Annotated in this window: 835 protein-coding genes, 6 tRNA genes, 1 other RNA gene, 8 pseudogenes and 2 riboswitches (1 of these 852 only partly in view); of the genes and pseudogenes, 487 read left to right on the top strand and 363 right to left on the bottom strand. The window is 51.7% G+C overall.

The window, feature by feature from the left end; translation table 11 throughout:
* Nucleotides 1-199 precede the first annotated feature (199 nt).
* From dnaA to UNDYM_RS00020, 4 genes are all read left to right on the top strand, one after another.
* Nucleotides 200-1,594 carry a chromosomal replication initiator protein DnaA gene (gene dnaA / locus UNDYM_RS00005; protein ID WP_162039171.1) on the top strand — a complete coding sequence of 465 codons (1,395 nt, stop codon included), beginning with the start codon at nucleotides 200-202 and terminating at the stop codon, nucleotides 1,592-1,594.
* A gap of 622 nt (nucleotides 1,595-2,216) precedes the next feature.
* Entirely contained in the window at nucleotides 2,217-3,323 is a 1,107-nt protein-coding gene (dnaN, locus tag UNDYM_RS00010) for a DNA polymerase III subunit beta (protein ID WP_162039172.1), read from the top strand.
* A 234-nt stretch (nucleotides 3,324-3,557) separates the two neighbouring features.
* Nucleotides 3,558-6,053, top strand: coding sequence for a DNA topoisomerase (ATP-hydrolyzing) subunit B (gene gyrB, locus UNDYM_RS00015; protein ID WP_162039173.1), 2,496 nt, complete (start codon nucleotides 3,558-3,560; stop codon nucleotides 6,051-6,053).
* A gap of 121 nt (nucleotides 6,054-6,174) precedes the next feature.
* Nucleotides 6,175-7,212: a PIN domain-containing protein gene (locus tag UNDYM_RS00020; RefSeq protein WP_162039174.1), complete on the top strand. Its 1,038-nt coding sequence runs from the start codon at nucleotides 6,175-6,177 to the stop codon at nucleotides 7,210-7,212.
* Between the two features lie 34 nt (nucleotides 7,213-7,246).
* On the opposite strand, the gene UNDYM_RS00025 is transcribed toward UNDYM_RS00020, so the two are convergent.
* The 5 genes from UNDYM_RS00025 to UNDYM_RS00045 all read right to left on the bottom strand — a co-directional run bounded on the left by UNDYM_RS00025 (nucleotide 7,247) and on the right by UNDYM_RS00045 (nucleotide 13,311).
* Complete coding sequence (locus UNDYM_RS00025; protein WP_162039175.1) at nucleotides 7,247-9,112, bottom strand: reverse transcriptase domain-containing protein; 1,866 nt, start codon at nucleotides 9,110-9,112, stop codon at nucleotides 7,247-7,249.
* A 259-nt stretch (nucleotides 9,113-9,371) separates the two neighbouring features.
* Complete coding sequence (locus UNDYM_RS00030; protein ID WP_162039176.1) at nucleotides 9,372-10,355, bottom strand: PHB depolymerase family esterase; 984 nt, start codon at nucleotides 10,353-10,355, stop codon at nucleotides 9,372-9,374.
* Nucleotides 10,356-10,720: 365 nt separating this feature from the next.
* Nucleotides 10,721-11,299 carry an ATP-dependent Clp protease proteolytic subunit gene (locus UNDYM_RS00035; protein ID WP_162039177.1) on the bottom strand — a complete coding sequence of 193 codons (579 nt, stop codon included), beginning with the start codon at nucleotides 11,297-11,299 and terminating at the stop codon, nucleotides 10,721-10,723.
* 73 nt (nucleotides 11,300-11,372) lie between these two features.
* Nucleotides 11,373-12,569, bottom strand: a complete 1,197-nt coding sequence (locus UNDYM_RS00040) for a M20 aminoacylase family protein (protein WP_162039178.1) — start codon at nucleotides 12,567-12,569, stop codon at nucleotides 11,373-11,375.
* Between the two features lie 265 nt (nucleotides 12,570-12,834).
* A complete protein-coding gene (locus UNDYM_RS00045; RefSeq protein WP_162039179.1) occupies nucleotides 12,835-13,311 on the bottom strand; it encodes a hypothetical protein in 477 nt (158 codons plus the stop codon).
* A gap of 259 nt (nucleotides 13,312-13,570) precedes the next feature.
* Here UNDYM_RS00045 and UNDYM_RS00050 point away from each other — a divergent pair, with 259 nt between their 5' ends.
* The 5 genes from UNDYM_RS00050 to UNDYM_RS00070 all read left to right on the top strand — a co-directional run bounded on the left by UNDYM_RS00050 (nucleotide 13,571) and on the right by UNDYM_RS00070 (nucleotide 17,827).
* Nucleotides 13,571-14,548: an ABC transporter permease gene (locus tag UNDYM_RS00050; RefSeq protein ID WP_162039180.1), complete on the top strand. Its 978-nt coding sequence runs from the start codon at nucleotides 13,571-13,573 to the stop codon at nucleotides 14,546-14,548.
* 14 nt (nucleotides 14,549-14,562) lie between these two features.
* Nucleotides 14,563-15,465 carry an ABC transporter permease gene (locus UNDYM_RS00055; RefSeq protein ID WP_162039181.1) on the top strand — a complete coding sequence of 301 codons (903 nt, stop codon included), beginning with the start codon at nucleotides 14,563-14,565 and terminating at the stop codon, nucleotides 15,463-15,465.
* Nucleotides 15,466-15,488: 23 nt separating this feature from the next.
* Nucleotides 15,489-16,475: an ABC transporter ATP-binding protein gene (locus tag UNDYM_RS00060; protein WP_162039182.1), complete on the top strand. Its 987-nt coding sequence runs from the start codon at nucleotides 15,489-15,491 to the stop codon at nucleotides 16,473-16,475.
* On the top strand, nucleotides 16,468-17,472 hold the full coding sequence (locus UNDYM_RS00065; protein ID WP_162039183.1) for an ABC transporter ATP-binding protein: 1,005 nt from the start codon (nucleotides 16,468-16,470) through the stop codon (nucleotides 17,470-17,472). Before UNDYM_RS00060 ends, UNDYM_RS00065 begins: the two co-directional genes overlap by 8 nt.
* Before the next feature lie 85 nt (nucleotides 17,473-17,557).
* Entirely contained in the window at nucleotides 17,558-17,827 is a 270-nt protein-coding gene (locus tag UNDYM_RS00070) for a hypothetical protein (protein ID WP_162039184.1), read from the top strand.
* 44 nt (nucleotides 17,828-17,871) lie between these two features.
* Here UNDYM_RS00070 and UNDYM_RS00075 read toward each other — a convergent pair whose 3' ends face one another.
* Nucleotides 17,872-19,761 (bottom strand): erythromycin esterase family protein, encoded by a 1,890-nt coding sequence (locus UNDYM_RS00075; RefSeq protein WP_162039185.1) that lies wholly within the window; start codon nucleotides 19,759-19,761, stop codon nucleotides 17,872-17,874.
* Between the two features lie 782 nt (nucleotides 19,762-20,543).
* On the opposite strand from UNDYM_RS00075, the gene UNDYM_RS00080 reads away from it, so the two are divergent.
* Nucleotides 20,544-21,101, top strand: coding sequence for a hypothetical protein (locus UNDYM_RS00080; protein WP_162039186.1), 558 nt, complete (start codon nucleotides 20,544-20,546; stop codon nucleotides 21,099-21,101).
* Between the two features lie 328 nt (nucleotides 21,102-21,429).
* Here the strand turns inward: UNDYM_RS00080 and UNDYM_RS00085 are convergent, their stop codons facing one another.
* Nucleotides 21,430-22,275, bottom strand: a complete 846-nt coding sequence (locus UNDYM_RS00085) for a DUF817 domain-containing protein (protein ID WP_162039187.1) — start codon at nucleotides 22,273-22,275, stop codon at nucleotides 21,430-21,432.
* Between the two features lie 351 nt (nucleotides 22,276-22,626).
* On the opposite strand from UNDYM_RS00085, the gene puuE reads away from it, so the two are divergent.
* The 6 genes from puuE to UNDYM_RS00115 all read left to right on the top strand — a co-directional run bounded on the left by puuE (nucleotide 22,627) and on the right by UNDYM_RS00115 (nucleotide 27,998).
* Nucleotides 22,627-23,580 carry an allantoinase PuuE gene (puuE, locus tag UNDYM_RS00090; RefSeq protein WP_162039188.1) on the top strand — a complete coding sequence of 318 codons (954 nt, stop codon included), beginning with the start codon at nucleotides 22,627-22,629 and terminating at the stop codon, nucleotides 23,578-23,580.
* 123 nt (nucleotides 23,581-23,703) lie between these two features.
* Nucleotides 23,704-24,801 (top strand): porin, encoded by a 1,098-nt coding sequence (locus tag UNDYM_RS00095; protein ID WP_370529423.1) that lies wholly within the window; start codon nucleotides 23,704-23,706, stop codon nucleotides 24,799-24,801.
* A 147-nt stretch (nucleotides 24,802-24,948) separates the two neighbouring features.
* Nucleotides 24,949-25,845: an RNA polymerase sigma factor SigJ gene (gene sigJ / locus UNDYM_RS00100; RefSeq protein ID WP_370529498.1), complete on the top strand. Its 897-nt coding sequence runs from the start codon at nucleotides 24,949-24,951 to the stop codon at nucleotides 25,843-25,845.
* Between the two features lie 97 nt (nucleotides 25,846-25,942).
* The gene (locus UNDYM_RS00105; RefSeq protein ID WP_162039190.1) at nucleotides 25,943-26,386 is read left to right on the top strand and encodes a carboxymuconolactone decarboxylase family protein; all 444 of its coding nucleotides are present in this window, start codon (nucleotides 25,943-25,945) and stop codon (nucleotides 26,384-26,386) included.
* 130 nt (nucleotides 26,387-26,516) lie between these two features.
* Nucleotides 26,517-27,413, top strand: a complete 897-nt coding sequence (locus UNDYM_RS00110) for a CPBP family intramembrane glutamic endopeptidase (protein WP_162039191.1) — start codon at nucleotides 26,517-26,519, stop codon at nucleotides 27,411-27,413.
* Nucleotides 27,414-27,518: 105 nt separating this feature from the next.
* Nucleotides 27,519-27,998: an NADH-quinone oxidoreductase subunit B family protein gene (locus UNDYM_RS00115; RefSeq protein ID WP_197741902.1), complete on the top strand. Its 480-nt coding sequence runs from the start codon at nucleotides 27,519-27,521 to the stop codon at nucleotides 27,996-27,998.
* Here UNDYM_RS00115 and UNDYM_RS00120 read toward each other — a convergent pair.
* The 6 genes from UNDYM_RS00120 to UNDYM_RS00145 all read right to left on the bottom strand — a co-directional run bounded on the left by UNDYM_RS00120 (nucleotide 27,995) and on the right by UNDYM_RS00145 (nucleotide 31,533).
* Entirely contained in the window at nucleotides 27,995-28,291 is a 297-nt protein-coding gene (locus tag UNDYM_RS00120; protein WP_162039192.1) for a hypothetical protein, read from the bottom strand. The two genes, UNDYM_RS00115 and UNDYM_RS00120, sit on opposite strands and share 4 nt — an antisense overlap.
* A complete protein-coding gene (locus UNDYM_RS00125) occupies nucleotides 28,291-28,827 on the bottom strand; it encodes a hypothetical protein (RefSeq protein ID WP_162039193.1) in 537 nt (178 codons plus the stop codon). The genes UNDYM_RS00120 and UNDYM_RS00125 overlap by 1 nt, the downstream gene beginning before the upstream one ends.
* Nucleotides 28,828-28,897: 70 nt before the next feature.
* A complete protein-coding gene (locus UNDYM_RS00130; protein ID WP_162039194.1) occupies nucleotides 28,898-30,052 on the bottom strand; it encodes an HDOD domain-containing protein in 1,155 nt (384 codons plus the stop codon).
* Between the two features lie 140 nt (nucleotides 30,053-30,192).
* Nucleotides 30,193-30,774, bottom strand: a complete 582-nt coding sequence (locus UNDYM_RS00135; RefSeq protein ID WP_162039195.1) for a gamma carbonic anhydrase family protein — start codon at nucleotides 30,772-30,774, stop codon at nucleotides 30,193-30,195.
* A gap of 64 nt (nucleotides 30,775-30,838) precedes the next feature.
* Nucleotides 30,839-31,270: an MAPEG family protein gene (locus UNDYM_RS00140; RefSeq protein WP_162039196.1), complete on the bottom strand. Its 432-nt coding sequence runs from the start codon at nucleotides 31,268-31,270 to the stop codon at nucleotides 30,839-30,841.
* A complete protein-coding gene (locus UNDYM_RS00145; protein WP_162039197.1) occupies nucleotides 31,267-31,533 on the bottom strand; it encodes a tautomerase family protein in 267 nt (88 codons plus the stop codon). Before UNDYM_RS00145 ends, UNDYM_RS00140 begins: the two co-directional genes overlap by 4 nt.
* Nucleotides 31,534-31,646: 113 nt before the next feature.
* Between UNDYM_RS00145 and UNDYM_RS00150 the strand changes: the two genes are divergently transcribed.
* The gene (locus UNDYM_RS00150) at nucleotides 31,647-32,666 is read left to right on the top strand and encodes a GlxA family transcriptional regulator (RefSeq protein ID WP_162039198.1); all 1,020 of its coding nucleotides are present in this window, start codon (nucleotides 31,647-31,649) and stop codon (nucleotides 32,664-32,666) included.
* 17 nt (nucleotides 32,667-32,683) lie between these two features.
* Nucleotides 32,684-33,850: an FAD-binding oxidoreductase gene (locus UNDYM_RS00155; protein WP_162039199.1), complete on the top strand. Its 1,167-nt coding sequence runs from the start codon at nucleotides 32,684-32,686 to the stop codon at nucleotides 33,848-33,850.
* Nucleotides 33,851-33,873: 23 nt separating this feature from the next.
* Here UNDYM_RS00155 and UNDYM_RS00160 read toward each other — a convergent pair whose 3' ends face one another.
* The 10 genes and pseudogenes from UNDYM_RS00160 to UNDYM_RS00205 form a co-directional block, all read right to left on the bottom strand.
* A complete protein-coding gene (locus tag UNDYM_RS00160; protein ID WP_162039200.1) occupies nucleotides 33,874-34,905 on the bottom strand; it encodes an adenosine deaminase in 1,032 nt (343 codons plus the stop codon).
* A gap of 297 nt (nucleotides 34,906-35,202) precedes the next feature.
* Nucleotides 35,203-35,460 carry a DUF3567 domain-containing protein gene (locus tag UNDYM_RS00165; protein ID WP_162039201.1) on the bottom strand — a complete coding sequence of 86 codons (258 nt, stop codon included), beginning with the start codon at nucleotides 35,458-35,460 and terminating at the stop codon, nucleotides 35,203-35,205.
* A gap of 207 nt (nucleotides 35,461-35,667) precedes the next feature.
* On the bottom strand, nucleotides 35,668-36,063 hold the full coding sequence (locus tag UNDYM_RS00170; protein ID WP_232063650.1) for a GTPase: 396 nt from the start codon (nucleotides 36,061-36,063) through the stop codon (nucleotides 35,668-35,670).
* A gap of 51 nt (nucleotides 36,064-36,114) precedes the next feature.
* Complete coding sequence (locus tag UNDYM_RS00175) at nucleotides 36,115-36,837, bottom strand: response regulator (protein ID WP_162039203.1); 723 nt, start codon at nucleotides 36,835-36,837, stop codon at nucleotides 36,115-36,117.
* Between the two features lie 227 nt (nucleotides 36,838-37,064).
* Nucleotides 37,065-39,478, bottom strand: a pseudogene (locus UNDYM_RS00180) (ATP-binding protein).
* Nucleotides 39,475-40,062 carry a DUF4390 domain-containing protein gene (locus UNDYM_RS00185; RefSeq protein ID WP_162039204.1) on the bottom strand — a complete coding sequence of 196 codons (588 nt, stop codon included), beginning with the start codon at nucleotides 40,060-40,062 and terminating at the stop codon, nucleotides 39,475-39,477. The pseudogene UNDYM_RS00180 and the gene UNDYM_RS00185 overlap by 4 nt, the downstream one beginning before the upstream one ends.
* A gap of 56 nt (nucleotides 40,063-40,118) precedes the next feature.
* A pseudogene (rsmB, locus tag UNDYM_RS00190) lies at nucleotides 40,119-41,584 on the bottom strand (16S rRNA (cytosine(967)-C(5))-methyltransferase RsmB).
* 217 nt (nucleotides 41,585-41,801) lie between these two features.
* Nucleotides 41,802-42,686, bottom strand: coding sequence for an alpha/beta hydrolase (locus UNDYM_RS00195; protein ID WP_162039205.1), 885 nt, complete (start codon nucleotides 42,684-42,686; stop codon nucleotides 41,802-41,804).
* Nucleotides 42,687-42,690: 4 nt separating this feature from the next.
* Nucleotides 42,691-43,035, bottom strand: coding sequence for a DUF1840 domain-containing protein (locus UNDYM_RS00200; RefSeq protein ID WP_162039206.1), 345 nt, complete (start codon nucleotides 43,033-43,035; stop codon nucleotides 42,691-42,693).
* 136 nt (nucleotides 43,036-43,171) lie between these two features.
* Nucleotides 43,172-43,675: a hypothetical protein gene (locus UNDYM_RS00205; RefSeq protein ID WP_162039207.1), complete on the bottom strand. Its 504-nt coding sequence runs from the start codon at nucleotides 43,673-43,675 to the stop codon at nucleotides 43,172-43,174.
* A 290-nt stretch (nucleotides 43,676-43,965) separates the two neighbouring features.
* Between UNDYM_RS00205 and UNDYM_RS30365 the strand changes: the two genes are divergently transcribed.
* The gene (locus tag UNDYM_RS30365) at nucleotides 43,966-44,124 is read left to right on the top strand and encodes a hypothetical protein (protein ID WP_232063651.1); all 159 of its coding nucleotides are present in this window, start codon (nucleotides 43,966-43,968) and stop codon (nucleotides 44,122-44,124) included.
* 188 nt (nucleotides 44,125-44,312) lie between these two features.
* Nucleotides 44,313-44,807 (top strand): GNAT family N-acetyltransferase, encoded by a 495-nt coding sequence (locus UNDYM_RS00215; protein ID WP_162039208.1) that lies wholly within the window; start codon nucleotides 44,313-44,315, stop codon nucleotides 44,805-44,807.
* 85 nt (nucleotides 44,808-44,892) lie between these two features.
* Here the strand turns inward: UNDYM_RS00215 and UNDYM_RS00220 are convergent, their stop codons facing one another.
* Nucleotides 44,893-45,153 (bottom strand): DUF1161 domain-containing protein, encoded by a 261-nt coding sequence (locus UNDYM_RS00220; protein ID WP_197740961.1) that lies wholly within the window; start codon nucleotides 45,151-45,153, stop codon nucleotides 44,893-44,895.
* 399 nt (nucleotides 45,154-45,552) lie between these two features.
* Between UNDYM_RS00220 and UNDYM_RS00225 the strand changes: the two genes are divergently transcribed.
* The gene (locus tag UNDYM_RS00225; protein ID WP_162039209.1) at nucleotides 45,553-47,814 is read left to right on the top strand and encodes an ATP-binding protein; all 2,262 of its coding nucleotides are present in this window, start codon (nucleotides 45,553-45,555) and stop codon (nucleotides 47,812-47,814) included.
* On the opposite strand, the gene UNDYM_RS00230 is transcribed toward UNDYM_RS00225, so the two are convergent.
* The 5 genes from UNDYM_RS00230 to UNDYM_RS00250 form a co-directional block, all read right to left on the bottom strand.
* On the bottom strand, nucleotides 47,786-48,988 hold the full coding sequence (locus UNDYM_RS00230) for a DUF1501 domain-containing protein (protein ID WP_162039210.1): 1,203 nt from the start codon (nucleotides 48,986-48,988) through the stop codon (nucleotides 47,786-47,788). The two genes, UNDYM_RS00225 and UNDYM_RS00230, sit on opposite strands and share 29 nt — an antisense overlap.
* Before the next feature lie 19 nt (nucleotides 48,989-49,007).
* Nucleotides 49,008-50,717: a DUF1800 domain-containing protein gene (locus UNDYM_RS00235; protein WP_162039211.1), complete on the bottom strand. Its 1,710-nt coding sequence runs from the start codon at nucleotides 50,715-50,717 to the stop codon at nucleotides 49,008-49,010.
* 204 nt (nucleotides 50,718-50,921) lie between these two features.
* Nucleotides 50,922-51,665: a DUF2076 domain-containing protein gene (locus UNDYM_RS00240; RefSeq protein ID WP_162039212.1), complete on the bottom strand. Its 744-nt coding sequence runs from the start codon at nucleotides 51,663-51,665 to the stop codon at nucleotides 50,922-50,924.
* Between the two features lie 80 nt (nucleotides 51,666-51,745).
* Entirely contained in the window at nucleotides 51,746-53,269 is a 1,524-nt protein-coding gene (locus tag UNDYM_RS00245) for a YifB family Mg chelatase-like AAA ATPase (protein WP_162039213.1), read from the bottom strand.
* Between the two features lie 12 nt (nucleotides 53,270-53,281).
* Nucleotides 53,282-53,524: an accessory factor UbiK family protein gene (locus UNDYM_RS00250; RefSeq protein WP_162039214.1), complete on the bottom strand. Its 243-nt coding sequence runs from the start codon at nucleotides 53,522-53,524 to the stop codon at nucleotides 53,282-53,284.
* A 447-nt stretch (nucleotides 53,525-53,971) separates the two neighbouring features.
* Between UNDYM_RS00250 and UNDYM_RS00255 the strand changes: the two genes are divergently transcribed.
* Genes UNDYM_RS00255 through UNDYM_RS00265 form a run of 3 tightly spaced genes read left to right on the top strand, consistent with a single transcriptional unit; the run spans nucleotide 53,972 to nucleotide 56,699 of the window.
* Entirely contained in the window at nucleotides 53,972-54,730 is a 759-nt protein-coding gene (locus UNDYM_RS00255) for a TorF family putative porin (RefSeq protein ID WP_162039215.1), read from the top strand.
* A 14-nt stretch (nucleotides 54,731-54,744) separates the two neighbouring features.
* Nucleotides 54,745-55,083, top strand: coding sequence for a P-II family nitrogen regulator (locus UNDYM_RS00260; RefSeq protein WP_110254759.1), 339 nt, complete (start codon nucleotides 54,745-54,747; stop codon nucleotides 55,081-55,083).
* 20 nt (nucleotides 55,084-55,103) lie between these two features.
* A complete protein-coding gene (locus UNDYM_RS00265; protein ID WP_162039216.1) occupies nucleotides 55,104-56,699 on the top strand; it encodes an ammonium transporter in 1,596 nt (531 codons plus the stop codon).
* A gap of 292 nt (nucleotides 56,700-56,991) precedes the next feature.
* Here the strand turns inward: UNDYM_RS00265 and UNDYM_RS00270 are convergent, their stop codons facing one another.
* The 3 genes from UNDYM_RS00270 to UNDYM_RS00280 form a co-directional block, all read right to left on the bottom strand.
* Nucleotides 56,992-58,272 (bottom strand): hypothetical protein, encoded by a 1,281-nt coding sequence (locus UNDYM_RS00270; protein ID WP_162039217.1) that lies wholly within the window; start codon nucleotides 58,270-58,272, stop codon nucleotides 56,992-56,994.
* A 193-nt stretch (nucleotides 58,273-58,465) separates the two neighbouring features.
* Entirely contained in the window at nucleotides 58,466-59,104 is a 639-nt protein-coding gene (locus tag UNDYM_RS00275; protein WP_162039218.1) for a hypothetical protein, read from the bottom strand.
* Nucleotides 59,105-59,195: 91 nt separating this feature from the next.
* Entirely contained in the window at nucleotides 59,196-59,495 is a 300-nt protein-coding gene (locus UNDYM_RS00280) for a DUF2288 domain-containing protein (protein ID WP_162039219.1), read from the bottom strand.
* 213 nt (nucleotides 59,496-59,708) lie between these two features.
* Here UNDYM_RS00280 and UNDYM_RS00285 point away from each other — a divergent pair, with 213 nt between their 5' ends.
* Nucleotides 59,709-61,667, top strand: a complete 1,959-nt coding sequence (locus UNDYM_RS00285) for an EAL domain-containing protein (protein WP_162039220.1) — start codon at nucleotides 59,709-59,711, stop codon at nucleotides 61,665-61,667.
* Between the two features lie 40 nt (nucleotides 61,668-61,707).
* Here UNDYM_RS00285 and UNDYM_RS00290 read toward each other — a convergent pair whose 3' ends face one another.
* Complete coding sequence (locus UNDYM_RS00290) at nucleotides 61,708-62,409, bottom strand: transglutaminase-like cysteine peptidase (protein ID WP_197740962.1); 702 nt, start codon at nucleotides 62,407-62,409, stop codon at nucleotides 61,708-61,710.
* A gap of 136 nt (nucleotides 62,410-62,545) precedes the next feature.
* Here UNDYM_RS00290 and ltaE point away from each other — a divergent pair, with 136 nt between their 5' ends.
* The gene (gene ltaE / locus UNDYM_RS00295) at nucleotides 62,546-63,592 is read left to right on the top strand and encodes a low-specificity L-threonine aldolase (RefSeq protein WP_162039221.1); all 1,047 of its coding nucleotides are present in this window, start codon (nucleotides 62,546-62,548) and stop codon (nucleotides 63,590-63,592) included.
* Here ltaE and UNDYM_RS00300 read toward each other — a convergent pair.
* From UNDYM_RS00300 to UNDYM_RS00310, 3 genes are all read right to left on the bottom strand, one after another.
* Entirely contained in the window at nucleotides 63,585-64,595 is a 1,011-nt protein-coding gene (locus tag UNDYM_RS00300) for a hypothetical protein (RefSeq protein WP_162039222.1), read from the bottom strand. The two genes, ltaE and UNDYM_RS00300, sit on opposite strands and share 8 nt — an antisense overlap.
* Before the next feature lie 68 nt (nucleotides 64,596-64,663).
* Complete coding sequence (locus tag UNDYM_RS00305) at nucleotides 64,664-64,957, bottom strand: hypothetical protein (RefSeq protein ID WP_162039223.1); 294 nt, start codon at nucleotides 64,955-64,957, stop codon at nucleotides 64,664-64,666.
* A 43-nt stretch (nucleotides 64,958-65,000) separates the two neighbouring features.
* Nucleotides 65,001-65,552, bottom strand: a complete 552-nt coding sequence (locus UNDYM_RS00310) for a hypothetical protein (RefSeq protein WP_162039224.1) — start codon at nucleotides 65,550-65,552, stop codon at nucleotides 65,001-65,003.
* Between the two features lie 188 nt (nucleotides 65,553-65,740).
* Here UNDYM_RS00310 and UNDYM_RS00315 point away from each other — a divergent pair, with 188 nt between their 5' ends.
* Nucleotides 65,741-67,261 (top strand): sigma-54 dependent transcriptional regulator, encoded by a 1,521-nt coding sequence (locus UNDYM_RS00315; RefSeq protein WP_162039225.1) that lies wholly within the window; start codon nucleotides 65,741-65,743, stop codon nucleotides 67,259-67,261.
* A gap of 37 nt (nucleotides 67,262-67,298) precedes the next feature.
* On the opposite strand, the gene UNDYM_RS00320 is transcribed toward UNDYM_RS00315, so the two are convergent.
* From UNDYM_RS00320 to UNDYM_RS00355, 8 genes are all read right to left on the bottom strand, one after another.
* Complete coding sequence (locus UNDYM_RS00320; RefSeq protein WP_162039226.1) at nucleotides 67,299-67,448, bottom strand: hypothetical protein; 150 nt, start codon at nucleotides 67,446-67,448, stop codon at nucleotides 67,299-67,301.
* Between the two features lie 80 nt (nucleotides 67,449-67,528).
* A complete protein-coding gene (locus UNDYM_RS00325) occupies nucleotides 67,529-67,675 on the bottom strand; it encodes a hypothetical protein (RefSeq protein WP_162039227.1) in 147 nt (48 codons plus the stop codon).
* Between the two features lie 84 nt (nucleotides 67,676-67,759).
* On the bottom strand, nucleotides 67,760-67,906 hold the full coding sequence (locus UNDYM_RS00330) for a hypothetical protein (RefSeq protein ID WP_162039228.1): 147 nt from the start codon (nucleotides 67,904-67,906) through the stop codon (nucleotides 67,760-67,762).
* An 80-nt stretch (nucleotides 67,907-67,986) separates the two neighbouring features.
* A complete protein-coding gene (locus tag UNDYM_RS00335; RefSeq protein WP_162039229.1) occupies nucleotides 67,987-68,217 on the bottom strand; it encodes a hypothetical protein in 231 nt (76 codons plus the stop codon).
* Between the two features lie 10 nt (nucleotides 68,218-68,227).
* Nucleotides 68,228-68,395, bottom strand: coding sequence for a hypothetical protein (locus UNDYM_RS00340; protein WP_162039230.1), 168 nt, complete (start codon nucleotides 68,393-68,395; stop codon nucleotides 68,228-68,230).
* Complete coding sequence (locus tag UNDYM_RS00345; protein ID WP_162039231.1) at nucleotides 68,382-68,573, bottom strand: hypothetical protein; 192 nt, start codon at nucleotides 68,571-68,573, stop codon at nucleotides 68,382-68,384. The genes UNDYM_RS00340 and UNDYM_RS00345 overlap by 14 nt, the downstream gene beginning before the upstream one ends.
* Before the next feature lie 38 nt (nucleotides 68,574-68,611).
* Nucleotides 68,612-68,779: a hypothetical protein gene (locus tag UNDYM_RS00350; RefSeq protein ID WP_162039232.1), complete on the bottom strand. Its 168-nt coding sequence runs from the start codon at nucleotides 68,777-68,779 to the stop codon at nucleotides 68,612-68,614.
* On the bottom strand, nucleotides 68,766-68,966 hold the full coding sequence (locus UNDYM_RS00355; RefSeq protein WP_162039233.1) for a hypothetical protein: 201 nt from the start codon (nucleotides 68,964-68,966) through the stop codon (nucleotides 68,766-68,768). The genes UNDYM_RS00350 and UNDYM_RS00355 overlap by 14 nt, the downstream gene beginning before the upstream one ends.
* Nucleotides 68,967-69,160: 194 nt before the next feature.
* Between UNDYM_RS00355 and UNDYM_RS00360 the strand changes: the two genes are divergently transcribed.
* Together UNDYM_RS00360 and UNDYM_RS00365 are read left to right on the top strand one after the other, a co-directional pair.
* A complete protein-coding gene (locus UNDYM_RS00360) occupies nucleotides 69,161-70,432 on the top strand; it encodes an HlyD family secretion protein (protein WP_162039234.1) in 1,272 nt (423 codons plus the stop codon).
* A gap of 43 nt (nucleotides 70,433-70,475) precedes the next feature.
* The gene (locus tag UNDYM_RS00365; protein WP_162039235.1) at nucleotides 70,476-72,614 is read left to right on the top strand and encodes a peptidase domain-containing ABC transporter; all 2,139 of its coding nucleotides are present in this window, start codon (nucleotides 70,476-70,478) and stop codon (nucleotides 72,612-72,614) included.
* A 125-nt stretch (nucleotides 72,615-72,739) separates the two neighbouring features.
* Here the strand turns inward: UNDYM_RS00365 and UNDYM_RS00370 are convergent, their stop codons facing one another.
* From UNDYM_RS00370 to UNDYM_RS00390, 5 genes are all read right to left on the bottom strand, one after another.
* The gene (locus UNDYM_RS00370; RefSeq protein ID WP_162039236.1) at nucleotides 72,740-73,048 is read right to left on the bottom strand and encodes a hypothetical protein; all 309 of its coding nucleotides are present in this window, start codon (nucleotides 73,046-73,048) and stop codon (nucleotides 72,740-72,742) included.
* Complete coding sequence (locus UNDYM_RS00375) at nucleotides 73,020-73,184, bottom strand: hypothetical protein (RefSeq protein WP_162039237.1); 165 nt, start codon at nucleotides 73,182-73,184, stop codon at nucleotides 73,020-73,022. Before UNDYM_RS00375 ends, UNDYM_RS00370 begins: the two co-directional genes overlap by 29 nt.
* 97 nt (nucleotides 73,185-73,281) lie before the next feature.
* The gene (locus tag UNDYM_RS00380) at nucleotides 73,282-73,746 is read right to left on the bottom strand and encodes a hypothetical protein (protein ID WP_162039238.1); all 465 of its coding nucleotides are present in this window, start codon (nucleotides 73,744-73,746) and stop codon (nucleotides 73,282-73,284) included.
* Nucleotides 73,747-73,873: 127 nt separating this feature from the next.
* Nucleotides 73,874-76,102 (bottom strand): serine/threonine-protein kinase, encoded by a 2,229-nt coding sequence (locus tag UNDYM_RS00385; protein ID WP_162039239.1) that lies wholly within the window; start codon nucleotides 76,100-76,102, stop codon nucleotides 73,874-73,876.
* 246 nt (nucleotides 76,103-76,348) lie between these two features.
* Complete coding sequence (locus UNDYM_RS00390) at nucleotides 76,349-76,945, bottom strand: YigZ family protein (RefSeq protein ID WP_162039240.1); 597 nt, start codon at nucleotides 76,943-76,945, stop codon at nucleotides 76,349-76,351.
* A 374-nt stretch (nucleotides 76,946-77,319) separates the two neighbouring features.
* Here UNDYM_RS00390 and deoC point away from each other — a divergent pair, with 374 nt between their 5' ends.
* Genes deoC through deoD form a run of 3 tightly spaced genes read left to right on the top strand, consistent with a single transcriptional unit; the run spans nucleotide 77,320 to nucleotide 80,169 of the window.
* On the top strand, nucleotides 77,320-78,102 hold the full coding sequence (gene deoC, locus UNDYM_RS00395; protein ID WP_162039241.1) for a deoxyribose-phosphate aldolase: 783 nt from the start codon (nucleotides 77,320-77,322) through the stop codon (nucleotides 78,100-78,102).
* Between the two features lies 1 nt (nucleotide 78,103).
* Entirely contained in the window at nucleotides 78,104-79,459 is a 1,356-nt protein-coding gene (locus tag UNDYM_RS00400; RefSeq protein ID WP_162039242.1) for a thymidine phosphorylase, read from the top strand.
* The gene (gene deoD / locus UNDYM_RS00405; RefSeq protein ID WP_162039243.1) at nucleotides 79,456-80,169 is read left to right on the top strand and encodes a purine-nucleoside phosphorylase; all 714 of its coding nucleotides are present in this window, start codon (nucleotides 79,456-79,458) and stop codon (nucleotides 80,167-80,169) included. The genes UNDYM_RS00400 and deoD overlap by 4 nt, the downstream gene beginning before the upstream one ends.
* 14 nt (nucleotides 80,170-80,183) lie before the next feature.
* Here the strand turns inward: deoD and fliL are convergent, their stop codons facing one another.
* Nucleotides 80,184-80,594, bottom strand: a complete 411-nt coding sequence (fliL, locus tag UNDYM_RS00410; RefSeq protein WP_162039244.1) for a flagellar basal body-associated protein FliL — start codon at nucleotides 80,592-80,594, stop codon at nucleotides 80,184-80,186.
* A 203-nt stretch (nucleotides 80,595-80,797) separates the two neighbouring features.
* The gene (gene ettA, locus UNDYM_RS00415; RefSeq protein ID WP_162039245.1) at nucleotides 80,798-82,465 is read right to left on the bottom strand and encodes an energy-dependent translational throttle protein EttA; all 1,668 of its coding nucleotides are present in this window, start codon (nucleotides 82,463-82,465) and stop codon (nucleotides 80,798-80,800) included.
* A gap of 269 nt (nucleotides 82,466-82,734) precedes the next feature.
* Here ettA and UNDYM_RS00420 point away from each other — a divergent pair, with 269 nt between their 5' ends.
* The 8 genes from UNDYM_RS00420 to UNDYM_RS00455 all read left to right on the top strand — a co-directional run bounded on the left by UNDYM_RS00420 (nucleotide 82,735) and on the right by UNDYM_RS00455 (nucleotide 91,482).
* The gene (locus UNDYM_RS00420; protein WP_162039246.1) at nucleotides 82,735-83,349 is read left to right on the top strand and encodes an OmpW family protein; all 615 of its coding nucleotides are present in this window, start codon (nucleotides 82,735-82,737) and stop codon (nucleotides 83,347-83,349) included.
* Nucleotides 83,350-83,605: 256 nt separating this feature from the next.
* A complete protein-coding gene (locus UNDYM_RS00425; RefSeq protein ID WP_162039247.1) occupies nucleotides 83,606-84,853 on the top strand; it encodes an efflux RND transporter periplasmic adaptor subunit in 1,248 nt (415 codons plus the stop codon).
* Between the two features lie 39 nt (nucleotides 84,854-84,892).
* Nucleotides 84,893-85,555: an ABC transporter ATP-binding protein gene (locus UNDYM_RS00430; protein WP_162039248.1), complete on the top strand. Its 663-nt coding sequence runs from the start codon at nucleotides 84,893-84,895 to the stop codon at nucleotides 85,553-85,555.
* A gap of 10 nt (nucleotides 85,556-85,565) precedes the next feature.
* On the top strand, nucleotides 85,566-86,816 hold the full coding sequence (locus tag UNDYM_RS00435; RefSeq protein WP_162039249.1) for an ABC transporter permease: 1,251 nt from the start codon (nucleotides 85,566-85,568) through the stop codon (nucleotides 86,814-86,816).
* Nucleotides 86,816-88,018 (top strand): ABC transporter permease, encoded by a 1,203-nt coding sequence (locus UNDYM_RS00440; protein ID WP_162039250.1) that lies wholly within the window; start codon nucleotides 86,816-86,818, stop codon nucleotides 88,016-88,018. Before UNDYM_RS00435 ends, UNDYM_RS00440 begins: the two co-directional genes overlap by 1 nt.
* A 69-nt stretch (nucleotides 88,019-88,087) precedes the next feature.
* A complete protein-coding gene (locus UNDYM_RS00445; RefSeq protein ID WP_162039251.1) occupies nucleotides 88,088-89,503 on the top strand; it encodes a sigma-54 dependent transcriptional regulator in 1,416 nt (471 codons plus the stop codon).
* Nucleotides 89,500-90,858, top strand: a complete 1,359-nt coding sequence (locus tag UNDYM_RS00450; protein ID WP_162039252.1) for a PAS domain-containing sensor histidine kinase — start codon at nucleotides 89,500-89,502, stop codon at nucleotides 90,856-90,858. The genes UNDYM_RS00445 and UNDYM_RS00450 overlap by 4 nt, the downstream gene beginning before the upstream one ends.
* A gap of 114 nt (nucleotides 90,859-90,972) precedes the next feature.
* Entirely contained in the window at nucleotides 90,973-91,482 is a 510-nt protein-coding gene (locus tag UNDYM_RS00455; protein ID WP_162039253.1) for a DUF1993 family protein, read from the top strand.
* 91 nt (nucleotides 91,483-91,573) lie between these two features.
* Here the strand turns inward: UNDYM_RS00455 and UNDYM_RS00460 are convergent, their stop codons facing one another.
* From UNDYM_RS00460 to UNDYM_RS00470, 3 genes are read right to left on the bottom strand one after another with little or no spacing between them, the layout of a single operon-like run.
* Nucleotides 91,574-93,298, bottom strand: coding sequence for an MFS transporter (locus UNDYM_RS00460; protein WP_162039254.1), 1,725 nt, complete (start codon nucleotides 93,296-93,298; stop codon nucleotides 91,574-91,576).
* 9 nt (nucleotides 93,299-93,307) lie between these two features.
* Entirely contained in the window at nucleotides 93,308-94,399 is a 1,092-nt protein-coding gene (locus tag UNDYM_RS00465) for a Xaa-Pro peptidase family protein (protein WP_162039255.1), read from the bottom strand.
* The gene (locus UNDYM_RS00470; RefSeq protein WP_162039256.1) at nucleotides 94,396-95,448 is read right to left on the bottom strand and encodes a proline racemase family protein; all 1,053 of its coding nucleotides are present in this window, start codon (nucleotides 95,446-95,448) and stop codon (nucleotides 94,396-94,398) included. The genes UNDYM_RS00465 and UNDYM_RS00470 overlap by 4 nt, the downstream gene beginning before the upstream one ends.
* Nucleotides 95,449-95,947: 499 nt before the next feature.
* On the opposite strand from UNDYM_RS00470, the gene UNDYM_RS00475 reads away from it, so the two are divergent.
* Nucleotides 95,948-98,764 (top strand): TonB-dependent receptor, encoded by a 2,817-nt coding sequence (locus UNDYM_RS00475; RefSeq protein ID WP_162039257.1) that lies wholly within the window; start codon nucleotides 95,948-95,950, stop codon nucleotides 98,762-98,764.
* A 53-nt stretch (nucleotides 98,765-98,817) separates the two neighbouring features.
* Here the strand turns inward: UNDYM_RS00475 and UNDYM_RS00480 are convergent, their stop codons facing one another.
* Nucleotides 98,818-99,324, bottom strand: a complete 507-nt coding sequence (locus tag UNDYM_RS00480; RefSeq protein ID WP_162039258.1) for a RodZ family helix-turn-helix domain-containing protein — start codon at nucleotides 99,322-99,324, stop codon at nucleotides 98,818-98,820.
* Between the two features lie 428 nt (nucleotides 99,325-99,752).
* On the opposite strand from UNDYM_RS00480, the gene tagH reads away from it, so the two are divergent.
* From tagH to UNDYM_RS00500, 4 genes are all read left to right on the top strand, one after another.
* Nucleotides 99,753-101,039, top strand: coding sequence for a type VI secretion system-associated FHA domain protein TagH (tagH, locus tag UNDYM_RS00485; protein WP_162039259.1), 1,287 nt, complete (start codon nucleotides 99,753-99,755; stop codon nucleotides 101,037-101,039).
* A 6-nt stretch (nucleotides 101,040-101,045) separates the two neighbouring features.
* Nucleotides 101,046-101,837, top strand: coding sequence for a PP2C family serine/threonine-protein phosphatase (locus UNDYM_RS00490; protein ID WP_162039260.1), 792 nt, complete (start codon nucleotides 101,046-101,048; stop codon nucleotides 101,835-101,837).
* Nucleotides 101,838-101,916: 79 nt separating this feature from the next.
* Nucleotides 101,917-103,641 (top strand): serine/threonine-protein kinase, encoded by a 1,725-nt coding sequence (locus tag UNDYM_RS00495; RefSeq protein ID WP_232063652.1) that lies wholly within the window; start codon nucleotides 101,917-101,919, stop codon nucleotides 103,639-103,641.
* A 12-nt stretch (nucleotides 103,642-103,653) separates the two neighbouring features.
* Nucleotides 103,654-104,169, top strand: a complete 516-nt coding sequence (locus UNDYM_RS00500; protein ID WP_162039262.1) for a TssQ family T6SS-associated lipoprotein — start codon at nucleotides 103,654-103,656, stop codon at nucleotides 104,167-104,169.
* Between the two features lie 42 nt (nucleotides 104,170-104,211).
* Here the strand turns inward: UNDYM_RS00500 and UNDYM_RS00505 are convergent, their stop codons facing one another.
* A complete protein-coding gene (locus tag UNDYM_RS00505) occupies nucleotides 104,212-105,423 on the bottom strand; it encodes a Xaa-Pro peptidase family protein (RefSeq protein ID WP_162039263.1) in 1,212 nt (403 codons plus the stop codon).
* Between the two features lie 648 nt (nucleotides 105,424-106,071).
* Complete coding sequence (locus UNDYM_RS00510) at nucleotides 106,072-108,861, bottom strand: TonB-dependent siderophore receptor (protein WP_162039264.1); 2,790 nt, start codon at nucleotides 108,859-108,861, stop codon at nucleotides 106,072-106,074.
* A gap of 410 nt (nucleotides 108,862-109,271) precedes the next feature.
* Here UNDYM_RS00510 and UNDYM_RS00515 point away from each other — a divergent pair, with 410 nt between their 5' ends.
* The gene (locus UNDYM_RS00515) at nucleotides 109,272-110,186 is read left to right on the top strand and encodes a collagenase (protein ID WP_197740963.1); all 915 of its coding nucleotides are present in this window, start codon (nucleotides 109,272-109,274) and stop codon (nucleotides 110,184-110,186) included.
* A gap of 54 nt (nucleotides 110,187-110,240) precedes the next feature.
* On the opposite strand, the gene UNDYM_RS00520 is transcribed toward UNDYM_RS00515, so the two are convergent.
* The 6 genes from UNDYM_RS00520 to UNDYM_RS00545 all read right to left on the bottom strand — a co-directional run bounded on the left by UNDYM_RS00520 (nucleotide 110,241) and on the right by UNDYM_RS00545 (nucleotide 115,049).
* Nucleotides 110,241-110,912 (bottom strand): methylamine utilization protein, encoded by a 672-nt coding sequence (locus UNDYM_RS00520; protein WP_162039265.1) that lies wholly within the window; start codon nucleotides 110,910-110,912, stop codon nucleotides 110,241-110,243.
* A 23-nt stretch (nucleotides 110,913-110,935) separates the two neighbouring features.
* Nucleotides 110,936-111,385, bottom strand: coding sequence for a group 1 truncated hemoglobin (locus UNDYM_RS00525; RefSeq protein ID WP_162039266.1), 450 nt, complete (start codon nucleotides 111,383-111,385; stop codon nucleotides 110,936-110,938).
* 33 nt (nucleotides 111,386-111,418) lie between these two features.
* Nucleotides 111,419-112,267, bottom strand: a complete 849-nt coding sequence (locus UNDYM_RS00530) for a DUF3034 family protein (RefSeq protein WP_232064298.1) — start codon at nucleotides 112,265-112,267, stop codon at nucleotides 111,419-111,421.
* A gap of 170 nt (nucleotides 112,268-112,437) precedes the next feature.
* The gene (locus UNDYM_RS00535) at nucleotides 112,438-112,902 is read right to left on the bottom strand and encodes a group 1 truncated hemoglobin (RefSeq protein WP_162039267.1); all 465 of its coding nucleotides are present in this window, start codon (nucleotides 112,900-112,902) and stop codon (nucleotides 112,438-112,440) included.
* 9 nt (nucleotides 112,903-112,911) lie between these two features.
* Nucleotides 112,912-113,805, bottom strand: a complete 894-nt coding sequence (locus UNDYM_RS00540) for a DUF3034 family protein (protein ID WP_162039268.1) — start codon at nucleotides 113,803-113,805, stop codon at nucleotides 112,912-112,914.
* A 92-nt stretch (nucleotides 113,806-113,897) separates the two neighbouring features.
* The gene (locus UNDYM_RS00545) at nucleotides 113,898-115,049 is read right to left on the bottom strand and encodes a lipopolysaccharide assembly protein LapB (RefSeq protein WP_162039269.1); all 1,152 of its coding nucleotides are present in this window, start codon (nucleotides 115,047-115,049) and stop codon (nucleotides 113,898-113,900) included.
* A 315-nt stretch (nucleotides 115,050-115,364) separates the two neighbouring features.
* On the opposite strand from UNDYM_RS00545, the gene UNDYM_RS00550 reads away from it, so the two are divergent.
* Nucleotides 115,365-117,077, top strand: a complete 1,713-nt coding sequence (locus tag UNDYM_RS00550; RefSeq protein ID WP_162039270.1) for a diguanylate cyclase domain-containing protein — start codon at nucleotides 115,365-115,367, stop codon at nucleotides 117,075-117,077.
* Nucleotides 117,078-117,087: 10 nt separating this feature from the next.
* Here UNDYM_RS00550 and UNDYM_RS00555 read toward each other — a convergent pair whose 3' ends face one another.
* Together UNDYM_RS00555 and UNDYM_RS00560 are read right to left on the bottom strand one after the other, a co-directional pair.
* A complete protein-coding gene (locus UNDYM_RS00555; RefSeq protein WP_162039271.1) occupies nucleotides 117,088-119,490 on the bottom strand; it encodes an EAL domain-containing protein in 2,403 nt (800 codons plus the stop codon).
* 56 nt (nucleotides 119,491-119,546) lie between these two features.
* Nucleotides 119,547-120,164 carry a methylamine utilization protein gene (locus UNDYM_RS00560; RefSeq protein ID WP_232063653.1) on the bottom strand — a complete coding sequence of 206 codons (618 nt, stop codon included), beginning with the start codon at nucleotides 120,162-120,164 and terminating at the stop codon, nucleotides 119,547-119,549.
* Nucleotides 120,165-120,471: 307 nt separating this feature from the next.
* Here UNDYM_RS00560 and UNDYM_RS00565 point away from each other — a divergent pair, with 307 nt between their 5' ends.
* The gene (locus tag UNDYM_RS00565; RefSeq protein ID WP_162039272.1) at nucleotides 120,472-121,521 is read left to right on the top strand and encodes a GGDEF domain-containing protein; all 1,050 of its coding nucleotides are present in this window, start codon (nucleotides 120,472-120,474) and stop codon (nucleotides 121,519-121,521) included.
* Between the two features lie 131 nt (nucleotides 121,522-121,652).
* Here UNDYM_RS00565 and yedA read toward each other — a convergent pair whose 3' ends face one another.
* Entirely contained in the window at nucleotides 121,653-122,537 is an 885-nt protein-coding gene (gene yedA / locus UNDYM_RS00570; RefSeq protein WP_162039273.1) for a drug/metabolite exporter YedA, read from the bottom strand.
* A 125-nt stretch (nucleotides 122,538-122,662) separates the two neighbouring features.
* Between yedA and UNDYM_RS00575 the strand changes: the two genes are divergently transcribed.
* The 5 genes from UNDYM_RS00575 (at nucleotide 122,663) to UNDYM_RS00595 (ending at nucleotide 127,148) form a co-directional block, all read left to right on the top strand.
* Nucleotides 122,663-123,109 (top strand): Lrp/AsnC family transcriptional regulator, encoded by a 447-nt coding sequence (locus UNDYM_RS00575; RefSeq protein ID WP_232063183.1) that lies wholly within the window; start codon nucleotides 122,663-122,665, stop codon nucleotides 123,107-123,109.
* A 3-nt stretch (nucleotides 123,110-123,112) separates the two neighbouring features.
* Complete coding sequence (locus tag UNDYM_RS00580) at nucleotides 123,113-124,051, top strand: LysR substrate-binding domain-containing protein (RefSeq protein ID WP_162039275.1); 939 nt, start codon at nucleotides 123,113-123,115, stop codon at nucleotides 124,049-124,051.
* Nucleotides 124,018-125,133 (top strand): sensor histidine kinase, encoded by a 1,116-nt coding sequence (locus tag UNDYM_RS00585; protein WP_232063654.1) that lies wholly within the window; start codon nucleotides 124,018-124,020, stop codon nucleotides 125,131-125,133. The genes UNDYM_RS00580 and UNDYM_RS00585 overlap by 34 nt, the downstream gene beginning before the upstream one ends.
* Nucleotides 125,130-125,828 carry a LytTR family DNA-binding domain-containing protein gene (locus tag UNDYM_RS00590; RefSeq protein WP_162039276.1) on the top strand — a complete coding sequence of 233 codons (699 nt, stop codon included), beginning with the start codon at nucleotides 125,130-125,132 and terminating at the stop codon, nucleotides 125,826-125,828. The genes UNDYM_RS00585 and UNDYM_RS00590 overlap by 4 nt, the downstream gene beginning before the upstream one ends.
* 120 nt (nucleotides 125,829-125,948) lie before the next feature.
* Nucleotides 125,949-127,148 (top strand): acyltransferase family protein, encoded by a 1,200-nt coding sequence (locus tag UNDYM_RS00595; protein ID WP_162039277.1) that lies wholly within the window; start codon nucleotides 125,949-125,951, stop codon nucleotides 127,146-127,148.
* On the opposite strand, the gene UNDYM_RS00600 is transcribed toward UNDYM_RS00595, so the two are convergent.
* A complete protein-coding gene (locus tag UNDYM_RS00600) occupies nucleotides 127,118-127,600 on the bottom strand; it encodes a nuclear transport factor 2 family protein (RefSeq protein WP_162039278.1) in 483 nt (160 codons plus the stop codon). The two genes, UNDYM_RS00595 and UNDYM_RS00600, sit on opposite strands and share 31 nt — an antisense overlap.
* Nucleotides 127,601-127,731: 131 nt before the next feature.
* On the opposite strand from UNDYM_RS00600, the gene UNDYM_RS00605 reads away from it, so the two are divergent.
* From UNDYM_RS00605 to UNDYM_RS00735, 27 genes are all read left to right on the top strand, one after another.
* Entirely contained in the window at nucleotides 127,732-128,631 is a 900-nt protein-coding gene (locus UNDYM_RS00605; RefSeq protein WP_162039279.1) for a LysR substrate-binding domain-containing protein, read from the top strand.
* A gap of 279 nt (nucleotides 128,632-128,910) precedes the next feature.
* Nucleotides 128,911-130,161: an ABC transporter substrate-binding protein gene (locus UNDYM_RS00610; protein WP_162039280.1), complete on the top strand. Its 1,251-nt coding sequence runs from the start codon at nucleotides 128,911-128,913 to the stop codon at nucleotides 130,159-130,161.
* A gap of 115 nt (nucleotides 130,162-130,276) precedes the next feature.
* On the top strand, nucleotides 130,277-131,101 hold the full coding sequence (locus UNDYM_RS00615; protein ID WP_232064313.1) for a carbohydrate ABC transporter permease: 825 nt from the start codon (nucleotides 130,277-130,279) through the stop codon (nucleotides 131,099-131,101).
* On the top strand, nucleotides 131,098-131,967 hold the full coding sequence (locus UNDYM_RS00620; protein ID WP_162039282.1) for a carbohydrate ABC transporter permease: 870 nt from the start codon (nucleotides 131,098-131,100) through the stop codon (nucleotides 131,965-131,967). The genes UNDYM_RS00615 and UNDYM_RS00620 overlap by 4 nt, the downstream gene beginning before the upstream one ends.
* Before the next feature lie 10 nt (nucleotides 131,968-131,977).
* Entirely contained in the window at nucleotides 131,978-133,039 is a 1,062-nt protein-coding gene (locus UNDYM_RS00625) for an ABC transporter ATP-binding protein (RefSeq protein ID WP_162039283.1), read from the top strand.
* 76 nt (nucleotides 133,040-133,115) lie between these two features.
* The gene (locus UNDYM_RS00630; RefSeq protein WP_162044384.1) at nucleotides 133,116-134,144 is read left to right on the top strand and encodes a LacI family DNA-binding transcriptional regulator; all 1,029 of its coding nucleotides are present in this window, start codon (nucleotides 133,116-133,118) and stop codon (nucleotides 134,142-134,144) included.
* 630 nt (nucleotides 134,145-134,774) lie between these two features.
* Nucleotides 134,775-136,229 (top strand): GH1 family beta-glucosidase, encoded by a 1,455-nt coding sequence (locus tag UNDYM_RS00635; RefSeq protein WP_162039284.1) that lies wholly within the window; start codon nucleotides 134,775-134,777, stop codon nucleotides 136,227-136,229.
* 333 nt (nucleotides 136,230-136,562) lie between these two features.
* Nucleotides 136,563-139,262 carry a TonB-dependent receptor gene (locus UNDYM_RS00640; protein ID WP_162039285.1) on the top strand — a complete coding sequence of 900 codons (2,700 nt, stop codon included), beginning with the start codon at nucleotides 136,563-136,565 and terminating at the stop codon, nucleotides 139,260-139,262.
* Nucleotides 139,263-139,338: 76 nt separating this feature from the next.
* Nucleotides 139,339-140,169, top strand: a complete 831-nt coding sequence (locus UNDYM_RS00645; RefSeq protein ID WP_162039286.1) for a family 16 glycosylhydrolase — start codon at nucleotides 139,339-139,341, stop codon at nucleotides 140,167-140,169.
* 87 nt (nucleotides 140,170-140,256) lie between these two features.
* Nucleotides 140,257-142,830, top strand: coding sequence for a glycoside hydrolase family 3 protein (locus UNDYM_RS00650; protein ID WP_232063655.1), 2,574 nt, complete (start codon nucleotides 140,257-140,259; stop codon nucleotides 142,828-142,830).
* On the top strand, nucleotides 142,830-143,810 hold the full coding sequence (locus UNDYM_RS00655; protein WP_162039287.1) for a glucokinase: 981 nt from the start codon (nucleotides 142,830-142,832) through the stop codon (nucleotides 143,808-143,810). Before UNDYM_RS00650 ends, UNDYM_RS00655 begins: the two co-directional genes overlap by 1 nt.
* 14 nt (nucleotides 143,811-143,824) lie before the next feature.
* Nucleotides 143,825-145,132: a sugar MFS transporter gene (locus tag UNDYM_RS00660; protein WP_370529424.1), complete on the top strand. Its 1,308-nt coding sequence runs from the start codon at nucleotides 143,825-143,827 to the stop codon at nucleotides 145,130-145,132.
* A 449-nt stretch (nucleotides 145,133-145,581) separates the two neighbouring features.
* Nucleotides 145,582-149,211, top strand: coding sequence for an indolepyruvate ferredoxin oxidoreductase family protein (locus tag UNDYM_RS00665; protein WP_162039289.1), 3,630 nt, complete (start codon nucleotides 145,582-145,584; stop codon nucleotides 149,209-149,211).
* Between the two features lie 87 nt (nucleotides 149,212-149,298).
* Entirely contained in the window at nucleotides 149,299-149,721 is a 423-nt protein-coding gene (locus UNDYM_RS00670; protein ID WP_162039290.1) for a hypothetical protein, read from the top strand.
* Nucleotides 149,722-149,945: 224 nt separating this feature from the next.
* Nucleotides 149,946-153,224, top strand: coding sequence for a fused isobutyryl-CoA mutase/GTPase IcmF (icmF, locus tag UNDYM_RS00675; RefSeq protein ID WP_162039291.1), 3,279 nt, complete (start codon nucleotides 149,946-149,948; stop codon nucleotides 153,222-153,224).
* Between the two features lie 316 nt (nucleotides 153,225-153,540).
* Nucleotides 153,541-153,858: a hypothetical protein gene (locus UNDYM_RS00680; RefSeq protein ID WP_162039292.1), complete on the top strand. Its 318-nt coding sequence runs from the start codon at nucleotides 153,541-153,543 to the stop codon at nucleotides 153,856-153,858.
* A 64-nt stretch (nucleotides 153,859-153,922) separates the two neighbouring features.
* Complete coding sequence (locus UNDYM_RS00685) at nucleotides 153,923-154,186, top strand: hypothetical protein (protein WP_162039293.1); 264 nt, start codon at nucleotides 153,923-153,925, stop codon at nucleotides 154,184-154,186.
* A gap of 65 nt (nucleotides 154,187-154,251) precedes the next feature.
* The gene (locus UNDYM_RS00690) at nucleotides 154,252-154,746 is read left to right on the top strand and encodes a nuclear transport factor 2 family protein (protein WP_162039294.1); all 495 of its coding nucleotides are present in this window, start codon (nucleotides 154,252-154,254) and stop codon (nucleotides 154,744-154,746) included.
* Nucleotides 154,747-154,758: 12 nt separating this feature from the next.
* Nucleotides 154,759-155,055: a cupin domain-containing protein gene (locus UNDYM_RS00695; protein WP_162039295.1), complete on the top strand. Its 297-nt coding sequence runs from the start codon at nucleotides 154,759-154,761 to the stop codon at nucleotides 155,053-155,055.
* Between the two features lie 70 nt (nucleotides 155,056-155,125).
* On the top strand, nucleotides 155,126-155,599 hold the full coding sequence (locus tag UNDYM_RS00700) for a VOC family protein (RefSeq protein ID WP_162039296.1): 474 nt from the start codon (nucleotides 155,126-155,128) through the stop codon (nucleotides 155,597-155,599).
* A 144-nt stretch (nucleotides 155,600-155,743) separates the two neighbouring features.
* Nucleotides 155,744-156,175: a hypothetical protein gene (locus UNDYM_RS00705; RefSeq protein WP_162039297.1), complete on the top strand. Its 432-nt coding sequence runs from the start codon at nucleotides 155,744-155,746 to the stop codon at nucleotides 156,173-156,175.
* Between the two features lie 242 nt (nucleotides 156,176-156,417).
* On the top strand, nucleotides 156,418-156,909 hold the full coding sequence (locus UNDYM_RS00710; protein WP_162039298.1) for a GNAT family N-acetyltransferase: 492 nt from the start codon (nucleotides 156,418-156,420) through the stop codon (nucleotides 156,907-156,909).
* A 58-nt stretch (nucleotides 156,910-156,967) separates the two neighbouring features.
* A complete protein-coding gene (locus tag UNDYM_RS00715; RefSeq protein WP_162039299.1) occupies nucleotides 156,968-158,578 on the top strand; it encodes a hypothetical protein in 1,611 nt (536 codons plus the stop codon).
* Nucleotides 158,579-158,685: 107 nt separating this feature from the next.
* Nucleotides 158,686-160,734 (top strand): PAS-domain containing protein, encoded by a 2,049-nt coding sequence (locus UNDYM_RS00720; RefSeq protein ID WP_162039300.1) that lies wholly within the window; start codon nucleotides 158,686-158,688, stop codon nucleotides 160,732-160,734.
* A gap of 74 nt (nucleotides 160,735-160,808) precedes the next feature.
* The gene (locus UNDYM_RS00725) at nucleotides 160,809-161,150 is read left to right on the top strand and encodes a zinc ribbon domain-containing protein YjdM (RefSeq protein ID WP_162039301.1); all 342 of its coding nucleotides are present in this window, start codon (nucleotides 160,809-160,811) and stop codon (nucleotides 161,148-161,150) included.
* 46 nt (nucleotides 161,151-161,196) lie between these two features.
* Complete coding sequence (locus tag UNDYM_RS00730) at nucleotides 161,197-161,835, top strand: SGNH/GDSL hydrolase family protein (RefSeq protein ID WP_162039302.1); 639 nt, start codon at nucleotides 161,197-161,199, stop codon at nucleotides 161,833-161,835.
* Nucleotides 161,836-161,841: 6 nt separating this feature from the next.
* The gene (locus UNDYM_RS00735) at nucleotides 161,842-162,273 is read left to right on the top strand and encodes a nuclear transport factor 2 family protein (protein WP_162039303.1); all 432 of its coding nucleotides are present in this window, start codon (nucleotides 161,842-161,844) and stop codon (nucleotides 162,271-162,273) included.
* An 83-nt stretch (nucleotides 162,274-162,356) separates the two neighbouring features.
* Here the strand turns inward: UNDYM_RS00735 and UNDYM_RS00740 are convergent, their stop codons facing one another.
* The 6 genes from UNDYM_RS00740 to UNDYM_RS00765 all read right to left on the bottom strand — a co-directional run bounded on the left by UNDYM_RS00740 (nucleotide 162,357) and on the right by UNDYM_RS00765 (nucleotide 169,272).
* Nucleotides 162,357-164,279 (bottom strand): M64 family metallopeptidase, encoded by a 1,923-nt coding sequence (locus tag UNDYM_RS00740; protein ID WP_162039304.1) that lies wholly within the window; start codon nucleotides 164,277-164,279, stop codon nucleotides 162,357-162,359.
* 242 nt (nucleotides 164,280-164,521) lie between these two features.
* Nucleotides 164,522-165,973 carry a sulfite reductase subunit alpha gene (locus UNDYM_RS00745; protein WP_162044386.1) on the bottom strand — a complete coding sequence of 484 codons (1,452 nt, stop codon included), beginning with the start codon at nucleotides 165,971-165,973 and terminating at the stop codon, nucleotides 164,522-164,524.
* Nucleotides 165,974-166,003: 30 nt separating this feature from the next.
* Nucleotides 166,004-167,014 (bottom strand): FAD:protein FMN transferase, encoded by a 1,011-nt coding sequence (locus tag UNDYM_RS00750; RefSeq protein WP_162039305.1) that lies wholly within the window; start codon nucleotides 167,012-167,014, stop codon nucleotides 166,004-166,006.
* A gap of 35 nt (nucleotides 167,015-167,049) precedes the next feature.
* Nucleotides 167,050-167,859, bottom strand: coding sequence for a DUF4198 domain-containing protein (locus UNDYM_RS00755; RefSeq protein ID WP_162039306.1), 810 nt, complete (start codon nucleotides 167,857-167,859; stop codon nucleotides 167,050-167,052).
* A 19-nt stretch (nucleotides 167,860-167,878) separates the two neighbouring features.
* Complete coding sequence (locus UNDYM_RS00760) at nucleotides 167,879-168,397, bottom strand: DUF2271 domain-containing protein (protein ID WP_162039307.1); 519 nt, start codon at nucleotides 168,395-168,397, stop codon at nucleotides 167,879-167,881.
* Between the two features lie 218 nt (nucleotides 168,398-168,615).
* On the bottom strand, nucleotides 168,616-169,272 hold the full coding sequence (locus tag UNDYM_RS00765) for a PepSY-associated TM helix domain-containing protein (RefSeq protein WP_232063657.1): 657 nt from the start codon (nucleotides 169,270-169,272) through the stop codon (nucleotides 168,616-168,618).
* A gap of 172 nt (nucleotides 169,273-169,444) precedes the next feature.
* Between UNDYM_RS00765 and glmU the strand changes: the two genes are divergently transcribed.
* Complete coding sequence (glmU, locus tag UNDYM_RS00770) at nucleotides 169,445-170,803, top strand: bifunctional UDP-N-acetylglucosamine diphosphorylase/glucosamine-1-phosphate N-acetyltransferase GlmU (RefSeq protein WP_162039308.1); 1,359 nt, start codon at nucleotides 169,445-169,447, stop codon at nucleotides 170,801-170,803.
* 72 nt (nucleotides 170,804-170,875) lie between these two features.
* Here glmU and UNDYM_RS00775 read toward each other — a convergent pair whose 3' ends face one another.
* Nucleotides 170,876-171,613 (bottom strand): hypothetical protein, encoded by a 738-nt coding sequence (locus tag UNDYM_RS00775; RefSeq protein ID WP_162039309.1) that lies wholly within the window; start codon nucleotides 171,611-171,613, stop codon nucleotides 170,876-170,878.
* A gap of 365 nt (nucleotides 171,614-171,978) precedes the next feature.
* Between UNDYM_RS00775 and UNDYM_RS00780 the strand changes: the two genes are divergently transcribed.
* Nucleotides 171,979-173,028 carry a porin gene (locus tag UNDYM_RS00780; RefSeq protein ID WP_162039310.1) on the top strand — a complete coding sequence of 350 codons (1,050 nt, stop codon included), beginning with the start codon at nucleotides 171,979-171,981 and terminating at the stop codon, nucleotides 173,026-173,028.
* 74 nt (nucleotides 173,029-173,102) lie between these two features.
* Here the strand turns inward: UNDYM_RS00780 and UNDYM_RS00785 are convergent, their stop codons facing one another.
* Genes UNDYM_RS00785 through UNDYM_RS00795 form a run of 3 tightly spaced genes read right to left on the bottom strand, consistent with a single transcriptional unit; the run spans nucleotide 173,103 to nucleotide 175,304 of the window.
* Nucleotides 173,103-173,921, bottom strand: coding sequence for an SDR family oxidoreductase (locus UNDYM_RS00785; RefSeq protein WP_162039311.1), 819 nt, complete (start codon nucleotides 173,919-173,921; stop codon nucleotides 173,103-173,105).
* Complete coding sequence (locus tag UNDYM_RS00790) at nucleotides 173,918-174,673, bottom strand: class II aldolase/adducin family protein (protein ID WP_162039312.1); 756 nt, start codon at nucleotides 174,671-174,673, stop codon at nucleotides 173,918-173,920. The genes UNDYM_RS00785 and UNDYM_RS00790 overlap by 4 nt, the downstream gene beginning before the upstream one ends.
* A 40-nt stretch (nucleotides 174,674-174,713) precedes the next feature.
* On the bottom strand, nucleotides 174,714-175,304 hold the full coding sequence (locus tag UNDYM_RS00795; RefSeq protein WP_162039313.1) for an HD domain-containing protein: 591 nt from the start codon (nucleotides 175,302-175,304) through the stop codon (nucleotides 174,714-174,716).
* 120 nt (nucleotides 175,305-175,424) lie between these two features.
* On the opposite strand from UNDYM_RS00795, the gene UNDYM_RS00800 reads away from it, so the two are divergent.
* The 3 genes from UNDYM_RS00800 (at nucleotide 175,425) to UNDYM_RS00810 (ending at nucleotide 177,901) form a co-directional block, all read left to right on the top strand.
* Nucleotides 175,425-176,114: a Crp/Fnr family transcriptional regulator gene (locus UNDYM_RS00800; RefSeq protein ID WP_232063658.1), complete on the top strand. Its 690-nt coding sequence runs from the start codon at nucleotides 175,425-175,427 to the stop codon at nucleotides 176,112-176,114.
* A gap of 80 nt (nucleotides 176,115-176,194) precedes the next feature.
* Complete coding sequence (locus UNDYM_RS00805) at nucleotides 176,195-177,019, top strand: ABC transporter substrate-binding protein (protein WP_162039314.1); 825 nt, start codon at nucleotides 176,195-176,197, stop codon at nucleotides 177,017-177,019.
* A gap of 90 nt (nucleotides 177,020-177,109) precedes the next feature.
* The gene (locus UNDYM_RS00810; protein ID WP_232063659.1) at nucleotides 177,110-177,901 is read left to right on the top strand and encodes an ABC transporter substrate-binding protein; all 792 of its coding nucleotides are present in this window, start codon (nucleotides 177,110-177,112) and stop codon (nucleotides 177,899-177,901) included.
* Between the two features lie 196 nt (nucleotides 177,902-178,097).
* Here UNDYM_RS00810 and UNDYM_RS00815 read toward each other — a convergent pair whose 3' ends face one another.
* On the bottom strand, nucleotides 178,098-178,568 hold the full coding sequence (locus tag UNDYM_RS00815) for an Lrp/AsnC family transcriptional regulator (RefSeq protein ID WP_162039316.1): 471 nt from the start codon (nucleotides 178,566-178,568) through the stop codon (nucleotides 178,098-178,100).
* A gap of 155 nt (nucleotides 178,569-178,723) precedes the next feature.
* Between UNDYM_RS00815 and glmS the strand changes: the two genes are divergently transcribed.
* Together glmS and UNDYM_RS00825 are read left to right on the top strand one after the other, a co-directional pair.
* Nucleotides 178,724-180,541 (top strand): glutamine--fructose-6-phosphate transaminase (isomerizing), encoded by a 1,818-nt coding sequence (gene glmS, locus UNDYM_RS00820; RefSeq protein ID WP_162039317.1) that lies wholly within the window; start codon nucleotides 178,724-178,726, stop codon nucleotides 180,539-180,541.
* 61 nt (nucleotides 180,542-180,602) lie between these two features.
* Complete coding sequence (locus UNDYM_RS00825) at nucleotides 180,603-180,944, top strand: YciI family protein (RefSeq protein WP_162039318.1); 342 nt, start codon at nucleotides 180,603-180,605, stop codon at nucleotides 180,942-180,944.
* Nucleotides 180,945-181,008: 64 nt separating this feature from the next.
* Here UNDYM_RS00825 and UNDYM_RS00830 read toward each other — a convergent pair whose 3' ends face one another.
* The 4 genes from UNDYM_RS00830 to leuC all read right to left on the bottom strand — a co-directional run bounded on the left by UNDYM_RS00830 (nucleotide 181,009) and on the right by leuC (nucleotide 185,584).
* Nucleotides 181,009-182,112, bottom strand: a complete 1,104-nt coding sequence (locus UNDYM_RS00830) for an alpha/beta fold hydrolase (RefSeq protein ID WP_370529425.1) — start codon at nucleotides 182,110-182,112, stop codon at nucleotides 181,009-181,011.
* A gap of 16 nt (nucleotides 182,113-182,128) precedes the next feature.
* Entirely contained in the window at nucleotides 182,129-183,451 is a 1,323-nt protein-coding gene (locus tag UNDYM_RS00835) for a 2-hydroxycarboxylate transporter family protein (RefSeq protein ID WP_162039319.1), read from the bottom strand.
* 67 nt (nucleotides 183,452-183,518) lie between these two features.
* On the bottom strand, nucleotides 183,519-184,157 hold the full coding sequence (leuD, locus tag UNDYM_RS00840; RefSeq protein WP_162039320.1) for a 3-isopropylmalate dehydratase small subunit: 639 nt from the start codon (nucleotides 184,155-184,157) through the stop codon (nucleotides 183,519-183,521).
* Complete coding sequence (gene leuC, locus UNDYM_RS00845; protein WP_162039321.1) at nucleotides 184,154-185,584, bottom strand: 3-isopropylmalate dehydratase large subunit; 1,431 nt, start codon at nucleotides 185,582-185,584, stop codon at nucleotides 184,154-184,156. The genes leuD and leuC overlap by 4 nt, the downstream gene beginning before the upstream one ends.
* A gap of 114 nt (nucleotides 185,585-185,698) precedes the next feature.
* Between leuC and UNDYM_RS00850 the strand changes: the two genes are divergently transcribed.
* The 3 genes from UNDYM_RS00850 (at nucleotide 185,699) to UNDYM_RS00860 (ending at nucleotide 188,721) form a co-directional block, all read left to right on the top strand.
* The gene (locus UNDYM_RS00850; RefSeq protein WP_162039322.1) at nucleotides 185,699-186,619 is read left to right on the top strand and encodes a LysR substrate-binding domain-containing protein; all 921 of its coding nucleotides are present in this window, start codon (nucleotides 185,699-185,701) and stop codon (nucleotides 186,617-186,619) included.
* A gap of 664 nt (nucleotides 186,620-187,283) precedes the next feature.
* Entirely contained in the window at nucleotides 187,284-187,619 is a 336-nt protein-coding gene (locus tag UNDYM_RS00855) for a hypothetical protein (protein WP_162039323.1), read from the top strand.
* On the top strand, nucleotides 187,609-188,721 hold the full coding sequence (locus UNDYM_RS00860) for an ImmA/IrrE family metallo-endopeptidase (protein WP_162039324.1): 1,113 nt from the start codon (nucleotides 187,609-187,611) through the stop codon (nucleotides 188,719-188,721). Before UNDYM_RS00855 ends, UNDYM_RS00860 begins: the two co-directional genes overlap by 11 nt.
* Here UNDYM_RS00860 and UNDYM_RS00865 read toward each other — a convergent pair.
* The 3 genes from UNDYM_RS00865 to UNDYM_RS00875 form a co-directional block, all read right to left on the bottom strand.
* Nucleotides 188,704-189,630, bottom strand: coding sequence for a hypothetical protein (locus UNDYM_RS00865; protein ID WP_162039325.1), 927 nt, complete (start codon nucleotides 189,628-189,630; stop codon nucleotides 188,704-188,706). The genes UNDYM_RS00860 and UNDYM_RS00865 overlap by 18 nt on opposite strands.
* A 24-nt stretch (nucleotides 189,631-189,654) precedes the next feature.
* On the bottom strand, nucleotides 189,655-190,722 hold the full coding sequence (locus UNDYM_RS00870) for a thymidylate synthase (protein WP_162039326.1): 1,068 nt from the start codon (nucleotides 190,720-190,722) through the stop codon (nucleotides 189,655-189,657).
* A gap of 74 nt (nucleotides 190,723-190,796) precedes the next feature.
* Entirely contained in the window at nucleotides 190,797-191,087 is a 291-nt protein-coding gene (locus tag UNDYM_RS00875; RefSeq protein ID WP_232064315.1) for a DUF4031 domain-containing protein, read from the bottom strand.
* A gap of 466 nt (nucleotides 191,088-191,553) precedes the next feature.
* Here UNDYM_RS00875 and UNDYM_RS00880 point away from each other — a divergent pair, with 466 nt between their 5' ends.
* Nucleotides 191,554-193,755: an OsmC domain/YcaO domain-containing protein gene (locus tag UNDYM_RS00880; RefSeq protein WP_162039328.1), complete on the top strand. Its 2,202-nt coding sequence runs from the start codon at nucleotides 191,554-191,556 to the stop codon at nucleotides 193,753-193,755.
* A 110-nt stretch (nucleotides 193,756-193,865) separates the two neighbouring features.
* Here UNDYM_RS00880 and map read toward each other — a convergent pair whose 3' ends face one another.
* The gene (map, locus tag UNDYM_RS00885) at nucleotides 193,866-194,633 is read right to left on the bottom strand and encodes a type I methionyl aminopeptidase (RefSeq protein WP_162039329.1); all 768 of its coding nucleotides are present in this window, start codon (nucleotides 194,631-194,633) and stop codon (nucleotides 193,866-193,868) included.
* Nucleotides 194,630-194,842 carry a ParD-like family protein gene (locus UNDYM_RS00890; protein WP_162039330.1) on the bottom strand — a complete coding sequence of 71 codons (213 nt, stop codon included), beginning with the start codon at nucleotides 194,840-194,842 and terminating at the stop codon, nucleotides 194,630-194,632. Before UNDYM_RS00890 ends, map begins: the two co-directional genes overlap by 4 nt.
* A gap of 251 nt (nucleotides 194,843-195,093) precedes the next feature.
* Between UNDYM_RS00890 and UNDYM_RS00895 the strand changes: the two genes are divergently transcribed.
* Complete coding sequence (locus UNDYM_RS00895; protein ID WP_162039331.1) at nucleotides 195,094-195,717, top strand: hypothetical protein; 624 nt, start codon at nucleotides 195,094-195,096, stop codon at nucleotides 195,715-195,717.
* A gap of 22 nt (nucleotides 195,718-195,739) precedes the next feature.
* On the opposite strand, the gene UNDYM_RS00900 is transcribed toward UNDYM_RS00895, so the two are convergent.
* The 5 genes from UNDYM_RS00900 to UNDYM_RS00920 form a co-directional block, all read right to left on the bottom strand.
* Nucleotides 195,740-196,345, bottom strand: coding sequence for a response regulator transcription factor (locus UNDYM_RS00900; protein ID WP_162039332.1), 606 nt, complete (start codon nucleotides 196,343-196,345; stop codon nucleotides 195,740-195,742).
* Nucleotides 196,342-197,427 (bottom strand): sensor histidine kinase, encoded by a 1,086-nt coding sequence (locus UNDYM_RS00905; RefSeq protein ID WP_162039333.1) that lies wholly within the window; start codon nucleotides 197,425-197,427, stop codon nucleotides 196,342-196,344. Before UNDYM_RS00905 ends, UNDYM_RS00900 begins: the two co-directional genes overlap by 4 nt.
* A gap of 123 nt (nucleotides 197,428-197,550) precedes the next feature.
* Complete coding sequence (locus UNDYM_RS00910) at nucleotides 197,551-197,970, bottom strand: globin family protein (RefSeq protein ID WP_162039334.1); 420 nt, start codon at nucleotides 197,968-197,970, stop codon at nucleotides 197,551-197,553.
* 47 nt (nucleotides 197,971-198,017) lie between these two features.
* Entirely contained in the window at nucleotides 198,018-198,674 is a 657-nt protein-coding gene (locus UNDYM_RS00915; RefSeq protein ID WP_162039335.1) for a GGDEF domain-containing protein, read from the bottom strand.
* Nucleotides 198,675-199,038: 364 nt separating this feature from the next.
* The gene (locus tag UNDYM_RS00920; RefSeq protein WP_162039336.1) at nucleotides 199,039-200,403 is read right to left on the bottom strand and encodes a PLP-dependent aminotransferase family protein; all 1,365 of its coding nucleotides are present in this window, start codon (nucleotides 200,401-200,403) and stop codon (nucleotides 199,039-199,041) included.
* 311 nt (nucleotides 200,404-200,714) lie between these two features.
* Between UNDYM_RS00920 and UNDYM_RS00925 the strand changes: the two genes are divergently transcribed.
* Entirely contained in the window at nucleotides 200,715-201,233 is a 519-nt protein-coding gene (locus tag UNDYM_RS00925) for a globin domain-containing protein (protein ID WP_162039337.1), read from the top strand.
* A gap of 22 nt (nucleotides 201,234-201,255) precedes the next feature.
* Here the strand turns inward: UNDYM_RS00925 and UNDYM_RS00930 are convergent, their stop codons facing one another.
* The 3 genes from UNDYM_RS00930 to UNDYM_RS00940 are packed head-to-tail and all read right to left on the bottom strand — an operon-like array spanning nucleotide 201,256 to nucleotide 203,093.
* The gene (locus UNDYM_RS00930) at nucleotides 201,256-202,191 is read right to left on the bottom strand and encodes a DKNYY domain-containing protein (RefSeq protein WP_162039338.1); all 936 of its coding nucleotides are present in this window, start codon (nucleotides 202,189-202,191) and stop codon (nucleotides 201,256-201,258) included.
* Nucleotides 202,185-202,733: a hypothetical protein gene (locus UNDYM_RS30290; RefSeq protein WP_197740965.1), complete on the bottom strand. Its 549-nt coding sequence runs from the start codon at nucleotides 202,731-202,733 to the stop codon at nucleotides 202,185-202,187. The genes UNDYM_RS00930 and UNDYM_RS30290 overlap by 7 nt, the downstream gene beginning before the upstream one ends.
* 57 nt (nucleotides 202,734-202,790) lie before the next feature.
* Complete coding sequence (locus tag UNDYM_RS00940) at nucleotides 202,791-203,093, bottom strand: hypothetical protein (RefSeq protein ID WP_162039339.1); 303 nt, start codon at nucleotides 203,091-203,093, stop codon at nucleotides 202,791-202,793.
* 390 nt (nucleotides 203,094-203,483) lie between these two features.
* Here UNDYM_RS00940 and UNDYM_RS00945 point away from each other — a divergent pair, with 390 nt between their 5' ends.
* Entirely contained in the window at nucleotides 203,484-205,499 is a 2,016-nt protein-coding gene (locus tag UNDYM_RS00945; RefSeq protein WP_162039340.1) for a hypothetical protein, read from the top strand.
* A gap of 101 nt (nucleotides 205,500-205,600) precedes the next feature.
* Here UNDYM_RS00945 and UNDYM_RS00950 read toward each other — a convergent pair whose 3' ends face one another.
* The gene (locus UNDYM_RS00950; RefSeq protein WP_162039341.1) at nucleotides 205,601-206,071 is read right to left on the bottom strand and encodes an SH3 domain-containing protein; all 471 of its coding nucleotides are present in this window, start codon (nucleotides 206,069-206,071) and stop codon (nucleotides 205,601-205,603) included.
* Nucleotides 206,072-206,355: 284 nt separating this feature from the next.
* On the opposite strand from UNDYM_RS00950, the gene UNDYM_RS00955 reads away from it, so the two are divergent.
* Entirely contained in the window at nucleotides 206,356-206,997 is a 642-nt protein-coding gene (locus UNDYM_RS00955; protein WP_162039342.1) for an ATP-binding cassette domain-containing protein, read from the top strand.
* Nucleotides 206,998-207,038: 41 nt separating this feature from the next.
* Here UNDYM_RS00955 and UNDYM_RS00960 read toward each other — a convergent pair whose 3' ends face one another.
* Together UNDYM_RS00960 and UNDYM_RS00965 are read right to left on the bottom strand one after the other, a co-directional pair.
* Complete coding sequence (locus UNDYM_RS00960; RefSeq protein ID WP_197740966.1) at nucleotides 207,039-207,473, bottom strand: cupin domain-containing protein; 435 nt, start codon at nucleotides 207,471-207,473, stop codon at nucleotides 207,039-207,041.
* Nucleotides 207,474-207,485: 12 nt separating this feature from the next.
* Nucleotides 207,486-208,397: a LysR family transcriptional regulator gene (locus UNDYM_RS00965; RefSeq protein ID WP_162039343.1), complete on the bottom strand. Its 912-nt coding sequence runs from the start codon at nucleotides 208,395-208,397 to the stop codon at nucleotides 207,486-207,488.
* Nucleotides 208,398-208,538: 141 nt separating this feature from the next.
* Here UNDYM_RS00965 and UNDYM_RS00970 point away from each other — a divergent pair, with 141 nt between their 5' ends.
* Together UNDYM_RS00970 and UNDYM_RS00975 are read left to right on the top strand one after the other, a co-directional pair.
* Entirely contained in the window at nucleotides 208,539-209,078 is a 540-nt protein-coding gene (locus UNDYM_RS00970) for an ester cyclase (RefSeq protein ID WP_174244913.1), read from the top strand.
* A gap of 15 nt (nucleotides 209,079-209,093) precedes the next feature.
* Nucleotides 209,094-209,960: a polysaccharide deacetylase family protein gene (locus UNDYM_RS00975; protein ID WP_162039345.1), complete on the top strand. Its 867-nt coding sequence runs from the start codon at nucleotides 209,094-209,096 to the stop codon at nucleotides 209,958-209,960.
* Nucleotides 209,961-210,046: 86 nt separating this feature from the next.
* Here the strand turns inward: UNDYM_RS00975 and UNDYM_RS00980 are convergent, their stop codons facing one another.
* Genes UNDYM_RS00980 through UNDYM_RS00990 form a run of 3 tightly spaced genes read right to left on the bottom strand, consistent with a single transcriptional unit; the run spans nucleotide 210,047 to nucleotide 211,935 of the window.
* The gene (locus UNDYM_RS00980; protein ID WP_162039347.1) at nucleotides 210,047-210,805 is read right to left on the bottom strand and encodes a hypothetical protein; all 759 of its coding nucleotides are present in this window, start codon (nucleotides 210,803-210,805) and stop codon (nucleotides 210,047-210,049) included.
* A 17-nt stretch (nucleotides 210,806-210,822) separates the two neighbouring features.
* Nucleotides 210,823-211,443 (bottom strand): hypothetical protein, encoded by a 621-nt coding sequence (locus tag UNDYM_RS00985; RefSeq protein WP_162039349.1) that lies wholly within the window; start codon nucleotides 211,441-211,443, stop codon nucleotides 210,823-210,825.
* A 15-nt stretch (nucleotides 211,444-211,458) separates the two neighbouring features.
* Complete coding sequence (locus tag UNDYM_RS00990; protein WP_162039351.1) at nucleotides 211,459-211,935, bottom strand: glycine zipper 2TM domain-containing protein; 477 nt, start codon at nucleotides 211,933-211,935, stop codon at nucleotides 211,459-211,461.
* 343 nt (nucleotides 211,936-212,278) lie between these two features.
* On the opposite strand from UNDYM_RS00990, the gene UNDYM_RS00995 reads away from it, so the two are divergent.
* The gene (locus UNDYM_RS00995) at nucleotides 212,279-213,550 is read left to right on the top strand and encodes an O-acetylhomoserine aminocarboxypropyltransferase/cysteine synthase family protein (protein WP_162044391.1); all 1,272 of its coding nucleotides are present in this window, start codon (nucleotides 212,279-212,281) and stop codon (nucleotides 213,548-213,550) included.
* A 16-nt stretch (nucleotides 213,551-213,566) separates the two neighbouring features.
* Here the strand turns inward: UNDYM_RS00995 and UNDYM_RS01000 are convergent, their stop codons facing one another.
* Genes UNDYM_RS01000 through UNDYM_RS01010 form a run of 3 tightly spaced genes read right to left on the bottom strand, consistent with a single transcriptional unit; the run spans nucleotide 213,567 to nucleotide 215,892 of the window.
* A complete protein-coding gene (locus UNDYM_RS01000) occupies nucleotides 213,567-213,710 on the bottom strand; it encodes a hypothetical protein (protein ID WP_370529426.1) in 144 nt (47 codons plus the stop codon).
* Complete coding sequence (locus UNDYM_RS01005) at nucleotides 213,707-215,068, bottom strand: cell wall metabolism sensor histidine kinase WalK (protein WP_162039353.1); 1,362 nt, start codon at nucleotides 215,066-215,068, stop codon at nucleotides 213,707-213,709. The genes UNDYM_RS01000 and UNDYM_RS01005 overlap by 4 nt, the downstream gene beginning before the upstream one ends.
* Nucleotides 214,990-215,892, bottom strand: coding sequence for a cache domain-containing protein (locus UNDYM_RS01010; RefSeq protein ID WP_162039355.1), 903 nt, complete (start codon nucleotides 215,890-215,892; stop codon nucleotides 214,990-214,992). The genes UNDYM_RS01005 and UNDYM_RS01010 overlap by 79 nt, the downstream gene beginning before the upstream one ends.
* Nucleotides 215,893-216,111: 219 nt before the next feature.
* Here UNDYM_RS01010 and UNDYM_RS01015 point away from each other — a divergent pair, with 219 nt between their 5' ends.
* The 4 genes from UNDYM_RS01015 to UNDYM_RS01030 all read left to right on the top strand — a co-directional run bounded on the left by UNDYM_RS01015 (nucleotide 216,112) and on the right by UNDYM_RS01030 (nucleotide 220,433).
* Nucleotides 216,112-216,588: a rhodanese-like domain-containing protein gene (locus UNDYM_RS01015; RefSeq protein ID WP_162039357.1), complete on the top strand. Its 477-nt coding sequence runs from the start codon at nucleotides 216,112-216,114 to the stop codon at nucleotides 216,586-216,588.
* A gap of 38 nt (nucleotides 216,589-216,626) precedes the next feature.
* Nucleotides 216,627-217,583: a serine O-acetyltransferase EpsC gene (gene epsC, locus UNDYM_RS01020; protein WP_162039359.1), complete on the top strand. Its 957-nt coding sequence runs from the start codon at nucleotides 216,627-216,629 to the stop codon at nucleotides 217,581-217,583.
* 101 nt (nucleotides 217,584-217,684) lie between these two features.
* Nucleotides 217,685-218,626 (top strand): family 2A encapsulin nanocompartment shell protein, encoded by a 942-nt coding sequence (locus UNDYM_RS01025; RefSeq protein WP_162039361.1) that lies wholly within the window; start codon nucleotides 217,685-217,687, stop codon nucleotides 218,624-218,626.
* On the top strand, nucleotides 218,601-220,433 hold the full coding sequence (locus UNDYM_RS01030) for a family 2A encapsulin nanocompartment cargo protein cysteine desulfurase (protein WP_162039362.1): 1,833 nt from the start codon (nucleotides 218,601-218,603) through the stop codon (nucleotides 220,431-220,433). Before UNDYM_RS01025 ends, UNDYM_RS01030 begins: the two co-directional genes overlap by 26 nt.
* Nucleotides 220,434-220,508: 75 nt before the next feature.
* Here the strand turns inward: UNDYM_RS01030 and UNDYM_RS01035 are convergent, their stop codons facing one another.
* Entirely contained in the window at nucleotides 220,509-221,090 is a 582-nt protein-coding gene (locus UNDYM_RS01035) for a TetR/AcrR family transcriptional regulator (RefSeq protein WP_162039363.1), read from the bottom strand.
* Nucleotides 221,091-221,227: 137 nt separating this feature from the next.
* Between UNDYM_RS01035 and UNDYM_RS01040 the strand changes: the two genes are divergently transcribed.
* Together UNDYM_RS01040 and UNDYM_RS01045 are read left to right on the top strand one after the other, a co-directional pair.
* The gene (locus UNDYM_RS01040) at nucleotides 221,228-222,082 is read left to right on the top strand and encodes an alpha/beta fold hydrolase (protein WP_162039364.1); all 855 of its coding nucleotides are present in this window, start codon (nucleotides 221,228-221,230) and stop codon (nucleotides 222,080-222,082) included.
* A complete protein-coding gene (locus UNDYM_RS01045) occupies nucleotides 222,079-223,476 on the top strand; it encodes an MFS transporter (protein WP_162039366.1) in 1,398 nt (465 codons plus the stop codon). Before UNDYM_RS01040 ends, UNDYM_RS01045 begins: the two co-directional genes overlap by 4 nt.
* A gap of 15 nt (nucleotides 223,477-223,491) precedes the next feature.
* On the opposite strand, the gene UNDYM_RS01050 is transcribed toward UNDYM_RS01045, so the two are convergent.
* The 8 genes from UNDYM_RS01050 to UNDYM_RS01085 form a co-directional block, all read right to left on the bottom strand.
* Nucleotides 223,492-224,124 carry a 2-hydroxychromene-2-carboxylate isomerase gene (locus tag UNDYM_RS01050; protein ID WP_162039367.1) on the bottom strand — a complete coding sequence of 211 codons (633 nt, stop codon included), beginning with the start codon at nucleotides 224,122-224,124 and terminating at the stop codon, nucleotides 223,492-223,494.
* A 13-nt stretch (nucleotides 224,125-224,137) separates the two neighbouring features.
* Entirely contained in the window at nucleotides 224,138-225,019 is an 882-nt protein-coding gene (locus UNDYM_RS01055; RefSeq protein WP_232063660.1) for a CmcJ/NvfI family oxidoreductase, read from the bottom strand.
* Nucleotides 225,020-225,155: 136 nt separating this feature from the next.
* A complete protein-coding gene (locus UNDYM_RS01060) occupies nucleotides 225,156-225,749 on the bottom strand; it encodes a DUF4291 domain-containing protein (protein ID WP_162039368.1) in 594 nt (197 codons plus the stop codon).
* A 3-nt stretch (nucleotides 225,750-225,752) separates the two neighbouring features.
* The gene (locus UNDYM_RS01065) at nucleotides 225,753-226,307 is read right to left on the bottom strand and encodes an NADAR family protein (RefSeq protein ID WP_162039370.1); all 555 of its coding nucleotides are present in this window, start codon (nucleotides 226,305-226,307) and stop codon (nucleotides 225,753-225,755) included.
* Complete coding sequence (locus UNDYM_RS01070) at nucleotides 226,304-226,519, bottom strand: hypothetical protein (protein ID WP_162039371.1); 216 nt, start codon at nucleotides 226,517-226,519, stop codon at nucleotides 226,304-226,306. The genes UNDYM_RS01065 and UNDYM_RS01070 overlap by 4 nt, the downstream gene beginning before the upstream one ends.
* Entirely contained in the window at nucleotides 226,504-226,860 is a 357-nt protein-coding gene (locus UNDYM_RS01075) for a phosphatase (RefSeq protein ID WP_162039372.1), read from the bottom strand. Before UNDYM_RS01075 ends, UNDYM_RS01070 begins: the two co-directional genes overlap by 16 nt.
* The gene (locus UNDYM_RS01080; RefSeq protein WP_162039373.1) at nucleotides 226,861-227,406 is read right to left on the bottom strand and encodes an RNA 2'-phosphotransferase; all 546 of its coding nucleotides are present in this window, start codon (nucleotides 227,404-227,406) and stop codon (nucleotides 226,861-226,863) included.
* Between the two features lie 27 nt (nucleotides 227,407-227,433).
* Nucleotides 227,434-228,291 carry a TIGR02452 family protein gene (locus tag UNDYM_RS01085; protein WP_197740967.1) on the bottom strand — a complete coding sequence of 286 codons (858 nt, stop codon included), beginning with the start codon at nucleotides 228,289-228,291 and terminating at the stop codon, nucleotides 227,434-227,436.
* A 445-nt stretch (nucleotides 228,292-228,736) separates the two neighbouring features.
* Here UNDYM_RS01085 and UNDYM_RS01090 point away from each other — a divergent pair, with 445 nt between their 5' ends.
* From UNDYM_RS01090 to UNDYM_RS01105, 4 genes are all read left to right on the top strand, one after another.
* Nucleotides 228,737-229,600 (top strand): cysteine hydrolase, encoded by an 864-nt coding sequence (locus UNDYM_RS01090; RefSeq protein WP_162039374.1) that lies wholly within the window; start codon nucleotides 228,737-228,739, stop codon nucleotides 229,598-229,600.
* 171 nt (nucleotides 229,601-229,771) lie between these two features.
* Nucleotides 229,772-230,995, top strand: a complete 1,224-nt coding sequence (pncB, locus tag UNDYM_RS01095; RefSeq protein ID WP_162039375.1) for a nicotinate phosphoribosyltransferase — start codon at nucleotides 229,772-229,774, stop codon at nucleotides 230,993-230,995.
* Complete coding sequence (locus UNDYM_RS01100) at nucleotides 230,989-232,692, top strand: NAD+ synthase (RefSeq protein ID WP_162039376.1); 1,704 nt, start codon at nucleotides 230,989-230,991, stop codon at nucleotides 232,690-232,692. The genes pncB and UNDYM_RS01100 overlap by 7 nt, the downstream gene beginning before the upstream one ends.
* A 33-nt stretch (nucleotides 232,693-232,725) precedes the next feature.
* The gene (locus UNDYM_RS01105) at nucleotides 232,726-233,763 is read left to right on the top strand and encodes a bifunctional nicotinamide-nucleotide adenylyltransferase/Nudix hydroxylase (protein WP_232063661.1); all 1,038 of its coding nucleotides are present in this window, start codon (nucleotides 232,726-232,728) and stop codon (nucleotides 233,761-233,763) included.
* A 50-nt stretch (nucleotides 233,764-233,813) separates the two neighbouring features.
* On the opposite strand, the gene UNDYM_RS01110 is transcribed toward UNDYM_RS01105, so the two are convergent.
* From UNDYM_RS01110 to garD, 6 genes are all read right to left on the bottom strand, one after another.
* Nucleotides 233,814-234,191 (bottom strand): PepSY domain-containing protein, encoded by a 378-nt coding sequence (locus tag UNDYM_RS01110; RefSeq protein WP_162039378.1) that lies wholly within the window; start codon nucleotides 234,189-234,191, stop codon nucleotides 233,814-233,816.
* 34 nt (nucleotides 234,192-234,225) lie between these two features.
* Nucleotides 234,226-235,575, bottom strand: coding sequence for an ATP-binding protein (locus tag UNDYM_RS01115; protein ID WP_232063662.1), 1,350 nt, complete (start codon nucleotides 235,573-235,575; stop codon nucleotides 234,226-234,228).
* Nucleotides 235,572-236,243 carry a response regulator transcription factor gene (locus UNDYM_RS01120; RefSeq protein ID WP_162039379.1) on the bottom strand — a complete coding sequence of 224 codons (672 nt, stop codon included), beginning with the start codon at nucleotides 236,241-236,243 and terminating at the stop codon, nucleotides 235,572-235,574. Before UNDYM_RS01120 ends, UNDYM_RS01115 begins: the two co-directional genes overlap by 4 nt.
* Nucleotides 236,244-236,278: 35 nt before the next feature.
* Nucleotides 236,279-237,010, bottom strand: a complete 732-nt coding sequence (locus UNDYM_RS01125; RefSeq protein WP_162039380.1) for a cytochrome b/b6 domain-containing protein — start codon at nucleotides 237,008-237,010, stop codon at nucleotides 236,279-236,281.
* Nucleotides 237,011-237,616: 606 nt separating this feature from the next.
* The gene (locus UNDYM_RS01130) at nucleotides 237,617-238,441 is read right to left on the bottom strand and encodes an NAD(P)-dependent oxidoreductase (RefSeq protein ID WP_162039382.1); all 825 of its coding nucleotides are present in this window, start codon (nucleotides 238,439-238,441) and stop codon (nucleotides 237,617-237,619) included.
* 55 nt (nucleotides 238,442-238,496) lie between these two features.
* Nucleotides 238,497-240,074: a galactarate dehydratase gene (gene garD / locus UNDYM_RS01135; protein WP_162039384.1), complete on the bottom strand. Its 1,578-nt coding sequence runs from the start codon at nucleotides 240,072-240,074 to the stop codon at nucleotides 238,497-238,499.
* Between the two features lie 403 nt (nucleotides 240,075-240,477).
* Between garD and UNDYM_RS01140 the strand changes: the two genes are divergently transcribed.
* The 5 genes from UNDYM_RS01140 (at nucleotide 240,478) to UNDYM_RS01160 (ending at nucleotide 249,638) form a co-directional block, all read left to right on the top strand.
* Entirely contained in the window at nucleotides 240,478-241,176 is a 699-nt protein-coding gene (locus tag UNDYM_RS01140) for a FadR/GntR family transcriptional regulator (protein WP_174244975.1), read from the top strand.
* Nucleotides 241,177-241,422: 246 nt separating this feature from the next.
* Entirely contained in the window at nucleotides 241,423-244,116 is a 2,694-nt protein-coding gene (locus UNDYM_RS01145; protein WP_162039387.1) for a TonB-dependent siderophore receptor, read from the top strand.
* Between the two features lie 82 nt (nucleotides 244,117-244,198).
* Entirely contained in the window at nucleotides 244,199-245,020 is an 822-nt protein-coding gene (locus tag UNDYM_RS01150; protein WP_162039388.1) for a rhamnogalacturonan acetylesterase, read from the top strand.
* A complete protein-coding gene (locus UNDYM_RS01155) occupies nucleotides 245,020-247,743 on the top strand; it encodes a pectinesterase family protein (RefSeq protein ID WP_162039390.1) in 2,724 nt (907 codons plus the stop codon). Before UNDYM_RS01150 ends, UNDYM_RS01155 begins: the two co-directional genes overlap by 1 nt.
* A 26-nt stretch (nucleotides 247,744-247,769) precedes the next feature.
* Complete coding sequence (locus UNDYM_RS01160) at nucleotides 247,770-249,638, top strand: glycoside hydrolase family 28 protein (RefSeq protein WP_162039392.1); 1,869 nt, start codon at nucleotides 247,770-247,772, stop codon at nucleotides 249,636-249,638.
* An 82-nt stretch (nucleotides 249,639-249,720) separates the two neighbouring features.
* On the opposite strand, the gene UNDYM_RS01165 is transcribed toward UNDYM_RS01160, so the two are convergent.
* The 6 genes from UNDYM_RS01165 to UNDYM_RS01190 form a co-directional block, all read right to left on the bottom strand.
* Complete coding sequence (locus UNDYM_RS01165; RefSeq protein WP_174244914.1) at nucleotides 249,721-250,623, bottom strand: SMP-30/gluconolactonase/LRE family protein; 903 nt, start codon at nucleotides 250,621-250,623, stop codon at nucleotides 249,721-249,723.
* A 1-nt stretch (nucleotide 250,624) separates the two neighbouring features.
* Entirely contained in the window at nucleotides 250,625-251,995 is a 1,371-nt protein-coding gene (locus UNDYM_RS01170) for an MFS transporter (RefSeq protein ID WP_162039393.1), read from the bottom strand.
* Nucleotides 251,996-252,122: 127 nt separating this feature from the next.
* Nucleotides 252,123-253,700: an aldehyde dehydrogenase (NADP(+)) gene (locus UNDYM_RS01175; protein WP_162039394.1), complete on the bottom strand. Its 1,578-nt coding sequence runs from the start codon at nucleotides 253,698-253,700 to the stop codon at nucleotides 252,123-252,125.
* A 24-nt stretch (nucleotides 253,701-253,724) separates the two neighbouring features.
* The gene (gene kdgD / locus UNDYM_RS01180) at nucleotides 253,725-254,636 is read right to left on the bottom strand and encodes a 5-dehydro-4-deoxyglucarate dehydratase (protein WP_162039395.1); all 912 of its coding nucleotides are present in this window, start codon (nucleotides 254,634-254,636) and stop codon (nucleotides 253,725-253,727) included.
* 371 nt (nucleotides 254,637-255,007) lie between these two features.
* Nucleotides 255,008-255,796, bottom strand: a complete 789-nt coding sequence (locus tag UNDYM_RS01185) for a FadR/GntR family transcriptional regulator (protein ID WP_162039396.1) — start codon at nucleotides 255,794-255,796, stop codon at nucleotides 255,008-255,010.
* 103 nt (nucleotides 255,797-255,899) lie between these two features.
* A complete protein-coding gene (locus UNDYM_RS01190; protein ID WP_162039397.1) occupies nucleotides 255,900-257,201 on the bottom strand; it encodes a hypothetical protein in 1,302 nt (433 codons plus the stop codon).
* Between the two features lie 272 nt (nucleotides 257,202-257,473).
* On the opposite strand from UNDYM_RS01190, the gene UNDYM_RS01195 reads away from it, so the two are divergent.
* Together UNDYM_RS01195 and UNDYM_RS01200 are read left to right on the top strand one after the other, a co-directional pair.
* The gene (locus tag UNDYM_RS01195) at nucleotides 257,474-258,046 is read left to right on the top strand and encodes a hypothetical protein (protein ID WP_162039398.1); all 573 of its coding nucleotides are present in this window, start codon (nucleotides 257,474-257,476) and stop codon (nucleotides 258,044-258,046) included.
* Between the two features lie 64 nt (nucleotides 258,047-258,110).
* Nucleotides 258,111-259,121, top strand: coding sequence for a DUF2804 domain-containing protein (locus tag UNDYM_RS01200; protein WP_162039399.1), 1,011 nt, complete (start codon nucleotides 258,111-258,113; stop codon nucleotides 259,119-259,121).
* A gap of 68 nt (nucleotides 259,122-259,189) precedes the next feature.
* On the opposite strand, the gene UNDYM_RS01205 is transcribed toward UNDYM_RS01200, so the two are convergent.
* The 3 genes from UNDYM_RS01205 to UNDYM_RS01215 form a co-directional block, all read right to left on the bottom strand.
* A complete protein-coding gene (locus tag UNDYM_RS01205; RefSeq protein WP_162039400.1) occupies nucleotides 259,190-260,542 on the bottom strand; it encodes a trypsin-like peptidase domain-containing protein in 1,353 nt (450 codons plus the stop codon).
* Between the two features lie 138 nt (nucleotides 260,543-260,680).
* Nucleotides 260,681-261,085, bottom strand: coding sequence for a hypothetical protein (locus tag UNDYM_RS01210; protein WP_162039401.1), 405 nt, complete (start codon nucleotides 261,083-261,085; stop codon nucleotides 260,681-260,683).
* The gene (locus UNDYM_RS01215) at nucleotides 261,082-262,500 is read right to left on the bottom strand and encodes an ammonium transporter (protein WP_162039402.1); all 1,419 of its coding nucleotides are present in this window, start codon (nucleotides 262,498-262,500) and stop codon (nucleotides 261,082-261,084) included. Before UNDYM_RS01215 ends, UNDYM_RS01210 begins: the two co-directional genes overlap by 4 nt.
* Nucleotides 262,501-262,864: 364 nt before the next feature.
* Here UNDYM_RS01215 and UNDYM_RS01220 point away from each other — a divergent pair, with 364 nt between their 5' ends.
* A complete protein-coding gene (locus UNDYM_RS01220; RefSeq protein WP_162039403.1) occupies nucleotides 262,865-263,368 on the top strand; it encodes a YHS domain-containing (seleno)protein in 504 nt (167 codons plus the stop codon).
* Between the two features lie 69 nt (nucleotides 263,369-263,437).
* Here UNDYM_RS01220 and UNDYM_RS01225 read toward each other — a convergent pair whose 3' ends face one another.
* A complete protein-coding gene (locus UNDYM_RS01225) occupies nucleotides 263,438-264,682 on the bottom strand; it encodes a nitronate monooxygenase (protein ID WP_162039404.1) in 1,245 nt (414 codons plus the stop codon).
* A 226-nt stretch (nucleotides 264,683-264,908) separates the two neighbouring features.
* Complete coding sequence (gene rlmF, locus UNDYM_RS01230; RefSeq protein WP_162039405.1) at nucleotides 264,909-265,904, bottom strand: 23S rRNA (adenine(1618)-N(6))-methyltransferase RlmF; 996 nt, start codon at nucleotides 265,902-265,904, stop codon at nucleotides 264,909-264,911.
* Between the two features lie 260 nt (nucleotides 265,905-266,164).
* On the opposite strand from rlmF, the gene UNDYM_RS01235 reads away from it, so the two are divergent.
* Nucleotides 266,165-266,740 carry a DUF3455 domain-containing protein gene (locus UNDYM_RS01235; RefSeq protein WP_162039406.1) on the top strand — a complete coding sequence of 192 codons (576 nt, stop codon included), beginning with the start codon at nucleotides 266,165-266,167 and terminating at the stop codon, nucleotides 266,738-266,740.
* A gap of 92 nt (nucleotides 266,741-266,832) precedes the next feature.
* The gene (locus UNDYM_RS01240; RefSeq protein ID WP_162039407.1) at nucleotides 266,833-267,291 is read left to right on the top strand and encodes an Lrp/AsnC family transcriptional regulator; all 459 of its coding nucleotides are present in this window, start codon (nucleotides 266,833-266,835) and stop codon (nucleotides 267,289-267,291) included.
* Here the strand turns inward: UNDYM_RS01240 and UNDYM_RS01245 are convergent.
* The 5 genes from UNDYM_RS01245 to UNDYM_RS01265 form a co-directional block, all read right to left on the bottom strand.
* A complete protein-coding gene (locus UNDYM_RS01245) occupies nucleotides 267,288-267,692 on the bottom strand; it encodes a carboxymuconolactone decarboxylase family protein (protein WP_162039408.1) in 405 nt (134 codons plus the stop codon). The genes UNDYM_RS01240 and UNDYM_RS01245 overlap by 4 nt on opposite strands.
* Before the next feature lie 2 nt (nucleotides 267,693-267,694).
* Nucleotides 267,695-268,093: a MerR family transcriptional regulator gene (locus UNDYM_RS01250; protein WP_232063663.1), complete on the bottom strand. Its 399-nt coding sequence runs from the start codon at nucleotides 268,091-268,093 to the stop codon at nucleotides 267,695-267,697.
* Between the two features lie 116 nt (nucleotides 268,094-268,209).
* On the bottom strand, nucleotides 268,210-269,604 hold the full coding sequence (locus UNDYM_RS01255) for an ABC transporter substrate-binding protein (protein WP_162039409.1): 1,395 nt from the start codon (nucleotides 269,602-269,604) through the stop codon (nucleotides 268,210-268,212).
* Nucleotides 269,605-269,707: 103 nt separating this feature from the next.
* Nucleotides 269,708-270,418 (bottom strand): response regulator, encoded by a 711-nt coding sequence (locus UNDYM_RS01260; RefSeq protein WP_162039410.1) that lies wholly within the window; start codon nucleotides 270,416-270,418, stop codon nucleotides 269,708-269,710.
* Between the two features lie 8 nt (nucleotides 270,419-270,426).
* The gene (locus UNDYM_RS01265; RefSeq protein ID WP_162039411.1) at nucleotides 270,427-271,935 is read right to left on the bottom strand and encodes an ATP-binding protein; all 1,509 of its coding nucleotides are present in this window, start codon (nucleotides 271,933-271,935) and stop codon (nucleotides 270,427-270,429) included.
* A 255-nt stretch (nucleotides 271,936-272,190) separates the two neighbouring features.
* Between UNDYM_RS01265 and UNDYM_RS01270 the strand changes: the two genes are divergently transcribed.
* Nucleotides 272,191-273,783, top strand: coding sequence for a cytochrome C (locus UNDYM_RS01270; protein ID WP_232063664.1), 1,593 nt, complete (start codon nucleotides 272,191-272,193; stop codon nucleotides 273,781-273,783).
* A gap of 73 nt (nucleotides 273,784-273,856) precedes the next feature.
* On the opposite strand, the gene UNDYM_RS01275 is transcribed toward UNDYM_RS01270, so the two are convergent.
* A complete protein-coding gene (locus tag UNDYM_RS01275; RefSeq protein ID WP_162039412.1) occupies nucleotides 273,857-274,408 on the bottom strand; it encodes a thymidine kinase in 552 nt (183 codons plus the stop codon).
* Nucleotides 274,409-274,652: 244 nt separating this feature from the next.
* Between UNDYM_RS01275 and UNDYM_RS01280 the strand changes: the two genes are divergently transcribed.
* Together UNDYM_RS01280 and UNDYM_RS01285 are read left to right on the top strand one after the other, a co-directional pair.
* On the top strand, nucleotides 274,653-275,135 hold the full coding sequence (locus UNDYM_RS01280) for an Hsp20 family protein (protein ID WP_162039413.1): 483 nt from the start codon (nucleotides 274,653-274,655) through the stop codon (nucleotides 275,133-275,135).
* A 307-nt stretch (nucleotides 275,136-275,442) separates the two neighbouring features.
* Nucleotides 275,443-276,720, top strand: a complete 1,278-nt coding sequence (locus UNDYM_RS01285; protein WP_162039414.1) for a carbohydrate porin — start codon at nucleotides 275,443-275,445, stop codon at nucleotides 276,718-276,720.
* A 4-nt stretch (nucleotides 276,721-276,724) separates the two neighbouring features.
* Here the strand turns inward: UNDYM_RS01285 and UNDYM_RS01290 are convergent, their stop codons facing one another.
* Together UNDYM_RS01290 and UNDYM_RS01295 are read right to left on the bottom strand one after the other, a co-directional pair.
* Nucleotides 276,725-277,861, bottom strand: coding sequence for an alpha-hydroxy acid oxidase (locus UNDYM_RS01290; RefSeq protein WP_162039415.1), 1,137 nt, complete (start codon nucleotides 277,859-277,861; stop codon nucleotides 276,725-276,727).
* Between the two features lie 117 nt (nucleotides 277,862-277,978).
* Nucleotides 277,979-278,884: a LysR family transcriptional regulator gene (locus UNDYM_RS01295; protein WP_162039416.1), complete on the bottom strand. Its 906-nt coding sequence runs from the start codon at nucleotides 278,882-278,884 to the stop codon at nucleotides 277,979-277,981.
* 179 nt (nucleotides 278,885-279,063) lie between these two features.
* Here UNDYM_RS01295 and hmgA point away from each other — a divergent pair, with 179 nt between their 5' ends.
* Both hmgA and fahA read left to right on the top strand, forming a co-directional pair.
* Nucleotides 279,064-280,383 carry a homogentisate 1,2-dioxygenase gene (gene hmgA / locus UNDYM_RS01300; RefSeq protein ID WP_162039417.1) on the top strand — a complete coding sequence of 440 codons (1,320 nt, stop codon included), beginning with the start codon at nucleotides 279,064-279,066 and terminating at the stop codon, nucleotides 280,381-280,383.
* On the top strand, nucleotides 280,384-281,715 hold the full coding sequence (gene fahA / locus UNDYM_RS01305) for a fumarylacetoacetase (protein WP_162039418.1): 1,332 nt from the start codon (nucleotides 280,384-280,386) through the stop codon (nucleotides 281,713-281,715).
* Nucleotides 281,716-281,811: 96 nt separating this feature from the next.
* On the opposite strand, the gene UNDYM_RS01310 is transcribed toward fahA, so the two are convergent.
* The 3 genes from UNDYM_RS01310 to UNDYM_RS01320 form a co-directional block, all read right to left on the bottom strand.
* Entirely contained in the window at nucleotides 281,812-282,549 is a 738-nt protein-coding gene (locus UNDYM_RS01310) for an anti-sigma factor domain-containing protein (RefSeq protein WP_162039419.1), read from the bottom strand.
* Nucleotides 282,549-283,130: a sigma-70 family RNA polymerase sigma factor gene (locus tag UNDYM_RS01315; protein WP_162039420.1), complete on the bottom strand. Its 582-nt coding sequence runs from the start codon at nucleotides 283,128-283,130 to the stop codon at nucleotides 282,549-282,551. Before UNDYM_RS01315 ends, UNDYM_RS01310 begins: the two co-directional genes overlap by 1 nt.
* A gap of 99 nt (nucleotides 283,131-283,229) precedes the next feature.
* Nucleotides 283,230-284,147 (bottom strand): LysR family transcriptional regulator, encoded by a 918-nt coding sequence (locus UNDYM_RS01320; protein ID WP_162039421.1) that lies wholly within the window; start codon nucleotides 284,145-284,147, stop codon nucleotides 283,230-283,232.
* Between the two features lie 260 nt (nucleotides 284,148-284,407).
* Here UNDYM_RS01320 and UNDYM_RS01325 point away from each other — a divergent pair, with 260 nt between their 5' ends.
* The 7 genes and pseudogenes from UNDYM_RS01325 (at nucleotide 284,408) to UNDYM_RS01355 (ending at nucleotide 292,540) form a co-directional block, all read left to right on the top strand.
* Entirely contained in the window at nucleotides 284,408-286,702 is a 2,295-nt protein-coding gene (locus UNDYM_RS01325; RefSeq protein WP_162039422.1) for a TonB-dependent receptor, read from the top strand.
* Between the two features lie 25 nt (nucleotides 286,703-286,727).
* Complete coding sequence (locus UNDYM_RS01330; protein ID WP_162039423.1) at nucleotides 286,728-287,600, top strand: alpha/beta fold hydrolase; 873 nt, start codon at nucleotides 286,728-286,730, stop codon at nucleotides 287,598-287,600.
* A 98-nt stretch (nucleotides 287,601-287,698) separates the two neighbouring features.
* Complete coding sequence (locus tag UNDYM_RS01335) at nucleotides 287,699-288,898, top strand: substrate-binding domain-containing protein (RefSeq protein ID WP_162039424.1); 1,200 nt, start codon at nucleotides 287,699-287,701, stop codon at nucleotides 288,896-288,898.
* Between the two features lie 2 nt (nucleotides 288,899-288,900).
* Nucleotides 288,901-289,698, top strand: coding sequence for an ABC transporter ATP-binding protein (locus UNDYM_RS01340; RefSeq protein ID WP_197740968.1), 798 nt, complete (start codon nucleotides 288,901-288,903; stop codon nucleotides 289,696-289,698).
* Entirely contained in the window at nucleotides 289,691-290,416 is a 726-nt protein-coding gene (locus UNDYM_RS01345) for an ABC transporter ATP-binding protein (protein WP_162039425.1), read from the top strand. Before UNDYM_RS01340 ends, UNDYM_RS01345 begins: the two co-directional genes overlap by 8 nt.
* A 16-nt stretch (nucleotides 290,417-290,432) precedes the next feature.
* Nucleotides 290,433-291,463: pseudogene (locus tag UNDYM_RS01350) on the top strand (branched-chain amino acid ABC transporter permease).
* 12 nt (nucleotides 291,464-291,475) lie between these two features.
* Nucleotides 291,476-292,540, top strand: coding sequence for a branched-chain amino acid ABC transporter permease (locus tag UNDYM_RS01355; RefSeq protein ID WP_162044400.1), 1,065 nt, complete (start codon nucleotides 291,476-291,478; stop codon nucleotides 292,538-292,540).
* Between the two features lie 503 nt (nucleotides 292,541-293,043).
* Here UNDYM_RS01355 and UNDYM_RS01360 read toward each other — a convergent pair.
* On the bottom strand, nucleotides 293,044-293,613 hold the full coding sequence (locus tag UNDYM_RS01360; RefSeq protein ID WP_162039426.1) for a GNAT family N-acetyltransferase: 570 nt from the start codon (nucleotides 293,611-293,613) through the stop codon (nucleotides 293,044-293,046).
* A 153-nt stretch (nucleotides 293,614-293,766) separates the two neighbouring features.
* Between UNDYM_RS01360 and UNDYM_RS01365 the strand changes: the two genes are divergently transcribed.
* Nucleotides 293,767-294,414 (top strand): DUF4272 domain-containing protein, encoded by a 648-nt coding sequence (locus UNDYM_RS01365; RefSeq protein ID WP_162039427.1) that lies wholly within the window; start codon nucleotides 293,767-293,769, stop codon nucleotides 294,412-294,414.
* Nucleotides 294,415-294,439: 25 nt separating this feature from the next.
* Here UNDYM_RS01365 and UNDYM_RS01370 read toward each other — a convergent pair whose 3' ends face one another.
* Complete coding sequence (locus UNDYM_RS01370) at nucleotides 294,440-295,402, bottom strand: LysR family transcriptional regulator (protein ID WP_162039428.1); 963 nt, start codon at nucleotides 295,400-295,402, stop codon at nucleotides 294,440-294,442.
* A gap of 120 nt (nucleotides 295,403-295,522) precedes the next feature.
* On the opposite strand from UNDYM_RS01370, the gene UNDYM_RS01375 reads away from it, so the two are divergent.
* The 7 genes from UNDYM_RS01375 (at nucleotide 295,523) to UNDYM_RS01405 (ending at nucleotide 301,122) form a co-directional block, all read left to right on the top strand.
* Nucleotides 295,523-296,125 (top strand): FMN-dependent NADH-azoreductase, encoded by a 603-nt coding sequence (locus tag UNDYM_RS01375; protein WP_162039429.1) that lies wholly within the window; start codon nucleotides 295,523-295,525, stop codon nucleotides 296,123-296,125.
* A 50-nt stretch (nucleotides 296,126-296,175) separates the two neighbouring features.
* Nucleotides 296,176-297,078, top strand: a complete 903-nt coding sequence (locus tag UNDYM_RS01380) for a pirin family protein (RefSeq protein WP_162039430.1) — start codon at nucleotides 296,176-296,178, stop codon at nucleotides 297,076-297,078.
* Between the two features lie 177 nt (nucleotides 297,079-297,255).
* Nucleotides 297,256-297,672, top strand: a complete 417-nt coding sequence (locus tag UNDYM_RS01385; protein ID WP_162039431.1) for a DoxX family protein — start codon at nucleotides 297,256-297,258, stop codon at nucleotides 297,670-297,672.
* 182 nt (nucleotides 297,673-297,854) lie between these two features.
* Entirely contained in the window at nucleotides 297,855-298,700 is an 846-nt protein-coding gene (gene phnC, locus UNDYM_RS01390; protein WP_162039432.1) for a phosphonate ABC transporter ATP-binding protein, read from the top strand.
* Between the two features lie 27 nt (nucleotides 298,701-298,727).
* Nucleotides 298,728-299,708 (top strand): phosphonate ABC transporter substrate-binding protein, encoded by a 981-nt coding sequence (gene phnD / locus UNDYM_RS01395; RefSeq protein ID WP_162039433.1) that lies wholly within the window; start codon nucleotides 298,728-298,730, stop codon nucleotides 299,706-299,708.
* Nucleotides 299,709-299,712: 4 nt separating this feature from the next.
* Entirely contained in the window at nucleotides 299,713-300,522 is an 810-nt protein-coding gene (gene phnE, locus UNDYM_RS01400) for a phosphonate ABC transporter, permease protein PhnE (protein WP_162039434.1), read from the top strand.
* Nucleotides 300,523-300,543: 21 nt separating this feature from the next.
* Nucleotides 300,544-301,122, top strand: a complete 579-nt coding sequence (locus UNDYM_RS01405; protein WP_162039435.1) for an HD domain-containing protein — start codon at nucleotides 300,544-300,546, stop codon at nucleotides 301,120-301,122.
* 61 nt (nucleotides 301,123-301,183) lie between these two features.
* On the opposite strand, the gene phnN is transcribed toward UNDYM_RS01405, so the two are convergent.
* Together phnN and UNDYM_RS01415 are read right to left on the bottom strand one after the other, a co-directional pair.
* The gene (gene phnN / locus UNDYM_RS01410) at nucleotides 301,184-302,449 is read right to left on the bottom strand and encodes a phosphonate metabolism protein/1,5-bisphosphokinase (PRPP-forming) PhnN (RefSeq protein WP_162039436.1); all 1,266 of its coding nucleotides are present in this window, start codon (nucleotides 302,447-302,449) and stop codon (nucleotides 301,184-301,186) included.
* Nucleotides 302,449-303,657, bottom strand: a complete 1,209-nt coding sequence (locus UNDYM_RS01415; protein ID WP_162039437.1) for an alpha-D-ribose 1-methylphosphonate 5-triphosphate diphosphatase — start codon at nucleotides 303,655-303,657, stop codon at nucleotides 302,449-302,451. The genes phnN and UNDYM_RS01415 overlap by 1 nt, the downstream gene beginning before the upstream one ends.
* Before the next feature lie 118 nt (nucleotides 303,658-303,775).
* Between UNDYM_RS01415 and phnG the strand changes: the two genes are divergently transcribed.
* The 7 genes from phnG to UNDYM_RS01450 are packed head-to-tail and all read left to right on the top strand — an operon-like array spanning nucleotide 303,776 to nucleotide 309,606.
* Nucleotides 303,776-304,243 (top strand): phosphonate C-P lyase system protein PhnG, encoded by a 468-nt coding sequence (gene phnG, locus UNDYM_RS01420; protein ID WP_162039438.1) that lies wholly within the window; start codon nucleotides 303,776-303,778, stop codon nucleotides 304,241-304,243.
* Complete coding sequence (phnH, locus tag UNDYM_RS01425) at nucleotides 304,240-304,896, top strand: phosphonate C-P lyase system protein PhnH (RefSeq protein WP_162039439.1); 657 nt, start codon at nucleotides 304,240-304,242, stop codon at nucleotides 304,894-304,896. Before phnG ends, phnH begins: the two co-directional genes overlap by 4 nt.
* Nucleotides 304,887-306,035 carry a carbon-phosphorus lyase complex subunit PhnI gene (locus UNDYM_RS01430; RefSeq protein ID WP_162039440.1) on the top strand — a complete coding sequence of 383 codons (1,149 nt, stop codon included), beginning with the start codon at nucleotides 304,887-304,889 and terminating at the stop codon, nucleotides 306,033-306,035. Before phnH ends, UNDYM_RS01430 begins: the two co-directional genes overlap by 10 nt.
* Before the next feature lie 17 nt (nucleotides 306,036-306,052).
* The gene (locus UNDYM_RS01435; RefSeq protein ID WP_162039441.1) at nucleotides 306,053-306,946 is read left to right on the top strand and encodes an alpha-D-ribose 1-methylphosphonate 5-phosphate C-P-lyase PhnJ; all 894 of its coding nucleotides are present in this window, start codon (nucleotides 306,053-306,055) and stop codon (nucleotides 306,944-306,946) included.
* Nucleotides 306,943-307,737: a phosphonate C-P lyase system protein PhnK gene (phnK, locus tag UNDYM_RS01440; RefSeq protein WP_162039442.1), complete on the top strand. Its 795-nt coding sequence runs from the start codon at nucleotides 306,943-306,945 to the stop codon at nucleotides 307,735-307,737. Before UNDYM_RS01435 ends, phnK begins: the two co-directional genes overlap by 4 nt.
* A 7-nt stretch (nucleotides 307,738-307,744) precedes the next feature.
* Nucleotides 307,745-308,464: a phosphonate C-P lyase system protein PhnL gene (gene phnL / locus UNDYM_RS01445; protein ID WP_162039443.1), complete on the top strand. Its 720-nt coding sequence runs from the start codon at nucleotides 307,745-307,747 to the stop codon at nucleotides 308,462-308,464.
* Nucleotides 308,464-309,606, top strand: coding sequence for an alpha-D-ribose 1-methylphosphonate 5-triphosphate diphosphatase (locus UNDYM_RS01450; RefSeq protein ID WP_232063665.1), 1,143 nt, complete (start codon nucleotides 308,464-308,466; stop codon nucleotides 309,604-309,606). Before phnL ends, UNDYM_RS01450 begins: the two co-directional genes overlap by 1 nt.
* Before the next feature lie 342 nt (nucleotides 309,607-309,948).
* Here UNDYM_RS01450 and ttcA read toward each other — a convergent pair whose 3' ends face one another.
* Genes ttcA through UNDYM_RS01465 form a run of 3 tightly spaced genes read right to left on the bottom strand, consistent with a single transcriptional unit; the run spans nucleotide 309,949 to nucleotide 312,117 of the window.
* Nucleotides 309,949-310,878, bottom strand: coding sequence for a tRNA 2-thiocytidine(32) synthetase TtcA (gene ttcA, locus UNDYM_RS01455; protein ID WP_162044401.1), 930 nt, complete (start codon nucleotides 310,876-310,878; stop codon nucleotides 309,949-309,951).
* 32 nt (nucleotides 310,879-310,910) lie between these two features.
* Nucleotides 310,911-311,309 (bottom strand): dihydroneopterin aldolase, encoded by a 399-nt coding sequence (locus UNDYM_RS01460; protein ID WP_162039445.1) that lies wholly within the window; start codon nucleotides 311,307-311,309, stop codon nucleotides 310,911-310,913.
* Nucleotides 311,310-311,322: 13 nt separating this feature from the next.
* Nucleotides 311,323-312,117, bottom strand: a complete 795-nt coding sequence (locus tag UNDYM_RS01465; RefSeq protein WP_162039446.1) for an SDR family oxidoreductase — start codon at nucleotides 312,115-312,117, stop codon at nucleotides 311,323-311,325.
* A 56-nt stretch (nucleotides 312,118-312,173) separates the two neighbouring features.
* Here UNDYM_RS01465 and UNDYM_RS01470 point away from each other — a divergent pair, with 56 nt between their 5' ends.
* The 5 genes and pseudogenes from UNDYM_RS01470 (at nucleotide 312,174) to UNDYM_RS01490 (ending at nucleotide 317,789) form a co-directional block, all read left to right on the top strand.
* On the top strand, nucleotides 312,174-313,343 hold the full coding sequence (locus UNDYM_RS01470) for a class I SAM-dependent methyltransferase (protein WP_162039447.1): 1,170 nt from the start codon (nucleotides 312,174-312,176) through the stop codon (nucleotides 313,341-313,343).
* 62 nt (nucleotides 313,344-313,405) lie between these two features.
* On the top strand, nucleotides 313,406-313,603 hold the full coding sequence (locus UNDYM_RS01475) for a DUF2905 domain-containing protein (RefSeq protein ID WP_110254951.1): 198 nt from the start codon (nucleotides 313,406-313,408) through the stop codon (nucleotides 313,601-313,603).
* 193 nt (nucleotides 313,604-313,796) lie between these two features.
* Nucleotides 313,797-315,425, top strand: coding sequence for a tetratricopeptide repeat-containing response regulator (locus UNDYM_RS01480; RefSeq protein ID WP_162039448.1), 1,629 nt, complete (start codon nucleotides 313,797-313,799; stop codon nucleotides 315,423-315,425).
* 69 nt (nucleotides 315,426-315,494) lie between these two features.
* Nucleotides 315,495-317,051: an HDOD domain-containing protein gene (locus tag UNDYM_RS01485; protein ID WP_162039449.1), complete on the top strand. Its 1,557-nt coding sequence runs from the start codon at nucleotides 315,495-315,497 to the stop codon at nucleotides 317,049-317,051.
* Nucleotides 317,052-317,136: 85 nt separating this feature from the next.
* Nucleotides 317,137-317,789, top strand: a pseudogene (locus tag UNDYM_RS01490) (LysE family transporter).
* A gap of 51 nt (nucleotides 317,790-317,840) precedes the next feature.
* Here the strand turns inward: UNDYM_RS01490 and UNDYM_RS01495 are convergent.
* Genes UNDYM_RS01495 through UNDYM_RS01505 form a run of 3 tightly spaced genes read right to left on the bottom strand, consistent with a single transcriptional unit; the run spans nucleotide 317,841 to nucleotide 319,639 of the window.
* A complete protein-coding gene (locus UNDYM_RS01495; protein ID WP_162039450.1) occupies nucleotides 317,841-318,644 on the bottom strand; it encodes a hypothetical protein in 804 nt (267 codons plus the stop codon).
* A 6-nt stretch (nucleotides 318,645-318,650) separates the two neighbouring features.
* Nucleotides 318,651-319,013 carry an arsenate reductase family protein gene (locus tag UNDYM_RS01500; protein WP_162039451.1) on the bottom strand — a complete coding sequence of 121 codons (363 nt, stop codon included), beginning with the start codon at nucleotides 319,011-319,013 and terminating at the stop codon, nucleotides 318,651-318,653.
* Between the two features lie 56 nt (nucleotides 319,014-319,069).
* Nucleotides 319,070-319,639 (bottom strand): TMEM165/GDT1 family protein, encoded by a 570-nt coding sequence (locus UNDYM_RS01505; protein WP_162039452.1) that lies wholly within the window; start codon nucleotides 319,637-319,639, stop codon nucleotides 319,070-319,072.
* A gap of 92 nt (nucleotides 319,640-319,731) precedes the next feature.
* Nucleotides 319,732-319,856, bottom strand: a riboswitch (yybP-ykoY riboswitch).
* 127 nt (nucleotides 319,857-319,983) lie between these two features.
* Between UNDYM_RS01505 and UNDYM_RS01510 the strand changes: the two genes are divergently transcribed.
* Nucleotides 319,984-320,733, top strand: coding sequence for an MgtC/SapB family protein (locus UNDYM_RS01510; RefSeq protein WP_162039453.1), 750 nt, complete (start codon nucleotides 319,984-319,986; stop codon nucleotides 320,731-320,733).
* 37 nt (nucleotides 320,734-320,770) lie between these two features.
* On the opposite strand, the gene UNDYM_RS01515 is transcribed toward UNDYM_RS01510, so the two are convergent.
* Nucleotides 320,771-321,385 carry a TetR/AcrR family transcriptional regulator gene (locus UNDYM_RS01515; RefSeq protein WP_162039454.1) on the bottom strand — a complete coding sequence of 205 codons (615 nt, stop codon included), beginning with the start codon at nucleotides 321,383-321,385 and terminating at the stop codon, nucleotides 320,771-320,773.
* Between the two features lie 277 nt (nucleotides 321,386-321,662).
* On the opposite strand from UNDYM_RS01515, the gene UNDYM_RS01520 reads away from it, so the two are divergent.
* The 21 genes from UNDYM_RS01520 to UNDYM_RS01620 all read left to right on the top strand — a co-directional run bounded on the left by UNDYM_RS01520 (nucleotide 321,663) and on the right by UNDYM_RS01620 (nucleotide 341,911).
* Nucleotides 321,663-321,748: transfer RNA gene (locus UNDYM_RS01520), tRNA-Tyr, on the top strand.
* Between the two features lie 47 nt (nucleotides 321,749-321,795).
* A tRNA-Gly gene (locus UNDYM_RS01525) sits at nucleotides 321,796-321,869 on the top strand.
* Nucleotides 321,870-321,902: 33 nt separating this feature from the next.
* Nucleotides 321,903-321,977: transfer RNA gene (locus UNDYM_RS01530), tRNA-Thr, on the top strand.
* Nucleotides 321,978-322,055: 78 nt separating this feature from the next.
* Complete coding sequence (gene tuf, locus UNDYM_RS01535) at nucleotides 322,056-323,246, top strand: elongation factor Tu (protein ID WP_162039455.1); 1,191 nt, start codon at nucleotides 322,056-322,058, stop codon at nucleotides 323,244-323,246.
* 69 nt (nucleotides 323,247-323,315) lie between these two features.
* Nucleotides 323,316-323,391, top strand: a tRNA-Trp gene (locus UNDYM_RS01540).
* 36 nt (nucleotides 323,392-323,427) lie between these two features.
* Complete coding sequence (gene secE, locus UNDYM_RS01545) at nucleotides 323,428-323,811, top strand: preprotein translocase subunit SecE (protein ID WP_162039456.1); 384 nt, start codon at nucleotides 323,428-323,430, stop codon at nucleotides 323,809-323,811.
* Entirely contained in the window at nucleotides 323,811-324,404 is a 594-nt protein-coding gene (nusG, locus tag UNDYM_RS01550; RefSeq protein WP_162039457.1) for a transcription termination/antitermination protein NusG, read from the top strand. The genes secE and nusG overlap by 1 nt, the downstream gene beginning before the upstream one ends.
* A 168-nt stretch (nucleotides 324,405-324,572) precedes the next feature.
* Nucleotides 324,573-325,004 carry a 50S ribosomal protein L11 gene (rplK, locus tag UNDYM_RS01555; protein WP_110258378.1) on the top strand — a complete coding sequence of 144 codons (432 nt, stop codon included), beginning with the start codon at nucleotides 324,573-324,575 and terminating at the stop codon, nucleotides 325,002-325,004.
* Nucleotides 325,004-325,696, top strand: a complete 693-nt coding sequence (gene rplA, locus UNDYM_RS01560) for a 50S ribosomal protein L1 (RefSeq protein WP_162039458.1) — start codon at nucleotides 325,004-325,006, stop codon at nucleotides 325,694-325,696. Before rplK ends, rplA begins: the two co-directional genes overlap by 1 nt.
* A gap of 300 nt (nucleotides 325,697-325,996) precedes the next feature.
* Complete coding sequence (gene rplJ, locus UNDYM_RS01565) at nucleotides 325,997-326,533, top strand: 50S ribosomal protein L10 (protein WP_162039459.1); 537 nt, start codon at nucleotides 325,997-325,999, stop codon at nucleotides 326,531-326,533.
* Between the two features lie 52 nt (nucleotides 326,534-326,585).
* Nucleotides 326,586-326,954: a 50S ribosomal protein L7/L12 gene (rplL, locus tag UNDYM_RS01570; RefSeq protein WP_162039460.1), complete on the top strand. Its 369-nt coding sequence runs from the start codon at nucleotides 326,586-326,588 to the stop codon at nucleotides 326,952-326,954.
* 222 nt (nucleotides 326,955-327,176) lie between these two features.
* On the top strand, nucleotides 327,177-331,283 hold the full coding sequence (rpoB, locus tag UNDYM_RS01575) for a DNA-directed RNA polymerase subunit beta (RefSeq protein WP_162039461.1): 4,107 nt from the start codon (nucleotides 327,177-327,179) through the stop codon (nucleotides 331,281-331,283).
* 228 nt (nucleotides 331,284-331,511) lie between these two features.
* On the top strand, nucleotides 331,512-335,741 hold the full coding sequence (rpoC, locus tag UNDYM_RS01580; protein ID WP_162039462.1) for a DNA-directed RNA polymerase subunit beta': 4,230 nt from the start codon (nucleotides 331,512-331,514) through the stop codon (nucleotides 335,739-335,741).
* Between the two features lie 129 nt (nucleotides 335,742-335,870).
* The gene (locus tag UNDYM_RS01585) at nucleotides 335,871-336,680 is read left to right on the top strand and encodes a biotin--[acetyl-CoA-carboxylase] ligase (protein WP_162039463.1); all 810 of its coding nucleotides are present in this window, start codon (nucleotides 335,871-335,873) and stop codon (nucleotides 336,678-336,680) included.
* Between the two features lie 44 nt (nucleotides 336,681-336,724).
* Nucleotides 336,725-337,531, top strand: coding sequence for a type III pantothenate kinase (locus UNDYM_RS01590; protein ID WP_162039464.1), 807 nt, complete (start codon nucleotides 336,725-336,727; stop codon nucleotides 337,529-337,531).
* 16 nt (nucleotides 337,532-337,547) lie between these two features.
* A complete protein-coding gene (locus tag UNDYM_RS01595; RefSeq protein WP_162039465.1) occupies nucleotides 337,548-338,228 on the top strand; it encodes an SPOR domain-containing protein in 681 nt (226 codons plus the stop codon).
* Nucleotides 338,229-338,231: 3 nt separating this feature from the next.
* Nucleotides 338,232-338,492: a hypothetical protein gene (locus UNDYM_RS01600; protein WP_162039466.1), complete on the top strand. Its 261-nt coding sequence runs from the start codon at nucleotides 338,232-338,234 to the stop codon at nucleotides 338,490-338,492.
* Between the two features lie 77 nt (nucleotides 338,493-338,569).
* Complete coding sequence (locus UNDYM_RS01605) at nucleotides 338,570-338,851, top strand: hypothetical protein (protein WP_162039467.1); 282 nt, start codon at nucleotides 338,570-338,572, stop codon at nucleotides 338,849-338,851.
* 107 nt (nucleotides 338,852-338,958) lie between these two features.
* Nucleotides 338,959-339,723, top strand: a complete 765-nt coding sequence (locus tag UNDYM_RS01610; protein ID WP_162039468.1) for an IclR family transcriptional regulator — start codon at nucleotides 338,959-338,961, stop codon at nucleotides 339,721-339,723.
* A gap of 14 nt (nucleotides 339,724-339,737) precedes the next feature.
* Nucleotides 339,738-340,553, top strand: coding sequence for an N-formylglutamate deformylase (hutG, locus tag UNDYM_RS01615; RefSeq protein WP_162039469.1), 816 nt, complete (start codon nucleotides 339,738-339,740; stop codon nucleotides 340,551-340,553).
* A complete protein-coding gene (locus UNDYM_RS01620) occupies nucleotides 340,550-341,911 on the top strand; it encodes a formimidoylglutamate deiminase (RefSeq protein WP_162039470.1) in 1,362 nt (453 codons plus the stop codon). The genes hutG and UNDYM_RS01620 overlap by 4 nt, the downstream gene beginning before the upstream one ends.
* Nucleotides 341,912-341,949: 38 nt before the next feature.
* On the opposite strand, the gene UNDYM_RS01625 is transcribed toward UNDYM_RS01620, so the two are convergent.
* A complete protein-coding gene (locus UNDYM_RS01625) occupies nucleotides 341,950-342,492 on the bottom strand; it encodes a DUF2628 domain-containing protein (RefSeq protein WP_162039471.1) in 543 nt (180 codons plus the stop codon).
* Nucleotides 342,493-342,590: 98 nt separating this feature from the next.
* Nucleotides 342,591-343,646: a 3-deoxy-7-phosphoheptulonate synthase gene (locus UNDYM_RS01630; protein WP_162039472.1), complete on the bottom strand. Its 1,056-nt coding sequence runs from the start codon at nucleotides 343,644-343,646 to the stop codon at nucleotides 342,591-342,593.
* Between the two features lie 204 nt (nucleotides 343,647-343,850).
* Between UNDYM_RS01630 and UNDYM_RS01635 the strand changes: the two genes are divergently transcribed.
* The 3 genes from UNDYM_RS01635 to UNDYM_RS01645 all read left to right on the top strand — a co-directional run bounded on the left by UNDYM_RS01635 (nucleotide 343,851) and on the right by UNDYM_RS01645 (nucleotide 346,269).
* Nucleotides 343,851-344,609 (top strand): phytanoyl-CoA dioxygenase family protein, encoded by a 759-nt coding sequence (locus UNDYM_RS01635; protein ID WP_232063666.1) that lies wholly within the window; start codon nucleotides 343,851-343,853, stop codon nucleotides 344,607-344,609.
* 67 nt (nucleotides 344,610-344,676) lie between these two features.
* Nucleotides 344,677-345,219: a TlpA disulfide reductase family protein gene (locus UNDYM_RS01640; protein ID WP_162039473.1), complete on the top strand. Its 543-nt coding sequence runs from the start codon at nucleotides 344,677-344,679 to the stop codon at nucleotides 345,217-345,219.
* Between the two features lie 261 nt (nucleotides 345,220-345,480).
* Complete coding sequence (locus UNDYM_RS01645; protein WP_162039474.1) at nucleotides 345,481-346,269, top strand: ABC transporter substrate-binding protein; 789 nt, start codon at nucleotides 345,481-345,483, stop codon at nucleotides 346,267-346,269.
* Between the two features lie 3 nt (nucleotides 346,270-346,272).
* On the opposite strand, the gene lysA is transcribed toward UNDYM_RS01645, so the two are convergent.
* Nucleotides 346,273-347,520: a diaminopimelate decarboxylase gene (gene lysA / locus UNDYM_RS01650; RefSeq protein WP_162039475.1), complete on the bottom strand. Its 1,248-nt coding sequence runs from the start codon at nucleotides 347,518-347,520 to the stop codon at nucleotides 346,273-346,275.
* A gap of 145 nt (nucleotides 347,521-347,665) precedes the next feature.
* On the opposite strand from lysA, the gene UNDYM_RS01655 reads away from it, so the two are divergent.
* The 3 genes from UNDYM_RS01655 (at nucleotide 347,666) to UNDYM_RS01665 (ending at nucleotide 349,541) form a co-directional block, all read left to right on the top strand.
* Entirely contained in the window at nucleotides 347,666-348,124 is a 459-nt protein-coding gene (locus UNDYM_RS01655; RefSeq protein WP_162039476.1) for an Lrp/AsnC family transcriptional regulator, read from the top strand.
* Between the two features lie 10 nt (nucleotides 348,125-348,134).
* The gene (locus UNDYM_RS01660) at nucleotides 348,135-348,926 is read left to right on the top strand and encodes a transporter (protein WP_232063667.1); all 792 of its coding nucleotides are present in this window, start codon (nucleotides 348,135-348,137) and stop codon (nucleotides 348,924-348,926) included.
* Nucleotides 348,927-349,019: 93 nt separating this feature from the next.
* Entirely contained in the window at nucleotides 349,020-349,541 is a 522-nt protein-coding gene (locus UNDYM_RS01665; RefSeq protein ID WP_162039477.1) for a TlpA disulfide reductase family protein, read from the top strand.
* Between the two features lie 24 nt (nucleotides 349,542-349,565).
* Here the strand turns inward: UNDYM_RS01665 and UNDYM_RS01670 are convergent, their stop codons facing one another.
* Complete coding sequence (locus UNDYM_RS01670; RefSeq protein ID WP_197740969.1) at nucleotides 349,566-350,102, bottom strand: NADPH-dependent FMN reductase; 537 nt, start codon at nucleotides 350,100-350,102, stop codon at nucleotides 349,566-349,568.
* 182 nt (nucleotides 350,103-350,284) lie between these two features.
* Here UNDYM_RS01670 and UNDYM_RS01675 point away from each other — a divergent pair, with 182 nt between their 5' ends.
* On the top strand, nucleotides 350,285-351,016 hold the full coding sequence (locus UNDYM_RS01675; RefSeq protein ID WP_162039478.1) for a flagellar brake protein: 732 nt from the start codon (nucleotides 350,285-350,287) through the stop codon (nucleotides 351,014-351,016).
* Nucleotides 351,017-351,059: 43 nt separating this feature from the next.
* On the opposite strand, the gene UNDYM_RS01680 is transcribed toward UNDYM_RS01675, so the two are convergent.
* Nucleotides 351,060-353,642, bottom strand: a complete 2,583-nt coding sequence (locus UNDYM_RS01680; RefSeq protein ID WP_162039479.1) for a cation-translocating P-type ATPase — start codon at nucleotides 353,640-353,642, stop codon at nucleotides 351,060-351,062.
* Nucleotides 353,643-353,903: 261 nt separating this feature from the next.
* Between UNDYM_RS01680 and UNDYM_RS01685 the strand changes: the two genes are divergently transcribed.
* The 7 genes from UNDYM_RS01685 (at nucleotide 353,904) to UNDYM_RS01715 (ending at nucleotide 362,947) form a co-directional block, all read left to right on the top strand.
* Nucleotides 353,904-354,758: a helix-turn-helix transcriptional regulator gene (locus tag UNDYM_RS01685; RefSeq protein ID WP_162039480.1), complete on the top strand. Its 855-nt coding sequence runs from the start codon at nucleotides 353,904-353,906 to the stop codon at nucleotides 354,756-354,758.
* Nucleotides 354,759-354,855: 97 nt separating this feature from the next.
* Entirely contained in the window at nucleotides 354,856-356,034 is a 1,179-nt protein-coding gene (locus UNDYM_RS01690) for an ABC transporter ATP-binding protein (RefSeq protein WP_162039481.1), read from the top strand.
* Between the two features lie 99 nt (nucleotides 356,035-356,133).
* Entirely contained in the window at nucleotides 356,134-356,529 is a 396-nt protein-coding gene (locus UNDYM_RS01695) for a BlaI/MecI/CopY family transcriptional regulator (RefSeq protein ID WP_162039482.1), read from the top strand.
* Nucleotides 356,526-358,355, top strand: coding sequence for a M56 family metallopeptidase (locus UNDYM_RS01700; RefSeq protein ID WP_162039483.1), 1,830 nt, complete (start codon nucleotides 356,526-356,528; stop codon nucleotides 358,353-358,355). The genes UNDYM_RS01695 and UNDYM_RS01700 overlap by 4 nt, the downstream gene beginning before the upstream one ends.
* 114 nt (nucleotides 358,356-358,469) lie before the next feature.
* Nucleotides 358,470-360,653: a TonB-dependent siderophore receptor gene (locus tag UNDYM_RS01705; protein ID WP_162039484.1), complete on the top strand. Its 2,184-nt coding sequence runs from the start codon at nucleotides 358,470-358,472 to the stop codon at nucleotides 360,651-360,653.
* 64 nt (nucleotides 360,654-360,717) lie between these two features.
* Nucleotides 360,718-361,878 carry a class C beta-lactamase gene (gene ampC / locus UNDYM_RS01710; RefSeq protein WP_162039485.1) on the top strand — a complete coding sequence of 387 codons (1,161 nt, stop codon included), beginning with the start codon at nucleotides 360,718-360,720 and terminating at the stop codon, nucleotides 361,876-361,878.
* A 370-nt stretch (nucleotides 361,879-362,248) separates the two neighbouring features.
* A complete protein-coding gene (locus UNDYM_RS01715) occupies nucleotides 362,249-362,947 on the top strand; it encodes a DUF3334 family protein (protein WP_162039486.1) in 699 nt (232 codons plus the stop codon).
* Nucleotides 362,948-363,029: 82 nt separating this feature from the next.
* Here the strand turns inward: UNDYM_RS01715 and UNDYM_RS01720 are convergent, their stop codons facing one another.
* The 3 genes from UNDYM_RS01720 to UNDYM_RS01730 form a co-directional block, all read right to left on the bottom strand.
* Entirely contained in the window at nucleotides 363,030-364,154 is a 1,125-nt protein-coding gene (locus UNDYM_RS01720) for a beta-ketoacyl-ACP synthase III (protein ID WP_162039487.1), read from the bottom strand.
* 169 nt (nucleotides 364,155-364,323) lie between these two features.
* A complete protein-coding gene (gene fghA, locus UNDYM_RS01725; RefSeq protein WP_162039488.1) occupies nucleotides 364,324-365,208 on the bottom strand; it encodes an S-formylglutathione hydrolase in 885 nt (294 codons plus the stop codon).
* On the bottom strand, nucleotides 365,208-366,314 hold the full coding sequence (locus UNDYM_RS01730) for an S-(hydroxymethyl)glutathione dehydrogenase/class III alcohol dehydrogenase (RefSeq protein WP_162039489.1): 1,107 nt from the start codon (nucleotides 366,312-366,314) through the stop codon (nucleotides 365,208-365,210). Before UNDYM_RS01730 ends, fghA begins: the two co-directional genes overlap by 1 nt.
* Before the next feature lie 191 nt (nucleotides 366,315-366,505).
* Between UNDYM_RS01730 and UNDYM_RS01735 the strand changes: the two genes are divergently transcribed.
* Nucleotides 366,506-367,528: a GlxA family transcriptional regulator gene (locus tag UNDYM_RS01735; protein ID WP_232063668.1), complete on the top strand. Its 1,023-nt coding sequence runs from the start codon at nucleotides 366,506-366,508 to the stop codon at nucleotides 367,526-367,528.
* 56 nt (nucleotides 367,529-367,584) lie between these two features.
* Here UNDYM_RS01735 and UNDYM_RS01740 read toward each other — a convergent pair whose 3' ends face one another.
* The 3 genes from UNDYM_RS01740 to UNDYM_RS01750 all read right to left on the bottom strand — a co-directional run bounded on the left by UNDYM_RS01740 (nucleotide 367,585) and on the right by UNDYM_RS01750 (nucleotide 371,551).
* Complete coding sequence (locus UNDYM_RS01740; RefSeq protein WP_162039490.1) at nucleotides 367,585-368,214, bottom strand: YitT family protein; 630 nt, start codon at nucleotides 368,212-368,214, stop codon at nucleotides 367,585-367,587.
* Nucleotides 368,215-368,428: 214 nt separating this feature from the next.
* Nucleotides 368,429-369,409, bottom strand: a complete 981-nt coding sequence (locus UNDYM_RS01745; RefSeq protein WP_162039491.1) for a tetratricopeptide repeat protein — start codon at nucleotides 369,407-369,409, stop codon at nucleotides 368,429-368,431.
* Between the two features lie 108 nt (nucleotides 369,410-369,517).
* The gene (locus UNDYM_RS01750) at nucleotides 369,518-371,551 is read right to left on the bottom strand and encodes a site-specific recombinase (protein WP_232063669.1); all 2,034 of its coding nucleotides are present in this window, start codon (nucleotides 371,549-371,551) and stop codon (nucleotides 369,518-369,520) included.
* A 225-nt stretch (nucleotides 371,552-371,776) separates the two neighbouring features.
* Here UNDYM_RS01750 and UNDYM_RS01755 point away from each other — a divergent pair, with 225 nt between their 5' ends.
* Both UNDYM_RS01755 and UNDYM_RS01760 read left to right on the top strand, forming a co-directional pair.
* Complete coding sequence (locus UNDYM_RS01755; protein ID WP_162039493.1) at nucleotides 371,777-373,078, top strand: hemolysin family protein; 1,302 nt, start codon at nucleotides 371,777-371,779, stop codon at nucleotides 373,076-373,078.
* Between the two features lie 132 nt (nucleotides 373,079-373,210).
* A complete protein-coding gene (locus UNDYM_RS01760) occupies nucleotides 373,211-376,846 on the top strand; it encodes an EAL domain-containing protein (protein WP_162039494.1) in 3,636 nt (1,211 codons plus the stop codon).
* 44 nt (nucleotides 376,847-376,890) lie between these two features.
* On the opposite strand, the gene UNDYM_RS01765 is transcribed toward UNDYM_RS01760, so the two are convergent.
* The 3 genes from UNDYM_RS01765 to UNDYM_RS01775 form a co-directional block, all read right to left on the bottom strand.
* Nucleotides 376,891-378,000: a 6-phosphofructokinase gene (locus UNDYM_RS01765; protein ID WP_162039495.1), complete on the bottom strand. Its 1,110-nt coding sequence runs from the start codon at nucleotides 377,998-378,000 to the stop codon at nucleotides 376,891-376,893.
* 33 nt (nucleotides 378,001-378,033) lie between these two features.
* Entirely contained in the window at nucleotides 378,034-378,975 is a 942-nt protein-coding gene (locus tag UNDYM_RS01770) for a DUF4214 domain-containing protein (protein ID WP_162039496.1), read from the bottom strand.
* A 132-nt stretch (nucleotides 378,976-379,107) separates the two neighbouring features.
* The gene (locus tag UNDYM_RS01775) at nucleotides 379,108-379,968 is read right to left on the bottom strand and encodes an MBL fold metallo-hydrolase (RefSeq protein ID WP_162044406.1); all 861 of its coding nucleotides are present in this window, start codon (nucleotides 379,966-379,968) and stop codon (nucleotides 379,108-379,110) included.
* A 161-nt stretch (nucleotides 379,969-380,129) separates the two neighbouring features.
* Here UNDYM_RS01775 and UNDYM_RS01780 point away from each other — a divergent pair, with 161 nt between their 5' ends.
* Entirely contained in the window at nucleotides 380,130-380,942 is an 813-nt protein-coding gene (locus tag UNDYM_RS01780) for a sulfite exporter TauE/SafE family protein (RefSeq protein WP_162039497.1), read from the top strand.
* Here UNDYM_RS01780 and UNDYM_RS01785 read toward each other — a convergent pair.
* Entirely contained in the window at nucleotides 380,939-381,295 is a 357-nt protein-coding gene (locus UNDYM_RS01785; RefSeq protein ID WP_162039498.1) for a helix-turn-helix transcriptional regulator, read from the bottom strand. The two genes, UNDYM_RS01780 and UNDYM_RS01785, sit on opposite strands and share 4 nt — an antisense overlap.
* 167 nt (nucleotides 381,296-381,462) lie before the next feature.
* Between UNDYM_RS01785 and UNDYM_RS01790 the strand changes: the two genes are divergently transcribed.
* Genes UNDYM_RS01790 through UNDYM_RS01800 form a run of 3 tightly spaced genes read left to right on the top strand, consistent with a single transcriptional unit; the run spans nucleotide 381,463 to nucleotide 385,952 of the window.
* Nucleotides 381,463-382,530 (top strand): efflux RND transporter periplasmic adaptor subunit, encoded by a 1,068-nt coding sequence (locus UNDYM_RS01790; RefSeq protein ID WP_162039499.1) that lies wholly within the window; start codon nucleotides 381,463-381,465, stop codon nucleotides 382,528-382,530.
* Between the two features lie 9 nt (nucleotides 382,531-382,539).
* Entirely contained in the window at nucleotides 382,540-385,746 is a 3,207-nt protein-coding gene (locus UNDYM_RS01795) for an efflux RND transporter permease subunit (protein ID WP_162039500.1), read from the top strand.
* Complete coding sequence (locus UNDYM_RS01800) at nucleotides 385,743-385,952, top strand: DUF2892 domain-containing protein (protein ID WP_162039501.1); 210 nt, start codon at nucleotides 385,743-385,745, stop codon at nucleotides 385,950-385,952. Before UNDYM_RS01795 ends, UNDYM_RS01800 begins: the two co-directional genes overlap by 4 nt.
* 12 nt (nucleotides 385,953-385,964) lie before the next feature.
* On the opposite strand, the gene UNDYM_RS01805 is transcribed toward UNDYM_RS01800, so the two are convergent.
* Nucleotides 385,965-386,273, bottom strand: a complete 309-nt coding sequence (locus tag UNDYM_RS01805; RefSeq protein WP_162039502.1) for a hypothetical protein — start codon at nucleotides 386,271-386,273, stop codon at nucleotides 385,965-385,967.
* Nucleotides 386,274-386,400: 127 nt separating this feature from the next.
* Entirely contained in the window at nucleotides 386,401-387,111 is a 711-nt protein-coding gene (locus UNDYM_RS01810) for a queuosine precursor transporter (RefSeq protein ID WP_162039503.1), read from the bottom strand.
* Between the two features lie 236 nt (nucleotides 387,112-387,347).
* On the opposite strand from UNDYM_RS01810, the gene UNDYM_RS01815 reads away from it, so the two are divergent.
* Entirely contained in the window at nucleotides 387,348-388,640 is a 1,293-nt protein-coding gene (locus tag UNDYM_RS01815; protein ID WP_162039504.1) for an HD-GYP domain-containing protein, read from the top strand.
* An 11-nt stretch (nucleotides 388,641-388,651) separates the two neighbouring features.
* On the opposite strand, the gene UNDYM_RS01820 is transcribed toward UNDYM_RS01815, so the two are convergent.
* Nucleotides 388,652-389,305, bottom strand: a complete 654-nt coding sequence (locus UNDYM_RS01820) for a GntR family transcriptional regulator (RefSeq protein ID WP_370529427.1) — start codon at nucleotides 389,303-389,305, stop codon at nucleotides 388,652-388,654.
* Nucleotides 389,306-389,501: 196 nt separating this feature from the next.
* On the opposite strand from UNDYM_RS01820, the gene dctP reads away from it, so the two are divergent.
* Genes dctP through UNDYM_RS01875 form a run of 11 tightly spaced genes read left to right on the top strand, consistent with a single transcriptional unit; the run spans nucleotide 389,502 to nucleotide 399,249 of the window.
* The gene (dctP, locus tag UNDYM_RS01825) at nucleotides 389,502-390,530 is read left to right on the top strand and encodes a TRAP transporter substrate-binding protein DctP (RefSeq protein WP_162039505.1); all 1,029 of its coding nucleotides are present in this window, start codon (nucleotides 389,502-389,504) and stop codon (nucleotides 390,528-390,530) included.
* Complete coding sequence (locus UNDYM_RS01830) at nucleotides 390,527-391,090, top strand: TRAP transporter small permease (protein WP_162039506.1); 564 nt, start codon at nucleotides 390,527-390,529, stop codon at nucleotides 391,088-391,090. The genes dctP and UNDYM_RS01830 overlap by 4 nt, the downstream gene beginning before the upstream one ends.
* On the top strand, nucleotides 391,087-392,436 hold the full coding sequence (locus tag UNDYM_RS01835; protein ID WP_162039507.1) for a TRAP transporter large permease: 1,350 nt from the start codon (nucleotides 391,087-391,089) through the stop codon (nucleotides 392,434-392,436). Before UNDYM_RS01830 ends, UNDYM_RS01835 begins: the two co-directional genes overlap by 4 nt.
* Nucleotides 392,436-394,100, top strand: a complete 1,665-nt coding sequence (gene mdcA, locus UNDYM_RS01840) for a malonate decarboxylase subunit alpha (RefSeq protein ID WP_162039508.1) — start codon at nucleotides 392,436-392,438, stop codon at nucleotides 394,098-394,100. Before UNDYM_RS01835 ends, mdcA begins: the two co-directional genes overlap by 1 nt.
* An 11-nt stretch (nucleotides 394,101-394,111) precedes the next feature.
* The gene (mdcC, locus tag UNDYM_RS01845) at nucleotides 394,112-394,426 is read left to right on the top strand and encodes a malonate decarboxylase acyl carrier protein (protein WP_162039509.1); all 315 of its coding nucleotides are present in this window, start codon (nucleotides 394,112-394,114) and stop codon (nucleotides 394,424-394,426) included.
* Nucleotides 394,423-395,322 carry a biotin-independent malonate decarboxylase subunit beta gene (locus tag UNDYM_RS01850; protein ID WP_162039510.1) on the top strand — a complete coding sequence of 300 codons (900 nt, stop codon included), beginning with the start codon at nucleotides 394,423-394,425 and terminating at the stop codon, nucleotides 395,320-395,322. The genes mdcC and UNDYM_RS01850 overlap by 4 nt, the downstream gene beginning before the upstream one ends.
* Nucleotides 395,315-396,028: a biotin-independent malonate decarboxylase subunit gamma gene (gene mdcE, locus UNDYM_RS01855; RefSeq protein ID WP_162039511.1), complete on the top strand. Its 714-nt coding sequence runs from the start codon at nucleotides 395,315-395,317 to the stop codon at nucleotides 396,026-396,028. Before UNDYM_RS01850 ends, mdcE begins: the two co-directional genes overlap by 8 nt.
* A 3-nt stretch (nucleotides 396,029-396,031) precedes the next feature.
* The gene (mdcG, locus tag UNDYM_RS01860; RefSeq protein WP_162039512.1) at nucleotides 396,032-396,724 is read left to right on the top strand and encodes a malonate decarboxylase holo-[acyl-carrier-protein] synthase; all 693 of its coding nucleotides are present in this window, start codon (nucleotides 396,032-396,034) and stop codon (nucleotides 396,722-396,724) included.
* On the top strand, nucleotides 396,718-397,641 hold the full coding sequence (gene mdcB, locus UNDYM_RS01865) for a triphosphoribosyl-dephospho-CoA synthase MdcB (protein WP_162039513.1): 924 nt from the start codon (nucleotides 396,718-396,720) through the stop codon (nucleotides 397,639-397,641). Before mdcG ends, mdcB begins: the two co-directional genes overlap by 7 nt.
* Complete coding sequence (locus UNDYM_RS01870) at nucleotides 397,634-398,569, top strand: ACP S-malonyltransferase (protein WP_162039514.1); 936 nt, start codon at nucleotides 397,634-397,636, stop codon at nucleotides 398,567-398,569. The genes mdcB and UNDYM_RS01870 overlap by 8 nt, the downstream gene beginning before the upstream one ends.
* A 47-nt stretch (nucleotides 398,570-398,616) precedes the next feature.
* Nucleotides 398,617-399,249 carry a carboxymuconolactone decarboxylase family protein gene (locus UNDYM_RS01875; RefSeq protein ID WP_232063670.1) on the top strand — a complete coding sequence of 211 codons (633 nt, stop codon included), beginning with the start codon at nucleotides 398,617-398,619 and terminating at the stop codon, nucleotides 399,247-399,249.
* Nucleotides 399,250-399,341: 92 nt separating this feature from the next.
* Here UNDYM_RS01875 and infA (UNDYM_RS01880) read toward each other — a convergent pair whose 3' ends face one another.
* On the bottom strand, nucleotides 399,342-399,605 hold the full coding sequence (infA, locus tag UNDYM_RS01880; RefSeq protein ID WP_162039515.1) for a translation initiation factor IF-1: 264 nt from the start codon (nucleotides 399,603-399,605) through the stop codon (nucleotides 399,342-399,344).
* 571 nt (nucleotides 399,606-400,176) lie between these two features.
* On the opposite strand from infA (UNDYM_RS01880), the gene UNDYM_RS01885 reads away from it, so the two are divergent.
* Nucleotides 400,177-400,815, top strand: a complete 639-nt coding sequence (locus UNDYM_RS01885) for a c-type cytochrome (RefSeq protein WP_162039516.1) — start codon at nucleotides 400,177-400,179, stop codon at nucleotides 400,813-400,815.
* 10 nt (nucleotides 400,816-400,825) lie between these two features.
* Here the strand turns inward: UNDYM_RS01885 and UNDYM_RS01890 are convergent, their stop codons facing one another.
* Complete coding sequence (locus UNDYM_RS01890; protein ID WP_162039517.1) at nucleotides 400,826-401,698, bottom strand: alpha/beta hydrolase; 873 nt, start codon at nucleotides 401,696-401,698, stop codon at nucleotides 400,826-400,828.
* A gap of 259 nt (nucleotides 401,699-401,957) precedes the next feature.
* Between UNDYM_RS01890 and UNDYM_RS01895 the strand changes: the two genes are divergently transcribed.
* The gene (locus tag UNDYM_RS01895; RefSeq protein WP_162039518.1) at nucleotides 401,958-402,932 is read left to right on the top strand and encodes an MBL fold metallo-hydrolase; all 975 of its coding nucleotides are present in this window, start codon (nucleotides 401,958-401,960) and stop codon (nucleotides 402,930-402,932) included.
* Between the two features lie 69 nt (nucleotides 402,933-403,001).
* Here UNDYM_RS01895 and UNDYM_RS01900 read toward each other — a convergent pair whose 3' ends face one another.
* The 6 genes from UNDYM_RS01900 to UNDYM_RS01925 form a co-directional block, all read right to left on the bottom strand.
* Nucleotides 403,002-403,874 (bottom strand): alpha/beta hydrolase, encoded by an 873-nt coding sequence (locus UNDYM_RS01900; protein ID WP_162039519.1) that lies wholly within the window; start codon nucleotides 403,872-403,874, stop codon nucleotides 403,002-403,004.
* A gap of 143 nt (nucleotides 403,875-404,017) precedes the next feature.
* Entirely contained in the window at nucleotides 404,018-405,508 is a 1,491-nt protein-coding gene (locus UNDYM_RS01905) for an NAD(P)/FAD-dependent oxidoreductase (protein ID WP_162039520.1), read from the bottom strand.
* Between the two features lie 10 nt (nucleotides 405,509-405,518).
* Nucleotides 405,519-406,964: a radical SAM/SPASM domain-containing protein gene (locus tag UNDYM_RS01910; RefSeq protein ID WP_162039521.1), complete on the bottom strand. Its 1,446-nt coding sequence runs from the start codon at nucleotides 406,962-406,964 to the stop codon at nucleotides 405,519-405,521.
* Nucleotides 406,954-407,775, bottom strand: coding sequence for a hypothetical protein (locus tag UNDYM_RS01915; protein ID WP_162039522.1), 822 nt, complete (start codon nucleotides 407,773-407,775; stop codon nucleotides 406,954-406,956). Before UNDYM_RS01915 ends, UNDYM_RS01910 begins: the two co-directional genes overlap by 11 nt.
* Entirely contained in the window at nucleotides 407,768-409,180 is a 1,413-nt protein-coding gene (locus tag UNDYM_RS01920) for a hypothetical protein (protein WP_162039523.1), read from the bottom strand. Before UNDYM_RS01920 ends, UNDYM_RS01915 begins: the two co-directional genes overlap by 8 nt.
* 9 nt (nucleotides 409,181-409,189) lie before the next feature.
* Nucleotides 409,190-410,779 (bottom strand): ferritin-like protein, encoded by a 1,590-nt coding sequence (locus tag UNDYM_RS01925; protein WP_232063671.1) that lies wholly within the window; start codon nucleotides 410,777-410,779, stop codon nucleotides 409,190-409,192.
* A gap of 443 nt (nucleotides 410,780-411,222) precedes the next feature.
* Here UNDYM_RS01925 and UNDYM_RS01930 point away from each other — a divergent pair, with 443 nt between their 5' ends.
* Nucleotides 411,223-413,064: a DUF4214 domain-containing protein gene (locus tag UNDYM_RS01930; protein WP_162039524.1), complete on the top strand. Its 1,842-nt coding sequence runs from the start codon at nucleotides 411,223-411,225 to the stop codon at nucleotides 413,062-413,064.
* A 202-nt stretch (nucleotides 413,065-413,266) separates the two neighbouring features.
* Nucleotides 413,267-414,745, top strand: a complete 1,479-nt coding sequence (locus UNDYM_RS01935) for a serine hydrolase domain-containing protein (protein WP_162039525.1) — start codon at nucleotides 413,267-413,269, stop codon at nucleotides 414,743-414,745.
* Between the two features lie 77 nt (nucleotides 414,746-414,822).
* Here the strand turns inward: UNDYM_RS01935 and UNDYM_RS01940 are convergent, their stop codons facing one another.
* Nucleotides 414,823-415,806, bottom strand: coding sequence for an alpha/beta fold hydrolase (locus UNDYM_RS01940; RefSeq protein WP_162039526.1), 984 nt, complete (start codon nucleotides 415,804-415,806; stop codon nucleotides 414,823-414,825).
* A 158-nt stretch (nucleotides 415,807-415,964) separates the two neighbouring features.
* On the opposite strand from UNDYM_RS01940, the gene UNDYM_RS01945 reads away from it, so the two are divergent.
* Both UNDYM_RS01945 and UNDYM_RS01950 read left to right on the top strand, forming a co-directional pair.
* Entirely contained in the window at nucleotides 415,965-416,846 is an 882-nt protein-coding gene (locus tag UNDYM_RS01945) for a helix-turn-helix domain-containing protein (protein ID WP_162039527.1), read from the top strand.
* A gap of 67 nt (nucleotides 416,847-416,913) precedes the next feature.
* Nucleotides 416,914-417,255, top strand: coding sequence for a hypothetical protein (locus UNDYM_RS01950; RefSeq protein ID WP_162039528.1), 342 nt, complete (start codon nucleotides 416,914-416,916; stop codon nucleotides 417,253-417,255).
* 164 nt (nucleotides 417,256-417,419) lie between these two features.
* Here the strand turns inward: UNDYM_RS01950 and lipA are convergent, their stop codons facing one another.
* The 5 genes from lipA to UNDYM_RS01975 all read right to left on the bottom strand — a co-directional run bounded on the left by lipA (nucleotide 417,420) and on the right by UNDYM_RS01975 (nucleotide 421,203).
* Nucleotides 417,420-418,388 carry a lipoyl synthase gene (gene lipA / locus UNDYM_RS01955; protein ID WP_162039529.1) on the bottom strand — a complete coding sequence of 323 codons (969 nt, stop codon included), beginning with the start codon at nucleotides 418,386-418,388 and terminating at the stop codon, nucleotides 417,420-417,422.
* A gap of 22 nt (nucleotides 418,389-418,410) precedes the next feature.
* Entirely contained in the window at nucleotides 418,411-419,076 is a 666-nt protein-coding gene (lipB, locus tag UNDYM_RS01960) for a lipoyl(octanoyl) transferase LipB (RefSeq protein ID WP_162039530.1), read from the bottom strand.
* A 252-nt stretch (nucleotides 419,077-419,328) separates the two neighbouring features.
* Nucleotides 419,329-420,228: a PhzF family phenazine biosynthesis protein gene (locus UNDYM_RS01965; protein ID WP_197740970.1), complete on the bottom strand. Its 900-nt coding sequence runs from the start codon at nucleotides 420,226-420,228 to the stop codon at nucleotides 419,329-419,331.
* 76 nt (nucleotides 420,229-420,304) lie between these two features.
* A complete protein-coding gene (locus UNDYM_RS01970; RefSeq protein ID WP_162039531.1) occupies nucleotides 420,305-420,859 on the bottom strand; it encodes a cysteine hydrolase family protein in 555 nt (184 codons plus the stop codon).
* Nucleotides 420,860-420,885: 26 nt separating this feature from the next.
* Complete coding sequence (locus tag UNDYM_RS01975) at nucleotides 420,886-421,203, bottom strand: DUF2917 domain-containing protein (protein ID WP_162039532.1); 318 nt, start codon at nucleotides 421,201-421,203, stop codon at nucleotides 420,886-420,888.
* A gap of 226 nt (nucleotides 421,204-421,429) precedes the next feature.
* Here UNDYM_RS01975 and gcvA point away from each other — a divergent pair, with 226 nt between their 5' ends.
* Nucleotides 421,430-422,347 (top strand): transcriptional regulator GcvA, encoded by a 918-nt coding sequence (gene gcvA, locus UNDYM_RS01980; protein WP_162039533.1) that lies wholly within the window; start codon nucleotides 421,430-421,432, stop codon nucleotides 422,345-422,347.
* 41 nt (nucleotides 422,348-422,388) lie between these two features.
* On the opposite strand, the gene UNDYM_RS01985 is transcribed toward gcvA, so the two are convergent.
* Both UNDYM_RS01985 and UNDYM_RS01990 read right to left on the bottom strand, forming a co-directional pair.
* Nucleotides 422,389-422,682, bottom strand: a complete 294-nt coding sequence (locus UNDYM_RS01985) for a DUF493 family protein (protein ID WP_162044411.1) — start codon at nucleotides 422,680-422,682, stop codon at nucleotides 422,389-422,391.
* A 92-nt stretch (nucleotides 422,683-422,774) separates the two neighbouring features.
* Nucleotides 422,775-423,734 (bottom strand): LysR family transcriptional regulator, encoded by a 960-nt coding sequence (locus tag UNDYM_RS01990; RefSeq protein ID WP_162039534.1) that lies wholly within the window; start codon nucleotides 423,732-423,734, stop codon nucleotides 422,775-422,777.
* A gap of 103 nt (nucleotides 423,735-423,837) precedes the next feature.
* On the opposite strand from UNDYM_RS01990, the gene UNDYM_RS01995 reads away from it, so the two are divergent.
* On the top strand, nucleotides 423,838-424,509 hold the full coding sequence (locus UNDYM_RS01995) for an NADPH-dependent F420 reductase (protein ID WP_162039535.1): 672 nt from the start codon (nucleotides 423,838-423,840) through the stop codon (nucleotides 424,507-424,509).
* 138 nt (nucleotides 424,510-424,647) lie between these two features.
* Here the strand turns inward: UNDYM_RS01995 and UNDYM_RS02000 are convergent, their stop codons facing one another.
* From UNDYM_RS02000 to UNDYM_RS02045, 10 genes are all read right to left on the bottom strand, one after another.
* Nucleotides 424,648-425,496: a D-amino acid aminotransferase gene (locus UNDYM_RS02000; RefSeq protein ID WP_162039536.1), complete on the bottom strand. Its 849-nt coding sequence runs from the start codon at nucleotides 425,494-425,496 to the stop codon at nucleotides 424,648-424,650.
* Between the two features lie 133 nt (nucleotides 425,497-425,629).
* Entirely contained in the window at nucleotides 425,630-426,778 is a 1,149-nt protein-coding gene (locus UNDYM_RS02005; RefSeq protein ID WP_162039537.1) for a D-alanyl-D-alanine carboxypeptidase family protein, read from the bottom strand.
* A 100-nt stretch (nucleotides 426,779-426,878) separates the two neighbouring features.
* Nucleotides 426,879-427,517, bottom strand: a complete 639-nt coding sequence (locus UNDYM_RS02010) for an alpha/beta hydrolase (RefSeq protein ID WP_162039538.1) — start codon at nucleotides 427,515-427,517, stop codon at nucleotides 426,879-426,881.
* 13 nt (nucleotides 427,518-427,530) lie between these two features.
* On the bottom strand, nucleotides 427,531-427,848 hold the full coding sequence (locus UNDYM_RS02015; RefSeq protein WP_162039539.1) for a ferredoxin: 318 nt from the start codon (nucleotides 427,846-427,848) through the stop codon (nucleotides 427,531-427,533).
* A gap of 87 nt (nucleotides 427,849-427,935) precedes the next feature.
* Complete coding sequence (locus UNDYM_RS02020) at nucleotides 427,936-429,111, bottom strand: VanZ family protein (RefSeq protein ID WP_162039540.1); 1,176 nt, start codon at nucleotides 429,109-429,111, stop codon at nucleotides 427,936-427,938.
* A gap of 42 nt (nucleotides 429,112-429,153) precedes the next feature.
* The gene (locus UNDYM_RS02025) at nucleotides 429,154-429,807 is read right to left on the bottom strand and encodes an ABC-type transport auxiliary lipoprotein family protein (protein WP_162039541.1); all 654 of its coding nucleotides are present in this window, start codon (nucleotides 429,805-429,807) and stop codon (nucleotides 429,154-429,156) included.
* Nucleotides 429,808-429,817: 10 nt separating this feature from the next.
* The gene (locus UNDYM_RS02030; protein ID WP_162039542.1) at nucleotides 429,818-430,759 is read right to left on the bottom strand and encodes an MlaD family protein; all 942 of its coding nucleotides are present in this window, start codon (nucleotides 430,757-430,759) and stop codon (nucleotides 429,818-429,820) included.
* Between the two features lie 3 nt (nucleotides 430,760-430,762).
* Nucleotides 430,763-431,554: an ABC transporter ATP-binding protein gene (locus tag UNDYM_RS02035; RefSeq protein WP_162039543.1), complete on the bottom strand. Its 792-nt coding sequence runs from the start codon at nucleotides 431,552-431,554 to the stop codon at nucleotides 430,763-430,765.
* The gene (locus tag UNDYM_RS02040) at nucleotides 431,554-432,678 is read right to left on the bottom strand and encodes an ABC transporter permease (protein ID WP_162039544.1); all 1,125 of its coding nucleotides are present in this window, start codon (nucleotides 432,676-432,678) and stop codon (nucleotides 431,554-431,556) included. The genes UNDYM_RS02035 and UNDYM_RS02040 overlap by 1 nt, the downstream gene beginning before the upstream one ends.
* Nucleotides 432,679-432,763: 85 nt before the next feature.
* Complete coding sequence (locus tag UNDYM_RS02045) at nucleotides 432,764-434,608, bottom strand: phosphoethanolamine transferase (protein ID WP_370529428.1); 1,845 nt, start codon at nucleotides 434,606-434,608, stop codon at nucleotides 432,764-432,766.
* 615 nt (nucleotides 434,609-435,223) lie between these two features.
* On the opposite strand from UNDYM_RS02045, the gene rpsL reads away from it, so the two are divergent.
* The 36 genes from rpsL to UNDYM_RS02225 all read left to right on the top strand — a co-directional run bounded on the left by rpsL (nucleotide 435,224) and on the right by UNDYM_RS02225 (nucleotide 457,718).
* Entirely contained in the window at nucleotides 435,224-435,607 is a 384-nt protein-coding gene (gene rpsL / locus UNDYM_RS02050; protein ID WP_110258019.1) for a 30S ribosomal protein S12, read from the top strand.
* Between the two features lie 145 nt (nucleotides 435,608-435,752).
* Nucleotides 435,753-436,223, top strand: a complete 471-nt coding sequence (gene rpsG / locus UNDYM_RS02055; protein ID WP_162039546.1) for a 30S ribosomal protein S7 — start codon at nucleotides 435,753-435,755, stop codon at nucleotides 436,221-436,223.
* A gap of 128 nt (nucleotides 436,224-436,351) precedes the next feature.
* Nucleotides 436,352-438,457, top strand: a complete 2,106-nt coding sequence (gene fusA / locus UNDYM_RS02060) for an elongation factor G (protein ID WP_162039547.1) — start codon at nucleotides 436,352-436,354, stop codon at nucleotides 438,455-438,457.
* A gap of 78 nt (nucleotides 438,458-438,535) precedes the next feature.
* Nucleotides 438,536-439,726 (top strand): elongation factor Tu, encoded by a 1,191-nt coding sequence (gene tuf / locus UNDYM_RS02065; RefSeq protein WP_162039455.1) that lies wholly within the window; start codon nucleotides 438,536-438,538, stop codon nucleotides 439,724-439,726.
* Between the two features lie 132 nt (nucleotides 439,727-439,858).
* Complete coding sequence (gene rpsJ, locus UNDYM_RS02070) at nucleotides 439,859-440,176, top strand: 30S ribosomal protein S10 (RefSeq protein WP_110255911.1); 318 nt, start codon at nucleotides 439,859-439,861, stop codon at nucleotides 440,174-440,176.
* 223 nt (nucleotides 440,177-440,399) lie between these two features.
* Nucleotides 440,400-441,056, top strand: a complete 657-nt coding sequence (gene rplC / locus UNDYM_RS02075; RefSeq protein WP_162039548.1) for a 50S ribosomal protein L3 — start codon at nucleotides 440,400-440,402, stop codon at nucleotides 441,054-441,056.
* A 3-nt stretch (nucleotides 441,057-441,059) separates the two neighbouring features.
* On the top strand, nucleotides 441,060-441,683 hold the full coding sequence (rplD, locus tag UNDYM_RS02080; protein WP_162039549.1) for a 50S ribosomal protein L4: 624 nt from the start codon (nucleotides 441,060-441,062) through the stop codon (nucleotides 441,681-441,683).
* The gene (gene rplW, locus UNDYM_RS02085; RefSeq protein ID WP_110255914.1) at nucleotides 441,680-441,994 is read left to right on the top strand and encodes a 50S ribosomal protein L23; all 315 of its coding nucleotides are present in this window, start codon (nucleotides 441,680-441,682) and stop codon (nucleotides 441,992-441,994) included. The genes rplD and rplW overlap by 4 nt, the downstream gene beginning before the upstream one ends.
* Nucleotides 441,995-441,996: 2 nt before the next feature.
* Entirely contained in the window at nucleotides 441,997-442,824 is an 828-nt protein-coding gene (rplB, locus tag UNDYM_RS02090; protein ID WP_162039550.1) for a 50S ribosomal protein L2, read from the top strand.
* A 10-nt stretch (nucleotides 442,825-442,834) separates the two neighbouring features.
* Nucleotides 442,835-443,110 (top strand): 30S ribosomal protein S19, encoded by a 276-nt coding sequence (rpsS, locus tag UNDYM_RS02095; RefSeq protein ID WP_110255916.1) that lies wholly within the window; start codon nucleotides 442,835-442,837, stop codon nucleotides 443,108-443,110.
* A gap of 6 nt (nucleotides 443,111-443,116) precedes the next feature.
* Complete coding sequence (rplV, locus tag UNDYM_RS02100) at nucleotides 443,117-443,449, top strand: 50S ribosomal protein L22 (RefSeq protein WP_174244915.1); 333 nt, start codon at nucleotides 443,117-443,119, stop codon at nucleotides 443,447-443,449.
* A gap of 9 nt (nucleotides 443,450-443,458) precedes the next feature.
* Nucleotides 443,459-444,292 (top strand): 30S ribosomal protein S3, encoded by an 834-nt coding sequence (gene rpsC / locus UNDYM_RS02105; RefSeq protein ID WP_162039551.1) that lies wholly within the window; start codon nucleotides 443,459-443,461, stop codon nucleotides 444,290-444,292.
* Between the two features lie 2 nt (nucleotides 444,293-444,294).
* Nucleotides 444,295-444,714: a 50S ribosomal protein L16 gene (gene rplP, locus UNDYM_RS02110; protein ID WP_162039552.1), complete on the top strand. Its 420-nt coding sequence runs from the start codon at nucleotides 444,295-444,297 to the stop codon at nucleotides 444,712-444,714.
* Nucleotides 444,715-444,726: 12 nt separating this feature from the next.
* Complete coding sequence (rpmC, locus tag UNDYM_RS02115; protein WP_110255919.1) at nucleotides 444,727-444,918, top strand: 50S ribosomal protein L29; 192 nt, start codon at nucleotides 444,727-444,729, stop codon at nucleotides 444,916-444,918.
* Nucleotides 444,918-445,190 carry a 30S ribosomal protein S17 gene (gene rpsQ, locus UNDYM_RS02120; RefSeq protein WP_162039553.1) on the top strand — a complete coding sequence of 91 codons (273 nt, stop codon included), beginning with the start codon at nucleotides 444,918-444,920 and terminating at the stop codon, nucleotides 445,188-445,190. Before rpmC ends, rpsQ begins: the two co-directional genes overlap by 1 nt.
* A gap of 239 nt (nucleotides 445,191-445,429) precedes the next feature.
* On the top strand, nucleotides 445,430-445,798 hold the full coding sequence (rplN, locus tag UNDYM_RS02125; protein ID WP_006464924.1) for a 50S ribosomal protein L14: 369 nt from the start codon (nucleotides 445,430-445,432) through the stop codon (nucleotides 445,796-445,798).
* A gap of 9 nt (nucleotides 445,799-445,807) precedes the next feature.
* Entirely contained in the window at nucleotides 445,808-446,122 is a 315-nt protein-coding gene (rplX, locus tag UNDYM_RS02130) for a 50S ribosomal protein L24 (protein WP_162039554.1), read from the top strand.
* A gap of 4 nt (nucleotides 446,123-446,126) precedes the next feature.
* Entirely contained in the window at nucleotides 446,127-446,666 is a 540-nt protein-coding gene (rplE, locus tag UNDYM_RS02135) for a 50S ribosomal protein L5 (RefSeq protein WP_162039555.1), read from the top strand.
* 7 nt (nucleotides 446,667-446,673) lie between these two features.
* The gene (rpsN, locus tag UNDYM_RS02140) at nucleotides 446,674-446,979 is read left to right on the top strand and encodes a 30S ribosomal protein S14 (RefSeq protein ID WP_162039556.1); all 306 of its coding nucleotides are present in this window, start codon (nucleotides 446,674-446,676) and stop codon (nucleotides 446,977-446,979) included.
* A gap of 14 nt (nucleotides 446,980-446,993) precedes the next feature.
* Nucleotides 446,994-447,389 (top strand): 30S ribosomal protein S8, encoded by a 396-nt coding sequence (gene rpsH, locus UNDYM_RS02145; protein ID WP_162039557.1) that lies wholly within the window; start codon nucleotides 446,994-446,996, stop codon nucleotides 447,387-447,389.
* Nucleotides 447,390-447,399: 10 nt separating this feature from the next.
* The gene (rplF, locus tag UNDYM_RS02150; protein ID WP_162039558.1) at nucleotides 447,400-447,933 is read left to right on the top strand and encodes a 50S ribosomal protein L6; all 534 of its coding nucleotides are present in this window, start codon (nucleotides 447,400-447,402) and stop codon (nucleotides 447,931-447,933) included.
* A gap of 12 nt (nucleotides 447,934-447,945) precedes the next feature.
* Nucleotides 447,946-448,308, top strand: a complete 363-nt coding sequence (rplR, locus tag UNDYM_RS02155; protein ID WP_162039559.1) for a 50S ribosomal protein L18 — start codon at nucleotides 447,946-447,948, stop codon at nucleotides 448,306-448,308.
* A gap of 12 nt (nucleotides 448,309-448,320) precedes the next feature.
* Nucleotides 448,321-448,839, top strand: coding sequence for a 30S ribosomal protein S5 (rpsE, locus tag UNDYM_RS02160; protein WP_110255927.1), 519 nt, complete (start codon nucleotides 448,321-448,323; stop codon nucleotides 448,837-448,839).
* 10 nt (nucleotides 448,840-448,849) lie between these two features.
* Entirely contained in the window at nucleotides 448,850-449,029 is a 180-nt protein-coding gene (rpmD, locus tag UNDYM_RS02165; protein ID WP_162039560.1) for a 50S ribosomal protein L30, read from the top strand.
* 28 nt (nucleotides 449,030-449,057) lie between these two features.
* Nucleotides 449,058-449,489, top strand: coding sequence for a 50S ribosomal protein L15 (rplO, locus tag UNDYM_RS02170; RefSeq protein WP_110255929.1), 432 nt, complete (start codon nucleotides 449,058-449,060; stop codon nucleotides 449,487-449,489).
* A 25-nt stretch (nucleotides 449,490-449,514) separates the two neighbouring features.
* Nucleotides 449,515-450,852, top strand: a complete 1,338-nt coding sequence (secY, locus tag UNDYM_RS02175; protein ID WP_162039561.1) for a preprotein translocase subunit SecY — start codon at nucleotides 449,515-449,517, stop codon at nucleotides 450,850-450,852.
* 23 nt (nucleotides 450,853-450,875) lie between these two features.
* Complete coding sequence (gene infA, locus UNDYM_RS02180) at nucleotides 450,876-451,094, top strand: translation initiation factor IF-1 (protein ID WP_005663428.1); 219 nt, start codon at nucleotides 450,876-450,878, stop codon at nucleotides 451,092-451,094.
* 33 nt (nucleotides 451,095-451,127) lie between these two features.
* A complete protein-coding gene (rpmJ, locus tag UNDYM_RS02185; protein ID WP_014004415.1) occupies nucleotides 451,128-451,241 on the top strand; it encodes a 50S ribosomal protein L36 in 114 nt (37 codons plus the stop codon).
* Nucleotides 451,242-451,268: 27 nt separating this feature from the next.
* Nucleotides 451,269-451,634, top strand: coding sequence for a 30S ribosomal protein S13 (gene rpsM, locus UNDYM_RS02190; RefSeq protein ID WP_162039562.1), 366 nt, complete (start codon nucleotides 451,269-451,271; stop codon nucleotides 451,632-451,634).
* A 31-nt stretch (nucleotides 451,635-451,665) separates the two neighbouring features.
* Nucleotides 451,666-452,070, top strand: a complete 405-nt coding sequence (rpsK, locus tag UNDYM_RS02195; protein WP_110255932.1) for a 30S ribosomal protein S11 — start codon at nucleotides 451,666-451,668, stop codon at nucleotides 452,068-452,070.
* Between the two features lie 245 nt (nucleotides 452,071-452,315).
* The gene (rpsD, locus tag UNDYM_RS02200) at nucleotides 452,316-452,939 is read left to right on the top strand and encodes a 30S ribosomal protein S4 (protein WP_162039563.1); all 624 of its coding nucleotides are present in this window, start codon (nucleotides 452,316-452,318) and stop codon (nucleotides 452,937-452,939) included.
* A gap of 104 nt (nucleotides 452,940-453,043) precedes the next feature.
* Entirely contained in the window at nucleotides 453,044-454,021 is a 978-nt protein-coding gene (gene rpoA / locus UNDYM_RS02205; protein ID WP_110255934.1) for a DNA-directed RNA polymerase subunit alpha, read from the top strand.
* Between the two features lie 124 nt (nucleotides 454,022-454,145).
* Nucleotides 454,146-454,541, top strand: a complete 396-nt coding sequence (rplQ, locus tag UNDYM_RS02210) for a 50S ribosomal protein L17 (protein ID WP_162039564.1) — start codon at nucleotides 454,146-454,148, stop codon at nucleotides 454,539-454,541.
* A 262-nt stretch (nucleotides 454,542-454,803) separates the two neighbouring features.
* Nucleotides 454,804-455,133 (top strand): divalent-cation tolerance protein CutA, encoded by a 330-nt coding sequence (cutA, locus tag UNDYM_RS02215; RefSeq protein WP_162039565.1) that lies wholly within the window; start codon nucleotides 454,804-454,806, stop codon nucleotides 455,131-455,133.
* Nucleotides 455,130-456,980 carry a protein-disulfide reductase DsbD gene (dsbD, locus tag UNDYM_RS02220; RefSeq protein ID WP_232063672.1) on the top strand — a complete coding sequence of 617 codons (1,851 nt, stop codon included), beginning with the start codon at nucleotides 455,130-455,132 and terminating at the stop codon, nucleotides 456,978-456,980. Before cutA ends, dsbD begins: the two co-directional genes overlap by 4 nt.
* 99 nt (nucleotides 456,981-457,079) lie before the next feature.
* Nucleotides 457,080-457,718: a peroxiredoxin gene (locus UNDYM_RS02225; protein ID WP_162039566.1), complete on the top strand. Its 639-nt coding sequence runs from the start codon at nucleotides 457,080-457,082 to the stop codon at nucleotides 457,716-457,718.
* A 71-nt stretch (nucleotides 457,719-457,789) separates the two neighbouring features.
* On the opposite strand, the gene sbcB is transcribed toward UNDYM_RS02225, so the two are convergent.
* The 6 genes from sbcB to yihA form a co-directional block, all read right to left on the bottom strand.
* On the bottom strand, nucleotides 457,790-459,226 hold the full coding sequence (sbcB, locus tag UNDYM_RS02230; RefSeq protein WP_162039567.1) for an exodeoxyribonuclease I: 1,437 nt from the start codon (nucleotides 459,224-459,226) through the stop codon (nucleotides 457,790-457,792).
* Between the two features lie 58 nt (nucleotides 459,227-459,284).
* A complete protein-coding gene (locus tag UNDYM_RS02235; RefSeq protein ID WP_162039568.1) occupies nucleotides 459,285-460,379 on the bottom strand; it encodes a magnesium transporter CorA family protein in 1,095 nt (364 codons plus the stop codon).
* Nucleotides 460,360-461,610: a sterol desaturase family protein gene (locus tag UNDYM_RS02240; protein WP_162039569.1), complete on the bottom strand. Its 1,251-nt coding sequence runs from the start codon at nucleotides 461,608-461,610 to the stop codon at nucleotides 460,360-460,362. Before UNDYM_RS02240 ends, UNDYM_RS02235 begins: the two co-directional genes overlap by 20 nt.
* Before the next feature lie 10 nt (nucleotides 461,611-461,620).
* Nucleotides 461,621-462,301 carry a lysoplasmalogenase gene (locus UNDYM_RS02245; RefSeq protein ID WP_162039570.1) on the bottom strand — a complete coding sequence of 227 codons (681 nt, stop codon included), beginning with the start codon at nucleotides 462,299-462,301 and terminating at the stop codon, nucleotides 461,621-461,623.
* Nucleotides 462,302-462,306: 5 nt separating this feature from the next.
* On the bottom strand, nucleotides 462,307-463,332 hold the full coding sequence (gene hemB / locus UNDYM_RS02250; protein ID WP_162039571.1) for a porphobilinogen synthase: 1,026 nt from the start codon (nucleotides 463,330-463,332) through the stop codon (nucleotides 462,307-462,309).
* Between the two features lie 188 nt (nucleotides 463,333-463,520).
* Entirely contained in the window at nucleotides 463,521-464,255 is a 735-nt protein-coding gene (yihA, locus tag UNDYM_RS02255) for a ribosome biogenesis GTP-binding protein YihA/YsxC (protein ID WP_162039572.1), read from the bottom strand.
* A gap of 217 nt (nucleotides 464,256-464,472) precedes the next feature.
* On the opposite strand from yihA, the gene UNDYM_RS02260 reads away from it, so the two are divergent.
* The 6 genes from UNDYM_RS02260 to UNDYM_RS02285 all read left to right on the top strand — a co-directional run bounded on the left by UNDYM_RS02260 (nucleotide 464,473) and on the right by UNDYM_RS02285 (nucleotide 471,281).
* The gene (locus UNDYM_RS02260; RefSeq protein WP_162039573.1) at nucleotides 464,473-465,171 is read left to right on the top strand and encodes a cytochrome c; all 699 of its coding nucleotides are present in this window, start codon (nucleotides 464,473-464,475) and stop codon (nucleotides 465,169-465,171) included.
* A 236-nt stretch (nucleotides 465,172-465,407) separates the two neighbouring features.
* On the top strand, nucleotides 465,408-467,594 hold the full coding sequence (locus UNDYM_RS02265; RefSeq protein ID WP_162039574.1) for a cytochrome c biogenesis protein ResB: 2,187 nt from the start codon (nucleotides 465,408-465,410) through the stop codon (nucleotides 467,592-467,594).
* 51 nt (nucleotides 467,595-467,645) lie between these two features.
* The gene (ccsB, locus tag UNDYM_RS02270; RefSeq protein WP_370529429.1) at nucleotides 467,646-468,794 is read left to right on the top strand and encodes a c-type cytochrome biogenesis protein CcsB; all 1,149 of its coding nucleotides are present in this window, start codon (nucleotides 467,646-467,648) and stop codon (nucleotides 468,792-468,794) included.
* Nucleotides 468,795-468,903: 109 nt separating this feature from the next.
* A complete protein-coding gene (gene msrP / locus UNDYM_RS02275) occupies nucleotides 468,904-469,884 on the top strand; it encodes a protein-methionine-sulfoxide reductase catalytic subunit MsrP (RefSeq protein ID WP_162039576.1) in 981 nt (326 codons plus the stop codon).
* Nucleotides 469,885-469,897: 13 nt separating this feature from the next.
* Complete coding sequence (locus UNDYM_RS02280; RefSeq protein ID WP_162039577.1) at nucleotides 469,898-470,524, top strand: sulfite oxidase heme-binding subunit YedZ; 627 nt, start codon at nucleotides 469,898-469,900, stop codon at nucleotides 470,522-470,524.
* Between the two features lie 127 nt (nucleotides 470,525-470,651).
* Nucleotides 470,652-471,281, top strand: coding sequence for a 1-acyl-sn-glycerol-3-phosphate acyltransferase (locus UNDYM_RS02285; protein WP_162039578.1), 630 nt, complete (start codon nucleotides 470,652-470,654; stop codon nucleotides 471,279-471,281).
* On the opposite strand, the gene UNDYM_RS31290 is transcribed toward UNDYM_RS02285, so the two are convergent.
* On the bottom strand, nucleotides 471,272-471,460 hold the full coding sequence (locus UNDYM_RS31290; RefSeq protein ID WP_370529430.1) for a lipoprotein: 189 nt from the start codon (nucleotides 471,458-471,460) through the stop codon (nucleotides 471,272-471,274). The genes UNDYM_RS02285 and UNDYM_RS31290 overlap by 10 nt on opposite strands.
* Between UNDYM_RS31290 and cyaY the strand changes: the two genes are divergently transcribed.
* On the top strand, nucleotides 471,459-471,770 hold the full coding sequence (gene cyaY, locus UNDYM_RS02295; RefSeq protein ID WP_162039580.1) for an iron donor protein CyaY: 312 nt from the start codon (nucleotides 471,459-471,461) through the stop codon (nucleotides 471,768-471,770). The genes UNDYM_RS31290 and cyaY overlap by 2 nt on opposite strands.
* Before the next feature lie 12 nt (nucleotides 471,771-471,782).
* Here cyaY and UNDYM_RS02300 read toward each other — a convergent pair whose 3' ends face one another.
* Nucleotides 471,783-473,945 carry a penicillin-binding protein 1A gene (locus UNDYM_RS02300; protein ID WP_232063673.1) on the bottom strand — a complete coding sequence of 721 codons (2,163 nt, stop codon included), beginning with the start codon at nucleotides 473,943-473,945 and terminating at the stop codon, nucleotides 471,783-471,785.
* A 464-nt stretch (nucleotides 473,946-474,409) separates the two neighbouring features.
* Between UNDYM_RS02300 and UNDYM_RS02305 the strand changes: the two genes are divergently transcribed.
* The 14 genes and pseudogenes from UNDYM_RS02305 (at nucleotide 474,410) to UNDYM_RS02370 (ending at nucleotide 492,202) form a co-directional block, all read left to right on the top strand.
* On the top strand, nucleotides 474,410-475,489 hold the full coding sequence (locus UNDYM_RS02305; RefSeq protein ID WP_162039582.1) for a pilus assembly protein PilM: 1,080 nt from the start codon (nucleotides 474,410-474,412) through the stop codon (nucleotides 475,487-475,489).
* Entirely contained in the window at nucleotides 475,489-476,166 is a 678-nt protein-coding gene (locus UNDYM_RS02310; protein ID WP_162039583.1) for a PilN domain-containing protein, read from the top strand. Before UNDYM_RS02305 ends, UNDYM_RS02310 begins: the two co-directional genes overlap by 1 nt.
* Nucleotides 476,167-476,203: 37 nt before the next feature.
* A complete protein-coding gene (locus UNDYM_RS02315; RefSeq protein WP_162039584.1) occupies nucleotides 476,204-476,857 on the top strand; it encodes a type 4a pilus biogenesis protein PilO in 654 nt (217 codons plus the stop codon).
* Entirely contained in the window at nucleotides 476,854-477,393 is a 540-nt protein-coding gene (locus UNDYM_RS02320) for a pilus assembly protein PilP (RefSeq protein ID WP_162039585.1), read from the top strand. The genes UNDYM_RS02315 and UNDYM_RS02320 overlap by 4 nt, the downstream gene beginning before the upstream one ends.
* The gene (gene pilQ, locus UNDYM_RS02325) at nucleotides 477,390-479,540 is read left to right on the top strand and encodes a type IV pilus secretin PilQ family protein (protein WP_162039586.1); all 2,151 of its coding nucleotides are present in this window, start codon (nucleotides 477,390-477,392) and stop codon (nucleotides 479,538-479,540) included. The genes UNDYM_RS02320 and pilQ overlap by 4 nt, the downstream gene beginning before the upstream one ends.
* A 73-nt stretch (nucleotides 479,541-479,613) precedes the next feature.
* Entirely contained in the window at nucleotides 479,614-481,989 is a 2,376-nt protein-coding gene (locus tag UNDYM_RS02330; RefSeq protein WP_162039587.1) for a pilus assembly protein N-terminal domain-containing protein, read from the top strand.
* Nucleotides 481,990-482,135: 146 nt separating this feature from the next.
* The gene (aroKB, locus tag UNDYM_RS02335) at nucleotides 482,136-483,788 is read left to right on the top strand and encodes a bifunctional shikimate kinase/3-dehydroquinate synthase AroKB (protein WP_162044413.1); all 1,653 of its coding nucleotides are present in this window, start codon (nucleotides 482,136-482,138) and stop codon (nucleotides 483,786-483,788) included.
* Between the two features lie 19 nt (nucleotides 483,789-483,807).
* On the top strand, nucleotides 483,808-484,959 hold the full coding sequence (locus UNDYM_RS02340) for a deoxyguanosinetriphosphate triphosphohydrolase (RefSeq protein ID WP_162039588.1): 1,152 nt from the start codon (nucleotides 483,808-483,810) through the stop codon (nucleotides 484,957-484,959).
* Nucleotides 484,960-485,101: 142 nt separating this feature from the next.
* Nucleotides 485,102-485,803 (top strand): DUF4197 domain-containing protein, encoded by a 702-nt coding sequence (locus tag UNDYM_RS02345; RefSeq protein WP_162039589.1) that lies wholly within the window; start codon nucleotides 485,102-485,104, stop codon nucleotides 485,801-485,803.
* 423 nt (nucleotides 485,804-486,226) lie between these two features.
* Nucleotides 486,227-487,384, top strand: coding sequence for an ABC transporter substrate-binding protein (locus UNDYM_RS02350; RefSeq protein ID WP_162039590.1), 1,158 nt, complete (start codon nucleotides 486,227-486,229; stop codon nucleotides 487,382-487,384).
* 151 nt (nucleotides 487,385-487,535) lie between these two features.
* Nucleotides 487,536-488,425, top strand: a pseudogene (locus UNDYM_RS02355) (branched-chain amino acid ABC transporter permease).
* Between the two features lie 9 nt (nucleotides 488,426-488,434).
* On the top strand, nucleotides 488,435-490,384 hold the full coding sequence (locus UNDYM_RS02360) for an ATP-binding cassette domain-containing protein (protein WP_162039591.1): 1,950 nt from the start codon (nucleotides 488,435-488,437) through the stop codon (nucleotides 490,382-490,384).
* A gap of 10 nt (nucleotides 490,385-490,394) precedes the next feature.
* Entirely contained in the window at nucleotides 490,395-491,123 is a 729-nt protein-coding gene (locus tag UNDYM_RS02365) for an ABC transporter ATP-binding protein (protein WP_162039592.1), read from the top strand.
* A 128-nt stretch (nucleotides 491,124-491,251) separates the two neighbouring features.
* Nucleotides 491,252-492,202 (top strand): S9 family peptidase, encoded by a 951-nt coding sequence (locus tag UNDYM_RS02370; RefSeq protein WP_162039593.1) that lies wholly within the window; start codon nucleotides 491,252-491,254, stop codon nucleotides 492,200-492,202.
* Between the two features lie 476 nt (nucleotides 492,203-492,678).
* Here UNDYM_RS02370 and UNDYM_RS02375 read toward each other — a convergent pair whose 3' ends face one another.
* The 8 genes from UNDYM_RS02375 to UNDYM_RS02410 all read right to left on the bottom strand — a co-directional run bounded on the left by UNDYM_RS02375 (nucleotide 492,679) and on the right by UNDYM_RS02410 (nucleotide 499,984).
* Nucleotides 492,679-493,773 carry an enoyl-CoA hydratase/isomerase family protein gene (locus UNDYM_RS02375; RefSeq protein ID WP_162039594.1) on the bottom strand — a complete coding sequence of 365 codons (1,095 nt, stop codon included), beginning with the start codon at nucleotides 493,771-493,773 and terminating at the stop codon, nucleotides 492,679-492,681.
* 698 nt (nucleotides 493,774-494,471) lie between these two features.
* A complete protein-coding gene (gene hpf / locus UNDYM_RS02380; protein ID WP_162039595.1) occupies nucleotides 494,472-494,819 on the bottom strand; it encodes a ribosome hibernation-promoting factor, HPF/YfiA family in 348 nt (115 codons plus the stop codon).
* Between the two features lie 107 nt (nucleotides 494,820-494,926).
* Nucleotides 494,927-496,417 carry an RNA polymerase factor sigma-54 gene (locus UNDYM_RS02385; RefSeq protein WP_162039596.1) on the bottom strand — a complete coding sequence of 497 codons (1,491 nt, stop codon included), beginning with the start codon at nucleotides 496,415-496,417 and terminating at the stop codon, nucleotides 494,927-494,929.
* An 11-nt stretch (nucleotides 496,418-496,428) separates the two neighbouring features.
* On the bottom strand, nucleotides 496,429-497,184 hold the full coding sequence (gene lptB, locus UNDYM_RS02390; protein ID WP_162039597.1) for an LPS export ABC transporter ATP-binding protein: 756 nt from the start codon (nucleotides 497,182-497,184) through the stop codon (nucleotides 496,429-496,431).
* A 1-nt stretch (nucleotide 497,185) separates the two neighbouring features.
* Nucleotides 497,186-497,755, bottom strand: coding sequence for an LptA/OstA family protein (locus tag UNDYM_RS02395; protein WP_162039598.1), 570 nt, complete (start codon nucleotides 497,753-497,755; stop codon nucleotides 497,186-497,188).
* A 14-nt stretch (nucleotides 497,756-497,769) separates the two neighbouring features.
* Nucleotides 497,770-498,414, bottom strand: a complete 645-nt coding sequence (gene lptC, locus UNDYM_RS02400) for an LPS export ABC transporter periplasmic protein LptC (protein ID WP_162039599.1) — start codon at nucleotides 498,412-498,414, stop codon at nucleotides 497,770-497,772.
* On the bottom strand, nucleotides 498,411-498,944 hold the full coding sequence (locus UNDYM_RS02405; RefSeq protein WP_162039600.1) for an HAD family hydrolase: 534 nt from the start codon (nucleotides 498,942-498,944) through the stop codon (nucleotides 498,411-498,413). Before UNDYM_RS02405 ends, lptC begins: the two co-directional genes overlap by 4 nt.
* Nucleotides 498,944-499,984 carry an SIS domain-containing protein gene (locus UNDYM_RS02410; protein ID WP_162039601.1) on the bottom strand — a complete coding sequence of 347 codons (1,041 nt, stop codon included), beginning with the start codon at nucleotides 499,982-499,984 and terminating at the stop codon, nucleotides 498,944-498,946. Before UNDYM_RS02410 ends, UNDYM_RS02405 begins: the two co-directional genes overlap by 1 nt.
* A gap of 113 nt (nucleotides 499,985-500,097) precedes the next feature.
* Here UNDYM_RS02410 and UNDYM_RS02415 point away from each other — a divergent pair, with 113 nt between their 5' ends.
* The 7 genes from UNDYM_RS02415 (at nucleotide 500,098) to UNDYM_RS02445 (ending at nucleotide 506,587) form a co-directional block, all read left to right on the top strand.
* Nucleotides 500,098-502,080, top strand: coding sequence for a monovalent cation:proton antiporter family protein (locus tag UNDYM_RS02415; protein WP_162039602.1), 1,983 nt, complete (start codon nucleotides 500,098-500,100; stop codon nucleotides 502,078-502,080).
* Nucleotides 502,081-502,112: 32 nt separating this feature from the next.
* Complete coding sequence (locus UNDYM_RS02420) at nucleotides 502,113-502,655, top strand: adenine phosphoribosyltransferase (protein WP_162039603.1); 543 nt, start codon at nucleotides 502,113-502,115, stop codon at nucleotides 502,653-502,655.
* Between the two features lie 23 nt (nucleotides 502,656-502,678).
* Nucleotides 502,679-503,131 carry a GNAT family N-acetyltransferase gene (locus UNDYM_RS02425; RefSeq protein WP_162039604.1) on the top strand — a complete coding sequence of 151 codons (453 nt, stop codon included), beginning with the start codon at nucleotides 502,679-502,681 and terminating at the stop codon, nucleotides 503,129-503,131.
* Between the two features lie 129 nt (nucleotides 503,132-503,260).
* Nucleotides 503,261-503,335, top strand: a riboswitch (S-adenosyl-L-homocysteine riboswitch).
* A 25-nt stretch (nucleotides 503,336-503,360) separates the two neighbouring features.
* Nucleotides 503,361-504,791, top strand: coding sequence for an adenosylhomocysteinase (gene ahcY / locus UNDYM_RS02430; protein ID WP_162039605.1), 1,431 nt, complete (start codon nucleotides 503,361-503,363; stop codon nucleotides 504,789-504,791).
* A gap of 119 nt (nucleotides 504,792-504,910) precedes the next feature.
* Complete coding sequence (locus UNDYM_RS02435; RefSeq protein ID WP_162039606.1) at nucleotides 504,911-505,270, top strand: phage holin family protein; 360 nt, start codon at nucleotides 504,911-504,913, stop codon at nucleotides 505,268-505,270.
* Nucleotides 505,257-506,084, top strand: a complete 828-nt coding sequence (metF, locus tag UNDYM_RS02440; RefSeq protein WP_162039607.1) for a methylenetetrahydrofolate reductase [NAD(P)H] — start codon at nucleotides 505,257-505,259, stop codon at nucleotides 506,082-506,084. Before UNDYM_RS02435 ends, metF begins: the two co-directional genes overlap by 14 nt.
* A gap of 143 nt (nucleotides 506,085-506,227) precedes the next feature.
* On the top strand, nucleotides 506,228-506,587 hold the full coding sequence (locus tag UNDYM_RS02445; RefSeq protein WP_162039608.1) for a DUF3592 domain-containing protein: 360 nt from the start codon (nucleotides 506,228-506,230) through the stop codon (nucleotides 506,585-506,587).
* 46 nt (nucleotides 506,588-506,633) lie between these two features.
* Here the strand turns inward: UNDYM_RS02445 and UNDYM_RS02450 are convergent, their stop codons facing one another.
* A complete protein-coding gene (locus UNDYM_RS02450) occupies nucleotides 506,634-507,536 on the bottom strand; it encodes an AEC family transporter (RefSeq protein ID WP_162039609.1) in 903 nt (300 codons plus the stop codon).
* Nucleotides 507,537-507,762: 226 nt separating this feature from the next.
* Here UNDYM_RS02450 and UNDYM_RS02455 point away from each other — a divergent pair, with 226 nt between their 5' ends.
* On the top strand, nucleotides 507,763-508,545 hold the full coding sequence (locus UNDYM_RS02455; RefSeq protein ID WP_162039610.1) for an MBL fold metallo-hydrolase: 783 nt from the start codon (nucleotides 507,763-507,765) through the stop codon (nucleotides 508,543-508,545).
* A gap of 6 nt (nucleotides 508,546-508,551) precedes the next feature.
* Here UNDYM_RS02455 and UNDYM_RS02460 read toward each other — a convergent pair whose 3' ends face one another.
* Nucleotides 508,552-509,031, bottom strand: a complete 480-nt coding sequence (locus UNDYM_RS02460) for an Lrp/AsnC family transcriptional regulator (RefSeq protein WP_162039611.1) — start codon at nucleotides 509,029-509,031, stop codon at nucleotides 508,552-508,554.
* A 179-nt stretch (nucleotides 509,032-509,210) separates the two neighbouring features.
* Between UNDYM_RS02460 and metC the strand changes: the two genes are divergently transcribed.
* Nucleotides 509,211-510,437 (top strand): cystathionine beta-lyase, encoded by a 1,227-nt coding sequence (metC, locus tag UNDYM_RS02465; protein ID WP_162039612.1) that lies wholly within the window; start codon nucleotides 509,211-509,213, stop codon nucleotides 510,435-510,437.
* Nucleotides 510,438-510,482: 45 nt separating this feature from the next.
* Here metC and UNDYM_RS02470 read toward each other — a convergent pair whose 3' ends face one another.
* From UNDYM_RS02470 to UNDYM_RS02485, 4 genes are all read right to left on the bottom strand, one after another.
* Nucleotides 510,483-510,986, bottom strand: coding sequence for a GIY-YIG nuclease family protein (locus UNDYM_RS02470; protein ID WP_162039613.1), 504 nt, complete (start codon nucleotides 510,984-510,986; stop codon nucleotides 510,483-510,485).
* A gap of 381 nt (nucleotides 510,987-511,367) precedes the next feature.
* Complete coding sequence (locus tag UNDYM_RS02475) at nucleotides 511,368-513,626, bottom strand: penicillin-binding protein 1A (RefSeq protein ID WP_162039614.1); 2,259 nt, start codon at nucleotides 513,624-513,626, stop codon at nucleotides 511,368-511,370.
* 8 nt (nucleotides 513,627-513,634) lie between these two features.
* Nucleotides 513,635-515,401: an ABC transporter ATP-binding protein gene (locus UNDYM_RS02480; RefSeq protein ID WP_370529476.1), complete on the bottom strand. Its 1,767-nt coding sequence runs from the start codon at nucleotides 515,399-515,401 to the stop codon at nucleotides 513,635-513,637.
* On the bottom strand, nucleotides 515,391-517,142 hold the full coding sequence (locus UNDYM_RS02485; protein WP_162039615.1) for an ABC transporter ATP-binding protein: 1,752 nt from the start codon (nucleotides 517,140-517,142) through the stop codon (nucleotides 515,391-515,393). The genes UNDYM_RS02480 and UNDYM_RS02485 overlap by 11 nt, the downstream gene beginning before the upstream one ends.
* Nucleotides 517,143-517,440: 298 nt before the next feature.
* On the opposite strand from UNDYM_RS02485, the gene UNDYM_RS02490 reads away from it, so the two are divergent.
* The 5 genes from UNDYM_RS02490 to UNDYM_RS02510 all read left to right on the top strand — a co-directional run bounded on the left by UNDYM_RS02490 (nucleotide 517,441) and on the right by UNDYM_RS02510 (nucleotide 522,529).
* Nucleotides 517,441-517,911: a hypothetical protein gene (locus tag UNDYM_RS02490; RefSeq protein WP_162039616.1), complete on the top strand. Its 471-nt coding sequence runs from the start codon at nucleotides 517,441-517,443 to the stop codon at nucleotides 517,909-517,911.
* Nucleotides 517,912-518,032: 121 nt separating this feature from the next.
* On the top strand, nucleotides 518,033-519,532 hold the full coding sequence (locus UNDYM_RS02495) for a SpoIIE family protein phosphatase (protein WP_162039617.1): 1,500 nt from the start codon (nucleotides 518,033-518,035) through the stop codon (nucleotides 519,530-519,532).
* A gap of 32 nt (nucleotides 519,533-519,564) precedes the next feature.
* Entirely contained in the window at nucleotides 519,565-519,933 is a 369-nt protein-coding gene (locus tag UNDYM_RS02500; RefSeq protein WP_162039618.1) for an STAS domain-containing protein, read from the top strand.
* Between the two features lie 418 nt (nucleotides 519,934-520,351).
* On the top strand, nucleotides 520,352-521,239 hold the full coding sequence (locus tag UNDYM_RS02505) for an amino acid ABC transporter substrate-binding protein (RefSeq protein ID WP_162039619.1): 888 nt from the start codon (nucleotides 520,352-520,354) through the stop codon (nucleotides 521,237-521,239).
* 447 nt (nucleotides 521,240-521,686) lie between these two features.
* Nucleotides 521,687-522,529 carry an amino acid ABC transporter substrate-binding protein gene (locus UNDYM_RS02510; protein WP_232063676.1) on the top strand — a complete coding sequence of 281 codons (843 nt, stop codon included), beginning with the start codon at nucleotides 521,687-521,689 and terminating at the stop codon, nucleotides 522,527-522,529.
* Nucleotides 522,530-522,588: 59 nt separating this feature from the next.
* On the opposite strand, the gene UNDYM_RS02515 is transcribed toward UNDYM_RS02510, so the two are convergent.
* The 3 genes from UNDYM_RS02515 to UNDYM_RS02525 form a co-directional block, all read right to left on the bottom strand.
* The gene (locus UNDYM_RS02515) at nucleotides 522,589-524,700 is read right to left on the bottom strand and encodes a prolyl oligopeptidase family protein (RefSeq protein WP_162039621.1); all 2,112 of its coding nucleotides are present in this window, start codon (nucleotides 524,698-524,700) and stop codon (nucleotides 522,589-522,591) included.
* 362 nt (nucleotides 524,701-525,062) lie between these two features.
* Nucleotides 525,063-527,165: a HAMP domain-containing sensor histidine kinase gene (locus tag UNDYM_RS02520; protein WP_232063677.1), complete on the bottom strand. Its 2,103-nt coding sequence runs from the start codon at nucleotides 527,163-527,165 to the stop codon at nucleotides 525,063-525,065.
* Complete coding sequence (locus UNDYM_RS02525) at nucleotides 527,143-527,880, bottom strand: response regulator transcription factor (protein WP_162039622.1); 738 nt, start codon at nucleotides 527,878-527,880, stop codon at nucleotides 527,143-527,145. Before UNDYM_RS02525 ends, UNDYM_RS02520 begins: the two co-directional genes overlap by 23 nt.
* Before the next feature lie 257 nt (nucleotides 527,881-528,137).
* On the opposite strand from UNDYM_RS02525, the gene UNDYM_RS02530 reads away from it, so the two are divergent.
* The 17 genes from UNDYM_RS02530 (at nucleotide 528,138) to UNDYM_RS02610 (ending at nucleotide 546,575) form a co-directional block, all read left to right on the top strand.
* Entirely contained in the window at nucleotides 528,138-529,442 is a 1,305-nt protein-coding gene (locus UNDYM_RS02530; protein WP_162039623.1) for an SPFH domain-containing protein, read from the top strand.
* 2 nt (nucleotides 529,443-529,444) lie between these two features.
* Entirely contained in the window at nucleotides 529,445-530,857 is a 1,413-nt protein-coding gene (locus UNDYM_RS02535; protein WP_370529431.1) for a hypothetical protein, read from the top strand.
* A gap of 113 nt (nucleotides 530,858-530,970) precedes the next feature.
* A complete protein-coding gene (locus UNDYM_RS02540) occupies nucleotides 530,971-531,465 on the top strand; it encodes a hypothetical protein (protein WP_162039624.1) in 495 nt (164 codons plus the stop codon).
* A 364-nt stretch (nucleotides 531,466-531,829) separates the two neighbouring features.
* Nucleotides 531,830-533,158 carry an HlyD family secretion protein gene (locus tag UNDYM_RS02545; protein WP_162039625.1) on the top strand — a complete coding sequence of 443 codons (1,329 nt, stop codon included), beginning with the start codon at nucleotides 531,830-531,832 and terminating at the stop codon, nucleotides 533,156-533,158.
* Between the two features lie 160 nt (nucleotides 533,159-533,318).
* A complete protein-coding gene (locus tag UNDYM_RS02550; protein WP_162039626.1) occupies nucleotides 533,319-533,588 on the top strand; it encodes a hypothetical protein in 270 nt (89 codons plus the stop codon).
* Between the two features lie 80 nt (nucleotides 533,589-533,668).
* Nucleotides 533,669-534,352, top strand: a complete 684-nt coding sequence (locus tag UNDYM_RS02555) for a hypothetical protein (protein WP_162039627.1) — start codon at nucleotides 533,669-533,671, stop codon at nucleotides 534,350-534,352.
* A 1,007-nt stretch (nucleotides 534,353-535,359) separates the two neighbouring features.
* A complete protein-coding gene (locus UNDYM_RS02560) occupies nucleotides 535,360-535,626 on the top strand; it encodes a hypothetical protein (protein WP_162039628.1) in 267 nt (88 codons plus the stop codon).
* A gap of 72 nt (nucleotides 535,627-535,698) precedes the next feature.
* Nucleotides 535,699-536,340 (top strand): hypothetical protein, encoded by a 642-nt coding sequence (locus tag UNDYM_RS02565; protein ID WP_162039629.1) that lies wholly within the window; start codon nucleotides 535,699-535,701, stop codon nucleotides 536,338-536,340.
* Between the two features lie 32 nt (nucleotides 536,341-536,372).
* Nucleotides 536,373-538,490, top strand: coding sequence for a peptidase domain-containing ABC transporter (locus tag UNDYM_RS02570; RefSeq protein WP_162039630.1), 2,118 nt, complete (start codon nucleotides 536,373-536,375; stop codon nucleotides 538,488-538,490).
* 54 nt (nucleotides 538,491-538,544) lie between these two features.
* Nucleotides 538,545-539,339, top strand: coding sequence for a CPBP family intramembrane glutamic endopeptidase (locus tag UNDYM_RS02575; protein ID WP_162039631.1), 795 nt, complete (start codon nucleotides 538,545-538,547; stop codon nucleotides 539,337-539,339).
* Nucleotides 539,340-539,434: 95 nt separating this feature from the next.
* Complete coding sequence (locus UNDYM_RS02580; protein WP_162044417.1) at nucleotides 539,435-540,682, top strand: putative Na+/H+ antiporter; 1,248 nt, start codon at nucleotides 539,435-539,437, stop codon at nucleotides 540,680-540,682.
* 374 nt (nucleotides 540,683-541,056) lie between these two features.
* Entirely contained in the window at nucleotides 541,057-542,145 is a 1,089-nt protein-coding gene (locus tag UNDYM_RS02585; protein WP_370529432.1) for a gamma-glutamyl-gamma-aminobutyrate hydrolase family protein, read from the top strand.
* Nucleotides 542,146-542,177: 32 nt separating this feature from the next.
* The gene (locus UNDYM_RS02590) at nucleotides 542,178-543,374 is read left to right on the top strand and encodes a cation:proton antiporter (protein WP_162039632.1); all 1,197 of its coding nucleotides are present in this window, start codon (nucleotides 542,178-542,180) and stop codon (nucleotides 543,372-543,374) included.
* Nucleotide 543,375: 1 nt separating this feature from the next.
* Nucleotides 543,376-544,521, top strand: coding sequence for a YbdK family carboxylate-amine ligase (locus UNDYM_RS02595; protein ID WP_162039633.1), 1,146 nt, complete (start codon nucleotides 543,376-543,378; stop codon nucleotides 544,519-544,521).
* A 39-nt stretch (nucleotides 544,522-544,560) separates the two neighbouring features.
* Nucleotides 544,561-545,121 carry an HD domain-containing protein gene (locus UNDYM_RS02600; RefSeq protein WP_162039634.1) on the top strand — a complete coding sequence of 187 codons (561 nt, stop codon included), beginning with the start codon at nucleotides 544,561-544,563 and terminating at the stop codon, nucleotides 545,119-545,121.
* A gap of 266 nt (nucleotides 545,122-545,387) precedes the next feature.
* On the top strand, nucleotides 545,388-545,930 hold the full coding sequence (locus tag UNDYM_RS02605) for a cysteine hydrolase family protein (protein ID WP_162039635.1): 543 nt from the start codon (nucleotides 545,388-545,390) through the stop codon (nucleotides 545,928-545,930).
* Nucleotides 545,931-546,107: 177 nt separating this feature from the next.
* Nucleotides 546,108-546,575, top strand: a complete 468-nt coding sequence (locus UNDYM_RS02610; protein WP_162039636.1) for a hypothetical protein — start codon at nucleotides 546,108-546,110, stop codon at nucleotides 546,573-546,575.
* Nucleotides 546,576-546,669: 94 nt separating this feature from the next.
* Here UNDYM_RS02610 and creD read toward each other — a convergent pair whose 3' ends face one another.
* The 4 genes from creD to cdd form a co-directional block, all read right to left on the bottom strand.
* Entirely contained in the window at nucleotides 546,670-548,097 is a 1,428-nt protein-coding gene (gene creD, locus UNDYM_RS02615) for a cell envelope integrity protein CreD (RefSeq protein WP_162039637.1), read from the bottom strand.
* Between the two features lie 284 nt (nucleotides 548,098-548,381).
* Complete coding sequence (creC, locus tag UNDYM_RS02620) at nucleotides 548,382-549,821, bottom strand: two-component system sensor histidine kinase CreC (RefSeq protein ID WP_162039638.1); 1,440 nt, start codon at nucleotides 549,819-549,821, stop codon at nucleotides 548,382-548,384.
* A complete protein-coding gene (gene creB, locus UNDYM_RS02625) occupies nucleotides 549,818-550,540 on the bottom strand; it encodes a two-component system response regulator CreB (RefSeq protein ID WP_162039639.1) in 723 nt (240 codons plus the stop codon). Before creB ends, creC begins: the two co-directional genes overlap by 4 nt.
* 84 nt (nucleotides 550,541-550,624) lie before the next feature.
* Nucleotides 550,625-551,026: a cytidine deaminase gene (gene cdd, locus UNDYM_RS02630; protein ID WP_162039640.1), complete on the bottom strand. Its 402-nt coding sequence runs from the start codon at nucleotides 551,024-551,026 to the stop codon at nucleotides 550,625-550,627.
* Between the two features lie 42 nt (nucleotides 551,027-551,068).
* Here cdd and UNDYM_RS02635 point away from each other — a divergent pair, with 42 nt between their 5' ends.
* Both UNDYM_RS02635 and UNDYM_RS02640 read left to right on the top strand, forming a co-directional pair.
* Nucleotides 551,069-552,550 carry a diguanylate cyclase gene (locus tag UNDYM_RS02635; protein ID WP_162039641.1) on the top strand — a complete coding sequence of 494 codons (1,482 nt, stop codon included), beginning with the start codon at nucleotides 551,069-551,071 and terminating at the stop codon, nucleotides 552,548-552,550.
* Between the two features lie 134 nt (nucleotides 552,551-552,684).
* Complete coding sequence (locus UNDYM_RS02640) at nucleotides 552,685-553,359, top strand: hypothetical protein (protein WP_162039642.1); 675 nt, start codon at nucleotides 552,685-552,687, stop codon at nucleotides 553,357-553,359.
* 458 nt (nucleotides 553,360-553,817) lie between these two features.
* Here UNDYM_RS02640 and UNDYM_RS02645 read toward each other — a convergent pair whose 3' ends face one another.
* The 7 genes from UNDYM_RS02645 to rbsK form a co-directional block, all read right to left on the bottom strand.
* The gene (locus UNDYM_RS02645; protein WP_162039643.1) at nucleotides 553,818-554,660 is read right to left on the bottom strand and encodes an isopenicillin N synthase family oxygenase; all 843 of its coding nucleotides are present in this window, start codon (nucleotides 554,658-554,660) and stop codon (nucleotides 553,818-553,820) included.
* 10 nt (nucleotides 554,661-554,670) lie between these two features.
* Nucleotides 554,671-555,669, bottom strand: coding sequence for a nucleoside hydrolase (locus UNDYM_RS02650; protein ID WP_162039644.1), 999 nt, complete (start codon nucleotides 555,667-555,669; stop codon nucleotides 554,671-554,673).
* A gap of 272 nt (nucleotides 555,670-555,941) precedes the next feature.
* On the bottom strand, nucleotides 555,942-556,913 hold the full coding sequence (locus tag UNDYM_RS02655) for an ABC transporter permease (RefSeq protein ID WP_162039645.1): 972 nt from the start codon (nucleotides 556,911-556,913) through the stop codon (nucleotides 555,942-555,944).
* The gene (locus tag UNDYM_RS02660) at nucleotides 556,910-557,992 is read right to left on the bottom strand and encodes an ABC transporter permease (protein WP_162039646.1); all 1,083 of its coding nucleotides are present in this window, start codon (nucleotides 557,990-557,992) and stop codon (nucleotides 556,910-556,912) included. Before UNDYM_RS02660 ends, UNDYM_RS02655 begins: the two co-directional genes overlap by 4 nt.
* Nucleotides 557,993-558,079: 87 nt before the next feature.
* Nucleotides 558,080-559,609 carry an ABC transporter ATP-binding protein gene (locus UNDYM_RS02665; protein ID WP_162039647.1) on the bottom strand — a complete coding sequence of 510 codons (1,530 nt, stop codon included), beginning with the start codon at nucleotides 559,607-559,609 and terminating at the stop codon, nucleotides 558,080-558,082.
* A gap of 125 nt (nucleotides 559,610-559,734) precedes the next feature.
* The gene (locus UNDYM_RS02670) at nucleotides 559,735-560,739 is read right to left on the bottom strand and encodes a BMP family protein (protein ID WP_162039648.1); all 1,005 of its coding nucleotides are present in this window, start codon (nucleotides 560,737-560,739) and stop codon (nucleotides 559,735-559,737) included.
* A gap of 304 nt (nucleotides 560,740-561,043) precedes the next feature.
* The gene (rbsK, locus tag UNDYM_RS02675) at nucleotides 561,044-561,973 is read right to left on the bottom strand and encodes a ribokinase (RefSeq protein ID WP_162039649.1); all 930 of its coding nucleotides are present in this window, start codon (nucleotides 561,971-561,973) and stop codon (nucleotides 561,044-561,046) included.
* Nucleotides 561,974-562,671: 698 nt separating this feature from the next.
* On the opposite strand from rbsK, the gene UNDYM_RS02680 reads away from it, so the two are divergent.
* The 3 genes from UNDYM_RS02680 (at nucleotide 562,672) to UNDYM_RS02690 (ending at nucleotide 564,535) form a co-directional block, all read left to right on the top strand.
* Nucleotides 562,672-563,433, top strand: coding sequence for a hypothetical protein (locus UNDYM_RS02680; RefSeq protein WP_162039650.1), 762 nt, complete (start codon nucleotides 562,672-562,674; stop codon nucleotides 563,431-563,433).
* 51 nt (nucleotides 563,434-563,484) lie between these two features.
* Nucleotides 563,485-564,195 carry an aspartate/glutamate racemase family protein gene (locus tag UNDYM_RS02685; RefSeq protein WP_162039651.1) on the top strand — a complete coding sequence of 237 codons (711 nt, stop codon included), beginning with the start codon at nucleotides 563,485-563,487 and terminating at the stop codon, nucleotides 564,193-564,195.
* A 112-nt stretch (nucleotides 564,196-564,307) separates the two neighbouring features.
* The gene (locus UNDYM_RS02690) at nucleotides 564,308-564,535 is read left to right on the top strand and encodes a hypothetical protein (protein WP_162039652.1); all 228 of its coding nucleotides are present in this window, start codon (nucleotides 564,308-564,310) and stop codon (nucleotides 564,533-564,535) included.
* A gap of 29 nt (nucleotides 564,536-564,564) precedes the next feature.
* Here UNDYM_RS02690 and UNDYM_RS02695 read toward each other — a convergent pair whose 3' ends face one another.
* The 5 genes from UNDYM_RS02695 to UNDYM_RS02715 form a co-directional block, all read right to left on the bottom strand.
* Complete coding sequence (locus UNDYM_RS02695; protein WP_162039653.1) at nucleotides 564,565-565,845, bottom strand: hypothetical protein; 1,281 nt, start codon at nucleotides 565,843-565,845, stop codon at nucleotides 564,565-564,567.
* A gap of 32 nt (nucleotides 565,846-565,877) precedes the next feature.
* A complete protein-coding gene (locus UNDYM_RS02700; RefSeq protein WP_162039654.1) occupies nucleotides 565,878-567,962 on the bottom strand; it encodes a hypothetical protein in 2,085 nt (694 codons plus the stop codon).
* 331 nt (nucleotides 567,963-568,293) lie between these two features.
* Complete coding sequence (locus UNDYM_RS02705) at nucleotides 568,294-568,485, bottom strand: Thivi_2564 family membrane protein (RefSeq protein WP_162039655.1); 192 nt, start codon at nucleotides 568,483-568,485, stop codon at nucleotides 568,294-568,296.
* A gap of 87 nt (nucleotides 568,486-568,572) precedes the next feature.
* On the bottom strand, nucleotides 568,573-568,902 hold the full coding sequence (locus UNDYM_RS02710; RefSeq protein ID WP_162039656.1) for a collagen-like protein: 330 nt from the start codon (nucleotides 568,900-568,902) through the stop codon (nucleotides 568,573-568,575).
* A 388-nt stretch (nucleotides 568,903-569,290) separates the two neighbouring features.
* Complete coding sequence (locus UNDYM_RS02715) at nucleotides 569,291-571,177, bottom strand: hypothetical protein (protein ID WP_162039657.1); 1,887 nt, start codon at nucleotides 571,175-571,177, stop codon at nucleotides 569,291-569,293.
* Nucleotides 571,178-571,512: 335 nt separating this feature from the next.
* On the opposite strand from UNDYM_RS02715, the gene UNDYM_RS02720 reads away from it, so the two are divergent.
* Together UNDYM_RS02720 and UNDYM_RS02725 are read left to right on the top strand one after the other, a co-directional pair.
* The gene (locus tag UNDYM_RS02720) at nucleotides 571,513-572,604 is read left to right on the top strand and encodes a PfkB family carbohydrate kinase (protein WP_162039658.1); all 1,092 of its coding nucleotides are present in this window, start codon (nucleotides 571,513-571,515) and stop codon (nucleotides 572,602-572,604) included.
* A gap of 52 nt (nucleotides 572,605-572,656) precedes the next feature.
* Nucleotides 572,657-573,583, top strand: coding sequence for a pseudouridine-5'-phosphate glycosidase (locus tag UNDYM_RS02725; RefSeq protein WP_162039659.1), 927 nt, complete (start codon nucleotides 572,657-572,659; stop codon nucleotides 573,581-573,583).
* Nucleotides 573,584-573,711: 128 nt separating this feature from the next.
* Here UNDYM_RS02725 and UNDYM_RS02730 read toward each other — a convergent pair whose 3' ends face one another.
* The 4 genes from UNDYM_RS02730 to UNDYM_RS02745 form a co-directional block, all read right to left on the bottom strand.
* Nucleotides 573,712-574,620, bottom strand: coding sequence for an aspartyl protease family protein (locus tag UNDYM_RS02730; protein ID WP_162039660.1), 909 nt, complete (start codon nucleotides 574,618-574,620; stop codon nucleotides 573,712-573,714).
* Nucleotides 574,621-574,721: 101 nt separating this feature from the next.
* Nucleotides 574,722-575,240, bottom strand: coding sequence for a hypothetical protein (locus tag UNDYM_RS02735; RefSeq protein ID WP_162039661.1), 519 nt, complete (start codon nucleotides 575,238-575,240; stop codon nucleotides 574,722-574,724).
* An 83-nt stretch (nucleotides 575,241-575,323) separates the two neighbouring features.
* The gene (locus tag UNDYM_RS02740) at nucleotides 575,324-576,433 is read right to left on the bottom strand and encodes a patatin-like phospholipase family protein (protein ID WP_162039662.1); all 1,110 of its coding nucleotides are present in this window, start codon (nucleotides 576,431-576,433) and stop codon (nucleotides 575,324-575,326) included.
* A gap of 14 nt (nucleotides 576,434-576,447) precedes the next feature.
* Nucleotides 576,448-576,645, bottom strand: a complete 198-nt coding sequence (locus UNDYM_RS02745; protein ID WP_162039663.1) for a hypothetical protein — start codon at nucleotides 576,643-576,645, stop codon at nucleotides 576,448-576,450.
* Nucleotides 576,646-576,862: 217 nt separating this feature from the next.
* Here UNDYM_RS02745 and UNDYM_RS02750 point away from each other — a divergent pair, with 217 nt between their 5' ends.
* The 3 genes from UNDYM_RS02750 (at nucleotide 576,863) to UNDYM_RS02760 (ending at nucleotide 584,159) form a co-directional block, all read left to right on the top strand.
* Nucleotides 576,863-580,177 carry a HEAT repeat domain-containing protein gene (locus tag UNDYM_RS02750; protein ID WP_162039664.1) on the top strand — a complete coding sequence of 1,105 codons (3,315 nt, stop codon included), beginning with the start codon at nucleotides 576,863-576,865 and terminating at the stop codon, nucleotides 580,175-580,177.
* Entirely contained in the window at nucleotides 580,174-581,829 is a 1,656-nt protein-coding gene (locus UNDYM_RS02755; RefSeq protein ID WP_162039665.1) for an SWIM zinc finger family protein, read from the top strand. The genes UNDYM_RS02750 and UNDYM_RS02755 overlap by 4 nt, the downstream gene beginning before the upstream one ends.
* A 386-nt stretch (nucleotides 581,830-582,215) precedes the next feature.
* On the top strand, nucleotides 582,216-584,159 hold the full coding sequence (locus UNDYM_RS02760) for a reverse transcriptase family protein (protein WP_162039666.1): 1,944 nt from the start codon (nucleotides 582,216-582,218) through the stop codon (nucleotides 584,157-584,159).
* A 252-nt stretch (nucleotides 584,160-584,411) separates the two neighbouring features.
* Here UNDYM_RS02760 and UNDYM_RS02765 read toward each other — a convergent pair whose 3' ends face one another.
* Both UNDYM_RS02765 and UNDYM_RS30370 read right to left on the bottom strand, forming a co-directional pair.
* Complete coding sequence (locus UNDYM_RS02765) at nucleotides 584,412-585,161, bottom strand: hypothetical protein (RefSeq protein ID WP_162039667.1); 750 nt, start codon at nucleotides 585,159-585,161, stop codon at nucleotides 584,412-584,414.
* Nucleotides 585,162-585,426: 265 nt separating this feature from the next.
* A complete protein-coding gene (locus UNDYM_RS30370) occupies nucleotides 585,427-585,606 on the bottom strand; it encodes a cache domain-containing protein (protein WP_232063678.1) in 180 nt (59 codons plus the stop codon).
* A 38-nt stretch (nucleotides 585,607-585,644) separates the two neighbouring features.
* Between UNDYM_RS30370 and UNDYM_RS30375 the strand changes: the two genes are divergently transcribed.
* Together UNDYM_RS30375 and UNDYM_RS30380 are read left to right on the top strand one after the other, a co-directional pair.
* Nucleotides 585,645-585,854: a hypothetical protein gene (locus UNDYM_RS30375; protein ID WP_232063679.1), complete on the top strand. Its 210-nt coding sequence runs from the start codon at nucleotides 585,645-585,647 to the stop codon at nucleotides 585,852-585,854.
* A gap of 33 nt (nucleotides 585,855-585,887) precedes the next feature.
* Nucleotides 585,888-586,088 (top strand): hypothetical protein, encoded by a 201-nt coding sequence (locus tag UNDYM_RS30380; RefSeq protein WP_232063680.1) that lies wholly within the window; start codon nucleotides 585,888-585,890, stop codon nucleotides 586,086-586,088.
* Between the two features lie 46 nt (nucleotides 586,089-586,134).
* On the opposite strand, the gene UNDYM_RS02775 is transcribed toward UNDYM_RS30380, so the two are convergent.
* Entirely contained in the window at nucleotides 586,135-586,899 is a 765-nt protein-coding gene (locus UNDYM_RS02775; RefSeq protein ID WP_162039668.1) for a creatininase family protein, read from the bottom strand.
* 497 nt (nucleotides 586,900-587,396) lie between these two features.
* Here UNDYM_RS02775 and UNDYM_RS02780 point away from each other — a divergent pair, with 497 nt between their 5' ends.
* A complete protein-coding gene (locus tag UNDYM_RS02780) occupies nucleotides 587,397-587,750 on the top strand; it encodes a DUF1428 domain-containing protein (protein WP_162039669.1) in 354 nt (117 codons plus the stop codon).
* Nucleotides 587,751-587,947: 197 nt separating this feature from the next.
* Here UNDYM_RS02780 and UNDYM_RS02785 read toward each other — a convergent pair whose 3' ends face one another.
* Entirely contained in the window at nucleotides 587,948-588,712 is a 765-nt protein-coding gene (locus UNDYM_RS02785) for a hypothetical protein (RefSeq protein ID WP_162039670.1), read from the bottom strand.
* The gene (locus UNDYM_RS02790; protein WP_162039671.1) at nucleotides 588,709-589,641 is read right to left on the bottom strand and encodes a LysR family transcriptional regulator; all 933 of its coding nucleotides are present in this window, start codon (nucleotides 589,639-589,641) and stop codon (nucleotides 588,709-588,711) included. The genes UNDYM_RS02785 and UNDYM_RS02790 overlap by 4 nt, the downstream gene beginning before the upstream one ends.
* Nucleotides 589,642-589,762: 121 nt before the next feature.
* Between UNDYM_RS02790 and UNDYM_RS02795 the strand changes: the two genes are divergently transcribed.
* From UNDYM_RS02795 to UNDYM_RS02805, 3 genes are all read left to right on the top strand, one after another.
* The gene (locus UNDYM_RS02795) at nucleotides 589,763-590,503 is read left to right on the top strand and encodes an SDR family oxidoreductase (RefSeq protein WP_162039672.1); all 741 of its coding nucleotides are present in this window, start codon (nucleotides 589,763-589,765) and stop codon (nucleotides 590,501-590,503) included.
* A gap of 21 nt (nucleotides 590,504-590,524) precedes the next feature.
* Nucleotides 590,525-590,737 (top strand): tautomerase family protein, encoded by a 213-nt coding sequence (locus tag UNDYM_RS02800; RefSeq protein WP_162039673.1) that lies wholly within the window; start codon nucleotides 590,525-590,527, stop codon nucleotides 590,735-590,737.
* A 334-nt stretch (nucleotides 590,738-591,071) separates the two neighbouring features.
* Nucleotides 591,072-591,629, top strand: coding sequence for a glutamine amidotransferase (locus UNDYM_RS02805; RefSeq protein ID WP_162039674.1), 558 nt, complete (start codon nucleotides 591,072-591,074; stop codon nucleotides 591,627-591,629).
* Between the two features lie 46 nt (nucleotides 591,630-591,675).
* Here UNDYM_RS02805 and UNDYM_RS02810 read toward each other — a convergent pair whose 3' ends face one another.
* Complete coding sequence (locus UNDYM_RS02810; RefSeq protein ID WP_162039675.1) at nucleotides 591,676-592,578, bottom strand: LysR family transcriptional regulator; 903 nt, start codon at nucleotides 592,576-592,578, stop codon at nucleotides 591,676-591,678.
* Between the two features lie 134 nt (nucleotides 592,579-592,712).
* On the opposite strand from UNDYM_RS02810, the gene UNDYM_RS02815 reads away from it, so the two are divergent.
* On the top strand, nucleotides 592,713-593,576 hold the full coding sequence (locus tag UNDYM_RS02815; protein ID WP_162039676.1) for an MBL fold metallo-hydrolase: 864 nt from the start codon (nucleotides 592,713-592,715) through the stop codon (nucleotides 593,574-593,576).
* Between the two features lie 84 nt (nucleotides 593,577-593,660).
* Nucleotides 593,661-594,050 (top strand): nuclear transport factor 2 family protein, encoded by a 390-nt coding sequence (locus tag UNDYM_RS02820; RefSeq protein WP_162039677.1) that lies wholly within the window; start codon nucleotides 593,661-593,663, stop codon nucleotides 594,048-594,050.
* 6 nt (nucleotides 594,051-594,056) lie between these two features.
* Here the strand turns inward: UNDYM_RS02820 and UNDYM_RS02825 are convergent, their stop codons facing one another.
* A complete protein-coding gene (locus UNDYM_RS02825) occupies nucleotides 594,057-594,923 on the bottom strand; it encodes a LysR family transcriptional regulator (RefSeq protein ID WP_162039678.1) in 867 nt (288 codons plus the stop codon).
* A 96-nt stretch (nucleotides 594,924-595,019) separates the two neighbouring features.
* Here UNDYM_RS02825 and UNDYM_RS02830 point away from each other — a divergent pair, with 96 nt between their 5' ends.
* Nucleotides 595,020-595,949 carry a DMT family transporter gene (locus tag UNDYM_RS02830; RefSeq protein ID WP_162039679.1) on the top strand — a complete coding sequence of 310 codons (930 nt, stop codon included), beginning with the start codon at nucleotides 595,020-595,022 and terminating at the stop codon, nucleotides 595,947-595,949.
* 41 nt (nucleotides 595,950-595,990) lie between these two features.
* On the opposite strand, the gene UNDYM_RS02835 is transcribed toward UNDYM_RS02830, so the two are convergent.
* Nucleotides 595,991-596,719: a metallophosphoesterase gene (locus tag UNDYM_RS02835; RefSeq protein ID WP_162039680.1), complete on the bottom strand. Its 729-nt coding sequence runs from the start codon at nucleotides 596,717-596,719 to the stop codon at nucleotides 595,991-595,993.
* Nucleotides 596,720-596,870: 151 nt separating this feature from the next.
* On the opposite strand from UNDYM_RS02835, the gene UNDYM_RS02840 reads away from it, so the two are divergent.
* A complete protein-coding gene (locus tag UNDYM_RS02840; protein WP_162039681.1) occupies nucleotides 596,871-597,461 on the top strand; it encodes a hypothetical protein in 591 nt (196 codons plus the stop codon).
* Between the two features lie 239 nt (nucleotides 597,462-597,700).
* Nucleotides 597,701-598,525 (top strand): hypothetical protein, encoded by an 825-nt coding sequence (locus UNDYM_RS02845; RefSeq protein ID WP_162039682.1) that lies wholly within the window; start codon nucleotides 597,701-597,703, stop codon nucleotides 598,523-598,525.
* 19 nt (nucleotides 598,526-598,544) lie between these two features.
* Here the strand turns inward: UNDYM_RS02845 and UNDYM_RS02850 are convergent, their stop codons facing one another.
* Nucleotides 598,545-600,497: a DUF6585 family protein gene (locus UNDYM_RS02850; protein WP_162039683.1), complete on the bottom strand. Its 1,953-nt coding sequence runs from the start codon at nucleotides 600,495-600,497 to the stop codon at nucleotides 598,545-598,547.
* A 305-nt stretch (nucleotides 600,498-600,802) separates the two neighbouring features.
* Between UNDYM_RS02850 and UNDYM_RS02855 the strand changes: the two genes are divergently transcribed.
* The gene (locus tag UNDYM_RS02855; RefSeq protein ID WP_162039684.1) at nucleotides 600,803-602,020 is read left to right on the top strand and encodes a serine hydrolase; all 1,218 of its coding nucleotides are present in this window, start codon (nucleotides 600,803-600,805) and stop codon (nucleotides 602,018-602,020) included.
* Nucleotides 602,008-602,496, top strand: a complete 489-nt coding sequence (locus tag UNDYM_RS02860) for a DUF3471 domain-containing protein (protein WP_162039685.1) — start codon at nucleotides 602,008-602,010, stop codon at nucleotides 602,494-602,496. The genes UNDYM_RS02855 and UNDYM_RS02860 overlap by 13 nt, the downstream gene beginning before the upstream one ends.
* 92 nt (nucleotides 602,497-602,588) lie before the next feature.
* Here UNDYM_RS02860 and UNDYM_RS02865 read toward each other — a convergent pair whose 3' ends face one another.
* On the bottom strand, nucleotides 602,589-604,298 hold the full coding sequence (locus UNDYM_RS02865; protein ID WP_162039686.1) for a S41 family peptidase: 1,710 nt from the start codon (nucleotides 604,296-604,298) through the stop codon (nucleotides 602,589-602,591).
* A 200-nt stretch (nucleotides 604,299-604,498) separates the two neighbouring features.
* On the opposite strand from UNDYM_RS02865, the gene UNDYM_RS02870 reads away from it, so the two are divergent.
* From UNDYM_RS02870 to UNDYM_RS02880, 3 genes are all read left to right on the top strand, one after another.
* The gene (locus tag UNDYM_RS02870) at nucleotides 604,499-605,083 is read left to right on the top strand and encodes a metal-dependent hydrolase (RefSeq protein WP_162039687.1); all 585 of its coding nucleotides are present in this window, start codon (nucleotides 604,499-604,501) and stop codon (nucleotides 605,081-605,083) included.
* A gap of 334 nt (nucleotides 605,084-605,417) precedes the next feature.
* Nucleotides 605,418-607,406, top strand: coding sequence for a glycosyl hydrolase family 18 protein (locus UNDYM_RS30390; RefSeq protein WP_304941423.1), 1,989 nt, complete (start codon nucleotides 605,418-605,420; stop codon nucleotides 607,404-607,406).
* A gap of 100 nt (nucleotides 607,407-607,506) precedes the next feature.
* Nucleotides 607,507-608,547: a cupin-like domain-containing protein gene (locus UNDYM_RS02880; protein ID WP_174244916.1), complete on the top strand. Its 1,041-nt coding sequence runs from the start codon at nucleotides 607,507-607,509 to the stop codon at nucleotides 608,545-608,547.
* A gap of 112 nt (nucleotides 608,548-608,659) precedes the next feature.
* Here the strand turns inward: UNDYM_RS02880 and UNDYM_RS02885 are convergent, their stop codons facing one another.
* From UNDYM_RS02885 to UNDYM_RS02900, 5 genes are all read right to left on the bottom strand, one after another.
* Nucleotides 608,660-609,601 (bottom strand): chitinase, encoded by a 942-nt coding sequence (locus tag UNDYM_RS02885; RefSeq protein ID WP_232064335.1) that lies wholly within the window; start codon nucleotides 609,599-609,601, stop codon nucleotides 608,660-608,662.
* Nucleotides 609,505-610,332, bottom strand: coding sequence for a carbohydrate-binding protein (locus tag UNDYM_RS30395; RefSeq protein ID WP_232064347.1), 828 nt, complete (start codon nucleotides 610,330-610,332; stop codon nucleotides 609,505-609,507). The genes UNDYM_RS02885 and UNDYM_RS30395 overlap by 97 nt, the downstream gene beginning before the upstream one ends.
* Before the next feature lie 407 nt (nucleotides 610,333-610,739).
* A complete protein-coding gene (locus UNDYM_RS02895) occupies nucleotides 610,740-611,525 on the bottom strand; it encodes an ABC transporter substrate-binding protein (protein ID WP_162039688.1) in 786 nt (261 codons plus the stop codon).
* A gap of 408 nt (nucleotides 611,526-611,933) precedes the next feature.
* Complete coding sequence (locus tag UNDYM_RS31005; RefSeq protein ID WP_255456520.1) at nucleotides 611,934-612,068, bottom strand: hypothetical protein; 135 nt, start codon at nucleotides 612,066-612,068, stop codon at nucleotides 611,934-611,936.
* The gene (locus tag UNDYM_RS02900) at nucleotides 612,065-617,146 is read right to left on the bottom strand and encodes an NACHT domain-containing protein (protein WP_162039689.1); all 5,082 of its coding nucleotides are present in this window, start codon (nucleotides 617,144-617,146) and stop codon (nucleotides 612,065-612,067) included. Before UNDYM_RS02900 ends, UNDYM_RS31005 begins: the two co-directional genes overlap by 4 nt.
* A 504-nt stretch (nucleotides 617,147-617,650) precedes the next feature.
* Between UNDYM_RS02900 and UNDYM_RS02905 the strand changes: the two genes are divergently transcribed.
* The 8 genes from UNDYM_RS02905 (at nucleotide 617,651) to recX (ending at nucleotide 628,513) form a co-directional block, all read left to right on the top strand.
* The gene (locus UNDYM_RS02905; RefSeq protein ID WP_162039690.1) at nucleotides 617,651-619,693 is read left to right on the top strand and encodes a hypothetical protein; all 2,043 of its coding nucleotides are present in this window, start codon (nucleotides 617,651-617,653) and stop codon (nucleotides 619,691-619,693) included.
* Nucleotides 619,694-620,697: 1,004 nt separating this feature from the next.
* A complete protein-coding gene (locus UNDYM_RS02910; protein WP_370529477.1) occupies nucleotides 620,698-621,033 on the top strand; it encodes a helix-turn-helix domain-containing protein in 336 nt (111 codons plus the stop codon).
* Nucleotides 621,034-621,734: 701 nt separating this feature from the next.
* Entirely contained in the window at nucleotides 621,735-622,898 is a 1,164-nt protein-coding gene (locus tag UNDYM_RS02915) for a tyrosinase family protein (protein ID WP_162039691.1), read from the top strand.
* 227 nt (nucleotides 622,899-623,125) lie between these two features.
* Nucleotides 623,126-623,335, top strand: a complete 210-nt coding sequence (locus UNDYM_RS02920) for a hypothetical protein (protein WP_162039692.1) — start codon at nucleotides 623,126-623,128, stop codon at nucleotides 623,333-623,335.
* A gap of 365 nt (nucleotides 623,336-623,700) precedes the next feature.
* Nucleotides 623,701-625,974 (top strand): hypothetical protein, encoded by a 2,274-nt coding sequence (locus tag UNDYM_RS02925; RefSeq protein WP_162039693.1) that lies wholly within the window; start codon nucleotides 623,701-623,703, stop codon nucleotides 625,972-625,974.
* A gap of 117 nt (nucleotides 625,975-626,091) precedes the next feature.
* Entirely contained in the window at nucleotides 626,092-626,484 is a 393-nt protein-coding gene (locus UNDYM_RS02930) for a helix-turn-helix domain-containing protein (RefSeq protein ID WP_370529433.1), read from the top strand.
* A gap of 414 nt (nucleotides 626,485-626,898) precedes the next feature.
* The gene (gene recA, locus UNDYM_RS02935; RefSeq protein WP_162039694.1) at nucleotides 626,899-627,939 is read left to right on the top strand and encodes a recombinase RecA; all 1,041 of its coding nucleotides are present in this window, start codon (nucleotides 626,899-626,901) and stop codon (nucleotides 627,937-627,939) included.
* A 115-nt stretch (nucleotides 627,940-628,054) separates the two neighbouring features.
* On the top strand, nucleotides 628,055-628,513 hold the full coding sequence (recX, locus tag UNDYM_RS02940) for a recombination regulator RecX (RefSeq protein WP_162039695.1): 459 nt from the start codon (nucleotides 628,055-628,057) through the stop codon (nucleotides 628,511-628,513).
* 542 nt (nucleotides 628,514-629,055) lie between these two features.
* Here the strand turns inward: recX and UNDYM_RS02945 are convergent.
* Nucleotides 629,056-629,340, bottom strand: coding sequence for a hypothetical protein (locus tag UNDYM_RS02945; protein ID WP_162039696.1), 285 nt, complete (start codon nucleotides 629,338-629,340; stop codon nucleotides 629,056-629,058).
* A gap of 180 nt (nucleotides 629,341-629,520) precedes the next feature.
* Between UNDYM_RS02945 and UNDYM_RS02950 the strand changes: the two genes are divergently transcribed.
* From UNDYM_RS02950 to UNDYM_RS02995, 10 genes are all read left to right on the top strand, one after another.
* A complete protein-coding gene (locus tag UNDYM_RS02950) occupies nucleotides 629,521-630,105 on the top strand; it encodes a DUF2889 domain-containing protein (RefSeq protein WP_162039697.1) in 585 nt (194 codons plus the stop codon).
* Nucleotides 630,106-630,136: 31 nt separating this feature from the next.
* Nucleotides 630,137-631,321 carry an ADP-forming succinate--CoA ligase subunit beta gene (gene sucC, locus UNDYM_RS02955; RefSeq protein ID WP_255431543.1) on the top strand — a complete coding sequence of 395 codons (1,185 nt, stop codon included), beginning with the start codon at nucleotides 630,137-630,139 and terminating at the stop codon, nucleotides 631,319-631,321.
* 18 nt (nucleotides 631,322-631,339) lie between these two features.
* Entirely contained in the window at nucleotides 631,340-632,221 is an 882-nt protein-coding gene (gene sucD, locus UNDYM_RS02960) for a succinate--CoA ligase subunit alpha (protein ID WP_110255493.1), read from the top strand.
* A gap of 613 nt (nucleotides 632,222-632,834) precedes the next feature.
* Nucleotides 632,835-633,485 carry a protein phosphatase 2C domain-containing protein gene (locus UNDYM_RS02965; RefSeq protein ID WP_232063681.1) on the top strand — a complete coding sequence of 217 codons (651 nt, stop codon included), beginning with the start codon at nucleotides 632,835-632,837 and terminating at the stop codon, nucleotides 633,483-633,485.
* A 29-nt stretch (nucleotides 633,486-633,514) separates the two neighbouring features.
* The gene (locus UNDYM_RS02970) at nucleotides 633,515-634,123 is read left to right on the top strand and encodes an FHA domain-containing protein (protein ID WP_162039699.1); all 609 of its coding nucleotides are present in this window, start codon (nucleotides 633,515-633,517) and stop codon (nucleotides 634,121-634,123) included.
* Between the two features lie 439 nt (nucleotides 634,124-634,562).
* The gene (locus UNDYM_RS30405) at nucleotides 634,563-635,027 is read left to right on the top strand and encodes a prepilin-type N-terminal cleavage/methylation domain-containing protein (RefSeq protein WP_162039700.1); all 465 of its coding nucleotides are present in this window, start codon (nucleotides 634,563-634,565) and stop codon (nucleotides 635,025-635,027) included.
* Between the two features lie 108 nt (nucleotides 635,028-635,135).
* A complete protein-coding gene (locus tag UNDYM_RS31010; RefSeq protein WP_162039701.1) occupies nucleotides 635,136-635,600 on the top strand; it encodes a prepilin-type N-terminal cleavage/methylation domain-containing protein in 465 nt (154 codons plus the stop codon).
* Nucleotides 635,601-635,996: 396 nt separating this feature from the next.
* A complete protein-coding gene (locus UNDYM_RS30425) occupies nucleotides 635,997-636,461 on the top strand; it encodes a prepilin-type N-terminal cleavage/methylation domain-containing protein (protein ID WP_162039702.1) in 465 nt (154 codons plus the stop codon).
* A 315-nt stretch (nucleotides 636,462-636,776) separates the two neighbouring features.
* Nucleotides 636,777-637,226: a prepilin-type N-terminal cleavage/methylation domain-containing protein gene (locus tag UNDYM_RS02990; RefSeq protein WP_162039703.1), complete on the top strand. Its 450-nt coding sequence runs from the start codon at nucleotides 636,777-636,779 to the stop codon at nucleotides 637,224-637,226.
* Between the two features lie 230 nt (nucleotides 637,227-637,456).
* Nucleotides 637,457-639,826, top strand: a complete 2,370-nt coding sequence (locus UNDYM_RS02995) for a tetratricopeptide repeat protein (RefSeq protein ID WP_162039704.1) — start codon at nucleotides 637,457-637,459, stop codon at nucleotides 639,824-639,826.
* Between the two features lie 171 nt (nucleotides 639,827-639,997).
* Here the strand turns inward: UNDYM_RS02995 and UNDYM_RS31205 are convergent, their stop codons facing one another.
* The 8 genes from UNDYM_RS31205 to UNDYM_RS03035 all read right to left on the bottom strand — a co-directional run bounded on the left by UNDYM_RS31205 (nucleotide 639,998) and on the right by UNDYM_RS03035 (nucleotide 648,187).
* Nucleotides 639,998-640,459 (bottom strand): prepilin-type N-terminal cleavage/methylation domain-containing protein, encoded by a 462-nt coding sequence (locus UNDYM_RS31205; RefSeq protein WP_162039705.1) that lies wholly within the window; start codon nucleotides 640,457-640,459, stop codon nucleotides 639,998-640,000.
* 498 nt (nucleotides 640,460-640,957) lie between these two features.
* On the bottom strand, nucleotides 640,958-642,703 hold the full coding sequence (gene ggt, locus UNDYM_RS03005; protein WP_162039706.1) for a gamma-glutamyltransferase: 1,746 nt from the start codon (nucleotides 642,701-642,703) through the stop codon (nucleotides 640,958-640,960).
* Nucleotides 642,704-642,839: 136 nt separating this feature from the next.
* Complete coding sequence (locus UNDYM_RS03010; RefSeq protein WP_162039707.1) at nucleotides 642,840-643,427, bottom strand: 50S ribosomal protein L25/general stress protein Ctc; 588 nt, start codon at nucleotides 643,425-643,427, stop codon at nucleotides 642,840-642,842.
* Between the two features lie 115 nt (nucleotides 643,428-643,542).
* Nucleotides 643,543-644,505: a ribose-phosphate pyrophosphokinase gene (locus tag UNDYM_RS03015; protein ID WP_162039708.1), complete on the bottom strand. Its 963-nt coding sequence runs from the start codon at nucleotides 644,503-644,505 to the stop codon at nucleotides 643,543-643,545.
* 122 nt (nucleotides 644,506-644,627) lie between these two features.
* Nucleotides 644,628-644,704: transfer RNA gene (locus UNDYM_RS03020), tRNA-Gln, on the bottom strand.
* A 32-nt stretch (nucleotides 644,705-644,736) separates the two neighbouring features.
* Nucleotides 644,737-645,630 (bottom strand): 4-(cytidine 5'-diphospho)-2-C-methyl-D-erythritol kinase, encoded by an 894-nt coding sequence (gene ispE / locus UNDYM_RS03025; RefSeq protein WP_162039709.1) that lies wholly within the window; start codon nucleotides 645,628-645,630, stop codon nucleotides 644,737-644,739.
* Complete coding sequence (gene lolB, locus UNDYM_RS03030; protein ID WP_162039710.1) at nucleotides 645,621-646,244, bottom strand: lipoprotein insertase outer membrane protein LolB; 624 nt, start codon at nucleotides 646,242-646,244, stop codon at nucleotides 645,621-645,623. The genes ispE and lolB overlap by 10 nt, the downstream gene beginning before the upstream one ends.
* A 122-nt stretch (nucleotides 646,245-646,366) precedes the next feature.
* The gene (locus UNDYM_RS03035) at nucleotides 646,367-648,187 is read right to left on the bottom strand and encodes a lipopolysaccharide assembly protein LapB (protein ID WP_162039711.1); all 1,821 of its coding nucleotides are present in this window, start codon (nucleotides 648,185-648,187) and stop codon (nucleotides 646,367-646,369) included.
* A 164-nt stretch (nucleotides 648,188-648,351) separates the two neighbouring features.
* On the opposite strand from UNDYM_RS03035, the gene mutM reads away from it, so the two are divergent.
* From mutM to UNDYM_RS03070, 7 genes and pseudogenes are all read left to right on the top strand, one after another.
* The gene (gene mutM / locus UNDYM_RS03040) at nucleotides 648,352-649,173 is read left to right on the top strand and encodes a bifunctional DNA-formamidopyrimidine glycosylase/DNA-(apurinic or apyrimidinic site) lyase (protein WP_162039712.1); all 822 of its coding nucleotides are present in this window, start codon (nucleotides 648,352-648,354) and stop codon (nucleotides 649,171-649,173) included.
* A 102-nt stretch (nucleotides 649,174-649,275) separates the two neighbouring features.
* Nucleotides 649,276-651,213, top strand: coding sequence for a dynamin family protein (locus UNDYM_RS03045; protein WP_174244917.1), 1,938 nt, complete (start codon nucleotides 649,276-649,278; stop codon nucleotides 651,211-651,213).
* A gap of 4 nt (nucleotides 651,214-651,217) precedes the next feature.
* A pseudogene (mutY, locus tag UNDYM_RS03050) lies at nucleotides 651,218-652,401 on the top strand (A/G-specific adenine glycosylase).
* A gap of 74 nt (nucleotides 652,402-652,475) precedes the next feature.
* Nucleotides 652,476-653,951, top strand: coding sequence for an alpha/beta hydrolase (locus UNDYM_RS03055; protein WP_162039713.1), 1,476 nt, complete (start codon nucleotides 652,476-652,478; stop codon nucleotides 653,949-653,951).
* Nucleotides 653,948-654,778: an ATP-binding cassette domain-containing protein gene (locus UNDYM_RS03060; protein WP_162039714.1), complete on the top strand. Its 831-nt coding sequence runs from the start codon at nucleotides 653,948-653,950 to the stop codon at nucleotides 654,776-654,778. Before UNDYM_RS03055 ends, UNDYM_RS03060 begins: the two co-directional genes overlap by 4 nt.
* The gene (locus tag UNDYM_RS03065) at nucleotides 654,778-655,941 is read left to right on the top strand and encodes an ABC transporter permease (RefSeq protein ID WP_162039715.1); all 1,164 of its coding nucleotides are present in this window, start codon (nucleotides 654,778-654,780) and stop codon (nucleotides 655,939-655,941) included. The genes UNDYM_RS03060 and UNDYM_RS03065 overlap by 1 nt, the downstream gene beginning before the upstream one ends.
* Before the next feature lie 52 nt (nucleotides 655,942-655,993).
* Entirely contained in the window at nucleotides 655,994-657,316 is a 1,323-nt protein-coding gene (locus tag UNDYM_RS03070; RefSeq protein ID WP_162039716.1) for a tetratricopeptide repeat protein, read from the top strand.
* A 109-nt stretch (nucleotides 657,317-657,425) separates the two neighbouring features.
* Here the strand turns inward: UNDYM_RS03070 and UNDYM_RS03075 are convergent, their stop codons facing one another.
* Nucleotides 657,426-659,618, bottom strand: coding sequence for a DUF4214 domain-containing protein (locus tag UNDYM_RS03075; protein WP_162039717.1), 2,193 nt, complete (start codon nucleotides 659,616-659,618; stop codon nucleotides 657,426-657,428).
* A gap of 130 nt (nucleotides 659,619-659,748) precedes the next feature.
* Here UNDYM_RS03075 and UNDYM_RS03080 point away from each other — a divergent pair, with 130 nt between their 5' ends.
* The 3 genes from UNDYM_RS03080 to UNDYM_RS03090 all read left to right on the top strand — a co-directional run bounded on the left by UNDYM_RS03080 (nucleotide 659,749) and on the right by UNDYM_RS03090 (nucleotide 661,281).
* On the top strand, nucleotides 659,749-660,309 hold the full coding sequence (locus UNDYM_RS03080; RefSeq protein WP_162039718.1) for a DNA-3-methyladenine glycosylase I: 561 nt from the start codon (nucleotides 659,749-659,751) through the stop codon (nucleotides 660,307-660,309).
* 107 nt (nucleotides 660,310-660,416) lie between these two features.
* A complete protein-coding gene (locus tag UNDYM_RS03085) occupies nucleotides 660,417-660,869 on the top strand; it encodes a DUF4124 domain-containing protein (protein ID WP_162039719.1) in 453 nt (150 codons plus the stop codon).
* 31 nt (nucleotides 660,870-660,900) lie between these two features.
* Entirely contained in the window at nucleotides 660,901-661,281 is a 381-nt protein-coding gene (locus UNDYM_RS03090; RefSeq protein ID WP_162039720.1) for a hypothetical protein, read from the top strand.
* A 63-nt stretch (nucleotides 661,282-661,344) separates the two neighbouring features.
* Here the strand turns inward: UNDYM_RS03090 and UNDYM_RS03095 are convergent.
* From UNDYM_RS03095 to UNDYM_RS03110, 4 genes and pseudogenes are all read right to left on the bottom strand, one after another.
* Nucleotides 661,345-662,225, bottom strand: a pseudogene (locus UNDYM_RS03095) (peptidase).
* Between the two features lie 117 nt (nucleotides 662,226-662,342).
* Complete coding sequence (locus tag UNDYM_RS03100) at nucleotides 662,343-663,149, bottom strand: transglutaminase family protein (RefSeq protein WP_162039721.1); 807 nt, start codon at nucleotides 663,147-663,149, stop codon at nucleotides 662,343-662,345.
* 10 nt (nucleotides 663,150-663,159) lie between these two features.
* The gene (locus UNDYM_RS03105) at nucleotides 663,160-664,110 is read right to left on the bottom strand and encodes an alpha-E domain-containing protein (protein WP_162039722.1); all 951 of its coding nucleotides are present in this window, start codon (nucleotides 664,108-664,110) and stop codon (nucleotides 663,160-663,162) included.
* A 15-nt stretch (nucleotides 664,111-664,125) separates the two neighbouring features.
* Nucleotides 664,126-665,556: a circularly permuted type 2 ATP-grasp protein gene (locus tag UNDYM_RS03110; protein ID WP_162039723.1), complete on the bottom strand. Its 1,431-nt coding sequence runs from the start codon at nucleotides 665,554-665,556 to the stop codon at nucleotides 664,126-664,128.
* Between the two features lie 172 nt (nucleotides 665,557-665,728).
* On the opposite strand from UNDYM_RS03110, the gene UNDYM_RS03115 reads away from it, so the two are divergent.
* Complete coding sequence (locus tag UNDYM_RS03115) at nucleotides 665,729-666,121, top strand: hypothetical protein (RefSeq protein WP_162039724.1); 393 nt, start codon at nucleotides 665,729-665,731, stop codon at nucleotides 666,119-666,121.
* 21 nt (nucleotides 666,122-666,142) lie between these two features.
* A complete protein-coding gene (locus UNDYM_RS03120; RefSeq protein ID WP_162039725.1) occupies nucleotides 666,143-666,676 on the top strand; it encodes a hypothetical protein in 534 nt (177 codons plus the stop codon).
* 241 nt (nucleotides 666,677-666,917) lie between these two features.
* Here the strand turns inward: UNDYM_RS03120 and panB are convergent, their stop codons facing one another.
* The 7 genes from panB to UNDYM_RS03155 form a co-directional block, all read right to left on the bottom strand.
* Nucleotides 666,918-667,730 (bottom strand): 3-methyl-2-oxobutanoate hydroxymethyltransferase, encoded by an 813-nt coding sequence (panB, locus tag UNDYM_RS03125; RefSeq protein ID WP_162039726.1) that lies wholly within the window; start codon nucleotides 667,728-667,730, stop codon nucleotides 666,918-666,920.
* Nucleotides 667,731-667,802: 72 nt separating this feature from the next.
* Nucleotides 667,803-668,150 (bottom strand): DMT family protein, encoded by a 348-nt coding sequence (locus UNDYM_RS03130; protein ID WP_162039727.1) that lies wholly within the window; start codon nucleotides 668,148-668,150, stop codon nucleotides 667,803-667,805.
* Between the two features lie 29 nt (nucleotides 668,151-668,179).
* On the bottom strand, nucleotides 668,180-668,677 hold the full coding sequence (gene folK, locus UNDYM_RS03135; RefSeq protein WP_162039728.1) for a 2-amino-4-hydroxy-6-hydroxymethyldihydropteridine diphosphokinase: 498 nt from the start codon (nucleotides 668,675-668,677) through the stop codon (nucleotides 668,180-668,182).
* Nucleotides 668,674-670,029 carry a polynucleotide adenylyltransferase PcnB gene (gene pcnB / locus UNDYM_RS03140; protein ID WP_162039729.1) on the bottom strand — a complete coding sequence of 452 codons (1,356 nt, stop codon included), beginning with the start codon at nucleotides 670,027-670,029 and terminating at the stop codon, nucleotides 668,674-668,676. Before pcnB ends, folK begins: the two co-directional genes overlap by 4 nt.
* Nucleotides 670,026-670,715 carry an HAD family phosphatase gene (locus tag UNDYM_RS03145; RefSeq protein WP_162039730.1) on the bottom strand — a complete coding sequence of 230 codons (690 nt, stop codon included), beginning with the start codon at nucleotides 670,713-670,715 and terminating at the stop codon, nucleotides 670,026-670,028. The genes pcnB and UNDYM_RS03145 overlap by 4 nt, the downstream gene beginning before the upstream one ends.
* Before the next feature lies 1 nt (nucleotide 670,716).
* Entirely contained in the window at nucleotides 670,717-671,412 is a 696-nt protein-coding gene (hda, locus tag UNDYM_RS03150) for a DnaA regulatory inactivator Hda (protein WP_162039731.1), read from the bottom strand.
* Nucleotides 671,409-672,494: an AI-2E family transporter gene (locus UNDYM_RS03155; RefSeq protein WP_162039732.1), complete on the bottom strand. Its 1,086-nt coding sequence runs from the start codon at nucleotides 672,492-672,494 to the stop codon at nucleotides 671,409-671,411. Before UNDYM_RS03155 ends, hda begins: the two co-directional genes overlap by 4 nt.
* Nucleotides 672,495-672,660: 166 nt before the next feature.
* On the opposite strand from UNDYM_RS03155, the gene purM reads away from it, so the two are divergent.
* The 6 genes from purM to UNDYM_RS03185 all read left to right on the top strand — a co-directional run bounded on the left by purM (nucleotide 672,661) and on the right by UNDYM_RS03185 (nucleotide 677,610).
* Nucleotides 672,661-673,704: a phosphoribosylformylglycinamidine cyclo-ligase gene (purM, locus tag UNDYM_RS03160; RefSeq protein WP_162039733.1), complete on the top strand. Its 1,044-nt coding sequence runs from the start codon at nucleotides 672,661-672,663 to the stop codon at nucleotides 673,702-673,704.
* 552 nt (nucleotides 673,705-674,256) lie between these two features.
* On the top strand, nucleotides 674,257-675,369 hold the full coding sequence (locus tag UNDYM_RS03165) for an HAF repeat-containing protein (RefSeq protein ID WP_162039734.1): 1,113 nt from the start codon (nucleotides 674,257-674,259) through the stop codon (nucleotides 675,367-675,369).
* A gap of 87 nt (nucleotides 675,370-675,456) precedes the next feature.
* A complete protein-coding gene (locus UNDYM_RS03170; protein WP_162039735.1) occupies nucleotides 675,457-675,912 on the top strand; it encodes a lysozyme inhibitor LprI family protein in 456 nt (151 codons plus the stop codon).
* 128 nt (nucleotides 675,913-676,040) lie between these two features.
* Nucleotides 676,041-676,475 carry a hypothetical protein gene (locus UNDYM_RS03175; RefSeq protein ID WP_162039736.1) on the top strand — a complete coding sequence of 145 codons (435 nt, stop codon included), beginning with the start codon at nucleotides 676,041-676,043 and terminating at the stop codon, nucleotides 676,473-676,475.
* 2 nt (nucleotides 676,476-676,477) lie between these two features.
* Nucleotides 676,478-676,996, top strand: a complete 519-nt coding sequence (locus tag UNDYM_RS03180) for a tetratricopeptide repeat protein (protein ID WP_197740972.1) — start codon at nucleotides 676,478-676,480, stop codon at nucleotides 676,994-676,996.
* 23 nt (nucleotides 676,997-677,019) lie between these two features.
* A complete protein-coding gene (locus tag UNDYM_RS03185) occupies nucleotides 677,020-677,610 on the top strand; it encodes a hypothetical protein (protein WP_162039737.1) in 591 nt (196 codons plus the stop codon).
* 99 nt (nucleotides 677,611-677,709) lie between these two features.
* On the opposite strand, the gene UNDYM_RS03190 is transcribed toward UNDYM_RS03185, so the two are convergent.
* The 9 genes from UNDYM_RS03190 to ilvA all read right to left on the bottom strand — a co-directional run bounded on the left by UNDYM_RS03190 (nucleotide 677,710) and on the right by ilvA (nucleotide 688,579).
* Nucleotides 677,710-678,678: a phosphotransferase family protein gene (locus UNDYM_RS03190; protein ID WP_162039738.1), complete on the bottom strand. Its 969-nt coding sequence runs from the start codon at nucleotides 678,676-678,678 to the stop codon at nucleotides 677,710-677,712.
* 119 nt (nucleotides 678,679-678,797) lie between these two features.
* Nucleotides 678,798-679,949, bottom strand: coding sequence for a hypothetical protein (locus UNDYM_RS03195; RefSeq protein WP_162039739.1), 1,152 nt, complete (start codon nucleotides 679,947-679,949; stop codon nucleotides 678,798-678,800).
* 139 nt (nucleotides 679,950-680,088) lie between these two features.
* The gene (gene rapZ / locus UNDYM_RS03200; RefSeq protein ID WP_162039740.1) at nucleotides 680,089-680,952 is read right to left on the bottom strand and encodes an RNase adapter RapZ; all 864 of its coding nucleotides are present in this window, start codon (nucleotides 680,950-680,952) and stop codon (nucleotides 680,089-680,091) included.
* Nucleotides 680,953-680,972: 20 nt separating this feature from the next.
* Nucleotides 680,973-681,914: an HPr(Ser) kinase/phosphatase gene (gene hprK / locus UNDYM_RS03205; RefSeq protein ID WP_162039741.1), complete on the bottom strand. Its 942-nt coding sequence runs from the start codon at nucleotides 681,912-681,914 to the stop codon at nucleotides 680,973-680,975.
* Between the two features lie 103 nt (nucleotides 681,915-682,017).
* Entirely contained in the window at nucleotides 682,018-682,491 is a 474-nt protein-coding gene (locus UNDYM_RS03210; protein ID WP_162039742.1) for a PTS sugar transporter subunit IIA, read from the bottom strand.
* A 102-nt stretch (nucleotides 682,492-682,593) separates the two neighbouring features.
* Entirely contained in the window at nucleotides 682,594-685,272 is a 2,679-nt protein-coding gene (locus tag UNDYM_RS03215) for an EAL domain-containing protein (protein WP_162039743.1), read from the bottom strand.
* A 179-nt stretch (nucleotides 685,273-685,451) separates the two neighbouring features.
* Nucleotides 685,452-686,045 carry a hypothetical protein gene (locus UNDYM_RS03220; RefSeq protein WP_232063682.1) on the bottom strand — a complete coding sequence of 198 codons (594 nt, stop codon included), beginning with the start codon at nucleotides 686,043-686,045 and terminating at the stop codon, nucleotides 685,452-685,454.
* Between the two features lie 66 nt (nucleotides 686,046-686,111).
* Entirely contained in the window at nucleotides 686,112-686,957 is an 846-nt protein-coding gene (gene queF / locus UNDYM_RS03225) for an NADPH-dependent 7-cyano-7-deazaguanine reductase QueF (RefSeq protein WP_162039744.1), read from the bottom strand.
* Between the two features lie 32 nt (nucleotides 686,958-686,989).
* A complete protein-coding gene (ilvA, locus tag UNDYM_RS03230; RefSeq protein WP_255456549.1) occupies nucleotides 686,990-688,579 on the bottom strand; it encodes a threonine ammonia-lyase, biosynthetic in 1,590 nt (529 codons plus the stop codon).
* Nucleotides 688,580-688,682: 103 nt separating this feature from the next.
* Here ilvA and UNDYM_RS03235 point away from each other — a divergent pair, with 103 nt between their 5' ends.
* From UNDYM_RS03235 to UNDYM_RS03245, 3 genes are all read left to right on the top strand, one after another.
* The gene (locus tag UNDYM_RS03235) at nucleotides 688,683-689,174 is read left to right on the top strand and encodes a YqaA family protein (RefSeq protein ID WP_162039746.1); all 492 of its coding nucleotides are present in this window, start codon (nucleotides 688,683-688,685) and stop codon (nucleotides 689,172-689,174) included.
* Between the two features lie 6 nt (nucleotides 689,175-689,180).
* A complete protein-coding gene (locus tag UNDYM_RS03240) occupies nucleotides 689,181-690,086 on the top strand; it encodes a metallophosphoesterase (protein ID WP_162039747.1) in 906 nt (301 codons plus the stop codon).
* Between the two features lie 191 nt (nucleotides 690,087-690,277).
* Nucleotides 690,278-691,579 carry an HAD family hydrolase gene (locus UNDYM_RS03245; RefSeq protein ID WP_162039748.1) on the top strand — a complete coding sequence of 434 codons (1,302 nt, stop codon included), beginning with the start codon at nucleotides 690,278-690,280 and terminating at the stop codon, nucleotides 691,577-691,579.
* A gap of 63 nt (nucleotides 691,580-691,642) precedes the next feature.
* Here the strand turns inward: UNDYM_RS03245 and UNDYM_RS03250 are convergent, their stop codons facing one another.
* Both UNDYM_RS03250 and UNDYM_RS03255 read right to left on the bottom strand, forming a co-directional pair.
* Nucleotides 691,643-692,281 carry a TetR/AcrR family transcriptional regulator gene (locus tag UNDYM_RS03250; protein ID WP_162039749.1) on the bottom strand — a complete coding sequence of 213 codons (639 nt, stop codon included), beginning with the start codon at nucleotides 692,279-692,281 and terminating at the stop codon, nucleotides 691,643-691,645.
* A gap of 24 nt (nucleotides 692,282-692,305) precedes the next feature.
* Nucleotides 692,306-693,094, bottom strand: coding sequence for an SDR family oxidoreductase (locus UNDYM_RS03255; protein WP_162039750.1), 789 nt, complete (start codon nucleotides 693,092-693,094; stop codon nucleotides 692,306-692,308).
* Nucleotides 693,095-693,413: 319 nt separating this feature from the next.
* On the opposite strand from UNDYM_RS03255, the gene UNDYM_RS03260 reads away from it, so the two are divergent.
* Genes UNDYM_RS03260 through UNDYM_RS03270 form a run of 3 tightly spaced genes read left to right on the top strand, consistent with a single transcriptional unit; the run spans nucleotide 693,414 to nucleotide 698,232 of the window.
* Nucleotides 693,414-697,388 (top strand): FAD/FMN-binding oxidoreductase, encoded by a 3,975-nt coding sequence (locus tag UNDYM_RS03260; protein ID WP_162039751.1) that lies wholly within the window; start codon nucleotides 693,414-693,416, stop codon nucleotides 697,386-697,388.
* Nucleotides 697,388-697,816, top strand: coding sequence for an HIT family protein (locus UNDYM_RS03265; RefSeq protein ID WP_162039752.1), 429 nt, complete (start codon nucleotides 697,388-697,390; stop codon nucleotides 697,814-697,816). The genes UNDYM_RS03260 and UNDYM_RS03265 overlap by 1 nt, the downstream gene beginning before the upstream one ends.
* A complete protein-coding gene (locus tag UNDYM_RS03270; protein WP_162039753.1) occupies nucleotides 697,813-698,232 on the top strand; it encodes a gamma-butyrobetaine hydroxylase-like domain-containing protein in 420 nt (139 codons plus the stop codon). The genes UNDYM_RS03265 and UNDYM_RS03270 overlap by 4 nt, the downstream gene beginning before the upstream one ends.
* Before the next feature lie 784 nt (nucleotides 698,233-699,016).
* Here the strand turns inward: UNDYM_RS03270 and UNDYM_RS03275 are convergent.
* Nucleotides 699,017-699,712 (bottom strand): hypothetical protein, encoded by a 696-nt coding sequence (locus tag UNDYM_RS03275; protein ID WP_162039754.1) that lies wholly within the window; start codon nucleotides 699,710-699,712, stop codon nucleotides 699,017-699,019.
* Between the two features lie 4 nt (nucleotides 699,713-699,716).
* Nucleotides 699,717-700,784 (bottom strand): NADP-dependent oxidoreductase, encoded by a 1,068-nt coding sequence (locus UNDYM_RS03280; protein ID WP_232063683.1) that lies wholly within the window; start codon nucleotides 700,782-700,784, stop codon nucleotides 699,717-699,719.
* An 86-nt stretch (nucleotides 700,785-700,870) separates the two neighbouring features.
* Between UNDYM_RS03280 and UNDYM_RS30440 the strand changes: the two genes are divergently transcribed.
* The 12 genes from UNDYM_RS30440 to pcp all read left to right on the top strand — a co-directional run bounded on the left by UNDYM_RS30440 (nucleotide 700,871) and on the right by pcp (nucleotide 711,919).
* Nucleotides 700,871-701,371, top strand: a complete 501-nt coding sequence (locus tag UNDYM_RS30440; RefSeq protein ID WP_232063684.1) for a LysR family transcriptional regulator — start codon at nucleotides 700,871-700,873, stop codon at nucleotides 701,369-701,371.
* Nucleotides 701,311-701,781, top strand: a complete 471-nt coding sequence (locus UNDYM_RS30445; protein WP_232063685.1) for a LysR substrate-binding domain-containing protein — start codon at nucleotides 701,311-701,313, stop codon at nucleotides 701,779-701,781. The genes UNDYM_RS30440 and UNDYM_RS30445 overlap by 61 nt, the downstream gene beginning before the upstream one ends.
* A gap of 143 nt (nucleotides 701,782-701,924) precedes the next feature.
* Nucleotides 701,925-702,659, top strand: a complete 735-nt coding sequence (gene ubiE, locus UNDYM_RS03290) for a bifunctional demethylmenaquinone methyltransferase/2-methoxy-6-polyprenyl-1,4-benzoquinol methylase UbiE (RefSeq protein ID WP_162039755.1) — start codon at nucleotides 701,925-701,927, stop codon at nucleotides 702,657-702,659.
* A 74-nt stretch (nucleotides 702,660-702,733) separates the two neighbouring features.
* Nucleotides 702,734-703,633: a Tim44 domain-containing protein gene (locus UNDYM_RS03295; protein ID WP_162039756.1), complete on the top strand. Its 900-nt coding sequence runs from the start codon at nucleotides 702,734-702,736 to the stop codon at nucleotides 703,631-703,633.
* 255 nt (nucleotides 703,634-703,888) lie between these two features.
* Nucleotides 703,889-704,470, top strand: coding sequence for an SCP2 domain-containing protein (locus UNDYM_RS03300; RefSeq protein WP_162039757.1), 582 nt, complete (start codon nucleotides 703,889-703,891; stop codon nucleotides 704,468-704,470).
* On the top strand, nucleotides 704,467-706,032 hold the full coding sequence (ubiB, locus tag UNDYM_RS03305; RefSeq protein WP_162039758.1) for a ubiquinone biosynthesis regulatory protein kinase UbiB: 1,566 nt from the start codon (nucleotides 704,467-704,469) through the stop codon (nucleotides 706,030-706,032). The genes UNDYM_RS03300 and ubiB overlap by 4 nt, the downstream gene beginning before the upstream one ends.
* 22 nt (nucleotides 706,033-706,054) lie before the next feature.
* Nucleotides 706,055-706,663 carry a methyltransferase domain-containing protein gene (locus UNDYM_RS03310; RefSeq protein ID WP_162039759.1) on the top strand — a complete coding sequence of 203 codons (609 nt, stop codon included), beginning with the start codon at nucleotides 706,055-706,057 and terminating at the stop codon, nucleotides 706,661-706,663.
* A gap of 272 nt (nucleotides 706,664-706,935) precedes the next feature.
* Nucleotides 706,936-707,958, top strand: a complete 1,023-nt coding sequence (locus UNDYM_RS03315) for a patatin-like phospholipase family protein (RefSeq protein WP_162039760.1) — start codon at nucleotides 706,936-706,938, stop codon at nucleotides 707,956-707,958.
* Between the two features lie 69 nt (nucleotides 707,959-708,027).
* Complete coding sequence (gene pssA, locus UNDYM_RS03320) at nucleotides 708,028-709,377, top strand: CDP-diacylglycerol--serine O-phosphatidyltransferase (RefSeq protein WP_162039761.1); 1,350 nt, start codon at nucleotides 708,028-708,030, stop codon at nucleotides 709,375-709,377.
* A gap of 153 nt (nucleotides 709,378-709,530) precedes the next feature.
* Nucleotides 709,531-710,265 (top strand): DUF969 domain-containing protein, encoded by a 735-nt coding sequence (locus UNDYM_RS03325; protein ID WP_162039762.1) that lies wholly within the window; start codon nucleotides 709,531-709,533, stop codon nucleotides 710,263-710,265.
* Nucleotides 710,262-711,248, top strand: coding sequence for a DUF979 domain-containing protein (locus UNDYM_RS03330; RefSeq protein ID WP_162039763.1), 987 nt, complete (start codon nucleotides 710,262-710,264; stop codon nucleotides 711,246-711,248). The genes UNDYM_RS03325 and UNDYM_RS03330 overlap by 4 nt, the downstream gene beginning before the upstream one ends.
* A 17-nt stretch (nucleotides 711,249-711,265) precedes the next feature.
* Nucleotides 711,266-711,919 (top strand): pyroglutamyl-peptidase I, encoded by a 654-nt coding sequence (gene pcp / locus UNDYM_RS03335; protein ID WP_162039764.1) that lies wholly within the window; start codon nucleotides 711,266-711,268, stop codon nucleotides 711,917-711,919.
* Nucleotides 711,920-712,035: 116 nt separating this feature from the next.
* Here the strand turns inward: pcp and UNDYM_RS03340 are convergent, their stop codons facing one another.
* The 5 genes from UNDYM_RS03340 to UNDYM_RS03360 all read right to left on the bottom strand — a co-directional run bounded on the left by UNDYM_RS03340 (nucleotide 712,036) and on the right by UNDYM_RS03360 (nucleotide 717,085).
* Nucleotides 712,036-712,359, bottom strand: a complete 324-nt coding sequence (locus UNDYM_RS03340; RefSeq protein WP_162039765.1) for a hypothetical protein — start codon at nucleotides 712,357-712,359, stop codon at nucleotides 712,036-712,038.
* 218 nt (nucleotides 712,360-712,577) lie between these two features.
* On the bottom strand, nucleotides 712,578-713,621 hold the full coding sequence (locus UNDYM_RS03345) for a hypothetical protein (RefSeq protein WP_162039766.1): 1,044 nt from the start codon (nucleotides 713,619-713,621) through the stop codon (nucleotides 712,578-712,580).
* 50 nt (nucleotides 713,622-713,671) lie between these two features.
* A complete protein-coding gene (locus UNDYM_RS03350) occupies nucleotides 713,672-715,066 on the bottom strand; it encodes a DUF4407 domain-containing protein (RefSeq protein ID WP_162039767.1) in 1,395 nt (464 codons plus the stop codon).
* Nucleotides 715,067-715,068: 2 nt separating this feature from the next.
* The gene (locus UNDYM_RS03355; RefSeq protein WP_162039768.1) at nucleotides 715,069-715,839 is read right to left on the bottom strand and encodes a LytTR family DNA-binding domain-containing protein; all 771 of its coding nucleotides are present in this window, start codon (nucleotides 715,837-715,839) and stop codon (nucleotides 715,069-715,071) included.
* On the bottom strand, nucleotides 715,832-717,085 hold the full coding sequence (locus UNDYM_RS03360; RefSeq protein ID WP_162039769.1) for a sensor histidine kinase: 1,254 nt from the start codon (nucleotides 717,083-717,085) through the stop codon (nucleotides 715,832-715,834). Before UNDYM_RS03360 ends, UNDYM_RS03355 begins: the two co-directional genes overlap by 8 nt.
* A gap of 214 nt (nucleotides 717,086-717,299) precedes the next feature.
* Here UNDYM_RS03360 and UNDYM_RS03365 point away from each other — a divergent pair, with 214 nt between their 5' ends.
* Together UNDYM_RS03365 and UNDYM_RS03370 are read left to right on the top strand one after the other, a co-directional pair.
* Nucleotides 717,300-717,914 carry a DUF4337 domain-containing protein gene (locus UNDYM_RS03365; RefSeq protein WP_162039770.1) on the top strand — a complete coding sequence of 205 codons (615 nt, stop codon included), beginning with the start codon at nucleotides 717,300-717,302 and terminating at the stop codon, nucleotides 717,912-717,914.
* 165 nt (nucleotides 717,915-718,079) lie between these two features.
* Complete coding sequence (locus UNDYM_RS03370; protein WP_162039771.1) at nucleotides 718,080-718,697, top strand: hypothetical protein; 618 nt, start codon at nucleotides 718,080-718,082, stop codon at nucleotides 718,695-718,697.
* Between the two features lie 8 nt (nucleotides 718,698-718,705).
* Here UNDYM_RS03370 and UNDYM_RS03375 read toward each other — a convergent pair whose 3' ends face one another.
* From UNDYM_RS03375 to UNDYM_RS03390, 4 genes are all read right to left on the bottom strand, one after another.
* Nucleotides 718,706-719,527 (bottom strand): ABC transporter substrate-binding protein, encoded by an 822-nt coding sequence (locus UNDYM_RS03375; RefSeq protein ID WP_197740973.1) that lies wholly within the window; start codon nucleotides 719,525-719,527, stop codon nucleotides 718,706-718,708.
* A gap of 194 nt (nucleotides 719,528-719,721) precedes the next feature.
* On the bottom strand, nucleotides 719,722-721,113 hold the full coding sequence (locus UNDYM_RS03380; protein ID WP_162039772.1) for an MBL fold metallo-hydrolase: 1,392 nt from the start codon (nucleotides 721,111-721,113) through the stop codon (nucleotides 719,722-719,724).
* A 312-nt stretch (nucleotides 721,114-721,425) separates the two neighbouring features.
* The gene (locus UNDYM_RS03385; protein WP_162039773.1) at nucleotides 721,426-723,777 is read right to left on the bottom strand and encodes a DUF6600 domain-containing protein; all 2,352 of its coding nucleotides are present in this window, start codon (nucleotides 723,775-723,777) and stop codon (nucleotides 721,426-721,428) included.
* Between the two features lie 127 nt (nucleotides 723,778-723,904).
* Nucleotides 723,905-724,903: an alpha/beta fold hydrolase gene (locus UNDYM_RS03390; RefSeq protein WP_162039774.1), complete on the bottom strand. Its 999-nt coding sequence runs from the start codon at nucleotides 724,901-724,903 to the stop codon at nucleotides 723,905-723,907.
* 87 nt (nucleotides 724,904-724,990) lie between these two features.
* Between UNDYM_RS03390 and UNDYM_RS03395 the strand changes: the two genes are divergently transcribed.
* A complete protein-coding gene (locus UNDYM_RS03395) occupies nucleotides 724,991-725,626 on the top strand; it encodes a TetR/AcrR family transcriptional regulator (protein WP_162039775.1) in 636 nt (211 codons plus the stop codon).
* Between the two features lie 142 nt (nucleotides 725,627-725,768).
* Here UNDYM_RS03395 and UNDYM_RS03400 read toward each other — a convergent pair whose 3' ends face one another.
* Nucleotides 725,769-727,757 carry an OPT family oligopeptide transporter gene (locus UNDYM_RS03400; protein WP_162039776.1) on the bottom strand — a complete coding sequence of 663 codons (1,989 nt, stop codon included), beginning with the start codon at nucleotides 727,755-727,757 and terminating at the stop codon, nucleotides 725,769-725,771.
* 317 nt (nucleotides 727,758-728,074) lie between these two features.
* On the opposite strand from UNDYM_RS03400, the gene UNDYM_RS03405 reads away from it, so the two are divergent.
* The gene (locus tag UNDYM_RS03405) at nucleotides 728,075-729,286 is read left to right on the top strand and encodes a DUF885 domain-containing protein (RefSeq protein ID WP_162039777.1); all 1,212 of its coding nucleotides are present in this window, start codon (nucleotides 728,075-728,077) and stop codon (nucleotides 729,284-729,286) included.
* Here UNDYM_RS03405 and UNDYM_RS03410 read toward each other — a convergent pair.
* From UNDYM_RS03410 to UNDYM_RS03420, 3 genes are all read right to left on the bottom strand, one after another.
* On the bottom strand, nucleotides 729,283-729,975 hold the full coding sequence (locus UNDYM_RS03410) for a flavin reductase family protein (protein ID WP_162039778.1): 693 nt from the start codon (nucleotides 729,973-729,975) through the stop codon (nucleotides 729,283-729,285). The genes UNDYM_RS03405 and UNDYM_RS03410 overlap by 4 nt on opposite strands.
* A 595-nt stretch (nucleotides 729,976-730,570) precedes the next feature.
* The gene (locus UNDYM_RS03415; protein WP_162039779.1) at nucleotides 730,571-731,368 is read right to left on the bottom strand and encodes a type IV pili methyl-accepting chemotaxis transducer N-terminal domain-containing protein; all 798 of its coding nucleotides are present in this window, start codon (nucleotides 731,366-731,368) and stop codon (nucleotides 730,571-730,573) included.
* 137 nt (nucleotides 731,369-731,505) lie between these two features.
* Entirely contained in the window at nucleotides 731,506-731,961 is a 456-nt protein-coding gene (locus tag UNDYM_RS03420) for an Lrp/AsnC family transcriptional regulator (protein ID WP_162039780.1), read from the bottom strand.
* 133 nt (nucleotides 731,962-732,094) lie between these two features.
* Between UNDYM_RS03420 and UNDYM_RS03425 the strand changes: the two genes are divergently transcribed.
* Nucleotides 732,095-732,712, top strand: coding sequence for a LysE family translocator (locus tag UNDYM_RS03425; RefSeq protein WP_162039781.1), 618 nt, complete (start codon nucleotides 732,095-732,097; stop codon nucleotides 732,710-732,712).
* A gap of 31 nt (nucleotides 732,713-732,743) precedes the next feature.
* Here the strand turns inward: UNDYM_RS03425 and UNDYM_RS03430 are convergent, their stop codons facing one another.
* Genes UNDYM_RS03430 through UNDYM_RS03440 form a run of 3 tightly spaced genes read right to left on the bottom strand, consistent with a single transcriptional unit; the run spans nucleotide 732,744 to nucleotide 735,505 of the window.
* Complete coding sequence (locus UNDYM_RS03430; protein WP_162039782.1) at nucleotides 732,744-733,049, bottom strand: putative quinol monooxygenase; 306 nt, start codon at nucleotides 733,047-733,049, stop codon at nucleotides 732,744-732,746.
* Between the two features lie 37 nt (nucleotides 733,050-733,086).
* The gene (locus tag UNDYM_RS03435; protein WP_162039783.1) at nucleotides 733,087-733,908 is read right to left on the bottom strand and encodes an AraC family transcriptional regulator; all 822 of its coding nucleotides are present in this window, start codon (nucleotides 733,906-733,908) and stop codon (nucleotides 733,087-733,089) included.
* 19 nt (nucleotides 733,909-733,927) lie between these two features.
* A complete protein-coding gene (locus UNDYM_RS03440; protein WP_162039784.1) occupies nucleotides 733,928-735,505 on the bottom strand; it encodes a DUF4139 domain-containing protein in 1,578 nt (525 codons plus the stop codon).
* Nucleotides 735,506-735,666: 161 nt separating this feature from the next.
* Here UNDYM_RS03440 and UNDYM_RS03445 point away from each other — a divergent pair, with 161 nt between their 5' ends.
* Nucleotides 735,667-736,257, top strand: a complete 591-nt coding sequence (locus UNDYM_RS03445; RefSeq protein ID WP_162039785.1) for a DUF938 domain-containing protein — start codon at nucleotides 735,667-735,669, stop codon at nucleotides 736,255-736,257.
* A 71-nt stretch (nucleotides 736,258-736,328) separates the two neighbouring features.
* On the opposite strand, the gene UNDYM_RS03450 is transcribed toward UNDYM_RS03445, so the two are convergent.
* The 4 genes from UNDYM_RS03450 to UNDYM_RS03465 all read right to left on the bottom strand — a co-directional run bounded on the left by UNDYM_RS03450 (nucleotide 736,329) and on the right by UNDYM_RS03465 (nucleotide 742,945).
* Entirely contained in the window at nucleotides 736,329-736,637 is a 309-nt protein-coding gene (locus tag UNDYM_RS03450) for a single-stranded DNA-binding protein (RefSeq protein ID WP_162039786.1), read from the bottom strand.
* Nucleotides 736,638-736,684: 47 nt separating this feature from the next.
* Entirely contained in the window at nucleotides 736,685-740,494 is a 3,810-nt protein-coding gene (locus UNDYM_RS03455; protein ID WP_162039787.1) for an AAA family ATPase, read from the bottom strand.
* Nucleotides 740,491-741,738, bottom strand: a complete 1,248-nt coding sequence (locus UNDYM_RS03460; protein ID WP_162039788.1) for an exonuclease SbcCD subunit D C-terminal domain-containing protein — start codon at nucleotides 741,736-741,738, stop codon at nucleotides 740,491-740,493. Before UNDYM_RS03460 ends, UNDYM_RS03455 begins: the two co-directional genes overlap by 4 nt.
* A gap of 91 nt (nucleotides 741,739-741,829) precedes the next feature.
* Entirely contained in the window at nucleotides 741,830-742,945 is a 1,116-nt protein-coding gene (locus UNDYM_RS03465; protein WP_162039789.1) for a GNAT family N-acetyltransferase, read from the bottom strand.
* A gap of 284 nt (nucleotides 742,946-743,229) precedes the next feature.
* Between UNDYM_RS03465 and UNDYM_RS03470 the strand changes: the two genes are divergently transcribed.
* A complete protein-coding gene (locus UNDYM_RS03470; protein WP_162039790.1) occupies nucleotides 743,230-744,246 on the top strand; it encodes a M20/M25/M40 family metallo-hydrolase in 1,017 nt (338 codons plus the stop codon).
* Between the two features lie 89 nt (nucleotides 744,247-744,335).
* On the opposite strand, the gene UNDYM_RS03475 is transcribed toward UNDYM_RS03470, so the two are convergent.
* Nucleotides 744,336-745,016 carry a Bax inhibitor-1 family protein gene (locus UNDYM_RS03475; protein WP_162039791.1) on the bottom strand — a complete coding sequence of 227 codons (681 nt, stop codon included), beginning with the start codon at nucleotides 745,014-745,016 and terminating at the stop codon, nucleotides 744,336-744,338.
* Nucleotides 745,017-745,461: 445 nt separating this feature from the next.
* Between UNDYM_RS03475 and UNDYM_RS03480 the strand changes: the two genes are divergently transcribed.
* From UNDYM_RS03480 to UNDYM_RS03525, 10 genes are all read left to right on the top strand, one after another.
* Entirely contained in the window at nucleotides 745,462-746,886 is a 1,425-nt protein-coding gene (locus UNDYM_RS03480; protein ID WP_162039792.1) for a sodium:solute symporter family protein, read from the top strand.
* An 80-nt stretch (nucleotides 746,887-746,966) separates the two neighbouring features.
* Nucleotides 746,967-747,278, top strand: a complete 312-nt coding sequence (locus tag UNDYM_RS03485; RefSeq protein ID WP_162039793.1) for an FmdB family zinc ribbon protein — start codon at nucleotides 746,967-746,969, stop codon at nucleotides 747,276-747,278.
* Nucleotides 747,279-747,331: 53 nt separating this feature from the next.
* On the top strand, nucleotides 747,332-747,934 hold the full coding sequence (locus UNDYM_RS03490) for a DUF502 domain-containing protein (protein ID WP_162039794.1): 603 nt from the start codon (nucleotides 747,332-747,334) through the stop codon (nucleotides 747,932-747,934).
* Nucleotides 747,935-747,995: 61 nt separating this feature from the next.
* A complete protein-coding gene (aspS, locus tag UNDYM_RS03495; protein WP_162039795.1) occupies nucleotides 747,996-749,798 on the top strand; it encodes an aspartate--tRNA ligase in 1,803 nt (600 codons plus the stop codon).
* Nucleotides 749,799-749,857: 59 nt separating this feature from the next.
* Nucleotides 749,858-750,646, top strand: coding sequence for a CsgG/HfaB family protein (locus UNDYM_RS03500; RefSeq protein WP_370529434.1), 789 nt, complete (start codon nucleotides 749,858-749,860; stop codon nucleotides 750,644-750,646).
* A 328-nt stretch (nucleotides 750,647-750,974) separates the two neighbouring features.
* Nucleotides 750,975-751,415, top strand: coding sequence for a cache domain-containing protein (locus tag UNDYM_RS03505; protein ID WP_162039797.1), 441 nt, complete (start codon nucleotides 750,975-750,977; stop codon nucleotides 751,413-751,415).
* A 188-nt stretch (nucleotides 751,416-751,603) separates the two neighbouring features.
* Nucleotides 751,604-752,053 (top strand): dihydroneopterin triphosphate diphosphatase, encoded by a 450-nt coding sequence (nudB, locus tag UNDYM_RS03510; protein ID WP_162039798.1) that lies wholly within the window; start codon nucleotides 751,604-751,606, stop codon nucleotides 752,051-752,053.
* Nucleotides 752,054-752,072: 19 nt separating this feature from the next.
* Nucleotides 752,073-752,888: an endonuclease/exonuclease/phosphatase family protein gene (locus UNDYM_RS03515; protein ID WP_162039799.1), complete on the top strand. Its 816-nt coding sequence runs from the start codon at nucleotides 752,073-752,075 to the stop codon at nucleotides 752,886-752,888.
* Nucleotides 752,885-754,048: a phosphatidylserine/phosphatidylglycerophosphate/cardiolipin synthase family protein gene (locus UNDYM_RS03520; RefSeq protein ID WP_162039800.1), complete on the top strand. Its 1,164-nt coding sequence runs from the start codon at nucleotides 752,885-752,887 to the stop codon at nucleotides 754,046-754,048. The genes UNDYM_RS03515 and UNDYM_RS03520 overlap by 4 nt, the downstream gene beginning before the upstream one ends.
* The gene (locus UNDYM_RS03525) at nucleotides 754,045-754,845 is read left to right on the top strand and encodes a DUF429 domain-containing protein (protein WP_162039801.1); all 801 of its coding nucleotides are present in this window, start codon (nucleotides 754,045-754,047) and stop codon (nucleotides 754,843-754,845) included. Before UNDYM_RS03520 ends, UNDYM_RS03525 begins: the two co-directional genes overlap by 4 nt.
* Before the next feature lie 28 nt (nucleotides 754,846-754,873).
* Here the strand turns inward: UNDYM_RS03525 and UNDYM_RS03530 are convergent, their stop codons facing one another.
* The 5 genes from UNDYM_RS03530 to UNDYM_RS03550 form a co-directional block, all read right to left on the bottom strand.
* A complete protein-coding gene (locus UNDYM_RS03530; protein WP_162039802.1) occupies nucleotides 754,874-755,731 on the bottom strand; it encodes a hypothetical protein in 858 nt (285 codons plus the stop codon).
* Nucleotides 755,732-755,734: 3 nt separating this feature from the next.
* Nucleotides 755,735-756,511, bottom strand: coding sequence for a hypothetical protein (locus tag UNDYM_RS03535; protein ID WP_162039803.1), 777 nt, complete (start codon nucleotides 756,509-756,511; stop codon nucleotides 755,735-755,737).
* Nucleotides 756,512-756,786: 275 nt separating this feature from the next.
* Complete coding sequence (locus UNDYM_RS03540; protein WP_197740974.1) at nucleotides 756,787-757,308, bottom strand: tRNA(His) guanylyltransferase Thg1 family protein; 522 nt, start codon at nucleotides 757,306-757,308, stop codon at nucleotides 756,787-756,789.
* Nucleotides 757,305-757,745: an AAA family ATPase gene (locus UNDYM_RS03545; RefSeq protein WP_162039804.1), complete on the bottom strand. Its 441-nt coding sequence runs from the start codon at nucleotides 757,743-757,745 to the stop codon at nucleotides 757,305-757,307. The genes UNDYM_RS03540 and UNDYM_RS03545 overlap by 4 nt, the downstream gene beginning before the upstream one ends.
* Nucleotides 757,746-757,795: 50 nt before the next feature.
* Nucleotides 757,796-758,434: a TetR/AcrR family transcriptional regulator gene (locus UNDYM_RS03550; protein ID WP_162039805.1), complete on the bottom strand. Its 639-nt coding sequence runs from the start codon at nucleotides 758,432-758,434 to the stop codon at nucleotides 757,796-757,798.
* 275 nt (nucleotides 758,435-758,709) lie between these two features.
* Between UNDYM_RS03550 and UNDYM_RS03555 the strand changes: the two genes are divergently transcribed.
* The 7 genes from UNDYM_RS03555 (at nucleotide 758,710) to UNDYM_RS03585 (ending at nucleotide 767,358) form a co-directional block, all read left to right on the top strand.
* Nucleotides 758,710-759,093, top strand: a complete 384-nt coding sequence (locus UNDYM_RS03555) for an RNA-binding S4 domain-containing protein (protein ID WP_162039806.1) — start codon at nucleotides 758,710-758,712, stop codon at nucleotides 759,091-759,093.
* 218 nt (nucleotides 759,094-759,311) lie between these two features.
* Nucleotides 759,312-759,914 carry a TetR/AcrR family transcriptional regulator gene (locus UNDYM_RS03560; RefSeq protein ID WP_110255560.1) on the top strand — a complete coding sequence of 201 codons (603 nt, stop codon included), beginning with the start codon at nucleotides 759,312-759,314 and terminating at the stop codon, nucleotides 759,912-759,914.
* A gap of 67 nt (nucleotides 759,915-759,981) precedes the next feature.
* Nucleotides 759,982-761,772: an acyl-CoA dehydrogenase C-terminal domain-containing protein gene (locus UNDYM_RS03565; RefSeq protein ID WP_162039807.1), complete on the top strand. Its 1,791-nt coding sequence runs from the start codon at nucleotides 759,982-759,984 to the stop codon at nucleotides 761,770-761,772.
* A gap of 57 nt (nucleotides 761,773-761,829) precedes the next feature.
* Nucleotides 761,830-764,217, top strand: a complete 2,388-nt coding sequence (locus UNDYM_RS03570) for a 3-hydroxyacyl-CoA dehydrogenase/enoyl-CoA hydratase family protein (protein ID WP_162039808.1) — start codon at nucleotides 761,830-761,832, stop codon at nucleotides 764,215-764,217.
* Between the two features lie 182 nt (nucleotides 764,218-764,399).
* Complete coding sequence (locus tag UNDYM_RS03575) at nucleotides 764,400-765,596, top strand: acetyl-CoA C-acyltransferase (RefSeq protein WP_162039809.1); 1,197 nt, start codon at nucleotides 764,400-764,402, stop codon at nucleotides 765,594-765,596.
* An 83-nt stretch (nucleotides 765,597-765,679) separates the two neighbouring features.
* The gene (locus tag UNDYM_RS03580; protein WP_162039810.1) at nucleotides 765,680-766,552 is read left to right on the top strand and encodes an alpha/beta fold hydrolase; all 873 of its coding nucleotides are present in this window, start codon (nucleotides 765,680-765,682) and stop codon (nucleotides 766,550-766,552) included.
* Nucleotides 766,553-766,581: 29 nt separating this feature from the next.
* Nucleotides 766,582-767,358, top strand: a complete 777-nt coding sequence (locus tag UNDYM_RS03585) for an enoyl-CoA hydratase (RefSeq protein WP_162039811.1) — start codon at nucleotides 766,582-766,584, stop codon at nucleotides 767,356-767,358.
* A 28-nt stretch (nucleotides 767,359-767,386) separates the two neighbouring features.
* Here UNDYM_RS03585 and UNDYM_RS03590 read toward each other — a convergent pair whose 3' ends face one another.
* From UNDYM_RS03590 to UNDYM_RS03610, 5 genes are all read right to left on the bottom strand, one after another.
* Entirely contained in the window at nucleotides 767,387-768,634 is a 1,248-nt protein-coding gene (locus UNDYM_RS03590; RefSeq protein WP_162039812.1) for an FAD-binding oxidoreductase, read from the bottom strand.
* Nucleotides 768,631-768,999: a RidA family protein gene (locus UNDYM_RS03595; protein WP_162039813.1), complete on the bottom strand. Its 369-nt coding sequence runs from the start codon at nucleotides 768,997-768,999 to the stop codon at nucleotides 768,631-768,633. Before UNDYM_RS03595 ends, UNDYM_RS03590 begins: the two co-directional genes overlap by 4 nt.
* 154 nt (nucleotides 769,000-769,153) lie before the next feature.
* Nucleotides 769,154-770,614, bottom strand: coding sequence for a M81 family metallopeptidase (locus UNDYM_RS03600; protein ID WP_162039814.1), 1,461 nt, complete (start codon nucleotides 770,612-770,614; stop codon nucleotides 769,154-769,156).
* A complete protein-coding gene (locus tag UNDYM_RS03605) occupies nucleotides 770,611-771,942 on the bottom strand; it encodes an MFS transporter (RefSeq protein ID WP_162039815.1) in 1,332 nt (443 codons plus the stop codon). The genes UNDYM_RS03600 and UNDYM_RS03605 overlap by 4 nt, the downstream gene beginning before the upstream one ends.
* Nucleotides 771,935-773,566 carry a serine hydrolase gene (locus UNDYM_RS03610; protein WP_162039816.1) on the bottom strand — a complete coding sequence of 544 codons (1,632 nt, stop codon included), beginning with the start codon at nucleotides 773,564-773,566 and terminating at the stop codon, nucleotides 771,935-771,937. Before UNDYM_RS03610 ends, UNDYM_RS03605 begins: the two co-directional genes overlap by 8 nt.
* Before the next feature lie 49 nt (nucleotides 773,567-773,615).
* Here UNDYM_RS03610 and UNDYM_RS03615 point away from each other — a divergent pair, with 49 nt between their 5' ends.
* Entirely contained in the window at nucleotides 773,616-774,218 is a 603-nt protein-coding gene (locus UNDYM_RS03615; protein ID WP_162039817.1) for a TetR/AcrR family transcriptional regulator, read from the top strand.
* Here UNDYM_RS03615 and UNDYM_RS03620 read toward each other — a convergent pair.
* The gene (locus UNDYM_RS03620) at nucleotides 774,184-775,245 is read right to left on the bottom strand and encodes an enolase C-terminal domain-like protein (protein WP_162039818.1); all 1,062 of its coding nucleotides are present in this window, start codon (nucleotides 775,243-775,245) and stop codon (nucleotides 774,184-774,186) included. The two genes, UNDYM_RS03615 and UNDYM_RS03620, sit on opposite strands and share 35 nt — an antisense overlap.
* A 13-nt stretch (nucleotides 775,246-775,258) precedes the next feature.
* Entirely contained in the window at nucleotides 775,259-777,502 is a 2,244-nt protein-coding gene (locus tag UNDYM_RS03625; protein WP_162039819.1) for a TonB-dependent receptor, read from the bottom strand.
* A gap of 623 nt (nucleotides 777,503-778,125) precedes the next feature.
* Here UNDYM_RS03625 and UNDYM_RS03630 point away from each other — a divergent pair.
* Complete coding sequence (locus UNDYM_RS03630; protein ID WP_162039820.1) at nucleotides 778,126-778,851, top strand: ABC transporter substrate-binding protein; 726 nt, start codon at nucleotides 778,126-778,128, stop codon at nucleotides 778,849-778,851.
* Nucleotides 778,852-778,928: 77 nt separating this feature from the next.
* Here UNDYM_RS03630 and oxlT read toward each other — a convergent pair whose 3' ends face one another.
* Nucleotides 778,929-780,209: an oxalate/formate MFS antiporter gene (gene oxlT, locus UNDYM_RS03635; protein ID WP_162039821.1), complete on the bottom strand. Its 1,281-nt coding sequence runs from the start codon at nucleotides 780,207-780,209 to the stop codon at nucleotides 778,929-778,931.
* Between the two features lie 206 nt (nucleotides 780,210-780,415).
* On the opposite strand from oxlT, the gene UNDYM_RS03640 reads away from it, so the two are divergent.
* From UNDYM_RS03640 to UNDYM_RS03650, 3 genes are all read left to right on the top strand, one after another.
* Nucleotides 780,416-781,204: a fumarylacetoacetate hydrolase family protein gene (locus UNDYM_RS03640; protein WP_162039822.1), complete on the top strand. Its 789-nt coding sequence runs from the start codon at nucleotides 780,416-780,418 to the stop codon at nucleotides 781,202-781,204.
* Entirely contained in the window at nucleotides 781,201-782,199 is a 999-nt protein-coding gene (locus UNDYM_RS03645; RefSeq protein ID WP_162039823.1) for a 2-dehydropantoate 2-reductase, read from the top strand. Before UNDYM_RS03640 ends, UNDYM_RS03645 begins: the two co-directional genes overlap by 4 nt.
* Before the next feature lie 100 nt (nucleotides 782,200-782,299).
* A complete protein-coding gene (locus UNDYM_RS03650) occupies nucleotides 782,300-783,823 on the top strand; it encodes an acyl--CoA ligase (RefSeq protein ID WP_162039824.1) in 1,524 nt (507 codons plus the stop codon).
* Between the two features lie 71 nt (nucleotides 783,824-783,894).
* Here the strand turns inward: UNDYM_RS03650 and UNDYM_RS03655 are convergent, their stop codons facing one another.
* The 5 genes from UNDYM_RS03655 to UNDYM_RS03675 form a co-directional block, all read right to left on the bottom strand.
* The gene (locus UNDYM_RS03655; RefSeq protein ID WP_162039825.1) at nucleotides 783,895-784,707 is read right to left on the bottom strand and encodes a phosphate/phosphite/phosphonate ABC transporter substrate-binding protein; all 813 of its coding nucleotides are present in this window, start codon (nucleotides 784,705-784,707) and stop codon (nucleotides 783,895-783,897) included.
* Nucleotides 784,708-784,934: 227 nt separating this feature from the next.
* Nucleotides 784,935-786,440, bottom strand: coding sequence for an efflux transporter outer membrane subunit (locus UNDYM_RS03660; protein WP_162039826.1), 1,506 nt, complete (start codon nucleotides 786,438-786,440; stop codon nucleotides 784,935-784,937).
* A gap of 8 nt (nucleotides 786,441-786,448) precedes the next feature.
* Nucleotides 786,449-789,562, bottom strand: a complete 3,114-nt coding sequence (locus UNDYM_RS03665) for a multidrug efflux RND transporter permease subunit (protein WP_162039827.1) — start codon at nucleotides 789,560-789,562, stop codon at nucleotides 786,449-786,451.
* A 4-nt stretch (nucleotides 789,563-789,566) separates the two neighbouring features.
* Nucleotides 789,567-792,671, bottom strand: coding sequence for an MdtB/MuxB family multidrug efflux RND transporter permease subunit (locus tag UNDYM_RS03670; protein ID WP_304941430.1), 3,105 nt, complete (start codon nucleotides 792,669-792,671; stop codon nucleotides 789,567-789,569).
* 30 nt (nucleotides 792,672-792,701) lie between these two features.
* Nucleotides 792,702-794,048, bottom strand: coding sequence for an MdtA/MuxA family multidrug efflux RND transporter periplasmic adaptor subunit (locus UNDYM_RS03675; protein ID WP_162039829.1), 1,347 nt, complete (start codon nucleotides 794,046-794,048; stop codon nucleotides 792,702-792,704).
* A gap of 462 nt (nucleotides 794,049-794,510) precedes the next feature.
* Here UNDYM_RS03675 and UNDYM_RS03680 point away from each other — a divergent pair, with 462 nt between their 5' ends.
* A complete protein-coding gene (locus tag UNDYM_RS03680) occupies nucleotides 794,511-794,879 on the top strand; it encodes a hypothetical protein (protein ID WP_174244919.1) in 369 nt (122 codons plus the stop codon).
* An 82-nt stretch (nucleotides 794,880-794,961) separates the two neighbouring features.
* Here UNDYM_RS03680 and UNDYM_RS03685 read toward each other — a convergent pair whose 3' ends face one another.
* Complete coding sequence (locus UNDYM_RS03685; RefSeq protein ID WP_162039830.1) at nucleotides 794,962-796,533, bottom strand: oleate hydratase; 1,572 nt, start codon at nucleotides 796,531-796,533, stop codon at nucleotides 794,962-794,964.
* Nucleotides 796,534-796,645: 112 nt separating this feature from the next.
* The gene (locus UNDYM_RS03690) at nucleotides 796,646-796,987 is read right to left on the bottom strand and encodes a four-helix bundle copper-binding protein (RefSeq protein WP_162039831.1); all 342 of its coding nucleotides are present in this window, start codon (nucleotides 796,985-796,987) and stop codon (nucleotides 796,646-796,648) included.
* 258 nt (nucleotides 796,988-797,245) lie between these two features.
* Between UNDYM_RS03690 and UNDYM_RS03695 the strand changes: the two genes are divergently transcribed.
* Nucleotides 797,246-798,049, top strand: a complete 804-nt coding sequence (locus UNDYM_RS03695; protein ID WP_162039832.1) for a beta/gamma crystallin-related protein — start codon at nucleotides 797,246-797,248, stop codon at nucleotides 798,047-798,049.
* 255 nt (nucleotides 798,050-798,304) lie between these two features.
* Here the strand turns inward: UNDYM_RS03695 and UNDYM_RS03700 are convergent, their stop codons facing one another.
* Nucleotides 798,305-807,076 carry a GH36-type glycosyl hydrolase domain-containing protein gene (locus UNDYM_RS03700; RefSeq protein ID WP_370529435.1) on the bottom strand — a complete coding sequence of 2,924 codons (8,772 nt, stop codon included), beginning with the start codon at nucleotides 807,074-807,076 and terminating at the stop codon, nucleotides 798,305-798,307.
* 367 nt (nucleotides 807,077-807,443) lie between these two features.
* On the opposite strand from UNDYM_RS03700, the gene UNDYM_RS03705 reads away from it, so the two are divergent.
* From UNDYM_RS03705 to UNDYM_RS03720, 4 genes are all read left to right on the top strand, one after another.
* The gene (locus tag UNDYM_RS03705) at nucleotides 807,444-807,830 is read left to right on the top strand and encodes a DUF4398 domain-containing protein (RefSeq protein WP_162039833.1); all 387 of its coding nucleotides are present in this window, start codon (nucleotides 807,444-807,446) and stop codon (nucleotides 807,828-807,830) included.
* A gap of 104 nt (nucleotides 807,831-807,934) precedes the next feature.
* Nucleotides 807,935-808,867 (top strand): OmpA family protein, encoded by a 933-nt coding sequence (locus UNDYM_RS03710; protein ID WP_162039834.1) that lies wholly within the window; start codon nucleotides 807,935-807,937, stop codon nucleotides 808,865-808,867.
* A gap of 30 nt (nucleotides 808,868-808,897) precedes the next feature.
* The gene (locus tag UNDYM_RS03715) at nucleotides 808,898-809,482 is read left to right on the top strand and encodes a BON domain-containing protein (RefSeq protein ID WP_232063686.1); all 585 of its coding nucleotides are present in this window, start codon (nucleotides 808,898-808,900) and stop codon (nucleotides 809,480-809,482) included.
* 92 nt (nucleotides 809,483-809,574) lie between these two features.
* The gene (locus tag UNDYM_RS03720) at nucleotides 809,575-809,766 is read left to right on the top strand and encodes a hypothetical protein (protein WP_162039835.1); all 192 of its coding nucleotides are present in this window, start codon (nucleotides 809,575-809,577) and stop codon (nucleotides 809,764-809,766) included.
* A 122-nt stretch (nucleotides 809,767-809,888) separates the two neighbouring features.
* Here UNDYM_RS03720 and cls read toward each other — a convergent pair whose 3' ends face one another.
* The 7 genes from cls to UNDYM_RS31295 form a co-directional block, all read right to left on the bottom strand.
* Nucleotides 809,889-811,307: a cardiolipin synthase gene (gene cls, locus UNDYM_RS03725; protein ID WP_232063687.1), complete on the bottom strand. Its 1,419-nt coding sequence runs from the start codon at nucleotides 811,305-811,307 to the stop codon at nucleotides 809,889-809,891.
* A 19-nt stretch (nucleotides 811,308-811,326) separates the two neighbouring features.
* Nucleotides 811,327-812,382, bottom strand: a complete 1,056-nt coding sequence (locus UNDYM_RS03730) for an NAD(P)-dependent alcohol dehydrogenase (RefSeq protein WP_162039836.1) — start codon at nucleotides 812,380-812,382, stop codon at nucleotides 811,327-811,329.
* 54 nt (nucleotides 812,383-812,436) lie between these two features.
* Entirely contained in the window at nucleotides 812,437-812,763 is a 327-nt protein-coding gene (locus UNDYM_RS03735) for a hypothetical protein (RefSeq protein ID WP_162039837.1), read from the bottom strand.
* 39 nt (nucleotides 812,764-812,802) lie between these two features.
* Nucleotides 812,803-812,955 (bottom strand): DUF3309 family protein, encoded by a 153-nt coding sequence (locus tag UNDYM_RS03740; protein WP_162039838.1) that lies wholly within the window; start codon nucleotides 812,953-812,955, stop codon nucleotides 812,803-812,805.
* A 97-nt stretch (nucleotides 812,956-813,052) separates the two neighbouring features.
* On the bottom strand, nucleotides 813,053-813,373 hold the full coding sequence (locus UNDYM_RS03745) for a hypothetical protein (protein ID WP_162039839.1): 321 nt from the start codon (nucleotides 813,371-813,373) through the stop codon (nucleotides 813,053-813,055).
* Nucleotides 813,374-813,417: 44 nt separating this feature from the next.
* Nucleotides 813,418-813,903 (bottom strand): hypothetical protein, encoded by a 486-nt coding sequence (locus tag UNDYM_RS03750; RefSeq protein WP_162039840.1) that lies wholly within the window; start codon nucleotides 813,901-813,903, stop codon nucleotides 813,418-813,420.
* A gap of 50 nt (nucleotides 813,904-813,953) precedes the next feature.
* On the bottom strand, nucleotides 813,954-814,364 hold the full coding sequence (locus UNDYM_RS31295; protein ID WP_370529081.1) for a CsbD family protein: 411 nt from the start codon (nucleotides 814,362-814,364) through the stop codon (nucleotides 813,954-813,956).
* A gap of 81 nt (nucleotides 814,365-814,445) precedes the next feature.
* Here UNDYM_RS31295 and UNDYM_RS03760 point away from each other — a divergent pair, with 81 nt between their 5' ends.
* Nucleotides 814,446-814,988: a hypothetical protein gene (locus UNDYM_RS03760; RefSeq protein WP_162039841.1), complete on the top strand. Its 543-nt coding sequence runs from the start codon at nucleotides 814,446-814,448 to the stop codon at nucleotides 814,986-814,988.
* Nucleotides 814,989-815,075: 87 nt separating this feature from the next.
* Nucleotides 815,076-815,387: a BON domain-containing protein gene (locus tag UNDYM_RS03765; protein WP_162039842.1), complete on the top strand. Its 312-nt coding sequence runs from the start codon at nucleotides 815,076-815,078 to the stop codon at nucleotides 815,385-815,387.
* 117 nt (nucleotides 815,388-815,504) lie between these two features.
* Here UNDYM_RS03765 and UNDYM_RS03770 read toward each other — a convergent pair whose 3' ends face one another.
* Nucleotides 815,505-816,539, bottom strand: a complete 1,035-nt coding sequence (locus UNDYM_RS03770) for an OmpA family protein (RefSeq protein WP_162039843.1) — start codon at nucleotides 816,537-816,539, stop codon at nucleotides 815,505-815,507.
* A gap of 273 nt (nucleotides 816,540-816,812) precedes the next feature.
* On the opposite strand from UNDYM_RS03770, the gene UNDYM_RS03775 reads away from it, so the two are divergent.
* Entirely contained in the window at nucleotides 816,813-817,364 is a 552-nt protein-coding gene (locus UNDYM_RS03775; protein WP_162039844.1) for a sterol desaturase family protein, read from the top strand.
* 191 nt (nucleotides 817,365-817,555) lie between these two features.
* On the opposite strand, the gene UNDYM_RS03780 is transcribed toward UNDYM_RS03775, so the two are convergent.
* Both UNDYM_RS03780 and UNDYM_RS03785 read right to left on the bottom strand, forming a co-directional pair.
* Complete coding sequence (locus UNDYM_RS03780) at nucleotides 817,556-818,785, bottom strand: Yip1 family protein (RefSeq protein WP_162039845.1); 1,230 nt, start codon at nucleotides 818,783-818,785, stop codon at nucleotides 817,556-817,558.
* A 174-nt stretch (nucleotides 818,786-818,959) separates the two neighbouring features.
* Entirely contained in the window at nucleotides 818,960-819,751 is a 792-nt protein-coding gene (locus UNDYM_RS03785) for a DNA/RNA non-specific endonuclease (RefSeq protein ID WP_162039846.1), read from the bottom strand.
* Nucleotides 819,752-820,017: 266 nt separating this feature from the next.
* Here UNDYM_RS03785 and UNDYM_RS03790 point away from each other — a divergent pair, with 266 nt between their 5' ends.
* Entirely contained in the window at nucleotides 820,018-820,938 is a 921-nt protein-coding gene (locus UNDYM_RS03790; protein ID WP_162039847.1) for a GNAT family N-acetyltransferase, read from the top strand.
* Between the two features lie 12 nt (nucleotides 820,939-820,950).
* On the opposite strand, the gene rtcR is transcribed toward UNDYM_RS03790, so the two are convergent.
* Nucleotides 820,951-822,561: an RNA repair transcriptional activator RtcR gene (gene rtcR / locus UNDYM_RS03795; protein ID WP_162044431.1), complete on the bottom strand. Its 1,611-nt coding sequence runs from the start codon at nucleotides 822,559-822,561 to the stop codon at nucleotides 820,951-820,953.
* A gap of 445 nt (nucleotides 822,562-823,006) precedes the next feature.
* On the opposite strand from rtcR, the gene UNDYM_RS03800 reads away from it, so the two are divergent.
* The 9 genes from UNDYM_RS03800 (at nucleotide 823,007) to UNDYM_RS03840 (ending at nucleotide 834,511) form a co-directional block, all read left to right on the top strand.
* The gene (locus UNDYM_RS03800) at nucleotides 823,007-824,572 is read left to right on the top strand and encodes an RNA-binding protein (RefSeq protein WP_162039848.1); all 1,566 of its coding nucleotides are present in this window, start codon (nucleotides 823,007-823,009) and stop codon (nucleotides 824,570-824,572) included.
* 653 nt (nucleotides 824,573-825,225) lie between these two features.
* Nucleotides 825,226-825,633, top strand: coding sequence for a zinc-ribbon domain containing protein (locus UNDYM_RS03805; protein WP_197740975.1), 408 nt, complete (start codon nucleotides 825,226-825,228; stop codon nucleotides 825,631-825,633).
* A gap of 559 nt (nucleotides 825,634-826,192) precedes the next feature.
* On the top strand, nucleotides 826,193-827,428 hold the full coding sequence (locus tag UNDYM_RS03810) for an RtcB family protein (RefSeq protein WP_162039849.1): 1,236 nt from the start codon (nucleotides 826,193-826,195) through the stop codon (nucleotides 827,426-827,428).
* Nucleotides 827,429-827,616: 188 nt separating this feature from the next.
* Entirely contained in the window at nucleotides 827,617-828,642 is a 1,026-nt protein-coding gene (gene rtcA, locus UNDYM_RS03815; RefSeq protein WP_232063688.1) for an RNA 3'-terminal phosphate cyclase, read from the top strand.
* Nucleotides 828,643-828,721: 79 nt separating this feature from the next.
* Nucleotides 828,722-828,796 (top strand) — tRNA-OTHER (locus tag UNDYM_RS03820).
* Nucleotides 828,797-828,841: 45 nt separating this feature from the next.
* Nucleotides 828,842-831,301 carry a hypothetical protein gene (locus UNDYM_RS03825; protein WP_162039850.1) on the top strand — a complete coding sequence of 820 codons (2,460 nt, stop codon included), beginning with the start codon at nucleotides 828,842-828,844 and terminating at the stop codon, nucleotides 831,299-831,301.
* Between the two features lie 521 nt (nucleotides 831,302-831,822).
* Nucleotides 831,823-833,031, top strand: coding sequence for an RtcB family protein (locus tag UNDYM_RS03830; protein WP_162039851.1), 1,209 nt, complete (start codon nucleotides 831,823-831,825; stop codon nucleotides 833,029-833,031).
* A gap of 10 nt (nucleotides 833,032-833,041) precedes the next feature.
* On the top strand, nucleotides 833,042-833,215 hold the full coding sequence (locus UNDYM_RS03835; protein ID WP_162039852.1) for a hypothetical protein: 174 nt from the start codon (nucleotides 833,042-833,044) through the stop codon (nucleotides 833,213-833,215).
* A gap of 165 nt (nucleotides 833,216-833,380) precedes the next feature.
* Nucleotides 833,381-834,511 carry a DUF1624 domain-containing protein gene (locus UNDYM_RS03840; RefSeq protein ID WP_162039853.1) on the top strand — a complete coding sequence of 377 codons (1,131 nt, stop codon included), beginning with the start codon at nucleotides 833,381-833,383 and terminating at the stop codon, nucleotides 834,509-834,511.
* Here the strand turns inward: UNDYM_RS03840 and UNDYM_RS03845 are convergent.
* Both UNDYM_RS03845 and UNDYM_RS03850 read right to left on the bottom strand, forming a co-directional pair.
* The gene (locus UNDYM_RS03845; protein ID WP_162039854.1) at nucleotides 834,508-835,695 is read right to left on the bottom strand and encodes an MFS transporter; all 1,188 of its coding nucleotides are present in this window, start codon (nucleotides 835,693-835,695) and stop codon (nucleotides 834,508-834,510) included. The genes UNDYM_RS03840 and UNDYM_RS03845 overlap by 4 nt on opposite strands.
* A 129-nt stretch (nucleotides 835,696-835,824) precedes the next feature.
* Nucleotides 835,825-837,522 (bottom strand): thiamine pyrophosphate-binding protein, encoded by a 1,698-nt coding sequence (locus UNDYM_RS03850; RefSeq protein ID WP_162039855.1) that lies wholly within the window; start codon nucleotides 837,520-837,522, stop codon nucleotides 835,825-835,827.
* A 123-nt stretch (nucleotides 837,523-837,645) separates the two neighbouring features.
* On the opposite strand from UNDYM_RS03850, the gene rnpB reads away from it, so the two are divergent.
* From rnpB to UNDYM_RS03945, 19 genes are all read left to right on the top strand, one after another.
* Nucleotides 837,646-837,996, top strand: an RNA gene (gene rnpB / locus UNDYM_RS03855) — RNase P RNA component class A.
* A 199-nt stretch (nucleotides 837,997-838,195) separates the two neighbouring features.
* A complete protein-coding gene (locus tag UNDYM_RS03860) occupies nucleotides 838,196-841,363 on the top strand; it encodes an EAL domain-containing protein (protein WP_162039856.1) in 3,168 nt (1,055 codons plus the stop codon).
* A gap of 537 nt (nucleotides 841,364-841,900) precedes the next feature.
* The gene (gene mraZ / locus UNDYM_RS03865) at nucleotides 841,901-842,329 is read left to right on the top strand and encodes a division/cell wall cluster transcriptional repressor MraZ (RefSeq protein ID WP_162039857.1); all 429 of its coding nucleotides are present in this window, start codon (nucleotides 841,901-841,903) and stop codon (nucleotides 842,327-842,329) included.
* A 9-nt stretch (nucleotides 842,330-842,338) separates the two neighbouring features.
* Nucleotides 842,339-843,298, top strand: coding sequence for a 16S rRNA (cytosine(1402)-N(4))-methyltransferase RsmH (gene rsmH / locus UNDYM_RS03870; protein ID WP_162039858.1), 960 nt, complete (start codon nucleotides 842,339-842,341; stop codon nucleotides 843,296-843,298).
* Complete coding sequence (ftsL, locus tag UNDYM_RS03875; protein WP_162039859.1) at nucleotides 843,295-843,570, top strand: cell division protein FtsL; 276 nt, start codon at nucleotides 843,295-843,297, stop codon at nucleotides 843,568-843,570. The genes rsmH and ftsL overlap by 4 nt, the downstream gene beginning before the upstream one ends.
* Nucleotides 843,567-845,330 carry a penicillin-binding protein 2 gene (locus UNDYM_RS03880; protein WP_162039860.1) on the top strand — a complete coding sequence of 588 codons (1,764 nt, stop codon included), beginning with the start codon at nucleotides 843,567-843,569 and terminating at the stop codon, nucleotides 845,328-845,330. The genes ftsL and UNDYM_RS03880 overlap by 4 nt, the downstream gene beginning before the upstream one ends.
* 21 nt (nucleotides 845,331-845,351) lie before the next feature.
* A complete protein-coding gene (locus UNDYM_RS03885) occupies nucleotides 845,352-846,866 on the top strand; it encodes a UDP-N-acetylmuramoyl-L-alanyl-D-glutamate--2,6-diaminopimelate ligase (RefSeq protein ID WP_232063689.1) in 1,515 nt (504 codons plus the stop codon).
* Nucleotides 846,866-848,284: a UDP-N-acetylmuramoyl-tripeptide--D-alanyl-D-alanine ligase gene (gene murF / locus UNDYM_RS03890; protein WP_162039862.1), complete on the top strand. Its 1,419-nt coding sequence runs from the start codon at nucleotides 846,866-846,868 to the stop codon at nucleotides 848,282-848,284. Before UNDYM_RS03885 ends, murF begins: the two co-directional genes overlap by 1 nt.
* A gap of 1 nt (nucleotide 848,285) precedes the next feature.
* Nucleotides 848,286-849,455 carry a phospho-N-acetylmuramoyl-pentapeptide-transferase gene (gene mraY, locus UNDYM_RS03895; protein ID WP_162039863.1) on the top strand — a complete coding sequence of 390 codons (1,170 nt, stop codon included), beginning with the start codon at nucleotides 848,286-848,288 and terminating at the stop codon, nucleotides 849,453-849,455.
* A 46-nt stretch (nucleotides 849,456-849,501) separates the two neighbouring features.
* Nucleotides 849,502-851,007: a UDP-N-acetylmuramoyl-L-alanine--D-glutamate ligase gene (gene murD / locus UNDYM_RS03900; RefSeq protein WP_162039864.1), complete on the top strand. Its 1,506-nt coding sequence runs from the start codon at nucleotides 849,502-849,504 to the stop codon at nucleotides 851,005-851,007.
* Nucleotides 851,008-851,090: 83 nt separating this feature from the next.
* Nucleotides 851,091-852,224, top strand: coding sequence for a putative lipid II flippase FtsW (gene ftsW / locus UNDYM_RS03905; protein WP_232064077.1), 1,134 nt, complete (start codon nucleotides 851,091-851,093; stop codon nucleotides 852,222-852,224).
* Entirely contained in the window at nucleotides 852,221-853,312 is a 1,092-nt protein-coding gene (gene murG / locus UNDYM_RS03910; RefSeq protein WP_232063690.1) for an undecaprenyldiphospho-muramoylpentapeptide beta-N-acetylglucosaminyltransferase, read from the top strand. Before ftsW ends, murG begins: the two co-directional genes overlap by 4 nt.
* Nucleotides 853,309-854,694, top strand: coding sequence for a UDP-N-acetylmuramate--L-alanine ligase (gene murC / locus UNDYM_RS03915; RefSeq protein WP_162039866.1), 1,386 nt, complete (start codon nucleotides 853,309-853,311; stop codon nucleotides 854,692-854,694). The genes murG and murC overlap by 4 nt, the downstream gene beginning before the upstream one ends.
* Nucleotides 854,695-854,721: 27 nt before the next feature.
* Complete coding sequence (locus UNDYM_RS03920) at nucleotides 854,722-855,684, top strand: D-alanine--D-alanine ligase (RefSeq protein WP_174244921.1); 963 nt, start codon at nucleotides 854,722-854,724, stop codon at nucleotides 855,682-855,684.
* Nucleotides 855,685-855,701: 17 nt separating this feature from the next.
* The gene (locus UNDYM_RS03925; RefSeq protein WP_162039867.1) at nucleotides 855,702-856,493 is read left to right on the top strand and encodes a cell division protein FtsQ/DivIB; all 792 of its coding nucleotides are present in this window, start codon (nucleotides 855,702-855,704) and stop codon (nucleotides 856,491-856,493) included.
* A complete protein-coding gene (ftsA, locus tag UNDYM_RS03930) occupies nucleotides 856,490-857,722 on the top strand; it encodes a cell division protein FtsA (RefSeq protein WP_110255262.1) in 1,233 nt (410 codons plus the stop codon). The genes UNDYM_RS03925 and ftsA overlap by 4 nt, the downstream gene beginning before the upstream one ends.
* Nucleotides 857,723-857,846: 124 nt before the next feature.
* Nucleotides 857,847-859,046 carry a cell division protein FtsZ gene (gene ftsZ, locus UNDYM_RS03935; RefSeq protein ID WP_162039868.1) on the top strand — a complete coding sequence of 400 codons (1,200 nt, stop codon included), beginning with the start codon at nucleotides 857,847-857,849 and terminating at the stop codon, nucleotides 859,044-859,046.
* Between the two features lie 116 nt (nucleotides 859,047-859,162).
* Nucleotides 859,163-859,462 (top strand): hypothetical protein, encoded by a 300-nt coding sequence (locus tag UNDYM_RS03940; RefSeq protein ID WP_162039869.1) that lies wholly within the window; start codon nucleotides 859,163-859,165, stop codon nucleotides 859,460-859,462.
* Entirely contained in the window at nucleotides 859,459-859,965 is a 507-nt protein-coding gene (locus UNDYM_RS03945) for a peroxiredoxin (RefSeq protein WP_110255260.1), read from the top strand. Before UNDYM_RS03940 ends, UNDYM_RS03945 begins: the two co-directional genes overlap by 4 nt.
* 84 nt (nucleotides 859,966-860,049) lie before the next feature.
* Here the strand turns inward: UNDYM_RS03945 and UNDYM_RS03950 are convergent.
* Nucleotides 860,050-860,400: pseudogene (locus tag UNDYM_RS03950) on the bottom strand (GNAT family N-acetyltransferase); the annotation flags it as partial.
* Between the two features lie 210 nt (nucleotides 860,401-860,610).
* Here UNDYM_RS03950 and lpxC point away from each other — a divergent pair.
* Nucleotides 860,611-861,546 carry a UDP-3-O-acyl-N-acetylglucosamine deacetylase gene (lpxC, locus tag UNDYM_RS03955; RefSeq protein ID WP_162039870.1) on the top strand — a complete coding sequence of 312 codons (936 nt, stop codon included), beginning with the start codon at nucleotides 860,611-860,613 and terminating at the stop codon, nucleotides 861,544-861,546.
* A gap of 36 nt (nucleotides 861,547-861,582) precedes the next feature.
* On the opposite strand, the gene UNDYM_RS03960 is transcribed toward lpxC, so the two are convergent.
* Nucleotides 861,583-862,086 carry a DciA family protein gene (locus UNDYM_RS03960; RefSeq protein WP_162039871.1) on the bottom strand — a complete coding sequence of 168 codons (504 nt, stop codon included), beginning with the start codon at nucleotides 862,084-862,086 and terminating at the stop codon, nucleotides 861,583-861,585.
* 82 nt (nucleotides 862,087-862,168) lie between these two features.
* On the opposite strand from UNDYM_RS03960, the gene UNDYM_RS03965 reads away from it, so the two are divergent.
* The 10 genes from UNDYM_RS03965 to UNDYM_RS04010 all read left to right on the top strand — a co-directional run bounded on the left by UNDYM_RS03965 (nucleotide 862,169) and on the right by UNDYM_RS04010 (nucleotide 875,338).
* A complete protein-coding gene (locus tag UNDYM_RS03965; RefSeq protein WP_162039872.1) occupies nucleotides 862,169-863,119 on the top strand; it encodes a M23 family metallopeptidase in 951 nt (316 codons plus the stop codon).
* Between the two features lie 232 nt (nucleotides 863,120-863,351).
* Nucleotides 863,352-866,111 carry a preprotein translocase subunit SecA gene (gene secA / locus UNDYM_RS03970; RefSeq protein WP_162039873.1) on the top strand — a complete coding sequence of 920 codons (2,760 nt, stop codon included), beginning with the start codon at nucleotides 863,352-863,354 and terminating at the stop codon, nucleotides 866,109-866,111.
* A 197-nt stretch (nucleotides 866,112-866,308) separates the two neighbouring features.
* Nucleotides 866,309-867,490 carry an acyl-CoA dehydrogenase family protein gene (locus UNDYM_RS03975; protein ID WP_162039874.1) on the top strand — a complete coding sequence of 394 codons (1,182 nt, stop codon included), beginning with the start codon at nucleotides 866,309-866,311 and terminating at the stop codon, nucleotides 867,488-867,490.
* A gap of 102 nt (nucleotides 867,491-867,592) precedes the next feature.
* Nucleotides 867,593-868,831, top strand: coding sequence for a bifunctional glutamate N-acetyltransferase/amino-acid acetyltransferase ArgJ (gene argJ / locus UNDYM_RS03980; protein WP_162039875.1), 1,239 nt, complete (start codon nucleotides 867,593-867,595; stop codon nucleotides 868,829-868,831).
* Between the two features lie 12 nt (nucleotides 868,832-868,843).
* The gene (locus tag UNDYM_RS03985; RefSeq protein WP_162039876.1) at nucleotides 868,844-869,713 is read left to right on the top strand and encodes an ATP-binding protein; all 870 of its coding nucleotides are present in this window, start codon (nucleotides 868,844-868,846) and stop codon (nucleotides 869,711-869,713) included.
* A 1-nt stretch (nucleotide 869,714) separates the two neighbouring features.
* Nucleotides 869,715-870,137 (top strand): NUDIX domain-containing protein, encoded by a 423-nt coding sequence (locus tag UNDYM_RS03990; RefSeq protein ID WP_162039877.1) that lies wholly within the window; start codon nucleotides 869,715-869,717, stop codon nucleotides 870,135-870,137.
* A gap of 524 nt (nucleotides 870,138-870,661) precedes the next feature.
* Nucleotides 870,662-871,774 (top strand): alanine racemase, encoded by a 1,113-nt coding sequence (alr, locus tag UNDYM_RS03995; protein ID WP_162039878.1) that lies wholly within the window; start codon nucleotides 870,662-870,664, stop codon nucleotides 871,772-871,774.
* Between the two features lie 111 nt (nucleotides 871,775-871,885).
* The gene (locus UNDYM_RS04000; protein WP_162039879.1) at nucleotides 871,886-873,178 is read left to right on the top strand and encodes a D-amino acid dehydrogenase; all 1,293 of its coding nucleotides are present in this window, start codon (nucleotides 871,886-871,888) and stop codon (nucleotides 873,176-873,178) included.
* Entirely contained in the window at nucleotides 873,175-873,738 is a 564-nt protein-coding gene (locus tag UNDYM_RS04005) for a hypothetical protein (protein WP_162039880.1), read from the top strand. The genes UNDYM_RS04000 and UNDYM_RS04005 overlap by 4 nt, the downstream gene beginning before the upstream one ends.
* A 43-nt stretch (nucleotides 873,739-873,781) precedes the next feature.
* Nucleotides 873,782-875,338: a sigma-54-dependent transcriptional regulator gene (locus UNDYM_RS04010; RefSeq protein ID WP_162039881.1), complete on the top strand. Its 1,557-nt coding sequence runs from the start codon at nucleotides 873,782-873,784 to the stop codon at nucleotides 875,336-875,338.
* A gap of 30 nt (nucleotides 875,339-875,368) precedes the next feature.
* On the opposite strand, the gene UNDYM_RS04015 is transcribed toward UNDYM_RS04010, so the two are convergent.
* The 7 genes from UNDYM_RS04015 to ispB all read right to left on the bottom strand — a co-directional run bounded on the left by UNDYM_RS04015 (nucleotide 875,369) and on the right by ispB (nucleotide 882,208).
* Entirely contained in the window at nucleotides 875,369-875,548 is a 180-nt protein-coding gene (locus UNDYM_RS04015) for a DNA gyrase inhibitor YacG (RefSeq protein ID WP_162039882.1), read from the bottom strand.
* 2 nt (nucleotides 875,549-875,550) lie between these two features.
* On the bottom strand, nucleotides 875,551-876,306 hold the full coding sequence (zapD, locus tag UNDYM_RS04020; protein WP_162039883.1) for a cell division protein ZapD: 756 nt from the start codon (nucleotides 876,304-876,306) through the stop codon (nucleotides 875,551-875,553).
* 174 nt (nucleotides 876,307-876,480) lie between these two features.
* Entirely contained in the window at nucleotides 876,481-877,107 is a 627-nt protein-coding gene (gene coaE, locus UNDYM_RS04025; RefSeq protein WP_162044436.1) for a dephospho-CoA kinase, read from the bottom strand.
* Nucleotides 877,108-877,115: 8 nt separating this feature from the next.
* On the bottom strand, nucleotides 877,116-877,940 hold the full coding sequence (locus UNDYM_RS04030) for an A24 family peptidase (protein ID WP_370529436.1): 825 nt from the start codon (nucleotides 877,938-877,940) through the stop codon (nucleotides 877,116-877,118).
* Nucleotides 877,941-877,975: 35 nt separating this feature from the next.
* The gene (locus tag UNDYM_RS04035) at nucleotides 877,976-879,211 is read right to left on the bottom strand and encodes a type II secretion system F family protein (RefSeq protein ID WP_162039885.1); all 1,236 of its coding nucleotides are present in this window, start codon (nucleotides 879,209-879,211) and stop codon (nucleotides 877,976-877,978) included.
* A 15-nt stretch (nucleotides 879,212-879,226) separates the two neighbouring features.
* Nucleotides 879,227-880,954 carry a type IV-A pilus assembly ATPase PilB gene (pilB, locus tag UNDYM_RS04040; protein ID WP_162039886.1) on the bottom strand — a complete coding sequence of 576 codons (1,728 nt, stop codon included), beginning with the start codon at nucleotides 880,952-880,954 and terminating at the stop codon, nucleotides 879,227-879,229.
* Nucleotides 880,955-881,278: 324 nt separating this feature from the next.
* On the bottom strand, nucleotides 881,279-882,208 hold the full coding sequence (gene ispB / locus UNDYM_RS04045; RefSeq protein WP_162044437.1) for an octaprenyl diphosphate synthase: 930 nt from the start codon (nucleotides 882,206-882,208) through the stop codon (nucleotides 881,279-881,281).
* Between the two features lie 314 nt (nucleotides 882,209-882,522).
* Between ispB and rplU the strand changes: the two genes are divergently transcribed.
* The 4 genes from rplU to proB all read left to right on the top strand — a co-directional run bounded on the left by rplU (nucleotide 882,523) and on the right by proB (nucleotide 885,942).
* The gene (gene rplU / locus UNDYM_RS04050; protein ID WP_162020347.1) at nucleotides 882,523-882,834 is read left to right on the top strand and encodes a 50S ribosomal protein L21; all 312 of its coding nucleotides are present in this window, start codon (nucleotides 882,523-882,525) and stop codon (nucleotides 882,832-882,834) included.
* 49 nt (nucleotides 882,835-882,883) lie between these two features.
* Nucleotides 882,884-883,153, top strand: a complete 270-nt coding sequence (gene rpmA, locus UNDYM_RS04055; protein WP_162039887.1) for a 50S ribosomal protein L27 — start codon at nucleotides 882,884-882,886, stop codon at nucleotides 883,151-883,153.
* Nucleotides 883,154-883,406: 253 nt separating this feature from the next.
* Complete coding sequence (gene obgE, locus UNDYM_RS04060) at nucleotides 883,407-884,519, top strand: GTPase ObgE (RefSeq protein ID WP_162039888.1); 1,113 nt, start codon at nucleotides 883,407-883,409, stop codon at nucleotides 884,517-884,519.
* Between the two features lie 304 nt (nucleotides 884,520-884,823).
* Nucleotides 884,824-885,942 (top strand): glutamate 5-kinase, encoded by a 1,119-nt coding sequence (gene proB, locus UNDYM_RS04065; RefSeq protein ID WP_162039889.1) that lies wholly within the window; start codon nucleotides 884,824-884,826, stop codon nucleotides 885,940-885,942.
* An 83-nt stretch (nucleotides 885,943-886,025) separates the two neighbouring features.
* On the opposite strand, the gene UNDYM_RS04070 is transcribed toward proB, so the two are convergent.
* The gene (locus UNDYM_RS04070; RefSeq protein ID WP_162039890.1) at nucleotides 886,026-886,541 is read right to left on the bottom strand and encodes a CNP1-like family protein; all 516 of its coding nucleotides are present in this window, start codon (nucleotides 886,539-886,541) and stop codon (nucleotides 886,026-886,028) included.
* 3 nt (nucleotides 886,542-886,544) lie between these two features.
* Entirely contained in the window at nucleotides 886,545-887,135 is a 591-nt protein-coding gene (locus UNDYM_RS04075) for an RNA pyrophosphohydrolase (protein ID WP_162039891.1), read from the bottom strand.
* Nucleotides 887,136-887,359: 224 nt separating this feature from the next.
* Here UNDYM_RS04075 and UNDYM_RS04080 point away from each other — a divergent pair, with 224 nt between their 5' ends.
* From UNDYM_RS04080 to UNDYM_RS04095, 4 genes are all read left to right on the top strand, one after another.
* Nucleotides 887,360-889,108, top strand: a complete 1,749-nt coding sequence (locus UNDYM_RS04080) for a proline--tRNA ligase (protein WP_162039892.1) — start codon at nucleotides 887,360-887,362, stop codon at nucleotides 889,106-889,108.
* 80 nt (nucleotides 889,109-889,188) lie between these two features.
* The gene (locus UNDYM_RS04085) at nucleotides 889,189-889,815 is read left to right on the top strand and encodes a lytic transglycosylase domain-containing protein (RefSeq protein ID WP_162039893.1); all 627 of its coding nucleotides are present in this window, start codon (nucleotides 889,189-889,191) and stop codon (nucleotides 889,813-889,815) included.
* 152 nt (nucleotides 889,816-889,967) lie between these two features.
* Complete coding sequence (locus UNDYM_RS04090; RefSeq protein WP_162039894.1) at nucleotides 889,968-890,663, top strand: hypothetical protein; 696 nt, start codon at nucleotides 889,968-889,970, stop codon at nucleotides 890,661-890,663.
* 258 nt (nucleotides 890,664-890,921) lie between these two features.
* On the top strand, nucleotides 890,922-891,347 hold the full coding sequence (locus UNDYM_RS04095; protein ID WP_162039895.1) for a hypothetical protein: 426 nt from the start codon (nucleotides 890,922-890,924) through the stop codon (nucleotides 891,345-891,347).
* 112 nt (nucleotides 891,348-891,459) lie between these two features.
* Here the strand turns inward: UNDYM_RS04095 and UNDYM_RS04100 are convergent, their stop codons facing one another.
* The 3 genes from UNDYM_RS04100 to ffh form a co-directional block, all read right to left on the bottom strand.
* The gene (locus UNDYM_RS04100) at nucleotides 891,460-892,251 is read right to left on the bottom strand and encodes a PDZ domain-containing protein (RefSeq protein WP_162039896.1); all 792 of its coding nucleotides are present in this window, start codon (nucleotides 892,249-892,251) and stop codon (nucleotides 891,460-891,462) included.
* Between the two features lie 390 nt (nucleotides 892,252-892,641).
* Complete coding sequence (locus tag UNDYM_RS04105) at nucleotides 892,642-893,049, bottom strand: SWIB/MDM2 domain-containing protein (protein WP_162039897.1); 408 nt, start codon at nucleotides 893,047-893,049, stop codon at nucleotides 892,642-892,644.
* 259 nt (nucleotides 893,050-893,308) lie between these two features.
* Complete coding sequence (gene ffh / locus UNDYM_RS04110; RefSeq protein ID WP_162039898.1) at nucleotides 893,309-894,676, bottom strand: signal recognition particle protein; 1,368 nt, start codon at nucleotides 894,674-894,676, stop codon at nucleotides 893,309-893,311.
* 423 nt (nucleotides 894,677-895,099) lie between these two features.
* On the opposite strand from ffh, the gene UNDYM_RS04115 reads away from it, so the two are divergent.
* From UNDYM_RS04115 to UNDYM_RS04175, 13 genes are all read left to right on the top strand, one after another.
* On the top strand, nucleotides 895,100-896,248 hold the full coding sequence (locus tag UNDYM_RS04115) for an ABC transporter substrate-binding protein (RefSeq protein WP_162039899.1): 1,149 nt from the start codon (nucleotides 895,100-895,102) through the stop codon (nucleotides 896,246-896,248).
* Between the two features lie 190 nt (nucleotides 896,249-896,438).
* Nucleotides 896,439-897,410, top strand: coding sequence for an ABC transporter substrate-binding protein (locus UNDYM_RS04120; RefSeq protein WP_162039900.1), 972 nt, complete (start codon nucleotides 896,439-896,441; stop codon nucleotides 897,408-897,410).
* 93 nt (nucleotides 897,411-897,503) lie between these two features.
* Entirely contained in the window at nucleotides 897,504-898,322 is an 819-nt protein-coding gene (locus tag UNDYM_RS04125) for an ABC transporter permease (protein ID WP_162039901.1), read from the top strand.
* Between the two features lies 1 nt (nucleotide 898,323).
* Entirely contained in the window at nucleotides 898,324-899,121 is a 798-nt protein-coding gene (locus UNDYM_RS04130) for an ABC transporter ATP-binding protein (RefSeq protein ID WP_162039902.1), read from the top strand.
* 85 nt (nucleotides 899,122-899,206) lie between these two features.
* A complete protein-coding gene (locus UNDYM_RS04135; RefSeq protein ID WP_162039903.1) occupies nucleotides 899,207-899,665 on the top strand; it encodes a cache domain-containing protein in 459 nt (152 codons plus the stop codon).
* 6 nt (nucleotides 899,666-899,671) lie between these two features.
* Complete coding sequence (locus tag UNDYM_RS04140; RefSeq protein ID WP_162039904.1) at nucleotides 899,672-901,501, top strand: ATP-binding protein; 1,830 nt, start codon at nucleotides 899,672-899,674, stop codon at nucleotides 901,499-901,501.
* Nucleotides 901,502-901,555: 54 nt separating this feature from the next.
* Nucleotides 901,556-902,905 (top strand): sigma-54 dependent transcriptional regulator, encoded by a 1,350-nt coding sequence (locus tag UNDYM_RS04145; protein WP_162044438.1) that lies wholly within the window; start codon nucleotides 901,556-901,558, stop codon nucleotides 902,903-902,905.
* A 69-nt stretch (nucleotides 902,906-902,974) separates the two neighbouring features.
* Nucleotides 902,975-903,784 (top strand): inner membrane protein YpjD, encoded by an 810-nt coding sequence (locus UNDYM_RS04150; RefSeq protein WP_162039905.1) that lies wholly within the window; start codon nucleotides 902,975-902,977, stop codon nucleotides 903,782-903,784.
* Entirely contained in the window at nucleotides 903,781-904,032 is a 252-nt protein-coding gene (locus UNDYM_RS04155; protein WP_162039906.1) for a PP0621 family protein, read from the top strand. The genes UNDYM_RS04150 and UNDYM_RS04155 overlap by 4 nt, the downstream gene beginning before the upstream one ends.
* Before the next feature lie 23 nt (nucleotides 904,033-904,055).
* Nucleotides 904,056-905,819 carry a PAS domain-containing sensor histidine kinase gene (locus UNDYM_RS04160; RefSeq protein WP_162039907.1) on the top strand — a complete coding sequence of 588 codons (1,764 nt, stop codon included), beginning with the start codon at nucleotides 904,056-904,058 and terminating at the stop codon, nucleotides 905,817-905,819.
* A complete protein-coding gene (locus UNDYM_RS04165; RefSeq protein WP_304941425.1) occupies nucleotides 905,816-907,270 on the top strand; it encodes a sigma-54 dependent transcriptional regulator in 1,455 nt (484 codons plus the stop codon). Before UNDYM_RS04160 ends, UNDYM_RS04165 begins: the two co-directional genes overlap by 4 nt.
* A gap of 778 nt (nucleotides 907,271-908,048) precedes the next feature.
* Nucleotides 908,049-910,964, top strand: a complete 2,916-nt coding sequence (locus tag UNDYM_RS04170) for a ribonucleoside-diphosphate reductase subunit alpha (protein ID WP_162039908.1) — start codon at nucleotides 908,049-908,051, stop codon at nucleotides 910,962-910,964.
* Between the two features lie 79 nt (nucleotides 910,965-911,043).
* On the top strand, nucleotides 911,044-912,213 hold the full coding sequence (locus UNDYM_RS04175) for a ribonucleotide-diphosphate reductase subunit beta (RefSeq protein ID WP_162039909.1): 1,170 nt from the start codon (nucleotides 911,044-911,046) through the stop codon (nucleotides 912,211-912,213).
* 673 nt (nucleotides 912,214-912,886) lie between these two features.
* Here the strand turns inward: UNDYM_RS04175 and UNDYM_RS31300 are convergent.
* Nucleotides 912,887-913,669, bottom strand: a complete 783-nt coding sequence (locus UNDYM_RS31300; RefSeq protein ID WP_162039910.1) for a hypothetical protein — start codon at nucleotides 913,667-913,669, stop codon at nucleotides 912,887-912,889.
* A 288-nt stretch (nucleotides 913,670-913,957) separates the two neighbouring features.
* Here UNDYM_RS31300 and UNDYM_RS04185 point away from each other — a divergent pair, with 288 nt between their 5' ends.
* Nucleotides 913,958-914,437 carry a YggT family protein gene (locus UNDYM_RS04185; protein WP_370529437.1) on the top strand — a complete coding sequence of 160 codons (480 nt, stop codon included), beginning with the start codon at nucleotides 913,958-913,960 and terminating at the stop codon, nucleotides 914,435-914,437.
* Between the two features lie 46 nt (nucleotides 914,438-914,483).
* On the opposite strand, the gene UNDYM_RS04190 is transcribed toward UNDYM_RS04185, so the two are convergent.
* Nucleotides 914,484-915,494 carry a LacI family DNA-binding transcriptional regulator gene (locus UNDYM_RS04190; RefSeq protein WP_174244922.1) on the bottom strand — a complete coding sequence of 337 codons (1,011 nt, stop codon included), beginning with the start codon at nucleotides 915,492-915,494 and terminating at the stop codon, nucleotides 914,484-914,486.
* Nucleotides 915,495-915,618: 124 nt separating this feature from the next.
* On the opposite strand from UNDYM_RS04190, the gene UNDYM_RS04195 reads away from it, so the two are divergent.
* Nucleotides 915,619-916,896 (top strand): amidohydrolase family protein, encoded by a 1,278-nt coding sequence (locus UNDYM_RS04195; protein WP_162039911.1) that lies wholly within the window; start codon nucleotides 915,619-915,621, stop codon nucleotides 916,894-916,896.
* Nucleotides 916,897-916,966: 70 nt separating this feature from the next.
* On the opposite strand, the gene hemL is transcribed toward UNDYM_RS04195, so the two are convergent.
* Complete coding sequence (gene hemL, locus UNDYM_RS04200; RefSeq protein ID WP_162039912.1) at nucleotides 916,967-918,247, bottom strand: glutamate-1-semialdehyde 2,1-aminomutase; 1,281 nt, start codon at nucleotides 918,245-918,247, stop codon at nucleotides 916,967-916,969.
* A 98-nt stretch (nucleotides 918,248-918,345) separates the two neighbouring features.
* Nucleotides 918,346-919,179, bottom strand: a complete 834-nt coding sequence (locus UNDYM_RS04205) for a hydroxymethylpyrimidine/phosphomethylpyrimidine kinase (protein ID WP_162039913.1) — start codon at nucleotides 919,177-919,179, stop codon at nucleotides 918,346-918,348.
* Nucleotides 919,180-919,347: 168 nt separating this feature from the next.
* On the opposite strand from UNDYM_RS04205, the gene UNDYM_RS04210 reads away from it, so the two are divergent.
* The 5 genes from UNDYM_RS04210 to UNDYM_RS04230 all read left to right on the top strand — a co-directional run.
* Nucleotides 919,348-919,500 carry a rubredoxin gene (locus UNDYM_RS04210; RefSeq protein ID WP_110255217.1) on the top strand — a complete coding sequence of 51 codons (153 nt, stop codon included), beginning with the start codon at nucleotides 919,348-919,350 and terminating at the stop codon, nucleotides 919,498-919,500.
* 116 nt (nucleotides 919,501-919,616) lie between these two features.
* Complete coding sequence (locus UNDYM_RS04215) at nucleotides 919,617-920,009, top strand: PleD family two-component system response regulator (RefSeq protein WP_110255216.1); 393 nt, start codon at nucleotides 919,617-919,619, stop codon at nucleotides 920,007-920,009.
* Nucleotides 920,010-920,048: 39 nt separating this feature from the next.
* Entirely contained in the window at nucleotides 920,049-920,414 is a 366-nt protein-coding gene (locus UNDYM_RS04220; RefSeq protein WP_162039914.1) for a response regulator transcription factor, read from the top strand.
* Between the two features lie 65 nt (nucleotides 920,415-920,479).
* Entirely contained in the window at nucleotides 920,480-921,064 is a 585-nt protein-coding gene (locus UNDYM_RS04225; protein WP_232063233.1) for a chemotaxis protein CheW, read from the top strand.
* 58 nt (nucleotides 921,065-921,122) lie between these two features.
* Nucleotides 921,123-922,746: the 5' portion of a methyl-accepting chemotaxis protein gene (locus UNDYM_RS04230; protein ID WP_162039915.1), read on the top strand. It continues 713 nt past the right edge of the window; only the first 1,624 of its 2,337 coding nucleotides appear in the window; its start codon is at nucleotides 921,123-921,125; the stop codon falls past the right edge of the window.

The following is a 922,746-nucleotide window of genomic DNA, read 5'->3' on the forward strand; positions in this document are numbered from 1 at the left end:
AGAATAAATTTAAACCCAAACCTGTGGATAACTCGGTCAAGCGGGGTTAAAATAGCGGATTAGCGCGGCACCGTTTTATGTCTTTCAGACAACTTACCAAGCGATAGGGCTACCAGCCTCTTAGTAATTCTTACTAAATATCGCCAGGGTAGAATTTAATTCGGCACCGCGCATTTGCATTTAATAATTAAAGTCATACATGGAAAATTTCTGGCAGGCCTGTTCTTCCCAACTTGAGCAAGAGCTTCCACCACAGCAATATAGCGCCTGGATCAAACCGCTAGTACCGCTTGACTTTGAAAACGGCAAGCTGCGTATCGCTGCGCCCAACCGTTTCAAGCTCGACTGGGTCAAAGCCCAGTTCGCTGGCCGCATCACCGACCTGGCTAACCAGTTCTGGGATGAGGATGTCGAAGTACAGTTCGTGCTCGACCCGCGTGGCAACAGAAAAACTGCTCCAGCAGCAGCGGCCGCGCCACGCCCGCAAGGTTTGAATGCTGATCTTGATGCCCAGGGCAGCGTGCCAGAAATGATGTCCGAACCCGCAGCGCCAGAAGTATCGCCGCGCCGCGAGCAAAGCCGTATTAATTCCGACCTGACTTTTGACAGCTTCGTTACCGGTAAGGCCAACCAGCTGGCGCGCGCTGCTGCCATCCAGGTGGCAAATAACCCAGGTGTATCGTACAACCCATTATTCCTGTATGGCGGCGTTGGCCTTGGTAAAACGCATTTGATCCACGCCATCGGCAACCAGATCCTGGTTGATAACCCAAACGCCAAGATACGCTACATCCACGCTGAACAATATGTACGCGACGTAGTGACCGCTTACCAGCGCAAGGGTTTTGATGAATTCAAGCGTTATTACCATTCGCTTGATCTGTTGCTGATCGATGATATTCAATTCTTTGGCGGCAAGAGCCGCACGCAAGAAGAATTCTTTTATGCTTTTGAAGCACTGATCGCCGCCAAGAAACAGATCATCATCACCAGTGATACTTATCCCAAAGAAATCACCGGCATGGATGACCGCCTGATCTCCCGCTTTGACTCTGGCCTGACAGTCGCGATTGAACCGCCAGAGCTGGAAATGCGCGTAGCGATTCTGCTCAAGAAAGCCCATTCAGAAGGCGTCAATATTTCCGACGATGTCGCCTTCTTCGTCGCCAAGCATTTGCGCTCCAACGTGCGTGAACTTGAAGGTGCCTTGCGCAAGATTTTGGCTTACTCCCGCTTCCATGGTAAAGAAATCACCATCGACGTGGTCAAAGAAGCCCTGAAGGATTTGCTGTCGGTACAAAACCGCCAGATTTCCGTAGAAAACATACAGAAGACAGTTGCTGACTTTTTCAACATCAAGGTCGCCGACATGTATTCAAAAAAACGTCCGGCCAATATCGCCAGACCGCGCCAGATTGCCATGTACCTGGCCAAGGAGTTGACTCAAAAGAGCCTGCCGGAAATCGGTGAACTCTTCGGCGGCCGCGACCATACCACGGTCTTGCACGCAGTACGCAAGATAGCGGCAGACCGTACCAAAAACCCCGAGTGCAACCATGAGTTGCATGTATTAGAGCAAACGCTCAAGGGTTGATGGGCTGGATGTTGTAGGATGTGCAATTGGGATGGGTTTGTGCCCAGTTGCAGGTAAGAAATGTTGTAGGGTGCGCCATGCGTACCCTACGGGTTGGCAAGGGTTTTGCTCTGGAGTCAGCGATATGCGTAAGCAACAAACGCCCCTAGAGCGCCAGCCCGGTGGATTCCAGCCTGCGCTGGAATGACGATTTTGAGGATACGGATCGCATCGAAGTATCAGATGTTTAAAGTAACAAGAAAAGTATTAACGTCATCCCAGCGAAGGCTGGGATCCATCTGAGCAAGAACCGTTTGCCCAGAGCGACGAACAAGTTTGCAGGGTTTCAACTCCTTCCCCTTCAAGGGGAAGGCAGGGATGGGGATGGGTTTCTATCGTAATTTGATCGAAGATTGATCAACCGAAACCCATCCCCACCCTAACCCTCCCCTTGAAAGGGAGGGAATGAAAAATTTGTAGGGTGCGCCTGCGCACCAAAGTAGCAAAAGCCCTGAAGGTGCGCACGGCGCACCCTGCGAGGCAGCAAGCATGACAGTAGCAAATAGATGAAGTAGTAAAAAAAGAAGCAAGGGAGCAAGCTAGCTTACTCCGATCCTTTAAACAAAATAGTGAGGATATTCAAATGCAATTGGTTAAAACCCACCGGGACACCCTGCTCCGGCCTTTGCAAATTGTGAGTGGTATTGTCGAGCGTCGGCATACATTGCCGATTCTGGCCAATATCCTCATTCGCAAAGACGGTGAACAGGTGTCGTTCCTGTCGACAGACATAGAAGTGCAGATCACGACCAAGGCAGCCATAGGTTCTGGCGGCGATGTCACGGCCACGACGGTAGCAGCCCGCAAATTGCTGGATATTTTGCGCGCCCTGCCAGATGACAATGATGTTGTCCTGAAGCTTGAAAACAAAAAGATGAGCGTGCAGTCAGGCAAGTCACGCTTCTCCTTGCAAACCCTGGCGGCAGAAGAATTCCCTACTGTGGCACAGGCCGAGCATTTCAATGCCAGCGTCAACCTGCCACAAAAAACCCTGAAGCACCTGTTCAACATGGTGCATTTCTCGATGGCGCAACAAGACATTCGTTATTACCTGAATGGCTTGCTGCTGGTCGTCGATGGCAAGAACGTCATCGCCGTGGCAACTGATGGTCATCGCCTGGCGTTTTGCCAGGTCGAAGTCGAGCAAGAATTCCCGCGTCATGAAGTCATCATCCCGCGCAAGACCATCATCGAGATGCAGCGCCTGCTGGAAGACAAAGAAGACCCGGTACAAATCGACATCGCCAACAACCAGGTCAAACTGACTTTTGCCGATATCGAACTGATCTCCAAACTGGTCGAAGGCAAGTTCCCTGACTTTAACCGCGTCATCCCCAAAGGCTATAAAAACAGCTTCACTTTGGGCCGCGAACAATTGCTGCGCTCATTGCAGCGTGCCGCGATCATGACGTCTGACAAGTTCAAGGGCGTGCGTTGCGTCATCACCCCTGGCCTCATGCAGATCCTGTCGACCAATGCCGACCAGGAAGAAGCGATAGAAGAAATTGAAATCGACTACGGTGGCGACAGCGTGGACATCGGCTTCAACGTCAGCTATCTGCTCGATGTATTGAATAACCTCAAATGCGACCAGATATCGGTGTCTTTGGGCGACTCCAATTCATCCGCACTGATCACTATCCCCGACAACACCGACTTCAAATATGTCGTCATGCCGATGCGGATATAGTTTTTTTATGTGCTGAATTGCCGTGAAAGCAGCGCGTTAAATTCACGGCAATCTCATTACCGTCATTCCCGCGCAGGCGGGAATCCAGTGTCGTTAGTCGTTATGCTCTGATGCATCAACACCCAAGACACTGAATCCCACCTGCACAGAAATGACAAAGCAGTCCCTGAATATGTTTCACATTGGGCGATTTACAAAATTGTCCAAAACAGTTCGTTTTTTTAGAAGGTAGCCATGTCCGATAACACCCAAGACAACACTCCAGCGCAGCCAAGTCAATACGGCGCATCCTCAATCCAGATTCTGGAAGGCCTGGAAGCCGTGCGGAAACGCCCCGGCATGTACATCGGTGACACCTCGGACGGCACCGGTCTCCATCACCTGGTCTTTGAAGTGCTGGATAACTCCATTGATGAATCCCTGGCAGGTCACTGTACCGAGATCAATGTCACTATCCACAGCGACAACTCCATCTCCATTACTGACAATGGTCGCGGCATCCCTACCGGCATCAAATGGGATGACAAGCACGACCCAAAACGCAGCGCCGCTGAGATCGTCATGACCGAGCTGCATGCCGGTGGCAAGTTCGATCAAAACTCCTACAAGGTATCCGGCGGTCTGCATGGCGTGGGTGTGTCCTGCGTGAATGGCCTGTCCAAGCTGCTCAAGCTGACTATCCGCCGCGACGGCAAAATGCACACCATGGAATTTGCCAAAGGTGTAGTGCAAAACCGCGAACTCGAAACCGTTGATGGCGTACTCACTTCACCAATCAAGGTCGTTGGTGACACCGACAAGCGCGGTACTGAAGTCCACTTCTGGGCCGATGAAGAAATCTTCACTCACGTAGAATTCCATTATGAAATCCTGGCCAAGCGCATACGCGAATTGTCCTTCCTGAATAATGGCGTACGCATCAAACTGAATGACCACCGCACCGGCAAAGAAGAATTGTTTGCCTTTGAAGGCGGCACTCGCGGCTTTGTTGAATACATCAACAAAAACAAAAGCATACTCAACCCAACGATATTCCAGGCCACTGGCGAGCGCCAGTCTGACCAGAACACCACCATCACGGTCGACGTCTCCATGCAATGGAACGACGCCTACAATGAACAGGTACTATGCTTCACCAATAACATCCCGCAGCGCGATGGTGGCACCCACCTGACCGGCCTGCGCGCCGCGATGACACGCGTCATCAACAAGTATATTGAAGAGCACGAGTTCGCCAAAAAAGCCAAGGTAGAAGTCAGCGGCGACGACATGCGCGAAGGCCTGACCTGCGTCCTGTCCGTCAAAGTGCCAGAACCAAAGTTCAGCTCCCAGACCAAAGACAAACTCGTCTCCAGTGAAGTACGCGGCCCGGTAGAAGAGATAGTCGCCAAGACCCTGACCGACTTCTTGATGGAAAAACCCAACGACGCCAAGATCATTTGCGGCAAAATCGTTGAAGCCGCACGTGCCCGTGAAGCTGCGCGCAAAGCCCGCGAACTGACACGCCGCAAAGGCGTCATGGACGGCCTGGGCCTGTCTTCCAAACTGGCAGACTGCCAGGAAAAAGACCCCGCCCTGTGCGAACTGTACATCGTCGAAGGTGACTCTGCGGGTGGATCAGCCAAGCAAGGCCGCGACCGCAAGTTCCAGGCCATCTTGCCACTGCGCGGTAAAGTCCTCAACGTAGAAAAAGCCCGCTTTGAAAAAATGCTGTCCAGTGAACAGATCACCACCCTGATCGCCACCCTGGGCACCAGCATAGGCCCGGATGAATTCAATGCCGACAAACTGCGCTACCACCGCATCATCATCATGACCGATGCGGACGTTGACGGTGCCCACATCCGCACCCTGCTGCTGACCCTGTTCTATCGCCAGATGCCACAACTGGTAGAACGCGGCCACATCTACATCGCCCAGCCACCACTCTACAAAGTCAAGGCAGGCCGCGATGAGCGTTATCTCAAAGATGATGCAGAAGAAGCCACCTACATGATGACCGTGGCCCTGACCGGCGCATCCCTCACACCAGGCACAGGCGCAGCCCCCATCACTGGCGAAGCCCTGGGCGAACTGGTACGCCAGTACAACCTGGCCAACGCCATCATGATGCGCCTGACCCGCGTCATCGACCGCGCCGCCCTCACCGCCATCATGACCGGCGTCACGCTCAAACTGGACACCGCAGAAAACGCAGAAGCATCCGCCACTGCCCTGACTGCCGCCATCGGCGACAACGCCGTCAAAGCAGTTGTACGCAGCGACGAACTCTCAGGCGCCTTCAGCCTGCGCATAGAACGCCTGTACCACGGCAACATCAAGGTCAGCAGCATCGATGCCGACTTTGTCGATGGTGCCGACTACAAAGTGCTGGAAAACGCCGCAACCACCTTCAAGGGCCTGCTCACAGAAGGTGCATTCATCCGCCGCGGTGAAGGCGAAAAAGCCAAGGAAATCGCCGTCCACGACTTCCACCAGGCCATGCTCTGGCTGCGCGACGAAGCCGAACGTGGAGTCAGCAAACAACGCTATAAAGGTCTGGGCGAAATGAACCCAAGCCAACTCTGGGAAACCACCATGGACCCCACAGTCCGCCGCCTGCTCAAAGTACAAATCGAGGACGCGATTGCCGCGGATCAAATCTTTACGACCCTGATGGGCGACGATGTGGAACCACGCAGGGCGTTTATTGAATCGAATGCGTTGAGGGCGGGGAATATTGACGTTTGATAATTGTCGGGTGACACGGAAAATGAAAAGCGTGACAGATTAGTGAAAAAGTTCTGCCACAATTAATGCAACATAGCTGCTAGGTATTTTAGGGTTTTCCGTGTTTTGAGTATGGGTGAAGATGATTCTAAATTTAGTTATCGATACCTCAGTATGGCTCGACTTGGCGAAGGACCACCGCCAGTTACCACTTTTGGACGCGCTTTTTACCATGACGCGAAACGGTCAGGTGGTTCTAATTGTGCCTCAAATCGTCGTAGATGAATTCGGGCGAAATCGTGATCGAGTAATGGCTGCAAGCCGCGCTAGTCTGTCTAGTCACTTCAAGCGAGTGAAAGAGGCAATTATTCAGTTTGCACCACCTGAGGGGCGCGATGCCACCTTAGCCCAATTAAATGAAGTGGATCACCGGATTGTTTCGGGCGGCGAAGCGGTGAGCGAGGCTGTGGATATAGTCGAAAGCCTATTTGCTGAGTCAGCCCCAATGCCGATCAGTGACTCCATTAAGATCCGCGCAGCAGATCGAGCCATTTCGAAGATAGCACCTTTCCACCGGCAGATAAATGGGATGGGGGATGCGATCATCATCGAAAGCTACATTGATGCGCTTGCTACGCGCAACGAAGAGGACGTGTTTGCATTCGTGACCCACAATACTCATGACTTCAGCCAAAAGGGTGCCGACACGCGGTTGCCTCACGAGGATTTAACATCGCTTTTCGATGGTACGAGGTCGAGATACGAAACGAACCTGAGCGTTCTGCTCAGCGAGTTTGCGAGTGAGCTAATAGAAGAGACCAGATTCGAACGCGAATACAGTCAAGATTCTCGGCAGCTCTCTGAGTTACTCGAGGCAGAGAACAAACTCACGACACAAATTTGGTACGGCAGAAAATGGCACATTATCGATAGTGTCGAGAGCGGTGAGGAAAAGCTTGTATCAAAAGAAATCTGGGACCAGGCTACACCAGAAGAACGTCGCTATCTGATGGTGGATACTATTTGGGAAGGAATGATCGCTGCAATGAAAAGCGCTGAAGAAGAATTCGGCGTTGGGGAATTGGGACCTTGGACGGATTTTGAATGGGGGATGCTCAACGGAAAGCTGTCCGCAATACGCTGGGTTCTCGGCGACGAGTGGGATATGCTCGATACGTGAAGTACGATCGACGCAATTCATTGATGCGTCAGATTCAAGTCTCTTTTTTGTTCGTACTATTTTTAAGCCAAGTATTCAATTCGCTTACGCATAGACATTCATCATTACCACCACTTTGTGTAGCTCCTTCCTGAGCGATTCCAGCGACTCGGAAAAGCTCGTCCACATATGGGCCGCCACTATTTCCTTTACGAACATTTGTCGAAACTTCGATACGTTGGAGACCTTTGCGAGGAAAGCGATTCAAAACAGAGGCATTAGTTTGATTAGAGAAGCGGCCAGGGTTCCAATTTGGGAATCCAATAAGATAACCTGGTTCATTTTTTTTGATTGGTGCGTCAAGGCTCGTAAAATGTCTAACATTCTCTGGAGGGGATACAAACTCAAGAATAGCTAAATCACGATCACTATCATAATGTACTAATTTGGCATCCCAGGTTTGACCTCGCACCGGACTATGGATTGTGATATTTTTTTCATAAACATCGGGCGACATATAACCTGTGTCCAGGATTTCTTCCACTTCTTCCCCATATTTAGTAATTTTTACGGATTCTTTATAGCGAAAAACGTGCTCACAAGTGACTAGGCAATTATTCGATTGATATAAAAATGCAGTTCCCTGACCGCAAACAAACTCTGGGGCTTTAGCACCCTCGACTGGATAAAGTCCACCCCATTCAACAACAAAAACTGCATGGTCCACATCATGCGAATTTCTCACGATTGGCTCCACAGGTAATTTTGAGAAAAAGAAGTTTCGCCCTTCCTCAACTTCCTTAGCACACAAAACATTATATCTCTCAGCAAGTCTTGTGTAGATCGCGTCATCTGCACCACGAACCATGCGAAGATACAACAATTTACCCCATAAGACGTTAGCTAATTCTGGTACAGCTCGTGTACGTCGTTGTCTAAGCCAAATACGTTTTTCACGAGTTAATCTAAGGCCTTCTGAAATAAGTGCATCCCATTGATCTCGCGCCTTGATATAACCAAAAACCTCCCATGCATGCAAAGCGCCACGTATGCGATCAATGAAATTGCGCTTGACGTTTGGGAACTCATTAATAGTAATACCTGTTACTTCAAGTCTATTTAAACGATTACTTAATCTATTTTTAGTTGAATTAATATTAAAACTGTTTTCAAGAATTATGGATTGCAATTCTTGGCCCAAAGTTAAAGTTCCGCTCTCAAATCTGCAAATATTTTCAGGTAAACGTACAGCATCACGGATCGAAAATGAAAATGAAATGTCATCTGCGTATCTTGTGTAAGTTGCTCTATGGCGCCTGGCAAGAGCCATTAATTCGCTGTCCATTTTTCGACAGACTAAGTTGGCAAGTATCGGAGAAGTAGGCGCCCCCTGAGGCAGTTCATTTCTATGCGTACACAAATGCGCAAGGACTGTCGCTACGCTGTATGAACATTCGAATGGTTTGCTTTGGAAAACCCCACGTACACGAAAAAAATTAATCGACGGAAAAAAATCTTGAAGATCAATGTTCAACAAATGATGCGTTTGCGTCGAACAATGCCGCAATGCATTTGTTAGAATACTTCGCCTTTTAGTAAACCCATGAACGCATGCTTTTGGGTTGCCGCCTCTTGTCTCCAAAAAAGACAAGACCTTTAATTGAAGTTCTTTTAATGCCTTTCTCGGCTCCTGAATAATTCTCGCCTTGCCATTACGTTTTGTAATCAGAAAAATTTTATAGGATGGAGTTGGATAGATTATTTTCTTTACTTCTGAATAAGGTATCCCTAATAGATACCGTGACATGAACTCAACATTAGTCCTAATAAGTGCTTCCCTAAACGGGAGATTTAATACGTCAAAATGAATGTCTGAGTCAGTCATATGGGCCCAAGCAGTTGCCACCTCAACATCTTTCACCTTTACCAACTACGCGACCATCTGCTCACAATACTAGCGGAGAGACGGGGTTACCTCGCTACAAGATCTGCGTTAACGCGGATCAGATTAAGTCTATATTGAGGTGGCTATAGATTTTAAGTTGAAAATTAAACATATTGCAACTTCAAAATTTGAGTGTGTCCCTTTTTTTATCAACTCATACAATATTTCTACTAATTTCTTATCTTTGCTTAATTGAACATTTTCACAATTCAAGCGCGAGCACTTGTTATGCTTATCAAAACCGCTCCTGCCGCGCAAAGAACTCCCAAATCATTTCCGCCCCGTTCGGTGCCATCGGCGACGGGCCTAGCAGGCGTGCGCGGCGATAGTAGGGTTGCGGTAAGCCATGTCCGCCGCCGTGGATGGTGACGAGTTCAACTTCGGTTCTGGGGTCTTGCTTCCAGCTTACTTGTTCTACATCGACGCCTGATATTGCGGTTGTCTGTTCTGTGGGTGTGGCTGTGATCTTGTGCAGGTCTGCGAAGTATTGCGCGGATGCGCGGGCATTGAGTACGTCGCCGCATTTGTAGAACAGGCCTAGCAGGTTCACTTCGCCGCCATTGTAGGGCACTAGCGGGTCTTTGGTGCCGTTCATGATCATGACTGAGGTTAAGCCTGTGCCAGCGGGTTTGCAGCGGAAGTTTTGGGGGACTTGCACGCTTGCTGAAACTGCGGCTACGGCGCGGAAGTGGCTTGGGGATTCCAGTGCCAGGCGTAGTGACATGAAGCCGCCTGCGGAGACGCCGGTGGCGAATACGCGGGTTTTGTCTGTGCCCAGGTCGTTGATGAGTTTGTCTGTCAGGGCGTTGAGGAAACTGACGTCGTCAATATCGCGGCCATTGACCTGGTAGTCGCCGACTTTGCCGCAGTCGTTCCAGTCAAAGCTGTAGGATTCGGGGTAGGCTATGGCGAAGCCGTGTTGATCTGCGAGGCGTTCGAAGCCGTAGCCGGTTTCTACGCGTATGTCTTCTGCGCTTTGGCCAGAGCCGTGCATGACCAGCATCAGCGGTGCGCCTTTGGGTAGGTCGCGTGGTACGTAGCTGATGTAGGTGCGTTTGATGCCGCCTGCCTGTATGCTGCCTTTTTGCACAGCGCCTGACAAGGCTGGGCGTACGGGTGCTGGGGAATAAATGAAGTAGGCGAACAGTGCGCCGCATAGTGCGATGAGGGTGAGCAGGCTCAGCATGATCCAAGCAAACCAGCGTAGGACTCGTTTCATGGCGCACTTTCAGTGGCTGGGCGTTGAGAGGGAAATCCTCATCGTTTGCCAGGTCGTACTACCTGTTGTTGACCTGCCTGAATAAGTACTCAGGTAAGTATTCAAGTAAGCACTCAAGCAAGAGCCTGAGCCCAGGGATCAACGAGATATAACAGCACTAAGCGATACTAAGTAGCACCAAGCAACACTGCGGCGTGGCAGCAAGTGCGGTCTTGCGTGATTTGTCGCGACGATGCGTTTGGTTGCTGCTGAATTGCTCTCTTGATTGGGCTCGCTTAAATATGGCTTATTCAAATATGGCTCACTTCATGCAGTGAGCCATATCCTGATGCCAAGGGGTAAAGCCCGGTGACTGAGTACTGAACTTAGGACAGTTCACCCTGCTTGATGATGATGCGCGATACCAGGCCGTATTCCATGGCTTCTGCAGCGCTCATCCAGTAATCGCGGTCGATGTCGGTGGTGACTTTTTCCAGGGACTGGCCGGATTCTTTGGCGATCAGGGCGGCGATGCGTTCGCGTATCTTGACGATCTCACGGGCCTGGATGGCGATGTCGGTTGCCTGGCCACCTATGCCGCCGCTGGGCTGGTGTATCAAAAAGCGAGTGTTTGGCAGGCAGACGCGGCGCTCTTTGGGGACGGACAGGAAAACATTGACGGCAGCACTGCCTACCCAGCCTGTGCCAACGATATTCACTGGTGCATCGATGAACTTGATGATGTCATGGATGACATCGCCAGATTCGACATGGCCGCCGGGGGAAGATACCAGGATGGTGATGGGGTCTTTGGACTCTGCCGACAGGGCGATCAGGCGCTTGCTGACTTCAGCCGCCAGTTTGTCATTGATGGTGCCAAATACCAGCACGGTGCGGGATTTGAAGGCCTTTTCTTCTAGGAAAGGGCTGCGTTGTACTTCGTTGTTGTCTTTTTCGTCGGCCATGAAAGTCTTCTTAAGGTTGGACTGCTAGATGTAGATGGTATTTTTAGGGAATACAGGCTGGGTAAATGGCAGCTCAGGTGCTTTTTTTCAAGTAGGCTTCTGCCAGCCTGACCCAATAAGTTGCGCCTATGGGCAGCAAATCATCATTGAAGTCATAGCTGGGGTTGTGCAAGTTGCAAGGCCCGAGGCCGTGGCCCATGTCCCTGTGCCCACCGTCACCATTGCCCAAAAAGGCATAGCAGCCCGGCTTGGCCTGTAGCATGAAAGAAAAGTCTTCTGCGCCCATGGTGGGTTCTACCCTTTCATCGACCTTGTCTGCACCTACTACACTGCGCATCACCTCTGCGGCAAAAGCGGTTTCCCTGGCATGGTTGATCAGGGGCGGGTAATTGCGCTTGAAGCGGAAATCCACCTGGGCATCAAAAGCCGCAGCGGTATGTTCGGCAATGGTGCGCATGCGTTTTTCTATGAGGTCTATCATTTCGGTGCTGAAGGCGCGTACCGTGCCTATCAGTGTTGCTTCATCGGGTATCACATTGGTGGCACTGCCAGAATGGATTTGGGTGACAGACAAAACGGCAGACTCCAGCGGGCTGGCATTGCGGCTGACGATGGTTTGCCAGCTCTGTGCCATTTGTACCGCGACCATGATAGGGTCTATGCCCTTGTGCGGTTGCGCCGCATGGGCACCCTTGCCTCTGACGATGACTTCAAATTCATTTGACGAGGCCATCATTGGGCCAGGTGTGACACCAAAAGTGCCCACTGCTGCGCCCGGCCAGTTATGCATGCCAAAGACGGCATCCATGGGGTATTTGTCGAACATGCCTTCTTCTATCATGCGCCGCGCACCGCCGCCGCCTTCTTCGGCAGGCTGGAAGATCAGATAGACGGTGCCATCAAATTCTTTATATTTGGACAGGTAATGTGCCGCCCCCAGCAGCATGGCGGTGTGACCATCATGGCCGCAGGCATGCATTTTTCCATCGTGTTTTGAGGTATGGGCAAAGGTATTGATTTCCTGCATGGGCAGGGCATCCATATCGGCACGCAAGCCTATGGCCCGTTCGCTAGTGCCATTCTTGAGTACGCCGACGATGCCTGTGCCAGCCAGGCCACGGATGATGGGTATGCCCCAGGCCTCCAGCTTTTGCGCGACAACTTCAGAGGTGCGGTGTTCTTCAAAGCAAAGCTCGGGGTGGGCGTGGATATCACGCCGGATTTGCTGGATTTCGGCCTGGAATTGGACGATAGGATCGATCAGGTTCATTTTTTGTCTCCGGATTGCATTGCATCAATGCGCTGGCAATAAGCTACTGGCGCATAAGCACAAGCTATTCTTTGCAGGATGTTATCCTGTTGATAAGAAAAATGATAGCCAGCACGGTATTTGGCTCAATACCCGCTTACGACATGTTTCTTCAGTATAGAGAAAGATACCAGATTCCGGGCAAACTGGTAGCGGTCCATCTGTGCCAGGATTGCATATGCATACTACAAAAACTGCTTTGACTAAATACTTTGACCAGCTTACCTTACCAGCGCATTCCAGACATCGCACTCATGCCCGCGCCATAAATGGCCAGCATGCTCAGTATCAGGCCTATGGGGCCAGATACCAGGCTGCTCCATAGGCAGTTGATTGCCAGTGCCCTTTCTTGGCGCAACCGGGCAATGGCAGCCACGGGCAGCGTGCTCAAACCGAGGATGGCGGGCAACAAGAGCACGATCAGCGGGGTGGTGCGGCCACTGGCCTCAAGCATGAAGAAAGATATCGTCAGCAACGCGATCAGGTGCAGCAATATCAGTCTGGCGCGGTCGCTGCGCAGGCGTGTTGTCAGATAAGAAAAATAAGCAGGGTAACTGAGACCTCCAAGCATAAGCATGCCAGGCACCTTGCTGAGATCGCTGTGGCTGATGTAGTCATACACCAAAGGTGGCAGTATCATGACCAGCAGGATGAGGAAAAGATGCAGGGCAATACGCAATGCAATACGCTTGTTGATGGGCATGTAAGCTCAGTTTATACGGGTAGAGTCGCAGGCAAGGCCCGCAGCTTGCTTAGTGTAGCAGATGGTACAGTCTGCACGAGCCTGCGCACGAGTCTGCGCACGAGCCTGACATAAAGCCTGTAAAATTCGCTAAAAGACGGTAAAACATTATATATACGCAATGCAGATACTCATGAAACTTTCATGCCGGAAAACCAGCCATGGGCCAACCCAGGCGGATTCCCTGTATCTGCCGACAATCTCAAGGCAGGTCTGATACATGTCAGGGTTTATCTTGCGCCGCCTGCTGCAAAGCCTGGCAGTTTTGCTGCTCATGTCACTGCTGGTATTTGCTGGCGTGTATGCAATAGGCAACCCAATCGATATCCTGATCAGCCCTGAGGCAGATCAGCTTGAGCGTGCGCGCATCATCGCTGCCTTTGGCCTGGACCAGAGCCTGCCGCAGCAATACTGGTTATTTTTGAAAAATGCCCTGGCTGGCGACATGGGGCGTTCCTTCGCTTATGCGACACCGGCACTGGGTCTCATCATAGAACGTATGCCAGCCACGCTGGAACTGGCGGTGTTTGCCATATTGATTGCGATCTTGCTCGGCATCCCGCTGGGTTTGCTGGCTGGTTTGCGGCCTGACAGCATTGCTGCAAAAAGCATCATGGCGGTATCGATACTGGGCTTCTCCCTGCCTACCTTTTGGGTAGGGCTGATGTTGATCATGGTGTTCGCTGTGCAATTGGGTTGGTTGCCTTCCAGTGGACGTGGCGAGACGACACTCTTGCTGGGCATACCTGTGAGTTTCTTGAGTCTCGATGGCCTCAAGCATTTGCTCTTGCCTGCGCTGAACCTGGCGCTCTTTAATATCGCCATGGTGATACGCCTGACGCGCTCTGGTGCGCAAGAAGCGCTGCTGCAAGACTATGTGCGCTTTGCCCGCGCCAAGGGTTTGCGCAATAGCCGCATCATCGGCGTGCATGTACTCAAGAATATCCTTATCCCTATTGTCACCGTGATTGCCTTGCAATTCGGTTCCATCATCGCGTTTGCGATTGTCACTGAATCAGTGTTTGCCTGGCCAGGCATGGGCAAGCTTATTATCGATTCGATACGCGTGCTGGACAGGCCGGTCATTGTTGCCTATCTGCTGCTGATCGTCAGCCTGTTTATCTTTATTAACCTGGTGGTGGATGTGGTGTATTCATTGCTGGACCCGCGCGTGCGTTTGTCAGAAAGCCGGGGCTGATTTTTATGACCGCGATGGCTGAAACGATCACTCCAAAAATTGAAACGCCCTTGCAGCGTTTCTTGCGCGACTTCTTTGCCAGCCGCATCGCCAGCTTGGGCAGTTTGATTTTAGTGCTGCTGGTCTTGCTGGCGATATTTGCACCGCTGATCTCACCGCAAAACCCCTATGACCTGATGGCGCTGGATGTCATGGATTCACGGCTGGAACCTGGCAAACTCTCTGCCGATGGCAAGCACACGTTTTTGCTAGGCACCGATGAGCAGGGGCGCGATATGTTGTCGGCCATTTTCTATGGTTTGCGTATTTCGCTCATCGTTGGTTTTTCCAGTACTGTGATTGCGCTGGCAATTGGCCTCAGCCTGGGCTTGTTGGCGGGTTATCTGGGGGGGCGTGTTGAATCCCTTATCATGCGTATTGCTGACATACAGTTATCTTTTCCCGCCATCCTGATCGCCATGATTTTGCTGGCGCTGACAGGGCAGGGCGTAGGCAAGATCATCATCGCGCTGGTGCTGGTGCAATGGGCCTATTATGCGCGCACGGCCCGCAGTGCGGCATTGGTGGAAAGACAGAAAGAATATATAGAAGCCGCAGTCGGCCTGGGCTTGTCACCGGCACGCATTATCTGGCGTCACTTGCTGCCTAACTGCCTGCCACCATTGATCGTCATCGCAGCCTTGCAGGTGGCGTCAGCGATTTCGCTGGAAGCGACGCTCTCATTTTTGGGCCTGGGTTTGCCAGTGACTGAACCCTCGCTGGGTTTGCTGATCGCCAATGGTTATCAATACCTGTTGTCCGGCAAATACTGGATCAGTTTTTATCCCGGCCTGGCCTTGTTGCTGACGGTGGTATCCATCAACCTGGTGGCTGACCATTTGCGCGATGTGCTTAACCCGCGCTTGCAGACGCAATAGGTAAAACAGGTGGAACACACAACATGACAATCGCGACTCTGGAAGTGCAAAACCTGCAGACTGAATTTGCCAGCCGTGCCGGTACTGTACGTGCGGTGAATAATGTCAGCTTCAGCGTGCAGCCTGGGCAAATCATGGGCCTGGTCGGTGAATCTGGTTCTGGCAAATCCATGACGGCTTATTCCATCATGGGCCTGATCGATCCTCCTGGTAAAGTCACGGCGGGCAAGGTCTTGTTCAAGGGCCAGGACTTGCGCAGCATGTCGGCAGAAGCCATGCGGCAAATCCGTGGCAACCGCATCGCCATGATATTCCAGGACCCGATGATGACCCTGAACCCGGTCTTGCGCATCGATACGCAAATGATGGAAACCATCTTTGCCCATCAACAGGTCAGCCGCGAAAAAGCACGCGACATGGCACGCGCCGCACTGGTCAAGGTGGGCATACCCTCGCCAGATGAAAGACTACTGGCCTATCCTCACCAGTTTTCTGGCGGCATGCGGCAAAGGGTGGCAATCGCCATTGCACTTTTGAATGAGCCTGAGCTGATTATTTGTGATGAACCGACTACCGCACTTGATGTGACCATACAGGGCCAGATCCTGTATGAAATGCAAAAACTCTGCCGCGAATCTGGCACGGCATTGATCTGGATTACCCATGACCTGTCCGTCGTGGCTGGCCTGGCTGATACTGTCGCCGTCATGTATGCTGGCAAGAAAGTCGAGAGCGGCAGCGTGCAACAAGTATTGGAGCAGGCTATGCATCCCTACACCCACGGCCTGATCGCCTCATCACCATCACGCAACCTGCATGGGCAAAGCTTGCGTCAGATACCGGGGGCAACTCCATCCTTGCTGAATTTGCCGCAAGGCTGTGCATTCCGCCTGCGCTGTGAACGTGCTACTGCAGTTTGTGAAAAGGACCCGGTGGCAGAAAATCTGCAAGGCCACAGTGTATTGTGCTTCCATCCCATGCACGCAGTGGCTGAGGTGACGCATGACTGATATCCGCCAGTCAGCCTTGCTGGAACTGCGCCAGGTCAGCAAGCGTTTTGCCAAACCTGTGGCACTGACAGATAAGCTGACCCAGCTATTTGGTGCTGAAAGCAAACAGCAAATCGTCCACGCCGTTGATCAAGTCGATTTGAGCCTGCAAGCGGGTGAAGTTGTCGGCCTGGTCGGTGAATCCGGCTGTGGCAAATCTACACTGGGGCGCATGGCCGTGGGCTTGCACAGTTTGTCTGATGGTACACGCTGGTGGCGTGGTGAAAACCTGGCACACATGGACCAGGCCAAACGCAAGCAAATGCAACTCGCCGTGCAAATGATATTCCAGGACCCATATGCCTCGCTGAACCCGCGCCTGCGTGTGCAAGACATCGTCGGTGAAGCACCGGTCGTGCATGGCATCATCAAGGCCGCTGAACAACAGGAATATGTAGAACACGTGCTGCAAAAAGTAGGGCTGGACCCGGCTGTGCTGAAACGTTTCCCGCACCAGTTCTCTGGCGGCCAGCGCGCCCGCGTCGGTATCGCCAGGGCATTGGCTGTCAAGCCTGAACTGCTGGTATGCGATGAGGCGGTAGCGGCGCTGGATGTGTCTATACAGGCACAAGTTTTGAACCTCTTCATCAAACTGCGTGATGAACTGAACTTGACTTATCTGTTCATCAGCCATGACCTTGGCGTGGTCAGGCATGTGTCTGACCGTGTACTCATCATGTACCTGGGCCGCGTAGTTGAATCCGCCGCGACGACAGAAATTTTTGAGCGACCTAATCATCCCTACACGCAAGCCTTGCTGGCATCTGCCCCCAGGCTGGAAGTGCGCAAGATGGAATACATCGCCATCAAGGGTGAAATTCCTTCCCCGCTTAATCCACCGACTGGCTGCCATTTCCATCCACGCTGCCCGCATGCGATGCCCAGGTGCGTGACTGAGCAGCCAGCATTCAAGGAAGTTGCGCCATCACATTTTTCAGCTTGCCATTTAAATACCTGATTGTTATCTTGTGGCGTTTTATCTATTCATGAGTCACAGGAATGGTCGATGCGCTGTTTGACAAATGATAAAGCCGGAGAGTCGAATGCCTGAAAAAAAATGCCCCGCATGTGGTTTTGCCGTCTTTAACCGACGCTATGCCAAATGCGAAAAGTGCGGCATTAGCCTGCCTGAAACTATCGTCATGTCCAGGCAAGAATTGCGCGATATTCGTGAACGTGAAAGGCAGGAAGAAGAGGCTGCCGCAGAGTTGAAGAGAAAACAGGCGAGGCGTTCGGCAAACCAGTCAGGCGATGACAATGACTTTGATTTTGACGTCGGTAATCTGGCCGATGCCGATGATGGTTCTGCCTGAAACATGCACAGTCTGCGCATATTTCAGGCGTCATGTTTTCGAGCTTAGTGTGGGTACTCTGAAGGAGTAACACTGTCTATGTAAATCACTGCATCATAGGCTTTGGCTGGAGTAATCGCCTCTGGCGTCGTACCCCAATAGCGTGCATAGCCTGGCGCGAACATCCAGCTATTACTGGCATCCGGTTTTGCTTGAGAAAAATCAACAAAACTCATTTTCAAACGGCCATTCGCGAGTATGCTTTCCATGCCACCTGCTGGTGGCGCTGCAATTTCAGTATAGTTTTCCTTGCCGTAACTACCCAGAACACCGCGACCCATATACAGACCTATAGTGTACATTTCTTTGCGGCGCTTTTCTGCCATCCATACACCCATGGTTTTTGCGTGGGCTTTGTCTGCCCAGTCATTGGCAATATGAAAATTATGGGCCCAGACGACGATCTTCTTTTGTGGATAGACAGTGTCGGCCAGGAAGTTCAGGTTCTCTGCCATGCGCTGGTCGCGCATTTCTGTGTATTCATTGCTCATGGGGGCGAAGGCCATTTGCTGACTGAAGCTTAGCCTTGATCTGGCTTCCTGTATCGTCATATCCACCATATATGCCGGAAATTGCTTTACCAGTGTTGTGCGGTTCTTGAATAGCGTATCTGCGATGAGCTTATAGTGCTGAGGCAAATCACTTGCCGCAGTCACCGGTATTTGCTTGTTGAGCAGGGCATTCAATTTCTCTTCTATGCCATCCACTTGCCCGGCCAAGGCTGGGTCTATCGTCTGTAGCATGGACTTGAACCTGGCGATAACGTTTTGATGACCCAGATAACCGCTGTCCTGATTATCAAATCCGGCAAGTATCAGGCGGGGTTTGCCTGCTGCACCCTGCTTGAGGTAATTGAACAAGTCCAGGGTTTCATCAGTGGCGATGGTGCCAAACTGGCTGCTGAGCATGGCTTCAAGTGCAGACGTTTTATCGAGATTGGCATAAGCTGCATCGGCCGCAGTCATTGATGCTTCCATGGCGATGAGTTCAAATCCCATTTCCTGATGCAGGAATTTAATCAGACGTGTTTTCATCCAGTTGAATTCTGCAACGCCATGGGCGCTTTCACCGAGTTGCACGATGCGTTTGTCTTTCAACAAGGGCTTCAGGAATTGCAGGTCGCTGAAGTCATCGCTAAAAAGCGAGCGCAGGCTGTGGGTGTTTTTTTGTATGCCTGCCTGCCATGCGGGTTGTATGGTTGGGATCAATCCAGCAGGCAAAGCAAGGCTCTGATCATCCAGCAATTGCATGGACTTTTGTGGACGTGCTGGTTTTTTTATTTCCGCGATATCAGGCACCACAATACTTTCATCGACCTCCAGTTTTATATCATCAAACCAGGCCGTACCTTCGCCCACCAGGCCTACCCCAAAATGTACCAAGGCGGCATTGGCTGCCACTGGCACTTTAATCTCAAAGCGTTGCCAGTCCTTGCTGCCAGTAGGGCCACGCTTGGCCAGTATGGCCTCTGCCACGGCTTTCTTTAATTTACCATCAACCTGGAACAAGAGTTCTGCGCGGCCATTGTTGACATCTCTGGTTTTGATCCAGCCAGACAAGCGCAAGGGATGACCACCTATCGTGCTGGCGACCAGTGTTTGCCCTATGGCTGTCATCGCGCCTTTTGGGGTCTTTGCATTACTTGCTATCCTGACTGAACATTTACCTTCTTTCGCCAGCTCACAGTCCGCACTGACGGTATGTGCTTCCATCAGCATCTTCCAGCCAGACGGCAGGCTTGGCCCTGCTTGCCATTCTTCAAAGCCAAGATTGCTTGTTGCCAGATCTGCCGCACTAGCCGTGGTGGCCACGCAGGAAGAGGCGAGCGCCAGGCCAATACAAGCAAGAGGTTTGCCGGATTGCTGGAGCAGGGAGTGCAGGCGTAAAAATGACATGGATGGTGTGGAGTGTAGTCTGCCAGGAAAATAGATAGGACTTACGCAAAACTGCCCCAGCTGCGTTGTAGCTCCTAGCCGTACTAAAGTACTGTCTTCGTCGCTACGCCTTGCTGGGACAATTTTGAGTAAGTCCTAATAGAAAATCTTTTTGATAAGAAAAATTTCCTTATTGCCATTATATGCCGGACTAATGAATGACCTGACTGGAATAATTTTGCAAATTACATTTCCCGGCTACTGTGATGCCAAACTCGGGCCACAGTCAGGTCATAGTCAAGCGACAGCGAGGCAGACATATGCGAAAACCATGGATAAGGTGAGAGATATCTGAAACAGTGATAACGATTATGTCAAAAATAAAGAAGACTTATTTGCTGCGGTGCGATAAAGTAGTACCTGTCTCCTCCAACACCTCCTAAGGTTTGGATTTAACCCGCAACCGCAAGGTCGCGGGTTTTTTTTTGCTTTTTTAATTTTTTCCCTCTACAGCATTTAAATTCCACGAATATTGTAATTCTATGCAGAAATATTCTATGCGCCCTGATATGTGTTTTGTGAATGATTGATATGCATAAATAGATCTTGGTAAATTTGTTGCGCTGCGATATAGTTACACCTGTCTCCTCCAACACCTCCTAAGGTTTGGATTTAAACCCGCAAAGTTTGCGGGTTTTTTTTTGCCCATTTTTTGTCCGCCCTTCTTTGCGCAACTGGTGCGCTATCCGCCCTCGTCTTGTATGGTCAGGGTATTGATTTGTTAGAATGATATGATTACTGTCATGTCAATTCCTTTTCAGAACTTCATGCTCTTGCAACGCCAACTCATCTCCCGCACCCTCATTTGTATGATGCTGTCTGCTCATTACTTGTTTGCAGAGGCGGCGCAGCCAGACAAATCTGAGCAGGTAGCAGTTTCACAAGCAGCAATTTCACAAGAAGTACTAGTGACCAAGGAAATGCGCGCGGCATTGCAACAGTTTGTCAGCCACTATGCGGGCAATGCAAAAGCCAAGCCTCAGCATATTTATATTGCGAGCGTCAAAACCGAGAGTGGTGAGAATACTTTGTATGCGTATTGGAAAGAGGATCAGTCCATCCTCCTCATGAATTTCTTTACGCAAGCAGTGGAAGAAGAAGGCTTATCGTGGCTGCATCATAAAGCCAGGGTAGATTTAAAGACTGATGTTGTCGCCACCGAAGCAGAGATGAGTGGCAGTAACTACCTCGTCACCAGGGCCTGGGCTGACAATATCATCCAGGCTTGTCGCGAGCGCGGGCAAGTTCTGGTGTTCAAGGCTATGCCTCGTCGCAACAAATCAGCATTAAAGCCGCATTGAAGTCGCATTGATAACAGCCAAATGCTGGATCTGCCTCAGCTGTTTTGCACACAGAATGTCAGTTTGAGTATTCACTCTAGAGATGGATAAAACATAACTGGTATCTATGCTGTGGCTTTGTTTTCCTAAGAGAAAAATTCAGTGGTATTTGTTGTTGCAGAGATATTCAAAATATGTATACCTGATATATGGATAATAAAGCATACAGATATGCTGCACCGCATTAAAGTAGTACCTGTCTCCTCCAACACCTCCTAAGGTTTGGATTTAAGCCCGCTAATAGCGGGCTATTTTTTTGCCTGGAAACTTGAGAAATCAGCTCAGTGATTTATTCAGCGATATGTATATGCCGCTTGATATGCTTGAGATGGGCAACAATGGTGAAGGTCATGATAACCAGTAAAGACCACGAACTCCATTTGCCCACATGCACGGTTGACCAGGCACCCAGTTGATTCGGGTAGCGCCAGATACCAAAGAAGGTGCCCATATTTTCTGCCAGCCAGATAAAGAAACCGATCAGCACAAAGGAAAGCAGCAAAGGCATGCTGCGGTCACGGTCCAGCGGGCGAAATACCACCGATGAACGCGCATACAAGCCCAGCGCACAGGCTGCCAGATACCAGCGATAGTCACCGATATAGTGGTGAGTGAAAAAATTCAGGTAAATCAGTATGCCTATCAGGCCAGCCATCCAGTAAGGTGGATGATGGCGTATGCGTAAATCAAACAGGCGCCAGGCCTGGATGATGTAGCTACCTATGCTGGCATACATGAAACCACTGAACAGCGGCACCCCCCATAGCTTGGTATAGCCAAATTCAGGATAAGCCCAGCTCTGTATCTGGCCCGATACCTTGAACACCTCCAGCGCAAAACCTACCATGTGGAACAGGGTTACGGCCTTGAGTTCATCGACGGTTTCCAGCTTGCTCCAGACCATGCCAGCCTGTATCAGCAAGGCAATCACAAACAGCACATCGTAACGCGGCAAGCCAAACAGGCCAGCTTTTGGCACGATCAATATCGAGGCAAAGAACAGGCCGACAAACAGGCAGGAACGTACCTCCTTGATACCGAAATACCAGAACTCCAGTAAAAAACGACGGAAACCTGCCAGGTTTTCAGGCTGGGGAGGTTCGATAAGGAATTGGTCTATGGATTGCAGGCGCATGGGCTGTATTGTAACAAGCCTGCTGCGCTTGTCGTCACGAAGATGAGATGCTTGCCTTTGTTACAGGGCACTTACACAGCATTTAATGAGCACTTATTTGCGCATCTATCTGAACACTAATTGCTTGTTGCGAAAAAGACTATGTTGTTTAATTGATGCGTAATAGAACATATACTAAAAGCAGTATATCTAAGCTTGAAAAATTGCTGACAATCGTAAGCGAATTTGAAAAATGATTTAGTGTAAATGCAAAGATGGCACGTCACTTGCATTCCTTAAATCAGTTTCAGCGTTGAACCAGAATAATGGGCATCCACTTGCCCGAGTATTATGCATCCGGAGAATAAAAGTATGACGCAGTCGGCGCAATTTAGTGACTACCCTCGCGACCTCATAGGCTATGGCCGCCATGTCCCGCATGCGCAATGGCCAGGCCAGGCCAGGATAGCCCTGCAATTTGTCCTGAATTATGAAGAAGGCGGCGAAAACTGTGTACTGCATGGTGACCGTGCGTCTGAGCAGTTTTTATCCGAGATCGTCGGTGCGGCAGCTTATGAAGCGCGCCATATGTCGATGGAATCTATCTATGAATATGGTTCCCGCGCTGGTGTCTGGCGCATCTTGCGTGAATTTGAAAAACGCCAGTTGCCGCTGACAATATTTGGTGTCGCCATGGCCTTGCAGCGCCATCCTGAACTGACCCAGGCTTTTGGTGAACTCGGTCATGAAATCGCCTGCCATGGCCTGCGCTGGATACATTATCAAGGCCTCGATGAAGCCATAGAGCGTGAACACATGCAGCAAGCCGTGCAAATCATGCGAGAGCTGACTGGCAAAGCACCGCTGGGCTGGTACACCGGGCGCGATTCGCCGAATACCCGCAAGCTGGTCGTCGAGCACGGCGGCTTTGCCTATGATGCTGATTACTATGGCGATGACCTGCCTTTCTGGACACAAGTGACGACCAGCGATGGCCAGCAGCATCCCCACCTGGTTGTGCCCTACACCCTGGACAGCAATGACATGCGCTTTGCTACGCCCCAGGGTTTTAATACGGGTGAGCATTTCTATGATTACCTCAAAGACAGTTTCGACCTCCTGTATGCCGAAGGTGATCCTGAGGGCGACAATGCACCAAAAATGCTATCCATAGGCATGCATTGCCGCTTGCTGGGGCGACCCGGACGCTTCCGCGCCTTTCAGCGCTTCCTTGATTATGTGCAATCGCATGACAAGGTGTGGGTTTGCCGTCGCATCGATATTGCCAATCACTGGAAACAAGTCCATCCCTATGTAGCTAAATAAAACCAGCGCCTGTTGACCGCGCAGTATGTATCCAAATCCTGCCTGCCCAAGATTAAGCTGACAAAGTTTGATTTGCCACCACGCTGAAAAAAATCGTTGTTAAACCTGAGAGAAGGAAAAAAGATGAAAATGCAAATGAAATCACTGGTTTTGGCAGTCGCTTCTTGTTTGTGTGCAGGCAGCGCGCTGGCGCAATCCAGTGTTACCGTGCAAGGCCTGATGGATTTGTCGGTAGGCTCGGTCAAAATGAGTGGCGACAAGGCCAGCACGGCTGCCATCACACCCGGTGGCATGACCACGTCCTGGTTTGGTTTTAAAGGAGTAGAAGATCTCGGTGGTGGCCTCAAGGCAGAATTTGCATTGACTGCCTTCCTGCGCCCCGATACCGGTGAGTCTGGCCGCTTTGGTGGCGACACCCTGTTTTCTCGCGATGCCAATGTTGCCTTATCTGGCAGCTTTGGCCGTGTCTCGCTGGGGCGTGACCTGGCGCCGAGCTTCTTGCCCGTCGTGATTTTCAATCCCTTTGGTGATTCTTTCGACGTTTCGCCTCTGGTGTTGCACTGGTATGTACCATCGGGCGGTTTTGCTTCGCGTACCTGGGCCAATTCTGCAGCTGGTGACTCTGGCTGGAGTAATGAAATCATTTACAGCACACCCAATTTCTCAGGTTTCAGTGCCAATATGCATTATCAGTTTGGTGAAAAAGCCGGTGATACTGGCACGCGCAACATAGGCCTGAATGCCTTGTACTTCAACGGCCCACTGGCACTGAGCGCCTTCTATCAAAAAGTCCAGGTATCAAATCCCCTTGGTGGTTCGGCGATTGTTGATGCTACGTCAGCCCCTGTGAATTTTGCCTCCATCAATAACCAGACCGCTTACTTTGTTGGTGCCAGCTATGACCTGACTGCAGCCAAACTGTATGCGACTTATACCTCCAGCAAAAATGACAATGCCGCTGGCAAGCAGATGGATGACAAGATTTATAGCCTGGGTGCCAAGATACCCGCAGGTGGTGGCGACATTCTGCTGGCTTATGCAAACACCAAACGCAATGGCACACTGACCGCCAATACGGAATACAAGCGCGATACCCTGTCGGCTGGTTATGACTACAACCTGTCCAAGCGTACCGACGTCTATGCAGTGCTGATGAGTGACAAGATCAGTACGGCTGATCGCGCCACCAGTGTTATTGCTGGCATACGTCACAGATTTTGAGTTGCATAAGTTAACTTGCTTGAGTTGACTTGCTTAAGCTGACAAAAAAACCGCATATTGAAAGATTTGCGGTTTTTTTTCTATCCACTGTCACAAACGCCAACTCTGATTCGTCTTATCATCATGTACCTACCGGATACCATCATGATGAACCGCCTGCAAAGCTTTACTGACCATAGACCCCGATTGTTTGGCATTGCCTATCGCATGCTGGCTTCGCGGGCCGAAGCAGAAGACCTGGTGCAAAACACCTATCTGCGCTGGCATGCGCTCAGCGATGAAGAGTTATTGCAAATCCGCGAACCCCAGGCCTGGCTGGTGACTGTCATCAGTCGTCTTTGCGTGGACAGATTGCGGGTACTCAAGCGCGAACGTGAAAACTATACCGGCCCGTGGTTGCCAGAGCCCATGATAGAAGTCGATGAGCAGACGCCAGAGCTGATGGCAGAATTCAGTAGCGATGTCTCGCTGGCATTTTTGACGATGCTGGAACGATTATCTGCGGAAGAACGTGCTGCCTTTCTTTTGCACCAGGTATTCGACGTCGATTACCCGGAAGTGGCAGGCATGCTCAACAAGACGGCAGCCGCCTGCCGCCAACTGGTACACCGTGCAAAAGAAAGGGTGCTGCAAGAAAAACCGCGCTTTGCGGTCAGTCGTGATCATCACAGGCAATTGCTGCAACGCTTTAGTCTGGCGGCACAAAGCGGTAATTTAAAAGAGCTCAGTGCCTTGTTTGCCGATGATGCGCAAATGATAGGTGATGGTGGTGGCAAGGTCGCCTCCGTCAACCGTATCCTGCATGGCGCGGCTCGCATCGCACGCCTCTATCATGTGGTTGCCAGAACTTACCCGCAACGCATGCAGTTTGTTGAAGTCAGTATCAATGGCGAACCCGGTTTGCTGCGCTTTATCGATGGCAAACTCGATGCGACTATCTCCATCGTTACAGATGGTGAAAAAATCCTTGATCTGTACACCATACGCAATCCGGATAAATTGCAGGCATATCAGGGCATGACTTTACCATCGCAAAATATTTAAGAAATTATTCAAGCAAGCTGTCACAAACCGGTTTTCTCCAGCGTCTTATAGATGAAGAAAGCAATTTCGCTGACTCATTCAAAAACTGGAGAATTTCATGGCACTCAAACTCAATTTCCCTGGCCTGGCACCTGCTGCTTATCAAGCTCTTGCTGGCGTCAACACGGTGCTGGATGCCAGCAGCCTGGGCAAATCCCTCATCGACCTGGTGTTCTTGCGGGTATCGCAAATCAATGGCTGTGCCTTTTGTGTCGATAAACATGCGCATGATTTGCTCGAACACGGCGACAATTTCCAGCGACTCAACAGCCTCGTATGCTGGCGCGAAGCACCATGTTTCAGTGAAAAAGAAAGGGCTGCACTGGCCTGGAGTGAAGCACTGACAGGCATCGCAGGCAAGCATGTCGATGAAGAGCTGCAACAGGAATTGCCTAAGCACTTTACTGAAAAAGAACTGGTGGATCTGGCGTTTGTCATTGGCCTAATGAATGCCTGGAACAGGGTGGCGATAGCTTGTGGGAAGAGTTTCAGCGTGCGCTAATTCGTAGCAGTAGTCGTCAGTTAGGCTAGGACAAGTACAAGCCCAGGGATAAATATTGACATTTTTATAAAATTATTTATCCTTGGCGATCTTGTATGACCTGAACAACCGCCTGACAGGATTATTTCCCATGACTACAGTGCCTGAGTTGCCATTCCTCCAGATACTTCCCTATCTATTCTTGTATGCCGCCATCGCGGCAGCCTGGTTGCCTCCAATAGTGTTGGCCGGGCCTGTCAAAAACCTGGTACCCGGTCACCTGCTCGCTGCGCTGGCAGGAATACTGGCTTTGATCAGCGCTCTCATCTCACCCGTGGCAGCGCTGGTATTGCTGGTACTGGCACTCTTGCTGTGGGCGAGCGTCCAGAATACCTTTCCGCTTGCCTTGCGCATAGTCGCTGGCGTGCTGGCACTGCTGGTAGCGCTGCTACTGGCCATGCACAAAGTGCCCGGCTTTCACAATATCCTGCTGCTGGACAAAGTCAGGTTCAGCGATGATGCCATCCCTTTTACCCTGTATGCCAATTTCGACAAGGGCATGACAGGCTATCTGCTGCTGAGTCTGTTTTGTTCGCGCGCCAGCAGCTGGAAGCAATTCCTGGCAGATGGCAAGCGCATTGCCCTGCCAGCTCTGCTGACTATTGCAGTCTTGATCGTGCTTGGTCTGGCGACACATTTTTTCCGCTTTCTTCCCAAATTGCCGGAAGCGACTTTGCTCTTTTTTGCCGTGAATCTGTTTTTGACTTGCGTGGCAGAAGAAGCTTTTTTCCGTGGGCTGATGCAGGAAGCCATTTATCGCCTGGGTAACAAGCCAGCCTATGGCTATCTGGCGATCGCGCTGTCAGCAATCTTGTTTGGCCTGGCACACCTTGGCGGCGGCACGCAGTATGCTGCCCTGGCGACAGTGGCAGGGCTGGGCTATGCCCTCATCTACCACCAGACTCGCAGGCTGGAGTGGGTGATACTCACGCATGCGGCTTTTAATCTGTGTCACTTTGTTTTATTCACCTATCCGAAGTTGGCTTGATTTTTTTACAGCCCATGACGTGTCGGTACAAATCCGTCGCACTGGTACAAGTATGAATCAATTGTCATGGCTAGACTGCCCCTGTTGCCAATAGCGGGAGTCATGATGGAAGAGCTGGAAGTCATTAGAGAAGATAATGTTCTGCTGACGCGTCTGGACGACGTCACTAAACTGATACAAACCAATAGTCTGTGGTATCTGACTTTTGGCCTGGCCTGCTGCGCTGTGGAAATGATACAGGCCGCTGCATCACGTTATGACATGGAGCGCTTTGGCATGATACCGCGTGCCAGCCCCAGGCAGGCTGACCTGATGATCGTGGCAGGTACACTGACCAACAAGATGGCACCGGCCCTGCGCCGCATCTATGACCAGATGGCAGAGCCGCGCTATGTCATTTCCATGGGGTCATGCGCGAATGGTGGCGGCTATTATCACTACTCATATTCAGTCGTACGTGGTTGCGACCGTATCGTGCCGGTGGATGTGTATATCCCAGGCTGTCCGCCTACGGCAGAGACGCTGATTTATGGGATCATACAATTGCAGAGAAAGATACGCAGCAGGAAAATGATAGAGCGCTAGGCAAGGACAATGAGCTTGTAGCGCAGCATGTAAGGCAGGAGATAATTGTAGGCCAGGCCGGGCGTTACCCGCAATTCTCGCAGGCGTTCATCTTGGTAGTACATGGTGATGGCACTGCCATCATGTCTTGATTCCCAGATGGACATGTCAGACGTGAAATTCATGTAATGCCATGTGCCATCTGCTTCTGACAAACCATCCCATATCAGGCGCGATAATTCATCGCCCCCGACAAAATCAGCCCAGTCTATGGTTTGATCTCCATTTTGGGGCTTGATCTCTAATGCTGTCATCAGCCCCGGCTTTGATACACCACTTTATCAAGGCTGGCTTCACCAAAGGCATCGGCATTGCTGAGGTAATCATCAAAAGGCCCCAGCTTGCTGATTTCTGTGCCATTGCGGAAAACCAGTTGCAAACCGTTTTCTTCATCCCAGTCGCAATCGCATTCCACTGACACATATACCGTCTTGTCGCCATTCGGGCGCTGGCTGACCAGGGCTTCATAGCCATACTGTATGTGCTGCCAGACATCAGATGGTTGGGCTATCTGCACGACGTCGAGTTTTTCAGACTTGCGGTAGTTGGCTGTGTCCTGATAATAGGCAAAGATATCTGCTTCGGCTTTGCGCAGTGCGGCTGGATCAAGCTTGATGAAGTTGGCAATGGCAGTGTGAAAATCTGCCTTGCTGGTGTCATCGGCTTCATCATAGCCTTCGAGCAGGAATTCATATTCTTGTTCTTGCAGGGCGGGGATGAGTACAGGCTGGCTGATGTACCAGCCATTTTCTTCATCTTTTTCTACTGGCCCAATTCCGGGGATATGCATGATGAGTTTTCTTTAGTGTTAGTGAATCAGGCAAGATTTGCCTTAACCACTATTGTCCCACACTAAGCTCTCAAGTTTGTGCTTCAGGATGCTGTTGTACCCCGGTTGTGTCATATAACTGGATTTCATTCAAGTGATCGAAGCAACTGACTTCCGCCGGGTTCAGGCCTATCCTGAGTTTTTTATCGCTACTGTTCAATTGTCCATGGTTGACCAGCAGGCGCATTTTGGCGATCAGGTCGGCGGTATGCAGCAAGTGGCCCAAGGGACTCCATTCTATGGCTTTGCGGCCACCTGCCTGTTGCTGCAGTGCCAGTATTACATGCTCAGGAAATTCCCAGCGCTGGGCAATACGGTAAGACAGGGTCGCTGCGACCGACGAAAAGATAGGCTGGAAGGCCGGGGAGTATTTGAATTTACCCTGCTCGCAAGTCTGGTCCAGCAGGCGGAAGGCGATGATGAGACCGACATTTTTCATCAAGCCCGTCAAAAATGCGTGGAAAGGGTCCATATCGCGTGCCAGGGTATGGCAGGCCACCGCACATTTCTCTGACTGACCCCAGATATGGGGGGCAGCACGGCGGGTGAATTGTCCGGCATTGAGGTTGATGATGGGGCGGAAAGCGACCTTGGCGATCACCAGGCGCAAGCCTTCTTCACCCAGGATCATGACGGCTTTTTCCAGGCTGTTGATACGGTCAGCCGGGTTGTACAGGGCGCTGTTGACGGTATTGATGACTTCACCCACCAGCACCACGTCCTTGACGATCTGGCGTGACAATTCACCGGCAGAAATGGTCTTGCTGCGCAGGCTGCTCAGCAATTGCGGGATGACGCTGGGTACGCGTGGCACGATGACGGCGTCGTTCAGGTCAGATGCCAGCAATTTGTACAATGCTTGCATGACAGTCTGTTCAGTTTCAAAACTGCCGCCTTCGCCAGGGTAGCCCATGACCCAGTCAAAAAACAGGCTGTCGACAGGCAGGGCAGGTTTCCAGGCGACGAGTTTTTCTATCGTGGCTGTACTGCTTGCCGGTGTTTCTGCTACCGGTACTGGCTCAGGCTGAGGTGTTGCAATCTCTGGTTCGGGTTTTGCCGTCACTACTGCTTCAGGTGTCTTTGGTGCAGCGACAACCTCAGGCGCTGGCGTGGGTTGGTTGCTGACAGGCGCGGCCTGTTCTGCACCGAACAGGCGGTTAAAGAATTTGCTCAGGGTATTCGCCACGGCTGCCCTTTCGATTCAAACTGAGAGCGCATCTTGATACTCATGATGCGCCAGAGCTTTCAGTGTGTATATTTGCCGTGAGCATGTCAATCCCAAGCGCCAGCTATCGTGAATTAGTTGCCCGCTTTTAACTTAAATTGTCATTCCCCAGCGGCAAGCTGGGCATTCAATATGGCAATTTCTGCCATGATTTCTGCGGGGAATTCTTCCCTCGCCCATGCCCGGTATTCACCTTGTGCATAGGCCAGGCCATTCTTGTAATACATATAGGCATTCAGGCGGTTGCGCACATAATTGTTTTGCGTGCGTACGACTTTGCCCGGTGTGCCCATGACGATGGAATTGTCAGGGATGACAGTACCTTCCTTGAGGAAAGTATGCCCCGCAATAATGCAGTTATTGCCGATCACGCAGCCATCCATGATGGTGGAGTTGATACCTATCAGGCAGTTATCACGGATGGTGCAGCCATGGATGGTGCAATGATGGGTGATGGAGCAATGGCTGCCTATGATGGTCGGGGTCTGGTCGCCAATATGCAGCATGACAAAGTCCTGGATATTGGTATAAGGACCGATGATGATTTCCTTATGCTCAGACCTGGCAACCACATTCATCCAGATCGAGGCATTTTGCCCCACACTGATCTTGCCATACAGTTGCGCCGTATCATGGATATATGCTGGCCTGTCGAGTTTGACATCCGGACCGATGAAAGCCATTTGCTCCCCCCAAAATAAACTGAGATAAACTGAGTCAACCAATCAAAGACAACAGCATACTGCCTTACAGATGCATTTGCAGAAGTATTCTGATAGCGATTATCCAGCACACCGCCATGCCAGACAGATACAGCATTGCCCGCCAGGGTTGCAGGCCACGCAGATAGACGATAGTGTGCAGATAGCGTATCAGTACATAGCTGCCAAACAGCCAGTTGGCGCTTGCTTGCGGGCCACCGAGCAAGGTATAAGTCAGCGCCAGGGCGAGAAAGAGTGGCAGATTTTCTACATCATTGCGCCAGACGCGGGCGCAGCGTTGTACCAGGTCGGCCTCTGCTTCTACAGAGCGCAGGCCAAACATGCCTGCATCCTCTGGCAAGAGATAGCGGCGACTGCGTATGCGGCTGATGACCTGTACGCCGCTCAACAGGCTGGCTTTCAGGAACAGTGCCAGCAGGGCCAGTACAAAGCTCGACAGTGCGGGATAGTTCATCATGCTGCCCCTTCTTCGTTTTGCTTGTTGCCGCGTGCATCCCTGGCAGCCGTAAATTGTGCGATTTGTTGACTTGAGGGGCGCAAGCCACTCATGGACCAGCCCTCGGCTTCGCTTTCCTGAATATTGATCCAGACTGACTTCTTGAACTCCGGGTTGCCACCACCTTCAATTTCTACCAGGGCATCGGCAATTTTTTCCAGCAGGCGCTGTTTCTGCTCCGTGTTCAGCATTCCTTTTATCGTGTTGATTTGCACGTAGGGCATGTCGTACTCCTTGTCTGTTTGTAAGAGACTGCATTGTGCGGTCTGCAGAAAAGTACTACCATTGGCTGAATCGACAAAAAAAGGTGTTTATTGGACAGGGCAGCCAAATGATAATGAAGACAACAAATGAAGGAATCATACGCATAGGCGTACTGGTCTATCCCGGTTGCCTGCGCAGCGGGGCAGTGATGCCCATGGATGTATTCACCATTGCCAATACCCTGGCAGGCATACGTCCTGCGGGTAGCAAGCCTGTGCAATTTGAAGCCTTCTGGGTCAGCGCCCGTGGTGATATCTTGCAAGAAGTAGATGGCCTGCATTTCCAGGCGCGTGACATCTATCAGCAAATACAGACGCAGAAGCTTGATGCCCTCATGGTGCCAGGAGTGGATCACAGGGACAGCAGTCAGCTTGATGGCTTGCTTGATGCGCTGGCACCTGAGCAGGCGCTGATGGAGAGTTATCTGCGGGACGATGGTCTGCTGATTTCCAGCTGTTCCAGCACCAGCCTGCTGGCGCGTACCGGCAAGCTTGATGGCCGCCGTGCCACGACAAGTTGGTGGCTCAGCGCATATTTTCGCAAGAATTTCCCGCAGGTTTTACTGGAGGCAGAAGAGCTCATCGTGGTGGATGGCCAACTGGTATCTTCTGGCGGCGTGACTTCCTATATCGATCTGTCGCTATGGCTGGTGGGGCATTTCGCTGGCGAAGAACTGCGTCAGATGACGGCCAAGATACTGGTCGTCGATGCCAATAGAAACAGCCAGGCACCTTATGTCGCCAAGGCTATCATGCAGGATCAGGGCCATGCGGTCATAGAACGCGCGAGGCGCTGGCTGAACAAGCGCCTGGACCAACAGTGGGCCATGGCCGACCTGGCCAGCTATTGCAATGTCAGCCAGCGGACTTTGCTCAGGCGTTTCCAGGAATCGATGAAACTCAGCCCCATCCACTATGTGCAACAATTAAGGGTGGAGCGCGCCAAGGCCTTGCTGGAAACCACGCGCCTGTCTCTCGAAGATATTACAGCGCGTTGTGGTTATGAAGATGTGTCGAGCTTCAGTAAAATCTTCAAGCAATGGGCGCAAGTGACGCCCAAGGATTACCGGCGCAGGTTTGGATTGAGATTCTAGATGGCATAAGGACGACAATGGATAACAGACATATAGTGATCGTTGGAGGTGGCGTCATCGGCAGTGCGGTGGCCTACTTTTTAGCCGTGCATCCCCGCTTCCAGGGCAGGATCACTGTGCTGGAACGCGACCCTACTTATACCCACGCTTCATCTGCCCTGTCTGCCAGTTCCATACGCCAGCAATTCAGCACACCGTTGAATATACAGATGTCGCAATTCGGCATCACCTTCCTGCGTGACTTGCATCGGCACCTCGAGGTTGATGGCGAGTTGCCTGAGTTGGGTCTCAGCGAACATGGCTATCTGTATCTGGCAACTGATGGCGGTGCAGCCACCCTGCTTGAGAATCATGAGATACAAAAGCATGCAAATGTTGATGTCGCCCTGCTAGCTCAAGATGCATTGAAGCAGAAATTCCCGTGGTTGAATGTCGATGATCTGGCATTGGGTTCGCTGGGCCTTAGTGGCGAAGGCTGGTTTGATGGCTATGCCTTGCTGATGGCATTTCGCCGCAAGGCACGCAGCCTCGGTGTCAGTTATTTGCAGTTGGATGCACAAGGTTTTGAACATGAGAAGGGCAGAGTAAGCAGCGTACGTTTGCAGGATGGTTCTGTCATTCAATGTGATGTTGCCGTCAATGCAGCCGGTGCCTGGGCGCGGCCTCTATTGGCAGGTACCGGTTTTGATTTGCCTGTCGTTGGCCGCAAGCGTACTGTGTTCGTGGTATCCAGTCCTGCGCAGACGCCGTCTTGCCCGCTCATCATTGACCCATCCGGTTTATGGTTGCGGCCAGAAGGCCAGCACTGGATATGTGGCTTGCCACCGGAAGATGATCCCGATGATGCACCGCTGGAAGCAGATTATGAGCAGTTCGATACAGTCTGGCAAATCATGGCGAATCGTGTTCCCGCTTTTGAAGCCCTGCGCATGCAGAGAGCCTGGGCTGGTTATTATGAATACCATGTGTTTGACCAGAATGCTGTTATCGGCGCGCATCCGCAATTGGCGAACCTGATACTGGCGAATGGCTTTAGCGGCCATGGCATGCAACACGCACCCGCTACCGGGCGCGGTATTGCAGAGCTATTGATCGATGGCGCTTACCGCAGCCTGGACTTATCGTCCTTGTCAGCCCAGCGCATACTGGATGGCAGGCCGCTGCTGGAAAAGAACGTGATTTAAGAGCGTGATTTGAAGCTGTCCGCTTATGCAGCTTTGGCAGCATAAGCATCCAGCTCATCAAGCCAGATCTGCTTTTGTTCAGGCGTGACAAACGAGGCTTCAAAGGCATTGCGCGCCAGTTGCAGCAATTCTTCCTTGCCCAGTTTCAGCGCGTCGGCAGTGGCGATGTAATTCGCATTCATGTATCCACCAAAATACGCCGGATCATCTGAGTTGATGGTTACGCACAAACCTGCACGCAGCATGCGCGCCAGATTATGCTCGCGCATATCCTTGACCACGCACAGCTTCAGATTCGACAGCGGGCATACCGTCAAAGGCATGCGGCTTTGCTGCAACCTGGCCATGAGGGCAGGGTCTTCTTCTGCGCGTACACCGTGATCTATGCGTTCCACCTGCAAGACATCCAGGGCGCTATGGATATAGGCTGGCGGGCCTTCTTCACCGGCATGTGCGACCAGGCGAAACCCCATGGCTTGCGCAATGGTGAAGACATGGGCAAATTTTTCTGGCGGGTTGCCAACTTCAGCAGAGTCCAGACCCACACCCGTCCACAGATCGGCATATGACTCACGCAAGGGCAGGGCGGCTTCCAGCGTGGCGATTGCGTCTTCTTCACTGAGGTGGCGCAGGAAGCACAAGATCATCGCACCAGAAAATCCATGATTGGCACGCGCTTCGCGCAAGGCGCGGGCGATGCCTGCAAAAACGGTGCTGATATCTATGCCACGTGCAGTATGGGTTTGCGGGTCAAAGAACAGTTCCACATGGCGCACATTGTCAGCCAGGGCGCGCTCTATATAGGCATGCGTCAGGTCAAAGAAATCCTGTTCGGTTTGCAGCACGGCAGCACCGGCGTAATACAGGTCCAGGAAAGACTGCAAGTCTGCAAAGTCGTAGGCTGCGCGTACTTCTTCCACGTTCGCATACGGTAATTGCACATTGTTTTTTTGTGCCAGAGCAAACATCAGTTCCGGTTCCAGCGAACCTTCTATATGCAAATGTAATTCTGCCTTGGGCAGGCCGCGGATAAAGTCGTGCAGTTGAGTACTCATGATCTTGAACCTGAAAAGGGATAATTCCGGATAAAAATACGGCAATGATACGCTGAAGATATCACTGCACCCTTTTCAGGATATCAAAACCAGATGATGTTCTGTATAGATGGCCGCATATTGATACTGGCCAGTGCTTGATGGCGTGGGATTTTTACAGTCAGCAGGTGAACCGGCGCAAAGCAGTATGGACGATGGCCACAGCCATCGCCCCTGTTCATCGCCGCTATTGATTATCGCGCTGTTTTCATCGTTTGCTGGTGACGCCTGTTACCTGTCAGTACAGATTAGTGCAGATTAGTGCAACAACACGCTTTGACCCATATAGCCATCAAACTGGCCAAGGAAGTCGTCGATTTCTTCTATGCTGGGTTCACTGGCGATGAGGTCAGTCACGTCCTTGCGGAAATTGATGGCCAGCGGGCCGCCAATAAACCATTCGCGGCGTACTGCCTTGTCAGTGATTTCATAACCACCAAAGCGCAGGGCTTCGTGGTCAGTATCGGCACCATATTCGATGACGCTGTATTGATCGCTGTTATAGATGAGATTCATTTTATGCATCCTTTCTGGCGGGAGGATATTTCCTCTGGTTAACCGTTCATGGTGCTTACATGATGTTGCTTACAGCGAATTTCAAGCAATTGCTGTCGATGAAGCTACTACTCTTATTTCCGTAACGCAAGGTACATAGGGCTATTCTGTGCTGCTATGAAGTATTACGGCACGGCAACGTCTCGACTTTAGCGACTTAACATTGGTTCACAAGCTGGTGTGAGCATTGATCTCAAGCAAGTTAGTGTAGGTGGGGTCCTGAAGTGTGAGCAGAAGTTTATCCAGGTGGGCATCGCTGGCGATGCCTAGGTATATATTAGCTGGTTTTTGCCGGAGGGCGCGGTTCAGTGTGACGCGCAGGCTGAGGTTGCCTATGCAACAAAAGCAACCTGGGGCAATGCGGCTGATGTGCATCAGCTCCGTGGCTTGCAAGATATCTTGCCCATCAGGCAAGCCTTCGAGGATGACGACATTTTTGTCGGTGGCAGCGTTGTTGTCTGCGCTGTTACCAGGTAAACGGGCAAGGGACGCTGCAATTGCCGCCTCCCTCTGGGTATAACTCGCGCCATGTATCAGGTGTAATTGCGCTTTTGCTGCTGTCACTTTGCACTCACGCCGAATCATGCTTTATTCATATCGTGCAGTGCTGCAATATTACTCACCACGTTTCGCGTACTTCATGGACTCAACGCCCAGTTGCTTGAGTTTGCGGTACAGGTGCGTGCGTTCCAGCCCGGTTTTTTCTGCCACCCTGGTCATGCTGCCGCCTTCGCGGTTCAGGTGGTATTCGAAATAGATGCGTTCGAAAGCATCCCTGGCCTCGCGCAGCGGCAAGTCAAACGACAGGCTGGCGAACTGATTATTTGGTGCAGCAGCAACAGGCTGGGCTGCCGAAAAATGCCTGGCTTCATAGGCTGGTGCTGCACTGCCAAAGCTGCCGGATATACCTGCGCTGGCAGGATTGTCATTGCTGATCACGCGCAAGGCAGGAGCTGCCGGTTTTGCTGGTTCGGTGCTTCGGGTCAGGCCTTGCTGTACTGCTTTCAACAGTTTTTGCAGGGCGATGGGTTTTTCCAGGAAATTCAAGGCACCTATCCGGGTCGCTTCGACCGCTGTATCTATCGTGGCATGACCTGACATCATGATCACCGGCATCGTCAGCAAGCCGTCACGCTGCCATTCTTTCAACAGGGTAACGCCATCCGTGTCCGGCATCCAGATGTCGAGCAAGACCAGATCCGGCCTGGCTTCCTGCCGGGCAAGACGTGCCTGCTGAGCATTTTCAGCAAGTTGAACCACATGACCTTCATCACCGAGAATTTCAGACAACAATTCACGGATACCCATTTCATCATCTACGACCAATATATTTGCCATAAATCTACCCTATTACCGCCTCTATGTTTTTTTGGGTGCTTCTTACCGTTCGATGTTCAAGTCTGCACATGGCCTGCCCCAGACTGGCTGGTGAAGACGATGTACTTGTGTTGAATGACAATTTCAAAGTGCCCCTTCTGCTCTTTAGCCGTATTCCTCTTTTGGGAATATCGGAACAACTACTGCGCAACAAATACTGCACAACTATTACCGCAAGTACGGTGAACTTACGCCGTATTTGAATCCGGTGCTAACTTTAACAGCAAAATCGCTACTTTTGCACCGTTTGTATCGCTACGATTTTGAATATCGATCCTGCCGCCATGCTCATCGATGATTTTCTTCACCATTGCCAGCCCCAGACCGGTGCCGCGTGGTTTGGAAGTGGCATAGGGTTCAAAAGCCCTGGCCAGGATTTTGCTGGAAAATCCGGGGCCGTTATCGATAATTGACAGGCGTACCGCAGAGTGTGCTATCTGGTCAGTTCCAGTGTAGCGCACTACATCGGTGATGACATCAATACGTGCCACAAAACCGGGAGTGGTATTGTCGGCAACAGCGTCCTGGGCGTTTTGTAAAAGATTGTGAATTACCTGGCGCAACTGGGTGGCGTCGCCCATGACCTTGGGTAAATCTGCTGCCATGGTCAGCTTGATGGCGTCCCGGCCATCTCCGGCGATATACAGGTGCAGCACTTCATCAATCAGGCCAGCGAGATTCAAGGGCATCAACACTGCGGGCGGCGTACGGGCATAGTCACGGAAGTCATCGACCATGCGCTTCATCGACGTCACCTGGTTGACGATGGTGGTTGTGCTCTTATTGAGTATCAGTACATCGGTTTCGCTGAGCTTGTCCTGTAATTTCATTTGCAGACGCTCTGCTGACAGCTGTATCGGCGTCAGCGGGTTCTTGATTTCATGTGCGAGGCGGCGCGCCACTTCACCCCAGGCGATGGAACGCTGGGCAGAAATGATATTACTGATGTCATCGAACACCACCACATAACCACTGCCCGATGCCACCGGCAGGTGGGAACCACGGGCCAGCAGGGTAATGCTTTGTTCTTCTTCTGCCGCTACCGCTTCTGAGGGGGCTCCCGCTGCTCCTGCAGTTCCAGATACGGCAGGGGCAGCAGTCTTCTTGCCTTTATTCGGGCGCGGCACTTCAATTTGCTGTTGCCAGTGTTGTTCGCGTTCGTTTTCGCCACCGGCAGCCGACTGCGCATGCTGTTCAGAAAAAGCCTTGGAAATCGCAAAGGCAAAGGCCTGCATGCCATCAATATCGGCCAATGGCTTATTGATTTCGCTTTCCAGCCTGCGCTGCAGGATACGTTCTACCGATTCATTGCAAGTCACCAGATTGCCATTCTGGTCCAGTACCATCACACCGGCGGACATGTTCGCCAGCACAGATTCCAGATAGGCCTTGGCGTTTTCCAGCTCATTGCGGTTTTTTTCCACCGTGGCACGGGCGTCAAACAATTGCCGGGTCATAGTGTTGAAAGACTTGGTCAGGCTGCCCAGCTCATCGGTGCTGGTGACGATAGGGCGGGGCGAGAAATTACCTTCGGTCACGGCCTTGGTACCCTCTGCCAGCAACAACAGCGGCCTGGCCAGTTCACCCGAAATCAAAAACGCGCTGGTGATTGCTGCAACTATCGCCAGCAACAAGGTCAGCGTCAGGGTGATGATGTACATCTTTTTCAGGTTCACCCGGCCTATGGATCGTACCTGGTATTCACGGGAGGCATTGCTCAGGGCTTCGGCATGCATCGCCAGATTCGCTGGTACTGGCTGTATCAGTTGCAGGTACAGGGCTTCGTTTTGCAGGGATATCCAGCCCGTCGTCATACGCAAAGGTACCACCACGCGCGAGCGCAGGATGCGGGCAGGTTCAGGTGCCAGTGCCGGTCTGGTAGCACCGCGGGTTTCTGCACTGCTGGCAGAACTTGCCGGGCTTGCAGCAGGATCATCTGCCGCTGGCTGTATCAGTTTTTCATCCCTGGCAGCGTAATAACGCGACAGCTTGACTTGCCTGATCATTTCCGGCGTAGGCAATTCAGGTAGCAGGCTGCTGACATTGTCATTGGCAGAGGCAATCAGGCGGCCCTTGCTATTGACGATCGTGGCTTCCTGTATCTGCATGCGTTCACGCAGGCGCGACAGATGGATGGACATTGAGCTCTCAGACGGATCAGACAATTCTGACGCCATGTCATTGGCCTTGGATTGCAAGTCCGCCAGCAAGAAATCAAGCGCAGTCAGCCCATGTTCTTGCCAGAATCGAGTGCAGACTCGACCTTGACGTCAAACCAGGATTCGATGGAGCGCGAGACAAACTGTACTGAAACCAGGTAAATCACGCTGCCCGGCAAAATACCAACGAGGGCAAACAAGACCACCAGCCTGGTCATCAGTTTGGAACCGAACTCCTTGGCACGGAAACGGCGGAACAAACGCAATACCAGCGTCAGCACCAGGACCAGCAAGGCCAGGGCAACTACGGCATTGGCGTCCAGCAGCCATTCATAGTAACGCTCAAAACGCGCAGAATTTTCCTGTACTGTGGTCAGGAAAAACAGCAGGATGCTCATCAGAGCGCCGCCGATAATCAGTGCATACCGCAAAAATCTTGTCACTTGTCTTCAGCCTTGAAGGAAAAACGCTTCCACTCGGTTTTCTGGCTCCAGTGACTGTCGTTGAAGCTGGGTATCTGCAAATGCATGGGGATCTTGCTCAGGCCCATGCGCAATTGCAAGGCAACATTGTAGGTGGCACCAGCCGAGAGCAGGGATTTGTCAGCAATCAGCCAGCGATTCGGGCGTGTCACCAGGTTCAGTGCCGCATCCAGAGAGGGGAAGTTTTGTTGCAAGCCATTATTAATGGTGGCGCTGTATTGCTGCGTCCATTCATTATAGGCAATCCTGACCAGGTATTCGCTGCGCACGACCTTTTCATCCACCCAGTACCAGCGTGAACGGGTCAGCTCTACCTCGGTCGTGAACGATACCGGGATGCCATCGCGGATAGCCTTGCGCAAGCTGTCACTGAGTTCCAGCGAGAAACTGGCCGCCAGGCGGTAACCTTCGTCACTGGCTTCTATCCTGGCGGTTTTGACTTCCACATCGGCAGCCTGGGCCGCAGGCACCACTGCCATTGCCAACAGCGCCAACATCAAAGTCAGCGAAAACTGGCGCAGCAGGGAAGCGAAACGTCTGAACATGCAATCAATACGGAAACAAAAGTCTGCTAATGATAGCTTGAACTTGTTGGCATTCGTCAATTTTGCAGTGGTTTTTGAAACAATGCATAGAACAAACCGTCATGTTCGTTGTTGCTTTCGGACGTATTGCCCATGCTGGGCAGTAATTGGCCTGGTGCATCCAGGCGTTCTGCCCCGTTGCGGGTGGCAAAGGCGGCTGCCTGGGCTTCTGATTCCAGCGGCCAGATTGAGCAGGTGACCATCAGCATCTTGCCGCCCGGTTTCAGCATGCGCCACAGATTATCGAGGATGCGGGCGGACAGTGCCGCCAACTGGGCAGCATCGGTCTTGCGGCGCAGCCAGCGGCTGTCCGGGTGACGCCTGACCACGCCAGAGGCCGTGCAGGGCACGTCAGCCAGGATGCGGTCATAAGGCTGGCTATCCCACCAGTTATTACGGGTGGCATCGCCTTCCTTGATAGTCGCAAACAGTTTCAGGCGCGCCAGGTTTTCATGGATGCGCTGGATACGGGCGGGGTCGGTATCGACGGCAGTCAGTTCAATATCGGCCAGTTCCAGCAAATGGCCAGTCTTGCCGCCGGGGCAGCGCAAGCGTCGAGCACCCGCATGCCTGCCTGTACATCCAGCAAGGGAGCGGCCAGTTGCGCTGCGGCATCCTGCACGGACACCACGCCAGCTTCAAAGCCAGGAATGTTTTGCACCGGCATAGGACGGTCAAGGCGTACGGCAAACGGACCTATCTGGCTGGCGCCGATTTGCTGGCTGGCCAATAATTCCAGATAGGCAGCCACCGTACTGGCACGCTGATTGACCCGCAAAGTCAGAGGCGGGGCATGGTTGCCACAGCTTAAAATCGCTTGCCAGTCTTGCGGGTAGGCTGCCTTGCACTGATCTACCCACCATTGCGGGTAATTCCATGCGGCTGCCGGTTGCTTCATGACCAGCTTCAGTAACTCATCTTTTTCACGCAGGTAGCGGCGCAGCACGGCATTCACCATGCCCTTGGCAAATACCATGTGCGGGCTGGAGGTGGCGGCGTTTACTGCCTGATCCACCACCACAAATTCTTCATACGCTTTTTCCTCATCGCCTTCGTTGCCCACCAGTAAGGTCAGGGCGCAGCACAGCAGGCTATACAACAAGGCCGGTTCCGGCGTCTTGTTGGTCATGATCTTCAGCAAGGCATCAACCCGGCCCACCTGGCGCATGGTACGGTAGGCAATATCCTGGATAGCGCCACGGGCTTGCGGCAAAGGGTTGGTTTGCGTGAATACCCGGGCCAGCGCCTGTGGCAGCGCCGTACCTTCCAGCACATAGGCCACTGCCTGTGCTGCACCGACCAGGCTGAAAGCCAGCGAGTCTGCCTTGACTTCTACAGTCTCAAATTCGACCTGCGGCTTATTGCTGTCGCGGGATGTACTACCTGCGCGTGCAGTGCTGCCATTCGCATTGCCACTCGCGGCATTTGTGCTACGGGCAGGTTTGGCTGGTCGGCCCAGGGTTTTTCTTGGTTGATCTTGCATACTTTTATTGGATGGATTCGCAATACCGCAATAAATTGCCTTTGTGGCAATTTAACATAAATTCGCCCGCCAGCACATTCTGCCCATAAAAATGGCAGGCTGGATCATGGCGAAAGGGCGCTAGTGTAACAGCCTTGCTGCCTTAATCTGTTTTCTTCGGGGCGAAACCATGCCTGGCTGGTTTCCAATTCCATGTTCACCATCAGATAAACTGCTTTCAGGCGGCTTTTTGTATCTGTTCCAAAGGGGTAAATTGCTGGAGTTCCAGCCAGGTGCGCAAGTCGTCGAATACCTGGGTGGCATCGAGCTCATTAAATATCTCGTGATAGAAACCGGGGTAAAAATGCTCCCTGAACCGGGATGCATCCAGTTTTTCCAGGAAGCGCCTGCTGCCGGCAGGATCGACCAGGTGATCATCCTCTGCCACCATCATCAGCAGGGGGATGCTTAATTCAGCAGCATGGGAATGGCAATAGTCCATGGCCTGCAACATGCTGGTCAGCAGGCGTGCACTCAGGCGTGTATGTACCAGGGCATCATTTTGATAGGCGAGTACCACTTCGCCATCATGGGATAAATAGCGAGTTTGCAAGCCGTTTGGCAAGCCAACGCCGGGGATCAGGCTGGAAGCCACTTTCAGCAAGCCATGCTGCAGGCTGGACATGCGTATTGCCAGCGCAGGGGAAGATAAAATCAGGGCACGCAAGGGGCTCAGTTGTTCCAGTGCGTAGCGGGCAGCGAACAGGCCACCCATGCTATGTCCTAACAGGATGGGCGGGCCAGCCAGTGACTGGCTAAAGTCGCTGATGACCATCTGGGCGTCACGCAGCAGACACATGGAGTCCGGTACGTCACCGCTGCCACCATCAGACTGGCCATGACCACGGTGATCATAAGTACGTACGACAAAACCCAGGGTATTGAAAAACCTGGCGACATGGGCATAGCGGCCACAGTGTTCGCCCAGGCCGTGCATGATGACCACCCCTTGCCGGGGTTGCTCCATGAGCGCTTCCGCGAGTGGCCAGTCACGCACAAAAATCGCCTTGCCGTCGGCGCTGCTGAGTTCGAATTCCCTGGTATTTTCTACGTGGGAAGTCATGGCTTTATACGCCCCACATGACTTCACGCTGCATCTTGTTGGCGGCGTGCAGCATCTCAAGCACAGGGAAGGCCCTGGTGGCAAAGCTCACGGGTTCTGGAGCTTCATGCTCATTATCATCACCATTTTCATTGTGATGGGCATTCACATCGCGGCTCACTTCTTCAGAAATGGAATGTGCCTTGCTTTCGGCAACGGCAGCTTCTATCTTTTCTATTGCCTGAGGCAACTCTGGAGGTGTAATGATGCCGCGTTCTACATCCTTGTGCAAAAGATCCAGGATGCGACGCGCATGTTCTTTGTACATGGTGATTTCTGTAGCAGCTTTGGATTTGAACGTGATCAGCATGGACATTTCCCCTATTTTTCTATGATATGTGAAGATTAAGCGGCCAGGCACCAGCGGTGCGCCAGCAACATCAGTCTGGCTACGCTCACTTATATAATAATCCCAAATTGTGCGCTTGTCGTTTCAGATTGTTGCTTCAGCCGGATTTGAAAGAAGTCATATAGGTGTCAATGACATCCTGCTTCATGTCTTTTTCCTGGCCGAGCATGATAATTTGATACACCCAGGGGCCGCGAGTCAAAAAGCGGCCTACCATCATGATGGGCTGGCCATTACGCAGCTTGCCACGTACTTCCAGCATGTCTGTGCCTGTGCTTCTGGTAGTTTCTGGCGTTCCCTGAATATTTCTGATCATGCCTTTCTTCATGGCTTCCATGACCAGGCCTGCTTTGCCAGCATCCTCTAGCTTTGTGCTGCCAACCGCAAAACTGATGCCGCCCACCTCACCGGCCAGCATATCCATTTTCAGGTTGATGCCTTCGAGTTGCATGTCCTTGCTGTCGGTCAGGGGTTTGCCCGGCATCAGGATGGAAAAAGGCGCATTGCTGCCCCTGGCATCCCGCCAGTCAAATTTAGGGCTGCAGGCATTCAGCAATAGCAGGCTGGCAAGCAGCAGGGTGCAACGGAGTACTGGTTTCATGGAGATCAAATCGATAAGATTGCGAGAAGGCATTCATGTTTACGGCTTTCTTGCCGTCAACAACATGAAAAACCACTACATGATAATTCCTTTGTACCGATTGCGCCTGTTTTTGCAAATAACGGCGGTGTCCGCAAATTGACAGGTGTTTTACTCTCTGTCTTCAGCAACAAGCCACTCTGCGCAGTTATACAGTGGGGTATCATGACAACTGAGCATAGATAACTGCGAACAGATAAGTCTGAGCAGGTAGGACCGGGTATGTTTTCATTTCATTTTTTGGTGCTGTGATGTCACTTTTCAAGTTCTCTGGGATTTTTTTGCTGATGCTGACATCGCTGACGGCTTGCGACCGCCTGGGTTTGCCTGACCCGCGAAAGAAGCAGCGGCCCGCGAATCAGATGCCCGTGCCACCGGCAGCGCCTGCCGCCATGCTGGCCGCGCCATAGAAGACTGTTATGCCCTGAACCCTGATGCTGCCCGCTCAGCCGTTTATGCCGGATGGAAGGAAATGAACGACTATATGCGGGAAAACAAGATCGATGTCGTCAAGCCCGAGCTGGCCAAATCCGAACCACCGAAAACCGAGGAAAGCAGCGCCTCCGCCAGTGCCAAGGCATCAAAGTAAAGTTCAAAAATGGTGGTACGTACCATGCAGCCAGCCGACCTGGCAGCTGTCTATCATATACAGACCCAGGCTTATGTGGCCGACATGGTGGAAGCCCCCACATTACTGGCCAGCCGCCTGGCGGCAGCACCAGCTTGTGCCTGGGTGGCCGAGCTTGGCAATCAGGTAGTCGCTTACCTTGCAGCCTATCCTTCACGCTTTGGGAAGATTTCTGCCCTGGGACAGGAATTCCAGCCCGCCCAGCCAGCCAATGCGCTCTACCTGCATGATATGGCCGTCGCACCAGAGCAGGCCGGTCAGGGGTTGGCCCGTGCCATACTGGCAAGCGCACTGGAATATGCAGCTGCGCAAGGCTGGCAATATGCCTGCCTGGTCTCCGTACAAAGTACCCGGTCTTACTGGCAAAAACTCGGATTCATAGCGCAGACTGACCTGGATGAAGAACAACAGGCAAAGCTCGACAGCTATGTGGGGCCTGCCTTTTATATGGTCAGGGCCTTGTAAAGCCACAATGGAAAAAAGCGGCTTTGCCAGCCAGGGTGGCTGGGCAAATCCGCTTTGCAGGCCTGGTTGTGATGAGTTCTAGCGGTTATTCTTCTGCCTTGCTGCCAGACTTTTCTTTTTTGTAGATAATTTTCTTTTTGCCACCTTCGCAGGTGCCGACCACGCGGTGCTTGGTTTCAGTGTCTTTGGATACCACCTGCAGACTGTAATTGCTGACTCCTTTGCCCTCCAGCTTTGCTGCCACCTTGTCTTTGATTACTTCGCAAGAAGTGACTTCGGCCCAGGCCGGGGCGCTGCCGAGCAACAAACTGATGACCAGACCTTTGATCCAAACGCTTTTTCTCATTTTGCTTGCTCCCTCTCCAAGTTTTTATGCAATACCCGGGCAAGCCATCGTTGGCATGTATCCAGGTACATTCTTAAAACCGTAACATTTCCCGGATATTTTTAACAGGAATAAATAGTTACTTCATAGAAAGCGTGGTAAATCGTCTGCATATTTGCTGCTGACTGATAAAGTCCCGCTGTTGCAAGGTGTATTTCATCAACATGGTAGCAAGCCCTGATAGTCATGTTTGTGTATATTCTTGTCGATATAAAAACTATCAGTCACTGTTGAGTACCGGAATAGAATATATTTACATTACAGTATTATTTGAAAATCAAAATTTCATCACTTCAATATTTCAGGCAACATACGGGTCTATCAACTTGCCAGACTTGAGCACAAGGATCAGCTTTGAGCGTGACCGGACGACATGAATTGAAGCCAGCGGGATTGCCTACCAGCCGTTTAGCCATTGCGCTGGCGGCCAGTCTTGTGCTGGCCATTATCGTCGGTGCAGCGACTGCCATCTGGATGTTGCGCTTACAGGAAATCGGCAAATGGGAAAAGCAGACTGAAACCTTCAGTGTCGTGCTGGCAGAAACCGTCAGCCAGCAGATGGATTTTGCCTATACCGCACTCGACAGCATCGCCGAGCGCATCCAGGACCGCTGGAGTGTCAGCGCTGAATATCTGTCAGGCAAATTATCAACTCACGATTTTCACCAGTTCTTGCGTGAAAAAGCAGCATTGTCGCCCGCCGTCGAAGTTATATCAGTGCTTGATGTTGATGGCAATGTCATTAATACTTCGCGCAATTTCCCTGCCCCTACCTATAGCCTGGCAGACCGCGATTACTTCATCGCCCAGCGTGACAATCCTGTGCAAGGCATCTTCCTGAGTTCTTCGGTACGCAGCAAGACCACCGGCAAATGGATGTTTTTCCTCAGCCACAGGCTGACAGGCAGTGATGGTGAATTCATCGGTGTCGTCATCCTCGGCATGTCACCCTCGTTTTACTCGCAGTTTTATGAAAAACTCAGTGCTGACGGCCATGCTTCCGTAGGTCTGCTGAGGAATGACTTTACTTATCTGGCGCGCTGGCCTGAACGTGGTGAAGTCATGGGTATGCGCAACCTGACAGGCAGCACTTACGAGCTGGTGCATGAAAAAAACAAGAAATCGGGTGTCATGATCACTAATAACCCGCGGATGTCAGAAGGTGGCAAAGCCGTTACACGTATGGCGGCCATACAGTCACTGGAAAAATATCCATTAATCATCAATTTTTCTGTTGATGAAGACTTGTACCTGGCTGACTGGCGCAAGATCAGTACTGGCATCGTCATCGTCGCCATGAGTGGCATCCTGGCTATCGTCGCCGCTTTCAGCGTGCTGGTGAATTTGCTGGAAAGACGCGAGCAAGACCTGGCCGTGACAACAGAACTCAAGCAGCAGGCTGAGGTGATCAACCGCAACCAGGCCCACTTGCTGAAAAACCTGACCGAACAGCAAATTGCCCTCAAAGATTCATCTGACCGCCTGCAAGCCATCTTCCAGAATGCGGCAGATGGCATCATCATGATCGATGATACCGGCAAGATAGAAGCGCTGAATCCGGCTGCGGTGGCGATCTATGGTCATCCGGCCAATGAAGTGGTGGGCAAGAATGGCAAGTTCTTTTCTCCACCCGGCCAGCCTGATTTGCTGGGTCTGGCCATGAGCCGCCGCGAATTCCTGGAAACCGGCTGCCTGCGTACCGAGGCTGAACGCATGCGCAAGGATGGCAGCCTGTTTCCAGCTGAACTGGCGATCACCGAGTATTACCATGCAGGCAGGCGCAAACTGATCGTCATCGTCAGGGACATTTCCGAGCGCCGCAAGATGGAGCGCATGAAGAGTGAATTCATCTCCACCGTCAGCCATGAATTGCGCACACCGCTGACCGCCATACGCGGGTCGCTGGGTCTTATCATGGGCGGTGCCATGGGGGCTGTGCCTGACAAAATCTCTGCCCTGATGGGTATGGCGCACAAGAATAGCGAGAGCCTGACGCGGCTCATCAATGATTTGCTCGATATCCAGAAAATCGAAGCTGGCAAGATGGACTTCGTCTTTGAATGCCTGCCCCTGCAAAACCTCTTGCAGACAGCCATCAGTAATAACCAGGCCTTTGCTCACAGCATGAATACCGAAATCATACTCGGTAGCCAACTCGAACAAGCCATGGTGATGGTGGATACCGGGCGTTTCCAGCAAGTCATGGCGAATCTCTTATCGAATGCCTGCAAATATTCACCTGAGGGGGCCGTGGTGCAGGTACTGAGCATGCCCAGGGACGGTAATCTGATCCGCATCGAGGTGATAGACCAGGGTTCGGGCATACCCGAGAATTTCCGTGACCGCCTGTTCCAGAAATTCTCCCAGGCAGATTCTTCAGACACCCGCGCCAAGGGAGGTACCGGCCTTGGCCTGGCCATATCCCAGGCCATCATGCGGCAAATGCATGGCGACATAGGCTATTACATGGCGCAGGATGCCGGGCATGACTCTGTGCAGCCAGGTGGCGAGGGCCAGGATATCTTGCATACTGGCACGCATTTTTATATAGACCTGCCCCTGCATACAGAAGGCAATGGCGGGCTTGAATTACCTACGCCAAACCCAGATCCCTTGCCTTGACACCGGCAAATACCTGATCGAGCTGGTTAGTGTTCAAGCCATAGATGCGGCCAAACAAGCCACCCAGCACGGCACGGTATTCGTTGAGCACAGGGTAGTCACGGTTCTGGAATAACTTGCCAGCTTCCAGCGCAATCTGTTCACCGGCGACTTGCCCACCCTTGATGCCGCCGCCCAATACCCAATACACACTGCCATGGCCGTGGTCGGTGCCGTGCTTGCCGTTTTCACGGAAGGTACGGCCAAATTCGCTGATGACCACTACCGTGGTATTGCGCCAGCTGTCGCCCATTTCCTTGCGATAAGCTGCCAGGCCGCGCCCCAGTTCTTCGAACTTGACCGCCAGGGTACCGCTGGAACCACCCTGGTTGACATGGGTATCCCAGCCGCCGACATCGATAAAACCGAGTGCATATTTCTCACGCATGAGCCTGGCTATCCTTTGCGCCTCCAGCTCAAACCCCTTGGTCGAAATCGCATTGCGGTTGGCGCTGTTCATTTCTTCCTGCATCTCACGGGCGACTTCATCCCGCATGGCAAAACCGTCCTTGACCGCTTGCGACAGGCTGGTGTCGGCATACATCTGCAGGATCAGGTCGCGCTGACGCTGATCGACATTATTCTTGCTGACATTGCGCAGTGCCGTATTTGCAATGTGGGCGCTACCCTGCATGGCCAGTGGCAACTGGTCGGTGAAAGACATGGCTGTCATCTTGCCATTATTACCCAGCACTTTGGCCAGGCGGTTCATGAAGCCGGAATGAAAATTCCTGCTGCCATTCAAGGGCTGGCCCATTTCTATACTGTCCTGGGTTTCAAAATGGCTGCGCGTCAGGTCCTCGGTACCGGCAAACGGGATGAAGGCAGCTTCGCCCTGCTGGAACATAGGGTAAATCGTCTCACGCAGGGCTGGGTGCAGGCCCCAGTCGGCATTCAGGGCGAGGGCTGCATCCGGTGTTGAGCCTGGTCTGGCAATCGCGATATTCGGGCGCGATTCATAATAAAAATTGCTTGATGTCGGTATCAGCAAGTTACTGGCATCATAGCCACCGCGCAAAAAGACCAGCAGCAGGCGGTTTTGTGTGGCGGGTGCAGCCATGACCTGGCTGGATATGCCCAGCATGGCTGTCGATGGCAGCAAGGCCAGTGCTTTCAATAAGTCTCGGCGTTTCATGTCTGTTTCTCCGTGAGGATTAGCGGCGCATCATTTCAGGCGAGGCGAGGAACAAGGCATTCCACTCCTGCGGTGTACTTGCCTGGCTCAGAGCAGTTTGCGTGGCCGGGCTGAATTGCTTGCTCCAGTTTTTCACATAGCCCGATGTTGCCAGCGCTGGTGGTGGTGGCTTAGGTGCAGCCGGTGCCGCAGGTGTTGTTGCCTGAGCTGTTACAGGTGTTGCAGGTGCCGGCGTTGACATTACCGGGGCTTGCATGCCATTTGCAGCAACTGATGGTGTCATTGATGCTGCTGGCATGGCGGCGGCCGTTGTAGCAAGCGGCGCTGGCGTATCGACTTTGAACAAACCAGGGTTGCCATTCGCGAGTGACCTGGCAATATCAAAGCGTACCGTCATTTGGCCCGAGCTGGCCCAGGCGCTTTCATCAAGGGCATAACCATCCGGTGTCTGCCTGCCGTTCAGTTGCTGGCCCATCATGTTCAGCCAGTTCAGCATGGGGCCGGTATTGACGATAGTATTACCGTCATACGCGAGGCGTACCGAGGCCAGCATATAGTGCATGGGATCCTTGAATTTCTTGCCCAGCGAGGCGACGAATTCCTGGCTGTCAAACATGGTGCGCAGGGTGGCCGGGATATCGCCATCTGTTTGCAGGAAGCGCTGCGCCATCTTCTCTACCAGGTCTCTTGATGGGTTGTCTGCCACAAAGAACTGCGCGAGTTTCTGGCTCACATAACGCGCCGTGGCCGGTTGCCTGGACAACATCAGCAAGACATCATCAAGTTCGGCAATGCCGCGCCCCTTGATGGTTTGCCCGAGGATTTGCTTGTCACCAAAATCATGGCGCTGCGGCTGGAATTCAAACATGCCCTTCCTGACATACAGCTTTTCCTGTTCAGGCTTCATGCGTGGCGCATCCTTGTTCAGGCTGACACCGACACCGGTGAGTACCCTGGCCAGTTCCTGTACATCTTTCTGGCTGTAACCACCATTGACACCCATGGTGTGCAATTCCATCAATTCACGCGCATAGTTTTCATTGATGCGGTTGACGGCATTGTATTCATTGTCGAGATAACGCAGCATGGCCGGATGCATGACCGTGGCACGCAGCAAGTCACGGAAGTTGCCAAGGGCATTCGGGCGTATTGCCTGTTCTTCAAAATCACCGAGCATCGCACGTATATTGTGCTTGCCGCTATGGATATTGAAATGGTTCATCCAGAACCAGCTCATCTGTTCCTGCAACTGATTGGAAGAGTAAATGTCGCGCAGCAGGGCGCGGTTGGCAGCTTCCCTGGCCAGGCGCGTCATTTCCTGCTGGTATTCCTTGCGCAGCGTGTCGTCCGTGCCTTTTTGCTGTTCTGAGGCGACCCGGCGTGCTTCCAGGTCACGCATGGTATCCATGAAAGGCTGGCGTGAAATGGTCATCGCATCGACCTGTGCCTGTATTGCGGCAGGCAGGGTGGCATTGCGCCCGCGCAACTGCTGGTCAAGGTAACGGTCCGGTCCCACGGCCTGCATGGCCTGCAATGTAGAGGGATTGCTACCCCAGCTCAGGCGGTTCAACAAGGCTTCTGGTGCCACGGCGGCCTTGCTCAGCGTATTGCCTACCGGCGGTAGTTTGCTGTTATCCGTTGCCTGTTGCTGGGAAGTGGTGCTACAGGCACTCAGCAAAACCAGCGCGCTGGCAGCCAGGGCATGTTGCAAATTCAGTCGGGTCTTCATTTCGCTCTGCCTTTTCCGTTGACATCCATCTATAACGCATCAATCGATAAACCGTGATACGCAGTATATGTATATTTGCCCACATTTTCGTAACGCGCTGTAACAAAAATGCTGGCTGTCAACAGACAGAGAAGAGCCACAGGCTTGCCTTGATGAAAAGCAAGCCTGTTTGTATGCGGCGCTTACAATTTGACCACCCGAGGATCAGGCCAGATCCAGGTCATCACCATCAAAATAACTGTCATCGACAAAAGCCGACTCGGCAGGCGTAGCATCAGCCAGCGGGGATGTATGGGCAGTGCTGTCGGTATTAGTACTGGTGGCGCTGGTATTGCCTGTATCAAAATAACCGGGTATCAGATCACCACCACCCTGGTTGAGTTGCGCAGCGGCATTGTCAGTGCTGGCCACATGTTGCTGGCCACCCATCAAATGCCCTATGCCCTGGAATAGAAATGCACCCGCAGCGACACCTGCGGCAGTAGCAGCCACCGTACCCAGTACATTGCCAGCACCACCACCAAAAAAGCCCGACGCTGGTGCTGCCACTGGTGCCGTCACAGGCGCTGCCGCATTCATATAACTTGCCAGTAGAGGTGGCGGCAATGCCTGGCCACTGACGCTGTAGCTGGCCGCAGGCTGGGCACGGCTGCTGGCACTGTTGCCCCAGCCTGTCGTAGCCGGGTCAAGGAAGTTGCCTGCCGGTGCCGGGCTCCTTTGCGCCTGCAAATCACGCAACTGGGTTTGCAGGCTGGCAATTTGCTGATTGGCATTGGCCAAAGCCTGATCCAGCAACAAGGCCCGTTGCACCAGCAGATAATGTGCGTCTGGCTGCTTGCTGACGGCCTCATTGATCATCGCCAGCGCCTGCACATCTTTATTGCTGTCTTGCACTTTAACCAATTGGTCGAGAAAGTTTTGTAGAACCTGGGTTTCTTGGGGGGACATGATCAACTCCTGTTGAGAGATGCATTAATGCTGTCCCCTATCTGGTCATGGCAATGAGAATTTCAATGCCGTGGCCAGCTTTACTGATCCCGAAGTGCACGCCGGTACTGTATCGCCTCAGCTACATGTGGCGTGGCGATATGGGCTGAACCGGCCAGGTCAGCTATGGTGCGGGCGACTTTCAAGACGCGGTGATAGGCACGGGCTGACCAGTTGAGCTTGGTCATGGCATTGCGCAAGAGTTGCCCGGCTTGCGCATCCGGTTGGCAATGCAGGTCAATTTCTGTGGTCGATAACAGATTATTCGCCTTGCCCTGGCGCTGTTGTTGTCGCTCAAAAGCAGTTTCTACGCGCGCATTGATACTGGCACTGGCCTCGCCATCGGCCTGCTTGAGCAAGTCCGCATGCGGCAGTGCGCCGACTTGTATCTGCATGTCTATGCGGTCCAGCAAAGGGCCGGATATCCTGTCCTGATAGCGGGCGATGATGTCCGGTGTACAACGGCATTTGCCATTGCTGTGCCCGAAGTAGCCGCACGGACATGGGTTCATGGCCGCTATTAATTGAAAGCGTGCCGGGAAATCTGCCTGCCGCGCCGCGCGTGAGATGGTAATGTGGCCAGATTCCAGAGGTTCACGTAAAACTTCCAGCACTTTTCTATCGAATTCCGGAAGTTCGTCGAGGAAGAGCACCCCCCTGTGAGCCAGAGAAATCTCTCCTGGCCTTGGTGTTCCGCCGCCACCAACTAATGCTACGGCAGATGCTGTGTGATGGGGTGCCCTGTATGGTCTCGCCTTCCATTTCTCTATGGAAAAACCGGAAGTCAGGGACTGTACTGCGGCTGATTCCAGGGCTTCCTGATCTGTCATGGTCGGCAAGATGCCGGGGAAGCGGGCTGCCAGCATCGATTTGCCCGTGCCTGGCGGCCCCATCAGAAGTACCGAATGTGAGCCTGCTGCTGCTACTTCCAGTGCCCGTTTGGCCTGTAACTGGCCTTTGACCTCCGCAAAGTCAGCATATTTGGGGCGACTGGGTCTGGAGGCAGGGCGGTGACGTGCCAGTCTTTGTTCACCATCGACGCCAGCGAAGTGAGCGCATACCTGTAGCAGCGAATCAGCGGGATAAATCGCAGCATCGCTGACCAGCGCCGCTTCATCGGCGTTCGTGCGTGGCAATATGAAGGCGGGTTCTTGTGCCGAGTGTTGCTGGCTTTTGCATATCGCAAACGTCATTGCCAGTGCGCCGCGTATCGGCCGCAGTTCGCCTGATAAGGATAGCTCACCGGCAAATTCATATTGTTCCAGCGCATCTCCGGGGATTTGTCCGGATGCGGCCAGAATACCCAGCGCGATAGGCAAATCAAAGCGGCCAGATTCCTTCGGCAAATCAGCAGGTGCCAAATTCACTGTGATGCGCTTGTTTGGGAACTCAAAGCGGGCATTTTGCAGGGCGGCCCTGACCCTGTCCTTGGATTCCTTGACTTCGGTTTCGGGCAGGCCAACGATAGTGAAGGCGGGCAGGCCATTGGCCAGATGCACTTCCACAGTCACCTGTGGCGCATCCATGCCATTCAGGGCGCGGCTTTTGAGTACGGCTAAGGACATGCGGTCTGCGGCTTAATCGTCTTTTTGTTGTGCTTCGAGTGCGGCCACGCGTGCTTCCAGGGCTTCGAGCTTGGCGCGGGTTTTGGCCAGCACTTGTGCCTGGATATCAAATTCTTCCCGCGTCACCAGGTCCAGCTTGGAAAACCCCTGGCTCATCATGGCCTTGACGTTTTTTTCTATGTCTTTGGCTGGCGAGTTTTCGATTGCCTGGCTGATTTTGGCCTGCATGTCATTAAAGAAATTTTGCTTGTCCATTTTTATCCTCTATCTTGTAATTGCACATCTTTGGTGCAAATCATGCTTTGCCACTTTTTTGTGCGAATTTGTTCTTGCCCGCAATTGGTGCGTAAAGCTGTTTTTTTGCTTGCAAATTTACCTATGTGGCAATGATAGCGCATCTTGCCCAAGCTGCTACTGGTATTGCAGCGCAATATAAAAATCAGGCTGTGCTCAGGGTTTAGCAGGCTGTATGCATATTAATACACTCTGGGTTCACCGCCTTGTCTCCAATTCAATGATGGTCTGATCCTGGTTGGCACGACTCCTGCTAACAGAGAAGGGAAATAAGAATTTAAGAGTTTGCCTGATGCAAGCAGTGGGTACGCAAATGGTCATAAGTGTCTATGCGTGTCGCTATGAGCTGAACACAGATTCTGTCCAGGGTTCAATCTAATCAAATCTTAATCAATAGGGGGAAGCGCAATGAAAAAACTAGTAATCGCCGCTGCTGTAGCCACAACATTCTTTGGTGGTTTTGCCCAGGCAGAAGATGCCAAGCCAGAAGCCAAGCCAGACAATGAAGTCAGCTTTAATATTGGTGTGGTCAGCGAATACCGCTATCGTGCAATTTCGCAATCACGTCTTGACCCTGCGCTGCAGGGTGGCGCTGACTATGTCCACAACCCTAGCGGTTTTTATGCAGGTACATGGTTGTCCACCATCAAATGGACCAAGGACGCAGGTGGAGGTGGCGATCTTGAATGGGATTTGTATGCCGGTAAAAAAGGCGAGATCACCAAGGATGTAAGTTATGACGTTGGTGTCCTGTCTTATGTATACCCCTCCAATGGCCTGAACAAGGTTGCCGGTTTTGCTGATGCCAACACAACAGAAATCTACGGCCAGGTGGGCATGGGTCCTGCTTATATCAAGTATTCACACTCCGTTACCAATTTGTTCGGTTTTATCGACAGCAAGAACAGTGGTTACCTGGACCTGGGTGCAAACATTGAGCTGCCTGAAGGTTATACGCTGGCCTTGCATGCTGGCCATCAGACCATCAAGAACAATGGTGCCTATTCTTATTCCGATTGGAAAATTGGTGTGAATAAAGAGTTTTTTGGTGTGAACTTTGGTATTGCAGCGCTGGGCACGAATGCAGAGAAAAAACTGTATGTCACACCAGCAGGCAAGTTCACAGGCAAAACGACACTGGTATTGTCTGCAGTTAAAACATTCTAATATTCGAGGCGAGCATGAAACTGATTACCGCAATTATCAAGCCTTTTAAGCTGGATGAGGTCCGTGAGGCTTTATCCACCATAGGCGTACAAGGTATTACCGTGACCGAGGTGAAGGGCTTTGGTCGTCAGAAAGGTCACACTGAGTTGTACCGTGGTGCCGAGTATGTAGTTGATTTCCTGCCCAAGACAAAAATTGAAGCTGCCGTGGATGACGCCATTGTCGATCGCGCCATCGAAGCAATAGAAACCGCAGCCCGTACCGGCAAGATTGGTGACGGCAAGATTTTTGTCTATGACTTGCAACAAGTTGTGCGTATCCGTACCGGTGAAACCGGTAACGACGCACTCTGATAGCTAACCAGGGAGTTCACATGAAAAAATTGTTGAAGAACATGCTGGCGGGGGCTGCTTTGCTGGTCACTGTCGGTTTCACCTCTGTCGCCTCAGCGCAGGATGCCTCGGCCAAAGCTGAACCTGCGGCAGCTTCTGCTGCCTCGGTTACCGCGTCGGCCAGCGCTTCTGCACCTGCAGCGGCCCCGGCCCCGGCCCCGGCTTCTGCCGCTGTGGTGGCGCCTGCTTCTGCCCCGGCAGCGGCGGCTGACCCTGCGGCAGCCAGTGCTGCTGCCGCACCGGCACCAACGCCAAATAAAGGCGACACTGCCTGGATGATGGTTGCCACCCTGCTGGTCATCCTGATGACCATCCCTGGCCTTGCTTTGTTCTACGGCGGCCTGGTCCGTTCCAAGAACATGCTGTCTATCCTGATGCAGGTCTTCATGATCTTCGCCGTGATTATTGTTCTGTGGTGTATCTATGGTTATTCACTGGCATTTACTGAAGGTGGCAGGTTCATCGGTTCGTTTGACCGCCTGTTCCTGAAGGGTATCTGGGACCCGGCCAAGGCAACATTTGCTACGGCTGCGACATTCAGCAAAGGCGTAGTGATTCCTGAGTTTGCTTATGTGGCCTTCCAGGCGACCTTTGCAGCCATCACTTGCGGTCTGATCATTGGTGCTTTTGCAGAGCGTGCAAAATTCACTGCTGTACTGCTGTTCGTGGTCTTGTGGTTCACTTTCAGCTACCTGCCTATCGCTCACATGGTCTGGTTCTGGACTGGTCCTGATGCGATCAAGGATGCTGCAACTGCAGCAACTGAATTGGTCAAAGGCGGCTTCTTGCAACAAAAAACCGCGCTGGACTTCGCTGGTGGTACCGTCGTGCATATCAATGCCGCGGTCGCCGGTCTGGTTGGTGCTTACCTGATAGGCAAACGTGTAGGCTATGGTAAAGAATCCATGGCTCCACATTCCCTGACAATGACGATGATAGGTGCGTCGCTGTTGTGGGTGGGCTGGTTTGGTTTCAATGCCGGTTCCGCACTGGAAGCAGGCGATGTCGCAGCACTGGCTTTCATCAATACTTTGCTGGCAACGGCTGCAGCAACTGTGTCATGGGTATTTGGTGAGTGGATGTCCAAAGGCAAGCCTTCCATGCTGGGTGGTGCATCCGGTGCGGTAGCTGGTCTGGTTGCGATTACCCCTGCTTGCGGCTTCGTCGGTCCTATGGGCGCCCTGATCATTGGTCTGCTGGCAGGTATCGTTTGCCTGTGGGGTGTCAATGGCCTCAAGCGTTTGCTGGGTGCAGATGATTCCCTCGACGTCTTTGGTGTGCATGGTGTGGGCGGTATCCTGGGTGCCTTGCTGACTGGTGTGTTTGCTGCACCATCCCTCGGCGGTCAAGGTATATTCGACTATGTCACCAACAAAATGTCGGCTGATCCTTACGATATCTTCGGTCAGGTCATGACACAGGCGACTGCAGTTGGCACGACCATCATCTGGTCAGGCGTCGTGTCTTTCGTGGCTTACAAACTGGTAGACCTGGTAGTTGGCCTGCGTGTACCGGAGGATGAAGAACGTGAAGGTCTGGACATCACCAGCCATGGTGAGTCTGCCTACCACTCTTGATTCGGTTGTTGATCTGAATCGCGATCTGAGTAACAAGTTTTGCCCAGCCTGTATATGATCCTTCGATCAGGCTGGGGCAGTAAAGAGTATCCAAAGGTGTACCGTCAGTACCGTAATCAGAGCTTGCGGTCCTGAATTTGACAGGCTGTTTTGCATAACGCAAAACAGCCTTTTTTTATCTGGCTGCGAGTCTGCATCTGAACATCTGCACAAGCACGGGTCAAAAAAATACGCCACCCGCAGGTGGCGTATTTCTTAACACGGTTTGTAAACTGAGGAGAGATTCACCAGCTTATTTTGCTTCAGGGGCAAATTTATTGGCGGGTACCAGCAGCCACAAGCGTGCAAAGTCAGCAGAACCGTCACTGCCTTTAACGGATTTCAGGATTTCAGCCGCCTTGTCGCGCTTGCCAGCTTTGAGGTAAGCCATGCCCAGATGCAGCTTGGCTTCTTCAGGATATTTCAGGCCACCTTTGGCGATACCTTGTTCCATCAGTGTCAGGCCTTTATCGTATTGGCCGTTAACAATATAGTTGTAACCAATGTTAACCAAGCCTATACCGGTCTTGGCATTCTTGGCGGCTGCTTCACCGGCATCGAGGCTCTTGATGTCGTCAGCAGCCTGTTTGTTGACGCGGTCACGCAATTGTTTTTGCTTGGCTGCTTCTTTTCCCGTGCCCAGTACATTGGCAGCATAGCCGGCATCCATTGCTGCCTTGGCTTCTGCAGGTGAGCCAGCCAACAAGGCTAACTCTGCCATATCGACAAAGTCCGCAGCATCTTCAATTTTGTCATTGAGCAACAGCAGGCGGTAATAGTCGAGCTGCATACGTTCAGAAAAACCGGGCTTCTTGGTTACGCTATAAATCAGACCTGCCCAGTATTCAGGCGTTGGATACAGTGCTACCAGACGCTCCAGAGCCAAGGCATAGTTGGGCCAGTCCTTGAGCTGCTGGTAAGCGCTATACAGCAATTTAAGATTGTCGGAGCTAGGATTGCGTTTTGCTTTATCGTCCTCTGCAATCTGTGCGTTAACGACTTTGATGGTATTGGCAAAGTCATTTTCTATGTAGTAGGTCCGGGCGATAAGATTAGCCATGACTTCATTGCCAGGTGCTTTTGCCAGGAAGCGCTCGGCCCATACTCTGGACTGTGCATATTTCTTTTCGCCAAAAAACATGCTGGCCATGGCTTCAGTCAGGCGCTGCTTCTCTGGATCTTTCAGAAAATCAGTCGAAATCATATATTCGAAGGAACTTGCCATCAGCGCTGAGTCATTGATGCTTGAAGCAACCACGGCACGAAAGCGGTGGATGGTAAACAGTTCGAAAGGCGTTTTCTTTTCCAGGGCGGCATCCATGGCATTAATTTTTTCAAGGGCCTGAGGATATTGCTTGGCGTTCAGCAAGTCCTGGATTTCATTAAGCGGCTTGCCCATTTCTGGACGTACTGTCTGTTGCTTCGCAGGATCAGCCGCTTCTTGTGCCTGAACGGCATTCACAGTCACGGGAGAGAAGCCAGAGCCAAGTGCTGCCAGCATCATGGCGGCGAACAGGTAAGAAGTTTTTTTCATGAATGATCCAGATAAAAAATGAAAATCATTGCAATAATGCAAAAACATTGTGCAACAATCAGTCAAAACACATCAATAATACAAATGACAACAGGCGTAGTACCGGCCTTCATCCCTGCTTATGCCCTGGCCGTTCCATGCAAGCCCGTTTCATAGTACGGAATCCGGCATTATAGCCGAGCTCTTGCCAGCATTACCATTTGCAGCCTGTGTCCACAACGGCGCTCACTGCCAGCGGGATGACAGCCAGTATGCCTATGCCCGAATATGCCTTCATGCACTCTTTCTTTTCTGCCCGTCTGGTGCCTTCACCCAGCCGCTTTTCCAGGCTGTCGCCGCGCCTGTGAGTGGCCTGTATCTGTTCAATTTCTGTGGGCTTCATGGCCAGGGCTGACTTGCGCACAGACTCCAGGTTCAGACCCAGTCCCGCTGGACTATCGGGACTGATACTCGTTTGAGTTGAGGGCTGGCTGACGGCGTCAGTTACGATTTCTGCCGCTGGCTGCTCTGGGCGGGTCAGTGATCTGGCAGGTTTATTCGTCGTGATGGGCCTGCTGGCTTCCTTCCTGGCTGGCTTTTCAGGTTTGGCAGGCACCTCCACAGGCTGGCTTGGCGTTGGGGCGACAGACTTGGGGGCTATCGTCAATAATTGCAGGTACTGCATCAACGGATGGCTCTCACCCGCCCTCGTAGTGGCGTGTTGATGACGTAGTAATTGCCAGAAAAGCAGGTGGGCAAGAACGACCAGCAAGACGGTCATTGCCGGAAAACCAGGTCTGCTGAGCCCTTGATTTGCTGTTGAATGTGTAGTTGCCAGAGAAAATTGCATCATGCCTTTCCCAAACTGTACTGTTACGGTATCTCGACTCAGACAGCCCCTGCTTGTTAAAAGTTCATGTCAACACGCAATCCCACCGGCAATGTCATTTTTGTCTTTCCTGCACAAGTATCCAGGGCTTGACGACCACAGTCCAGTGTTGGGCATCCTGCTCCAGCCATGCCTGAGCCTGCTCATCGCTGACCTTGCCCATCTGGCCATGCTCAAGCAGGGCAGAGATCACATCTGCATGGTCTTCTGCCATGTGAAAGGCAACTTCGACCAGGTCCAGGCCGGGCTGGACGACCAGTACCGTGCCACTGGCAAAATGACGTAATAACTCACTCCAGGGATAAGCTGCAGTTTCGAGATTGATCTTGCTACGTAAAATATCAGTATTGGACATGAAATTTAATTAAAATATATTGAGCCGGGGTGGTAAACAATGCGCAAACAATGCTCCACATCCATAATTTTATGCAAATCCTGAAATAAAGCGGAAGAAATAAGCGGGAAGGGCTATTTTCTTGTTAAAGTCGCCATAAGCATGACTTATTAATATTTAGAAAATTGCAGACAGAAATGAGTTCCAGGGAATGAAAACACTCAAAGAGACCTTATGACGCTGAGACGCCAACTCCTTCTTGCCATATCCATCATCTTTTTTGCCGTGTTTCTTGGATTGCAAATCCTGTCTGTACTGACGATGCGGGACTATTTGCAGCAGCAACTGGCCTCGCATGCCCAGGATGCTGCCACCGCCTTGTCACGTCCGCTCGAAGAAGCACTGGCCAAGAATGACCAGACCCTGGCAAATATCCAGATATCGACCCTGTTTGACCGCGGTTATTATAAAAAAATCGTGGTCCTTGATCCCGCAGGCAAAGTGCTGCTGCACAAGGAACTGAGCGCGGGCAAGGACTATGTGCCAGCCTGGCTACCTGCCCTGTTTGATTTGCAAACCCCACCGGGTGAGGCTTTTATCTCTTCGGGCTGGCGTCAACTGGGCAAGGTGGTCGTCATCAGCCACCCGGCTTATGCTTACGATTACCTGTGGCGTTCGATGAGGGAAATGGCCTTGTGGATGTTTGCCATGTACCTGGTGGTCTGGGGCATGACTGTGGTCTTGCTGAGAATTATCCTGGGGCCGCTGGAAAAAATCGAAGAAGTCGCGATTGCCATACAGGCCAAGAATTTTCGCCGTATTGAAGTCGTGCCACAAACCCGCGAGCTGCAGCGTGTAGTGGTCGCCATGAATCACATGACAGAGCGCATATCGAGCCTGCTCGATGAAGAAATCGCCAGGGCAGAAAATTTCAGGCGCGAAGCTTTCATCGACAAAGTCAGTGGTCTCGAAAACCGTCATGGTTTTGACTTGCGCTTCAATCATCTGCTGTCAGAAGAAGGGCGCTTTGAAACTGCCGTTATCTTTGTGCTGGAGTTCGATGGTCTTAAAGAATACAACCATCAGCACGGCTATCAGCAAGGCGATATCCTGCTGGCCGATGTGGCGACGGTGGTCACGGAAGTCTTCAGCAAATATAGCAATATCCTGGGCCGCATAGGTGGCGCCTCGATGGCTGCGGTGTGTATCGATGTCGATCAAAAGACCATGCAGTTGCTGGTAGATGCATTGCAATACCGCCTTAACCAGGTATTGCTGCGCGCCTCGCGCCAGGTCAGCCTGGCTGCCGGTGCCCTGGTGTTTGGCCCGGCGCAAACGCGTGGTGACATTTTCTCCCGGGCTGACCTGGCGATAGAAGTCATGCGCCAGGCTGGTAATGGGCAGATCAGCCTGACCCTTATGGAAGACAGCGAAGCCGTCATCGCCGGTTCACATGGCTGGCGTACCCTGATCCACGATGCTCTGGCAGACCACCGCTGGGTTTTGTTTGCCCAGCCCGTCATGCGCCTGCAATTGCGCCAGCTTGTCCATCATGAAGTATTTTCGCGTTTGCTTGATACCCAGGGCAACCTGGTTCCGGCCAACCAGTTTTTACCCATGGCCCTGCGTCACCAGCTCATGCCCGAGATAGACCAGGCGGTAGTGACCCTGGTCATGGAAATGCTGCAAAAAAATCGCGGCACCTATAAAAATATCGCCATCAATGTGTCACTGCAATCGATGGAGAGCAAAGAGTTCTGTGAATGGTTGCAGGCGCGCCTCAAATATTCGCCAGAGCTGGCGGCCTTGCTGTCAGTGGAGATCAGTGAATTTGCCTGCGCCAGAGACCATGCCGTGACCAGGAAATTTGTCAGCGTCTTGCGTGATCTGGGTGTACGTTTTGGTGTCGATCATTTTGGCCTGGATCCGCATGCCCTGAACTTTATCCGCGAAGTGCCGCCAGACTATATCAAGCTAGATGGCGGCCTGGTGCAGGAAGTTGCCACGAATGACAATAGCCATGCCCACTTGCGCGCCATCGTCAAATTCGCGCAATCCCTGGGCATACCCCTGATAGCCCAGAATGTGGAAAGCGAAGCATCGCTGCAATTACTGATTGCAGATCAGGTCGAATGTGGACAGGGCTTTTATTTTGGCGCGCCAGAAAAGATAGTCATGGCTGAGGCAGGGTAAATGGAGAGTAACGTCAGGGCCTACTGAAACTGAAAGCCGCTCACATGCGTTTTTCTTTTTCCATTTTCTCTATCAACTCCTTCCACAGGCGCACAGTCGATGCGCCGCCCTTGCGGGTATTGCCGCTGGCCAGCCACAGGTCTTCATCATTAAAGCTATACACAGGAACCAGGTCACTGCGGGCTGAGCCCGGCTGTATCTCATCGACGAGATTGTCGAGTATCCAGGGCTCGGCGGCAGGCGTTGGATAGTAGGCCAGCACCATGTGCGTCTCACCTATGCGGGTCGCCCTGACATAGGTAATACGCAGGCGTTCAGCCGGTATACCCAGGTCTTTCAACGTCATGTACTTGGCAATCGCATAGTCTTCACAATCACCACCCCAGGATGCGATAAATTCTACCGGGGTCGCCCAATAATCATTGACGCCCCAGTGTTCCTGATCAGTGAAGTAGGGTACGCGGTTATAAAAATCATTCACCTGCCGCAAGACCGGCATTTCATAAAGCCCATCGACAGAGCGTGCTACATTTTTGGCAAAGTCCTTGCCTGCAGTGGCTTTGATCCTGTTGATGGCAATCTGCATTTGTGTCAGCCGACGCGGCCCTTCAGCGCCAAAGCGTTTGTGCACATGCTCAATCAGGCCTTGCGAAAAATCCACCAAACCAGATACCACTGCCGGGCTCATGAGGCCCAGCAGTAAAAACAGGCTGGCAGCGATTTTCGCATCCTTACTGCGCATGGGTGGTTGATCTGGTAAGCATGAACAAGAGCAACAGTGTAGCTGTTTCTAGTGCCGCAATACCCGGATTTGTGGCTTTAAAAATTGTCAGATGAAAATTGTTAGAATAGATCATCTCCCTCCTCAAGGAAAAGCCATGTCAGAAAGTCAGCAAAACTGGATAGATTTACGCAGTGACACCGTCACCCGCCCTGGTCCTGCCATGCGTGAACTCATGCACACCGCCGAACTCGGTGATGATGTGTATGGTGATGACCCCACCGTCAATCGCCTGCAAGACTATGCCGCCGACCTGTTTGGTTATGAAGCTGCCCTGTTCGCGCCATCCGGCACGCAAAGCAATTTGCTGACCCTGCTAGCGCATTGCGCCCGTGGTGATGAATATATCGTCGGGCAAGAGGCACACACCTATAAATACGAGGGCGGTGGTGCCGCCGTGCTGGGCAGCATACAACCACAACCCCTGACCAACCAGGCAGATGGCAGCATAGCCCTGGACGATATCGCCAATGCCATCAAGCCAGATGACTTTCACTTTGCCCGCAGCCGTTTGCTGGCACTGGAAAACACCATAGGCGGCAAGGTACTGCCACCTGCCTATATAAAAGCTGCCACCAGCCTCGCCCATGAGCGCGGCCTGGCCACCCATCTGGATGGCGCACGCATATGCAATGCCATCGTCAAGCTGGGCATCAGCCCCAGGCAGGCAGTGCTGGGATTTGACAGTGTTTCGGTCTGTTTGTCCAAGGGGCTGGGCGCACCTATAGGTTCTGTACTGTGTGGCAGTCATGACTTGATCGCTCAGGCCAAACGCTGGCGCAAGATGCTGGGTGGTGGCATGCGCCAGGCCGGTATGCTCGCTGCTGCCGGTCTGTATGCGCTGGAGCGTAATATTGCGCGTCTGGCAGAGGACCATGCCAATGCAGAACGTCTGGCGAATGGCTTGCGCCAGATCAGCGCCTTGCAAGTGCAAATGCCGCAAACCAATATCGTCTATGCCGACCTGCCCGCTACGGCCTGTGCCGGGCTGGCAGAACTCTTGCGCGAAAATGGCATCCTCGCCAGGGTCACCCCGCACATGCGCATGGTCACCCATCTCGATGTCTCGGCTGCCGATATCGATAAAGTACTGTCAGTATTCCAGACTTACTTCAGCAAACATCCCGGCGTATCGGCTATCTGACATCCTGCATGGGGCTGTACAGGATGATGCGGCTGACATGCAGGCTGGTCTGGTTTTCGCAGAGTCTTGCATGATCCACATAGGGCAGGTTACTTAGCCCCAGCCCGAGGTTGCTTTGCGGGTATTTAGCCTTGATGATGACATTGAACAGGCTCAGGCACTGGTGCAAATGACGCTGTCTTGCCTGTGAGAGATTTTCCAGGCTGAAGCTGACAGAGTTTCTCTCATGGGCCTGCCCCGGTTTCTGCTTTATCGATACCGGGAAAGAGACGCTGTTATTATTTGCGGCATTGGTGATGGTTTGCAGCCAGCTACGGGTAGCTGCGTCATACACAATACGGCAGCTCAGGATATCACCAGGTTTAACTGGCATGCTCGGCCCGCCAAAGCAGGTTTGCGCAGTTTTTTGTTCGCCGCCTGCATGCACATACTGACCACACACCCACCAACCCGCATGATGTCCTGTGCCAGGTGTGGGGCTATAGCTGAGTACTGCCTGCAAGCCGCCATCCATACTTGCTGGACTGGTATCCTGACCAGGCCGCAGGCAGGGCCACAGATACGCATGTGCCTGCTCACTGCTCAGAAAAGGGACTTGTAGCTGCGCCTGTACTGAAATCCAGTTATTCCCGGGTGCTGCGGTAATACTCAGTTTGCTGTCCGGTACCGCCGGTTTCTCAAAACAGTCGGCACCTGGCTCTGCATGCAGTGCAGGTGACCCTGAGAAAAAGACTGCATCGCCCGCATGCAAGACCTGATGGTGATACATGATGGCATAATGTTTGACGTAAAAGAAAAAACTGATGCGGTCATCTGCTGCCGCAAATGCCTTGGCTTCTGCCAGCGTCATGCATGACATGCGGCAGACTTCGAGATGATGGCTGTCTTCATCAAGTACTGCCATGCCGCCTATTCTTTGCCATTGCAGGCCGGGCTCTTCTGGCGCAAAAATAACCAGAGGATCAATTTCATCGGCAACGAGTAATTTTTTGTCTGTCATCATGTTCTATCCTGATTTTGTCAGATGCCTGCATTATTTTTATCGTGCTTCACCACATGGCACAGCTACCCTCAAGCTGTATTGCCATCACTTTTTCGGCGGTAAAAATTCGTTTTCATCCCTGCGATGGCAGGTGCTGACTTATCCGGTTTGCGTCTGTCAAAACCAGTCCTGGCACCAGAAAAAAGATTACGGAAACTCTCTACGGCAGCCTCCTCCTCAGCCTCGCTAGGCGTATGTTCGCCAAACAGATTGGCTTGCAACCTCAGCATGGGCGGCAGGCAATCCTGGAACAGCGCAAAGTCTGCAACAGGATCAAGTTTCAATAGCATCTCTGCATTCACGAATTGCTGTGCGGGCTTCATACGTGACTCCTGGAAGAATATAGGCATGGCTGGTTGCTCCGGATTATTTGCAAAACAGGGCGTGCTGCATCATCCCCAGGTCCAGCATGTCTTGCGCCGTCCTGCCGGGCTTGACGGCAGATTTGCGGGCCGGTGTGACTGGCGCAACTGGGCTTGCTGGCTGTGCTTCAGGCGCAGTGTCGTTTTTCTTTTCTGGTTTCAGGCTGACCGTGGTGGACCATGGTGTATCTTTTGATGCCCAGGTCGTGGCCCACAAGGCATAAGGCACTTCCAGCACTGAAGGTGCCGGTTCTGGCAAGGGGCGCAAACGCATATGGGTGGATGTGTGCACAGCCGCCGACCAGGCAGCATGCGGGTCCTGCGGGCGGGTCACTGGAAGCTGCGTCACCGTACCTATGCTGGACCAGCCCCAGCTAAGTCTGGCGCGTTCTACATTCTTTTGTATCAGTACACCGCGGGTTTCATTGTAATAAACATCGTCTGTCAGCAGGCGCATGGCAATATTGCGCGCCAGCCTGGCCTTCAGGGCCATTTTGCTGAGCAGCATGAATAACAGCAGATTAAGAGCAACTAACAAGATTTCAGTGGTAGGCATGATGTTCTCCTTCAGGTGGCAAGTACTTTCACTTGCGCAATGCATGCCTATTTGCAAACGCCGTGCCAGCATGCCTTCCCTAGGGAGAAGTCTGTTTTTTAGACCCAATTGACATGTAAAGCATACAAATTTACATTGGCGCTTTACACTGTCGCTTACATTCAAGCAAGAGCTACGCTGCAAACACAATGACCGATACCGACTACACCCTGACCTCACCCCTGGCTAAACTGGCCGACAATGCGTCTGCCCTGTTGGGCCTGACTATCATCTGGCATCCGGACAGCCAGCGCATCGGTGAACAGTTCATGGCCAGCAACCCTGACGGCCAGGTCGAGATCAACCGTTTCCTGCCGTTATTCCGTCATCCCGGCAAAGATGGCCTGCCGCTAGGCTATGGCGGCATCTCGCGTGACCCTGTGCGCATCAGCCGCGATGCCGGTGACAACATCCTCATCACACCACCTGCCAGCCGCATGGTAGTTGAGGTCAATGGAGCAGAGATCAGCGCACCCGTGGCACTCAGCCGTGAGCAGATAGAAGCAGGCGTCATCCTTGGCCTGGGCCGCGCCATTGTGATTTGCCTGCACTGGATGCGCTGCCTGCCCAAACACAATCCTGCATTGGGTTTCATAGGCGTAGGTAGCGCCGCCATCGTCGCCCGCGACCAGATACGCCAGGTCGCCGGGACTGAGTTACCCGTCTTGTTGCTGGGTGAAACCGGCACGGGCAAAGAAATTGCCGCCCGCGCCATCCACGCCTACAGCAAGCGCGCCAATGCAGAGCTGGTCAGTGTCAACATGGCCGCCCTGAATGAAGCCCTGGCCGCTGCCGATTTGTTCGGTGCCGTCAAAGGCGCCTACACAGGCGCACAAAACGCCCGCAAAGGCCTGTTTGCTGAGGCAGAAGGTGCAACTCTCTTCCTCGATGAAATAGGCAATACCCCTGCCAGCATACAACCCATGCTCTTGCGCGTGCTTGAGAACGGCGACTACCGCCCGCTAGGTGCCCAGCAAGACCAAAAGTCCAGCGCCCGTCTGATCGCCGCGACCGACCAGGATTTATATAGCGAAGGCTTCAACCAGGCTCTGTTGCGCCGCCTCGAAAGTTTCATCATCCACCTGCCACCGCTACGCGCCCGCCGTGAAGACATAGGCGTCTTGCTGCTGCACCTGCTCAGCAATAGCAAACTGCCCAACGACATAGGCACCAGTCTGCCGGTAGCATTGGTCAGTGAATTTGCCAATTACGACTGGCCAGGCAACATCCGCCAGTTGTCCCACGTCCTGCGCCGCGCTCTGCTTGCCCTGCAGCTCGGCGAGGTGCCACAACTCGCCAGCCTCGTCAAAACCACCCACCAGGCTCCATCCAGCGTGGCACAGGCCAACATAAGCACAGACAGCAAATTCCCTCAGCCAGCGACACCCCGCAAAAAATTGGCCGAACTCAGCGACGACGACGTCCTGCGAGCGATGGAAAACAACGACTGGTATATACAGGGTGCAGCACAAGAACTCGGCGTCTCACGCCCCTCAATGTACAAGCTGCTCGACAACCACAGCCAGATACGCCGCGCCGAACAGATACCCACAGAAGAAATTCGCCAGTCACTGGAAACCAGTGCTGGCGATGTAGAGGCTTGCGCCGCTTTATTGAAAACGCCTAGTGAGGCGTTGAGGCGGTATTTGAAGGTGGTGGGGATATTCTAGGACGTTATCCCAAGTTAAGATTCCCGTTGAATCAGATTCAACCACCGTGACCAGCTTCAACATCAACTTCAGGTCCGCCTGCGACGCTCAAGACTTCATTGTCGGTCAGAACGCACATTTCGAGTTCTTGGGCAGGCTGTTGCTGTTTGATTTCAATGTCAGATGCCTTCAGTTCGGTGTTTTTCATGGTCTTCCTTAAGTAGTTGGTTGTTTGCAAGAACAGCCTCGGATTTGACTAAGGCATGTTGTGCCATAGTTTGGATCTGATCAACCGCCACCCACTGAAATATCTACCTCAGGCCCGCCCGCCACGCTCAAGACTTCATTGTCGGTCAGGGCTCGCATTTCGAGTTCTTGGGCAGACTGATGCTGTTTGATTTCAATGTCAGATGTTTTCAGCTCGGTGTATTTCATAGTTTTCCTAAAGAGTGGTTAACGAGTTGCCTGTAATTTCTTTAGCTTGGATGTTAAAGTTCTTTACTAAAAAATATGAATATATTACCCGTTACCTGAACCAACATCGCACTCAGGCCCGCCTGCAACGCCTAGGACTTCCTCTTCGCTTAGCGTACGCATTTCGTGCTCTAGAACAGGCTGTTGCTGCTTGATTTCAACGTCAGATGTTTTCAGTTCAGTGTGTTTCATGGTTTTCCTTAAGTAGCTGGCTGTTTGCCAAAAAGGTCCCGGATTTGACTACGGCATGTTGTGCCATAGCTTGGATTTGATTAGCCGCCTGTGCCGGATTGAACGTCAATTTCAGGACCGCCAGCGATGTTTAGAATTTCATCATCTGTCAACACGCGGACTTCGGCTTGCTGTGTCGTTTGAGCATCCAAACTGTCCGATGCTGTTTCAGAAATTGTGATAGTAGTTTTTTTCATGCCTACTCCTTTTAAAAATATTCTTTTTTCATTCGCTTGATTGAGCTTGATTAACTGAACTTCATCTGCAGCCAATTATTTAGCTTCAGCCACCGCCCGCAGAGACATCTACTTCCGGTCCGCCAGCAACTATTCGAATTTCATCCTCTGTTAAAGAGCGTAGATCCTGTTCCTGATATTGTTTGGTTTGTGCACTGTCAGTGTCTGCCCTGTTTAATATCGAATCGTTGCGCTTCCTTTCAGTGATTTTCATAGCCACCCCTTTGAAGATCAGTTCCTGTTCCCACTTCAATTTCAGGCCCACCTGTTACTCTCAAAATTTCTTTTTGGGATAAAACACGCATTGTGTGCTCTATACATGATTGATGTGGATCATCAAGAGCGCATTTTGTTAATGGTAAAGATGTCGCAGTTTGAGTGATTTTCTTCACGAAACTTCCTCTCCATTGTTGATTTAATAGATGATGAATCAGTCTTGACCGGTTCCCACTTGAACTTCGGGGCCGCCAGTAACGCTCAATAATTCGCGGTCAGTAAGAACACGAATTTTTTCATCTTGAATTGGGTGATTTTGTGTGACGTAGTTGTCAGCCTTGTTAAGTGTTAAATTGTCGAGTGCTCTTTCAACGACTTTCATATTCATTCCTTTGAAGATCAGTGCCAGTTCCTACTTGAACTTCAGGTCCGCCAGCCACACTGAGTACTTCCGCATCTGACAGCATTCGCATCATGTTGCAGGGATGCTGATCCTGAAGATTTTCTGTAGCAATGCGTTTTGATTTGTTGAATTGCGAAAGCAATGTTTCGCCAGGGATATGATGCATTCTTCCTCCAGTATGTTGAGAGAATTCAGCTTGCAGATGCATAGCATGTGTAGAACACACGATGGTTTGCGTGGGGAAAGATATAGTCAAAAAATGTTAATTGCAAGAGCCTGAACAAAATTATTATTTGTCAGACTTTGCGGTATATTGTTAGTCTGACTTTGTTCTCTTTCTAACCTTATGAAACCTTACGCATGAGCAAGCTGTTCCGCAAAGAAGCGCTCGATCATCAGTCACAGCGTTATCATGGCGCGATCTTGTTGACACGCACCTGGTCTTATCCTGTGCTCAGTTTGTTCCTGTTCAGCCTGATTGTATTGATCGTTCTTTTTTCCCTGTTCTTTGGTTTTACCCGCAAAGAGACCGTCAGCGGCATGGTGGTGCCCGACCAGGGCTTATACCGGTTGGCGACACCACAGTCAGGCATTGTGTCCGTCATTCATGTCAAAGAAGGGCAAGAGGTGCAGGCTGGCGATGCCTTGTTCACTCTCTCTGGTGAACGCAATAATGGCCGCACAGATACCCAGGCTTCCATCAAGCAAAGCTTGCAGGCGCGCATTGCGCAATACCATCAAGAGCTGGATCAATTGCAGCAGCAAACAAAAAACAAGCGCATGGACATGGATGGCCGCCACGCCAAACTGCAAGCCAGTTTGCAACACCTGGAGAATGAACTGGTACTGCAACGCCGTCGTGTGCAACTGGTACGTGAAAACGCGAATCGCCTGGCAGATCTGGGCAAGACAGGTAATGTCTCCAAAGCGGCAATCAATGAAAAAGCAGCCGATGTCATAGAACAAGAATCACGTCTGGCCAGCATAGAGCTGGAGCAACTGGCCTTGCAGCGTGAAGTCGCCTCGCTGGCCGCCAGCAGGCTAGACCTGCCTTTACAGGCCGAGCGCGATGCCTCACAACTCAAACGCAATATTGAAGAACTGCGGCAACAAGTCACAGAGAGTGAATCCAGACGGCAACTGGTAATACGGGCAGACCAGGCGGGCCGGGTTGCAGGCATCGTCGTTAATCGCGGGCAATCTGTGTTCGCGGACCAGCGTCTGGCTAATCTTTTGCCCGCAGGCAGCAAGCTGGAAGTGGAATTATATGCGCCCACCCGCGCTGCCGGTTTTGTCCACCCCGGTACTGAGGTCATGCTGCGTTACGATGCTTTCCCTTACCAAAAGTTTGGGCAGTTTCGTGGTGTCGTCAAAGAAATCTCCGTAGCCACCATCGCTCTCGATGACGTGCAGGTAGGCATCAATAATTCCGTGCGCCAGGTCGCTTCCACAGGCGGTGGCGAACCTGTATATCGCTTGCGTGTCGAGCTCGACAGTGCACAGGTCAAGGCATTTGGCCGCAACTATCAACTCAAACCCGGCATGCAACTGGCGGCAACGCTAGTGCTGGAACACCGCACCCTGGCGCAATGGGTGCTCGAGCCTTTGTATGGCATGGCCAGTCAGTTATGAAAACAGAGCAGGTGCAGAACTGTTTAACAAAGAAAGTGTTTGAATGGATAGATTAGGATTACGTCGCCAGCTCCCCGTATTTTTACAGACAGAGGCCACAGAATGCGGCCTCTGTAGCGTTGCCATGGTGGCCAATTATCACGGTTACCTGACTGATCTGGCGACGCTCAGGCTGCGCTTTTCTATCTCACGCAAGGGCGCAACCCTGCAAAGCCTGATCAGGATAGCCCGCGGCTTGAAGCTGGAAAGCCGCCCGCTCAAGCTGGAAATGAACCATCTGTCGCAACTGCAATTACCTTGCATCCTGCATTGGGACATGGACCATTTTGTGGTGCTCAAGTCCGTATCAGCAAAAGAAGTGGTGATCCATGACCCGGCCATAGGCTTGCGCCGCTTTAGCCTGGATGAATTTTCCAAGCACTTTACTGGTGTGGCACTTGAGCTTAGTCCTGCCAGCGACTTTACACCTGCCACTAATAAACTGCAATTTACCCTGCGCAGCCTCATGGGGCGCATCACGGGTTTAAAGCGTGGCCTGAGTCAGATTTTCTTGCTGGCACTGGCGCTGGAATTTGTCTCTATTGCCTTACCCTTTTATTTGCAATGGGTAGTCGATCATGCTCTTGTTTCCATAGACCGTGATTTGCTAAGCACCCTGGCGCTGGGTTTTGGTTTGCTGGTATTGATACAGGCAGCAATCAGCGCTGTGCGCAGCTGGTTTGTGGTGGCGCTCAGTACCCGGCTCAATTTCCAATGGATGAGCAATGTGTTTGCGCATCTGGTCAAACTGCCGTTGGAGTTTTTTGAAAAAAGACATATCGGCAATATTCTTTCGCGCTTTGGTTCTATCACCACCATACAAAAAACATTGACGACAGGCTTTGTGCAAGCACTGGTCGATGGTGTCATGGTCATAGGTACTTTCAGCATGATGCTGTTTTACAGCCGCAGCTTGGCTTTGGTGGCAACGGTTGCAGTTGTGCTGTATGCCCTGATGCGCTGGAGTGTGTACACCGCCTTACGCACAGCCACGGCCGAGCAGATTATTCACGCTGCCAAGCAGACCACGCATTTTCTGGAGACCGCCAGCGGTATACAAAGCGTGCGCCTGTTTGGCAAAGGTGAACAAAGACGTGCTGGCTGGCTCAATATTCTGGCAGAACAATTCAATGCAGACCTGCGCATACAGCGCATACGTGTCAGTTACGAAACCGCACAAACCCTGTTGTTTGGTCTGGAGAGAGTCATCATCGTCTGGCTGGCGTCCCGTGCTGTCATGGATAATACTTTTACTGTGGGCATGTTGCTGGCCTTTATCGCCTACCGTGACCAGTTCTCTGCCCGTCTGGCTGCCCTGATAGACAAGGTCATAGAATTCATGATGCTGAGCCTGCATGGTGAAAGAGTCGCCGACATCGTCATGGCAGAAACTGAACTGACTACGCAAGATCATGATCACGAACTCGATGTGAGCAAGATCAAACCCAGCATACAACTACGCGATGTGTCTTTTCGCTATTCACCGACTGAACCTAATGTGATCGAAAACATCAATCTCAGCGTAGCGGCGGGTGAATGCATTGCCATTACTGGTGTATCCGGCTGCGGCAAGACTACGCTGGTCAAGGTTATGCTGGGCTTGCTCACTCCCACGCAAGGCGAAGTCTTGCTGGATGGCGTACCCATCAAACGCCTGGGCTTAAGCAATTACCGCGACATGATAGGCACCGTCATGCAGGAAGACCGCATGTTCTCCGGCTCTATCGCAGACAATATCTGTTTCTTTGACCCGCTGCCAGACTGGGAACGCATACGTCACTGCGCACAACTGGCGGCAGTGCATGATGAAATCACTGCCATGCCCATGGGCTATTACACCATCACCGGCGACAGCGGCATAGGCATCAGTGGTGGACAAAAACAAAGAATACTACTGGCCCGCGCCCTATACCGCCAGCCCCGCATACTTGTGCTGGACGAAGCAACCAGCCAGCTTGATGTAGCAAACGAACGCAGTGTGAATGCAACAGTGACTGAATTGGGCCTGACCCGCATTATCGTCGCGCACAGGCCAGAGACAATAGCGATGGCGGACAGGGTCGTAGTGATCAAGGCTGGGCGGCTGGTGGATGAGTTGCTTAAAGATGGTTCAAGTGAGCAAACGAAAGTTAGCGCTCATTAGTCAATAAAAGAAAAACATAGCCAAAGCAAGTTTGGCTATGTTTTGGCATTGCGATGTGGAGCCGATGATTTAAGAGAAAAAGATGTTTATTTCGATAATTTCATCTCTTTCTTTATCTAGATTTTTCAGCCGCCATTTCCCGTTTCAATATCAACTTCTGGTCCACCTGCAACTGCAAGAATTTCTTCAGTTGTCAACGTACACAGCTTCGATTCACATGGTGCTGTCTGTTCGTTATTTGCAGGCTCCACAATGAGGGATATTTTTGTTGTGTTAGTGTGTTTCATTTTTTCTCTTCCAAGTTGAATAAATTTAAAAAAATAGCTCTTCAATATAAGCGTATGCGGCAAAGAGCTGCTTGCAGCATCGCTTAATTTACTAGCCGCGAATTTAATTGGCAAAAATCTAGCCGCCACCGCCACCCGCTTCAACATCAACCTCTGGACCGCCTGCAACTACGAGAATTTCTTCGCTTGTTAATGCACGCATGCATTTCTGTTCCAGCGTCGCAGAATTATCGATCAATGGTGGTGATACTTGAGTCACTTTTGATTTGACTAGGTTTTCCATATAAATCCTTTTGAATTGAAATTTTTCTTGTTAGAACTCTGCTTGTCACACATTTTTGTATTTATAAGTTCCGCAAATATATAAAGCAGGAATTAAATTAACCACCACCACGTGTTTCAATATCCACCTCAGGATCAGGTAGATAGAAAAATTCTGAGCTTACAACATTCCCATTTGAATCTTTAAAATCTGCTGAAAATGAGATTGTAAATCCCCAAAATCCGATACTGTCTTTAGTCAGGGTTATTGTTACGCCATCAACTGGACATGCGGTAGCTGTAGTTCCGACAACGTTAGGTTCGCCATTGGGTTGTGTACCTTTGCAGATTGCAATAAAGGCGCTAGCTGTTACCGAGACGGTGTCTCCAGGATTGGTTGGTGTACCTGAAAAAGCAAAGGTTACAGTATCGTCCACATTGAGGTAGCGATGACCTGTTTGAGTATTTATAGGAAGAGGAGGGGTAAATCTTCCTGTTGCCGATACAGTAGCTCGGCTTTGTGGGTCACCCTGATTAAAGTATGTTGTGAATGTATAATTTACTGGTGGGGCTGGATCACTCATATTCAATCTTTCAATTGGTTGAACTAGTCAAATAAGCATGTGTACTCATGCTCGCCGTTTCAATAATCCCTTATTTCAGATCATAGAATTCTTAATACAGCAGCTAATATGCAATAACTGTTCCAGATCATTTTTTTTCATGGTCAACGAGTTTTATATAGCGCTGATCACGCCTTAAACTGAGTAAGTCAGGCTCACTCTCTATAGTTTTTATTGGGAGTTGGTATTTGATAGCCATTCCCAATTCATTGATTGCTTCATCTCGTTTGCCAAGCAATTCGTGAGCTAATCCAAGACGAAAATGGACATTGCGGTTTTCAGGGTCTAGTTCAAGAGCTTGGTACAAATACTTCATTCCTGTTTGCATATCACCTATACGTATGGAATACAGGCCAAAGCGAGAAATCATCGTTGCATCAGCCTTTTTCGGAATTGTTGGTAAACGCTGAGAAAGAAGTTCGCGCGCCCGTTCATATGCTTTTTTTGCTTTTTCTTCTTGACCAGGTATCCAACGTAAAGTATCGCCCCAGTTTGCCCAGCCGTCATACCTCGCTGGACTGCCTTTATCCGGCGAAATAGCTGCTTCAAATGCTTCCGCTGCCTTAACGTATTCGCCATCGTTAAACAGTATCTGGCCCATGTTTGAATATAATAAAGCATCTGGTCGTATTAATAACCCCTGCTGTAGAATCTGTTTGGCTTCTGTTTCTCGATTTTGCCTGACCAATATATTGCTCAGATTCGCGTATGCGGCTACAGAGTCGGGTTGTATTTTTATGCTTATGCGGAAAAATTTTTCTGCTTCTGTATATTTGCTCAACTCAGCATAAACTGCACCAAGTTCTTCTGCAAACATACGTTCATAGGGAAATTTCTCTAGTCCCGCGGCGGCAATTTTTATAGCTTCGTCATAGCGTTTTAGTTTTCTTAAAACGGTGACTAACCCAAATGTAGCAAAAATATTATCAGGATCTAGGGCTAAAGCCTGTTCATACGAATTTTGTGCCAAATCATTCTTACCCATTTGCGATCTTACACGTGCAAGAGCGATGTGACTGAGTGCTAATTTGTCGTTCAATTTTAAAGCCTGCTGTGCGCTTGCGTCGGCTTTCTGAAGCAGAACTGAATCCTGTCTGTCGCTATCGTAGCGAAACGTATAAATTATAGAAAGACCAGCAACCGCGCCAGCATGATCGGGATTGCGCTTTAAAATTGTTTCAAAACTTGCTTGTGCCTTATTTAGGCTACTTGGTATGTCATATTGCCTTAATGCTTCTAATCCTTGTTTCATAGTCAACGACTCTGAAAACGGCTTCAACGACATCTTGTCCATTTCAAGATAAGGCACAGCTTGCCAAGCCCCATAGCCCAACGCGACGATGATGGCGCTGACGATAGCAAAGCGTTTCGGCTTGCTCAGCGCCTTCCAGCCATTGCCTGAAATGCTGTTTACATCCACAGCACCACCCGCTGCCACTAGTACAGGCACACTCACCAACCCACGCAATTGCTCATGCACCTGCTGCATGTTGTTCAGGCGTTTCTCAGTTTGCCGCGCCGTCATCGCCAGCACCAGCTTGATCAACTCTGGTTTGCATCCTGCCGGGAATTCCCAAGTGTCAGAATTCGATTGCATCAGGGCGGCGGCCAGGGCCAGGCCGCTTGCGTTGGCGAAGGGGCGTTGGCCGGTCAGGGTTTCGTAGAGGATGACGCCGAGGGCGTAGATGTCGCTCTGGGCGCTGGCCGGGCTGCCCATCATGCGTTCCGGGGCCATGTAGGCTATCGTGCCTTGCGGGTCGAGCTGGCTCATGGATGTGGTGGCTTGTGCATCGGTTTTTGATGCGAGGCCAAAGTCGAGTATGCGGACTTTGCCGTCGGGTTCGACCATGAGGTTCGACGGTTTCAGGTCGCCATGGATGAGGCCGCTGGCGTGGGCCTCTTGCATGGCTTCAGCGACCTGGCTGATGATGTTGATGGCTTGCTGTTCTGGCAGCGGCTGCTGCGGATTTTGTTGCAGCAATTGCTTGAGGGTCAGGCCGGGCACCAGTTCCATGACGATGGAATGGCTATTGTCCTCATCTTCAATGGCAAAAATCTTGACGAAGGCAGGGTGCTTGAGGGATGCGGCCAGGCGGGCTTCCTTGAGCAGGCTGCTGGTCTGGATTGCACTTCCTGCGCCCTCTGTGGCTTTGAGCTGTTTGATGGCGACAGGGCGGCAGAGTTTGCTGTCCCAGGCTTCATGGACTTGCCCAAAGCCGCCTTCACCCAGACGCTTTTTGAATTCGTAATGTCTGAGGCTGACGCTTACTTCCTCTACTCCAGTATTGTCGTTGCTAGCCAGATTGGTATTTTGCATGGGTTTCTTGCATGGTTATTATTTTTTGCCGCAATTGTTCGATGTGCAGCTATCTATCCATGCAAGATAGTTGCTAGTCGTAACAAGATGTAACGGCAATAATATAGCGAACTTTATTACAAAACTGTGTACTCACAGTGACAAGCCAATCTATTTTATATGTAAATGACATGTTAATTGACAGTAATTTACATGTAAAAACCCCGCTTGCACAGTCTCTACGGGGCGGGAACGGTGGGGTGGAAACTAAATAGTTTGCTCTGGTTTGATGATGCTGACTTGCCCTTTGAGCATTTCTATCAATTCAGCTTCAAAGCTGGCAGCAAGTTTTTGTTTGAGGCTGATGCTGATGGTGGCTGATTCGGTATAGGCCAGCCCGGTGACGCTGGCGGTGAATTTGTCGCACAGGCGGCGTACGTGGGATTCGTCGGCATAGGCGCAGAGAATGTCCCATTCAAGCATGTATTCAACTTCTGTCAGTTCTGCGAGCTTGAAGGCGTCGGAGATGGCCTGGCCATAAGCGCGGGTCAGGCCGCCTGCACCGAGCTTGATGCCGCCCCAGTAGCGCACGACAACGGCCAGTACATTGGTCACGTCTTTGTGCACCAGCACGTTGTACATGGGCTTGGCGGCGGTGCCAGACGGTTCGCCATCATCATCCAGGCCAGAGTCGCCGCTGCAGATCAGCGCCCAGCAGACATGCACGGCATCCGGGTGTTGTGCCCGTATCTGCGCCAGTTGCTGGCGAGCATCGGCGCGGCTGTTCATTGGGTAGAGCTGGCCCAGAAAACGGCTTTTCTTGATTTCAATTTCGGCAAAAGCAGGGGCGGCGAGCTGGTACATGGGGTGCTGGATGGGGGAAAGTCGCTATTTTGGCGGCTAATTGGGTTTGGGTATACATAAAATGCTTAATGTAGCTTTGCGAAGTAGCCGGAGTATTTATCTTCCCTTCAAGGGAAGGGCCAGGGTAGGGATGGGTTTCGGTTGATTGGCCACTTCTCCAGTTATTACAGAAACCCATCCCCATCCCAACCTTCCCCTTGAAGGGGAAGGAGTCGAAATCTCTTCACGCTGCGCTGCCTGCCGGCAGATAAGGGATGTATATGCTGGGCTTGGCATTTGTTTTGCAGATGTTTTTGCAACTTCTGAGCTATATCAAGTAGCTTGATACGCTTGCGCTTTATCTTTGGCATTTGAATACCCGCAGGAGCCAGAACATGCCGTCCACCCCAGATACCGCCTTGAAGCAGGCAGGCAGCCGCGCTCTGCGCCTGATGGATCTGACCAGCCTGAATGAGGACGACACCAGGGAAAAGATCACCGCCTTGTGCAATGCTGCCAGCAGTGAGCAGGGGCAGGTGGCGGCTTTATGTATTTACCCGCGCTTTATCCCGCATGCAAAAAAGATGCTGCGTGAATTTGGCACGCCAGCGATCAAACTGGCGACGGTGGTTAATTTTCCGCATGGTGAGGCCGACGTGGATGTTGCCGTGGCCGAGACCAGGGCGGCGATTGCCTATGGTGCAGACGAGGTCGATCTGGTTTTCCCTTATGCCGCGCTGATGGCGGGTGACACCAGTACCGGGGCAGAGATGGTCAGGGCTTGCAAGGCTGCTTGTGGCGACAAGGTCTTGAAGGTCATCATCGAGAGTGGTGAACTGAAGACGGATGCCTTTATCCGCGCCGCCAGCCTGATAGCCATCACGGCAGGGGCAGACTTTATCAAGACTTCTACCGGCAAGGTGGCAGTGAATGCCACGCTGGCAGCGGCAGAAACCATGCTGACCGTGATCAAGGAAACCGGGGGACTATGTGGCTTCAAGGCCGCAGGCGGGGTAAGGACAGTGGAGGAGGCTGCAGCCTATCTGGCGCTGGCGGATAACATCCTGGGCCAGGACTGGGTGAACCCTGCGCATTTTCGCTTTGGTGCTTCCAGCCTCTTGGGCAATTTGCAGGCTTGTCTGCGCGATGTACCGCCCCAAATCAAGTCGGGATACTGAGATGCTGCTGGCGCAAGAGCTGATACGCAAGAAGCGCGCAGGCCTGGCTCTGGATCAGGCAGAGATACAGGCGCTGGTAACCGGCATGGTGGATGGCAGCATAACAGACGCGCAGCTCGGGGCATTTTGCATGGCGACCTGCTTGCAGGGCATGACAGCGGCAGAGGGTGCTGCGCTGACGCTGGCCATGCGTGATTCTGGTACTGTCTTGCGCTGGGATGAGATGGATTTGCCCGGCCCGGTGGTGGACAAGCATTCCACAGGCGGCGTGGGAGACCTGGTGTCGCTGGTGCTGGCCCCGATGGTGGTGGCTTGCGGCGGCATCGTCCCCATGATCAGCGGGCGCGGGCTGGCTCATACCGGTGGTACGCAAGACAAGCTCGAAGCCATACCCGGTTATTGCACGACGCCTGATCTGGCGCGCTTCCGTCGTGTGGTCAGGGATTGCGGCATGGCCATCATAGGCCAGACTGCTGATCTTGCCCCGGCAGACAAGCGCCTGTATGCGATACGCGATGTGACAGCAACGGTAGATAGCCTGCCTTTGATTACGGCATCCATCCTGTCCAAGAAATTTGCTGCCGGGCTGGATGCGCTGGTCATGGATATCAAGTGCGGCAATGGTGCACAGACACCTGAGCTGGCGCAGGCGCAGGCCCTGGCAAAAAACATTATAGATACCGCCAATGCGGCGGGCATGGCCTGCTCAGCCCTGATCACCGACATGAGCCAGCCACTGGCTCCCAGCATAGGCAATGCGCTGGAAGTGGCTGCCGCACTCAGTTATCTACGTACCGACACCTGCCCGCAGCGCCTGCATCAGACCGTATTGGCGCTGGGCACGGAGATGCTGGTAGTGGCTGGCCTGGCAAAAAACGCACTGGAAGCCCAGGTAGGCTTGCTGGATGCCCTGCACAGCGGCAAGGCTGCGCAAGTGTTTGAAAAGTCTTGCACAGCACTGGGTGCTCCACCTGATTTGCTGACCAACCATGCCCGTTATTTGCCCCAGGCCAAGCTGCGACAGCCGGTCTTCGCACCTGCGGGTATGTATCTCAACAGCATGGACACGCGGGCCATAGGCATGCTGGCCCTGCAATTGAGTACGGCAGCTCTTGGCAAACAAGATGCCAGTACCGGCTTGAGCCAGTTGGCGGAACTGGGGCAGCGCATGGAGGCTGATACTCCCTTGGCCATGATCCATGCTGTTGATGAAGACAGTCTGGCCATGGCCAGCAAGCGTCTGCTCGCAGCATGCACATTTGGCGAATCTGCCGTGCCGCGACCACAACAGATACGGCAGAGCATGCGCGGCAGCTTGCGCCTGCCTGCATACGCATTGACCACGGAAACAATATGACTACTCCCCATATCAATGCCGCTCCTGGTGATTTTGCCGACATCGTGCTGATGCCTGGCGACCCCTTGCGGGCCAAGATGATTGCTGATCATTGGCTCAGCGATGCCCTGCTGGTCAATACCGTGCGCAATATGCTGGGCTATACCGGTTGGTACCGCGACAAGAAGATTTCTGTACTCGCACATGGCATGGGCATACCCTCGATCAGTATTTATGCAACTGAGCTGATACGCCACTATGAGGTCAAGAAACTCATACGCTTGGGTTCATGCGGTGCGTTGCGGGCAGACATGCAGCTCGGTGATGTCATCGTCGCCATGGGTGCAAGTACTGACAGCAAGGTCAACCGCATGCGCTTCATGGACCATGATTTTGCGGCGCTTGCTGATTATGGTTTGCTCGCCAAGGCAGTGCAGACTGCGCATTGCCTGCAAAAACCTGTCAGGGTGGGCAATGTATTTTCTGCCGACCTGTTTTACAGTGTGCAGCCGCAGCTTTTCGACATCATGGAAAAAATGCAGATACTGGCGGTGGAAATGGAGTTGGCAGGTTTATATTCAGTAGCCGCCGAACATGGCGTGCAGGCCCTGGGTTTGCTGACGGTAGCAGATCATTTGCGCAGCGGTGCTGGCATGACTCCGGAACAAAGACAAAACAGCTTTAGCGACATGGTGGAAATTGCGCTCGAAAGCTGCTGTACCTGCGATTGATGGGCTTGCAAGTGCTACTGGATGACAAAGTTCTCGAAGAACACGTCAGTCACGCCATCATGTTCTTTGAGGTCCAGGGTTTTATTGACACCATTCTTGATCTCTTCCATCAACTGGTGCTTGCCTTCCAGACTTTGCAATTGCTCACCTTCCTTGCTGCTGAGCAGCAGGATCAGGGTATGCCTGACCTTGGGCATGAATAATTTAATCTTGTCGCTGACTTCTGCGCTGGCGATTTGCAAGGCCATGCTGAGTTGCAGATAACGTTCTGTACTCGACAGATTGACTGTGAACGCCTCTAGCTTGGCAGTTGAACCGCCACCAGATGCACTGGCACTGCCACCAGAATTGGCCAGGGCCATGCCAGAAGACAGGCTGAGTGCGAGGCAAAGCAGGAATGGGTATAAATGTTTTTTCAGCATCATGTCTTAACTTCTGCAAGTATTTGCTCAGGAAAAATCCCTATTTTTCAATAGCTTACCGCAATGCAATAAAACATACTGTTAAACAACTTGAAGCCGTCAGGGAGATAGCTGAAGTAGTATTTTTGCAATGAGCCTGTCTGAATAACAAACAGGCTTATGCAAATTACATACCGGGTGTTGGCCGGCCTTGGCCGTTTGATGGTTTATACGCTCAAAGGCTTGTAACGGATGCGTTTTGGTTTGGCACCTTCTTCACCCAGGCGTTTTTTCTTGTCGGCTTCATATTCCTGATAGTTGCCATCAAAGAAAGTGACTTGGGAATTGCCTTCAAATGCCAGGATGTGGGTAGCGATACGGTCAAGGAACCAGCGGTCATGTGAGATCACCATGACGCTGCCGGCAAATTCCAGCAAGGCATCTTCCAGCGCACGCAGGGTTTCCACGTCCAGATCATTCGATGGTTCATCGAGCAGCAAGACATTGCCGCCTTGTAGCAGGGTTTTGGCCAGATGCAAACGGCCACGTTCACCACCAGACAGGTTACCGACGATCTTTTGCTGGTCACCGCCCTTGAAGTTGAAGCGACCCAGATAAGCGCGCGATGGCATTTCAAAACGGCCTACGGTCAGGATGTCGGCACCATTGGCCACGTCTTCAAACACGGTCTTGGTATTGCCCAGGTCTTCACGCGATTGATCTACCAGCGAGATTTTGGCTGTCTGGCCCAGCACGACTTCACCGCTATCCGGTGTTTCCAGACCCTTGATCATCTTGAACAGGGTAGATTTACCGGCACCGTTAGGGCCGATGATACCGACAATCGCGCCAGGAGGGATCTTGAAGCTCAGGTTATCGATGAGCAGGCGGTCACCAAAGGCTTTTGTGACGTTCTTGAATTCGATGACTTCATTCCCCAGACGCTCGGCCACTGGGATGAAAATCTCCTGGGTTTCATTGCGCTTCTGGTATTCATGTTCGCTCATTTCATTGAAGCGGGCCAGACGTGCCTTGCTCTTGGCCTGGCGCGCTTTGGGGTTCTGGCGTGACCATTCCAGTTCTTTTTGCAGGGCTTTCTGGCGAGCAGATTCTGTCGCTTCTTCCTGCTTCAGGCGCGCTTGTTTCTGGTCCAGCCAGGAAGAGTAATTGCCCTTCCAAGGGATACCATGACCACGATCCAGTTCCAAAATCCACTCAGCTGCATTGTCAAGGAAGTAGCGGTCATGGGTAATCGCCACCACAGTGCCAGGGAAGCGCAACAGGAATTGTTCCAGCCAGTCGACAGATTCAGCATCCAGATGGTTGGTTGGTTCATCAAGCAAGAGCATGTCAGGCTTGGACAGCAGCAAACGGCACAGCGCGACACGGCGTTTTTCACCACCGGACAGGACAGCTATCTTGGCATCCCAGGCGGGCAGGCGCAGCGCATCGGCAGCCATTTCCAGTTGCAGTTCTACATTGTCACCGGCAGAGGCTGAGATGATGGCTTCCAGGCGTGCCTGCTCATTCGCCAGGGCATCAAAGTCAGCGTCTTCTTCAGCATAAGCGGCATACACTTCTTCGAGCTTGGCTTTGGCTTCAAACACTTCACCCAGGGCAGATTCAATGGCCTGGCGCACGGTTTGTTCTGGATCGAGTTGCGGTTCCTGCGGCAGGTAACCGATATTCAGGTTGGGCATGGGCACTGCTTCGCCCTGTATGTCCTTGTCTATGCCTGCCATGATTTTGAGCAGGGAAGACTTGCCTGAACCATTCAGACCCAGCACGCCTATCTTGGCGCCAGGGAAGAAGGACAGGGAAATATCTTTGAGGATTTGACGCTTGGGCGGCACGATTTTGCCGACGCGATTCATGGTATAGACGTAATTGGCCATTTTTCTTGATTTTTCATAGGGAATAAGAATGTTTGTAAGGATACCTCATGCAGACACAGGACGGAATATTTCGGCCAGTTTATGTAAGGCTGGCGGCTTGCCGTCGGGCGCGGCTATTTTTCTGACGCCTGCTGAGCGTTGAAATGCGGAAAATTTCATCAGGAGTTGCATTTTATGGTGCTCTGCACCAAAGTTGATGTAGCTCAATCCCCTGCCAATAGTGTGGATTTACACTTTGTTCATCACTGTTGAGAAAAGAGGAAATGAAAATGAAAAAGCTTGTTATCGCACTCTCCCTGGCAGCTATCGGTCTCACTGCAAACCAGGCAATGGCTCAAGAACAGAGCCCATGGCAAGTGCGTGCCCGTGTCGTCAATATCGATCCTGCAAATGGTTCTGATCCTATAGGTGGCGTCGGTGCTGCCGACCGCATCACTGTCAGCAGCAAGGAAATTCCTGAAGTCGATATCACTTATTTTTTCACGCCAAACTTGGCGGCAGAACTGATACTGACTTACCCGCAAAAACATGACGTCATGCTCGACGGTGCCATCATCGGTACTTTCAAGCATTTGCCACCGACACTGACTGCACAATACCATTTTGCACCTGGTTCAAAAGTCAGCCCTTATGTTGGTGCAGGTGTCAATTACACCCGCATCTCTGATGTGAACCTGCTCAAGGGTACTGGTGGCCTCGACAGCAACAGTTTTGGCCTGGCCATACAGGCTGGTGTCGATTTCAAACTCGACAAAAACTGGTCCTTGAACCTGGATGTCAAGAAAGTGCAAATACGCAGCGATGTGACTATCAGCGGTGCCAAAGTCAGCGCCGTCAAAGTTGATCCCTGGCTGGTAGGCGTAGGCGTAGGCTATCGCTTCTAAGACAGAATATTTGCCGGTAATGATGTGATCCCCTTCCATGAAGGGGATTTTTATTTGGGCAAAAGATTTTCCCCGCCATCACTGTGCTAATTCGCACACCAGCGTTCGATGACGAACGATGTCGCTGCACTATTCTTTCCTTTTCTTGCTGTTGAAATCTTCCAAGTAGTTGATTTTAAATAGTTAAATCAAAATCGATGAGGCAGGCACGGTGCTTGCAAACCTGATCTGGTAGTTAATTACATCAGGTTTCAACATGGATCAGGCTATCAGCCACGACACGCTCAAAAATCGCAGGCGCAAGACTATCTTGCTGCTGGCTGCTGCCGCCATTTCTGTCACTGGTGCGGCATGGGCCGTGAACCGGCTTATCAGCCCCGGTGTCAGCCTGGGTGAGATACGCGTGGGCGAGGTGCGCGTGGGGGCTATCGACAATACCATCAACGCGGCAGGCGTCGTCATCCCTGTTCATGAAGAACAACTATCCAGCCCCAACCAGTCACGTATCAGCAAAGTCATTGCCAAGGCTGGCCAACAAGTACGCGCCGGTGAATTGCTGATGCTGCTGGATGACCATAGCATACGTCTGGCAATCGACAATTTGCGCGAGCAGGTGTCCCAGCAAGATGTAAAGGGCCAATTGCTGGCGATGGAAATGGAATCCAATCTCAAAAAAATTGCCAGTGAAATGGAATTGCTGGAACTGGATTTGCAGAGCAATAAAGTCAAACTCGCGCGCTATCAAAAACTGGGTGCTATAGGCATTACCTCAGCCGTTGATTTGCAAGCGGCAGAACTGGCCGTCAAACGCAATGAAGTGCAATTGCGCCAGCATAAAGAGAGTTTGAACGACACTCGTCGCACCACGCAAAGCAATGTAGAGGCTGCACGCCTGCAAAAGTCCATTTACCAGAAGCAGATGGAAGCCCAGCAAAGACTGCTGGAACAAACCCAGGTCAAAGCTCCCTTTGATGGTTTGCTGACCTGGATGCTGGCAGACGAAGGTGCCAGCGTCAATACCGGGCAACTGATCGCCAAGGTGTCTGAGTTAAACAATTTCAAGGTAGAAGCCACGGTCTCTGATTTTTATGCGCGTTACCTCAGTCCCGGTCAAAAAGTGCGGGTTGAATACAGTGGGCAAATCATGCCCGGTGAAGTGCAAACCATTTTGCCTGAAATACAAAATGGCACAGTCAAGCTCATTGTCGTACTGGACCAGGCAAACCACCCTTCACTCCGGCATAAACTGCGGGTAGAAGTGAATATCATCACCGAACAAAAAGCGCGCAGCCTGATTGTTGAAAATGGCCCGGCCATCGGTGGCAAGGGCAGGCAGGATGTGTATGTACTGGAAGATGGCAAGGCAGTAAAACGCAGCGTGGAAATAGGCCTGGGTGACAGCAAGATGGTGGAAGTTTTGCAGGGCGCAAAAGCAGGAGACAGGCTGGTGATTTCTGATATCAGCAGCCTCAAGCACTTAAACAGTTTCAGGGTAACGCAATAAACCTCAAGCATAAAAATTGAATAAAAAAAGGAAACGATCATGATCAAGCTGGAAAACGTCAGCAAAACCTATCAGACCGATAAAGTCGAAACCCTGGCTTTGCGCGACATTAATCTGCATGTCAAAAAGGGTGAGTTTGTGTCCATCATGGGCCCTAGCGGCTGCGGTAAAAGTACGCTGCTGAATTTGATCGGTCTGCTCGACAGACCTGGCAAAGGCAAAATTGCCGTCGATGGGGCCGAGATGAAATCCTGGCGCGACAAGGAACTGGCCAGCATGCGCAACCGTACCTTTGGTTTTATTTTCCAGAGCTTCCATCTGATCAATGATCTACGTGTCATCGATAATGTAGAGCTGCCCTTGCTATACCGTTCTTGCAGTGCCAAAGAACGCCGCCGTCTGGCAGAAGAAGCGCTGGCCAGGGTAGGCTTGTCGGCACGTTTGGACCATTATCCGAATCAATTGTCTGGCGGCCAGCAGCAGAGGGTGGCGATTGCCCGCGCCATGGTCGGTCGCCCCAGCATCTTGCTGGCAGATGAACCTACCGGCAATCTCGATAGCCAGATGGGGGCCGAGGTCATGGATATCCTGCTCAAGCTCAGTCATGAAGGGACGACTGTCGTCATGGTCACCCATGATGAGCGTCAGGCCAAACAGGGTGGCCGCATCGTGCGGGTATTTGACGGCCAACTGGTGGCTTAGGGGGCATGTCATGTTAAAGAATTATTTCCAGATTGCCTGCAAGGTGTATCTGCGGCGCAAATTGTTCACTGCCATCAACCTGCTCTGCATAGTCCTGACCATGGTGGTCTTGCTGGTGGTGACTGCGATGTTGCAAGCCACTTTTTTTCCTACCGGTGTGGAAGGCAAGAGCGAACGGTTTTTACAGATCGGCACGGTCACGCAGGTCAGCAAGAACAACACCAGGCGCAGCCCGCTGGGATATAAAATCATTGATCAATATTTGCGCAAGATGAAGACGGTGGAAAAAGTGGCTGCGGTCACTGGCCCGGAATCTGTGTCTGTCTATCAAAAAGACAGTGTCAATGAAATCATGATGCGCCGCGCCGATGCAGAGTACTGGCAGATACTGGATTTCAAAATACTTTCCGGGCGTGTGCCTACAGCGGAGGATGTCAGGCTGGGGCGCTTCGTCGCTGTCGTCAATGAGAGTACGGCGAAAAAAATATTTGACAGTACAGCAGTCGTGAGTCAAAAAGTCGTCGGTCAAAAAATCAACGCCGGTGGGCAGCAGTTTGAAATCATCGGCGTGGTGGAAGACGTTATACACATGAATGCTTTTGCAGACATCTGGGTACCCGTCACGACTTTCCCCTCCTCACAGTATCGTGAGCAATATTCAGGTAATTTCAATGCCATGTTGATGGGCAAGAGTGCAGCAGACCTGCCTCTGATCAGGGATGAACTCTTGCAGGTCGTCAAGCAAATCAATGCCGATGAACCAACTCACTGGGAACACACCTACATGTGGGCAGACAGCAAACTGGACTTTTTCGCCAGAGGTATATTGAACCGTGATGAAGTACCTGATTCAGGAGCCGTACAGTTACTGGCAGGCGTGGTATTTTTCATGTTGCTCTTCATGCTTTTGCCCGCTTTGAACCTGGTCAATCTGAACTCTGGCCGCATCATGGAAAGGGCCGCCGAGATAGGCGTGCGCAAAGCCTTTGGTGCCAGTAACCGTGAACTGGTCAAACAATTCGTCATGGAAAATATCCTGCTCTGCCTGTTCGGTGCCCTGGTGGGATTGATATTCACCAAGCTGACCCTGGTCTGGCTCAGCAATGCAGATCTGATCCCTTATCTGAAAGTGGATTTGAGTTTTGCTGTATTTGCCTATGGCTTTGTGATTGCCGTCGTGTTTGGCGTTTTGTCTGGCGTCATCCCGGCATGGAAAATGTCGCGCCTTGATCCCGTGCTTGCGCTGAAAGGAGCTGCATAATGTTTTTTCATATACTCAAGCCCATCTGGAAACGCAAGTTCAAGAATCTATTGCTGAGTCTGGAAATACTGCTGGCTTTTTGTGTTGTCTTTGGCCTGGCTTTGATGAGCGCCCGTTATTACCAGCTATATCATCTACCTACAGGCTTTGCCTATCAGGATGTGTGGTCAGTCAGGATGCTGAGCTCGGGAGAGTTTGATAAAAAAAATGATCCCAACGTGACCGAAAATTTCCAGCGTAGCCTGTCGGCCCTGCCCGAGGTGGAACAGGTTGGCTTCATCAATTATTCACCCTATAGCAATTCTACCTGGCGCTCAGACTTGTTTTTACCTGACAATAAATCAGGTTTCAAGGTCAACTTGACGGACATGGCTGATGAAACGCCCGGGTTGCTGGGAATGAAATTGCTGGAGGGCCGCTGGTTTTCCAGTGAAGATGAGGGCAGGACAGAAAAAGCGATCGTCATCAATAAAAAACTGGCCGACAGTATGTTCCCTGGCAAGAGCGCAGTGGGACAACTGGTGACCGATACCGAACCAGGATCAAAAGAAACCAAGTTCTTGCGCATTACCGGGGTATTTGAAGACTTCCGTAATAAAGGCGAATTCATGGCCCCGACCAGTTTTGTCATCATGCGTTTTTCCCGGGCGGCAAGAGATGAGCGCATGGAGGTAGCCATGATCAAGGTAAAACCGGGTACCTCGCGCGCCTTTGAAGAAAAACTGAACCAGCAATTGAAACTCATACGCAGTGACTGGGGTTACAGGATTTCACCCCTGGCTGAGATGCGTAAATCAAAGATGACCGAAGACACCATCCCACTGATGGTCATCGCAGTCATTGCAGTTTTCCTGCTCATCATGGTTGGTTTTGGCCTGTTTGGCGTGCTCTGGCAAAATACTACGCAACGTATCCCCGAGATAGGTTTGCGGCGTGCCATTGGTGCCAGTAGCAGGCATATTTATCAGCAAATCGTCACCGAGCAATTATTGTTGAGTTCGATTGCCATGCTGGCGGGCATGGTGTTGCTGATACAACTGCCACTGACCGGCGTTTTGGGGGACGCCATCAACTGGACAGTATTCATTACTGCTACGGTCATTTCCATGGCGCTGATCTATGCGATTTCCACATTGTGTTCCCTGTACCCCGCATGGCGTGCCAGCAGGCTCAGCCCGACCGAGGCCTTGCACTATGAATAATATATGCTTGCCAAAGCTTAAAGCGTATAAGATAGTCAGCCTGTTTTCACTCATTGGTAATTGAAGGCCATGCCAGCAGCATTAGCAAATCAACGTATCCTGATCATAGATGACGACAACTCGGTGCTGGTGTCGCTGGCTTTGCTGCTGAAGCAAGCTGGCTATACCAGCATCAGTTGTGACGATGCGCAGCAGGCCATGCAGATACTGGCAACGCAAGAGATCAACCTGGTCTTGCAGGACATGAATTTTTCCCTGCAAACTACGGGAGAAGAAGGCCTGGCTCTACTGGCTGACATCAAGCGTCTGTATCCAGCTTTGCCAGTGTTGCTGATGACGGCCTGGGGTTCGATTGCGCTGGCGGTGCGTGGCGTCAAACTCGGTGCCGCAGATTTTTTTACCAAGCCCTGGGATAACACCCAACTGCAGGAACTGATACGCAGCACGCTGGACATGGCGCAAGTTGCCATGCCCGCTAATGCAGATCGCCAGGCGCTGGACAGGCAGTTTGATTTCAGCGACATCATAGGCGAGCATGCTGAATTGCTGAAGGTATTGGCGACCATAGGCCGGGTTGCCAAAACCAATGCCTCAGTCCTGATACTAGGTGAGAGTGGTACTGGCAAGGAACTCATCGCCGATGCGATACACCGCAACAGCGCGCGCGCTGGCAAAGCCATTGTCAAGGTAAACATGGGCGCAGTGACAACGAGCCTGTTTGAGAGCGAAATGTTTGGCCATGTCAGGGGTGCTTTTACCGATGCAAAAAGCGACCGCAAGGGTCACTTCGCCATGGCCAGCCAGGGTAGTCTGTTCCTCGATGAAATCGGTGAACTGAACCGCAATGACCAGGTCAAGCTATTGCGGGTATTGCAAAATCATAGCTATCAGGCAGTCGGTGCCAGCAAGACCGAGCAGGCTGACGTGCGCATTATCTCGGCCACCAACCGCGAACTCGCAGAACTGGTTGCCAGCAATGAATTTCGTGAAGACCTGTATTACCGTCTGAACCTGATCACTATACGCCTGCCGCCTTTGCGCGAACGCCGCAGTGATATTCCACTGCTGGCAAACCGCATGATGGCAGGCCTGGTGCATAGCTATGGCATGCAGCCAGTCAGCCTTGCGCCATCCGCACTGAACTGGCTGAGTAGCAGGGCATGGCCGGGCAATATACGCCAGCTTAGGCAATGTCTGGAGCGAACCCTGCTACTGGTGGGCAAGCCTGTGCTCGAACAACATGATTTTCTGTTTGCCGAACAACATGAAGAAGCACAAGGCCAGGGCATGAGTATGAGCATGGCGGGCATGACACTCGATCAGGTAGAAAAACTGATGATAGAAAAAGCCATGGAACAGCATAATGGCAATATCACCCGCGTCGCCAAGGCCTTGGGCCTGAGCAGATTTTCACTGTACCGCAGGCTGGAAAAACATCAGATCACTGTTACTGAGGATGATGATGGTAATGAGGTAAAGCAATGAGCCTGAAGCGGCGCTTGCTGGCTTATCTATTCATTATCCATGGTATTTTCCTGGGCCTGGCCTTCAGCTTTTACCTGAGCCAGCCCTTGCTCATCGTCTTTCTGGAACTGGGCCTGGCTTGCAGTCTTGCGCTTGGCATTCACCTCGTCAACAAGGTCTTGCAGCCACTGGATTTTGCCCAGCAATTCCATGATCTTTTGCAAGATGAGAATTATGCCAGCCGCATCAATCCGGACAGCAACAAGGAAATCAATGAGCTGGTCATGCTGTTCAACCGCATGCTCGAAGCCCTGTATAAAGAAAGGCTGGAACTCGGCGAACAACGTGGCTTTCTGGACCGCTTGCTGGAAGCGACGCCAACTGCAGTCATCGTATTTGATTTTGACGACAAGATCAGCCTGATGAATGCCAGTGCCCAGAGCTTGCTGGGTAGCAGGGACCTGGCGGGATGGAGCTTGCCGCAGTTGATGCTGGACAGTGATATTTCCAGCAATAACGGGCTGCTGCAGCAGCTGCAAGACCTGTTGCCTGGTGAAAGCGCCGTCTATGGTGATACCGAGGGCAGGCGCTATCGCTGCCAGAGAAACCAATTCACAGATCGTGGCTTCAAGCGCGATTTTTTATTGATCGACGAGATCACCGCAGAACTGGCCAGTTCAGAAAAAGCCACTTATGAAAAACTCATAAGGGTGCTGGCACATGAAGTCAATAATACGGTAGCAGCAACCGGGTCGGTACTCGAATCATTGCTGTTCTATAGCGGGCAATTGCAGTCTGAGGATGCGCATGATTTTATTACCGCCATCACCGCTGTCAGGAAGCGGAATGGCAATCTTGGTGAATTCATAGAACGCTTTACCCGTGTCGTCAAAATGCCTGAACCCGAATTGAAGCCGCATGACCTGGCTGCCATGCTGGATGGTATTGTTTATCTGTACCGTCAGCAATGCAGCGAGCCGGGCATCAGTTTCAATTGGGTAGCGCGTGAAGAACTGCCATTGCAAATGCTGGATGGGCATTTGATGGAACAGGCTTTACTGAATATCGTCAAGAATGCGATTGAAGCTGTCGAATCATCGATCAGGCAGGGGCGGCATGAGTCTGGCTATGTCAATCTCGAACTCAGACGTGACCCCAATACGCAGAGCATACTGTTATCCATCAGGGATTCTGCCAATCTCTTGTCGGATGTGCCACACGGACAATTGTTTACACCTTTCTTCACGACCAAGAAAGGTGGCCAGGGCATAGGCCTGATGTTTGTGCGTGAGGTCTTGAACCGGCATGGCTATAGCCATAAACTCATGGCAAATGGTCAGGGTGAGACCAGTTTTGATATCTTTATCGATGGCTGAGACAGGGAAAAGCCAGGAAAAATCAGGAAAATTCTAAGCTCATACGCAAATTTTCTATCCATCCTATAATGCAGCTCCATTCGGCGCATTCTGCCAACTATTTAGGAGATTTCCATGTCCATTTCCATGTACGCTGCCTCTGTTCCCGTGTTTAACCAGATGCTTGATAGCCTCAGCGATGTCCTGAAAAAAGCTGAAGCGCATGCGACAGCCAAGAATATCCCGGCAGAGAATTTCTTGCAGGCGCGTTTGTTCCCTGACATGCTGGCGTTGACACGTCAGGTACAGATCGCTGCTGACTTCGCCAAGGGTGTAACAGGCCGTCTGGCTCAGGCTGAATTGCCAGCCTACGAAGACAATGAGCAGACTTTTGCAGAGCTACAAGAGCGTATCGCCAAGACCAAGGCTTTCATTGCCACGCTGGATGCATCCAAATTTGAAGGCAGCGAGACCCGCAACATCGTCTTGCGCCCAGGTACACCAAAAGAACAGACTTTCACTGGTCAGGCTTATTTGCTGAACTACGGCTTGCCGCAATTCTTTTTCCATGTGACGACGGCGTATGCCCTGTTCCGTCATAACGGTGTGGAAATTGGTAAAAAAGATTTTATGGGTTTGCGTTAAGTCTTGGTCTGAGCAAAGCTGGTTTCAACTCCTTCCCCTTCAAGGGGAAGGTTGGGATGGGGATGGGATTCTTCAAAAATTTGAGCAATGATTAAGCCGCCACCGCAAAACCCTGCACCGCTTTCAACCTCAAATTAAACACCAGCAACGCAACAGAAGTAATCACGCCTATCCCCCCAAACAAACTCAACATCAACATTGGTTGATGCATCTGCCGCGCCAGTACGGTGTACGACCATCCCGACAACAGTCCGGCAAATAAATTGCCAAGCGCCATGGAGACAAAGTAATAGCCCATGAACATTGCGGTTTTTCTTTTTGGCGCAATCGCTGCCACATATTCCTGGCTCTTTGGTGAAGCAATCATCTCGCCCAAAGCAAATACAAACACAGCCATGCAGACACTGACGCCGCCAAACAGCAAGGCATGAGAGAGTCCTGCCATCCACAGGCTGAGGCTCAAGACCAATGTGCCCATGACCAGTACGGGCAAGGCTTTCCAGCGTTGCACATAAGTGCTGATGGCGATTTGCAAGAGTACGACAGCACCAAAATCCAGATTGACGATGTATTCAGGATTGACCTGGCGGTAAGCCTGGCTCCAGTCCGTAGCCAGGTTTGTCGCACTGATATGGCCCGCCTGCAAGGCCTGCAAGCCAGACTGTAATTCTTCCAGAGGTGGCATGACCTTGTAGTTCACCAGTTCCAGCCGCAAGTGTTCCAGCATCTGGCTATCGATGCCAGTGCTGAGTTTGGCAGCCATGGCTGGCAAGACCTTGGCCAGTTGCTCTACATTCACCGCTGCCAGAAAATTCAGTGCAGACGGGCTGAATTTTTCTATCATCTGCACCAGATCGCCGGTATCGACAAAGTCACGTATGTACAAGGGCAGGGTGATGAAGAGCTGGTTATAGATAGTCCAGAAGCCTGTCATGATGAGCAGGTAAATAACGAATTGTGCATTGCCTATGCGTATGCCTTGCTGGTACCAGTGCTGCTGGTTGCCAGATTTATTCAGCATACTCCAGACCAGATTGATACCTGCCCAGCCCGCCATCGTCATGAAGTATTGCGCGTAACTGATACCACCTTTGGCTGCGACCATGATGCCTATGATGGCCGGCACGACCAGCAGCGCCAGCCTGCCATTGCCAAGAACCTCCTGAGTTTCCAGCAAGACCTGATGCAAGCTGCGCTGGTCTGCATCGCCTTCGTGATGCCCGGCATCCTTGTACAGGAAGATCGCGGGTATGAAGTTCAGCAAGATCCAGAATGAAGACATCAGAAACACCATATCCCAACTGATGGCGCGCACGTAGCCTGCTACCAGTGGCCCCAGGAAACCACCGACGTTGACCATGGTATAAAACACGCCAAATCCCAGGCCACGATTTGTGTCATCAGTTGTACGGCCTATGGTGCCGACTACGACGGGCTTGAAGCAGGCAGCACCAACAGCGACGGCCAGAAAGGCTGCGCAAAAACTCCAGAAGCCATGTACCTGGCCCAGCAGGAAATAAGCCGGGCACATGATGCAAAAGGCGATCAGGAACATGCGCCGGTAGCCATAGCGGTCGGCCAGCGCACCAGTAATCACCGGTAACAGATACAGCAGAAAGGGAATCATGCCCTGCAAGAAGCCGCGTTCCTGATCATTCAAACCCAGGCCACCTTGTGATACCGGGCTGGTCATGTACAGGGATGACAGAGTAAAGAAGCCATACCAGGCCAGACGCTCAAAAATTTCCATGCTGTTCGCCACATAGAAATTTTTATGAAAAGGGCTGCGGCCCGTTGCAGGTGTAGTGGTGGACATAAGAGAGGTTTAAATTGGCAGCTCAAAAACTTTGGGAGCATGGCTAATGAAGCTATAACCATCATCCAGGATGAGGACATCATCTTCTATGCGCACACCACCGTAACCGGGTATGTAAATGCCGGGTTCTATGGTGACAACATAGTTGGCTTGAAATACGTCCTGGCAGACAGGGCTGATAAACGGCTGCTCGTGCAACTGTATGCCTACGCCATGGCCGAGGCCGGTGCTGGTATAGTTGGCAAATTCCGAGGCTTGCAAGATATCGCTGGCGGCGCTGCTGGTGATAGTGGCTGGCTGACCGGCGTGCAGGCTATCGAGCGCAGCCTGTTGTGCCCGCAGCACGGTGTCATACATCTTTTTTTGCTGCGTGCTGGCCTTGCCCACCACAAAGCTGCGCGTCATGTCCGAGCGATAGCCGTTGACGACTGCACCAAAATCGATGACGACGAGATCACCCTCAGCAAGTTTTTTTTCTGAGGGTATGCAATGTGGCAGCGCAGAGCGTGGGCCAAAACCGACTATGCTTGGGAAGGACAGGCCTTCAGATCCCAGTTTTTGCATGCGGTATTCAAGCTCCAGAGCAAAGTCTCGCTCGCTGACGCCTGTGCGCAGCAGGGGCAGGCTGTCATGCAAGGCCCGGTCGGCAATTGCCGCTGCCTTGCGGATTTGTGCGATCTCCCACTCATCCTTGATCTTGCGTAACTCCTCGATCAGGCCAGTGCAGGGCGCGAATGCAATGCCTTCGAGTTCCTGTGCTATTCCTGACCACATCTGCAAATTGATATGTCCTGCTTCAAACAGCAGGCTGCTGACATGTTCTGCATCCAGCACTTCCCGTATTGCTTGCCCCAGGCTTTGCTGGTCGCGGTTGCGGCAGATGAATTGACATGCAAAGCATTCTTCTTCTGCCTGTTCGATAAAGCGATAGTCGGTAATCAAAAAAACCTGATCCATCGTGACGATGCCGTATGCTGCTTCACCAGAATAATTGGCAAGATAGCGCAGGTTATCCAGGGAAAAAACCAGCAGGGCCTGCTGCCCATCCGCACTCATGCGCTGACGCAGTTTCGTCAGCCTTAGCTCAAATTCTGCTGTCATCGGAATATGAATCCTTGTATCAAAGGGTCATGCGGGTCCAGATAAAAAGTGCTGCGCCCTGTGATATGGGCGCTGCCTTCCACACGCGGGATAATCGCGCTGTGGTAGCCATAGCTATGCGGATGATAAGCAGCCACCTTGAACTGGCTGCCGAGTATGCTTTCTATGACGATGTTTTCACCGACACGTAAAGCACCACGCGCATGCAGGATGGCGGCCTGGCCGGATACTCCGCTGCCAGTCGGGCTGCGGTCCAGCTCGCCGTCAGCAAAGATGCAGACATTGCGGCTATGCACACCCGGCGTGGTTGATGGCGCAGAGAAAATGCAGCCATACAGAAAGCTGAGCTCTTTATCAAAGGGATGATGTATGGGGATTTGCTTCTGCACCGCAGCCTTGATGCTGCGCCCCATGGCGATGATCTGGCGGTGATTGTCTGCCGCCAGTGACAGGCCCAGGCTGGGCGCATCGACGTAGGCGTAATAAGCACCACCATACGCCAGCGTGACATTCACACTGCCCAGTTCTGGCACATCCACAGCAACGTCAAGCGCAGCGACAAAGGAAGGTACGTTGTCAAAATAAGTGCGTGTGACCTTGTTGTTGCACATCTCGGCATAAGCCGTGATTTGCCCTGCAGGTACATCGATCTTGATGGTAGTCATGGGGCCAGTGCTGGCAACGACCCCCGCTTCCAGCGCTACCCGGGCCAGGGCGATGATGGCATGGCCGCACATGGTGCTATAGCCTTCATTGTGCAGGAACAGCGCACCGAAATCGCTGTCCTCGCGTTCTGCCGCAACGATGAGGCAGCCATACATATCGGCATGACCGCGCGGTTCAAACATCAGCGCCGTACGCAAATGATCGTAATGTGTTTTGCAGTATTCACGTTTATCCAGTATGCGCTTGCCGGGTAAAACGGGGAAACCGCCAGTGATGATACGCAGGGGCTCACCGCCGGTATGACAGTCCAGGCTGCTGATCTGCAAGATGTCTGGCGAGGGTCGCCAGTCCGAAAAAGCCCTGGCGTGGGTGGCACTTGTCATGTGCATGCTCCTGCTTCAAAAGCGCCAGCTTAAAGTGCGCAGGATTAACTGTCTTGACGTTTTGCATGCGTGCATGCAAGGAAATTGGCACAGCAAAAAACTATTTTTATCTGCTTAAAATTTCCGCAAAAGTTTACGTATATTTAAGATATATTCATGATATATTAAAAAATGACATGGGTAATTCACTGAGAAAACCAAAACATCTCCTATGGGTTTGACCTCAGGCCGGAGAACTGGCTTTGTCTGAGAACAGGCAGGCTAATGAGGATGTCGCATGCTGATGCCACCACATCACCCTGAATGACAGGCTGTCTGCGATCCAGACGGTTTGGACATTGCATCAATTGATTCGCACAATGGATCAGGAAAAAAGTAAAACCGGCATTGCGGAACAAACGCAGGAACGAAGACTGCGGGGCTCGCTTCACAGTCCAGGAAATACCCCGATCACCACGCAAGAAAATCAAAAAATATTATCCAGATCCGGAGCAGACAAATGAAAGAAAAAGTATTATCCCATTCGCTGAGACTGATGTTCGCCAGCGGACTAGGCCTGGGCCTCAGTATCATGGCGGGCAGCAGTCAGGCGCAAGATACCAGCGTGCCCATACAGCGTGTGGAAGTGACAGGTTCATCGATCAAACGCATTAATCAGGAAACTGCCTTGCCAGTGCAGACCCTGTCACGCGCTGACATAGAAAAAAGTGGCGCAACCAACGTCGAAAGCCTGATTGCCGCCCTGCCCAGCATGCAGGGTTTCAGCACGGCCAATCAGACGATCAATGGCGGTGGTGGCGGTTTGCAAACAGCCTCCATCCATAATATTGGCGCTGCTTATACCCTGGTCTTGCTGAATGGCCACAGGCTGGCTTCCTTCGGTGCGGGCAGTACCGTTAATCTCGCGAGTATCCCCTTGTCTGCGGTTGAGCGGGTAGAGATTTTGACGGACGGTGCATCGACCTTGTATGGCTCGGATGCGATTGCCGGTGTCGTCAATTTTATCTTGCGCAAGAACCAGACGGATGCCGCAGTTGACTTCAGCTATACCCAGCCGCAAGAGTCAGGTGGCAAGTCATATCGCGTGGGTGTTTCCAAAGGTTTTGGTGACCTGGAAAAAGATGGCTACAACGTCTTGCTGTCTTACAGCCACGATGAACAAAGCATGCTCAATGCGAATCAGCGTTCATTCGCAGATACGGGCGTCAGGAGATTTACCGCCAATGGCAAGAATTATGCGACCTGGTTTTTGTCCGATAATTCCAGCCCATCCATAGTTCAATTGAATTTCAAGAATGGTGCTGATCCTATCCTGTTTTCACCGAATTACCTGAAGGATAAATCCTGCGGGCCAAATACCTTCCAGGTAGAAAACCGCTGCCGTTTTGATTATGCTTCGACTGTGCAATTGATACCCGAATCAAAACGTGACAGCCTGTTTTCTTCCTTGAATTACAAACTCAATAGCGACGCCACACTGTTTGCCGAGGCGGTGGTGTCCAACTTCAAGCAGACTGGCCGATATGCGCCGGCTGCACAGCCTTTGGCCCTGGGGCTGGACAGTAATCTGTTTGCCAAATATGTGACCCCTTATCTGGCTGGCCTCGGTGTCAATCCGGCTGATCTGGATTCGGCCAGAATGCGTCTGCGTATTTCAGATGCCGGTGGCCGTAATACGGCCTACACGACAGAAGCACAGCATCTGGTGCTGGGGGCGGAAGGCAATGCTTTTGGTTTTGACTATAACCTGTCTTATACGCATTCCATCTCCAAGCGCAGCCGCGATTTTGCTGGTGGCTTTTTGAGCAAGGACAAGTTCTACGCGATAGTCGATGGCGGTAAATACGATCCTTTTGCACCTGCGGGTTCTTCTGCGGCTATCCTGGCTCCCGCTGTCTTGCATGAAAACTGGTCCAGTTCCAAAAGTACGCTGGATGTGCTGAGTCTGCGTGGTTCGCGTGAATTGTTTGCAATAGGCAGTGGCAAGTCACAACTGGGGCTGGGTGTCGATTTCAGCAAGCAGCGCTATGACTATACCGCGACACCCATAGGCATGGGCACCAATGCGTTGCAGCCTAATTACACCGATGCACCACTCGGTGATTCACCAGGTGATTTGCCGATTGCGGCCAGTCGCAAAAACTGGGGTAGTTTCGCTGAGCTCCTGCTCCCCATCAGCAAGCAATTCGATGTGACTGCTGCTCTGCGTTATGATGATTACAGTGCCGTCACCAATACTGCCAATTTTGATGAACAGGGCAAGCCTATCGCATCTGCCACCCAGGGTAACAAGGCTGACAAGCTGACATACAAATTGTCTGCCGCCTACCGAGCTTTTGATAATCTCCTGTTGCGTGCTTCGTATGGCACGGGTTTCAAGATGGCCAGCATGAGCGATATCACATCACCGCTGACGCACAGTGGCAATACCGGTGGTACTTATCCCTGCCCGGTAAAATCACCTGATCCGCGTGCCGTGAACTGTATGGGTTCTACCCAATACGATGTGCTGACTGGTGGTAACCGCCTGACAGGCGAAAACGGCCTGAAGCCGGAAGAATCCAAACAAGCCAGCATGGGCATACGCATAGAGCCAACATCCAGCCTGTCTCTGGGACTGGATTTGTGGGATGTGAAAATGTCTAACCAGATCGCGCAATTGCCCGAGGCGATCGTCTTTGGTCATCCTGAGCGTTATCAAAACCTGTTTTCGACTTTCTATGAACCGGGCCAGGGCGACAATATCCTGGTAGGCACCCTGCCTTCCTACAATATTGCCAATGCCCATTATCGCGGCATAGACTGGGACCACAGCTTCAAGACAGCAACACCCCTGGGCAAGCTGGCTTTGAACTGGACGGGGACTTATATGCTGATGTCAGACTTTGATATTCCCGGCAGCCCGACTGTGCGTAGCGTAGGCCGTTATGATGAAAATAACGCGGTGGCTTTCCGCGTTATCAGCAAACTGGTGGCGACGTTGAAGACCTCAGACATGTTCACGCATGCACTGACAATGAATTACCGTTCCGGCTATCACGATGCTTCAGCTTCTGTGCGTGAAGTGAACGCGAATGGCAGCTTTGGTGATTTTGTCGCGGTCAAGCGTGATGTGGCGTCCTACACCACTTTTGACTGGCAGACCCGGGCGCAACTGCGCAAGAACCTGGCATTGACGGTGGGTGTACGCAATCTGTTCAATGTCAATCCGCCTTTGTCACTGAAAGAAGGCAATGGTGACCAGGTTGGTTACGATGGCCGTTATACCGATGCACTGGGCAGGACTTTTTACCTGACCGGTTCGTATAACTTCTGATCAGCGTTGACTCATACCTGCCCCGCAGTCATTTGAAGAAAACCAGGGCAGGGTCAGTGCTGTAAATTGAAATAGGCATAAGCCAGCGCCGCTGCAATAAACAGGCAGATATAAATACCCAGTGCAGAACCCTGATTTTGCACTGGGCTGCCTGGGCGGCGGGGCTTATCCGTCTTGCTTGCCGTCTGCCGTTTTTTATCCGTATCTGCCGCCATCAAGGCCAGGATAGGTCCGGGATCAAGTTTGACCAGCTTCGCATATGCGCGTGTGAAGCCTTTGACTATCGCCGCTTCTGGCAGGGCGGGATAGTCGTCTTTTTCCAGTGCTATGATTTGGCGGGGTGCCAGTTTCAACTGGGCCGCCACCTGTTCAACTGACCAGCCAAGTGCCGTGCGTCCGGCTGCCAGTTTGGCACCGGGTGAAGCTGCCAGTCTTTGTGCTTCAGCCTCGATCAAATCCGCAGCGATTGGTTGACCGAGCCGTGATTCAATCAATTCCTGATAATGAAACGTACCAGTGACTTCTGACAGAGCAGGCTGACTATGTTCAGAATCTTTCATTACCCTTGCCTCATATATAACAATCGTCCATATGTGCTGCCATTGCATAAATGGCAGCATACTATAACAGCAATAAAGAGCAGATCATGCTCAAGCTTGCACAGTGGTATTCATGCTGCTTGCCAAATTTGGAAACCGATATTTAATTGATATCAAGTGTCGTACTTTGTCGTAATGTATGCTGCAAACAGCAAAACTTGGCTCCGCCGAGTCGCCGATTTCATGATAATCGGGTAAGCTGCGAGTTCATGTTGACATGGCAAGATATTAACTTGGTGGTCTTTGCGGAAAATAATCATTTATTTGAGCATTAATGCCACCATTCTTGCCAGAATCAGCATAAAAAGCACTGTCGTAAGATTATCTCAAACTGCCTGTTCAGGATACTTATTTTATAGGCGATACAAAATGGTTTTGGAGTGCCACTAATGATTAAAATTGCCGTTGTTTCTTACAATAACGAAGCACCAGCCGACCCGGTTTCTGCTGTATTCGGCCCGGAACCAGCTACCATGGGGAGAAATGTAGAAAATTTCCTCGCACTGCCCGACCCCAAGCACTTCGTTTCACGTACACAGGCCAATATCTGGAGTACCGGTAGCCGGCATTTCATCCATAACCTCAGTCTGGCCAATCCTGTTTCTATCAATGGCAAGGAAATAGTGGCAGAAACAGATGTGGAATTTCATGCCGGGGACCAGATACAGGTTGGCCTGTATGTATTGCGTGCCGACGCCGTAGAACTTGCCGCAGAGGAGCAAGCAAGCGAAGTTGCCAGTGAAACTTTGGCTTCGGCAGCACAGGTGCAGGCAGAAACTGCTCCTGAAGCTCAAAGCGATGAAATAAAAACAAATACCCAGGCTGAAGCACCGTCAGCCAGCCCGGCAGCGACACGTTTGTCCACCGGCAAAGAAGTGCCTGCAGCACAGCCCCCACAATTCCTGCTGCGTCCGGAAGTAGTCGCTTCCCTGGGAGATGCTGCTGGCACAGACAACAAATCCGTCGCCCAGGCTGAAACAGCAGTCGCTGATGCTCAGCCTGTCCAGGCTGGTGCGGCAAAGCCGGAAGTTGCCAAGGCTGCAAGTGCGCCAGCTACTGCTACCACTAATGCCACTGCTAATGCCAATGAGCTCATGCAAGCCTTCCTGCAAGGCGCTGGTTTGCAGCAATTGAACCTGGCTTCTGGCCTGACGGTGGAATTGATGGAAACCCTGGGCAAATTCATGGCGACTTCAGTACAAGGAGCGATGGAAGAGTTGTCCCAGCGTGCGCTGCTCAAGCGGGAAGTGAAAGCAGAAGTAACCATGGTTGTCTTGAGGGAAAACAATCCCTTAAAATTTTTCCCTGACAGTAAAACCGTGCTGACCCAGATGTTGCGTAAAAAGATGCCGGGTTTCATGGCACCTGCTGAGGCGATGGAAGATGCTTTTTTTGACATACGTACTCACCAGATGGGGGTAGCTGCAGGTACCCGCGCAGTGACCGATGCCATCCTGAAAACCTTGCAGCCCGGCCATGTGGAAGCACAACTGGGAACGCCAGGTCTGATGGACCAGATTAATCCAGGTCGTCGCAAAGCTGCCATGTGGGATCAGTTTAATGCATTGTATGAAGGTATTGCATCCGGCAAGAAAGATGAGTTCCAGGCGATGTTTGGCAAGGAATTTTTGCTTGCCTATGAAAAAGAAGTAGAAAAAGCAGAGTCAAACCGCTAGTTTTCTGTGCATAAACCTAACCCTAATCTTGCCATGCATCTGGATGCAGCACAATTTACTGCCATCGGTACCCGGAAAACCAATGAAGATGCACTGGCTTGGGCAAATGAAGATGAACTTGCCTGTTTTGTGCTGGCTGATGGCACGGGCGGCCATTCTGGTGGTGAAATTGCAGCCAGGATGGCGATCGATGCGGTCATAGAGAAATTCGTACGTGAAGCCTCGTTCAGTGCCAGGGCCTTGCGCTCTTATCTGGACTGGGCCATCCTGAAAGTGGCACAAAGCAAGCGGGATAATCTGAGCCAGCGGCAGATGAGCACCACGATTGCCGCGGTGCTGATAGACCAGAGCAATCGCTGCGCCTTGTGGGCGCACATGGGGGATACCAGGATTTACCAGTTCCGCCAGGGCCGGATCAAGGCAGTGTCAAAAGACCATAGCCAGGCCCAGCGCCTGGTCGATGCGGGGATGGCAGATTATTCGCGGATACGCCAGCACCCTCATCGCAACCGGCTGTTTGCTGCCATCGGTGCCGAGGGCGACAGTGTCCCCGAAGTGACCGCAGATGCCCTAGAATTACGTCATGGCGATGCCTTTCTCATGTGCACTGATGGTTTTTGGGAATGGGTACTTGAGCATGAAATGGAATTTTGCCTGGCAACGACCAACAGTAGTGAGGCCTGGTTAAGTAAAATGAATGCCATTGCAGAAAAAAATATTAGTACGTCAAAGGCAATTAACAGGGATAATTTCTCGGCTTTTGCAATTTGTCTGCATGATGAGCAGGTAAAACGCTGAATTAACCCGAACCGGAAGCCGGAAATGTGGTCAACACATGGCTTCTGCTTCTAAAAAGAAACTAAGATCCGAGTCAGCCTTGAACACAGAAAAAGCACTCGCCGCTGCAGCACCAACTGCATTTCATGCAGGTACCGAGAATTGTCTCGCTGTCGGCACGCGGCTAAATGACTTTGAAATCACCGGTGTATTGGGTGAGGGTGGTTTTGGTATTGTGTATCTGGCTTTTGACCATTCCCTGCAGCGCACGGTAGCCATCAAGGAATACATGCCAGGTGCACTGGCAGGTCGCTCTGCCGATACCAGTGTGACCGTCAGGTCAGAGCGGCACAAGGCTACCTTTGAAGCCGGTTTGAAGAGTTTTATCAATGAAGCGCGCCTGCTGGCCCAATTTGACCATCCTTCGCTGGTCAAGGTGTACCGTTTCTGGGAAGAAAACAAGACCGCCTACATGGTCATGCGCCATTACGATGGTCATACCCTCAAGCAAATCGTCAATAAACGCCCCAAGCTGGTGACCGAGGCCTGGTTGCGGTTTATCTTCAAGCAGATATTGGAAGCGCTCGATACCCTTTACCGTTCCAAGATTTTGCACAGGGATATTTCACCTGACAATATCATCGTGCAAAAGAATGGCGTAGCAGTTTTGCTGGATTTTGGTTCTGCCCGTCAGATCATTGGTGACATGACGCAAGGCATGACGGTCATCCTCAAGCCCGGTTATGCACCGATAGAACAGTATGCCGATGATGTAGAAATGCCCCAGGGCTCCTGGACAGACATCTATGCCCTGGCTGCGGTCATGTATTTTGCCATCATGAAATCACCACCGCCGATCTCGGTGGGCCGGGTCGTCAAGGACACCATGCTGCCCCTGCAGGATGGTGAGCATGCAGGTTTCAGTGCCAAGTTCCTCAAGGGCATAGACCATGCGCTGGCAATACAGCCGCAAGACCGTCCGCAGAGCATGGATGAATTCCGTCAGTTGCTGGGTATCAGCTCGTTTGCCTCAGTACGCAAATCACGCAAGGGCAGGGAAGAGCATGCTGCAGGCATGGCAGAGGGACAAGACCATGTGCATGCCTTGCCCGTCAAAGATACCTCAGCCGTCAAAACACACAGGCCGGAAGCCAAAACTGCAGAAAGTGGGACAGCAGTGTCAGCAAAGTCCGGCAAGCTTTTAGTGCCCATGCTGGCGCTAGCCGCAGTATTGATCGTGGTGATCGCCTATCTTGCCAGCCGCCAGGGTGCTAACAAGCCCGGGCAAACCTTGCTTGCTGCTCCAAGCCCTGCTTCCACTGTTGCATCTACAGCGCAGTCAGTGCCCACTCCGGCATCGTCAGCCGTAGCAGTGCCGCTTGAAAAAACTGCGACAGCGGCCAGCAATGCCGCGGCTGCACCTGCAAGCGTGGCAGAAGCTGCCGACAAACCAGATCCGGAAAAACTGGCATGGGACAAGCTCAAGGACGATAATACAGTGACGCCTGAGGCCTTGAACGCCTACTTGCAGCAATATCCGCAAGGCAAATTTACCGAGGCGGCGCAAGCACGCCTCAAAGAAGTCAAGGCAGCCAAGGCTGCGGCGGCCAGCAAGCTTAACCTCAAGCTGGCCATCAAGCCCTGGGGCACGGTTTTTGTGGATGGTGTACAGCAAGGGGCCAGTCCGCCTCTCAAACATTTAAGTCTGGCTGCAGGCAAGCATAAGATCAGAGTGACTAACCCTGGCTTCCCCGACTTCATTACCGAAGTCGAAGCCGGAAAAACCACTACTGCAACCATAGAACATGAGTTCACGAATAAGTAAAGTGTAATAAAAATGAATAAATTAGCCCAAACGCTGTCTGTGGCTGGCCTGATGGTGGCATGTGTCCTCCTGCAGGGTTGCGAAACGGCGCCCAAGCAGGCACCAGCTCCCAAGCCCGTAGTAAAGCCAAAAGAACCACCACCACCGCCACCACCTCCGCCTGTAGAGCCCACAGTTCCTGCGCTGAGTCCGGACGTGCAGGCACTGAAAGATGGTACGGCCCTGTATGACGGTGGTGACTACAATGGCGCCATCAAAAAACTGGGTGGCAATGAAATCTGGAGCGGTCATAACAAGGATGTGCAACTGGGCGCCTTGAAAATCATGGCCTTCAGTTACTGCGTGACTTCCCGCACGCAATTGTGCCGCCAGCAATTTGACAAGGCCTTGAAGCTGGACCCTACTTTCAATCTGTCAGCCGCTGAAATTGGTCATCCTGTCTGGGGACCGGTATTCCTGAAATCCAGGAATGCTGTCAAGGCACCGGCACCAGCCAAGAAAAAAGATAGTACTGCCGTTAGCAAATAAGTGAGTAAATACTACCGGCATGGAAGATGCCGGTAGCAAATATCAATCGCGGCCAAACGGCGCATCAACTGCATGGCTTTGGCCCGTGAACCAGCGTGGCCCCTGTTCTGTCATGTAGAAATGGTCTTCCAGGCGTATGCCAAATTCGCCTTCTATGCAGATCATGGGTTCATTGCTGAAACACATGCCGGCGGCCAGCGGGCGCTGATTACCCTTGACCAGGTAAGTCCATTCATGAATATCCAGGCCTATGCCATGACCGGTACGGTGTGGCAGGCCAGGTAACTGGTAATCTGGCCCCAAACCGGCTGCTGCCAATACTTTTCTCGCTGCTGCATCAACTTGCTCACAAGGCACACCTGGCTGTGCCGCATCAAATGCGGCTGCCTGAGCGGCTTTTTCCAGTTCCCAGATATCACGCTGGCGCTGGCTGGGTTTGCCAAACACATAGCTGCGCGTGATGTCCGAGTTGTAGCCATGCAGCTTGCAACCGGTATCAATCAATACCATGTCACCTTCACGTAAAAACTGCTCGGCATCCGGGCCATGTGGCATGGCAGTCGCTTCACCAAAGCTGACAATACAAAATGTTGATGCGCTGCCGCCATAAGCGCGATGCGCCTGGTCAATAAAGCGCGCAACTTCAAAAGAAGAAATCCCTTCATGCAAAATCTTTGCTGCCTTCTTTTGCACTTCCAGCGTGAGGTTCTTGACCTGTTGCATGATGGCCAGTTCGGCAACTGACTTATGCATGCGGCACTCTGCCGTGATGCTGCTGGCATTGATGATCTGTGCCAGCGGCAAGGCGCGGCGCAGCCCGTCAAAAATAAAAAAGGCGGCATTTTCATCAAGTGCGATGGTAGTGCTTTTATAACCGGAATCTTGCAGGAATGTTTTGATCAGCAGGCAAGGATCATCTTCTTCTTGCCACAGGCGGATGTCAGCATCTGCACCCAGGGTTTCACGCAGTTTGGAATCTTCAAAACAGGGGCAGACATAAGTCAGCTTCGCATCGGGCGTCAATATTGCTGCCGTCAGGCGTTCACTCGGATACCAGCGCAGGCCAGTAAAATAATACAGGCTGCTGCCAGCCGGCAAGATCATGGCATCCACACCATTTTGCTGCATCAGCCTGGCCGCCTTTTCTACCCTGGCCTGGCGTTCAGCCGCGCTGATGGGGCTGACATCGCTGAAGTCTGTCTGGATGCTGGCTAATTCTAGGGCTACTGTGGAACCGCCTATGCCTGATGTCATGCTGGTACTCCGGTGTGGGTGTTGATGGATGCGGGGGAGGATAGTATAAAGCGGGGGCTTGGGTCTTGATGGTTTGTGTTTGGGGTTTTGGCGAAATCGGCATAGTGGTTGAGTTTGGTGGGCAATCGCTGGTTTCTGGATTAAGCCAATAGATTGCCGTTATGCTTGATAGACTGTATCCATAATGGCGTCATTCCAGCGTGCTTTTGGCTGGAATCCAGCGGCATTCATGGCATACTGTCAGGTACTTTAATTTCAGATTCAATTTGTTTTGCGTATCTGATTTTAAAATGCCTGCACATGTATTTTTAGATTGCCGGCCGGTGGTAGACCGGCGGCTACCCACCTTTTTGCTTCGCCAAAAAGGTGGGCCAAAAAGGCGACCCAGGCGTCGTCGCCCCCTGAAGGGGGTGCCCGTTTGTGCAGTACAAAAAATGGGAAGATCCGAAACTCGCTTTGCTCAAACAGCGGCTCTTCTTAATCCATTTTCTGTACCGCACAAACGGCGCCGACACATGGGAACTTCGAAATTCAAAATCAACAGCAACGTCAAAATCAACTACAAAGACAACCCCAAAAGTCAAAATCGGTTGATTTATCGTTCTGGAACTTAATGCGATTGCCTTTGATCTCTCCTTAGCCCTGCTCTTAAAACTTATGCTCAAACGACAATTTCAACACACGGCCACGCAAAGGCAATGGGCTGCCCGGGCGCATTTGCATGACGGTTTCGCGGTTGAAGGCGTTGAACAGGTTCATGGTCAGCAGCGTGTTTTTCCAGCCTTTGTAATTGAGCGAGAAATCAACCGTGGTGTCGGCAGCGACCTTGCACTGATCGACGGCGACGCCACGGTCTATACAACCTTGTTCAGTGTTGGCACTGTCGAGGTCGCCCCAGCTTAATGTGGTGCCGCTGGTGTAGTAGATGCGGGTGCCTGCGTTCCAGTCGCCGTTGGCCCAGCCGAGTTTGGCGATGGCGCGGATTTTTGGTACGCCACGGCGGCCTACATAGTTTTCGCTATAGTCATTGGTGAAGGAACTCCAGCTACGGTAATCAGTCTGGTAATTCATTTCCAGGCCGGTACTGAGCTTGCCTGCGCTACCCAGGTTCCATTTGCTGTTGACATCGACATCGACACCAGCGACCTTGGTTTTAGTTAGATTCGCATATTGCGCACCGATGGTGGCGATGGGGCCGATGGTGAAGCCCAGGGGTTTGCCAGCCAGCTCGGATGCGCGCTGGGCCAGCTCTATGTCCTGGGTCGTCATGACACCACGTTCTACCAGTCCGGTTTTTTTATCTTCATTCGCCAGGGTTTCATCTACACCGAGTACCGAGATTTCATCGCGGCGCTTGATGTTGTAATAATCGATGGTGATGCTGGTGTCTTTGGTCGCTTGCAAAACCAGGCCGAGGGTGAAGCTATTGGATTTTTCTGGTTTCAAATCCTTGTTTGGCAAGACACGCGCCGGGAAACTGACTGAGCAGCCGAGGTTGTAGGCAACACTGGCATTGGCCTGGTCAATGGAATTACCTTTTTTCAGGGCATCAGACATTTGCGTCGCCATGGCGCAGCGTTTGGGATCGAGGTAACCATTATTGAACCAGGACGCGCCGCCATTGCCTGTCTCTGGCAAGCTCGGTGCGCGGAAACCTTCCGCCGCGGTACCGCGCAACATCAGGAAATCCGTGGCCTTGTAAGACAGGCCCAGCTTGGGTACAACTGCTGCTTCTGTAGTACCGGATTTGTCGGCGCGCAGGGCGAAGCTGCCTTCCAGCTGCTTGGTGAATGGCGCATTCAATTCGGCAAATGCGGCACCGACATTGCGTGAGCCCTGTATGGAGACACCGCTGAACTGCACGATTTGTGCGTTCAATACATTGTCGCTGCTGGCCTGTTCAAAAGTTTCATGACGCAGATCGAAGCCGGTAGCCAGTTGCAGAGGGCCGCCACCCAGGGCCATCAATTCACGTGAGGCCTTGAAGTCCAGGAAGGTTTGAGTAGAAGTGCCGTGCGAACCCATTTCCGGGAACATTTTGTCGAGTACTGCTTGTGAATTTGTTGCGCCAAATTTATATTCGCCCTTGACGATGGCATCATAGTAAGCATAGCGGTCTCGGTACAGGTGCTGCTTCTGGGTTGCGGTAGAACTCATGCGGCCTATCGCCCCATCCCATTCCCAGCCCAGGTGCGTGCCTTCAAGACCGACCAGTACACGGTATTGTTTTGCCTCACCGACGTTCTTGAACATCTCGGGATTATCGGCAAAGCGATAATTCAAACCTACCGGGAAAGAATAAGGATTGAAAGGGTGACCAACCGGCAATTGCGGGTCGGTGAAATACTGCATCTGCCCCTTGATGGAGTCGTACCAGGTCAGTGGCACGCCCGTGATATTTGAGCGCGGTACTGAGGTATAGTAAGTGCTCTTGGTATTCGAGAAATTGACTTCGGCAAAACCTGTCAGGTTGTCGCCCAGTTTTTTCCTGCCCATGCTGAAGAAGGCAATGCGGTCAGCCGCAGGATTGGCGTCACTGTCTTTCCAGTAGTCATAGCGGCACAGGCCACCTATGAGTAGTGACGGTGCACACCCCGGGGCTGCGGTCGTGAAGGATTTTCCAGCAAGACTGGCATCGGCATAATTGGCAGGGTAACGCCCGGTATAGTTGCCGGGGTAAGAGCCGGTCGACAGGGAGGCGCGGTCCGGATTCATTTTCAGGTACCAGTCCGGCAGTTGTGGAAAGATGTCACGGTCTTTGTAAGCGCCACGGTGATAAGCTTCCAGATGACCAAAGACATTGTAGCCATCTTTCTCCATGTCGCCAGCACCTACCGTGATGGAGGCTGTCTGGGACTTGTTCAACATGCTGTTGCGCAGCGATTGCTGGGCACTGGCATTCAGGGTCACACCCTTGAAGTCTTTGCGGGTAATGATATTGATGACACCTGCAACAGCGTCAGAACCATAAATTGCCGAGGCACCATCCTTGAGGATTTCTATGCGTTCTATCGCATTCGCCGGTATCGCATCGATATTCACGAAGGTAGCCTGCAAACCATCAGCAAAACCATAGCTGGGCAGGCGGCGACCATTCAACAAGGTCAGTGTTGCAGACAAACCAAGGTTGCGCAGCGATACGCCAGATGCGCCACTGGCCCAGGAGTTGGCACCACCGAGGTCGCTGATGGCGCTGCGGTCATTATTGCTGAGATTGTCGAGGATGTCCTTGACGGTATTGGCACCGCTGTCCATGATTTCCTGACGGGTCAGGACTTGTACTGGCGACGCCGTTTCGCTGTCCAGGCGTTTGATATTCGAACCGGTCACAACGACTTTTTGTACCGGTGCAGCATCTTGTGCATAGCTGCTTTGCAGTCCCATCAGCGCAATCGAAATGGCCAATGCGGATTTTTTCATAGTAGGTAGGTTTTTCAAAGTATGCTCCATAGTTTTGAGGTTGCCCTCTGTCTCACCATTCAATCCCTCGAATGAACAGCCATTTCCATTTCACTTTGCGTCTGCATGTGCATGGATATCTTCCGGGTCTGGTTCCCGCCTTTTTGTGACAGGGCTGGGCCAGCCTTCTCTTTATGTGGTGCAAATTCACGCCTGGGTTTTTACCCTGCTTTGCTCTGCACGGCAGGGGTGTTTGTCATCAGCATGCCTTTGCCAGATCACCGCCAAAATCTGGAAAAAATAAGAAATCCAAATTCCGGCGGGACTCAAATGTACCAATATAAATATATTTAAGGTATATTTATAAAATATTTGCGGCGTATTTACAACGCGTTGATATCAAGATGCAATCTTGTTTTGCAGCAGAGAAATGAAAAAAGGAGACGGAGTTGAAATTCAGAAATAAGGGGATGCTGGCCTTGCCTTTGCTGGCTCTGGGCCTAGTCGCTTGCAGCAGCAATCCGCAGCAGGCGCATAATTCACGTGAGCTTGCGCGTGACCAGGAAATACAAAAAGTACTGACGCATGTACATCAGTGCAGCCCTACACTGAGCCTGCGTTCACAGGCACTGACGGCTGACGATGAACGCAAGTCTTGCGAGATGCTGGGGGCGCTGGAGCAGCAGTTTCATGGCATTTTCGGTACCGCAGGCAAGCCGGTAAAGGATGACCATAATGGCAGCCTCAGGGCAAATATTTACCAATCCAAGGAAGATTTCATCAAATACGCGACCCAGCATTTTGATATGCCGACCAATAATGGTGGCATGTATCTGGAGGGTTATCCGGATCGACCAGGCAACCAGGCCGAGTTTGTCGCGAACCAGAAAAAAGATGGCAGCGTACTCAATCTCGGCCATGAATATGTGCATTACCTCGACGGCCGTTTCAATCTGTATGGCGACTTTTGCGCGAATCTGCATGACTCGCACGCACCTCCAGAAAACTGCGCCAAACCTGCACCAATGACACCTTATCTGGTGTGGTGGACTGAAGGCATTGCTGAGTATGTTTCCAAGGGCAAGGATAATCCGGCTGCCATCAAACTTGCTGCTGAAAAGACTTATGCATTGAGCCAGTTATTCGATACCGGCTATGAAAACAATAACGGTACTGCGCGCATATATAGTTGGGGTTATCTGGCGGTGCGATTCATGATGGAGAAGCACAGGCCAGAGATAGAGCAGATGCTGGTGTTCACACGCAGTGGTGATTACCCGCGTTATCAGGCGCTGGTCAGGTCCTGGGGTACGGGCATGGATAAAGAGTTTGCAGCCTGGCTCGATAGTCTGGCTAAAGCGTAGTTGGGATGAGGCCGGGCATTCGCGCCCGGCTTCATTTTCTCAGACAGCCAGTACTCAGTAAGCAGCAGATTTCGATTTTCTTGGAACAGGCACAAAATCAAACTGCCATTTGACCGGTGTTGTCTGATCATTGACTTTAACAGTCTGGCTCAGTGGCGGCCTGATGCTGCCAAGATTTGGATGCCAGGCCTTGATTTCGTAATTGCCATCTGGCAGTTTATCCAGCATGGCAACACCGCTCTGGTCCGTCTTGACGAAGTAGGGCGTGTCCAGCACCAGTACATAGGCACGCATCCAGTTATGCAAGAGGCAGTAGACGATGACGATGCCGGGTTTGTCGAAGATCACAGGTGGTGGCACCACGCCGCGTTCATAAGTCTTGATCTCGAATTCCTTGGTTGCCGAAAAAGACTTCACATGATGTTCCATCTTGTCATAGTTGGGGAACTTGACTTGCGAGCCTGTGCGTATCGCCGTCACATAAGGTGAGAACTGCATGTCGTTTTGCGATATGGTGGCCTCGGTTTTTTCCGAGGCTGGCAAGGGCGCGCCTACTGGTGTCGCATACACGACGACATCGCTCATGGGATTACCATTTTTATCGACCGCCTGGAAATTCAGCTTGGCCGCTTGTGCCAGCATGGGTGAGCTTGCAGCCAGCGTTAATGTCACCGTCAGCGCCAGGGTGAGCAAACTACGATACTTTTGCAAAAATAATAGTTTCATCTTTTTTACCGCCTTTACATTGCTTACTTGGTCACGATGGGACGTTGCATGGGTGCCAGTTTGGCGATCAGCCTGTTTTGCACGGATGATGGTACATCATGTTTTTCCATAGCGATCTGCAAGTCTTCTGCCAGGGCATTGAAATGGGCATTCGTCACTTCCATGTCCTTGTGTACGTCTGCCATGCTGCGGCCACTGTATTTGCAGGGACCACCGCTGAGTTCACAGAATTGTTCGGTCAGCAGGCTAGCCAGTCTTTCCGTATCTGTTTCCTTGAAAGCCTTGTTGATGCGCGCATCATCCAGCACGATGGCAACGAAGGAATTGACGAAGGTACTGATACCGGTTTTGCCACCCAGACTTTGATACAGTGCGTCATTGCCGCTTTGTGCATGGGCAGACAGGCTGGCAAACAAACTGACAAACAGAGCGGAAGCGGCTATGGTTTTGCACAGGCGGGAGAGAATATTCATGATAGGTCTTTTCTTTAGATAGTCTGTGGGCGCTCAGAATCCTGCTTGCAGGGACAAGTACCAGCCACGCTGATTTTTTGGATTGAAGATAGTGATGTCACCCAGCGTCGCATAAGCCGCCGTGACAGAAACATTTTTGGTTGGGAACCAGGCGACAAACACGTCGTAATAATCTTTTTCATTATCGACGCCCAGGTTACGCGGCTTCATGCGGTACTCGGCACCGACCGCCAGCTTGCGGTTGATCAGATAAGCAACTGAGGTTTCCAGCATGGGTTTATAACTGTCTTTCTTGTCGCCACCAAATCCCAGTATGCCCATCTGGTTAGCCTTGGTCATGCGCGCAGTGCCATTCAGCAGCAGGCTTTGTTCGAGCAGGATCTTGGTCGCAGAAACATAGTAATCAACGCCGCTGTCATCCTTGGCACCGAGTTGTTTCACGTTAGTCACCCCCAGCGCACCGAGGCCACCTATGCCTTTGTTGCGCTTGTACATGGCACCAACGGCGATTTGTGGCATCCAGCTGTCCTGGTCATAGACCGCATCACCGGCGACTTTGACTTTGACGCCAAAAATATCCTGTTTGATATTCAAGGCATTCAAAGGGGCCAGCGAACCTGTGAACTCCTGGCTGGCCAGCGACAGCTCTACCCGGTCGGCAATGCCGACCGCGACGCCATAGGTTTTCAGGCTGTAGTCCTGGGTGTTGACTTGTGTGTAGTGGGCATTCGCACCATAGCTGTCGCGCGTACCATAGCCTGTGATCAAGGCCCATGGCGTCAGACCGCCGCCGCCCGCACCTTCGAGCTGGCTGACACCGCCAGTAGCTGTCAGTTTGCCCATGTCCGGTTTCAGCATGTCCTGAGCCAGGCTGGCCTGCATGCAGAAAACGCTGCTGCCTGACAGGGCCAGGGCGACAAATTTCTTCTTCATTTGCATCATATCTCCTCTTTATAAAGCGGCAATCTCGCACGGAAAACCGTGTATCTGCTCTTTGTACGAAGGCTACTGAAAATCAGATTCAGATTTAATGCAAAAAAAAGACAAAAATATCAGGGTTGCGCCTTGGGGAAAACGATATCGCGCTTCATCGGCGCAAGCAAGGCCATCAGGCGGTTTTGTGTGGCAGACGGAATGGCCAGCTTGTCCATGGCGATCTGTACATCTTCTGCCAGGGCATAAAATTGTGCGGCATTGATACCCAGTCCCTGATGCACGGTTTTCATGTCATCCCCACTGTATTTGCAGGGGCCGGCACTGATGACACAGAATTGCTCTTTCAGTAATTGCGCTAGCCTGGGGATATTGGTTTCCTTGAAGCTGGCCTTGATGCGCTCGTCCCGCAAAATGATACGCAGGGCTTCATCCACAATCTGGCTGATGCCGCTTTCACTGCCGAGTGCCTGGTACAGGGTTGGCGGTGTAGTCTGGGCCTGGACTGCAGTAGTGTTTGCCATTACTGCAAACAGCAAGCTGGCAAGCGCGGGAATGGGTGGAATGGGTGATATGAATTTCATGCGCTTATCTCAATTGCCGATTTGCAGTGACAAGTACCAGCCACGCTGGTTCTTTGGATTGAAGATGGTAATGTCACCCAGATGGGCATAGGCCAGTGTCAGTGAAACTGATTTGCTGGGGAACCATGCCAGGAAGGCATCGTAATAGGCCTTTTCATGATCGACTGCCAGATTTTGCGGCTTGCTGCGGTATTCGACGCCAGCGACTAGCTTGCGGTTGAGCAGGTAAGCGACTGACACTTCTGGCAATAACTGGTAATGGTTGCGCTTGTCGCCGCCAAACCCCAGCAAGCCCATCTGGTTGGCCTTGCTCAGACGTAAAGTGCCATTCAGTAGCAGACTATGATCGAGTATCAGCTTGGTGGCCGACAGATAATAATCAATGCCGCTGTCATCCACGGCACCCAGTTGTTTGACGCTGGTGATACCCAGTGCCTCCAGACCTTTGACTGCATGATTGCGCTTGTAAATGGCGCCCAGGGCTACCTGCGGCTGCCATTTGTCCTGGTCAGTGACCAGGTCGCCGGCTACTCTGAGTTTGATGCCGACGACATCCTGTTGCAGTTCGAGTTTGTCTAGAGGGGCCAGGCTGCCCGTAAATTTTTGTGTCGCCAGTGACATTTCGAGTTTGTCGGCAATACCGATAGCGACACCAGCAGTCTGCAGGCGATAGTCCTGGGTGTTGACCTGGGTGATATGGGCATTGATGCCATAGCTGTCTTCACTGCCATAACCGGTAATCGTCGCCCATGGTGTAATACCACCACCGCCTGCGCCTTCCAGTTGTATCACGCCCCCGGTCGCCAGCAGTTTGCCTTTGTCGGGCATTGGCAGACCCTGCGCCATGGAGATACTGGCGCAAGCTGACAGAGTAAAGGCGAGGAGGGATTTCAGGCGCAGCATGGTGACTACTCTCACGGCAGTTCGTGGTAATCCAGCCTGCGGCTGGAGCTGGCTTCATTTATACAAGCTAGTCAGGTGTTGCACAAGACCAATTAACGCTTTGCAACAAGTGTGTCAGGTTTATGGATTACGGCTTCCCTGGTCATGGCCTGGAGTCTGACTTGCGCCTTTGCCTGCCCCAGCCTTGCGGCTTCCTGCAAATCAGCCTGCTCTTGCGCACCTTGCAGCATCGCCAGCTGGCTGAACAAATTGTAGGCCAGATGGTAGTCACGCCTGTCCAGGGCAACATCGGCAAGTACGCTGATGGTCAAGGCATAATTGCGTGAACCGGTCAGCCGGGATAGCTGCTCCAGGGCTTCATGCAGCATCTGGTCTGCGGCGTCGAGCGACCCCATCTTGCGCAAAGTGTCGCCTATTTGCATCAGGCAATTGCCTATGCTGGGTGCCCAGCCTGTGGGTTTGGCCAGTTGCAGTGCTTTTTGCAGCCATTCCAGTGCAGTTTCAAAATCATTTGCCTTGCTATAGCTATAACCTATATTCGCTGCGGTCAGGATGGCACGGCGTATCTGGCCAGAATCGAGACAGGCCTGATACGCCTTGCTCAGGTAGCTAACAGATTCGTCGAGCTGACCATTCAGGCCAGTATATAAACCAAGAAAATCATCCATCAGGGCGGCCAGGCCAGGGTGGATTTCTTTTGGGGTATTCCTCGAGGCAAAATAGCGGTCGAAGTAAGACTTGGCCAATTTATCATCACGCAAAACAGCAACCCGGGCCAGGGCAGCGGCTGTACATTGCTTGCGCAAGACATCATCTCCCTTGCTGGCTTCGTCTATGGAGATGGCCATTTCTATGTCACATTCCACATGCTTGCCTTGGTCAGAGAAGATGAAACCCAGCATGCGATGGGCATCGCTGAGGGCAGCCGGGTCGAGATGCACGTCAGGGTGGCGCAAGATGGCCTGGATAATGGCTGCCGCGCTGTCGAGATCAGCATGCAGCCACTTTTCTTCTGCCCTGATCAATTGCAGGCGCAGATAGACCAGGGCTTTGTCGGTGTCCGTCCTGTTGGAGGTATTCAGCAGTTTGCTGACTTGTTCGCACAGGCTCAGGGCGCGGCTGCTGTCGCGCTGACGCAAGTGCCAGGCTAGTGTCAGTAATTCGTCGAGTTGTTCTTGCACCACCGTTCCGGTCAAGCGCTGCTCTAACTGCGTAACTTCGCTATCGGTGGCGTATAAGTCCATGGTATGTTGGTTGCTCAAAAGAAATTTTTCATCAGAGTAACCGATTCATTTTATAAAAGAAATGGTAGAAATTTAAGCTGGCCTTTGTATTTCGTCTTGATCTGGCCAGTCCATTTACCACAATACGCAAGATTTAATCTCTGTGTTGTCACATAAGTTGGTTTTAACAATTTTTAACGGTATATACTAAAGCCCCCTGATTTTTCTTCATGGTATTTTGCCGCTTTAAATAGCTTGAAGTTGCGGGGGAAGTGCAGCGCAGGATGCCGGACAGGAATTTCCGATCGCTTTTTTTGAGCCTGATTGAGCCCAAGTATGAGTCGTTCTTCTTTGCGTCGAGAATTGGTGATACCCATCATCGTCCTGGTGATAGGGGTGTCTGCCGCCATAGGCTGGGTCTCCATGAAGGCCGGGACAGATGCCGTCTATACCCTGACGCAGCGCATACTTGGCGATATGGTCAACCGTATCAACCTGGCGACCGAAAAACACCTCGATGGTGCCCTGATTGCGCTGGAGTCAGTCGCACCCAGCCCCAGCAATTTGCCCAAAGAGCAGAATTTTTCTGCGGACATGAAAGCCCTGGAAGAAAAATTCTGGGCGGCCAGTGGCTTGTTCATGGATGTGAATAATTATGTGTACTTTGGCGGTAGCGACGGGCGTTTTGTCGGTGTTTACCGAATTTCCAAGGAAATGGTGCAATTGTTCTGGCGGGAACCCGATGGCGACAAGCGCACGGTCTTCCGCGTCAGTCATGTCGGTGATCGCTCGAACATCTTGCGCAGCGACGATTTTGATCCGCGTTTGCGCCCCTGGTACAAAATTGCCCAGACCTCGGAAAGACCGGTCTGGTCAAAAATCTACAATAATTTCTCTTTCCATTATCCGACTATCACGCTGGCAAAATCGGTCTTTAACAAGAACCATGAGTTTGCCGGTGTCATGGCCACCGACCTGACGCTCAAGGAATTATCGAATTTCCTGCGCAAACTCGAGATCAGCAAGAACAGTGTCGCCTATATCGTCGATGCGGATGGTTATATTGTTGCCACGTCTGGCCAGGAACTGCCTGAGCGCACCGTGAATGGCGTGCCAGAACGCATGCGTGCCATCGACATGAAAACACCGCTGATCAGTGAGACTTTCCAAAGAGTCGGGAGCATGAAATTGCAGGCTACCCAGACACAATCGATGGAGCTCAGCAATGGCACCATTGATGTGGCGATTTCTCCACTGGGTAACAGGCAGGGCTTGAACTGGCTGACCGTGGTCGCCGTGCCCCGTGCTGACTTCATGAGCAGTATCAACCAGGGCTTCATGCAGAGTATGGTGATTGCCCTGGCATGTGTCATCTTTGCACTCACCATAGGCCTGACCATCGTTGAGCGCGTGATACGAGATATACGCAAGTTGACTTCTGCTGCTGAAAAATTTGGCAATGGCGAACCCATGCCCAGCCTGCAAATCCGCCGCACGGACGAGATAGGCACACTGGCCCAGACTTTCATGGAGATGGAAAACAAGCTGCGCTATGACAAGCTGACCCAGGTGGCCAACCGTGAATCCCTGTTCACCCAGATCAATTACCTGCAAAAGCAGGCGCTGGAAAATCCTGGTGCCAGTGAAGGCTTTACCTTATTGTTCATAGACCTGGACCGCTTCAAATACATCAATGACAATCACGGTCATGATGCTGGCGACAAGGCCCTGGTTGTGATTGCTGCGCGTTTGCGCTCGGCTATTCGTGAGACGGATGAAGTGGCACGTTACGGCGGTGATGAATTCGTGTTGCTGCTGAAAGATACCAAGAGCTCTATCGATATCAACAATACCGTGGAAAAAATCTGCAATGTCGTCGAACAGCCGATTGCGCTGGAAGACATCGTTGTCAGTGTTGGTGTGTCGGTAGGCTGGGCCAGCTTCCCTGAGGATGGCAGTGATTATGTGCGCCTCATCAAGATCGCCGACAGCCGCATGTATAACCGCAAACGCGACCGTAAATCAGGCCAGTTCGTGCATCTGGCCTGATTGTTCTGATTCAGACTGGACTCGATGGCTGGTTTTGCTCCTGCCACTTGCCCAGCCAGGCAGGCATGTCAGTTGAAGGCATGGGTTTGCTGATGTAATACCCCTGAGCCTGGTCGCAGCCCAGCTCCTTCAGCAAATTCATGACTTCTATATTTTCGACACCCTCGGCAACTACCCGCAAGCCCATATTGTGTCCCAGGTCTATGGTCGATTTGACGATCTTGGTGTCATCAATATCCTTCTCCATCTTGAGTACAAAAGATTTGTCTATCTTCAGTTCATGAACCGGCAGGCGCTTCAGGTAGGCCAGTGACGAATAACCCGTGCCAAAATCATCGATAGACAACTCAAAGCCCATGGCATGCAATTTGTCCAGCGTCTGGAAGGCCCGGACCGGGTCATCCATGATGGCACTCTCAGTGATTTCCAGGCAAAACGAGGCAGCTTTTACTTCATGGTTTTGCAATATATGGGCAAACTTGCCCGGCAAATCCTGGTCCAGCAAATCACGGGTAGAAATATTGACCGAGATTTTCAGGTGTATGCCCTGCTGGGCCCACAGGTGGCAGACTCGTGCTGCTTCATTCATGACCCAGTGCGTCAACTGGCGTATGAAGCCGGTTTGCTCGGCAAAGGGAATGAACTGGTCGGGGAAGATAAAGCCACGCTCGGGATGTATCCAGCGTACCAGTGCTTCGACTGCAATCACCTGGCCATGGTCTAGACCAACCTTGGGTTGTACATATAAACGGAAGGCCTGCTGTTCCAGTGCTGCCCGCAATTCGCTGAGCAAAGACAGGCTCTGCTGGCTGGACTTGTCGATGTCAGGTGAATAGATGACCGCGCCACTATTGCCGAGTTTTGCCGCATACATGGCAACCTCAACCCGGCTCAGCAGGCTCTGGGCATCCCCCGCATGTTCAGGAAAACCGGCGATGCCGATGCCGGCCCCCAGATCAACAGTCTGGTCTTCTATGGAGATAGGTTTTTCCAGTGAGCGCAGGATGCGGTTCGCCAGATCAAGTGCATCTTCCTTGGCGCTATTTGGCAACAGTATGGCAAATTCATCACCACCGAGGCGGGCGGGTTTGGTACCGCCAGCACCAAGTTCTGCCGACAGGCGTATGGCAACCTGGTTCAGCAGGATATCGCCAAAGCGGTGTCCCATGACGTCATTCACATGCTTGAAACGGTCGAGGTCCATCATCAGCACATAGCAGGACTTTTCATGGGAACGTGCGCTGCCAATGGCTTCTTCCAGCATGTCGGTAAACAGTGCCCGGTTTGGCAGATTGGTCAGGGTGTCCCAGTAAGCCAGACGGCTGATTTCTTTTTCACGCTGGGCAATACCATCACGCATGGTCATGAAGGTGCGCGCCAGGTCGCCGATCTCGTCCTTTTGTTTGACGTCAATGGTGGCAGTGTAGTCACCAGCACCCAGACTGCGCGCAGTTTCTGCCAGTTGCCTTACCGGCCCGGTAATGCGGCGGGCAGTGATGGCGCTGATGATGCTGGCAACCACGGCAGCAAGTACTGTCAGTAGCAAGAGATTGCGCTGCAAGTCCTTATAAGGGGCGACTGCCTGGCTGATCGACAGTTGCAGCACGGCGATGGTATTGAACTGTTCGTTCTGTGCCAGTCTGAGTATGCGGGCGCTATACTGGTCGTCATCGATTTGCAGGGCAGGCAGATAATTGACCAGTTTGTCAGCAACAGGTAATTGCTGGGCCAGCTTGCCAGCGTTTTCATCATTGAGGCTGGACACATTCGCGAGCCAGCGCCCCTGTTTCTCAGAGGTCAGCAAACTGATTTGCATGCGCGATAATTCATGCATGTCGGTCACCAGGGCCTTGCCTATGGGGATGGCCATGACTACCCAACTGATGGTGACCGGTGCTTCGATAGGCACGACTACCATTTGATAAGGTTTGCCATCGACGATGGCCGTACTGGCAGCACTGCCGGTTTTTTCTGCGGTTTGTATCAGTGCGGCAACCGATTGCTGCAGGCTATTGCTTAATTCATTGTTTGCACCATTGCTGCGGCTGGTTTTGCTGGTTGCTGAAAAAGCCGTGATTTTCCTGTCCAACCCGACCAGCATGGTCAGGTCTGAACCTATGCGGTTGCCGTGATTGGACAAGGTTGAGACGATGGTTTCAGTATCGTGCGTACCTATGGCTTCGCGAAAGGCATAATCCTTGGCAAGGACGATGGCACCCTGTATGAGTTTTTGTGCATTCTGGTCAAGCAGGCGCAGCAGGAATTTTTCATTGATTTTCAGATTCTCTTCAACGGCGGTACGGGCGTTTCTGTCTATGGCATTACCAATAGCAAAAAAGGCCGCCAGTTGTACCGTCAACAGCAGGCCTATGAATAGAGCAACAACCCGGCTTTCCAAACTATGCAAACGCATGAACTTTCCTATTGGTGTGCGTGGGAAAAGTATTTCCTGCCAATTCAGTCTTGTAATTAACCAGCCTTGTAATTCAATTTTACAGTCAGGTTGGGGCCATTACTGTCGATTTGTATGTTTTGCTCTTGTACCTGTGCCGACGCTGGTTGTTTGGGATGCCAGGTCTTCAATACATATTTGCCGGCAGGAATGGTGGGCAGACGGGCAGTTCCGCTCGCATCGGTTTTGGCAAAATAGGGAGTATCGACGATCTGGATATAGGCAACCATCTGGTCGTGGATATTGCAGCCAACCACCACGGTACCGGCTTTGTCGAATATTACAGGTGCAGCAGGCTTGCCTGAATACAGCTTCAATTCAAAAGGCTTGGCCGGGGAAAACGAATAAGCGTGATGCCTGACCGTGTCATTGTTGGGAAAGGAAACCGAAGTGCCGGTTTGTATCACGGTCACGAAGGGCATGAACTTCTTGTCTTTTTGCTGGATTTCAGCCGTGGCTGACTTGGTAATCTGCGGGCTGCCAACAAGTTCTGCATAGACCACCGCATCCTGTACTGCCTGTCCACTGCTGTCTGTCACCTGTATGGACGTGGCAGATGCTGCGCCAGCCATGATCAGGCTGCCTGCCATGCAGCCCAGCATGAGGATGCAGGATTTGGTACGCAGACGTTTCATGGCTACACCCCGGCAAAAAATGATTTAAATGAGTTTTGCTTATATTACTTTAGTTCGATAGTTGTATGGCTGCCTGCACTATTTGAAAATCGGATTCCACGCATTTTTCGTGCAATTTTGTAAAAATATGTCTCTGCATGAATAGTTTGCAGAATATCAGGTAAAGCCAGCCCTGAATTGTTATACTATTGTATAAGGGCAATTTGTGCGCAGTGCTTGCGTGTGCCGGATTGTCGCTGGCGAGTTCGTACTGGTAATTAATGCAAGGATCGGCTGGAATCGGCAGGAAGATGCAGGAATACGGGGCATGGAATCAATCATTAAACACCTGGTAGAAATTACCGGGCATCGCGATCATGATTTACTGAATATTTCAGTAATTACTGCGCTGCGTCAATTGACCAACGCGGAATCGGCGCGGGTATTGGATGTGGTTTCTGTCGGCCAGCAAGTCTTTATCAAGCCGCATATAAGTATAGAAAATGACAATGTCGCGATTGCCGACGAAACCCAGGCGTCCCCTGCTTCCCATGACTCCATCGAGCTTTACCCTCACTTGAAAGAGGGGATTGCACAAAAACAGCAAGTCATAGAGCAAGTCATAGAAGGCGGCAAAATTATCTGGCTGCCGATCTGGATCAATGACAAATTGCATACTTGCCTGGAAATTTACAAGCCTGCCAATTACACCACGACGGCGATGGAAGTCGTCAACGGCATGCTGATCGTCTATCGCAATTTCCAAAATCTGCTTGACTATAGTGAGCGCGACTCATTGACAGGTTTGCTGAACCGCAAGACTTTTGATGATAATTTTTCCAAGGTTTTGCGTAGCAGTGCCTTGCAGCAGCAGGCCAGCACAGAGGCTGAGCGCGCAGAAGAAGAACGCCGCAGCCATGAGCCTGAGCGTCAGCACTGGCTGGCCGTGCTCGATATTGATCATTTCAAGCGTGTGAATGATCAGTTCGGACATCTGTATGGCGATGAAGTGCTGATCCTGATCGCCAATCTCTTGCGCAGTTCTTTCCGCCCCTCAGACCGCCTGTTTCGTTTTGGCGGTGAAGAATTCGTCATCCTGCTGCGTTCGACTTCGCAGGAAGATGCCAATACCATCTTCGAGCGCTTCCGTCAGAATGTGGAGCAGCATTATTTCCCGCAGGTCGGCACGGTGACCATCAGCATAGGCTATGCCCGTATAGATCCGTTCGAACCCGCTGTTGCTATCGTAGGCCGGGCTGACCAGGCCCTGTATTTCGCCAAGACCAATGGCCGCAACCGGACTTGTTTTTATGATGAACTGGTGTCCAGCGGTGATTTGAAGATTGAAGTTTCCAACGATACCGCTGAATTTTTTTAGGATGGAGCCTGGTCTGGCCTTATTTGACTGCTCAGTTGATTGATGACGGGATTATTGAAGTAATAATGGCGCTGCAGTGTTGCAGCGCCATTGTTTTTTATGCGGGCAATTCTCAGGCAACGATTAACTTATCAGCTGGCCGTCTGTTCCTTATGCTTGTGCGCGCTGGTCAGCACTATCACGCTGCCAAGTATGATGCTCATCGCCAGCATCTCGCGCATGGACAGGTGTTCGCCACCAAACACCACGCCCAGGGCAACCGCAATGACGGGATTAACATAGGCATAACTCGCAGCCAGGCCAGCCGGTACCTTGGACAACAAATACATATAGGCAGTAAATGCCAGCAGCGAACCTGCCACTACCAGATAAGCCCAGGCTGCCATCGCATTGATGGTGACTTCCCCTGTCAGTTGCTCACCCTTGCCCAGGCTGATGATGAACAGGAACAGGCCACCGACCAGCATTTCACTTGCAAAGCCCATGCCGCCTGCAGCCATCTTGAGTTTCTTTTGCGACAAAATCGAACCTACGTCCCAGCATAGTATTGCGCCCAGCAAGAACAATATGCCTAAAGGCTGAGCCGAGAACTGGCCGTCAGATGCCAGCAACAGGGCACCGGCAAAGCCGCAGAGTATGCCTGTCCATTCGCGGCGCTTGGGCCAGTCACCAAACATGCCGGACAAGCCAGACAAGATCATTGGTGAGCAGGCAATGAAGACGGCAGTGAGGCCGGAAGACACATATTGCTGCGCCACCGCCGTCAGACCAGTGCCACCGCCCAGCATCAGGATGCCGACGATGCCGCCATCGCGCCATTCACGCAAACTAGGGTTGGGTGCACCGCGCCATTTTTGCCATGCATACAAAATAGCACCGGCTACCAGGAAGCGCGTACCTATCATCATGAAAGGCGGGAAAGCCTTCAAAGCCACCTGTATGGCAAAGTAAGTGGAACCCCAGACTATATAGACGGTAAGCAGGGCGAGTAAGACTTGACGTGGCAGATGGCGCATGGCTGAGGAGGCATGGATTAAATTCAGGTAATCAGTGTATGTCAGTGAGTTTGAATTTTGAATGGATAATCAAAGGTAAATCAGGTACATTTCTTTTAATCTCAACGAAAAAGCAGGTTTTCCCCGTGAAAATAGAATTGGATATGATGGATGGCAAAATCCTCGAGATTTTGCAGGCCGATGCCAGGGTCACCATGGCCGAGATAGGCCGCCGCATACATTTAAGCCAGCCTGCCGTGACCGAAAGGGTCAAGCGCATGGAGGCCGCCAATGTCATCACAGGCTACCACGCCAGGGTCAATCCCGAGGCGCTGGGTTATGGCATTACGGCTTTTGTCCGCATTGCCAGCCGCGCAACCGATACGCCGGTACTAAAAATTGCCGAGCAAGTGCCTGAAGTAGTTGAATGCCATGCCATTACCGGCGAAGATTGCGTGATTGTCAAAGTAGTCGCGCCATCAGTGCGCGAGCTGGAGCGCGTGATTACCAGTCTTGCGCGTTGCGGTGTGACTTCGACTTCCCTGATCCTGTCTTCATCGATAGAAAGACGGGCCATCAAGCCTGTGGAATAAAAAATGGAATTGCGCCAGCTACGTTATTTTGTCGCCATCGTTGATCACGGTTCACTGTCGCGCGCAGCGCGTGTGCTGCATATCGTGCAACCGGCGCTGACCCAGCAATTGCAGCAACTTGAAGAAGAGCTGGGTGCGACCCTGTTGCACAGGTCGGCGCAAGGCATGCAAGCCACTGATGCCGGCAAGATATTCTATGAACATGCGCTGGCGATTTTGAAGCAGGTCAGCGATGCCAGATCAGCCGTCGCCCAATCGACTGACAAACCCAGTGGCACAGTGGCACTGGGCATACCGCAAAGTGCTTCGGGTGCGCTGGCTTTTCCTTTATTGAAAGCTGTACGCACGGCTTACCCCGATATCGTGTTCCAGCTGACAGAAGAATTGACCGGCAACCTGACCGAGCAATTACGCTCAGGCCGTTTGAACCTGGCGATTTTGTTTGATGACGGCCAGCTCGGCGGTTTTGCCACCAAGCCGCTGGTAGAAGAAGAAATGATGTACATCACCCGCAAGGATTCTCAGTTCGCCTGCAAGCGCAAATCGATCACCCTGGCGCAAGCCTTGCAGGCCACCCTGATTTTACCCAGCATACAACATGGTGTGCGGCCACGCATAGAACAGGTGGTCAGGGAGCAGGGCAAGCACATAGAGAATGTCATCGACATCACCTCGATAGCGATTTTAAAATCTGCGTTGATGGCTGATATGGGGGCGACCATCTTGCCAGTATCACCGATGCTGGCAGAAATCGAGCGCGGCGAAATGCGTGCCTGCCCCATCAGCGATGTGCAACTATCGCGTACCGTGACTCTGTGCGCCTCCAAGAATATCCCGCTCACCAATGCAGCTATGGCAGTAGAAAAACTGGTGCTGGAACTGACCCGCGATTTGAGCATGAGTGGCAAATGGCTGGGCACCAGCAACCTGGTGGCGCAATAATGGATGGGCTGGTGTATTGGAACAAGATCAAAAAACCAGTCTTCACAGGCTGGTTTCTGTTCTGGCTATTGATGGTGGCGGTAGCCGTGCAAGATCACCTCAAAGGTGGCGGCAAACATATCTGGGAACCCATCTTCTGGGAAAGCTCTTCTGCCCTCGTCGGCACACTGCTGCTCTTGCTGCAAAGGCGCAAGCTGACTGACAGGCATTTATTGCAGACGCCAGCCAGATGGTTCTGGCAGCAAATCCTGCCTCTGCCTTTGTTCAGCACTGTATTTGTGGTGCTGGTATATAGCCTGCGTCACTCGGTATATGCCTTGCTGGGACTCAGCTATCAGCATGATGGCTGGATCAAGGTGTATTTTTATGAGTGCAGCAAGATATTCATGTTCTTTGGCATGTTTTATGTCGTGATTTTTGGCTTGCAAGCCTATGCTTCTTTGCTCGAAGAAAAAGAGAATGCAGAAAAATCCCAGGCGCTGTTACGTGATGCACAATTGCACAGGCTGACGCAACAGATGCAACCGCATTTCCTGTTCAATGTACTCAACACCATTTCATCACTGATGTACACCGATGTCAAACTGGCTGACACTGCTCTGAGCGAGATCGCCGCACTCTTGCGCGCCAGCATGGACCTGGGCCAGCACAGCGAAACCAGCCTCGCAGATGAATTGAAGCTGCTGCAAGCCTATGCAAAACTCATGAGTCTGCGCTTTATCGACAGGGTAGAGATCAACTGGGACATTGCTGACGATGTACTAAGCAGTAAAGTACCGGTCATGAGCCTGCAAACCATACTGGAAAACAGTTTCAAGCATACCGTGGAAAAACGCAGCCAACTTACTCACATCAAGATCACGGCATATAAAGAGGCAGCGCAAGTCATCTTACGCATTGAGGATGATGCAGGGCATTTGCAGGATAGTGTACAAAGCTCGGGCGTAGGTATCAGCAATTTACGCCAGCGTCTGCAAGTCCTGTATCAGGATAAAGCCAGCTTACAATTGACCGATCTGAGGCCATCTGGCGTCATGACCGAGCTGCGCCTGCCCATTGATACCGGAGGCATGGCAACATGAAAATTCTCATCGTTGATGACGAAGCTTATGCCAGGGACAAGCTCAGACGCCTGGTAGCCGAACATGTGGCAGATGCCGTCGTATCAGAAGCCAGGGATGGCAGGGAAGCACTGGAGTGCATACAAAAACAGCAGCCCGACCTGGTTTTCCTCGACATACAAATGCCGGAGATGGATGGTATTACCGTCGCCAGTCAACTGGCAGCACCTGTGCCACTGATCGTTTTTGTCACTGCTTATGATCAGTTTGCCCTTCAGGCTTTTGATGCGAATGCGATAGATTACCTGCTCAAACCCTATGATGAGGCGAGGTTCCTGCGCGCCCTGCAAAGAGTGAGTGAGCGCAGGAGCAGCGCAAGGAAAATACAGTCAGAACAACATTTGCTCCTGAATGAAAAAGGCCGCGTCACTGTCATTAAACTGGCCGACATCATACGACTGGAAGCTGCTGATAATTATGTGATGATCTTTACCAGCCAACAGCAGCACATGATGCGCCAGACCTTATCGGGTTTGCAGGACAGGCTGGGGCAGGGCTTTGTGCGTTGCCACCGTAGCCATATCGTCAGGCTGGACCAGATTACCCAGGTCTTGCCAGCCCAAAAGGGCGATGCTGAACTGCTGCTGCAAGATGGCCTGCGCCTGCCATGCAGCCGTCAGCACAGGGATGAGGTCGTACAGGCACTTGCCAGCTAAGTCCTGGTTGAGATTTCCATTTCACCCCTGCTCACATCCAGTCCGCCACATTTTTCTGGTATGAATTTGATCACGCTTTTAGTATCGCGTCTGTGTTCATCAATGACCAGAAAAAGAGCCATGTCAAATTCAAGCATAGCAATGCCAGGTTTGCCGTCCCAGCGTTTATATTTTCTCGACTGGGTCAGGATCATCGCTTTCTTCCTGCTGATTCTGTATCACGTAGGCATGTACTATGTAGAGTGGGGCTGGCATGTCAAAAGTCCGCATGCCAGCAGCGCGATACAGCCGTTGATGATGTTGACCAATCCCTGGCGTTTGAGCCTGCTGTTTTTCATTTCTGGTGTGGCATCTGCCTTCATGCTGGAAAAAATCGCTACTGGCAAATTCCTGCACAGCCGCAGCCTGCGTCTTTTGCTGCCGCTGATCTTTGGCATGTTCGTCGTGGTGCCGCCACAAGCTTATTTCGAAGTGGTGGAGAAACTGGCCTATGCCGGCAGTTATGGCGAATTCATGCAGCTCTATGTGCATCACTATCGCGGTTTCAAGATAGAAGGCAAGGTATTGGACCTGCCAACCTGGAATCACCTGTGGTTCGTCACTTATTTGTGGGTATATAGCGTGTTGCTGTGGTTCTGGCTGGCTTTCAAACCTGCATGGTTCCAGGCTGCCCGCAACTGCTTGCAAAAGCAGATGAAGGGCTGGCGCATTCTGGTTTTGCCTGTTGCTTACCTGGCGCTGGTGCGCATGGGTTTGTTCAGTTCTTACCCGCCGAATAATGGCCTGGTGGCCGACTGGTATAACCATGCCTGCTATTTGTTTATCTTTACATTCGGTGCCCTGATTGCCAATTCCCAGGCATTCTGGCAAGAGCTTGCCAGCATGCGCTGGCTGGCACTCAGAATCGCTGCATGTGGCTGGCTGTTCCTGATCATCTATTTCAGCTTTGAGTATGACGCAACACCGAAGTGGTTCATCATGCTACAGCGCGGCGTGTGGGTATGCATGGCCTGGTCAGCGATTGTTGCAGCCTGCGGTTATGCGAAGCAGTACCTGAACTTTGACAGCCCGGCAAGGCGCTATCTGACGCAGGCAGTGTTTCCTGTGTATATCCTGCATCAGACTTATATCGTCATCATGGCGCATGGCATGAAACCGCTGGCCTTGCCTGCCCTACCAGAAGGCATCTTGCTGGTGGCGCTGACAGCAACGACCTGCTTCCTCAGTTACGAGATCATACGCCGGGTGTTTTTCCTGCGCCCACTGTTCGGACTTGATCATGGTTTGGCTTACAGGCCAAGAGCACTGAGCCCGGGATGATCATCTGGCCTCTTGCCCTGGGGCCAGTGGAATAAACGCTGATCTGCGCTGATGCGCAGATCATTGATGCTGGCAAAACGTTTATGCATGAGGCCATTCTCAGCAAATTCCCAGTTCTCGTTGCCATAAGAACGCGTCCAGTTGCCTTCATGGTCGCAACTCTCATAGGCAAAGCGTACGGCGATGCGGTTCTCGCTGAATGCCCATAATTCCTTGATCAGGCGGTATTCACGTTCTGCTGCCCATTTGCGCTGTAAAAATTCCCTGACTTGCTCGCGCCCCTGCGGGAATTCATGGCGGTTGCGCCAGACCGTATCCACCGTATAAGCCAGCACCACCTTGTCCGGGTCGCGGGTATTCCAGCCATCTTCTGCCATACGTACTTTTTGTATTGCCGTCTCCAATGTGAAGGGGGGTAAGGGTGGGCGTGCAATTTCTAATGACTTATCCATTTTCATTCGTCCTTAAGTAAATATCGTGAGTTGAGTTATGAATACTCAAATTTACGCAATATCGTTTGTCTGAAGAATAGCCATGATTTACAATTAATTATTGTAAATAACGGAATAATCGCCGGAGTGCCATGGACAAGCTGCATCTGATGACCGTATTTGTAGCCGTTGCCGAAGAAGAGGGCTTTGCCGCTGCAGCCCGTCGTCTGGCCATGTCGCCGCCTGCAGTGACCCGCGCTATCGCAGCGCTGGAGGCCAGACTGGGCGTCAAGCTGCTCAATCGCAGCACCCGCTTTGTCAGGGTCACAGAAGCCGGTCAGCGTTATCTGGAAGATGCCCGCCGCATCATTGCCGATGTCGAGGCTGCCGATGAAGCCACGGCAGGTATCAATGCCGAACCACGTGGTCATCTGGCAGTTACTGCCCCCGTCATGTTTGGCAAAATGTTTGTCATGCCTGGCATCGTCGAATATTTGCAGCGCTATCCCGCGATGGATGTGTCTGCGCTTTTCCTCGACCGTGTCGTTAATTTGCTGGAAGAGGGCATTGACGTCGGCGTGCGCATAGGTGAATTGCCAGATTCCAGCATGAAGGCAATACGGGTAGGGCAGATACGCCGTATATTGTGCGCCTCGCCCGCTTATCTGCAAGCGCATGGTACGCCAGCCAGTCCGCATGACTTAAGCGGGCATAGCATTATTGCCGCCACCGGCGTCACCCCCATGGTCGAATGGCGCTTTACCCATGCAGGCCAGAATATGGCGATCAAGGTCAAGCCACGCCTCACGGTCAGCAGCAATGATGCGGCCATAGAAGCCAGCCTCGCAGGCCTGGGCATCAGCCGCTTGCTGTCCTACCAGGTGGATAGGTATTTTGATGGTGGGCAATTATGCCGCGTCATGCAGGCATACGAGACTGCGCCATTGCCCGTGCATGTGGTACACAGGGAAGGCCGCTATGCAAATGCCAAAGTGAGAAGTTTTGTCGATCTCATCGTCGCACAGTTGCGTGCAGCCATGGTGCAGCATTGAATTCCTGGGTGAGAGATGTGATGAAAACCAGCAGGTGTGCTTACCCTGTTGTTTTTCATATTGACAATATGTTGACACTGGAAAACCCAGGGTGTTATATTTTGCCTGGATTTATGGGAACGTTTCCAATTGTATTCAGCCGATGTGACTGGGCATGATGAGATGCGGGAATTTCCATGTATGCAGTAACAGGTATAACGAGAAAAAAGCAGAAGAAAGCAGAAAAATTGCAGACCACGATCTGCCATCTGCACCCGTGGAAACTTAGGCGGAGACAAAATGTATAAAACCAATAAACCGGTGCTTGCCCTGCTACTCGGTGGCCTTGGCGGCCTGGTAGCCGCGAGCATGTCTGCACATGCCGCAGGTCCCAAGGCTGAAGTCATGCACTGGTGGACATCCGGTGGTGAATCGGCGGCTGTCGCCAAATTTGCCGAAGCTTATCGTGCCGCTGGCGGTGTCTGGACAGATACTGCTATCGCCGGTGGTGACCAGGCGCGTTCCGTTGCCATCAACCGCATGGTCGGTGGCAACCCGCCCACTGCGGCGCAATTCAATATTTCCAGGCAATTCCAGGATGTCGTCGAGCAAGACATGCTCAATAATGTCGATGATGTCGCTGCCAAAGAGAACTGGGACAAGACCCTGCCTGAGCCCATACGCAATGTCCTCAAGATCAAGGGGCATTACTATGCCGTACCGGTGAATATCCACATGCCAGCCTGGATATGGTATTCAAAATCCGCATTCAAAAAAGCCGGCATAGACAAAGAACCAGCCACACCAGATGAACTGTTTGCTGCTCTCGATAAACTCAAGGCAGCCGGCCTGATACCGCTGGCGCATGGTGGTCAGGCCTGGCAAGAGACTATCGTCTTCATGGCCATGCTGGCCAATGTAGGTGGCAAGGACCTCTACCTGAGTGTCATGCGTGACCGTAACGTCACTGCCATGAATTCAGAAGCCTTTCGCAAGGTGTTGCTGAGCTTCAAGCGCTTGCGCTCTTACATTGACACAGCATCACCTGGCCGTAACTGGAATGACAGCACAGCCTTGCTCATCAAAGGCGCAGCGGGCATGCAAATCATGGGTGACTGGGCTTTGGGTGAATTTGTCGCGGCCAAACAAGTCGCTGGCCGCGAATATGGTTGCATGCCAGGCCTGGGACCAAAAGCACCTTATCTGATACAGGGCGATGCTTTTGTTTTTCCAAAAACCAGCAATCCAGAAACCATCAAGGCGCAAAAGCTGCTGGCCAGCATTGTGGTGGCACCTGGCCCGCAACTGGAATTCAATAAGCTCAAGGGTTCCATCCCAGTACGCAATGATCTTGATGTGACACAGTTGAACCTTTGTGCGCAGACCGGACTGGAAATCATGAAGGACAAAAGCCGCAATGCAGGCATAGGTGAGATTTACCTGACGCCAGACCAGAATGGTGCCCTGACCGATGTGCTGACAGCTTACTGGAATACCAATATGGCTGTAGAAAAAGCACAAAAGAATATCATCGCTGCATTGAAAAATTAAGTAGCATATTAATACCCCACCAAGCGCCATCTCGCCCATGTCAACCAACCAGCCCAGCGCCAGATTCAAAGGCAAGCTGCATACCAAACTCATACCTCAAGCTGCCTTGCTGCCTATGAGCCTGACGGTGGTATTCGGCTACTTGGCAACCTTATTGTGGACATTGAAGATTTCATTAAGCAGCTCACGCACTCTGCCCGTCAATAACTTTGTCGGCCTCAGCCAGTATGAGCGTCTGTTCGACAATGAGCGCTGGCTGTTGTCGCTGAATAACCTGGCCATCTATGGTGTGCTGTTCATCCTGGCTTGCGTCATCATCGGCTTTTTGCTCGCTGTCTTTATAGACCAGAATGTCACGGGCGAGGGCGTGCTGCGTACCATCTTCCTTTATCCCTATGCCATGTCATTCGTCGCCACCGGCCTGGTGTGGCAGTGGATGCTGACGCCTGGTGTGGGGATACAAGAAGGCATACGACAATTGGGGTTCAAGGATTTTCAGTTTGACTGGATAGTTGATCAGGACATGGTCATTTATACCGTTGTCATTGCCACCGTGTGGCAGGCATCGGGTCTGGTCATGGCGATGCTGTTGGCAGGATTGCGCGGCATAGATCAGGACATCTGGAAGGCTGCCCGCATGGATGGCATACCCACCTGGCGGGTATACCTGTCCATCATCATCCCCATGCTGGCTCCCAGTTTTGCCACCGTATTCCTGTTGCTGGCAACGGCTGTCGTCAAACTGTTTGATGCGGTCGAAGCCATGACCCAGGGTGGCCCAGGCACTGCCAGTGAAGTACCGGCAAAATTCATCATGGATCACTTGTTTGGCCGCGCCAACCTGTCACTTGCATCTGCCGGCGCCATCATGATGCTGCTGCCCGTCCTGGCACTATTGATACCCTACGCCTATGCCAGAGCGCGCAAGGGCAAAACATGAGGACAAACACAAAGCGCACATGGACGCCAGCACGCATAGGCATCTATGCCTTTTTGCTGACTGCTGCGGCATTCTTTTTGCTGCCGCTGTATATCATGCTGGTGACCTCTTTCAAATCGATGGAAGAAATCCGCCTGGGTAATATCTTTGCCTTGCCCATGCACATGACGTTAGAACCATGGCGGCAGGCGTGGAGCACGGCCTGTACAGGCGTGGCCTGTGAAGGTATCAGTAGCGGCTTCTGGAACTCAGTGGCGATCACTTTGCCCAGTACCGTGCTGGCGATTTTTCTGGGTGCGCTGAATGGTTACGCATTGTCATTCTGGCGGCCGCGTGGCTCACAACTCCTGTTTGGTATTTTGCTGGCGGGTGCTTTCATTCCTGTGCAAGTCATGATGTTCCCGCTGGTGCGGGTGCTGGCGGCGCTGAATATGTTCAGCACCCTGCCTGGCATCGTCCTGGTGCATGTGATCTTTGGCATGCCCATCATGACCCTGCTGTTCCGCAATTATTATCTAGGCATACCGCAAGAACTGTTTCATGCCGCACGCATAGACGGCGGCGGATTTTTCCGCATCTTTGTGCAATTGATGCTGCCCATTTCCCTGCCCATGATAGTCGTGGCCGCCATCATGCAAGTCACCGGAGTATGGAACGATTACATCCTCGGCCTGGTATTTGCGGGGCGTGAACATTTGCCGATGACAGCACAATTGAATAACGTCATCAATACGACGACCGGTACCAGGATGTATAACGTCAATATGGCAGCAACCATATTGACGGCCTTGCTGCCGCTGGCTATTTATTTTATTTCAGGCCGCTGGTTTGTGCGTGGCATTGCCGCTGGTGCGGTGAAAGGTTAAGGACGGGTGCATGGCATATGTAAGTCTCAAGAATTTGGGGATACAGCTGGGTGGACAAAAGATCATCGATCAATTGGATCTGGATGTGGAGGAGGGCGAGTTCCTGGTTTTGCTAGGGCCATCCGGCTGTGGCAAATCGACCTTGCTGCACAGCATAGCTGGTCTCATTGATATCGCGGCAGGCAGCATAGAAATCGCAGGCAAGGATGTCAGTTATGCCGAACCCAGTGACAGGCAGATAGGCATGGTATTTCAGTCTTATGCACTCTACCCGACCATGACGGTGGAAAAAAACATGTCTTTCGGCTTGCGCATCAATGGTGTTGCCAAACCAGAAGTACAGGCCCGCATCACCAGAGTGGCAGAGATGCTGCAATTGCAACCCCTGCTACAGCGCAGGCCCGCGCAATTGTCTGGCGGGCAAAGGCAGAGGGTAGCAATAGGCCGTGCCCTGGTCAGGGAAGCCAGGGTGTTTTTGTTTGATGAGCCACTATCAAATCTGGATGCCAAGTTACGTACAGAATTGCGCCGTGAACTCAAGTTGCTGCACCAGAATCTCGGTTCTACCATGTTGTATGTGACACACGATCAGGTAGAAGCCATGACCCTGGCCAGCCGTATCGTCGTCATGCGGGCTGGCAAGATACAGCAACTGGGCACGCCGTCTGAAGTATATGAGCGACCGGCCAACCTGTTTGTGGCAGGTTTTTTAGGTGCGCCAGCCATGAACTTTATTGCGGGCAAGCTCAATGAAGAGAAGCAGTTTGGTCATGAAATGATCAAGCTGGATTTATCGGCTTATGCGTCTCAGGCAACATCGTCAGTGCAGGATGTGATTTTGGGTATCAGGCCAGAATATATGCAGGTGCAGACAGATGGTGCGTACAGCGGTGAGCTCAGTCTATTGGAACCCATGGGCAATCATCAACTCTTATGGTTGACTATGGGTAAGCAGCAGTTGTGTTTGCTGGACCATGAAAACCGGCAGTTCAAGCTGGGCGAGACGGTACGCTTTGACATACACACCGACAGGGTTTCCCTGTTTGATGCAAAAACAGAGTCACGTTTATGATTGAAGAAGATAATTTACGGTAGCCGTTGTAAAAATTTTATATACTGGCCGGATCATCAACATGGAAAAGAATCAAGTGGCGACTATCAAGGATGTGGCCCGCCTGGCGGGTGTGGGACTGGGTACGGCATCGCGTGTCGTCAGTGGCAAGGGCTCGGTGTCTTTGAAGACGCAGGAGCGTGTGCGCAAGGCTATCGCCGAACTGGATTTCCGGCCTTCCCACGCAGCACGCAGCCTCTTGTCTGGCAATTCGCAGATGATAGGTGTGTATATCCCTGTGCTCAAGGGTACTTTTTACATGCCCATCCTGCAGTCCATCGATACAGAGTTGCGTCTGGCGGGTTTGCACATGGTGGTTGCATTCGGTGTCGGCATAGGCGATGAGCGGCGTCAGGGTGTGGAAGGCATAGAATTCCTGATGGAGCGTGGTTGCGATGGTCTCATCGTCATGAGTAATGTGCTGACAGATGAAGATTTCTCTATCCTGGGTCAAAAGCGTGACCGCCTGGTTGTACTCAACCACGAATCAGCAACTATTGCTGCCCAGTGCTTTACCGCCGACCATGTGCAAGGTGGCGTCATGGCGGCCCGTGCCCTGCTGGAACACAAGCACAAAAAAATTGCAGTGATTGCAGGCCCTTCGACTGCGCCAGATAATGTGGAAAGGATTAACGGCTTTCTGGCAGAGCTGGCCAGTGCAGGGATTGATACTGCAAGCATGTGGGTAGCCGAGAGCGATTTCTCGCCGGAAGGAGGATGGAATTGTGCCAAGGAATTATTGGATTCAGGCCGTCCTTTCACCGCCCTGTTTTGTGCCAATGATGAAATGGCCCTGGGGGCGCTGTCGTACTTCCAGCAAGCTGGTATTTCAGTGCCGCATGATGTCTCCGTCATTGGTTACGATGACACCATGAGTGCCGCCTATGCAGCACCGCCTTTGACTTCTGTGCATATCCCATGGCGTGATGTCACGCTCAGTGCATTGAATGAATTGCTGAACCGTTGCTATGGCTTGAAAAGACCTGTGGTGCGCAATTACCCGATTAAAGTCACCATGCGTGCCTCCCTGGCAAAGCCATCATCGCAACGGCACAAGTCTGTTTGAATTGCCGGTGAGAATCGCTTGCGCATGGATAAGATTTACTGCCCGGGGTCAGTCGGCAGGATCTTGAATGGTGAAGAAAAGATAGCTGGTTTTTGGGACAGGATTTGTTGCAAAAATACTGCAAGCAGGCGGGAAGAGAATGAATAGATTTTCTTGACTATTCATTTTTTTTATGAAAAGATGGAAACCTTTCCATGATGTGGATGAAGCAGGACTTTATCTTTGTCTGCATGTTAAGTGGAGCTTTCTCTCTCAGCTGCTAAATGGCATTGTGAAAGTCGGGGGTGATCAGGTGAACACACTACCCGCATTGATAAAGTAGTGCCTGAAAGCTGGTTATTACGCGACACGGCTACCGCAAGGCGGGAGGGGAATTCGTTGACTTGGAAAGGAAAACTGTCTGGGTGGCTGGATAGCAGAAAATACAGGTAGTCTTATTACCTGATCTGCAGAGTCGCAGGCCAGATGCATTATTGAACCAGAGGGCAAGGGATTCATGGTGGGGGCAAGAGTTCGCAGGAAGTGCATAAAAAAATTCTGAGCAGCCAAACTCAAAATTTTTTAATTCAATTTGGAAAGCTTTCCAAATAATTTTAAATCAAATCAACTTTAGATTGAGCATGCAAAAACATGAGTAAAAATCTTCTTCATGCAGTGCCTGGACTGGTTGCTCAGTTGCACCGCGCAGACTTCAATAGTGATTTCCTGTGGGGTACAGCGACTTCTGCTTACCAGATAGAGGGGGCGGCTGCCACAGATGGCCGTGTTCCTTCCATCTGGGACAGTTTTTGCGATAAGCCGGGAACCATACGTGACGGCAGCAGCGGTGCAGTAGCCTGTGACCATTATCACCATTGGTCTGAAGACCTGGATATTGCTCAGAGTCTGGGTAGCAATGCTTACCGTTTTTCCATTTCTTGGCCGCGCATCTTTTCTGGCCCTGGCGGCAAACCAAACCCTGAAGGTCTGGCATTTTATTCACGTCTGGTCGATGGCATGCTGGAACGCGGCTTGCAACCCTGGGCCACTCTGTATCACTGGGATTTGCCACAATACCTGCAAGACCAGGGCGGCTGGGCATCGCGCGATACCGTGCATGCTTTTGTCGAATTTGCCGATGTCATCACTGAACACCTGGGTGACAGGGTCAAGCACTGGATCACCCACAATGAACCCTGGTGTACAGCCATGCTGGGTCATGCCGACGGCATACATGCGCCGGGTATCAAAGACTTCAAAATGGCAATCCAGGTTTGCCATCATGTATTGCTATCGCATGGTCTGGCTACGCCCGTCATACGGGCCAATGTTGCTGACGCGAGAGTGGGTCTGGCGCTGAATCTGCATCCTATCTCTGCCGCCAGTGACAAGCCTGAGGACTTTGCCGCTGCCCGCCTGCATGATGGCTTGCGCAACCGCTGGTATCTTGATCCCCTGTATGGCCGTGGTTACCCTCAGGATGTCTGGCAGGCACTGGGAGATCATGCGCCGGTGGTGCACGAAGGTGATCTGCAGGCCATGGCAGTTTCTACTGATTTTCTGGGCGTGAATTTCTACTTTCCTGAAATCATAGAACACGCACCCGGTGCATCTCCACTGAACACGCGTCTGGTTGATGCTGTAGGAGTGGAACGCACGGCATTTGGTTGGGAAATTGCACCAGAAGGCATGACAACTTTGCTAAAACGCATACAGGACGATTATCAGCCGCATGCCATGTACATCACAGAGAATGGTGCAACCTATGATGATTATCTCGATGCTGATGGTCAGGTCAAGGATGAATTGCGCCGCGATTACCTGATACGCCATCTGCTGGCTGTCAAGGAAGCAATACGCCTGGGTTGCCAGGTCAAAGGCTATTTCCTCTGGAGCTTGCTGGATAACTTCGAATGGGCAGAGGGCTGTTCACGCAGATTCGGTATTGTATATGTTGATTTCATCACGCAAAAGCGCACGCCAAAACTGAGTGCGCATTGGTACCGCGACTTCTTGCTGGGAACAGAAGCAGCAATAGGCGCAACGACTAAGGCAAAGACAGCAGCTGCCGCAACGCAGCAAAGCCAGGAATCTTCAGCGGCATAGATAGACAAAAAGATAGACAAAAAACAGACGCGATCAATATACCCGCGACCTTGCAGGATAAAGCGGCCTGTATCTGAATTACATTTTCATTGACAAAAAGAAACGGGGTAGTACTATGTTTTTTCGATAAAATTGGAAACCTTCCCATTAAAATATTTGAGTTTGAATATTTCATTATGGGTGATGCAGGACAGTGTTTTCAGCAGTACATGTGCATGGCGCAAAGACGCCAGCCAAAACAAAAAATACCAGTAAGACGCGCATGCAAGATCATGTGCGGACCACGGCGACCGCAAGCGCACGCCGATAACTGAAAAAAATATGGGAGACATGATGTTTCATCAAATAACCAAGCGTACCCTGATCAGCCTGGCTGTCGCCAGCGTCTGCGCGCAACTGACAACTTATGCATGGGCACAAGATCAGGAAAGCAGCAAAACGGCAGAAGTAGAGAGCAAGTCCAAAGCAAAAAAATCAGACGCAGATAAGTCCGAAGTGCAGGAAATCACAGTTACCGCTACCCGCCGCGCCACGTCATTGTTAAAAACGCCATTGGCCGTCACTGCCTTTAGCCAGGAAAAACTGAGCAAGCAAGGCATCACCAATCTGGCTGGCATCTCTGGCGAATTGCCGAACGTGCAGATGGATGGTCAGGCCAATGACTCAGCAGTCAAGATCACCATACGCGGTATTACCGCCACCAACTTTACCGAGATTGGTGACCCCTCAGCAGGCCTGCATATCGATGGCCTGTATTCGCCACGCCCGCAAGGCGCGCAGGCTTTGATGTTTGACCTGGACCAGGTAGAAGTCTTGCGTGGTCCACAAGGTACATTGTTTGGTCGTAATTCGACTGCAGGCAGTATCAACATCATCCCGGCCAAGCCAGAATTTGGTTCTACCTATGGCAGTGCCTCATTTGAAACCGGCAGCCTGAATCTGCGCAATCTGAATGTCATACAGAATATTGCCGTCGGTGACAATCTGGCCCTGCGTGCCACCCTGATGAAAGTCACCAGGGACAGCCCGTTCAACCAGATGCAGGATTTCTCGGAAGCGAATATCCCGGCGCTGGGCTGGAAACCAGATGGTATACCCGACGTGACCCAGCGCTTCAATAGCAAGGTATCCAAGGCAGATGGCTATAATAACCAGAACCAGTGGGCAGGTCGCCTGGCCGCACGGTTGAAAGTGAACAAGGATCTGGAATGGCAACTCGCCTACGAACACTTTCAGGATTCAGGTGCAGGCTACATAGGCATGCGAGATTGCGACCAGGCTGCTGGCACACGCTGGGCCTGTGTGCGTGGTCAATATGATGTGCTCATCAATGTGCCTGGTAAAGTGGATATGTCAATTGACACGGTGCGTTCCAAAGCGTTGTGGAACGTGAACAAGAACACTTCGCTGGAATATGGTTTTGTGTATGCAAACCAAAGGCGTAGCCAGGTGCATGACGATGATGGTGGCGTCTCGCCCTACGATTTTGAAGTCACAGGCCGCAATCCTGTCGATGGCAACTGGTCAGTCTGGCCTATCTCGGATAACCTCACGCGTACCCTGAATTCCAAATACCTGTCCACCGTCCATGAGTTGCAACTGAAGCAGAGCTTTGACAACTGGCAATATGTGGCCGGTGCATTCTGGATGCATGAAAAGAATGCCATCAACTTTGGCCAGGAACAGATGCACTATGGTCCTAACAATATCCCTATCAGTCAGTTCTACGCCCAGCCTGACCGTCAGATAGATTCCAAGGCTCTTTTCGCGCAGGCAGACTGGAAATTCACTCCGGTCTGGACAGCCACGGTAGGTGCACGCTACACACGCGATACCAAGACTGACGTAGGTGGTATGAACTATGGCGGCAATAGTTGGGGTGGACAAAGCTATGGCTACTACAATGGCATGTTTGACTATGGCGTTCCAGGTACTGACAGTTACCGCACACCGAATGGCAATCAGATCACACCGCAAATGGGTACGCTGGGTGGTGCAGCCGCCTATGCAGGGTATGGTCCTGGCACCAATAATGACCATAGTGACAGCTGGAGCAAAGGCACTTACCGCCTTGGCTTGCAGGCACAACTGACACCAAGCGACATGGTGTATGCAGCCTTGGCGACCGGTTATAAATCCGGTGGCTTTGGCGACCGTACTAACAAGTGCGGCCAGACTACCTGCGTGTATGGTGACAACAAGAAAGAGCAGATCACTTACCTGACCTACAAGCCAGAAACCGTCACCAATTTCGAATTGGGCTACAAAGGCAAATTGCTGGATAACCGCCTGGCCCTGTCCGTGGTTCTGTTCGCCATGCAGTACAAGGACATGCAACAGACTGGCAGCAACTTCCTGGCCAAGGTTACTACGCCAGACAACCTGCCTTGTCCTTCATGGGCGCCAACTTGTGACGTGACTACTGCGTGGCAAACCGTCAACGTTGCCAAGGTCAATCTGTCGGGGATAGAAACCGAGTGGGATTATCGTCCATGGCCGGGTGCCAAACTCGGCGGCTTCTTCAGTTATCTGAAAAGCGTGATCCATGATTATGATTCTTATGATGATGGCTATGCCTGTGATCAGCGTGCAGAGTTTGGTGCAGTCCCTTGCCCGGCAGTTTATCTGGGTACCGATGACAGGTTGCGTGGCCGCCGTGCCTATAACCTGGAAGGCAATCAAATGCCGAATGCGCCCAAGTTCACCTTTGGCATGAACTTCTCGCAAGAGTTTGCACTCGACAATGGTTACACGCTGACGCCATGGATAGGGATGCGTTGGCAAGATAAGGTGTATTTTGACTTGCGCAATTTCGATAACGCCCATATCGGCCTGACGCAAAAAGCTTATGCCAAAGGCGATTTGTCATTGAAGCTGGTAGCGCCAAATGACAAATGGTTTGTCGAAGCCTACGTGCGTAATTTCACCGATGCCAAGGCCAAGACAAATGGCTGGAATGCAGGTGGTGGGAAAATGGGAGCGAGTTATATAGACCAGCGCTCTTTTGGCATCAAGGTAGGTGCAAGTTATTAAGCAATGAAGACCTGATGGATGCATGCATCATCCATCAGGTTTTTTTGATTTTACAATTTGCAAAACGGCAGACAACATGAAAAAACGAATTTCCTTGCCAGCATGCCTGACTTCCCTGAGTTTATTGCTGCTCACCGCTTGCGGGGGCAGCAGCAACCTCGTGCAAACGCAAGTCGCACCAAGTTTGCAGCACGGCTGGGAACTGGTCTGGGCCGATGAATTTGCCGCTGACAAGCTGGATTTGCAGAGCTGGCAGATAGAAACCGGCGGGCACGGCTGGGGTAATCATGAACTGGAAAACTACACAGCCCGCAAGGAAAATCTCAGGCTGGAAAATGGCATGCTGGTCATCGAGGCCAGGCAAGAAAAATTTGCTGGCAGTGATTACACCTCGGCACGCATCAAGACCGCTGGTTTGCGCGAGTTCACTTATGGCCGTTTCGAGGCACGTATCAAGATACCCGCAGGCCAGGGTGTCTGGCCTGCATTCTGGCTGCTGGGTACGGAGGCTAGTGTTGCTGGCTGGCCAGAGCGCGGCGAAATAGACATTATGGAAAACATAGGCAAGGAGCCTGCGACCAGCTATGCCACCCTGCATGGGCCTGGCTATTACGGAGCCACTGGCTTTGGTGGTTCAAAAAAACTTGTGCAGGGCAAACTGGCTGATGACTTTCACATTTATTCCGTAGAGTGGGATGCGACGCAGATACGCTGGTATCTTGATGGTCAGCTATATCATCAGGCCAGCCCCGCGACCGTGCCGGGAAAGTGGGTATTTGACCATGGATTTTTCATTGTACTGAATCTTGCCATAGGTGGTGATTGGCCAGGCGCGCCGGATGCAAATACCATATTCCCGCAACAGATGCTGGTAGATTATGTGCGCGTATATAAAAGAAAAACATGAACGCAAAGATTCGACGTATAAACTAAGTACCATCAATAAAGAGACAAAAGCGAATCAGCAGATTCCTTCCATAATAAAGAGCAAACCATGATGAAATTGAAGCGTAAGAGTATACATATCAGTTCTGCCATCCTGCTGGCATATGGAGCAAGCCACGCCTTTGCGGCAGACACGGCAAATCAGTACGGACCGGGCAAGATGCCTGACAAGAATCTGGCAGTGTGGCCGCAAGTCCAGAGCGTCATCCGCAAAGACCCGGATATCGAGGCAAAGGTCGCGGCTATCGTCGCAGGTATGACGCTGGAACAAAAAATAGGCCAGATGACGCAACCAGAAATCAAGGCCATTACACCGGATGACGTACGCCGCTATTACCTGGGCTCTGTCCTGAATGGCGGCGGTAGCTGGCCAGACCGCAATAACAAACATGGTACTGCGGCTGACTGGGTTGCCCTGGCAGATAAATATTATGAAGCTTCAATGGCGACTGACATGGCTGTCAAAGTGCCGGTGGTCTGGGGCATAGACGCGATACATGGTAATAGCAATGTGTATGGTGCGACCCTGTTCCCGCACAATATCGGCCTGGGTGCCGCGCACAATCCGCAACTGGCGGCGCAGATAGGCCGCTCCATGGGCAAGTCTGTGCGAGCCACCGGCATCGCCTGGGTGTTTGGCCCTACGCTGGCGGTAGTGCGTGATGACAGATGGGGCCGCACTTATGAAAGTTTTTCTGAAGACGGTGCACTGGTGCGTCAGTATGCGGGTGAATATGTCAAAGGCTTGCAGGGCTCCTTCATGGATGATGGCAATGTGATTGCCACTGCCAAGCATTTCATGGGCGATGGCGGCACTGATCAGGGCAAGGACAGGGGTGTGAATCTGTCCAGCAACGCGCAGATGCTCAATACGCATGCGCAAGGCTATCTGACAGCACTGGCAGCAGGCGCACAAACTGTGATGGCATCCTACAATAGCTGGAACGATAAAGCCTCAGGCGCAGATTACGGCAAAATGCACGGCAGCAAGGCGCTGCTGACTGATGTACTCAAAACAAAAATGGGCTTTGATGGCTTTATCGTCACCGACTGGAATGGCATAGCAGAAGTACCCGGCTGCCGCAATGACAGTTGCGCACAAGCGATCAATGCCGGCATAGACATGGTCATGGTACCGGATGACTGGAAAGCCTTCATCAGCAATACCATAGCCCAGGTCAAGTCTGGCGAGATACCCATGAGCAGGATAGATGATGCAGTAACCCGCATCATCCGCGTCAAATTACGCACTGGCCTGTTCGGCAAAAAACCCTCCGACAATACCTATGCAGGCAAGCAGGATGCCCTGCAAGACCGTGAGCTGGCCAGACAGGCCGTGCGCGAATCCCTGGTCTTGTTGAAGAATGATGGCGCGACACTGCCATTGGCAAGCAACAAGAAAATCCTGGTGGTCGGCAAGACTGCGGACGATATCTCCAACCAGACTGGTGGCTGGTCACTGACCTGGCAGGGTACGGATAACAAGAATGCAGACTTCCCGAATGCTGACTCGATACTGACAGGCATAAAGGCTGCCGTGGGTGATGCCAATGTGGAATTCAGTGCCGATGCCAAGGGTGTTGATGTCAGCCGCTTTGATGCCGTGATTGCCGTCATCGGTGAAACACCATACGCAGAAATGTATGGTGATATAGGCCCCTCCGGTAATTTGCGTCATAGCAGCCGCTACCCGGAAGACCTGGCGGTGTTGCAGGCCGTGGCTGGCAAGGGCAAGCCCGTTGTCACGCTGTTTGTCTCTGGCCGCCCTCTATACGTGAATGACCTCATGAACCTGTCAGACAGCTTCGTTGCCGCCTGGCTGCCAGGTTCAGAAGGCAAGGGCGTGGCCGATGTCTTGTTCCGTGCTGCAGATGGCAAAGTGGCGCATGACTTCAAGGGCACACTGTCATTCTCATGGCCCAAGTCTGTCTGCCAGGCCAGTTTGAATTTTGATGATGCGAATTACTCACCGCTGTTCAAGTTAGGCTATGGCCTCACGTATACCAGCAAGAGTAAATTGGGTAGGCTTGACAGCAAATACCCGTCCGGTGGCTGTGGTGTAACGAATGCCTACCCAGTATTCAGTCAGGCTGACCGTGCGACTTATCCTCTGTATGTTGTCAGTGGCAATGAGCAGCAGGCAGTGGGATCAGACCTGAACCGTGTATTGAATATGAAAGGCATTAGCGTACAAACCTCACAAGTGAATAGTCAACAAGATGCCAAGCTCGTGAGCTGGAGTGGTGCAGCGCGCGTGGAAGCCCGCGCAGCGCAAGGCAAAGCCATACCTGCCTTCGCTACAAAAGATGGTGCATTGAGCTTTGACACTATCGTGGCTACCGTACCTGCTGGCACGGTCAGTTTGTCCATGCAATGTGGTAATCATTGCAGCGCCAGTGTGGATGTGACCGAAGCGTTCAAACGCCTCGCAGGCAAAAAAGAAAAGCAGACGATCAAAGTTCCCCTGTCCTGCTTCACTGGCAAAGGTCTCAAGCTGACTAATGTCGATATTCCATTTGCCATCAGCAGTAATGCAGCTTTCAGTGCTGCCTTTACGAATATACAGATAGTCGGTGGCGCAGCCAAAGAACCGGACGTCTTGAGTTGCGCAGAGCTGAAATGATGTCCAGTCAGAAGATCACCCCGATTTACCCGCGCCTGCTGGCCGATATAGGCGGCACCAATGCCCGTTTTGCGCTTGAAACCGCAGAGCGTCAGTTTGAGGCGGTCAGCGTGCTGGCATGTGCAGACTATGCCAGTTTGCCGGATGCAATACGCAGTTACCTGGGTAGTGCCGCAGTCAACCAGATGCAGATCAGGCATGCCGCTATCGCCATTGCCAATCCCATTGATGGTGATTGCGTGCGCATGACCAATCATCACTGGAGTTTTTCTATTTCTGTCGTGCGCGCGCAGCTTGATCTCAGCAGCCTGCTCGTTATCAATGATTTTACGGCCCTGGCCATGGCCTTGCCTTATCTTGATGCCAGTCAGTTACAAAAAATCGGTGGCGGCCAGGATGTGCCGGGTACGGCCATAGGCCTGATAGGCGCAGGTACTGGTCTGGGTGTTTCCGGCATTATCCCGGCCGGTAACTCCTGGGCACCCTTGTCCAGCGAAGGTGGTCATGCGAGTTTTGCGCCGACCAACCGCGAAGAAATGCACATACTCGAAACATTGTGGCAGCAGTATGAGCATGTGTCGGCAGAACGCCTGCTATCCGGCCGGGGGCTTGAGCTGATCTGCAACGTGATTTCCGGCAAGACGCTTGAGGCGGCAGACATCACACGCCGGGCACTGGATGGCAGTTGTGCCGATTGCCTGCGCACGGTTGAACACTTTTGCTCGATTCTCGGCAGCGTGGCTGGCAATGTCGCGCTGACACTTGGCGCAACGGGTGGCATGTATATAGGTGGCGGCATCGTTCCCAGGCTAGGGCGCTTGTTTGCTACCTCGGCGTTTCGTCAGCGCTTTGAAGCCAAGGGGCGGCTCAGTGGCTTTCTCGCGCAGATACCGACTTACCTGATCACGGAAGAATACCCCGCCTTCCTCGGTGTATCAGCCATGCTGGCCGATCATCTTGGCAAGCAAGAAAAAAATTAAAACCAAGGAGATGCATGATGGAAACTTCACTACCCGCAGGCGTTGCAGCCACGTCTGATGGCAATGCCGATAATGCCAGAAGCCAGACCAGTTCTCTCGTCATCGTGACGATTTTGTTTTTCATGTGGGGTTTTTTGACTTCACTCAATGATGTGCTGATTCCGCATCTGAAATCGATATACACACTCAGTTATGTGCAGGCGACACTGGTACAGTTCTGCTTCTTTGGTGCTTACTTCATAGTCTCCATCCCTGCCGGCATGCTGATCAGGAAGATCGGCTACCAGCATGGTGCGGTGACTGGTCTCGTCATAGCTGCCAGCGGTTGTGCGATGTTCTATCCTGCTTCCATGGGCAGCTATGCTCTGTTCCTGCTGGCGTTTTTTATCCTGGCTTCCGGCATTACGATTTTGCAGGTGGCTGCCAACCCTTATGTCACGGTACTCGGTGAAGCCAGGACTGCATCGAGCCGCCTGACGCTGACACAGGCTTTCAACTCCCTTGGCACCACAGTGGCCCCTGTTCTCGGTGGCATTTTGATTTTGTCCGGTGCCGCCTTGACAGCAGCCGAGATAGCGCAGTTGCCAGCGTCAGAGCAAATCAGCTATCGTGCCAGCGCTGGCGCTGCCGTGCAGATGCCTTATCTGCTGCTCGCAGGTGCACTGTTGTTGCTGGCAGTCTTGTTTGCCTTTGCCCGCCTGCCTAAAATTACCCATGCAGTAGATAGCGATGCTGCCACCAGTAGCAGTAAAACATCGGTGTTTGCACATACGCATCTGCTGATGGGGGCAATTGGTATATTCCTGTATGTCGGTGGTGAGGTCAGCATAGGCAGCTTCCTCATCAATTTCCTTGGGGAGTCTGATGTTGGTGGCCTGACACCTGCGCTTGCCGCGCACTATGTCAGTTTTTACTGGGGCGGGGCGATGGTGGGGCGTTTCATTGGCTTTGCCGTCATGCGCAAGCTCAGCCCTGGCAAAACGCTGGCATTCAATTCTGCGGCTGCCATCATCCTGATCCTGACGGCGATCTACAGCCATGGCTCAATGGCCATGTGGGCGATACTGGCAGTTGGTTTGTGCAATTCCATCATGTTCCCTACCATCTTCAGCATGGCCCTGAACAAGCTGGGACCTTTGACAGGGCAGGGCTCAGGTATTTTGTGCATGGCAATAGTTGGTGGTGCGCTGGTACCTTTCCTGCAAGGCTATCTGGCTGACAGCATAGGTTTGCACACATCTTTCTATGTGCCTGCTGCCTGTTATACCTTCATCCTGTATTTCGGTCTGCGTTATGCGGGCATGTATTCTACCCAGAAATAGTCACTTCTTCCTTACAGGGGAGATTCGGGAGCTTCATGCTCCCGTTTTTTTATTTCCCTTGCGCTCAATGACTATCATTTTTAATGATACCCCTATTTTAATTCCATATTTTCCACAAGCGCGTATTCAACCTACACTGTGAACACAGCAGATTTCAAAGGAAGTCGAAGAAGCGCTGCAGCGAAATTTCGAAAGCTTCTTTTGATGTCTCTTTGATCCGGACAAAAGGAAATTCAGGCATGGCCGTTGTATTTGACATAATCAAATACGACAGGCGTAATGTCTTGACATCGAATTTTGTCCAGGATTCGAATAAAATGGTAGTTATCACTACCAACGCAACGAGAGCCTATCTCTGATACCTCGCTATAGGTTCCGAGCAAAATTGTGTCTTACCGGATACAACGCATGCTCTTTGCGATCTAAATCACAAATTTTGGAGCCACCTTATGTCATCCGACACCACCCTGGAGTCTGCTGGACTCTCGTCCCTGCCGTCCCCGTCGTCTTCCGCTAAAGAAGTCCATACCGAGCCTGTCCAGGATGCGCTCGAAGCCAGCCAGATTACCAGCCCCCCGCAATTGAATGATGTGCAACTTGACGATAAATATACGTCGAACAGCGGCACGATCTTTTTGTCAGGCATACAAGCCCTGGTAAGGCTGCCCATGATGCAGCGCCAGCGCGACCAGGCTGCGGGGCTGAATACGGCGGGATTTATTTCCGGCTATCGTGGTTCCCCCCTGGGTGGCCTGGATGAAACATTGTGGAAAACCAAGAAACTGCTGGAGCAAAACCATGTGCAGTTCGTGCCTGGCGTCAATGAAGACCTGGCCGCAACCGCAGTATGGGGCTCGCAAACGGTAGACCTGATAGGCCCGGCCAAATACGATGGTGTATTTGGTATGTGGTATGGCAAGGGCCCGGGTGTCGATCGTAGTGCTGACGTCTTCAAGCACATGAACCATGCGGGCACATCCAAACACGGTGGCGTCCTGCTGGTGGCTGGTGATGACCATGGCGCTTACTCTTCGACACTGCCACACCAGTCCGACCATATTTTCTCGGCCTGCATGATTCCCATGCTCTACCCCAGCAATGTGCAGGAATACCTGGACCTGGGCCTGCATGCATGGGCCATGTCGCGTTTTTCTGGTTGTGCAGTCGGCTTCAAGGCGCTGGCAGATACCGTGGAGTCCACTTCCTCGGTGGATGCCGACCCTTTCCGCCTGCAAATCAAGATACCGCAAGACTTTGTCATGCCTGAAGGTGGTCTGAACACCCGTTTGTCTCTGGATACCCTGGGCATACAGGCGCGCAAGCAGGAAGCCCTGATGCAGGATTACAAAATCTATGCAGCCCTGGCCTATGCCCGCATCAACAAACTCAATCATGTCACCATAGACAGCCCGACTGCACGTCTGGGCATCGTTGCCTCCGGCAAGTCTTACCTCGATGTGCTGGAAGCGCTGGAAGAACTGGGCATCGATGAGAAATTCGCAGCCGAGATAGGCATACGCCTGTTCAAGGTATCCATGCCCTGGCCGCTGGAGCCGGATGGCGTGCGTGAATTCGCCCAGGGTCTTGATGAAATTCTGGTAGTCGAAGAAAAACGCCAGATGGTGGAGTACCAGCTCAAGGAACAGTTATACAACTGGCGCGACGATGTGCGCCCGCGCGTTATCGGCAAGTTCGATGAAAAAGGCGAATGGGTACATCCGCGTGGTGAATGGTTGCTGACGTCCAAAGCAGATTTCTCGGTAGCGCAAATTGCCCGTGTGATTGCCTCACGCATTGCTCGCTTCCATACCAGTGACCTCATCAAGGCGCGCCTGGCATTTCTGGAAGCCAAGGATGTCGTGCTCAGCAAGCAGGTCAATACACCGGCACGCCCGGCTTACTATTGCTCAGGCTGCCCGCACAATACTTCGACCAAGGTGCCGGAAGGCAGCTTGGCACTGGCTGGCATCGGTTGCCACGTCATGGCAACCGCGATTTACCCTGAATTCAATAAACTGACTACCCATATGGGCGGTGAAGGTGCGCCGTGGATAGGGCAGGCCGCATTCTCGACCTTGCCGCATGTATTCCAGAACCTTGGTGATGGCACTTATTTCCATTCCGGGTATCTGGCAATACGCGCAGCCGTTGCTGCCAAGGTCAATATCACCTACAAGATTTTGTATAACGATGCCGTGGCAATGACGGGTGGTCAACCTGTTGATGGCATCATCAGTGTACCGATGATGGCGCAACAGATGGCGGCAGAAGGTGTCAAGCGCATCGCCCTGGTGACTGAGGATTTGTCACGTTACACAGACCGTTCCAACCTGCCCAGCTTTTTAACCCTGCATGACCGCAAGGACATGGATGCCGTACAACGCGAATTGCGCGAGATACCTGGCGCAACGGTGCTCATTTATGACCAGACCTGCGCCGCCGAAAAACGCCGTCGCCGCAAAAAAGGCGAATTCCCTGACCCTAATCAGCGGATGTTCATCAATGAAGCAGTTTGCGAAGGCTGTGGTGACTGCGGTGTGCAATCCAACTGTACGTCCATCATGCCGGTGGAAACCGAATTTGGCCGCAAGCGCAGCATAGATCAGTCGTCCTGCAACAAGGATTATTCCTGCGTCAAGGGTTTCTGCCCCAGCTTTGTCACGGTAGAAGGTGGCAAGCTGGTCAAATCCAAGACCGGTACAGCAAAGACAGATGATTTTGGCGCATTGCCAGAACCGCAATTGCCAGCCTGTGAAAGCTCTTACAATATCTTGTTGAACGGCATAGGCGGCACTGGTGTCATCACGGTCGGTGCCTTGCTGGGCATGGCGGCGCATCTTGAAGGCAAGGGCGCATCCGTGCTCGACATGACAGGCATGTCGCAAAAAAATGGCTCGGTGACTTCGCATATACGCATCGTCAACCAGGCTGGCAAATTGCGTGCACAGCGTATAGCAACGGGCGAAGCTGACCTGATACTGGGCTGCGATATCCTGACCGCTGGTGCACATGATGCCATTTCCAAAATGCGTGCAGGCCGTACCCGTGCCGTCATCAATACTCATGAACAACCGACCGGCCCATTTGCGAAGAACCCTGACTGGCAATTCCCGCTGGAGTCAGTTGAACACCTGATTTCTGAATCAGTCGGTGGCAATGTTGATTTCATTAATGCGACCAAACTGGCAACTGCCTTGATGGGTGACTCTATCGCCACCAATTTGTTCATGCTCGGCTTTGCTTACCAGAAGGGCGCTATACCCGTATCTGAAACAGCCTTGCTGCGCGCCATAGAACTTAATGGTGTGGCGATTGAGGCCAACAAGAAAGCCTTCCTCTGGGGCCGCCGTGCAGCGGTGGATTTTGCCCGCGTAGAAAAAATCGCCGTCCCTGGCCAGCCTGTCGTCATCCAGATGCCGCAAAGCCTGGACGCCCTCATCAAGCGCCGCATTGCGGTATTGACGGATTACCAGAACGCCGCTTACGCCCAGCAATATGCTGACCTGGTTGACAAGGTACGCAAGGCTGAATCTGCATTAAATGCCGGTAACAAGTTCAGCATGGCAGTCGCCAAATACGCGTTCAAGCTTATGGCCTACAAGGATGAGTATGAAGTCGCACGTCTATATACCAATGGCGACTTCACAGCAAAACTGAAGCAACAGTTTGAAGGCGACTTCAGCCTGAAATTCAATCTGGCTCCTCCTATCTTTTCGAAGAAGGACGGGCAAGGTCATCTGGTCAAGGCGCAATATGGTTCCTGGGTCTGGCAGGCATTCAAGCTGCTGGCCAAGCTCAAGGGCTTGCGTGGTACGGCACTGGATATTTTTGGTCGCACAGAAGAACGCAAGGCTGAACGTGCACTCATTGTTGAATACGCCGCCCTGATGGAAAAGCTGGCTGCTGGTTTGAATACAGACAACCTTGAACAGGCCGTCGCCTTGGCTAGCCTGCCTGAAAAGATACGCGGTTACGGCCATGTCAAAGAAAAGGCCACGCAGGCGTATCATGCAGAGAAAGCAGTTTTACTGAAGCCTCAAAATACAACAGTGATCAAGGAAGTGTCGCGCGTAGCGTGAACGATGATCAGGCCAGGCTCACTTTTGTGAAAGTGAGCCTGGCTGAATGTTGCAGAACAAGCTGACTAAAACTTTATTCTGTTCCGTATGTTCAAAAAACTCTTGTTGATATCAATAGCCGCATCTGGCCTGTGCATGGCAACTGCCAATGCTGCACCAGCCTCAATTCTGCGCCTCTACTTACCTCGGCTGGCGCTGGCGAGGGAAGATGGCGAACGGCTTACTGAATTCAAACTGACGCAAGCCTGCGGAGAATTCTGGGGCTTGGCAGGCATCCCTAAAGACTGGAGTGTGGAAATTATCAGCCCCAGCTCTGGCACTGCGGTCTTGCATGCCAGCGCAGGCCATGGTGCTTCCAGTCTGTTTGATGTGCGCACATGGAATGGGGTGGTACACATAGCGGGTGCTCATGCTAGCTGCAAGGACTTGAGTGTGGTGCTTGTCACCGAGACAGGTGACAGACGCAAGGAATACCAATTGTCAGGGCGTGAATTGCAATTGCGCAAGTGAACGATGCAATTAAGCAGAATATTCAAGCGGGGTACTTAATGCAAGAATTGCCAATAAACCAATATGAATGAATACATGCAATCGATGAATTGCATGAAAAACATGATTTCAATTTTTAATTGACGTTTACGTTAACGTCATATAACTTAGCATAACCCAAACGCAGTGAAGATTTGCTAAAAAAGCAATAATCATTGTGATAAAACAAGACCGATGAGGAAGACATGACTGACCTGTCCGTTGCCCAGAACCTGACTGAATACAAACCTGCCAACAAAGTGCGCTTTGTTACCGCCGCTTCCCTGTTCGATGGCCATGATGCCTCGATCAATATCATGCGCCGCATCCTGATGGCGAATGGTGCAGAAGTGATCCATCTGGGCCATAACCGTTCGGTAGAAGAAATCGTCACTGCTGCCCTGCAGGAAGATGCCCAGGGCATTGCCATTTCCAGTTACCAAGGTGGCCACGTCGAATACTTCAAATACATGATAGACCTGCTCAAGCAACGCGGCGGCGCACATATCAAGGTATTTGGCGGCGGCGGTGGTGTCATCGTGCCGGAAGAAATAGCAGACCTGCATGCCTATGGTGTAACCCGTATTTTCAGCCCTGAAGATGGCCAGCGCATGGGCCTGGTGGGCATGATACTGTCGATGATACAGGCGTGTGATAGTGACCTCTCTGGCTATGCACCAACGACGCTGGCAGTATTGCAGCAAGGCGATATCGCCGACAAACACCGCCCGCTGGCGCAATTGATTACCGCGCTGGAAAACGACAAGGTCGCGCCAGAATTGCGAACGCAATTGACGGATGCAGCAAAAGCCAGCAAGACACCAACCCTGGGTATCACGGGTACTGGTGGCGCCGGTAAATCTTCACTGACAGATGAACTCATACGTCGCATACGCCTGGACCAGGATGATCACCTGAACATCGCCCTGATTTCAATCGACCCGTCGCGCCGCAAATCTGGCGGTGCTTTGCTGGGTGACCGCATACGCATGAATGCCATCAACCCATGGAAGGGCAAGCTCAAGGTCTTCATGCGTTCACTGGCAACCCGTGAAGCGGGTTCAGAAATTTCACAAGCTTTGCCAGATGTCATTGCAGCCTGCAAGGTTGCCGGTTTTGACCTGGTCATCGTCGAGACTTCCGGCATAGGCCAGGGTGATGCTGCCATCGTGCCGCATGTTGATGTCTCCATGTATGTCATGACACCAGAATTTGGTGCTGCGTCACAGCTGGAAAAAATCGATATGCTCGATTTTGCCGATTTTGTCGCCATCAATAAATTCGACCGCAAAGGCGCACAGGATGCCCTGCGCGATGTCGCCAAACAATACCAGCGCAACCGCGAATTGTGGTCGCAGAAGCCAGATGAAATGCCAGTCTATGGCACCCAGGCTTCACGCTTCAATGATGATGGCGTGACTGCCCTGTATCAAGGCATCTTGCCAGCACTGGTGCAACGCGGTTTGTTGGCCAAGCCCAGCAAGCTGGCAGCCATCAATGTCAAATATTCCAGTGCCAAGAATGTCATCGTGCCACCGGCACGTAGCCGTTATCTGGCTGAGATTGCTGATACAGTACGCGCCTACCACAAGAATACTGGCAAGCAGGTCTTGATCGCCCGTGAACGCCAGCAACTGCAAGAAAGCAAGCGCATGCTGTCCGTGGCAGGCAAGTCGGCTGATTTTGATGATTTGATCACCGAGCGTGAAAATCGTCTGGATGGTGAATCCAAAAAACTCATCAGCATGTGGCCAGATATGCAGGCTGCTTACGCCGGTGATGAATATGTCGTCAAAATCCGCGACAAGGAAATCCGCACCCGCCTGGTACAGCAATCCCTGTCTGGCACCAAGATACGCAAGGTGGCATTGCCGCGCTTTGTCGATCACGGTGAAATCCTGCGCTGGTTGATGTTGGAAAATGTGCCCGGCTCTTTCCCCTTTACAGCCGGTGTGTTCGCTTTCAAACGCGAAGGTGAAGATCCTACGCGCATGTTTGCCGGTGAGGGGGACCCTTTCCGTACCAACCGTCGTTTCAAGCTGGTGTCGCAAGGCATGGATGCCAAACGCCTGTCGACCGCTTTTGACTCAGTGACTTTGTATGGCGCAGACCCGGCCATACGTCCTGATATCTACGGCAAGGTTGGTAATTCTGGTGTGTCTGTTGCGACGCTGGAAGACATGAAGGTCTTGTACGATGGCTTTGACCTGTGCGACCCAGCCACATCGGTATCCATGACCATCAATGGTCCGGCACCGACGATACTGGCTTTCTTCATGAACACTGCGATTGATCAGCAGATGGAAAAATTCCGCGTCGATAACAAACGCGAACCGACTGCCGATGAATCTGCCAAGATACGCGCCTGGGTATTGCAAAATGTCCGCGGCACGGTGCAGGCAGATATCCTCAAGGAAGACCAGGGCCAGAATACCTGCATCTTCTCGACAGAATTCTCGCTGAAGGTCATGGGCGATATCCAGGAATATTTCGTCCATCACCAGGTGCGCAATTTCTATTCTGTCTCCATCTCTGGTTACCATATTGCCGAAGCAGGCGCGAACCCGATTTCTCAACTCGCGTTCACGCTGTCGAATGGCTTCACCTTTGTCGAAGCTTATCTGGCACGCGGCATGCACATTGATGATTTTGCGGCCAACCTGTCCTTCTTCTTCAGCAATGGCATGGACCCTGAATACACGGTACTGGGACGCGTGGCACGCCGTATCTGGGCAGTGGCAATGCGTGACAAATATGGTGCGAATGACCGCAGCCAGAAACTGAAATATCATATCCAGACCAGTGGCCGTTCCCTGCATGCGCAAGAGATCGATTTCAACGACATCCGCACCACGCTGCAAGCCCTGATTGCGATCTACGATAACTGCAACAGCCTGCACACCAATGCCTATGATGAGGCCATCACCACACCGACTGATGAATCAGTACGCCGTGCCCTGGCTATCCAGCTCATCATCAACCGTGAGTGGGGTCTGGCGAAGAACGAGAACCCTATCCAGGGCAGTTTCATCATCGAGGAACTGACCGACATGGTAGAAGAAGCCGTGATGCAGGAGTTTGAACGCATCGCTGAACGCGGTGGTGTACTGGGTGCCATGGAAACCGGTTATCAGCGCGGCAAGATACAGGAAGAATCCATGCACTATGAACACCTGAAACATGACGGCACTCTGCCTATCATCGGTGTGAATACCTTCCGTAATCCTAAAGCCAATGACACGCCACAAAAGATAGAACTGGCGCGTTCTACTGAAGAGGAAAAGCAATCGCAGTTGCAACGCCTGGCAGATTTCCATAGCCGTCATGCGGACGTGGCACCGAAGGCGCTGGCGGCCTTGCAGCAGGCGGCGATCAATAATGAGAATGTGTTTGCCAAACTCATGGATGCGGCCAGGGTTTGTTCGCTTGGGCAGATTACGACTGCGTTGTTTGAGGTAGGTGGACAATATCGACGCAACATGTGATGTCACGCTGATAAATCCATTAAGCGGGCGCATTACTGCGTTGCAAATGCTCGCAATATCGACGTATTGCTGTGCTTTGCGCCTTGTACTGCATCCCGCTGAATGAATTTTTCAGCGTGCCACGGGTACGGTTTGCTGGCGGCGCTGCGCGCGCCTTTGTAAAACCGTTCAACTGTAGTTTTTATCCCGGACTTGTTCCGGGATTTTTGTTTTAACAGGCACCAGATTTATATTGAGAGAACATTGTTTATTGTTTATCGATCTGTTAATTTATGATATTAATTAAAGCTCCCAATAAATTACCTTCTAATTTTTCATGCCAGTTTTTTACTCTCATGATTTTCCGAATTTTACAATTTCCGAAACGTTTAAACTGATTGACGCAAAAGGACTTGAGCTGGCAGGAAATACTTTGGGTGAACTTCTCGTTAATCTTGAAAGAAAAACAGGGATTTTTGTTATCCCGAACGATGAACCCAAGTACTTTAAATACTTCAATACGCGACAGTCTTCTGAGTTTATGTTGGTTGATATCCATATCACACGTGGTGGTGAAGTAATCTGTCCAAAGCAGGATTTGGATTTTGTACTGCTACCAACAGACAAGGTGGACGCTGGCTTGCTAGGCTGCTAATTTGATGATAGAAGTTTCTGTGTGTTTTAGATCGATTGCTCTAGCTATCTGATGGAGTCTTACCATGTCAATTAAATTGAATAATATCGCGAAAGCCCTGGCAGTGTTGTCTGGCCTGTTTGTGCTCGCCTCCTGCAACAAACCTCCAGAACCCAAGGTGGAACCTAGTGCTTCGGCTAATTTTCTTTCCGAGCAGAAAGCGCAGCTGGACAAGGCTAAAGAGGCGGCGCAGTTGATGCAGCAGAAGGCGGATGAACAAAGGACGATTGTTGAGGTCCAAACGGGTGGGGCTGCTGCCAAGCCAGCGAAGGTTGATGCGGGCAAGTAATGCTATTGCGAGGCACTTTGCAGCAGGCTGGTAAGCAGTGTGTGTTTTTCCTATGGGAGTAATTCATGTTGATTTCTTTTCGCCGTCTTGCCCTGGTTTCCTGTCTTGGCCTGCCTTTACTTGCTCAAGCGCAATTGCCTGTGCAGGCAAATCCTGATCATGAAGCCATGTTGTCCAGTGCGGATACGCGGCTGGCTGCGAACAAGCGGCTGGTGTATGACTTCTGGCGTGAGGTGTTTGAGGGCGGTCACATGGAGCTGGCAGACAAGTATCTGACCGAATCCTATATGCAGCACAACCCCGGAGTAGGGACAGGGCGCGCGGCATTTGTCGAGCTGTTCAGCAAATTCGTCAAACCCAAGGACATACAGGCCAGGGTCAAAGCACCTTTGGTGGCGATTACTGCCGAGGGCGATAAAGTGATATTGAGTTTTGTCAGCACCGTGCCAGATCCCAAAGATGCCAGCAAGAAATACACGACGACCTGGTTTGACATGTTCCGCATAGAGAACGGGAAAATTGCAGAGCACTGGGACCCGGCTTTAAAAGACAGCCATTGAGAGGCATAAATAGTGTTGCATAAGAATTTGATTGCTGAGGCGGCATCTTTGCCAAGCGCCTGGCGGTCTGCCATCCTGGGCAAGGCCAGTGGTGCGCAAGTAAAGGTGTTGCGCATGGATGAATGCGCTTATCCTGATGAAACCCATGACTTTACTGAAGCCTTGCTGGTGCTGGATGGGCAAATGAATCTCGACATTCACGGCGAGATTGTCGCTGTCAAAGCGGGTGAGTTGTATCTGGTGCCTGCCCATACTCCGCATGCCGTGGCAGCAGGAAGCAAGGGAACATTGGTTATCATTGATCAATAGATGTTTATGCTGGAATGAGTTTTGGCGGTAGCTTGTGCGCTTCATCCCCTTTTTAAACGGAGGCAGCATCATGCAAAAAATCACCCCTTTCCTCTGGTTTGATCATCAGGCCGAAGAAGCCGTACAGTTTTATCTCGACATCTTCAAAGACGCAAAAATTCTCAGCATAGCCCATTATGGTGAAGGCGCACCTCTGCCCAAGGGGACAGTGCTTACCATCAAGTTCACCATGGCCGGGCAGGAATTCGTGGCCCTCAATGGCGGCCCGCATTACAGCTTTACTCCGGCGATTTCTTTTGTCATCGATTGCGAGTCGCAGGAAGAAGTCGATTATTACTGGGACAAATTATTGGCGGGCGGCGGCAAAGAAAGCCAGTGCGCCTGGCTTACGGACAAATACGGCATTTCCTGGCAGGTCGTGCCGCGGGCATTGATCAATTATCTCAATGATGCCGACCCGGCCAAGGCGCAAAGAGTCATGATGTCTATGTTCCAGATGAAGAAAATTATCATTGCCGATCTGGATAAAGCCTATGCCGGATGAGTTTGTAAAAAATGTAAATTTTGTAAATATTTATACCCAGACTCTCATCCCGATTTTATTTATGTAAGATTGCCAGACTCAAATTCAGCATGTCTTCATCTTGAATGTCACACTCAGGCCGCTTACATCCAAAGGTAAATAAAATTGAAACTACTAAAGTCGTCGATTGCCGCGTTTTCTTTATTCGTTCTGGCGGGGTTTGCCATGGCTGAGACTGTCGTTGTCAATCCTTATGGCAAATACCTTGAAGGCGAGGATGTAGAAGTCGAGATGGCACAGTTCGCTGGCAAGAATGCCGATGGCCTGTATGATGTCTTGTTGAAAATGCGTGGTGCAGCCGCTTTCAACGCCGGTATTGATGGCAAGACCATTAAATACCGTGCGGTACATGGCGGCTCAGGCGTCGATTACCAGCTCAATGGCAAGACCCGCATGATGATGAGGCAGAATAATGGGGCTTCCATCTTCCAGGTCTTTCTTGATGGACGTACCATTTCTGTCAATGAGGTCAAAGCCAGGTCCCAGGAAGTACGTCCGCTACACTTGCTGACTGCCTCGACGGAGGCAGCAAAATAAGCGCCCTTGCCGTGGTGGTGTGATCACAAAACCTGTCCCTGCGACAGGTTTTTCTTTTTTTGTGCTGGCTCCTTGGCGTCAGGCACATCAGTTCATTATTGGCTAGAATACCACTCTGCCTTGCAGACACTGCTTCCGTCGGCATGCATGGATTATGGACGGGAAAGATATGCACACCAAAGAACTTTTAGAGGGTTTGTTTGAATATATGGCGTGGACCAATGCTGACTTATACAGGCTGATTGCGACGGTATCCAGAGATACGCAGTCCGTATCCCTGGGGCAGAGCAGGGTATGAAGCCTTGATCAGCATACGCCAGGCCCGCGAGCGCGATGCCAGCAAACTGCAGGCAATTTACCAGCTATGCGTGGTCAGGGCCGCCTGGCAGCAACGTGCAGCAGAAACCATTCCTGATTTTGCTCAGGTCAGTCGTGGTGAGTCGGTGTGGCTTGCCGTTGATGACAACGATGATGCCAGGGCTGTTCTGGCAGTGCAGGAAGCCGGGGCATATATCCATCACTTGTATGTAGCTCCTGACATGCAGGGGCAGGGATTGGGCAAGGCATTGTTGCAGCACCTGCAAAGCTGCATCCCTTTTCCCTGGCGTTTGAAATGCGTGGCGCAAAACCATGCGGCACTTGGTTTTTATGAACATCTGGGCTGGCACCGGATTGAGCAGGGACAGGGTGAAGACGGGATATATTATCTGCTCGAACACACTGGGCCAATCTAAACAAAAACAACACCGAGGAATATTGACGATGAGACCTGGCCATTTTTTTACTTGCTGCATGTTGGCATTTGCTGGCATGGCCAGGGCAGATGTCGATATCAACATCAGGCTGCTGCCATCAAAAGCACTGGAAGTAAGTTATCAGGTGCCACTGACCTGTAATGCTGTCGCCTTCAAGAAAAATGGTAGTGAGGCGGCAAAAATGCGCGGCACCTGGCAGGCCCTTGATGATTGCGGCAAGGCAGATGGACAGCAGTTGAGCCGCCAGAAGGGTGCATGCACGCAATTGCGTTTCCAGGTACCTGCGACGACGGACAGGGCCTGGGGTTACCCGGCGGCTTTTCCCGTAGGTGATGCAATATATGTCCACACCAGCAATTTTGCTGTCGATGACAGTTGCGGCAAGCCCAGTTACAGCTTCAGCGCACCAGGCATCGCCATGAATGCGCAGGTGCTCGCAGAGCATGCTCATCCCGCTATGGACAAGGCTGCAAATATGTCGGTCTTGTTGTTGCCAAAGGTATTCAAGGCAGATGGCAACTTCATTGGCTATTTTGATCCTGCACTGGGCGAAGCCAATATCAGCAGCATACGCAAGGTGGCCGGTGAGAGCATCGCATTCCTGCGCCGGGCCATGCCGAAAGCGACTTTTGAGATGCCTGTTATCGCTGCTGCCAGGGTCAGCGGCCCAGGCGGCCCCAGACCAGACGGGGATGCCAGTGATGTCTTGCGCCTGGGGCTGTTCAACTGGCCAGCGCAGCCGGATGCAGAGACACAACGCATGATGACCTTGTTTGTGTCACATGAGTTCAGCCATCGTTTCCAGATGCGGGACGAGGTTGATGTCTATGCTGATGCACGCCTGATGCATGAAGGCGGCGCAGAATTCCTGCGCTGGCTGATGGCTGTGCAAAAGGGATGGCTGACGAAGGAGCAGGCGGCAGAAGACCTGGACATGGCCTTGAGTGAGTGTTTGCTAGGGGTGCGCAATGCCAGTTGGGGCAAGTTGACCGCAAGGCAGATACGCAATGGCAAGCTTGAATACAACTGTGGTCTGGCGACCTATGTTTACGGGCTTGCTGCCAGGAAGGGCAAGGCCAGTCCCTTCGAACGCCTGGATAATTTCTATGAACAATTGAGACTGGCAAAGACGCAGTTGAAGTCGTCATTGCCAGACTTTGCCCATGCCCTGGAATGTGGTGAAGAGCAGGTATGTCGGGCTGTATGGTTGCCACGCCTGCTGGGTAAAGATGACAGTATGTCGGCAGTGTGGGCCGATTTTTTTGGACAAACCGGGTTTGCCCATGCTGTTGCCGCCAGCCAGCAGCAAAAAAATGCCATGATCAACCTGCTCATGCAGGGGCTGATGACAGAGGACTGTGGCAGCAGCAGTACCTACCCACAGACAGACAAACTGGGCATAGGCGAGGTCAAGGGTTGCAAACTGCTCAGAGATGGCATGAATATCATCAAGGCAGAAAACCTGCCTCTGTATAATCATCCCGATACCCTGACGGCGGCTGTGGCAGCCTGCAAGCTGCGTTCACAGGTCAGGCTGAGCATGGAGTCGGGGCTGGAACTCGACTTGCCCTGCAAGCAGGTTTATCAGCCGGTAGGGCAATTTTACGCGGTGGACATGGCAAAATTACTGGCGGGCCTGAATCGCTGACAGTATCAATTTGTAGCAGCCAGATTTGCCGCTTGTAGTCTGTGCTGGTTTGATGAATACTGGGAAAATCTGTTTTCTGTACTGTTTCAACTTATTCAAGGCTATTCATGTCAGGCAAAGTTGAGGTATCCGGAGTTGCCCTATACCGTTCCATGGTAGAACAGGCTCTGGATGCCGTGTTGGTGCTGGAAGACGGCGTTTTCAGGGACAGTAATCCCGCTGCCACAGCCATGTTTGGCTGGTCGGCAGAGCAAATACTTGCGAGCACATTCATGCAGCTGTCTGCCGCAAGCCAGCGAGAAGTGTCGCATGCATTTGAGGTGTACATGGGATTGGCCATGCAAGGCCAGCCCCAGCGCTTTGAATGGCTTTGCTGCCGCGCAGATGGCAGTTCGTTTGCCTCTGAAGTGAGCCTGTGCTTGCTTGCAGACGATGCCAGGAAAATGCTGATCGTCACCGTACGCGATATCACAGCCTATAAAAAAACTGAGAAAAACACTGAGCAAAACACTGAGCGCTCGGCTTACAGTAAGAGTGAAAAGCTGCGCGTTCTGCTCGAAAATTTCCCTGGTGGCGTTTCCCTGATCGATGAAAATCTCAGGGTGGTCGCCTGGAATTCTGAGCTCTTGCGCATGCTGGATTTACCCGCAGCCTTGTTTGAGGGGGCACCACCGCTGGCACGAGAAGTCTTTGAAGCCAATATCAGACGCGGTGAATATGGTGAATTCAGCAGCGCCAGCGATGAAGAAAAACTGGCCAAGCTCATGGCCATCATACAAAGTGATACACCCTATAATTACGAACGCTTGCGTTCTGATGGCAGCATCATAGAAGTGCGCGGGGTGCCGGTAGAAGGAGGCGGTTTCGTCACTACCTGCATGGATGTGACTGCCAAGCGCCGCATAGAAATCGAGTTCCGCAAACAATCCCTGTTCCTGAAAGCCGTACTGGCCCACATGCCTCAGGGTTTGAGTGTATTCGATGATCAGTTAAAGCTTTATCTGTGGAACCAGGGTTTTCTCGATGTGCTTGATTACCATCCTGATACCATCTATCAGGGAGTCGCTTTTGAAGATTTATTGCGCATCATGGCCGAGCGCGGCGAATATGGCGAAGGTGATATAGAAGAACTCATCGCCACCCGCCTGCAACTGGCCCTGCAGTTCCAGGCGCATGAATTTGAACGAACGCGCCCGAATGCCCACACTCATCTGGTACAGGGCAAGCCCATCCATGAAAATGGCAAGTTGCAAGGATTTGTCACAACCTATACCGATATCACCGAGCTCAAGAAAGTGCAGACCGCCTTATCCAAGGCCAATGCCCTGCTGGAGCAGAATATCGCCGAGCGCACGACCGAATTACGCCATACCCAGGATGACCTGATGCGCAGCGAAAAACTGGCTGCCATGGGTGCACTGGTAGCCAGTGTCGCGCATGAACTCAATACGCCTATCGGTAACAGCCTGCTGACTGCCAGCACCCTGCATGCGAGAACCCGGGAGTTCGCCCAGAAAATAAGTGATGGCAATATCCGCCGTTCGGATCTGGCAGCTTACCTGCAGGCAGCACAACATGCCAGTGAGCTCATAGAACATGGCTTGAACAATGCGGCTGACCTGGTGGCCAGTTTCAAGCAAGTGGCAGTAGATCAGGCCAGTTCCAAGCGCCGCCGTTTCCATCTCAATAAGGTTTGCCATGATGTCATTGCCACCATGATGGCCAAGATACGCCAGGCAGGCCTGCAGATCAGTGTGGATATTCCTGAGCATATAGAGCTCGACAGCTTCCCAGGCCCACTGGACCAGGTGATCTGTAACCTGATTGACAATGCCATCCTGCATGCCTTTGAAGGCAAGCCTGATGGCCAGATCTGGATCAGTGCCACCATGCTCGGGCAGGACAGGGTAGAGCTACGTTTTGACGATAATGGTGTCGGCATACCTGCAGAAAATCTGGGCCGCGTATTTGATCCCTTCTTCACTACCAAGCTGGGACAGGGCGGTACCGGGCTGGGCATGAATATCGTCTATAACATCGTCAACAGCCTGCTGGGAGGTGACATACGCATAGAAAGTGAAGAGGGAGCAGGTACCGGCTTCATCATGCAAATCCCCCTGATTGCCACTGTCAATAATACAGGGCCTGCTGACTAAGCTACTCGGGTATTGCCAGTTTCAGGCAGGTGGTCGGCTATACTGTCTTTCTTTTTGCATCAAGAAAGTCCAGCATGTCTCAATTCCCAGCTTGCCCAGTCTGCTCCATGGAAAACACCTATCCTGACGGCGATAATTACATTTGTGCCGATTGCGCACATGAATGGCCTATGCAGGCTGCCGCTGTCGCTGACGACAGTGATGATCGCATAGTCAGGGATGCCAACGGTAACGTGCTGACAGATGGCGATGCGGTCGTCCTCATCAAGGACCTTAAAGTCAAAGGCTCATCTACTACCCTGAAGATGGGCAGCAAGGTCAAAAGCATACGTCTGGTCAGCGGCGACCATGAAGTCGATTGTAAAATGGATGCAGGCAATTTCATGTTGAAAGCCTGTTACCTCAAAAAGGTCTGATCCAAGTCTGATCCAGGATTGAAGTAAGTCTGATAGGGAGCAATGCATGCGGCATATACTGGTCTATGGTGATTCCATGTCCTGGGGCTTGATCCCGACAACACGCAAACGCCTGAATTTTGAAGAGCGCTGGCCTGGCGTGCTTGAGATAGCTTTGAATAGCGCCGACAAGCATGTACGTGTGGTCGAAGATTGCCTGAATGGCCGCCGCACTGTCTGGGAAGATCCGTTCAAACCGGGCCGCAATGGCTCGCAAGGTCTGGCGCAACGCATAGAGACCCTGACCCCCTTGTCACTGGCAATCGTCATGCTCGGTGTGAATGATTTCCAGTCCATGCATCAGAATAATGCCTGGTTGTCTGCGCAGGGCCTGGCCGTCATCATCAATACCATACGCCAGGCACCGGTAGAGCCGGGCATGCAAATCCCGCCGATACTCATCATCGCACCACCTATGCCGTATGACCCCAAGGGCATGATAGCGCCCAAGTTTGTCGGTTGCGAAGAAAAGTGCGAAGGTCTGGCCGAAGCTTATAAAGAAGTAGCTGCCGCTGCAGGCTGCCATTTCTTTGATGCAGGCAGTGTCGTGACATGCAGCGAATATGATGGCGTGCACCTGGATGCAGACCAGCATCTTATCCTGGGCTGGGAACTGGTCGGTGTCGTTTCTTCTATCTTGAAGTAGGCTGTGATGAACGCTGACTTGCATGCCATACAAAACCTGCTGGCAAGGTTTGCCAACAGCTTTGACCTCAAGGACTGGGATGCACTGTGCAACTGCCTCAGCGATACGATATATACGGATTACTCAGATTTACGCGGTACCCCACCAGAGCAGATGAGCAATCAGCGCTATGCAGAATTACGCCGCATCGCCCTGCAAGAACTGCAGACTCATCATCTGAGCGGGAATACTGAAATTGAATTGGACGGTGATGCTGCAAATGCAAAAGTCTCTACCATTATTTTTCGCAAGAATGCCGCAGGACAGGCCTTGCATACGCATTGCCTGTATCAATTTGGCTTGAGCAAATCCAGCGGGCAATGGCTGATCAATTCCATCGTCCAGAAAGTATTCTGGAGTGATGGCCAGACGGCGATACACGCTGGTATCGCCAAATAAGAAACCAAGAAAATAAGAAAGCCACCCTGGGGTGGCTTTCTCCTTGTGCTGACTGTCCTGGTCAGGTCAGCTTCAAACGCACGTCAGGCAAATTGTATCTGCCCATCGTAAATACCCACGAGTGCAATCGCTGCTGAAGTATCGGTAGCGGTGACTGCAGAAGCAATCGCGATACCATTCGTAATGGACGCCTCAGGTGTCAGGAAATTCAAGCCCCATTCCACAGCGAACTGATTGGCCACCTTGATTTTATTATCGAGCAGATTGACGACCCAGCCCCAGGTCGCGTCGCCTGTGAATGCGCGTGCACCGGCGAGTACGGCACTGACCATGGAGCCACGGCTTTGTATGCCGCTATCAAGTTCATTGAGCCAGTATTTGAGGCCCGCCGCATCAGCCCCATCTGCTCTGCCCATGGCATTCTTGTAAATGATATTGATAAAATCAGTATTGCTGAGGCTGGCGCTGTAACCAGTCTGGGCCGGGTATTGTGCAGCCGCCAGGAAGAAGGCATCACCTATCTGTTTGAAGCTCATGCCTCCCTTGAACTGGTTGATCCAGTAATCCAGACCATCCGCATCAGGCACACGGTTGAAATAGGCCACATACAATTCTTCCAGCGCCTTCAATTCTGTTGTCTTGATGGTATGCGCATTGTCATACACGATGGTATTGACGATGTAGTCAGTGAACTGGATTTTTTCTACATTGTGGGCAGCCCAGTAAGCCGCATTCTGGTTACCCAGCAACATGGTGTTGTTGCCGATTTCCCAGACAAAATAACTGCCACCGCCTGTACCGAGTTTGGCACTGATGACCAGGGTGTCCGTACCGGCACCGCCATCAATATAGTCATAACGTACAGACTGGGGAGCACTCAGGCCTATGGTGTTGTTGCTGCCATCAAACTGGTAAATAGTGTTATTCGCATTCAGGCTGCTGCTGGCACCGCTGACATTGATGATGGTCTTGTCCAGCGTGGTGGTTTCCGTCTGTTGCGTGGTGTTCAGGTTCTTGCGTATGTAGCCGGTATTGTCTATGGTTGTCAGGCTCAGGCTGGCACCAGCCTTGTAGGCTCCGGAACCATAGGCATCAAAGTAGAGCTTATCTGTGGTATTGACTGTGTTGCCAGCTATCTTCCAGGTATAAGCCAGCAAATTTGCGTCTGGTACTGATGGTTGGTAAATGCCGGGTATGCTGGAATACAGGTCAAGGTAATCGCCGATGGCGGCATAATATTTGAGGGCAAAGGCTTCTTTTTCAGGCGCGCTGAAGGCCACGCCCAGGTGATTCATTTTTGAATCCTGGGTTGCACGCCAGATACCAGTGCTGCGGTAATAGCCACCCTGATAAGTACCAACGACGCCAAGATCACCGTCCTGAAAACCCAGCCATGCAGACCATGGTATGCGGCTCAGTGAATCGGTCACGTGCGGGCTGGCCAGGAAGCCGGGATCGGTCAGAGGGTAACTGCTGGCATTTGCGGTATCGACATATTCGTCCTGCAAGCCAGCAAAACTGTGGCCTATTTCATGCAGTACGACTTCGGCAGATGAAATATTCCCGGCAGATGCCCAGGCGATGGAACCGCCAGCACCGCCATATAATGCTGTATTGACCAGTACCACAACGAGTTCGTGCGCATCACTGGCGACTGCGCTGTTGACATAAGACGTTACCTTGGAAATGTCACCATACAGCAAACGCCCGTCACTGAGATGTTGGCTCGCATCAAAATAGGTATTGACGCTGATATTCTGGTTGGGCTGGTCCGTACCTGATTGCGCAGAGGCGACAAAAATGGCACTGGCATTGAACAGGTTTTTGTATGGCGAGAATGGTGCATTCAGTTTGGCATTGGCATCCCCCAGCATATTGTCCAGGAATTTTTGCGCATCGGACAAAAACTTGGCGCGCTCGGCAGCCGTATAACCTTCGGCAACAAAGACGATATCTACGCGGTTCTTGCTGCTGCCAGTATTCAGTAAGGGGGTGACGTCTGCCATGATGGGTGAGCCTTGTAGATAGTAGCGTGTGTTTCAGCAGCGCGGATGAGTGCGTTGCCAGGTCAAAAATAAGCCCGTAAATATATTAAGAAAAAACGGGCAAATGCTATCGTACAACAATGTCTATGTAAAAAGACACGTATTTCATGTAGGGATTTGCAACAAGTGTTGCAAAATTGAACGGCGGCATTGACGGTTCATTTTTGGCAGTGGCAGTCTGCGCAAACAAGCATGTCCAGCTTTTAATAGACATCCCGTTTGTACAATCCCGACTCAGCCATCTGCTCCAGTTTATCCAGACCCAGCAGATTACTCAAGGTCTGGTGCACTTCTTCTGCCATGCCTTGCAGGCTGCCGCACACCAGGATGGCTGCGCCCTGTTCTACCCATGCCACGATGTCTGCCTGTTGTTCTTGCAAGGCATGCTGTACGTAGCGACGCTCAGCCTGGTCGCGGGAAAAGCACAGGTTCAGTTTGCTGAGTACGCCACAGGCTTGCCAGTCCTGTATTTCCTGACGATGGAAAAAATCATGCGCCTCGCTTCTTTCACCAAAAAACAACCAATTGCGTAAATGACCACGGGCAGCGCGCGCCTTGATATGCGCACGCAAGCCTGCCAGGCCAGTGCCGTTGCCTATCAGTATCAGGGGATGGTCCTGCGATGGCGTGTGGAAGTTACGGTTTTCACGTATGCGCAATTTGATGCTTTGCCCGATTTCTGCATGGGCAGTCAGCCACCCGGAGCCTATGCCGAGGCTGCCATCCGGGCGGCGCATTTGCCGCACCAGCAATTCCAGCTTGCCATCGGCAGGCAGGGATGAAATCGAATACTCGCGATGTGGCAGGGCAGGGCGTTCTTCAGAGGTATTTTTAGTTGGATAGTCAGGGCCAATTTCTGCGATATCACCTGCCTGCCAGATATATTCACCGCTACCTGCGTCTCGCGCTGGAATACAGGCGATGCGGTAAGCAGGCCCGCCGAGGCTGCCAGGATTGAGCAATTCTCTCTCGGTCAATATCCATTCCTGATAAGCCGGTTTGCTCCAGTCCGCCATTTCTGTATGACCGCTGAGCAGGCCTAAATAATGCTGCCAGTGACGTAAAGCTGCTTCATCACCATTATCGACTTCTATCATGTCAAACAGGCTATGTGCTTGCTGGTGCTTGAGCCACAGATCTACCCGGTGGGCAAAAGCGCAGAATTGCTGATAATGCCTGTCACCGAGCGCCAGTACAGCGAAATGCAAATGCGATAAATCGATTTTCTGGCTCATGAGCAGGCGTGTGAATGACGCTGCATTGTCAGGCGCATCACCTTCGCCAGTAGTGCTGAGTATGAATAAAATGCGGCTGGTCTTGCTTAAAATTTCTGCCTTGATGGCGGCCAGGCTGCTGACAGCAACATTCATACCGGCATCCTGTAAATGCTGTGCAGTCTTGACGGCGATTTGTTCTGCAAAACCAGTCTGGCTCGCATAGGCGATCAGGACGTTTTGTGCATTCGCCTGATTCAGTTCAGCACTAAATCCGTGATGTTGCGTGGCCAGTTCATCTTTATGCCTGCGCAGGGTTTGCAGGCAAAAACTCAGGTAGCTGATAGCGACCAGCGCAGTGCTGCATTGCTTTTGTGCTGGAGAAGGAAGAAAAAAGCTGGCCAGGCACAAGAGCGTCAAGGCCAGGCAGATACGCTTCATCCAGCTTAAAGAGGGCAGGCGCATACGCGATTAATCCAGCATGGCACGCAAGGCCCTGCTCATTTTTTCTTCAAAACCAGACGCGGTTCTTTGCAGGAACAGGGCGGCGATCTGATGTTGTTCGGCATAGTCCAGACCGGCAGCGCAACCCAGCACCGTCAGCGCAGTAGCCATCGCGTCTGCCACCATGCATTCAGGGTGCAAGACCGTGACCGAGGCCAGATCATTGTCTGCCGGATAACCCGTGCGCGGATCAAGCGTATGCGCATAGCGGCGGCCATCCTGTTCAAAATACTGACGGTAATCGCCAGAAGTCGCAATCGACAGGCCATGCAGGGCGACCAGGTATTCCTTGCCCAGTTTTTCTTTATTCCCTGCCGGGCTCTCTATTCTGACCCACCACGGCGCCTGGTCTTTTTTCATGCCTAGTCCGCGTAATTCTCCACCGAGCTCTATCAGGTAACTGCTGATTTTATTCGCATCAAGATAGCGGGCAATCTGGTCCAGCGCAAAGCCCTTGGCAATCGATGATAAATCCAGCGCGACGCTGCTGGTGCCAGTCTGACGTATGCGCTGGTTCAGATGATCCAGCTCCAGTGATTTCCAGTTGCCAGCTTGCAGGACAGTGTGGATTTCAGTTTCTGTTGGCGTGCTGTCGCGCTTGCCCGCAGGGCCAAAGCCCCACAGATCAACCAGCTTGCCTGCGGTGATATCATAAGCCCCACCTGTTTGCTGGGACAGGTACAAACTGTAATCGACGAGCTTGAAAAATTCTGCTGGCAAGGATTGCCAGCTATTGGCCGCTGCGCGGTTGAACTCGCATAAATATGAGGATGGGTCCCAGGTACTCATCTGCATGACGACCTGGTTCAGCTCCGCTTCTATACCCGCCTGCAATTCGTGCACATCGTGGGCTGGCAGGCAGAGTAGCTGCACAGTCCAGCTGGTGCCCATGCTCAGCCCACTGAGTGTATGGCTGATCGCATGGGCGGGCGGTATTTGTGGTTCCGCCACATCCAGCGGTATAAAAACACGACGCATATTGCTCAGTATTTGTTGCTAAGTATTGATAATGATTATTGCGGCAAGACTTCCAGTGTGGCTACATAGCTGGCTACCCTGGATTTGGCCGGAGCCTTGACTTGCTTGTCGTCCTTGATTTCTGCTTCCATCCAGTACAAGCCCGCATTGGCCCAGGTCACGCTGAATTTGCCCTCATTATCTGTCACAAAAGTTTTTTCATCGAGCTTTTGGCGGTAACGTACGCCACCAGCTATCAGGGTGACACTGACCTTGGCTGCCGGTTTGCCATCCAGGGTCAGGCGGAATTGTGCTGTTTCACCGGCGACCAGGTCATTCGGGTGGGTGGCACCACTCAGTTCCAGGCCACTGCCTGTAATTTCCATCGCCTTGCCACCGGGTTTGCCATTGGTGACGAAGGTTTCAACGCGGCCACTGCGTTGTGTGACTTGCAGTTCTTCTGCATTGGCTGGCACTTCCTTGGCAAAAGTTTCTGCCGTACCGCGCCAGCGCTTGACCTTGCCTTCTTCCTTGTAACTGGCAAACAGGCCTTCATTCAACAGACCAATTTTATAGCTGCCAATCTGGCTGAGCTTGACATCGAAACTGCTGCGGTATTTGCCGATATTGGCATTTTCCGGTTTCAGCGCAGTGCCGTCTGGTGCTGTGATAAACAGATTATCAAGCTTTAGCGCATTGTGATCAAACACAAACACATCGGTAGCAGCAGCTGCATCGACGGTCACCCATGGGGTATTGCCAGCCACCACAGTTGAGGACGGCACCAGGAAGGCGCGGTGCGCCTGCGCCGTGAATGCTGCGCAAGCCAGTGCCGAGAACAGAGCGATTTTTTTAAAATTTTTCATGATTATCCTTGAGCCAGTCTTATTTGATCGTCACAGCAATAGTTCCCAGCTCATGGCTACCCTGGGCTTTGAGGTTTTGCTCGCCTTTGGCTTGCCACTGGAACGGAACTTTAACCACTTCACGGCCACCGCCCTCACGCGCAGCTTCAACGATAAGCTGGTAGTCACCTGCTGGCAGTTTCGCCAATATACCCTTGTCACCGGCAAAACTCAGGGTTTGCTCACCGGTAGTACGGGTAGCTCCACTGACGCCTTCGACCGGCATTTGTAATTCACGGCCACTACGGCGCCACCACTGACGCAAATCCTTCAACCATTTCGTACCTTCATTGTCGCGTTTTTTCAAGTCATACCAGACTGCCAGGTTGCCAGCAAAGGTCTGGTCTGGTTTTTCCAGCCAGATCGCGACATAGGGCTTGTGATATTCAGCCACATTCAAACGTGGCACTTCGACTTTCAAAGTCAGGTCAGCCGCGACAGCATTCATGGCCGGGGCGCCCAGCAGACTGGTAATGGCAAACGGGAGCAATTTACGCATGGATAGACAACCTTATTGAGAACAAAGTAAGAACAAAGAATGAACGGTTTTAAATAACTAGTGAACTGTAACAGTGAAAATCGGAGTGCCTGCCATGTGCGCGACGATCATGGCTGCGTTGCAAATACTCGCGATAGCCCCGCTATCGCTGTGTTTTGCATCTTGCCCTGATGCGCCGGGCACATGTCCTTCACTCTCGATTTCACTGTTACAGTCCACTAGTGGATAAACATCAGGGCAAGTATCAGAGGCAGCACAAGTCCAAACACCACCACCGGCCAGGTGCTCGGGCGTTTGCCTGCATGCATCTTCAACAGGAACAGACCAGTCACACAAAAAATCAGGCAGACCACGGCAAAGGCATCGATAAACCAGTTCCATGCGGTGCCGGTATTACGGCCTTTATGCAAGTCATTGAAATAGGCAATCCAGCCACGGCTGGTCAGCTCATATTCCACTTCCCCATTGTCCAGTTGTATGCGCAACCAGGCATCGCCACCGGGGCGGGGCAAGCCTATATACACTTCTTCCGGTGACCATTCCGGTGCCTGGTCACCCAGTTTTACTCCCATATCCTGTGCCAGCCATTCACTGACATCGCGGGGTATCGCGGCATCATCGGTATTTTTCAAAGCATTCAACTGCGACAACAAGGCAAATGGCAGCTTGCCTTCTTTCTTGCTGACGACAGGATGCGCTTCTATCTGTGCAGAATGATTCAGGGTGATGCCTGTCGCCGCAAACAGGATCATCGCTATCAGGCACAGTGCTGAACTGATCCAGTGCCATTGATGTAAATGGCGCAACCAGAAAGCCCGGCTTTGTTGTTGCGATAAATTGTCCGTACTGGCTTGCATGAATTTATTCTTGTTCATTCTAAATGATAATTATTCTCAATTGTACATGGAGTCGTGTCGAAAAAGCAGTGGGAATTGTACATTTTTGTTTCCGCCTGACAGCGTGATAGGCATTTTGATAACTTTATTCCAAAGTCCACCCAGGCAGTGCGTGATAAACTTTTAGGGATATCAACTTATTTTCTTCATTATGAACGTCGTCATTCTTGCAGCTGGCATGGGCAAACGCATGCAATCTTCTTTGCCCAAAGTATTGCACACGCTGGCAGGCAAGCCTTTACTGAACCATGTGATCGCCACGGCGCGACAACTGCAGGCCAGCACTATCTGCGTGATCTATGGCCATGGTGGTGAACAAGTACCAACAACCGTTGCCGCTGAAGATTTGCGCTTTGCGCTGCAAGAACCGCAACTGGGTACTGGCCACGCGGTCGCCCAGGCTTTGCCTGTGCTGGATACCAGCCAGCCCACCCTGGTCCTGTATGGCGATGTGCCACTGACTACACCAGCCAGCCTGGCCCGCCTGATTGCGGCGGCTGGCAAAGACAAACTCGGTATCCTGACCGTGGATATGGCTGACCCCACTGGTCTTGGTCGCATTGTCAGGGAAGACGGCGTCATCAAACGCATCGTCGAACAAAAAGATGCGAGTGAGAGCGAGCGTCAGATCACAGAAACCAATACCGGCATCATGTCCATACCAACTGCTCACCTGCAAAAATGGCTGGGCAATCTGTCCAACAAAAATGCCCAGGGCGAATATTATCTGACCGACATCGTCGCCCAGGCAGTGGCCGATGGCGTGGAAGTTGTCTCAGCCCAGCCCGATGCTGTCTGGGAAACTCTGGGCGTCAATAGCAAGGTGCAACTGGCCGAGCTCGAACGCACGCATCAAAAAAATATTGCCCTCAAATTATTGGAGCAGGGCGTGGGCTTGTATGATCCGGCGCGCATCGACGTACGTGGCAGCTTGCAATGCGGGCGTGATGTGTCGATTGATGTAGGCTGTGTCTTTATCGGTGACGTGCAACTCGGAGATGGCGTCACGATAGGCCCGAACTGCGTCATCAATAATGCGCGTATTGCAGCAGGCAGCAGCATCAAGGCTTTCTGCCATATTGAAGATGCCGTGGTCGGTGCCAAATCACAGATAGGCCCTTATGCCCGTCTGCGCCCTGGTGCCGAGCTGGCAGAGGACGTGCACATTGGTAATTTTGTTGAAGTCAAAAACAGCCAGATCGCTGCACACAGCAAGGCCAATCACCTGGCCTATATTGGTGACGCCACCATAGGCAGCCGCGTCAATATTGGTGCCGGTACGATCACCTGCAATTATGATGGCGTGAACAAATCGCGTACCATCATCGAGGACGATGCCTTTATCGGCAGTGATACACAACTGGTGGCACCAGTGCGGGTAGGTAAGGGCGCGACTCTGGGTGCAGGCACGACGCTGACCAAGGATGCACCGGAAGGCAAGCTCACCGTCTCACGCGCAAAGCAGATCACGATCGATGGCTGGCAACGGCCAGTCAAAATCAAGAAGTAAGCATGCATGGTGTAGCGGTCAGTCATGTCAGTCATATCGGCTGGCCGCTACACAGTAATACACATCAAAAAATCAGGATAATGTTTGCAATAACTGCGCAGCTTTCACAGCCTGTGGCGCATTGTTCTTGACTATCTCATTCAGGTATTTCTTCGCTTCTTCAGCCTGGTTTTTTTCTGCTGCCAGAGTCGCCGCACGCATCCACACCGCACCACGGAAATTCACATCAGTCTGGGCAAACTGCTGCGCATCGATAACATCTTTCAGCAATTGCTCACCCTTGTCGTGACGGTTCATTATTTTTGGAACGGCCAGATAAGTGCTGGCAGCGACGAAGCGCACTTCCAGTGCCACAGGCACGCTGCCATGCATGGCAGGGCTATTGTCTGCCAGTTGCAAAGCCTGTTCTACCATCGCCGTGCCATCTTCCAGTGCGGTGGTTTTTTCAGCTTTGGCGAATTTGTCGAGTGAAAACTTGGCAGTTGCTGCACCGGCATAAGACATCAGCAAAGGATTACCTGGTTCTTGTTTGAGCAAATTGCTGAAGGTATTTGCTGCTTGCTGGTTAGCTGTTCTGCTGGCATCTATTTCAGCCTGGGCCAGTGAATTAATGTAGTCCTGATTCAACCATGCAGTCACAGCATTGGCGACATATTGTTCCTGGCTGATGGCCGGTGTACTGACCAGTTGTTTGACGGCAGTCTTGAATTCAGTTTCCGAAAATGCCATGGCATTGCTGGCAGCAAGAGTGGCGATACCGGCGGCAAGCAAAACGGTTTTGATGGTAGTTGTAGTAAAGAGGTTTTTCATGATGGACTCCAGTAAATTATTCAGTAAGTTAATAAGCTGTGTTTGTGTGTTGTTCGGTACGGCAATGTCAGATTAAGGGCTGGTCGCGCAAGTCACCACCGGTATGAGATCAGTGGCAGGAATCTGGTGTGAAGACTGAAAAAACTGGCGTGAAATGAGTTCTGGCAAAACAGGAAATTTCTGTCTATGGTGTATGAAGGCTCCGGGAGAGCCTGCAGAGAGGCAATTCCGCAACAGTATGATGTCGGTTTGATAAGTGAAACTGGCTTAGAAAGGCAACTGAAAGCTTGCACTCCTTAGCATGTGAACCGACCACATGACACGCATGTTGTCTGCAAAACAAAAATTTCTATAGGAGAACACCGATGAAGAAGTTACTCGGCGCGGCCACGCTGGCATGCATGGCGACAGCAGCACATGCGCAAACCAGCGTCACCATCTACGGCCTCATTGATGCCAATATCACGTACAACAACAATGCGAATGCCAATAAGGACAGCCAGTTCAAGCTCAATAGCGGCGGCATGAATACCTCACGCTTTGGCTTGCGCGGCAGTGAAGACCTGGGTGGCGGTTTGAAAGCCATTATGCAACTCGAAGGCGGTGTCTTGCTCGATACCGGTGCGTCTGATGGTGACATCTTTGGCCGTCAGGCCAATGTCGGCCTGCAAGGTGATTTTGGCCGCATCATTGCTGGCCGTTCTTACAGCACCACCTATGATTTCATCCTGCCGTTCGACCCTATGGGTTATGCGCCGCAATATTCCTGGGCAACTTCTGCCGGTGCCACTGGCAATCGTAAAGATGGCATGCTGACTGGTGTATCCAATCTCTTGAAATACCAGTATGACGGCAAGGGCTACAAACTCGGTGCAACTTATGGCTTTGGTGAAGTGGCAGGCAATACCTCAGGCAATGCCAAATACATCGTTGCGGCCAGCGCGTTCGATGGCCCGTGGGCAGCTGTCATCACCTATGAGCAAAATAATAGTGCACCGATAGCCAACGGCACTTATGACCAGGCCAAGGTATTGCACCTGGGTGGGTCTTATGATTTTGGTCCCGCCAAAGTGTTTGCCGGCTACCGCAATTTCAAAAAGACCCTGGCCACAGGCGCTGCAGATCAGCGTAGTGACACACTGTGGCTGGGTGCCAATTATGCAGTGGCACCTTCCTGGACTCTGACGGGCGTCTACTACTATCAGGACATCAAGAATGTCGCATCAGGTGCAGATGCTGATCCAGGCATGCTGGTGCTGCGCGCCAAGTATGCGATGTCGAAACGCACTGATATCTATATCGCCACAGGCTATGCCAAGGCCAGCAATAACAAGCTGACTGGCGTATCGCGTGACGATGCAGGTTTTGCATCGAACCAGACATCGGCGACAGTTGGTATCCAACACCGCTTTTAATCGTATGGCGCTATAAAATCAAAAGCCCTGAACTGCCAGACAGTTCAGGGCTTTTGTGTCTCGATGTGGTTGCTTCAATGCGGCCTGACTTCTTTCTTCAAAGCCGCCATCGCCATCTTCTCAACCAGACCAGGTGCAATCAGTTTCAGCCAGCGCCCCAACTTGCCCTTGAAGCTCATGACGACGTCACGGTCACCACGTTCATAGCCACGTATGATGAGTGAGGCACATTCTTCTATCGACATCGCGTCGTCTTCTTTCAAACCGCTCTTGCCCGCTGCTTCTCCAGCCGCGTTATAACCGTGATAGCGTATCTGGGTAGCCACTACGCCAGGGTAGGCCACGGTCACCCTGACGCCAGCGTCTTTCAGTTCTGAACGCAGGCTCTCAAAAAAACCACCCATGGCAAACTTGCTGGCACTGTACGCAGTGCGGCCCGGTACACCGATCAGGCCAGCCAGTGAAGATACCGCGACTATGGTACCGCGTGATTTTTTGAGATGGGGCAGGGCAGCATGCGTGCACCAGACACTGCCCCAGAAATTGATGCGCATGAGCTCCTGATACCAGCCCAGGTTATCCACTTCCTCGAGCAGGGCCTGGGCAGACTTGCCCGCATTATTGATGAGCACATCGATACTGCCAAACTGCTCTACCGCTACCTCTATCAGGTGGCGGCAATTGGCTTCCACACCTACATCGGCTTTTACCACATGTGACACAGCACCAAAGGCCTTGCATTCGGCGGCGACTTTCTTGAGAGCTTCTTCATTGCGTGCCGCCAGCACTAATGCCAGACTGGGGCCATATTTTTTAGCCAGTTGACGCGCGATTTCTGCCCCTATCCCATCTGAACTGCCGGTAATGATAACAACCTTGTGTTTTGCCTTCATAGTTTATAGCTTTCATCCGTTCGATCAAGTTTGCGTATCAAGGACGGCCAGACAAAGGCACCACCCAGCCCACCAGTCTGTACGCGCATGGCTTCTGACACCCCTTTGACGATGATGGGATTCACATGGACCAGTTCACCACCAGCTTGCGCTGCCAGTTGTATCTGGCAAGTCGCTTCAAAGGTGTACATGGACAGGAAGGCATCGGCGATCGACTTGCCCGCTGTCAATAAGCCATGATTGCGCAACATCAGGAAGTTAGCCTGTCCCATGTCAGCTTGCAAGCGTGGTTTCTCATCTTCCCTGAAGGCAACGCCTTCATAGTCATGATAAGCCAGCGACGCCAGCACAAAAGTTGATTGCTGCGACAGCGGCAGCACACCACATTTTTGTGCGCTAACCGCGACCCCTGCCCGTGTATGCGTATGCAAAACACATTGCACATCTTCACGCGCCGCATGTACGGCGCTATGGATGACAAAGCCAGCCGGGTTCACCGGAAAAGGGGAGTCAATCACCTTGTTGCACTGCTGATCTACCTTGACCAAAGAGGAAGCCGTGATTTCATCAAACATCAAACCATAGGGGTTGATGAGGAAATGATGCTCAGGCCCGGGTATGCGTGCACTAATATGGGTGAATACCAGGTCGCTCCAGCCATACAGAGCGACAAGGCGATAACAGGCGGCCAGATCGACACGTAATTGCCATTCTTCTGCGCTGACCTGATCTTTGACTGAACGTATTTCCATGATGTCTCCGGTGTTGTTTTTTTGTGACTCGGGTTTGTGTTTATTTGTCGTTGTTGCCGCTGACAGCGGTTTTGTAAATCGTATTGCGCGGCTGGCTGAACAGCTTGGTCAGCATGGGTTCAAACTCCACCAGAGGGAAAGTCTCTGCATGCGCATCGAAGGACGGGTTATCGTATAAGGCGCAAAACTCTGCCGTGCGCTCGAAATGCGGGTGGCCACGGAATTGCTCGCGCATATTCCTGTCCATGCCTATGTGGTGGAAAAAATAATTGCCCTGGAATATGCCATGGTGTTCCACCATCCACAGGTTCTCCTCACTGACAAAAGGCTTCAGGATGGCAGCCGCAATATCCGGGTGATTGAATGAGCCCAGCGTGTCACCTATGTCATGCAACAAGGCGCAGCACACATATTCATCATTACGGCCATCGCGCAGTGCCCGTGTGGCGGTTTGCAGCGAATGGGTAAAGCGATCAACCGGGAAGCCGCCGTAGTCACCTTCCAGCAAACGCAGGTGCTGCATGACTCTGTCTGGCAAGCCCTGGGCAAAACGCCTGAACTCTCCACCTATGATTTGCCAGTCTTCCTGGGTACTGTCCTCCATGCGGACAAATTGCGCGCGATGTTGCATTTGCATACTCCCTGAGTAGATACATAGACATAACAGCCATACCTTAAACGCAGTTTTCAAGCCTAACTGTCAAATACTTTACAATTCAGCCCATCTATTCATGCAGGCAATTATTCTTTCATGGCATCACAAGCAAACCTGATGAGCATCCTGCTGGCCGACCCCTGGTTTGCCAGCCTGCCAGTGGCAGACCGCAAGACCATGTTAGCCTCTTGCGAACATTTGCGCTTGCGGCCTGGTGAAATGTTGTTTCGCCAGGGTGACCAGCCCAATGGCTTTTATGCCCTGCTCAGCGGTACGGTGAAGATGTCCACCCTTAGTGCCGAGGGGCGAGAGGCCATCCTCATCTTTCTTGATGCTGCCACCTGGTTTGGTGAAATTTCCCTGATCGATGGCGAGCCGCGTACCCATGACGCCACCGCACTCAGTGAGGTCGAGCTGCTGGTGCTGGAGCCACCAGTTTTTAACATCCTGATGCAGCGCAATTCCTTTGCCAACGCGATTACCCGCATGCTGGCAAAGCGCATACGCCTGTTATATGGCATAGTGGAAGATGCAGGCCTGCGTTCAGTACGGGCCAGGGTGGCGCGTCGTTTGCTGTTGCTGGCTGAAGTAGCGAACCGGCAACAGGATGGTCATGCCCTGGTAACAGTTACCCAGGAGGCACTGGCCATGATGCTGGGCATGACGCGCCAGACCCTGTCCAAGGAATTGCAGTTTTTCAGGCAACATGATCTGATCAGGCTTGCCTATGGCAGCATAGAAATCCTGTCAGAAAGCAGGCTGTCCGTATTATGTGACAAAGAGTGACTTTCTTGAGCGTAATCTTGCTTGCCGCAAAGCATTGTTATGCTCTATCGTGTACAGAATCGTGATCAAGGTGAGTCTTGATGAGTATGCTGACGAAGTGGCAAGTCTTGCGCGTAGTTCTGCTGTCCTTCCTGGGACTTTCTCCTTTGCACGCCCGGGCTGCCTGTTCACGTGTGATCAATGCCCCTGTTACTTCTCTGGGATACAGCGTCATCGTCAATGGTGACAGCATAGGTGGTATTTATCCCGATCTCTTCCGCAGTCTGTCTTCCAAAGAAACTTGTCAGTTCCTGTTTTCGGCTGTGCCGCGTGCCCGCCTTGAAGTATTGTTTGAAAACGGCCAGGCCGATGTCCTGTTCCCCGCCATACGTACTGCCAAACGGGACGAGCTTGGCTACTTCATTCCCCTGATCTATACACGGGCCACACTGATATCCCTGCAATCCGCACGACCTGCCATCCATAGCCAGCAAGAATTGCTGGAACAAAAAAACCTCAAGGTCGTGGTCGTGCGTGGATTTGATTATGGCGAAGCTTATCAGGCCATCATTGCCGAGCTGCAAAAACAGGGCAGGCTCATCGTCGAGGCTGATACCGTATCTGCAGCCAGGGTATTGAAATCAGGCGTGGCTGATTTCTCCATCATGGCACCGTATATTTTTGCCGGGGCAGTGCAGGGCGATACCAGGGTAGAAGACATCGCCGACAAACTCAGGTTTGACCCCCTGCCTGAACTACCCTGGAGCGACAGCGGTATCTACCTGTCAAAGAAAAGCCTGAGCCAGGATGACCGCAATGCCCTGCAAGAAATGATGGAAAAGGCAGCCCGTTCAGGCATGGTCTGGAAAGGCTTTTCACGTTACTACAAACCCGAAGTGCTGAAAGAAGGCAATCGCCCGCGTTAGCGTTGCAGCTCAGGTTCAAGATTATTGACAGCAAGAATATAAAGCGGACAGAGATTAATGGTTTTTCAGATATACAGAACAATATTACGCATGAGCTTGTTTGCCGCCCTGGCGGTGTCCGCTGACCAGGGCTTTGCCGCCTGTACCCGTGTAATCACTGTACCTGTCGCCTCGACAGGGCGTAGCGTCATCATCAGCGGTAAGCAAATTGATGGCATATACCCGGACCTGTTGCGCAGTCTCATGGAAAAAGAGGCCTGCAAATTTGCCCTTAGCGCCGTACCCAGGGCAAGGATGGAACTGATGTTTGAAACCGGCAGGGCAGACCTGCTGATCCCCGCCAGCCGCACCCCCAAGCGCGATGAGCATGGCATCTTCATCCCCATGATCTATAACCGCGCAACCCTCATTTCGCTGGAGAGCAATCGCCCTGTCATCAGCTCGGTACAAGACCTGCTCGACAAAAAAGACCTCAAAGTTGCCCTGGTACGTGGCTTTGATTATGGCCCTGCTTACCAGGATTTGATCAAGGAGCTGAGCAGACAAAAACGCCTGTATCTTGATGCTGACCCATTGTCAGTCGCACGCTTGCTCAAAGCCGGCATTGCCGACATCACCATCATGGCTCCCTCCATACTTGCAGGTGCCATCATGGACGATGGGCGCGTACAAGACATGCTGGAGAAATTACGGTTTGAACCCATCCCCGAGCTGCCCTGGGGCGACAGCGGTGCCTATATTTCCAAAAAATCATTGAGCGCTGAAGACAGCCTTGCCCTCAAAGATTTGCTCGAACAGGTCGCTAAATCCGGCATGGTCTGGAAGGGTTTTCAACGTTATTACCCTGCGAATGTTTTGAAAGAAAGCATACGCCCACGCTGAATGGGCTTGCCAAAAACCGCCCCAGCTGCGTTGCAGCTCCCGCATTCAACAAGACCTTGTACCAAAGTACTGTCTTCGTCGCTACGGTGTTTTGGGGTTTCAGACAACATGTTGTCTGCCAACGTAACGAACCTCCCTTGCAAGGGAGGTTTCCTAAAGCGATAGCCTTGCTGGGACGATTTTTGGCAAGCCCTTCTTACAATGCGATAGCTGTTTCAAACTTGCTGCGCAAGATAGAAAAAAAACTACGCACATTACGCACATTCGCATGGGTCGCAAACAGCCTGTGCGCCAGCGCATGATAAGCCGCCATGTCTGCCACCTGTATCACCAGCACAAAATCCGGCCCTTGCGAGACGCGGTAACATTGCTGCACCGCCCCTTCCTGCGCCACCAGTTGCTCAAATTCCACCAGCTTCTCCGTCGCCTGATGATCAAGCGTGATTTCGACGATGGCAGTCAGGCCCGCTCCCAGCTTTCCGGCATCCAGTAGCGCCACCTGGCGGCTGATGATGCCCTCATCCGTCAGCCGCTTCACGCGGCGCAGGCAGGTGGGTGCAGACGCATGCACCCGCAAGGCCAGCTCATGATTGGTTAGCGAGGCATCTTTTTGCAATTGTTGCAAAATGCGTTTATCCAGTTCATCGAGCTCATTGATAGTTAGCATGTGATTGATAATTCCAAATTTTCTTATATATTGAAATAATAGTTCAAATAGAAAATTGATGTTCTATAAATTTCAACAATAGATTAATTTTGAAAGAAAATATCAAGCCATCTGCTTTAGCATGAACACATATTCATTCTTTATCAGAGGTCACCATGTGCGGTATCGTCGGCGCAGTTGCTCAACGCAATATCACCCCAGTCTTGCTCGAAGGCTTGAAGCGGCTTGAATACCGTGGCTATGACTCATGCGGCGTCGCCCTGCATGTCGATGGCCACTTGCAACGCTCACGCAGTACATCCCGCGTGGCAGACCTGCAGGCACAGATAGACCAGTCCGGCCTTGCTGGCTTTACCGGCATCGCCCACACCCGCTGGGCCACGCACGGCGCACCATCATCATCAAATGCCCACCCGCATTTCTCGCGTGAGCGCATCGCTCTCGTGCACAACGGCATCATAGAAAACCATGAAGAACTGCGCGCAGAACTGACACAGGCTGGCTATGTGTTTGAAAGCCAGACCGACACCGAAGTCATCGCCCATCTCATCGATCACCTCTACAGCGGCGATCTGTTCGAGACCGTGCAAATCGCCATCAAGCGCCTGACCGGTGCATTTGCGATTGCCGTCTTCTGCCGTGATGAACCGCACCGTGTCGTTGGTGCCCGCCAGGGTTCTCCACTCATCGTCGGCGTTGGCCAGGGTGAAAACTTCCTCGCATCCGACGCCATGGCACTGGCAGGCACTACCGACCAGATCATCTATCTCGAAGAAGGTGACGTGGTAGACCTGCAACTGCAAAAAGTATGGATAGTCGATAGCGAAGGCAAATCAGTCCAGCGCGAAGTGAAAACCGTACACGCCCACAGCGGCGCCGCTGAGCTCGGCCCTTACCGCCACTACATGCAAAAAGAAATCTTCGAGCAGCCACGTGCGATTGCCGACACGCTCGAAGGCGTCATCAGCATCATGCCCGAGTTGTTTGGTGACGGTGCCTACAAAGTCTTCAAGCAGATAGACTCAGTCCTGATACTCGCCTGCGGCACCAGTTATTACGCTGGCCTGACGGCCAAATACTGGATAGAAGCAATCGCCAAAATCCCCGTCAATGTAGAAATCGCCAGCGAATACCGCTACCGCGAAAGCGTGCCCAACCCCAATTCACTGGTCGTCACGATCTCGCAAAGTGGCGAGACCGCAGACACCCTGGCCGCACTAAAACATGCACGCAGCCTGGGCATGCTGCACACCCTCACCGTCTGCAATGTCGCCACCAGCGCCATGGTGCGTGAGTGCGCCTTGTCATACATTACCCATGCCGGTGTAGAAGTCGGCGTCGCTTCCACCAAGGCTTTCACCACACAACTGGCAGCACTCTTCCTGCTGGCACTGTCACTGGCCCAAAGCAAAGGCCGCCTAACCGAGACAGATGAAGCAGAACATATTCGTGCCCTGCGCCACCTGCCCGTCGCCATCAGCGCCGTGCTGGCGCTGGAACCGCAAATCATCTCCTGGGCAGAAGAATTCGCCCGCAAGGAAAACGCACTCTTCCTCGGTCGCGGCCTGCATTACCCCATCGCCCTCGAAGGGGCATTAAAACTCAAAGAGATTTCCTATATCCACGCCGAAGCCTATCCAGCTGGTGAACTCAAACACGGCCCCCTGGCCCTGGTCACCAAGGAGATGCCGGTAGTAACAGTCGCCCCCAACGACACCCTGATAGAAAAACTCAAGTCCAACATGCAAGAAGTCCGCGCCCGAGGCGGCGAAATCTACGTCTTCGCCGACGCCGACTCCCGCATCACCTCCAGCGAAGGCGTACATGTCATCCGCCTGCCAGAACACTACGGCCAACTGTCCCCCATACTGCACGTAGTGCCACTGCAATTGCTGGCCTACCACACCGCACTTGCGCGGGGGACGGATGTTGACAAGCCACGCAACCTGGCAAAGAGTGTGACAGTTGAATAGGGCAGGACATTGAGTTACATTGCCACGATCACCAGGCCCCCATTTTTGGAGAAAGCAGATCATGGCAAAGTATCTCATTTCATTCCCCAGTGCTGCAATGAAAGTAGCTGACACCGAGATGGAGCAGGTAGGGCGAGACGCCCACGCCGTGATACAGGAGACCAAGGAGGCAGGCGTCTACGTTTTCGCTGGCGGCATTGATGAAACAGTGCCGCCCGTTCTGGTGTCGGCCAATGGCGCAGTCGCTGAGGGAGGTTACACTTGGGCACCGCCACTCAATGGCGGCTTTACGGTACTTGAGCTACCATCAAAAGAAGAGGCCATCGACTGGGCTGCACGTATTGCGAAGGCCTGCCGTTGTGATCAGGAGCTTAGAGTATTTGGACTAGACCCGGAGTCGTGATGCTCGCGGCCTTAGTTCTGAATCAGGCCTGAGCAACTTTTCATGATCGTTCAATAATCTAAAATTACCCCTCAGCTTTTCTAAAGAAGTTGAGAAACGCATTCAGTGTTTGTTCCGGCGCTTCTTCTGGCAAGTAGTGTCCACAAGGCAGCGCACCACCGCTGACTGCGCCATCGACAGATTTTTCTTGCCAGGTTTTCAGCACATCATAGGTGTTGCCGACAACGCCCTTGGCTCCCCACAATACCAGCAAGGGTGACTGGATTTTTTTGTCGGCGTCGGCAGCATCGTGTTCAAGGTCTATCGATGCTGCGGCCCGGTAATCTTCGCAGACTGCATGCAGGGTTTCGCTTGTGTAGCAGCGGCGGTATTCTGCATAGGCTGCGGGCGTGATTGCGCCTGGGGTTTTGTTTTGTTTGTTGATATGGTGTTCCAGATAAAATTCCAGGTTGGCGCCTATCAATTTTTCTGGCAAGGGCGCTGGCTGTATCAGGAAGAACCACCACACGTAACGGCTGGCAAATGCCATATTCGTCGATGCATACATGGTCGCAGTGGGGGCGATGTCGAGCAGGGCTGCGCGTTCTACCGCATCTGGATGATCAAGCAGCATGCGGTGAACGACGCGCCCGCCACGGTCATGGCCAGCCACCTGGAAGCGAGAAAAGCCCAGTTGCTGCATGACTTCAACCTGGTCTTGCGCCATGAGTCGCTTCGAATACCCTATGTGACTTTCACCACCTTCTGGTTTGCCTGAGTCCCCATAGCCGCGCAGGTCGGTCAGCACGACCGTAAAATGTTGCGCCAATGCCGGTGCGATTTTATGCCAGCAAGCCAGGGTTTGCGGATGCCCATGCAATAGCAGCAGTGCCGGGCCCTGGCCACCCACCAGGGTTTGAATCGTGGTGCCGCTGGTGTTGAGCGTGCGGCTTTTGAAGCCCGGGAACATGCCGGCAATTGCTGAACCTTGTGGGGGCACGGGTGTATTCACAGGGTATCCTTTACTGGGTAATGTCAGCGTTGCCGCCGATACTGCACCGGCAAGCAGGCTTCTTCTGCGAGTATTGATTTTACCCGCTTCAGTGCTTGCTTTAGCGGTAGCTGCTACTATTGTTTTTGGGGATTCTGGCACGGCGCTCTCCTGGGTTTTCTTATCTGCATTTGTCAACAATTTCTCCAAGGTTTCAGCTAAAAATCTTCATCAATATCGTCGCCATGACTATCATAGCTGCACCACCGATGCGGGTAGAAATTTGCGCGAAGGGCATCATCTCCATACGGTTCGAAGCAGACAGTATCGCTACGTCCCCAGTACCACCCAGCCCGCTATGGCAGGCAGTGACAATGGCTGATTCAACAGGGTACATTTTCATCAAAAAGCCTATGCCGAAGCCACTTGCCACCATCGCCAGAACGATGGAAGCGCAGATCACGAAATAGGACAAAATGAGCGAATTGACCATCTGGTTCCAAGGAACAAACAAAGTCCCCAGCCCCACCAATATCGCAAATGTCAGGTTGTTCGTCATGAAGCGGTACATCTGGTAAGCACCAAGCTCCATATTCGCTGGCATGATCTTGCTGACCTTGACCAAGGCTGCGCCGATGATCATCAGGATAGGGCCGGGGATGCCCGTCACTGGTGCCAGTACCGAACCCAGAATGAAGAATGCACAGGTCAGCAACAGGCCAGCCCCCATCAGGCTGATGTTGAGTGGCGCTTCGTTTTGTTTGGCCAGCAATTCCTGATCATTGCCATTGCGTACCAGGGTGCCATTGCCACTATATTGCGGGCGCTTCTTGCCAAACCAGCTCAGGGCACCAGCCGACAAAATTGCCACCACATTGCCTATCAGTGCAGCCGGGATCAGGGTGGCAACAATTTGCGCTTGTGGCGTCGTCGTGATCTCTGAATAGGCAATCGACAAGGGCAGGATGCCTTCACCAATACCGCCACCAAGAATGGGAATGATGATGTAGAAGAACACATGTTTCATCTCATAACCCAGCAACATGCCAACGGCGAGGCCTGCACCAACTGCAGCGACAGTACCAACCAGCAATGGGATAAACATGCGTATGAAACCCTGGACCAGCACCTTGTGGCTCATGCCCAATATGCTGCCGACAACCAGGCAGGCAATGTACAGATATTGCAGGTTCGCCGTCTTCATTGCTGTCGTCAGTGCCTTGTGCATATCCTGGTCAAACAGGTTATAGCCAAGCAGAGCCGAAGGCACGAACAGACAGAGTATGGCTGATCCGCCTATGTGTTTAAGTAGCGGGATTCTGTTGCCCAGATCACCAAGCAAAAAGCCCGCTAACATCATGACCGCCAAACCACCGATCAAGTCATTCGGCAAACGATGATTGATGGCGGCTGCGATAGTGATTACTGCCAATACGATATACACCGGCAATGGTAGTGGCCCGATACGGATCGCCATTAACCTGCTCCAAGAACCTGATCCTGCTGGTTCTGCAGGCAAAGCTGTTTCTATATGCATTTTTGTCTCCATTATTTTTAATATTACGCCGCACGAATGTCCGGTCGTATTGCTCGTTATGGCTTGTTCAAGTCAGACTTTCTCTGGTCTTGCTTGCCAGATTTTTTAGCCATGGGCGTTTCTGCCAATGACTTGTTGCAAATTCATTGATCTGCTCTTGCATGGCGAGAGTTGCACCCACCATATCCAGGCCTTCGAGGAACATGCGGCGGTGGCGTTCAGACAGAGAGAACGAGGCAGCCAGGCTTTTGCTGCGCACTGTCATGCTCTCAACATCAATCAGCACATGCTTGTCTGAAGGGCTGCTGATATCAGCAAGAAGCAAGTCAATATCGGCCTGGGCAAGTGCCACCAGCATGAGCTTGTTGTTCATGGCGTTGGAATAAAATATCTCTCCAAAGCTGGGGGCAATGACAGCGTCAATCCCATACTGTTGCAGACCCCAGACCGCATGTTCGCGGCTGGAACCGCAACCAAAATTGGGGCCACCCACCAATATCCTTGTGCCAGCGTATTCAGTCTGGTTAAGCACGCACTCCGGGCGGCTGTTTCCATCCAGATCAAAACGCATGTCATACAGCAGACCTTTAGCCAGACCAGCCTTGTCAATACGCAGCAAAAATTGCTTGGGCATGATTTGATCAGTGTCCAGGTTGGCGACTGGCAAGGGTGCCGCAATACCTTCGATTCGGGTTTGAACAGTCATGCCTGTACTCCTAATTTGCGCACATCGGTAATGCGGCCAGTTACAGCAGCTGCCGCAGCCATGGCCGGGCTCATGAGATGGGTGATCGCACCGCGACCCTGGCGGCCTTCAAAATTGCGGTTGGTGGTAGATGCACAGCGCTGGCCCGGGCTCAACACATCGTCGTTCATGGCCAGGCACATCGAGCAACCGGGCTGACGCCATTCAAAACCCGCATCGATAAAAAGTTGGGCAAGACCTTCTGCTTCTGCCTGCCGCCTGACCTCGCCTGAACCCGGCACGATCATGGCGCGAACGGCAGGCGCAACATAGCGCCCTTTGACAATCGCGGCGACTGCACGCAAGTCTTCAATACGCGCATTGGTACAAGAGCCTATAAAAACCACATCAACTGGCAAGCCTTCTACGCCATCACCTGCATGCAAACCTGTGTAATGAAGCGCGCGTTCCATGGTGTGACGCAGGGCATTGCCAGTCTCTATTGGCATGTTGGGGATACGGGCTGTGATGGGAATTGCCTGGTCAGGGCTGGTGCCCCAGGTGACATAAGGCTCTACATCATTCGCATCAAAATGCAGCTCAAGGTCAAAGCTGGCACCGTTGTCGCTATGCAGATCAGCCCAGTCCGCTTGTGCCATGACCAGCATATCGCCGACCAGATCAGGGCAATGCGCTTTCACATAGTCTATGGTCGTCGCATCTGGCGCAATCAGCGCACCGCGCGCACCTGCTTCAACAGCCATATTGCACAGGGTCATGCGCGCTTCCATGGACAGCGCGCTGATCGCTTCGCCACAGAATTCAAGCACATAACCGCGCGCACCTTGCGCACCGATTTGGCCAATGATCAGCAAGATCAGGTCTTTCGCCGTCGTGCCTGTGGGCAAGCGGCCCGCGACATGGATGCGCATGTCCAGCGCAAGGCGATAGACCAGCGTCTGCGTAGCCAGCACATGCTCCACTTCTGACGTACCGATGCCAAAACCCAGCGCACCAAAAGCACCATAGGTGGTGGTATGGCTGTCACCACAAAGTATCACCATGCCCGGTCTGACCATGCCAAGTTCAGGCGCGATGACATGCTCTATGCCCTGGTAACGGTCATTGGTATCAAACAAGGGTATGCCATGGAAATCACAATTACGCTTCAGGTTCGATGCCTGCAGGGCAGAATTTGGCTCGGTAATCGTGCGTATCGCCAGCGGGTGAGTGGGGATAATATGATCGACCACCCCCAGGTTCTGGCCAGGCTGGGCAGCCTTCCTGCTGGCATGGGTCAATGCTGCAAATGCCTGGGGGCTGGTGTATTCGTTCATGATATGCAAATCGGCATACAGCAACACGTTTTGCTCATCCAGGCGGGCTACCGTATGGGTTTCCACCAGCTTCTGGTATAGCGTTTTTGCTGTACCTGGCAATTCAGTCATGCAAGTCTCCTGTAGATTTAATCTGGATAAACTTCTTGTGCAGGACAAGTTAATTTATTGCGAATTGATTTACAATGACTTGAAAATCAAACTGTTTTTAACTTAAACGCAAAAATGAGCTCAGTATCTGATGTCGCTTTTTTCACCGAAGTAGTGAAGGCAGGCACGCTCTCAGGCGCCGCGCAGGAGCTTGGCGTATCCACCGCTGCCGTCAGCAGGCGGCTCGCCAACCTGGAAGCGCGTCTCAGCATACGCCTGCTGAACCGCACCACCAGACGGGCCGTTGTAACGCCAGAAGGCGAGTTATATCTGGCCGAGGGCCAAAAAATCCTGGCCGCACTTGAAGAGCTGGAACAACGCCTGTCCAGCAGCAAGGCCGTCCCCAAAGGCCTGCTGCGCGTGAACGCCAGCTTTGGATTTGGCAGACAATTCATTGCACCCGCCATCGCAGGCTTTGTAGAAATCTACCCGGACGTTGAAGTGCAGATGCAATTGACAGACAGACCCGTCAACCTGTCCGACGATGGCTTTGATGTCTGCATACGATTTGGAGAAGTCCCAGACGCCAGGGTCACCTCAAGAAAAATCGCCTGCAACCGCCGCCTCTTGTGCGCATCCCCCATCTACCTTGAACGCCACGGCACACCACTGACACCAACCGACCTGCAACGCCACCGCTGCATCGTCATTCGCGAAAGTGATGAGACTTATGGTACCTGGCATCTGCACAACGCAAATTCGCAGGCAACCGTAAAAGTGCGCGGCACGGTATCAACCAACGACGGCGAATCAGCAGTCAGTTGGGCCTTGCAGGGTCAGGGCATCTTGCTGCGCTCAGACTGGAACGTCGCCCCCTACCTGCAATCTGGCCGGCTACGTGAAGTACTAAGCGACTGGAAACTGCCCAATGCAGACATTCATGCTGTTTATCCTATGAAGAACAATTTGTCTGCCAAGGTGCTGGCATTTGTGGGTCACCTGGAAAAATATTTCAGGCAGTATCGTTCGCAGGATGGTGTTAATAGTGGGTGGTAGCAGAGCTTGGATGGGCAAGAAGGTATTGCGTTTTCTCAGATGGCATTGATGAAATAGTAGTACCCGTTCAGGTATCGGCACAATGGTGTAGTTGCTGATGGATGCAACCCCCGCGGGCATCCCCATTCAATGGGGGCTTCGCAGTACTTAAGCTTCCTTCAAGAGATGATGCCATCGTTCTGGCCGCACGTCTCGCCAAAGCTTGTCGCAGTGAGCAGGAGCTTAAGGTATTTGGTTTTGAACCAGAATCTTGATGCCAAAGTATTTCTGTATATTCTGCTAGTTTATGATTCGGAAGAAATTAGGATAATTTGAACTTGCTGCTCGCACATGGATGTATCAGAATGATCAAAATTTAGTAAATAATTATTTGACGATTGTGCTAACGTGAATAATGACAAGTTGCTCAGATAAAATGAATTGAGAATTCTTTTCAACGTTTTACCGAGAGTTATATTACGGTTGTTAGTACAAGATGTAAATCAAAGTAAACTTCTTCCATTGCATTTGGTATTTTTGTTATAGTTAAAATGTTACGAAAATTTTTATAGAATTTAATCTCGCCACGCAGCGTTGGTAAGCGTGACCTCATTAATCCATGGCGCACGTGGCGGGAATATAGTTTCGGCACGCTGGCAATTCAGCCGCTGACATAATTAATCTGATGCCTATACAATTGGCGTTTCAAGACGAAAATCTTCGAAAAGTTTGCGAGAGTACTGTTTCGGCAAAACGCAAATACGGTGGACTCGCTGGACCATCGCTTCATGCTCGCCTTGCGGACTTGAAAGCGGCCGATTCACCATCGGACCTCGTTGATTGGGGTTTAGCAAAATTTGACCAAGCGTCTGATAGCCAGATAATTATTTTTATTGATGATGAATACCATGTTCGCGCTGCTGCTAATCATAATCCCCCTCCTGGTACTCCAGGAAAGTTGGACTGGAAACAGGTAACGCGAGTAAAGATATTATCTATTGAGCGTGCCAATGAGAACTGAAATTGATTTTGCGCCCATGTGGGCTGTTCCGCCGGGTCGAACCATTTGTGATTTGATGAAATCAAGGGGGATTGCTTCGACTAAATTGGCAAATTTGGTTAGCATGACTGAGGCTGAATTCGATAATCTCTTGTCTGGAAAGAGCGCTCTTACTGCTTATGTTGCTACTCATCTAGAGACTAATCTCGGAGCATCAGCCAATTTTTGGTTGCGTCGCGAAGAGCAGTACCGAAAGCAATTGACTGAGTTGAATGAGGGGGTTGATCCAGAAAAAGAAGAATATAAGTCTTGGTTAAAAAGTCTCCCTCTGAAAGAAATGCAAAGCCTTGGATTGATTGAGTCGACCAGAGATCAGAAAGAAAAACTTCGTGGATGCCTTAGTTTTTTTGATGTACCTAATCTCGATGCATGGTATAGGACTTATGTAGACGTTAGAGCAGCGACCGCGTTTCGAACAACTGATGCCTACCTTGAAAATGTTCCAGCTACGTCCACGTGGCTCAGACTCGGTGAGTTGCAAGCTGCGAAGATTGAATGCCAGAACTGGAGTCCTGAGCGATTTAAAGCGCAATTGACAAAAATACGCAGTTTGACAAAAATAGCTGCTCCATCAGAGTTTCTTCCAAAGCTCCAAAATTATTGCGCAGAAGTCGGTGTTGCTGTTGTTGTAATAAAAGCGCCGACTGGATGTAGAGCTAGTGGAGCGACTTTCTTTGCTAATCCGAATAAGGCCGTATTGCTGCTGAGCTTCCGCTATTTAAGCGATGACCAATTCTGGTTTTCTTTCTTTCATGAAGCGGCTCATCTAATATTGCATTGGGATGCTGATTTACTGATTCTTGAAACATCTGACGGCCCCAAGTCTCCTAGAGAGGAAGAGGCTAATGCATTTGCCTCTGAGCAACTAATACCTCATGGATTTCAAACTCGAATGCGGGAGGCGGCTAAGACTTTGAAAGGCATCATGAGACTTGCACAAGATGCAGGAGTATCTTATGGGATCGTAGTGGGGCAAATGCAGTTTCGTGGATTTGTTAGGCGCGATCGCTTTAACCGTTTAAAAACTCGGTACAAGTGGGACCAGCTAACCGCGAAAAGCTAAATATTTTTTCGGGCTCTTCTGCCAATTGCAGAGGGAGTCTTCTATTACCTGCATCCCTACCCCCAAAGTTTTATCGAGTTGTACGGAGAGCTCATCTAGAGCCTTTTTTGAAAGTGATTTATTGTCTACCGCTCCGCAGAAAAGTAGGCGTGCGCCGCGCACTGGTCCAGTCCCATCCTTCATGTACGCTGATGGAGGTTCTAAGTTGACTAAGCCAATTTTTGCCACCATAGTTAGGAAGTCAAATTTACCAGTTCTTCCAAATCGATGTACGGCATTCATGTCCCTATACAAGTAGTCGAATAGTTTCTTAGGATCAGTTCCAACTTTTGCCTGAGCTCTATCTATGAGGTCTTTGTGTGACCGAGTCGGACCTACCCAGTCAGCATAGCTTTTAAGAATGACATCCAATTTGCCCAGACTTTCATATTTGCGATGGTTTCCAAACGGGAAACTCGCTCGCTGCTTTTTTATGTTATCAAGATGTTGATGGAGCCACATAGAGAAGTCATTGGGATTTTTCGAAAATCTATCCCACGTCCAAACAAACTGGTCATTGAACGCACCATATACCATTCTCAGCAAACCATATCCTTTCGTAAGATGTTTCCCGCAATGTACGAAAAGGAAGATCAACCAAAAGGCTTCATCCTCATTACCTGAACGCATATAATGGACTGCTGCCCGAAGTGGGTCGAACATTACGGCATCTTTAGGGTTTATGCGGCTTAGTGAAACTTCCCGCGTTGAAATAGTTTTCACGTATTTGATCCGCGCAACACTGTCTATCATTTGACTTACAAGGGCAGTGAGTTCTTCTTGGGATGGGATGCCTGGTAACGGTTTCCCGTTAACTCGATAGTCTGTGAGTTGCTGCTCAAGTTGTGCTGCGAGTTTTGGATTTTTCATATCGCTTAATATATTTGGGAATACTTACCGGATATTTTCTTCGTTATCGCCCGCGGGCTGTTGGGCATCAAGTTCCTCGACATCGAAGAGCATGGGTTCTGTCGGTTGTACAGCTTTTGGAATTCGGCGTTGACGTTTTAAAATATGAGCGTCATAAAAAGTAGAACTCATTTTCTTTTTGATTTCGTTAATATTCTTTCTCTGTTCACCCTTGGCTGAATCTCGAGAATATCGGAACACCTCAAGCAGTCGTACAAAGTCGCCCCAGTATGGGTCTAGGTCAGCAAAAGAAGGCTGTTTTCCCTGTCGAATTGTTCGCTCTGCCTTCAAAAGATTTTTGACAGATGGCCATGGGTCACCAAGCGGCATTGGTGGCATTGGAACTCGCTCCTGCACACCTTCCTCAAGATAATCCTGCATTGCTTTCGTATGTTCGGTGTAAAGATGAAGACTACCAACAGCATGCTTGTAAGGACCGACTTCAACACCCAATGAGCGTGCAATGAGTTCCTGCAACATCGTGAACGCAAAGACATCATGCGGCAGTCCCAAAAACGCGTCATTCGACCGCATCATGACCATTGCATGGAGCTGATGGTTGCGAATTGTGAATTGTAGCGTACAGGTACACGGAAGGTCCTCGCGTCGGCTTTCAAGGTTGTCAGCTAAATCCTCTCCGCGGAAAAGTTGAATAACGGCCCTTCGCGATGTATTGCTCGCTTTTAGAGTTTTGATGACATTCTGAACTTGGTTAATTGCTCCGTTTAGATCGAATAGGCGAGGACCGTATGCTCCATAAATGGTCTTCCCATCATCAGAATACTTGCCATAGTCACGTATGTAGTATTGGATGAAACTCACTTTATCCGAGCCTGAAAGATACCACAGGAATTCTCCTAAGCAACTGAACAAGGTACTCTTCCGTTCAGTTCGGCTTATACGGGCTCGTGGATTTTTAATTTGAAGCAGTGCCCCATTAATCTCTGTTGCAGGTCCTTTCGTAGGCGTAATATCAGATGAGCCACGCTTTCGCAGCAAGCGCCGATAAACTTTTATGAGTAAGTCATCAAGGGTTTCTGCGCTCAGATACATAACGGAAATAGTAAGTCTAATGGGGCATTTAGCTGATGGAGCCGCGAAATCTGATGAAGTGGAATAGTCAAAAATTACTCAAACAGTCGTAACTGCGGTTCTGCTCTATTAAGTGACGCGATAAGCTCAAGTTTTAGTTGTCGGCCGCGCGAAATGAGTGTGCGTCGGTCAGCTGGCATTGCACCCCGACTCAATGCCACAATTCGAACTTCGACAGTAACGTCGTAATGGGGTAGTGAGGCATGTGCCTGAAACCAAGCGCGCTTCAACCCTAAAGATTTTGCAAACAGATGCAGTTCATCGAGCGAGTCGGCGACTAAATGGCACCATTGGCGTCCTTGCCAGGCTATCCGAACATTATCCACATATACAGCCAAAATTATTACCTCATAAAGTTAATTTATTCTATATTAATATTGCTAATTAAAATAGCATTAATACTAATCTGTTGGGTCTTAAGAACAGATTGGCGATTCTCATAATTTACATATCAAAATTGGCAAAAAAATTAGGCGCAGTTCTCCTCACGCTGCATGCAATAAAGATTTATGGGGGCTCAAATTATAATTGGTGAAAGTAAGAGTTGGTATGAATATGCTCGTCTCTGATTTTCTATGAAGCGATTTTGCGTTGTAATTTGATTTGTCACAGTATCGCAGAAGCAAAATGGCAGTGTAGGGGTGAGCGTGCATACGACATCTACTCCCGTTTGCTCAAAGAACGTGGCCAACCGGTTATATTTAAGACAAATCAACAAGCTCCACCTGCCCACCCCAGAAAAGACGGATAATACCGCCTACACGTTTTCGTACACTATTCTGGAACTCCCCCATGGAAATTAAGGTTAACTTTCTCGATAAGCTTCGTCTTGAAGCCAAGTTCGATGATTTTACGGTGGTGGCTGATCAGCCTATCCGTTATAAGGGGGATGGTTCTGCGCCTGGTCCTTTTGATTATTTTTTGGCTTCGTCGGCCTTGTGTGCGGCTTATTTTGTGAAGCTGTATTGCAATACCCGCAATATCCCGACTGAAAATATACGGCTGTCGCAGAATAATATTGTTGATCCTGAAAACCGTTACGCGCAGATTTTCAAGATACAGGTGGAGTTGCCTGCGGATATTTCTGCCAAAGACCGTGAAGGTATCTTGCGGTCCATCGACCGTTGTACAGTCAAAAAAGTGGTGCAGGCGGGGCCGGAGTTTGTGATTGAAGAGGTTGAGAATCTCGATGCGGATGCGCAGGCTTTGCTGACCTTGAACCCGTCTGCGGATGCAGCCACGTATATCCTGGGCAAGGATTTGCCGCTGGAGCAGACCATTGCGAATATGTCTGGCTTGCTGGCGGGGCTGGGTATCAAGATAGAGATTGCTTCGTGGCGTAATATTATTCCTAATGTGTGGTCGCTGCATATACGCGATGCGCATTCGCCCATGTGTTTTACCAATGGCAAGGGCGCGACCAAAGAGAGCGCGCTGGCGTCGGCCCTGGGTGAGTATATCGAGCGCCTGAGTTGCAACCATTTTTATGCCGGTTCGTTCTGGGGTGAAGATATTGCCAATGCAGCCTTTGTGCATTACCCGGAAGAGCGCTGGTTCAAGCCTGGCAAGAGGGATGCGCTGCCTAAAGAGATACTGGATGAGTATAGTCGCGAGATTTATGATCCTGAGGGTGAGCTGCGTGGCTCGCATCTGATCGATACCAATTCTGGCAATGCAGAGCGTGGCATCTGCTCGCTGCCTTATGTGCGGCAGTCAGATGGTGAGGTCGTTTATTTCCCTTCTAATCTCATTGAAAACCTGTACGCCAGCAATGGCATGAGTGCCGGTAATACCCTGGCTGAAGCGCAGGTGCAATGTCTGTCCGAGATATTTGAACGTGCCGTCAAGCGTGAAATTCTCGAAGGTGAAATTGCCTTGCCGGATGTACCGCAAGAAGTGCTGGCGAAATACCCTGGCATTGTGGCTGGCATACAGGGGCTGGAAGAACAGGGCTTCCCTGTGCTGGTGAAGGATGCGTCGCTGGGTGGACAATACCCTGTCATGTGCGTGACCCTGATGAACCCGCGCACGGGTGGCGTGTTTGCGTCCTTTGGTGCACACCCCAGTCTGGAAGTGGCGCTGGAACGCAGCCTGACAGAGTTGCTGCAAGGCCGCAGTTTTGAAGGCCTTAATGATTTGCCGCAACCTACCTTTGTCAGCAATGCAGTGACTGAGCCAAATAATTTTGTGGAGCACTTCATCGATTCCAGCGGTGTAGTGTCGTGGCGCTTCTTTAGTGCCAAGGCTGATTACGAATTTGTTGATTGGGATTTTTCTGGTCAAGGTGAAAATTCGAACGCCGATGAAGCCGCGACCTTGTTCGGCATACTCAAGGAGATGGGTAAAGAAGCCTACATGGCTGTGTATGACCATCTGGGTGCTACGGCCTGCCGTATCCTGGTGCCGGGTTATTCTGAAGTTTATCCGGTGGAAGACCTGATCTGGGATAACACCAACAAGGCCCTGCTGTTCCGCAAAGATGTCCTGAATCTGCATACGCTGGATGATGAACAACTGGAAGACTTGCTGGAACGTCTGGAGAATAATGAGCTCGACGAATACAGCGACATCGCCACCCTGATAGGCATAGAGTTTGACGAGAACACGATCTGGGGCCAGCTCACGGTTGTTGAATTGAAGCTGCTGATCAATCTCGCCTTACAGGACTTTGAAGAAGCGAAAGAACTGGTCGAAACCTTCCTGCAATACAACGACAACACGGTTGATCGCGGTTTGTTTTATCAGGCCCTGAATGTGGTGCTGGAAGTGACGCTCGATGATGAGCTGGAACTGGATGATTACGTCGTCAACTTCCGCCGCATGTTTGGTAATGAGCGTATGGATGCGGTATTGGGTTCAGTCGATGGCAGCGTGCGCTTTTACGGCCTGACACCAACCAGCATGAAACTCGAAGGGCTGGACAGGCATGCGCGCCTGATCGATAGTTACAAGAAACTGCATGCGGCGCGCAGCAAATTTGCTGCATCGAAGTAAGCTGCTCACGTATGACTGGTCTGCAATGATGATGTTCATTGCAGACCAGGCGGGTGCATATCCACTTGCGTATTCACTCGTAAATCCACCCGCATATGCAACGACGAGCTTCAGGCCAAAGCTCTTTCCCCAGGCCGCAAGGTTAATACCTGTACACCGCTTTTTGTGACGGCGACCGTATGCTCGAACTGGGCAGATAATTTCCCGTCTATGGTGACGACAGTCCAGCCATCGTCTTCGGTCTCTACATCGTGGCGACCCTGGTTGATCATGGGTTCTATGGTGAACACCATGCCTTCCTTTAATATCAGGCCTGTGCGTGGCCGTCCCCAGTGCAGCACTTCCGGCGGCTCGTGCATTTCGCGGCCTATGCCGTGTCCGCAATACTCCCTGACGACCGAGTAACCATTTTTCCTGGCATGGCTTTCAATGGCATGGCCTATGTCACCCAGCCTGGCACCAGGTCGCACGGCTTTGATGCCTTTCCACAGGGCTTCATAGGTCACTTGCACCAGACGTTTGGCAGATGCTGTTACTTCGCCGACCAGATAGGTTTTGCTGGAGTCGGCGATAAAACCGTTTTTCTCCAGGGTGATATCGAAATTGACGATATCACCGTCCTGCAAAATTTCTGTTACAGATGGTACGCCATGGCACACCACACTATTGCGTGATGAGTTCAAGGCATAGGCATAGCCGTACTGGCCCTTGCTTGCCGGGCGGGCCTTGAGTTCATTGACGATGAAGTTGTCGACCAGGTCATTTACCTGCATGGTGGACATGCCGATCAGATTCAATTGATCCAGATGGGTAAACACGCTCGCCAGCAGCTTGCCTGATTCTGCCATCAGGGCGATTTCTTCTGGTCGCTTGGTCATGTTAACGCTCCCCTGAAAGCCAGGGGTTCCACACCTGCAGCTTTCAGTTCGTGTACCACAATCTCATTAAAAGACATGGTCGGGTTCATTTCGCACAACATGCCTATCTTGATCCAGAAAGCGGCTTGCGCATTGATGGAGCGACAAGCTACCGCGCTTGCCTTGCGTATCTGGTCGTGCAGATCGTCGTCGATGTTGACTATGCCCATGTCGCACCTTTATATATGAAACGTATATGGATTGTATATGCTTCACGAGCAGCAATGCAAGCAGCTTTTTGAATGCAAATCTTGCCAGAGATGTGCCGCCGTGTGATTTTGTCATTGCACTCTGGTCAACAAAGGCAGTTGGCTATATAGTCTGGCATAGGCAGTTCTGGTGTTTTACTGGCAAGTTTGACTGGCAATAAGTTGACGAGAATTCTGTTACCTCCTGCATCCATCAAAAAAAGGAAGAGAATATGGGACCGACCAAGATCATGATCATCCGCCATGCAGAAAAGCCTGGCACTTATGGCGGCAGCGAATACGGTGGCATTAATTTGCTGGGTGGGAGCGATAACGAGTCCTTGATTACGCTGGGCTGGGAAAGAGCAGGTGGTATCGCCAGTTTGTTTAACCCCAGCTATGGTCAGTTCCAGAATGCAGAACTGGCTGTACCCAATTTCATTTACGCGTCCAATCCAGCGACTGCTGGTGGCAAGGAGCCCAGCCAGAGGCCGTATCAGACTATCTCTGCACTGGCTGCGAAGTTGAAACTGACGCCGAATACTTCTTTCGACAAAGATCACTATAAACACAGCGATGGCATGGTCGCCAGTGTGCTGGCGCAATCGGGTACGGTGCTTATCTCCTGGCAGCATGAGGACATCTGGCAGGGGCCAGGTCAGGACTCTGTGCTGAACGAATTGCTCAAAAAGACAGGTACGGCCAACTTCTCGAATTTGCCGACGCAGCCTTGGCCAGGTTCACGTTACGACATGGTGTTCGTGCTGGACCGCCCAAGTGGCACGGGTGTGTTTACTGCTTTTACCCAGGTGCCGCAAATGCTACTTGCAGGTGATAGTACGGCACCGTTTAAATAGCCCTGTTTGTTATGCAGCCTTGTTACAGCCAGCCTGCGTCGCTGGCTATCCTGTAAGCTTCACCGCGGTTCCTGACATGCATCTTGCTGATGGCATCTGACAGGTAATTGCGTACCGTACCTTCTGATAAATGGATTTGTCTGGCGATGTCGGCATTGCCTGCGCCTGAGCCCGCCAGGCGCAATACCTGGCGCTCGCGTTCTGACAAGGGGTCGTGCGGGCCGTTCCAGCCTTCCATCGCGAGTTCAGGCGCAATCACACGGCCACCTGCCTGCACCGTGCGTATCGCTGCTGCCAGGCAGTCTGAGGGGGAGTCTTTGAGCATATAGCCGCGCACACCACTGGCGGTGGCGCGGCGCAAGTAACCGGCGCGGGCGAAGGCGGTCAGCATGATGACTTTGCAGGGCAGCTTTTGCTCAGCAATGCTGGCCGCCAGTTCCAGACCTGTCATGACCGGCATTTCTATATCCGTCAATAAGATGTCGGGGCATTCTTGCTGGCAGGCCTCCAGTGCCTGCTGGCCATTTCTTACCAGCGAGATGACTTGCATGTCAGGCTCAAAGCGCAACAAGGCAGCCAGTGCGCCGGAAACCAGTGCATGGTCTTCGGCTATCATGATGCGTATCATGTCTTACCTTTGACTGGCAGCAAGATCGTTATGCTCAGTCCATTTGCATGATGGAAGCGGATTGTGCCCTGCAAGGCGTGTATGCGTTCTGTCATACCGCTTAAGCCGCAGCCTTTTCTGATGGCTTTGTTGGCCTGGACCTCGCCGTCATCCGCGATGGTGAACCTGATATTTTTTGAATCCGACGACAGGGTGATCTTGCATTTGCTCGCCCTGGCATGACGGATAATATTGGTGACCGTTTCACGCAAAGCAAGTGCGATGACATTTTCCAGTGACGGCGGTATGCTGCATTGTTCTATCAGGGCAGTCATGTTGACATTGGCTGCCTGCAAGGCTGTTTTTGCTGTAGCTAATTCCGCGTTCAAACTGCTCGTGCGGTTGTTACGAACTGTGCTACGAACTTCTCTGAGGATATTGCGTGCACTGTGCTCTATGGCTATCAATTCATGGGAACAGGCACCCAGATCAGTGTTGACCAGTTTGCGCGCCAGGTCAGCCTTCAATACGATGACGGACAAGGTATGGCCAAGCACATCATGGATATCACGCGAAATTCTCTCGCGTTCAGCGAGACGTGCCTGGTTGGCAATCTCTTCGTGCTTCATGATTATATGGTCGTCAGTGCGGCTATTCTTTTCGAGCAGGATAGCTACGAGGGCAACCGGCAGGCAAAACAGCAATGCTGGCAAAAGAAATACAGATGGTAATTCAAGGCTGGCATTTGCCATCAACAAAATTGCGTACATCATGGACAGGGCGGTGCTGGCAGCGCGGGTATTTTTCAAGCGCTGGCACATACCCGCACCGATCATGACAAATGCGGCGGCGCCTGCATTGTAAGGTGCCCACAGTATGCCTGCCATGGTGGCGGTGATAATGCAGGCAAGCAGGCGCTTGTCGTTGACCTGCAAGCTGTATTCAAACAAGATGACGAAGCCAGCCAGTGTCGCGATGACCATCATCAGCTCAGTTGCAGATGGGATGGTGCTTGTATATTTCAATAAAAAGAAAGCAGGCAGGATCAGCCAGAAAAGGGCTGAAGATTTGCTCTTGTCAGTCATGCCTACGGTATCGTTCACCTCATTCTCCGCAAGCAGCAAAGACACCGCTTGAGCAGGACTATGATTGCTGCTTGCTTTAAATCCTGGGTTAACTTTGGCTGGCTTCACTTTGGCATTCCTTTTAAAGCAAATAAAACTGGCTCAGGCTGCGACGGTGGCGCGTGAGGCAGTGATCATGACATTGGCCATCACACCATATACGGTGGCCCAGGCATCCCTGGTTTCGCTGGTGAAGCGGTCGCCCAGGCCTTGTCCCAGTGTTTTCAGTAATGCAGCACCAACTGTCTGATAGTGTGATTCTTTGACACCGTAACCGTCATGGCGCACTGCCAGGCCCTGCAGTACCGGCACCAGATTATCCAGGTCATTGAGCTTGCCAACCGCAGCGCCTATCATCTGCATGAGTTTTTTACCTTGCTCTGTCATGTCACCGCGGAACATGGGTTTCAGTGATGGGTCGGCGGCAAACAGGTTTTGATAAAACAGGGCGGCAGCCTGCGGAGCTATCGTTGCTACTTGTTTCCACGAGTCTTGTACGAGTGTGACAGTGTGTTGATTCATTGTAATTCTCCGGTTGAAATGATAGTTTGGATTTGCTGAGAGTCTGTCTAGCCTGCCGTGGCAGCCTTGCTTTGGTACATCTGCAAGTCAGCAGCTTGCAGCCAGGCCTTGGGCGGGCCCTGGGATGTATTCACTTCAGCAAAACCAAGTGCAAATTCCAGTGGAATAGCTACCTGTTCTTGCGATAAATTTATTTGTAAAACAGGCGTTGCCTGCAGCAGCTTATTGACGATATTTTGTGTTTCCTGCGCATTGGTGTGTGGCAGAATCACTGCGAATTCATCACCGCCGAGACGCCCCAGTATGTCGGTGGAACGCAAATTGTTTTGCAGGTAAACAGCAACCAGTTTCAAGGCCTTGTCGCCCGCTTCGTGGCCATAATTGTCATTGATCTGTTTAAAGCGGTTCATGTCCAGCACGACCAGCGTGGTTGGTACGGCATAACGTACCCATCTGTCCCAGGCTGTATTCAACTCTGCGATAAAACCACGGCGGTTCAGCAGACCGGTCAATATGTCGGTACGGTTTTCAATTTCCAGATCAGAAATAAAGCGCTTGAGACGCGAAATTTCTTCCAGCAGTGCTGCACTATTCTTGCTGTCATCAGCATCGCAATGTGCAAATTCTTTGTCAGTGCAAACGGGCGCTGCACAATTCACTTGTGGTGCATGTTTTTTATAATTTAATCTTTGCGTAGCTTGCATACAATTTCTTTTCATAAGCGATGAATGATGACCTGGCTAGTGGACTGTAACAGTGAAATCGGGAGTGAAGGACATGCGCCCGGCGCATCAGGGCAAGCACTCCGATTTTCACTGTTACAGTTCACCAGTATTGGCTAATGGCCGGTTCATTGTTAGATACAAGGCTGTGCTTTCCGCATGAATACAAGAAATTTTCAGAAAGTACGGCGCGTTCAGGGATTCTTCAGTAGTGTCTGATCATGCCCAGGCATGGGAAGAAGTATGTGTCAGACAGTCTTTTTCGAATAGATACAAGCAGTGCTCTAGTCGATAGGTACAAAATAAAAAAAGCAGTTGATCTGAGTTTTTTTAAACTGCTTCACTCTTAATAAAAACCACGCAGATAAAAACAGAATGCCGTCAATGACTGGCGCAGCGGATCGGTCAGCGGAATGGAGGTATTTACGCACACGCCATTTGAGACCAGGGCAATCTGTGGTGTATCGGCTTCGTCCAGCAAGGGCCAGTTGGCGCGGATTTGAGTCTGTATTTCTTCTGTGCTGATCTTGCCTGGCAGTGGCAGCCAGTAGCTATAACCGCCGGGCATATCTGCGAGTTTGACGGTATTGCCCAACACCAGGCGCAGTATGGACAGGTACTCGCCGCTGCGTGATTTTAATTGCTGGCGGTATTTGCGCAAGTGTGGCACGTGGCTGCCCTGTGCCAGGAATTCTGCGAGCACAAGCTGTGATAATTCATTGACGCTGCTGGCGGATGCGCTTTTCAAATATTCGATACGTTCACGCCAGCTACCGGCGGCCAGCCAGCCTATGCGCAAGCCGGGTGCCAGGGTCTTGGAGCAAGAGTTGACATAGATGACCTTACCCTTGAGGTCAAAGGATTTCAGTGTCAGTGGTCGTGCGCCATCGTGCTGCAGGTCGCCATAGACATCATCTTCTATGATGGTGACGCCATGCTTTTCTGCCAGCCTCAAAAGATTACGCTTCACTGGCAAGGGCATCAGTGCGCCAGTAGGGAAATGGTAATTGGCGACCAGTAAAAAAACCTTGGGTGGATCTTCACCTTCCAGTATGGCCTGTACCTCAGCCAGAAATTCTGGTGCATCCACGCTGCTGTGCACGGTCACCGGTGTCAGGGTAAAGGTTTCCAGCAGGCGGCTATACAAGACGCTGACGGGAGCCTGCACCATTACCTTGCTGCCGGCCTCGCTGGTTGCACGCAAGGCCAGTAACAGGGCCTCTGTCGCACCCTGGGTCACGATCAATTCATCTTCCTTGAGGAAGCAGCCATTTTCTGCACTGCGCTTGGCCAACTCCGCACGCAGACGCGGGTGACCATAAGCCTGGGCATGACGGGTTGATAAAAAAGGATGGCGGCGTATCACGCTACCCAACAGGCTTTGCCAGCGTCGCTCAGGGAACAGGTCTTCTGCCGGGCCCCATTTGAGTACATTGGCAGACATGTTTTGCAAATCTGCCTGGGTATGCGGTGCAGGGGCTGCTGTTTCTTTTTTTGCTGGCGGTTTGACAAAATAACCAGCCTTGCCACGCGGTTCAACCAGCCCTTTTTCTTCCAGAGTGTGCAGGGCATTCGTCACAGTGGCAAGACTGAGCTGGTGTTGTTGCATGAGTTCACGCACGGAAGGCAGGCGTGCATTGGCCGCCAATTTTTTGCTCAATATCGCATCAGCCAGTTCATCCGCCAATATTTGATACTTGTTCTTTGTCACAAAAAATCCTCAATTTTGCAAGAATTTACCAGGCTACATGCTGATGTCCTAAGGGGGAGGGCGGCAATGGAGTCTGATTGAGACTGAATGAGTTTGAATGAATCGCGCTGCAATATTGCCGACAATAGTTATAACATACCGGGTAGGGGATTACGCATCAAATAGTGGCTTTTGACGGGCATACTGAAGTATGTACTAGTCTGCTCTGGAGTGATGCTTTCTTCTATATCTGTGACGATAAGGGATATACTAAGCAGCAGGCCCATTTCAAATTCCGCAGCTTGTTATCCATAAAAGCAAGAACTCCAATAATGACTAAAGCACCAGCAGAAAAACCGGCAAAATCAACCCTGTCTTCCCGCGCACCAAATAAAGCCCAGCTTGCAGCGGCTGAGCAATGGTTGATGACGATTCAAGACGATATTGCGGGGCTCATCACGTCAGGTTGGGAGGTGGCAATTGCGGCTCCTGGTGACCTGGCCGTTGATTTTTACCGCAACCTGTTTGCCGCCGCGCCTGCCGTGATTGAATTATTTTCTGGTGACATGACAGAGCAACAGGGGCGCCTGACCCACACGCTGGAAGAAACAGTGGCGTTGGTGCATCAGCCTGAGCATCTGTTGTTGCTATTGCACGCATCCGGCGTGCGGCATCACCACTACCAGGTACAGCAGGCTTATTTTGGCGTAATGCGCAATGTCTTGATTGATACTTTGGCGACCCGAGGCGGTGCCGGGTTTACAACTGCACACCGCGTTGCCTGGGAAGGATTGTTTGATAACATGGCGACAGTCATGCAACATGGCATGGCCACTGCGGCAAAAAACTAATACAGTCCACTAGCCTGCGTTTTTATGGTGAGGCCTTGACAGGGGCGCCTGCGCTGTATTGCCCGTTTTTATCTGTTGCATCGACCTTGCCATCAAAGCGTTCAAGCATGGCAAAGCTGGGCGCATCTGCAGCTTTGATCAATTTTCCATAATAGAAAACCTGGCGCGAGGTTTTTGCATATCCCATTGCCAGATACTGCAATGAGGCAGCATCTTCTTTACTGATGACATCGCCATGGTAATAGGCTTTAATGCCATCAATCGCATAGCCTTGTTCTACTACTTTGAAGTTACCGTAGCTGACGCCTTTGAGACTTCCGCCTATGGCAAAGCCATCCACGTAATAAATTTTTGTGCGGTCTTTGGCATAGTGGGCATCGAGTGGTGTGAAACTAAGTCCGTCACTGCCTGCAATTTCATTCTCACGGTAATAGCCGCGCAATTTGTCTTTGGCGAAAAAGTGATCCAGCAGCACGAAACTGTCTATATCCTGCACTGGCACTACCTTGTCCTGCCTGAACAGATGTGATTTATCCCTGGCAAGATAGCCATCGCTCATCATGCGGAAACTGGCCGGGTCAGCATCCCGTATTTTTTTGATGACTATGCGTTTGATGCTCCAGTATTCTTTGCTGTCACGCTCCGTATCGCAAAAAAATACCATGGACTTGTCCTTGGCATAGTATTTACTGAGTACCTGAAAACTGGCGCTGTCGCTGGCATCATTACCGTTAAAAATCGGCGTGCCGCGGTAATAGGCATAGCGCGCATCCTTGGCAAAATAGTCGTCTATGGGCGTGAAGTTGACGAGCTCATGCTGGCTGTCCATGACCACGCCATCGTAATGCCATTTACCCTTCTTTTTGTAATAGGCGGATTCATTACCGCAACCAAACAGGAAAGAGATGATGCCCATGAGGATGACCCAGGGTGGATATTTTTTGAGTTGCCCTAGCATCTGCCTGAACCCGGATTCGTCATCTTGCTCAGATAGCTTGCGTACTTTGCCAGGCTGTCGAAACTGCCTGTGTCAGATGTATTTTCATTGACAACCGAAGCCTGCAATTGTGCATACACTGTGTCAGGATCAATCTGGCAGCGGTAGCGAAAAAACAGATTCGGTTGCTGGCCTGCAAAGTGCTGTGCCAGCTCTGCCGATGCATCCATCATCACGCGGGGTTCCTGCCATTGCTGGGCCAGTACGCCTATGGTCTTGATCTGGCTCCCTGATGATTCTATGACCCAGGTCGCTCTGCCACCGCTGATGGATGGCAAAAATTTTGCCATGCGGATTTGCTCCAGCAAACCGGCCAGACTGGTATTGGCAGGGACGGCAATGTTTTCTGCATGCGACACGGTGTCGTCGCCCGCATGCACGCTGTCCCTGTCTATACGTATAAGTAGCATGGCGTGTTCTGTGTGCTTGCGCGACTTGTTACGCCAGCCATAGGCCAGACCCAGCACAGCGAGACATGTTACCCAGAATGCCCAGTCAGACATCGTTTTCTCCTTGACGAATGAGTATTGATTGACGATGCCTGATCCCGGCAATATGCATCAGAAGGCTGCAGAGACGCCGTCAATGCGATCCAGGCGGATGACGATGCGGCTGGCCTGCTGGTTGCGGCCTATCACATATTTCTCTTCCAGGGCTGTGACCACCATGGCGACATTGGTGCCGCTGGCATGCACGGTAACACCCTTGTTTTTCTCTTTGCTTTCTAGCAGGGTGGCACGGAGAGTGTCTTTTTCGCTGGCAGACGCCGGGTCGGCAGCGCCAGCACTGCCAGTAGCGACGACGGACGTAATCACCAGTGCCTGTATCAGGTGGGTCAGTTTCAGGCAGTTCAGTTTGATCATGATGTGTCTCTTTCTTGATTGGTTGATATAGCTTGAATGAAAGTCTGGCAAGTTTGCACCTGGCATGTCGTTAGTGATAGATACAAGTCCTGGTCTAGTGGATAGATACAAGTGAAATACAAGCCAATAAGGAATTTTTCTTTCCTACCTCTTTTTCATGAAACTGCAAATCAGTCCGCCTGTGGCAAACCGGACTTGCCAGAGAGAGTCTTTCACAGACTGGGGCAGAACTCAATATGCTTAATGTCATATAAAAAACTGACAAGCGACACTTACTTTATAAATGCAGACTTGTGATGATGTTTGCCAGATTTGATATCTGTAACTTTATTTTTTATTGCGACAGCGTGCATTTTCATGTGTTCATGTCGCTTCGTCAGGAGGAATAGCATGAAACTGCATCAAAAACTGAGCAGGGCACTGGCCTTTGGCTTTTGTCTGGCCATCACTTCGGTGACCATCGTCTCGCTGTCTGTACCGACGGCAAATGCGGCCACAACCCCGGCACGCATAGGGTTCTCCTCCAAAACCGTGGGTTTTGAGGCCAGCAATGCGCGCAATGCCGGTTCCACAGAATATGCGCTCATAGAATTCATCACCGAGACCGGTTTGACAGACGCGTCGGTACCGATCACGGTGAGCAGCAGTAACCCATCACTGATGACAGTCAGCAAGCTCGCCGTCGCCAATGCCCTGGGCAATTATGTGCTGACCGTGCCGGCCAACGCACCGTCAGGCAGCGCCACCGTTACGGCCAGCGCGACAGTGGCGGGTGTGGTGTATTCCCGTTCGCGGGTGTTTGTGATTACGGCGGCGGGTACAAGCGTACCGCCTGTCAGCGGTTCATCCACCATCACCAGAGCGACCACACCGACCATGAATGCCGACCAGTCTGCCTGTGCGGCCATCAATTACTATGATGTGGGCGTGGGCAAGACCTACACTGCCCTGGGCCAGCTACCCTGGAGCCAGTTGAAAGGCTGTGACACGGTCAGGATTTATGCCAAGCCTGACAACCTGCCCTACCATGAAATGATCTTGATTTCAGCAGGTACCAATCTGGCACCAACTGCACCCGATAAATTCATGCGTGTGATCGGTGTACCTGATCCTGTGACTGGTGCGCGCCCCATCATCGATGGTGCGCCAGATGCCCAGGGCAAGCTGGCAACGCAACTGGAGACATTGCCAGGCCAGGCTGCCCGCACCCTGCAATATCATGACAATGCCAGCGCTACCCGGGTGCTGTACAAGCTGGGCCTGGTCATGGTGGGGCCGCAGGCTGGCTACAACTACAATAATGGCCCTGCAGGTTATATCAGTATCGAAAACCTGGATATCCGCAATTCCGTGTATGGTAATTCTTTCTCTGATGCGCTGGGCAAGAAGACCGATAGCTATGCTGCTTTTGGCACCTGCCTGTTTGTCGAAGCTGCGGCACATCTGGTAGTGAAAAATAATGTCATGCACAATTGCGGCAACGGCCTGTTCATTAATTCCAAAAACGGTACGTTGGTGGAGTTGTCACAAGATGTGCTGATCGAGGCGAATACCTTCTACAACAACGGCAATGCACCTGTTGCCAATGTGACTAACGGTTACTCCGAGCACAATAGTTATACTGAAGCACGCGATATCATTTTTCAGTACAACTATTTCGGTGATGTGCGCCCTGGCGCTTTTGGCGATTGTTTGAAAGACCGCTCATCTGGCCTGATTGTCCGCTACAACACTTTTGCATCCAGTTGTGGTCTGCAACTGCACTTGATGGATTCTACCGGTGGCAATGCGCTTATCTATGGTGAACCAAACTATGCATCGACCTATGTCTATGGCAATCTGTTTGATGTGACGCCAGGCAGCAATAACACCAACCTCGTCAATTATGGTGGTGACAGTGGCCTGACTGCAAACTACCGTCAGGGCACCCTGTTCTTCTACAATAATACGATGGTGGTAAGGGGAGACGCTACCCATGGCATTTATCCTGAGACACTGATGTTTAATCTGGGCATGCCGAATGCGGTTGCCGATGTCAGGAATAATCTGTTCTATGCACTGCCTGTCACAGCGGGGTCTGCAGGTAAAGTGCAAGCCATGGCACTGGGCAAGGGTACCGTCAATATGACGAATAACTGGGTCTCACCTAATGCTGCGCAGTATTGGATAGGGCACTTGACAGGCGCAGTCGTGAACGGCTGGAACACCAATCTGGGTGGCAATAATAATCCGGTATTGGCGAACGTGGCACAGCATGATTATCGCCCGGCCCTTGGTTCACCTCTGATCAATGCGGGTAATGGATTGGGTAACCTCACATCCAGCTTGCTGCCAGTGGCACAACCTGGTGCGGTGATCTTGCGCAAGCAGGATGGCATGATAGACATTGGTGCGTTTGAATTTTGATGAAGCGATGATTCAGTCATCGTCGATATTGCAGATGTAAAAAAAGCCCGCTGCTTGCATGACGATTAATGCAGGCAGCGGGCTTTTATCTTGCGCTTGTTCTATGAACAGGTCGTCACAGGATTGCCGCAATATGATCCAGGTGACATCCATCCCTTTGCGCTTTTATATTGTATCTCCAGCCATTCGCCATGACAGCTTTGTACTGATGCACCTGCCTCTGCAGGGATTTTTCCTGTCATCGCGCTCTGCACCATCGGGCTGGCACGCAGGCTGACACTTGCTTTTGCATTGATGCCAGTCAGGGGCGCGTATACCCAGCCTTCTCCTTTGAAATATACTTCGCCGCCCACGCCGCTGACCTGGCGAACCCGCAGCCATTTTCCGGCAGAGCCTGTGATGTCCATTTGTGAATCGTTATCTTTGATGATGGTCAACACCTTGTGTTCAGAACCCGGGCCGCTGCGGATATTGCTGCCATCAGCGTCAGGGTCAATGGAAAAAACTTTGAGCTTGCATGCGGTCACTTCAGGCTCGGCATGCGCCACATTGCTGTACAGCGCGCTGCTCATGAACAGTAAACTGCAAAAACAGCAGGCGCTAGTTTTGGATAGGGAGAGTGGCGTATTCATAGTCACCGCGATTGGGTGTAAAGGTATTAAGTGGATGGAAGACCAGCGCGAAAAGTCTAGCACGCTTTACTCACGGCCAGACAGGAATTGCAGCAGATAAGACAATTGAATTGAGTTCTGGCTCTTCAAAGAGTGAAACGGTGGGTAATCGCAGTCATGCCGGTGTTTTTTCCTGATGACAGCTTATACTATGCATCATCCCCAAAAAAATAAATGCCTGAGCAATGACTACCTCCACGACCCCAAAAAAAACTGTCCTGCAAGCCACTGATCTGACTTTTGAATATCCTGACCGCCCTTTGTTTAGCAACTGGTCGTATGACATACCCGCAGGTATTACGCTGGTGCTCGGCGGTGATGGCCGGGGCAAGACCAGTTTGCTGCAATTGCTGGCAGGTGAATTAACTGCTCAAAGCGGGCAAGTGCATATAGGGGATGTGGCCTTGTCTGCGCAGCCTGAGGCATACCGCAGCCAGGTATTCTGGGTAGACCCGCGTACGGATGTTTATGATCAGATGCCTGTGCCGGACTATTTCGCTCTCGTGCGCAAGGCATACCCCGGTTTTGATGATGCGGTATTGGCACAAGCCATAGAGGGTCTTGGTTTGACACCGCATATCAACAAGCAGATGTTCATGTTATCGACAGGCAGCAAGCGCAAGGTCTGGCTGGCGGCAGCTTTTGCTGCCGGTGCGACCATCAGTTTGTTGGATGATCCTTTTGCTGCACTGGACAAATCATCGATAGAATTTATCACAGCCATGCTGAACCAGCTTGCCGCTAATGCAGCCAGGGCCTGGGTGCTGGCAATGTATGTGAGGCCGCAAGGCCTGGCCTTGTCTGGCGTGATAGATTTAGGAGACTGAGTTAGGTGACTGAGCTTGGTAGCACAATTGATTGACTGAGCTCAGTGAGCGATATTCGGATAGCTCACGATAATGCTCAGGGCTTCTGTCCCTGTTTGTTTGATACCCACTACTGCGCCCTTGTATAAGTAGGCGGCCATGCCCGCTTTCAGGGGCGCAGTCTTGCCATCTGAGGTCACGCTGCCTGTGCCAGAGAGCACATAATAAACCTCGTCATGGGCTATAGGGTGCAAACCTATTTCTGCACCAGGGTGCAGTATGCGTTTCCTGAATTCCATGCTGCGCGGTGCCGGCGCTGCATCACTGATGCGGTAAGCCGTGGACATGCCTATCGCGCCGTGGGGCGGTGGCTCATCGCGTTTGACTTCTTCTTCATTGATGATGCTCATGGCGGGTGCAGTATCCGCTGCTACGGCCATGCATGTATTGCTGTTTGCCACCAGCACGCAGCAAAATAAGGTGAGCGCTATTTTCATTGATACCTCTGGCTATGTGTTTTGATTTTCTGCACTGGCAAATTCTGCTACCAGCAAGTCGATGAACAGGCGTGTGCGTAGCGGCAGGTAGTGGCGCGATGGATACATGATTTGTATCGGTGCGCTGATATCTGCCCACTCCGGTAAAACTTCAATCAACTGGCCGCTTTTAAGGGCCGCTGCCATGTCCCAGCAAGAACGCCTGACCAGACCAAGACCCGCACATGCCCAGTCATGTGCCTGTTCGCCATTATCGGTCAGCCAGTTGCCGCGTACCCTGATTGTTTGTTCTTCGCCGGATGTGCTCGAATGAAAATGCCAGTCTGCATGCATGGCTGACGATGGCTGCATGAGTATGCAACTGTGCTGCAGCAAATCTGCTGGTACTTTGGGTTTGCCATGCCTGGCGAGATAGTCCGGGGCAGCGCAAACGATGCGCCTGTTGTTTGCCAGTGTGCGCGCAAGCAGGCGTGAGTCGGTATTGGCCCCTATCCTGATGGCGCAATCGAAACCGGATGCGACGAGATCAATGAGCTGGTCGCTGAGCGACAGTTGCACCTGCAGACCGGGATACTGGCCTGCAAATTTCGCCAGTGCCGGGCCTATGTAATGCCTGCCCAGGGCAACCGGTGACGATACCCTGAGCAGGCCCCGCGGCTCAGTCTGGCCCTGGCCCAGTTCAGCCTCGGCATTGGCAACATCCAACAAAATGGCCTGGCAGCGCTCGAAATACAGCGCACCTTCTTCCGTCAGGCTCAGGTGACGTGAACTGCGTTGCAGCAGGCGTGTGCCCAGCGCAGCTTCCAGCCGGCTCATGCGCTTGCTGCCTACGGCTGGTGAAAAGCCCAGTTCACGGCCCGCAGCAGACAGGCTGCCACTCAGCACAGCCTGGACAAACAGCTTCATATCGGCCAGTTCTATCATGTGCAAATACCTTATCTTTTCAAAATTGGAATAGATGCTTTGATTATTAAGTCTATTTTCAATTAATTGGAATGGTAGCACAGTAGTGTTCAGGCGAATTTCGCTTTACAACTCAATCAGCCAGTAATGAAAGGAAATATCATGCATGCCAAATTTTTAGCAGGTCTTAGTCTATTATTAAGTATCATTGCTTATGCAAGCGCAGCTTATGCGCAAGACGACTTGCCAGTACCGCGTAACATCGTTGCCGACAAGTCCATCCCGGCTGCGCAGCAGCAAAACATGGCACTGGCGGCACGGCGTTACTATGCTTTCTGGAATACCGGCGACGCGCAGTTTGCACAAGCGGCGCTGGCAGATAATTTTATGGACAGGAATTTGCCAGCGGGCCGGCCACAAGGTCCTCAGGGCGCCTTGTTTGCCTCAAAAAATTTTCGTGCAGCCGTACCTGACCTGAAGCTGGAGGTGGAAGAGATGTTGCTGGTCGGTGACCGTGTCGTAGGTCGCCTGCATTTTACCGGTCACTTTAGCGGCAGCTTCCATGGACAGCAAGGCGATGGCCGCAAGGTCGATTTCATTGCGACAGATATTTACCGCATAGCTGATGGCCGCATTGCCGAGAACTGGCATCTGGAAGATAACCTGACTTTGTTGCAGCAATTGGGCGTCGTCAAACAATGATATAGGGAGCCTGAAATGAAAAACCAAATCAACTTGCCCGCCGGGCAGTTCTGGCCAGATGGCATACGCATGGTGGTTTCTGTTTCCATGCAGTTTGAAGCCGGTGCGCAATCAGAGCATCAGAATGGCTCACCTTTTCCTGCCATGGCAGATACCAGTCTGCCTGACTTGCCCGCCCGCACCTGGTTTGAATATGGTGCACGTGAAGGCATACCGCGCATGCTGGATTTGTGGGACAAATTCAAGATACCGGTGACTTCACACATGGTAGGGCAGGCGGTATTGCAAAGGCCGGAGCTTGCCAGGGAGATCGTCCAACGCGGTCATGAAGCGGCAGCGCATGGCCATAGCTGGACGCCGCACTGGACCATGAGCGAGGCTGAAGAGCGCGCATCGTATATCGCCAATATCGCAGCGATAGAACAGGCGACCGGCACACGGCCTGTCGGTTTTAATGCCTTCTGGTTGCGTGGCACTCCACGCACCCTGGGGATATTGCAGTCGCTGGGTTTCACTTATCACATTGATGATCTCAGTGCCGATGAACCGATGACGACCATAGTCAATGACCAGGCCTTTGCGATTGTGCCTTACACCTTGCGCAATAACGACATTGCCCGCTTTGGGGCTGAGGGGCCATTGACGGCGCAGTCTTTTGGCCAGGAGTTACGCGATGAATTTGATCAGTTGTATATAGAGTCTGAATACAGGCGGCGCATGATGTCTGTCTCTCTGCATGACCGCATAGGTGGTACTCCGGCGCGTGTCAAAATGCTAGGGGAGTTTTTGCAGTATGCCCTGCAACATCCTGGCGTGGTCTTCATGCGCAAGGACAAAATAGCTGAGCTGGCACTGAGTATGCCGGATGTGCCTGTGAAGTAATTGAGGACCAGCTGGGAAGGGGCGATGCTGTGTGTAAAAAGCATCACCCCGTCAAAAGCTGTTGTGTGGCAGAGTCAATCTCTGGTTTATACACCGCCAAAAAAGCGTACCCATTTCGATACTTCATCATCCGGGCCTACGCTGCGCTCGGTGCAGATGTTTCTCCTGCCTGCACCGTTGTCTTTTAACTCGCCGGTATCGGTGATGTAATACGCAGTGCGATACCACTCTTCTTCATTCTTGAAGTTGGGTTTGTGGATGATCATGGTTTGTATCATGGTAGGCATGACTTTGCCTTCCTTGGTCTTGCAATTCCATTTGACGGCTGAGCCTGTGTCATCACCCTTGATGCCGACCACCTGGTTGCCGCTGAATTGCTGCCAGCGTATCTGGTAAGTCACATAAGGCAGCTTGCTGGCAACGGCCTTGAATTCGGGATTATCCTTATTCGCGGGCACAGTATCGACGACAACCAGCAAAATATCAACATTGCGTTTGAAAGGCATCTTGCGGTAGTTCGGACTTTCCCTGACCCAGTAAGAGACAAAATAATTGCCTGCCTTCGCCTCATAGACTTTGCGCAATGATTTATCCGTGAACAGCGCCTCGCGTGATTCCAGCACCAGTTTATAGCCCAGTTGTTCACCTCTGACATTGATGGCTGAGTAGGCAAATTCACGGTATTTCTTGTCAACTGCCATGCGGCTGTATATGGGGCTGTCGGCGCGTTGGGTGATGACATCGGCCTTCTGGTCCATACTCGGCAGATCGGTCCAGATTTGTGCCTGTGCTGCAGCACTGAGACCGCAAAGGGCAAGGCTGATCAACTGATGTGAAATTTTCATTCTGTATCTATCAAAAGCTAGTCGACTTTATGGCCTATGGTCAAAGAGAAATGCTGTAATTGATCAAGGAAGGCCTTGTTGGAAATATAGACACTGACGATGCTGCGTTCTGCATCATTGATCCAGAACTTGATATAACCTATGGCTTTCTGCTTGATAAACAGTTTGATCAGCACATGAAATATACCGGCGCCTATGGCAGCCCCCAGCACAGCCTGGCCTTGTGGCGTACCGGCTGAGCCGCCGACCATGAAGCCGGTGATCTGCGTCCCGCCTGGCTCGAACATCTCCCAGCGCAATAACTGGCTGGCTGCTACGGTTTTCCTGATTTTGCCGTCGATCAGGAAAATCGTATTGGTGTGGTAGTTGATCGCCATCGCATTGTCGCCACAGATGTCGATGCAGGATTCAGTAGTGACCTGTGACATGTCACGTATTGCTTTGATCATGTCCTGATGTGCCTGTTTGGCTTTGCGATAATTCGAATAAAAACTGTAAGGTATCCAGAGTAAAATCGGGAGCCCGAAGATATTACGCAGGTACTGCTCGTGAACGACACTTGCCAGCAGGTATAGCAAAACCCAGGCAATCAATAGTGTGCGTACATTCGGGCGTTTGAGCAAACTCAGTATGACCATGATTACTCCGTGGCTTTACAAGGGCAACACTTGCGCCATGTTTTGCGAGTAGATGACCCGCACTGGCTGGCCTACGTAATAGTTGCGTCCCTGTTGTTCCTGGGTGACAGTGATCAGGCTGCCATTGCTGCGCAGGCGCACGACAATTTCCAGGCCCGCTACGTTGACTACGGAGTTTTGTTCTGCGATGGAATTGCCGACTACGCCGCCAACCACGCCTCCCAATACGGTGCTGACCTTCCTGCCGTTGCCCTTACCTATCTGGTTACCCAGGGCGGCACCTGTCACTGCACCAACGACCGCACCTGTGGCCCCGGTTTTCCCCTGCTTTTGTAGCGTAGTTCTGCGCAAGTCCTGAATATCGCCGACATCGCCAGCCTGTTGATCCTGGAAACCACCGGCCCTGACATTGCTGTATTCATTTTGCGCGGGAGTGGTTGTGCAAGCCGTAGCGGCAACAAGAAACAGTGCCAGTGGGATAAATTTTTTCATTTATAGAGTAGCCTCATGCAGGATTTACGGAAATATGACGGTGTTTTCCCAGACTATTATAAATATCAAACTATAAATAATTCCCGATTTATATTGTAAGTTTGTATTTCAAATTCAAACTTAATGAAGTTTTTGATAATGCTTTTATTGTAATATTATTCAATGTTTCTGAATAGCAGGCGCCCGCCGCCACATTGTTGTTGCTTGCCGAAAACAGATCGCCAGCCTGGGGTCAGCTTCATTTTCTTGATAAGCAAATTCGAAATGCTTCCTTGTTATTTAAAGGCAGTATTTTTATGATCGATTTCATTATTTAAACTCATTTCAACAAAGGGACATCTTGATGAAGCTGGAAACCATAGCAGTACACGGTGGTTACACACCTGACCCGACCACGCGCGCTGTTGCCGTGCCTATTTATCAGACCGTTGCCTATGCCTTTGATAATACCCAGCATGGTGCGGATCTGTTTGATCTCAAAGTACAAGGTAATATTTATTCACGCATCATGAATCCCACCAATGATGTGCTGGAAAAACGCGTGGCTGAGCTCGAAGGCGGTATTGCCGGTCTGGCCCTGGCCTCGGGCCAGGCGGCAATCACCTATGCGATACAGACTATCGCCGAGGCGGGTGACAATATCGTCTCTGCCTCTACCCTGTATGGCGGTACCTATAATCTGTTCGCCCATACCCTGCCGCAGTTCGGCATAGAAACCCGTTTTGCTGATTACCGCGATCCTGAATCCTTTGCCAGGCTGATAGATGCTAAAACCAAGGCCGTGTTTGTAGAGTCTATCGGTAATCCGCTGGGTAATATCACAGACATCGAAGCGATTGCCAAAGTCGCCCACCGCCATGGCGTGCCGCTCATCGTTGATAACACCGTGCCTTCCCCTTATCTGTTGCGCCCTATAGAATTTGGTGCAGATATCGTTGTGCATTCACTGACCAAATACCTCGGTGGGCATGGCAATTCCATAGGTGGCATCATCGTTGATTCTGGCAAATTCCCCTGGGCTGAACATAAAGAAAGATACAAACGCCTGAATGAGCCTGACGTGTCTTATCACGGCGTGGTGTATACCGAAGCGCTGGGGCCTGCCGCCTACATAGGTCGCGCCCGTGTTGTGCCGCTGCGCAATACCGGCGCTGCGTTGTCGCCCTTCAATGCCTTCCTGATCTTGCAAGGCATAGAAACTCTGGCCTTGCGCCTGGACAGGATTACCGACAACACCATCAAGATTGCCCATTACCTGGACAAGCATGCGAAGGTGAAGTGGGTGAATTATGCCGGCTTGCCTGAACACAAGGACCATGCGCTGGCGCAGAAATACCTGGGCGGCAAACCGTCTGGCATCCTGACCTTTGGTCTCGAAGGCGGGCGTGACGCCGGTGGCCGCTTCCAGGACGCTTTGCAGTTATTCACCCGCCTGGTGAATATAGGCGATGCCAAGTCGCTGGCCTGTCATCCTGCCAGCACTACCCATCGTCAATTGAACCCTGAAGAGCTGGCCAAAGCCGGTGTCACTGAAGATACCGTGCGCTTGTCTATAGGCATAGAACACATTGATGACCTGATTGCTGATCTGGAGCATGCACTGGCTGCAACCTAGCGGGCGGCCTTTCAGCCTAGCTTGCCTCAATGACGCTGGCGGCACTGGATGTGGTGCCTGCCAGCGGCAATTCAAAAAAGAATTGGCTGCCAACATCCACAGTGGAGGTGAAGCCTATGCTGCCCTCCATTTTTTCTATGATGGTTTTGCAAATATTCAAACCCAGGCCAGTGCCACCTTTTTTGCGGGTATTGGAACCATCGACCTGACTGAATTTCTGGAATATCTTGTTATGGAAATTGGGGGTATGCCGCAGCCATGGTCGGTAACGATGACCTTGACTCTTTGTCTGGTCAAATTCATTTCCACCGTCACTTCTACTTCGCCCCCTTTGTGAGAGAACTTGATCGCGTTTGACAAAAGATTGGCAAGTACCTGGCCAACGCGGTGACGATCGACATTGACCATCATTTCGGAATAAGCCTCATGCCATTTGATGCTGACATCATATTGATCGGCATACGACTTGTTGGCACTGATGGCATCCTGGATCATCGGGCCAATCTGGCTGAACTGGAAATTGAATTCCATCTTGCCGGAGGCGATTTTTTCCAGGTCGAGAATATCATTGATCAAGTGCAGCAGGCGGTCACCATTGCGCATTGCAACGGTTATCAGTTCCTGGGCTTTATCCGGCACCTGGCCAGCAACGCCGGCGGCTACCAGGCGCAGCGAGCCATTGATCGATGTCAGTGGAGTACGCAGCTCATGGCTGACCATGGAGACGAACTCATTCATCATCATCTCCACCCGCTTGCGGTCAGCAATATCAAAGCTCATCGCATAAAACCCCGTGACTTGGCCGGCATCGTCATAGGCAGGCACATACACAGACTGATAATAGTAGGTACGTCTATTTAATTTACCCTCGCCTTCAAAGCTGACACGTTCACCCGCCAATACTGCCTGCACATGAGGTGCATGGGCCTTGTAAAATTCATCGCCAACAACTTCACGCAAAGTGCGCCCCAACAGATACTCGGGCTTGATGCCAAATTCTGTCGTGACGAAAGCATTCACGAATAAATAGCGTTCTTGCCTGTCCATGAAAGTGATTATGCAGGGCAGGTTATCTGTAATGGCTTGCAAACGATTTTGTACAACGCGTTGCTCCTGCAAGGCATTTTCCAGTTGGCTGGCTTTCAGCTCAATTTCACGCGTGCGTTCAATCACGGTTGCTTCGAGATCTTGATTGCTGCGTTCGATCTTGGTCAGGTATTGTTCTTCTTTTTCCAGCATTCCCGCTATCGTGGTCGATAAAAGCTGGGCTTCATGAAAGCCGGGAACCACAACGGGGAAGAGCGGTTGCTCTGCCTGTGAATCGCGGTTTTGGGTACGTTGTTCCATGAAGGTACTGAGTTTAGTCAGCGATGAGGACATGCGCCTGGCCAAAAGCGATGCCAGCAGTGCCAGCACGATGCATAGTATGGCGCCAGAAATCATGATTTCACGCTGCAGGTTATACAAACCAGCCATGGCAACATCCTTGGGCTGGCGCACCAGTATGCTCCATTGCAAGGCGGGTAATTACGTGCCTGTCCACTCATGGTGTAGGCAGTCAGATATTTCTGCGGGCCTTCCCATACTTCTTCCGTCACGCCACTCTTACCCGAACGCGACAGCATCAGGCTGTTAGGAGATATCTTGCTCTCTTCCATCTTCAGCGGACCCAGCAAGACGGTGCCATCTTCCCGCGCCACCATGATTTCTGCCGCATATTGTTTGTCAGCGGGTACCAGTATGTTTTGTACCAGATTGCGCGTCCAGTTCCAGCTCAGGTGCACGCCCAGCACACCACGCAACTTGCCATCGGAATTATAGACAGGGATGGATACATCCACGAAACGCCAGGGATCTACGCTGTAAGGCAAGAGTTTTTGCAGCAGCAGGGCAGGGTGGTAATCACCTGCATACAGGGCTTTTTTTCCTTCTATGAACCATGGCCGTTTGCTGACATCCTGGCCTTCCAGCATGCCCTTGGTAGATGCCAGCACTTTACCTTCAGGATCAGCCAGGCCTATCCAGGCATAGTCAGAGAAATTGTGTTGCAGGTGGTCGAGAATGCGACGTACGTCTGCCGGGTCTTTGCCATCCTTGATCTCATTGAGCTGTGCCAGTAACTGCACATCACTGACTGATTTTTGCATGACCTGGTCCAGGGCATCACGCATTTGCCAGGCGACTTGCTGCAGTCTCTGTTCTGCCTCTTTCTGTGCATAGTTCTTGGCAAAGTGATCTACCAGCAACAGGGCTGACAGCACGGTGCACAGAACCACGGCACTGACACCCAGTGTCAACAAGGTCGCAAGCCGGGGGTATGAAGTAGATTTAGCTGTTGCCATATTAGCGGTAAAGGGATTAATTTCCTTGTGCTTTACTATCATACGCCTGACTGACCACAAAGCCATATTTTGCGCACTGCAGCAAGTGTCTGTATTGTTGCGACAATCACAGCATATTTGAAATCTGGATAATTAACTTCATTTTTATTCGTTTTCTGCCTTAGGTAATTTCTGTACATTCAATCTCTGTGACGAAAAACATGAATACAGAGAACGTGTATGACAGCTTCCCCACTTATTGAGTCCCCAACTGAACCTTTGACATTGACTGTTGCCCGCCAGCGAGCCAAAGACGCTGGCCTGCCATTTGCTGGAAGTGTCTCTCCTGAAGAGGCGTGGGTGTTGCAGCAGCAAGGCCAGGCCGTGATTGTTGATGTGCGTAGCAATGAAGAACGCAAGTTCGTTGGCCATTTGCCAGACAGCCTGCATGTAGCCTGGGCGACAGGCACGGCACTCACGCGCAACCCGCGCTTTGTCAAAGAGCTCGAAGGCAAACTCAAGGACAAGCAGAGCGTGGTCTTGCTGCTTTGTCGCAGTGGTAAACGCTCGGCATTGGCAGCAGAAGCTGCCAGCAAGGCCGGTTTGTCGAATGTCTTCAATATAGAACAGGGTTTCGAAGGCGAGCTGGATGAGGCGCAGCAGCGCGGGCATAGTGGCGGCTGGCGCTTTCACAAGCTGCCCTGGGTGCAGGATTGAATCAATTCAAAAATCAATAATAGAGAAGGCGGCTTATCATGGGACAAGCATTGCAACAGACTAAAGAGATACGCGCCTCGCTGTTTGGCATAGAGCAGGTTGTCAGCGAGCTGGCAGTAGTGCGCCATGCCTGGAGGCGTCGCCAGCAAAGATCAGCCGAACCTGGCGGGCGTGAATTGCCATCGCGTGATGCACTCGCAAAAATCCTCAATGACTTGCGTGGTGCCTTGTTCCCCATGCGCCTGGGGCCGCCTGAATTGCGGCAAGAAAGTGAAGATTTTTATGTAGGTCATACACTCGATACTGTCCTGCATTCTCTGCTGGGTCAGGTCAGGCTGGAACTCAGCTATGCCTCGCGCTATCACGAAGAAGAGGGCCTGCATATCGATGACCGCGCCCTGACGATAGTGCGTGAATTTTCCCGCGCCTTGCCTGGCATACGCTCATTGCTGGACAGCGATGTCATCTCAGCCTATCAGGGTGACCCGGCGGCGCGCACGGTCGATGAAGTCTTGTTGTGCTACCCCGGCATACTGGCGATGATACATCACCGTATCGCCCATCAACTATACCAGCTAGGCGTACCACTGCTGGCGCGTATTGTTGCCGAGATTGCGCATGGCCAGACCGGCATAGACATTCACCCCGGTGCCAGCATAGGCGCTGGCTTTTTTATTGATCATGGTACTGGCGTGGTGATAGGTGAGACTGCCATCATCGGCCAGCGCGTGCGTATCTATCAGGCCGTCACGCTGGGGGCAAAACGTTTCCCCAGTGATGATGATGGCAAGCTGCAAAAGGGTTTGCCGCGTCACCCCATCGTGGAAGATGATGTGGTGATCTATGCCGGTGCCACGGTACTGGGCCGCGTCATCATAGGCCGCGGTGCCATCGTTGGCGGCAATGTCTGGGTCACCAGCGATGTGGCGGCGGGCAGCCATGTCAGCCAGGCCAGCTTGCGGCACGAACAGCAAAATCCCGTTTCTCTGGTTTGAATAAGTGAGCTTCAAATAAACAGCCGTGAACTACATAGCACGGCTGCTTATCCCCGCACGCCTGTTCATTTTTTATGTACTGACTTTTATGGAGTGAAGCAATGACCGATGTAACTAGTGAAGTAACTACCGGCAATTTTGCGCTAGGTGATAATGCCGCCAGGCAGTTGGCGAACGCCACCAAGACCGTACCCCAGTTGTCCACCATCTCGCCACGCTGGCTGGTGCATCTGCTGCAATGGTTGCCGGTAGAGGCAGGTATCTACCGCCTCAACAAGGTAAAAAATCCCAAGGATGTGCGGGTAGCCTGCTCGCAGCGTGATGAATCTGAATTGCCGCAAACCTTTGTCGATTATGACGAACAACCACGCGAATATTTCCTTAATGCCGTCGCTACCGTGCTGGACGTGCATACCCGTATCTCTGATCTGTACAGCAGCCCGCATGACCAGATCAAGGAACAATTACGCCTGACGGTTGAAACCATCAAGGAAAGGCAGGAAAGCGAACTTATCAATAATCCTGATTATGGTCTGCTGGCCAATGTGCATGATGATCAACGCATCTCCACCCTGACAGGTGCACCTACACCGGATGACCTTGATGACTTGCTGACCAAGGTCTGGAAAGAGCCCGGCTTCTTCCTCGCCCACCCACTGGCGATTGCCGCTTTTGGTCGTGAATGCACACGCCGTGGCGTGCCACCACCAACAGTCAGCCTGTTCGGTTCGCAATTCCTGACCTGGCGCGGTGTGCCACTGGTACCGTCTGACAAATTGCCTATCGAAGATGGCAAGACAAAAATCATCCTGTTGCGCGTTGGTGAAAAACGCCAGGGTGTGGTCGGCTTGTTCCAGCCTGGCCTGGCTGGTGAACAAAGCCCTGGTTTGTCTGTGCGCTTCATGGGCATCAACCGCAATGCGATTGCCTCTTACCTCATCTCCCTATACTGCTCGCTGGCAGTGCTGACAGATGATGCAGTGGCTGTTCTGGACGACGTAGAGATCGGTAAATACCATGACTATCCTGACACCTACAAATAATACAACTTCGGCAAATTCAGGTTTGCCGGATGAAGCTTCACTGAACCGCATGGCATCAGAATTTTTTGCCCTCGTGCCAGGTGCGGCCCAAGCTGCTGCGCAATTCTTGCCGGGCTTTAGCAAGGGCAGTACACCTGAAGCACCACCGTCGGCGCATACACCAGTCCACGATAGCAGCTCGGTACAAAGCCAGCCGTCTGTCTCTGCCAGTGGCGTACCACAAAATGCGGGTAGCAGCGTAGCACCATCGCGTCCGCAAGCGGGTGGTGCCAGTTCCAGCACGCCTTATTATTTTGTCGGGCAAGAGCACGGCTATCCAGTTTCTGACAATAATCTTGATAGTCTGGCGGCGCAAGGGACAGGTGCGGGCACAGGCAAGCAATCCGGGGCCAGTGCTTTCAACGTGCCGGGGCAAGAGCAATTGCAACGCATACTGGGTGAACTGTATTCAACAACGCCAGCCACGCCGGCCTCAGCGCCTGCACAGCAAGCTGGCGGCAGTGCTACGCAACCTGCGTATTATTTCCAGCGAGGCGAGCAAGACTATTGGGATCAGGCACCTAGAGCTGCTAATCCATCCTTGGCAGCGCCCTTTGACATCAATGCCGTACGCAGGGATTTTCCTATCCTGGCAGAGCGTGTCAATGGCAAGCAACTGGTGTGGTTTGATAATGCCGCCACCACGCACAAGCCAAAGGCTGTGATAGACCGTATCAGTTATTTCTATGAGCATGAGAATTCAAATATACATAGAGCGGCGCATGAACTGGCAGCACGTGCCAGCGATGCTTATGAGTCTGCACGCAAAAAGGTAGCCAAATTTCTGGGTGCTGCCAGCGAACAGGAAATCATCTTCGTGCGCGGTGCGACTGAAGGCATCAACCTGATCGCGCAAACTTTTGGCAAGAAGTTTATAGGCGCGGGTGATGAGATCATCGTCTCCGAGCTTGAACATCATGCCAATATCGTGCCCTGGCAACAACTGGCGGCTGAAAAGGGTGCTGTCATACGCGTCATTCCTGTGGATGACAGCGGTCAGGTCTTGCTTGATGAGTACCGCAAGCTCCTGAACAGCAAGACCCGCCTGGTGGCGGTAACTCAAGTGTCCAATGCCCTGGGTACTATCGCCCCCGTGCATGAGATCACTGCCCTGGCTCATGCCGCTGGTGCCCGCGTGCTGATCGATGGGGCGCAAGCCGTGTCACATCTGCGCGTGAATGTGCAGGCGCTGGATGCTGATTTTTATGTTTTTTCAGGTCACAAGATATTTGGCCCGACTGGCATAGGTGTGGTGTATGGCAAGAAGGCCTTGCTGGAGCAACTGCCACCCTGGCAGGGCGGCGGCAATATGATTGCAGATGTGACTTTCGAGCACACCCGTTATCAGCCGGCACCGGCACGCTTTGAAGCGGGTACCGGCAATATTGCCGATGCCGTCGGCCTGGGAGCCGCGCTTGATTATGTCGAGCGCATAGGCCTGGAAAATATCGCCCTGTATGAACATGCCTTGCTGGAATATGCAACGCATGGGCTGAAGAGCATACCCGGTGTGCGCCTGGTTGGTACCGCGCATCAAAAAGCCAGTGTCGCGTCTTTCGTGCTGGCGGGATATGAAACGGCAGAAGTAGGCAAGGCGCTCAATGAAGAGGGAATCGCAGTACGTTCCGGCCATCATTGCGCCCAGCCCATCTTGCGTCGCTTTGGCCTGGAAGCAACGGTACGGCCTTCGTTTGCTTTCTACAATACTTGTGAAGAGATAGATCGCTTGCTGGCTGTGGTGCGCAGGCTCGCGAATAGTCGCAAGTAAATTTACAAGCGAGGTAAATTGATTTAATGCATCATCTGCCCGTTAGAAATAACGGGCAGTCTTTTTACTTCTTTATTATTTCTGTACCGCTTTCAACACAAACTCACTGGTGTCACGCAATACTGCCTTGGCATTCGCCGGCTTATCCATCATGCGCGACAACAGCAAGCCACCTATCAGCGAAGACAAGACGCCATGAGCGGTAGCAGCATCATCCTTTGCTCCCGAGCGTTGCAATTGCTTGCTGATGATGGCTAATAGCTGATCAACCCCTTGCGCCATCACTTCCTTGCTTGCCGTTTCGCCGCGCGCTGCTTCTGCCCCGAGTGCCGCAATCGCGCAACCATGGCCCGGATGTTCACTATGCGCCCGGCTCAGGTAGCTATGCACCAGGCTGGCGATGGCTTCTCCGTCGCTGACCAGTTCTGTCTTGCGCAGCAGTTCTGTACGTGTGCTTTGCAGCGCGGTACTGCAGGCTTCTGCAATCAGGGCTTCCTTGGATTCAAAGTGCTTGTAAAAACCGCCATGCGTGAGCCCGGCTTCTTTCATCAGGTCGGCCACACCTATGCCATTGATGCCATGTTCACGATACAGACGGGCAGCGGTTTCTACTATGCGCTCGCGGGTTTGCGCAGCTTGTTCGCGGGTAGTTCTCATTTGCTCTATTCCTAAAAAATCTGCCAACCAGAGTTTTCATTTTAATACTGGCTTTAATCAGGTTTGACATGAATCTCTATTTTAGATGATAATCAACATCCATTGGATTATATTCGTCATCTAATTTCGAGGGCAGCATGAATACACCAGTCAAAGAAGCAAATAATGCAACAAATAAGCCCATCATGGACATGATCTTGCAGGCATTCACCCGGCCGCAAAGGCAGGCAGAAACTGAAGATGATAAAAAGGCACTGGCGCATGCGCGGCCCGTCAGCATTCCTTATGCCGGGCTGGAGTTGCGTGCCTGGACCTGGGGACAGGGGCCGCAAGTCTTGCTCCTGCATGGCTGGGAAAGCCGGGCCAGCCACATGGCAGGCTTTGTTGCCCCTTTGCTGAGGGCTGGTTTTAGTGTGACGGCGCTGGATGCACCTGCACACGGTGCATCGCAAGGCGAAACGACCAATGTACTCGACTATGGCAAGGCCGTGGTCGCAGTAGCAAAACACCTGGGGCCGCTGACTGCCACGATCGCCCATTCAGTAGGCTCCGCCGCCAGCCTGTATGCGTTTGCGCAAGGCGTACAAGTCAAGGCCAGTGTGCATCTGTGCGGCCCGGCTTCGCTGACACGCGTATTCCAGCATGCGGCCAGGGCAGGTGGACTGGACGAAGCAAGTAGGCAGCAGCTGGAAGACATGCTGGCAAGCAGCATAGGCGCACCTCTGTCATCCATGGATTTGTCCCAATTGCAGCATGGCATGCGTCACCCCGCCCTGATCCTGCATGACCCTGAAGATAAAGAAATGCCTTATACAGAAAGCCAGGGCCTGGCAGCTGCCTGGCCGCAAGCCAGCCTGGTCGCAAGCGCAGGAACCGGACACAGGCGCATCTTGCGCACGCCAGAGATACATGCGGCAGCAGTCAGCTTCATCATTAACAAACTTGCCGCCGATATTGTTGAAAGAGTGGTAGAAGCCGGAGAAGCATCATGAAAAATATTAGCCCCTGGCCGACCTTTGCGCTGGCCAGCGTTGCCGTATTTCTGGTGTCGCTGGATGCCACCATAGGTTTCGCTGTCTTCCCTGCATTGCGCCACGCCTTCCCCGATGTTCGGCCGAGTGAGCTGTCGTGGGTGCTGAACGCCTATACCATCGTCTATGCGGCATTACTGGTACCCGCCGGTCGGTTGGCAGATTTATTGGGGCGCAAGCGACTGTTCATACTTGGTGTAGGCGTGTTTACCCTGGCATCCGGTTTGTGCGGTGTGGCTGGCAGCACGGGCATGCTGATCTTTTCCCGTGTCTTGCAAGCTGTTGGTGCGGCCTTGCTGACGCCAACTTCTTTGGCACTGGTATTGCAGGCTTTTCCTATTGAGAAGCGTGCCATTGCTGTCAGTCTGTGGGGTGCGGTTGCTGCGCTGGCAGCGGCAGTCGGGCCTAGTGCAGGTGCGCTCATTATAGAAAGCATCAACTGGCAATGGGCATTTTTGATCAATGTGCCCATAGGTATTATTGCCATGATCAGGGCGGCGCTAAGCCTGTCAGAATCACGCAACCTGGAAACCGGCCATCGCTTTGACTGGCCAGGTGTATTTTTGCTCATCGCAGGCAGTGGCTTGCTGATACTCGGCATAGTCCAGTCCGACAGCTGGGGCTGGCTGGCACCATCAACTCTTGCCACCATCAGCGCTGGCGTCGCGATACTTCTTGTTTTTATTTTTTGGGCCAAAGGCAAGCCACACGCAGCGGTGGATTTGAGTTTGTTCGAGGACAGGAATTACCGCTTTGTGAATGCCGCCACCCTGGTATTTGGGGCCGCGTTTACCGCCATGTTCCTGAGCTTCTTTTTATTCATGACCGCAATCTGGCATTATGGTTTGACCAAGGCCGGTTTTGGCATTACTCCCGGTCCTTTGATGGTCATGCCAGTGGCGATTATCTCTGGCCGTTATGTCGCCCGCTTTGGGCATAAACCTTTGCTGGTCGCAGGTGGATTGATCTATGCCTTGAGCGGCCTTTGGTTTTACCTGAACACCAGCCTGACCGCCGATTATCTTACCGTCTGGTTGCCAGGCATGCTGCTCAGTGGCATAGGTGTAGGGCTGGTGCTGCCATCGCTGTCAGGCGCAGCGGTGGCCCGCCTGCCTGCCAAGCGTTTTGGCGTGGGCAGTGCGGTGAACCAGGCGGTGCGCCAGTTTGGTTCTGCCCTCGGAGTGGCTTTTACGGTGACCATACTGGGTGGACAGGTACAGAATCTACAGCAATTCCGCTATGTTTATCTCTTCCTGATTGCAGGTGGCGTGCTGACTGCCTTATTAAGTATGTTCATCAGGACGCAAGCCGTGCAGAAACCTCAGATACCGGCCGATGCAGCAGCAACAGCCTGATCCAGATAACCAGGCTCATGCGTCGGGATAAATCAACAAATCCCGTGCATGGGCAAGCGCATCATCGAGTCTGTCATTGCCCCAGTACATCTGCTCGCCGACAAAAAAAGTTGGCGCACCAAAGATGCCCTTGCTCATGGCCAGTTCGGTTTGCTTGCGCAACTTCAATTTGTTGTCATCGCCCAGGGCTTGCGCGATGATTTCAGTTGCGGGCAAGTCCATATCGTTCAGCACAGCAGCGACCACTTCTTTGTTATCGATATCCCGGTCATGCGCAAAATTCATTTGCATGATGCGGCGACAATATTCTGCCATCCAGTTTTGTTCCGCACCCAGTACCGCGACCCTTAGAGGCAAGATTGCCGGGCGCGGGAAATTGCCGGGCTTTTTCCAGGGCAGGCCATACTTGCGGCATTGTCTGTCCATATCCAGCCAGACATAATCGCCTTTGGCTTTCTGCAATACAAAGGGCGATGTCTGCCATCCCAGAGCCTGGAATATAGGACCGAGCAGGAACGGCTGCCAGCGTACCCTGACGCCTGCCCTGGCCGCATCCTGCTCTATGCGCATGACACTCAGGTAACTGTAATTGCTGCCAAACTCAAACCAGAAATCGATGACAGGCATGCTGCTTATCGGGATATCCATCCTGACCTCTTTTTCAAAATACCACCAGGCAGCGCAACTCTATGCTTTCTCTTGGTGGTGCATCAAGCGGTGCATGCGGGTGATCAAATGCAGCATGTGGTGTAAAGCGCGAAACGCCATTGAACTGGCTGTCATACTGCTTGAAGATCAGTGCCTCATGCGGTTGCATTTCGGCGAAATAAGACCAGCGATGCCTTGGTGAAAATCTGGACAGGTAAATTTCACCGGTGCGGTTAGGGTATTTGACGTCGCAAGCCAGCAGATGAGATTGTCGGACCGTACGCGCATCACACACTGCGAGAGGAGTATCAAGTACAGTGCGGTGAGTAGGGCGCCAGATATTGATGATGCAATAACGCCGTATCTGCGCCATCACTTCCATATCCCGGATTACCAGGCCAAGACGCTTTTGCCCTGACTGTTCAGTATAGTCATTATGTATGCGCCCATTGGCGGCGGCCAGACCGCTCTCTGCCCGCCTGCCAAATGACAGCGTGGCTTGCCTGGTTTCGCGTCGCCTGACGAGGTGGTCAAAAACATAGGCCTGCTTGCCACCAGTAACAGCCAGCGCAAGTTCACGCGCTTCCTGATAATAGTCAGACCTGACTTCTTCATGATCCATGAAGTTTTTGACGGAAGTGGGCGCATCCCATAATTCAAAACCTTCGCGTTCAAGCTGCGGTTCCTGTTCGGCCCGGCGCGCATCATGTATCGCCACTTCACGCAAATCGTAAGTGGCGTTTTCCCAGGGGGTACCCGCCGGTGGTTCAAAGGTATAACTGACAGGTCGCTGACCATCAGGCAAAACATAGCTCATGGGCGCCAGCACGTAACTGCTGCCAGGCATTGATACAGGTAGTGAAAATTCCCTTTGATGCTCAGTAAAGACATGCATATCGCCTCCCGCCATATCGTGACGAAGCCGCGCTTCCGGATGGTAAGTTCAGGGCTGTCGTCTATGGATATTTAAACGGATGCGAGGCTAATATTCAAACGAGATTTTTGCGTGATTCGCATGCTTGGTGTGCATGTCAAATGCAGGAGCGATAAATGGATTCAACTGGTATCAATAATTGCTCCTGCTGATCAACATGCGGGAACTGCTGCAACACAAACGGCTTGACATCGATGATTTCCAGTATTTCTTTTTTACCATAGCGTGCCAGCATTTCTCCGCGCAAACCTAATTGCAGCGCACGACGTGGCAGGCAGCTACCCACTGGGTCGTGATCGGGGTCCCACTGCAAACGCACGTCTGAGGTTTCTATCGCCTGCTTCCATGCGTCTTGTGTGGGAAATTCTGAAGCGGCAAAAGATGATGGAATAGCCTGCGATAAAATTTCATCAAAAAAGCTACGCTTGATGCGTATTGCCAATACGCGTTCCTGACCAGGTTTTTGCGCCCAGCCAGAGCGGAACATCATCCATAAAAAATTGGGCTTGATCCAGCTCATGCGTGTATAGCTGTATGCACCGCCAAAGTATTGGTGCTCAACTGCAAAATCGGCGATGGCATCAGAATATGCCTGATAGACGACAATAGTATCTTCGTCAAATTGCGCCATGATGTGCTTGCCATCATCTGGCCAGTGTTTTACTTGTTTTTTATAAGCTTCAAATTTCATTTTTTAATATTTGTGTTCAGACAGTAGTCTGCTCCTGACTTCCATCAAGGCAAAACCCAGCAAATTCAAGCCTTGCCAAAGTTGCGGCTTATTACTGTCAGGATGATCTTGCGCCAGACCCGTGCCCCAGATTCTATCTAGGGGGCTGGCTTCGACGATGATCTTGTCTGCGGTACTTAACAGGTACTGCTTCAGTTTTGGGTTTTGTGAAAATTTCGCATAATTGCCGTCGACTACGATCTGGAAGCGATGCTCTACCCATGTCGGTTCATCATAATTCTTCACTTTCCTGCCCAGGCGTTTCACCATATCCGGGTCGCTGGCCGTCGGTATTTCTTTGAACACGGTCTGGTCATCGAACAGCCTGGCCTTGCCAGCCATCATATAATGTTCAGCCGTAAGGTAAGTGATGCCACCGATCTGGAACGGCGCAACAAACCATTGACTGAAGCAGGCTTTGTCTACTTGCAGCCCGCGCTGCTTGTGACCCCAGAAATGCAGATAGTTGAACTGCTTGCCCTCGTCTATTTGCTTTAATAATTTCTCTCGTGTATTCATGTCTTTCCTGTACGGTCTGAATTGCTATCCACAGGCCAGGCCAGTACCCAGGCATGCTGTTCTGTGGTTTGCGGTGTCTCTGGCCAAAAGTTTTTCTTTTCCATCTGCTGCCATAATTGCGCCAGTTCCTGCAAGCCTGCCTTGTTGTTTTGATGTTGCTCTGCCAGATAGCAACCTATGACCGTGCCGGTGCGGCCTATCCGCCAAAGCAATGCACATACACGGTATGCTGCTTTGCCAGTGCTTCGTGCAATGCTTGCAGGATTTCCTGCATCTGCCCTGCCGATGATGGAGTATGGCGGTCTGGTATGGCAAAGCGGCGGTGCTGGGCCTGCATGCCGCGCTCTTCAGCCAGCTTTATCAACAGCGGTGCGTAAGGGTCCAGTTCATCTTCTTCTGTCAGGTCGATAAAATAATCCACGCCGCAATCGAGATATTGCCCCAGCCTTTGCGCTGCCGTGTTTGTATCCAGTGCGCCCGGGTATTCACCTGCCAGTAATTTTCCTGGTCTTACCCAGTAAGTATTCTGATGCGGTCGCTTGGTTGTCATCATTTAATTCATCCTGATCAAATATGTTGGTGGCACGCTGTCGCATAACCATACACCATTCGCCGATACAAAAAACTGGAAGCCATCCTCCTGCATCTGTTTTGCCATGACCTGCAAGATAACCGGCTTGCCATGCCGCGCGCCAACGGTACGCGCCGTTGTCGTATTTGCCGACAGATGCACATGATGACGCGAACCAGGGTGTAGCCCTTCCTTCATGATGGAGGCGATAAAACGACTGGCCGTGCCATGATACAAAACATCTGGCGGCACTGTCACGGGCAAAGCCAGATCCACTGCTACCGAATGCCCCTGGTTTGCACGTATGCGCAAACCATCTTCACTGAGTGCAAAGCGCTGCTTGTCAGAAGTGCGCACCGCTTCATGCAAGTCTTCCAGCTTGAAACGCTTGCCATGCTTCGCGGCTTGGCTCATTAGTGTAGCTATTTCTGTCCAGCCCTGTGCATCCAGAGTGATGCCTATGGAATCTGGCTGGTGGCGCAGTACGTAGCTGAGGAATTTACTGAAGTTTTTATTGTTATTATTCATTTTATTTTTTTGATTTATTGTCGTAACTTATTTATTGTTCGTGAATGTAGTTTCGAAAGCCTGAAGACTTCCGGTGTTTTTCTTATCCAGTACAGCAAAGACAATCTTTTCAAACGCGCCATGAAAAATCGATCCAGGTGATAGGGCATTTAAGAAGTAAGCAGCGATTTTTTGCGGATCGTTGCCGAATACCCCGCAGCCCCAGGCGCCCAGCACCAGATGTCTATGTCCATGTTTAAGTGCCAATGCCAATACAAGATTGATCCTGTTGAGCATAATGCCAGCCGCTTCGCCGACACGCTCAGGTTCATTCATTTTTAATGCACCCAGATTGACGGCAGGTGCAGTTATGAAGGATGCGCTGTAGAAGTTATCCAGCAAGGCATAATCCTCATCCCTGAATACAGGTACGTCTGGCGAATAAATCATGTCATCGCTATAGATACAAGATTGTAAGGCGCGGTTCTTTTCATACATGGCAGTCATTTGCGCAATGCAGGGATATAAACCAGATGATTTGGTCAGATTTTCTTCCTGCGCTTCTGAGCCACCCAAAAAGCCGCCACCAGGGTTTTTGGCAGATGCGAAATTCAGGCAAAGTGGGCTCACTCTATTTTCTGATGCCAGTCGTCTGGCTGCTGTCAGGCAGCCTTCATTGGTGACGCTGATAGCAGTAACAAATTTTTCGCCAGCCGTAAGTGTGCGCAATACTTGCTTTAATTCTTCAGGCGAGTAGTGGATGGATGCTTGCTTTGCAGCCGTCAAACTACCTTGTATGCTGACCTGATTGCCATGTTGGCTGATATAGTTTCCGCGTTCTAGTATTGCCAGGGTTTCCTGTGCAATGTCGGCTCTTTGTTTTCTATTGATTACTGTAGTTTGCATTATTTTTCTCTATCTTATTGTTGTCACCAAGAATATGAGTCCCGCATAAATGAACTATAAACTATCTTAGTGAAATAAATCAACTAAGATAGTTTCATAAAATAACTAAGAATGAAGAAATGTTGTTTAATTGCAGAGTAAGGCTGCTTGAATGGCAGTAAAACTTAGATAAGTGGTGCTGAAAAGAAATTCGGCAGGTAATTTATTATGTAGGCAGGTTTGTAGTCTTAGTATTTGCAACTAATTGTAATCGGTTACTTGAGAAGACCGGTACTTAGACAAACGCATGTCCCGTGCTAAGTTATTGAAAATAAAAACTTATTTTTAACTATGGACGCTATTTTTAGCGCTGATAAGGCGAGCAAAAAGAAAATGCGGGTACTTAGTTGCAAAAAATAACTAAGTGACCTACAATAGAATCAGCCTCACAAGAAAAGGAAACATCATGAAACGCAATTTGCAAGTCCTCATCATTGATCCGCAAAATGATTTCTGTGATTTGCCGCCAGCTTATCTGGCAAGGGATGCGCATAGCGCTGAACCAGTATCGCCAGCCCTGCCTGTGCCTGGCGCCCATGCCGATATGTTGCGCGTGGCTGAACTCATCAATAAAGGTGCGGATGGCATCAGCGGTATCAGCATCACTCTGGACGCTCATCATCGCTATGACATTGCCCACCCCACTTTCTGGATGACAGGGCAGGGCGCAGCCGTGTCACCTTTCACCAGCATTTCTGCAAGCGCGGTACGCGCTGGCGAATATCAGCCACGCCAGCGAGAGGCTTTACTTCGTACACTGGCCTATCTGGATGCACTCGAAGCCGAAGGTCGTTATCAACTGATGATATGGCCAGTGCACTGCGAAATTGGCTCATGGGGGCAGAATGTGCATGCAGATGTGCGTGCGGCCTATAATGCCTGGGAAGAAAAACAACTGGGCGTGGTTAACAAGATCAACAAAGGTTCCAACCCCTGGACTGAGCATTATTCAGCGGTGAAGGCAGAAGTGCCAGATGCCAGTGACCCTGATACACAATTGAACCAGCAATTGATTACCGAACTCAGCAAAGCTGACCGCGTGTATATTACCGGCGAAGCAGGCAGCCATTGCGTGAAAGCGACCACTGAACATCTGGTAGAGAATTTCGCCGCAGCCGATTTGCACAAGCTGGTATTGGTAACAGATTGCATGAGTGCAGTCACAGGTTTTGATGCACAGTTTGAAGGCTTTGTGCGCGACATGGCAGCCAAAGGTGTGCAGATTGCGAAGATGGCAGACGTATTGCCTGAGTTGTTGGCGAATGCGTAAAGGTTAAGAAGATAAACGCGTAGGGTGCGCCTTGTGCACAGCCCCTTTGTCAAAAAAACGAGAGTTGATTTTGTTTGTGGGCACGTCAAACAATGGTGCGTATGGCGCGCCCTATTTGTCGGTCATGCTTCATCTTGCAACAGCTTTTAAGTGACACTAGAAAAGAAAAATATGAAACCCGTAGTTCAAAGTTTGCTGGAAACTGATTTATATAAATTCACCATGTGGCAAGCCTTGCTGCATAGTCATCCAAATACACAGACTGAATATGCTTTCGTTTGCCGCAATTCCACGGCTTATCCGCTGGCAGAATTAAAGGAAGATGTTGAACGTGAACTTGATCACCTGTGCGCGCTGTACTTTACTGAAGATGAACTTGATTATCTGCGTTCCTTGCGCTTCATCAAAAGTGACTTCACTGACTTTTTAACGGTCTTTCATTTTCAGCGTAAATTCATCAAGGTCAGTACCGATGGCGAGAACTTGCAGATCGTGGCAACCGGCCCGCAAGTGCATGTCATGGGATATGAAATCTTTGTACTGCATATCGTCAATGAATTATATTTCCGCCGCTTGCAAACAGAACAAACTCTGGTTGAGGGTAGAAACAGGCTGGCAGCCAAGATAGAGAAAATCCGTGAATTTGGAAAAGAAGCACCCAAAACCCATCCATTTGAATTCTTTGATTTTGGTTTGCGCAGGCGTTTCTCTGGCGAATGGCATGATGAAGTCGTCGCCACGCTGGCGCGTGAAGTGCCGCAATTCTTCAAGGGTACATCGAATGTCTATCTGGCCAAGAAACACAAGCTGGTGCCGATAGGCACGATGGCGCATGAATACCTGCAGTCTTACCAGTCCTTTGGCGTGCGCCTGCGTGATTTCCAGAAAGCGGCGCTGGAAGACTGGGTGCAAGAATACCGTGGTGACCTGGGTACTGCCTTGACAGACGTGGTCGGCATGGATGCCTTCCTGTCTGACTTTGACCTGTACTTTGCCAAACTGTTTGATGGCCTGCGCCACGACTCTGGCGATCCTGTGGTCTGGGGTGAAAAGGCCCTGGCGCACTACACAAAGTTACGCATAGATGCACATACCAAGCGCCTGGTGTTTTCTGATGGACTGAATCTGGAAACTGCCTTCAGCCTGTACCGCCATTTTGCTGACCGCACCATGACAGGTTTTGGCATAGGCACGAACCTGACGAATGACACTGGCATAAAGGCTTTGAATATCGTCATGAAGCTCATGTCCTGCAATGGCCAGCCAGTCGCAAAATTATCTGATTCTGCTGGCAAGACCTTGTGTACTGATGAAACCTTTCTCGCTTACCTGCGTCAGGTTTTTCATCATCCCGTAATGTCAACGAAGTTGTATCCAGGAATATCATCATGTTGAAACTGGCAGTTGCACAATTAAATTATATGGTCGGTGACTTTGCTGGCAATACTGCCGCGATCATCCAGCACATGCAAAAAGCTGCGGCGGCAAATGCCGATGTTGCAGTGTTCAGTGAACTCTGTGTTTGTGGCTATTACCCCGGCGATTTGCTCGAAGATAGCGCTTTCTTATCGAAGGCTGAACAGGCATTGGCCAATATCATGCAGGCTTCCAAAGATTGCCCCGATCTCGTCAGCGTGATCGGCACCGTGCGTCCAAACAAAGGGCAGGGTAAAGCTTTGCATAATGCTTTGCTGGCGATACGCAATGGTGAGATTGTTGCTGAATACTATAAACAATTGCTGCCGACTTATGGCATCTTTGATGAACGCCGCCATTTTGAACCAGGACAGGAAGTCGCCAGCACACTGGATGTCGCTGGTCACAAACTAGGCTTCATGGTCTGTGAAGATGGCTGGAATGATGAAGAGCATGATTACCAGGTTAATCCCTTCAACGCACTGACAGTAGCCAAGGTCGATTTGATCATCAGTATCAATGCCAGCCCTTCAGATATAGGAAAACGCCAGCAAAGACATGCGATGTTTGCCAAGGCCGCTGCGCATCATCAATTGCCCCTGCTCTATGTGAATCAGGTTGGTGGGCAAGATCAATTGGTGTTTGATGGCGCTTCATTTGCGGTCACAGCAGATCATGGCGTGACTTTTGAGGCTGCACGATTTGAAGAAGATTTTCAGGTGCTGGGGTTCTCAGGCAAGCAGTTCTCTGCGATCGATGGTGCTGCATTAGTCAAACCGGATAGTGCGGGCTTGTCTGTGCCAGAATTTACCCGTCGTCAGATAGTCCTGGGCCTGCAAGACTATGCGCGCCGTTGTGGTTTCAAGCAGGTGGTGGTCGGTTCTTCTGGCGGGATTGATTCGGCATTGACCATTGCCCTGGCAGTGCAGGCACTGGGTGCAGAAAACGTGATCGCCATTACCATGCCATCGGCGTATTCAAGCACAGGTTCAGTATCTGACTCAGTCAAATTATGTGACAACCTGCAAGTCAAACTGTATACGCATCCCATACTGAGCCTGGTGGAGCAATATGCCAAGGGTTTTGAAGATGCATTTGCATTGCCCCTGCGTGGATTGACGCAAGAGAATTTGCAGGCACGCATACGTGGCTCCATACTTATGGAATACTCAAACGCCTTTGGCGCGCTGTTGCTGACGACAGGTAACAAGAGTGAGATATCGGTGGGTTACTGTACCCTGTACGGTGACACCAATGGTGGTCTGGGCCTGATTGGGGACTTGTACAAGACAGAAGTATATTCCTTGTCGCAACATATCAACGATGCAGCCGGGCGCGAAATCATCCCGCAAGATGTATTGACCAAGCCGCCGTCAGCAGAGCTGGCACCTGGTCAGCTTGATACCGACAGCTTGCCACCGTATGATGAACTCGATGAAATGCTGAAATGGCATATAGAAGGCAAGCGCCTGCCAGCGCATGAGTTTGCCAAGGCTCAGGCCTTTGTACAAGAGTTGCAAAAGACAGAAGCTGGCGTGACAAGCATGAACCGCATCATCGGCATGGTGGCACGCAATGAATATAAGCGCCGTCAGGCACCGCCCATCATCCGCGTGCGTGGCCGTGCTTTTGGTAGTGGACGGCAGATGCCGATTGCGGCAAAGTACAGCAATTAAGATTAATCAAAGTTTTATTTTATGAAGTCAGCCATGCAAATTGACGTTGCGGTATTAATAGGACGCTTTCAACCATTTCATAACGGCCATGCCACACTCCTGCAACTGGCACTGGAAACTGCCGAAGAAGTGGTCGTGATACTGGGTTCATCCTTCCATGCGCGCAGTACCAAGAACCCATTTACATGGCAAGAGCGGGCAGACATGATCAATGCGACTTTGACGCCCGATGAGCGTGACAGGGTGTCGTATATTGCCGTGCGTGATTATTATGATGATGCTCGCTGGGCGGCAGCAGTGCGTGGCAAGGTGGAAAGGCACTTTCCTTATGCGAAGCGCATTGCCCTGATAGGTCACTTCAAGGATGCCTCCAGTTATTACCTGAACCGTTTCCCGCAATGGCAGTTGGTCGCTGCCGAGCAATTGCTGGCGATAGATGCCACTGTCATACGCAAGGTATTGTTTGAGGCGGAAGATATGCGCGTATCACTTGATGTGATTGCCCATTACCTGCCACAGAGTGTGCGCCAGTACCTGAAGGCCTGGAGCATCTTGCCGCACTACGCGGTGCTGGTGAAAGAACATGCACAACTGCTGGCTTACCAGGAGGCATGGAAGGCAGCTCCCTATGCACCAACATTCGTGACCCTGGACGCCGTGGTCAAGGCGGCAGGTCATGTCTTGCTGGTGCAACGTGGTGGTTTTCCGGGCAAGGGTTTGTGGGCACTGCCTGGTGGCTTTCTCGATCAGAATGAAAGACTGTTTCAAGGCGCGATACGCGAATTGTTTGAAGAAACCAATCTGGCGGTACTGGCATCTACGCTTGAGCATGCTTTGGTCGATGTCAAAGTGTTCGACCATCCAGGCCGCAGCCTGCGTGGCCGCACGATTACCCATGCACATTATTTTGATTTGCAGACTGATCACTTGCCCGATATCCGCGCTGCCGATGATGCAGCCCAGGCAGCCTGGGTCAGCATAGACAAACTTGAAAACATGGAAGAATTATTCTTTGATGATCACTTCCATATTCTTGACCAGTTTCTCAATTTGACCGCTAACGAGAACTGAGGCAACTCTTGAAAGCTTGCGATGAGACCCATCGCAAGCTGAATTTGCAATCAATGCTTTATCTTTACAATGTTTTGCCGTATCAGTCTTGCATTGCTGGGATCGAAATATGCTTCGACCAAATCCCCCTCCCGATTGCTACCATATATCTCGTAGCAACTTTCGTATGATATTTTTACTTTTTCAAACTGGTAGCCCCTATGTTTGGCAAGTAAAGCCATTTCATCCTGACTCAGCCATTCAGACTTGTTTGATGTCGTGCAACCCTTGTCAGTTTCCAGGTCCTTTGGACTAGTCATGGCTTTTTTAGAATTATTGTTTACTGTTTTTTTCACTTGTGGAGCGGGTGTATCCGCATTGTTTTGCGCATGTGAGAGAGTGACGAAAGCGCATGTTGCGAAAAAAAGAAATAGTCGGGCGTAATTCATTGCGCACTCCTGATTGTTGATATGAACGAGAGACTCAGTAATGTACAGGTATTGTCAGTGTCACTTTTAATCCCTCCAATTTTTCTGAACGTCCGGCTTGCAAGTCCATGTTGTGAACCGCTGCTATTCTTTTTGCAATAGACCAACCAAGGCCACTGCCACTTTCTACATTACTTTGAATACGAAAAAATCGCTCTCCCAACCGGGAGATATCCTGATCCGAAAGACCATTTCCACTATCTTCAATCGTTAAGATATATTGACTATTGATGCAGCTCAATTGAATCAAAATTCGTGCAGCTTCTGGACAGTAGCGAATGGCATTGTCGAGCAAGTTACGAACAAGTACACCCAGCAGAACTTCATTACCATCGATAACGCAACTACAGTCCGCATCCAGTTCCAGACTTTGGTGCTTGCTGATGGCTTTGTGAGCAATATCTGCAATTTGGCTGCGTATCATGACCGCTATGTCGAACTTCACAAATTCAGCTTCCGCGTTGCTTTCCAGTCGGGATAAAGTTAGTAATTGCTCAATCAAACGGGATGTTCTGTCGCAGGCCTCCAGCGTGCCTTTTAATGCATGCTGGCGTTTAGTTTCATCATGTTCTACCATCGCTACCTGGGCCTGGGTGCGCAGGGCGGCAAGTGGGGTGCGCAGTTCGTGGGCCGCGTCCGCCGTGAATCTTCTTTCTGACTCCATCAGGCCGGCAATGCGTTCCAGCAAGCCATTCAATGCTTGAATAACAGGCTGAGTTTCTTTGCTTGTGCCATTCATCTCAATCGGGTTAACTGCCGATGGTTGGCGCTGCTCAAGTACTTGACCTAATTTGACGATAGGGCTCATACCTTGTCGCACGGCCAGCCATAGCGCTATTGCAAGCAAGGGAAGTGCAATGATGAACGGCAATACCAGGCTACGTAAAACTGCATACAGGATTGCAGTGCGCGCCTGTACTTCTTCTGCTACATAAACCTGCACATCTGCGTCAGCACCGATTGTGTAAAATACCCGCCACTGCTGGCTGCCAATTTGAATGCTTGTAAAGCCCTCTTTTAATTCCTTGGAAACGTCCAGGATAGGAGTCTCCGGCGCATTTGCAGAGCGCAAACCAAGTTGTCCTGAATGAAAAACCTGGTACATGACTTTAGGTGCATACTTGTGCAAACTATGCGTATCCTGAGATTCTCCATTCTCTACAATCTCGTGTATTTGATGTGTTGCCAGCAAGCTTGCAGCTTGTGCCAAATGGCCATCCAGCACTTCGTCCAGCTCATGCTTGGCATCGAACCAGGTTATGGCAGTTGCCAGCAACCAGATGGATGCGACAGCTGTTAATGTCAGGATGAGTAATCGATTTTTCAGCGATGGGCGTGCGGTCATGATGATCGACTGCTCTTTGGTAGCATGTAGCCAACACCACGCACTGTCAGTATTGATGCTGCACCGAGCTTTTTCCGCAGATTGTGTATATGGACTTCAATGGCATTACTGTCTACCTCCTGTCCCCAACTGTACAAATGGTGCTCGATCTGCTCCCTTGAAAGCACACGATCAGCGTTGAGCATAAGGGTTTGCAGGAGATCAAATTCCCGCGTCGAAACTTCCACTGCGCTGCCAGCCTGTTTTACTGTTCGTGCCCCCGGATCTAGTAAAATATCTTGTGCTTCCAGATTCTCAGTTGTCTGCCCATGCGCGCGCCGGATCAGAGCACGCAATCTTGCTGCAAGCTCATTCAGGTCAACTGGCTTAATGACATAATCATCGGCTCCCTGGTCCAGTCCGCGAATTTTATCTGGGATGGCATCGCGTGCAGTCAATATTAATACCGGGCAGCTGACCTCAGCCCTGCGTATGCTGGCAAGCACGTCCAGTCCATCTTTGCGGGGTAATCCCAGGTCAAGTACTGCAGCGGTATACACCTGGCTGCGCAATTCATATTCTGCTGCATCACCATCCCTGACCCAATCGACTTGAAAGCCGAATTGGCGTAAGCCTGCCTGCAAACCATCGCCAAGTAATGGGTCGTCTTCTGCCAGTAATATGCGCATACCAGTTCTCTATGGTCATGAAATTTTTGCCAGATTCAATCTCTGTCACGGTCTTTATCTGAACGTTCTTTGCCCGACTGTGTCTTTTCTGTGCTTGTTGCAGACGTTGCTGTACTCGCCTGATAAGTCCAGATTCCTAGTACCACTAACATCAGTAAGATGGCGACCGAACGCCAGGTAGTGTGTATCGCTTGCTGTTGCTGACCCAGTTTACGGCCGCTTATCATGCTGCGTACCAGATTTTGACGATATAAATAGCTCGTAAGTAAAACCCCCGCAATGTGTACGCCAACTACTGTCAGCATAATATTGGCCGCTATTTCATGCACTTCTTCCAGCCATTCGCCGCCCAATTCATTATAGTTGGCATAGCCAGATATTGTGACGATTAAGCCCAGACCTAACATTGCAATAATCGCCATGGCGCCTGCCGGATTGTGCCCGGTGAAATGAGCTGGATGCCCGGATAGCATGCCACGCAAATAACGAATGACAGTTGTGGGTGAACGCACAAATTCAGAGAAGCGTGCATATTTGCTGCCGATAAATCCCCAGAGCAGACGAAAACAGATCAAGAATAACATGGTGTATCCCATGCTTATATGGAGCAAACGCAAGGAATCCACTTCTGCTGTCAGATAGGCACCTGTAAAACATAAGGCGATCAACCAGTGGGTCAGTCGCACAGGCGCATCCCATACCTGGATTTTCTTGGTGGAACTTTCGGCGCAACTAGTGTCACTTTGTGAATTTGATATATCGCTCATTTTGATCTCCTCTAGGAATTCAGGGAATTCTCAAACTTATAAATCATGTATCTGCCACTCGCTGATGAAGAACCTATGCGAGAGACGGAGGGGTATGGAATTGCAGGGCTCTCATCCTGGAAGCAATAATGAACTTTGATTCTTAAGATGAGCTTAAGCAGTTAATCTCCGTTGAGATTGGAGTCGGTGTGTAGGGCGTCTTGCATGCCGGACGTGACTGCAAGAGCATTGAAACTGGACGGTACAGCCAGGATTCAAATAGAGGCCACTTTATCGATGGACAGGCACTGTCTATACGTTCTGAAATGTAATGCTCAAGGGAAATTCGATGGCTAATGTAGATGCGATAGTAAGATACGCTATCACCCATGCACATTATTTTGATTTGTAGAATGATCACCTGCCTGATATCCGCACGGTGGATGATGCAGCCCAGGTAGCCTGGGTCAGCATAGACAAGCTGTAAGGGATGGTGGAATCATTCTTTGAGAATCATTCTCATATTCTTTACCAGTTCCTTGATCTGAATGCCGGTGAATGAAAAAAGGGCAGACAAATAAACTTTGTCTGCCCTTTTGATGTTGCAACGGCTTCTTATTTTCTGATCTAATCTTTGTATTGCGGCGTCGTCAACAAAAAGCCGCCGCCCTGATAAATAGTAGTGATATCGTCTTTGGCCGGATACTCGCTGCTGTCTGGATACAGATGAGAAAAAACCGTAGAACTGTCTTTGGCTTTGTAACCCAGGTGCGCGGCTTTTTTATTGTCCCACCATTTGCCCGGGTTTTCAGAAACACCAAAGGCAATAGTATGGCCCACGCGCTGTGCAAAGATAGAGCAGCGCAGCATTTCAACCAGATCATCGTAACTGAAATAAGTCACCAGCATACGGCGTGTCGTTGGCACAGGGAAGGATGAACCTATGCGTATGCAGACGGTTTCTATACCAAATCTGTCATAGTAAAAACGGGACAGAGATTCACCAAAGCATTTGCTGATGCCATACATGCCGTCAGGACGGGTAGGCATGTCAGCATCGATATAATCCGTAGTACGGTAAAAACCGACTGCATGGTTAGAACTGGCAAATACCACACGTTTGACATTGTGCTTGTGTACCGCCTCATAGATATTGTAGGTACCCTGTATGTTTGCATGCATGATGGCTTCAAAATTGGCTTCAGTAGAAATACCGCCAAAATGCAGTACCACATCCACGCCCTCCATCAATGCCAGCACAGCAGCTTTGTCGGCCAGGTCACATTGGACGACTTCTTCACCTTCACCCGCTGGACCAAGATCGGCGATATCGCTGAGGCGGACGATATTGGCCCATGCCTTGATGCGTTCACGCAGAACTTTGCCCAGGCCACCTGCTGCACCGGTCAGCAAAATGCGGTTGAATGGTTTTTCAGTAATATTAGTGTTCATGGGATTCTTTCTCTTCTATTGAATTCTTGAAACGCGTTTCTGCTGAGACTATTGATCAGGTAATCGGCGCCGGGTTGAACAGGACAAGTGCATTATGCAATTTCCAGTGTTCGGCCCAGGTTTCCTTGCCGCTGGCAACATCCAGCAACATCTGGAACAGCTCCCAACCCACGTCAGCAATTGTGGCTTCGCCGCTGGCGATTTTGCCGGCATTGATATCCATAAGGTCATTCCAGCGCCTGGCCAGATCGTTCCTGGTGGCGACCTTGATGACGGGGACTGCGGCAAGGCCATAAGGCGTGCCGCGCCCGGTGGTGAATACATGCAAATTCATGCCTGCCGCCAGTTGCAAGGTACCGCAGACAAAATCGCTGGCGGGCGTAGCAGCATAGATCAAGCCTTTTTGTGTGAGCTTGTCGCCGGGTGACAAAACACCAGAAATGGTGGAGCTGCCAGATTTGACGATGGAACCCATCGCCTTTTCAACGATATTTGACAGCCCGCCTTTTTTATTACCCGGTGTGGTATTCGCGCTGCGATCGACACCGCCGCGTTTCAGGTAGTCGTCATACCAGGCCATTTCCCTGATCATGGCGGCTGCCACTTCCGGGTTGGCTGCGCGTGAGGTTAACTGGTCTATGCCATCGCGTACTTCCGTCACTTCAGAAAACATGACCGTCGCACCGGCACGCACCAGCAAATCTGTCGCAAAGCCGACCGCCGGGTTGGCTGTGACGCCTGAGAAGGCATCGCTGCCGCCACATTGCACCCCGACTACCAGCTCGGATGCAGGGCAAGGTTCACGGCGGCGCTTGTCCAGCTCGGCCAATTGTTTTTCTGCGGTGTTCATGATCGAGGCGATCATGGAGTTGAAGCCTACGTGCACCTGATCCTGCAGACACACCAGCGCCGGTTCTCCACTGCCTTCATCACCCTTCTTGATGGGGATACTACCCTTGGGGAATAAACGTGTTGGTTGCAGTTTTTCACAACCCAGGCTGACCACCATGGCTTGCCCGCCAAAGTTAGGGTTCAGGCTGATATTGCGCACCGTGCGTATGGGGATGTTGGCATTTGGTGCGTCAATCGCGACGCCGCAGCCATAAGTATGTTCCAGGCCGACGACATCATCGACGTTGGGATACTTCGGCAAGAGTTCTTCCTTGATGCGTTTCACAGCATGCTCAACCACACCGGATACACATTGCACTGTTGTCGTGATCGCCAGTATATTGCGCGTACCCACGCTGCCATCCGCATTCCTGTAACCCATGAAAGTATAGCCTTCCAGTGGTTCAGTATTCGGTGCGTGCACGGTAGCGATGGGCAAATCCACCAGTTCCCTGGCGGGGGGCATGTGTATCAATGACTCTTCTACCCAGCTACCCTGGGGGATGGCGCGTACCGCATAACCTATGGTGACGTTATAACGGGTGATGGCAGCACCCTCGGGAATATCCTGCAAGGCCAGCTTATGCCCCTGTGGAACATGCTCCAGCAAGCTCAGGCCACAGGGAAAGACCGTCGCCGCCGGCAAACCACCATCATTGGCAACAATCGCCACATTGTCCTTGTCATGCATGCGTATGTATAACGGCGAGCTGAGCGGCAGGCTGGTGCTGGCTATCGTCATTTTGTATTCCCCCTTCTTTGCCACTTGTGGCTATCAATGCACAAAGAGATGAGCTGTGCACAATTATTTTTATTGAAAAACCTGGTTTTCATCAAAGTGGTCATACCAGAAAGCAACTGGCATGAACATTTGCAAATATAGTTCTGGCCGCGTTGGTAATTTGCATCATTGCTCTCAAGAGACCGGCTTCCCCTATGAAAACCCTCTATTTATACCGTCAGATTTTTCTTTTTCTACGGGAGGAAATGCAGAGTCCGCTATAATCCCTCTCGTATCATTTGTGGCGAGTATGCCACCAAATAAAAAATCTGGCTAGTCCACATTGCAAATTTGGTCTGACCACATTAGAATGGTCTGACCGAATTGCTTTTATTAAGCTTTTCTACGGGTAGCAAACACCATGATGAAAAAAAATAGTTCACAGAACGAAGGGCTGACGCATGAGCCCAGGTTGTACCGCGTGGTAGCAGACAGGATCCAGGCCCTGATCGCTGAAGAAAATATAGCTGCCGGTGAGCGTTTGCCTTCTGAGCGCGACCTGGCAACCAAATTGAGTGTGAGTCGCGCATCTTTACGTGAAGCACTGATAGCGCTGGAACTCGGTGGTGTGATTGAAGTAAGAGGTGGCTCTGGCGTCTATGTCAGTGAGGTGCCTGAAGCCCAGGCGAATGTGCCTGAAGCCGGGCCGGGGCCGTTTGAGGTGTTGTCGGCACGTCGCCTGATAGAGGCAGAAGTGGCAGCAATTGCAGCAAGAGTAGCGACTGATTCTGCGGTAGATGAAATCTTGAAGGCCGTACTGGAAATGGAAAAACATCATGCCAATTATTCCAGTAATGAAAACGCAGACAGGAATTTCCACCTGGCCATCGCCAGGGCAACCGGCAATAGTGCGCTGGTGGGCACAGTTGAATATCTGTGGAACCAGCGTGGCCGTTTATGGCATAAATTGAAGGAGCATTTCCAGACAGAAGACTTGCGCCAGGAAACACTGACTGATCATAGAAATATTCTGGAGGCAATTGCCTCCCATGATCCGGCAGCCGCACGCAAGGCGATGCGGGCGCATCTTGAGCGGGTAACCAGGACTTTCTCACGCGGATGAGCAAATAGGCGCACAAGCGCCAAGTGCATATACAAATAAGCAGAACAGTCAGAAAGCAAAGAATACATTTGCGACTGTATCGGCAGTAATCGGATTTTATATTTTTTGACCGGCTGTGACCCCGGTGGGGCTTTGTGCGCCCATCTTCGTCGCAGTGGCACAGAGTACGCGAGGTGCTCCAACTAGTGCTCCATGCCCAAAGAGGCATGGACGCGAGAATTCTATGAAAACTGGAGGAGACTGCAAATGAAACAAGATAAGAAATTCCAAAGGCCCATGTTTGTATTGTCATCGATAGCGCTGGCTGTGCTGACTATGGTCAATCAGGCTCAGGCGCAAGAAGTACAAAGGGTGGAAGTAACAGGTTCATCGATCAAACGCCTGGCATCAGAAGCATCACTACCAGTCACCATGGTGACTGGTGAAGAGCTGGAAAAACGTGGTATGACCACACTGGCAGATTTGATGATGTCCCTGCCTGAGTCCAGTTCACTGGCACCATCGAATGCCGGTTCTGGTACCAACATCAATCTGCGCGGCCTCGGCGTTAACCGTACCCTGGTCTTGCTGAATGGCCGCCGTCTGGCCAATGAAGCGATTGCCGATGGTTATGCCAATCTTGATGTGATCCCTATGAGCGCAATCGCCAGGGTAGAAATCCTGCGTGATGGTGCATCGTCCATCTATGGTTCTGACGCGATCGGCGGCGTGGTCAACTTCATTACCAAACGTACAGTGGTTGGCAATTCCGTCTCTGCACAATATGTCAAACCACAAAAATCTGGTGGTGGCGATGAACAGCGCCTGAGCGCCACGGTTGGCGTCGGTGATTTACAAAAAGATGGCTGGAATTTGTACGGCACAGTAGATGCGCACCGCCGCAGTCGCTTGCTGGCCTCAGATCGTGCCGAACTGAGCACCACAGATATACTGACCAGCATAGGCCGCGCACCAACACTGGGTAGCGGCGGCTATGCCATGCCAGCGAACTTCACGACAGCGACCAACAAAACCGCTGCCAATCCCTACTACGCATCAGGCTGCCAGGGGCCATACAGCATACAGGGCGCCAAGAATACCTGTATACTGAATGCGGCCTATTACGGTACTGCACTGTATGGTAACGAGCAAGTCACTTTCTATGCCAAGGGCACCAAGAAATTCAGCGATGACCACACCCTGACTATCGACTACATGCGCGGCCAGGAATACATCCTCGGTACAAAAAATCCAACGACCAGCCTGACAGCAAATGGTGTCGCAGCCCTGATACCATCGACCAGCAAATGGTATCCAGGTAACTCTGGCGGCGTACCTGCTGTAGCAGGCCTCAAAGGTGAGCCACTGACAGTCACATGGAGTGTCGCCGACCTGGCAGAAGCCACCACCAAGGACGTACAAATCAACCAACGCTTCAGCGTCAATGATGAAGGCCGTTTCGGTAACTGGGATTACAAGGCTGGTTTTGTCTATGGTCACAGCCAGCGTGATAACTACTACGAAACAGGTTATGTGAATGGACCTGGCCTGCTGACAGGCATAGCCAACGGCACGCTGAATCCTTTTGGTTTGCAGGACGCCGCCGGTAAAGCGTACCTGGCAAGCATCTCGGTAGATGGTGCGCTGAACCGTCATTCCATCAGTACATTCACAGGTGTCGATCTGACTGCATCGACAGAATTGACAACGCTGGCAGGCGGCCCTTTGACGCTGGCTATCGGTGCAGACTTGCACAGGGATACTACCGAAGATACCAAGACTGATATCACTTCTGTGGTAACTTATGCAGCTTCAGGCCCTTCCCATGGCCAAGGTGCCCGTAATGTTGCAGCGGCTTATGCCGAGATGGAAATTCCTGTGACCAAGGAATTGAATTTCAACGTCGCGGTTCGTGACGATCATTTCAGCGATTTTGGTAATACCATCAATCCCAAGGCCAGCTTCCGCTATCAGCCTATGAAGTCTCTGATGTTCCGTGGTTCTGCCAATACCGGTTTCCGTGCACCTACTTTGTTTGACCGTTATGGCTATCGCGTACCGGGTGCAAATACGACGACAGCTGCAAAATGGGATGATCCCGTGCAATGTCCAGGTGGTACACCAGGCGTGGCCGGAACAGGCAAAGCCTTGCCAGGTTTGGTCGCATCAGCAGTATGTAATGTGGCATTGCCGCGTCAGACTGGCAGTAATCCTGACCTGAAGCCAGAAACATCCAAAGGCTTTACGCTGGGTGTAGCCGCTGAACCTTTGCAAAACCTGACCGTGTCTGCTGATTACTGGCATATAGAAATGAAAGACATGCTGGCTAATTTGCCTGAGCAAGTCTATTTCCTGAACCCGACCAAGTACGCTGACCTGTTCGTGCGTAATGCTGATGGCTCACTGGCTTACATCAAGAACATCACGATGAACCTGGGTGGCCAAAAAGCGTCCGGTATTGACCTGGCCCTGGCTTATTCCATTCCTAAAACTTCGTTGGGTAATTTCAAGTTTGAATTGAATGGCACTTACCTGACACAGTTCGACAACCAACTGGAAAAAGACAGCGCCTATGTTTCCAACGTAGGTCGTTTTGGTGTCGCCAGCAATGGTACGACCAGCAGCTTGCCTATCATTACTTTCCGCTGGAAGCATACGCTGACCATGTCATGGAATTCGGGCAACTGGGCTTCCCAACTGACGCAAAACTTTAACACTGGTTACCATGACCAGAACCTCGTCTCCCCAGAATACTTCAGGGACATCGAGCGTTACCAGGCCTGGAACTGGACTGCCAGTTACCGTGGTTTCAAGAACACCAACTTGTCATTCGGTATCACCAATCTGTTTGATGCCAAACCACCTGTCACCAATCACAGTGGTTATACCTATGGCTATTTGAGCAGCGCTGCCAGCCCGATAGGCCGTGCATTCAATGCGCGTGTGACTTATAACTTTTAAGCACTAACGTAGTGATGTAGTCATTTGACAGAGACAGGGTTTGTTCGCAGACCCTGTTTTTTTTAAGAATCCAGAAAATCCCATGAAACTTATACTCCGCACTATCGCCATGACTGCGATCAGCGCATTGGTGCTGTGCGCTTGCAGCCAGACACGGCTGGCTGAATCGCCAGGTCCTGCATTGTCCACCAAGCCTACGCGCATCATACTCGTGGGTGACTCTACCATGGCCCCCAAAAGTGGCTATGGTGATGCCTTGTGCGCACGCTTCAAGCCTGAGGTGACTTGCCTTAACCTGGCAAAAGGTGGGCGCAGCTCTGGCAGTTACCGTGCTGAAGGTTCATGGGAAGTAGTACAAAAGCTCATGGCAAGCAATACACAATTCAGCCAGACCTTGGTATTGATACAGTTCGGTCACAATGACCAGCCCGGCAAGCCCGGTCGCTCTACCGATCTGGTAACAGAATTCCCTGTCAATATGGCAGGTTATGTCAATGATGTGCAGGCAGCCGGTGCGCAAGCCGTGCTGGTGACGCCGTTGACCAGGCGCAGCTTCAAGGGTACGCAATTGCAAAATGATTTGCGGCCCTGGGCAGATGCCAGCATGAAAGTGGCAGCCGACAAACGTGTGCCCATGATAGATTTGAATGCCATCAGTTATAGCTCGGTACAGGCAATGGGCGAGGCTGAAGCCGATACGCTGGCAATGGCACCGCCACCAGCCGCATTGCCAGCAGAGACTGGTGACCTGGCAAAGACTGAAAGAGCCGGTGCAGCGAAATCTGCCTTTGACCGTACCCACCTGGGCAGCAAAGGCGCAGCACATTTTTCTGCCATGGTGCTCAAGGAATTGTTGCTGGTAGCGCCGAATTTGCAAGCGTATGTGAATGCAGGGAACAGATGATGAGCAAGCGAAAAAAATCTTCTGCATTAGCTGTTGTTGCTGCACTGGCCTCATCAGGCTGTTTGTATGCCAGCTCAGTGTTTGCGCAAGATAGCCGCCTGGTAAAAGAACCACAAACGCCGACAATCTGCAGTGTGCTGACAGCACAACTGGAGAGTGGCAAACAAAATGCTGCATCTGGCCGCGCACCGGATACACAAAGCCTGCAAGCCGCAATAGACGCCTGCCGCCCCGGCCAGGCAGTGCGCCTGAGCAGCCGTAATGGCAAGGCCGCTTTTCTGTCCGGTGCCTTGCAATTGCGCAGCGGTGTTTCACTATTGCTTGATACCGGTGTGACTTTATATGCATCGACACACCCGCTCGATTATGACCGCGGCCCAGGTACCTGCGGCATCAATGATGACAAAGGCAAGGGGTGCAAACCTTTTATCACCGTAGAACGCGCCAAAGGCAGCGGTATTTATGGTGAGGGTGTTATTGATGGCCAGGGTGGCGAACGTATTACCGGCAAGGAAGAAAGCTGGTGGCAGATCGCCCGGCGTGCGCAAAAAGAAAACAATCGCCAGAATGTGCCCAGACTCATAGAAGTGACGCAGTCGAATGACTTTACCCTGCACAATATCACTTTGCGCAATTCACCCAATTTTCATGTCACGCTGAACCAGGTTGATGGCTTTACCGCCTGGGGTGTGCGCATCGATACGCCCGCCAATGCCAGAAATACCGATGGCATAGACCCTATCTCTTCGCGCAATATCACGATTGCCAATAGCTACATCCGTACAGGTGACGACAATGTCGCCATCAAGGCGGGTAACAACGGCCCGACAGAAAATATCACCATCCGCAATAACCATTTTTATTCAGGCCATGGCATGTCCATAGGCAGTGAAACCAATGGCGGTGTCAGCAATGTGCTGGTCGAAAACCTCAGCATGGATGGCACGACTTCAGGCTTGCGTATCAAGAGCGATGTCTCGCGTGGTGGCCTGGTACAAAACATCAACTATCGCAATGTCTGTATACGCAATGTCAAGGCACCAATAGACTTTGATACCCATTACGGTAAAACTGCCACAGGTAATCTGGTGCCCCAATACCGCAATATCAGTCTTGAGCATGTGCAGTCTTTAACACCAGGTAAGATCATCCTGCAAGGCTATGATGCAGAACATGTCATTGCACTTAAAATGAAGGATGTCAGCCTAGCGGACAAGAGCAGCAGCCAGTTTGAACATGTGCAACTGGAAGGCCGTGATAAAGTAGTCTTCAATGCAGTGGCTGCCAATCCTGGACAGTGCGAAAAGGCATTTGCTGCGTATCCAGAACCAAATATTGCAACTGACAATAGCAAGCGTCCGCAACTTGATGCGCAGGCTGCCAAGAACTTTTCCTACAGCGAAGTTTTGAAATATGCAGGTTTGCCGGGTAAGGAACAGGTGGCGCCCTGGGACCCGCTGTCTGCCCCCATTGCCGCCGAGCCACAACTGGTGCCTGACTATGTCGTAGATGCCAACGCCACACCAGATGGCGTCAGGGTATTCAGGCAAGTACAGGCCGCAGTTAATCAGGCTGTTGGTGATATAGAAAAATCGAAAGCAGGCAAGCAGCGCATTCACATCTACATTAAACCTGGTACTTACCGTGAACTGGTGTATGTGCCTGATACGACTATTCCCATCACCTTGTATGGTAGTGATGCCGCCAAGACGCGCATCAGTGCCAATCTTGATGCAGCAACGACGGGCAGCACTTACACCACGCAATTTTCTGCACAGTTCGCGGGTGTACACAGTAACATCGCCGCCATGTACAACAGCATCAAAGACCGGCCAGCATTGGGTACTTTTGGCACTGCCGTGTTATGGGTCAAGAGCCCCGGTTTTCAGGCAAAAAACCTGACGATAGAAAATGCCTATAACAAAGACCAGGGCAATGCCCGCGCAGATTGCCAGCCGGGTAATTGTCCTGATGAAAACGGTATCTATGCACGCAGCCAGATGGTGCATCACCAGGCGCTGGCCGTCATGCTGGATGGTGCAGATAAGACGCATTTTGATGGTGTGCGCATGCTGGGCTTCCAGGACACCCTGTACATGAAGTCAGGCAAGGATGGCCAGACTGCCAGGCAGTTTTTCCAGCGTTCCTACATAGAAGGTGATGTCGATTTTATTTTTGGTGATGCCACGGCCTACTTTTTTGAAACTGAAATCAAATCCCTGGGCGACCGCAATTCCTCTTATGTCGGTGCCCCCAACACCAATGTGAAGTCGCGCTACGGTTTTGTGTTTGATCATTGCCGTTTCACACATGACGGCAGCAGCAATGCCCTCGCTGGTAAATTCAGCCTGGCGCGCCAGTGGTTCCATAACGAGCGTTGCACACCGTATGCACCTGTACCAATTTCGGGATATGACTGTCAGATAGGCGAGGTCGATGTATTTAATTCACCGACAGGCACAATCAGACGGCAAACGCTGGAAACTGTGGGCAAGATGGTCGTCATGAATTCTGTCATCGGTGCACATATCAATAAAAAGCAGCCCTGGTCAGACTGGAACAAGAAGGGCACCTTGCCTTACCGCCCTGCGCAATTTACCAGTGATGATTACTGGGCGAATTTACTGGCAGCAAAAATTGATCCTGTAAAGCAGATGGGATATGACGCGCCTTTTTCACCTGTGCGTATCTTCCTGGCAGAATTTAATAATACTGAAGAGTAAACCGGTAACAGCATAAGAGAGACAAGATGAAACACGAAAAAAATACAGTGGCAAGTCAGACGGCGCGCCGCAACTTTATCAAGACGATGTCCCTGGCTGCTGGCAGCAGCTTGCCAGCAAGCCGAGCGCTCGCCGCGAGCATGATAGAAGACCCCTGGCAAAAAGCCCAGGACATTGTCGATCGCCTCGCCAAGCCCCTCAAATTTCGCGCTGCTGATTACAGCATCACTGATTTTGGTGCCGTCACTTGTGAATTGAAAAAAGTCAAATCCTGGATATCTTTTGAAGAGCAGGACAATTTATCTACACCAGTCGCGAATGCCAAAGATATTTATCCCGCGGTTACACAAGCGATCAAGACTTGTCATGAAGCTGGTGGTGGCCGTGTGATCATCCCTGCCGGTAACTGGTATTGCGCAGGCCCTATCGTCTTGCTGTCGAATGTGAATGTGCATCTGCAAAAGGGAGCGCATATCTATTTCAGCAATAATCCTGAAGACTATGCTAAATACGGCAGCTTTGACTGCGGGCCAAATGGCAAGCTGGTGATCTCCCGCTGGCAGAGTAATGACTGCCTGAATTTCTCACCCATGGTGTATGCCTATGGCCAGGACAATATCGCCCTGACTGGTGATGACTGGAGCAGCATACTCGATGGCCAGGGCGGTGTGCCCTTTGATGATAATGGTGATTGCTGGTGGACCTGGAAGGGCAAGCAAAAGACCATCAATTCTGTGGGACAGAATACCACGCCGAATTACAAGCTGGGCAAGCGCTCAGAAAATACCGCAAATGACTTGAACGCGACCAGCCTGGAAAAAATTGCACCGCAACTCGATGAAAAACAAAGGCTGCGCATACAGGGTGACAATGATAAATGGCGTGCCGATGCGAATTATCTGCCATCCCTGTCTGAAGCGGGTGTGCCCGTGGGCAAACGTATCTTTGGCATGGGACATAATCTGCGTCCACCGATGATACAGTTTATCAGTTGCACGAATGTGCTGATGCAGGGCTACCAGGTTAACCATACCCCATTCTGGCAACACCATCCTGTGCATTGCCGTAATGTGGTGATACGCGATGTGCTGGCGAAAAGTCATGGCCCGAACAGCGATGGCTTTGACCCTGAGGCCTGTGATCATGTACTGGTTGAATCCTGTACCTTTGATTCAGGCGATGACTGCATCGCCATCAAGGCAGGCAAGAATCTGGATACCCAGTATGGCCCTTCACAAAATATCGTCATCCAGAATTGCACCATGCAAAGTGGTCATGGTGCGGTGACACTGGGTAGTGAAATGGCGGGCGGCATACAGAATGTGTATGCGCAAAATCTCTTGTTCGAGAATATCAACTGGGCCACCAATCCACTGAACACAGCAATACGCCTGAAGACGAATATGAACCGTGGCGGTTACCTCAAGAATTTCTTTGTACGCAATATTACGATTCCGAATGGTGTGCAGACCAGCCCGTCTTTCTACACATCGCTGCCTGGCTCGCCGATACAGTCCAAGACAGTCGCCACCGCTGCCGGTGCTGTCATTACCTTTGATTGCGACTACGCACCGGTCAGTGACAATGTCAGGACCAGGCCACCGGTGGTGACGAATGTGCATATCTCGAATGTCAAAGTGGGTAATGTCACGACCAAAAACGGCAAGTTCTCGTGCTTCCAGGCCATCGTCATCCTTGGCCCGGTCGCCTCAGACTATAACGGTGACGACAAGAATCCCATGATCTTCCCGGTCACCAATGTGACCATCAGCGATTGCCAGTTTGGTACGCCAGTGAATGCTGCCAGCCCGCTGTATCTGTACAACGTCAAGGGTCTGGAGTTGAAGAATGTGCAGATAGGTGACAAACTGCACAATAGCCAGCTCTCAGCATAATCCATGCAAAAAAATGCGCATAAGAGATGTTATCTCTTATGCGCTCAAGTACCGCTGCGCTTTCAGGTGGTAAATTATTAAATCAGTTTGCGAATCTTGTTTCTGGCACACCGGCCACACCCGGCCTCACCAGCACCAGGCTGCCTGCCCATTGATCATGTTCTGCCTTGCCAGCACCTATGGAGCTGACCAGTAAGGTACTCATGTCAGGCCCGCCAAAGGTGCACATGGCGGGTTTGTTCATTGGCAGGGCTATGGTACGGTCGAGCTTGCCTGCAGGCGTGAAGCGCAGCAGGCAGGCGCCATCGTTGCCGCATATCCAGTAGCAGCCATCTATATCCATGGCGGCACCGTCAGGACGGCCAGCCATGGGTTTCATGTCGGCAAACACGCGCTTGTTATGTGGCATGCCATCTTCCACATCATAGTCAAGTGCCCAGATAGTCTGGCTGGCAGGATGAGAGTCCGACAAATACATGGTCTTGCCATCGGGTGACCATGCCAGGCCATTCTGGGTCAGCAGATTACTGACGACAGGGGCCGACAGTCCCTGTGCTGTTGAATAGCGGTAGAGATTGCCTATCGCTTTCGCTGCAGCCATATCCATGAACATGGTGCCACTCCAGAAACGTCCCTGGCGGTCGCAACGCCCGTCATTGAAACGCATGCCAGTTCCTGACTCCTTCAATTCTGCAGGCGCTGCGAGACGGGTCTGCAGGGCGCGAGAGCCTTCACCAAGATGCAGATTGAATAGGCCGCTCTCCATACCTGCAATAAAATCGCCGTCCTGTTTCAGGGCGATGCAGGCGACCATTTCTGTGGTCAGCCAGGATGTCAACTGACCATTCCTGGCATCGAGTTTCCAGATGGTTTTTGCCGGTATATCGACCCAATACCAGGCCGCCTGCTCCGCATGCCACAGAGGGCTTTCACCGACGATGCAGTTCACGGCTGGTATCGACTCTATAGGAGAAAATTCAGTCATCTTACAGATCTGTGATTTCTTTATGGGTAGGCACCAGCGCTTTCATCATGCCCCATGCCAGCAGATAGGCGACTGCACAGAAAGTAAACATGATGGTGTAGCCAGTCTGTATCTGTCCCAGTTTTCCGTAATAATCAAACAGCCAGCCACCGGTTTTGGAGACCAGTACGCCACCCAGGCCACCCGCCATGCCACCGATACCGACGATGGACGCCACCGATTTTTTCGGGAACATGTCAGACACGGTCGTGAAGATATTCGCAGACCAGGCCTGGTGGGCAGACGTGCCTATGCCGATCAGTAATACCGGTACCCAGAAGCCGAGATAACCAAATGGTTGTGCCAGCAAAACCACGAGTGGGAAAAGGGCAATCACGAGCATGGCCTTCATGCGGCCATTATAGGCACTGTCGCCACGGCGCATGAAATAGCTGGGGAAATAACCGCCGCCTATGCTGCCTATCATGGTCATGCTGTACAACACTGCCAGCGGCACGACGATCTCTGTTTTTTGCATCTTGTACTGTGCTTCCAGATATTTAGGTAGCCAGAACAGGAAGAACCACCACACGCCATCTGTCATGAACTTGCCGATGACAAAGGCCCAGGTTTGCTTATAAGACAGCAGTTTTAACCAGGATACTTTTTTCCCCGCATCGCCAGGAGCACTCGCCTCTGCTGCTTGTGCATCACTGCTATTGATGTAGGCCAGTTCTGCTGCTGACAGATATTTTTGCTGTTCAGGTTTGTCATAGAACATCTGCCAGAAAATCATCCAGACAAAACCTATCGCGCCTATGATGATAAAAGCAGACTGCCAACCCCATTGCGCTGCAATCAACGGCACAGTCAAAGGCGCCAGGATCGCACCGATGTTGGCACCAGAATTAAAGATCCCGGTGGCGAAAGAGCGTTCATGTTTGGGAAAATATTCTGCGGTGGCCTTGATCGCTGCAGGGAAGTTACCGGCTTCACCTATTGCCAGCACTGCACGCGAGATCATGAAGCCTGCTACAGACACTGGAATTGCCGCTATGCCCAGCGCAGTCAGGGCACTGACCATGCCTTCGCCCAGCATGATGGAATAAGCATGCATGACCGCACCAACTGACCATACTGCAATGGCGACCAGATAAGCTTTCTTGGTGCCTATCTTGTCGATAAAACGACCGGCGAACAGCATGGAGATGGCATATACAAACTGGAACACCGCCGTGATATTGGCATAGTCAGTATTGGTCCAGCCAAATTCCCTGGATAAATCGGGTGCTAACAGACTGAGTACCTGGCGGTCCAGGTAATTGACGGTAGTGGCAAAAAATAGCAGGGCACAAATAGTCCACCGGTATTTTCCTATAGCTTGCTGGCTCATGCGAGCGTCTCCTGATGATGATTTTTATTGCCATGTCTGCACTTCTTTTTGAGTGCTGTGTACATGAGCTCATTTTGCAAAACATTTACAAAACAGCCCGGGCGTGCCCAGGCTGATTCATCTTTCTTTAAGCGAGTGTCAGTTTCCCATCCATCATACGTGCAAGTTGCAGGGGATTGCTATCCTGCAGTGCCGTTGGCAACAAATCCGCCGGGAAGCCCTGATAGCACACCGGGCGCAAGAAGCGCTCGATCGCTGATGCACCAACTGAAGTGCTGCGGCTATCCGAGGTTGCCGGGAAAGGGCCGCCGTGTACCATCGCATGCGCCACTTCCACGCCAGTAGGGAAACCATTGAACAGGATGCGTCCGGCTTTTCTTTCCAGCACTGGCAATAGCTTCCTGGCCTGGGCATGATCGTCAGCGACAGCATGTACTGTCGCTGTCAATTGACCTTCCAGTGATGACGCGACCGCGATTACTTCATCAAAATCCTTGCACAGGATCGCAATGGAAGAAGGTCCAAAAATTTCTTCCTGCAAGGCTGGGGTATTCAGGAAAGTCGTGCCCGAACATACAGACAGCATCGCTTGTGCTGCGCATGGGGATTCTGCCTGCTGGCCTTTGCCCACCAATTGTAGTTGCGCTATGTCAGCTAGATGCGTAGTGCCTTTGACATAGGCCTGGTGTATGCCAGGTGTCAGCATGGTCGCTGCATGTTTGTCTTCTAAAGCCCTGGCGGCATCTTGCAAGAATTGACGTGCTGTTGCGCTCTCTATGGCGATGACCAGCCCAGGGTTGGTGCAGAACTGACCAGCACCCAAGGCCAGAGAATCGACAAAATTCTTCGCCAGTGTCGTGGTTTGTTCGCCCAGAGCATGATCCAGCAAGAATACCGGATTGATACTGCTCATCTCTGCATACACCGGGATAGGTTCTTTGCGCTGGCTGGCAGTTTTTACCAGTGCCAGACCGCCAGAGCGGGAGCCAGTGAAGCCCACCGCCTTGATGGATGGATGATCAACCAGTTGCTGGCCGACCTGACTGCCAGCGCCTACCAGCATGGAGAATACGCCTTCATGCAAGGCGCAATCCGCTACGGCTCTTTGTATGACGCGGCCTACCAGTTCTGCCGTACCCAGGTGGGCATTGTGCGCCTTGACGACGACAGGGCAGCCAGCGGCCAGGGCAGATGCAGTATCGCCACCCGCTACTGAAAACGCCAGCGGGAAATTACTGGCACCAAATACGGCAACCGGGCCCAGTGCGATTTTTTGCAGACGCAAATCCGGGCGAGGTGGCGCGCGTTCTGACAAGGCGCTGTCTATGGTTGCATCCAGCCAGTGTCCATCGCGTACTACCTTGGCAAACAGGCGCAATTGATTGACGGTACGGCCACGTTCACCTTCGAGGCGGGCGACAGGCAAGCCGGTTTCTTGTGCTGCACGTTCTATCAGTGCAGGGCCCAAATCCATGATGCCTGTGGCGATCGCTTCCAGGAAGCGCGCCCGCAATTCCAGGCTGGTGGTGCGGTAGCTGTCAAACGCCTGTTCAGCCAGCAGGCAAGCCTGCTCAACTTCATCTTTTGTAGCGAAGCCAAAAACAGGCTCGATTTCCTGATTGGTCGATGGGTCTATGGCTTTGACATTACCTGCCAGACCAAAAACCGCTTTTTTACCGATCAGCATTTGCCCGGTGATTTGCATTCTGTACTCCCTTTGCTTCTGAATTTATTGTGGACCTTGCGCCAAAATCAATTTGTGCAGCATGGCATCTTCTTCCTCTGTCAGGTCGGTCAGTGGTGCACGTACCGGGCCTGCGCTGTGACCAACCAAACGTGCGCCAGCTTTCACGATACTCACTGCATAACCGGCTTTGCGATTACGGATTTCGAGGTAAGGCAGGAAGAACTGATCCAGCAGACGGTTTGTTGTAGCGTGATCATCTGCTGCAATGGCATGGTAAAAGTCCATCGCCAGTTTTGGCATGAAGTTGAATACGGCAGAAGAATAAACCGGTGTACCCAGTGCCTTGTAAGCCGCTGCATAAACTTCTGCAGTCGGCAGGCCACCGAGGTAACTGAAACGGTCGCCCATACGGCGCCAGATCGATACCATCAATTCGATATCGCCTATGCCGTCCTTGAAGCCGATCAGGTTAGGGCAGCGTGCTGCCAGTTTTTCCAGGGAATCAGCGGTCAGGCGGCAATTGCCACGGTTATACACAACCACGCCAAATTTAACCGAAGCACAGACTTCTTCTACGTGACGGATCAGGCCATCCTGGCTGGCTTCAGTCAGGTAATGTGGCAGCAGCAAAATGCCGTGTGCGCCCAGGCGTTCTGCTTCCTGTGCATAGGCAATGGCCTGGCGGGTAGGGCCACCGGCACCGGCCAGGATAGGCACTTTGCCACGGCAGGTATCTACGGCAGTCTTGATGATGTCGGAATATTCACCACCTGTCAGCGAGAAGAATTCACCCGTACCACCGGCAGCAAACAAGGCGCTGGCACCATAGGGGGCCAGCCATTCAAGACGTTCTGCATAAGTCTTGGCATTGAAGTCGCCAGCCGCGTCAAAGTCAGTCAGGGGAAAAGACAGCAGGCCAGAGGACAGGATTTGTTTCAGTTCTTGAGGATGCATGGTAGCTCCGGAAATGGAAACCTGGATTCGTCATGACCAGGTTTGGTCGGGTTTTAAAAAAGTAAGTGCGTAAGCTTATTTGTTTCTTTAAGTCATACGTCATCGTACAACTTAAAATAAGAGAAGACAAGCACACTTTTAAAAATTTTGAATTTCGTTGGACCTACGCAAAACCGCCCCAGCTGCGTTGCAGCTCCCGCATTTGTCAAATTCGGTACTAAAGTACTGTCTTCGTCGCTACGGTGTAGTTGGGGTTTCAGACAGCATGCTGTCTGCCAACGTAACCAACGGCTCCTGCAAGAGCCGTTTCCTACAGCGACAGCCTTGCTGGAACAATTTTGCGTAAGTCTTATTTAAGCTGAAGAACCGGACTAAACTGTGGGGCCTTCTATACGCTGTTGCGCCTGTCGCAATCTTTCCCGGCTATTGCTGAGGTGGGTACGCATGGCAGCGCGGGCGGCTTCTGGGTCTTTGCGCTGTATGGCGAGGTAGATATCCTCATGCTCGCGGTTCACTCTTTCGAGGTAGCTGCTGCCACTGTTGTTATTTTGACTGGTATTCCCGGTACTGCTCTCCAGCGTCAGCATCGCAGATTTCAATCTGGCGCGCGGGATGATAGTGGTGCCGAGGTTGCTGAGGATGTCAACAAAATAACGGTTGCCAGTAGATTGCGCAATCAGCAGGTGAAAGCGCACATCGGCATTGACCGAGGCATTTTCTTCGGTCTTGTTGGCCAGGATATCTTCCAGCGCCTTGCCCAGCGCTGCCGCCTGTTCTTCTGTACGGCGCGAAGCGGCCAGCCAGGCGGCCTCGGTTTCCAGGCTGATCCTTAGTTCCAGTATGTCCAGCACATCCCTGACGGTGACGATGGCTTCGCGCAACATGCCGGTGCTGGCAGCCTGGCTGGGTTCAAGGATGAAAGTGCCTATGCCATGACGGGTTTGCACCAGCCCGGCAGCCTGCAGATGCGAAATGGCTTCACGCACGACGGTGCGGCTGACATCATAAAGATTCATGATGGCAGATTCGGTAGGCAGCTTTTCACCCGGCTTCAGGATGCCATTCTTGATGTTATTGCTGATACTTTCTACCAGCCCCTGAGACAGGCTCTTATGCCGTCTTTTGGTAGGCAGAGCGTTGGCGTAGTCTTGAGTTTCCATGAGCCGGGTATTGTTCTGATGAGTAATTGATTGTTATAGGCCGATTTTAACTTAAAAAGCCCGCATAAAGTTGTATGATAACTTATGAGGTCTTTTCCTGGTTCTATTGAGAAATAACATCTGCAATCAGCTCACTTTTCAATATCAGGCCTGATTGCCTGCCGCTACCCAGCAAGAATACGCCGCGTCCATTTGAATAAACAATGCTGCCGTCAGCACGCATATCGTAAGCGGCTACATTGGTCGCCAGCACAGTTTCATTGCCCTGGCGGTTGCGGCTGACTAACTGCCACGAAGCCGGTACCAATGAAGGCACGCCATTGACCATGGCCTCTTTTTTTAGGGCTTTTTCAGCATCAATACGTTTGCCCTTGAGGATGATTTCTTTCAAATCTGCATTCAATGCCGGGCCGGATGCGCTGGTCAAAGGCTTGCGGCTATACATCATGGAGAAAAAATTCAGATAATGAAACACCGCACGCAATAAACGGAAAGGGAAAAACAAGGTATCCAGCAGCGCATTGCTGGTGTCGTATCTGGGCACTTCATAAGGACGACGAATGAAATGCAGATTACCTTGCGGGCAGACACGTGGGTGCAGGAAGTCATATTGTGGATCATCCAGCACTGGTGTGACAGCCCCATTTTTTATATCCAGCATCTGTATGCTGGCATTGCCATAGGCCAGCGTGACGCCGCTTTGATTGCGGGCGATGCCGGTAGATTGATACAGGATCTGTTTTTCTGCATCAGGTATCCAGCAGGGGCTGGTGTCCAGCGTATCGCCACCCGTCAGTTCACGGAATTCTTCACCTTCGCGATTGAGCATGACCAGGTTGGCGATGCCGGTTTTATTCATTGATGAAGCCAGCAGCTTGCCACTACCCTGATCCAGGTGCATATCTGTCAATGCCAGATTTTGCCTGTGCAGTATGCGTTTCTCGGTACCCGTCTCAAGTTCATAAGAAAACAGGCCACCCATGCCAGCATCCTGCAAAAAATACAGGATGCGGCCCTGCTCATCAAATTGCATGGCTGTTGCATTGATCTGCGCGCCCTCGCCATCAAACTGGCGCCAGGCACCTGAGGCAGAAACCCCAAAGCTGGTGCCTTGTTTCCAGGCATGCCTTTCCCGGTGTTTTTCCATCTTGTCCAGCATCTCTTGCACGTAAGGACTATGCAATTGCCTGGTTTCACCATGGGCGGCGCGGTAAAACAATTTGCCTTCCGAGATAAAGGCAACTGCCAGCGCACTTGCCGCACGGTCGAGCTGGCTTTGATGTGCAGTATCACGGCCAGCAGCGGGCAAGGGCTTGCCGTCCTGCGTAGCCTTGTTTTTTTGCATGGCCTGATTCAGAAAATAAGCCAGGGCTAACAAGGCAATGATGATAATGAGTAAGTGCACTGAAGAATCTCCTGTCCTTGGCCGCCTGAACGAACCGCATTGCAAGCAAATTTGCCGGCAATTACAAAAGCGATATTATGCATGCAAGTGACACCGATGATGCTAATTCTGCTTGAGCACCTCATTAGCTCTCCAATTACGCTCTATGACACTCCACTGGCGCTACAGATTAGCAGGCATGACATTTGTCACTGGCAAGTCCTGACACTTTGCTCTGATATTGCACACTCGCTTTCGGCATACTGGCAGCAATTCAACAAGGAGTGCTCATCATGTCTGCAATCAACGCTGCCACATTTTCTTCCTACTCTGCCCGTGCCAAAGGGGCAATGTTCTTTTCTGTCTTTGGCGGCGCCTGGATGGTGTTATGGAACCAGCGTGCCATGCAAGGCAAAGGACTGGTTTATCTGCTCATCGCCATTGTGGGGTTGACGCTGGCCGGGCTGGCAGTCCAGCGTCACCGGCAATACAAGGCTTATGCTGACGACAATAGTCCGGCAGCGCAAAGGGCAGGGCGACTGTTCCATGTTATTAATGCAGCTCAGTGGGTCATCATCCTGGTAGGCGGAAATGTGCTGGCGAATATGGGGCTGGCCGAGTGGGTCACACCATTCGCCATGCTGATCATTGGCCTGCACTTCCTGCCTTTGGCCAGCGTGTTCAAAGTGCCAGGTCATTTCTGGTTTGGGCTGGTGATAAGTGTGTTTGCCGTTACCTATCCCTTTGTGTTTTCTGAGGGAGCGGCGGACCCTTATGGCTGCCTGGGTGCGGGCTTGCTGTTGTGGGGTTATGCCTGCTTGAAACTCATGGGTATCCCGGCAGCGCAGGATATGAAAGCAATTTGAAATAGACCCTCTAACTGCTTTGCTGCAGAATCGCTGGCGTACAAAAATATAAAATGGAGACAACATGCCAGCGAACTTCCTGCCGCCTGCACCTGCTCAAGTCCTGCATCCTGACGGTCAGGTGCGATTTGGTAAATATGCCGGCGCACCAAGCATCATAGACTGGACCAGTCTGGCCGCAGCACACAGACGCGGCAAGCTGTGGCAAACCTTGCACCACAAGCACTGGCATTATGTCGCGCTGGCGACAGAAGAAATATTCTGCGGCATTGCGATTGTTGATGTGGGCTGGATCAACACGGCCTTTGCCTATGTGTTCGACAGACTGGCAGGCAAGCTTATTGCCAGTTATTCCCAGGATGGTCTGCCAGGCCTGACCGCAACACTGAATGCGCACCCAGCAGAACGTGCCAGTTCCGCCTTCCGGTTTCTAGGTAAGCGCATACGCTTTCAGCATCTGCCAGCCAGCGGGGGCTATGAACTGCAATTGCAATGCGGTTCATTCAGTATCAATGCCATGCTGGATGCCAAACCGGCTGCGGCTTCCTTGCTGGCAGTGGGTGAAGTGCTGGGCGGTACTGTGCATGCAACCGTCAAATCGGCGGGTATGCCATTGAGTGGCGAAGTACGTGTGGGCAGCCGCAGTTTCAATTTGCAGAAAGGTGTCGGCAGCTATGATCATAGCAATGGGTTCCTGGCGCGTGAAACTGGCTGGCGCTGGGCATCAGCACATGCTCTGGACATAGGTTTCAATTTGCAGGCCGGGTATTTTTCCAGTCACGAAAATGCCTTGTGGCTGGATGGGCAACTTATTTCACTGGGGGCTGCACAGTTTGACTTTGATCCCGGCCAGGCCATGGCTGACTGGCATATTTATACTGATGACGGTTTGCTGGACCTGCATTTTCATCCCGAAGGTTTTCGTGCAGAAAATAAAAACCTCGTCATCGCCAGCAGCCGCTATCTGCAACCCATAGGTGTCTTCAGCGGCTGGGTCAGGGCAAGTCTGGATGCACCCAAGCGGCAGATAGAAAAACTGGTGGGTGTGACGGAAGACCATTTCTCCAAATGGTAATGAGTCGTAGCGAATGGTAATGAATGGTAAGACGTGGCTCTGGCCCAAGTACTTAGACTGGCACCGATCTAAGTACCGGTACGGGCGCAGGCCAGCCGCCCGCCACGGTCTGTATTGATGAGCATCTTCGCTTCTCCCAATTGCTCTACCTGGGCAGATAAACTGATATCGCCAACAAAAGTCAGCGATCTCTCATTCAATGCGTAATTGCCGTAAAACCGTTTGCCATTCATGTTGCCACTGACTTGCGTATTCCTGCTAAAAGAGACTTCCATGCTAAAGCCTGTCTGCACATTCATGCAGGCCCAGCTACCCCACAGGCTGGCTGAGGCAGGAGAGGGCTGAGACTGACTCTCTATGCTGCTCATGGTCAGCGCACCCACTCCCTGGTTGCTGGCGCGGCGTGAAGACATGGTATTGATCCAGTCAGCGGGAACTGCAAAATTCAGATTTTGCCCCAGTTTGTGCTGAAAGGTCATGATGCCTACCAGTTTGCCTGCATCATCAAACAAGCCACCACCGCTGGAGCCAGGAGAAATCGGTGCGGTAGTCTGAATCACCCTGCCGCTGGCCAGAGTACGCAAGGAAGAAATAATGCCATCGCTGATGGTCAAATCCAGGCCTTGTGGCGCACCTATGGCAAATACTTTTTGTCCTGTGCGCAAATTGTCTGTACTGCCCAGTACGACTGGTGGTGCGCTTGATCCGGGTACACCAAGGCGACACAAATCAAATTCCTCATCGGCCATGATGACAGTGGCGGGCAATACTTCCTTACCTATTTTGGCCCGGTACTGCACGCCGCTGCGCACCACATGGCAATTCGTGATCAGCACTTGCGGTTCTATCATGACGCCGCTGCCTATCGCCACCTGTACGCCAGATGGAGAAAACACCGAGATCAGGGCAATGCTGGGTGAACGCAGGGCATAAATTTCTTCTGCGCTCTTGCCGCTATCGGAATTGCCTTGCCCGGACACTGACTGTTGTGCCGGTAGCCTGCTTGCCGCAACAGTTGGACTAATTTCGCTAGTGGCAGAAATTTCTTTGAGTTTATTACGTGCTTCTTTTTGTTTGACCGACCACCATACTGCGACTGCCGCCAATAGCAAGGCAATCAATATCGCAGGCGCAAGCCAGTTTTTAGGCTTTTGTGCAGGCGCTGTTGTTACTTCTGGCTTGTCCTGGTTTGCTGCGGATTGCGCCTGCAGGCTTGCCTGTCTGGCCAGCCTGGCATCGTAACTGGCTCTTTTTTGCGGGTGTAGCAGCAGTTCAAAGGCTTCACGCAGGATGACCTTTTTATTCGGGTCATGCTGCCCTTCATGATCGAGTTCAGCCGTGGCACGCTGGTAGGCCGCACGTATCTGTTCTGGCGTGGCGTCCGCTTCAATCGCAAGGATGTCGTAGAGAGTTTTTTTCATTACCTGCCCAGAATGGATGGCTTGCATGTCTGTCAATGGGACAGCAAGCTTTTTCTGCAGGATTGTAACTGAATAAGGACAGGCAACGGCGCTCAGCCGCGCATAATGCACGGCTTATCAATTTCACTGGATAAAAATCTAGCGCAAGCGACTTATATAGGTTTGATCGACCATGGCATTATGATCGAGCACGGGCGTGGGTATTGTGGACATATCCGGCATGCTGCTCTCGTCCAGCTTGTTGCTGGGCTGTTTCCTGACTGCCAGTCTGTTGAGTAAAGGAGTTGGTGGTGGTGGCGTGACGAACAAGCCATCTTCACCAAAATAAATCTCATCGAGCTTTTGGCAGATGTCGTGCAAATCAGGGTTGGGTAATTCCAGCGCCATGTCCAGTATGCTGCGGCAATAGCCGGGATTGACACGCATGTATTCTATGTCGGTTACGCGGCCATTTTGCCGCCGCAAAATCACGTGCAGTCTTGCCATGAGGGAGAAGGCAAGATTATCTGACATGGCATTCTGTATCAGGCTGCTGGTACTCATAAGATATGCTCCCCGTGAAGTTCAAGATCAAGTCCTTCTCTTTCCTGCTCATTGCTGACGCGCAAGCCAATGCTCACTTTGACCAGCCATAAAATGACGGCAGTCACAGCTCCCGAATAAATCACGGTGACGATGACACCAAACGCCTGGGTTGCCAGGCTGCCATCAGCACCGCCAATGCTTTTCAACGCGAATACACCTGTCAGCAGAGCACCAACGATGCCGCCTATGGCATGCACGCCAAATACATCCAGTGAATCATCATAGCCACCCATGGATTTGAGTGAAGTCGCCCCCCAGTAACATGCCACTCCAGCCACTGCACCTATGGCCAGTGCACCAGTCAGATCAACAAAACCGGAGGCGGGCGTGATCGCCACCAAACCAGCGACAGCGCCAGAGACTATGCCCAGCACTGAAGGTTTGCCACGGCGCAGCCATTCCACCAGCATCCAGGCCAGTGCCGACATCGCAGTCGCCACTTGAGTCACCAGCATCGCCAGCCCGGCCCTGCCATCTGCCGCACCGGCAGAGCCGGCATTGAAACCAAACCAGCCCACCCATAACAGTGATGCGCCTATCGCAGTCAGCAGTAAATTATGCGGTGGCATGGGTTCCTTGCCAAAACCCAGGCGCGGCCCGACGATCAAAGCAGCCACCAGGCCAGATACACCGGCATTGATATGCACGACAGTACCACCGGCAAAATCCAGCACGCCACGCGCCGCTAGCCAGCCTGCCGGTTCCCACACCCAGTGCGCGACTGGCACATACACCAGCAAGGACCACAGCGTGATGAACAGTAGCAGCGCAGAGAACTTCATGCGCTCGGCAAAGGCACCGGTGATCAGGGCGGGGGTGATGATGGCGAACGTCATCTGGAACATCAGGAATACGCTTTCCGGTATCGTCGGTGCCAGTTGATGCACACTGAGCTGCCCGGCTTCTTTCAAGAAGCTCACGCCGTGCAGCATGAACCTGTCCATGCTGCCCAGATAAGGCGAACCTGCCGTGAATACCAGGCTGTAACCCAGCACCACCCACAAGACTGTGACAATGCAGGTAGTCGCCAGGCTATGCGCCATCGTACCCAGGGCATTTTTCTTGCGCACCATGCCGGTGTAGAACAGGGCCAGGCCGGGTATGGTCATCAGTAATACCAGTGCGGTCGAGGTCAGCATCCAGGCGGTGTCGCCAGCGCTGATCTTTTCGGCGGCGATCATGCCCGGCTTGGTCATGGCTGGTGGGATGGCCGTAGTCACTACAGGCGCAGTTGTCACTGGAACTGGGACTGGAACTGCCGCACTTGCTGATGCCGTTGCGGAAGATTCTGTCTGTGCATTGCATGTAGCGCTGCATAGCAAGAGACTGAAAGAGAGGAGGAGCAGGAAGCTGGAGAGCACGCGTATTTTCATCAGGCTGGCCTTTTCAAAAACATCGTCAATGACACACAAGCATGTGCATTGCAGCATTTTTCATGCCAAGGCTGATACCAGTAAATTTGGTCTTGCTCGCAACTAATCAGGGAAAGAAATTGCTTGTGATACCAGTGCGGGTACCTGCATGCACCAAAATGTAAGCAAATATTTCTGCGTGGCATGAGTTTGCACGCAGAGAGTGCCAAATCAAATTCATGGTAATTATTCCATTTAAAGGAATAATAAATTCAATATTATGATTATTCTTTAATTTTATGAGTTGAATTAAAGTGCCTGTCATTCGCTGCGCATGAGCAAGGCGAATCTCAAATCCGCTTTCAACCATTTAAAGGAGCACGCCATGTCACTCACATCCATATCACGCACTTCCAGCAGCCTGGTCAGCAAAATCAAATTCATCTTCTTGTCAGCAATAGCCGCATTATCAATGGCAGCAGTGCCGGGCATCAGCGCAGCGGATACGGTCGCCAATAGCGTCATAGGTGCACGGGGCTACGATCTTACGACTTTCTTTACCAGTGAAAAACCGGCGCATGGTACAGGCCACCATGTAGCGACTGTGGATGGTGTTGATTACCTGTTCACCAGTGAAGAAAACAAAAAGACTTTCCAGGCGAACCCAGAGAAATATCTGCCAGCCTTTGGTGGCTACTGTGCTTATGGTGCTTCCATAGGCAAGAAATTTGTTGCTGACCCGGATGTGTATGACATAGTCGATAACAAACTCTACTTCAATCTCGATACCAAGATCCGTGCGATTTGGGCCAAGGATATTGCAGGCAATATCGATCTTGCAAAAACTAACTGGAAGACCATCGCCGGCAAAAAACCATCTGAACTCTGATTGCTTGTACATATAAAAACGCCGCTTTGCGCAAAGGCGAAAGCGGCGTTTTGTTTTCAGCTTGTCAGATCAGACCGGCAGGGCAATCTGGTGATCAACACTGAATTGATAATCGCGAAATACATGTTCAGCACTCAGCAATTCATAAGTACCATCTGGCAGTTTGCGGGTCGTGTCTTTCAGGCGGTAAGTCATCTGGCCACAAGTCCAGCAATTAAAGTTGCGCATGTGCGTGCACAGGCAAGTCTTGTCCATGACCGAGACTTTCTTGGCATCGGGATGGGCTGCCACTTCACGGTTATACGAAGTGATGTAAGCGCAGTTACCATTGCCATCGAGCAGGTAGCCATAGGATTCGCAACCGGGGCGTATGCCATCGCCTATCGCTGGCGTGTTCTTCAGCATGCGCATGGGGTAGCCGGTAGGCGAGATATTATTGACTTCGATATCGCCTTCGCTGGCCTTGAAGTATTCCTGTTTGACATTGTCTGGAAGGCCGCATTCTTTGGTAACGGTAAAGCGGGTAGCTACCTGTACCCCGGCAGCACCGTTTTCCAAAAAGGATACGGCATCGCTGCCTGTGAAAATACCACCTGCGGCTATCAGCGGGATATCCAGGTTTTCTGCCTTCAGGTACTGGACGATTTCAGTGATGATGGTTTGCAGGTCATATTCTGCCCAGTCCATGCCAAAACCCAGATGTCCTCCAGCCAGTGGGCCTTCAACGATGACGTAGTCGGGCAGGCGGTTCAGACGCGAATTCTTGCGCAGGAATAGCTGCAGCGCACGTACTGAAGAAACGATGATGCCCAGTTTTGCATCGCGGAAGCGCGGGTGATCGGCGATCAGGCCAAAGGAGCCCAGATGCAGGCCGGCACTCATGGTGATGCCGTCGATACCGGCATCCAGTGAAGACTCCAGGCGCACCTTCAGGGTTTCGCGCGGGCCATTCATGGTCAGTTTTTCCATGCAATTGACAAAGATCATGCCCTTGCCCTGCTTGGCTTCCATGGTCTTGCCTATATGCATACGAGTGGCTTCTGCCAACTGCTCCAGATTGAACTTGATGTCAGTCTTGTCGGAGTTGTTGATATTGTATTTGTAGAATTTGGTCTTTTCCTTGACAAAGCTGGTGTCAAAACGACGGTCAGAGACATCCTGCACCATGGCATCAGAGATATGGCCTATACCGCCCAGACGTGCAGCAACCAGAGCCAGTTCAGCAGTGGAAATATCGACGCCCATGCCACCGATCATGATAGGAACCAGCTCATCTTTGCCCAGCTTCAGGCGGAAATCATCTACACGTTTCATTGTTATCCTTGATACATTTTGCTCAAAAGTAAATCACGCGACGCTATATTCAGTACTCTCTCAATACCCTTAGTACTCTTACTCTACAGATACATATTGCATACTTCTTGTAATTTCTTGTTGGTTCCGGGCTGCAAACCAGCAGACGAACGAGATTGTAAGCCAGGGCTAGCCGCTATAGCTAAGATTATATTCTGTAAGGGAGGCAAATACCCAGGCGCAGGCTTTATCTCTTGCTATTTGACCAACGTAATTTGGCCCAGGCAGCCTGTTGACTTGCATTCAGGAAAGTCCAGGCAACCAGACGGCTCTCTTTATTGCCCTGGCTCATGATAATGGTTTTTTCATCAAGCGCCTTGACCTGCTTCAATGCCGCATGGATTGCAGGCAAATTGGCAGACTTTGATACCAGGGTAGAAAACCATAAGATTTTTGTGGGTATAGCCGCACTTTCAGTGATCATTTTCTTGATAAACGCCAGTTCCCCGCCTTCGCACCAGAGTTCTGCAGCCTGGCCGCCAAAGTTCAATACGGGTACCGCCTGCTCTGCCTGGCCGGTTTGCTTCAGGTTTCCCCACTTGCGCTGGCTGCCAGCCCTTGCTTCTTCAGCAGAGGCGTGAAAAGGCGGGTTGCACAGGCTGACATCAAACCATTCATCATCGCCAACAATGCCATGGAACAGGGATAGGGCATTGGCCTGATGACGTAATTGTATCTGCTGGCCCAGGCCGGGATTGTGTTCCAGTATGGCCTGGGCATTAGCCAGCGAGGCCGTATTGATGTCGCTGGCACAGAATGACCAGCCATATTCGCTGGCACCAAGCAGGGGATAAATGCAACTGGCACCCGTACCAAGATCCAGAGCCAGTACCTGTTTGCCTTTGGGTATGCGCCCCTGATTGCTGCCCGCCAGCAAATCAGCCAGATAATGCAGATAGTCTGCCCGGCCCGGCACTGGAGGACAAAGATACTCAGAGGGTATATCCCAGCCACGCACGCCATAACTGCTGTGCAGCAAGGCCTTGTTGAGCAGTTTGACTGCCAGCGGGTCGGCAAAATTGATGCTGGTTTCGCCAGCCGGGGTGCTGACAAGCAGAGATGCAAGTGCCGGCTCAACCTTGGTCAGGGCCGCAAAATCATAGCGTCCCTGATGGCGGTTGCGCGCATGCAGTAATGAGCTGCCAGCGCGGTTTCTTGCATCCTTCTTGTTCTTGTTGCTCATCTGGCCTGATCCATCATCTTTGATGCCTGCTCATCTGCAGGCGAATCCCGCATTGTCCCACGAAGGCCCGTGGCTTGCTGAGCAGAAAAATCCAGACTGCAGGCGGTTTTCGGCAATGCTGCTGATATTTTGCTCATGCTTTGTTCATACTTTAGTAGGGGCTTGTTTTCCTGACAAAGGATGTAAAATTCAGTAAGTGTTTTATTCGTTTTGAAACACCGTTGCTAAAATTTGGCGGCTCTAATTGAAAGGTATAAGAAATGAAAAAAATCGCTATCGCTGGCAGTATTGCTACTGCTGCCATCCTGTCAGCCTGCTCGACTGCGCCTGTTAAACACACAGCTGACCCAGTTGCACCTGCTGCCCAGGTCGTTAGCGTGCCAGCCAACCTCAAAGCACCTGCAGGTGAAGTACTGGCCTTCCAGATGGCAGCTACCGGCGTGCAGATTTATGATTGCCGCGCCAATAAATCCGGACCTAAAAAGTTTGAATGGGTATTCCGCGCACCAGAAGCTGAGCTATATGCCAGCCATGACCCTAGCAGCCCCAAACTGGGCAAACACTATGAAGGCCCGACCTGGGAAGCTGCTGATGGTAGCCGGGTCATCGCTGAAGTAGTCGCCAAGAGCGACAGCGTCGATACCAATGCCATTCCCTGGCTGTTGCTGAAAGCCAAGTCAAGTTCGGCGAATGGCACCTTTTCCAAAGTGACCAGCATACAGCGCGTGGTCACTGTTGGTGGCAAGGCACCTTTGACGGGTTGCTCGGATTTCCAGATAGGTGCAGAAACACGCACACCTTATAAAGCCACCTATTATTTCTTCAAGGCAAATTAATTGCCACTTTGTTGTTTCTAATTGCTTCAGAGTAAGCAATTGATTTCCATATGGGTTCATAATAGGCGTCCCCATCATGAACCCCTATTGCGATGATACTGGACGGTTTTGATCTTGCCATTTTGCGCTATCTGCAAAAGAACAGCCGCCATTCAGCCGAGCTGATAGGGGCAGACATCGGCCTGTCTGCCACTGCCGTGCAGCGCCGCATACGCAAGCTCAGGGATGAAGGCGTCATTCGTGCAGAGGTGGCGATAGTCAGCCCCCAGGCGGTTGGCTACCCTCTGACTGTGATGGTTGAAGTTGCTTTCAAAAAAGGCCTGGGCGATGTCATCGACAGCTTCAAGCAAGACATGCAGGCCCTGACTGAAGTACAGCAATGCTTTTACCTCGCGGGTGATTTTGACTTCATGCTCATTGTGCAAACCACGGACATGGCAGCCTATGAACGTTTCACCCGTGCCGTGCTGTTCGTCAATGAGAATGTACTCAAATTCCGCACCACTGTGGTCATGGACATCGTCAAGCAAAGTTACTGCCTGCCGATTTAAGCTTCAGCATCCAGCGCAGCAAATACTTCTTTCGCTGCAAACAAGCCATTCAGCGCCGCGGGAAAACCGGCATATACCGCCATCTGCATGATTACTTCTGTCACTTCTTCGCGTGTACAAGCTACATTCAGGGCAGCCTGTATATGCACCTTGAGCTGGGGTGTGGCATTCCCAAGCGCCGTCAGTGCTGCAAGCACGGCGATTTCGCGTGACTTCAAATCCAGTTGCGGGCGTGAGTAAATATCCCCGAAAGGGAATTCAATCAGGTAGCGTGCAAAATCGGGCGCAATATCAGCCAGCGCGGCGATGACTTTTTCTCCTGCTTCGCCATCGATTTCCCTGAGCTTTTCCCAACCGCGCTGATAACGTTCATTGATGGATGCATTGCTGTTTTGATGCATGATCAGACTTTCTTTTTCCGGCCAGCCTTATCAACTATCATTGTTTGATAAATCCGGATTTTGTCATCCAGGGCGCTGGCATTGGCTGCAAGCTCAGACATGGTGATGGCCAGGCGCTGACGATGGAGCTCAAGCATCGTCAACCGCTGTTGCAGACTCATTTCTCCTGCTGCCCTGAGCTGCGCATACTCACGTATGTCCGCCAATGGCATGCCGGTTTGCTTCAGGCGCAGCACAAACTCCAGCCACAGGACGTCCTGGCTGTTGTAGCGTCTGTGGCCGTTGTCTGCCCGTTTGGCTGCCTGCAAGACCCCGGCTTTTTCATAGAAACGCAGGGTATGTGCAGACAAGCCGGTCAGGGCAGCCAGCTCGCCTATGGAAATGAATAATTTTCTGGTCACGGTATGATCTTAGAACTTAGAGTGGACTCTAAGTCAAGCATACCGCAATTACAGTGTTTCAGGCCATGTGTTCAGTACATGCATGCAGACCATGCAGGCAGAAGTGCACGCCTGTTTCACAAGTCGAAAGGATCGCGGCAAAGTGACTGCAAATGCAGGCTGCTGTCATGAAAAATCCTGTGATGATCGCGGCAGACCGTGATGCACAGATATTCTTCATCCAGGGTTTTGAGGGCTTGTGCATAAGCGGCTGAACGGGCATCTGCATCAGCGATATGCCGGTATTCCGCCACCGTGGCATAAAAGCGTGCGTATGCTGCCTGTGCTTGCTCCTGCGGTGCCTGTTTTTGATAGACACCAACATATTCGTCGGCATCATCAAAGTCCTGTATCCAGCCTCGGGCAACGATATCAAATTCGCCGCGTGCAACATAGTCATAAACCTGTTCGGCATTTTTGGTCCGTATCAGTTCGCAATGTATGCCACAGGCTCGCAAAACGCTGATGGAAGCGTCGAGTGCGATGGTCAGCGGCCCGCGTCCTGCCGCATACAGTATGCGCACTGCGGTGGTGGCAAAATGCCCGGCCCAGCGCTGGCGGAATTCTTCCAGCGTGAGCTTGCTGGCTGGCGCCTTGGGTACGGCCAGCACATCTGCGGGAATAAAATCTGTGTGATACAGCGCCCCCAGTTTTTCCTGCGCCTCTTTTTGTACCAGAGCATGAAAATCCTTGCGCATGGTCAGTTCATTGAAGATGCCTGCTGCATTCAGGATTAACATACCTGACCAACGGTCACGCAGCCTGGTTGTATGCATGTTTTGCATCACATCCAGGCGCAACTGATGCTTGCGTTCCAGCAAGGCAGCATTCGCCCTGCCATCTTGCATGGCAAGACAGACGTCATCAAACTTGTCATACAGTTGTATGTTGATTTTTTCTGGCAGCTTGCGCTGACCTGAGTAAACTGGATTGTGTGCCAGTTGTATTTCATAGTCACTGGCAGAGCACACCCGCATGGGGCCAGAGCACATCATGAGATTGTCCTGGGTTTGCACACAAATCCCCATCGCCGGATGAGCAATGATTTCCAGCAAAGGGCAATACGGCTGCCTTAATTGTATAAAGACACGGCCCTGTACGTCATCGGCATACAGACCAGCCGGAATTTCACCCTTGCTGCATTCTGACGCGCCGACGATCAGTCCGCGTAATAGTCCGGCAAAGATGGATGTGGAACAAGGCCAGATGTGGCGCGCAAAGCTGTGTACCACATGTGAGGCCAGCAGCGGGCTGCCATCGTCGAAGAAGGCAGGGCCAATATTAAATGACCATTTGCTGTAGTCGGCAGAATGCGTCCAGCTACTGGCCAGTTCAGCGACAGGTTGATCGCCAGAGCGGTTGATGCGTAACAGGGTCTGATAGAGCAGTGAACTCAAGGAATGGCATACGGCATCCGTCCTGAGCGGGTCGATGTGGAAGAGTTTTTTTAAGCTGGCGATATGCAGAGTCATGTTTTAACGAAGGAAGCAGTCAAAACATTATTCTCGCTTTTCCATCATGCGGGCAAGCGGCTTTTTGCGCTGCATAAACGCCGCCTGGCCCCGTTTTTTTGTACTAAGAAGGCAATTCGAAGCGATAACCTACGCCATACACAGAATGCAGGCATTCATTGCCTGGCAGTTTTCCTTGTATCTTTTTGCGTATGTTCTTGATGTGAGTATCCACCGTCCTGTCATTGATGTCGCGCTGGTCTTCATGGGCAAAGTCCAGCAATTGCTGGCGTGAAAACACCCGTTCAGGATGGCTGATGAATTCGGCCAGCAAGCGATATTCTACCGGCGTCAGGTTCAGAGGTTGGGCATCAACCAGTATGCGCAGTTGCTCTTTATCGATAACAAAACGTGATTGTTCAGGGGCTGGCTGCACAATCGGACCAGTCAGACCAGTCTGACCAGCCATACTGCGGCGCAAATGCACCTTCACACGTGCGACGACTTCACGTGGGCTGAAGGGCTTGCACACATAGTCGTCGGCCCCGGTTTCCAGTCCCAGCAAACGATCTACCTCTTCCACCCTGGCAGTCAGCATGATGATGGGCACCTCGCTGAATTTGCGTACTTCATTGCAGATACTGATGCCATCCAGTTCTGGCAGCATCAGGTCCAGCAAGATCAGGTCGGGTGCGGACAGGCGCAGTTGTTCCAGTGCCAGCCTGCCATTCGCTTCATGGCTGACCTGGTAGCCTGCCGCCAGCAGATAGTCCTTCAGCAGGGCCGCGATTTTCAAGTCATCTTCAACAATGAAGATGTGGGCGCTATTGTCCATGTGATGATTTATGGTGTCTTGATAAAAGGCAATTGCATGAGAATTTTCACGCCACCCAATTGTGAGGCAGATGCACTGATACGTCCACCATGGGCTTCAACAATGACCTTGCAGATCGCCAGGCCCAGGCCGCTGCCACCACTGGCGCGGTTGCGTGCACTGTCGGCCCGGTACAGACGGTCAAACAACAGCGCGTGGCTGGCATCCGGCACGCCAGGCGCACTGTCTTCGATACTGAGTTCAAGCAAGGCAGCATTGCGTGTCAAGGTACACAGGATAACCCCGCCGCTATCGGTATAGCGTATGCTGTTTTCCAGCAAATTACTGAGTACCTGGGTCAGGCGACCGCCATCGGCATTGATCCATGCTGGCATTTCGCCCAACTGGCTGTCAAGGTGCAGGCCGGCCTGCTGTATGCGCAGGCCAAAGCGTTGCAACAGGTCTGCCAGCATGGGGCGCAGGTCCATGGGCTGGAACTGGTAGTGCAGTTCACCGGCATCGGCCAGGGTCAGTTGACGCAAATCATCAACGAGCTTGTTGATGTGGCGAACTTCTGCATGCAGGGACTCCAGCGCTGCTGGCGTGATGTGCCGTACGCCGTCCATCAGGGCTTCTACTTCACCCTGTATGACAGTCAGCGGGGTACGCAATTCATGCGAGATATCAGCCAGCATCTTGCTTCTCTGCGCTTCGTTTCTCTCCAGGTTTTGTGCCATGCTGTTGATGTCACGGGCGAGATCACCTAGTTCATCCTGGCTGATCATTTCTGCCCTGGCATCAAGCTGCCCCTTGGAGATTTTTGCCGTCACCTGATGCAGGGATTTCAAAGGGCGCAATAAATGCCTGGCCAGCCAAAGGGAAAATGCCAGCGACACCAGTATCAATGTCAATGCCAGCCATAAGGTATGACGTATTTGCACGCTGACAAAATCCATTGCGCTGGCGTTCGAGATTTGTCGCAGAGGGGCCAGCCGGAGCGTGCCTATACGCTCATTGCCCAGCATGATGGGTACGATACTGCCACCGGGCGCATCGCCGGGGCCTATCAGGGCGATGCCATTCTTGTCTATCAGGGACAGTCTTTGTCCAAAGCCCATCGGGTCTATCGGTGGCCTCTGCTCAGGCGGTGCATCGCGTGGCGGTCTGTCCTGTCCTCTGGGAGGCGGGGGCGGTGGTCGCCTGTCATTTGGATCGTCGGCAACGTCTTCACGCGGCCTTCTTCTGGGTGGTGGCGGTGGGTCGTCTTCATTCTCGGAACGTGGCCTGTTGCGTATCTGGTCGAGCAAATCACGCATGGGGCGGCGGTTGGCCTGGAAACGGTCAAAATTACCATACTGGCGATAGTCTTCTGCCAGCAGATTGCTGAGTCTGGCCAGGTCCTGCTTTTCCAGGTCGCTGAGGTAGGCGATGAAACCACTTTTGAGGTTTTGACTGGTGACCCAGGCCAGCGTGCCTATGCTGATAATCACAATTGCCGTAATGGCCAGAGCGAGCTTGCGAGCGATGGTCAGACGCATACTTCAGGGCTCCCGGATCATATTGAATAGTATTGATTTGCCATGGTGCCAGCCAATTATGGAGGAATCATGAAGTAAAGACGATACGCAACAAAAAAATATTTTTATAAAAACTATACAGATGGAATTTCAAAAAAACTGTTTTCTTCATTTTTTCTTCACATTCAGAAATCATCCTGTACCCAGTCTCAGAACTTAGCGCAGAGAATGCCGGGCTTCTTGAGTAGAAAAATCGAAACTTCAAGGGGGCTAGAAATGAAATCACAAAGAATATCGAATTTGCATGTTATGGCTGGCGCGCGGGCAAGAGTACAGATAGGCAGTGCCATGCTTGTGCTGGCAAGCCTGGCTGCCTGCGGTGGCGATGCAAGTACGGCGGGATCAACGAATAATGTTAATAGCGCGCAAGCAGCACCGCCGGTAGGCACGGCTGTACTCCTTGCTCCGGTACCTGCCCCTGCAGACCCGCCTTCACTCGTGCCTATTGCAAACGGCGAGGGAGCGGCTCTGACAGTTACAACGACGGGTAGCATAGACAGGAATAATCCCTTCTTTAAAGCCTTTGGCAATGGCCGCAGTTGTGCCAGCTGCCATCAGGAAAGCCAGGGCTGGAGCATACGCCCTGACGACTTGCAACTGAGATTTACTGCCAGCAATGGCAATGACCCGGTGTTTGCCCTCATCGATGGAGCAAACTCGCCGACTGCCAAAGTGACTACGCTAGATCAAAAACGTCTGGCATATAACATGTTGTTGTCCAAGGGGCTCATCAGAGTAGGTTTGCCAATACCCGCTGATGCTGAATTTATACTGGATAAAGTGGATGACCCTTATGCTTACGCCAGCGCCAAAGAGCTGTCGCTGTTCCGCCGTCCCATGCCAACGACGAACCTCAAATTTTTGAGTACAGTTATGTGGGATGGTCGTGAAACGTTCAGCGATGCCAGGTCCAGTCTGTGCATACGCAATACCCGGCCGCTACAATGTTTTTCGGCCACCGATTTCGATTTGCTGCACCAGTCAAATAGCGCAGTCACTGGGCATGCGCAGGCAGCGCAGGGCTTGACTGCAGCAGAGCAGCGCAGCATCGTTGATTTTGAAAAAACTTTATTCACAGCACAGATCAGCAGTCTGGCAGCAGGTAATCTGACAGACCTTGGCGCCAAAGGTGGCCCTGCAGAGCTGGCAAAAAATAATTTTTATTTCGGTATCAATGACCTCGATGGCGGTGACTATATAACGGGAGCGCCATTCGACCGCAATGTCATGAACATGTTTGCCGCATGGCGTGGGCTGGACAGGCCAGCGCCACCAAACCCGCCAGTTCAAGGAAGGCCACCGCAACCACCACAGCCACCATCGGCAATCAATATTGCCAGGGCATCGATAGCCAGAGGCGAGCAGATATTCAATAACAAGCCTTTCAATATCACACGCGTCGCTGGCTTCAATGATGAATTGCGTGTTGGCTTGCAGCGCGCAACCTGCGCCAGTTGCCATAGCGTAGGCAATGTGGGGTCACATTCTGTGCCGCGCCTGTTCAACACCGGCGTATCAGATGCCAGCCTGCGCACACCTGATATGCCCTTATATACGCTGAGGAATAAACTGACTGGTGAGCTGGTGCAAACCACGGACCCCGGCAGCGCCATGAACACAGGAAAATGGAAAGATATAGGCCGCTTCAAGGTACCCAGCCTGCGCGCCATAGAAGCGCGTTCACCTTACTTCCATAATGGTGGCATGGTGGAGATTACGGATGTCGTAAAATTCTATGACAAGCGTTTCAATATAGGATTTACGCCGCAGGAGATTATTGATCTGGCGGAGTTTTTGAAAGTATTGTAAAACTGGTTTGGATTAAGTGAAAAGAGCAGGCTCTAAGGCCTGCTCTTTTGTTTCAGGGGACTGCGTATTATTGTTAGCCAGCGTAAAAACAACGACCACATACATGTTGATAACGCTCGTTCCCACCGATATCAATTTGCTCCCCAGATTTCATGCGTCGGCCATTTTCATCAACGCGGATATTCATCGTGGCCTTCTTGCCGCAAGCGCAGATGTTTTTTAATTCTTCTATATCGTCTGCGAGCGCCAGCAAATATGCCGAGCCGGTAAATGGCTCGCCCAAAAAATCGCTGCGCAAGCCGTAGCAAATCACTGGCACACCACGAACCTGTGCCAGTTGATGCAGTTGACGTACCTGGTCAGCAGAAAGAAATTGCGCTTCATCCACAAGCACGCAACTGACCTTGGGCGTTTCTGCCAGGAAATCAAAATGGCTATCAAAAACTTCTGCCTGTCTTTGTGGACCCAGACGTGAAGTGACTTTACCTGCACCGTAACGGTTGTCTATGGCCGCAGTATAGAGAAGGACTTTTTGTCCCTGCTCTTCATAATTGTGTGCCACCTGCAAAAGTGCGGTGGATTTTCCGGCGTTCATTGCTGAGTATCTGAAGTAGAGCTTGGCCATGCCTGTTTCCTGTTGGTTCCTGATGGACTGTTGTCAATCTTGTTGATGAAGACAGTCGATTTATTGTCAATTTTATTGAAGTAAAATTTTTTTATAAAAAGCTCTTGAAACTCCTTGTACCAGTACCATTTTCTACCCAGCAGATGCTCAAATGCGAGGTCTGCCAAGGAAGTAATAGCACTGGTTTTTTAAAAGAGTTTCTAAACATTTAATTTATATCGCTTCAATTTATAAGGATATTATCATGCGTAATTTTGACTTCGCTCCTCTGTACCGTTCCGCTATCGGTTTTGACCGTCTCGCACAATTGTTTGATGACGCACAGCGTACAGAAAATGCACCCAGCTATCCCCCCTACAATATCGAGTTGATTGCAGAAGATAAATATGCAATAACCATGGCAGTTGCCGGGTTCGATCGCAGTGAACTCGACATCGAAACCGAGCGCGATACCCTGAAAATTGTAGGCCGCCGCCAAAAGGCAGAAGGCACACGCAACTTCCTGCACCGTGGCATAGCATCACGTGATTTTGAACACCGTTTCCGCCTCGCTGATCATGTCAAGGTTGTTAGTGCCCGCCTCGACAATGGCTTGCTGAATATCGAACTGGTGCGTGAAATTCCTGAAGCACACAAACCACGCCGCATCCTGATCGATGCCGAGAATCTGCAACTGGTAGAACAGCAGGCTCAGGTGCAAAACCAATTGCAACGCCAGGTTGCATAAGCGATATTAAGCAATATCAAGCAATAAATTTGGCCCGTGCGTACACATGGGCCAGTCTCCAAAAATGAAGTAAAAAAGCATGGGCTTGCCCATGCTTTTTTACTATCTGCAACTTTAAAAAAAAGCCTCAGCGAAAGTTTACAAAATTTTTACAGGCAAGCCAGTAAATTTTGGGTAGAATAGCGCCCAAAATCAGGGACTTAGCGTAATTTGATCAGCAATAAAAGACCATACTTTTATGACCTGATCGTGACATCCGGCTTGGTGATGACACCCTGATGCCTGAATAAATTTTATAGAGCTGCCTATGAGAAAGACCCTGAAGTCTGGCATTTTCTCGATGGGACTGCTGCTATGTCTGAACTGTGCTTTTCAAATCCCCGCTCATGCAGCGGAAGATGGCACCGACTTGAATCTGACTACCCTCACAGGCGACTGGAATGGCCAGCGCCAGACCTGGCTGGACCAGGGTATCAGTCTGGATTTCACGCATCGTAGCGACATCGTGCGCAACCAGAGTGGTGGCATTGCCACCGGCACTAAATGGCTATCGTATACCGATGCCAGGATACGCCTCGACCTGAACAAGCTGATGGGATGGGAGGGCTGGACTGCCTACACCCAATACCATAGCGAACTGGGTGGCAAACCGAATATACAAAAAGTCGGCAGTTTCATCGGTGTCGATAATATCGAAGTCAAAACCAATACTGCCCAGTTCTCTGAACTATGGCTGGAAAAAAGCATGCTGGACGACAGGCTGGCTGTGCTGGTCGGCCTGTATGCAATAGATTCTGAATTCTATGTGACCGACAGCTCAGGCGTCTTTTTACAACCTGCCATGGGTATGAATATTTCTGTCGGTCAGACTGGCAAGAATGGGCCGCCTATCTACCCCATGGCATCCTTTGGCACGCGCCTGCGCTACAAGTCCGCAGACAAAAATAGCTATGTGCAAATGGCCATGCTTGATGGTGTTCCCGGTGACCCGGCCAATCCGCGCGGCAGCCATATTAAATTTGATAAAGGCGACGGCATCCTGCTCATGGCCGAGGCTGGACATTATGGCGAAAAACCGGGTGGCGATGAAAAAGCCCTCAACAAAACTGCCGTAGGCATGTGGCGTTACAGCGCTGGTTATGCTGATCTCAGCAGTCTGGATGCAAACGGCAAAGCTGTGCAACGCAAGAATTTTGGCTGGTATGTTTTGACCGAGCGCACCCTGCTACCTAAAGCCGGACATCCTGGTCAGGGTTTGCAAGGTTTTTTCCGCTTTGGTACGGCGCAAATAGACATCAACCAGTCTGACTGGTCAGTGAATCTGGGTCTCAACTACGTCGGCCCTTTCGAGGGGCGGGGTGAAGATCAATTGGCGCTGGGTATGACCTATGCTCGCGCCAGTGAAAAATACCGCAAGCTCAACAAGGCTGACAATTTTGAATCCATACTGGAGGCGACTTACAAAATGCAAGTGCGCCCCTGGTTGGTACTGCAACCTGTCGTGCAATGTGTCTTCAATCCAAATATGGATGCCAGGCTGAAAAATGCCTGGGTATTCAGCCTGAGGACAGAAATCGCATTTTAAGCTTTCAGGGCAGGATGATATTCGATGCATTCACTTCGCGGATATCTTTGGTCCCCGTCAAGGCCATACTGACATCCAGTTCTTTTTGCAGGATTTCCAGCATGGTCGTGACACCTGCCTCACCCATCGCACCCAGGCTATACAAAAAGGCGCGGCCTATCATGCTGCCCTTGGCACCCAGGGCAGTGGCCTTGAGTATGTCTTGTCCTGTGCGTATGCCACCGTCAAACCAGACTTCGGTCTGATGACCCACCGCATCGACGATTGCTGGCAATGCCTGTATCGATGACATCGCACCATCAAGCTGGCGGCCACCGTGATTGCTGACGACGATGGCATCAGCACCAGCAGCGACCGCCAGTTTGGCATCCTCGACATCGAGTATGCCTTTGAGTATCAGCTTGCCGCCCCATTCTTTCTTGATCCACGCCACATCATCCCAGCTCAGCGTTGGGTCGAACTGGCTGGCCGTCCATTGGCTTAGCGTGACTATGCCATCGCCACCTTTGACGTGGCCTACAAGGTTGCCAAAAGTCTTGCGGCCAGTCAGCGCACGCAGGGCCCAGGCTGGTTTTGTGGCGAGGTCGATGACGTTTGCCAGCGTCAGCTTGGGTGGCACCGACATGCCGTTTTTTAAGTCTTTATGGCGCTGTCCCAGAATCTGCAAATCCAGCGTGAGTACCAGGGCTGAGCATTTGGCGTTCTTTGCTCTTTGTATGAGTTCTTTGACAAAGCCGCGGTCACGCATGACATACAGCTGGAACCAGAAAGGCTTGGTGGTGACGCTGGCCACGTCTTCTATTGAGCAGATGCTCATCGTCGATAGCGTGAAGGGGATGCCGAATTTTTCTGCCGCTATCGCTCCCAGCATTTCACCATTGGCCCATTGCATGCCTGTCAGCCCGGTCGGTGCTATTGCTACCGGCATGGCTACTTCCTGGCCTATCATGGTAGTGCGGGTACTACGGTGTTCTACATTGATGGCAACCCGCTGCCTTAGCCTGATGGCTGCCAGATCGCTGGTATTGGCCTTGTAAGTCGATTCTGTGTAAGAACCGCTGTCTGCATAATCATAAAAAGCTTTTGGGACGCGCTTTTTGGCAAGCAGGCGCAGGTCTTCTACACAGGTAATGACGGGCATGGTTTACTCCAGCTGATTAATTATTTCTACAAGTGTAGGGGATAAGCTACATTGCATGGCAGAAAAGCTTTCAGAGTTTACATGAAGGATTTTCAGCATTGCCCTTGTCACACAGCTTCACTCAAGAAATTGATCGGAAATAAGGCTGCGCATCCACTGATTGCCTGCATCCTGATTGTAACGCCTGTGCCAGAACATATTGGTCTGCAGGGCAGGCAAGCGCAAGGGGGATTTGACATAGCGCAAGCCAAACGGTGCGGCAGCACGCTCCGCCAGTTTTTGTGGCACGGTTACCAATAAATCATTGCAACTGACTATGTACGGAACGGCAACGAAATGCGGCACGCGCAGATGGCTGGCGGCACTGATGCCGGCTTTCTCCAGGCTTTGGTTGACTTTGGCATAAGGATTTTCCCTCGATGCAACAATCAAGTGTCGCGCCGCCAGGAAATCCTTCATCTCCAGCCTGTCTGCCGCCAGTGGATGGCTTTGCCGGAACATGCAAACATAGTTTTGCCTGAACAAACGGCGCTGATACCAGGCATCGGACAAATGATCAAAAGCGCCTATCGCCAGATCAACCCGGCCAGACTCCATTTCTGTTTTTAAATCGATATCACTGGCACGTACGGTGGATAATTGTAATTGTGGCGCCAGGCTATGCAGATGCTCTGCCAGGATAGGCATGAAATACACTTCACCGACATCGGTCATGGCAATCGTGAAATGGCGCTTGCTGCTGGCAGGGTCAAAACTCTCTTGCCGGTTCAGTGCCTGGGTGATGTGGGTCAGTGCCAGCGCCACAGGCTCGGCAAGTTGCTCTGCCAGCGCCGTCGGTTGCATGCCTGTTGCCGTACGCACAAATAATTCATCATCAAAGCTGCGCCGCAGCCGTGCCAGGGCATTGCTGACTGCTGGCTGCGACAGGCCCAGCTTGCGGGCCACAGAAGATATCTGACGGTCTTGATAGACTTCCTGGAAGATCACCAGCAGGTTCAGGTCTATGTCTTTGGGTTCCAGCATAATGTTCCAGTCTTATTGTTCAGCGTCAGTGTCCAGCATCAGTGTCCAGTATTATTGTCCAGCATTATTGTGCAGTATTATTGATATTATGAATGTAGTACATTTTTGTATTTATATCGTAAAACGGGAAACTTTGCATTAAAGTGCAACTGTACAAAACTCACATTGCAGGAAACGCCATGAGCAAGCACGATGCAAGAGAAGTCCAACTTCATTACCAGACCGGTTTTGCGAATGAATTCGCGACAGAGGCATTGCCAGACGCCCTGCCCAAGAGCCAGAATTCCCCGCAGAAATGCGCCTATGGCCTGTATGCCGAGCAAATCTCCGGTACAGCCTTTACCGCCCCGCGCCATGTCAATCGTCGTTCCTGGTTTTACCGCATACGCCCGGCAGCGATGCACCAGCCGTTTAAGCAAGTCAGCAATGGCCGCATGACTAACGATTTTGCAGCAACACCAACAACGCCAAATCAATTGCGCTGGGACCCAATGCCCATGCCGACTGAGGCAACGGATTTCATCGATGGCTGGATGACCATGGCAGGCAATGGTTCGGCTGATGCCCAGACAGGTTGTGCCATCCATATCTACACAGCCAACCGCGACATGAGGTCACGTTTCTTTTATGACGCCGATGCTGAGCTGCTCATCATCCCCCAGCAGGGTCGCCTGCATATCCGCACAGAAATGGGTTTGCTCGATATAGAGCCGCAAGAAATCGCCGTGATACCGCGTGGCGTGCGCTTCCAGGTGCAATTGCCCGATGGCGAAGCGCGCGGCTATGTCTGCGAAAACTTTGGCTCCATCTTGAAGTTGCCTGATCTTGGCGTCATCGGTTCCAATGGCTTGGCCAACCCGCGTGATTTCCAGACACCGGTTGCCTGGTATGAAGACAAAGAAGGTGATTTTGAATTGCTGGCCAAGTTCAGCGGTAATCTGTGGTCGGCAAAAATAGGCCATTCACCTCTGGATGTGGTCGCCTGGCATGGCAATTTTGCGCCTTACAAATATGATTTGCGTCACTTCAATACCATAGGTTCCATCAGTTACGATCACCCTGATCCATCGATATTTTTGGTCTTGCAGGCGGCCAGTGATACGCCGGGTGTGGATACCATAGACTTTGTGATTTTCCCGCCACGCTGGCTGGCAGCAGAAAATACTTTCCGCCCACCCTGGTTCCACCGCAATATCGCCAGCGAATTCATGGGCCTTATCCATGGTCAGTATGATGCCAAATCTACCGGCTTTCGTCCCGGTGGTGCCAGCCTGCACAATTGCATGAGCGGCCATGGCCCGGATGCGCCAACTTTTGACAAGGCATCCGCTGCAAATACCAGCAAACCACATAAAGTCGATGATACGATGGCCTTCATGATAGAAACGCGTAATATCATCAAACCTACCCTTGCCGCCATGGAAGCGCCGCAATTGCAGGCAGACTATTACCAGTGCTGGCAAGGCATCAAGAAAAATTTTAATCCGGAGCAAAAATAAATGACGGTACAACTTAATGAAACCCATGATGCAGGCTTGCGCAGCTGGGTAGCATCCGCCAATCAGGCTGGCACGGATTTCCCGCTGCAGAATTTGCCCTACGGCGTGTTTCGTCGCCAGGGCAGCAACCAGGCATTTCGCATCGGTATTGCGATTGGTGACCAGATACTTGATTTGGCAGCGGCACACGCTGCCCATGCTTTTGCCGGTTATACCGAATTGCAGGGCGGGCATTTCAGTAATGCCGTCAATGCCAGCAACCTCAATGCCCTGATGGGTTTGGGTGCGCCAGTCTGGTCAGCCTTGCGCCTGGCCCTGTCGCGTGTCTTGCGTGAAGGTGCAAATCTGCAAGGTGCCTTGCAAGCCTGCCTGCTGGCGCAAAGTGCGGCAGAATTTGCCTTGCCTGCGCAGATTGGTGACTACACCGACTTTTACACATCCGTTCATCATGCGACCGCTGTTGGCAAATTGTTCCGCCCGGATAATCCTTTGCTGCCGAATTACAAATGGGTACCTATTGGTTACCATGGCCGCGCCTCATCTATCGGTGTATCAGGCCAGCAATTCCGCCGCCCGGTAGGCCAGACCAAACCGCCTACTTCAGAGACTCCAGTGTTTGGCCCTGCGAAACGCATGGATTATGAAATGGAAATCGGCATCTTCGTCGGCCCCGGCAATGCGCTTGGCGATGTCATCAATATGGACAAGGCAGAGTCGCATATCTTTGGCCTGTGCCTGTTGAATGACTGGTCAGCCCGCGATGTGCAGGCCTGGGAATACCAGCCGCTAGGTCCATTCCTTGCCAAGAATTTTGCCTCTACCATTTCCCCCTGGGTGGTGACGCTGGAAGCGCTGGCACCGTACCGCCATGCCTGGACCCGCGATGCAGAAGACCCGCAACCCATGGCATATCTGGATGCACCAGATTTACGTGACAGCGGTGCTTTCGATATACAACTCGAAGTCTTGTTGCAGACAGAAAAAATGCGTGCAGCAGGCGCACCTGCCGAGCGTTTGTCCTTGTCGAATTTCCGCCATTCATACTGGACGATAGCGCAGTTGATTACCCATCACACTGTCAATGGTTGCAATCTCAATCCTGGTGATTTGCTGGGCTCGGGTACGCAATCCGGTCCATTGGCTGAGGAAGCCGGTTCCCTGTTGGAACTCACTGAAGGCGGCAAGAAGGCACTGACTTTCAGTAATGGTGAGCAGCGTATTTTTATGGAAGATGGCGATGCCATCATCATGCGCGGCTGGGCACAGAAAGAAGGTTGTGCGCGCATAGGCTTTGGTGAGGTGGTGGGGACTTTGTTGCCAGCCAGGACGTAAATTTCCGATTGACTTTGACTTTCTGCAAGTAAAAAAACGGGACTTTTCAGTCCCGTTTTTATTCATGCCAATTAAGCCAGTCAAATGTGGTGTTAATTAAATCTGCACCCAGTTACCCTTGAATATAATCGGCCCAGATGGTTTCTCAGGATTGCCCGAACCACCTTTGGGTTCCAGCGTTACTGCCAGCAAAGGCACGCTGTCTGCGGTCATGTCTTTAGGCATGGGCAGGGTGATAATGCCTTTGTCGGCGACCAGGCCCAGTGATTTGACCTTGCCATCCTTGCCCACTGCCCATAATTCCAGGCTCTTGTCAGCAGCGATGTTTTGCGCTGTCACCATGCGTATCTGTAACTGGCCGCGTTTGCTGTCGCCGGTAATCACTGCGATAGCCTGTGCCTTGTCATCTGACAAAGTGGCGACATAATTGGCTTGTGGTGTTGGCTGCTGTTGATCCGCCTGTTTGCTCAGCAAGACGGATACCAGCACCACGGCGGCGGTGGTTGAGAACATGCCCAGGCCACGCCAGAATGCCAGGTCTTCGCGCAGTTTGCCCCAGTTGCGCCAGTAGGCAAATGGATCTTTGGTGGTGCTCAGGTTCAGGCGCTTTTCCAGTGCTGGCCAGACGGATGCCGGTGCTGTGACGGCAGGTGCGAATTCGGCCATGGGAACCAGATGCGCTTCCCATTTACCTACGACCTGGCGCAGGGCCGCATCCTGTTTGAGCCAGGCTTCAAAGCGGCGGCGTGCACCACCGCGCAGGGTGCCCAGCACATATTCAGAGGCCAGTTTTTCTTGCAGGGCCGGATTATTTTTTATCTGGTGCAAATTCATCATGCCTCCAGACGTGTAAGGCAGGTGCGCAATTTGTCGAGTCCGCGCCTGATCCAGGTTTTTACCGTGCCTATCGGCAGTTTCATGTGTTCTGCCACTTCACTGTGTGACAGATCATGGAAAAATGCCATCGCCATTGCCTGCCTGTGCAAGCCTTCCAGACGTGACATGCAAGACGCCAGTGCTTTGGCATCCTGTGTCAATTCCAGCGTCTGTGCTGGTGTCGGTTCAGTGCTTTCCATGGCTTGCATGATTCCCATATCAAAATTATCAGCATCGATTTCTACGTCGTGATCAACACGGCGCAGCAGATCGAAAGCGCGATTGCGCACTATCGTTGTCATCCAGGTCATTGGTGCTGCCAGACCGGCCTGATAACTGCCCGCGTTATTCCAGATGTTGACAAAACTCTCTTGTAAAACCTCTTCTGCCAACTCACGCTTAACTAATATACGCAGCGCGAAGCCAAACAGTTTCGCTGAAGTGGCGTCATATAGTAATTTAAATGCCTGAGCGTCTTTGCGGGCGACGGCGGCTAGCCAGTTTTGTAACTGGTTGGTATCCAGAGCGACAGTGGGCAATTGCTTATCCAATCTTGGCTGGCCCTATAAGTGATAAGGCTGACGTGGGTAGTGATGCGCTGATTTTAGTCGATTTCCAATTTGTACACAGTGCGTGTATCAGGATTTGTTGCTTTCCGTATGCATAAACAGGGAAGGGTGTTGCTCGGCATATTCACGCAAGAGATTCCAGACCACACGCACTCTTTGCAGGCGGTACAAGTCACTGGGTGCAGCCAGCCAGTAAGAACGCTCGGTAAAGAAACTGTCTTGCAAAACCGGTACCAGAGTACCGCTAGCCGGGATGGCATATGGCGGTGCCATGATCAGGCCCATGCCAGCCGCTGCCGCTTCGCATTGCGCCATCATGCCTGTGCAGCACAAGCGCCTTTTTGGCGTAAAGCCCAGCTTGTCAAGGAAGTTGAGTTCATTGCTGGCCAGGCGGTCTTGTACATAATCGACAAATTCATGCTCAGCCAGGTCTGCTTCGCTGCGTATTGGCGGGTGGCGCGCCAGATAATCTGGCGAGGCGTACAGGTTCAGGCGAAAAGTCGCCAGTCGGGTAAACACATAACGCCCGGTATTCGGCGGGTCCAGCATGACACCGAGGTCGGCCTCACGGGTTGCCAGGTTGGCAAAGCGTGGTTGTACCAATAAATCGACACTTAGTTCGGGATGGTCTTTGAGCAAATGTACCAGCAAGGGGGCAATCACCAGGGTGCCAAACATTTCCGGCACGCCCAGGCGTACGACACCATGGGCAGAGACGCTGGCAGCGCCCAGTTGATCAGTGGCAGTCAGGGCGGCGCTTTCCATGGCTTCGGCATGTGGGAGCAGGGCATGTCCCATCTCGGTCAGCTCATAGCCTTCGCGGCTGCGGTCAAACAGGGTGGAGCCCAGCTGGCTCTCCAGCCGGTCTATGCGGCGCGCTACTGTCGTATGTTCCACGCCCAGGCGACGGGATGCACCAGACAGCGTGCCAGCGCGGGCAAGCTCCAGAAAGTAACGCAGGTCAGTCCATTCAGGCATGCTATTCATGCGCTCATTGTGCACCAATTGTGCGGCAAAGCACATACGGCAACAGCTCATTTGCCATTTCTGCTTTGCAAGAAACCAAGAAATGCGGGTTTTGCACAACAACTGGGCAGTTTTAATTGCTCTATCTTCACTCTGATGTGCATTTATGCACAAACGGTGGGCGTACATGCGCTTTCTGGGTTTTTTCTTTCCGTGCACACTGCCTGCCATGCGACATACAACAATGTATAAGGCGCACATAAAAAATACAGGAGACAGAAATGAACCAGAGCAAGAGAAAGCAGAAATTCTTACGTCGGTCCGCTGCAGCATTGTTGGTCGCATCAGGTACCGTTGCAGGCAGTGGCATCAGCCAGGCACAAACAACAACGCCTCCGGCAACGACTGAAGCAGCCAATGCCGAGCCAACCACGGTAGTCGTGACTGCCCGTCGCCGCGAAGAATCCCTGCAAGACGTGCCTGTTTCAGTCACTGCTTTCTCTGCTGACCAGCTCTCCAAAACCGCAGTACCCGACATCGTCGGCCTGGTGCAAAGCTTGCCGAATACCACGATGAAAGCATCGCGCGCCACCAATTCGACGCTGACCGCCTTTATCCGCGGCGTTGGCCAGCAAGACCCGCTGGCTGGCTTTGAAGCTGGCGTCGGCATTTATCTCGATGATGTGTATATCGCCCGCCCGCAAGGCGCAGTCGCTGATATCTATGATGTAGAACGCATAGAAGTCTTGCGTGGCCCTCAGGGTACTTTGTATGGCCGCAATACCATAGGTGGTGCCGTCAAATATGTGACACGAAAACTGCAGCCAGAAACCGATGTACGCCTGAAAGCCACGGTAGGTACTTATGGTCAGACCGATGCGGTCTTGACGGCCAGTACACCCGTGTCCGATACCCTGCGGGTAGGCGCCAGTCTGGCAAAATTCAAGCGCAACGGTTTTGGCAAGAACCTGCTGACCGGGGCAGAAAATTATGACAAGGACGTTGCTGCTGCACGCCTAAGCGCAGAATTCACACCGAATTCCAATCTGTTCATCCGCGTATCGGCAGATACCAGCCAGGATGATTCCAGCCCCAAGAATGGCTACCGCCTGACGGTGGGCAACCTCAGCAAGGCACCGATACTTGACAATGTTTTTGATACCCGCGCCAATCTGACCTCGGCACTCGGCCATCTCCAGCAAGTCAAACAGACCGGCGCTTCTGCGCTGGTGGAATGGCAGATCAATAATGAGCTGACACTGAAATCGATTACCGCCAGCCGTCGCGATACTTCCTATGCACCTATCGATTTTGATTCTCTGCCGACAGTCGATCTGGAAGCACCTGCACTGTACAAGAACCGTCAGTTCAGCCAGGAATTACAACTCAGTTATAGCGGCAAGACCATACAGGGTGTGGCCGGTGTGTATTACATTGATGCCAATGCCTATAACAAATTCGACACCCTGCTCAATGGTGCATTGCCGCTGTCCGTGTATACCATGGGCGATGTCGATACCAAGGCATGGGCTGTGTTTGCCGATGGCAGCATGAATTTGTCAGACACGATCAGCGTATCAGCCGGTGGCCGTTATACCTCGGACACACGTCAGGCCGCAGTCTTGCGCCAGCTATATCTGGGTACCAAGGGTTCACCTGAAATGGGCAACCCCGGTGCAGTGCTGTTCCGCACAGACACCAATCTGACCAAGAGCGATCTGGACCGTACCGATACGAAGTTCACACCCCGCCTGTCATTGAACTGGAAAGCCAATGCCAATAACAATGTCTATGCATCCTGGTCGCAAGGCTTCAAGGGTGGTGGTTTTGATCCGCGCATGAATGTGGTTGGCACCAAGATCAGTCTGGCCAAGGCAAAAATGGGTTACGAGCCAGAAGAAATCGAAACTGTGGAACTGGGTTTGAAGTCACAGTTCGACAAGGGCCGCATCATGACCAATGCCGCACTGTTCTTCAGCAATTACAAGAACGTGCAAATACCCGGTTCCGTCGCGGTCGATACCGATGGTGACGGCAAGGATGATAACTTCGCCGGTGTTACCACCAATGCAGGCAAGGCCCGCATCAGGGGCTTTGAGCTGGAAGCAACTGCGCGTATTACCGATGCCTTCCGTCTGTCCGGCATGTTCAGTTATATCGATGCGAAATATACACAATTCATTGTCGCCGGTGTCGATGTCGCCAGCCAAAAGGTATTCCAGAATACACCGAAGCAATCAGCCAACCTGACTGCCAGCTATGACTGGCCGCTGAATATGATTGGCAGGAACGGTACCTTGTCACTGATCTCCAGTTATTCCTATCGCGGTGCGACGAATCAGTTCGAGACACCCAATGCCCTGCTTGATCAGGATGCCTATTCGCTGTGGGACGCCAGCCTGGTCTGGACCAGCACCGACAAGCGCCTGCGTGCTGGCCTGCATGGCAAGAACCTCAGCAATACCAAGTACAAGGTCGCTGGTTATTTGTTCCCAACCCTGGGTCTCGAAGGCAGCACGACAGCCTTCTATGGTAACCCAAGGACAGTCTCGGCTACGGTGGAATACCGTTTCTAGCCCGGTGACAGCGAGAGGAAATTGAGTGACTACTTTCACTGACATCAGCTTTACCAGTACCGATGGCCTGCAACTGTATGCGCGGGATTATGCCTCGCAGGGCGGGCAGGCCAAATGTGCCGTCATCTGCATCCACGGCCTGACCCGTAATTCTGGCGATTTTGAAGAACTGGCACCGTGGATAGCAGAACAGGGCAGACGTGTGATTGCAGTCGATGTCAGGGGGCGAGGACGTTCCCAGCATGACGCCGACCCTGAGCACTACAATACTGTCACCTACGCCAATGATGTCATCAAACTCGCCCGTGACCTGGGCATAGGCCGGGCGGTATTCATAGGTACTTCCATGGGTGGCCTCATCACGATGACGGTGGCAGCGCGCAAATTGAATTTGATTGCGGCTGCTGTCCTTAATGATGTTGGGCCTGCCTTGTCCGCCAAAGGCTTGGGCAGGATCGCCGGGTTTGCTGGCAAAACTGTGGAAGTGCAAAACTGGGATGAGGCCACACACTACATACGCCAGGTGAATGTGTCTGCTTTTCCTGACAACAGCATGGAAGAATGGGCGAAGTGGGCCAGGCGGGCTTTTGTTCAGAATATCGATGGCAAGCTGGTGCTGCAATATGATCCTAACATTGCCCGCCCTTTGCAAACCGGGCAGTTGAAAAGCAAATCCTGGGTCGCCAATTTTGCTTTTCGCCGTCTTGCCAGAAACCGGCCAACGCTGCTGATACGCGGTGATCTGTCAGACCTGGTCGAGCCTGAACAGCTCGTCTATATGCAAAACCTGGCACCTGATATGCAATATGCAGAAGTCAATGGCGTGGGCCACGCACCCATGCTCATGGAAGCGCAGGCACAAAAAGCCATCAGGGAATTTTTAGCCGCAGTCGATTAGGCGAATTGCAGTATGCTTATGCACAGAGTCAAAAAGAGCACGAAAAGTGCCACTGACAACATGAGTGCAACACCACCACATAAAAAGCAGGAGACAACATGCAAGCAGGAAAACACCTCAAACTAGCCTCTCTGGCACTCGCCATGGCTGCTGCCTTCACTTCAGCCAGCAGCTTTGCACAGGATCTGAAAATCGCGCTAATCGCTGGCAAGACTGGCCAGCTCGAAGCCTACGCCAAGGAAACCGAAGTCGGCTTCATGATGGGCCTGGAGTACCTGACCGGCGGCAAGATGGAAATCAATGGCCGCAAGATCAAGGTCATCGTCAAGGATGACCAGAGCAAGCCTGACCTGGGCCGCACGGCCCTGGCCGAAGCCTTTGGTGATGACAAGGCTGATATTGCAGTCGGCACCAGTTCATCCGGTTCTGCCGTTGCCATGCTGCCAGTCGCTGAAGAATACAAAAAGATCCTCATCGTCGAGCCCGCAGTAGCAGATGCGATTACCGGTGAAAAATGGAACCGTTACATCTTCCGCACCAGCCGTAACTCCACTCAGGATGGCCTGGCTGGTGCCAGCACTATCAAGGCTGGCGGCAGTATCGCCTTCCTCGCGCAGGATTACGCATTTGGCCGTGATGGCGTCAAGGCCGCCAAAGAAGCCCTGAGCACGGTCGGAGCCAAGGCAAAAGTCGTGCATGAAGAATATGCAGCACAAAATACCACAGACTTTACCGCTGCCGCGCAACGTATTTTTGATGCGCTCAAGGACAAGCCTGAGCCGCGCGTGCTGCAGATCATCTGGTCTGGTGCCAATCCCATGAACAAGCTGGCAGACATGAAGCCAGAGCGTTTTGGCATCACCCTGGCACCCGGTGGCAATATCCTGCCTGTCATGAAAAACTGGAAAACCTATACAGGTACCCAGGGTGCAATTTATTACTACTACGACTTCCCCAAAAATAAGATAAATGACTGGTTTGTAGCTGAACATACCAAGCGCTACAAGGCACCGCCTGATTTCTTTACTGCCGGAGGCTTCGCTGCTGCCAGCGCAGTCTATACAGCCATCAGCAAAGCCAAATCCACGGATACTGAAAAACTCATCACGGCTATGGAAGGCATGGAGTTTGATACACCTAAAGGCAAGATGAATTTCCGCAAGGAAGATCACCAGGCCATGCAAGCCATGTACCATTTCAAGATCAAGAAAGACCAGAAGAATGAATGGGATTTGCTGGAACTGGTCAGGGAAATCCCCGCCAGTGAGTTGCCAGTCCCGGTCAAGAACAAGCGCTGATGATGGCAGGCGAAGCTATGAGTGGTGCACCATCGCTATCTACACGAGACCTCAGCATACGGTTTGGCGGCCATGTGGCCGTCAACCAGGTCACGGCAGACTTTTATCCCGGTACGCTGACTGTCATCGTCGGCCCTAACGGTGCGGGTAAAACCACTTACTTCAATTTGATGTCTGGTCAATTGCCAGCCAGCTCAGGCAGCGTACATTTGTTTGGTTTGGATATTACAGCCAAGGGTGCGGCTGAGCGCACACGCAGGGGCATAGGCCGGGCTTTTCAACTGACCAATCTCTTCCCGAATTTATCCGTCATGGAAAATGTCAGGCTGGCAGTGCAAAGCAGGGCAGGCCTTGGCTTGAATATTTTTTCTCTTTGGTCATCCCATGCCAGCCTCTTGAAGCGGGCAGAACATTATCTCGATAAGGTTGCGCTGGCAGACCGTAGGTCAGACAAGGTATCTGCATTGTCACATGGTGACAAACGCAAATTAGAAGTCGCGATCTTGTTGGCGCTGGAACCAGAAATCATGATGTTCGATGAACCCACGGCTGGCATGAGCGTCGATGAAGTGCCAGTGGTGCTTGACCTGATCCATCAGGTCAAGGCCGAACGCAAGAAAACCATTTTGCTGGTTGAGCACAAGATGGATGTCGTGCGTTCACTGGCTGACCGCATCATCGTCCTGCATAACGGTGCTTTGGTGGCTGATGGTGAACCTGTCAGCGTCATGGCATCTGCCATCGTGCAAGAGGCCTATCTGGGCGTAGCCCCGGAAACCAGGGAAGAGCAACATGTCTGAAGCCATACTGACACTGACCGGTGTGCATACCCATATCGGTGAATACCATATCCTGCAAGGTGTCGATATGCAGGTACCACGCGGTGGCCTCTCGGTTTTATTGGGCCGCAACGGTGCAGGCAAGACCACGACTCTGCGTACCATCATGGGTTTGTGGAAAGCCAGCAAGGGCAAGATACATTTCGATGGCCGCGATATCACTGCCATGGCAACGCCAGATATCGCTCAACTGGGCATTGCCTATGTACCAGAAAGCATGGCGATATTCTCAGACCTGACAGTCAAGGAAAACCTGTTGCTGGCTGCACGCAATGGCCCGCTCGATAATCAGCGTGTTGAATGGATATGCGGTTTCTTCCCCGCTTTGAAAAAATTCTGGAACTACCCGGCCGGCAACCTGTCTGGTGGCCAAAAGCAAATGGTGGCGATTGCCCGCGCCATTGTTGAGCCGCGCAAACTGATACTGGTGGATGAACCGACCAAGGGCCTGGCACCTGCCATCATCCTCAGCCTCATGGCAGCCTTCAATGAATTGAAAGCCAGCGACACCACCATCTTGCTGGTCGAGCAGAATTTTAATTTCGTGCGCAAGCTCGGGGATACAGTTGCCGTCATGGATGATGGCCGGGTCGTGCATACCGGCGGCATGCAGGCCTTGGCTGATGACAATGACTTGCAACAGCATTTGCTTGGCCTGTCGCTGGCTGCGCATCAATAAAGCAAGAGGAAGAATAATGACAGATACTGTTCTGGATAATACGGCCAAGCCAGAAGTCGCCAGCCTGCCGACAGCGCCTCGCGATATCTGGCCACTGGTCCTGGTGCCAGCCCTGGCCTTGCTGATGTTGCCGCTGGTGGGCAGCTTTCCGACCTGGGTCACCCTGACCGTCGCAGGCCTGGCCATGGGCATGATGATCTTTATCATGGCCAGCGGCCTGACCCTGATCTTTGGTTTGATGGATGTATTGAATTTTGGCCACGGTGCTTTTGTGTCCGTTGGTGCTTTCGTTGCCACCTTGGTTTTATTGCCCATGCACGGCTGGATGGAGGCGGACTCATTGCTCATGAACCTGACAGCACTGGGCCTGGCTATACTGCTGGCGATGCTGGCAACCGGCTTGCTGGGCTGGGCTTTCGAGCGCGTCATCATCATGCCCGTATATGGTCAACATTTGAAGCAAATCCTCATCACCATGGGCGGTATGATCGTTGCAGAACAGATGATCAATGTCATCTGGGGGCAGAGCAAATCCCGCTACCCTTGCCGACCAGCTTGCGCGGCTCCATTCTGCTTGGCGATGCCGCCATAGAAAAATACCGCCTGATCGCCGTCGTGGTTGGCTTGCTGGTATTTGTTGCGATGTTCCTGGTACTGAACCGCAGCAAACTGGGTTTGCTGATACGTGCCGGGGTAGAAAATGGCGAGATGGTAGAAGCACTTGGTTACCGCATACGCCGCCTGTTCGTGCTGGTGTTTGCTGCCGGTTCGGCACTCGCTGGCCTCGGTGGTGTCATGTGGGGCTTATACAAAGAAAGCCTGACCGCAGCCATGGGCGGCGACATCATGGTCATGGTGTTCATCGTCATCATCATTGGTGGCCTGGGTTCGGTAGGCGGCTGTTTTATCGGTGCCTTGCTGATGGCGCTGGTCGCCAATTACGCTGGCTTCCTGGTGCCCAAGCTGGCGCTGGTGTCGAATATCTTGCTGATGATCGCCGTGTTGCTGTGGCGTCCGACTGGCTTGTACACCGTGGTAAGGCGTTAAGACATGAATGCAATGAAACAAATCCTGTCGGATGATTTTCCGCGTAACCGCTGGCTGGGGCTGATCCTGGTAGCGATATTTTTTGGACTGGCTTGTGCCCCCTTCATCACCAGCGGTGCAAGGCCTTTGAATACTGCTGCCACTATTTGTGTCTATATCGTGCTGGTTGCTTCGTATGACCTGCTGCTGGGTTATACCGGCATAGTCTCTTTTGCTCATACCATGTTTTTTGGTATAGGTGCATACGGCATAGGTCTGGCGCTGGCCAGTGGTGCGCCATCCTGGGGGCTGGCTGCCGTGGGTTTGCTGGCAGCATTGCTGGTGACGCTGGTGCTGGCCCTGATCGTCGGCTTGTTTGCCTTGCGTGTGCGGGCAATTTTCTACGCCATGATCACGCTGGCGGTTGCCTCATCCTTTGCTGTGCTGGCTTCCCAATTATCGGATTTTACCGGCGGCGAAGACGGCAAGACGTTCAGCGTGCCTGCTTTGCTGTCTCCTGCTTACCGCTTGTTTGAGATGGGGATATTTGGCCGGGTTGTCGATGGCAAGGTGATCACCTATTACATCGTGTTCATAGGTTGCGCCCTGTTATTCCTGTTCTTGCTGCGCGTCGTCAATTCCCCTTTTGGCCGGGTCTTGCAGGCCATACGCGAAAATGATTTTCGTGCCGAGGCACTGGGTTACCGTACCGTGTATTACCGCATCCTGGCGAATTGCATAGCGGCCCTGGTTGCGGCAATTGCGGGTGCACTGATGGCTTTGTGGTTGCGTTATGTCGGGCCCAAGACCATGCTGAGCTTTGAAGTCATGACAGACATTTTATTGATCGTGGTAATAGGTGGCATGGGGACGATGTATGGGGCTGTAGTTGGGGCAACCTTGTTCATACTGGCGCAGAATTATTTGAAGAGTTTGATGGGGGTGGCCTCGTCGTCTTTGTCTGATGTGCCGCTGCTGGCGAATGCCTTGCATCCTGATCGATGGATGTTGTGGTTGGGGGTATTGTTTGTGGTATCGATTTATTTTTTTCCGGTGGGGATAGTGGGGAAATTGAGGGGCAGTGGGAAGAGGGATTGACTACTCACGCGGTATGTCGATAAGCGGTAATCTACATGTCGTCGCTCCAGCGTAGGCTGGAGTCTAGTGGCGTTCGTTGCATTGCCGTACTTTGATTAAAACGATTGCCCTTCGTAGAACCAGGCCGGGTCTCGGCCCGGCGGCCGAATCCCTTTCTTTGCTTCGCCAAAGAAAGGAATCAAAGAAAGGCGACCCAGGCGTAGCCGCCCCCTAAAGGGGGTTCCCGTTTGTGCAGTACAAAAAATGGGAAGGCCCGAAACTCGCCTGCGGCTCAAACAGCGGTCCTTCTTGATCCATTTTCTGTACTACACAAACGGCGTCTACACATGGGAACTGCGGAAAGTCAAAAGCAACAGCAACAGCAACGTCAAACCCAAAAGCAACAGCAACGTCAAACCCAAAAGCAACACCACCGCCCTACGTAATTTTATCCCTTAGCTTTTGCAACCCGGCAGGCCATCTGCGTACTCCCCATACAAAGCCTGGCCTGTCGTTGTTGCAAATCAGCGGCTATCCTGTTTCGAAACAAACTCCCTGTCCAGCAAGGAATAGCATTTGAGATCAACATAGCGTCCATGCTTGTATTCACACTCACGTAATACACCTTCGAGCCGGAAACCCAGTTTTTCTATCAAGCGCCAACTGGCGATATTCTCTGGCTCTACCATGGCTTGCAAGCGGTGCAGGCCGAGGTGTTCAAAGCAATGGGTGATGATGACGTTCATGCACTCCGGTATAACAGCCTTGCCCCAATGGTCGGGCGAAAGCCAGAAGCCGGTTTCGGCGCAATGGTGTTCCTGTTCCCATTCATGCAGGCCGCAAGTGCCTATCAATTGTTCAGGGTCCTCTTTGCTGCAAATGCCCCACCACAGGCCTGAGCCGTCCAGCCATACCTGTTCATACCAGTCCATCTGTTCCTGGCTTGATGCCAGGGTGTCGTAGCTGATGCCATAATATTCGGTGACACGCGGGTCGGATAAACCACGAAAAATGGCGGGCATATCAGTGGCGACGATGCGGCGCAGTTGATAGCTGGTGGTCTCCAGTACGGGGAAGGCTTTGGTTTCAGGCATATAAGCTTTGCAATAACAGGTAACAATCAGACATTCTAATGCCTGTACAGGCATGGAGTTGCGCTGTTCTGTCACTCCTTAACAGAGCAAAATCTGGGATAATCCGTCTGCTCGTTATCAGCGAGTGAATTGATTAACAATATTGAAGAAATAATGAGCCCAGAGCAACGCAAAGAAGCTTCCGAACTGGAATTGCATAAACGTGGTATCCGCATCAATGTGCAATTGCATGTGATTGAGTCTGATGAAGAAGTGGAACTGCGCACACCTGAAGAACTGATGCAGCGCATGCTGGCCTTGTGGGCGGTGACTGCAGTAGCTGCTGGTGGTGATGTTGCACACTACCGCTCGTATCTGGACGCGCATGGTCTGAAGACCGCTTTGTCAGCGCAGGAGTTGACATTTTTGTTTGCGGATGACATCACTGAAGAATTGCGTTCGCAATTTCTGCAAAGGCAGGAAGCTCTGTATTTCCTGGCATGGGCAGCGGGTTTGACCGACAAACTGACTGTACCTACGCAAGCAGCGAACTTCAAACAAATCCTGAAATTATTTCCGCATGCAATGGAAGCTCCCGAGCGTTTGCAGGCAGCCTTGAAACCGCGTCGCAAGGGGCAAGTGCTGGACTGGTCGGATTTATTGTATCGCCTGCACTGGGCTGTTCGTCATGCACATATTACCGGGCGCGATGCACCGGGTAATTTGAATGCAGATGCGGTGCGCGAATGGCATCAGGCTGCCAACTGGCTGTGCCAGTATGAAGAAGAAAATGACTGGGACAAGGTTAGTACTGAAACTTGACCTAGGTCCTGGTCAATAAGCATGCTCAATAAGACTTGATACTTATACGTCCAGTCTTGCAATCATTGACTTCTTCAAGCATCTTCTGGCAGCGCGGTCCTGAAAATTCAGCCTGCAGAGCGTCGAGAAAAACCCGTGTGCGGGCAGGCATCAGGCGGCGCCCAGGAAATACCGCCCAGACAGTGATTTCAGGCAGTTTCCAGTCTTCCAGCAAGGGTACCAGCTCACCCTTGTGTATGTGCTGACCAGCGAAATGATCCGCCAGCATGATGATGCCTTTACCGCGCACCGCGAGGCGCGTGAGCAGCTCTGGCGAGTTGGCACTGGCTCGGCCAGGCGGTATGCCTTCCCAGACCGCGCCATCTTTTTCCATGCGCCAGATCGAAGGTTCGCCATTACGTGCCGTCAGGCGCAGGCAATCATGTTCCATCAGGGCCTCCGGTTCTGCTGGTGCACCATACAATTTCAAATAAGCAGGTGAGGCATACAGGCCTATGCTGAAGCGCACCAGCCCACGGGCCGCGAGTGAGGCATCGTCCGGTAAGTCGCCAGCGCGTATGGCCACATCAAAATTCTCACCTATCAAATCCACCCTGCGCGGCGACAAATCCAGCTCCAGGTTGACGGAAGGGTATTTGCTGATGAAGTCAGATAACAATTCACCCATCTGATGATTGGCAAAATCACCAGGCATCGATACTTTCAGTCTGCCATTCGGCTCTGCCTGCCTGTGCTGGGTCAGGGCCAGCGTTGCATCTACTTCTTCCTGCACATGTTGTGCATGCTGCAAGACACTTTGCCCCAGGTCAGTCACCGTCAGCTTACGCGTAGTGCGCAAGATCAGACGTTCACCGAGCTGGGCTTCAAGGGCAGATATGCGGCGTGACAAGGTCGACTTGGGTACGCCCAGCTTCTCTGCCGCCTTGCTGAAGCTGCCTTCTTCAACCACGCGGGCAAATAGCAAAAGGTCATTGGCTTCGAGGGTCATTATCGTGCCTCCATACTATTTTCCTATTTTTGGAACAATGATATCCATTTTAACGTCTTCCGGATTGTTTTTGGAACGATTAAAGTACGTCCATCAAACTTAATCTGAAAGGTACACAAAATGAACATCCTGCAAATCAACTCCAGCGCCCGTGCCCAAGCTTCTCATTCCACTCAACTGGCAAATAGCCTGGTTGAGGCTTTATTGGAAACATCTTCTGGTGCCACCGTGAATGTACGTGATCTGGGTAGTAATCCTCACCCCATACTTGATGAAACAGCATTGCAAGCCCTGTTCACTCCGGCAGACCAGCGGACAGCAGAACAGCAAGCTCGCGTTGCTCTGGATGATGCCCTGATTGCAGAAATCCAGGCAGCAGACGTAGTAGTACTCGGCGCACCGATGTATAACTTTGGTATCTCGGCCCAATTGAAAAACTGGATAGATGCGATTTCCCGCGCCCAGGTGACTTTCCGCTATACCGCCAATGGTCCTGAAGGTTTGTTGACGGGCAAGAAAGTATATGTAGTACTGACACGTGGTGGTCTGTATCGCAATACGCCAAACGACACGCAAATGCCTTACCTGAAAACCTTCTTTGGCTTCCTGGGCATGACCGATGTAGAGTTTGTCTATGCAGAAGGTCTGGCCATGGGCCCGGATGCAGAAAAAGCATCCCTGGCTGCAGCACACCAGCAAATTAATGATTTACTGCCTGCATAATCGACAACTAATCGACAACATTAACGGGCTAACTACGAGGACGATGGATCATGGAAACGACAGATGTAGTCGCAAGCAACACAGTTCAACAGGCTGAAAGCGTGAGCAAATCGCGCACGGTAGAACAACTGGTCGCCGGGCAGCCTACTTCAGATGGTGCCGGTGTCAAGCTGACACGGGTATTGACGCAGCCACTGCAATACCGGCTGGACCCCTTCCTCATGCTGGATGCTTTCGGCAGTGATGAGGCAGGTGACTACATCGCCGGTTTCCCCAGCCATCCGCACCGTGGTTTTGAAACCATCACCTATATGCTGGCGGGACGCATGCGCCACCGCGACAGTGCCGGTAATGAAGGCTTGCTGCAAAACGGCGGTGTGCAATGGATGACCGCCGGTCGTGGCGTAATTCATTCAGAAATGCCGGAACAGGAAGAAGGCCGCATGGCAGGCTTCCAGCTATGGTTGAACCTGCCAGCAAAAGACAAGATGATCGCCCCCTGGTACCGTGATATCCAGAGCGACACCATCCCTGAATTGCTGACAGCAGCAGGTGTCAAAGTGCGCATCATCGCCGGTGGCAGCCATGGCGTCGCAGGTGCCGTGCAGCGTGAAGTGACCCTGCCGCTGTACCTGGATGTACACATGCCCGCCGGTAGCAGTTTCAGCCACAGCCTGCCTGCCAGTTTCAATGCCTTTGTGTACGTCTATGAAGGTGAAGTACAGATAGGTGAGCGTGAAGTGCCTGTGCAACGCATGGCGATATTGAAAAAATCGCCGGATGCAGATGGGGTGGTGATTGATGCCAAAGTTGATAGCCGCTTGTTGTTGATTGCCGGTCAGCCCTTGGGGGAAACCATCGTGCAGTATGGGCCGTTTGTGATGAATAGCCAGGCGGAGATATTCAAGGCGATCAGTGATTTTCGTGAGGGTAAGTTGGTGAGTGGTGGTTGAAGGGAAAATTACGGAACTCCCTCCCCTTCAAGGGGAGGGTGGGGGTGGGGATGGGTTTCGGTTGATTAACCTTTATTCAAATTGCGTTAGAACCCCATCCCCATCCCGACCTTCCCCTTGAAGGGGAAGGAGGGGCAACTACGAATGAAATCAAAATCTACATGTAAGGAAAACAAAATGAAACAAGCAGAAACTCTAGGCCCCGTCTTCGGTTCCTTCATCGCCCGCGTCTTGATCGCCCTGATCTTCGTGGCATCCGGTGCCAGCAAGATATCCGGCTTTGAGCAAACTATAGGTTATATAGCCAGCAAGGGCCTGCCTTTGCCCGCCTTAGGTGCAATTGCCGCCATCGTGGTGGAACTGGGTGGTGGCCTCATGCTCATCATAGGCTGGCGTGCACGCTGGGCTGCAGCGGCAATGATCTTGTTTACGCTGGCAGCGGCTTTCATCTTCCATAATTTCTGGGGTGTACCGGCAGATGCAGCACAGAATCAGATGATACATTTCATGAAAAATATCTCCATGGCGGGTGGCCTGCTGTATGTCCTGATACATGGCAGCGGTGGCTGGAGTCTGGATGGACGTAAAGCTTGAACAGGGATTTCTTGCTGAGTTTCAATAGTTGAAACAGCGGATTTGTCTGAAGGCAAATCCGCTGTTTTTTTGCGTGGAAATGTCGTCGTTTCATCGTCTTGTAATCTTGCCTTCATACGCCTGACATATTCTTGTCCAATACTCCCGTGGATTAGCTCAATTGTCCAGGCGGGGTAAATGCGATGAAGATAGAAATCAACGGGATTTCCAAAACCTTTAAAGGTGGCTATCAGGCGCTGGACAATATTGCCTTGACTTTTGCGCCTGGTGAAATGGTTGCGCTCATCGGTGCATCCGGTTCTGGCAAGTCAACTTTATTGCGCCATATCTCTGGCCTGATCACGGCCAATGCCGACAAGAATGATATCCGTCTCGGCGAGCAGGTCTTGCAGGCGAATGGTGTAGTCGGCAAACAGATACGCCATCTGCGTTCGCAAATCGGTTTTGTCTTCCAGCAATTCAATCTGGTCGGGCGTTTGCCTGTGCTGACCAATGTTCTCACTGGTGGCATCGCCCGCATCCCGCTGTGGCGTAGTTGTTTCCGCATTTTTACCAAAGAAGAAAAAGCCCTGGGCCTGGCCGCGCTGGCACGCGTGGGTATTGCGGAACATGCTTACAAGCGTGCTTCAGCCCTGTCCGGTGGACAGCAACAGCGTGCAGCGATTGCCCGCACTATCGTGCAGCAAGCCAAGGTCATTCTGGCTGATGAGCCGATAGCCTCGCTGGATCCTGAATCCGCACGCCGTGTCATGCAGACCCTGGCGGACCTGAATCGCCAGGATGGTACGACGGTAGTGGTATCCCTGCATCAGGTCGATGTGGCTTTTCGTTTCTGCCCGCGCACTGTTGCGCTTTCGCGTGGCCGTGTCGTCTATGACGGCCCTTCCAGCGAACTGACAGTAGCCATGTTGCGCGACCTGTATGGTGCAGAGGCAGAAGAATTGCTCAATCCTGTATCAGTCAACATGGCAAGTACTGCACCTGTTACCGATGCACTCTCTTTACCCACTCTCGCGGCTGCCGCCTGAGTTTCTTTTCTCTTCAGGAGTATTTCCATGTTTCGTCAATTCGTGCGCAGTCTGACCCTGGGCCTGGTGATGGCCGCAACTGCTACTGCCGTCATGGCAGAAGATGCGGTCAAGACTTTGAACTTTGGCCTCATCTCTACCGAATCTTCACAAAACCTGAAACAGGACTGGCAGCCTGTGCTGGATGACATGAGCAAAAAGCTAGGCATCAAGGTCACGGCTTTCTTTGCTTCTGACTATGCAGGCGTCATTGAAGGCATGCGTTTCAATAAAGTGCAGTTCGCCTGGCTGGGTAATAAATCGGCTATCGAAGCTGTTGACCGTGCCAACTCTGAAGTGTTTGCACAGATGATCAATGCCGATGGCACTCTCGGCTACTACAGCATGATCAGCGTACATAAAGACAGCTCTTACCAGACTGTAGAAGATGTCTTGAAAAATGCCAAGAATATGAATTTTGGCATCGGTGACCCTAACTCCACTTCTGGCTTCCTGGTGCCCAGCTATTATGTGTTTGCACAAAACAATGTTAACCCGAAAACAGCATTCAAGACTGTGCGTGGTGCCAATCATGAAACCAATATCCTGGCTGTTGCCAACAAGCAGGTAGATGCCGCCGTGCATAGTTCTGATACGCTGGACCGCATCAAGGCACGCCAGCCAGAAACAGCCAGTCAATTGCGCCAGGTCTGGAAATCTCCTTTGATCGCTGCTGATCCCCTGGTATGGCGCAAGGATTTGCCAGCCGATATGAAAAACAAGATCAAGGACTTCTTTATCAACTACGGCAAGACTGGCCCTGATGCAGCACGTGAAAAAGCACAATTGGCCAAGCTGACTTTAGGTGGTTTCCAGGATTCCAGCAATGCACAATTGAAGCCTGTACGCCAGCTTGAATTGTTCAAGGAAAAAGTCAAGATAGAAGCAGACGTCGTCCTGAATGCAGAAGAAAAGAAAGCCAAGCTCGATGACATCAACCGCAAACTGAACGACATCGCCAAGTCTTGATAGCATGAACAGCACACCAACAGCCCGCCCGCAAGTCGTCATGAATTTGCCGGAAGCACCCAAGCGTGATACCGGAAAATTACTGGTCTGGGGCATAGTCCTGGCGATACTTGCCATGTCGTGGAAGGGCGCTGACATGCGCCCGCTGGAATTACTGCGCGACAGTGGCAATATGCTGACCTACGCTGCGAGTTTTTTTCCGCCAGATTTTCATGAATGGCGTATCTACCTGCAAGAGCTGTTGGTGACTTTACAGATTGCTGCCTGGGGTACTGCCCTGGCGGTGGTCTGCTCCATTCCCCTGGGTTTGCTGAGCTCGTCGAATATCGCACCCGCCTGGGTCAGCCAGCCTGTGCGTCGCTTGATGGATGCTGCACGTGCCATCAATGAAATGGTATTTGCCATGTTGTTTGTAGTGGCAGTTGGTCTTGGCCCTTTTGCTGGTGTACTGGCCTTGTTCGTGCATACGACCGGCATCTTGTCCAAACTGTTTTCTGAGGCCGTTGAAGCGATAGACCCACAACCGGTAGAAGGCATACGTGCCACCGGTGCCCATGCACTGGAAGAAATAGTCTATGGTGTCTTGCCGCAAGTCATGCCACTGTGGGTGTCATTTGCCCTGTACCGCTTTGAATCGAATGTGCGCTCCGCCACTGTTGTCGGCATGGTCGGTGCCGGTGGCATAGGCGTGATCCTGTGGGAAGTCATACGCGCCTTCCAGTATGCGCAGACTTGCGCAGTTTTATTGATGATCGTGCTGACAGTCAGCATGATAGATGTGATTTCTTCCCGTCTCAGAAAAGTCTTCATCTGATATATAGCGGATATAGCTGATATGCAAACACAAAATCGCCAGATCGTCCAGGGCATCACCCTCCCGCAAGTCATAGACTGGTTGCAAAACCGCGCCGGTGGTTTGTATGGTGGTGAAGCCATTACCCAACTGGAGCATGCCCTGCAATGCGCCAGCCTGGCCATGGAAGAAGGCGCAAGCGATGCCCTGGTTATTGCTGCGCTCTTGCATGACCTGGCGCATATGGCTGACGATGAAACCGATGAGACTTTCCCGCATGGTGAACTGGCAGCCTTGTTGCTGGCGGAATTGTTTGACAGGGATGTGACCGAACCGATACGCATGCATGTCGATGCCAAGCGCTACCTGTGTGCGGCAGATCCCCTGTACTGGTCAGGCTTGTCCCATGCATCACAACGCAGCCTGATCTGGCAGGGTGGCCCATTTTCAGTGACGCAAGCGACTGAATTCATAGATCAGGATTACGCTGAAGATGCAGTCAGATTGCGTCAGTGGGATGACACGGCAAAAGTGGTTGGAGCCAAGACTGTGGACTTGCAAGTCTTTGTCGTGATGATGGAAAAACTGAGTCTGGAATTTGCCCAGGCTGAAACTGTGTAAAGCAGTAATGTCCGGCATAGAATGTGCAACACAGATGGCTGCACACGATGCAGTACCAATTCTACTCTTTAGCAAATATCTTTAACAACTTTTGACCCGCCACATGTATAGGCCCGCTATTGTCTATGCAGATAATATCCTGATCATCAGGAACGGTAAATTTCAAACCCCGGTCAAGACGGTTCAACAAAGCAGCGCCAGACTCACGCTGGCGTTTTTCCATACGCTGCCTGATTTGCTCGGGGTCAGCCATGATCCAGATGATGCGCACATCCGGGAATAACTGACGCAGTTGTGGCAGATATTCACGCGAACCATTAATGATGACATCCTGGCCGCATTTGAGCTTGGCCTCGATATTCCTGCGTATGCCATAGCATAAGCCATTGGCTTGCCACTGCATGCAAAAATGGCCGGCGGCAGCGGCTTGCCAGTAAGCTTCCTGGTTCAATACTTCATGTGCTTCGCTATCATGGGCAGGACGGGTGATTGTCCGCTGCGCAAATTCTAGTGCCGCATTGGTGGGCAGGTTGTCTTTGACCCAGTGCAGCAGGGTATCCTTGCCAGCACCTGAAGGACCGACGACAAAATACAGGCGGCCAGTAGCAGGCAGGGATTTTTGTTGTACCCTGGCCTGGAAAGGGAAACGCATCCAGAAGTTCAAAGGCGCACCGGGCCGTTCTTCACGGAATATCGTCAGTGCATCTATATCGAGCGGTGTATTGTCCAGCAGGCGCGAGAATTGCTGTTCCGCTGCCTTGCGCAAGGCATACTGCGCATCGGCATCCACGTCCAGCAAATCATCGCTGAGTGTCAGGTGGAAGCGATATTCTTCTTCAGTGTATGGGTAACCCCATTGCTGCAATAGCGCTTCTTGCCTTGCACTGAGACCGGCATGACGGCGCTTCGCCAGATAAGCCGCATCAGGGGCGCGGCGTAACAAGTCAAAATAACTGACACAGCGCATGGCCAGAGCATTGATCTCGGCTTCATCACCCTGCGGGCGAATGGCCAGGAAATTGCCCATCATGCGTATCTGCATTTCCCTGATGCTGATGACAGGCTGCACCTGGGCAAAGGCGCTGGCCATCTGTATCAGGTCGGCTTCCTGGAAACCTTCGAGCAAATTGAACGGCGCTTTCAGCGTTGCATGAAAACCATAACGCCTGGCTTCACTGGTGAGCTGGCTGAGCAGGATATCTGGCATGCCAGCAATATGGGTTTGCGGTATTTTCCCTGCATGCATGGGGTCGCGCCCCAGCCAGCTGGCACCGGCCTGCCACCATGGGCTGTCCGGTGCCGGGGAAAAGTAGAGTGCATAGCGCATCAGGCGGCCAGTTCCAAGGTGTGCTGATATTGCAGGCGTTGCGGCTCGGCGCAAAATACCAGCTTGCCTGCAGCGATAGTGGCAATCAGGCGCGGGCTGCCATCAACCTGCTTCTCTATCAAGAGAATGTCGGCGCGCTGGCCAGCAGCGATATTGCCTCTGTCATGCAAGCCCAGTACGCGGGCAGGGTTCAGTGATACCAACTGCCAGGCCTGTGCCAGGCTGCAAGCATCTTCCTGCTCCAGGCGGAAAGGCGCATGCAATAAGGCGGGGTAATAATAATCAGATGCCAGCGTGTCACACAGACCACGGCGCACCGCATCGCTGGCTGACAAACCGCCACAGTGGCTGCCACCGAGCAAGACATTCGGTGCACCCATGACGACATGGTTGCCTAATGCCTTAGCTGCCTGCAAGGCTTCTTCCGTCTTGGGGAATTCACTGACATCAACACCCAGTTCCTGGAAGCGTTCCCTGTCCATGCGGGTTTCATCATCATGCGATGCCATGGCGATACCGCGCTGGCGGCAAGCTGCAGCCAGTTGGCTAATTGCCTGTGCTACTTTTGGGGAGCGTGATTGTGCCTTGTGCAGACGTTCCAGAAAACCGGCAACATCACAACGCGCACGTTCGGCGTAAGTCACCAGCTTTTCTGGCGATGCACTTTTCTTCAGGATGGAAGGCAGGTGTTCATTGAAGGCAAAGAAGGCAATCAGGCCAGATTCTATCCAGTTCAGTGCATCATGCAAGCCATCGAGATGGTGGTTTTCAAAACGCAGATGTATCAGATGATCGGCATGCACGCGGGATTTTTGAGCCGCCACCTGTTCTAATGTGGCCAGTGCTGCTTCACGCCCACGCAAGCCGCCTTCCCAGGAGAAGGTCAGACCATGACAGGCGGTAGTAATGCCATTGCTGATCAATTGTCTGTCCGTATCGGCAAAGGCGATGTCGTAGGCAAAGCTGGTGGCTGGGCGCGGTTGTAACTGACGTTCAAAAGCATCACCGTGAATATCAACCAGGCCGGGTAATATTAGCAAACCTGTGGCATCAAAAAATTGCTGTTTGTTATGGTGCTGGAAGTGATTGCTGTCTGTACTTGCAATGTGTAAACCGTGCAAATAGATGCTGTCTTCAGACCAATAAGCGTGACCGTTCTGGTCTTGATGCAGATATTTGCCACCCTGTATTGCGATATGCGTTTCCATGCTGATCCCCTTGCTCGCGATGACAAATCATAAACCCGAAATGTGACTGGAAATTGACAAGGAAATCTCAGATTAGATGTCATCAAGACTTCATCTAAGCCTGCTGTAATGTGGGGCTATGAATGCTGACCAAATCCCCAACTCTGCCCAGCAAGAGCGTGCCCGCTGGATGTCCATACTGGCGAAAGCGCCTGCACCAGAACTTGCTGCCAGTGTGCGCCAGTTCGGCGAACTGCCCTCTTATTTATGGTTAAGAAAACCCGAGACTGGCCTGGCGATGGTGCGTGCCAGAACCGGTGGCAGTGGCAGCCAGTTCAATCTCGGTGAAATGTCCGTCACGCGCTGTGCCTTGCGCCTGGCGACGGGCGAAACTGGCGTGGCCTATGTTGCTGGTCGCGATCAGCGCCATGCAGAATGGGCAGCGATCTTTGATGCGTTGATGCAAGGTGAGCACAGGCCTGCGGTCGAAAAAAATATCATCAAGCCACTGGAGTTATTGTTGCAGCAGAAGCGTGAACAATTACAGGCTGAAGCGCAAGCAACCAGGGTGGAATTCATGACCATGGTCAGAGGAGAAGATGCATGACATATTCACCGGACACCAGTGAGAAAACTGCGTCATCCATGCAGCAACTGTTGCCCGCATGGGAAGACACGGTGCACGATGCGCAAACAGTTTTTCGCAGTTTGTTGAAAGCCTTGTCCGAACCTGGCACTATCCAGCGTCTCAAGGTGAACCTGCAAGCGCCTGCTCCTCTGCATATGGCGACAGCTGCTGCCTGCCTGGCGTTGATGGATTATGAAACCACTGCCTGGCTGGCAGATGAACTCGATAATGATGCGGTGCGCACTTATCTGCGTTTCCATTGCGGTCTGCCGCTGGTACATGAAAAATCTTCAGCAAATTTTGCAGTACTGGGTAGCTCATTACAGCAACTGGATTTGCAGGGCTTTGCCCAGGGCAGCATGACTTATCCTGACAAGTCCGCGACCTTGCTGATACAAGTTGATGATTTTTCCAATGGTACTGAATACCAACTGACAGGCCCTGGCATCAAGGATAAACGCAGCATACGTATCAGTGGTTTGCCTGCAGACTTTGTCAGCAAATGGCAAGCCAATCACGCAGCCTTTCCGCAAGGTGTGGATGTGATTTTTTGCAGCGGTGATGCGGTACTCGGTTTGCCGCGTACCATCAAGATAGCGGCAGTGCAGTCTGAGGAGTTGCCATGTACGTAGCCGTCAAAGGTGGTGAAAAAGCCATTGCTCAGTCGTATGAAGCGCTGGCGAAAATGCGACGTGGCGATACTGCCGTACCAGAACTCAGCATCACCCAGATACGCGAACAAATGTCGCTGGCCGTGGCCCGCGTCATGGGTGAAGCTTCGCTGTATGACAAAGACCTGGCTGCACTCGCCATCAAGCAAGCCAGTGGCGATTTGATAGAAGCCATTTTCCTGCTGCGCGCCTACCGCACCACCTTGCCGCGCCTGATGGCGACTGTGCCCGTAGATACTGCCAATATGCTGATACAGAGACGCATTTCGGCAACCTTCAAGGATGTGCCGGGTGGCCAGGTATTGGGGGCGACTTATGACTATACTCAGCGCCTGCTAGATTTTTCACTGGCAGCAGAAGCCATGAGTGGCGGTACTGAACCTGTAGCGCAGGAAAACATAACAGCAGAAGCTTGCCCGCGCGTACTCGATTTCTTGAATGCAGAAGGCTTGATCGAGCCTGAACTGATACCTGAGGGCGACCCCGAACCTTTTGACCTGACACGCGAGCCTCTGCAATTCCCCGCCAGCCGCGCCTTGCGCCTGCAAAGCCTGGCACGCGGTGATGAAGGCTTCCTGCTGGCATTGGCCTATTCCACCCAACGTGGTTATGCCCGCAACCATCCTTTCGCAGGTGAGATACGTTATGGCAAGGTCAGCGTGCAAGTCGTGCCTGAAGAACTGGGCTTTGCCATAGACATAGGCGAGATCGATATCACTGAATGCCAGATGGTGAATCAGTTTGTTGGTTCACAAAACGAAGCGCCTAAGTTCACACGTGGCTATGGCCTGGGCTTTGGTCATTGCGAACGCAAGACCATGGCCATGGGTGTCGTGGATCGTGCCTTGCGCGCGAGCGAGCTGAAAGAAGAAATCACTGCACCGGCACAGATGGAAGAATTCGTGCTCTATCATGCCGACAATGTAGAAGCATCCGGTTTCTTGCAACATCTGAAGCTGCCGCATTATGTGGATTTCCAGGCTGAACTCAGTCTCTTGCGTGGCATACGTGCCACCATTGATGCCAAGGCTGCTGAAGCTGACAAGCCTGAAGCAGCAGATGAGCAAGCCTCTGAAAAATCCGGCAAGAAGGCTGCATGATGATGGAGATGGACACTATGGAAACTCAGGAATATCAAGAGACCCCAGAGCAAGCTGCACCTGCCAGGACTGAACCTGAAGCCGGTTATAACTTTGCCTATCTCGATGAGCAAACCAAGCGCATGATCAGGCGTGCCATCTTGAAAGCAGTTGCCATACCAGGTTACCAGGTACCGTTCGGCGGGCGTGAAATGCCTTTGCCTTATGGCTGGGGCACGGGTGGCATACAAGTCACTGCCGCCATCATAGGTCAGGATGATGTTCTCAAAGTCATCGATCAGGGCTCTGACGATACTACTAATGCAGTCAATATACGCCGCTTCTTCCGTCGCACCACGGGTGTTGCCACTACCGAAAAAACCACGGCGGCAACTGTCATACAGACCCGTCACCGCATTCCGGAAACACCTTTGGCTGAAGGCCAGATCATGGTGTATCAGGTGCCTATCCCTGAACCCTTGCGCTGGCTGGAACCCAGTGAGACTGAGACCCGCAAATACCATGCGATGGCTGACTATGGCCTCATGAGTGTCAAGCTGTATGAAGATATCGCCAGGCTGGGCAAGATAGAAACGGCTTATGATTATCCTGTCATCGTCAATGAGCGCTACCTGATGCGCCCTTCACCGATACCCAAGTTTGATAACCCCAAGATGGACAAGAATCCTGCACTGCAATTATTTGGTGCCGGTCGCGAAAAACGCATCTATGCCGTGCCGCCTTATACGCCTGTGAAGAGCCTGGATTTTGAAGATTATCCATTTGAGATAGAACACTGGGATCACCGCTGTGCCATGTGCGATGCGAATGACAGCTTTCTCGACGAAGTCATCGTCGATGATCAGGGTTCACGCATGTTTGTTTGCAGCGATACTGATTATTGTCGCACGCGCAGGGAAGAGCAGGTATGAGCAATAACAGTGTCAACAATACTTTGCCTTTGCTACAGGCACGCAATGTCAGTAAATTTTATGGTGGCAAGACGGCTTGCGAACAAGTTAACCTGAGCCTGTATCCGGGTGAAGTGCTGGGTATAGTCGGTGAATCTGGCTCTGGCAAATCTACCCTGCTGAATTGCCTAGCCGGCCAGTTACAGCCAGAGCAGGGTGAAGTCTTGTTCAATACCCGCGATGAAGGCATGGTCGAGTTGTTCACCATCAGCGAGGCACGCCGTCGCTTGCTGGCACGTACAGACTGGGGTTTTGTCCACCAAAGTGCCAGGGATGGCCTGCGGGTAGAAGTCTCTGCCGGTGCCAATGTCGGTGAACGCCTGATGGCTGTCGGTGCCCGCCATTATGGCCAGATACGCGCCGAGGCGCAGGACTGGTTGCACAGGGTGGAAATTGATGCTGCCCGCATAGATGATTTGCCGCGTGATTTCTCGGGCGGCATGCAACAGCGCTTGCAAATCGCCCGTAACCTGGTGACCAAACCACGCCTGATTTTTATGGATGAGCCTACGGCCAGCCTGGACGTTTCTGTCCAGGCCCGTCTGCTGGATTTATTGCGTCAACTGGTATCGCAATTGCAGGTAGCCGCCGTCATCGTCACGCATGACCTGGCAGTGGCGCGTTTGCTGGCCCACCGTCTCATGGTCATGCGCCAGGGGCAGGTAGTCGAAGAGGGTTTGACTGATCAGGTACTCGATGACCCGCAGCATCCCTATACCCAGTTGCTGGTGTCATCTGTCTTGCAGGCTTGAGGAACACATGTTGAAACGTATCGTTGTTGAAGGCTTGTCCAAGGACTTTACCCTGCATCTGCAAGGCGGACAGGAAATGTCCATCCTGTCAAAAATAGATATGCAGGTAGATGCCGGCGAATGCGTTGTCATCCACGCGCCATCGGGAGCAGGCAAGAGTACCCTGCTGCGCTGCCTGTATGCCAATTACCGTGCCAGCAGTGGCAGCGTAAATATCTGGCACAAGGGTGATGCAGATGAAGGTGGCTGGGTCGATGTGCAATCGGCACCTGCGCAACAGGTGCTGGCAGTCAGGCATAGCACCCTGGGTTTCGTGACCCAGTTCCTGCGTGTGATACCACGTATCAGTACACTGGACTTGGTAGCAGAACCCTTGCTCATGCGCGGCGTGGAAAAGCAGGCTGCTTATGAACAGGCAGAAGAATTATTGTCACGCCTGCGCATACCCAAACGTTTGTGGCAAATCCCGCCTGCGACTTTTTCTGGCGGTGAACAACAGCGCGTCAATATCGCCCGCACCATGATTTGCGATTACCCCATACTTTTGCTTGATGAACCCACTGCCTCACTGGATGAAGCCAATCGCGCCACCGTCATCGACATGATCAATGCCGCACGTGAACGCGGTGCGGCTGTCGTTGGCATCTTCCATGATGAAGTGGTGCGCCAGGCGCTGGCAACCAGAATTTTCTCCATCCCCGCAGCAGTCTCTTTGGTGGCAGCATGATGAACAGAATAGAAAATGCACAAATTGTTTTGGCCGATGAAATCATCAACGGCTCCATGCTGGTAGAACAGGGCAGGATAGCTGACCTGACTGAAGCCGCCCGTGCTTCCAGTGTCACAGGTACAGATGACTGGCAGGGTGATTATCTCTTGCCCGGCATGGTAGAGCTGCATACTGACAATCTGGAAAAACACCTGATGCCACGTCCCAAGGTAGTCTGGCCCACGCTGCCAGCGATACTGGCGCATGATGTCCAGATCGCTGCATCCGGCATCACGACAGTGCTTGATGCGATTTCCGTCGGCGATATTGATTCAGACAGCCTGCGCAATGACAGCCTCGACTCATGTACCCAAGGTTTGCGCATGGCCAGAGACTCAGGCATCTTGCGTGCAGATCACTTCCTGCACATGCGCCTGGAGCTGGCAGAAGAAGGCTTGCTGGACATGTTCGCCCCTTATCTGCATGACGAACGTCTGAAGCTGGTGTCTCTGATGGACCATACGCCCGGCCAAAGGCAATGGACAGACCTGACGCATTACCGCGTCTATGTATCCGGCAAGCGCGGCTGGAGTGAGGAGAAAGTCGATTCCATGCTGGAGCGTTTGCTGCTCAGGCAAGTGGCTTATGCCGCCTCCAACCGCCGCGCCATCGTCGCCAGTTGCCGTGAACTGGATGTGCCTGTACCGCTGGCTACCCATGACGATACAACGGTGGAACATGTGGCCGAAGGTGTTGATGATGGCGTGACGATATCTGAATTCCCTACCACCGTTGCTGCTGCCAGGGCTGCCCGTGAACAAGGCCTGGGCATCATCATGGGTGCACCGAATATGGTGCGTGGTGGTTCGCATTCCGGCAATGTATCGGCAGCAGAACTGGCGCGCCTGGATTTGCTGGATGTATTGTCTTCAGACTATGTACCAGCCAGTCTCTTGCATGCGGCTTTCCTGCTGCAAAACGAAGGCTTTGGCTTGCCCAAGGCTGTGGCCACTGTGACGCGTAATCCAGCACGCATGATAGGGTTGCATGACAGAGGTGAGATTGCCGTGGGATTGCGGGCTGACTACATGCGTGTGCGCGTGGTGAGCGGTATTCCTGTGGTCATGGGAGTATGGAAAGCCGGTAACAGGATTGCTTGAAAGGACTTACGAAAAACCGCCCCAGCTGCGGTGCAGCTCCCGTATTTAGCAAAATCGGTACTAAAGTACTGTCTTCGTCGCTACGGTGTAGTCGGGGTTTCGGACAACATGTTGTCCGCCGACGTAACAGACCGCCCTTGCAAGGGCGGTTTTTTGAAGCGATAGCCTTGCTGGGACGGCTTTGCGTAAGTCCTACTTAAGAATAAAAAATCTTCACCTAAAACAAAGGCTACCCGCAAGTAGCCTTTGTTTTTGTAGGAGCGGCTTTAGCCGCGAAGACTTTGCCGTATCGATCATTCGCGGCTGAAGCCGCTCCTACAAGATATGAAATGAGTTTCTGACTTAGTCCTGATCCAGATGTAGCGAAATCACACTCGCAGCAGGTGTCGCACAAGGCTCATCATCAAAAGCGATATCGCCATTCGGATTTGCCTCGCCATCGATTTTCAAATCCCTGAAGTTGAACAAGTTCTTGTCCATCAAATGTGAAGGTGCGACGGTGGACAGGGATGCAAAGATGTTGTCGACACGCCCAGGGAATTTCTTGTCCCATTCACGCATCAAACCCTTGATTTGTTTGCGTTGCAGATTCTCTTGTGAACCGCATAAATCGCAGGGGATGATGGGGAAGTTTTTGACTTCGGCATAACGCTCAGTGTCGGACTCTTTGACATAAGCCAGCGGGCGGATGACGATGTGCTTGCCATCGTCAGACTGCAGCTTGGCTGGCATGCCCTTGAGTTTGCCACCGAAGAACATATTCAGGAAAAAAGTTTCCAGGATATCGTCACGATGATGGCCAAGCGCGATCTTGGTGGCACCCAGTTCATCGGCCACGCGGTACAAAATACCGCGGCGCAGGCGTGAGCACAGCGAGCAAGTCGTCTTGCCTTCCGGGATCAGGCGTTTGACTATGCTATAGGTATCCTGGTTTTCTATGTGATAGGGTATGCCCAGTTTTTCCAGATAGGCTGGCAGGATATGGTCAGGGAAGTTCGGTTGCTTCTGGTCGAGGTTAACCGCGACGATATCGAAATTGATGGGCGCACGTTCACGCAAGGTCATCAGTATATCCAGCAGGGCATAACTGTCTTTGCCGCCAGACAGGCACACCATGACCTTGTCGCCTTCTTCTATCATATTGAAATCACCTATTGCCTGGCCAACCAGACGGCATAAGCGCTTGTGCAGCTTATTGTTTTCGTAGGTGATTTTTTCCTGTGACTTGGCGGTAGTGGTGGCCGTGGCTTTCACTTCTGCCGGGGTGTCCATCAATGTTTCATTAAGAGCATGCATGATAATGTTCAGATTTCAGTTTTGATCTTGAATACTTCTACGCCTACGCCTTCGCAATCTGGATAGACATCAGGCTTCATGGTAGAGATGCGCACGGCGCGTACTTTAGGATGTGCCAGCATGATAGTCGCGACATCATCACACAGGGTTTCCTGCAGGTGGACATGGCCTTTGGAAATGCGCTCGGCGATCGTGCAGCGCATGAAATCATAATCGACGACTTCTTCCAGCTGGTCATCCTTGGGAGTAGAAAGGGCCAATGGAATATACAGGTCTACATTGAAGAGCACACGTTGCTCGCCCTTTTTCTCGAACTCATGGACGCCGATGTTGATAGAGATTTCATAATTGCGCAAGAACAGACGGCGGCAGTCTGAGAGCTGGGGGTGATGCAGGATGGATAACATGGTGGTCCCGGGATTAAGGTGAAATAGCTTGGTTTGCAGTCGCCAGAAACATGACATCGCGCTGCAAGGGGATAAGGTGCTGGCCGCCATCGACGAGGATGGTGGTGCCGGTCATGGCAGGGCTGTCAGCCAGAAAACAGACGGTGCGGGCAATATCTTCAGGCGTGCTGGACCTGCCCAGCGGCGTGACCTGGTGTGCCTGCTGGAAATCTGCCGTAGTCTGATGGCCAGATTCCATGGTGATGCCGGGTGCAACGCCAACTACCCGCACTTTAGGGGCTAGTGCCTGCGCCAGCGTCGTTGTCGCACATTGCAGTGCCGCCTTGGACAGGGTGTAAGACAAAAAGTCGGGGTTCAGGTTGTACAGCTTTTGATCCAGCAGGTTGATGACGCAGGTCTGTTCGCCATCTGCGGTTGCCGCATGCAGGGCTTGCGCCAGTATGATGGGCGCAGCCAGGTTGGCATGCATATGTTTGTCGAGGCTGGCGTGGCTGAAACTGTGCACATCATCTTCTGCAAACAGTGAGGCATTATTGACGATGCAATCGATCTTGCCCATGGCGGCTATTGCTGCAGGCAGCAAGGCATGCGTTGCTGTTTCATCTGCCAGGTCGGCCTGCAAGGCATGGGCACGGCGGCCCATTGCCTGAATTTCTGTCACCAGGGTCTGTGCTTCTGCTGCTGAATTGCCATAATGGACAAGAATATCCCAGCCCTGCCGCGCCATATGCAGGGTGATATGCCGCCCTATGCGTTTGGCGGCACCTGTAATCAGTGCTGTGCGGTTTGTGTGGCTATTACTGCTCATACGTCTCTCATGGAAATTCTTGACAAGGATTACTGTGTTTTCAATACAATGCGGCTATGCATAAATTATCTCTACCTGTGCCTGGCGATGATGCGCTGGCCGCTTCATCTGCCTTGCAACAACTGATTATCGACGACATCCACCAACATCAGGGCTGGATACCGTTTTCGCGCTACATGGAACTGGCGCTGTATGCGCCTGACCTTGGCTATTACAGCGGTGGCGCCACAAAATTAGGCAAAGACGGTGATTTTACAACCGCACCGGAAATGTCGCCGCTATTTGGGGCTACCCTGGCCAGGTTGGCAAGTCAGTTATTCAGTCAAACTGTCGCCGAAGTCATGGAGTTCGGCGCAGGCACGGGCAAGCTTGCCCTGGATTTTTTGTCGGAATGTCAATTGTCTGGAATCGCGATAGAGCGCTATTTTATCGTGGAATTGTCCGGCGAACTGCGTGCACGTCAGGAAGAATTGCTGAAAGGCTTTCCACAAGTACAATGGTTGCAAAAAATGCCAGACTCTTTTTCCGGTATTGTAATAGGGAATGAGGTGCTGGATGCCATGCCTGTTGACCTGGTTATCAAGACGGCAGATGGCTGGCATGAAGTAGGCGTGGCGGTGGTCGATGAGGACCGTGCGCCAAGATTGATTTTCCGTGAACAGCCACAGACGTGTAGTTCAGACAAGATAGCGCAAATTCCTAGTGCAGATGAATTGCCAGTCGGCTATCTGACAGAAGTCCATGCGATCGCCAGTGGTTTCATGCATAGCCTGGCATCCATGTTGCTCGCCAGCGGCAAGCCAGCAGCGGCGATACTCATAGATTATGGCTTCCCGGCGGCAGAGTATTATCACCCGCAACGGCAGCAAGGCAGCCTGATGTGCCATTACCGCCATCATGCCCACCCTGATCCTTTTTATTTGCCAGGTTTGCAGGACATCACTGCCCATGTCGATTTTACTGCCATGGCCAGGTCAGGCTTGGCAGCTGGGCTGGAGTTATTGAATTACACCAGCCAGGCCAGCTTTTTGACAGCGGCAGGCATTGCCGATGTGTTGGCGCGCACCTCACCAGAACAAGTCATGGATTACCTGCCACAGGCCAATGCACTGCAAAAACTGGTGTCGCCAGCGGAGATGGGGGAGTTGTTCAAAGTGCTGGTCATGGGACATGGCGTGGAATTGCCAGAAAATTTATTGCGCCTGGACCGCAGTCACCGCTTATGATGGCTGTCGAATCAATATAAATTATAGCTAATTGCTATTTGGCAATTAAACAGGAGCAGGCTTTGCTACGCTGGGTACTCACCATCTTTATCGCTGTCGTGGTTTTTTCCAGCCTCTTGCCCTGGCTGGAAAAGCTGGGCATAGGTCGTTTGCCTGGCGATGTACGTTTTAAACTGTTTGGCCGCAATTTTTCCTTTCCCTTCGCTTCTACCATACTGATTTCCCTGTTTGTTCTTTTGTTGGCGCGGATATTCAAGTAAATGCGTTAAATATGTTAAAGCCTTGCAACATTGTTGCCGCATAGGGGTAAAGTTTCCATATTAATGCGCCGTCACTTTAATATAATGAAATGATCATGTAAGCCAATACAGGCTTAACGGGGTTTGCCGATCAAGGACGACAGGTCGGTACGCGCTGTAGCGAGATCAACAATAAATTACGCTAAAGGTTGAAATGAGCGAACTCAGCGACATCAGGGCACTGCTCATCGAGCCGCATTCAGGTATGCGGGTCAGTTTGCACAATATGCTGAATCTGTGCGGTATTACCAAGATAGAGCACGGGCTTTCTGCCGGTACGGCTGTGCGTACCATACAGGCCAAGGTGTTTGACCTGATCTTGTGCGAATATGACCTGGGTGTCGGCCAGGATGGCCAGCAACTGCTGGAAGACATGCGTCACCACAAGCTGGCACCTTTATCGACCATCTTCATCATGGTGACGGCAGAGCGCTCCTATGCCAAGGTTGTCAGCGCTGCTGAACTTGCGCCTTCTGACTACCTGCTCAAACCGTTTACAGCAGACATGCTGCTGGAGCGTGTTATCCGCGCCCTGGAAAAGCGCAAGGCCTTTGTCGACGTCTATAGCTTGATGGAACAGGGCTCCATTCCGGAAGCGATCATGGCCTGCCACCATGGTGAGCGTGATTATCCCAAATACGCGATAGATTTCATGCGCTTGCGTGCTGAATTGCATGTGATACAGGGAGAGGCGGCTGAGGCCGAAGAATTATATAAATATTTATTTGAATTAAAGGCCGTGGCCTGGGCGCGCCTGGGCCTGGCCAAGACCCTGTTCATGCAGGGTAAATACCAGGAGGCAGAAGATATCCTGAAAAATCTGGTAGCTGAAAATAATAAATATATGGACGCCTATGACTGGCTGGCCAAGACCCATGAAATGGTGGGTGAACTGCCAGAGGCCAAGGAAGTGCTGGATGTGGCCGTCAGCGTTTCACCCCATGCCGTCAGGCGTTTGCGCAAGCTGGGCAAGATCGCCCTGGAAACCGGGGATATAGAAACGGCTGAGAATGTCCTTAAAAAAGTGGTCAGCAAGGCCAAGTTTTCTGAGTTCCGTGATCCCGAAGATCATATGAACCTAGTCGATGCCCTGGTCAAGAAGGGGGACACCGAACAGGCCAAATCCGTCATCCGTGATCTTGAAAAGAACATGGTAGGCATGAAGAAAACTGCAGCAGTGCGGGCGATTTCTGCTGCCATGGTGCATGCCAAGACGGGGGATGCCCGCTTGAGCGAGGAGCTTGACAATGCCGTGGCGGCATCGCGTGAAGATATAGGCCTTTCGACAGATGCCAAGCTGGGCCTGGCCAAAAGCTGTCTTGAAAACAATCAGGAAGACAATGCTTCTGAAGTCATTCTTGACGTCATGAAAAACGCCAGCAATCAGCAAGTCATGAGCAAGGCCATGGGCGTGTTTGAAAGCGCAGGTAAAGGACATCTCGCCAAGGAATTGGCACAGCGCAGTCAGAAAGAAGTCATGGACCTGGTGGCCATGGGCGTGCAAAAAGCCAAACAGGGTGATTTCCGCGGTTCGGTAGAACTGATGGCAGCGGCGGCACGCAAGTCACCCGATAATCCGCAAGTGGTCTTGAATGCAGCACTGGCTGCCCTGAAATGCCTGGAGAACATGGGCTGGGATCACGCCACCGGCGAGCTGGCGCGTAACCTCATCGAGTCGGCACGCCGACTTGATCCCATGAACCCGCGCCTGAAAGCGATACGCGGCCTGTATGATGAATTGCAAAAAAAATATGGCATCAATGCTGCCCGCGTTGCACGATAAGAAATCAACACTCTCGACAAATTGCTGAAATTGCTCAAATTGTCGGGATAGTAAATAGTTGCGGAGACCATGGCTATTCAACCTTCTGTACATCTGGATCAGCACGCCCCGGAATTGCCGCGTGACCGGCTGATCAGGCAAATCAATGAAGAAAGTAGTTTGCCGACTTTGGGTGTATCGATCACCAAGGTAGTTGAAATTACTTCGTCCAGTGAAGACCCGGTCGCGAAGCTCGCACATTTTGTGCTGGCCGATGTTGCACTGACACAGAAAATACTGAGGCTGTCGAATACCATCCATTACCGCACCAGTTCGGGTGCGCCCGTCACGACTATTTCACGTGCAATCTTCCTGTTGGGCTTTAACAGTATCAAGACCAGTGCCATGGCGATGCTGCTGGTCGATTGCTTCAAGGATAAAAGCCATGCCAATAGCGTCAGGCGTGAACTGGTGCAGGCCTTGTGCGCCAGCATAGTCGGACGTGAGATGGCGGCTCGTGGGCGCTTCCAGGATGGTGAAGAGGCGGCTGTCGCTGCACTGTTCAAGAATGTAGGCAAGATCCTGGTGGCTTCTTACGACCATACCCTGTATAGCCGCATACAAGCCATGTTGCAGACCGGGCAGACTACCTCACAGGAAGCTGCCTCCACATTGCTGGGGTGCAGCTATGAGCGCTTTGGCGAGATGGCCCTGCAAGAGTGGAAGATACCTGACACTATCGTGCAATCCCTGGTGCCTTTGCCCGGCGGTGAATTGAAGAAAGTGAATACTCGTGCTGAATGGTTGCGCCAGGTTGCCAGCTTCAGTGATGCGCTGGCATCGACCATCATGAGCTCGGGTGGTGTCAATCTCAGTGAGAAAGCCAGGCCGCTGTTACTGAAATTTGGCAAGGCGCTGGATTTTGACCAGGCCATACTCGATGACATGCTCATCAAGGTCGAAACTGAAACCCGCCAGCTCGCCAAGAGCATGGATATTGCCATGGGCGATATCCACATTGGGGAAACTGATGCGAATTCAACCAATGGCCTGCCGAATGAGCTTTTGCTGAAGAACTACGAAGCTGGAGAAATCCAGAATGATGAGCGTCACCCCAGCGGCAAGCCCAAGCAGGCCCGTGATCTCTTGCTGGCCGGTGTACAGGATGTGACGCAAATGCTGGCGTCTGACAGCTTCAAACTGAATGACCTTATCCTGCTGGTACTGGAAACCTTGTATAGCAGCATGGGTTTTCGTTTTGCTGCAGTCTGCCTGCGTGACCTGCAGACTGTGCGTTATGTGGCGCGACTGGCGATAGGTGAGAATTATCAGGAAAGGCAAAGAGGTTTTGCCTTCAGCGGCAAGCCGGACCAGAACCTGTTCCATTTGGCGATGAGCAATAATGTCGATCTGATGATATCCGATGCATCGGTACCCAAGATACAAAACCTGTTGCCTGATTGGCACAAACAATTGCTGCCAGATGCACGCAGCTTCATCATCCTGCCTTTGGTGATACAGAAAAAACCACTGGGCTTGTTTTATGCCGACCGCGCCGTGAACGCGGATGAAGGTGTGCCGCCAGATGAAACAGCGCTCATCAAAACATTGAAGAGTCAATTGCTGGCCGCCATGATGCGTGGCTAAGCACCAGAGTAAGTGCTTGTACGGACTGCAAGGATGAAACCTGCAGGTTACAATGTCCTGTCATCATCTCAGCGGGACAAATCTCATGCACTTCACTACCTGGCTTACTTTCTTCTTTGCAGCCTGCGTTATCGCAGTATCTCCTGGCTCAGGCGCTGTCTTGTCGATGTCGCATGGCCTGAATTATGGAGTCAAAAAAGCCAGTGGCACCATCATGGGCTTACAGGCAGGTTTATTGTTGATACTGGCAATTGCCGGTGCTGGCGTTGGTTCTATCCTCATGGCTTCAGAGTTTGCTTTCAGCGTTGTCAAAACTATAGGTGCGCTCTACCTGATTTATCTGGGTATCAGCCAATGGCGTGCCAAAATAGATGTCCCTGCTGCGAACGAAGCCGGTGCTGATCAAGCCAGCACTACCCAGGTGCCAGCCATGTCCAGGCGCTTCTTGACGGGTTTCTTGACGAATGCGACCAATCCCAAGGGCATCATTTTCATGGTGGCGGTACTGCCCCAATTTATTTCTCACGATGCGCCCCTGCTGCCACAGTTGTTGATACTGGGGTGACCATGTGCGCGATTGACCTGGTCGTCATGCATGGCTATGCATTTGCCGCATCCACGATGCAGCGTTATTTCCGCGACCCCAAATGGCTGAAGAGCCAGAACCGCTTTTTTGGCGGGATACTGATGGCGATAGGTACGGCCCTGTTCTTTGTCAAGCGTAGTCCTTCCAGTTAAAAAAATCCCGCCGGTGATTGAATTCACGGCGGGATTTTCTTGTTCCGGTTTTCAAGCCAGAGGAATTTCCTGCTTCTTGGCCAGGGCATCAATATCTTGCCATATCGTCATTTGATTCAACAGACGGGTGGCAGGGTCGAGCATGGGATTGAGGTTGAAAAAACGCTCCAGGGCTGTCTCGTCAAAACTGCTGTGCTGGGAGAAATTGATCCTGCCATATTGCTTGCGGAACGCATGCAATAAATCCGACGGCGTGTCCTTGTGCCAGGATTGCATGAGACCTCCCACCATCAAGGCAGTATCAGTGGTTTGTTCCAGCGAGCGTGGGCTGCGTGAGCTGGCGACATCACGATAATCCAGCAGGCGCGGGAAATAAAACTTCTTGATCCATGCGGCAGGTATGCCGCCTTCACGCAAGAGTGCGCCGCTACGCCACAGCTTCCAGCTTTTTTCAGTCTCATCCCCGCTGACAAAGTGTGTGTCTGCGGCAAGCAGGCAGTCTTCGCCCAGCTCTATTTCCAGTATCACTGGCAGGCCTGCACCGGTCGCAATGTTTTCCAGCTCAGGCATTTGTGGTTTTTCGCCATGCTGGCTTTGCAGCGCGTTGACAAATTCACCCATCACTTGCTGGTGTTCATGATGCAGATTGCTGGTGGCCTTGCAGAATGCTGCGCAGGCGGCAAAGTAAGCCATCAATTCACCGACCATGATGCCGCGTGCGGGCTGGCTTTCTTCTTCCTGGAAGCCCTGGCGCGGCATATCTGCTGCCAGGCCCTGGCGCAGGATGGGATACAACTGGGTAGAGATACAACCAAATTTGACGTGGCTGCCGGCGGCAAGTTTAAATTCTGACATGGCGGCTCAGGCTTTCTTGAACAGGGAGAGGACGTGTTCCGGCGGACGTCCTATGGCCGCTTTGTTCTGGTAAGTCACTATTGGTCTTTGCAGCAGGTGCGGGTGGGCAGCGATGGCTGACAAGGCTGTTGCCACATCTACAGTTGCCAGGTTCAGGTTGACATATTCAGGCTCGCTATTGCGTAGCATAACTTGCACATCGTCGGTGCCCAGAGCTGTAAGCAGACTTTGCAATTCACCAAAATTCAAAGGCGTTTTCTGGTAATCAATGACTTGCAAGGGTATTTGCGTGTCGTCCGCATACGACTGTACCAGTGCCAGGGTTTCGCGCGATTTTGAGCAACGTGGGTTGTGGTAAATCGTAATCATGTATCTATCATCATTCTATGGTCTTGCCGTGTCAACACGGCTATTTACATTTTCATTCAAAACTTGAATTCCATACCCAGTAAAACCAGCAGGCCCAGTATGGCAAAAACTGCCGCAGCACACCAGCGCACGTATTTGAAAGGGAAATTCGGTGCAGCAATCTTGCCCAGAAATACTGCTGGTACGTCAGCAATCAACATGCCCAGGGTGGTGCCAGCGATGACCATGGTCAGGTCAGAATATTTTGCGGCCAGCGCCACGGTCGCCAACTGGGTTTTATCGCCAATTTCAGCGATGAAAAAAGTCACGCAGGTCAGCATGAAAACGCCGTACCGGCTTTCATTGATACCGCCATCATCCATCTCATCCGGTTTCAGCGTCCAGGCAGCAATGGCTAAAAAAGACAGGCCCAGCAGGTAGCGCATGACCGTGGCATCGATATGCGTGGCGACCAGTTGCCCTATCAAACCAGCAAGGGTGTGGTTGGCCAGCGTTGCGACCAGTATGCCCAGCACGATAGGGCCGGGCTTTTTATAGCGGGCAGCCAATAGCAGTGCGAGCAATTGTGTTTTGTCACCAATTTCACCAACGGTGACAGCGAGTGCAGAGACGAGGAAAGCTTCCATGAGAATAGGCGGGATGGGGCAATTTGTCCAATGACAGCCATGTCCCGCCCCATCCCTGGTCAGCGGAAACATAACTATCAAAGGTCTTGCCCAATACAATCAGTGCACTTATGTCATGCTACTGGCTGTATCAAACGCACCATGACCGGATGGCCAAGTATGTTGATGCGTTTTCCCCGGATTTAACCGGAGCAGGCTACTCCCCAATGAAAGAGAAACAGGATTATAGCGCAAACTGTGCAGTTGATGAGCAGTGGATTTATTTGACGATGTTTTACTGGTTGATAGCAGGGCTGATTGCTACACTATCAAGACATATAATTTAGCCAGTTTAAGGCAGCCTTATGACTCAATCTTTCTCAAGTTATTTCATGAGCTTCTGGTCTGCCACTGAATTGCACGCGAATGCGATTATCTTCATGAATCTGGCTGGTGCCATGCTGCTGGGTTTCGTGGTTGGCTATGAACGTTCTTATCATGGACGTGCCGCTGGCATGCGGACTTATGGCCTGGTGTGTATGGCGTCGGCTGCCCTGGTCGTGATTTCCGGTTACCCGGATTTCTGGTACGGTGCGCGTGCCGTTTATCCCGTCAATCTCGACCCTTCTCGCACCATACAAGGCATAGTCACCGGCATAGGTTTTCTCGGTGCCGGGGTCATCATGCGCGAAGGATTTACCATCAGCGGCCTGACGACGGCGGCATCTTTGTGGGCGTCGTCAGCCATAGGCGTGATGGTTGGTGTTGGCTTTTATGCGGCGGCAATCCTGCTGGCTTTTTTGTCGGCGGCCTGCATGATCTGGGTATCCAGGATTGAAGCCTGGCTGCCTTCCCGGCCAGCGGTGGCGATCACCATGCAATTCCGCCAGGGCTTTATTCCGCGTGAAGATGCCTTGCGCAAAATGGCCCTTGCACGAGGCTACGAAATTGCAACGGGGACCCTGAACATCAGTTGCAAGGAAGGTCGCTCTGAATGGCGTTTCGTTGCAGTCGGCCTGAGCCGCAAACTGGCAACGCGCATCAGTGAGCTGTCACTGGAACTGGGGGCGTTTGAGGGACTGGAGTTTTACCAGATTGCTCACGCCAGGAACTAATTTTTCCGGAACCTTGGAACTTCAGGGCAGATGCTGATTAAACAACCTGAATGCTTGGTTGTGCCTGCGTAGCGACAGGTACGCCCAGCATACCCTGCATGAAAATCTGCGTCACCAGTACGGCAAAGTCGGCATACGAGATTTTGTCGGCATCCTGGTGTGGCTTTAGCCAGGTAAAAGTCCAGTTGATCATGCCAAACAGGAGCATGGTGATGGCGCTGCGGTTTTGTGCTGTAGTGCGGTCTGGAAAGCTGCGTTGTATCGCACCGGCAAACAAATCGACGATTTTTCTTTGCGCATCAAGTATCAGCTTGCGCTGCGGCTCTTCCAGGAATTTCACATCATTGAGCAAGGCTATATGGCGGGTCTGGGAATGTTCATATTCCGCCAGGAAGGCTGCAATCAGCGCCGGCAAGTCATGATGACTTTCTGCCAGCTTGATCAATACCTGGGTATAGCGATTCAGCAGGTCGAACAGGATGGCTTCCTTGCTGGGGTAATAATGGTAGAGCCTGGCTTTTGAGGTGCCGCAGGTTTGCGCCAGTACACTCATGGAAGTGCCGGGGTAACTATGGTTGGCAAAGGCAGTCGCCGCTTTTTCCAGGATGTCGTCGCGTTGCAATTGATAATCGGATGCGAGGGTGCGGGCCATGGCTGAAGTGTTTGATGGGATGCCAACATCATACCTTGAGCCAGCCAGCAATGGCGATTGTAGGTAAGTTGCAACAAAGGCATGGCGGAAAATTCAGGCTGTCTCATCTGGGGACAGTTTTTGGCACTGAAAGTACGGCACATATCGTTTTAATAATAATCAATAAAATCAAGGGTTTGTCGAGATTTTTAACTCTTCATGCTTTTGTTTGAGCAAGAAATTCTCAAAAGGGTGTTGACAGTTGGGGCGAGTATCTCCATAATTCGGGGTTCCCTGCGGAGAGGTGGCCGAGTGGTTAATGGCAGCAGACTGTAAATCTGCCCTCTTACGAGTACGCTGGTTCGAATCCAGCCCTCTCCACCAGGTAAAGAATTGAATTAAGAAATATAGCGGCTGAAGTGGTGGCCTTTGCGGGTGTAGCTCAATGGTAGAGCTGAAGCCTTCCAAGCTTATGACGAGGGTTCGATTCCCTTCACCCGCTCCAGTTTTACTTGCGCGGGGTTTTGCGCAGCAAGCTGCCCTTGTAGCTCAGTGGTAGAGCACTCCCTTGGTAAGGGAGAGGCCACGTGTTCAATCCACGTCAAGGGCACCATGTTTAGTCTGGTGTTTTCAAGTCTGATTTGTCGGGCGCGTGCCTGAGCATTCTCATCAAAATCGTTAGGAGTCCAAAATGGCAAAAGGTAAGTTCGAGCGCACCAAGCCGCACGTCAACGTTGGTACAATTGGCCACGTAGATCACGGCAAAACCACACTGACAGCAGCGATTGCAACAGTCCTGTCGAAAAAATTCGGCGGCGAAGCTAAAGCATACGACCAGATCGACGCAGCCCCAGAAGAAAAAGCGCGCGGTATTACAATCAATACAGCCCACGTTGAGTACGAAACAGCTGGCCGTCACTACGCCCACGTTGACTGCCCAGGCCATGCTGACTATGTTAAAAACATGATCACTGGCGCGGCTCAGATGGACGGCGCGATCCTGGTTTGCTCCGCAGCAGACGGTCCTATGCCACAAACTCGCGAACACATCCTGTTGGCACGTCAAGTTGGCGTTCCATACATCATCGTGTTCCTGAACAAATGCGACATGGTGGATGACGCAGAGTTGCTGGAACTGGTTGAAATGGAAGTGCGCGAATTGCTCTCCAAATACGAATTCCCAGGCGACGACCTGCCTATCATTCAAGGTTCCGCTAAACTGGCCCTCGAAGGCGACAAAGGTCCTCTGGGCGAAGAAGCCATCATGAAGCTGGCTGATGCACTCGACTCCTACATCCCAACGCCAGAACGCGCAGTTGACGGCGCCTTCCTGTTGCCAGTAGAAGACGTATTCTCCATCTCCGGTCGCGGTACAGTTGTTACCGGTCGTATCGAGCGCGGCATCATCAAAGTCGGCGAAGAGATCGAAATCGTTGGTATCAAAGACACAGTCAAGACTACATGTACTGGCGTTGAAATGTTCCGCAAACTGCTCGACCAAGGTCAAGCAGGCGACAACGTCGGCGTATTGCTGCGTGGTACCAAGCGTGAAGATATCCAACGTGGTCAAGTATTGTCCAAGCCAGGTTCGATCAAGCCACATGCGCACTTCACAGGCGAGATCTATGTTCTGTCCAAAGATGAAGGTGGCCGTCATACACCATTCTTCAACAACTACCGTCCACAGTTCTACTTCCGTACAACGGACGTAACTGGTTCGATCGAGTTGCCGAAAGATAAAGAAATGGTCATGCCAGGTGATAACGTCTCTATCACTGTTAAATTGATTAACCCGATCGCGATGGAAGAAGGCTTGCGCTTCGCTATCCGTGAAGGTGGCCGTACAGTCGGTGCTGGCGTTGTTGCTAAAATCATCGAGTAATAAATAAGTAGTAAAATACAAGCATTGCCTGATTCGTTCAGGCAATGCTTGTAGCAAATGTCAAGATGTAGGGGTGTAGCTCAATTGGCAGAGCGTCGGTCTCCAAAACCGAAGGTCGCGGGTTCGATTCCCTCCGCCCCTGCCACCATCAAGGCCGCAGGCCACCGAAAGTAAATAAAGTATGTCTAATCATCCCGTTCAAACAGTTAGTACATCCAATGACAAGTACAAAGTCATTCTGGCGGTAGTGGCTGCAGTTGCCGGTGTTGCTGCTTTTTATATTCTCGCTGGACAGGCAACGTGGATACGTGCCATCGCTTTGGTCGTGGGTTTGTTGGTTGCTGTTGGATTTATCGCAACTTCTGAAATGGGTCGTGATTTTGTCAGCTTTGCAAAAGAAGCTGTGCGCGAAACTAAAAAAGTTGTTTGGCCTACCCGTAAAGAAGCGGGGCAGATCACTGCCGTCGTATTCGGCTTTGTTCTGGTGATGGCGATTTTCCTGTGGGGTACCGATCAGTTGATCGGATTTGTGTTGTATGACGTAATCCTCGGATGGAAAAAATAATGAGTGAGAACATTCAGGAAAACGAAGAAGGTACAGCACCAACGGTGTCTGTACCTAAAAGTGCTAAAAGATGGTACGCCGTGCATGCTTATTCCGGTATGGAAAAGAGCGTGCAACGTGCATTGGTGGAGCGTATAGAGCGCGCAGAGATGCAAGATAAATTCGGTCAGATTCTGGTTCCGACCGAAGAAGTGATAGAGCCAAAGAATGGCAAGAAAGTCGTCACTGAGCGTCGCTTGTTCCCCAGCTATGTATTCGTAGAGATGGAAATGACTGACGATACCTGGCATCTGGTGAAAAACACCAGCAAGGTAACCGGTTTTATCGGCGGAAAATCAAACAAGCCGTCTCCAATACCGCAACACGAAGTCGACAAGATCTTGCAGCAAATGCAGGATGGCGTAGAAAAACCAAGACCTAAGGTCTTGTACGAAGTGGGCGAGATAGTCCGCATCAAGGATGGTCCTTTCACTGACTTTAACGGCAATGTTGAAGAAGTCAATTATGAAAAGTCCAAGGTACGCGTGACAGTGACTATTTTCGGTCGCGCTACACCAGTAGAGCTGGAATTCTCCCAGGTCGAAAAGGTTTAACAGGATTTACGTTTGACCAGTACGTAACAAAGCAATTTGTTGAAACTGGTTAGAGCGTTGGCTGTAGTACTACAAGCGTAATACAGACAATTCTCGGCAGGCGGAGGAGCCTGCTGGTGTGAAAAGATACCGGCAGGCGCTACTACTCATTTTTTGAAGGAGCCAAACATGGCAAAGAAAATTATTGGTTTTATCAAGCTGCAAGTGCCAGCTGGTAAAGCAAACCCATCCCCACCTATCGGTCCAGCTCTGGGTCAACGTGGTCTGAATATCATGGAATTCTGCAAAGCGTTCAATGCGCAGACCCAAGGTATGGAACCAGGCATGCCTATCCCTGTCGTGATCACTGCATTTGCTGACAAGTCTTTCACATTCGTGATGAAGACTCCTCCAGCAACTTACATGATCAAAAAAGCAGCTGGCATCACTAAAGGCTCTTCCAAACCGCATACAGACAAAGTTGGCAAAATTACTCGCCAGCAAGCTGAAGAAATCGCGACAGTTAAACGCGCTGATTTGACAGCAGCTGATATGGACGCAGCAGTGCGTACTATCGCTGGTTCTGCTCGTTCCATGGGCATCACGGTGGAGGGTCTGTAATGGCTAAGTTAACTAAAAAAGCAAAATTGCTGGCAACGAAAGTTGACCGTCTGAAAGTGTATCCATTTGACAATGCTATCGCTTTGATCAAAGAATGCGCAACAGCAAAATTCAACGAATCCATCGACGTATCCGTACAACTGGGCGTTGATCCTAAGAAATCTGACCAGGTTGTTCGTGGCGCAGTGGTATTGCCAGCTGGTACAGGCAAGACAGTACGCGTAGCTGTATTTGCACAAGGTGCAAAAGCAGAAGAAGCGAAAGCTGCCGGTGCTGATATCGTAGGTATGGAAGACTTGGCTGAACGCGTTAAAGCTGGCGACATGCCATTTGACGTTGTTATCGCTTCTCCAGACACTATGCGTATCGTTGGTACCCTGGGTCAAGTTCTGGGTCCACGTGGCCTGATGCCTAATCCTAAAGTTGGTACAGTGACTCCTGACGTAGCTACTGCAGTTAAAAATGCAAAAGCTGGTCAAGTTCAATACCGTACAGACAAAGCAGGTATCATCCACACAACAATCGGCCGTAAGTCTTTTGCTGATGGTGACCTGAAGTCCAACCTGGTTGCACTGATCGATGCTTTGAACAAAGCAAAACCAGCATCCAGCAAAGGTGTTTATCTGCGTAAAGTATCCATCTCATCCACTATGGGTGCAGGTGTGCGCGTAGATCACGCCAATCTGGGCTAAGCAAGAATTAAGTCCCTGCATCCTTTGATGCAGGGCGCATCTTTGGGCTGGATGTTTTGAACAAACATCCAGAGTGTCAAAGACCGTTGGGCCAAGTGTGTAAGCGTAGTTTGCCAGACATGAGGTTAATATCTGAAGAGCAATCAACAGGTCCCAACGCAGATGGTGTACCCGAACAAGTTTTGTAGTGATTACTGGTCCCCCAGTGAAACTCCTAACTTCGGACGCCGTGTTCGAAACGATATGAGGGAAGTACATCATTCCGGTGTATGGACTGAATATCATTAATGGAGGTTGACCGTGAGTCTCAATCTGAATGACAAAAAAGCCGTCGTCGCTGAAGTCTCTGCAAAAGTAGCAACTGCACAGACTATCGTCGTGGCCGAATATCGTGGCATCCAGGTCGGTCATTTGACGCAATTGCGTGCTAGCGCACGCGCTCAAGGCGTATACATGCGTGTGTTGAAAAACACATTGGCACGTCGCGCTGTTGAGGGAACTGCATTTGCAAGTCTCGCTTCTGAAATGACTGGTCCGTTGATTTATGCAATCTCGGAAGATGCTGTTGCTGCTGCTAAAGTCGTTCAAGACTTTGCAAAAAGCAATGACAAACTGGTTGTTAAAGCGGGTAACTATGCAGGCAAATCGCTGGATAAAGCTGGCGTTGTCGCATTGGCAAGCATTCCTAGCCGTGAAGTATTGTTGGCGCAAGTGGTTGGCATGATGCAGGCTCCTGTATCTGCTTTCGCACGTGCTCTGGCAGCCGTCGCAGCACAGAAAGAATCCGGTTCTCCTGCAGCACCAGTGGCTGAAGCCGCTGAAGCCGTAGCAGAATAAGATTGTTTCCGTCAAATACCGTATCAATGTAATTAATTAATTGGAGTTTCAAATGGCAATTAGCAAAGACGATATCCTGGAAGCCGTAGGCGCGATGTCCGTAATGGACCTGAACGACCTGGTAAAAGCTTTCGAAGAAAAATTTGGTGTTTCCGCAGCCGCAGTAGCAGGCCCAGCAGCAGCAGGTCCAGCAGCAGCAGTTGAAGAACAAACAGAATTCAACGTAATTCTGTCTGAAGTTGGCGCAAACAAAGTTGGCGTCATTAAAGCAGTTCGCGAAATCACTGGTCTGGGCTTGAAAGAAGCTAAAGACCTGGTTGATGGCGCACCAAAAGCAGTTAAAGAAGGCGTAGCTAAAGCTGATGCTGAAGCAGCTAAGAAAAAACTGGAAGAAGCAGGCGCGAAAGCAGACCTCAAGTAATTCAGGTATTATGGCAAATCTCCGGATTTGCCCAAGTCAAAGACAGGAATCCTCTTGGAAGAGAGGGTTCCTCTTTGGCTTCTTTGTCGTTCAGGGTTGTTTAGCTGTTTATTAAGACCGAGGGTTGAGACTTGAGGTTTTTTTGTCGCAGAGTTGCTATGTTTTATTTTTGTGACAAAAATCCTGAATTCTCTATCCTTCCTTGCCACTCACGGAGTGTCCATGCACTACTCATTTACTGAGAAGAAGCGTATTCGTAAATCTTTTGCGAAGCGCGCCAACGTCCACAACGTTCCGTTCTTGCTGGCGACTCAAATCGAGTCGTACCAGAGCTTCTTACAAGAAGACAGAACACCGCCAACTCGTAAAAACGAGGGCTTGCAGTCTGCCTTCACCTCGATTTTCCCTATTGTTTCGCACAATGGCTTCGCACGTCTTGAATTCCTGTCCTACGTTTTAGGCGATCCTGCGTTCGACGTCAAGGAATGTCAATTGCGTGGCCTGACTTATGCTTCGCCTTTGCGTGCAAAAGTCCGCCTGGTCATTCTGGACAAGGAATCACCAACCAAGCCGGTTGTCAAAGAAATGAAAGAACAGGAAGTCTACATGGGCGAATTGCCTTTGATGACAACCACTGGTTCTTTTGTCATCAACGGTACTGAGCGCGTTATCGTGTCCCAGTTGCACCGTTCCCCTGGCGTGTTCTTTGAACATGACCGCGGCAAGACACATTCTTCCGGTAAATTGCTGTTCTCGGCAAGGATCATTCCTTACCGTGGTTCATGGCTGGATTTCGAATTCGATCCTAAAGATATCCTGTTCTTCCGTATTGACCGTCGTCGCAAGATGCCAGTCACTATCCTGCTGCGCGCCATAGGCATGAGCAATGAACAGATCCTGGCTAACTTCTTTGTCTTCGATAATTTCAACCTGCACAGTGATGGCGCAGAAATGGAATTCGTTGCAGAACGTCTGCGTGGTGAAGTTGCCCGTTTTGACATCAGCGACAAATCCGGCAAAGTCATCGTAGCCAAGGACAAGCGTATCAATGCCAAGCATGTACGTGAAATCGAAGCCGGTGGCATCAAGCACATTTCCGTGCCTGAAGACTACCTGCTGGGTCGCGTCCTGGCCAAGAACATCGTTGATGCAGACACTGGTGAAGTCATTGCCAATGCCAATGATGAGCTGACAGAAGAATTGCTGGGTCGTTTGCGCGACGCCAAAGTCACTGATATCCAGACTTTGTACACCAATGACCTGGATCAGGGTGCTTACATTTCCCAGACTCTGCGTGCTGATGATACAGCTGACCAGATGGCTGCCCGCGTTGCCATCTACCGCATGATGCGTCCTGGCGAACCACCAACAGAAGATTCTGTTGAAGCCCTGTTCAATGGCTTGTTCTATAGCGAAGACCGTTACGATCTGTCCGCAGTCGGCCGCATGAAGTTCAACCGCCGTATCGGCCGTGATGAACTGACAGGTGCCATGACTTTGTCGAACGAAGATGTACTGGCCGTGATCAAGATTCTGGTTGAGCTGCGCAATGGCCGTGGCGAAGTCGATGATATCGATCACTTGGGTAACCGTCGCGTACGTTGCGTTGGTGAATTGGCTGAAAACCAGTTCCGTGCTGGTCTGGTACGTGTTGAACGTGCTGTCAAAGAGCGTCTGGGTCAGGCTGAAGCCGACAACCTGATGCCGCATGACCTGATCAACTCCAAGCCTATCTCTGCTGCGATTCGTGAGTTCTTCGGTTCTTCACAATTGTCCCAGTTTATGGATCAGACCAACCCATTGTCAGAAATCACGCACAAGCGTCGTATTTCCGCCCTCGGACCTGGTGGTTTGACACGTGAGCGCGCCGGCTTTGAAGTCCGCGACGTTCATCCAACCCACTATGGCCGCGTCTGCCCGATTGAGACACCTGAGGGACCAAACATTGGTCTGATCAACTCGCTGGCTCTGTATGCTCGTCTGAACGAATACGGTTTCCTGGAAACACCATACCGTAAAGTGGTTGACAGCAAAATCACATCCCAGATCGATTACCTGTCTGCGATTGAAGAAGGTCGTTACATCATCGCCCAGGCGAATGCGACGATCGATGGCGAAGGCAAACTGATCGATGAACTGGTCTCTGCCCGTGAAGCTGGCGAAACGATCCTGGTATCCCCAGAGCGTATCCAGTACATGGACGTGGCGACTGGTCAGGTGGTTTCTGTTGCGGCATCCTTGATCCCGTTCCTCGAACACGATGATGCGAACCGTGCGTTGATGGGTGCCAACATGCAACGTCAAGCCGTTCCTTGCTTGCGTCCAGAAAAAGCATTCGTTGGTACAGGTATCGAACGTACTGTGGCAGTTGACTCCGGTACAACCGTACAGGCACTGCGTGGCGGTAAGGTTGATTACATCGATGCGGGCCGTATCGTTATTCGTGTGAATGATGCTGAAGCACAGGCAGGTGAAGTCGGTGTGGATATCTACAACCTCATCAAGTACACCCGTTCCAACCAGAACACCAATATCAACCAACGTCCTATCGTCAAAGTTGGCGATCTGGTCGCCAAAGGTGACGTATTGGCCGACGGCGCATCGACAGATCTGGGCGAATTGGCCCTGGGTCAGAACATGCTGGTCGCGTTCATGCCTTGGAATGGTTATAACTTCGAAGATTCGATCCTGATCTCTGAAAAAGTGGTGGCTGATGACCGCTATACCTCGATCCATATCGAAGAGTTGTCGGTGGTTGCCCGTGATACCAAGCTGGGTGCGGAAGAAATCACACGTGATATTTCCAATCTGGCAGAAAACCAACTGGCACGTCTGGATGAGTCCGGTATCGTCTACATCGGTGCTGAAGTAACAGCCGGTGATACCCTGGTCGGTAAAGTGACACCAAAAGGTGAAACTCAACTGACACCAGAAGAAAAACTGCTGCGCGCCATTTTCGGTGAAAAAGCTTCTGACGTTAAAGATACATCCCTGCGCGTGCCTTCCGGCATGGTAGGTACAGTTATCGACGTACAAGTGTTCACACGCGAAGGTATACAACGCGACAAACGTGCACAACAGATTATCGATGATGAATTGAAGCGTTATCGCCTCGATCTGAACGATCAGTTGCGTATTGTTGAAGGCGATGCATTTGAGCGTCTGGAACGTATGCTGGATGGCAAGATCGCTGACGGCGGCCCGGCCAAGCTGGCTAAAGGCACTAAGATCACCAGAGAATATCTGGCCAGCGTGGATAAATACCACTGGTTCGATATTCGCCTGGCATCTGATGAAGCAGCCAATGCATTGGTCGCGATGAAAGATTCCATCGCTGAAAAACGTCATCAGTTCGATCTGGCTTTTGAAGAAAAACGTACCAAGCTGACGCAAGGCGATGAATTGCCGCCAGGCGTACAAAAAATGGTCAAGGTTTACCTGGCTGTTAAACGTCGCCTGCAACCTGGTGACAAGATGGCGGGTCGTCACGGTAACAAGGGTGTGGTTTCCCGTATCGTGCCTATCGAAGACATGCCTTACATGGCTGACGGTACACCGGCAGACATCGTGTTGAACCCATTGGGTGTTCCATCACGTATGAACGTTGGTCAGGTTCTGGAAGTGCATCTGGGCTGGGCAGCTAAAGGCCTGGGCTTGCGCATAGGCGAAATGCTGAAAGCCAAGGCCAAGGTTGAAGAACTGCGTGAATTCCTGAAGAAGATTTATAACGAATCTGGCAAGAAGGAAGACATCGACAGTTTCTCCGATGCCGAGATCCTGGAATTGACGAACAACCTGAAAAATGGCGTGCCATTTGCTACACCAGTGTTTGACGGTGCGCATGAAAGCGAAATCCGCCGCATGCTGGATCTGGCCTTCCCTGACCATATCGCCGCACAACTGGGTATGACACCATCGAAAAACCAGGTCACCCTGTTTGATGGCCGTACCGGTGAAGCGTTCGAGCGTAAAGTCACACTGGGCTACATGCACGTACTGAAATTGCACCATCTGGTTGATGACAAGATGCATGCACGTTCGACCGGTCCTTACTCTCTGGTCACGCAACAACCTCTGGGCGGTAAAGCGCAGTTCGGTGGTCAGCGTTTCGGTGAGATGGAAGTCTGGGCACTGGAAGCTTACGGCGCGTCTTATGTCTTGCAAGAGATGTTGACCGTCAAGTCCGATGACGTGAATGGCCGTACCAAAGTGTATGAAAACCTGGTCAAGGGTGACCATGTGATCGACGCCGGCATGCCAGAGTCCTTCAACGTTCTGGTCAAAGAAATCCGCTCTCTGGGTATCGATATCGATCTCGAACGCAGCTAAGAAGTTTAGTTCTATGTAATTGCAGTAAAGTCATCGCCCGGATAGCATTCGGGCGATGGCCGTTAAACCTGGCAAGCAGTTTGGAAGTAATGTCGTTCCCGGTATCAGCGGAACCTGTGTCGAAAAGACCTGGCTCTCCCGCTCATGCGAACAGGGTAAAGCGGCGAAGCTTCTGTTGCAGCACCATTCAGCCAACTAGCGTTTGCGCGCTTCACTGGAGTGATACACATGAAAGCTCTGCTCGATCTATTCAAGCAAGTCCAACCCAACGAACAATTCGACGCGATCAAGATTGGTCTGGCGTCTCCAGAAAAAATTCGTTCCTGGTCCTACGGCGAAGTTAAAAAGCCGGAAACCATCAACTATCGTACTTTCAAGCCTGAGCGCGACGGTTTGTTCTGCGCCAAGATTTTTGGCCCTATCAAGGATTACGAATGCCTGTGCGGCAAGTACAAACGCCTGAAACACCGTGGCGTGATCTGCGAAAAATGCGGCGTTGAAGTGACCCTGGCCAAAGTGCGTCGTGAACGCATGGGCCATATCGAGCTGGCTTCCCCAACTGCACATATCTGGTTCCTGAAATCCCTGCCATCCCGTCTGGGTATGGTATTGGACATGACCTTGCGCGATATTGAACGCGTACTGTATTTTGAAGCATATGTCGTCACCGATCCAGGCATGACGCCGCTGAAAAAATGCCAGATCATGTCTGAAGATGATTTCGCTGCCAAGTATGAAGAGTACGGTGATGAATTCACTGCATTCATGGGTGCTGAAGGTATCCGTGAATTGCTGCGCTCCATCGACATCGACCGTGATGCAGAAACCCTGCGCACAGAGTTGAAAGAATCCAAATCTGAAGCCAAGATCAAGAAATACGCAAAACGTCTGAAAGTACTGGAAGCATTCCAGCGCTCAGGCATCAAGCCAGACTGGATGATCATGGAAGTGCTGCCGGTCCTGCCGCCAGAACTGCGTCCATTGGTCCCGCTGGATGGTGGCCGTTTCGCGACTTCCGATCTGAATGACCTGTATCGCCGCGTCATCAACCGTAACAACCGTCTGAAGCGTCTGATGGAATTGCGCGCTCCTGAAATCATCACACGCAATGAAAAGCGTATGTTGCAGGAAGCCGTCGATTCCCTGCTCGATAACGGCCGTCGCGGTAAGGCAATGACAGGCGCCAACAAGCGTCCTCTGAAATCCCTGGCAGAAATGATCAAGGGTAAGGGCGGTCGTTTCCGTCAAAACTTGCTGGGTAAGCGCGTCGATTACTCTGGCCGTTCCGTTATCGTGGTTGGTCCACAACTGAAATTGCATCAGTGCGGCTTGCCAAAATTGATGGCGCTGGAACTGTTCAAACCTTTCATTTTCAATAAACTGGAATTGATGGGTCTGGCAACGACCATCAAGGCAGCGAAAAAACTGGTAGAGATACAAGAACCAGTCGTATGGGATATCCTGGAAGAAGTTATCCGCGAACATCCTATCATGCTGAACCGTGCGCCTACGCTGCACCGTCTGGGTATCCAGGCCTTTGAGCCAGTCCTGATTGAAGGTAAAGCGATCCAGTTGCATCCACTCGTCTGCGCGGCTTTCAATGCCGACTTTGACGGTGACCAAATGGCGGTCCACGTTCCTCTGTCTATCGAAGCACAGATGGAAGCACGTACTTTGATGCTGGCATCCAACAATATTCTGTTCCCATCCAATGGTGAACCGTCTATCGTTCCTTCCCAGGATATCGTGTTGGGTCTGTACTACGCTTCCCGTGAAAAAATCAACGGCAAGGGCGAAGGCATGATGTTCCCTGACGTTTCAGAAGCGATCCGCGCCTGGGACAACAAGGAAGTCGAGCTGAGCACACGCATCACAGTCCGTATTACTGAATACCCTAAGAACGCTGAAACTGGCGAATTCGTTAAAACCATCAAGCGTTATGAAACGACTGTTGGCCGTGCGATCTTGTCCGAGATTCTGCCTAAAGGTTTGCCATTCACCGTACTGAACCGTGCGCTGAAGAAAAAAGAAATTTCCAAACTCATCGATACCTCATTCCGCAAGTGCGGTCTGCGTGCAACGGTGGTGTTTGCTGATCAATTGATGCAAATGGGTTTCCGCCTGGCGACACGCGCCGGTATCTCCATCTGTATCGATGACATGCTGGTTCCACCGCAAAAAGTGACTTTGCTGGCAGCAGCAGAACACGAAGTCAAACAGATCGAACAGCAATATGCTTCCGGTCTGGTGACAGCGGGCGAGCGCTACAACAAAGTGGTCGATATCTGGGGCAAAACTGGTGATGAAGTCGGCAAGGCCATGATGGAACAACTCAAAGTTGAACCAGTCACACGCCGCGACGGCTCTGTCGGTACACAAGAATCTTTCAACGCCATTTACATGATGGCCGACTCCGGTGCGCGTGGTTCTGCAGCCCAGATTCGTCAGTTGGCAGGTATGCGTGGTCTGATGGCGAAACCGGATGGCTCGATTATCGAAACGCCGATCACCGCGAACTTCCGCGAAGGTCTGAACGTTTTGCAGTACTTTATTTCCACTCACGGTGCGCGTAAAGGTCTGGCCGATACGGCATTGAAAACAGCTAACTCCGGTTACCTGACACGCCGTCTGGTTGACGTGACCCAGGATCTGGTCGTGGTTGAAGATGACTGCGGTACAGCCAATGGTTCGTCCATGAAGGCCATCGTTGAAGGCGGTGAAGTTAATGTGCCTCTGCGTGATCTGATTTTGGGTCGTGTTTGCGCTAACGACATCGTCAATCCTGAAACACAGGAAACACTGTACGAAGCTGGCACTCTGCTGGATGAAACATCGGTAGAACGTATCGAAGCCCTGGGCATCGATGAAGTCAAGGTACGTACACCACTGACATGTGACACACGTTACGGTCTGTGCGCAATGTGCTATGGCCGTGACCTGGGTCGTGGTTCTCTGGTCAATGCTGGTGAAGCAGTTGGTGTTATCGCTGCGCAGTCCATCGGTGAACCAGGTACACAGTTGACGATGCGTACCTTCCACATTGGTGGTGCGGCATCCCGTGCAGCGATTGCCTCTTCTGTTGAAGCCAAGTCCAACGGTACGATCCGCTTCACAGCGACCATGCGTTATGTCACTAACGGTAAAGGCGACCAGATCGTTATTTCCCGTTCTGGCGAAGTGCTGATCACTGATGACCACGGTCGTGAACGTGAACGTCATAAAGTACCTTACGGTGCAACCCTGATCGTCAAAGACGGTCTGGTCATCAAGGCTGGTACAGCATTGGCAACGTGGGATCCATTGACCCGTCCTATCATTACCGAATACACCGGTACGGTGAAATTCGAAAACGTCGAAGAAGGCGTGACTGTTGCCAAACAGGTTGATGAAGTGACAGGTCTGTCCACGCTGGTGGCGATCGATGCGAAACGCCGTGGTAGCGCAGCGGGTAAAACTCTGCGTCCACAAGTCAAGCTGTTGAATGAACAAGGCGAAGAAGTCAAGATCGCTGGTACAGAACACGCAGTAACGATCGGCTTCCAGGTGGGTGCGCTGATTACCGTCAAAGACGGTCAGCAAGTACACGTGGGTGAAGTTCTGGCGCGTATCCCGACAGAATCACAAAAAACCCGTGATATTACCGGTGGTCTGCCACGCGTTGCCGAGTTGTTCGAAGCCCGTTCACCTAAAGATGCCGGTATGCTGGCAGAGGTAACAGGTACGGTTGCGTTTGGTAAAGAAACCAAAGGTAAGCAACGTCTGGAAATCACAGACATGGATGGCGAGAAACACGAGTTCCTGATCACCAAGGACAAACAAGTCCTGGTGCATGACGGCCAAGTGGTGAACAAGGGTGAGATGATTGTTGACGGCCCGGCCGATCCACAAGACATCCTGCGTTTGTTGGGTATCGAAGCGCTGGCACGTTACATCGTTGATGAAGTTCAGGACGTGTACCGTTTGCAAGGCGTTAAGATCAATGACAAGCACATTGAAGTGATCGTGCGTCAGATGTTGCGCCGTGTTGTCGTGGTTAATCCAGGCGATGCCAACTACATCGTCGGTGAACAGGTAGAACGTTCTGAATTGCTCGATGAAAACGATCGCGTCATTGCTGCCAACGGTATTCCTGCAACGTATGAAAATATCTTGCTGGGTATTACCAAGGCATCCTTGTCCACCGATTCCTTCATCTCTGCGGCGTCCTTCCAGGAAACCACACGTGTTCTGACCGAAGCTGCGATCATGGGCAAAAAAGACGGTCTGCGTGGCTTGAAAGAAAACGTCATCGTTGGTCGCCTGATACCTGCTGGTACAGGTCTGGCATTCCACCGTGCCCGCAAGTTGAAAGAAACCTGGGAAGCAGATGAACGCGTAGCCTTGCTGGAAGCAGAAAAAGCAGCATTTGCGCCGATACCAGAAGTAACAGCAACTGATGTGGTTGATGGCGAAGCGTAATTAATTCCCATAAACGACATCAAGCTGCGCTGATGTAATGAAAACGGCACCTTTATAAGGTGCCGTTTTTTTTGGTCTGAACATTTGTTCAGGCAGCAGTACAATACGGCTGCTAACCATAGACAGATTATGCAAGAGAATAAAAACCTGGAACTCAATGCGGCTGCCATAGAAAAACTCTGTGATGGCGCAGCCCGCGAAGTTGATATAGAAGTCGTCGCAGAAACCGGCTCCACCAATGCCGACCTCATGGCGCGCCTGTCTGCGGGCGCATCGACACCGGCGCGCCCGGTGCTGCGGGTGGCTGTGCATCAGACAGCAGGGCGTGGCAGGGCAGGTCGCCCATGGCTGACCGTGCCCGGTGGCATGCTGACGTTTTCCCTCGCCTGGCATTTGCCGCAAGCACCGCACAATTTGCTGGGCTTGCCGCTGGCGATAGGTGTTGCCCTGGCTGAGTGCCTGAATGCCCTGAACCAGAATGTGCAATTGAAGTGGCCAAATGACCTCTTGCGCGATGGTAAAAAACTCGCAGGCATCCTGCTCGAATCCGCTGCCGCCAACGAAGGCGGTACCTGGATAGTTGCTGGCATAGGCCTGAACCTGCAAGTGTCGGATGAGCTGGAGGCACAGGTGGGTCGCGCCCTGGCAGATGCACCCTGGCTCGCGCAGATGGATAGAAACCTGTTGCTGGCGCAATTGCTGAACGCACTTGCCGCAGCATTGCAGCAATTTGGCGAGCAAGGTTTTTCCGCCTTTTTACCACGCTGGAATGCCTTGCATGCCTACGCTGATCAAACCGTGCATATACTCGATCACGGCCAGGTCTTGCACACAGGCAAAGCGCTCGGTGTCGATCTGCATGGCTGCCTGGTATTGCAGACTGAACATGGTCAGGTCAATGTACTGGCAGGTGATGTGTCTTTACGGCCAGTAGCATGAAAAAAGTAGCCAGAAAAGAGTAGCAAGAAAAGAGTGAAGCAGACATGAGTCAATTATTGATCGATGCAGGTAATACGCGCATCAAATGGGCGCTGGCAGATATCAAGGCTGTGCCAGCGGGATCGGCACCAACACGCGCACCAACACCGGCACCAGCACCAGTGTGGCAACAGATTGCCTCCGTCAGCCATGCTGAACTGGACACTTTGAAAACCTGCTGGCAAGGCATGCGCTTCACACGCGCCCTGATATCCAATGTCGCCGGTGCCAGTATCAAAGAAAAACTCACGGCCTTACTGCAAGAAGTACAGCCAGACTTGCACATAAACTGGTTTGCCTCGCAAGAAGATATCGCCGGCCTGCACAATGGCTACCGCAATCCGGCGCAACTGGGCTGTGATCGCCTCGCCTCCATGATAGGTGCGCATTACCTGTTCCCGCAGCAAAGCCTGATTGTCGCCACTTGTGGAACTGCCACCACAGTCGATGCTGTCACTACAGATGGCGTATTCAAGGGCGGCATGATCTTGCCTGGCCTTAAACTGATGGCAGAATCGCTGGCGCGCAATACCGCACAATTGCCCCAGGTGGCAGAATCAACGGAGATCGCCAAAGTCTTTGCCGATAATACCGACCAGGCCATCGTCAGTGGCTGCATCAGTGCCCAGGTCGGTGCGATAGCACGTGCCTTCAATACCCTGGAGCAGCAAGAGAAAAAGACCGTCAATTGCGTGATTTCTGGCGGTGCTGCCTCGTATTTATTGCATCATTTGGGCATTCCTTACCAATATGTAGATAATCTGGTCTTGACGGGGCTGTTTGTCGTGGCACAATCAAGCCCGGACCGATAACACTGACACTTTAACCATGCTGAGATTCTTTTTCTGGAGCCTGCTCGTACTGAATGCCTTCCTGCTGGCATTTAATCTCGGCTATCTGGGACACTGGTCCCTCGATACTCATGAGCCCGAGCGCCTGAAAAAACAGCATCACGCCGACCAGTTAAAGCTTCTGACTGCGGCCGAAGCAGTGTCGCCAAGTGAACCGGCATCAGAAAAGAAACCCGAAGTCATTGCCTGCCTGGAAGTCGGTAACTTCCAGCAAAGCGACATCCCAAGGATAGAAGAAAAATTAAAGTCCCTGGCAATGGGTGACCGCCAGTCCCGTATCAATGTCGTTGACGTCGCCACCCACATGGTCTTCATCCCTTCGCAAGGCAGCAAAGAAGGCGCAGACAAAAAAGCTGGTGAGCTGCGCCGTCTGGGCATCAATGATTTCTATATCGTGCAAGACCAGAGCAATCTGCGCTGGGGTATTTCGCTGGGCGTGTTCAAGACCGAAGAAGCAGCCAAACTGCATTTGAATAATCTCAGCAATAAAGGCGTGCGCTCTGCCCGTATAGGCCCGCGCACGGTCAGCACCAATAAATTTGCCTTCCAGTTCAGGGCCATGAGTGCGGAAGAAAAGAGCAAGTACGATGTCATCAAGGCAGAGTTCCCGGCGCAGGAAAACCGCAATTGCCAGACAACGGCGTATAGCAGGAGCTAAGGCATGAGCAGTTTTGAGACGCTGGTGATTTACTTCCTGAGCACAATGTGTGCGATAAACATCTACGTCAGTTACTGTATCTTGAGTAGCGATTATTATGGGCCTGCGCAAAAGGCTTTCCAATTTTTCCTGATCTGGTTGTTACCTTTGCTAGGTAGTCTGTTTTGTTATTCGCTGGCCAAGCCATCTTTGGGGCGCAAAATCAATGTAAGTGAGGATATCCCTGAATATCCTGGGGTTGGTTTGCAGGGCCTGGATCACTAAGAAGCAGTTTGTAACGAATAAATGCGAGTAACAAGCGCTTAATTCTCCTTACTGAAAACTTTGCTACCCTTATAAATATGGATACTCTCTTGCTTGTAAGCGTCTGTATAGTCAGTCTTTTACTGGCTCTGAACTTGTATATCAGTTATTTGGTCGTGAAGAGTGACTTTTACGAGCCTGCTCAAAAGTATGCGCAATATGCGCTGATCTGGCTGCTTCCGGTTATCGGGGCGATAGCTTGTTATCTGTTTGTACAGCCTACCCTGGGGATTAGCAATAAGCATGCTGCGTATGATTATGACGATGCAGCATTCGTCAGTGCAGAAGATGGATATGCCGGTCCCCAGCACCACGATTAATTTTTGAATAAAAATAATCATTAATTCTCATTGCATGAGAATTTGCAGTTGATGTTTCTCGTCTTAATGCTAGCATGCTTATATACAAATTTAGATGCTAGCTCTCTATGGCTGTTCTGCACCAAGTAGATATTCCTCAAAGTGAACGCGTTTTACAGGTTCTGGCCTGCATTGCCCGTCATGGCGAGGCCTTGTCTGCGCGTGAACTGGTAGAGCAAACCGGCTTGCCACTGAGCACCTTATACCGTCAGCTTGCACCGCTCAAGAAATGGGGGCTGGTGCAGGAGCATGCGCAGACGGGCTTATATGAACCTGGCCCGCTGGCAGTGCAACTGGCGCGTGGTTTTGACCAGCATTCATGGCTCATGAGAGCGGCGCGCGATGAACTCGCTGACCTGGTGCAAAAGTCGAGTGAGAGCGTAGGCTTGCTGGCCTATGTCAATGGACAAGTGGTTTGCCTGGATATGCAAGAAAGCCAGCAAGCCCTGCGCTGTTCTTTTGCCAAAGGCCGTGCCAGTTCCAGTGTGTGCGGTGCTTCTGCCAAGGCTTTGCTGGCACATCTGCCGCCAGCCTTGCAAGACGAATTGCTGGCGCAGAATTTTCTGGAAAATGCACCAGTATCCGGCCAGTTACTGCAAGACTTGCAAACCCAGTTGCAAGGCATACGTGAACAGAGATATGCCACCAGCGAGAATGAAGTTGATCTTGGTATCTGGGGCGTCAGCGCACCAGTATTTTCTGGCCGCCATAAACTTGAAGCCACCTTGTCCCTGATGGCACCGGCCCAGCGCATACAGCAGCGCAAGCAAGAACTCATCAACATGACTTTAGCAGCAGCCGACAGACTGAGCCGCAAACTACAATACTCATAAATCCTGGAGACACCATGACTGCTTTTCATTTTCAACAGGGCAGCCTGCCCCTACTGATTTCCATGCCCCATGTGGGCACCAGCATACCGGATGACATCGCCGCCCAGATGCTGCCAGTCTCGCAAGAAAAAACCGATACAGACTGGCATTTGCGTGAGCTCTACAATATGGCAGCAGAGCTCGGCGCATCCACCATCGCGGCGGAATATTCACGCTATGTGATAGACCTGAACCGTTCTTCGGACAATGCCAATCTGTATCCGGGGCAAGATACTACCGGCCTGTGTCCGGTTGACACCTTTGCCAAGCAGCCGCTGTATGCGCCTGAGAATTTGCCGACAGAAGCCGAGGTGCAGCGCCGCATCGCTACATACTGGCAACCCTATCACCAGCAATTGCAGCAAGAGCTGGAACGTCTGTTGAGCCTGCATGGCAGCGTGGTTTTGTGGGACGCACATTCCATTGCCTCGCTGGTGCCGCGTTTTTTTGAAGGCAAATTACCAGACCTGAATTTTGGTACGGCTGACCAGAAATCCTGTGACATAGGTATGCAGAATGCATTGCAGGCATGCCTCAGAAATTCTACCCATGCGCAAACCTATACGCATATTTTTAATGGCCGTTTCAAAGGTGGTTTTATCACCCGCAATTACGGCCAGCCATCACGTCATATCCATGCAGTGCAACTGGAGATGAGCCAATGCATTTACATGAACGAAGCTGCACCCTACGAATATCGGCCTGATCTGGCAACGCAGGTACAGCCTTTGCTGAAGCAATTGCTGCAAGCCTGCCTGGACTGGAACAAGACACAAGGGAGCGTCGCATGAGTAGCCTGTTTGCCCATCATGCTTTGCTGCCACAAGGATGGAGCAAGAATGTACGCCTGCACTGGAATGAGGGTGGTGACCTGAGTCAGGTCGAGCAGGATGCTGTTTTGCAGGCCCACGAAAATCAGGCGCAATTTGTCGCGCCCGGTATGACCAACCTGCATTCGCATGCCTTCCAGCGCGCCATGGCTGGCATGACAGAAATGGCAGGCGAGGGCAAGGACAGTTTCTGGACCTGGCGTGACCTCATGTACCGCTATGCCCTGCATATCACTCCTGAGCAAATCCAGGCCATTGCGGCGCAACTGTATGTTGAATGCCTGCGTCATGGTTATACCGCAGTCTGTGAATTTCATTACCTGCATCGTGACCAGGATGGCAGTTTTTATGCGCGCCCAGCCGAGATGGCAGAGCGCGTCATCGCTGCTGCAGAGCAGACCGGCATGGGCATCAGCATGTTGCCAGTGTTGTACAGTTATGCCGATTTTGGTGAGCAGGCTTTGCGCCACGACCAGCGCCGTTTCTCCACCAATGTGGCCGAGATCATGCAATTGATAGTAGCATTGGAAGTCAAGCGCAGTGCCCAGGTTGAAGTTGGTGTCGCCCCGCATTCCCTCCGTGCTGCCAGCATCAGCCAGATACGTGAACTGCTAGCGACACTGCCCGCCGCCCGCCCCATCCATATCCATATCGCCGAGCAACAAAAAGAAGTCGATGCCTGCATCACTTACTCAGGCAAACGCCCGGTAGAACTCTTGCTCGATAGCGGCTTGGTGAATGAGCGCTGGTGTCTGGTGCATGCTACTCATTTGAATAAAACTGAAGTGCAGGGCATCGCCGCCAGTGGCGCGGTGGCAGGAATTTGCACTACGACCGAAGGCAATCTTGGGGACGGTTTTTTTGAGCTGCCCGATTACATCGCTTCCGGTGGACGCTTTGGTGTAGGTAGTGACAGCCATGTATCACAAAGCCCGGTAGAAGAATTGCGCTGGCTGGAATATGGCCAGCGCCTGCGCCTGCAAGGCCGCAATATTGCCAGCGTTACGGGGCAGCGCAAGGTTGGTGATTTCTTGTATCAGGCAGCCCTGCAAGGTGGCGCCCAAGCCAGCGGGCGCAAGCTTGGCCAGCTAAGTGTTGGTTACCGTGCCGACATCGTAGTACTGGATGATGCTCATCCTAATCTTGCAGGTATAGCTAGCACGGATGTACTCAATACCTGGATATTTGCAGGTAATGATAATTTGGTGCGCGATGTGTATGTCGGTGGAAAGATGACCGTTCAAAACGGCAGACACCTGCAGCAGCTTGAGATACAGGCAGCTTATGGTGCGTGCATGCGCAGCTTGCGTGCCTTGTGACGGCGATAGGTTTTACATTATTGTGAATAATGCGCTTGCTACCTGAACGCCAGACGGGCGACCACATAAACAAGCAGTAAAGACGGCACGCTGACACCACCTGCTCTTTTGATCAGGCGCAGGTGGGCTTCATTATCTTTGTTGAGCTTGTCTATTTTTCCGATGACATACGATGCTTTGAGGCACAGGGCGATATTTGCCATGTATCCGATGATCACCCTTGTAATGATCAGTGTGATGACGGTAATGATGATGATTGCGCCCTTGTCGAGATAACCGAATACCGCCGCTGTCCCCGCGATAAAAATCAGCGGTGCAATTGATTCCAGAGCAACGGAAAAAAGACCGAAGAGATACAGTTTACGAAAGAAAAACCACTGTATGCCAAATATCATGGCCCAGACATTAAAGCCAGCATGCCGCGATTTGCCTTCCAGTAATTGCATCAACAATTTTGGATAGTGGGTTCCACCTGCAAATGCAATCAACTCGGTTTCTGAAATACCACTCTTGCTGCCAGCCTCGTTTTCAACAGGCAACAACTGAGTGGCAGATTGCTGAAATTCCGGATTTGTTCCCATAAAATCTCATGGCTAGTGTGGTATCCAGCTTCAACCGATCCCACCAGTTTCAGATGCAGACAGGCGCATGCATGACTGATACGCCTGCCAGTGTACGTTTATTGCTGACGCAATCTCGCCGCAGCATCCCGCAACATCTTCTCCGTGGTTTCCCAGTCCACACAGGCATCGGTCACTGAGCAACCGTATTTGAGTTGCGACAAATCTTCAGGGATAGGTTGGTTACCGGCAACGATGTTGGATTCGATCATGACACCGACAATGTCCTTGTTGCCGTTGGCGATCTGGTTGATGACATCGGCCATGACCAGGGGTTGCAATTCCGGTTTTTTATAGCTGTTGGCATGAGAGCAATCGACCACGATATTGGGTGGCAGCTTGGCCTTGACCAGGGCTTGCTGGGCCATGGCGACAGATACAGTATCGTAATTAGGGCGATCACCACCACCGCGCAAGACCACGTGGCCATACTGATTGCCGCTGGTGCGCACGATAGAGACTCGGCCCTGACCATTCAAACCCAGGAAAGAATGCGGATGGGATGCCGACAAGATCGCATTGATGGCAATGCTGATATCGCCATCCGTACCATTCTTGAAACCCACAGGCGTAGACAGGCCGGATGACATTTCGCGATGGGTCTGGGATTCTGTAGTACGGGCACCGATCGCCGTCCAGGCAATCAGGTCACCCAGGTATTGTGGTGATATCGGGTCCAGCGCTTCAGTACCGGTCGGCAGGCCGAGTTCACAGACATCCAGCAAGAACTGACGGGCTTTTTCCATGCCCTCATCAACACGGAAAGAGTCATCCATATACGGGTCATTGATATAACCCTTCCAGCCTGTGGTCGTGCGTGGTTTTTCAAAATACACGCGCATGACCAGCAACATCACATCCTTGACTTCTTCCTGCAGGGCTTTCAGGCGACGCGCATAATCCAGGCCAGCGACCGAGTCATGAATGGAGCAGGGGCCAACGACGACAAACAGACGCTTGTCCTTACGTTCCAGTATGTTGCGCAGGCTCTCGCGGCTTTGCTCTACAACATCGCCAGCCAGATCGCTCAAAGGCAGACGCGCATGCAGTTCTTCAGGGGTGGGCATGTTCTCGAAAGAACTGACGTTGATGTTTTCCAGTATGGTGTGTGTCATGTTAAGTAAGGGGCTTTTGCGTTGAATTTGGCCTACATTATCACCGATTACTGGATTTTTAGAATTGCACGCTAATCACAATCACACATTATTTGATCTGATCTGTTCTGATCGCCTAAAGATAAACTCCCCTAAAATCAAGAGTGAGCCATTTTTACTGCGTCATGACGGATGCGTTTAATGGCATTTTTTTCATTGAAAATGATGACCATGTTAAGTACCGCGCAACAACAAGAATTTGCCAGCCAGGGTTTCCTGGTACTGCGGCAGCAGGCCAGTGCCGCTTACTGTGAAGAAGTGATTGCCTATTGCGAACAGCAACTGGCAGGGCAGGTGCAACCGATAGAGTATGAAGCTGACACCCGCTACCCCGGCGCACCTGCTTCACGCGAGGCTGAAGGTGGCCTGACTGCCAGGCGCTTATTGCAAGCCTACGCGCGTGATCCGCGTCTGGCGCAATGGGCAACCGGCCAGGCGCTGTCAGAACCCTTATTGCAATTGCTGGGTGAGGGGGCTTTGCTGTCGCAGTCGCATCACAATTGCATCATGACCAAGCAACCGCAGTACTCAACAGCCACAGGCTGGCACAGGGATAGCCGTTACTGGAATTTCCAGCGCGCTGAACTGGTGTCGTCGTGGCTGGCTTTGCGCAATGAAACCGTAGAAAATGGCTGCCTGCTGGTGATACCTGGCTCCCATAAAATCGATATTGATGTTGCGCAACTCGATGAAGCCCAGTTCTTGCGTACAGACCTGGAACAAAACCAGGCTTTGCTGGCGCAAGCCCAGCCTGTGCCTTTGCAGCAGGGGGATGTTTTGCTATTCCATAGCAATCTCTTTCATGCTGCGGGCAAAAACCAGACTGCGGCGACCAAGTTTTCCATGGTATTCACCTACAGGTCTGCAGATAATCCACCGCGGCCAGGCACACGCTCAGCGGCTTTTCCTGAAATTGCATTATAAGCGCAGACGGCAATCTCAATCTGCACTATGCTGTAAGCTATCGCTCAGACAGAAGTGGAGTATCACTATGCGCAGTATGTCAAAGTTGTTGGCTGTAACTGTTATAGCCGCCTCCAGCCTCTGTGCTCAATTTGCCCAGGCGGCCAGCAAGGAAGTGTTCCCTGCCCAGCCTGCTCTGGCTGGCACCATGCTGAGCGGTAAGCCATACAAGCTTGACACCAGTAAAGGCGATATCATACTGGTGACCTTCTGGGCGACCTGGTGCCCAACCTGCCAGGCCGAGATGCCAACGTTTCGCAAACTCTATGAAGCCAATAAAAAATCAGGCTTTGAACTGGTCACCGTCAGCATCGATGATGCCATGAGTGATATTGATGACTATGCCAAACAGGCAAAATGGTTCAGCAAGGACAATCAGGGCTTCCCGTCCCTGTGGCGCAATGCACGGGACTACCAGGATAATTTCGGCAAGGTATTTGCCACGCCTACCGTTTTTTTGATAGGCCGCGATGGCAAGGTCATGGAATCATACAAAGGCGGCATCAAAGCCGCGCAATGGGCGCACATCAAGACCATCATCCAAAAGAAGCCGGGCGCGACGAAAAGTTGACCTGCGTTTCAATATTTCACCTGGGATGCTGCCGTCCTATGTAAGCATTTTATTTTCATTATTGCAATAAAATCTTGTCAAACTTGCTGCATTGCCATAATGACGTTACTATCTGATAAGTTTCCTGAATTGGAAGCTAATTAGTTGTATCGCTAGTCTGTTCTACTCTCCCACACAATCCCTGTCCCCAGGCGCATCGCCATGCATAAGTCTGGTCTGCTGCTGTCAGGGATTTGGCATGAAAGGTCCTGGTGAAGTCAAATGCGCTTGTGCAATCCTGTTCCAGCTTTGCGGCTCATGACCCTGCTGACTTTATTTGCGCTGGTATTTGGCATCAGCATGCATGCAGCATGCGCCAAGGAAGTGGTGATGCTGACCGCCGACCCCATAGACCAGCGTGGTCAGCCTTTTCCCTTGAAGCTGGCAGAAAAACTGTTTGAGTTTATTGAGCGCGAAGGGGGCTTGCAGATACAGCAGCAGCGCAGCCCTTGGCCAAGGGCGTTGCAGGCTGCAGAAAATGGCGAGGGCGTCATATACGGCGTCAGCAAAACCAAAGAGCGCGAAAAAATCTTCCATTTTTCCCTGCCCATACAATCGAAGTATATGTTCCTGGTGACCAGAAGCGATGCCCAGTTCCGCTTCAATACCATGGCTGATCTCAAGGGCAAGACCATAGGCATACCACGCGGTTTTAGCTATGGTGACCGTTTCGATGCCATGAAAGACAATCTGTTCAAGGTTGAGGTCGATAATTACGCACCCTTGTCACGTATTTATAAACTCTTGTTCCGGCGCATGGATGCGGGCTTGTTTGGCTCTGTGAATAAAGACCCGCACTTTCTTGAAAACAGGTTGCAGGCCTTGCGTGATGAAAATGAAGGTAGCAGTTCACCTTTTGCCGACATACATTTGACCGTCTTGCCCAAGCCACTGCTGATAGACACTATCCATTTTGCGGTGAGGGCAGACAAGGATGACGGCATCATTGACAAACTCAATGTCGCCATCCTCAAAGCCCGCAAGGCCGGGCTTCTGGAAGAGCTGCGTTAGTTCTTAAATGTTTTCAAGAGCAATCAATTCCTGCACAGTCTGACGACGGCGGATTTGTCTGATCTGCTCACCATCGACCAGAATCTCAGGTATCAGCGGGCGGGAATTATAGTTAGATGACATGCTGGCACCATAAGCACCGGCATCATGGAAGACGAACAGGTCACCAATCTCGCAAGCTGGCAAATCCTGGGTCGTGACCACGCCACCATCTTCTTGCGTGAACACATCGCCTGATTCACATAAAGGCCCGGCTACTACAGTAGGGCGCAGGGGCGTAGTGCGCGCTGTGCCATCTGCCGCGTGGCAGCTAATGCGATGGAAGCTGCCATACATGGAAGGGCGCACCAGGTCATTGAAACCTGCATCAACCAGCGCAAAGAAATTGCTACCCACCTGTTTTTGCGCACGCAATTCAGAAATCAGGATACCGGATTGCGCCACCAGGAAACGCCCAGGTTCTATCTCCATGCTGATCTTGTGGCCCAGCAGGGTTTCGATTTCTTTCCTGGCCTTGTCCCAGATGTCAAAATAGTGGGCAGTATCGACCGCAGGCTCGTCGCCACGGTAAGGGATGGACAAGCCACCACCGATGGAAATCGCCTGCAAGTCACGCTTGCAGATTTTCACCTGTTCTATCATCGCATCGCAGACGCTTTGCAAATGATCATAATCAACGCCAGAACCGATATGCATATGCAGGCCTACCAGCGTCAAACCATATTGGTCAATGATGGCCAGCGCGTTTTGCAGCTCTTCATGCCAGATACCATGCTTGCTTTGTTCGCCACCAGTATTGGTCTTGCGGCTATGGCCGTGACCAAAGCCAGGGTTGATGCGCAACCACACGGCATGGCCTGGATGTGCCTGGCCCAGTTGCTCCAGCATTTGCGGTGAGCCGCAATTTACCGGGATATTCAATTCCACTACGCGTTTCAGGGTTGCGCGGTCCAGTAAATCGGCAGTGAATACGATGGGGGCATGGCCACCATGTTCAGCCTGGCTGGTATAACCTGCGGCTAAAGCACGTTCTACTTCACCGAGTGAGACAGAATCCACCATCACGCCTTCTTCACGCATCAGGCGCAGCAAATGGATATTGCTGGATGCCTTCTGGGCAAAGCGGATCACATCAAATTGACGCAAGCGGGCAATTTGCGCTCTTATAATAGTGGCATCGTAAGCCCAGCAAGGTGTGTCGAATTCCTTGGCAATATGGGCAAGCTGGATAGCTGAGATAGTCGTTGTCATGGCAATTTTTCCGGGGCATCCTGAGGTTTGGTGTAAGCTCTACAGTAACTCTACTTTAACAAGTGCAATCCCTGGTTTGAATGGGATTCCATAGGGATTTATTCATCCAGCCAAGGCTTTGATCGGAAATTGACGCAAAATGCTTATGAATCATAAACTCGACCAGTTTGATCAAAAAATCCTGCAATTATTGCAACAGGATGCGCGCATGTCGCATGCAGAGATAGGTCGCCAGGTGCATCTGAGCCAGCCCGCAGTGTCCGAGCGCATCAAGCGCCTGGAAGCTGCCCAGGTCATACGTGCCTATCGTGCCGATATTAATCCCAAGGCACTTGGTTATCAAATCACCGCCATGATCAGGCTCTCAACGCAGCAGGGGCGGCCTTATGCCCAATATGTCGCCAATTGTCCTGAAATTATCGATTGCTATACCGTGACTGGAGAAGATGGCGCCGTCATGCGTGTGCTGGCAACCGATGTAGAACATTTACAGCGTATCATTAATGAATTGAATGCCTTTGGCTCTACCTCGACCGCAATCGTGCTGACTACTCATGTCGCCGGTAAAGCCATTAGCGCTCCTGCAATCCTGATTACAGAATGAAAGGAAAACCATGTCCAGAATATCCCGCCTGAATTTAGCTGCATTGGCTGTACTGAGCTCCCTCACATGCATGAGCGCTCAGTTCGCCTATGCTGCCGATGAAGAGGTCGATGCCATCACGCCTTATCGTCCTTCGGTATCGAATTCTGCGCAACTGCCTGTCGCCGGGCAACTGGAACTGGAAATGGGTATCAACACCATCAAGACCGGGCCGACACAGCGCCAGAGCCTGCCTTATCTGTTCAAGCTGGCTTTTTCCAAGGAATGGGGAGTCTTGCTTGGTGGCGAAGCGTATATCATCAACGACGATGGTGCAGGCCAGCGTGACCGCGGCTTTGGCGATACCTCGCTGACGATCAAGCGGGCGTTTGTCATCAGTGACGATACTGCTTTTGGCCTGGAGTTCGGCAATAAATTCCCCACGGCCAAAGATGCATTGGGATCAGGCAAGTCAGACTGGACTTTGAATGGCATCGTCAGCCAGGATTTGGGCAAAGTACACGCTGACCTGAACCTGAACATGACACACCTGGGCTTTGCTGAAGATACAACTTCACACTGGCAAAGTGGCTTGTCAGCGTCCTTTTCTACCGAAATCAATGAAAAAATGGGCCTCACTGCAGAATGGGCCGGTTGGCACCGCTCTGGCACCAAAAACCAGGGACAGGCGCTGATCGCCCTGACCTATAGCCCCAACAAGCGGCTTACCTTTGATGCGGGCATGACCAAGGGTTTGACCAGTAATTCCCAGGACCGCTCCTGGTTTGCCGGTGTCGTCGTGCCGGTAGCCAGGCTGTGGTAAAGCCGCTGTAGCTGTAGCTGCGCTGGCGCAAAACCTGATTGTGACTTAGGCCGTATAATATGAGCTTGCTTTGTTTCTTGCTTTGGGAAAACCATGCTGGCACCTTCTTCACCACGTAAATTTGCCATATTTTCAGTCATCGCTGCAACGGCGCTGATAGCCCTGGCTATCGCTTTTTTTATGACTTACAAGGCGAAAACACCTATGCCGGAGGTCAATTTCACCAATCTCAAAGGCGAAAAAATATCGACCCAAAGCCTGCGCGGCAAGGTCGTCATGGTGAACTTCTGGGCGACCTCTTGCGCGACTTGCGTGGCGGAGATGCCCAAGATGATAGAGACTTACAATAAATACAATAAGCAAGGCCTGGAGTTTGTCGCCGTTGCGATGAGCTATGATGCACCGAATTATGTCATCAACTATGCTGAAAGCCGCAAGTTGCCTTTCCATGTGTCCCTCGACCCACAAGGCAAGCTGGCGCAATCCTTCGGTGATGTGAAACTGACGCCGACGACCTATGTCATCGACAAGCAGGGCAATATCCTCAAACGCTATGTTGGCGAGCCATCCTTCAGTGAGTTACACAGCTTGCTGGAACAGGCACTGGCGGTCTGATTACCTGCTCGCCTGATGTTTTGTTCAGCCTTGCAGTGTTTGCCATTCAGCCCCGGCAGCAGCGAGCGCAGCCTTTAGAATTTCTGCAATTTCAGGATGGCTGATCATGCCATCCTCATTCAGCCTGGCACCGATGACCGGGACTTGTACCGACGCCGTTTCCAGTATCCTGGCTGACATCACACTCAATACTTCACGCAAGGCCGCATCTGCATGCCTGGCTCTGGGTGAGGCATTCAAGACCATCACAGGTTTATAGACAAATACGTCGCTGCTGACGGTCCAGTCCAGGGCATTCTTGATGACACCTGTCATGCCATGCGCATACTCCGGACTGGCAATCAATATGATGTCGGAGGCGGCTATCTGTTCTTTCAAGCTCAGTACGCTGGCGGGTGGTGATAAATCCAGATCGGGGTTGAACAGGGGCAATGTTGCCATGCCTTCATAGACCTGGATGCGGATATCCGGCGGTGCCAGGCGGCTCAGGGCTCGTATCAGCATGGCATTGAGCGAGGCAGCGCGCAGGCTGCCACAGATGGCCAGTATTTTCATTGGCATATTATTTTGAAAATGGATGTAATTGCAGGCATTATGCGACAAACGGGTAATGCCTGTCGTGGTCGCCCGGTGAGCAAAAAAAGCAACTGATGTGTCAAATCATGACACAAGCGATATTATTTTATTGACCAGTAGTAATAAGCAGTCTATTTTTCAAGAAAAATAAATAAAAAGGTAAATGGATGTCTGCATCATTTAGCAATGACGAAATAGAGGATAAATTTTTCCTGTTGGGGCAGAGAGAAATTCTGGGCATTTTGAATGATCTTTCGCACAGGCGCGAACCGGTCACTGTCTATTTTAACGAGGGTCGCGAATTCATCGTGACCCTGATACTCTCAGCCAGGGATGATGGCCTGGTATTTGATATCGGTGGCGATGCGCGCGCCAATAAACTGCTGGAAAAAGCCAGTTCCTGTGTTTTTCTGGCCAGGCCGGACGGCATACGCGTGCAGTTTACCGGGCTCAACCCCCAGCGTTTCAGTTGGGGCAACCAGGATGCCTTTTGGGTGCCAATACCGGCTCGTGTCGTGCGCATGCAGCGCCGCGAGTATTTTCGCAATGAATTGCCCATCGTCGATCCGCTCAAGGTCAGGCTGTATGATGAAAAAGGCGAGACCCTGGCATACTGGCCCATCTTTGATTTGTGCGTGGGCGGGCTGAGCGTGCAAGTGTCGGGCCCGCCGGAAGTCAAGGTGCAGGACCGCATCGCCAAATTGCATATCGTGCTGGGCATACGCAATGTCGTGCGCTGCGAAGGCATAGTGCGTCACGTCACCCAGATAGAAAAAAGCAGGCAGGGCAAATACCGCATAGGGATCAGTTTCCAGAACCTGCCGCATGATATGGATGTCGCCATACAGCGTCATATCAACCAGCTTGAATATGAGCGGCGCAAGTTGTTGCCAAAATAAACACCGCAAGCCTGAGTACTACACCCGTGACAATGCTGCTTGTTCAGGCTTTCGTCTTGCTATTTGCAAATACCCTGAGAGCCGCCATCAGGCTGATGCACAGCAGCGCTGCAAGCAGGCTGATGGCCAGGTCAGTCAAGGGTAATCTGGCAAAATAAAACAGCCTGGCTAACCCAGGCAAAAGCAGCGCCAGAGATAGCACCGCCATGGCACCAGTCACCACCCACCACAACACTGGGTTGGGCAGACGCAGACTATGCAAAATATTGGCAGATAAACTGCGGTTGATAAAGATCAGACCGATATTACCTGTCACCATGGCTGTGAATGCCATAGCCCTGGCCTGATTCACTTCCATTTGTTGTAGGGCGAGGTAGTAAATCGTCAGTATGGTCAGCAATAATGCCGATCCTTGCAGCAAGCCCTTGAACAAGGTTTTACGATTGAAAATTGTCGCCCTGGTGGCCCGCGGCGGCTTTTGCATGACATCGTTTTCTTCCACTTCGGCCTCAAATACCAGTGAACAGGTAGGGTCGATAATGAGTTGCAAAAACAAGATATGCACAGGCATCAACATGACGGGCCAGCCCAGCATGACGGGGATAACTGACATGCCAATCACGGGGATGTGAACGGCAACGATAAAACAAATGGTTTTCCTGAGGTTGTCAAATATCCTGCGGCCTGATTTGACGGCTGCCACGATAGAAGAGAACTCATCGTCCAGCAACACCAGGGCCGCAGATTCACGCGCCACATCCGTGCCCCGCTTGCCCATCGCTATTCCTATATTTGCAGCTTTCAGTGCCGGTGCATCGTTCACACCATCACCGGTCATGGCAACGACTTCTCCCGCGGCTTTGTAGGCATTCACCAGGCGCAATTTTTGTTCAGGCGCGACCCGGCAAAATATGGCGACATCAGCAATGCGTTGCTGCAATTGCGCTTCATCCATCTCATTGAGTTCTGCACCGGTGATTACGCCACCGGTCACTGGCAAGCCACACTGTGCCGCGATATTTTTTGCGGTTGCCGGGTAATCACCGGTAATCATCACGACCCGTATCCCGGCCGTCTGGCATTCATGGATGGCTGCCGGTACACCAGCACGTACCGGGTCTGCCATGGCAATCAGGCCAACCAGTTCAAAATCAAAATCATGCTGAATGTCGGGTAGTTCATCTTGCATCGTGTTCTCGATGACGATAGGCGCATGGGCAGCCTTGAATTTTGCTTTGGCGACACCGAGTACACGCAGCCCTTTTTCAGCCATCAGGTTGACTTGTTTCAACAATGCCTCTGCGTCGGCGGGCGGCAAGTGACAAAGATCGGCAACTGCCTCGGGCGCGCCCTTGGTGGCAATGACATACTGTTCCCTGTCTTCTGAAGCCCAGACTCTGGACATGGCCAGCAATTCCTTTGACAGGGGATACTCTTCAACCAGTCCCCAGCCTGCGTGCAAATGCTCAGTCCTGCTGAGCATGTTTATTCCTGCACCTTGAATGGCTACCTCCATCGGGTCAAAAGGCTCACGGTGACTGGCCAGAATGGCGTACTCCAGCACCTCATGAAACTCTTCCGGTAATTCAGCTCTTGGTTGCTGGCAGTCAATGAGCTTATTTCCTGCGAATAATTGCACGACTTCCATTTTATTTTGCGTCAGTGTGCCGGTTTTATCCGTACAGAGCACCGTCGTTGCACCTAGCGTTTCTATGGCTGGTACTCTTCGCGTCAATACCTGTTGCCTGGCCATGCGCCATGCGCCTATACCCAGGAAGAGCGTTAATACGACAGGCAATTCTTCTGGTATCAGGGCCATCGCAAACGTAAGGCCTATCAACACCCCATCCAGCCAGAGCTGGCGGCTGTATCCATACCAGAGTGCCAATAGCACAGCCATGCCCAGGCTGGAGAAGGCGACATATTTGACGACCTTGCGGGTTTCCACTTGCACCCGTGTAGGTTCGATGTCGACTGATGATAAGGCTGCGCCTATCTTGCCTATGGCAGTCTGGCCACCGGTTGCCAGCACTTGCGCCAGTCCTTTACCTTGCACCACCAGACTGCCAGAAAAGACAAAAGGCGTATCTTCGCCACCAGCCTGCTCCATCGCCGCTGGTGAAACTTCCTGGGCAGCTTTGTTGACCGGAACAGATTCACCGGTCAGCAGGGATTCATCGACAGTCAAGTTCAGGCAAGACAACAAGACCGCATCTGCAGCTATCCTGTCGCCTTCTGCCAGTACCAGCACGTCACCAGGAACCACTTCACGGCCTGCGATGCGTATTTGTTGGCCATCCCTGATGACCAGCGCTCTTGGGCTGGATAAATCACGTAAGGCCTCAAGTGCACGCTCAGTCTTGTGTTCCTGATAAAAGGTGATAGAGATGATGACAAACACAAAAGCCAGCAATACCAGCGCTTCATGCAAGTCGCCGAGTAACAGGTAAATGCTGCCGCAGGCGATCAGCAGCAGAAGCATAGGTTCGCTTAATACCGTCCAGGCAATTGCCCAGATATTGCGTGGCCTGGCTGATGGCAACTCATTAGGGCCGACAGCCTGCAGCCGCTCTTTTGCGATGGCAGAACTCAGTCCTGTGGTTGCTGTGAGCTCAGGTGTCGCCATGGATACGCCTGTCAGTGATAGTTAAGGGTTACAGCTTTACAGAGATAAGCAGGCTGGTATATTGATCAATCTCAAGACTGTCGCAATGAATCAGAAAATGGTGTTTTCTTCTCATTGCCAGTAACTTCAGCAATAGCTTGTTCAGTAAAAGCGCTTAAATCAAAATCATCATTCAGCAAAGTCAGGATAAGCTACAAGTTGTGCTTGTAATACTGTTTCAGGAATTTTATAACACTGCCCATACCATACCGGCTTTCAATCATGTCTTTAGTGCTGCGTACTCTTTTTCAAAGCGAACTGCTGTCCATACGACATGGCGTGGCAAGACCTGCGCCTGATGATAGCAAGGAACTCGAGTGCGAGACCGCTGACCTGGTATTACTTCCCATCGCTGGCGTGCTGGCCAAGCATGACGGCCCGAAACAGCATGTCATTGCGAATGCCAACCATGCGATTTTCCTGGGAACAGGCCAGCCTTACCGCATCACCTTCCCCGGCGATATAGGCGACGAGGCTCTGGTACTGGATTTTTCAAAGGAAGCACTCATGCAAATGCTGGTCGATGCCGCAGGCGTGCAGCAATTGTATGCCCCGGTATTGAGGCCGCATAGCCTGTTGCCACCAGCCAGCGTGCTGAGCCGCGAACTTTTGTGGCGACATTTGCATGAGCCCATCATTGATACTCTGGCAGTACAGGAAATCAGCGTTGCGGTACTGACTGCCTCTGTGCAGGCAGCCTGTTTTGAACGCCAGCAACTGGATCGTGCCAGGCATACCCAGACGCAACGGCGCAGACGCCAGCAGGTTGAAGCTGTCAAGGAACTGATCTCGCTGTATCCCCAGCAGGAGTGGGCGCTTGATGAGCTGGCCCGTCAGGTGCATGCCTCACCATTTCACCTGTCCCGGGTATTCAGGGAAGAAGTCGGTTTGCCTGTTCACCGCTACCTGATACGTACCCGCCTGACGGCAGCTCTGCGCGCAATGCGGGCAAGCTGCCATGACCTGACGCAGATCGCTCATGCATGTGGTTTTGCCAGCCACAGTCATTTCACGTCCAGCTTCCGTTCTGTTTTCGGCATGACGCCCAGCCAATCCCGGCAACGCAGCATGATTTGAGTAAGGCGTGAGGGGCAAGATTTGAGCAAGATATTGGTAGCGCCAGGTAAGGCGGGCATTTAAGCTATGCTGGATAGTTAACTTCCGGTAAGCGCAGATGTCCCATTACTTTGATACCAGGACCAACCCCCGTCAGGCATACCCGATACTGGCACTGCTTGTCACGCTGATGCTGGTTTTTCCTTTCGTTGCCATGCAATTTGGCAATGCCTGGGTGCGTATCGTGGATTTTGCCTTGCTGTATATCATGCTGGCGCTAGGTCTGAATATCGTCGTCGGTTTTGCCGGTTTGCTGGATCTTGGCTATGTCGCCTTCTATGCCATGGGTGCCTACATGACGGCCTTGCTGGCGTCACCGCACTTTGCCATCCTGCTGGAATCCGTGATCAACAACTTCCCCTTGCTGGGCCAGACCCTGCTGTGGCTATACGGGCCGGAAATCGCCGCGCACGGCATACATTTGTCAGTATGGGTCATCGTTCCGCTGGGGGCAGCACTGGCTGCAGTGCTGGGGGCATTGCTCGGTGCGCCTACCCTCAAATTGCGTGGTGATTACCTGGCTGTCGTGACCCTGGGCTTTGGAGAAATTGTCCGTATCTTCATCATCAACCTGAACTCGCCTATCAATATCACCAATGGCCCCAAGGGCATCAACATGGTGGATCATATCCGCATCTTTGGCGTGTCACTGGGTGGTGAGCCTGGGTCGCAGGCGACAGTCTATTTTGCCGGCTTTTCCATGCCATCTGTGAATGCCTATTACTTTCTCTTCCTGGGACTTTGTGCCAGCATTATCTTCGTCACTGTGCGCCTGCATGATTCACGGCTGGGGCGCGCCTTTGTCGCCATCCGTGAAGATGAAACTGCAGCCGTTGCCATGGGCATCAATACCCGCAATATCAAATTACTGGCGTTTGCCATGGGCGCATCCTTTGGCGGCGTGGCAGGCGCCATGTTTGCCGCCTTCCAGGGTTATGTGTCACCAGAATCGTTTTCCTTGGGTGAATCGGTGTCCATCCTGTCCATGGTGATACTGGGGGGCATAGGTCATATCCCTGGCGTGATTCTGGGGGCAGTGCTGCTGGTGTTATTGCCCGAATTACTGCGTTATCTGGTGCCACCGCTGCAGCAACAGCTGTTCGGCCACATGCTGATAGAGCCCGAAGTCTTGCGGCAATTATTGCTGGGCCTGACCATGGTCATCGTCATGCTCAAGCGCCCGGCAGGTCTGTGGCCTGCGCCCAGGCATGAAGACCGCGCGCTTTCTCAAGCTTGAACAAGCATCTGCATAACTAGAAAAATCTAGAAAAAAAGTTCTAGACAAAAGTTTCTAGAACATTTATTCTGCATCCATTGTTTAATCCGGATGCTGAATATGTCTCCTGCTGTTGCAAAATCATCTATCCCCAAGCCCACGGCATCTGAGCTTAATTTGCTCAAGGTGCTGTGGCAGCATGGCCCCATGAGCGCCAAGCAATTGCATGAAACCATACAGGACGAGCGCCCCGACCTGGCCTATGCCACGGTCTTGCGTCACCTGCAAATCATGCACGGCAAGGGTATATTGACGCGGGATGAAAGCCAGCGCTCGCATGTATATGCCCCCTCGCAAGAGCAGGATTCGCTGCAAACCAATTTGCTCAAGGACATGATACAAAAAGTCTTTGCCGGTTCTGGCAAGGCTCTGGTGCTGGCTGCCTTGCGCGGCCATGTCACGGATAAAGAACGTGATGAAATCGAACAGATCATGCAGGATGAGAAAAAATCATGATGCCAGCTTCCACATACGCAGAATACACACTTGCTGAATTACTGGGCTGGCCGCTGCTGCATTTTGTCTGGCAGGGCGCACTGATCGCCAGTATCTCCGCCATTTTGCTGGCCGTGACCCGTAATGCCCGCCCGCAATTGCGGTATGCACTGGCTTGCACGGCAATGCTGGCTTGTTTGTTGTGGCCAGCGCTAGGCATAGTGCAACAATGGCAAGACCCGCAAACCATCAACCTCGAAACAGCCATACAACTGGCCGGCAAAGCCAGCATTTCACTGGACCTGGTCTGGGTCAGGCAAAGCCTGCTTGCTGCACAGATCGAGGCCTGGCTGCCGCTGGTAGTCACCCTGTGGAGCATGGGTGTGCTATTGATGTTGATGCGCCTGGCATTGGGCTTGCTGTGGGTGTATCGCCTCGGTCAACATGGCAATGATATTGCAGTGCTGACGCAGCAATGGCAGGCACGCACCAATCAACTGGCCTATCAATTTGCCATACGCCGCCAGGTGCAGGTGAAGTTCCAGCAAGACTTGTTGAGCCCGGTCACTTATGGCTGTATCAAGCCTGTCGTGGTCATGCCTGCATCCTTATTAACCGGCATGGCACCCGACATGATAGAGGCCTTGCTGGCACATGAACTGGCCCACATCAAGCGCTGGGATTATGTTGTGAACCTCTTGCAAAACCTGGTCTTGTCGCTGTTGTTTTATCACCCCGCAGTGTGGTGGATTTCCAAGCGCATCGATGCTGAAAGAGAACTGATTGCCGACGACATGGCAGCCGCTATGCTGGGCCAGACCCGCCCACTGGCGCGTGCCCTGCAAGTGCTGGATAAATTGCAGATAGCTGCAATGCCGCAAGCCGCGATGGCGGCCAACGGCGGTGATTTGCTGTCACGCATCAAACGCCTGGTGCGCCCTGATTCACAACCCTGGCACTGGAAGATGGCCGCACCGGTGCTCGGTATTGCTGCGGCACTGTTGCTGGTATTGCAAACCCAGGTCAATGCCGCACCTGAGCCCTCAGTGCCATCAGCCCCAGTTGCTGCCGCAAAAGCAGAACCAGTTACTCATATCAGCGCCTATGTCAAAACCAGTTCGGAACATGTACTGGTAGTGGATGAGCAAAGTGGCAAAGTCTTGCTGGAAAAAAATGCCGACACCATCGTACCCATCGCATCCATCAGCAAACTGATGACAGCTATGGTGACGCTGGATGCAAAGCTCGATAAAGATGAGGCCATTACCATCAGCAAAGAAGACGTGGCGGGCTGGCATACCAACCAGGTCAAACTGCAGCCAGGCACGGTGCTGTCGCGCCAGACCTTGCTGGAATTGGCGCTGATTCCTTCCAGCAATGCGGCTGCCAAGGCGCTGGCCAGGACTTATCCCGGTGGCAAGCCTGCCTTTGTCGCAGCCTTGCAAAGCAAGACGGCCAGCCTGGGTTTGCAGGCTACCCATCTGGAAGAAGCGGCGGGTATCTCACCCAATAACCGCTCGAATGCCAGAGATATTGCCCGCCTGGTCAAGGCTGCAGCCAGTTACCCTGAATTGCGCAATCTGGCCAGCCGCAGTGAAGGTAGCTATACCGTTGCCGGGCAAACTTATGACTACCAGAGCACCAACAGCCTGACGGCCAGCAAGGACTGGGACATCAGCCTGTCAAAAACCGGGTACTCCAAAATCGCAGGCCGCTGCCTGACCATGCGTACTACCATCGCTGGCAAGCCCGTCATCATGGTCTTGCTGAATGCAAAAAACAGCGACGTGCGTACCGATGATGTGATGCACATACGCACTGCGCTGGAAACTGCCAAGCCCGGCTAAACCGCAGCGCCGATTTACGTACTGACTGTCCTGCGCCCTGAATGGCGCAAGGACCAGTCACGCCCCTTACACCCACCTAACATACCTTTTAATCTGTCGATGAAAGAAAACATCATGCTTTTTCAGCAGGCATCAACACGTCTATCTACCATAGCGCTCAGTGTTCTGGCACTGTTTGCCGGTAAGCAGGCGTCGGCACAACAACAGGCACAGCAAACACCACAACAGGTAGAAATCAATGCAAAGTCACAACCCAATCGCGATCGTCAAGACGATGTAGGCATGCGCAGCATCTATGGCCGTGAAGACATAGAAAAATACGGTGACACCAATCTCAGCGAAGTCTTGAAACGCCTGCCCGGCATCAGTGTCACCGAGAGCAAGGGCAAGGGCGCAGAGATACGCATGCGCGGCCTCGGTAATGGTTACACACAGATATTATTGAATGGCCAGACTACGCCAGTAGGTTTCACCATAGACAGCATCGCCCCTGACCTGATAGAAAAAATAGAAGTCATGCGTGTTGCCAGTGCCGATGTCAGTGCCCAGAGTATTGCCGGAACGATCAATATCATCCTCAAGAAAAAAAGCAGCAATCAGGCGACAGAAATCAAAGCCAATACCAGCCTGCAGGCCGGACGCTTGTCGGGCAACCTGTCATGGAGTTTGGGAGATCAACTGGGCGATCATCCTGAAATTTCTTACGTGCTGGCCGGCACGTTCGAGAGCAATGTCAATCAGCTCAATACCCTGGCGACAGAAAGCCAGTCTGAACGCGCGAGCATGCGTGATGCATGGGAAACGACAGCAGACAGACAACTGCAGCAAGGCCAGCAAAACCGTCGTGATGCGGCCAGCCTGTCGCCACGCCTGAACTGGAAAATCAATGCGCAAGACAGTCTGAGCTGGCAGGGCAATCTGACTCTCGCCAGACAGGAGCAGACCAAGCAGGAAAAAGAAAATACCTATGTCGGTGACAGTACCGATTTCCCTGATAATCACTCCATCTGGACTGCTCATGTATTCACCTCGCGTAATGATCTCAGTTGGGAACGTCGCCTCGCCGACAGTGCCAGGCTCAGCATGAACCTGGGCTGGAACAGCCTGGACAGATCGACCAAATTCCATTTCTGGGGCAAGGACAATGCAGGTACATCAAAAATACATCGTTATGTCACCGGTGATGCCGATGAAAATGAATACCGCTTCAATGGCAAATACCTGGCACCGTATTCAGAATCACATGTGCTGAGTCTGGGCTGGGAAGCCAGCCGGGCATTGCGTCATGAAAACCGTATTGAACAGGAATTCAATCTCCTTCCTGACAGCGCACACTACTATCAGGCGAGTCTGCAAAAACAGGCCATCTATCTGCAGGATGAATGGACTATCAACAGCGCCTGGTCAGCTTACCTGGGTTTGCGCATGGAGCGCATCAGCAGCAATAGCAAAGAAGCAGGTAATTTTGATTTTCAAAATAATGCAAGCATGCTCAGTCCTATACTGCAAAGTGTCTGGAAAATCGACGCCCAAAGACAATGGCGCATGGCACTCAACCGCAGTTTTAAATTGCCTACCGTGGGTAATCTCGTACCACGCCTGTTCCGCATCGATAACAACAATACCCCGCTCAATTCAGATTTTCAGGGCAATCCCAACTTGCGGGCAGAACGCGCCTGGGGCATGGAGCTGGCTTATGAGCACTACCTGACCGAGAGTAGCGTCATCAGCGCCAACACCTATTGGCGACGGATAGATGATGTCATGCTCGAACAGACTACACAAATTGGCAGCACCTGGGTCAGCAGTCTCGCCAACAATGGCCGCGCCCGTATCCTTGGTCTGGAAATTGAGGCAAAACTGAACTTGCAGCAACTGGCAGCCCGCATGCCAGCGCTGGAGTTGCGTGCCAATTTCAACCGCAACTGGTCAAGGGTAGAACAAGTGCCCGGCCCTGATAACCATCTGGCACAACAGGCGGGTTTGCTGGTCAGTGCTGGTGCCGACTACCAGATCAATCCCGCCTTGCGTGTGGGGGCAGATTACAGCTACCAGGCCGCGAATAATATTCGTGAATCAGCTTATCTGACAGGGCACAACAGCCCCAGACGTCATCTCGATATTTACCTGGCCTGGAAGCAAAACAAGCAAAGTCAGTTGCGTTTTTCAGTCAGTAATGTGCTGCAACAAGACAAGCTCGACAGCGGCATCTACACCAATGCAGTTTCACGCTGGACAGATATCAATCAACAGCAGTCAGCAAGAACCTGGCGGCTGGTATGGGAAGTGAAGTTGTAGTCCTGCCCGGCAAAATTTGTCCATTTTAAAAACATCAGCTAACAAAATTTTTGAGGAAAATATAATGAAATCAGTCGTCCTGCATTTCTATCAAATCAGCATCTTATTCATCGCAGCCATGTTCAGCCTGACAGCCACGGGCGCAGAAACGGACAAGCTCAAACGTGTCGTTGATGAGGCCATACTCCCGGTACAGGAAAAAAATGCCATCCCCGGCATGGCTGTCGGTATTTTCGTCAATGGCAAACAATATGTGTTCAACTACGGGCTAGCATCCAAAGCCGGGAATGTTCCCGTCACCGATAACACCTTGTTTGAGATAGGCTCCATCAGCAAAACCTTTATCGCCACCATGACCACCCTGGCACAGGGCAGGGGAAAGCTGGCCCTGAACGACAAGGTCGCTGACCACATAGCCAGCCTCAAAGGCTCGCAGTTTGGCGAGACTAGCCTGCTGAGCCTGGCAACCCACACGACAGGCGGCTTGCCCCAGCAGGTTCCTGACGAAGTGACCAGTGACGAGCAACTGATCACCTATCTCAAGAACTGGAAGCCAGATCACATCCAGGGCACATACCGCACTTACAGCAATATCAGCATAGGCCTGCTCGGCGTTATCGCAGCCCAGAGCCTGCAACAACCCTTCGCCACCATCATGCAGGAACAGATATTTCCCACTCTCGGCATGAATAATAGTTACATCGTTGTGCCAGAAAGCAAACGCGCAGACTATGCGCAAGGCTATAAAAAAGACGACACCCCGGTACGCATGAGCGAAGATGTACTCTCGACAGAAGCCTACGGCGTCAGAACCAGCGCCAGCGATCTCGTGCAATTCATCCGCGCGAATCTGGGGAAAATGGAACTATCCCCCGAATTTGCAGCCGCCCTGAAAAACACCCACACCGGCTACTTCAAAGCGGGCGGCATGACCCAAAGCCTGGTGTGGGAACTTTATCCCTACCCGACAGATATTGCTGCCGTGATCACAGGCTCATCCCAGCACATGGCCTTTGACGCCACACCGGTGACCAAAATCACGCCACCGTTCACACCCGGTAAAAACGTTTTTATCCATAAAACCGGCGCCACCGGTGGCTTCGGCGCCTACATCGCCTTTGTACCAGCCAGTAACATGGGCGTCGTCATCCTGGCCAACAAGAATTATCCAAATCAGACACGCATAGAGACGGCGCAAAAGATTTTGAGGCAGTTGGGCATGTGAACTGCTTATTATGAGAAATGCCATGCTTTCTTCAAGACTTGTTGACCTCGTAGCAAGTTAATCGCAAGTTAATCCCGACGAGTTGAATATAGACGAGAGCGTAAGGCCGCTATATGCGGCCTTTTGCTTTTTCATGCTTGCAAAATAGCAACAGTCCATGGATGCACATCTGGCGTATAGCCTGTCAAATCATGTCCATCGCATGAAACATGTGGACGGGGCGCTGGGGGTTCAGTATTCTTTCATTATTCGTATAGGCTTTCAGGGTTTGCTGCTACAGGATGGGATTCCGTTTTGTCGCTTTCTTGAAGATAGCCAGTCATTGCATGCATGTGCATTGATTTTCATGTAATAAGTTCAGGAGTTGGTCATGGCCTCGGAAGAAAATGGTGTAGTGTACGGAACAGAAGATTTGTTGACGAGTTTATGTAACTCGGTAATACGGGTTTTGAATGTCGCGACGAATAGCAAGGTGCATTATTCTGCCATGGTGCAGCGCATCACCAAGATAGGCTTGAAGCCGGATATAGGTTGCTTTGTGTTGTTTGACGGTGGCTTTTCCGGCTTGGTCGTATTGAATTTTGATGGCGATACGGCGCTGGAAATCTACGAGAAATACATGCTCAATATGGGCATGCCCAAATCTGAGCTGGCAACTTCGTTCACTTCTGACGAGGTGGCAAATATCCTCGGTGAGTTGATGAACCAGATTGTTGGTGACTTCACTGGCAAGATACGCCGCGAGTTGCAGACCAATATCACCCAGAACCAGCCCAAGATGCTGGTGCTGACCAAGCAGGTCATGCTGAGTGTGGATACCCCGCTGGACAGGCCTGAATTGCGCCGTGTTTCTTTCTTCACCGAGAAAAACAATATCTTCTATCTTGAACTGGCGATAGACAGGACAGAGTTCATCAAGCTGCATGACTTTGAAGCGCATGAAGTGCCTGATCCAGATGCCCTGCTGCACATGCAGCAGGCGGCAGATCAGAGTGGAGCAGGGACAGCCGCAGCCGCTAGCGATGATGATGACGAAAACTCTGAGCTGCTGAAATCCCTGGGAATGTAAGAACAGTGCTGATCTGATGTGCTGACCGGAAAAGCAAAGGGCCGCAAATGCGGCCCTTTGTTATTTCCGGTCAAGCAAGAATTCAGCCCAGTTTTTTGACGACAACACAGCCTATGGAATAACCAGCACCAAAAGAGCAGATCACGCCTACATTGCCAGCTTCCAGATCATCCTGGTATTTGTGGAAGGCGATGATGGAGCCAGCGGACGAAGTATTGGCGTAAGTGTCCAAAATCGTTGGTGATTCTTCTGGCGTTGCATCGCGGCCCAAAATCATGCGGGCGATGAGCAGGTTCATGTTCAGGTTGGCCTGGTGCAGCCAGTAACGTTTGACATCAGGGATGGCGATGTCGGCAGCTTGCACCGTCGAGGTGATGACAGACGCAGCCATGGGACAGACATCCTTGAATACCTTGCGTCCTTGCTGGCGGAACAGTTTGTCTGGCTTGCCTATGCCGCTTTCATCAGCACGGTTCAAAAAGCCAAAGTTGTTGCGGATATTGTTCGAGAACTGGGTCTTGAGTTTCAGGCCAACGATTTCAAACCGGTGCTTCGATGTCGCCAGGTCGGCGCGTTCTACGATGATGGCGGTGCAGGCATCACCAAAGATGAAGTGGCTGTCACGGTCGCGCCAGTTCAGGTGGCCGCTGGTGATCTCGGGGTTGACGACCAGTACCGCACGCGCCTGGCCGCCTTGGATGGCAGTCACGGCTGCCTGTATGCCAAAGGTGGCGGATGAGCAGGCGACATTGATGTCGTAGCCATAGCCGTCTATGCCGAGGGCATTCTGGATTTCCACTGCCATGGCAGGGTAGCCACGTTGCATATTGCTGGCAGCGCAAATGACGGCGTCAATATCGGCAGCAGTGCGGCCTGCGCGTTCCAGCGCCTGGTTGGCGGCAGCGACTGCCATTTCACACATGATGGATGGTTCTTCATCGCTGCGCTCTGGGATGCGTGGCACCATGCGGTTGATGTCGAGCACGCCTTCCTTGTTCATGACAAAGCGGGATTTGATGCCTGAGGCTTTTTCTATGAAGGCGACGCTGGATTCTTCCAGCGCGACGACGTCACCACTGGCGATGGCCGCGGCGTTTTGCGCATTGTGTTGCTGGACATAAGCATTGAAACTGGCGATCAGTTCTTCATTGGAAATAGACTGGGAAGGGGTGTACAAGCCGGTGCCGCTGATGACTACTTTGCTCATCTCTTGCTTTCTGGTTATGTCGTTCTGAATTATGCGCAAAAATGCGCGACGAAGTCGCTCGATTTTACACAATAAAGATGACAGTTAAACGAGAAACGCACAGAAATAGAGTGCTTGTTCCAGTTTGGTGCGCCTGGAACAAGCAATCTTTAGTGCGGCAATGACAGGGTCAGGTAGTCAATTGCTGTTTGTGGTGCAGCAAATGATCTTCAATGAAGGTATTGATGAAGTAATAACCATGGTCATAGCCTTCATGGTAGCGCAGTGTCAGCGGCTGTTGCACGCTGGCACAGGCAGTTTTGAAGGCTTCAGGGTGTAGTTGTTCCGCCAAAAATTTGTCGGCAAATCCCTGGTCTATCAGTATGCCTTTGGGGAAGGGCGCTTGGCTCTGCTTTTGCATGAGGGCGGTAGCGTCATACTCGACCCAAGCGTTTTGATCAGTTCCCAGATAGCCGGTGAAAGCTTTTTGTCCCCACGGACATTGGCTTGGTGCTGCGATGGGGGCAAAGGCAGATACGCTTCTGAACAGCTCTGGATGGCGCAAGGCCAGTACCAGCGCACCATGGCCACCCATGGAATGCCCCATGATGCCGACGCGCGACTTGTCCATGGGCAGGCTGGCCAGCAGCATGGGCAGCAGTTCCGCGACGATGTAGCTGTGCATGCGGTAGTGCTTGTTCCACGGCGCTTGCGTTGCATCCAGATAAAAACCGGCAGCCACACCAAAATCCCAGTTGTCACTGTCGCCAGGGATGTTGGCATTGCGTGGGCTGGTGTCTGGCGTGATGAGAATAATGCCTTCGCGTGCGGCAATGGCTTGCGCACCCGCCTTGATCATGAAGGTTTCTTCAGTGCAGGTCAGGCCAGCCAGGTAAATAATTGCCGGACAAGTCTCACCCGCCATCGCCTGTGGTGGCAGATATACGGAAAACCGCATGGGCAAGCCTATCTCGGCAGAGTCATGCTGATAAAAGCGCTGCACGCCGCCATGGCAGGCGTGCTGGCTCAGCAAGCTCACTTCTTCTGCATCATCGTTAGATTCGTGCTGCGTCATCAGAACAACACCACAGAGCGTATCGATTCACCGCTTTTCATGAGATCAAAGCCTTCATTGATGCGTTCCAGAGGTAATCTGTGCGTGATCAGGTCATCGATGTTGATCTTGCCTTCCATATACCAATCGACGATCTTGGGTACGTCGGTGCGGCCACGGGCACCACCAAAGGCTGAGCCTTTCCATTCACGTCCAGTGACGAGCTGGAAGGGGCGGGTAGAGATTTCTGCGCCAGCTTCAGCGACGCCGATGATGATGGATTTGCCCCAGCCCTTGTGGCAGCATTCCAGTGCCTGACGCATGACCTTGGTATTGCCTATGCACTCGAAGGAATAATCGGCACCACCATCGGTCAACTGTATGATGTGGTCAACCACGTTTTCTACTTCGCTCGGATTGATGAAGTGGGTCATGCCAAATTTACGCGCCATGCTTTCACGCGCCGGGTTCAGATCGACGCCTATGATCTTGTCGGCACCGACCATCTTGGCAGCCTGTATGACATTGAGACCTATGCCGCCAAGGCCAAACACCACGACATTCGCGCCAGCTTCCACCTTGGCCGTGAAAACCACGGCACCTACGCCAGTGGTGACACCGCAACCGATGTAGCAAATCTTGTCGAAAGGCGCATCTTCCCGTACCTTGGCGACGGCGATTTCCGGCACCACGATGTAATTGGAGAATGTCGATGTACCCATGTAATGGAATAGCGGCTTGCCATCGAGAGAGAAGCGCGATGTCGCATCCGGCATCAGTCCACGGCCTTGTGTTGAGCGTATCGCCTGGCACAGATTGGTTTTGCGGGACAGGCAGAATTTGCACTGGCGGCATTCCGGGGTATACAGCGGGATCACATGATCACCCTTGCGCAGGCTGTTCACGCCAGGGCCGGTATCGACGATGACACCTGCACCTTCATGGCCGAGTATGGCCGGGAACAGACCTTCAGGATCAGCGCCGGACAGGGTGTAATAGTCGGTATGGCAAATGCCGGTGGCCTTGACTTCGATCAGCACTTCACCAGCTTGCGGGCCTTGCAGGTCAACTTCTTCTATCGTCAGTGGTGCTCCGGCTTTCCAGGCGATGGCGGCTTTGGTTTTCATGGCTGTCCTTTAAATGATGGGTCTTGGTCTGACACTAAAATGAGTTTGCTGATTGTGCTGTAAAGCGCAGTGAGTCTGTAATCTTTTTGCATGTCTGGCCGATTGTGCGCTAAGAATGGCTTAAAAAGACGGATGGTGCTGTTTCGATTATGATGAGTGCTTTATTGAATATTATTGGGCCAGGGCTAATGATGAAGCCAATCAAAGCAGTGAAGCCAGGCATGGTCAAACGACCAACATTGGCACGCACAGTAGACATCGTGGTTTATCCCGGTTTCAAGGCACTGGAAGCGATAGGGCCTATGTCGGTATTTGAATATGCGAATATCCATTTGCAGCGTCAGGGCAAGCCTGCTGCCTATGATGTGAAGATTGCAGCGGCCCATCAGGGGCCTGTACGTTCAGATACCCTGATGTGCCTGGAAGCCAGCAAGGTCATCAATACCCTGGCTTTGCCGGATGACGCCATCATCGTCGGTTCGCGCCATATACAGCAGGCGCTGGCAGACAATCAGGCCATCATCGATTGGGTGGCAGAAGTTGCACCCAGGATCAAACGCCTGGCGGCACTATGTTCAGGCGCTTTTTTCCTGGCACGCACAGGTTTGCTGGACGGCAAACATGCGACTACACATTGGAGTGTTGCCCAGCAATTGCAAGATGATTTTGCTGCCGTGCAGGTAGATGCTGATGCGATTTTTATCCGCAGCGGTAACCTGTGGACTTCTGCTGGTGTGACCGCTGGCATAGACCTGGCGCTGGCCTTTGTTGAAGATGATTGCGGTCATGAACTCGCGCTTGAAGTTGCCAGCGACATGGTGGTGTACCTGAAACGTCCTGGCGGACAGTCACAATTCAGCACGCATCTGATGAGCCAAAAAACGGCGCAAACCAATATACGTGAATTGCAGCAATGGATATTATCCAACCTGCACCAGCGTCTGCCGGTATCTCAACTGGCCAAGATGGCGGGCATGAGCTTGCGTAACTTCACCCGTCTGTTCCAGCAAGAAGTAGGTGCCAGCACGACAGAATTTATTGAGACTGCGCGCCTTGAATTTGCCCGACAATTACTGGCGGATATGTCTGAGCAAACCCTGCCGGTGAAAACAATAGCGGCACGCTGTGGCTTTGGTAGTGACGACCAGTTGCGCAGGGTATTTCAAAAGCGCTTGCAGATGTCGCCAACACAGTATCGTGCTGCGCTGGCTTGATTAAAAATCTTTAGATCATCAGATCTCTACATCGTCAGACTTTACATCGCCAGATTTTACATCGCCATATAGCGCCCCGGCCTGTGATTCAGGCTGATGGCCAGGTTGAGCGCAAAGGCACCAAGTACAGAAGCCAGCAAGGCCATAGGCGTGACCACCGCCAGCGATGCCAGCACGATGATGAAATCGACCGCCATCTGCAATTTACCGGCCCGTATGCCGCGTTTTTCTTGCAGATACAGAGCCAGGATATTGATGCCACCGAGGCTGGCCTGATGGCGGAACAAGACGATAAAACCCACGCCCATCATCAGGCCACCAGTCAGGGCAACATAAAAGGGAGCCATGACAGTTGTGGCTGTCAGATGCAGGAGCTTGGGATGCAGGCTGGAAAATACCGAGACCAATGCCACCGCACAAAAAGTCTTCAGGGTAAACCGCCAGCCCATGCGTCGCCAGGCCAGCCAATAAAATGGCAGATTGATCAGAAAGAACACCAGGCCAAATGACCAGCCTGTCGTATAGTGCAGCAAGAACGCCAGGCCCGCTGTACCACCCGTCAGCAAGCCAGCCTGATTAAACAGGGCAACACCCAGGGACACCAGCAAAGTGCCGGTGATAATCGCCAGCACATCTTCCAGCAGACTATGCGGGATAAAGCGTTTAGATGCTGTGGCGGTTTTCATGAAGGCGCAAAGTATGGGAATGAAAGGCAATTGTACGCCGCAGTCCCCAGCCCATCATCATGCTTCAGTGTGCATTCCCGCTTTCATTGACCTGTGTCAAACCTCCTGCTTCAGTTTTGCAACAGGCAGATGCCAGTGGTGAATAAAAAGCATGACTTGCCGTGCCGGATAAGTCATGCTTTTTTTACTCAATATGTCCTGGTATTTTTTGTAATCAGGCTTTCAAGGCCTTTAACTGTTCTTCTGCATCTGCACGCAGTTTTTTGCTCAAGGCTGGTTTGAAGCTCAGTGCTTTTTCAAAATAAGAAATTGCCTTGGGCTTTTCATTCACGGCTTGCAGGCATTGTGCAAGGCGGTAATAGATGCCTGCATTGGTATCAAGTGTCTGGGCTTTTTCAAACCAGCTCAGTGCTTCCTTGTGTTTGCCTTGCTCCTGTAATGAGCGGCCCATGCCAAATGCGCCTTGATATTTGGCAGGAAAGCGTTGCTGCAGGTCGGTAAAGATGCGCTCTGCATCACTGTATTTCTTTTGCTGTACATAATTCGCACCTATGCTGTACAGGATGTTGCGTTGCATGTTGATGAGTGACTCGGTATTACCGGGAATGGCACTCAGGGCTGCTGTTTCTGCACTGGCAAATTTGTCGTCTGCCAGGTCCACATTCGCCTGCAATAAATTGCCAGCAGCGCTATTCACTTTCGCGGTTTCTATGACCAGGTTTTGTGCCTTGCTTTTGCCACCACCAGCAATCGCCGGTGCCTGCAAATAAAATTGCAACAGCGAGCTGCGCGCGCTGTAATTTTTGGGGTCCAGTTCTACTGCCTTGATAAAGGCGTCGCGGATTTTGCCGGCGTAGGACATGGCGGCAAACATGCTGCCGGATGTGGCCTTGGTGCCTAAAACATTGCCCAGCATTTCATGGCATTCAGACAGTTGGGGATGGGCGCTAACACATTGCTCTGCGTATTTCGCGGCTTCATCGAGTTTGTCGAGTTTGCCTTCGGCCAGTATCAATTCTGCTTTTACCAGCAAGGCATCGGCGTTATTGGCATCGGTGCTTAATTTGGCATTCGCGGTTTTTTCTGCTTCAGCATATTTCTTTGCCTTCATCAAGCCATCGTACTCATGGGCGCTGGCGGCTTGCATGGTGAGCAAGGTGATGGCACTGGCGAGCAAAGCAGGTACAAGTTTCATGGAAGACCCCCGAAAAGAATTGATCCCTCATTAACGCTGCGCCAGTCATTTGGTTGACTGGCGCAGTGAAGGGGCAAAACCGCAGGGATCAAAAAGGACAGATCAGTCTCAGTCTTTCTTTTCCGTTTCCAGTTCCTTTTGTGTTTCTTCTGCTGTGGTGGCTTCCCTGGCCGGAAAGAAATAATCACGTGGATTTTCCTTGAAGCGTGTCCACAGCAAGACGGTCAGCAAACCACCCTGACCAAAACTGACACGGCGTGAACGCAAGGCCACCAGCATCGCCAGGCTGAAGCTGACACCGAGATTGACCATCCCTATGCACATGATGCCAAACAGCGAATAGGCCGCCACTTGCCAGCTCATGACATTGTCAAGGCCGACCAGGGCAAAGGCAAAATTGGCGCTGGCAAAGGTGATGTGGCGTATGTCTATCGGCAAACCAAAGAAACTGCCCAACTGCCCTATCGTACCGAGCATGATGCCAAAGAAAAAATTCCCCGCCAGCGCACCAAGGTTATTGCCTATGTAAGTGGTGACGCGCAACAGGCGCGCCTCGCCGAGCAGGCTTTTGAGCCAGCCCAACTGGCGCAGACGTTCCGGGATATTTGCGTAACTGGCCTTGTTATCGTAATAGCCTGAGATCAGGCCGGACAAGAACAGGCAGACACCGGCAATCGCCGCATGCGGCAAGGCAAGGCTGCCAAAGGGATCGATATCATGCAACAGGTGCTGGGCTTTTTCTGGCGACACCAGATGCTTGCCTGTGATGGCAAGCCAGGCCCAGGCAATGCCATAGGCGGTGGGCATGGCCAGGCCTATATTACCGATGATGGCAATGAATTGCGAACGCAATACGCGCACGATGAGCTCAGCCAGTTCATCAAGTTTTTGCTTGCCGCCATCGATGGCGCGCGCCAGCAGGGCTGCGGTCATCGCCGGTTGCTTGGTGGCGATGGTGAAGTGCAAGACATGCACCAGCATGAAGCCACCTGAGTAATTCAGGCTGTACAGCACAGCATAACCAAACGGCGCCAGCGCGAGGGAACCAAACAAAATCTTGATCAATGCCATGAAGCCGACAATGAAACCAGCACCCAGGGCAGAGCGCAACATCTCCAGCCATTCGGCCCGGTTGTTCGTCACATAGTGCTCACCACTTTTACCTGCACGCTCGGTCACCTGCAGTGACAAGAGCTCGGTATTGCTTTGCATGAGATTGCGCAGGCTATGGCTGTGGTTTTCTGCGATAGACAATTCCTTGAACAGGGCGGTACCTATGGTTGCTGCGTGCTCAGTGCTACGGCTGTCAAGCATGTCCAGCAACTGACGCAGGCGGGCTATGCTTTGCATCAGTTGCAGCAGCAGGCGCGTCAGGCTGATCGAGACGCCTTGCAATGCCGCCGTGCGGCGTATGCGGTTGACGATGTCTTCACACTGGGTCAGCAAGACTTCTATGTGTTTGCTGTCCTCACGTTCGCATGACTTGTCGGTCAGCCACTTGTTATAGCAAATCACATAGTCATTGATCGCATCATTCTGGCGCAGGAAAGGTGACTCGAATTTTTCTATGTCGGGATAATTGCGTACCAGTTCGGCTTCCAGGCCTATATTCGTGACGCGGTAAGACAGCACCTGTACGGCACTGAGAATTTCACATGTCAGTGCCGCATAGGTGGTACGCGGTGCACGCGAGCGAAAGCCTATGGCCCTGAGCAAATCCATCCAGGCCTGGTCGGTTACTGCATTGATCCAGATGTGGTCGGTTTTTTTATGAAACAACTGGCCAAATACGTCCTTGATATAGGCGTCATTGACCAGTGGCGGCAAAAATTTATTCATCAATCTTTGCCTGGCCGCAGACCAGAAGCCGGTATTCTGGGTGATGCCCACATCGGTGAACAAATGCACCAGCTTGCGCGTGGTCAATACCTGTACCAAATAACAGCGCAAGGCCTTGCGCCATGCCGGATTACTTTGCAGCACAAAGCACAGCGCACGCAGGTTGTCGGTAGCCCTTGCGGTATCTTGTGGACGGGGCGGGCGTATCTCTGCAATCAGCTCACGCAAGTGCTGGATATCATTGAGTGCAGGATATTCGCCAAGGCGGATTTCAATTTCCGCTAAAACACTGTCTAAGCTCAAACCTTTCTCCTCAAAATGCCATGAACATAAGCTTGTAACGCAATTCATGGGTTTTGTCATGCAGCCAATGAAAGTGGAGAGCCTTCCATTAGCATACCTTAGGCCTTAAGAGGTGTGGCAAATTGCTGATTTTTCAAGAGCAGCATTATGTAAGCCATTGCATTTGCATGCAAAAAGAGGCAATTTAGTCTAAAGTGTCGGGGTGTTCATTAAAAAGGTTGAGCGTTGGATAATTTATTGTTGGTGCTGGCTGCCCTGTTACTGGTCTTGTTAAATGGCTTTTTCGTGGCAGCAGAATTCGGTCTGGTGAAGTTGCGTCAGACCAGGGTGCGCAGTATTGCAAAAACCTCAGGTTTGCGTGGCCGCCTCTTATTCACGGTGCATCAACACCTGGATACCTATTTATCCGCCTGTCAGCTTGGTATTACCCTGGCATCCCTGGGCCTGGGCTGGATAGGCGAACCTGCCTTTGCACGCCTGCTGCATCCCCTGTTTATTCTTGCCGGTATCACTTCAGAAGAACTGATACACGGTGTCTCTTTCTTTTTTGCATTCTTCGTTATTTCCTTCCTGCATATCGTGGTCGGTGAGCTTGCGCCCAAATCCATGGCGATACGCATGCCTGAGCGCGTCTCTTTGTGGACAGCGCCAGCCCTGTATGCGTTTTACTGGGCCATGTACCCGGCGATCTGGACCCTGAACTTCAGTTCCAACAAGGTCTTGAAATGGATAGGCCTGAGTGCAGAACATGGTGGTGACGCCCATTATTCGCCTGAAGAACTCAAGCTCATCCTGCGCGGCAGCCACGGCGGCAAGAAAGAAACCCGCGATGAGTGGAGCATCATGGCCCAGGTGCTGGATTTTGGTGGTCTTGAAATTTCTGACCTCATGCGCCCCATCAATGAAGTCGTGGCCATGTACAAAGGCGCCAGTCTCGAAGAAAACATGCAGACCGCTGCCCGTAACCGCTTCAGCCGTTATCCTTATTTTGATGAAGATGAAGAAACCGTGCTGGGCATGCTGCACCTCAAAGACCTGTTCCTCGCGCAGCAGGCTGGCAAGCCGCTGGATGATCTGAGCAAGCATTTGCGCCAGGTTGAGTTTGTGCCACCGACCATGCCTGCGCTGGAATTGTTCCGCCGCTTCCGCAAGGGCGCGCCGCACTTCGCCATCGTCGGCGTGCGTGGCAGCAAGCCTGTCGGCTTTTTGACACTGGATAATCTGCTAAGTGCCCTGGTTGGCCAGATACGCGATGAATTCCGCCAGAATGAAAATGACTGGACGACCCTGGACGATGGTACCCTGATAGGCAAGGGCAGCCTGCCCCTGTTCACGCTGGGCAGTGCGCTGGGTTTTGATGTCGATAGCGATGAAGTCGAATCCATAGGCGGCCTGATCATGCACAAACTCGGGGACTTGCCGGTGGAAGGCCAGAAAGTCGAGTTTGAACGCTTTGATGCCGTCGTCAAGAAAATGAATGGCCCACGTATCATTCTGGTCAGGATACATCCCAAATCCGAGGCATAAGGAACACATCAGCAAAGCTGTGCACAGAAATAATGCAATTCATGATTGCATGGCAGGAAACTTGTTTTAGAATAGCTACTTAACCCTACTAGCAGTAATGTTTTATTGCCTGGTATAGAAAGTGCTGATCCCATGACTTCTCAAAACAGCTTGTCCATATATGCACGGAGCTTCTGGCTCACGCTTGTGGTATTTGCTGTTTTTACCCTTGTCTTTGGCTGGTATGTTTATGCCGAGAAAGCTGTAGATCAACTCAATGAGTTGCGTTACGAGTCACATATCCTGTCCATGGAATTACAGGAGAGTTCAGAGGACCTGACGCGCCTGGTACGCGCCTATGTCGTCACTGGCGATCCGGACTACAAACGCTATTTTCAGCAGGTTCTTGATGTACGTGATGGCAAGCTGCCACGACCTGCGCTGGGCAAGAATTTGTTCTGGGATCTGGTTCCGGCAAGTCAGGCCCAGACCAGGGACGAGGTCAGCAAGCTGAATGACTTTGCCGGTCTGCGTATCCCATTATTGGACCTGATAAAAAAGACTGGTATCAGTAAGGAAGAATTCACACTCCTTGAGCAGGCAAAGGCAAATTCTGACGCCCTTACCGCAATCGAATTCAGGGCCATGGATTTGATAGAAAACCCGGGGCCGGATGTGACGGCTGCCAGAGCCCAGGCCAGTCATCTTCTGTATGACGAACAATATCGCAAAACCAAACTGGCGATCTTGCAACCCATCGCACAAGCACGCCATTTGATGGAAGCACGCGGGCTGGTTCTGGTAGAAGAGGCGGCGCAGTTTGCCATGTACGTGCGCATGCTGTTCGTCTTTGTGGGCATCCTGCTGGTAGGTATGCTGTGGCGCGCCTATCGCTCGCTGAACATGAGCCTTGGCGCTTCCATCCATGAAGTGTCAGCCAGCCTGATTAATCTTGGCAAGGGTAATTTCACTACGCCAGTCAACGTCAGGCCTGGCATGGAAGTCAGCATCATGGGCTGGTTGGCAATGACCCAGGCAAAACTGGCCGAGATAGATGCAGAACGCAATCAGGCGGCGCAAAAGAGTGAGCGTCTGAGCAGGTTGTATCATGCTTTGAACCAATGCAATCAATCCATCCTGCGTCTGGAAAACAAAGACGACTTGCTGCCCCGTATTTGTGAAAATGCGGTGACCATAGGTGGTCTGAAAATGGCATGGATAGGGCTGGTGGATGAGAGTACCCAATTACTGCAGCCCGCTGCGTTTTTTGGCGCGGGCGCCAGCTATCTGCACGGTTTGCAGCTCTCTGTCGATCCCGCCCAGACTGAAAAGCATGGGCCCAGTGCGCTGGCCTATTTGCAAAACCAGCCTTACTGGTGTCAGGATTTTTTGCACGATACCCGCACCGCGCCATGGCACGAACGGGGTGCCGCACAAGGCTGGCTGTCTTCTGCGGCTTTGCCATTGCTCAAGAATGGCAGAGTGGTTGGCACCTTCAACTTATATGCCGGGAATGTCAATTCTTTTGATGTATCCATACAGGATTTATTGATGGAATTCGCAACAGATATCAGCCATTTCCTGAATCGTTTTGAGCTTGAAGATGAACGCCTGCATGCCTTGCAGATGGAGGAATTGCGTAGCTATATGCTGGAGAGAATTACTGCCAACACCACGCAAAAAGAATTGTTCCATGATGTTGTCCTGAAGGTCGAGTCCTTATTGCCGGATTGTCTTTGTTCCATCATGTTGCTGGACAGAGATGGCATACATTTGGCTACAGGTGCTGCCCCCAGTCTACCCCTACCCTTTATTCGGGCAATAGAAGGTGAGCCAATGGGTGTTGGCGTAGGTTCTTGTGGCAATGCCTTGTTCACTGGTGAACGTACGGTAGTTGCGGATATCTCCACCCATGCCTACTGGCGTGATTACCGGCAACTGGCAGAGCAGTTTGATTTGCGTTCCTGCTGGTCCGAGCCCATACGTTCTGCTGAACGCAAGGTCATAGGCGCATTCGCCATCTACCATCACCAACCTTCAGTGCCGGATACATTTTCCCTGAACTTGCTGGAGATGGCCGCCAACCTGATCGCCATAGGCATGGAACGCAAACAGGCTGAAGAAAGCTTGCACAAGCTGTCACAGGCAGTCGAACAAAGCTCAAACGCCATCGTGATTACAGATACGGCGGTCAACATAGAATATGCGAATGCGACTTACCTGAAGAATGCCGGCAAGGAGCTCAAGGAAGTCATAGGCCGCAAACCCAGTATCATGCGCTCGCGCAAGACTGCACCAGAAGTATATGTGGACATGTGGCAGCAACTGGGACGTGGCGAAAACTGGAAGGGCGAGCTGATCAACCGCTATGCCGACGGTCTGGATCATACTGATCTGGCACACATCTCACCTATCAGGAATAGCGAAGGTGTGGTCACACATTTCCTGTCTATACAGGAAGACATCAGCGATAAAAAACGCACCGAAGAACGTATCAAATATCTGGCACATTATGACGCGTTGACCGGCTTGCCCAACCGCACCTTGTTGGATGAACTGGCACGTTATGCACTGAGCCTGGCCGAACGTAGCCAGGATGCACTGGCGGTGATCTTCTTTGATCTTGACCATTTCAAGGACATCAACGACACCCTCGGCCATAGTCTCGGTGACACCCTGCTGGTAGAACTGGCCAAGCGGCTGGTGGCTACCATGCGCGAGAATGATACGATTTCGCGCCTGGGTGGTGATGAATTTATCTTGCTGTTAACCGGTGTCGATGAGCACAGGGTGGAGCAAGTCGTGCAAAAACTCATGCAGGTTGTGAATACACCATTTCACCTCGGCGAATATGATCTGAACGTGACAGCATCCATGGGCATCGCGATTTATCCGAATGATGGCAAAGACCTCGAAACCTTGTCGCGCAATGCTGATGCTGCAATGTACAGGGCCAAGCGTGAGGGCCGTAATTCCTACCGCTTCTTTACCCAGGAAATGCAGGAGCGCTCCACCCGTCACCTGGAGCTGGTGAATGCCTTGCGGCAGGCGCTGGAGAAGCAGCAATTCCAGTTGCATTTCCAACCGCAACTCTCGATGCAAACCGGTCATGTGCTTGGTGCCGAGGCATTGCTGCGCTGGCACCATCCTGTACTGGGGCATGTCTCGCCCGCGGAATTTATCCCGGTCGCAGAAGACAGCGGCTTGATTTTACCCATAGGTGAATGGGTCTTGCGTACAGCCGCAAAACAATGGAAGCAATGGCAGGCCAGTGGCTTGCCGGATTTACTGATTGCGGTAAACCTGTCAGCTGTCCAGTTCCGCCATCATGATTTGCCCGCGCTGGTGACACGCATATTGCAAGAGGCAGACATGCCGCCTGCATGCCTGGAACTGGAATTGACAGAAGGCGTGGCCATGCATGATCCGCAAGGGGCCATTGCCGTCATGAATAATCTGCATGAACGCGGCATACGCATGTCCATCGATGATTTTGGTACTGGCTATTCCTCACTCAGCTATCTGAAAAAATTCAAGGTCTATAAGCTCAAGATAGACCAGAGTTTTGTGCGCGATATCACCAGCGACCCGGAAGACCGGGCTATCGTCAGCGCCGTCATTAGCATGGCCAAGAGCCTGGGCCTGATGACCATAGCCGAAGGTGTGGAAACTGCAGAACAACTGGAATTTTTGCGGCAACAGCAATGTGATGAAGTGCAGGGCTATTATTATTCACGTCCTTTGCCTGCAGATGAGTTTGCAGCATTCTTCAGGAATAGTTTGCCATAGTCACGAAGCCATGGCGCGCTGGTGCTGATTTGATTCAGGCAGCTTTAGTCGCCAAAACAGATACCTATGTCCCGCCCTGTCTGTAAAGTATCACTATCCATGGGCACGGCTTTCATGCGGCCAGCCACTTCTTCCAGTGCCACATAATTCACGTTGGGAAAAGCCAGTGCGACCATGATGCCAGAATGGCCTTCATCCAGGGCACGCACGGCAGCGGCACCAAAGCGCATGGCTGACAAGCGGTCGAACGCAGTAGGGCTGCCGCCACGTAAAAGGTGGCCCAGGACGACGGCACGAGCCTCTTTTCCTGTCAGTTGCTGCAGCTCATGCGCCAGTTGCTCTCCCACCCCTCCCAGCCGCTCTACATAACCATTACCGGCCGTAGCCTGCACCAGGTGCTGGCCGCCGACAGGCAAAGCTCCTTCGGCAGCCAGTACGATGGAATAGTGGCGGCCATTTGCATCACGCTGGCGTATCATCGCTGCGATTTTTTGTATGTCATACGGTATTTCCGGTATGACGATCGCATGTGCGTTGGCAGCAATGCCAGAGTGCAGCGCTATCCAGCCGGCATAGCGTCCCATCACTTCTACCACCATGATGCGTTGGTGGCTTTCTGCAGTACTGTGCAGGCGATCTACGCATTCAGTCGCGAACGAGACCGCCGTGTCAAAGCCAAAAGTGGTAAAAGTCTTGTCAAGATCATTGTCTATGGTCTTGGGTACACCCACTACACGCAGGCCTTGCAGGTGCAGGGCATTGGCAATCGTCAGTGTGCCATCCCCACCTATGCATACCAGGGCATCGATATCCATTTTTTTCAGGTAATCATGGATGTCAGCGCTGCGGTCGATTTCCTGCACACTGCCGTCAGGCATGGTAGTGGCAAAGCGCAACGGGTTACCATGATTGGTGGTGCCCAGTATAGTGCCACCCAGATGCCCTATGCCGCGTACCTGATCTACGGTCAGGCGGGTCACGCCGTTATGCGGGTAACGCTCAGGCAACAGGATACCGTTGAATCCTTCACGTATGCCATAGCATTCCCAGCCACGTTGGGCCGCAGCCAGTACTACTGAACGTATGACTGCATTCAAACCTGGTGCGTCGCCGCCACCTGTACTGATGGCGATGCGCTTGATACTTGCAGTCATGTTCAGCCTGTCAAAAAATGGGGTTTTCTACAGTTAATTGTAGGGGATGTATTCAATCCCGTGTGAAATTTGTCCTATCACCTGGGCAATGTTTTCTGTGCTTTCGCTGAAACTGGCCAGGATGTCCGGACGCGTCATGCTCGCAGAAATACGGCCATTCCAGTAATCAAAACCTGCCTGGTCAGGGTTGCGGTGCAACACATTGTTGTACAGTGCCGTCAGGAAGGTATTGTCAGAAATATTGGCGCCATACATTTGCTTGAATTCAGCCGAATTGACGAAGCCTGCTGCCACATGATTGAGGTTTTCTGCCCCCTTGTCGAGCTGGCCTATCCAGTAACCGAGGCCAGCCTTGTCAGGCGTACGGTTAAATGCTGCCTGGTAGAGGCGATAAGCCTGGCCTGCGTTGCCATCCAGGTCCAGGGCAATCATCTTGTCCGGAAACTGTATTCTCTCTATATTGCTGAGCTTGCTGACCTGGCCGGTGATATTCGTGCCCTTCTGCGTCACGGTCAGGGTAAAGTCATTGCCGGTTTTTTCGATGGAAAAAGCACTGGCTGAGACATTGGTGAAGAGCGTGTCAAAACCTGCGCCGCCGTCAAAATTGTCATTGCCCAGACCATACACAAAAGTCTCGTTGCCTGTCGTACCTGTCCAGTTATCATTGCCCATCAACAATTTACCGAGGCGCTGGTCAAGAGGCAGGTTCAGGTCTGAAGCCTGGACCTGATAATTGATGCCGGTAATGCTCAACTGATCCGTGCCATTCGCGCCCGTCGTTGTGAACGAAGTGATGGTGCCGCCGGTAGGCATGACGGTATTCGGGTCCTGATATGCAAGGTTGATGCCTGTCCATTCTATGGTGGTCGACAGGCCCTTGTAGTAACCGCCATTCGGGCCGGTAGAAATATTGCTGGAAGGTTCGGTCGTGTACGTGATGAGCATGCCACGCTGGGTTACTTTGATATTCGCCATGTGTATCCTGTCAGGTATTGTGAAGAGAAATTCATGCAATATTTGTATTGCATAAGAAAAAATATTCTACTTCAAAAAAATTGACATTCATGCATTGCAACAAATTGATACAGAATCATGGCGAAGTATGCCTCAAAGTCCGTTCACCGGAATTTTGAGGTAGTGGACACCATTCGATTCAGCCGCTGGCATTGCCCCTGCACGTATGTTGACTTGTATGGCCGGGATCAGCAGGTAGGGCATTTCCAGTCCGGCATCCCGCTTGCCCCGCATTGCCACAAAGTCTGCTTCAGCGATGCCGTCGCGCACATGGATATTGCTGGCCTTCTGGCTGGCGACTGTGGTTTGCGTGCAGACTTCGCGGCCCGCAGGTGGATAGTCGTGGCACAGGAACAGCCGGGTCGCGGGCGGGAAGGACAGGAGTTTTTGTATGGAGTGATATAACTGGCTGGCATCACCTCCAGGAAAATCACAACGTGCAGTTCCCACATCTGGCATGAACAGGGTATCGCCAACAAAAATGGCATCACCAATAAGGTAGGCCACATCAGCCGGGGTGTGGCCGGGAACATACAGCGCCTGTGCAGTTAACCGGCCTATGGAGAATTTTGCATCTGCAGCAAACAGCACATCGAATTGCGTGCCATTGACAGGAAATTCCTGTTCAAGATTGAACAGGGTCTTGAAGGTCTTTTGTACTTCAGTGATTTTTTCGCCTATCGCAATCTGTCCGCCAGCCTTCTCTTTCAGGTACTGTGCCCCCGATAAATGATCGGCGTGGGCATGGGTCTCCAGCAGCCACTGCAGTTGCAAGTTATTAGTCGCCAGGAACGCCAGCACCTGATCGGCAGATTTTGTGGTGGTACGCCCTGACTTGGGTTCGTAATTCAGTACCGGGTCTATCACTGCTGCCTGGCCACCGGGCGCATCAAATACGATGTGGGTGGCAGTGCAGGTTTGCGTATCAAAGTAACTTTGTACTGTAGGGTTCATGATGAGCTCGCTCATGGCGAAGAGATGAGTTCTGGGATGATAGCAAAAATGCTGTTGAATTTGACATCTGGCGTACTTGTGCAGGATCAAGCCTGGTTTCAGACTCGACGCGAGAACATGACAGGAATACACTAGCGGGTGTTTTTATCCAGACTTTCAATATGTTGATCTCTGCAGCAGAACTTGTCGTGGTGCTTATCGGTGCTTTGGTTGGCCTTATCATGGGCCTGACCGGGGCAGGTGGTGGCATACTGGCGGTGCCCGCGCTGGTGTATACCCAGGGCTTCAGCATGCAGCAGGCCATGCCTGTGGCCTTGCTGGCTGTCAGTAGCGCAGCCCTGATAGGCGCAATAGAAGGTCTTATGCGCAAACTAGTGCGTTACCGTGCTGCCATCCTGATGGCAGTGGCTGGCAGCTTGCCTACCCTGCTTGGCGTGCAGGTTGCCCATCGGATGTCCCAGCAATGGCTGATGCTGGTGTTCGCCCTGATACTGGGTGTGGTGGCGGTGAGGTTGATAGTGCAATTGCGTTCGCCTGAATGTGATGATGCGCAGCGTGCCGCCATGGCGCGTATTAATGCCAGTACTGGCCGCTTTGAATGGTCATTCAAGACCGGTGCCGTGATCGCTGGCATAGGCGCAGTATCCGGTTTCATGACAGGCTTGCTGGGTGTGGGTGGTGGCTTTGTCATCGTCCCCATGCTCAGGCATTACACCAATGCCAGCATGCATGTGGCGGTGGCGACTTCACTGCTGGTCGTCAGCATAGTCGGTACCATGGGAGTAGGGTCTGCCTTGCTGAGTGGTACCCACTTGCCAGCTTTGCTGTCAGCCATGTTTGTTGCGACTACGGTAGGTGGCATGTTGCTGGCAAGACGCATCGCCTTGCAGTTGCCAGCAAAAAAAGTACAGATGATTTTCGTTGCTTTGCTTTTGTGTGTTGCAGTGAGCCTGGTTTATCGTGCTGTGGCCTAGTTGAGGTTGCGGCTGGCATTCGTCATGTTCGCACCATTCAGTATCGCTGCCTGTGATTCCAGTTGCCGTGCAACATTGCCGCAGACCAGGTCGCACAGTGCATAGATAGACTCATCAGCGATATGGTAATACACCGAAGTACCACGGCCTTCGCGAGCTACCAGGCCATGCTTGGCCAGGGTGGACAGGTGGCGTGAGACATTCGCCTGCGAGCAGGAGCAACGCTCGGCCAGTTCACCTACATTGTGTTCTTTTTCGCGCAGGCAATTCAGTATGCGCAAGCGGGTAGGCTCAGCCAGCGCCGAAAAATAATGGGCAATCTGTATCAAAGCCTGATCAGATAATCCGTCCATGACAGTCAATGTGGTAGTGGGAATATTTCTATCATACCCCGAGTTTGCAAGATTGCCCACGCTTAATTTACTATTTGCGTAATTGCGCAAATAAGCATATTATGCTTCTGCTGCACATGCGAAAGACATCTGCAAAAAACCTGCTAAGGCGCTACATCTACTGAACCATGGCCACCCAAATCCTTCATTTTCATCATCTCAAGCAAGTACTTGCTGCTATTTTTGCACTATTTTTTCTGGCTGATGTCATGGCGGCTGAACTGGTGGTGGCAGAGGTCAGGGCTGGCAACACGGGCGGCATGATCACCGCCGATGGTGTGGTAGAAGCGGTCAGGCAGACGGTGATCGCCGCCCAGATATCAGGTGCCATTACAGAATTGCCGGCAAAAGCGGCTGGCAGCATGAAAGCCGGGCAAGTGCTGGCCCGAATCGATGGCCGCGCTGCCAGCCAGCAGGCCTATGCCAGCCAGGCCCAGGTCGAAGCGGCGCGGGCAGAACTGCAACTGGCCAGCAAAGACTTCGAACGCCAGAAGCAACTGTTTGCCCGGCAATACATCAGCCAGGCGCAACTCGACAGGGCAGAGGCCCAGTTCAAATCTTCCAGCGCTGCTGCCCATGCGCAAATTGCCGGGGCTGGCGCGGTACAGACGCAGGCGGGCTTCTATGCATTAACGGCCCCTTATGCTGGACGCATCGCTGATGTCTATGTCAGTCAGGGAGATATGGTCACACCGGGCAAAGCCCTGATGACAGTGTTTGACCCAGCCGCGTTGCGTGTGACGGCAAGCTTGCCGGAGGCAAGCATCGCTCGCCTGGTACAGGGCCAAACGGTCACGATAGAGATACCTGCTTTGCCAGCTGCGCAACGCATAGTCAGGCTCGATAAATTCACTGTCTTGCCAGTGACTGACGCCAGCACCCATACCGTGCAATTGCGCTTTGAGCTTCCCGCCATCAATAATATAAGTGGGCTTGCACCCGGCATGTTTGCGCGTTTGCAATTGCCTGTTCATACACAGGACAAGACGGATGCTGCCCGCCTGTATGTACCAGCCAGTGCCATCATCCGGCGGGCAGAATTGTGGGCTGTTTATGTCGTCGGTCCGCAGGGCAAGCCCCTGCTCAGGCAAATCAAGCCCGGCCCGGTCATGGGTAATGAGCAGGAGGTGCTCGCAGGTGTCACAGCCGGTGAGAAAGTACTGCTCCACCCTTTGACGACAATGGCGGCACGCTGAGGACCGGCCATGAACACTTTGGGACACTCTGGCCGCATCGCCCGGTTTTTTCAGACGGCACAAATCACACCCTTGCTGGCACTGGTCGCCTTTTTGCTTGGCGTTTTCGCCATCTTCGTCACGCCCCGTGAAGAGGAGCCGCAAATCAATGTGACCATGGCGAATGTGCTGATCCCTTTTCCGGGTGCCTCGGTCAGGCAGGTGGAACAGCAAGTGGCGATACCGGCAGAACAACTGCTGAGCCAGATCGCCAATGTAGAACATGTGACGTCGGTATCGCGCCCCGGCATGGCCATCATGACAGTGCAATTTCAGGTGGGAGTTCCACGTACGGAGGCACTGGTGCGCCTGTATGACCTGGTGCACAGCAAGCGCGACTGGTTGCCTGCCAGCCTGGGCGTGCAGGAGGCCATTGTCAAACCCAAGGGCATAGAGGATGTGCCCATCATCGCACTTACCTTATGGAGCAAGAATCCACAAAGCGCAGCCTATGATCTGGAACGGGTTGCCCATGGCATGGAGGCTGAACTCAAACGTGTCAAAGGCACTCGTGACATCAGCACTATTGGTGGCCCCGGACGCGCCATCAATATTGAACTCGACCCTGCCAGGCTGGCAGCGAATGGCCTGACCGTGGCAGATCTGCAAAGCAGCCTGCAAGCGGTAAACCTGGGTTTGCCTGCCGGTGAGCTGACGCGTGCTAACCAGAGCATTGCCATCGATGCCGGGCCCTTTCTGCAGGATGCACGCGCGGTATCAGAGGTGGTGGTCGGTGTCAGGGCCGGCAAGCCTGTCTTCATGGAAGATGTGGCAAAAGTAAGGGATGGCGCCTTGCCAGCCAGTGCTTATGTCTGGCATGGTCAGACCGGCAAAGACGCCGCTGAATATCCTGCTGTCACCATCGCCATCAGCAAGCAGACTGGCCAGAATGCAGTTGCCGTTGCCGATGCTGTCAAACAGCGGGTAGCAGAATTGCGCAATACCCTGATACCCGCCGATGTGGAAGTCAGCATGACGCGCAATTACGGCCAGACTGCAGATGACAAGGCCAAAAAACTCATACAGAAATTATTGTTTGCTACCGCCTCGGTCGTGGCCCTAGTCTTCATCGCACTGGGACGGCGCGAAGCAGCCATCGTTGGCACGGCCGTGATACTGACCCTGACAGTGACACTGTTTGCCTCCTGGGCCTGGGGTTTTACGCTGAACCGGGTATCCCTGTTCGCCCTGATTTTTTCCATAGGCATACTCGTCGATGATGCCATCGTCGTCGTTGAAAACATACACAGGCACCAGACACTGTTCCCGGATCAATCACTTACAGACATCATACCTGCTGCCGTCGATGAGGTCGGTGGCCCCACCATACTCGCGACCCTGACGGTGATTGCAGCGCTCCTGCCCATGGCCTTTGTCAGCGGCCTGATGGGCCCCTACATGAGCCCGATACCCATCAATGCCAGCATGGGTATGCTGTTGTCGTTGGCCATCGCCTTCATCGTCACGCCCTGGCTGGCACGCATGTGGATGAAACCGGGCCATGGCAAGCACGAGAGCAAAGTGCAGAAAAAAATAGCTAACATTTTTGCCCGGATATTTCGGCCCTTCCTTGACGAACGTAAGGGCCGGGTGAATGGCTGGAAGCTGACGCTGGTTATCTTTGCATTGATCGCGATGTCCATTGCTTTGCCAGTGCTCGGCTGGGTGCATTTGAAGATGCTGCCGTTTGATAACAAGTCAGAATTCCAGGTCGTTGTTGATATGCCTGCGGGTAGCCCGGTAGAAAAAACAGCAGCAGTCTTGCGCGAACTCGGTGCCTATTTGTCGCAAGTGCCGGAGGTGGCTGACTACCAGGCCTACGCAGGAACTGCCGCGCCCATCAATTTCAATGGCCTGGTGCGTCAATACTATTTACGTACAGGTGGTGAGGCCGGTGACTTGCAGGTGAACCTGGTTGACAAGCATCACCGCAACGAGCAGAGCCATGCCATCGCCAGTCGCCTGCGTCCGGCACTCCAGCAAATCGGCCAGCGCTTTTCAGCCAATGTAAAAATAGTGGAAGTGCCACCCGGCCCGCCCGTGCTGGCAGCCATCGTCGCAGAAATTTATGGTCCAACAGAAGAAGGCAGGCAGCAGGTAGCGAAAGCAGTGCGTGCCGTTTTCAACAAGACCGGCGGTGTAGTCGATGTTGATGACAGCAGTATCGTCAATGCGCCACGCAAGGTCTTGCTGGTAGACCAGCGCAAGGCTGCAAGCCTGGGCATCAGCCAGGCTGCTATCGTCACTACCCTGCGTGCCGGTTTGCACGGTGACGCTGCGAGCTATCTGCATGATGAGAGCAGGTATGCGACTGCGATGCAGCTACAATTGCCAGTCAGCGAACAAGGCAGTCTCGACAGTTTGCTGAACCTGAATGTCAGGTCGGCACAGGGCAAGCTGGTGCCCCTGCGTGAACTGGTGACTATCTCGGACACTGTGCGTGAACAGCCGGTGTTTCATAAAGACGGTCTGGCGGTTAATTATGTGACTGCCGACATGGCCGGTGCGACCGACAGCCCGCTGTACGGCATGTTTGCCATGCGCGGCGAACTGGCAAAAATCATTGCCCCCGATGGTGGCAAACTCCAGGAATTTTTTATCCAGGCCCCGTCTGATCCCTACCGCGGATACAGCCTGAAATGGGATGGTGAATGGCAGATCACGTATGAAACTTTCCGTGACATGGGTGCAGCCTATGCAGTAGGTCTGGTGCTTATTTATCTGCTGGTTGTGGCGCAGTTTGGCTCTTACCTGACGCCTTTGATCATCATGGCGCCAATACCGCTGACCATCATAGGCGTCATGCCTGGCCACGCTTTGCTGGGGGCACAATATACCGCGACGAGCATGATAGGCATGATTGCCCTGGCTGGCATCATCGTCAGGAATTCTATCTTGCTGGTGGATTTTATCCGGCTGCAATTGTCGGCTGGCATGGCATTCCGTGAGGCGGTTGTCAGTTCTGCCATCACCCGGGCGCAGCCGATAGTCCTGACAGGTTTTGCTGCCATGCTCGGTGCCTTCTTCATTCTCGACGATCCCATCTTCAATGGCCTGGCGATCTCGCTGATTTTCGGCATCCTGGTATCGACCCTGCTGACCCTGGTAGTGATACCGCTGTTGTATTACCGCACTTATAAAAATCACCCTGATTTTCAACAAGGAGTTTCATCATGACTAGCTGGCAAATCGTTCGTATCGTTGCAGGATGCTTTATTCTACTTAGCCTGGCGCTGGGCATGCCCGGCAGCCCCTTGTTTGTTGATCAATGGTGGCTGGCTTTCACCGCTTTTGTCGGCGTCAACCTGTTGCAGAGTGGTATCACCAAATGGTGCCTGATGGAAAGTATATTGCGCAAGCTGGGTGTGCGGGCGGGCAACTGAAAGATATTCTGCCTAACCCTTGATGAAAAAATTAATGCGTGAATGGGGTGAGGCCAGCAAGTCGCTCTGACGCCGCCCGGCGTTCTTGCGCCTGCCCTGCAATTTGCGGGTATTCAACAAGATAGCCTGTTGTTTTTCACGACGGTCAGCACTGCGCCGGTCGTCTGTCTGGCGACGATCAATTTCTGGCCAGGTGGCTTCTTCACTGCTGGCTTTGCCATCTTGTGCTTGCCCCTGTGCAACAGGGCGGCGCTGCTGGCTGCTGGCATGCGGCATTTCTGCGGCTTGCTCAAAGATGCGGAATACTTTTAAGGGAAACATGACATAAGTGCGAAAAATAAGGCTGTTCGCACTTAGAACGGTAAAATTGCCTAAAACTTTAGCAAGCCCGTTTTTGCAGGCTTGCCAAACTGCAAGATAATTTCAGATGGGAAATGTTTGCTGCCGCTCAAACCTTTAACTGGAAGGGTGTGAAATTCGTATCCTTGTCATAGTAATCTTCATTTTCCTTGCGCTTGAGGAAGGCGACTACCTTATAAGTCACTGGTGTCATGATGACTTCCCAGCTGGTTTTCAGCACATATTGCGCCACCATGACGGTGATCAACTGGCTGTCTGACCAGATGCCATAAAAGGCAATCACATAAAACAGGCTGGAATCAACAAACTCGCCACATATCGTCGAGCCTATGGTGCGCATCCACAAATGCCTGCCTTCCATGGCAACCTTCATCTTGGCCAGCACATAGCTGTTCACAAAGCTGCCACACCAGAATGCCGTGACCGAACCCAGAATGATCCTTGGCGTATTACCAAATACCGCATTAAGGTGGGTCTGGTATTCAGTATTGAAGGGGTCGGCAGCCGGTGTCAGTGCCAGTACCACCACCGACATGACGGCGGCAAATAATACCGCCCCAAAACCTGCCCAGATTACACGGCGGTCGCGCCCATAGCCATATACTTCGGTCAATACATCGCCAAAGATATAAGAGATAGGGAAGAACAGGACGCCCGCACCAAACGTCACAGTCCCCAGTATCGGCAAGGTCACTTGCGCAGCCTTGGCCGCGCCGATGAGATTCGAACATAACAGGACGGTGACAAAGGCTGCCATAACAAAATCATAATATTTATAACTGGCAAGTGGGCGTGTCATATGATTTATCCTGATATATTGCGATAGGTTGTGATGTCTGCAGGCAAGGTTTGAAACATATTCCTGCACCTCGTTCAGGCTTGTCAACCTTGATGCAGGAATATGTTGAAAAATAAACTTTGCAAGACGCAGTTAAACGCAGCCTGAAAAGATATACAACAAAGTTCAGCGCTTTTGACGCGTCTTACAAATCTGCATTTGCTACAATGAACTTACCTCAGTTCTAAAGTGTTTCCATGTGCGCAGCCCCAATCACTGTTGATGTTCCCGTTGAACAATTATGTATAGGCTTGTATGTGCATCTTGACATGTCCTGGCTTGAACACTCGTTTGCGCTCAATAGTTTCAAGATCAAGAGCCAGGATGAGATCACGGCGATCAGGCATCTGGGTCTGAAAACCATCAGGGTCAGCCCGGCCAAATCAGATAACCGCCCTTTGCCACCGCCACCCAAAACGGCGGAGGTGGCCGAGCCCGAACCGGTCATGACACCGAGCCCGGAAGAGCTGGCCTTGATAGCGGAGAAAAAATCACGCATAGAAAGGCTGGTCAGGGAACGCAATGCCATCGCCCAGTGCGAAAAGCAATTGTTGAAGGCAGCCAGTACGCTCAAGAATATTACCCGTAACCTGTTTTCCCGTCCGCAGGAATCGGTGCGCGAAGCTGAGCAACTGGTGCAGCAAATGCTGGATTCTTTGCTCGTTGATAAAGACATCGCCATTCATCTCATGAATGACAAGATAGTCGGTGAAGAAGCTTATTATCATTCGCTCAATGTCGCCGTACTGACCATGATGCTGGCAAAGGAACTGGCCTTTTCCGAGGACGACATCCGGCAACTCGGCATGGGTTGCATGTTCCACGACATAGGCAAGATAGAAATTCCTGACCGCATCGTCAACAAAAGCTTTGCGCTGACCAAGGCGGAGCAAAACCTCTTGCAGATGCACAGCCATTATGGCCAGCAGATAGGCGAGAAACTGAACTTGCCAAAAGGCGTCATTGACATCATCGCGCAGCATCATGAAATGGCCGATGGCAGTGGTTATCCACAACAACTGAAGGCAGAACGCATTTCGCCGCTGGCACGCATCGTTGCCATCACCAATACCTATGACAACCTGTGCAATAAACCCAACCCGGCTGATTCCCTGAGTCCGTATGAAGCCATGTCCTATATGTTTGCCAACCAGCGCAAGCAATTCGACGCTGCAGCCCTGAACCTGTTCATACGCTGCATGGGGGTTTATCCGCCAGGTACCATCGTCAAACTCAGCGACGGCACCCTGGGCATGGTGGTGGCAGTCAATTCCGGTAAACCGCTGCGCCCCAGCGTATTGATCTATGACCCCAGTGTTCCCAAGTCCGAAGCCATCATCCTTGACCTGATACACGAACCCATACTCGACATCACCGCCAGCCTCAAGCCCGGCCAGCTGGCACCGGAAGTGTATGACTACCTGAGTCCACGCAAGCGCATGACTTATTTCTTTGATACGCAAAAGGCAGAAAACCAGAAGCGCCCATAAATATACCGGGTTTAACTGGCTTGCCGCGGCAATGAGGCAATCAGATCGGCAAAACGCTGCCCCTGTATCATGATATGACCGCGCAATAAATTTGCGGTCAGTTCTGCCTCACCCTGCAAGATCGCTTGTACTACCTGATCATGTTCATTATAGGAATTGGCAACACGGTCACGCACACGCAGTTGCAGGCGACGGTAAGGGCGCAGGCGGCGGTGCAAATTCATTGCCTGCTTCTCCAGGAAGTCATTATGGCTGCCGCGGTAAATCAGGTAGTGAAACACTTCATTCTTGTAAAAATATTCGTCCGGGTCTTCGGCATCACGCGCCTCTTTACAGGCTTCGTGGGCAGTTTTTAAATCTGCCTGTTCCTGTTTCGACATGCGGCGCGCAGCCATGCGCCCGCACATGGCTTCAAACTCTGCCATGACCTCAAACATTTCTACCAATTGCTGTGGGCTGATGGTCGCTACCTGGGCACCGCGCCGTGGCCGCATTTCTATGATGCCCATCGATGCCAGTTGTATTAATGCCTCACGTATCGGCGTGCGCGATACGCCAAAGCGCTCGGCCAGCTCGGTTTCATCGAGATGATGGCCAGGCTGCAGTTGTCCTGTTGCTATCAATTCTTCTATTTCTTCCCGCAGGCTTGCTGATCGGTTTTTCATTTTTCTTATGCATCTGAATAATTTGTAAGCCTAGTATATATTCAAGTTGACTTTGAATGCAAAATAGTCGATCTTGTATACAAGAATTTTAATAAAGCATACAAGGCACTGTTTTTCGCGGGATATGCAAAGACCAAAGACGAGGCAAAACCTTGTCAAAAAGAGATGTCTCATCTATAAAACCTTAGGAGCAATCATGTCGCAATTGAAGAGAAGAGCAGTCTTGCAAGCTTTAAGTCTGGCACCGTTGGCGGCGGCATGGTCGCCATTGACTGCATGGGCGCAAAATACAACGCTGAAAATTTCGCATCAATTTCCTGGCGGCACGCTGGAAGAAGGCGACTTTCGTGACCGCCTCTGTCGCATGTTTGCCGCAGAAGTACAAAAGCGCAGCAATGGCAGCCTGAAGTTCGAAATCTACCCCGGTTCTTCGCTGATGAAGACCAATGCGCAATTCTCATCCATGCGCAAGGGCGCACTCGATTTGTCACTGGTACCTTTGTCGTATGCAGGTGGTGAAGTGCCAGAAGTAAATATAGGCCTCATGCCCGGCCTGGTGCCGTCGTATGAGGTTGGTGCCGCATGGAAGAATGCCGAAGTCGGCAAGGAACTCAATAAGCTCTTGCTGGACAAAGGCATCGTTGTTGTCAGTTGGATCTGGCAGGCTGGTGGCGTGGCATCGCGCACCAAGGCAGTGGTCGATCCGGATGATGTCAAGGGCATGAAGATACGCGGCGGTTCACGTGAAGTCGATCTGGTATTGAAAGCAGCAGGTGCTGCCGTGGTATCGCTGCCGTCGAATGAAATTTATGCGGCAATGCAGACGGGGGCGATGGAAGCCGCCATGACTTCATCGACTTCGCTGATCTCTTTCCGCCTCGAAGAAGTGTCCAAATTCCTGACCAGTGGCCGTGGTCAAAGTTACTGGTATATGTTTGAACCCTTGATGATGTCAAAAGCGATTTTTGACAAGCTGACCAAAGACCAGCAAAACACCATCATGACCGTGGGTGCTGAGCTCGAAGCCTTTGCCATCAAGGCCGCGAAACAGGATGATATTGCCGTTGCCACTGTCTATGAAAAGAAAGGTGCCAAGGTCGTCGATCTGAACGCTGCCACCGTCAAGAAATGGCAGGCAATAGCCCGCACCACAGCCTGGAAAGATTATGCCGACAAAAATGAAAACTGCGCCAAACTGCTGAAACTGGCGGAGAAATTATTATGAGCCATGGCTTTGAAATAGCAGCTCCTAAAGGACCGCCTGTTCCAGACCATCCCTTCGTTGCGCGGCTGGCAAAAGTACTGGAATGGGTGAACAAAGTTATCGTGCGTATCTCCATGTTTGCCATGTTGCTGACGGCCTTCATCCTCACTTATTCTGTCGTCACACGGTATCTGTTCAAGATACCGACAGACTGGCAGGATGAGGCTTCAGTCTTCATGCTGATAGGCGTGACCTTTTTTTCCGCAGCTTACGTGCAGTCTTATCGTGGTCACATAGGCATAGAGGTCTTGTCATCCATCTTGCCGCCAGCAGTCAACCGCTTCCGTCTGTTGCTGGTGGATATCATCAGTGCGACGTTTTGCCTGTTTTTTTCCTGGAAATCGTGGACGCTGTTCCATGAAGCCTGGGTCGATGGACAAACGACTTCTTCGACATTCGCACCGCCCTTGTGGATACCCTATGCCATGATGGCGGCTGGTATGACACTGTTGTCACTGCAAATCCTGGTACAGATACTGGCTGCCGCCACCAATACAAGCAGCAAAGGGAGGACAGTATGAGTCCACTTACCCTCGGCGTCTTATATGGCATTGTCACCCTGGTCGTGATGTTTTCCGGCATGCCCATCGCCTTTGCTTTGGGCGTAGTGGCCACCGGCTTCATGTACTTTTTCATGCCCGCCGCTTCACTCGATACCATTACCCAGAACGTCTATGAAGAAATGGCATCGATCACCTTGTTGTCGATACCGCTGTTCATTTTAAAAGGCGCAGCGATAGGCAAATCACCTGCCGGGCGTGACCTGTATTCTGCCATCCATGCATGGTTGCACAAGGTGCCGGGTGGCCTCGGTATCGCCAATGTTTTTGCCTGCGCCATGTTTGCGGCCATGGCGGGTTCTTCACCTGCAACTTGCTCGGCCATCGGTTCTGCTGGCATACCTGAAATGCGCAGGCGTGGTTATTCGCCCGGCTTTGCCGCAGGCATCATTGCTGCCGGCGGCACGCTTGGAATCTTGCTGCCACCATCGATTACCATGATCCTGTATGCAGTGGCCGCCGAACAGTCTTTGGGGCGTTTGTTTTTGGCTGGTATAGGACCTGGCATCTTGCTGGTGATTTTATTCTCTGGCTATGCTGTCTACAGGGCTCGTCGTGAGTATGCGATTGCTTATAAGGCTTATGAACAGGGCGGTGTCAAGTCAGCGTATCTGGAAGAAGAGCATTTCAGCCTCGCACAAAAAGTCGAGATGCTGCCGCGTGTGCTGCCCTTCGTTATCCTGCTCATCGGTGTCATGGTGGCTTTGTATGGCGGTTATGCTACGCCTTCAGAAACAGCAGGCCTGGGTGCCCTGCTGGCGATGGTATTGATTGCGATTGTGTATGGCGTTTGGCGACCAAAAGATATTTCACCCTTTATCACCTCGACGATCAAAGAATCAACGATGCTGCTGTTCATCATCGGCATGTCGCTGCTGTATTCTTACGTTATGAGTTATCTGCATATCAGCCAGTCGGCGGCACAATGGGTAGTCGATCTGCACCTCAGCAAATGGATGTTGCTGACAGTGATCTTGCTGATGGTGGTGGTATTTGGTTTCTTCCTGCCACCGGTATCGATTATCCTGATGATGTGCCCCATCATCCTGCCGCCCTTGAAGGTAGCTGGTTTTGATCTGATCTGGTTTGGCGTGGTCATGACCATTGTCATGGAGATGGGCCTGATACATCCACCCGTGGGTTTGAATATTTTTGTCATCAAGAATATCGCGCCTGACATACCGTTGAAGGATATTGTCTGGGGCGTCATGCCTTTTCTGTTATTGATGCTGGTGGCGGTGATTTTGTTGTGCGTATTCCCGCATATCGCCACCGCATTTCCTGATGCCTTGATGGGAGCAAAATAATGACCGCAGCCGGTCGCTGGAACACCCTGCAAATCAACCGCCAGCAGCGCCTGCAAAGAGCTGCCGACGTATTGGGTAATGATTTGCAGGGCAAACTATTTCCGCAGCAGCGCATAGGCGACTGCCTGCATGCGGTACTGGAAACAGGCGACCGGGTTTGCCTGGAAGGGAATAACCAGAAGCAGGCAGATTTTCTGGCAAAAGCACTGACCAGACTCGATGCTGCGCGCGTGCATGATTTGCACATGCTGCTGTCTGTGCTGGCCTTGCCTGAACATCTGGATGTATTTGACAAGGGCATCGCCAGCAAGCTGGATTTTTCTTTTTCGGGCCCGCAGGCAGCACGCCTGGCCAAACTTGCCTCGGCAGGCAAATTGAATATCGGTGCCATCCATACTTATCTGGAATTGTATGCGCGCTATTTCGTCGATCTGACACCGCGCGTGGCCCTGGTAGCTGCGCAGTCGGCAGACCGCGCAGGTAATTTATATACCGGCCCCAATACTGAAGACACACCGACGATAGTTGAAGCTACGGCATTCAAGTCCGGCATCGTGATTGCACAGGTCAATGAAATTGTCGATGTCTTGCCGCGTGTCGATATCCCCGCAGGCTGGGTAGATTTTGTGGTGCAGGCACCGACGCCGCATTACATAGAACCGCTGTTCACCCGCGATCCGGCCTTGATTTCCGAAATACAGGTCTTGATGGCGATGATGGCCATCAAGGGCATCTATGCCGAATATGAAGTCAAGCGACTCAACCACGGCATAGGCTTTGATACTGCTGCCATAGAATTGCTCTTGCCCACCTATGCAGCATCGCTGGGCCTGAAAGGCAAGATCGCCAGCCACTGGGCGCTGAACCCGCATCCGGCCCTGATCCCCGCGATAGAAGCGGGTTTTGTAGAATCCGTACATTCCTTTGGTTCTGAACTGGGTATGGAAGACTATATCCGTGCCCGGCCTGACGTTTTCTTTGTCGGTGCTGACGGTTCCATGCGTAGCAACCGCGCACTCTCGCAAGCTGCAGGGCATTATGCATGCGACATGTTCATAGGCTCCACCCTGCAAATCGATTTGCAGGGTAATTCATCGACTGCCACCCTGGGTCGCATAGCTGGGTTTGGTGGCGCACCGAATATGGGTGCTGATGCACGTGGCCGTCGTCATGCCAGCCCGGCTTGGCTAAAAGCAGGGCGCGAAGCACGTGCAGGCAGCAACCAGATACCGCGCGGGCAAAAACTGGTGGTGCAGATGGTTGAGACTTTTCGCGAGCACATGCAACCTGCCTTTGTAGAAAAACTCGATGCCTGGCAATTGGCAGAACAAGCGAAGATGGCGATACCGCCAGTCATGATTTATGGTGATGACGTCACCCATATCCTGACTGAAGAAGGTATCGCCAATCTTCTTTTATGTCGCAGTGAAGAAGAGCGCGAACAGGCCATACGCGGTGTCGCAGGTTACACACCAGTCGGCCTGGCACGCGACAAACGCGTGGTAGAAAACCTGCGTGACCGCGGCATCATCAAACGCGCAGAAGACCTGGGTATAGACAAGCGCATGGCCACTCGTGATCTGCTGGCCGCAAAGAATATGAAAGACCTGGTACGCGCATCGGGTGGTTTATATCAACCACCCAAGCGTTTCAGGAACTGGTAAGGATCGTCATCATGGAAACTTTGGTATACCGCTTTGAACAAGGGAAACGCAAGCTGGAATCTGCGGCGCAACTGGTAGGTGTAGTCAGCTCGGGTAATCTGGAAGTATTGGTGCAGACTGTCGATTTGCAGTCAGCCTGCGAGATAGAAATCAGCACGGCTGCCACTGGCTTTGGTGCGATCTGGCAAGCTGTCATGCATGACTTTAACCAGCGCTGGCAACTGGCCGATTGCCGCATTGCCATCAACGACATGGGCGCTACTCCCGCCGTTGTCAGCCTGCGCATGGATCAGGCCATAGAAGCCTGTCTGGAGCAAGCCAAATGAGCAGCTATCTGGAAGCAACGGCCAGGCAAAGAGTGGCCGCACTGATCAGCGATTTCACAGAATTTCTGCCACCTGCAAAAGAGTGGACCAGCCCACACCTGCCGCAACTGAATGCACCTGTGTCATTTGATGATGGCGTCGTCGTCGGTCGCGGCACTATCGATGGCAGGCAAGTCTATGTCGCCGCGCAGGAAGGCGGCTTCATGGGGGGCGCAGTGGGCGAAGTGCATGGAGCCAAGCTGGTGGGCCTCATGCGCGCTGCTGTCATCCACAAACCACAGGCACTGATCCTACTGGCAGAGTCCGGCGGTGTGCGCCTGCACGAAGCCAATGCAGGCTTGATAGCCGTGTCAGAAGTCATGCGTGCCTTGCTGGCTGTGCGTGCGGCTGGCATACCCGTCATCGTCGTCATCGGCGGCAGCAATGGCTGCTTTGGTGGCATGGGCATCGTTTCACGCTGCGCGAATGTCATCATCATGTCAGAAGAAGCGCGTCTCGCCATGTCCGGCCCTGAAGTCATAGAAACCGCCAACGGCGTAGAAGAGTTTGATTCACGTGACCGTGCGCTGGTGTGGCGCACCACCGGCGGCAAGCACCGTTACCTGCTCGGTGATTGCCAGATGTTGGTGGCCGATGATGATGCCGCCTTCAAGGCAGCGATAGTGCAAGCCATGCAGGATAGCGCACAAAATGAAGTAGCTCTGAGTCTGGCTGCACTGGAAGAAGAGCAAAAAATGCTGACAGCACGCCTGCAAGATTTTGGTGGCATGACTGAACCCATGGACATCTGGGCTGCCATGGGTGTGGAACATCCTGAGGATATTGCCATGCTCGATACCCAGGCATTCTTGCAACTGAGCGCCAGCATCAGGCAGACGGAGCGCCAACATGGATAGCATGCAATTGCTTGCGCAATTATTCCCGCAAGGTCACGAGGTCACCATCGTTGATGAGTTCATTTCTGGCACGGCGGCAATTGATGGACAGCACATCAGCGTCATCGGCACCAGCGGCCACACACCCATAGGCGTGGAGATTGCGCTGGCACAGGCCAGGGCAGTGCTGGCGACAGTGCGTGATCATCCGCAAAGGCCGATACTCTTGCTGGTAGATACCCAGGGTCAGCGCCTGCGCCACAGAGATGAAATGCTGGGCATCAACAGCTATATGGCGCATCTGGGTAAATGCCTGGAGCTGGCCAGACAATCTGGTCACAAGATCATTGCTCTGGTCTATGACCAGGCCTTGTCAGGCGGCTTCATCACCAGTGGCATGATGGCTGATGCCTGTTATGCCTTGCCAGAAGCGACCATACGCGTCATGGGCTTGCCAGCGATGGCACGCATTACCAAAGTACCTGAAGAAAAGCTGACAGCGCTGGCATTGCATAATCCTGTATTCGCCCCCGGCCCTAAAAACTATGAACGCATGGGGGGCGTGCAGTCTATATGGGAAGGCGATCTGGCACAGTGCTTGCGCGATGCACTGTTACATGCAGATGGCAGTGACAGGCGCAGTCAACTCGGTCAGCAACGTGGTGGCCGCCGCAAGTCGCAGCAGGTGATAGAAGCTGTTCTATCTCAGGCGGCACAAGTACAATAAGGTATGGATAGTATCGCGCATTATCAAAGACATGATCTGGTCTGGCTTGCTGACGAAGCATGGCTGGCTGTCTTGCAGTCTTTTGGTGCGCCGGATCTGCTCAGACAGTGGCAGCAAGAGGAATGGCCAGCGGTAGTCACACGCCGCCATCCCGATGCTGCAAACGATGAAGTCTGCATAGGTTTCCCGCTACCACCCGTGTATGGCAACAAGCCGCGCTTTGCCGCCAAAGTAAAGGCTGAGCATATCGCCATTCATCAGTCTGCCTTGTCCCTGCATACTGTCGTCGCGGTAGTTCCACCTGCCTGGCAGGCCGGTTTGCAAAGCATGCATCAGCAAGCCCTGATGGCGGGTATCAAGCTACGTGTGTATGGCTCGGTCGCCATGCAGTTTTTGACAGGGCAAGATTACCTGAGTACGACTTCAGATATCGATATCCTGTTCCGGCCTTATCACCAGGCACAATTGCGCGCTGGCCTGGCTTTGCTGCAAGAGCAGCCGCAAACTCTGCCGATTGATGGGGAGATTGCATTTCCCGGCGAGGCAGCGGTAGCATGGAAAGAATGGATACAGCCCGCCCATCCCGGGCAGGACTTTAATCAGCAGCGCGTGATGGTCAAAGACATGCATGGCGTCAGCCTGCGCACGCGGCAAAGCCTGCTTGAGTTGTTGGCTGAGGGTGAATTGCCATGCTAGAAAATGCTCAGTTTTATCGCTACCTGCCAACTGCGTCTATAGCAAACTGTCAGAGCAAGAAAAAATGTGTGGCGCAGCAGATTGCCAGAATCGCAGTGCGCAGCCTGTATGCCGAGCTGGTCTTGTATCCCAAACCCGGCCTGGTATCCCTGCGTGATAATGGCAGCCACACAGACATGGATGCCGCCTGCTTCATGCGCAGCCTGTTCTCGCTGCGCCATTATTTCAGGGAGATTGCGCACGCGGGGGCCGTTGGCGCTGAGTTCAAAGTGTTAAAGAAATTGGGTGTCGCAGCAGAACAGCGCATGTTGAAAACGACGAAAGGTATCAATACGCATCGTGGTGCTATTTTTGCGCTGGGCATGCTCAGCGCAGCAGTTGGGTATTGTTTGTTGCACGGTGATGTATTGACGGCGACAACTTTACGACAAACCCTTATCTCGCAATGGGGGCAGGCTTTGGCTGAGCACAGCATTCCAGATGAAAGACAAGATTTGAGTCACGGCTTACAGGCAGCCAAACAATATGCCGCCAGCGGTGCCAGGGAAGAGGCTGCCCTGGGCTTTCCTTCCATCTTTGAACTTGCATTGCCACGTCTGCAGCAAAGCCTGCGAGAAGGCCGCATGCTGCATCTGGCTCAACTGGATTGTTTCTTCACGCTGATGGCACATATCAGCGACACCAATCTCTATCATCGCGGTGGCGCGACGGGCATAGCCTATGCCAGGGACGCCGCACAAAAATTTCTGAAGCAGGGCGGCACAGCTAATCCTCAATGGCTGCGCATGGCAGAAAACTATCATCAGGAATTTATCGCACGCAGGCTGTCACCGGGCGGTGCTGCAGACATGCTGGCTGCTAGCTGCTTTGTGCGGCAATGTCTGGAAGAATTTTCTGCGGTGAGCATGCATGAATAAGCTGGCCCTGCTTTGTCCGGGACAAGGGGCGCAATCTGCGCAGATGTTTGCACTGGCAATGCAACAAAAACAGGCAGCCAGTTTTGTACAGAATTTCCTGAGCCTGACTATAGAGAATAACAAGCTGGCAGAGGTATTGTCGTCACCTGAACTGCTATTTGAAAACCGTTATGCCCAGCCCCTGATCGCCGCCGCCACGCTGGCCAACTGGGTGGCATTGCGCAATCATGTGCCCGCGCCAGATTTGATCGCCGGATACAGCGTAGGTGAAATTTCTGCCCATGCAGTCAGTGGCAGCATGGATATGTCGGCGGCAGTGCAACTCGCCATTACCCGCGCCTCTTTGATGCAGGCATGCGTGACTGCACCGCAAGGCATGCTGGCGGTATCTGGCATCGCGATCTCCGATATACAGCAATTCGCAGCCAGTCATGATCTGTACGTTGCCATCATCACGGCTGACAACAAGGCCATCATCGCTGGTCTGGCAGACAAGATCAGAGCAGCAATGCCAGAAATAGCCAGTCTGCCAGGACACGATATTACGTGCACAGAAATTGCCGTGCACATCGCTTCACACACACCGCTGATGCAGGCTGCCGTACCAGGCTTTGCCCAGGCATTGAATGACGTTGCTGTGCATGTAACCGAGATACCGGTACTGGCAGGCATCAATGCAGAAAAAGTCACAGAGCCAGCGACCATACGTAGCAGCTTGCTGGCTCAACTGACGCAGACCATACAATGGCATGCCTGTATGGATTCCATGGCTGAAAACGGCATCAGCTATGCGCTGGAACTGGGCCCAGGATCGGCGCTATCCAAAATGTTGCAGACCCGCCATCCGCATATCGCCTGTCGCTCTATTGCAGATTTTCGCAGCCTTGAAGGTGTTATCCACTGGGTGCAACGCCAGAACAAGAGTTGATTTTCACGAGCCCAAACCAGAGCAACGCAGCACATACAGGAGACAGCATGAAACGTATTACACTGAGCAATATTCTCATTCCTATCATACTCACGATGACCATCAACACCCTGGCCCAGGCTGCCGAACGCCTTCCTACCATACCTCCATCGCAATACACAGAAGAACAAAAGAAAGCGGCTGAAGAATTCCTGGCAACGCGCAAGGTGCCTGTTTTTGGCCCCTTCGAACCTTTGATGCACAGTCCGCAAGTCATGAGCCAGGCACGTGCCATGGGTGATTATCTGCGTTATCAATCTGCACTAGGCACTACCCTCAGTGAACTGGTGATACTGATCACTGCCCGTGAGTGGTCGCAAGATTATGAATGGTATGTGCATCACCCTATTGCTCTCAAGGCTGGCATCAAAGCAGAAGTGACCGCCGCAATTGCTGATGGCAGACGCCCGACAGGCATGACAGACGATGAAGAAATCGTCTATGACTTTTCGATGGAATTACACAAGAACAAGCGCGTGTCCGACCGTAGCTATGAGCGTGCAGAGAAGCGTTTTGGTAAAAAGGGAATCGTGGACCTGACAGGCATCAATGCCTATTACACCCTGCTGGCCATGCAGATGAATGTGGCGCAATACCAGATACCCAAGGATGGCAAGAAGCTGGTGCGATTTCCTGAATAAATCAAGGGAACTTGAATTCAATATAAAAGGATAAAAAAATGGGGCCAATGCCCCATTTTTTATAACTACGATACTTGCTACATCAACGGTAATCAATAACGACGACGCTGCTGACCACCACCTGATGGACCGCGTGTTTCAATATGGCGGAATGTGATTCTGCCCTTGCTCAAATCATAGGGTGACAATTCCAGCGTCACCTTGTCACCGGCCAGTATGCGTATGTGATGCTGACGCATTTTGCCGGACGTGTAAGCGATCAGTTTGTGGCCGTTTTCCAGGTTCACACGGAAACGTGAATCGGGCAGCACTTCTTCAACTTGACCATTCATTTCCAACAGTTCTTCTTTTGCCATGGTTTTATCATCTTTATAGTAGGTCGTGACGCCTGTACACAGACTGCGTCACTGATGGCAGACGATCACATAATCATCTGCAAGGGATTACGGTGAACTCACTGTTGATCGTCTGGCGCCGTGAGACGAAAAGAGTGTGAGTGTTGAAAGAGGCTGTGCACAGATGGCTTTGCCATCACAGCTACACAGTACTTGGATAACAGCCAGAAGTATGCACTCAAGGCCAGTGAGGTAAAACTACAGCAGGTCTGTCGCAGACTGCATCAAACGCCAGCTTCAGCGCTCTTGTCAGAAAAACTTCGATTTATCGGGAGTAAGAATTCTCTTGCAATAGGATTATACCCTGAATGACCTGTTTCCCTCGCGATTTGTCGATAAATTACCAGAAAGATTCAATAATTACCGCCATTTTAATGACAAATTGTCCTCTAATCCCGATTTGCTCTGCCATTGATGCAAATCAATTTCACATGTGTTTGTCATTTTCAACACAAACAGGCTTATAGAATATTTATATGGTGCTTGCCAGACCTGGCAAAGCCGCTCCCACTTCATGTCTCCGGAGGCAATGATGGCCTTTAGCATACGCTCAGTCTGCCGCTTGTTTTTTGCATTATTCACCTTGTCGGTGATGATACCGGCCTGGGCCCAGGTATCGCCGCTGGACGCACGCATGAAGAAAGTGCTGGCAGATAATGCAGCGACCAGCGCCTCGATCAACGCCGCAAAGAAAGTCACTTTCTTTTGCGAAGTCTGTCATGGTGTCAATGGCAGCAGCGTCAAGGGTGACGTACCTAACCTGGCAGGACAAAACTCCAGCTATCTTTTAACACAGATAGATAAATTTTCACGCGGCCAGCGCCAGGAAAAATTCATGGAAGGCCTGATGAAGCTGTTGACCGAAGAAGAGCGCATCAATGTCGCCCTGTTCTATTCGAGCAAGGCAGTCGAGCCTGCAGGCAAAGAAACTTCATTGACCGGACAGGCGATTTATACTGCACGCTGCAGCATGTGTCATGCCGAACATGCGCATGGCAATGAAACCACGCCAAGACTGGCAGGCCAGCAAATTGACTACCTCAAAAAATCCATCAAGCGCTATAGAGACAGAACAGGTGAACGTATCTATGAACCCATGAGCGCCAGCACCGCAGGCCTGAAAGAGGTTGAGATACAGGCACTGGCCGCTTATTTATCGAGTTTGAAATAAATATCCGGTTTTACAAACTCACTTGCTGCATGTATTCGCAATAGGCTTTTTGGACTTCGCTACGCCGCAACAACCCGGTGTGCCCTGCATCCTTGATGTACAACTGGCGCTTGGCTTTGGACGGAATTGCCTCATACACCTTTTGCCCAAGTTCTGCCGGGGTCTGCTTGTCTTTTTCTGCCGTCAATACCAGCGTTGGCCCCTGGTAGCGTGACATTGCCCTGATGTTATCTACCTGCTGCAAACTGTCCTGGATATTCACGCTGACAAATGGCTTGGCGTACCACGGCGTCGATAGCGACACCATATCCCTGACATTGCTGGCCGTGGTTTCCAGGACGATGCCATCAGGCTGGCGCTGCTCCGCAATAAAGCCAGTCGCAAAGCTGCCCATTGAATGCCCATGTACCACCAGCTTGCCTGTGGTGCTGGCACGCACGGTATCGTAAATTTTCAAGGCATCTTCCTGCAGGTTCTGTATGTCGGGCACGCCTGCTGTACGGCCATACCCGCGATAATCAAAGCTCACCAGGTTGACATTGCAGGCACCTATATTTTTCAACATGTAAGGCAAGGAGTCTTCAACATGCGAGAGGTTGCCACCAAAATACAGCACCGTGACTTTACTGCCTTCTTGCCGGAACGCGGCACCTTCCAGCCTGGTCTGGTCAGTGGCGATCACAGTTTCATCCCTGAGCTGTGCCGCCGGATTGATTTTCTGTATATCGTCCTGCGTCAATTTTTGTTTGAGCTTATAACCCGTTGAACTATCCGGGCGTATGTATTGCTTGTCGGTGATATCGACATGCATGCATCCCGTCATCAGCGTACCTATACCAGCTACAAGCAGCGCAGAAAAAATATGCCGTTTGATGAGATGCATGTTCACTCCGTTAAATAATTGACTTGAATATTATCACGCTCAGACCTGCTCATTCCAGCTATGAAAATGGCTTTTTCAGCATTGTTCTTTTACCGCCTTGGCTACCAGCTTATGCACTTTCTCACTATTAAGTAAGTTTGCGTAAATGGCAAAGATGATTTGCAATATGTATTATTGTTCCGATTTTTGCAAGGAAATAGAATCTCTTCCACCAACAAGGTATGAATAACAATGGGCGAATAGCCTGGAGGAAGAGAACATGATCAAGAACACTTTACACACACTGGCCCGCGCAGCTTTATATCTGTCTATCGCTGGTGCTTTTGGCATGAGCAGTAGCGCTGCTTATTCTGCTGCACCGATGGTCAAAACATCTGCACCGGCGTATTACCGCAGCATGCTGGGCGCATTTGAAGTGACAGCACTCAGCGACGGCACCGTCAAACTGCCGGTAGAAAAAATATTGATGGAGCCTGAGCAAAAAACCAAAGATGCGCTGGCAAAATCATTTTTGCAGGCACCGCTGGAAACTTCAGTGAATGCCTACCTCGTCAATACCGGTAGCAGGCTCATATTGATCGATGCCGGTACCAGCAATCTGTTTGGCCCCAGCCTTGGCAAGCTGATTGCCAACCTCAAGGCATCAGGTTATGAGCCATCACAGATAGATGACATCTACCTCACCCATTTGCACCCCGATCATGTCGGTGGTTTGATGGTTAATGGTGCCATGGCTTTTGGCAACGCGATTATCCACGTACATCAGGCTGAGGCAGATTACTGGTTGAACCAGAAAAACATGGAGCAGGCACCGGCAGATGCGAAGTCTTTTTTTGAAGGAGCGATGGCTTCGCTCAATCCCTATAAAGCAGCCAACAAGCTGCAAACATTTAGTGCTGACGGTGAATTATTGCCCGGCCTTACTGCGAACTCCACACAAGGGCACACCGCCGGTCACACCTCTTATCTGCTGGAAAGCAATGGTGAAAAAATGCTGGTAGTGGGTGATTTGATCCACGTCGCCTCCGTGCAACTCGACAAGCCTGAGGTGACCGTGACTTTTGACAGCCACGCCAAAGCAGCCTCAACCACGCGTCAGAAAGTATTTACTCAGGCAGCAAAAGACGGTGTCATCGTTGCCGCTTCACACATGCAGTTCCCTGGCATGGGACGATTGAAAAAAGCTGGCAATGGCTATCAATGGGTGCCAGTCAATTTCACCTTGATGCCTTGAATTGCCGCAAGTGAGTAAAGCCTGTTGCGACAGTTGATGTAGCTGCAATCAACTGCCGCACCAGCATGATCAACTTACTTGTTGTACATAGTCGCAATACGCTTTTTGTACGTCATCCCGTTTGAGCATGCCTGTGTGTCCCTGATCCTTAAGGTACACCAGGCGTTTGCTTACGGAGGGGATGGCTTCATACACTTTTTGTCCAAGTTCAGCTGGCGTCTGCGCATCCTTCTCGCCAGTGAACACCAGACTTGGCCCCTGGTAGGTGGACATTGCCTTTACATTATCTATGCCTTGCAAGCTATCCTGGACATTGAGATTGATAAAGGGCCTGAAATACCAGGGAGCAGCCATAGTCGCCATATCCTTGATGTTATTGCCAGTGGCTTCCAGAATGATACCGTCTGGCTTGCGCTGACTGGCGATGTAGCCTGCCGAGAAACTGCCCATGGAGTGCCCATGTACGATCAACTTGCCCTGCGTTTTAGCACGTACTGCATCATAAATAGTGAGTGCATCTTGCTGCAGGGTCTTGCTGTCTGGTGCACCTGCGGTGCGACCATAGCCACGGTAGTCAAAACTCACAAGATTGATCTTGCAGGCTTCCAGGTTTTTGAAAACATACGGGATAGTGTCGTCTACATGGGAGAGGTTGCCACCAAAATACAAGACGGTAACTTTGTTACCTTCCTGCTGGAGTGAAATGCCTTCGAGTTTGCCTTGATCTGCCGCGACGACAGTTTCATTCTTGATGACGGCAGCCGCGCTTATTTTTTGTATGTCTTCCTGCGCTACTCTCTTCGTCGACTTGTAACCTGTTGCACTATCAGGACGTATCATTTCCTTGTCGGTGATATTAATATGCATGCAAGCCGTTAATTGTGTTGCGGCTACAAATAGTAGTGGCGCTCCCAAAAAATTCCTGGTTCTGATAGTAAGCATTTCTTCTCCGATAAAAAAATGGAAGAAAATTCTATCATGTGATTTTCATGAAATAAAAGCCCAATTTCATCGCAAATTCAGCCATTATTTCCTGAACCTGATTCATATTGTGATCAAGCCATAGGGAGAAAGTCGCATCGCCATCAGACCACATGTTCAAGCAGGCCACATTGCCATAGCCATGCAGTAATCTTGTGAGCGTTTTGCGTGCTCATGACCGTACCCAGTGTTTTCAACACACTGACCAGTGGTTGTGGCTGCCAGAGGAAATCGAGATGCGGCAGCAGTGCCTGGTTTTCCAGGAAAGAAACAGGGCGCTCCAGATTGGGATGAGACAGTGCCAGTTGTTTTTCCACCTTGTCATCGACCACGCAATAGCTGGTCACCCTGCTGGTGGCTGGATGCATGCGCAAGGGCTGGTGAGGATTGAAGCTGACCAATGGCCTTAATTCTGCTGGCTGGTAATCACGTAATTGCCTGCCTTGTTCGCGCAATGACTGTAGCAGTGAATGTGCAGATGCCGCTTCGGTAGCAAACGCATTGTTTTTGCCAGAACGCTCTTGCCAGAATGCGCTGTCCTTACACCATGCCTGGGCATAATAAGCCTCGGTCCAATAGCTGTGCCGGGCGCAGGTTTCTGTTAATCTTTGTTCAAAGAAATTGCGTGCCAGGTCGTGACGCTGTTCATTTGTCTGGTTATTTGCAGTGCTCAATATCGTATGTATTGCAACCACAGCCTGCAAAGAAAAGCGCATGGCTTTTTCTACACCTGAAGATGAGATGGGGTCGAGTGCAAATGCGGCGTCACCAAGCTTGAGCCTGCCATCTTGCCAGCTATCCAGTGACAAATAAGGTAGAGCAGAGCAGGCTTGCAGGCGACTGGCATAAGGTGTTTGAGCCACGGCGGAAAATAACTGGCTGGAGGCGCAGTGCGAACGCAGCCATTGCTCAGCCTGCCCTGGCATTTGCTGGTGTGCTGTATGTGGGTCGCTGAGCAGCATGATGCGGTAGCGCTGGTCGGGTAGGCGGGTACCCCATAACCAGCCATGTTCCAGTGCTTCTACCTGGGTGTAATTGAACACCTCAGCCGGGACATGCTGCGACGACAGTTCTGCCCAGACCGCAGACAAGCGCGGTGCACAGGCATGCTGTTGCGGGCTATTGCTACGCCCGCTGGCATCAAGAATAAAACGCGCCTGTGTTTGCTGTACGCCATCAGCAGCCTTGATACTGATTTGCCAGTCATGAGAGCTGCCCTTGATCTCTTGTACTTGCGCTGGCATGGCGAGATTGATTCCGCGTTGCAGCGCCAGTTGCAGCAATGCCGTATCAAAGGCGGCACGGTTGACGACGGCGGCGTCGCCATGGCGAATTATCTCTGGCTGTTGGCTGCGCCAGCACAGTCGTGTCGCCAGACCAGCCAGATGGGGCACGGCCTGCATGGCCTCGTTCGCATCGAGCATGTCGATGATATTCTTGACGCCCGGTGTCAGTGCCTCGCCTATCTGCGGACGTGGCCAGTTCGCACTACGTTCAACGATCAGCACGCTGTAGCCCAGTTGCTGCAAGCGCAGGGCCGCAGTCAGCCCGGCTGGCCCGGCACCAATGATGAGCACATCGACTGCGCTATCCATGCTCGCCATCTCAGGCCTGCGGGCTGTCCGGCGTGCCCTTGAACCACTCCGGTGCCAGATGGCTCAAACGCTGATGCGCGCCTATGGTGTAATGCAGCCAACCGCGTATGTAATCGCAGGCATGGCGTCCGCGTGCCAGTACTTCATGGTGGCAGCCACCGCCACACAAATAACGCGCCCAGCAGTTATTGCAAGGCTGTTGCTGATGTACATGGCGCTGACTGAGCCAGATGGCTTGCCTGCTGCGATCCACACCTTCATCCAGGCTGCCCATCTTGCCCTGTTCATCACCAACAAAGCGGTGGCAGGCTGACAGGTCACCATCGGCAGACACACCAAAATAACCTGCACCTGCCCCGCAGGGATAAGGCCGGTGCGTACCGCGCTGCAATTCGCGCAAGGCATTTTGCATATTCATGAAAGGGTAGCGCTGGCCCTGCATGACATGCTGTTCAAATGCCAGGCCGCAGGCAATCATGCCTTGCAGCATTTCTGCCATGTCTTCCGGCCCCATTTCTGCCTGCCCGTTTGATGCACGCAATAGCGGCGAAAACCCTACACTGTGAAAACCCATGTTGATGAAGGTATCCAGGGTGTGCGGCAGGTTCAGGTTGAAAGGGGTTACCGTCACGCGGGCGGATACCTGCATCTGGCGCTGGCGTTCCAATAGCGGGGCGATGCGTTCTACTATCTGATCAAAAGAACCCTTGCCACCCTTGAAGGCGCGCAGGCGGTTGTGCTGTTCTGCCGGACCATCCAGACTGACTGTGACGGCAAAGCCATGCTGTTCGAAAAAATCAGCATCATCCGGCGTCACCAGCGTGCCATTGGTGGTGATGGAGAAATGACAGCGCACGTCGCGTTGCGCCGCTTGTTCGACCGCATACTCAGTCACACTGCGCAAGACAGCGCGGTTAGACAAGGGTTCGCCACCCATGAATGCCAGGTTGACCTTGGCACCCGGTGCCGCCTGCCCCAGCAGCAAATCCACAGCTTGCATGGCTTTGTGCAATTCCATGCTCTTGGCCTTGCCACCAAACTCACCCTGTTGCGCATAACAATAAGTGCAACCCAGATTACACTTTTGCGCAATCGCCAGCGACAGCGCATGTACCGGTGGTGAAGACAGCGGCTCGTCATCGATATAGGGCTGGGCCTGCAAGCCATAACTGTCAATCAAAGTAGCCAGCAATTGCAGGTCTTCACCGTCAATCGCAGTGCGAAATTCTGGTACCAGGTCGGTCGGCAAGTGAAACAGCCTGCTGCCATTGACCAGCAAGAGTTGTGCACCCTGCGCATCTTCTACCAGATGCGCATCACGATGTGAAGGGCGCGATGCTGCGACAGTGCGCAAGGCCAGGGCAGGTGCAAGCCTGGCATCTGCCTTTGGCCTTGCTGCTGGCTGAGAGACATCAAGAGCATCTGCAACAGCATCACCAAGCAGTTCAGGACTCATCAGCGTCTTTGCCACGTATGATGAATTGCAAATCTTCTTGCCAGGATTTGAATAAATCATCGTAAGAATACAAACGGCTATCGGTGCGGTTATCGGGGATGTAGGTGCCAGTGCGTTTCTTCGCAAACCACATGTCGCCGCGCGACAAGCCATCAACACCTGGTTCTACATTCACATAATCCGGGCGCGATGCAGCCCAGTAATAACAGGCGCATTCGCGGTAATCATTTTGCCAGGGGGCGCACAGGCCTTGCGTCAGTTCACCCGGTTGCAGCAGGGCAGGGTTGAAGGACGCAGTATCTGCCTCAAAGAAATGGCGCAAGCGCAAATGCACTTTGACGGTAGGTGTGTCTTTTGTGTATAGCACTTCAGTGTCGGCATCAGTGTCGCCAGTGAATTCACACTCCACCATTTGCCCCTGCAAATGTACGATGCGGGCTATCGAGTTTGACCATTCCATGAAAGACACGGCATTTGGATTCGCCACAGAGGCCAGCGTGCCCGAACTGCCGTCCGGGAAAACCGGCCCGGTAGTCACCACCATGGTGCCTGCATCCAGACCGGCAAAGCGCAACAGGCGGCGGGTTTTGAGGTTTTCATGTGGTGGCTCAGCATCGACCACGTAGTTATTGTTTTCTACCAGCGTGATGCCTTCAAAGGCGCGTCGCCATAAATTCCTGAAATCAAATTCCAGGCCAGGGAAGCAATTTGAAATCGCGCTGCGTGGCGACACCGACGCCGGGTTGCCCGTACCACGATAATGGATTTGCGCCATCAGGTTGCTGGCGCTGATGGTTTTTTTGTCAGACATGGCTAGCTCCTGATGAGGGTTCTGCAAACATCGCATTCCTGGCCGCCTTGATGACCATATCAATATGGCGACGTGTCAGTGTCAGGCTGCGGCCATCGGCACCACGCATCAGCGCAGGCATTTTGCGCAAAGTAGCGGCAGACAGATCACCTATCTCTTCTGGCTGGCGCAAAGCCTGGGCAAACCAGGGCGCACCACCGGCAGACAGGGCGCTGAACACGCGTTCATGCAAAGCCCGCAAGGCCAGATTATCGACCAGGGAGCTGGCCGCAATCGGCTCGTAATAACGCTCGAAATCATTGGTGTTTTGCCGCACCATGGTGCTGGCCACATTCATGCGGCCATTGACCGGGTTGCCATTCATGACAGCGGTATTCATGAGACGCACGGTTTCCAGCGCACGCAGCACCAGCTCTGTGGCTTCATCGAGCGAGACTTCTTCTTCCTTGACTTCAGGGCCGTACAGCAATTGCTCCATCTCATCGGTGATCACGCGTATCGGCAGGGTATCTGGTGCAAACGCCGGTGGCCCGGCACCGATATAACTTTGCGCATGTAGTACCTTGCCATCTTGCAGCTTCAAAAAGACTTTGACGTGACCATCGCACTCATCATCGAGATAACCCCAACTGACCTGGTTGCCATCGGTATTGGCATAACCTGCATAGATACCGGCGGGGTTGGTCAGCGCTGGCCCCACGCTCTCGGTGTAATTGAGCCAGTCCTTGTTTTCGTTATACAAGATCAGGTCATCGCTATCGATGATGGGGTCGGGCTGCAACACTGGCACATTATTCTGGTCAGGCACCAGCCGCTGCCTGCGTGAACCATAGACGATGCCCGCTGCCGGGGTATAGCGGAAGCGGATTTCAGGGAAATCTTTATTCGGCTTGATGAATTGCACATGGCCCAGCGGCAGGTTCTTGCCATGTACAAAATTCTTGCAATGCCCCAGCATGGGGTGGCGCGCATGATCCCTGATACCCAGGTGCTGCGCATGTATCTGGTCATCCACATCACCCGTACGGCGGAACAATTTGATATTGCCCAATACCACATCCCAGTGCAGGCTGGCCATGCTCAGACCTTCCTTATGCAGCAAGTCTGGCGTCAACGGCTGTAATTCTTCTGGCTGTTCACTGGTGCGCACATACACTTCCAGAAAAGGCGCAACCGGCCTGATCTTTTTGTTCTCATCCTTGAAGCGGATTTGTTCAGGTACATAGGCACGCAAAATCTCGCCCGTGGTCTTGCATACTTCCAGACTGGGTTGCGGTACGATGCGGCGATAATCGAGAGGATTATCCGGGTCGGTTTCGAGCTCAAACGCTTCCAGCGGTTCGGCGGCAGCACCCAGACGCGCAATCGCCAGCGGCGGCAAAATTCTGATTTCCAAGATAGACATTCTGGGCTCCTAGAGTAAGGCAGTATCAATGCTGCCAGACAAAATGCGCAGCGCCAGTTCACGCATATTTTTGTCGGCTTCGCACATCGATGCCAGATAAGTGTGGCGTGATGGCGGCGCGATCAGTAACAGCGCCTCTACAAGATTCTGTGCTGCCGTCAACAAGTCCAGATGACCACGCCAGCGATTGGCTTCACCAAAGGGGCTGTTCAGGGTATACGGCATCTGGAAAGGCGGCCCGGCAAAACCCGCAGCCGGATTAGTGGCCGACACCGGTGACTGCATCAAAATCTCAGATATCGCCCGCAGGTTATACATCTCACCAAAAGTACCATTCACAATCGCACCACGCGGCGTAATCGCCCCCGCCGCATTCAAACCACCAAACAGCGTGAAGCTGTGTATCAGATAAGTCAGCAGCATGCGGTAACGCACATTGTGCAATTGCGCCCACAACACAGATTCAGGATGGGTAATGCGTGTGGTGGTGCCGCCATCTTGCTCAGGCTCCAGTTCGGTATTCAGCGACACATAAGGGTTGACTGCCACCTTGCGTGAAGGCGACCAGGGCGCGAAGGCAGCGCCACCCAGGACGGATTTGCTGGCAGGTTGCAATTGTTGCCAGCCATCTGCCGTATATTCTGCGGGGCGGGCAGCGCTCCATTCATTGGCGCTCAGGATCTCCTGTTCCAGTGCCTCGCGCATTTCTATGTAGATAGTCAAAAAGCGTACGAAATGTGATTTGCTTGACCCGGTAGTCGCCTCACCCTGGAAGGCAATTGCCTGCAGGGCAGACACCATGTCATCACGGCAGGTTTGCGGCACCACCAGCACATCCGGCGTCTGCCTGGGCTGGCCAGTGCTATTGCCCCGGTTGCCACCCTGGTAGCCACGCCCCCACTCAGCCCAGTTGGCCTGTGAGGGATAAGTGTTGGCCTGGAACACATAGTCAGGCAAATAATCCGGGTCTTGCACCAGCGGTATCAAGGTATTGAACAAGACCGCTACCTGATGCGGATCATCGACGTGCGCATGCACACGCGCACGTATCTCATCACCCAGCGCACCACCTTCCCAATCCACCGGGGATTCTGCAAAAACATATTTGGCCAGCGAATCCAGGGTCAAGGGCTCAAGCGCAAACGGGAAAGGATAAAACGGCCCGTCCCAGGGATAATCCTCACGCTCCATATGCAGCGGCGCACCTATCAGTCGCAAAGAATTCTGCACGGAGATCAGATGCCCCATCTCTTCCTTGGCAATACCCAGTATCACCTCCTGCCAGTTACGCACCGCATCCCTATACGCCTCAGGCACCTGTGGCCCGCCCAGCGAGTAAGCCGCATACAGATATTGCACCATAAGACAATGCTCAATCTCGGCATCGATGGACAAGAGATAAGTCACATAATCACGCGGAGAAAATTCCAGGTTCAGCGGCGGCTTCTCGCTCTGTGATTGAGGGCCAGGCTGAGGGCTGATAGATTCAGCCGACAACAAATTCACCCCACCCAGCAAACCCTTCTGAGTCCCCGTCACTGGTAAAGCCTTAGGCTGATTCATCGCACCAAGATGACGCCTGATTTGTGCAGCACGCATTTCCTTGTCCTTTTAAGGGTTGGGTATGCAAAGGCAAGCATCCTCAGAACGGCTGTGGATGGTTTGCTAGAGGATTGTTGATTGAAAATATGACAATTAAATTAATCTTAAGGCAATACTTAAATAGCATCAAGCGGCAGAGAGATTTTTTTAATGAAATGTGACATTGGCAGAAATAATGCGTTGTTATTCCAACACGTTAGTTTCAGAGTAAATGGCTTTACCCGTCGTTATTGCTTAAGCATTCATGCTTGATTTTGAAGATAAGAAATTATTGTATGCATTGATGCCTGTCGCTTTTTGTTTTCGCTCTGGAGGGAAAGAATAATGGCTAGAGTCATATACTTTGCACTTGAAGTTTGAGAGAATCTGCGCGACTTTTTAATACTTACAGCGCGTAGATATCAATCATTTTTACATCCTCACTTTCTAAGGCATCTTTCATGGCAACAGCTAGCGATATCCAAAACCTTTACATCGCTTATTTCAATCGCCCGGCGGATGTCGCGGGTCTGGCATATTGGCAAACCACCCCATTTAGTCTTTTACAAATTGCGCAAAGCTTTTCTCAACAGGCTGAATATGCGAGGTCTTTCTCAGCTTATTCGACTAAACAAACAGTCAATGCTTTGTATGGCAACCTGTTTAATCACGCTGCTGACTCTGCAGGTTTGGCATACTGGACCGCTCAGATTGATAGTGGCGCAGTCAGTATTGGTGCTGCAGCGATTGCTATTCTGGGCGGTGCAACGGGTTCAGATTTGAGTACTATACAGGCAAAGAATATGGCTGCCACCGCATATACTGTATCGATGACAAACGATGCACAAGCGCAGGCTGCATACAGCCCGGCAAACGGATCATTTATATTTGCCAAAACCTGGCTTGCCGCTGTAGTGGACGCATCGACAGCAAATGCAGTGGTGAATGGTTTGTCTGCCACTATTAATAGTTATAAAACGACAGGTGGTGACACGGTAAATGTGAGTGCAGGCGTACAGGCCGTCAACTTCTATAATACTACTGGCAGTGAAACTGCCGTGATTGGCGGAATAAATCAATCAGTGAATCAGGTGACACTGACGCCAGGTACATTAACAGTTAATACCTCGAATGCGAACACGGCAGGCTTGATGATCAATGGTGCAAATGCTACCGGCGGTGTACACATTAATCTTACAGATTCAGGGAAAGCTACTTTGTCTGCTGCTGCCTTGAATGGTGTGGATACCATCAACCTTTTTGCTGGTGCAGGCGAGGTACTTACTTTGAATCCAAATGCACCTTTGTCTATCAATCAAGCGGCTGCATCGGCAACATTGATTGTCAACACTGCTCAAAAGGTGAAAGTAAATCAGGCATCAACGACGGATATTACTCTGGGCGGGATTGCTCATTACACCGTCTCAGAAGGCACGACTGGGGCTATCATCGCCAATGGCACAGGAGGTTCGTTGACGGTGATTGGCGGCACCAGTAGCCATAGTATTACCAGTTCGGTCGCTACCACCATTTTTTCTACTTCTGCTACTGGCGGCTATCACGAGGACATCTTGGCCGGTACCGGAAACTTTACAGTGCTGGGTGTGGGATATCAAACGATGAACTTAATTGATGGCGGCTTGAACGGTTCATTGAATGTTACTACGGCAGGCAGTAATCTTGTTGGGTATTTTGAAGGAAGTAAAACGACAGGCGCTGTGACATTTACACTAGGTGGTACTGGTATGTGTAACATTTACACTAACTCTAACCATATAACAACGATCAATGGAGTTAATGGTGTAAATAATTTTGTTACTGCATCTGGTAATGGGGTTATGACTTATAACGCTGCTGCGACTGGTAATACTTTACTGTACTCCAATGGAACAAATTTCACGAGCATTAATTTATCTGCTACTGGTAACGGCAACGATGACATCCATTTAAATTATGGTGGCGACATAAGTCTCGGAAAGATCACTACCGGGCTGACCACAATAACAAACTTCAAGGCTTCAGGTGCAGACAAGATACATTGGGGAGCATCAGCGACTTCGTTGAATACTATCAATATAGGTGCATCTGATTTTACAAGTTTGGCGGCGAATATCCAGTCTGGTGCAGGCACTTTGACGAGCAGCGATGGTAAAGCATTTATTGTAAACGTGGCGACTGGTGCTGCAGCTGGCACTTATCTTTACGAACACGTCAATTCATCAAGCCTTGTAGCCAGCAATGACTTTATTGTCAAACTGGTTGGTGCGGGTGCCATAGTTGCCAGCGATCTGATGGGGTATTAATTTTTGGGTACTCAGCCACCATACATCTTATTCGCAATCTATTTTATAAGACTTCTAGTGATATGCAACTATTTCATATTGCTTGAGTCGAATGGCCTGGTGCTTGAGACTGAAGTGAGCAGATCACATTTGTTTTCTAAAGATATTCTCCTGATTACTGCTTACCTACCTCAGTTGCATATTTTTTTGAAAGCAGATTTCAATGACAAAACTGATTGCCTCACTTTGCGTAGTCTGTAGTTTGATAGGAGCGACAGTCGCTACTAATACTGCAAATGCCAGTGACACGTCCACAAAATCTCTACCCTCCGAGACAGAAATCAAACAGCAAATCGAGAGCTACATCAAAAGCGAAATGCAGGAGCGCCGCATCCCCGGCATGCAACTGGCTGTGGTCAGGAGTGGCAAGATTGTTTTGTTGAAGTCTTATGGCCTTGCCGAGATACCCAATGCGGTGGCTGTGAATGACCAGAATGTGTTTTCCATTAACTCTGCGACCAAGTCGTTTACTGGCGTTGCCATCATGCAGTTGGTGGAGGAGGGCAAGCTGGATTTGTCGGCGCCGGTGTCGCGGTATCTGGATGGTTTGCCTGTGGCCTGGCAGGCGGTGACAGTGCGGCAGCTGCTTACTCATACTTCGGGCATTCCTGACATTATCAGCAGCAAGATACCATCGCTGGCGACGCCGCAAGAGGTGGATGCGGCGTGGGCGGCGATACAGACCTGGCCTATGGAATTCAAGACGGGTGAGCGTTACCGCTACAACCAGACCAATTATATTTTGCTGGGCAAGATCATCGATCGTTTGAGCGGTATGCCGTTTATTGAATTTTTCCAGAAGCGGCAGTTTGCTGTGGCGGGTATGCGCAGCGTGGGCTTTGGTGAGTCGCGCGATGTGATACCGCACAAGGCGGTGTCGTACAGGTATGAGGAACCGGGTGGCAGCTTGCGGCATATCGTTGAGACCTATCCGCCATTCTTGCGCACGGGTGCGGGTATGAATAGCAGTGCTGAGGATGTGGCGAACTGGCTCATCGCCCTGCAGCAAGGCAAGCTGATTTCTGCTGCGGGTTTGAGGCAACTCTGGACACCGGGTACTTTCAATAACGGGAAGCCGACTGTGTGGGCACTGGGCTGGCCAGTGATGCGTCAGGGTGAGTATGCTGCGGTGGCTGGCGTGGGTGGTGCGCGTTCGGCGTTTTATGTGTATCCCGGCCATGATCTTGCCATCGTCACGCTGACCAATCTGGCGGGCGCTGATCCGCAGGGCATGATCGATGATATCGCTGGCTTTTATTTGCCAGGTTTAAGAAAAGCGCATGGCGGCGCTTATGCTGCACATCTTTTGCGTGAGCAGATTGCGCAGGATGGTTATGCGGGGCTGGCGGCGAAATTGAACAAGATCAAAATCGATAAGGGTTTGCCTGATCCTTCTGAAGATGATTTCAACTCCTGGGGTTATCGTTTGCTGAGCAAGAAGATGGCTGATCAGGCGGTGACGGTGTTTGGTCTTGGCGTACAGATTTATCCCAACAGTGCAAACTTGCATGACAGTCTGGCGGAGGTGTATGAATTTCAGGCGGACAAGCTGGCGGCTTTGAAGCATTACCGTTTGTCACTGGGCTTGGATGCGCAGAATTCGCATGCGGCGGAGCGGATTGCGGCGCTGGGTGGGAAATGAATGGGAAGTGAATGTTCCTGTCTGTTGACAGCTAGATGAGCTAGCTGTCAACACTGCCATGCAGCTTGATGTGCTGGTCACACTCCCCACAAGCGGCGTGCTTCTTCCGCAATCACATCTGGATATTCTTCCTGAAAAAATAGCTTCCCTTCTGGTATCACGCGTATGCCGCGTGATTGTGGAAATAACCGGTCAAGATAATTTGCATCAGCCATGGAAAACAGGGTGTCGCTGCCGCCCCATACTATCCTGACGGGAATGTTGCTGCGCTTGAGTGTTGCTTCTATGCCCGCCAAGGGGTTGGGTTCCAGTGCCAAGTGAAAGTCGTGGTATTGCTGACGGCGCAGTGCTGAGCTGACCAGCGGCGTGACGTAACAGGCGATATTGTCGGCAGTCAGTATTGCCGGGTTGTGGAAGACGGCAGCACCAAAGGTGGCGCGTGCCAGAGCGTTGTCGCTCAGCCATTTGGCGGTTTCGTCAGCCAGGGTGCCAGCGCGAGCCATCTTGATGGCTGGCTGCACGCCTGCTGGTGGGCTGTCTGGCTCTACATCGCAGTTTGTCAGCAACATGCTGCGCACGCGTTCTGGATAGCGTGCGGCAAACAGTTGTGCCACTGCGCCACCACTGTCGCTGGCGATGATATCGACCGCTACTATCTTTAAGTGATTGAGCAGGCTGATCAACATGTCCAGCTGTGCATCAGCCGTCAGTGATTGCTGTGCTGGAACCTGGGTATAACCCAGGCCCATGAAGTCGGGCGCGATGCAGCGGCGGTAAGGTGAGAGCAGGTCTATCGCACCACGCCACTGGAAACCATTCAGTGGAGCGCCGTGCAAGAACAGGGCGGCGTCACCCCGACCTCGTTCGACATAAGCGATTTTACCGAATGGCAGGTTGGCAAAACGACGCATGGCGTGAAATGCTGCGGCATCTGTCGCTGGCTGCTGTATATCTGGTTCTTTGGATAGTGCCTGGGCTGGCATCAGCATTGTGGCGCTGAGGTTGCCAACGATGGTAACGATGACTGCGGGGCTGAGTTGCAAGAAAAGCCGTCTCTTCATTTTTATCTCCAGATGGGATTTATTCGTGAACCGTAACAATGAAGACGATGCTAGCAACATCATGTTGAAATGGCGCGCACAGACAGCCGGCCATGAGCACAGACGGATGATTTGCGCTACATTAATACTTCTTCAGGTATGCATACTTTGAGGGCGCGATGACCAGACCTGCATGCTATCCCCATCCATCTGCTGCGCTGCTGGGCAGTGCTGGCAGCCATGATTTGCCGCTGCTTGATGTGCTGACCTCACCTGTACCACCTGGCCTGTTCAATTCCCCTGTCGATGCACGTCATGTACTCTGCCTGCATCTTGGTGACCCTGTGCCTGTGTCTTACCGCGCCGGTAATTATGAACGCCAGGGCGTGCGCCTGCATGGGCAGTTCTGTGTCGTACCTGGCGGCTCCAGTACGCGCTGGACACTGACCCAGCCCGCCACATCTTTGTTGTTGCGCCTGTCACCACAAATCCTGAACGACACTGCTGAGTCCATGAACCTGGGCACGCAGAATACCCAGCTTGCGCCAGCCATACACATACGTGACCCACAAATAGAATGCATAGGCTGGATGATGCAGGCTGAGGATCGCGACGCTTATCCAGGCGGGCGTATTTTTGCCGACAGCCTGGCAGTCGCCCTGGCGGCCCGCCTGTTTGCCGTGCAGTCTCGCAAGCCAGCGACAGACCCGGCAACCGGTCCCGGCTTGCCAGCCTGGCGGCTGCGTCATGTCATTGATTATGTAGAGGCACATCTGGATAGTGACCTCACCCTGGCCGAACTCGCTGCCGTGGCCGGGTTCAGCCTGTCGCACTTTAAGACCTTGTTCAGACAAGCGATGGGCATGCCGGTACACTGCTATGTCATGGAACGACGCCTCAATCGTGCACGCCAGCTCATGATGGAAGGCAAGCGGAGCATGACAGACATCGCGCTGGAAACCGGCTTCGCGCACTCCAGCCACCTGGCCCGCAGCATGCGCCGTGTGCTGGGTTTGAGTCTGGCGCAAATTCGGGGAATGACGGATCATCGAACGCGATAAAATAAGCGGGGTTCTGAGTGATCAATCTTGAATCAGTTGATGCGGTATATGTGAAAGGGAGTGTCCGATGAAGTCTCTGTTTGCGGTTTTGCTGTTTCTGGTTTCACTGAATGGGTTTGCAGAAGAACCGCCAGCTCTTGTCAAAAAACTGGTCGAAGGATCTCCCTGGGTGTTTACGACAAAATACGAGAACACGGTGATACAGTTCAGGCTGACTGCTGAAGGTGAGTTTCAAAAACTGGGGCAAGACGGGGATTGGAAAAAAGTAGCTTTGTCTCAGGATGGAAATATCAACTGGCAAACGCTCAAGGGACATGAGATAAGTATCAGGCTCAACGAAGCCGGGGAACCGGTCGCAGCGCATTCCAAACATGCCTCGACTTTTAAATCACAGACTAAAAATCCCTAGAAGTTATTTTTGCTTGCCTGTTCGTTTGGGAGACAACTATCTTTTACTTTGAGAGAGTAAGAGAAGATGCAGGTGTGGGAGCTTGACTGGTTCGAGAAATTTATTTTGTCGAACCAGTCAATTCGTCAGATTTACTCATCCTTTGGCAAGGATGGAATTTTATTTCAACCTATCCCATGCGCCTGTTGATCTGCATGGTAGCTTGAACGCACCATTGCGCCTACGGCGGCATGGGCGAAGCCCATTTTGTAGGCTTCTTCTTCGTACATCTTGAACACATCCGGGTGGACATAGCGGCGTACTGGCAAGTGGTGGCCGCTTGGTGCCAGGTACTGGCCTATGGTCAGCATATCGACATTATGGGCGCGCATGTCGCGCATGACTTGCAGGACTTCTTCATCGGTTTCACCGAGGCCAACCATGATGCCGGATTTGGTTGGGGTGTTCGGGTGTTGTTCCTTGAAGCGTTTCAGCAGGTTCAGGGAATATTCATAATCAGAACCCGGGCGCGCTTCCTTGTACAAACGTGGCGCGGTTTCGAGGTTGTGGTTCATGACATCTGGTGGTGCCATGTTCAAGATTTCCAGCGCGCGGTCCATGCGGCCACGGAAATCCGGTGTCAGGATTTCTATGCGCGTCATCGGCGACAATTCGCGTACGCGGGTAATGCATTCGGCAAAGTGGGCGGCACCGCCATCGCGCAAATCATCGCGATCTACTGAAGTGATGACGACATAGCTGAGCTTCAAGGCAGCGATGGTTTTTGCCAGGTTGGCTGGTTCATCGACATCAAGCGGATCAGGGCGGCCATGGCCGACGTCGCAGAAGGGGCAACGGCGGGTGCATTTGTCACCCATGATCATGAAGGTGGCCGTGCCTTTGCCAAAGCATTCGCCTATGTTGGGACAGGAGGCTTCTTCGCAGACTGTCACCAGTTTGTTGGCGCGCAGGATATCCTTGATTTCATAGAAGCGGGTGGTCGGTGAACCGGCCTTGACGCGTATCCAGTCTGGCTTGGGCAATCTTTCCATCGGCACGATCTTGATAGGGATGCGTGCAGTCTTGTTTGCCCCTTTTTGTTTCTCGGTGGGATCGTAAGCGGCGGTGGCGACGGGTGTGTTTTCGGTTGTCATGGTATGAAGCGATGTCGAAAAATCAGGGGGCAGTCAAAAGATCTTGCAAATTCTGTGCGAGTGCATTCTGGACTTGGCTTAGCGGCACGGTCACGCCCAGGGTTTTCATGTCCACCGTGGCAAGGCCAGCATAGCCGCAGGGGTTAATCCAGGAAAACGGTGTCAAATCCATATTTACATTCAGTGATACGCCATGATAGGTGCAGCCGTTGCCGCGCACTTTCAAGCCCAGGGCGGCGACCTTGGCGCCTTGCCATTGGCCGTCGCTGACATAGATGCCAGGCGCGCCTTCCTTGCGTTCACCAGCGAGATTATACGCTGCCAGGGTGTTGATGACTGCCTGTTCTATCTTGTTGACGAATTCGCGGGCGAATAATCTTGCCTTGGGATGGCTGCGGCGCAAGTCTATTAGCAGGTAGATCACAACCTGGCCAGGGCCGTGGTAGGTGACTTCACCGCCACGGTCGGTCTGTACTACCGGGATGTCATGGGCAGCCAGCACATGTGACTGGTCAGCGCCCAGGCCCAGGGTATACACGGGCGGGTGTTCGACGATCCAGAATTCATTTTGCGTATGCTCATCGCGCGCATCAGTAAACGCGCGCATGGCGTCGAAAGTGAGCTGATAGGGCTCAATGCCGCGGTGGATGATGCGGGGTGTGACGTTGGGGGCGAGGGCAGCTTGCATAGGCTGCTAGTGTAACATTTTGTGGGGGCGAGGTCTTTGCTTGTGTAAATGCCATGTTAGAGAGATAAGTGATAAGTTTATGGTGGGGGGAGGGGATTGAGGTTGGGACATAACGTAGGTTGGGCCAGGCCTCGCTAGGCTACGCTTCACCAGCCCAACACTCGGCCTATAAATGACGTATTCGTTTATTAAAGGCCCAGTGTTGGGCTGATAACCCGTAGCCCAACCTACAAGAAATGACGACCTCGCTTATCAAATCCTGACTGCCATGGTCTTCTCGACCCTTGCTCTGCCACCCACCATGAGGCTGGGTATCTGGCCTTGTTGTATGTCAAGCTCCACCTTGATCAGGCTGGGAGAGGCGGGTTCCATGAGTACGCCTTGTTCTATTTGCAAGGTCGGGCCTTGGATGTTGTATTGGCTGTAGAGCAGGCATGCCAGTGGCCCGGCGGCGGTGCCGGTGGCGGCTTCTTCGCCTATGCCATAACGCGGGGCAAACATGCGGGTGCTGGCGGCGTGGCTGCTGTCTTGTACGTCAAGCGTAAAGGGATAGAAGCCGACCAGATCCAGCTCTTCGCTGATGTTGCCGATTTCTTCATGATCGGGCTGGATATTGGCCAAGCATTCGCGGCCTATGATGGGGATGGCAAGGAATGCATTGCCGGTATTGACGATGGTAGGCAGGCGTTCACGCAGCAAGTCATGTTCGGTCAGGCCCATGCTTTGCAAGATGCGTTCATACAGGCTGGCAAAGCCATCACTGTCATCGGCAGAAATGCTTTGGTAGCGCGGCGTGCTTTGCTGCATGAAGGCCAGCTCACCCTTGATGAGAATGTCGCGGTTACCATCTATGGTTTGCTTGCTGCACAGGCCTTCGCTGACTTTACCGAGTTCACGCAAGAGTGAAAACGTAGCAACCGTGGCATGGCCACAATGGGCAATCTGGCGGTTTGGGGTGAAGAATTCCAGCTTGTAGGTGGCGCAGTCCGAGTTTGAGACAAAGGCAGTTTCTGACAAGCCTACGGCGCGGGCGATCTGTAGTTTTTGTTCTGTCGTGTAGCTATCGGCATTTAATACTACTCCAGCCGGGTTACCACCTTCATTTTCCTGGGTAAATGCGTGAACGATATGTACTTCTATCGGCTTGCCCATGTCCATTCCTGAATTTATTGGAATGGACATTATAGGTGGCTAAGTCATGGATATGCCAGCCGGATTTCTAGAGCACTTATTTGGTATGCGCAGCAATGACGTCAGAGGTATTTTTGACGACGCAAAATTCATTGTGCAGGCTGGCGAGGTGGATGCGGTGGATTTCTTCTGCTGGTATCAGCTCACCATTGACACCAGGGCGGTCAAAGGTGGCGCAGGCATCGGCCACGAGCTCTACGCTAAAGCCGAGGTTGCCCGCCATGCGGGTGGTGGTTGATACGCAGTGGTCTGTGGTCAGGCCAGCAATAACAAGTTGCTTGATGCCCTTGGCTTGCAACCATGCTTCGAGCTCAGTGCCAATGAAGCCGCTGTTCACTTTCTTGGTGAAGATGGTTTCACCTGGCAACGGGTGTGCCAGGGCTTTGAATTCAAAGCCCTCTTGTCCGGCACGCAGGGGAGAATCTGGCTCTTGCGACTGATGCCGTACATGGATCACAGGCTGTTCTTGCTCACGCCAGTGTTGCAGCAGGGCAGCCATATATTGCTCGGCCGCCGGATTATTGCGCTGTCCCCACTTGGGATGATCAAAGCCTTGCTGTACGTCAATCAGGATTAGTGCAGTCTGTGCCATATTCGCCCCGGTGCTGCTTTTAGTGTTCAGGCAAATGCCTGGCTCAATTTACGTGTCAGTTTTTGCAGGTAGCTGGTGCCAGCCATGGTTTTTACATTGATCACGCTGGATACGGCAGACAATTCGATAACACTGGCTTGATTCTCAGCTTCGATCACGACGAATTGATTGGCTGGTATGACCATGGATTCGCCAGTGCTGAGCCAGTAATCATCCACCTGGCCAGCAACTGTCAACCAGACGCGGCCGCATGCCACTTCAATTTTACGGGCATGTTCGGCTGTGCCAGACAATGTGCCACCAGCGGCGATCATGTATGATGGGTTTGCGAAATTATTTGTCATTTCCTTACTCCTGTTTTTTTACTGCTAAAGTGGCAATGCATTCTGCTGTATAGAGAGTGATATTCACTTTGTTGCACTGCGATGAAAGCATTGTAGTCTTGCATCACAAGAAAATAAAACGAGTAATTTTTGAATGCCTTGCTAAAATAATTCACAATAAGATCGTAATAAGCTTATAACAAATTCACACTCAGCTTTCCCTCAGCTTACCTTCAGTTTATATAATATGGATTTCCGAAGACTCCCTAATCTCGCTGCCCTGCGTGCCTTTGAAGCGGCGGCGCGCCATCAGAATTTTTCCAAGGCTGCGCAAGAAATCCACCTGACCCATGGGGCGATCAGCCATCAGGTAAGGGCATTGGAAGAAGAGCTGGGCGTACCCCTGTTCATTCGCCATGGTAAGCGCATCAGCATCACGCCTGATGGCGAGCAATTTGCTGCGACCATCCGAAAAGCACTGATGGACCTGGGTGATGCTGCTGATTTGCTCAAGAAACGCAACAAGCAAAAGCGTCTGGGCATTACCTCGCTGCCATCGTTTGCGGCGCGCTGGCTGTCACCGCGCCTCGGGCGCTTTATCGAACATCACCCTGATCTGGAAGTCAGCCTGCAGTCGAGTAGTCACCTGGCTGATTACAATATGGAGTCGATAGATGTGGGCATACGCTTTGGCCTCGGTAATTACCCGGGCATGATCAGTGAATTATTGATGGGGGATTATTATTACCCTGTTGCCAGCCCGTATTATCATGGCGGGCAGTTGCCACAAACACCAGCTGAACTGGCCAGCATGCAATTATTGCGTTGTGATGGTGAACCCTGGGAGCCGTGGTTTCGCGCTGCCGGACTGGATAATGCTGAGCCGACTGGTGGTCTGGTATTCCAGGACTCATCCATGCTGGCACGTGCCGCAGTAGATGGCCAGGGTATCGCTCTTGGCAGGCATATTATTGTGCAGCCGGATATCAAGGCGGGCTTATTGCAGCGCCTGTTCAATATCGATATCCCTTGTGAAGTTGCTTATTACCTGGTCTATCCACCAGAGGCACTGGCCAAACCACAGGTCAAGGCATTCAGGGAATGGTTGCTGGCAGAAGTCGCTGAAGAGAAAAAGCAAATGGACATGTCAGGGGCTCTGACATAAGAGGTGTGCCTGACTGGCTGTGACCAGTCAGGCAAGATTGCTTACAGCACGAATTTCACCATAGGGTGAGACGACAGCGCGCGGTACAGATTATCCAGTTGCTCGCGGCTGGTGGCAAATACTGTCACCGTCACCGAGATGTAGGCACCTTTGCTGGATGGGCGCATCTCTACCTTGCCTGCATGAAAGGTCGGGTCAAACGAAGTCACGACTTCCACCATGGTCTGGGTGAAATCATCATGCATAGGTCCCATGACCTTGATGGGAAACTCACTAGGATATTCAATCAGACTTTCTTCGGGGGGATGGGTCTCATTTCCATAATGTTTCCAAATCTCAAAATAACTTAATGTCAGTATATGGGGTCTTGCTATTAAATTCCAATAGCATCGCTCGCTGCCCGCATGTCAACATGCCAGCTTTTGCTTCAGGCATGAAAGGCTGCAAGCGATGCGAAAGGCACATGCAAAGACTCGGTCTGTGCCAGTTCTTCCAGCAAAAAATCCACGGTCGCCTTGACGCGGGGCGCGATCAGGGCGCGGTGTGGATATTGCAATACCATCTGTCTATTGCCTGCTTCATGAAAAGTGCCGAGCACAATCTTGAGCTTGTTGTCGCGCAAATAACGCCATGAATGATGCACTGCCACCTGGGCAATGCCCAGACCCATGATAGCCGCCTGCACGGCAGATTCTGGCGCTGACACCGTCAGGTCAGGTTCACGCGGGTAAGGGCGATTTATCTCACCCTGCCTGAGCTTGAGGTTCCAGGTCGTCATTTTGCCATTCAAAAAACGCACGGCGATTTGCTTGTGATGATCCAGATCACTGATCTGTTGCGGCACGCCATATTGCTCAAGGTAAGAGGGCGCAGCCGCCAGTACGGTGTACAGAGGGCAGACTGCGCGCGAAATGATGCTGGAATCTTCTATCATGCCACCGCGCAAGGCCAGGTCATAACCGTCACGCACCAGGTCTATGCGATGGTCATCAAAGTCTATCGCCAGCCGCAAGCCGGGGTGGCGCAGCCGCAGTTTGGGTAACAATGGCAGCAGGTAATGCTGACCAAAGGCATTGCCTGTCGATATCCTGACTTGGCCAACCACTTCTGCATGCTGGCGGCTGACACTCTCTACTGCATGGTCAAGTGCATCTATCGCTGCGCGCGCGTTTCCCAAAAAAGTCTGGCCTTCGCTGGTCAATTGCAAAGAGCGAGTGCTGCGGTTCATGAGGCGCACGCCCAGGGTTTGCTCCAGGCCCGCCACATTTTTGCTGACCGCTGCTGCCGAAATATGCAGTGCCTTGGCCGCAGCCGCAAAACTGCCCCGGTCTGCCGCCTGTATGAAAGACAGTATGGCGGGAATACGTTGAGAGGCATCGAGCTTCATATTCGTAACCTGAAGTTGTGAGTGAAAATAAGAATAGCTGGCTTATCAATATTAATCAATGAGATCACAATCACTTCCGTCAACACATACATGGGAGTAAAAAATGCAAACAGTTACAAAAACAGTCGCAGTTCTGGGTAATGGTATCGTTGGCGTTGCCGTCGCCAAAGGCTTTGCCAGCCTCGGCTATCAAGTGATCTTTGGTACACGTAACCCTGATAGCGATAAAAGCAGGGAGGCGCTGGCAGTAGTGCCAACGGCAACGGCCAGCGGCTATGCAGATGCTGCGAAGGCCGCCGACCTGGTTTTCCTGGCCCTGCCATGGGATGGCTTATCTGAGAGCCTGGCACTGGCTGGTCCTGCCAATTTTGCTGGTAAAACCGTCATTGATGCTGTCAATCCATTACTGGATTTTGCTGCAGGCTCACCCAGGCTGGCGGTAGGCTTCAGTGATTCTGCCGGTGAGCTGGTACAAAGACTGCTGCCACAGGCGCGGGTGGTCAAGGCTTTTAATACCATCGTGTTTACGCACATGGTGCAGCCAAAATTTTCAGATGGTCAGCCGGATATGTTTATTGCCGGGAATGATGCAGGGGCCAAACAGGAAGTGACAGCCATCCTGCGTGATTTTGGCTGGCGTGGCGCGATTGACATGGGTGACATTACGGCAGCACGTTTGATTGAGCCGCTGGCGATGTTGTGGATCAGCTATGCATTCCAGCGTCAGCATTGGACGCATGGGTTTAGTTTGTTGGGGCAGGCAAAGGCGGAGTAGGCTTTTAATCGTAGGTTGGGCTACGGTTTACCAGCCCAACACTGGGCGTTTAAATAACGTATACGTTTGCAGAGGCTGAGTGTTGGGCTGATGAAGCGTAGCCCAACCTACGCCCGTGCGAAGTTTACGGCATGCAAATCAAACTGCCTTGGCCACCTGATAAGCCGCATACAACTGATGATAAACCGCACCGGGTTTGCCATCGCCTATCACCGTATCATCGAGCTTCACTACCGCCAGCACTTCCTTGGTGGCAGATGAGAGCATGACTTCATCTGCTGCAAAGACTTCTTCGCGGGTAATGCGGCGGGCTTCGAGCTTGATATTGTTGGCGGCACACAGTTCTTCTATGAGACCGTAGCGTATGCCTTCGAGTATCAGGTTGTCTTTAGGCGGGCCCATGAGGACGCCATCCTTGACTATCCAGACATTCGATGCCGATGCTTCGGTCAGGTAACCGTCGCGGAATTGTATGCTCTCTGTCACGCCGTTTTCGGCGGCGTTTTGTGCCGCCAGCACGTTACCCAGCAAGGAGATGGATTTGATCTCGCAACGCAGCCAGCGCTTGTCTTCCATGGAAACACAGGCTACCCCGTTTTCACGTGCTGTGGCTGTTGGCAGGACGATGGGGTTGGTCATGATGAAGACTGTAGGAGTGATTTCATCCTTGGGGAAGGCATGGGCGCGCTTGGCAACGCCACGGGTCACTTGCAGATAGACCATCTGGTCGTCTGCATCATGGGCTGCCATGACCTTGGCGATCAGGGCCAGCCACTCTTCCTTGCTGTGCGGGTTGGTGATGCCTATGGCAGCCAGGCTGCGGAACAGGCGTGCCAGATGCTGGTCGGCACGGAACATCTTGCGACCATACACAGGGATGACTTCATAGATACCATCACCAAAGATAAAGCCACGGTCAAGTACCGGGATTTTGGCTTCGGACAGGGGTGTCATTTCGCCATTGAGATAGACCAGGGCTTCGTTCATGATAGACAGGGCAGGTAAAAAAGTGAGGAACTTATTCTTACATGGAAAGCCGTCTTCGCTTATGCAAATACGGCATACGGGCATAGCCCGGGTTTATGTGTGAGCATCAACCCGGGCCAGTTTGCGTCAAGAGTTACTTGAACATCAGGCGTATCGAATCCCAGGCACGGCCAAAGATGCTGGCCTGGTTGACTTGTTCCAGTGCAATCACTGGTACTTCGGCAACTGCTTTGCCATCGAGCATGACTTTCATGACGCCGACCTTGCTGTTTAATGCAACAGGGGCAACCAGCGGGTCCTTGCGTTCCAGTGCCGGTTTTAGTTTGGCGGCAGAGCCTTTTGGCAATGTGATATACAGCTCACGGTCAAAACCTATCTTGACCTGAGGCTGCGTGCCTTTCCAGACTTCTGGCGTGGCAACGGCCTGGCCTTTGTCATACAGCTTCAGGGTTTCAAAGTTCAGGAAACCCCAATTCAACAGTTTCAAACTTTCCTGTGCACGTACAGAGTCACTTTCGGTGCCGATGACCACTGAGATCAGGCGGCGCTGGCCTGTGCCATTCGGGCGGTTGGCCGACGAGATCAGGCTATAGCCACCTCCAGTGGTATGGCCGGTTTTCATGCCATCGACCGTAGGGTCTAGCATCAGCAGGCGGTTGCGGTTGGGCTGGGTGATCTTGTTATAGGTATAGCTCTTGGTAGAGTAATACGTCTTGTAGAACTCAGGGTGATCAATGATCAGGCGCGCTGCCAGTGTCGACAGGTCTTGTGCCGTAGAGTAGTTGTCCTTGCTGGGCAAACCGTGCGGATTGGCAAAGCGGGTGGCTTTCAGGCCCATGCGCTCTGCTTCGCGGTTCATTTGCACGACAAAGGCTTCTTCACTACCGGCCACGGCTTCTGCCAGGGCAACGGCGGCATCATTGCCGGACTGTACGATCAGGCCATACAGCAATTCATTGATGGTGACTGGTTTGTTTGGTTCGATAAACATCTTGGAGCTGCTGCCATCGACTTTCCAGGCGCGGGTAGAGACATTGATGCTCTGGTTCAGGTCCAGCTTCTTGTCCTTGAGGGCAGAGAACACCAGGTAAGCCGTCATGATCTTGGTCAGCGAGGCTGGCTCTACGCTCATGGTAGGTTCTTGTGCGGCGATGACCTGATTGCTGGTGGCATCGAGCAAGAGCCAGGCTTTTGATGCAATGGTAGGTGAAGGCAGGGTTTGCGCGACTGCGGCTGACATGGTCAGCAGCGAAACGGCAATTGAGGCGAGGAATTTTTTCATTGATGAACTAGTAAAACAAAGGGTGACAAAAAACGAATAGTAGTGGGTTCGCCAGATGCATGGTCAGTTGTTGTCTGCATGGAATCTTGCGGTGACATCATCAGGTTTTATCCCACATGCTGATGATATGTTGTTTGATATGGTGCAGGCGGCGATGGAAGAAATGGTCTGCGCCGGGTATGACGGTCACGGGTATGTCTTGCGGGCGCAGCCAGTCCAGCACCGCAGAAAGGGGGATGGTTTCATCCAGCTCGCCATGCACCAGGATAGTGTTGGCAGGTATCGCAGGCATATCCCATTTGCCAGCGGCCGCACCGACCAGTGCCAGGCGTTCTGCGGGTTTGCCATTTTCCTGCAAACGCTGTTGCAGGCGTGCCTGCACAAAAGTACCAAAGGAAAACCCAGCCAGGGCCAGTGGCAGATCCGGGAAACGCGCGCGCATGGCCGTCAATAATAATTCCATGTCGTCAGTTTCCCCCATGCCTGCATCATGCGTACCTTCTGACTTGCCGACTCCACGAAAGTTCATGCGTACGGCGACGTAACCCAGGGCAGTGAAGGCGCGCGCCAGGGTTTGCGCGACCTTATTGTCCATGGTACCGCCATATAGCGGATGCGGATGGGCGACCAGTGCCAGGCCTATCGGGGTGGCATGGGTTTCAGTATCAGGCAGGTCCAGCGCGCATTGCAAATTGCCAGCGGCGCCCTGGAGTGAAAAGTGTTCAGTCTGGGCATTCATGATAATTGGACCCTCAGACTTTCAAACGTTCGACGATACCGCCGCCTATCAGGTCGACATCAATGATTTCATCAATATCGGATTGATCGACATAGGTGTACCAGGTTCCTTGCGGATAGACTACGAGGACAGGTCCATCGTCGCAGCGGTCAAGGCAACCTGCCTTGTTGATGCGGATTTTGCCGTGACCATTCATGTCCAGCTGTTTGATACGGCGTTTGGCATGTTCCTGGGCGGCTTGCGCACCACGGTCAGCGCAGCAAGGGCGACCGTCTTCGCGCTGGTTCAGGCAAAAAAAGACGTGTTTTTGAAAATAAAGTGCTTCAGACATAAGATATCCAGCCTGCGGTTGATACCGCCACCGGGTGATGGCGCTTGTTGCCCGCTATGATACTGCAATTGCGCAGTCAGGGGACTTTTACACCGGACGCGGCTTGCGTAATAGCGCCCAGATCGCCAGAAATGGCCAGAACAAAGACAGGAATTGGGCTGCGCCATTGAAGTTCAAAAACTTGCCCTGCACCCAGGTTTGCATGGTGGCGGCAAAGTAGGGATTGTCAGAGACCAGGTTGATGACGATCAACGATATCGTCAGCATCAATAGGGCCAGTCGTTTCTGTACATGGGATGGCGCAAAGGAAAAACCATACAGCATGATGATGCTGATCAGCAAACCACCACGTGCACCCGGCGTCAGCCAGGCAAATGCATATTCAGGCTTGAACAATAGGGCGCTGGCCAGTGCCTTGATGGTCAATGCAGCCCCCAGCAACAAAACTGACAGGATGGTCTTGGGCGCGTGGCGGTTCAGCAGACTCAGGCAAATCAGTAGTGCACCGGTACAACTGCAGGCTGTGATAATGGTTTCTGACAGCAGGTATTCTTCTGCGCTGAGTTCGAAACCCTGCAGCAAAAACGCGCTGATATCAATATCCATGTCCATCATTTCGCTCAGGGTTTGCGAAATCACGGGCAAGATCTGGCCCAGGCCAAACAGATAGGCCTGGGGATAAATCTGCGCCATGGTCCACAGACCCAGCACCAGTATTTCGCGGCTGGATTCCTTGTGCGTCCATTGCTTGCGCAGTAATTGCAGGCGGCCTTTTTCGAGTATCAATGGCGTCAGCAAGGCACCCAATATTGCACCCAGCATAGCACCTGAGGTATTCGTCAAAAAATCCAGTAAAGAGGTAACCCGGCTGGGCAAGAAGTTTTGCACTATTTCTGCCGTAGCAGATAGCAGTGCACCGGCCAGTGTTGCCAGCAAGGCAGCCCACCAGCGCCTGACCAATGGGTAAAGCGCAAACACCACCAGCATGCCAAAGGGCATATAGCCCACCACATTGATGATGGCATCAAAGCCACCCCAGTAGCGTGGCCATTGCTTGATCAGTTCAGGCAGCGCTGCCCAGCTATTGGTTTGCCAGCCGGTAAATGGGTACCAGCTCGCATAAATGATCAGAAACAGATAGGCAACCAGGCTCACCCTGGCAAACGGCGAGCTGCGCAAGGTCTGCAGTTGTTCGCTGGCTGGCGGGTTGATGGGCTCACCAACTGGTGTGTCTGGTAGTGCCTGACTGTGATCTGGCTGCATGCGCTTGGCTTTAAGGGGCAATAATAGACTTGTATTGTCAGCTTATTTTAAAGGCAAGCCCATGATCCAGGCCTGGATGTCGTTGATGCTGGCATCGGCTGCCTCGCGCATCGCTCTGGCACCACCAGGCGCATCCGCAGTTGTTGCTGTGACTTTTTGCTGGAAGCTTTTCTGTGCTATCAGCTTGTGTCCCTTGATGACAGAAGCACGCAGGCTGATCTGGGCGTTGCTCTGGCTGGTTGTCGTAAATATCTGGGAAAACTCATCGAGCTCCAGGCGTAATACCGGGAGGTTGGCGGCACCATCGGTATTTGCCAGTACATCGGCACCTTGCGCCACCAGACCGGCTTTCAGTCTTTGCGCCAGCAATTGTGCGGGCGGCATGCTCCAGCGGTGCAGGGAATAAGCCTTGAGTTGCTGCACATTGTCATATTGTAGTCTGTATAACATGGCATTGCTGTCCAGCGCCGGTGCTATGTTGATTTCCGCAATGCTGATCTGGAATTTTGCAGGGCCGGGTTGGGTGGGGGCAATCGCGGCAAACGGGCCAAAATCATATTGCTGGGACTGTTGTACTACCGGTTTGCTGCTACACGCAGATAGCAAAGCCAGTAAGGACAGGGCAAATAAGGAAAATATGGTCGCGCCAGTCTTGCTGAATTTACTGAAGTGGCAAAAAAATGCAGGGTAGCTCATGTGGATTCCTTTACTTGGGAGCGACAAAGCCAGGCTCGCCCGGGCCAGGTGCAGGGACGGGATTGCCAAACAAAAGGCTTTGCGGCCTTTCCTTGAGTGAATCCGAGAGGCGGCCAAAAGAGCGCAGGCTGGCTTTGGCGTCGCCTGCCACGCTTTGCACCTTGGGCAGGGTATCCAGAGTCAGGCTGTTGCCTACATTGTCCATGACCAGATTGAATTTTGCCAACGGGCCATCTTCGGCCTGCAGGCTGGTGGTCAGTTGATTCAGGTTGTTGCTGAGCTTGCCAACATTGCCAGACAAGTTGCGTACTTCAACCATGGTCAATTTGGCCTGGTCTGCCAGTTCAGGCAGACGCGCCAGCGTGGGTTCAAATTTGGCTGGCAACTCTTTCCATGCAGCAGAAGCCTGGCCTATATTTTCTACCGCGGTCATCAAGGATTTTTGATTGGCCGGATCGAGCATGGTATTGAGCCTGCGCGTCAGTTCTTCTGCCTGGGCCAGGATAGCCTGGCCGCGTTTTTCCAGGTTTTGCATCATGCCGGGGCGCATGGGTATGCGTGGTACCACGTCAGGCTTATGGTTGGCTACCAGCAACTGTTTGGATGTGCCTTCATCATCCAGTTGCACGAAAGCGATGCCGGTGACACCCTGGTAACCCAGCGTGGCATAAGTGGAGCTGGTGACCGGCGCATCGGGGATGATTTCCAGGCGCAGGATGATTTGCCCCGGATTATTATCATCAAAGTCGATATCCGTGACATTGCCGACCTTGATGCCCTTGTAGCGCACGGCGGCCTGTAAATTCAAACCGGACACTGCCGATGAGGTGACCACGTCATAAGGTATGCGCTTGATCTTGTCGCGTCCCAGCCAGATGGCCAATACGGTCGTGAGTGTCAGCAGGGCAATGGTGAAGAAACCTGCCATGAGCGCATGAGATCTGTTTTCCATAGCTTATATTTCCTGATGCGTTTGTGGTGGCAGTACTTCCATGGCGCGCTCGCCGCGTCCGCCAAGAAAGAAACTGCGTATGAATGGATGCTGGTAGGCCACGACTTCCCTCGGTGTTCCTATGGTAACAACATGTTTTTCTGCCAGCACGGCAATCCGGCTGGACAGGGCAAACAGACTGTCAAGGTCATGTGTCACCATGATGACGGTCAGGCGTAATTGCTGGTGCAGCGATAGTATCAGTTCGACAAAGCTGTCCGAGCGGTCAGGGTCCAGACCCGCTGTCGGTTCGTCTAAAAATAACAACTCCGGGTCCAGTGCCAGGGCACGCGCGAGGGCGATGCGCTTGATCATGCCTCCGGACAAGTCGGCGGGCATCTTGCGCGCATGTTCAAAGGCGATATCGACCATGTGCAGCTTCAGATAGACCAGGTCATTGATCAGGTCTTCCGGCAGTGTGCCCAGTTCACGCATGGGCTGGGCAACGTTGTCGAATACGCTCAGGGCAGAATACAGGGCACCATGCTGAAACAGCATGCCGGAGCGCTTGCGCAAATAATCGAGATGCCGCGCCTGCGGATCATGCAAGTCCTCACCAAATACCTTGATACTGCCACGCGCCGGTGTTTCCAGTCCCAGCATCTGCCTCATCAGCACTGTCTTGCCAGAGCCTGAGCCACCGACGATAGACAGAATCTCGCCGCGCCTGACATTGAGCTCCAACTGGTCATGCACTACGGCCCGGCCAAACTGGGTACGCAGATCGCGGATTTCTATGATGTTCTCGCCCGCCATCAGTAGCCTGCCTTGCTGAAGATGATGGCATAAATGGCATCGGCAATGATAACTACCGTGATTGCAACCACCACGGAACTGGTGGTGCCGCGTCCCAGACTCTCGGTATTGGGTTCTATGCGCAAACCATAATGACAGGCGATCAGGGCGATCAGTATGCCAAAGGTAGCGCCTTTGGACAGGCCTATCCAGAAATTGATCAGCGGCACGACTTCCGGTAATTTATAGACAAAAAATTCAGGTGACATGCCCAGCAAAGCCTGGGCCGAGATCATGCCGCCGGTCAATGCCATGATATCTGTCCAGATCACCAGTAATGGCATGGCAATGGCCAGCGCCAGCACCTTGGGCATGATGAGGCGAAAACCATGTGGTATGCCCATGACGCGCATGGCGTCGAGTTCTTCCGTCACCCGCATGACACCCAGTTGCGCTGTAATGGCAGAGCCAGAACGTCCGGCCACCAGGATTGCTGCCAGCATGGGGCCGAGTTCGCGGATGATGCTCATGCCCAGGATATTGACGATGTATAAGTCGCCACCAAAAGTGCGCAGTTGCTGGGCCGACAGATAAGACAGCACCACACCGATCAGAATACCGACCAGGGCAGTGATGCCCAACGCCTGTGCACCTGTGTGATAAATATTGGCCGACAATTCTTTCCACGGGCCCTTGATGGGATGGCGGGCAAAGCGCAGCAAATCCAGCATGAGCTGGCCAAGCAGGGCAGTGAAGCTGTATAAATGCTGAAACAGGCCGAGCACTTTTGTGCCGAGCAGCATGGTGCGCGTCAGCCTTTGCTTGGGCGGGCGCGGTACCAGGATTTTGCTGACTTCTTCCAGTCGGGCAAACAAGCCTTCATGGGCAGGCAGAATCTTGACGTGCTCAGGTCTTTGCTTGCCCCAGGCCCGCCACAGCATTTGCGCACCTATGTGGTCCAGCGTGCTGATCTGGCTTAAATCCCAGCGTATGCCGGGCTGGCTGGCAGCCTTGTTCAACTGAGCGCTGATCTCCTGCATGGTGGCGGATGATGACAGGGCATGCACCAGCCATGCACCAGCGACGATGGCGGTGGGCTGTTGCTGATGATTTAATTGCAGGGTGGGCGGGATCTCGTGAGGCATATTCCGCAAGTGTAAGTGACAAAGTGTATTTACCGCAATCGAGCATCCTCGCATTCACCGGGTATAGCAATTTAATACCCGCCGCCTATTTTTCCTGTACTAATGGCGTTTTTTTATCCATGACTTCACGGCAATCACCCTTGAGGGTGGAGTTGTCATAATTGGTCCAGCCATAACTATCGACATAACGGGTATGAGGTTTGAGCTGCTTGCTGAGTATGCTCCACTCCAGTTTTTCATCGGGGTAACGGATATTAGCCATGTCCAGCAGGCTGTGGAAAACGTTTTCTGTCGATAACTTTGCTTTCTGGTGCCGGCGCAACTGCACTATCTTGTCCGGGAAATGTTCTTGATAAGCATCTGAATACCACATGAATGCCGGGACATGGAATTCGTACTGGGTATTGTGACCATGGAAAGCCAGGTTGCAACTGCCGTCATACAAGGTCTGGCCATGGTCTGATATATAAAATAGTGAAGTGATTTGCGAACTGGTTTTCAGCTTCTGTATGACTTCTGACAGCATCCAGTCTGTGTACAAGATGGAATTGTCATAACTGTTGTTCAGCGCCTGCTTGTTTTTCAGGTCGGTATAGGCAGGATTGACGACGCCATATAAAGAAGGTTTCCAGTTATCAAAAGACTGCGGATGGCGGTGGCTGTAATTCCAGTGATTGCCCAGAGTGTGCAAAACGATGAGTTTCTTCGGCGCGGCATCTCGCATGGCATTTGCCATGGGTTCCAGCAAGACCTGGTCAAGATTGGAGCTATTGGTAAAGCCCCCCAGGTTTAAAAACTGGGTGACATCAGCTTCTTTGGCGAAGACCGAGGTTGGCGTATCGAACTGGCCAAAGCTCATCTGGTTTGACAGCCAGTAAGTCTTGAATCCGGCTTCCTTGAAGGCGGTCAGGAATGACTTTTCAGAAAAACCTGCCTTCAGGCTTTGTGCCGCCGGCTTGCGCGAGACGATGATGGGCACCGACAAACGGGTGGCAGAGACTGCAGTCACCACGTCGCTGAAACTGACCAGATTGCTTTCTTTTTTCAGCAAGGGATTGGTGTCACGCTCATAACCATTCAGGCTCCAGCGGTCAAAGCGCGAAGACTCGCCTATCACCATGATGATGGTTTGTGGTGTTGTCGGGTTGCCATCCAGATGCGCCTGGAAGCGGAAAGCCCGGCTTTTCTCTGACAGTTTGGCCAAGTAATCACGCTCTACCCAAAAATCATTGCCGCGCAAGACCAGGCCAAATGGCCAGCTCCGTATATACGTCTCTTCGTCATAAGGGATTTTGGCCCAGTGTGGCAACGGGGGCAGGTTCTTTTTGAGGCTGGCATGCCAGCGCGTCAGCATGTCTGCAGAGGCGCTGGCCGGGCTTGCCTCCGCCGCAGAGGCCGACACAGATGCAGATGCACTGGCTTCTTCCTCTTCATCTTCGTCTTTTTCCTCATCTTCCGTTGAGGCTGAAGCTGGTGTTGCTGCTGCGCTACCACTGGCTTTGCTGGCACTGGCAGTAACTGCTGCCTTGGCGACGCCTATCTGTTCACCATAAGTCCAGGTGGCAATGCCGACGATAAAAAGCAGCAAAACTGCCCAGCGTGAACGGTGTGTCCAGTCCCAGTGCGTATGGTTTTTTGCAGCACGCAGCAGGCTCCACCACCAGACGCTTACTGCAATCACTAGCAATAACAGTAGCCAGACTTTATTGCCGAGAAATTCCATTGCTTCCTTGGGGCTGGTCTCCACCATGATGCCCAGATGGTGGGTAGAGATGCCTTGTCCAAAATATAAGCGCAGGTAAACTTCAACAGGCACGGCAAAGAAGGCTGGCAGCAGCAGGTAGTGAAACCAGCGCGGTCTTTGCAGCAAGGCCCAGAAACCCAGCCAGGACACCAGCTCCATTACCAGCAGATGCCAGGGCTTTTCCACGGGCTGTCCTTGCAGCAAGGGGAAAAACGGCAGACATGAAATCAGCAGGTAGCTGAGAAGCAGGTACAGCGAAGCTGGACGAAACAGGACGGGCATTGTTATTTATATCTTGCGACAGGTTGGTCGGCTGCGCCGTACTAGCCTGGGTTTCAATGGAGAGACCCGGATTTTGCGGCAAGCGGCAGTTTAAGGGCGTAAATAGTAAATGATTTACTTTGTATTGACTGTATATATGCCGCAGGAATGAGAGATTTAAGCATATTTTGCTTTTCAGTTAATTCCCGGTTTTTCTGTATGGCCCGGTAAACCTTGATTTTTTGCTGAAATTTTCTACTCTGAAAGGCTGCTTGCACACCCGCAAATCGAGCTAAGCACTTGAATTGTAGAAATAAAAAGCGTTGACAGGCTTGTGCGAAGCGACATAAAATTGCGAGTTCTCGATTTTGGGTTTGCGTTTTCTATTGTTGGTTTGCCCGGTTTTGTCAGGCAGGCAATGCTTAAAAAGCAGGCAGCATATTGGGTGGGCCTGAGAATTCAGGCTAAAAATGATTTTAAGTTCCCGGGCAACCGTTTCCGGGTTTGTGTTTAACGTTGTATTTTGTTGGATTAAAAACGATGCCAACCATCAATCAACTGATTCGCCAACCACGTGTTTCTGCACGTGTGAAAAGCAAATCGCCGGCGCTGGAAAACAGCCCGCAAAAACGTGGCGTTTGCACCCGCGTTTATACGACAACTCCAAAAAAGCCTAACTCGGCTTTGCGTAAAGTTGCCAAAGTTCGCCTGACTAATGGTTTCGAAGTTATTTCGTACATTGGCGGTGAAGGCCATAACTTGCAAGAACATAGCGTGGTATTGCTGCGCGGTGGTCGTGTAAAGGATTTGCCAGGTGTTCGTTACCATATGGTTCGCGGTGCTTTGGATACTCAAGGCGTTAAAGACCGTAAGCAAGCTCGCTCCAAATATGGTGCTAAGCGCGCTAAGGCAGTTAAGAAGTAATTATCTCGTAATTTAATCTCCGTAAGCTATTACGGATCAGTGTCGGTTTGGAAATGAGCCGAGTAAGTGACCGGTTATGATGGCCTGTCGCGAGCGTGGAGCAAAATGTTGCTTTGTGCTCAACTGAAGATTGAAAGGAATTGAAATGCCACGTCGTCGTGAGGTCCCGAAACGGGACGTACTGCCGGATCCAAAGTTCGGTAATGTAGAAGTAGCAAAATTTGTAAACGTATTGATGTTGTCCGGCAAGAAGTCTGTTGCTGAAGGCATCATCTACGGCGCATTTGACCACATCCAACAAAAATCTGGTAAAGATCCTTTGGAAGTGTTTGCGCTGGCAATCAACAACGCCAAGCCACTGGTTGAGGTTAAATCCCGCCGTGTTGGTGGCGCGAACTACCAGGTGCCTGTAGAAGTGCGTCCAGTTCGCCGTCTGGCTTTGTCTATGCGTTGGTTGCGTGAAGCCGCTAACAAGCGTAGCGAAAAATCCATGCCACAACGTTTGGGTGGTGAATTGCTGGAAGCCGCAGAAGGCCGCGGCGGCGCAATGAAGAAACGTGACGAAGTCCATCGTATGGCTGAAGCCAACAAGGCCTTCTCTCACTTCCGCTTCTAAGAGTAAGAGTAAGGAGCTGTTGTATGTCTTTAATGCAATGGCTCTGGCAAGTATTTTGAATCAGGCCGGGCGCGATTTTTGTAAAAAAATGCGCTCGGTTTTGTCCATTAAAAGATTTAGGATTAGCTATGGCCCGTAAGACCCCCATTGAGCGCTACCGCAATATCGGTATTTCCGCTCACATTGATGCCGGTAAAACAACAACGACAGAACGCGTACTGTTTTACACAGGTGTAAACCACAAAATTGGTGAAGTGCATGATGGCGCGGCTACCATGGACTGGATGGAGCAAGAGCAGGAACGTGGTATCACCATTACTTCTGCTGCGACAACATGCTTCTGGAAGGGCATGGCGAACAACTTCCCTGAGCATCACATCAACATCATCGATACACCAGGCCACGTTGACTTCACGATTGAAGTTGAGCGTTCCATGCGTGTTCTCGATGGCGCCTGCATGGTTTACTGTGCAGTAGGTGGTGTTCAGCCTCAGTCTGAAACCGTATGGCGTCAGGCTAACAAGTACAAAGTCCCACGTCTGGCATTCGTCAACAAGATGGACCGTACTGGCGCGAACTTCTTCAAAGTGTACGATCAAATGCGTGCCCGTCTGAAGGCTAACCCAGTTCCTCTGCAAGTACCTATCGGCGCTGAAGACCTGTTCGAAGGCGTTATCGATCTGGTCAAGATGAAAGCGATCATCTGGGATGCTGCATCTCAAGGTATGAAATTTGAATACCGTGATATCCCTGAAAACCTGTTGGCTGACGCGCAAAAATGGCGTGAAAACATGGTTGAAGCAGCTGCTGAAGCCAGCGAAGAGCTGATGAACAAATACCTGGAAGATGGCGACCTGTCTGAAGCTGACATCAAGTCTGCTTTGCGTCAGCGTACTATCGCTTCTGAAATCGTTCCTATGATGTGCGGTACTGCATTTAAGAACAAGGGTGTACAGGCGATGCTGGATGCGGTTGTTGAATACCTGCCATCCCCATTGGATATTCCACCAGTTCCTGGTGTGAACGAAGATGACGAACCAGTTGTCCGTAAAGCTGAAGATACAGAGAAATTCTCTGCTCTGGCATTCAAAATCGCAACTGATCCATTCGTTGGTCAATTGTGCTTTATCCGTTGCTACTCCGGTACTTTGAATTCTGGCGACAGCGTTTTCAACTCTGTCAAAGGTAAAAAAGAGCGTATCGGCCGTCTGGTTCAAATGCACGCGAACCAACGTGAAGAAATCAAAGAAATGATGGCAGGTGATATCGCTGCGGTCGTTGGTCTGAAAGACACAACAACTGGTGATACGCTGTGTGACGAAAAAGCGATCGTTGTTCTGGAACGCATGGTGTTCCCAGAGCCAGTTATTTCTCAGGCTGTTGAGCCAAAAACCAAGGCCGACCAGGAAAAAATGGGTCTGGCATTGAACCGTCTGGCTGCTGAAGATCCATCTTTCCGCGTACGTACTGACGAAGAATCTGGTCAAACAATTATCGCCGGTATGGGCGAGTTGCATCTGGATATTATCGTTGACCGTATGAAGCGTGAATTCAACGTTGAAGCGACAGTTGGTAAACCACAAGTTGCTTACCGTGAAACTATCCGCAAAACTTGCGAAGAAATCGAAGGTAAATTCGTTAAGCAATCCGGTGGTCGTGGTCAGTACGGTCACGTTGTTCTGAAGATCGAACCGCAAGAACCAGGTAAAGGCTTTGAATTCGTTGACGCGATCAAGGGCGGTACAGTTCCACGCGAATACATCCCTGCAGTTGAAAAAGGTGTTCGCGAAACACTGACTTCCGGTGTATTGGCTGGCTACCCAGTGGTTGACGTTAAAGTCACATTGTTCTTCGGTTCCTACCATGACGTTGACTCCAACGAAAACGCCTTCCGTATGGCGGGTTCGATGGCGTTCAAAGATGGTTGCCGTAAAGCAAGCCCAGTTATCCTGGAACCAATGATGGCTGTTGAAGTAGAAACACCTGAAGACTACGCTGGTACAGTCATGGGTGATCTGTCTTCACGTCGCGGTATGGTTCAGGGTATGGACGAAATCGCTGGCGGCGGTGGCAAGATCATCAAAGCTGAAGTGCCTTTGTCTGAGATGTTTGGTTACTCCACATCCCTGCGTTCTGCTACACAAGGTCGTGCAACGTATTCCATGGAATTCAAGCACTACTCTGAAGCACCTAAGAACGTGATTGACGCTATCGTCACATCCAAAGCTAAGTAATAAAGAATCAAAGGCCTGCCCCATGCCGGGGTAGGTTTTCTATTGTTGATAAATCGTTCTTTTTGAAGGAAGAATAAAATGGCAAAAGGTAAGTTCGAGCGCACCAAGCCGCACGTCAACGTTGGTACAATTGGCCACGTAGATCACGGCAAAACCACACTGACAGCAGCGATTGCAACAGTTCTGTCGAAAAAATTCGGCGGCGAAGCTAAAGCATACGACCAGATCGACGCAGCCCCAGAAGAAAAAGCGCGCGGTATTACAATCAATACAGCCCACGTTGAGTACGAAACAGCTGGCCGTCACTACGCCCACGTTGACTGCCCAGGCCATGCTGACTATGTTAAAAACATGATCACTGGCGCGGCTCAGATGGACGGCGCGATCCTGGTTTGCTCCGCAGCAGACGGTCCTATGCCACAAACTCGCGAACACATCCTGTTGGCACGTCAAGTTGGCGTTCCATACATCATCGTGTTCCTGAACAAATGCGACATGGTTGATGACGCAGAGTTGCTGGAACTGGTTGAAATGGAAGTGCGCGAATTGCTCTCCAAATACGAATTCCCAGGCGACGACCTGCCTATCATTCAAGGTTCCGCTAAACTGGCCCTCGAAGGCGACAAAGGTCCTCTGGGCGAAGAAGCCATCATGAAACTGGCTGATGCACTCGACTCCTACATCCCAACACCAGAACGCGCAGTTGACGGCGCCTTCCTGTTGCCAGTAGAAGACGTATTCTCCATCTCCGGTCGCGGTACAGTTGTTACCGGTCGTATCGAGCGCGGCATCATCAAAGTCGGCGAAGAGATCGAAATCGTTGGTATCAAAGACACAGTCAAGACTACATGTACTGGCGTTGAAATGTTCCGCAAACTGCTCGACCAAGGTCAAGCAGGCGACAACGTCGGCGTATTGCTGCGTGGTACCAAGCGTGAAGATATCCAACGTGGTCAAGTATTGTCCAAACCAGGTTCGATCAAGCCACATGCGCACTTCACAGGCGAGATCTATGTTCTGTCCAAAGATGAAGGTGGCCGTCATACTCCATTCTTCAACAACTACCGTCCACAGTTCTACTTCCGTACAACGGACGTAACTGGTTCGATCGAGTTGCCGAAAGACAAAGAAATGGTCATGCCAGGTGATAACGTATCTATCACTGTCAAATTGATCAACCCGATCGCGATGGAAGAAGGCTTGCGCTTCGCTATCCGTGAAGGTGGCCGTACAGTCGGTGCTGGCGTTGTTGCTAAAATCATCGAGTAATATCTGCCGTAATTTGTAGTATACTAGTTGGCTGTCGTATTGAATTTGATGCGGCAGCCAATTTAGTTTTCGCTCTTTATTAAATATGCCGGCGGCTTTGCCGTACCTGGCTCGCTCTTTATAGGAATGAACATGTCCACACAAAATCAAAAAATCCGTATCCGTCTGAAGGCTTTCGATTACAAACTGATCGATCAGTCCGCTCTGGAAATCGTAGAAACAGCCAAGCGCACTGGCGCTGTTGTTAAAGGCCCGGTTCCTCTGCCTACACGTATCCAGCGTTTCGACGTACTGCGCTCCCCACACGTGAACAAAACTTCCCGTGATCAATTTGAAATCCGTACTCACCAGCGCTTGATGGACATCGTTGACCCAACTGATAAAACAGTTGACGCGTTGATGAAGCTCGATCTGCCAGCTGGCGTTGACGTAGAAATCAAACTGCAATAATTCTTATTGATTTGAAAATACTGATGCAAATTAGTATTCTCAGAAAAATACTGAAAATTCGACATACCACAATTTTTCGAAAATTCAAATAAATTAGTCTTGTAAATAAAAAATTTGCGGGCTATAATCGAAGGCTTAGATGTAGGTCAGCTCCGGCTGGCCTATTCGTTTAAGTTTTTTAAACATCAGCCTCACCCAATCGTAGGTGAGAATGGAGAAAACAATGAGCTTGGGCCTAGTTGGTCGCAAGGTTGGCATGATGCGCATCTTTACAGATGACGGGGATTCAATACCTGTTACTGTTTTGGACGTATCCAACAACCGCGTGACGCAAGTCAAAACTCCTGAAACAGACGGTTACTCCGCTGTTCAGGTAACTTTCGGTCAGCGCCGTGCATCCCGCGTAACAAAAGCGGCTGCCGGTCACCTCGCAAAAGCAGGTGTTGAAGCTGGTACTGTATTAAAAGAATTCCGTATTGATGCTGCTAAAGCCTCTGAACTGAAGGCTGGCGATGTTGTGCCTGTCGGTTTGTTCGAAGCTGGTCAAAAAGTGGATGTGCAAGGCGTAACGATTGGTAAAGGCTATGCCGGTACCATCAAGCGTCACCACTTCGCTTCTGGCCGTGCTACTCACGGTAACTCCCGTTCGCATAATGTACCTGGTTCTATCGGTATGGCGCAGGATCCAGGTCGTGTATTCCCTGGTAAGCGCATGACTGGTCATCTGGGTGACGTAACTCGCACTGTGCAAAATCTGGAAATCGCTCGCGTAGATGCAGAGCGTCAGTTGTTGTTGGTGAAGGGTGCCGTGCCGGGTGCAAAAAATGGTCAGGTGATTGTATCTCCTGCTGTTAAAGTTAAAGCCAAGAAGGGAGCCTAATCCATGGAACTGAAGCTCCTAAACGAACAAGGTCAAGCAGCGTCTAATGTAGCCGCTCCTGATACTATCTTTGGTCGTGACTACAATGAAGCCTTGATCCATCAAGTCGTCGTTGCATTCCAAGCCAATGCTCGTAGCGGTAATCGCAAACAAAAAGATCGTGAAGAAGTCCATCACACAACCAAGAAACCTTGGCGTCAAAAAGGTACTGGTCGTGCACGTGCTGGTATGTCTTCTTCTCCATTGTGGCGTGGCGGTGGTCGTATATTCCCGAACACACCTGATGAGAATTTCTCTCACAAAGTTAACAAAAAGATGTATCGCGCAGGTATCTGCTCGATCCTGTCTCAGTTGGCTCGTGAAGGTCGTTTGAATGTGGTTGACGATGTTGCTGTTGACGCACCTAAGACAAAACTGTTGTCCGACAAACTGAAAGCAATGGGTTGCCTGGATTCCGTCCTGATCATCACTGACGAATTCAATGAAAACCTGATGTTGGCAGCGCGTAATCTGGCAAACGTACTGGTTGTTGAGCCACGTTATGCTGATCCAGTTTCTTTGGTGTTCTACAAGAAAGTGTTGATCACCAAGCCAGCACTGGCAAAGATTGAGGAGATGCTGGCATGAGCGCACAAGTCAAAATTAGCGAAGAACGCCTGATGAAGGTGTTGCTGGCTCCTGTTATTTCTGAAAAAGCAACGATGGTTGCTGAAAAGAATGAGCAAGTGGTTTTCCTGGTTATGCCAGATGCAACCAAGCCAGAAATCAAAGCTGCCGTCGAATTGCTGTTCAAAGTACAAGTTGAATCCGTACAAGTAGCAAATCGCCAAGGTAAACAAAAACGTACCGGTAAATTTAATGGCCGCCGCAATCATACAAGACGCGCTTTTGTATGCTTGAAGCCAGGTCAGGAAATTAACTTCACTGAGGGGGCATAAGCATGGCACTCGTTAAGATGAAGCCAACCTCACCAGGTCGTCGTGGTATGGTGAAGGTAGTGACAGAAGGCCTGTACAAAGGTCGTCCGTTCGCTGCTTTGTTGGAAAAGAAATCAAAAACTGCTGGCCGTAATAACAACGGTCACATCACTACCCGTCATATCGGTGGTGGCCACAAGCAGCATTACCGTATTGTTGACTTCAAACGCAACAAGGATGGTATTCCTGCAAAAGTAGAGCGTATTGAATACGATCCTAACCGTACAGCGCACATTGCTTTGTTGTGCTATGCGGACGGCGAACGTGCATACATCATCGCTCCTAAAGGTTTGACAGTTGGTGATCAGTTGATGAATGGTTCGCAAGCACCGATCAAATCTGGTAACTGCCTGCCTATCCGTAATATCCCTGTTGGTACAACTATGCATTGCGTAGAAATGCTGCCAGGTAAAGGTGCTCAGATCGCACGTACAGCTGGTGCTGGCGTTGTGCTGATGGCACGCGAAGGTACTTACGCTCAGGTTCGTCTGCGCTCCGGTGAAGTTCGCCGCATTCATATCGAATGCCGTGCGACAGTCGGTGAAGTAGGCAACGGCGAGCATAACCTGCGCAAGATTGGTAAAGCTGGTGCAATGCGCTGGCGCGGTGTTCGTCCTACCGTTCGCGGTGTGGTCATGAACCCGATCGACCATCCTCACGGTGGTGGTGAAGGTAGAACAGCAGCCGGTCGTCATCCAGTATCGCCATGGGGTCAGCAAACCAAGGGTAAGAAGACACGTCGCAACAAGCGTACTACTTCGATGATCGTCTCACGCCGTGGCAAGAAATAAGGGATAAAACATGACACGTTCATTGAAAAAAGGGCCGTTCTGCGACGCCCATCTGGTGAAGAAAGTCGAAACCGCGCAAGCGACTAAAGACAAAAAGCCAATCAAGACCTGGTCCCGTCGTTCGACAATTATGCCGGACTTCATCGGTTTGACCATTGCGGTACATAACGGTAAGCAACACGTACCAGTTTATGTTTCCGAAAACATGGTTGGTCACAAGCTCGGCGAATTCGCGCTGACCCGTACGTTCAAGGGTCACGCTGCCGATAAAAAGGCTAAGAGATAAGGACCGATGATGGAAACTAAAGCAAATTTGCGCGGTGTGCGTCTGTCTGAGCAAAAAGGTCGCCTGGTGGCTGACCTGATTCGCGGTAAAAAAGTAGATCAGGCATTGAATATCCTGGCATTCAGCCCTAAAAAAGGTGCTGCGATCATCAAGAAAGTGTTGGAGTCTGCAATTGCAAACGCCGAACACAATGATGGCGCTGACATCGATGAGCTGAAAGTAAAGACTATCTATGTCGAAAAGGGTGCGATTCTGAAGCGCTTCACAGCACGCGCTAAGGGTCGTGGTGATCGTATCTCTAAACAATCCTGTCACATTTATGTGACCGTTGGTAACTAAGGAGTCACGATGGGACAGAAGATACATCCAACCGGTTTTCGTTTGGCAGTAACACGTAACTGGTCTTCCCGCTGGTATGCAGGCAATGGTAACTTTGCCTCCATGCTCGGCGAAGATCTGAAAGTACGTGAGTACCTGAAGAAAAAACTGAAAAACGCGTCTGTAGGCCGCATCGTTATTGAGCGTCCTGCTAAAAATGCACGCATCACGATATACAGCTCCCGTCCAGGCGTTGTGATCGGTAAAAAAGGCGAAGACATTGAAGTATTGAAAGCTGACTTGTCCAAATTGATGGGCGTGCCTGTGCATGTCAACATCGAAGAGATCCGCAAGCCAGAAATCGATGCACAATTGATCGCTGATTCTATCGCTCAGCAACTGGAAAAACGCATCATGTTCCGCCGCGCCATGAAACGTGCGATGCAAAATGCAATGCGTTTGGGCGCTCAAGGTATCAAGATCATGTCTGGTGGTCGTTTGAACGGTATCGAGATCGCACGTAAAGAATGGTATCGCGAAGGCCGTGTGCCTCTGCATACTCTGCGTGCTGACATCGATTACGGCTTTGGCGAAGCATCCACAACTTACGGCATCATTGGTGTCAAAGTTTGGGTCTACAAAGGCGATCGTTTGGCAAATGGCGATGCGCCTGTTATCGAAGCGACACCGGAAGACGACAAAAAACGTCGTGGTCCACGTCGTGATGATGGCAAGCCAAACAGCCGTCCACGCGCCAAGCGTCCAGAAGGACAAACACCGACGACCGGCGCAGCAGCCCCGGCAGCCAAGCGCGTACGCGCCAAAGCTGACGCTGCAGCACCGGCTGAGAAAGCAGGAGAATAATCATGCTGCAACCAGCACGCAGAAAATATCGCAAGGAACAGAAAGGCCGTAACAAGGGTATCTCGCATACTCGTGGTACAGCAGTTTCCTTCGGTGAGTTTGGCTTGAAGGCAGTTGGTCGTGGTCGTATCACAGCGCGTCAGATTGAAGCAGCGCGTCGTGCAATGACACGTCACATCAAACGTGGTGGCCGTATCTGGATCCGCGTTTTCCCGGACAAGCCAATTTCCCAGAAACCAGCGGAAGTCCGTATGGGTAATGGTAAAGGTAATCCTGAGTACTACGTTGCCGAGATTCAACCAGGCAAAATGCTGTACGAAATGGATGGTGTCGATGAGACGCTGGCACGCGAAGCGTTCCGCTTGGCTGCAGCTAAATTGCCGCTGTTGACTACGTTCGTCGTCCGTCAAGTCGGCCAATAATAGGAGTTGTAAATGAAAGTATCTGAACTCCAAGGTAAGGATCAGGCGGCTTTGACTAAAGAACTGAATGAATTGTTGAAGGCCCAGTTCAGCCTGCGTATGCAAATCGCTACTCAGCAACTGACTAACACTTCTCAATTGAAGAAAGTTCGTCGTGACATCGCACGTGTGAAAACCGTCATGAACCAGAAGGATGCCAAATAATGAACGATCAAGTTAAAGTCGCACTGAAGCGCACATTGATTGGCAAGGTTGTTTCCGACAAGATGGACAAAACCGTAACAGTGGTTGTTGAACGTCACGTCAAGCATCCTTTGTATGGCAAGATCATCGTTCGTACTGCAAAGTACCATGCACACGATGAAGCAAACCAGGCAAAGGCTGGCGACACCGTTGAAATTCAAGAAGGTCGTCCTATTTCCAAGACTAAAGCTTGGACAGTGACACGTGTGGTTCAAGTCGCACAAGTAGTATAAATTTATTGCACAAAAAGTTTTTTGGTGTAATAATGATGGGCTGTCATTTGCAAAGTATGCGAGTGGCAGCCTAAATGTCTTTCATAACGCCCTCTTGTTGTGAAAGTGGTTAAAAAATCGTCCACCTAATCAGTTGGCTCGTGCATTGTAGGTTATGTAGGGGTTAGCTGGCGGGACCAAGACTGACTACAAATTTGCATTGTGCAAGTTGTGTGGATTAAGTTGGGAAAGAGAACATTATGATTCAAACAGAAAGCCGGCTGGAAGTGGCTGACAACACTGGTGCGCGCGAAGTTTTGTGCATTAAAGTGTTGGGCGGTTCCAAGCGTCGTTATGCGGGTATTGGTGACGTAATCAAAGTCACTGTTAAGTCTGCTGCTCCGCGCGGTCGTGTAAAAAAAGGTGAAATTTACAACGCCGTTGTCGTGAGGACAGCTAAGGGTGTTCGTCGTCAAGATGGCTCGTTGGTCAAATTTGATGGCAATGCTGCAGTATTGTTGAATGCAAAACTTGAGCCTATCGGTACTCGTATTTTCGGCCCAGTAACACGCGAACTGCGTACTGAGCGCTTCATGAAAATCGTGTCCCTGGCTCCAGAAGTGCTGTAAGGGGTCGTGATGAACAAAATTCGTAAAAACGACGAAGTCATCGTCTTGACGGGTAAAGACAAAGGTAAACGTGGTCAGGTGCAAGCATGCATCGATAGCGATTACGTTGTTGTTGCAGGTATTAACGTTGCTAAAAAAGCGGTTAAACCTAACCCAATGACTGGCGCAGTAGGTGGCATCGTGGATAAAGTGATGCCGATTCATGTGTCGAATGTTGCATTGTTCAATGCAGCGTCTGGCAAAGCAGACCGTGTAGGCTTCAAGGTAGTGGATGGCAAGAAAGTCCGTATCTACAAGTCGACTGGCGAAGTTGTGAAGGCATAACATCATGGCCCGTCTACAAGCAATATATAAAGATAAAATCGTTGGTGAACTGACTGAAAAGTACGCTTACAAGTCAGTCATGGAAGTTCCACGCATCTTGAAAATCACCCTGAACATGGGTTTGTCTGAAGCAATCGCAGACAAAAAGATTATTGAGCATGCAGTTGGCGACCTCACCAAGATCGCTGGTCAAAAACCAGTAGTTACCAAAGCTCGCAAAGCGATCGCTGGTTTTAAAATCCGTGAAGGCTACCCAATTGGTTGTATGGTAACTTTGCGTGGCGCTCAGATGTATGAATTCCTGGATCGTTTCATCACTGTGGCCCTGCCACGTGTACGTGACTTCCGTGGTGTTTCTGGTCGTGCGTTTGATGGTCGTGGTAACTACAACATCGGTGTCAAGGAACAGATCATTTTCCCTGAAATCGAATACGACAAGATCGACGCCTTGCGTGGTATGAACATCTCTATCACGACAACAGCAAAGACCGACGAAGAAGCGAAAGCACTCCTCGCCGCATTTAAATTTCCGTTCAGAAACTGAGGTCGCCATGGCAAAATTGGCACTGATTAATCGTGAGCAAAAGCGTGCAGATCTGGTGAAGAAATTCGCTGGCAAGCGCGCCGAATTGAAGGCCATCATTGATGACCAATCAAAAACTGAAGAAGAGCGTTATGTTGCTCGTCTGAAGTTGCAGGCTTTGCCACGTAATTCCAATCCGACCCGTCAGCGTAACCGCTGCACTTTGACAGGTCGCCCACGTGGCACATTCCGTAAATTCGGTTTGGGCCGTATTAAACTCCGTGAAGTCGCCATGCGTGGTGAAATCCCGGGTATGACTAAAGCCAGCTGGTAATAGGAGAATAAGCAATGAGTATGAGCGATCCTATCGCCGATATGCTGACCCGCATCCGTAACGCACAAGTTGTTCAAAAAACTGTCGTCGCGATGCCGTCTTCCAAAGTAAAGATCGCAATCGCGAACGTACTGAAAGACGAAGGTTACATTGAAGATTTCGCAGTTTCTGAAACTGCAGGTAAGTCCGAATTGAAAATCGGCTTGAAATATTACGCAGGACGTCCTGTGATTGAACGCTTGGAACGTGTATCACGTCCAGGTCTCCGTATTTACAAAGGTAAAGACGAGATCCCAAGTGTCATGAACGGTTTGGGAGTGGCGATCGTTTCCACACCAAAAGGCGTTATGACTGACCGCAAAGCGCGCGCAACCGGTGTCGGTGGCGAAGTGATTTGCTACGTCGCCTAAGGAGTGAAAGATGTCTCGAGTAGGTAAGATGCCAATCGCTTTGCCGGCAGGTGCTGAAGTCACCATTTCGACAGAGCAGATTACAATTAAAGGCCCACAGGGCGTGTTGTCTCAAGCCTTGAACGGCCTGGTGACAATTGCGAACGACAATGGCACTTTGAGTTTTTCCCCAGCTAATGATGGTCGTGAAGCCAATGCGATGAGCGGTACCCTGCGTGCCCTGGTCAACAATATGGTTAACGGCGTCACTAAAGGTTTCGAAAAGAAACTGAACTTGGTCGGCGTTGGTTACAAAGCGCAAGCACAAGGCGACAAATTGAATTTGTCTCTTGGTTTCTCGCACCCTGTTGTTCACGCAATGCCAGCTGGCGTTACATGCGCAACACCAACTCCAACTGAAATCCTGATCAAAGGGATTGATAAACAAAAAGTTGGTCAGGTTGCTGCTGAAGTTCGTGCATACCGCAGTCCAGAGCCTTATAAAGGCAAAGGCGTTCGCTATGCGGACGAAGTGGTTGTGATTAAAGAAACCAAGAAGAAGTAATAGGGGTTGACGATGGACAAGAAACAATCACGTCTGCGCCGCGCACGTCAAACCCGTGCCAAGATCGCAGAACTCAAAGTGAACCGCCTGGCCGTGCATCGCACAAACCTGCACATCTATGCAAACATCATTGGCCCAGACGCCAAAGTGTTGGCATCTGCCTCTACCGTAGAAGCAGAAGTACGTGCAGAGTTGGCTGGCAAGTCTGGTGCAGGCGGCAACGCTGCTGCAGCAAGCTTGATCGGCAAGCGTGTTGCAGAGAAGGCAATCAAAGCAGGGGTTACCGAAGTTGCGTTTGACCGCTCCGGTTTCCGTTACCACGGTCGCATCAAGGCGCTTGCAGAAGCTGCCCGTGAAGCTGGCTTGAAGTTCTAAGGAAAATTTGTCATGGCAAAAATGCAAGCAAAAACAGCAGCCGACAAGCCGGATGATGGCATGCGCGAAAAAATGATCGCGATCAACCGCGTGACCAAAGTGGTCAAGGGTGGTCGTATCATGGGTTTCGCAGCGCTGACAGTCGTAGGTGACGGCGATGGCCGTATCGGTATGGGCAAAGGGAAATCGAAAGAGGTTCCAGTTGCTGTACAAAAAGCGATGGAAGAAGCACGTCGCAAGATGATCAAAGTGACTTTGAAGAACGGTACTCTGCAGCACACCGTTACTGGCAAGCACGGCGCGTCTTCCGTCATGATTTCTCCAGCAAAAGAAGGTACTGGCGTTATCGCTGGTGGTCCAATGCGCGCGATTTTTGAAGTAATGGGTATTGTAAACGTCGTGGCGAAATCCAACGGCTCCACAAACCCTTACAACATGGTTCGTGCAACTTTGAACGGTTTGGCCAAGATGAGTACTCCATCTGAAATCGCTGCAAAGCGTGGCAAAACTGTTGAAGAAATTCTCGGTTAAGGAGCACCTCATGTCTAAGACAGTAAAAGTGCAATTGGTTAAAGGTTTGATCGGCACACGCCAGGATCACCGTGCAACTGTACGTGGCCTGGGTCTGCGTCGCGTCAATTCAGTTTCTGAATTGGAAGACACACCGGCAGTACGTGGCATGATCAATAAAGTCTCGTATCTTGTGAAGGTTGTATCGTAAGCCGTTTGGTTTGCGATCGGAGCAAATTATGGAATTGAATACAATCCAGCCAGCAGATGGCGCAAAACACTACAAACGTCGTGTTGGTCGCGGTATCGGCTCAGGCTTAGGTAAAACAGCGGGTCGCGGTCATAAAGGCCAAAAATCCCGTTCAGGCGGCTTTCATAAAGTCGGTTTTGAAGGCGGTCAGATGCCTCTGCAACGTCGTTTGCCAAAACGTGGTTTCAAATCACTGGCAACACCATACAAAGCAGAAGTTCGCCTGACAGATCTGGAAAACCTGCCAGTCACAGAGATCGACGTTTTGGCTTTGAAACAAGCTGGCGTAGTTTCTGAGCTCGCACGTGTAGTCCGTGTGATCTTGTCTGGTGCTATCACCAAGAAAGTTTCTTTGAACGGCTTGATCGTCACTAAAGGCGCTAAAGCTGCAATCGAAGCTGCTGGTGGCACAATCGCTTAATTCAAGCAGACAACCGGAGCATTAATTGGCAACATCTCCACAACAAGCTAAAAGTGCTGCAAGCGGGTTTCCCTGGGGGCGACTCTGGTTCTTGCTGGCGGCACTGGTTGTCTACAGGATTGGTGCACATGTTCCTGTACCGGGTATAGACGCCAAAGTGCTGGAAGACATGTTCAAACAGAACCAGGGTGGTTTGCTGGGTATGTTCAATATGTTCTCTGGTGGCGCGATGCAAAGATTCACTGTATTCGCCCTGGGTATCATGCCGTATATCTCTGCGTCGATCATCATGCAATTGATGTCGATAGTCTCTCCTCAGCTGGAAGCGCTCAAAAAAGAGGGCGAGTCCGGTCGTAGAAAGATTACGCAATTTACACGTTATGGCACTGTGGTTCTGGCCTTAATCGAAAGTTACTTTATCGCATTTGGTCTGGAAGGTCAGGCCGGTCTGGTACTTGATCCTGGCATGGCATTTCGTCTGACGACGGTATTGTCGCTGGTGACAGGCACCATGTTCCTGATGTGGTTGGGTGAGCAAATCACTGAGCGCGGTCTGGGAAATGGTATCTCCATCATCATTTTCGCCGGTATCGCAGCAGGTTTGCCTGGTGGCCTGAGTAATCTGTTTGAGCTGGTACGTACCGGTCAAATGGGTAACTTCGCTGCACTGGTTATCTGTGTTGTTGTACCTGCAGTAACGTTTGCGGTAGTGTATGTCGAGCGTGGTCAGCGCAAGATCCTGGTGAATTATGCAAAACGTCAGGTTGGTAACAAGATTTACGGTGGTCAAAGCAGTCATTTGCCACTGAAGCTGAATATGGCTGGTGTTATTCCTCCTATTTTTGCTTCGTCGATTATCTTGTTCCCGGCGACGATTACCAGCTGGTTTACCAAGGGTGCAGAGTCTTCTACAAGTGGTTTCATCACTTTCCTGAAGGACCTGGCAGCGTCGATGGCGCCTGGTGAACCAATACACGCTTTGTTGTATGCAATAGCGATCATTTTCTTCTGCTTTTTCTATACCGCCTTGGTATTCAATAGCAAGGAAACCGCAGATAACTTGAAGAAGAGCGGTGCTTTTGTTCCCGGGATACGTCCAGGTGACCAGACCGCACGCTATATCGACAAGATATTGATGCGTTTGACGCTGGCAGGTGCGATTTACATTACGCTGGTTTGTCTGTTGCCAGAATTTTTGATTGCGAAGTGGAAAGTACCATTTTATTTTGGCGGAACGTCTCTGCTGATTATCGTGGTGGTGACCATGGACTTTATGGCGCAGGTACAGAACTATGTGATGTCCCAGCAATATGAATCGCTTCTTCGTAAAGCAAATTTCAAGGGCGGGATTCCTTCAAGGTAATCACCCAGGGGACAGCAGATCGAATGGCAAAAGACGACGTTATACAGATGCAGGGCGAGATTCTTGAGAATCTTCCGAATGCAACATTTCGAGTTAAGTTGGAAAACGGGCATGTTGTACTTGGCCATATTTCCGGGAAGATGCGGATGAACTATATCCGTATCCTTCCAGGTGATAAGGTGACAGTGGAATTGACGCCTTATGATTTGAGCCGGGCGCGAATAGTGTTCCGTACCAAGTAAATTTAAAATGAACTAGAAGGAAAGAGGGCAAAAATGAAAGTTCTCGCATCAGTTAAGCGGATCTGCCGCAACTGCAAAATCATCAAGCGCAAGGGTGTTGTTCGTGTTATTTGCACAGAACCACGCCATAAGCAGCGCCAAGGTTAATTAACGTTATTGAACGAGGAATAACGAATGGCACGTATCGCAGGGGTTAATATCCCAAATCATCAGCATACCGTAATCGGCTTGACAGCCATCTATGGTATTGGCCGTCCACGCGCACAGAAAATCTGTGACGCAACAGGTGTTTTGACCAATAAAAAGGTTAAAGATCTGGATGACAACGAACTCGAGAAGCTTCGCGACGAAATCGGTAAATTTATCGTCGAAGGCGACTTGCGTCGTGAACTCTCCATGAACATCAAACGTTTGATGGACCTGGGTTGCTACCGTGGCCTGCGTCATCGTAAAGGTTTGCCTGTCCGTGGCCAACGCACACGTACAAATGCGCGTACTCGCAAGGGTCCACGTAAAGCAGCGCAATCTTTGAAGAAATAATCCAGGCTAGCCCGGATCCAAGGAAAACATTATGGCAAAAGCTCAAAATAACGCTGCAGCAGCACGTGCGCGTAAGAAAGTTAAAAAGAACGTTGCAGAAGGTATCGCTCACGTTCACGCTTCTTTCAACAACACCATCATCACGATCACTGATCGTCAAGGCAATGCGTTGTCTTGGGCAACTGCCGGTGGTGCTGGTTTTAAAGGCTCACGTAAATCTACTCCGTTTGCAGCGCAGGTTGCAGCAGAGGCAGCTGGTAAAGTGGCCGTTGAATGCGGTATCAAAAATCTGGAAGTTCGTATCAAAGGCCCAGGCCCAGGTCGCGAATCTTCAGTACGCGCTTTGAACAATCTGGGTATCAAGATCTCCCTGATTCAAGACGTTACTCCAGTCCCACATAACGGCTGCCGCCCTCCAAAGCGTCGTCGTATCTAAGCTGGAACACTAGGTCGCTTTAAGTTACCTGGTCAGGCAGAATTATTCTCTGCTGGCGTTCTTGCGGAATCTCCGTTAGAATGCAGACCCGCCATTTCGTTGGCGGGTTTTGTGTTGTGGAAATTTTAGAGTAGTAATCATTTTAATCAAAGGCCCAGCCTTTGTTGTTAAGACCACCGTCTGGTTGCAGGCAGATCAGACTAGCGTAGTGTAGAAAACATTACGTCATTTACAAGGAAAATATCGTGGCACGTTATATCGGACCAAAAGCAAAACTTTCCCGTCGCGAAGGCACGGACCTGTTCTTGAAGAGCGCACGCCGCTCCCTGGACTCCAAATGCAAACTGGACGCAAAACCAGGTCAACATGGTCGCACTTCCGGTGCTCGTACCTCTGACTTCGGTAACCAATTGCGCGAAAAGCAAAAAGTTAAACGTATGTACGGCGTTCTGGAACGTCAGTTCCGCCGCTACTTCGCTGAAGCTGACCGTCAAAAAGGCAATACAGGCGAAACACTGTTGAAATTGCTGGAATCCCGTCTGGACAACGTTGCTTACCGTATGGGCTTCGGCTCCACACGCGCTGAAGCACGCCAACTGGTCAGCCACAAAGCATTCACAGTCAACGGTATCGTTGTTAACATCGCTTCTTACCAGGTTAAAGCTGGTGACGTAGTTGCTGTTCGTGAAAAAGCGAAAAAACAAGTTCGTATCGCTGAAGCGCTGTCCCTGGCAGAACAATCCGGCATGCCTTCATGGGTATCCGTAGATGCGAAAAAACTGGAAGGTACTTTCAAGTCCATGCCAGATCGTAGCGACATCGCTCACGATGTCAACGAATCCCTGATCGTTGAATTGTATTCTCGTTAATATTCAAGTTTCACCGCCTGCCTGTTTAGCGACAGGCAGGCTTTTTTCTTTAATGCCGTCAGCCTTATCGGTGTAACGAACCGAGGGTATTGAAAAGGACATTCATGCAAAACAATCTGTTAAAACCACGTATTATCGATGTGGAAATGTTGGGTGCCGGTCACGCTAAAGTCGTGATGGAACCGTTTGAACGTGGCTATGGCCACACACTGGGCAACGCTTTGCGTCGCGTACTGTTGTCCACTATGGTTGGTTATGCACCGACTGAAGTTGTGATCGCCGGTGTCGTTCATGAATATTCTTCCCTCGATGGCGTGCAAGAAGACGTAGTCGACATCCTGTTGAACTTGAAAGGCGTCGTCTTCAAGTTGCACAACCGTGATGAAGTCACGCTGACATTGAAAAAAGATGGCGAAGGCGCTGTATTGGCCTCCGACATCGATCTGCCGCATGACGTAGAACTGATCAACCCGGATCACGTTATCGCCAATCTGACCGCCGGCGGTAAGCTGGACATGCAGATCAAGGTAGAAAAAGGCCGTGGCTATGTGCCAGGTAACGTTCGCCGCTTGTCTGAAGATGCGAACAAAACCATCGGTCGTATGATACTGGATGCGTCTTTCTCCCCAGTACGCCGTGTTTCTTACGCTGTGGAATCTGCCCGCGTTGAACAACGTACTGATCTGGATAAACTGGTTATCAATATTGAGACCAATGGCGTTATCTCTCCAGAAGAAGCAATCCGTCAATCTGCCCGCGTGCTGGTTGATCAATTGAATGTCTTCGCTGCCCTGGAAGGTACTGAAGCCGCTGCTGAAGCTCCATCCCGCGCACCTGCAGTTGATCCTGTCCTGTTGCGTCCGGTCGATGATCTGGAACTGACAGTACGTTCAGCCAACTGCCTGAAAGCAGAAAACATTTACTACATTGGTGATCTGATCCAGCGTAGCGAAAATGAACTGTTGAAGACACCAAATCTGGGTCGCAAGTCCTTGAACGAAATCAAGGAAGTTCTGGCTTCCCGTGGTTTGTCTCTGGGCATGAAACTGGAAAACTGGCCACCTGCTGGCCTGGAAAAATAATTTTGTCTGACGGGTGAGCTGAGACAGCCTGCCCGTTTTTTAAGCGTAGTAAAAATACTTACCGGCCCGCGATAAGTTTGTTTATCGATAGAAGAGCTGGCATTTAAATCTGAAAGGAAATACCATGCGTCACCGTCACGGCTTACGTAAGCTGAATCGTACTTCTTCCCACCGTCTGGCAATGCTGCGCAACATGACAGTATCTCTGCTGCGTCACGAAGCCATCAAAACAACTTTGCCAAAAGCCAAAGAACTGCGCCGTGTTATCGAGCCGATTCTGACTTTGGGTAAAACAGACACACTGGCTAACAAGCGTCTGGCTTTCAACCGTTTGCGCGACCGCGAAATGGTAGTCAAGCTGTTTGCTGAACTGGGCCCACGTTACGCAAATCGTAACGGCGGCTACCTGCGCATCCTGAAAATGGGTTTCCGCGTCGGCGACAATGCTCCTATGGCATACGTTGAACTGCTGGACCGTCCAGAAGGCGTAGATGCAGCTGATGCACCAGTTGCTGAGTAATTAAGGCATTTGGGTATCATGCCCAGACTGCTCAAAGCTTGAAAAAGCCGTTCAGTGTAAACTGAACGGCTTTTTGCTTATGAATGCGTGTTTTTGGCTATGCTTGAGGCCAGGCTCATAAGTACGCTGGAGAACGCGTTCAAGCAAGGCAGGTGCAGGTATTATTTTGCTATATGCTGTAATGCCCTTCACCTTACACCCGACTAAATATCATGCAGCTTTTATCAAGCGCAGTGACGTTGCCAGCGAATAGGGAATAGCGATGGATGATGACAATCTGATCCTGGTATTAACTAATCTGCCAGACCGTGATATTGCCAAAAAACTGGCTGGCCAAGTCATTGCCGAAAAATTGGCCGCCTGCGTGAACATTTCTGCTGATATATTGTCCATCTACAACTGGGATGGTGAACAACAGGCGGATACTGAAGTGCAATTGATGATCAAGACCCGGCAAGCTTGCTATGCCAGGCTGGAAGCACTGATACTCGCCCAGCATCCCTATGATTTACCCGAAATAATAGCCATCCCCCTGGTAGCCGGATTACCGGCTTACTTTGACTGGGTGAGAAAAGAAACCGAAACGCCATGAATGCCTCAACACCGCTGTTTTCTGCACCCATGCCAGCCAAGCCACAAAACTTCCAGATAGCACAGCTATGGCGTCTGTGTGCCCTGGTGTTGGCCTTGCTGTTACCATCATTATTCTCACCCTTCGCCAGCGCAGAAGACTTTCTCGACCCTGAAGAGGCATTCAAGGTATCTGCCAAAATGGCAGAGCCAGGCATGGCCGAGGTGACTTTTATGATAGCAGACGGTTATTACCTGTATCGTGAGCGTTTCAAATTCAGTTCAGACGATGCCAAGCTCGGCGATATTGTCATGCCGGCAGGCAAGGTAAAATTCGATGAAACCTTTCAGAAGGAAGTCGAGACTTACCGCCATTCCCTGGTGGTGCGCGTACCCGTACAGGCCGCAGCAGATTTCACGCTGAAGATAGGCCGCCAGGGTTGTGCCGATGGTGGCCTGTGTTACCCACCGCTGGAAACGCCCGTTAAATTGCAAATTGCTGGCACAGTATCGACACCTCCAGCTGCATCTGCTGTGTCAAAAAGTGATTCAGAAATAGTTGCCAGTAAAGCTGCAAGTGACTCCTCAGAAGATGATAGCTCTGTCATCAGCAAGGCTCTCAAAGGTGGCAAGCTGCTGGTCATTTTGCCTCTGGCTTATATTTTCGGTCTTGGCCTGTCATTGACGCCTTGCGTATGGCCCATGGTGCCTATACTTTCCTTCATCATTGTTGGCGAAGGTGTCAGCGTTACCCGCGCTCGCGGCTTTCTGCTTTCCCTTGCCTACGTGTTGGGCACCACGGTCTTGTACACGGTATTTGGTGTCGCTGCGGCTCTTGCTGGTGAGAGTCTGGCTGCGGAGTTGCAGAAACCAGCCGTACTGGGCACCTTCTCACTGTTCATCGTGATTTTCGCGTTGTCCATGTTTAACGTCTACCAACTGCAGATGCCTGCGGCACTGCAGACGAAATTAACGACCCTGTCTGAGGGGCAGACAAAAAATCGCAGGATAGGCAAACTGTTCGGTGTATTTGTCATGGGCGTGATTTCAGCACTCATCATAGGCCCATGCGTTACCGGGCCGCTGGCAGGCGCTTTGGTGTATATCAGCCAGACCAGGGATATCACCGTGGGTGGTTCAGCCATGTTCATGCTGTCCCTGGGCATGGGGACGCCATTATTGTTACTGGGTGTCTCAGCCGGAAGTTTGCTGCCAAAAGCCGGTGCATGGATGGAAAGTGTCAAGCGCTTCATTGGCGTATTGATGTTGGCCCTGGCTATCTGGATGGTCAGCCCTGTGATTCCCGTTGGTGTACAGATGCTGGCCTGGGCAGCCCTGTTAATCGGTTTCGGCGTATATCAGTTCATTTTCCAGCGCAGTGGTATCTTCAACAAGGCTGTGGCGGTAATCTGTTTCCTGATCGGCGCAATACAGTTGCTCGGTGTCGCAACGGGTGGCCGCGATGTGTTTTCACCAGTCGCGCATCTTTATGGCGGACCGACAGAACATGTGAAATTCACCCGTATACACAGCATCGCCGAACTCGATGCTGCCGTAGCGCAATCCAAGGGCAAGACGGTCATGCTGGATTTCTATGCGGACTGGTGTGTCTCGTGTAAAGAGATGGAAAAACTGACCTTCCCTGAAGCCAAGGTCAAAGCCAGGCTCGACAATATGCTGCTGTTGCAAGCCGATGTCACGGCTAACAATGCGGACGATAAAGCCTTGCTGAAGCGCTTTGGCCTGTTTGGTCCGCCAGGCATTATTTTCTTTGATGCCCAAGGCAAGGAAATTGCAGGCCAGCGGGTTATTGGTTATCAGAATGCAGATAAATTCCTGCAATCGCTGAACCGTGCGGAAGGCAAATAAAGTATATTCAAAGAATATATAAGCATGCAACTAAACTATCCTTGAGTAAGCAGGGTAGAGCGGCTATATTCGAGTTCTCATTTCTTTTTGGAGAAACAAATGACTTTGCGTTTAGGCGATATCGCCCCAGATTTCGAGCAGGATTCTTCTATTGGCCCTTTGAAATTTCATGAGTGGGCAGGCAATTCCTGGGTAGTTTTGTTCTCCCATCCAGCTGACTTCACACCAGTTTGTACGACAGAGCTGGGTTTGACCGCAAAGCTCAAGCCAGAGTTTGACAAGCGCAATGTCAAAGCCATCGCCTTGTCAGTTGATGGTGCAGAATCCCATCTGCAATGGATCAAGGATATTGAAGACACACAAAAAACTGTCGTCGGTTTCCCTATCGTTGCTGATGCTGACAAGAAAGTTGCAGCACTGTATGACATGATCCACCCTAACCAGTCCGAGACTGTCACGGTGCGTTCCTTGTTCGTCATCGATCCGAACAAAAAAGTCCGCCTCATCATCACTTACCCGCTGACTACAGGCCGTAATTTTGATGAAGTCTTGCGCGTCATTGATGCCCTGCAATTGACGGATGGCTATACCGTTGCGACACCAGGTAACTGGCGTGATGGTGATGATGTCATCATTCCTTTGTCTATCAAGGATGAAGAAGTCATCAAGCAAAAATATCCTAAAGGTTTTACTGCTGCACGCCCTTATCTGCGCGTGACACCACAGCCAAACAAATAAGTCGTGCCTAGCGCATAAACAAAAGCCACAATTGATTCGTGGCTTTTGTTTTTTAGCGCGAAAAATAGAAACTATCGCGACGGCACTATCATTTCAGCATAGTCATACAAGGCACCCAAAATTTCTTCTGCCGCTTCGTCTGCCGTTTCTGACAGAGTATCGATTTCATTGAAATACATCTCCACCGTCCTGGCATTGCCTGCACCATCGAGCAGACGTGCCGCCCGGTGTTCTTCCCAGTTTTCCTGCTCTTCCACGCTCAGGCTGTCAAAGAAATTGCGAGCGCGGTAGCGGAACAGTAATTCAGTCAGGCGCGGGTCCTGAAAGCTGGTGCTGGCCTTGGCGAGCTGCGCGCCATTCATGCGGCGTAAATCATTCAAGAGGCGGCGATCACCGGTGCCGACAAAGCCGCCATACAAGTCTTCATCAACATCGCTGGCAGCCGCCTCAGGGCGGGCATACACCTCTTCCCAGATTGCCTTGGCGGAGTCTGGCAGGGACGCCGCCTTGATGACGTGCTCCTGCACCTGATGCAAATCTATCTTCCAGCGTTCAGCCATGGGGGCAGACAAGGTTTTCAGATTGCCGATGACGATGGGTGACTTGTTGATATGTATGCTTTTCACAGGCAAGCGCGTTACACCTTCAGGCAAGGCGTCGCTCTTGCTGAACATGCGCAATTGTATGGTCTCTGCATCCAGTCCAGCAAGCTCCGCCGGGTCATGCGACAGGTCCCAGGCGATAACTTCATTCTTGTTCTTGGGGTGCATGGCCAGCGGCCACATAACGGCCAGGCAACCACGCTCGGTAGGGAACATGCCGGAAATATGCAGGAAAGGTTTGTCCAGCACGGGCATGCCTATTTCAGCGGCGGCCTTGTCTTTCTTGTGCAAGGCAAAACAAAACTCGAACAGCTTGGGCTGACGCTCGCGTATCAGGCGCGCCAGTGCTATCGTGGCACGCACATCTGACAAGGCATCATGCGCAGCTTCATGTGCAATCCCATTCTCCTTGGTCAGGTGTTCAAGGCGGAAGCTGGGCTTGCCTTCATCATTCTTTGGCCAGTTGATACCCTCAGGGCGCAGCGCATAACAGGTGCGCACCATGTCCATGATGTCCCAGCGGCCACAATTGTTTTGCCATTCGCGCGCATACGGGTCGATGAGGTTGCGCCAGAACATGAAGCGGGTAATTTCATCATCGAAGCGTATGGTGTTATAGCCCACGCCTATGGTGCCGGTCTTGCCGAGTTCCTGTTCTATCTTTGCTGCAAACTCATGCTCGGGTATGCCGCGCTCCAGGCAGGTTTGTGGCGTGATATGAGTGATCAGGCAAGATTGCGGGTCAGGCAAAAAATCATTGGCAGGCTGGCAGTACAGCATGACAGGTTTGCCGATTTCATTGAGCTCGGCATCGGTGCGTATGGCAGCAAATTGCGCGGGTCTGTCGCGCCGGGCCACTGCACCAAAGGTTTCGTAGTCATGCCAGAGAAAGGTATGTTCTTGCATTGGTAATTAAAATTAATTTATTGAATTGGTCTTCTCAGACCGCATTTTATCCGGCATCTCAATCAAGGCGACGGCTGGCGCGGTCTTCGAGATAGCGCTGACTGCGAAAATAAATCAGCAAGAGCACGACAATGGCACCCATCGCCCCCATGGTGTACCAAAAACCCGAGGCATGCTTGAGCAGGGGCATGGCTTCAAAGTTCATACCAAAGATGCCGGTGATCAGAGTCAGTGGCATGAACAGGGCAGTGATGACGGTCAGGGTGCGCATGATTTCACTGGTCCTGTGTGCCATCGCTGCGAAGTGGATTTGCACTGCTGACTCCAGTGATGCTTCCAGGCGGCGTGCATGGTTCAGCACGCGGCTGATATGCTCCATCACATCATTGGTGCGCACCAGCAACAAGTCCTTGGCGCGGCTATTACCGTCATGGGTATCGACGATATGGTCGCGCAATTCCTGCATGGCATCGCGCTGCTCTTCACAGAGGTTATCGAGCTTGCGCAATTCTACCCGTGAATCGAGCAAGGCCAGCCAGTTGTTAAAGGGGCGGCGTGGGTCCAGCAAGGCATGTTGCCAGCGGTCGAGTTGCTGGGTCAGTGGCTGGCGCAATTCCAGGTATTGATCCACCATGGCATTCAATAGCCTTAACATCAGTTCTTCTGGCGAGGCAGGCAGGCGGCTGCCATGGGTATTGTTTTCAGCTTTGGACTTGTAGTCCAGCAGGCGCTGGCGTGCGAGTTCCACCGTGCGGCTCTGTGTCGGGCGTACCGTGATCAGCACATTTTGCATGAGCAAAAAAGATACCGGCGTGGTGGCCAGCTTGTTCAAGGCAGCGGGTATCTTGCGCTTCACACTGTTCTTGCTGTCGCCATTGCTTTCTGTCAGCGTCAGCTTGCGGAATACCACCAGCTCATAATCTTCTGTCGCATCAAAATATGATGGATGGCTAAGGTTGGTGACGTCCTTTAGATGCAAGTCATAAATCTGTATGCCCGTTATCGCTTCAATGCGGCTGCGCCAGGCATCGGGATCGGTAGTCACTTCTTCGTGACAGGTATCAATCCATAAAAAACCGCCGGCCCTGACCAGAGCAGCCGGGGCTTCAGGGTTTTGGAATGTCTGCGTATCGTTAATGTGGAAGATGTCCATGCGTCTTTTGTCGTGAAAAAATAAGCCAGAGCCAGCCCAGGGAAATCAGGCAAACGGCGCTCAGCAATGCCTGCTCAGGTGTCGATAAGGCAAAGGAATAAAACCAGCTGGCAGTAAACAGGTTCATCAGTAAGATGCACAGTATACGCACAGTCTCAGGCAGCAGATAAATACGACCTCTTTCCATCAGGCCACCTATGCACCACAGGCCCATGACCAGCCAGCTCACATAGATGGTGGCGTTCAGCGCACTGATGTTTTTATAGACCAGTAAAAAGTGAGTTGCTGCCTCCAGCAAGAGGATGAACTGCACGATGCAATACCAGGCCGTGGCCTTGCTCATGGACGGGTTATAGATAGTCCGGTTGATATCAAATGCCACCGGCGCAGACAGGGCAAGCAGGTCGGCAGGACGCCAGCCCGGCGGACGCAACCATATCTGCAATTTGTCCAGCCAGTTCCTTGTGCGCCAGGCATCCAGCCAGACCTGCTCATACACTTCCAGATTCGCCCATAAAGGATTCCAGCTGCGCAAGGGCTTGCGCGTGCCATACACGATATCGACATGGTCGCGTTCTTCAATGAAGGTGCCAAACAGCCGGTCCCAGATGATGAGGATGCCACCAAAATTCTTGTCCAGATACATATCATTGACAGCATGATGGACGCGGTGATTCGAGGGCGATACAAACACGCGGTCAAACCAGCCCAGCTTGCCTATCTGCTCGGTATGCACCCAGAACTGGTACAGTAGATCAATAAGGGCAACAGCGACAAATACATCGAGCGGAAAGCCGATAACGGCCATGGGCAAATAAAATATCCAGCCAAACAAAGGCCCGGTGCTGGTTTGTCGCAATGCTGTACTCAGATTGTATTGCTCACTCTGGTGATGCACGACATGGGCCGCCCACAACAGATTGGTCTGGTGCCCCATCCTGTGCAGCCAGTAATACAAAAAATCATACAGCAGCAGCGCAGCTACCCATGTCCAGACACTGTCTGATGGCAGGCTGAACAGTGACAGATGCTTGAGCACCAGCGCATACATGCCTATCGAAAACAGTTTGGAAAATGCTCCTATGATCTGGCTCATGACACCCAGGGACAGGCTGTTGAGTGAATCATTGATGCGGTATAAATGACGTTGGCGTTTGCGCGCTACGATAAACTCAAGAGCGATCAGGATGAAAAAAACCGGACTGGCAAAGGTAATGATTTTTTCATGCATGATCCTGGCCTTATTCAGTAGAGGATGACGTGACCGAAGCTGCAATCAGCCACAGCGCCAGGTAATAGCTGCTGAGGATGAGCAAGGGAGAATGTGCGATAGGCGAGTAGAAGCGGTTATAGGCCAGCAGAGTGTCTGACAGCATGAAGCACAGACCACCAATCATAGCCAGACGGCCAGACATGCTGCGCAACTGCAAGCCACGGCTGATGGCTTGTGCTGTCATACAAAGCAGCAGGCAAACGTAAGCAACAACAGGTATTTGCAGGGCGGTGGGCAAGCCCGGCCAGAGTATCCACAGGTTGATGATGCCAAGGGCCGCGATACCAGCAAAAGCAAGTGGTTTGCCAGCAAAGCGGCTGTCACTGATCAGTGCACGCAAGAAGCAGATGTGGGCCAGCAAAAAACTCAGCAGGCCACATAAAAAACCATGGCGAAATACTGTGCCAGTTAGCATCAGAAAGATGTCACCAATCAGCGAACAGATGATGCCAATCAGTATGGCAGTTTGATAGATGCGACTGATGACAGGCTTACTTTGCCATGCAAAAAAGAAGATGGCGAGCGTGGTCAGTGGTTTGAAAACATAATGAAGATATTGCGCGCCGCTGATTTCTTTTCCCCATTCCGCACCGGCAATTGCCAGCGCAGCAAAAATGAAGATGAATGCAGCGCGCAACATCGCAGGCATGGTTATCAGCCAGTGTGCTTCAGCAGGCGCGCAACATCGCGGGCGAAATACGTCAGGACGCCATCAGCACCGGCACGCTTGAATGCCAGCATGGATTCCATCATGGTCTTGTTATGATCGAGCCAGCCATTTTGCGCTGCTGCCTTGATCATCGCATATTCACCACTAACCTGGTAAGCAAAGGTCGGCACCTTGAATTCATCCTTGACCCTGCGCACGATATCCAGGTAAGGCATGCCGGGTTTGACCATGACCATATCAGCACCTTCAGCGAGATCCAGTGCCACTTCGCGCAGCGCTTCATCGCTATTCGCCGGGTCCATCTGGTAACTGGCTTTATCGCTTTTGCCGAGGTTGGCGGCAGAACCCACGGCTTCACGGAAAGGACCATAAAATGCAGACGCATATTTGGCCGAATAAGCCATGATGCGGGTGTGGATGAAATTATTCGCTTCGAGCGCATGACGGATTGCGCCTATGCGTCCATCCATCATATCGCTGGGAGCAACGATATCGACACCAGCCTCTGCCTGTACCAGTGCCTGGCGTACCAGCATGGCCGTGGTCTCATCATTGAGGACGTAACCGTCAGCATTCAATAAACCATCCTGGCCGTGGCTGGTGTAGGGATCCAGTGCCACGTCGGTCAATATGCCGAGTTCCGGGAAGCGGCTTTTCAGTTCGCGTACGGCGCGCGGAATCAGGCCCTTGGGATTGGTGGCTTCTATGCCATCCGGGGTTTTCAGATGCGGGTTGATGGCTGGGAACAATGCCAGCACCGGTATGCCCAGCGCCACGCAATCCTCGGCCACGCCCATGAGTAAATCTATGGTTACTCTTTCCACGCCAGGCATGGATGAAACTTTTTCACTTTGATTGACACCGTCGATAACAAAAACGGGGTAAATCAGGTCGGCAGCAGTGACCATGTTTTCACGCATCATTGCGCGGGAAAACGCATCTTTACGCATGCGGCGCATGCGTATGGCCGGGAAGTGTGCCGAGGGATGAAGAGATTTATTAGATGACATAGGATGAGGTAATCAGATGAAAAGAATTTTATGCAGGTTAATGAAACTTTTTTTAAGTTGCAACATCTTAATGCACAGGTTGGATCAACTCCACGCCTACCGCTTCTCCTCCCTGAGCGGGCACCGTTCGTCCCTATTCGTAACGGTGTTATTACCCCGGCAAAAAGACTAATTTTGCCGGGGTTTTTTTATTCTTCGTCAGTTTGCTGATCGCTTGTCGTGTCTGCCGGTGCAGTTCCATCAAGATGTTCTGCTGGATCTATATCCAGACCGACCAGGCGTTGTACTGCTGCATCGGCTTCTTCTATGCCTATGCGTTTCAGCGCAGAAAATAATTGCAGACTGAAAGGGAACAGCGGCCCCTCATCATCCACGTAACTGTCGAGTACCGCTTTGGCTTTGCGCAAAGCATCGGTACATTCGCTGCGATTGAGTTTATCTGCCTTGGTCAAAATGCAATGGATGGGGCGGCCAGTTGGTGCAAACCATTCCAGCATCTGTATATCCAGGTCAGTAAATGGGCGGCGGGCGTCCATGATCAGGACCAGGGCTGCCAGTTGCGTGCGTCTTTGTACATAGGCACCGAGCAACTGGTTCCAGTGTTGCTTGGCGGCACCTGGTACCTCGGCATAGCCATAGCCCGGCAAATCCACCAGCAGGGCGCGGATTTCATCGACCCTGGTTTCATCCTTGCGGTGCTGGCCCACATGGGCGCCACCAATGGAAAAATAATTAATGTGTTGAGTGCGCCCCGGTGTTTTTGAGGCAAAACAGAGTTTCTTCTGATTGCACAGGGTATTGATGGCGGTCGATTTGCCAGCGTTGGAGCGGCCAGCGAAAGCAATTTCCGGCACGTGGGTGCGCGGGAGATCGCGCAGATGATTCACCGTAGTGAAGAAGCGGGCTTGCCAGAGGATAGACATAGAGGAAAGGAATAATGGAAAAATGCAACATAAGGCAGTAAAAACGCCCGAAAGCTATTGTACAATAAGGGGTTAGGTCTTGGGCAGCGATTAAAACCATGTCCACATGCCAGTTTTGTACGTATTTCGTTGCAAAAGAGTGCCTTTTTACGTATCAAATCGCTGCAATATGTCGCCAATAGGGCAGATTTCTATTATTTAGTCTCAGGGTGTTTGAATGAACCGTGCTTTCTTATCGTTGTCTAAGTCCATCAGCGTCGCAGTCCTGGCGGTATCGTCTTTTGCCTCTTCGGTCCATGCTAATGAAGTAGCCAAGCCAGCCAAGGCTGACCCAGTCAAAGGCGAAGCACTGTATACCAATGGCGACGCAGCCCGCGGCATTACTGCCTGCGTATCCTGCCATGGTGCAGCCGGTAATTCCACCATTGCTGCCAATCCCAAGCTGTCTGCCCAGCACGAAGCTTACCTGGTCAAACAACTGACCGATTTTACTGGTGATACACGCAAAAATGCCATCATGACCACCTTTGCCAAGGCCATGACAGCAGATGACATGAAAAACGTTGCTGCTTACCTGGCTACACAAAAATCCAAACCAGGTACAGCAAAAAACAAGGATATCGTTGAACTGGGCAAGCAAATCTATCGCGGTGGTATCGCCGAGAAAAATGTTCCTGCCTGCGCAGGCTGCCATAGTCCAAATGGCGCTGGTATCCCGGCACAATTCCCACGCATCGCTGGCCAGCATCAGGATTACACGATTGCCCAGCTGACAGGCTTCCAGAACGGTTCCCGCAAGGATGGTGCAAAAATCACCGGTGCCCGCCAGAACAGCGCGCAGATGATGACGATAGCCAAGAAAATGTCTGAAGACGAAATCAAGGCGGTTGCAGACTACGTTGCTGGTCTGAAGTAAACCATCAGGTAAAGTATTTGAGGAGGGGGTGGCAATAGCCATCCCCTTTTTTCATGATGGATGCCCGTGTAATAGCTATTCACCTGCATTCAGCCAGATTTTAATGAAGCGTGTACTATTCGTTGCGCCCGGATATTGATATAAAACACTTCCTGGCAAGGATGTTTCTTTTAACATCTGCAGCAAGCATTTTGCGCAAGCATCATCTGTCATATCCCAAGTAATAAGCAGAGAGTATGGAAAACAAGATAGAAGGCGATCAGCCTGCAGATACTGGCGGCATACAGCTGCAAACCCGACGCGCCTGGCTGGCGGATGCGGTTGAATTGCTGTCTTCCATGCGTTTTGCCATCAGCTTGTTGACACTGATCGCGATTGCCTCAGTGATAGGTACGGTGCTCAAGCAAAATGAGCCCATGCCTAACTATGTGAATCAGTTTGGCCCTTTCTGGTTTGAGATTTACAGCAAACTCAGCCTGTATGCCGTGTATTCAGCCTGGTGGTTCTTGCTCATCATGACTTTCCTGGTGATCTCGACTTCATTATGCGTGATACGCAATGCACCGAAGATGATCAAGGACATGCGTAGCTGGCGCGATAATGTGCGTGAACAATCCTTGCGTAATTTCCATCACCGTTCCGAGTGGCAAAGCAGCAATGGCCGGGGTAAGATGACTGAGCAGATACTGGCCCATCTGGCACGTGTCGGTTACCGTTTCAAGCTGGTTGAAAAAGAAGGCGCAACTCTGATCGCCGCCAAACAGGGCGCGGCAAATAAATGGGGTTATATCTTTGCCCATAGTGCGATTGTCATCATTTGTGTGGGCGGTTTGCTGGATTCTGAATTGCCTATACGTTTCCAGCAATGGTTCATGGGCAAGGTGCCGTTTGAAGGGAGTGGCATTATTGCCAAAATACCGGAGCAGCACCGTTTGTCTCTGTCCAATCCTACCTTCCGCGGCAATACCATGATCCCTGAAGGGGCCAGCAGCAGCACGGCCATCTTGCCGCAGGCAAGCGGTGTGCTGGTACAGGACTTGCCTTTCACCATCAAGCTGAAAAAATTCACGATCGATTTTTATTCCACCGGCATGCCCAAGCTGTTTGCCAGCGATGTGGAAGTCACTGACCATGATACTGGTAAGTCCTTCTCCTCTACCATCAAGGTCAATGAGCCTTTGATTTATAAAGGTATTGCAGTCTATCAATCAAGTTTTGAAGATGGCGGCAGCCGTCTGCAGGTCAAGGCTTATCCCATGCTCGGGCCAGATGCCAGCACGCTTGCCATGACAGGTGAAGTGGGGGGCAGTACGGCATTGAAGCCGGGTACGGGTAATGACTTTACGATAGAGTGGTCTGGCTTCCGGCCATTCAATGTTGAGAACATGGCGCGTAATGGCAGTGACGTCAGGGCGGTGAATCCCAATCAGACCCTGAATGAAAAATTCACGGCTGACCTGGACAAGCATCTGGGCTCTGCCGCCAAGAATGCCAATAATAAAGATTTGAAGAATGTCGGCCCCAGCCTGCAATATAAATTGCGGGATAAAACTGGCCAGGCCAGGGAGTTTCATAACTACATGCAGCCCGTTGAGATCAATGGTGACTACATGATTTTGGCTGGCACGCGCGATTCGCCAGGCGACGCCTTCCGCTATCTGCGTATTCCTGCCGATGATGAGGACAGTATAAAGGACTGGATGCGTTTGCGTGCAGCAGTACAAAATCCTGAAATGCGTGCTCAGGCTGTAACGCGCTTCGCCGAGAGTGCATTAAAAAGAAATCAATCCAGTGGTGCGCAAAAATCTGATTTGTGGGCAACTTCTGCGAAGATCAGTCTGGAGGCTTTTGCCGGAGATGATAAATTATCCGGCCTGAATGCCATTTCCAAATTGCTGGAAAAAGTCCCGCAGGCAGAACAAGAGAAGGTCGCCGAAGGCTTTATCAAGGTCTTGAACGGCACCATGTGGGAGTTATGGATGGTCGCCCGTGAAAAAGAGGGTTTGCCCGCTTTTGAGCTGGATGAAAAACATGCACGTTTCCTGCAACTGGCGATAGGTGCGTTGTCTGACGCTACTTTCTACGGTGCACCAGTCTATTTGCAACTCACCGGTTTTGATGAGGTCAAGGCATCGGTATTGCAGGTCACGCGTTCACCAGGCAAGAATGTGGTGTATCTTGGCTGCCTGTTTCTGGTCATAGGCGTGTTTTCCATGTTCTACATCCGTGAGCGCCGTTTGTGGGTATGGATCAAGGATAATGACCATGGTGCACATGCATTGATGGCGCTGAGTTCCCAGCGCAAGACACTGGATTTTGAAAAAGAATTTGAGCAATTGAAATTGCATTTGCAGCAACTGAGTACGCAAGCCGGGTTGGAGAGTCAGGCAGCGCCTGCAGATACACCACGAAATGCAGAGTAATCGACTACACTATGAAGCAGGTGGCCTGATGGCCCGAGCATCTGGGGAAATATGATGGAAGCGACACAGAATTACACACCCTACCAGGGTTTCTTTAAACGACTGTCGATAGCGGACTGGTTATACGCCGTGGGCTTGTGCATGGCGTCCCTGTTTGCCTTCAGCCGGTTTGGTGCCTATATGGACGGCTATGAAAAGGCCATCGTCTTGCTGGCTGCGCCCACATTTGCCTGGCTGGGCTGGTACTGGAAACCTGTGCGGCCACTGCTGGTGATACTGGCTGTGCTGAGTCTGTTTGCCATACAGCTATACGGTGGCTCACTGGATATGGCGAACAAAAAATTCTTCCTCAAATACCTGCTGTCCAGCCAGTCTGCCATCTTGTGGATGAGCACTTTATTTTTCCTGTCCACCCTGTTTTACTGGGGCGGCCTGATCGCTCGCTCTGATTTTGGCGCTTCGGTCGGTACCGTATTGTGCTGGTCCGCAGTGGTCATGGGCTTCACCGGCATGCTGGTGCGCTGGTATGAGTCTTATCTGATCGGTGCCGATGTCGGTCATATCCCGGTCTCGAATCTGTATGAAGTATTCATTTTGTTTTCGATGATTACGGCGATGTTTTATTTGTATTATGAACAGCAATATCGTACCCGCCAGTTGGGGCCATTTGTCATGCTAGTCATTTCGGCGGCAGTCGGTTTCTTGCTGTGGTACACCGTCAGCCGTGAAGCTGCAGAGATCCAGCCACTGGTGCCTGCATTGCAAAGCTGGTGGATGAAAATACACGTACCCGCCAATTTCATCGGTTATGGTACTTTTGCCCTGGCAGCCATGGTGTCTGTTGCCTATCTGCTCAAATCCAAAGGCTATCTGGCTGACCGTCTGCCAGCGCTGGAAGTGCTGGATGATATTATGTACAAGGCTATTGCTGTTGGCTTTGCCTTCTTCACAATTGCCACGATCCTTGGTGCCTTGTGGGCAGCCGAAGCCTGGGGTGGCTACTGGTCATGGGACCCGAAAGAAACCTGGGCACTGATCGTCTGGCTCAATTATGCAGCATGGTTGCACATGCGCCTCATGAAAGGCTTGCGTGGTCAGGTCGCGGCCTGGTGGGCGCTGGTGGGTTTGTTGGTGACCACTTTTGCTTTCCTCGGCGTGAACATGTTCTTGTCCGGTCTGCACTCTTACGGCACGCTATAAATATTGAGATAATTTGTAAGGATCAGCAGGAAACTCCGACTCATGAGAAACTAGGGCGTAATAGCGATGTCAAACCGCTGTTGCGCCATACTCAACCACGGAGTCCCCCATGCTGATCAAACGTAGCCCTAATGGCATAGACTTGCCTTTCTCTTCAGAAATCACGCCTCGTGCAGTGTTTGATGCGCGCCGTGATTTTATCCGCAAGATGGCACTTGGTTCCATCGCTGGCACCTCCCTGTTTGAAATGGCCAACCGCGCCGCTTTTGCCCAGAACCCTGGCGCGCAAAAACTGGCCGCAAATCCGAATTCTGCCTATGCGCTGATGGAAAAGCATACCGCCTACAAGGACGCGACGACCTACAATAATTTCTATGAGTTCGGTACCGACAAGGCTGATCCGGCAGTGACTGCTCACACACTGAAGCCGCGCCCCTGGTCTGTCAGCATAGAAGGTGAAGTCAAAAAGCCAATGACGCTGGACCTGGACAGCCTCATGAAACTGGCACCAATGGAAGAACGCATTTATCGCCTGCGCTGCGTTGAGGGCTGGTCCATGGTGATACCCTGGGCAGGTTATTCATTGTCCAACCTCATCAAAAAAGTTGAACCTACGGGTAATGCCAAATATATAGAATTCATCACACTCGATGACAAGAAGCAAATGCCAGGCTTGCGCAGCCCTGTGTTGCAATGGCCTTATGTAGAAGGTCTGCGCATGGATGAGGCAAATCATCCGCTGGCCTTGCTGACTTTTGGCATGTACGGCGAAGTCTTGCCTAATCAAAATGGTGCGCCGGTGCGTATGGTCTTGCCTTGGAAGTATGGTTTTAAATCTGCCAAGTCCATCGTCAAGATACGCTTCGTCAAGGAGCAGCCACGCACAGCCTGGAACCTGGCGGCAGCCAATGAATATGGTTTTTATTCGAACGTGAACCCTGAGGTTGATCACCCGCGCTGGTCGCAAGCGACTGAGCGCCGTATTGGTGAAGATGGCCTGTTTTCACGCAAGCGCAAGACCCTGATGTTCAATGGCTATAGCGAAGTGGCGTCGCTGTATTCAGGCATGGACTTGAAAAAGTTATTCTAGGATAGACGCACCCATGTTGCTCACCAATAAGCAGGTCTCCCAGTTCAAGATAGTCTTGTTTGTCCTGGCATTGTTGCCGTTTATCAGGCTGGTCAGTTTTGTATTACTGGACAAGCTGGGCGCGAACCCGGTTGAATTTATCACCCGCAATACGGGTGACTGGACCCTGTATTTCCTGTGCATGACTTTGGCCGTGACGCCTTTGCGCAAGCTCTTGCACATGCCCTGGTTAATCCGGTGTCGACGCATGCTGGGCGTATATACTTTCTTTTACGCCATCCTGCATTTCATGACCTTCTTGTGGTTCGACCACTTCTTTGATGTGGCCGAGATGTGGAAGGATGTTATCAAGCGCCCCTTCATCACCGTCGGCTTCATCGCCTTTGTCTTGCTGATCCCTCTGGCTGTGACCAGTACCAATGGCATGATCAAACGCCTGGGCGGCAAGCGCTGGCAGTGGTTGCATAAGTTGATCTATTTGATCGCACTGCTGGGCGTACTTCATTATTTCTGGATGAAGGCCGGCAAGCATGACTTCTCTCAACCAATATTGTTTGGCCTCATCGTTGCCGCTCTGCTCATGATACGTCTTTGGTGGCGCTGGTCTGGCCGTGAGCCTGTGCTTGTGACGGGAGCCTGAGTCCTGCTCAGTTTGTCCGCTTTACATGTTGCGGGCGCACATTGATCTTGTTTTACAGCGCATATTTCTTCTTGGCATAATCGCGTTTTTGAAGAATGCGGGCACAGACCCTTTCATTGCGTAAAACATGGAAGACTATTTACTCGAAAAGAAGACGGTTGCGACACTTACCCAGCGTGTCGCGGTCAGTATCCTGGGTTTGATAGGCTGGCGCGTACTGTACCGGCCCTTGCCGGGGCCGCGTGGTGTCATTATCGTTTATCCCCATACCTCGAACTGGGACTTTGTCGTCGGTATCCTGGCCAAGCTGGCGATAGGCATGCCTTTTCACTTCATCGCCAAATCCTCTTTGTTTGAGGGTTTGACTGGTGCCACCATAGGCCGTCTGGTGCGCTACCTCGGTGGCGAGCCAGTAGAGCGTGGAGTATCAAGCGGGACAATCGCCCGCCTGGCAGAAAAAATCAATCGGTCAGACTGGTACTGGATGGCGATCACGCCTGAAGGAACACGCAGCCGGAAGCCATATTGGCGCAGCGGCTTTTATCATATTGCCACCACGGCAAAAGTACCCTTAGGCTGCGCCCGCTTTGACTTTGCCAGGCGAGAAGTCGTGCTGGTTGATTACCTGACACTGACAGGTGAGCAGGCACAGGATCTGGCCAGCATTGCCGCTGTATATCAAGGTGTGCAAGGCTGCCGCCCCGAGCAGGCTGGCCCCATCGCATTTCGCCCTGAGGATGGCAATGTTCAGGGCTGAGCTGGCGTGTTGTTTGTGCTGACAGGGGCAGGCTTGGTCGGCATGACCAAGGGGCCCTTCTGGCCGCAAGCCGACAATAAAGACATGATGAAAAATAGGCTAATCAGTTTGCGCATCTTGTATTCCCTGAACACCGTATAGAATGGCGTTTTACTTATGAAGACGCTGGAGTGTAGCATGACTGAATCTGAATTCCTGGTACTGGCAGATACTTGCTTGCAGCAAGTTGAGGAATTATTCGAACTAGCCTTTGAAAACGATGAGTACGATGTCGAATGCAGCCGTAGCGGCAATGTGCTGACGGTGGAATTTATCGATACCAATTCAAAAATCATCGTCAATAGCCAGGCGCCGATGCAGGAGATGTGGGTGGCAGCGCGTAGCGGTGGTTTCCACTATAAGTATGACGGCCAGCACTGGCTCAATACGCGCGACGGGTCAGAATTGTTTGCAACCTTGTCCCGCGTGGCGCAAGAGCAAGGTCGCTAATTCACCGTTCTCTTATTCCTCGATGACACTGATAGGCGGAGCCAGGCTGCTGACACCTGAACCTGGCGGATTTTCTGCATAATAATAGTCACCATCGACGGCGATGATACCCTTGGGTACCGGCCTTTCTTCGATAGGGAAATCCTTCAGGGTTTTTTGCATGTAACCTATCCAGATAGGCAGTGCAAGACCGCCGCCGGTTTCTTTATTTCCCAGGTTTCTGGGTTGGTCAAAACCTATCCAGGCTATACCAACGACTTTGGACTGATAACCGGCAAACCAGGCATCGAAAGAATCATTGGTGGTGCCAGTCTTACCCGCAATGTCCGGGCGTTTCAAGACCAGAGCCTTGGTCGCCGTTCCCATTTTGACGACATCGCGCATCATGCTGTCCATCAGGAAGGCATTGCGCTCATCAATGACGCGATTGGCTTCATCGCCAGCCATGTCGGGCTTGGTTTGTACCAGCACCTGGCCATTGCTGTCGGTGATCTTGGAAATCAGGTAAGGATTAACCTTGTAGCCGCCATTGGCAAACACGGCATAAGCACCTGCCATTTGCAGAGGCGTCACCGCACCGGCGCCGAGTGCCAGAGTCAGGTAGGGCGGGTTTTTCTCAGGCAAAAAGCCAAAGCGATTGGTATATTCCTGCCCATATTTCGCGCCTATCTTGTGCAGGATGCGGATGGAAATCATGTTCTTGGACTTGGTCAGGCCGCGACGCATGGTCATCGGGCCTTCGTATTTGCCATCATAATTCTTTGGCTCCCAGGCCTGACCACCGGTCTGCCCCGCATCAAAGCTGATAGGTTCATCATTGATGATGGTCGACGGTGACAGGCCTTTTTCCAGCGAAGCAGAATAGATAAATGGCTTGAAGCTGGAGCCGGGTTGACGCCAGGCCTGGGTCACGTGGTTGAATTTGTTGAGGTTATAGTCAAAACCACCGACCAGGGCGCGGATTGCTCCATCGGTGGTGTTTGCCGCAACAAAGGCCGATTGCACTTCAGGCATCTGGGTAATGCTCCAGCTCTTGCCTTCCAGCACCACGCGTATCACGGCACCGCGCTGTATGCGCTTGTTGGCTGGTGTTTTTACCGACAGGCCGCTGGCGGCGAAAGTCAGGCCAGTATCTTCGATACGGATTTCTTCACCGGACGACAACACTGCCCGTACCAGTTTTGGGGTTGCTTCCAGCACCATGGCGACTTGCAAGTCATCGCTGTCGGTATGTTCAGCCAGTTCTTTCTCTATGGCGTCTTCGGCTGCTTCCTTGCCTTCGGGTATGGTGATGATTGCTTCCGGGCCACGATAGCCATGACGTTTTTCATAATCCATGACACCACGACGCAGGGACAGATAGGCCGTGTCCTGGTCACTCTTGGTAATCGTGGTGTAAACATTCAGGCCTCGGGTATAGGTTTCTTCCTTGAATTGCTCATATACCAACTGACGCGCCATTTCTGCAACATATTCTGCGTGGATGCCAAATTCATTGCTATTGGTTTTGGTGATCAGTTCTTCATTTTTGGCTTGTTCGTATTGCGCCTCGGTGATGTAGCCAAGATTGCGCATCCTTTGCAAGATATATTGCTGCCTGACGGTTGCCCGCTTGGGATTGGCGACCGGGTTATAGGCGGATGGTGCTTTTGGCAAGCCTGCCAGCATCGCCGCTTCAGCGATGGTCACATCCTTCAAGTCTTTGCCAAAATAGATTTGCGCGGCGGAAGAAAAGCCATAGGCGCGCTGCCCCAGATAAATCTGGTTCATATAAATTTCCAGGATCTGGTCCTTGCTCAGATTCTGTTCTATCTTCCAGGCCAGCAGGATTTCATAAATCTTGCGCTTGAAGGTCTGTTCACTGGACAGGAAGAAATTCCTGGCGACCTGCTGGGTAATGGTAGAGGCACCCTGTTTGGCACCGCCCGTCAGATTATGTACTGCCGCACGGGTGATGCCCTGGTAATCAACGCCGCCATGTTCATAGAAGCGGTCATCCTCGATCGCCAGCACGGCTTTTTTCATGATCTCAGGGATGTCCTTAAAGCGCACGACATTGCGTCGTTCCTCGCCAAATTCAGCAATCAGCATATTGTCAGCCGAGAACACCCGCAGTGGCATTTTAGGTTTGTAGCTGGTAATGGAATCCAGTTCTGGCAGATTTGGATAAGCCATTGTAAGTGCAAAACCAATAATTAATGCTCCTGCTACAACTAATCCGAATAAAACCCCCGCAGTTCCGAGTACAATGCGGGCGAAAAGCTTTCCAGCACTGCGCTTTTGTGGCTCAGGTTGATTGTCGGGTTCTTTGTTTTGCTCTGACATAGGGGCTAATTGTAAATAAGGCAGCGCACATTATAGCTGTCTTCGGTGAGCATTAGACTGTCAGCAGATAAGCGGATTTGTAAGCAAATTTTCAGAATATTCGGAATATACGTGGATATTTGGCAACGCATAAGGGTAGTGCTGCGCGGAAATTGCTTTACCAATGCCAGTCTTATTGCTAGGATTTCATGTAAGCTTGGATAATTGTCTTGTAAATAGCGGTTTTTAAAGGCAATTTACTTTTGGCAATATAATGTTTCGCACATGTAATTTTGTGTAAATTGAAATGATGATGTAATCGTGAGGGGATATTCTTGGCTTTAGATCTGGCTTCGTTGCTCGGCAGAAAAAATCCGCCACTATTTGGTCTGGATATCAGTTCTCTCGATATCAAGCTTGTTGAACTTTCGGAAGGAAGCAACAAGTCCTATCGACTTGAGCGCTATGCCTCAGAACCACTGCCCAAAGGCGCGGTGCTGGATGGCAATATCGAGAATATTGAACAAGTGACTGAGGCAGTCCGCAAACTCGTGAAGAAAAGCGGAACCTCGGCCAAAAACGTAGCAATGGCAATGCCGGCTTCTGCCGTCATTACAAAAAAAATTATACTCGGCGGTACCCTGACCGAACAGGCACTTGAAGTGCAGGTTGAGTCAGAGGCTAGTCAGTACATACCTTTCTCCATGGATGAAGTCAGCCTGGATTTCTGTGTGCTGGGACCGGCGGCCAATGCGGAAGAAGATATAGAAGTGATGCTCGCTGCGTCCAGAAAAGAAAAAATTGAAGATCGCGTAGCCATCATACAGGCAGCGGGTTTGCAAGCCAAAGTCATGGATATTGAATCCTATGCTGCGCGTGCTGCCGTCTCACGTCTGGTCGATCAGCAGGCTAATGGCGGCAAGGACCAGATCTACGCTATTTTCCAGATAGGCTCCAAACGAACTTATATTTTCATCATGCTTAATGGCGAAGTTATTTATGAGCGTGAACAGCAGTTTGGTGGCGCCCAGCTTACCCAGGATATCGTCAGGAATTATGGCTTGTCCATAGAAGAAGCGGAGCAGAAAAAGAAAAATGGTGATCTGCCCGACACCTATGAAATGGAATTGCTCGAACCTTTCCTGGAAAGTGCAGCGCTGGAAGTAACCCGCGCCATACAGTTCTTCTTCACTTCCACCCCTTTTACGCGAGTAGATCAGATTTATCTGACTGGTGGTTGTGCGGTGATATCAGGTTTGGTCGATATTATTGCAGAGCGTACCAAGATTTCTACGGCAGTCGTCAGCCCGTTCAAGGGCATGGAGCTAGGTTCGGGCGTCAATGAAAAAGCTTTGCGCAATGATGCTCCGGCTTACATGGTTGCCTGTGGTCTGGCATTACGGAGATTTGGCTGATGATCAAGATTAATCTCCTGCCGCACAGGGAAGAAAAGCGCAAGCAGCTCAAGAGTGATTTTTATGGTCTGTTGTTACTGGCTGCGATAGCTGGTGCTCTGGTGGTTGTGGTGGTAAGTGCTTACTTTGGGCGTGAGCTTTCAATCCAGAATGATAAGAATGACTTTATCAAGAAAGAGATCGCCCAGCTTGATGAGCGCATCAAAGAAATCGCTACACTGAGGCAGGAAATTGATGGTTTGAAAGCCCGCCAGCAAGCCGTTGAGGATTTGCAGGGGGATCGTAATCAACCTGTATATTTGCTTGATGAACTGGTCAAGCTGACACCTGAAGGGGTTTACCTCAAGCAATTGAATCAGGATGGTCAGAAGGTTACTTTGGCTGGTTACGCACAATCCCAGGACAGGGTCGCTGAATTTATACGTAACCTGGGCAATAAGTCGGATTGGATGTTCAAGCCAGAACTGAATGACATTCACTCAACCGGTTTGGGGCAGGGCAGGGATGCCAAGAAAGTATTTGAGTTCAAGGTGAATGCAGGTATCAAGCGTCCGCGTGAAAGAGAAGAGGCAGCTTCACAGGCTGCCGCCTCGGCCGCCGCCGCTACTGCTACGCCTGGTTCTGTTGCTCCTGCTGCGCCTGCTTCGTCAGCCGCCAGCGCAGCCAAAAAACCTTAGTGTGTGATTATTTATGCAATGCAACGGAAGATTGTAAATGGCGATTAATCTGAATGAAGTTGGCCAGTCTTTAAGCGCCCAATTTCAAGGCTTGAATGGACTGCACCCTGGCTTGTGGCCAGTTGCACCCCGCATGGCGTCTGCTTTAGGCGTCTTGATTGTGGTAGTTGCACTGGGTTGGTATGTTCAATGGGATGGCCAGATGACGGCCATAGAAACAGGTCAGGCTGAAGAGGTCAAGCTTCGGGGCGAATACAAGCAAAAACTGCAGCAGGCGATTAACCTGGATGCCTTGAAAGAGCAACGCAAGCTGGTTCAGCAATATGTTGCCACCATGGAGAAGCAATTGCCTAGCCAGGCAGAAATGGCGGCTTTGCTGGCCGATATTAATCAGGCCGGTCAGGGACGCGGATTGGCGTTTGACTCTTTTGTACCAGGCTTGCCAGCAGTCAAGGATTACTATGCCGAACTGCCGATTGCCATCAAGATTCAGGGCAATTATCACGATCTTGGACAATTTGTAGCTGACATCGCGAAATTGCCAAGGATCGTCACCTTGAATAATCTGAATATTACCCGCGCTACGGATGGCAATCTGACGCTCGATGTGACGGCCAAGACATTCCGCTATTTGAACAGGGATGAAGTTCTTGATCAGGCTGAGAAGAAGAAGAAGGAGCCTAAAAAATGAAGAACATCGTCATTAAGCCGACGCTTTGTTTATTCCTGGCGCTTTCCTTATCTGCTTGCGGCGATAACCAGGAAACAGAATTGCGTGCCTGGATGGCCGCAGAAAAAAGTCAGGCAAAAGCAGTGATTCCCAAAATCAGTCCTCCCAAGGTTTATGTTCCATTTGCCTACGGCGGTAAAGAAAGTATTGAGCCCTTTGATCCCGCCAAATTGCTCGCCGTGCTGGCACGCCTGAAAGCAGAATCAAGCAATGGTCTCAAGCCTGACCTGACCAGACCAAGGGAAGCGCTGGAGTCGTTTCCCATGGATAGTCTGAAGATGGTGGGTACGATAGAAAAAAACAAGCTGGTTTATGCCCTCGTGCAAGTAGACAAGACTGTGTATCAAGCCAAACTGGGATCTTATCTGGGCCAGAATTTTGGAATGATTACAAAAATTTCGGAGAATGAAATCGAAATCAAGGAAACAGTTCAGGATGCGGCGGGTGATTGGACTGAGCGGCAATCCAAGTTAGAGTTGCAGGAGGCAAAGAAATGAATGCGTTGATAAATACAAGTATAAGGGGCGCCAAATTGGTTAAATTTATTTTATTTGCGTTGCTTGGTTTTTGCAGTGCTGCTTTTGCGCAGACAAACTCGATAGAGTCACTGACAGCCAACCAGCAGGGTGCAAACATTATCGTCAAGATCACCTTGAAAAAACCATTGGAAAAACTTCCTTTGGGTTTTGCTATTGCCAATCCATCCCGTATCGCCATTGATTTCGCAGATGTCAGCAATAACACCGGCAAAACTACCTTCGATATGAACATGGGTGACTTGCGGGTGATTAACCTGATTGAAGCAACCGGACGTTCGCGCCTGATTTTTAATCTCAACAAATCCTTGAATTACGCAACTGCAATCGATGGTAATTCCCTCGTTGTTACGATTGATGCTTCTGGTGGTGTTGCAACTGCAGTTAATTCCCAGGGCTTGCCAGTTAATGTGCAACCAGCCGTTGTTGGAAAGCGCGCCTTGCGTGATATCGATTTTCGTCGTGGTGCCGCAGGTGAAGGCCGTGTAGTCATCGATTTGCCGCTGGATCAGGTTGCCGTCGATATCCGTCAGCAAGGACAAAAAATTGTTGTTGATTTCCTCAAGGTCAGTTTGCCTGAATCTCTGCGCCGCCGTCTTGATGTGGCTGACTATGGTTCTCCAGTGCAATTGATTACAACGACACCAAGCGGTGAAAATGTCCGCATGGTGATTGAGCCTACCGGATTGTGGGAGCACAGTGCTTATCAAAGCGATACCCAGTTTGTAATTGAAGTCAAACCCATCAAGGAAGACCCAAACAAATTGACGCAAGGTACCCAGGGTTACCGTGGTGAGCGCTTGTCCTTCAATTTCCAGAATATTGAAATCCGTGCCATTTTGCAAATCATTGCAGAGGTCAGCAGCCTCAATATTATTGCCAGTGATACAGTGAATGGAACGATCACCTTGCGCCTGAAAGACGTGCCATGGGATCAGGCACTCGATATCATCATGCAGTCCAAGGGACTGGATATGCGCAAAAATGGTTCTGTGATCTGGATCGCGCCAAAAGAAGAGTTATTGACCAAAGAAAAACTCGAACTTGAGCAAAAAGCACAGATCGCTGAACTGGAACCCGTAAAAACCGAATCTTTCCAGCTCAATTATCAAAAGGTCGAAGCATTTAAACAGGTTTTTGGTGTTGATGGTGCAAGTACAAACCGCATACTTTCCAAGCGTGGTAGTGCAGTCATTGAGCCACGTACCAATCAGCTGTTTGTTACCGATATTCCTTCCAAACTGGAAGAAGTGCGCAAGCTGATCGCCAAAACCGATATCGCTTCAAGACAGGTATTGATAGAGGCACGTATAGTCGAGGCCGATGATAAATTCAGTAAAAATCTTGGTGCCAAACTGGGCTTTGCTGACTTGCGTGGTATTTCCGGTGGTAACACTGGTTATCAAGTGGCAGGAAATCAAAGGGTAGCATTGACAGGTAATTATCTTGGTGTCGGTGAGCAAACGGGTCAGGCAAAAATTACTGAACAAAGCTTTATTCCTAATACGCAATTCGTCAGTCTGCCTGCTTCTGGTATTAATGGTCTGAACCCAGGAAGTCTGGCTGTCAGTTTGTTCTCATCAGCTGCGAATCGTTTCCTGAATTTGGAATTGTCAGCGCTGGAAGCCGATGGCAAGGGTAAAATAGTGTCAAGTCCACGCGTTGTGACTGCAGACCAGTTGAAAGCATCGATAGAGCAAGGTACAGAACTGCCATATCAAGTGGCTACTTCCAGCGGCGCTACTTCCATTTTCTTCCGTAAGGCAACTTTGCGACTGGAAGTGACTCCACAAATTACGCCTGATGGGAATGTCATCCTGGATGTTGATGTTCATAAAGATAGTGTTGGCCAGGAAACCAGGGCCGGTTTTGCGATTGATACCAAGGAGGTGAAAACCATCGTTCTGGTAGAAAATGGCGGCACGGTAGTCCTCGGTGGTATCTTCCAGCAAACTGAGCGTGATAGTGTGACAAAAGTACCGTTCTTTGGCGATCTTCCATTGTTTGGCAATTTGTTTAAAACCACTGGCCGCACGAATGACAAAACTGAATTGCTGATTTTTATTACTCCCAAGATTGTTGCTGAGAAATTTAGCAACAAACAATAAAGAGTTCTGGGCTTGTGATGTGTGTCATAGAATGGCAACCGATTTTCTGAATTCGTAAAAATATAGGTGTTTCATGATGAAGTATATACGCGGTTTATTCGCACTGATCTTACTGATAGGCCTCACGGCCTGTGGCGGTGGAGGTGGCTCTGCTGGTAATACCAGTAATGGCGCCAAGGTGTTCACTACAGCACCTGACAAACTCACTTTGAGTCCCGGTGCTACGCAAACCTTTACCGTAGGTGGCGGTGTACCTGGCTATTCTGCCAGCAGCAGCAATGGCGCTGCCATAGTGACGCTAAACGGTAGTACTCTTACTATCAAGGGCGGCGGCGGCGGTTCTGCTACAGTTACAGTCAAGGACGCTGCCGGTGTTGCAGTAACCATCGAAGTCACGATAGGTTCAGGGCTGGATCTGTTCACCACTGCACCTGAAACGGTAACTGTTCCCGTAGGCGGACAGTCAGCTGAATACACCATAGGCGGCGGTAGCCTGGTCTATGAAGTGGCGTCCAGTGACAATTCCATTGCCAATGTGGTTTTCTCCGGAAATCGTTTCATCATTGTTGGTACGACAGGTGGTAAGGCAGACGTCACAGTGCGTGACTCCATAGGTGGCAAGGTATTGATCAAGGTTACCGTAGGCTCGGTCGATGCACTGTTCTCTACCGCAGGTACTGACATCAACGTTGGCGTCAATGCCGCTGTTACTTATACGGTAGGCGGTGGTAATGGTCCTTACAGTGTGGGCAGCAGCAACACAGCAGTTGTAACAGCGAATATTTCTGGCAATAAACTGACTGTCACCGGTACTGGTGTAGGTACGGCCAACATTATTCTCCGCGATGCGACTTCTGGTAATGTCACCATCAAGGTGACGGTAGGTTCAACAGCCGACCTGTTCACTTCTGCACCTGCAGTACTGACAGTTGGCATTGGTACATCCAGCCCGACATTCACTATTGGTGGTGGTAGTCAGGTCTATACCGTCACCAGTGGTAACACTCAGATTGCAGGTGTCGGTATTAATGGCAATAAATTTACCATTAGTGGTGTTTCTGCCGGTAAAACATCCGTCATCGTTAAAGATAGCCTGGGTCACAATGTAATAATTGACGTTACCATTGGTTCTGGTGCCGATTTCTATACGACTGCTCCGGGCGATATTACCCTGACTGCCAATGGCACCGGTACTTATGTCATGGGTGGCGGTAGTGCTCCTTACACGGCCACGAGCAGCAATACCTCAGTTGTTACTGCATCGGCTTCGGGAAATAATCTGACATTGACTGGTGTTGGATCGGGCAAGGCTGTAGTTATCTTGCGTGATGCAGCAGGCAAAACAATTTCAATTAATGTCACTTTGGGTTCAGGCAACGCCAACTCTATTTTCACAACTGCACCTGGCGCAGTGACGATCGCTGTCGGTTCCAGCCCTGCTTATCAAATTGGTGGTGGTTCTGCACCATATTCGATCAGCAGCAGCAATACTGCGATTGCAACAGTCACTCTTAGCGGCTCCAGCTTCACAATTACCGGCGTTGCAACCGGTTCCGCAAATGTCATCGTAAAAGATGCGGCGGGCAACCCTGTCACGATTGCTGTCAGCGTTGGCACAGGTGCGACTGTGGCCTTGTTTAGCACTGCTCCTCTGGCAATTTCTCTGGCACCAGGTGCAGCACCGACGTATGCCGTAGGTGGCGGTACAGCACCTTACTTCGCGACTAGTAGTGACACACGTGTTGCGACTGCAGTAATTTCTGGCAGCACGATGACAATTACGGCTGTTGCCGCTGGTACTGCATCAGTCAGGCTGGTTGATAGCGTTGGCGCTCCTATCGTAATTGCGGTGACGGTTGTAACTGGTCAAAACGCGAACCTGTCAGTGTTGCCAATCTCCATTACTGGCAATGTAGGGGATACAGTCGCTATCACAATTTCTGGTGGCAGCGCGCCTTATACGACAGTCTCAACCAGTCCAACAAATGTGTCGGTTGTCAGTGGCGCAACTCTGAATAGTGCTGGAACAGTGACGGTTGCTCTGCTCAATGTTGGACGTACTACCAGTCTTACAGTGACAGATGCGCAAGGCACTGTTTTCACAGTACCAGTGGTTGTCAATGCAGTGTCTGCCGCTCTGGGTGTAAATCCAGTAGATTGGAGCATCAATGAAACCAACAATAGTGTCATCGCATTGACTATCTCCGGCGGCACTCTTCCATTCCAAGTATTTACTAACAATACGGTGTTGAGTAGTGTTGCGGGTACAAATCCTGATCCTTTGAATCCGCTCTCGTTTAATGGCCGTACCGTCAATGTAAGTCTGGGTACTCAGGCAACACGTTGTGTAGCTGCTGATACTCCAGTCGTTATTACCATCAAAGACAGTAATAATGCTACTGTGACGAGCACGATGAGAATCTTGAATCTGACCACTGGTGGCTGTTAATATCTGGTGAGAGCAAGAAACACTGATAAACTTAGTTTATTTGCTTAGAACCGGAAATACTCTCCTGGGCGGTAAAGCCTAGGAGAGGTCAGCAAAAGTAACAAGCCAGGTAAACAGTTTTGAAGAACATTTTTCTCGTAGGCCTGATGGGCTCCGGCAAAACCACGGTTGGCCGGGCCCTGGCAAAAAAACTCAATAAGCGTTTTATTGATTCTGATCACGAAATTGAGGCACGAACGGGTGTCTCGATTCCCGTGATTTTTGAGATTGAAGGCGAGGCTAGTTTTCGACAGCGGGAAGCGGATGTGATCCGTGACCTGACTGGGCAAGAAAATATAGTCCTGGCTACAGGTGGTGGTGCCGTGTTGAATGCAGAGAGCCGTCAATATCTGCATGAACGCGGCATTGTCATTTATTTGCGGGCAGGTATACACAGCATTCTGCAGCGTACCCGTCACGACAAGAACCGTCCTCTTTTGCGCACTGCAGACCCGCGCAAGAAACTCGAAGAGCTGGAATCCCAGCGTGCTCCCCTCTACCAGGAAGTTGCCCATATCAGCATTGAGACCGGCAGGCCCAATGTACAATTCTTGGTGCAAACCGTCCTGGACAAATTAGCGCAGGAAAAATTATTCGACATTCCTGAAGCCCTACTCAGCAATCACAAAACAACTATGTCAGCAGAAAGCTCCGCCAGCAGCAGTAGTACCACCAACACCACGCTCCTGAATGTGGATCTGGGTGAACGCAGTTACCCCATTGCCATTGGTAGCTCCCTGCTATCAGACAGCCAGTTCCTGCAATCGAAAATCAAGGGCAAGAAAACTGTCATCGTCACCAATACTGTTGTCGCCCCTCTTTATCTTGCCACGCTGGAAGCTGCCTTGCGCGCCGCTGGCAAGGAAGTATTGTCGGTGGTATTGCCTGATGGCGAAGAGCAAAAAAACTGGGCCAGCCTGATGCTGATCTTTGATGCCCTGCTCGAGCATAAGTGCGACAGAAAAACCACCTTGCTGGCATTAGGCGGTGGCGTTATCGGGGACATGACAGGCTTTGCCGCCTCTGCTTATATGCGCGGTGTGCCTTTCGTACAAATCCCGACCACCTTGTTGTCCCAGGTGGATTCATCCGTAGGTGGCAAGACCGGTATCAACCACCCTCTGGGCAAGAACATGATAGGGGCGTTTTACCAGCCCGAGGTGGTGATTGCTGATATAGGCAGCCTGCAAAGCCTGCCCGACAATGAACTCTCCGCTGGTCTGGCCGAAGTCATCAAGCATGGTGCGATTATCGATCCCGTGTTCTTTGACTGGATAGAAGCCAATATGCCAGCCCTGCGTGCCAAGGACCCCAAGGCACTCACGCATGCGATTTTGCGCTCCTGTGAAATCAAGGCAGATATCGTGCGCCAGGACGAGCGAGAAGGCGGCTTGCGCGCCATCCTGAATTTTGGTCACACCTTTGGCCATGCTATAGAATCTGGCCTGGGCTATGGCAAGTGGCTGCATGGCGAAGCGGTAGGTTGTGGCATGGTCATGGCCGCTGATTTATCTTGCCGCCTGGGCTATATCGACTACGTGACCAAAACCCGTATCAAGCAGGTAGTGGAAGCAGCTGGCCTGCCAAGTGTCGCCCCTGATCTGGGGGAAGACCGCTGGCTGGAACTCATGGAAGTCGACAAGAAAAATGAAGGCGGTAAAATCAAATTCATCCTCTTGAAACCTCTGGGCCAGGCGCACATTACCACAGTACCCAAAGAGATTTTGCTGGAAACCCTGCGTAGCTGCATCACCAGTTAGGTATCATCAGTTAACAAACATGTTCACCGACGCCCACCTCGCTCCCTATGCTGCACAATCGGCCAGCTCGCGAGGGCGGCGTTACTCTGAAGAATCATCTTCCTCACGCAGCGAATACCAGCGTGACCGTGACCGTATTATTCATAGCACTGCCTTTCGCCGCCTCGAATACAAGACCCAGGTTTTCGTCAACCACGAAGGTGACCTGTTCCGCAATCGTCTGACACATAGCCTGGAAGTAGCCCAGATAGGCCGCTCGATAGCCCGCAACCTGCGCCTTAATGAAGATCTGGTCGAGGCAATTTCACTCGCGCATGATCTTGGTCATACTCCCTTTGGTCACGCGGGCCAGGATGCCCTGAATGCCTGCATGAAGCCCTTTGGCGGCTTTGAACATAATCTACAAAGTCTGCGTGTGGTTGATGAGCTGGAAGAGCGCTATGGCGCTTTTGATGGCCTTAACCTCACGTATGAAACCCGCGAAGGCATACTCAAGCACTGCTCCATCACCAATGCCAGGTTGCTGGGTGATGTAGGGCAGCGCTTTATCGATAAAAAAAGGCCAACGCTGGAAGCCCAGCTCACCAACCTGGCTGATTCCATCGCCTACAACAATCATGATATTGACGACGGCCTGCGCTCAGGTCTCCTACTGGAGTCGCAGATGCTGCAAGTTGATATCTATGCGCGCCACCGGGCGATTGTTGATGCCATCTATCCCGGCATCAGTGGCCGCCGCGGTATTGCAGAGACCATAAGGCGCATGATCAACACCCTCATTGTCGATTTGATACAGACCTCAGCAGAGAAAATCAGTGACTGCAAACCGGGCTCGGTCAATGATGTGCGTAACATGGAAAGAATGATTGGCTTTTCAGACTCCATGTATAAAGAAGCTGAGACTCTGAAGCAATTCCTGTTTGACAACCTGTACCGCCATTACCAGGTCAATCGGATGACCTTCAAGGCCAGGCGCACTATCACCGGTTTATTTACAGCCCTGCATGCCCAGCCCAATTTGCTGCCGCCGGATTATCAACAAAGCCGAACCGGAAGTGAGGAGCAGGACCAGCATTTGCAAGCCCGTAAAATTGCTGACTACATCGCTGGCATGACAGACCGTTATGCCATGCGCGAACACCGCCGTCTGTATATGGTGGATGAGCTTTAGGACTTCCTGGAACAAGGCTTCCCACTGCTGGAGTTTACAAATTTTCAGCGGCGAGTTTTGAAAGTGACATAATTTGTACTTTCAATATCAGGATATGGACTGTGCATTGTATAGAATACACATTCTTTATCAGGAGGAAACTATGCCATCCATTTCAGCTTCATTCGCCCGTCTGCTCCTCGCCAGCAGCATGCTCATTGCCACGGCTAGCGCACACGCCATCTCTTTTGCTGACCTCAGCAACCAGGATGCCAGCACAGGATTGAAAGCCGCACTCGACAAGGGCTCCGCTGCTGCAGTCGGCAAGCTTGGCGTCGAAGGTGGCTTCCTGAATAATGACAAGGTCAAGATACAACTGCCTTCCATCCTCGAAAAAGCCCGTCCGATTTTGCAGATGACAGGCAAGGGTCAGCAACTTGATGAACTGGTTGTCTCCATGAACCGCGCCGCAGAAGCTGCCGTACCCATGGCCAAGCCCCTGTTGGTGAATGCCGTCAAATCCATGACGCTGACGGATGCAAAAAATATCCTCACTGGGGGAGAAACTTCAGTTACAGATTTCTTCAGGGAAAAAACTTCTGCACCTTTAAGTGAAAAATTTCTGCCCATGGTCAAGGGTGTGACTGACAAGGCTGGCCTGTCGGCCAAATACAATGGCATCATGGGGCAAGTGCAAAAATTCGGCGCAGTGTCAAAGCAAGAGGCAACGGTGGAAGGCTATGTCACTCAAAAAGCCATGGACGCCTTGTTCCTGATGATCGCAGAAGAAGAAAAATCCATACGGCAGGATCCATTGGGTGCTGGCAGCAAGGCCATCAGCAAAGTATTCAGCCTGCTTAAATGAGCGTGCGTCAGTAAACAGACATAAAAGTGTACATAAGCTGGCCGGGCAAGGAGTTTGCCTGGTCAGCAATCCAGGTACAGGCAAAGTTTTTGCGGTATTTTTTGTTGCAGTGTTGTCGTAAATTCCCACACCTGCGGCAGTTAAGGTGAAAATCTTTCATCGAAAGCTTGAAAGAGTTTCCCTCGGTCACAAATCATTTCCCCATTTTTGCATTACGAGGAAGCCGCAATTATTCTGAAAACCCACGCTGTACAAGGCTTTGCGCCCTCTATGGGTAGCCCGCACCTGGAGGTAATGCGCAGTTTGCGTAGTTTTACTTAAGTAGAATGGAGCCTGAGATTTTTCCGATTTCCTGTTAATTTATAGCCGTAATTCATGAATTTAATTTTTTGAAGTACTCACATAAAAAATCAGGAGACAAAGATGTCATATAAAGTCAAAACCCTAGTCGCGTCCATCGTTCTCGGCCTGGCCGCTGCCAGCAATGCAGCAGAGCCTATCAAGATCGGCGTTGCCGGTCCTTTCACTGGCGGTTCCGCCCCCATGGGTGTATCCATGCGTGATGGCGTCAAACTCGCCGTCAGTGAAATCAATGCCAAAGGTGGTGTGCTGGGCAGGCAGTTGCAACTGGTCGAGCGTGATGATGAAGCAAAAAATGAACGCGGCGTACAGGTAGCACAAGAGCTCATCAATAAAGAAAAAGTAGTCGCTACTGTCGGTTATATCAATACCGGTGTGGCACTGGCTTCCCAGCGTTTTTACCAGGAAGCAAAAATCCCTGTCCTCAACAATGTGGCGACAGGCAGTGTGGTGACCAAGCAATTTGTGGCGCCTGAACACAAGGACAATTACATCTTCCGCACAGCAGCCAATGACACCATACAATCCGCCATGATTGTGGATGAAGCTGTCGTCAAAAATAAATTCACCAAGGTCGCCATCCTGGCTGACTCGACCAACTATGGTCAACTGGGTCGTGAAGATCTGGAAAAAACTCTGGGTGCCAAAGGCATCAAACCTGTCGCCGTAGAAAAATTCAATATCAAGGATGTCGACATGACACCCCAGTTGTTGAAGGCCAAACAGGGTGGTGCACAAGCCGTGTTGACTTACGGTATCGGCCCTGAGCTGGCCCAAATCGCCAACGGTATGGAAAAACTGGGCTGGAAAGTACCTATCATCGGCAGCTGGACTTTGTCCATGGGCAACTTCCTCGACAATGCCGGTAAAAACGGCGATGGCGCGACCATGCCGCAAACCTTCATTCAGGACCCTAATACGCCAAAACGCAAAGCCTTTATCGAAGCCTATCAAAAGGCTTACAAGGTAGACCGCATGCCTTCCGCCGTGTCTGCTGCACAGGGCTATGATTCCATTTACCTGCTGGCAGCAGCCATCAAGCAGGCCGGTGGTACGGACGGTGTCAAAGTGCGCGAAGCACTGGAAAACCTGAATGAAAAAGTCGAAGGCGTGATCACCACCTATAACAAGCCTTTTACGCATGATGATCATGAGGCTATCAAACCTGGCATGCCTGTCATGGGCCTGGCCAAAGGTGGCCAGATCGTCCAGGCTAAGTAAAAGACAGGGCATGACAACAGTCACAGCCCTCAATTAGCCCCGGGCTCAGCCATCCGCAAGTGGCTGGGCTTGTTATTCAGACAGACAACTCCCATGCCTCGCCAATATCCCTTGGTGAGCCTGGCGGGTTGCCACTCCACGGGTGAAAAAAATGGAAATACTACTTCAGCTCGTCTTCAGCGGCATTGCCCTGGGGATGATTTATGCTGTCATCGCATTCGGCTATCAACTCACATTCGCGACTTCAGGCACACTCAATTTCGGCCAGGGTGAAGCCCTGATGCTGGGGCCCTGGTAGGCCTGAGCGTGGTTGGCAATGTACATGGTGGCCCGTATATGAACTATTGGCTCATGATACCAATAGTACTGATCTTTGGCGGCCTGCAAGGCATGGTCGTTGAATGGATAGGCGTGCGCCCTGCCATCAAGATCAAGTCCGAATTTGGCTGGATCATGTCCACCATCGCGCTCGCCATTATCTTTAAAAACGTCGCAGAAAATATCTGGGGCAAGGATGACCTGACCTTCCCGTCACCATTGTCTGCCGCACCTTTCCAGGTATTTGGCGCAAATGTCCAGGCCATGCAAGTCGTGGTGGTCATCGGTGCGCTGGCGATGATGCTGGCGGTTGAATTCTTCAACCGCAAATCCATTTACGGCAAGGCCGTTGTCGCAACCTCGAATGACAGGGATGCGGCTGGCCTCATGGGCATCAATACCAGCATGGTCATCACGTTCTCGTATGCGCTGTCATCTGCCACTGCTGCTTTTGCTGGTGTACTGGTAGCACCACTGACACTGACCGGTGCCACCATGGGCTCGGCACTGGGTTTAAAAGCCTTTGCCGTGGCGATTATCGGTGGCCTGACTTCTGGCGTCGGTGCCATCGTCGGCGGCCTGATTTTGGGGATTGCTGAAACCCTGACTGGCTTCTACATCTCCACCGGCTACAAGGAAGTGCCGGGCCTGGTCCTGTTGCTGCTGGTGCTGGCCGTCAAACCTGCCGGTTTGTTTGGCAAAGCTGCCATCAAGAAAGTGTGAGGCAGGAATATGAATAAGCAGACTTTAGTTTCTTCGGTACTGGGTATAGCCGCACTGGCGCTGATGCCATTGGTCGTACACAATCCTTACTACCTGCATCTGGCAGAGACCATACTGATCTACGCCATCCTCCTGTTTGGCCTGGACATCGTGGTTGGTTATACCGGCCAGGTGTCACTCGGCCATGCCGGTTTGTTTGGCATAGGCTCGTATACGACGGGTGTACTGGTGTTCAAGCTCGGCATGTCGGTATTTGTCGCCATCCCTTGCAGTATCGCTGTCACCGCCGTATTCGGTGCCTTGCTGGCCCTGCCTGCCTTGCGCGTGACCGGGCCTTACCTCGCCATGGTGACACTGGCCTTTGGTACCATCATCCAGATCCTCATCAATGAAATGAGTTTTCTGACTGAAGGGCCGATGGGCATCAAACTGACCAAGCCGGTCATTTTTGGACAAAAGCTCGGTGAGGTAGGTTTTTTCTATGTTGTTGCCATCATGCTGGTGCTGTCCTTGATCGTGGTTCACCGCATCTTGCGCTCTCACTATGGCCGTGCTTTCCAGGCCTTGCGTGACAGCCCGATCGCATCTGACTGCATGGGTGTCTCTGTCTATAAATACAAAGTGATTGCCTTCGTCATCAGTGCCGCACTGGCTGGCCTGGCAGGTAGCCTGTATGCGTATTCCGAAGAATATATTTCGCCGAATACCTACAACTTTGAACTGACCATCATGTTCCTGCTGGCCGTCATCATGGGTGGGCGCAAGACACGTACCGGCTCATTGCTGGGTGCATTGATAGTCGTCATGTTGCCATCGCTGCTGGCTGATATAGAACTGTTCCGCAAGATTGCAACCGTCGCTGCTGTGATCGCCGTGCTTGCCGGTGGTGCTGCCATCGCCAAGAAACGCAAAACTGTCAGAGAGCTCATGGTTCCCGTCGGTGCGACCGTGGCTATGGCCCTGTTCTCTTACAAACTGGAAAACATTACCGACTGGCGTCTGACCATCTTTGGCCTGATGACCTTGTTCGTCGTGTATTACCTGCAGGATGGTATCGTCGGCTTCGTCAACAGTTTGCTGGGCAAGGGGCAGCAACACCTGGTCGTCAATATGGAAAGCGCAGAGAAAAATGCAGGCAACGCCATTGTCAATGCCAGCGATACCCGCGTTGGTGTCTTGCTGACCGGCCGGAAAATTCTCATGCAATTCGGTGGCCTGAAAGCGCTGAACCAGGTTGATCTGCAAATCAACAAAGGCACGGTACATGGTTTGATCGGCCCTAACGGTTCCGGTAAAAGTACCATGATGAATGTGTTGACTGGCATCTACCAGCCTACCGATGGTGTGGTGGAGTTTGGTGGTAAAGTCATCTCAGGTAGCACGCCATCCGCCATTGCTTTAGGTGGGGTGGCACGTACTTTCCAGAACGTGCAATTGTTTGGGGAGATGACGGCAACAGAAAACATCCTGGTGGGCTTGCACAGCACCTTCCGCAGCAATGTGGGCGATGCCATGCTGCATACGCCACGCTATCTGCGCGAAGAACGGTTGGCAAGAGCGCGTGCCGCCAGCATCCTGCAATTTGTCGGCCTGGCTGATCTCGCCAACGAAGAGGCGCGCAATCTGCCTTACGGTAAGCAACGCTTGCTCGAAATTGGTCGCGCACTCGGTCTCAATCCGCAACTGTTGCTGCTCGATGAACCTGCTGCTGGTTTGACAGCGCCCGACATCAAGGACCTGATCGCCATCATACGCAAGATACGTGAACATGGCATCACCATCATCCTCATTGAGCATCACATGGATGTGGTCATGTCGATTTGCGATACCGTGACTGTGCTGGATTTTGGTCAGAAAATTGCAGAGGGCAAACCGGCAGCCGTACAGGCCGACCCCAAAGTGATAGAAGCCTATCTCGGTGGCAGCGTAGCTGATGCCCCTGAAGTTACCCCAGCCTGAGGAGAATGCAATGTTAACTATTTCAAATCTGCATGCAGCCTATGGCAAAGTCGAAGTCTTGCATGGTATTTCCATGGAAGTGCCCAAGGGTAAAGTCGTGACACTGATAGGTTCCAACGGTGCTGGCAAGACCACCACCATGCGTGCTATCTCCGGCATGTTGAAACCCAAAGAAGGTACGGTGACACTGGCCGGTAAAGATGTCACCGGCCTCGACTCACACAAGATCGCCAGGGCCGGTCTTGCACATTCGCCAGAAGGCCGGCGCGTGTTTGCCACCATGTCGGTGACCGATAATCTCTTGCTCGGTGCTTTCCCGCGTTTCACCCGCAGCCGTCCGCGTGGTGACATAGAAAGTGATCTGCAAAAAGCCATGGAGTTGTTCCCGCGCTTGAAAGAACGCAAGAACCAGCTGGCTGGTACCTTGTCTGGCGGTGAACAGCAAATGCTGGCGATGGCGCGCGCGGTCATGCTCAACCCTGACGTGGTCTTGCTGGATGAGCCTTCCATGGGCCTGGCACCTATTCTGGTCGATGAAGTCTTCCGTATCATCGTACGTCTGAAAGAGCAGGGCACGACCATGCTGCTGGTGGAGCAGTTTGCGGCGGCTGCCTTAGCCGTGGCTGACTATGGTTATGTGCTGGAAAATGGCAGGATATCTGTGCATGGTCCTGCAGCCAGCTTGCAGAATGATCCGGCAGTCAAGGCGGCTTATCTGGGTGGTGGTGCGCAGCACTGATAGTAGTGCATACGCAGGTTTATGTACGGTCAGGGAATGGGGAGCTTGCTCCCCATTTGCATTTTTATCGCAATGCTGGCAGGGCTGTGATATTTTCTTGATTTTTTCCAGGTAAATCACGCATGCCCATGCACATCAATTCCTTTCCTTCGTTCGTCCGCCACATTGTTTTGGCTTCCATCACACTCTTTTGTGCTTCCGCGATAGCGGCACCTGTGCTGCAAGAACACAGCATAAAAATCGATGGCAAGCAAAGGCGCTATTATCATTTATCTGATACGGCTGCGACTACATCTGGCCATCCTGTATTGCTGGTCAGCGGTTCTGGATGCGATGATTTTGCAATTCGTTTGCCCATGTTTTTTGAACGCTATCCCGGAGCGGTCAATGTCTATTACCTGGAAAAACCTGGCGTTGCCAAAAATGCCGATGGCAGCAAGTGCTCCGCAGAGTTCCAGGCAGCAGATCAGCTTGATAAGCGATTGTCAGATCATTTGAAGTTCTTGGCGCTGCAGCCTGAGCTTCAAAAAATGCCTGCACGGTCTATTGCAGTTTTAGGCTTTTCTGAAGGCGGAGCTGTCGCTCCTTATATTGCCAGGGACAGTCATAAAATAGGCTGGCTGGCGACCGCAGGAAGTGGTGGTTTGCCGCAGAGTGAAGAATTTCTGATCTTTGCAGACCGTGGCGTGGAACCTTATGCAAAACCGTTTTCGCGTGACTATTTTTTACACATCTATGCAGACATCAAGAAAGACGGCAAGAGCCTCAAGAAAGAGTTTTTTGGCCACCCCTATGCCTATTGGTCAGGTCACCTGTTTAATGATCCTTTGAGCGTGTATGCGAACCTGGGCATTCCCATGGTGGCCGCAATGGGTGAGAAGGATGAGAGTGTGCCGATAGAATCAGGGCGTGCATTGCGGGATTACTTTTTGAAGTATCCGGAAAAAGATTTTCAGTTCGTGGAATTTCCGGGTGCCAGTCATGGCTTGAAGACTGCAGAGAGAAATGGGGCGCAGGAATTTGTTGCGCGTTTGGCGGGGTGGTTTAAGGGGGATAAGAAGGCGTTTGAGTTGAAGTGATACGCGCTTATCAGAGGCGGCCAGCTTTTAAATTTACGGCACACATAATGACGTCATTCCTGCGTGCTTTTGGCAGGAATCCAGTGGCGTTCGTGGCATATCTTAAAGTGTATTAACTTCAGATTCTTATTGTTTTACGAACCTGTTTTTCAAATATGTTTACACGTCATTTAAGATTGCCGGTCGGGGTAGCCCGACAGCTACATACCTTTCTTGCGTCGCCAAGAAAGGTATGCCAAAGAAGGCGACCCAGGCGTAGCCGCCCCTAAAGGGGTTCCCGTTTGTGCAGTACAAAAAATGGGAAATGCCCGAAACTCGCCTGCGGCTCAAACAACGGTCATTTCTTTTTCCATTTTCTGTACCGCACAAACGGCGGCTACACATGGGAACTGCAAAATCAAAAACAACGTCACCACGACCTTAGTTCAATTTTTTTTGCTGCGATTGTTCAAAGGTCTGATTAGTCATTCTTCAACTCACCCTTCCAAATACCGCAAAGGATGCGCATGAGCAGGCCATGCTTCTGCAAAGAATCCTGTCACTTGTTCGGCGGTTACTCCCGCCAAAGTTGCAGGTGACCAGCGTGGTGTATTGTCTTTGTCTACCACCAGGGCACGTACACCTTCCAGCACTTCACCATGTTTGAAGCAATGGCGTACCATGTTTCTTTCCATGCGCAGGCAGGCTGATACTGTCATGTCTTTACTGCGGCGCAGTTGTTCCAGTGTGACTGACATCAGCAGAGGTGAACGTTTTTGCATGGTGGCCAGGGTTTGCTGGGCGAATTCGTTGTTGCTTTGCTGCAGTCTTTCACAGATGCTAGTGACGCTATTGCCTGTGAATATCTCGTTGATGGACGCATGTTGCGATGCCAGTTTGCTGGTATCTGGTTTTGCCTGGTCTGCAAAAGTTGCCGCGAAATCGCGTATCGCCACGCGCAAATCAGTGGCTGTGCTTTCACTGATTAAATTCATCAGTGCCGGTATTTCTGCAGTAGGTATATAGACATCCGCCAGACCTGCATAAATGGCGTCAGCGGCGGTGATGATATCGCCAGTCAATCCAAGGTAAGTACCAATTTCACCCGCAGTGCGAGACAGGAAATAACCGCCACCTACGTCAGGGAACAGGCCGATGTTCACTTCCGGCATCGCCATCTTGGTACGCTCGGTGACGATGCGCAAACGGCAATCTGGCCCTGCCTGGGCGATACCCATGCCACCACCCATGACGACGCCATTCATTAGCGCGATATAGGGTTTTGGGTAGAAATGGATTAAATGATTTAAGGCATATTCCTCGGTGAAAAAATCTTCCAGCAGGGCGGAGTCACCTTTGGGTGTGGCAGTGCCAACGTCATAGAAAAAACGGATATCCCCACCGGCACAAAATGCCTTCTCGCTGCTGCTGTGGATAAACACCGCCCGCACGCTTTGATCATTATGCCAGGCCAGCAAGGTCGCTGTCAGTGCTCTTACCATATCGAGTGACAGCGAGTTCAGCGCTTTGGGTCTGTCGAGGGTGATATAGCCTATATTGTTCTTGACGGAGGTAAGTACAAATTCGCTCATGGTGGTTGACTATGCAGGGTAGGGGATGAAGCTGCTATTTTAACTTTGTCAGACGAGGGCGTCACGGGGTGTATATGTTTATGAGGAAATAGAGTAAACGCATCATGCTCGTTGCCGTTGCCGTTGCCGTTGCCGTTGCCGTTGCCGTTGCCGTTGCCGTTGAATTTTGGGGTTGCTTTTGACTTTCCGCAGTTCCCATGTGTAGCCGCCATTTGTGCAGTACAGAAAATGGAAAAAGAAGAGCCGCTGTTTGAGCGAAGCGAGTTTCGGATCTTCCCATTTTTTGTACTGCACAAATGGGCACCCCGAAGGGGCGGCTGCGCCTGGGTCGCCTTTCTTTGAATACTTACTTTGGCGACGCAAAGAAAGTATTTCGGCTGCCGGGCCGGGACCCGGCTTGTATCCACGGAGGGCAATCGCTTCAGTCAAAGCGCCACTTGCAATAAGCACCTCGGCATATAACGAACGTCGCTGGATTCCAGCTAAAAGCACGCTGGAATGACGTTAATATAAATGCCGTGAATCAACTAACTCGCAGCTTGTTAAGCAGCGTATGTGACAAACGACAATAAAAGTAAATTATTTATTTTAAATGTCAGAAACTAGACCTACAAAAAACCATGCACCCAACAAAAAGGACGCCTTCTAGCGTCCTTGTTTTGGATGTCCACAACCCTGTTCGGGTAAGGACTGGGGTCTTATGAAGCCGATGCCGGATCAGGTATGTGCTTGATGGCGTCGTGCTGATGGTCTTGAATTTTATCTTTATGCTTGATGACCTGACGATCAAGTTTATCTACCAGTGCATCAATGGCTGCATACAGATCATGCGCCAGACTTTCAACGTGGATATCTTTACCGCTAATATGCAAATTAATGTCAGCTTTGTGTCGTTTTTCCTTTTCCCGGAGCTTGTCCACCGTCAGGATGACGGCGATATCAATGACCTGGTCGAAATGCCGCCTGATACGTTCTAGTTTGGTATGTACATATTCACGAATTGCAGGAGTTACTTCGACGTGGTGTCCACTGATGGTGAGATTCATACTGTGCTCCTATAGTGATGTTGCTTGCTATTACGATACGCTCTCAGCATTTATTAGCCTTGAGCTAAATCATATATAGCAATTCAAACCGTGATTACAAGGACTGCTTACAAAGATTTACGCAAACTCACTGGGGGGATTTTGAGGGCTTCACGGTATTTGGCAACTGTCCGTCGGGCAATTACCATGCCCTGTTCACCCAGCATGTCTGCAATTTTGCTATCAGAGAGTGGGCTTTTCTGGTCTTCTGCTCCTATCAACTGCTTGATGAGTGCACGTATCGCGGTGGAAGAAGCTTCACCCCCTGTTTCCGTCGCGACATGGCTGCCGAAAAAGTACTTCAACTCAAACATGCCATGTGGGGTCAACATGTATTTTTGGGTTGTTACACGTGAGATAGTGCTCTCGTGTAATCCTAGTGTATCAGCAATTTCGCGCAAAACAAGGGGGCGCATTGCAACAGCACCGTGGGTGAAAAAATTGCGTTGCCTTTCGACTATCGCTTGTGCAACGCGCAATATAGTCTCAAAACGTTGCCGCATATTCTTGATCAGCCAGCGTGCTTCCTGCAATTGTGCGCCCATGCCAGCTTCGCCACGGTTTTGCTTCATGATGTTGGCATACATGCTGCTTACCCGCAGCCTGGGCATGACATCCTGATTCAGCATGACTTGCCAGCCGTTACCGGATTTTCTGACGATCACATCAGGTACGACATAGTCAGATTCATCAGCAGCAAAGGCCAGGCCGGGGCGTGGTTTGCACAGGCGAATGACAGTTTGTGCATCGCGCAAATCTTCATCGTCGCAGTCGAAGATTTTCTTGAGTTTGGTGAAATCTCTTTGTGCAAATAAAGTCAGTTGCGTTTCAACAATTTGCAATGCCAGTCTGCGTGTGACGAAAGCAACTTTTGGTAAACGCCTGATTTGCAAGGCCAGGCATTCAGACGGGCTGCGCGCACCGACACCTGCGGGATCAAAGCTTTGCAGCATGTTCAGCGCAAACGCCAGTTCTTCTGGTTCTACGCACAGTTCCAGTGGCAAACTGGCATGTATTTCATCTAATGTTTCGGTCAGGTAACCGTTATTGTCGAGCGCATCGATCATCAGCTCGACCAGGGCACGGTCACGCGGTTCGCGCAGGTTCAGGCGCATCTGTTCCAGCAAGTGTTCACGCAGGGTGATATGGGCTGCACCGAGCTGGGGGCGGCCATCTTCATCATCGCCAGACTTGCTGCCATGCTGCACATCATCAAAGCCCCAGTCTTCTTCGCTGGAGGTGGTGCTGTCATTGCTGATGACGGTTTCTGCATCAGCGGCAGCCGGTTCTGCTGACTTGTCACTGTCTTCTCTTGCTGCCGGTGCTTCCATGCCGGCATCGGCAGAAGTACTGCTGGTATTGATGGCACCGTCGGCCAGCAGGCGTACGGCGTGATCGAGGGGATCATCGACGCGTTCCAGCATGGGATTATCGGTCAGCAGCGTCTCCAGCTCCTGATGCAATTCCAAAGTGGATAACTGCAATAATCGTATCGATTGCTGCAATTGCGGCGTTAAGGCCAGATGTTGTGAGGTACGTAGTTGCAGGCTTTGTTTCATGATGATTCCCGTCACATCCGGAAGTGTTCTCCGAGATAAACGCGACGTACAGATTCATTTTGTATGATGTCGTCAGGCTTGCCGCTGGCAAGTACCGCGCCCTGGTTGATGATATAGGCGTGATCGCAGATGCCCAGGGTTTCGCGCACATTATGGTCGGTGATCAGCACACCGATGCCGCGCTCCTTGAGGAAGCGCACGATGCGCTGGATTTCAATGACGGCGATAGGATCAACACCGGCAAAGGGCTCATCCAGCAAGACAAAGCGAGGATTGGTCGCCAGTGCACGGGCAATTTCGACGCGGCGGCGTTCACCACCTGACAGTGACAGCGCCTGGCTTTCACGTATTTTTTCTATCTGCAAGTCTGCCAGCAGAGCGTTGAGCCTTTGCTCAATTTTTTTGGCACCGAGATATTTGCCTTCACTGTCTTTTTGCAATTCGAGTACGGCACGGATATTGTCTTCCACCGTCAGCTTGCGAAATACCGAAGCTTCCTGTGGCAGGTAAGACAAGCCCAGTACGGCGCGCTCATGGATAGGCAGTTGCGAGATATTCACGTCATCAATCGTGATATCACCAGCGTCGGAAGGTACCAGGCCAACGATCATGTAAAACGAGGTGGTCTTGCCTGCGCCATTCGGCCCCAGCAAACCCACCACCTCGCCACTTTTCAATAGCAGGGAAACATCGCGTACCACCTGGCGCGCGCCATAGCGCTTTTGCAAGCCCTTGACAAGCAAGGTGCTGCTTGACTGTGCTGTCATCTTATTTAGCCTGTTTTTCTGGTTTTGGTTGCAAGGTGATGGTGATATTGCCTGAGCCATCTACATGCTGGCCACTGGTTGAATTCGTGCCAACAAATACGTCATTCTTGCTGTCGTAAGACAGGTATTCACCTTCCTGTTCCTGGGTGACGCGCTTGCCTTCGAGGTAGCGTACCTTGGCCTTGGAAATGAATTTGACGATTTCTGTACTCTGGTTGTATTCAGCACGGTCAGCTTCGCCATCTACCCACAGATCAGGGCCACCATCGCGTTTCTGGCGGAAGGTGACTTTGCGGCCACCGCCACCTGTCAGAACAACAAACTGATCACCATTCGGGGCTTCGGTCACGACAGCACTCTCAGAAGTGACGGTCAGGGTGCCACGCACCAGGGACACACCCTTGGATAATCTGCTGACGCTGGCTTTGCCATCACTGATGCCATAACCGGCTTTGATGATGGTCTCTTTATTACTGTCGGCTTTTTCTGCATTCGCAGAAACACAGGCCAGGCCCAGGCAGGCCAGGCTGATCAAGCGTGTGACGCTAAATGATGTTTTGATCATGTGCATATTCGCTTTCTTGCTTATTTAGTCCCGGTTTTGGGAGCAGGTTCACGTTTCTTGAGTTGAATGTAAACCTTGCTCAGCAATTCCAGGCCTTGGGTTGAATTATTGGCAATCATGCCAGTTGCAGTTGAATGCAGTTTGCCAGTCGTAATTGAAACCGGTTTGTCGGTTTTAACGATGTCTTCGTCCGGCAAGAGCAAAAGATAATCAGACTCCACACGCACAAATTGTGAACTCAGGCCCTCAGGTCTCTCCATGCTGACATTGTCATGCAAGTGAACCTCATCATGCTCGCGCTTGGGTGTGGTCAGTGAAGATTTTTGCGATACAACGGCGAGTTCAGCACGCAGGTGCAGGGGAGGCCTGCCCTGATCAAAGCTGTTGATCTGCGGATGCTTGATTTCTATATTGTCAGTCCGCGGCAAATGCACCAGGCTGTCACCGGTGATATGGTAATTGGCCTTGCCATTGTTAGACAGCCGGATGAAATTGAATTTCTCGACATAGTAATCCGGTGCTGACCTGGCAGAAGTACGGCTTTGCTCATCATCGGCATGGCGACGTATGACTTCCATGACCCAGATGGTGCCCATGGTGATCACGCCCAGCAGGATCACGGCCAGCCAGATGCGGAAGCGGTCTATGGTCATTTGGGGTTTCATGTCAGATATGCTTGTAAAGCCTGTTCATATTTGCCCTGAGCACGCAGGATGAAGTCGCAGACGTCGCGCGCAGCACCCTGGCCGCCACTGGCCCTGGTGATGTACTGCACACGTTGTTGTACTTCAGCATGGGCATTTGGTACGCTGGCTGCAAAGCCAACCCTGGTCAGTATCGGTAAATCAATCACGTCGTCACCGATAAAGCCGCAGTGTTCAGCAGGGATATCCAGCTTCGCCAGCAGTTCAAGAAATGCACTTTTCTTGTCATGGATACCCTGGCTGACATGGCTGATGCCAAGATCAGCCGCACGCTTGCTGACGATGGCCGATTGCCGCGCACTGATGATGGCCGTGATAATGCCGGCCTGCTGCAAGAGCTTGATGCCTTGCCCATCCAGCACATTAAAGCATTTCATCATTTCGCCGTCTGGCCCAAAGTACAGGCTGCCATCAGTCAGTATGCCATCGACATCAAAAATCATGAGCCGGACTTTGCTGGCTCTTTCTACAGAATCTACAGAATTATTCATCAGATCACCTTGGCCCTGGTCAGGTCATGGATATGCAAGGCACCCACCAGCTTGCCGCTATCGTCAGCGACCAGCAACTGGTTGATGCGGTAAGTTTCCATGACTTCGACGGCTTCGACAGCCAATTGTTCCGGGCGTATGCGGCGTGGCGCGTGGTTCATGACATCGGCAATGCGCAACTGGGTAAAGTCACGCGTGCCATCCATCAGGCGGCGCAAGTCACCATCGGTGAAGATGCCCAGCACATGCTGCTGCTCATCCACTACAGCGGTCATCGCCATGCCTTTTTTGGTGATTTCGAGCAGCGCAGTTTTCAGGCTGGTTTCCGGCCCTACCTGGGGTATGGCCTCATCAACACGCATGACATCCCTGACGTGGGTCAGCAGACGGCGACCAAGCGAGCCACCAGGGTGCGAACGGGCAAAGTCTTCTTCTCTAAAGCCACGCGCATCCAGTACCGCCACCGCCAGTGCATCGCCCAGCGCCAGCGTCACTGTGGTGCTGGCAGTCGGTGCCAGGTTCAGCGGGCAGGCTTCCTTATCCACATGCAGGTTCAGGTGGATATCAGCCAGCTTGCCGAGGCTGGATTCCGGGTTGCCTGTCATGGCAATCAGCTTCACACCGAGGCGCTTGATGATGGGCAGGATGGACATCAGCTCAGACGCTTCGCCAGAATACGAGATCGCAATAAACACATCTTGCGAAGTGACCATGCCCAGATCGCCATGCGCAGCCTCAGCCGGATGGACAAAAAACGAGGGCGTGCCAGTCGAGGCGAAGGTTGCCGCAATCTTGCGCGCAATATGGCCAGATTTGCCTATGCCAGAAACCACGACACGACCGTGGCATGCCAACAACATGCTGACCGCCTGCGCAAAGCCTGCCGCATCGCCATTACCCAGGCGTTTTTGCAGGGCAAACAGGGCATCGGCCTCGATTTGCAGGGTCTCGCGAGCCAGTTTCAGGGCGCGTTGTGCTGCGACAGCCGGGTCTGTCGGTGCTTGTTGTTTAAAAGTTAAAGGTGCATTCAGTTCATTCATGCCAGAAGTATAAACGAAATCCGCAAAGCAAAAACTTTGCCAGTTGTAACGTAATGAATTATGTTTGCCCAAAAGCAGGATGACAAGGCGATAAATCGGCAATAATAGACGACATGACAGGACTGGACACCACACTTTTATTGCTGGCTGCTGCCGTATTGGGCGTGGTCGCATTCCGTATGTTGCAACTGCCGCCCATGCTGGGGTATCTGGTGGTTGGCATCTTCGTAGGTCCGCACGGTTTTGGCATGGCAGAAGATAGTGCCGTGACCCATGAACTGGCCGAATTTGGCGTGGTCTTCCTGATGTTTTCGATAGGGCTGGAGTTCTCGCTGTCCAAACTCATGGCCATGCGCAAGGCTGTATTTGGCCTGGGGATGGCGCAGGTACTGGTCACGATACTGACCAGCATGGTATTTGGCTGGATAGCCAGCCGCTGGCTGCCTGGCATGTTCCAGATCAGTTGGGAAGCCTCATTCGCCCTTGGTGGCGCGCTGGCCATGTCTTCCACCGCCATCGTCTCCAAAATGCTGACGGAAAGGCTGGAGCTCGAAAGCCTGCATGGCAGGCAAATCATCAGCGTGTTGCTGTTTCAGGATCTGGCTGTGGTGCCTTTGCTGATCCTGGTTCCGGCATTGGCGTCAAAATCACCGGATCTTGGCAAAACCCTGGCACTGGCGAGTGGCAAGGCGGCGGTGGTGCTGGTATTGCTGCTGGTGGTCGGGCAAAAACTCATGCGTACCTGGTTCCACATCGTGGTCAAGCGGCGCTCGCAAGAGTTGTTCATGCTCAATCTCTTGTTTATTACGCTGGGCGCGGCCTGGCTGACTGAGAAAGCTGGTTTGTCGATGGCGCTGGGTGCTTTTGTTGCCGGCATGCTGATCTCGGAGACTGAATACCGCCATCAGGTGGAAGAGGACATCAAGCCCTTCCGCGACGTTTTGCTGGGGCTGTTCTTTATTACTGTCGGCATGCTGCTCAATGTGCGGCTGGTGTATGAGCAATTCTGGCTGGTGCTGTTGTTGCTGACCGGGCCTGTCCTGTTGAAACTGGTATTGATCGCGGCGCTGGCCAGGGCATTTGGCAATTCCACCAGTGTTGCCTTGCGTACTGGTCTGGGTCTGGCGCAGGCCGGTGAATTCGGATTCGTTTTGTTGAATCAGGCAGGTGGCTTGCAACTGGTAGACCCCATGCTGGTGCAATTGATTTTGGCGTCGATGGTGATTTCCATGCTGATCTCTCCCTTCATCCTGTCCAAATCTGATGCTATCGTCATGAAGTTCTCTGCCAATGAATGGATGATGCAGTCGCTGGCACTGACCCAGATTGCGGCCCGCACCATGACCACCAGGAAGCATGTGATCATTGCCGGTTTTGGCCGTAGCGGCCAGAGTCTGGCGCGTATCCTGGCAGAAGAAAATATCGATTACCATGCCCTTGATCTTGACCCTGACCGCGTGCGGGAAGCGCAGACTGCCGGTGCCAATGTCTCGTATGGCGATGCGGCACGTCGTGAAAGCCTGCTGGCTGCGGGCGTCAACCGCGCCTCGGCATTGGTGGTGACTTACACCAGCACTGCATCCGCGCTCAAGGTTTTGCATTTCGTCAATGAGATGAACCCCAGCCTGCCTGTTATTGTGCGCAGTCATGATGATGTCGATCTTGATAAACTCAGGACCGCCGGGGCTACGGAAGTCGTACCAGAGCTCATGGAAGGCAGCCTGATGCTGGCCTCGCATGCCCTGGTCATGCTCGGTGTACCCTTGCGCCGCGTGGTGCACCGGGTGCAGGCTGCCAGGGATGCACGCTATGAATCTCTGCGTGGCTTCTTCCATGGTGCCAGTGATGCTGCCGATAGCCCGGAAAACATGCAGATACGTCTGCATACCGTCATCCTGACCGAGCGTGCCAAGGCGATAGGCCAGCATTTGCCAGACTTGAAGCTCGAAGAGCTGGAGGTCGATATACATACTGTGCGCCGTGGCAAAGCCAGGCTGGCACAGCTGGAGGACATTGTTTTACAGAATGGCGACGTGGTTGTTGTCAGGGGAACTTCCGAAGCAGTCGCTAGAGCAGAGCAGCGGCTGTTAAAATAGCGGGTTATTTTAAAATTTGAAGGACATGCTTGATGTTAAATCCATCAGAGTACATTAAACAACATATACGCACGGTGGAAAACTGGCCACAAGCAGGCGTGATGTTCCGCGACATTACCCCCTTGTTGCAAAATCCTAAAGTATTCCGTGTGTTGATCGATATGTTTGTACATCGTTACATGGATGAAAAGCTCGACGTCGTGGCTGGCCTGGATGCACGCGGCTTCATCATAGGCTCAGTAGTCGCCTATGAACTGAACCTGGGTTTCGTACCTATCCGCAAGAAAGGCAAGCTGCCTTTCCATACCGTATCGGAGCAATATGAGCTTGAATATGGCAGCGCGACAGTGGAATTGCATTCCGATGCCTGCAAAAAAGGTGACCGCGTCGTCCTCATTGATGACCTGATTGCCACTGGTGGCACCATGATGGCAGGCAAGAAATTGCTGGAGCGTCTGGGCGCAACGGTAGTTGAAGGTGCTGTCATCGTTGATCTGCCTGAACTCGGTGGTTCTAAAATTATCAAGGACAGTGGCTTACCCTTGTTCACAGTCTGTAATTTCGACGGACATTGACAGGCTGGCAGGTACTCACTCGCATGCATGAGTTTCACATCGGCGCAGCAGACCCGGCCTTGCCCGAGGCGGTGGTTTTGCTGGATGAGCTTTCCGAACGTCTGGCTGCAATCACCGGCAGTAGCGGACGCTCATCCTTTGACCCAGAAGATGTGCGCGTGCCGGGTGCCTTGTTTGTGCTGGCATGTAATGTGGACGGCAAGGCAGTGGGCTGCGGAGCTTTTCGCCCTATGGGCGAAGGAGTAGCGGAGGTAAAGCGTATGTATGCTCAGGTTGCAGGCGCTGGCCTTGCCATATTGATGCATCTTGAGGCAGCTGCCAGGGAATATGGTTATCACAGACTGCGTCTGGAAACCCGCTTGGTCAACCAGCGAGCCGTTGCCTTTTATGAAAAACATGGCTACACACGGATTCCAAATTTTGGTAAATATGCTGGACGGCCAGAGGCTGTTTGCTTTGAGAAAATACTAAACTAATTCTATAAAAGTCTCACGATTGCTTAAATGCCAAATCCCTGCAAAGGGTGGTCAGTTTTCTTTTTAGGACTTATTCGTTACAAATAGCAAGAAATCTGCACAAAGCCCAGAGCTGCGCTATACTTCAAATCTTCCAAGGAGCGTTGCGACGAAAACGTTAAGTTTTTGCCAGGCTTGGGATATTCATAACTGCGCTCACGTTACTTTTTTCACTAGAAAGGAGGGCGTGATGAACGCCGTCGTAGCAAATACATCCACTACCAATACTTCTCAAGATTTTTTCGTTGCTGACCTGAGTCTGGCTGATTGGGGCCGTAAAGAAATCCGCATTGCTGAAACAGAAATGCCGGGCCTGATGGCTATCCGTGAAGAGTTCGCCGCTAGCCAGCCTTTGAAGGGTGCCCGTATCACCGGTTCCCTGCACATGACTATCCAGACTGCCGTGTTGATTGAAACACTGCTGGCCCTGGGTGCAGAAGTGCGCTGGGCATCCTGCAATATCTACTCCACACAAGATCATGCTGCTGCAGCGATTGCTGCTGGCGGCACACCAGTGTTCGCTTTCAAAGGCGAAAACCTGGATGAGTACTGGGATTTCACCCACCGTATTTTCGAATGGAAAGACGGCGGCTATTCCAACATGATTCTTGATGATGGCGGCGACGCGACATTGTTGCTGCATCTGGGTACTCGTGCTGAAACAGATATTTCTGTCTTGGCCAACCCAGGTTCAGAAGAAGAAATCTGCCTGTTCAATGCAATCAAAAAACACCTGGCGATTGATGGCACCTGGTACTCCAAACGCCTGGCAGAAATCAAGGGCGTGACAGAAGAAACCACGACAGGCGTACACCGCCTGTACCAGATGCACAAAGATGGCAAACTGGCTTTCCCTGCCATCAACGTCAATGACTCCGTCACCAAGTCCAAGTTCGACAACCTGTATGGCTGCCGTGAATCCCTGGTCGATGGCATCAAGCGTGCAACTGACGTCATGATCGCTGGCAAGGTCGCCGTTATCGCCGGTTACGGTGATGTAGGCAAGGGCTCTGCCCAAGCTATGCGTGCTTTGTCTGCTCAGGTATGGGTAACCGAAATCGATCCTATCTGCGCATTGCAGGCAGCGATGGAAGGCTACCGTGTCGTGACCATGGAATACGCTGCTGAACATGGTGACATTTTTGTGACAACGACAGGTAACTACCACGTCATCAGCCATGCGCACATGTTGAAGATGAAAGACCAGGCCATCGTTTGCAACATCGGTCACTTCGATAATGAAATCGACGTCGCTGCATTGAAGCAATACACCTGGGAAAACATCAAGCCACAAGTTGACCACGTGATTTTCCCTGACGGCAAACGCATCATCCTGCTGGCAGAAGGCCGCCTGGTGAACCTGGGTTGCGGTACAGGTCACCCATCCTATGTCATGAGTTCTTCTTTCGCTAACCAGACTATTGCGCAAATCGAATTGTTTGCCAATACAGCGAATTATCCAGTCGGCGTCTACACTTTGCCTAAACACCTGGATGAAAAAGTCGCGCGTCTGCAATTGAAAAAACTCAATGCACAACTGAGCGTGCTGACAGAAGAGCAGGCTGCCTATATCGGCGTGAGCCAAAACGGCCCTTACAAGCCAGATCACTACCGTTATTAATCCACGATAGCGCCTGTCCGGGTTTGCAGCTTGTAGTTTGAAGATTGCTGACTTGGGCAGGTGTGCAATGAAGCTGTATCTTGTGACTACAGCTTCATCTCTCTGCAACAGGAGCATGTATGCGTTTACTGGCAACCTGGTTGGTCAATGCGCTGGCTTTGCTGGCGATTCCTTATCTCATTTCGTCGGTGCAAATAGACACTTTTGGTACGGCACTGGTCGTGGCAGTCGTGCTGGGCCTGGTCAACACCATCATCCGCCCTATCGTATTGATACTGACCTTGCCTGCAACGGTATTGAGTCTGGGCCTGTTCATCTTCATCATTAATGGCTTGATGTTCTGGGGTGTGGCGAATATGGTGGATGGTTTCCATGTCACCGGCTTCTGGGCTGCAGTGGGTGGGGCATTGTTGTACAGCGTGATCTCCTGGGCACTCTCGACCTTATTGTTGCAAAATAAAAAAGATGAAGACGCCTAATTTCAGCATAGAATTTTTTCCGCCCAAGACGGCGGAAGGCACGGAAAAGCTGCGTGTCACACGGGCCAAACTGGCCGAACTTAATCCTAAATATTTCTCTGTCACTTTCGGTGCTGGCGGCACTACCCAGCAGGGTACGCTTGATACCGTGACCGAGATACGCCGCGAAGGCCATGATGCCGCGCCGCATCTTTCCTGCGTGGGTGGTACGCGTGAATCGATACGGGCTATCCTGAATGAATTCAAGGCCAATGATATCCGCCGCCTGGTCGCCTTGCGTGGCGACTTGCCCAGTGGTTATGGCATGGGCGGTGAATTCCGCTATGCCAATGAACTGGTCGAATTTATCCGTGCCGAGACTGGTGACTGGTTTCATATTGAAGTGGCGGCCTATCCTGAAATGCATCCACAGGCACGTTCACCGCAAGACGATCTGAACAGCTTCGTGCGCAAGATGAATGCTGGTGCGAATGCTGCAATCACCCAGTATTTTTACAATGCTGATGCCTACTTCCGTTTTGTTGAAGAAGCACGCAAGGCGGGCGTCACAGCACCTATTGTCGCAGGCATCATGCCTATCACCAATAGCACACAGTTACAGCGTTTCTCTGAAATGTGCGGCGCTGAAATCCCGCGCTGGATACGTTTGAAGCTCGCCAGCTATGGTGACGATACTGCGTCGATCAAAGCCTTTGGCCTTGATGTTGTGACCACCATGTGCGAGCGACTGCTCGCAGGTGGTGCGCCGGGCCTGCATTTCTATTCTTTGAACCAGGCAGCAGCGACGACAGCAATCTGGCAGCGATTGGTTTGATATAGCATCAGTCAGTGGCCTCCTCTAAGGGAATGGGTTTGTGAAGGTATGAATTTTGATTCTTTTCCTCAAGTTGCCTGCCTGCTGCTTGCGCTGTTTGGTTTGCTTGCTCTGGCGTTGGCCATGCGTGACCTTTGGGGAGCATGGCAAAGCAGGTCATGGCCTGCGACCGAGGGGAAATAGTACATTCCAAGGTACAGCGTTTTTCTCGACGCACAGGAAGTGAAGGTAATACCTGGACGTGGCGGATTCACTACGAATATGTCCTGAACGGAACCAGGCATAAAGGCTGGCGCGCATATTACGGTAGTGAACCAACGCTAGGTGTTGCCCGCAATATCGTGGCCAGGTTTCCTGCCGGAGCTGCAGTGAAAGTGTATTACTATCCAAAGCAGCCGGGCACTAGCGTGCTGATTCCCGGATTCAATCGTTATACCTACGGTGGCCTCATCCTGGCATTGTTGTTCTTTTCACTGATGGTGTGGCTGTGGCAATATCGTTAGCCACAGCTGGCAGTGCACAGAGTGCGTATCAATAACGTAGGCATAGCTAGCGCAGACCCAGCCACAAACCCAAAGGTACAAACAGTAGGGCAGCGGTATTCCCGAGCAAAACGATAGACGCGACCTTGTCTGGCTCCTGTTTGTATTGCTCTGCCACCATGAAGCAAAATACTGCCGGTGGCAATGCCGCAAACAGATACATCTGGCCGCGCTGGATGGCCGTCAGCGGCAAGATCACTTCCAGTATGCCGGCCACCAGCAAACCTGCCAGCGGGCAGACGATGGCGCCTGCCATGCCTATGCGCCAGCTCGCGAAATTGATATCCAGCATGCGCACGCCCAGCGCAAACAACATGATGGGGATGCAGGCATCCCCCGTCATCTTCAAAGCCAGGAATAAGGTAGGCTGCAGAGGGATATGCAAAATGGCAAACAGCATGCCTGCCGCCATGGCCAGCATCATGGGGCTCAGCAAAAAGCGCCAGGGATTATCCTGGTGATCGGGATGCCCATGCTGGATGATGCGTATGCCCACCGTGAAATACACAAGGTTGCAAGCCATGAACAGCGCCACTGCTGCCGACAGGCCGCTGGTACCAAAGGCCAGTGCTGCCAGCGGCAAACCCATATTGCCGCAATTGTTATACATCATCGGCGGCACAAAACTGCGCACGTCGTAACCCAGCATTCGTGCGACAGGCCAGGCCAGCAAACCAGAACCCAGGGCAATCAGGGCACCTGCCAGTATCAGCCACAGGTTGTGGGCAACATCAAAGTCCTTGCCCGCCAGTGCAGTGAAAATCAGCAAGGGACAGAGCACATCCATACTGATGCGGTTGACTGACACCATGTCCGCTGCAGCAGCAGGGCCCTTGCGCCTGGCATAGGCGTAACCCAGGCCTATGATAATAAATACAGGAAGGATGATGGACAGTATGCGTTCTATCATGCGTGCGCTTGGCTGAAAAATGGAGAAATGGGTTTACTTCTGTTCACAAGAGTCTAGCCGCTTTGCCAGCTTTGTGCTGTGGTAGCAAACACAGATGACAAGATTTCATGTGAACAGGATTAGCCAGCAGCCTTGGCTGCTCTTGATCCATTCTTGATCCACGTCAAGAGCCGCTTTGCCAGTTTTTCTACAATACCATTTCACATTTATGGCATGCGGGGCTCAATTGGCAATAGAACTTTTTAATGATGGCAAACACGTTTGCGTGATGTTCAATGATCTGTTGGACGATACTGCAGACCATGCCGTCCAGGCCAATCAGTTCCTTGTCGTATCAGAAGGTGAAGGTGCGCTGATCGATCCATCGGGTAATCTGACCTACAACGCGCTGCTGGTGAGTCTGCACAAATATCTGCCGAAAAAAGACCTCAAGTACCTGTTCGCATCGCATCAGGACCCGGACATCATAGGCGCACTCGACAAATGGCTCATGGGTACGAATTGCGATCTGTATGTATCCAAATTATGGTCGCGCTTTGTACCGCATTTCTGTAACCTGAATCGCTCCGAAGGGCGCATCGTCGGTATCCCCGATGAAGGCATGCCGGTGCGTTTGCGCGACACCATCATCCACGCCGTGCCTGCGCATTTCCTGCATGCTGAAGGTAATTTCCAGTTCTACGACAGCAAATCAAAAATCCTGTTTTCTGGTGACGTCGGTGCCTCCATGGTCGATGCGCATGACATAGAAACTGCGATCACGACCAGGGCGCAATTCCTTGATCACGTGCACACCATGAGCGGTTTTCACAAGCGCTATATGGTGTCGAGCAAGGTCTGCCGCCTGTGGGCAAACATGGTCAGGACCATGGATGTGGATATGCTGGTGCCCCAGCATGGCAGGTATTTCAAAGGCCGCGAAGCAATCACAGCATTCCTGGACTGGATAGAAAACCTGCAATGCGGCATTGATTTATTCACGCAGGAACATTACCGCTTCAGGGGCTGAGCAAACTCAGTTTTTACCGCTTTTCAGTACTGCATAATTCAATGGCAGGGCCGTGGTGTTCTTGATGACTTCCATCACAAAGCTGGAGCTGACATCCTGCAGGTCAGCTACCTTCACCAGCTTTTTATATACCTGATCAAAGCCTGCCATGTCGGGCACATAGACTTTCAATAAGTAGTCGATGTCGCCACTCATGCGCAGGATTTCGACGATCTCAGGTATCGCCCCAACACCTGCAATAAAACGTTGCATCCACTTCTCATTATGCTGGGCCGCCTTCAGCGCCACCATGACCGTCAAACCGAGGTTCAGCTTGACAGGGTCACACAGCGTGACTTGCTGTCTGATGACACCATCCTCCTGCAGCTTTTGCACACGGCGCCAGCATGGCGTGACGGACAAGTGCACGGCCTGAGCCAGATCGGCCAGTGCAATGGAAGCATCTTTCTGCAAGATATTCAGTATTTCTAGATCAATTTTGTCCATATATTCTAATTTATAGGAAATTTTTCTAAAAATAGCATAAATCCTTGAATAATTTGGTAAAAAATTCTTATTGGCTGTTGCTAGGATATGTCTTGTACCACCCTGAGGTGATCATGGTCTTTACCGATACGCATCAGGGTAGCAATCAGTTAATGCACAGAATGAACAAAGGAATCACCATGAATGTCGTCGAGCCAATATTACAAACCGCCACCCGCCTGACCCACGCCGGTCGCAAGGGCAAGGACCATGCAGCGTTTGTGAATCCTTCCATAGTACGTGCTTCGACCATGCTGTTTCCTGATGTCGCCTCCCTCAAGAATGCCTGTGGCACACGCCGCGCCTATGGCCGTCACGGCAATGAAACCACACAGGCACTGGAACAGGCCCTGTGCGCGGCAGAAGGCGCTGCTGCCTGCATGCTGACACCGTCTGGCCTGTCAGCCGTTACCACCACTTTGCTCGCCCTGTTGCAACCTGGCGACCATTTGCTGATGGTCGATACCGTGTATGACCCTACCCGTCTGTTCTGTGACGGCATGCTCAAGCAGATGGGCGTCACCACGACTTATTACGACCCGCTGGTGGGCCGTGGCATTGCCGATCTCATGCAATTCAATACCAAGGTGATCTTTGTTGAGTCGCCAGGCTCCCTGACGTTTGAAATACAGGACATTCCCGGCATTGCCGCTGCTGCCCACTCGCGTGGCGCAGTCGTCGTGTCTGACTCTACCTGGGCCACGCCCATAGGCTGGGATTCATTTGAGCTGGGCATCGATGTCTCCATCCATGCAGCGACCAAATACATCGTCGGCCATTCTGATGCGCTGATGGGGGCGATTTTGACGACGGCAGCGCTGGAAGAGCGCATCCGCAATACTTATCGCCAGCTAGGCCTGACTATAGGTGCAGATGATGCAGCGCTGGCCTTGCGCGGTTTGCGCACGCTGGCACCACGTCTGGCAGCGCACAGAGAAAGCGCACACGTCGTCGCTCGCTGGTTGAAAGAACAGCCAGAGGTGGCCGAGGTCTTGTACCCGCCCATGCCAGGCAGCCCTGGCCATGAATTGTGGAAGCGTGATTTCAAAGCAGAATATGCCTGCGGCCTGATGGGGGCAGTGTTCCGTGCTGACATCACAGAACAGCAAGTCGCTGCCTTGATAGACCGCACCCGCCTGTTTGGCATCGGTTTTAGCTGGGGTGGTTTTGAGAGCCTGATCTTGCCGACCAACCCGGCTTCTTACCGCAGTGTGAATGCCGCCAAATGGCAGGCACCGATGTTGCGCCTGCATGTGGGGCTGGAAGCGGTACAAGACTTATTGGCCGACCTTGATCAAGGCTTTGCCGCCTTGCGCAAGGGCCAGGAAACCGGGCGTGAGCGCAATTATCTGAAGGCGGTTGTGTAACTGAAATACAGAGCTGAAATACAGAGCTGAATACCGCTCACCAGTTCAGCTATTCACCCAGGCGATCGCTTTCTTGAGTATGCCTGAAGGTGGCGGGGTAAAGGCCTCAGCATTGCTGGTGCTGGGTTCGTCGGGTTCGAGGTGACGCATCATCGAGAGCGTGTGTTGCTGGCGTATCAGGCCCTGGCGGTTGATGGTGGCAATGATGTTGGCGATTTTACCGGCGGCGACGTCGAGATCGAATTCATAGAATTCATCCCCACGTTTGCCGCGGCGTTCATGCTGGAACAGTTTCAGGATTTCATCAAGGGCCTGGCCGCAATCCTTGGTATGCAGTTCAAATGCGCATTCATACTGGCCGGGTATCAGTTGTTGCTGGTCACGGTTGAGTTCCATGGCTTTGGAGACACCAGAGCGGCGGGTAGCGCCGATCTTGTACAGACCCTGGCGCAAGCCATCGTTTTGCAAAATGTAGATAGTACCTGGCGTGCCATGCATGAATTGTGGTTCGCGTGGCAAAGACCTTTGTGGGCGGTAGGTAGTAGTCATCTCTTAACCAGACATTTTGTAAAGGGATGCTGAAGAGTCTACAAAACTTGTCTGGTATTCAAGACAGGGAATAAAGGGGTGCTTTGCACTCTGTTTATAGCTTAGAAATTCGGAACAGAAGTTTGACACTGCTGATTTACCACCATCCTGTTTTGCTTCCCGCACAGGATTTCTTGCCCGCTGGCAGTTGCAGCGGGCTTTTTTTTCTCGCTGTTACCAGTATCTGGCCTATTTTTGACCTGCTTCTGATCCACTGTCATGCGCCTGTCATGTCCAGCCACTACCATGCGGCAGTCCTGAAAAGTTTTACCTCCAAAGGTCGGGATACTTGCCCGCAGAGTTATCTGCGGGCTTTTTCTTGGGGCTGGTGATCTATACGGGCTACTGTGCTGTTGTCATTGCTGGCGCTGTTGCCGCCGGAGCATCGCCCATATCCAGCGTGCGTACCCCGGCACCGTTCAGGAATTCATTAAACATCCAGTCACCCTCGGCATTGCTGATGCCTTCAGGCACGGCACGCGCGGTTTCAGGCTTGCCAGCCAGCGCCACGCGCATGGTGTCTATCCAGATAGGCAGGGCCAGGGTAGAACCAAACTCGCGGCCGCCGAGGCTTTTGGGATCGTCATAACCCATCCAGGCCACAGCCACCACATTGCCTGCATAACCGGCAAACCAGCCATCGACAGCATCACTGGTAGTGCCGGTTTTGCCTGCCAGGTCACGACGCCCCAGTTTTGCGGTAGCACTGGCACCGGTGCCGCTGCGTACCACCTCACGCAACATCTGGTCAGTGATATAGGCATTGCGGGCGTCGATGACGCGTGACTCTTCCTGCGCCTTGGCTGGGGGCTTATTTTCAAACAGCACGACACCCTTGCCATCCACCACCTTGCTGATCAGCCAGGGGTTGACCGAGTAGCCGCCGTTGGCGAATACCGCATAGGCTGATGCCAGTTGCAAGGGCGTCACAGAACCGGTACCCAGGGCCATGGTCAGGTTGGCAGGGTGCTTGTCCTTGTCAAAGCCAAAGCGTGGCAACCAGGCCTTGGCCTGTTCCACACCAATGGCTTTCAATATGCGCACCGACACCACGTTCTTGGATTGTGCCAGCGCCGTGCGCATGGTGATGGGGCCGTCATATTTACCGTCATCATTACGCGGGTCCCAGCGCAGATTGCTGTCCGATGTCTCGGATAGTTGCACGTCATTGATCAGGGTGCCAGGGTAAAAGCCTTTTTCCAGTGCGGCTGAATAAATGAAGGGCTTGATGCTCGACCCAGGCTGACGCCAGGCACTGGTCACATGATTGAATTTCTTGCGGTTGTAATCAAAACCGCCGACCATCGCACGGAAAGAGCCGTCATCCGCATTCAGCGCCACATAAGAACCTTCGACTTCAGGTATCTGCGTAATCGCCCAGCGTTTTTTTGCGTCCTGCATTACGCGGATGACAGAGCCAGGGCGTATCTTGATGCCAGCCTTGGCTTTTTCTGTCAACGCTGCTGCGGCAAAGCGCAAGCCTTCACCGGTGATTTCTATGCTGTCGCCAGATTGCAGTTCAGCCTTGACGATCTTGCCGGAGGCCTCGGTCACCACCGCTGCCAATACCTTGTCATTGTCAGGATGTTTGCGCAAGATCTGGTCTATCGCATCGTCACGTTCATCTTCATCTGCTGGTAAGTCTATATGGGCTTCAGGGCCGTCATAACCATGGCGCTGGTCATAAGCCATGATGTTGCGCCGCACGGCTTCATAAGCGGCATCCTGCTCGGCCTTGTTGATGGTGGTATAGACCCTGATACCCTTGGTATAGGTATCTTCCTTGTATTGCGCATAGATACTCTGGCGTACCATCTCGGCCACGTAGTCAGCATGGGCATCAAATTGCTGGCCTTTGATGACCTTGATGTCTTCCTTGGCGGCTGCTTCCATCTGGGCTTCGGTGATGAAACCATTCCTGACCATGCTCTTCAAGACCAGCAACTGTCTTTGCTTGGTTTTTTCAAAATTCACGGCGGGGTTATGCCGCACCGGGTTTTGCGGTACACCCGCCAGCATGGCGGCTTCTGCCAGCGTCAGTTGATCAAGTGATTTGCCAAAGTAGGTTTTTGCGGCACTGGAAAAACCATGGCTGCGTTTGCCCAGGAAAATCTGGTTCATGTACAGTTCCAGAATCTGGTCTTTCGTCAGTGCGTCTTCGATGCGGTAAGTCAGCAAAATTTCTTTCATTTTGCGTTCTACTGATTTTTCATTGGTCAGGAAGAAGTTGCGTGCCACCTGCATGGTGATGGTGGATGCACCCTGATGAAAACCACCGCGCAAGTCCGCCAATATGGCGCGCCCGGCACCGATGAAGGAGATACCACCATGCTCATAAAAACGCGCATCTTCTATCGACAGCAGCGCATTTTTCATGACCGCCGGGATTTGCTTGATCGGTACAAAGTCGCGGTGTTCTTCACCAAATTCGCCGATCAGGGCATTGTCGGCGGTGTAAATGCGCAGCGGGATTTTTGGGCGGTAATCGGTTACTGCTTCCAGAGTAGGCAAACCCGGGGCCACCACAAAAAATATAAAGGCCAGGCTTGCCAGCGCCAGGGTTACGGCAACACTGATGCCGAACACTATCCATTTCTTCATGCTATTCCTTATTCTTCCAGGGTTTGCAGCAAATACAGGCGCTGGTATATGCCCTGATCCACCTGCATTAATTCTTGATGATTACCTTGCTCTGCCAGCTTGCCGTGGTTTAGCACGATGATGCTGTCGGCATCACGTATGGTAGAGAGCCTGTGGGCAATCGCGATGATACTGACCTTGCCGCGCAGTTCTGTTAGCGCGGTTTGTACTACCTGTTCGGTTTCACTGTCGATATGCGAAGTCGCTTCATCCAGGAACAGGATGCGCGGCTTGCCAGCCAGCGCGCGTGCAATTGCCAGCAATTGTTTTTGGCCCGTAGAGAGCCGTGCGCCACCTTCACCCAGTGGTGTGTCGTAGCCATTTTCCAGTTGCAAAATAAAATCATGGACATGTGCAGCCTTGGCCGCAGCGATGATATCTGTCTCGCTGATGTCACGCCCCATGGCGATGTTTTCTCGCGCATTGGCTGCCAGCAAAAATGGTTCTTGCGGCACCAGCCCGACCTTCTCGCGGAAGTGTGCATCCGTGATGCTAGCCAGCGGCTGGCCATCGACTTCCATGCGGCCAGACTGTGGCGTATAAAAACGCAGCAAGAGACTTAGTAGAGTGGATTTGCCACTGCCGGTATGGCCGACGATGCCATAAAAACTGCCCGCCGGGATATCCAGGCTAAAGTCATGCAAGACTGGCCGCGCAGGGTCATAACCAAAATTCACTTTGTCCAGCGTCAGATGGCCATCAGTAATACGCGCATCGCTGCTGGCCTGTACATGCTGGTGTTCATTGAGCAGTGTGTTGACACGCGCAGCAGACACCACGGCCTGCTGTATCTGGCCAAATTGCAGGGTGATCTGTATCAAGGGTTCGACCACGCGGGCGATGTAGCTGACAAAGGCATACAGCACACCTATTTCCACACCAGAAAAACTGCGCTGGCTGAAAGTGAAAATCACCACTACCAGCAACAGCGAATTCATCAGGTCCAGCGCCGGGCGCAACAGCCAGGCATTGGCACGCAATTCATCCAGCCTGGCGGCGTAATGCAATTGATTGGTTTTTGCAAAGCGCTCACCAAAGCGGCGCTCGGCATTGCTGGCTTGCAGCGTGCTCATGCCATTGATGCTCTCTGCGACCTGGGCATTGATCTCACTGCGCAACTGGCGCGCCTTGCTGACGGCTGGTGCACTCCAGCGCTGGTAAAACCAGACGATGATGATGACCGCTGGTATCAGCATCAGCACAATCAGCATCAAACGCCATTCCAGCAAGGCCATCGCAGTCAGGGCACCGAGAACGACGATGGAACTGTCGAGCATGACGAACAGCACCTGCACATACAGGTTCTTGACAGACTCGGTGTCATTCGTCACACGGCTCACCAGTTGCCCGGTAATCGCCTTGTCAAAGAAAGCCATGCGCAGGCGCAGCACATGTCCATACACTTGTTCACGCAAGCGCCGTACTGAGCGCATGGCCACACCAGCCAGCCGCGTCAGTTGCAGGTAGCGTAGCCAGGTCGCGCCCCAGCCTGTCAGTACATAAGTTGCCAGCAGGGCCATGACCATGCCCATGTCCATCTGGTGAGGCAACAGGTAACGGTCTATGAAAGCCTTGCCCAAGAAGGGGCCGACAGCTTCCAGCGCGGCGGCGATCATTAAAAAGAAGACGCCCAGCCAGACATGGCGTTTTTCATCGCGGGCTGCGTGTAGCAGCAAATGCACTGCCTGTTTTTTTTCTGACATGGCAGCGGGTAATTTTTTCGTATCAGGCTGCATCCAGGCTTGCTTCCAATTGTTGATAACGCCATTGCGTTGCATACCAGCCATTCAAATCCAGCAAGGCCTGGTGATTGCCCTGTTCTATAATTTTGCCTTCGCGCAAAACCAGGATGTGATTGGCTTCCAGTACCGCACTCAAACGATGGCTGACGATGACAGCACTGCGTTCAGGATGTTCCTGTCGCAGCTCTGCCAGATGTTGCAGGATATGCGTTTCTGTTTGCGTATCGACTGCCGACAAGGCATCGTCGAGTAATAATAAGGGGCTGGCCGTCAACAGGGCGCGGGCAATGGCTACGCGCTGTTTCTGGCCACCAGACAGGGTGACGCCACGCTCGCCTACCAGCGTGTCATAGCCATGTGGGAAGCGCTGGATATCATCATCCACCGATGCCAGTTGCGCGGCCTTAATCACCTCGGCACGGCTGGCTGCTGGGTTGCTGAGCGAGATATTGTCAGCAATCGATGCCGAGAATAAAAATGGTTCCTGCGCCACCCAGTTGATGGACAGGCGCAAGGCTTGCAATTTGTAGTCTGCCAGCGCGTGACCACCCCATTGCACCAGGCCTTGTTCAGCCTCGATCTGGCGCAGCAGCAGGCGCACCACGCTGGATTTGCCTGAGCCGGTAGGGCCAACTATGCCCAGGGTTTGTCCGGGTGCGATGCGCAGGCAGATGTCTTGTAAGGCTGGCTTGGTCTGGCCCGGATAGGCAAAGCTGACATTCTCCACGACCAAGTCACCGCTTGGTGGCGTATCCAGCTTGCCCTCATCATTGACGCTGAGTTCCTGCGTCAAGACCGGTTCCAGCCGCGCCCAGGCGGCCTTGCCGCGTTCCAGCAGCGACAATACCCAGCCAGCAGCAAACATAGGCCAGATCAATTGGCCCAGATACATGGAAAAGCTGGTCAAGGCACCGATGCTCATTTCACCATGCCAGACCAGGTAACCACCGACACCCAGCGTCAGCGCACCAGCCGCAGTCAGACTTAGGCCCACTGCCGGTTCATAAGCTGCTTCCCAGCGTTGTGCATTCAGGCTGGCCACCGCAGCGTTTTCTGCCAGTTCGGCAAACTGCGCGGCGCTACGCTGTTCCAGACCCAGGGCGCGCAGGGTGCGCACGCCTGACAAGGTTTCCTGCACCTGGTCATTGAGTTTGCTGAAACGGTCGAGAGAATCGCGTGAAGCGTCCTGTATATGATGGGTGATGTGCTTGAAGGCCCATGCCATGAAAGGGAAGGGCAGCAGAGCCGCCAGTGCCAGTCGCCAGTCCACGCCCAGCAGCATCATGCCTATCACCAGGGCAAAGGTCATGCTGCCATCAAAACCGGCGAGGGCGGCTTCGCCTGCGGCCAGTTCTATGGCGTCCGCATCATTGGTGCCCAGTGCCATCAGGTCGCCAGTTCTTTGCTGCTGGAAGAAACGCGAACCCTGCACACTCAGACGCTCATACAAACGGGTACGCAATTGCATGCCCAGTTGATAAGATGCGGTAAACAATTGCGTGCGCCAGCCCACCCGCAGGAAATAGATAGCCAGGCCCATGCCCAGCAACCAGGACAGTTCCCACATCAGGGCTGTGTTGTCAAAGCGTCCCGCCACCATGCCATCGATAATCATGCCGACACGACGTGGTATCAAGACCGTCATGACGGCAACGGCAAACAGCATCAGGCCAGCGCTGGTGTACTGGCGCCAGTGCTGACGGATAAATTGTGCTAGAAGCTGGTACAGACTCATGGAAGGTTCAGACCAGTAAGACAGGAAATGGTTGCATGCATCAAATGCAAGTCCTCGATTGATGGCAAAGCGAGAAATGATACAGTATCCTCAGACTTTGGCCTTGTTCACCCGTATCCGGCAGACTTTCGTATAGACATATAGTGTGATTAAATTAAGAGCATTCCAGTTCACCAGTATTACTTACCGCCTGGTTTTTGCCTGCCTGATGGCGGCGGTAGTGATTTATGGTGGTTCTTACTACCAGATGCGTTCCTTGTTGCAGCAAGTCATGACGGGCTGGGTTAAGCAGATAGCAATGTCCAAACTCGATGCCATTGCGGCAAAACACCAATCCAGCCTGCACTTGATCGCTGAGCAAGCCAGCCGCCTGGTGCAAATGGATGAGCGCCTTTATCTTGTCGATCATAATGATCTTAAAGTAATGTTGCCGGTCTCTCCTTACGTCAGCAAAATTGCTATCTCTTCCGGCACTAAAGCTAAGGATCAAAGCTTTGGCTGGCAAGTTGACATCAAAGGACAGTCCTGGCAAAGCACAGCGGCCGATGATGAATTGTTGAAATCCTGCAATGTTGTTAATGGCCAGCATTACTGGTCCAGGCACATCCGCACTCAGGGGCTGGTTTTTTGCACAGGATGGTTTATGCAGGGACAAACAATGCAAAGCATTGCCATACTGATCAATATGCCCCCCTGTTGCAAGACCTGCAAAGCAATTTACACCTGGTTGATGAGGTCGATCATAGCGTGCAAGGTCATCCTTATGTAAAAAACCAGTTGACGGGCAATTTCATGCTGGGATCTGAATTTATTCCCAAAGATATATCTACGCGGTCCGCTGAGGGTACTGGAGAGGGGGCGGCATACATTTCAAGAGGCAACTGCAGGATATGCCGCTGGTGTATGGCTTCTATTTCCCCGAAGCAGAGTTCCAGGCTTATCTTGGTAAATATTTCATGATAGTTATTTTTTCCATGGGCAAGGACATGCTGCTGATGTGCATCGCCATTGCCCTGGTATCACGGCAGACTACCAGGTCCTTACGCAGTCTCAGCAAAAGCACGGAAGAAATTGCCCAGGGTAATCTGGATACTGAACTTACCAAAATACCCAGGAGCGATGAGGTAGGACGTCTCTCACGTTCATTCAGGCGCATGCGTGATTCTCTGAAGTTGCACATACTGGAATTGCAGGAGGCTACAGCGGCCAGACAGCGCATGGAAAGTGAACTCGCCATCGCAGCCCAGATACAGCAAGCCATGTTACCCAGCGCAGAAGCTGCCATCGATCCGCGCTACAGCGTGAGCACTTTACTGCAACCGGCCAGGGTAGTTGGCGGTGACCTGTATGATTTTTTCCATGTGGCCGATGAGCGCATCTGCATGGTGATAGGGGATGTTGCCAACAAGGGGGTGCCCGCAGCCCTGTTCATGGCGCGCACCCTGAGCCTGATGCGTACACTGGCACACCAGAGCAGTTCGCCAGCCGCCTTGTTGTTTGCCGTGAACCGCGAACTGGCGCACAACAATCCTGAATGCCGTTTTGTCACCATGTTCTTTGCCATGCTGGACCTGAAAAGTGGTGTATTGCAGTACGCCAGCGCAGGTCATGATGCGCCGCTACTGTTACGTGATGGCCAGGTCAGCAAACTGGTGCTGGAAACCGGGCCGGCACTGGGGCTGGAAGAGGAGGCCAGTTTCCCGCAGTTTGAAATTCGCCTGCTTGCTCATGACATTGTTGTCATGTATACCGACGGCATCACCGAAGCCAGGAACCAGGACAATGAAGAATTCTCAGAAGCCCGATTACAGACTACAATTAGCCGAAAGGCACCGGCATTTGCAGCAGACATTATTCGTTGTGTGACACTGGCGCATCAGCAGTTCATAGCGCAGGCCCCGCAGTTTGACGACTTGACATTACTAAGTATGCAATTTCATCCTGAAGCCAAACGACGCAAACCAGCTTTTGCTGACTGGCAGATCAGCCTTAATGGTCAGCCGCTGGTCTATGATCAGGTCAGGCCCTGCCTGGCAGGTTTGCTGCAGGCACAGCAGGTGAGCGAGGACGTGGTTGATGACTTGCAGTTGATTACTGAAGAAGTATTGGTGAATGTACTCAAACATGGTGCAACTGACCAGGACCCGGCATCCATACGGCTGGACGTGCATTTGCAGGAGTCTGCGGTTGTACTCGACGTGATTGATAATTCTCATGCCTATAATCCCCTGGATGGCGTCAATGAGCCCGACCTGGAAGTGGATTTTGCCGACCGCCCCGAAGGTGGCCTTGGCCTGTATCTGGTGAGTGCCCTGGCAGACCAGATTGACTACCACTATGCGCACGGACAGAATAATTTGCACATACGTAAATTTCTCGTCAAACCCTGAGCACCTGCACTACAAATAACAGAGGACAAACAGTGTTAGAAATTTCCATTGATGAAACGCAATTGCCAACAGCCACCATAGATTTGTCAGGCAGTCTCGATTCCAGCACTGCGGCTGATCTGGAACAGTTTTTTACCAGCAGTGTCAGTGAAGAAGTCAAGGTATTGGTCATGCGCATGCAAGACTTGAACTTCATTTCCAGTGAGGGTTTAAGGGTGCTGGCCAAGATACGCAAAACCATGCGCAGTCATGGCGGCGCAACTTATTTTGTGAATCTCAGTCGGCAGGTACAAAAAGTATTTGAAATCGTCCGTGCCGCACCCCTGAGCGAAATTTTTACCAGCACCGCTGAACTTGACGCTTACCTGGCCGAGATGCAACGCAAGGCCGTTGATGACTAGTAACAGCTTATACCTGCTATGCCTGGCTCCGTCTGGCTATGCATGCCGCGTTTGAGACCGGTGATTTGTTTGATGGAACCTGAAAACCAAAGTTTTCATGATCATTTTGCATCTGAAGTATCTGAACTGTACTTGATATTTTTTTTATATCGTCAGCTCACTAGTGGACTGTTACAGTTCACTAGAGGTTTACTTCTCCCTCAAGGCGCTCAGTCCGCTATATAATCTGCCCCCTCACTGTTGAAACTCCCACGCTTGTTGCAAAATATCCCGGGCTGAATTGCATAGCCCCTCTGTATTACCTATACTCAGGCAATAGCTGCAAATTGTAGTTATGCGCTGCCTGAACATCTTTGCAACAGCTTCCACTTACATGTCTCGATAAATTTTGTCCTTTTTAAGAGCATAAGGAAACCAAATGAACTTGCGCTGTATTCTTCAGGCTGGCGTTTTTGCGTCTGCCGCTATTCTTTCCCAGTTGTCCTCTGCTGACACGCTGGACCGTATCAAAAAAAGCCAGACCGTCAATATCGCGTATCGCGAGTCTGCCCTGCCTTTCTCTTATCTGTCTGATAGCAAGGCACCAGTCGGCTACACGATCGACATCTGCAAAAAAATGGTTGATGCGCTTAAAAAAGAATTGAAATTACCACAACTGAAAATCAATTTTTTGCCTGTCACCGCAGATAACCGCATAGAGGCCTTGACATCCGGCAAGGCAGATATGGAATGTGGTTCAACCAGCAATACTGCAGACCGCAGGAAAGTAGTTGATTTTACGATACCGCATTTCTTTTCCACCCTGCGCATGATGGTCAAAACCAGTTCAGGCATCAAGAACTGGACAGATTTGAAGGGCAAGAAAGTCGTCTTCACCAAAGGCACTTCTACTGACAAATTCATACTCGAGCGTGACAAGGTACGCGCCCTGAACATGAAGCTGGTAGAAGGTAAAGACCACAGCGATTCTTTTAACATGCTGGAAACCAACCAGGTCGATGCCTTTGCCCAGGATGAAGCTCTCCTGTTTGGCCTGAAAGCCAAGGCCAAGGACCCATCCAAACTGACCATCGTTGGTGACCCACTGGCTTCTGAAGCCTATGCAATCATGCTGCCCAAAGGTGATGCCGCATTCAAGAAATTCATTGATGCTGAAATGGCACGCCAGATGACCGATGGAGAAATCACCAAGCTGCACGAAAAATGGTTCACCAAACCGATACAGCCCAACAACATGAACCTGGCCTGGCCCATGGGTGCACTGTTGAAGGAAACCATACGTTTTCCTTCAGATAAAGTGAATTAAGCTGCTTATTGCTTATTGCTTATTGCTTATTGCTTATTGCTTATTTTGCTACCTCTATTTTGTGCTCACCAACCTGGGATATTTGCCCGGGTTTTTGATTGATATTGCTCAAATGCGTGAGCGTAATCAGGCGCTGAATTATGACATTAAGCAAAATGCATAAATTTTCGATTGTTGTTGTGTAGAAATATTCCTATAATCCTCGCCTGCGGTGTTTTTGTCGCAACTGATATCGGGTTCACTTTGGTCTGGCAAGTATCGCGCAGTATTTATCCTTCAGCGCGACAGCATCTGACGATGCTATTGAAGTAGCATCGCTCCTCATTTCCTTGCCCTGATTTCTCCGTCTAAATCAGTTCTTTATCATCCCCACTACTTCAACCGGGTCAAGGAAGTCGCATGAAATTTCGTCGCTTTATCAAAGCAAGTTTAATTCTTTCAAGTTGTATGCTGGCACAGTTATCCTCTGCAGCCGATACACTTGAGCGTATCAAAAAAACCAATACGATCAACATCGCATTCAGGGAAACCTCACTCCCGTTCTCTTATCTGTCAGAGAATAAAACACCTATCGGTTACTCGATTGATATCTGCGCCAAATTTGTCGATGCGATCAAAAAAGAATTAAAACTACCGCAGTTGAAGATCAATTACATCCCCGTTACATCAGATACGCGTATGGAGGCGATGACCTCAGGCAAGGCAGATATTGAGTGTGGTTCTACCGCCAATAATGCAGAACGACGTACTAAAGTAAACTACACGCTGCCACATTTTTTCGCCACGATACGCATGATGGTCTTTGCTGATTCCAGCATCAAGAACTGGCAGGATTTGAAAGATAAAAAAGTAGTCGTGACCAAGGGCACTTCCACAGATAAATATTTGCTGGAAAGGGATAAAGTGCGCTCCCTGAATATGAAGATGGTGGAGAGCAAAGATCATACTGAATCTGTCAGCATGCTGGAAAACAAGCAAGTCGATGCATTTGCCCAGCATGATGCAATCCTGGCTGGTTTCAAGGCCAGGTCCAGGCTGCGCGATAAACTGGTCATCGTCGGTGACCCACTGTCTTCAGAAGCCTATGCAATGATGCTGCCCAAGGGCGATGCCGCTTTCAAGAAGCTAATTGATATGGAAATGGTGCGCATGATGACAGATGGTGAGCTGACCAGACTCTATGAGAAATGGTTTACAAAACCGGTACAGCCGAATGGCGTGAACATGACCTTGCCCATGAGCGTCCTGTTGCGTGAAACCATACGCTTCCCGTCGGACAAAGTCGATTAAGCGAAAAAAAAGCAGCCGCACTGGCTGCTTTTTTCATCGTACCTGACTCAATTAATTAATTAATGCACCTGCACCGCATCATTGTCACGCTTGAGCATATTCCACAAGAAAGTATAAACAATGGCGTCCATGTCGGCACGTTGTGCATTGTTGGCCGCACCGCCGTGGCCGCCTTCTATATTTTCGTAATACCAGACATTCTTGTGACCCTGCTCCATCATTCTGGCTGCCATTTTGCGCGCATGGCCGGGGTGTACGCGGTCATCCTTGGTGGAGGTAATAAACAGCACATTAGGATAAGTCACACCTGCCTTGACGTTCTGGTAGGGCGAATATTTGGAGATGTAATCCCACTCGGCAGGCACGTCCGGGTTGCCATATTCACCCATCCATGATGCACCGGCCAGCAACTGGTTAAAGCGGCGCATGTCGAGCAAAGGCACGCGGCTGACAATCGCATTGAACAAGTCAGGGCGCTGGGTCAGGGCGACACCAGCCAGCAGGCCGCCGTTACTGCCACCCATGGCACCCAGGTGTTTAGGGCTGGTGATCTTGCTGGCAATCAGGTCTTCTGCCACAGCAGCAAAGTCATCATAGGCACGCTGACGGTTTTCTTTCAAGGCCAGTTGATGCCAGCGCGGGCCAAACTCACCACCACCACGGATATTGGCAACGACATAGACGCCACCTTTTTCCAGCCAGCTCTTGCCCAGACCACCGGAATACGAAGGCGTCATGGGAATCTCGAAGCCGCCGTAACCATACAGCAGGGTAGGATTATTGCTGTCGAATTTCACATCCTTGCGACGCACGATAAAGTAAGGCACCTTGGTACCATCTTTGGATGTCGTGAATTTTTGCGTGGTTTCATAGGCACTTGCATCGAAGAAGCTTGGTGCCGACTTCAGCAATTCACGCTTGTCATTGCCCGCATGGGCCATCATGTAAACACTCGGTGTCAGGTAATCAGAATAGCCGAGCAGGTAATCATCAGAATTTTCAGCATCCACCGCAGTCACAGTAATGGCACCCAGAGTAGGCAGAGTGACCTGACGCGCTGACCATTTACCGCCACTGAATTTCCATTCTTTCAGGCTGCTCTTGACGTTATCCAGGGTTTGCAACAGCAGATGATTTTTCGTAATGGCAGCACCGGTGTATGACGTGGTATCGCTGGGTTCAAATAATACGGTGAATTCACGATTGCCTTTCATGAAGGCATCAAAGTCGATGGCCAGTACACTGCCTGACGCATATGTCTTGCCACCAACTGTCCATGCTTCACGTGGGGTGATTACCGCCTGTTTGTCAAAGAAATACAGATTGCTCTTGGCCGGGATATCCAGCTTGCTCAGCTTGTCGCCTTCTTTCAGATATTGTTCTGATGTGTAGAAGGTGATCTGGCGACCCACCAGTTCCCTGTGTATGCCTTTATGGTCACTGGAATTGGCACCTACGGCCATATCGGTTTTCTGGCCTTCAAACAGGGTCTTGGCTGCAGATAATTCCGTGCCGCGTTTCCATTCCTTGACGACGCGTGCATAGCCGGAATCTGTCAGCGTTCCGGCACCAAAGTCGGTAGCGACAAACAGGGTGTCTTTATTGACCCAGTCCAGGCTCATTTTTGCTTCTGGCAGGCTGAAGCCGCCTTTGACGAAAGACTTGCTGGCAAGATCAAATTCACGTGTGACCACCGCATCTGAACCGCCACGCGAGAGCTCAATCAGGCAACGGTCATAGACTGGTTCACGGCATACGCTGGCTTTATATACCCAGCTCTCATTTTCTGCCTTGGCCAGTGCATCAACGTCGAGCACCACTTCCCATTTCGGTTGGGCTTTCTTGTATTCTTCCAGCGTAGTCTTACGCCATACACCGCGCGGGTGTTCTGCGTCCATCCAGTAGTTATACACGGCGTCACCCATTTTGCGTATGGAGGGGATGCGGTCTTTGGAATTGAGCACAACCTGCAAATCAGCTTTCAGTTTATTGAAGCCTGCATCATTGTCCAGCTTGCTGCGGGTGACCTTGTTCTGGTCCTTGACCCAGCTCAGGGCCTTGTCACCGGTGACATCTTCCAGCCACTGGTGTTTGTCTTCTGCCTGTGCCAGCACCAGGTTGCTTGCACCTGCCATGCACAATGCAGCGATCAGTTTTAATTGTGGTTTCATTGCTTTCCTTGTTGTTGGTCAGGCCGTCTCAGCCTGGTATTTTTCTCACAGTCGGCTCTTGGCTATATAGATAGCCAATAATTAGCCAATAATTGACCCCGCGAGCAGGCGTTAGGTTCAGCGCGCCCGTCAAGGATTCTAAAGCCATGCTTTCCGATAGTGCGATGTGATTTGTGTGATGATACAAAACTAAGTTTTGCTTTTTGGATAAAAACTGTTGAAGTCGTCAGATTGATGTTTTTTTAATAATTTATTGAAAATAATATAGACTGGTGCATCGCTTGATTTACCATGCCCCAGCTACATCATTCCGCCATGCTCCTGGCTGGAATCCAGTGACCTATTTTTGTCTCTCCAGAGGTTTACGGATTTCCTCGTTGCAAAGTGAGGACAAAACTCACGCCCTGATCCACATTCTGCACATTGATAGTCCCGCCCATCTTCGCCATATACGTCTTGGCCACAAACAGACCCTGGCCACGGTTGCCATTTGCGCCCGAGTCATGTTGGTCCGATACGCCGTACTCAAAAATCTTGTCGATCAAATCTTCGGCAATATGCGGGCCATCATTGTGGATAGTAATAGTCACGGCAGTTTCACTATCTTGTAACTTTATACTAATAGAACTATCAGTCTTGCGATAACGCTGAGCATTGCGCAAGACGTGGGTCACCACATCTTCCAGCGAATATTCATCTGCCTTGACCATGATGACTTCATCCGGCCCTTCGTAAACCACATCCGGTATGCCTACCATGGGGGCATTGTCGGCGACGTTTTTAAGGAACAGGCTGATGTCAATTTCACTGACCTGCAAGACGGTAGATTGAAATGCCTCGCTCGGTGATGCACTGCCATACAGCACACGTATGGCCTGCTGCATGCGGCTGATGTAGCGGTTGCTCTGGTTATCTGCCGTGCCATGCAAGGCCATCAGGGACTGCAGCGGTGACATGATCTCATGGCCGACTGCATGCCACATCTCTTTTTCTTGTTCAGTGCGTATGGTTTCGCGTTCCACGTCTTCCTTTACGCGGCGCAGCAAGTCATGCAGGCAACTGGCCAGCACGCCGAGTTCATCCGGACTGCGCAAATCGCTGACATCAAACTGCTCAAGCTCACCCGCACCCTTCATGGTCTTTGACAATGACACGGCGCGCTTAGTCAGCAGGGTGATGCGCCGTATGATACTGACCTCGATCAAGAGCCAGGCCAGCGTCAGCGCCAGCAACATCGCGCCGACGAACCAGGACACGCGGCTGGCAACCACGCTGAGACTCTTGCTGACACTGCGCACATCACCCTTGAGCAAGACCTCATAATTGGCCAGCGGCGTGCTGATGGTTTCGCGGCTTTCGAGCGGGACATCGTATTCATCGACAGGCAGGCGGCGTATCAGGCGGGTGATGATATTCCATGATTCATCGCTTTGTTCAACGATACCGGTCAGGTTGATCAGATCATCCTTGCTGTCTTTACTGTCTTGAGCATCGCGTTTGCGTATGCGCAGGGTTTCGCCAGGCAAGAGGTTGTCTTGTAAATCCTTGAGGGAGAATGGGGTTGCCGTCGGCGTGCTCTTGCTGTCGAGCAGCGCAGTGTCAGAGTCAGGTGGCAGCACGGCGATGCTGACTTCCATCTGGTCCAGGTCCTGTGGCGGCCAGACCGGGCGTTTCTTTTCAAACAGGGCTTCCTGCAAGACCGGTATCGGCAGGCGCAGTGAGAAGAAGGTATTCTTTTGGCAGTCAGTATCCTTGTCGTCCAGGTCAGCCTGGTTGCACACGGCTTTTTGCCAGGCCCAGCCACGGAAGTCTTTTACCGGGCGCGCATTCGGCCTGTTGGCTTCGCTTTCATTAAAGCCAGTCCAGCGCCCGCGCACGCCTTGGTTTTGTCTCGCTGGCGCAATCTCTTCTTCAAACGGCGCTATCCAGCGATAAGTCTGGCCGCGCAGACTAACACTGACCTTCAGTCTATGCGCTTGCTCCAGGCTTTCATTGCCGCGCTTGTGTGACACCAGCTGGCTGCTATTGAAATTACCCGCTATATAGATAAAGCCACCCGCCCAAGGGTTATTGCCTATGCCGCTGCAGAGTGCGCCTTCATTACCATATTGCACCAGGCAACCAGACATGGCGATGGCTTGCTGTACCTTGTTCTGGTCATCAAAATCAATCGCAGAATACGGCAGCAACAGCGGGCGCAGGGATGCGCGCTTGGTGTCAGCTGGGGGATTCAGCAGCGCCAGTTGCCCGGCAGGATGGCGCAGGGTGGCGGATATCTGCAAACGGGTTTTATTGAAATTGCTTTGGTAATTGTTATAGCTGAGTTGTTTTTCCTGCTGCAGGACAGACAGCGCCAGGCCCCCGGTTGCCAGCGCCAGCAATAAGAAAACGCCACGGAATAAAATCCGCAGCCGGTAAGTCGCCAGCAAAAACTTGCCCATCTCAGCTTCTGCCCGCGTCGTCATCCACCCATCTGAAACCGCGCATGGGGACGTTTTCTATACATTCAAAGTCAGCATCAATCTCGCGGAAGGCATCGCGTATGGTCGAGACATGCTTGCGTATATTGTCACGGTTGCGACCGCTCTTGACGACTTCATACAGGTCTTCATACGACACCACCTGGCCACGGCGGGCAAACAGGGCGGCCAGTATGCGTTGTGCCGTCAGTGGCAGGTTGATGCGCTGGCCGCGCCAGATGGGGGTGCGCTGGCGCAAGGGGTCCATGCTGAGCTGGTCGGCAGCGGGGCTTTTTGCGGCTTCTTTATAGGCTGCACTCTGGCTCTCTTTATGCTGCTTGCGCTCTTTCACCGAGCGCAGCATTTCCAGAAAGGTTTCTATGAAATCGGCTTCTTCAAAGGTCGCTTTTTGCAGGTAATCCCAGGCATCCAGCGCCTTCATGATGCTGCGGTAGATGGTGGCTGGCATCGCTGACACCACCAGCACCGGTGTTGCATGCTGCTTGTTGATGGCATTGATGATGGCAACCCCGGCATGGCGTTCGCGCCCCAGTTCTATATCGAGCACCACCAGGTCATAGTTTTCGCGCGCGATGGCGGCTTCGGCATCGTCACGGCTGAACCACTGGTCTATCTGTATGCCCGGCTTTGCTGCTTCTATCCAGGTTTTTAACTGGTTACTGGTGGGCAGATCGTCTTCGATGACAGCTACTTTGACCACGGTTTTCTCCTGCAATGTATTCAATAACCGCAGTATCCACGCTTTCGCCGTAAATGTCATAAAGCCGCTGTGAGTTTTTCTTCACACGCGGCAAGGCTTATTCCAGGCGCGGAATAAATAGCTTGCCACAGTGATATTTCTGCCCCTGCCGCAGCATTGTATGCTCCGTGGCTTGCGGAGCATGATGTGTCTCAGGGAAGCAGGGCAAACGCCACTGCAAGAAATCCTGAAAAAACCACCATCATTGGAGAGCCATCATGTCTGACCGTATCAAATCCCTGGTACAAGCCGTAAGATCCACTCTGTCTTCCGTTTTCAGCACAAGCGCATCGGGAATCAAAGCCGGGGCCAGGGTCACGACAGAATCTGGCATGTTCAGCAAAGTCACTTTCAAGCGCCTGGTAGTGCTGAGTCTGGTAGGTGGTGCCGTGTATGCCATCAGCACCCACCCACCGGTCAAACATATCCCGCGTGGTGACGTGGGTGTGCGTATCAACCAGTTGACCGGTCATGCTGACCAGGTGCGTGACGGTGCACTGATTATCGTACCCGGCCTGCATGAGTTGCGCCTGTTCAGCTTGCAAGACCAGTTATACAAACCCACACGCAGCAGCCGTGCCGATGGTGAAGCACCGTTCCAGTCGGTAGAAGGTTTGTCACTCGGTGTAGACCTGAGCATACGTTATGCGGTCGATCCGACCAAGCTGACCAATATGTCCACCAGCCTGCCAGAGAACATCAATACCGACATCGTTGAACCGGCAGTACAGGGCGTGATCTACAAGGCATTCACCTTGTATACAGTACGCGAGATATTTTCCAGCAAACGTGCAGAAATCCAGAAACAGATAGAAGCTGAATTAAAACCCCGTCTCGCCGCTGACGGCATCATCCTGCGCAGCGTCATGATGGGCAAGGTTGATTTGCCTGCCGACTATAAACGCGGCATGGAGAAACTGCTGGCCGAAGAACTGGAAAGCGAAAAAATGCGCTATACCCTGGAACTGAAAGACAAGCAGGTCAAACAAACTGCGCTGGAAGCTGACGCCGACAAGATCAAGCGCGAGAAAGCCGCTGAGGCAGCAGGCAATGAACAAATCATCGCCGCCAAAGCGCAGGAAGAAGCCATGAAGCACGTTCTTCCCTTCAAGGAAAAACAGATAGAACAACGCAAGTTTGAAGCCGAAGCAGAAAAAATGGCCCGCATCAAAACGTCAGAAGGTACCGCACAAGCCCGCGTCATCGAAGCCCAGGGTGAAGCCGACTCCCGCCGCAAACTGGCCGATGCTGAAGCCTACAGGCAAGACCTGGTCGGCAAGGTCGCCAGCGTGCAGATGGAGAGAGAAGGTGCCCTGCTGAGCAAGCACCCGCTGCTCATACAGAAAACCATGGCCGACAAATTGTCAGACAAAATCTCGGTCATCATCGCACCACCACCAACAGATGGCAGCTTCATTGGTGCGACCTTGCTGGGTAGCGGCAAGAACAACAGGCAAGGCATGCAAAAAGTAGCTACCGAAGCTGAAACAGAAACCACTAACGAAAACAAAGAGAGCCAATAATCATGTTTGCTACCTTAGCTGCTGTAGCCGTGCTCGCTGTCGTCACACAAGACCAGGCACAATTGCGCGCTGCCCCCAAGGACGGCGCGCAACAACAGGCCGTACTCTGGCAGGGTGACAGCCTGGAAATCCGTGGTGAAAAACTCGACTACCTGCAAGTGTATGACCACAGGCGCGAACGTGCAGGCTATATCAAGGCATCGCAAGTGCGCCTGGTCTCCATGCAGCCTGATGATGCACCCGATGCCTTCGCCGTCATCCGCTTCCTGCGTGATACGCCGGGTGCAGAATCCCTTGGCATCAGTTATACCGCGGCGTATTTGAAAGCCGCACCAGCTAGTGCTATCGGTGCAGAAGCCTTTGATGCACTCGGCAGCATGGCAGAGCGCCTGGCCAGACGCGCATCGAGCAAACAGCCCAAGCAAAATGAAGCCACCATTGCCGCCCACCTGGAAGTGGTTGCCAATTACGGCATCAACATCAAAGGCTATGAACGCGAAGGCCGCATGCAACTCTGCTACGACGGCGAAGCCTTTCGCCGCGTGCTGGCCATGAATGCCACACCCGACCAAAAAGCCCGTGCTGCCCTGGCAGTAACCAGACAGGATTGCATAGACCCCACCAAGCGCCCGACCGAGCGCTATGCGCTTGATCAATGGCGTGCCGATGTACTCGACAAGGTCAACACCACCAGCCTGCCCGAGTACCTGAAAAACCGCATGCGCATGCGCAAGGCCAGCGTCTGGTCCAGCATCGCCTTTCAGCGTGCCCGCAAAGGCGAGAAAGCAGATGATGCCGCCAACCGCGCATTGACCGAACTGGCCGCAGTCAATAAAGAAGAATTCGCCGATGAAGATGTATATACATACTCCGACGCCGGTGTACGGGTGGGCACAACACGCTGGGCGGCTGAACCCGCCATCATCCCCAAACCTGGCCTGAACATCATCACCGCACCAGGCCAGCCAGGCGAAACCTGCGTCATGCTGACTGACGCCAAACATGACATCAAAACCCCGCTGGCAAAACGTTGTACCTATAGCGTGGTCTGGCCCGCATCTGCCCGCGCCAATGCACAAAATACTGCACTGACCCTGGCCGTACAACCCATGGAGAACTGGCGTGAACTTTGGTTATTCCACCAGACCAGCCAGGGCTGGATCATCGACATCTTGCCACCAGCGAATAGTGACCCCGATCTTGGCTATGCAGAATTCGCAGGCTGGGTGCCCGGTACCAACAAGATGCTGGTAGCACGCGAAGCCAAAGTCGAAGGCCGTTTCAAGAAGAGCTTTGAAGTCGTCAGCATGGACAGCCTGCAAGTTGAAAACTATGCCGACAAGCCGGGTTCTTTGAGCGTGTTCTACAAGTGGCAAGACCCGGCATGGAAGAGACAGACCATCAGTTTGAGGTGAGATATTTGCAGTGAGCGCGGTGGCAGTAGGCAGTCGTAGTAATCATTAATAGTAATGCAGGCCTTTATTCAAAACGATACTTAAACATTTATATCACTATCAGGAGTTTTGCCATGAATTTCAAATTAGCGTCCGTCGTGCTGTTATTCGCCAACAGCATCGCTTTTGCGCAGGATGTGTCACCCAGGATGCAATTACCTGACTGGGCAAACAAGCAGCTCGATAGCTTGTCCAAGCAAGAATCTATCGAAGTCAACAGCCGCATCAATCCCTTTGTCTGGCGCGGCAATTTTCTGGGTGCTGGCAAGGGCGACCTGGCGGTCCTGGTCAAAGATAGCAAGAGTAATAAAGAGGGCATCGTCTTTTTGTCGCACGGCAAAGCCAAGCCCGTCATCGTCGGTGCAGGGCATGCGATAGGCAACGGTGGTGATGACTTTTCCTGGCTGGAACTTTGGTATGTCGAAGACAAAGGCACTCAGCCGCACAGCTACCATGCCAAATCCGTCAAATTGCACAACGATGGGATCGTGGTAGCGAAAGAAGGCTCCGCCAGCGGCTTGATTTATTTGAAGTCGGGTAAAGCAGTCTGGCAGCAGCAAGGGGATTGATTTTTGCTCGTGTCTTTGAATGAGACCGAAAATTGAAACAAATCCATGGACATCAGAGCGATGTCCAAGGACGGAATGAAGGTTTTTATGACTTGATCGCCACGATTGATTGACGGGCGATCAGGGTAGTTCAGGATAAACAATGTCAAGCGCCCGCGCACGCGGCGCGCGATCCTAGCAGAAAAATATTAAATAGTCTTTAAGCATGCTTAAAATATATTTTTAACTTTGTTTGACATTTCCTGAGGGTTTTCATTTATGCTGTTTCTCATTGCACGGGAGTTAAGTGTTTTTTTGAAATATTGCCGTAGATAAATGAAGATACTTGTAAAATCGCAACAGTTTGCAGTGAATGGGGTGAGTGGTGAGTAAGTCCAGCCCCCTGTTTCGCCCTGAAGTCACAGCAGCATTAGGTAGTCAATGGATGGGTTCCATCCGCCTGGCACAGCCGCTTTCCGCTTCATTGATTGCGATTGTTGCCCTGGTCATTGCTACGGTGTTGATTGCCTACATCACTTTCGGCAGCATCACCAAAAAAGCCCGTGTCACTGGTATTACCGTGCCTGTCGGCGGCCAGCTCAGCGTGGCTGCCCCCAATGCCGGTATCTTGCTGACTACCCATGTCAAGGAAGGCGAGCAAGTCAAAGTCGGGCAAATCCTGTTTACTCTGAGTACAGAGCGCCAGAACAGCCAGGGCGAAATTACCGCCCTGGTCGCCCAGCAACTTGCCAGCCGTGCCGACAGCATGGCCGCAGAACAAAGATTGCGCCAAAGCCAGTATCAGGAAAAAAAGCAGGCCTTGCAACAAAGGCTGGCGAACCTGGCCCAGGAACAGACTCAGTTGGAACAAGAACTGTTGCTTGCCCAGCGCCGCCAGCAACTGGCCCAGCAAAGCGTCGCCAAGTATGAAACCCTGCAAGGTAATGGCTACGTCTCTGCTGCCCAGACCCAGCAAAAGCAGGAAGACCTGCTCGACATCAGCACCCGCCTGAGTACCCTGCAGCGTAACAAAACCCAGTTGCAGGCCAACCAGATCGCCCTGCAATCAGAACTCGATACTTTGGCCAATAGCCTGGCAACTGACCTGACGCAAATAGAAAGAGCCAAGGCCAGCCTTAAGCAAGAAGCCGCAGAAAACGCCAACCGCCAGGCAGTGCAAATTACTGCAACCCAAGCCGGAACTGTGACAGCGCTGACGAACCAGCCAGGGCAAGCCATCAATACCGGGCAAGTACTGGCCAGCCTGATACCTGTTGATGCCAAGACCGCTCATGCAGGCGAGGCAGAAACAGGATCGCTGGAAGCGCATCTGTATGCACCCAGCCGGACAGCGGGTTTTATCCAGCCAGGGCAGGAAGTATTGATACGCTACGCCGCTTTTCCGTATCAAAAGTTTGGCCTGCACAAGGCAACGGTAGTGGATGTCAGCCGCACGCCATTTGCCCCGTCTGAGCTGCCACAGAACCTGGCAACAACGATCCTGAGCAATGCCCAGCAAGCCATCAATGGTTTCAACAGTAATGAAGCGCTGTACCGCATCAAGGTCAGGTTGCATGAGCAAAGCATCAATGCCTATGGGCAGGCACAAATGCTCAAGCCTGGCATGACGCTGGAGGCAGATGTATTACAGGACAGCAGAAAAATTTGGGAGTGGGTGCTGGAGCCAGTGCTGGCGATGAACCCGCGCACCTAGAAGCAAGAACAAGGAATTTCAGAATTCGATGCTGAGTCTGTCAGGAAAACCCAACAGACTCAGCCCGAAATACCGTTCAAGGTGGTCAAGACCCTGAACGGAGCAGTAAAACCATGCCATGAGGCATGGTTCACTTAACCATGTATAGGAGTAACACAAAATGCGTTTGATTTCAAATGAAGAATTGATGGTTGTGGCTGGTGGTGATCTCGAGCCGGATGAGCCGATTCAAACGGTCGAGATATCTAGTCCACGAATGACTGACGAAGAAAAAGCACAATTTGATTATGACGTAAATAGATTTGTCAGCGAAATGGATTCATGTTTAACTGGCAATCCAGTCGCTTGCGCTAGTTTTTTCACCGGAGTAGATTGGCCAGAAATGCCGGACCTCCCAAATCTCATTGATTGGAACAGTTTCGGAAATTAAATCACTTTTTGCTAGTTTTTTAGCTATTGTAAAGTGCGGAAATTATTGTTGAAACAATAATTTCCGTTAGGGAGGAAATTATGATTTTAATCAGTGTTAAAAAAATATCCCGCTTAGTTTTATATCATATTGTAACGTTTTCATTATATTTAATTAGCTCTGCCGCTGTTTCTGCAGAAGTTGCTGAGGATAGATTTATTTTGAATGGCAATATCACACTAAACTCAATAAGCGAACTTCAATCGCGAATTAAGGACGATAAACCACTCCACGCAATTGAGTTTAGAGAGTCGCGAGGATCAAATTCTTCCGCAACAATTATATTGGAGTCATTGTCTGAGATTATTGTAAGCCAGAATTTAAAAACATATGCTCGAGGAAGGTGTGCATCTTCTTGTGCAGAAGCGTTTTTAATGGGTGAAAGAAAAACTTTATTACCATCGAATTCTGAAATGCCCACTCATCTGATGATTCACGCTGCATATAGCGGGCGAAATGGCGAAGTCATTTATGGAGATTCAGAGCGGTCATTTAAAAAAATTGTTGCTCGAAGTGGTGGAAAAATTCAATTGCCCTTATTAGAAAAAGTTTTTGAAACAAAATCACCTAATGGAGGAATTTTTATCTTTCGAGATCCATTTACTACGATTTATGGAAAATATAATATTTTGTTTTGTAAAGGGGATGAAAAATTTGCTCCCCGCACTTGTGAGCCAATCAAAGATTTAACGCTGCAATCTCTCGGCATTTCAATTGAAAACTAAAAATCTTAATTAAGTCGTTTGAATTATCAAGATCATCCACTTAAAGTCGGCTTTTTAACATTCTTCTAGTTGGATAAATTTGGGCTTACTGCCATTGCTTTTTAAGCTTGAAATATCATATTTTTAAAATGTAAAAACAGTAATCCACAACAAATTCAAAATGGTTCTTATCTAGAACTCATTTCATAAATAGGATGAGTGCGAACAAGACGATTTGGGATGCAGTGCAAGGCGTGACCTGCAGCTAAGGCTCATGCCTTAGCAAAGGGTGCAACGCTGCAATGCGCCCAAATCGTCAGTTCCCGGAGGGTTTGCCTCATAACGCGTACCAGACAGCATAAAATTTATTGTCGGTCGCGCCACTATTAACAGCTGCATCCGCATTGCCAAACCGTGTTATGAAGCAAACGCATCTCACCCTATTTATGAAATGAGTTCTAGATATTTCTAATTGATCAAAACTACTTAAAAATTTCCGAGTAATCAGATTCATTTATATAGATGACTTCTAAAAGCTAAGAAATATACTCATGCTGTTCCGATGTCGTTAATATTTAAGGAGATATTTATTGGAAATAAATAATGATTTTCCAAAAATTCAATTTGAACTTTAAAAATATTTTTGTCATTGCTTTTTTAAATGACTATTTTAGTACATGTCCCCATCCTCCAAACGGAATCTAGTGAGAGTGACTTAGTCTATCTCATTATGATGACCAGCCAATTTGTAAAGGTAATTCTTGATTCGATTTAAAGGTGCGATCCTGATGAAATCGTCTCGCTGGATGCGGATGTGCCGTAAGACAAAAGAAAAATTTTGGAATGGGTGCTAGAGCCAATGCTAGCAAGGAAGCAGCGTACGAATTTCAGAATTCGATACTGAGTCTGTCAGTAAAATTCAACTGACTCAGCTCGAAATGCCGTTCAAGGTGGTCAAGACCCTGATCGGAGCAGCAACGCCATGCCACGAGGCATGGTTCACTTAACCATGTAAGGAATGATACAAAATGCGTATGATTACAAATGAAGAGTTGTTGGTTGTGGCTGGAGGAGATCTTGAGCCAGATGAACCTATTCAGACAGTTGAGATATCTAGCCCTCGTATGACAGATCAAGAAAAAGCTGATTTCGATAATGAAATAGGCACACTTATCGATATTTGCACACCAACAGATGTTCCAGATTGTTTGGAAAAATTTTTAAATACGATCCCGCAATCAGGAGAAACTACTAATACCGACGAGTGGAATCACTGGGTTATTTTTGGAAATTAATTCTCTAATTAATTTGTAGAAAAGTTAGGAGTTAGCTCAGCGCTAGCTCCTACTAACAGAACTCGAGAAGAAATGATCACAAATTATCTAAATAAACTCACAAAGTTTGCAGTGGTTACAATTCTTTGTGGAATTTCGCTTACCTGCGCAGCTGATGCGAATAGGTACATTTGGGAGGGAGATATCTCTGAGGACAATCACAAAAAATTTCAAGCGGAAATAAAGAATAACGCCTCTCTCAATGAACTTGAATTTAAAAATTCTCGTGGTGCTCCAAAAATGGCAGGCATACTTACCGATGCTATTGCTGGTGAGATTGAGTCCAGAAAACTGCAAGTATTTTTGCGAGGGCAATGTGCCTCTGCATGTGCAAACATCGTTCTATTAAGTGCTAAAAGAACTTTATTACCTTCCATTAATGGAGTACGCACGCATTTATTTTTGCATGTCGCAAGAGCATCAGGAAGTGGCGAAATAAACTACGGGTTTACCGAAAAAATTAATAAAAAATCATCGCGACTAGTAAGGGGAAATTCCCTCTTGAAATACTCGACGAGATGTTTGATGCAAAAAAAGCTCAGGGTGGCATATATATTTTTCGTGAACGTATATCTACAAGTCAAGGTGATGCTTTTGTTCTTTTTTGCGCAGGTGATGAGAGCCCATTCTTTACAGCATGTAGGCCTTTTAAGAATGTTCATCCGCAAGACTTAGGTATTGCGATTGGCGAATAAAACGTAAATCTAATGACTCCCATCCTTCAAACCGAATCCAGCGAATGCGGTCTTGCCTGCCTCGCCATGGTTGCCAGTCACTTTGGCTATCACACTGATCTGGCTGACCTGCGCCGTCAGTTCTCGATCAGTCTTAAAGGTGCGACCCTCGCGCAGTTGATGCGGCATGCGTCTTCCATGCAATTGAACAGCCGCCCACTGCGCCTTGAGCTGAATGAGATCGATCAACTGGCCTTGCCCTGTATCCTGCACTGGAACCTGAATCACTTCGTGGTGCTCAAAGCCGTGCGCAAGGACTGGCGTGGCAAGGTCACTCTGGTCTTGCTTGACCCGGCAGTCGGAGAAAGACGGGTACCGCTGGAGGAAGCGTCCAGTCACTTTACCGGTGTAGCACTGGAGCTGGCACCCAGCCCCTCATTCAAACCCAAGGAAGAAAAAAAACAAGTTGCCCTGCGCGATTTGACTGGCCATATCGTCGGCCTGCGCTCTGCCATCGTCAAGGTATTGGCACTGGCTTTGGCGCTGGAGATATTTGCCATCTGCGCGCCGCTATTCAATCAGTTCGTCATTGACGAAGTCATCGTCAGTGGTGACAAAGAATTACTGGTCGTGCTGGTGTTTGGTTTTGCGTTGTTGATGATCACCCAGAATGCCATAGGCCTCGCGCGTAGTTGGTTTTTGATGCGCTGGAGCATGGATATCAGCCTGCAATGGTCAGCACGTGTATTTGCCCACCTGGTGCGTTTGCCGGTTTCTTATTTTGAAAAGCGTCATCTTGGTGATGTGGTGTCGCGCTTTGGTTCCATAGGGTCTATACAAAGTACCCTGACGTCCATGTTTGTCGAGAGCGCACTCGATGGCCTGATGGCCGTGCTGGCCCTGGTCATGATGCTGGTGTATAGCGTCAAGCTCAGCATGCTGGTATTGGGTGCTGTGGCTCTGTATGCGGGTTTGCGCTGGGCCTTCTATCAACCTTTTCGTGAAGCATCACAAGAGCGGCTGATCTTGTCTTCCAAAGAAAGTAGTCATTTCCTGGAAACCATGCGTGCCGTCACGCCCCTGAAACTGTTTGGTCGTGAGACTGAACGTCTGTCCCGCTGGCAAAACCTGAAGATCGATGTACAAAACCGCGATATCAAGACGCAAAAGCTGTCCATTATCTTCAAGGTCAGCAATACCCTGATCTTTGGTATACAGGGTCTGGCCCTGTTTTATGTCGGTGCCGGCCAGGTCATGCAAAATACCTTGACGGTGGGTATGCTGATGGCCTTCTCCAGCTATGCCGGTACTTTTACTGGCCGTATTTCCAGCCTCATTGATGTGTTCATCAGTTACCGCATGCTGAGCCTGCATAGCGAAAGGTTGGCAGACATCGTGCTGGAAGAAGCCGAGGCAGAAACTGCCATCGAAACCGATATCTCACGCATCAAGGCCGTTATTACCCTCAAGAATATCAAGTTCCGCTATGCCGAAGGTGAACCCTGGGTGTTGAGCGATGTGAACCTGACCATACCTGCCGGGCAAAGCATCGCCCTGGTTGGGCCAAGTGGTTGTGGCAAGACAACCTTGTGCAAGATCATTTTGGGTTTGTTGAAACCAACAGAAGGTGAAGTGCTGATCGATGATATCCCCATCACCCAGCTAGGCATCAAAACTTACCGCCAACTGGTGGGCACGGTCATGCAGGAAGATGTCTTGCTGGCCGGTTCCATCATGGACAATATCGCTTTCTTCGACAGCCATTGTGACCAGGCCAGAGTGGAAGAATGTGCGATGCTGGCAGCCATTCATGAAGAAATCAGCAAGATGCCCATGGGTTACCAAACCCTGGTAGGTGATATGGGCAGCAGCCTGTCTGGCGGGCAAAAGCAGCGTGTATTGCTGGCCAGGGCCTTGTACAAGCAACCCAAGGTATTGGCACTCGATGAAGCGACCAGTCATCTGGATGTGAACAATGAACACAAGGTCAATCAGGCGCTTGGCAATTTGCAACTGACGCGCATCATGGTGGCGCACCGGCCTGAGACCATCAATACGGCTGAGCGGGTGGTGTCTATCCAGGACGGGGCTGTTGTTGAAGTGCGGGCTGCTGTTGCGAAAGAAGATGTGGCGGGTTTGAAGCTGGCTTAATGGATTTCCATAAAATTTCATTATTTTTCAAAGTTACTCCATTCATGAAGAAAAATGCTTACTGAATCAGGTATAGAACCTAGGTCATTCACTAAAATAGAGAAATTAATTTTTCTGTCGGGCCTGTCAAGTATATTGATTCTTAGAATAATTCTAGCCTCTTACAGTATTGAAGAAATGCCGCTCGCAGGTGCAAACTTACTCATGGCTTTTGACGTCATTGTGTTCGCACTCATTTTGAAAAAATGTAACCTCGGTAAATCTTTCATAGTTGAATGTGTATTGGTGACAGCGTATATATTCCTGTTTGGATTTCTGCTATCTACTTTGGTCAATTTGCCAGAGCTATTCGTCGCATTGGAAAAACTGTTCACACTGAAATTACTAGTCACTGTCGCTGCGTTGGCATTGGCTGCAGGGATACTGGAAGAACTATTGTTCAGAAAGATCTTGATCGACTTCTTCTTGAAAGGCATGTCGCTTAAATGGGCAGTCTTCTGGAGCTCATTCGCTTTCTTTTTTGCGCACTTTACCTTCAACCCTTTTATGTTTCTCGCGGCAGTGGCATACGCATATATGGCATTGCGCTTCAGATCTTTAGTTGCTGTTATTTTATTGCATGGCTTGTACGACTTTTCCGGTTTTCTTAGCATGGTAAATGTGATTCAGCAGCTTCACCTCAAGAATTCCCCACCTGTATCCGATTTGCTGAGAGGAGTTAATGGCCTTTGCGATATGGCTCTAGTTTTTACGGTGTTTCTTTTCTACGTGAGTACCTGGATAGTAAAAAATTTCAAAACAAGGCATACAAAATATACCCAAAAATGGAAAGTAATATTTGATGATTGACTGGATTTTTTAAGTCGATAGCATATCGTTTTAGCTCGTAAGCACGCTCACGCTCGTGTAATATATATGTCTGTATTCACGCGGGAATGAGCATGATGAACCTGATGGAAACCCTGGGGGCAGTGATTTTTGGCCTGGCCCTGTTGCATACTTTCAGCGCCAAGTTTTTTGAAGTACTGGCGCACCGCAATAGCAGACATGCGGGCCTGTTTCACCTGCTGGGTGAAGTCGAAGTCGTGTTTGGCTTCTGGGCTTTTGTGCTCATCGTCGTCATGGCGCTGGTGTCTGGCGGTGATGCCGCCGTGGCCTATGCCGAGTCGCGTCAATATACCGAACCCCTGTTTGTCTTTGTTGTCATGGTGGTCGCTGCATCGCGCCCTGTGCTGGAGATCGTTGGCCGTGTGCTCAGGGGACTGGCGCGTTTCACGCCTGTGCCTGATGCGCTGGCGATGGTGTGGTTTGGCCTGGCAGTCGTACCTTTGCTGGGCTCATTGATTACCGAGCCAGCGGCGATGACCCTGGCTGCCCTGATGCTGGCGCCAAGAATCTTTAGACAGGGCATGCCAGAGTGGCTCAAGTATGCTGCGCTGGGTGTGCTGTTCGTCAATGTCTCCGTAGGTGGTACGCTGACTTCTTTCGCCGCGCCGCCAGTGCTGATGGTGGCCTCTGCCTGGCAATGGGATAGCGCTTTCATGCTGGCCACTTTTGGCTGGAAGGCTGCTGTTGCCGTGTTGTTCAATGCCAGCGTGATTACACTGCTTTTGCGCAAGCACTTACCAGCACAGAGTGCAGCAGATAGCACGCAAGTGCAGGCAGTGCCACTGATCGTTAGCCTGGTACATCTGGCTTTTCTGGCGGGCGTTGTCCTGTTTGCACATCACCCTGTATTCTTCCTGGGTTTGTTTCTATTCTTTATGGGGTACACCCAGGCATACGAACGTTATCAAAGCCCATTGATTTTGAAAGAGGGTTTGCTGGTTGGTTTCTTTCTTGCTGGTCTGGTAGTGCTGGGCGGCATGCAGCAATGGTGGTTGCAACCCATCGTCTCCAGCCTGCAACCGCATACCCTGTTTTTTGCAGCGCTCGGTCTGACGGCGATTACCGATAATGCGGCACTGACTTATTTGGGTTCATTGATCGTAGGCCTCAGTGAACAGGCAAAATACCTGCTGGTCGCCGGTGCAGTCGCTGGTGGTGGGCTCACCGTCATCGCCAATGCCCCCAATCCTGCAGGCGTGGCTTTATTGCGGCGTGGCTTCAATGATGAATCGATAGGCGCTGTTGGTTTACTGCTGGGTGCCCTGCCGCCAACGCTGGTAGCGGCCTTGATGTTTTTGCTGTGATGCGTGATGTGAAGCTTGCTTGAGCCTGTAGCTGGCAGTCTATTTCAAAACTTCGGATTTGAACTATACTGAAAGGGACTTACGCAAAATTGTCCCAGCAAGACGCAGCGACGAAGACAGTACTTTTATAGTACGGCCAGGAGCTGCAACGCAGCTGGGGCGGTTTTGCGTAAGTCCCGCTGAAAAAGTCTTAATGTATAAATCAGCTTGCCTCTGCTTTATCGATGGAAGCACTGCTGAGTAGGCGTAGTCTGACAGACTCAGGCCGCTCAAGCGTGTAGTATCTTCACTGTCACGGCATGACGATGTTTTCTTCATGAATATGCAGACAGGTATGCCTTGATTTTCACCTTTATCAGCGATGGATGCATGCCATGCCGGATGAGAAAAATGATCAAGCACAACAAAACACCCCGCACTCAGGAATAGTGCCGCCTGCTGGTGGAATTGATTCGCCCGCAAATCTGCCAGCAAATACAGCATCAGGCAATCAGGCAGAGCAGGCCACGATGTCCCCGTCTGCCATCACGGTGACACAGGCTGCAACTGCGGCCAAAGAACCGGCTGACAGGCAAGCCCCATCTACTTACCTGGCAGACGAATCACCCTGGCGCACGATGATACGTGTCATTACTGCGCGCCTGCGGGCTACCTCCATGCGCACCGCCAAGGGCATTACCCAGCGTACCCTGAAGATAGGAGTGTCTGCCCGCATCTTCCATCCACAGACGGGTGCCAAAGGTTTGTCGAGCAAGACCCTGCAGTATCTGGAAGAATCTATCGCCCAATGGGTCATGGCGCGTGATGTGATGGTGTTCATGATCCCTTCCGTCAATACCAATGGTCTGATACGGCCCAGCAATATACGCTTGCGTGACTACGCCAGGCATCTTGATGGCCTGGTCTTGCAGGGTGGTGCCGATGTCGCACCTGAGAGTTACTCACAACAATCGACCCGCCCTGAGTGGAATGGTGACCGTACGCGCGATATGTATGAACTGGAGTTGTTGCATGAATTTATCGAGGCAGACAAACCGCTGCTCGGTATCTGCCGAGGTTGCCAGTTATTGAATGTAGCTTTTGGTGGCAGCCTGTATCAGGATATCGTCACTGAAGTGCCTGGTGCCATTGCCCACGTGAATGACCTGTACGACCAGCATGGCCATGAACTGCAATTTACGCCGCAATCCTCACTGGCAGCTTTGTTCCCGCCCGGCGTTGTTGCCAAAGTTAACTCCATCCACCATCAATCGATCAAGAACCTGGGCAGGGATATCAAGGTAGAGGCCATTTCACCTGCAGACAACATCGTTGAAGCCATACGCTACCAAAAAGCCAAATTTGTCGTGGGCCTGCAATGGCATCCTGAATTTCATTTGACTGGGCAGAGTGGCCTGCTCGATTGCACCCCATACTGGACAGCTTCTTGCGCGCTGCCCGGGAAACCCGATTCTAAATTTTAAAAATAATAGCCCGGCCCGGCGAAGGAGACAGCATGACCGAGTTTTCCATCAATATCAGCCAGATGGCCTGGCCCTGCGTGCTTGCGCTGGCCTGGCTGCTTGGGGACATCCTCAATCGTGTCTTGCATCTGCCACGCATCAGTGTTTATGCACTGACGGGCTTTGTGCTGGTGAACCTGTTCCCGGATTACCTGTCACCACTCGATAACCATAGCCTGGTGCTGCTGGCCAATATTGCCTTTGGCTTGATGCTGTTTGAATTTGCCTACCGCATCAACTTGCGCTGGCTGAGTCTCAACCCATGGGTCGCGGTGACGGGGTTGCTGGAAGCCGGGGCCACCTTCGCAGCCGTGTATTGCGTCGCCCTATGGTATGGCAGTACGCAACTGATGTCACTATCGCTGGCCGCACTGGCAATGTCGTCTTCCCCCGCTGCCGTACTGCGCGTGATTAACGAGCAACGCAGTTCTGGCCAGGTCAGTGAACGTATCCTGCACCTGACGGCGATCAATTCTGTGCTGGCAGTTTTTGCTTTCAAACTCATCCTGGTATATGGGGTCATGCAGGCACCCGGCGATCTTCTCAAAGCCTCGGCACAGAGCTTGCAGGTGATGCTGGTGGCCTGCGCATCCGTGCTGGCGGGGACGGTATTCGGTATCGTGCTGCCCACTATATTGCGCTGGCGTGGCAGACAGGCGCAAGACAGCACTCTGGGCTTTGCCTTTGCTGTCATCGTGCTGGTGGCGCTGACCCATGCAACAGGTCTATCACCAATACTGGCAACCCTGAGCTTTGGCCTGGTTGCCAGACACAGGCGCATCAGTCTGGGCCGCACGCAAAGAAACTTTGGCGTACTTGGTGAATTGCTGGCGGTAGTGCTGTTTGTGTTTGCCGCATCCACGCTGGCGTTTTCACAGGTACTGGCCGGCGTCATGCTGGGCGGCCTGCTACTGGTCATGCGCCTGGGTAGCAAGATTATCGTGACTACTTTGCTGGCACCAGTCAGCGGCATTTCCATGCGCAAGGGCATGCTCAGCGGCCTGGGATTGGCGCCGGTGTCTGTCTTTCTGATCCTCAATCTTGAGCAGCCCAACAAGCTGGGCATGGCCATGACGAATGAATGGTATGCCCTCGTCGCCATGACCCTGATACTGGAAATTGCCGGGCCCATCCTGACCCACCTGGCCCTGTTTGCCGCTAAAGAAACACCAGAAGAAATGGAGCAATAAGATGCCACTCGGAGAATTCATGCATTCTGACGCTCTCTCCATGGGCGTAGAACTTGAGCTGCAACTGGTAAACCTGTCTGACTTTGATCTGACGGCTGCCAGCCCCGATCTCTTGCACCTGCTGGCGAAGCGGCCTTTTCCCGGCAATGTCACGCCAGAGATCACCCAGAGCATGATAGAAATCTGCACTGACGTACAAACCAGATATACCGGTGTATTGGGCCAACTGACCGAGATCCGCGACACCCTCGTGCGCGCTGCCGATATTCTCAACATAGGCATCTGTGGTGGTGGTACCCATCCTTTCCAGAAATGGACAGACCGCAAAATATTCTCCAAGCCACGCTTTGCCGAAGTGTCGGCCCTTTATGGTTACCTGGCCAAGCAGTTCACCATCTTTGGCCAGCATGTGCACATAGGCTGCACCTCAGGTGACGATGCCATGTTCCTGCTGCACGCACTGAACCGCTATGTGCCGCATTTCATCGCCCTGTCTGCTTCTTCACCATATGTGCAGGGTGGGGATACCCTGTTCAATTCTGCCCGTCTCAATTCCGTGTATGCCTTCCCCTTGTCCGGGCGCGCTCCATTCTTACTGAGCTGGGATGAGTTCGCCAACAGCTACTTCAGCAAGATGGAAAAAACCGGCGTCGTCAAAAGCATGAAGGATTTTTACTGGGACATACGCCCCAAGCCAGAGTACGGCACCATAGAACTGCGCGTCTGCGATACCCCGCTGAACGTGGAAAGAGCCGCCGCCCTGGCTGCCTATCTGCAAGTCCTGTGCTCCTATCTGCTGGAAAGACGCGAAGCAGCGCCAGAAGAAGACGATTACCTCGTCTATAACTACAACCGCTTCCAGGCCTGCCGCTTTGGCTTTGACGGTGTCACCGTGCATCCCAAGACCTATGAGAGCAGCATCTTGCGCGAAGACATACTCGCTACTCTCAACAGGCTCAAACCCCATGCAGAAACCCTCGATGCACAAGCCGCACTGACACACCTGAGTGAAGTGGCCCGTACCGGCAACGACGCCCAATACCTGCGCCAGCAATACCAGGAAAGCGGCAGCCCCGAAGGCATGGTACATTCCGCGATACACATGTTCCGCGACCGCAGGCGCCGTACCAGGTGGGTAGCGATGTGAGGGCTGTCTGTGGTCAGTCATCAATATGAAAGGAGAAAAATGAATAACTGGACGCCGGACATCTACGAAAAAGCCTGGTCGTTTTCATCGCGCCAGCATAGCGGGCAAACCTATGGTGGCAGGGTTGAAGGTGAACGTATCGAGTACATCAACCACATCGCTAGCGTGGCCATGGAAGTGATCTGGGCATTGCAAGCCAATACCAATGCCGATGGCGCGCTTGCCGTGCAATGTGCCTTGTTGCATGACACCATAGAAGACACCAGCGCCAGCTATGAATTATTGCAGCAGGAATTTGGTCTGGCCGTGGCCGACGGTGTGCAGGCCCTTTCCAAAAACACGGCTCTGCCGACCAAGGCAGAGCAAATGCGCGACAGCCTGGACCGAATACGCCAGCAACCGGCAGAGATATGGATGGTCAAGATGGCTGACCGCATCACCAATCTGTATCACCCGCCGCACTACTGGAATAATGAAAAGATACTCGCGTATCGCGATGAGGCCCAGCTCATTCATGATGAATTGCTGACTGCCGATTTTGGCCTGGCACAGCGCCTGCAGGCAAAGATCAATGCCTATCCGCAGTTTCTGAAGAAATGATTTTTCTGAACTTGACTATTGCTTTCGCAGAAACTACACTCGTTCGCATGACATTTCAATTGACCACCACGACAGTCTCTACCATCACCACGACTACTGCGATTACCATCGGTAGTAGCGGGGTAGGCTGGCGTCCGGCTTGATAGCGTCATCACCGGTAGTGAAAGCTGCCTGAAATAGCAAACCCCGCCAGCGATGAGCGGGGTTTTTTCTTGCCTGTACGCGGGCAATTTATCCATGCAGAAATGCGCAAAGGAGTCTCAAAGATGGTGCAACATTCGTATGCAAACCCGGCCGTGCTGGTCATAGATATGCAGGTAGGCTTGTTCCATGGTGGGCGCGTTATCCATGCAGCAGAGCAGGTGCTGGACAATGTCAGGCGCGTGCTGGTCAAGGCACATGCCGCCAGCGTGCCGGTATTTGCCGTGCGCCACACTGGTCCGCAGGGTTCACCGATAGAAGCTGGCAGTGCCAACTGGCAATTCATGCCTGAGCTGGGCATCGATTTGGAAGGCGATACCGTATTTGAAAAGACCCGGCCCAGTTGTTTTGCAGGGACGGATTTATTGCAGCAATTGCGCGCAAAAGGCATACAGGAACTGATCATTTGCGGGCTTAAAACCCAGTACTGCATAGACAGCAATTGCCGCGCTGCCAGTGAGCTGGGTTTCAAGGTGATCCTCGTGGAAGATGCACATAGTTGCAATGACACCGAATTGCTGCCTGCCAGCACCATCATCGCCCACCATAATGCGACCCTGAATGGGTTGTTTGCCAGCCTGATCAAGACTGAGGATCTGCGTTTTTAATTCTGCCAGGCAAGAAGGCTGCCAGTCGCATGCATTTGATGTCGGCGACTGGCAGCCATTGTTGATTGAAATTGTAAAAAACTCAATTCAGACTAGAATGGCTATGGTCTGGCTGCTTATACCTGGCCTGGTGAATACGGTTGAACTGCATTTCAAATCCTGAACACGGGGGCAAGAATGAAATTACTGCGATTTTATATCGAAGTGGGCGGAGAAGAATTTGATGCCGACGGCTTTGCCCTGGCCGCAGATAACAAAGGGCTTGATGGTGCAGTCTCGCTCATCAGTAACAATAGCAAGACACTCAAGCGCTGGGGTGAAGATGCGCAGGTGACGATTCATCTGGCAGGCCCGGCGCAGCCAGACAGCAATGGCGGGGCCAGGCAATGGTGTACCGGCCTGCTGGAATGTGCCAGCGAATCAGAAACAAACTTGCCTGCATGGCTGGCAGAAGAAGCGCAACTGCTGGATTTTTTGGAGCAGGTCAAATACAAATTACCTGCTGTTGCCGACTATTGCGATGGCGAGTACTTCATCCTGCTCAGGCTTGTTTATGCCACTTCAGGCGCAGGCCTGCATTATTCAGAAACCCTGGTGCGCAGCCTGGCCGAGATAAATGCCGGGCTGACGATAGACCACGCATGAAAAAATAGAACCTTGCCTGCAAATTTGAAGCTGACAAGGTTCGGGTTATTTCTGAGTATTTCTGGATATTATACTAACCCAGCTAATTTACTGATCAGGCATGATCAAACGCTCTGTCTGTAGCAGGCTTGCCGAGATTGTACCAATCGACCTTGCGGGTCGCCAGCATGATGCCAGACAGGACAGCAAACAGCAGCAGGCTACCCATCATCATGGCATTGTTTTCTGAACTCAGCAGACCAAACAGGATGCCGTACAAGATCGTCAATGCCACGCCAAAACCCAGGCCGCGCTTCCAGTTATGCAGCACATTGGCCAGGTAAATACCGATGAGCAAGATGCAGGCGGCACTGGCCGTCAGATAGGCCAGCACGAAGCTGATTTTTTCCGACAGGCTGACCAGCAGCAAGAAGAAAATCACCAGCGCCAGGCCCACCAGGGTGTATTGCACAGGGTGGATAGGCAGTTGCTTCAAGACCTCGAACAAAAAGAAGGCGGCAAAGGTCAGGGCGACGAACATCAGGCCATATTTGACGGCGCGGTCAGCCTGCGTATAGATGTTGACGGGTTCGATGTAAGAGACACTGAATATATCGATAGGAGAAGCAGATGAGCTGGGGCTGCCATCGTCATTCAGGTTTGTGCCACTTGCTACTTTGACTGCGCTCCCGGCATTTTCGAGTTTGGTCATTTGTTGCTGGGCGTTGCTGGACAGCGAAGAAATATTCCAGGTAGCGCTGATACCCTTTTCATCATTGGTTCGGCCTTTGGGCGAAGGCAGGAAACGGCCACTGTATTGCACATGCTGCCAGTTCGAAGACAGCTTTACCTGATTGTTTTTTGCCAGTGGAGCAAAGCTCAGTTTTTCTATGCCATCCACATCCAGGTCTATCTTGAATTTGACTTGTTTTGCGCTCGCCAGATCAACATCATCCAGGCCCGCATGAATGCCGCGCTGGAAAGCGCTGAGGCCGCTACCCTGTTTGAATTCTATCGCCTGTTCACCCCATTTGAGCATGGGGAAATTTTGTAAGCCACGGGTATCACTAAGGCCCATGGATATATAAGGTTTTTCTGCGAGTGTGATGACAGCTTTGGGATTATCCTTTTGTACCATGTTCGATAGTTCAGGCAGCATGAAGTCACCCGTTATTTTATGATGCCCGGTATACACCAGCACTTTATGGATGCCGCGATAACGCTGGTCAGTATCGATATTGCCTATGACCTGCATTTCATTCGGATAGATATAGTGTTTTCTATTGGCCGACAACTGGCGACGCACGGTTTTATTGAGCGTCGCATCAAAACTCTCATCTTCCCAGGTTTCGGTGTAAGGCACGACCAGCACGGGGCCAACGATGACCTGCTCACTGACAGAATCAGCCGTGATACTGCGCACCGCCTCTTCGCGGTAATGCATACGCTCCCAGATCGTGGCTTGTATCATGCCCAGCGGCACATACAGCAAAATGGCCAGCAGGCCGACGATCGCGATTTTGAATAACAGACTTCTTTGCATGACAGGCTCCGGTAATGACGAAGCTTGTAATGTAAAAAAGGAATGTGCGAGGATGATGTGGTTTGTGTGAAGTGGGGTGTTTCTTTGTTGTCGGGCTTGGCGTAGGTTGGGTCATACCTCGGTGTTCTGTAGATTGGGCCGGGCCTCGCTAGGCTACGCCTCATCAGATTCGTAGGTTGGGTTACGCCTTACCAGCCCAACACTGGGCCTGAACAAACGTACACATTATTTAAACGCAGAGTGTTGGGCTGGTGAAGCGTAGCCCAACCTACGTTATACGGTATTTACACTCCCAAGCACAAGATAGCCTGCACCCCACTACCACCCTGATTGCTCACGCTGATACTCCCGCCATGCAACAACGCCACTTCCCGCACAAATGGTAAACCCAGGCCCGTGCTTTTAGCCGCATGTGGGCGGGGCAGGGAATAGAAGCGGTCAAAGATTTTATCGAGGGCGTAGTCAGGTATGCCTGGTCCCTGGTCGCTGATGCTGATTTGCAGGGATGGCGCACCGTCTGTATTGTTGACCAGGCTGGATTGCATTTTGATCGTGCTGCCCGCTGGAGCAAAGGCAATCGCATTGTCGAGCAGATTGCCCAGCGCCTGGCGCAACAATAATTCATCACCATTGATGCTGGTGATGGCGGTGTCTATATCCTGTTGCAATTGCAGGGACTTGGCTGATAATCCGGGTTGTACATCTTCAGTCACCAGTGCCAGCAGGCGCGGGATGTTGACGGCTTGCACGTGGTCCAGGCTCTGCTGTTTTTCCAGTTTAATCAGCGCCAGCAATTTGTCGATGAGCTGCCGCTGGCGGGAATTTTGTTCGAGGATGTTGTTCAGGAAATGCTGTCTGTCAGCGACGGGCATGTCTTCGCGCATGAGTTCGGCAGAGCCTTGTATCGAAGCGATGGGGCTTTTTAATTCATGCGCCATGGTGTGCATGAGTTGTTCTACATATTGCTTGCCTTCGAGTTTGTCGCGCATGGCTTCAAGGGCGCGGCCCAGGCTGCCGATTTCATTATTACCGAGTTCAGGCAGGCTGGTTTTCTCACCGTTTTCTACGCTGCTGGCATAGGTTTGCAGTTTGCGCAAAGTGCGGTTCAGCCACCATGAAAACCCGAGACCTATCAACAGAGAGCCCAGCCACAGCCAGGCACTGCGCTGCAGTATCTTGCGCTGGCTGCGCCAGATAAACGGGTTGATGGTGGAAATGGGTTTGGCCACCGTCAGCGAGCCTATGATGCGGCCATGATCAAGAATGGGGGCAGCAACGTGCATGACGCTGCTGCCTTCATCGGCGGCCTTGCTGCGGGTGCTGCGCGCACCGTATTTGCCTTGCAGGGTGCGGTTGACATCATTCCACAGCGAGTAATCCTGACCCACGTCTTTGCCATCGCTGTCAAAGATGACGATGCCTTTGATGTCGGTGATATAGATGCGATAGTCCAGACTGGTCTTGCGTATGCCGCTGATGTTGGCGTCGATGCTGCGTTGCGCATAGTTTTGCAGGCGCTTCATCAAGTCACTGTCAGCGACCTTGCCTGCTGCCACATCGTCGGCTACCAGGGTGGCCAGCATTTGGGCGGTGTCGATGAGGGTATCTTCCAGCGTGGCGCGCACGCCGGGTTTGATTTCTTCGACCACGACATTCAGGATCAGCCAGGCACTCAGGCCCAGTATCAGGAAATAACCCAGCAGTATGCGCAGGCCTATTTTCATGCAGGTGACCAGCTATAACCCATGCCGCGGTGGGTGATGATGCCTTCATCATTTGCTTCGCCATCATCTGCCGTGCCTGTATTGTTAAGCCGGGTTTGGCGCAGTTTGGCTCGCAGGCATTTGACGTGGGCATCGACGGTGCGCTCCAGCGTGTCGGGCGCGTTGGTCCAGACGATGTCCATGAGTTGCGCGCGTGAAAACAGATGGCCGGGGCTTTCCATCAGCGTCTTGAGCAACAGGTATTCATAACGCGTCAGACTCAATGTCTGGCCATAAGCGGTGATGCGGGCTTCTTGCGGCTTCAATTCAAAACGTGCTGGCGTTATATCTGCTGCGGTTTGCACCTTGCCTTGCTGACGCCGCAAAATCGCGCGTATGCGGGCTACCACTTCGCGTGGTGAAAAGGGTTTGCTGACATAATCGTCAGCACCGATTTCCAGGCCGACGATGCGGTCTATCTCATCATTGCGTGCGGTCAAGAACAGCACGGGTGTATCCGAGAACTGGCGCAACTGGCGGCAGACATCAAAACCACTGATGTCGGGCAAGCCGATGTCGAGCACGATCAGTGCAGGTGGCGTGGCCGTTGTGCGCAAGAGTTCCAGCGCTTGCTGGCCCAGGCTCAGGTGTTGCGGGATAAAGCCGTCAGTCTTCAAGGCGTAGGCCAGGGTGTCGGCGATGCTGACTTCATCTTCGATGATCAGTATGGATTTGCTCATGCAGGAGATGATAGAGATGTTGAAGACAGAGATGCTGAAAATCCCGCACAGCGATGTTGGCATGCCATGCGGGATGGTGAAAGCTTATTCCGGTTTCAGGTAAAACGCATCCGGCAACTGATCACCCGCTGTGGTGGTCTTGACATCACCTTTGAGATTCGTCAACAGCACAGGCAGTTCTGGCCCACCCAGTTCGATGATGACCTGGCGGCAGGCACCGCAAGGGGCGATAGGGCCCTCGGTATCACCTGTTACAGCAATGGCAGCAAAGTCGCCAGGGCGGTAGCCGGCAGCAATGGCAGAAAACAGGGCAGTGCGTTCTGCACAGTTGCACAAACCATAAGAGGCATTTTCTACATTACAGCCATGGAAAGTCTTGCCATCCTTGGTCAAAACGGCAGCGCCGACCTTGAATTTGGAATAAGGCGCATAAGCGGATTCACGGGCTGTATTGGCAGCTTGCAATAGTTCACTTTTGTTAAACATGTTCGTCTTTCGTTGGTATAGGCGACATTGTATTATCAAAACATGTCAAATATGGTGAATCAGCTTAAATCCTCCGCTTCCGGCCATATCGGGCAGGGTGGGCAAACTCAGTCTGGCTTCAGGCAAAAATTGCAGGAAATAGCATGGTTGATCTTCGCCGCTGGCCTCTACTATCTGGCGGCTCGCACCGGCATGCAATTGTTTGCCTTAAAACCCAGCAATATCACCCTGCTGTGGCTGGCGTCTGGCATAGGCATGGTGATGGCCATGCGTCATGGCTTGCTGGCTTTTCCCTTCATTCTGGCAGCCAGTTTTTTTGCAAATTATCCCGGCATGGTCGAGGGGCACAGGTCTTCTCCCGCCCTCTACACGCTGATCTCTGCCATGGCTGACGGCCTGGCTGGCGTGGTTGCCATGCTCATGATGCGTCTGTCCTTGCCCCAGGGTTTGCGCAAATCCACTGATTTGTTGCATTTCGGCATCAAGGTCTGTCTGATGCCCACGGTACTGAGCAGTCTTGTCATCAGCCTCAATCTGGCCGTCGGTGGCTATATACACTGGGACGAGGCCGGTAATTTCTTCCGCATGCTGGTGCTGGCGGATAGCCTGGGTATTTTGCTGATTTATCCACTTTACCAGGCATGGCATGACAGTCGTGAGTTACGCAGCGGTGAGGTACAAAGACTGGTGCTGACCAGCCTGGGCATAGGTGTGTTGCTGTACCTGGCATTCCGTGGTCATCCTGGCTTTATCTATTTCGTTTTACCTGTGCTGCTGCTACTGGCTTTTTATATAGACCTGAACTTGATGACGCTGGCCCTGACCGCCAGCATGGTCGCCATTATCGCCATCACCGGACAACAGCTGGGCCCCTTCCAGAGCACCAATCTGGTTGAAGCGAATTTCATGCTGGTGTGTTTTGTCTGCACCACCACGTTCACCATCCTTGCCGTGGCCCTGCATAATCGCCAGTTGTTGACGATAGAAATCGCAAGGCAGGAGTGGCAAAAAGCCGCCGAGGTCGATGTGCTGACCAAGCTGATCAACCGTGCGGCTTTCCTGCCCATGCTGGCAGAAGAACACCAGCGTGCCAAGCGGCTGGGGCGTGGCTATGCCCTGGCCTTGCTCGATATTGATCATTTCAAGAAAGTGAATGACCAGTTTGGCCACCAGGCCGGGGACGACGTGCTTGCCCACTTTGCCAGCCTGATGCAGGCAAATACCCGCGGTATAGACAAGGCCGCGCGTCTTGGTGGGGATGAATTTGCCGTCTTGTTCCCTGAGTCAGATGCCATGGATGCGGCGGCTGCCATGGAAAGGCTGCGGCAGCGTCTGGAAAAGAACCCCGTGAATGTTGGAGGCATCGATATTTTTGTGACCAGCAGCATAGGTATAACTGAATACCGCGGCGGTGACATCACCCCCGACATGGTACGCACCCGTGCAGACCAGTTGCTGTATGCCGCCAAGCATGCGGGTCGTAACCGCATCATGTTTGATGCGGTCACCGATGAGGCAGCCTGAGTCGCTTAGTGACAGATTGCTTGATATTGTACCAAGCAAGAATAATGATCTTCTTTTATCATTGTAATTTCTCCATTCTTGGTACATAACGAAAGCAGGGGGAGCATCTCCTGCCTTTTCCTGGGAGCAAGACCATGAGCATAGGAATTTCATCCAAAGATATCTACGTGCGTGCCTATCAGACCGCGCAGACCAAGACGCCCAAGGCTGGCGATAAAGAGGCCGAAGATAAAGAGATCAAGCTAACCGCCGAACAAAGCAGCAAGGTCAGTCTGGACAGTAGCAATGCCACGGACAACACGGCAGACAATGCCGTTGTCTATGCGAATCCCAAGCTCAACAAGACCGCTGCGCCCGACCTGCAAGCCCTGCTCGAAGAATCCGACCGCAAGGCCCAGGAAATCGTCAACCTGATCAAACCCTTGGTCGAGCAGCAAGGCCTTGATATCGCCAAGGTTGCCAGTGGCCAGCAAAAAATCTCCGCCAGCCCCGAGGCAATCAAGGCAGCGCAGGCGGCAGTGGCTGAAGGAGGTGAGTTCAGTGTACAAAAAACTGCCGAACGCATACTCAGTTTCGCCAAGGCGGCCATCGGTGACGACCCGGCCAAGCTCGATAAAGTTGCTGCTGCAGTTGAACGGGGTTTCAAAGAAGCATCAGATATCCTTGGCGGCAGCCTGCCCGACATCAGCAAGCAAACCCTGGACACCATACGCACAGAATTTGCACGCTGGAAAACGGACGGCATACCCAGTGGTGATACGGTAAGCCTGGCCAAACCAGCGACAACATCGACTCAGAAAGCTGCCTGAGCTGAATCTTGGTATATCTGGCAGGGACGCCATGCGCATCGTTGTATTGGAGCCATTCATTCGTTCAGGAAAAAGGCGGTGCGCATGGCGCACCCTGCAAAATTCTGCAGTCTCGGGGATGTTCAGAACATATCAAATGCAATGTTGCCCCTGGATTACGTATACAAAAATTAAACGCGAATCCTTAAACCCGTCATGCCGGACTTGATCCGGCATCCAGTGGCGTTGTTGGCATACTCATGCTTCTGTTCGCAGGCGATACGGCTAACGACACTGGATGCCAGATCGAGTCTGGCATGACGATTGGGAGGCTAATTGCTGACGGTGTATATTGCCGTGCATGGTGCAGCACGTCGGAGAAGATCAAAGGATATAACAAGATTAAAAAAGCCCGCAACAGTTTCCTGTTACGGGCCCCTCACTTGCAGATGATCTTGCAAAACCGAACTACAAAATCCTTACTTCTTCACACCCAGTTCACGCAAACGTTCTTGCAGATAACTGCCAGAAGTATGACGTTCTGACAGCACGACGTCTGGACGTGGATGCAGGAACAGGGGCAGCGAGATGCGGGACTTTTTCGCTTCTTCACCGGTAGGGTTCAGTACGCGGTGGATAGTCGACGGATAGTAGCCTGCAGAAGCTTCATCCAGCATGTCGCCAATGTTCACGATCAGCATGCCAAAGTCACAGGGCACGTCATGCCATGCGTCGTCCTTGCCTTGTACCTGCAAACCGGCCTGGGTTGCTGCAGGCAGCAAGGTCAGCAGGTTGATGTCGCCATGGGCAGCGGCGCGTACTGCATCCGGTTCTTCATCGCCACGCAGAGGTGGGTAATGCAAAACGCGCAGCAGGGTCAGGTCGCTGTCGGTGATCATGTCTGACAGGGGCATGGAATACTTGGCCTTGACCTCAGCAGGGGAGTGGTCTTCTACCCATTGCAACAACTCTGCTGCCAGCTTGGCACCATCGTCATAATACTTGCGTGCAGCATCCGACACTTCAGACGGATAACGGCCTGTAGGATAGATATGATAAAACTCTTTCAGGTCACGCTTGGTCTGACCCTTGGCAGTCTCGGAAATGCTGGGTGAAAAATAGCCATCCATTTTCTCGCGGTCAAAGTCATACTTGTTCTTCGCATCGGTCTGAAAGAAGTCATACCATTCCTTGTAGATGGTTTCCAGCGTGCTTTGCGACAGCGGATGATTGGTCAATACACCAAAGCCGGTGCGGTGCAGGCTTTCAGTGAATTTTTTCGCGGCATCGGGTGCGCGATAATCAACTGGTTCTATGAACATGATGGCCTCCTTATTTCGACAATGGAGCTTGCAACCAGTCAGAAGACAGTGTTGCATCGATCAGTTGCTTACATGCCTCTGCATCGACCTTCATGCAAACGCGAGTCTCAGGTTTGCTGGCTTCCCAACCAGGTTGTGGATAAGGGATAGGCAGTTTTGCCATCATGGTCTGGCCATTGCCTATACCTTCTTTGGCGACGCGTACGCGGCCAGAGTTGGTCTCGAAAATCTGTGGTGCCACCAACCAGACAAATGCCAGTACATCATGGCCATAGCAGGCATGACCCAGGTCTGGGCGTATGCTTTGGTAGAAGTTGGCGTAGAAGTTGACGGCGTGCGACAGGGTATCCATCGCCACGTGCTTGTGTTTTTCTGCCAGAGCGGCAAAGAAAGTCGAAGGCAAGACCACGCGGTGAGTCACGTCCAGACCAACCATGGTCAAATCCCAGCCTGCCGTGAAGACCAGGTCAGCTGCATCAGGATCATTCCAGACATTGGCTTCTGCCACTGGCGAGACATTGCCTGGTTCATCAACGGTACCTGCCATCAGCACGACCTGCTTCAACAGTTTTGGCAGTTGTGGTTCCATCTTCAGGGCCAAACCCAGGTTACCCAGTGGGCCAACCGCAACCAGGGTGATTTCACCCGGATGCTGGCGTGCCATCTTGACGATGAATTCAGCGGCGCTTTCTACTTCTGCCTTGCCACCGACTTCAATACGGCTGTTCAGGTTACCCAAACCGTCAGCACCGTGGATGAAGTCAGGCGGCGTACCGGCAGCTTTGGCAAAAGGTACGGGCACACCCTGGGCGACAGGGATATTGCGGCCAGCAATGCGCGTCAGGTACAAGGCATTGATGGTCGCCTGTTCAACATAGACATTACCGAAGGTCGTGGTAATGCCGACCATCTCGATATCAGGATGGGCCAGCGCAAAATACAAGGCCATTGCATCATCGACGCCTGGATCCGTATCAAAGATGACTTTATGTTTTGCTGTTGTTGACATGTGTATGCTCTCCAAAATTACACCGGCTGGCCATTGGGCAGAACCCAGTCGCGATGTGAATTGTTGCAGTTGACCCGGTTCAAGGAGGTCGAAATTATGTTATGTCGAAGTCTCGTAAGACCAAAAAGATCACCACAGAGACACGGAGACACAGAGGTAGCACTGAGAAAAGCGAGGCAAGAAACCGCATCTCGTTGCTCTTCACTCGCCTTTCTCTGTGCCCCTCTGTGCTCCCTCTGTGTCTCTGTGTTGACAGGTCTTAATTCAATAAATCAACGTGACTTCACAAACGGCTGACCTATCGCTTTCGGGGCGACGGATTTTGCCATCAAGCCTGCCAGAACGATCACGGTCACGACGTAAGGTATCATTTGTATCAGAGAGCCCGGTACCTTGCCTATGCCAGGGAAGACCACGCCTTCTATCTGGACTTGCAGGGCGGCGAAGAAACCGAACATCAGACAGCCCAGTGCTGTGTGCAGCGGACGCCAGTTACCGAATACCAGCGCAGTCAAAGCCAGGTAACCATTACCGGCAGACATGTCACGCAGGAAGAAGCCACTTTGTACGATGGACAGATAAGCACCAGAGAAAGAGCACAGCACACCGGCACACAGCATGGCCATGAAACGGGTGCGTTCTACATTAATGCCAGCGGCATCTGCTGCATGCGGGTTTTCACCAACGGCACGCAGACGCAGGCCAAAGCGGGTGTGGTACAAGACCCAGTGTACGACAGGGATCAGCGCAAAGGCCAGATACACCAGTGCGCTATGCCCACCAATGAGCTTGGTATAAAACCAGCCCAGGAATGGGATGCCGGCGACAGCGGCTGAACCTGGCAAGACTATATCAAACAGGCGTGCTTCACCCAGGTCAGGCGTGCGGCCACCTTGCTGGAAGAAATACTGGGCGATCACAAAGGTCAAACCACTGAGGGCGATATTGAGGGCAATACCGGCAACGAGCTGGTTACCCTTTTGCGTGATGCTGACAAAGCCTTGCAGCAGGGCGATGGCGACAGAAATACCGACACCCGCCATGATGCCCAGCCAGGGGTTCTTGGTTACAAAAGCCACGGCGGCAGAGACAAAGGCGGCGGCCAGCATCTTGCCTTCGAGTGCCAGATCAACCACACCGCTGCGTTCTGCAAACAGGCCAGCCATGGCAGCAAACATCAATACCGGCGCATTGCGTATGGTCGATACCAGGATGCTGGAAAATTGAAAATCATCAAACATCATTTTTCCTTACGCTTGAGCAGGGCAGACAGGGCAGGGGCATACAGGTTTTCCATGGCACCGCAGAACAGGATGATCAAACCCTGGATAAAGATAAAGGTCTCTGGCGGGATATTGGCTTTTTCCAGCGACAGATCAAAACCACCCTGTATCAGCGCACCAAACAGGATGGATGACAGCAGGATACCCACAGGGTGCTGACGCCCCATCAGGGCAATTGCGATACCGATAAAACCGGCACCAGCAGGGAAGTTCAGATTCAGGTAGTGGGTAGATCCCATGACAGAATTGACCGCCGCCAGACCAGCCAGCGCACCGGAGATCATCATCGTCACGATAATCGTTTTGCTGATGGAGATACCGGCGTAATGCGCCGCATGCTGGTTCAGGCCGGTCGCGCGCAACTGGTAACCCCAGGTGGTGCGCCAGACGACAACGCCATAAATCACCAGCGCCACCAGTGCCAGTACAAAGCTGATGTTCAAAGGTGTTTCACCCAGCACAGGCAAGATGCCATTCAGCTTGGGCAACCACGACGCATCGGCAAACACGCGGCTGGCAGTATTTTGCTGGCCTGCCGGGATGAGGAAGCTGACAATCACATAATTCATCAAGCTGGCAGCGATGAAGTTGAACATGATGGTGGTCACCACCACGTGGCTGCCACGCCTGGCTTGCAGATAACCCGGCAGATACGCCCACGCCGCACCAAAGACTGCAGCACCCAGCATCGCCAGGGGAATCAGCAGCCAGCCCGGCAGGGACGAATCCAGCCACAGCAAGACCAGGGTTAGGCCCAGACCGCCGACATACATCTGGCCTTCGCTACCTATATTGAATAAACCGGCCTGCATGGCCACCGACACCGACAAGCCAGTGAAGATAAAGGTTGCTGCATAAAACAGGGTGTAACCCAGGCCTTCAGGGTTCAGCACTGCTGCGTTGATCAAAATGCCCAGGGATTCAACCGGGCTTTCACCGAGCAGATAAATCACACCCGCCGCGACCAGTAAGGCGGAGAACAGGTTTAACAGCGGCAGGGCAAATGCGGTGGCCCAGCGTGGGAGGTCGGCTTGATTCATCTTGGTTTGGTCGCTTGTCTGTGCTTATCTGTATTTGCTTTGTTTCTTATTGTGCCTGCTAGGGCTCAAACTAATTTGTCGCCTGCATCAATGCGTATGTATGCCGCCCATGAGGCAGCCTATCTCGGTCGCATCAAATTCTTCGGCTTTCAATTCACCCGTGATGGCGCCACCAGAGATGACCAGGATACGGTCAGCCAGGGCACGCACTTCTTCCAGTTCTACCGATACCAGCAAAATCGCAATGCCAGCATCACGCATCGCCAGCAGGCGGGTATGCAGGCTTTCTATCGTGCCGATGTCGACGCCACGGGTAGGCTGGCCGACGAGCATCAGTTTGGGATTGGCTGCAATCTCGCGCGCCATCACCACTTTTTGCTGGTTACCGCCAGACAGCAGGGCGATACGCAAATGCGGGTCAGCTGGGCGCACATCAAACTTGGCCAGCAAGTCTGTGCAATTCTTCAAAATGCTCTTGTAATCCAGCAAACCAAAGGTCTTGCCCAGTTTTTTCTGGTAACCCAGGAAGCTGTTCATCATGACCGAGAAATTTTTGACAACGGCATCACGCAAACGGTCTTCCGGCACATGGGCAATGCCCAGGTCGCGGAAAGTCGCGGGCAAGCCATCGGCATCCTTGCGGCCGGCAAAGGGCAAGTCCTTGCCCTGCATTTGCAGCTTGCCACTGGTGGGCAGGCGCATGCCGCTTAAAATTTCCAGCAATTCACTCTGGCCATTGCCAGAGACACCGGCAATCGCGACGATCTCACCGGCGCGGATATTGAAACTGACATTCTTCAACAGGCTGACTTTTTGCGAGTTCACCAGGTTCAGGTCCTTGACCTCCAGCACCGTCTCGCCCGGCGCATAGGCAGCACGTGGCAAGTGGGTGACGATAGGGCGGCCCACCATCATCTCGGCCATTTGCGCCGTCGTGGTGTCTTTGGTCGCGACTGAGCCGATGACAGCGCCACCGCGCATGACGGTGACCTGGTCGGTAATCTCTTGTATCTCTTGCAGCTTATGGGTGATCAGGATGATGGTTTTGCCCTGTTCCTTGAACAGGCGCAACACTTCAAACAATGAAGCTGTCTCTTGCACTGTCAGCACGGCAGTCGGTTCATCAAGGATGAGGATATTGGCGCTGCGGTAAATCTGCTTGAGGATTTCCACCCTTTGCTGCACGCCGACGGACAAGTCCTGTATCGTCGCCAGCGGATCTACATCGAGGGAATAGCGCTGGCAAATTTCGCGCAGTTTGGCTTCTACCTCATGGCGCTTGGGTTTCAGGCGAAAGCCGCCTTCGGTACCCAGCATGACATTGTCAAGCACCGTCATGTTCTCGACCAGCATGAAATGCTGGTGCACCATGCCTATGCCCAGGTTGATCGCTTCCTGGCTGTTGCGTATGTGCTGTTCTGCGCCATTGATGAGCAGCTTGCCGCTGTCGGCGCGGTAATAGCCATACAGTATGCTCATCAGCGTGGACTTGCCTGCGCCGTTTTCACCAATCACACCGTGGATGGAACCCGGCGCAATGGAAAAGCTCACATCACGGTTGGCCTGTACTGCACCAAAACGTTTGGAGATCTGCTGAAATTCGACTGCTGGCTGCATACTTGAGCGTTTCTTTAAATGGCGGTGTGCAAGGTCTTAAACATCAATCAGGGCGCATCGTATCCATCTCAGACACTCGCGCCCCTTGTCTACAAATAACAAATCTGGTCAATGACTACCCGGTATCAGACCGGGCACTTATTGCCTTCACGGAAATCAACCACCTTGACCTTGCCGTTGATGATGTCCTGCTTGGCCGCGTTGACACGTTTTTCCATATCAGCGCTGACGACGCTGCGGTTATCCTTGTCCAGTGCCCAATCGACGCCACCTTCTTTCAGTCCCTTGAACTGGGTACCGCTTTTCCAGTTACCATTTTTCAACTGCATGAAACTGTCATAGATGGCCTGATCCACGCGCTTGACCATGGACGTCAGCATGCTGCCCGGGTGCATGTAGTTCTGGTTGGAATCAACACCAATACCGAGCTTGCCTTTTTCTTTTACCGCTTGCAAAGTACCCATGCCACTACCACCGGCTGCTGCAAAAATCACATCAACGCCGCGTTCAAACTGCGCGCGTGCCAGCTCGCCACCCTTGGCCGGGTCATTCCAGGCTGCTGTCGTGGTGCCGACCATGTTCTGTACCACTTCTATCTTGGCTTCAGTCGCTTTTGCACCTTGCGCATAGCCGCAGGCAAAATTGCGTATCAACGGGATATCCATGCCGCCTACAAAGCCTACCTTTTTGGATTTGCTGGCAATCGCTGCTGCCACGCCCACCAGGTAAGAACCTTCCTGTTCCTTGAACAGGACGGAGCTGACGTTATCGCCCGTGGCAATACCGTCTATCAGCACAAACTTGGTTTTTGGGAATTCCTTGGCAATATTTTGTACCGCAGTTGCCTGGCCAAAGCCGATGGCCGCGATCAGATCCACATTTTTGCGTGCCAGGTTACGCAAGACTTGCTCAGTCTGGGTGTCGCTGGCGACTTGCACTTCCAGATAAGGGATTTTGGTCTCTTTCTTGAAACGCTCAGCACCTTCGGATGCAGACTGGTTGAAGGACTTGTCAAACTTGCCGCCTGCGTCATAGATCACTGCAAATTTAAGGTCTGCCGCATAAGCACTGGCCGCGCCACCGACAGCCATTAGGGTCGCCAGGGACAGGCAGATTTGCTTGAGTTTCATGAAATTTCCTTCATCAGATGTCGTTGTGCTGTTGTGCTCACGAAGAGCATGCAGCGCCCAAATTAAAAACCATGTCTTCTGCTGCCACAGCCTGGGCTTTATAAAAAATCAAGCCAGTCTTGAAAGCCAGTGCAAGCCTAACATGGTGCAGACATTTCGTTTCAGCCACGCGGGCGAAATTTTATCAAAAACAGTGTTCGAGCTGGTGGCCGGGCATGATTTGCTGCCGCTGCCCAATTTTGGTGCCGTTTTTGGCGGCGACCTGGTCGTACCTCTTAATTTTTTTAGCCTCTCAGCTTACTTATCAAGCAGCTTTCCTGACCGCCATGAAGTCCAGCACTTGCTGGCGCTGCGGTATGGATGTCTGTGCACCCAGCTTGGTGACAGTCAGTGCCGCTGTATATTGCGCTTCACGGCTGGCATCGATCACACTCAGGCCATTTGCCAGGCCAACCGCAAAGGCACCGACAAAGGTGTCGCCAGCAGCAGTGGTATCTACCACATCGACCTTGACTGCCGGGATGAACTGGCTGCCTGTGCTTTCAGTGATCAGGGCACCATGCTCACCCATGGTCAGCAAGACTGTGCCCGTACCACGTTGCAAGATTTGTTCCGAGGCTGCTTTGGCGCTGGCCTGATCGACAACCGTTACACCACTCAATTGCGAAGCTTCAGTTTCATTCAGGATCAGGTAATCGACCTGGGCCAGCAAGGCGTCGCTCAGGTCTTGTGCCGGGGCCGGGTTCAAAATCACTTTAACACCCTGGGCGCGGGCGATTTCTATCGCGCGGGTAACAGTAGGAAGTGGGGTTTCGAGCTGGCAAACCAGCAATTGCGCACCGGCGATGGTGGCAGTGGCTGCCTCAACCTGGGCCGGGGTCAGTGTTGCATTGGCGCCTGCCGCCAGGACGATGCTATTGTCACCGCCATCTTCTACCAGAATGCCTGCGACGCCTGTAGCAACACCCGCTACCCGTGCCAGGTGGCTCAGGTCTATACCTTCGGCAGCCAGGCAATCATGCGAAAAACTGCCAAAACCATCATCGCCTACTGCGCCGATAAAACTGACCTGGGCGCCCTGGCGGGCAGCAGCCACGGCCTGGTTGGCCCCTTTGCCACCGGGAATCTGACAAAATTCGTGACCATGCAGGGTTTCGCCCAGTGCCGGCATGCGCGGCGTGCGAAAAACCAGATCCATATTGACGCTGCCGACTACAGTGATGCGTGGCTTCATGATGCTTGTTCTCGGTAAAAAGTTGTCGCGCAATCGTTTGCGCAATCGATTTCGTATTTAACTATGGAGCCTGTTTAACGTCAAGCGCAATCTGATTTTTTGGTCAAAATTTGTGCAAAATCGCGGCGGGCAGGCAACCATTTTATGAATATTGTTTTCAGTCTGTTTTGCTGGCATCTTCAGCGTAGGAATTTGTTGCATTGCATCAGACCATCGCGCAATGAAAAATATCATTATTGCCAGAGAATTTCATCTAATTTGCCAGCGCGGGCTGATTGTGGGGCTGTCCTTTATGCTTGTCAAATAAAGCATGGGATTTTGGTTCGCTTGGCCTATGCATGAAAATGCAAGCATTCCCTGCTTTGGCAAGTTTTTCTGACGTACTTGTTCAAAAACCATGTCGGCATCAGCCCGCTAGACTATAGACAGCAAATGCAATTGTCTCAGGTCCAACCATTGCTGGCGCAAGCCAAGCGCTCCATGGAGCAAATTGCCGACATCGCCCTTTTTTAGCTCGGCTCACGACATGCGCCGTGTCTGGTTAAAACATAAGAGCGTGCCTTTACGGGCGTGAAATTTTTTATTGGGTTGTATGCGTAGACACCGGTTTCTTTGTAATTTGCATGATGCAGTCTCAAATGGTAGCAAGATAAATGAGCACTTGCTCCAAGATATAATTGCCTAATTTTAAATTTTAAATGTATGTTGATACTGCTTTTATAAGGAAGTTGCGACTTAAAAAAATGCCAAAACCAATAGGATTTCGCGATGTCCGTTTCGTCAGTGCCCCGGAGCCTACTTTATTTGAGGCAAGAACAACGGATGACAGGCCGGTTTATGTTCACTGTCGTAGTAACTGGCTTACCGTAGAAATTGGTGAACGGGGTGACTCAGGTGATGCCCTGCCTGGTCTCGGCTTTGAAGTTTATGAAGAGCAAATAAGCGCTAGCGATATGTGGGGTGACGAGCGTGACTGGGGCTTTGTGCTTGAGTGCCTGAGCAAGGTGGATTTGCTGGAACGTCTTGAATTGGCTAAACAAAAAGAGATGGAATATCTGGCGCATTGGCGCGAATGCTACCAATCAATCAATAAATTGCAATTACCCGCAGTTACGTTGTGGACATTGGCGTTGTCTGCACCCGTCTGGCGTGAGCGAGGAGGAAGTCGTATTGGGCAATTGGACTTTGATTCCGGGATGGCGGAATATTGCCAGAATGGTGTTTTTGCCTATGTCTTCAAGGAACTGAAAACACAACTCTTTCAAATAGTGGTGACGGTCAGTGTAGAACATGTCGATCAATGGCGAGCTGCTGATTTGGTTATGGAGGCGAGCAAAGCTTTTGGCGGTGCCTTATATGGTGTGACCGGTGGTAGTTACTCTGCGCGCATGACCGGATGTGCGCATGGTGAGGAAAAAGAGGCTTTTCAACTGATTGCCTCCAAATTGCAAGAAATTTAGTTCTTATTCTAAAATCATCGCATCAACTCATTGAAAGTATCGCCGGTAGCTATGAAAATCGTAACCTGCCAATCACTGCACATAGGCATAGTAGGCTGTTCCGCCGCAGGGGCGGCGCTTTGTTACCGTACCATCTGCGAAGAAGGGGCGGCCTTGATGGGCCCGCATGCCCTTCCGGAAGTCAGCATGCATACACCTTCTCTGGCCTTGTACGTGGAATGTCTTGAGCGAGATGACAGGCAAGGCGTGGCTGATCTGATGCTGGCTTCGGCACGCAAACTGGCCGGGGCAGGGGCGGATTTTTTGATATGTCCTGACAATACGATACACCTGGCCTTTGATCTGGTGCAGGCGGCTTCGCCTTTGCCGTGGTTGCACATTGCTGAAGAAGTCGCCGCTACTGCGGTGCAGCGCGGCTATCGCCGGGTAGGTATTACAGGAACAGACTGGCTCATGGGCAGTGAAGTTTATCCTGCCGTCTTGCGCAACAAGGGCCTGGATTTTGTCTTGCCAAATGCAAAAGACCGGGCGCGTTTGAACGGCATCATCATGGATGAACTGGTGTGTGGCATCATCAAGCCAGAGAGTGTGGGAGAATTTCTCAATATCATAGACAGACTCAAAGACGCTGGCTGCGATGCGGTGATACTGGGTTGCACAGAATTGCCATTGATCGTTAATGACGACAATTCCAACCTGCCCACTTTGGACTCCACCCGCCTGCTGGCGCGGGCAGCTTTGCGAAGAGCAATTGCCAGATGAGTGGGACACAAGATGCTGAGCGCCGCGACTGCTCAGCCAGCGTGACAGGTTTCAGCTACAGTTTGCCTGGCACTGTTAAAATCGCATTTCCACGACATGCATCAACAACATCATGAGCAGCAACGCAGACAACAAATTTTTAACTTTATGCCGCGCGGCGTATAAGCGCCAGGGTATGCGCATACTGTGCGCGGCTGGCCTGATCGCTGCTGCGGCGTCTTACCGCAGCAAGCAGTTTGATGTGGAGATCATGCTCAAGCTGCTGCTGGTGAGTGTGGGATTTTTTCTGGTGGCGGTGCTGATTGAGTGGCAGCGGGAAAAATTTGGGGGCAAAAAATAGTCTGCAATCGCTGAGCCAAGGGCTAAGGTTCAGGTCGGCACAGGACGGCGCAATGCTGGTTCTGCCAGGGCAACCAGACGACTGGAGCGGGTATCGTCGCCCATCAGCAATCCGCCACTATCTTGTTTATTGATCGGCGCTGGTTTGGCAGCCACAAGTTGAGGTGAGTCAGGCGTAGTGCCTGCTCCCTTGCCGGGATTCGCATCCGATAATTTGTCGCGCAAGATGTTGATGGGGGATGCTGGTTTGCTTTCCCCGTCTTTAGGCTGCTCTGGCTCGTTCTCTCGCATATTGACCGGACTTGGTGGTTTGCCCCTGACGGCTTTGGCATTCGTGGTGATATAGATGTCTTCGGGCTTGCCGGTATTGGGCGCAATGCCTGTGATTTTGTAGTGCTGTTTGTGGGTCTGCTCGTCTATATAAGCCTCGGATTTGACTTTGCTATAACCCTTTCTTTGAGCGAGCGCGATTAAACCACCTTCTACATTCTCCGCGCCCTTATGCTCCATCGCTTTTGGCGCCGATTTTCCGGTTGAGAAATGCGTCACCCTTAAGGCCGAGTCTGTATCTGCCGTTTTTATATGTTGACTTGCTTCGCCGCTGGCTTCATTGATCGCATTTTCCGTACGCGCGTTGCCTGCCTTGATCTCTTTGTAACCAGGCAGGTGAGTTTTTTCTGCCAGCTTGTCGGCATCAGACAGGTCCAGCGTTCCTTTCTGGTTGAGCTCCTTTGGCAAGCTCACATGCGCGCCCATTTTGTTGAGAACGTCCGTGGCATTGTGGCCCGCGACTGTCGCTTTGGTTTTTACTTCGTAGTCGAGAATAACACCTCGTTGTGTCAAAGTAGGTTCTGCACTTGCCAGGGTTTCTGCGCCTGTTTCATACTTGCTGCCTTTGCCCAGAATTTTGCCAGCACCTATTTCAGCCTTGTTGATGCGAGCTTGTCCATGCTCATCCACGGTCACATCTACACCGGCATTGACAATGCCTCGACTGCCGGAAATGCTAGAAGTGCGTTCGCCAGTCTCTCCATCCTTGTGGTAGCGGGCTTTGCCTATACTTGCGTCCTGATTTCCCGCAGTATCAATCTTTGCACTGGCACCCGCCGTCTTTAACTCTGCCGAAGCCACACCTGTTTCACGGTTTCTGCTGATCGTGCCAGGGCCTGCCTGTACGGTCACTTGTTCCTTGTCTACGCTGGCGTTGATGCCTCCGTAGCGGAGTTCTGCCGACTTTCCCTTAGCGTCGAGGATGACTTTGCCATTTCCGCTGCTTGCTTCAACTTTGCCGTCTTTGATGTTATCAGTCATATTTTTAATCTGTATTTTTTTTCGGATGGGAATCAGGGATTCCCAGGCAATGTCATCATCAGCACATTGTCACCACTGATGATGGCGAAATTATTTCTGTCCATCGTGGTGATACCCATGGGGCGATAGAGGCGGCCGGGCAAACTGCCGGTCTGTATTCGCCGGTAGCCATCTACGCCTGCGATCGTGCTCATCTTTCCTTTGGGACTGATCTTGCGTATGACGTCGTTGTCGTAGTCGCTCACCAGCAGATTGCCTGCATGGTCCATGGCGATACCCCAGGATACTCCGTAGATATCCTGAGTACTATGAGGCCCAACAAATCCACCTCGGGCTTTATTGCCAGCAATGGTAGTAAGCTTGCCGCCAGGTGTGATTTTTCGAATAAATGTGCGATCTGTGACATAAAGATTTCCGCCCGCATCAATGGCTAATGCGATGGGATCGACGAGGCGACCACTGTTTATATCGCCATCGCGAGGCTTATAGCTGGTTTCTTTCTTGCCCATCAGAGTGGTCACTACACCATCCTGATTTATCTTGCGTATCTGGGTGTTGCCGTTGTCGGCAACATAGAGATTGTCATGTTTATCTATAGCCAGTCCCATTGGCAGGTTGAAGCGGGCGGATGTTCCTCTGCCATCAACACCACCAGCTTCACCTGCCTTGCCAGCAAATGTTGTTACTACACCGGCAGTATTGATTTTACGGATAGTATGATTTTTTTGGTCACTGACAAATAGATTTCCCTTACTGTCTAACTGTATGGCTGACGGAGTATTGAATCTGGCTTCATTGCCAGTGCCATCGGCACTACCCGTTTGGTCAGCCATGCCAGAAACGGTGCTAACCATGCCTGTATTGCTGATTTTGCGTATGGTATGACTGTAATCTGTCAGGTAAAGGTTGCCAGAAGCATCTGCGGTGATTGCAATCGGTAACCAGAACCGTGCTTCAAGTGCTGGGCCATCCACTGTTCCATTACCATAAGTCGGCCCGGACAGCGGCATGAGGGCACCTTTGTCATTGATTTTAATGATGTTGCCATCTTGTTGGCAGATGAATATTTCGCCACTGCGACTGAAGATCAACCCACTGGGTTTATCAAAAGTCTGTCCTTTCTCTTTGAGGCCGAAAGATTCAACATCGCCAGACGGCTTAATGCGACGGATCTTGCCACTGCTACGGTCCGCAAGGTAAACACTCCCATCAGCATCGGCAACCATGCCATCAATCTCACCATATTCTATTTCCTGATCATTCTTGTTTTTATCAAATTTTTCTGGCCCTACCGACAAGGTCGATACAATGCCAGCTGGCGTGATGCGGCGTATGATCATTTCACCTGCATCGTTGACGATCAGATTACCTGCTGCGTCAAATACCAGTGCCTTGGGTCTGAGGAAGCGGGCTTGCCTGCCTGTGCCTTCTGCATTACCTTCCTTGCCTGATACGCCAGCCCAGGTACTGACCATGCCGTTGGGAGTGATTTTGCGTATGCTGTGGTTTTCATAGTCGGCCACATACAGGTTGCCGGCAGTATCAATCTTCACATCGGTGGGCGTATTGAAACGTGCTTTTGCTGCTGGGCCATCGGCGGTGCCGGGTGCGCCCGCCTTGCCAGCAACTGTGCTGACCATGCCATCTGGGCTGATCTTGCGTATGCTGTGATTGCCTGAATCGGCGACATATAAATTGCCTGCCTTGTCAAAGACCATGCCGCTGGGCAAACGGAAGCGCGCCTGGGTAATTGCACCATCTGTGCTGCCCGGCTGTTCTGCTTTGCCTGCCAGGGTACTGACTGCGCCATCTGCTGCTACCTGACGTATGGTGTGATTGCCTGGGTCGGTGACGAACAGCTTGCCCTCGCCATTCATCGCGGTACCGATGAAGGCATCAAATTTCAAGAAATTGGTATTGAACCTCGCCACCGATGCAGGCCCGTCTGCAATGCCAGAAGGCGCATCGCCAGAACCGGCCAGCAAACGCAGCGTGCCTTGTTGTGATGTCTGCGGCTGCGCAAAACCTGGCAAGCTCAGGCTGCATAAGACCAGAGTCAGGGTCAACAGGGAAAACCTGCTTGCCCTGCGTGAAATTGAGGTGACATATCCCTGCATAATAGCCCTGTAAAAATAGCGACAAGCTGAGGCAAAAAAACGTACGCAATCAAATAATCCGGTTATCTGGACGCGCCAACAAACTGCGAGTATCAGGTCAGAAAGTGAAGTCTGGACGTGTTTGCTTGAGGCAATAAAAAGTGAACTATTTTACAATGCACCTTAAAGCGCAAGGCTGAGCTGCTTGAATATGCGGCGTATTTATTGTTACCGCATGTTACGGCTTATATATTGAGAGGGAGGACAGGGGAGGGAGGACAGGGGAGGGAGAATAGCAGGCATGCAATGGAAATCGCATGCCCGTAAAAGTAGCTGGCTGTAAGATGGCAATCTACCAGCGCAACTGCGGCATGTGTATGCCAGGCACGATACCAAAAGCAGACAGCACGATGATGATCAACAAGACGATGAACAGCACGCGCACTACCTGCGCTACTGGGGCAGGCAAGGGTAGAAAGCCCACCAGCCACCACACCAGGCCGAACACCACCAGATAGATAATGAGATTGACGAGTTGAACCATGATTCAGCTTTCAAAAAAGGAAGATGAAGTGGCAAGCATGAAGGCAGCGCTAAAGCTGTCGAGGTAATTCCATGCTTGCTGGCGGATTTACTTCTGGGGCAGGACGACGATCGTGTCACCTGGTTTGCCAGGTTCTCCCGTTTTACCTTTTTGACCGTCATAGCCTGGCGCACCTTTTTCACCTGTTGCGCCTTGCATGCCATCGGCGCCCGCAGGGCCAGTGGCTCCTACAGAGGCAGGTGTGCCTGTTGCGCCAGTGGCACCGGTAGCGCCAGTCGCTCCGGGTGCACCGGCAGGGCCGGGTACGGCCACTGGCACTGGAACAGCAACCGGCACAACAACTGGCGCAGGTTGACGGTCACAGGCACTGGTCGCCATTACGCCAGCGAGTGTCAAAATCAGGATGGAAATTTTCATGGGGTAGCCTTGGTTGATTAAATATCGGAACTTCATTAGCTTCAGTAGCGATGCTGACATCCACCTGCATGCAGGCAGCGCCAGCACAGATATCGCAATGCACACACAGCATGCGCGCAATAAAGCTACCCATCCGTACGCTGACGAACATACCGGGCTGTTTATTTGACCTATATTGGCGATACCGGTAATACAAAGTGAAGTACAAAACCCTGGCTAGCTGCACCGTAAAAGCAATTGCTGTGGCTGGCGGGGATGAAATGGATCCAAGAAATAGCTCAAAGAAGAGAAAAACCGCAGACCTGTAAAGTCTGCGGTTTTTTTTGTAATGACGAATGCTAATGACGCTTGGTAATGACGCTTGGTAATGATTGTTGGCTTGGTCAGCTTACTTGGTTTTTGCCTTCACCTGCGTTTTTGGCAAGGGGTTCAGCTCATTCCAGATATGACTGACAGTCACGGTATTACTCGTGTGGCATCTAAAGCAATTGGTGCCGCCTGCCCAGTTGATGTTCGAGCCCTGATGCACGGTTTCCATCGTGGTGTTGGCCAGCCTGCTGGTACCGACCTGGTTGATGGCAGTGGCTGGTGGTTTGTCTGAATCAGGTGCGCGGCCACCCGTGGTCCAGGTTGAACCTATCATCAGGTAATTTTTGCGTACATCGCCTGGTGCCAGTTGTGAAATGACGCTATTGTTGATCGACAACAAGTCAGTATTGGATTCAGGCGGGGTGATGACAGGGCCAGCATGGGTAGGGTCAGCCTGGCGTGGATTCTGGTCGGCAGCAGCGCCCCACGGTTTCCAGCGTATGGTGTCATTCGGTTTGACTACGCAAGGCTTGGTAGTGTCGGTGCAAGTGATGCTATTGCCGGAAGCCTTGTACAGGGCCTGGTTGAAAGGGCCTGTTGCGCCATCCTGGCTGAACAGCCATTTGCCTTTGGTGTTTTGCGGCACCAGTTTCTCTGCGCCGTTCACATCGATGTATTTGTATTCGGCATTTGGGGTATTGTCCATATGCTCAAAGGTCGCCCAGATCAACTCAGGATTACCTTTCGCACTGCCGACCACGTGCACACCGACCAATGCCAGTTTGGTTTTTTTGTTCTTTACCGCGCCCTGTTTCAGCGACGCTGGCTGGTTGATGCTGACATCTGGTATTTCAGCATCGATGATGATGAATTTCTTTTTGGTTGCTTCATCAAAACCAGTGGTTTCTATCCATGCCAGCTTGACTTCAACAGCCAGCGCTTCTGGGGCTGCCAGGTCACGCAGTCCCGCTTTCTTGGCATAGGCAACCACGTCGGCCAATTCTTGCGCAGTGGTTGGAAACATCAGGTTTGCTGGCGCATTCGGTTTTCTCTGCGTCAGGAAGTAGGCGAACAAATCATTCGCGGCAATCGAGTAATACACCAGCGAGCCGTTTTGCGCGACCAGCACATTGCTGCCACCTGCCTGGCCTATGGTCATATCGACTTCATTGCCAGCTGCATCCAGATAAATCAGGCCACCCTTGGCCTCCCGCTTGAAGCTTTGCACGATATTGCTGTCGGTACTTGCTGTGGTCAGCAAGGCAGTTTGCTTCTTGGGCAGGCGCGCGCGCAGGTTGGCTACCAGATCAGTTTCTATCTGCTTGCCACCCTTGGCCAACAGGTTGACCTTGCCAGCCGCACCCACTTCAACATGGTCTATCTCTACCGTTTTGCCAGCCTTGTCTATCGTGGTTGCCTTGCCACTTGGTGCCAGCTTGGGTGGCAAGACTTCAAACAATTTGCCTGACTTGTCAAAGGCCACAGGCAGATTATTCGGCCCCAGTTGCCGCAGCAAAGGGCTGAAGTTCATCGCCTGCCTGGTCAGTTGCGGTATAAAGTTGCGCGCTCCATTGGCGGCTGGTGATACCCCATAGAAAGCTGAAGAAGAGAAGATATGATCGCCACCAGAGAGCCCTTTGGGTGTGGGTGAAGTCAGCCATAAAAACATCTGGTGTGACCATTGATAAAAACTGCAGGCCGACGCATCAGCAAAATTCACGCTGTCGGCAGCCTTGACCAGTCCACCGTTGGTAACACCGGCTGGCTCAAACCATTGCGCGAATGGAATTGGCGCCGGCCCACCGGGATTGGCCGGTGTAGAGGTAGTGCAGGTCGGTTTGGCATCGGGCGGCAGGATTTGCGCCTGTGCCAGCGGACACAGGCAAGCCGTAGCCAGTAAAGAAATGCAGGTAGTCAGTTTCACTGCGTGGGCAGGCTTGCGCTGCTTGCGGTCAGACGTGTTCATGGTTTCCCTCTCGTTGGTTTTGTTTTGATGTGTCGGTAGTGTCAGTAGTGTCATTGGTGATGCGGATTTATCCGGGTACTACCATAGTTTTCAGTATTGGCTGGGCTGCTGAAGCCCGTTCTCATTCGCACCCTTCATCTGCATTTGAAAGGTTATCATTTTTTTATTTAAAATTATAAAAAAGATTAGATATTATGTTAATTATTGTCATTTTCGGCCTGCTCTGCGCAATACAAGCTCGTCGCCGGCATTCAAGTTTAAATTGAAAAACATTTGTCTCATGTTGAAAACAATTGTCTATAATGTGAAGAAGTCCAAAACCGTCAGGCAAGAACATGACAGCAACACCCTCCAAAAAAGAGCAGCTCTACCAGCTCATCGCTGCCCAGCCTTTTATCTCCCAGCAGGAACTGGCTGACCAGTTGGGCTTGTCACGCTCTGCAGTGGCTGGGCATATCGCCGCGCTGATACGTGACAAACGTTTGCTGGGCCGGGCCTATGTCTTGCCTGATCAGCGTCCTGTGGTATGCATAGGCGGGGCGAATATAGACCGCAAATTGCGTACCCTGGGGCCAGTGCAGATGGGTACTTCCAATCCCGTCAGCCAGCATGAAGCTTTTGGCGGTGTCGCCCGCAATATTGCCGAGAACCTGGCACGCCTGGGCATGCCAACACGTTTGTTGTGCGCGGTAGGTGACGATGCCGCCGGGCGCAGCATGCTTGACCATGCGCAATCCGTAGGCATAGATGTCAAAGCCTGTCTGCAAGCGGCTGGCATGCATAGCGGCAGCTATACTGCCTTGCTCAATGATGAGGGCGACATGGTGCTGGCATTGGCCCATATGGAATGCTGCGATGCCCTGACGCCAGGTTACCTGCATAGCCGCCAGACCCAGCGTGGCCACGCTGCCTTCACCATCATCGACTTGAATTTACCGACAGATAGCATAGGCTTGTTATTAGAAGAAGCGCATCAACAGGCGATGCCGCTGATGGCGGTTGCTGTGTCTGAACCCAAGATGGCACGGCTGCCGCAGGATTTGCATGGCTTGCGCCTGCTGTTATTGAACCAGGGCGAACTCGCCGCCGCTGTTGGACATGGCATTCAAAGCCAGGCAGAACTGGAAGCAGCCTGCAAACAATTGCAGCAGCGTGGCGTGCAGGACATCATCGTCACCAAGGGCGTGGCAGGCGTAACTTTTACTGGCAGCAGTGGCATGCAGCACATGCCTGCGCCAGCAACCAGCGTGCGCGATGCCACAGGTGCGGGTGATGCCTTTGCTGCTGGGGTAGCCTGGTCTTTGTGTAGCCAGCCAGACGATCTACGCCTGGCCTGTGAATATGGTTTGAAGCTGGCGAAACTGACGCTGGAAAGCGATGCGACGGTAGCTGTAACGATCAGCCCGACTATTTTTGAAGAAGCTTAATAAATAACAATAAATACGCGACTTATCCTGTATTTCTAAAAAAGGAAACATCATGCAATCTTATCTGGTCTTATCCGACGAAGTCCGTGCTGCCCGCCTGGCGGCCAAGCCTGTGGTGGCACTCGAATCCACCATCATTTCACATGGCATGCCTTATCCACAAAATGTGCAGACTGCGCGTGAACTCGAACAAATCATCCGCGATGGCGGCGCCGTGCCAGCCACCATCGCCATCATGAATGGCAAAATCCATATAGGCTTGAATGACGAAGAACTGGAGCTGCTGGGCAATTCTCCCGACGCCATGAAAGTCAGCCGCCGCGACCTGGCTTATGCACTGACCAATAACAAACTCGGTGCAACGACAGTAGCCGCCACCATGATCTGCGCCGCGCTGGCAGGCATAGAAGTGTTTGTCACCGGCGGCATAGGCGGCGTACACCGTGGCGCAGAAACCAGTTTCGATATTTCTGCTGATTTGCAAGAGCTGGCCCGCACCTCGGTTGCCGTGGTTTGTGCCGGTGCCAAATCCATACTCGACATCGGCCTGACGCTGGAATATCTGGAGACCCATGGCGTGCCAGTCGTCAGCGTAGGCCAGCCAGCCTTCCCGGCTTTCTTTACCGCCGACAGCGGCTACAAGGCAGATTTCCAGCTCGACACTGCAGAACAGCAGGCCGAATTCATCCACGCCAAATGGACACTGGGATTAAACGGCGGCATCGTCATCGCCAATCCGGTGCCGGTAGAATCTGCCATGCCCAAGGAAGAAATAGAATCCATCACGCAAAAAGCACTGCAACTGGCAGATGAGATGGACATCACTGGCAAGGCCATCACGCCTTTCCTGCTGAACCGCATCAAACAAATGACAGAAGGCCGCAGCCTGGAAACCAATATCGCGCTGGTCAAAAACAATGCGGTTGTTGGCACGCAGTTGGCATTGGCCTTGCATCACTTGCGCAAGCGTACGGTGTAAAATTTTATAGTGTGCGCCGTGCGCACCATGTCAATTCCTGGTAATGGCTGCAGTCCTGAAGCTTGTGCTGCGTCGATGATGTTGACATGATGTGGGCAGGGGGCCAGCTTGTTTTAAAAAAAGGGGCTTTATTGCCCTGTCGTGCAAGCCAGCCCTATCTGTTCATCGAGTCGCTTGTTGATCGTGATGCTGCAAAAACGCAATATGCTCATGCCTATCAGGGCTTTTTCATCCGGCTTGTCGCCGTGCTTGATGGTCTTTAACAGCACGACTTCCGGCAGGGTGAATTTTGCGCCGCCAAAATCCAGCCTGGTGGGGGTATTGTCTTTCTGTCCCTTGCCGCAGCCCGCAACACCGCGTACTGCACAATCGTCTTCCGTTAAGGGACGACCCAGGTAGGCTGCTTCAAACTTGCTGCTGCCTGCGCCCGTGTCTATCATGCCCCAGACGGCGTCTTTGCCCTCTGCCGCGATCTGGGTAAACAGTTTGTTTTTCTTGAACCAATAGGCCGTGCTGGTCTTATCCAGAGTGAAGGGGCAATTGGCGGGTTTGACTGTCCAGCGTTTCTGGCTGAAATCCAGTTTGATGGGATTGTCGAAAACCAGTTGGGGAGAAATCATGCCTGCCACGCCTAACTTGGCGAGATCAGGATTGTCGGGGATGATGACCACCGTTTTCAAGTCTATATTCTGACCAGCCAGGGTCGCCTGCAAGACAGGCTGCATCTTGATGGGAACAGGGTTACCCGCATGGTCTTTACCTGTGGCGACCACGGGTAGCCTGGCAGGGTCCAGGCCCAGCAGGCTGGCGGTGCTTTCGGTGATGACCTGGTTGCTGGAACCGGTATCGACCATCATCTTGATCTTCTTGTCGGCGACCTGTAATTCAACCGTGAAAAATGAAGCACGTTCATCCCAGTTAAGGGGAATGTTCAAGACCTTGTCCAGTGGTTCTGCTGCGGTGGCGGGCAGGCTGGCGATTGCAGCGAAGATGGCAGAGCAGGCAAGCAAACTGAAACAGGCTGGAAACAGCTTCATGGTGTGGCCCCCTGGAAAAAGTATGAGCCTGCTTTGATTTCAGGGGATCAGAAAGGTTCAGTGGCACTTGATCATGAATGCCGCCATAACCGGCGGCAGTGTCAGCTTTTATCAAACTGCGGGTAACTGGCTCCTTCAAGCATGTCTGCTACTGAGCAATTCACGCCTGGCAATTTGTGCCAGCTTGGCTCGCCCTTGCTGGTTTGCATCATGTTTGCCCAGTGCAGGGTCGTGTTATCAGACGAGGTTGCCATCTGCATCTGGAATACCCATTGCTCTTCGAGTTTGCTCATGTGACCAAAACCGGTCACGGTATCCTGAAAGCGCTTGCTGCCAATAAAGCTGATTTGCACCTGGCCATTCGCTGTCACTGTACCCACCATGCTGCGCTGTTGCGGTGATTGCGTCCTGCCGCTGGATTCTGGATCAAACATCAGGGCAGACGATACGCCCCAAAAATAACCATTCTTATAGCCAGAGATATGCCAGACAGTCTGGTCACCCGTCCAGCTCAAGACATTGTCGCTGGCTGAAAACTGCAATGCAGGCAGGTCAGGGTAAGTGACATACCAGTAGGTATCCGCCAGAAAATCCCAGGTAGTGCGATTGCTTGCAGACATGCTTGACTCCTTTGTTTGGTTGGCGACAAATTAAGAAACTGTTGTGGGCAATATGCCAGGGTAAATCATTTAAAACAGCTTGCTTACTCTTCCTGCGGCAACTCATGAATCACCAGCCCCGCATGGGGTGGTAAAGGTTTTTGCCACGACTTGTGGCGCAAGGCGCGTTTGCAGTCGTGGATACCGGCGGCCCAGCGGGCTTCCATGGTCGCCATGCTGAAATCGACATCCTTGAAATAATTGTCGTCCGGCAGTGCCTTCATGATCAGGTGGACGACGTTGATGGTATGGTCGCAGCCCATTTCCATCAGCGGCTTCAACTCTTCTTTTTTACGTTCTGATGCTGGCAGATGTTCAGTCAGTGTGCGTATGGCGCGCTGCAGGTCTTGTATGCGCTGGTAGATCAGCAACTGCTCTGCCGAACGGCTGGCGTACTGTATGCTTTTATAGCGCGTCATGGCCGCAGAGATCGATTCTGGACGGGTCTCTGACGGGTCCCACAGATCAATCATGAAGCACAGCGCATCTGCTTTTCTTTCTTCATCCAGAAAGACATCAAGCGGTGTGTTGGAATACACACCACCGTCCCAATAGGCGCGATCACCTATCTTGACTGGCGCAAAACCGGGTGGCAGGGCGCCGCTGGCCATGATGTGTTCAGGCCCCAAACGACCACGCTTGCTGTCAAACACTACGCCCTGGCCGCTGTCGATATCCACTGCGCAAATGCTGACGCGTATCGGGCCATCGTTGAGGTAATCAAAATCCACATATTTTTCCAGCGTGGCCTTGAGGGGGGATGTGTCGTAAAAACCGGCTTCTTCTATAGGTACCCTGGCATTGATATCCCATGTTGCACCAAAGCGCGGTTTGAAAAACCCATTGACACCCTGCGTAATGGCATTGAGTGTATTGAAGTTATTGGTGAGATTCATCCATGGTGAGAAGGTCGGCCAGAAACTGCCACGGCTGACTGCATCTGGTGCCAGACTATCCCAGAAGGCACGTAGCTGCGCGATACGCTTTTCAGGCGGGTTACCGGCTATCAGTGCGCTATTGATGGCACCGATGGAGGTGCCTATGATCCAGTCCAGCGGTGTTTCTGCCTCATGCAATTGCTGATAAACACCCGCCTGATAGGCACCCAGGGCGCCGCCGCCCTGCAAAATCAATACGGTATCCTGGTTGGCCATGGATGTCTGCGGCCTCAGGCGAAGCCGCCAAGTTGTGCCAACTTGTGCTCTTCACCATCATGGGTGACCGAGATCAGATCGACTTGATATGCAGCATTGAGTTCATGACGCAGATGCGCGCCCTGGCTGACGGCGGCCATGAAATCATCGCCCGCTTCTGTAGATTTGACGACTTCATTTTGTTCATTACGGCTGATCAGACGATAGTGCATAAGTTCCCCAGGGAAATGTTATTGTGATATTGATGGAGGCATTCTAACATGTGCATTTTGTATGCATATTTCACAGTGTAATAGCGAGAAAATCATCTTTGTAGCTAAACGTAAGTATGTATTGCTGACAAAATAATCGATGTCATAATGCTTCGCTTTATGATGCCGGAATACTGACATTACTGTTCCGGCTTGCGACACTTTCCGGAGCATGCTTATGCAAGGCGTGATTAAATTGGTGAAGCTGGTACGCATGCAGCCCACAGAGCGGCATTGCGAAATCGAGTTGTCACTGGCACCGCAGAACGAAGGGGCTGCGCCCTTATATTTGGTCAATGTGCGTGAAGGCCATCCAGACGCCGAATGGCAGGAAAGCACCAGAACGCCTTTCCCTGTCACATTGAGTCAGGCAGAAGTCTTGTATGCCCAGGTCTTGGCCAGCAAGCGCGAACAGGGTTTCGTAGATACATCTACACCTCCAGCTATTTCAGCTATTCCAGCTATTCCAGCAGCACAGGACCAGGTCAAGGCTGATGCCATGCAATGGGGCCACTCGTCGCAAACCCTGGTGCAAAAAATCAGCAAGCCAGCCTCGGTATCGGGCCAGGAAAAGATCCTGCTTGACCGCCTGCCGCCACGTGCATGGTCTGGCCTGTCAAGGGCAGAGCGTACCCGCACAGTCTGGCGCATAGGCGAACGCCGTTTGCCTGCCGCCGTGCCACGCCTGGTAGAACTATTGGGCAGCGCCGATGCCATGCTCGATTACTGCATCGCCTATGCCATAGGGCGTTGCGGTGATGCTGGCGCCAAACAGGCCATGCGTGAGCTGAGCCAGCGTTCCAAAGACGCACATGTCAAACACATGGCGCGGCAAGCCTGGATGGCATTGGCGACGCCAGAAGAAGCGCAGCAATTTGCCCAGGATATGATCACGCAATGGCCAATAGAGCTGCTTGCGGCCTGGCAAAAGGCGCAGCAGGCAGGGGACTTGCAAAAAGGCATGGATGAAGTCCTGCTGGCCTTGCTGTCTGCCAAGTCATGGGGTGCTTGGCGTCATGATGACTGGCTGGAGCAAATGGACATGATAGACCAGGCAGGCATTTCTTCACTGGCGCGGCCTTTGCTGTTGCAGCAGTTGCGCAACCTGCCGGTGAATCTGCTGGTGTTCCGCGCCTTCCGCCATTTGTACAAAACGGCAGAATTCCGCGCCGATGCCGAACTGTTCGGCATCCTGCACCAGCGCTTTGAAAAAGCCTGGCCTTTGTTTTTGCTCAGTTCCAATACCAGCTATGTATATCTGGAAAGACGCTACGTCAGCTATGCCGATGAAGTCAAAAAGCCTCAAACCCGTGTTGCCTATTCCAGCCTGACCCGTGATTACCTGCGCCGCCGTACCTGGCGCACATTGCGCCGCCTTGGCGAGCTGGAAAGTGCTGATTTCACCAGCATGGCAACAGGAGTATTGCTGGCCTGCGATGATGCCCATGCTGACAAGGCACATATACAAAGACTGGTTAACTGGAATTACCAAAGCCGTTCTTACACGACAGAACTGCGCTTTCTTTCACCCTATGCCAGCTGGATGGTATTCAACCAGCTCGTGCACCAGCATGACAGTGAAGTCAGGACTAGCCGCACCGCACTCAAATGGTGGATACCCGCAACGACAGATAATCTCGATTATCCGCCGCGCACGAAACGGCAGGAAGCTTTCCCCAAACTATGGGATGCCGCACCAGAAAAATTGCTCTATCTGATGCAGCATAGCCAGTGCCACGGCGTGCATGTATTTGCCGCCCGTGCCCTGGTCGATAACCAGGCTTACTGCCAGCAATTGAGTGTGGAGCAGTTGCAGGGCTTGCTGCAAAGCGCCTATCTGCCGACCAAAGAATTTGCTTTTACCATCGTCAAGCAACGCTTTGCACAGCAAACGCCAGACCTTAACTGGCTGATGATTTTGCTGGCAACGGATTATCAGCCTGCTGCTGAATTTGCACTGAGTTTTATCCGCAAGACGCCAGAGCTGTATGCGCAAGACGCCGGCCTGATCGTGGCGATGATCACCAGCCCGTCGCAAAGCGTGCGCGAAACTTGCCGTTTGCTGGTGCATGCTACAACTGCTGCGACACGGCAGCTAATCTTGAGCCGCCTGTCCATCTGGGCAAGGCAGACTACCATGGCGGCAAACAAGATCGACACTTTGCGGGATGACTTGCAATGGCTGATCCAGCATGTGCTGGCACAACAAGTCGCGCAATTGCCAGACCAGGATATTGCTGTCTGGTGTGATCTGCTGCAGTCAACGAACTTCTTGCAACAGGCGCTGGCGACCGATATCTTGCTGGCCCACCCGGCTGGCATCGCCCATGTTTCGCCGCTGACACTACGTGATTTATTGCAGGACGCTGATCCCGGCAGGCAAAGCCTGGGCAGCCGTTTGTTTGCGGCCTTGCCCGCCGACGTATTGCGCCAGCAGCCTGACCTTGTCGCTACCCTCGCAACAGCACTGGATGCACGTGTGCGGGCTGCCATGACGCCTGTGATTACCCAGCTCGCTACTGATGTCGTTTTTGCTGAAAAGCTGCTGGCACACTTTATTGACGTCATCTTCCGCAGTGATAATGCAGATGGTGAAGAAAGTGTGCATGCCGACATCATTAACTGGTGCAGCGGCCCTTTGCTGGCGGCAACACTGGCCCAGCCTGTGGATATGCAATGGCGTTTGTTGCAGGCACGCAGCAAGGGGGCGCAAGAATTGGGTGCCATGCTGTTGATACAGGCGAGCGGCACATTGGCTGCCAGCCTCAGCGTCCTGCAATGGGCCTTGCTGGGCAAGCACGCCGTCTTGCAAGTGCGGCTGCGTGCCCAGCATTACTTCAACCAGCATGTGCCTGAAATACGCGCCAAGCTCAGCGATGCACTGCGCATACTCGATACCCGCTGGCCAGAAACCCGCTCTTTTGCGGCAGATTATTTTTCCCGTAATATCAGTGCTGACGAATGGTCATTGAGTCAGTTGCTGGCCTTGTGCGACCATCAGCAAGCTGCCATACAAAGGCTGGGCAGGCAATTGATCACGCGCCATTTCAGGATGGAAGACGCCGCCGAATATGTATTGAGCCTGGCACAGCATCCATCGGCCAACATGCAATTATTTGTCAGCCAGTGGCTGGAGCAAAGTGTGCAGGCATATGATGATATGCAGGCAGCACTTCATCATCTTCAGCAACTGCGCCCTTATTTTCTCAGTGTGCTGTCACATGTGAACAAGGCGCGCACGGTCAAGAACCGTGTGATCCGTTTCCTGCAGGATCAGGGTTTGCTGTCTGAAGCGCATGCGCAATTTGTCGCACAGATTTTCACGCGTCAGGTATTGACCGTAGCGATACAGGACAAGGCGCAATACATTCTGGGCCTGACGCAATTGCAGGCCGCGTATCCGGCACTGGCTGAATCAGCCGACTGGCCCATGCAGCTCGTTGCTCCACGCCTGCATCAAGATATAGCCACTATTTCTGCGGAGTCTGTATGAAGTTTGAATACCGCTATTTTGGCAATAGCCAGGTGAATGACAGCGCCACTGCCACCAGCATGCAGTTCGCGCCCGATACTTTGCGCACGCCCACATATTTTGCCGCCACCCTGCAACCCACGCTAGCGCTGGCTTACCGTGAAGCGATCAGTGCCATGCATGATGTGGTGGTATCCGACCTGCGCACCCAGCCCAAGGACAGGACCGCTTACTTCGCCTGGCTGGCAGAAAATGAGGCCAGCCTGCTGGCAGATTTCATGGCGCAAGAAAAAGAGCTGCGCGAAAAAATCACGCCGCTCCGTGCAGAACTCGCCAAGGTGCAGAATCAAAAATATAGCCTCATGCAGCCTTTCTACAAGGCGCAGCGCGAATACTTTGATTACCTGTACAAAGAAAACCGCGACATGTGGATAGTGCTGGACCCTGTTATCACCGTGCATCCCGACAAGGTGTTCTTTGAATGCTTCAGCCGTGATGAATCGACGTATGCCAGCCTGAGTTGCCGCCACAGTGTATTCAAACATCTGGGTGAATTTGCCTGCGGCACTACGAATATTGATTATTCATCTGCGCTGTATGAAGAGTTCCAAAAGATACGTGCCTATAAAGAAACCCGTTTTGAAATCCAGGCCGATGGCTTCCAGGTGCAAACCGGTCATGACGAGCAATACCATGAAGCCAAGATAGACTTGCCAGACAGCTGGATGCGCGGCTTTTTGCAAGTCAGCACCGCCATGTCCATGCCTGCCCACAAGCTCGATTTGCACCCCATGGATGTGCATAGCATCTGCCACATCCTGCGCCGCAAGACTGAGCGGGTAGGACCACGCTCGATACGTTTCATCCTTGAGCCAGGCCAGCCTATCACCATGCTGTTTGAACCCTGGGGCATCAAGCTCGTGTGCCAGCGTTCGGTCTTCACTGGCAAAGAGGCAGCAGAAGTCAGGATCTGGGGCCGCCGCCGCTTGCTGACGCTGGAGAGGTTGATTGCTGTTGCCGACAAGTTTACTGTCATGCTCATGGGCACAGGTTTGCCCAGCTTCTGGATCGCCCATCTGCCTGATATGGATTACACACTCGGATTATCAGGCTGGACAGCCAATGACTGGTCACGTGCCGGGCAATTTGATTTGCTGGCACCGCGCCTGGATGTCGATGACACCACAGCGCAAGCTGTGGCGAATGCCTTGTCTTCGCAATGGTCAGCCAGCACCGCCAGCCTGGCGCAGCAATTGCAGCTCGACAGCAAGCTGGTGGCATCTGCCCTGACCGGTCTCATGCAGGCAGGCCGCGTCGTGTATGACGCGGTGGATCAGGTAGCCCGCTGGCGCGACCTGGTGCGCGAACCCATCAACGTCGCCAGCCTGCGCTTTGCCAGTGAACGTGAAGCGCTGGCCGCACAACTCGTGCATAAAAACCTCTTGCTTGATTTGCAGTCGGCAAACCTGGCTGGTGGTGGTATTGAATGGAAAGCCAGCGTCAGCGCCAGCATTACCAATACTAAAAAACTCAGCAAGACCATGATCAGGCTGGACAACGATGACAGACTGGTCGAAGGCAATTGCAGTTGCGATTACTACGTGCGCAACCGCATGTTCCGTGGACCTTGTGAACACATGCTGGCGATCAGGCAGGTCGCGAATTCGAAGTGAGCATTACAAGTTTTTACATCGTAGTTATTTACAGGAGGTGAGCAGGACATTAGAATAAGTGCAGGCAGGAAGGCTCTTGCAATCCGGATGGTGTATCGCCATCCATGTTTTTTGCTTAGCTATGCATCACTGAGTTTCTCTTCACTGTGCCGGAAGGACATACCGGCGTGATGACGATGTGGATTCCGTGAACCCCATCACGCCGGTATGTCCTTCCGGCGTCGAGTGGAGCCTCTCAGTCTGAAGGCTCTTCGATGAGCTTCCTGCCGCTTTCTCTTCTTTTGTCTGGCTCACCGTTTTTGATTTATTTGGAAAACGTGAATTCTTTTGTCACTTTTTGATATTTGTTGATATCAGTGCGTCAAAAGAAAACAGAGACCAGCGTCATGACACAACAACAGCAAGCATCTGCACAAAACGTATCTGACAAACCCCTGTCACAGATGACACGCGATGAATTGTATGCCCACCTGCGCACGACCACCAAAGATGCCGTGGTCCTGCAAGAGATGCGCCGTCTCGGCTTCTGGCCTGCCGATAGTGGCAAGCCATCGGTGACTGACGAACTCATCACACGCGAAGCTGCACTCAGTAAAGAATTAAATGACTTGACGGCCCAGTTACGCCGTGTCCAAGACCCCAAGGCAGCCCTGCGCGATATGCGCAAGCAGCGCATGGCTGCAGCAAAAGAAAAACGCGAACTGACCAAACAAAAACATGCGCAATTGCGCCACGCCAGGGCACTGGCCTGGCAAGAAAAGCGCCAGAACGACATAGGCTATCTGGGCGAGGGCGTCTCTACAGGCCTGAACTACACCAGCACCAATACCGACAAGCTGGCGCGTTATCAATTGCCAGCGTTGCAAAAATCCATGGACCTGGCAACGGCGATAGGCATACCGTTGGCCGAATTACGTTTCATGAGTTTCCAGCGCAAAGTCAGTCAGGTCAGTCACTACCAGCGTTTCGCTATTCCCAAAAAGACTGGTGGCCAGCGTTTTATTTCTGCCCCCATGCCGCGCCTCAAGCGTTGCCAGTATTGGGTGCTCGATCACATCCTCGCCAAAGTACCTTGCCATCCTGCTGCCCATGGTTTTTTGCCGCAACATTCCATACTCAGCAATGCCTTGCCGCACGTGGGGCAGGCCGTAGTCATCAACCTTGATTTGAAAGACTTCTTCCCCAGCATAGAATATCCACGCGTCAAAGGTGTGTTCAAATCCCTGGGGTATGGCGACCAGATTGCTACCCTGCTGGGTTTGCTGTGTACCGAGCAGGCAACAGAAGAAATGCGGGTAGACAAGCAAAAATATTTTGTCGCTGGCAAAAAGCGCAGCCTGCCACAGGGCGCGCCATCCAGCCCCATGATCACGAATATCTTATGCCACACGCTTGACAAACGCTTGCACGCCGCAGCGACCAAGCTGGGTTTTGTATATACCCGTTATGCCGACGACCTGACGTTTTCGAGCAAGCAAAAAGAACGTCCACCTGTCGGCAAACTCCTGTGGCGCGTCAAACAGATCATCGCAGATGAAGGTTTTACCCTGCATCCCGACAAGCAGCACATCATGCGCCATAGCCAAAAGCAGGAGGTCACTGGCATCGTCGTCAACCATAGCCCGACGATAGATGCCAAGACCCTGCACCGCTTCCGCGCGACCCTGCACCAGGTAGAAAAAAATGGTCCGGCTGGTTACCATTGGAATGGCAATACCGATGTGTTGGGGGCATTGGAAGGCTATGCCCGCTATGTCTGCATGGTCAACCCGGCAAAAGGCAAACCATGGCTGCAACGCATCAAGGCATTACGTGCGCAATATGCAGAGCAGTCAGCAACCCCGCAGTCAGCAGTACGTTCGGCAAGGCCAACATTACGGCAACAAGTCGCCAGCGGCAAGACACCGCAAAGAGCGAACGGCCACGACTGGTGGCAAGTACAGGAAGCCGCTGCACCCGTGCTGGAGCAAACTGCACAGCAAGTGGCGGAAGAGAAGAAGGCTGTAAAACAAGCTGCGAAGGAAGAAAAGAAAGCTGCGGCAGCGCCCAAAGCCGGGCAATTTGATAGTGCAGGCAATAATGGCAGCCAGGCAGCCAGCGCAGCAAACCAATATACCGCGACAGAAAAAAACAAACTCAGCAAGCGCCTCTATGGCACGCTGGGCCGGGTCTTTCAGGTTTTCTTGTGCGCCATATTCTCTGCCAGCCTGCACAGCCTATATCCGCTGACATTTGGCATCGCATTGGTTTCCCTGAGCCTGATCACCGGCCGCAGCAGCCTGGTGTGGGTCATGGTGATGCTGGCTTTGAGTGTGGTTTTGTTGAGTTGAGTAGCCTGGTAGGGGCTCCGTGCGCACCGTCTTTGAATAACAGCAATCGTATTTTTAAGAGTGGTGCGCACGGCGCACCCTACGAAATTACACATATCGCGAAAATTTTTCGCTAACGTATCGATTGCTTTTCATTGAGTGTGAGCGCAACTTAATAACATCCAGTAGGGTGTGCCATGCGCACCATTTTTTTGATCAACAGCAATCGTATTTTTCAACGATGGTGCGCACGGCGCACCCAACATAGACCCATCACTTGCGGCCAGCAAAAGCGCTGTTGAGGCGCTTGACCAGATCACGGTTCATGGCTTTGGTATCGCTATTCCAGTGCCTCATGTTTTGCTGGATTTCTGCGTATTGCGCATCGGCGATACCTTGCTCACCTGCCTGCAATGCCCAGAGGGCATATTCAACGCGCGTCTCCATGCTGCCAAAACGGGCTACCGCATCGGCAAAGGTGGTGCCTGCTTCTTGCTGGCGGCTGGCTTCTACATAGGCTCTGCCAAGCAACAGGGCTTGCTGTTCTGGCCTGTGATTGGGCTGGTCTTTGCGTACTGCCAGTAGCAGGCTGATGGCTTCTTCTGCCTGACCATGCAAGATCTTTGCTTCGGCAGCATTCATGCGGATGACGGCGTCACTGGCAAAAGGCCCTTGCAGGCAGATATCATATTGTTGCACTGCCTTGGCAGTATCACCTGCATCCAGATAGGCATTTGCCAGGCGCATCTGGTTTTGTGCTGTTGGTACCAGATCAAAGGCCTGCTGTGCTTCGCGCAGTTCGCGGCCTGGATTGAGGCTTTTGGCGGCGGCGATCACGGTCTTGCGCATGCCGCGCTCCAGGCGCGATTCTGGCAAGAATACTGCAAAGAAATACACCGCGCTACCCAGCAAGGGGAACATGAATAAAATCATCAGCCAGTACATCTCGCGTTTGTTGCGCATGGCGTGCACCGCAAAAAACAGGGCGATGAGAAAATGAAAACCTGCTCCGATATATGGCATAAAAATAAATGGTAAAAATAGAGGGCAAATGCATCCTGTACATCTGGAAGTATCCAGCTAATGTGTGCAGATCAGAATGCAACAGGGGGATGAAAATAGTCTAAAACAGCCTAAAAAATAGCGTAGCGAGGCTGCCAGCTATCATTTTACCATCAGACGAAAGAGGGGAGCTTGATTGCTGCTGGCCGTGTTCAAACGATCACGGCCAGTCAGCATAGAGATTTGGCAAGAAATACAGCCTGGTTTGAGTAAGTTTGGGTCAGATTTATTTATAGATGCCGCAAGCAAAATAAATCTCATCTACCCGTTCCACATAAGTACTTTTTTGCTCCAGCGCCTTGGTTACAGGGTTTGGCCATTTGTAATCGACCCAGCCTTTGCCCTCTTTGCTGGCTGCCACTTCATTGATTTTTTTGACGAAGAAAACACCATCACCATCACGCAATTCCCCAGGGGTTTGCCTAGCAATTTTGGGTTGCCGCCATGCGCCAGAGTGACACCGCCAGGTTTGACCGTACCGGCAAACACATACAAATCCTTGTAAATGAACTGCCCCTTGGGGTCATTCACCGCGGCATAGGTTTTTTCAGGGCCATTCGCTTTGTAGTAGGTAACGACCTTTTTGATCATGTCGATTGCTTCTTGTGCCGTCGCATGTTCGGCGGCAAATGCGCTACTCTGGGCAAGCAATGACAGGGATAAAGCGACGAGGATGCTTTTGAAAAATTGTCTCATGATGTCTCCGGTATGTGTTTTTATGGCGTGGCCAAATGCCTGACCGTAACGAACAACGGCGAATCCAGAGTAGGCTTTGCAGGCTGGTTTGGCAATACAAAGACCACACTTTTTCTTTCAGCATCGGGCTACAAGAAAACAATACCAGATTTCCATGTGGAAATGTTGATGATTTTTTCAGCAGCTTTGTGAATCAATGTGACGCCTATCGGCGGTCATAAATGGCTATGAGTGGCAATCATGCAGGCTTTTGTTCAGCACTAAACAGCTTGATATCACTCAACAACCCAGCTACCGCAGTATCGATGATCTGCTGCCCCAGCTCTATCGTCGCCAGGCTGGAGTCGGCACCGATGCGGCCATCCGGGAAACGGGCGCGGTAATCGAGTGCATCAAGGATGGGGCCAGTCGGCGGGATTTTTGGTGTCAGCTCTACCTGGCGCACCTGGTCTGGGTAAGCAGCGTAGGTGACCGCGATTTCTGAGGGAGTCGCATGCGAGCCATGGCCAACCGGGAACATCTCATGGCATAGCGGCGCAACGCCAGGCAAGTCCCACCAGTTTTTCAGCCTCAGCGTCAGCGGGCAGGTCTTGTTGTTGTACGAATAATGCGAATAAATTTGCGAGAAAGCCGCCTCGATGGTGGCGATATTGCCACCGTGGCCGTTCAAAAAATAAATGTGGTCAAAGCCATGGCGCGCCAGCGACAAGACCCAGTCTTCAATCGCCGCCATGAAGGTTGAAGGGCGCAGCGAAATCGTCCCGGCAAAGCCCAGGTGATGCTGCGCCATGCCGATGTTGAAGGTGGGTGCCAGCATCATGGCCTGGCCGTTTTGCTGGGCGATTTTTTCGGCAGCAGTGCCGATGATTTCCGGACACATCCAGTCCGTACCCAGCAAGCCCATGGGGCCGTGTTGCTCATTTGAACCTATGGGGATGATAACGGTTTTGGAGTCGGCCAGAAAAGCCGTGATTTCGGGCCAGGTGGAGTAGGCGAGACGCATGGGGTTACTTTCAAATCGGGGTGGGCTGTGTAGTGCTGATTCGCCCGCGGTGGGTTAGGTACGGACGACAAAATTCGCAGCCATCATCTTGACGCAAATTTTGAAAATCGCCAAATTTTTTTATCTCGCACGTCATCGCATGGATTGCGATGGGTGGAGGGGGAGGGAATCAGGAATCAGGAATCAGGTTAAGGGAATCAGGAATCAGGAATCAGCCGGGCTAGAACTGGATTAAATTGATGTACATTCAAAATCAATCCTGGATTAAATCGATTTATATCCAGAACTAATCGTGGATGAAATTGAGGCATGTTCAAGGAAAATCAAACAGGGTATGCGCACAGCATGGTGACAAAAAATACTTAACATCAGGCCAAATCTTTGCACTAGAATTCAAGCACAGCGACAAATACGGTTGCTTTTTTTGATGCTTTGGATAGTTCAAAAATCCATCAGCTTCATCCTTCATTTATCTTTGCCAGACCAGGAGTTTCAGCATGAGCTACGTTGACGGATTTGTACTCGCGGTGCCCAATGCCAACCGGGAAGCCTATCGCCTGTATTCGGAAAAAACCTCGCCGGTGTTCAAGGAATATGGCGCACTCAGTATCGTCGAATGCTGGGGTGATGATGTGCCACCCGGCAAGCTGACTTCTTTCCCCCTGGCCGTGCAATGCAAGGAAGATGAAACCGTGGTCTTTTCCTGGATGACCTGGCCATCAAAAGAAGCGCGCAATACCGGATGGGAAAAAGCCATGCAAGACCCGCGCCTGAGCCAGGAAGCCAATCCCATGCCCTGCGACGGCAAACGCATGATTTATGGTGGTTTTGAGGTGATGGTGGAGTTGTGATTTGATGACGGGTTCCGGATGAAAAATTGTCGGGCGTAGTGGCGTAGGTTGGGCTGCGGGTTATCAGCCCAACACTCGGCCTCAGCCATCGTATACGTCATTTGAAAGCCCAGTGTTGGGCCGGGCCTCGCTAGGCTGGTGAAGCGTAGCCCAACCTACAACGCGTAGCTTAGTGCTGTCCGCTCCAACCTAGGTGGCTAGACATCTATAAGCAGGTAATCACCAAAGCTATCCTTCAGTGCGACAGCTCTTGCCATCAATGATTTGAGACCTGTATTTTCGCTTGATGGGAGCTTTTTGTATGCAATATATCGTTCGATTAAACCGCAGATATCAGCACTGAAATAATGAACAAATAATTGCTTGCCCTCCTGTTGAAGCAGTAGGTCATAATGCGCTTCGTGGCAACTGAAATTCAGGTAAATATAATCACCAATATTCGCCATTCCAATCCAGCGCACAGCATCCCAATCTGAGTCATCAGCATAGCCAAAAAGAGTTCCATTATCATTTCTGGCTTGCAACAGGCCAGACAAGGTCTTGCTGCCATAATGTTCTTGCCACAACTCTGCCGACATTGTTTTCACCATATCGCATAACTTGAGCAAAGGCTGTACATCCGTAATGAGCAACTCATATTCCAGTTTTTTTTCTATCATTCTTTCCAGCGGTGTGGCATCTTCATTATCTTGTGGAATCTGACGTATAAATTTCACCTGCCCCGTCACGATGTAGCTATGCAAAATGTCACTGGGGTGATCGGACCAACAATTTATTTCGGTCAAGGGCGGCGTCCACAACACATGCGGGCTTTCTTTATAAACCGGACTATCATCTTCAGAAAAATAGACATTAGTGGTCTGCCCTGTCTTTGGCAGGATATCTGACAGTTTTAATTGCGCTGCCCCGTAATCAACATCCGCAGGCCTGCCCCACAAGACTGGTAAACGAATTTTCATCAATTTGTTTCTCCTTTCATTGCCACAGGCAAGACCCCAAACTTCTGCTCATACAAACCCACCAGCCAATCCACAAACACCCGCACGCGTGGCGATAGCTGGCGGCGGTAGGGGTACAGCGCCGTGACAGGCAAGGGCGGGCTTTGCCAGTCTGCCAGCACTTCTACAAGGTGGCCATCGTGCAAGGCGTCGGCGATATGGAAGCGCGGTAGTTGTATCAGGCCGCAGCCCGAGAGGGCACAGGTCACGTAGTTCTCGGCATCATTGACTGTCATCCAGCCGCCGACATCAAATTCCTTCACCTGGCCGTCGATATTGAGCACGATAGGATAGTCTATCGCGGTCGTGCTGGAAAAGAACCTGACTGCCTGGTGCAGCATCAAATCATCTGGGTGATGTGGTGTGCCAAATCTGGCCAGATAGGCAGGGCTTGCACATAGTACTTGCGGCATCAGTGCCAGGCGGCGTGCTACTAAGGTTGAATCACGCGGATTGCCGCCGCGTACGACGCAATCGACACCTTCGCGCACCAGATCAACCAGGCGGTCACCACTGCTGACCACCAGGTCTATTCCGGGATAACGGTCGCGAAACTCATGTATCCGTGGCAGCACCACTTGCGTCGCATGGGTGCCATGCATATCGACCCGCAAGACTCCACGAGGATTGGCGGCCACATGGCGCATTGATGCCTCGGCATCATCAAGTTCACTGATGATATGCACACAACGCTCATAAAAGGCTTGACCGTCGAGTGTAGTGCGCACCTGGCGTGTGGTGCGCTCGAGCAGACGGGTGCCCAGACGTATTTCCAGCTGCTTGATGGCATGGGTGGCACTGGCTCTGGGGATGTCCAGCATATCCGCCGCCCGGCTGAAGCTGCCGGTTTCAACGATGCGGGTAAACAGTTGCAGGGTGTCCAGTTTGTCCATGATTGTTGAGCTATGTTGAATTATGTTATGAGTTTATCAGTATTTATCTTGCTGGGTTGAATGCTTAAAGTGTGATCCAGACAGACGCATCAGTCTGTGCAATCTGGATTAAGGAAAAAACATGAACAATGAAATAACAAAAACCGCCATCGTCACCGGTGGTTCACGCGGCATAGGACAGGCCATCTCCCTGCGCCTGGCGGCAGATGGTTTTGCCGTCGTCGTCAATTACGCAGGTAATGTGAGCAAGGCGCAGGAAACTGTCAGCGCCATACAGGCGGCAGGGGGCAAGGCTATCGCCGTGCAGGGCGATGTCAGCAAGCCTGAAGATGTGGCGCAATTGTTTGCCACCGCCAAAGAAGTCTTTGGCCGCATAGATGTGGTCGTCAACAGTGCTGGCAGCATGACGATGACCACCATCAACACCAGCAATGTTGATGCCTTTGACAAGCTCATCGCCATCAATCTGCGCGGCACGTTCCTGGTACTGGCACAGGCGGCGCAGCATGTAGAAAAGGGCGGGCGCATCATCGCACTATCGACCAGCGTGATCGCCAAATCCTTTCCTGCCTATGGCCCCTATATCGCCAGCAAGGCAGGAGTACAAGGTTTGGTGCATGTGCTGGCCAATGAATTGCGTGGACGCGATATCACCGTCAATGCCATTGCCCCAGGGCCGGTAGGCACTGAGATGTTCTTTCACGGCAAAACGGAAGAGCAGGTCAGCAACATCGCCAGGATGAATCCCATGGAACGCATAGGCACGCCAGCAGAAATTGCATCAGCGGTTGCCTTCCTGGCTGGCCCTGATGGTGTGTGGGTCAATTCACAAGTATTACGTGTCAACGGCGGTTTCGCCTAATTTATTTTAAAGGAAATAATCATGCCATTTGCAAATTTCAAATTCCCTGAAGGCATCATCGATGCCAGCCGCAAAGAAGAAATCATCCACCGCACCACAGCCATGTTTGTCGAATATTTTGGCGAAGGCGTGCGGCCCTATACCATGGTGCTGGTCGAAGAAGTGACCGATGGTGGTTGGGGGCGAGCGGACGAGACCCTGACGCTGGAGAAGATGGGGATGAAGGGGAAGTAAACCTTGGCGGCCCAGCCTACAAATTTCCACTCATCAGCCTCATCAATATGACACGGCGCGTTTTGAATTTAGCAAATTCAAGACTATATTGTTTATTGGACTCGCGCTGAATTGTCCACGCAAATGTCCACAGTGCAAGTTGCAACACACTCGGGATCATGTAAGCAAAGCCATATTGAGGAGCCCCCATGAAAACTGCCCTGATCATCCACCACGTCGCTTTTGAAGATGCAGGCAGTTTTCTTGCCCTGCTGAAAGAGCAGGATTTTGACATTCAGGAAGTTAACGCCTGTACCCAGGGTTGGGCTGCGCTGGACCCGCTGGCGGCTGATGTGTGCATCGTGCTGGGCGGCCCATCGGGGCCTACGAAGATGACAATTATCCCTTCTTGTTGCAAGAGGTGTATTTCCTGCAGCAACGCCTGCATGCAGACTTGCCCACGCTGGGTATCTGCCTGGGCGCGCAAATCATGGCACGTGCGCTGGGGGCCAGCGTTTATCCGGCGGTGGCCAAAGAGATAGGCTGGCTTCCGCTGAAGATGACAAACGAAGGTAAGGACACGCCAGTGCGGCATTTTGATGCAAGGCATTGCAATATGTTCCACTGGCATGGCGATACCTTCGATTTGCCGCAGGGTGCACAATTGCTGGCGTCTAGCGAGGCTTGCCAAAACCAGGCTTATGGCTGGGGCAAGCATGGTCTGGCGTTCCAGTGTCATCCAGAGGTGACGGCAGCAGGTTTGGAGGCCTGGTTTGTAGGCAATGCCTATGAAATGGCACACGAAAAATTATCGATACCACAGATGCGCCAGCAGGCGGCCAGCCATACGCTGGACCTTGCACATCAGGCGCGTTTGTTCTTTACCGAATGGCTGAGAATATGCGGAGTGTAATGCTGATTTCAAAGACGGCATGGAACCAGGGCCTGTCGGCATTTACTCACCAGGGCTGGCTGGCAAATTCCGCCACCAGAAAATCCAGCAAAGCACGCACCGCAGGCGACAAGTGACGGCGCGAAGGGAATAGGGCATAGATAGTCATGGGTGGTGCCGTCCATTCCGGCAAGATGATTTGCAGATCACCTTTGTCCAGATGATCACCCATCAGGTAGGTCGGCAACAGGGTAATGCCCGCACCAGCCAGTACCGCCTGCAACAATACCGTCGCATCATTGGCACTGAAATGGCTGGCGATATCGACCTGCACGCTGTCATCTCCACCCTTGCCCTCACGCACAAAGCGCCAGGTGTTGCGGCCATAATTGGCATGGCTTAAACAGCGATGGGCAGGTAAGTCCTGCGGGTGTTGTGGCAAACCCGCCTGCTGCACATAAGAAGGCGCGGCGACCAACACAGAGTCACAGATAGCCAGTGGCCGCGCGATCAACAAAGGATCAGGCTCGCTGCTGATACGTATCGCCAGGTCTATGCGCGCCTCAACCAGGTTGACGGTGCCATCACCGACATGCAGGTCTATTTTCAGCAAGGGATGTTGCGCGAGGAACTTGCTGATGACACGCGCCAGATGACCAAAGGCAAACGAGGTACTGCAAGTCAGCCGCAATTGCCCGCGCAATTCTGCATCATCGCTGCGGGTTTCTTCTTCTATATTCTCCATCAGCACCAGCATTTGCTGGCTGCGGCGCAGGCATTGTTCACCCGCATCCGTCAGGGTCACGCTGCGCGTGGTTCTTTGCAGCAGGCGGGCATTCAGCCAGCTTTCCAGCTCACTCACATAACGCGTCACCATGGCGCGCGACATGTCCAGCTTGTCTGCCGTAGCACTAAAGCTGCCACTGCTAGCCACCTCACAAAACACCCGCATTGCTGTCAGTCTGTCCATGATCTATCTGCCATTTGCTTGAATATTGAAACAGTTATGTGCATTTTAGCTGGTTTATCTGGCTAAAAAATGAAATTAAACTGCAAGCACTGAATCAATACAGATTCAAAACCCCTTAAAATCTGGAGCCCACCATGCTGCGCACTACCATCCTGGCCACTACCCTCGCTGTCACTTTCGCCTCTGCCGAGGCAGCTACACCCTTGCAAGTCAAAGTCTATAACGCTGACGGCAATAGCTTTAATGTTAATTCCACCCTGGTCTATGGCGAGAAAGAAGCCATGGTCATCGATGCCGGCTTCACCCGTGCAGATGCCTTGCGCATCGCAGCCAATGTGCTCGACAGCGGCAAGCAACTTAAAACCATCCTGGTTAGCCAGGCTGATCCTGATTATTACTTCGGTGTAGAAACCCTCAAGGAAGTCTTCCCGCAAGCCGATGTTGTCGCCACACCCGCCGTGCTGGAAAAGCTGACAGCCAAAGTCGCAGTCAAAGTCGCCTTCTGGGGCCCAAAAATGGGTGCCAATGCACCACGTACACCCATCCTGCCAAAAGCCATGAGTGGCAATAGCCTGACCGTCGATGGCCAAGTGGTCGAGCTGCGCGGCAACCAGGGTTTGCTGGCACATCGCCCTTATTTCTGGATACCTTCCATCAAAGCCATCGTCGGCAACATAGGCGTGTTTGGTAACCTGCATGTATGGACAGCAGACACCCAGACCGTGGCAGAACGCAGCGCCTGGGTCGCACAGCTCGATGAAATGGCAGCCCTGCAACCAAAAATCGTCGTGCCTGGCCACATGAAGTCTGGCGCCGCTATTGATATCAGCGCCATCACTTATACGAAGGCCTATCTGCTGTCGTTTGAGAAGAATGCAGCGGCGACCAAGACAGGTGCTGAGCTGATTGAAGCCATGAAAAAAGCCTACCCTGATGCGCCACCAGGTTTGTCTCTGGATATTGGTGCCAAGGTAAATAAGGGTGAGATGAAGTGGTGAGTTTGGTTCAGTTAATTCACTAGAACGTTACCAAACATGGCGAACAATGGTTCGCCATGTTGTTTCCTGCGAAGCGCAAAAAATATGAGCAACCTCAATATCATCAAAAGCACTTATGAAGGTAAGATCTCGGAAAAAAACGGCAAGAACCTCCAGCGCTATCTGGCGACAGACGCCAGTTGGACCGAGGCGAAAGGTTTCCCCTATGCCGGTACTTATATTGGCTTCACCGACATACAAAAGAATGTCTTCTACCGTCTCGCCACCGAATGGCTAGACTACAAATTCACCGTAGAAGATTACGTCGCCAGCGGCGACAAGGTCGTGGCTTATGGCACTTATAGCGGTACGCATAAGACGAGCCAAAAATCTTTCACAGCCAGAGTCGTCCATCTTTGGCAATTAAAGGACGAAAAGATCATCCGCTTTGAACAGTTTGTTGATAGCCACAGCGTTATTGTTGCAATGGCCTAGGTCGCGCTACACCCCACGCCGCTCACTCAACCCCTGCATAATCTCATTCGCCAGGCACTCCGCCGCAGGCGAATTATTTTTGCGGCCTTTGATGAGCACAATATCCAGCGGCGCTATCGGTTTCAGACCTTCCGCTTTCCCCAACCGCACCAGATGTGCAGGGACGCTGCATTCGGCCAGTGCGGCTATCGCCAGGCCTGCTTCGACCATCGCCAGTATGCCCAGCAGGCTGGGGCTGCTGTAGGTGGAGTAGTAGGGTAGGCCGCTTTTTTCCAGTGCGGTGAGGGTATGGGCGCGGGCGACGCAGCCTTTGTCGTACAGGGCGACTGGTAGCGGGCTTTTCTTCCAAACGGCGTGTTTTTCTGCGCCTACCCAGACCATGGGTTCACGGCGTATGAAGGCACCATCGAGACCTTCATCGCGGGTGACAAAGGCCAGATCGATGGCACCTTTCTTCAGCAGGGGTCTGAGCAACAGGCTTTGCAGGCACACCAGCTCTATTTCCACGCCAGTAAATCTCTTGGAAAACCGCTCCAGCACAGCAGGCAGTAGCGAGGATACATAATCATCCGGTGAACCCAGCACCACCTTGCCCACCACTTGTTGCGTGCGTAATGCATTCAGTGCCGCCTGTTCAGTCTGCAATAGCTGGCGGGCAAAGGGTAACAGGGTTTCACCCGCCAGCGTCAGGGCGATGCGCCGGGTATGCCGTTCAAACAGGGGCTGGCCCAGGCTGGTTTCAAGCTTGCTGATCTGCATGCTGACTGCGGCCTGTGACCTGTGCACGGCTTCTGCCGCGCTGACAAAGCTCAGGCGTTCGGCGGCCAGCACAAAGGTACGCAACTGACTGAGGTTGAGTTCAGATAAATTCATGATTCAGTTATTCGAAAGTATGATTTCAATTTAATCAGCTTGTCTGATGCATGGACAAAATTCATGATAGCGCAATAATCAATCAGAGAGCAAAACATGTCTGCGCCATCAGCCGCCATCCCTTACAACCGCAATGCCACACTGGCGTACATCGCCGCCATGCTGATGCTGGCAACGCTGGGCATCTTTATTCATGAAGCTGGCCTGGATGCTGTGACGACGGTATTCTTCCGCTGCCTGTTTGCCGCCATCGCGCTGGCGCTTTATTGCGCTTACAAAGGCATGTTTGTCGCTGCCAATTTCTCACGCAAGAACCTGGGGCTGGCAGTATTTGGTGGTGTGCTCATGGTGGTGAACTGGGTGACTTTTTTTGCAGCGATACAGCGCATAGGTATCTCGGTTACCACGATTGTTTTTCATGTGCAGCCGTTTATCGTCCTGCTGTTGGGAGCGGTGCTGTTCCGTGAAAAAATCGCTGCCAATAAACTGGCCTGGATATTCCTGGGCTTTTTCGGGTTGGTGCTGGCCTGCGGCTTGCAAGTGAGTGGAATACAGGTGAGTGGGCAAATAAATAAGCAATACCTGACAGGTTTGCTGCTGACACTGACAGGTGCATGCGCCTATGCTGGTGTGACCCTGACCACCCGCGCCATGCGCAATATGCCAGCACATCTGATTGCATTGATACACTGCCTGGTGGGCCTGGTCTTGCTGGCTGGTTTGGTCACCATCCCGGTTGATGGCATCAGGATGCAGCAATGGGCATGGCTGGCTGGGCTGGGCTTGATGCCAACCGCGCTGGCCTATGTATTGATCTATGGCGCATTACCCAAAATGCCTACGACGGCAATTGCGGTGCTGACCTTCGTCTATCCGGCGTCGGCGCTAGGTGTGGATTATCTTGTGTATGGGCAACACATCAGTCTGCTGCAAATGGCGGGACTGGTGCTGATCGTGCTGGCCAGCCTGGGTGTGAACTTGAACTGGTCGTGGTATGCAGTCAGGCAGAGGCTGGCAGCTTTGTGACACTCAGGGTTTGTTCAATTTACCTGCTTATCTACGTCTGCTTATCTACGTCTATGCAGCGTTGCCCAGGGCACTTCATGATCATGCTTGCCTGCGACAATGACGTTGCCGTCTATGTCCGATACTCCACACAAACCCACTCCCTGCGCTTTAAAACCAAGGCGTTCCTGGTGTTCGCTGTAATCGATACGGTCGTGATGATGACCGTGGAAGCTGCGGCTCACGCGCATGCTGCGGGCCAGTTCATCGATGGTGGCAAAGCCGTGCGGGTGGGCACTGGGGGCTTCATGCGTGACCAGGATGTCGGCACGCTGGCTGGCGAGGTAGTTGTAGTCGGTAGGGAAGATGGAACTGTAATGCTTGCGCGGCAAGCCATCACGCCAGCGGTTTTCTTTACCTGCCTTCTGCGTATATTCTCTTTGCGTCTGGAATTTCTTTGGCCCCGGCGGCATCCAGATATGACCCCTGAACACACCACCCAGACCGGCGATGCGGTAACCGGCAACATCAACTATGCGCCCATGCAGGTTGCGGCCAGCCAGGGCTGAGCCAAACAGGTGGTCGTAGTCAGCATCGGTATCTGTATCATGGTTGCCGTGGATATACCAGACTTCAGTCAGATCAACGATGGCCTCAAGCTCCATTTCCAGCGGCTGGCGGGCTTGCAAATCTCCTAGGAAGATGATGGCGGCAGGGCGCTTATCCAGCACTGCATCAATCACATGCTGGAAATTGCCGTGGGTGTCACCGCAAAAATAAATAGCTTGCATAAAATTGCATTTAAAATAGTGGCGCACCGAAGACAGCACCGCAAGAGTTCAGATGCAAAGAATATACCTGAGAAACAAATTCAAATAAGATACAGGTAACAAATATATTTCGAAATTTCACATTCTTCACATCTTATTTAGTAAATCAATTATGTCACCATGGAAATGGATCATCGCTGCAATCATCCTGTTCTTTGCCGTCCAACACTGGCGTAACCGTCCTTTGCCAGTGCCACCAGGCAGTATCGCGCCGAATGAGCCTGTGCAGACTTCAGGTTCTGGCAAGACTTACGATCAGAATAATTACAAGCTGACAGCGCTGGCAGACTTTACGGTAGAGGCACGGGTCTTGTCGAAGCAGACTTATTCATCTGACCGCGAAGCCGAGCTGGCCCCGGTAGATCTGGCGCTGGGATGGGGTTCCATGTCAGATACGGCGGTGCTTGATCAGTTGTCGATAGGGCAGAGCAACCGTTTTTATTTCTATCGCTGGGAAAAAGAGCCACCAAGGCCACCGGCAGAAATCGCCACCCACAGCGCGAACATGCATTTGATACCCACCACGCCTGCGCTGGAAAAAATCATGAAAGATGTGCGCGTCGGCCAGGTAGTCAAGATACGCGGCCAACTGGTTGAGGCCAAAGCTGCCGATGGCTGGCACTGGCGTTCATCCCTGACCCGCGATGACACCGGCGCAGGTGCCTGCGAATTGATCAGGGTAGAAGCGATTGAGGTGAAGTGAGCCTGAGATAAATTGATAATGAGTAATAAATTTGCAAATTAGTTCTGCCAGGCAGTGCCCTGAGGATAAAAATCCAGTACTTTGTCCAAAAATATAGCACCATGTATCAAAAGTGAGGACACTTTGAAAATTGTTGTGCCTGTTTCTCCCCAATTTTTGCTGCGTGGGATGCAGGCACAGGCTGCCCGGTGGGATGCATTACCCCGCCCCGGCAGCATAATCATTCAAGGAAATGTTACATGCCCTCAGTTTCTGTTTTCACTCCCGCTAGATATGTCGCCACGCTGGTGCTCACGCTGCTCATGATGTCAGCACATAGTAGCCAGGCACAAACGCAGGCCAGCTTACCTGCCAGCACGCCTGCAAGTGCACCTGCCAGTACGCCCGCAAGCTCATCTGCAAGCGCGGCTGAAGCTGCAGCACAAGAATTACAAAGTGTAGAAGTCAAAGCCGTCAGGGACCCCGCCATCATGCCGTATAAGATGGCTTATGAGCTGATGTCCAAAGTGCGTGCAGCAAGCAAAGACAAGGTACAGATACAGATACGCATCACCTCGGCCAAAACCCGTGCACCGGTACCCAACCTCAGTATCTACCTTGACGGCAAGAATACCCACCAGCAGCTCGACATTTCAGCAACCGGTTTTGTCAACGTACCGCTGGACCAGGCCGCCTATGCCGATGGTGCCGAGTTTGTCACCAACCAGAAAAAAGGCTCGATGGAAGTTCATGTCCTGCTGCTGCCCAAACTGCCGCAAGATGTCTTCAAATATGCCGACATCAGTGAAAGCATAGAGGCTGCACAAATGGCCATCAAGGAACTGGTGCCCTGGTATTTTCGCCTGTTCATGCCCTCGGTCAATAGCATAGGCATTTGCTACGCAGGACAAAACCAGACTGTGCTGGTCAAAGGCAGTGAAGAGCAGCAACTGCCCGCCAACAGTGATACCACCGACCCTCTCAAAAACAAAGTCCATTGCGCCCGCTTTGCAGCCAAGGATGTTGCCAAAGAAAAGGGTAACCTCATCATGCCGGCAACTGGCTGGCAGGCGATTTATATGTGAAGCCTGGTGCAAGCCGCAATCATGTTTTTTGCGGAACCCGGATACCGATCAAAGCTGGATTGATTTTGGACATGGGTACCGCACTTTCCATGACGATGGCAACAGCGACATACGCTGGCGTGGTGGTGCTAACCTGGTCTATGACATCCTGTATGGCAAGGGCATAGGCGACGGGCCATTCATCAGGACTGGCGCAAAATCTTTCTATCGTGGGTTGCAAGGCAGGCCAGAAATTCTTGAGGTAATTGAGTGGTGTGTCTGACGCCGGAAAACCACTGGGCAAACGTGGCTTGCCAAATTCTGCACTACCCAAGGTGTTGCTCACATGCTTGAAGAGTGCGTGCAGGTCGGGCCTGTCTTGCGGTTTTGCGCCATTGCTTTCGGCTGCGCCACATATCATTGACCAGACTGAATACTGGCTCTCTGCCAATGGGCGGTTGATAGCATCGCCCATGAAGTAGCTGGTACCGTCGTCACAATCTACCTTGATGATTTCATTGCCATGCATTTGAGCCCGTGCGCTCATCTGGCAGGAAAAACCAGCCAGCGCACCCAGCATGCTCAACAGCGATTCTATGTGCACGCCCTTGTCATTTTTCATGGCTTCCATCAGGCGCTTGAGAATTTCTCTACCACCCAGTCTGGCACCGATCAAGGGCTCGGTTTTCCGGCGCTCGCTGATGGCTGCCAGCAGGGAATCTGCTACAGCATCAGTCGTGGTGGCAGCGCCGTTGGTTTGCGTCTGGTCAGCTTGCACAGGGGATGCTGCTTGCGGAAATGGCCGCCTGGTCGTTGGATTGAAATACATGTTCAGCAGAGGGATCAGGGCGCAAAAATTTGCCAGTGCGGACAAGTTCAGGCTTATCAAGCTTCTTTTCATTGTCCTGTCACGGATGATCAACGTTGTGCTGTACAGAACATGCTTCACTTCTATGCTGCCGATATCGTTTGCGTTGATCACCTTGTTTGCAGTCATCAGATGGGTCTTGCGTACTTTTAAGGCAGAAAAATCCAGGCTTGCGCCTTGTTCATATTTTTCCAATAAATGTGGAAAAAGGATTTTTTCCTGCAATTGACGCAGGCGGGTCAGCAGTTCACCCATATTAGCGATATTGCTGGGGATGATCAGTTCAGTGCTGCGGGAGCTACGGTTTTTTAAAATCAGGCAATCATTGAGTCGCCCGGAAAAAAGCGCCGCCATGCTGGTGCTGTTACGTGCGTGATTCTCATAAATGCTGAGCTCCGTCGAGAAGCTGATCAATCCGGCCTCCAGAGGGCCCTGTACGGTCAGGCCTTTTTCATAAACATGTACTTGGTAGTTGAACTGACTGACAATCAAGAGCAGCGCAGGTGTGAGAAGGAGAATGCCGAGCAAAAAAACCGGCCAGGACGCAATGGTCCAGCCCATCGCCAGTGGCAAATAAGAGAAAATCAGGAGCAAGTAATGCAATTTCTGCAGCGACCAGTTTTTCTGGTAGCTGGCGACCAGCTTGCCCAACGCCGCAGATGAAAACTCGTCGGCAAATTTTTGCTTGCGTGCATGTACAACTTGAGTCATGCGCAACAGCAGATACAAAAGCAGGATAAGAAATGGCATCCACAAGGCATTGCCGATGAGGTAATCGATCAACCTGATGCGGTAGCCAGGCAAGGGTGTGGGCAGCATGCCGTTTTGCTGCAGCTCTTTGATACGCTCTGGCGACAAGGGGTAATAGTCAGTCGGGCTGCCCTTGACGCCCATGACAAATCCTTCATCTGTAATGTTATATGGGAGTAAAAACACGTCAGTGCGCAAGCGCCTGCCCAGATATAAGACTTCGCCATCATTCCCGCGTGCGCTGGTATTTGCCACCCAGTCGATTTCATAATTTGAGTTGACGACACTGGCCTGTGCATTGGCACCGTATAAACAAAATAAAACAAATAAATAGATGGGCAGTAAACGAAAAATTGGAAGAACGGCAGGTCGCAAGGGGATTTCCTGAAAAAGGGCAGACAAGGGCAGATAAGGACAGGTGCAGGTACTGCTGTAAAAGCTGGTCAGGTATCAGTATGCCATTGAGCAGCCACACTTACAAAGCGGCACGGCGGCAGCTTTGTCAGAAGCAGCTCTGGAATTGTTCTTTTTTTACTTGTCTTGTTGTAATATGAGCAGCATTTTGCTGGGCAATGTTGTCATGCAGTGACAGGGTCGGGCAGGTGCATCGCGCATCTTTGCATAATGCACGTACATATTTTTTTGCCAATGGCATGCAAAATATACATAAAGGAATGTTCATGAAGATATCATCAGCCCTGCTCGCAGTATGCAGCCTCTTCATTCTGGGGCCAGTCGCTGCGGCAGAGGACTTCGCTGCAGCTGCACAAAAAGTCGCCAATGCACGTGTCAGCAGTGCCGCGATTCCTGGCTTGGTAGTCGTGACCGTGAATGGTCAGGAGCAAAAAATACAGGGCTTTGGTCAGGTCACAAATGGTACCGATGGCAAAAATCAAGCCCACCTGCCAGATGCCAATACCGTTTTTGAAATAGGCTCAGTCAGCAAAACCTTTACTGCCTTATTGCTGGCAGACATGCACGCGCGTGGCGTGCTCAAGCTTGATGATACTGTGGCAGCGCTGCTACCAGCCTACACCATACCGCAATATCAGGGCCGTGCCATCACCCTGCTGGATCTGGCTACTCAGACTTCAGCCCTGCCACGGTTGCCTGCCAATTTCTCGCCCAGGCAGGCGGATAACCCTTATGCAGATTACTCAGAGAATAATCTGCGCGTTTTTTTGCGCAGCTATCAACTGACGCGCGCGCCGGCTGCAAAGTATGAATATTCCAACCTTGGCTTTGGCCTGCTGGGCCAGGCACTGTCTGCGCGAGCTGGCAAGTCTTATGCAGAGCTGGTGCAGGAGCGCATTGCCAAGCCGCTGGGAATGGCAGATACCGGCATCGCCCTGACTGCCAACATGCAAAACAATCTGGCAATTGGTCATGATGCACAAGGCAAGACTGTCGCCAACTGGGACATGCCCACACTCGCAGGTGCAGGGGCCTTGCGTTCCAGCGCACAAGATATGCTGCGCTATTTGCAGGCACACATGCACAGTGCCAATGTCAAGATGCCCGCAGGTCTGCAACTGGTGCAACAGCCGCAACGACCCACTGGTATGCCGGGTTTGCAGATAGGCCTGGCCTGGCATGTGCAAAGCGTGCGCGGTCAGACTGTGGTCTGGCATAACGGCATGACGGGCGGTTATGCATCTTTCGTCGGTTTTACGGCAGATGGCCAGCGCGGTGTCGTCGTGCTGGCCAATGCCAGCGTCAATGTTGATGACATAGGCATGGCAGCCTTGCTGCCTGCCGATGTCGGCAATACAGGCGGCAATACAGCCACCGACAAGCTCAGCGCAAATCAACTGGCAGAATACACAGGCCGTTATCAACTTGCCCCGGTGCCATCCTCAATATCAGCGCCGGGCCAGATGGCCTGTTGGCGCAATTGACAGGGCAGCCACAGGCACCAGTGTTTCCGCGCAAGAAAGATGAATTCTTTTATAAAGTAGTCGAAGCCAGCCTGCAATTTGAGCGTGATGCCAGTGGCAAGATACAGTCACTGACCCTGCACCAGAACGGCCATGCCTCGCCCGCACCGCGCATAGGCGAGGCTGCTCCAGAAGCGGCTTCAAACGCAAGCAGGCGTACAGAAATAAGCCTGCCTGCTGAACAGCTTAAACAATATATCGGCAGCTATACTCTGGCACCCGGCTTCAAACTCATCATCAGCGAACAGTCAGGCCAGCTATTTGCGCAGGCTACCGGCCAGGGCAGCAATGCTATCTTTGCCGAGGCAAAAGACAAATTCTTTTTAAAGGTCGTCGATGCACAACTGAGCTTCCAGCGCCAGGCCGATGGCAAGATCAGCGGTCTGGTACTGCACCAGAATGGCCGCAATATGCCGGGGCCGCGTGATGCGGATTAGTCATGATGAGGCCAGGTTTTTTTAAATGGTCGTCGTTGGTAGCGAGCGCTGGGCATGCGGTCGCTGCCAGAAATAACGCTTTGTTTGTCCGTTTATTTCAATTGCTGATTCAGTGCTGAGATTGCCGCATTCAAAACTGTATCAACCCGATTTCTGAAGTCTGCCACGGTTTGTGCAACTTTAATATCTGGCACAATACCTTTGCCGACAAATTCTGTGCCGTCAGGGAAGGTGTCATTTTTGACGCAGACCCTGCCTGAGCCGCCTCCTGGCAGGTTAAAACTGATTGGCGACCCTGTGCTGCCAGCGGTTGCTCCACCGATGATCAGCCCACGTTTCATGTTTCTGAATGCAACGACAAAATCCTCAGCAGCAGAGAAGGTTTGTCCTGAAGTTAACACCACGACCGGGCCCTTGAATTGATGGTTCGCATCTGGTGTGACCTTGTATACCGGGTAGGTGTATTCTGGATTGCTATTGTGTTGAGAGCGATCAATGGAACGGTAATTGCGTATGGTCGCTTTTGAAGTTGGAAATACATCCATGCCCAGCGTTTTCAATATATCGTAGCCGACATGGGCATTGCCGCCACCATTGCGGCGCACATCCAGAATGAGGGCTTTTGCTTTTGAAATTTCTGGAAAGTCCTTCAGAAAAAGTTCTGTGACTTCGGTGCTCTCAAATGTGGTCATCCATACATGGGCAATGCCACCTTCCAGCATCTTGAATGTGTACCATGATCCTCCAATCGCGTTGCTTCTTTCTTCATTACTGACTCGCTTTGCCGAATAGTGTTTCACTACACCGTTTTCATCCCGTGCTGCAAAGGCTATTTTTTCGCTGATTGGTCCCTGCAGAAATTCATATTGATATATGCGAACATCTTTATCCTGTCTGGTGCCTGAAGAAATATAAGGAGCCAGGACTTTTTCTGAGTACTCCTGCGCCGGCATGCCATTTACACTGACTATCTCATGTCCACGCTTTAATCCTGCTTGTTGCAGTTCAGAATCACCTACCCACCTTACTATGACCTTGCCTTCCATTAGCTCGATGTAAATAAGTGGTTTGGTTTGGTATTTGTCATACTCTTGTTGAGAAGGATAAACATTGGTATGCCCATCCTGTAATAAGGCGACCATTTCCGAAAGTAATTGGTAATATTCAAGATTTGTTTTTGCTGCCCGAATTTTTGGTAAATACTGCAAATACAAACCATCCCAATTGATGTCTTGAAGTTTTTCGACAAAGACAAAGTTATATTTTATTTCTGACCATACCCTGGATAAACCAGCGACGCGTTCATCTTCTGTCAATGATTCTTTATAGGGTGTTTTCCAGGTACTACCGTTCCAAAATTCAGCCTCTTTTTTGGAAGCTGTTTCGAATTGCATAATCAGCTTATCCCATCGCGGATCCTGGTGCAAAACATCGAAATCCTTATTATTCTTGAGTTGTCTAATGTTGAAATATTTGACCCTGTATGCGTTTTGCAACCAGGTAAAGGCCAGATCAGTCTGCTTCAATTTGCTTGCTGACGCGGCAGCGCCGTATGCGGCACTGCCCATCGATGGGTCTATTTCGTAAGCTTTTTGAAAGTACTGCAATGCAATCTGGTAGCGGGTTTCCTGATGCGCACGAATACCCAATTGCTCATTTTCTGCCGCACTTATTCCCCATTGAACGACAGCCCCGGTGTTTTCCGATGCCAGGATATTGGTGGCCGGTAGCAGAAACGCTCCTGCCATGAATGCGATGTGTGTCAGTCTGCTTGCTGCGTTAATGAAGTGAGCGGGCATCATTTTATTCAGATTAGTTGGTTAATAAATTTATTATTAAGTTTATTGTTTATTGCAATAATACAATGACTGTATCATGTAAATGTCACAACACATTCTGCGCATAAAATTTTTCAGCTACTTCATCTTCGCCGCACAGACACTTCACACTGCAAGGCTAAGCTGGCGCATCTTTATTCGCTGCCATTTGGCCACGTTCACCGATGTCTTCTTTGCTGGCTCATGTCGCTACTGGCCTGACGCTGTATTTTTGCCGCAGCGATCGGCGGCCACGGCTGCATGTCAGTATGGCTTTGCCGGTTTTGCTGGCGATTGCACCTGACTTTGATTATTTTGGTATCTGGTTTTTTCATCTGCGCTATGAACAGCGTTTCACGCATTCGCTGTTGTTTTGCCTGCTGACAGGCGCAGTTGCTTGTTACCTTGTTCGCCGCGTCGGACGGCAATCGCCTGCCATGCCGGGTTTCTGGATATTGCTGCTGGCGGCATGCTCGCATCTCTTGCTTGATATGCTGGTAGGACGGGCTTTGCCTTTGTTGTGGCCCTTTGTAACAACTGAGTTTTCCCTGCCCTTGATGTTGTTGCCAGGGGCCTCACATACCGGGCTGGTCAGTTATGCTTTCTGGCGCAACCTGATCATGGAAGCGTGCTTGCTCTTGCCCATGTTGGCGGCCATGGTGATGCTGGTGCGACGCGCATCTGTGCGGAGCTACATGCCAGAAATCCTGCTGGTACTGGCGATGTGGTCAGGCCTGGTCTTTGCCGGAGGGCGGCTGGCAGCTATCTGATAGTTGACTCCAGCATCGTGGTAAATTTTTTAACCAATACCCTGTATTTAGTGATAATACCACTTCAACTAATTGTAACTATTGGTATTGTTATGGTATCTGAACTGCCTTACCTGTTTTTATCCTTACGCCCCACAGTTTTTACTTTCCAAAGCCCGATGCGCTGAATTGGACTCTTACTTTGTAACAATATTTTGTTTCCAAAAAAACCACTTGACCGCCTGATATTTAAGCAACATCGTTGCCTCAGTTTCTGCTCAAAATGAAACAGGAACGACGAAAATGACCCCACAAAACCGGGGCATTTATCTATCAACAGTTCAGGGGGAATAGGATGAGACATAGAACTGGAATTCGCATTAATCACCTCATGCTCAGTCTGGTCGGCGGTATGCTGGCAGCCTGCGGTGGAGGAGGCAACACCAGTAGTTTGACAGACACACCCAAAGCCGGTGCGCACATGGCAATGCCGCCCGCAGAGGTGCCCAGCAGTTGTGCAGTCTGGAGCAGTACTCAGGTTTATACCCAGGGCAATTGCGTAACTTATCAGGGCGTAACCTATAAAGCCAAATGGTGGACGCAGGGGAATGTGCCGGGCACAGAACAGTGGGGACCATGGGAAGTCAGCGCGGTCACGCCAACACCGACTCCAACGCCCACGCCCACGCCGACTCCAACTCCGACACCTACACCTACGCCCACTCCGACACCGACGCCCACTCCTACGCCTACACCAGGATGCGCGCCTTATGTGGCGGGAACCAGTTATCTGGCGGGCAGTGTCGTCAGCAATGCCGGCGGCTATTATCGTTGCGATGTCGCGGGCTGGTGTTCTACCGGTGCTTCTGCTTATGAACCCGGTGTAGGCTGGGCCTGGACCAGCGCCTGGACTGCGGTGACTGTCAGTGCCTGCCCAACGCCAACACCGACACCTACTCCAACCCCGACGCCGACGCCGACGCCGACACCGACACCAACACCAACACCAACACCAACACCAACACCAACACCAACGCCAACGCCAGTCGGTGGCCGCGAAGTTGGTTCCTACTTTGCCCAATGGGGTGTGTATGGTCGTGGCTATGAAGTGGCAGATATCCACACCACGCAGACACCCGTCAATGGTGTGCAGACCAGCGTCGCTGATCAATTGACCTTCATTAACTATGCCTTCGGCAATGTGTATGCCAAAAATGGTGGCTATGAATGCGACATGGTGACCAAGGCAGAGACTGGCAATAACGTTCCGGCACCAGCAGATGCGGGTACTGGCGGTGATGCCTTTGCCGATTACCAGCGTCAGCCAGCACGCACCGTCGATGGCAAAACCATACCCTGGGACGCCAAGCTCACCGGCAATTTTGCGCAACTGAAATTGCTGAAGGCGGCACATCCTAACCTCAAGGTGTTCATCTCACTCGGTGGCTGGACATGGTCGAAGTTCTTCTCTGCCGCAGCAAAGACGGATGCCCTGCGCAAGCAACTCGCGAAGTCTTGCGTCAAGCAATTCATTGCAGGTGATTTGCCGGTGCAGGATGGCCGCGGTGGTCCTGGTGCAGCCAAAGGTGTGTTTGATGGTATCGACATCGACTGGGAATACCCAGGCGGTGGCGGGCAGCCGTATAACACTTTTGATGCTGTCAACGACAAACATAACTTCACTTTGTTGATGGCAGAATTCCGTGCGCAACTCGATGCGCAAGGGGCTCTCGACAACAAGCGTTATGCGCTGACTGCAGCGATAGGCGCGGGCACTGAAAAAATCGCCCAGACCGAGCCTGCCTTGTATAGCCAGTACATGGATTGGGTGAATGTCATGACCTATGACTTCCATGGTGGTTGGGAAAACACCACCAACTTCCATTCACCGCTGTACCATGACCCTGCAGACCCATCCACGGGTGTGCTGGCCAAGTACAATAGTGACGATGCCATACAGGCCCTGGTCACGGCTGGTATGCCACGCAATAAAATCTTGCTGGGCATTCCATTCTACGGGCGTGGCTGGAAAGGCGTCAGTGCCGGGCCAAATGGAAACGGGCTGTACCAGGCGACTGGTGGGTCAGCACCGGCTACTTATGAAGCAGGGATAGAAGACTACAAGGTCTTGAAAAACAAGGCCGGTACGCGCACCCTGCATCCGGTGACCAAGCAACTGATGTTGTTGACCAATAATGGCGAATGGTGGAGTTATGATGACCCTACTGTCATTGCCATTAAAATGAAGTATGTGCGTGACCAGAACCTGCGTGGCGCATTTACCTGGGAGCTTGACGGCGATGCCAGCGGTACCCTGGGTAGCGAAGTCTGGAAAGGGCGATAAGCCTGATTAGTGGAATGGTATAGTCCATTAATAGTGTAGGGCTGCGGGTGTGATGAACAATACCATCACATCCGCAGTTTTTTCAGCGAGAGGAAAGTACATGAATGCACAACTTGGTTTGCATGCGCCAATAAAGCAAACAGCCCAGCCCATGAGCGATGAATGGCGTCGCTGGATCGCAGAAAATCTGCTGCTCGGCGCGCATCCGGCAACACTGGAAAATGTCTTGCAAAAAAATTCTTTCAGCCTGCACACAGCACGACTGGAAATCAGTGCAGCTTTATCCAGTCCCTATTTTCAAGGCGTGCAAAGGCTCAAAAACCGCCTCGACAAGCGTGACTGGGTATTGGCCATCAATGCCAAACTCGATCAGATAGAACCGATGATGCTGGAGCGCAAACAGCAGTTATCTGGTGAACAGTTTTTGCATGACTATTACCAGAAAAACCGCCCCGTCATTATTACCGGCATGCTCGATGATTGCCCGGCGCGCAGCCGCTGGAACCTGACCTGGTTCCGTGAGCATTTTTCTGAACGCCAGGTAGAAGTGCAATTTGGCCGCAATAGCGACGCCAATTATGAAATGAACAGCATCGCCCACAAACGCCAGATGCGCTTTGGTGAGTATGTCGATCTCGTGGAAAAAAGCGGCCATAGCAATGACACGTACATGACCGCGAATAACGATTCCAGCAACCGCAAGGCACTCAATGAACTGTGGGAAGACGTGCCTTCATTGCCCGAATATCTGAAGACCGATCAGGGCAAGCAGGGCTTTTTCTGGTTTGGCCCGGCGGGCACGATTACGCCTTTCCACCATGACCTGACCAATAATTTCATGATGCAGATCATGGGACGCAAGCGCGTGAAACTCATCGCGCCATGCCACCTCGCCAAACTGCAAAATGAGCGTCATTGCTTTACGCCTGTCGATGGCCGCAACATCGACCTGACACGCTTCCCCCAGATGCGGGATGTGCCTGTGCTGGAATGTGTATTGGAGCCAGGCGAGATATTATTCCTGCCTGTGGGCTGGTGGCATTTTGTGGAATCACTGGATATTTCTGTCACCATCGCTGCGACAAATTTTCTCTGGGATAATGACTTCTTCAGTAATTACCCGGCCAATCACGACTTTTGATCAACAGTCTTTCATAAGAAGAAAAAGCACTTGCGGCGTATGCCGGAGCGCAGTTTTTTTGTATCGGTTATCCATGCCTTGCCTGTCATCTGACAGGCAAGGCATTTCTACATCAAGGCAAGGTTTTCAAGACAGCCTTGGTCGGCGCCGAGAAGTTGTAGCCGTCATGTTTATCCCAGTTGATAGACCAGGTCATGACCCCTCTGAAGCCAGGGTAGGCTTGTTTGGGGACGATGGTGCCGCAGTTCAGCAACTTGGTTAAACAGTTCAGCGCATTGCTGACATCTGCCGAAGTGGTAAAACCGGAATTGGCTGAACTACGGCCAGACGGCACACCAAAAGCAACCTGGTCAGGACGCAGACCGGCAAAGGTATTACCGCCATAGGTAAAGCCCTCGATCAGCATTTTTGCCGTGCCCACCAATTGATCTGCCGAGCCTGCCCTGAGTGGCGCAGACTGGTAAGGCGTGTAGATATCGCCATTGTTGTAATACTGTGGATGCAGGATAGTCAACTCATCGCGCAGCGCGTTGATGATGGGGATATATGCACCCCAGATTGAGCCGTAAGAAGTAAAGCCACCTTCCACATATACCCATTCCGGTGCCATCGACAGGTAGAAGCTTGCCCCGACTTTGGCTTTCAGTTTTTTGACAGCGACCGGCAGGTAAGTCTGGATAGCGGCACCCTGCGCCACGCCGTTTTCAAGATCAAGATCAATACCATCAAAACCATATTTACTGATGATGCCGTACAGACTGTTGGCAAAATTGGTCGCCTCTGCATCAGAGCCTACCGAGACTGAACCATTCTGGCCACCGAGTGACAGTACGACTTTTTTGCCTTGCGCCTGCTTGGTCTTGATGTCTGCAATAAATTGCGCTTCGCTACCGGCGCCAGGGTCCAGCGTAAAGCTCACATTGCCACCGCCTGCGTTGTCACCAAACGAAACGACGATCACATCCCAGTCATTGCTGACTTGCGCGATAGGATAGGTATTACCGCTCGGGTTCGTAAAGTTGTGCCAGTAACCGACCAGTGCATGCTTGGCCAGGCCAGGGACTGGTGTGGGAGTCGGTGTTGGCGTGGGCGTTGGAGTTGGTGTGGGGTAGGCGTCGGTGTTGGTGTCGGAGTGGGCGTTGGGGTAGGTGTTGGCGTAGGTGTGGGGCAGGCACTTGATGTGACTGATGTCCACGCGCTAGTCCAGGCCCAGCCTACACCAGGCTCGTAAGCAGATGCACCGGTTGAACACCAGCCCGCTACATCACAACGATAAAAGCCACCCGCATTGCTGACCACTTTTCCAGCGGCGTATTGGGTGCCGGCGACATAAGCAGAACAACTCGGCGTTGGAGTTGGTGTAGGAGTCGGCGTAGGTGTCGGCGTAGGTGTCGGCGTAGGTGTCGGGGTTGGTGTGGGCGTTGGGGTTGGCGTAGGAGTCGGTGTGGGCGTTGGTGTGGCATCACAAGCCCCTTTGCCTGTCCAGGGTTTACCGCTTCCAGACGCGCCGCTATTGGTCGTGGGGTTTTCATTTTGCGTCCACCAGTTTGCCACATAATTATTGCCACCGGTGCTGACCAGGGCACCGCCGTTGTAGGCCGTTGCTGCATCCCAGGCCGCATAGCATGCTGTAGAAGCCACTGCTGGCGGAGCCTGTGGCGGCGTGATTGCCTGCCCGTTGCCTGCTGCACTACCACTGCCACCACCGCACGCAACCAGCAAACTACCGCTCGTTGCGCACACCAGCATGTTTTGAATCAGGTTTCTTAAAGTCGTATTTTCCACTGCCGTCTCCCCCGTGATTTTGTGAATTCAGAAAATGTGTTTATTCCCCCAGATACATTCTTGATACGCTTGCCCTTGCTGCAGACAAGCGCTCAGGATTCAAGCATGTAGGCCTTGAATTTGGACGTCAACTGGTTTTGTTTTTATCTCGCCACTTAGATACCACTTAATTGACAGGCAACAAGATGCAATGGAAATAAGAATCAGGTAAACAACGTGTGCCCTGCTTTTGCCGGGCAATGATCAGACCAGCCATGGCGATTTGCGATAGTGGTATTAGGGTTTTTGTAATGCGCAGGAATGATCGCGGGCCAGATGATGGCGCATGTAGGTGCAGACCATCATGCGTAGATAGCTAAGGAAGCAACTAAATAAGCCTGCTTATTCGGGCGAGCCCAGGCAAAGCCTCACTCCTGATACTTTTCAAATAATTTTGCCAATGTACCTTGACGCTCAAGCAAGGCGATTGCGGCTTTCAATTTCTTTGCATCTTCAGGCGCTAAAGTTTTTGACAACAGCATATGGAACTCATCTTTGAGCATCAATTTGGGTAGCAGCTTGATCTGGCCTTCCAGTCCAGCTTGCCGTATGTCGGCCACAATGCCGGGCGAGCGGTGACAATAAAAGCGGCCCCTGCGGGCAAGCAGTTTGTTCAGATTGGACTTGGACGAGACTGCGCTGGAATCTACGTGCAAGCCACCCAGGTCTCTCAAACGATCATTGATGGCATAGTTGTGCATGGACAGGATGATGCCGTCCTTGCCCAGTTTGCGTATGTCATCCCAGCTAGTCACCTGGACGTCGTCATCAGCCCGCACTGCCAGCAGGTAATTGACCGAGAATATGGGGGTCTCGACATAGTCAAAGAGGAGGGCGCGTTCTTTGGTATGCAGCAAGCCGCAAATGGCATCCATGGGGCCAGAAGTGATACGGACCAGTGGCAACCAGTTTTGATCGCCGACAAACTTGATGCCAGGTTCCACCGCTTCTATGGCCCGCATGATATCGACACATATACCGCCAACAGCAGGTTTGCCGTCTTGTACTATAGCGATGAATTTAGGGGCAGACGCTTCTTGCGCCGCTGTCCTGATCAAGCTCTGTGCGCTGGCAGGCCCGGCAAAAAATAACAAAGAGGCCGTGAGCAGAATAAGCCACCCTGCGCTTTTGATACTCAATGCGAAGCAAGTCACGTATTGCCTCCGTTTTTATATTTATTAGCGTCGCATCAGGCTTGATTTTAGCCAGAGACAAGCTTGCGAGCGCTTTTCATTATTGTACGCCAGCGTATGCGCGATGTCGCTGTGATTCAAGAGAACAGGATTTCATCTGCCACACCAATAGCACCTGAACTGCTCTGCTGTGTAACACAGGACCAAGACAGGCCAGGCCAGCGTTCAGTGCCTCTGGCTTGCGCATATTCCCTGGAAAACGCCATTTCCACCACATGGCCCTTGTTTGCTGTCCGAATCAGGCCGCTTACTTCTCTGTGCCATATGGATTTTCTGCAGAAAAATGTTGCATGTAAAGATACATCATTATTTTTTCTTGATCATGCAAAATGGTAAAGCTGAATTAAATCAATTCATTACTTTAAAAGTTCAAACAGGATTTGGCTGTTCTTGATTTCTGCGCATTATTGATTGATGTTGAATATCCTCGCTCAGCTTGGCAAGGTCGGCGCCGGGAGCAACATTAAGCATTTGCTGCTCCCCGCTTTTGCTGATCAAGATCATTCATCATTCATTTCTTCAGGGCTGAGCTGCCAGACTACAGGCCAGTTGTTTTCATCCATGGCACGCCATTTCAGATAACGCCATACATTTCCACTGGCGTTCAACAAAGTGTTAGTGTCGTGAAGCCAGGCAGCGGCACCGCTTTCCATGATAGTACTGACGCGTAGTGTTTGTCCGGTGGCTGCATCCCACAGGCGTACGGTTTTGTCGTCTGAAACCGAGAGCACGCTATGTCCATCCGGCGAAAATATGCAAGACCTCACCCAGTCCGCATGTCCGACAAACACCCGTAGCAGCGTGCCGGTGGCGGTCTCCCACAGGCGCAGGGTCTTGTCGTCTGAAGCCGAGAGCAGGTGCTGTCCATCAGGTGAAAACACGCAGGACGACACCCAATCCGCATGTCCGGCAAACTCCCGTAGCAGCGTGCCGGTGGCGGTCTCCCACAGACGCAGGGTCTTGTCACGTGAAGCCGAGAGCAGATGATGTCCATCAGGCGAAAACACGCAGGACGTTACCGTATCCACATGTCCAGCAAACTCTCGTAGCAGCGTGCCGGTAGCGCTCTCCCACAGGCGCAGGGTCTTGTCGTCTGAAGCCGAGAGCAGGTAATGCCCGTCTGGTGAAAACGCGCAGGACGTTACCGTATTCGCATGTCCAACAAACTCTCGCAGCAGCGTGCCGGTGGCGGTCTCCCACAGACGCAGGGTCTTGTCACGTGAAGCCGAGAGCAGGCGATGCCCATCAGGCGAAAACGCGCAAGACGTTACCGCATCCGCATGTCCAGCAAACTCCCATAGCAGTGTCCCGGTGGCGTTCTCCCACAGGCGCAGGGTGCAGTCGTCTGAAGCCGAGAGCACGCTATGCCCATCTGGTGAAAACGCGCAGGATGTTACCGTATCCGCATGTCCAACAAACTCCCGTAGCAGCGTGCCAGTGGTGGTTTCCCACAGGCGCAGGGTCTTGTCATGTGAAGCCGAGAGCAGGCGATGCCCATCAGGCGAAAATGCGCAGGACATCACCCAATATGCGTGTCCAACAAATTCCCATAGCAGCGTGCCGGTAGTGGTCTCCCACAGGCGCAGGGTCTTGTCGTCTGACGCTGAGAGCAGGCTATGCCCATCAGGCGAAAACACGCAGGATGTTACCGTATCTGCATGTCCAACAAACTCCCGTAGCAGCGTACCGGTGGCGGTCTCCCACAGGCGCAGGGTGGTGTCGGCTGAAGCCGAGAGCAGGTGATGCCCATCAGGCGAAAACACGCAGGACATTACCGTACCCGCATGTCCAGCAAATTCTCGTAGCAGTGTGCCGGTGGCGGTCTCCCACAGGCGCAGGGTGCAGTCGTTTGAAGCTGAGAGTACGCTATGCCCATCAGGAGAAAACGCGCAAGACATCACCCAAGACGAATGTCCAACAAACTCCCGTAGCAGCGTGCCGGTAGCGGTCTCCCACAGACGCAGGTTCTTGTCGTTTGAAGCCGAGAGCAGACTATGTCCATCAGGCGAAAACACGCAGGACCTCACCTCATCCGCATGTCCGACAAACTCTCGTAGCAATGTGCCAGTGGCGGTCTCCCACAGGCGCAGGGTCTTGTCGTCTGAAGCTGAGAGTACGCTATGCCCATCAGGCGAAAACGCGCAGGACGTTACCCAATCCGCATGTCCAACAAATTCCCGTAGCAGCGTGCCGGTGGCGGTCTCCCACAGACGCAGGGTCTTGTCATGTGAAGCCGAGAGCACGCTATGTCCATCAGGTGAAAACGCGCAGGATGTCACCCAATCCGCATGTCCAACAAACTCCCGTAGCAGTGTGCCGGTGGTGGTCTCCCACAGGTAAATGGTGCCGTCATTTGCTGCCGAGAGCAGGTTATGCGCATCAGACGAAAAGACGCAAGACCTTACCCCAGATATATGCCCACGTAACCAGGCTAATTTTCTTTGCTCTTCCATCTGATGGCCAGGCGGCACCCAAGCCGCCCGGATTTCTGGTGCCACCTGCGGTCGCATCTGCATACCATCCACCACTGCGTCAGCCCAACTGCTATTCGCCAATTCACAATGCAGTACCTCTGCCTGCTCGCAACTACTGTGATCAAACACGGCAGCGCGCAAATCGACGTTCCAGAACTTGGCGCGTCGCAAATTGCCGTGGCTGAAGTCGCAGCCTGCCAGATTCAGGCGACGATGTGTCTGGCTGCTAGGTAGGGGCTCTTCACTGCGACTGCCAAAGCGCCAGTCGCTCAGGTCTGCGCCCTGCAGGTCCATGCCATCCAGGCGCGGCATGGGCCAGCCTGAAGTGTGGGCGCGCAAGCCGTAGGCCAATTGCAGTTCACTAGCCAGCGCCAGGTAAGGGCTGCGCCATGCTGCCATTGTTTGCAAGGGGGCTGGCCCGTCGGCATCCGGATCCCATTCAGCCAATAACTGGCCCAGAAAGTCCAGGGTTTCGTCACTGACCATGGGCAGGCGCCAGTCCTCGCGCGCATTAACGCTGTGACTGCGCAGTGCCTGTAACAAATACTCTGCCAGGAAGAATTCTTGCAAGGATGTATGGGCGAATTCAAAGCGACTGTCTTTGCCCTCCACATCGACACGCTTCAGGAAGGTGGAGTTGCGCAAATCTTCTTGCAATAAATCACGCGGTTTGGTTTGAAAGTCTTCATGCGGGCCTTGTTGCGCTAGCCACTGACCCAGCCAGCTTTCCAATTGTCTGGCTGTGATGCCTTTGAGTTTGTTCCGCCAGAAATGCGCTGCCAGTGCACTCGCCAGCAACAGCTTGTCTTCTGGTTGAAAACTCTGTTTCTCTTTGTCGCGGATCAGCCATTGCTTGGCTACTTCACGGTATAAGGTGGCACCCGTGACACGCTTGCCCTGGGCGCGCCACTGTTCCAGCATGGGCACAAAGTCGGCCACCAGTTTTAATGTGAAGGGCCGTCCGGCCAGCTCACGCAGGTTATGCACTGCCTCAATCTGCTCCATCAACTGCTCAATATTGGTATTGGGAAATACTGCCATCATATAGCTGCGTATCTGCTGTTCTGTCAGCGGTTGTAATAGCAAGGCGCGGTATTGGCTTTGATTTTGGCTACCCCGGTGTTCCCCGGTCAAATGATTGTCTTGCTCAGACAATGAGCGAAAAAACTGGGTGCGACAGCTCAGCAGCACACGTGGCGGCTTGCTTTGGGTTTTGGTTTTTTGCCGCTCACGTGCCTCGGGCAGCACACGCAACAAATTGGCTGTAAAACTCAGGCCTTGTTTGTCACCTATGCGTGACAGCACTTCATCAAGTCCGTCAAAAATCACCAGCGCACCACTATCCATACTGTCCACTACATCTTCATACGTGGGCAGCACACCATCGGTTTGCAAATAACCGTTGCGCAAGCAGTCGCCGATGGTCTCTTGCAGTGTGGGTACCTTGCCAGGATGTAACGCGCTCGCAGCCAGCAACGTGTCTACCTTGCGCAAGTCGAAGTACAGCGGCGCTGGGCTGTCGATGTTCTGGCTGCGCAGCTGCCGCAGGTGCGCCGTCACGCGCTGTAGTGTGGTGGTTTTACCCATGCCGTATTCACCAAGCAGGGCATAAATGGGGCGTTCTTCAGGCTCACTTAACCAGCTCAGGATGTCATCAAATGCCACGACCTTTCTGGGGTCATTTTCTTGGCTTCCCTGGTGACCTGCAACCTCCAAAGCATGTAATTCTGCGCGATAGCCATATTGACCACTTACCAGTGGCTTGCCGTCATCAATGACGTCGAGATGGGCACGTTCAAGGCACTGACGGCGCAAAGCCAGTGCGGCAAGCTTGTCGGTGGCGGCGTTTGTTGCTGTATGTGGGCGTTCTGCATCTTCGGCAATATCACCATACAGTTGTCCGTCATCGAGCATGGCCTTGATCACCATTGCTGCATTGGCTGCTGCAAGTTTTTGCTTGTTCTCTTTACCTTCGCCCTTATTGCCATCGGCAAAGTCGCAGATGGCTTTAACAACTATCCAGTCTACCGTTGTACCGTCGAGCGCTTTGGCTACACCGGCGGCTTCCATTTCGCCACCGACGATGCCTCCTGACCCTGCTATGGCTTTCAGTTTTTCGCGATAGTCGTAGTTGTCCACCAGTTTTTCGCCGGTCAGCATGCCGCCAAATTCCAGTGTGGGCCAATCAGGTTTGCTGTGATCATGTTTATTGCGAATATCAAGAGTTTCAAGCGTGCGCACCAGGCGACGTGAGGCGGGAGGGCGGTCACCGGCCAACGTGAAGCTGCCATTTTTGTTGATGCGTGTTGCCTCATAGTCCACGATGAATTTGGAAACCAGCACGTCCCCCACTTTTTGCTTTTGCTCGTCAACACCAAAGGCAATGCCGACGCTGATAATGGCTGCGGGCTTGTAGGCCTGATGCAAATCACTGGCAGTGCGTTGCGACTCTCTATTACCCTGGCGGCTATGGTAGTGAAGCACGCGCGCATTGCCATGCTGCCCCAACTCATTGACGCTGACCACTTGACCGGCATGGTGTTTGTCGGTGACTGGCGGCGTGCTGTCGCCCGTCCAGAAGGTCTTGCGCACTGCGGCAAACTCGTTTTCGTTGTAGGTGATCAGCGCTACCACAGGAGCCTCGCCAACAGGCATGCCAGTCTGGCCTGTGATGAGGCGGTTTTCTGGTATGGCGCTCAGCCCCTCCAGTTCTGCAATGGCAGTTGGTGGCGGGCCAGTGAACCACAGCCTGCGGTTGGCCGTGCCCTGGTCTTTGGCACCCACATAGGTAAAACTCAGTAACATGCCTTGCGCCTGTGCAGCGTCGGTAACGGTGCGTAACAGCTTTGACAGCTGTGCACTGGCACCCTTGGTTTCTGCCATAGGGAACAGCGTCGTATGCAGGGTTTTGACCACGACTGAACCTTCATCATCCAGGCTTTGCAATAGTTTGTCGATCAGTTCCCGTGCAGCCGGGCTGAGCTTGTCTTGCAGGCGGCGCACCACATTATTGGCCTGCGCACGGCTTAATTTGCGTAGATTGGCTGACGAGCTTGCCTGATCTGCCAAGCCTTCGTGAGCGGTGGAGGATGATTTTCGGGTTGCCATGATGCGCCTTTGGTTGATGTTGCTCAGTGGGGACGCTTAATCTTAGAACTATCCAACTCATTAATCAAGAAGTATTGGTAGCATTGGGTTGTGTTGATAAATAATTGCATATTAGATAATTTATGAAATTGCATCTTGATGCTAATGATGTTATCTATAAGCCAACAGAGGAGATGTGCGCCAAAAAAATAGTCAGTAGTATTTCGGTATGAAAGAGGCGCATTGGTGCGGGCAGCAAGAGCAAATTGATATATGCCGTTGTCGTAAGGGATGTAGATGCTCGTGGTAGTCAAGTCCTTCCTGAATCGTTTCACGGAAAAGAGGTACCTTATTAATACGATTCTGGGGTTACAGGTGTGAACTATGGATTTTGTATCGTATATCTTTATCCAGCGATATCATGATAAGTATGAATTGCAATTTTACTGACAGTATGGGGTGCAAATGGTTGGCAGGTTTTATGTACACGCGCCCAGCACCTGAAAAATTCTAACGGAAAATAATATGACAATGAACAGTTCTGCACCTGCCACTGGGGTAGTGGATGGCACGGTGGATATGGTGCTGGGCATGCTGAGCCAGTATGCAGTAAGCCTTGATACGAAAAATTTCTCGGCTAGCCTGTATGCAGAATCGCTGTTGTACATGATTTATTGGTTCCATCGCCTGCGTGATCCCATCCGCAAGAATGGGATCGAAGATTGCGTAGCCAGATACCTGGACGTAGCCAGTCAATCGGCAGTAGTGAAAGCCTTATTGTCGGATCAGACGCTGAAAGCACAGGCAAAACAACGCATTGATCAGGGCGTCATGGTTCGCAAAACGGTTGATGTGCTTGTCATGCGCGATGGGCAGAATGGCAGGGAATTCCTGGCTCTGGACAGAACAGTATTTCCTGAAGGCATCGCTCTGCCAGGTGGCTTGCTGCAAGATGAAGATGAACAAAACGAAATTGGAATTCCAGCCAATATTTTTGCAGCACTCCGGGTAACCGGCAGCAAAGTGTTCGGATCTGCAGCGCCAGAATATGGGATTGCAGAAGCAGGTGGACGCAAATACTATTTTGTGCGGAGCAAGGCAGAAAGCAAAGCCAAAAACGAAGCCCGCATCTACATGGACAGAACCGTTACTCACGGATATCGCGACCATCTCAAAGAAATTGCTGTCCCATCTGACCCTCGTCACATCGTCGATACGATCGGATTTCTCGTAGAAATTTCCGATACCGAAGACGTTCATGGCAGGTGGCTGCCTGAGAGCGTGATGACGACACCGTATGCGAAAGAAGGCTCCTTTGCCTTTGGTCATCACAAACAAATTGCCGCTGCGCTGCTTGCGAAAAATTTTACAAAAACGCAGGGTATTTCCCATCACGAATGGATACGGGAGTGGGTCAGGAACCCGGTGGACTTATACCGCGGATTGAGGGCTCGGTTTGAGTCGCATGACAACAATCTGGACACCCCAGTTCTGGAGCTGCTGCCAGTGGTCGACTATTTCCGCAGCCAGATGACACTTCCGGCGATGGACGAGAAGTGCCGTGACAGTGCCGCACTTTCTTTTATGCGTGAGCAGTTGCTTTATAAATTCCATCACGTCACCATACAGAATGGTGCGATGTGCCCGTATGCACCAACCTTGCGCATCCTGTTTGAAGCGGTCGGCTTCTTTGACGTCGCATGCCGCACCGACAAAAACCTGAGTACCCATTTTCAAAAGAAATATTGGTACCGTTATGAAGAGCTGATGCGCCGGATTCCTGAAGTCATCATCATCCCGACTTTCGACAATATCTCTGCGACTGACCTCATGAAGATAAGGGGCACGCCAGTGTATTTTGTCGGCGTATCTACCGAGCCTGTGTATGTCGATGAGTTCTGGCAATCTCCGCTCGAATTCCTGATTCATGACCTGAACCATGCCTGGAAGATGATGGACATGGACGACAGATTTTTCAAGCATAGACCTGAAGTCAGCAGGGACGAGTTGATCAATAAATCCAATGCCTTTATCCGTGAGTACTTCCCGACGATCGCCATACAAAAAACGGACACGGAAGAGCAAAAGGAAATGAAAAAACTCAAGAAAATTTTGCTGTTTGAAGTCGGGCATGAAGATGCCAGACCACTGTTGCCAGCGATCGTCAGCGAAGCGCTGCTGGAAGATGAGGGCTATGAATTCCCGGACATTGTCGTCCGTTATGATGAAGAAGGCAAACAGGCTTATCTGGAACAGCGCACGATACCCGGTATCACTGCACTTTCTTATGTCAGGCATAAACTGCAGCACGGCTTCTTTGATCAGACTGATTCGCAGAATATACAAATCGTCTCGCCCAAGTATCGCAGCGTGGAATGGATAGTCAAGGCAACAGAAGAATTGCTGACTGAGATGCAGGCAACAATCCCACCCGCCGTGCAAGCAGAAGGTTTGACAGAATACCTGACCCGTCAGGCTTGCTCCAGGGGACCGACTATTCTTCATGCACCGGAAAACCTGGACCCGGCTATAGAAGAATATGGAGATGGAACGGCGTCAAAGGAATAGGTGTTGTCGTTCACAGATAGTGCCAGCGCTCGGACTTGCACTACCTGTGGTTTTCAGAGATTTTTAGGACAAGGCAGGTGTTATTGTCCCTTGATCACAATGAGCACCGCCTACTTGCCAGATACCCAGCACCACTTGATGTTGATTGGCGTTGACTACTCGCGCTCAACTTGGCGAGGTCGATGCCGGGAACAATATCAAGCATTTGCTGTTCCCCGTTTTACTGATTAAGATCATTTATCATTCACCATTTGCATGATGATCTGCGCGTGCCATCACCCCTTCGACGTACTGCAGCAACACTTTTATTTCGGTTACGCTGGTTGCCATATTTTCCTCAAACTAGAGCACAACACCGAACCCGGTCATTGCCAAAGTCCGCACATAGCGAGCAGATGGAATGCACGGGAAAGAATTTATACTTGCAGCAGTACTGCCAGTGAACCTTGTATTTCTTTTTTCTATCTGCGTTTGATGACTTACGCCTGTTTGTTGATTTGCACTGAAAATTGCCCCACTTTGCTGGATAAATTGCATCTAAAATTGACCCATGTTTAGCACACAATCCTACTTATCTTGATGAGTAGGGAGCAGGAGTGATTGACGTGGCATTACTAGAACTCATTTCATAAATAGGGTGAGATGCGTTTGTCTCATAACGTGGGCTGGCAAGGGTACAGCAGGGGTTTCGTGCAGCATGCTGCACGCCTGCGTACGATGTGCGCTTACCAGCGCACATGCGTCCTGCAAGGAGACGAGGCAGTCAAAGCTTTGCCTATTGATAACGAGTCCAACGCAGTCCAGCGCGCGTTATGAGGCAAACCCTCCGGGAACTGACGATTTGGGCGCATTGCAGCGTGCAGTTTTGTTACCACGCACTTGCAAAGGCGGACGCCTTAGCTGCACAGGGTACACACCTAAGGCCTTGCACTGCATCCCAAATCGTCTTGTTCGCACTCATCCTATTTATGAAATGAGTTCTAGGTATTATTCGACGCTGGCACATTCGTGACCAGATTCCATTACCCGAGATCGCCAGACGACTGGGCATCTCTCGCAACACTGTCCGGCGCTATCTGCGCTCTGAAGTCAGAGAGCCAGCCTATGCGGATCGGCAAACAACAAGCGCCATCGATAAATATGCATTACAGCTTTCAAGCTGGCTTAAAACCGAAGCGGGTAAAAATCGTAAGCAGCGACGAAGCTTAAAGCAGCTTCATCTCGATCTGAAAGAACTGGGATTTGAGGGGTCGTATGACCGGGTGGCCGCCTTCGCCAGGAAGTGGAAGGTGGATCAAACTGACAGGGTCAATTCAGCTAGCAAACGCACAGTTAAGTGAAAAAAGTTCAGACTTGAATGAAAATCGACTGTCGATGTTCATTTAACTTTGAACTGCCGAAACAGCTAAAACAAGCACTTACAAAACAGCAGACAATTTAAGTCTGAACCTTTTTTTCGTTTAACTCTGAATTCGTAAGGGTTTTTTCCATTTAAGTCTGAACTTTGAGAGATTGTTGATTTGCACTGAAAATTGCCCCACTTTTTAGGCGACGCGGCATTCGGTCGAATCCTTCACTGAATGGGGGAACAGGAAAAACGAAAATAGCACGCTAGTTCGAGCCAGGCCCCCTATTCCGTTTAGGCAGCAAGCGTCCCGCTAAGTCAGGATAGCAACGTTCAATGCAGCCGGTTGATAAATTATTGACAATAGGTTTGAATTCAGTGTTTAATAGAATAGATAAATAAATACCAAAAGTTTTCTGACTGTTCTTTCTACATATTGGAGACGCGCTTGAAAGCGCATGGATTATTGGACGACCTCGACGCAGATGGTCTACAAGCGTGGTCTAGGTGCAGCGCAGCCAACAGGCCAGGTGTCGACGGTTGCAGTCCGCCTGGACACCATACTCTCGGCAATTGCAGCCCTGGTCCTAAAGCTCGATTCACTGAACAATTGGTTCTCTCACCGCCGCAATGACCTAGCTGGGCACGCGGCGCTTATTACAGCAATTGCTGCAGCATGAAACTTTTGGGGTAATCATGAAGCGCAGGACAATTTTGGTGTTTTCTACTATTGGTGGCGTTGCATGTGCATTTGGTGGTTTGAATGCTCGAGCAGCTAACATTGCGACTCGGGTTGATTTCAAGAAGCTCAGCCAGCAGGATCAATCGCTTTTTGCAGCCGCAGTCGAGCTAATGATGAAGCGCGAAGCTAGTGACCCGGGCAGCTGGTACTACTTGGCGGCAACGCACTCGCACCTCGACTTCAAATCTAGGGCGGAATTACTGGAAGCTGCGAAAAAAGATCCGGGCCTGCTTGATATCGGCAAGTACATCGATTTCGACAAGCTAGGCAAGGTACCGGCCGGCGCGCAGACAACATGGAATTCCTGTATCCATCGCGGATCCAAGACAGGAAAAGGATTCTTCAAGGCCGGTCATTTCCAGTCTTGGCATCGGTTGTACTTGGAGACCTTTGAAACGCACTTCATGACTGCGGTTGCGGCTGTCGCTAAGGACAAGGGTGTCAAAGCGGGCTTCAACGCCCTCCCTTATTGGGACTACTTCAGTGATCCGACTCTGCCTGAAATCTTCAGACTCGAAAAACTCCATGGTGTTGACAACCCGCTGTTCATTTCAACTCGGGAGCCAGCCCTTTTAGATGGTAGTGGTGGCGTTTCAGCCTCTAGGGAAGCAATGACCGCAACGGACATGCTTCATCAGCCATTCTCCCTACCCGGACATAAAGTATTTGGCTTCGATGGACTTGTGGAAGGGCGTCCCCATGATGTCATACATGGCCAAATCTCTGGCTTGATGGGAATGGTTCCGACCGCGGCTTGGGATCCGATTTTCTACCTACATCATTGCAACATTGATCGAATCTGGGCAGCTTGGGCTAGCCGACAACCACAGAGCAATGCTGCACCAGATGCTGATAGCAATTGGAAGAATGAGTCCTTTGTCTTCATCACAGCTAAAGGGCAAGTACTATGGAACGCAGAACGAGCCCTGCAAACCAACGGCTATCAGTACGATTCGCTTGAAATAAAAGGGGCACCGCCCGTGCCACTTCAGCAACCTATCAAGAAACCCCCGCAACTGAATGCAGGGCCATCAATTCAGGGGATGAAGCCGGAATCCTTGTCAAAACCTCTGCTCGTGGAAGTCACAAGTGCCGGGGGGTACTATCTTTGCCGCTAGTGAGTGCTGCAAAGAACAAGATCAATGCAATGGGCTTAGACAAGACTCAGTCCCCTGCAACAGGGACACCTACTAGCCTGTATGTCGTACTAGACGATATTACATTCACTGCTGAGGGTGGTCGCCGAGCTGTAGTATTTGATGTGCAGGTGGCAATTCCCTTAAAGCCAGGCGCAGCGCCAATCGCGCCAGTTTCAGTCGGTACGATTAACAAATTCACGCACAGCGTGAGCGGTCAACCCACTACGCTGCGCTTTGACGTTACCGAGGTCGCCCGCTCTGTGGCCAAGAGTGGAGCTTTCTCTCCGTCCAGCATTCAAATCTTGCTGGTGCCGCAGCAACTGGTAAAACCTGATGGCACTCCACTGGTTCCGAAACCTAGCGGCCCCCTCGTTCGCGTCGGCAGCGTACATGTAGAAGCCGCGATCGACAAGTAGGGCAACTTGCTCACCTTGAACTCAATTTAGGCGCAGTAATTGGAGAAAAACTAGTAATCTGCTCTCGAAATTCGAAACAAGTTCTTATCAAACCATCTAGTTGAGGATGACTAGCTATGCCAATCGGAATATTAAGGCTCGAACTGCATCGCGCAAAGCTTAAAGTGACGAGAACCACTGGTGTGGCAATCGAATTGATGACGACAGATCCGCCCGGATTTGTGACGGATGTTGGCATAGCGGCTGCTTACGCAAAGTACGCTGGAGCAGGGAACGGTATTGCGATCACTGTTCCAGGAATCGAGGATGTCGTAGCTGGCTACGGTCCAGTGCTACACATTTCTAGTTAAATAGCGAGGACCAATATGCGCCATTCTCATTCGATCATTGCCGTTGGAATAGTTGCAGGCTGCGCTGCTTGCACGACTCTCCCCGTGGGAAATCCACCACTAGTCCACATAGAAACTCCGAGAGTGTATAACGATGTCGGGTTGCAGCAGAGATTGCTGCAAGTGCGGGACCGTTTAGCGCGCCTTTATGGCCTCGACCAAACGCAGTTGAGCACCCATGTTGGCACACTACAAGGTGCCGACCTGCGAAAAATGCAAGGCGTTGCCCAAGCGTCGATGTTGCCCGTCCCTGGGGTTCAGACAGTATCCAATACTGGTACCCTCAATGGGTCGACTCAAACTGTAACGAACCAAAACAATAGCACCAACTCGACAACCACACAGTCTACGACAAATTCTATAACTCCGAACAATACTACTCAGACGACGACCAACACCCCTGCAGTGACGCCTGCTCCCGCTGCGCTAGCTACAACTACTGGGGTCGCTGCTCCTACCCAATTCTCGCAGAATGGACTGGGTACGCTCGAAGAGCAGTATCAGCTTGAGATGGAACTTGTAACGCTACAGACCTTACTTGAGCCGCCAGTGAACGCGGAATACTCCGTTGATGGCAATGCTCGTCGTCTTGTTACGATTGGAATTCCTATCACGATTCCGGCGACGGCAACTCGCGACAGCATGAATGCTGCTGTTGAGGTCCACATTACGATTTGCCCAGACAAGAACGTGACATTGGGAAGTGAACAGGATTCAGCAACGCGCCCATCGCTCGTCCGAATAATTCCGAAAGAAAAGACTTATAACACGGCTGCGGTCACAAGTAAGATGATGGGGCTTGGCTTGGGCGCGATAAGCGGCATTTTCAACGTCAGTGGAAATTTCTCATGGACCCACGATACTTATTTCATGGTGCGTGCGCAAGATACCGTCGCCTTCACTGGCGAGCGGACGACTGAATCGAAATGCTCTGGTAAAGGAACGCCGTTGCGTTTCGGATGGATGTTTAAGCCAGTACTTGGGCAAAAGGTTGTTCAAGCCGGGGTGAGAGAGGCATTAGCCCAATTGTCTTTGCCAGGTGGTGACGTTCCATTGGATCGAATCATTGTAAGAAGCAATTGGCGAAGGTTTGATTCCAGTACGGGAACTGCGGGCGAGATGATCAGTGAGGCAGGAGAAACGATTTTCAATAACGTGAGGACATCATTTGATACTTTGAATCTCACAAATATCGAGTATCAAAACACCAAGAATGGAACAGGTGCTGTTACATTATTTGGACATTTCCTCCCCGGGACAAAGGTTCGTCTTGGCATGCAGGAGCAAACCAATGTTGACTTCAGCAGTACTGCCCTTCGATTTACGACTACGAATCAAGCATTGGCCACTTCTAGCCTTACGCTCATAAGCCCGGATGGAGGTCAGCTTAGCCTTGACCAATCACGCTTCCCAGTACTTATCGGCCTAAGCGGCAACGCGCCAATAAATCGCATCAGAGGCAACTTTCAAGATGTCACCTCTGTTCAATGGCCCGCCGGAGTACCCCCGCGGTACTTTCGAGTGGCTGGAGGTACTGTCGAATTAGATGTTGGTGAGGGGATTCCTAACAGAACTCAACTCGTACGCAGCGACCGCCAGAATTGTAATATTCTCGCTAACAGTCCTGAGTTGCCATATCAAGCGAAAGTACGGACTGTCAGCGCAACTTTGGTGGAGGTTGCGCTGCCTCTCCATCAATGCATCGAGATAAATATGGATGGCAACCATCCGTTGATTGCTGTCATTGGCAACCAAGCTTACGGGTTCCCAGAAACGGAATTTTCATATCGGGATTCTAAGGAAGTACGTTTCATTGCGCCTCGTAGTATTGTTGAAAGCACGAGAACCGTGGAGCTCGGGCGACTCCTACTTGGGCACCAGTATCGAAATACCTATTTGTTACCTCAAAACTCACAATTTCGGGTCGACTCGATTGCAATAAGTTCGACGTCAGACAAGGAGATTAGATACTTAGTGCTTGGCAGTTCGCTCGATCAGAATAATATCGTTTCTCCCGCAAAGCCCATAATTGTAAGAAATTCAGTATTTTCGAATGGGACTGTTCAGGAAATCTCGTTGTCGGCCGCCGATGCGGTTGCAGTGAAGAAGATCGTTTTCCAAAAGGAGAACGATGCTCCATATGTGTTCGATCTTCCTCAGCCAGAGAAGAAAGCTGACACAAAGGTCTCGAATACAAATAAGGATGGCAAAGCTTCTAAAATGGCCTCTAACGAAGAAAAGCAAAAATAGTGTGTTGATTTGCACTGAAAATTGACCCACTTTGCTGGATAAATTGCATCTAAAACTGACCCACGTTTAGCACACAATCCTACTTATCTTGATGAGTAGGGAGCAGGAGTGATTGACGTGGCATTACTAGGTATTATTCGACGCTGGCACATTCGTGACCAGATCCCATTACGAGAGATCGCCAGACGACTGGACATCTCTCGCAACACAGTCCGACGCTATCTGCGCTCTGAAGTCACAGAGCCAGCCTATGCGGAACGACAAACAACCAGTGCTATCGACAAATACGCATTGCAGCTCTCAAGCTGGCTTAAAACCGAAACAGGCAAAAATCGGAAACAGCGACGTAGCTTGAAACAGCTTCATCTGGATCTGAAAGAACTAGGATTTGAAGGGTCGTATGACCGGGTGGCAGCCTTCGCCAGGAAGTGGAAGGTGGATCAAACTGATAGGGTCAACTCAGCTAGCAAACGAACAAATGTACTCGATTTTGAAGGTGACGCACTTTGATACGGAAAGCTGGTTAAGTACCCAGTCGCCGTCCGTAAAACCTATGGCCCAGGATTCAGTACCTGTACCCAGTTCGAGTGATCTTTCGCCATGGTTGCCGTTGATCTTATTTATTCCGATGTGAAACATTGCCATTAGCAATATCTTGGACATATGCGCTATACAGAGCAAGAAAGTTCAGAGTTAAGTGAACAAAGTTCAGAGTTAAGTGGATTTCGACAACAAAGTTCAGAGTTAAATGAAAATCGACAGTTATTGTGCGATTGTCAATGTCCGGCTGTAGAATCCCTCATTCAATAATCTATGCAAAAAGTCGCTTGCATAAATCACTGTTTTTTTATACAGTACTGCAAATCGCAGGAAATTAAGCCTGTATTCCTTTTTCCACCCGCCGCTTATTGAATGAAAGAATGTATGGACGATAAGAAACCAGAAAATGCCTCAGAAAAAGCAAAGGCACTTGCAGCAGCGCTGGCACAGATAGAAAAGCAGTTTGGTAAAGGTTCGGTCATGCGTATGGCCGACGGTGAAGTGGTGGAAGAGGTGCAGGTTGTTTCTACTGGTTCTCTGGGCCTGGATATCGCGCTGGGCGTCGGTGGCTTGCCACGTGGCCGTGTCGTTGAAATTTATGGCCCTGAATCTTCTGGTAAAACCACATTGACGCTGCAGGCGATTGCTGAAATGCAAAAACTGGGTGGTACTTGTGCGTTTATCGATGCTGAGCATGCTTTGGACGTTGGTTACGCTCAAAAACTGGGTGTGAATCTGTCTGATTTGCTGATTTCCCAGCCTGACACAGGTGAGCAAGCGCTGGAAATTACCGATGCATTGGTGCGTTCTGGTAGTGTCGATCTGGTGGTTATTGACTCGGTGGCAGCATTGACGCCACGTGCCGAGATTGAAGGCGATATGGGCGATTCTTTGCCTGGTTTGCAAGCGCGTCTGATGTCCCAGGCTTTGCGTAAGCTGACTGGCAGTATCAAACGTACTAATACTCTGGTGATTTTTATTAACCAGATCCGTATGAAGATTGGTGTCATGTTTGGTAGCCCAGAAACGACAACTGGCGGTAATGCGCTGAAGTTTTATGCTTCCGTACGTCTGGATATCCGCCGCACTGGCTCTATCAAGTCTGGTGATGAAGTGGTGGGGAATGAAACCAAGGTCAAGGTAGTCAAGAATAAGGTGGCGCCGCCATTCAAGGAAGCACACTTTGATATCATGTATGGCGAGGGTACTTCACGCGAAGGTGAAATTCTGGATCTGGCAGCCGATGCCAAGATCATAGAAAAAGCTGGTGCCTGGTATAGCTATAACGGTGAGCGTATCGGTCAGGGTAAGGACAATGCACGTACTTATTTGAAAGAACGTCCTGAGCTGTCATTTGAAATTGAAAACAAGGTACGTGAACATCTGGGCGTGCCTTTGTTGTCAGCGGTAGCGACGGCTGAGTAAGTTATAGCACTGAGTTGAAGCGCTGAGTTTTAGCGTTAAACTGCAACACTGTCAGTACCATAGTTTTGTATCATGCCGGTTGGTAGCTGCCAACCGGCATTTTTGCTTTTAAAGTATGAAAAAACCTGCCATTAGCCTTAAAGCGCGAGCCTTGCGTTATTTATCCATGCGTGAACATAGTCGCATGGAGCTGGAGCGTAAACTGGCACGCTATGCGGAAGAGGGCGATGACGTGGCTGCCGTGCTGGATTTTCTGGAGGCGGCCAAGTATTTATCTGGTGAGCGGTTTTCTGAATCTTTGGTTAACCGGCGGCAGATGAGGTTTGGCAATAACCGCATTTTGGCGGAACTGCAAAGCCATGGCCTGGATGCGCAGGATATAGAAAACGTCAAGGAAGAGCTGAAGGAGTCTGAAGTGGAGAGGGCAGTTCAGGTCTTGCACAGGAAATTCCGGCATGCGCCGCAAGATCATCAGGAGAAGATGAAGCAGGCGGCGTTTTTGCAGCAGAGGGGGTTTTCCAGCAGGGCGACGCAGGCAGCGATGCGGATGTCGCGGGATGAGGATGATGAGTAGTACTTATAATTCAATATACTCACAATATCAATAATGTCGCCCCAGCGCAGGCTCACTGCTGTCCGGAATAATTATCTTGACTCATTTGGAGAGTCAAGTACGAACAGCGTCGCGGCGATTCTTATACGTCGAAGACTTAATTCTGCAATTGAATAATTTTTGCCAGCGATCATGCTTGAAGCTCCTTCCCCTTCAAGGGGAGATTTGTGGGAATTCGCAAAGCGAAGCTTTGTGCCACAAATATCTAAGCCGCTTGCAAGCGGCTTAGATTCTGTCGGCACAAAGCATGCTTTGTGAAACCCCGACGACATCCCCTTGAAAGGGAGGGAATTTACTCGTTATTATTTTTCAAGAATATTATTTTGGACAGCAGTGTGCCTGCACAGGAATGACGAAGTGGAGGATATGCTTATTATTGAAGCTAGGACATTGATTGAAGGCCAAGCATTGGTTTGATAAGCCGCAACCTTGAGAGTCCAATTCGATCTGCGAAAACTTGGCTTTAAGCAGTACGATACTCGGCACCGAAACTACGCATACGTTTATAAACGCCCATTGTTGGGTTGATGGAGCTTGGTCTGGCGAGGCTCCGCATTAAGCTGCAGAAGTGATAAGAAACGGATAAAAGCAGCCTGATGAACCCAGTCCTTGTCTGTAAAGTAAAACTTCGGCCTGAACTTTGAAATAACAGGTATTGGTTTGCGGCATAAATAAGCACACCTTTCAATTGGATGCAGGTATTGCAAGAACAGACATTTACCTGATAATCCCCCGGTTTTCTTCTGCCAAACCACAAAAAAATTAATTTTCTGCTTAGATTTCTGCATAAGCATACTCAGAAAACTGCTTAAATTGTAGTCATATGATGAGTTCCCGGCTGGTCTGTGCTAAACTCTGCTGGTTTTTTTGCAGGGCCGCAGGAGCGGCTGTTATCGTAGAAGCTGCGGTAACGACACGCAATTGTGGCTATTTATTCAGTAATTCCGGTTTAGCCGCCAGCAGGCATGATGCCCTTATCTTCGTCAATCAACAGACGCGCCCTGAAGCATACGCGTACTATCCAGATCGAAGCGTTCGCGCGCGATGATGGATTGTGGGATCTTGACGCCCGTATCACTGACTATAAGCCTCGCGATATCACCCTCGCATCCGGCGTGCGCCCGAATGGCAGCGCGCTGCATGACCTCAGCCTGCGCATTACCATTGATTTGCAATTGACCATCGTTGATGTGGAAGCGTCTTCGGATGCCGTACCTTATCCGGGTTATTGCGAAGTCATTACTCCAGATTATAAAAAACTCATCGGTTTGAATTTGTTAAGACAGTTCCGCCAGGGCGTGAAAGAGCGCATGGCTGGTGTGCATGGCTGCACCCATCTGACGGAAATGGCGCAAATTCTGCCTACGGCTGCTGTCCAGGCTTTTGCCGGGGACGTGATCGATACGCGCGATGGTGCGACTGATCACGGCCAGCAGGCGCAACAACCTTTTCAACTTGATCGCTGTCACGCCCTTCGTACTGACGGGCCGGCGGTTGTTCAATATTACCCGCGTTGGGCAAAAGCATCACCTGACGTGAAATCACCCAGCTAGTTTGTTTGTTTAATTATTTATACCTCAGTGTCTGAAGGGAAGTCGTATGAAAATTCATGAGTATCAGGGTAAAGAAATCCTCCGCAAATTCGGAGTGACAGTACCACGCGGTATTCCATGCCTGTCTGTTGACGAAGCTGTCAAAGCGGCTGAAACGCTGGGCGGACCAGTCTGGGTTGTCAAAGCACAGATACACGCCGGTGGCCGTGGCAAGGGTGGTGGCGTGAAAGTCGCTAAATCCCTGGAACAAGTGCGTGAATACGCTGACGCGATTCTGGGCATGCAACTGGTCACGCATCAGACCAGTGCTGAAGGTCAAAAGGTTCGTCGCCTGTTGATCGAAGAAGGCGCAGATATCAAAAAAGAACTGTATGTCAGTATGGTCACTGACCGTATCAGCCAGCGCGTGGTCTTGATGGCCTCCAGCGAAGGCGGTATGGATATTGAAGAAGTTGCAGAAAAACATCCAGAACTGATCCACAACCTGGCAATCGACCCGACCAATGGTCTGCAAGATGCTGAAGCTGACGACATTTCCCGTAAAATCGGTGTGCCTGAAGGCTCTATCGCTGATGCGCGCGTACAGTTGCAAGGTTTGTACAAGGCCTTCATGGAAACTGACTGTTCCCTGGCTGAGATCAATCCTTTGATCCTGACTGGCTCCGGCAAAGTCATCGCACTGGACGCGAAATTCAATTTCGACTCCAACTCTTTGTTCCGCCAACCAGAAATCGTTGCTTACCGCGATCTGGATGAAGAAGATCCAGCGGAAATCGAAGCCTCCAAATTTGACCTGGCTTACATCTCTCTCGACGGCAATATCGGCTGCCTGGTGAACGGTGCCGGTCTGGCGATGGCAACGATGGATACCATCAAACTGTTTGGCGGTGAACCAGCCAACTTCCTCGACGTAGGTGGTGGCGCGACAGCAGAAAAAGTCACTGAAGCCTTCAAGATCATGTTGAAAAACCCAGGCCTGAAAGCCATCCTGGTCAACATTTTCGGCGGCATCATGCGTTGTGACGTGATTGCTGAAGGCGTGATCACTGCATCCAAAGCTGTGTCCCTGAAAGTGCCACTGGTTGTGCGCATGAAGGGTACTAACGAAGATATCGGCAAGAAGATGCTGGCTGACTCTGGCCTGCCTATCATCTCGGCAGACACGATGGAAGAAGCAGCACAGAAGGTTGTTGCAGCTGCTGCAGCTCAAGCTTAATAATCGCAAGGAACAGATATGTCCATCCTGATCAATAAAGACACTAAAGTCATCACCCAAGGTATCACTGGCAAAACTGGCCAGTTCCATACTCGCATGTGCCGCGATTACGCAAACGGTAAAAACTGTTTCGTTGCAGGCGTGAACCCGAAAAAAGCTGGCGAAGATTTCGAAGGCATCCCGATTTTTGCTAACGTATCTGAAGCGAAAGCAGCTACTGGCGCGACCGTTTCCGTGATCTATGTTCCACCAGCAGGCGCAGCCGCTGCCATCTGGGAAGCTGTTGAAGCTGACCTGGACCTGGCAATATGCATTACTGAAGGCATCCCTGTCCGTGACATGATGATGTTGAAAGACCGCATGGCTAAAGCCGGTAGCAAAACAAAATTGCTCGGCCCTAACTGCCCAGGTCTGATCACTCCAGACGAAATCAAGATTGGTATCATGCCAGGCCATATCCACCGTAAAGGTCGTATCGGCGTGGTTTCCCGCTCTGGTACTCTGACTTATGAAGCCGTGGGTCAATTGACGGCATTGGGTCTGGGCCAGTCTTCTGCTGTTGGTATTGGTGGTGATCCTATCAATGGTCTGAAACACATCGACATCATGAAGATGTTCAATGATGATCCAGATACAGATGCTGTCATCATGATCGGTGAAATCGGTGGTCCTGACGAAGCAAATGCTTCTTACTGGGTACGCGACAACATGAAGAAGCCGGTTGTTGGCTTCATCGCCGGTGTGACTGCGCCTCCGGGCAAACGCATGGGCCATGCTGGCGCGCTGATCTCTGGCGGTGCTGATACTGCACAAGCCAAGCTCGACATCATGGAAGAATGCGGCATCAAAGCCACTAAAAACCCGTCAGAAATGGCGCGTTTGTTGAAAGCCATGCTGTAAGCTGGCAGCGGTAAATAAGCTTTAGATGAAAAAGAGTCGCAAATTTTGCGACTCTTTTTTATTTATGGCGGCCTTTGTTATGGATATCCGTGCAAATAGATTTCCTTAATGTTAAGCTTCAATATCTGCGGCAGATCACTATTAAATTGAGTATGTCTTGTTTAGCTGATTATCTGGCGTCATGTCGATAATGAGCGAGTGGCAAGCAAAAGAATAATTCTGCACATTGTAAGCAGAGGATATACGCAAGGTTTCAGGCGGCATTCTGCCATCGACGGTACTTGATGGTATCTGATTGTATTAATTGTATTTAAGCCGCTGCATCCAGGTGCCTGGGTTTGCTGAACAGGTTTGTAAGACCAGGAGAATGTTTGCGCATGTCCTGATTAAAATAATTCTAAAATATTATCTGTTTCGTATAAATTTTTTCACCTCAGGATGTATCCCGACATTTATTGATGCCATACCAGCGTGTACTAGAATTTGCAGCCCTGTCTGATACGGGCTTGGTCAGGTCGCATAACGAAGATGCTATCGTCGTTTGTGCAGATTATGGCTGCGCAGTCCTGGCCGATGGCATGGGGGATATAACGCGGGCGAAGTCGCCAGCGCCATGACCGCCCAAATCATCGCTGAATATTTATGTAGCAAGATGGATGCCATCTGGTTCCCGTCCATGGGGCCAAGGCCGCTGGCGATGGCACGCTGGATGAATGAGTCCATCGAGCTGGCCAACCGTAATGTATTGTATACAGCACTGACCAATCCAGAATGTGCAGGCATGGGTACTACCGTGGTGGTGGCATGCTGTTTGCAAGACAAGCTTTTGCTGGCCCACGTCGGTGATTCGCGCGCCTATCGTTATCGCGCAGGCGAGCTGACACGCCTGACCCAGGATCATTCGGTATTGCAGGAACAGATCAATGCAGGCCTGGTGACTGAAGAAGAGGCGCGTTATTCTTCTATTAAGAATTTGATCACCAGGGCAGTGGGTACTCTGGAAGAAGTGCATACGGAGTTGCATACACACCATACTGAAGATGAAGATTTGTATCTGATGTGTTCGGATGGATTGACCGATATGCTCGGGCATGATGAAATCCAATCCTTGATCAGGCAGCACGCGTCTGAGCTTCAGCCTTGTGCCGAAGCGCTGATTGATGCTGCCAAGGACAGGGGAGGGCTGGATAATATTTCTGTAGTCCTGTTCAGGCTGGTCGGTGAAGAAAACAAGTCCTGGTTAAAAAGAACATTTACCCGGTAGGTCGGGGATTATGAATTGATGAGAGATTTATGGCGAAAATTATCGTCACCTTTAATGGTTTGGTTCAGCAAGAAATCACTATCAGCAAATCACGCCTCACAGTAGGCCGACGCCCCAGTAACGATATCGTCATTGATCACCTGACCGTCAGTGGTCAGCATGCGGCGATTGATACTTCTTCCAGCGGCTCTTTCGTACTTGACCTTGGCAGCACCAATGGCACCATGGTCAATGCCCAGCCAATCAAAAAACATTTATTGCAGCATGATGATGTTATTGATATAGGCAAATACAAATTGCGCTTCCAGGTAGAGGAGTCCGGCAAGCAGACTTTTCTGCCTGAACCAGGGCAGGTGCAAGCGGCCGCAGTTGAAAAACCAAGAGCAAAGATCAAGGTCATGAGTGGCGCTAATGCAGGCAAGGAGCTCAACCTCGTCAAGGCCGTTACTACCATAGGCAGCCCTGGCACCCAGGTCATTGCCATTACCCAGCAGGGAAGGGAATATGTCATAGCCCAGGTCGAAGGTAATGCTGCTGCGACCGTCAATACCCAGTCCATCAAGGACAAACCACACACCCTCAAGCATGCCGACATGATAGAGCTGGCAGGGACAAAAATGGCAGTGATTTTCTACTAGAGCTGATTGTATCCCTGCCTGAGCCGCCAGGGCAGGGACAGTCCAAACTTATTGGGTTTGCTGGTAATACTTCCCTCGCTTCATTTGATGGCCAGGTGACCTGGCTGTCCATAATCCCCCCATCTGCTGGCAGGTGTAGCCTATATGTAAGGCAGTCACCAGGTAAAAATTTTTTCATATCTCCATCAAGTATTGAAACAATTTCTTACATGACTGACAGACTTGTCAGTCGTCTTTGTGATCTGACACAAACATTGACAAATATTTGCATAGATTAAATCGCAATTATTGACGCATTTCGTCACTAGTTAATCAATGACTTATGGAATCGCTGATTTCCGCATAAGAAAATGCGGAGTTGCGCAGTAAACAAAAACTGGCACGGTGATTGCTACATGTGAAGCGTAGTTCCTGATTTCAACTTTTCCTGGAGTTCATAATGAAAGCTATCCCTAAACAGCTGCAACGCGGCTTTACACTGATCGAATTGATGATTGTTGTGGCAATTATCGGTATCCTGGCAGCAATCGCTATTCCTCAGTATTCTGATTACACATCCCGTACTCGTGCAGCAGGCGCGGTTTCAGAACTGGATAGTCTGAAATCTGCAATGGCAATTTGCTACCAAAATGAAGGTGCATGGACTAACTGTGCAACTACAGGTTCCAATGGTATTCCATCTTTCCCAGTAACAACTAAATTCCTGCCAGTAATCCCAACTGCAGCAGGCGCTGGTATCATCACTGCAACACAAACTGGTGCAACAACAACTGCCGGTGTTCCTTTGACACTGACATTGACTCCAACAATCTCTTCTGGTCAAGCAAACATGATCTGGACAGCGTCCGGCACAATCTGCGACCCTATCCGTGGTTTGAAAGCTGGCCAAGGCGGCTGCCCATAATAGCTGGTTTGATTGTCAAAAAAGCCCACTATTCTATTGTGGGCTTTTTTATTTTTCACTCCTGATCAATTTTTCAACTAAAGATCCAATCTTACAATGAGGCAGCAAATGAAAACAAATATACAAGCAGTACAACGTGGCTTTACGTTGATTGAATTGATGATTGTTGTGGCAATTATCGGTATCCTGGCAGCGATCGCTATCCCTCAATATTCTGATTACACATCCCGTACTCGTGCAGCTGGCGCGGTTTCAGAGCTGGATAGTCTGAAATCTGCAATGGCAATTTGCTACCAAAATGAAGGTGCATGGACTAACTGTGCAACTACAGGTTCTAACGGCATTCCATCTTTCCCAGTTACAACTAAATTCCTGCCAGTAATCCCAACTGCAGCTGGTCTGGGTATCATCACAGCAACACAAACTGGTGCAACAACAACTGCTGGTGTTCCTTTGACACTGACATTGACACCATCAATCTCTTCTGGCCAGGCGAACATGATCTGGACAGCATCCGGTACAGTCTGCGACCCTATCCGTGGTCTGAAAGCTGGTCAAGGCGGCTGCCCATAATAGCTGGTTTGATTGTCAAAAAGCCCACTTTATTGTGGGCTTTTTTATTTTTCCGAAGAGAGCCCGCGTTATCGCGGGTTTTTTATTTTTAGTGTTTAAAAAATATACTAAAAGTGTCATGCCAAAGGTATAATTGCTACGGTGAAATGATGTCTATTTAATGAGTAATTGACGAAATTTCTACCAAGCGGAAGATAAGACCCTCAAGCTTATTATTTACGATTAAATAAAGATAATTAATTTTTTCATCTATTGCTTTAGAGTGAATTTAATAGGCCTCTCTTGTAAAGCTTGTGACTGACGAGTGTTTAAACATAAATTGTTATCATGCAATATTGAAATATTTATTTTTAATTAATTTTTAATTTAAAATCCAATCTTAAAATGGAACAGCAAATGAAATCAAATATACAAGCAGTACAACGTGGCTTTACGTTGATTGAATTGATGATTGTTGTAGCAATTATCGGTATCCTGGCAGCGATCGCTATCCCTCAGTATTCTGATTACACATCCCGTACTCGTGCAGCTGGCGCGGTTTCGGAACTGGATAGTCTGAAATCTGCAATGGCAATTTGCTACCAAAATGAAGGTGCTTGGACTAACTGTGCAACTCCTGGTTCAAACGGTATCCCATCTTTCCCAGTTACAACTAAATTCCTGCCAGTAGTTCCAACTGCAGCAGGCGCTGGTATCATCACTGCAACACAAACTGGTGCAACAACAACTGCTGGCGTACCTTTGGATTTGACATTGACTCCAACGATCTCTTCTGGTCAAGCGAACATGATCTGGACAGCGTCCGGCACAATCTGCGACCCTATCCGTGGTTTGAAAGCTGGTCAAGGCGGCTGCCCATAATAGCTGGTTTGATTGTCAAGAAAGCCCACTTTGTTGTGGGCTTTTTTATTTTAGCGATCAAATATACATTCATAACAAGGTCGGGCAGGTTTTTGTAGAGCCTTAGGCCAACAAGCGTTGCCTGAGAAAGGCATGAATGAATTTCATGGGAGTGCAATTTTCACGATGTCTTTTTTTTTAATTAGACATGATCTGACCCCGGCTCATGAAAATAACCTGGATAATCAAGGAAAGTATCTCGTTTCTGTCGATGATGCTATGTTATCTTCAGTAACGATCAACCCTTATATGCGGTAATAATAAATGACCACACCTATGCAAACGATACAACGCGGTTTCACCTTGATAGAATTGATGATAGTCGTGGCAATTATCGGTATTCTGGCCGCCATCGCCATTCCTCAATATTCAGATTACACTTCCCGTACACGTGCGGCCGGGGCAATTGCCGAGTTGCAGAGCCTGAAGCATGCGATTTCGCTTTGCTATCAAATGGAAGGCGCATGGGCGACCTGTTCTACCATAGGTAGTAATGGCATCCCCACTTATCCCATCACCACCAAGTTTTTGCCAGTGGCCCCAACGGCAGCAGGCAATGGCGTTATCACTGCAACTCAAACTGGTGCGACTACGACCGGTGGTACACCTTTGGCTGTGACATTGACACCGACTATCTCCAGCGGTCAGGCAAACATGATCTGGACAGCAAGTGGCACAATCTGTGACCCCATACGCGGTTTGAAAGCCGGGCAGGGCGGCTGCTGACATCAATTTACCCGCAAGCTCAATCAACAGCTTGCGGGTTCGCATGTCTTTTCCATTTCTGTATATGACAGAAAATCCTCTCACCTTGCCTTACCGGTAAGAACCCTCCACATACAAAACACATCCTTGGACTTGCAAGGCAGTTCTGATTTATTGCTCAAACTCGCGCGCCACATTTACAATCAGGACTAATAGATGAACATGGCTGGCGCTTACTTGAGAAATGACAAATGCTGAATTGGATTAAGAGTAAATTTTCTTCAACTGCTGACAAGAGCACTAACTCTGTCCAGGCTCCTGAGCCTGCTAGCCTGGCAGCGCATCAGCAAGAGACCAGTGCTGAAAGTTTGAAGGTGGCTGGCGATGCGTTTTTTAAAAACAGAAACTTTGTTGAGGCCGTCAAAAGCTATCAACAGGCCCTGCTGATCCATCCACAAGATGCAGAATTAAACAATAAACTGGGTGATGCCTGGTATGAGCAACGCAATTGCGTACAGGCTGAAAAGTATTACCGGCAAGCGCTGGTAATCAAGCCAGATTTTTTGGATGCGGCCATCAATCTGGGTATCAGCCTGGATGAGTTGCATCGTTTTGAAGATGCTGAGCAAGTGTATAAACGGGTACTCCAGTTTCACCCTGAGTCGCACTATGTTTTTTTTAACCTGGGTGTGACTCTGACATCACTGGGGCGCCTGGATGAAGCCAAGTCCTGGTATCGTAAGGCTCTGGTACTCAGGCCTAATTTTGGCCATGCACATTTCAATCTCGCGACTATTTTGCAGCGCCAGTCTTTGCTGGACGAAGCGGAAGATCACTATAAGCAAACCATTAAAGCCGATTCCGGTAACTTTGCCGCATTTTGTAACCTGGGCATGATATGCAAGGAGCGCGGCAAATATGATGAAGCAGAAAGCTATTTTAATAGTGCCTTGAAGATCAATGAACTTCATGTAGAAACTCGCAATAATATCGGCTTGATTTTGCAGGAAAAAAATAAGCTGGAAGAAGCGGCGCAATGTTTTCAGGCTATCTTGAGAATACGCCCTGACTTTGCAGATGCGCATTGTAATCTTGGTGATGTCTATAAAAAGCAGACTCGCCTTGAGGATGCAGAAAAGTGTTATAAAACTGCAATATCCTTACAACCTGAGATTGCCCGCTTTCATTGCAATCTGGGCATCGTTTATCACGAAACAGCGCGTTACCTTGAGGCGACAGCGTCTTACCAACGCGCCCTCAGTCTGGATGCCAATTCCCTCAATTTGTTCAGCAATATGGGGAATACCTATTCTGACCGGGGCATGAGGGCAGAAGCCGAACAAAGTTATCGCAGAGCGCTGGAAATAGAGCCCGATCATGCCGAGACTTATGGCAACCTGCTGTTCCTGTTGAACTATGATCCTGTGCGAAGTGCAAGTGAGATATTTGCTGAGTATCAGGTTTATGAAGAAAAGTATGCGCGGCCCCACCAGAGCAAGTGGCGGGCATTTGCTAACGACAAGAACCCGCATCGCCGTATCAAAGTTGGTTATGTTTCGCCAGATTTTCGCCGGCATGCAGTGCAATACTTTCTCGAGCCTTTATTAGCACACCATGACAGGCAAGCTTTTGAGTTGTACGCCTACGCAGAATTGAAATATGAAGATGCAGTCACTGAGCGTTATAAAACTTATGTAGATCATTGGGTTCCGACGGCAGGTTTGTCTGATGACAAGCTGGCAGAGAGAATTCGGGCTGATGGCATCGATATTCTGATCGATCTTGCCGGCCATACTGGGAGTAACCGCTTGCAGGTATTTGCCCGCAAGCCAGCGCCGTTGCAGGTTTCGTGGCTGGGTTATGGTTATACCACTGGCCTTAGCGCGATTGATTATTTTCTGACCGATGATACTTGTGCCCCGCCCGGTGCTGAGGCTGTATTTTCAGAGCAGCCCTGGCGCCTGGAGACGCCCTCATTTGCGTATCGTCCTGCCGATGGAATGGGTGAGGTCAGCCCTCTGCCTGCCCTCAAAAATGGTTATGTAACCCTGGGTACCTTGACCAGGTCAGTCAGGATCAATCATCTCACCATACGGGTATGGGCGGCGATACTGGAAAAAATAGAAGGCGCAAAATTATTGATCAATAGCGGGAATTTTAAAAATGCCGATTTGCGCCGGGATCTTGAAGAAAAATTTGCCGCACTTGGCATAGACAAGTCCCGCCTGGAAATAGGTTACGATACCCCGCCCTGGAATACTCTGAGGAAGATCGATATAGGCCTGGACTGTTTCCCGCATAATTCCGGGACTACGCTATTTGAAACTTTGTATATGGGCGTGCCCTATGTGACGCTGGCCGGGCGGCCCAGCGTTGGCTTGCTGGGTAGTTCAATTCTGAAAGGTATAGCTCATCCAGAATGGATAGCGCAAACTGAACAGGAATATATAGATAAAGTCGTCGGACTTGCCAGTAACACCAGCACGCTTGCACAAGTGCGTGAGAGTTTGCGCGAGCAAATGACGCACAGCAAGCTGATGGATGAAGCGGGATTCTCAACGAAAGTAGATATCGCCTTGCGTAGCATGTGGACTACATGGTGCGAGGGAACGAAGGTATAAGCAAGGAGCGAGTGCGGGAGAAGGTTACACCTGATATCCAGGCCTATGTTTCAATCAAGCGCTACAATCAAGCGCAATACGTGATTTGATAGAAAGTGCGGGATATGCATTTCAGCATGGTTCCCGCCAGCCTGCTTAAGTGCAGCTTAAATTCAGCTCAAATGCAGGATATTAGCAGCCGCCCTGGCCTGGTTTCAAACCGCGAATTGGATCACAGACAGTTCCTGTGTTTGTCCATATCATATTACCTTGACCAGAGCTGATGGAAGGCGTCAATATAATACTCAGCGCAGTTCCAGTGCTGGTTGTCGCCCCTGTTGTTGATTGCGTAATCACACCTACATTCGAAATGGAGGGAGCCGCATTGGTCAAAAATTTCGATGTGATGACGATAGGGATGGAATTGCTTCCCATGACCGTGCAGTTTGTCCAGCTATTTTCATTCTGATAACATATGGATAATTCTTTTTTCAGGCTATTGAGTTCGGATATGGCACCTGATGCGCGGGTGCGGGAAACATAATCAGAATATTGTGGTATTGCAATGGCAGCCAGGATGCCGATAATGGCCACCACGATCATCAATTCTATAAGCGTAAAGCCTCGCTGAATTTTGTTTGAATATCTTTGCATTTCTTTCTCCCCATCAGCAAAAAGCAGTTTAGTTATGGCATAGACGCAAATTTTGTGCCAATCATCTGAAGGTACTCAGAATTGCCAGACGTATGCTAAAGCTGAACCGCTAAAGCCACAATTGCTCCCTGTAATGAATTGCCAGAAGCTTGCAATTGTTTGCCTTGTTGGCACGCTGGAAACGCACGAAAGCAAGTTTGCCCGGAACTCGTAACGCTTGCGGTCGGGGTGGATGGGGGAATACCCGGATTTGGAAAGATACCGTGCTATATCTGGCGCATATTAATCAAAACCGACTTTGAGGCAGGATATTATTGTCATTTTGGCTTTTTATATTAAAAAATGTTAAAACAACAAATATTAATGACAAAAAACGTCAATACAATACAAAAATTTGCACTTGTTTCGAAATTGTTACACTTTAGGTCAATAGTTTTTTGAAAACATCGCAAAAATTGATTTTTGCGATGAGGCAGGTTCATAAACGGTCAAGCTGACTTAAAACCCCAGCGCAGCACCATCCGGATTGCGCGGGTCTGAATATCCGGCAAAGCCTTGTGGGACTATCTGTATGGTCTGGGTCTTGCCCAGAGTGGCAGCAGGGCGCAATACCTGGCCTTTTTGCTCCAGCAGGCGCAGCGTGTCCATGCTGATGCCTTTTTCAAAGCGTAGCTGGTCTGGCATCCATTGCTGGTGTATGCGTGGCGAGATGGTAGCTTCGGCCACGTTCATGTCATGGTCAATGACATTCAATATGGTTTGCAGTGTCGTCGTGATAATGCGGCTGCCACCTGGGCTGCCGGTGACCAGGAAGGGTTTGCCATCCTTGAGTACTATCGTGGGCGACATCGAACTTAAAGGACGCTTCCAGCCCTGTACGGCGTTGGCATCACCGCCCAGCAAGCCAAAGGCATTCGGTACGCCTGCCTTGACCGAGAAATCATCCATCTCATTATTCAGGACGATGCCTGTGCCAGTGGCAACGATGCCGCTGCCAAAGTTCAGGTTCAGGGTGTAAGTGGTGGCGACGATATTGCCGAATTTGTCGGCCACGCTGTAATGCGTGGTCTGGTCGCTCTCATAGGGCAGGGGCTTGCCGGGTTTGATTTCGGCAGAAGGCGTGGCGCGGTCTGGCTGTATTTTCTTGACCAGTTCATCCGCATAAGCGCGTGAAGTCAGGCCCTTGAGCGGCACCTTGTAATAATCAGGGTCACCCAAAAATTCTGAGCGGTCAGCATAGGCCAGTTTCATGACTTCGCTGAGCTGATGCAGGGTCTGTGCGCTGTTGGCACCTTGCTCTTTCAGGGGATAGTGTTCCAGCATGTTCAGCATCTGTATGATGTGTACACCGCCAGAACTGGGTGGCGGCATCGAAACCACCTCATAGCCACGATAACTACCACGCACGGGTATGCGCTCCACTGCCTTGTAATTCTTCAGGTCACTGGCCGAGATCAGGCCTTCATGCTGCTGCATTTCAGCGACGATTTTTTTGGCGACCGCACCTTCATAAAATGCGGACGGTCCTTGCTCGGCAATCAGGCGCAGCGATTGTGCCAGGTCTTTTTGCAGCAGGCGCTCACCAGCCAGCATGGGTTTGCCATCCTTGAAAAAGATCGCGCGGCTGGCTGGCCATTTGCCGAGCTGGTTTTTGCTGGAGTCGATGAGTTCAGCCAGATGCGGGCTGATTTCAAAGCCCTGTTCAGCCAGGCGTATTGCCGGGGCGATGACATCCTTCCATTTCATGCTGCCATATTTGCGCAAGGCCAGGTCCATGCCTGCCACCGTGCCGGGTATGCCGACTGCCAGATGGCTATACAGGGATTTGCCGGAGATGACATTGCCCTTGGCATCCAGGTACATGTCACGGCTGGCTTTTTCTGGTGCCAGTTCACGAAAATCCAGCGCGATATCCTTGCCTGATTTGCTGTCATGAATAATCATGAAGCCGCCACCACCAATATTACCCGCATTTGGCAACACCACAGCCAGCGCAAAACCGACTGCCACCGCAGCATCCACCGCATTGCCACCACGCTTTAGGATATCCAGACCAACCTGGCTTGCCAGCGTCTGTTCAGTCGCCACCATGCCAGACTTTGCATACACCGGGCTGATGATAGGGTAGCTGGTATCGTATTTGATGCCTGCAGCCAGTTGCGCCTGGCTGGCGGGGCTGACTACGGCGAAACACAGTGGGACGAGCAGACTCAGGCATAGCTTGCGGCAGGAAGGCGAGGGCATGCGTATAACTCCAGAAATCATTGATAGCAGAAATAGTAATACCAATTATCGTATTTCGCATAAACAAAGTTTCGCGCTAATCCAAATAAAAAAAGCCGCCCGAAGGCGGCTTTCAATTAATCTGCATAAATGCAAATTATTTTGCTTCAGCTTCTGCAGAAGTTGCGCCAGCTGGCACAACAGCGATAGCAACAGTAGCGTCACCACCGTGTACAACAGCTGTCACGCCTTTTGGCAATGCCAGTTGAGATACGTGGATGGATTGACCGGCTTCCAGTTTGGACAGGTCAACTTCAACGAATTCTGGCAGATCTGCTGGCAAGCAGGAAACGTCCAGTTCAACAGCAACGTGGCTGATCACTGCGGAAGACAGTTTCACAGCTGGGGATACGTCAGCGTTGACGAAGTGCAGAGGCACTTTAACGTGGATTTTTTGGTTAGGATCTACGCGTTGGAAATCAGCGTGCAAAACCAGTTGTTTGTAGGCGTGGACCTGGAAGTCGCGCAACAATACTTTTTCTGATTTGCCATCTACTTCCAGGTCCAGAATGGAAGAGTGGAATGCTTCTTTTTTCAATGCATGGTACAGCGCATTGTGATCCAGAGTGATGGATACTGGGGCTTCTGTACCACCGTAGATGATGCCAGGTGTTTGGCCAGCATTGCGCAGGCGGCGGCTCGCTCCGGTCCCCTGTTCTTTGCGTGCAAATGCGATTACTTTCATGGTGTTACTCCAAAAAATGCAAACCGTTTATGCGGTTTTGCGGTGTTGAACCCCCGCGACCAGGGGTCCAGAAAATAGCCCTGCCATCAAGGAGATGGCAGGGCCGGAAAATAGTTTAGTCCGTGAACAGGGAGATGACAGACTCGCCCTTGGTGATACGGCGGAAAGTCTCGGCCAGCAGGCTGTCGCAAGACAATTGACGTATCTTGGAGCAGGCACGGGCAGCTTCTGTCAGCGGGATAGTGTCTGTCACGACCAGTTCATCCAATGGCGATTGCGAAATACGTTGTATCGCAGGGCCGGACAAAACAGGGTGAGTACAGTAAGCCAATACTTTCTTGGCGCCACGCTCTTTCAATACTTCAGCAGCTTTGGTCAGTGTACCGGCAGTATCAACCATATCGTCCATGATGACGCAGTTACGGCCTTCAACTTCACCTATGATGTTCATGACTTCAGAGACATTCGCTTTAGGGCGGCGTTTGTCGATGATGGCCAGGTCACAACCCAGGCGTTTTGCCAGGGCGCGGGCACGTACCACGCCGCCCACGTCAGGAGACACTACCAGCAGGTCTTCGTAATTCTTGGCGACCAGGTCACCCAGCAAAATTGGTGAGGCGTAAATATTATCAACAGGGATATCAAAGAAACCCTGGATTTGATCAGCATGCAAGTCCATGATCAGCACGCGATCTACACCGGCTTCTTCCAGCATGTTGGCAACCACCTTGGCAGAGATCGCTACGCGCGCAGAGCGGGGGCGACGATCCTGACGGGCATAACCAAAATAAGGGATGGCAGCAGTGATACGACCGGCAGAAGCACGTTTCAGTGCATCGACCATCAACATGATTTCCATCAGGTTGTCGTTGGTGGGGGCACAAGTGGATTGCAGAACGAATACATCTTTACCGCGGACGTTTTCGTTGATCTCGACCATGACTTCGCCGTCAGAGAATTTGGAAACGTCTGCCTTGCCTAGGGGGATGCCGAGTTGTTTGGCAACACCGGCAGCCAGTGCAGGATTGGCGTTGCCAGTGAAAACCATCATGTTGTCATTTGCGCGCGCATTTGCCATGGCTGGGACCTATCGGCTGAGATTTTGTGGGTCTGGCTTATTTTGCATGGGTTTTATACAAAAATGGCCGCTGATAAAACTGAAAAAGCCGCCGCACAATCTATGCGGCGGCTTTAATTTAATGGCAGGGGAAGAAGGATTCGAACCTTCGCATGCCGGAATCAAAATCCGGTGCCTTAACCAGCTTGGCGACTCCCCTACACAACCGTTTGCCTGTTTCCAAGTTCGCCGCTATTTTAGCGTTAAACCGGCTTCAAGCCAAATATTTTTCGATCCCAATTTCTGCGCCATCGGGTGGCTACTCAGTGCTTTTGCTTTCCATGATGTCCAGCGATCTGGCACTTGCTTTAACACTGTGTCTGCTGCCGTCTCGTCGGCAAAGGCACAAAAAACACAAGCTCCTGATCCTGTCATCTTTGCATCGCCGTATTGTGAGAGCCATTGTATGGCTGCATCAACTTGCGGAAACAATGCGCAGGCAACTGTTTGCAGATCGTTTTTCCAATTATGTTTTGCATCACTGGAAAAGTCCGCTATTCTGACGGGATTTGTGTCCCTTGTCAACTCCTTTGCCGAAAAAATTGCAGGCGTGGGGACTTGTACGCCCGGTTCCAGCACCACAAACCAGACGTCCGGTGTGTGCAAAACCTGCAATTCTTCCCCGACTCCCTCTGCGAAGGCATTTGTCCCGAACAGAAAGAAGGGTACATCTGCACCCAGTTGCAGGGCCAGTTTCATCAACTCATCGCGCTGTACGCCGGTTTGCCATAAATGATTGAGTGCCAGCAGGGTAGTGGCTGCGTCGGATGAGCCGCCACCCAGGCCTCCACCCATGGGCAGGTTTTTGCGCAAAGTCAGGTTCGCCCCCAATTTGCTGCCGGTATGGCTTTGCAATAATCTTGCTGCACGGACGATCAGGTCACTGTCCGCAGGCACGCCCTCTATCTCATTGGTTCTGCATATCTGGCCATCGGCGCGCACTTCGATATCCAGGTAATCGCAACGGTCTATCAGCTGGAAGGCGGTTTGCAGCAAATGATAGCCATCTGCCCGGCGGCCTGTCACATGTAAAAACAGATTGAGCTTGGCGGGGGCAGGGCAATTGTCCAGTCGCATTATTTCCATTCATTCACCACAATGCGGATAGAAACATCGCCGGCCTGCTCGGTATATCTTTGCAAGTCTATGCGTTTTGGGAAGCTCGGTTGTTCATGCCAACTGACATAGCGCAGTTTCCAGCCCTGGGTATTGACGGTCTGGTCTTCTGCTTTCACCGCGACCAATTGCTTGCCGTCGATGGCGACAAAGCCTTGCAGCCAGTCGCGCAAACCTGCGACTGGCAAAGACCAGCCCAGGGTATCTTGCAATAACTGATCAAGGTCGCTGGCAGTGCGCGGGGCCTTGCCGTTTAGCTCCAGTGTTGCCCCCTGCGCATTCTGCGTGATGCGCGCCATGATCTGGTCGAGTTGTGACAGCAGGGTGATACGTATGCCTTGCGCATCCTGTTCCCATTCAAAGCCACCGGGCAGACTTTGCGGCTTGTCGGCCTGCTGGTACTGGATGGATATCTTGCCGCTGATTTGTATTTGCTGCTGATATTGCCGGGTGCTGGCAGTCGCGGTGCTGACTGCAGTTGCCGCAGGTGCTTGCGTCTGGCTGTTCAGGCTGGCACAGCCAGTGCTGAGCAAAGTGCAAAAAAGTGCTGAAGCGAGCAGGCTAAATCGGGTATTTGATGGCATGTTTGCTGTGTTGGTTGTGCGTATGTTCGGGTACAAATGACAAGGCGGACATTGTCTGTCCGCCGCTGTGCTGCCATATCAGAACTCAGATGCATATATCATGAGTTCCCATAGTTTTCATATCAAGGTTTGACTTTCAATCTTTCCAGCGTCGATTTCAGGGTCTGGTTTTCCGGGTCTTTTTTCAGGGCATCACGCCAGATTTTTTTTGCATCATCTTTCTGCCCCATGGTCCACAAGACTTCACCCAGATGCACACCTATCTCGGCATCAGGGCGCATCTGATAGGCGCGGCGCAGGGCTTGTTCTGCTTCGTCATACTTGGCCAGCCTGAACTTGACCCAGCCCAGGCTATCGAGGATGAAAGGATCATCCGGTGCCAGTTGGTTGGCTTTTTCTATCAGAGTATTGGCTTCGTCCAGTTGCACATTGCGGTCAGCAAATGAATAACCGAGGGCGTTATAGGCGTGCTGGCTGGTTGGCGCCAGTTCTATGACTTTGCGCAGTGACGCTTCCATGCTGCTGATGTCTTTTTGTGACTCGGCCAGCATGGCAAAGTCATACAGCAGGTCAGGATTATTCGGCGTCTGTTTAATGCCTTGTTCCAGCACGGCCCTGGCCTGATCCGGCAGGTTTGCGTCACGCAATAGCTGCGCTTCGGTCTGTATCAGCTGGATTTGCTCGGTTTCATTACTGGTCTTGATTTGCTGTATGAAAGCGCGCGCTTCCAGCAGCCTGCCTTCCTTGGCCAGCAAGAAGCCACGGCGTATCTGTACATTGAACCAGGCAGGATTGCGGCCATCATAAGAATCCACCTTCGCCAGCCAGTCTTGTGCGGCTTTGTAATCCTTGCGTTCAGCTGCTATGCGCGAGAGATTGACCAGGGCTGTGGTCGGGTCGCGCTCTTCGCCGGTCTTACCTTCGAGTGACTGCAGATAACGCAGGAAATAAGCCTCGGCTTTTTGCGGCTGGTTACGCTCCATCGCCAGCACACCCAGGGTATAGATGGCACTGACATCTTCAGGTTTGTCACGGGCGATGATTTCAAATTCGTGGTTGGCCTGATCCAGTTGTTTCAGGTCTATCAGTATGCTGGCATAGGCCAGGCGCACGTCGCGGGCACTGGGGTTTTTTACCAGGAAGGCCGATAAGGCCTTGGCAGCATCCTCTTGTGAAGATGCCTGGGCAACGGTGAGCACCGCCAGTTGAGAATCTGGCCTGGCTTTCAGTACTTGTTGTGCCTCACTGACGGCGAGCTTGTTGTCACCCTTGACATAGGCACCCTGGGCCAGTGCCATGTGGGCATCAGGACTGTCTTTATATGGTTGCAGCAGGGCGGTCAGGGTATTGTATGCACCATTCTTGTCACGGGCACGCGACAACAGCCGCTGCGCCTGCAACATCATCACGCCCAGTTGTTTGGGGTCAGATGACTTCAGTTTTTCCGTATAAACCGACTGGATTTCAGCCAGATTGTTATTCATCACCATGAAGCCCAGGTAATACTGGGTAGCTTCATTTGAGTTCGGTGCCAGTTCGCGCCACAGGCGCACAGCCTGCAGCGCTTCGCCTGATTGTTTTGCGGCCAGCGCGATTTCGGCCGCCCGTTTGGCTATGCGCGGATCGCGGGTTTGTTCTGCCACCGAGTACAGGATGACATAGGCGCTTTGCCAGCTACCACGCTGGAAGGCGATTTCTGCAGTGACGATCTTGTAGAATAATTCCTCGGTCAGCTTGACTTCAGGCAAGGGGTCTTCATAGACCGGTGCACTGGCTACGCCGTTCAGTGTCTTTTCTGCAGACAGGGCTGCCTGGGCAGCGTCGCTGACATGATGTGTGTCTTCGACAGCTACGCCACCTGGTTTGCCTACGCTTGCACATCCGCTGATCAGTGCGGCGCTTAATACCAGCGCTGCAGGTCGCCACAGTGAAGTGGCAGACATGGATGATATTGCGGATACAATAGGGGTAAAAATGAGAGTAGGCAGTGTTTTCAAAACGAATCCGGATTTGACGTTGATAACTGATTTTACGCTGAAGCAGCAGAGCTGTGGGTTTCACTACATATATACACTGTGTCAGATTGTAATGGTAAAAGTTCCCGCCTATGCCAGAATTACCTGAAGTTGAAGTGACGCGCCGCGGTGTAGAGCCGCACTTGACTGGCAAGCTGGTCACCGACGTGATCATGCGCCGTGCCGGCTTGCGCTGGCCTTTTCCCACCAACTTGCCTGCTTTGCTGGCTGGCAGACGCATCCTGGAGACTGGTCGCAGGGGCAAATACCTGTTGTTGCAATTTGAGCATGGTACCTTGCTGATACATCTCGGCATGTCCGGTCATTTGCGCGTACTGGACAAAAACCTGCCACCGGCCAAGCATGATCATATTGATATCGTCGTGGGCGAATTCGCCCTGCGCATGACAGACCCACGCCGTTTTGGCGCGGTACTCTGGCATGACGCTGCTGATGGCGACCTGGAAGAGCATCTGCTGATACGCCAGTTGGGGGTAGAACCACTGGAAGCCGGATTTAATCCAGAATTATTATATAAATTAACAAGAAACCGTAGCGCCCCCATCAAGCAAGTCTTGCTGGCCGGGGATATCGTGGTCGGTGTTGGTAATATTTATGCATCAGAAAGCCTGTTCAGAGCTGGCATCAACCCTAAAACTCAGGCTGGACGCATCAGCCTTAAGCGCTATACTTTACTGGAAGCGGCCATACGTGCGACGCTGGCGGCAGCGATTGAGGCGGGTGGCAGCACCCTTAAAGATTTCATGGGCGTGGATGGGCAAAGCGGGTATTTTCAGCAATCTTATTTTGTGTATGACCGCACTGGCGAACCCTGCCGTGTTTGCGGCGAAGCCGTCAGACAGATAAAACAAGGACAACGCAGCAGCTTTTATTGTGCAAAATGTCAGAAATAAACCCACAAATCTGGCTGAAATGTAAGCAAAATTCGATTTACACGTATTTTTTTAACGCTTCCATATATACTTGGAATATCAAAAAAGTTAACTGAGGGGAACATGAGCAATCTGGTTCAGAAATTCCAGGAGTACAGCGACTGGCGCAAAGGAGTGGTCAAAGCGCTGGAGCAGTACCGGTCATGGATACATGGATCGGATATGGCCGATGCCGCCAGTGATCAACGCATTGCGCGTTTGATGGAACGTCTGGTTGATGACAAATTGTCTATCGCTTTCGTTGCGGAATTCTCACGCGGCAAGTCAGAACTGATCAATGCCATATTCTTTGCCGATTACGGTCAGCGCATATTGCCATCATCTGCCGGTCGCACCACCATGTGCCCGACCGAGCTTTTGTATGACGACACCATCCCGCCCTGCATACGCCTGTTGCCTATAGAAACCCGTGCCGAAGCGCAATCAACGAGTGAATACAAGGGCCAAAGCCATGTATGGACGGTCTTGCCGCTGAACATCAGCTCGGGCGACGGCATGCTGGAAGCCTTCAAGCAAGTCAGCCTGACCAAGAAGGTCAGCATAGACGTGGCCAAACAGTATGGCCTGTTCGATGAAAACGACCCCGATGCACCGCTGGAAGTCGATGACGATGGCCTGGTAGAGATTTCCCAATGGCGTCATGCCATTATCAACTTCCCTCATCCTTTGTTGAAGGAAGGCCTGATCATTGTCGATACGCCTGGCCTGAATGCGATTGGTACCGAGCCTGAACTGACACTGAACCTGATCCCGAATGCGCATGCAGTATTGTTCATCCTGGCTGCCGATACCGGCGTGACCAAGAGCGATATCGATGTCTGGCGCAATAATATTGGCAACGGCCCTGGCCGCATGGTCGTCCTGAACAAGATAGACAGCATGTGGGATGAGTTGCGCACACCTGAAGAAGTCGAAGCGCAGATCGTCCGCCAGGTCAGCACGGTTGCTCATACTCTGGGGCTGGAAGAAAAGCAGATTTTCCCTATCTCTGCACAAAAAGGCCTGGTTGCCAAAATCAATAAAGATGCGCCTTTGCTGGCCAGGAGCCGCCTGCCTACGCTGGAATATGCTTTGTCCAAGGAATTGATACCGGCCAAGCAAAACATCATCCGCGCCCAGATGACTTCAGAAATCAATGAAATCATCCATGCGCAACAGGCCGTTATTTCTGCCCGCAGCCGCAGCATGGTTGAGCAGATGATGGAATTGAAGAGCCTGCGCGGCAAGAATATGAACGTCATCGAACACATGATGAAGCGTATCGATGCCGAGAAAAAAGAATTCGACGCCAGCCTCTTGCGCATGCAGGGCACGCGCTCGGTGTTTACCCGTTTATCGACTGAGGTATATACCAGCCTGGGCATGGACATCCTGCGCGAAGAAATCCGCAAATCACGGGAAGCCATGGAGAAGAGCAAGTTCTCGGTTGGCCTGCGTGATTCGGTCAAGCAGTTCTTTTCTCAGGTTAAACTGAACCTGCAGACATCGAATAAAAAGACAGATGAAATTTCGGAAATGATGACGGTCATGTACCGCAAGTTTTCGACTGAACATGGCCTGGCTCTGTCGTCACCCATGTCTTTCTCTCTGGACAAATACATCAAGGAAGTTGAAGCGATTGAAGGCGTGTATCAAAAGCAGTTCAGTACCGCGACCTTGCTGACAACACCGCAAGTTGTGTTGATGCACAAATTCTTTGATTCTGTTGCCGCCCGCGTCAAGCAAAGTTTCCTGCAAGCCAACCGCGATGTCGAAGCCTGGCAAAAAGTTGTCATGGCGCCGCTGGAAGCACAGATACGTGAGCACAAAGGCCAGTTGAAAAACCGCATGCAATCGATACAGCGCATTCATGTGGCGACTGACAGCCTGGAAGACAAGATATCGTCATTCGAGAGCTTGCAGGCAGATATCGATGCGCAGAAAAAAGCGCTGACCGATCTCGAAGATACCCTGCGGGCCGCATTGACTGCAGAACTGACGGCGCTCAGGGTGGCTGCCTGAAATAATGAAGTCTACAGCATCACGCAGCAAGGCTGGCCCCGCGGGTCAGCCTCAGCTTGCTAATTCCCACGCAAGTCTATACGTCGATCACAGTTTTTCTGCAGCGCTCATCACCTGGCAAAAACAGCATGGCCGTCACGGCTTGCCCTGGCAGCAAAGCCATGAGGCTTATCGCGTCTGGCTGTCTGAAATCATGCTGCAGCAAACGCAGGTCACGGCAGTAATCCCGTATTACACACGCTTCCTGGAAACTTTTCCTACCGTGTTTGACCTGGCCGCCGCACCGGCCGGGCAAGTCATGGAGCACTGGGCTGGCCTCGGTTATTACACCCGCGCCCGCAACCTGCATCAGTGCGCCAAACAGGTGGTGGATAAATACCAGGGCAAGTTCCCGGCTGATCCCGTCTTGCTGCAAGAATTGCCAGGTATAGGCCGCTCAACGGCCGCCGCGATCACGGCATTTTCTTATGGCACGGTGGCCGCAATTCTGGATGGTAACGTCAAGCGCGTATTTGCCCGTGTGTTTGGCATAGATGGTTATCCCGGCACCAGACCCGTTGAAGACAATATGTGGCTGCGCGCCCAGGCTTTATTGCCCGCGCAAGACATAGGTGCTTATACGCAGGGCCTGATGGACCTGGGGCTACGGTATGTACGCGCAGCAGCCCCAAATGCACGCTATGCCCTTTCCAGCCACGCTGCGTGGCTTATGCGCAAGGCAGGACCGCAGAGCTGCCGGTACGCAAACCAAAAAAAGCGCAAAAAGAAAAACAAGCCATCATGCTGCTGGTGCAGGACGGGGCAGAAGTCTTGCTGGAGCGCAGGCCACTCACCGGCATCTGGGGTGGTTTGTTATCGCTGCCTGAGCTGGCGGGCATGCAGGAATATAGTGGTGAAGACGATGCCTTTTCTGTCGATGCGCAAATGACGACTGTGTGTGAGCGCGCCAGCCATTTTGGTGACATCGCCAGCATTCAGGTCTTGCCGGTTTTTGCCCATGTATTCACTCACTTCAAATTACATATCCTGCCAGTGCATGTGCAACTCAAAAAACGTCACCTGCAAGTTGCAGAGGGTGAACTTGGCTGGCATCCACTCAGTGAAGCAATGCAACTGGGTTTGCCTGCACCTATCAAGACTTTGCTCAGCAATCTTGGCACGCAATCACAACTGCCATTTACTGATTGAGTAATTCCGCTTAGACTCCTGAAGTTGCTATTAAAGTAATCAAGTCATTAAGTAAGCAGTTTCAGGAGACCACTTTGAACAAAAGACTCATGCAAAGGCTCATGTCTGGTCTGGCGCTATGCAGCGCCGTGACAGCACATGCCAATGCCGCAGCCACTACTTCACCCACCAGGGCCTGCCGCCTGCCAGAATTCCCGCAAGAAGTGCAATGCGGTCAGGTGCAAAGACCCTTGAATCCGGCGCAACCGCAAGGCAAGCAGATCGATATCCACTATGTTGTGATCCCTTCGCAGGACAGGAATAAATTGCCGGATGCCGTCTTCCTGCTGGCCGGTGGCCCAGGCCAAAGTGCCATCAGCGTCGCCAGTTGGGCGACCACCCTGATGGCACGCCTGAACCGCCGCCGTGATCTGGTGTTTGTTGATCAGCGTGGCACGGGCCGTAGTGCACCGCTGGAATGTCCTGAACTCGAAAAAGCCGAAGAAATTTTATCGCCGGAACAAAGAGTCAAAGTCACCGACGACTGCATGCGCCAGTTGCAAACCTTGCCTTATGGCGAGCTGCAATACTTTGGTACCAGCATTGCCATGCAGGACCTGGAGGCGGTACGCCTGAAGCAAGGCTATGGCCGTATCAATGTCGTCGGTGCCTCGTATGGCACGCGTGCCGGGCTTGAATACCTGCGTCAGTTCCCGCAATCGGTGCGCCGCATCGTGCTTGATGGCGTGGTGCCACCCAGCATGCGTCTGGCCAGTGCCGATGCACAAAAAGCGCTGGATGCCTTGTTCAGGGATTGCAAAAAAGAAGCCGCCTGCAATGCCAGCTACCCTGACCTGGAGAACCGCTGGAAAAAACTGCTGGCCAGCCAGCCGCAGAAAATCAGTATCACGCACCCACGCATGGGTACACCCATAAAGACCGAGATGACGCGTGACAGTTTGTTGGGCCTGGTCCATAAAACCCTGTACAGCCCCAATTCATTATCCGCTTTACCCTATGCGCTGACGCAGGCAGAGCAGGGCAATTATGCACCGCTTGTGACCATGACAGGTGCTACCAATTTGCCTGGCCCCGGTGGCATTTCTTATGGCATGCATTTCTCGGTGTGGTGTGGTGAAGCTTTTGCACAGTCGGCAAGTTTGCCTGCCAATGATGATTTTGAAAAACTCATGGCTGAACAATATACCCAGACTTGCAAAAAATGGCCGCGTAGCGAAATACCGGCAGACTTTTTCAAGGTGCCCGCCTCAGCTTCGCCTGCCCTGTTGCTGAGTGGTGGTCTTGATCCCGTCACGCCCACCAGATATGGCGATGAAGTCGCCAAGGCGCTGGGCCCGAATGCCCGTCATGTCGTCATAGAAAATACTGGTCACGGTTTGTTGGCCCAAGGCTGCATACGCGATGTAGTGCATCGTTTTTTAAATGCCAAAGAAGACAGCGAAGCCGTCAAGGTTGATACCACCTGCGTGCGCCAGATACCACGTGCACTGGCCTGGCAGGCACCTGTGCCGCCCGCTGCCAGCAAAGCGGGCAAGGAGGTCAAGCCATGATTATCGTCAATGACTTGCACAAAGAATTTGTGCGCCTCGGCAAATCCTCAGGCAATGCTTTTGTCAATGCTGCCCGCAGCCTGGGCTTGATGAAAAAAACCAGTGAAGTGGTCAAGGCTGTTGATGGCGTCAGCTTCAGCGCCAGTGACGGCTGCATCACCGGTTTGCTGGGCGCGAATGGCGCAGGCAAAACCACCACGCTGCGCATGATCGCCGCACTCTTGCAATCCGACGAAGGACAGATCACGGTCGATGGCACGGCCGTCAAGGCAGGTACTTCATCGACGCAGTCACACATGGGGGTCTTGTCAGATGCCCGTGGCCTCTACCCACGACTGACCGCAAGGGAAAATATCCATTACTATGGCTTGCTGCATGGTATGGACACTGCTCATGCAGAGCAGCGCACCAGGCAGTTGTCGCAATGGCTGGACATGGACAAATTGCTGGATCGCCGCACCGATGGTTTCAGCCAGGGTGAACGTATGAAAACTGCGCTGGCAAGAGCGCTGGTGCATGATCCCAAGAACATCATTCTGGATGAACCCACCAACGGTCTGGACGTCGTCGCTACCCGTGCATTGCGGGAATTCTTGCGCTTCTTGCGCTCGCCAGAAGGTGGTGGCAAGTGCATCATTTTCTCTACTCACATCATGCAAGAGGTAGAGCGCCTGTGCGACCAGGTTGTCATCGTTGCCCAGGGCAAGGACGTGGCGCATGGCACGGTAGAAGAATTGCTGGCGCAATCCGGTGAAGATAATTTTGAAGATGCCTTCGTCAAACTGGCATTCCTGCATCCACAAAAATCCCTGACAGGAGTGAATTGATGAAAGCCACTTTAGCTATCCTGCGCAAGGAATTGCGTGATGCCTTGCGTGACCGCCGTACCCTGCTGGTAGCCCTGATCAGTTCATTGCTGGGCGTGCCACTGATGCTCCTGATTTTCTCGGTGGTGCTGACCCAGGTTGAATCGCAGGAAGAAAAACGTACCGTGCTCGTCAAAGGTATTGAACATGCACGTGGACTGGAAAACTTCATCCTGCGTCAGGGTTATCAAATCAAGACCGCGCCTGATGATTACGCTGCCAAATCGCAAAGCAAGGAACTTGACCAGCCCGTCTTGCTGATCCCCGATGACTTTGATGAGAAGCTGGCATCAGGTGGCAAGGGTGTTCTGGAAATAGCCTTTGATACCTCGAACCGCCAGGCAGAATTTGGTGTGCGCCCCCTGCGCCGTTTGCTGGATGGCTATTCACAGGAACTGGCCACATTGGGGCTGGCCATGCGTGGCGTGTCGCTGGAATTATTGCAGCGCCTCGACATACGCGAGCGACATATCAAAAAACCGGAAGAACGCAAAGCCACCATCACCACCATGCTGCCCATGATGGTCTTGATGGCCATCGTCCTTGGTGGCATGTATGCCGCGATTGATACGACTGCTGGTGAACGCGAACGCGGCTCGCTGGAGCCACTGATGATGAACCCTGTCACTGGCTGGCAACTGACCATCGGCAAATGGAGCGCGGTCGCGATTGTTGGCATGGGCGTAGTGGTGCTGACCATTTTCAGCTTCTTTCCCTCGCAGTGGCTGATCCATAATGAAACCCTGCGCGCTGAATTCCAGTTCAACTTCAAGGATGCGATGGGCTTTTTGCTGGTCTTGTTGCCATTGGCCGCCAGCGTTGCCGCGATACAGATTGCCATTTCGCTGGATTGCAAAAGCTATAAAGAAGCCCAGGTACGCAACCAGATGGTGACCATGTTTATCCCCTTTGTATCTCTGGTACCCATCCTGTTCCCTGGCCGCGAACCCTCGTGGTTCCAGTGGGTGCCGGTGCTGTCGCAAAACCAGATGATGAACCAGGTGTTGAAAGGCGAAACCCTGAGTGTGGTCGCAGTTGGCATCGCCTTTCTGGTTTGCGCCTTGATGAGCCTGGTCAGCCTGGCGTATATTTCGCAAAAAATGCGCAGGGTGGTGATGCATTGAACATGCAGTTTTTTGGCGCACCGACCAGCAAATTGAACCGGATAAAATCATTGTGAATAAACTCAAACGCCACTTCTACTTTGCCTTTGTGATGGCTGCTGCCAGCATCAGTGCGCAGCCAGTTTTTGCTGCCGATGTGCCTGCTGAGGTAGCACCTGCCAATGCAGGCATCAGTGCTGAAAATATTCTTCGCTATCGCCAACTTGCAGAAAAAGACCCTGAGCAATATTTGCCGCAATTGGCAAAATTGCTTGGTGTGCAAGGAAGCACTTATTCCGTGGTTGGCAAGATGAAAGAGGCTCGCATACCTTATGAAGAAGCGCTGAGTATCTATCGCCAGCTATCGCAAAAATATCCTGGCCACTATTTGGCAGAACTGGCTGGTGCCCTGATCAATGTTGGTATTCCTTACGAAGCAGAACATCGCTTACAGGAAGCTCAGGCTGGATATGAAGAAGCCTTGCGCATATACCGAAAACTGGCGTTAAACAATCCAGAAATGTATCAAGTGAAAGTGGCAATTGCGTTGAACAGTTTGAGTCATAGTTATGTGGACCAAAATCGTTTTGATGATGCAGTTGCGGCCAGTGAAGGCGCTCTCACGATTCACAGGCAACTCGCGAAGAGTCAGCCGCTTCTATATACACCGTATCTCGCCGAAAACCTGACCATACTTGCTAATGTGCATTCCGACGCTGGACGCCTAAAGGAGGCGTTGGTTTTTTATGAAGAAGCTATCGCTTTATACCGCACTTTGATGAAAACCAATGGCAACCGTCATCAAATGGAAATGGTATGGGTACTGCGGAGCAGAGGATTGTTGTATCGCAAGCAAAATCGACAAAAAGAAGCCCAGTTTGATTTTGAAGAAGCGATGACCATACTCCATCAGGTGGCGGGAAAAATACCTGAGCTCTACTTGGCAATGGCACCCACCATGCTTGAATTTCTGGCTTTTCAATACGAGGCTCAACAACGTTACCAGGATGCGCGTATATCTTTTGAAGAAGTTGTACAAATTTACCGCCAGAGTGAGCAAGCTAATCCAGGCTCATTGTTTGCTCAGTTGGGGCGTTCATTATTGAATTTGGGAACGCTGTATCATCGGGAAGGTCGTTTCGATGACGCGCAACAGGCTTATGAAAAAGCGATTGCATTCTTACGCCAGGCTGCGAAAAAAAATCCTGAAACGTTTCAAGCCTATGTTGCTAATGCCATGATTAATCTGGGCATGGTTTATCGCCAGCAAAAGCAGGTGCAATCCGCCAGGCTGATGCTGGACGAGGCAATTTCAATATTGAAAGCTTTACCCGGCAAGTCGCCGCAGCACCAAGCTGATATTGACCGCGCCAACCGGGTACTGCAAGAACTATGATTATCTACTGCGCCAATTTTTTTGCATAGCTGGGGGTAATCAATAACCGCTATTGAATCGGCCATAAAAAACGCAGCATTTCTGCTGCGTTTTTTGTTGTTTGCTCAACTTACCTGGCTTGCATATTCGCCGATTTGAGCAGCTTGATATTACGCCATGGCTGCATGCTCTTGTCGCGTATTGGTGATCCATCAAGCGGTGGTGGTGCAGGGCTGAAGCCTGCGGCTGGGCAGGAACCTGTGCTCGCATAGGTCAGCGCAGCAGACAAGCGTGATTCGCTTTGATCGCCCAGATCATGGTTCAAGTCATCAGATACTTTGCACAAGGGGGAGAAACCATTTGTAAAGTCACCCTGACCTGCTGCATTGACACCGCTGAATTCAATCGCAAAATACGCGGTCTGGCAGTTGTTGGTCTGGGAGAAGCCATAGGGCTTGCCACAAGTAGTGTCACCAATCAGGATAACCTGCATGAAAGGCTTCAAACCATTGATGATGGATTCGCTGGCTGAACAAGTACCACTGCCGGTCAGAACGAATACCCTGGGCAGGTTCAGTTGCGGCAAGAAGCGGCGGCTGGTGTCAACGTCAACGAAGTTGTAGATGCTGTCTGCCGTCCATTCGGGATGTTTGTCGTTGTACTGCAACTTTTCAAACACTTTGTTGGTGGCCTTGCTGCCTGCAATCATGCTGGCCAACTCCTGCGCTATATACAGGTAGCCACCACCGTTGTAGCGCAAGTCGAGCACCAGATCGTCAACGCGCGCCGTCTGGAATTTGCGCATTGCAGTTATCAAAGGTGCTTCTGCGGTTCGGATGTGGTCAGTAAAGACCATATAGCCCACCTTCTTGCCGTTCACATTCAGTATCTGGTCTTGCAGCACTGGTGAAGTGGCGACAGTAGCCGACGTCATGTTCACCAGGCGGCTGGTCGCGGCATTGGTATCCTGCACCCTGAAACTGTGAGTTTCGGTTTTTGGTGGGTACAGGGCATTGTATTGCGCATCGTTCAGCGAGCCACTCAGATCCGTGTTATCCACACTGAGCAGGGTTGTGCCGCGCTTGAGTTGCGCAATGTCTGCAGGCGAGCCAGGCTGCACGTAACGCACACGTATCTTGCTGCCTTCACGCACCAGTGTATAACCATAGCTGACATCTTCGCCATACTGGAAGTAGTCATCAATGCTGCCCTGAACGTCAGTGAAGCTGAACCTGTCCTTGGATTTGACGATCAATGCATCAAAATAACTTGCTGCTGTGCTGTAGTTGGCAGCCGGTACATTGACGATGTCGCGGTACCACAGATAGACATCGTCAAGGTGGGCGCGCACCCAGCTTTTTTCTCCTGTGGGGGTGCAGATATTGGCCAGTTGATCAGGCGAACCATAGATGCCTGTCGTACCTGGGGAGATGAGCGTAGAGTTAATCGGGTTGCCACTGACACCGATAAGGTCGCGGGCAGCCGAGGTGGATGTGCTGGTGACTGCGGCGGCAATCGCCATGGTCTTGGTGATATTGTCATCCAGCGTCAGATAACTCAGGCCTTGTTGTACCGCAAAATAATTCGCGATATCAAGTTTGTTGTTCAGCAGAGTGGTGACCCAACCCCAGGTGGCGTCATTTGCATATTCGCGGGCCGATACCAGGATAGCCCTGACCATGCTGCCCTTGGGTGTGCCGTTTTTCAGCTGGCTGGACCAATAACTGATTTCTGCTGCATTCGGTGCAGTAGTGCCGGTACGGCCCAGTACGTTTTTATAAATGATGCGGATGAAGTCATCATTGCTCATGCTGCTGGAGTAACCCGTCAGCGCAGGTGATTGAAGAGCAACCAGGTAAAAACTTTCTGCAATTTGCGCTTCATTCATGCCTGCCTGCACCTGGTCTATCCAGTAAGCCAGGCCGTCAGCATCGGGCACGCGGTTAAAGAAGGCCACATACAGGTCGATCAGATTGTTCAGGCTGGTAACAGAGAGCGCTGCAGCCTTGTCACCTATGCGTAGATTGACGCGAAAATCACTGAATTGCAGTACATTGGTCGTCAGCGGTGCGCTGACGGGGGCCGCACCACCTACCATATCAACAATGACATAAGTGGACCCCAGTCGTGAGATCGTATAATTCTGGCGTTTGCCAGTAAAGCTCATGACATCGGCAGCAGTTGCTGCCTGTATGGCTGGTGCCGGTGACACGGTGGCTGCCTGTTTGGCATCCTGGTTGCTGCCACCTCCACAGGCTGCGAGGATCAGGCTCACTGCTGACAAGGCGAACAGGTTTTTACCGCTGGACTTAAAACGCAACATGGTGATTCCACTATCTGATGACGAACATCGATTCTAGAAGAAATGAGTAGAATGTCAATTCGAATTGAAAAATTTTGTTAAAACTTCGCTTTTCCCCACATGATATATTACTCCACATGGTTATTTACGTATGAAAACACGCTGCAATTGGGCTAACCCCTCTAACCCTCTGTACCTGGACTATCATGATCATGAATGGGGCGTGCCCTGTCATGATGAAGTGCGCCTGTTTGAAATGCTCAATCTTGAAGGCGCGCAAGCAGGACTCAGTTGGGAAACCATACTCAACAAGCGCGAAAATTATCGCCTGGCTTTTGATAATTGGGATGCCAAAAAAATCGCTGCCTATGATGATGAAAAAGTTGCCTCACTGCTGGCCAATGCCGGCATCGTCAGAAACCGTTTAAAAGTCGCTGCCGCCATCACCAATGCCAAGGCTTACCTGCGTTTGTGTGAAGAGCAGGGCAGCCTGGATGCTTATCTGTGGGCCTATGTGAATGGCAAGCCCATCGTCAATAGTGGTGAACGCATTATTACGACAGAATTGTCTGACCGCATTTCCAGGGATTTGCTCAAGCGTGGTTTCAAATTTGTTGGCTCGACGATTATCTATGCGTACATGCAGGCGATAGGTATGGTGAATGACCATGCTGTTGATTGCGCCTGGCGCAAGACCAAAGGCAAGAAGTAAATCCAGATAAAAGAGTGTCCAGTTTTGCGAGCGCTTGCCGGACGGGAGGTATTTGTGCCCTGGTACAAGCTCTGGTATCGTTCGTCATCAATTGAAAGTGTCAAAAAATGAAGCAAGCTATTCTTAAACCAGCCTTGTTCGCAACTTGCATGAGTCTGATGATTACCGTCACCGCCAATGCAGAAATCTATAAGTGGGTTGATGCAAATGGCAAGACCCATTATTCCGAGAAAAAGGATGATGCGGGCAAAGCCAAAGTTGAAGAGGTAAAAGTCAATGCCGGTGAAGGTAAGGCTTCTGCCGCACCGAGCTGGCAAGAACAGGAAATAGAATTTCGCAAACGGCAGGCAGAGAAGCAGGCAAAGCAAGCCAAAGAACCAGTGGTGAAGTCTAAAGAACCGTCGCCTTTTGTTCCCGGTAACCAGCCTGAAACCAATGAATCACGTTGTGCGATGGCTAAAGCGATTTTGAGTGGCAAGCTGGTTCATACTAACAATAACAAGACTGACGCAAACGACAAGGCAATTGCCGAGAGAGACGTGAGTACCTATTGTCGTTAGGGATTTATTCAAATAAAAACACAAAAAGCCCATGCAACTGGTTTTTCAGTTTTTGGTATGCAGTAATATTGATTCGAGAGGGAATATGGCATCATCATGGGACGGACCAGGACCGAAACGCAAACTTGAAGACATGCACCGCTATAGTTGCTATCTGTACGGCTTGGTAACAATTTTTTTTGCGCTCGGCATATTCGCCACGGGAGGCCAGTCGATTCCACATATTGCGCTGTTTATCCTTACGGCGACTTTATCTTTTGCGCATTTCAAATTGAGCGCTGCGGTTGAGCAAGACAAGACATGGAGCCGTAGTGCATCCATGGCTTTGGCCTGTCCATTACTTTTGGGTTTTCCCATCGGCACTTACATGGGCGTCACTATCCTCATCAATGCCGCCAGGTATGAGCCTTAGTAAACACTGGCCCGAGGTCTGAGTTGGATGGGGCGCGATGACCAGCCTGCAAGGCAATAATATTTATGCCTGCCTGGTATTGTTCGGCTGCTGCGCCAAAGACTGCAAAGGTGATGGTGTCGTCGTCGCAATATCCCGCAACTCCGGCGGCACGGCAACCCTCACAGGCTTGCTGTGCATATTGGTGGCTGACAAGACATTGCCCTGAACTTCCGGGCTGGCATTCCAGACTGGGTCAGCGATACTTTCAAAGACAGACTTCAACTGCTGGCCCCAGGTATTTCGTATCATCTGGAAATACTGGTTTTTCTCATCTATCGTCACGAAGTGGGTGACGGCCAGTTTATTGTTTTCATATACCAGCAAATCCAGCGGCAAACCAACAGACACGTTAGAACGCAGGGTAGAGTCCATGGAGATCAGCGCACACTTGGCTGCCTCGTCAAGTGGGGTCGCCGGGGTGACCACGCGATCGACAATGGGTTTGCCATACTTGGCTTCACCAATCTGGAAATAGGTATTTTCATTATGTGATTCTATGAAATTACCAGCAGAATAAATCTGGAACAGACGGCAACGCTCCCCTTGATCTGGCCACCAAAAATCAGGCTGACATTAAAGTCTATGCCAAACTCAGACAAGGACTTGGCGTCACGGTGATACACGGTGCGTACCGCCTCACCGAGTATTCGGGCAGCCTCATACATATTGGCCGCAGTCCAGATACTATTGCCTTTGGCATCCACATGGTCAGACACCAGTTGACGTATCGATTGTGAAATCGACAAATTACCAGCCGTCATCAGCACCATGGTACGGTCGCCAGGGTTTTCAAACACCGACATCTTGCGGAAAGTGCCTACCTGATCAACACCTGCATTAGTGCGTGAGTCGGAGAGAAACACCAGCCCGGCGTCCAGGCGCATGCCAATACAGTAAGTCATAGTGCAGAGTTTTGGTCCATAGAAACTAGAATTCTACCTGAAACCGGGGCACTGAAATACGCTTGTCACATTTGTATGTAATGCATGTAACAATCTATCAGGGCGGTATTCATGGCCTTAGCGCGGCGTTACCTGCACAGTCACACTCAGGGTTTCCAGCCCTCCACCTCGGCGCACGCCGCGTACTGGCGCTGCTGAATCATAATCACGCCCTATGGCCAGGCGGCAATAGGAATCTGTCATCAAAACGGCATGCGTGGCATCCACACTGACCCAGCCACTATAGTCGGCGTCTTCTACCCACACATCGACCCAGGCATGGCTGTCGGCATGGCCAGTGGATTCCGGGTCAATATAACCAGAAACGTAGCGGGCCGGTATGCCACGGGCATGGCAGCAGGCCAGCATGATGTGGGCATGGTCCTGGCATACGCCGCGGCCCAGCAACAGGGCATCGCTGGCACTGGTTGTGACGATGGTTGCACCAGTCTGGTACTCGACTGCACCACGTATGTGCGTTGCCAGATTAAGCAGTGCAGCCGTGCTGGTCTGGCCGCTGTCTGGCAAGTGCTTCTGCGCAAAGTCCATGATGGCTGGCACGGGTTCTGTCAGCCGTGTCGGCACGGTAAATACCAGTGGCGAAAAGGTGTCAGGGTCGGTGATGCGGCCTTGATAAGGTGTTGTCAGTTCGACTATTCCTTCGGCGATGATGGCAAGCTCGTGATGCTGACCCGTAATGGTCAGGGTATGTGCCTGATTGCCATAGGCGTCGATATAGGCATGCCTTTGTCCGGAACTCTTGATCTGCCAGGAAATCGCATGCTGGTGCAGCTCGGCACGCGGTGTCAGGCGCAATTGCTGTATGGTGTAGGTCACCGGGGCCGAATAACGGTAGATGGTCTCGTGACGTATAAAAAGTTGCATGATTTTTTTCTCAAGCCGCCAGCGGCACCAGGAAATCGCGGCTGACGCGGTTACCCAGATCGAAAATGTTTTCCAGGAAACGCGTCAGATTGTCATGCAAACCTTCTGCCAATATCTCTTCGATGCGGGCAAATTGCAATTCTGCATGCAGCTTACCAGCAAAACGCTCAGTGTCTGCTGATACATCATTACGCACTTCCTTGAGGTTGGCGACTACCTCATCCATGCAGGCCAGCAGAGAGCGCGGCATGTCACCACGCAGCATCAGCAATTCTGCCACCCGCTCAGGCGTAATCACATCCCGATAGACCTTGCGGTAAATTTCAAAACCGGAGACTGAACGCAGCAGCGCTGCCCAATAATAGAAATCCCTTTGCAGGCTGTCATTGCCGCGCCCGCTTTCCTTGGCACCGTGAAACTTCACATCCAGTATGCGTGCGGTATTATCGGCACGTTCTATGAAAGTACCCAGGCGTATGAAATGTACGGCCTCATCCTTGAGCATGGTGCCCAGCGTTACGCCACGTGACAGATGCGAGCGATACTTGACCCATTCAAAAAACTGGCTGGGGTCGTTTTCCAGTATCGTGTCCGACAGCCTGTCCTGCATATCCAGCCAGGTCGCATTCTGGGTTTCCCATACCTCGGTCGTCAGCGTACCGCGCACGGCGCGGGCATTCTCACGCGCCTCCTTCAGGCAGGAGGCTATCGACGACGGGTTCATCGGGTCCCTGACCATGAAGTCCAGCACATCCTTCTTCGTCAGTAAACCATATTGATGGTCAAAAGCAGACTGTAATTCAGAGATGCCCAGCATGGCACGCCAGCCGCGCTCAGCATCTTCGGCAGACTGTGGCAACATCGAAGTCTGGATATTCACATCCAGCATACGTGCAGTATTTTCTGCGCGCTCGGTATAGCGCGCCATCCAGAACAAATGATCAGCGGTACGGCTTAGCATGGTATTTCTCCTGATTTAATTTTCTAATATCCAGGTATCTTTGGTCCCGCCACCCTGTGAAGAATTCACCACCAGCGAACCTTCCTGCAAGGCCACCCGCGTCAAGCCGCCAGGCACCATGGAGATGGTTTTGCCAGACAAGACAAAGGGGCGCAAATCTATATGGCGCGGGGCGATGCCGCTTTCAACAAAGGTAGGGCAGGCCGACAATGCCAGGGTAGGCTGGGCTATATAACCATCAGGCCTGGCCAGCAAGCGCTGACGAAAATCTTCTATCTGTGCCTTGGTTGAAGCCGGGCCCACCAGCATGCCGTAACCACCGGCACCATGTACTTCCTTGACCACCAGATCGCCCAGATTTGCCAGGGTATAAGACAGATCTTCTGGTTTGCGGCACTGGTAAGTTGGCACGTTATTCAAGATCGGTTCTTCCGTCAGGTAAAACCTGACCATGTCCGGCACGAATGGGTAAATCGATTTATCATCCGCGACGCCCGTGCCTATCGCATTCGCCAGCGTTACGCGGCCAGCACGATACACCGACAGCAAGCCCGGCACACCCAAAGAAGAATCAGGCCGGAAAGCCAGCGGATCAAGAAAATCATCATCAATACGGCGGTAAATCACATCCACCCGCTTTGGCCCACGCGTGGTGCGCATGAAGACTGCATTGTCATTGACAAACAAATCCTTGCCTTCTACCAGCTCAACACCCATCTGCTGAGCCAGGAAGGCATGTTCGAAATAAGCCGAGTTATACATGCCCGGCGTCATGACCACCACGGTAGGGTTATCCACACCCATGGGCGCGACAGAGCGCAGGTTATCCAGCAACATGTCAGGATAATGATCAACCGGCGCAATCTTGTTACGTGCAAACAGCTCAGGAAAAAGCCGCATCATCATCTTGCGGTCTTCCAGCATGTAAGACACGCCAGACGGCACCCGCAAATTGTCTTCCAGTACGTAGAATTCACCCTCGCCAGCGCGCACAATATCCACACCCGCAATATGGGCATAAATGTCAGAAGCAACCGAAATACCCTGCATTTCAGGGCGATATTGGGCATTTTTATAGATTTGCTCGGCCGGGATGATGCCCGCCTTGATGATATTCTGGTCGTGATAAATATCATGGATAAACATGTTCAGCGCCTGCACCCGTTGCGCCAGGCCCTTTTGCAGCTGCGCCCATTCACCCGCATGAATAATGCGCGGGATAATGTCAAACGGGATCAGCCGCTCAGTACCCGCATCGTCGCCATACACCGCAAAGGTAATGCCCACCCGCCGAAAACTCAGGTCAGCCTCGGCCCGCTTGCGCTTCAAGCGTTCGGCAGGCTGCTGTGCCAGCCAGTTGCAAAACTCACGGTAATGTTCCCGCGTCAATTCTCCGCCCGGTGCAGCCGCATCATAGGCATGCATTTCATTGAAAAACTTGGCCATGTTCTAGTCTCGTGGTTACGGTTCCAATACAGCATATCAAGAAACGTGCCAGATCACATTGTGGTTAGCCGTAGCGTGGTTTTTTTGCTGCTATCAGTCGATCAGGCAAACAAGAGTGGCTGAACTGACGATAGTACAATGTACATTTTCATCAAGGCTCAACTGAAAAAGCATGGGAACATACATAAGCGTCAGAGGCTGGGTAGCGTGCCGTGAAGAGTCCATTCCACAGATCAAGGCAGTAATTTCATCCTTCATTGATAAAGCCGGAGACTATGGATTCGATGCTTCAAGAGCAGAAATGTATAATCAGGGCTGGGTAATTCCAGACACGCACATCAATTGGACTCATTACATATTTTACGGTGCTGACATACGAATCCAGCGTCTCAGCTACATAAAAGAACAGCTAAAAACACTCTCAAAAGAAATCACTCATTCAGAAGACTGGACAACCGACTATCTGACAGGAATATTTCACGCAGACCATGAAGATGGGATTGAGGGCTATATATGGAAATTATCCGATGGTGAATTTTACGAAGAAACAAAAAATGATAAATAGTGCCATCGCGCCATTTTGAACATGACCCGTAATCTCAAGGAAATGCTGATCCCTGGTGCACTCCTGCCTGCACAGATATTTCACCACAGCTTCAACAGATATTTGTTCTTTGATATAGATATCTGCACTTCCTGTGAATTAATGCATACGGTACAAAAATTGGTACGTGCGGGTTTTGGGCTTGAGGGGGGAGTGGAGGTGTATTCTGCTTCAGAGTATGAGAGCCTGAATATGTTTCGTGTTGCTGATGACTGGGTGCAAGCTATCACGAGCTGCGAAAAATACTTAAGAAATGCCGGAGACTATGGCGGACTAATTTTGCTGGATACCAGCAAACAGTGGGCTTTGTTTCAGCCCCGTCCTGTCGATATGGGGATATTCGCCTTTAATAGCCAGGTGGAATTTGAAAAATTTGTGCCTGACATATACGACTACTTTTTTTCTTGCGCAGATATAAAAAATTGGATTTCACGGAAGACGGAACATGATGTCGCTTTGGTAGAGACAGTAGGGTATGAGGTTTTGAGCGCACTCAATAAAAATTATTGTGTTTAACTTTATCCAATGGCAATGATTTATCTTGGTATTGCACGGCTTGTATTCTCTGGCAATCAAATTATCTATGCCATTAGTTTTGCCTATATTTTTCGATAGTGATGATTGCTTGGTCTTGTGCAAGAGATGGTGCGTTGTAACGCACCCTACTGATTGGGGCGCTGGACGACAGGATAGATGGCTTTGGCAGTTGCCCCTTCAAGGGGCGCTGCCAAAGTCAAATGACAAACCAAAAACCAAATTAGAAACTATGCTCCAGCGCAGGGAAAGATTTGTCTTTCACTGCCGCGACATACGCCTGTACCGCCGCATCAATACTGGTCTGGCCTTCCATGAAGTTTTTCACGAAGCGGGCTTTGCGACCTGGGAATACGCCCAGCAAATCGTGCATGACGAGTACCTGGCCTGAGCAATCAACGCCTGCGCCTATGCCTATTGTGGGGATATGCAGGGAATCTGTGACTTCTTTGCCGAGGCTGGCGGGTATCGCTTCCAGCACCAGCATCGTTGCACCGGCTTCCTGTACGGCCAGCGCTTCGGCTTTGAGCAGATTGGCGGAGGCATCGGTCTTGCCTTGCACCTTGTAGCCACCTAACTGATGTACGGATTGCGGTGTCAGGCCCAGGTGGGCGCAGACAGGGATCGCGCGTTCGGTCAGGAACTTGATGGTCGGTGCCAGCCAGTGGCCGCCTTCGAGCTTGACCATCTGTGCGCCCGCCTGCATCAGTTGCACGGCGTTGTTGAAAGCGGCTTCCGGTGTCGCATACGTGCCAAAGGGCATGTCGGCCACGACCAGTGCCTTCTGGTTACCGCGTGCTACTGCCGCAGTGTGATAGGCCACATCATGCAATGTCACTGGCAGGGTGGAGTCATGTCCCTGGCATACCATGCCGAGGGAGTCACCGATGAGTAAAATCTCTACGCCGCAACGGTCCATGAGGGAAGCGAAGCTGGCATCGTAGGCGGTGAGCATGGTGATTTTTTCACCTTTCTCACGCATCGCGATCAAGCCAGGAATGCTTACTGCTTTACGGTCTTGCAAATATTCAGCCATTCTTTTTCTCCAAAGGTGATGCTGTCATCTGATTTTTATTTGACAGCGGTTTTGTCTCCACCTTACATCCTCTCAAGATCTAAAAATAAAATAGACCGCTCCCACCAGGCACAAACCCGCCCACACATAATCAAGCTTGAATGGCTGGCCCATATAAAACATGGCAAAGGGCACGAAGACGATCAGGGTCAGGGCTTCCTGCAATATCTTCAGCTGTGCCAGGCTGTACGCAGTGTAGCCTATTCTGTTGGCAGGCACTTGCAGCAGGTATTCGAACAGGGCGATGCCCCAGCTGATAAAGGCGGCTACCCACCAGGCTTTGCTGGACAGGCTTTTCAGATGGCCATACCAGGCTACCGTCATGAAGATATTGGAGAGTATTAACAAACCTGTGGTTTGCACAATGATGGGGATTTGCATGGGGCCTCGCTTATCGCCTGGTCAGGCGCTCAGGTAATGGGTAATTCTTGTATGCGTTGCTCAGCCACCGCAGCGACATAGCTTTGCGCACGGCCTTTGCCGGGAATGCTGATATCGGCAGACAGTTGCAGCAGGGGCAGCAGCACAAAAGCGCGTTCTGTCATGCGTGGATGGGGGACTTGCAGGTCGGCGGTATTGATTTCTTCATCGCCATACAAGAGCAAGTCCAGGTCCAGGGTGCGCGGTGCATTGCGGTAGGGGCGCTCGCGACCATGCGCGAGTTCTATGGCTTGCAGGTGTTGCAACACGTCGGTGGCACTCAGGCTGGTGGCGAGTTCTGCGACAGCATTGACGTAATCGTCACCGCTAGAATCGATGGGCGCACTGCCAAACAGGGCAGAGCGCGCCACGAGTGTGGTGTCCGGCAATTGCGCCAGCGCATTTATGGCTTTGCTGACACTGGCCCTGGCATCACCAAGGTTGGCACCTATACCTATGAAAACCTGCAAATTCACTCGCACACTCATTCGGCTGCTGCGGCTGCCTTGCGTGGGGCACGGCGGCGGGGCTTGCGTTTTTTGGGGCCAGCTTCGGCTGCTTTGGGTTTTGTATTTATCAGGCGGTCACGCTCTACGCTGTCGCCTTCCATGAAATCTGTCCACCATTCACCGATTTCTTCATCGATTTCACCGGAGGCACAACGCAGCAGCAAGAAGTCATAACCAGCGCGCAGGCGCGGGTGCTCCAGCATCTTGTACGGGGTCTTGCCTACGCGCTTGTCAAAGCGTGGCTGCATGGCCCAGATGTCGCGCATGTCCGATCCTATCTTGCGCTGTATCGCCAGAGCGTCAGTTTGGGTATTGAGTACATCATCGGCAGCGAGGTGCAGGGCAGGGATGGGGAATTCACCGGCGGCTTTATAGGCTTCCCATTTCTCGACGACCTGGTGCCACAGCAAGGAGGCAAACAAGAAGCCGGGTGAGACGCCCTTGCCCTGTTGCACGCGTTCATCAGTATTGGCCAGCGCCAGGGTGACAAATTTTTCGCCCAGGGGTTGTTCCAGTACTACGTCCAGCAGGGGCATCAGGCCATGGTGCAGGCCTTCTTTGCGCAATTGCTGCAGGCAGGCCATGGCATGGCCGCTGGTCAGCAGTTTCAGGGTTTCATCAAACACACGCGCGGCAGGTACATTGTTGATCAGCGGTGCCATCACGGCGATAGGGGCGCGGGTGGATGCATCGATCGTGAAGTTCAGTTTTGCAGCAAAGCGCACCACGCGCAGCATGCGCACCGGGTCTTCGCGGTAACGGGCTTCTGGCACGCCTATGATGCGCAGGGTTTTCTTTTTGATGTCTTTCATGCCGCCGTGATAATCGAGCACGGTCTGTGTGGCCGGGTCGTAATACATGGCATTCACAGTGAAGTCGCGACGGGCAGCATCTTCATGTTGTTCACCAAAGGTATTGTCGCGCAAGACACGGCCATGTTCGTCCTTGGGTGCGCCATCGGTGGCTGCACCACGGAAGGTGGTGACTTCCAGCAAATCCTGCCCAAACATCACGTGCACGATCTGGAAGCGGCGGCCTATGATAAAGGCGCGGCGGAACAGGCGCTTGACCTGTTCAGGCGTTGCATTGGTCGCAATGTCAAAGTCCTTGGGTTTGACACCAGTCAGCAAGTCGCGCACGGCCCCGCCGACCACGAAGGCTTTAAAGCCATTCTCTTGCAGGGTCTGGGTGATGCGTATGGCATTCGCAGACACCAGTTGCGGGTCTATGCCGTGGTCTTTAGGACCCAGCACAGTTGGCTTTTGGTTGGCGCTGGCGACATCGCTCTTGTTTTTTACGCCCAGTATTTTGCGAATAAATTTCTTGATCATTGCTTGTCAAACAGGTGAAGTTGAGGCCAACCTTTTGCCAGTGCATGGGCACTTAATTTGGCATTGGGGTTGGTTGCGACAGGATGGCTGACGCGTTCCAGCAGCGGTATATCGTTTTGCGAATCGCTGTAAAAATAACTATGGTGAAAGTCGCTGAGTTGCTTTAATGGCGTAACTTCCTGCTTCGCCAGCCAGTCTGCCAGATGGGTGATCTTGCCTGGGCCAGAGCTGGGCACGCCCAGCAGTTTGCCGGTGATATTACCAGTGGCATCGAGCTCAGGCTCTGCCGCCATCAAGTGTTGCACACCCAGTGCCGTGGCGATGGGGGCAGTGACAAAGCGGTTGGTGGCGGTGATGATGGCGATCAGGTCATCCTGATCCTGGTGCTTCTTGATCAGGTCATAAGCCGCGGGCAACAGGGCTGGCTGTATGACTTCCTGCATGAACTGCTGATGCAAGTCATCCAGTTTGCTGCGGGGGAATTGCGCCAGTGTGCCCAGAGCAAATTCCAGATACTCGACCGGGTCCAGTGTGCCAGCCTGGTATTGTGCAAAAAACGCTGCATTGCGGCGGGCAAATTCGTCGGCATCGACAGCGCCAACGCGACACAGGAACTGGCCCCATTCAAAATCAGAATCGATGGGGATCAGGGTGTGGTCAAGATCAAATAAGGCGATATTACGCATGCTATTCTGTCATGTTGTCAGGGTCCTGCTGTTGTTGCAGCATCAGTTCGCGCAACAGTGGCAGGGTGATGGGGCGCTTGGTGACCAGGGAATAATGGTCCAGCTGGTCCAGGATATTGCTCAGCGTACTCATGTCGCGGCGGTAATGGGTAATCAGATAGGGTAACACGCCGGGGGATATCTGTATGCCGCGCGCCTGGGCCGCTTTTTCCAGTGCGGCTATCTTGTCTTCGTCCGTCAGGCCATGCACCTGGTAGATCAGGCCCCAGCCAAAGCGGGTGCGCAAGTCGTCACGTACATTCAAAATCATCGGAGGGCGGTTGCCTGCGCCTATCAAAAAACCACCACGTGCACGTGCTTCATTGAACAGATTGAAGGCGGCAATCTGGTTCAGCGGCGACAATTGGTCGCAATCGTCAAGCAGGTAGAGACTCACGCCCTCGGTAAAGTCAAAGGCAGATTCTGGCGCATCAGCCGGGATATAGCGTGCCGTGGCATCTGCTGCCAGTGCATGCAGCAAATGCGTCTTGCCAGCCCCAGGCTCACCCCAGATATACACAGAGCGCTCGCCGTACTGACTGGTAATGCGCTGGTCAAACATGCCCAGCAATTGCGCCAGCTCAGCATTTTGCCCCACCACAAAGGTGGCGAGGGACGGCAACTTTTGCGCGTCCAGGTCGAGTAATAATTGCCTCATGTCTGGCTATAAAAAGGACTGTTCAGGTAAGACGTGCGTATGTGCTTGACGGCGACCGAGATCACGGCTGATGCTGGCAGGGCAATTAAAATGCCGATGAAGCCAAACAGTTGCCCGAATGCCATCAAGGCAAAAATCACGGTCAGCGGGTGCAAGCCTATGCGTTCGCCGACCAGGCGTGGCGTCAGGTAAAACGATTCCAGCATCTGTCCTATGCCATAGATGATCGCGACTGACATCAGGCCGCTAAAACCATCAAATTGCAGGATAGCACCTATCAGCGCCAGTACCAGCCCCAGGCCATAACCAAGATAAGGGATGAATACCAGAAAACCGGTAATGATGCCGACCGGCAAAGCCAGGTCAAAACGGGCGATGCTGAGTGCGACCGAGTAATACACCGCCAGTACGATCATCACCAGGATCTGGCCGCGCAGGTATTGCGCGAGGATATCATCAACTTCTTCTACCGCATTGGCCACGCTTTTGACAAAACGGCGCGGGATGAAATGGCTCAGGCGTTTGATCAGTGAATGCCAGTCCATCAGCAGGTAAAACAGCACGATGGGGATCAGCAGCAGATTGGCAACCATGCCCAGCACGGCAGTGCCGCCGACACGGATGGAATTCAGTACCGCCTTGCCGATCACGTCACCGCTATTGGCCATCTGTTCGGTCAACAAGGCTTTGATGCCGGTGCTGTCCAGACGCACCTTGATACCAAATTCTGACAGCATGGGCGTCAGCATTTCATCAAGCTTGTTGAAGAAGCTGGGTATCTGGTCTTGTAATTGTGGCACTTCTTTTTGCAATATCGGTATCATGATCAAGACCATGGCCAGCGCGGCGGCGATCAGTATCACAATGACCAGGGTCGCCGCAACCGAGCGCGGCAGGCCAAATTTCTTGATACGCAGGGCACACAGCTTGTCGACCCAGGGTGTCAGCACATAAGACAATATGCTGGCGACGATAAAAGGCATCAACACCGGGCCCAGCAGCGACAGCAAGCTCAGTAGCGCAATTGCCACGGCCAGCCACAGCATGGATTGTTTTTGCTCCGACGTAAAAGAAAGTGGCATGTTTTTGGCTAAATAGTAGTCAAGAAGTTATCGAATTTGCTGCCTGGCCCAAAATACAGCGTATTTGCGGTCAATATACGCGGTCAATTTGTTAAAATAGCGGTTTTGCCGGACTTTTCTGGCAATTTCTCTATTTTACCGCCTCCTGCCCCTATTGCCGAATATCATGAGCACTTCTACCCCTGTTTCTCTCTCTTACGCCGACGCTGGTGTCGATATGGTTGCCGGCGATGCGCTGGTTGATGCCATCAAACCCTTTGCCAAACGCACCATGCGCGAAGGTGTCATGGCTGGCATAGGCGGTTTTGGCGCCATGTTTGAAGTCAGCAAAAAATACAAGGAACCAGTCCTGGTTTCCGGTACTGACGGCGTGGGCACCAAGCTGAAACTGGCTTTCCACCTCAACAAGCATGACACGGTAGGCATAGACCTGGTCGCCATGAGCGTTAATGACATCCTGGTACAAGGCGCAGAGCCGCTGTTCTTCCTCGACTATTTTGCCTGCGGCAAACTTGATGTTGCCACGGCAACTGATGTCATCAAGGGCGTGGCCTTTGGTTGCGAACAGGCTGGTTGCGCCCTGATCGGTGGCGAAACTGCTGAAATGCCATCCATGTATCCAGATGGCGAATACGACCTGGCTGGTTTTGCCGTTGGCGCAGTCGAAAAATCCAAAATCATTGATGGCAGCAAGATACAACCGGGTGACGTTATCCTCGGCCTGGCATCTTCCGGCATCCACTCCAATGGCTTTTCGCTGGTGCGCAAGATCATTGAAGTTGCCAAGCCAGACCTGAATGCGGACTTCCATGGCCGCAGCCTCGGCGACGCCCTGATGGCACCAACCCGCATCTACGTCAAACCTTTGCTGGCCCTGATGGAAACCCTGGAAGTCAAAGGCATGGCCCACATCACCGGTGGCGGCCTGGTAGAAAACGTCCCGCGTGTACTGGGTGACAAACTGACCGCCGTCCTGCATAAAGACGCATGGACACTGCCACCGCTGTTCACCTGGCTGCAACAACACGGCGGCGTGGCAGATGCAGAAATGCACCGCGTATTTAACTGCGGCATAGGCATGGTTGTCATCGTTGCGGCTGAGCAGGCTGATGCAGCCCTGGCACAACTGACTGCTGCTGGTGAGTCTGTCTATAAGATTGGTGAGATACGTGCCCGTGAAGGTAATGAGCATCAGACTATCGTTGTTTGATGGCGCGAGTCTGAGCCGGGTGAGTTGATTCAGCCGCTTTGAGAATGTACAAAAACCCAGTCATGTTTGACTGGGTTTTTTATTTGTTGCGTTCAGTATGAGTATTTGACCTTGCCCGACGCTGAGCCTCTGGGCACGTCTTAACGCACCGGTTTCAGTATAGGCATGTCGGGGCGGGTATAGTCATATCATTCATATCCTTGCTTGTTAAAACAGCTTCGTGCACGTAGTACTCACTGTTAGAATTCTCAGGCAGCCCAGGCATACTTTAGCGGTGCTTCATTTAAGCGTTCACGGCGAATTAATGCGCTTTACTGTCTGGGCTTGCACCCTCTTTGCCATTTGCCTAGGCGAGGCTTCACGGGCGCAACTTGGCACCCCAGCATCTGGCAAGCTGGCACGGGCCGCGCGTCCTGGTGAATTTCAAAAAAACCTCACTACGTCTCAATTGACGGTAGCAAATAATAATCATTTATCTTTATTGCCAAATAATAATCCTGTATATTTGCTTGCAAATTCCCCGTAAGACCTCCCTCCAGAAAGGATACCTGTATGCACCCTGCATTGCGTAATTCGTTGTTTCTGCTGGCTTTGATCGGTGGCCAGGCTGTTGCCTCGACGAGTCATTCTTTGGGTATAGAGCGCAAGCAGTATGGCGAGTCGATTGCCTATGACATGAATGCAGCAGGGCAGGTCGCTGCCGTCATCAAGGAAAAAGATGGCACGGCTCACGCCGTGTTCTTTGAAAAGGGGAAGCTTGTCAAGCTGGAGTTGCCGGGCGAAACCGAGAGCGAGGCCAAGCGCATCAATGACAAGGGGGAGATCGTCGGTTCTTCAAAAAAAGGGGAAATATGGCGCGCATTCATTCGCACCCGCGATCATGGCACCCAGGACCTGGGCACGCTGGGTGGCCCGAATAGTTATGGTGCTGCACTCAATCAGACTGGCCAGGCTGCCGGGTTTTCTGATACACCAGAGCGTGACTGGCATGCCTTTCTGTACACCCCTGGTGAACCGCTAAAAGACCTTGGCACTCTTGGTGGCAGGGTCAGTTATGCGAGCGGCATCAATAACCAGGGACAGGTGGTTGGTTCTTCCATGATCACCGATGGCACGCGCCGCGCATTCCTCTATGATGCTGCCAGCGGTATGAGGGATCTGGGCACTTTGGGTGGCCGCACCAGTTCAGCAACGGCTATCAACGACCATGGCATCGTCGTAGGTGCATCAGAAATGAAAGACCGCCGCTGGCATGCCTTCATGCACGATGGCAAACAGATGATAGACCTGGGTGCAAAAATCGGCTTTGGTGACAGCTTTGCCACCGGCATCAATAACGAAGGCCATGTCGTTGGCGTAGTTGATACTGCAGACCTGCGCCTGTCCTTTGTCTGGCGCGACAATAAAATGACGCTGCACGCGGCCGGTAAAAGCCTGTACCTGACCAATGCCATCAACGACGGTGGCCAGGTCATAGGCGCCAGTTATGACCGTGGCCTGTATGCCGCTACCATGCCTTCGAATGCCATTCCTTTCGTGGATATGGGCGGTAATAAAATCCTCGGTTTTAATCTAGTCATGCTATTGCTGGCACTGACTATCGCGATTTTCCGCAAGCGCCTGAAGGGCTTGTTTTTTGAGAGCAAATTGTTTTTCAGAACCTGATCCTCTTTAATTACCGGGCCTGACTAAAATATGTAATACTCTTATGGCAAGTATTTTTATGCTTATCAGGGGCGGCACATCGTTGCAATGAAGCTTCAAACTCCTGATAAATTTCATCTATCCATCAAACGTATGCAATCCAGATACAAATTCATCTTCATCTTGACCGCAGCTTTGAGCGCAGGCCTTTCATTTCCAGCATATGGCAGGGCTGTACCAGCACGTAGTGCCGAATATAGTAAGTGCATGGAAAAATCAGAAGGGGTAGATCCAGCCATGCTTGATTGCACTTCTGCTGAATACAGCCGTGTCGACAAACGTCTCAATAATGCCTATAAAAAATTGATGGGTAAACTCAAGGCAGAGCGAAAAAAGGAGTTACAGGAAGTGCAGCGTTTGTGGCTGAAATTTACAGATGCCAATTGTCAATTTTATTATGATCCTGACGGTGGTACATCTGCCAGATTAAGCTCGAATGAATGCAGTGTAACTGCCAGAATATTGAGAGCTGAAGAGCTTGAAATGCTCACTCCAGACTATTGAACTATGGCAGTCTGTACAGCGTATAAGACCACAGAGTAAGCGTAACAGGCTGCCTGCTCACATCACTTTGGTGCGGATAGAAAAAACCTGTCCGCACTTTGAAATGCTGAGTTTATCAAAAGCAGTACATGTCCCTGATCCAGATTGCGTACCAGGCACCTGTGAACGGATGGCTGGCGCTGACACTCACTCTTGATGGCAAGACCATTGAGATTGATGCTTCAGATGTTCCCAATAATCCTGTTGAAGAACTTGCTGCCGCTATTCAAAGCGCGGCGAGTGGCCTTGATGCGTCCGTTTGGTGGAACCTGGAGCCAGCGGGATACTTCATGTACTTTGAGCGATTTTTGGCAGAGGTGAGGCTCAGGATAGAATATGCCGATGACGGCAAGCGCAGCCATGCGAAAGAAGTCGCCATCATTCTGGGAAGTCCTGCCCAGACATTGAAACCCTTCTGGCGATTCCTGCGCGAGTTTCAATCACATTCTTATGGTGAACCGCATTGGCCTGATGTGGATTATGGGCGCATCCAGCAGATCAAAACTTTATTGGAAAGTAATTGAACGTGCATCACATCATGACTACGCCGGACGATCATTGGGAAGAAAGACTGGCGGCTCTGTGGGCAGAGTTTGACGCGACAGAAGCACAGAGCTTCATCGCCCGGATGGACGCACTGGCTGCAGAGTTGCCACCTGATGCCGCCACAGGGCTGTTTGAACGCGGCGGCGCACGGGATTCTTGCGGTTTTACTGAACTGGCGATTCCCCTGTATAAAGCTGCTCTCGAAAATGGCCTGACAGGTTTGCGCCGCCGTCGGGCAAATATACAAATGGCCAGCTCCATCCGTCACCTGGGTGATCCGCAAACTGCGGCTGACCTGCTGTTTGCTGAAATGCAGCAAGGCAGTGATGAACTCGACGGTGCCGTACGCGGCTTTCTGGCCCTGGCGCTGGCAGATCTGGGGCGCGAACGTGAGGCACTTGCGCTGGGTTTGACTGCGCAGGCAGGATATCTGCCGCGCTACAATCGTTCGCTGGCGCGGTATGCTCAGGGGCTGGTAGAAAATACGGACGTTGCCTGATATCAGAGAAATTTTTACATAACATGCCGACGAAAAAACTAAAAACCTTGCTCGCAAGCTTGCTACTTGGCACCGCCTGCATCACCGCCTTTGCCGATACCAGCCTCAAAATCATCACGCAAACTGGAGCATTGGCTTTTACTGTGGATGATGACTGGGCTGTACTGAACATGCAATCCAAACTGCCAGTGGCTGCCGCAGTTTTCCAGTTACCCAACCCGGCAGACAGGCAAACGGCTGACTCGACCAACCTGGTATTGAAATTTTATGACCTCAATACTGACGCAGGGCGCACTGCCTATGATGTGCCGGTAAAACAGTATGGTAGTAACGCACCCAAGACAGAAAATGTTGATGCATGGACTATATTCCGTCAAGAAGCCCTGCAAGGCGCGACGCGCTACACTATCCTTGATGCCAGAAGAGACCAGGTGGCAGACTCAGCAAACATATCAGCGACAGCACGTTTGGCCTGGCCTCACCTGAAAGGCAATGCAAAAAAATATGATGTGCTGATGGAAGCCAGGTTTCGCAAATTCCTTAATTCTGTGCAAGGTGAATTGGGACCATATAAACAGCAAGAAAATGAAGTCATAAGAAGGCCTGCGCAATAGAGACCTGAGCTCACATGAGGCGACAGTAAGGACGCAAATCTGAGTTTGTCTCCTTATTTTGTAATGCCAAATAATTGACTGTCATCGCGTCTCTGTGTTTTACAGCGGAAACATCTGAGCAGCAACCTGTTCCCAGCTATTGCGCGGCCCATCAGCAGGAACTTGCTGCATGCAGAACGTGACATCGCAATCTGGCCTGATCAGCATATAGGCAGTCAGTTGGCGCTGCAGTTCTGCTGCGCTGATATCTGTAATTTCACCATAAGACTGCAATAGTGCCTGCAGCAGCAAGGGATTGCCTTGTGCCATGAAGATCATCGGTGTCAGGATTTCGAGGCGGTCACTATTGCCGACGATGGCATCGCCAAAATCCAGCAGGCCTGAGAGTCGCCATTGACCCTGTTCCTGCTTTGCCATCAGGTTCCATGGGTGGATATCCATGTGGATAAAGCGCGGCTTACCTGCATTGGCAAAGTCTCCTGCTGCTTCGATATACGGCATGACTTGTGCCAGCAAAATTTCAGGCATTTTCCTGCGCTGGTGCCTGGCCATGCAATCAGTAATCAGGTTCTGTATATAGTTTGGCCAATCGACCTTGATGGTGATATCCGTATCAAACTCCACACTGCCAAGGTCACGCACAAGCTGGCCAGTTTGCAGCATGATGGATCGTTTCTGTTCGATATCCAGCGATGGCCAGATGTCCGCAAGCAAAGTGCCTTGCAAGCGGCTGAAGATCACAAATACCCAGTGATCGATTTCACCGCTGGCGATGAGCCTGGGTGTCTGCAATGACAGCTTGCCTTCCAGCAGAGGTGCCACCAGAATTTCTTTGTCACCCTGACGCCGCCAGTTCGGTGGCACGAGTTTGACTATCACGCCCTCACCCAATCCAAACAAGGCATTCGCACCCAGGGGGATTTTCTCCCAAGGTTCAGCAGGCAGGTCGAATGCCTGTTGCAGGTACTTCAACACAGGCATCCAGGCTGTTAAAGGCGTATTAGCTATGAAGTCGTTACAGGCAGGATTGTCGAGATTTTGCGGCAGGCAATTGAGGGTGATGGTCATTGAACTTCGCGTCAGCAGTAAGGATGAGAGAGCAAAGAGCTTAAACTAAAAATGCAAAGACCATCAAGACATCAAGAGCATTGGGACGATTCAAACAGAAAAATGCGGTATTGGGCGCGTCAGGGTAAACGCGCATTCTCTTGTTTTAACTTGAACACTTCTGTTCCTATCGCATAACCAACAAAGCCCTTGTCCGTAGGCAGCAGACGTATCTTATTGACGGCGCGGCCCATGGGGACGTGCTTCCAGGTCTGGCCGCCATCCGTGGTCTGGTAGCCGCCTTCAATGGCACCTACCCAACCGGTGTTGGCATCAATGAAGCCAACACCAAATTCCCTGACCTTGATGTCATTGATGAGAGGGATTTCTTTCCAGCTCAGGCCGCCATCTACTGTCTTGGCAATATAGCGCTGGCTGGTGGCCGGATCAGGGTTATAGCTTTGTATGGTCACATAGCCGGTATCGCGGGTAGGGAAACTGGCTTTCCAGGTCAGCTCAAAGGGGCGGCTGGATTCATAGACTGTCTTCCAGCTTGCACCGCCATCTTTGGTCATGATGATGCGGGCGTGGGATTTTTCTGTATCACTGTCAGATGCACCAAATACAAAACCTGTCATCGCATCAAAGAATTTGACGTCCAGTATCATGCCTGTATAAGGCGTCATGTCCATGCTTTTCCAGCTGTTGCCGCCATCAAGCGAGCGCAGTAAAGTTGCCGGGCCACCGACACGTCCACCGGCATGAATGATGGTTCTTTCTTCGAGCACACCGGAGTTGATGAATTTGTTGTGTAGTATATCGATGGCGCACAGGCCCTTGATCTGTACTCCCTCAAGACCATTGGCAACTTGCCAGTTGGCGCCACCATCGCGGGTTTCATACAGGGGCGTGGTATCGGTAACGCCAGGGAAGTAATCAGTGCCTATGTTACCCGCATAGCCTTGCGTGGCATCGACAAAACCTACCGTGCGGAAGAAGGTGCCGGGTTTGGATAATTGCTCTTGCCAGTTCTGGCCACCATCCGTGGTTTTGTAAATCTTGCCGCCGCCATTCACATACCAGCCCAGGTCGGGCTGGACAAAGAAAATATCATCCTGCTTACCTTTATATGCAACGGTATTGAGTTTGCTCCAGGTAGCATCTGTACTTAATTGATAGTGCGGTGTGATGGTTTGAGGTGTGGTGCTGCATGCCGCAAGGCCCATGCATATCAGGCCGCTGAGTATAGTTGCTGTTGTCGCCGTCCAGATTTTTTGAGGTTTGATTTTCATTTTTATTTTGGAATGAAGTAGAGACGGTTTGGACTCACTCAAGGAAAGGAAGTTTCCTGAGAAATGTCTCAATCTGAGCGCAAGGCTGCGCGCACTTATACCATTCCAGTGGGATGCAGCTAAAGCGACGCCTTCGCGTTTAACTCAAACGCCTGTGCCTGACCAGCACCTGTTCCTGCGCCTTGAAATGTGCAGCGAGTTTTTCCACCATATACACTGAGCGATGCTGGCCGCCGGTGCAGCCTATCGCGACGGTGAGGTAGCTGCGGTTGTCGCGTTTGAATGCTGGCAGCCATTTGGCGATGAATTGCTGGATGTCGGCAAACATGTCATCGACCATCGGTTGTTCTTTGAGGAACTGGATCACGGGTTCATCGCGGCCTGTCAGCGGACGCATGATGGGGTCGTAGTGGGGGTTGGGCAGCATGCGGACGTCGAAGACAAAGTCGGCATCCAGCGGCACGCCTATCTTGAAGGCGAAGGATTCGAACATCAGGGTCAGCGGGGTGTGGCCTATTTCTATGACGTCCTTGACCCAGGCGCGCAGTTTGTTGGCACTGAGGTCGCTGGTGTCGATGACGTGGGAGACCAGTTGTATACCTGAGAGGATTTCGCGTTCTTCCTGTATGCATTCAGTCAGGCTGAGCCTGTCGCCGGGCTCTTTGTCCAGACCAAGCCGGTGTGACAGCGGGTGGCTGCGGCGGGTTTCTGAAAAGCGGGCGACCAGGGATTCTGTACTGGCTGTCAGGAACAGGACTTTGACATCATGGCCTTCGGTGCGCAGTGCCTTGATAGAATCTGGCAGGCTGGTCAGCAAGTTCGCGCTGCGGCTATCGATGGCGATGGCGGCGCTGGGTATGCCTTCTTTGGTCAGGGTATTGACCAGGTCAGCTAGTAAACTGGGCGGCAGATTATCGACGCAATAGTAGCCTGCATCTTCAACCACATTCAGGGCTACCGATTTGCCGGAGCCGGAGATACCAGAGATAAGCAGGATTTCCATGGGATGTACTCAGCAGGTATTTAGTCACCGTTTTCCATGGCGCGGCGTTGCCGTTCCATGAAATCTTCCAGCGTATTAATACCACGTAATTGCAGGATGGTATTGCGCACAGCTGCTTCCAGGAGAACCGCGATATTGCGGCCTGCAGCAACCGGGATCACGACTTTTCTGATGGGCAGGCCCAGCACTTCTTCAGTCTGCGAGTCGATAGGCAGGCGCTCGTAATTTTCTTCGAGGGTGCTGCGTCTCACCAGATGCACGATGAGCTTCAGGCGCATCTTGCGGCGCACTGCGGTTTCACCAAAGATGGTCTTGATATCAAGCAGGCCCAGGCCGCGCACTTCGAGCAGGTTTTGCAAGAGTTCGTGGCAACGGCCTTCTATCATATTCGGGGCGATGCGCGAAAATTCGACGGCATCATCGGCCACCAGGCCATGGCTGCGTGAAATCAGTTCCAGCCCCAATTCACTCTTGCCGAGGCCGGATTCACCGGTGATGAGAACACCTACGCCCAGCACGTCCATGAAAACGCCATGCATGGTGATTTTTTGCGCGAGTTTTTTCGACAGATACACGCGCAAATAATCAATGACTTGAGCGGAAGGGTAAGGCGTGGAAAACAGCGGGATATTATTGTCGTCGCAAGTCGTCAAAAATGCCGGTGGCGATTCCAGACCTTGTGCCACGATCAGGGCAGGTGGTGCACCGGCGACGAGTTCACGCATGAGGTTATTGCGTGAGGCATTTGACAGGCGGTTGTAATACGACAGTTCCTGATGCCCCAGCACCTGTATGCGGCCAGGGTGGATCAGGTTTAAATGCCCGACCTGGTCGGCAGAAGATGCGGCGTCGCCCGTGATTTGCTTGTCCGCGCCAGAGAAACCGGCAAACCAGCCAAGTTGCATGGTATCGCGGTTATCGTCGTAGATTTTTTGTACCGTGAGTTCTGTCAATGATGGCATGGCTATATGTGCTGACTCTGACGATGTGATACTGGGTGACTGGGAGGGATAGATTGACGAGTCTGGCAGCCATGCGCATGCATGGCATACTCAGACAGGAAAATCAGGCATTGCCTGGCAAATTCGGACGCCATGCCATGATTTTTTCATATATCGCGGCAGCGCTGGCTTCAGTATTGAGGCAGTCGCGGAAAGTTTCGTTTGACAGCATTTCTGCCACTTCAGACAAGATTTCCAGATGCTGTTGCGTGACATTGTCAGGCATGAGCAAGAAAATCAGCAGGCTGACCGGCTGGCTGTCTGGTGATTCAAAAGGAATCGCTTCCCTGAGCCTGACCAGGGCCGCAATCGGTGCCTTCAGGCCCTTGATACGGCCATGCGGGATGGCCACGCCATGGCCCAGCCCGGTAGAGCCCAGGCGTTCGCGGGCAAACAGGTTATCAGAGACAACCGAGCGCGCTATGCTGCAATTATTTTCGAATAACAGCCCGGCCTGTTCAAATGCTCTTTTTTTGCTGGAGACTTCCAGATCCAGGAGTACGTTGTTCAGAGGCAGGATTTTTGCAATATTCGTCATGGTGCAAGATCGTTTTACAGCGAAATGGTGCGATGCACAAAATTAGGTTTTGACAAATTATAGGCTTCTTTTGGCTGATATGCGCAAAACCTGACAACACTTTTAACGAACGTTGTCTCTCAGTAATTTTTCAAATTTATCAACAGGCAGGGGTTGACTAAAATAAAAACCCTGCATCTCCTGACAGCCAGAGTCAGCCAGGAAGAACATCTGGTCGGCTTTTTCCACCCCTTCGGCAGTAACGCTCATGCCCAGCGCATTAGCCATGGCGATGATGGCGTGCGTCAGGACAACGGAATCAGGGTTGCCCGGGATATCGCGAATGAAAGAGCGGTCTATCTTGAGATTGTCGATAGGAAAACGCTGCAAATAAGATAAAGAAGAGAAGCCTGTGCCAAAGTCGTCGAGCGAAATACTGATGCCCAGCTTTTTGATCGCGTCAAAGACCGGCAGCAGCAAGTCTATATCACCCATCAGCAAGCCTTCGGTAATCTCAAGTTGCAGGGCAGATGGCGGCAAACCAATTTCTTGCAGGATTTGCTCTATATATTTGGGCAGGCCAGGGTCCTGGAATTGCTTGGGCGAGATATTTACGCTGATGACCATGTCCGGCGCATATTGCTCACGCCATAGCTGGGTTTGCAGGCAGGCCTGGCGCAAGATCCAGCGGCCCAGCGGCAAAATGAGGCCAATTTCTTCTGAGATGGGGATAAATTCGTTAGGTGGTACCAGGCCTACATCCGGCATTTGCCAGCGTATCAGGGCTTCGGCACCGACGATGCGCGAGGTGCTGAGACAGATTTTTGGCTGGTAATACACGAGGAATTCATTGTCGGTCAGGGCGCGGCGCAGATTGGTTTCCAGCGCATAACGGTGCTGGGCACGGACATTGAGTTCAGTCGTGAAGAACTGGTAATTATTACGACCAGATTCCTTGGCATGGTACATGGCAGAATCGGCACAACGCATGAGCGTAGGACCATCTTCACCGTCATGTGGATAAACCGCAATGCCTATGGAGGTACCCAGGTGATATTCATTGCCATCAATGACGAAAGGATCGCGCATGCGGGCCAGGACGCGCTCAGCCAGGTCCTTGAGTTGCATGGCATCTTCAAAGGCTTCAGCAACGATGACGAACTCATCACCACCAAGGCGGGCCAGCATGTCGGTCGTGCGTATGCAGGAACTCAGGCGCGAAGATACATCACGCAAAAGTGTATCGCCAGCCGCATGGCCAGCGGTGTCATTGACGTTCTTGAACCTGTCGAGGTCAAGGAAGAGCAGGGCCAGGCGGTGCTGGGTGCGCTTGGCACCCGCCAGTGCCTTGACCAGGCGCTGGTTCAGTTGGTGGCGGTTCGGCAAACCAGTCAGGGCATCGTAAGAGGCCATGAAATGCAATTGCCTTTGCGTCTCGCGCACTTCTGTCGTGTCAGTGAATGAGATCAGTACGGCAGATACCGAGGCGCTGCTTTTTTTGTTAATGGGCAGCACGTTGACGAGCAGCCAGACTACAGAGCCATCGCGCAGTTCTACCCCCATCGACAAATTCAGGATAGGGGTTTTGCTGCGGAACACGACAGAGGCCGGATCATCGCCCATGCGTATCGATTGTCCCTCGTCACCGAGTATGTTCTTGAAGTAGCGATGGCGCCTGCCTACGGTGGTGATATCTTCTATCTTCAGGATGCGCTGGGCGCTGGGGTTGCAGGTCAGGATCTGGCCATTCGGGCCTATCACCATGATGCCTTCACTGAGATTGGTCACCACGGAGCGATAGCGTTCTTCGCTTTCCTCCAGGCTTTGTTCCATGTTCTTTTTGTCGATGGCCAGGCCAATGAGGTCACAGGCATCCATCATCATGGCCTGCTCATCTTCATTTGGGCTATGTACCATCTGGTGATACACATCGACCGTGCCCAGCAGCGTGTTGAAAGCCGTCGTAATAGGCAAGGACCAGCATGAACGCAAACCATAGCGCAGGGCCGGTTCACGCAAATTCTTCCATAGCGGGCTGACAGCAATATCCTGGACTATCGTGGTGCGCTGGTAATAAATCGCCGCCGAGGCCGAACCCGAGCTGGTATCTACAGGCACATTGCCGAGCAAGGCGCAAAAACCGTCAGGCAGCGAAGGGCCAGCACCAAAACTCAGTTGCTGGCTGCTGGCGTCATACAAGGTGATGGCGCACAAAGCGCCATTGTCGAGCAAGCGCTCCATGCGGTCACAGACGTCTTCGAGAATATCGGTCAAAGGTTTGTCGAGCGCGATCATCTCGAGAATTTCTTTCTCGTGATGCAGGGCTTCATGGACGCGGCTGGATTTGTAACGGACTTGATCAATCAGGGGCAGGGCGGTGACGGTAGCGCTGGAACGGGAACTGCTGCGGGGAGTGATTTCGCGCGCCGTCAGCAAGATGGCGGTTTGTTCATTGAAACTGAATTGCGTGCCCCGGACTTCTATATCTAACAATTGACCATCAAGCCGTATGCACTGACAGGTATGCTTGCTTTGCGCCCCATCCTGCCTTAGTTTTTGCAATATGGTTTTGGCACCTTCATGATGCCGTCCATGCAGGAAGGCCTCAGGCTTGAGGCCTATCAACTGCTGCGGGTCTCCGGCATGCATGAGTTCTGCACCTGCCGGATTGGCATACACGAGGTTGTCGTCGATCAGCACATACATCGCATCCGGGTTATGTTCCAGCAAGGCCAGATGCCAGTCTTGACTGGCGACAGGCTCGCGTGTGCTAGTACTTGAAAACGGGACCGGAATTATCACGACGACAATCTATAAAACGAATAAGTCTGGCTACTTTACATCAAGCAAGTTCTCAGGACAATGATGGTAATTAGCTAGCATATTAAAAACACATTAAGCTGCGGCAGGCGAATAAAACACCTTCTTGCAAAATTGTACTTCCCTAGCCGGACTTTATTTCAGGCACTTATTTCAAGCGCTTATTTCAAGTCTATTCGGACAAACATGAACAGTACGTCGCCATTCCCCTTGTTCTTGGAAAAACGTGGCACATAGGTCGCCATCAGCTTGGTATTGCGTGTGCCTATCGAAGCCACGGGCAATACAGCAGGGAAGGGGAAGCCGCCAAAGTAATCAGTACGGCTGATCAGCACGCCAGTCAGTCCGCCACCAACTTCGACCTTGTCGCCCAGCGGTTTCATCCACTGGTAGGCATAACCAGCCATGGGCTGGGGTTTGAAGTGCGAATCCGAGATCATCATGGCATACAGGGATTCTTCATTATCTTCCTTGGTGCGTATGGCTTTGCTAAAGCCCAGGCCCCAGGTATTTTCATTCAGCTCTGCAATTCTTTCCCTGGTATAAGTATTGCGGCCATGGTGAGTATGACCAGCCAGCATCAGTGACAAGTCGCCTTCATCCAGGATTTTATTGGCTTTGGCTTTTGCGCTATCCCACCAGCCCATGTCTTCCTGGGCAGGGGCGCTAGTTGTTTGCGCCTGGGATGCTGCGCACAGCATGAAACTGGACGCGCACAAGGCAGCGCGCAAGGAGAAATATTTGAATTTCAACATAATATTGCTTACAAATGGATACAAAAAATGGGTGTAAGAGGGATGCAGCCACGCATATTGCTGCGCTTACTGGCGTGCATTCCGGCGATTGTCCGGGCCCTGGCCCGTACTGAAATTGCTGCGCCATGGATTGATGTCTAGTCCGCCGCGACGGGTATACCGCGCATAAACTGACAACTTCTGCGGTTTGCAGTGGCGCATGATGTCAACAAAGATGCGTTCCACACATTGCTCGTGGAATTCATTGTGGTCACGGAAGCCTATCAAATACTGCAGCAGGCTTTCCTGGTTGATTTGCGGGCCTACATAATGAATTTGCACGCTACCCCAGTCTGGCTGGCCAGTCACCAGGCAGTTGGACTTCAGCAAATGCGAGATCAGGGTTTCTTCTACTGGCGACTCGTCAAAATTGGCAGTCAGCAGTGACGGGTTGGGGGTGTAGCTATCTACTTCAATGTCCAGTCTGTCGAGCAACTGGCCTTGCAGTTCATGCATGGCGAGTTTGTCGAACTGGTCTGGCGTGGTCAGCTTGACCTGCACTGCCGCACCAAAACCGGCTGACAAATCAGCTTGTAACAGACTGATCAAAGCTTCAGTACCTGCCAGACGCGTCTGGTTAAAAGAATTCAGATACAGCTTGAAAGACTTGGACTCTATGATATTCGGTGAATCTGCCGGTACCGTAATGGCAGCGATTGCCACCTGTGGTTTGCCGCGCATGTTGAGCCAGGAGATTTCATAGGCATTCCAGATATCCACACCAAAGAAAGGCAGGCTGCTGCCCAGGCCTATTTCTTCCCTTTTTCCGCTGCGGGAGATAGGGAACAGCAGACTGGCGTCATATTCTGACTTGTAAGTCGCGGGTTTGCCCAGTAAAGAATGTTCAGGCGTATTTGGTGCGGAATCTGTCATGTTGTCTGTATTGCTTAAGGCTGTGAGCTGCATCAGCCCAAAAATAATTGATAAACGGGATTCTTGCTTTCATCCCAGTAACGGTAACCCAGGGTTGCCAAAAATTCGCGGAAAGCCTTCATTTCTTTCTTTGGAACCTGTAAACCAACTAAAGTTCTGCCGTAATCTGCGCCATGGTTACGATAATGGAACAAACTGATATTCCAGTTTGGTGCCATGCTGTTCAGGAAACGACCCAAAGCGCCTGGGCGTTCAGGGAATTCAAAGCGGTACAGTAATTCATCCCTGGCCAGGCTGCTCTTGCCACCCACCAGATGGCGGATATGCAGTTTCGCCAGCTCATCATGCGTCAAATCCAGGGTAGGGAAGCCGTGCTTTTCAAAATTCTTGGCAATTTTGCCAGATTCCAGCTTGTCGTGTACTTGTATGCCCACAAAAATATGGGCAGTCTTTTCATCACTGATGCGGTAATTGAACTCTGTGACATTGCGTGCACCCACCAGTTCACAGAAACGGCGGAAGCTGCCGCGCTCTTCTGGTATGGTCACGGCAAACACAGCTTCACGCGCTTCACCGACTTCGGCACGCTCAGCCACAAAGCGCAAGCGGTCAAAATTCATGTTGGCACCGCAGGCGATGGTCACCAGGGTTTCATTTTTCAGCGGTTTCTTGTCGGCCTTGGCGCGTTCTATGTAGGCCTTGCAACCGGCCACTGCCAATGCACCGGCAGGTTCCAAAATGCTGCGGGTATCCTGGAACACGTCCTTGATGGCGGCGCAGACTGCGTCGGTATCCACCGTAATCACTTCATCGACATACAGCTTGGCCAGGCGGAAGGTTTCTTCACCTACCAGCTTGACGGCTGTGCCGTCTGAGAACAGTCCTACATCATTCAAAGTCACGCGCTTGCCAGCTTTGAGGCTGCGTGCCATGGCGTCAGAATCTGTCGTTTGCACACCGATGATTTTGATGTCAGGGCGCACTGCCTTGACGTAAGCAGCGACGCCAGAGATCAGGCCACCGCCGCCAATCGCGACGAAGATTGCATGGATAGGCTCGGCATGCTGGCGCAAAATTTCCATGCCTACCGTACCCTGGCCAGCGATAACGTCAGGGTCGTCGAAAGGATGGACAAAGGTCAGCTTGCGTTTCTTTTCCAGTTCCAGCGCATGGCCGTAAGCATCGGTATAGGAATCACCAAACAGCACGATTTCAACCAGGTCACCGCCATGGGTGCGCACGGCATCTATCTTGACCGGTGGTGTGGTGGTCGGCATGACGATGACTGCCTTGCAGCCTTTTTTGCTGGCGCTCAGGGCTACGCCCTGGGCATGGTTACCGGCAGAGGCACAGATGACGCCGCGCTTGAGTTGTGCTGGCGTGAGGTGGGCAATCTTGTTATAAGCACCGCGCAGCTTGAAGCTGAACACGCTTTGCATGTCTTCGCGTTTGAAATAAATTCGGTTATCCATGCGAGCCGACAGGCTGGTAGCGTATTCCAGCGGGGTTTCAAATGCGACGTCATAGACGCGCGCTGTCAGGATCTTCTTCAGATAATCGGTGCTCATGGATGTCTTATTGTTAGTTAAAAATGGCTTATTTGGGCCTGATCTAAAGCTAATTCAGGTCTAAATACTTACTTGTTACTTACTTGTTGATTACTTGCTGATTAGAAATTGCAGCCGCCATTATAATGTATGCCTTTTACAGCCATATCAAACCACGATGATAGAAGCCGCAGTCCATTGGTTATTAAGTGTCCTGGCCGTACCTGAAGTCGGTTTGAGTTCGGTATTTCTCATCAGTTTTATTTCAGCCACCCTGTTACCCATGGGGTCTGAACCGGCAGTTTTTGCTGTCATCAGGAGCAATCCCGCGCTTTTCTGGCAAGTCATCATCGTCGCTACCATAGGCAATACTCTGGGTGGCATGGTCGACTATGGCATGGGCTATGCCGCCAAGCAGGCTTTTGACCGCGAACGTGAGAGTTACTGGTATCGCTGGCTACAGCATTTTGGTGCCAAGACCATGCTGCTGGCCTGGCTGCCCGGCATAGGTGACCCCATCTGCACCCTGGCAGGCTGGCTGCGCCTGCCTTTCTGGCCCAGCGTGTTATATATGGCCGTGGGTAAGTTTCTGCGTTATATCGTCATAACCTGGTTATTGTTGAAGGTGCCAGAAGGGGTCTGGTCCAAAATCGCCAACTTCATCTTCTGATCAGGCATGGGCAGGGGTAAATACTATGGCTGGTGGCGGCGTGCGGGTGAGGGGCTGGAAGCCGCTTTCTATCAAGAAAACTGGGCAGCGCGCATTGCCTATGCGCTCAAGCTGCAAGGTGGTTTGCACATCGACAGGCGTGATTTTTACCTGCCTCTGCCTGAAGGCTTTCACTGCAAGCTGGCCTTCATTTCAGACTTGCATGCAGGCCCGTTGACGGATGTTCGTTTGCTGGACCAGGCATTTGCCGCCATTGCTGATTTTGCACCGGATGTCATCCTGTTTGGCGGCGACTTTGTCTCGCTGCATGCCAGACACATGCGGTATCTCATGAAGCCTCTGGCTTTGCTTAATCCCGCTACTCCCAAGTTTGCCGTCATGGGTAATCATGATTTGTGGCTGGATGACGTGCATATCGCAAATTGCCTCAAGGAAGCAGGTGTCCAGGTCCTGCTCAATCAAAACACACGCTTGCCCGCTCCCTTTGATGCAATTTCGATTTGCGGCCTGGATGAACCTGGCGTCGGCATGCCTGACGCAGACCAGACTTTTGCCGGGGCAAGCGAGGTACGCTTGTTGCTCATGCATTCGCCGCTGGGTCTCAAGCATGCGGCGGAACATGAGTTCCAACTTGCTTTTTGCGGCCATACCCATGGCGGGCAAATCGCCACGCCCGGTGGCAAGCCGCTGGTCTTGCCGCCCGGCTCAGGAGAGCGCCGTTATGCCAGGGGTTTGTTTGCCTTGCCAGACGGTCGGCAATTGCTGACCAGCCAGGGCATAGGCATGAGCGATTTACCGGTACGTCTGTTTGCACCTTCCGAAGTGCATTTATGCCATTTGTATTCGGTGCTGGATGTAGTAGAACAGAATGGCAGTCCGCTCATGCCATCAGACCTGGTAGTTAATGTATAGACAAATTTGCTTAAAAATTTTGTGCCTATTGCAGGGATGTCACAATGTTTGACTATAATGCTTGCCGGAAAGTAGTCAAAAAAAGCAGTATTCGCACGATCACACTATGCAAGTTCTGTACGCTTAAACAAGTTTTTAATAAAGATACATGCCCGGCATGTGGCATGTCATGCGCTCATTGAGGAAATCAAATGCAAGATACTAAACAAACCCATCAACAGCCACGCCGTGGCTTTTTGCAAGGCCTGGTTGCCACTGCAGCAGGCGCGACCCTGGCTGCACCTGCACTGGCTAAACCGGCCGCAGCTGCGCCAGCAGTATTCCTCGATGCCGCCAAGTGGTCACCACGCAACCGTGATCTGGTTGCGGCCTTGATCGCCAAGCATGGCAATACCAGCAAGACCTATTCTGCCAAGCGCAAACCTTACGCCGTGTTCGACTGGGACAACACCAGCATCATGAATGACTGCGAAGAAGCGCTGCTGATGTACCAGATCAATCACCTGGCATTCAAGCTGAGCCCGCAAGAATTCTCTGCAACCATCCGTCAAAACGTACCGGCTGGTAATTTCACGGCTGACTACAAAAATGCCGCAGGCAAGATTCTAGATCTGGAAAGTGTATGTACTGACCTCGACAGCGATTATGCCTACCTGCATGCCAACTACAAAGGCATGGCCGGTAGCCGCAGCCTCGAAGAAATCGTTGAAACTGCCCAATTCCAGGACTTCCGCGCCAAGCTCTATTTCCTTTATGAAGCCGTCAATGACACCCATGGCGTGAATGTCGGTTACCCATGGGTCATCTACTTCTTCGCCAACATGACCGTTGCCGAAGTCAGCGCACTGGCAGAAGCATCGAATGACGCCAACCTCGGCATGAGCCTGACCAAGACCAAATATACCAGCCCTTCATCTCTGCCTGGTGTGGCCGGTGTCATCACAACTGCCCACTTCCACGGCATACGCCTGTGTACAGAAGTGGCGACACTGATGAACACTTTCCGTCAGAATGGTTTTGACGTATACGTCAGCACCGCCTCGCTGGAAGACGTGGTTGCCGTATTCGCGACCAATCCAAAATACGGTTACCACGTACAACGTGAAAACGTCCTGGGCCTACGCCTGGAACAAAACGGTGACGTGTATAAAAACGCCTACCGCAAAGACTGGCCTTTGAACTGGGGCCCAGGCAAGACTGTCGTCATCAAACGTGAACTGGTCGCCAAAAAAGGCTATGGCCCTGTTTTCGTCGCTGGCGACAGCGATGGTGATTACGACATGCTGCGCGATTTCAAAGAAACAGAAATCGGCCTGGTCGTGAACCGACTCAAAAAAGGCAAGATCGGTGAATTGTCCAAGGCTGCTGCTGATGCTGCCAAAGAAGCCAACCCACGCTTCCTGCTGCAAGGCCGTCAGGAATCCACTGGTAACTGGTTGCCAGTGGAAACTACACTGAAATACGGCAAGACTGCGCCTGCTTTGCTGGGTTGATTCTCCACAGATTGCGGAAAGCATGGGTTTTCCGCAATCTTGTCATACGCCACAGGGAATAAATCAAAACCCCAATGCGCCTCTCCAATATTCTTCTAATGTTTGTCTTAGTTCAGCCTTGAAATTTGGTCGTATAGGGGCAAACACAGCGTCTTTTAATATCTCTTGTAACATCGGCGAATAGTCGAGTGATTGCCATAGTCCCCTGGTGATTGCATGGGTACGCGTCAGCAAGCTGGCACCACGCCCTGGTGGTAGTTTCAAAGCTTGATCAAGCACTTCTCCAGTATCAACCAGGACTTGTATGAGCGACAGTTTGAATGCGCGCAATTTGTCTTCGTGCATATTCTGTTCCAGTACACTGTGCGCCATTGCGTCCAGACGAAGCATTTCTGGCCGCGCTTCCAGGTAATTGACGTAGCGCGTAATAAATACGGAGGCAGATATCTGCTTCTCATCTGCAAAAATATTTTTCACTTCTTCCAGTAGCAACGAAAATTCTTCTTCCAGCAATGCCAGGAAAATTTCTTCCTTGGTAGAAAAATACAGATAAACAGTACCCTTGGCGAGGCCAGACTCTTCGGCAATGCGCGATGCAGAAGGTAGTTGGTGCGGATTAAGCATGAACAGGCGGCGTGCCGCCTGCAAAATGTCGACACGTCTGGCTAGTTTGGCTTGATCATCTTTGGCGCGGGTTACCATCAGTGCTTCAATTCCTTGTAAATGCTAGTTCTTCATCAATTTTTCCGCCATTTTGATTTGTAAGTGGCGCGGCGTAAAGCGGCTGGAAAAAATAGTCAGTTTATTGGCCATCCCCGGAATGATACTCGGTATGCCCTTGAACAGTGCTTTCAAGCCAATTGCAGCGACCGGGCGTGATTTCATCATCATGCTGCGCTGATAGGCGGTTGCTTTTTGCCCTGATACTTTCAGAAAATCCGTTGCGGTAATGCCAGGTGACAGTACTGCAACGGCGATATTGTATTTCTTTAATTCTTCATTCAAGGCTTCGCCAAATAGCAATACATATGCTTTACTGGCGGAATAGGCTGCATAGTAAGGTGTTGCCTGATAGCCGCCTATGCTGGACACCAGCAATATCTTGCCACCGCCACGGGCCTTCATGTCTGTGGCATATACATGGCTAAGTTCAGTTAGGCTGGCCATGTTCAATTGCAGCATGTTGAGTGTTTTCTCCAAGTCTTGTCTGATGAACTCACCAAAGAGGCCATATCCAGCATTATTGATAAGGATGTCGATAGCGACACCTAACGCGTCTGTATGAGCTTTCATCTCTGCACCTACACCGGTTCTGGCTAGATCAATGCCAATCACAAATACTTTGATTTGGTGTTGCGCTCGTAATTGACTTGCCAGTTCTTCCATTGCCTGCTCGCGCCTGGCTGCGAGTACCAGGTTGCAGCCACGCTCTGCCAGGAGCTGTGCAAAATCAATGCCAAACCCACTCGATGCACCCGTCACCAGTGCCCATTTGTCTTGTAAGTCCTTGTTCATTTTTGTTCTCCATAAGTTTCAAATGACCATCGGTCATTTGAAACTTATATTAAATGACTGTCGGTCATTTGTAAAGGGGGTGTAAAATTGAAGTATTGATGAAAATCAAATTTACCAATACAACTCATATGCCGCTACTGTCGTGGCTAATTTGCAAGAAAAGACGGTTTTAGATACTTCTGGCGGGTATTTGCCAAATTCCATTTGGAAAATTGCCAGAATCACCATTCATTACCGTATAAACTTCAAGGCTGTTGGCGCGTGGTGCATCGCAATAAGTTAGAATGGACTTTTATATATCCGTCCAACCACGTCACTGATGAATGCTCCAGCCCAGATCCAGGCCTTGCTCGCAGATGCACCCCAAGGCGCCACACCGACCCGCGTGCGGGAAATTCCGTATAACTACACCTCGTTTTCTGATCGCGAGATTGTGATCCGTTTGCTGGGCGAAGATGCCTGGCAATTGCTGGATCAATTGCGCGGCAAACGCCAGACCGGGCGGTCTGCGCGCATGCTGTATGAAGTCTTGGGTGATATCTGGGTCGTGCAGCGCAATCCTTACCTGCAAGACGATATGCTGGATAACCCCAAGCGCAGGCAGGATTTGATTGATGCGCTGAACCACAGGCTGGCTGAAGTTGAAAAGCGCCGTCTCAGCACAGCCAATGACGACGATGCAGAGCGCAGCAATAGCGTAGAGACGCTGGTGCAGGCCGCCCGCAAGGCCGTGGCGGCATTTTCCAAGGAATTTCGTGACACCTATGATTTGCGCAAGAAAGCCAACAGGCTGCTGGCGCGCTTCACTGCAAAAGACAATATCAAGTTCGATGGCCTGAGCCGCGTATCGCATGTGACTGATGCAACCGACTGGCGCGTGGAATACCCCTTCGTCGTGCTGACGCCAGACACCGAAGATGAAATGGCCGGCCTCGTCAAAAGCTGTATAGAGCTGGGCCTGACCATCATCCCGCGTGGCGGTGGCACGGGTTATACCGGCGGCGCGATACCGCTGACGCCTTTGTCGGCAGTCATCAATACTGAGAAACTCGAACAACTGGGCGCTGTCGAAATGACGCGCCTGCCGGGCGTTGATCGCGATTATGCGGTCATCTATTCCGGTGCCGGTGTCGTCACCAAGCGCGTCTCGGATGCTGCTGAAAAAGCCGGCTTTGTATTTGCCGTAGACCCCACCTCGGCCGAAGCTTCATGCATAGGCGGCAATGTCGCCATGAATGCAGGCGGCAAGAAGGCGGTACTGTGGGGCACTGCACTCGACAACCTGGCTTCGTGGCGCATGGTTGATCCTAACGGCGACTGGCTGGAAGTGACACGCCTTGAGCATAATCTCGGCAAAATTCATGATGTGGAAGTGGCCAAGTTCAAGCTCGAATGGACACACCCTGGCGAGAAGCAGCCATTCAAGACCGAGCAACTTGATATCAAGGGCCGCGTCTTCCGCAAAGAAGGTCTGGGCAAGGACGTGACTGACAAGTTCCTCGCGGGTTTGCCAGGTGTGCAAAAAGAAGGTTGCGATGGTCTCATTACATCTGCACGCTGGATCCTGCACAAGATGCCCAAGTTTGCCCGCACCGTCTGCCTGGAATTTTTCGGTCAGGCACGTGATGCGATACCGAGCATCGTTGAAATCAAGGATTACCTCGATAACGAAACCCGCAAGGGCGGCGCTATTCTGGCGGGCCTCGAACATCTGGATGAACGCTATCTGCGCGCGGTCGGTTATACGACCAAATCCAAGCGCGGCGTCTTGCCCAAGATGGCCTTGTTTGGCGACATCGTTGGCGATGATGAAAATGCCGTGGCCCAGGCCGCGTCTGAAGTCATACGCATTGCCAATACCCGCGTCGGTGAAGGCTTTGTTGCCGTCAGCCCAGAGGCACGCAAAAAATTCTGGCTGGACCGCGCCAAGACAGCAGCGATTTCCAAGCATACCAATGCCTTCAAGATCAATGAAGATGTGGTGATACCGCTTAACCGCATGGGTGAATATACCGACGGCATAGAGCGCATCAACATAGAATTATCGATACAAAACAAGCTGGCCTTGCTCGATAGCCTGAAGGGCTTTTTCGCCAAACCCAATCTGCCGCTGGGCAAGAGTGAAGATGCTGCTGGCGATGATATCCCCGCGTCTGAATTGTTGGAAGACCGCGTCAATGAAGCCAATGCCTTGTTACAGGCAGCAGAAGCACGCTGGACTTATCTGCTGAATAATCTCGACAAGCCACTGAGCGCAGCCAAGGCAGAATTGCTGGAACTGGGCCTGGACAAGCTGGAATTTGTCTTCGACGAAAGATTAAAAGCACAGCCTGATGTAACCGTATTTTCCATCGTCCAGGACAGGACAGTGCGGGTATCCTGGAAGACAGAAATCCGTGCACAACTTCGCCAGATTTTCAGCGGCTCTGCCTTCAAGCTGATACTCGATGAATGCGTGGCCGTGCATAAAAAAGTCTTGCGCAGCCGTGTCTTCGTGGCCCTACACATGCATGCAGGGGATGGCAATGTGCATACCAATTTGCCGGTCAATTCTGACGATTATGAAATGCTACAAGTGGCGCATCATGCCGTTGCCCGCATCATGGTGCTGGCCCGTTCACTGAATGGCGTTATCTCGGGCGAACATGGTATAGGTATCACCAAGCTGGAATTCTTGACTGAAGATGAAATCAAGGATTTCCGCTCCTACAAATTACGCATCGATCCTGAAGGCCGCTTCAACAAGGGCAAACTGCTGAACCTGCCAGACTTTGCTGCCGACTTGCGCAATGCCTACACGCCTTCATTTGGCCTGATGGGGCATGAGTCCCTGATCATGCAGCAAAGTGATATCGGTGCGATCGCCAATAGCGTCAAGGACTGTCTGCGTTGCGGCAAGTGCAAACCTGTCTGTGCCACCCATGTGCCTCGTGCGAATTTGCTGTATTCGCCACGTAACAAGATCCTGGCCACATCATTGCTGGTGGAAGCCTTCTTGTATGAAGAACAGACGCGCCGCGGTATCTCTATCAAGCACTGGGAAGAATTTGAAGATGTGGCCGACCACTGTACTGTCTGCCATAAATGCGTAACGCCCTGTCCGGTCGATATCGACTTTGGTGATGTGTCGATGAATATGCGCAATCTCTTGCGCAAGATGGACAAAAAGTCGTTCAACCCCGGCACGGCATCAGCCATGTTCTTTTTAAATGCCAAAGACCCTGCCACCATTAAGGCGGCGCGCCAGGTTATATTTGGCTGGGGTGTGGCAGCACAACGCCTCGGTAATACCGTATTGAAAAAGCTCGCCAAAAAGCAGACCAAGGCACCACCGGCCAGCCTTGGCAAGCCTGTCATACGCGAGCAGGTGATCCACTTCATCAACAAGAAAATGCCGGGCAATCTGCCCAAGAAAACGGCGCGTGCCTTGCTGGATATTGAAGATGACAAGATGGTCCCCATCATCCGCAATCCGCAAACCACGACAGCAGATACGGAAGCCGTGTTCTACTTCCCTGGGTGCGGTTCAGAAAGGCTGTTCTCACAAGTTGGCCTGGCAACCCAGGCGATGTTGTGGAATGTTGGTGTGCAAACCGTGCTGCCGCCAGGTTACCTGTGCTGCGGTTACCCGCAACGCAGTGCCGGCCAGTTCGATAAGGCCGAGAAGATGATCACCGACAACCGCGTGCTGTTCCATCGCATGGCCAACACGCTCAATTATCTGGATATTAAGACTGTGGTCGTCTCTTGCGGCACTTGTTATGACCAGATACAGGGCTATGAATTCGACAAGATATTCCCTGGTTGCCGCATCATCGACATCCATGAATTTTTGCTGGAAAAAGATGTCAAGCTGGCGGCAGTGAATGGCACGCGTTATATGTATCACGACCCCTGCCATACACCGATGAAATTGCAAGACCCGCTGAAAACGGTGAATGCACTGATCACCACGGTTGATGAAGTCAAGATAGAAAAGAATGACCGCTGCTGCGGCGAGGCAGGTACGCTGGCAGTATCGCGCCCTGATATCTCTACCCAGATACGCTTCCGCAAGGAAGAAGAAATGAACAAGGGCGCAGACAAACTGCGCGCTGACGGCTTTACCGGCGACGTCAAAATCCTGACATCCTGCCCGGCCTGTTTGCAAGGTTTGACGCGCTATGATGAAGACTCTGGCACGACTGCCGACTACATCGTCGTCGAAATGGCTAAGCATATCCTCGGGCCAAACTGGATGCCAGAGTATGTCGCCAAAGCCAATAACGGTGGTATAGAAAGGGTGCTGGTGTAATGAGCATTGTTTGTGAATTATGTGATGCCAGTGCTGGTGATGTCCTCGTCAGCACCGATCAGTTACGCGTCATCCTCGTTGATGACGCCAACTACCCCGGCTTTTGTCGCGTCATCTGGAATGCGCATGTCAAAGAGATGACGGATTTGTCCGCAGACGATAGAAACGTTTTCATGCAAGCCGTCTGGAAGCTGGAAGCCGCTATACGTGCAGTCATGCAACCGCACAAGATGAATGTCGCCAGCCTGGGTAATATGGTGCCGCATCTGCACTGGCATCTGATTCCACGGTATACCGATGATGCGCATTTCCCCAACCCCATCTGGGCTGCTGCGCGCAGTGATGCGGCTGATCAGTCTGCACTGGACGCACGTCGCAACTTGTTGCCGCAATTAAGGCAAACCATTATTTCGAATTTCGCATCATGAGCATAGGTAATCCACAACCCACTTCCCTGAATGCCCGCACCCAATCGCGGGTGCTTGAAGTCGCTTTTGATGATGGCAAGGAGTTTTCTTTGCCCTTTGAATTACTGCGCGTGTCTTCACCCTCTGCCGAAGTGCGTGGTCATGGGCCGGGTCAGGAGACCCTGCAAACAGGCAAGCGCGATGTTGGCATCGTGGGCATAGAGCCAGTCGGTAATTATGCGATCAAGCCTATCTTTTCTGACCAGCACAGCTCGGGGATTTTTACCTGGGATTATTTGTATTGGCTGGGTGAAAACCAGGCTCAGGTCTGGCAGGAATATCTGGAGAAATTGCAGGCGGCGGGGTTTGCCGGAGAGACTGGGCGGGATGCGCCTATGCCTGTGAAGGGTGGGGGGAGTTGTGGGACTAAGCATTGAGTGAGCATCTATCTCAGATATCAATTCTCAGATTTTACGTCTCAGGTGTAGACCAGCACTGCCATTTTTTGATAAACCATACTCATATTAGCGTCATTCCTGCGAAGGCAGGAATCTAGCGGTGGTCGCAGTATGCCGTGTAGTTTTTTAATGTCAGAATCGCGTGATTTTGTGAGTCGATTTTAAAACGGTTTCACATCTTATTAAGATTGTGGTCCGTAGGTTGGGCTACGCTTCACCAGCCCAGCACTCGGCCTCCGATCAACGTATTCCTAAAAAACGAAACGATATTTCTGAATTCGTTTTTTAACTACCTGCATACGCTATTTAAGATTGCAGGCCGGTGGTAGACCGGCGGCTACCCACCTTTTTGCTTCGCCAAAAAGGTGGGCCAAAAAGGCGACCCAGGCGTCGATTCCACTGCGCCGCTTGCAAGCGGCTTAGATGTTGTCAGCGCAAAGCATGCTTTGCGAAACCCTGCCAACATCCCCCTGAAGGGGGTTCCCGTTTGCGCAGTACAAAAAATGGGAAGGCCCGAAACTCGCTTCGGCCTTGCCCTAAGGAGTACGCGCTTGCAAGCGCATACCGTTACGCAGGCGAAGTGCATGCACTTCGAAACCCCTACTACACCTCAAACAGCGGTCCTTCTTAATCCATTTTCTGTACAGCACAAACGGCGTCGACACATGGGAACTGCTGAAAGTCAAAAGCAACCCCAACTTCAAAAGCGCAGCCAATACGATTGCTGTTTTTGTGGAGTTGTAATTTCTATGCGATTGGTCACTTACTCCAAATCCGCCTTATCAAGATAAATTGTCCCCTTTACGCCAGCCCGCTTATCCACCTTACCCTGCAAAACCTGCAAAAACTCCGCATCACTCACTGCCTGCAATCCCGTCTTCTTCACCACTACATCAGCCATCGCTGCAGCCGCAGGCACACTGATCGCGAGCACATGATCAAAGTCAGGCCTGCTATCAATTTCCTTCAACAGAAAGCGTTGCGTACCACTACCTATCTGATGATAAACAGCCTGCTTGCTCTCCCGCATTTGTGGCGATAACCGGCGGAAGATCAGGGTTTTTTCAACGACGACAGCCACATCCTTGTATTTGGTTTTGCCACCCTGTTCAAAATGCCCAAGCACGATATTGGCCTTGAACTGTTTCAGCGGTGTCTTGTTGTCTGCGGCCAGTCTGGCGATCTCGAATTGTTCTGGTTCCATGGTCCACAAGACCAGTTTTTGTTCCAGCCTGGCTTTGATAGCAGCATCAAGTTTTTGATCGAGGCAGCGTATCTGCAAGACGACCTGGTAATCATGCGGCGCATGGAACATCGGCAGGTGCGAGACATACATGCCTTCGCTGTTGCCGAACAAAAGCATGCCGTGTACGCCCCAGGTGGGGCCATGTTTGTTTTCGGCGTGGGTATTGAAGATGCAGCAAAAGCTGAGCAGGAAGAATGAGAGCAAGCGTTTCATCTGCTTATACCTTCACCAGCAATTTGCCGCGATGTTCGCCTGTGAATAAAGAATTCAGGGCGCTCGGCAATTGTTCAAAACCATCGATGATGGTTTCTTCAAGCACCAGCTCACCGGCCTTGACCCAGGGCGAGACGATGGCCAGCATTTCATCCATGCGGTGCAGGTAATCGCGCGCGAGTATGCCCTGGATAGTGGCGCGCTGGTACAGCATGTGCTGCAGCAGGCGCGGGCCCATTTCTGGGACGTCAAGGCCGCCGTTGTACTGGCTGATCTGGCCGCAGATGATGATGCGGGCGCGGCGCTTGATGATGGGGATAATGGCATCGGTGACCATGCCGCCTACATTATCGAAATACACATCGACACCGCCTGTGAGTTTGAGTATCTCCTGGCTCAGTGTTTCGTCATTGCTGAAGGTTTTGTAATCTAGCGCCCAGTCAGCGCCCAGCTTGTCCTTCAGCCAAGCGCATTTTTCTGCGCCACCAGCGATACCCAACACTTTTGCGCCATGGCGTTTGGCGAATTGCACCACCAGTGAGCCAACTGCACCGGCTGCTCCAGATACCACGACCACTTCACCTGCATGCGGCTTGCCTGCTTCGGTCAGGCCAAACCAGGCGGTGCGGCCCGGCATGCCGAGTACGCCCAGCGCTGTGGAGACTGGGGCAATGGTAGGGTCGATTTTGGTCAGTGCGCTGACATGCACGCGCGCATGGCTTTGCCAGCCTGTCATGCCAAATACCCAGTCACCGGCTTTGAGGCTGGCAGCATTCGATGCCAGCACCTGGCCGACTACGCCAGCAGCTTGCACGGTATTGAGCTGGTGCGGTTCCGGGTTGTAGGTAGGTTTGGACGACTGGTTGATGCGCATGTAGGGGTCTACACTGATATAGCGGGCGGCTATCAATACTTCATCGCGGTCCAGCGAGGTATCGAGAGGCTGGCTGCGCAATTCATAGTGCTCGTTGCTGACTATGCCGGTTGGATGGCGGCTGTATATCCATTGCTGGTGTATCAGGTTTTCAGTGCTGGTCATGGCGGGATCAAGATGAGTAAGAGATGCTGACATAGTAGGTCTGTTAAAATGTCTCGTAAAGCAATATAAATTCACTTTTAATGTCCAAATTGGAAATTTAAGATAGAAGCCCCAATAAGATGAATCTCATAGACCTCAAAATCTTTGCCTGCGTGGCAAGACAGCCATCGCTGGGAGCAGCGGCGCTGGAGCTGCACCTGACTCCTTCTGCCATTTCCAAGGCCTTGCGCAGGCTGGAGGGCGATCTGGATACGGTCTTGTTTGACCGTTCTGCCAAGCAGCTCAGCCTGAATGCCAGCGGCCAGCGCATGCTGGACTTTGCCCGCAATATGTTATCCATGGCTGACCAGGCCAGGGCCGATGTGCGGGGTGACGACGCCAGCATCAGTTGCCGCGTGGCTGGCCCGGCCATACTGCTGTGGCGGCATGCCGAGCAACTGGCGCAGGCCATGGCGGCTTACCCGGTGGCAGACATGCATTTGCTGAGTATGTATGAAGAAGATGCCCTGGCCGCATTGGCCAGGGGGAGGCTAGCCACGCCCTGGTCACCGGCGAAGTCTTGCATGGCCGCGCTGCCCACTGGTCGGCAGACTGGGCCAGTGTTTCTCTGGGTACGCTGAGGCTGCAATTGCTGGCGGGCAAACAGCATCCCTTGCTGGGCGGTGCTGCCAGCCAGCCAGGGCAGAGTTTCACCAGTACCCAGGTGCTGGCCCATGATTTTGTCAGCCCTGCGCGCTCCTTGTTTTGCGGCAAGCAACGTGGCAAACACTCTGATGGCTGGCGTGATGACCAGTTCCCGCGCCGCATCGCCTACTGGATAGATGATTTGCAATTGCTGCTGGCCATGGTCAGGTCGGGCAAGGCCCTGGCCTATTTGCCTGACTTTGCCCTCGACGATGCCGATTTGGTGCGGCTTGAAGTGACGGACTGCGGTTTTCAATGCATGGAAGAAGTCCACCTGGTCTGGAATACCAGGAATGCAGCGCAGTGGCAGCGAGCTGTGGTCAGGGCGCTGACAGGGGAAAACTGATTTTTTTGCATAGTGTGCAGAAACTTGCAGTGATTGAGATACAATCCGTTACATAAGAAGCTGAATGTCAGGCAGTGGAAATTTCTACAGGCGTCAGAAAACCGTGATAATTCAGCATTCTTGAAGAAAACAGGGCAGATAACATGAGCAATACCACCCATTTTGGTTACACCACCGTAGAAGAAGATCAAAAAGTCCATAAGGTCGCCGAGGTTTTTCATTCCGTCGCCGCCAAATATGATGTCATGAATGACATGATGTCGGCTGGCTTGCACAGGGTCTGGAAGATTTTCACGGTCGCCCAGGCTGGTGTGCGCCCTGGTTTCAAGGTGCTGGATATTGCCGGTGGTACCGGTGATTTGACCAAGGAATTCGTGCGTCAGGCGGGCAAGACCGGTGAGGTCTGGCATACCGATATCAACGAGTCCATGCTCAGGGTAGGGCGTGACCGCCTCTTGAATAAGGGCCTGATCACCCCCACTTTATTATGCGACGCAGAAAAATTACCCTTCCAGGATAATTACTTTGACAGAGTGACCGTGGCGTTTGGTTTGCGCAATATGACACACAAGGATCAGGCACTGGCAGAAATGCAGCGTGTACTGAAACCGGGTGGCAAATTGCTGGTGCTGGAATTTTCCAAGGTTCCAGAAATTTTGCAAAAACCTTATGACCTGTATTCGTTCAAGGTCTTGCCCTGGATGGGGCAAAAGATAGCTGGCGATGCTGACAGCTACAAGTACCTGGCTGAATCGATACGCATGCATCCTGATCAGGAAACCCTGAAGGGCATGATGGAAACAGCAGGTCTGGAAAGTGTGCAATATTTTAATTTGACGGCAGGTGTGGCCGCTTTACACACCGGTATCAAGTTGTAATGCAATTGTGAAGTAAAAAATCTGAAAAAAGCAGTCTGAAGTAATAAAACCTTGAAACAAACGGGAGTCGAATGATGAAAAAGTTTCTGATCGCCATGCTGGTCGTAGCAAGTACGATGGCAATGACAGTCTCTGACGCAGAAGCCAAGCGTCTTGGTGGTGGCGGCTCTATAGGTCGTCAATCCAATAATGTAACGCGTCAGGCTACGCCGCCGTCTCCATCTAACGCGGCCAAACCGGCTGCTGCACCTGCACCTGCTGCCGGTGCACCTGCAGTGACACCTCCCAAACCAGGTATCCCTTGGAAAGGTATAGCCGGTGGCTTGATCGGTGGTGCCTTGCTGGGCGCAGCCTTGTCGCATTTTGGCCTGGGCGGCGCAGCTGCCAGCATGCTGGGTAGCTTGCTGACTTTTGCCCTGATAGGTTTTGCGATTTTCTTCGTGATACGTCTGTTCCGTAACAAGAATGGTCAAAGCACGGGCAATAGTTTTAATCAGCCAGCGTTTGCAGGCGTTCCTTCTGTAACACCGCAGCCTATGGCTTTCCAAAGCAATGCGCCAGTGTCCGGTGGCAGCAATGCTGATACCAATGCCAACTGGACTATTCCGGCTGACTTTGATGTGCCAGGCTTCCTGCGTAATGCAAAAAGCTATTTCATCCGCCTGCAAGCGGCATGGGACAAGGCTGACATTAATGATTTGCGTGAATTCACAACGGCAGAAATGTATGCTGAACTGAAGTTGCAGATTCAGGAACGTGGCGCATCGCCTAATGTCACCGATGTTGTGACTTTGAATGCCGATCTGCTGGGCGTAGAGACTGCAGGTGCCGATTACCTGGCCAGCATCAAGTTCACAGGCATGATCAAGGAAGCTGCCAATGCACCGGCAGAAGCCTTCAATGAAGTCTGGAATCTGTCCAAGCCAGTCAATGGTCAGGGTGGTTGGGTGTTGGCCGGTATTCAACAAATGTAATGACGGACTCACGCAAAACCGCTCCAGCGGCCTTGCAGCGCCTAGCCGTACAATTGTACTGTCGTCGGCGCTGCAAGATTGCTGGAACAATTTTGCGAGACTCCTAAAGTTTTGACGCTACGCAGCGATGCTGGCTGCGATAAGCTGTTAAACTGGAACCGCCCTGCAACTGCCGGGCGGTTTTTTTATTTGCACGATACCTGTGCCTGTGCATCTCATGCTGGTTCGGTATTTTGTAATTGCCCTGATTTGAACATGATCTCCATCGCACCTTTTGTAACTTTTATCAATCATTTACTGGCACAAGAAGGTTGGGCTAAAAACAAGCTCTTGCCGCATGCCGGTAAAATTGCCTGTATAGACTTGCAAACCATGCAGTTGCGCCTCAAAGTGGCGCCAGATGGCTTGCTGGAAAGCGCCGCTGCCAACGAGCTGGCGCAAGTCACCATCTACGTCAAACTCAGCGATTTGCCGTTGATTGCGCAAAACCGTGAGCGTGCTTTTTCTTATGTGAAGATAGAAGGTGACGCAGACTTTGCCAATACCATCTCCCATCTCAGCCAAAACTTGCGCTGGGAAGCGGAAGAAGACTTGAGCAAGCTGTTTGGTGATGTAGCGGCAGTGCGCATGGTAGGCTTTGCAAAATCCCTGCACCAGACTGCACTGGAGACCCATCAAAAAATCCAGGAAAACCTGGCTGAATATTTTTTAGAAGAAAACCCCATGCTGGTCCGGCCTCAGGCCGTGCAGGGCTTTAGTACCGAAGTCAACAAGACGCGGGATGATGTCGAGCGTCTTATCAAGCGCATCGAAAAACTGGAAAGGATGCGCGGATGATATTGAAGTTTCTCAGACTGGCGAAAATCATACGTATCGCCATCAAATATGGCATCGATGAAATTGCGATCTCCGGTCTGTCAGTGCCACGCACGGCACGCCTGATAGACATCCTGATTTTCTGGCGTGACCTGTCAGCACCACGTGGTGAGCGTCTGCGCAAGGCTCTGGAAGAACTGGGTCCCATCTTCGTCAAGTTTGGCCAGGTATTATCAACCCGGCGCGACCTTATGCCGCCGGACATCGCCGATGAACTGACGCACCTGCAAGACCGCGTTCCTTCGTTCGACCCTGACCTGGCAATCGCGCAGATCAAGAAATCCCTGGGCTCACATCCTGACCAGTTGTTTGCCAGTTTCGAGCGTGTGCCAGTCGCTTCTGCGTCCATCGCCCAGGTACATTTCGCCACCTTGAAAGATGGCCGCGAAGTTGCCGTCAAGGTGCTGCGCCCCGGCATGAAAGAAGCCATTGATGATGACGTGGCACTCATGCAGATTGCTGCGGGCTGGCTGGAAGCACTGTGGGCAGATGGCAAACGTCTCAAGGCAAAAGAAGTCGTGGCCGAGTTTGACAAGTATCTGCATGACGAGCTGGACCTCATGCGCGAAGCCGCCAATGGCAGCCAGTTGCGCCGCAATTTTGCCGATTCGGATTTACTACTGGTGCCAGAGATGCATTGGGATTATTGCTCGTCCTCAGTCATCGTCATGGAACGCATGCAGGGCATACCGATTTCGCAACTGGATAAATTGCGCGAAGCCGGTGTTGATTTGCAAAAGCTGTCGCGCGATGGCGTGACCATTTTCTTTACCCAGGTGTTTCGCGATGGCTTTTTCCATGCTGATATGCACCCCGGTAATATTCTGGTATCGACCGCGCCAGCGACGCTGGGCCGTTATATTGCGCTGGATTTCGGTATCGTTGGTACCCTCAATGATTTCGACAAGGATTATCTGTCGCAAAACTTTCTGGCTTTTTTCCAGCGCGACTATAAGCGCGTGGCCGAAGCGCATATAGAATCCGGCTGGGCACCCAAAGAGACACGCGTCGATGAGCTTGAGGCAGCAGTGCGCGCCTGTTGTGAACCTATCTTTGACCGGCCATTGAAAGATATTTCTTTCGGTCAGGTCTTGCTGCGCCTGTTCCAGACTTCACGCCGTTTCAATGTAGAAGTACAACCGCAACTGGTGCTGCTGCAAAAAACGCTGCTCAATATAGAAGGACTGGGCCGTCAGCTTGACCCTGACCTGGACTTGTGGAAAACCGCCAAGCCCTATCTTGAACGCTGGATGAGCGAACAGGTAGGCTGGCGCGGCCTGATAGACAAGCTCAAGGACGAAGCGCCACGCTACAGCCATATCTTCCCGCAATTGCCGCGCCTTGCACATCAGGCCCTGACACGCGCTGCCGAACCCCGGCATAGCGATGAAATGCTGATGGCCTTGTTGACTGAGCAAAGACGCACCAACCGCCTGTTGCGTACGATAGTGTATTTTGGCGCGGGACTGTTCTCTGGTGTCGTGGTGGCGCAATTGCTGCTGCATTTTTATTTCAAAATCTGACGCAACAAGTTCATACAGAAGCATGGCTGATTTCATTAACCGTGACCCACGCAATCCGCAATTCTGGGACGAGCGTTTTGAAAAAAACTTTACTCCCTGGGATAAGGGTAATGTACCGGCAGATTTGCAAGCTTTCATGCAGGCTGCATCTCAGCCCATGAATACGCTGATTCCGGGTTGTGGCAATGGCTATGAAGCAGCCTTTCTGGCGCAAGCAGGCTGGCCAGTGGTCGCCATCGATTTTTCGCCTGCTGCCGTGCGCAGTGCACAGGCAGCGATAGGCGAGTGGGGTAAGCATGTTATCGAGGCCGATTTTTTTGCCTACACTCCAGAGCAAGAGCTAAACCTGATCTATGAACGCGCCTTCTTTTGCGCCTTGCCACCTGGGATGCGAGCAGATATTGTCAAACGCTGGGCTGCACTGTTACCCACAGGCGCTTTGCTGGCAGGGTATTTTTTCTTTGATGATGCGCCAGATGCATCGCTCAAAGGGCCGCCATTTACCATACACAGTGCGGCATTCCGTGAATTGATGTTGCCGTATTTTGATTTGCTCGAAGAGCGGGCGGTCAGTGATTCCATCCCCGTGTTTGCGGGTAAGGAAAGATGGCAGGTGTGGCGGCGCTTGTAATATCGTAATCGCGGTTGGGTTAATCGCAGGTTGGGCTAGGGTGTAGGTTGGGCTACGCTTCATCAGCCCAACACTCGGCCTTTGCAAATGTTTACGTGATTTAAATGCCGAGTGTTGGGCTGATACCCCGTAGCCCAACCTACGAAGTTAGCGCGCTCAATACTCATAGGCACACCCCTTGCTTACCACTCTCTCATACTGACCACGTCATAAGCCGGTCACCTCCATGCTTCACTCTCCCTCATGGCGCATGCCTCTGGAAAGGGAATAGAATGAACAAAACAGTCACACTGGCATTGCAGGGTGGTGGATCACACGGCGCACTGACTTGGGGCGTGCTTGATCGTTTGCTCGAAGATGGGCGTGTCAGTATAGAGGCGATCAGTGGTTCCAGCGCCGGGGCCATGAATGCGGTGGCACTGGCGCATGGCTATTTGCAAGGCGGGGCAGATGGGGCCAGGCAGGCGCTGAAGAATTTTTGGGATAGCGTCGCCAGCATCTCCCCTTTCAATACGGTCGTGGATGAGCATGTGCTGACAGCGGATATCGCTGCTCAATCAGAGTTACCGGCAGCCATGAAGCATTTGTTTGCCTGGACACGTTTTTTCTCACCGAGCCAGCTCAATCCCTTCGATATCAACCCCTTGCGCGATATCCTGGCGGCGCAGATAGACTTTGAACGCTTGCGCCAGCTGCCTGGCATACAACTTTTTATCGCCACTACCCAGGTCAGTACCGGCACGCTAAAACTGTTCCGCAACCGCCAGATGAGCCTGGATGTCTTGCTGGCTTCCGCCTGTTTGCCGATGATACACAGAGCGGTGGAAATAGAGGGCGAAGCCTATTGGGATGGTGGCCTGACTGCTAACCCGCCTTTGTTTCCACTGGTGCATAAATGCAAGGCAAGGGACATCATCGCCATCCTTTTGCATGCCCAGCCCAGGGCGCAGATTCCTTCGTCTGCAAGTGAAATCTGGCACCGTCTGACCGAGATGGGTTTCAGCTCGACTTTTCATACGGAGCTGCAGGGATTGTTGCTGGCCAAGCGCGAAGCAGACCGTGGCTGGCTGACCTGGGGCAAGCTGGAACGCCGTTTGCGCAAGCTGAATCTGCATGTGATTGCCGCACCTGAACTCATGAGCCAGCTCAGTAGCCACAGCAAGATGAATGCACAGGCAATTTTTTTACATAGCCTGCATGCAGAAGGCCGTGCCCGTGCGCAAGTCTGGCTGGATCAGCATTTCCAGCAACTGGGACAACAATCGAGCTTCAGGATGGCACATCTGTTTCGCTAGCATCTGAGGCCGCGCTGGTGTTACCATCGTCAGGTTTTCACTGGTATCCACAGACATTCATAGACAGACATGCGCCTCTTCAAGTCCGCTTCCGACCTTACGCATTTAAACGGTATCCCGCTACAGGCGGATGCTGTCCAGACGCTGCATAGCGCAGCAGACTACCGCAGCACTTTACTGGCAAAAATTGCCCAGGCAAAACACAGGATTTATCTGTGCAGCCTCTACCTGCAAAATGATGAAGCCGGGGCAGAGATATTGCAGGCATTGTATGCCGCCAAGAAGGCCAGGCCCGAACTTGATATCGCCGTCTTGGTCGATTGGCACCGGGCGCAGCGTGGCCTGATAGGTGCAGCAAAGAGTGGTGGCAATGCCGCCTGGTATCAGGAGATCAGCAAGGCCAATGCCTATACCGTGCCTCTGTACGGCATTCCCGTGCAGACGCGTGAACTGTTTGGCGTGTTGCACCTGAAAGGCTTTGTCATTGATGATGAAGTCATCTACAGTGGTGCCAGCCTGAATAATGTGTATCTGCACAAGCAGGATAAATACCGCCATGACCGCTACCTGCTGATACACAATAAAGTGCTGGCCAACAGCATGGTGCAATTCATCCGTGAACATTTACTATCTGCCGCTGCCGTACACAGGCTGGATATGCCCCAGATACCCGGCACCCGCAGCATACGCCGCGAAATCAAGCAATTCAGGAGCAGGCTCAAAAGCGCCCGCTATGACTGCCATGTGGCTGAGCAAGAACATGACAGGCATGGCCTGAGCGTGACACCGCTGGTGGGTGTGGGTAAAAACAATCCACTGAATAAAGTCATTTGCCAGTTGCTCGCTGCCAGCAAGAACCAGATCACCATCTGCACACCTTATTTTAATTTCCCGCTGGCTGTCACCCGTGAAATTAACCGCGCCCTGAAGCGCGGCGTGCGCATCTGCATCATCGTGGGTGACAAGACGGCCAATGATTTCTTTATCCCACCTGAAGAACCTTTCAAGGTCATTGCCGCCTTGCCTTATCTGTACGAGGTTAACTTGCGCCGCTTTGCCAAATCCCATCAGGCAGAAATCACCAGCCAGCAATTGCAACTGCGTCTGTGGAAGGACGACGACAATACCTATCACCTGAAGGGCATGTGGATAGACCAGGATTATGCGCTGATGACCGGCAATAACCTGAATCCGCGTGCCTTCCGCCTCGATCTGGAAAACGCCTTGCTGATGCATGACCCGCAGCATGAACTGCTGCAGCAAAGACAGGATGAGTTGAGCAGCATCATGGAGAAAACGACGGTCATTTCACATTACCGTGAGCTGGAAAAGAATACGGATTATCCTGATCCCGTGCGCAAGCTGCTGGGGCGGCTTAGCGGTACGCGGCTGGACAGGCTGGCGTACAGGGTTTTGTAAAAAAATTTATTTCAAGATACGCGCCGGGTTCTTTTATTCTCTTTGTTCTCCTCTGTGACATTTCTGTGTCTCCGTGTTTCTGTGTTGAGAGGTCTTAGCTGTTTTTATCAAGGGAATATGTTCGGCCAGACAATATAAAAAACAGGAGACTGCATGAACCTGGCGTTACTACTGCCACTGATAGGCATACCCCTGGTCGTCATCGGCTTTGCGCTGCGCTTCAACCCCTTGCTGGTTGTTACCGTCGCTGGTTTGGGTACAGGCTTCGCCGTCGGCATGGATTTCATGAGCCTGCTGGAAACCTTCGGTGAAAAATTCCTCAATAGCAGGCAACTCACCAGTTCATTATTGATCTTGCCCATCATAGGCTTGCTGGAACACTATGGCCTGCGTGAACGCGCCCAGCAATGGGTGGCGAACATACGCAGCGCAACTACTGGCCGTATCCTCATGCTGTACTTCGTCGTGCGTGAAGCCAGTGCTGCCATGGGCTTGCTGAGTCTGGGCGGACAGGCGCAAACCGTGCGGCCCTTGCTGTCACCAATGGCAGAAGGTGCCGCCAGCAATTTGCATGGCGAATTGCCATCCGCCATACGCGACCGCATCGCTGCCCATGCCGCAGCCTGCGACAACGTCGCCTTGTTTTTTGGCGAAGATATCTTCATTGCCTTTGGTGCCGTGCTGCTGATGACCGCCTTTCTGAAGGAAAATGGTATCAATGGCATTGAGCCACTGGCGATAGGTATCTGGGGCATACCAACGGCATTGTGCGCCTTGCTGATCCACCTGTTCCGCCTGTCGCGACTGGACGCCAGCATTGCCAAAGACATTGCGGCCTGGCAGAAAACTAATCAGGCAGGCCGGGCGAATGCGGTGGTGAACGCATGAACAGCCTGGTCAGCATTAATCTGGTTCTTTACCTCATCGGCATCATCGTCATGCTGGTGGCTTACATGACGCTGCGCGATACCAGTAACCCGCGTCGTATCACAACGGCCTTGTTCTGGTTCCTGTTCGGCTTCAGCTTTTTGTTTGGCGACCTCATGTTGGCCACGCTGGGCAAGCCGTTGACTTACCGCATTGTTGGCATCACGGTCTTGTTGATGGCTGCGCTGGCAGGTGCGAATTTGCTGGGTATGGGCAAACATCCCGACCATGACAGACCAGCGCGCCTGCACATTGCCAGCAAGCTGGGTAACCGCATCTTTATCCCGGCACTGACGATACCCATCGTTACTGTGATATTGACTGTGGTGGTGAAAGACTTTCAGATAGGTAGCTGGTTTTTGCTGGACCAAAAGAATTTGACCCTGACTGCGTTATGCATAGCCTGTATATACGCTCTGGGCCTGGCTTGCCTTTACACCCGTGGCACGCCGCTGCAAGCTGTACGTGAGTCGCGTCGCCTGGTGGATGCCATAGGCTGGGCACTGATCTTGCCGCAAATGCTGGCCATGCTGGGTGGTGTGTTTGTTGCCGCCAAGACCGGGCAATCCATACAGGACATCGTCAAACTCTTCATCAACCCTGAAAGTCGCCTGACCCTGATCATCATGTATTGCACAGGCATGGCCTTGTTCACCATGATCATGGGCAATGCTTTTGCGGCTTTCCCCGTCATGACTGCCGGTATCGCCCTGCCATTCCTGATCAACCAGCACCATGCCAACCCGGCGGCGCTGGTGGCGATAGGCATGTTCTCTGGTTATTGCGGCACCCTGATGACACCGATGGCCGCCAACTTCAACATCGTGCCCGCCGCCTTATTGGAGTTGCAAGATAAGTATCAAGTGATTAAAGTGCAGATACCGACAGCGCTGCTGGTGCTGACCTGCAATATCCTGTTGATACATTTCTTTGTTTTTCCCTGAGTGGCCTGGAGGCTGGCATGAAACGCATTTTACTGACGGGATTTGATCCCTTTGGCGGCGAGCAAAGTAATCCCTCCTGGGAAGTGGTGCGCAGGCTGGATGGCTTGCTCATCGGTGACAATCACCAGATCGTCAGTGCCCGCCTGCCTTGCGAATTTACGAATTCCCTGCAGATACTGGAAGCCGCACTCAGGCAACATCATCCCGCGATTGTGATAGGCCTGGGCCAGGCTGGTGGACGTGCCGACATCAGCCTGGAACGTATCGCCATCAACATCGATGATGCCCGCATACCTGATAACGTAGGCGTGCAACCCGTCGATGTGCCTGTGGTAGAGGGTGGCCCGGCCGCCTATTTCACCAGCCTGCCCATCAAGGCCATAGCGCAGGAACTGCATTTGAGCGGCATACCCGCATCGGTATCACAGACCGCTGGCACTTTTGTCTGCAACCACGTGTTTTACGGCCTCATGCATCTGGCAAGCAGGGCAGACAGTGGCATACAAAGAGCTGGCTTCATTCACATCCCCTATTTGCCTGAGCAGGCCGTGGCGCATGCGGGAGCAGCCAGCATGCCGCTGGAAATGCTAAAGACAGCGATACTGAAAGTGCTGGAAAGTGTATTGAAGACCGACAAGGATTTACGTATCGCCGGTGGGGCGACACATTAGGCGGGAGGGCTCACACGAAGTTACAACTGCGTTGCAGCTTCGCGCTTGATTGCGTGGTACTAAGTGAAGATGGTGATGCTGACGGTGACAGGAACAGTGATACCGACAGCCATCGCTTAACGCAGCTTCGGCATATCAGACTGCTTGCCCTGCAAGCCATCTGCTTCCAGATTCTTGTCTGCTTCACTATCAACGCACACTTGTGTGTCATTGACTGTTTTGTTTTTGGACTTTGCTGCAGAGTCGCTCTTGTCTGCAGGCAGGTTTTTCTCTACCTTTTTGACCAGCACTTCAGCCGCAGGTGCGTATGGGCGGAAGTAGGAAATCAACTGGGCATCCAGGTTGGATACTGCCAATGGTGCTGCGTTGGCGACCAGCATGGTGCCCAGTGCGCAACTGGCAAGTCCCAGTTTGACCAGCAAGTTCAGTCTCGTTTTCATTTTTATTCCTTTTTACGACGGCACAGCTGTTGCGAAATGACAGTCTGGCAATACTCATTGCAAAGAACATGCCAGCACCTAAAGCCTGTAATAATTCCTGACACAGGGCAGTATATGTTGTAATTCAGACAGCAGACTGTCCGCTTGTGTGCAGATGAGCGGACACTACGGACACTGCGGACACTTTTTCCAAACTTGTCAGGCAGGCCTGTGATGGATCATTTTAGACCATCATTGAACTTCATGAGCAAGCCTTTTGGCCCTACTGCCCAGCCGCTTTTGGCATTGGCAAAGGCGACTGTATTGACTGGCGTCTTATCCAGCACCTTCCAGGTCTTGCCGGCATCATGTGAGATGCCTGATCCTGCCAGACCTGCTGCTACATAGGTCTTTGCTGAGCCAGGTACGGTGGCAATGACGGACATAAAGCCCTGTGGCAATACCTGAGCTGGTTGCCAGGTCTGGCCGCCGTCCTCAGTACGTGCACCATTGAGGCTGTTGAGTTGCGGGAGTTTGTAATCGCCGCCTACTGCCATACCATTTTTTTCATCCAAAAAGGCGACCGAGAATGCGCCCTTGCTGGCCGCTGCTGCAGGCAGGGGCAGGATTGCTGCCGACCAGCTGATGCCGCCATCTGCACTGGCTAAGGCACGCGCCTGACTGGCGCCGCCAGTGACTATCCAGGCATGCTGGCTACCAAAAGTGGCAACGCAGGTGCCGCTGGCAGCAAATGCGCCTTCATCGGGGAGGGCGGTTAGACCGGGGTGTTTGTTTTCTTGCCAGTTCAGGCCGCCGTCTGCCGTCACAAAAATCTGGAATTGGCCATCGACAGGGTCGCCAAACAAGATGCCCTGTTTGGCATTGGAAAAAGAGATCGCATCCCAGAAGCCTGTTTTGGCTTCATTGGTTTTCAGTAATTGCCAACTGGTACCGCCATCCTGGGTTTCATACAGGCGCGACAGGGCACCCGGCCCGGCGCTCATGATGATGGCGTGTTTGGCATCAAAGGCATGGATGTCGCGGAAGTCCAGGCCTTCGGCACCAGCCACATTCATGGCCTGCCAGTGTTCACCGTCGGTAGTGCGCAACACCGTGGCCTTGGCACCGCTGGCCCAGGCGATCTTGGGGCTGACGACAGACAGACCACGCAATTCAACTTCAGTACCACTGCTTTGCGCTACCCATGCATCGGCAGCACAGGCAATATTAGCGGTATTGAATACACAGAACAGAATGGCATAGCTGATACGAGCAAGTTTCATGAGGAGATGAACGAGGGATAATCGTGTAGCTATTGTAATCCTTGCATTCCTTATTTATTCACTAGCAAGCGTAAAAAATTCGCATTCATGGTGTTCAGGGTTTCTTGCAATAAAGACCGCAAGCCTGATGAGACATTGCCTGAGCTAAGCTCCGCCTGTTGCTCCAGTTGCCGCATCTGCCTGATGGTCGCCAGTGCAGCCGCACTGATACCGTCATCCGCCTGCAGAGCGGCACGTTCACCCTTGAGTGCCGTCATCTCGCGCAATTGCCCGACTTCAATTTGCTCCCGGCGCAAAGTGAAATTGCTGCTGATGTCGAACTTGAGCAAGTGTTCATCCGCATTCAGCCGTGCATCGACATCGGTATGGCTGGTGAACTTGACGATGATGGCGACCAGCTCTATCGTCAAAAACCACAGCAGCCACCAGATGAATTGCAAGCGCCTGTGCATGTCGTTTTGCAGCATGTCCCAGGTGGCGGCGAAATCGGCTGCAAAACCCGCATGGGATGCTGCCTGTATATGCTCGGTCTGGGTTTTTTCCAGCACTTGCGCATCGGCCCTGGCTTTGCTGGCGATGGCATTGGCTTCATGGCGTTCTTCTGCGACTTGCGCCTTCTCCGCCAGCTTCTCTTTGCGCCAGGCGATCAGGGTCGTGTTGATGTCTTGCTCTTGTCTCAGGCATCTGGCTTTGGCAGCGTTGATGCGGTTTTTTGCGGCGCTGATTTTTTGTTCTAGCAAGACAGCCTGTTCAGGCAAAGCGACAGCTAGGGCTTTGCGCCAGTTGGCGATCTGCCCATTGGCGCGTCGCTCCTCGGTTTTTGCCTGCTCACGCATGGTCTGCAATTGCTGGCGCATCTCTGCGATTTGCGGTGGCTCGCTGTGCAGTTTGTCTTCTGCTTTTTGCAGCTTGTCATCCAGCGCAGCTACATCCTGTTGAAGCGCAGGCAAACCGGTTGCCAGTTGCGCACTTTGCAGGTTTTGTATCAGGCGGGTGCGTTCCAGTTCGCCGGTTTTTACCGTGATCTCGGCACGGTTGCTATCGACAAAAAAAGGATAGACCATGGTAATTGCGGATAACAGTGCCAGCAGACTGCGCCAGAACAGACCCATGCTCTTTGCCCGCCAACCGGCATCTGATTGTATCGACATGATCATCTGCCGCTCCAGGCACCACTGGAATACCGCCCACAAACAACCGGCAATAATCGCACCTGAGCTGCTGACGTTTACCATGCTGGCCAGCATATGCGCCATGCCATAACCGGCAAACAGGGCAAAGAAAATCACCAGCGCACCTATGCCAAAATACTTGTGGCGGCCACGTGCATACAGGTAATTGCCATTGCTGTCCTGCGCATCCAGCACTTTGAGACTGACTGCTGCCGACAAGGCCAGCAAGGCTTTGCCTGCTTGTACCAGACTGCGGGGATGGAAGTAGGACATGACTACATATTCCTGAACAAGACCATGAAGGGCTGGCTGACGCTCAGCGTCTCCGGCCTGGTCTTGAGTTTGACCAGACCCTTGCCACTATCGTCACGGCTGATCGAGGCGATTGCCCGCAGGTTGACGATGGTGGAGCGATGTATCTGCTTGAACATGCTGTTGTCCAGCACCTGTAGCAAATCGCGTATGGGTTTGCGTAGCAGCGATTCACCCTCGGCGGTCATGACCACGGTGTATTTGCTGTCGGCCTGGAAGTAGGCAATATCATCGACCATAATCAACCGCGTTTCATTACCCACGCTGGCGGTGATCCACACTAACGGTGCGGGTTTGGGTACATCTGCCGGGCCGCCGCTGAGCTGGCGCACCAGGGTGCTGATGGCCTGCAAATCAGCCGTGCCGGTCAGCGCACGCATCTGCAGGCGCTTGACGGTGGCGAGCAGCCTGTCCTGGGTAATTGGCTTCAACAGATAATCGACTGCTCCTTTTTCAAAAGCATCGATCGCATACTGGTTATAGGCTGTGACGAACACGATCTGGCTTTGCGGGCTGACTTCGGTCATGGCTGCGGCTACTTCCAGTCCACTCAAACCCGGCATGCGAATATCAAGGAACACCACATCTGGCTGATGCATGGCGATGGCTTCCAGCGCGCTACCGCCATCATCACAGGCAGCGGCAATCTCCAGATCAGGCCAGGCCAGGCTTAGTTGCTGCAACAAGGCTTCGCGCAGCAGACTCTCATCTTCGGCGACAACGCACTTAGGCATGTTGTTCTCCTTTGCTTATGACGACGGGCACCGTGATAGTTGCAGCGACCCCGCTGGGGAAATTACCTACCAGCACAAAACTCGCCGCATTGCCATGCGCCAGACGCAGACGCTCACGCACATTCTTCAAGCCTATGCCGGTGCCGCCAATTTCTGTTCCCAGGCCATTGCCGTCATCAGCCACTGTGACGGCAACATTACCTTCATGTTGCCTGGCGATGATCCAGATAGTGCCACCGCCGGTCTTGGGTTCCAGGCCGTGCTTGATGGCGTTTTCCACCAGGGTTTGCAGCATCATCATGGGGAAGGGCAGGCTTTTCAACTCTTCTGCTACTTGTATCTGTATATTCAGGCGGGCACCCATGCGTATCTTCATGATGTCGAGATAGGCAATGGAGCGTTCCAGTTCTTCGCCTATGCTCGATGTTGTGTCTTCGGTGCGTGGCAATGAGTGGCGCAAATAGGTAATCAGGTTGCCCAGCATCTGGTCAGCCGCTGCCGGGTCTGCGCGTGTCAATAATTGCGCACTGGCCAGGGTGTTGTACAGGAAGTGCGGCTCTACCTGGGCATGCAGCAAATTGAGTTTTGCTACCGTCAATTCTTTTTCCGTCACAGACTGTGCCGCACTGGCTTTTTCCTTGCGCCTGCGTTCTGCAATGCGGCGGGTAATGGCGCGGGTGATGGCTTCGGCATTTTCCAGATTGGTTCCATTATCGACGAGGAAGAAATCTGTCCAGGCCGGGCGCTCAGGTTCGCAAATCAGGGTCAGGCTGCCTATGCCATCGCCGGGAGTGATAGTCGCGAGAATCTGGTTGCGCTTGGTCGTCAAGAAATCAAGTACCTTCAATTCATCAATGAAGTTAGCCTGGTAGGGGTCTATGCGCTTGATCTTGGCGCGTATTTGCAGGCTGTCCCTGGCGCTCTCGGTATCTTCTGCACCCGGCAATTCGCGGATGGCGGCATCGACCAGCTCAAAAGCTTCGCTTGCCTCCAGCGGGATTTCGATCTGGCGGCGTTGGCGATTGGCCAGCGTGTTGGTATCAACCTTGCTGGCAATCAGACGTACCCTGCGCACATGCGAGAAGCTGATCCCCATGACCAAGGCCACGAGACTGAAAGGGATGAGAATAAACTCACCTGGCAAGTGGTTTCTGAAAATGCCATTCACGATCAAGATCGTGGTGAACATGATCAGCAATCCCCAGCCAAAACTGGCGCGTAAGATAAACCAGATAGTCGTGAACATTGTTATTTCCTTCTTATTTGCGATTGCTGCCAAGAATAATTGCCTGCGCGGCTTTCGTCTCGCATTTTCCGACGAAAGCAAAAAAAATCTGACGAGTCCAAGATTTTGAGGCCTGGAAGCCCTGCAATATTGAAGGCGTATTGAATTTCAGTAAATTTTTCTGAACTTGGTGCGACAATGCTGTTTTGATGTATTTTTAAACATAGGAGCATATATGGACATCGATCCCCTGGAAACCGTAGAGCAATTAACAGAGCAACAGGAAGAAGCCAAACAAAGCAAGGCCAGCAATCAATTGAATATCTGGGTTGCCATTACTGTCGCTTTGCTGGCGACTTTCATGGGCATTTGCAAGGTCAAGGACGATAATATCGTCCAGGCCATGCAGCAATCACAGGCCAACAAGATAGATCACTGGGCGTTTTACCAGGCGCGCAATATGCGGGAAGAACTGGCCAAATCGACGGAATTGCAACTGCGCCTGGCTTCCAAAAATGTGCCTGCTGACCAAAAGGCAGAATATCAGGCCGCCATCGATAGCTATGCAAAACTGGCGAAAGAGCAGCATGACAAAAAAGAGGAACTGAAAAAACAGGCCGAGCAAGACCAGGTCGATTACGACAACGCCAATTACAAGGACGACCAGTTCGACTTGTCAGATGCCTTGCTGGCGATTGCGATTTCCCTGCTGGCAGTCACTGCGCTGACCAAACAGCGCTGGCTGTATTTCGTCACGCTGGTGCCTACCGGTTTTGGTGTGCTGATGGGCCTGGCAGGTTTGATGGGCTGGCATATACATCCAACGGCGCTGGTGGCCTTGTTGTCTTGACACACCTGGGAAATAATTGCATATCAGACAAGTGAATTTTAATTTTTGAAGTTGAAAATATGCTATTGTCTTCGAGGTTTGTGGATGGGTATTTCATGCATGCATCCTGCCACGCTCATGCTGCTATTTACACCAAAACCTCACCTTAAAATCAAAGGACCTGACATGGATATCCAACTGAATTTCATCAACAATTCGAATGACGTCACTAATTCTGACGTCATTATCTTTCAAAAAAATGTGGCAACAGATTTTGATGAGTTGGCAGTCGCATGGATGGTCATAAGAAACTGTGGTTTTGGCGACAACCACCCGTTTACTTTTCCCATGAGCATGTACGTTAGTGCCAGTGATTCATGGGGCAACTATACGCCGCAGCTAGCAGCGAATAATGGCGAACTATATAGTATGCAACTGACGACTTCCGGTGACAAACTGGTTGCTTCCGGCAGTGGCACCAGCCCCAGGGAAGTACAAGTCCGTAATGATTTGCCGAGGGGTGCTATCAATGCATCCATTTATAAAAGCGGGAAATTGCTGGCGACTAAAACTTCCATCGCTCCGCAGCAAAAAGCAGTGTTTGAATTCAAGCCCACAATCTGGATAGGTGTTGCTTCTCAGATCGTGCAAGGTCAGGTTATGAACTCGGCTATTATTTCAAATATCAATACTGAATTGTCGCTGCTGGGTATAGCGAGTGCAGACATCATCATGACAGGTGGCGGCCCAGGTCCCAATTCCACACCTTTTGCTTTTAATCTGGAAAATATCGTCACGGCCTGAGGCCATGTTCAGGGCTTGCCAGTTGGATCCAGCCGTATCACTGCCATCGGTGGTGGCTCATTCGGTAGCCACTTCTGATGGATGCGGGCGAAGTGGCCTTCTTTCTTCAGCCAGCGCAAGGCATCTTCCCAGACCTTGATTGTGGCGGGTGGAGTGGAGGTGGAGAACGCCAGGTACAGTTCCAGGCTGTCTAGGACTTTGACTTTTTCCACATCATCTGCAGTGTGGCCAATTTCCTTGAGCACGGACGAAACTACCAGGCTGCCTTCCACCCATAAATCAAAGCGTTTGGCCAGCAGCATATTCGCAATGATTTGCGGTGTCGGTGCCTGCTCTATATTTTGAAAACCCTTCTTGCGGGCGGTATCTGCAAAGATGCTGGAACGGTAGGCACCGACCTTGAGTTTTTGTATCTCGTCACCCATGCTGTGCAGACGTGCGGCATTGCCCTTGCGCGTATACAGTGAGGTGGTCGAGACCGCAATCGGGCCTAGCAAGACCATGAGTTTTTCGCGTTCTTCAGAACGCCCAACCGTAAACAACAGGGTGTTCGGTTCTTCCAGCAAGGCCTTGTAACCGCGTGCCCAGGGTACGACTTGTATGGGCTGGCTATTGCCTATGTGTGCCTGCATGGCTTGCACGACCTCAACAGCCATGCCCTCTGCCTTGTTACCACTGCCAAAGCTGATGGGGGGCCAGTCTTCGGTGAAAATCTGCAGGTCTTGCGCCATTGCAGGCATCACAAAACCGGGCAATGCCAGTATGCCAAGCAGAAGGATGTTAAGCAGGTGCGAATAAGCCTTGCAGGTGGAGAGATTTTCCCGGCGCATCTTGAACCATTATCTTGTTGTGCAAAATGTAAGTAGCATTTGCGGACTGCGATGATAGTGTCTTGCGTGTGTATTGCATTACCGGAATTTACAACAATTGCTGCCCTGAAGATAGCTGTACACAAAAACTGTGTCGCTTATGACGCATGCTGACACAGTTTTCTACAAATGAAATTTGAGTTTCTGGCAGCTTGTCAGTTTTTTTCAGCAGCTGGCTTTTCTGTCATCCTCAATTCCAGTGCCTTTTTAAATTCTGTGAAAGTACCGCTACGGCCATGTACGCCAACCAGTTGCTGGACTTGCAACTGATGTTGTGTGATCAGGCTCTCCAGCTCCAGGCCTACATCAAACACCGGTGGGATGGGGCCGATTTCAGGCAGGTAAAACAGGTCACCCTGAAACAGGGTCTGGGTGCTTTTGTCATAAGCTACCAGCATGTCAGATGCATGGCTGCTGGCGATGGGATGAATGTGTATGCTACGGCCACCGAGGTCAATATCAAGCACACTGGTGACTTCCTGCACCTTGCTGGCGACTGTCTGGCCCAGTTGCCTTTCTATGGCCAGGCGGCCATCCTTGCCTGCAAGGATATGCAGGCCATCCTGTATATAGGATGGCGCACCGGCTATGTGGTCGCGGTGGCTGTGTGACAGCACTAGGTAGTCCAGCTTGCGGCCAGGGGCTGTCTGTTCTATCAATGCTTTGACTTTGGCTGCTTCTGCTGCACTGACAGGCGCATCATAGATTGCCACGCTATGCGAACCGACCGAGAAAGCCGTGTGATAGCCAGACTCACTACCATCAACCCGGTAAGTGCCAGGTGCTATCATGGTGGCACGCAGCGCACCCTTGTCCTGTTTTTCTACATAACCAGCAGGCAAGTCAAAGGTATGGGCATCGACGTGTTCGGCCACTTCGGTGCTGATCTTCCATTGCAGGACTAATTTTCCTGCATTCTTGACGGTGATCTGCGCGGGCTGCGCGTAGTCTTTTACCCTGCTGTAGTTGGCATACTCATAAGTCAAGGCCGCGCTCTTTGCACTCAGCACCTGACCACTGCTGCGCTCAAGCATCATGCTGGCAGGGCGGCCTGCAGCATCCTGGAAATTCAGTTGCTGATATTTTTCGTTACCCATATCAGTAGATTCCGCAGGCATCATCGCGCTGGCCTGTTGCAGCAACAATGCCGGGCTCAGAAATAGCAGGTCGGCATATTCCTTGCGGGCCTCGGTAGCATCTTCCCGTGCTATCTCTATGCCTTGTCGCCATTTCAGCAAATCGATGGCCGCGGCACCGTCCTTGTTGCCAGTCGTCAGAAATTGAAAGCGTATATTGCCTGGCCACACAGATTCACTGACAGAGCGAAACTGTCCGTCTTTTTGTAATATCACTTGTTGTCTGAGTTTGATTTCCTGTTGTGCATGTTGTGGTGTGGCAGCCTGATGCGATGCATAGCGCGTTCCCTGCATGTCCAGGGTGACTGCAAAAGCAGGAGACATGTCCTTCGCCATGACGTGGCTGCCAGAAAATAAAATACAGATACCGGCAGCAGTCAGTATTTGCCGCAAGTGGTGCGATGTATGCATAGTGGTCTCTCTTTATTCGATGATAGAAGTGAAGCTGTCAGCTTTGATATGGCACACAGCTTTGGGCAAGAGACGGCAGGGCTGGTTCAAAAAATTCAAACCTCGGCAGCATGCTTTCGTCACATCACAGTAAAGCGTGAGACGGTAAGGAAGGAAATACAGGAATGAGAATGAAAAGGGGAAGGGCTGCGATCGCCACATCCGCCGCGAGACATGCGTGTCAGCTCAAGCAGCTTTAGAAAACACGACAAAAAAAACCAGCCTGTAATCCCTGTGACAGGGCAGGCTGGTTTTTTTGCGGGGCATCAGGTTCTAGCGTTCGCTCAAACCACGCATTTTCGCATTGCGTGCATCATCCTTTTCTTTTGCAGGTTCTGCCCTTGGTGCCGGAGCAGGCGCGGGTGCCGGGGCAGCCCGTGGCGCTGGAGCCGGGGCTGCTACTGGAGCGGGAGCCGGTGTATGCACTATCGCCGGTGCCGGAGCCTGTCTCTGTTCCATTCTTGGCTCCATCCTCTGTTCTATGCGTGGAGCCTGCTGTGGTGCTGGCTGTATCATGGGTTGAGGTGCCTGTCTTTCTACCGGTCTTTCCACAGGCCGCTCTACCGGTGCGACTGGCACTGGTCTTTCCCTGACTCGTTCAACTGGCCTTTCATTGCCGCGGTCTATACGCTCTGGCTGGCGTTCCACACGTATTTCCTGTTGCTGATTATTGTTGATGCCATTGCCATATCTGGATGACCTGTCATTGTTTTCGGCTGGCCTGGTCTGGTTCACGGGATTGGGTGTGCCCATGATGACATTATTGACCGGCGCATTCGCGGCAGGCGAGCGCACAGGCGGATTGCTGATAACATTAACCGGGGGCGCTACATTCGGAGCGACATTATTACCTGGCTGCACATTGACTGTTGCCGCTGGTTGATTAGCTGATGGATTATTCAGTTGCGGACGCTGATAGACATTGTTGCCCTGGTTGACGTTGTTAGGCGCACCATTGCCATAGATGCGGGGCGCGTTACCCTGTGTTTCCGGGCTGCGGTTCATATTACCCACGCCCTGATTGGATGGGTTATTCGCAGGGGCAAGACTATTACCGTTGGCAGGTGGCGTATTGACTGCATTTGAAATAATGCCCGACACCGTATTTGGCTGTGCATTCGGTGTTACGACTGCATTATTTTGTCCACGTGGGTTGCCATTGATTTCTGCCGGGCGGTTTACTGGCCTGGCTTCATTCGGGTTCAGGTTGGTGATGGTGCCAGCATTGCGTGCGGGTGGCATGTCCAGATTTCTTTGCCTGAATTGCTCACCGTTACGCAAGTTACCCTGACGTGCTTCGCCAAAACGGTTATTACTGACCGGCGTGATATTCGGTGCCTCGGTGACTACTACCGGTGCCTGGCGGTTTTGTACTGCTGCAACAGGATTCCTGGAGACTGGCAATACATGCTCACCGCGTACAAAGGTATTGGTGGGTACGATGGTCACGGCATTACGCACGCCCTGGTTCACAAAGCGGGCATTCGTGATCGTGCTGTTGACCACCATGTTTTGATTCAGGCGTTGTATGTATTGGTTACTATGAGCGTAACCTGGTTTATAGACTTCACCAGGCCCCAGCGGGAACCAGGCAACCGAAGGATGTGAACCCGGCTTGGAGCCATAATAATTATTGATGTAAGTGTTGCCGCCGACAAAAGCTACCAGCGCCGGTGCATATACCGGACGGATATGATGCTGGCGCGGTCCGGGCACCCAGGCCCAGCGTGTACCTACATAAGCCCAGCGGCCATAATGATAAGGCGCAAATCCCCATGGGGCACGATCTACCCAGGTCCAGCCCCAGGGCGCAACCCAGACCCAGCTACCATCGCGATAGGGGGCCCAAGTCACGCTGACCTGGCGCGGGTACCAGACTGCGCCATAGTCGCTGGTGGTTTCCCATGAACCATATTGATCAAGCTGTTCATAGCCTATGACTTCGCGCGAGACATAGCGCACGGTTTCCACGTTCTCTTCTGCACGGTCGCGGTCAGCAGCCCATAAATCAAAAGTATCGGGCGGCGGTACGTAGCCTATCATCGTGTGCTGCAGGTTGCTGCCAGAAAAACGCGATTGTTCACCTTGTCTGATGGTGACGGTATCACGCTCGCCACGGGCAACAGCGGTACCACGCCTGACCAGTACAGTGGTGGTATTGTCGTCGTTAACATTGATACGGTATTCACCTGGCTCTTGCAGCGAGAACACCAGGTTGGGCGTGCGTATGTCAAAATTTTCGCGGTTGCTGAGTTCGCGCACACGTATCACCATGCTGCCCTGGTTCAGGTCGATTTGGGTGTTGTCGTCATCCAGCAGGCTGAAACTCATGCGTGTATTTTCTGTCAGGCGCAAGGCATTTGGCCCCACATGCATTTCTGCCCTGCCCGCATAGGGCACTTGCAGGCTGTCGCCGGTAGAGATGGGGCGGTTTTGTACCAGTGAGCTCCAGCTATTGCTGCCCGCATCGGCAAAACTGACATTACCGTAGGAGTAACTGACCCTGGCGACGCGCCCCGGCGGCTCATCCTGAGCCTGGGCCGAGCCTAAATAAAACAGGCCTGCCACTGCCAGGGCGGCAATTTTCAGTAAAGGCTTGTTATGCGTACGAGTATGTGCTGACATGAATTTCTTCCTGCGCGGTAAGATAGACTGAGCAAATCTGCTCCATGTATCCCTTAACGCACGAACAGTGGTTTTGGATGTCAGGCAATTTCACATTATTTGAAATTTTTGCTGTGCATTGCACAAGTTAATACAGGGTTGACCCATGATTGAGGGGGATTGTGCTCAGCCATTGTTGTCCAAGTGCCAGTAATTCCTTGTTAAACTCTGTTTGCAAAGAGAAATGCCCCCAGTCTATTTCTGCATAACTTTTGTTACCAGCCAGCCGCTGGTAGCAATTCAGTGTCAATTGCGGATTGACCATCTTGTCACGTTTCTGGTTGATGACCAGCACAGGAACATCAGTATTGGCTTCCAGTGATATCACAAAGGGTGTCGCCAGCATGCTGGCGAAATAGCGCGCCGTCACTGTACGCAGAGTCAGCGGATCAGCCTGCCATTTGGCGTAAAAGCCTGTTGCCAGGTCGCGTTCATCGACCATGTTTTCAAAGCGTGCGAGCGGGCGGTAGGGCAGGCGCATGCGAGGTACGATTTTTGCCAGCAGGCCACCCATTGCCTTGCACATCCTGGCAAGACCGGGGAGTTTTGCCAGACCTGCAAAGCGGGTAAATGCGAGGCCAGTGACCGGGTCGCCAAAGTCATACAGGTTCAGGCAAACCGCCGCGACCGGTGGCCTGCCCTGTTTTGCCAGCACGGCAGCGGCGGCGTAGGTCAGGCCACCACCTATGCTGCCGCCACAAAGGTAGAGCGGGCCGCTAAACTCTGTTCTGGCCCAGTTTGCTACATCGACGATGTTTTGCACGGCTTCTGCCAAGGCAAAGTCTCCCATCGCGCCACCAGAGCGGCCCTGGCCTTTCTGGTCTGGTACGACGACGGTATAACCCTGCTCATAAAAAGCCAGGGCCAGGCCAATAAACAAACCGCCATAGCCACCGCCACCGTGATTCAGTATGAGTACAGGGGAGGCTTTGTCATCTTGCTGGTACAGGTCTATGTGCAACTCCACCCCCGTAGATTGCAGATGGCGGGTTTGCACCACGGCCAGCACGCGTGCCAACAGAGCAGGGTCGTGATAGCAGTGCCAGTAAGTCTGGCTGGAGCGTGCCTGATTGATATTCATATTCATGCTGCGATAGTCCGGTCAATGTTTGTCGGACTATAATATGAATAATCGTTCATATTGTCTATTCGCATTCAGGAGCTGCTTATTGCCATGAGTAAATCACGTGGTCAGCCTCTCACCCAGCCTTTAAAACAGCCTTCCCAGCAGCGTTCCAGGGTCACGGTGCACGCCATACTGGAAGCAGCTATTCATATTTTTGATGAATTTGGCTATGCCGCAGGCACGACTTCACGTATCGCCAGCCGCGCCGGCGTGTCGATAGGTTCACTCTACCAATACTTCCCGAACAAGGATTCGATATTGACTGCATTGGCAGAGCAGCATCTGGCCGAGGGATTGGCTCTCAGCATGCGCCTGCTGGAAACCTTGCGCACCACGACGCAGTCACTTGAGCCAGTGTTGCATGACATCGTCGGCCACATGATTGCCCTGCATGAGCACAATCCAGGTTTGCACAGATTGCTGTATGAAGAAGGCTTGCTACCCGCGCAATTGCGGCAGACCGCGAAGCAGGCAGAACAGTTTTTGATAGCAGAAGTGGCACGCTGCCTGAGTTTGCGTCCTGACGTTGCAGCAGTTGCTGACCGCCAGATGCAGGCTTATTTTGTCGTGCACGCGATAGAACATTTCACGCACAGGCTGGTGATAGACCAGGCACCGGTGGAGTTTCAGTTACGGGGAAAGAGTGAATTGGTCGGTATGTTGCAAAGGTATTTGCAGGCATAGACCTTGAAGAGGCGTAGGTTGGGGGCGCTTCGTAGGTTGGGCTACGGGGTATCAGCCCAACACTCGGCGCTTAAATAAGGTATGCGTTTGCAAAGGCCCAGTGTTGGGCTGGTAAACCGCAGCCCAACCTACAAATGTACAACTACATCATCACATTAATAATGGCATTACCTATCCCCAGGATAGCCGCACCCGAGATCAACCCTGCACTGATAGCCTCACAACCCTCTACCCAGAAAGTATGGCCTTTCGTGCCTTTTTCAGGGTTTCTCCTGCCCATGTACCAGAATATCAAGGCACCCAGCCACATCGCGAAGCAGGATTCTGGTGGCAAGACCACACCCAGGCCTATGGAGACAGCAGACAGCGGCAGGCGGCCACGCGTGATGACATTGGTCACTTCAATAAACACAGCGCACAAGCCCGCAACCGCCATGGCGATGATGGCAGAAGTCGGCAAGCCACTGACGCCCTTGGCAATGATCTCGGCCACGCCCTTCCACTGCAGGGCAGACGGGAAGGCGAATTGCTCGCTGACTATAGTTGCCGTACTGCGCAAGCCATTGGCATCCGGTGGCAGAAACAACAGGAAGAACAGCGGCACGCAAGCCAGTGCACCAGAGACAATGCCAATGATATGGCCTATCACCTGGTGACGCGGTTTGCCACCCAGCATGTAACCAGGTTTGATATCCGACAGCAGTGAAGACGCATTGAAGGCGATGTCAGCAGTCATACCGGCTGGCAGCAGGTTATTGGCCGGATTGCTGCGGTCTATCGCGCCCATGCTGAATTGCGTGATCTTGGCCAGCGCGCCGATAGGTGCCCAGGAAGTCAGCGCCATTGCATTGATACAGATAATGGTCAATACAAAGATCAGCGGGAAGGCAATCAGCGCCATGATGTAAGGCACGCCAAACAGGGTATTCACCAGCCAGGCAGCAAGTGCACACAGGATAGGTACACCCACATAAGAAATCCACAGCGGTACTTCTATATCCTTCAAAGGATCGGGTCCGGACTCTTTTTCTTTCTTGCCGCCGCCAGTCATGGATTTGAAAGCCGCCTTGAACAGCTCAGGTTTGGCCAGCAAACCAACCATGGAGCCCACCACCATCATCGTCACTGCCCACCACAGGCCCCACTGGTTGACAATCTCGGTACGGGAAATTGCCACCACCGTGCCATTGGGCAAAGTGCGGGCAGCGATGTCGCCGTTTTGTATCATCCACGGTGCGAGTATCACAAAGTTGATGAAAGCACCCAGCATGACGCTGCTGGCAACCCGTATGCCCATCAAACCACCGACGCCGAACATGGCAACGTCCAGGTTCAGGCGCAGGCCCAGTTGGCGTATGTCCGTGCCCATGATCTTGGGTATCCACCACTGGAACTTCATGGCTGCCGTGTAGTAATAAGTATCCAGGCGCTCAGGCAGGTTCCATGCTTCTGTCATGCCTGCCCATTTGTCCATGCGCAAAATCTTGAACTGTATCAGCCGCATCCAGCCATCGCTGACGATGATCTGGTACAAACCGGCAAACAGACTGGTATAACCGAGCAGCTTGGCCTTGTAGATACCACCACCTGCACCGTCAGTGTAGAGCGAGTCAAGTACCACGCCACAGGCGCGGCCTTCCGGGAAGGGGAGTTGGTCTTCATTGACAAAGCGCCGCTTCAGCGGGAAGGCGACCAGCACACCGATCAGCGCGACCACCACGACCCAGATCAGCATCTGCCACCAGGGGATGATCTTGCCGGTGATCAGCATATACGCCGCAAGGCTGGAAATCATGGGGTTGACCATGTAGCCAGCAGCAGTGGCGACCGATTGCGTGAGGTTGTTTTCCAGTATGCTGTAGTCGGCAGTGATGCCCATGCTATGCAAGATCTTGAAAATCGCAAACGACAAAATCACCGAAGTCAGGCCAACACCTATGCCTATACCTGTCTTGGCACCGATATACAATGCCGTGGCAGCCAGTATGCCGCCGAGCAGGAAACCTGTCAGGGCAGAGCGCAGGGTAAGCTGTGCCATGTCCTTGCGATATACATTGTCAAACCACCACTGATCCTTCTGTCGTCGTGTCCAGGTGCGTATCTGTTCATCATCCAGCTGCTGCAGAGCCATGTATCCTCCATTTTTATTAAGGACTTGCGCAAAACCACCCCGACTGCACAGCAAAGACTGGCAGCAACAATTTTGCGTAAGCCCTGATTGTGATCTGCTGCCTCGTGGGCCGCATATCTATCCTCAGTGTCACGCCATGGCTCAATTTTTGTAAGGATGAGCTCAGGCGGTAGCGCAATATAGTGTTAGCTGAACTGCATGTCAATTTTTGTGCACTGCGCTGATGACATCAGCCTGAACTTGAGTAAACCTGAGGTGTCCAACAGCAGTAAAATACTGGCAACAATATTTCTATAAATACATGCGGAGAACATTTCATGGAACTCAATCAGGTGGCAGAAGCCTATGTCAAACTCGTCCTGGCAGTTGGTCAGCATAATCCCGGCTATGTCGATGCCTATTACGGCCCTGCAGAATGGCAGGCAGCATCGCAAAAACTGCCCCTGGCAGGTTTGCTGCTGCAGGCAGAAGAATTGACGAAACAGGCGCAAGCTCTGCCACCGGCAGAGGCAGGACAAGAGTTGCGCCAGGAATTTTTGCGCCTGCATGTCGCCGCCGTGCGCACTTACATCGCTCATCTGGCAGGTCATAAACTGTCTTTCGATGATGAATCCCTGGCCTTGTACGATGCCCGGTCACCTGATCTGAGCACTGCAGATTTTGATCCCATCCTGGCCGAGCTAAGCCAGCTCCTGCCCGGCGAAGGTGATTTGAATACCCGTCTCTCTGCCTATGCGAAGCAATTTGAAATCCCTCAAGACAAGCTTGATGCCGTGTTCAAGGCCGCCATCAATGAATCCCGCGCACGCACCAGGAAACATATCAGTCTGCCAGAAGAAGAAAATTTCGAGATTGAATATGTCAAGGATCAGGTCTGGAGTGCCTATAACTGGTACAAGGGCAATAGCTACAGCCTGATACAGGTCAATACCGACTTCCCCATGTTTATCAGTCGTGCCATTGACCTGGCCAGCCATGAGGGCTACCCTGGCCATCATGTCTTTAATCTTCTCATAGAAAAACACCTGGTCAATGACAATGCCTGGGTCGAATACAGCGTCTATCCCCTGTATTCACCGATGTCCTTCCTGGCTGAGGGCAGTGCCAACTACGGCATAGAAGTCGCCTTCCCACATGCAGAGCGCATGGCCTTTGAAAAAGAAGTATTGTTCCCGCTGGCAGGCATAGACCCGGCGAAGGTGGAACATTATTACCAGGTGCAGGCAGTCCTGCAAAAACTAACTTACGCTGGCAACATGGTCGCCAAGCTGTATCTCGATGGTGAAATCGACACGGAAGCCGCCGTCGCCATGCTGATGAAATACGCCTTGTCTGACGAAGCCAGATCACGGCAACGCCTGCGCTTCATGGAAAAGCATAGGTCTTACGTTATCAACTACAACCTTGGCCAGGATATGACCAAGGCCTATGTAGAAAAACTTGCCAAACCGGGCGATGAACAAAGCCGCTGGCAAGTCTTTGCCGAGTTGTTGTCCAAGCCCCGCACAGCTTCCATGATGAAGGTTTAAGCTTCCAGTTTGGCTACATTAGCTATTTGTCGTGCCTTGTCGACATCCGGACTGCGGTAAGCTTTTTCCGGTATTGTCGATAAGGTCGATGCATGCACTTGCTGGTTATCTAGCCCATAGAATTTCTGGAAGCTCATGATCAGTGGCTTCCATTTATCCGGGTCTATGCGGTCGGGATTGCCATCTTGCAGTAGCGATGCATCCACATGCAGGCGCTGTATCCGCAATTCAAATGTCAGTATGCCACCCTTGAGCATGGCTTCATCATCTGCAATGCCATGCATGGCCGCGACTGTGCATTCCTGTTGCACCAGGCATTCCTGTACCCGCGCCGCTTTCACGGTTTCTGATGTTTGTGGTGTCAGTCCCGCCAGTTCAAATTTATTTCTCTCTAGCCGGTAGCCACGCGCTGCCTTCCACGGTGACATCGCATCTGAGCCTGTCGTCAGCGCCAGTTTGTTGACGGCAGCCACTTCATTGACCGAAGCCAGATTGAGCACGCACTGACCATTTCTTTTCAGATTGCGGGCGGTTTGTGAGCTGGAGCCCACGCCTATGATGGCACGCCAGCCCAGCCAGAAAATAGATGAGATAGGAGCCAGGTTAAAACTGCCATCTTCATTGACTGTACTGACCAGGATGACGGGGGTGCCGAAATAGAGTATGGCGGATTCGCTGCTGATATGCATGGTGTCCTCGCTTGAATGTTATAAGACCTTCGGTTTGATGGAGGAAGTATGCGGGGTGTTGTTGGTTTGGGCTGGCTGGAAACGGACGGGGGATTTTGGTAGACGTGATTTGAAGATTTACAGATTTGAAAATATTTACCAAGCTGACTATTCTTCAATAAACTGCAATACCAAAGACGTCATTCCCGCGTGCTTTTTGGCTGGAATCCAGTGTCGTTTGTAGCATGCCGTGTCGTTTGTTACATGCCATGCTTTGACTAAAGCGATTGCCCTTCGTGGACACAAGCCGGGTCTAGGCCCGGCAGCCGAAATACTTTCTTTGCGTCGCCAAAGAACGTATTCAAAGAAAGGCGACCCAGGCGTCGATTCCACTGCGCCGCTTGCAAGCGGCTTAGATGTTGTCAGCGCAAAGCATGCTTTGCGAAACCCCAGCTACACCTCAAACAGCGGTCCTTCTTAATCCATTTTCTGTACTGCACAAACGGCGGCTACACATGGGAACTGCTGAAAGTCAAAAGCAACGTCAAAATCAAACGCAACAGCAACAGCAACAGCAGGGCTACCAATATTCACATTATGATTGAACATCCTCTTCTCAAACCGCCATTTGCTGATACATCCCGGTAATCTTGTCCATCACTTCAAGTATGCGTTCGCTTGTGGTGGCGACATTGGCGGCGGAATGTCGCTGCAGTTTTCCATCGCCGGACTGGCGCAAGGCTGCTTCGAAGAAAGTCCATTGTGACTGGGCCAGCAGTAATTCATCTTTGAGCCTGGTATTGCTGCCACTCGACGCTTGCAGGGTTTGCATGGCGGCAGAGAATTCCTTGCGGGTACTCTCTATGCTGCTGGCAGTATTGCCGGGTGCGATATTCCAGTTGGTGGCCTGGTAGAGTTTGGCCAGGCGTTGCGACAGCATGCGTTGCCGGCCTGCCAGGTTGACCAGTTTGCCTGCGCTGCTGCCAGCATGTTTTTCCAGTTGCGTGGTAACTTCATCGGCCATGTGCAGCAGGGTTTCGCTATGCTTGAGTACCAGCCTGGCGTCGCCCTGATTAGGTGCTTTTCCTACCAGTGCCTGTTTGTATTCCTGCCAGGTTTTTTCCATGCTGGATAAATTGCTGCGTATATCCGCTGTGGGCGCAAAGGCATGCAGCTCTACCAACTGGCGGTCAAAGCTGGACATGGACTGGTCCAGTATTCTCTTTGATGCTTCTGTTTCCACATCCAGGCCAATTTGCAAGTAAGCCTTGGCCAGTCTTTGCGTCAGCATGCGCTGACGGCCAGCCTTGTTGATGGCGTCGTTGACGCCAGCGACCTGGGCCAGGGCAGGGAAAGTCAAAGTCAGGCTGGCTGCCGTGACGAGGCTGCCGGTGATGAATGTTCTGCGTTGCATGCCAACTCCATATACATAGTGAATACGATGGAGTGCAGACTAGGCGCTACAAAATTGAAAGGCTATTCCTCAATGGAACTAGTTCCGCCGGTTTCTGACGCAGGCTTTGATATAGCGCAAGCATGTGGAAAAGCTGGCTACTGTCCATGTGCATCCAGCTGCGTCAAAGCCCGTAAGGGTATCGGTGCAGACATGATAATGGACGTGCGTGTTTCGCCATAATGATTGATATTGCCCACAAAGCTTTCCAGGTGACGCAAGTCTTTGGTCGCAACACGAAGCAAGAATGAATCCTGCCCCGTTACGTGCAGACATTCAAGTACTTCAGGTAAAGATTTGAGAAGCGTAATGAGGCTGGCTTTTTGTGGCTGCGGCACGGTGATACCAATCACTGCCTGCACTTGCAGGCCCAGGGCTTCTGCATTCAACTCTGCGCGGTAGGCTTTGATGATACCCGCTTCTTCAAGGCGCTTGACTCTCTCAGAGGTGGCGGGCAGTGACAGGCCGGTTTCATCGGCGAGCGCCTTCAGGGAGATGCGGGCATCGCGTTGCAGGGCAGCCAGGATTTTCCAGGCTTTGGCGTCGATATCCATGATATTTAAGTCCAGATGAGGATACGCAAGAATTATGAAGGCAATGTAGCAGTTTTACCTGAAATTTTCCATGTTATTCCCGAACTCAAATCTTCATACTGGAGTCATCTCGTATTTGATCTGGGGAGTATTCATGGAATGGAGTCTGTTTTTAAAGGCAATGCTGATAGGCCTGTCGATTGCCGCACCGGTTGGCCCCATAGGCCTGCTGTGCATACAGCGTACGCTCGCATATGGCATGCGTACCGGTTTTGTCAGTGGCATGGGCGCAGCCTGTGCTGATGCGGTGTATGGTGCGATAGGTGCATTCGGTATGGTAGCTATCACCGATTATTTTGTGTCGCTGAGTACACCATTGGCAATAGCGGGGGCCGCCTTCCTGGCATGGATGGGTGCCAAATTGCTATTGAGCAAAGCGCAACTTGTGGACAAGGATGTCGCAAACAAGCAGACTGTGATCAACACATTTTTATCCATCTTCATGCTGACCATCACCAACCCCATGACCATCGTCTCTTTTATTGCGGTGTTCGCCAGCATCGCTGGCCCGGTTGCCGTGCACCCATCTGCTGCAGCCTTGATGGTCACAGGCGTTTTCTTGGGATCAGCCCTGTGGTGGCTGATCTTAAGTAGTGGAGTAGCATTGATACGCAAGAAAATCAGCACCACAACAATGATGCTGATTAACCGCGCTGGTGGGTGTTTATTGCTGGGGTTCGCGGCATGGCAAATACTGAGTTTGCGTGGCTGAGCGAGATCCCCGTCGCTGAACGACAATGTCGCTAAGCCTTCATGCTTGTATGAGCAAGGGTATCGCAGAAAGTGATCACTGGTGGATTTTCCAGTAAAGCTTCCATGCCTTGCAATGCTGCCGTAACAGGTTCAGATTGCAGATGTACATCGCAGGCAGCCTGGTCGCGGTACAACTCATACACCATGAAATTATCCGGTTGATCCTGCTGCTGATGTACTGCATAAAAAATATTGCCCGCTTCATCTTGTGTTGATGCGACCAGTCTTTCCAGTATGGTTTTAACTTCGCCTCTTGCGGCAGTTTTCGCTTGCAGTTGAGCCAATAATAACAACATGTTTTACTCCGTGATGTTCAGGAGCAGTCAGTTTATTTTAAAGGCTCAGACTGGCATTGTAAAAATGCGTCTTCGTGCGTGCCAGCTTCAGGTATGGCTCGGGGCTGCTGCCAGTGAGCTTTTTAAAGTCATGGATGAAATGCGACTGGTCATAATAACCGTGATCCAGTGCAGTGACCGCAGCATTACTTGCATCGCTTAACATCAGGTTGCGCACGGCATGCTGGAAGCGGCTCATGCATTTCACCGTGTTGGCAGTCTGCCCGCTGACAGCCAGGAAGCGGCGTTCAAACTGGCGCCTCCCGATGTGAAAATGATCGGCCAACCCTTGTATGCTGATGTCTGCATATCGTCGATAGAGCAGAGGCATGGCTTGTTCTATCAATGCATCTGGTGCTGCCAGGCGTAGTTGCCCGAGCAGGAAGGCATCGATCAATTTCAGTTTTTCTTGCAGCGTATCCGCAGATGACAATTGACTGCATAAGCCGCTTGCCGCCTGACCCCAGATATCTTCTGCTGTCACGGCCTGATCAGCCAGCTCACGCATTGGGATGTCGGTAAAGCGCGGTAACATACCTATCTTGAAACGCACTGCGATAAAGCCAATATCTGCCGCCGCAACAAGAGCAAGTTTCTGCTGGCGCATGCACAGCAAATGACTGGGAGCCAGCTTTTCCAGCTTACCTGAGCCGCTATTATGAAACTGAAATGGCGAACCATAATGAAAATACAGCTCCGCCCCTGTGCCAGGTAATAATTCTGGTAAGGCGATGAATTCATCCGCCTCACTCTCCCAGCCCCACAGGCGATCTATGTAAGGATGTAACTGCGCTACGGGTTGCGCCTGAAATTTCTTCATTATGATTTGATAGCTGACCTTAACGCAAACCATTCACCATCGCATCCTTGGGATAGCTGATCGTATAGTCCGCCCTGAGCTTCAATTTCTTGCCCGCTTCCAGCGGCAATTGCCAGGCGATGATGCCGGGTTGTTTGTTCCAGCTGTTTTGTGTGGCGTCAGGCGTAAACTTCGACTCTACCTTGATGTCTTCATGGCGCGCCACTGGCGAGGCTTCCAATACCTGCAGTGTGACCGCAGTCTTGTGATTGTTTTCTATGACATAGGAGTTGGTATATTTCTTTTCTATGCGGCTGTTGATGAAACCCTTGTTCGCATCATCACGCAGCTCTGGCTCTACTTCTACCCTGACCATATTGTCGCGGCCAAAGAAAAGTTCCAGTTTTTCCTGGCCGCCAAAAGCCAGCTGGCTTTGGCCGATAAAATCATTGTCGCGGTATAACTGCAGATTGCCACTCGGCCATGATCCCGCAGGACGGGCGGCATTGGCCAGCAGGTAAGCCTGGGCTTCCTGTTTGGGTTGCACGCGCACCAATACCTGTGCATCAATGATCTGGCTGCCCAGTACAAAACCGGTTTTCTGGCCGTCACTGTTCAGGCTGATTTTTCCTGGTACCTGGAATTCAGCAGCATATTCACTCTGGAATACGCTGACATCAAAGCTGGGCATCTCGGCTTCTCTATAATCGCCTGGAGCCGCAACAGCTCTGGCAACTGGGGCAGGAGCGGGTGGTGCCATCTTCGGCTCTGCATAGAACGTCTGCTTGGGCAAAGGTGGGATGATGCTTAGCGCCCATGGTGAGGGCGGATACAACTGGCTGGACTGGTTGGGTTGTGAGGTCGATAACTTGAGGCTGATACCGTTCCAGTCTTCACCACTATTCTGGGCAACCTGGGCATGGCGCTCCAGCCTCACCTGTGATTTGACGGTGTCCAGATAGGCACGATATACCGGTGTCCAGCCCGCCTGACTCAGACGATAAGACAGCTTCACTTCACCTTCGTTTTGCGCCGCCAGGCGTATTTGCACACTGCGCACTTGTGGGTTGGCCTGGAATTGCCTGCGCTGTTCTGCCAGCAAGGGTGTCAGTTGCAGGTCCAGTTCATTCAGGCGTTTTTGTGCAGACAGACGGCGTTGCAAGGCATCCTGTCCGGTGCGGCGTAATTGTTCTGCGGTAGTGACCAACGCTGTATTGCTGCCCGACTTTTCATTGCCAAAACTTTTCAGATAGCCAATCACCAGTTCTTGCGCTTCACTATCCGCACTGATGCTGGCTTTCTGTTCCTGCAACTCACGTATGCGTAAATCCAGACTGGTATTGGCACATTCCGGCGCACGCGCCCTGTCCACCGTTTGCACACTGACGTCACCTACCTGTATGCCAGCATCGGCCTGCACCTTCAAGGAATCGACATCAAAGCGGGCTGACAGACAATTGAGTTTGAGTTCCCTGGCACCCGCCGCTACCCTGGCCAGCCTTTCTACATTGGCACCACCGGGATAGACCAGCACATTGCTGATTTTTGAATTTGCAGGATTTTGTGCCAGTGCAAGTTGTGGCAGCAAGGCGGCGAGCATGATCAATTTCTTTTGCATGGATAATCCTGTCATTGGGAATTGCACAGATTGCAGATTTTGTAAGTATCGCACTAAACTTGCAACAAGCGCATGACAAAATCAGCAGATTGTGGAGTGACCAGTTTCCGCGTAGAGTAGCGCCACGATGAAAGACCCATGTCTGTCAAGAAAGCTTACCCATGAACAAACCCTATTCCGCTGCCTGTGAAAGAAACAGTGGCCCCATATTGCAAGCCATCACTCCCTTGCTGACCCGAAGTCACAGCCTGCTGGAAATCGGCAGTGGCACAGGCCAGCATGCTGTGACGTTCGCGCGGCAATTAGCGCACCTGCAATGGCAAACCAGTGACAGGGCGGAATATCATCCCGGCATACTGGCTTGGCTGGACGAGGCAGCGCTGCCAAATGTGCTGCCACCGCTGGAACTGAATATAGGAAAAAGCCCCTGGCCGCAAAAACAGTTTGATGCTGTCTTTACCGCTAATACCTGCCACATCATGGCATGGGAAGAAGTCGAGTGGATGTTTGCGGGTGTAGCGACCTTGCTTGTGAATGAAGGACGTTTTTGTATTTATGGCCCCTTCAATTACGCAGGCCAGTTCACCAGCGTCAGTAACCAGCAATTTGATGCATCACTCAAGCAGCAGGCAGCGCACATGGGCATACGCGACATAGAAAAGATCACAGCACTGGCGGAGCAACACGGGATGCGCTTGTTGGATGACGTTGCCATGCCTGCCAATAATCGTTTGCTGGTGTTGATCAAGTAAGCGGTACATTGTATACATCGCGGAAATAACAGCAGGGTGCGCGCCGTGTGCACCTTATTGCGTGGCAACGATTATTCAGCTGTATTCAAATGCGCCGTGATCACAGCATGCGCAATCAAATCCAGCGCCGGCCTGGCCTTGCCCTGTTTGTCTGTCCACACCTTCGGTGTCAGCGCTCCCGACAATGACAGGCTGTCACCATCGCCCAGGCCCAGCAAGGTATTACGCGTTGCATCGTTAAAGGCGATGACATTGCAGATGATGAAGTCACCGTCATCTGTTGCGGCACGTACCTTGCAGGTGACATAGACAGAACCATTTTGTCCTGAGCGTTCTTCAACCTGGCCGTAAATGCGTCCTGCGATGAGTGCGTCTATCATAAGTTCCTTCTTTAGCAGTTGATATTTAATTGGGATAGTAGTCCGACTCAGGCAACCTGTACCAAGCTGCTTCCACCTGATACCCTTTGCACCTGTATCCTTGTCGATATTCTCTCCGTCATTTCCTGCACATGCGAGATCACACCGACCTTGCGGCCTTGTGCTTGCAGGCTGTCGAGTGCATCCATGGCGATGCGCAGGGTATCTGCATCGAGGCTGCCGAAGCCTTCGTCGATGAACAGGGATTCGACCTTGATGCGGTTGCTTGATAATGATGCGAGGCCCAGCGCCAGGGCCAGCGATACCAGGAAAGATTCGCCGCCAGACAGTGAATGTACAGAGCGCTGTTCATCGCCCATGTCCTGGTCGATGACCATCAAGGCCAGGGTGTCTGCCAAGCGTTGCAGGCGGTAGCGACGTGAGAGCTGGTACAGGTGCTGGTTGGCATAGGCGAGCAAGACATCGAGCGTTATTTGCTGGGCATAGTTGCGGAACTTTTTACCGTCTGCTGCGCCTATTAATTCATTCAATTGTGCCCACAGGCGGGTTTGGCTTTCTTGCTCCTGCATGGTGGCGATCAGGCTCCTGGCTTGCTGGTGGCGTGCCTCATCCTGCGCCATGGCGAGCTGATGACGACTGTATTCCTGCTGTGCCTGTTGGCGTTTCACACTGATATTGCTGAACACAGATTGCAGATGTTCGCTCTCGCCTATTTCAGTTGGCGCAGTCTCACGTTCTTGTTCAGTCTCATCATGCAAGGGTTCTGCCTCAGTAAAACTGAGTGGTGCAGGACGTTGTAGCAAGTGCTGTTGCCTTTGCTGGCTGCGTTCGCGCAGTACGGTTGCTGCTTGCTGGACTGCATTGCTAATGGCTTGCATGGCCTGGCGTTCTGCATCAATCCACGCATGTGGATGTGCCAGCAATTCACGCAAGTGTGCCTCGTCCAGGTTTTCTATCGTGGCTTGCTGCTGAGTTATCCACTCCTGCAGTTTTTCAGTTGCGACGTGCAGTTCCTGGCTTTGCTGGGCGATGCGCTTATTGATTTGTTCTTGTGCTTCATGCAGGCGAGCCAGTTGCTGGCGTAGCTCATCATGCGCTTGCAGTTGGGTTTGCAGTACTGCTTTTGCCTGATTGATGCTCAGCGTGAATTGCGCTTCTGTCTCGCTGACGGCGCGCCCCTGAAATAATTCCTGTCGTCTGGCCTGCTGCTGTTTTAATTCAGTATCTGCATCCAGGTAGCGTTTGTTGTCGCTGGAAAATTGCTCTTCCAGTTGCTGGGATTGTGTTTGCAGTTTGTCGATTTCCAGTTGCAGCTTTGCCAGTTGTTCAGTACTCTGGCTGGATGCAAGTTGATGGCTCTGCCATTGCTGTACATGGATTGCACACTGGCTCTGGAATTCCAATGGCGATGCATGCCAGTTGTCTTGCCAACTGTTACCTTCGTCTGATTGGGCGACAAATGCTGCTGCCAATTGGGCCAGGGCATCGTCCAGTCTTTGACTGGCATCTTGTTCTTTTTCTGTTGCTTGTGCCAGTGCAGTGCTGAATTTTTCAAGAGCATGGGCTAGCGCTGTGTGGCTGTCTCTATGTTCTTGCAGGGTGCGCCGTATTTTTTCTGTATTGGCAAATGCCTCATCCCTGATCTTTGTTGCCTGCTGAAAGGCTTGCTCGGTCTTAAGCAATTGCTGAACTTGTTCTTGCAAGTCAGTTTGTTGCTGGCTTAACCAGGTGCTGGTTTGCTCATTATCGATTTTCGCATTTTGCAATTCAGTGGCGATGCCATGCGCTTGCCAACTGCTTGCTGCGATTTGCTCCTGTTGCTGCAATACCGCCAGTTCTTGCTGCAATTGCTTTTGCTGTTGTTGATATTGTCTGTGTTCAGCCGTTGCGGTTGCCAGTAACTGGCGCTGGTCTTGCTCAACTTGCTGGCAATGTTTGAGTTCATTCTCCAGTTGCACCAGCAAGGCATGCAATTGCTGGTTGCCGGTTTTATAGGGATGTTCAGTCGCGCCGCAGACCGGGCAGGCTTGCTCATCTTGCAGAGCATCACGCAGGCTTTCTACATTGGCGTTGCAGGCGGCCTGGGTCAGTAGCAGGCTTTTTTGTGCCTGCTCTTTTGCAGCAATCAGGCTGGGTAATTGAGTCTGGATCTGGGTGATGGTTTTATCTGTAACCAGCATGCCTGAATGACTGACTTGCTGCTGAGTATCCAAAGCCTGTTTGCGTTGTGCGTGTTCATGCATTTGCTTGTATAAATCAATAGCGTTACTTAACAGTTCGCGCCTTTGATCAAGTGCCAGTCTTTGTGCCTGCATGCCGGGCAAGTCGAACTGCGCCAGTTTTGCTGCTGCTTGCTTGCGTAATTTTTCAGTAGTTATCCAGCTTTGTTCGCTTGCCTGGAGTTGCAGAATGCGTTCTGCCAATAATTGTTCTTGCTTGTCTTTTTGTTTTTGCAGATCAAGTATGTTCTGTTGCTGGTAGTTCGCATCTTTTTTGGCAGTTGCTGCCTGCTTCAATAATAATTCCCATGCTGTCCAGTTATCGGCAAGGCTTTGCAAGCCAGCGTGTTGGGTCAGCCATATTTGCAGGTCTTGCTGTTTTTTTTGCAGTTGTGCCAGGTCCGCCTGTTTGCTCTTGTGTCGTTGCCTTGCAGTTGTCAGCGCCTGTTCTGCCTGCACTTTTGTTTGTTGTGCAGCCAACCAGTTACTGCGCAAGATATTCAGGCTACTGTCGAGTGCCTTGGCGGCATCCAGCAAAGGCGCTGCCTCTTGCAGCGCAAGTTCTGCTTGCTGCAATGTTTGCTGCGCTTGCGTCAGGGCCAGATGTCTTTCTTGCGCGCTGAGTGTGCTTGTCTGTATGTTGTTATGCGCTGTAGCGATTTCTGCCTGGCCTTGGTTGATTGCTTGTTGCAGGCGGTCGAGTTCTGTCAGTAGCGGGCGCGCGGTTTGCATGCTTTCTACTTGTTGCAGATAAGCGGCTCTTGCTGCGGCTGCTGTCTTTTCCTGTTCATGAATTTGCAATTGCTGTTGTGCCTGCTGTTCGCCCTGTAGCAACTTGCCGTCATCGGCGTGCCAGCGCAGATGTGTTTGCAGCTCGGCTAGTTGGGCGTCCAGTTGTTCCAACCGGACTTTGCTGATGCCCAGATCGGTCTCAAGTTGTGTGCGTTCTTCCGCGCTCAGTGGTTTGTTGTCTGCCAGGCGCACATGAAAGCGTTCCAGCGCTTCGCGTTCAAGCTTGGCGCGGGCAAAGGCGCGTTGTGAAATTTTGCCATAAATGTCGCTGCCGGTCAGGGTTTCCAGCAGTTCGCCACGGTCATTGTCATCGGCTTTTAAAAAGCTGGAAAATTCGTTTTGCGCCAGCAAAACGGCGCGGGTGAATTGTTCAAATTTAAGACCAAGACGCTTGATGATTTCTTCCTTGACCTCGGTTTTCTTGCCACCTATGGGTTGCAATTGCGGTAACTGGAGCAGCGACATGGTTGTGGGCTGCAAGATGCCGGTAGCTTTCTTGCGCGAGCGGCGCACGCTCCAGCGTGAGCGATAGGCATTGCCATCGGTGCCGACGAAATCCACTTCGGCATAGCCTTCTCCAGTACCGCGTCTTAACAGGTTGCCGGTATCTTGCTGGGTCACCGCATCTGCACCATCGGGTAATTTTGTCGTGCCTGCCTTGATCAGTCTTGGCGTGTTTTCATACAGGGCCATGCACAGCGCATCCAGCAAGGTACTTTTGCCTGCCCCGGTGGGGCCGCTGATGGCAAACAGGCCAGCAGACTGCAAGGGTTCTTGCGTAAAATCGACCGCAAATTCACCAGCGAGAGAGGCCAGGTTTTTACCGCGTATGGCGAGTATCTTCATTGCGTGTCCTCACCATGCAAGAGTTCGCCAAAAGCCTGCAGCATGTCGCCAGGTGCATCTTGCTGGTATTTGCCTTGATACAGGCGGCGGAAGATATCTTCTGGCTGCAAGCGGTCCAGCGTATCCTGCGTTGCCTGTTCATCGCTAGTCTCATCCTGTGCCTTGCCTGGGTAATGTGTATCTATCTTCAGCAAGCGCAAGGGCTTGCCCTCGATATAGCTTTCTATGCGGGCACGCAGGCCGGGTTCTGGTGCTTCGAGCTTGACCCTGACTTCCAGATAGGGATCATATTGCCTGCCTTTGCTCGCATCAGTGATACTGGCGAGATCAAGGCCATCGAGTGCATCCAGCACAGCAGGCAGGGGTGCGGCCTGTTTGGGGATGCGCAAGAGTTGAACAGTCCTGGGTACGTGCAGCGGTGTCACCTGCGTGAGTTTGTCACCCTCAATATCCACACACAAAACCTGGTGCTGGTAATCTACTTCAGAAAATGACAGGGGCAGGGGGCTGCCGCAATAGCGCAGGTGTTCTTGCTTGCCGACTCTTTGCGCCAGATGCAAATGACCCAGTGCCGCATAAGTGATGTCATCGTCAAACATGCTGGCCGACAAAGCCTCGGTACCACCGATGACAATGCGGCGTTCAGAGTCTTCTGACATTTCGCCACCTGCCATGTGGCAATGCCCCATGGCGATGATGGCCTGGCCAGGCTGGCGCAGGCTGAGTGCATGCGCCGCCACATTCCTGTATAGCTGTGCGATGCCCGCCATGTAAGGATCACTGGCATTTTCTACCCGTGGTACGTCGCCAGGCCGTAGGAAGGGCACTGCCAGGCACCAGGCGACAATTTCATCATTCTGCCGTAATGGCAAGACCATGGCGGCTACATCGATGCTGCCATCACTCAGGCGTGGCACCATGCCTATGACGCTGATGTCCATGCCATCCAATAGCGGGCCGGGTGCTTCCAGCCTGCCGGGTGAGTCATGGTTGCCTGCAATGATGACGATATCCAGTTTGGGCAGGCGTGCCTTGGCTTGCTGCAAGAAGCGGTAAAACTGTTTTTGTGAACTTGCAGACGGGTTGGCATTGTCGAACACATCACCGGCGATCAGCAAAGCATCTGCCTGTTGCTGTTCCAGCGCAGTGATGAGCCAGTCGAGGAAGTGCTGGTGTTCCAGGCCGCGTTCGGCGCTGTGCAGGGTTTGGCCCAGGTGCCAGTCTGAGGTGTGGATGAAGCGCAAGAGTTTTCCTTAGCCTATGCAAATACAGATGGCAGGGTATGCCGACACAGGCAAGTGTAGCCGTTTTTTATCTGGTGATGTAAGAGGGGGATCAGGCTTTTGTCCTGCGTGATTTGCGCATCTTCAGGATGGTGCTGCCCAGTGCCCTGCGCCAGGCCTGGTTTTTTACACACTGATATTCAACATATTTCGTGACGGCTGGTCCCCAGCGGGTTTTCGATACATCTTCACCCACCGACAAATTGACGCGCTTGAAGTCCTGCGCGAATGACCATTGTATGATTTCTGCCAGCAAAGTCGTCATGACGCTGTAGCGGGCAAACTTCAGGTCATAGCCTGAATAGTAGAGATACAGTTCTTCACCCATGGCAAATGCCAGGCGCATGGCAACCACGCGGCCATCGAGTTCCAGGCTGAACAGGCGCATGCGCTGGCCAAAATCATTGTTCAGCAGTGCGTCCATGAAGGCGCGGTGTCTGGGGGCAGCAAAATAGTCGGGGTGTTCCACCGTATTGGTGGCACCTGCGCGTGCCGCATGCAGGGCATAAAATTCTTGCAGCCTGGGCTTGATTTCTTCGCTGCCTTGCCAGACTTGCAGCTTCAGGCTCAGGTTGTCACGCGCCAGGGAGTTATAGCAGTGACGCAGGGATTCCTTGATATTGCGTTTGAGCCCGGATTTAAAACTTACCCAGTTCTCGTCCAGATGCAGGATGTAGTTGGGAATATCCCGCGCTTCCAGCGGATGCACTGCCGCATTGCTGGCCAAAAAATGCGTCGCATGTTGCCTGGTGTGAATGACCTGGAACTCGGTCAGGCCAAAGGTTTCCTGGCGTGACAGGTCTTCCCATTGCTGTAAGATGGTTTCAGTGTAAGTGGGTAAGGCCAGCGGCACACGTATCTCGGTCAGATTGGGGTCTGAACCAAAAGGGCGTACATAGCGGTAGATGAACAGGCTATGCAGGCCAACATGGGTATTTGTCAGCGGCATTACCGCAACCAGTTGCCCTTGCTCATGCAGGGTACAGATCGCCAGCTCGTCTTTGTGATACCAGGATGAATCCGAAAAAACCTGCCACCATGCGTGGTTCCAGTCATAAGTCTGAAAAGGCAACAACTGAGGCACTTGTGTTTCCAGCAGTCGCCATGAAGCCGCCAGGGCTTCAAATTCTGCATCTGTGTTGACAACAAGTTTTGTGAGGTTAGACATCGATGAATAAATCTTGTGCTTCGTAAGCTGGCTATAAAATGATATCAGGAGATTGTTAAAAACTTTGTCGCGATAAGCTCAGGTGGGGGTTTATGCCATGTAATGCCAGTAATTGCAAGCTTGCAACCATGTTTGGTGCGATTTTGGAACATGAATGCCATAGGTTCATGGTGTTTTATGTAAGTAGAACTTATATTGATGTCCGCTTGTCTTAGTAAAATATTTAGCTGTAACGACCCAGCATTCGCCAATGCCACACTCATCACACCTCAGGTTAATGATCCATGTCAAAAATTCGTCAAGCGCTTAGAAGTTTGTTGCCCAGCCTGTTGCCAGTATTTGCCATCGGCCTCGCACATTGGCCTGTGCAGGCAGCTGAATCCGCAGCTCTGACTGCGCAGGCCATGATCGACGTCAATAAACTCGCCAGCGAAGAAATGGCGGGCCGTGCGACAGACAGCAAGGGCAGCGCACTGGCGCGTGAGTACATCATCAGCCGCCTGCAGCAATTGGGGCTGACACCATGCAAGGATGATTTTGTGCATGAGTTTGAATTCCAGACCCGCCAGGGTAGCAGCCGCATAGGCAAAAATATCATTGCCTGCAGCCCCGGCAGTATGAGTGGGCATGCGAGCGCGCCTGTGCTGGCGATTACGGCGCATTATGATCATCTTGGTGAGAAAGGCGGCAAGATTTACCACGGTGCCGACGATAATGCCTCTGGCGTGGCTGCGGTGCTGGCGATTGCTGCTGCCATGAAAGAAAATCCGTCTCAGCATGACCTCATGGTCATCCTGTTTGATGCGGAAGAGATGGGGCTAAGTGGTTCACGTGCTTTTGCGGCCAAGCCTGTCATGGATATGGCACGCATAGGCATGAACATGAATTTTGACATGATAGCCCGTGGTGACAAGGGCGAGCTGTATGCCAGCGGAGCCTACCATACACCCGCACTCAAAAATTTGCTGGCCAGCCTCGATGGTACGCAAGGCGTGAAACTCAAATTCGGTCACGACAGGCCAGAACAGGGCCAGGATGACTGGACAAAACAGTCAGATCACCTGCCTTTCTTCCTGGCAGGAGTGCCGCATATCTATTTTGGTGTCGAAGACCATGCCGACTACCACCAGCCTACCGATACGGCAGACAAGATCAATCCACAGTTCTATCTTGGTGCGGTGGATTTGCTGATCAAAGCCAGTTACCTGTTGGACCAGGCCATGTTGACCACAGATTTCAGGAACAAGAGCAAAGACCTGCAGGCAGCGGGTCTGGCGGGCGCAAATAAAGGCGGGAAGTAAACAGGCAAGGGAAGGGGACCTGCATTCCAGCCCGCAGGGATGCAGGCTGGAGTGGATGAAACTACACTACTTAATTACTTGATTCCAGCTTAGTCACGCAGGCTCATGACAATGCGCAGTACATACCAGAACATCAGGGCAACAGAAGCAAACAGCTCCAGCGCAGCGCCGACATAGCGGTCTTCAGGATAGTGGTGTATGACGTTTGAAGCGTCATACAGGATCGCTGCACCGGCAAAGGCGACCATGCCTACGCAAAAGAACAGACCAAGCTGGAAACCAAAGATCATGCCGCAGGCGATCAGGACCAGGGCCACCAGGCCTGCCCATTTCAAGACACTGCCAAGGAAAGAGAAATCCTTGCGTGACACATAGGCAATACCGACCAGGCCTACAGTTGCCAGTATGGTGACAAGGCCAGCATTGGCAATGGCACCAGGTGCTACCTTGTTAGCGATGGACAGGATGGGGATAAAGATAATCGCCTCAGCCACGATGTAAGCGCCCAGCGCCGCATATTGCAGGGGCAGGCTTTCTACCGTGTGTGCGGCACGCGATGCCAGCCAGCCTATCAGCATGAATGCACCAAGGATCAGGAACCATGGCAGGTGGCGCATGGCTTGTGCCATGACATCGGCAATGCCGGATTTGAATAAAATGACTTCAATCGCAGTGAACGCCAGAATTGCGCCGCCGAGATGATTAAAGGTCTTGCTGATAAAACGCTCACGCGCTGGTCCGTAACCTTGGTGGGTGCTTGCCAGTTCCATGGATGTTCCTATCGTAGATGTATTGCATGGGCCTGGAGCTGCCCTGCAAGGTGGATAACAGTGATCATTGTTGATTGATATTAAACCTGCAAGCTTTGCAAGTTGTGAAAGATTCTATATGAATAAACAGCGATCAAGAAATCCATGTTTCAAAGTGTTTCAAATTATTGCCAGTGTAACAACTATTTAATTTCCCTTAAAATTTCTCTTTGGAAATGAATTTTCCTGACTTATTTTGCTTGCTTCTGTAGCGATTTCCCCATTTATCAGTACATTTCGATACATAAGCCAAATTCGCGTGTTTTTTAAGCAAATAAGCGCAAAACTTCACAGAAGCGACTTGTCCCCCATCAAACTTCGTGTAATTTGCGTCTATTATTACGTCTATAATGCCCGCAGAAAAAAAAAAGCGGGTTTTTATTGACATTATTGCACGTTTCTCCCCATGAATACACTCATCTGGTTTGTCATCCTGTACTGGGTCATCTCTGTTGGCATCGGTTTGTATGCCGCCCGTTATGTCAATAACTCCAAGGACTATGCAGTCGCTGGCCGTTCCTTGCCCATGTATGTGGTGACCGCCACCGTATTCGCCACCTGGTTTGGCTCGGAAACGGTGCTGGGAATTTCATCGACCTTCGTCAAGGAGGGCTTGCGAGGTGTGGTGGCTGATCCTTTTGGCTCTTCTCTGTGCCTGATCTTTGTTGGTTTGTTCTTCGCGCGCCCGCTGTACCGCATGAATTTGCTGACCATAGGTGATTACTACCGCAATAAATTTGGCCGTACCGCCGAAGTGCTGGTAACCCTGTGTATCGTGGTGTCTTACCTGGGCTGGGTGGCTGCCCAGATCAAGGCCCTGGGCCTGGTGTTCAGCGTGGTATCTGGCGGTTATATTACTAATGAGTGGGGCATGATCATCGGTGCCGGCAGCGTGCTCATCTATACCCTGATGGGCGGCATGTGGTCGGTGGCGATCACTGACTTTTTGCAAATGATCATCATCGTGGTCGGCATGTTATATATAGGTTGGGAAGTATCTGGCATGGTTGGCGGTGCCAAAGTCGTTATTGAGCATGCAGCAAATGCAGGCAAGCTGGAATTCTGGCCCCAACCTACGGCCAAGGAGTCGCTGTGGTTCTTTGCCGCCTGGATCACCATGATGCTGGGCTCGATACCGCAACAGGACGTATTCCAGCGCGTGGCTTCATCCAAGAATGAAAAAATTGCCGGTAATGCATCGGTGCTTGGTGGTGTCTTGTATTTTTGCTTTGCCTTCATCCCCATGTTCCTGGCGTATTCGGCCACGCTGATTGACCCCAAGATGGTAGAAAGCCTGATCGACAAAGACTCGCAACTGATTTTGCCTACCTTGATCATGACCAAGGTGCCCATGCTGGCCCAGGTCATGTTCTTTGGTGCCCTGCTGTCGGCGATCAAGAGCTGCGCTAGTGCTACTCTGCTGGCACCTTCCGTGACCTTCTCAGAAAACATCCTGAAACCCTTTTTCCCCAAGCAAAGTGACAAGCAATTCCTGTTCATGATGCGTGCGGTGGTGCTGGTGTTTACGGCAATTATTACTATTTTTGCCATGAATACGGCTTCCAGCATCTATAAGATGGTAGAAAATGCATACAAGGTCACTTTGGTCGCGGCCTTTGTCCCCCTCGCTTTTGGTTTGTACTGGAAACGTGCCACTACCCAAGGCGGCCTGGCTTCCATCATTCTTGGTATTACATCCTGGGTGAGCATGGAAATTGTGGCGCCAGAAGGATTGTGGCCGCCGCAACTGGTGGGCGTGCTCATGAGCCTGGCAGGCATGGTATTGGGTTCTTTACTGCCGCAATTCATCCGCAAGAAGGCGCTTGTTTAAGTCTGGCATGACGCAATGCGCAAATTCTGATCAAAAACCTTTATAATTCAGGGTTTTATCAGTTTTTTTAGGGCTACGCCATGCCGATTTATGCTTACCGCTGTGAAGAATGCGGGTTTGCCAAGGATGTATTGCAAAAGATTTCTGACGAGCCGCTCAGTGTCTGTCCGACCTGCGGCAAGTCTTCCTTCCGCAAGCAGGTAACTGCTGCCGGCTTCCAGCTCAAGGGTTCAGGCTGGTATGTGACTGACTTCCGTGGCGGCAATGGTGGCTCCGGTGCTGCTGCACCGGCTACTGAAGCGGCGGCAACACCGGCCACGCCAGCTCCGGCGGCACCAGCGGCTGAATCCAGTGCGTCTGCCCCTGCCAGCGATGCTGGCAAGGCTGCCTGATTTGTCTTTTATCCCTTATTATTGCCGTTTCATTCACAAAGCAGACGATTACCATGCGTAAATACTTTATTACTGGCTTGCTGATTTTAGTACCTCTGGCGATCACGCTATGGGTGCTGCACGCCATTATCAGTACCATGGACCAGTCCCTGTTATTGTTGCCAGTGGAATGGCGCCCAGAAAAACTGGTCGGTTTCAAGGTGCTGGGCATAGGCACGATTTTGACTTTGCTCATCGTCTTTGTGACAGGCTTGCTGGCACAAAACTTTATTGGTAATTACGTCATCAGGGCATGGGAAGGCCTGCTGCAGCGCATTCCTATCGTCAGTTCCATCTATTCCAGCGTGAAGCAGGTATCCGATACCCTGTTCTCATCGTCCGGCAATGCCTTCCGCAAAGCCGTGCTGATTGAATATCCGCGCCGTGATTGCTGGACCATAGGTTTCCTGACGGGCGTACCAGGTGGTGATGTGGTTAATCACCTTAAAGGCGAATTTGTCAGCGTGTATGTGCCGACTACGCCAAATCCGACTTCCGGCTTTTTCCTGATGTTGCCCAAGGATCAAGCCATAGAACTGGACATGAGTGTCGATGCCGCACTCAAGTATATTGTTTCCATGGGCGTGGTGGCTCCCGAGCATCTCCCCACCAAATAAATGATGTGGTTATCCACTGCATCAAATCATTTTTAATTTTGAATACAGACAGGTAAGAAATATGTCCATGCGTACCCAATACTGCGGCCTCACTACTGAGGAATTACTCGGCCAAACCGTCAGCCTGTGTGGCTGGGTGCACCGTCGTCGCGATCACGGCGGCGTGATCTTCATCGACTTGCGCGACCGCGAAGGTCTGGTGCAGGTAGTTTGCGATCCTGACCGTGCTGATGTGTTCAAGGCTGCAGAATCTGTACGTAATGAATTCTGCCTGCGCATTACTGGCCTGGTACGTAGCCGTCCAGAAGGTACTGGCAACAGCAATCTGAAATCCGGCAAGATCGAAGTGCTGGCGCATGAAGTGGAAGTCTTGAATCCTTCCGTTACGCCTCCATTCCAGCTCGATGATGACAACCTGTCTGAAACCACACGCCTGACCCACCGCGTGCTGGACCTGCGTCGTCCGCAAATGCAAAACAACCTGCGCCTGCGTTACAAGGTAGCGATGGAAGTGCGCAAGTTCCTCGATGCAAACGGCTTTATCGATATCGAAACACCGATGCTGACCAAGTCCACGCCTGAAGGCGCTCGCGACTACCTGGTACCATCCCGTGTCAACGCCGGTAACTTCTTTGCCTTGCCACAATCCCCGCAATTGTTCAAACAATTGCTGATGGTGGCTAACTTTGACCGTTACTACCAGATCACCAAGTGCTTCCGCGATGAAGACTTGCGCGCTGACCGCCAGCCAGAATTTACCCAGATCGATTGCGAAACTTCTTTCATGAACGAGCAAGAGATTCGCGACATGTTTGAAGGCATGATCCGTTTGGTATTCAAGAACACGCTGGACATTGACCTGCCAAATCCTTTCCCGGTCATGGACTTCGCAGAAGCCATGGGCCTGTATGGTTCCGACAAACCAGACATGCGCGTCAAACTGCAATTCACAGAATTGACAGACGTGATGAAAGATGTTGACTTCAAAGTATTCGCCGGTGCTGCCAATATGGCCAATGGCCGTGTCGTTGGCTTGCGTGTACCAGGTGGCGCCAACATGCCACGTTCTGAAATTGATGCATACACCCAATTCGTCGGTATCTACGGCGCCAAGGGCCTGGCTTACATCAAGGTCAATGAAAAAGCACAAGGCCGTGATGGTCTGCAATCTCCTATCGTCAAGAACATCCACGACGCTGCCCTGGCGCAAGTTCTGGAACGCACAGGCGCACAAGATGGCGACCTGATTTTCTTCGGTGCCGACAAAGCCAAAGTCGTCAACGACGCCATCGGCGCATTGCGCGTGAAAATCGGCCATAGCGAATTCGGCAAAGCCAATGGCCTGTTTGAAGACGTATGGAAACCATTGTGGGTCATCGACTTCCCTATGTTTGAACATGATGAAGAAAACGACCGCTGGACAGCGACTCACCATCCATTCACGGCACCAAAAGACGGCCACGAAGATTTGATGGAAACTGACCCAGGCAAGTGTATCGCCAAGGCCTACGACATGGTCCTGAATGGTTGGGAACTCGGTGGTGGTTCTGTCCGTATCCACCGTGCTGATGTACAAAGCAAAGTATTCCGTGCCTTGAAGATCGATGATGCAGAAGCACAACTGAAGTTCGGCTTCTTGCTGGATGCCCTGCAATACGGCGCGCCTCCACACGGTGGTCTGGCTTTCGGTCTGGACCGTATCGTCACCATGATGACCGGTGCAGAATCCATCCGTGACGTCATCGCTTTCCCGAAAACCCAGCGTGCCCAATGTCTGTTGACACAAGCACCGTCTGAAGTCGACGAAAAGCAGTTGCGTGAACTGCACATCCGTTTGCGTGCAGCAGAGCCAAAACTCGCGTAATCCTTGATCTCTAAAGCGGATGTACGAATGAAACTGAAAACAATGAAAAGAGTATGCAAGTGAATAACAAGACAGCCTTATTTTTATTGTTGAGCAGCAGTTTGTTACTCGCCGCTTGTGGAGAAAAGAAAACCGAGCTGGGCGAAGGTTCTTCTGAAGTGACAGGCGCTGCCGGTCCTGCTGGTGCCAAGGGCGCCAGCAAGACTCTGGTGAAATGCGATGCGCCGGTGGCGACCCTGTCACTGGTCGAGAACCCGAATGGTTATACCCTGAGCAGTCAGTACAACCTGCCGTCTTCACCCGTGCCTTTGATACGATTGCTGGCACAACAAAGCGGTTGCTTCCGCGTGGTGGATCGTTCGTCTGGTTTGAAGGCCGTGATACAGGAGCAGGAGCTCAAGGACCAGGGCATCATCCGTAAAAATTCTACGGTGTCCAAGGGCAAAGGCTATGAAGCGCAATACACGATTACCCCCAGCCTGACTTTTTCTGAAAGCAAGGCTGGCGGCGGTATTGGTGCCATCATGGGCATGATCCCTATCCTCAGGAATTTTACTGGCTACGCCGAGAAAGTCAGTTTCAAGGAAGCACAAGTGGTTTTGTTATTGACTGACAATGAAACTACCGAGCAACTGGCTGCTGCCACCGGGTCTGCCAAGACCACTGACCTGGGCATGGGTGGTTTAAGCTTTGGTGCTGCCGGTGGTGGCTTTGGCGCGGGCTGGAGCAATACCAATGAAGCCAAGGTCATCGTTGCTGCCTTCCTGGATGCGCACAACAAACTGGTGCCGCAAGTCAGACAGTTGCAGGAAAAAGAACTGCCTCCTGCAGTGCCTGTGAAGAAATAAGTCTGCATTGGCGTTTTTATTTGCCTGACCTGAAAGGCCTGCTTTGCAGGCCTTTTTTGCATTTTGCTGCATCGCATGCATTATTAAAAGTTGACTAGTGTGCTGGCAGCGAGCCGATTAATTTGCTTTTCTTTGTTGTGGATCTATGGCGATGCAATAAAAATCCTTCAATGTAAACTCTTGTTTCCTTTAACAGCATAGCCAAAAAAAGCTGCTATAAAGAAACAAGTAGACCACATTGTGGTACTTGCACCGATGGTAAGTATTTACTTATAAAGGGATTAAGATGGGATGTTTTTCAGCAAAACTATTGCCAGCAATAATCGGTATGCTTGTATGTGCACCGTTCGCACAAGCAGCAGGTGAGCATGGAACTGAAGCCGAGGCGCAGGACATGGTCAAAAAAGCAGTTGCCCTGGTCAAATCAGCTGGTGCAGAAAAAGCCTACAAAGTCTTCACTGATCATCCCGATGGTGCATTCAAGGAAAAAGACTTATATGTCTTCGTGTATGACTTTGAAGGCAATTGCCTGGCACAGGGGGCGAATGCAAAAATGGTCGGCAAAAACCTCATGAGCATGAAAGATGTGGATGGCAATGCCTTCATCAAAGGCATGATAGACCTGGTGAAAACCTCGTCCAAGGGCTGGTATGGTCCCTATAAGTTCAATAATCCAGCGACACAAAGCTATGAACTGAAACGCTCTTATTGCGAACGTGGAGCCGGGGACAGCATGGTCTGCGTAGGAACTTACTTCGAGAAGAAATAAGCCATACCGGGCAATCAGGAAAATATACTTCCGGCCACCGTTGCCATGTTGTGGTGACGCTCATTGACGGCATTCTTTTGAGCTTATTGCTCAAGGAATGCCGTTTTACTTTGCTGTATCAAATATGGATGCGTCAAAGGGGTTAGAATGGTGGTTTTGAAAACTCCGGATCACCTGTTCGGCCTGGCATGTCAACGTATAAAATCCCTGAATCTGTACTGGTAGTTATTTACACCGCTGCACTCGATGTACTCTTGCTGGAGCGTGTTGACAAGCCAGGGTTCTGGCAATCTGTCACAGGGTCGAAAGATGCCATCGACGAAGCCTGGCAAAGCACCGCCATCCGGGAAGTGGCAGAAGAAACCGGCATAGATGCCCTGCAACATGACTTGCAGGATTGGGGTTTGACCAATATATATGAGATCTACCCGGTATGGCGTCATCGCTATGCTCCGGGCGTGACAAAAAATACCGAGCATGTGTTTGGCCTGTGTGTCAGCCCTGATGTTGTGGTCAGGCTGGCCCCGCGAGAACACTTGCAATATCTATGGTTGCCCTGGCAGGAGGCAGCGGACAAGTGTTTTTCCGCATCGAATGCCGAAGCCATATTGCAACTACCGAAGCTGATGAAGGTTTAACAAGCTAAAGGGAAGCACCATGAAGCTGCGCATTGCCACCTACAATATTCACAAGGGCGTCAGTGCATTTGGCCGCAAGGCACGCATCCATGGCATCAAGGAAGCGATAGACTTGCTTGATGCAGACCTGGTTTTTTTGCAGGAAGTGCAGGGGCAACATGACCTGCATGCAGAAAACCACACACTATGGCCGCAAGAGAGCCAGCATGATTTTCTGGCCGGGCAATCCCATGAAGCCGTGTATGGCATGAATGCTGTGTATGAACATGGCCATCATGGTAATGCCTTGCTGAGCCGTTATCCGATTGCCTCGTTTGTCAATCACGATGTCTCTGACCACGCCTATGAGCAGCGCGGCATACTGCATGCCATCGTGCTGGTGGATCAGGTTCAGGTACATTGCTTTGTCATCCACCTCGGCTTGTTTGCCGCCAGCCGACGCCGCCAGATACAGACGCTGATACATACCATCAAGCGAGACCTTCCAGCCGATGCTCCGCTGGTGATCGCAGGTGACTTCAATGACTGGAGCCAGCGTCTGAGCCAGACCCTGTATCAGGAGCTGGGGGTGATTGAAGCCTTTGATATCGATGCCCAGCATACTGCATCCCGCTTTTCACTGAAGAACATGCGTAGCATGTTGAGCAAAAAAAACGGTCGCCATGCCCGTACTTTCCCTGCAGGCCTGCCCTGGTTATGTCTGGACCGTGTGTATCTGCGTGGCTTCAGGGTAGAAGAGGCGCAAGTCATGAAAGGGGCACCCTGGTCGACTTTGTCTGATCATGTACCCATCACGGCCAGCCTGGAGTTGCTGGGACAGACTAAAAGCCCATGAGCAAACTGCATTTCATAGAAGGGAATGACGTTGAGCTCCTGCACAGTGGCGCACAGTTTTTCCCCGCCCTGATCCAGGCGATCAATCAGGCACAGCATGAAGTCTATCTGGAGTCGTATATCTTCGCTGCTGACCAGACAGCACAAGCCGTGCAGGCGGCGCTGGTGCAGGCGGTGGCGCGTGGCGTGCAGGTCAGGGTGGTCATAGACTGGATAGGCAGTGACCGCCAGGCGGCACTGGTACTCACGCAAGACTTTAATGAACAGGGAGTAGCCTGCCGCTGTTTTAATCCCTGGTTCAAGCGCGGCCTGGCACGCACCCATAGAAAAATCTGTGTGGTTGACAGGCAGCTTGCCATCGTTGGCGGCTTGAATATCATCGATGACAATATTGCCGACGACGGCTCTGGCATTGCCCTGCCTTATCCGCGCTGGGACTTTGCCGTTACAGTCACCGGCCCCCTTGTTGCCTATATCCATCTCGAAGTGGAATCACAATGGCGCAAACTGGGCAAGCTGGGTTTGCGTACCCGTCTGGAATTGATGAAGCACTTGCGTGCCGATGCCAAGGTCGCCGGCAAGCAAATTACTGCGGCGGCACTGGTGGTGCGTGACAATCTGCGTAACCGCGCCACCATACAACGCGCCTACCTGCAGGCGTTGGGCATGGCAAGATCACGAGCGATCCTGGTGACGCCTTACTTTGCACCCGGCAGAAAATTCCGCCGTGCCCTGGTGTCTGCAGCCACCCGTGGCGTAGATGTGGTGCTACTGCTAGGCGTTGGTCAGTTCGCTCTGCAAGATGCGGTATCTCAATCTTTTTACCCCAAATTGCTGGCGGCAGGCGTGCGCATCGTCGAATACCGCAAGACGCAATTGCACGCCAAAGTTGCGGTCATTGATGAAGACTGGGCAACGGTAGGCTCCAGCAATTTTGATGGCCTCAGCCTGTTCGTCAATCACGAAGCCAATGTCGTTATCCGCGACAAAACCTTTGCCGCCAGCCTCGCACATGAGCTGGAATTGGGTATTGCCGATGGGACGGAAATCCTTGCCGAAGATGTGCACAAAAAAGCCTGGTACAAGCGGGCCTGGTATGGCACAGCTTATCTGATCTATCGCGGCCTCATGCGCATCGTCACCTTTGGGCATTACGGATGAAATTGCATGGTGTGGATTTCACCTCGGCACCATCGCGCCGCAAAGGCATTACGATTGCCAGCGGTCAGATGCAAGACGATGTACTGCGCCTGGAATCCCTGCAAACACTGAGTGACTTCACTGCATTTGATAACTGGCTCATGCAGGACGGCCCCTGGCTGGCAGGATTCGATTTACCATTTTCGCTGCCGCGCGAACTGGTAGAGCATCTGCGCTGGCCAGTCACTTGGCCAGATTTGATGCGCCACTTGCAAACACAAACGCGCGCAGAACTACGCCTACAATTCAAGGCCTTTTGTGATGACCGTGCCGTCGGTAATAAATTCGCCCACAGGGCAACGGATATACCTGCCGGCTCTTCACCCTCGATGAAATGGGTGAATCCCCCCGTCGCCTATATGCTGCACGCAGGTGCTCCGCGTTTACTGGATGCCGGTGTCAGCATCCCCGGCATGTATGAAGGCGACCCGCAACGCATCGCCCTCGAAGCTTACCCCGGCATGGTGGCACGCAGCATCACCAAAGCGTCGTATAAAAGCGATGACAAGAACAAGCAAACACCAGAACGCCAGCAAGCACGTGAGCTGATCGCCGCCGCTTTGGAAGCGGGAGCGACACCCTGGAAACTCAAGCTGGATTTGGGAAGCTACAAAACAGAACTCATAGCAGACGGCAGCGCTGATTTGCTTGATGCCGTGCTGTGTATGCTACTTGCTGCCTGGGCCTGGCAGAGACGGGATCAGAATTATGGCTTGCCAGAATTTGATGTGCTGGAAGGCTGGATAGTTGGCGCTTGAGTGAATTCCTGTTTTTCCGTTCTCAGTTTCAGAATATATGAAGCAATACCATAAGCAAGCCCCGCATACACCGCCAGTCTGGTATCGAAAACTGCCAGCGCAAGTGCACCGCAGACGCAGCCTGCTGCACGGTACAAAGTATCCTCCCCCGTATTTTGGCCTGTAGTGCAGATGCCATTGCGGCTACCGCCAGTATGACAGTGCTGTAAAAACACCAGGTCAGAAAATGTCCTGGATTGATATCAAACACAGATGCTGCAAATGCTTCTTCGGCAAAATTCCCCTGTTTATATAAAAAGTTAAACAAACTGGAGAAATTGAAACTCAGGGGTGGCAGTGAATTCAAATAGCTTGCCGGACAAATGATGAACAGGGCTAAAACACCTTTGAATAATGAAAATAAACCCCAGGCGCTGGGCTGTTTGCTCAGCCATGCCAAACTAACAGGGTAGCTGTTTTGATTTGCTGGCGAGAACAGGTTTTTCAGGCTCACAAACATGCAGAGGCTGGTGAGCAGCATGAATACCAGATATGCGAGGTTTTGCGTTGAATGCCGAGCATACTGAAACCAGGGCTGCGCATACAGCATGCCTTGTATCAGAGCAGCGATTGCGGCAACTATAAATCCTGCGTATTTGTTTTTTTGTGGCTTGCGCACCAGCCCCGCCCAGATATGCAGCAAAGGTGTGCACAATGCATAGGAACCCAACAGCAAGAACAGCATGAACAAGAACTGCATGGCAAATGCACCCAGACTCAGTCCGCGGCCATAAAGATTTGTCGCCACAGCAGCAAGCAACCAGGTAAGCGGTGCAAACATGGGGGCCAGCAAATAGGCTTGAAAGGGGATTTGCTGTGTCCTGGTATCGTGGTGGTCATTCGGCATCTGTTATTCGCCTGAGCAGTTCTCGTCATCGATTTTCAAATGTTCTAATTTTGCAAGTTTAATTTCCTTGCAAAGAAAAACCGTAGAGTGCCCAAAGAAATCATTTAACCTGACTTCGTAGTAATGTCGGTTACCAATTTTCTGTTTCTCGATAGACATTGTAGGGAAAAATATTTTTTCCAGCTGTGCTGCTTGTTGAATTGCATCTGTGAGTGCAAAACTCGCTGCCCATCGTGAAACCAATCTCCGTTCAAATTTTTCGTCGTCTAGGTAATTGCGCACGAAGTGTTCGAACAGTATAGAAAATTCTGCTATGTACTTTGCAGAATAATGAGGGATAGTTCGTCGTATTGAGAATTCTGTAAAACTGCAATCGCTTAGTGTGGGATCATATTTCAGTATTTCTTGCAAAAGTTCTCCACCATGAATGAACGTAACGCCCTCTATGGCATTTGGTAATGGCAATACCTTAATGGCTTCTTTATCGATCAAGTTGCCCGTTTCAAGTATCTCTATCACTTTCTCCATTTCCTTGGTTTTGTCATGATAGAAGTTTCCTCCCACTATAAAAAACACTCTGGACCCATGTTGTCGAAAGAGCTGGATATCTTCGAGTATGCGCTCCTGTACCTCAATTGGAGCATTCGAGAAAAAACTTGTTTCACCTGTTTTTGCAATACCTTCTTCACATACTGATATCAAAAGAGGTAATACAGGTTCCCCTTTTTTCCATAAATCTAGCCAGTAGTTCATCTGCTCTTGATAGGATTCTTGAGTCATTTTTTCCTGATAAATTTGATGATGCAAGATCAAGTACTTTGGCTGCTTATAAGATGCCACAAGAATTCACTATATGCGTCCCCCTGCGGCAATTCATAGTCAGTCTTCAAGACTTTTCTTGTACTGACAACTTCTTTATTTTCTTTTGGGTTAAAACCGATTTTTTCTTCGTCGACCATGTACAGGCCAGTGCCGCGCTTTTGCCATAGTGGCAGGGTGTTGAAGTTGATATCCCTGCTTTGCAGCAAAGCTTCTTTCTCGGCCAGTGACTTGCCTTATATGAAGCTGGTGGTTTCGTTTTGTGACTTGCCCTCTTTCCTGAGTTGCCAGTAGCAATGCGCGTTCAGGGCATTTCTGTTGGCATCTTCATTGCGCCAGCGAAAATAATCGACGACCAGATTCTGGCTAGGCAACTGGCAGATGCGGCAATCAAAGGCAGCTACCTGGCCCAGCATGAGGCTGAATTTGGCTGAGGCTTCACCTGCCAGCAGGGAATTGTATTTTCTTAATTTGCGGCCAAAGGCATTGATATGCAGGTCAAACAGCAAGGAAATTTCGTCGCTCTGGTTATAGGCGTAGATGACCTTGAAGCCGCAATTCATCAGGTGCTTGCAGGTTTCCATCATCAGGTCGCGAAACCTGATGTCAAACGGCGCTTCAAACGCGCAAGTTTCTTTGGTCAGGCGGGTAAAGCCGCGGCCATCAATGCGGGCAATCATATACCTTCCAGTGGGGACGTAATCGTCATGCGCTGTTTCATAGCCGCGCATGATTTTTTCCAGTTCATCAAACTTCATTTTTTCCAATCAGTGGCAGTCAATTTACCATCTATCAAATCGACGTAATACAAGCGATCAAAACCCTCATCATCATCAGGGATTTTCAATTTTCTGTGTGTATCCAGTATGCCAACTTTGGGAACCAGGTCTTTGCCTTGCCGCTGGCTATTCCATGCCAGCGCTCTGTCGAGATCAGTCTTGAAGTAATACGCAATCACCGGCCATTGCCTGGCCTTGATTTGTTCCAGATAGCTGGCCCGGATTTTTCTTGTTGGATTGGTGTTGTCAATGACAAAGGGCATGCTGGTGTCAAAACAAAAATCCAGCAGGCGTTGCTGGCGGTTTTTGGTTTTCAGCAAATCATTGCTGACACGCAGGTGGCTATTGAAAAAGTGTTCTTTGAAAAAAGTAGATTTACCGCTGGCCTGCAATCCTATGAAGATGATGGCTTCCATTTGTGTGCATGCGAGTCTATTTGGCCTGTATTGTGACACAGGCCAGTGCTTCAGCCCACCCGCGTGGCTGCCTTGATGCCATCAGTGATAAAGCGCAGCAAGAACGGTGCCGCCAGTTCAGCCTGGCGGGCTGGACATAAACCATCAGACAGTCGTTCTATGCGAATATCGACCACATGGTGCAGTAATGCGCCCAGGGCAAACTGATAACTCCAGTAAACACTTTCAGCAGAGGCATGGGGCAGGGCATCATGCAGGGCAGCGATGAATTCGCGGGCCATGGGGTCGTAGAATTCTCGTGTGATGCGGTCGCTGGCTTCGTGCTGGTCAATCACGCCGCGCATGACCATGCGGGAAAAATTTGCGCCTTCGGCTTTTTCATTGAGTTTTAATACTGGCAGCACAAAGGCGGCAATGATTGCTTCCAGTGTAGTGCCGGGGGCGCTATGGGTGCGTGCATGGCGCAAGCCGTTCAGGCGCTCTGCGATATAGCCACTGTGGTGTTCGTAGATGGCGTGATACAACTCATTCTTTGCGCCAAAGTAATAGCCTATCAGGGCGATGGGTACGCCAGCCTCGTGGGCAATGTCGCGTATGGACACACCTTCGTAACTTTGGGCGGCAAAGCATTTCTCTGCGGCAATGAGAATTGCGCGCTTTTTTCCACTTAGTTCTTCAACAGAGCTCATGAGCTGATCCGACCAAATTGGCAAGCAAGCGAATGTATTTAAAATAATGCAAAACTTTGCCGAATTGTACGGTCGTTCAGTTTATTGTCTATGCGCACTGCAACATAGCTCAACTTAATGACGGGCTTTGTTGTATGCACAAACATTGGGCGAAAATGCCTTGTATTTGACTGACAGCTGCCATAAATTGCATCAAAATAGAATGAACGTATTTTTTAGGGTCATACTGCTTGGTAATTGGCCCGGACAACTGGTAAATAAAAGCGACAACCTTCATGAGCGAAACCACCCGTATCGATAAATGGCTATGGGCAGCCAGATTCTTTAAAACCCGCAGCCTGGCCACCAATGCCATAGAGCTGGGCCGCGCCCTGCAAAACGGGCAGCGCGTCAAACCTGCACATAATGTCAAAGTAGGTGACATGATCGAGGTGCAGCAAGCGGAGCAAGTGTGGCAGCTCAGGGTCTTGCGCATACTGGAAACCCGTGGCTCGGCCACCATCGCCCAGACCATGTATGAAGAAACTGCAGAGAGCGCAGCAAAACGCGCGAAGGCAGCGGAAGATAGGAAGTATTTCCGTGAACCAACTGCCGCAATGACAGGCAGACCCACCAAGCGCGACAGGCGACAACTGGACCTCACACACAGCCAGGACTGAGCAGAGAACAAAAAACGAGACGGCAGGAGGCAAAACATAATAGATACTCTCCTCTAAAGACGGAATCTGGTTTGACTTTTCATGCGCTGTGCATAATAGTACGAGCGTTCGATAAATTCATTTGTTTGCATCACTTTTTGCTTCATTTAATGGTCATTACGGGCAGACATGAATCTTTTCAACACAATCAATGTAATATGAATATGACATCAAAATTCATGCGCAAGGGGGAACTGACCCGCGCCGCCATTCTGGACGTAGCCCTGGACGCTGCCAGCCGTGATGGTATCGAGGGGCTGACCATAGGTTTGCTGGCCGACAAGATGAACATGAGCAAGTCTGGCGTGTTCGCCCATTTCGGTTCGCGTGAAGATTTACAGATCGAAGTGCTGAAGTTGTACCACCATCATTTCGAGCAAGAGGTGTTTTATCCAAGCATGAAAGAAGAACGTGGCCTGCCGCGTTTGCAGTCCATGTTTGCCTTATGGGTCAAGCGCGTCACGGTTGAGATTGCATCTGGCTGTATCTATATCAGCGGTGCAGCCGAATACGATGACAGGGCAGGGCCTATCAGGGATGAACTGGTTGGTATGGTCCACGCGTGGCAGGGTGCCTTGCACCGTGCCGCAGCACAGGCGATACAACTGGGCCATTTGCGTGATGATGTCGAACCTGAACAGATTGTGTATGAAATGTATGGCCTGATATTAGCCCTGCACCATGATGCGCGTTTCTTGCGCAAGCCGGGCAGTGTAGGCCGTGCCGAGATCGGATTTGAACGAATGATCGAGTATTACGCGCCAGTGCAGGTAACAGCCTGAGCTGGCACAGTCGCAAAAAATTTAGTATCCACATTTACCGTTTTAACTTTGCCGTCAGGAGAAAATCATGGGTCAATATATCGCTCCATTGCGTGATATGCAGTTCGTGTTGCATGAGCTGTTGAATGTAGAAGAAGAATTGAAACAGCTGCCTAAGCATGCTGATGTTGATGGCGACATCATCAACCAGATTTTGGAAGAAGGCGGCAAATTCACTTCCAATGTATTGTTTCCACTGAACCACTCCGGTGATCGCGAAGGCTGCCACCACGACAAGACCAACCACACCGTCACAACACCAAAAGGCTTTAAAGAAGCCTACAAGCAATACGTGGAAGCTGGCTGGCCTGCATTGTCTTGCGACCCGGAATTCGGCGGCCAGGGCTTGCCACTGGTGGTCAACAATTCTTTCTATGAAATGTTGAATTCATCGAACCAGGCCTGGTCCATGTATCCGGGTTTGTCCCATGGTGCCTATGAATGTATCCATGAGCATGGCACGCCAGAACAAAAATCCCTGTACCTGCCCAAGCTGATCTCTGGCGACTGGACTGGCACCATGTGCCTGACCGAGCCACATTGCGGTACTGACCTGGGCATGCTGCGTTCCAAAGCAGAACCACAGGCTGACGGCAGCTACAAAATCACAGGCGCAAAGATTTTCATCTCAGCCGGTGAACACGATATGTCAGAAAACATCGTCCATCTGGTACTGGCACGTTTGCCAGGCGCACCAGAAGGTTCGAAAGGCATCTCCTTGTTCATCGTTCCTAAATATCTGCCAAATGCAGATGGCAGCAATGGCGAACGCAATCCTATTTTCTGCGGCGCGATCGAAGAAAAAATGGGTATCCACGGCAATTCTACTTGCCAGATGAATCTGGACGGTGCAACTGGCTGGTTGATTGGTGGCCCGAACAAGGGTTTGAATGCGATGTTTGTGTTCATGAATGCCGCACGTCTGGGCGTGGGTATGCAAGGTCTGGGTCTGACGGAAGTCGCTTACCAAAACGCATTGGTATACGCCAAAGACCGTATCCAGATGCGCAGCCTGTCTGGCCCTAAGGCACCGGATAAGCCAGCTGACCCTATCATCGTCCACGCTGACGTACGCCGCATGCTGTTCACAGCAAAAGCCTACGCAGAAGGTGCACGCGCATTCTGCTCCTACGTTGCCCTGCAACTGGATAAAGAACTGAACCACCCTGATGAACAAGTCCGTAAAGATTGCGCGGACGAAGTCGCTCTGCTGACACCAGTTATCAAAGCCTTCATCACCGACAATGCCTGGACAGCAACGTCCGAGTGCTTGCAAGTATACGGTGGCCACGGTTTCATCGCTGAATGGGGCATGGAACAGTACGTACGCGATGCCCGCATCAACATGATTTATGAAGGCACAAATACAGTACAGTCCCTCGACTTGCTGGGCCGTAAAATTTTGATGGACAATGGCGCAAAACTGCGCAAGTTCGGTGCCAAGGTTCAGGCATTTGTTGAGGCCAATGGCACTAACGAAGCACTGGCAGAATTCGTTACTCCACTGGCTGAGCTGGGCGACAAGGTCACCAAGCTGACTATGGAAATCGGCATGAAAGCCTTCCAGAATCCGGACGAAGTCGGCGCTGCTGCCGTGCCTTATCTGCGCGTAGTCGGTCACCTGGTCTACAGTTATTTCTTTGCACAAATGGCAAAAATCGCTCTTGAAAAACAAGATTCTGGCGACAAGTTCTATGTCTCCAAACTGGCAACAGTGCGTTTCTACTTTGCCCGCCTGTATCCGGAAACAGCGATGCTGATCCGCCAGGCACGTTCTGGTTCTGCCAATTTGCTGGCACTCGAAGCTGATTTGTTCTAATCAAACATGCGCCCCTTCCCATGTACATGGGAAGGGGCGTTCTACCTGAGGTTAAAAATGACCAATTTCATCGTTAAAAAAGTCGCCGTTCTGGGCGCTGGCGTGATGGGTGCGCAAATTGCTGCTCACTGTATCAATGCAAAGATACCTGTAGTCCTGTTTGATTTGCCAGCCAAGGAAGGCCCTAAGAACGGCATCGTCCTGCGCGCTATCGAAAACCTGAAAAAGTTGAATCCTGCGCCACTGGGCAACAAGGATGACGCCGCTTTGATCGAAGTCGCCAATTACGAAGACAACCTCGACGTGCTGGCCGGTTGTGACCTGATCATTGAAGCCATTGCAGAACGCATGGACTGGAAACATGATCTGTACAAAAAAGTATCCCCGCACATCGCACCAAATGCGATTTTCGCATCCAACACTTCCGGCCTGTCCATCACAGCCCTGTCTGACGGCTTTGATGCAGAACTGAAAGCCCGTTTCTGCGGCGTGCATTTCTTCAACCCACCGCGCTATATGCACCTGGTGGAATTGATCCCTACCGTCGCTACCCGTCCAGAAATCATCGACCAGCTCGAAGGCTTCCTGACGACATCCCTGGGCAAAGGTGTAGTACGCGCCAAGGACACACCTAATTTCATCGCCAACCGCGTCGGTATCTTCGGTATGCTGGCAACGATTTATGAAGCAGAAAAATTTGGTCTGACCGTCGATGTCGTTGATGACCTGACAGGCAAAAAACTGGGCCGTGCTTCTTCCGGTACTTTCCGTACTGCTGACGTGGTTGGTCTCGACACCATGGGCCATGTCATCAAGACCATGCAAGACAATCTGTCTGATGATCCTTTCTTCGCTGTCTATAAAACACCTGAAGTGCTGGCCAAACTGGTCGCTGCAGGTGCTTTGGGTCAAAAATCCGGTGCCGGTTTCTACAAAAAAGTCGGCAAGGACATCCAGCGTCTGGACTTCGCCACAGCACAATATGTGACAGGCGGCGCCAAGGCTGACGACGTTGTCGCCCGCATGCTGAAAGAAAAAGACCCGGTCAAGAAAATGAAGACCCTGCGTGAATCGACCAATGTACAGGCACAGTTCCTGTGGGCGATTTTCCGTGATGCCTTCCATTACATCGCTGTGCATGGCGCAACGATAGCCGACAATGCACGCGACATCGACTTTGCGATGCGCTGGGGCTTTGGCTGGAATGTAGGCCCGTTTGAAACATGGCAGGCATCTGGCTGGCAAGAAGTGGCAGGCTGGGTCAAGGAAGATATCGACGCAGGCAAGGCACTGTGCAATGCACCGCTGCCAGCCTGGGTATTTGATGGCCGCACCGGTGTTCATACCGCCGAAGGCTCGTGGTCACCAGCCAGTGCTAGCTACTCACCACGTTCCACTCTCGCAGTGTACGATCGCCAGGCCTTCCGTGCACCAGTACTGGGTACAGGAGCGGCAACAGGTGCAAATGCCGGCACGACTTTCTTTGAAGATGAATCCGTCCGTATCTGGCATCAGAATGACGACGTACTGGTCCTGTCACTGAAAACCAAGATGCACGTGATTGGCCCAGGCGTCATCGAAGGCATGGAAAAAGCCATCGCTGAAGCCGAGAAAAACTTCAAGGGTCTGGTCATCTGGAGTGCAGATGCGGCTGACGGCGGTGCCTTCTCTGCCGGTGCTGACTTGCAAGCCATGCTGCCTTTATTCATGTCCGGCGGTGTTAAAGCAATCGAGCCAGCAATCTCCCGCCTGCAAGATGCACATCAGGCTTTGAAATATGCCAACATCCCTGTCGTTGCTGCCGTATCCGGTCTGGCACTCGGTGGTGGTTGCGAATTGATGATGCACGCCGCAAAACGCGTGGCATCCATCGAGTCTTACATCGGTCTGGTCGAAGTGGGCGTAGGCCTGGTTCCTGGCGGCGGTGGTTTGAAAGAAGCAGCAGTACGTGCAGCGGCAGATGCCAAAGGCACAGATTTGCTGCAGTTCCTGAAAAATTACTTCACCAACGCAGCCACAGCCGCCGTCTCCAAATCTGCGCTGGAAGCACAGAAGATGGGTTATTTGTCTGCGGATGACGTTATCGTCTTCAACCCTTACGAATTGCTGCACGTTGCCAAGGTCGAAGCACGCGCCATGTTTGATGCCGGTTACCGCGCACCACTGCGCAAGCTGGTACCAGTTACTGGCCGTCATGGTATTGCCACGATCGCTGCCCAACTGATCAATATGCGTGATGGTGGCTTCATCTCTGCACATGACTTCAAACTCGGCAAAATGATTGCTGAAGTGGTTTGCGGTGGTGACATCGATAATGGCAGCCTGGTCAGCGAGCAATGGCTGCTCGACATGGAGCGCAAGGCGTTTATGGAATTGCTGAATCATCCAAAAACACAAGAGCGCATTATGGGCATGATGCAAACTGGCAAGCCAGTCCGTAATTAAAAAGGAAAAACTTAAGATCCAAGACCTCTCACCACTGAGACACTGAGACACAGAGTTGACACAGAGAATAGCCTGGCAACTCGATCTTCTCCGCCTTTCCTCTGTGTCTCTGTGCCTCTGTGTTGAGGGGTCTTTGTTGAGAATAAGTTTTAGCTGACCTTAACGAATTGAGGTAATCAAAAATGACTAAACAACTCCAAGACGCCTACATCGTCTCTGCTACCCGTACCCCGATCGGCAAATCTGGTCGTGGCATGTTCCGTAACACCCGTCCTGATGACTTGCTGGTGCGCGTACTGCAATCCGCTTTTGCACAAGTACCTAATCTTGATCCCAAGCTGGCTGAAGATGCGATCATCGGTTGCTCTTTCCCTGAAGGCGCACAAGGCCTGAACCTGGCACGTATGGGTATCTTGCTGGCAGGTTTGCCTAACACTATCGGTGGCGTCACCATCAACCGTTATTGCGCATCAGGCATCACTGCTGTTGCGATGGCGGCAGACCGCATCCGTGTTGGCCAGGCTGACGTGATGATCGCCGGTGGTGTCGAATCCATGTCCATGGTGCCTATGATGGGTAACAATCCATCGATGAACATGGCTATCCTGAAAGATGAAAACGTAGGCATGGCCTACGGCATGGGTCTGACAGCAGAAAAAGTAGCCCAGCAATGGAAAGTATCCCGTGAAGCACAGGATGCATTTGCCCTGCAGTCGCACCAACGTGCCATCGCCGCGCAAAACGCTGGCTACTTTGATGCTGAGACAACTTCTGTCGATATCATCGACCGTGTGCCTAACCTGGCAACTGGCGAAATCGAACTGAAAACACGTACCGTCAGCCGTGACGAAGGTGCACGTCCAGATACTTCCATCGAAGGCCTGGCAAAACTGAAACCTGTATTCGCCGCCAAAGGCAGCGTCACTGCAGGTAACAGCTCGCAAACTTCCGACGGCGCTGGTGCACTGATCCTGGTCAGCGAAAAAATCCTGAAGGAATTCAACCTGACACCACTGGCACGTTTCGCTTCTTTTGCAGTACGCGGCGTACCACCAGAAATCATGGGCATAGGTCCTAAAGAAGCCATCCCGGCAGCATGCCGTGCCGCTGGCATCACGCAAGATCAGATCGACTGGTTTGAACTGAATGAAGCTTTCGCAGCACAATCGCTGGCCGTGGTACAAGACCTGGGTCTGGACCCATCTAAGGTAAACCCTATGGGCGGCGCGATTGCCCTGGGCCATCCACTGGGCGCAACTGGCGCGATCCGTTCGGCAACGACTATCCATGCTCTGCATCGCAACAACCTCAAATACGGCATGGTCACCATGTGCGTAGGTACAGGTATGGGCGCAGCAGGTATTTTTGAACGCATGTAAGCTGCTTGCCTGAACAAAAACAACCGCGCAGACTGTATTTTCTGCGCGGTTTTTTTTAATGAGCTGAGTTTGAAGGAGCCATGATGGAGACGGTACAAATTATCACTGCTGACGGCACCGCGCTGACAGCAAAAAAATTCACACCCACAAGCACAATAAAATCAGTCGTCGTCATGCCGGCGGCCATGGGTGTGAAGCAGAATTTTTACGAACCCTTCGCTGAATTTCTGGCAGAGAATGGCATTGCCGTGCTGAGTTTTGATTACCGCGGCATGGGGGAATCCATACCCACGCAATACCGCAATTCATTACGTGGTTTCGATGCCGACATCCTGGTCTGGGCCGAGCATGACTACAATTCAGCTCTCAAGACAGCAAAAGAATGGCAACCCGATGTGCCTCTTCTCATCGTCGGACATTCCCTCGGCGGGCAACTGCCTGGTCTGGTACCTGACAACCATCTCATTGATGGCATGCTGACAGTCGGTTGCGGCAGTGGCTACTGGCGTGATAATTCACCGCAACTGAAACGCTTTGTCTGGCTCATGTGGTATTTCCTCGTGCCTTTATATACCCGCATCTGGGGTTACTTCCCCGGTAAGAAAATGCGCAAGGTCGGTGATTTGCCCAAGGGTGTGATTTATCAATGGTCACGCTGGTGCCGCAGCCCTGAATATTTTGTGGAGAAAGATGGTAGCCCCATGCAAACCGGTCACCATAAAATCCACAAGCCCATACTGTGCATGAGCTTTACCGATGATGAAATGATGAGCCGCCGCAGCATAGACAGCATGCATGACTATTACAGCAATGCCAGGGTTGAACGCCGTTATATCCATCCCAAAGACGTCGATGCCAGACGCATAGGGCATTTTGGCTTTTTCCGCCCACAGTTCCGCAACACACTTTGGCAGCAAGCCTTACAATGGCTGACTACTGCACCACAATCTACCTGATCAATACCTGACATTAAGAGACAACAATAATGGATATCCTGACCCAAAAAGAAAATGGAATTTTGACGATCAACTTCAATCGTCCAGAAAAGAAAAACGCCATCACCCAGGCCATGTATCAGGCCATGGCAGATGCACTGCGCGATGCAGAAGCAGACGTCGCAGTACGCGCCATCCTCATCACTGGCAAGCCAGAAATTTTTACCGCCGGTAATGATCTTGAAGATTTCATGAAAAACGCCCGCAGCCTGGCTGAGCCAGACGCTGTGCCACCTGTCTATCAATTCATGCAAGCCCTGAATGAATCAGGCAAGCCAGTAATAGCCGCAGTCTCCGGCGCCGCTGTCGGCATAGGCACCACGCTGCTCATGCACTGCGACATGATTTACCTGGCTGAGAACGCCAAATTGTCGATGCCATTCACCCAGCTTGGCCTGTGCCCTGAATTTGCTTCCAGCATGATATTCCAGCAAATCGTCGGCTATCAGCGTGCCGCAGAAAAACTGATGCTCGGCGAAGCCTTCACTGCCGCAGAAGCGTTCGAAATCGGCTTCGTCAATAAAGTCCTGCCACTGGAAGAACTGCTGCCCTATGCCCAGCAACAAGCCGCCAAACTGGTCGCCCTGCCAGCCGCCTCCATACGCGCCACCAAACGCCTGATGAAAGGCAATCAACCCGCCGCCATCAGTGCCAAGATGACAGAAGAAAACAAATACTTCTCAGCGATGTTGAATGCACCGGAAGCGAAAGAGGCATTCATGGCTTTCTTCCAGAAGCGCAAGCCGGACTTTAGCCAGTTCAATTGAATCTGCCTGGAAGAGGATGAGCCCATCCTTAATTCGCCAGGAAGCGCCGTGCAGAGTACGCTTGCGCATTGATATAGGGAGGTACTCCGTCGATCAGGTCGGCCAGCAGGCGAGCGCTGGCTGGGCCCAGGGTAAAGCCTTGATGGCCATGTCCGAAGTTGAACCATAGGTTGGCGTGCAGGCCAGCGTCACCTATGATGGGCAGCATGTCGGCGACACAGGGGCGACTACCCATCCAGGGAGTGGACTCAACAGGTGCGCCAAGGTCCAGCAACTGACGGGCCGATTGCTCTGCCAGTGTCAATTGGCGTGGCGTTGGACGTGCATCAACGCGGGCGATTTCTGCGCCTGTTGTAATGCGTAGTCCACGGACTTGCGACGACATGACATAGCCACGTTCCGCGTCCAGAGTTGGGACCATGACCTGGCCCCCACCTGTGTAGTGGCGATGGTAGCCACGCTTGACAAACAATGGCAGGCGATAGCCAAGGCGCCGGGTAAGGGTTTCTGCCCAAGGGCCGAGTGCCACTACCGCATGCTCGGCATGAATCCTGCCTTCGTTACTGTCGACTTGCCAGCCAGCGGCATGCTGGCGCAACGTCAGGCCATCGCCTTGTATGAAACGCCCGCCCTGTTGTCTGAACAGGGTGGCATAGCGTTCCACCAGTTTGCCAGGATCAGACACGCTCCATGAGTCCAGCCAGTGTACCGCACCTGCCAACGAAGTACGAAAAGCCGGTTCTGCGCGTGCAAGTTCAGTGCTGTCAAGTGCACGATAAGCTATGCCATATTGACGCTCAAGGCGGACGGCGTCCTGTAGTGCTGCAGCAAATGGCATGCTGCTGCGGAATGCGATGCGCAAACCTTCGCGCTGCACTAACATGCCCGCATCAGCCATTTTCACCAAGCGGGCATGCTCACTGGTAGCATGTGCGATAAGTGCAGCATAATCGCGGCTGATCAATGCATGGCGACCAGGTGCTGAGGCACGCCAGTATTGCCATAACCGTGGCAGCATGGCCAGCACGGCAGTTGGGTGATAGCTCACGCTGGGGTCGTTGCCGAGTGCCGCAGCCAACAGAAACCCTAGCTTGCGCGGCATGGAATAAGGTTCCACTGCTTCGCGCTGGATCACTCCCGCGTTGCCGTAGGAGGTTTCTTCGCCTGGCATGCGACGGTCCAGCAAACTCACGGTATGTCCACGTAAAACCAGTTCGAGCGCCGTGCAGGTGCCCACCATACCTGCGCCTATTACCAGAATCTCGCGTTTCGTCATCGTGTCGTGCCCAAATACGCCTTGTCTTCGGCAACCACGGTAATTTCCACGAGTGCTCCAGGCAGCACCAGAGGGGCGACCACGGTCGTTCGGACAGGATAAGGGGCGGCGAAGTGCTTCTGGTAAGTGGCATTAAAGACAGCGAAATCCATAGCATCGGTCAGGTAAATCGTAACCTGGATAATATCCTGCACGCCTAGGTCAATGCTGGACAGTGTCCTGTCAATACGTTCCATTGTCAGGTGTGTCTGTGCTTCGATACCAAGGGGAATACTGCCGTCTGTATCCAACGGAAGCTCACCGGACAAAAAGACTAGATGGCCGCTACGACGCCATTTGGAGAAGGGGAGTTGATTGGTGTTCATGTGTTCCTTGTACACTAATTAATGTGCCGTATTGTTGTAATAGTAGCTGTTACTGTGTCTGCCCTTTTCTTAATTCAGAGTAGCGGCACCCATGGACTGCAATTTTAAGCAACCTGGGAAAGGCTAGCGCCAATCATGCAGGCCATGCTAGCATTCAAGTCAATTCTGGGGCAGGATTGGCAAGTGCCGGAAAGTATGTTTTGCCACGTCGCCGGTAAGGTAAATGGGCGAAGTCCATGGATAAGGCTGCTCCTGTCTCTATCACATGACAGTTGGTGGATAATCTCGAAAACTCAGTGTAGTAGTGGTGGCTGGATTTGACGGCAATCACGCTGGCTTCGTGCAATGGCACACCCAGGCCAGTGAAGGCTGTGGGCGACAGTGTTTGTTGCCGCCGACTGATGAGCACGATATCCACCGCACCGCAGCGCACCCAGGCGGCCCGCCCTAGCGGGTCGGTCAGGGTGCCGATTTGCTGGCTATGCTGCAAGCTGAGGCCGAGCACGGTCAGCTTGAGCTGCAGCGGCGTGCCAGAGGCAGGGCTGACCTTGCCACCTATGGCCAGCTCAATGACAGCGCCTACGCCTGCCTGGTGGCAGGCATCAACTGCAGCCGGGTCCCATAACATGCCAAAAGCACAGCGTAGTGTTGGCCGGTGCAATAATTCGGCGAGCAGGCCGGTATGGTCGCAGGGTGCACCACCGCCCGGGTTGTCTCCGGCATCAGCCAGAATTACCGGGAACGGACCGGCAGGTGAGGGATCAAGCACTTGCGCAGCGCTTTCCAGGTGTGGCAACAGTTCATGGCGAGCCCGGTATAAGGCTCGTGCCAGTTCCTGCGCAGCGTATGCAGCAGCAATGCGGTCGCGATCTGCCACCACGAGCACCTTGGTGCCGGCATCCGGCACATCGCCCCAGGGAAATCCGTGGACATAACTTGCGGACAGTATGCCTGGTTGACGTTCGGCCTCAGCCAGGGCGTCAACCAGGCTGCGCATAGGCTGCGCCGTGGTGGGATAAAAACCGACCATGGCACAGTCAACGACTTCCATGACCGGGCTTGTCGCACCGGTTGCTGCTGCCCGGCATAGCTCGAAAAGTTCGACTGCACGCTCTCTATAGTCAATATGCGGATATTCGCGCATCAGAATAATGACATCGGCTTCATTGATCATGGCAGGACTCATGTGACAATGGGGATCAAGTTCAACGCCGATAATGCAATCAGGGCCGGTGCGGGCACGTACTGCCGCGATCAGGTCACCTTCACAATCGTCGACGCCGTCGGCCACCATGGCACCGTGCAGTAACAGCAGCACCATGCCGACAGGCATGGCAAGTTCGAGTGCAGCCAGGATGTCGCTACGTAATTTCTGATACGCTTCTGCTTCTACAATACCGGCAGGCTGTGCTATGGCGTAAAGTCCTTCATGCACAGTGTCGCCGTTCTCGTTTGCCAGCCGACGCCATTGCTGCAGCACGGGGCCGACGGAACCAAGCGCATCGTCGGCGACCGGGCCGCGTACGATGCCCAGTTCCTCAAAGGACTGTAGCGTGGTGGGAAAAGCGGAAAAGGTATTGGTTTCCGTGAAAAGGGCAGATGTAAAGATGTTCATGCTTGGTATTCCTTGTTTGATTGAGTACCCTTGCGCACGGCCAGCATCAATGCCAGCAATGCCAATAGCGCAGCCAGCAGTGCCGCGGCAGGCACCCCGACAAATAAGCTGGCCAGCCTTTGCAGTGCAGCAGGTGCCGGTGTGCCTTGCAGCGACCCCACCCATTCAAGGCCAAAACCCACCGCGATACCACCCAAGGACTGGCCCAGTTTTTCAGCAGAAAACAGGATGCCCAGATACAGTCCAAGACTTTCACCCTGGCTGGAAGAATTGGTCGCCGCTTCGATGGCCAGTGTTGAAATCAGCACCGTCAGCACACCGCAAGACAGACCGAACAACAAGCCGCCAGCTATCATCGTGCCATTTTCACGCGGCCCGGCGGCAAACCATATACTCCCTACGAAAGCCAGCAATAGTGCCACTGTCAGGACGGTGTTGGGACGAAATCGGCGTGCCAGCACCGGAGCGACCGATACGCCGATCAGCAGCGATACAAAAATTGGAGTAAGCAGCGCTGACAGGTTCTCCGGACCAGCCTTTAGCAGGTGCTGGTTGGCATAAGGTAATGCCGCGAACAGGGCAGTTGAACTGGCACCCAGCATAACCAGGATCAGCACAACGCAATAGAAGCTACGGTTACGCAGTGTATGCATCAAAGCGACACGTAATGGCACGGCAGCTTTTATTTCCATTCCGGTACGCAGGGGAATGCGGCGCACCGCCAGCCAGCACAGTCCCAGTGCCAGTAGGGCAGCACAGGCAAGTATGGTCGCCATGCCCAGGTAGCCGGTGCTGCCAGCCCCCATGGCTGCCACCAGTTGCGGGGCGAGTATGGAGACCAGCAGGCCAGCAAGAGTCTGGCCCAACGCCCGTGCTGCCATCAGTGTGCTGCGACCGGCCATGGTGTCGGTGATGTCTCCGGCCAATGCGGTATGCGCCACCGAAAAAACCGTCAGCAGCAATGATTGCGCCACCAGTAGCACGCCGATCAGGAAGGCCCGCAATGACAATGCCAGACCATCGAGCGGGATGAACAGCAGTGTCAACAAGAGCGGCAAGAGTAGCGCCGAGGCAGCCAGCAGTGCGCCACGGCTACCCGCCCGCTGTGCCCAGCCATCTGTGCGCCGCCCTATCCACGGATCGAGTAGCACGTCACTTACTTTGGGGATGGCCAGCAGCACGCCTGCCAGTGCAGGCGGCACATGGGCGAATTCCGTCAGATAAAACAGGAACATGAGAGGTACAACGCCAGAACTCAGCGTAGAACCAAATGTCCCTGCGCCAAAGGCGGCTGTCAGCGAACGTGTTGGCAAGGACGTGTCAGCCATGTACAGGGCACTCCTGCAGACGCAACTGGCGGGTGCGCGAAGTGTCCAGCACCAGTTCGCGCTGGCCTGCTGCACCTTTCCCCAGTCGCAGCGTGCCAAACATGGGCAGGTGTGGATCACGGCTGATCAACAGACAAACATCTTCGCGCAAAGGCTGCAGGTTAAACACATTGCGGCCATACAGCCCGGCGATGCGCAGCAAGCCTTGCTCACTGTCTTTGGCGGCATTTTCTACCACCTTTTCCACCACAATATCAGCCCCCATTTCGTCACAGCGCCAGTTGCCGGAAAAAGGGGTGATGGTGCTGGCAGCCGTGACCGGCGCGGCGACGCGTTCGCAAAGATGGGTCGTCCCCTGTTCCATGACCTTGATGCCGGTGACACTGCCGCTGGCATCCAGGATTGCCTCGATCTCCAGCACGAGGATAGACAAGAGGTTGACGCGCAGCTTGTTGTGCTCAGCCTGCAGTAGCGGCAGCGGCATGCCAAAGTTGATCAGAAACAGGCTGTCATCGCGTCTTTCTATGGCAAAGTAGCGGCCGCTACTGGCACAGTAATAGTCACCCCCCAGGCTTTCCACCAGTTGCGGATCAGCGGGCACGGCATCGGCCGTCAATTCATCTTCCAGCAAGCTAAATAGCAATTTTTGCGCAATATCGGGCGCGCCGAGGTCACTGCGGTTGGTCATCACGATGACCCCGATGCCGTGTTCCGGCGCAGCCAGCATCTGGCAAGAGCCCCCAACCACGCCACCGGCATGGTGCAGCACCGGAATGCCGCGCCAGCTTTCCTGTATCAAGCCATAACCGTAAGGGTTGACGTAACCATTCGACAAGCGGGTTGGCATCAACATTTCGTCGGACACGGCACGCGACCACAGGCTCGGTGAAACCAGATGATGCAGCCAGCGCTGCATGTCATCAAGGGTTGAAGCGATGCCGCCCTCTCCCAGGATGACGGAGGGGAACTGACTTTTCGTGAAGTTGCCAGCGGGATGGGCAAGATGCGTCGTGGCGCTGCCGGACAAGGGATCGAGGTCCGTGGCCCACAGGCTGGTGTCATACATGGACAGCGGCTGGAACAGATAGTCATGCATGGCCTGTGCCAGTGGCATGTCAAGTACGCGCTCTATCACCATGGACAACAAGCGATAGCCGCCGTTGTTGTAGATGAATTGCGCGTTTGGCTCGAAGTTTTCCTCCTGCTGGCGGCACTGATAATCAAAGGCAGCCTCGGCTGGCACCACCGTCAGGCCATTCGACAACAGCGACAAATCCAGATAGTCGCGCATACCGCCTGTATGGGTCATCAACTGCCGTATGGTGCGGCTACCCTGCGATGACGGCAGTTCTGGCAACCAGCGGGCAACTGGTTCATCTATGGACAGCTTGCCTTCATCGCGCAACATCAGCGCCAGCGCGCAGCAGAAATGTTTGGTAGTGGATCCTATCCGCATTTTGGTAGTGGGGGTGTTTACCAGTCCTGAATCCAGACTGGCCAGACCATAGCCGCGCCGAAGTAGCGTCATGCCGTTGCGCTGCACGCTGACAACCACGCCAGGGCTGGCATTGGTGGCAAAGCTGGACATCACGGCTTCGAGTTTTTGTGTTTCATTATTGGTCATGTTGGTCTCTTTCATTATAAAATAAATAAACAATCATTTTTTTTTACTTATGCCTAAGCGTGATCCCAGCCATATGGCCGCTGTACGCCAGCAAATCCTAACCGCCGCACGCGCGGTTTTCGAACGCAAGGGACTGTATGAAGCATCGGTAAGCGACGTCAGCAAGGAAGCCGGTTTGTCGGTAGGTTCGCTGTATGTCCATTTCCGATCCAAAGAGGCGATCCTGGTTGCACTGATAGAATCAGCGGATGTGCTTAGCGCACCGCTGGCCGCCTGCAATAGCACCGCAGACCTGCTGGCCTTTGTCATTGCCATCCTGCGGCAGCAGGAGATTCCCGACACGGCGGGGCAGGCAGCGCGTACCTCGCTGGAAGTGGCCGCGATTGCCCGTCGCAGCCCGGAAGTGCAGGCCGTGGTGATCAGGAATTTTGAACAATTGCGTGCCGCCCTGTACGAGGTGGTGCTGCGCCTGGGGAATCAGGCCGGCCTGTGCCAGCGCGACGAGGTGAATGCCATCGCCGAGAGCCTGTTGTCTATCCTCATTTCTGCCCAGGCCCAGATGCTGATTGGTGTACCGCTGGTCATCGAGGCAAAAATCGCGGCGGCGCAAATGTTGATTACGCGTTTGCATGCTGAGCCTGCGGGTAAGTAGCCAACAGCGCCGGTGCGGCTGATGTTGCTGATGTTGCTGAGGCGGCCGGGGTATACGCCCTGGCATCAAAATCAATACAGCCATCAAGGTAGCGGGCTGAGGGCTGGTTATCGGTGGCCATCAGCAAGGGCGCATCGAGGTCAACCAGATCGGCCTCTTGCGCAACAATGAAGGCTGGCAATAGCGCCATTGAGCGCCCTCCCATGCAACCGACCATGACACGCATGCCCAGCCGCCTTGCCGCTGACGCCAGCGGCAGCGCTGCAGTCAGCCCACCACATTTATCCAGCTTGATATTGACGACCTGATAGCGCTGCGCGACCTGCTCGAGTTCATCTTGTGTCTGTAGCGATTCATCTGCCGCCAAGGGGATGGGCGAACGGTAGTGATCCAGCACTGCATCCTGTTTTGCCGGCAAAGGCTGCTCGATGAGTTCTACACGATGTTCGAGCAGCTTGCCCATGATGCCGTCGAGGTGGGCCATCGTCCAGCCTTCGTTAGCATCCACCGACAGGCTGACATCCGGCCGCGCCTTGCGCACAGCGGCTACCCGTACCGCATCGTCGCTGCTGCCGTCGAGCTTGAGCTTCAAGGCACGGGCAGCCGGATAGCTTATTGCCATTGCAGCCATTGCCGCAGGGGTGTCAGCACCCAGGGTGACCATGGTGACCCTGGCCCTTGGTGCGGGCTGATGTGCCAGCCGGTATACCGGCACACCGCGCAGCCCAGCCTCAAGTTGCCAGAGTATCCAGTCCAGCGCATTGCGGGCGCCGCCCACCGGCATCTGCTGCACACTTTGCCACATGCCAGCCAGGTCGGATGGCATGTCTGGCAGGCTGGCCAGTATTTGCTGTTGCATGGTCGCTCCGGATTCACCGCGATAAAACACTCCGGCTGCTTCGGCTTCTGCAGCCCATCCGCTATAACGTGCCGAGACCCGCAACACCTGCTGGCCAGCCAGCGTGCGGCCAGCAATCGACAATGGCTGCCGCAAGGCAACCTGCTCTGTGAAAGTAGAGATCAACATAGGGGTACTCCGCTCAATAGAAGGCATAAGACAGTTGCACACCCAGCGTACGTGGGGGCACCAGGTTGACGCGGGCAGGCGCACCCAGCGTGCTCAGACTGGTGTCAGCGGACGTCTGGCCACGCTGGTCGAGTACATTGCGCAAGAAGAAACCAAGATTGCTATGGCCAAACTCCAGGCCACCACGCAAATCCAGCACCGTATAGGCCGGCAAGCGGTACGGCAGCATGGAGCGTGACTGCTGGAAGCTATTCCAGCGCTCGCCCGTATAGCGTAAAGAGGCGCCCAGATAGCCATGTTTGCCATCAATAGAAAAATCGCGCTCCACCTGCAACGCCCCTGCCACCCTGGCCGTGTCAGGCAGACGTTCTCCGGCCTTGCCACCGAGGCTGGGGTTATCCTCGCGCAGCTCGGCATTGATCAGGCTGAGTGCTGCGGCTATCCTGACCCCCGGTATTGGCCGGGCACGCAGGGTAGCCTCAATGCCACGCGAGCGCGCCCGCCCGGCATTGCCAATACCAGAAAAACCGGCATAGGCGGTAAACACCTGCATGTCCTTCCAGTTGATCTGGTACAGCGCAAGTTCTGCCGACACCTTGCCCGGCAACAGATCGCCTTTCCAGCCAGCCTCATAACTCCACAAAGAGTCAGAAGCGTAGGAAGACTGGTTGAGTGGCTCGCCATTGATAGGATTGCGCACGACAGGCAGTGGGCCGCCAGGACGATAGCCACTGGCTGCCCGAAGATACAGCGCCTGCCCTGCGGCAGGACGCCAGCGTGCAGTCGCCATCCACGTCGTCACGTCTTCGGTCGAATCGGCTGCCGGTTGCGGGGCAGGTGCGAACAAGCCATCAAAGCGCTGCTCCAACTGCTGGCTATTACGGCTGCGGCGCACACCCAGCGTCATGTCGGTACGCTCATTGATAAAATAAGTGGCAGTACCAAAGGCAGCAAGCTCGCGGAAGCTGGAAGGAAACCGCGCATCCGCCAATAGCGGTGGAACAGCTTGCAACTGCTGGTTATAGGCTTGCAAATACTGTGACTTGTAACCCTCTTCTTTCGTATAGAAAGCACCCACCAGCCATTCCAGCGACCGGCTGCGCGGCGAGGTCAGCCGCAATTCCTGCGTGAATTTTCGAGTCGAAAAGCTGTAGTCCAGCCCATAGCCAGCCGCATTGATTCCCAATGGTGCCAGATACGGCAGATACAGTGCGGAAGGATCAGCCCGCCCATCATTGCGGGAACGCTGCCAGCCGCTGATCGCATCCAGACTTGCCCAGTTCAGGTCCGCCTTGATGGCCAGCGACACCAGTTCATTGTTTATTTTGACCGGCTCGCTCAAGAACAGGCGCTTCGTTGCGCGGCCATCTATGGGCTCACCGCTGGTCAGGCTGACATCTTCCGTCGATGAACCGTCGCGCTGCTGTTTTTGGGACAGCGCGGTCAGCCGCAGCGACAGATTCTTTGTTGGCGTCAGCAGCAAGGCCACCCGCGCACCATCAATCTTTGCACCATCGACGATACGGTTGCCGTGGTTACTATCGCGTACCAAGCCGCCCTCTTCACGCTGATACAGCGTGGCGCGCAGCGCTGCCTTGCCATCTTGCAGCGGCAAATTCAATACTGCGCGCGCTACATGGCTCAACTTGCCATTCCTGCTGCCTGACAATTCTGTCGTGATATTGGCCAGGCGTTCAGCAGGATCAGGCTCGGCGGCGACATATTTGATCAGACCACCCATGGCACCGGCACCATACAAAGTACCTTGTGGGCCGCGCAATACCTCTGCTGCAGAAAGGTCGAACAAACCAAGGTCGAGTGCGCTGGAACCGCCCCCCGCATAACCGGAACTGGAACCGAAAGGAACATCGTCTATATACATGCTGACAGTCGCGCCGACTTGGGCGCCTGTAGAAATACCGCGCATTGTTACCTGACTTTGCCCCGAGCCGCTGCCAGCCTCGTTGTAGTTCACGCCTGGCAGCAAAGCAGCCAGGTCCCCCAGCGATTGATAACCAGAACGCTCAAGGTCTTCACCACGGACGACGTCGGCCGAGAGGGGAACTTCACGCGCGGGCTCACGGCGGCGCTGCGCTGTAACGACAACGGTGTCAACAGGCTCAGTAGAAGCCGCGGGACGTGGACGCGGGTCTTGCGCCAACGCCCCTGAATGCGGGGTGCCGAGCACGGCGAGAATTGCGAGATAAAGGGGGTGACCGTGACGGAAAGAGCCCTTGGTAGTTGCATTTTTTTGCATCGTTGTCTCCATAATGAATGATCGTTCATTTTTTATTAATTATGGATACGGTGCGTACGCAAGGCAAGAAGAATTTGCAGGGTGTGGTAAATATGGTCGTTTTTTGACATCAGACCGCCAACTGGCAGAGTGGCTGAAACAGTTTCGCAACGGAGAGTCCTGAGGATTGTCACACCTTGAAACTGAATGAAATGCAGAGAGGAAAACGGTGTTTCAACTGGCTGAACAAATTTTTTGGGATTTCCTGTAATGGACTTCAGTTACTTGTACCAACGTTGAATAATGCCTGGCAAAGTCAGGTGAATCACGCCTGCTGCCTGCACATCAAGATATGCGGAATTGCGTGCTAAACGGGTGTCACAAGAGTTGGGAATTATTCTGCAACGCTGGACAATTCCAGTGGAAATCAGCAAGTGTTCAGGCTGGACTGAATTTCATTCTGCCGATTTCCAGGAACTCGTGGTAATTGATGTAAATGGCTTGAAACAATATTGAATCTTGTTTGCAAACATTTGTCATTTTCTGTTTCTCAATGATAAATCGCAAGTGCCAGATATATTCTTCGTTCTCAATTAGCTTTATGCTCAAGCCATAGAATTTGTTTGTCGTTGGGGGAGTTGGCCATGCAGCGTAGAACTTTATTACAACTTGCCTGTCTGTCAGGTTTATTGCCAGGCCTTGCCCTGTCTCAGGACAGCAAGCTACTGCAAATTTCTACACTGATAGAAAAAGACCCGGCCACAAAGATAGCAGAAAGAATCATGGAGATTGCCTACCGCAAGCTGGGCATGAGCATGAATATCCACTATCTCCCAGGTGAACGTTCTTTGCGCAGTGCCAATAATGGTGAAATGGATGCCGAGCTGTACCGCAAGCTGGGCATGGACAGGGATTATCCCAACCTGGTCATTGTTCCAGTTCCTTTATTGACGTATGAAATTGTTATTTTTACCAATGGTACCAATTTTGTCGTCAATGGCTGGGAGAGTTTGCGGCCCTATACGATAGGCTTTGTCAAAGGCATCAAGATCATTGAGCAAAACACGACAGGGATGAAGCTGGAATCAGCTCCCACAGTGCGCCAGGCATTTCAGAAGATGCTGTTGGGGCGCTCTGATATTGTCGTATCCAACCGCATCTCTGGCCAGGCTGTGCTGGATGAGATGAAGCAGACAGATATCACCGTGCTCACGCCTCCTCTGGCGACTTTTCCGGTATTTCATTACCTTAACAAGAAACATGCAGCGCTGGTGCCTGCCTTGACTGAGGTTTTACAGAAGATGCAAAAAGATAAAACCATAGAAGGCATACAACATGCAGTACTCGCAGAGATGCAGCGTGGGAATTAGGCAGGATGATAGTGTCTTTCAGATTAAAAAACGCAGCAAAGAAAACTTTGCTGCGTTTTTTCAGTAATGGTGCAGGTTCACTGCAAATTACGCATGCGGGCACGCATGGGCTTGAGTACGGCCAGCGCCATGATGGCGGCCAGGGCATTCAAACCTGCGGCGATGTAGAACACTTCGTGCCAGCCTTTATAGGCTTCTACTACATATACAGACAGTGGCACCAGCAGGGATGCCGTACCTTTTGCGGTATATAGCAAGCCGGCATTGGTTGCGGCAAATTTACTGCCAAAGGTGTCACCGCAAGTGGAAGGGAAGAGACTGTAGATTTCACCCCAGCCAAAAAATACCAGGCCAGTCAGCAAGACGAAGAGGACGGGGTCTTTACCAAAAATGCTCAGCGCCAGTATGCCTACCGCTTCCATGGAAAAGGCGATAAACATGGTGTTTTCACGACCGATATTATCGGATACCCAGCCAAAGAAAGGGCGGGTGACGCCGTTGAAAATACGGTCCAGTGACAGGGCAAAGGTCAGGGCAGGCAAGGTGAAGCCAATCAGCGATACCGGAATTTCTGCAATTTTGAAATCCTTGGCAATAGGAGCAAGTTGAGCTGTCGCAACCAGGCCGCCAGCAGCCATCATGACGAACATCAAATACATGACCCAGAACACCGGTGTCTTGATCATTTGTTTCCATGTGAAATCTTCCTTGGTCTGGCTGACGCGTGCTGCTGGTGCTGCGGTAGTCGGGGCAGCCTTAGGCGTACTCAGCAAGAAGGACAGCAGGAATACCACCAGGCCCTGGCCCAGGCCAAAATACAGGAAGGCTGATTCATAGCCACTGTTTTTGATCATGGCTGAAATAGGGATGATGGTCAGCGCCGACCCCATGCCAAATCCGGCGGCGGTCAGGCCTGCTGCCAGCCCGCGGCGGTCAGGGAACCATTTGAGCGCATTGCCGACACAGGTGCCATATACCGCACCGGCGCCAATACCGCCGATTGCTGCAGCGAGATACAGTACCGTCAGTGAGTCAGCATAGGAGTTCATGATCCATGCCACGCCGATAAGCAAACCACCGACCATCACGACAGGGCGCGGGCCGAATTTATCAACCAGGTAACCCTCTACCGGCACCAGCCAGGTTTCTGTCAGCACAAAGATGAAAAATGCAACCTGTATGGCTTTGCGACCCCAATGGTATTTTTGATCGAGGGGATCAACAAACAAGGTCCAGCCATATTGAAGATTGGCGATCATCGCCATGCAGATGATGCCTAGCAATAATTGTAGCCAGCGATACTGCGAGGCGGTTGCTACCAGAGGTAGTTCTGGCTTGAGGGATATTTCCGGAGTCATGCGCCTGTCCTTTAATCAAAATCTGAGAGGTAAATGGAAGCAATGCTGGGTCACACTGGAGATACAGAATCATACGCAAAAAATTTTGTCGAATTTGCTAGCCGATTCGACTAGACTATCATAAGGCATTTAAAGCTATTTAACAAAAATACCTTTAGTATATGCTTATTTGTTAAGAATTTAAATCCGCTCCCTACCTTATCGATATGACACATTGGTTACGCTTTGAGCATGAAAATCATTCTGGCTTTGGTAGCCTTGAAGCTGGCATCATCACCGTCTGCGAAGGAGATTTATTTGCGAATCCCATACCCACTGGCCAGACGCTGGCACTGAGTGAAGTGCGCCTGCTCACGCCCAGCCAGGCTTCAAAAATGATAGGTCTGTGGAATAATTACCACGAGCTGGCAGACAAACTGGGTCAGGCCATTCCTGCCGAACCTTTGTACTTCATCAAGACTTCCAATTCCTACCTGCCGCACGATGGCATCGTCAAACGCCCACCTGCTTATGAAGGCAAAATCCTGTACGAGGGCGAGCTGGGCATCGTCATAGGAAAGACCTGTAGCAATGTCAGCGAAGACGAGGCTGCTGCAAGTATTTTCGGCTACACCTGTGTCAACGATGTGACAGCATTGGAATTATTGCAACGTGATGCCAGCTTTGCTCAATGGTGCAGAGCCAAGAGCTGCGACAGCTTTGGCGTGTTCGGGCCTGTGATCGCTACCGGGCTGGACGCACAAACGTTGACGGTCAAGACATTGTTAAACGGCAAGGAGCGGCAAAATTATCCCTGCCGCGATATGATCTTTAGCCCGGCACAGATCGTCAGCATGATTTCACGCGAGATGACATTGTTTGCGGGCGATGTCATTGCCTGCGGTACTTCGACAGGCGCAGGCCCCATGCGTAGCGGCCAGGTGGTAGAAATTGTGATAGATGGCATAGGCAGTTTGCGCAATAGTTTTGACAGTCTTGAGGATAAAAATATATGAAGATAACGGTAGTGGGTGCAGGTGCAATTGGCGGCTACCTGGCAGTAAAACTTGCGCAGGCTGGGCATGAAGTCAGCGTCGTGATACGCGGGGCCAATTTACTGGCCGTGCGTGAAAATGGCATGAAACTGATCATGGATGATGGTAGCGAGCATGTGGCAAACATCTTCGCTACTGACCGTATTGCTGATTTGCCCGTACAGGATGTTGTCATCCTTGGCATGAAGGCGCATCAGGTTGCGGCAGTGGCTGCCGACATACCTGCCTTGCTGGGGCCAGAATCCATCGTCGTGACGGCGCAGAACGGTGTGCCCTGGTGGTATTTCCAAAAACATGGCGGTGACTACGAAGGGCGCAGGGTAGAAGCAGTGGACCCGGGTGGTGTGGTAACTGCCCACATAGACATCGACAAAGTCATAGGCTGCATCATTTACCCCGCTTGCGAAATCATTGCCCCTGGCGTCATCGAGCACATAGAAGGCAACCGTTTTTCACTCGGTGAAATTGATGGCAGCGATACGCCACGCATACGTGAGCTTGCGGATGCTTTGCGTGTAGCTGGTTTCAAGGCCCCGATCTCGTCCGACATCCGTTCAGAAATCTGGCTCAAGCTCTGGGGTAACCTGAGCTTCAACCCTATCAGTGCATTGACGCATGCGACACTGGTAGATATCTGCGAATTTGCACCTGTACGTGAACTGGTCGCGCGCATGATGCGTGAAGGCCAGGCGATAGGCGAAAAGCTGGGCGTGAATTTCAAGGTCAGCATAGACAAGCGTATCGCCGGTGCCGCCGCTGTCGGTAAACACAAAACTTCCATGTTGCAGGATATTGAAGCTGGCCGCCCCATAGAACTTGAGGCGCTGGTGGGTACCGTCATAGAAATGGGCAAGATCACTGAAACGCCTACGCCAAATATAGAAGCAGTGTATGCATTGACTGCGCTGCTGGCACGTACAGTGCAGGAACAAAATGGCAAACTGCGTATTCAATAGTTAATAAGCAGTAGCCAGTAAGCAAAAGAAATAAGCAGAAGAAGTAAGCGACTGAACTGTACTGCATCAAAAGATTTACTTTTTATCTTAGAAAGCAATCATGCAAAGATTTTCCACACTCGTCGAACTACTCGCCGTCGGCGCTGACGATGCCATCGCATTGCAGGCACCTGGTGCCAAGCCCCTGACCTACCGTGGTCTGCGTGCCAACCAGCAAAAGACCCTGGCTGCCTTGAACAGCTTTGGCATAGGCCGCCAGGACAGGGTTGCCATCGTCCTGCCAAATGGCCCTGAAATGGCCAGTGCCTTTGTCTGCATCGCAACTGCCGCTACTGCTGCGCCGCTGAACCCTGCTTATCGCGCCGACGAATTTGAATTTTATCTGTCTGACCTCAAGGCAAAAGCGCTGGTGGTAGAGAAGGGCAGTACTTCACCTGCTCTGGCCATTGCCGACAAGCTGAAGATACAGGTACTGGAACTGACACCCAGTGAAGAAGGCGCGGGTGCATTCACACTGACCCAGGTCAACCCTCAGCCTGCCAGTGCATCCTTTACTCCTGGCCCTGCTGCGCCTGAAGATATAGGCCTGATATTGCATACCTCAGGCACTACCTCGCGTCCCAAGATCGTGCCACTGTCGAACATCAACATCTGTGCCTCTGGCTGCAATGTGCGCGACAACCTGCAATTGACTGCGGCTGACCGTGGTCTCAATATCATGCCGCTGTTTCATATCCACGGTCTGATCGCGGGTTTGCTGGCCCCCTTGTCTGCTGGTAGCAGCATCTTTTGCACACCAGGTTTTAATGCTCTCAAATTCTTTGGCTGGATGACTGAGGCCAAGCCTACCTGGTACACCGCCGTACCGACCATGCACCAGACCATCGTTGCGCGGGCAGCACAAAATCATGAAGTGATTGCGGCGAATCCTTTGCGCTTCATACGCTCATCATCATCGTCGATGCCGCCCCAAGTCATCAGCGAGCTTGAAGCTGCTTTCAAGACGCCCTTGATTGAAGCCTATGGCATGACCGAGGCAGCGCATCAGATGGCCAGTAACCCGCTTCCACCCGCGAGGCGCATACCCGGTTCAGTCGGCATTGCCGCCGGCCCTGAAGTCGCGATCATGGATACAGAAGGTAACTTTCTGGAACGTGGCATGACAGGTGAAATCGTTATCCGTGGCCCGAATGTGACGGCAGGCTATGAAAACAATCCAAAAGCCAATGCAGAGGCTTACACCAATGGCTGGTTCCGTACCGGTGATCAGGGCATCATGGATGTGGATGGTTACCTCAGCATCACTGGCCGCCTGAAGGAAATCATCAGCCGCGGCGGTGAGAAAATTTCTCCGCGTGAGGTTGATGAAATCCTCATGGATCATCCTGCGGTACAGCAAGTCGTCACCTTTGGCATCCCCCACGAAAAGCTGGGTGAAGAAGTAGGCGCTGCCGTGGTACTGCGGGAAGGCACAAGCGCCACAGAAAAAGAATTGCGCGAATTTGCCGCCGTGCGTCTGGCGGACTTCAAGATACCGCGCAAGATTTTGTTTCTTGAAGAAATACCCAAGGGTGCAACAGGAAAACTGCAGCGCATAGGTCTGGCGGCCAAGCTGGGTCTGTAAAACAGTTTTTATCCATAGCATGCAAAAGGGGCACAGATAAAATCTGTGCCCCTTTTTTTTACCTGGAGATTTTATAGACTCAGCCGTTTGGTCGCTTCTGTCATGACTGCATTATCCCAGGGCACAAAACCCTTCATGTTGATACCTTTGAGTGCAGTTTTGCCAGCTTCAGTTTCGCTAAGCTTGAGCAAAAGATTCTGTACCTTGTCACGCTGTTCGGTACTGAGCTTGCGGGATACCAGGAATTGCTTGATAGGGACAGGTTTGGTTTCACCGATCACACGGCCACCCTTGGCAACCCAGTCTTTGACGACTGCACCTGAGCCTGTCACGCCTGCTTCGACAAAGCCATTCTCCACCATGAAGGGCACGGCATCCTGGAAACGGGTAGCGCTAAAGCGTGACGCAGGGTCACGAAAGCCCAGTTCAGTCAGGTTGGCGGTGAACATGACAGTCGTGATGGATTCCAGCGATGGAACCCCAATTTTTTTGTCGCGCAGGTCAGCTATGGTTTTTACCGCAGAATCCTTTTTGACGAATACGCGGGCACGGTAGTCGGTATAGTCCTTGGCACTGGCCAGCCCGACATATTTGCCGCTCTTGGCAGCACGCAAGCCTATGTGTGCAGGATGGATAAAGACCAGGTCATAGCGCTCGGCATCGAGCCCGGCTTCAAAGTTACTGTACCTGTCCACTGCCTGTACCTTGACAGGATGTTTGAGTTCTTTCTCAAGCAAATCCACCAGGGGTTTGTAGCGTTCAGCGATAGGGCTGCCATCTTGATAGGTGACACCTTCATTAACGGCAAATATCCACTCCTGAGCACTACTGGCCTGTGCCGCGAGTGTGAGTGATACAAAGAGAAAAGCGCGTAGGGAAAGCATGGAAGATATCCAGAAATAATGATTGGAAGAAAGTAATTGCAAGTATTTTAACGGATTTTACTAAACGCGCAACTTTTTCAGCAATTTCTCTGGTAAATCAAAGAGATAAGCTGCTTCAAGAGCAGCTTTTTAAAGAAGCTTATGGTGGACAGGGCGTACAAATCACTGTCAGCAATGACAGTATTTAAAAGTATATAGTCTGGAGTTCATGTGCCACTGAGCTTGTGTCATTCTTTTTGCCAGCGCCCACCTATATTTTTCAGCAAGATATTGGTCGCTGCAAGCTGACGGTTGCGTATGGACAGCAAATTGGATTCACTGGACAAGGCAGCATTCTGTGATGTGACGACATTCAGGTAACTGACTGTACCTGCCTTGTATTGTTCCTGCGTGATTTCAAGGTTGCGCTGGGCTGCCTGCAAGGCTTCTGTCTGTAATTGCAACTCTGCATCCAGCTGTTCCAGCACGACCAGATTGTCTTCCACTTCCTGCAATGAAGTCAGTACCGTCTGGCGATAAGCAGAGGCGGCGATATCTGCCGCTGCACGTGCCTGGTCACTGGCCAGTTGACGTGCGCCGCCATCAAAAATAGACAGCAATATTGAAGGGCCCAAAGACCAGACCAGGTTAGGCGCATCGATTAATTTACTCAGGGAAGAACTGCGGTAACCGGCATTGGCCGACAAGCTGATGTCGGGGAAGAAAGCTGCATCCTTGACGCCTATCTGAGCATAAGCCGCGACAAGTTTGCGTTCAGCCGCTGCGATATCTGGCCTGCGTTCCAGCAAGGTGGCTGGGATCAGTACAGGGACAACGGGTGCTGCTGGCAGCGTAGCAGTGCCGCTGATATTCAGTGCTGCTGGCAGCGTAGCAGTGCCGCTGATATTCAGTGCTGCTGGCAGCGTAGCAGTGCCGCTGATATTCAGTGCTGCTGGTGTTACGCCCAGCAGCACGGCAATCGCATGTTCGAGTTGCGCCCTTTGTGCTATGGCATCTTTTAATTGCACTTGCCCGGTTGTCACTTGTATTTTGGCTTGCAAGACATCGCTTTGGCCTGCGACTCCTGCCTTGTACCTGGCCTCAGTCAATTCCAGGCTGCGCTGATTTGAGGCGGTAGTTCTTTGCAATATGGCTTGCTGGGCCTCGGCCACGCGCATGGCGAAGTAGGTTTGTGCGAGTGTCGCGTGGGCAGACAGGCGCGCCGCATCATAGTCATCACGGCTGGCTTGCAGGCTAGCGTTGGCCACATCGCTGGCTTTGGATAGTTTGCCCCATAAATCAATTTCCCAGGAAGTGCTTGCAGCCAAAGAGTAGCTATTGCTGGTCGTGCGGCCATTCTGGCCAGAGCCAGGATTGCCGCTGCGCGTGCCGCCCGCATTCAGTGACACTGTAGGCCACAATGCAGACTGACTGGCTTTGAGCACGGCCTTGGCATTGGCGATCTGGGCGGCGGCTGACTTCAGGTTTTCATTGCCCAGCAACAGCTTTTGTTGCAGATCATTGAGTACGGGGTCATTGAACATTTCCCACCAGGACTCTGATACGGCAGCTTCAGTACCGACGCGTGTAGCCTGCGCTGATTTCCAGTAACTGGCTTCCTTGAATTCTGCTGTCAGTGGAATAGCGGCCGGTGGTGGCGCTTTTGTCTGTGCGCAGGCAGATAACAGCAACACCAGAGTAAGCGTGGATAAGTTTGGAAAAGATACAGAATGCAAGTTAATATTTTTTTTCATAATCGCTCTCATGCAATATCCAAAGCGCCTGCGCTTTCGACTGCTTTTACTGGTTTTTTCTTGCGACGTAATCTGTCCATGCAGACAAAGACGACAGGCGTGGTATACAGGGTCAGCAACTGGCTCAACAAAAGGCCACCGACGATGGCTATGCCCAGCGGCTGGCGCAATTCAGCACCATCACCTGTGCCCAGTGCCAGTGGCACGGCACCAAAGATCGCTGCCAGGGTAGTCATCAGGATAGGGCGCAGGCGCAACAGGCTGGCGCGGTAAATTGCCGCACCGGCAGTCACGCTGCTGCCACGATTGTTTGCTTCATGCTGCGCAGAAATCGCAAAATCGATCATCATGATGGCGTTCTTCTTGACGATGCCTATCAGCAGCACCACACCGATCAGGGCGATGATGGAAAAATCAGTCTTGAACAACATCAGTGCCAGCAAGGCACCTATACCTGCCGAGGGCAGAGTTGAGAGTATGGTCAGTGGATGGATCAGGCTTTCATACAGCATGCCCAGCACCAGATAGATGGTGATTATCGCCGCCAGCACCAGCAGCGGCTGGCTGCTCAGGGAGGATTGGAAAGCCTGCGCCGTACCCTGGAAACTGCCATGCACGGATATCGGTACCCCCAGTTTGGCGATAGTGTCATTGATTGCATCAACCGCCTGTGACAAGGCGACATCCGGTGCCAGGTTGAAGCTGATGGTGCTGGCTGGCGAACCGCTCTGGTGATTCACCGCCAAGGGCGTATTGGTAGTCTCCACCTTTGCCACGCTGGCCAGGGGTATGCGCACACCCTTGGACGTAGTGACATACAGGCTCTTCAAACTCTCGGGGCTTTGCAGATAGGCAGGTGCCAGTTCCATGACCACACGGTATTGATTCAGCGGGTTATAGATGACGCCGATCTGGCGCTGTCCAAAGGCATCGTTGAGTGTGCTGTCGATGGCACTGACAGTCAAACCCAGCCTGGCTACGGCATCGCGGTCTATCACCAGTGAAGTCTGTATGCCCTTGTCTTGCTGGTCGCTATTCAGGTCAGCCAGTTCAGGCAGTTGTGACAAGGCCTTGCGTATGCGTGGCTCCCAGGTGCGCAGATCAGTCAGATCGTCGGCCTGCAAGGCATATTGCCAGGAGGCGTTACTTTGTCTGCCACCGATGCGTATATCCTGTACCGGTGACAAAAACAAATTGGCACCCGGCAGATGGGCGAGCTTGCCGCGCAGGCGGTTGATGACCTGATCTACACTCTCTTCACGTTCAGTCCTGGGTTTGAGCGAGATGAACATGTTCGCGCTATTGCGCTGGCCGCCACCGGTAAAGCCGGTCGCATTGGCGACTGCAGGGTCGGCCAGCACTATCTTGCTGAAGGCATTCAGTTTTTCCTGCATGGACGTGAAAGAGCTGGCCTGGTCAGCCTGTACGCCACCCATCATCAAACCGGTATCCTGTTGCGGGAAAAATCCTTTGGAGATCGTGATGTATAGCGATACATTCAGCGCAATCACGCCAGCCAGTACCAGCAAGGTCAATGGTTGATGCCGCAAAGTCCAGCGCAGGCTACGGCGGTAACCGCGCATCAGGCCACGCTGGAATCGAGAAAGTGCGCGTGAGAATCTACCCGGTGCCCTGGCTTTTTCCACGGGCCGCAACAAGGCCGCTGCCATCATGGGCGTGGTGGTCAGCGATACCAGCATGGAGACCAGGATAGATACCGACAGCACTACCGCAAACTCACGGAACAAACGCCCGACTATGCCACCCATCGCCAGGATGGGGATGAAGGCGGCAATCAATGACAGACTGATCGAGACGACTGTAAAGCCAATTTCGCGCGCACCCTGCAAGGCGGCCTCCATCGGCGTCTTGCCGCGTTCTATATGCCGCGAAATATTTTCCAGTACGACGATCGCATCATCCACCACAAAACCGGTAGCCACGGTCATCGCCATGAGCGAGAGATTATCTATACTGTAACCGAGCAAATACATAACACCAAAAGTGCCAGCCAGTGAAACCGGCACTGCCACCGCAGGCAACAGGGCAGCGCGGAAATTGCGCAAGAACGCGAACACCACCACGATGACCAGGCCAAAGGCAATCGCCAGTGTACGCTGCACTTCAGTGATGGATGCACGTATGGTTGGCGTCCTGTCCATGACGACATTCACATCAATAGCTGGTGCGATGGAGGCGCGCAATTGTGGTAGCAGCGCGCGTATGGTATCGACAGTCTTGATGATGTTGGCACCAGGTGCCTTGTTCAGTATCAACAAGATCGCAGGCGTGCCATTCGCCATGCCGTAATTGCGTACGTCCTGTACGCTATCCACCACGTCAGCGACGTCGCGCAGGCGCAGTGCGGCGCCATTGGCATAGCTGATGATCAGCGGGGCATATTGCTCAGCTTTATAAGACTGGTCATTGGCACTGAGCTGCCAGTAATGCTGCTGGTCTTCGACCGAACCCTTGGGGCGGTTGGCATTGCTGGCGACTACGGTGGCACGCACATTTTCCAGGGAAATACCATTCGCTGCCAGTTTGTTGGGATCTACCTCTATGCGCACCGCAGGCAATGCACCACCACCTATGCTGACCTGGCCTATACCATCGACCTGGGACAGGCGCTGTGCCAGCACGGTAGAGGCGGCATCATACATTTGGCCGCGTGTCAGTGTCTTGGATGTCAACGCGATAATCATCACCGGCGCATCGGCAGGGTTGACTTTGCGGTAAGTCGGGTTGCTGGGCATGCCGGACGGCAGCATGGCGCGCGCCGCATTGATGCCAGCCTGCACATCCCGTGCTGCGCCATCAATATCCCTGCTCATGTCGAACTGCAGGGTGATGCGCGAACTTCCCAATGATGAAGAAGAGGTGATTTCATTGACACCGGCAATGCTGCCCAGCGCACGTTCCAGCGGTGTGGCAACGGTGGCTGCCATGGTATCCGGGCTGGCACCCGGCAATGAGGCATTGACCGAGATGGTAGGAAACTCAACCTGCGGCAAGGGCGCAATCGGCAGCAAAAAGTACGCGATGATACCCGCCAGCGCCACACCCAGGGTAATGAGTGCAGTGCCGACCGGGCGTTCTATGAAGGGGCGGGAAAGATTCATCTGCTCACGCCGCAGTTTCTGTTGCAGTTTCTGAATCTGGCTTGCGGGCAAACCTGCTGGCCAGCGCCGTGAAGCCAAGATAAATCACTGGCGTCGTGAACAGCGTCAGCAACTGGCTGACGATCAGGCCACCGACCATGACCACGCCCAGAGGGTGACGCAATTCACTACCCACGCCCGAACCCAGCATCAGTGGCAGCGCACCGAGCAAGGCTGCCATGGTGGTCATCAAAATGGGGCGGAAGCGCAGCAGGCAAGCCTTGTGGATGGCTTCACGCGGATTCAGGCCTTCTTCACGCTGGGCATAAAGGGCAAAATCGATCATCATGATGGCGTTCTTCTTGACGATACCGATCAGCAGCACAATACCGATGATGGCGATGATACCCAGGTCCAGCCTGAATACCAGCAAGGCCAGCAAGGCTCCCAGGCCCGCCGATGGCAAGGTCGAAAGTATGGTCAGTGGGTGTATATAACTTTCATACAAAACACCCAGCACGATATACATGGTGACTATCGCAGCCAGTATCAGCAACAGGGTGCTGGACAGGGATGCCTGGAAAGCCAGTGCAGCACCCTGGAAGCTGGTTTCCACGCTGACGGGTAAATGCAGGGCGACCTCTTCTGCCTTGATGGCGTTGACCGCGTCACCCAGCGCTGCACCCTGGGCAAGGTTGAAGGAAATAGTCGCGGCAGGGAATTGAGCTGCATGGTTGACTGCCAGTGGCGCTATCCTTTCCACCACTCTGGCGACGGAAGACAGCGGCACCTGTACGCCGTTCGTACCCGGTACATACAGGTTATTCAGCGCATCCATGCCCACTTTGTATTGCGGTGCCACTTCCAGCACCACGCGGTACTGGTTACTTTGCGTGAAAATCGTCGAGATCAAGCGTTGGCCAAAGGCGTTGTACAGCGAGTTGTCGATCGCTGCGACACTGACGCCAAAGCGGCCTGCAGCATCCCTGTCTATATCCACATAGGCTTGCAGACCCAGCTCTTGCTGGTCACTGGCGACATCGGCCAGTTGTGGCAGCTTGCGCAAGCGTTCGAGCAGGGCAGTAGTCGAGCGTGACAGTTCAGCAATATCGGGTGAACTCAACATGAACTGGTACTGCGTCTTGGCTATCCTGTCTTCTATCGTCAGGTCCTGCACTGCCTGCATATAGATGGCGATGCCTGGCACCTTGCGCGTCAGCTCACTCAGGCGTCTGGCAATCTGGGTAGCAGAGATCACGCGTACATTCAAAGGCTTCAGCACGATCAGCATACGGCCTGCATTCAGGGTGGCGTTTGCGCCATCCACGCCGATGAAAGAAGATACGCTTTCCACCGCCGGATCAGTCAAGATCACGCTGGCCAGTTCTTGCTGGTGTTCTGCCATGGCAGCAAACGAAGTGGATTGCGCTGCTTCTGTAATGGCCTGTATCTGACCGGTATCCTGGACAGGGAAGAAACCCTTGGGGACAAAGATATACAGCAAACCAGTCAGAGCCAGTGTCGTCACAAACACCAGCATGGTGGTTTTTTGTCTGTCCAGTACCCAGGTCAGCATGCGGCCATAGCCTGCAATGGTCTGGTCAAACATGCGGCCCACGGCACGTTTGACGGGGCCAAAGTCTTCTTCTTTTTCATGATGCAAAAGACGGGCGCACATCATCGGTGTCAGTGTCAGGGACACGAAGGCAGAAATCAATATCGAGACAGCCAGCGTAATCGCAAATTCATGAAACAGGCGACCCACCACGTCGCCCATGAACAGCAGTGGTATCAATACCGCAATCAGGGAAACGGTAAGGGAAATGATGGTGAAGCCGATTTGCTGCGATCCCTTTAGCGCTGCTGCCATCGGGGTTTCACCTTCTTCGACGTAACGGGCGATGTTTTCTATCATGACTATCGCATCATCAACCACAAAGCCCGTCGATATGACCAGCGCCATCAGCGTCAGGTTATTCAGCGAAAAACCTATCATGTACATGACGCCAAAGGTGCCTATCAGCGACAGGGGTACGGCAACACTGGGGATGATGGTGGCTGGCACACTGCGCAAGAAAACAAAGATCACGAATACCACCAGGCCTATGGCTAGCAGCAATTCGATTTCCACATCATCGACTGAGGCGCGTATGGTGGTGGTCCTGTCGCTCAGTACCCGTACATCGACAGAACCGGGCATGGCAGCCTGCAAGCTCGGCAGCAGGGCCTTCACGCGGTCTACTGTCTGTATCACATTCGCGCCAGGCTGGCGCTGTACATTGAGAATAACAGCCGGGGCTTTGTCTGCCCAGGCTGCCAGTCGCATGTTCTCGGCATCATCGACCATCGTGGCAACATCACGCAGACGTATCGGATTACCGTTCTTGTAGGCGAAGATCAGGTTGGCATATTCTGCCGCGCTTTTCATCTGGTCATTGGCATCAATCGTCGAGGCACGCAACGGGCCATCAAAACTACCCTTGGCCTGGTTGACATTGGCGCTGCCTATGGCAGTGCGCAAATCGTCCAGCGAGAGACCAAGATTAGCCAGCGCCGTTGGGTTGGCCTGTATCCTGACAGCTGGCCTGCGCCCACCGGCAATACTGACCAGGCCGACGCCACGTACCTGCGAGATTTTTTGCGCCAGACGGCTCTCGACCAGATCATGTATGCGTATCACTGGCAGGGTGGTCGATGAGACGGCGATCGTCAATACCGGTGCATCAGCAGGATTGACCTTGCTATATACCGGTGGCATAGGCAAATCACTGGGCAAGAGATTGCTGCCCGCATTGATGGCGGCCTGCACTTCTTGCTCGGCTACGTCGAGTGACAGGCTCAATTCGAAGCGCAGGGTGATTACAGATGCACCACCAGAACTGGTCGACGACATTTGTGCCAGGCCGGGCATTTGCCCAAATTGGCGTTCCAGTGGTGCCGTGACCGACGAGGTCATGACATCCGGGCTGGCACCGGGGTAAAGTGTGGTCACCTGTATGGTGGGGTAATCAACTTCCGGCAAGGCCGCGATAGGCAGCAGGCGGTAAGCCAGCAAACCTGCCAGCAAGATCGCCAGCATCATCAGCGAAGTTGCGACCGGTCTTTCAATAAACAGACGTGAGGGGTTCAGGGTAGCCATGATGTAATGAGCTGTGCGCCCTTATTTCCTGGTTTCTGCTGTGGAGGCAGGGGCCGGAGCTGATGCCGCTGCTGGCGCTGAAGCAGGCACCGGTGCCGACGCAGACCCAGAAGCAGAAGCGCCGCCTCCCTTGCGTCGTTTTCCACCGCCACCGCGTGGTTCATCACCGCCACCAGGTCTGGCTGATGCCGCGATGACTTCCACTTTGCCACCATCGCGCAAACGGTCTGCGCCATCGGTCACCAACTGATCACCTGGCCTGAGTTCTGCCTTGACTGCCACCCAGTCACCATCGGTGGCCAGTGTAGTGACAGGCTTCAGCGTAACTACACCGCCTTCACCGACGACATACACAAAATTGCCGACCGTGCCGCGCTGTACCGATGCGACAGGCACTGCCAGCGCATCTTTCATGGTATCGAGTTGCAGGCGTACATTCACAAACTGGTTGGGGAACAGACCATTGTCCTTGTTCGGGAACAGGGCCTTGACCTTGATTGTGCCTGTCGTCAAATCTATGCTGTTATCGGTATTGGCGACACTGCCTTCTGCCAGGATATTTTTTTGCTCCCTGTCCCAGGCTTCTACCCGCAAAGGCACATCGTCCCTCAATTGCTTACGCAATTTGTCGAGACGCACATCGGGGATGGCAAATACAATCGCAACCGGCTGGGTTTGCGTGATCGACACCAGGCCATTGGTGTCCGAGCTATGTACGATGTTGCCGATGTCAGCCTGCTTCAAACCAGCCAGGCCAGAGATGGGGGCAGTCACCCGGGTATAACTCAATTGCAGTTTGGCATTATCGACCGAGGCCTGGTCTGACAGGATGGTGCCGTGCAGTTGCTGCACCAGCGCCTCTTGCGTATCCATTTGCTGCTTGGGGGCAGCCTGTTTTTCGACGAGCTCGCGATAGCGCTGCAAATCCAGTTCTGCATTTTTCAACTGCGCCTGGTCACGCGCCAGGGTACCCTGTGCCAGTGACAGGGCAATCTGGAAAGGCTTGGGGTCTATCTGCGCCAGCAACTGCCCGGCCTGCACAGACTGGCCTTCCTTGAAATAAATCGCTTTGAGTTCGCCGTCAGCCTTGGTACGCACAACAGCGGTATTGGCGGCAGCAATATTGCCTATCGCCGTAACGATGAGACGTATATCGCGCTTTTGCGCAGGCACCACGGATACTGGCTGCACCCTGTTGCCTGCATCACGTCCACCGCCTCGCTTACCTGAATTTCCTGAGGGGGCATTGCCTGCATCTGCTGGTGAACTGGCATTTGTGCGGTGGTAATACCACCAGCCACCTGCCGCTACTGCAGTGAGGATCAACACGGCAGCAGCCGTTTTCCAATTGACGATTCTTGATGTCATCTTCATGCCTTCACACTGTCGGTACTGAAACGAATAGCAAATTAATTGGTATCCAGGTGTATCTTGCAGAGAATTTCTCGCGCTCTGGTACTGATGAAAAAAGTGATAGCGCAGAACAGACGTTTGCAGCAGGAGCAATATTGCAGGAACGGTGAGGCCATCTCAATAATTGCCTATACATACAGCAATGTCAACGATAGTCTGGCCTGGGGGATTCATACAGATGCGCATGCAATCCCGCAAGAAACTGAACAGCGCGTCACCCGCAAATCTTGATCATTCTCTCAAGAAATAAGTTCTAGTTGAAACTATACTATCGGAAAACAGAGATTCAATTCAAGGCGGAATTCAATTCGTTACGAAACTGAGAGAATACGTTACTTGCGCGGGCATGCATTAGGTTAATAATATTTCCACGTAGCAGGTAAGCGTTTGCTTATTATCAGTTTTAAGGATGCATGCGTGGAAAACACGATATTTTCAGAATTGAAGTTTTGGCTCATGATGATAGCTTCGATAGTCATGCCTTTTGGCATATACAGCTACCTCATATTGAAGAAAGCCATCTCAAAAAAAACTACCCTGATATTTGGATTTGCCCTGGTTGCGATTGCAGGCATGGATGTGTATTTTCTCAAGGTATTCTCAGCTGCTGCAAAACTGTCACCCTCACTGGCCGACGATACGATATTTGTTTCCGAGATTTCACTGGCACTGTATCTCGTGCCTGCCATGTTTGGTGGCATTGGGGTCAATATCATTTCCCATGTGCTGATCCAGCATCTGGATGAGGCGAACCAGCGCTTCAAGAAAGAACATCCAGACTCATGAGCTTTTCGACTGTTGAAGGATTTTTTTTCGATGCAATACAGCCCCACGATGGGACTGCATTGTTATTGCGATTGGCAGCTACTTACTTAAAAGCTTTGATCAGGGCTTCAAATTGCGTTCCCATGGACTTGTCATGGGCCGTGACTGGTGGCACTTCACGGTTTATACCCAGTAATTGATACACTGCCATTTGAGCAGCACGCACTGAATATTCCACCGTAAAGACCACATCGTCCGGCACTTCGACAAACTGGCTGATGAAGGCAAAGTTTTTTGTACCTGGCGGCACAGGCAAAGGACGGTCGCCAACTGAGCGGGGCATGAACATGCTGGTGATGTAAGGCATGCGGCAAGGGATGCAATTGGCATTATCAAAGACTTCGACATCAAAGCGCAGGTGGCCCAGCAATTCTTGCAGAATTTCTGCACCACTGCATTCGCTCATGGGTTTCGCCACATAATCGCCGATGCGGTCAGGGTAGAGCGCATAACCCCAGAATACCTGAACATCAGCTGGCTGATCAATGAAGTGCGGCTGGTGCGCCAGCACGATGGACATCAGCCAGTTGGAATCCTTGAAAGTCACCAGTCCGCCAGTACCGGCTTCGTTGCCGCTGAATTTTTGCATCAGGTCAAAGAAGCGCGGATCCTTGACCGTGACCGTGAACGATTCCCACCAGGACTGGGCAATGCAGGTATTGAAGGCTGCCGGATTACCCATGTCAGGCCTTTCAGTCGCAAGCTGTTCCCACAGGCGCCAGCCGCAACTATCCATTTTGCTGCGCTTTTCCGGCGCACTGCTCATTGAGCCCAGGCTGGACGCGTCCGTCATGGAACCGTTTTGCAGGAAAACCAGATCACCATCAGCAACCGTGATGCTTTCTGCCACTCCGTCACGCAGACATTCGAGACCAGTAACCTGGAACTGCTCATTGATCACAGTATGTGTCAGTTTTTGCACCTGGCAATTCGTGATGAATCGCACTCCATTTTGTTTCAGCCAGGTTTGCAGTGGTAATACCAGCGAATCATATTGGTTGTAGATAGTGCGTTTCACACCAGTCAGAGTTTCTATGCGCGAAAATTCCATCATGAATCTGTGCAGATAGCGTTTGAACTCGACAGCGCTGTGCCATGGCTGGAAAGCAAACGTGGTCGCCCACATGAACCAGAATTCTGTCTCAAAGAAAGAAGGCGACAGCCAGTCAGTAATGGTGCTGTTGCCCATCTCTGCCTCATCTGCCTGGCTCAGCTTGAGCAATTCCATGCGGTCTTGCATGGAGAAACCCATAGATGATACCGGCACCTTGGCGCGGCGCTTGTCTACCAGCCGGGCTTTGGAGTTGGACTTGTAATGTTCGTTGAATTCGACCGTTTCTTCAAATACCGATCTTCCAGGATTGTGCAGTGAAGGGATGGATTTGAACAAATCCCAGGTGCATTCGTAATTGTCGGTCGTCAGCATGCGGCCACCGCGCAGGGAATAACCCTGATCAGGATTGCCCGCGCCTTCAAGGCTGCCACCGAGTAACGACGTAGCCTCGTAGATGGCAATATTGCTGCCCTGAACTTTTCCGTCGCGTATCATAAACGCGGCAGCTGCCAGTGAACCTATGCCAGCACCGATCAAATATGCTTTTATATTACTTGTCATGAATTTCCTTGATGTATTGGGTCAGCTTGTGTAGTGTGATATATGCTCGCACGCGGACCACAGCATGGTTTGCGCTATCACAAAAAAGATGGAATTTGTGCTGGCCAGAGCCTTACATTTCACTGCAGCTATCTGCGCAGGTGCGGCAGGCTTGTGCACATTCGCTCATCATGCCGTCGGCGTCTGCGTGGGCTTCGCAGAATGTGGCGCAAGACAGGCAAATCTCTGCGCATTCCCTGGCCAGATGCATATGATGAGGTGAACGGCGTGCCATGAAGTCTGCATGCACCAGGCAAATCTGTGCACAGTCGAGCAGGCTGACCAGATGCAATACTTCACTATGGTGGCTGTCGCCATGCATGACATGGGCTGCCGTTGCAGTACAAACCCGGTGACATGCCAGGCAATTGGCAAGACATTGTTCCATTTTCTCATTTAGGGGCGAGAGTTTCATGCGGGGTCTCCTGGATAAAGGATTAGGCTTTGCTTGAAACATTTATACGCTGCATTGATGAAATTGAATGTGCGCTGACGTACATGGCGCTATATTGAAGAGTAGGCGATCCCGTCCGGGAATGACTTGTCGGGCGGAATGATTATGTGTGCCAGCGTACAGACCGTATTATTGGAATCAGTGATGCTGTATTCCATGGTGCCCCGGTATGGAAATATCTGCCCTGGCTTTGTCCTGATTTCAACCTCGGAGTAAAAAATGAAACAACAATTAAAATTCATCATTGGTGTATCCAGCCTGTTGCTGGTCGCCCATGCCAGTGCGCAAATCGTATTCTATGAAGGCGAGGGCTTTCGCGGCCGCACCTTCAGCGCCAACGGACCACAAAATAATTTCCGCAACAGCGGCTTTAATGACCTGGCTTCATCCGTAGTTGTCACTAATGGCCGCTGGGAAGTCTGTGACGATGCCAATTTCGGTGGCCGCTGCATGATACTGAGCCGTGGCAGTTACGATACCCTTGCGGGCATGGGCATGAATAACCGCATTTCTTCGGTTCGCCCTATCAGCAACAGGCGTCGTTACGATAATGAGATGGAAGCGCCCCTGAGTTCACCTAATTATGACTATCGCCGTCGTCCAAACGAAGGCGTGTATGACGCTCCGGTGACTTCAGTGCGGGCTGTAGTAGGTCCGCCTAATGAACGTTGCTGGATAGAACGCCAGCAAGTACAGTCTGAGCGCAGTGAACCGAATGTAGGTGGCGCGATTGCCGGCGCACTGATCGGTGGCATACTTGGTCACCAGGTAGGTGGCGGTACTGGCCGTGACCTGGCAACGGCTGGCGGCGCTGTCGCTGGTGGTGCACTGGGTGCCAATGCGGGACGCATTAATGGTGGTACTTATGAGCGCGATGTACGCCGTTGCCAGACTGTGGCCAGCACCAAGCCTGAATACTGGGATGTGACTTATAACTATCGCGGTACTGAGCATCATGTGCAGATGAGCTCTCCTCCAGGATCTACCATTGCCGTGAACAGGAATGGTGAACCAAGGCAGTAATTGAATTGAACAAGTAGCCTGATCAGAAAAAAGCCAGATGTTGAAAAACATCTGGCTTTTTTCTCGTGGCCAGGTACTACGCAAATGCACTGGCAAGCCTGCCTGTAAGTAAGCCCGTCCTTGTGGACGGGGTTTAAGTGCACTGGTTTTAACCCGGCACACTAACGAAGGCCATAAACCAGGGCCATGAATCGGGAACATAAATCGGGACCATGAACTACTGTCATCAAGTCCAGAACTCAGGTACAGGTTGTCTTACTCGTGGGCTGGCTGGACATAATTAAGCTCGACCACATGTTCTCGCTGGTCATCCATCAGCGGGATGAGCAAATTCCCCATGGCGATATCATCAATGAACAGCAGGCTTTGCCCATACGCCACATCCCTGAGTTTGACCGTGATCTGATAAGTGCTGCTCAGGTGCTGATAGCGCAGGCTGAATTGGCTCCAGCCCGGAGGTACGCATGGCGTCAGGCTCAGGTGCTTGCCTTCACGTTTCAAGCCCAACAATGATTCCATCATGAAGGTATACATCCAGCCCGCCGAACCTGTATACCAGCTCCAGCCACCACGGCCTGTATGCGGCTCTACTGCATAGACGTCGGCACAGATGACATAGGGTTCTACCTTATAGCGGGCGATTGCATTGGCTGTATTGCCATGATGTATGGGGTTGATGATATTGAATGCCTCCCAGGCCCGGGCGGCATCGCCCATTCTGGCAAATGCCATGCCAGTCCAGATCGCGGCATGTGTGTATTGCCCGCCATTCTCACGTACTCCCGGTACATATCCACGGATATAGCCGGGATTTTGTCCAGAACAATCAAAGGCAGGGTCAAGTAATTGTATGATCTGCTTGTCGCGCCGTATCAGGCGCTGGTCCAGAGCCTTCATCGCCAGCGTAGCCCTTTGCGGGTTTGCCGCCGCAGACAGTATGGCCCAGCTTTGGGAAATCGAATCTATCTGGCACTCAGCATTTTGTGCCGATCCCAATGTACCACCATCATCAAAATAAGCTCGCCTGTACCAGGCACCATCCCAGGCATGTTCATCAATATTTTTTGATAACTGACGGGCCTGCTCCAGGCATCTGCTTGAAAATGCGCTGTCTTGACGCAACAGTGCAATAGCAGAAAATTTTGTCAAAACCTGATGCAGGAAGAAAGCCAGCCACACGCTTTCCCCTTTGCCCAGATGGCCCACCTTGTCCATGCCATCGTTCCAGTCGCAAGAGCCTATCAGGGGCAGGCCATGGCTGCCAAACCGCAAACCATGCTCGATAGCCTTCACACAATGCTCATACAAGCTGCCTGCTGCTGCGGATCTGGCAGGCAAATCATAGTAGGAATCTTCTTCCTGATTCACTGCGCGCCCTTCCAGGTAATGCAGTTTTTCATCAAGTATGCCCAGGTCACCGCTGCTGTTGACATAGCGTGCGACGGCCAAGGGCAGCCAGAGATAATCATCAGAACAATGGGTACGCACACCGCGGCCAACGGGAGGGTGCCACCAGTGCTGTACATCACCTTCGAAGAATTGGTGGCTTGCAGACAAGAGTATCTGTTCGCGCGCCAGCGCCTGTCCGGTATGTACCAGGGCCATGCTGTCCTGCAACTGGTCACGGAAACCAAAAGCACCTCCCGACTGGTAATAACCGCTGCGTGCCCACAGGCGGCAGGCGATGGTCTGGTACAGCAGCCAGCCGTTGGCCAGTAAATTCAAATCCTGGTCGGGCGTTGTAACCTGCACTGCGCCCAGCGTATTGCGCCAGTATGCATGCACCTTGCTCAACGCCTGGTCGGCGGCAGCAATTCCCCTGTGCTGCTGTATGAATTGGGTGACATTACCGTTTTCTGCAATTACCGAGCCCAGCACAAATACCATGCGTTTTTCCTGTCCCGGGTTGAGTTCAAATTCCTGTTGCAAGGCCGTACAGGGATCAAGTCCGGCACCAGTTTTGCCGGACAGGCGCTGTCTGTCCATTGCAGCTGGATTGCGCAGGCTGCCGTTGCGGCCAATGAACTCATTGCGATCACCGCTGACACTGCGGCCACTACCGTCGAGATCAAAGAAAGCCCTGCGCGCAGGAAATTCTGTATTGTAAGGATTACGCGCAATTACGCAGCCACTGGCAGCATCAATTTCTGTTGCGATATGCATCAGAGACTTGGGCCGCAAGTCACCCAATACCCATTCCACGTAGCCAGTGACCGACAATTTTCTTAGCTCGTCAGATTCATTGGTGATGCGCAGTACCGAGTATTTGACGGCTGTATCAATGCTGACAAACACGGTCAGCTCAGTAAGTATGCCTTGTTCTTCATGGGTGAATACACTGTAGCCAAAGCCATGCCGGGTGACGTAATCGCCGCTGCCACGGCAGGGCAGGGCGGTGGGGGACCAATATTCTCCGGTATCTTCATCGCGTATATAAAAGGCTTCACCGCTACTATCGCAGACTGGATCATTATTCCATGGAGTGAGGCGGAATTCATGGGCATTTTCGGCCCAGGTATAGGCTTGCCCGCTTTCTGAAATGACACTGCCAAAATGCGGATTGGCCAGTACATTAACCCAGGGAGCCGGGGTTACCTGTCCTTCCCGGGTGGTGATGACATATTCACGGCCATCTTCAGAAAAACCTCCCAGGCCATTGAAATTTTGCAATTTCGCTGGTACTTGACTCAACCTGCTGTCTGTCTGTGACTGATATCCGCCCCGTTGATGAACAGTCTTGCCTGGCAGTAGTTTGGGGGCGCGCAACTCCACCAGGTCGCGCCGGTTTAATTGCTCCAGCAGGCTGCCACGATGATCATTGAGTATCACCCTGGCGACGGCCTGGAACAGGGTCTTGTCTTCCGGTGATATCTGTTCTGCCATCCTGACAAAGATACCACCGGGACGTTCTGTTGCGTGGGTGCCAATAACAGAAGAGATCATGCCCATGATTTGCTCCTGCAGGGCCTGGCGGTAGGTGGCGTGGTCTTCGTTCCAGATCACCAGATCAACGGCCAGCCCTTTGGAGCGCCAGTAGGCATGTGCCTGCACTAATTGCCTGACCAGTTCTATGTGATCCTGGTGGTTGATCTGTAGCAGCACGATGGGCAAGTCACCGGATATTGCATAACCCCACAAGCCAGATTGCCCGCGGTGATTGCGGCTCAGTATGCTGGCATCGGCACGCAGGAGCGGATTCATATAGATGACAGAATTTGCCAGACGCCCGTACAGTTGCGCATCGGTTTCACTGATATTCAACTGGCGCAATACTACCTGGCTATGTGTCCAGGATAGTTCGATGACGCGGTCAGCCAGGTGCTTGTCCTGGTATTTGTCGATGAGCGCGATGCAAAGTTCACGGTTTTCTGCCACGCCAGTGACGACGTCCAGCGTGACTGCCTGTTCCGGCTCCAGCGTGATCTGATAACGGATGGCAACGACAGGGTCAAGTACCGAGCCCTGGCTGTCAGACAAGCGGCTGACACGCATCGCAGCCGGGGCTTCCAAAGTATTGCCACGGCCTATGAATTTTGCCCTGTCGGTTTCATACGAGACACTGTCCAGACTGGCCCCGTGCAAGGCCATCAGGTGGAACATGCCGGGTATCTTTTCATCGACTGAGCGTGGGCGGCGGCTGCACAAGATTGCATGCTGTCCATCCAGGATTTCTGTCTCTACAAACAGCTTGCTGAATGCCGGATGCATGGCATCTGCGGCTGCCGATGCCAGCACCACTTCTGCATAGCTGGTGAAGTCTATGGTGCGGCGGTGGCGTGAACGATTGACGATGCGGGTGCGACGTAGCTCTATGTCATCCTCTGGCGAAACCACGATCTCGGTATGCATGTCGAGATTGTTGTCACTGCGGCGGAATTCTGCCCTGCCTTCAGAGAAAATGACTTCATAGGAAGGCGAATTGACCAGGCAGGGCTGGAAAGCGGTGGACCAGTAGCGACCGTTGCTGACATCGCGCACATAACAGAAAGTACCCCAGTGATCCCTGGTGCTGTCTTCATTCCAGCGGGTGATGGCCAGATCATTCCAGCGGCTATAACTGCCACCAACGCTACTGATCATCACGTGATAGCGCCCATTCGACAGCAATTGCACTTCTGGCGTGCGGGTATTGACATGATGTAAGACGCGTAAAGGAATTTCCTGACCGCTGCTGGCACTGCGTATGTCTGCCAGTTCGGTAGTATTGGAATACACTGCACTGGCCTTGGGGATGCGCTCATGCAGCAATGACATGGTGGCCTGGAACAAAGGGTCGGATGCGAAGCGTTTTTGCAAAGGCTGCTCAAGCAGCAGATAGGCCAGGGACAAGAATCCCATGCCCTGATGATGGACCATGAAAGAGCGTATCAATGCATGTGTTTGCCCGCGTGGCAAACGTGCCGGGGTATAGTCTATCGCTTCGAAATAACCATATATCCCCTCGAAGCCCAGTGCCGACAACTGTTCCAGATTGCTGCAGGCTTGCTCCGGGGCGACCATCAGTGCCATCATGGAAGCATAGGGTGCGATCACCAGGTCATCACCCAGTCCACGCTTGAAGCCAAGGCCAGGGACACCAAAGGCACGGTACTGATAATTCAGATGCGCATCGAAAGTATTGTAGCCGGACTCTGAAATGCCCCAGGCCACACCGCGCTGTTGACCATACTCGATCTGGCGCTGGACGACCGAGCGATAAGTCTGATCGAGCAAGGTGTTCTGGAAATTTGGCATGACCAGCAAGGGCATCAGGTACTCAAACATCGAGCCGCTCCAGGATAGCAGGATCGGCTCTCCTCCGGCTATCGTCAGTTGGCGTCCCAGTGCGAACCAGCTTTCCTGCGGGATTTTGCCCTGGGCGATGGCGACGAAAGTCGCCAGCCTGGCCTCTGAGGCCAGCAGGTCATAGCTGGCGTTGTCACGCCTGCGCTCGTTGACGTTATAGCCTATGGTCAGTAAATGTGTGCTGGCGTCATAGAGGAAATCATATTCCATCCTGGCGAATTCCATGGTTTGCTGTGCCAGCTGCTCAATTTGCAGGACGCGTTCGTTCGCGCGCTTTCGGGCTGTCACCAGCAAGCGTGCCAATTCCGTATTATGGTTTTCTACCTGTGCTGCCTGATCAAGCGGGATACCGCCCTCGGTAGGCGAGACATAATCCAGGCCCAGTTGCGTCAGTTCGCGCAGGCTGGGGACGCTATCAAGCAAGGGAAATGCATGCATCCACCGGGTAGGGTCGGGCAGGCTCAGCCAAGGTGCCAGATAGAGCAATTCTTCCAATTGCGTTCTGGTTTGTCTGCTCAGGGCGCTCGCCCAGATATGGCTGGCATTGTCCGCAGTCACGGTTACGCTGGACAGGTAAGCATCTGCCTGATGTGTCAGGCGCTTCAGACAGTCATAGATGACGATCAGGGATCTGGGTACGCCCAGGCAGAGCACGTCGAGGTCAGTTTCAAATTCAGCCAGTCTGTTCGCTATGCCCGTACTCACGGAGTTGCGCAATAGCAGATAGGTATCATGCAAGCCACAAAACAGCCGTGGCTGGCAAATCGGAGCGTCAATCAATTCTGTCAGCCCTGGCCGCAGAGTCAGCAGATGACCGGCGAGATTGCCACTATCTACCGTTGATATATACAAGGGCTGCAAAGGCTGTAGCGTCCTGGTGTCATACCAGTTATAGAAATGCTCCTGATAGCGTTCCAGCCTTGTCAGGCTGGCATAGGTATTTTGTGTGCGTTGCAAGAGCTGGCCCGCGGGAATATAGCCAAAGTCATAGGCAGCCAGATTGGCCAGCAGGGACAAACCTATATTGGTTGGCGAAGTGCGGTGTGCCACCACACCCACAGGCTGGAACTGCACATTGTCCGGCGGCAGCCAGTTATCTTCAGGGCCGACATAGGTTTCAAAAAACAGCCAGGTCTTGCGGGCGGTGGTTTGCAGGAATTCAAGCTGTGTTGCGCTTAAACGGGATTCGCGCCTTTGTTTGGCCTTGCTTATCTGGTACGCGATGCAGGGAGAAAGAAACCACAACAACAAAATTGGGGCGGCTGCCTGCAGGGAAGCAGAATTCAGCCGCTGCAAGAGCATGACAAGCATGATGGAAAATACCGGCGCTATCCACATGCTGCGCACATTATTCCAAAGACTGTTCTTGTACTGATGGTTGCTGATCGTCGATGGATTCCATTCCAGCAAGCGCCGGTGTGAAACCAGTATGCGCCATTGTGTGCGCAAGATGGCATCCAGATTGATCCATGCCTCATAAGGCAAAAAAATCAGGCTCAGCGATGCATGAGTGACATGCTGGATGCTGGCGCGCAGCAATGATTGCAAATGCTGGCGAAAGAATACATCGTCCGGTTTTTTTATCAAATTCCATAAAAATGCACTGGCAGCCGGAATCAGTAAAAAACCGAGGGCGGCTGCAGTCCAGAACCAGGGATGTGCAAAGCAAGTCCACGCTATCAGTAAAAATACGCTCAGCGCCAGTGGTACCATGCTGCGGCGCAGATTATCGAATAACTTCCAGTGTGACAGACGCGACAAGGTATTGCTGTGCAGGCTCGATACTCCGCTAGCTTCATCCCTGATGCCCGGCACTTTGCTTTTTAGCCACGAGGCTATCTGCCAGTCACCCCTTATCCAGCGATGGCGCCGCCGCATGTCAGCCAGATAACTGGACGGATATTCTTCATACAATTGCACATCACTCAGCAGACCGGCACGGGCATAGCAGCCTTCCAGTAAATCATGGCTGAGTATGCGGTTTTCAGGCATGCGGTTTTTAAGGGCCTGCTCAAATATGGCGATATCATAAATACCCTTGCCTATGAATGAGCCCTCATCAAATACATCCTGGTAGACATCAGATACGCTACGTGTGTAAGGATCTATGCCTGCTTCGCCACCGCATAACAATTCATAGAATGAGGCATTGCTGGATGGCAGGGCGACTGCCACGCGCGGCTGTAAAATACCGTAGCCTTCAGTCACTCTCTGCAGCTTCTCGTCATAGTACGGCCGGTTCAATGGATGTGCCATGGTGGCAATGAACTTGCGGGCGGCATCACGGGGCAATTCCGTGTCCGTGTCTAGTGTAATGACATATCTGACGTGCTCCAGGCCAAGAGTATTGCCAATGATGTGCGTGAATTCTTGCTTGCCTGATCCAAGTACATAGGCATTCAAGGCACCAAGTTTGCCGCGCTTGCGCTCATAAGCCATCCAGGTTTTTTCTTGTGCATTCCACACCCTTGGCCTGTGCATGACCAGGAAATGATCGCCATCAGGGCGCGGATATTTCTCATTCAATGCTTCGATGTTACGGGTGATATGGAGTAATAATGTTTCGTCTTCCGGCAGGTGTTCCTGGCTGGCATCGGCAAAGTCAGTCAACAGACAAAAACGCAGATTGGCGTCGCTGTTTGCCAGAAACCGCACTTCCATGGCCTCGCACAGGGTATCGATATTTTGCGTGTTGAAGAGCATCGTTGGCACTACGACCAGTGCGCTTGATTCCAGAGGTATCCCCAGCGAATAATCCATGCGCGGCAAAGGATGGGGCAGGGCAATGCAGGTGGCCAGCCAGTTCACCATCGACAAGGCAAACTGGCTGCTGGCGATCAGACTGACGACGATAAAGCATGTCAGCAAGTAAGGGTTCACTGCAGTATGCCTGAGCTGCTGCAGGAATAAGCCAGTGCTCAGCAGGCTTATAATGAGGATGCTGCCCAGATACAGACTCAGGGCGGATTCACGTGCTGCCCGTTTGATGGCTTCAGGCAAACTGTGTTGCATGGCTGTTGATCGTTCCAGCTCTGCCCGGCCTTTGCCTATCAGGAAATAACCTATATGCGCATTGCGCGCAGTTTGGCCATGTTTGATGGCAGCCTCGCGCGCAAAGCGCAGGGCATTATGTGCCACATCTGCTTCAGAAAAACTGCTGTGCCTGGCAATTTTTTCGACAGCATGCCGGTACAAATCTCGTGTGGCAAAATCCATGCGACCATAAATACCAGACGGATCATCACGCAGGCAACGATCTACGACACTCATGTTTTCCACAAATTCGCGCCAGTCCATCGATGTCAGCAAGCGCAGACTGCCTATGCTGTTGCTGATGGAAATCTGATCAGCGACCTGTTGCTGTGAATCCAGCTGCACCAAGTGTTCTATGGTTTGCCCGGTCTCTGCCAGGCGTTGCGAAAGCCAGTTCAGGGGCAGGGCCAGGGCAGGCCCCTGACCTTGCAGGCGCCTGATCATCTCTGCCACGAAAGAACTGTCCAGAGGCGGCCCTGAGCGCGACATGTCGGCCACCAGCAAGATCAAGTTGCTCGGGTCTTTCTCTGCAGTCTCGGTCATCGCATCAGCCCATTTGGCAGCCAGATTGCGATGATTATGTGCCGTGGTCAGATTGGTGGCGACACGGCGCAGGTTCTCTAACAGCGCCAGCCTGATCATGATGGGTATGGCCCACAGCTCACCCAGCTTCAGTACTGATACCAGCTGATATGCATTGATGAAGCGGCTCAGGTTTTCGGGATCAACCCTGCCGTCGCCATGGGAAATGGTTTCCAGTGCAATGTCATACACGCGCGGGCGACCAGCCGAACTACCCCGCAGTAGCCGTGGCAACTCTTTACTGTAATTTTTTGGCAAATGCCGTTTAGCCGTACGTATCTGTTCTTCTATCAGGTAATAGTTATCCAGGAGCCAGGCAGCAGCAGGCGTCACCGGCCTGCCGTCTTTGATGGCTTCGGTCAGCAGGGTACAGGCATTCATGATCACATCATGATTGTCAGCCAGCCGTGACAAGAGCTGGTCCTGTCCAAAAACAGAACTCAGCTTGTGGCTGTTAGCCAGTATGCGCCCATGCTGTTCCATTTGCTGAGCGCTGTAGAGGTCAGCCCGTAAAGGCAGTTCTGCCCCAGCCTGTGCAACATAGGTGCGCAAACGCAGCTGACTGTATTTCAGGACGTTCTTTAGCTGATGCAGGCTGGATGACAGCATATCTTTGGCTGATTTCAAATCGCACACTTCTTTCTTTTTTGGGGATTTGTCAGTGACCGTAGTGAGCGGTCGTCGCTGCCACACCTTCGACCATCTTTGCAAGGTGAATTTTCCAGACGCAAAAACGATGGCATGACCTATGAGAGCAGCTGTGCTCTGATAGTAAAACATCAGCATCTGTGTGTAAGTTCGTTAGCGTACATACGCGCTTGACGCATTCCTCTGACAGTGATCTTTAGCATGCATTGTTACGCGCATTCAATACCGGTTTTTCAGTGTGCGGCAACGAACAGACCAAGGTTTAGGGTGGGCTGTATAAAGACGGCGAAGATCACAAAAAATGTGGCTTGCGAGAGTAAAGATACTTATCTACCGGAGAAAAAAAATGAACAATAAATTGAAAACAGGTCTTTTGGCCGCCTGCAGTGTAAGCGTATTAATGGTGACGGCTTGCGCCAGCAGCATGAAAACGCCAGCGACGGCAGAAGTCGCAGTCTCTAAAGAAGCAGTCGATAACGCAGCGGTAGCTGGTGGAAGTGAATTTGCTCCAGCCGAGATGAGTTCTGCGCGCCAAAAGCTCGCATTGGCAAACAAGGCCATGCAAGATAAAGATTACAAGCTGGCAAATGACCTGGCTACCCAGGCTCAGGCTGATGCCAAGCTGGCGCAGGCCAAAGCTAATTCTGCAAAGGCAGAAAAAGCTGCTAATGCACTGCAAGACGATATCCGTGTTTTGCGTGAAGAGCTGCAACGCGCCAATAGCAAGCAATAAGTAACGAGCAATAACGAGCAACAAGAGCAATAAGAACATGCATTTGCAAAACATCGTCAGTAACTCTTCCATAGAGTCTGCATATACATCTTTAAGGAAAAATCATGAATAAGAAAATCTTCGCACCAGTCATGTTGATGACAGCGATGGTGTTGTCAGCATGTAGTACTGTTCCAAAAACTACCAGTCTGCTGGACCAGACCCGTATGGATTATCAGGCGGCACAAAATAATCCAAATGTACAGACTCTGGCACCTTTGGAAATGCGTCAGGCCGATGTGGCAATGAATGATGCCAATAATGCTGCCAAAGACAACGAGAGCTCAGAAAAAATTGACAGGTTGGCTTATCTCGCCAAACAGAAAATAGGCATTGCGCAAGAACTCGCAAAACAAAAACAGGCAGAAGCAGCGGTTGCCGATGCAGCAAAAGCCCGCGACCAGATCCGTCTGGAGCAACGGACCAATGAAGCAGACAAGGCAAAAATGCAGGCAGATCAGGCCAAGGCACAAGCTGATCAGGCAAGATTGGCTGCGCAAGTAGCGCAGGGCGAAGCCAGCGAAGCCCAGCGCAGAGCACAGGAAGAGCAGGCAAAAGCACTGGAAATGCAAAACCGTAATGCAGCCCTTGAATCACAACTGGCAGATTTGCAAGCCAAGACGACGGTGCGAGGTATCGTGATTACCCTGGGTGATGTGTTGTTTGGTGTAGATCAGTCAAAATTGAACCCGGATGGTATGCGCACCGTACAAAAGCTGGCGACAGTCTTGCAAAACAATATGCAAAGAACAGTGCTGGTTGAAGGACATACTGACAATACAGGTTCACATGCACATAACCAGGATCTGTCAGAACGTCGTGCCAATGCTGTGCGTAGTGCCCTGGTGTTGATGGGTGTATCACGTGACCGTATTGAAACCAAGGGCTACGGCGAAGCCTTCCCTATAGCTGAAAATAATACAGCGCAAAATCGCCAGTTCAACCGTCGCGTAGAGATCATTTTATCCGATGCCAACGGCAAGATCCTGCCGCGCTAATTACCAGACTCAAAAAGGAAAGGAATAATCATGAGCTACCTAATGCCTACCACATTGCGTACCAAATATATCTTGCCCGTGCTATCTGCTTCTTTGCTGATATTGGCGGGTTGCAATAAAGCGCCAGATGGTGCTGCACCAAATGCGTCCACGACTATTGGCGTGGAAATTGATGATTCTGTCATCACGACAAAAGTCAAAACTGCGATGATGTCTGACGATATCATCAAGGGTGCCGACGTCAAAATTGAAACCCGCAAGGGTGAAGTCTTGCTGAGTGGCTTTGCCGACAACCAGGCGCAAATCGACCACAGTGCTGCTGTAGCAATGGCGGTCGAAGGCGTCAAGAAAGTCGATAATAAACTCGTCCTGAAAGAAGGCAAACAAACTGTCGGTAACAAGATCGACGATAGTGTTATCACTGCTGGCATAAAGACAGCGATGCTGCAGGATGCCCAAATGAAAAGCATGGATGTCGCCGTGGTCACCCGCAAAGGAGAGGTGCAACTGAGCGGTTTTGTTGATAGCGAGTTGCAGGCAACGCATGCAATAGAAGTGGCAAAAAGTGTCTCTGGCGTGCAAAGCGTGATCAATAACCTCAAGGTTAAAAACTAGTCACTAAAGCTGATACGCATTGGCCGCATCTTGCTTCCCCACATTATTTATGGACGTGGGGAAGTATTGGTTTATCTAATTGAGAAAATATCATGACAAATGAATTGAATGAAAAGCGGGTGCCTGTTAAACCTGAACCAGAAGAAAAAAAGAAAATCATACAGAAGAAGGAAGATGATCTCGATGAGGCACTGGATGAAGGTTTTCCGGCCAGTGACCCGGTGGCCATTTCAATCACACCACAGAAAGTGGTCAAGATCCCCGGATCTGACGCGAAAAAATAATTCTTGTTAAGATTAATGCTGGCAGGAGTGAGCTCTCATTGAGCCCGCTCTTGCTTGCTGGTGATAAAGGATAGTAACTGCCTTTGTTGATGTGCAAGAGCTGTCTGCAAAGTATCAGGTTTTCACAACCAGTATTCAAGCCGTCTGGCCAGCCATTCTTTTAGTTTGATCATTGCCGGGCGTTGTTGCCAGGTTTCCAGCGTGACCTCGGTAGACAGGCGCAAGTCTTCTTTGAAGGCGTTCTCCATCGCTATTGCAAACTCGGTATCAATGACGACTACATTGACTTCCTTATTGTGTAAAAAACTGCGGGTATCAATATTGGTGGAGCCTACGGTTGACCAGACCTGGTCAATGACGGCGGTTTTTGCATGCAATACAGAAGTATTCAGTTGATACACTTTGATACCGCCAGCCAGCATTTCATCATAAAAAGATTGACCAGCATGAAACACCAGGCCACTGTCAGTCACTCCAGGCATGATGATTTTCACGTCCACACCACGTTTGGCTGCAGCGATCAAGGCTTTTAAGATTTGTGCATCCGGTACAAAATAGGCTGACGTTATATGGATACTATCTCTGGCTTCCTGTATTGCCAGTAAATAGGCTTTGTAGATGGCCGGGTTACTTTCTGGTTCACTGGCAAGTACCCTGACCATTTTATTGCCCTGGTTTTTTAAGGCCGGGAAATACAGCCTGTCAGCAGGCGGTTTGTCGCCCACATTGATCCATGTTTCAAGGAATATCCATTGCAGTGCAGCCACTGCTGGTCCGGTGATCTGTATGTGGGTATCACGCCAGCCAATCTTGTCAGGATTTTTTGATTTCGATCGGAATAAAGAGCTGTTCGCATAGCTGGCGCTGATATTGACGCCTCCTGTGAAGGCGACTTCACCATCGACGATCAGTATTTTCCTGTGGTCGCGCCGATTGGGCAACCATGGGCCTTGTAGTTTCGTCGGATTGACCGGATTGAACTCCAGCAGATGTATGCCGGCTGCTTTCATATTATCGAAAAAAATTTGCGGCGTACCTATGGTGCCAACACTGTCATAGATGATATTTACCTCTACCCCAGCTTGTTGTTTCTCTATGAGCAGCCTGGCGAATTCCAGGCCCAGTTCATCCTGGTCAAAGATATAGGTTTCCAGGTGTATATGGTCTTTTGCCTGTCTGATGGCGGTCATCATTGCATTCATGGTTTGTGGACCATCAAATAGCAAAGTAACCTGGTTGCCCGCAATGAGCGGGCTACCGGTAACAGCTTCTTCCAGCGCTGCCAGGGCTTGCATATTGGCCAGGCCAGCGCCAGAATTTTTCCACCGCTGCTTCATCAGTGCCTGCGCTTTCGATGTGCTTAGCTCGCCATTGCCATTATTGATGGTGGGTTTGGCTGATGTAGTTTTTTGTGGCTGGTCAAGGGCAGGCTCCAGATAATTGACTTCTGGCAGTGAACTGCAGCCATTGAGCACAACAAGGATGGCTATGCTCACAGAACTCATCAATAAATGAGATGGCAATCTTTGGTGAGCGGCCATGTAGTGTCCTTTGAGAGAGTCAGGTTGTGATAGCAACTTTCAATACGCCGTCGCGCTGATTGGCAAACAAGTCATAGGCTTGCTCTATGTCATCGAGTTTAAAGCGATGGGTCACCATGGTATCAAGCTTGACGCGTCCTGATTTGACAACATTCATCAGACGGCGCATACGCTCCTTGCCGCCCGGACATAAGGTGGTAATGATTTTGTGATCACCCAGGCCCGCAGCAAAGGCATCCAATGGCAAGCTTAACTTGCTCGAATAGACACCCAGGCTTGATAATCTTCCGCCAGGTTTTAATGCTCGCAAGCAACTTTCGAAAGTCATTTGAGTACCCAGGGCTTCAATCGCCACATCCACACCACGGCCATGGGTCAGGCGCATGATTTCTGTTAATGGGTCTGTTTTGGTATAGTCAATCGTGATATCTGCTCCCAGCGTCCTCGCCATGTCGAGACGACTGGCCACACCATCGACGGCAATAATCAGACTGGCCCCGCGCAATTTGGCACCTGCAGTTGCACACAGACCTATCGGCCCCTGTGCGAAGATGACGACCGTGTCACCGATCTTGATGTCGCCACTTTCTGCTCCACCAAACCCTGTGCTCATGATATCCGGGCACATCAGCACCTGTTCATCGGTCAAACCATCGGGTATTACTTCCAGATTACTCATCGCATATGGCACCAACAGGTATTCTGCCTGGCAGCCGTCGATAGTATTGCCAAAGCGCCAGCCGCCTGCAGGTTTACCACCGCATTGCGAATGCTGACCATCGAGACAGGAATAACATTGCCCGCACGGTGAGATCGCACCAACTATGACACGTTGACCCAGCTCATAGCCAGTCACGCCAGCACCCAGTGCAGCTACCACACCAACCGGTTCGTGTCCTATGGTTAAACCGGGCTTAACTGGATATTCACCTTTTAGTATGTGGATATCAGTACCGCAAATAGTGGTCGTGGTGATCTTGATGAGTGCTTCACCGGGGCCAGGTACAGGTATGGGTTTTTCTTCTATCGCGATCTTACCGGGGCGCAGATAGACTGCTGCTTTCATCGTCGGCATTGCTTTTCCTTATCAGAATGGACCTCATCTCCTTAAATGAAATGAGTTTTCTTTTCAGCGCGGACGTATGCCCGATTTTCTATAGGCGTCAGCAATATCCTGCTGCATGACTGATTTAGCTTCACGCAGGCAGGTGCTTTGCTGACTGCGCTCTGCACGTTTACATTCAGCTACTGACAACTGATAAACGGCTTCTGCCTCCTTTTTCAATGTCTTGAAATAAGCCATGGGCGTCATTTCTTCCTGGTACCAGCGCTCCGGGTCTCCGCGCTGGGCAATGGCTGTAGAGTCAGTATCCACGGCTAGTGCCGGGCCAGACATCGCGCAAGTAATCATTGCAAAAAGAATCCCTTTCGCAAGCTGTATTGTTTTCGTTTTCATGATAACTCCTCAAAGTAACAATGACGGTTCTGATCAACTCTATAAACGACCAGTCAGCAATAAAATAATGAGAATAATCACAATCAGGCCAGTGACACCGCTGGGCCCATAACCCCAGGAACGACTGTGCGGCCAGGTCGGAAACAGGCCGATCAGGGCAAGGATAAGGATGACGAGTAGTATAGTGCTCATTGTTTAGCCCATAGGATTGGTATAGCCAATACAGCATTCAGTGCCATGGGAGGATGAAGTGGTTTCCCCGGTTGACGCTGATTGCTGCAATCAGGAATTATTCATCCCTGAGTTGCGCTTTAAAATAGTGGCAGGAATTGACAAAGGCATCACGTAGCTGCTCGGTCGTGGTGATCATGCTTTCCCAACTGCTTTCACTGGCAGATTTGATTTCATCCAGCTTTTCACTTAAATGCTGTGCCTGGATATGTAGTTTTTCCATTTCCTTTACATAATGCGATCGCATCACTTCTTTTGAGGCAGTAATTCTTTCTTCCATGTCTGTCATGCCGAAATTGAGTTCATCCAGCTGTGCCTTGATGCTGGCTATGTATGCATCACGTTTGGCATCACGTTTTGCATCATGTTTGACCATCATGGTATTTCTCCCTCAAGGATGCGTTCTTATCTACCAAACATGACTCAAATATTGGCATATTCGCCATGTTGAGCCTTCCATGCTTCGAGTCTTTGCTGGTCGCTGGTGTTGGTTGTCGTCAAAAACTTGCTGTTGGATTCGAGTTCTGTTTCCAGTTGCTCAAACTTTTGACTGGTAATGCCCCAGCCCAGCAAGGCTCCGATGACGGCGCCGCAAACAATTCCTATTCCCGCACCTGTTAGAGCAGCTGCCATAGGTTGGGTTACCAACAAGCCGAGTCCGGGGATAAAGAACGGCGAGATCAGCACTGCAAGCGTTGCATTGATCATTCCAAGCACACATCCAACCGCCATACCTATGCCCGTACCAGTGCTGATGCTGGAATGAGAATCCATCTGTTCCATGATTTGTCCCTTGAAATCGCTGCGTCGCGCATAAAGATGTTTCGGCAGATTGTGTGCAGTCTGCCCTGCTGATTTACCTTCTAGGCTTCTCATGTTCAGTGTTTGCGAGTCATTGGCTGTGATCATAATGTCTGCTCCTCTGGTAATTAGTGGTTCATGGAAGACCAGGCCAGTTCTTATGGGCGGGTAATTTTCTTGGTGGCTTTATCTATGGCCTCATGGGCATCCCCAAGGATTTGCTGTGCTTTGCCTACAACCTGTTTTTGAATTCCTTTTATTTCCTGCTCCTTGCTGCCTAGGATTTTTCCTGTGCCTTCCTGTACTTTGCCCGCGATGTTGTTAGCGGCGCCTTTAATCTGGTCTTTGTTCATGATTTTTCCTGGTAAGGTTAATAAATGCTTTTTTGAGAAAAACTTGCTCTGATGATGCATGACAAATTTATGCCTTTCCGCCAACCTCATCTGTGCGCTGGCACACTCTAAAAAGAAAATCGTGAAAAAAAGACGCTTGCCGGGTAAAGAAATATTTCTTGGGCAATGTTCGATACCGAACAGATATGTGATCTGACTGATATCAAAATAAGGCATCGGACTTTTCCGACGTTGCAATTGTTGATTGCAGATAGCCTATCTGTTTAATGTTTAAAACTCACACCTAAGAGGGAATATATGAATAAAAAAATCGCCATGATGCTGTTTTGCACAGCCACCCTGAGCAGCGCCGCCAGCTTTGCTGCAGATGAAAAATCAACTGCCTATACAGGCGCGAAAGAGGCTGCAAGTACCGAGTTCAAACTCGCCAAAAGTAAATGTGACGCGATTACCGGCAATCCCAAAGATGTTTGCCTGGCCGAAGCAAAGGCTGCCCGCGTACATGCTGAAGCAAATGCCAAGGCAGAATATAAAAATACGGTAGCCGCACGCACAAGCGCAAGAAAAGACATCGCTGATGCTGACTATGACGTAGAAAAAGCCAAGTGCGGCAGCATGAGCGGAAATGACAAGGATGTCTGCATCAAGCAGGCCAAGTCCAATAAGGTTGCCGCCGTATCAAATGCCAAAGCAGACAAAAAAGTCATCGATGCCCGCGTGGATGCCAATGACGACAAGGTCAACGCAGAGTACAAGGTCGCCATAGAAAAATGTGATGCCTTGTCGGGCCAGGGTAAAGACAATTGTGTCGCAGCAGCAAAATCAAAGTTTGGCAAGTAAGCCGGCTTAACCCCAAAGCCGTGCCGTTGCAATGCGCATCAGCCGGCTTGGTGTTCATTTAATGTAATTAATCTCTGAAAGATAAAAATGAAAATCGCTCAACGCATGATGGCTATGGTATTCGTCGGTTCCATGTTGGTAATCGCTGGCTGCGCTTCCACATCGACAAAAGAAGGAACGGGAGAATATGTTGATGACTCCGTCATCACAACCAAGGTCAAGGCAGAAATTTTCAATGAGCCAACATTGAAATCCATGGAAATCAATGTTGAAACATTCAAAGGCGTTGTGCAGCTTAGCGGCTTCGTGACTTCCAGCGCCAATATTGAAAAAGCTGTGTCTGTTGCACGCAATGTCAAGGGCGTGCGCTCTGTGAAAAATGATATGCGCTTGAAATAAGCCGGTCTTCGCATGGGAAAACGCTGTCAATGCAGATTGACAGCGTTTTCTTTTGCCGGAATAAGAAAAGACGGGAGCCATGGCTCCCGTCTTGCATAAGTATGTTACCTGTTTGTTTTACTTGATGCGCTGTTCAACGGTAAATTGCTCGATTTCCACGCGACGGTTGGGTTCCAGGCAAGCGATCAGGTCGCTACGTTTCTTGTTATTGCACACGACCACAGGATTGCTTTCGCCTTTGCCTATGGCGTTCAGTCTTTGTCCATCAATGCCCTTATTGTTCAGATAGGTCTTGACAGAATTCGCGCGTTTTTCCGACAGGTTCAAATTGTATTTGTCTGAACCTATGCGATCTGCGTAGCCGGTAATCACCACCTGGTTGATTTGTGGATTGGCATTCAGCGCTGCGGCGATGTCATCAAGTTTTGGCTGCGGAGTACTTAGTACCGCACTGTTAAAAGCAAACAATTCCGTCGCAGACAGGGTTATTTTTTGATAGACCGGTGGCGGTGGTGCGACTGGTGCAGGTGGTGGTGGCGCTTGCACGACGACAGGTTCTGGAGGTGGTGCTGGTGCATAACTTACAGGTCTGGCTGCAACCCTGGGCTTGTCAAAGGCATAGTTGAGACCAAATGACAGATGAGAATTGCTGGCCTGACTAAAGCCAAAGTCATTATTGTGCAGGTAGCCATGCACTTTGCGCCATTCGACCTGGGCAGACCATTGATCGTTGAGGGAAAATTGTGCGCCCAGACCTGCGCTGGCTGCCGGTGCCGTACTGTCGCCTGCCTTCAGGCCACCATTGCTTCTGTCGCGGTTGGCAGCGATACCTACGACCAGGTAAGGGCGGAATGCTTCACGAGAAAATAGATACAGCAGATCAACTCCGAGGGCATTTTGTTGATAGCGTTTACCGTTGTCAGTAGCGCGCGTGTAGTTGGTATTGATTTGCGCATCCCAGTTTTCTGACAGAGGCTTGCCGAGGCGCAGGCCCACGCCATAGCCGCGGTTACCCGCACCGAAAGTTTCATCTGTTTCAGCAGCATGGACGCTGCCACCTATATACCAGGATGGATTGTAGTCTTCGGCCATTGCTGTGCTTGCGCAAAACAGGCAGGCCAGGGCTGCAGGAATTGTTTTTAGATTGTTCATGAATACTCTTTCCAATTAAAAAAGATGGGGGGCGAAATGATTTGTGCAAAAAAAACGGGATTTCACTTTATTAGTAAATCCTGCATGCGAGATTAGAGAGAATGCCGACTTTCATCGGTGCGCTGACGCACAAATGTGGTTTTTTTAGCAGTTGAATAGCTAAGGAATTGGCGTAGCGAGCTGTTGCCTATGTGTGTCGTCGCACTGAGCAGACCGAAGTTTTGGCCCATGATGTGGAGTATTGAAAATTGAATTCAACCGAACAGGATCTACATGGCATTTTTTTCTCTGGAACACAGTAAGGCCGCTTACCTGACCGATTTTATTTTGTATGGCATTGCAGTAACTTGCTTATTGATTTTTTTGACCTTGAGCACTCCTTTGCGCAAGTTGGCAGAGGTAGTCATATTTGTGCTTGCCGGCTTGTTTACATCCACTTTTATAGAATACTTCCTGCACCGGTTCATACTCCACGGCCTGCAGCCATTCAAACGGTGGCATGCGTTGCATCATGCCCGTCCTTCTGCACTAATTGGAACGCCGACTATTCTGAGTCTGACTTTGATCGTTATTTTGGTTTTCACTCCCGCCATACTTTTGGGAAATTTGTTACGGGCCTGCGCGCTGACTTTGGGGCTGACAGGGGGATATTTGTTTTATACGATTACCCATCACGCTACCCACCATTGGAAAGCAAATCATTCTTGGTTAAAGGAAAGGAAAATCTGGCATGCACGTCACCATCATGTGGACGCTCGCCCTGTGTGTTTTGGTGTGAGCACAGGTTTCTGGGATGAGGTTTTTTGCAGTAACGGAAGGAAATGAAAGGGGAAACTGCGAGGCTGGTAAATCTGCGGTTGTGCAGTGAAAAACTACTGCTGCAGTCATGACTACAGCAGTATTTGATAGTCAGGACATCAAGCTATATCAGCCATCAACCCATTGCCTCATTTGAGCATGGTTGTTGCTATTTGAAGCAATCGTCTGCAGACCACTTGTTGCTACTACTGACTGCATTATTGCTTGACACCTTCATTCTTCATCGCTTCGAGTTTGTCGTAACCGACAGCTGCCGAGGCAGTCTTGATGGTCGCCATATCGACATTATCGCCATGTGCCTCTACCAGGAAGCGGCCAGCGATGAGCAGGCTGTATTCGCCCGATGGGCCCTCTTTCTGGAATCTTTCATGGGTGGGGCGGCCATTGACCTTGCCCATTTTTTCATAGCCAGTATCGGTTTCCTTGTCTTGTTCCATCATGCCCCAGGCAAACATGGCACCAAACATTTTGCTGCCGCCCGTGTCAGTGATGGTCATTCTGATCTGATGATTGTTTTCATCACCGTAGCGGGCTTCTGCCTTGGAAACCTTGAATTCGCCCATGGCAGATTTTTCACCTTCCAGGCTATTGCGTTTCAAACCGCCTATGGCTTCCGGGAACAGGGCTTTCAGCTTGTCTTTATCGACCACTTCTGCCTGGTTGCCAGCACCCAGTGCAACGCCTATTGCTTCAGTTGCGGCTTTCATTTCAGCCTGGGGGTCACCAGATTTTTTAGCAGCCTCCATCTTTTTGTTGGCATCTTCCATTTTCTGACCCATTTTTTCCAGCTCACCGAGCGCGCCGCTGTTGGCGGCAGAATTGCGCGAGGCATGCATGCTGGCGGCACCATACATGCCGCTGCCACCAATTGCGCCTATCACCATGCTGAATACAACCATCATCACGACCGAACAGACAACAGATACTGCGGTGTAAGCGCCTGCTTTTTCCTGGGGAGCTTTCATCAGCACAGGAAGGCCAAGGTAAAGCAGGTAAATGCCATACGCGCCGGCCAGAATGCCAAGCATGCTCAGAGATGGCAAGAGCGAGAGTATGCCTGCCAGCCATGCAGGTGTGAAAGAATAGGCCGCCACCTTCAGGGCCTGTGCAGGATTTTTCTCTGCACCAAATTGCGGTGCCAGGGCATCGATGATCAGCGATATCAGATAAACGCCGATCAAGGCGAATACAAAGCTCATTACCATCGCTGTGATGCCGGTGAGGATGGGCAGTCTTATATTACCCAGCAGGGGGACGCTGAACCCGATAATGCTCATGCCTATAAAACTGGAAACAGCAGGGATGGCAGCCAGAGGGGCGACGTAGTTCTTGAAGATGTCTGCCGTGCTGGTGGTTTCAGCAGCGATGACGGGCCATTCTGTTTTTGGCGTCAGGGTGATATTTTTCGCGCGTTCTACGAGATTCATGGGTTTTTCCTTTAATAAAGGGCAGGGCCGGTATCTGCGACCCAAAACAGGAAAACTGAAGAAAACAGGCTACTTATCTTTTCACTAAGCGACAAAGTTTATTACAGTTTTTTGCAAGTAGGACAAAATAAAGCGCTTTTCTGCTGTTTTCCATACAATGAATCTCAAGACTTGCTAGCTGTCATCATTTCCAGCCAGTGGCAGGAACTGTATCCCGGTTTTATTGACCAAGTCCTTGTAGCTTATGGGTTTGCTGGCATGTGCCTCGTCTGTATTTTCTACCCAGTATGCCCAGGCGCGGCCGATCGCCGGGTCATAGACCAGTTTGAACAGGTGTCTGGGCACCCAAATCTTATTGTTTCCAATTGTCGCTGGTCGCGAATCGTAAACCGGGCCGGTAATCACATACACATCGCCCGATGCCCGCAGCACATACTGGCGTGTGGCTTTTTCTATGGCAGCCCAGGTCTTGCGGTTGTTCACTGGCACCTGTGGCACCATATTCGCCAGCGAAAAGCTCTGCGCCATGGCGGTGCTGTCTGCCATGTCGGCAGCCGGTGCCATATGCCCACGGTCATAGCCAGAACCCTTGTAGTCATCCAGTTCGGCCCTTTCTGCACGGGGTAGCCTGGCGTCGGCATAGAACTGGTCACTGCGTACATTTTCCCTGGCCTTGTAGATGATCTGGCGATTCAATCTTTCAGCGACATAGATGGGCGTGTGGCTCTTGCCTGAATGCATGACTGCAAATGCAGAGAAACACAGGGCGCGCGGGCGCATGTTGCCAGAGGCAGGCAGAGCTGGAACGTACCCCTTGGCAAAGAACTGGCGGCACCCGGCAAATTCCCCTGTGGCCTGGCTGGGGAAATTAAAAACAGCATTATCCAGAAAAGAAAGATCAACAAAGGAGAGGCTGATGACAGCAAAAACGAGCAGTGGACTGAGCTTGGCGAGTTTTTTTAGCATGTATATGAAGGCGGGTGCCGGACGGAGCATTTCCTGAGCGAAGCAGATTGATTATCTGGCAAGTCCAGAGACAGGTAAATTGAGTAAAATGCAAAAGGGCTGGATTCTATATGATTTTCCTCGGGGTATCTTGTTGCTCAGTGAATCGCCTGATTTTCAAGCGGAAATGTGTCGTAACAAATAGAGACTATTTTGACAATAAAATACTTGCCTATTTGATCCACTTGGCTGACTATGCCGCAGATCAAAAAATACTGCCAAACCTGATGTTTTCTACTGCTACCCTGACCGCCGCCAGAAATAAACTGCTCAAGCTTGAAGCTCGCTGGGTATTGTCAGGCTTGCTTTTGCTGGAAGTCATGCTGTACTGCCTTGATGAATTCACCGGGCCGCACAGCTTCTATGCGCCTTTTTATGTCTTCCCGGTGGCCTTTAGTGCCGCCTTGCTGTCGCAACGCATGACGGTTTTCTTTGTTGTCCTGTCCAGTCTGGCGAGGGCGCAGGTATTCAGCCAGTTTTTCCAGGCGGGCAGTTTGCTGTTGCTGGCATTTGATATAGTCCAGAGCATGTTGTTGTACGGGGCGATTGCGGTACTGGTGATGACAGTCAAGAGCATGCATCAACGCCTGCTCAGATATGCTGAATATTTGCGTGCCAATGTCAGGCTCATGCGCCAGCAAAGGCGCAACCGTTCCAGCATACGCCGGGCCTTGCCTGATGATGCTGATGGCATAGTGCGCCTGGCAGTCAGCGGAGCGCAAAACGGTGATCTCTCAGAAGATATTTCAAATGCCGTATTGCAGCGCACGCTGGCTACGGCTTTCAGGCAAGGCATCGTCGAGGGCCAGACCGTCAGGCATACCTGGGCTGGCGGCCAGCAAAAAGTGCCAGTCGAATTCTGGGTTTCCATCATCAATGGCCGTATGGCCGGTTTCTTCATGCTGTACGGTGTTGATAACCAGCAGGGTTCAGAACGCGAGTTGCATGCCATGGTGGTGGCAGACGAATACCGTGGCCTGGGCATAGGTGCCGCCATGACCGATTTCTTTTGCATGCATTTTAAAAACCGCCGTCTGTTCGCAGCCTGCAAGACAGGGTCAAATATGATGAAGATGCTGAGCCGCAGGGGCTTCAGCCAGTTTTGCACGGCAGAAAACGGTTATGTCATCATAGAGCGGCACAACTGAAACTTGTGTCTGTCATCCATTCTTGTGCAGGGTATCCCACTGCAAGCCAAACTTGTTCAGATATTTCTTGAGCCTGTCTGCATCATTGGGACTGGCTTTGTTGCTGCGCGAAGCGGCAAATAACTTCCGGCCTGCTTCCGACATATTTTTAGAGCGCACACATATTGCCAGCACGGCCTGCAATTGCACCGCATCGAATAAATCCAGTTGGGCAAGCTGTTCTGCATCCAGATAGTCATGCAAATCCAGTTCATGCGTGTCTCTGCCATCGTCATGTGCATGTGACCACAGGCGTTGCAGGCGCTTGATTTCTTCACCGGCATTCTGGTCATTGATGCGCCCGGCGTCAGCCAGCGTGGCCATGCGCGTGACTGAGGCAGACAAATCGCGGAAATTACCTGCCCACACCGCCTGGGCCGAAGTGGCAAATTCCATATAGCTGTCTTTCGCTTCTTTATTGAAGCGCACCATCTGCCCGTTCTCAGCACTGTATTGCGACAGCAGGTAATCGATATTAGGCGCAATGTCTTCTACCCGTCCACTCAGGCCAGGCAATTCATACGACCATAAATTGATACGTGCGTACAAATCTTCGCGAAATCGGCCTGCCGCCACTTCCTTGCCCAGATCACGGTTGGTGCCCGCCACCAGTTGGAAATCGCTTTGCACTTCATGGTCGCCACCCACCGGGAAGAAGCGTTTTTCTTCCACAGCCTTGAGCAACATGGCTTGTTCATCCAGGCCCAGCTCACCAATTTCATCGAGAAACAGCAAGCCCTTGTGTGCCGTCCTTAGTAAGCCGGGTCGGTCAGAAATGGCGCCGGTGAATGAGCCCTTGATATGGCCGAACAGGGTAGAGCCCGCGCCATCACCGCGCAGGGTGGCGCAGTTGACTTCGACAAACTTGCCTTCCAGCCTGTGTCTGGCTTTTTTCAATTCAAAGATACGCCGCGCCAGGAAGGACTTGCCCGCACCAGTTGGCCCCATCAACAGAATCGCTGCTTTGGACTTGATGGCGACCCGTTCTATCTCATCTATCATGGTGTTAAAGCGCGCATTGCGGGTGGCAATACCAGATTTCAGGAAGGCCACTCCTTCTTCCTGCTCACGGCTAAAGCGCTGGGCGATCTGGTCATAGCGTGACAGGTCCAGATCAATGATGGTCATCTCACCAAAATTGTCCTTGGTCTGCCGCCGTGGCGGCGAAGTCTGCAAGAGTTTGCCAGGCAGGTAACTGGCTTCCGTCATCAGGAACAGGCAAATTTGCGCGACGTGGGTGCCCGTCGTGATATGCACCCAGTATTCTTCTTTGTCGGTATCGAAAGGGTAAGACCTGGCAAAGTCAAACAGGCAGCCATACACGTCTTCAAAATCCCAGGGATCTTTTATTTCCAGCTGATGTGAACGTACTTTAGTCTCTGGCGAAGTATCAGCGATATCCTTTTCCAGTTGCGCGAGCAAGGGTTCATGCTGGCCGCTGTACAGCAAATCAATGCGGTCTATGACGATGTCTTCATGCTGGGTCAGCGCTACCGTAGGCCGCCATTTTTCCCAGCGACCACTGCCCCGGCCACTATCGAGTTGTGTGCCTATAAAACCGATGACGACTTTTTTCTTCTTGATCATATTGAGATAAAGGTTTATCTATTCGGATAATTATATAGGAAATAGTGACTATGGGCTGGCCTTGCGAAATTTCGCTTATTTCTTTACTTATCCATTTAAATCAATAACTTAAGCGGATATTGGGCGCTATGGCACAGACCTGGCACGCCCATTGCAATAGATGGAGTGTAGGGCATGCAGGCATGAAGGGAGTGCCACCACCGAAAACGATTGAGTCCTGGGTGGGCTGGATAAAACCAGATGCAGTCTAAGTATTGTCATGAGCAAGGTTGCAGATGCAGGTTGCCGCTCCCCGTAAGGGTGTCAACTGGCGCGCGTTTCCAATCATGACAGTGGCCAGAAGTAATGCTCTGGTTGTTGCATTGTGCGGGTTCGAATCCCGTCGTGTCCACCAGATTGGAAAAATCTGAAAGAGTTTAATAAAAAGAAAAAAGGAAATGAAATGGTTAACACACAATTGTTCCAGAGTTTAAAAAACTCACTGACAAACAAATTTTTGCCAGTCACCGATACAACAAATTTTTCTGGCGTTGCGGCCTACAAGTTCACCGCCGAACACAAGCTGGCGCAATATGCAGCTACTGGTTGTTTGAACGCGACTTACTACGCTAGCGCAGAGGCGCAACTGGCAACAGTGCTGGATTTGACTAAAGAGGTAACGCCACTGTTTGTAGCGCAAACTGCGATCTACTGCCGTGAGCGTGGCTACATGAAAGACATGCCAGCCTTGCTGGTGGCAGCACTGACCATGCGTAATGCAGTCGAGTTGCCGCGTACTTTCAAGCGTGTAATGAACAACGGCAAGATGTTGCGTAACTTTGTGCAGATACTGCGTTCAGGTGCGATAGGCCGTAAGTCTCTGGGTTCACGTCCTAAAAAACTGGTACAGGCATGGTTGAATACTGCCAGCGAAAAAGAATTACTGGCAGCAGCGGTGGGTACTACGCCATCACTGGCAGACGTTGTAAAAATGGTGCATCCAAAACCTGTTGAAGCATGGCGTGAAGCCTTCTTTGCCTGGTTGATAGGCAAGCCATACAAGGCCGAATCCTTGCCACCTGTAGTGGCAGCGTTTGAAGCATACAAGAAAGACCGCAGCCTGGCCTTGCCGGATGTGCCTTTCCAGATGCTGACAGCGATGGACTTGACGACAGAAGACTGGGCGCAAATTGCCCGTCAGGCTGGCTGGCAGATGTTGCGTATGAACTTGAACACCTTTGGACGTCATGGCGTGTATGCCTTGCCTGGCATGGTGGACTTGATCGCCGCTAAATTGAGTAATGCAGAGGCAATTGCCAAAGCCAAGGTGTTTCCTTACCAGTTGATGGCGGCTTACAAGGTAGCCAATGAAGAAGTACCGTTGCCGATCAAGAATGCGCTGCAAGATGCGATGGAAATCGCCTTGAGCAATGTGCCAGAAATATTTGGCAAGGTCGTGGTATGTGCTGACGTGTCTGGTTCCATGTCATCTGCTGTCACAGGCTACCGTGGCTCGGCAACGACTGCAGTACGTTGCATAGACATTGCAGCCCTGGTAGCTGCAGCCATGTTGCGCAAGAATCCATCGACCCTGGTCTTGCCGTTTGAAGAGCAGGTCGTGAAATGTGATTTGAACCCACGTGACAGCGTGATGACCAATGCGCAAAAGCTGGCAGCAATAGGCGGTGGCGGAACCAATTGCAGTGCACCACTGGTGCAGTTGAACAAACAGAAAGCGCAAGCTGACCTGGTGATCTTTGTCTCTGACAATGAATCCTGGATGGATGCAGGTCGTAGCCGTACTACTGCCACCATGGCGGAATGGAATGTGTTTAAACAACGCAATCCACAAGCCAAACTGGTGTGCATAGACATTGCACCTTATGGCACGACTCAGGCAGCAGAAAGAGATGATATTTTGAATGTAGGTGGTTTTTCTGATGCCGTATTTAAAATCATCGCTGCCTTTGCTGCCGGTCAGCTAAGTGCAGAGCACTGGGTAGGTGAAGTAAAGGCAATTGATATTTAGAGACCCGCTGGCGGGGCAAATGCAGTAGATGTGTAGTAAATGCCTCGCCAGTCCAGGTAGTAAACGTTTTTGAACGCAGCATGAATGTAAATGTGATTACATCTGAAAACTGTAAAATCACCTTTAAACCTTGTCATGCTGTGATTCAAAGACCATGTGAGTGTGGTCCTGAGTTTGAAATGCAGTACGAATGCGCGGGCGATTACATCCAAAAAAAATCGCAAGCAATCCTTGTCGTACCGTGTTTCTCAATACCGCAATCAGATGCAGCAGTACAGGTTTTGAATATGGCATGAATGCTGATGTGATTACACTTGTAACGTAATATCACCCTCTGTTCTTGTCATGCCATATTCAATAAATATCATTGTTGCAGTTTCTTGAATACCTTGTGAATGCTCATGTGACTACATTTGCAATGTTCACAGCAATTCTTGTCATAGGGTGGTTCAGGAAATGGATTTGTAAAGGTTTTGAATAAGCCAGGAATGCTGAGGTGATTACATTTTGCGAAAATGAGACTTCACTTCAAATTTTTGTCCTGGCTTGTTCAATCTGGTTTTACCCGAATGCCATCAGGATTACATAGATTATATTGGTGCGACTCCAATCTGTTTCATTCCGCAAGAGTGAAGCAGAAATCCTGGTAACACTTGTCGGGGTTTTATTTTAAAAGTATGGACGTGATGAAAAGTGGAAAACAAAGACGGGCAGAAATCATGGAAAAGCGGCGCGCGCGCATACCCGCGAAAGAAAGTTTTGATGTCTATGCGATGCCTGCACCCGTTGGAGCAGTCATGGCTAATTGTGAGGCATTAAGTCACAATAAGAATGCTATTTTCTTGCCCTTGTTTTATGTGGACTACGCCTTCAACTGTCGTGATTGCGGATGCGCACAGATATGGACAGGCAAGCAGCAAAAGTGGTGGTACGAGATTATGCAAGGCAATATCAATAGTGTAGCTATTCGATGTCGCCCTTGCAGGAAGATAGAGCAGCAAAGAAAGAAGCAAGCCAGGGACACGCATTTGAGCAGCCTGGCAACAAAGCACAAACAATAGAGTTTTCAGGCGAATGCCAGTGAACGTGCAACGGTCCTAAGGTGGTTAACAGATTCAGTATGGTCTGGTGTAGCCTGGGTACTGACTCTGACAAGAGTCTCCCGGCCGTCGGTTTCACAAACCCTTGTCGCCGCAAGTAATAGGAAGTAATAGGAAATGAAAGAGTTTGTGCAGTAAGTAAAAGTTTAGGCGAATGCTGGTGAAATTACATCACTTTTAATGAGGCTGTCGCGGGTTCGAAGCCCGTCACGAAATCTCGGTTTCGTGTAGCTCAGTTGGTAGAGCACCTGTGGGTGACCACATACATTTCACCGAATATTGTCGCCACCCCAAAATGGCAGCTTGTAAAGTAAGAGAAGCAAAGCAGCGGTTAATTGTCGTTTAGCTGTTGCAGTAAAAAAGTTTAGGCGAATGCTGATGAAACTACATCGCTACGAACGAAGAGGTCGCGGGTTCGATTCCTGCCATGGCGTAATCTGGCGCCGTGTAGCTCAGTGGTAGAGCGCTTGTTTCATCACCCCCTTGTCGCCACCAAAGAATTTAATAATAAAGAGAAAATATGAAACACGAAGATTATGATGTAGTGCAGTACAAAGATGGCCGTCCTATCAAAATGTGGACTAAAGGTGTTCCTGTTGAGGAAGAAGCCAAGCAGCAATTGGCGAATACCTCCCGTTTGCCTTTCATCTACAAACATATTGCCGTGATGCCAGACGTGCATCTGGGTAAAGGTTCTACCATCGGTAGCGTGATACCTACCCTTGGTGCGGTGATCCCGGCAGCTGTTGGTGTGGATATCGGTTGCGGGATGATGGCTGCCAAGACCACTTTGTTCGCCCATGATCTGCCAGATAACCTGGGCCCTTTGCGTACAGCGATAGAAAAAGCCATACCACATGGTATGTCACCTAAGACCCGTAGCTTCAAAGGCCGTGATAAAGGTTCATGGGAATCGCCACCAAGTGCCGTAGATAATGCCTGGGCACAATTGAAAGATGGTTTCGATGAAATCTGCTTGAAAACACCGCGTTTGAAAAACACCAATAACTACCGTCACCTGGGAACTTTGGGTAGTGGTAACCACTTCGTTGAAGTATGCCTGGATGAAGCCAATGCCGTATGGTTCATGCTGCATTCCGGTTCACGTGGTGTAGGTAATGCAATCGGTAGCCATTTCATTGAACTGGCCAAGCAGGATATGCGTACCCATTTTATTAACTTGCCAGATCAGGATTTGTCCTATCTGCCAGAAGGAACCGAGCATTACAAGGACTATATTCAGGCCGTGGGTTGGGCGCAGAAATTTGCGCGTTTGAACCGTGAAGTGATGATGCAGAACCTGATCGCAGCAGTGCGTACCGTGATCAGCAAACCGTTTGAGACACATATTGAAGCGGTAAACTGCCACCATAACTATGTGCAGAAAGAACATCACTTCGGTAAGGATGTATTGGTAACCCGTAAAGGTGCTGTATCTGCGCGTGCCGGTGAATTGGGGATTATCCCTGGTTCCATGGGAGCGAAAAGCTTCATCGTGCGTGGTAAAGGAAATGAAGAAAGCTTCCATAGCTGCAGCCACGGCGCGGGTCGTACCATGAGCCGTACCGCAGCCAAGAAGCTATATACCGTTGCTGATCAGATTGCCGCAACCGAAGGTGTGGAATGCCGTAAAGATGCCGATGTGATTGATGAAATTCCTATGGCATATAAAGACATCGACGCTGTGATGCTGGCTCAATCTGCCCTGGTGGATGTTGTGCATGTATTGAAGCAGGTAGTGTGCGTTAAGGGTTGATATATAAATTCAAGACCATTAACCACAGAGACACCGAGACACAGAGAAAGGCATGAGAAGTTCATTAATCTGAAAATTCTCGCGCTTTTAAGACATAAGGTTTTCTCTGATTTTTCTCTGTGTCTCTGTGCCTCTGTGCCTCTGTGTTGAGGGGTCTTGTTTTTGAATTTAAATTGAAAATAAAAATAATGAATAAGAAAATGATAGAGCTGGATGGTTCTTTGGGTGAGGGTGGTGGACAGATTTTGCGTACATCTTTGAGCCTGTCCATGATTACTGGTCAGCCGTTTCGTATCATCAACATCCGTGCTGGCCGTGCCAAACCTGGCTTGCTACGCCAGCACCTGGTGGCGGTGCAATCGGCTGCTGCCGTCAGTGGTGCACAGGTGACTGGCGCAGAGCTGGGCTCGACCACGCTGGAATTTATTCCATCGGGCATCTATGGCGGCACTTACCAGTTCGCCATAGGCAGTGCAGGTAGTTGTACCCTGGTGTTGCAGACCCTGATACCGGCTTTGTTGTATGCTGACAAACCATCGACCATCAAGATCACTGGCGGCACCCACAATGACATGGCGCCACCTGCACAGTTCCTGCAAAAGGCTTATGGCCGGGTATTGCAGCAGATGGGTGCAGATGTCAGCTTTGAATTGAAACGCTATGGCTTCGTGCCTGCCGGTGGCGGTGAAATCATCGCGCAGGTACAACCATGCAAGCAGTTGAAACGACTAGACCTGCTGGAACGCGGCGAACGACTGAAAGGCTATGCCGAAAGCTTTGTTGCCGGTGTACCTGTCGATGTCGCCAAACGTGAACTTGAATGCGTAGGTGCGGGCATGGGCTGGACTGCCGATCAATTACTGGTACGCGGTCTCAGCAATGACCAGGGGCCGGGTAATGTATTGCTGATTACCTTGGAACATAAACAGGTCACTGAAGTGTTTTGCGGTGTTGGGGAAAAAGCCGTCAAGGCAGAAAATGTCGCCAAACGTACTGTGCAGGAATTGCGTGAATACGTAGCCTCTGGTGCTGCTTTAGGCGAGCATCTGGCAGACCAGGTCATGTTGCCATTTGCTTTGGCGGGCGGTGGTAGTTTTACGTGCAGTGTGGTGTCGCAGCATGCCAAAACCAATGCGGACGTGATTGCCAGTTTCTTGCCAATTCATACTGAATTTTCAGCAGACGCTCAAAGATTTGTGTGCTCGATAAAATGAAGGTTATAGAATAAAGATTCTTTGTGTAAAAATGCACAGTATGCTGACTTGAAGTCAGTCATTTTTGTATCTCAACTGCTCCGGGGAAGTTCTGCGGCAGGAACGCTCGGCTGGTACCGAGAAGGCGCTGGTTCGAATCCAGCTTCCGGATCCAATTTGCTGAAAGCAATTGGCCTCTTCACTCACCTGGCTGAGTACCATGACCATAGAAAATAACAAAGACGTGTCAAAAGACAATAGCGAAAATATGGACGGTGTATCGCTCGCATACCCATATGCGCAAATTGCCAAAGCGATTCAGGCGCAAGTTACGCACGGTGATCCGGATGTACGTGAAAATGCCGGAAACAAGATACATCGCTGGACCAGTGTGATTCAAAACATGATAGTTGGGGTTTTGACACCTGGATCAAGAACACCATTATCGAATGTACCCGCCTGGGTAACTCTTGATGTCATAACTGGTGGTTTTGCAACTGGCAATTTTAAAGCTGGTGGAGAATTACATGATTATGAAAAAGTCTTGCTTGTTGAAATGGGTGAAGAATTTCAAGGCATCAATACATCAGAAGCTCGACAAACTCTCAATACCTATTTCATTTCAGAAATTGGATTCAAAAAACTGCAGCAGGCCCTTAATTCTGGAACGTATGAAATAGATGTTCCAGAATCAGGGGCGTTATTGGTATTGACCTGGCTTGCCGAACGAGGGCATTTCGAGCAGGTTCAGACTTTGTTGAGTTTGATTGCGCCTTGGTTTGACAGGTTAAGGTTTTATCCTGACCTGAGTTCCCGGACTGCTGCCCGGCGAGACAGGAAAACGGTACATGTTCGTGATGTTGCATGTACACGCCAGATACTGGGAAGCATTGAATCAGATATTGGTATTCGGGTTCAACGGGAAACGATTGCTATCTGGAACCCGGCTTATGACAGGATGTTGGGTTTGTTTCTCGAAACGCTGGAAGGTGATATGCCATCCATTGCGCTTGACGCCTTTGGATCATGGGTGAATAAGGAAAACCGGAAATTCAATGTGAATGGCGGATGGCCATGCAAAAAATATCCGGATGACTGGACTGGGCGTGCGCGTCAATTTCTTGACGAAGAAAATGAGTTGCGTAAAGTTTACAAATTGAGTTCGCGACCCTACCGGAAGGATGATAGTTATTTTCAGTTGCGATCATATCTGGAAATTTGTGTGCGCTCTCCCGCTGACTTGAATGGTCGTGACGTAGGGCGAATCAGATTGATATTGGCACGCGCTCTTACCAAACGAGGTATTCCTTCGTCCCAAAAGCACGCAGAATTACGCCAATTTCAGGAGCAACAGATACGCATTCCAGATTTTAAGGTGTTTGCAAAATTGTTGGAAGAACGATTGCGGGAGCATTCGCCTGATTACGGTATTGAAGATACGCAGGTAGTTTTACAACCTGTTAGCAAAGATGAGGCAGTGCGCTGGAATGTAGCATCTGAAAGCCGCATACCCAAGAGCTTGATGCAAAAAATTAAGCTCGGCAGTGAAGCAATCGTGGAAGACTTACTGAAGTACCGCATCATCGCTTCGGGGGAAGTACTTGCACAAGTGTTACCGCAGATGGCGGAGCAAACTATAGCTTCAGGCTTTGATAATCTGGAGGCTAGACGCCTTTATGCTTCGGTTTATATGGCGTTTCGCCGCAGGCGTTCATTACTGTTGCTAAACCTGGAAAAGCAGGTGCAGTTGGAGGAATTACCCTGGGTTAAGGCATTGCTGCCGTTTAATCGAAAACATGAGCAAAGCAATCTGGCGAATCGGCAGATTCTTTTGGATTCAGTGCGTTTGAACTTTACAACTTTTCCTCAAGCACTTCTACCAAATAAATTACTGAAAGAATTCTCAGCTTTTGCTAAAGAAGCTGATTTGAAACTGCCTTTGGTTGAAGAGGTTGCAGCGGATATCTTTATGGGGCGGTTTTCAGCCAAGTTTTTGGAAGCAGCCAAGCTTGCTGCTGGTCATTTGCAAGGCAGTTTATATGAGCGGTATTACGATATTGATTATGCCCGTGTAATGTCCATAGAAGATACCGAAAAAAATGGAAAGGAAAAGAGTAAATACAAAATTATGCAGAGAACAGATAAATTTGCAGAGCTTTGCGCGCATATGTCTGGTCAGTCAAATAGTCGAAGTACAGCAGCAAATGGAACAATCATTGAGTGGCAGCAAATTATCACTACGCAAAACCTTGCGGCCCTTTGTCTGCACATTGATGGAGGAGCGCTGTTGACTGAGGATTATTTCAACATGGCAAAAAAATGCTATATCTTCTTGTGCAATAGTCTGAGCAAGAAGCGCTCTGGATGGCATGACGGTTTGATCAAAGTGAAAAATTCTGCCTATGCCTGGCGTCAGATGATCTTTTTCATGTCGCAACTCTCTGAACACCGGGTCGCTGAATTTCTGGAATGGACAGAAACTCACTTGTATCTTCAAAATAAAAATCTAAAACAGGCACTTCAACCTGCCATGATTGGTCTGCAAATAGCTGCAAAAGGTAAACGACTCGACCGTGAAATGTGCGTGTCTACAGGTGCGCAACATTTCCTTGGATGGTCAACAGGTCAGCATTGGTTGCTGGCGGGTTTGGAGATTGATTCCAAAGATCGTGTGTCATAGCAAGCATGTTCAGTCTTTTAAGGCTGAACATAATGCTGTTATAGAACATTAAGGTATTTTTATAATTTCTATTGACACAGTAATTTATTCTCGTGCAGAATTGAGTCTCTTCGATATGCAGCAATTTTGAAATTTACCGCAATTCGATTTTTCATCAACACCCAATTCAAGAAAGGAACGGCCATGCCACGGAATACGGCTAGCAAGAACAATCAATACTTTTAGCCCCGTGCACGACGCTCGGGGTTAAGGCAAATCGCCAACCCGAGCCGGTCGTTTTTTTGAAAACCCCGGTGAGGAAACTCGTCGGGGTTTTTTACTTTTCAAAGCGCTGATTTTTGTTGGAACGCCATAACTTGCATAGCTTTGTGCCATGCAGGCAGGGACGGTGTTCGCCAAAAAATACGCAGACTTATTGACGAAGAAAAGTAGCCAGTCATGTCTCATGCCAGCAGCAGGATTTGCAGCAATGGCAGGGATCACTCGCTGAAAAACACCGGCATTACAAGAAGGAAAATTGTATGCCTATAGCTAAGAGTTTGCACAAGGCCAAAGTGCCTGTGCATATATTTACGGATGATGTTGATCACACTGCGATACAGCAGTTGCTCAATATCGCCAGTTTACACATCGTTCATCCCCACGTAGCTGCCATGCCCGATGTGCATGCGGGTGTGGGGGCCACGGTAGGCAGTGTGATACCTACCCGTGCAGCCATCATCCCGGGTGCAGTGGGTGTGGACATAGGTTGTGGCATAAATGCGGTGCGCACGACTTTGACTGCCAGCCAGCTGCCAGATAATCTGGCGAAACTGCGCAGTGCCCTGGAAGCCGAGATACCTGTTGGCTTTCGCCAGCATGCCTGGAACCGGATGCGTGGGTCTGCCCTGGTCAGGGTGGGCAAGCCCTTGAATGACAGGCTGGACAAGATCGTTGCCAAGCACAAGAGCATCATGCGTATGCTGCCCAAGTTTTACCAAACCTGGATATGCCAGTTAGGTACCCTGGGTGGGGGTAATCATTTCATTGAAGTGTGTATCGATGAAGAGCAGCGCGTCTGGATCATGTTGCATTCCGGCTCACGTGGTGTGGGCAGTGTCATCGGCAAGCATTTTATCTGGGCTGCACGCAAGGAAATGTGGCGGCACCAGATACATTTGCCGGACAAGGACTTGTCTTATTTTACTGAAGGCTCGGAATTGTTTGATGACTATGTCGAAGCGGTGCAGTGGGCGCAGGATTATGCCTTGGCTAACCGCAGTGAAATGATGCGCAGGGCGCTTGCTGTGCTTGAAAAAGAAGTGACCAGCTTCAAGCTGGATGGTGAAGCCATCAATTGTCATCACAATTATGTGTCGCAAGAAACGCATAATAATGAAAATCTCTTTATTACCCGCAAGGGAGCAATTTCTGCCCGCATGGGTGAGATGGGGATTATTCCTGGCAGTATGGGGGCACGTAGTTATATCGTCAGGGGCAAGGGTAATCCTGAATCATTCTGCTCCTGTTCTCACGGTGCAGGGCGCAAGATGAGCCGGGGTGAGGCGAGGGAGATGTTTGATGCTGATGATCTGGCAGCCCAGACTCAGGGTATAGAATGTCGCAAGGATAAGGGTGTCGTGGATGAGATTCCGGCAGCATATAAGGATATCGATGCAGTCATGGCGCATCAGCATGATCTGGTTGAAGTTGTGCATACCTTGCGCCAGGTCGTCTGTGTGAAAGGATAGAGGATAAGAGATGAAAATCACGGTCAAATTACCCAAACCGCGTAACCCGCTGGCAGTGCTGGTCAAACAGCGCAATGCCGGTGTCCATGGCGCACTCAATCTCAAGCGTACTGAACGCAGGCAAGAGAAGCAACGCCTGCAGCAATTCAAAAGCACGGGCGGGCGGCTGAAGGATGAGGAGTAAGCACCTTATTTGTGTTAACTTGTTTTAATCCAGGCGCTCATTTGGCAACAAATGGGCGCTTTTTTATTTCCCGGGCTTGAAATGCTTTGCTGCCAGCAGCGGGTGCTGGATAGAATTGCTGCATTAAAATAAAAACTGCGCCTGGTCGCAGACGGGGGATACACCATGATGCGGCAAAACCGGCTACAAGCCATAGACCTCTTGCGCGGTCTGGTCATCGTGCTGATGGCACTGGATCATACCCGCGACTTTTTTGCGGTTACCCCATTTGACCCTCTGGATTTGCAACAAGGTTCGCCAGGCTGGTTCTGGACGCGCTGGATTACCCATTTATGCGCACCCATCTTTGTGACCCTGGCGGGGATGTCGGCCTTCTTGCGGGCACAGCAGCGTGATAAAAAAGATATGACACGCTATTTGCTGAGCCGTGGTGCCTTGCTGGTTTTACTGGAATGCACCTGGGTCAGCTTCAGTTGGCAATTTGGATTTAATGTGTTCATCTTGCAGGTGATCTGGGCGATAGGCATGGCGATGATGGCGCTGGGTTTGCTGATCTGGTTGCCGCGATGGGCAATTACCCTGGTTGCTGCGTCATTGATCTTGCCGCATAACCTGCTCGATGGCATGCATGCCAAAGGCAGTCATGTCTTGTTCATGGCCTGGCACCAGGGTGGCTTTTATCCCCTGACTGACAAACTGGGTATCGTCTTTGCCTACCCGCTCATGCCATGGATAGGTTTGATGGCTGCCGGTTATGCACTGGGGCCGGTGATGCTGTGGGAGGCGGACAAGCGCCAGCGTTTTCTGTTATCAGCAGCGGCTATCCTGCTTGTGAGTTTCTTGATTTTGCGCAGTGGCAATTATTATGGTGACCCTGATTTCTGGTCGGCACAAGGCAAGGGCTGGTTCCATGACTTCATGTCTTTCATGAAGGTGCATAAATATCCGCCTTCCTTGTTATACCTGTGCATCACGCTGAGCATAGGCTTGGGCACGCTGGCCTTGATGGACAAGTATGTGAAAAAGCCTTTGCCATTGCTGATGTTGTTTGGCAAAACACCGATGTTCTTTTATCTGGTGCACATTGCACTGATCCATGCGCTGGGCTGGATTTATATGCAGTTGCGTTACGGCGAGATCGTTGATTTCCGCAAGCCAGAGGCGACGCCAGCGTATGAGGCTTCACTCCTGGTTTGCTATCTGGCCTGGTTGTTTGCCTTGGCTGTGATGTGGGGATTGACCAAACTGTGGCTGGCGCGCAAGCCGCAAGCAGTAGCTACATCAGGCACGGCCTAAGACAGTACTTTTTGTTTTCTGGTCGATGGATGCAATATAAATCCCAGTAAGCTGATGCTCGCAAAAATAGCACCAGCATAGAAGGTGAAAGCAGATCCAAATTCCTGCCACAGCAAGCCTGCGACGACGCTGGCCAGCAGCAGGCTGACGCCACTGGCGAGATTGAAAAAACCAAAGGCCGTGCCACGCAAATCGGCCGGGGCACTGGCGGCAACCATGCTGGACAATAAGCCCTGGGTCATGCCCATGTGTATGCCCCATAAGGCGATACCTGTTGCCAGCCCATACCAGTGCTGGCTATAACCGAGTACTACATCCGACGCCACCAGCACCAGCAAGCCCCAGGCCAGCAACTGAGGGTGAGACACCCGGTCAGACAGTTTACCAAAAGGATAGGCTGTTGCCGCATACACCAGGTTCATGGCGACCATGATGAGGGGTACATAAGCCACGGGTATCTGCATTTGCTGGGCGCGCAGTATCAAAAACGCTTCGCTGAAGCGGGCCAGGGTAAATATGCTGCCCAGTGCCACCACCCACCAGTAAGCCGCGCCCATGCGTCGCAGATTGTGCATGCTGACGGGGTTGCCTGGTCTCTGTGCAATTTTGTTGTCCGGCTCTTTTACGCCAATGAAAAGCAAGGCCATTGCAGCCAGACCGGGAATGACGGCCAGCCAGAATATGCGCCGGTAGTCATTCATCCATAGCAGCATCAGTGCAGTCGCCAGCAAGGGGCCGACTACGGCACCTATGGTATCGAGCGATTGTCGCAAACCGAAAGCAGCACCGCGTATTTCTGCCGGGGTGATGTCGGTGATCAGGGCGTCACGCGGTGCGCCGCGTATGCCTTTACCTATCCTGTCCATCATGCGGGCTGTCAACAGCATGCCCATGCCCTGGGCAATGGCAAACAGGGGTTTGGTGAAGGCACTCATGCCATAGCCAAACACTGCCAGGGCCTTGCGCTTACCCAGGCGGTCACTCAGTGCACCTGAAAATACCTTGACGATAAGAGTGGTTGATTCGGCGATGCCATCGATCAGGCCAACGGCAAACACGCTGATGCCCAGCGTGCCGACCATGAACATGGGCAGCAGACTATGTATCATCTCTGAAGAAATATCCATGAGCATGCTGACAAAGCCGAGTACCCAGATACTTTTAGGCAGTGAAGGTTTGCTCATGTAGGCAGCTTCCCGTAGAGGTAATAATGGGAGTGTGCCTTAATTTGTGGATAGTGGGAATGCTGTCTTGCTTGTTGCAGCGCAAACCGACTTCGGGAAAGCCGAAGCCGGGTTAAGGAAGCTCAGACCTTATTTACCTGCATCTTGCGCAATTTTGCGCAGGGTTTCCAGTGTTGCACCGGGCGTGATCAGGTTGCCGTCATAACGCAGTTCTATCAGGGCGGGCAGATTGTGCTGGCGGCTGTGTGCCAATGCCCTTTCCAGTGCGGGAGCAAATTCTGCCGTAGTGTTGACAACTTCACCACTGCCACCAAAGGCGCGGGCCAGTGCGGCAAAATCAGGATTGTGCAATTCTGTGCCAGAGACACGCGCCGGGAATTCTCTTTCCTGATGCATGCGTATCGTGCCATACATGCCATTATTGAAGACGATGATGACCACGCCTGCCTTGTATTGCACCGCAGTTGCCAGTTCCTGGCCATTCATCAGGTATTCACCATCGCCGGCAAAGGTGATGACAGTGCGTTGCGGGTCTATGATCTTGGCAGCAATGCCAGACGGTACGCTATAGCCCATGGCACCGGATGTCGGCGCCAGTTGCGTGCGCATGCCGCCATAAGGGAAGTAGCGGTGCGCCCAGGTGGCGTAATTGCCTGCGCCATTGGTGATGATGGTGTCTTTGGGTGCCAGGCGCTTGATATCCTGCACCACTTGCCACAGGTTCAACGGGGCGTTTTCCTTGGCGAAAATTGCTGGTTCGGTTTGCCATGCCAGCAAGTCTGCGCGTGCTTCGCTGACTGTTGCCTTCCACTTGGTGGCTGCATCCAGGCCTGCCATTTCAGCCAGGGCTTCGGCAATTTCTTTCATGCCGCTGTTGATCATCAGGTCAGCCTGATAAACGCGGCCCAGTTCCAGTGCGTCACTGTGGATGTGCACCAGTTTCTGTTTAGGCACTGGAGCTTCCAGCACGCTATAGCCGCTGGTGGTCATTTCACCGAGGCGTGGGCCTATGGCAATGATCAGGTCGGCATCTTTCAATCTTTGTGCCAGTTTTGGGTTGATGCCTATGCCCACATCGCCTATATAGTTCGGATGGGCATTGTCCATCAAGTCCTGGAAGCGGAAGGCGCAAGCCACCGGCAGGTGATTACTGGTGGCGAATTCGCTGATGTGCTGACATGCTGCCTTGTCCCAGCCGCTGCCACCGAGCAACAGCACAGGGCGTTGTGACACAGCCAGCATATTGCGTAGTTGCGCCAGTTGCTGTGGCGAGGCTGATGCCTGCACCGGTGTGTAATGACGGGTATCGGCTACTTCGGCGATTTGGGCCAGCATGTCTTCTGGCAATGCCAGTACAACCGGGCCGGGGCGGCCACTGGTGGCGACCTGGAAGGCGCGGGCGATATATTCAGGCACGCGGTCAGCGCGGTCTATCTGGGCTACCCATTTCGCCATCTGACCAAACATGCGGCGGTAATCTATCTCCTGGAAAGCTTCGCGCTCGACAAAGTCATTGCCTACCTGGCCGATGAACAAGATCATCGGTGTTGAATCCTGGTAAGCGGTATGCACGCCGATAGAGGCGTTGGTGGCACCCGGCCCACGCGTGACAAAACAAATGCCGGGTTTGCCTGTCATCTTGCCATAGGCATCTGCCATGAAGGCTGCGCCGCCTTCCTGGCGGTTGATGATGAAGCGTATGGGGCTGTCATGCAGGGCGTCCAGCACGGGCAAATAACTCTCGCCAGGTACACCAAAGATGGTATCGACACCGTGGACTTGCAGGGCATCCACAATCAACTGGCCGCCAGAACGTGATTTCAGCATGATAGACAATGATAAAAAAGTAAAAGCAGTACGCTACCAGAAAGCCTGCTTAATTTGCATCGTATTTGAGGCTTCTGCACGGAATTATCATTGAGCGGGGGCAGATAGGGTAGAATAGCGCCCGAAGCAGGCCAGACAATCGCTGGTTGCCTTGAGTAATCGAGGTGACGGGAGGAAGGTCCGGACTCCATAGAGCAGGGTGACGGCTAACGGCCGTACGTTGAAAGCCAGGGCGCAAGCCTTGGTATAAGACGAGGAATAGGGCCACAGAGACGAGCGTATTAAGTTACGGTGAAACGCGGTAACCTCCACCCGGAGCAATTTCAAATAGGCACGCGTTGATGTTGCTCGCGGAGCGTGCGGGTAGAAAGCTTGAGCGGCGGAGCAATCCGTCGCCTAGAGGAATGATTGTCATAGCAGATGGTAGCAATGCCTATGCCGTAACAAAATCCGGCCTATCGGCCTGCTTCAATTTATTGTTTATCTTGTATTTCCTATCGTGCAGGCATCTCGCCATCTCGCCAACGCACAATACGCTGCAGTCTGTTCAAGATTGTCGCCATCAAGCATCATTCCTTGCAAGCAAGTCCTTGTTCTCAAAATAGCAGTGGTACACTGGTGCAATAAGTTCTACTAGTTCTACTGACGCTGTATCTACAAAATTGCAAAACGCATGGAGACTGGCGGTCTAAAGAAAGAACGCGATGTGCCCATACTGGCATTCGCCATTTGCATCTGCCTGATTGCAGTCGCAATCATAGGGCAGAGCTGGTGGTCTATAGCCCAGGATAAGGCGCTGACCATCAATGCGGCACAGGAACATAATTTCCTGGCGGTCCGCATGCTGGAAGAGCATGTCAGTGAAGTCATGCGTGGTGCCGTGCGGGTGACGACGGTGGCCAGTCAAGAAGTTCTCTCAGAAACCAGGGTATCGGCAAACGAATCCCGGCAACTGCAACAAATCCTGGCCATGCAGAGGCAGGAATCTGAATCCATCCATGCACTCTCCGTATTTGATGCACAAGGACTATGGCTGGCGTCCAGCCAGATGGGCGCTGCTGTACCTGAAAAAGTCGAAGAGCAGCGCCATATAAAATTCTTGCTTGAACATCCCGAAGAGAGCAAGGTGGTATTGGGCGATGCTTATCAGTTGCAGCAGGGCGGTCAGTGGATTTTGCCCCTTGTTAAAAACTTCTTTGACAAGGGCGGCAAACGTGCGGGTTTGATACAGGCTGACATCCAGCTACGCTATCTCTATGATTTTTATGAGCGCATTGCCCTGGGCAGTGGCGCCAGCATTGTCCTCTACGATGAATCGGGCAGGAAGCTGGCCGCCGCCGGGCTCAAAGACCGCGATTATTCCAGGCCGGTGCTGAAGAATTTTATCCGCGACAAGTCGCCGGAAGGTGCCTTGCGGGATGTTGATGAAGAAGGCAGGGCCTGGCTCATCAGTTATAGAAAGATCAGCGATCTTCCTTTGATACTGGTGTATGCGCGCGAAAGCAGCGTCATCCTGACGGACTGGAATGCCAGAGTCACACAAAAGATCATGGTAACAGCGGTGACGGCAGGTTTCATTTTTTTGCTGGCATTACTGCTGCTATGGCAGATACGCCATTTGCGCGACTCCAGAAACCGCCTGGAGGCCAGCGAGAGCCGTTACCGGCTGATTTATCAGGGCGCACAGGATGCCATCCTGCTCATCAGCCGTGACTATATCTATGTTGATTGCAATCCGGCTGCCGTTGCCTTCTTTGGCGTCAATACTCCAGAAGAGGTGATAGGGCGCAAGGTTGGCAGTTTTTCGCCCAGTGTCCAGTCCGTAGCCGGGTATGCGAGCCAGGATAAGGATGTGCTGGTCGCCACTCTGATAGACCAGGCTTTTAAAGGCGAGCCGCAGCGCTTTGAGTGGGTGACCGTCAGGAATGATCAGATACAGCACACAGAAATTTCATTGAGCAGGGTTGAGGTTGATGGCGAAATGCTCCTGTTTTGCGTGGAGCGCGATATCAATGCGCGCAAATACAGCGAGTTATTGATCGCCGGACAAAACCGCCTGCTGAAACTGATAGGCGGCGAAGAAGAGCTGACGTCGATACTGGAAGCAGTCAGCCAGTTTGTTGAAAAACTATGCCCTCACTGGCGTTGCGGCATACAACTGCTGGCTGACGACAGGCGTAGCTTTGCCCATGCGACCGGCAGCCGTTTTCCAGAAGTCTTGCTGGCACAGATACCTGGCATGAGTTTGAGTCATGGCAGCGGCATCTGGTCTGAAAGTGCATTGACCATGGAGCCAGTCTGGCTACGCGAGTTTTTGCAGGCACCTGCAATGCAGTTCGTGAACGACGTGGAAACCCTGGCCGAATTTTCTTCTTGTGCAGCCTGGCCCATCTTTGGCAAGAATGGTCAGTTGCTCGGCAGTTTCAGCCTGTTTTCGTATAGCCGTGAGCCCCTGAGTGAAAAAGACCTGGGCCTGGTCAGGGTGACGGTGGATATTGCCGGTATTGCCATAGAAGGCCGCCGTTCAGAAAAGAAAATCATGCAGCTCGCCCATTATGATGAGCTGACGGGTTTGCCTAACCGCTTCCTGTACAACCAGCATCTGGCGCGTTCATTGGCGATTGCCGAGCGTAACCGCAGCCAGTTGGCCGTGTTATTCCTCGATCTTGACCGTTTTAAGAATATTAACGACACCTTTGGTCATGATGAAGGTGACAATGTCTTGCGTACCATCGCGCACAGCTTCCGGCAATGCCTGCGTGAATCCGACATCATTGCCCGCATAGGCGGGGACGAATTCATCCTGCTGATCGACCAGTTCAATGAGGCGCGCGACCTTGGTGATGTGGCTGACAAGCTCTTGTATGCTGCTGCCCAGCCTTTCGAGATAGATGGACAGGAATGCCAGCTCAGCGCCAGCATAGGCATAGCCACCTTTCCTGCTGACGGCAGAGATGCCCAGACTCTGCTCAAAAATGCCGACATTGCCATGTACAAGGCAAAAAACAAGGGTAAGGACAATTACCAGTTCTATGCCTCGGAAATGAATACCCATACCGTGGAGAGGCTGGCCTTTGAGGCACGTCTGCGCAAGGCGCTGGAAAGGCGTGAGTTTGTCGTGCATTACCAGCCCAAACTCGATGTCAAAACCGAGCGCATAGTCGGTGCCGAGGCACTGGTACGCTGGAACCATCCGGAACGTGGGGTGTTGTCTCCTGTCGAATTCATCGGCCTGGCGGAAGAAGCTGGCCTAATCTCCCGCCTGGGTATGCTGGTACTCGACATTGCCTGCCGCGACATTTTAAGTTTTCGCAATGTAGATAAGGATTTTGGCCGGGTAGCCATCAACCTGTCTGGCGCGCAGTTCAACGATGCCCACATGCTGGAAGAAGTCAAAAGCGTGGTCGATTTCTGGCGCGTGCCTTCCAACTCCATTGAGTTTGAGATTACAGAAAGCATGGTCATGCATAACCGTGAGCAGGCCATCCTGCTCATGGATGGCCTCAAGGAAGCCGGATTTACCCTGTCCATAGACGATTTTGGCACGGGTTACTCGTCCCTTGCTTACCTCAAACGCTTCCCTGTTGACAGCGTCAAGGTCGACCGCTCCTTCATTAAGGACATCCCTGACGACCCGAATGACACCGCCATTGTGCTGGCCATCGTCGCCATGGCCCATACCCTGGGCATCAAGGTCATTGCCGAGGGCGTAGATTCAGCCATACAGCTGGAAACCTTGCGTGATTGCAAATGTGATGAATTCCAGGGTTTCTATTTCAGCAAGGCCGTGCCTGACAAGGAATTTTTGCAATTATTGCAGCGTCAAAGAAGGGAAACTTAATAGCTATACATCGTCAGCCTGCTCACCGGGCATGCAGTGCTGGATTAGCTCACTAATTCAACTGCTTTTGGTATGAAAACCTGCCCATGCAGGCCATTTTTCAGCGATAATCTGCCCCCTTGTTCATCATCCTCAATACAGCAAAGTTTATTAATTGTCACTTCAGCGGCTAAAAAGCGGCGATCTCCTCTTTCCTGCAGGCATTTTCCCAAAGTAGCTCATCCCAAAACGCAACAGTCTGGGATAAACACATGGTTATATGTAAGGAGCTACTTTCACTATGTAGTGTAAGTACCTAATTTATCAGGATAAATTCCGCAGGTGCCTCAGGGCTTCACCTCAACTGTTGGCGCTAAGTCATTGACTTCATTAGAAATTTTCCCAATTTACCCCGCAAATACGCTTGACCACGCTCAAGTCATCCTCTAAAGTGGGCAATAGTGTGAAAAAGTGTAATTTTGTGGCATAGAATTCCTAATTTCGCTTACATTCCATCCGTGGCCAGATAGACAGATTTTCAGGAAAAAAGGTAATAGCGTGTTTCAGGGGGCGTCCTCACTCAATCTCGATGCAAAAGGCAGGATGTCTATCCCCGCCCGGCACCGTGACGCGCTCAATGTTCAATGCGAAGGCCGGATTACCCTGACCCGCCACCCGGATGGTTGTCTCCTGCTCTTCCCGCGCCCTACCTGGGAGTCCCACCGTGAACAAATCGCTGCCTGGCCCATACAAGCACGCGACTGGAAACGTATTTTTCTCGGCAATGCATTTGATGTTGACATGGATGGCGCTGGCCGCATCCTGGTTGCACCGGAGTTGCGTAGTGCCGTCGGCATGCAGCGCGATGTCATGCTGCTCGGCATGGGCAGCCATTTTGAGATTTGGGATGCTGCCAAGCTGGCAGAAAACGAGGCAAAAGCCATCGCTGGCGGCGCTCCTGATGTATTAAACAATTTTTCTTTCTGATCGCGGGCAATGAGTATTCAGCAAGCGGCAGATTTTACGCACCAGACAGTGCTGTTGCATGAGGCTGTAGATGCGCTCGGCATCGCAGGCGAACGTAGCAACGGTATTTATGTCGATGGCACCTTTGGCCGTGGTGGGCATAGCCGCCTGCTCTTGTCACAACTGGGCAGCAATGGCCGCCTGATTGCTTTTGACAAAGATACCCAGGCGATTGCCAGTGCAAAAGAAATTCAGGACCCGCGTTTTCATATCGTGCATGACAGTTTTGCAAGCATTGCTGAAGCCTTGCCTGAGCTTGGCGTCAGCAAGGTCGATGGCATTCTGATGGACTTGGGCATCTCATCGCCGCAAGTGGATGATGCCAGCCGGGGTTTCAGCTTCAGGTCAGATGGTCCGCTCGACATGCGCATGGATACCACGCGTGGCATTTCTGCAGCCGAATGGCTGGCAACTGCCGAAGAAGAACAAATTACGGAGGTTATAAAAAATTATGGGGAAGAACGGTTTGCTTTTCAGATTGCAAAGGCGATTGTTGCTCGCAGGAAGACAGACGCCATTCGTGGAACACGACAGCTCGCAGAAATCGTCGCACACGCCGTCAAAACTCGCGAGAAGGGTAAAGACCCGGCAACTCGCACCTTTCAGGCTATACGGATTTTCATCAATCAGGAGCTTGAAGATCTCGAAATAGGTCTGGCGGCAGCTTATCAGGCATTGGCTCCTTACGGGCGCATGTCGGTCATCAGTTTCCATTCACTCGAAGACCGTATCGTGAAGCAGTTCTTTGCTTCCAAGGTCAAGGTGGAGCAGCCTGACCGCCGTTTGCCCATACGCCATATCGATTTGCCGCAACCGCAGATGCGCCTGTTGAACCGTATCAAGCCTTCCGAGGCTGAGGTCAGTGCCAATCCGCGTTCGCGTTCAGCAATTTTGCGGGTAGCAGAGCGTCTGCCAGAGGTGGCTGCATGAGTACCCGCTGGAATATTATCCTGGCCGCGGCATTGATTGCCTGTGCCCTGTCATTGATCAATGCGCAGTATCAGGCACGTCGCCTGTTTATAGAGCTGGAGCGGGAGCAAAGTTTAAGCAAGCAATATGAATTGCAATGGACGCAACTGAAACTCGATCAATCCACCTACGGCAAGCATGCGCGCATAGAAGCAACAGCGGCACGTGAATTGAACATGGTTGCTGTGACCCCTGAACGCACGCAGTACCTCAAAGCAGTGGAGGCAAAATGAGCAGATCAGCAAGTACATCCCGTACCGCCGCTGCACGCGGCGTTGCCTTTTCTTCCAGCCCTTTACTGGATGTGAAGCTGCCTGCCTGGCGTTCACGCTTTATCCTGTTTTTATTGTTTGCAGCTTTTATCGCCCTGATTGCCAAAGCACTGTATCTGCAAGGATTTACCAAGGACTTTTTGCAGAAGGAAGGGGCCAATCGTTATGCCCGCACGCTGGAATTGCCTGCGACCCGCGGCAAGATCACTGACCGCAATGGTCAGGTGCTGGCTTCCTCCGTGCCTGTCAAAGCCATCTGGGCGATTCCTGACGATGTGCTGGTAGCGCCCAAGGAAAAATTGCAGCAACTGGCCAAATTGCTCGACATGACTGAGGCAGAATTGCGCAAGAAGCTCGATTCTGACCGCCAGTTTGTCTATCTGAAACGCCAGGTAGAACCTGCCATCTCAGACCAGATAGTGGCTCTGGCCATACCCGGCATAGAAACCCGTAAGGAATACAAACGCTTTTATCCAGAAGGCGAAGTCATGGCCCATGTGGTTGGCTTCACCAATGTGGAAGATATAGGACAAGAAGGTATAGAGCTGGCATCGGAAAAAAACCTGGCGGGCAAGACCGGGAGTCGCCGTGTCATCAAAGACAGACTGGGCCATATCGTTGAAGATATACAGGCCGTGCGTGAACCGCATGATGGCAAGGATCTGACGCTGTCGATAGACAGCAAGATCCAGTACATTGCATTTACGCATTTGAAGGAAGCCGTAGAAAAACACAAGGCCAAGGCGGGTGGTGCGGTAGTGCTGGATGTCCAGACTGGCGAGGTACTGGCACTGGTGAACCTGCCTACCTATAACCCGAACGACCGCTCTGTACTGACTGGCGCGCAATTGCGTAACCGTGTCATGACCGATACTTTTGAGCCAGGTTCGACGATGAAGCCGGTGACCGTTGCCCTGGCGCTGGAAACTGGCCGCGTCACGCCTGATACCGTATTCCAGACCGCGCCTGGTGTGATGTCCATCGGTCCCGCACTGATACACGATGCCCACAAACAGGGTTCTCTGACAGTTGCGCAAGTTATACAAAAGTCCTCGAATATCGGCACGGTGAAAATGGCCTTGCAAATGCCACCGCAAGAAATGTGGGAAATGTTTACCACCCTGGGTTTTGGCCAGCAGCCAAAATTCGGTTTCCCTGGTGCGGTTGCCGGGCGTTTGCGCAATTACAAGAACTGGCGTCCTATTGAGCAAGCCACCATGAGCTATGGACACGGTATCTCGGTGTCACTCATACAGATGGCACGCGCCTATATGATTTTTGCCAGGAATGGCGACATGATCCCGCTGACTTTCCAAAAGTCGGCGGAATTGCCACAAGGCTCACGCGTCATTTCTGAAAAGACGGCAAAACAGATGCGTCTGATGATGGAAGCTGTGACTGAGCCGGGCGGCACTGCTACCCAGGCCCGCATCGCTGGTTATCGTGTTGCAGGAAAGACGGGTACTGCCCATAAGCTGGAGGGTGGCCGCTATGTGAATAAATATGTGGGTGATTTCGTCGGCTTTGCGCCGGTATCCAATCCGCGCGTGATCGTCGCGGTCATGATAGACGAGCCCAGCAGCGGTGGTTATTACGGCGGCACTGTTGCCGCTCCGGTATTCGCGGCTATCACAGCGAACGTCTTGCGTTCGCTGAACGTGCCGCCTGACTCATCCGTCACCAGCATTATTCCTGAGACCAGCGTACAGGAAAGCATGTAAATGACACAGAAAAATATAATTATGATAGCAATACTGGACTGGCTGAAGCAGCATGCGCCGAATGCGCAATTGCGTTCAGATTCCCGCTCCATACAAACAGGGGATGTCTTCTTTGCCTTGCGCACCCACATTACCGATGGCCGTGCACACATAGCCCATGCGGTCGCCAATGGCGCAATCGCAGTGGTGTATGAAGCAAATGAATTCACATGGGATGAGGCACTCAACTCACTCAAGGTCGCACATCTGCCGATAGATAATCTGCAGGACGTGGTTGGCCATGTCGCCCATGCCTGGTATGGGCAGCCAGATAATGGCTGGTTCAATGTGGCCGTTACCGGCACCAATGGCAAGACTTCCTGCACACAATGGATAGCCAAAGCGCTTTCGCTGAGTGGTATGCCTGCGGCTGTCATCGGCACCTTGGGCATAGGCCAGTACCGCAATGGTATCCTTGGGCAACTGGCAGAAACTGGTTACACCACGCCCGACGCCATAGGCTTGCAGCAAAAACTGTCCGACTTGCAGCGCGATGGTGCACAGGCACTGGCGATAGAAGCTTCTTCCATAGGCCTGGACCAGGGCCGTTTGAACGGTCTGCATTTTGATGTGGCCGTGCTGACGAATCTGACGCGTGATCATCTTGATTACCATGGCGACATGCAGGGCTATGCCGCAGCCAAAACAAAGCTGTTTGACTGGCAAAGCCTGGGTACGGCTGTCATCAACCTGGATGATGCTTATGGTCTGGAACTGGTCAAGCATCTGCAAGCCAGTCAGCCAGCTACCAAGCTGCTGGGCTACAGTCTGGAAAAAGAACTCGTATCGGGCATAGATGCACTGGTCGCCAGCAATCTGAAAACCAGCCATGCAGGTACCAGCTTCCATCTTGAATCTCCTTATGGCGCGGCGCAAGTCAAGACACAGCTCATAGGCAAGTTCAATGTCAGCAATATCCTGGCGGTACTCGCCGTGTTGCTGAGCAAGGGCATCGCCCTGAACAAGGCAGTAGGCATCATAGAAAAACTCACACCGGTCCCTGGCCGCATGCAATTGCTGGGTACTGCCGGTCATGTCATGGTCGTTATTGATTATGCGCACACGCCAGATGCACTCGAAAAAACCCTGGAAGCCTTGCAGCAGGTTGCGCAAGAAAGAGCCGGGGCTTTGTGGTGTGTGTTTGGTTGCGGCGGTGACCGTGATCCGGGCAAGCGGCCGCAGATGGGCAAGATTGCTGAGCTGGCGCAACATGTTGTTGTCACCAGTGACAATCCGCGCAGTGAAAATCCATCGCAGATCATAGAAGACATTCTCAAAGGCATGACGGGCACGCCGCAAGTAATCGAAGACCGCGCCAATGCGATCCTGTATGCGATCAAGCATGCAGATCATCATGATGTAGTTTTGCTGGCTGGCAAAGGCCATGAAACCTATCAGGATATCAATGGCAAGAAATGGCCATTCTCCGATGAAGAGCATGCCGCACTCTCACTTGCTACTGTCGCAACCAGCGGTAATACGAAGAGGGGAAGCTGATGGAATTCACTCTTCAGGAATTACAAGCTGCCATGCCTGCGGCGAAACTGACTGGTGATGCCGGTGTCGTCACCCGCATCACTGGTCTGACCACTGACAGCCGCAAAGTTGGCGCTGGCGATCTGTTCGTTGCCCTGCGCGGTGAAAACTTTGATGCCCATGATTTCTTGCCGCAAGTCGCGGCTGCCGGTGCTGCAGCAGTGATCGCTGAACGCCTGCCTGCAGATTTCAGCCTGCCAGCCTTGCAGATGGCAGACAGCAAACTGGCGCTGGTAAAAGTAGGGCGCTTCTGGCGTCAGAAGTTTGAGCTGCCCGTCATTGGTGTGACAGGCAGCAACGGCAAGACCACCGTCAAGGAAATGATTTCTTCTATCCTGGCGGCAGCGTTTGGTGCAGATGGCCGTCTGGCGACCGCAGGCAATTTGAACAATGAAATCGGCGTGCCCCTGACCATCATGCAATTGCATGCCGGACATAAGGCCGCCGTCATAGAAATGGGCATGAACCATCCTGGTGAAATCGCCTTGCTGGCATCTGCCGCAATGCCTACCGTGGCATTGGTCAACAATGCACAGCGCGAACATCAGGAATTCATGCAAAACGTGGAAGCAGTGGCGCGCGAAAATGGTGTGGCGATACAGTGTCTGCCAGATGATGGCGTGGCTGTATTCCCTGCTAACGATACTTATACAGCTTTATGGCAATCCTTTGCGTCTGAACGCGGTCAGCGTAAAACCCTGACTTTTGGTCTGACACCTGACGCTGATGTGCATGCGACTTACCTGCCCAGCGTGTTTGGCAGTGATTTGCAAATCAACCTGGCTGGCCAGGTATTGTCAGTACGTCTGAATGCAGCAGGCCAGCACAATGTCTTGAATGCGCTTGCCGCTGCGGCTTGCTGCCATGCGACCGGCATCAGCAAAGAAGCCATCGTTGCAGGACTCGAAAATTTCTCACCAGTCAATGGTCGCCTGCAACGCAAGCAAGCACATTGCGGTGCAACCGTGATTGATGACAGCTATAACGCCAATCCTGATTCTGTGCGTGCTGCGATTGATGTGCTGGCACAAATCGGTGGTGACACTGCGCTGGTACTCGGTGACATGGGCGAGGTTGGTGAAAACGGCGCGCAATTCCATCATGAAATTGGCGAGTATGCGCAGCAGCGCGGCATCAAGAAATTGCTACTGCTCGGTGAGTTGGTTGCCCATGCTGCACAAGGCTATGGTGCAGGTGCCCAGCATTTCGCCAGCGTGGAAAACCTGTGCCAGAACCTTGATGCACAAGTATCCGCTGACACCATAGTTCTGGTCAAAGGCTCGCGTTTCATGAAGATGGAAAGAGTCGTTGCGCATCTTTTGGCAGCAGACGATAAAGAAAAAAATACATTACAACAAAAAATAATAGGGAATCACTAGTATGTTGCTCTGGTTGGCTGAAATGTTAAAGCAGGATATAGGCTGGCTGCGCGTCTTTGGGTTTATTACCTTCCGCGCAGTTTTTGCCACGATGACGGCCATCTCCATCGGTATTTTTGCTGGTCCAGCGGTTATCCGCATGCTGACCAGGCTCAAGGTAGGCCAGGCTGTGCGCAGCTATGGCATGGAAACACATTTGGTTAAATCCGGTACGCCTACCATGGGGGGCGTACTGGTCTTGATTTCGATTGGCATCTCCACTTTATTGTGGGGTGATTTGAGCAACCGTTTTATCTGGGTAGTCATGATAGTCACCCTCGGTTATGGTGCAGTAGGTTGGGTTGATGATTACCGCAAGGTGGTTTACAAAGACCCTGAAGGCATGCGCTCCAGGGAAAAATATTTCTGGCAATCGCTGATAGGTTTGATCGCTGCTTTTTATCTGGCGTTTTCAGTCTCTGCACCAAGCAATTCAAAAGTGCTGGAATTGTTTATCGCCTGGGTACAGTCCGGCTTCAATATGGATTTGCCACCCAAGGCAGATTTGATCGTGCCCTTTTTTAAAACTGTCAGCTATCCCCTCGGCGTCTGGGGTTTTATCGCTTTGACTTATTGCGTCATCGTCGGTACCAGCAATGCCGTGAATTTTACTGATGGCCTCGATGGTCTGGCCATCATGCCTACCATCATGGTCGGTTCTGCCCTGGGTCTGTTTGCTTACCTGACGGGTAATGTCGGTTATGCCAAATATCTGTTGATACCGCATATACCAGGCGCTGGTGAATTGCTGATTTTCTGTGGTGCGATGGCCGGGGCTGGTCTGGCTTTTCTCTGGTTCAATGCTCACCCCGCACAAGTATTCATGGGTGACGTAGGGGCACTCGCCTTGGGTGGCGCACTGGGTACGGTGGCAGTCATCGTCAGGCAAGAAATTGTGCTGTTCATCATGGGTGGTATTTTTGTGGCAGAGACTTTGTCCGTCATGCTGCAAGTCAGTTACTTCAAATACACCAAGAGGAAATATGGCGAAGGCCGCCGCCTGTTGTTGATGGCACCTTTGCATCACCATTTTGAGAAAAAAGGCTGGAAAGAAACCCAGGTTGTCGTGCGTTTCTGGATCATCACCATGTTGCTGGTGCTGATAGGTTTGTCTTCACTGAAGTTACGTTAAATAAGTTACGTTAAATAAGTTACGTTAAGAGATAGATATAGAGTTTATGGATTTTTCAGGTAAACATGTACTGGTTCTGGGCCTGGGTGAAACCGGGCTGGCGATGGCGCAATGGCTGTTGCGCGCCGGTGCACGCCTGCGTGTTGCCGATACTCGTGAAGCCCCCGACAGGTTGCCACAATTGCAGGCACTGTCAGATCAGGTGGAATTTATTGGCGGTCCATTCAACCCGGCATTGCTCGATGATGTTGAGTTGATGGCAGTCAGCCCCGGTTTGTCACCTCTGCGTGAATTGCAGGAACTGTTACCAATAGCTGCTGAAAAAAATATCCCGGTCTGGGGCGAGATAGAGTTGTTTGCCCAGGCTCTGCAAGCTTTGAAGGCTGAGCGCGAATACCAGCCTAAAGTCATCGCCATCACTGGCACCAATGGCAAAACCACCGTTACCAGCCTGGTTGGTTTGCTGGTAGAGCGTGCCGGTTTGACAGTCAAGGTCGCAGGCAATATCAGCCCGGCTGTACTCGATGTTTTGCGTGAGTGCCTGGAGCAAGACAGTCTGCCGCAAGTCTGGGTGCTGGAATTGTCCAGCTTCCAGTTGCATACCACGCATAGTCTGCAAGCCGATGTGGCAACCGTATTGAATATCACCCAGGACCATCTGGACTGGCATGGCAGCCTGCAAGCGTATTGCGCTGACAAGGCAAAGATTTTTGGCGAACAGACTTTGCAAGTCCTGAACCGTGATGATGCACTTGTCATGTCCATGGCCAAGCCGCATGGCAATGCAGTCAGCTTTGGTGTCGATGCACCCAAACACCTGGCGGACATGGGTTTGCTGAATGAGCATGGCATGGGCTGGCTGGCGGTAGCAAATCCGGCAGAAGACGCACCTGTTGTCACGAATAGCCGTCGCAAGAAAAAAGAAGTCGAAGAAATGCCGGTCATCATCAGCCGCCTGATGCCGACGGATGCCTTGCAAATCCGTGGTCAGCATAATGCGGCAAATGCCCTGGCTGCCCTGGCTTTGTGCCGTGGCATAGGTTTGTCATTTGCGCCCCTGCTGCATGGTTTGCGTGATTACAAAGGCGAACCGCACAGGGTAGAGCAGGTTGCCAATATAGCCGGCGTTGATTATATCGACGACAGCAAGGGGACCAATGTTGGTGCCACGGTCGCTGCTTTGAGAGGCCTGGGCCAGCAATCTGACGCATTGCATAAACGGATTATTTTGATTGCCGGTGGCGAGGGCAAGGGCCAGGATTTTTCTCCTCTGGCTGATCCGGTCGAGCGTTATACCAAAGCTGTCATATTGATAGGCAAAGCCAAAGACGAGTTGCAACAGGCATTGGCAGTGACCGGCGTGTCTGTACACGATGTCGCAACACTGGAAATGGCAGTGCAGGCAGCGGCTGAGATGGCGGCAGATGGCGACATCGTTCTGCTGTCACCGGCTTGCGCGAGTCTGGACATGTTCCGCAATTATGCCCATCGCGCTGAAGTGTTTGTCGATGCGGTGCGTGAAATCGCACTGGCACGCGGGGAGGTCTGCTGATGCGTCAGTTGTTGCTCCCACTGCAAAGATGGTCCCCGTTTGGCGCACCGCCAGCGAGTACCAACCTGGTCAGCCGGTCCAAGATGATGGACTATGACCAGCCTTTGGTGTGGGTGACAATTATCCTGATGCTGTTTGGCATGGTCATGGTGTATTCGGCTTCCATCTCTTTGCCTGATTCACCCAAGTATGCCAATTACAAAAATTCGCATTTCCTGATTCGTCAGGCGATCTTTGTCGTGGTGGCCCTGATCGCAGGTGCATTGGTATTCCGTATCCCGATCGCGACCTGGCAAAAATATGCACCTTATTTATTTGTGGCGACCCTGGTCTTGCTGGTAGCAGTATTGATACCGGGTCTGGGCAAGGGCGTCAATGGTGCCAAACGCTGGTTGTCTTTCAAAGTCTTGAATTTGCAACCTTCTGAATTGATGAAGCTGTTCATGGTCTTGTATGCCGCCGACTATACCGTGCGCAAACAGGAATACATGCACAAACTGACCAAGGGTTTCGTCCCCATGCTGGCAGCGGTTGGCATCGTGGGTTTGCTGTTATTGCTGGAGCCTGACCTGGGTGCTTTTGGCGTCATCGTTTGTATCGCCATGGGCATCCTGTTTTTGGGGGGTATCAACGGCGTCTGGTTCGGTGGCATTGCCGCTACCCTGATCGGTATCTTTACTGCGGTTATCTTGATATCGCCATGGCGGCGTGAACGTATTTTTGCCTACCTTAGCCCATTTGACGAAGATCATGCACTGGGCAAGGCCTACCAGCTGACACATTCGCTGATTGCATTTGGCCGTGGTGAATTATTTGGCGTAGGCCTCGGTGCCAGCGTACAAAAACTGCATTACCTGCCAGAAGCACACACAGATTTTTTGCTGGCTGTCATCGGAGAAGAGCTGGGATTCGTTGGTGTCATGGCAGTCGTACTTTTATTTTACTGGTTGCTGAAACGCGCTTTTGAAATCGGCAGGCAAGCGATAGCGCTGGATCAGACCTTTGCCGGTTTGCTGGCCAAGGGCATAGGTATCTGGATAGGTGTGCAGGCGTTTATTAATATGGGGGTTAACCTGGGCTTGTTGCCTACCAAAGGTTTGACCCTGCCTTTGATGAGTTATGGTGGTTCTGGTGTCATGATTAATTGTGTGGGTTTGGCGATTTTGTTGCGTGTCGATTATGAAAACCGCGTCTTGATGCGTGGAGGCCGTGCATGAGCCAGGCCATACAAAAAATGCCAAAAAAATTGCTGATCATGGCAGCCGGCACAGGTGGGCATATCTTCCCTGGTCTGGCGATAGCCGACATCATGCGCGAACGCGGCTGGCAAGTCAGCTGGCTGGGTACGCAGATAGGCATGGAAGGGCAGATCGTACCCAAGCACAATATCGCCATGGACAATATTGATTTCTCTGGCTTGCGTGGCAAGGGTTTGTCGCACACGGTCAGCGGTGCTTTTAAACTGGTCAAGAGTTTCTTTAGCTGCTTTAGCATCATCGGTCGCCGTCAGCCAGATGTGGTATTGGGCATGGGCGGTTATGTGACCGTGCCTGGCGGCATCATGGCAGCCTTGCGCGGTAAGCCAGTTGTGTTGATGAATGCGGATGCTGCCTTGCTGCTGTCGAACAAGGCTTTGCGTCCTTTCGCCAGTAAATTACTGTTTGGTCTGCCATCGGCAACAGTAACAGCGGATCAGAAAACAACTGTTATTGGCAACCCCATACGCAAAGAAATTTGCGAATTGCCAGCGCCAGCGACACGTTATGCAGAACGCACTGGCCCTTTGCGCATACTGGTCGTTGGCGGCAGCCTGGGTGCCAAGGTATTGAATGACGCAGTACCTCAGGCGGTGGCCTTGCTGCCAGAAGCCCAGCGTCCACTGATTACACATCAGTCTGGCAAACAACATATAGAAGCTTTGCGCCAAAGTTATGCGCAGGCAGGTGTGCAGGCTGAAGTGCTGGACTTTATCGACGACATGCCGCGCCGCTATGCCGAGGCTGATCTGGTGATTTGCCGCGCCGGTGCGATTACTGTGTCTGAACTGACTGCTGCCGGTGTGGCCAGCATACTCGTGCCTTTCATGGCGTCAAGCACTTCGCATCAAAAAGAAAACGCCATCTGGATGGCAGGACAAAAAGCCGCCATCCATTTGCCACAAACTGAATTAAGCCCAGCCTTGCTGGCAGAAAAATTAAAAGTACTGGACAGAGCGCAATGCCTGGCGATGGCTGAAACAGCCTACGCCCTGGGGCAGCGCGAAGCCAGTGCCAACATCGCCCATATTCTGGAAGCATTAGCATGAAACACAAAGTCAAACACATCCATTTTGTAGGCATAGGCGGCTCGGGCATGAGCGGTATCGCCGAAGTCTTGTTGAATCTCGGCTACACTATCTCCGGTTCTGACCTCGGCAGCAATGCTGCTTCAAAACGACTGGCGCAGCTGGGTGCAAACGTCATGCTGGGTCACGCGGCAGAAAATATTGCGGGTGCAGATGCTGTCGTGACATCGACGGCAGTTAAGGGTGATAACCCTGAAGTCATCGCTGCCCGCGCCAAACATATCCCCATCGTGCCACGCGCCATGATGCTGGCAGAACTCATGCGTTTGAAAAGCGGTATCGCGATTGCCGGTACACATGGCAAGACGACGACGACCAGCCTGGTTGCCAGTGTATTGGCACAAGGTGGTCTCGACCCGACTTTCGTCATCGGCGGTTTGCTCAATAGTGCTGGTGCCAATGCCAAACTGGGTAGCGGCGATTTCATCGTGGCAGAAGCCGATGAATCTGATGCTTCTTTCCTCAATCTCTTGCCAGTGATTGAAGTCATCACCAATATCGATGCCGACCATATGGAAACCTATGGTCATGACTTCGCCCGCCTGAAACAGGCTTTCATCGAATTTACCCAGCGATTGCCATTCTACGGCGTGGCAGTTTTGTGCCTGGATGATGCGAACGTGCGTGAAATCATGCCTTTCGTATCCAAACCCATCGTCACTTATGGTTTTCATGCAGATGCCGATGTACGTGCAGTGGATGCTACAGCCGCCAATGGCAAGATGCATTTCACCGTAGTGCAAGATGGCTATGAGAATATGCAGGTCAGCCTGAACCAGCCTGGCATGCACAATGTACAAAATGCCTGCGCCGCGATAGCGATAGCGCGTGAAGTCGGTGTCAGCGATGAGGCAACGCAAAAAGCGCTGAGCGAATTCAACGGTGTAGGTCGTCGCTTTACCCGCTATGGTGAAATCGCTCTGGCCAATGGCGGCACTTTTGCCCTGGTGGATGACTATGGTCATCATCCAGTGGAAATGGCTGCTACTTTGGCGGCAGCACGTGGCGCTTATCCAGGCCGCAGGCTGGTGCTGGCTTTCCAGCCGCACCGTTATACCCGTACCCGTGATCTGTTTGAAGATTTCGTCCGTGTGATTTCTGATGCTGACGCGGTGGTACTGGCAGAAGTCTATGCCGCTGGCGAAGCACCGATATTGGCGGCAGATGGCCGCTCCCTGTCGCGCGCCCTGCGCGTCATGGGCAAGGTAGAGCCGGTATTTGTAGAAGATATTTTGGAAATGCCCGACAGTATTTTACGGGTATTGAAAGACGGCGATGTAGTCATCGTCATGGGGGCAGGTTCCATCAATGCTGTGCCGGCAAAACTGGCGCAGTCAGTGTAAATGTAGAAAACAAGTGATCAGATCATCATGAGCGAATTGAATTTGAAATCTCTGGGCAAAGTAGGCGTGTTATTTGGCGGGCGTTCGGCTGAGCGTGAAATCTCCCTGATGTCCGGTACTGGCGTATTGCAAGCCTTGAAAAGCAAAGGCATAGATGCCCATGGTTTTGACACGGCAGAACGCAGCATCGCTGAATTGGCCGCAGAAAAATTTGACCGTGTTTTCATTGCCCTGCATGGCCGCTATGGTGAAGATGGCAGTCTGCAAGGTGTGCTGGAGCAATTGAATATTCCTTACACGGGCAGCGGTGTCATGGCATCAGCGATCGCCATGGACAAGATTTTTACCAAGCGTATCTGGCAAACCTATGGCCTGAGCACTCCTGCTTATGCCGTGTTGACCGGCCAGACTGAATTGCGCCGTGTGCCGGACGAACTTGGTTTGCCACTTATCATCAAGCCGCCACATGAGGGTTCTACAATAGGTATCACCAAGGTCGTCGGATATTCAGATATGCAGGAGGCCTATGCTTTGGCGGCCCAGTTTGATGAAGTCGTGCTGGCAGAAGAATTTGTCGAAGGCCGCGAATTGACAGTGGCGATACTCGGCAAGGGTGAGCAGGCGTATGCATTGCCGATTACTGAAATCGTGGCACCTGATGGTAACTACGATTACCAGAACAAGTATTTTACTGATGACACGCAATACATTTGCCCGGCAGTCCTGGAACAGGATTTGACCGATGCCATCCGCAAAATGGCTGTCGATGCTTACCGCGCACTGGATTGCGAAGGCTGGGCCAGGGTTGATGTCTTGTTGCGCAAGTCGGATAACAAACCGTTCTTGCTGGAGATTAATACTTCTCCAGGCATGACCGGGCATTCGCTGGTGCCCATGGCAGCCAAGGCAGTAGGCATCAGTTATGAAGACTTGTGTGTGGAAATTTTGAAGACAGCAAGCTTGAAAATTAAATCTGAAACAAAAAAGTAAACGAGTAAGAGTAAAAAATGTGGCATGACAGCAAGCTGATGAACAATACCGCGAATGCCCTGTTTGGGCTGGTACTGTTCATCTTGGTGTTGTCAGGCGTCTGGTGGGTAATACAAAGGCCATTTTTTACCTTGCGCGTGATACGGGTAGAAGCGAGCAGTGCGGTTGATAGTGCAGGTTTACGGCATGTGAATACGCTGACGATCAGGAACACGGCTTTACCCAAGATCAGGGGTAATTTTTTTACTGCAAATCTGGATGCGGTAAGAACAGCTTTTGAAGCAGTACCCTGGGTGCGCAAGGCCAGCGTACAAAGAGAATGGCCGAACAAACTCATCGTCACCCTGGAAGAACATGTGGCACTGGGCACCTGGGGTGAAAACGGGCAATTGATTTCTGCCAAGGGCGATGTGTTCACCGCCAACCTGGCAGAGGCCGAGGATGATGCAGATCTGGTGGCCCTGAGTGGACCGGATGGTAGTGAAAAAGAAGTGCTGGCGCAGTATCTGGAATTTAAAAACTGGTTTGCCAGGATCAGTCTGGCACCGGATGAAGTGAGTTACTCCAGTCGTTATGCCTGGAGTCTGAAGTTGAATAATGGCATGCAGGTGCAATTGGGCAGAGTGCAGGATGCAACAACGCTCAAGAGCAGGGTGGATAAACTGATGACAGTCTATCCGCAACTGCTGGCTAGTTTGCAGGACAGTATTGAAAGTGTGGACATGCGTTATCCGAATGGCCTGGCGCTCAAATCGAGTCATAGCAATATCGGATCAAAAAAGCAAACAAAAGCAAGTGGAAAGACATGACAAAAGACGCTAAAAATCTGATCGTTGGTCTCGATATCGGCACCTCAAAAATTGTGGCGGTCGTGGCAGAAGTCATGCCTGACGGCAGGCATGAAGTCATAGGCCTGGGCCAGCATGAATCCAAGGGGCTGAAAAAAGGCGTCGTCGTTAATATCGAGGCGACCGTCGAATCCATACAGCGCGCTTTGGAAGAAGCCGAGTTGATGGCGGACTGCAAGATACGCAATGTATATACCGGTATTGCCGGCAGCCATATCCGCAGCTTTAATTCCAGCGGCATGGTGGCTATCAAGGATAAGGAAGTCACCGCAGCTGACGTTTCGCGCGTGATAGAAACTGCCAAGGCTGTCAATATTCCTACTGACCAGCAATTGCTGCATACCTTGCCGCAAGAATTTATCGTTGATAGCCAGGACGATGTGCGCGAACCGATAGGTATGAGCGGTATACGTCTCGAAGTCAAAGTGCATATCGTTACCGGTGCTGTGTCTGCGGTGCAGAACATCGTCAAATGCGTACGCCGTTGCGGCCTTGAAGTATCTGACCTGATCTTGCAACCTATGGCCTCGGCTGAAGCCGTGCTGACCAAGGATGAAAAAGAGCTGGGCGTGGTACTCATCGATATCGGTGGCGGCACAACTGACGTTGCAGTATTCAGCGAAGGTGCGATACGACACACTGCTGTGATACCGATAGCCGGTGACCAGATCACCAATGATATCGCGATGGCCTTGCGCACGCCGACCTCGGAAGCAGAAGAAATCAAGGTGCGTTTTGGTGTCGCCAAACAGGTATTGGCTGATCCGTCCGACACGCTGGAAGTGCCTGGTCTTGGTGACCGCGGCCCGCGCTCCTTGTCGCGCCAGGCTTTGGCGGCAGTGATAGAGCCGCGCGTTGAAGAATTGTTTGCGTTGGTGCACCAGGTGGTGCGTGAATCCGGCTATGAAGATGTGCTCTCATCCGGCATCGTTTTGACAGGCGGTTCTGCTGCCATGCCGGGCATGGTCGAGATGGCAGAAGACATCTTTTTGAAGCCGACCAGATTAGGCATGCCAGCGTATAGCGGACAGTTGGCAGATGTCGTGCGCAGCCTGCGTTATGCCACAGTTTTGGGGTTGTTGTTGGAAGCGAAGAAGCAGTATTTGCGCGGTCATCTGGTCACTCGGCAAGAAGGTTCAGCCAAAGCGGTCTGGCAACGCATGAAAGAGTGGTTTTTAGGGAATTTTTAGCTTGTATTTTGTATCTAATTTGGTGTAGTCATTTTATAATAGTTCGATATACAGTTATTAGTCGCTAGTCGTCACATCCCGGTGATGCCTAGCGACTGATAACTGCCTACCTGGAGGAGTCATGATGGAGTTCGATATGGTTGATAACGCCACACAAGGCACCGTAATCAAGGTTGTCGGCGTAGGTGGCGCAGGCGGCAATGCGGTTCAGCACATGATCAACAAAGGCGTGTCCGGCGTTGAGTTCATTGCAGCAAACACAGATGCGCAAGCACTGTTGCAGTCTAAAGCAAACAATGTGATACAGATCGGCGAGACCGGTCTGGGCGCAGGTATGAAACCCGAAGTCGGCCGTAAGCTGGCTGAGGATTCCCGTGCCCGCATCGAAGACGCATTGCGCGGCGCGCACATGGTATTTATCGCTGCAGGTATGGGCGGTGGTACAGGTACTGGTGCTGCTCCCGTAGTTGCGCAAGTCGCCAAAGAACTGGGTGCGCTGACCGTGGCCGTGGTTTCCAAACCATTTTCCTACGAAGGTCAGAAATGCATGGACATCGCCGACGAAGGCCTGGAAGCCTTGTCTCAGCATGTCGATTCCCTGATCATCATTCTCAACGAAAAACTCGAAGAGATTTATGAAGACGACAGCATGATCGAATGGCTGCAACATGCCGATGATGTCCTGAACAATGCCGTCGCCGGTATTGCCGAGATCATCAATGTGCCTGGCCATATCAACGTCGATTTCAATGACGTGAAAACCATCATGGGCGAACAAGGCAAGGCCATGATGGGTACGGCGACAGCTTCTGGTGTTGATCGCGCCCGCATCGCTGCTGAACAGGCAGTTGCATCTCCACTGCTGGATGGTATCGATTTGTCTGGTGCACGCGGCGTGTTGGTGAATGTCACAGCGAGCCGTGGTCTCAAAGGTAAAGAGATCAAGGAAGTCATGTCCACCGTGCGCGCTTTCGCTGCACCGGACGCATCGATTGCCCAGGGTATCGCTTATGACGACAACATGGGTGACGATATCCGTGTGACGGTAGTTGCAACCGGCTTGGGTCGTGGCAAGAAAAATATCCAGCTGGTGCAAACACCTATGCTGCGTACCGGTACGCACAATGAAACCGTGATGGCCAGCCCGGTCATGACTTCTGCCACCATCAGCACTGGTGCTGCAACTGGTTCCGCAGGATTTGATGGCTTGAGCAAACCTGCAGTATGGCGCCGTGAATCTGCGTCAGAAACAGTACGTGCCCTGGAAAAAAATGGCATGGAAACCTACGATATCCCAGCTTTCCTGCGCAAACAGGCTGACTGATTTATCTGGTTTTTCAGCAGAACGCCAGCTTCAGAAGAGGCTGGCGTTTTTTATTTGCTGATCGAAAATTCAGACCAAAAAGCTCACCACAGAGGCACAGAGGGAGGAAAGTCTGCTTGCAAGCAGACTTCGTTCCGCAGGCGCGCGGCATGCCGCACGAATTCCCTGCTACACCACAGAGGAAAAACAAGAGAGAAAAAGCTTTGGGGTTCTCTTGCCTTTCTCGGTGTCTCTGTGCCTCTGTGGTTAATGGTCTTAAGCTTTTACCTTTTAACTTCTGCAAGAAAATTCTAGCTCAGGCATACTTGCGTCCTTCACTGTCGGTGTTGATATGGCTCAAACTTCCTGCTTTTGGTGGAGGCGGCATACAGCAAGGCAGTGAATATCCGAATACTTATCTAGGGAGCATAAAATGACAATCAAGATTGGCGATACCCTGCCTGAAGGCAGCCTGGCAGAATTTATTGAAGTGGAATCAGAAGGATGTTCACTCGGCCCAAATACATTTAAGGTCGCAGACCTGACCAAAGGTAAAACCATTGCGATTTTTGGCCTGCCTGGCGCGTACACGCCAACTTGCTCAGCCAAGCATGTGCCTGGCTATGTTGCGCTGGCAGCAGATTTGAAAGCCAAGGGCGTTGATGAAATCTGGTGTATCTCCGTCAATGACGCATTCGTCATGGGCGCATGGGGCCGTGATCAAAAATCCACTGGCATCGTCCGCATGATGGCAGACGGCAATGCAGATTTCAGCAAAGCGCTGGGCCTGGATGCAGATTTCAGCAAATTTGGCATGGGCACACGTTCCCAGCGTTATTCTTTGCTGGCTGTTGACGGTGTCGTCAAACAACTGAATATCGAAGAAGGCGGCAAGTTTGAAGTATCGAACGCAGAAACGCTGTTGGCACAATTGGGCTAATCAGGTTTTCTGATTTGCATCAAGAAAGGCGCTGAGTGCTCACTGACTGCACTGAGCGTCTTTTTTATTGCATGCATGGCTGCTTTAGTCTAATGATTTGCTCATGATATGCGACTGCACGCCATAACCCTGGGCAGCATAAAAATCCATGGCATTGCGGTTGAAGTCAAACACCTCCAGCCTGATTTCCACTGCCTCATGCTCGCGTGCCCAGTTCGTTGCGCCATCCATCAATAATTTCCCTATCCCCCGTTTCTGATGATTACCAGATACTACGATCGTGCCTATGCGGCAAATACGGCGTCGGTACAAGAAGGGAATCGTGGTGTTTTCATGCCAGCTCATGGTGATGAAGCCCAGAACCTGTTCAGCGTCGCAGGCCAGCAAGGCGCAACCGGCAGGATTTTCAAATGTGCCATGCCAGAATTGGCGGTCAAGTTCTCGATTTGGTTTTTGTACGAAAACCTTGGGGCAGCGGCGTGGTGCTGGGCATTGATCTGGTCGCTGAGCTCACACATGGCTTCGAGATCTGCGGCTGAGGCACGGCGAATTTGAATTGTTGTTTTTGTATTCATTTTTAAGAAGAGTAGCGGGTAATTTCCGTGCGTCCGCATGGAAAATTGCCCGAAACGCTATAATAGCGCGATGTTAAAGCAAAGAACCATCAAACAAACAGTGAAAACAGTTGGCGTCGGCCTGCACTCCGGCACCAAGGTTGAACTCGTCATGCGCCCGGCACCTGTGGATACCGGCATTATTTTTACGCGCACAGACTTGATCCCACCCGTGGTATTACCCGCCCAGGCGCTGGCCGTGGGCGATACCCGCATGGCATCGACCTTGTCGAATGAGCATGGCAAGGTATCAACGGTAGAGCATTTGTTGTCTGCCTGTGCAGGTCTGGGACTGGACAATCTGTACATTGATGTCAGTGCCGAAGAAATTCCCATCATGGATGGTTCTGCTTCATCTTTTGTCTATTTATTGCAGCAGGCGGGTATGCAGGAGCAGGATGCTGCCAAGAAATTTATCCGTGTATTAAAGCCGGTAGAAATTCGCGAAGGTACGGGCAAGTCCGAGAAATGGGCGAGGCTGGAGCCTTTCAATGGTTTCAAGCTGCATTTCTTTATAGAATTCAATCATCCCGCAGTCGATGGCACGGTGCAAACCGCCGTGGTTGATTTTGCCAGCGCTACCTTTGTGCAGGATGTTGCCAGGGCACGGACTTTCGGTTTCATGCAGGATGTGGAAATGCTCAGGGGCATAGGTCTGGCCCGTGGTGGCTCCATGGAAAACGCGATAGTCATGGACGAATACCGTATCCTGAATTCAGATGGCCTGCGTTTTGATGATGAATTTGTTCGCCACAAGATACTGGATGCGATTGGTGATTTATACCTGATCGGCCATCCCTTCCTCGCCAGCTATACTGCCCACAAGTCTGGCCATGGCTTGAACAATCAGTTATTGCGCGCCTTGCTGGCCCAGCCAGATGCGTATGAAATTGTCAGTTTTGATGATCTTGATATGGCACCGCCGACGTATGCCACGCAAGTGGACAGGGAGTGGGCACTCGCTTAAAGCCCTGACTTTGAGCTCATGTGCGGCCTGCTGAAATCAGCTTCCAGAGCGATGGCGCTGTATCAGGCGGCTCAGCGCTGCCCGCAAATCTGCATTTTGCGGTGTGTCTTCCAGAGCATGTTCCAACTGCCCAAGCGCCTGCAAGGCCTTGCCTGAAAATGCTATTTGCTTAACGGCAACAGGTTTCTCCACGACGCGCCTGACTTGTACTTTGATCCGGATTGCGTTAATCTGCCATCCCCGTTCTTGCAAAAATGCTTGCAGTTTCGGGCATTGCTGTTTCAATTTGGTCGCCAGTGCGGCATTCGGCGCTGATAGCGTCAACTGTCCCTCCGTTACTTGCATGACCTCACAAGAGGCAAATATCGGCGGCAGTATCAGTCCACAGTCTTTTTGCAGCTTCAGATTGCGCTGCACTGTGGGCAGTAGTTGTGAGATTTTCTCGTTGCTGCGCAAAAAGTCAGCGGCTTCGCTGGCACCAGGCACTTTGCGACCGCGTTTAATGTTAATCGGATAGGTAGGGCGTGAGAATGTTGACATGCGCAATACCTTACCACAAACAGGGCAGGCCAGCTCTCACAAGGAGCACCAGGCCGCCTTTCGTTTTCAGAGGAGCATATTGATGCAAATCATTTTGATGCACTCCCGCTTTACCCAGGCAAAGTCAGTGACTTTGTCTTCCCGTCACGTCATCCTTGCTACTTTTGCATTCCTGTTGGTCATCACTTGTTGCGCTGCCCTGATGGCGGCCCTGACCCTGAAGCTGGCCAGCGCTGACTTGCCAGTCTTGCGCGACCTGGTTCCGGTCGCTGCCGCAAGTGATGCTGGCAATAAAGACAAGTTCATGAAAGAAAACCTCGCTGCGATGGCGGCCAAGCTCGGTGAAATGCAGGCGCAACTGATACGTCTCGATGCACTCGGTGAGCGGGTGCAGGGCCTGGCCGGTGTCAAGCCGGAAGAATTCAACTTCAAGGAATTGCCGGGCCGTGGCGGCCCCGAAGTTACTACCCAGCCCGCCAAGGAATTGAATATGGCAGAATTCCAGGCAGCACTGGCTGCGATGTCTGTGGATATCGAGCACAGATCAGATTATATGAATGTAGTTGAAACCAAGCTCATGGGTTTCAAGGTGCAATCCAAGCTACTGCCAACCATACAACCCGTTAATGTTGCTTACAATGCATCTGGTTTTGGTTGGCGACTTGACCCATTTTCTGGCCGCAGTGCCTTTCATGAGGGCATAGATTTCTCTGGACCTACCGGTACCCACATCGTTGCAGCAGCAGGCGGTGTCGTGGTTGCGGCAGAATATCATCCACAATTTGGCAATATGGTGGAAATTGATCATGGTGGCGAGATCATGACCCGTTATGCCCACTCTTCCAAAATCCACGTCAAGCTGGGTGACATCGTCAAACGTGGCCAGCATATTGCAGACATTGGTTCTACCGGCCGTTCCACAGGTGCACATTTGCACTTTGAAGTACATGTCAAAGGCGTGCCACAAAATCCCCACAAATTCTTGTCTGCCGGGGCTAATCAGGCCAATCTTTCTGCATTGAATCAAAAATAACTTGAGATTGCCGATTCAGCCTCCAACTGCCATTCCATGTCTGGGAATTGTTTGCCGGGTACGCGCCCAGTAATTGCCAAATAATCCATTTTACTGCCCAACAGGCAGGGAAATTGCGCAATTACTGGTTAATTGAGTGTCACATGGTAAAATCACAGGTTATCCTAATGTTGTTGTCAAATTAAGCACTATTTCAACAATTTTTTTAAGAATTTAACTTTCCGTTCATAGCATGTCATTCCTGACCAAGATATTCGGCAGCCGCAATCAGCGGCTTTTGAAGCAATACCAAAAGACGGTGCGTGAGATCAACGCATTGGAACCCAAGCTGGAAGCCTTGTCGGACGAGGCTTTGCAAGCCAAGACTGCCGAGTTCAAAGCACGTGTTGCGAACGGAGAGTCACTCGATGCCATACTCGTCGAAGCTTTTGCTGTCTGCCGTGAGGCTAGCAAGCGCGTCCTGAAAATGCGTCATTTTGACGTACAGATGATAGGCGGCATGGTTTTGCATTACGGCAAAATCGCTGAAATGGGCACGGGCGAGGGTAAAACCCTGATGGCGACCCTGCCAATCTACCTGAATGCCTTGTCTGGCAAGGGCGTGCACGTTGTTACCGTCAATGATTATCTGGCGCAGCGCGATGCCGAATGGATGGGGCGCCTGTATGGCTGGCTGGGACTGACTACCGGTATCAACCTGTCGCAGCTTGATCACGATGCCAAGCAGGCAGCCTATGCTTCTGACATTACCTATGGCACGAATAATGAATACGGTTTCGATTACCTGCGCGACAACATGGTCTATGAAGCCAAGGACCGTGTACAGCGCAGCCTGAATTTTGCCGTTGTCGATGAAGTCGATTCGATTCTTATCGATGAAGCCCGTACACCATTGATCATTTCCGGCCAGGCTGAAAATCATACCGAGCTGTACTACAAGATCAATGAAGTACCCAAGCTGCTGACCCTGCAAATCGGTGAAGAAACACCTGATGGCAAGGGCAAGATAGAAGTGCCAGGTGACTACACCAAGGACGAGAAAGCTCATCAGGTCTTGCTGACTGAAGCTGGTCATGACAAGGTGGAACGCATACTCACGCAAATGGGTTTGCTGCCTGAAGGTGCATCTGTGTATGATGCCGCCAATATTACCCTGATCCATCATTTGTACGCCGCCCTGCGTGCACATGCCCTGTATTTCAAGGATCAGCACTATGTAGTGCAGAACGATGAAATCGTCATCGTTGATGAATTCACCGGCCGTATGATGACTGGCCGTCGCTGGTCTGATGGCTTGCACCAGGCGGTTGAAGCCAAAGAAGGTGTACGCATCCAGAACGAGAACCAGACCCTGGCATCGATCACTTTCCAGAACTACTTCCGTATGTACACCAAACTGTCAGGCATGACGGGTACGGCTGATACAGAGGCTTATGAATTCCAGGAAATCTACGGTCTCGAAACCGTGGTTATTCCACCTAACCGTCCTTCGCAACGCAAGGACAGGCAAGACCAGGTCTATAAGTCTGCGCAAGAAAAATACAATGCCATGCTCATCGACATCAAGGATTGTTATGAGCGTGGTCAGCCAGTACTGGTAGGTACGACTTCGATTGAAAATTCTGAACTCTTGTCCGGCATACTGGACAAGGCAGGTTTGCCACACAATGTACTGAACGCCAAGCAGCATGCGCGTGAAGCGGAAATCATTGCCCAGGCCGGTCGTCCAAAAGCCATCACCATCGCTACCAATATGGCGGGTCGTGGTACGGATATCGTACTCGGTGGTAACGTCGCCAAGCAGGTGCAAATGATAGAAGCGAATGCAGCTTTGTCTGATGCAGACAAAGAGACGCAATCGCAAAAGCTGCGTGACGAATGGCAGTCTCTGCATGAGACAGTGGTCAATGCTGGTGGCTTGCACATCGTTGGCACTGAACGCCATGAATCCCGTCGCGTGGATAATCAATTGCGTGGCCGTTCTGGCCGTCAGGGCGATCCGGGTTCTTCCCGTTTTTACCTGTCACTCGACGATACGCTGTTGCGTATTTTTGCCGGTGACCGCGTCCGTGCCATCATGGACAGGCTCAAAATGCCTGAAGGTGAACCTATCGAAGCAGGTATCGTTTCCCGCTCCATAGAATCGGCACAGCGCAAGGTAGAAGCACGTAACTTTGATATCCGCAAGCAATTGCTGGAGTACGATGACGTCGCCAATGACCAGCGTAAAGTGATTTACCAGCAACGTAATGAATTGCTGGAAGCGCAGGACATGGCAGAACTGATTTCTTCACTGCGTCATGGCATGTTTGAAGACATCGTACGTGAATATGTACCGGCAGAATCAGTCGAAGAACAGTGGAATATCCCGGGCCTCGAAGCAGTCTTGCGTGATGAATGGGCGCTTGATTTGCCGCTGTCGCAAATGCTCAAGGATGATGCCAATATCACCGATGAAGATATTCTGGAACGTGTGCAAAAAGCGGCCAATGATGTTTATGAAGCCAAGATATCCATCGTCGGCAAAGAATCTTTTGCCGGTTTCGAGCGCAATGTCATGCTGCAAAGCATAGATACACACTGGCGTGAACATCTGGCGGCACTCGATCATTTGCGCCAGGGTATCCATCTGCGCGGTTACGCACAGAAAAATCCTAAACAGGAATACAAGCGCGAAGCGTTTGAACTGTTTGGCCAGATGCTCGAAGCGATCAAGAACGAAGTGGTCAGGACCGTGGTCACTGTGCGTATACAATCCCGTGAAGAGATTGATGCAGCAGAAGAACGACTTGCACAGTCGCAGATTGAAAACGTTCATTACCAGCACGCCGATTTTGATGCAGATGCAACGCCTGAAGAAATGCTGGCTCCTGCCGCCGACTTTGGCACTGACCAGCCAGAAATCAATTACGCCCTGAAGGTAGGTCGCAATGACCCTTGCCCTTGCGGCAGCGGCAAAAAGTTCAAGCAATGCCACGGCAAACTTGCCTGATCATTGAGTAGTACAAAAACAAAAGGCGACCATTGGTCGCCTTTTGTTTTTTCGTCGTCCAGTGTCAATTTAGCGAATCCTGATGCGCTCACTTGACGCAAGCAAATCCCGGAGTTAAAGTGAACGAGCGTGCTTATTTGAGCATTCGTTCTATATTCTGGAGTCGCAAGCTGTGATGACCAGACCTGAGGGGGCGTATGGACTTGAACTTTAACGATGCAGAGCTGGGTTTCCGTCAACTGGTCCGTCATTTTCTGCAAACTTCATTACCTCAGGCCATCAGCCATAAAGTGCATCATGGCATAGCACTGGAAAAAAGCGATTACCAGCAATGGCAAAAGATACTGCATGCCCAGGGCTGGGGTGCCTCCTCCTGGCCTGCTGCGCATGGCGGCACTGGCTGGTCTGCTGTGCAGCGATATATATTCGAAGAAGAATGCGCCGCTGCCGGGGCACCACGGCTGCCACCTTTTGGCATCAAGATGGTGGCACCCGTCATCATGGAATTTGGCTCGCCTGAACAGCAGCAGAGATTTTTGCCTAACATACTGACTGCCGATGAATGGTGGTGCCAGGGGTATTCGGAGCCGGGCTCCGGCTCTGACCTCGCTTCCGTCAAGACCACGGCTGAACGCAGGCGTGACAGCGAAGGCGAATACTATGTAGTCAATGGTCAAAAGACTTGGACTACGCTGGCACATTATGCCGACTGGATATTTTGCCTGGTCCGTACAGACCGCGAAGCCAAGGCCCAGCGCGGTATTTCATTTTTACTCATCTACATGAAATCCCCTGGCGTCACTGTCAGGCCCATCATCACCATGGACGGTGCACATGAAGTCAATGAAGTCTGGTTTGATGATGTCAAAGTACCGGTTGCTAATCTGGTCGGTGAAGAAAACAAGGGCTGGACTTATGCCAAGTTTTTGCTGGGGCATGAGCGCACCAATATCGCGGGTATAGGCATAGCCAAGCGTGAGCTGGCCAGATTGAAAAGAGTAGCCGCACGCGAATTCAAGAACGGCAAACCGCTTATGGAGGATGCTGCTTTTGCCATGCGTCTGGCACAGGTAGAGATAGACTTGATGGCGCTGGAAATGACGAATCTGCGCGTCTTGTCAGCAGAAGAGCAAAGCCATGCGCCGGGGCCGGAAGCATCGATACTGAAGATCAAGGGTACGGAAATACAACAGGCCATCACTGAATTGCTGGTGCAGGCCGTAGGAGAGCAGGCTTTGCCCCTGCGTGATCGCCAGGATACCAGTGAGCTGGCCAGCCCGCTTGCCATTAATTACCTGAATATGCGCAAGCTATCCATCTATGGTGGCTCAAATGAAATACAAAAAAATATCATTGCTCAAATGATCATGGGGCTGTAAGGGCTACGCCCGTCCTGCGTGAAATTTCCTCAGCGCAAACATGCTTCGCAGTGCAACAAAATGCCCTACAATGTCGGCTTGATTTCAACGCAAGGAAAAACCATGGCCGTAAATTCCCCCATCCCTGTGGCTGCAGATTTGAAACCGGTAGCTGGCATACGCCTGGGTTATGCCGAGGCTGGCATACGCAAGCCCAATCGCAAAGACGTACTGGTCATGGAACTGGCCCCTACGGCGACCGTCTCCGGGGTATTTACGATCAACCGCTTTTGCGCGGCTCCCGTGCAGGTCTGCAAGGCCCATCTGGAAGGCCTGCACATGGCATCCAGCCCTATTCGTGCGCTGGTGGTGAATACTGGTAATGCCAATGCTGGCACCGGCGATGCTGGTCTGGCGGCAGCAAATGCGACTTGTACTGCCCTGGCAGAATTGCTGGGTTGCGAAGCTTCTCAAATCCTGCCATTTTCTACTGGCGTGATCCTGGAGCAATTGCCGGTCGACAGGCTGGTCGCCGGTTTACCTGCAGCCATAGCGAACCTGACAGCGGATAACTGGTTCAATGCCGCTACCGCCATCATGACTACCGATACCCAGCCCAAGGCGGCATCGGCGACGGTGGAAATCAACGGTAAAACCGTGACCATGACAGGCATCAGCAAAGGTGCGGGCATGATCAAGCCAAATATGGCGACCATGCTGGGTTATCTGGCGATAGATGCCAAGGTTGCGCAAAATGTGCTGGATCACATGGTCAAGCAGGCGGCTGACAAGTCTTTCAATTGCATCACCATCGATGGTGATACTTCCACTAATGACTCCTTCATGCTCATCGCCACTGGCGCGGGTGAAGTTGAAGTCAATGATGTCGAGACACCAGAATATGTAGCACTGGCAGAAGCCGTGACTGCGTTGTCGCAAAAACTCGCCCACATGATTATCCGTGATGGCGAAGGCGCGACCAAGTTCATGACGATTGCAGTGGAAGAAGGCCGTGATGTAGAAGAATGCCGCAAGATCGCCTACTCGATCGCCCATTCCCCTCTGGTGAAAACCGCTTTCTTTGCCTCTGATCCTAACCTGGGTCGCATCCTGGCAGCCATCGGCTATGCCGGTGTGAATGACCTGGATGTAGGCAAACTGAACCTCTACCTGGATGATGTCTGGGTCGCCAAGAATGGTGGCCGCAATCCTGACTACCGCGAAGAAGACGGTCAGCGCATCATGAAACAGAGCGAAATCACCATACGCGTCAAACTGGCACGTGGCGATGCAGCTGCGACAGTCTGGACTTGCGACCTATCGCATGACTATGTCTCCATCAACGCCGACTACCGCTCCTGATCTGGACAGACAATGACGCAGCTTGATCAATTTCTCTTGCGTGCCGAGCATTTGCTGAGCAGGCTGGAAAACATATTGCCCGCCAGTACGCCCGCACCTGACTGGAATCTGGGCTTTGCCTACCGCTGGCGCAAACGAGGCGGTCAGGGTTATTTACAAGTCGTGCGTCATGCCTCGACCATAGCGCTGGATGACTTGCGTAATGTCGCCGCACAAAAAGCCCAGATAGAGCAAAACACCAGGCAATTTGTTCATGGTAAACCAGCCAATAATGTCTTGCTGACCGGTGCCCGTGGTACAGGTAAATCATCGCTGATCAAGGCTTGCCTGAACCAGTTTTCTGGCCAGGGTTTGCGTCTCATCGAAGTTGATAAAGCTGACCTGGCTGACTTGCCGGATATCGTCGATCTGATCGCCGAGCGCCCAGAGCGTTTCATCGTTTTTTGTGATGACCTGTCCTTTGAAGAAGGCGAGGCTGGTTACAAGGCCTTGAAGGTGGCACTGGATGGCAGTATTTCTGCCCAGTCCGATAATGTGTTGATCTATGCGACTTCAAACCGCCGCCATCTCTTGCCTGAGAAAATGTCAGACAATGCCAGCTATAAATATAGCGATGATGGTGACCTGCATCCGGGTGAAACGGTAGAAGAAAAAATCTCCTTGTCTGAGCGCTTTGGCCTATGGGTTTCTTTCTATCCTTTCAAGCAGGATGATTACCTCGATATCGTCGCTTACTGGCTGGGGAGTATGGGTTGTACTGCTGCACAGGTAGAAGAAGCACGTGGTGATGCCTTGCGCTGGGCTTTGCAACGCGGTTCGCGCTCTGGCCGCGTGGCCTGGCAATTTGCACGGGACTACGCAGGCAAGCTGGCGGAGTCTTGAAATGAGCGCAAAACCTGTGGATGTCGCCGTCGGCATCCTGATGAAAGCCAATGGCGATGTCTTGCTGGGGCAGCGTCCGGCAGGCAAACCCTATGAAGGTTATTGGGAATTTCCGGGCGGCAAGGTTGAGCCTGATGAATCCATACTCGATGCACTCAAGCGCGAATTTGTTGAAGAGCTGGGCATACAGGTGTTGACTGCCGAACCCTGGTGCGGCGTAGAGCATATCTATCCGCATGCCCATGTCAGGCTGCATTTCTATATCAGCCGTGAATGGCAGGGCGAACCGCAAAGTCTGGAAGGGCAAGCCTTTGCCTGGCAGGGCAGTGTAGAGCTCACGCCTTTATTGCCAGCCACCATACCCCTGCTGGAATGGCTGGATTTGCTGCGTAAGGACGAGGCCAGTCTGGCTGCTGCAGCTTGAGCAATTAAATAATTAGCTTGAATCTTGCAGCCAGTGCGCTGGCTTGCGACACCACTTCCCTCCCATCACTTTGAAGAAAATCAGCGCTGATATTTATTTGTTCGCTCTGTCCCTTTTTCAATCCTGCTTCCTTCCGCTTTATTGCTTCCTCTCTATACTTGGTATCGAGTACTTCCTGCCTCTTGTCATCAAACTGTCTTTTTATGACAAACAATCCGTAGTATCACTTATTGTCGGATACTTTTTGGGCTGAGATTATCTGTGCTTTATTTCATTAGCGATATGTATTGAAAACAATACAGTGTATTTAAAATAGTACAGTGTGCGACTTTCAGTACGCAATAGAGTGTGTACTCTAGTGCGCAAAGTAGAGGAAAAGCAGTAACTGTATTAAATTCAATACAGATTTTTTGGCGAATCCAAAATAAATTTTCTAAGTCCTTGAATTTTTTCAATAAAATTTTGTGGCACGACGATTGCTATGACTAGTCGCAGTTTCCTTATATGCGATGGAGTGGTGAAATATGAAGCAAGTTGCTGGAATAGCAGGTGCAGTACTTCGTATTGACTTACAGGCAATACGTTATAACTATCGTCTGTTGCGCGGTTTATTGGGCGTGGCGAAATGTGGTGCCGCAGTCAAGGCGGATGCTTATGGTGTGGGCGCGGTGCAAGTCGTACAGGCGCTGTATGCAGAAGGTTGCCGGGATTTTTTTGTCGCCCATTTGCAAGAGGCGATCATTATTCGTGAATATTTGCCTGCGGATGCAGCCATCTATGTCATGCATGGCTCACCCGTTGGGCATGAGGCGGAATTATTGGAATATAACTGCACACCAGTCTTGAACAGCCTGCCACAAATGCTGGCCTGGCGTGCATTGGCGCAAAAAGAACAGCGCCGCCTGCCAGCCATCGTCCAGGTTGATACCGGCATGGCCAGGATGGGCTTGTCAGCCGCCGAGGTGCAGCAATGGCAAGCCGATGCCAGCCTCAGCGAGGGCATAGACCTGCAATACATCATGAGCCATCTGGTCAGTGCAGAAGACCAGGCCAACCCGGTTAATCAGCAGCAGTTGCAAGCCTTTAATGCCTTGCGTACCCAAATCCCGGCTTGCCAGGGTTTGCCAGCCAGCCTGGCCAATTCTTCCGGCATCTTCCTGGGTAAGGACTTTCATTTCGACATGGCCCGTCCTGGCGCTGCCCTATACGGTGTTGCCCCTGTCGCAGGCCAGGCAAATCCCCTGCGTGCCGTTGCCCACCTGCAAGGCCGCATCATACAAACCCGTGAAATCCCGGCTGACACCGGTGTTGGCTATGGATCAACCTGGCGCAGCAGCCAGACCAGCCGCATAGCCACCGTCGGTGTCGGTTATGCCGATGGCTGGATGCGCAGCCTCAGCAATCGTGGCGTTGCCCATATTGCTGGCCAGGCCGTACCCATGGTCGGCAATGTATCGATGGACACGATTACCCTGGATGTTACTGCAGTCCCTGCAGAACATCTGCAACCCGGCTCCATGGTGGACCTGATCTCTGCTGACAATACAGTAGATCAGGTGGCAGCACGTGCCAACACCATAGGCTATGAAATCCTGACCAGTCTGGGAGGCCGCTATGAGCGTACCTATAGCAATTAAGCCTCTACATGTATGGCCGCTTGCCTGAGCAAGCAGCCAGAACAAATAAAGAACACAACAGACAAACAGATTAATCCATCAGTGAGCCAGCAGCAGGCCGGGAGAAATAAAATGAAAATAGTTATATTGGGTGCAGGTGTTATCGGTACAGCGTCAGCGTATTACCTTGCCAAGGCAGGCCATGAAGTCACCGTGATTGAGCGCCAGCCTGCAGCAGGTCTGGAAACCAGTTATGCCAATGCAGGCGAAGTCTCTCCAGGTTATTCAGCGCCATGGGCAGGCCCTGGCGTGCCCCTGAAAGCCATCAAATGGCTGATGATGCAGCACAGCCCGCTGGCAATACGTCCCAGCTTTGACCCGACTATGTGGCGCTGGGTCACGCAAATGCTGATGAACTGCACCAGCAAACGTTATGAAATCAATAAGGGTCGCATGTTGCGCATGGCTGAATACAGCCGCGATGTCTTGCAACAACTGCGCAGCGATACCGGCATCAGCTATGACGAACGTACCCAGGGTACGCTGCAACTGTTCCGCAATCAGCAGCAACTGGACGGTGCAGAGGCCGATATCGCCATCCTCAAACGTTACGATGTGCCTTATGAAAAACTGGACAAGGCCGGTTGCCTGAAAGTGGAACCCGCACTGGTCAATGTGCAGGATAAATTTGTCGGTGCCTTGCGTTTGCCAGGGGATGAAACCGGCGACTGCTTCAAGTTCACCCAGAGCCTGTCCAGATTCGCGCAAGAACTGGGTGTCCAGTTCAAGTACGGCGTCAGCATACAAAGACTGGTCAAGAGCGGCGATACCATCACTTCTGTCATCACCTCCGAAGGTGAGATCAAGGCAGACTGTTTCGTATTGGCACTTGGCAGTTATTCCCCGATTCTCTTGAAAGAATTGGGCATCAAGATTCCTGTTTACCCTATCAAGGGCTATTCAATCACCGTTCCGATTACCGACGCACAAAAAGCGCCGGAATCGACGGTCATGGATGAGACCTATAAAGTCGCAATTACCCGCCTGGGCGACCGCATACGTGTCGGTGGTACTGCCGAAATCACCGGCTATAACCTCGACCTGCGTGCAGACCGCCGTGCCACCCTGGAGCATTCAGTGACTGATCTGTTCCCTGGTGGTGGCGACGTCAGCAAAGCCGAATTCTGGACTGGCCTGCGTCCCATGACGCCGGACGGCACCCCTGTCATTGGCCCTACGCCTTACCGCAACCTGTACCTGAACACTGGTCATGGCACGCTGGGCTGGACCATGGCTTGCGGTTCTGGCCAGTTCATTGCTGACGTGGTTTCTGGCAAGCGCCCGGCTATTTCTACTGAAGGTTTATTCATGGACCGTTACGGCAGCGTCAACAGTCCAATATTTATACACAAGGAGTTGGCATGAATGCAATTGAAGAGTTATTGTCATCAACCCAGGTCTTTTCTGATGCCAACCTGAATGCGCGGTTTTTTACCGCCATAGAGTTGCTGGCACAAATCATGATGGTCATGCCGCGTACCGCGAATATTACCGCGCTGGCCCAAGCCACGGGCAAGACACCGCGCCTGATACGCTCGATACTGGCCGTACTGAGCAAGGATGCCCTGGTCAGTCGCGATAGCAAAGAGAAGGATGCCTGGCACTGCCGTGACTGCAATGGCATCATCACCCTGGCAGATGTTTACCGCAGCTTCGTCAATGCAGAAGAGCGCGCTGCTGCCAAGGCCATCGAAAAAGCGGTGCAGGAAGAAGAGACAGAAGTGCCACAGGAAAGACGCAATACCCGTACTTCCAGCCAGCAAAGTGTCGATCTGCTGATGATGCAAGTTAAAATGACGCTCAATCGTGCAGTCTTGCAGCAACTGGAGCAATTTGACCTGGGCCGTTTGCGTGGCCTGGCATCGAACAGCGCTTTCCGTCGCCAGCATGCACGCCCACGTGGTTATATCCCGGAACCGTATTAATCATACTTGATCAGACTTTCATCGTTTCATCACAAAGCAACGCATGCGCATCAATATCCAGTTCAAGGACAGAGTAGGTATTGCCCACGAAATACTGGCGGTATTGGCGCGTCGCGGGCTCAATGTGGTGGCGGTTGAAGTTGATCCCCCCAACATCTATATCGACAGCCCTGAACTGCTGGAATTCATGCTGCCCTCATTGCAGGCTGACTGCCAGTCTGTGCGTGGGGTAGGTGAAATCAAGGTGCTGGATGTCTTGCCCGGCATACGCAGGCGTCTCAATCTTGACACCATGATGGCCGTCATGGAAGACCCGGTGCTGGCGATCGATGCCAGCGGCCATATCGTGATTGCCAATGTGGCTGCTGCCACGGCAACCCGCATGAGCGAGTCCAGCCTGTGCCAGCGCAGCCTGAACCAGGTGCTTGACGATACAGGCATACAGGAAGAGCTGGTCAATTGTGGTTTCCGCCTGCCCAGCCGCGAAGTCAGCCTGAATGGCGAGCCTTATTTCATGGATGTGACGCCGGTATCAGAGCCTCAGGGTCTTGATATCACCCATGGCCGCTCGGTAGGTGCCGTGCTGACTTTTCACGCACCTACCCGCATAGGTGGCCGCCTGCATGCTCTGCAGCATTCTGAAGGCAGTGGCTTTCATTTCATCATCGGTGAATCAGAGCAGATACGTAGCCTGAAAACCAAGGCGGCACGGGTGGCAGTGGTTGATGCGCCCTTGCTGATCACTGGCGAGACCGGCACCGGGAAAGAATTGCTGGCCCAGGCTTGCCACGGTGTCAGTGGCCGCAGCAATGCAGCTTTCCTTGAGCTGAATTGCGCAGCCTTGCCAGAAAGCCTGGCCGAGAGCGAATTATTTGGTTATATGTCCGGCGCCTTCACCGGTGCCCAGCGTGGTGGCAAGCCTGGCCTGTTTGAAATGGCTGACGGTGGTACGGTCTTTCTCGATGAGATAGGCGAGATGTCGCTGTACCTGCAGGCCAAGCTACTGCGCTTCCTGAATGACGGCAAGTTCCGCCGCATAGGCAGTGATAAAGAGGTCAAGGTGAATGTGCGCATCATCAGCGCCACCCACAGGAACTTGCGCAAGATGGTGCAGGAAGGGAGTTTCCGTGAAGACCTGTTCTACCGCCTGAATGTCTTGCATCTGGAAATGCCAGCCCTGCGTGAGCGTCCTGACGATATCCTGCCATTGGCCAGGCATTTCATAGAGCGCGCCTGCACCCAGGCGCAAAAACCGGTATGCCGTTTGAATTCATCTGCCTGTGCAGCTCTGGTATCCAATCACTGGCCAGGCAATGTCAGGCAATTGCAGAATGTAGTGTTCCGCGCCATCACCATGTCAGACCAGCGGGTATTGGATGCAGCTGACCTCGATTGGGCCGAAGGCAGTATCACGGCCGAAGTGGTGAAAAGCGATGCCACCGAGAGCTGGGAGTTGTCGGTGAACGCCTTTGAGCGCAGTTTGCTGGAAAACCTGTATCCGCAATATCCATCCAGCCGCAAATTGGCGACACGGCTGGCGACTTCACATTCCATGATCGCCACCAAGCTGCGTAAATACGGTATCCCGCAAAAACGTTAGGCTTTTTGCTTAACTGGCTGAATAAGCAGCTTATTCAGCCAGTTCTTCCGGGTCTTCAGGTAAATTGACTGCAGGTATCGTGTATTTCTCTTCAGCCCAGGCACCCAGGTCTATTTGCTTGCAGCGTTCAGAGCAAAAAGGACGCCAGCGGTTCGCTTCTTTCCATTCCACCTTGGTTTTGCAGGTGGGACAATCAACAAAAGTAGCCATGTTCAGAAATTACAGAGAGTCAGGTCAAACGGGATATCGTTTTCGTAGGCCTTGGGCTTCATGTCGCCATCCTGAGACATAAAACGTATCCACAACATATATTTATTCGCAGAGATTTCAGGTATGGCCCCAAGTTCCTGCAGGACATTGACGCGCAATAACTGGTAAACCTTGCCTTGCAGCATCTGCTGGTAACTGCCAGCCTGGGCAATGACTTTGGATGTAGAGCCAGATTCGCGCAACAGGCGCAAGACTACATTGATGGCATCAAACAGCGGGGCGATAGGGGCAAACCAGGTGCTGATGTCGGCAAAGCGTTTTTCTGCCGAATTTTTTTGCCAGGCATGGTAGCTGGGCAAGTCAAATTCACAGGCACCGCCCGGGATGATGGTGCGGCCACGTATGCTCATCAGCCATTCATTGTCGCGTATGTTCTGGCCGGTCTTGCCTGTACTGGCAACCAGGGCACTGCTGGCACGATCAACGTCATCCAGTACCTTGTCCAGCATTTCTGCCTGTACATTGGGATTGGACTTGAAACTGATGAGTGTGTGTCTTTGTCTTTCGAGTTCTTGCAAGAGATCGGATTTGAGGTCTGCGCGACCAGCGACTTCCAACATTTCGAAAATGGTGGCAAGGGCGACGTGATGCTGCATGGGGTCAGACTGATGTAAGAAAAACGTGAATTTTTCGTATAAGTCTTCCAGCCGCAATAACGTGCGAATACGCTCGTTAAAAGGGTATTCGTAAACAATCAAAATAGTTTCCCTGTCAAAATTTGGTGCTCATCAAAGCTGCACATGATTCTGAACCATACTGTGTGAAATTACAAACACCGCGTGCAGATTTCCATTATTTTTTTTGTAGGAAAATGTTGCATGCACTGACAATATTCGCTTGCTGATACTGGTGTTTGCATACAGGGACAGTCTCTAATGCTTATTTTTTGCCAGCCCCAGATAGAGCTCATGCAGACGTAAAACTTCTTCACTTATATTTTTAAGGTCGCCATTGTTGACAATGACATCGTCAGCGGCAGCCAGCCTGGCTTGCCTGCTGGCCTGGTTGCGCATGATGGCCTCTACCTGTTCACGGCTTAACTGGTTGCGTGACATGACGCGCTTGATCTGTGTCTCTTCATCGCAATCAACGACCAGGATGCGATCGACGCGCTGTTTCCAGTTACCTGACTCGACCAGCAGCGGTACCACGAAAATACGGTAGTCACCCTTGGCTTGTGCTGCTGCACGCTCTGTTTCTGTACGTATAAGCGGATGCAATATGGCTTCGAGCTTCAGTTTTTGCGCCGTATCGGCAAACACTAGTTGCCGTATACCAGCCCTGTCCATTGCACCATCTGCGGTAATAAATGCATCACCAAATTGCGCACGTATGGCAGGGATAGCCAGACCGCCAGGCGTCGTCAGTTGATGGGCGATCAAGTCGGTATCAATGAGTGCCGCGCCCAGTTCACCCAACATATTGGCGACCGTAGTTTTTCCACTGCCTATACCGCCTGTCAGGCCTAGTGAAAAAACAGGCGCATGATTGCCAGCCATGCCAGCCATCACAAGGTGCTCAGATAGAAATCGACAATTTGTCGGCCCCAGATCAGTGCTATCAAACCTGCGCCAGTCAGGTAGGGTCCAAAGGGTATTTCTGTTTCCCAGCCAAATTTCTTGGAGATAATTTGTCCTATACCTATGACCGAGCCTACCAGGGTCGATAATAAAACAATAACTGGCAACATGCTCCAGCCCATCCAGGCCCCAAAGGCTGCCAGTAACTTGAGATCACCGTAGCCAAAGCCAGGTCTGCCACGCAGTTTTTCATAAATCCAGTTGATTGACCATAGTGACATGTAGCCGATGGCGGCTCCCAGTACTGCGTCTTTCAAAGTGGCGAAGCCGCCGTAGGCATTCAGCAGCAGGCCCAGCCACATCAAACTCAGGGTCAGGTCATCCAGCAGCAATTTATGGTCTATGTCGATGAAGGTCATGGCGATCAGAAACCAGACAAAGACCACCGCACTCATGCCCACCACGCCGCTGCCAAAATGCCAGATCATGCCAGCAGTGAGCAGGCCCGTCAGGGCTTCTATCAATGGATAGCGTACGGAAATTTTGGCTTTGCAGCCCGTGCATTTGCCACCAATGACGAGGTAGCTGATGATGGGTATATTTTCCAGTTCAGTGATCTTGTGCCCGCAATGCGGGCAGGCAGATCGAGGCAGCATCAGGTCAAACCTGTCCTGGTGCGGCAATGGCTCCTGCCTTTGCTCTGCGACAAAATTATCCACTTCACGCAGATACATTTTAGGCAGGCGATAAATCACCACGTTCAAAAAACTGCCTATCAGTAGCCCCAATAGCCCGAAGGCTATTGTGGACAAACCATGCTGCGGACCTGCAAATAAAAACGTCTCAATCATCCTGCGACCGAACCCATTTTGAAGATAGGCAAGTACATGGCAACCACCAGGCCACCAATGACCACACCCAAAATCACCATGATGATAGGTTCCATCAGGCTAGACAGGGCAGCGACGGCTTCATCGACTTCATCTTCATAAAAGTCAGCAACTTTGCCCAGCATTTGATCAAGCGCACCGGATTCCTCACCAATTGCCACCATTTGCGTGACCATGGAAGGAAATACATTGGCGTTCTGCATGGCAACTGTCAGGCTGGTACCAGTGCTGACTTCGGTTTGAATTTTGATGGTTGCGTCAAGATAGACGGCATTACCGGCAGCGCCACCAACCGAATCCAGGGATTCAACCAAAGGCACACCAGCGGCAAACATGGTGGCCAGCGTGCGCGTCCAGCGTGCTATGGTTGCTTTTTTTATCACGTCGCCAAAAATCGGTGCCTGTAACAGAGCTCTATCCATGAATTGTTGCATCTTCAGGGAGCGACGCCATGTCTGGAAAAAGAAGTAGATACTGCCAAACAGTCCGCCAAAGATGATGTACCAGTATTTAACGAAATTGTCCGAAATGTTCATGACGATCAGGGTAGGTGCTGGCAATTCTGCACCAAAGCTGCTGAAAGCCTGCTTAAACGCTGGCACCACCCAGATCATGATAACCGCGGTCACGATGAAAGCGATGCCCAGAATGGCGATAGGGTAAGTCAGCGCTGACTTGATCTTGGCCTTGATGGCCATGGTTTTTTCTTTGTAGATGGCCAGACGGGTCAGCAAATCTTCCAGGATACCGGCTTGTTCACCTGCACCCACGAGATTGCAGAACAGCGGGTCAAAATATAAAGGGAACTTGCGGAAAGCTGCGTTCAGGCTGGTACCGGTTTCAACGTCACCACGGATGTCCTGCAGTAATTTCGAGACTGAAGGGTTGCTGTGGCCTTTGGATACAATATCAAAAGACTGCAGTAGCGGTACGCCTGCCTTCATCATCGTTGCCAGCTGACGGGTAAACAGAGTGATGTCTTTATCAGTAATCGCCTTGCCGGAGGTGTAATTCTTCTTTTTTAATTTGGTAACCAGGATACCTTGTCTGCGCAGGGTGGCATTGACGATGGCTTCACCACCAGCGCGCGTTTCGCCCCTGACGACCTTGCCAAACTTGTCCTTGCCTTCCCAGGCATATAGTTGCTCTTTGGGTTGCCCTGATTTTGCTGATTTTGCCAGATTGGTTGCCATATTAATTTTCTCTTATTATTCGTTGGTACATCCGAGGACTTCCTCGAGGCTGGTCAGTCCCTGTCTGACTTTCATTAATCCGGATTGCCGCAAATTCCTGATGCCTTCGCGCTGCGCCTGTTCTTCAATATCAAGAGCGCTGGCGCTGGCCAGAATCAGGCGTTCTATCGATTCCGAGATAGGCATTAACTGGTAGATACCGACACGGCCTTTGTAACCGCCGCCGTTGCAACGTTCACAGCCTACCGGGCCATACGGTTTCCATGTGCCATCCAGATCATCATCCTTGAAGCCGGCTGCCAGCAAGACTTCATCCAGAATATCAACAGGTTTTTTACAGGTGCATAAACGGCGTGCCAGCCTTTGCGCCGTAATCAGAATGACAGAGGAAGCAATATTGAACGGTGCCACACCCATGTTCATCAGACGGGTCAGGGTGGCCGGTGCATCATTCGTATGCAGGGTAGAAAATACCATGTGACCAGTTTGCGCAGCCTTGATCGCAATATCGGCAGTTTCCAGGTCGCGAATCTCACCCACCATGATGACGTCTGGATCCTGACGCAAGAATGATTTCAGGGCAGCCGCAAAGGTCAGGCCCGCCTTGTCATTGACGTTAACCTGGTTAACACCCGGCAAGTTGATCTCCGCCGGATCTTCGGCAGTAGAGATATTAATGCCGGGTTTATTAATAACATTGAGACAGGTGTACAGAGAAACGGTTTTACCCGAACCCGTAGGTCCTGTCACCAGCACCATGCCGTAAGGGCGTTGAATCGCATCCAGCAGGATGGCTTTATGATCGGGGTCGTAGCCTAGGGCATCAATACCCATCTGCGCCTGGGAGCCGTCCAGAATACGCATAACGATCTTTTCACCGAACAGGGTGGGTAGAGTACTCACACGAAAGTCGATGGATTTACTGGCGGATAACTGCAATTTCATCCGGCCATCTTGCGGAATACGTTTTTCCGAAATGTCGAGTTTGGAGATAACCTTGATACGGGACGACAGTTTGTCCTTGATGGCCAGTGGCGGCTGCGCTATTTCACGGAGCTCGCCATCCACCCGGAAGCGTATGCGGTAAAATTTTTCAAAGGGTTCGAAATGCAAGTCTGATGCGCCAAGATTAATGGCATCAACCAGCATTTTTTGCAGGAATTTTACGACCGGTGCATCATCAATTTCAGCGGTCTGCGCCTCGGCAGCAGCCGCACCCAGATCCTCTTCCTTGAATTCCAGATCAAACTCATCGCCTCCAATTTCATTCAGGCTTTGCTCGGAAGATTTACCCAGCTTATCCAGCAATTTAACCAGAGCATCGTGCTGCACGATGATAATGTCTATGCCCAGACCGGTCTGGAACTTGACCTGATCGAGGGCGGAGTTGTTGGTTGGGTCAGAGATCGCCAGGGATACTTTATTACCTTTTTTGGCAATAGCAATCAGGCGCTGCGATTGCATGAGTTTTTGATCGACCAGTTTTTCGGGGATCAGGGACTCATTGATCAATGATAAATCCAGCAAGGGATAGCCAAAAGCATCCGAACAGAAGGTGGCAAGGTCGCGCGCGCTAACCGTGCCGCTCTGCGTCAGGGCATCAATAAAACCGGTTTTGTCTGTCTGCGCTTTTTTACTGACAGTTTCAACCTGGGCTGCAGTCAATAAATTGGCCTGCGTCAACGCTCTTGCCAAGCCAGAGCTTGGCATCTGGGATGCTGAATTTGGTAAGACTGCGGACATAGGATCTTTTGAGTAAAATTTGCCAATACAATCAGTTGCCTTAGGATAATGCAACTAAGCCTGTTATTTGTAAAGTCGTTCCCCAGCGTAGAGGCCGGGGAATGGGCAAAAAATGCAGTACTGTTACAACTGCATCGAGTTTTAAATCTATCTGCTAATGACGACAAAGATTTGCAGCTTCTTTACTCTGTATAGAATGTTTTCCGGTAAATTGCCACGCCGGATTTATCAGTCTTTTGTTTCCGGCGTACCACATGGATTTTAAGCAGGGATGTGACCTTGCTCAATTTTGTAACAATCTGTTAAATCCACGAATTTGTCGATTTAATGATTCCTTCCGACGGCGAAGGCGCAAAGCTTGATCATGGCCTGTTTATACTGATTGTCTGGCCAGTTCGAAATGGCTGTTGCGGCACGCTCTGCAGCTTTCACGGCCTCATTTTGAGTATATGCGAGAGCACCTGATTGCGTAATTGCAGCCAGTATGGCATCAAATTTGGATTCGTCACCGTTTTCTATGCAAGCGCGTACCAGCTCGCGCTCTTCTGCCGAGCCATTTTTCATCAGGTAGATCAAAGGCAGGGTAGGCTTGCCTTCGCGCAAGTCATCGCCCACGTTCTTGCCTATATCCTCGGCATTGCCAGAATAATCAAGAACGTCATCAATCAGTTGAAAAGCAGTCCCCAAAGACCGGCCATATTCGCCTGCGGCTTCGATTTCCGTCTGATTGGCACCCGCAATGAGGGCGCCAATTTCTGCTGCTGCCTCAAACAGTTTGGCTGTTTTTGAGCGTATCACCTGCAGGTAACGTTCTTCAGTTACGTCAGGGTCATGCATATTCAATAACTGCAAAACCTCGCCCTCAGCAATGACATTCGTCGCATCAGCCAGGATTTGCATGATTTGCATGCTGTTGATGGACACCATCATCTGAAAGGCACGTGAATACAAAAAGTCACCCACCAATACCGAAGCCGCATTGCCAAACAGGGCATTGGCGGTCTTGCGGCCACGGCGCATGGATGACTCATCCACCACGTCATCATGCAGCAGGGTCGCGGTATGGATGAATTCGACAATGGCGGCCAGTTCATGATGATGCTTGCCTTGATACTGAAAGGCATTGGCTACCAGCAAGACCAGTACCGGGCGTATGCGCTTGCCACCGGCGCTAATGATGTATTCGGCGATCTGGTTGACCAAGGCAACTTCAGAATGCAATTTGTTGCGGATTACCTGATTTACTTCGCCCATATCGGCGGCGATCAGTTCAGTGATAGGGTTTTGGTTGTTTGTGGCAGACAAGGGGGAACCTGCATAAAAATCCGGGATGACCGCGATTATACGATGCAGAGCTGCTTATTTGCTTGAATTGCACCAGTTCTCTTGCGCTTAGTCCATTTCCCAGCAGCCAATTGCCCGTTTACCATGGCTTTGCTGAAAAAATATGCAAATAGTCTTTGACGCGTTTCACGGGATTATGTACAATTTGGGGTTTTCCCGACTTCCCGGATGTATTTTTGTCTGGCGGGGAGAAAATCCCTAATTTTTATTTGATGAGGTTTCACATGTACGCGGTCATAAAAACCGGTGGCAAACAATATAAAGTTGTCGCTGGTGAAAAACTTAAAGTAGAACAGATACCTGCAGACATTGGCTCCGAAATCACCATTGATCAAGTGCTCGCATTGGGCGCTGGCGAGACCATTAAGTTTGGTGCTCCATTGGTCGCAGGTGCTACGGTGCTGGCTAAGGTTGTAGATCACGGTCGTCACGACAAAGTGCGCATTTTCAAAATGCGTCGTCGTAAGCACTATCAGAAACGTCAAGGCCATCGCCAAAACTACACTGAATTGCAAATCGTTTCTATCAACGGCTAATCCGTAGATCAGTAATCAATCTACCTGTAATCTGTAAGGAGCTAATAAAATGGCACACAAAAAAGGCGGCGGCACCACGCGCAACGGTCGTGACTCAGAATCGAAACGCCTTGGCGTTAAAGTTTACGGCGGCCAAACTATCAATGCTGGCGGCATCATCATTCGTCAACGCGGCACACGCGTACACGCTGGTGAAAACGTAGGCATGGGCAAAGATCACACTCTGTTCGCCCTGGTTAACGGCAAAGTACAATTCGCGATCAAAGGTGCCAACAAGCACCAGTACGCAATTGTTGTTGCAGACACAGCAGCAGCGTAATGCATTGAAGTAATTCAAAGCAGGGCGCAAGCCAGTATGATGAAAAGGCTCTGCCATCGGTAGGGCCTTTTTAGTTGGATCAATCTCCGATTCAGCTCATTGCGGCAATCCCTTACCCGCAAGCTCACCTCTCCGTAAGCAACAGCCTGCATGGGCAGTTTGATGCTAGCCCTTTTAATTTGAAGAAATCCTGTATAAATTTATTGTTCCATCAGGTTACAAAAATTTATACAAGCTTTTTTAGGTGGTAAAAATGAAATTTATTGATGAAGCCCGTATCGAAGTAATCGCCGGTGATGGCGGTAATGGTGTGGCGTCTTTTTGTCGCGAAAAGTTCCGCCCTTTCGGCGGTCCCGATGGTGGCGATGGTGGCCGTGGCGGCAGTATCTGGGCCGTAGCCGACCGCAATATCAACACTCTGGTCGATTATCGCTATTCCAAACTGCATAAAGCCAAGGACGGTGAAAATGGTCGTGGTGCAGACTGCTATGGCAAAGGTGCGGAAGACATACGCCTGCGCATGCCGGTCGGCACTTTGATCTGTGACAGGAATACCGATGAAGTCATCGCTGACCTGACCGAACATGGCCAGGAAGTGGAATTGGTCAAAGGTGGTGAAGGTGGCTGGGGTAATATCCATTTCAAAACTTCTACCAACCGCGCACCACGTCAGCGCTCTGATGGTAAAGAAGGGGAGCGTCGCGAATTGCGCCTGGAATTGAAAGTACTGGCTGACGTAGGTCTCCTGGGTTTGCCAAATGCCGGTAAATCGACTTTCATTACTGCAGTATCAAATGCCCGCCCGAAAATCGCTGATTATCCTTTTACGACCCTGCATCCTAATCTGGGTATGGTCCGTGTCAGCCACGAAAAAAGCTTCGTCATCGCCGATATTCCTGGCCTGATCGAAGGCGCTGCTGATGGTGCAGGTCTGGGCATACAGTTCCTCAAGCATTTGCAACGCACAGGTTTGCTCTTGCACATTGTTGATCTGGCACCGTTTGATGAAGCCGTCGACCCTGTCAAAGAAGCCAAGGCCCTCATCAAGGAATTGCGTAAATACGATGAAAGCCTGTATGAGAAGCCACGCTGGCTGGTACTCAACAAGCTCGATGTGTTGACAGAAGAAGAGCGCAAGAAAAAGGTCAAAGATTTTATCAAGCGCTTTGCCTGGAAAGGCCCGGTCTTTGAAATCTCCGCCCTGAATCGCGAGGGTTGTGAAGAGCTGGTGACCGAGATCTATAAATATCTGGAAGAAAAGCGTACGCATGAACAGCGTTCGCAAGAAACCACAATGAAAGAAGAAGCGCAGGGTATCTTGTCCATTGACCCAGATGATCCGCGTTTTAAAGTAATAGAAGACTAATAGAAAACCTGGTGAAAACCAGGTTTTTTTACGCCTGCCACCAACTACCCATTCCAACTACTCATTAATTGATCACCAGTTGTTGTTCATCAAGCGCACCGTCTCCTTGAGGATGGAAAATGAATGATGATTTTAACATTGAAATAATTTCTTTTTAATAATGAAAATCTCATAAAAAGTAGAATATAGCTTTTAAATGTGAATTAAATTTAGATTGCAACGATAGTATCCATATAAAGTATAATTTTGATTTGTTTGCCGCTTTCATGTGGCAGCCTCGCCAAATCATATCCGTATTCATTTTATGCAATCTGTCATTCAGCAAGCAAAGCGCCTGATCATCAAAGTAGGTTCGTCTCTGGTCACCAATGATGGCAAGGGCCTGGACAAGCAAGCCATCGCCAGGTGGGCTGCCCAGATCGCTGGCCTGCGTGCCATGGGCAAGGAAGTCGTGCTGGTCAGTTCTGGTGCCATTGCCGAAGGGCGGCAGCGCCTGGGTTTTGAAAAACGGCCAACCGCCATCCATGAATTGCAGGCCTGTGCTGCGGTAGGCCAGATGGGTCTGGCGCAAATTTACGAAAGCAGCTTTCGTGAACACCAGCTAGGCACGGCACAAATCTTATTGACGCATGCCGACCTGGCCGACCGTGAACGCTACCTGAATGCGCGTTCCACCCTGTTTACCTTGCTGCGTCTGGGCATCGTTCCCATCATCAATGAAAATGACACTGTGGTCACGGATGAAATCAAGTTTGGTGACAATGACACCCTGGGAGCCCTGGTTGCCAATCTGATCGAAGCCGACGCCTTGATCATCCTGACTGACCAAAAAGGCCTGTATACCGCTGACCCACGCAAAGACCCGGATGCCACTTTCGTCCATGAAGCCAGGGCAGGTGATTTGGCTCTGGAAGCCATGGCTGGTGGTGCCGGATCAAGTCTGGGCAGTGGTGGCATGCTGACCAAGATACTCGCAGCAAAGCGCGGCGCACGTTCTGGTGCCCATACCGTCATCGCCTGGGGGCGTGAAGACAATGTCTTGCTGCGCCTGGCGCAAGGTGAGGCCATAGGGACACAATTGATTTCACAAATGGCGCCAGTGGCAGCGCGCAAGCAATGGATGATGGATCATCTGCAAACCCTGGGCCAAGTCGTGCTGGATGCAGGTGCAGTGCAAAAACTCACGCGTGAAGGCAAGTCCCTGCTGCCCATAGGTGTGCTGGATGTACGTGGGGAATTCAGCCGTGGTGCAGTAGTCACGCTTTGCGACGAAGCGGGGGCACCGGTGGCCAGGGGACTGATTAATTATTCAAGTGCTGATGCACGCCGTATCAAGCGCCATGCTTCTTCTGAAATTGCATCCATACTTGGCTTTGTTGAAGAGTCTGAGCTGATACACCGCGACAACCTGGTTCTGTTGTAAATAGAATATAAAACCGGGCAAAAAAAGGGCTGGATCTGAATTGATCCGGCCCCATTTTTTGTACATCTTGCCAAGGAATCAGATTAGTAATACGAAGATTTCTTACCTCGCAATTTATCCAGCAAGACATTGGCCTTGCCAGCGATGGTTTTACCCTCGCAAAAATACTCAGAGAACAAGGTGGCATGCTGCTTGTTGGCACCGGTATTGGAGATCATGTCCCATTGATTGCGGCGGGAACGTGACCACGTACCATCAGGGCGGCCAAAGGCATACAGCTTGACTTCATAGGTCTGGCAACGCAGGCCTTCATAACTGATGTTTTTAGCGCCGCCTGCGCTGGTGGCAACCAGGCTGTAGCGTATGGTGCCATCTGCTGCTACGGTCAGCGATTTGGTATCAATCGCGAAAGACTGGCTCGGGCTCTTGTAGAAATTCAAGAGATTTTCAGCCTTCGGTGCCTCTGGCAATTGCAGGGCGACTTCGCGCCACTCCTTGTCTTCTTCCTCTTCGTCTGCAGCAAAAGCCTGGCTGACAGGCAGCAAGGCCAGACCGATGATGGCGAGATGGGGGAGATAGCGTAGTTTTTTATTCAACATAAATTATTTGGATTCTTCCGGCTCGGTTTTCTTGCAATCCTGATTTTTTTGCGCCTGCTGTGTTTGTTGCGACTGTTGCTGATTGCGCAAATAGCGGCTGCGGTTGGAGTTGGGATGCTCGGTGCGGTGCACATAGCGCGACAATTCCTGCAAAGCCAGCTGGTAAACACCGCGCTTGAACTCAATCACCACGTCCAGAGGCACCCAATAGTCGTGCCAACGCCAGGCATCGAATTCAGGATGCGTGCTGGCGCGCAGATTGACATCGCAATCGCGGCCTATCATGCGCAACAAAAACCAGATCTGTTTTTGCCCGCGATAATGCCCGCGAATTTCACGCTTGATAAAATGATCCGGCACTTCATAGCGCAGCCAGTCACGGGTACGCCCTATGACTTTGACGTGCTCAGGTAGCAAGCCGGTTTCTTCTTCGAGTTCGCGGAACATGGCCTGCTCCGGAGACTCACCATATTTAATGCCACCCTGGGGAAATTGCCAGGAATGCTCGCGCACCCTTTTCCCCCACCAGACTTCATTGTTGGCGTTTAGCAAAATTATGCCAACGTTAGGGCGAAAGCCTTCACGATCCAGCATGTTCAACCTCAAAACTTTCTGTGGCTAAACGGCTTGCTCCTGCAATAGATAGCGTAGAGAGCGTTTGTTTCGTCGAAAAATCCCGCTTTTTTGAGCGGACAGCCCCCATGGAGGCGAACAAATCGCAGTTTCCTTCATCAAATGTGCAAAGAGTGGGCGCATTAGCCAGCTAATCCTTTAAAATTGAGTTGATTATAACCCTCCATTTAAAAAGAATCACTGTCATGCGTGCTACACGATTTTTTATTTCCACACTGAAAGAAGCTCCTGCCGATGCCGAGATCGTCAGCCATAAACTGATGATGCGGGCGGGCATGATTAAACGCCTCGGTTCCGGCATCTATAACTACATGCCCATGGGCTTGCGCATCATCCGCAAAGTAGAAAATATTGTTCGTGAGGAAATGAATCGTGCTGGCGCGATAGAAATGCTGATGCCAGTAGTGCAACCTGCAGAACTCTGGCAAGAAACTGGCCGCTGGGACAAGATGGGGCCAGAGCTCATGCGTGTCAAAGACCGCCATGGCCGTGATTACATCATCCAGCCCACGTCTGAAGAAGCAATCACGGATGTCATACGCACAGAAATCCGCTCTTACCGCCAACTGCCGGTGAACTTTTATCACATCCAGACCAAGTTCCGTGACGAGCGCCGTCCACGTTTTGGTCTCATGCGTGGCCGTGAATTCACCATGAAAGATGCTTATTCCTTTGACCGTAATGTCGAAGGCATGCAAAAGTCTTATGAAATCATGTACGACGCCTACACCCGTATTTTCCAGCGCTTTGGCCTGGAGTTTCGTGCAGTAGCTGCTGATAACGGTGCTATTGGTGGTTCTGGCTCACATGAATTCCACGTCATTGCTGACACTGGTGAAGACGCGCTGGTGTATTGCCCTACTTCTGATTACGCTGCCAATATGGAAGCGGCAGAAGCCTTGCCTACGCAAACCAGCCGCCCGGCCGCTAATGCTGCGCTGACCAAGACGGCCACGCCTGGCAAAGCCAAGTGTGAAGATGTCGCGCAATTGCTGGGTATTCCGCTGGAAACCACGGTCAAGTCCATCGTGCTCGCAGTTGATGCTGAAGTTGATGCTGAAAAAGATAGCGGCAAGCCAGCGCAAATCTGGCTGTTGCTGTTGCGTGGCGATCATGAACTCAATGAAGTCAAGGCTGGCAAGATAGCTGGCCTGGCCAATTACCGCTTTGCAACCGAGGCTGAAATTGTCGAGCATTTTGGCACCAAACCAGGCTACCTTGGTCCTATCGGCACACAAAAACCAGTCAATATCGTCGCTGACAGAACCGTCGCCAACATGGCTGACTTTGTTTGCGGCGCGAATGAAGCTGACTTCCACTTCACTGGTGCCAACTGGGGCCGTGATTTACCTGAGCCAGCAGTGGCTGACTTGCGCAATGTCGTCGCTGGTGATCCATCACCAGATGGCAAAGGTGTACTGGCCATACAGCGCGGCATCGAAGTGGGTCACGTATTCCAGCTTGGTACTCGCTATTCTGACGACATGAAAGCGACTTTCCTTGATGAAAACGGCAAGCCACAGTTACTGCAAATGGGTTGTTACGGCATAGGCGTTACCCGCATCCTGGGCGCAGCGATAGAACAGAATTTCGATGACAAGGGCATCATCTGGCCGACGGCGATTGCACCGTTTGAAGTCGTTATCTGTCCCATGGGCATGGACCGCAGCGAAGCCGTCAAAACCGAGAGCGAATCCCTGTACAACGCCCTGCTGGCAGCGGGCGTCGATGTCATACTGGATGACCGTGGCGAACGTCCAGGCGCCATGTTTGCTGACTGGGAACTGATAGGTGTGCCACACCGCGTTGTTATCGGTGACCGTGGCCTCAAGGAAGGCAGGCTCGAATACCTGGGGCGCCGTGATACCGAAGCCAGCAATGTACCTGTGGCCGAGATGCTGGCCTTTATCCAGGCCAAGCTTGCAGGTAAATAAGTAGCAGGATGAAGTATTTTTTCTTGCGCTTTTGCGTCTGGTGCAAAGGAAGATGTAGCGGTAAGTTTGATCTGCAAGTCATGCAAATCATCTGTGCAGGGTGGAAGCAATCCACCTTGCCTCTGGCAATCTGCCTGTTGGCTTTTTCTGCTTTACCGGCGCAAGCCGGTAATCAAAAAGAAGAAGCTATGGCAGATTCTGTGCGCCTTGCACTGGCCAAAGCTGTGTCTGACTCCACGCCACCTAAACCCACGTTTGCCAATATCGAAGAACGTATCAAATACCTCAACTGGCAAGGCGAAATGGCTACCCGCCTGAAGAGGCGCATACCCGATTTGCAGACCCGCAAGGAATTGCTGGATGCCATCTGGTATGAGTCCAAGCGTGCGGGTCTGGACGTTGCCATGGTCATGGGTTTGATACAGGTAGAATCCGCCTTCCGCAAATACGCGACTTCGGTCGTTGGTGCGCGTGGCTATATGCAAGTCATGCCCTTTTGGTCGCGCGTGATTGGCGATGGCGATGCGAAAAAACTGTTTCAGATGCAAACCAATCTGCGCTATGGCTGTTCGATTTTGCGCCTGTACATCGATATGGAAAAAGGCGATCTTTACCTCGCACTGGGTCGCTACAACGGTAGCCGTGGCCGTCCTGAATATCCCAAGGCAGTGCTATCGAACTGGAAAAACTGGGAATTTACCAGCTGATTCATTTGCTGGATGAAATCGGCATCACTCTCCAGGTAGCAATTGACGCTACCCCTGGTCTTGTAAAACTATGCTTTGAATAAATGACGGGTCAAGTATGACCGGGCGTTCCAGAATGTCCGGTCATATTCAGGATTACACCAAGACCCGACATGCAGGCACTCTTTTATCATGAAGAATTTGGCAGTACAGACTGGCGCAAGTTATTGCGTTCTCGCTGGCAATTGCTGCTTGTTGTATTGTCGGTTCATCTCTTGTTAATTCTTTTGTGGCCCAGCATAGTCAGACATAAAAATGAAGTCAGCACGCCGCTGGCTTTTGTGGTCCGCATGCTGGAAGCACCCGTACAGCGCAAGCCGGAACAGACGGCGCCTGTGATCAAACCAGCGATATCACCCAGCCAATTGCCTGTGCCAAATAAACCCCGCAACCTGGTCTTGCCAACCAGCCCCGTTACGCCTGCTGCCAGCGATGCAGGCACAGGCATCACTGTCGCGCCTGTTCTAGCAGCGAATACAGAAACCAGCGCACCGACATTAACTGGCGATAGCCCCGTCGTCATCCAGCGCGACATCAGCAAAGTCATCAAACAGGTAGAGCGTGAAATGCCTAACCGCATCCTGACCGATATCAAGCCAGAAAAATCATCCATGGTGCAATTTGGTATCAATGTCGCTGCCGCTGCGCGTCCGCGTGGTACCAGCTATCAAAACATCATCATGCCAGATGGCACCGCCATGACCAAGGTGACGACGCCAGGTGGTACGTATTGTGTGATCGGTGCAAAACCGGGAGCAGATATCACCAGGGCACCCGGCATACGGACTGTCAGTTGCGGTAGCTATTGAGGCGAGGACTGGCTTATGCTGGTAGCTTCTTATCATCCGCCTGTTCAACGCAGCCAATGGCAAATACTACTTGGCGTACTGCTGCTACACGCGTACTTGTATATGCAATGGCCGCAGTTGAAGGCGCCGCATAAAGAAGAGATAACGCAGGCAAATAGTGACAGTCTGATTTTTTTAAAGCAGCCCGAGCAAGTGAAACTGCCGACACCTTCACCAGCCAGGCAGGATGTGCCAGTGCCATCCCGCCAAAGCAGAGTCATGTCATCTCCGCGACAGAGCTCTGCGATCAATGACCAAGCAAAGGCTGTCAGCGACAAACAGCAATCGATGCCGTCAATCGAAAAAGAGTCAGCGAGCCCTGAAGCAGACAGGTTTGTTGTTGGCAAGTCGCTTAACCGTGATACACGTGATATTTTCAACGGACTGAAAAAAGATTTCCAGTACCGTGATCAGGTCAGTGCCAAACCTGCGCGTGCAGCGATGGAGAAATTTGGTACTGCGGTTCAGGTCTCTTCTACTGTCATGCGTGAAAGCTACAAGCATGAAGTACATATACTAGGTGACGGGCGACCAGTCTCGAAAGTGATTACGCCATTCGGAACTTATTGCATCGTGCATCGCAAACCAGGCGAAATCATTGGTAATGAGCTGCCTACCATACCTGTGACCTGTGGAAATTTGTAAACCGGAGGCTGAATAGCGAGGAGTAGTTTTCTATTTCTGGTTAGATGAAATGACCCCAGACGTTTGCACGTCTGAGGCATGCTTTCAATTTGTGAAATGCGTCTGCAAGTACTCAGGTTGGAACCAAATTAATGCCGATGAGGCGCTCAGTACCATTTCGTATGATTTTCAGCGTGAGTTTGCCCTGAGATGGGGAAGCTGTCTGCATGAGTTCATAAGCATGCTTGCTGTTAATGACCGTGATGCCATTGATTTCGATGATGATATCGCCAGGCAAAACGTTCGCGATGAAAGCGGGCGATTCTTCTCGCACTATATCAACGATAACCCCGGTGTTGCGCTCCAGGTTTTTTCTGAGTTCAGGCGTCAAGTCTAGCGTGGCCAGCCCGACACGCGGTTTTCTTGTCGACTTGACGAAGTAAACGGCGGCCTGGTTATAGCGTTGCTGTTCCGTCGTCAAAGGGACGACAGTCGTACCATAGGTAGTGCTGGTGCCTGAGTAATTGGCACTGCCGCCGGTGCCATTGACCGTTCCTGATGAATAGGTGGTTTTGTTATTGGGCAAGAAAAGCGGGGTCGTAATCGTTCTTGTGCCGGCAAACTTGGACGAGAACAGCACCATGACAGCGCCGTTTTGCTGCGCCTGTTCAATCATGCCGCGCTCAGATTCCTTTTCTCCGTTGAAGGAGGACTGACCAATCACGATATAGCCTTTGGAGCGGGCTATTCTGACATCTCTTGCCAGATCGTCTGATGCAAAAATCTTGGGCGCCTCATTCGGTGACAGCGTCTGTACATCCGGCAGTGTTTTCGCGTCTGCATAAGATTTATAGAATTTCTGGTAACCGCTGGCACAGCCGGACAGCATAACAGCAAGGGTGAGAATGAGGATGCGACATTGCATAAGGAGCTCCATTATTATTGAGGACATCTGTCGCTACAACATGCGAGCCGGGTAATGAGCACAGCAGCCTGTAAGACCAGCTCAGGAGCTTGTCTGGTGTTTCAGACCGGGGGCGTTTATCTTTTTTTGTTCGCAAGTAGCACCGCAGAGTAAAAGATTCTATCAATTAATCTTTACGCTGACCATATGGCATCAATGGATATGTAGAGGTGAGACTTCAAGGATCAGTCAAGGATAGCATGTAGATGCCACGGATTTTTCAGTCTAGGTGTGCACCAGAAATCTGCAAAAACAAAAATGCCCGCGCGATGCGGGCATTTTTGTTTGGGATGGGACTGACTGCTTCCCTTTAAGTTTCCCAAAGCAACTGCGGAAACCTGTTCCTGAAAATCAGGACAGATGGCCGGAAATGAGTTTAGTCATTTCAAACATGGACACTTGTTTCTTGCCACCGAAAACGGCTTTCAACTTGTCATCCGCGTTGATGTTGCGTTTGTTTGCTTCGTCTTGCAGTTTGTGCTTCTTGATGTATTCCCATACTTTTTTAGTGACTTCTGTACGAGGAATTGCTGCTGCGCCGATGACTGCTGCCAGAACTGGAGAGATAGTCATAGGTTTCATGAACGCTGCATTTGGCTTGCGTGCTGCTGCTGGCTTGGCGGCTGCTGCTTTTTTAGGAGCGGCTGCTTTTGCTGCAGGTTTCGCTGCTGCTGCCTTTGGAGCGGCTGCTTTTGCTGCTGGTTTAGCCGCTGGTTTGGCTGCCGGTTTTGCTGCTGGTTTCTTTGGTGCTGTTGCCATAAATAGCCTCCTTCACAAATTTCGTGGACGGAGCTTTGATCGTTTTGAAAAGCTCCTGCATTGCGTCACTTCACGCATCGCTAATAGTGGTGCGGTTTTTACAGGGATGCAAGTGTTTTTTGCGGGTTTTTAGTGAAAAAGTGCAGGAATTTGCCTGTCGTTGGATTTACGCCTAAAAAAATGCCGGATTAGCGCCATTTTGGCTGCTATCCGGCATTTTTCCATAGTGGGAAATATGAACAGAAATACTGAGAAAAACTCAGCGTTTACCGGGCATCATTCCCTTCATGCCGCGCAACATCTTCATCATGCCGCCGCCACGCAATTTCTTCATCATCGATTGCATTTGCTCAAACTGGGCCAGCATGCGGTTGACTTCCTGTATCTGTACGCCGGCTCCTGCGGCGATACGGCGCTTGCGCGAAGCCTTGATCAATTCCGGCTTGGACCTTTCTTGCGGTGTCATGGAATTGATCATGCCTTCCATGCGGCGTACCTGTTTTTCCGCCTGATCCATATTTGCGCCGCTGGCTGCCTGCTGCATTTGCGCTGGCAACTTGTCCATCAGGTTGGCCAGGCCACCCATATTCTTCATCTGCGAAATCTGCATCTTGAAGTCATTCATGTCGAATTTGCCGCCATCCTTGATCTTGTGTGCCAGGTCCTGTGCGGCTGCCACGTCCATGCCTTTTTGGGCTGATTCCACCAGCGCCAGGATGTCACCCATGCCAAGGATACGGTTGGCCATGCGGGTGGCATCAAACGATTCCAGGCCATCGAGTTTTTCAGCAACACCAACAAATTTGATTGGTTTACCAGTGATATGACGTACTGACAGTGCAGCACCGCCACGCGCATCGCCATCAAGCTTGGTCAGCACTACGCCTGTCAAAGGCAGGGCATCATTAAAGGCCTTGGCAGTATTGACGGCATCCTGACCCAGCATGGCATCGACCACGAACAGGGTTTCTATCGGTTTGACGGCGGCATGGACTGCAGCAATCTCTTGCATCATCGCTTCATCTATACCCAGACGACCTGCAGTATCGATGATCAGCACATCGTGATAATGCTTTTTGGCGTAATCCAGCGCGGCCAGGGCGATATCCACTGGTTTGTCGGTAGGCAGGGATGGGAAAAAGTCAGCACCAACCTGCGCTGTCACTGTCTGCAACTGGCCTATCGCGGCAGGGCGGTAAACGTCGGCAGAAACGGTTAATACCTTTTTCTTTTTTTGCTCTTTCAGATACTTGGCCAGCTTACCAACCGTCGTGGTTTTACCGGCACCCTGCAAACCTGCCATCAGTATGATTGCCGGTGGCTGGCAGTTAAAACTCAGTTGGGATGCTTCTTCACCCAGGTCGGCACCCATCAGGGCGGCCAGTTCTTTTTGTACCACGCCAACCAGGGCCTGACCCGGCGTCAGGGAAGAAATCACTTCTTCACCCATGGCTTTTTCTTTGACGCGGGCGATCAGTTCACGTACTGCTGGCAGGGAAACGTCTGCCTCCAGCAAGGCCATGCGTACTTCACGCAACATGTCGGCGGTATTGGATTCAGTCAGACGGGCTTCGCCGCGCATGGTCTTGACGACTTTGGCTAGGCGCTGGGTAAGGTTATCGAGCATGTTGGCTTAGGGGGATATTAAGAAAATTTCAATAGGGCGGTGCTCACTGTTGCTTGCAACAGGCGGTAGCAGCAGTTCAGTGGCAACAACAGCAGGCATTTTACCTGAAGCAGTGACAGAGTCTGGCATTTCGCCTGTTTCAAGCTGATGTACAGAGTAGATGTGGTCAAAATTCCGAAAATCCAGAATTATTTCAAATGTCTGTGCGGATTTTCAGACGCATGAGGGATACTACTGATATATTTTACTCAAAAAATCAGTTAAAACCGGGGTGCGGGCCTTCATTCGTGCTTGGTATGAAGTCTGCTAATAAGAGTGCTATCCCAGAGCTTGTTACAAAATCAAGATGGCTGCACATTCTGCAATGTCAGCCAGGTTTTGTCGCCAGTTCAAAAATAGACGCTCAATAATCTGGAGACAATCATGAGACGACTTCATCGTGCCTGGCGCCTGCCACGCATACTTACCCTGTGCACCCTGATTGCTTCGTCCGGCTACAGCCTGGCAGAGGAAGGTGTCACTGATAATAGTATATTAATAGGGCAAACCGTAGGCCTGACCGGCCAGATTGCCGGGCCGGTCAAAGAAATGAATGCCGGTGCTGCCGCTTACTTTAACCAGATTAACAAGAATGGTGGTGTGCACGGCCGCAAGATAGAGTTGCACATCGTCGATGACAAGTTTGATCCCGTGATTGCCGCTGCCAACGCCGAGACACTGATCAAGAAAGACCATGTCTTTGCCTTGTTCCAGTCGCGCGGCACACCGCATACCCAGGCTATTCTGCCTGTACTGGCGTCCAGCAAGGTGCCGCTGGTGGCGCCGAGCACCGGTGCGGCAGTGTTCCATAATCCGGTTAATCGCTACGTATTCAATGTCAGGGCCAGGTATCAGGATGAAGTAAAAAAGGCTGTCGAGCAGTTTTCTACCATAGGCCTCAAAGATATCGCCATCGTGCATGTCGATGATACTTTTGGTGGCGATGGCCTGATCGGCTTTACCACTGCGATGGACAGCTTCAAACTCAAGCCTTCCCTGATCAGCAAGTATGACAGGGCAAAACCTGACGTGCCCAAGGCAATAGACGAGGTCGTCAAATCTCCCGCCAAGGCGCTCATCATCGTTGGTTCTGCCACCACCGTGGCAGAACTGATCCGTGGTTTGCGTGCCAAGGGCAGCACCGTACAAATCATGACTCTCTCGAATAATGCTTCGCAATCCTTCATTGATTCCCTCGGACCGGTAGCAACTGGTGTGATGGTGTCACAGATTATGCCTGCACCACATCTGGTATCTTCTACTCTGGGGCAAGAATTCAAGACCATCGCCAAGGACAATGGCGTGCCACCATCTTATGCGGCAATGGAAGGCTTCGTCTCTGCCAAATTGCTGGTGGAGGGCTTGAAGCGGGCAGGCAAGGGCCTGACGCGGGAAGGCCTGATACGCGCGCTGGAGTCCATGCACAAGGTCGATCTGGGCGGTGTCACAGTCACTTATAGTGATCGCGACCATAGCGGTAGTGAGTTTGTCGATTTGACGATGATAGGGCGGGATGGTAAGTTTTTGCGCTAGGTGTATCAAGATGAGCCAGTGCGAAAACACGGAATGCCTTTGAAACTAAATCCGGTTTTTCGCATCATGCTTGTTCAGTCGCGTAAAGAAACCTGAATGAAATCAGTTGTTTACTAAAATCTTCGTGCTGGCACAATATCTGCTAATCAGTACGCGTAGGAAAAATCAAATCAAAACCCAGGAGACAAAGATGTTCAAAAAGATTTTGCTTGCCAGCCTTATTACTTCCGGACTATTTGCCAGCGCTGCCCAGGCCCAGGAGGTTGTCAGGCTGGGTAACCTGAAATTCGCTCATTACGGCGCAGTTTCCTATATCAAGGAAATCGCCCCCAAATGCGGCATCAAGGTAGAAGAGCGTGTGTTCGCCAAAGGCCTGGATGCCATGCAGGCCGTGATTGCCGGCGAGCTTGATGTGGGAGCAGTATCTTCGGAAGCAGTGATTTCTGCCCGTGCCAGCGGTACCCCAATTTACCTGGTGGCTGGTTTTGCCAAAGGTGGTGCGCGCCTGGTAGGACGTGCTGACCTGGGCATGAAGACCGTTAAGGATTTGAAAGGCAAAAAAGTTGGCGTCACCCGCGGCGGTATCCAGGACATTTTGCTGGCCGCCGAACTGGCACAAAATGGCCTGACTTACTCCGACCAGCCAGGTAAGGATGTGCAAATCATTTATCTCGGTTTCCCTGACCTGAACCAGGCTCTGCTGGGCAAGAATATCGATGCCATCATGCAGTCCGAGCCTTATTCTTCCCAGGCCATCAACAAGGGTTTTGGCAATGAAATCATCAAGCCTTACGATACCCCGATAGGCGAACCGGTTCGTACCATGGTCATGACCGAGAAGTTTTATAAAGAACGTCGCCAGGTTGCAGAAAAATTCATGCGCTGCTTTGTTGAGGCGACCAAGACCTTTATCGACAATAAAGAACTGGCTGAAAAATATGTGCGTGAAAACATGTTCAAAGGGCAGGTCAGCCATGAAGACTTTGTCAATGCCATAGAAAACTCGCCTTATTCGTATGACGTGACGGCAGAGCACATCCAGATCACTACTGATCTGATGCAAAAATATGGCGTGGGCAAAATGGCCAAGCCACCCGTCGCCAAGGACTGGGTCAAAACTGATCTGTTGGAACAAGCCAAGAAGAGCCTAAACATAAAATAGGCATCATTCAGTCTTTAGCTTGAGCAAGGGGTGAGCAGGCTCTTTTGAGCAAAATTGGCTCACCCGGCTCTTTCAATTCTTGAAGGAAAAATCATGAAATTCAAATGGCGTGAAATTGGCGCGGGGCTGATTGTGCCCGTTATTCTGATTGCGATCTGGCATGTAGTGACCAGCATGGGCTGGGTCAATGCCCAGGTCTTGCCTACGCCGATGGCGGTAGTAAAAAAATGGATAGAGTATGCATCCCCTTATGAAGCCAGAGATGTGGCAACAACGAGCTGGCTGGCCTGGGCTTTTTCGGGTGAGTTGATACGTGACACCATGGGCAGTATGTACCGTGTGCTGGTTGGCTTTGTGGTTGGTGCAGGTCTGGCATTGCCGCTGGGCCTGGCGATGGGCTCCAGTCAAAGGATGTATGCATGGATGAATCCCCTGATTCAGGTTTTGCGCCCCATACCACCGATAGCCTATATCCCGTTATCGATACTGTGGTTTGGTCTGGGTAATCCACCAGCCATCTTCCTGATCGCGATCGGCGCATTTTTCCCGGTATTGATGAACACCATCGCTGGTGTCCGCCATGTCGATGGCATCTATATCAGGGCAGCACGCAATCTGGGGGCCAGCCAGACCACCATGTTTGTACGCGTCATGTTGCCAGCGGCTGTACCTTATATCTTGTCTGGTGTACGTATCGGTATAGGTACTGCTTTTATCGTGGTCATCGTTTCGGAAATGATTGCCGTGAACAATGGTCTGGGTTTTCGCATACTGGAGGCGCGTGAGTATTTTTGGTCTGACAAGATTATTGCGGGCATGATCAGCATAGGTTTGCTGGGTTTGGCAATTGATCTGGCGATGAATAAATTGAATAACTATTTGCTGCGCTGGCACCGTGGATTGGAGAACTGAGATGAATTCTACTCATATCAAAATTGAAGGCGTGAATAAAATCTTCAAAACGGCTGACAAAGAAGTCGTGGCTTTGCGTGACATTAATCTGGAGATACCTGAAGGTCAGTTTGTCTGTCTGCTGGGCCCTTCTGGTTGTGGCAAGTCAACCCTGCTGAACGCGGTTGCGGGGTTTTCACTACCCACTTCCGGCAATATTATTGCAAATGGGCAGAAGGTCAGTTCTCCAGGCCCGGACCGTGGCATGGTGTTCCAGGAATATGCATTGTTCCCCTGGATGACAGTAGAGCAGAACATCGCCTTTGGTCTGGAAATCAAGGGCATGGCCAAGGCTGAGATACAGCAGCGTGTCGCCAGCCTGCTGGGCATGCTGGGTCTGAGTGATTTCAAGGCACGCTTTCCCAAGGATTTATCTGGCGGTATGCGTCAGCGCGTTGCAATTGCCCGTGTATTGGCGCTGGATTCGCCTATCATGTTAATGGATGAACCCTTCGGTGCGCTGGATGCCCTGACACGCCGTAACTTGCAGGACGAATTATTGCGCATCTGGTCAGAACTGAAGAAAACCATCATTTTTGTGACCCATAGTATAGAAGAGGCAATTTACCTGGCTGACCGTATCATCGTCATGACTTACCGGCCAGGTACGGTAAAAAAAGACCTGATCGTCGAACTACCACGTTCGCGTGATCCTTCTGATCCTGGCTTCAATGCCTTGAAGCGTGAACTTGGTCAGTTGGTCATGGAAGAGCAGCAAAGACATCACAATGATGAATTGAAGATGGCGGCGGTAGATTAAGCAGCAAGCTGGAGACAGGAAGTAAGAAGTAAAAAGTTAGAAGTAGGAACGCGGACGCGCCCATAAAAACATAAGGAGAGACATCATGCTGAAATTCGTACGAATGGTAGTAGCGGGATTGGTTTTCTTGTTGGGCGCGTCCAGTCATGCGCAAAATGCCCATGGCACGGCACCTGAGGCTGTCGCCATGGTGCAAAAAGTCATTGCCAGTATCAAGGCGAATGGCAGGGACAAGACTTTTGCTGATGTTAATAATCTGCAAGGGCCTTTCCGTGACCGCGACCTGTATGTCACCATCAATGATATGAATGGCAAGAATCTGGCCCATGGTGCAAATGCCAAGATGCAGGGCAAGGACTTGATGGATTTAAAGGATGCCGATGGCAAGCTGTTCGTACGCGAGCGTATGGAGCTCGCCAAAACCAAGGGTAAGGGCTGGCAAGACTATAAGTTCGTCAACCCTGTCTCGAAACAGATAGAGCAAAAATCCATGTACTTTGAAAAGTATGAAGACATCGTTATCAACTGTGGTATCTATAAGTAAGAGCTTGTGACAGCGCCGCCTGTTGACAGTGCCCGTCACCGGCGCCTGATCTTTATTTGTGTGGCGGCGGTCAGTATTGTGCTGGTGGTCGCCAGTTATTTTGTGGCGGCCAGCATTGCCAGGGACAATAGCCGTCAGGCCGGTGACAGGCAGTTGCAGATTATTGCGCTGGATATTGAGTCTGTACTTGAGCGCTACGAAACCCTGCCTTTTGCGATTTCTTATCTGCCAATGACGGCAGAGGCTTTGTTGCACAAGGAAGATGGCAAGCTGACGCAGGCGCTGAACCTGAGTTTGCAGGAGCTGGCTGAGCAAGCCAAGGTTGCCGCCATCTACCTCATGGATGTGCAGGGTAATACCATCGCGGCCAGCAACTGGAATACTGAGCAAACTTATCTGGGTCAGAACTTTGCTTTCAGACCCTATTTTTCTGAAGCCTTAAAGCAGGGCAAGCCCGGCCATTTCTATGCGATAGGAAATACCACCAATATCCCTGGCTATTTTATTTCCCAACCCGTCTATCCACCCGGCAGAAAGCGTGGCAGCCAGGCACCGATAGGCGTGATCGCCGTCAAGATCATCCTCAACGAATTTGAGCAAGCCTGGGGCAGTAGTGAAGAACCCATCGCCCTCAGCGACAGGCATGGCGTCGTGTTTTTAAGTAATCGCGCCTCCTGGAAATACCATAGCCTGCAAAGCCTGTCGCCTGCTGTGCAGCAGGATTTAAAGGCGACTTTGCAATACGGTGGCAAGCATATAGAAGCCATTGCCCAATTGCCGCTGAAGGAAAAGAAAGGCTATGACGAATATCTGCAAAGACCGATAGGGCGTTTGAACTGGCAGTTAATGTTATTCCCGGAGCAAGGCAAAGTCACGCGCGCGGGTTTGCAATCTGCGCTGGTGGTGGCTTTGATACTCGGTATAGCACTGGCCTTTGCTGCCGTATTTGACCAGCGCCGCCGCAGGCTGGAAGAGGGACGGCTGGCGCAGCGGGCCCTGAAGAAAGCAGCGGATGAACTGGAGCTGCATATCGCCGAGCGCACCCGGCAATTGACGCAGGCGAATGCAGAACTTGAAAGCCGCTACCTGACACTCAAGCAGACTGAAAACCTGCTGCGCTCTACCCAGAATGAAATGGTGCAGGCTGGCAAACTAGCGATGCTGGGCCAGATGGCAACCGGCATCACTCATGAATTGAACCAGCCACTGACCGCAATACGCGCCTTTGCCGATAACGCCATCACCTTCATGAACCGTGGCAAGGCTGAGCAGGCTTTGGCCAATCTGGAACATATTAGCCACGCCAGCGAACGCATGGGCAGCATCATTGCCCAGCTCAAGGGTTTTGCCAGGAAGAGCCCGAACGCCATCGCCGAAGTCGATGTGCAGACAGCCATTCAGTCCGCAGTCAGTTTGCTGCGCAGCGAAACTGAGAGGCGTGGCGTCAAATTGAGTGTGTATGTAGATGAGCACGCCCGGGTGCTGGGAGATACCGTCAGGATAGAACAAGTCCTGATCAACCTGATACGCAATGCACTGGATGCGGTAGAAAACAGCCCGGTCAGGGAAGTCGATGTCAGACTAAGTAAATGGCAGGATATGGCAAGAATCACGATCGCCGACACCGGTACCGGCATACCCGAGCATGTGGCCGGCCATTTGTTTGAGCCATTTTTTACGACAAAGGAAATTGGCCAGGGACTGGGGCTGGGGCTGGCGATTTCTTCTTCCATCGTGCAGGCCATGAATGGCAGCCTGGTGGCTGATAACCGCCCGGATGGCGGTGCTGAATTCACGGTCTGTATCCCGCTGGCTGATCAGGCGAGTACAAGTTAGTACCGCTGATCGCGTATGACTGTATACATAGTGTAAGGAAACAGTATGACTCAAATGCTCGCTATATTAATAGAGGATGAGCAGGCGGTGCGCCTGGCGACGACCCAGACGCTGGAGCTCGGTGGTTTTGAAGTGCAGGCTTGCGCCAGTGCTGAACTGGCCGATGCCTATATCAAGGCAGACTATGCCGGCATTATCGTCACCGATGTGCGCTTGCCCGGCAAGTCTGGCCTTGACGTGCTGGAAAAAGTACGCGGCATTGATGCCGAACTGCCCGTCATCATCATCACCGGCCATGGCGATGTCAGCATGGCGGTAGAAGCTATGCGCCACGGTGCTTATGATTTTCTGGAAAAACCATTTGCAGCGGAGCGCCTGCTCGATGCCTGCCTGCGTGCCCAGGAAAAGCGGCGGCTGGTCATGGAAAACCGCAAGCTCAAATTATCCTGGTTGAATCATGCGGCCACACCAGACTTGATAGGCCAAAGTCCGCAAATAGAAAAAGTCAGGAAATTCATACAAAGCATAGGCCCGACACAGGTTGATGTCTTGATCAACGGTGCGACTGGTTCCGGCAAGGAAGTGGTGGCGCGGCAATTGCACCTGGCCAGTGGCTGCAAAGGCGAGTTTGTCGCTATCAATTGCGGTGCCTTGCCAGAGTCTGTCTTTGAGAGCGAAATCTTTGGTCATGAAGCTGGTGCCTTCACCAGCGCCCAGAAACGCCGCATAGGCAAGCTGGAGTACGCGCAAGGTGGTACGGTATTTCTTGATGAAATTGAAAGTATGCCGCTGAACCTGCAAATCAAATTGCTCAGGGTTCTGCAGGAACGCACTCTCGAAAGACTGGGCGGCAATCAATCTATTGCACTGGATTGCCGCATCATCGCGGCTACCAAAACAGACTTGCTGAAACTGAGCATGCAAGGGCAGTTCCGTGAAGACTTGTATTACCGCCTCAGCGTCGTCACCATGCATTTGCCCAAACTGAATGACAGGCGGGAAGATATTCCCTTGTTGCTCTCGTATTTTGTACAGAGAGCCTCCCTGCGTTATCAAAAGCAGGTGCCGGCCTGGTCTGCTGCACAAATGCAATTATGGATGCAGGCAGACTGGCAGGGTAATGTACGTGAGTTGCGCAATTTCGCCGATCAACTGGTGCTGGGAGTGGCTGAATTTGCGGATCTGCCCGCTCCGCAAACCGGACAAATCCAGGCGACGGCTGCTTGCAGCCTGCCTGAAAAGCTGGATGTGTATGAAGCCAGCCTGATCCAGGCTGCACTGGAAAAGAGCGCCAATAATGTGGCAGCCGCTGCCGAAGCGCTGGGCATCCCCAAGAAAACCCTGTACGACAAGATAAAAAAATATCAAAAAAGCTTGTCATCAATCAATCCGGTGGCAAGTTAAGGGGTACTTGGGGAAGTCGCGGAACATGCATAATCCGACTTTTCATGCGACTTGGTGTAAACTTGTCCCATGCAAATCTATCTATCATTCCTTGCCGCTGCTTTATATATATTGAGCATAGTCCTGCCCGGGCGCTGGCTGACGCTGTCAAATGCCGTCAGCGCACTGGCCTGGCTGACACATGGCATGGCTTTGTGGCTGACGATTTTCCCTGATCACGCGCTCAGGGTGGGCTTTGCCGTGATGTTATCCGCCGCGCTATGGGTATCCGTGTTTGTCTGCTGGCTGGAAAATCGCAACGCCTCCCTTGATGGCTTGCGCTTGTTACTGATGCCCAATGCCGCGTTGATGGCTGTCTTGCCCAGTTTTTTTCCAGGCAGCCTGATTGCCCTGGCTGGCAAGACTGCCATGTTTCCCTGGCATGTCGTGGTCGCCATGCTGGCCTATAGCACGCTGACGATAGCGGCCTTTCATGCGGTCGTCATGACAGTACAAGACAAGCATCTGCATCAATTGCGTGCGGTAAAAAATGTGGAATGGCTAAATACCCTGATAGACAGGCTACCTGCCTTGCTGACCATGGAAAAAATACTGTTCCGTTTTGTCCTGTTTGGTTTTGTTTTGCTCACGCTGACAGTCTTGTCAGGTGTGATATTTTCAGAGCAGGTTCTGGGCGTAGCTTTTAAATGGGATCACAAGACCCTGCTGTCTCTCCTGTCCTGGCTCTTGTTTGCCATTTTGCTGACAGGACGTTACTGGCGTGGCTGGCGTGGTAAAACTGTCTTGAGTTTCACACTCTCAGGATTTATCACCTTGCTGCTGGCTTATGTAGGCAGCCGTTTTGTGCTGGAAGTCTTGTTACACAGGAGCCTGTCATGAGGTTACTGTTCTGGCTGGGGCTGGTGATACTGGTGATCCTGGCCCTGAAGAAAAAAATACAGCCCCCTGCTACGGGGTCTGGCAATCCTGAACAACCGCTGGAGCCAGGAAATGCCGGTTCACAGCACGCCGGATCGGCTGAAACCATGGTTTGCTGTGCGCATTGCCAGATTTATTTACCCGCATCAGAAGCCGTGCAGCGCGCCGGGCAGGTTTACTGCAGCCAAGAACATGCTGATCTTGCATGAGCTTGCCAGCCGACAGGACGCCAATGTCTGAAGCACTCCACGACGCGTCCGAACCTTCGCACTCGTTCTGGCGCTCGCTGCAAACGCTGAATGCCTCGCGCATCGTGGTGGCTGCCAGCTTGCTGATCTTGCTGAGTTTGCGCAGTGGTAAAGATATCTGGACCAGTGGGCCCTTGTTCGGACGTGACATAGGCCTGATCTATCTGTCGGTGGCGATAGGCTTTGTGGTGCTCAAGCAAGTGTATCCCCGCCGTTTCATGTGGCAACTGACAACCCAGATACTGCTCGACATCATCATCATCTCCATCATGTACCTGGCTGGCGGAGGGAATAAAAGTGGTTTGGGTATTCTGTATTTGTTTCCGCTGGCAGGTGCCGCCATATTGAGTCCCCTGGTCTGGTCATTCTTTTTTGCTTCCATTGTTGTTTTGTTTTTGTTGGGCGAAAGTGTTTACCACTACTTGCAACTGGAAGATGGTACCCCCTTGTCGCAGGCTGGATTGTTTGGGGCTGCCTATTTTGCAGTTGTGTCTGTGGTCAACCGGCTGGCACACAATCTGATCAACCAGGAGCAACTGGCTGTACAGCGCGGCAATGCCCTTGCCATGCAACAGTCCATCAACCAGTTGGTGATTGCAGATATGGGGGATGGCATCCTGGTTCTGGATCAGGATGGATGTATGTTTGAGATCAATCCAGCGGCGACGCGCATGCTGGGCGGTAACCTGAACAAGGACATGATAGGTGTGGAGCTGGGCAGTATTCCGGCTTTGCGTCCGATTGTTGAAGTTTTGAATAATATGCACGGGCGCTCCAGCTTGCCGGACCGTCGTAAGGAAGAAGAAATCTCCTTTGTATCAATACGCTGTTATCTCGACGATCCCAAGCCGGAACTCGGGGAAATAGCAGCCGATACCGCCACCAGAGAGCGCGTCGAGCGTGAACGCCCACATTTTGTGACGCACCTTAAGCTGCGCTTTGTTGCCATCAAAGCGGTTAATGCAGGTGGTTTCAGGGAGCGCAATGGCGGCTACACGATTATTTTCATGCAGGATGTGTCAGATATAGAAAATCAGGCGCAGCAACTGAAGTTGGCATCGATGGGACGCCTCACCGCAAGTATCGCTCATGAAGTGCGTAATCCCCTGTCGTCGATTTCTTATGCAGCCTCGTTGCTGAATGAAGACCTCGGGCACCCCGGGCAGGAAAACAAGCAGGCAAAACGTTTGCTGAAGATTGTTGATGATAATGTAGCACGCCTGAACCAGCTCATAGAAGATATCCTGAAGCTCTCACGCAAGGCGCAATCGGATGTGGAGCCATATCTGGTGATGGACCAGATTGAAGAAATGGTCAGGGATTTTATAGAAACACGTAACTTGCCCACTGATTTTATTGCGGTATTGAAAAACGAAAACTTCCTCGTCAACTTTGACCCCAGTCATTTGCGCGAAGTCGTCTTGAATCTTTTGTCGAATGCCATACGCTACGCCAGTGGGCAAACAGCCAGTATCAAACTGTTTGCCTGTATTAATAGTAGTGGCCGGCAAGAGTTGCATATACAAGATGATGGACCGGCAATTCCGTATGAAGTGAGGTCGCACTTGTTTGAGCCGTTTTACACTACTTCACGTATGGGCACCGGTCTGGGCTTGTATATGGCTAGGGAGTTGTGTTTGAATAACCATGCCTTGCTTGACTATGAATACCGGGTTGAAGAAACCGAAGCAGGAAAGACAGAGCCCAGTGGGCGTTTTGTAATTAATTTCTCTGGATACAGTGCATGAGTATGATAGAAGCTGCGGCCTGTCCCCGCATCCTGGTAGTGGATGATGAGGCGCACCTGCGCGAACTGCTGGAGATTACCCTGATCAAAATGGGGCTGGATGTCGATAGCGCAGAAACCCTGGCACTGGCCCGCGCCCATTTGAGCAAGCGTAGCTATGCACTGGTATTGACCGATATGCGTCTGCCGGATGGCTCGGGTATGGAGCTGGTGCAGGAAGTGAGTGCACTATATAAAAATACGCCCATTGCCGTGATCACTGCTTTTGGTAGTGCCGACAATGCCGTGGTTGCCTTGAAGGCCGGTGCTTTCGACTATGTATCCAAGCCAGTGGCGCTTGACCAGTTGCGCAAGCTCGTCAGGTCGGCCCTGCAAACCAATGAGGTTCAAAAAGTACAACTGGCGACTCCGGAAAAACTGAACGTCCCCGCCAGTTCTTTCATGATAGGCCAGTCGCAAGGCATGCAAGAGGTCAGGGCGCAGATCAGCCGTCTGGCACGCAGCATGGCACCGGTTATTATTACTGGCGAATCTGGTAGCGGCAAGGAGTTGGCGGCGCGCGAAATACACACCAGCAGTGCCAGGGCTGATAAACCTTTTATCGCTGTCAATTGCGGGGCAATTCCCGAGACCTTGATGGAAGCGGAATTCTTTGGTTACAGAAAAGGCGCATTTACCGGCGCTGCTGATGACAGGGAAGGCTTTTTCCAGGCTGCCAACGGCGGCACCTTGATGCTTGATGAAGTAGCCGACCTGCCTTTGCCCATGCAAGTCAAGTTACTGCGTGCCATACAGGAAAGGCGCGTGCGCAAGGTTGGTGCCACGGTTGAAGAGGCAGTCGATGTGCGCATTATCAGTGCGACCCACCAGAACCTGGCAATCTGCGTAGAAGAAGGGCGCTTCCGGCAAGACTTGTATTACCGCCTGAATGTCATTGAATTGCACTTGCCACCTCTGCGCGAAAGACTGGAGGATATAGTCGAGCTGTCGCGCAATATCCTCAAAAAACTGACTGGCAATGATGTTGATATGTCAGTAGAGGCAACTGATGCCTTGATCAGTTATGACTTTCCCGGCAATGTGCGTGAGCTGGAAAACATATTGGAGCGCGCAGTTGCCTTTGCCAATGATGGCTGCATAGAGGTCAGCGACCTGGCCTTGCGCGGAACCAGGAAGTTGCCTGAACTGCCTATAGCACAGCCGGTCCCGACCGCTATTATCAATAATCATAGCGATATTGTTCCTGAATTACCCGCTGTTACCACGCTGGATGTATTCTCTGCTCCAAGTTTGCCTTGCTCGCTGCCCGACTATCTCGAAAGCGTAGAGCGCGAAATGATACGCCGTGCCCTGCAGCAGACCCGTAACAACCGTACCCAGGCGGCAGAATTGCTGGGTGTGAGTTTCCGTCAACTGCGTTACCAGATACAGAAACTGAAGATCCAGGAGTAAATTATTTAGTTGTGTCTTTTAGTTGCATCTGTTGATGATGGCGATTCTGGCCGCATGCGTCCGGCCAATTGCCTGCTTGTAGCGTGATAGCTGCAAGACCACCATCAGTCTCACTTTCTTGATTCCATTGCCACACCCATTTTGGGAATCATTTGCCAGGTAATACCAGGCTCCGCTACTAGTGAGCTGTAACAGTGAAAATCGGAGTGCCTGTCATGCGCGCGACGATCATGGCTGCGTTGCAAATACTCGCGATAGCCCCGCTATCGCTGTGTTTTGCGTCTTGCCCTGATGCGCCGGGCGCATGTCCTTCACTTTCGATTCCACTGTTACAGTCCACTAGCATGAAATTAAATGTTAGTGCCCGCTCGCAGCGGCACTAACGCATTTCTGTGCTTTGCGAAAGTCAACACCTCGTACACATATTTACAGAAAAAATAATTCAATTAATTAAATAAAAAGCGGTTGCATATCGTCTGAGGCGGCACTAGAATTAGGGCAAATAAAAATTAGCGCACTAGATGTAGTGGTTTTCAGGATTTGTTTGTTTTCTTGCCTTGCTTCAATTTCCCTCACGTTTTGCAATTGAATTAGTGTCTGATGTAAACAAAATAAACCGGATTTGGCGAATGGCGCTTAGTCCGGCTGTTAGCTCTGCTGCACCTTATCTGCTTTTTGTTTAGTCGCTTAGTCATTTGACTGTTTAACCCATGACCTGCAAAGCTTTTGTTTTCCTTGAGCTTTGCAGGCAAAAAATAACACTGCATCCGGAGGATCAATGCACTCTTCTATTGAAATATCCACTTCGTCCAAGCCAGAACTGGGATCGGTTTTGAATGTAGCAGCTACACCTGCTGCAAACAGCCTGAATAGTTATAGCGAATACCGCATCATTCGCCGTAATGGTTCCGTGGTTGGTTTCGAGCCATCCAAAATCGCCATCGCCATGACCAAGGCGTTTCTGGCTGTGAATGGTGGGCATGGTGCAGAGTCCGCCAGAATCCGTGAACTGGTAGAACAACTGACAGCCAGCGTGGTTGCTGCTCTGCTGCGCCGCCAGCCAGCCGGTGGCACTTTCCATATAGAAGATGTGCAAGACCAGGTTGAACTGGCGCTGATGCGCTCAGGCGAGCATGATGTTGCCCGCTCTTATGTTTTGTATCGTGCCAAACGCATGGAAGAACGCCGTCGCGTCAATGATGCGCCTGGTCATGTCGATGCCGCAGTACCGCAATTGCACGTCATCGTTGACGGTCAGTCCCGCCCGCTGGATGTGGCAGAAGTGCGCAAGATGATCGCCGCTGCATGCCTGGGCCTCGACAAGCTGGCTGATCCAGATGCCATCCTGGCCGAGACTTTGAAGAACCTGTACGACGGCGTACCGGTAGAAGAATTGTATAAATCCGCCATCCTGGCTGCCCGTGCGCTGATGGAAAAAGAACCTGCTTACAGCCAGGTCACGGCACGTCTGCTCCTGCATACAGTCCGTAAAGAAGTGTTTGGCAAAGAAGTGGCGCAACAGGATGCGGCAGCAGAATACCTTGATTACTTTCCCAAGTTCATCAAGAAGGGTATAGAGGCCGACTTGCTGGATGCCAAGCTGGGCCAGTTCGACTTGAAAAAACTGGCAAATGCCCTGGTTGCTGACCGTGATCTGCAATTTGGTTATATTGGCCTGCAAACTTTGTATGACCGCTACTTCCTGCACGTACGCGGTACCCGCATAGAAATGCCTCAGGCTTTCTACATGCGTGTCGCGATGGGCTTGTCCCTGAATGAAATTGATCGCGAAACCCGCGCCATAGAATTTTACAATCTGCTGTCCAGCTTTGACTTCATGAGCTCGACACCTACCCTGTTCAATTCCGGCACACAACGCTCACAACTGTCTTCCTGCTACCTGACCACGGTTGCCGATGACCTCGATGGTATCTACGAAGCCATCAAGGAAAACGCCCTGCTGGCAAAATATGCCGGTGGCCTCGGTAATGACTGGACGCCAGTACGCTCGCTCGGCGCGCATATTAAAGGCACCAATGGCAAATCCCAGGGTGTTGTGCCTTTCCTCAAAGTTGTCAATGACACGGCAGTCGCTGTTAACCAGGGCGGTAAACGCAAAGGCGCGGTGTGCGCCTACCTGGAAACCTGGCACATGGACATCGAAGAGTTCCTCGACCTGCGCAAAAACACCGGCGACGACCGCCGCCGTACCCATGACATGAATACTTCGAACTGGATTCCTGACCTGTTCATGAAGCGCGTCATGGAAAAAGGCGACTGGACTTTGTTCTCCCCATCCGATGTACCTGATCTGCATGATAAATTTGGTAAGGCTTTCGAACAGGCTTATGTCGCCTATGAAGCAAAAGCAGCCAAGGGCGAACTGACGCTGTCCAAAAAAATCCCGGCGCTGGACCTGTGGCGCAAGATGTTGTCCATGCTGTTTGAAACTGGTCATCCATGGATCACCTTTAAAGATCCTTGCAATATCCGCTCGCCACAACAGCATGTTGGCGTGGTCCACAGCTCGAACCTGTGTACAGAAATCACCCTGAACACCAACGACAGTGAGATCGCGGTATGTAATCTCGGTTCAGTCAACCTGCCTGCCCACATGAAAGACGGCAAGCTGGATCACATTAAATTACAAAAAACTGTGCGTACAGCGATGCGTATGCTGGATAACGTCATCGACATCAACTACTATGCAGTGAAGAAGGCGCGCGATTCCAATCTGCGTCACCGTCCTGTCGGTATGGGCATCATGGGTTTCCAGGATTGTCTGCACATGATGCGCATCCCTTACGCATCGATGGATGCCGTACAGTTCGCTGATACTTCCATGGAAGCCGTCTGCTATTACGCTTATTGGGCATCGACGGAACTGGCTGAGGAACGTGGCCGTTACAGTTCTTACCCTGGCTCTTTGTGGGACCGTGGCATCCTGCCGCAAGATTCCCTGAAGATGCTGGCCGAAGAACGCGGTGGTTATCTGGAAGCTGACTTCTCGGAAACCATGGACTGGTACCCACTGCGTGACCGCATCAAGAAATTTGGCATGCGCAATTCCAATTGCGTGGCGATTGCGCCGACTGCAACAATTTCTAACATTATTGGCGTGGCTGCCTGTATCGAACCGACTTACCAGAACCTGTATGTGAAGTCGAACCTGTCAGGCGAGTTTACCGAGATCAATGAACACCTGGTGCGCGATCTGAAAGAGCGCGGCATGTGGGATGAAGTCATGATCGCTGACCTGAAATACTTTGACGGCAGCCTGGCTCGTATCGACCGCATCCCGGAAGATTTGCGTGCTCTGTATGCAACTGCATTCGAAATCAGCCCATCCTGGCTGGTCGAGGCGGCTGCGCGTCGTCAGAAGTGGATAGATCAGGCACAGTCCCTGAACATCTACATGGCAGGCGCATCCGGCAAAAAACTGGACGAGACCTACAAACTGGCATGGTTGCGTGGTTTGAAAACCACTTACTACCTGCGCACCATAGGCGCGACACACACTGAAAAATCCACCAGTAAAACCGGTGCATTGAATGCGGTGGCAGTGGATGGCAATGGTGGTGGTTATGCTGCAGCACCTGCTGGCATCGGTGCGGCAGCACAGGAAACGGATGGTCCGGCCTGCATGTTGCGTCCTGGTGATGCCGGTTTCGAAGAATGTGAAGCCTGCCAATAAGACATACAAGTTTGCAGGGAGCAGCATGACTGCTTCCTGCCGTAAGAATAAGCTGTTACAAAAAGTAAGGAAATAAATAATGTTATCTTGGGATGATGAAGTCAAGCCGGCAGCTCCGGCACCACGTCAGGTCACTGGCCAGGATTTGCAGCCTCGTCTGCAGACTCAGGATGTTGCCCTCAACCCTGCGCTGGTCAGCAAGCCAGTGCCGGTCGCTGCAGAAGATGTGGCCCGCCGCGTGAATGCTGCCGACAAGCGCATCATCAACGGTACTACCGACGTCAATCAACTGGTTCCCTTCAAATATAAATGGGCCTGGGATAAATATCTGGCAGGCTGCGCCAATCACTGGATGCCACAAGAGATCAATATGCAACGTGATATTGAACTCTGGAAAGACCCAAATGGTCTGACAGAAGATGAGCGCCGTTTGGTAAAACGTAACCTTGGTTTCTTTGTGACCGCCGATTCTCTGGCTGCCAACAATATCGTGCTCGGCACCTACCGCCATATCACGGCGCCGGAATGCCGCCAGTACCTGTTGCGCCAGGCATTTGAAGAAGCTATCCATACTCACGCTTATCAATACATCGTTGAATCGCTGGGCCTGGATGAAGCAGAAATCTTCAATGCCTACAATGAAGTCGATTCCATCCGCGACAAAGATCAGTTCCTGATTCCTTTCATTGACGTGCTGACCAATCCTGAATTCAAGACCGGCACCACCGAGGCAGACCAGACTTTGCTCAAGTCTGTGATCGTATTTGCCTGCCTGATGGAAGGCCTGTTTTTCTATGTCGGCTTCACGCAAATTCTGGCGCTTGGCCGTCAAAATAAAATGATGGGCGCGGCTGAACAATATCAATACATCTTGCGCGATGAATCGATGCACTGCAATTTCGGGATCGATTTAATCAATACAATTAAGATGGAAAATCCACATTTGTGGACGCCAGCATTTCGCGATGAAATTAAATCGTTGTTTTTGCGTGCTGTGGAGTTGGAATATCGTTACGCAGAGGATACAATGCCGCGTGGAGTGCTCGGTTTGAATGCGCCTATGTTTAAAGGTTATTTACGCTTCATCGCAAATCGCCGCGCACAACAAATCGGTCTTGAAACGCTGTTCCCTCAGGAAGAAAATCCTTTCCCTTGGATGAGTGAAATGATAGACCTGAAAAAAGAGCGCAACTTTTTTGAGACACGTGTGATTGAGTATCAAACTGGCGGAGCCCTCAACTGGGAATAAGCTGAACAAGCAATCGCCAAAATCCGGATCAGGGATTGCTGATCAAGTAGTGCGGGTAGTTTGATTGAAGTTTTGATGTGATGTTGAATTTGGGGAGGGAGACCCCAGATGGCAAACACAGACACAAAGAAATCATCAAATCAGAAAAACGCCGCAAGCTGACAGCGTCCCTCAGGATTGCTCAGATTTGCACAAGATGTAAAACGCGAGAGGCCTCACCAAACTGAATGGACAGTCATAGACAACATTGTTTTGAACTGTTAGTGCCGCAATACCTGGCTACACTGGGTATTGTGGCTATTGGTTTTTGTATTTCGCAAAAGAATACCGGCGTCTGCAATTAATGCAGGCGTTTTTGGGTTTGCCGCCAGGCCAGGAGCCGGCATGGAACCTGTTTATGATCTGTAGTGAGCGGTCGTCAGCGGGGTTAGGGTAACAAAAAACGCAGCGCAGAAAGCGGAATGTACTCAAGTACATGAGCATTTTGAGCAGCGCATGAGCCCCGATCACGTCCGCGCAGTAAGATCATAAGCAGGTTCTAAAGCAAACCAGGATGGCTGAAGTGCCCCATCAATAGAGGGGATGGAGCAGTTCGGCCGGTGCAGAATTCATTAGCGCAAACAGCGATCATGTTTGTGCCGATGAATAATCCGCTTGAAGGGATCGAGCGGATTTAATTTTTATCTGATTTTTTCCATCTCAATCGAAGGAGAAACAAAATGGCAACAGCACCACAACCGTCCCCGGACGAACCAGCAGCAGCGAAGAAGCCTGCTACAAAAAAAGCCGCTGCTAAAACAGCAAAACCAGCTGCAAAAAAAGCAGCCGCCAAGCCAGCAGCTAAAGCTGCAGCAAAACCGGCAGCCAAGGCAGCAGCTAAACCTGCAGCAGCTAAAAAAGCAGCCGCCAAGCCAGCAGCTAAAGCTGCAGCAAAACCAGCAGCCAAGGCAACTAAGGCAGCAGCTAAACCTGCAGCTAAAGCAACTAAAGCAGCAGCTAAGCCAGCGGCTAAAGCAGCGAAACCAGCAGCCAAGGCAGCTAAGCCAGTAGCGAAAAAAGCAGCGGCCAAGCCAGCAGCAAAAGCGACTAAGGCAGCAGCTAAACCAGCAGCAAAAGCTACCAAGGCAGCAGCTAAACCAGCAGCTAAAAAAGCAGCAGCTAAACCAGCAGCCAAGGCAGCTAAGCCAGCAGCGAAAAAAGCAGCGGCCAAGCCAGCAGCAAAAGCGACTAAGGCAGCAGCTAAACCAGCAGCCAAGGCAGCCAAGCCAGTAGCGAAGAAAGCAGCAGCTAAGCCAGCAGCAAAAGCGACTAAGGCAGCAGCTAAGCCAGCGGCGAAAAAAGCAGCGGCCAAGCCAGCAGCTAAAGCAACTAAGGCAGCAGCTAAGCCAGCAGCTAAAGCAACCAAGGCAGCAGCTAAACCAGCATCAAAAAAAGCGGCAGCTAAACCAGCAGCCAAAGCAGCCAAGCCAGCAGCAAAAGCTGCAGCTAAGCCAGCAGCCGCTAAACCAGCCGCAGCGAAGCCAGCAGCAAAAAAAGCGGCGGCTAAGCCAGCCGCTAAAAAGGCCGCTCCAGCAAAACCAGCGACACCTGATGCAAAAACAGTTGTAAGTCCAAATGCAGCATGGCCTTTCCCAACTGGTAATCGCCCGGCATAATCTTTGATATGCTTGGTGGCCTGGTTTTATTCAGGCACAATACCCACTGTCTGATTCGTCATGCAGTGGGTTTTTTTTAAGGGTGTGCCGTGTTACTGAATAATTTAATTTATGTCATCAAAGCCGTCACAGGGGTATTTGCCGGCTTTTTATTACTGCGTTTCTGGATGCAGGCACAACGCATACGGCCACCTGCCTCGCTGGCACAGGCTATTTTTAAATTGACTGACTGGCTGGTACATCCTATCCGCCGTGTTATTCCCGGTTTTGCGGGCTATGACTGGGCAACACTGATAGGTGCCTTGCTGGTTGCTCTGGCGACGGCGGGCTTTATCGTATGGCTGGTATTACCTGTATTCATGGTTGAACAGGTTTTCATCATGGCAGGCATCATGATGGCACAATGGATAATTTATGAGTTCATGGCCTTGCTCTTGCTTGAGGTGCTGTTCAGTTGGGTCAATCCCAGTGCGCCTTTTGCACCCTTCGTCCGGGCTTTGAATGAGCCCTTGCTGTCACCAGTGAGAAAGTTGATCCCGGCCATCGGGGGCTGGATTTTTCCCCCATGATCATTTTGATCTTGTTGCAGGTTTTGATTAACTCTATCGGCTAAGTTTATTCTGCGCCAGTCATGCGAGCTGTCGATTGCCGTATCACGAGTTGCGATTTCAGCATTTCCCGCCTCAATGGCGCCTCAGGATCAACAATACGGTTGACCAGTATCTGTGCTGTCAGATTACCGATGGCCTGCTTGGGCTGGGCTATCGTCGTCAATGGCGGCGTACTGAACGAGGCCAGGGCAATATCATCGTAACCGATGACGGACAAGGCTTCCGGTATTTTGATGCCGGCTTCATTGGCTGCGCGTATACCACCTATCGCCATCAAATCATTGCTGGCAAAAATCGCTGTAGGCCTTTGTGGTAAGGCGAGCAATTGCTGGAAAGCGTTAAACCCACCCTGGCTGGTAAAGTCAGCATGGATCAGGTATTCGTTGTTGAATTCCAGACCTGCTTCCTGCAGGGCGCGGCGGTAGCCAGTGACGCGGTCACCACTGGGTAGCAGGATGTCAGGTCCGGCAACGCAGGCAATACGTTTGTGACCAAGTCCTATCAGATAACGGGTTGCTTCATAGCCACCCTGTTCATGGTCAGCTTCGATAAAGTCAGCCACCACACCCGACACTTCTCTATCCACCAATACCTTGGGTATGCCTTCGTCTGCCAGCAATTGTGTCAGTTCTTCATCTGAACCAGAAGACACCAGGATCAGGCCATCGATACGTTTTTCCATCAGCACGCGGATATAGGCCGCCTGCTTCTTTGGATCATCATAAGAATTGCAAAGGATAATGTTATAGCCCAGCTTGAATGAAGCGTCTTCTATCCCCTGTATGATTTCGGCAAAATAGGGATTGGAATTATTCGGTATCATCATACCCAGGGTATGGGTGCGGTCGTTCTTGAGGCTGCGGGCAACAGCGCTGGGGATGTAGCGCAATTCCTGGATCACGGCCAGCACACGTTCGCGTGCATCTTCGCTGACGACACGGGTATTATTGATGACGTGAGAAACCGTGGTCGTTGAAACCCGGGCTTTCTCTGCGACTTGCTTCATTGTTGCCATAAGATTCCTGCCTTTCTGTGCCAAGATTATGACGCAGGATGAGGTTCATGGCGCATATTTTCTGTAATAACTATGTACTAATCCATTTGCTAATAGATGTACTAATCATAGAGAGAGATTTCTGATGAACGATCTTGTCATACGCAATGCCAGTTTGCCAGATGGTCGCAAGGGTATCGATATCGCTATCCGGGGTGGCCGCATCAGCGCCATTGATGTGGCTTTACCTGTCAGTGCGGCAGAAGAAATCAATGCCAGCGGCAATCTCGTGACACCGCCATTTGTCGATGCCCATTTCCACATGGATGCGGTGCTCAGCTACGGTTTGCCACGGGTTAACCAGTCCGGCACTTTGCTCGAAGGCATAGCCTTATGGGGTGAACTGAAACCCATGCTGACACAGGAAGCGCTGGTCGAGCGCGCCATGCGTTATTGCGACTGGGCGGTGGGGCGGGGTTTGCTGGCAGTGCGATCGCATGTCGATATCTGCGATGACCGTTTGCTGGCAGTCGAAGCCTTGCTGGAAGTGAAACGCCGCGTCGCGCCTTATCTGGATTTGCAACTGGTGGCATTTCCGCAAGACGGTATCTTGCGCAGCGCAACAGCCATGGATAATCTCAAGCGTTCTATCGCCATGGGTGTCGATGTGGTCGGCGGCATACCGCATTTTGAGCGCACCATGGCCGATGGTGCAGAATCGGTACGGCTGCTGTGTGAATTCGCCGCCGACAAAGGCCTGCGCGTGGATATGCACTGCGATGAGTCGGACGATCCCTTGTCGCGCCATATAGAAACCCTGGCGTATCACACCCACAGACTGGGCATGCAGGGCAGGGTAGCAGGTTCTCATCTGACCTCCATGCATTCCATGGACAATTACTATGTCAGTAAATTATTACCATTGATACGTGAAGCAGGCGTGGCTGCCATCGCCAATCCCCTCATTAATATCACCTTGCAAGGCCGCCACGATACTTATCCCAAGTGCCGTGGCATGACCCGTGTGCCCGAGATGCTGGCTGCAGGGATAGAAGTCGCCTTCGGCCATGATTGTGTGATGGACCCCTGGTATAGCCTGGGTTCTGGCGATATGCTAGAAGTCGCGCAAATGGGCCTGCATGTGGCGCAGATGACAGGGCAGGATGCGATGCGTCAGTGCTTCCAGGCGGTGACGGCGGCACCCGCACGCATATTAGGTCTGGAAGGATACGGTCTGGAAGTCGGTTGCAATGCCGATCTGGTAATACTCGATGCCAGCGACCCAGTGGAAGCAATACGCTTGCGCGCCACCCGCACCCACGTGCTGCGCCGCGGTAAAGTCATCAGCCAGACGCCGGTACCACATGCGAATTTGAATTTGCCAGGACGGCCAGGGCAGGTAGATTTCAGGTCAAAAAACTGAAGCTACTAATATAGAGAGCTAAAACACAAATACAGGCAGCGTGCCACTGCACGCTGCCTTACTATATAGATCAGAGTTGTGCAAAAGCCTTTTCTGCCGCAGCAATCGTATCGGCAATGATGGCATCATCATGTTGCGCAGACACAAAGCCCGCTTCAAAAGCGGAGGGCGCCAGATAGATGCCCTGGTCCAGCATCAGGTGGAAGAAGCGGTTGAATCTGTCCTTGTCGCTGGCCATCATGGCGGCATAAGAGCCCGGTACTTCATTGGCAAAATACAGGCCAAACATGCCGCCAACCGCATCTGCGCAAAAGGTGATGCCGGCTGCTTTGGCAGCAGCACTCAGGCCATCTACCAGTTTGTGGGTTTGCGCTGTCAGGTTTTCATAAAAGCCTGCCTGCTGGATGATTTTCAGGGTAGTCATGCCCGCTGCCACGGCAACTGGGTTGCCTGACAAAGTGCCAGCCTGATAGACGCCACCCAAAGGTGCCATGTGACCCATCAAATCAGCGCGGCCACCAAAGGCAGCGACTGGCAAACCACCACCGATGACTTTGCCCAGGCAAGTCAGGTCAGCCTGCACGCCATACAATGCCTGTGCACCATGCAGGCCTACACGGAAGCCGCACATCACTTCATCAAATATCAAAACACTGCCGTGCGCGGTACACAGTTTGCGCATGGTGTTGATGAATTCTTGCGTTGCGCGTATGAGGTTCATATTGCCAGCCACCGGTTCAACGATCACGCAAGCAATCTGATCGCCTATTGACTTGAACACTTCTTCCAGTTGCTCACAATTATTATAGTCAAGCACCAGAGTGTGTTTGCTGAAATCCTCGGGCACGCCGGCAGAAGTCGGGTTGCCAAAGGTCAGCAAGCCACTGCCAGCCTTGACCAGCAAGGAGTCAGCATGACCGTGGTAGCAACCTTCAAACTTGATGATCTTGTCGCGTTTGGTGGCACCGCGTGCCAGGCGCAAGGCACTCATGGTGGCTTCGGTGCCGCTGGACACCAGGCGTACCTGTTCTATGCTGGGCACGAGTTTGCAGATTTCTTCTGCCATCTCGATTTCACCTTCAGTCGGTGCGCCAAAGCTCAGGCCGCGCGCGGCTGCTTCCTGTACTGCGCTGATGACTTCGGGATGGGCATGGCCAACGATGGCCGGTCCCCATGAGCCTATGTAATCGATATAACGTTTGTCTTCTGCATCCCAAAAATAAGGGCCAGCTGCGCGCGTGATGAAACGCGGCGTACCACCGACGGAGCGAAAGGCGCGTACAGGAGAATTGACGCCACCAGGCGTGGTCTTTTGGGCACGGGCAAACAGGATGTCGTTTTTATCGGTCATGATGGAGCTTCAATAAGTGATGATGCAAAGAGGAAGTCTGTAAATAAAGACGTTTATATTAGTTGGTGCAATATTGGCTGATGATTACTGGCCGAAGATCAGCTGGCTTCCCTGGCCCAGAAATAGCGGTCAGGTATCAATCTGCCCATGCCCAGCCTTTGTGCGTGACTCAGGGCTGCATGGGTAAATTCCTGGGCTTCCAGCACGGCCTCGGGTATTTCCAGTCCATTTGCCAGCAGGGCGGCAATCGCCGCAGACAGGGTGGAGCCAGCACCAGCATGTGAGCCCGGCAAGCGTTGCCAGCTATCGCGTCTGACCACACCGGATTCATTATATAAAGTGTTAACCACTTCGCCGGTTTCACCCGCTGTGCCTGTGACTAATATATACTCGCAGCCGGATTCGATCAGCGTCATGGTGTCGGCTGCCAGGTCTTCGGCTTCTGCCTCCGCATCGGCTTCGGTGTTTTCTTTCCAGGTTTCAGCCAGGCGGGAGAGTTCCACGGCAGAGATCATTAGCAGGCTGGCTTGCGGGATCAATAGTTCTCGGATTGCCAATACCAGGTCCTCTGCTTCCGGCCCTTGTTCTGCCAGTGCGGCATTGAATGGATCGAGTACCAGGGGCAGCTCCGGATAGTCTGAGACAATTTCGGCAATGACGGTGACATTCTCGACGCTGCCAGTCTGGCCGACTTTAAAAGCCAGCACGGGCATGTCTTCCAGCACGGTGCGGGCCTGTTCATCGACTAAATCTCCATCAAGTGGATGTAAATCATCGATTTGCGACGTATCACCAGTTAAAATGGCGGTGATGACAGGCAGTCCATGACAGCCCATGGCTGCAAACGATGCCAGATCGGCATGGATACCGGTGGCAGCAACAGGATCTGAGGCGCCAAAGCTAAGTATTAGTGGAGAAATTTGGTTTTGCACGTTGGGTAGATTAATATAGCTGACTTCGTGAGGACTTATTTACTCGCGCAAATGCCATTAGTAACACATTGCAAACAGAATATTTGCAGCAGTTTCAATATTTTACTTGATTGAAGGGTTTTAGTCGTGACTGATACGGTAACGGAAAAGGTAGTTTTCAAGGCGTGGATGTGCTTGATTTGCGGTTGGGTATATGATGAAGAGCAAGGTTCACCTGAAGACGGAATTCCGGCTGGCACCAAATGGGAAGATGTACCCATGAACTGGACCTGTCCTGAGTGCGGTGCGCGTAAAGAAGACTTCGAAATGGTAGCAATCTGATCGATTTATCGATTTTGATGTTGCTTAATATGTTTATTCAAGGAAAAAAAGCGCAAATGTGCGATTTTTTGTTACAGTGATATGTAACCTTAATACTGCCGGGAAGAGATGATTTTATGTCAACGTTGACAGGCAACGAGAACTTGAAAATCATGGTGATTGACGATAGCAGCACCATACGCCGTTCGGCCGAGATTTTTCTTGGTCAGGCCGGATACAAAATAGTGTTGGCAGAAGATGGCTTTGATGCACTCGCCAAGATTAACGATTCTCATCCAGACCTGATTTTTTGCGATATCCTCATGCCCAGGCTGGATGGATATCAAACTTGCGCTTTGATTAAAAAAAGCGCGAAATTCCGGGATACACCGGTAATTATGTTGTCTTCTAAGGACGGTTTATTTGATCGTGCCCGTGGCGCAATGGTTGGCTCTGATGAGTACCTGACCAAGCCTTTTACAAAGGACAGTCTGCTGAAAACGGTAAAGAATTACACTTCAGCGACCTAGATTTATATAGTTAAGTTAGTTAATGTGAGGTAAAACAAGATGGCCATTCAAAAAATTCTGGTAGTAGACGATTCTCCAACAGAACGCTATTTCCTGACCGATGTATTGGTGAAAAATGGTTTTTCAGTATCAACCGCTGAAAATGGCGAAGAAGCCCTGACAAAAATCAAGGCAGACAAGCCGCAGCTGATCTTGATGGACGTGGTCATGCCTGGACAAAATGGTTTCCAGATTACCCGTGCAATCGCCAAAGATCCTGATACGCAAGATGTACCTGTGATTATCTGCACCAGCAAAAATCAGGAAACTGACCGTATCTGGGGTTTGCGTCAGGGCGCCCGCGATTACCTGGTGAAGCCAATTGACCCGGCAGAATTGCTGGCGAAAATTTCGGCCCTCGGTTAATCCGCACAGACAAGTATTAAAGTATTAATTCTTGCATCAACAATAAGATATCTTCGGATTGCCTCATGAATCAGACTGTGCGTGAAACTGCTGCAGCAAATCTGGACGTTGTCAAACCTGAAAAGGGCGTGCGACGTACCCGTTTGCGTGAATTTCAGGCGCAGCTGGTTGAACGCATGCAAGCTGCCCAGCGTGGCGGCTATACGAAACTCAGCCAGCTGGGCATTATGATAGGACAGGGACGTTATCTCCTGGATTTGCGAGAATCCGGCGAGATCGTCACTGCGGGCACCCTGACGCGGGTGCCTTTGACACGCGACTGGTATATAGGCTTATCCAATATCCGTGGTAATTTGACTGGTGTCGTCGATTTGCCCCGTTTCCAGGGCATGGACAACACCAAGCTTGATACCCAGTGCCGGATTGTTGCCTTTGCTCCCGGCATGGCATTCAACAGCGGTTTGCTGGTATCCCAGGTTCTGGGTTTGCGTACGGTTTCAGAAATGGAAGAAATCCCTTTTGAAGACAATCAGTTAGAGAGCAAGGCCTGGTTGAGGAAAAAGTACAGGGATAAGGATGGCAACATCTGGTTTGAGCTTAGTCTGGCCACATTGGTACAAGACCAGGATTTTTTGCAAATAGGTATTTAAGTCGGTATGTGCACTGTAGCAATACCGACAGCTTTTCAATCGTTTAGGAGACTTAGTAATGGCATTTAATCTACCGTTCTTGTCCAAAGATAAAGAAAATCCGGAAATTGACGGAGCAGAAGTTGCGGCAAGGTCGTTCGGGAATGCTGATTCGATTGAAATTGAAGAAGCAAGCAACGTCAAAATGCTGACTCCAGAGCAGGAGGCGGCTGCTGCCACGCCTGCGGTAGCAGAAACTGCTACTAAAGTTGAGTCGTATGGTGATGCCACTTTCATTGGTGACCCGCTGGAAAAGGGCAGCGGCATACGCCTGCCTATTATCGGCGGCATGTCAGTTCGTCGTCAGACCAACTTCTTGCTGTACACCATGGGATTCTTCCTGTTGTTGGGTGGTGTCTCGGTATATCTGAACTCTGAGCAATCAACGCTGCTGTCCACACAGGCACAGATCGCCGGTGAGGCGCTGATGCACTCCCAGCGTATCGGTAAAGCAGCACCGAATGCGATTCAGGGTAACGTTGAGGCGTTTAAACAGCTCAAGGACAGCCGTAGCGAATTGAATGCCGATCTGAGTGTTCTGCTGAATGGTGGTCCATATCAGGGACGTTCAGTCAAACGTGCTGACTCTTCACTGGAACCTGTCGTTAAAGAAGCGCAAAAGGCATGGAATAACTCCAACAAGGCTGCGGAAACGATCCTGAACCGTCAAAAAGAATTGACGGGTTTCGGTCAGACTTTGCAAAAAATGAATGCCCTGTCCCCAATCCTGCTGGAATTGACGGAGCAAATCTCTACCCTGAAGGTACAGGGCGGTGGTTCAGCGCGTGAAATTAATGCTGCCGGTCAGCTGGTCATGTTGACCCAGCGTCTGGGTCGTAGTGCGAATGAATTCCTGACTTCCGAGGGTGTTAATCCTGAAACGGCGTTCTTGCTGGGTAAGGATACGAACACTTTCCGTGATCTGGTCGATGGCTTCCTGAAAGGTAGTGATGTATTGCGCCTGACAGCGACCAAGGATGCGGATACACGCGACAAACTCACTGAACTGCAAAAAACCTTCTCTGAATACCAGGTATGGGTTTCCAGCATTCTGGGCAATCTCCAAAACTTTATCGCTGCAAAACAATCTGAACAGCTGGTCTTTAATGAAAACGAAGATCTGAAAACCAAATTGTCCAAATTGCAGAAAACTTACACGACTGAGCAAGACGGTACCAGTATCTACTTCTATGCGATGCTGGGTTCTGCCTTCTTCGCGTTGCTGGCTGCGGTAGGCGTGGGTTTCGTTCAGTTGCAGGAAAGCCGTAACCGCGCTAAAGAAGCGAATGATCGTCGTCTTGAAGCTGCGGCACAAATGATGCAAGCGCAGAAACAGGAAGAAGAAGCGAAAGCCGCGAACGATCAGAACCAGGCCGCGATTTTGCGACTGATGAATGAATTGCAAGAGGTTGCGGATGGTGACTTGACGGTACAAGCGACGGTTTCTGAAGATATCACGGGCGCGATTGCCGACTCGGTTAACTACACGGTGGAAGAGTTGCGTGGTCTGGTAGGTCGTGTTACGGCAACTGCAGAACAGGTTACTTCAGCATCGACACAAGCGCAGAATATTTCCAGCGATTTGTTGACTGCGTCTGAACAACAATCACGCGAGATTTCTGATGCGGGTCAGGTGGTTCTGA

Origin of the sequence: Undibacterium sp. YM2, from assembly GCF_009937975.1 — a bacterium.
Taxonomy (GTDB): Bacteria; Pseudomonadota; Gammaproteobacteria; order Burkholderiales; family Burkholderiaceae_D; genus Undibacterium.

What these genes read in the sequence shown, in the direction of transcription:
- phnH (WP_162039439.1), top strand. Translation starts at nt 304,240, where the DNA reads ATGACATATTCACCGGACACCAGTGAGAAAACTGCGTCATCCATGCAG.
- UNDYM_RS00315 (WP_162039225.1), top strand. Translation starts at nt 65,741, where the DNA reads ATGACCGATACCGACTACACCCTGACCTCACCCCTGGCTAAACTGGCC.
- UNDYM_RS02610 (WP_162039636.1), top strand. Translation starts at nt 546,108, where the DNA reads ATGAAATTACTGCGATTTTATATCGAAGTGGGCGGAGAAGAATTTGAT.
- UNDYM_RS03965 (WP_162039872.1), top strand. Translation starts at nt 862,169, where the DNA reads ATGCAAATCATTTTGATGCACTCCCGCTTTACCCAGGCAAAGTCAGTG.
- UNDYM_RS03645 (WP_162039823.1), top strand. Translation starts at nt 781,201, where the DNA reads ATGAAGATAACGGTAGTGGGTGCAGGTGCAATTGGCGGCTACCTGGCA.
- UNDYM_RS00700 (WP_162039296.1), top strand. Translation starts at nt 155,126, where the DNA reads ATGCAAAAAATCACCCCTTTCCTCTGGTTTGATCATCAGGCCGAAGAA.
- UNDYM_RS00330 (WP_162039228.1), bottom strand. Translation starts at nt 67,906, where the DNA reads ATGAAACACACTGAACTGAAAACATCTGACGTTGAAATCAAGCAGCAA.
- UNDYM_RS01470 (WP_162039447.1), top strand. Translation starts at nt 312,174, where the DNA reads ATGCATAAATTATCTCTACCTGTGCCTGGCGATGATGCGCTGGCCGCT.
- rplU (WP_162020347.1), top strand. Translation starts at nt 882,523, where the DNA reads ATGTACGCGGTCATAAAAACCGGTGGCAAACAATATAAAGTTGTCGCT.
- UNDYM_RS01630 (WP_162039472.1), bottom strand. Translation starts at nt 343,646, where the DNA reads ATGACACACACCATACTGGAAAACATCAACGTCAGTTCTTTCGAGAAC.
- UNDYM_RS03540 (WP_197740974.1), bottom strand. Translation starts at nt 757,308, where the DNA reads ATGAAGTTTGATGAACTGGAAAAAATCATGCGCGGCTATGAAACAGCG.
- UNDYM_RS03255 (WP_162039750.1), bottom strand. Translation starts at nt 693,094, where the DNA reads ATGAACAAGGACTTACAAGACAAATGGGCACTGGTGACGGGTGCATCG.
- UNDYM_RS01280 (WP_162039413.1), top strand. Translation starts at nt 274,653, where the DNA reads ATGCGTAATTTTGACTTCGCTCCTCTGTACCGTTCCGCTATCGGTTTT.
- UNDYM_RS03120 (WP_162039725.1), top strand. Translation starts at nt 666,143, where the DNA reads ATGACCCGTAATCTCAAGGAAATGCTGATCCCTGGTGCACTCCTGCCT.
- UNDYM_RS02315 (WP_162039584.1), top strand. Translation starts at nt 476,204, where the DNA reads ATGGCGATTAATCTGAATGAAGTTGGCCAGTCTTTAAGCGCCCAATTT.
- UNDYM_RS02870 (WP_162039687.1), top strand. Translation starts at nt 604,499, where the DNA reads ATGTCTTCTTTGCTGGCTCATGTCGCTACTGGCCTGACGCTGTATTTT.
- UNDYM_RS00105 (WP_162039190.1), top strand. Translation starts at nt 25,943, where the DNA reads ATGGCACTCAAACTCAATTTCCCTGGCCTGGCACCTGCTGCTTATCAA.
- pncB (WP_162039375.1), top strand. Translation starts at nt 229,772, where the DNA reads ATGAAACCCGTAGTTCAAAGTTTGCTGGAAACTGATTTATATAAATTC.
- rpsJ (WP_110255911.1), top strand. Translation starts at nt 439,859, where the DNA reads ATGTCCACACAAAATCAAAAAATCCGTATCCGTCTGAAGGCTTTCGAT.
- UNDYM_RS02830 (WP_162039679.1), top strand. Translation starts at nt 595,020, where the DNA reads ATGTCTGCGCCATCAGCCGCCATCCCTTACAACCGCAATGCCACACTG.
- UNDYM_RS00475 (WP_162039257.1), top strand. Translation starts at nt 95,948, where the DNA reads ATGAAAGAAAAAGTATTATCCCATTCGCTGAGACTGATGTTCGCCAGC.
- UNDYM_RS01515 (WP_162039454.1), bottom strand. Translation starts at nt 321,385, where the DNA reads ATGGCCCGCACCCTCGCATCCGATTATCAATTGCAACGCGACGACATC.
- UNDYM_RS03695 (WP_162039832.1), top strand. Translation starts at nt 797,246, where the DNA reads ATGAAACAACAATTAAAATTCATCATTGGTGTATCCAGCCTGTTGCTG.
- UNDYM_RS03660 (WP_162039826.1), bottom strand. Translation starts at nt 786,440, where the DNA reads ATGAAAAAAAATATTAACTTGCATTCTGTATCTTTTCCAAACTTATCC.
- puuE (WP_162039188.1), top strand. Translation starts at nt 22,627, where the DNA reads ATGACGCAGTCGGCGCAATTTAGTGACTACCCTCGCGACCTCATAGGC.
- UNDYM_RS00435 (WP_162039249.1), top strand. Translation starts at nt 85,566, where the DNA reads ATGTTAAAGAATTATTTCCAGATTGCCTGCAAGGTGTATCTGCGGCGC.
- fusA (WP_162039547.1), top strand. Translation starts at nt 436,352, where the DNA reads ATGGCCCGTAAGACCCCCATTGAGCGCTACCGCAATATCGGTATTTCC.
- UNDYM_RS02235 (WP_162039568.1), bottom strand. Translation starts at nt 460,379, where the DNA reads ATGGACATCTTCCACATTAACGATACGCAGACATTCCAAAACCCTGAA.
- UNDYM_RS00045 (WP_162039179.1), bottom strand. Translation starts at nt 13,311, where the DNA reads ATGCCCATCAACAAGCGTATTGCATTGCGTATTGCCCTGCATCTTTTC.
- UNDYM_RS00030 (WP_162039176.1), bottom strand. Translation starts at nt 10,355, where the DNA reads ATGAAACGAGTCCTACGCTGGTTTGCTTGGATCATGCTGAGCCTGCTC.
- UNDYM_RS03845 (WP_162039854.1), bottom strand. Translation starts at nt 835,695, where the DNA reads ATGAGCAAACCTTCACTGCCTAAAAGTATCTGGGTACTCGGCTTTGTC.
- lolB (WP_162039710.1), bottom strand. Translation starts at nt 646,244, where the DNA reads ATGCCATCAAATACCCGATTTAGCCTGCTCGCTTCAGCACTTTTTTGC.
- UNDYM_RS00550 (WP_162039270.1), top strand. Translation starts at nt 115,365, where the DNA reads ATGAGTCGTTCTTCTTTGCGTCGAGAATTGGTGATACCCATCATCGTC.
- UNDYM_RS02720 (WP_162039658.1), top strand. Translation starts at nt 571,513, where the DNA reads ATGACAGCAACACCCTCCAAAAAAGAGCAGCTCTACCAGCTCATCGCT.
- UNDYM_RS03765 (WP_162039842.1), top strand. Translation starts at nt 815,076, where the DNA reads ATGAAAATCGCTCAACGCATGATGGCTATGGTATTCGTCGGTTCCATG.
- UNDYM_RS01110 (WP_162039378.1), bottom strand. Translation starts at nt 234,191, where the DNA reads ATGAATTACGCCCGACTATTTCTTTTTTTCGCAACATGCGCTTTCGTC.
- UNDYM_RS01645 (WP_162039474.1), top strand. Translation starts at nt 345,481, where the DNA reads ATGCGCTTGTGCAATCCTGTTCCAGCTTTGCGGCTCATGACCCTGCTG.
- phnL (WP_162039443.1), top strand. Translation starts at nt 307,745, where the DNA reads ATGTTGAAACGTATCGTTGTTGAAGGCTTGTCCAAGGACTTTACCCTG.
- UNDYM_RS03735 (WP_162039837.1), bottom strand. Translation starts at nt 812,763, where the DNA reads ATGAAAACGAAAACAATACAGCTTGCGAAAGGGATTCTTTTTGCAATG.
- folK (WP_162039728.1), bottom strand. Translation starts at nt 668,677, where the DNA reads ATGAGTGTGCGAGTGAATTTGCAGGTTTTCATAGGTATAGGTGCCAAC.
- UNDYM_RS02780 (WP_162039669.1), top strand. Translation starts at nt 587,397, where the DNA reads ATGAGCTACGTTGACGGATTTGTACTCGCGGTGCCCAATGCCAACCGG.
- rpsG (WP_162039546.1), top strand. Translation starts at nt 435,753, where the DNA reads ATGCCACGTCGTCGTGAGGTCCCGAAACGGGACGTACTGCCGGATCCA.
- UNDYM_RS01295 (WP_162039416.1), bottom strand. Translation starts at nt 278,884, where the DNA reads ATGCTGGAACCCAAAGACATAGACCTGAACCTGCTGGTGATCTTCCAG.
- nusG (WP_162039457.1), top strand. Translation starts at nt 323,811, where the DNA reads ATGAGTGAGAACATTCAGGAAAACGAAGAAGGTACAGCACCAACGGTG.
- UNDYM_RS01810 (WP_162039503.1), bottom strand. Translation starts at nt 387,111, where the DNA reads ATGACACGCCCACTTGCCAGTTATAAATATTATGATTTTGTTATGGCA.
- UNDYM_RS00065 (WP_162039183.1), top strand. Translation starts at nt 16,468, where the DNA reads ATGACTGATATCCGCCAGTCAGCCTTGCTGGAACTGCGCCAGGTCAGC.
- UNDYM_RS30405 (WP_162039700.1), top strand. Translation starts at nt 634,563, where the DNA reads ATGAAAGCTATCCCTAAACAGCTGCAACGCGGCTTTACACTGATCGAA.
- UNDYM_RS04115 (WP_162039899.1), top strand. Translation starts at nt 895,100, where the DNA reads ATGAGACGACTTCATCGTGCCTGGCGCCTGCCACGCATACTTACCCTG.
- UNDYM_RS30440 (WP_232063684.1), top strand. Translation starts at nt 700,871, where the DNA reads ATGAATCTCATAGACCTCAAAATCTTTGCCTGCGTGGCAAGACAGCCA.
- UNDYM_RS02815 (WP_162039676.1), top strand. Translation starts at nt 592,713, where the DNA reads ATGCTGCGCACTACCATCCTGGCCACTACCCTCGCTGTCACTTTCGCC.
- UNDYM_RS00260 (WP_110254759.1), top strand. Translation starts at nt 54,745, where the DNA reads ATGAAACTGATTACCGCAATTATCAAGCCTTTTAAGCTGGATGAGGTC.
- UNDYM_RS01690 (WP_162039481.1), top strand. Translation starts at nt 354,856, where the DNA reads ATGTCCCATTACTTTGATACCAGGACCAACCCCCGTCAGGCATACCCG.
- ltaE (WP_162039221.1), top strand. Translation starts at nt 62,546, where the DNA reads ATGTCAGAAAGTCAGCAAAACTGGATAGATTTACGCAGTGACACCGTC.
- metC (WP_162039612.1), top strand. Translation starts at nt 509,211, where the DNA reads ATGAATGTCGTCGAGCCAATATTACAAACCGCCACCCGCCTGACCCAC.
- rplW (WP_110255914.1), top strand. Translation starts at nt 441,680, where the DNA reads ATGAGCGCACAAGTCAAAATTAGCGAAGAACGCCTGATGAAGGTGTTG.
- UNDYM_RS00680 (WP_162039292.1), top strand. Translation starts at nt 153,541, where the DNA reads ATGCCAGTTTTTTACTCTCATGATTTTCCGAATTTTACAATTTCCGAA.
- yihA (WP_162039572.1), bottom strand. Translation starts at nt 464,255, where the DNA reads ATGTCTATCCTCTGGCAAGCCCGCTTCTTCACTACGGTGAATCATCTG.
- UNDYM_RS03810 (WP_162039849.1), top strand. Translation starts at nt 826,193, where the DNA reads ATGAAACACGAAGATTATGATGTAGTGCAGTACAAAGATGGCCGTCCT.
- UNDYM_RS02990 (WP_162039703.1), top strand. Translation starts at nt 636,777, where the DNA reads ATGCAAACGATACAACGCGGTTTCACCTTGATAGAATTGATGATAGTC.
- UNDYM_RS03260 (WP_162039751.1), top strand. Translation starts at nt 693,414, where the DNA reads ATGAATGCTCCAGCCCAGATCCAGGCCTTGCTCGCAGATGCACCCCAA.
- UNDYM_RS00595 (WP_162039277.1), top strand. Translation starts at nt 125,949, where the DNA reads ATGTCAAATTCAAGCATAGCAATGCCAGGTTTGCCGTCCCAGCGTTTA.
- UNDYM_RS01785 (WP_162039498.1), bottom strand. Translation starts at nt 381,295, where the DNA reads ATGGACGGATTATCTGATCAGGCTTTGATACAGATTGCCCATTATTTT.
- UNDYM_RS00155 (WP_162039199.1), top strand. Translation starts at nt 32,684, where the DNA reads ATGGATAACAGACATATAGTGATCGTTGGAGGTGGCGTCATCGGCAGT.
- UNDYM_RS00370 (WP_162039236.1), bottom strand. Translation starts at nt 73,048, where the DNA reads ATGTTGAAGCGGGTGGCGGTGGCGGCTAGATTTTTGCCAATTAAATTC.
- mraY (WP_162039863.1), top strand. Translation starts at nt 848,286, where the DNA reads ATGTTGCTCTGGTTGGCTGAAATGTTAAAGCAGGATATAGGCTGGCTG.
- phnC (WP_162039432.1), top strand. Translation starts at nt 297,855, where the DNA reads ATGAAGATAGAAATCAACGGGATTTCCAAAACCTTTAAAGGTGGCTAT.
- rpsS (WP_110255916.1), top strand. Translation starts at nt 442,835, where the DNA reads ATGACACGTTCATTGAAAAAAGGGCCGTTCTGCGACGCCCATCTGGTG.
- UNDYM_RS00865 (WP_162039325.1), bottom strand. Translation starts at nt 189,630, where the DNA reads ATGAAAAATCCAAAACTCGCAGCACAACTTGAGCAGCAACTCACAGAC.
- UNDYM_RS00420 (WP_162039246.1), top strand. Translation starts at nt 82,735, where the DNA reads ATGAAAAAGCTTGTTATCGCACTCTCCCTGGCAGCTATCGGTCTCACT.
- rplV (WP_174244915.1), top strand. Translation starts at nt 443,117, where the DNA reads ATGATGGAAACTAAAGCAAATTTGCGCGGTGTGCGTCTGTCTGAGCAA.
- UNDYM_RS01115 (WP_232063662.1), bottom strand. Translation starts at nt 235,575, where the DNA reads ATGACCGCACGCCCATCGCTGAAAAATCGATTACTCATCCTGACATTA.
- coaE (WP_162044436.1), bottom strand. Translation starts at nt 877,107, where the DNA reads ATGGCTGGCAATCATGCGCCTGTTTTTTCACTAGGCCTGACAGGCGGT.
- UNDYM_RS03750 (WP_162039840.1), bottom strand. Translation starts at nt 813,903, where the DNA reads ATGATCACAGCCAATGACTCGCAAACACTGAACATGAGAAGCCTAGAA.
- UNDYM_RS03425 (WP_162039781.1), top strand. Translation starts at nt 732,095, where the DNA reads ATGGAATGGAGTCTGTTTTTAAAGGCAATGCTGATAGGCCTGTCGATT.
- UNDYM_RS00850 (WP_162039322.1), top strand. Translation starts at nt 185,699, where the DNA reads ATGAGCTCAGTATCTGATGTCGCTTTTTTCACCGAAGTAGTGAAGGCA.
- UNDYM_RS00520 (WP_162039265.1), bottom strand. Translation starts at nt 110,912, where the DNA reads ATGAAACTATTATTTTTGCAAAAGTATCGTAGTTTGCTCACCCTGGCG.
- UNDYM_RS01740 (WP_162039490.1), bottom strand. Translation starts at nt 368,214, where the DNA reads ATGAAAACCGCCACAGCATCTAAACGCTTTATCCCGCATAGTCTGCTG.
- UNDYM_RS04225 (WP_232063233.1), top strand. Translation starts at nt 920,480, where the DNA reads ATGAATCAGACTGTGCGTGAAACTGCTGCAGCAAATCTGGACGTTGTC.
- UNDYM_RS00050 (WP_162039180.1), top strand. Translation starts at nt 13,571, where the DNA reads ATGTCAGGGTTTATCTTGCGCCGCCTGCTGCAAAGCCTGGCAGTTTTG.
- UNDYM_RS03270 (WP_162039753.1), top strand. Translation starts at nt 697,813, where the DNA reads ATGAGCATAGGTAATCCACAACCCACTTCCCTGAATGCCCGCACCCAA.
- ispE (WP_162039709.1), bottom strand. Translation starts at nt 645,630, where the DNA reads ATGGAAATAATGCGACTGGACAATTGCCCTGCCCCCGCCAAGCTCAAT.
- UNDYM_RS00085 (WP_162039187.1), bottom strand. Translation starts at nt 22,275, where the DNA reads ATGCGCCTGCAATCCATAGACCAATTCCTTATCGAACCTCCCCAGCCT.
- UNDYM_RS01275 (WP_162039412.1), bottom strand. Translation starts at nt 274,408, where the DNA reads ATGGCCAAGCTCTACTTCAGATACTCAGCAATGAACGCCGGAAAATCC.
- UNDYM_RS03405 (WP_162039777.1), top strand. Translation starts at nt 728,075, where the DNA reads ATGGAACTCAATCAGGTGGCAGAAGCCTATGTCAAACTCGTCCTGGCA.
- UNDYM_RS03465 (WP_162039789.1), bottom strand. Translation starts at nt 742,945, where the DNA reads ATGTCTAACCTCACAAAACTTGTTGTCAACACAGATGCAGAATTTGAA.
- metF (WP_162039607.1), top strand. Translation starts at nt 505,257, where the DNA reads ATGAAGACGCCTAATTTCAGCATAGAATTTTTTCCGCCCAAGACGGCG.
- dctP (WP_162039505.1), top strand. Translation starts at nt 389,502, where the DNA reads ATGTCGCAATTGAAGAGAAGAGCAGTCTTGCAAGCTTTAAGTCTGGCA.
- UNDYM_RS01215 (WP_162039402.1), bottom strand. Translation starts at nt 262,500, where the DNA reads ATGAAAATACGCGTGCTCTCCAGCTTCCTGCTCCTCCTCTCTTTCAGT.
- cyaY (WP_162039580.1), top strand. Translation starts at nt 471,459, where the DNA reads ATGACTGAATCTGAATTCCTGGTACTGGCAGATACTTGCTTGCAGCAA.
- garD (WP_162039384.1), bottom strand. Translation starts at nt 240,074, where the DNA reads ATGACGATAGCCAGCACCAGCCTGCCGCTCAGCTCGCCGTTATACATA.
- phnG (WP_162039438.1), top strand. Translation starts at nt 303,776, where the DNA reads ATGAATGCTGACCAAATCCCCAACTCTGCCCAGCAAGAGCGTGCCCGC.
- UNDYM_RS03280 (WP_232063683.1), bottom strand. Translation starts at nt 700,784, where the DNA reads ATGTCAGCATCTCTTACTCATCTTGATCCCGCCATGACCAGCACTGAA.
- UNDYM_RS01975 (WP_162039532.1), bottom strand. Translation starts at nt 421,203, where the DNA reads ATGACAAATAATTTCGCAAACCCATCATACATGATCGCCGCTGGTGGC.
- UNDYM_RS03630 (WP_162039820.1), top strand. Translation starts at nt 778,126, where the DNA reads ATGCAGCGTAGAACTTTATTACAACTTGCCTGTCTGTCAGGTTTATTG.
- UNDYM_RS00775 (WP_162039309.1), bottom strand. Translation starts at nt 171,613, where the DNA reads ATGAAAAACCTCTTTACTACAACTACCATCAAAACCGTTTTGCTTGCC.
- UNDYM_RS02285 (WP_162039578.1), top strand. Translation starts at nt 470,652, where the DNA reads ATGGAAGACTATTTACTCGAAAAGAAGACGGTTGCGACACTTACCCAG.
- UNDYM_RS02600 (WP_162039634.1), top strand. Translation starts at nt 544,561, where the DNA reads ATGAATAACTGGACGCCGGACATCTACGAAAAAGCCTGGTCGTTTTCA.
- UNDYM_RS00825 (WP_162039318.1), top strand. Translation starts at nt 180,603, where the DNA reads ATGGCAAAGTATCTCATTTCATTCCCCAGTGCTGCAATGAAAGTAGCT.
- UNDYM_RS01380 (WP_162039430.1), top strand. Translation starts at nt 296,176, where the DNA reads ATGGAAACGACAGATGTAGTCGCAAGCAACACAGTTCAACAGGCTGAA.
- UNDYM_RS01265 (WP_162039411.1), bottom strand. Translation starts at nt 271,935, where the DNA reads ATGCGTCTGACCATCGCTCGCAAGCTCGCTCTGGCCATTACGGCAATT.
- rplP (WP_162039552.1), top strand. Translation starts at nt 444,295, where the DNA reads ATGCTGCAACCAGCACGCAGAAAATATCGCAAGGAACAGAAAGGCCGT.
- UNDYM_RS02840 (WP_162039681.1), top strand. Translation starts at nt 596,871, where the DNA reads ATGTCACCATGGAAATGGATCATCGCTGCAATCATCCTGTTCTTTGCC.
- UNDYM_RS02745 (WP_162039663.1), bottom strand. Translation starts at nt 576,645, where the DNA reads ATGCACTATCGTCTGATCAGCCGTAATGAACAAAATGAAGTCGTCAAA.
- UNDYM_RS02475 (WP_162039614.1), bottom strand. Translation starts at nt 513,626, where the DNA reads ATGAAGAAATGGATAGTGTTCGGCATCAGTGTTGCCGTAACCCTGGCG.
- UNDYM_RS01935 (WP_162039525.1), top strand. Translation starts at nt 413,267, where the DNA reads ATGACAAAACTGATTGCCTCACTTTGCGTAGTCTGTAGTTTGATAGGA.
- UNDYM_RS00990 (WP_162039351.1), bottom strand. Translation starts at nt 211,935, where the DNA reads ATGAAAAAATTTATCCCACTGGCACTGTTTCTTGTTGCCGCTACGGCT.
- UNDYM_RS02485 (WP_162039615.1), bottom strand. Translation starts at nt 517,142, where the DNA reads ATGAGTCTGTACCAGCTTCTAGCACAATTTATCCGTCAGCACTGGCGC.
- UNDYM_RS00535 (WP_162039267.1), bottom strand. Translation starts at nt 112,902, where the DNA reads ATGAAATTCATATCACCCATTCCACCCATTCCCGCGCTTGCCAGCTTG.
- UNDYM_RS03130 (WP_162039727.1), bottom strand. Translation starts at nt 668,150, where the DNA reads ATGCAAATCCCCATCATTGTGCAAACCACAGGTTTGTTAATACTCTCC.
- UNDYM_RS01100 (WP_162039376.1), top strand. Translation starts at nt 230,989, where the DNA reads ATGTTGAAACTGGCAGTTGCACAATTAAATTATATGGTCGGTGACTTT.
- UNDYM_RS04005 (WP_162039880.1), top strand. Translation starts at nt 873,175, where the DNA reads ATGAATGCAATTGAAGAGTTATTGTCATCAACCCAGGTCTTTTCTGAT.
- UNDYM_RS02320 (WP_162039585.1), top strand. Translation starts at nt 476,854, where the DNA reads ATGAAGAACATCGTCATTAAGCCGACGCTTTGTTTATTCCTGGCGCTT.
- ettA (WP_162039245.1), bottom strand. Translation starts at nt 82,465, where the DNA reads ATGGCCAATTACGTCTATACCATGAATCGCGTCGGCAAAATCGTGCCG.
- UNDYM_RS00915 (WP_162039335.1), bottom strand. Translation starts at nt 198,674, where the DNA reads ATGCAAGCTACGCAAAGATTAAATTATAAAAAACATGCACCACAAGTG.
- UNDYM_RS02690 (WP_162039652.1), top strand. Translation starts at nt 564,308, where the DNA reads ATGAGCAGCAACGCAGACAACAAATTTTTAACTTTATGCCGCGCGGCG.
- UNDYM_RS02005 (WP_162039537.1), bottom strand. Translation starts at nt 426,778, where the DNA reads ATGAAAAAATTCCTCGCCTCAATTGCCGTTTCGCTGCTGACCATGTCA.
- UNDYM_RS01890 (WP_162039517.1), bottom strand. Translation starts at nt 401,698, where the DNA reads ATGCATCTCATCAAACGGCATATTTTTTCTGCGCTGCTTGTAGCTGGT.
- UNDYM_RS02025 (WP_162039541.1), bottom strand. Translation starts at nt 429,807, where the DNA reads ATGAGCTACCCTGCATTTTTTTGCCACTTCAGTAAATTCAGCAAGACT.
- rpsC (WP_162039551.1), top strand. Translation starts at nt 443,459, where the DNA reads ATGGGACAGAAGATACATCCAACCGGTTTTCGTTTGGCAGTAACACGT.
- UNDYM_RS03175 (WP_162039736.1), top strand. Translation starts at nt 676,041, where the DNA reads ATGTCCCTGATCCAGATTGCGTACCAGGCACCTGTGAACGGATGGCTG.
- UNDYM_RS00525 (WP_162039266.1), bottom strand. Translation starts at nt 111,385, where the DNA reads ATGAATATTCTCTCCCGCCTGTGCAAAACCATAGCCGCTTCCGCTCTG.
- UNDYM_RS01140 (WP_174244975.1), top strand. Translation starts at nt 240,478, where the DNA reads ATGAAAAAAAATAGTTCACAGAACGAAGGGCTGACGCATGAGCCCAGG.
- UNDYM_RS00660 (WP_370529424.1), top strand. Translation starts at nt 143,825, where the DNA reads ATGATGGAAACTTCACTACCCGCAGGCGTTGCAGCCACGTCTGATGGC.
- UNDYM_RS01695 (WP_162039482.1), top strand. Translation starts at nt 356,134, where the DNA reads ATGTCTCCTGCTGTTGCAAAATCATCTATCCCCAAGCCCACGGCATCT.
- UNDYM_RS01590 (WP_162039464.1), top strand. Translation starts at nt 336,725, where the DNA reads ATGAGTCAATTATTGATCGATGCAGGTAATACGCGCATCAAATGGGCG.
- UNDYM_RS00480 (WP_162039258.1), bottom strand. Translation starts at nt 99,324, where the DNA reads ATGAAAGATTCTGAACATAGTCAGCCTGCTCTGTCAGAAGTCACTGGT.
- UNDYM_RS01220 (WP_162039403.1), top strand. Translation starts at nt 262,865, where the DNA reads ATGTCACTCACATCCATATCACGCACTTCCAGCAGCCTGGTCAGCAAA.
- UNDYM_RS01930 (WP_162039524.1), top strand. Translation starts at nt 411,223, where the DNA reads ATGGCAACAGCTAGCGATATCCAAAACCTTTACATCGCTTATTTCAAT.
- UNDYM_RS00215 (WP_162039208.1), top strand. Translation starts at nt 44,313, where the DNA reads ATGGTGGTACGTACCATGCAGCCAGCCGACCTGGCAGCTGTCTATCAT.
- UNDYM_RS01940 (WP_162039526.1), bottom strand. Translation starts at nt 415,806, where the DNA reads ATGAAGAGACGGCTTTTCTTGCAACTCAGCCCCGCAGTCATCGTTACC.
- UNDYM_RS02330 (WP_162039587.1), top strand. Translation starts at nt 479,614, where the DNA reads ATGATGAAGTATATACGCGGTTTATTCGCACTGATCTTACTGATAGGC.
- UNDYM_RS02865 (WP_162039686.1), bottom strand. Translation starts at nt 604,298, where the DNA reads ATGATGCCCGCTCACTTCATTAACGCAGCAAGCAGACTGACACACATC.
- UNDYM_RS00965 (WP_162039343.1), bottom strand. Translation starts at nt 208,397, where the DNA reads ATGATAGAACTGGCCGATATGAAGCTGTTTGTCCAGGCTGTGCTGAGT.
- UNDYM_RS04035 (WP_162039885.1), bottom strand. Translation starts at nt 879,211, where the DNA reads ATGGCAACCAATCTGGCAAAATCAGCAAAATCAGGGCAACCCAAAGAG.
- UNDYM_RS03880 (WP_162039860.1), top strand. Translation starts at nt 843,567, where the DNA reads ATGAGCAGATCAGCAAGTACATCCCGTACCGCCGCTGCACGCGGCGTT.
- UNDYM_RS02490 (WP_162039616.1), top strand. Translation starts at nt 517,441, where the DNA reads ATGTCCAAACTCGATGCCATTGCGGCAAAACACCAATCCAGCCTGCAC.
- tuf (WP_162039455.1), top strand. Translation starts at nt 438,536, where the DNA reads ATGGCAAAAGGTAAGTTCGAGCGCACCAAGCCGCACGTCAACGTTGGT.
- UNDYM_RS00995 (WP_162044391.1), top strand. Translation starts at nt 212,279, where the DNA reads ATGAAGCTGGAAACCATAGCAGTACACGGTGGTTACACACCTGACCCG.
- UNDYM_RS01060 (WP_162039368.1), bottom strand. Translation starts at nt 225,749, where the DNA reads ATGAAATTTGAAGCTTATAAAAAACAAGTAAAACACTGGCCAGATGAT.
- UNDYM_RS01290 (WP_162039415.1), bottom strand. Translation starts at nt 277,861, where the DNA reads ATGCCCGTCATTACCTGTGTAGAAGACCTGCGCCTGCTTGCCAAAAAG.
- UNDYM_RS01195 (WP_162039398.1), top strand. Translation starts at nt 257,474, where the DNA reads ATGTCTGCAATCAACGCTGCCACATTTTCTTCCTACTCTGCCCGTGCC.
- UNDYM_RS03520 (WP_162039800.1), top strand. Translation starts at nt 752,885, where the DNA reads ATGAGCAAACTGCATTTCATAGAAGGGAATGACGTTGAGCTCCTGCAC.
- UNDYM_RS00205 (WP_162039207.1), bottom strand. Translation starts at nt 43,675, where the DNA reads ATGAAACCAGTACTCCGTTGCACCCTGCTGCTTGCCAGCCTGCTATTG.
- UNDYM_RS00425 (WP_162039247.1), top strand. Translation starts at nt 83,606, where the DNA reads ATGGATCAGGCTATCAGCCACGACACGCTCAAAAATCGCAGGCGCAAG.
- UNDYM_RS00640 (WP_162039285.1), top strand. Translation starts at nt 136,563, where the DNA reads ATGTTTCATCAAATAACCAAGCGTACCCTGATCAGCCTGGCTGTCGCC.
- UNDYM_RS02385 (WP_162039596.1), bottom strand. Translation starts at nt 496,417, where the DNA reads ATGAAACAAAGCCTGCAACTACGTACCTCACAACATCTGGCCTTAACG.
- UNDYM_RS00795 (WP_162039313.1), bottom strand. Translation starts at nt 175,304, where the DNA reads ATGCAACATCGCGCGCAATTTGTCCGCATGGAGGACAGTACCCAGGAA.
- UNDYM_RS00785 (WP_162039311.1), bottom strand. Translation starts at nt 173,921, where the DNA reads ATGAAGGCAAAACACAAGGTTGTTATCATTACCGGCAGTTCAGATGGG.
- UNDYM_RS00500 (WP_162039262.1), top strand. Translation starts at nt 103,654, where the DNA reads ATGAATAAATTAGCCCAAACGCTGTCTGTGGCTGGCCTGATGGTGGCA.
- UNDYM_RS03620 (WP_162039818.1), bottom strand. Translation starts at nt 775,245, where the DNA reads ATGTTGATCTCTACTTTCACAGAGCAGGTTGCCTTGCGGCAGCCATTG.
- msrP (WP_162039576.1), top strand. Translation starts at nt 468,904, where the DNA reads ATGCTGATCAAACGTAGCCCTAATGGCATAGACTTGCCTTTCTCTTCA.
- UNDYM_RS01045 (WP_162039366.1), top strand. Translation starts at nt 222,079, where the DNA reads ATGAAAAATATTAGCCCCTGGCCGACCTTTGCGCTGGCCAGCGTTGCC.
- UNDYM_RS00115 (WP_197741902.1), top strand. Translation starts at nt 27,519, where the DNA reads ATGGAAGAGCTGGAAGTCATTAGAGAAGATAATGTTCTGCTGACGCGT.
- UNDYM_RS02435 (WP_162039606.1), top strand. Translation starts at nt 504,911, where the DNA reads ATGCGTTTACTGGCAACCTGGTTGGTCAATGCGCTGGCTTTGCTGGCG.
- UNDYM_RS01925 (WP_232063671.1), bottom strand. Translation starts at nt 410,779, where the DNA reads ATGCGTGCTGCACAAATCAGGCGTCATCTTGGTGCGATGAATCAGCCT.
- UNDYM_RS03370 (WP_162039771.1), top strand. Translation starts at nt 718,080, where the DNA reads ATGGATATCCAACTGAATTTCATCAACAATTCGAATGACGTCACTAAT.
- UNDYM_RS03390 (WP_162039774.1), bottom strand. Translation starts at nt 724,903, where the DNA reads ATGAATATGAATATCAATCAGGCACGCTCCAGCCAGACTTACTGGCAC.
- UNDYM_RS01120 (WP_162039379.1), bottom strand. Translation starts at nt 236,243, where the DNA reads ATGCGCATATTACTGGCAGAAGACGACCCATTACTTGGCGATGGTTTG.
- UNDYM_RS01795 (WP_162039500.1), top strand. Translation starts at nt 382,540, where the DNA reads ATGAACACTTTGGGACACTCTGGCCGCATCGCCCGGTTTTTTCAGACG.
- UNDYM_RS00445 (WP_162039251.1), top strand. Translation starts at nt 88,088, where the DNA reads ATGCCAGCAGCATTAGCAAATCAACGTATCCTGATCATAGATGACGAC.
- mdcG (WP_162039512.1), top strand. Translation starts at nt 396,032, where the DNA reads ATGGATAGTATCGCGCATTATCAAAGACATGATCTGGTCTGGCTTGCT.
- UNDYM_RS01365 (WP_162039427.1), top strand. Translation starts at nt 293,767, where the DNA reads ATGAGCCCAGAGCAACGCAAAGAAGCTTCCGAACTGGAATTGCATAAA.
- UNDYM_RS03185 (WP_162039737.1), top strand. Translation starts at nt 677,020, where the DNA reads ATGCCGACGAAAAAACTAAAAACCTTGCTCGCAAGCTTGCTACTTGGC.
- UNDYM_RS00235 (WP_162039211.1), bottom strand. Translation starts at nt 50,717, where the DNA reads ATGAAGACCCGACTGAATTTGCAACATGCCCTGGCTGCCAGCGCGCTG.
- UNDYM_RS31205 (WP_162039705.1), bottom strand. Translation starts at nt 640,459, where the DNA reads ATGCAAAGATATTCAAACAAAATTCAGCGAGGCTTTACGCTTATAGAA.
- UNDYM_RS02790 (WP_162039671.1), bottom strand. Translation starts at nt 589,641, where the DNA reads ATGGACAAACTGGACACCCTGCAACTGTTTACCCGCATCGTTGAAACC.
- UNDYM_RS01915 (WP_162039522.1), bottom strand. Translation starts at nt 407,775, where the DNA reads ATGTCTGACAAAAAAACCATCAGCGCCAGCAACCTGATGGCGCAAATC.
- UNDYM_RS02995 (WP_162039704.1), top strand. Translation starts at nt 637,457, where the DNA reads ATGCTGAATTGGATTAAGAGTAAATTTTCTTCAACTGCTGACAAGAGC.
- UNDYM_RS02825 (WP_162039678.1), bottom strand. Translation starts at nt 594,923, where the DNA reads ATGAATTTATCTGAACTCAACCTCAGTCAGTTGCGTACCTTTGTGCTG.
- UNDYM_RS03435 (WP_162039783.1), bottom strand. Translation starts at nt 733,908, where the DNA reads ATGAAGAAATTTCAGGCGCAACCCGTAGCGCAGTTACATCCTTACATA.
- rbsK (WP_162039649.1), bottom strand. Translation starts at nt 561,973, where the DNA reads ATGAAGCCACGCATCACTGTAGTCGGCAGCGTCAATATGGATCTGGTT.
- UNDYM_RS00740 (WP_162039304.1), bottom strand. Translation starts at nt 164,279, where the DNA reads ATGGCAGACGTCACCCCCTTACTGAATACTGGCAGCAGCAAGAACCGC.
- rlmF (WP_162039405.1), bottom strand. Translation starts at nt 265,904, where the DNA reads ATGAGCAACAAGAACAAGAAGGATGCAAGAAACCGCGCTGGCAGCTCA.
- ccsB (WP_370529429.1), top strand. Translation starts at nt 467,646, where the DNA reads ATGATGGAAGCGACACAGAATTACACACCCTACCAGGGTTTCTTTAAA.
- UNDYM_RS03960 (WP_162039871.1), bottom strand. Translation starts at nt 862,086, where the DNA reads ATGTCAACATTCTCACGCCCTACCTATCCGATTAACATTAAACGCGGT.
- UNDYM_RS03530 (WP_162039802.1), bottom strand. Translation starts at nt 755,731, where the DNA reads ATGCCGAATGACCACCACGATACCAGGACACAGCAAATCCCCTTTCAA.
- rpmJ (WP_014004415.1), top strand. Translation starts at nt 451,128, where the DNA reads ATGAAAGTTCTCGCATCAGTTAAGCGGATCTGCCGCAACTGCAAAATC.
- UNDYM_RS01485 (WP_162039449.1), top strand. Translation starts at nt 315,495, where the DNA reads ATGGCTATTCAACCTTCTGTACATCTGGATCAGCACGCCCCGGAATTG.
- obgE (WP_162039888.1), top strand. Translation starts at nt 883,407, where the DNA reads ATGAAATTTATTGATGAAGCCCGTATCGAAGTAATCGCCGGTGATGGC.
- lpxC (WP_162039870.1), top strand. Translation starts at nt 860,611, where the DNA reads ATGTTAAAGCAAAGAACCATCAAACAAACAGTGAAAACAGTTGGCGTC.
- rtcA (WP_232063688.1), top strand. Translation starts at nt 827,617, where the DNA reads ATGAATAAGAAAATGATAGAGCTGGATGGTTCTTTGGGTGAGGGTGGT.
- UNDYM_RS00460 (WP_162039254.1), bottom strand. Translation starts at nt 93,298, where the DNA reads ATGTCCACCACTACACCTGCAACGGGCCGCAGCCCTTTTCATAAAAAT.
- UNDYM_RS01335 (WP_162039424.1), top strand. Translation starts at nt 287,699, where the DNA reads ATGCAAGCAGGAAAACACCTCAAACTAGCCTCTCTGGCACTCGCCATG.
- UNDYM_RS01310 (WP_162039419.1), bottom strand. Translation starts at nt 282,549, where the DNA reads ATGAATTTGCACCAGATAAAAAATAATCCGGCCCTGCAAGAAAAACTG.
- UNDYM_RS03985 (WP_162039876.1), top strand. Translation starts at nt 868,844, where the DNA reads ATGACGCAGCTTGATCAATTTCTCTTGCGTGCCGAGCATTTGCTGAGC.
- sbcB (WP_162039567.1), bottom strand. Translation starts at nt 459,226, where the DNA reads ATGCAAGAACATACCTTTCTCTGGCATGACTACGAAACCTTTGGTGCA.
- creC (WP_162039638.1), bottom strand. Translation starts at nt 549,821, where the DNA reads ATGAAAATAGGCCTGCGCATACTGCTGGGTTATTTCCTGATACTGGGC.
- UNDYM_RS02535 (WP_370529431.1), top strand. Translation starts at nt 529,445, where the DNA reads ATGTTTGCTACCTTAGCTGCTGTAGCCGTGCTCGCTGTCGTCACACAA.
- UNDYM_RS03615 (WP_162039817.1), top strand. Translation starts at nt 773,616, where the DNA reads ATGCCTAAGCGTGATCCCAGCCATATGGCCGCTGTACGCCAGCAAATC.
- UNDYM_RS01815 (WP_162039504.1), top strand. Translation starts at nt 387,348, where the DNA reads ATGTGCGCAGCCCCAATCACTGTTGATGTTCCCGTTGAACAATTATGT.
- UNDYM_RS03350 (WP_162039767.1), bottom strand. Translation starts at nt 715,066, where the DNA reads ATGTCCTACTTCCATCCCCGCAGTCTGGTACAAGCAGGCAAAGCCTTG.
- UNDYM_RS04075 (WP_162039891.1), bottom strand. Translation starts at nt 887,135, where the DNA reads ATGCTGGATCGTGAAGGCTTTCGCCCTAACGTTGGCATAATTTTGCTA.
- hda (WP_162039731.1), bottom strand. Translation starts at nt 671,412, where the DNA reads ATGAGGCAATTATTACTCGACCTGGACGCGCAAAAGTTGCCGTCCCTC.
- UNDYM_RS00060 (WP_162039182.1), top strand. Translation starts at nt 15,489, where the DNA reads ATGACAATCGCGACTCTGGAAGTGCAAAACCTGCAGACTGAATTTGCC.
- UNDYM_RS02225 (WP_162039566.1), top strand. Translation starts at nt 457,080, where the DNA reads ATGACTTTGCGTTTAGGCGATATCGCCCCAGATTTCGAGCAGGATTCT.
- UNDYM_RS00020 (WP_162039174.1), top strand. Translation starts at nt 6,175, where the DNA reads ATGATTCTAAATTTAGTTATCGATACCTCAGTATGGCTCGACTTGGCG.
- UNDYM_RS30365 (WP_232063651.1), top strand. Translation starts at nt 43,966, where the DNA reads ATGTCACTTTTCAAGTTCTCTGGGATTTTTTTGCTGATGCTGACATCG.
- UNDYM_RS01495 (WP_162039450.1), bottom strand. Translation starts at nt 318,644, where the DNA reads ATGTCAGAATTTAAACTTGCCGCCGGCAGCCACGTCAAATTTGGTTGT.
- UNDYM_RS01995 (WP_162039535.1), top strand. Translation starts at nt 423,838, where the DNA reads ATGCAAACAGTTACAAAAACAGTCGCAGTTCTGGGTAATGGTATCGTT.
- dnaA (WP_162039171.1), top strand. Translation starts at nt 200, where the DNA reads ATGGAAAATTTCTGGCAGGCCTGTTCTTCCCAACTTGAGCAAGAGCTT.
- UNDYM_RS01775 (WP_162044406.1), bottom strand. Translation starts at nt 379,968, where the DNA reads ATGAACCCTACAGTACAAAGTTACTTTGATACGCAAACCTGCACTGCC.
- UNDYM_RS02340 (WP_162039588.1), top strand. Translation starts at nt 483,808, where the DNA reads ATGTTCACCGACGCCCACCTCGCTCCCTATGCTGCACAATCGGCCAGC.
- UNDYM_RS02530 (WP_162039623.1), top strand. Translation starts at nt 528,138, where the DNA reads ATGTCTGACCGTATCAAATCCCTGGTACAAGCCGTAAGATCCACTCTG.
- UNDYM_RS00620 (WP_162039282.1), top strand. Translation starts at nt 131,098, where the DNA reads ATGAGGACAAACACAAAGCGCACATGGACGCCAGCACGCATAGGCATC.
- UNDYM_RS02650 (WP_162039644.1), bottom strand. Translation starts at nt 555,669, where the DNA reads ATGTCAACAACAGCAAAACATAAAGTCATCTTTGATACGGATCCAGGC.
- hprK (WP_162039741.1), bottom strand. Translation starts at nt 681,914, where the DNA reads ATGCCATCATTGACAGAACTCACGGTACAAAAAATCTACGACGATAAC.
- UNDYM_RS04090 (WP_162039894.1), top strand. Translation starts at nt 889,968, where the DNA reads ATGCAGGCACTCTTTTATCATGAAGAATTTGGCAGTACAGACTGGCGC.
- UNDYM_RS30290 (WP_197740965.1), bottom strand. Translation starts at nt 202,733, where the DNA reads ATGTCTGACTGGGCATTCTGGGTAACATGTCTCGCTGTGCTGGGTCTG.
- UNDYM_RS02880 (WP_174244916.1), top strand. Translation starts at nt 607,507, where the DNA reads ATGAATGCACAACTTGGTTTGCATGCGCCAATAAAGCAAACAGCCCAG.
- UNDYM_RS00285 (WP_162039220.1), top strand. Translation starts at nt 59,709, where the DNA reads ATGACGCTGAGACGCCAACTCCTTCTTGCCATATCCATCATCTTTTTT.
- UNDYM_RS04000 (WP_162039879.1), top strand. Translation starts at nt 871,886, where the DNA reads ATGAAAATAGTTATATTGGGTGCAGGTGTTATCGGTACAGCGTCAGCG.
- UNDYM_RS00600 (WP_162039278.1), bottom strand. Translation starts at nt 127,600, where the DNA reads ATGGATAAGTCATTAGAAATTGCACGCCCACCCTTACCCCCCTTCACA.
- UNDYM_RS02595 (WP_162039633.1), top strand. Translation starts at nt 543,376, where the DNA reads ATGCCACTCGGAGAATTCATGCATTCTGACGCTCTCTCCATGGGCGTA.
- phnN (WP_162039436.1), bottom strand. Translation starts at nt 302,449, where the DNA reads ATGCGCTATGCACTCTACTTTTCCCCGGCACCGGACAGCCCATGGTGG.
- argJ (WP_162039875.1), top strand. Translation starts at nt 867,593, where the DNA reads ATGGCCGTAAATTCCCCCATCCCTGTGGCTGCAGATTTGAAACCGGTA.
- UNDYM_RS02425 (WP_162039604.1), top strand. Translation starts at nt 502,679, where the DNA reads ATGCATGAGTTTCACATCGGCGCAGCAGACCCGGCCTTGCCCGAGGCG.
- UNDYM_RS02505 (WP_162039619.1), top strand. Translation starts at nt 520,352, where the DNA reads ATGAACTTGCGCTGTATTCTTCAGGCTGGCGTTTTTGCGTCTGCCGCT.
- rplO (WP_110255929.1), top strand. Translation starts at nt 449,058, where the DNA reads ATGGAATTGAATACAATCCAGCCAGCAGATGGCGCAAAACACTACAAA.
- UNDYM_RS02010 (WP_162039538.1), bottom strand. Translation starts at nt 427,517, where the DNA reads ATGAATGCCCAGACTGAACACTTTTCACTCCAGGGCGCCGCTGGCAAT.
- UNDYM_RS01055 (WP_232063660.1), bottom strand. Translation starts at nt 225,019, where the DNA reads ATGCATGTCTTTACTGAGCATCAAAGGGAATTTTCACTACCTGTATCA.
- UNDYM_RS00440 (WP_162039250.1), top strand. Translation starts at nt 86,816, where the DNA reads ATGTTTTTTCATATACTCAAGCCCATCTGGAAACGCAAGTTCAAGAAT.
- UNDYM_RS03475 (WP_162039791.1), bottom strand. Translation starts at nt 745,016, where the DNA reads ATGGAACTGGCAAGCACCCACCAAGGTTACGGACCAGCGCGTGAGCGT.
- UNDYM_RS03655 (WP_162039825.1), bottom strand. Translation starts at nt 784,707, where the DNA reads ATGCTTTCCCTACGCGCTTTTCTCTTTGTATCACTCACACTCGCGGCA.
- UNDYM_RS02575 (WP_162039631.1), top strand. Translation starts at nt 538,545, where the DNA reads ATGCTTACTGAATCAGGTATAGAACCTAGGTCATTCACTAAAATAGAG.
- UNDYM_RS03010 (WP_162039707.1), bottom strand. Translation starts at nt 643,427, where the DNA reads ATGAAAGTAATCGCATTTGCACGCAAAGAACAGGGGACCGGAGCGAGC.
- UNDYM_RS01895 (WP_162039518.1), top strand. Translation starts at nt 401,958, where the DNA reads ATGATCAAGAACACTTTACACACACTGGCCCGCGCAGCTTTATATCTG.
- UNDYM_RS00140 (WP_162039196.1), bottom strand. Translation starts at nt 31,270, where the DNA reads ATGATGAACTATCCCGCACTGTCGAGCTTTGTACTGGCCCTGCTGGCA.
- UNDYM_RS01065 (WP_162039370.1), bottom strand. Translation starts at nt 226,307, where the DNA reads ATGAATACACGAGAGAAATTATTAAAGCAAATAGACGAGGGCAAGCAG.
- UNDYM_RS01505 (WP_162039452.1), bottom strand. Translation starts at nt 319,639, where the DNA reads ATGGAAGCTTTCCTCGTCTCTGCACTCGCTGTCACCGTTGGTGAAATT.
- UNDYM_RS00755 (WP_162039306.1), bottom strand. Translation starts at nt 167,859, where the DNA reads ATGAAAAATTTTAAAAAAATCGCTCTGTTCTCGGCACTGGCTTGCGCA.
- UNDYM_RS02715 (WP_162039657.1), bottom strand. Translation starts at nt 571,177, where the DNA reads ATGAACACGTCTGACCGCAAGCAGCGCAAGCCTGCCCACGCAGTGAAA.
- UNDYM_RS01770 (WP_162039496.1), bottom strand. Translation starts at nt 378,975, where the DNA reads ATGGCGAATATCAAAGTAACCCAGCGTGGCATGCTCATCACGTACACG.
- UNDYM_RS31010 (WP_162039701.1), top strand. Translation starts at nt 635,136, where the DNA reads ATGAAAACAAATATACAAGCAGTACAACGTGGCTTTACGTTGATTGAA.
- UNDYM_RS03825 (WP_162039850.1), top strand. Translation starts at nt 828,842, where the DNA reads ATGACCATAGAAAATAACAAAGACGTGTCAAAAGACAATAGCGAAAAT.
- hmgA (WP_162039417.1), top strand. Translation starts at nt 279,064, where the DNA reads ATGAGCAAGCACGATGCAAGAGAAGTCCAACTTCATTACCAGACCGGT.
- UNDYM_RS02345 (WP_162039589.1), top strand. Translation starts at nt 485,102, where the DNA reads ATGCCATCCATTTCAGCTTCATTCGCCCGTCTGCTCCTCGCCAGCAGC.
- UNDYM_RS00220 (WP_197740961.1), bottom strand. Translation starts at nt 45,153, where the DNA reads ATGAGAAAAAGCGTTTGGATCAAAGGTCTGGTCATCAGTTTGTTGCTC.
- UNDYM_RS03705 (WP_162039833.1), top strand. Translation starts at nt 807,444, where the DNA reads ATGAACAATAAATTGAAAACAGGTCTTTTGGCCGCCTGCAGTGTAAGC.
- hpf (WP_162039595.1), bottom strand. Translation starts at nt 494,819, where the DNA reads ATGAATCTCACCATCAGTGGACACCACGTCGAAGTAACTCCTGCAATT.
- UNDYM_RS00780 (WP_162039310.1), top strand. Translation starts at nt 171,979, where the DNA reads ATGAAGAAGTTACTCGGCGCGGCCACGCTGGCATGCATGGCGACAGCA.
- UNDYM_RS00110 (WP_162039191.1), top strand. Translation starts at nt 26,517, where the DNA reads ATGACTACAGTGCCTGAGTTGCCATTCCTCCAGATACTTCCCTATCTA.
- UNDYM_RS01835 (WP_162039507.1), top strand. Translation starts at nt 391,087, where the DNA reads ATGAGTCCACTTACCCTCGGCGTCTTATATGGCATTGTCACCCTGGTC.
- UNDYM_RS00635 (WP_162039284.1), top strand. Translation starts at nt 134,775, where the DNA reads ATGAGTAAAAATCTTCTTCATGCAGTGCCTGGACTGGTTGCTCAGTTG.
- UNDYM_RS02450 (WP_162039609.1), bottom strand. Translation starts at nt 507,536, where the DNA reads ATGATAGAACGCATACTGTCCATCATCCTTCCTGTATTTATTATCATA.
- UNDYM_RS04085 (WP_162039893.1), top strand. Translation starts at nt 889,189, where the DNA reads ATGCAAATCATCTGTGCAGGGTGGAAGCAATCCACCTTGCCTCTGGCA.
- infA (WP_162039515.1), bottom strand. Translation starts at nt 399,605, where the DNA reads ATGGCAAAAGAAGAACTGTTGGAAATGAATGGTCAAGTTGAAGAAGTG.
- UNDYM_RS02510 (WP_232063676.1), top strand. Translation starts at nt 521,687, where the DNA reads ATGCTGGCACAGTTATCCTCTGCAGCCGATACACTTGAGCGTATCAAA.
- UNDYM_RS02470 (WP_162039613.1), bottom strand. Translation starts at nt 510,986, where the DNA reads ATGACTACTACCTACCGCCCACAAAGGTCTTTGCCACGCGAACCACAA.
- UNDYM_RS02445 (WP_162039608.1), top strand. Translation starts at nt 506,228, where the DNA reads ATGGCAAAGCAGGTCATGGCCTGCGACCGAGGGGAAATAGTACATTCC.
- UNDYM_RS00505 (WP_162039263.1), bottom strand. Translation starts at nt 105,423, where the DNA reads ATGACATCAGGCATAGGCGGTTCCACAGTAGCCCTAGAATTAGCCAGC.
- UNDYM_RS03925 (WP_162039867.1), top strand. Translation starts at nt 855,702, where the DNA reads ATGTGGCATGACAGCAAGCTGATGAACAATACCGCGAATGCCCTGTTT.
- UNDYM_RS01270 (WP_232063664.1), top strand. Translation starts at nt 272,191, where the DNA reads ATGAAATCACAAAGAATATCGAATTTGCATGTTATGGCTGGCGCGCGG.
- UNDYM_RS00980 (WP_162039347.1), bottom strand. Translation starts at nt 210,805, where the DNA reads ATGAAAATTTCACATCAGTTGATCAGCCTTGCCCTTTGCGGTCTCAGT.
- UNDYM_RS00195 (WP_162039205.1), bottom strand. Translation starts at nt 42,686, where the DNA reads ATGACTTCCCACGTAGAAAATACCAGGGAATTCGAACTCAGCAGCGCC.
- UNDYM_RS02040 (WP_162039544.1), bottom strand. Translation starts at nt 432,678, where the DNA reads ATGCCTCACGAGATCCCGCCCACCCTGCAATTAAATCATCAGCAACAG.
- UNDYM_RS04095 (WP_162039895.1), top strand. Translation starts at nt 890,922, where the DNA reads ATGTCATCTCCGCGACAGAGCTCTGCGATCAATGACCAAGCAAAGGCT.
- UNDYM_RS03300 (WP_162039757.1), top strand. Translation starts at nt 703,889, where the DNA reads ATGATCTCCATCGCACCTTTTGTAACTTTTATCAATCATTTACTGGCA.
- UNDYM_RS02635 (WP_162039641.1), top strand. Translation starts at nt 551,069, where the DNA reads ATGTCAAATATGGTGAATCAGCTTAAATCCTCCGCTTCCGGCCATATC.
- dsbD (WP_232063672.1), top strand. Translation starts at nt 455,130, where the DNA reads ATGAATGCCTCAACACCGCTGTTTTCTGCACCCATGCCAGCCAAGCCA.
- UNDYM_RS04160 (WP_162039907.1), top strand. Translation starts at nt 904,056, where the DNA reads ATGTCTGAAGCACTCCACGACGCGTCCGAACCTTCGCACTCGTTCTGG.
- lptC (WP_162039599.1), bottom strand. Translation starts at nt 498,414, where the DNA reads ATGAAACCCCAAATGACCATAGACCGCTTCCGCATCTGGCTGGCCGTG.
- leuC (WP_162039321.1), bottom strand. Translation starts at nt 185,584, where the DNA reads ATGACTGAATTGCCAGGTACAGCAAAAACGCTATACCAGAAGCTGGTG.
- UNDYM_RS02740 (WP_162039662.1), bottom strand. Translation starts at nt 576,433, where the DNA reads ATGGCCAACCAGGATACCGTATTGATTTTGCAGGGCGGCGGCGCCCTG.
- UNDYM_RS01760 (WP_162039494.1), top strand. Translation starts at nt 373,211, where the DNA reads ATGACTTCTCAAAACAGCTTGTCCATATATGCACGGAGCTTCTGGCTC.
- UNDYM_RS03090 (WP_162039720.1), top strand. Translation starts at nt 660,901, where the DNA reads ATGCAACTGGTTTTTCAGTTTTTGGTATGCAGTAATATTGATTCGAGA.
- UNDYM_RS02565 (WP_162039629.1), top strand. Translation starts at nt 535,699, where the DNA reads ATGATCACAAATTATCTAAATAAACTCACAAAGTTTGCAGTGGTTACA.
- UNDYM_RS00815 (WP_162039316.1), bottom strand. Translation starts at nt 178,568, where the DNA reads ATGCTAACTATCAATGAGCTCGATGAACTGGATAAACGCATTTTGCAA.
- UNDYM_RS01945 (WP_162039527.1), top strand. Translation starts at nt 415,965, where the DNA reads ATGACCAGACCTGCATGCTATCCCCATCCATCTGCTGCGCTGCTGGGC.
- UNDYM_RS03920 (WP_174244921.1), top strand. Translation starts at nt 854,722, where the DNA reads ATGAGCGAATTGAATTTGAAATCTCTGGGCAAAGTAGGCGTGTTATTT.
- UNDYM_RS02240 (WP_162039569.1), bottom strand. Translation starts at nt 461,610, where the DNA reads ATGCATGAAAAAATCATTACCTTTGCCAGTCCGGTTTTTTTCATCCTG.
- UNDYM_RS03790 (WP_162039847.1), top strand. Translation starts at nt 820,018, where the DNA reads ATGTTTTCTACTGCTACCCTGACCGCCGCCAGAAATAAACTGCTCAAG.
- UNDYM_RS00290 (WP_197740962.1), bottom strand. Translation starts at nt 62,409, where the DNA reads ATGCGCAGTAAGGATGCGAAAATCGCTGCCAGCCTGTTTTTACTGCTG.
- UNDYM_RS03745 (WP_162039839.1), bottom strand. Translation starts at nt 813,373, where the DNA reads ATGATGGTCAAACATGATGCAAAACGTGATGCCAAACGTGATGCATAC.
- UNDYM_RS03275 (WP_162039754.1), bottom strand. Translation starts at nt 699,712, where the DNA reads ATGAAACGCTTGCTCTCATTCTTCCTGCTCAGCTTTTGCTGCATCTTC.
- UNDYM_RS02540 (WP_162039624.1), top strand. Translation starts at nt 530,971, where the DNA reads ATGAATTTCAAATTAGCGTCCGTCGTGCTGTTATTCGCCAACAGCATC.
- rplE (WP_162039555.1), top strand. Translation starts at nt 446,127, where the DNA reads ATGGCCCGTCTACAAGCAATATATAAAGATAAAATCGTTGGTGAACTG.
- hemL (WP_162039912.1), bottom strand. Translation starts at nt 918,247, where the DNA reads ATGACCGATAAAAACGACATCCTGTTTGCCCGTGCCCAAAAGACCACG.
- UNDYM_RS03535 (WP_162039803.1), bottom strand. Translation starts at nt 756,511, where the DNA reads ATGACTCAAGAATCCTATCAAGAGCAGATGAACTACTGGCTAGATTTA.
- UNDYM_RS01155 (WP_162039390.1), top strand. Translation starts at nt 245,020, where the DNA reads ATGAGCAAGCGAAAAAAATCTTCTGCATTAGCTGTTGTTGCTGCACTG.
- UNDYM_RS01080 (WP_162039373.1), bottom strand. Translation starts at nt 227,406, where the DNA reads ATGAATAATAACAATAAAAACTTCAGTAAATTCCTCAGCTACGTACTG.
- UNDYM_RS00985 (WP_162039349.1), bottom strand. Translation starts at nt 211,443, where the DNA reads ATGGTCATACTGAGTTTGCTCAAACGCCCGAATGTACGCACACTATTG.
- secA (WP_162039873.1), top strand. Translation starts at nt 863,352, where the DNA reads ATGTCATTCCTGACCAAGATATTCGGCAGCCGCAATCAGCGGCTTTTG.
- UNDYM_RS00380 (WP_162039238.1), bottom strand. Translation starts at nt 73,746, where the DNA reads ATGAGTGATCCAGCCCCACCAGTAAATTATACATTCACAACATACTTT.
- UNDYM_RS01345 (WP_162039425.1), top strand. Translation starts at nt 289,691, where the DNA reads ATGTCTGAAGCCATACTGACACTGACCGGTGTGCATACCCATATCGGT.
- UNDYM_RS03885 (WP_232063689.1), top strand. Translation starts at nt 845,352, where the DNA reads ATGATAGCAATACTGGACTGGCTGAAGCAGCATGCGCCGAATGCGCAA.
- UNDYM_RS03445 (WP_162039785.1), top strand. Translation starts at nt 735,667, where the DNA reads ATGAACAAACCCTATTCCGCTGCCTGTGAAAGAAACAGTGGCCCCATA.
- UNDYM_RS00545 (WP_162039269.1), bottom strand. Translation starts at nt 115,049, where the DNA reads ATGGACTTATACGCCACCGATAGCGAAGTTACGCAGTTAGAGCAGCGC.
- recX (WP_162039695.1), top strand. Translation starts at nt 628,055, where the DNA reads ATGAAAAAACCTGCCATTAGCCTTAAAGCGCGAGCCTTGCGTTATTTA.
- UNDYM_RS00250 (WP_162039214.1), bottom strand. Translation starts at nt 53,524, where the DNA reads ATGGACAAGCAAAATTTCTTTAATGACATGCAGGCCAAAATCAGCCAG.
- UNDYM_RS03355 (WP_162039768.1), bottom strand. Translation starts at nt 715,839, where the DNA reads ATGCCTAAGTGCGTTGTCGCCGAAGATGAGAGTCTGCTGCGCGAAGCC.
- tuf (WP_162039455.1), top strand. Translation starts at nt 322,056, where the DNA reads ATGGCAAAAGGTAAGTTCGAGCGCACCAAGCCGCACGTCAACGTTGGT.
- UNDYM_RS02755 (WP_162039665.1), top strand. Translation starts at nt 580,174, where the DNA reads ATGAAGTTTGAATACCGCTATTTTGGCAATAGCCAGGTGAATGACAGC.
- UNDYM_RS01015 (WP_162039357.1), top strand. Translation starts at nt 216,112, where the DNA reads ATGACAGCTTCCCCACTTATTGAGTCCCCAACTGAACCTTTGACATTG.
- UNDYM_RS00350 (WP_162039232.1), bottom strand. Translation starts at nt 68,779, where the DNA reads ATGAAAGTCGTTGAAAGAGCACTCGACAATTTAACACTTAACAAGGCT.
- rplB (WP_162039550.1), top strand. Translation starts at nt 441,997, where the DNA reads ATGGCACTCGTTAAGATGAAGCCAACCTCACCAGGTCGTCGTGGTATG.
- UNDYM_RS00910 (WP_162039334.1), bottom strand. Translation starts at nt 197,970, where the DNA reads ATGAATCAACACACTGTCACACTCGTACAAGACTCGTGGAAACAAGTA.
- UNDYM_RS02660 (WP_162039646.1), bottom strand. Translation starts at nt 557,992, where the DNA reads ATGAATCAAGCCGACCTCCCACGCTGGGCCACCGCATTTGCCCTGCCG.
- UNDYM_RS01200 (WP_162039399.1), top strand. Translation starts at nt 258,111, where the DNA reads ATGCCAGCGAACTTCCTGCCGCCTGCACCTGCTCAAGTCCTGCATCCT.
- UNDYM_RS01340 (WP_197740968.1), top strand. Translation starts at nt 288,901, where the DNA reads ATGGCAGGCGAAGCTATGAGTGGTGCACCATCGCTATCTACACGAGAC.
- UNDYM_RS00670 (WP_162039290.1), top strand. Translation starts at nt 149,299, where the DNA reads ATGTTCAAAAAACTCTTGTTGATATCAATAGCCGCATCTGGCCTGTGC.
- UNDYM_RS01800 (WP_162039501.1), top strand. Translation starts at nt 385,743, where the DNA reads ATGACTAGCTGGCAAATCGTTCGTATCGTTGCAGGATGCTTTATTCTA.
- UNDYM_RS02810 (WP_162039675.1), bottom strand. Translation starts at nt 592,578, where the DNA reads ATGGACAGACTGACAGCAATGCGGGTGTTTTGTGAGGTGGCTAGCAGT.
- UNDYM_RS03740 (WP_162039838.1), bottom strand. Translation starts at nt 812,955, where the DNA reads ATGAGCACTATACTACTCGTCATCCTTATCCTTGCCCTGATCGGCCTG.
- UNDYM_RS00300 (WP_162039222.1), bottom strand. Translation starts at nt 64,595, where the DNA reads ATGATGACAGACAAAAAATTACTCGTTGCCGATGAAATTGATCCTCTG.
- UNDYM_RS00645 (WP_162039286.1), top strand. Translation starts at nt 139,339, where the DNA reads ATGAAAAAACGAATTTCCTTGCCAGCATGCCTGACTTCCCTGAGTTTA.
- UNDYM_RS03730 (WP_162039836.1), bottom strand. Translation starts at nt 812,382, where the DNA reads ATGCCGACGATGAAAGCAGCAGTCTATCTGCGCCCCGGTAAGATCGCG.
- UNDYM_RS01460 (WP_162039445.1), bottom strand. Translation starts at nt 311,309, where the DNA reads ATGTTATCCATCCTGCATCACCCCCAGCTCTCAGACTGCCGCCGTCTG.
- murF (WP_162039862.1), top strand. Translation starts at nt 846,866, where the DNA reads ATGGAATTCACTCTTCAGGAATTACAAGCTGCCATGCCTGCGGCGAAA.
- UNDYM_RS01320 (WP_162039421.1), bottom strand. Translation starts at nt 284,147, where the DNA reads ATGAATAGCATGCCTGAATGGACTGACCTGCGTTACTTTCTGGAGCTT.
- UNDYM_RS00075 (WP_162039185.1), bottom strand. Translation starts at nt 19,761, where the DNA reads ATGTCATTTTTACGCCTGCACTCCCTGCTCCAGCAATCCGGCAAACCT.
- pssA (WP_162039761.1), top strand. Translation starts at nt 708,028, where the DNA reads ATGCGCCTCTTCAAGTCCGCTTCCGACCTTACGCATTTAAACGGTATC.
- UNDYM_RS01075 (WP_162039372.1), bottom strand. Translation starts at nt 226,860, where the DNA reads ATGATGACAACCAAGCGACCGCATCAGAATACTTACTGGGTAAGACCA.
- UNDYM_RS01285 (WP_162039414.1), top strand. Translation starts at nt 275,443, where the DNA reads ATGAGAAAGACCCTGAAGTCTGGCATTTTCTCGATGGGACTGCTGCTA.
- hemB (WP_162039571.1), bottom strand. Translation starts at nt 463,332, where the DNA reads ATGTCATCTAATAAATCTCTTCATCCCTCGGCACACTTCCCGGCCATA.
- UNDYM_RS00655 (WP_162039287.1), top strand. Translation starts at nt 142,830, where the DNA reads ATGTCCAGTCAGAAGATCACCCCGATTTACCCGCGCCTGCTGGCCGAT.
- UNDYM_RS03975 (WP_162039874.1), top strand. Translation starts at nt 866,309, where the DNA reads ATGGACTTGAACTTTAACGATGCAGAGCTGGGTTTCCGTCAACTGGTC.
- ubiB (WP_162039758.1), top strand. Translation starts at nt 704,467, where the DNA reads ATGATATTGAAGTTTCTCAGACTGGCGAAAATCATACGTATCGCCATC.
- UNDYM_RS01920 (WP_162039523.1), bottom strand. Translation starts at nt 409,180, where the DNA reads ATGTCTATCTTGGAAATCAGAATTTTGCCGCCGCTGGCGATTGCGCGT.
- ahcY (WP_162039605.1), top strand. Translation starts at nt 503,361, where the DNA reads ATGAACGCCGTCGTAGCAAATACATCCACTACCAATACTTCTCAAGAT.
- UNDYM_RS02665 (WP_162039647.1), bottom strand. Translation starts at nt 559,609, where the DNA reads ATGCAGCCAGCAGTCGAATTTCAGCAGATCTCCAAACGTTTTGGTGCA.
- UNDYM_RS01035 (WP_162039363.1), bottom strand. Translation starts at nt 221,090, where the DNA reads ATGAGAACTACCCGCGAACAAGCTGCGCAAACCCGCGAGCGCATAGTA.
- UNDYM_RS02765 (WP_162039667.1), bottom strand. Translation starts at nt 585,161, where the DNA reads ATGCCATATATCGGAGCAGGTTTTCATTTTCTCATCGCCCTGTTTTTT.
- UNDYM_RS03860 (WP_162039856.1), top strand. Translation starts at nt 838,196, where the DNA reads ATGGAGACTGGCGGTCTAAAGAAAGAACGCGATGTGCCCATACTGGCA.
- UNDYM_RS01700 (WP_162039483.1), top strand. Translation starts at nt 356,526, where the DNA reads ATGATGCCAGCTTCCACATACGCAGAATACACACTTGCTGAATTACTG.
- UNDYM_RS02835 (WP_162039680.1), bottom strand. Translation starts at nt 596,719, where the DNA reads ATGCAAGCTATTTATTTTTGCGGTGACACCCACGGCAATTTCCAGCAT.
- UNDYM_RS02030 (WP_162039542.1), bottom strand. Translation starts at nt 430,759, where the DNA reads ATGGAAAACAGATCTCATGCGCTCATGGCAGGTTTCTTCACCATTGCC.
- ftsZ (WP_162039868.1), top strand. Translation starts at nt 857,847, where the DNA reads ATGGAGTTCGATATGGTTGATAACGCCACACAAGGCACCGTAATCAAG.
- UNDYM_RS04190 (WP_174244922.1), bottom strand. Translation starts at nt 915,494, where the DNA reads ATGGCAACAATGAAGCAAGTCGCAGAGAAAGCCCGGGTTTCAACGACC.
- UNDYM_RS04125 (WP_162039901.1), top strand. Translation starts at nt 897,504, where the DNA reads ATGAAATTCAAATGGCGTGAAATTGGCGCGGGGCTGATTGTGCCCGTT.
- phnD (WP_162039433.1), top strand. Translation starts at nt 298,728, where the DNA reads ATGTTTCGTCAATTCGTGCGCAGTCTGACCCTGGGCCTGGTGATGGCC.
- UNDYM_RS01385 (WP_162039431.1), top strand. Translation starts at nt 297,256, where the DNA reads ATGAAACAAGCAGAAACTCTAGGCCCCGTCTTCGGTTCCTTCATCGCC.
- UNDYM_RS03625 (WP_162039819.1), bottom strand. Translation starts at nt 777,502, where the DNA reads ATGCAAAAAAATGCAACTACCAAGGGCTCTTTCCGTCACGGTCACCCC.
- UNDYM_RS00150 (WP_162039198.1), top strand. Translation starts at nt 31,647, where the DNA reads ATGAAGACAACAAATGAAGGAATCATACGCATAGGCGTACTGGTCTAT.
- UNDYM_RS01125 (WP_162039380.1), bottom strand. Translation starts at nt 237,010, where the DNA reads ATGAGCGATATATCAAATTCACAAAGTGACACTAGTTGCGCCGAAAGT.
- UNDYM_RS04175 (WP_162039909.1), top strand. Translation starts at nt 911,044, where the DNA reads ATGTTATCTTGGGATGATGAAGTCAAGCCGGCAGCTCCGGCACCACGT.
- UNDYM_RS02265 (WP_162039574.1), top strand. Translation starts at nt 465,408, where the DNA reads ATGGAAAACAAGATAGAAGGCGATCAGCCTGCAGATACTGGCGGCATA.
- secE (WP_162039456.1), top strand. Translation starts at nt 323,428, where the DNA reads ATGTCTAATCATCCCGTTCAAACAGTTAGTACATCCAATGACAAGTAC.
- ggt (WP_162039706.1), bottom strand. Translation starts at nt 642,703, where the DNA reads ATGCCCTCGCCTTCCTGCCGCAAGCTATGCCTGAGTCTGCTCGTCCCA.
- UNDYM_RS03450 (WP_162039786.1), bottom strand. Translation starts at nt 736,637, where the DNA reads ATGATAGACGCACTCATCGCAGGACGCATTTACGGCCAGGTTGAAGAA.
- UNDYM_RS00880 (WP_162039328.1), top strand. Translation starts at nt 191,554, where the DNA reads ATGGAAATTAAGGTTAACTTTCTCGATAAGCTTCGTCTTGAAGCCAAG.
- UNDYM_RS02310 (WP_162039583.1), top strand. Translation starts at nt 475,489, where the DNA reads ATGATCAAGATTAATCTCCTGCCGCACAGGGAAGAAAAGCGCAAGCAG.
- UNDYM_RS00400 (WP_162039242.1), top strand. Translation starts at nt 78,104, where the DNA reads ATGCTGCTGGCGCAAGAGCTGATACGCAAGAAGCGCGCAGGCCTGGCT.
- UNDYM_RS00590 (WP_162039276.1), top strand. Translation starts at nt 125,130, where the DNA reads ATGAAAATTCTCATCGTTGATGACGAAGCTTATGCCAGGGACAAGCTC.
- UNDYM_RS02245 (WP_162039570.1), bottom strand. Translation starts at nt 462,301, where the DNA reads ATGCCTGCGATGTTGCGCGCTGCATTCATCTTCATTTTTGCTGCGCTG.
- UNDYM_RS30390 (WP_304941423.1), top strand. Translation starts at nt 605,418, where the DNA reads ATGAGACATAGAACTGGAATTCGCATTAATCACCTCATGCTCAGTCTG.
- murG (WP_232063690.1), top strand. Translation starts at nt 852,221, where the DNA reads ATGAGCCAGGCCATACAAAAAATGCCAAAAAAATTGCTGATCATGGCA.
- ftsW (WP_232064077.1), top strand. Translation starts at nt 851,091, where the DNA reads ATGATGGACTATGACCAGCCTTTGGTGTGGGTGACAATTATCCTGATG.
- UNDYM_RS31005 (WP_255456520.1), bottom strand. Translation starts at nt 612,068, where the DNA reads ATGATCTTGATCAGCAAAAGCGGGGAGCAGCAAATGCTTAATGTTGCT.
- UNDYM_RS03715 (WP_232063686.1), top strand. Translation starts at nt 808,898, where the DNA reads ATGAGCTACCTAATGCCTACCACATTGCGTACCAAATATATCTTGCCC.
- UNDYM_RS01900 (WP_162039519.1), bottom strand. Translation starts at nt 403,874, where the DNA reads ATGCTTACTATCAGAACCAGGAATTTTTTGGGAGCGCCACTACTATTT.
- murD (WP_162039864.1), top strand. Translation starts at nt 849,502, where the DNA reads ATGGATTTTTCAGGTAAACATGTACTGGTTCTGGGCCTGGGTGAAACC.
- UNDYM_RS01090 (WP_162039374.1), top strand. Translation starts at nt 228,737, where the DNA reads ATGAAACGCAATTTGCAAGTCCTCATCATTGATCCGCAAAATGATTTC.
- UNDYM_RS00725 (WP_162039301.1), top strand. Translation starts at nt 160,809, where the DNA reads ATGTCTCAATTCCCAGCTTGCCCAGTCTGCTCCATGGAAAACACCTAT.
- UNDYM_RS03245 (WP_162039748.1), top strand. Translation starts at nt 690,278, where the DNA reads ATGCAAGATACTAAACAAACCCATCAACAGCCACGCCGTGGCTTTTTG.
- UNDYM_RS01510 (WP_162039453.1), top strand. Translation starts at nt 319,984, where the DNA reads ATGACTCAATCTTTCTCAAGTTATTTCATGAGCTTCTGGTCTGCCACT.
- creB (WP_162039639.1), bottom strand. Translation starts at nt 550,540, where the DNA reads ATGAGCAAATCCATACTGATCATCGAAGATGAAGTCAGCATCGCCGAC.
- UNDYM_RS00945 (WP_162039340.1), top strand. Translation starts at nt 203,484, where the DNA reads ATGAAACTGCATCAAAAACTGAGCAGGGCACTGGCCTTTGGCTTTTGT.
- UNDYM_RS01735 (WP_232063668.1), top strand. Translation starts at nt 366,506, where the DNA reads ATGAAGCCAATCAAAGCAGTGAAGCCAGGCATGGTCAAACGACCAACA.
- UNDYM_RS02725 (WP_162039659.1), top strand. Translation starts at nt 572,657, where the DNA reads ATGCAATCTTATCTGGTCTTATCCGACGAAGTCCGTGCTGCCCGCCTG.
- UNDYM_RS03575 (WP_162039809.1), top strand. Translation starts at nt 764,400, where the DNA reads ATGACTAAACAACTCCAAGACGCCTACATCGTCTCTGCTACCCGTACC.
- UNDYM_RS31295 (WP_370529081.1), bottom strand. Translation starts at nt 814,364, where the DNA reads ATGCCTTATTTTGATATCAGTCAGATCACATATCTGTTCGGTATCGAA.
- UNDYM_RS01360 (WP_162039426.1), bottom strand. Translation starts at nt 293,613, where the DNA reads ATGCCTGAAACCAAAGCCTTCCCCGTACTGGAGACCACCAGCTATCAA.
- UNDYM_RS02370 (WP_162039593.1), top strand. Translation starts at nt 491,252, where the DNA reads ATGCACATCAATTCCTTTCCTTCGTTCGTCCGCCACATTGTTTTGGCT.
- UNDYM_RS01165 (WP_174244914.1), bottom strand. Translation starts at nt 250,623, where the DNA reads ATGACTGAATTTTCTCCTATAGAGTCGATACCAGCCGTGAACTGCATC.
- tagH (WP_162039259.1), top strand. Translation starts at nt 99,753, where the DNA reads ATGATTAAAATTGCCGTTGTTTCTTACAATAACGAAGCACCAGCCGAC.
- UNDYM_RS01605 (WP_162039467.1), top strand. Translation starts at nt 338,570, where the DNA reads ATGGATACTCTCTTGCTTGTAAGCGTCTGTATAGTCAGTCTTTTACTG.
- UNDYM_RS03440 (WP_162039784.1), bottom strand. Translation starts at nt 735,505, where the DNA reads ATGCAAAAGAAATTGATCATGCTCGCCGCCTTGCTGCCACAACTTGCA.
- UNDYM_RS00145 (WP_162039197.1), bottom strand. Translation starts at nt 31,533, where the DNA reads ATGCCCTACGTGCAAATCAACACGATAAAAGGAATGCTGAACACGGAG.
- UNDYM_RS02645 (WP_162039643.1), bottom strand. Translation starts at nt 554,660, where the DNA reads ATGTTCATAGAACCAGTTGATTATCGCGCACCCGATGCCGCGAAAAAA.
- UNDYM_RS01405 (WP_162039435.1), top strand. Translation starts at nt 300,544, where the DNA reads ATGCAAACACAAAATCGCCAGATCGTCCAGGGCATCACCCTCCCGCAA.
- UNDYM_RS01430 (WP_162039440.1), top strand. Translation starts at nt 304,887, where the DNA reads ATGTACGTAGCCGTCAAAGGTGGTGAAAAAGCCATTGCTCAGTCGTAT.
- UNDYM_RS01665 (WP_162039477.1), top strand. Translation starts at nt 349,020, where the DNA reads ATGCTGGCACCTTCTTCACCACGTAAATTTGCCATATTTTCAGTCATC.
- UNDYM_RS04170 (WP_162039908.1), top strand. Translation starts at nt 908,049, where the DNA reads ATGCACTCTTCTATTGAAATATCCACTTCGTCCAAGCCAGAACTGGGA.
- UNDYM_RS03265 (WP_162039752.1), top strand. Translation starts at nt 697,388, where the DNA reads ATGAGCATTGTTTGTGAATTATGTGATGCCAGTGCTGGTGATGTCCTC.
- UNDYM_RS02685 (WP_162039651.1), top strand. Translation starts at nt 563,485, where the DNA reads ATGAAAATCGTAACCTGCCAATCACTGCACATAGGCATAGTAGGCTGT.
- UNDYM_RS03075 (WP_162039717.1), bottom strand. Translation starts at nt 659,618, where the DNA reads ATGTTGCGTTTTAAGTCCAGCGGTAAAAACCTGTTCGCCTTGTCAGCA.
- UNDYM_RS01435 (WP_162039441.1), top strand. Translation starts at nt 306,053, where the DNA reads ATGGAAACTCAGGAATATCAAGAGACCCCAGAGCAAGCTGCACCTGCC.
- UNDYM_RS00320 (WP_162039226.1), bottom strand. Translation starts at nt 67,448, where the DNA reads ATGAAAAACACCGAACTGAAGGCATCTGACATTGAAATCAAACAGCAA.
- UNDYM_RS00665 (WP_162039289.1), top strand. Translation starts at nt 145,582, where the DNA reads ATGTCATCCGACACCACCCTGGAGTCTGCTGGACTCTCGTCCCTGCCG.
- UNDYM_RS03945 (WP_110255260.1), top strand. Translation starts at nt 859,459, where the DNA reads ATGACAATCAAGATTGGCGATACCCTGCCTGAAGGCAGCCTGGCAGAA.
- UNDYM_RS02670 (WP_162039648.1), bottom strand. Translation starts at nt 560,739, where the DNA reads ATGAAACTCAAGCAAATCTGCCTGTCCCTGGCGACCCTAATGGCTGTC.
- UNDYM_RS02035 (WP_162039543.1), bottom strand. Translation starts at nt 431,554, where the DNA reads ATGGCGGGCGAGAACATCATAGAAATCCGCGATCTGCGTACCCAGTTT.
- UNDYM_RS02350 (WP_162039590.1), top strand. Translation starts at nt 486,227, where the DNA reads ATGTCATATAAAGTCAAAACCCTAGTCGCGTCCATCGTTCTCGGCCTG.
- UNDYM_RS03340 (WP_162039765.1), bottom strand. Translation starts at nt 712,359, where the DNA reads ATGAAAACGAGACTGAACTTGCTGGTCAAACTGGGACTTGCCAGTTGC.
- UNDYM_RS03675 (WP_162039829.1), bottom strand. Translation starts at nt 794,048, where the DNA reads ATGACATCAAGAATCGTCAATTGGAAAACGGCTGCTGCCGTGTTGATC.
- UNDYM_RS00610 (WP_162039280.1), top strand. Translation starts at nt 128,911, where the DNA reads ATGTATAAAACCAATAAACCGGTGCTTGCCCTGCTACTCGGTGGCCTT.
- UNDYM_RS00245 (WP_162039213.1), bottom strand. Translation starts at nt 53,269, where the DNA reads ATGTCCTTAGCCGTACTCAAAAGCCGCGCCCTGAATGGCATGGATGCG.
- UNDYM_RS00255 (WP_162039215.1), top strand. Translation starts at nt 53,972, where the DNA reads ATGAAAAAACTAGTAATCGCCGCTGCTGTAGCCACAACATTCTTTGGT.
- lipA (WP_162039529.1), bottom strand. Translation starts at nt 418,388, where the DNA reads ATGACAACCGAAAACACACCCGTCGCCACCGCCGCTTACGATCCCACC.
- UNDYM_RS02905 (WP_162039690.1), top strand. Translation starts at nt 617,651, where the DNA reads ATGACAATGAACAGTTCTGCACCTGCCACTGGGGTAGTGGATGGCACG.
- UNDYM_RS00720 (WP_162039300.1), top strand. Translation starts at nt 158,686, where the DNA reads ATGTCAGGCAAAGTTGAGGTATCCGGAGTTGCCCTATACCGTTCCATG.
- UNDYM_RS00310 (WP_162039224.1), bottom strand. Translation starts at nt 65,552, where the DNA reads ATGCCTACCACTGAAATCTTGTTAGTTGCTCTTAATCTGCTGTTATTC.
- cdd (WP_162039640.1), bottom strand. Translation starts at nt 551,026, where the DNA reads ATGTTTAACAAAAGTGAACTATTGCAAGCTGCCAATACAGCCCGTGAA.
- UNDYM_RS01105 (WP_232063661.1), top strand. Translation starts at nt 232,726, where the DNA reads ATGCAAATTGACGTTGCGGTATTAATAGGACGCTTTCAACCATTTCAT.
- UNDYM_RS03375 (WP_197740973.1), bottom strand. Translation starts at nt 719,527, where the DNA reads ATGCGCCGGGAAAATCTCTCCACCTGCAAGGCTTATTCGCACCTGCTT.
- UNDYM_RS03490 (WP_162039794.1), top strand. Translation starts at nt 747,332, where the DNA reads ATGCGTAAATACTTTATTACTGGCTTGCTGATTTTAGTACCTCTGGCG.
- UNDYM_RS03210 (WP_162039742.1), bottom strand. Translation starts at nt 682,491, where the DNA reads ATGACGAATATTGCAAAAATCCTGCCTCTGAACAACGTACTCCTGGAT.
- UNDYM_RS03830 (WP_162039851.1), top strand. Translation starts at nt 831,823, where the DNA reads ATGCCTATAGCTAAGAGTTTGCACAAGGCCAAAGTGCCTGTGCATATA.
- UNDYM_RS02590 (WP_162039632.1), top strand. Translation starts at nt 542,178, where the DNA reads ATGACCGAGTTTTCCATCAATATCAGCCAGATGGCCTGGCCCTGCGTG.
- UNDYM_RS01820 (WP_370529427.1), bottom strand. Translation starts at nt 389,305, where the DNA reads ATGAAAAACCGATCAGCAAGCCTGCGGGAAGAAATAGAAGAATTGATA.
- UNDYM_RS03240 (WP_162039747.1), top strand. Translation starts at nt 689,181, where the DNA reads ATGGGCAGGGGTAAATACTATGGCTGGTGGCGGCGTGCGGGTGAGGGG.
- UNDYM_RS01670 (WP_197740969.1), bottom strand. Translation starts at nt 350,102, where the DNA reads ATGCCAATGAAAATACTGGCCATCTGTGGCAGCCTGCGCGCTGCCTCG.
- UNDYM_RS01375 (WP_162039429.1), top strand. Translation starts at nt 295,523, where the DNA reads ATGAACATCCTGCAAATCAACTCCAGCGCCCGTGCCCAAGCTTCTCAT.
- UNDYM_RS02945 (WP_162039696.1), bottom strand. Translation starts at nt 629,340, where the DNA reads ATGCAGAAATCTAAGCAGAAAATTAATTTTTTTGTGGTTTGGCAGAAG.
- UNDYM_RS01600 (WP_162039466.1), top strand. Translation starts at nt 338,232, where the DNA reads ATGAGCAGTTTTGAGACGCTGGTGATTTACTTCCTGAGCACAATGTGT.
- UNDYM_RS00900 (WP_162039332.1), bottom strand. Translation starts at nt 196,345, where the DNA reads ATGATACGCATCATGATAGCCGAAGACCATGCACTGGTTTCCGGCGCA.
- UNDYM_RS03780 (WP_162039845.1), bottom strand. Translation starts at nt 818,785, where the DNA reads ATGAATCTCGTAGAACGCGCGAAAAATATCACCCTGACGCCAAAAACA.
- UNDYM_RS00560 (WP_232063653.1), bottom strand. Translation starts at nt 120,164, where the DNA reads ATGAAACGTCTGCGTACCAAATCCTGCATCCTCATGCTGGGCTGCATG.
- UNDYM_RS01885 (WP_162039516.1), top strand. Translation starts at nt 400,177, where the DNA reads ATGGCCTTTAGCATACGCTCAGTCTGCCGCTTGTTTTTTGCATTATTC.
- oxlT (WP_162039821.1), bottom strand. Translation starts at nt 780,209, where the DNA reads ATGACTCCGGAAATATCCCTCAAGCCAGAACTACCTCTGGTAGCAACC.
- cls (WP_232063687.1), bottom strand. Translation starts at nt 811,307, where the DNA reads ATGGCCGCTCACCAAAGATTGCCATCTCATTTATTGATGAGTTCTGTG.
- UNDYM_RS02965 (WP_232063681.1), top strand. Translation starts at nt 632,835, where the DNA reads ATGACCGCCCAAATCATCGCTGAATATTTATGTAGCAAGATGGATGCC.
- UNDYM_RS03085 (WP_162039719.1), top strand. Translation starts at nt 660,417, where the DNA reads ATGAAGCAAGCTATTCTTAAACCAGCCTTGTTCGCAACTTGCATGAGT.
- rplF (WP_162039558.1), top strand. Translation starts at nt 447,400, where the DNA reads ATGTCTCGAGTAGGTAAGATGCCAATCGCTTTGCCGGCAGGTGCTGAA.
- UNDYM_RS02950 (WP_162039697.1), top strand. Translation starts at nt 629,521, where the DNA reads ATGCCCTTATCTTCGTCAATCAACAGACGCGCCCTGAAGCATACGCGT.
- gyrB (WP_162039173.1), top strand. Translation starts at nt 3,558, where the DNA reads ATGTCCGATAACACCCAAGACAACACTCCAGCGCAGCCAAGTCAATAC.
- UNDYM_RS00365 (WP_162039235.1), top strand. Translation starts at nt 70,476, where the DNA reads ATGGATAGATTAGGATTACGTCGCCAGCTCCCCGTATTTTTACAGACA.
- UNDYM_RS02605 (WP_162039635.1), top strand. Translation starts at nt 545,388, where the DNA reads ATGGTGCAACATTCGTATGCAAACCCGGCCGTGCTGGTCATAGATATG.
- UNDYM_RS01240 (WP_162039407.1), top strand. Translation starts at nt 266,833, where the DNA reads ATGATACTGGACGGTTTTGATCTTGCCATTTTGCGCTATCTGCAAAAG.
- UNDYM_RS01085 (WP_197740967.1), bottom strand. Translation starts at nt 228,291, where the DNA reads ATGCAAACTACAGTAATCAATAGAAAACAAAGAGCCGACATTGCACAG.
- UNDYM_RS02775 (WP_162039668.1), bottom strand. Translation starts at nt 586,899, where the DNA reads ATGCGTCTCGCCTACTCCACCTGGCCCGAAATCACGGCTTTTCTGGCC.
- UNDYM_RS30425 (WP_162039702.1), top strand. Translation starts at nt 635,997, where the DNA reads ATGAAATCAAATATACAAGCAGTACAACGTGGCTTTACGTTGATTGAA.
- UNDYM_RS00975 (WP_162039345.1), top strand. Translation starts at nt 209,094, where the DNA reads ATGAAAAACCAAATCAACTTGCCCGCCGGGCAGTTCTGGCCAGATGGC.
- UNDYM_RS00360 (WP_162039234.1), top strand. Translation starts at nt 69,161, where the DNA reads ATGAGCAAGCTGTTCCGCAAAGAAGCGCTCGATCATCAGTCACAGCGT.
- UNDYM_RS03990 (WP_162039877.1), top strand. Translation starts at nt 869,715, where the DNA reads ATGAGCGCAAAACCTGTGGATGTCGCCGTCGGCATCCTGATGAAAGCC.
- UNDYM_RS00325 (WP_162039227.1), bottom strand. Translation starts at nt 67,675, where the DNA reads ATGAAATACACCGAGCTGAAAACATCTGACATTGAAATCAAACAGCAT.
- phnK (WP_162039442.1), top strand. Translation starts at nt 306,943, where the DNA reads ATGAGCAATAACAGTGTCAACAATACTTTGCCTTTGCTACAGGCACGC.
- UNDYM_RS01875 (WP_232063670.1), top strand. Translation starts at nt 398,617, where the DNA reads ATGAAACGTATTACACTGAGCAATATTCTCATTCCTATCATACTCACG.
- UNDYM_RS01850 (WP_162039510.1), top strand. Translation starts at nt 394,423, where the DNA reads ATGAGCAGCTATCTGGAAGCAACGGCCAGGCAAAGAGTGGCCGCACTG.
- UNDYM_RS03775 (WP_162039844.1), top strand. Translation starts at nt 816,813, where the DNA reads ATGGCATTTTTTTCTCTGGAACACAGTAAGGCCGCTTACCTGACCGAT.
- UNDYM_RS01610 (WP_162039468.1), top strand. Translation starts at nt 338,959, where the DNA reads ATGGCTGTTCTGCACCAAGTAGATATTCCTCAAAGTGAACGCGTTTTA.
- mdcA (WP_162039508.1), top strand. Translation starts at nt 392,436, where the DNA reads ATGACCGCAGCCGGTCGCTGGAACACCCTGCAAATCAACCGCCAGCAG.
- UNDYM_RS01660 (WP_232063667.1), top strand. Translation starts at nt 348,135, where the DNA reads ATGTCCAGAATATCCCGCCTGAATTTAGCTGCATTGGCTGTACTGAGC.
- UNDYM_RS00685 (WP_162039293.1), top strand. Translation starts at nt 153,923, where the DNA reads ATGTCAATTAAATTGAATAATATCGCGAAAGCCCTGGCAGTGTTGTCT.
- UNDYM_RS02695 (WP_162039653.1), bottom strand. Translation starts at nt 565,845, where the DNA reads ATGACTGATAACATCAAAGACGGCAAAGTTGAAGCAAGCAGCGGAAAT.
- UNDYM_RS03220 (WP_232063682.1), bottom strand. Translation starts at nt 686,045, where the DNA reads ATGTTGAAATTCAAATATTTCTCCTTGCGCGCTGCCTTGTGCGCGTCC.
- UNDYM_RS04080 (WP_162039892.1), top strand. Translation starts at nt 887,360, where the DNA reads ATGCGTGCTACACGATTTTTTATTTCCACACTGAAAGAAGCTCCTGCC.
- rpsK (WP_110255932.1), top strand. Translation starts at nt 451,666, where the DNA reads ATGGCAAAAGCTCAAAATAACGCTGCAGCAGCACGTGCGCGTAAGAAA.
- UNDYM_RS03640 (WP_162039822.1), top strand. Translation starts at nt 780,416, where the DNA reads ATGACACATTGGTTACGCTTTGAGCATGAAAATCATTCTGGCTTTGGT.
- epsC (WP_162039359.1), top strand. Translation starts at nt 216,627, where the DNA reads ATGGGACAAGCATTGCAACAGACTAAAGAGATACGCGCCTCGCTGTTT.
- UNDYM_RS01680 (WP_162039479.1), bottom strand. Translation starts at nt 353,642, where the DNA reads ATGGCGACACCTGAGCTCACAGCAACCACAGGACTGAGTTCTGCCATC.
- UNDYM_RS04150 (WP_162039905.1), top strand. Translation starts at nt 902,975, where the DNA reads ATGCAAATCTATCTATCATTCCTTGCCGCTGCTTTATATATATTGAGC.
- rpsQ (WP_162039553.1), top strand. Translation starts at nt 444,918, where the DNA reads ATGAACGATCAAGTTAAAGTCGCACTGAAGCGCACATTGATTGGCAAG.
- UNDYM_RS00120 (WP_162039192.1), bottom strand. Translation starts at nt 28,291, where the DNA reads ATGACAGCATTAGAGATCAAGCCCCAAAATGGAGATCAAACCATAGAC.
- UNDYM_RS00280 (WP_162039219.1), bottom strand. Translation starts at nt 59,495, where the DNA reads ATGTCCAATACTGATATTTTACGTAGCAAGATCAATCTCGAAACTGCA.
- UNDYM_RS01450 (WP_232063665.1), top strand. Translation starts at nt 308,464, where the DNA reads ATGAACAGAATAGAAAATGCACAAATTGTTTTGGCCGATGAAATCATC.
- rplR (WP_162039559.1), top strand. Translation starts at nt 447,946, where the DNA reads ATGGACAAGAAACAATCACGTCTGCGCCGCGCACGTCAAACCCGTGCC.
- UNDYM_RS02925 (WP_162039693.1), top strand. Translation starts at nt 623,701, where the DNA reads ATGCGCCATTCTCATTCGATCATTGCCGTTGGAATAGTTGCAGGCTGC.
- aroKB (WP_162044413.1), top strand. Translation starts at nt 482,136, where the DNA reads ATGGGCTCCGGCAAAACCACGGTTGGCCGGGCCCTGGCAAAAAAACTC.
- UNDYM_RS01145 (WP_162039387.1), top strand. Translation starts at nt 241,423, where the DNA reads ATGAAACAAGATAAGAAATTCCAAAGGCCCATGTTTGTATTGTCATCG.
- alr (WP_162039878.1), top strand. Translation starts at nt 870,662, where the DNA reads ATGAAGCAAGTTGCTGGAATAGCAGGTGCAGTACTTCGTATTGACTTA.
- UNDYM_RS01150 (WP_162039388.1), top strand. Translation starts at nt 244,199, where the DNA reads ATGAAACTTATACTCCGCACTATCGCCATGACTGCGATCAGCGCATTG.
- UNDYM_RS01245 (WP_162039408.1), bottom strand. Translation starts at nt 267,692, where the DNA reads ATGCATCAAAACAGCAATGCATCCATCAATGAACGTTATCAGCGCGGT.
- UNDYM_RS01640 (WP_162039473.1), top strand. Translation starts at nt 344,677, where the DNA reads ATGCGCAGTATGTCAAAGTTGTTGGCTGTAACTGTTATAGCCGCCTCC.
- UNDYM_RS31290 (WP_370529430.1), bottom strand. Translation starts at nt 471,460, where the DNA reads ATGCTACACTCCAGCGTCTTCATAAGTAAAACGCCATTCTATACGGTG.
- UNDYM_RS02515 (WP_162039621.1), bottom strand. Translation starts at nt 524,700, where the DNA reads ATGAAACCACAATTAAAACTGATCGCTGCATTGTGCATGGCAGGTGCA.
- UNDYM_RS00895 (WP_162039331.1), top strand. Translation starts at nt 195,094, where the DNA reads ATGGGACCGACCAAGATCATGATCATCCGCCATGCAGAAAAGCCTGGC.
- UNDYM_RS00745 (WP_162044386.1), bottom strand. Translation starts at nt 165,973, where the DNA reads ATGAAGCGTATCTGCCTGGCCTTGACGCTCTTGTGCCTGGCCAGCTTT.
- UNDYM_RS03195 (WP_162039739.1), bottom strand. Translation starts at nt 679,949, where the DNA reads ATGAAAATCAAACCTCAAAAAATCTGGACGGCGACAACAGCAACTATA.
- UNDYM_RS03785 (WP_162039846.1), bottom strand. Translation starts at nt 819,751, where the DNA reads ATGCTAAAAAAACTCGCCAAGCTCAGTCCACTGCTCGTTTTTGCTGTC.
- UNDYM_RS02700 (WP_162039654.1), bottom strand. Translation starts at nt 567,962, where the DNA reads ATGCAGGGATATGTCACCTCAATTTCACGCAGGGCAAGCAGGTTTTCC.
- UNDYM_RS03555 (WP_162039806.1), top strand. Translation starts at nt 758,710, where the DNA reads ATGAGCGAAACCACCCGTATCGATAAATGGCTATGGGCAGCCAGATTC.
- UNDYM_RS00790 (WP_162039312.1), bottom strand. Translation starts at nt 174,673, where the DNA reads ATGGAAATACGTTCAGTCAAAGATCAGGTCAGCGCAGAAGAATGGCAA.
- UNDYM_RS01480 (WP_162039448.1), top strand. Translation starts at nt 313,797, where the DNA reads ATGAGCGAACTCAGCGACATCAGGGCACTGCTCATCGAGCCGCATTCA.
- UNDYM_RS04220 (WP_162039914.1), top strand. Translation starts at nt 920,049, where the DNA reads ATGGCCATTCAAAAAATTCTGGTAGTAGACGATTCTCCAACAGAACGC.
- UNDYM_RS03480 (WP_162039792.1), top strand. Translation starts at nt 745,462, where the DNA reads ATGAATACACTCATCTGGTTTGTCATCCTGTACTGGGTCATCTCTGTT.
- fahA (WP_162039418.1), top strand. Translation starts at nt 280,384, where the DNA reads ATGACGGTACAACTTAATGAAACCCATGATGCAGGCTTGCGCAGCTGG.
- UNDYM_RS01720 (WP_162039487.1), bottom strand. Translation starts at nt 364,154, where the DNA reads ATGAGCAAAGTAGTCATCAGCGGCACCGGCTTGTACACCCCTTCCCAG.
- rplX (WP_162039554.1), top strand. Translation starts at nt 445,808, where the DNA reads ATGAACAAAATTCGTAAAAACGACGAAGTCATCGTCTTGACGGGTAAA.
- UNDYM_RS00465 (WP_162039255.1), bottom strand. Translation starts at nt 94,399, where the DNA reads ATGACAGCAGAATTTGAGCTAAGGCTGACGAAACTGCGTCAGCGCATG.
- UNDYM_RS03580 (WP_162039810.1), top strand. Translation starts at nt 765,680, where the DNA reads ATGGAGACGGTACAAATTATCACTGCTGACGGCACCGCGCTGACAGCA.
- UNDYM_RS04100 (WP_162039896.1), bottom strand. Translation starts at nt 892,251, where the DNA reads ATGCAATGTCGCATCCTCATTCTCACCCTTGCTGTTATGCTGTCCGGC.
- UNDYM_RS03395 (WP_162039775.1), top strand. Translation starts at nt 724,991, where the DNA reads ATGAGTAAATCACGTGGTCAGCCTCTCACCCAGCCTTTAAAACAGCCT.
- UNDYM_RS00095 (WP_370529423.1), top strand. Translation starts at nt 23,704, where the DNA reads ATGAAAATGCAAATGAAATCACTGGTTTTGGCAGTCGCTTCTTGTTTG.
- UNDYM_RS02900 (WP_162039689.1), bottom strand. Translation starts at nt 617,146, where the DNA reads ATGGCAACCCGAAAATCATCCTCCACCGCTCACGAAGGCTTGGCAGAT.
- UNDYM_RS04105 (WP_162039897.1), bottom strand. Translation starts at nt 893,049, where the DNA reads ATGGCAACAGCACCAAAGAAACCAGCAGCAAAACCGGCAGCCAAACCA.
- rpsE (WP_110255927.1), top strand. Translation starts at nt 448,321, where the DNA reads ATGGCAAAAATGCAAGCAAAAACAGCAGCCGACAAGCCGGATGATGGC.
- UNDYM_RS03015 (WP_162039708.1), bottom strand. Translation starts at nt 644,505, where the DNA reads ATGGCAAATGCGCGCGCAAATGACAACATGATGGTTTTCACTGGCAAC.
- rapZ (WP_162039740.1), bottom strand. Translation starts at nt 680,952, where the DNA reads ATGGAAATCCTGCTTATCTCTGGTATCTCCGGCTCCGGCAAATCGGTA.
- UNDYM_RS04165 (WP_304941425.1), top strand. Translation starts at nt 905,816, where the DNA reads ATGAGTATGATAGAAGCTGCGGCCTGTCCCCGCATCCTGGTAGTGGAT.
- UNDYM_RS00470 (WP_162039256.1), bottom strand. Translation starts at nt 95,448, where the DNA reads ATGACAAGTGCCACCCACGCCAGGGCTTTTTCGGACTGGCGACCCTCG.
- UNDYM_RS03570 (WP_162039808.1), top strand. Translation starts at nt 761,830, where the DNA reads ATGACCAATTTCATCGTTAAAAAAGTCGCCGTTCTGGGCGCTGGCGTG.
- UNDYM_RS03170 (WP_162039735.1), top strand. Translation starts at nt 675,457, where the DNA reads ATGAAGCTTCAAACTCCTGATAAATTTCATCTATCCATCAAACGTATG.
- UNDYM_RS00340 (WP_162039230.1), bottom strand. Translation starts at nt 68,395, where the DNA reads ATGAAAATCACTGAAAGGAAGCGCAACGATTCGATATTAAACAGGGCA.
- UNDYM_RS03600 (WP_162039814.1), bottom strand. Translation starts at nt 770,614, where the DNA reads ATGAACATCTTTACATCTGCCCTTTTCACGGAAACCAATACCTTTTCC.
- rpsN (WP_162039556.1), top strand. Translation starts at nt 446,674, where the DNA reads ATGGCAAAATTGGCACTGATTAATCGTGAGCAAAAGCGTGCAGATCTG.
- mutM (WP_162039712.1), top strand. Translation starts at nt 648,352, where the DNA reads ATGCCAGAATTACCTGAAGTTGAAGTGACGCGCCGCGGTGTAGAGCCG.
- UNDYM_RS00355 (WP_162039233.1), bottom strand. Translation starts at nt 68,966, where the DNA reads ATGCATCATATCCCTGGCGAAACATTGCTTTCGCAATTCAACAAATCA.
- UNDYM_RS30375 (WP_232063679.1), top strand. Translation starts at nt 585,645, where the DNA reads ATGCGCCAGAGTGACACCGCCAGGTTTGACCGTACCGGCAAACACATA.
- pilQ (WP_162039586.1), top strand. Translation starts at nt 477,390, where the DNA reads ATGAATGCGTTGATAAATACAAGTATAAGGGGCGCCAAATTGGTTAAA.
- UNDYM_RS03065 (WP_162039715.1), top strand. Translation starts at nt 654,778, where the DNA reads ATGAAAGCCACTTTAGCTATCCTGCGCAAGGAATTGCGTGATGCCTTG.
- UNDYM_RS04070 (WP_162039890.1), bottom strand. Translation starts at nt 886,541, where the DNA reads ATGTTGAATAAAAAACTACGCTATCTCCCCCATCTCGCCATCATCGGT.
- UNDYM_RS04130 (WP_162039902.1), top strand. Translation starts at nt 898,324, where the DNA reads ATGAATTCTACTCATATCAAAATTGAAGGCGTGAATAAAATCTTCAAA.
- UNDYM_RS00925 (WP_162039337.1), top strand. Translation starts at nt 200,715, where the DNA reads ATGACTAAAGCACCAGCAGAAAAACCGGCAAAATCAACCCTGTCTTCC.
- UNDYM_RS01715 (WP_162039486.1), top strand. Translation starts at nt 362,249, where the DNA reads ATGGCCTCGGAAGAAAATGGTGTAGTGTACGGAACAGAAGATTTGTTG.
- rplD (WP_162039549.1), top strand. Translation starts at nt 441,060, where the DNA reads ATGGAACTGAAGCTCCTAAACGAACAAGGTCAAGCAGCGTCTAATGTA.
- UNDYM_RS04135 (WP_162039903.1), top strand. Translation starts at nt 899,207, where the DNA reads ATGCTGAAATTCGTACGAATGGTAGTAGCGGGATTGGTTTTCTTGTTG.
- deoC (WP_162039241.1), top strand. Translation starts at nt 77,320, where the DNA reads ATGCCGTCCACCCCAGATACCGCCTTGAAGCAGGCAGGCAGCCGCGCT.
- UNDYM_RS01950 (WP_162039528.1), top strand. Translation starts at nt 416,914, where the DNA reads ATGAAGTCTCTGTTTGCGGTTTTGCTGTTTCTGGTTTCACTGAATGGG.
- UNDYM_RS03610 (WP_162039816.1), bottom strand. Translation starts at nt 773,566, where the DNA reads ATGACCAATAATGAAACACAAAAACTCGAAGCCGTGATGTCCAGCTTT.
- UNDYM_RS01805 (WP_162039502.1), bottom strand. Translation starts at nt 386,273, where the DNA reads ATGTTTCCCTTAAAAGTATTCCGCATCTTTGAGCAAGCCGCAGAAATG.
- UNDYM_RS00805 (WP_162039314.1), top strand. Translation starts at nt 176,195, where the DNA reads ATGAGTATGCTGACGAAGTGGCAAGTCTTGCGCGTAGTTCTGCTGTCC.
- UNDYM_RS03690 (WP_162039831.1), bottom strand. Translation starts at nt 796,987, where the DNA reads ATGAAACTCTCGCCCCTAAATGAGAAAATGGAACAATGTCTTGCCAAT.
- UNDYM_RS00870 (WP_162039326.1), bottom strand. Translation starts at nt 190,722, where the DNA reads ATGTATCTGAGCGCAGAAACCCTTGATGACTTACTCATAAAAGTTTAT.
- UNDYM_RS02585 (WP_370529432.1), top strand. Translation starts at nt 541,057, where the DNA reads ATGCCGGATGAGAAAAATGATCAAGCACAACAAAACACCCCGCACTCA.
- UNDYM_RS03590 (WP_162039812.1), bottom strand. Translation starts at nt 768,634, where the DNA reads ATGACGAAACGCGAGATTCTGGTAATAGGCGCAGGTATGGTGGGCACC.
- UNDYM_RS00650 (WP_232063655.1), top strand. Translation starts at nt 140,257, where the DNA reads ATGATGAAATTGAAGCGTAAGAGTATACATATCAGTTCTGCCATCCTG.
- UNDYM_RS02735 (WP_162039661.1), bottom strand. Translation starts at nt 575,240, where the DNA reads ATGTCTGCAAGCAATCGCACTACCTGGGATTTTCTGGCGGATACCTAC.
- UNDYM_RS01745 (WP_162039491.1), bottom strand. Translation starts at nt 369,409, where the DNA reads ATGAAACTTGTACCTGCTTTGCTCGCCAGTGCCATCACCTTGCTCACC.
- ffh (WP_162039898.1), bottom strand. Translation starts at nt 894,676, where the DNA reads ATGCTCGATAACCTTACCCAGCGCCTAGCCAAAGTCGTCAAGACCATG.
- UNDYM_RS03760 (WP_162039841.1), top strand. Translation starts at nt 814,446, where the DNA reads ATGAATAAAAAAATCGCCATGATGCTGTTTTGCACAGCCACCCTGAGC.
- UNDYM_RS01050 (WP_162039367.1), bottom strand. Translation starts at nt 224,124, where the DNA reads ATGGATATCCCGATAAGCAGCATGCCTGTCATCGATTTCTGGTTTGAG.
- UNDYM_RS03380 (WP_162039772.1), bottom strand. Translation starts at nt 721,113, where the DNA reads ATGCATACATCGCACCACTTGCGGCAAATACTGACTGCTGCCGGTATC.
- rpoA (WP_110255934.1), top strand. Translation starts at nt 453,044, where the DNA reads ATGCAAAACAATCTGTTAAAACCACGTATTATCGATGTGGAAATGTTG.
- UNDYM_RS02000 (WP_162039536.1), bottom strand. Translation starts at nt 425,496, where the DNA reads ATGAACGAAGCCCTGGTCTATCTCAATGGCGAAATGACACCCCTGTCC.
- UNDYM_RS03385 (WP_162039773.1), bottom strand. Translation starts at nt 723,777, where the DNA reads ATGTCAGCACATACTCGTACGCATAACAAGCCTTTACTGAAAATTGCC.
- UNDYM_RS03835 (WP_162039852.1), top strand. Translation starts at nt 833,042, where the DNA reads ATGAAAATCACGGTCAAATTACCCAAACCGCGTAACCCGCTGGCAGTG.
- UNDYM_RS03105 (WP_162039722.1), bottom strand. Translation starts at nt 664,110, where the DNA reads ATGCTAAGCCGTACCGCTGATCATTTGTTCTGGATGGCGCGCTATACC.
- UNDYM_RS03850 (WP_162039855.1), bottom strand. Translation starts at nt 837,522, where the DNA reads ATGCTGAAATCACGTTCTGGCGGCCAGTTGATTGTGGATGCCCTGCAA.
- UNDYM_RS02760 (WP_162039666.1), top strand. Translation starts at nt 582,216, where the DNA reads ATGACACAACAACAGCAAGCATCTGCACAAAACGTATCTGACAAACCC.
- ftsA (WP_110255262.1), top strand. Translation starts at nt 856,490, where the DNA reads ATGACAAAAGACGCTAAAAATCTGATCGTTGGTCTCGATATCGGCACC.
- panB (WP_162039726.1), bottom strand. Translation starts at nt 667,730, where the DNA reads ATGGCTGAATATTTGCAAGACCGTAAAGCAGTAAGCATTCCTGGCTTG.
- lptB (WP_162039597.1), bottom strand. Translation starts at nt 497,184, where the DNA reads ATGACAGCACAGTCAAGCAGCACCTTGCTTGTCAAGGGCTTGCAAAAG.
- sigJ (WP_370529498.1), top strand. Translation starts at nt 24,949, where the DNA reads ATGAACCGCCTGCAAAGCTTTACTGACCATAGACCCCGATTGTTTGGC.
- UNDYM_RS03315 (WP_162039760.1), top strand. Translation starts at nt 706,936, where the DNA reads ATGAACAAAACAGTCACACTGGCATTGCAGGGTGGTGGATCACACGGC.
- UNDYM_RS02550 (WP_162039626.1), top strand. Translation starts at nt 533,319, where the DNA reads ATGCGTTTGATTTCAAATGAAGAATTGATGGTTGTGGCTGGTGGTGAT.
- ubiE (WP_162039755.1), top strand. Translation starts at nt 701,925, where the DNA reads ATGAGCAATACCACCCATTTTGGTTACACCACCGTAGAAGAAGATCAA.
- yedA (WP_162039273.1), bottom strand. Translation starts at nt 122,537, where the DNA reads ATGCGCCATCTGCCACGTCAAGTCTTACTCGCCCTGCTTACCGTCTAT.
- UNDYM_RS00160 (WP_162039200.1), bottom strand. Translation starts at nt 34,905, where the DNA reads ATGAGTACTCAACTGCACGACTTTATCCGCGGCCTGCCCAAGGCAGAA.
- UNDYM_RS03840 (WP_162039853.1), top strand. Translation starts at nt 833,381, where the DNA reads ATGATGCGGCAAAACCGGCTACAAGCCATAGACCTCTTGCGCGGTCTG.
- UNDYM_RS03365 (WP_162039770.1), top strand. Translation starts at nt 717,300, where the DNA reads ATGGACATCGATCCCCTGGAAACCGTAGAGCAATTAACAGAGCAACAG.
- aspS (WP_162039795.1), top strand. Translation starts at nt 747,996, where the DNA reads ATGTCCATGCGTACCCAATACTGCGGCCTCACTACTGAGGAATTACTC.
- UNDYM_RS03295 (WP_162039756.1), top strand. Translation starts at nt 702,734, where the DNA reads ATGAAAAAGTTTCTGATCGCCATGCTGGTCGTAGCAAGTACGATGGCA.
- UNDYM_RS00455 (WP_162039253.1), top strand. Translation starts at nt 90,973, where the DNA reads ATGTCCATTTCCATGTACGCTGCCTCTGTTCCCGTGTTTAACCAGATG.
- UNDYM_RS01790 (WP_162039499.1), top strand. Translation starts at nt 381,463, where the DNA reads ATGGCCACCCAAATCCTTCATTTTCATCATCTCAAGCAAGTACTTGCT.
- deoD (WP_162039243.1), top strand. Translation starts at nt 79,456, where the DNA reads ATGACTACTCCCCATATCAATGCCGCTCCTGGTGATTTTGCCGACATC.
- UNDYM_RS02655 (WP_162039645.1), bottom strand. Translation starts at nt 556,913, where the DNA reads ATGATGTTTGATGATTTTCAATTTTCCAGCATCCTGGTATCGACCATA.
- lipB (WP_162039530.1), bottom strand. Translation starts at nt 419,076, where the DNA reads ATGCAAGCTGCCCTCGCCCCCAACGTCACACCCCGCATCATCCACCGC.
- UNDYM_RS02555 (WP_162039627.1), top strand. Translation starts at nt 533,669, where the DNA reads ATGATTTTAATCAGTGTTAAAAAAATATCCCGCTTAGTTTTATATCAT.
- ampC (WP_162039485.1), top strand. Translation starts at nt 360,718, where the DNA reads ATGAAATCAGTCGTCCTGCATTTCTATCAAATCAGCATCTTATTCATC.
- map (WP_162039329.1), bottom strand. Translation starts at nt 194,633, where the DNA reads ATGACCAAGCGACCAGAAGAAATCGCCCTGATGGCAGAATCAGGCAAG.
- gcvA (WP_162039533.1), top strand. Translation starts at nt 421,430, where the DNA reads ATGGATTTCCGAAGACTCCCTAATCTCGCTGCCCTGCGTGCCTTTGAA.
- UNDYM_RS00555 (WP_162039271.1), bottom strand. Translation starts at nt 119,490, where the DNA reads ATGCGTTTGCATAGTTTGGAAAGCCGGGTTGTTGCTCTATTCATAGGC.
- UNDYM_RS01705 (WP_162039484.1), top strand. Translation starts at nt 358,470, where the DNA reads ATGCTTTTTCAGCAGGCATCAACACGTCTATCTACCATAGCGCTCAGT.
- UNDYM_RS02410 (WP_162039601.1), bottom strand. Translation starts at nt 499,984, where the DNA reads ATGAATGAACTGAATGCACCTTTAACTTTTAAACAACAAGCACCGACA.
- UNDYM_RS00860 (WP_162039324.1), top strand. Translation starts at nt 187,609, where the DNA reads ATGAGAACTGAAATTGATTTTGCGCCCATGTGGGCTGTTCCGCCGGGT.
- UNDYM_RS02260 (WP_162039573.1), top strand. Translation starts at nt 464,473, where the DNA reads ATGAACCGTGCTTTCTTATCGTTGTCTAAGTCCATCAGCGTCGCAGTC.
- murC (WP_162039866.1), top strand. Translation starts at nt 853,309, where the DNA reads ATGAAACACAAAGTCAAACACATCCATTTTGTAGGCATAGGCGGCTCG.
- UNDYM_RS01780 (WP_162039497.1), top strand. Translation starts at nt 380,130, where the DNA reads ATGTTGATCTCTGCAGCAGAACTTGTCGTGGTGCTTATCGGTGCTTTG.
- UNDYM_RS03345 (WP_162039766.1), bottom strand. Translation starts at nt 713,621, where the DNA reads ATGAAACTTGCTCGTATCAGCTATGCCATTCTGTTCTGTGTATTCAAT.
- UNDYM_RS00270 (WP_162039217.1), bottom strand. Translation starts at nt 58,272, where the DNA reads ATGAAAAAAACTTCTTACCTGTTCGCCGCCATGATGCTGGCAGCACTT.
- UNDYM_RS02710 (WP_162039656.1), bottom strand. Translation starts at nt 568,902, where the DNA reads ATGAAAATTTCCATCCTGATTTTGACACTCGCTGGCGTAATGGCGACC.
- ispB (WP_162044437.1), bottom strand. Translation starts at nt 882,208, where the DNA reads ATGGGCGAAGTAAATCAGGTAATCCGCAACAAATTGCATTCTGAAGTT.
- UNDYM_RS00690 (WP_162039294.1), top strand. Translation starts at nt 154,252, where the DNA reads ATGTTGATTTCTTTTCGCCGTCTTGCCCTGGTTTCCTGTCTTGGCCTG.
- UNDYM_RS03685 (WP_162039830.1), bottom strand. Translation starts at nt 796,533, where the DNA reads ATGACAAGTAATATAAAAGCATATTTGATCGGTGCTGGCATAGGTTCA.
- UNDYM_RS03770 (WP_162039843.1), bottom strand. Translation starts at nt 816,539, where the DNA reads ATGAACAATCTAAAAACAATTCCTGCAGCCCTGGCCTGCCTGTTTTGC.
- UNDYM_RS04195 (WP_162039911.1), top strand. Translation starts at nt 915,619, where the DNA reads ATGAACGATCTTGTCATACGCAATGCCAGTTTGCCAGATGGTCGCAAG.
- UNDYM_RS00540 (WP_162039268.1), bottom strand. Translation starts at nt 113,805, where the DNA reads ATGCTGCGCCTGAAATCCCTCCTCGCCTTTACTCTGTCAGCTTGCGCC.
- UNDYM_RS02375 (WP_162039594.1), bottom strand. Translation starts at nt 493,773, where the DNA reads ATGAGCGAATTTGTACTTACCTCCGTCAAGAACAATATAGGCTATATC.
- UNDYM_RS02970 (WP_162039699.1), top strand. Translation starts at nt 633,515, where the DNA reads ATGGCGAAAATTATCGTCACCTTTAATGGTTTGGTTCAGCAAGAAATC.
- UNDYM_RS00165 (WP_162039201.1), bottom strand. Translation starts at nt 35,460, where the DNA reads ATGAATCTCATCTATAACAGCGATCAATACAGCGTCATCGAATATGGT.
- UNDYM_RS01655 (WP_162039476.1), top strand. Translation starts at nt 347,666, where the DNA reads ATGAATCATAAACTCGACCAGTTTGATCAAAAAATCCTGCAATTATTG.
- UNDYM_RS02495 (WP_162039617.1), top strand. Translation starts at nt 518,033, where the DNA reads ATGCCGCTGGTGTATGGCTTCTATTTCCCCGAAGCAGAGTTCCAGGCT.
- UNDYM_RS00625 (WP_162039283.1), top strand. Translation starts at nt 131,978, where the DNA reads ATGGCATATGTAAGTCTCAAGAATTTGGGGATACAGCTGGGTGGACAA.
- UNDYM_RS01370 (WP_162039428.1), bottom strand. Translation starts at nt 295,402, where the DNA reads ATGACCCTCGAAGCCAATGACCTTTTGCTATTTGCCCGCGTGGTTGAA.
- UNDYM_RS02705 (WP_162039655.1), bottom strand. Translation starts at nt 568,485, where the DNA reads ATGGTTCAACTCGTCAATCTCATTATCTATCTGGTGGTGTTCGGCCTG.
- UNDYM_RS03545 (WP_162039804.1), bottom strand. Translation starts at nt 757,745, where the DNA reads ATGGAAGCCATCATCTTCATAGGATTGCAGGCCAGCGGTAAATCTACT.
- UNDYM_RS00940 (WP_162039339.1), bottom strand. Translation starts at nt 203,093, where the DNA reads ATGATCAAACTGAACTGCCTGAAACTGACCCACCTGATACAGGCACTG.
- UNDYM_RS00175 (WP_162039203.1), bottom strand. Translation starts at nt 36,837, where the DNA reads ATGGCAAATATATTGGTCGTAGATGATGAAATGGGTATCCGTGAATTG.
- proB (WP_162039889.1), top strand. Translation starts at nt 884,824, where the DNA reads ATGCAATCTGTCATTCAGCAAGCAAAGCGCCTGATCATCAAAGTAGGT.
- UNDYM_RS02580 (WP_162044417.1), top strand. Translation starts at nt 539,435, where the DNA reads ATGAACCTGATGGAAACCCTGGGGGCAGTGATTTTTGGCCTGGCCCTG.
- UNDYM_RS01465 (WP_162039446.1), bottom strand. Translation starts at nt 312,117, where the DNA reads ATGAGCAGTAATAGCCACACAAACCGCACAGCACTGATTACAGGTGCC.
- rpoB (WP_162039461.1), top strand. Translation starts at nt 327,177, where the DNA reads ATGCACTACTCATTTACTGAGAAGAAGCGTATTCGTAAATCTTTTGCG.
- UNDYM_RS03505 (WP_162039797.1), top strand. Translation starts at nt 750,975, where the DNA reads ATGCTTGTATGTGCACCGTTCGCACAAGCAGCAGGTGAGCATGGAACT.
- UNDYM_RS03410 (WP_162039778.1), bottom strand. Translation starts at nt 729,975, where the DNA reads ATGCATATCAGCAGCGAATCCGCCATACTCTATTTCGGCACCCCCGTC.
- UNDYM_RS03560 (WP_110255560.1), top strand. Translation starts at nt 759,312, where the DNA reads ATGCGCAAGGGGGAACTGACCCGCGCCGCCATTCTGGACGTAGCCCTG.
- UNDYM_RS01025 (WP_162039361.1), top strand. Translation starts at nt 217,685, where the DNA reads ATGACCGATGTAACTAGTGAAGTAACTACCGGCAATTTTGCGCTAGGT.
- UNDYM_RS02570 (WP_162039630.1), top strand. Translation starts at nt 536,373, where the DNA reads ATGACTCCCATCCTTCAAACCGAATCCAGCGAATGCGGTCTTGCCTGC.
- UNDYM_RS00035 (WP_162039177.1), bottom strand. Translation starts at nt 11,299, where the DNA reads ATGGCCGACGAAAAAGACAACAACGAAGTACAACGCAGCCCTTTCCTA.
- UNDYM_RS02405 (WP_162039600.1), bottom strand. Translation starts at nt 498,944, where the DNA reads ATGAATAATTCTGTAGATTCTGTAGAAAGAGCCAGCAAAGTCCGGCTC.
- UNDYM_RS01030 (WP_162039362.1), top strand. Translation starts at nt 218,601, where the DNA reads ATGACTATCCTGACACCTACAAATAATACAACTTCGGCAAATTCAGGT.
- UNDYM_RS00615 (WP_232064313.1), top strand. Translation starts at nt 130,277, where the DNA reads ATGAGCCTGACGGTGGTATTCGGCTACTTGGCAACCTTATTGTGGACA.
- UNDYM_RS01625 (WP_162039471.1), bottom strand. Translation starts at nt 342,492, where the DNA reads ATGGGAACAAATCCGGAATTTCAGCAATCTGCCACTCAGTTGTTGCCT.
- pilB (WP_162039886.1), bottom strand. Translation starts at nt 880,954, where the DNA reads ATGTCCGCAGTCTTACCAAATTCAGCATCCCAGATGCCAAGCTCTGGC.
- UNDYM_RS01730 (WP_162039489.1), bottom strand. Translation starts at nt 366,314, where the DNA reads ATGAAAACCAAAGCCGCCATCGCCTGGAAAGCCGGAGCACCACTGACG.
- UNDYM_RS03515 (WP_162039799.1), top strand. Translation starts at nt 752,073, where the DNA reads ATGAAGCTGCGCATTGCCACCTACAATATTCACAAGGGCGTCAGTGCA.
- UNDYM_RS02800 (WP_162039673.1), top strand. Translation starts at nt 590,525, where the DNA reads ATGCCATTTGCAAATTTCAAATTCCCTGAAGGCATCATCGATGCCAGC.
- UNDYM_RS01255 (WP_162039409.1), bottom strand. Translation starts at nt 269,604, where the DNA reads ATGACTCTGCATATCGCCAGCTTAAAAAAACTCTTCCACATCGACCCG.
- UNDYM_RS01225 (WP_162039404.1), bottom strand. Translation starts at nt 264,682, where the DNA reads ATGAAACGTGTAGATGATTTCCGCCTGAAGCTGGGCAAAGATGAGCTG.
- UNDYM_RS03585 (WP_162039811.1), top strand. Translation starts at nt 766,582, where the DNA reads ATGGATATCCTGACCCAAAAAGAAAATGGAATTTTGACGATCAACTTC.
- rplK (WP_110258378.1), top strand. Translation starts at nt 324,573, where the DNA reads ATGGCAAAGAAAATTATTGGTTTTATCAAGCTGCAAGTGCCAGCTGGT.
- icmF (WP_162039291.1), top strand. Translation starts at nt 149,946, where the DNA reads ATGACTGACCTGTCCGTTGCCCAGAACCTGACTGAATACAAACCTGCC.
- kdgD (WP_162039395.1), bottom strand. Translation starts at nt 254,636, where the DNA reads ATGCATCCTCAAGAACTGAAACAAATCCTGTCCTCTGGCCTGCTGTCT.
- UNDYM_RS01620 (WP_162039470.1), top strand. Translation starts at nt 340,550, where the DNA reads ATGAGTAGCCTGTTTGCCCATCATGCTTTGCTGCCACAAGGATGGAGC.
- UNDYM_RS02015 (WP_162039539.1), bottom strand. Translation starts at nt 427,848, where the DNA reads ATGTCTGAAGCACTTTATTTTCAAAAACACGTCTTTTTTTGCCTGAAC.
- queF (WP_162039744.1), bottom strand. Translation starts at nt 686,957, where the DNA reads ATGACAGATTCCGCACCAAATACGCCTGAACATTCTTTACTGGGCAAA.
- UNDYM_RS00040 (WP_162039178.1), bottom strand. Translation starts at nt 12,569, where the DNA reads ATGAACCTGATCGATCCTATCGTCCAATTCCAGGCCGAAATCCAGCAA.
- UNDYM_RS02280 (WP_162039577.1), top strand. Translation starts at nt 469,898, where the DNA reads ATGTTGCTCACCAATAAGCAGGTCTCCCAGTTCAAGATAGTCTTGTTT.
- UNDYM_RS01415 (WP_162039437.1), bottom strand. Translation starts at nt 303,657, where the DNA reads ATGGAAACGCATATCGCAATACAGGGTGGCAAATATCTGCATCAAGAC.
- UNDYM_RS00240 (WP_162039212.1), bottom strand. Translation starts at nt 51,665, where the DNA reads ATGTCCCCCCAAGAAACCCAGGTTCTACAAAACTTTCTCGACCAATTG.
- UNDYM_RS00765 (WP_232063657.1), bottom strand. Translation starts at nt 169,272, where the DNA reads ATGAACAAGAATAAATTCATGCAAGCCAGTACGGACAATTTATCGCAA.
- UNDYM_RS00135 (WP_162039195.1), bottom strand. Translation starts at nt 30,774, where the DNA reads ATGGCTTTCATCGGTCCGGATGTCAAACTCGACAGGCCAGCATATATC.
- nudB (WP_162039798.1), top strand. Translation starts at nt 751,604, where the DNA reads ATGTCAACGTATAAAATCCCTGAATCTGTACTGGTAGTTATTTACACC.
- fliL (WP_162039244.1), bottom strand. Translation starts at nt 80,594, where the DNA reads ATGATGCTGAAAAAACATTTATACCCATTCCTGCTTTGCCTCGCACTC.
- UNDYM_RS00385 (WP_162039239.1), bottom strand. Translation starts at nt 76,102, where the DNA reads ATGCAAAATACCAATCTGGCTAGCAACGACAATACTGGAGTAGAGGAA.
- UNDYM_RS03115 (WP_162039724.1), top strand. Translation starts at nt 665,729, where the DNA reads ATGGGAACATACATAAGCGTCAGAGGCTGGGTAGCGTGCCGTGAAGAG.
- rsmH (WP_162039858.1), top strand. Translation starts at nt 842,339, where the DNA reads ATGAGTATTCAGCAAGCGGCAGATTTTACGCACCAGACAGTGCTGTTG.
- UNDYM_RS00200 (WP_162039206.1), bottom strand. Translation starts at nt 43,035, where the DNA reads ATGCTGATCACGTTCAAATCCAAAGCTGCTACAGAAATCACCATGTAC.
- UNDYM_RS00070 (WP_162039184.1), top strand. Translation starts at nt 17,558, where the DNA reads ATGCCTGAAAAAAAATGCCCCGCATGTGGTTTTGCCGTCTTTAACCGA.
- UNDYM_RS02415 (WP_162039602.1), top strand. Translation starts at nt 500,098, where the DNA reads ATGACAGGACTGGACACCACACTTTTATTGCTGGCTGCTGCCGTATTG.
- dnaN (WP_162039172.1), top strand. Translation starts at nt 2,217, where the DNA reads ATGCAATTGGTTAAAACCCACCGGGACACCCTGCTCCGGCCTTTGCAA.
- UNDYM_RS02365 (WP_162039592.1), top strand. Translation starts at nt 490,395, where the DNA reads ATGTTAACTATTTCAAATCTGCATGCAGCCTATGGCAAAGTCGAAGTC.
- UNDYM_RS01325 (WP_162039422.1), top strand. Translation starts at nt 284,408, where the DNA reads ATGAACCAGAGCAAGAGAAAGCAGAAATTCTTACGTCGGTCCGCTGCA.
- UNDYM_RS01040 (WP_162039364.1), top strand. Translation starts at nt 221,228, where the DNA reads ATGAATACACCAGTCAAAGAAGCAAATAATGCAACAAATAAGCCCATC.
- UNDYM_RS00810 (WP_232063659.1), top strand. Translation starts at nt 177,110, where the DNA reads ATGAGCTTGTTTGCCGCCCTGGCGGTGTCCGCTGACCAGGGCTTTGCC.
- UNDYM_RS04145 (WP_162044438.1), top strand. Translation starts at nt 901,556, where the DNA reads ATGCTCGCTATATTAATAGAGGATGAGCAGGCGGTGCGCCTGGCGACG.
- UNDYM_RS00275 (WP_162039218.1), bottom strand. Translation starts at nt 59,104, where the DNA reads ATGATGCAATTTTCTCTGGCAACTACACATTCAACAGCAAATCAAGGG.
- UNDYM_RS00585 (WP_232063654.1), top strand. Translation starts at nt 124,018, where the DNA reads ATGGCTGGGCACCAGCAACCTGGTGGCGCAATAATGGATGGGCTGGTG.
- UNDYM_RS01500 (WP_162039451.1), bottom strand. Translation starts at nt 319,013, where the DNA reads ATGATTACGATTTACCACAACCCACGTTGCTCAAAATCGCGCGAAACC.
- ftsL (WP_162039859.1), top strand. Translation starts at nt 843,295, where the DNA reads ATGAGTACCCGCTGGAATATTATCCTGGCCGCGGCATTGATTGCCTGT.
- UNDYM_RS03595 (WP_162039813.1), bottom strand. Translation starts at nt 768,999, where the DNA reads ATGAACACCAATCAACTCCCCTTCTCCAAATGGCGTCGTAGCGGCCAT.
- rplQ (WP_162039564.1), top strand. Translation starts at nt 454,146, where the DNA reads ATGCGTCACCGTCACGGCTTACGTAAGCTGAATCGTACTTCTTCCCAC.
- UNDYM_RS03165 (WP_162039734.1), top strand. Translation starts at nt 674,257, where the DNA reads ATGCACCCTGCATTGCGTAATTCGTTGTTTCTGCTGGCTTTGATCGGT.
- UNDYM_RS01170 (WP_162039393.1), bottom strand. Translation starts at nt 251,995, where the DNA reads ATGAGCCAGCAAGCTATAGGAAAATACCGGTGGACTATTTGTGCCCTG.
- rpsL (WP_110258019.1), top strand. Translation starts at nt 435,224, where the DNA reads ATGCCAACCATCAATCAACTGATTCGCCAACCACGTGTTTCTGCACGT.
- rplL (WP_162039460.1), top strand. Translation starts at nt 326,586, where the DNA reads ATGGCAATTAGCAAAGACGATATCCTGGAAGCCGTAGGCGCGATGTCC.
- UNDYM_RS00735 (WP_162039303.1), top strand. Translation starts at nt 161,842, where the DNA reads ATGAACGCTGACTTGCATGCCATACAAAACCTGCTGGCAAGGTTTGCC.
- UNDYM_RS02300 (WP_232063673.1), bottom strand. Translation starts at nt 473,945, where the DNA reads ATGGCTTATCCAAATCTGCCAGAACTGGATTCCATTACCAGCTACAAA.
- UNDYM_RS01675 (WP_162039478.1), top strand. Translation starts at nt 350,285, where the DNA reads ATGTCTGCATCATTTAGCAATGACGAAATAGAGGATAAATTTTTCCTG.
- UNDYM_RS04010 (WP_162039881.1), top strand. Translation starts at nt 873,782, where the DNA reads ATGCGCATCAATATCCAGTTCAAGGACAGAGTAGGTATTGCCCACGAA.
- UNDYM_RS01685 (WP_162039480.1), top strand. Translation starts at nt 353,904, where the DNA reads ATGTCTTTAGTGCTGCGTACTCTTTTTCAAAGCGAACTGCTGTCCATA.
- infA (WP_005663428.1), top strand. Translation starts at nt 450,876, where the DNA reads ATGGCAAAAGACGACGTTATACAGATGCAGGGCGAGATTCTTGAGAAT.
- ttcA (WP_162044401.1), bottom strand. Translation starts at nt 310,878, where the DNA reads ATGGACACCCCGGCAGAAGTGAAAGCCACGGCCACCACTACCGCCAAG.
- phnE (WP_162039434.1), top strand. Translation starts at nt 299,713, where the DNA reads ATGAACAGCACACCAACAGCCCGCCCGCAAGTCGTCATGAATTTGCCG.
- UNDYM_RS03190 (WP_162039738.1), bottom strand. Translation starts at nt 678,678, where the DNA reads ATGACCATCACCCTCAATTGCCTGCCGCAAAATCTCGACAATCCTGCC.
- UNDYM_RS01585 (WP_162039463.1), top strand. Translation starts at nt 335,871, where the DNA reads ATGCAAGAGAATAAAAACCTGGAACTCAATGCGGCTGCCATAGAAAAA.
- UNDYM_RS00265 (WP_162039216.1), top strand. Translation starts at nt 55,104, where the DNA reads ATGAAAAAATTGTTGAAGAACATGCTGGCGGGGGCTGCTTTGCTGGTC.
- UNDYM_RS03155 (WP_162039732.1), bottom strand. Translation starts at nt 672,494, where the DNA reads ATGCCACTTTCTTTTACGTCGGAGCAAAAACAATCCATGCTGTGGCTG.
- UNDYM_RS00715 (WP_162039299.1), top strand. Translation starts at nt 156,968, where the DNA reads ATGTTGGCATTTGCTGGCATGGCCAGGGCAGATGTCGATATCAACATC.
- UNDYM_RS03045 (WP_174244917.1), top strand. Translation starts at nt 649,276, where the DNA reads ATGAGCAATCTGGTTCAGAAATTCCAGGAGTACAGCGACTGGCGCAAA.
- UNDYM_RS00605 (WP_162039279.1), top strand. Translation starts at nt 127,732, where the DNA reads ATGGACAAGCTGCATCTGATGACCGTATTTGTAGCCGTTGCCGAAGAA.
- rplN (WP_006464924.1), top strand. Translation starts at nt 445,430, where the DNA reads ATGATTCAAACAGAAAGCCGGCTGGAAGTGGCTGACAACACTGGTGCG.
- UNDYM_RS01235 (WP_162039406.1), top strand. Translation starts at nt 266,165, where the DNA reads ATGAAAAAAATCGCTATCGCTGGCAGTATTGCTACTGCTGCCATCCTG.
- UNDYM_RS00390 (WP_162039240.1), bottom strand. Translation starts at nt 76,945, where the DNA reads ATGTACCAGCTCGCCGCCCCTGCTTTTGCCGAAATTGAAATCAAGAAA.
- UNDYM_RS03360 (WP_162039769.1), bottom strand. Translation starts at nt 717,085, where the DNA reads ATGTTCACGACTATCTGGTTTATCTTACGCGCCAGTTTTGGCTGGGGA.
- UNDYM_RS03710 (WP_162039834.1), top strand. Translation starts at nt 807,935, where the DNA reads ATGAATAAGAAAATCTTCGCACCAGTCATGTTGATGACAGCGATGGTG.
- creD (WP_162039637.1), bottom strand. Translation starts at nt 548,097, where the DNA reads ATGCAAAGAAGTCTGTTATTCAAAATCGCGATCGTCGGCCTGCTGGCC.
- UNDYM_RS00890 (WP_162039330.1), bottom strand. Translation starts at nt 194,842, where the DNA reads ATGGGCATAGTCAACATCGACGACGATCTGCACGACCAGATACGCAAG.
- lysA (WP_162039475.1), bottom strand. Translation starts at nt 347,520, where the DNA reads ATGACAACGACTATCTCAGCTATCCAGCTTGCCCATATTGCCAAGGAA.
- UNDYM_RS00950 (WP_162039341.1), bottom strand. Translation starts at nt 206,071, where the DNA reads ATGAGCAGCGCGCTGTACAGCAATGTGGCGCATGCCGAGCCTGAAGTG.
- UNDYM_RS02360 (WP_162039591.1), top strand. Translation starts at nt 488,435, where the DNA reads ATGAATAAGCAGACTTTAGTTTCTTCGGTACTGGGTATAGCCGCACTG.
- UNDYM_RS02480 (WP_370529476.1), bottom strand. Translation starts at nt 515,401, where the DNA reads ATGCAGCCTGATACGAAAAAATTACCCGCTGCCATGTCAGAAAAAAAA.
- mdcB (WP_162039513.1), top strand. Translation starts at nt 396,718, where the DNA reads ATGCTAGAAAATGCTCAGTTTTATCGCTACCTGCCAACTGCGTCTATA.
- UNDYM_RS01635 (WP_232063666.1), top strand. Translation starts at nt 343,851, where the DNA reads ATGACCATGTTAAGTACCGCGCAACAACAAGAATTTGCCAGCCAGGGT.
- UNDYM_RS03400 (WP_162039776.1), bottom strand. Translation starts at nt 727,757, where the DNA reads ATGGCTCTGCAGCAGCTGGATGATGAACAGATACGCACCTGGACACGA.
- UNDYM_RS03565 (WP_162039807.1), top strand. Translation starts at nt 759,982, where the DNA reads ATGGGTCAATATATCGCTCCATTGCGTGATATGCAGTTCGTGTTGCAT.
- UNDYM_RS02020 (WP_162039540.1), bottom strand. Translation starts at nt 429,111, where the DNA reads ATGCAGCCAGATCACAGTCAGGCACTACCAGACACACCAGTTGGTGAG.
- leuD (WP_162039320.1), bottom strand. Translation starts at nt 184,157, where the DNA reads ATGACTGTTCAAACCCGAATCGAAGGTATTGCGGCACCCTTGCCAGTC.
- UNDYM_RS00580 (WP_162039275.1), top strand. Translation starts at nt 123,113, where the DNA reads ATGGAATTGCGCCAGCTACGTTATTTTGTCGCCATCGTTGATCACGGT.
- UNDYM_RS00430 (WP_162039248.1), top strand. Translation starts at nt 84,893, where the DNA reads ATGATCAAGCTGGAAAACGTCAGCAAAACCTATCAGACCGATAAAGTC.
- UNDYM_RS03100 (WP_162039721.1), bottom strand. Translation starts at nt 663,149, where the DNA reads ATGCAACTTTTTATACGTCACGAGACCATCTACCGTTATTCGGCCCCG.
- UNDYM_RS01595 (WP_162039465.1), top strand. Translation starts at nt 337,548, where the DNA reads ATGCTGAGATTCTTTTTCTGGAGCCTGCTCGTACTGAATGCCTTCCTG.
- UNDYM_RS01965 (WP_197740970.1), bottom strand. Translation starts at nt 420,228, where the DNA reads ATGGGCAAGCCGATAGAAGTACATATCGTTCACGCATTTACCCAGGAA.
- UNDYM_RS03550 (WP_162039805.1), bottom strand. Translation starts at nt 758,434, where the DNA reads ATGAGCTCTGTTGAAGAACTAAGTGGAAAAAAGCGCGCAATTCTCATT.
- UNDYM_RS01260 (WP_162039410.1), bottom strand. Translation starts at nt 270,418, where the DNA reads ATGGACAATAGCGCCCACATCTTCATTGTTGAAGATGACTTGAAAATC.
- UNDYM_RS02845 (WP_162039682.1), top strand. Translation starts at nt 597,701, where the DNA reads ATGCCCTCAGTTTCTGTTTTCACTCCCGCTAGATATGTCGCCACGCTG.
- UNDYM_RS00530 (WP_232064298.1), bottom strand. Translation starts at nt 112,267, where the DNA reads ATGCAGGCCAGCCTGGCTCAGGACATGCTGAAACCGGACATGGGCAAA.
- pcp (WP_162039764.1), top strand. Translation starts at nt 711,266, where the DNA reads ATGAAACGCATTTTACTGACGGGATTTGATCCCTTTGGCGGCGAGCAA.
- rpmD (WP_162039560.1), top strand. Translation starts at nt 448,850, where the DNA reads ATGTCTAAGACAGTAAAAGTGCAATTGGTTAAAGGTTTGATCGGCACA.
- UNDYM_RS02915 (WP_162039691.1), top strand. Translation starts at nt 621,735, where the DNA reads ATGAAGCGCAGGACAATTTTGGTGTTTTCTACTATTGGTGGCGTTGCA.
- glmU (WP_162039308.1), top strand. Translation starts at nt 169,445, where the DNA reads ATGAACGTCGTCATTCTTGCAGCTGGCATGGGCAAACGCATGCAATCT.
- UNDYM_RS01990 (WP_162039534.1), bottom strand. Translation starts at nt 423,734, where the DNA reads ATGAAGCTCGATGCCTCTCAACGTATTCCCGCCATACTGTCTTTCATA.
- rpmC (WP_110255919.1), top strand. Translation starts at nt 444,727, where the DNA reads ATGAAAGTATCTGAACTCCAAGGTAAGGATCAGGCGGCTTTGACTAAA.
- rpsH (WP_162039557.1), top strand. Translation starts at nt 446,994, where the DNA reads ATGAGTATGAGCGATCCTATCGCCGATATGCTGACCCGCATCCGTAAC.
- UNDYM_RS03310 (WP_162039759.1), top strand. Translation starts at nt 706,055, where the DNA reads ATGGCTGATTTCATTAACCGTGACCCACGCAATCCGCAATTCTGGGAC.
- UNDYM_RS00450 (WP_162039252.1), top strand. Translation starts at nt 89,500, where the DNA reads ATGAGCCTGAAGCGGCGCTTGCTGGCTTATCTATTCATTATCCATGGT.
- UNDYM_RS03080 (WP_162039718.1), top strand. Translation starts at nt 659,749, where the DNA reads ATGAAAACACGCTGCAATTGGGCTAACCCCTCTAACCCTCTGTACCTG.
- UNDYM_RS00055 (WP_162039181.1), top strand. Translation starts at nt 14,563, where the DNA reads ATGGCTGAAACGATCACTCCAAAAATTGAAACGCCCTTGCAGCGTTTC.
- UNDYM_RS03250 (WP_162039749.1), bottom strand. Translation starts at nt 692,281, where the DNA reads ATGGTAACCCGCGCCAAAGATGATCAAGCCAAACTAGCCAGACGTGTC.
- UNDYM_RS03430 (WP_162039782.1), bottom strand. Translation starts at nt 733,049, where the DNA reads ATGTTGTTATTATTGGCTCAACTGCAAGCGAAAACTGCCGCAAGAGGC.
- UNDYM_RS01910 (WP_162039521.1), bottom strand. Translation starts at nt 406,964, where the DNA reads ATGAGTCCTGAACTGCTTGGTGATGCTGTTGCAGATGCTCTTGATGTC.
- UNDYM_RS00960 (WP_197740966.1), bottom strand. Translation starts at nt 207,473, where the DNA reads ATGAAAATAGCGCTCACCTTATTTTGCTGCGTGCTGGTGGCAAACAGC.
- fghA (WP_162039488.1), bottom strand. Translation starts at nt 365,208, where the DNA reads ATGACGCAGCACGAATCTAACGATGATGCAGAAGAAGTGAGCTTGCTG.
- UNDYM_RS00230 (WP_162039210.1), bottom strand. Translation starts at nt 48,988, where the DNA reads ATGAAACGCCGAGACTTATTGAAAGCACTGGCCTTGCTGCCATCGACA.
- UNDYM_RS03720 (WP_162039835.1), top strand. Translation starts at nt 809,575, where the DNA reads ATGACAAATGAATTGAATGAAAAGCGGGTGCCTGTTAAACCTGAACCA.
- UNDYM_RS01355 (WP_162044400.1), top strand. Translation starts at nt 291,476, where the DNA reads ATGAAACAAATCCTGTCGGATGATTTTCCGCGTAACCGCTGGCTGGGG.
- UNDYM_RS03650 (WP_162039824.1), top strand. Translation starts at nt 782,300, where the DNA reads ATGCAAAGATTTTCCACACTCGTCGAACTACTCGCCGTCGGCGCTGAC.
- UNDYM_RS01830 (WP_162039506.1), top strand. Translation starts at nt 390,527, where the DNA reads ATGAGCCATGGCTTTGAAATAGCAGCTCCTAAAGGACCGCCTGTTCCA.
- UNDYM_RS01010 (WP_162039355.1), bottom strand. Translation starts at nt 215,892, where the DNA reads ATGGCAACAGCTAAATCTACTTCATACCCCCGGCTTGCGACCTTGTTG.
- pcnB (WP_162039729.1), bottom strand. Translation starts at nt 670,029, where the DNA reads ATGATCAAGAAATTTATTCGCAAAATACTGGGCGTAAAAAACAAGAGC.
- UNDYM_RS04015 (WP_162039882.1), bottom strand. Translation starts at nt 875,548, where the DNA reads ATGGCTACTTTTGTTGATTGTCCCACCTGCAAAACCAAGGTGGAATGG.
- UNDYM_RS01160 (WP_162039392.1), top strand. Translation starts at nt 247,770, where the DNA reads ATGAAACACGAAAAAAATACAGTGGCAAGTCAGACGGCGCGCCGCAAC.
- rpmA (WP_162039887.1), top strand. Translation starts at nt 882,884, where the DNA reads ATGGCACACAAAAAAGGCGGCGGCACCACGCGCAACGGTCGTGACTCA.
- UNDYM_RS02820 (WP_162039677.1), top strand. Translation starts at nt 593,661, where the DNA reads ATGAGCAACCTCAATATCATCAAAAGCACTTATGAAGGTAAGATCTCG.
- UNDYM_RS04215 (WP_110255216.1), top strand. Translation starts at nt 919,617, where the DNA reads ATGTCAACGTTGACAGGCAACGAGAACTTGAAAATCATGGTGATTGAC.
- UNDYM_RS02795 (WP_162039672.1), top strand. Translation starts at nt 589,763, where the DNA reads ATGAACAATGAAATAACAAAAACCGCCATCGTCACCGGTGGTTCACGC.
- UNDYM_RS01130 (WP_162039382.1), bottom strand. Translation starts at nt 238,441, where the DNA reads ATGAACACTAATATTACTGAAAAACCATTCAACCGCATTTTGCTGACC.
- UNDYM_RS03235 (WP_162039746.1), top strand. Translation starts at nt 688,683, where the DNA reads ATGATAGAAGCCGCAGTCCATTGGTTATTAAGTGTCCTGGCCGTACCT.
- UNDYM_RS02680 (WP_162039650.1), top strand. Translation starts at nt 562,672, where the DNA reads ATGTATGTTGATACTGCTTTTATAAGGAAGTTGCGACTTAAAAAAATG.
- UNDYM_RS00185 (WP_162039204.1), bottom strand. Translation starts at nt 40,062, where the DNA reads ATGTTCAGACGTTTCGCTTCCCTGCTGCGCCAGTTTTCGCTGACTTTG.
- rpoC (WP_162039462.1), top strand. Translation starts at nt 331,512, where the DNA reads ATGAAAGCTCTGCTCGATCTATTCAAGCAAGTCCAACCCAACGAACAA.
- UNDYM_RS01205 (WP_162039400.1), bottom strand. Translation starts at nt 260,542, where the DNA reads ATGAAAAAAACTCTCTACGACATCCTTGCGATTGAAGCGGACGCCACG.
- rplC (WP_162039548.1), top strand. Translation starts at nt 440,400, where the DNA reads ATGAGCTTGGGCCTAGTTGGTCGCAAGGTTGGCATGATGCGCATCTTT.
- UNDYM_RS01970 (WP_162039531.1), bottom strand. Translation starts at nt 420,859, where the DNA reads ATGGCACAGACTGCACTAATCCTGATTGACGTACAGCAAGGCTTTGAT.
- UNDYM_RS03145 (WP_162039730.1), bottom strand. Translation starts at nt 670,715, where the DNA reads ATGCGTAATATCGCCTTATTTGATCTTGACCACACCCTGATCCCCATC.
- UNDYM_RS02640 (WP_162039642.1), top strand. Translation starts at nt 552,685, where the DNA reads ATGAGCATAGGAATTTCATCCAAAGATATCTACGTGCGTGCCTATCAG.
- UNDYM_RS03330 (WP_162039763.1), top strand. Translation starts at nt 710,262, where the DNA reads ATGAACAGCCTGGTCAGCATTAATCTGGTTCTTTACCTCATCGGCATC.
- UNDYM_RS04210 (WP_110255217.1), top strand. Translation starts at nt 919,348, where the DNA reads ATGTGCTTGATTTGCGGTTGGGTATATGATGAAGAGCAAGGTTCACCT.
- UNDYM_RS02420 (WP_162039603.1), top strand. Translation starts at nt 502,113, where the DNA reads ATGTTAAATCCATCAGAGTACATTAAACAACATATACGCACGGTGGAA.
- UNDYM_RS03525 (WP_162039801.1), top strand. Translation starts at nt 754,045, where the DNA reads ATGAAATTGCATGGTGTGGATTTCACCTCGGCACCATCGCGCCGCAAA.
- UNDYM_RS00080 (WP_162039186.1), top strand. Translation starts at nt 20,544, where the DNA reads ATGTCAATTCCTTTTCAGAACTTCATGCTCTTGCAACGCCAACTCATC.
- UNDYM_RS00305 (WP_162039223.1), bottom strand. Translation starts at nt 64,957, where the DNA reads ATGAAGCCCGCACAGCAATTCGTGAATGCAGAGATGCTATTGAAACTT.
- sucD (WP_110255493.1), top strand. Translation starts at nt 631,340, where the DNA reads ATGTCCATCCTGATCAATAAAGACACTAAAGTCATCACCCAAGGTATC.
- UNDYM_RS03800 (WP_162039848.1), top strand. Translation starts at nt 823,007, where the DNA reads ATGGTTAACACACAATTGTTCCAGAGTTTAAAAAACTCACTGACAAAC.
- UNDYM_RS02855 (WP_162039684.1), top strand. Translation starts at nt 600,803, where the DNA reads ATGAAGATATCATCAGCCCTGCTCGCAGTATGCAGCCTCTTCATTCTG.
- UNDYM_RS03035 (WP_162039711.1), bottom strand. Translation starts at nt 648,187, where the DNA reads ATGTCTGCCACTTCACTGTGGCGACCTGCAGCGCTGGTATTAAGCGCC.
- UNDYM_RS04155 (WP_162039906.1), top strand. Translation starts at nt 903,781, where the DNA reads ATGAGGTTACTGTTCTGGCTGGGGCTGGTGATACTGGTGATCCTGGCC.
- recA (WP_162039694.1), top strand. Translation starts at nt 626,899, where the DNA reads ATGGACGATAAGAAACCAGAAAATGCCTCAGAAAAAGCAAAGGCACTT.
- UNDYM_RS03665 (WP_162039827.1), bottom strand. Translation starts at nt 789,562, where the DNA reads ATGAATCTTTCCCGCCCCTTCATAGAACGCCCGGTCGGCACTGCACTC.
- UNDYM_RS02560 (WP_162039628.1), top strand. Translation starts at nt 535,360, where the DNA reads ATGCGTATGATTACAAATGAAGAGTTGTTGGTTGTGGCTGGAGGAGAT.
- UNDYM_RS02520 (WP_232063677.1), bottom strand. Translation starts at nt 527,165, where the DNA reads ATGACGACGCGGGCAGAAGCTGAGATGGGCAAGTTTTTGCTGGCGACT.
- UNDYM_RS00835 (WP_162039319.1), bottom strand. Translation starts at nt 183,451, where the DNA reads ATGCATATAGAAACAGCTTTGCCTGCAGAACCAGCAGGATCAGGTTCT.
- rpsM (WP_162039562.1), top strand. Translation starts at nt 451,269, where the DNA reads ATGGCACGTATCGCAGGGGTTAATATCCCAAATCATCAGCATACCGTA.
- UNDYM_RS02750 (WP_162039664.1), top strand. Translation starts at nt 576,863, where the DNA reads ATGCAAGGCGTGATTAAATTGGTGAAGCTGGTACGCATGCAGCCCACA.
- UNDYM_RS00760 (WP_162039307.1), bottom strand. Translation starts at nt 168,397, where the DNA reads ATGCGTAAATTGCTCCCGTTTGCCATTACCAGTCTGCTGGGCGCCCCG.
- UNDYM_RS00375 (WP_162039237.1), bottom strand. Translation starts at nt 73,184, where the DNA reads ATGGAAAACCTAGTCAAATCAAAAGTGACTCAAGTATCACCACCATTG.
- UNDYM_RS00855 (WP_162039323.1), top strand. Translation starts at nt 187,284, where the DNA reads ATGCCTATACAATTGGCGTTTCAAGACGAAAATCTTCGAAAAGTTTGC.
- UNDYM_RS04120 (WP_162039900.1), top strand. Translation starts at nt 896,439, where the DNA reads ATGTTCAAAAAGATTTTGCTTGCCAGCCTTATTACTTCCGGACTATTT.
- UNDYM_RS03470 (WP_162039790.1), top strand. Translation starts at nt 743,230, where the DNA reads ATGTCAAAAATTCGTCAAGCGCTTAGAAGTTTGTTGCCCAGCCTGTTG.
- UNDYM_RS03415 (WP_162039779.1), bottom strand. Translation starts at nt 731,368, where the DNA reads ATGCAACGCAGAACATTCATCACCGGCAGCCTCGTCACGGCAGCCAGC.
- UNDYM_RS00565 (WP_162039272.1), top strand. Translation starts at nt 120,472, where the DNA reads ATGGAATCAATCATTAAACACCTGGTAGAAATTACCGGGCATCGCGAT.
- UNDYM_RS01185 (WP_162039396.1), bottom strand. Translation starts at nt 255,796, where the DNA reads ATGGAAACTCAAGACTACGCCAACGCTCTGCCTACCAAAAGACGGCAT.
- UNDYM_RS02460 (WP_162039611.1), bottom strand. Translation starts at nt 509,031, where the DNA reads ATGGACAAAATTGATCTAGAAATACTGAATATCTTGCAGAAAGATGCT.
- hutG (WP_162039469.1), top strand. Translation starts at nt 339,738, where the DNA reads ATGACTGCTTTTCATTTTCAACAGGGCAGCCTGCCCCTACTGATTTCC.
- UNDYM_RS03420 (WP_162039780.1), bottom strand. Translation starts at nt 731,961, where the DNA reads ATGGATATCGACGCCAAAGCCTGGAAAATCCTGGCTGCCCTGCAACGC.
- UNDYM_RS02730 (WP_162039660.1), bottom strand. Translation starts at nt 574,620, where the DNA reads ATGAAGCTGTTTCCAGCCTGTTTCAGTTTGCTTGCCTGCTCTGCCATC.
- UNDYM_RS01905 (WP_162039520.1), bottom strand. Translation starts at nt 405,508, where the DNA reads ATGGATAGCGCAGTCGATGTGCTCATCATTGGTGCCGGGCCAGCCGGG.
- UNDYM_RS01175 (WP_162039394.1), bottom strand. Translation starts at nt 253,700, where the DNA reads ATGCAAATCACCGGGCAAATGCTGATCGGTAAAAAAGCGGTTTTTGGT.
- UNDYM_RS03110 (WP_162039723.1), bottom strand. Translation starts at nt 665,556, where the DNA reads ATGGCCAAGTTTTTCAATGAAATGCATGCCTATGATGCGGCTGCACCG.
- UNDYM_RS00955 (WP_162039342.1), top strand. Translation starts at nt 206,356, where the DNA reads ATGACTACCTCCACGACCCCAAAAAAAACTGTCCTGCAAGCCACTGAT.
- UNDYM_RS00750 (WP_162039305.1), bottom strand. Translation starts at nt 167,014, where the DNA reads ATGCGTCGTGTTTTTATACCGCTGGATGTGGCGGAACCACAAATACCG.
- UNDYM_RS03060 (WP_162039714.1), top strand. Translation starts at nt 653,948, where the DNA reads ATGATTATCGTCAATGACTTGCACAAAGAATTTGTGCGCCTCGGCAAA.
- UNDYM_RS03325 (WP_162039762.1), top strand. Translation starts at nt 709,531, where the DNA reads ATGAACCTGGCGTTACTACTGCCACTGATAGGCATACCCCTGGTCGTC.
- mdcC (WP_162039509.1), top strand. Translation starts at nt 394,112, where the DNA reads ATGGAAACTTTGGTATACCGCTTTGAACAAGGGAAACGCAAGCTGGAA.
- UNDYM_RS01765 (WP_162039495.1), bottom strand. Translation starts at nt 378,000, where the DNA reads ATGACTGCAAGTATCAAGCGCATCGCCATCAGTACAGGTGGCGGCGAC.
- cutA (WP_162039565.1), top strand. Translation starts at nt 454,804, where the DNA reads ATGGATGATGACAATCTGATCCTGGTATTAACTAATCTGCCAGACCGT.
- UNDYM_RS00970 (WP_174244913.1), top strand. Translation starts at nt 208,539, where the DNA reads ATGCATGCCAAATTTTTAGCAGGTCTTAGTCTATTATTAAGTATCATT.
- UNDYM_RS00730 (WP_162039302.1), top strand. Translation starts at nt 161,197, where the DNA reads ATGCGGCATATACTGGTCTATGGTGATTCCATGTCCTGGGGCTTGATC.
- mdcE (WP_162039511.1), top strand. Translation starts at nt 395,315, where the DNA reads ATGGATAGCATGCAATTGCTTGCGCAATTATTCCCGCAAGGTCACGAG.
- UNDYM_RS00125 (WP_162039193.1), bottom strand. Translation starts at nt 28,827, where the DNA reads ATGCATATCCCCGGAATTGGGCCAGTAGAAAAAGATGAAGAAAATGGC.
- UNDYM_RS03485 (WP_162039793.1), top strand. Translation starts at nt 746,967, where the DNA reads ATGCCGATTTATGCTTACCGCTGTGAAGAATGCGGGTTTGCCAAGGAT.
- rplA (WP_162039458.1), top strand. Translation starts at nt 325,004, where the DNA reads ATGGCTAAGTTAACTAAAAAAGCAAAATTGCTGGCAACGAAAGTTGAC.
- UNDYM_RS00930 (WP_162039338.1), bottom strand. Translation starts at nt 202,191, where the DNA reads ATGCTAGGGCAACTCAAAAAATATCCACCCTGGGTCATCCTCATGGGC.
- purM (WP_162039733.1), top strand. Translation starts at nt 672,661, where the DNA reads ATGAGCACTTCTACCCCTGTTTCTCTCTCTTACGCCGACGCTGGTGTC.
- UNDYM_RS03455 (WP_162039787.1), bottom strand. Translation starts at nt 740,494, where the DNA reads ATGAAGATACTCGCCATACGCGGTAAAAACCTGGCCTCTCTCGCTGGT.
- glmS (WP_162039317.1), top strand. Translation starts at nt 178,724, where the DNA reads ATGTGCGGTATCGTCGGCGCAGTTGCTCAACGCAATATCACCCCAGTC.
- UNDYM_RS02395 (WP_162039598.1), bottom strand. Translation starts at nt 497,755, where the DNA reads ATGCACATGATCAAAACATCATTTAGCGTCACACGCTTGATCAGCCTG.
- UNDYM_RS01210 (WP_162039401.1), bottom strand. Translation starts at nt 261,085, where the DNA reads ATGAGTACCAGCAGCCTGATACAGAATGCCATGTCAGATAATCTTGCC.
- UNDYM_RS01870 (WP_162039514.1), top strand. Translation starts at nt 397,634, where the DNA reads ATGAATAAGCTGGCCCTGCTTTGTCCGGGACAAGGGGCGCAATCTGCG.
- UNDYM_RS00800 (WP_232063658.1), top strand. Translation starts at nt 175,425, where the DNA reads ATGGCATCACAAGCAAACCTGATGAGCATCCTGCTGGCCGACCCCTGG.
- UNDYM_RS03605 (WP_162039815.1), bottom strand. Translation starts at nt 771,942, where the DNA reads ATGGCTGACACGTCCTTGCCAACACGTTCGCTGACAGCCGCCTTTGGC.